The organism is Streptomyces sp. NBC_00989 (assembly GCF_045162655.1).
GTDB lineage: Bacteria > Actinomycetota > Actinomycetes > Streptomycetales > Streptomycetaceae > Streptomyces.
On sequence record NZ_CP108728.1, the window covers coordinates 7,889,841 to 8,809,776 of the forward strand.

A 919,936-nucleotide genomic window follows, 5' to 3' on the forward strand; every position below is an offset into this window, starting at 1 on the left:
TTCCAGGCCGAGTTCGCCTATCAGGGTGACTCCGCTAAAGATTCCTGGCACCCGGTACGCGCCGCAGGTCACAGTGGGTCAAGTCCTCCGCAGGGCAGGGGGGACGGGGTGGTCTGCGGCGCGCTGCCGGAGGGGGGCAGCGCGCAAGCAGGCTTTTTTTGTGCGTACGGGGGTATGCGCTCGTCGTAACCGAAATTCGCCGCACCGGCCGAACTGGCCTGGACGCCCAGGGAGTTGACGATGACGGGCTTCGGCAACGGAACGCGCAAGAACCCTCGCTCGCGTGGCCGCATGGGGTCAGGGAGCGGGCAGGACCGCGCGACGCTCGGCATCGTCGGACTGGTCTGCGCGATCGCGGGCTTCTTCACCCTGGGAATCGTCCTGGGCCCGATCGCGGTGGTGTGCGGCTGGCTGGCCATGGGCCGCCGGTGGACGGGCTCCCGCCGGGTGATGGCCCTGGTGGCCCTGGTCCTGGGCGCGATCGACACGGTGGCGGCGGTCCTGTGGACGTTCTTCTGAGCCGAGGCTGAGCGGACGTTCTGTCGAGCGGGCCCGCGGCTGGCGGACGTTCCGCTGAGCGGCCCCCGGTCTAACGGGACACCTCGTCCCCGACCGGCAGCGGAACACCCGCCGCCGACGCCCCGGACAAGGCCGCCGCTCCCGTCCCGGGCAAGACTGCCGCCTCCGCTCCGGACAAGGCCGCCGCCTCCGCCCCGGACAGAGCCGCCAGCTCCGCCCGCAACGCCCGCACCTCCACCGTCAGCGCCTCGATCGCCTGCGTCTGGCGCCGCTCCTCCACGTCGTCCTTCTCGAACCGGGCGATGAACCACGTGGCGATGTTCGCGGTGACGACACCGAGCAGCGCGATCCCGGACAGCATCAGCCCGACGGCGATCATCCGCCCGAGCCCGGTGGTCGGAGCGTGGTCGCCGTACCCCACCGTCGTCATGGTCGTGAACGACCACCACACGGCGTCACCCAACGTCCGGATGTTCCCGTGGGGCGAGTCCCGTTCGACGGACAGCACCGCGAGCGAACCGAACATCAGCAGCCCGATGACCGCGCCGGCGACATACGTCGTCAGCTGGATCTGCGAGGCCATCCGGGCGCGCCGCCCGACGAGTATCAGCGTCGACACCATGCGCAGCAGCCGTAGCGGCTGGAGTATCGGCAGCACCACCGCGCACAGGTCCATCCAGTGCGTCCGCACGAACCGCCGCCGGTCCCGGGACATCGCGAGCCGCATCAGATAGTCGGCGGCGAACGCCCCCCACACCACCCACTCGACCACCGTGCACACCGTCGTCAGCCGATGCCCGGCGGTCGAGTCCACGATCGGCACGGCATAGGCCACGGCAAACCCCACCGCGAGCCCTAAGAGGGGCCGCTGAGTCCGTTGCTCCCAACGAGCTTGTGCGGATGGTTCGTTCATGACGGCATGTTAGGGCGCGGGGATGCCCCTTAAAGGCGCCCCGAAGGGGCTGCCTCTAAGGGGCGCGGGACTGTGTCGATGTGCGGCTCCGCCGCGTGGGCGCGACCAGCCCCCACGCACCCGCAGGCAAGAAACTACGCATCCCCTCCAGCCGCACCCGGATCAGCCGAGGCGACATCCAGCAACTGATACCGATCAACCGCCTGCTTCAACACAGACCGGTCAACCTTCCCCTCCCGAGCCAACTCCGTCAGCACACCCACCACAATCGACTGCGCGTCAATGTGGAAGAACCGCCGAGCAGCCCCCCGAGTGTCCGCGAACCCGAACCCATCAGCACCCAGCGACTGATAAGTCCCGGGCACCCAACGAGAAATCTGGTCAGGAACCGACCGCATCCAGTCGGAAACAGCCACGAACGGCCCCTCTGCCCCGCTCAACTTCCGCGTGACATAAGGAACCCGCTGCTCCTCCTCGGGATGCAGCAAGTTGTGCCGCTCCACCTCGACCGCCTCACGCCGCAACTCGTTCCAGGAGGTCGCGGACCACACATCGGCCCGCACGTTCCACTCCTCGGCGAGGATCCGCTGCGCCTCAAGAGCCCACGGCACGGAGACCCCGGACGCCATGATCTGCGCCGGAACCGTCCCCGCCGCGCCCTGACTGATGCGGTGGACGCCCTTGAGGATGCCCTCCACATCGACGTCCGCGGGCTCGGCCGGGTGCTGGATCGGCTCGTTGTAGACGGTGAGGTAGTAGAAGACGTCCTCCCCGTGCGGGTGCTCCGCGTCCGAGCCGTACATCCGCCGCAGCCCGTCCTGCACGATGTACGCGATCTCGTACGAGTACGCCGGGTCGTAGGCGACACAGCCCGGGTTGGTCGACGCCAGCAACTGCGAGTGGCCGTCCGCGTGTTGCAGACCCTCACCGGTCAGAGTCGTACGACCCGCGGTCGCGCCCAGTACGAAACCGCGCGCCAACTGGTCGGCCATCTGCCAGAACTGGTCACCGGTGCGCTGGAAACCGAACATCGAGTAGAAGACGTAGACCGGGATGAGCGGTTCGCCGTGTGTCGCGTACGCCGAACCCGCCGCGATCAGCGAAGCGGTGCAGCCCGCCTCCGAGATGCCGTCGTGCAGCATCTGCCCGGTCGGCGACTCCTTGTACGCGAGCAGCAGTTCGCGGTCGACCGACTCGTACTGCTGGCCCAGCGGGTTGTAGATCTTCGCGCTCGGGAAGAACGAGTCCATGCCGAACGTGCGGTACTCGTCCGGCGCGATCAGTACGAACCGCCGGCCGATCTCCTTGTCCCGCATGAGGTCCTTGAGCAGCCGTACGAAGGCCATGGTGGTGGCGATCGACTGCTGGCCCGAACCCTTCTTCACACTCGCGTACGTCTTGTCCTCGGGCAGCGCCAGTGGCTTCGAGCGGACGACGCGCGTCGGGACGTAGCCGCCCAGCGCGTTGCGCCGGTCGTGCATGTACTGGATCTCCTCCGAGTTCCGGCCCGGGTGGAAGTACGGCGGCGCGCCGGACTCCAGCTCCTGGTCGGTGATCGGCAGGTGCAGCCGGTCGCGGAAGCCCTTGAGGTCGGCGACCGTCAGCTTCTTCATCTGGTGCGTGGCGTTGCGGCCCTCGAAGTTGGGGCCCAGCGTCCAGCCCTTGACCGTCTGGGCGAGGACGACGGTCGGCTGGCCCCGGTGCTCCTTGGCCGCCGCGAAGGCCGCGTAGACCTTCTGGTGGTCGTGCCCGCCGCGCCCCAGGTGCAGGATCTGGTCGTCGGTCATGTTCTCGACCATCGCGCGCAGCCGGTGGTCGTGCCCGAAGAAGTGCTCGCGGATGTACGCGCCGGTCTCCGTGGCGTACGTCTGGAACTGGCCGTCCGGCGTGGTGTTCAGCTGGTTGACCAGCACGCCGTCCCGGTCCTGGGCCAGCAGCGGGTCCCAGGTGCGGTCCCAGACCAGCTTGATGACGTTCCAGCCGGCGCCCCGGAACTGCGACTCCAGCTCCTGGATGATCTTGCCGTTGCCGCGTACAGGCCCGTCGAGGCGCTGGAGGTTGCAGTTGACGACGAAGGTCAGGTTGTCGAGGCCCTCGCGCGCGGCGATCGACAGCTGGCCCAGCGACTCCGGCTCGTCCATCTCGCCGTCGCCGAGGAACGCCCACACGTGTGACCTGGAGGTGTCCGCGATCCCGCGCGCCTCCATGTAGCGGTTCATCCGCGCCTGGAAGATCGCGCCGAGCGGGCCTAGGCCCATGGACACGGTCGGGAACTCCCAGAAGTCCGGCATCGACCGCGGGTGCGGGTACGAGGACAGCCCGTACGGCGCCTTCGACTTCTCCTGGCGGAACGCGTCCAGCTGCTGCTCGCTGAGCCGGTCCAGGAGGAACGCGCGGGCGTAGATGCCCGGCGAGGCGTGCCCCTGGAAGAAGATCTGGTCGCCGCCGTCGCCCTGGTCCTTGCCCCGGAAGAAGTGGTTGAAGCCCACGTCGTAGAGCGAGGCGGAGGAGGCGAACGTGGCGATGTGGCCGCCGACGCCGATGCCGGGCCGCTGCGCCCGGGACACCATCACCGCGGCGTTCCAGCGGGTCGCGTTCAGGATCTTGCGCTCGATCTCCTCGTTGCCGGGGAAGAACGGCTCGTCCTTGGTGGCGATGGTGTTGACGTAGTCCGTGCTGCGCATCTCGGGCACGGCCACGCGCTTCTCGCGGGCCCGCTCGATCAGCCGGAGCATCAGGTAGCGGGCCCGCTCGCGGCCACGCTGGTCCACGGCGGCGTCGAGCGAGTCGAGCCACTCCTGGGTCTCTTCGGGATCGAAGTCAGGAACCTGACTCGGAAGGCCGCCAATGATGATCGGATTGCGATCGGATCCGGAAGCCACGCTGTTCCTTACCTGTCAGAGGGAGCTGTGTGAGGGGGCTGTCTGAGGCCGATGGAGGACTGATGGGGGCTTAATGAGGCTTATCGGCGCTGGATTTCCATGGTTCTGCACCGTTCCCCATGGTCTACCGCAGGATGGCAATCGTCATCTCTACCGTGAGGTAACCGTGACTCGTTTAGCAAAGTCATTCGAGTCGCGTACCCTCGGAGGGTTCTCAAACGTGCAAACCGGGCAGAACGCTGTGGTGTACGTCACCGGCGGCCGCGATAGCGTGCCTGGAGTTGCGGCGACACGGCCAGGATCGTCACCGTTTCGGCGTTCCGAATCGCCGGGTACTTGCGCGATCCGGCCCGTCCGTGTGGACTACGGCCAATGCTTCGCGCACGCGCGTGGCTGGACATTCATCAAGACATGATCAGGAGGCAACCCGTGAGCGCGACCGCGGACCACGCGGAGGAGCGGACGAACCCTGCCGTCAGGCTGGGGTTCCAGCCCGAGCAGGTGGTCCAGGAGATCGGCTACGACGACGACGTAGACCAGGAACTCCGCGAGGCCATTGAAGAAGTCATCGGCAGCGACCTGGTGGACGAGGACTACGACGACGTCGCCGATGCCGTGGTGCTGTGGTTCCGCGACGAGGACGGCGACCTGACCGACGTGCTGGTGGACGCCATCTCGTACGTCGAGGAGGGCGGCTCGATCCTGCTGCTGACGCCGAAGACCGGCCGTGACGGCTACGTCGAGCCCAGCGACATCTCGGAAGCCGCCACGACCGCGGGCCTTTCCGCGGCCAAGAGCGTCAGCGTGGGCAAGGACTGGAGTGGCAGCCGGCTGGTGACGCCCAAGGCAGCCAAGTCCAAGAGGTAGTCCCCGGAGGTACCTCGATCGTTGAATCCCGGACGGGCTGGCCATGCCAGCCCGTCCGTCCGCATGCGGTGATCGCTGCGTAGGGTGGCCGCAGGGTGGACTCACCCGAACAGCCCCACCGAAGGGATGCAGGACGAGATGGCGATCCAGGCCGGCGACAAGGCCCCCGATTTCGAGCTCAAGGACAACCACGGCGCCACCGTGAAGCTCTCCGACTTCCGGGGCGACAAGAACGTGGTGCTGCTCTTCTACCCCTTCGCCTTCACCGGCGTCTGCACCGGCGAGCTGTGCTCCCTGCGCGACAACCTGCCGCAGTTCACCGACCGCGACACCCAGCTCCTCGCGGTATCGAACGACTCCATCCACACCCTGCGCGTCTTCGCCGAGCAGGAGGGCCTCGAGTACCCGCTGCTCTCCGACTTCTGGCCGCACGGCAACACTTCGCGCGCGTACGGCGTCTTCGACGAGGACAAGGGCTGCGCGGTGCGCGGGACCTTCGTCATCGACAAGGAGGGCGTCGTGCGCTGGACGGTCGTCAACGGCCTGCCGGACGCACGTGACCTCAACGAGTACGTGAAGGCGCTCGACAGCCTGTGATTGTTAGGTCCCAGAGCCTGCGAGGGTCGGGAACCCGTCACTAGGATCGAGACGTTGATCCGATACCGACGCACTACGGGGCATCCCCGCCCCTGGACACCAATGGAGGACTCGTGGGAGTCAGCCTCAGCAAGGGCGGCAACGTATCACTGACCAAGGAGGCCCCGGGCCTGACCGCGGTCATCGTCGGTCTGGGGTGGGACGTCCGCACCACCACCGGCACCGACTTCGACCTCGACGCCAGCGCACTGCTGCTGAACAGCGCGGGCAAGGTCGCCAGTGACGCGAACTTCGTCTTCTTCAACAACCTCAAGAGCCCCGACGGCTCCGTCGAGCACACCGGTGACAACACCACCGGTGAGGGCGAGGGCGACGACGAGGCGATCAAGGTGAACCTCGCGGCGGTCCCGGCCGACGTCGACAAGATCACCTTCCCGGTCTCGATCTACGACGCCGAGAACCGCCAGCAGTCCTTCGGCCAGGTCCGCAACGCGTTCATCCGCGTGGTGAACCAGGCCGGCGGCGCCGAGATCGCCCGCTACGACCTCTCCGAGGACGCCTCGACCGAGACCGCCATGGTCTTCGGCGAGCTGTACCGCAACGGCGCGGAGTGGAAGTTCCGCGCCATCGGCCAGGGTTACGCCTCGGGCCTGCGCGGTATCGCCCAGGACTTCGGCGTCAACGTCTGACGTCCGAAGGCCGCACCGTCCGGCGCCGCGCGGTTCGCGTGCGGCGCCGGGGTCCCCCTCTGGGGGAGTGCAGGACAACCAAAGAAGCATCACCTCGGGGAGGACCAGCACTATGGGCGTCACGCTCGCCAAGGGGGGCAATGTCTCCCTGTCCAAGGCCGCACCGAACCTCACGAACGTCCTGATCGGCCTCGGCTGGGACGCGCGCTCCACCACCGGCGCCGACTTCGACCTCGACGCCAGCGCGCTGCTGTGCAATGGCGGCCGTGTGCTCGGGGACGAGTGGTTCATCTTCTACAACCAGCTCACGAGCCCGGACGGTTCGGTGGAGCACACCGGCGACAACCTCACCGGTGAGGGCGAGGGTGACGACGAGTCGATCCTGGTCGACCTCTCCAAGGTGCCGGCCAACGTCGACAAGATCGTCTTCCCGGTCTCCATCCACGACGCCGACCTCCGCGGCCAGACCTTCGGCCAGGTCAGCAACGCCTTCATCCGTGTCGTCAACCAGGCCGACGGCCAGGAGCTGGCCCGCTACGACCTCTCCGAGGACGCCTCCACCGAGACGGCCATGATCTTCGGCGAGCTCTACCGCTACCAGGGCGAGTGGAAGTTCAGGGCGGTCGGCCAGGGGTACGCGTCGGGGCTGAGGGGCATCGCCATGGACTTCGGGGTCAACGTCTCGTAAAGGGCGTTGTCCACACCGGCTGTCCCGGTCGGCGGAGTCTCCCTCTAGACTCAGTGCTCGACGTCAAATTTTAAGTAAAGCCGAGTGCGGCGCGGGGGGAGACCCTCCCCCAGACTCCGTCTGGGGGAACCCCCAACACACGATTGGGTAGCCAGTGCTTCTGAAAACCTTCGGCTGGTCGTTCGCGGTCACCGCGCTCGGCCTCGTCGCAGCGGCGTTCTACGGGGGGTGGGAAGCCTTCGGTATTGTGGCGATCCTGGCCGTCCTGGAGATCTCGCTGTCCTTCGACAACGCGGTGGTCAACGCCGGGATCCTGAAGAAGATGTCCGCCTTCTGGCAGAAGATCTTCCTCACGGTCGGTGTCCTGATCGCCGTCTTCGGCATGCGGCTGGTGTTCCCCGTCGTCATCGTCGCCGTCACCGCCAAGATCGGTCCGATCGACGCGGTCGACCTCGCGCTCAACAACAAGGACCACTACCAGCAGCTGGTCACCGACGCCCACCCGGCGATCGCGGCCTTCGGCGGTATGTTCCTGCTGATGATCTTCCTCGACTTCATCTTCGAGGACCGGGACATCCAGTGGCTGCGCTGGATCGAGCGCCCGCTGGCCAAGCTCGGCAAGGTCGACATGCTGTCGGTCTGCATCGCCCTGATCATCCTGCTGATCACCTCGTTCACGTTCGCGGCCAACGCCCACCAGCACGGCGGCGCGCACATCGACAAGGCGCAGACGGTCCTGATCGCCGGTGTCTCCGGTCTGATCACCTACATGATCGTCGGTGGACTCTCCGGCTACTTCGAGGACAAGCTCGAGGAAGAGGAGGAGCGGGAGCACGAGGAGGAGGAAGAGGCCGCGCGCACCGGCAAGCAGCGCTCGGCGGTGGTCCTGGCGGGCCAGGCGGCCTTCTTCATGTTCCTGTACCTGGAAGTTCTGGACGCGTCCTTCTCCTTCGACGGCGTGATCGGCGCGTTCGCCATCACCAACGACATCGTGCTGATGGCGCTGGGCCTGGGCATCGGCGCGATGTACGTCCGCTCCCTGACGGTCTACCTCGTCCGCCAAGGAACCCTGGACGACTACGTCTACCTGGAGCACGGCGCGCACTACGCGATCGGCGCCCTGGCCGTGATCCTCATGATCACCATCCAGTACCAGATCAACGAGGTCATCACCGGTCTGGTCGGCGTGATCCTGATCGGCTGGTCCTTCTGGTCCTCGGTCCGCAGGAACAAGGCCCTCGCGGAAGCCGAGGGAAAAGCAGGCTCGGACGAGAAGACTGAGGTCTCGTCCGGGGTGTGACAAGCTCCCCGGTGAGGGAACGCTTCTGTTCGGGGCGGCCGTCGAGGACATGTCCTCTGCCCGGCCGCCCCGACGGCTTTGTCATGCGGGAACGTTGATGTGGACGTGGGGGCGGGGAATGGGCTTCTTCGACGGGATCTGGCGGCGCGAGGCCGACTTCGACTCGGGCAGCGCGGCCAGCAACGCGATCGAACTGACCAAACGGCACCACCAGGTCTCGCTCACCAAACAGGGCGCGGCCACCGGCAACCTCCGCGTCAACCTCACCTGGCGGATGCGGACCTCCGACATAGGCGGCCTCCAGCGCGACAGCCTCCTGAGGCACCCGTTCAAGGCCCTCAAGCCGCCGGAGGTCATGGGCCACAGCCAGAGCATGGTCAACGTGGACCTCGACCTGGGCTGCCTCTACGAGCTCATGGACGGCACCAAGGGCGTAGTCCAGCCCCTCGGCGGCCTCCTCGGCGACGTCAACTCACCGCCGTACGTCAAACTCAGCGGCGACGACCGCTTCGGCTCCGCGTCCGGCGAGACGATGTACGTCAACCTCGACCACCGCGACCAGATCAAGCGCCTCCTGGTCTTCGTCTACATCTACGACCAGACCCCGGCCTTCGACCGCACCCACGCCATCGTCACCCTCTACCCCAGCAACGGCCCCCGCATCGAGATAGGCCTCGACGAACGCCACCCCCAGGCCCGCTCCTGCGCGGTCGTCATGATCGAGAACGTCAAGGGCGAGCTGGTAGTCCGCCGCGAGGTGAAGTTCGTCTACGGCTTCCAGGCGGAGCTGGACCGGTTGTACGGGTGGGGGTTGCAGTGGGGGCGAGGCTACAAAACCAAGGTCGAGCGATAGAACACCCTTGGGAGACGCGGCCCCAAAGGGGCGCGGGGAACTGCGCGACAAGCCCCCACCGGCCCGCAGCAAACGAACCACCTGCTTTACGTCAGATGAACTGCGGTCCCTGTGGCGGCAGACGGAAGTCAGGATCCGGCGCCATCGCCGAAGGCACCGGCTGCGGATACCCGTACGTCCCCGCGGGAGCGGTCTGCGGATACCCGTACGCCGGCTGAGTCACGGGCTCCTCAGCCTGGGGGTACCCGTACCCGGACTGCACCGGAACCGCCGGAGGCAACGGCTGGGAGACGCCCGCTTCAGCCACACCCACATCCACCCCCTCCGACTCGTCCACCGTGATCCCGAAGTCCATCGCCAGCCCACGCAGCCCGTTCGCGTACCCCTCGCCGAGCGCCCGGAACTTCCACCCGTCACCCCGCCGGTACAGCTCCCCGCAGATCAGCGCGGTCTCCTCACCGGTCTCCGGCTTGATGTCGAAATACAGCAGCGGATCGCCCTCGGCGACGGCCGCGTCGTACAGCAGGATGCGCAGCCCCTGTACGCGGTCGAAGGTGACCTCGTCCGCCGAAGCGACCACCAGAATCCGGCTGACCTCGGGCTCGACACCGGCGAGATCTGTCTGGATCGTGTCGGTGGGGCCCTCCGCGACACGCTTCTTGCCGAGCCACCAGACCTTCCCGGAGGGGTGCCGGGGCTGGTTGTAGAAGACGAAGTCCTCGTCGGAACGCACCTGACCGGCGGGGCCGAGGAGAAGCGCCGAGGCATCCACGTCCGGGACCCCCTGCCCGGACGTCCAGCGCAGCACGGCACGTACCGTGGTGGCCTCCAGCGGGACGTTCGACCCCTTCAGCATCGCGTGCGTCATGCGGTCATCCTGCCCTCTCGGTCCTGGTCACGACAACGTGGGGGTTCGGACACCGACATGGCCGAGTTACCTGAAGTTCATGCCCGGCGGGAACCCCTGACATGGGTTTGTACGTACTATTACCGGCCACCTATCGAAAACAATCACGAACCACAACGTCACCACGGGGGAGCTTTATGCGTCATTTCGGGCACATTGCCCCTGAGGTACGGCAGCGTCTCTTCTTCCAGGAGCCGTGCGAGTTCGACGCGGACTCCCCGGCCAGACTGCTCGCCGCGGCCCTGGGCGCCACGCTCTACAGCCCGGCCACCCGCCCCCGCCTCGCCGACGACATCGTCAAGCTCGCGGGACGCGGCGTCGTGTCGATGGTGCTGTGTCTGGAGGACTCGATCGGCGACGAGGACGTGCCGGCCGCCGAGGAGAACCTGGTCCAGCAGTTCACCGAGCTGGCCGCCCGCCCGGACACCGAGCTTCCGCTGCTGTTCGTCCGGGTCCGGGTACCCGAGCAGATCCCCGATCTCGTACGCCGCATGGGCCCGGCCGTACGACTGCTCTCCGGCTTCGTGATGCCGAAGTTCACCGAGGAGAGCGGCACGCCCTTCCTGGAGGCGCTGGCCGCCGCGGAGGCGGCGAGCGGCCACCGGCTGTTCGGCATGCCGGTCCTGGAGTCGCCCGAGCTGCTCTACCGCGAGTCGCGCGTCGAGACCCTGGAGGGCATCTCCCGCGCCGTCGGCAAGTACCGCGACCGGGTCCTCGCCCTGCGCCTGGGCGTGACGGACTTCTGCTCCTCCTACGGCCTGCGTCGCGCCTCCGACATGACGGCCTACGACGTCCAGATCGTCGCCAACGTGATCGGTGACGTGGTGAACATGCTGGGCCGCGCCGACGGCACCGGCTTCACGGTGACCGGCCCGGTGTGGGAGTACTTCCGGGTCCAGGAGCGCATGTTCAAGCCGCAGCTGCGCCGCAGCCCCTTCCTGGAGGGCCAGGCCGAGGAGCTGCGCGAGGCGCTGATCGAGCACGCCATGGACGGACTGCTGCGCGAGATCGCCCTCGACCAGGCCAACGGGCTGCTGGGCAAGACCTGCATCCACCCCACCCACGTACTGCCCGTGCACGCGCTGTCCGTGGTCAGCCACGAGGAGTTCTGCGACGCGCAGGACATCCTGCGGCCGGAGCGGGGCGGCGGGGGCGTGCTGCGCTCGGCGTACACGAACAAGATGAACGAGGTGAAGCCGCACCGCGCCTGGGCCGAGCGGACGATGCTGCGCGCCGAGATCTTCGGGGTCGCACGCGAGGACGTCGGCTTCGTGGAGCTGCTCGCCGCCGGAATCCCCGGCTGAATCGCAAGGGACGTATGAACAAGGCAGTGAACGACGGGGTCTGGTCGGGCAGTTGGGTCGCGGAGCGGCTCGGTGTCGAACTGCTCGGCGACCCCGAGCTGACCGACCTCCTGGGACTCGCGCTCCGGCGCAACCCCAAGCGGGCCCACCTCCTCGTGTCGAACGTACTCGGCAAGCACGTCCCCCAGTCCCCGTCCGTGGTCTACGGCTACGGCTTCACCCTGGGCCGTCGGGTACGCGAACTCCTCGGCACGGAGGAGTCCCGCCGGGCGGTGGTCCTCGGCTACGCGGAAACCGCGACGGGCCTCGGCCACGCGGTGGCGGACGGCATCGCCGTCGCCCCCTACCTCCACTCCACCCGCCGCCCGGTCCCCGGCGTCGCCACGGCGGGCGGCTTCGAGGAGTCCCACTCCCACGCCACGTCCCACCTCCTCCTCCCCGAGAACCCCGAACTGCTGGCCGGCGAGGGTCCGTTGGTCCTGGTGGACGACGAGTTCTCCACGGGCAACACGGTCCTGAACACCATCCGCGACCTGCACGAGCGTTATCCGCGTGACCGGTATGTGGTGGTCGCCCTGGTCGACATGCGTTCGGCGGCGGACGCGGGGCGGTTGGACGAGTTCGCGGCGGAGATAGGCGCGAGGGTGGACCTGGTGGCGGCGGCTTCGGGCACGGTGGGCTTGCCGGAGGGGGTGCTGGAGAAGGGGCAGGAGCTGGTGGCGCGGTACGAGGCAGGGGGTGCCGGGACAGGTGGTTCGTCGTCTGCGGCGCCGTCTGGGCCGGTCGCGCAGTTCCCCGCACCCCTGAAAGACGAGGGCATCGCAGTCGACCCGAGCCTTGAAACCGCCCCCAACCCCCACCCCCCAGGGGCGCGGGGAACTGCGCGACCGGCCACAACGGACCCGCACCCGTCCCACAACCGAACCACCCGAGTCGATCTCCGCTGGCCCAGAAACCTCCCCGACGGCGGAAGACACGGCTTCACCCCCGCGCACCGAATACGTCTGGAGGCCGCCCTCCCCGCGATGGCCGCCCGCCTCGCGGACGCCCTCCCTCAGAACGCGCACCGTGTGCACATCCTCGGCTTCGAAGAGCTGATGTACGCCCCCCTGAGACTGGCCCGCGAGTTGGAGCAGGTCATCGACGCCGGTGTCACCTACTCCACCACCACCCGCTCACCGGTCCTCGCGGTGGACGACCCCGGTTACGCGATCCGCACCCGCCTCACCTTCCCGGCCCACGACACCCCCGCGGACGGCCCCGGCGACCGCTACGCCTACAACATCGCCGGTGCCGGCTTCGACGCCGTGGTCGCCGTGATCGACGACACCGCGGACACCCCCGAACTCCACGCCCCGGACGGCCTGTTGGCGAGGCTCGCCGAAAACACCCCGCACGTCGTCCTCGCGGTAGTGCCCTCGTACGTCCCCGAAAGGCCCCCCATGCTCCCCGACCCGCTCCGCGGCCCCGCCTTCTCCTCGTACGCGCCGGAAGAGGTCGGCTGGCTGCTCCAGGACCTCTCGGACGTGACGCTGGAGGCGCCGACCGAGGAGCGCGAGGAGGCCATCCAGAGCGGCGGCGCGCACTACGCGGAGTCGCTGCCGGTGGAGTATCAGCCGAGCGAGCAGTACCAGCAGCTGTTCCACACCGCGCTGGACGAGGCGGCGGGCCGGCTCGCCCTGGCCGTCGGCGCCGTGACCGAACTCGTCCTCGCCGAACGCTCACCCCACCCCGTGCTGGTCTCGCTCGCCCGGGCCGGCACCCCGGTCGGCGTCCTGATGCGCCGCTGGGCCCAGTACCGTCACGGGCTCGACCTCCCGCACTACGCCGTGTCGATCGTGCGCGGCCGGGGCATCGACGCCAACGCGCTCCGCTGGCTCGCCGCCCACCACGACCCCGCCGACGTCGTGTTCGTCGACGGCTGGACCGGCAAGGGCGCCATCACCCGCGAACTCACCGACGCCATCAGGGAGTTCGAGGAGTCCGACGGCATCACCGGCTTCGACCCGGAGATCGCGGTGCTCGCCGACCCCGGTTCGTGCGTCAAGACGTACGGCACCCGCGAGGACTTCCTCATCCCCTCCGCCTGCCTCAATTCGACCGTGTCGGGGCTGATTTCGCGTACGGTGCTGCGCTCCGACCTGGTCGGACCGCACGACTTCCACGGCGCGAAGTTCTACCGCGAACTCGCCGGCGCGGACGTCTCCGTGGACTTCCTGGACGCCGTCGCCGCGCGTTTCCCGGAGGTCACGGACGCGGTGACCGTCCTCGCCAAGGAACTGCTCGCCGCCGACCGGACACCGACCTGGGAGGGCTGGGCGGCAGTTGAGCGGATCAGCGAGGAGTACGGCATCCACGACGTGAACCTCGTCAAGCCCGGCGTCGGCGAGACCACCCGGGTGCTGCTGCGCCGGGTGCCCTGGAAGATCCTCGCGCGGGCCGGTGCGGGCGCCGACCTCGACCACGTCAGACTGCTCGCCGAGCAGCGGGGCGTGCCCGTCGAGGAGGTGGCCGAACTGCCGTACACCTGCGTGGGGTTGATCCACCCGAAGTACACGCGCGGTGCGACCGGTGCCGACGGCAAGGCGGTGGCGGTCTGATGCCGGTACTCGTCGCGAGCGACCTCGACCGTACGCTCATCTACTCCTCGGCCGCCCTCGCGCTGACCATGCCGGACGCGCGGGCGCCCCGGCTGCTCTGCGTCGAGGTGCACGAGAGCAAGCCGCTGTCCTTCATGACGGAGACGTCGGCCGAACTGCTCACCGAACTCGGTGACACGGCCGTCTTCGTGCCGACCACCACCCGCACCCGCAAGCAGTACCAGCGCATCAACCTGCCGGGACCGGAGCCGAAGTTCGCGATCTGCGCCAACGGCGGCCATCTCCTCGTGGACGGTGTGACCGACGAGGACTGGCACGCCCGGGTACAGGCGAAGCTGGCCGCCGAGTGCGCGCCGCTGGAGGAGGTCCGGCAGTACCTCGCCGACTCCGCCGACCCGGCGTGGGTGCGCAAGCACCGCGTCGCCGAGGACCTCTTCGCCTACCTCGTCGTCGAGCGCGAGCTGCTCCCCGAGGAGTGGGTGAAGGAGCTCGCGGTCTGGGCGGAGAACCGCGGCTGGACGGTGTCCCTCCAGGGCCGCAAGATCTACGCCGTGCCGAAGCCCCTCACCAAGAGCGCGGCCATGCGGGAGGTTGCCCACCGCACCGGCGCCACCCTGACCCTCGCGGCCGGCGACTCGCTCTTGGACGCCGACCTCCTGCTGGCAGCAGACAAGGCTTGGCGCCCGGGCCACGGAGAGCTGGCAGACGAGGCCTGGACGGCCCCCAACGTCACGGCCCTACCCGAGCGAGGCGTCCTGGCGGGCGAGCGAATCCTGCGGGAGTTCTTGACCGCGTCCGGCACAGGCGCCCCTTAAGGGGCGCGGGGAGCTGCGCGCTCAGCCCCCACGCACCCGCACCCAACAGCGCAACGCACAGACGGTGCCTAGCCGCAGCACCCTCCACCACAACAACCGCCCCCGCCGCCCCCTCCGGCCGCGGGGGCAGAGGACGTACCCCCCACCGCCACGGCCGACAGCAGCTTCACGGTGTCGTCATGCCCGGAGGGGCACGCCGCCGGCGCGGACGACTCCGCCATCGGCCGACTCAGTTCGAACGTGGATCCGCACGTGCGGCAGCGGTACTCGTAGCGAGGCATGGCCTCAGGCTAACCCCCACCTCACATGAGTACGGCACCTTGTTTTTTCATGAAGGTTTCGGCTGTGTCCTGTTCTGTCGTTTTCTTATATGGAGAACTTGCGAAGACCACTGGTAATTTGAGGGCGCCGCGTGATCTGTGAGGCCGGGGGGAACCGGGATTTGCAGTCGTGTTCACGGCAACCATTTCAGACCCTCGTACGTCAATGCGTCTGCCTGTGCGAGCAATACGGAGTGCGGAGGGGAGTCGCGTCGTGACCCACGAGGGGGACGGGGAGGAGCGCCAGGCACCGGACGAGACCATGCAGTTGAAGCTCCCCGCCGGGTTCAGGCCGGACGAGACCATGCAGCTGCGGTTGTCCGATCTGGAGATACCCGAGGCGCCGGAGATACCCGAGGGGGAGACGAAGCCGGTACGGCACCGGGGGCGCAAAGCCCACCGCGCGTCCCTCCGCAACCGTCTCTCCCGCCTCGCCGCTGTCCTCCGTACCCGTTTTGCCCCCGTTACCGCCCGCCTCGCCCCGGTCGTGATCTTCCTCACGCCGTACGTCCGCAAGCTGCGCCCGCAGTACCCGCGCCCGGGCCGTATCGGCTGGCGCCGCTGGATGCCCTCCTGGCGGCAGGGGGCGGGGGGCGTGCTCGCCTCCCTAGGTCTCAGCGGACTGTTCCTGGTCGTCTCGTACGCGGCGACCGACATCCCCTCGAACCTCAACTCGTACGCCACCCAGCAGGACAACGTGTACTTCTGGTCCGACGGGACGCCCATGGCCCGGACCGGCTGGGTGCAGCGGCAGGCGATGCCGCTGAAGGACATCCCGACCGACGTCCGCTGGGCGGTGCTCGCGGCGGAGAACGAGAGCTTCTACAGCGACCCCGGCATCTCCATGAAGGGCATCGCCCGCGCCCTCTACCGCACGGTCGGCGAGGGGGACACCGAGGGCGGCTCGACGATCACCCAGCAGTACGTGAAGAACGTCTACCTGACCCAGAACCAGACGGTGAGCCGCAAGTTCACCGAGGCGATGATCTCCCTCAAGCTCGACAACAAGATGAGCAAGGACAAGATCCTTGAGGGCTATCTCAACACCAGCTGGTTCGGCCGCGGCACCTACGGTCTGCAACGCGCCTCCCAGGCGTACTACGGCAAGGACGTCAGCCAGCTCAACGCGAGCCAAGGCGCCTTCCTCGCCTCGCTGCTGAAGGGCGCCGGCCTCTACGACCCGACGCTCAGCAAGGCCAACCACGCCCGGGCGGTGGCCCGCTGGTCGTGGATCCTCGACCGCATGGTGAAGATCGGCAAGCTGTCGCCGGCCGAGCGCGCCACGTACAAGACCTTCCCCGAGCCGCTCAAGCAGTCGAAGACCTACGACACCGGCAAGCAGAGCGACTACCTGGTCGAACTGGCCACGCAGTACGTGAAGAAGACCGCGAACATCTCGGACAAGGACTTCGACCTCGGCGGCTACCAGATCTACACGACGTTCGACCGCGACCGGGAGACCGAGCTGACGGACGCCGTGAACAAGGCCCGCAAGGACGCGCGGAAGAAGAACGCCGACACGGCGAAGACCGCGCACTACGGCGCCTCCTCGGTGGCCTCCGACGGCCGGATCCTCGCCGTCTACGGCGGCCCCGACCACCGTACGCAGGGCTACAACGACTCCAACTCCACGACTGTGCCCGCCGGTTCGGCCTTCGAGCCGTTCGTGTACGCGGCCGCCCTGGAGCACGGGGTCACCAAGACCCGTGGCAGACCGCCGACTCCGGTCACCCCGGACACGCTGTACGACGGGGACGACGGCGTGCCGGTCACCACACCGGAGGGGCCGTACTGGGACCGCAGCGGCAAGAAGGTCGCCGCGCACAACGACGGCGACAAGTCCTACGGGCAGATCAGTCTGCGCCAGGCCCTCGCCCGGTCCGTGAACACCCCGTTCATGCAGCTCGGCATGGACACCGGCCTGACGACCGTACGGAAGACCGCCGAGGCGGCCGGACTGCTGTCCTCCAGCTTCGGGGCACAGGTACCCGCGCTGTCGCTGGGCAACGCCACGCCCAGCGCGCTGCGCATGGCGAGCGCGTACGGCACGTTCGACGCCGGGGGCGTCCACACGGAGCCGTACTCGGTCCGCCGTATCACCCGCAACGGTGCCGCGGTCGCCCTGGAGCGGCCGGAGCCGAACCGGGCGATGAGCAAGGAGACCGCGAGTGAGGTGACGGAGGCGCTCACGGACTCCTTCGGCCTCGCGCACCCCACCGCCGCCAAGACCGCCGGGGCCGAGGTGGCGGGCAAGACCGGCACCACGCAGGACGACACCGCGGCCTGGTACGTCGGGACGGCCAAGTCCGTGTCGACCGCCGTCGTCGTCTACCGCATCGACCTGAGCAAGAGCCTGGAACCCCTGCCCCTGAAGGGAGTTTCCGGCACCCCAGTCACCGACGTCCCCTACGGCATCTGGTCGAGAGCCATGACCCCGCTCGGCTGAGCTCGGCTGACCACCGCAGCGCAACCGCCACCTCCTCGCAGAATGAGCCGCCCATGAAGCCTCGGACGAAGGCACCGTCCGGCCGCCGCCGCAGAGCCCCTGAACCGCGCCGTCGTAGCCCCAAGCCGGGATTCCTCACCCTGGCCGTGTTCCTCGTCGTCGCCTCGCTGGTGACCGGGTATCTGGCGTTGAACCGGGACAACACGGCGCCGACCGCGTCGGCCGGCAAGAACGCCGAGCCGAAGTCGACCAAGGAACCCGCCTGGGACGGCAAGACGCAGGTGCTGGGGGACGGCTCGACCTCGTACACGGGGCCGCAGCAGGACCAGTTGAAGGCCGTGCCGCTCAAGCCCGGTGAGAAGCCGCCCCAGTTCGTCGTCTTCTCCTGGGACGGGGCGCTTCAGGGCGACGACAAACTGTTCTCGCACTACCGGGAGATGGCCAAGGAGTACAACGCCCACATGACCTTCTTCCTCACGGGCATCTATCTGCTGCCCAAGAGCAAGAGGGACCTGTACCACCCGCCGATGCACCCGGTGGGCTCGGCCGCGATCGACTTCCCGACCGACCAGCACATCCGCGACACGCTGGAGCAACTCCGCCTGGCCTACGAGCAGGGCAACGACATCGGTACCCACTTCAACGGCCACTTCTGCGAGGCCAAGGGCGGCGGTGAGTGGAGCGTCGCGCAGTGGAAGAGCGAGATCGACCAGTTCTTCTCGTTCGTCGAGAACTGGAAGACCAACACCGGCTACACCGACATCCCGGCCCTGCCCTTCGACTTCAAGAAGGAGGTCGTCGGCGGCCGCGCTCCGTGCCTGGAGGGCCAGCCCAACCTCCTGAAGGCGCTGAAGGGTTATGGCTGGCGCTACGACGCCAGCTCACCGGGCGACTTCCAGATATGGCCCACCAAGAAGGACGGCCTCTGGGACTTCCCGCTCGAACTGCTCCCCTACGGGGACAACATCCAGGCCCTGTCGATGGACTTCAACTTCCTCTACAACCAGTCGGGCGGTTCCACCCAGGGCGACCCCGCGAAGTTCGCCGACTGGGAGAAGAAGACCGTCGACTCGTACATGGCCGGCTTCAACCGCGTCTACTACGGCAGCCGGGCACCCCTGTTCATCGGCAACCACTTCGAGAACTGGAACGGCAGCATCTACATGAAGGCCATCGACCAGATCATCCCGAGGATCTGCACGAAGAAGGGCGTCAAGTGCGTTTCCTTCAGGGAGCTTTCGGACTGGATGGACGTTCAGTCGCCCCAGACTTTGCAGCAGTTGCGCAGCCTGGACCCGGCCCAGTCGCCGGACTGGTCCACGGTGGTCAAGTGACCTCTCGGGACTGGTGAACTGACCAAGTGCAACCCCCTTCACAGGAGCCACACATGGCGTGCGAAGATGCCCTCGCCCGGTAGGCGTACCGGCGTAGAGGGGAACACCATTGAAATCCAGAAAACTGAGCCGTAAGCGGAGCCGTACGGCCATAGTCTCGGCGGCCGCCGCCTCGGTCGTCGCCGGCGTCGCCCTCGTGCCCAACTGGAGCGCGGGCGCTGCCGTCGTCGACGACCCGACCGTGAACGCCGCGACCAAGGCGACCTTCCAGAAGCTGGCCGACGCGGTCTTCACCGACCGCACCCAGGCGCTCGTCCACGGGGCCGGTACGAAGCAGAGCACCTCGCGCTTCTCCGGCGACGTCCGCCTCTCCAGCACCCAGTCGCGCGACGAGAAGTCGGCGCTGAGCCAGCTGCGCGGCCGCCAGAGCAGCATCGCGAAGCTCGGCGAGACGTACAGCACGGGCACCACCAAGGTGACGCTGGACGCGACCCGGGTGACCGGCCGGACCGCGAAGGCCGACGTCACCGAGACGACCACGCTGACGTACGCGAAGGCCACGGGGAACGAGCCGAAGACCACCGGCTTCCAGGCCCACCACGAACTGACCTTCAAGGCCGACCAGCAGGGCACCTGGCAGCTCTCGAACATCCAGGACACCGACACCGGCGGTCTCGCCGTGAACACGGTGGCCAAGCCCGCGGTCAAGGCGTCGCCCGCCCCGGCCGACGACGGCAACACCACGCCGGACGCGCCGCGCGCGGCCACCACCCGCAACCCGGTGGCGGTCCCGAAGACGAGCACGACGTACGACTACAAGGCGATGGCGACGTACGCCGAGAAGTACTGGAACGTCTACAACACCGCCTACCCGGACTTCAACGGCCACGCGGACGGCGGCGACTGCACCAACTTCGTCAGCCAGTCCCTGAAGGCCGGCGGCTGGAAGCACGTCCCGGGCTATGTGTACGACTACACGAAGTGGTTCGGCACCGCCGACATCCAGTCGGACTCCTTCGTCGGCGTCAACGAGTGGTCCTGGTTCGCGCAGAACTCCAAGCGCACCACCCCGCTCGCCAACGTCTACCAGCTGGAGGTCGGCGACGTCCTCCAGATGGACTTCGACCGGGACGGTTCGAAGGACCACACGATGATCGTGACGGCCAAGAGCAACGGCATCCCGTACGTCACGTACCACTCGAACAACACCCTGCGCAGGTCGGTGGCGAGCCTCGTCGCGTCGTACCCGAACGCGTACTACTACGCCTACCGCACCTGAGGTTCGTAGTCCCGCACAGCCTCATCGGCCCCCAGTCGCTCAGCTTGGCGACCGGGGGCCGATCCGCGTTCAGGGCCGGTCGCGGGCGATCCGGTCGAGCCACTCGCGCAGGAGGCTCAGCTCGCCGTCGGTGAGGACGTCGGTCCGCTGGAGTACGGCGCGCAGGGCGACGGCGGCGGGGACCGGGCCGGGGGAGTCGCTCACCGGGGCCTCGGTGGTGATCGCGGCGATCACGGACTCCCTTGCCAGCGTGGACAGTTCGAGGTCGCGCCGGTCCTCGGGCAGGCCGATGAGACTGATCGCCGTACCGCTGCCGGCCGCGTGCACGAGCTGGGCGGCACGCTCCTCGCCGACCCGGAGCCGGCCCGCCTCGGCGATGCGGTGGATGTGCCCGGCGAGGATCTCGGCGCCCGCGACGGCGGCCTTCGGCGGGGTCGCTCCGGGGCGGGGCTCGGCGTACATGAGCAGGTACAGCGCCGGGTTCGCGAGACCGAAGCCGATGTGCAGGTCCCAGCCGGCGCGCAGGTCGGCGACCGGGTCGGCGGTGGGGGCCAGGTCGGTCTTGCTGTCGAGATAGGCCGCGAAGCCCTCCGTGGCGACCGCGTCGAGGAGTCCCTGCTTGTCGCCGAAGAGCCGGTAGATGGTCGGCGCCTGGACCCCGGCCGCGCTGCCGACGGCCCGCGTCGACACGGCCTCGCGACCGCCCTCGGTGAGGAGCTTGGCGGTGGCGGCGAGGATGCGGTCGCGGGGGCTGCGGTTGTCGTCGTCGGCAGACATGGGCGGAACGCTAACAGAAACTCGTTAGCGCTTGTTCGGTAGCGGTGCTACTGTTGCGAGCGTTAGCGGTTGATGCAGGCTGTTCTTCATGGAGGTAGTCGTCGTGATCGTCGTCACCGGAGCCAATGGGCAACTGGGCAGGGGAGTCGTGGACCGGCTGCTCGTCCGGGTCCCCGCCGAGCGGATCGCCGTGAGCGTCCGCGACCCGGAGCGGGCAAAGGCGCTGGGGGAGCGGGGAGTTCAGGTCCGTCGGGGCGACTTCGACGACCCCGCGAGCCTGACCGGCGCCTTCGAGGGGGCCGAGCAGATCCTCCTGGTGTCCGCCGCGAGCACGGGCGACACGGCTCTGCGGCAGCACCGTACGGCGATAGCGGCGGCCCGGGATTCCGGCGCCCGCCGCATCCTCTACACCAGCCACATGGGCGCCAACCCGGCCTCGCCCTTCGCCCCGATGCCCGACCACGCGGAGACGGAGGCGGTGCTGCGCACGTCGGGCGTCCCGTTCACGTCGTTGCGCAACGGCTTCTACGCCGCTACGACCGTGCTGCTCCTCGGCGCCGCCCTCAGGACCGGCGAGCTGTCCGCGCCGGAGGACGGCCCGGTGTCCTGGACGGCCCACGCCGACCTGGCCGAGGCGGCGGCGCTGGCGCTGGCGGACGAGGGCCGGTTCGACGAGGTGACCCCGCCGCTCACCGGCACGGAGGCGCTCGACCTCGCGGAGGTGGCCGCCCTCGCCTCGTCGATCACGGGCCGCACGATCAAGCGCGTGACGGTGACGGACGAGGAGTACCGGGCGGGGCTGGTCTCCCACGACGTCCCGGAGGAACAGGCGGACATGCTCGTGGGCCTCTTCCGGGCAAGCAGGAAGGGGGAGTTCGCTGAGGTGAGCCCGGTGCTGGGGGAGCTGATCGGGAGAGCGCCGACATCGTTGCGGGACGTACTGCGGGAGGCCTTGGTGTCGTAGGAGACCGGTGTTCTGGGAGAGGAGCCTCAGTTGTGTCCGGGGGTTCCGCGTTCCTCGCGGATCTGGCCGACGACCCGGGTCACGGACTGGCGTACGGCCTCCGTCTCCGTCAGGAAGTGCCAGTAGTCGGGGTGGCGGCCCTCCAGGGTGGTGATCGCGCGGTCGAGGCGGGCGACGGCGTCGTCGAGGGGGCGGGCGTGGCGCGGTTCGGGGGTGGTGCGGCCGGACATGGCGAGGCGCTGGGCGTCGCGGATCGCGAAGCGGGTGCGGTCGATCTCTTGCTGGGGGTCCTTCTGCACGGCGTTCAGCCTGCGCAACCGGTCACCGGCGGCCGACACGGCCTCGTCGGTGGTGTTCAGCAGCGCCCGTACGGTCGACAGCAGGGACGTGGCGTCCGGCCAGCGCTGCGCGTCCCGGGCGGCCTGCGCCTCCTTCAGCTTCAGCTCGGCCTGCCGTACGTTCTCGCCGGCCTGCTGCGGCACCTGCTGGAGGTCCTGCCAGCAGGCGGCGGAGAAGCGCCGCCGCAGCTCGCTGAGCACCGGGTCGACCTGGCCGGCGCGGGTGGTGAGCGCCTGGGCGCGGGTGCGCAGGGAGACGAGCCGGTGGTCGATCTCGGCGGCCCGCTCGGGCAGCCCGTCGGCCGCGGCCCGGATGGCCTCCGCCTCCCGCGCGACCCGCGTCGCCCGCTCCAGCGTCTGCGGTACGCCGTGCTGTCCGGCGCCCTGGTTCAGCTTCGTCAGCTCCGGCCCGAGCGTGGCGAGCCGGGCGGCGAGGTCGTCGGCGCGCAGCCCGGATGCCCGTACGGCGTCCAGGGCGTTGGAGGCGGCGAGCAGCGACTGCCGGGCGCGCTCGACGGCGGGCGCCAGCAGGGCCAACTGCGTCTCGGCCTTGCCGAGCAGCGGACCGAGCCCATTCTCGAACCGGTCCAGTTCCTGCTTGACCTGGCCCAACTGGTCCTTGGCTGCGGTCAGTTCGGTGCGCGCGCGGTTCGCCGCGGCGGCCTCCAGGTCGTCGCGGTCGAGGTCGTGCGCGTCGACGGCGTTGATGTACCGGCCGCTGGCCTCGTCGATGCGGCGGCCCAGCGCCTCGAAGTCGGTGACCGCGCGGCGGGCGGCCGGCGAGTCGTCGACCGCGGTGATGGTGTCTATCGAGATCCGCAGATCCCGCTGGGCGGTGTCCAGCTCGTAGAACGCGGCCGCCGCGGCGTCCTTCGCCGCCTGCGCCTCGGCCCGCTGACCCTCCGCCCGCCCGCCGAACCAGCGCCGGGTGCCGCCGCCGGCGAAGGCGGCGGGGAGGACGAGCACACCGACGAGCAGTGGAAGGCTCATCACCGCGAGGGTGTCGAGGGCGGCACGGGCGGTGGCGGTACCGTGCCGGGGCCGTGTGTGCGGCGAATACGGCTGCGCTGGTGTCGCCGTCACATCCCTCTCCCGTGTCTTCCATCCTGACCGTTGTCATTCTCCCACCGGTAGAGGACGAACACACGGGCCGGTCAGTTCGCGTTCCGCACCGTGACTTTCCCGTCGCCGGTGTGGGCGGTCACCACATGAGAACTCGACGAGTCCCGGGGCACGGACACATCCACCGATCCGTCCCCGGTCTTGGTGGTCACCCGGTACTTGGCGCCGCCGTCCTTGGGCAGCGCGATCGTCACGGACCCGTCGCCACTGCGGGCCTCCACCAGGTCGGGTACGGCCCCGAGTTCGAGATGCACGGACCCGTCACCGGTGGTCGCGTGCACCGTCCGGGACGACACCTCGGCGTGCACGGACCCGTCCCCGCTGCGCAGGGTCACCGGCCCGGTGGAGTCGGTCACGTGCACGGATCCGTCGTGCGTACGCACACTCAGCGCGTCCGTGAACCCCCGCGCCCGCACGCTCCCGTCCCCGTCCTCCACGTTCACGGCGACCCCGCGCGGCACCTCGATCCGGTGCTTGACCGAACAGTCGGCGATCACCCCGGAACACTTCGTCCGCAGCACCAGCCGGTCGCCGTCCATCGCCCAGCTCACCTTGGGATCCGAACCGATCGCGACGCTGCCCTGCCACCACCGGGTGACCTCGATCTTCCCCGCCGGGTTCGCGTCCGCGGCGACGATCTCGAGCGCCGAGTCGCCGGAGACGACGGTGAGGGTACGGCCGGGCAGCGCGAAGGTGCGGTGATCGGGGTGCTTGTCGTCCCCGGCGGAGGCGGTACCGCAGGCGGTGGCGGTGAGGAGGAGCAGGGCGAGGGTGGTGGTGGCGGTGAGGGCGCGGGTGGTGCGGGTACGGCTGTGGCTGTGGCTGTGGGTACGACTGTGGTTATGCGTGCGGGTGCCGGTGCGGGTCACGGTGATTTCCCCCTGGGACGGACGCGGAGTCCTTGTGACTCCTACGGCGCCCTTCGACCGTAGAGAGCGGCGCGCGGCGGGGGCATCCGGTGCGCTCCCGGACTCGGGGTGGGGAAAACCCCCGAGAGTGCCCTGACCTCCCCCGGGCCTTCTTCCCTGGCGATACGGGTTTGCAGGACAGGCCCCCCGGCAATGTAGGCTGTCGACTCGTCCTGGGCGCGTAGCTCAGGGGTAGAGCGTCGCCCTTACAAGGCGAATGTCGGCGGTTCGAAACCGTCCGCGCCCACCAGGATAAGTAGCAGGTCAGAGGCCTTCCGGGGAGTTCCCCGGGAGGCCTCTTTCCGTGATCGAAGTCCACATGGAGTCCACATCCCCATCGAGGATGCGCCGTACGGCCGGTCGTAGTCCGTGGTCCCGTCCCGGAGTGACGAGGATGCCGGGGATTCCGAGGGCCTGGGCGCCGGCGATGTCGGCCACCGGGTTGTCGCCGATCATCCAGACCCGCTCGGGACGCCCGGCCCGGTCCAACGCCGCCTCGAAGATCCGGGGGTTCGGCTTCTCCCAGCCGACGAGCGCGGAGTTGACGACGCCCGCGAAGTGCCGGTCGAGCCCGAGATCGCGGAGCAGGCCATCCAGTTCCGGCACATGGTTGCTGACGATGACGTGGAGCCAGCCGGCGGCGGTGAGTTCCTCCAGCGCGGCGAGGCTGTCGGGGAAGACGGTCCAACGGCTCGCGTCGATGTAGTGCGCCCGCACCCTGCTCGCGGCGAGGGCGGCCGGCCGGGCATCGACGCCCGCGCCGACATACGCCTGCACGAAGAGCGGCTGGAGAGCGTCCCACCACGCGTCGGGGCTGTTCAGGTCGGGATGCCCGGTCTCCGGCCGATGCCAGGGGAATCCGTCCCGCAGCCCGGGCGCCATGTCGGCGGCGACCAGACCGTGCCCGGGCGCGACCTCGGTCAACGCCTCCACCAGACTCCCGCGCCACCTGGCCTCCCGGAACGCCAAGGTTCCGTCGAAGTCCCACAGCACGACGCTTCCGGTCACGTACGGCATCCTACGGAGCGCGCCACCGGGCGCGGACAAGGAGGCTCCACCCGTGGAACAGAGCGTCACCGGCCCGCCGTTCGACGTGGACGACCTGATACCCGAGCTCGCGGTTCACGCCCGGCGGACGACGGTGCTGTCGCCGAGGAGCGGGTCTCCCGGTGTCGGGGAGAGTTCCCTGGGCGGCCCCCTGCTCTGGCCGGCGGACGAGCCCTGGCCTTCCTGCGCACAACGGGGACACCACGTTCCACCCGACGACAAGAACTCGACCGGAACGGTCCCCATGGTGCCGGTCGTCCAGCTCTTCGCCCGCGACATCCCCGAACTCCCGTTCCCGGAAGGGACGGACGTGCTCCAACTGCTCTGGTGCCCGCTGATCCACCCCGACGACCAGGCGTACGCGGCACTGCCGAAGCTCTACTGGCGCGACGAGGCGGCCGCGCTCGCCACCGGCGTGCTCCGGGACATCCCCGCCCCGCAACCGGGCGAGTACGACGAGGAGTTCGTCCCCAGCCCCTGCACCGTGTCCCCACCCAGGTGGTCGAGTACCCGAACTGGGACCAGCCTCCCGACTGGCCGCTCTGCGACCGGGGCCACCGCATGGAACACCTGCTCAGCGTCACCGCGGAGGAAGATCTCGACATGGTGATGGGCGACCTCGGCGGCAGGTACATCTTCCTGTGCCGCGGGTGCCCGGAGTTGCCGTACGCGCATCGGTACGACTGTTAGGTGTTGCGGGTCAGGACGTTGGTGACGGCGCATAGTGGCGGGCGAGATCGGTGGCGAGGTCGCGGAGGTGAGCCCTGGCTTCGGCGGGGCCGTGCACAGTGATGGCGCTCCCGAACGGCAGTAGTGCTCGCACGTCCTCCAGATGCGGGAAGCGGATCGTCACCTTGCGGCCGGTGGCGGATTCTTCGTGGTCGTCCGGGACGAGTCGTAGGCCGAAGATCCGTCGCGCCCGCTCGATCTGGGTCCGGTCGATGGTGGCGCTGACCTCTATCGCGTGGTTGTGCTCCCACTGGTCAACGAGCGCCGCGGCGACGGTGGCCAGGGTCTGGCTCTCGCGGATCCGTCGTGGCTGGTCGACCTCTTTCCACGTCGTGATCCGTTCGAGTCGGTACATCCGTGGCACTCCGGCACAGTCGGCGACGAGGTACCAGATGCCGGCCTTGGCGAACAGCCCGTAGGGGTCCACGACCAGGTCGCGTGGGCATGACTCGCGTGGACTGTCGTACTCGATCCGTAGCCGGCGACCTCGCCGCACCGCGCCGATCAGCGAAGCCGGGGTCACGCCGGAAGCTTGTGCCTGACGCCAGGGACGGCTGTCCACGTGCACTACGTCGGTGAGCGGCAGGAGCTCATGACCTCGGCGTGGCTGTGCAGCGGCGATCTTGGAGAGCGCCCGCCGGCTTTCGGCCGATGCGTCGAGCTCCGCACGCTGCTTCTCGTCCAGCCCGGTGAGCGACAGATGATCACGCTCGCCCGGTGTGAGCCGCCTGAGGTCGGGCCCGGACCCGGGCAGCATGGTCACGCCTCCGAGGCGGCCCCGGTGTGCGGTCACCGGCAGACCGGCGTCGCGGAGCCAGTTCAGATCCCGGTTGATGGTTCGAAGGGACACCCCGAGCGCTGAGGCGAGTTCCTGTGTGGTCACGGCATCCCTCGATTCGAGGAGCAGCATCAGGGTGAAGAAGCGGTCCGGAGTCACCCACTAATTTTTTCAGGAATTGCGACACGATGCGGCGCATATCCCGTTCAGGCTGGTGGATGCGTACCTACCACCTGCGAGCCTGTGAGAAGGAACAACCATGACCAGATCCGTCGTGTCCATCGTCTACGTGAACGACGCTCCCGCCGCAGCTCGTTTCTACGGCGACCTCCTCGGCATGAGCCCCTCGTTCGAGACGCCGGGATACATCACCTTCGACCTCGGGCCGGGCGCCGACCTCGGTCTGTGGTCCGGCCAGTTCGAGGAACTGTCACCGGACGTCCCGCGCACCAGTGAGGTGTGCCTGGCCGTCGACGGTGGACCCGACGAGCTCAACGCGACCTTTGAGCAGTGGAATTCCAAGGGGGTCACGATCCTGAGCGAGCCTCATGATGCGGGGTTCGGGCTGACCTTCCTCGCAGCCGATCCCGACGGGAACCGTATCCGCGTCGCACCGCGGGGCTGAAAGGCCGCAATGCGGCAGGCGCGCACGACACGTGTCGCGCCTGCCGTCGGCAGGCGGCTCGTGAGGCGGTGCCGGACACGTCCCACCGCCCACGTCGCCGCTGAGACGGGTATCTCTCGCGCATGCGCCGGCACGTGGGTAGATCGGCGGCGGCTGCACGGTGATGCGGGATGGCAGGACCGGCCGTCGAGTCCGCAGAGACTGCCACGCCCCGATGAGATGCTCGCCTTCCGCAACGGCGACACCCTGGAGAACATCCCGGTCATCCGTGCGGACCCGCCCCGGCGCTTCCCTTGGAAGGCCACGACGGCAGGGGGAACCGTGGCGATCGTCGTCGGGGTCCGCACGGCTCTGCTCCTGCGCCATCCGGCGGGGAGGGACGCCAGCCTGCTCATGAACGCCCCGGGGTATCAGTGCGGGGCCGATCTGGTCGGCGCGCACGGACTGGCGATCCAGGCGGACGGCAGCTCCGTCTTCCAGGCCAGTCCTCCGGTCTGCGCGGACTCGTACCCGGACACCCGCATGACCTACCCGGCCGTCCTGGACTTCCCGCACGACGGCGGGGCGCAACCCCCTGCGTATGTCTGCGTGCCTGCCAACGTGGGGAGTTGATGAGGTGTCAGATCGCATCGCGGCCGTCCACAAGCACACGGACAACCCAGGGACAACCGACGGATACCCGGTGGCCGCCCGATGCGCGGTTCTGTACCTTGCCCTCATGACCGACAACCGAAAGGGCGATGCCGCGTAGGCGCCCGTCCGCCCTGCGGGGCGAACTCCCCGTCCGGCACGTGAGCCGGCGACGGTACCCGTGCATCGACCGCCTGTCGGGCTCCTGCACGGCCGATCTGCGCCGGCTCGAACGCTCCCGCTTTCTGCCCGACGAGACAGCGGAGGCGTTCTGGCACTGGAAGGCCCTCGCCCACGGCCCGCTCAGGCTGATCGCGGACTCGGTGACCGCCAACCGGTGTGGTATCCCCGGCTGTTGTGACATGGGGTACTTCCGCGATCACCTCGAAGCCGTGCTGCACGCCCTGCCCGCGAAGAGCGCACGCGAACTGCGCGTCCTGGTCTCCGCCCTCGACGACAAGATCCTGACGAGGGCGAGGACCATCCAGGCCGGCGGTCCCGGCACGCCGTGGTGGCGGGACCAGCTCTAACTCCTCCCGCCGTTGAGCAGGTGGGCGTAACTGCGGGCCTGGTCCGCGGCGTTGTGGTGCCAGGTGGACTGGGTGTGGTGTTCGTCCGCCAAAGAGGGCTCCGCGGTGGTGAGTTCGTCGTAGATGGCGGCGATCTCGTCGTGGACCGCCGCGATCGCGAGCCGGTTGGCGCGTACCGCGTCCGCGTGGCCGCGGTGGGTCTCGATGAGGAGCGGGTCGTCTCCGACGAGGGCGGAGGTAGGGCCATGGGCGTGCAAGTCGCCGTATTCGTCGTTGAGTTCGGTGGCGCGCGCGTCCAGGTCGGTGCGGCGGAGGTGGAGGGCGGAGCCGCGGGCGCGCAGGCTGGCCTCGTAGGCGTGGGAGCCGGGGAAGCGGATCGCGTCCAGGCCCGCGGTGACCGCGTGCGGTCGGTCGGGGCGCAGCCTGGCGTAGCGGGTGTCCGCCTCGGCCGCCACCTCCAGCGTCTTCAGTTCCGGCGGCAGGGCGCTGCGCCCGATGGCCGCCCAGCCGTGGACGTCGCTGTACCACTTCTCGTGGGCGGACTGCCGGGTGATGCCGACGGCGTCACCGATCTGGTTCCACGTGGTGCCGCGTTCGCGCTCGGCGACCACCGCCTCCCGCACCACGTCCTCCATGCGACGCTGAAGCCGCAGGGCGGTACGGAGCAGGTCGCCCGGCGCGGGGTCCGGCTCGACCGGCACGGCATCCAGGACCGCGTCGGCCAGTTGACGGAGCGTCAGGGCAAGGGCCACGCGTGACTCGTCGCGCGGCGACAGCCTGTGGAGCTCGGGCGAGGCCGGCACGGAGGACGCGTCTTCGGCATCGGTCATGGCGTCAGGCTATCCCTGACATTCCCTTTGGGGGGTGGGGAGTTGAGGCCGTGGGGGTCGACCGCGTCGGCCATTCGGTCCGGCGGTGTCGCGGTTTCCGGGGACGCTGGGCAGGATGGGTCCATGAGCAGACCTCGCACTGGACCTGGCGCCGACGCAACCGGCTCCGTGTTGTCCCTCTGGTCGAAGGACTCGGTGTTGTCGATCGGCTCGGTGGGGTCGGTGCTGTCCATCGGGTCCGTCGGGTCGAGCCTGTCCGTCGGGTCGATCGGGAGCGCGCTGTCGGTCGGATCGATCGGCTCGGCCCTGTCGCTGGTCTCGGCCGGGTCGTGGCTGAGTACCGGGTCCGTGCTGTCCGCGCAGTCGCGGTGGTCGGTCCTGTCGTGGCGGTCGACGCGGGGCTTCCGGGCCGTCGGTGTCGGTGCCGGTGCCGTGGGGGCTGTGACGGTCGTGACGGCCCTGTTGGTGGCCCAACGGGCGCTGCGAAAGCCGTAGTTGGGGGCGGCAGAACTGCCCGTACCTGTGATCGCCGCCTCGCGGCTGCTTCGACGATCCAAGGCTTACGTCGACTCGTGTCGCCCTGGCCGCCGTAGTCGCTCAGTCTTCTCAGTCGCCCTTGTCGTCCGCCGCCTCCGGCGGCTCATGGGCGTGCTTCAGCCGCATCCGGCCCTCCACGCGCTCCGTCGCCGCGACCTCCGTCCAGAAACGGTGGCCGCTGACGAAGACCGCGAGCTCGTGCTCCCGCTGCCGGAGCTTCTCCACCTCGGCCTGTTCGTCGGGCGTCCAGCCGGGGGAGGCGGGGCGCTCCACCTTGCGCCAGCCGCCCGTGTCGCTGAACCCGTCCAGGGGCTCGACCGACCAGGGCAGCCGCTTCAGCAGGGCCGACAGCTCGGCCCGGACCTGATGCAGTTCCTCCTGACCGGCGAGGAGGTCACTCGGGAAGTCGTAGGTCGTAGGCACGCGCTAATGCTACGCCTGTTCGAATTTGGGTCGCGAGTTCCTTGGGGGACTTCACACGATCGGGTTGGGGAAGTTGTTGCTACGGTCGCCGGATGGAGCGCTGGGACCAGGGCGGCGTACGTGCCCGGATACGGGAGCTGGCGGCGCGGGACCCGGACCGGTCGCGCTTCGGGGCGGATGCGCACCGGTACGAGCTGTCGCCCGCGTTGTCGGAGGTGGAGGTCGGGGCGTTCGAGGCGACCCATGGCATCGATCTGCCGGCGGAGTACCGGTCCTTCGTCACGGAGGTGGGTGACGGGCCCGCCGGTCCTGGCCACGGGTTGATGCCGTTGACCGTTCCCCGCCCGGAGGCCGGCGAGGAGTGGGCCGTGGACGACGAGTGGGAAGAGGACCGGCTGTCGGGCCGACTCGCCGAACTGTTCCCCCTCGCCGAACCTCTTCCCGGCCGTATCGGCCGATCGGCCCTCGATCTGACCCGCGGCACGCTCATGCTGGCCGAAGAGGGCTGCGGCATCTACGTCAGGCTGATCCTGAACGGCCCGTGGACGGGCGAGGTCTGGCAGATCGACCCCGACTGGGGCGGCTTCGTCCCGGTGGGCCCGGACTTTCGCACCTGGTACACGGCGTGGCTGCGGCGCCCCTGAGTGCCCCGCCCGCCGGGGAGCCGGAACGGCGGGTGCCTGTCGCCGTGTACGTGTCGCTGGTCGTGGACGGGGTGGAGTTGGCGAAGTCGGATGTCAGTGGGGGCGCCTAGGGTGCTCGGCATGGACGTGGAACTCGTGAGGCTTCAGCCCTGGGGTGACGGTGACTTCTGGTTGTTGGAGCGGCTCAACAGCCCTGAGATGACCGCGCACTTGGGGGGTCCCGAGGGTGAGGCGCAGGTCGCTGCTCGGCATCGGCGGTATGTCGAGTTGGAGCGGGGGTGCATGTACCGGGTCGAGCTGGCGGGGAGTGGGGAGACCGTCGGGTCGATCGGGTTCTGGGAGCGGGAGTGGCGGGGCGAGTCGGTGTGGGAGACCGGGTGGGGGGTGTTGCCCGAGTTCCAGGGGCGCGGGCTCGCCGCCCGGGCGGCCCGTGCCGTTGTCGACGTGGCGCGAGCCGATGGGCGGCACCGGTATCTGCATGCCTTTCCGAGCGTCGGTCATCACGCGTCCAACTCGGTGTGCCGCAAAGCCGGGTTCACCCTGCTCGGTGAGGTGGAGTTCGAGTACCCCAAGGGGTGCTGGTTCCCCTCCAACGACTGGCGGGTTGATCTCGACGGGTGACCCGCCGGTCATTGGAGGGGAGGGGTACCTGGCTGTCAGTTGGCGCTTCGCGCCTCCAACTCCCTTACCAGCCTTGCCGTCACCGGCACCGCGATCCCCTGCCGCTGTGCCGCCCGCAGCAACGCCCCGCCGATCGCGTCCAGTTCGAGCGGGCGGCCCGCCTCCGCGTCGCGCTGCATCGACGACTTGGTCTGCGGAGGGAACGTGTCGTAGCGCGCCAGCGCTCCCGCCGCGTCCGACGGGCCGCCGTACGAACGGCTCACCGCCGCCGTCTCCTCCAGCAGGGCCGTCAACTCCTCGCGGTGGCGCGTGCGTACGTCACCCAGGGGGAGGCCGTAGCGGGTGGTGAGGAGGGCGAGGGGGGCCAGGAACGTCATCTTGGCCCAGAGCGCCGCCGTCTCGTCGGGCCGGACCTGGGCTGCGGGGCCGGCCTCGCGCAGGGCCGCCGCCAGTGCGTCCAGGCGTTCGCGGGGGACCGTGTCGCCTGTCAGGTCGATCTCCGCGAACGGGCTGCCGTGCTCGATCACCCCGGGGGCGACGCGAGTTGACTCGACCCGGATGATCGCGGGGGCGACCCGGGTGGGGGTGTAGCGGGCGCGTAGATGCGTCGGGTGTTCCACGCCGTTCAGGAACGGGACGAGGAGGCCGTCGGCCAGTGCCTTCGCCGGGACTCGGGTGAGGGCCGCGTCCAGGGTCGTCGCCTTGACCGCGATCAGGCAGGCGTCGACCGGTTCGCGCAGTTCCGTGTCCGCCTCCACCGGCGCGGTGAAGTCGCCGAAGCGGGCGCTGCGGACCCGGATTCCGTTCGTACGGAGGGTGTCGGCCGTTTCTTCTCCGGCCAGGCAGATCACCCGGTGGCCGGCCCGGGACAGCAGCGCCGCGAGCAGGCCGCCCACGCCTCCGGGGCCCAGTACCGCCACGGTGAGTTCGTTGTTCGCCATGTTGTCGCGTCCTCTCGTCGGTCGGCCCCGTGAACGGTGGCCGCCTCGGAAGGGATCATCGCAGGTGTGTTCGGAGGAGGACCGGCGGTATCGCCTTCGAAGCGCGAGACTGGACGTATGTGCCGCAGCATCAAGACGCTTCGTCCGCCCGCCCTGCCCGATGACGCCACGGAGGAGGAGATCCGCGCCGCCGCGTTGCAGTTCGTGCGCAAGGTTTCCGGGTTCCGGGCGCCCGCCGCGCACAATCGCGAGGTCTTCGACCACGCGGTTGATGTGATCGCCGAGGCCACGGCTGAGTTGCTTGCGGGGCTTGAGGTGAGGGGTGCGTCGAGGGGAGCGTAGGGGTTGAGCGCGGGCCGGTGGGGGCTGGTCGCGCCCACGCGGCGGAGCCGCACATTGATACAGCCCCGCGCCCCTAAAAAACGAACGCGCGCCCCTGATCCGTAACGAAGCCGCGCCCCGAAGATGCCAACCCACGCCCCTGATCCGTACGAACCCGCGCCCCGACCCGTAACGAACCCGCCCCCTAAGGGGCGCTCACCTCCGCCGTAACCCCCGGCTGGCGCCGCATCACATACGCCGCCCCCGCCCCCGCCCCGAACAACGCGATCAACGACACCCCCGTCGCGAGCCACGTCGCGCCCAGCCACTGCGCCCCGTAGTACCCGAGAGCCACGCTGTACGCCGCCCAGGACAGGCCCGCGAGGGCCGACCAGGGGAGGAAGTCGCGGGCGCGGCGGTGGGCGGCGCCTGCGCCCAGGGAGACGACCGAGCGGCCGGCGGGGGCGAAGCGGGCCAGGATGACCAGGGCTCCGCCGCCGCGGGCCAGGGCCACGCCGAGACGTTCCTGCGCGGTGGTGAGGCGGCGGGAGCGGGAGATCGCGCGGTCCAGGCGTTCGCCGCCGCTCCAGGCCAGCCGGTACGCGACCAGGTCGCCCAGGACGGACGCGGTCGCGGCGCACGCGATCAGCGCCAGGATGCTGGGGACCTCGTGCGGGACGGGAACGGCGTCGGCCGCCGCGCCGGTGCCCGCTGCCGCCGCCGTGGCGGCCGCGATGACCAGGACCCCGCTCGGCAGGACCGGCAGGAACACATCAAGGAGTACGGACAGGGCGACCATGGCGTAGATCCATGGGCTGCCGGTCAGCGACCCCACACTCTCGAACAACACGTCTCCCCGTGAACTCCCCCGTGGGCCGCGGCGAAGGCGGCCAGTGACAGCCATACAGCGTACGCCTGGGTGGGTACAGGAGATTCACGGGGGGCACGTGTGATCCGCACAGTGTGTTCACCCGGCTGCCCTGTCCCGAGGGGCGGGGCGGGCTCGCATCCCGTAGCAACGTAAAGGGGATCTAAACGCACCTGAACGTGAGGAACGGTACACATCATGGTGGCAGGCATATGCGCGGGCGCCGTCGTCGCGGCCCTCCTGGCGAGCGGCGGAGGCGGCACCGGCGTCGGCTCCGGGTCCGGAGCCCCTGACGGGTACTGGATGCGGACGGACGCGCGGTTCGCTCCCGTCGGCGCCCTCGTGCCGTCGGCGGCGGTGACGTACGACAGCACACTGGTTCCGGCCGCCGCGTGGATCCAGGTGAGCCAGCGCATCGCGGTCGGTGGTGCTACGACCGTGCGGCTCAAGGTGGACGGGATGGTGCCGTGGCACGCGTACGCCGTCCATGTGCACCAGAAGCCGTGCGGCGCCGACCCGGCCGCCGCGGGCGGGCACTTCCAGCACAAGCCGTCCACCGACCCGGCCGCCGTCACCGCCGACAACGAGGTGTGGCTCGACTTCACGGCCGACGAGCACGGCGCCGCCGAGGCGAGCGCCCGGCACGACTGGGGCTTCCGGCAGGGCGAGGCGTCCTCCGTGGTCATCCACGACATGCCGGGCAGCCGCGTCCGCGCCGCCTGTTTCACGGTGCCGTTCGGCTGGGCTCCCTGACGTCACGTGAAGGTGCCCTCCCCCGTACGAGAGGGGGAGGGCACCTTCACGTGCGTGTAGGGGTCAGGCGGCGACCGGCGCCTGATCTGCCGACGTCCGCTCACCGGCCGCCGTGGCGGACCGCTTCACGAACAGCCGGTCCACGCCCAGCGCGCCGGACCCCGTGAACACCAGCAGCAGGAAGGCCCAGCAGAACATCGCCGAGGCCTCGCCGCCGTTCTGGATCGGCCACAGGGCCGCCTGCTGGTGGACGTCGAAGTACGCGTACGCCATCGAGCCCGAGGTGATCAGCGCGGCCACGCGGGTGCCGAGGCCGAGCAGGACGAACGTGCCGCCGACGAGCTGGATCACGGCCGCGTACCAGCCGGGCCAGGTGCCCGCGGCGAGGGTGCCGCCGTCGGTGCCGGCGGCGCCGCCGAGGATGCCGAAGAGCGAGGCCGCTCCGTGGCAGGCGAAGAGCAGGCCGACGACGACACGGAACAGGCCGACGGCGTACGGCTGGGCGCTGTTGAGGCGCCCGGACAGGGAGGGAGTCATGTGGGGGGTGCTCCTTCGGTCGGGCCGGTCCGGGTTGCGGACCGGTCTGGGGGACGAGCCGAGTGAGCGATCAACGTTAGGTGAACCTAATCAATGCTTGCAAGTTCAACATTCAGCCACTGTTCAGCTTCCGTTTGCGGTTCCGGATCGGTCGTCGCCGCACGTAGAAGCGCTCTAGCCACCGCGTCGGCGTCCGAAAGCGTGACCGAATCCACGCCCGGACGAGCACCCGCCGCGGTCACCCAGTGCACGCCCTCCGTGGGCACCCCGAACGCGAACCGCCGTGCGTGGACACCTCCTTGACGGTCGATCAGACGGTACGGACGTGGCGTTACGTCGAGTCCTCCCGTTTCGTAACCGTCCACCGTGTGCGGCCGGCACCGGCCCGTTCGCAGCAGCCGGCCGAGGAGTTCGTCGGCCGTGCGGCGCAGGTCCGGTTCGGGCAGCCGGGCCTCTATGAGGGTTGTCACACGCACCGCCGAGCCGGGTATCGCGGGGGAGCGCGCCACCCAGGCGCCGTCCGTCTCCCGCACCTCCAGCCGCGGCCCGAGCACCTCCACCACGCCCGCCGCCACCAGCGCGGCCAGTTCCTCGATACGGCGGCGGGGCGGCCCGATGGACAGGAACGCGTTGAGCGGGGTGTACCAGCGGTCCAGGTGGTCACGGCGGGAGGCACCGGCCAGGCCGCCGTGGTCGACGACCAGCCGGAGTTCGTTGCGCAGATCGCGCAGCACGTCCAGGGCCGCCTTGAGCGGGCCGTCCACATTGCCGAGCGCCGCGTGCCCGGCGTCCTCGCGCAGATACGACAGCAGCCAGTCCCGCCAGGCCGCCGGGTGCGCGAGATCGCGTTCCGTATACGGGCGGGACAGCCGGTCCCAGCTCCAGCGGTCGGCGTCCGGGATTCCGAACTCGTCGAGTATCAGGCCCTCTTGGGGAGCGAGGTGCGGGAAGGCCAGGAAGCGCTCCACGAACTCCGGGCGCCGGGAGGGCCGTAGCAGCGCGGTGTAGTAGACCGTCTCGACCTCCTTCGCCACCAACGGCCATATCTCCGTGAGGAATTCGGGTGGCTCGGCCGAGTCGGCGCGTTTGCGGAAGGCGGATATCGCCTCGGGGGTGAGGACGAGGGGGGTGTGGCGGCCGTACGGCCCCTTCGCGTTGTCGCCGCGGGCCTGGTACGGGATGCCTCGGCGTGAACCGGCGTACAGGCGGGGCTCGTTGCCGGAGGGGAGGTAGCGCAGGTCACCGCTCTCCGTGCGGGCGAAACGGCCGCCCCTGCCCGTCGTCAACAGGGCTGTGTGGTCGAAGAAGTTGAGGCCCAGGCCGCGCAACAGCACTGGTTCGCCGGGGCGTACGACGGACAGGTCGACGTCGGCCGGGTTGGCGGGCGGGATGTGGTGCAGGCCGTGGCGGTCGGCGTAGGAGGAGAGGCGGCGCCGGGTGGTGTCCGGGGCCGTCGGGAGGTGGCCCTGCGCCAGGACCACGGCCGAAAGGGCGGACAGGGTACGGCCGTTGTCGAGGGTGAGGGACTGGTGGCCGTCGGGTGCGTCGTCGAGGCGTACCGCGCGTGCCCTGTGGGTCGCGACCCGGACGGACTCGGGGGCCTCGCGGACCGTGCGGGCGAACACCCACTCCAGATAGCGGCCGTAGTGCGCGCGGGTGGGGTAGTCGTCCGGGCCCAGTTCGGCGGGCGCCCACTCGTGCAGGCTCGGGCCGGGGCGGACCGGGCCCGAGCAGTCCACGCTGGTGTCGGTGAAGAGGGTCACCTGGGAGGCCACGGTGTTCATCAGCAGCTCGGGCGACTGCGCGGAGCGCCACACGCGGCCGGGGCCCGGGGGCGCCGGGTCGACGACGTGGACGGTGAGCCGGGTGCCGGGCGGCAGGAGTTCCGGCGCGGAGGCGCAGAGGCGCTCCAGGACGCTCGTACCGCGCGGACCGGCGCCGACCACGGCGACCGAGACGGAGGCCGGGGTGGGGGCCGGTTCGCCGTCGGGCGCGTTCACTGCAGACAAAGGGGTGACTCCCGGGCGTGTGGGGGCGCAATGGAGCAGACCGCCCACCGGGAAAGCGGACGGCCCGCCTCATCATGCCCCCAGCGAGATCACGAGGGTGTCAGCGGGGACTCCTCCACGGTCTTCAGCGTCCCGTCCGCCCGTGCCTGCTCCAGCCGCAGCCGGGCCGAACGACCGCGCAGGGTAAGGGTCATGAGCTGGTTGCCGAACCAAGGGCCGCCCGTCTTGCGCCACTTGACCGACGGGTGTGGGCAACGGCCGTGCCGGGCGAGGCGGCGGCCCAGACCGCGCGCTACAGCGCTCCAGCCGAAACGGAAGCCGAGGCGTATGTAAGAGGGGATCGAGTTGTGGACGGGCGAGCAGGTCAGCTGGAGGACACGGGAACTCGGGCTGCCCGTCCGCCACTTGGGCTCCGCCACATACGCATGATGTACGTCACCCGACAGCACGAGCACCGACGCCGGTGCCCCGTCCCCCGACCCCACCTCGGCGATCAGGTCCGCCAGCTCCTCGAAGGACTCCGGGAACGCCGCCCAGTGCTCCAGGTCGGCCGCGCGGCGCAGTTTCTCGCCGAACTCGGCCCAGCGGGCGCCCCGTTCACCTCGGCACAGGGCCGCGTCCCAGGACTCGGCGTCGTGGATGAGGTGGGGCAGCAGCCAGGGGAGCGAGGTGCCGATGAGGAGGTGGTCGTAGGAACCGGGATCTGTCAGTGCCTCGGTGCGCAGCCACTCTGCCTCGCCGGGGTCGAGCATCGCGCGGTGCTGCTCGTCGAGGACGCGGGCCGCCCTGCTGTCCACCATGAGCAGGCGGACCCGGCCGAAGTCGCGCCGGTAGCTCCAGCGGGCGGTGGCCGGGTCGGCGTCGGCGCGGCAGGCGAAGGCGCGGAGCTCGTCGGTGCCGTCGGGGGCGTCACGGACCGCCAAGTAGAGGGGATCGGCGGCGAGTTCGGCGGGGGAGAGGTTCCCGAGGTGCTGGTGCACCCAGTACGACATCAGCCCGCTGAGCAGTCGCTCGCGCCACCACGGGGTGGCCCGCATGTCCGTCAGCCAGGATGCGCTGGTGTTCCAGTCGTCGATGACGTCGTGGTCGTCGAAGATCATGCAACTCGGCACGGTGGACAGCAGCCAGCGGATCTCCGGGTCCAGCCAGGACTCGTAGTAGAGGCGCGTGTACTCCTCGTAGTCCGCGACCTCGCTGCCCGGCGGCTCGCTCAGGTCGCGGCGGGCGGAGAGCCAGCGGCGGGTCGCGTCGGAGACCTCGTCGGCGTACACCTGGTCGCCCAACAGGAGGAGTACGTCCGGCCGTTCGGCCTTCGGGTCGCGGGCGATGCGCGAGGCCAGTGTGTCCAGGGCGTCCGGGCCCACCGGGTCGTGGTCGTCGGCGGGCGGCGCGGCCCAGCGGCAGGAGCCGAACGCGACACGGACCGTACCGTCGGCGTCCGGGGTGTGGATCACGGACGGCGGGAAGGGGGACTCGGGCAGCGGCCACACGCGCGTGCCGTCCAGGAACACCTCGTACGGCGTCGACGTCCCGGGCGTGAGGCCCTCCACCGGCACCAACGCGTAGTGGTGGCCCGCCACTTGGAAGGTCCGGGTGGTGCCCCGGGCGCCGTCCGCGCAGCGCACCTCGGCGGTGCACGGACGGCTCGCCTCGACCCATACGGTCGCGGACGAGCCGTCGGCGTAGCGAAGCAGTGGTCCAAGACTCAGTCCGGCCACGGTTGATCACCTTCCTCCGTCGCCCCGTACGGTACGGAACGACGGAGGCCGGCGCCTAGATCTCCAGACGGATCTCCGGAGAGATCTCCCGTGGGATCAGCAGCCGCTGAGGACCGAGGTCAGCTTGGCCTTCTCGGCGGTGTCGACCGAGAGGTCGTAGTAGTACTTCACCTGGACCCAGGCACGCACGTAGGTGCAGGCGTACGAGGTGAGCGGGGGCATCCACTCGGCCGGGTCCTGGTCGCTCTTGGACTGGTTGACGTTGTCCGTGACGGCGATCAGCTGCGGCCGGGTGACGTCGTTGGCGAAGGCCTGGCGCTGGGCGGTGGTCCAGTTGCGGGCGCCGGAGTCCCAGGCCTCGGCGAGCGGGACGAGGTGGTCGATGTCCAGGTCGGAGGCGGCGGTCCAGGTGGCGCCGTCGTAGACCGAGTACCAGCTGCCGCTGGTCGCGGTGCAGGCGGAGTTGGTGACGACGTTCGTACCGTCCCGCTTGAGGATGTACTCACGGGTGTTGCAGGTGCCGCTGATCGTGATCCAGGTGGGGAACAGGTCACGGTCGTAGCCGGTCCGGACCTCGGTGGCCACGGTGAGGGAGGCGAGGTAGGTGCGGGCGGTGGCGGCGCTGACCGGGGTGGGAAGGGCTGCGGAGGCGGCCGGACCGTTGAAGAGTCCGGCGAAGGCTATGAGTCCGGTGAGTGTCGCGAGTATGCTGAGCCGTCGACGCGCGTAGAACTTCGGCATACGAACTCCCTGGTGGTGTGGGGGTGTTGGAGTGCGAGCGGGGAAATGCTCGCGGTGCCGTGTTGCGGGAAGGTGTGCGTCCGGTAAGAAGTTAGTGACGTGCTCATGACACAACAAGGGGCGCGACGAGACTTTCCTCACGGGTGGGCAGGGCCGGTCCTCGCGTACAGTGGACGGCGCAGAAGGGGAGTAGCTCTTCGCCGGACCGTCGACATACTGCTCAGCTCGTCTGAGCCGGCGCCCGGAGGCAGGTTCGTCCCGCAGGTGGGACGGGTCGGCCAGCGAGACCTTCGGTAAAGCAGTGCACTAGTCGTTTTTCGTGTGCGCTGCCGTGCCGAGGTGTCCGCGGACAGCAATCACACTCTCGGTGGGGCAGCCCCGACCGATTGAGGAATCTTGATCAGCATCAGTGTGACGGCGCTCGTCTTCGGCGTCGTCTTTCTCGCCGAACTCCCCGACAAGACCGCGCTCGCCGGACTCGTCCTCGGCACCCGCTACCGCGCCTCGTACGTCTTCGCCGGCGTGGCCGCCGCGTTCCTTCTCCACGTCGTGCTCGCGGTGGCGGCGGGCAGCGTACTGACGCTGCTGCCACGGCAGTTGGTGGCCGCGGTGACCGGTGTGCTCTTCCTGGGCGGGGCCGCGGTGCTCCTCTTCAAGAAGGGCGATGACGAGGAGGAGGTCCGCAAGCCCAAGGACCAGTCCTTCTGGAAGGTCTCCGGCGCCGGTTTCATGCTCATCCTGGTCGCCGAGTTCGGTGACCTGACCCAGATCATGACGGCCAACCTCGCGGCCCGCTACGACGATCCGTTCTCCGTCGGGCTCGGTGCGGTGCTGGCGTTGTGGGCGGTGGCCGGACTGGGCATCGTGGGCGGGAAGGCGCTGATGAAGCGGGTGCCGCTGAAGCTGATCACGCGGATCGCGGCGGTGCTGATGCTGGCGCTGGGGGCGTGGAGTCTGTGGGAGGCGGCGACGGGCTGAGCGTGTGAGGGGGCTCGTGCGGGTGTCTTGGGTGCGGGCGCGGTGAGCTGAACGGTGGGTGAACTGTTCCGGGGGGTGGTGGCGCGATGCCGGTCTTATTTTGTATCGTAGAGAAACAAAGTGGTTCCCGTCCGTTCTCCCTGACCGGCGGGCGGGGCCACCTTGTCCCTCCGGGGGTTGACCGGGGTGACCAGGTTGACCGACGTACACCTCTCCCGTTCCTTGGAGCCTGCCGATGACGGCCACCACCGTGCTCACCGCCCGCGCCCTCCTGCTGGACATGGACGGCACCCTCGTCGACTCGCACGCCGTCGTCGAGCGCATCTGGCGGAACTGGTCCGACCGGCACGGGCTGAACGCGGACGAGGTCATGAAGGTCGTGCACGGCCGGCAGGGGTACGCGTCGATGGCGCTGCTGCTGCCCGGCCGGCCCATGGAGCAGAACTACGCCGAGAACGCCCGGATGCTCGCCGAGGAGACCGCGGACGTCGAGGGCGTCGTCCCGATCCCGGGCGCGCCGGAATTTCTGGCGTCTTTGCAGGGTCTTCCGCACGCGCTCGTCACGTCGGCGGACGTCGCGCTGTCCACGGCGCGGATGGGTGCGGCGGGCTTGGGGTTGCCGGAGGTCCGCATCACCGCGGAGTCCGTCGGTGCGAGCAAGCCCGATCCGGAGGGCTTTCTGAAGGGCGCGGCGGAACTGGGTGTCGCGCCTGCGGATTGTGTTGTCTTCGAGGACTCCGGGGCGGGGATCGCTGCGGGGCGCTCCGCGGGGATGCGGGTGGTGGGGGTCGGGCCGCAGGCCGGGTTCCATCGGGCGGATGTTGTGGTGCGGGATTTGCGTGAGGTGCGGGTTGAGGATTTGGGGGGCGGGGGAATTCGGCTGCACGTGGGGTAGGGGTGGGGGCTGGGGTGGCGGGTGGGCGTGCGGCGTGCGGGTTGGGGTGGCGCGTTGGTTGTGCCTCTTGGGGTTGTTTTGCGGGTGCCGCGGCGTGGGGGCTGGTCGCGCAGTTCCCCGCGCCCCTTTGGGGCGCTGTTCCTCGGGGGCGTCGTCCTGTGGGCGTTGGTCCACGCATGTTGGTCTACGTGTGTTGGCCCACGCGTGTTGGCCTACGGCTGTGGGCTGCTGCCGGCCGGTGCCGGGTGGTGTGTCGGATCGGACGCCCTTCGTGCCGCAGGGACGGCTGGTGGGTCGTCGGCCGGGATGACGGGTTCGGGTTCGGTACTGCCGAGCCTCGTGCCGTGTCGCCGGGTCGGTGCGCGCCCCGGTGCCTCGCGCGACCCGGCAACCTTCAACCCCGGCGCTCCCCGCAGACGCCGGCGGCCTTCAACTCCGTCCACTCGCAAGCCCGGCGCCTCTCAGCTCCGCCCGCGAGCAACTCCGGCGCCCCTGCAAGCCCCGGCGCCCTTTAGCTCCGGCCCTCGCAACCCCGGCGCTCCCCGCGAACCCGGCGCCTCTAAAGCCCCCCCCAGCCAGCGCAGCGTTACGGCTCGGTTGTCTCTGATTCCAGCCTTGCTCGTGTGGCCGTCCCGTACACGCCCAGCTCGTCGGACGTGATGCCGCGGGCTACCTGGTAGGTGCGTACCGAAGCCTGGACCTGCTTGTCGAAGATGCCGTTGTCGGGGCCGGAGTAGAGCCGCAACTGGGCCAGGCGGAGCTGGAGTTCGGTGACCTCGGGGCCTGCGTCGCCGCGTTGCAGGATCGTGGTGGGGGTGCTGTTGCCCTGGCGGTCCGTGGCGGAGGCCGTTGACGTGGAGGTGGTGGACGTCGGGGTGGGGCTGAGGTTCGCGGACCTGGAGGTTGCGGCGGACGGGGTCGGCGACGCCGTCGGTGACGGGGTCTCGCTGAGCGACGGGGTCGGGGACGCCGACGTCGGCTGTGCGGACGTGGAACCGCTCGTGGACGGAGTCACCGGCGGCGCGCTCTTCGACACCGTCGGGACGCTCGCCCGTACGTCCTGAGGGGCCGCCTCGTCCCGTGACGGGCTCTCGTACGAGAACATGCCGCTCGCGAAACCGGCCACCGCGGCCACCGCGACGACGGCCCCCGCGACGGCGAGGAGGACGGTACGGCGGTGGCGGTGGCGGCGGCTGTGTGGGGAGTCGTCGTCCGTTGGTTGTTCCGGGGTGCCCGCGCCGCTCTCGTAGCCCCCGCCGTCCGCGAACAGGCTCAGGTCCGTCGCGATCGGGGCCGTGTCCGACGGTGCCCGCAGGGTGGGGAGGATCGACGTCTCCTCCTGAGGGGTGTGTGCGGCCGGTGCGGGCTTCACCGCGCGCAGCAGCATCGTCTCCTCGACCGCCGGCAGCCGCTGTGTCTCACCCTCGGGGGTTGCCGGTGCGGGCGGTGCCGCCGATGTCGCCGGAGGCGTCTGCTCCTGTGGGTTGCCGTCCAGTTCCACATACGGTCTGATCCGCAGCGGGTCGAAGTCCTCCGCCGCTGCCGCCTCCGCCGTGCGCGCGTCGCGCAGCGCGTCGGACGCCCGTTGGGTGCAGGCGCAGGACGGGGAGCCGTCGGCTGCCCGAGGTGCCCCGCACTGCGGGCATATGTGGCCCTTCGCCTCGTTCACGTGTTCGTCCCTCCCCGTCGAACTCCAGAGGTTATGCGGATCTCCTTCACGCCGTCTCCTCCGACCCCCGGAATGCGGGCTTCCATTCGGACTCAACAGGCCGTACCGGGCCATACCGATCACCATGGATGTGTAACGAGAGCCTCGGGAGGTCTTCATGGCCGACGATGCGCACGGTATGACGGGGAATGTGCAAGACGCGCAGCCACCGGAGAAGCCCCCGCAGCGGGGCGATTCCGCACAGGAACACGTGTCCGGCAACGTCCTCGTCTCGATCGGGGCGCTGCTCCTCGGGCTGCTGCTCGCCGCCCTCGACCAGACCATCGTGTCGACCGCGCTGCCGACGATCGTCAGTGATCTCGGCGGGCTTGAACATCTGTCGTGGGTGGTCACGGCGTATCTGCTCGCCTCGACCGCCGCGACTCCGCTGTGGGGCAAGCTGGGCGACCAGTACGGGCGGAAGAGGCTGTTCCAGATCGCGATCGTGATCTTTCTCGTCGGGTCGGCGCTCTGCGGCTTGGCGCAGAGTATGCCCCAGTTGATCGCCTTCCGGGCGTTGCAGGGTCTCGGCGGCGGCGGGCTGATCGTGCTGTCGATGGCGATCGTCGGCGACGTCGTCTCCCCGCGTGAACGCGGGCGCTACCAGGGGCTGTTCGGCGCCGTCTTCGGTGCGACGAGTGTCCTCGGGCCGCTCCTCGGCGGACTGTTCACCGAGCATCTGAGCTGGCGCTGGGTCTTCTACATCAACCTCCCCGTCGGTGTCGTCGCCCTCGCCGTCATCGCGACCGCCCTGCACATCCCGCGCAAGTCGACCCGGCACGTCATCGACTACCTCGGCACCTTCCTCATCGCCGCGGTCGCGACCTGCCTGGTCCTCGTCGCCTCGCTCGGCGGCACCACCTGGGGCTGGGGCTCGCCGCAGATCATCGGGCTCGCGGTGCTGGGTGTGGTGCTCATCGGGGCGTTCGTCGCCGTGGAGCGCCGGGCCGCCGAACCCGTCCTCCCGCTGAAGCTGTTCCGCGTCCGCACCTTCACGCTCGCCGCCGTCATCAGCTTCATCGTCGGCTTCGCGATGTTCGGCGCGATGACCTATCTGCCGACCTTCCTCCAGGTCGTCCAGGGCATCTCGCCGACCATGTCCGGCGTCCACATGCTGCCGATGGTGTTCGGCATGCTGATCTCGTCCACCGGCTCCGGCCAGGTCGTCAGCCGCACCGGCCGCTGGAAGGTGTTCCCCATCGCGGGCACCGGCATCACCGCCCTCGGCCTGCTGCTCCTCCACCGGCTCGACGAGAACAGCTCGACCGCCGAGATGAGCGCGTACTTCTTCGTCTTCGGGCTCGGACTCGGCCTGGTCATGCAGGTGTTGGTGCTCATCGTGCAGAACGCCGTCTCGTACGAGGACCTCGGCGTCGCCACCTCCGGCGCGACCTTCTTCCGGTCCATCGGCGCCTCGTTCGGCGTCGCCATCTTCGGCACGATCTTCGCGAGCCGGCTGGGCGACAAGCTCACCGACGCCCTCCGGGGCACCTCGCTGCCGGCGGGCGTCACACCGGACGGCCTCGAGTCCGACCCGCGCGGCATCTCCGAACTGCCGCTCGCGGTACGGCCGGAGGCCCTGCACGCGTATGCGTCCTCGATCACCGACGTGTTCCTGTACGCCGCTCCCGTCGCCCTCGTCGGTTTCGTCCTGGCGTGGTTCCTCAAGGAGGACAAGCTGCGCGGCTCGGTCACCGCCCCCGACGTCACCGAGACCCTCGCCAGCAACCCGGTCGAGCGGTCCTCGTACGACGAGGTGTGCCGCGCGCTGTCCGTGCTCGGCACGCGGGAGGGGCGCCGCGAGATCTACCGGACGATCACCGCGAAGGCGGGCTACGACCTTCAGCCCGCGGCGAGTTGGCTGCTCCTGCGCATCAAGCGGTACGGCTGGGCGGAACCGGGTGTGCTCGCCGAGCGCAGCTCGGTGCCGTTGCCCGTCATCCTGGCCGCGGTTCGTCAGGTCGAGGAGCGGCGGCTCGCGGTACGGGAGGGTCTCGACCTCCAACTGACTGACCAGGGGCGGGAAGTGGCCGAGAAGCTGTCACAGGCTCGTGAGGAGTCCCTTGCGGAGGCGCTGGGGGACTGGTGGGGGCCGGATCGGCCTACGGATCTCATTCAGCTGGTGAAGGAGCTGAACGGGGAGTTGTGCGGTTCGGACAGTGAGCAGCCGCACAACGGGACGGCTGCGACGCTCAGTTGAGGTCCTTTCGGGAGCGGTGCTTCGAGTGGTGGCGGGTGGGTGAGCCCGTGTCGAGTAGGCACCGTGCGCGCACCTCTTTTGGTTCGGTCGCCTTCGGGGCGCTGGGAGCCGGTGTCGAGAGCCCCACCGTGCTCGGCGCTGCGCGCCTCCGCGCGCTGGGTCTCTCGACACCGGCGCGCCCCTACGGCTCCCTCTCGGCCGTCGGCGTGGGGACAGTCCAACTTGGTGGGCCCTCGCCGTCAGTCGGACAGGCTTTTGCGGAACCAGTGTTCTGCGTACGGGTCGTTGTTGTGCCGGTCGGTCTCCTCGTAGCCGAGTCTTGTGTAGAGGGTGCGGGCCTCCACCAGGTCGTTCCTGGTGTCGAGGATCATCACCTTGGCGCCCAGGTCGCGGGCGGCGTCCTCGGCGGCCGTCACGAGCCTCGGGGCGCCGCCCCGGCCGCGCATCCCCTCGTAGATGAAGACCCTTGTCAGTTCGGCGGTCGTGGCGTCGAGGAGTCGTACGCCCGCCGATCCGGCTGCCGCGCCCTCGTGCCACGCGACGAGCAACTGGCCGTAGGGCAGGGCGAGTTCGGCGCCGGTGCGGGCGGCGATCTCGCGTTCCAGTTCGGCGGGGTCCGTGCGGTGGTTCTCGTGCAGCAGGTACCAGCGGTCGCTGACCTCGGTGTAGTACGCCCGCCAGAGCGCGGCGGCGACGGGGGAGTCGTGGGGTTCCGGGGCGATCGTCCAGGTCATGCGGGCATTGTCAGGAGGTGGCGGGGGTGCGGCGCAACCGAATATGGGTCACCTCGGGGGACGAGTCCAGGACTTGCGTCTTGTGCCACTCGATGTGGGTGTCACCCACGTTGTCGAACAGGCGCCGTCCGCCGCACGCGAGGACCGGTACGACATGCAGGAGGAGTTCGTCCAACCAGCCCGCGCTGATGAACTGCTGGACCAGGTCGGCGCCGCCCGCGAGGGAGACGTCCTTGCCGCCGGCCGCCTCGCGGGCCAACTCCAGTGCGCGGCCGGGGCCTTCGGTGACGAAGTGGTAGGTCGTACCGCCCTTCTTCACCACCGGCTCGCGCGGGTGGTGGGTGACGACGAACACGGGGGCGTGGAACGGCGGTTCGTCGCCCCACGGGGTCTCCCCGCTGACGAACATGCCGTGGCCCATGACCACCGCGCCCGGCCGTTCGATCCACTCGGCGATCAACGTGTCGTCCGGCCCTTCCGTGCCGCCCTTCATGCCCTGCATCCGGCGGAAGCTGCGCAGCCCGAACACCCATGTGTGCAACCGCTCCCCGCCGATGCCCAGCGGATGCTCCCGCCCCGACTCCGGGCCCGCGATGTACCCGTCCAGCGACATGGCCAGCCGTGCGATGACCTCACCCATGACAACCTCCTCGATCGGTCCTTACCCGTGCGTCGAACGGGGCGGGGCGGAATCGACACACCGGCGACACGAATTCCGCCGAGGTGTGGTCGTCGTTTGAAGAGGGCCTTTACGGCAACCCGGTAGAGGAACCGACCGACTACGAGAGCCGGTTGGCCAAGAACCCGGAAGGCACTCATGTCCACAGGCGTGATCATCGTTTTGATCGTGATCGTGGTCGGCGTGGTCGCTGCCGCGGCCGCCCTGGCGCTGCGTGCCCGAGGCGCGACCGGCGGCTCGGGCCTGAAGCGCCGCTTCGGGCCGGAGTACGACCGCGCCGTGGCCCGGCACGACGGCGACGCGAAGGCCGCCGAGCAGGAGCTCGGCGCGCGCGTCCAGGAGCACGGCTCGCTGCACGAGCAGCCGCTGGAGCCCGCGGCCCGTGAGCAGTACCAGGCCCGTTGGGCCGCCGCCCAGGAGCTCTTCGTCGACTCGCCCCGCCAGGCCGTGGCCGACGTCGACCAGCTGCTCGGCGAGGTCGCCGGCGCCCGGGGTTTCCCCGATGTCGCCGAGTACGAGAAGCAGTTCGACGCGCTGTCCGTGCACCACGCGGACCACGTCCACGGCTACCGGCGCGTGCACCGCGTCGTCACCGCGCGGACGAACGGCACACCGGAGAGCCAGGCCGGCACCGAGGAGATGCGTGAGGCCATGCTCGAAGCCCGCGCCCTCTTCGACGACCTGGTGAGCGACGACAGCCGTAGCAGCCGAAACGGCAACGGCCACGGGCGTGGCGGCCGCCACTCGATCGGCACATTCAACAAGCAGGCACTGAAGGGGAGTTGAGCTTAATGTCCGACGCGATACGGCCGACCGGAGACAAGACGGACGCGAGCACGAACACGAACGCGGAGCGCGCCGACCGCAAGGAAACCGACAGGGGCGTCGACAGGACTACGGACAAGACCACCGAACAGCGGGATGCCGAGAAGGCGTCGCGCGAGTCCGGAGTCGGGTCCGGGTCCGGCAACAAGCCGTTCGGCAGCAGGACCGGCGACGACAAGTCCACCGACAGCAGGACCACCGACGACAAGTCGGCCCCGCGTGGATCCGAGAAGGTGACACCGCTCGGGTCGTCCGAGAGGACGCCGACCGCGTCGACCCCGACGACCTCACCGACGTCACCGACGACCTCGTCGCGCGAAGCCGACCGGGCGATCCCGAGCCCGCGCACCGGCGACACGACCGGCACCGAGCGCGCCGACCGCACTGACCCTGACCGCACCGAGCAGTCCGCCCGCCCCGTGCACGCCCCCGAGCCCGCCCCCGGCATCGGTTCCGGTGCCGCCTCCGGCAACGGGCGGCGTGTCCCGCAGGACGCCGAGAACGGCAGCTTGCTGCCGCACGACGAGAGCGACAAGTTCAGCCTGCGGTTGCAGCACGCGGTCACTGGGTTCGTCGACGAGCCCCGGTCCGCCGTCGAGGAGGCCGACCACGTGCTGGAAGAGGTCGCCGCCCGCTTCACGGAGGCCGTCACCAAGCGCCGCGCCACCCTGCACGGCTCCTGGGAGTCCAAGGGCTCGGACGGCTCGGACAACACCGAGCAACTCCGCCTGGCCCTGCGGGACTACCGAGAGCTGACGGAGCGGCTGCTACACATCTGACCCGTCGGATCCACCAGTTCCGTCGACCGCCCGGCGCTCCCGCCACTCCCGCGCGACCTCTTCGACGTCGTACGGCTTCATTCCCAGCGGGGGGCCGGGCGGCGGCTTGAACATCATCTCGCGGATCTTCACGTTGACTTCGGTGATGATCCGCCGTGCGATCCGCTCCGAAGGGGCCGAGTACGCCGCAGCGAGGGCGTCCTCGGCCTCTTTGCGCAGAGCCAGCGTCGGCGGCAGCACGGAGATGCCCTCGCGGGCCATCTTCTGCTTGATCCACCACAGTTCGTCGTACGTCGTGTCGGCGCCGGACGGCAACGGCTTGCCCGCGCCCGGTAGTTGGGCGAACTCTCCGGCCCGCTCCGCGTCCCGGATCTGCTTGTCGACCCAGGACTCGAACCCCACACCCGGTGGCTTTCGCTCGGTCATGACTTCAATTGTGCCGGACGCGGTGGCGCCGGGCGATTTATCATGCGCCCGCTGCTGTAAGGACACTTCATAGGGGAGCGCACGTGCTCGAACTCACCATGGCCTCGGTCTCCGGGACGGACGAGGGCGCCACGGCCGGCATGCTGATGGCCGACGCGCCCAGTGACCCGGGCGCGGTGCTGCGGGTGGGCCGCGACGAGACGGTGTGCCGGCTGGTGACACCGGACGACTGGCTGTTCATCTCGCGGGTCCATCTGGAGTTCCTGTGCGGACCCGAGGGCACCTGGCAGGTGAGCTGGCTGCGCGGCTCCCAACCAGACCCGTCCTCCGAAGTACGCCTGATCGTCGGCGAGTACGCCCAGACCGTCGGCTACGGCGGCAGCGTGCCGTTGCCGCGCGGCGGGAGCGGCGAGATCGTCATCAAGGACCGCACCGGGCCGCGCAGCGTCAACGTCGGCTTCTATCACGAGGGTTGAGACGCCCCGGGAAGAGCTGGAAGAGCTAGGGCAGTACCCGCGCCAGCGCGAATCCGTCGTAGCCCTTCTTGCCCACCGTCTGGATCGCCGTACCGGTCAGGCGCGCGTGCGAGCCGATCAACTCGATCGCCGTGCGCGTGCCTTGGACGTCCGGCGACGTGTTGTCCGGGTCGGCGACCTGGCCGCCGCGCACCACGTTGTCGATGATGATCAGGCTGCCGGGGCGGGTGAGTTTCAGGGCCCACTCCACGTAGTGCGGGTTGTTGACCTTGTCGGCGTCGACGAAGACCAGGTCGAAGGGGGTCGGGTCCTCGTCGGCGAGCTCGGCCAGTGACTCCAGGGCCGGGCCCACCCGTACCTCGACGATCTTGTCGAAGCCCGCGCGGGCGAGGTTGCGGGTGGCGACCTCGGCGTGCTTCGGGCTGTACTCCAGGGAGACCAGCCGGCCGTCGGCGGGCAGCGCGCGGGCCAGCCAGATCGTGCTGTAGCCGCCGAGCGTGCCGATCTCCAGGATGCGCGAGGCGCCCTGGATCTGAGCCAGGAGGTGCAGCAGCTTGCCCTCGGCGGCGGACACCGCGATCTGCGGGAGGCCGGCGGCCTCGCTGTCCCGCAGGGCCGCCTCCAACACCTCGTCGTCCGGGGTGAGTTGGCCGATGAAGTAGTCGTCGACGTCGTCCCAGACCTGCGACTCGCTCATGTGCTCGTGCCTTTCGTGTGTCCAGCGGTAAGTCCCATGACGGTTGCCGGCCACCGTGCCGGCCACCCGAGTCAACTACCCGGCGCGTGCGTCGGCGGGGGTGGAAACGCCGGTCGTGGCGGGATCTCCGGTCGTCGCGACCGCCGGGAGCGCCGTACGGCCAGCAGGACGCCGGTCGTGGTGAGCGCGGCCAGGCTCCCGCCGATCGTCAGCAGCCACGCCGGGACGCCCGCCACCTCGCTCAGCCGGTCCTCGTAGATCACCTGCCGGAACGTGGCGTCCGTCGCCGCGCGGCGCAGCAGGTGGTCGCCGGTGATGCGGGACGGGTCGGGGAACTCCTGGTTCACGGCGGTCAGGAACGGGGTGCCCTTGGCGAGGTGGGCCAGCGGGCCCGAGGTGGTGGTGACGCGGCCGGCGTAGGCGACCAGCGGCTGCTCGCCGCCGATCCTGCTGCTGAGCCGCATGCGGTGCGCGGCGAGGATGTACAGGCCCAGCGACTGCGGGGTGCGGGCCAGGCGGGAGAGGCGCATCGGGTAGACGGGGGACTCGGCGGCGAAGGTGAGGTGCAGCGGGTCGAGGGCGCCGGTCAGGGCCGTGCCGGCGGCCGCGGGGGCCAGGCGGATCGCCACGTACTCCCAGCGCTGGTCGACGTACGGCTGAAGGGCCTGGTCAAGGCGGGACGGCAGAACGAACCCGTTCGTGTGCAACCAGTCGCCGAGCGCGTCCGGGTCGGTGGCCGTCAGCCGGGCCACGTCGAAGGGGCCGAGCCGCTCACGGCCGACCACGCCCACTCCGGGAGCCGTCGCGGCGCCGGGCGGGGGACCGCCGCCGAGGCTGCCGGAGACGAGCGGCCAGTCGCCGTCCTGGGGCCAGAAGTGGGAGCGGGCCCGGTGCACGGGCGCGGTGAGCGCGTTCAGCGTGTCGAAGAGCGCGGGGTCCGCGAGCGTGGCCGTCGCCCGGTGCGGCACCGGCATGATCCACGCGGCCTGGCGCGCGTCCCCGGAGACGGTGAGTCGCATCACGATCTGCTCCTGGCGCCCGTCCCAGCGCACCACGGAGACCTCGCGCCCCACCGCGACCTGCTGCGCGCCACTCGGCACCAGGGCGCCGCAGCCGCATGCCCAGGCCGGGGACACCAGCGATCCGAGCTGGAGGGCGAACAGCGCCAGTACGACGGCCGTCACGCGCGCGCGTGCCCGCCCCCGCATCGCCCTCCGCGTCGACCCCCGCAACGAAACGATCAGTAAACCGATCATGTCCACAAGCTATCGGGCCATCGGGCCCGGTCGGAAGCGCGCGGTTATTTGCTGTGCCCAGGCAACCCGAGGCCGACTATCGTCATCCGGACAAAAGGAGGGCGGACGTCAGGTGAAGGGGGGGTTGCCTGCGTCTCTCCCGCAGGGGGTGCGAACCTCATAGGGTTCATAGAGGGAACCACCACGCATGTGACGCGTGGGACGAGCGGGGCGGGAGGCCTACGAGGCGTGGCGAACGTGGAGCACAGCGGGCGACCGGCGGGAGCCGCGGGAGCATTCGGGTCGGATGCCGCCCAGACGGCCAGGGCACGGCTGCGCGCGGCGCGCCTGGTCCTGTGGCTGGTCGCCGCGGTCCTCGCCGTACGGCAGATGGCCGTGGTCCTCAGCACCCCGCAGGGGGACCGGCTGACCGACCTGGAGACCTGGGTCGGACCGAACGGCGTGCTGCATGTGAAGGGCTCGCTGTACGACTCGACTCAGTTCACCGGCACGCCCTTCGGCGGGCTCGTCCTCAAACCGCTCACGCGCGCGGCCGAGCAGGCCCTCGGCTGGGGCTGGACCTTCGGCACGCTGCTGCTGGTCGTCGCGCTCGGCATGGTCGTCTCCCGCGCGCTGCCGCAGCCGGTGACCCGCCGTGCCTCGCTGCTCGCCGCGCCCGTCGCGATCAGCCTGCTCATGCTGTCGCTGCCGGTGCGCAACACGCTCTGGCTCGGCCAGACCAGCATCATCCCGGTCCTGCTCGTGCTGCTCGGCTGCTTCACGGTGCGCGGCGAGCGGGCCGGCGGTGTGCTGATCGGCCTCGCCGCCGCGCTCCAGCCGACCGTGCTGCTCTTCGCGCCGCTGCTGTGGTTCAACGGCCGGCGCCGGGCCGCCGTCACCTCCGCGCTCACGTTCGCCGCGAGCGTGGCGATCGCGTGGGCGGCGATGCCGCACGACTCGTACACCTACTGGGTGCACCACATGGCCGGCGCGGGCCTCGGCGGCGCGGCGGACGGCCTCGGCAACCAGTCGCTGCACGGCGCGCTGCTGCGGCTCGGCCTCACCGGGCCGCTGGAGATCGGCGTGTTCCTCGCGCTGGGCGCGGCCGTCACGTACCTGGGCCTGCGCCGGGCCGTGCGGTATGCGCGCGACGGGCAACTGCTGCTCGCGGTGGCCGTCACCGGCTGCGCGGCGATCGCCGTGTCGCCGACGACCTGGCAGCACCAGCTGCTGTGGGTGCTGCTCGCGGTGGTCGGCCGGGTCGGCAAGCGGGCCTCGGACCGCTACGTGTGGCCGGTGGCCGTGATCCTCGTGGTCACGCTGCCCGCGAAGATGATGCTGCCGAACATGGCGGCCCTCTACCCGCTGCGCGACAACGTCGTCCTGCTCGCGGCCCTCGCCGCCGCGACCGCGGTCCCGTTCCTGTCCCGCACCTCCGAGTACTACCGCCGCCCGATCCCCACGGAGTACGCCGAGCCGGTCCCGACCCGCTGGAAGCACGTCCCGCTGCTCCCGTTCCTGCGCCGCGTCCTGACCCGCCCGAACCTCCTCCTCGAACTCCTCCTGATCCGCGTCACCTACGCCGCCTACCAGCAGGTCCGCCTCGCGGCGACGGGCGGCACCAACTCCGGCGGCCGGGCCACGGCGGAACACCACGGCCACGAGATCCTCTCGATCGAGCGCTTCCTGCACATCGACATCGAGCACGCGGTCAACCACTGGGTCGTGAAGGTCGACTTCCTCAAGGACTTCTTCAACTTCTACTACGAGTCGTTCCACTTCGTGGTCCCCCTGACGGTCATGGCCGTCCTGTACTGGCGCCGCCCGGTCGACTACCGCTGGGCCCGCTCCTCCCTCGGCTTCGCCACCCTGCTCGCCCTGGTCGGCTTCTGGCTCTACCCGCTGGCCCCGCCCCGCCTGCTCCCCGGCCTCGGCATCATCGACACGGTCCACGGCGTCCAGGACTTCTCCAAGCCGGACTACGGCACCCTCACCGCCCTCACCAACCAGTACGCGGCGATGCCGTCCCTGCACTTCGGCTGGTCCCTGTGGTGCGGCGTCGTCATCTTCGCCCTCGCCCCCAAGTGGTGGATGAAGGCGCTCGGCCTGCTGCACCCCTTCTTCACCGTCTCGGCGATCGTCGCGACCGGCAACCACTGGGTCCTGGACGCGGCCGGCGGCGCGGCGGTCGTCGCCGCGGGCTTCGGCCTGTCGTACCTCTTTCAGGGGCCGCGGGCGCGCTCGCTGCGGCCGCAACCGGCCGAGATCAGCACCGAGTTGGAGCCGGCGACGAGCGGCCGTATTCGGAGCTGATGCGGTACTCGCCCGCCGCGGGCACCGTCAGGCGGGTGAAGTCGCCGTCCTTGGCGAGGCAGGCGCCGTCGGCGCGCAGCCACGGCGAGTAGGCGACGCGGACGGTGACCGGACCGGGTCGTGAGACGTGCACGACGAGATCGGCGCTGGTGGTCCGCACCACCGTCCCCGGTTCCGACACCAGGGGTACGGCGTCGCGGACCCGGTAGACGCGCCAGTGGGCGTCGCGCCACACGGGCTGGAGCCAGTCGGGGCGGTGGTAGCGGACGAGGGCCGCCTCGTCCTTCGCGTAACCGTCCGGGGTGGCCTCGGGCAGGACGACGAATCCGACGGCCCAGTGGTCGAGCCAGGCCCGGTAGGTGGACGCGGAGAAGGTGCCGTCGTAGAAGAGGCGGGCGCGTTCCATGTCGAGCTGGCGGTTCCAGCCGCGGGCGAGGTTGATGTGCGGGGCGAGTTCGGAGGCCTCTCGGTGGTCGCGGGCGGGGACGGCCTCGACGCGGGTGCGGCCGGAGCCGAGCGCTTCCAGCGTGTGGACGACGGGTTGGGTGTCGGTGGCCCAGGCGGGGACGACCGTGGAGACCTGGAGGTCGTCGACGGTCTTCTTGCCGACCCAGGAGACGGAGAAGATGAGGGCCAGGATGAGCAGGTTGCGACCAAGGCGGGACTGATGAACGCCGTTCAGGTGCCGCGCCCCGGAGGGGCGCGGGGCTGTGTCGATATGCGGCTTCGCCGCGGCGCGCGACCAGCCCCCACCGGCCCGCGCGGAATAGATACGCGGCGCACCCAGAAGCACGGCCAACAACACCGCTGGAGCGAACAGTTCCGCGAACCGCTCCACATTCGTACCGACCGGCGACGGCACGAGGTACGTGACGACGGTCCCGGCCGCGTACACCGCCCCGCTCCACCGAGCGATCCGCCACGTGCGCGGGGCCAGCGTCGCCACCGCGAGGCCGAGCACGACAGGCGGCCAGATACGGCTGGGCGGCATCAACTGCTCGCCGGTGAACGGAAAGAAGAGCGTCGTCACGCCGACGACGAGCGCCGGCGGCACCATCAGCCCCGCCGCCCGCCGCCAGTCCCGTACGACGAGGAACGCCGCCCCCACGACGGCCAGGAACAGCCCCGCGACCGGGCTGGCCATGGTCGCGAGGGCCGCGTAGGCCGCCGTGAGGACGAGCCGGCGTTCGCGCGTGAGCAGTACACAGGCGGCCAGCGCGAGGGCGATACCGAGGGCGAAGGTCGTGCGGCCGGAGGCGACGTTGCACCACAGGGCGAGCGAGCACAGCAGGGCGGGGCCGAGGGGCCGGCGGACACCGGTGCGGGTGACGAGGGCCGCCGCCAGCCAGGAGGCCGCCAGCCCCGAGACGACCGTGACCGTGCGGACGCCCACCGCTGCCATCAAGTACGGCGAGATCAGGCTGTAGTTGGCGGTGTGCATCCCGCCGTACCAGAACAGGTTGTACGCCGATCTCCCGTGCTGCGACGCGAAGTCGGCCCACGCGTCCTGCGCGGCGAGATCACCGCCGCCGGTGGCGAGGAACGCCCACCAGACCGCGTACAGCGGGAGCGTGGGGAGGGTCGCGAGGAGCGGGACGCGGTGGCGGGCACAGAAGTTACGGAGGAGTTGGTTCCGCTGCGGGGCCGTGTTCACCGGCCGGACCAGGGTGTGGTGTTCGGCGGGGAGCATGTGAACGGAGACGCGAAACGTGCGGGAAACGTTTATCGGAGGCGGCCGGAGTCACCGGGACGAGTGACTCCCGGCCACGGGGGTGACGAGTGTGGCGGGGCCGGTGGGTGGCCGGGTGCGGCCGAGGAGGGAGACGGCGGCGACCAGGGCGGCGACCGCATGGAGATCGCCGAAACCACCTGCCCCGCAGCCCATCCCGCATTCCCCTGCATCCCCCCTCGCCCCGTTCGTCGACTGGACTGCTACGACGGCTGGTTGAAGTAGTAGTCGTGGTCGAGGTCCGCGAGCAGGCCGATCCGGGTCGGGGTCCAGCCGAACCGCTTCCGGGTGAGGGTGCTCGTGCCCACCAGGTCGGACGAGTAGAAGTGGCCCAGCCAGCCGAAGTGGGCGCCGGCCTCCTCGACCGGCACGCTCTTCACCGGCAGGTCCAGCCGCTTGCCGATGACCTCGGCGATCTCCCGTACGGGGACGCCCTCGTCGTCGACCGCGTGCAGGACCGTGCCCGCCGGGGCGTTCTCCAGAGCCAGCCGGAACAGCAGCGCGGCGTCGTCGCGGTGGACGGCGGCCCAGCGGTTCGTGCCGTCGCCGGGGTAGGCGGAGACGCCCTTGGCGCGGGCGATGCCGATGACGCCGGGGACGAAGGCGTGATCGCCCTCGCCGTGCACCTGCGGCAGCCGTACGACCGAGGAGCGGACGCCCCGTGCCGCCGCCGTCAGGGCCGTCACCTCCGCCGGGAGGCGGACCAGGTCGGGGCGGGCGGCGGGGTCGGGTACGTCGTCCTCGGTCCGGCCGTGGCTCATCACGGAGCTGATGACGAGGGGGCGGTCCGAGCCCGCGAGGGTCTCGGTGAGGGCCTTCACCGCGCTCAGGTCGATCGCCACGCAGGCGGCGTAGTTCGAGAAGTCGTGGATGAAACCGGTGTGGATCACGCCGTCGGCGGCCTGCGCGCCGGCGCGGAGGGCGTCGAGGTCCTCCAGCGAACCCCGGTGCACCTCCGCCCCGGTCGCCGCGAGCCGATCGGCCGACGCTTCGGAGCGGGCCAGGCCCAGCACTTGGTGACCGTTGTCGAGCAGTTCGCGGACTACCGCACTGCCCACGAATCCGGTCGCTCCGGTGACGAAAACACGCATGACGAAATCACCCAGATCAAAGTCGGGTCGGAAGAATCGGTGTGCCTCCAGCCTGCGCCCGCCGCACCTCGCCCGTCCAAGACCGACTCCGGAACACGTGATTCACTTCCGGTATCAGTGCAGCTCGTGCCGTCGTGCGGCAGCTCGTACCGCCGTACAGTCGACGTATGAGTGACCTGGATCTGCGCCTGGTGCGCTGCTTCACCGTCGTCGCCGAGGAACTGCACTTCGGGCGGGCGGCGGCCGTCCTGCATCTCGCGCAGCCCTCGCTGAGCCGTCATATCCGCCGCCTGGAAGGCGAGTTGGGGGTGCGGCTCCTCGACCGGACCACCCAGGGCACCCGACTCACCGAAGCGGGGGCGGCGTTCCTGCCCCGCGCCCAGGCGCTGTTGCGGTCGGCGGCGGAGGCGGCGGCCGTGGCGCGGGAGGTCGGGCAGCCGAGTCGTATCGTCATCGGGTTCATGACCGGGCTCATCATCACCCCGGCGGTGCGGGCCCTGCGCGCCGGCCATCCGGAGGCCGATGTGCACAGCCGCTTCCTCGGCTGGGGCGAGCTGCCGTCAGCCCTGCTGGAGCACCGGGTCCACGTGGTGGTGGGCCGACTCCCGTTCGCCACCGAGGGGTTGAGCGTGAGCGTCCTCTACGAGGAACCCCGCGTGCTGCTGATGCCGGTCGGCCACCGGCTGGCCGGCAAGGAGTACGTCACCCTCGACGACATCGCCGACGAGCCCGTACCCCGGTTCCCCGACGAGGAGTTCAACGCGTTCTGGCGCGTCGACCCCCGCCCGGACGGCCGGCCGGCGCCGGACGGTCCGTTCGTCAGGGAGTTCGAGGACAAGCTCGAAGTCATCGCGGCGGGCGAGGCGGTGGCGCTCGTCCCGGCGGGCGCCGTCAAGAAGGGCCTGCGGCTCGATCTGACCACGGTCCCGATCGAGGGCGCGCCCCCCGTCCCGGTCGTCCTGGCCGTGCGCGCAGGCGAGGAGCGCCGCCCACTGCTCGCGGCGTTCCGCGCCTGCGCCGAGGATCACCTGACTCCCGCCAACTGGGCGGCTACAGACGCTGGATGATCGTCCCGGTAGCCAGCGCCCCGCCCGCGCACATCGTGATCAGCGCGAACTCCTTGTCGGAGCGCTCCAGTTCATGCAGGGCCGTGGTGATCAGCCGGGCGCCCGTCGCGCCGACCGGGTGGCCGAGGGCGATCGCGCCGCCGTTCACGTTGACCTTCTCCAGGTCCTGGCCGAAGACCTGCGCCCAGCTCAACACCACTGATGCGAAGGCCTCGTTGATCTCGACGATGTCGATGTCCTTGAGCGTCATGCCCGCCTTGCCGAGCACGGCGCGTGTCGCGTCGATCGGGCCGTCGAGGTGGAAGTGCGGGTCCGATCCGACCAGCGCCTGGGCCACGATCCGTGCCCGGGGCCGCAGCTTCAGCGCCCGTGCCATCCGTTTCGACGCCCACATGATGGCAGAGGCGCCGTCGCTGATCTGTGAGGAGTTGCCCGCCGTGTGCACGGCGGTCGGCATGACCGGCTTCAGCCGTGCCAGTGCCTCCATCGACGTGTCGCGCAGGCCCTCGTCGCGGTCGACGAGCCGCCACATGCCGTGGCCCGCGCGTTGTTCGTCCTCCGTCGTCGGTACCTGGACGGCGAACGTCTCCTTCTTGAAGCGTTCCTCGGACCAGGCGATGGCCGCCCGTTCCTGCGAGATGAGGCCGAGCGAGTCGACGTTCTCGCGGGTCAACCGCCGGTTGCGGGCGATGCGTTCGGCGGCCTCGAACTGGTTGGGCAGGTCCACGTTCCACTCGTCCGGGAACGGCTTCCCGGGTCCGTGCTTCGACCCCGACCCCAGCGGCACCCGTGACATCGCCTCGACGCCACAGCTGATCCCGACGTCGATGACGCCCGCCGCGATCATGTTGGCGGTCATGTGCGAGGCCTGCTGCGAGGAGCCGCACTGACAGTCGACGGTCGTCGCCGCCGTCTCGTACGGCAGGCCCATGGCCAGCCAGGCGTTGCGCGCGGGGTTCATGGACTGTTCGCCGGCGTGGGTCACCGTGCCGCCGACGATCTGCTCGACGCAGTCGGCGTGAATGCCGGTGCGGCCGAGGAGTTCACGGTAGGTCTCGCCCAGGAGATAGGCGGGATGCAGGTTGGCGAGCGCTCCGCCGCGCCTGCCGATGGGAGTGCGTACGGCTTCCACGATGACGGGTTCCGCGACCATGGGACACGTCCTCTCCTCGTACACCGCGCGGCGCGGGCGTCCCGGCCACCCGCCACGCAGAACTAGTACGCGTTCTAGTTCTGTGTGCAGTCTGCTGACAGGCCGTACACAACCGCAAGGGTCGTGCAGGGAATTCGCCTTGCCGTGCCTCTTGCGACTTGTAGAACCCGTTATTACCTTCACGGGCGTCCTACGTTCCTGATGGACCGTCAGAATCCATCGGAAGCCATCGGTACTCAGCCGGAGTCACTCATGCCCTGTCCAGCTCTCCCCGACGGGTTCGACTTCACCGACCCGGACCTGCTCCACCACCGCGTCCCGCTACCGGAGTTCGCCGAACTGCGCGCGGCCGAGCCGGTGCGCTGGATACCGCAGCCCCTCAACATCGCCGGGTTCCAGGACGAGGGCTACTGGGCCGTGACCCGGCACGCCGACGTCCGGTACGTCTCCACCCACCCGGAGATCTTCTCCTCGACCCTCAACACGGCGATCATCCGCTTCGGCGAGCACATGGACCGCGCCTCGCTCGACGCCCAGCGGCTGATCCTGCTCAACATGGACCCGCCCGAGCACACCCGCGTCCGCCAGATCGTCCAACGCGGCTTCACCCCAAGGGCGATCCGCGCGCTGGAGGACCGCCTGCGCGACCGGGCCCACTCGATCGTGGCGGGCGCCCGCGCCCACTCCGGCCCCTTCGACTTCGTCACCGAGGTCGCCTGCGAACTGCCCCTCCAGGCCATCGCCGAACTCATCGGCATCCCGCAGGACGACCGCGTCAAGATCTTCGAGTGGTCCAACAAGATGATCGCGTACGACGATCCCGAGTACGCCATCACGGAGCAGGTCGGCGCCGAGTCGGCCGCCGAACTCATCGCCTACGCCATGGGCATGGCCGCCGAGCGCAAGCAGTGCCCGGCCCACGACATCGTCAGCACGCTGGTCGCCGCCGAGGACGAGGGCAACCTGAACTCCGACGAGTTCGGCTTCTTCGTGCTGATGCTCTCGGTCGCCGGCAACGAGACGACCCGCAACGCCATCACCCACGGCATGCACGCGTTCCTCACCCACCCCGAGCAGTGGGAGCTGTACAAGCGGGAGCGCCCGTCGACCGCCGCCGAGGAGGTCGTCCGCTGGGCGACCCCGGTCAACGCCTTCCAGCGCACGGCGACCCAGGACACCGAGCTGGGCGGCAAGTCGATCAAAAAGGGCGACCGCGTCGGCATCTTCTACGCCTCCGCCAACCACGACCCCGAAGTCTTCGAGAACCCGGACGAGTTCGACGTCATGCGCGACCCGAACCCGCACCTGGGCTTCGGCGGCGGGGGCCCGCACTACTGCCTGGGCAAGTCCCTCGCGGTCCTGGAGATCGACCTGATCTTCAACGCGATCGCGGACGCGATGCCGAACCTGACCCTCACGGGCGACCCGCGCCGGCTGCGCTCCGCCTGGATCAACGGTGTCAAGGAGCTCCAGGTGACCGCCGGCTGAGGACCCCGGTCGAGGTGAACGCACAGCTCGGGCCGGCGGCATCCCGGCGCCGCCGGCCCGTCTCGCGCGCCTGACCGATGTTCCCCGTGGCTTACTTCCGTACGGCGAACTTCATGAGTTCCCGCTCGTCGCCCTGCTTGATCTTCCCCGTCTCGTTGATGACCTGGAGCTTCCAACTCCCGCCGTCCCGGACCGCCTTGGCGACCGCGCAGCTGTTGTGGTCGCTGAGCAGGTTGGGCCAGATCTCGGCGACCTGCTGGGTGCTGCCGCCCGTCGCGTCGTAGACCTTGAAGGCGATGTTCCGTGCCTTCTGGAAGGAACTGCCCTTCTTGTAGGCGGCGGCGACGAAGACGATCGACGTGATGTTGGTGGGTATGCGCGCGAGGTCGACGGTCACCGTCTCGTCGTCGCCCTCGCCCTTGCCGGTCTGGTTGTCGCCGCTGTGCACCAGCGAGCCGTTGCCCAGCGGGTCCGTGGAGTCGAGTCCCGCGAGCCGTACCGGGTCCTGGCCCTGCATCGCGATGGCGATGAGGTCGAGGTCCGTACCGGCCTTCTGGCGCAGCTTCCCGATGAAGCCGCCGCTGCTGCCGACGGTGGGGTCCCAGGACGCCCCGATCTCCAGATGGGTCACTCCGTCCAGATCCGCCGGACCGTCTTCCTTAGTGAGCGTGATCATGCGTGATCGATCCTCTTGATCGTGGGACTGAGACGCACGAATTCTGCCTTCTTGACCGGCCTTTGGGCTACTCCCGGCCGGATGCGGTCAGTGCGAACACTCCGGCGGCCACGGCCGCGAGCAGGAGTGGGTAGCGCAGGCCGTGGTGCAGGGTGAGCCAGGCGCCCAGGAACGCGCCCGCGGCCATGCCGACGACCGCCAGGCCGCGGCGGAGCGAACCGGGGCCCCAGCCGTTGCCCGCGACCGAGTCGGCGACCAGTGCGGTCAGGGTCGACGTCAGGACCGTGGTGGTCGAGATGTCGGCGACCTTGAGCGTGCGGACCGCCGCGTTGCGCAGCCCCATCGCGAAGGCGGTGAGGGCGATGAGGGGGTAGGTGGTGGCATGGTCCCCCGGTGCGGCGAAGGCGATGACGGCCGCCGCACCCACCAGCACCGCCTCCGCGCCGAGACTCACCCGGGCCCAGGTGCGCCGCGACCCGGTGTCCATCCGTACCGAGATCCGGCCCCCGGCCACCACGCCCACGAGGAAGGCGCCGAGAGAGGCGAGGTTGTGGAGCACCGAGAACCCGGGTGCCCCGGCGGCGGCGAAGCCCAGCACCACCACATTGCCGGTCATGTTCGCGACGAAGACATGCCCGAGGCCCAGATAGCTGACGGCGTCGATGAGCCCGCTGACCACGGTCAGCCCCAGCAGCACGGCCACCAGCCGCACCCCGCGCGCTTCACGGTCGTAGGACTGGGGTGGTGTGTTCTCGGCCATGAACGCAATGTAGCGGCGGCCCCCGGTGTGCCGGGGGCCGCCGCCGTGTGGTGCGTGTGTGGGGCCGGTGATCAGTACCAGCCGTTGGACTGCCAGAAGCTCCAGGCGGCGGTGGGGCTGCCGTAGCGGGAGTTCATGTAGTCCAGGCCCCACTTGATCTGCGTGGCGGCGTTGGTCTTCCAGTCGGAGCCGGCCGAGGCCATCTTCGAGCCCGGGAGGGCCTGGACCAGGCCGTAGGCGCCGGAGGAGGAGTTCGTGGCGGTGACGTTCCAGCCGCTCTCGTGCTCGACGATCTTGCTGAACGCGTTGTACTGCGCGGCGCTCGGGATCATCTTGTGCGCGATCGACTGAGCGGAGGAGGCGGAGGTCGTCGCGGCCTGGGCGGGAGCCGAGGTCAGCACGAGACCGGTGGTGGCGGCGGCCAGAGCGGCGGCGGTCAGGGCCTTCTTCGGGGAGGCGATGCGAGCGACGATGCGGGAGACGGACACGGAGAACCTGTTTCTTCGGGGACAGAGGCGTCGTACGCCTGCCGGTGTCACGCGGTGCGCGGCGGTGGCAATGCGTCGGCGCCGAGGCCCGTGAGGACTCGTCGGCGCCGTGCGACTGCTCCAGAGAAGCACTCTCGATCCGTGTCCGCAAAGACCCTTTTTACTAGTTGTGGTCGCATGTGGGTGAAAGGTGAACTGTGTGACACGGCTCTCAAACCCCAGGTCAGCGGGTGTTTGGGGTGCGTACATGTCATGCCTAAACACTACTAATCCAAGTAGTTCGTGACATGGGTCATGTGGGGTGCTTCACCACCTCTGTGACGGTCGGCGCACGGCGCCTCACACAGGGGGTCCGTCGAACGTGACCGGCGTCTCGAACGCGGCCCGTCGCGTGGCCCGGCGCAGCGCCCTGAGGAGCGCGGGCCCGAGGGCGAGCGTGAGCACCACGGTCACCAGGGCGCGGCCGAGGTCCCACCCCAGGGAGGTCGCCAGGCAGTAGGCGACGAAACGGGCCAGGTTCGTGGGCACCGCGGCCTGCGGGTCGAAGGCCACGGACGAGGCGAGCGCCCCCATGAAGGGCCACCCGGCCAGGTTCATCGCGGTGCCGTAGGCGAAGGCGGCGAGGAAGCCGTAGCAGGCGAGCACCCCGACCTCGCCACGGCCGCGCAGGCGCTCCCGGCCCGGCAGCAGGCCCGCGCCCATCGTGAACCAGCCCATCGCCAGCATCTGGAACGGCATCCACGGGCCGACCCCGCCGGTGAGCAGCGCCGACGCGAACATCGTGACGTTGCCGAGCACGAACCCGAAGCCGGGTCCCAGGACCCGCCCGCTGAGCACCATCAGGAAGAACATCGGCTCGATACCGGCGGTACCGGCGCCGATGGGCCGCAGGGCGGCGCCGGTCGCGGCGAGCACACCGAGCATGGCGACGGCCTTCGGGCCGAGCCCGGACTCCGAGATCGCCGCGGCCGAGACGGCGACCAGCAGCACGAGCAGGCCCGCGAACAGCCAGGGGGCGTCCTGGGAGTGCGCGGCGACCTGCGAGCTGGGCGGGGCGAGGAAGGGCCAGGTGAAGGCGGCGAAGCCGGTGGCGGTGACGAGGGCCAGGGCGGCGGTGGAACGCGGGGTGAGCGGGACCGGCCTCATGCCAGGGCCTCCCGCACCTCGGACACCGTCAGCCATCGTTGCGGCGCCAGGATCTTCGTCGTCTGCGGGGCGAAGGACGGGGACGCCACGACCACCTCCGCCGTCGGGCCGTCGGCGATCACCTCACCGTCGGCGATCAGGACGACCCGGTGGGCGAGTTCGGCGGCCAGCTCCACGTCATGGGTGGCCAGGACGATCGCGTGCCCCTCGGCGGTGAGCGCCCGCAGGATCGCGACCAGGCGGGACTTGGCCGCGTAGTCGAGACCCCGGGTCGGTTCGTCCAGCAGGAGAAGGGGCGGGCGGGCCGTCAGCACGATCGAGAGTGCGAGTGCGAGACGCTGGCCCTCCGAGAGGTCGCGGGGGTGGATGTCGTCGGTCACTCCGGGGAGGAGTCCGGAGACGAGCGCACGGCACGTGCCCGCAGCGGCGCCTGCGTCCGCGTCGGCGGCCGCGCACTCGGCGGCGACCGTGTCGGCGTACAGCAGGTCACGTGGTTCCTGCGGTACGAGACCCACGCGCCGTACGAGGTCGCGGGGCGCGGTGCGGTGCGGGGTGAGGCCGCCGACCCGGACCGAGCCCGAGGCGGGCGTGACCAGGCCGACGAGGGTGTTGAGGAGGGTGGACTTGCCGGCGCCGTTGCGGCCCATGAGGGCGACGGTCTCGCCGGGGGCGATGGTGAGGTCGATGCGGCGGAGGGCGTCGACCTGGGCCCGGCGGACGGCGAGGGCGTGGACTTCCGCCGCGTGCACGGGAGTTGGGGCCGCGTCCTTGCGCATGCGCCAACGGGAGCCGCTCGGGCGGGGGTTGGGGAGTGACCCGGCGAAGGGGCCCGCGCCGCGCGCCGGTTCACGGTCCGCGAGCCGCTCCCGCAGTTCCCCCGCCCGTCGCCGCGCGTCCCGCACCGTGAGCGGCAACGGCGTCCATCCGGCGAGCCGGCCCAGGTCCACCACCGGCGGGAACACGGGGGACACGGCCATCACCTCCGCCGGGGTGCCGAGGACCGGTGCCGCGCCCGGGGCCGGGAGGAGGGCGACCTGGTCGGCGTACTGGATGACGCGTTCCAGGCGGTGTTCGGCCAGGAGGACGGTCGTGCCGAGGTCGTGGACCAGGCGTTGGAGGACCGCGAGGACCTCCTCCGCCGCCACCGGGTCGAGCGCCGACGTCGGTTCGTCCAGGACCAGGACCCTGGGGTGCGGGGTGAGGACCGAGCCGATCGCCACTCGTTGTTGCTGGCCGCCGGAGAGGGTGGCGATGGGGCGGGCGCGGAGCTCGGCGAGACCCAGGAGGTCCAGGGTCTCCTCGACCCTGCGGCGCATCACCTCGGGGGCCAGGCCCAACGACTCCATGCCGTAGGCGAGTTCGTCCTCGACCGTGTCCGTCACGAAGTGGGAGAGCGGATCCTGGCCCACCGTGCCCACGACATCGGCGAGTTCGCGCGGTTTGTGGGTGCGGGTGTCCCGGCCCGCGACCGTGACCCGGCCGCGCAGGGTGCCGCCGGTGAAGTGCGGGACCAGCCCGCTCACCGCGCCGAGCACCGTGGACTTGCCGACTCCCGACGGGCCGACGAGCAGCACCAGTTCGCCTTCCGGCACCTCGAAGTCGATGCCCTGGACAGCGGGTCGGTCCGCCCCGTCGTACGTCACCGAGACATCCTCGAAGCGGATCACGACGACTCCCTGGAGGGCTTGGAGGTGGAGGGCTTGGAGGTCGGGAGGAACGCGGGGGCCAGGCCCAGCAGTACGGCGGCCGCCGGCCAGAGAGGGAGGGTCGGTGCGGTCAGGGGGATCACGCCCGGGGTGAGGGCGGCGGGGTCGCGGACGGCGGCGAGCGTGAGCAGCGCGGCGACCGCCGCACCCGAGGCCGTGACCAGCCAGGCCCGCAGGTCCCAGGGGTCCGGGCGGTACCGGGTGCGGAGCGTACGGCGGCCGCCCAGGCGCAGGCCCGCCAGCGCGGCGGCGACCCCGGCGAGCAGCAACGGCAGCCCGTACGCGCCGCCTTCGGCCGTGAGCAGTCCGTACGTTCCCGCGCAGACGCCGAGCAGCCCGCCCAGCGTGAGGGCGGCGGTCGTCCGCCGTACCGAGGCGGGGACTTGGGCCGTACGGCCGTAACCGCGCGCGTCCATCGCGGCGGCGAGCGCGACCGAACGCTCCAACGCGCCTTCCAGGACCGGGAGTCCGACCTGTAGCAGGCCGCGCAGACCCCGGTCGGGCCGGCCCCGGAGCCGGCGGGCGGCGCGCAGGCGTTGGACGTCGGCGACGAGGTTCGGGGCGAAGGTGAGCGCCACGACCACCGCGACGCCGGTCTCGTACAGGGCGCCGGGGAGGGACTTGAGGAGGCGGGCGGGGTTCGCGAGGGCGTTCGCGGCGCCGACGCAGACGAGGAGCGTGGCCAGCTTCAGGCCGTCGTAGAACGCGAAGAGCAGGCCCTCGGCGGTGACCCTGCCGCCCAGGCGGATGCCCTGCGCCCAGTGGGGGAGCGGGAGTTCGGGGAGGGTGAGGAGGGTGTGGGTGCCGGGGACGGGGGAGCCCAGGACGATCGCGAAGGCCAGGCGGATGAGGAGTACGGCGAGGGCGAGTTTGGCGAAGGCGGTGTAGGAGCGGGACCAGGGGGCGGTTGTGCGGTGGGTTGCCACGACGTAGGCCGTGACCGTGATGAGGAGGGACAGGAGGAGGGGGTTGGTGGTGCGGGTGGCGGCGGTGGCGAGGCCGAGGGACCAGGTCCACCAGGCGCCGGGGTGCGGGGTGTTGGGGGTGGGGTGGTGTGTCGTAGTTGTTTGACTGCTGCGCCGTTGTGGCTGGTCGCGCAGTTCCCCGCGCCCCTTCAGGGCGCCCTTGCCGGGCCGGAGTTGACCGCGCCCCGTCTGCTCAGCCATGCCGACGCCTTCGGGCCTGCCATATCGCTGCCGCTCCCAGGAGGGCGATTGCCGCCGCGCCCGCGAGTAGTCCCACCGACGGGCCGTGATGGGGTGTCGCGGTCTTCTGCTGTTTCTGTCCGGTGATCCGCTCGCCGCAGCCCCGCTGCGGATATCCGGCGATCGCGCACAGCAGGGCGTTCGTGTCGTAGCGCAGGGGTTTCGCGACCGTGGCCAGGGCCTCCGCCGTTGTCGCGTCGGGGGCGACCGTCGCGCAGGCCGTACGGCGGGTGGGCGGGGTCTCGCCGGACGGGGCGTCGGTCGGCGTGCCGAAGTCGATGACCAGGGCGATGCGCTTCTTGCCGTCTGCCGCCGGGGAGTTGGCGCAGATCGTCGCGAAGTCCGCTGCCGGGAACCGGGGTTGTGCCGCGTCCGCCGAGTCCGCGCTCACCGCGAAGCGGAAGCCCTGGACGGCGCCGTCGTCGGGGCGGGCGGTGGACGGGCCCTGTGTGGCGTACGTCCAGTGGGTGCCGGTGCGGTCCCAGAAGGACCAGTAGCGGTAACCGGCGGCCTGGGCCGGGCCGTTGGCGGTGAGGGCGAGCAGGAGCGCGGTGAGGAGCAGGAGGAGGCGGCGGCGGGTCACTGCTGCTGCCCGCGCTTCCGGCCGCGGGCGATCAGGACGGAGCCGGCGATCGCGACGACGAGGAGAACGCCGCCGACCGTCCAAGCGACGTTCAGGGAACCGTCGTTGTCGTCGGAGGCCGTCTTCTCGGCCGGGCCGGCCGTGGGCTGCTCGTCGATGCGCTTGGGGGCCGGGCCGGTCGCGTTCAGCAGCGTGACGAGGTTCTGGCCGCCGAAGTCGTGGACGTCGGCGCCCTTCGCGGTGGTCGCCACGAAGACGAGCTGGGCGTAGGCGGCCGGACCGCCTTGCGCGGCCCACGACTTGGAGTGGGTCTCCAGCCAGTGCAGGGGCTTGGCGGCCTGGTCGTGCAGGCCGAGGGACGACAGGGCGACGATCGCGTCGGCCGTGTTCCCGTAGTCGGGCTGGGGCTTGGCGCCGGGGAGCGAGGTGGTCAAGTGGCCGCTCTTCGCCATGGACTCGGCGAGCCACGCGGCGCCGTTGTCCGCCGGCTGCTCGGGATCGTCCCCGGACTTCTCGCACGTCGCAGGCGACTCGGCGTCGTCCTGCGGGCTTCCGGCCAGCGACTCGCCGTACAGGCCGAGCACGGCCGCGGCGGTCGCGTCCGCGTTGGCCACGAGCTTGCCCTTCTTGTCGGGCTGGTACGCGAAGGCGCCCGCGTCCGTGCCCGCGTCGCAGGGCAGCGCGAGCTTCCGCAGCGCGTCGTAGGGGGACTTGCCGTTCTTCCGGAGGTTCGGCACGGTCACCCCGGCGTCCGCGAGGGCGCCGATGACGACGGAGGTGGAGTTCGCGTCGCTGGCCCCACCGGGGGAGTAGCCCCAGCCGCCGTCCGGGTTCTCGACGGACTTCAGCCACGTGACGGCCTTGGTGACGGCCGCGTCGCCGCGGCTGTCGTTCGCGAGAGCCTGTACGGCGGCGGCCGTGCTGTTGGTGTCGACCATGACCTTGGCGTCACAGGCCTTGGCGGGGTTCGCGCGGAAGGCCGCGAAGGCGCCGTCGGCGCACTGCTGGCCGAGCAGCCACGTCACCGCCTCGTCGGCGGGCTCCACGCCCACGGCATTCTGCGCGAGCAGGGCGAGGGACTGGCGCCAGACGCCGTCGTAGGCCGGATCCGAGGTGCCGTAGAGCCCGGTGGGTATCGCCGCGGACGGCGAGGGTGACGGACCGGCGGCGACGGCGGGTGTGGCGGCGATCACGGTGACGGTGATGGTGGCGGCCAGGACCGCGGCGCTGCGGCGGACGTTCATGATCGGCGGGTGCCTTCCCCTAGGGGGAGCACGGCAGCGCACGGGAACACCCCCGGGCGGCTCGGCTCCGTATTCCTCGACGGTGCGTGTGAGCCGGTCACGTGCCGTGCGGGGCGGTCCGGCTCACCGGCCCTGACGGACCGGATCACGGTTGCGGGTCAGCGCCGGAATTGCACCGGCTTCCCCCCGTACGGGTGTGATGACGACCCGGCCACTGTACGGCCAACCTGGGCGCACGCTGTGTGCGGGGGTTGCCCGGACCGCCGTCCCCGGTAGGTTCTGGCCATGCCAGCGACGGGGAAGCTGATCGGCTCCGGCCGTACCGCCGACGTGTACGAGATCGACGAGGCGTGGGTGCTGCGCCGCAACCGGGAGGACTGGGGGGACGCGGCGGCCGAGGGCGCGGTGATGGAACATGTGCGGGCGCACGGCTATCCCGTGCCCCGGGTGCGGATGGGGGACGCGGGCGCCTCAGACGCGTCGCGCGCCTCGCGTACCTCACGCACCGATCTCGTGATGGAGCGGCTGACCGGGCCCACCATGCTGGAGGCGCTCGTCGCGGGCACGATCGACGTGCGGGAGGCGGGGACCGTACTCGCCTCTCTGCTACGGCGGTTGCACGCCGTCCCCGGCCGGCGACCCGGCACCCGGGTGCTGCACCTCGACCTCCACCCGGAGAACGTGCTCCTCACCCCGGACGGGCCCCGCGTCATCGACTGGGGCACCGCGGAGGACGGCGATCCCGGGCTGGACTGGGGGCTCTCCGCGATCATCCTCGCCCAGGTCGCCGTGGACGACGATCAGCCGGTCGCCGAACCGGCCCGCGCGCTGCTCGTCTCGCTGCTCGCCGATCCTTCCGGGCTCACGGGGGAGGGCCTGGCGGAAGCGCGGCGGAGGCGGGCGCTGAATCCGACCATGAGTGTGCGTGAGGTCGAACTGCTCGGTGAGGCCGAGGAGTTGGTCAGGTCAGTCGCGCCGCTGCCGTAGGCGGGCGCTGGGGGCGTCCGCCGGGGGCTGGAGGGCGGAGGCCAGGAGGGCGAGTTTGTCGGCGCTGTCCGTGCCGGGGTCCGGGTGGTAGATGACGAGGGTCCGGCCCGGGGCGCCGTCGATGCTCAGGCGTTCACGGTTCAGCTGGAGGCCGCCGACCTGGGGGTGGGCGATGTGCTTGGGGGCGGCTTCGCAGGCCTGGACGTCGTGGCGGGCCCAGAGACGGCTGAACAGGGGGCTGGCCAGGGAGAGTTCGCCGACCAGCTCGATGAAACGAGGGTCGTCGGTGTCGGTGCCGACCGACTCGCGGAAACCGGCGACCATGCCTCCGGCGGCGCTCTCCCAGTACGGGTACAGCGCCTGCTCGGCCGGGTCGAGGAACAGGGACCGCAGCCGATTGGCTCCCGCCGTGAAGCGGGGGGAGAGCGCGGTCGCCAGGGAGTTGGCGGCCAGGACGTCGAAGTAGCGGCCCTCCACCAGGGCGGGGAGGGGGAGCGTCGCGATGAGTCTGGTGATGCCCGGCGGGACGGCTTCCTTCCGGGGGCGGGGCCTGGTGCGGTGTCGGCGGGGCTTGTCGGCGCCCAGGCGCAGGAGGTGGGCCGTCGCGTCGTCGTCCAGCCGCAGCACGCGGGCTATGGACTCCAGGACCTGCACGGAGGGGTTGCGGTCGCGGCCCTGTTCCAGGCGCAGGTAGTAGTCGGCGCTGATGCCGGCGAGCATCGCGACCTCCTCGCGGCGCAGGCCCGGCACGCGGCGCACCCCGAAGGCGGGGATGCCCGCCTGGTCGGGGGTGACGAGTTCGCGGCGGGCGCGCACGTACTCGCCCAGCGGGTTCGGTTCGTCGGCCATCTCCGCACTGTAGATCGGCCGGGCGGGGAGCTGCCTGGTCCTGTCACCCCCAGGGTCGGCGGGGCCCTGGCTGGGGCGCGGGCCGGGCGGCAGCGTCGTCGGTGGCCGGTCGGGTGCGTGCCGATCAGCGCGTCGGCCACCACGGCCCGGCAACCCCCGTCACCTCACCGAGGAGCACAGTCATGTCCACGTATCTGCTGGTACACGGCGCCTGGCACAGCGGGCAGGCCTGGGAGCGGGTGGTCCCGCTGCTGACGGCGGCCGGGCACCGGGTGCTCGCCCCGTCCCTCACCGGGCACGGCGACAAGGCGCATCTGCTCGGCCCCGACGTGGGGCTCGACACCCACGTCGACGACGTCGTCGCTCTGATCACCGAGGAGGACCTCACGGACGTGGTCCTCGTGGGGCACAGTTACGCCGGGCTGGTCGTCTCGGGCGCGGCCAACAGGCTCCCGGACCGGATCGCCCAACTCGTCCACCTGGACGCGATGGTCCCGGTGGACGGCGAGCGCGCGACCGACATCATGCCCGTGACCCAGGTCCTCATCGACCTGGCCGCGCGGTCCGACACCCCCTGGCGGATTCCCCCGCTGCCCGAACTCCCGCCGCCCGGTGGCCTGTTCGGGGTCACCGATCCGGCGGACGTGGCCTGGCTGCGCACGATGGTCTCGGACCAGTCGGCGCTGTGCCTCCAGCAACCGGTCCGGCTCGACAACCCCGCCGCGCACGCGATCCCCCGCACCCACATCCACTGCGTGGGCAGTGAGCCGGAAGGGTTCGAGCGGCGGCCCGTCCCCGCGATCCAGCCCAACGGCACCCCGGCCCAGGTGTGGGAACTGGAGGCCGGCCACGACTGCATGATCACCAAACCGGCCGAACTCGCCGGGCTTCTCCTCAAGTTGGGCTGAAAAAGTCAGGTTGGGCTGAGAAAGCCGGGCCTCAGACCCGCACCCGCGCGGTCACCGCCGTCGGCTGGCACAGGACGAGTGCCAGGTCGTCGGTGGGCGGCCCGCCGGTGTGGGCGAGCAGCCGCTCGTACAGCGCGTGCAGTGCCGCGTCCGGCGTCGCTTCGCTCAGCGCCGTCGCGGACTCGGTGAGGAGGGCGAACGGGGTGCCGTCCGGTGCGCGGGACTCGGTGAGGCCGTCCGTGTAGAGGAGGAGTCGGTCGCCGGGCTGGAGGCGGACCCGGTACTGGCGCGGGTCCGGGTGCAGGCCCAACGGCAGGGCGGGGACCCGGGGTTCGAGGAGTTCCAGACGCTGGCCGGAGCGCAGGGGCGCCGGGTGACCGCAGTTGACCAGCCGCACCTCACCCGGGCCGAACTCCACCAGCACCGCCGTGACGAAGTCCTCGGGGGCGAGGCGGGGGGCGAGGCGGGCGTCCAGCGCCCGCGCGATGGCCGTCAAGTCCGGTGCCGTGTAAGCGAGTTCGCGGAACGCGGTGACCGTGTCGGACGCCGTGCGCAGCGCGTCGAGCCCGTGCCCGCGCGCGTCACCGACCAGAACACGCAGGCCGTACGGCGTCACCGCGAGGTCGTACAGGTCGCCGCCGACCGACGACTCACGGCTCGCGCAGTGGTAGCGGGTGGAGACATGGGTGCCGGACAGGGTGCGGGACACCGGCCGCAGGATCGCCTCCTGGGTGATCCGGGCCACCTCCCGTGCCTCCGCGAGCCGTTCGCGCAGCCGGCCGCGCTGCCAGGCCGCGTACACGCTGCACGCGCACCCCAGCAGCAGCCCGCCCCAGCGGACGGCGAACCCGGCGCTCACCTGCGTCCCGGCGCCGAGCCCCGCCGCGAGCGCGAGCAGGACCGTCCAGCAACTGACGAAGAACGTACGCCGGGCACCCAGGAACGTCGCGGCCATCAACGGCCCGATCGCCAGCAGCGGCAGGATCGGCTGCACCCGCCCGATCAACAGTCCCGGCGCGGCCGCCAGCAGACACCCGACGGGCGCGACGAGAAAACCCACCGGGCCCGCGAGAAATCCGGCCGGTGCCCTGCGGACTCCCGACCGTGCCCCACGGAATCGGCGTCCTCCATCCATCGCGTTCACGCCACGACGATCGCCGAAATTCCGTCTCCCCACCCGCGCCAACCGGGAGTTGATCACCTCTCGATCACGACGCGTCGGAACAGGGCTGCAAGTGGTCATGAAGTACGGCGATTTCGGGGGTGTTGCGACTGTTGTGGGCAGCCGTGGACCGCGTTCCGGGACACGCGCGTGGAGCCGGTGGCGTACGGACACACTGGGCCTCGTGCCGGACACGACTCACCCGAACCCCGGGAACCTCGGGAATCTGCCGCCCGAGACCCACAGTTTCGTCGGGCGGCGCGCCGAACTCGCCCTGCTCCAGGCAGTGTTGGACCCGGGCGCCGGTCCGGCGGCCCGGCTGGTGAGCGTGGTCGGGGTCGGCGGGGTCGGCAAGACCCGGCTCGCCCTGCGCGCGGCGGCGGAGGTCCGGGACGCCTACCCCGACGGGGTCTGGCTGACCGAACTCTCCCCCCTGCACACCCCCGGACTCGTCGACCTCGCCGTCATGGAGACCCTCCGGCTCGCCGACCAGTCGACCCGCCCGGTGATCGACGTCATCGCCGAATGGGCCCACGGCAAACGGCTGTTGCTCGTCCTCGACTCCTGCGAGCACCTCCTCGCCGACTCCGCCAAGGCCGCCGCCGCGCTGCTGTCCCGCGTGCCCGGGCTGCGCATCCTCGTCACCAGCCGGGAACGCCTCGCGCTGCCCGGCGAGGAGGTCCTCCACCTCGAACCGCTCCCCGTGGACGGCGGTACCGGCGGGAGTGCCCCTGCCGGTGACGCCGTGGCCCTGTTCGCCGAGCGCGCCGCCGAGGCCGGGCGCCCGCTCGGCGACGACGACGTGGCCGGCCGCGAGATCGCCGCCGCCGTCTGCCGCCGCCTCGACGGCATCCCCCTCGCCCTCGAACTCGCCGCCGCCCGCCTCGCCGACCTCACCCTCGACCAACTCCACGCCCGCCTCGGCGAACGCCTGCCCTCACTCCCTGATTTCCCTTCCCCCCTGGACCTGTTGACCTCCGCCCCCGGTGAACGCCCGCCCCGGCATCAGACGTTGCGTACCGCCATCGGCTGGAGCCACGAACTCTGCGCGCCGCTCGAACGCCTGCTGTGGGCGCGGCTGTCCGTCTTCACCGGCGGTTTCTGCGCGGATACCGCCCAACAGGTGTGCGCGGGTGGCCCGTTGGCCCCGGAGCGGATCGCCGGGCTGCTCGCCCGGCTCGTCGCGCAGTCCATCGTGCTGCCCGACCCCGTCATCTCGGCCCGCTACCGGATGCTCGACACCGTCCGCGAGTACGGCACCGACTGGCTGCACGCCCTCGGTGAGGAACGCGCCGTACGGCGCCGCCATCACGAGCACTACGCCCGCCTCGCCCACCAGGGCTGCGCCGAGTGGAACACCGGCCGGCAGGTCGCCTGGTGCGAGCGGGTGCTGAGCGAACACGCCAACTTCCGCGCGGCGGTCGAGAGCGCGCTGGCCGAACCGGACCGTGCGGCGGCCGTGGAGATGGCGGGCCATGTCGGGTTCCTGTGGCGGCACTGCGGCTACCTCCGCGAGGCCCAGGCCTGCCTCGACCAGGCCCTCGCCGCCGACCCGCCGCCCGGCCACGGCCGCACCCTCGCCCTGTGGTCGCGCGGCGCCGTCGCCATCCTCCAGGGCGACCAGGAGGCGGCGGCCAACTGGGCCGTGCGCTGCGCCGACGCGGCCCGCGCACAGGGCTCCCCGGTCGCCATGGTCGCCGCCGTGTACGTGCGGGGCGGCCAGCTGGCCCTCACCAGCCGTCTCGCCGAGGCGATCGACGTCCTCGCCGCCGCACCCCAACTCCCCATACAGGACGACGCGTTCGGAGCCGCCCAGCTCCAGGTCCGGCTCGCGCTCTCCCTCGCGCACGTCCTGCGCGGCGACTACGAGCGCGGCCGTGAGGTCGCCGACGAGGTGCGTACGGCGAGCCGGAAACAGGGCGAGTACTGGTGCGGGGCCTACGCCGACTGCCTGATCGCCCACGCGGACCTGGCGCGCGGCGACGTACCGGCCGCCGTGCGGGGCGCCCGGACCTCGATCGCCGGCCACGCCCTGCTGCACAACACGGCCGGCGCGGCCCTCTCCCTCGACATCCTGGCCGCCGCCGTCGCGACGGCCGGCGACGCCCACCGCGCCGCCCGCCTCCTGGGCATCGGCACCCGCCTCTGGGAACTCACCGGCCGCGCCCAGATGGACTCCCCGGACCTCATCGCCACCCGCCGCACCTGCGAACTCCGCGTCCGCGAACACCTCGGAAACGACGCCTACGAGACGGGATACCGGGCGGGCCTGGCGATGTCGTACGACGAGGGAATCGCGTACGCGACAAGCAGGCGAACCCGTCAGTGACGTGGGGTCGGTCCACCGAACGGCAGGAACAGGGTCCGGCTCGTGATCAGCCAACTTCCGTCCACCTCGCGGAAGTTGTCCTCGTAGTGCCCGACCTGGACCGGGGGACCGGCGGGGACCAGGCCGCCGTGGTGGCCGTCGACGCGGTACGTCGTGAAGTACGCGGTCGAGATCGCCGTGTCCGGGGTGGTGAGGGTGACGAGGACGTTCGACATCAGGCGCCGCGAGAGCCGGCCGGCGGGCCGGGAACCGAAGTACTTCCGCAGCGCCTCCCGCCCCTCGACGAGCCGCTCGCCGTCCGGCCACTCCCAGGTGCCGTCCTCGGTGAACAGCTCGGCGACGGAGGAGGGTTCACCGAGATCGAGGCGGCGGACGAAGTCCAGGACGACGCGCTCGCAGGCGCGTTCGGCGAGGAGTCGTTGCAAAGGGTCCAGGTCCATGGGGTCGTTGGTACCAGCCGCACCCCGCGCAGCACGACCGAATTACCCCCAGGGCCGAAGCGACTACACCGCCACGTACGTCACCGGCTCGCTCCCCGTCACCGACTCCGCCTGGCCCAGCTTCACCAGCCGTCGCAGATGCGCCTCGGCCTCGGACACCGCGATGTTCCGTGACTGGAACGGGATTTGGGCCCAGGGGCGGTTCCACTCCATCCGCTCGGCGACCTGCCAGGCGGTGAGCGGCTCGGACAGCAGGGCGAGCAGTCCGGTCAGCCGGTCCTCGTGGTGCGTGAGCAACTCCCGTACGCGGCCCGTCGCGTCGGTGAAGGTGTGCTGGTGGGCCGGGAGGACCTCGGCGGGGGCGAGGCGGCCGATCCGCTCCAGGGAGTCGAGGTAGTCGCCGAGCGGGTCGGCGATCGTGGTGTCGTCCGGGTCCTCGTACAGGCCGATGTGCGGGGTGATCTCGGGGAGCAGGTGGTCTCCGGAGAACAGGCGTCCATGGCCCGGGAGTCGGGCCGGATGGTCCTCCTCCAGGTGCAGGCAGACGTGTCCGGGGGTGTGGCCCGGGGTCCAGATCGCGCGCAGCCGGCGGCCCGCCAGGTCGAGGAGTTCACCGGGGACGATCTCGCGGTCGGGGAGGGCGGGGGCCAGGCCCGGCACGCTGCGCGGGCGGGCGGCGCGCAGGGGCGCGAGGTGCTCCTCGGGGGCGCCGGCCGTCGTGAGCTTCGCGGTCATGTACGCCAGCCAGCGGCCAGGTTCGGTCGAACGGGCCCGGCGGACGATCGCCGTGTCCGCCGCGTGCATCGCGAGCCACGCACCGGACGCCTCGCGCACCTGCCCGGACAGGCCGTGGTGGTCGGGGTGATGGTGGGTGATGACCACGCCGTGGACCTCGTCGACCGACGTCCCGCAGGCCGACAGCCTCTGGACCAGGGTGTCCCAGGAAGCCGGGTCGTCCCAGCCCGTGTCGACCAGGACCGGTCCGCGGTCGGTGTCGACGACGTAGACGAGGGTGGTACCCAACGGGTTGTCGGGGATGGGGACTTCGATGGAACGAACGCCGCCGCCGTGGTCGTGGACCTGCCCCGTGGACGTCATGGACTCCCCAATCGCCGCCTTCCGGTCACTATACGTGGACTCCATCGACCGGAACTGGTATTCAGTCTTCGTATCTGATGGATCGTCAGACAGCGGTACCGGGGAGGCATCGGCCATGACCGAGTTCGTGGAACACCGACAGCTGTTCATCGGCGGGGAGTTGACCGACCCCCTGGGCAAGGACGTCATCGAGGTCGTCTCCCCGCACACCGAGGAGGTCATCGGACGCGTCCCGCACGCGTCGACCGGGGACGTGGACCGGGCGGTCGCGGTCGCCCGCCGGGCCTTCGACGAGGGGCCCTGGCCGCGCATGACCCTCGACGAGAGGATCGCGGTCGTCACCCGCATCAAGGACGCGATCGCCGCCCGGTACGAGGAGATAGGCCGCGTCATCTCCTCCGAGAACGGGTCGCCGTACTCCTGGAGCATCCTCGGGCAGGCGCTCGGCGCGATGATGGTGTGGGACGCGGCGATCACCGTCGCGAAGGATTTCGGGGGTTCCGGGGGTCGTCCCCCGGGTGGGCACAGCGCCTACGAGGAGTACCGCGACGGCGTCCTCGGCAAGATCCTCGTGCGCCGGGAGCCGGTCGGAGTGGTCGCGGCCGTGGTCCCGTGGAACGTCCCGCAGTTCGTGGCCGCCGCCAAGCTCGCGCCCGCGCTGCTCACCGGCTGCACCGTGATCCTCAAGCCGTCGCCCGAAACGCCCCTGGACGCCTATCTGCTGGGCGAGATCGCGAAGGAGGCCGGGCTGCCGGACGGCGTCCTGTCGATCCTCCCCGCCGGCCGCGAGGTCAGCGAGTACCTCGTCGGACACCCCGGCATCGACAAGATCTCCTTCACCGGCTCGGTCCCGGCCGGCAAGCGCGTGATGGAGGTCGCCGCCCGCCATCTCACGCGCGTGACACTGGAGTTGGGCGGCAAGTCGGCGGCGATCATCCTGCCCGACGCCGACATCACGACGTCCGTCCCCGGCATCGTCTCGGCGGCCTGGATGAACAACGGCCAGGCGTGCGTCGCCCAGACCCGCATCCTCGTACCGCGCTCGCGCTACGACGAGTTCGCGGACGCCTTCGCCCAAGCGGCGAGCGCTCTCGTGGTCGGCGACCCGCTCGACCCGGCCACCCAGGTCGGCCCCCTCGTCGCCAAACGCCAGCAGCAGCGCAACCTCGACTACATCCGCATCGGCCAGGAGGAAGGCGCCAAGATCCTTACGGGCGGCGGCCGTCCACCGGGCCTGGACCACGGCTGGTACGTCGAGCCGACCCTCTTCGGAGACGTCGACAACTCCATGCGCATCGCCCGCGAGGAGATCTTCGGCCCGGTCATCTGCCTCCTCCCGTACGGCGACGAGACCGACGCCGTGAAGATCGCGAACGACTCCGACTACGGCCTGAGCGGCAGCGTCTGGACCGGCGACGTGGCCCACGGCATCGACATCGCCCGCCAGGTCCGCACCGGCACCTACAACGTCAACACCTTCAGCCTCGACATGCTCGGCCCCTTCGGCGGCTACAAGAACAGCGGCGTGGGACGGGAGTTCGGGCCCGAGGGGTACTCCGAGTTCCTCGAACACAAGATGATCCACCTGCCCGCCGGCTGGGAGGGGTGAACCCGGGATGGGCGACCGCTGGCAGGTAGAGGTCGACCGCTCCATCTGCATCGGCTCGGCCCAGTGCGTCCACCAGGCCCCCGACCGCTTCCACCTCGACTCGGCCATGCAGTCCCACCCGGCCGAACCGGAGACCGACGCCAACGAGAAGATCCTCGCGGCGGCGGAGGGCTGCCCCGTGGAGGCCATCATGATCACGCTGCTGGGAAGCGGGGAGCCGGTGTTCCCGCCCGAGGAGTAGGAGGCTTACGCTCCACCGGTCGTAGCAGGCACATGACCGACCGGGGTGGGAGCGAGTGAAGAAGTCCGAGGCCGGAGAGCTGCTCAAGCAGGCGCGAACGGCGTGGGAGGCCGAGGAGTGGCTGCGCTCCGCCGACCTCTACGAGCGACTGCTCGCGCACTTCCCGGACGAGAAGGCGAGCGAGGCCTGGTGGTACGACGCCGCGCTCGCCCACAAGTTCCTGCGGAACTGGGCCAAGGCCTACGAGTTGGGGCGCGAGGCTGCCGCCCGCGCCCCGCGCGGCGAGGGCGACCCGGCGTACTGGAACCTCGGTATCGCGGCCACCATCCAGGGCGACTGGACGGTGGCACGGGACGCCTGGGCGGGCTTCGGCATCGAACTCCCGGACGGGGAGGGGCCGATCGAGACGCGGTTCGGTCCGGCGTGCGTGCGGCTGGACACCGATGGACAGCGCGAGGTCGTGTGGATCGAGCGACTGTGCCCCACCCGCGGAAAGGTCGTCAACGTGCCCGTCACGGGCGGCCGTCGCTACGGCGAGATCGTCGTGCACGACGGCGAACCCAAGGGGCAGCGGATCTACGGCGGCGTCGAAGTCCCCGTGTTCGACGAGCTGTTGCTCTTGGAGGCCTCCGAACTGCCCACCCTGGAAGTGACGGTGAGCGCCGCCGAGGCCGACGACCTGGAGGCGCTGCTCACCCTCTTCACCGAGCACGGCTTCGGCGCCGAGCCGGCGAGCGGCGTGCGCATGCTGTGCGCCTGTTGCAGCGAGGGCACGCACGAGCAGGAGCGGACGGTGACCACCGGCGCCCAGCAGGTCTCGCTGGCCGCCCCCGAGGAGGAGGCCCGGCGGCTGCTGGAGCGGTGGGCGGGGGAGACCGTGATCGGGCGGAGCTGGAGCGGGCTGGCGATGGTCGGCTAGGACGACTCCGGCGGCTGCCGGGCGGTGGAGCGGGTCGGTGCGGACCGGTCAACGGCCGTCTGCGCTGGGCCTGTTGGGGTGGGACCGGGCACCGCGCCCAGCCGCGTCCTGATGGCGTCCGCCTCCGGCATGCCGTGTTCCGTGTACAGGGCGAGTGCGCGCTCGTAGTGCTGGACGGCGGTGTCTGTGTCGTCGAGTGCGAGGCGCGCCTCGGCCAACCCGCCGTGGGCGCGGGCCTGTTGGCCCGGGTTGCCGATGTCCTCGGCGATCATGAGGGCGTCGGAGTGGTGGGAGAGGGCGTCGGTGGGGCGGCCGGCGGCCCGGGCGGCCTCGCCGAGGCCGTTGAGGGCTCTGGCCTCGCCGTCGCGGTCGCCGTTCCGGGAGTAGAGGGCGAGTGCCTGGCGGTGGCACTCCGCGGCCTGTGCGTGGTCGTCGCGGAGCGAGTGGACCAGGCCCAGGCCGTGCAGGGCCCCGGCCTCGCCGTAGCCGTCGCCCACCTCCCGGAGCAGGACCAGGGCCTGTTCCTGGTGGCAGGCGGCCTCGTCCAGGCGGTCGAGGCGCGTCTCGACCGTGCCGAGGTCCATGAGCGCGTGCGCCTCCAGATAGCGGTTGCCGGTGCGGCGCAGCAGGGCCAGGGACTGCTGGAGGTGCTCGGCGGCCTCGTCGTAGCGGCCCAACTGGCCCTCGACATGGGCGAGATTCTTCAGCGCGATCGACTCGCCCGATGTGTCGTCGATGCTCCGGTACAGCACCAGGGCCCGGTCGAGGTACTCGACGGCCGACAGGAAGCGGCCCAGGCGTTCCTCGACCAGGCCGAGGTTGGTCAGGGCGCGGGCCTCGCCGGTGGGATCGGCGGCCCGGCGGAACAGGGCCAGCGCCTCCTGGAGGTGGCGGCGGGCCGGTTCGTGCCGGGCCAGTTGGTAGTGGGCGGTGCCGATGCCGAGCAGGGCGAGGGCCTCGCTCGCCGGGTCGGCGAGCAGCCGGGCGGCGTCGCGGGCGTGGCCGTGGATCGTGAGGCCGTCCGTGTGGTGGCCGCTGATGAGATGGCGGTACAGGGTGAGGGAGAGCCGGATGGCGTGCGTGGGCCGGCCGTGCGCGGCGGTGTGCGCGGACATCGCCGTCAGACAGGCGCGCTCGGTGTTCAGCCAGGCGCGTGCGGCGTCCGGATCCGACAGGTCGGGCACGGGAGTCGACGTTGCGGGAGCGGCGGGGCGCCGGTGGGCCTCGGCCGGGTGGAGGCGGTCCATGGCGGCGGCCGCGGTGGCGAGATAGTGGTCGAAGAGCCGGTCGAGCGCCGCCTCGCGGGCCTCCGGCGCGTCCTGGGCCACGGCGAGCCGGACGGCGTAGGCGCGCAGCAGGTCGTGCATGCCGTACCGGGCCACGTCCACGCGCTGGACCAGATGGGCGCGGGCGAGGATCTCAAGGGCATGGCGGGCGTCCGCCACCGTGCTGCCGGTCAGCGCGGCGGCGGCGTGCGCGTCGAGGTCGGGGCCGGGGTGCGGGCCCAGCAGCCGGAACGTGCGCGCGGCCGCCGCGGGCAGTTGCCGCAGCGACCAGGAGAACACCGTGACCACGGCGGCCCGGGGGTCGCCCTCCGCGTCGAGCAGGTACAACCGCCGCTGCTGGTCGGCGAGTTCGGCGACGAGGTCGGTCAGCGGGGTGCCGGGGCGGGCGGCGGCGAGTTCCGCGGCGACCCGCAGGGCCAGCGGCAGCCGCGCGCACTGTGCGGCGAGGGCGTCCACGGCGGCGGCCTCGGCCTCGGCGCGCGGGCCGATCAGCCGGCGCAGCAGGGTGCGGGCGGCGTCGACGGGCAGCAGGTCGAGGTCGAGCCGCTGGGCGCCCTCCCGCGCGACCAGCCCGGCCAGGCTGTCGCGGCTGGTCACCAGCACCGCGCAGGAACCGGTGCCGGGCAGCAGCGGACGGACCTGCTCCACGGTCGCCGCGTTGTCCAGCACGATCAGCATCCGCCGGTCCGCGACCTCGGTGCGGTAGCGCGCCGCCCGGTCGTCCGGCTCCAGCGGGATGTCCTGCTCGGACACCCCGAGGGCGGTAAGGAACCGGACCAGCGCGTCGGGGGCGGTCATCGGCTGCTCGGGGTCGTAGCCGCGCAGGTTCACGTACAACTGGCCGTCCGGGAAACGGTCCCGGGCCCGGTGCGCCCAGTGCACCGCCAGGGCCGTCTTGCCCACGCCCGCCGTCCCGGACACCGCCGACACCACCACCGCGGTCGGCCGCGCCGCACTCGCCCCCAAGACCTTCTCCAGCCGGGCCAGTTCCTCCTCGCGGCCGGTGAACCCCGCAGCGTCCAGGGGGAGTTGAGCGGGTACGACCCTGACGCGCGCGGCGCCGGTCCCGAACGGCGGGCGCGGGGCGGCCTTCCCGCCCAGGACCGCCTGGTGCGCGCGCTGGGCCTCCGGCCCCGGAGTGGTGCCGAGTTCGTCGGCCAGCCGCTTCCGCAGGGCGCCGTAGCAGGCGAGTGCCTCCGGGGCCCGCCCTGCGGCGTCCAGCGCCCGGATCAGCGCCACGGCGAGCGGCTCGACCAGCGGGTGCTCGGTGACGAGGACGGACAGTGCGTCGACCACCACCGGGTGCCCGCCGACCCGGAGTTCGGCGTCCGTCCAGGCGAGCACGGCGTCGACGTACTGATGCAGCCAGCTCTCCCGGGTCCGCGCCGCCCACTCACCGGGCAGCCCGGCCAACGGCGTCCCCTCCCACAGCCCCATGGCCTCCCGCAGGGTCAACACCCGTGCCGCGTCGGCGTCTTCGGCCCGCCGGGCCCGCGCGACCAGGTTCCGGAAGCGGTGTAAATCGATCAGGTCCGGTAGGACGTCGAGCCGGTAGCCGGCCGGGCCGCGCACCAACTCCGGTACGGGGGAGGGGACTTCGGGGCCCTCAATGTCACCACCGGAGAGCGCGGAGAGCTGCGGCCCCGTCTCCACGAGCACCCGGCGGATACGCGCGACATGGGCATACAACGTGCCGCGCACCTGCGCCGGCGGATCCTCCCCCCACACCCGGTCGATCAGCGTCTCGGCCGGCACCCAGCGGCCCGCGTCCACCAACAGCGCCGCCAGGACAGTACGCCGCTTGGCGGGGCCCAGATCGACGGGACGGCCCGCCACCCATAACTCCACGGGCCCCAGCAGCCGAAATCCCCTCACGCCCGTCTCCACCGTCCCGCCCCACGTGCTTCACAGGTTCTCCACCGCGCACCCAACCACCTGCCCACCTGCGGGACAAGGTTTGCGCAAGGTCCACGACCACCTCCTCGCGCCACCTTGGGCACGGCAACTCGCCCGCACCACGGACGACTTCCGTCCGTGGGCGGCACCCCGAGTGATGGAGGAACACAGAGAATGAAGCGGATCCTGGCCAAGGCCGGCATCGCCCTGGGAAGCGTGGCCCTGGCCACCACCGGCGCTCTCTTCACCGCCGCCCCCGCGAACGCGGCCCTGTCGGACTGCCCCTCCGGAGGACTGTGCGCCTACCTCGGCGTCAACGGCTCCGGCGACCCCGGCGTTGTCTACGGCGACAACACGAACCTGCTCCAGTACAACAAGTTCAACAACGCCGAGTCGCTGTACAACAACGGCAGCAGCTGCAACGTCCGGATCTACTCGGGCACGGGCTACACGGGTTCCAGCTACGTCCTCGCCAAGGGCTACTACAACGGCTCCCTGGCGAACACCGTGTACTGGCACAACGTCGCCTCCAACGACTGGTGCGTGTGAGCACAACCACGGCGCGGCGGACACTGCTCACGGTGCTCCTTGTGCTGACCGCGGCCGGCTGCTCCCACGGGGGTGAGCAGCCGGCCCGCGGGCCCGCGGCGCTCGACGTCCGTCCCCTGTCGGGCGCCACGGCGTCCACCTACGCCGACGCCGTACGCCTGCACGACCGCGAGGAACGAGCCGTCGCCGCCTGCATGAGCGCCCGCGGCCAGACGTACACGGCACAGCCCCGCACCGCGTCCCGGCGGGGCGAGGAGACCAACCCCTACGGGCTGCTCACCGTCAGGAAGGCGACCCAGGACGGCTACGGCATCGTCGGCGAGTACCTCTACCAGCGGTCCACCCCCGTCCCCGCGAGCGAACCCCACCAGGCCGCCTGGCAACGGGCGTTGACCGGCACCCCGGCCCACCGGGTGAGCCTGCGCCTGCCCGACGGCGTCAGCCTCGCCTACTCCACCGACGGCTGCGTAGCCCGGGCCCGCACGGAGCTCTACGGCACGGACTGGAACACGGTGGAACCCCTCGCCGTAGGACTGGCGAACCGAGTCCTCGGGGCCGTGGAGAAGGACCCCAACTACCTTTCCGCCGTGCGCCGTTGGTCCTCGTGCATGACGAAGGCGGGGCACCCGGCGAAGGACCTCCAGGCTCCACGGCGGGCTGTCGACTCCCGGCTCCAGAAGGCCGCTTCGGACGAGACGGCCCTGCGCGCGCTCGGCAACGACGAGATCCGCACCGCACGCGCCGACGCGGAGTGCCAGACGCGGACCGGACTGTCCGAAGCCGTACAGGACGTCCAACGGGCGGTCGAGAAGCGGCTGTTGACGGCCTCCGACAAGAAGACCGTGGCCCGTTACCTGGCGGACCGGCGCAAGGCACTGGCCTCCGCCACCGCGTGAACTACCGGGCCCGGCGGACTAGTTGGCCCGGAGCGTGGCGAACAGCGCGCGGACCCGGGAGCCGTCGGCCTGTGCCCAGGCGCCGGTGACCTGGCCGATCGCGTCCCCGGGGGCCGTGGAGCCGGGGTCCAGCACCCGGTGCACCCGCAGGGTCGGCCCGTCCGGTACGGCGAACTCGGTGGCCTCGTCGGTGTCGGTCGGGGCGCCGAGGGCGGGGACGCGTGCCGTACCGGTCCAGGAGCGGGCGACCTCCCGGTCCAGGGTGTGGGAGACGCTCTGCGCCTGCGCCTCCACCCGCCCCTCGACGAACGCCGCCAACCCGGCGGTCAGCACCGGGTCGTGACAGCCGTCGTAGGCCCAGCGCGGACCGAGCACGCCGTGCTCCATCGTGCCGACGAGCGCGTGGTCGGCGCCGGGGAGCGGGGCGGCCCGGTAGGTGAGCGGCACGAGGTAGGCGCCCGAGCCGTCGGTGACGACCATGAACTCGATGCCGACCTCGCCCTCGGGGTCGTCGAGCCGGAAGCCGCCGGACTTCACCAACTCCGGTTCGGCGGGGCCGTGATACCAGGTGCGGGTGGGCAGCCAGGGGGTGAGGAGTTCGAGCTTCGTGGGCTTGACGTAGGTCTGGTGGATGACAGCCATGGGGGGATTATCGGTCCCCGGCCCCGCCCGGCTCAGTCAGATCGATCAATCGGCAGACCGTCTCGATGTCGATCTTCACCTGGGCGATGGACGCACGGCCCGAGAGCCAGGTGATCAGGGCCGAGTGCCAGGTGTGCTCGATGACCCGGACCGCCGACAGCTGCTCGGGCGTGGGGTGTTCGAGGCCCATCGCGTCCAGGATGATCACCGTCGTCTGCCGGGAGACCTGGTCGACCTCGGGGGAGACGCTGCGGTCCGCGAAGGTCAGCGCGCGGACCATCGCGTCGGCGAGATGCGGCTCGCGCTGGAGCGCGCGGAAGGCCCGCATCAAGGTCTCCGCGACCCGCTCGGCCGCCGTGTCGCCGCCCGGCGGCTTCTTCCGCAGCGTGCCGTGCATGTGCTCCAACTGGTCCTGCATCGTGGCGACCAGGAGATGCACCTTGGACGGGAAGTACCTGTACAGCGTGCCGAGCGCGACCTGCGAGGACTCCGCGACCTCCCGCATCTGCACCGCGTCGAAACCGCCCCGGCTCGCCAGCTGCGCGCTCGCGTGCAGGATGCGCCGCCGACGGGCCTCCTGCCGCTCGGTGAGGGGCGGCGAGGTCCGCGCAGTGGCTTCGGGCTTGGCTTGCGCTGGCATGGCTCCCGATCCGTGACTGTCGGTGAGGGTGGGTGATCACACCGATCATGGCAGGGCCTCGGTCGTGGTGTGAATCACCTGATCCACTTCTCACAGCGCCCGTACCGGCCGGTAGATTCAGAACCTCCTGGACGATCAAGTCTGAAACTTGTTCTAGATTAGCGTCCCGGCGTAATCTCGCGGGACAGTGCAGGGAGAAGGGGGCTCAGAGTGACCGCTGAGGCCAGTCAGGCGGGTCCCCAGGAGGACCTGGCAGCCGACGGCGAGCGACCGCTCCGTATCGCACTCCTCACCTATAAGGGGAACCCGTTCTGCGGGGGCCAGGGCGTCTACGTCCGCCACCTCTCCCGCGAACTGGCCCGCCTCGGGCACCGCGTCGAGGTCATCGGCTCACAGCCCTACCCCGTCCTCGACGAGGGCTACCCCGGCATCTCCCTGACCGAGCTGCCCTCGCTCGACCTCTACCGTTCCCCGGACCCCTTCCGCACCCCGAAGCGCGACGAGTACCGGGACTGGACCGACGCCCTCGAAGTCGCGACGATGTGGACCGGCGGCTTCCCCGAGCCCCTCACGTTCTCGCTCCGCGCCCGCCGCCATCTCCGCGCCAGGCGGGGCGAGTTCGACATCGTGCACGACAACCAGACCCTGGGCTACGGCCTGTTGGGCGACGTCGGCGCCCCGCTGGTGACGACGATCCATCACCCCATCACCGTGGACCGGCAGTTGGAGCTGGACGCGGCCGAGAACTGGCGGCAGCGCATGTCCAAGCGCCGCTGGTACGCCTTCACGCAGATGCAGAAGCGCGTCGCCCGCCGCCTGCCCTCCGTCCTCACCGTCTCCGGCACCTCGCGCCAGGAGATCATCGACCACCTCGGCGTCCGCGACGACCGCATCCACGTCGTCCACATCGGCGCCGACACCGACCTGTTCTCCCCGAACCCGGCCGTACCGCAGGTGCCGGGCCGGATCGTCACCACGTCCAGCGCGGACGTCCCCCTCAAGGGCCTCGTCTTCCTCGTCGAGGCCCTGGCGAAGGTCCGCACCGAACACCCCGAAGCCCACCTGATCGTCGTCGGCAAACGCCCCACCGAGGGCCCGGTCGCCCAAGCCGTCGAGCGCTACGGCCTCGAAGGCGCCGTCGACTTCGTCAAGGGCATCTCGGACGCCGAACTCGTCGACCTCGTCCGCTCGGCCGAGGTCGCCTGCGTGCCCTCCCTCTACGAGGGCTTCTCGCTCCCGGCGGCGGAGGCGATGGCCACGGGGACGCCGCTCGTCGCGACGACCGGCGGAGCGATCCCGGAGGTCGCCGGGCGCGACGGCGAGACCTGCCTGGCGGTACCACCGGGGGACCCGGGCGCGCTGGCGACCGCCCTGAGCCGGCTCCTGGCCGACCCGGCCCTGAGGGCCCGCCTCGGCGCGGCGGGCCGCGAACGCGTCCTGGCCCGCTTCACCTGGGCGAAGGCCGCGGAGGGCACGGCGGCCAGGTACCGCGAGGCGATCGCCCCCGGCCGGACGGACAGGGCGGCCCCGGCATCGTTGTCGCCCTCGGCAACCCCGTCTCCTTCCCCCTCTCCATCCCCTTCTCCGACCAGTGTTACCGGCGTCTCTCCCGAAAGCAGGGCCACGTGCTGACCGTCGACTTCTCCCGGTTCCCGCTCGCCCCTGGCGACCGAGTCCTGGACCTCGGGTGCGGTGCCGGGCGGCACGCGTTCGAGTGTTATCGGCGAGGGGCACAGGTCGTCGCCCTCGACCAGAACGCCGAGGAGATCCGCGAGGTCGCCAAGTGGTTCGCGGCGATGAAGGAGGCCGGCGAGGCCCCCGCCGGCGCCACCGCCACCGCGATGGAGGGCGACGCGCTCCAACTCCCCTTCCCGGACGAGTCGTTCGACGTCGTGATCATCTCCGAGGTCATGGAACACATCCCGGACGACAAGGGAGTGCTCGCCGAGATGGTCCGGGTGCTGAAGCCCGGCGGCCGCATCGCCATCACCGTCCCGCGCTACGGCCCCGAGAAGATCTGCTGGGCGCTGTCCGACGCCTACCACGAGGTCGAGGGCGGCCACATCCGCATCTACAAGGCGGACGAACTCCTCACCAAGATCCGCGAGGCGGGCCTCCAGCCGTACGGCACGCACCACGCGCACGGGCTGCACTCGCCGTACTGGTGGCTGAAGTGCGCGTTCGGCGTGGACAACGACAAGGCGCTGCCGGTGCAGGCGTACCACAAGCTCCTGGTCTGGGACATCATGAAGAAACCCCTCGCCACCAGGGTCGCCGAACAGGCACTGAACCCGCTGATCGGCAAGAGCTTCGTGGCCTACGCGACCAAGCCGCATCTCCCCGGCCTCGCCGAGGCGGCCGCCAAGTGACCACCCCCCGGACAGAACACCTCGTCCTGCCCGGGGTCCTCACCGCGGAGCAGGCCGCCGCGACCGTCGCCGGCATCCTCGCCGTGCAGCGGGAGGACGGGGCGATCCCGTGGTTCCGGGGCCATCACCTCGACCCGTGGGACCACACCGAGGCCGCGATGGCGCTGGACGCGGCGGGCGAACACGAGGCGGCGGAGCGGGCGTACAACTGGCTCGCCCGGCACCAGAACGAGGACGGGTCCTGGTTCGCGGCGTACGCGGACGGGGATCCGGGTCAGGTCACCGACCGGGGGCGCGAGACCAACTTCGTCGCCTACATAGCCGTAGGCGTGTGGCACCACTACCTGGCGACCGGCGACGACACGTTCCTGGACCGGCTGTGGCCGAACATCTTCGCGGCGGTCGAGTTCGTGCTGCGGTTGCAGCAGCCGGGCGGGCAGATCGGCTGGAAGAGGGAGGACGACGGCACGGACACGGCCGACGCGCTGCTCACCGGCTCCTCCTCGATCCACCAGGCGCTGCGGTGCGCCCTCGCGATCGCCGAGGAGCGGGAAGAGCCGCAGCCGGACTGGGAGTTGGCGGTCGGGGCGCTGCGGCACGCGATCCGCCGGCATCCCGAACGGTTCCTGGACAAGGACCGCTACTCCATGGACTGGTACTACCCGGTGCTGGGTGGTGCGTTGGCCGGTACGGAGGCCAAGTCCCGGGTGGAGGAGGGCTGGAGTCGGTTCGTCGTCCCGGGACTGGGTGTGCGGTGTGTCGTTCCCAACCCGTGGGTGACGGGGGGTGAGTCCGCCGAACTCGCCCTCGCGCTCTGGGTGTTGGGCGAGTCCGATCGGGCGTTGGAGATCCTCCAGTCCATTCGGCACCTGCGCGATGCGGAGAGCGGGCTGTACTGGACCGGGTATGTCTTCGACGACGATGCGGTGTGGCCGCGTGAGCTGACCACGTGGACTGCGGGGTCGTTGCTGCTTGCGGTGGCGGCGTTGGGGGGCCATGACGCGACGTGTGCTGTTTTTGGCGCCGAGCATTTGCCTTTGGGGCTGGATCCGGATTGTTGTTAGCCGCCGGCCCGGTGGGGGCTGGTCGCGCAGTTCCCCGCGCCCCTTGAAAGCCTGGTCCCGCTGGTGTTTTTAGGGGCGCGGGGCTGTATCGATATGCGGCTCCGCCGAGGGGCGCGACCAGCCACGACGCACCCGCAGACGACGACCGGCAATGCTCAGCGGGAAACCTTGTTGGCGATCGCGTGGCCGATGAACAGGTACACCACCGCCGCCAGACCGTAGCCGCAGATGACCCGCGCCCACGCCTCGTCGAAGGTGAACAGGTCGCGGGACCAGCCGGCGAGCCAGTTGGCCGAGCGGTGGACGAACTGCACGAGGTCGTTCGCGCGGTTGGCGTCCAACAGGTACATCAGAATCCAGAGGGCCAGGATGAGGGCCATGATGTCGGCGATGATCACGATGACATTGCCGACTGAATTCGAACCGCGTCGGTAGTAGGGGGACATGCCAAGCGGATTGCCGCTTCCGGCGGGATGAAACCCGAACGGTCCCGCCCGGGTGGCGCGAGCCGCCGACCCGGGTGAGGCTGCCGGGGTAAGGACACCCACTCGGGGAGAACACCCCGGAGGACCCCGTGCCCGTACCGATACGGCGCCTCTTCGTGGCGCTCACTCTGTGCTGCGCCCTGCTCGCCGGTGCCACGGCCTGCGGCAGCGCCACCGATGACGCCACGCAGGACACCGCGGCCGTAGTGGCCGCCGCTGCCGCCGCCACCCCGAGCCCCAGCACCTCCGCCGAACGGCAGAAGTTCGCCAAGACCCGCTTCGTCGCGAACGCGGGCCTCGCGGCGGGTGCCACCTACCAGTGGATCGTGAAGCCCTGGAAGGCGGGCAAGTTCAAGAAGGGTGCGAGCGGACGCAGGTTCGCGCTCGTCAAGGCGGGTCTCGCGGGCGCGTTCGCGTACAACCGGCTCAAGGCCGCCACCAAGAACGCCAAGGGCGACCCCACGCTCTCCAAGGCGGTCGCCCCGCTCAGCGCCGGCATCGACTCGCTGAAGGACCTGCCGTCCAAGCTCCGCAAGGGCGACTCGACGGACGCCACGGCGAGTTCGTTCGACGACATCATCAACAAGGTCAAGGACGCCGGGAAGAGCGCCGGCGCCGAGGTGACCGACAAGGTGCCGTCGGCAGGGCAGCTCGCCGGAGGGTAAAAGCCCTTCAGTGTCTGGGAGTTGAGCTGCTCCTAGGAGTTCAGCTCCGCCAGCACCCGCAGCGTGTGCGGATCGGGCGCAAGGGCCAGCAGGTCCGTCACCGGGCCCTTGCGCCACAACTCCAGCCGCTCCGCGATCCGTTCACGCGGACCGATCAGCGAGATCTCGTCGGCGAACGCGTCCGGCACGGCGAGCACGGCCTCCTCCCGGCGGCCCGCGAGGAACAACTCCTGTATCCGCCGGGCCTCTTCCTCGTACCCCATGCGCGCCATCAGGTCGGCGTGGAAGTTGCGGGCCGCGTGCCCCATCCCGCCGATGTAGAAGCCGAGCATCATCTTCACGGGGAGGAGACCTTCGGCCACGTCGTCGCAGACCTTCACCTGGGCCATGGGCGCCACGAGGAAGTCGTCGCGGAAGGTGGTTGTGCCGTAGACCTCGGGGCGGCTCGGCGACCAGTACAACGGCAGCCAGCCGTCCGCGATCGCCGCCGTCTGGGCCACGTTCTTCGGCCCCTCCGCACCGAGCAGCACCGGGAGGTCCGAACGGAGGGGGTGCGTAATGGACTTGAGCGCCTTGCCCAGCCCCGTACCGTCCGCGCCCCGGTACGGATGCGCGTGGAAGCGTCCGTCCACCTCTACCGGCGCCTCCCGCCGCAGCACCTGCCGTACGACCTCGACGTACTCCCGGGTCGCGGTGAGCGGCGACTTGGGGAACGGCCGGCCGTACCACCCCTCCACCACCTGCGGCCCCGACAGCCCGAGGCCGAGCAGCACGCGCCCGCCGGAGAGGTGGTCGAGGGTGAGCGCGTGCATCGCGGTGGTGGTCGGCGAGCGGGCCGCCATCTGGGCAACGGCCGTGCCCAGCTTGATCGTTGAGGTCTGCGCCGCGATCCAGGTGAGCGGAGTGAAGGCGTCGGACCCCCACGACTCGGCCGTCCACACGGAGTCGTACCCGAGCCGCTCGGCCTCCTGGGCCAGCGGCACATGGTCGGCGGAGGGCCCGCGCCCCCAGTACCCGAGTGCGAGACCGAGCCGCATATCGCCTCCACAGTCACGGAACTGACGGACCGTCAGTCAATGGGCGGACGGCTGCGACTGTACGACAACGGCCCCCCGCCCGGAAGGGCGAGGGGCCGCGGTGAACGCTGGAGAGGGGCTCAGCCGCGCTGGATCCCCGAGGTGTCCTGGAGAACGCCACGACGGCCGTCCTGGGTCTGTGCGACGAGCGCCGGACCGCGCTGCTCGACGGCCAAGTACCAGGTACCCGGAGCCAGTTCGGCGATCGGCGACGGCGAACCGTCCTCACCGAACAGCGGCCGGGCCACCGGCACGGCGAACCAGAACGGCGAGAAGTCCCCGGCCGGAGCCGGCGCGGGCTGCCCGAACGGCTGCGCGGCCTGCGCCTGTTGGGGCGGAGTGCCGTACGACGGCTGCGGCGCACCGGCACCCGGGTAGCCGTAACCACCGGGCGGCGGCTGGGCGCCGTAGGGCTGCGGGGCGACCGGCTTGGGGGCCGGGACGAGGGCGGCCTGGAGAGCCGGGACGAGAGGCGTCGCGATGGCGCCGCCTGCCATGGCGAGGGCGGCGATGAAGCCGAGGATCAGGCCGGCACCGGCGCTGACGTTGTCACCGACGTCCACCAGCGTCCAGAACAGGGCCCACGCGGTGAGGACCGTGAACGCCACGCCGACTGTCCCGATGTCCAGGCCCACGACCTTGCGCGGCTGCGGCAGACAACGGTTGACGACGATGAGAGCGGCACCGATGACGCCGCCCATGTAGGTGCCGAGGCCGTTACCGAGGCTCGTCCACGCGGTCACGTCCAGGTCGAACCCCTTGGCCGTGTAGAACTTGAGGAACGACGCGATGAAGAGCAATACCGCTGCTCCGATCACCACGCCGTCGCCTCGTGTGAGGGAGCGGATATTCACTTCAGGTCCTTCGTAGGTCGTATCGTCGTCGGTTGACCCTATCGTCCACCCTGCCAGGGTGTCCGCCCGGATCAGCCCGCTGATCGCTACCCGCGCAGGAAACTCACGATTCCCTCAGAGATCCCCTGCGCCGCCTTCTGTCGCCAGGCGCTGTTCGTCAGCAGTGCGGCATCATTGCTATCGCGCATGTTGCCGCACTCGATGAACACCTTGGGAACCGTTGACAGATTGAGACCGCCCAGGTCCTTACGCGTGACGAGACCGGTGCCGTCGCCGATGTAATTCGAGAACTGTTCACCTGTCGCGCGACGGTAGTCGCCCGCGATGCCCCGGCCCAGGGTGGCGGAGGGGGCGACGATGGCGCGGGTGTCGGCACCGCCCGCGTGGACCGAGCCCGGCAGGATCACATGGAAGCCCCGGTCGCCGACCGGTGCGCCGTCCGCGTGGATGGAGATCGCGGCGTCCGCGTGCGCGTCGTTGCCGATCCTGGCCCGCTGGTCGACGCACGGACCCCAGGACGGCGAGTCACCGTCGTGCGTCAACTTCACCGTGACGCCCTGCTTTTCGAGGATCGCCCGCAGCCGGTGGGACACGTCCATCGTGAACTGGGCTTCCGCGTAACCCGCGTTGGTCGACGTCCCGGTCGTGTCGCACTCCTTCCAGTTCGTGCCGATGTCCACCTTGCGGTTGATCTCGGCGCTGTGCTGGAAGTTGGTGACGTTGTGCCCCGGGTCGATGACGACGACCTTGCCCTTGAGGGGACTTGGCCCCGGCGGCTTGTCGTCGTTGGACGCGGTACCCGTCGGGGACACGGGCGCGCTGGACGAAGCGGGGGAGGCGGCGGACGCGTTGCCCGAGCTGTCGCCCGGGCTGCCGACGGCCTCGTACACGAACCACCCGATCAGAGCCCCCGGGACCAGCGCGGCCAGCGCCACGGTCAGGGGCCCTCGACGGGGACGGCGGGGCTGTGGGGGATCGAAGTCCGGACCTACGTACGACACGGGAGTCACCCTAGCCGCCTCACAGACCGGGTTTGCCGAAGCGGCAACAAGAGTCGTGGGGTGGCGGCGCCGGGGCGGAGGATCAAGGGAACAGCCCCCGTCACGGAGGACACATGACCATGGTCAAGGAAGCCGTCCACCGGCTCGTCGCCGCTCCCGCCGGCCGCATCCACCTCGTGGAACAGGGCACCGGCCCCCTCGTCCTGCTGGTCCACGGCTTCCCGGAGTCCTGGTACTCGTGGCGCCACCAGCTCCCGGCGCTGGCCGCGGTGGGCCACCGCGCGGTCGCCGTCGACGTGCGCGGCTACGGCCGCTCGTCGCGTCCCGCGGACCCGTCGGCGTACCGGATGCTCGACCTCGTCGAGGACGCCGTCGCCGTGGTGCACGCGCTCGGCGAACGCGACGCGGTGATCGTCGGCCACGACTGGGGCGCGGGCATCGCCGCCCACTCCGCCCTCCTGCGGCCGGACGTCTTCCGCGCCGTAGGACTGCTGAGCGTCCCCTACACCCCGCGCGGCGGCCCGCGCCCCAGCGAGATCTTCGCGGGGATGGGCGGGGACGAGGAGTTCTACGTCTCGTACTTCCAGGAGCCGGGTCGCGCCGAAGCCGAGATCGAACCGGACGTGCGGGGCTGGCTGGCCGGTTTCTACGCCGCGTTCTCCGCCGACACGATGCCCGCACCCTGCGCCCCCGACCCGCACTTCGCGAGCCGGGACGGCGGGACCCTGCGGGAGCGCTTCCCGACGGAGGCAGGGACGCCCGCGTGGTTGGGCGAGGCCGAACTCGACGTCTACGCGGGGGAGTTCGAGCGGACGGGCCTGACCGCCGCCCTGAACCGCTACCGGAACATGGACCGCGACTGGGAGGACCTGGCTGCCTACGACGGCGCGCCCATCACCCAGCCGTCCCTCTTCCTGGGCGGCTCGCTGGACGCCTCCACCACCTGGCTGTCCGACGCGATCGCCGCGTACCCGGTGACCCTGCCCGGCCTGCGCGGCTCGCACATCCTGGAGGGCTGCGGGCACTGGATCCAGCAGGAACGACCGGCAGAGGTCAACCAGCACCTGCTCGACTGGCTGGCCGAGCTGCCCAGTTGACCTCAGATGCCGGTACCGGTACGCCGTAGGACACGCAGCGAGTCGGTCACCGAGACCTCCGTGAACGCGCCGGACTCCAGGGCCCGGAGATACACCCGGTACGGGGCCTGCCCGGTGAACTCGTCCTCCGGGTCCGGGAACACGTCATGGATCACGAGCAGCCCGCCCTCGGCGACATGGGGCGCCCACCCCTCGTAGTCACCGTTCGCGTGCTCGTCGGTGTGACCGCCGTCGATGAAGACGAGGCCGAGCGGGGTGCCCCAGATCCGCGACACCTGCGGCGAGCGCCCGACGAGCGCCACCACGTGCTCCTCCAGGCCGGCTTGGTGCAGGGTCCTGCGGAACGTGGGCAACGTGTCCATCAGCCCGATCTCCGGATCGACGGTCTCCGGGTCGTGATACTCCCACCCCGGCTGCTGCTCCTCACTGCCCCGATGATGATCAAGCGTGAGCGCGGTGACACCGGCCTCACGGGCGGCATCGGCGAGGAGGAGCGTGGAACGCCCGCAGTACGTCCCGACTTCGAGGAGAGGGAGCCCGAGCTGTCCGGCTTCTACGGCTGCGGCGTAGAGGGCCAGTCCCTCACCGGCCGGCATGAACCCTTTCGCCGCTTCGAACGCGGCGAGGATTTCGGGCTTGGGCGCCGGAGGCATGGGGCGGTCCCTTCGGTACGGGGCGGACTTGTGAGCGCAGGCCAGGCTACGTTCCTTTAGGGGCGCGGGGAACTGCGCGACCAGCCCCCACGCGCCCGCGGACGAACAACTGCCGACTACGCGCTAACGGTCTCGCCGGGCAACGACAGATCCAGGTCCACCGCGATCTCATCCCCGGCGTGGGTCGCGGACGAGGCCAACGGACCGTGCCCAGAAGCCCGCGCCGCCAACACATACGCCCCCTGCGACGGCACAGCGAGCACGTAACTCCCGTCCTCCTCGGAGAGCGTCGCCCCCGCCTGCCGACCACGACGGTCGATCAGTGTGACCTTGGCCCGGGCGACAGGCGAACCGTCCGCACCCAGTACCCGCCCCCGGAACCCCCGCAGAACCTCCTCGGCCCGCTCAAGGTTCGCCTCCTCCTCGCTGCTGAAGTTCAACTGCGGCGCCCGGTTCGGCTTGGGAAGGAACAGCGCCATCAACAGACCCACGGCAACCGAACCCGTGGCGATCAGGAACGACACGCGGAACCCGTGCATGGTCGGGACGGCGACCCCGTTCACATGGTTCGCGGTGTTCGCCAGCACCATCCCGATCACCGCGCTGGACACGGACGTACCGATGGACCGCATCAGGGTGTTGAGCCCGTTCGCCGCACCGGTCTCGGACGCCGGCACCGCCCCGACGATCAACGCGGGCAACGACGAGTACGCGAGCCCGATACCCGCACCGAGCACGACCGCGATGACCAGCGACTGCCACGCCGCGCTCATCAGGCCGAGCCCCGCGCCGTAGCCGATGCCGATGATCAGCATGCCGAGGATCAGGGTGACCTTGGGGCCGTACTTCGCCGAGAGACGGGCGTAGACGGGGGCGGTGAACATCATCGTCAGGCCGAGCGGTGCCACCAGCAGACCCGCGGTGACCATCGACTGCCCGAGGCCGTAGCCCGTGGCCTTCGGCAGCTGGAGGAGCTGGGGCAGGACGAGGGAGACGACGTAGAAGGAGACGCCGACCATGATCGAGGCGAGGTTGGTGAAGAGGACCGCCGGGCGGGCCGTGGTGCGCAGGTCGACCAGCGGGGCCTTCAGGCGCAGCTCCATCACACCCCACAGGAGGAGTACGACGGCGGCCGCGGCGAACAGGCCGAGCGTGGTGCCGGAGGTCCAGCCCCAGTCGCTGCCCTTGGTGATGGGCAGGAGGAAGAGGACGAGACCGGCGGAGAGGCCGATCGCGCCGAGCACGTCGAAGGTGCCCTCGGCGCGCATCGGGGACTCCGGTACGACGAGGAGGGTGAGGCCGATCGCGAGGACACCGAGGCCGGCGGCGCCGTAGAAGAGGGCGTGCCAGTCGGCGTGCTGGGCGACCAGGGCCGCGGCGGGCAGCGCGAGGCCGCCGCCGACGCCGATCGAGGAACTCATCAGGGCCATCGCCGAGCCGAGCTTCTCGCGGGGCAGCATGTCGCGCATCAGGCCGATGCCCAGCGGTATCGCGCCCATCGCGAAGCCCTGGAGCGCGCGGCCCGCGATCATCGTGAGCAGGTCACTGGTGAGGGCGCTGACCAGCGCTCCTACGACCATGATGGCCAGGCTGAGAATCAGCATCCGGCGCTTGCCGTAGAGGTCGCCGAGGCGGCCCATGATCGGCGTGGCGACGGCTCCGGACAGGAGGGTCGAGGTCAGGACCCAGGTGGCGTTGCTGGGCTCGGTGCTCAGCAGCTGCGGCAGGTCCTTGATGACCGGGACGAGCAGGGTCTGCATCACCGCGACAACGATGCCCGCGAAGGCGAGCACCGGCACGACGGCGCCGGACGGCCTCCGTGCGGGCTGGTCGGTCGACGTGTGCGTCATGGAGTTGGGCCTCCAGGCCGTAGGTGTGGCGTGATCCGTGCGGGGCGGACTGATCCGTGCGGGATAAGTGCACGGTAAACCTCGTATGCACGGGCAACTATTCCGATGCTTCGGCGTACTAACGAATCCTTGACCGTCCCATGAATATCTGACCCCTCGTCAGGTCTGGTCATTCACTGGAACGTGTTCTAATCTCGCCCGCCATGAAGGCCTATGTCGCAGGCGTCGGGATGACGAGGTTCGAGAAGCCCGAGACCCGGGAGTGGCAGTACTGGGACATGGTCCGCGAGGCCGGCGACGCCGCCCTCGCGGACGCCGGGATCTCCTACACCGACGTAGAACAGGTTCCCGTCGGCTACTGCTTCCAGCCCTCGACCGCCGGCCAGCGCGCCGCCTATGAACTAGGTCTCACCGGCATCCCCGTCTACAACGTCAACAACAACTGCGCCACCGGCTCGACCGCGCTGATGCTCGCCCGGCAGCTGGTCGAGGGCGGGGCGGCGGACTGTGTGCTGGCGCTGGGCTTCGAGAAGATGAAGCGGGGTGCGCTGGGCGGAGGCGCCGACGGCGGCGACTTCGCCACCTCGCCCGTCGCCCGGCACTACGGCATCATGGCCGCCCGGCACGGCTTCGAGATGACCCCGCCCACCGCCCAGATCTTCGGCGACGCGGCCCGCGAACACATGGAGAAGTACGGCACGACCGAGGCCCAGCTCGCCGCCGTCGCCGCCAAGAACCACCGGCACTCCGCGCACAACCCGTACGCCCAGTTCCAGGACGTGTACGACGTCGACGACATCCTCGCGGCGAGGGTCGTCCACCACCCGCTCACGAAGCTCCAGTGCTCACCGACCTCGGACGGAGCGGCGGCGGCGGTCGTCGTCTCGGAACGGTTCGCGGAGGAGCGGGGGTTGGGGGCGGGCGCTGGCGCTGGTGCGGGTGTGGGCTCAGGCTCGCTCGTCGAGATCGTCGCCCAAGCGATGACCACCGACACCGAGGACTCCTTCGCGTCCGGTTCCTGCATCGACGTCGTCGGGCAGCCGATGTCCCGGGCCGCCGCCCGCCAGGTCTACGAACGGTCCGGACTCGGCATCGAGGACGTGGACGTCGTAGAACTCCACGACTGCTTCTCGATCAACGAGCTGCTGACGTACGAGGCGCTCGGCATGTGTGAGCCGGGGGAGGCCGGGAAGCTCGTCGAGTCCGGAGGGACGACGTACGGCGGGCGGTGGGTCGTGAACCCGTCCGGCGGACTGATCTCCAAGGGGCATCCGCTGGGGGCGACCGGGATCGCCCAAGTCGCCGAACTGGTGTGGCAGTTGAGGGGGACGGCGGGGGAGCGGCAGGTGCCGGGGGCCGAGGTGGGCCTTGCGCACAACATCGGGCTGGGCGGGGCGGCCGTGGTGACGTTGCTCCGGGCGACTGCGACTGCGACTGCTTCTGCTTCTGCTTCTGCTTCTGCGTCTGGGGCTGAGGCTGCGGCTTAGGTCGTACGGCGGGCCCGTGGTCGGGCGAAATGCCGATGCCGGGGGCGCGGGGCGGTTGAGAGTATGACGACCATGCACCGAGCCGCTGATGCCTCCCGTGACGCTTCCCGAACAGTCCGCCCGCCCCGTCGGGGCGCGGCACCGCCCGCCTGGCTGGTCGTGGCGCTCGCGTGCGCCGGGCAGTTCCTCGTCGTGCTCGACGTGTCCGTCGTCAACGTGGCGCTGCCGTCGATGCGGACCGACCTGGGGATGAGCGCGCCCGGGCTTCAGTGGGTGGTCAACGCGTACGCCATCGCCTTCGCCGGGTTCATGCTGCTCGGCGGACGGGCCGGTGACCTCTACGGCCGCAAGCGGATGTTCCTGGTCGGGCTCGCGCTGTTCACCCTGGCCTCGCTGTGCGGCGGACTGGCGCAGGACGGCTGGCAGTTGCTGCTCGCCCGGGCCGTGCAGGGACTGGGGGCCGCGGTGCTGGCGCCCTCCACGCTGACCATCGTCACCTCGGCCGTGGCGGAGGGCGCGGCCCGCGCACGGGCCATCGCCACCTGGACGGCGGTCGGCGCCGGCGGCGGGGCCGCGGGCGGACTCGTCGGCGGGGTGCTCGTGGACACGCTGTCCTGGCGGTGGGTGCTGCTCATCAACGTGCCCGTCGGCGCGGTCGTCCTCCTCAGCTCACTGCGCTGGCTCCCGGAGAGCCGGGCCGGCGACCGGCGGCGACTCGATCTGCCCGGCGCCGTACTGGTCACGGCGGGGCTCGGCGTGCTGGCCTACGGCATCTCGCAGACCGAGGCCGAGGGCTGGACGGCCGCCGCCACCCTGGTGCCGCTGGCCGCCGGACTCGCGCTGATCGCGCTCTTCCTGGTCGTCGAGGTGCGTACGGCGGCTCCGCTGATGCCGCTCGGGCTGTTCCGGGCACGGGCGGTGTCGTCGGCGAACGCGGCGATGTTCGTGAACGGCTCGGCGATGTTCTCCATGTGGTTCTTCATGACCCTGTACGCGCAGAACGTCCTCGGATACACACCGCTGGAGGCGGGGCTCGCGCTGGTGCCGAGTTCGCTGGCTGTCCTCATCGGCTCCAAGTCGGCACCCCGCTTCATGCCGGTGCTCGGCGCGCGCAACGTGGCCGTGCTCGGGGCGCTGCTCGCGGCGGTGGGCTTCGGCTGGCAGTCCCTGATGACCGCGCGCGGCGACTACCTGACCGAGATCATGTTCCCCGGAATCCTGATGATGCTGGGCGCCGGCCTGACGGCCACCCCGCTCGCCGCACTCGCCACGTCCGGGGCCGCGCCGGGGGAGGCCGGGCTGGTCTCCGGGCTGGTCAACACCTCGCGCACGATGGGCGGTTCGCTGGGTCTCGCCGTGATGTCGACGATCGCGGCGGCACGTACGGCGCGTGCGGCGGGCAGCGGTGCCGGGACGCCGGAGGCGCTGACGGAGGGGTACGCGCTGGCGTTCCGTACGGGGGCGGGGGTGCTGCTCGGCGGGGTGGTGCTGATGGTGGTGTGGCTGCCGTGGGGGAGGGCGGCGGCGCCTGCCGTGGCGGCGGTGAGCGCGAGCGCGGACGGGGAGGTCGTGGTGGACACGGATGCCGTGGTGAACGGGGATGCCGTGGTGAACGGGGATGCCGTGGTGGATGCGGAGGGCACGGCTTCCAGGAGTTTCGAGAAGTGAGGCAACGGTCCGGGCGGCTCATGGACTCCTTTAGACATCTAGGAGGTGCCCATGGGGGATCGCAAGCAGGCTCGGGAGGCTCGGGATGACGGGTTCCAGAGCTTTGTCATCGGCCGCTGGCCGCGGTTGATGCGGACGGCATTTCTTCTTACGGGGGAGCAGCACGCCGCGGAGGACCTGGTGCAGTCGACGCTCGAACAGACCTTTGTGGCCTGGCGCAAGGTCGGCGCGGCCGACGATCCGGAGGCGTACGTACGGCGCGTGATGATCAACGCGCACGCACGTAAGCACCGCAGACGACTCAAGGAGTTCCTGGCGCCCAGGGACGACTCGGGCCTGGTGCGCGAGATCGCCGATACCGGTGACCGCATCGCCCAGGCCGAGGACCGCAGCGCCCTGCTGAAGGCACTGGCCCAACTGCCGCCGAGGCAGCGGGAGGCGGTGGTGCTGCGGTACTGGGAGGACCTGACCGAGACACAGACGGCCCAGGCGATGGGCTGCTCGGTCGGCGCGGTGAAGAGCAACGCGGCCAAGGGGATCGCGAAACTCCGCGCCATACCGGGACTCGCCGAGATGGTGACGCAGGGAGGGCGGCAGTGATGAGCGCGGACCGGGAGACGAACCAGACCATGACGGACAGAGACATCGCCCTCCTGCTGGCCGACGCCGCGGACGAGGTCGAGATCGGTATAGCCCCCTACCAGGCGGTGATCCGCGGCGGCCGCCGACGCCGGGCCCGCCGCTGGGCACTCGCCACGGCAGCGGCGCTGGTGATCACGGGCACGTCGGGCACGCTGGCGCTGGCCGGGCTGCGCGACGGGAACGGGGTCGAGGTGTCACCGGCGGTGACACAGCAGGCGACCGTGCCGTCGACCCCGGAGGAGCGGCATGTGTACGCGCCGCAGGAGACCATGCTCGCGGCGGGCACCGAGCGGGGCGAGGAGTGGTACATCTCGGTCGACGTGTGGGGCGCCCCCCTCACCAAGGCGGAGGCCGAGGCCCAGCTGAAGGCCATGGACGGCCGTCACGAGGAGCCCTGGGACAAGGACCACGCGTCCGCACTGGTCGGCAAGACCACGTACTTCGTGCGGCGCACCTTCGGGAGCGGAGACCCGGGTCTGCTGATGGGTGATTCGGCCGCCAAGGAGGACACCATGAGGGGCACGGACCTCAAGTCGGGCGCGACCTCCCTGGACCCGAAGAAGACCGACGGTCCCCAGCGGCTGGTGGTAGGCCAGGTCGCGAGCACCGCGCAGGCGGTCACCTGCACCTGGAAGGACGGCTCGTCCACGGTGGCCCGCAGGGTGGCCGCGGGGGCCGACGTCAACAGCGGCGAGGCGACGATCCGCCCGGCGGCCGGCTCTCCGGACTACTGGTTCGTGTGCGTGGCCCCGGCGGGGAAGACCTACGAGTCGGCGGAGGTGACCACCGACTAGCGCTGCGGCAGGGCGAGTTGGCGGACCTTGCCGTGACGCGCGGCGGTCGACGTCCGTAGTCCACGTCCGCGGTCGACCGTCGCGATCGACGGCCCCGGAAAAGGGTTCGACGGCTTTCCGGGGCCCTGACACAGTGGCCCACCATGACGAACACGAACGTCGAGCCGGTGACCGCCGCGGACGTGCGGCTCATGCAGGGTCTGGCGCAGCGCGTCACCGCCACCCGCCAGGACCTGGTGAACGCCGAGGCCACGTTCGGCGAGCTGGCCTGGAACTGGGGCAAGGGGCAAGCCGACGACGACACGGGCGGCCGGCCGGGCCGTCAGTGGTTCTCCGGCGGGGACCTGGTGGCGTGGGGCTGGGCCCGCCTTCCGCACCGGTTGCGCCGGAACGACGGGTCGGTGAAGGACGTCACCGAGGCCTGTCTCACCTACCAGGTCCATCCCGACCACGCCGGGCTGATCGACGAGGTGATCGACTGGTACGACGACACGGCGGCGGGCATCGAGCGGACGGTGATGCCCAGCGCCGCCGACGAGTTCGCCCTGAAGCGATGGGCGGCGCACGGCTACGGGACCGACTCGGCCGCGCTCGGCGACACGGGTTCCTGGACCCAGCTCAACGAGCGGGACCTCACCGACCTGGAACAGCCGGTACTTCCAAGGGGGTTCGGTTTCCGCACCGCCGACGAGGTCGGCCCCGAGGCCGCGGTCCAGGCCCACCTGGACGCCTGGGCCCCCTCGGCATACACGGTCAAGAGCTACGAGGGAGTCCGGCGGTCACCGGGATACCGCGGCGACCTGCACATCCTGGTGGAAGCGCCGGACGGCACGATGGCCTCCTCGACCGTCATGTGGCTCGACGAGGCGAACAGGACGGCGGAGTTCGAGCCGGTCGGAACGCACCCGGCCCACCGGCGCCAGGGGTTGGCCAGGGCGATGCTCCTGCACGGGATGCACCGGGCGCGCACGGCCGGCGCCACACAGGCGACGGTCGCGTGCCTGGGCGCACCGGGGCATCCCCGGGCACGCGGGCTCTACTACGGCCTCGGATTCCGGGAGTTGTCGCGGGACGCGCCGCTGGTCAAGGGGGCGAGTGCGGGCTGAGGGTTTAGGGCTGGGGGCTGGGCGGTGCCGTGGTCGGCTCCGGCTCCGGTGGCGGGCCCGGGCGATGTTCTTGTGTACCAGGGGGCTCTGCGCGGCTATGCCCGGTCCATGAGGTCGAGGACTCGCTGCCCACGTGGGGCTGTCGCCGGATCTGGTTCCTCGGAAGCGCCAGTTGCCATGCTTTGACCGCCAACCGCAAGAAGAAGGGCCGTCGGCATGGTCGGGACTGCCGTCCTGGTGGCCCTTGGGTGGGGTGCCGGCACAGTTTTGACCTGCCTCCGGTATGGCGTCCTTCCGGTGTCGACTCCCGTTCCGTACAGGGGAGTTGACGGGGTTCGCGTGAGCGTTCCGGGTGGGTGGTGACCTGGGCTTTCGGGTCGGCCGCTTCTACGATCGGTGCCTCGGAGAGGGGGGCGGGTGGACAGGGTGGACAGGGTGGACAGGAACCAGCGTGGGCGTGACATACGCACGGTCGACGACGTACTCCGGCTTCTGGACGGGCTGTTCGCGCCGGAGGCCGATCGGTGGACCTCCGGGGCGGCCTCCTGGTGGGACGGGTTCTATGCCGACCGTGACAAGCCGGTGCCGTTCTTCGTGGCGAAGCCGGACGAGAACCTGGTCGGGTATCTCGACCGGGGGCTGATAGCCGAGGGCGGCCGCGCTCTGGACCTGGGGTGCGGCCCGGGGCGCAACGCCCTTCAACTGGCTGCGCGGGGCTTCGAGGTGGACGGTGTGGATCTGTCGCCGACGGCTGTCGCGTGGGCGGAGGAGCGGGCGCGGGACAGGGGGAAGGGGCTGGTGGGGGAGGGGCGGGAGGGGGTGGGGGTGGGGGAGGGCCCCCAGGTTCGCTTCCACTGCGGGGACGTGTTCGCCCTCGCCGGTACCGAACTCCCCGGCCCCTACGACCTCGTCTACGACTCCGGGTGTTTCCATCACCTGCCCCCGCACCGGCGCATCAGCTACCTCGCCCTGCTGGACCAAGTCCTCGCCCCCGGTGGGCACTTCGCGCTCACCTGTTTCGCGGCGGGCGGGATGGGGTCCGAGCTGCCCGACGCCGATCTCTATCGCGGGTCCGGGTTGCAGGGCGGGTTGGCCTACACGGCGGATGAACTGCGCTGGATATTCGGGGAGTTGGAGGAGGTCGAGGTGCGTCGGATGCGTGCTGAACCGGCCGGATCGCCTTGGTTCGGGGAGGGGTTCCTCTGGACGGCGTTGTTCCGCCGGGGCCGGGAGTCGGACTGACGGAGGGCTACAGCCAGCCCTGTTGCCGGGCCTCCCGCACCGCCTCCATGCGGTTGCGGGTGCCCGTCTTGCCGATGGCCGACGAGAGGTAGTTGCGCACGGTGGACTCGGAGAGATGGAGCTTCGTGGCGATGTCGGAGACCGTCGCCCCGTCCACCGAGGCCTTGAGGACATCGCACTCGCGGGCGGTCAGCGGGTTCGGGCCGGCGCTCAGCGCGGCGGCGGCCAGCGCCGGGTCGATGACCGTCTCGCCGGTCAGGGCACGGCGGATCGCGGCGGCGAGGTCCTCCACGGGGCCGTCCTTCACCAGGAAGCCCGCCGCGCCCGCCTCCATCGCCCGGCGCAGATAGCCGGGGCGCCCGAAGGTCGTGAGGATCAACACCCGGCAGTCCGGGGCCTGTTCGCGGAGTTCGGCGGCGGCGTCCAGGCCGCTCATGCCGGGGAGTTCGATGTCGAGGAGGGCGACGTCGGGGCGGTGGGTCAGGGCGGCGTCCACGATCGTGTCACCCCGCCCGACCTGGGCGACGACCTCCAGGTCCGGCTCCATGCCGAGCAGCAGGGCGAGGGCGCCGCGCATCATGCCCTGGTCCTCGGCGAGCAGCACTCTGACGGACTTGGCGGGCCGGTGATCCCGGGGCATCTCATCCACGGGGCAAGGGTAAGGCCCAGGGGGACCCGGGGCGGTTATCAAAAACTCTTCATTGTTCGCGTCCGCGAGTCTTGACGGTCCCCGGCTGCGGGCAAACAATCGCCTCGGCATTCCGCAATCCCCTTGGAATTTCCCGTACCGGGCCGATTCCGGAAACCTTTCGACAACCTTTCGGCAGTTCGACATTTCGATCGCGAATGGGTTCGGTATATCGATCGAACAACGTCCGGTATATCGGACAAAACTCGATGTCCCCCCCGGTGCTCGCACCGTCCACCCGCACCGCCCTACCAGGAACAGAAGAGGTGCACCGTGTTCTTGAGATTCCTCCGCACCCGGCCGCGCCGGCTGAGAAACGCCACCCTGGCCGCACTGTCCGCGCTCGTGACCGTCGTCGCGCTGGCCGTCGGCGTGCCGCAGGCCTCGGCGGCCACCTCGCTGCCGTGCGACATCTACGCCACCGCCGGCACGCCCTGTGTCGCCGCGCACAGTCTCGTCAGGGCGCTCTACTCGTCGTACAACGGCTCGCTGTACCAGGTGCAGCGGGCCTCCGACAGCGCCACCGCGAACATCGGCCTGCTGGCGGCCGGCGGGTATGCCAACGCGGCGGCGCAGGACTCGTTCTGTGCCGGTACGACGTGCATCATCACCAAGATCTACGACCAGTCCGCGCGCCACAACGACCTCACGATCGAGGGCGCGGGCGGGGCCGGCGTCGCCGATGTCGGGGCGCCCGCGGACGCGCTGCCGGTGACGGTCGGCGGGCATCAGGTCTACGGCCTGGAGATCTCGGCCGGCATGGGCTACCGCGACAACTCCACCTCGGGCGTGGCCACCAACGGCGCCGCCGAGGGGATGTACATGGTGACCTCGGGCACCCACGTCAACGGCAGCTGCTGCTTCGACTACGGCAACGCCGAGACCAACAACCAGGACACCGGCAACGGTCACATGGACGCGATCAACTTCGGTACCGAGTGCTGGTTCTCGCCCTGCTACGGCGGGGGCCCCTGGGTGCAGGCCGACCTGGAGAACGGGCTGTTCCAGTCGGACTCCGGGTACAGCAAGAACACGGCGAACACCGGCACCGGGGCGATACCGTTCGTCACCGCTTTGCTGAAGAACAACGGTCAGGACCATTTCGCGCTGAAATACGGAAACGCGCAGTCGGGGAGTCTCACGACCACCTATTCCGGGGGTGAACCCACCACGAGTGGTTACTCGCCCATGCATCAGGAGGGCGCGATCGTCCTCGGCACCGGCGGGGACAACAGCAACGGCTCCATCGGCTCGTTCTTCGAGGGCGTCATGACCGCGGGCATCCCGACCGACGCGGCCGACAACTCCGTACAGGCCAACATCGTGTCCGTCGGCTACGGCGGCTCGACCGGCACCACCGGGACGCTGGCGGCCGGTTCGGAGATCTCGCTGCGCGCGACCACCTCGTGCTGCACCGCCGACTACATCCGCCACCAGAACAACGCGGCGGTCCTCTCGGCCATCACGTCCAGCAGCGCGGCGCTCGACAAGGGCGACGCCACCTGGATCGTCCGCAGGGGCCTCGCCGACAGCTCCTGCTATTCGTTCGAGTCGCGGAACTACCCCGGCGACTTCCTGCGGCACTACAACTACCAGCTCTACCGACAACCCATGGTCGGCACAACGCAGTTCAGACAGGACGCCACGTTCTGCGCGTCGACCGGCAAGAGCGGCACGGGCAGCTCGTTCGCGTCGTACAACTACCCGGCCAGATACCTCCGGCACTACAACTACAACGTCTACATCGCGAGCGACGGTGGCTCGAACGCCTTCGACAGCGCCACCTCGTGGACGGACGACGTGAGTTGGGCGGTCACGGCTCCCTGGGCGCCGTAGCCGCGGTAGTCGTAGCCACCACAGAGGACGCCAACTCCACGGCCTCCACCGGGAGTTCGGCGGTGACCGTGAAACCGCCGCGCGGCGACGGGCCGGCCCGCAAGGAGCCGCCCGCCGTCGCGAGGCGTTCGGTCAGGCCCTTCAGACCGGTTCCGCCGATGCCGATGCCCTCGGCGGGACCGTCCGCCGCCGCCCCTCCGTCTCCGGGTCCGTCGTCCGCGACCGTCAGACGGATGCGGTCCAGGACGCCGTCGAGGGTGATCTCGCAGCGGGTCGCGCCGCTGTGCCGTACGACGTTGGTGACCGCCTCGCGGACCACCCAGCCCAGCAGGGCCTCGTTCTGCGGGGTCAGGGGCGGGCCCGACTGGCGGACCACCGGGTCGATGTCGGCGGCGGACAGGGCGGAGCGGGCGCGGTCCAGTTCGGTGGCGAGGCTGCCCTCGCGGTAGCCGGTGACGGCCTCGCGGATCTCGGTGAGCGCCTGCCGGCCCACGGCCTCGATGTCGGTGATCTGGTCGAGCGCGGCCTCCATGTCGCGGGGTGCGAGGCGCCGGGCCGCCTCCGACTTCACGACGATCACCGAGAGGGTGTGCCCGAGCAGGTCGTGCAGGTCGCGGGAGAACCGCATCCGTTCCTTCTCGACCGCGCGGCGGGCCAACTCCTCGCGGGCGGCGCGCAGTTCGCGTACGGCTTCGGAGAGGGAGAGGATCGCCGCGGTCACCATCGTCGACAGGAACGTGCCGTAGGCGACGTTGATCGCGTCCCAGCCCGACCGGTACACGGAGACCGCGGCGGCGAGTGCGGTCAGCGCGAGGCCGACCTGGCCGAGGCGCGGGCCCCGCACGACGGCTCCCGTGGCGAGGCCGAGCAGCGGGAAGAAGTAGAGCCAGCTGCCGCCGTAGCCGAGGGCGAGGCCGCAGGTGATCAGGCCCATCACGACCAGGGCCACCAGGGTCGAGACCGCCGTCCGCTTCTCCTTCACGAAGGAGCGGAACACGACATAGATGTAGAGGGAGTTGAAGGCGAACAGGCCCAGGCCGCCGATCCAGGGGTTGGAGGTCTTGCCCTGGAGGAGGTTGGAGAAGGAGCCCATGCCCATCAGCAGCCACGGCAGCAGGGAGAAACCGGTCGGCGGCGGGCCCGGGTTCTCGGGCCACTCGCCCTTGCGGCGCGCCTCCTTCTGCGCGGTCTTGAACTCCGCCATGTCGGCCTTCCACTGGGCCCGCGCGGCGCGCCAGTGCTGTACCTGGCAGGTGATCCCTCGCATCCAGGACATCTCACTCGCTCCCCCGGTCACACGGTCCGCCCGGTCCGGCGGTACGCCAGCACAGCGTACGAACCGAACGCGAACAGCCAAGCCGTCAGGACCACGATCGCGCCGAGCGCCGGGGCGTGCCCGTCGGCGACGGAGGTGCCGAGCTCGGCGAAGCGGTTGGTCGGGGTGTAGTCGGAGATCGCGCGCAGCCAGCCCGGGAAGAGGCTGATCGGGAACCACAGGCCGCCGACCACCGCGAGCCCCATGGTGCAGGCCATGTTCGCGACGCCGGTGGTCTGGGAGGTGAGCCCGTAGCCGTTGCCGAGGCCGAGCAGGGTGAAGGGGATCGAGCCGAGCCACAGCAGCAGCGCGATCGCCGCCCACTGCCAGGCGTCCAGCCGTACGCCGTTGACCAGTCCGCCCGCCGCGAGCACGGCGACGATCGCGGGCAGCACGGTCACCGAACCGGTCAGCGCCCGGCCGAGGACGACCTGGCGCGGGGTCATCGGGGTCACCCGCAGTTGCCGCAGCCACCCGATCGCCCGGTCCTCGGCGACCCCGCCACCGGTGTTGAGCGCGGAACCGACCGCGCCGTAGGCGGCCATGCCGACCATCGCCGTGGCCTTGTAGCCGCTGTCGTCACCACCGAGGTTCGTGAACAGCAGGTACATCATCACGGGCATCGCGATCCCGCCGATCACGAAGCCGACGTCGCGCAGGGTCCGGCGTACTTCGAGGCGCAGGTAGTCGAACATCACACCGTCTCCAGTTCGGGTTCGAGTTCGGGTGCCGTCAGTGCGAGGAACGCGTCGTCGAGGGACGCCGGGCTGACCTCCAGGCCGTGGATCGCGTCCAGGTCCGCCAGTGCGCGCACGGTCGCGTCCGAGTCGTCGGTGCGCAGCAGGGCGCGGTCGCCGCGTACTTCGACGGTCCGTACGCCGGGCAGCAGGCGCAGACCCCCGGTGGCGCGGCCGGCCAGGTCGAAGGAGACGAGGCTGCCGCCGGCCGCCCGCTTGAGCTGCTCGCCGGTGCCGTCCGCGACGATCCGGCCGCGGTCGATGACGACGATCCGGTCGGCGTGCGCGTCGGCCTCCTCCAGGTAGTGCGTGGAGAACAGGACGGTGTGCCCGCGCCGCGCGTACGCCCGCATCGACTGCCAGAACGCGTGCCGCGCCTCCACGTCCAGCGCGGCGGTCGGCTCGTCGAGGACGATCAGCGACGGGTTCCCGGCCAGCGCCACGGCGAACCGCACCCGCTGCGTCTGTCCGCCCGACAGCCGGTCCACCCGCCGCCCGGCCAGCTCGCCGATACCGGCCAGCTCCAGGGCCTGCGTCACGGGCATCGGCGCCGGATAGCGCCGGGCGACGAACGCGACCAGCTCGCCGACGGTGACCCGGGGCACCGCCCGCGCCTCCTGCAACATGGCTCCGACCAGGCCGTTCCGTACGGCCGACTCCGGTTCCGCGCCGAACAGTTCGACCGTGCCCGCGTCGGGCGCGTTCAGCCCGAGCAGCAGCGAGATCGTCGTCGACTTGCCCGCGCCGTTGCGGCCGAGCAGCGCGACCGTCTCGCCGCGCCCGATCTCCAGGTCCACACCGTCCACGGCCCGCACCGCGCCGAAGGACTTGACCGCCCCCGCGAAGGACACGGCACGCTCTGCCCCACCTGTCTGTGTCATGGCTACGACGCTACGGATCCGCACCCCTCGCCCGGCAGATGCGCTTGTACGGACTAGGGCAGGACAAATGTCACGGGCGCCGGAACGGATGCAGGAACGGATGCAGGAACGGACGCCGGAACAGATGCCGGTGCCGACACCCACCTGACGCACCGTCAGGAGCCTTCACAAGTTCGGGGCGCTCGGCTATACAGAAGGGCGCCGGACTGGAACGCGTTCTAGGTCGGCCCGTGACGACCTCGGTGCGGCCGACGGTGCGGACGGCCGCACCGAGGTCTTCGACCACCGGCGATCAGGAGCCCCATGCCCATCGACGCAGCCCAGGCCCTCGCGGCCGAACCCCGGACCGGCGAGATCTCCTGGAACACCAAGGACGTCCAGCTCTACCACCTCGGTCTCGGCGCGGGCACCCCCGCGACCGACCCCGACGAGCTGCGCTACGCCCTGGAGTCCCGGCTGCACGTCCTGCCGAGTTTCGCCACCGTCGCGGGCAACGGCTCACCCGGTGTGATCAGCGGCCTGTCCATGCCCGGCATCGAGGTCGACCTCGCCCGCGTCCTGCACGGCGGCCAGTCCCTGCACCTGCACCGCCCGATCCCGGCCCAGGGCACCGCGACCAGCACCGGCAGGATCGCCGCCGTCTACGACAAGGGCAAGGCGGCCGTCCTCGTCATGCGCACCGAAGTCGCCGACGCCGACGGCCCGTTGTGGACCAACGACGCGCAGATCTTCGTACGGGGAGAGGGCGGCTGGGGCGGCGACCGCGGCCCCTCCGCCCGCCTCGAACCGCCGACGGGCGAGCCCGACAAGGTGGTCGAGCGGCACATCCGCGAGGACCAGGCCCTCCTCTACCGCCTCTCCGGCGACTGGAACCCGCTGCACGCCGACCCCGAGTTCGCCAAGGTCGCCGGCTTCGACCGGCCCATCCTGCACGGCCTGTGCACCTACGGCATGACGCTCAAGGCGGTCGTCGACACGCTGCTCGGCGGCGATGTGAGCCGGGTGCGCGGGTACGACACACGGTTCGCCGGAGTGGTGTTCCCCGGCGAGACGCTGCGCATCCGCATGTGGCGGCAGGGTGAGACCGAAGTGCGGGTCGCGGTGAGCGCCGTAGAACGGGACGACGCGCCCGTACTCGCGGACACGATCGTCCAACACTCCTGAGCCAGGCCAGACTTGAGGGGAGCCGCATCATGCTCGCAGCCGTACTGCACGAGATAGGCCAGGACAAACTGGAGGTCCTCGACGACGTCGAGGCCGTGGGATTCGGGCCCGGCCGGGTCAGGATCCGGGTGCGCGCCACGGGGCTGTGCCACTCGGACCTGTCCGCGATGGCCGGCGTACTGCCACAGCCCGCGCCCTTCGTCCCCGGACACGAGGGGGCCGGCGAGATCCTCGAAGTCGGCGAGGGCGTGGCCCACTTGAAGCCCGGTGACCGGGTCGTCGTCTGCTGGCTGCCGGCCTGCGGGGTGTGTCCCGCCTGCAAGCGCGGCCAGACCCAGCTGTGCCTGGCCGGGTTCATGAACGCGGGCACCCCCAACTTCAAGCGCCCCAGCGGAGATGTCTTCGGCTTCGCGGGCACCGGCACCTTCGCCGAGGAGGTCGTCGTCGACGCGGGCTGCGCCGTACCGATCCCCGACGACGTGCCCTTCGACATCGCCGCCCTCATCGGCTGCGGGGTCACCACCGGACTCGGCGCCGCCCTCAACACCGCCGACGTGGAGGCCGGTTCGTCGGTCGCCGTGATCGGCTGCGGGGGCGTCGGCATCTCCGCGATCCAGGGTGCCCGGCTCAAGGGCGCCGCCGAGATCGTCGCCGTCGACCCGGTCGCCTCCCGCCGCGAGGCCGCCCTCAAGTTCGGTGCGACGAAGGCGATTTCACCGGACGAGCTGCCCGACGCCAAGCAACAGGTCACCGGCGGCGAGGGCTTCGACTACGTCTTCGAGGTCGTCGGCCGCTCCGCCACCGCCCGCACCGCCTACGAGAACACCCGGCGCGGCGGCACCCTCGTCGTCGTCGGCGCGGGCGCCCTCGACGACTACCTCCAACTCAGCATGTTCGAGCTGTTCTTCGACGAGAAGCGCATCCTGCCCTCGATGTACGGCGGGGGAGACGTGCTGCGTTCCTACGAGCGGACGATCGCCCTGTGGCGGGCGGGCCGTGTCGACCTGGAGAGCCTGATCACCCATCGCGTGCCGTTGGCCGACATCAACGAGGCCCTCGACCAGATGCGCCAGGGGACGGCCCTGCGTACGTGCATCGAGATCTGAGGGCCGGGTATGTCGTTGCCACTTGAGGGACTTGCCGCGATCGTCACCGGCGCCGGACGCGGCCTGGGCCGGGCCGAGGCGCTGGAGCTCGGCCGGCTCGGCGCGGCCGTCGTCGTCAACGACTACGGACAGCCGGGCCGGGACGGCTCCGGCGAGGCCTCCGCGGGCCCCGCCGAACGGGTCGCCGCCGAGATCCGCGAGGCGGGCGGCCGGGCCGTCGCCCACACCGGGGACGTGGCCGACTTCCAACAGGCCGCCGAACTGGTCGAGTTGGCGATCGCCGAGTTCGGCAGGCTCGACATCCTCGTCAACAACGCGGGCATCCTGCGCGACCGCATGGTCTTCTCCATGACGGAGGGCGAGTGGGACGCGGTGATCCGGGTCCACCTCAAGGGCCACTTCAACACGACCCACTTCGCCGCAGCACACTGGCGCGAGCGGTCCAAGGCGAGCGGTGCGCCGGTGTACGGGCGGATCGTGAACACCTCGTCCGAGGCATACCTGGCCGGTTCGGCGGGACAGCCCAACTACGCGGCCGCGAAAGGCGGAATCGTCGGCCTGACCACCTCCACGGCCCTCGCCCTCGCCAAGTACGGCGTCACCGCGAACGCCATCTGCCCGCGCGCCCGCACCCGGATGACCGAGGACGTCTTCGCCGGTTTCCAGGAACCCGACGACGGCCTCGACCCCCTCGCGCCCGAGCATGTCGCCCCGCTCGTCGGCTACTTGGCCTCACCCGCCGCCGAACGCATCAACGGCCAACTGCTCGTCGTCCACGGCGGCATGGTCGCGATCGTCGAACGCCCGCACGTCCAGGCCAAGTTCGACAGCAAGCAGGACGTCTTCAGCTACGACGAGCTGGACGCCGTACTCACTCCGCACTACGCGCGGCGGCCGGACGGCGAGACGTTCGCGGCGGCGGAGGTGCTCGGGCTCAAGCGGGAGCCGGACGGAGCGTAGAAGTCGCAGGAGCCGTAGGAACGCGGCGGCCCCGCTCGTCGGAAGACGGGCGGGGCCGTGTCGTGCTCGGCGACGCAAGGCGCCTGACGTGTCGTCAGACGGACGCGTACCGGGACTGCTCGGACTGCTCGGACGGCTTGCGGTGCCGGCCGTGGGCGGCCGCATCGCCGTCCTGGACCGAAACCGGGCCCCGGTGCTTGCCGCGACCGGAGGCGTCGTGTGTGTCGGCAGACATGGTCTGCGCGGTGTTCGAGTCGTTCATCGGAAAGTTCACCCCGTAGCAACATGATCCTTCATACAGCCCGGCGATCTTATCCAGCCGTTCCCGGGGTGAAGCGAGGCGGATTGCCGTCCGGAACGACTTCGTTACCGAGCCGCACCACTTTGTTACCCGACGGCCACCCGGCCTTTGAGCGGAGCCTCCCGCAAGGGCACCGGACGCGGTGCCACCGGCACCGGAGGATCCGGTTCGGACGGCTCGGGCGCGGCCTCCCCAGGCGCGCCCACCGTCCCGTCCCGAACCGGATCCTCCGGGCGTGTTTCCCCCGTACCCCCCGCAGCCGCAGGGGCCCCCACCCCTGGGCTCCCCGCGTCCCCCGTTCCCCCCGCCCCCCTGGGCACCGCGAACCGCGCCACACCGCACGGCACTTCCCGTGTGGCGTACGGCAGTCGCAGCACCCCGTCCTCGGTCCACAGCCCGGCGCCCGCCAACCAGCCCTCGGGCGCCGGGAGTTGCAGCAACTGCCGCTCGGCGGGCCGCCATACGGCGAACCAGGTGCCGGCCGGTCCGTCGACGCGCAGCGCCACCCCGCAGTTCTCCGGCATCAGCACCTGCCCCGGCTGGATCGCGAACGGCGTCACCGTGCAGTCCGGCAGCCGCAGGCACTCCGGGAACCGCACCGGCAGCGTGGAGCCGACCACCCCCCAGCCCAGCCGCTCCCCCCGCCCGGGTGCCGGCGCGTCCGAGCCGATGAGGAGCAGGCCGCTGTCGGGATCGGCCGCCAGCAGCCGGTCGTCGCTGTCCGCCGCGATCTGCAGCAGCGGCGACACCTCGCCGTCCCGCTCCAGGTCGACCACGATCGCCTTGGTCCGCCCGCCGACCTCCCGGTCGAGGGCCAGCATCCGTCCCGCCCGGTCCAGCCAGACCCCGCCCGAACACCGCCCCGGGACCATCGCGAGATGCTCCGGTCCGAAGGCCCCGCCCGCCACCAGCCACACGGCGGTCGAGCGCCGGCCCACGGCGAGGGCGTACGCCTTCTCGCCCCCCGGCGCCGGCGGCAGCAGCCGCAGCCGGGTGTCCTGGTCCGGGCACTCGATCGCGCCGAGCAGCAGCTCACCGGTGCCCGGGCCGGTCGGGTAGAGCAGCGAGAACGCGTGCCGCCCGTCCACCAGCCGCCGGATGAGCACCCGCCCGTCGCCCATCGGCTGCACCTCGGTACCGGGCTCCTCCGGCTGGTTGCCGGGCAGCGGCACCGCGTACGGCTCGGGGCCGTCCAGCGTCCACCGTTCCGGGAACAGACAGTCGCCGGCCGGCGCGAGGCGGGCGGCGTACGCCCCGTCCGCGGTGATCGCACACTCGGTGCCATCGATCCGCGTCTCCCCGCACTCGTCCCCGTCCTCGTCCGCCGCCGTGGGCTCGATCGCACAGGCCGTCATGGTTCGGTCACCTCCGGCGACGAAACTAGTTTTCGCACGTACGGACGTGGGACCGATGAGCAGCCGCTTCACCAATAAGGGTGGCCAAGTAACGATTCGCCTGAGGAAACCGGGGCGGGTGTGCTGAACGGGGCCGTAGGCCCGCATACGGCCGCTTCAGCGGTTCAGCCGATCGGTCCAGCCAGGTAGCCTTTCCCCGTGCCCCGTCAGTCCGTACCCCGCCTGTCCGAAGTCATCGCCGCGCTGGAGAACCTGTGGCCCGCCGAGCGGGCCGAGTCCTGGGACGCGGTCGGCACCGTCGTGGGCGACCCGGACCAGGACGTCACGCGCGTGCTGTTCGCCGTGGACCCCGTGCGCGAGATCGTCGACGAGGCCGTGAAGCTGGGCGCCGACCTGCTGGTCACCCACCACCCCCTCTACCTGCGCGGTACGACCACGGTCGCGGCCTCCACCTTCAAGGGCCGCGTGGTGCACACCCTGATCAAGCACGACATCGCGCTGCACGTCGCCCACACCAACGCCGACCGCGCCGACCCGGGAGTCTCCGACGCCCTCGCGGGCGCGCTCGACCTCAGGGTCGTAGGACCGCTCGTACCGGACCCGACCGACCCGGAAGGCCGTCGGGGCCTGGGCCGCATCTGCGAGCTGGACCACCCGCTGACCGTCCGCGAGCTCGCGGCCCGCGCCGCCGAACGCCTGCCCGCGACCGCGCAGGGCATCCGTGTCGCGGGCGACCCCGAGGCCCTGGTCCACCGGATCGCGGTCAGCGGCGGCTCCGGCGACAGCCTCTTCGACGACGTACGAGCGGCAGGCGTGGACGCCTTCCTGACCGCGGACCTGCGCCACCACCCGGTCTCCGAGGCCCGCGCCCAAGACTCTCAGACCTCTCAGAACCCTCTCGCGCTGCTCGACGCGGCGCACTGGGCCACCGAGTGGCCCTGGTGCGAGCTGGCCGCCGCCCAGCTCGACGAGATCTCCGACCGCGAGGGATGGGACCTCAGGGTCCACGTCTCCAAGACGGTCACCGACCCCTGGACCGCCCACGCGGCGTCCACCACCACACCTGACCCCATGGGAGCCCCCAACTGAACGCCGCGCCCGCCGACCAGATCCGACTCCTCGACGTCCAGGCCCTCGACGTACGCCTGTCGCAGCTCGCGCACAAGCGCAACTCCCTGCCCGAGCACGCCGAGATCGACTCGCTGACCAAGGACCTCACCCAGCTGCGCGACCTGCTCGTGGCCGTGCAGACCGAGGAGAGCGACTGCGCCCGTGAGCAGACCAAGGCCGAGCAGGACGTGGACCAGGTGCGCCAGCGCGCCACCCGCGACCAGCAGCGCCTCGACTCGGGTGCCGTCACCTCGCCCAAGGACCTGGAGAACCTCCAGCGCGAGATCGTCTCCCTCGCCAAGCGGCAGGGCGACCTGGAGGACATCGTCCTGGAAGTCATGGAGCGTCGTGAGTCCGCGCAGGAGCGCACCGCCGAACTGACCGAGCGGGTCGGTTCCGTGCAGGGCAGGATCGACGACGCGACCGCCCGCCGCGACGCCGCCTACGAGACCCTCGACGCCGATGAGGCCACGGCCGAGAAGGAGCGCGAGGTCGTCTCGGCCACCATCCCCGCGGACCTCCTGAAGCTCTACGACAAGCTGCGCCAGCAGCAGGGCGGCATCGGCGCGGCCAAGCTGTACCAGCGCACCTGCCAGGGCTGCCGCCAGGAGCTGGCCATCACCGACTTCAACGAGGTCCGCGCGGCGGCCCCCGACACGGTGGTCCGCTGCGAGAACTGCCGCCGCATCCTGGTGCGTACGTCCGACTCGGGTCTGTAAGGAGCTTGCGGCGTGCGGGAGTTCATCGTCGAGGCCGACGGCGGTTCCCGGGGCAACCCGGGTCCCGCGGGCTACGGCAGCGTGGTCATCGACGCGACGACGGGGGAGACGCTGGCGGAGGCGGCCGAGTACATCGGCGTCGCCACGAACAACGTCGCCGAGTACCGGGGCCTGTTGGCCGGCCTCCGCACGGCTCACGCCCTGGACCCCGCGGCCCGCATCCACGTCCGCATGGACTCCAAGCTGGTCGTCGAGCAGATGTCGGGCCGCTGGAAGATCAAACACCCCGACATGAAGCCACTGGCGGCACAGGCGGGCGGGGTCTTCCCGCCGGACCAGGTCACGTACGAGTGGATCCCCAGGGCCGAGAACAAACACGCGGACCGCTTGGCCAACGAGGCGATGGACGCGGGCAAGCGCGGCGAGCAGTGGATCGCAGGCGCAGCTCAGACACCTAAGGGGCGCGGGGAACTGCGCGACCAGCCCCCACCGGCCGCAACTGTGACCCCTGCCAAAGCCATCGCAGATACCCGCGCAGCCCGCAACGTAGCGACCCCCAGCGCAGGTTGGGCCCCCGCGGACATGGGCGCCCCCGCAACCTTCGTCCTCCTCCGCCACGGCGAAACCCCCCTCACCCCCCAGAAGCGCTTCTCAGGCAGCGGCGGCACCAACCCCTCCCTCTCGCCCGTCGGCCAGGACCAAGCCACCCGAGCCGCAACCACGTTGGCGGCCCGAGGCACGATCCAGCACATCATCGCGTCCCCCCTTACCCGGACCAGAGAGACCGCCGCAGCCGTAGCGGAGCGCCTCGGTCTCGACGTGACGATCGAAGAGGGCCTGCGTGAAACGGACTTCGGCGCCTGGGAGGGCCTCACCTTCGGCGAGGTACGTGAGCGCTACCCCGACGACCTGACCACCTGGTTGGCCGACCCCACGGCCCAACCCACAGGCGGAGGCGAGAGCTTCGCGGACACGGCAACCCGAATCGCCGCCACCCGGGACAAGCTCACCGCGGCCTACGCGGGCCGCACCGTCCTGCTCGTCACCCACGTCACCCCGATCAAGACGTTCGTCCAACTCGCCCTGGGCGCCCCGCCGGAGTCCCTGTTCCGCATGGAACTGTCGGCGGCATCGATCTCGGCCGTGGCGTACTACGCGGACGGCAACGCGAGCGTACGGCTCTTCAACGACACGTCCCACCTACGCTGAGCGCAGGGCCGCCGCCTCCCGGGCCAGCGCCTCGATCCGCCCCCAGTCCCGCGCGGCCACCGCATCCGCCGGGATCATCCAACTCCCGCCCACACAACCGACGTTGGGCAACGCCAGGTATTCCGGCGCGGAGTCGACCCCTATCCCACCGGTAGGACAGAACCGCGCCTGCGGCAACGGCCCGGCCAGCGACCTGAGATACGCCGTACCGCCCGCGGCCTGAGCCGGGAAGAACTTCATCTCCCGCACCCCGCGCTCCAGCAGCGCGACAACCTCGGACGTGGTCGACACCCCCGGCAGGAACGGCACCCCGGACCCCTGCATCGCCTCCAGCAGCATGTCCGTCCACCCGGGACTCACGAGAAACCGCGCCCCCGCCCCCACGCACTCCTTCACCTGCCCCGGAGTCAGCACGGTCCCCGCCCCGACCACGGCCCCAGGCACCTCACCCGCGATCGCCCGCAAGGCGTCCAGCGCGCCCGGCGTCCGCAAGGTCACCTCGATCGCCGGCAGCCCCCCGGCCACCAGGGCCCGCGCGAGCGGTACGGCATCGGCGACGTCCTCGATGACGACGACGGGCAGCACGGGAGCGAGATCGAGCAGGGAGGAGGGAGCCATGGCCTCATCTTGCCGAGGCGATGCAGTACACGCAAAGCCCATTGCGCACACTGCAACGAGTCCTCGGCCTTACCGATCGGGCGGGGTGCTCAGTGAATCTCGTCCACCAGCACGTCCAGCGCCCAGGCCCGCCCCGCGTGCGTGGGCGCCTCCGCCTCCACCTCGTACCCCAGGTCCCGCAACGCCTCCACCAGCTCACCCGGCGTCCCCGGCGCGGCCGACGCGGCCAGCAGACTCCGCACGATCCGCCCCTTCGTCGCCTTGTTGAAGTGGCTGACGACCTTCCGGGTCGGCGCGTGCAGCACCCGTACGGTCGCCGTCCGCCCCGCGACCTCGCCCTTCGGCTTCCACGCCCCCGCGTACGCCGAGGACCGCAGATCGAGGACGAGCCCGTCCCCGGCGACCTCGGGCAGCACGGCCGCCATCGGCGCCCGCCAGTGCGCGCCCAGCGCCCCGAGCCCCGGCAGCCGTACCCCCATCGAGCAGCGGTACGACGGGATCCGGTCCGTCACGCGCACCGCGCCCCACAGCCCGGAGAACACGAGCAGCGAGCGCGCGGCCCGCTTCTTCGCGGCCGGTTCGAGGGAGGCCAGGTCGAGGGCGTCGTAGAGGACACCCGTGTAGATCTCCCCGGCGGGCCGCGCGCCGGCCGTGCGCAGGTCGACGTTCTTCGCGATCTCGCCGCGCAGGCCCTCGCTCAGGCCGAGCACCTCGCGTGCCTTGTCCTCGTCGGCCGCGCACAGGTCGACGAGTTCGTCGAGTACGGCGGCGCGGGCGTCGGCGAGTCCCGGCAGCGACAGCGACTCCGGCTTGAGGGGGGCACCGCGGCCGGAGGAGGCCTTGCCTTCGGAAGGAGGCAGCAGGACGAGCACGGCGGGTTTCTCCTTAGGGGACTTCTGGCTTATGTGGGGGCCTGCGCCAGCGTAAAGGGTGCGGGCCTGCGGATTGTGCCTACGCTCGTGTCATGCCCAGCCGCCGTATCCGGGTGACCGGCACCGCCGAAGCCCCGCTCCGCGCCGCCCTCGCCGCCCTGCGCACCGAACTCGGCGTACCCGAGACCTTCCCACCGGAGGTGCTCGCGGAGGCGGAACGCGCGGCGAAGTCCCCGGTGCCGCCCGCCGAGGACGCGACCGACATCCCCTTCTTCACCATCGACCCGCCCACGTCCATGGACCTGGACCAGGCGATGCACCTGTCCCGTAGGGGGAGCGGTTTCCGGGTCCGGTACGCCATCGCCGACGTCGCCGCCTTCGTGATCCCGGGCGGCGCGCTGGACGCGGAGGCCCACCGCCGCGTGACCACCCTCTACTTCCCCGACGAGAAGACCCCGCTGCACCCGCCCCTGCTGAGCGAGGGCGCCGCGAGCCTGCTGCCGGACGTGACCCGGCCGGCGGTGCTGTGGACGATCGACCTGGACGCGGACGGCCGTACGTCCGCCGTCGACGTCCGCCGGGCCCTCGTGCGCAGCCGGGCCAAACTCGACTACGCGACCGCGCAGCGGCGCATCGACGCGGGCACCGCGGAGGAGCCGCTCGCGCTGCTCAAGGACATCGGCGAGGCGCGCGAACGGCTGGAGGCCGAGCGCGGCGGCATCTCCCTCAACGTGCCCGAGCAGGAGATCGTCGAGCGCGACCACACCTACGAACTCGTCTACCGCGCCCCGCTCCCCGCCGACGGCTGGAACGCCCAGATCTCCCTCCTCACCGGCATGGCCGCGGCCGACCTGATGCTCACGCACGGCACGGGCGTCCTGCGCACCCTGCCCACCGCCCCGGACGGCGCGGTCGGCCGGCTCCACCGCACCGCGCACGCCCTGCACATCGACTGGCCGCACCACATGGCGTACGCCGAACTCATCCGCTCCCTCGACCCGCACCTCCCGCACCACGCGGCCTTCCTCCAGGAGTGCACGACACTGCTGCGCGGCGCGGGCTACACGGTCTTCCGCGACGGCAACCTCCCGCCCGTCACCACCCACGCGGCCGTCGCCGCCCCCTACACCCACTGCACAGCGCCCCTACGGCGGCTGGTCGACCGCTACGCCTCCGAACTCTGCCTCGCCCCCGGCTCCCCACCCGCCTGGGTTCTCGCCGGCCTCGACGCCCTCCCCAAACAGATGGCCGACGGCACCCGCCTCGCGGGCACCGTCGAGCGCGAGTGCGTCGACATCGTCGAGGCGGCGTTGCTGAAGGACCGCGTCGGCGACCTCTTCGACGGTTACGTGGTGGACGTCGAGGAACGCCAACCCACCGTGGGAAAAGTCCAGTTGGACACTCCGGCCGTCGTCGCCCGCCTCGAAGGCGGCATGACTCCACTGCCGCTGGGGGAGCGCCTGCGCGTCCGCCTCACCCAGGCGGACCCGGGGACGTCGAAGGTACGGTTCGCGCCCGCCTGACCGCGTGCAGATGGGCCTGAAGGGTCGCTACGACGAGTTCGGCGTCGTCGGCGTGGAAGTGGACGGTGTCGACCTCCCGCCGTCGGCCGAGGAGCGTGAAGTGGGTGACCGGCTCGGCGAGTTGAAGGGTGACGGAGGTGCGGAAGCCGACGGGAAGGTCGAGTTCGCCGTCGGACCGGCGTCGGGCCACCCGCAACTCGCCCTCGGCGGAGGCGATATGACCCAGCGGGACGATCACGTCGGCGCGGGCGGCCCGCCGGAGCCGTAGCGCACGGGTGTCCGTGTCCAGCAGGTGCGGGCGGGCGACGGAGGACGCGTGCAGGGCGGCGACGGACGCGACCGCGAACAGGCCCAGGACCGGCACCACTTGGTGGAGCACCGGCCAGTCCTGCAGCAGCACCGACATGGTGAGCGTCTCCAGCACGCACGCGAGCGCCGACCCGGCCACCATGGCCCGTCGCGCCCGCTCATACCCGAACACCCGCCCGCCGCCTGCCCAGTTGGTCCTCATGGGGTCAGTGCAGATGCTGACGTCGGGGGAGTGTCAAGCGCCAAGGGGCGCGCCGAACCACAGCCGTAGAGCTTCCGTCGGATCGTCCTCGGTGCTGTCCGTGTCGGCCGCCCATGCCGTGATCCCGTCCGGGCGCACCAACAGCCCGGACAGCTCCGGGTGTTGCGGGGAGGTGGTGGTGAGGACGTCCACCAGACCCTCGTAACCGGCCGCGCGGGCACGGAGTTTGGGGTCGTCGGTGAGGTCGAGGAGGAGGGCGCGGCCGGTGTGGAGGTGGTCGGCGAGGTGGGTGGCATCGGCGAGTTCGAGGTCGGGGGCGCTGCGGCCGGTCAGGGGGTGGTCGCCGGGGAGGTCGTAGCGCTGCCAGACGCCGGAGATCTTCTTGACGAAGTGCGTCGTGCCGTCCACTGTCCCCGCGAGATCGGTGATCACCTCGCGCAGGGCGCGGGAATGGGGTTCGGGCCGCATCACCGCGATCTGGGCGCGCGTCCAGTCCAGCACCCAGGCGCCGATCGGATGCCGCTCCGCCGTGTAGGTGTCCAGCAGTTCCACCGGGGCCCGGCCGCTCACCACCAGGGCGAGCTTCCAGCCGAGGTTCATCGCGTCCCCGACACCGAGGTTGAGCCCCTGTCCGCCGAACGGCGAGTGCACATGCGCCGCGTCGCCCGCGAGCAGCACCCGGCCGGAGCGATAGGTGTCCGCCTGACGGCAGTTGTCGGTGAAGCGGGTCGAGGAGCGCACCTTGTGCACGGTGACGTCGACACCGGTCACCCGGCGCACACTTGCCTGCAACTCCTCGGTGGTGACAGGGGATTCGCGGTCGGCGGGCGGCCCGTCGAACTCGACGGTGAGCACCCGTCCCGGCATCGGACCGTACGCGTACGTCCCCACGTCGGTGGTGTTCCAGCCGCTCCGCAGCGGCTCGGTGCCGGTCATGTCGGCGATCGCCTGGTAGCCGGTGATCTCCGGTGCGGTACCCGGGAACCGGACCCCGGCGAGCTTGCGCACGAGGCTGCGGCCGCCGTCGCAGCCGACCAGCCAGCCGGCGCGGACGGTCCCCGGCGCGGAGCCGTCGGTGGGGGCGAGGTGCACGGTCACCCCCTCCTCGTCGGTGTCGAAGCCGGTCAACTCGACCTGCCTGCGCACCTCGACGCCGAGCCGGTCGGCGTGCCGGCCGAGCAGCCGCTCCAGCGGGGCCTGCGGGACGAGCCCGACGCGCTCGACCGGGCCGAGGTCCGCGAAGGCGGGGTCGGAGTCGTCGAGTAGATCGGCCCGCAGCATGATCCCGGAGAAGTGCCCGGCGAACCTCGGCGGCGGAACGGGAGTGGCGCTCTCGCTGCCGCCGTGCGCCCGTGTGAACTCCTTGAAGCGGTTCATCGCCTCCTCGTGCACCTGGGTCAGCTCGGGCAGCAGGCCCCGGCGGTAGAGGGCGACGGCGGTGGTGGAGTTGATGCCGCCCGCCTTGATCGTCTCGCTCACCTCGGCCAGCCGCTCCACCACCAGCACCCGCGCCCCGCCGAGGGTCAGCTCACTCGCCAGTACCAGCCCCACCGGACCGGCGCCGGCCACCACGACGTCGTAGTTCGTGTCGGTCTTCGTGTCAGTGTCCATGGCTAGAGTGTAGTCACTAAAAAATTATGTTCGCTACACTGTTCTCATGAACGATCGTGAGGGCGAGACCGAGCTCCCCCTGAGAGAGCGCAAGAAGCGGGCGACCCGGCAGCGGATCTCGAACGTCGCCACGGACCTGTTCAAGGCGCGGGGCTTCGACCAGGTCTCCGTGGCGGAGGTCGCGCGGGCCGCCGAGGTGTCGACGATGACCGTCTTCAACTACTTCCCGCGCAAGGAGGACCTGTTCCTCGACCGCATCCCGGAAGCGGTCGAGGTGCTCAGCGGGGCGGTACGCCACCGCGCCCCGGGCGAGACCCCGCTCGCCGCGTTGCGCCGCCTCTCGCTCGAACTCCGCGACCAGCACCACCCGTTGGCCGGCCCGAACGACGCCTTCCCGGCCTTCTGGCAGGTCGTGATCGACTCGCCGGCCCTGCGTGCCCGGGCCCGCGAAGGCCTGGAGGAGATCGAGAACGCCCTGTCCGACGCCCTCGCCGAGACCGCCCCGGACATCCCCGACCCCGCCCTGGCCGCGGCCCTGATCGTCGCCACGTACCGATCGGTGTACGTCACCACCGCGCGCTGCCTGCTCGCGGGCGAACGCGGGGAAGGGCCGGCCGAGGACCACCAGGTACGGATGACCGCGGCCTTCGACACACTGGAACGGGCGCTCACCCCGGCATGACAGGCGGCCCCGGCGCGTTGCACCCTGTGGAGAAGAGGGGGTGCGGCCGGTGAGCCCACGTGAGCAGGCACTGTGGACGAGGGCGAGACTGGGCCGTTGCGGCCCACCCCTCGACCTCCTGACCGCCCGCTTCGACCGGCATGTCTACGCTCCGCACGCGCACGAGGAGTTCACGATCGGCGTCTGCGTCGGCGGCTCGGAACTCATCGACTACCGCGGCGGCCGCATCCGTGCGACCCCGGGCTCCATCGTCGTACTCGCGCCCGGCGAAATGCACACGGGCGGCCCGGGCAGCACCACCGACGGCTACGCCTACCGAGCCCTCTACGCCGATCCGGCCCTCCTCACCGACGGCATCCTCGGCGCCGCCCTCCCGCACTTCCGCGAGCCGCTCCTCGACGACGCCGAACTGGCCGTAGCACTGTGCTCGGCGCACACCCAACTCAGCGCCTGCCCGGACCCGTTGGAGGCGGAGTCCCGCCTCCCATGGCTCCTGACGGCCCTCGCCCGTCGCCACTCGACAGCGCGCCCGGCGCCGGACGAGATCCCGGGCGCGGCCTGGGTGGCGCACGCGGTGCGGGACCGCCTGGCGGACGAGCTGCTCACCCCTCCATCGCTCTCGTCCCTGGCCGCGGACTTCGGCCTGTCCCGCTACCAACTCCTGCGCGCCTTCCGTACGACGATGGGGATACCGCCGTACGCCTGGCTCGCCCAGTACCGGGTGACCCGGGCGCGCGGTCTGCTGGACGCGGGCGGGCGGCCCGCCGAGGTGGCGGCACAGGTGGGCTTCGCGGACCAGGCGCATCTGACGCGGTGGTTCCGGCGGGTGCTGGGGGTGACGCCGGCGGCGTACCGCAACAGCGTTCAAGACTCCCTGTGAGGGGTCGGCGGAAACTCGCCGTATGACTGCACGCGGCTGGTTCCTGTTCTCCCTGATGGGAGTGGTCTGGGGCATCCCCTACCTGATGATCAAGGTGGCGGTGGACGCCCCGCTCTCCCCGTCCATGGTCGTCTTCACCCGCTGCGCCCTGGGCGCCGTACTCCTGCTTCCCTTCGCCCTGCGGCAGGGCGGTCTGACCCGCACGGTCCGCACGCACTGGCGCCCGATGCTGGCCTTCGCGTGCATAGAGATCATCGTCCCGTGGTTCACGCTGACGGACGCGGAACGGCACCTGTCCAGCTCCACGGCGGGTCTGCTGATCGCGGGCGTACCGATCGTGGGCGTGGTCACGGCACGCTTCTTCGGGGACGCGGAACGACTGGGCACCCGGCGTGTGGCGGGCCTGGCGCTGGGCCTGGCCGGGGTCACCGTCCTCACGGTCCCGCACCTGACGGGCGGCGACGCGCGCTCGCTGGCGGAGGTGCTGCTGACGGTGCTGGGCTATGCGACGGCACCGCTGATAGCGGCCCGCTACCTGAAGAACGTCCCGACACTCCAACTCACCGCCCCGTGCCTGGCGTTGGCGGCGATCGTCTACGCCCCCGCGGCAGCGGTGACTTGGCCCTCCTCGGTCCCGTCCCCGCAGGTCCTGGCGTCCCTCGCCGGCCTGGGAGTGATCTGCACGGCGGTGGCGTTCGTCGCCTTCCTGGAGCTGATCAAGGAGGTCGGTCCGACGCGTTCGACGGTGATCACGTACGTCAACCCGGCGGTGGCGGTGGCGGCGGGGGCGCTGTTCCTGGGCGAGAGCCTGACCCTGGGCATCGTGGTGGCCTTCACCCTGATCCTGGCGGGGTCGGTGCTGGCGACGGCGGGGTCGGGCGCCGGTCCGCGAGGTGGCGCCCGCCCGGTAGCATGGTCGACACGGCAGACGAGCCGGGCGGACGGTCGCGTGGAGTGCCCCTAGGGGGACTTCCCGAGGAACGTCCGGGCTCCACAGGGCAGGGTGATGGCTAACGGCCACCCGGGGTAACCCGCGGGACAGTGCCACAGAAAACAGACCGCCGGGGATTTCGGTCCACGGTAAGGGTGAAACGGTGGTGTAAGAGACCACCAGCGCCTGAGGTGACTCAGGCGGCTAGGTAAACCCCACCTGGAGCAAGGTCAAAAGGAGCCGCCTCTTCGCAAGAAGGGTGGCTCTGCACGGACGTTCGAGGGCTGCCCGCCCGAGTCCGCGGGTAGACCGCACGAGGCCGGTGGCAACACCGGCCCTAGATGGATGGCCGTCGCCGGGAGGACCGTGAGGTCCTCCCGGACACAGAACCCGGCGTACGGCCCGGCTCGTCTGCTGTTGGGGCTCCGAACTGGGCTTGTGGCCCTGCGCGGAGCCCTTCGTGTCAGTTGGCGCTTACTGCTGTTAGGAAGGTGCTGGGTTGACCGTGCCACGAGATACGCAGCGCCTCACGTGCCCGGGTGCAAGCGACGAACAGCAGGCTCAACTCACTCAGCATGTCTTCTCGGTGCTGCTGAGCATCGATCTCTTCCGCGGTGACCGCGCTGCGCATGGGGACGACACCCTCACTGACGCCGGCGACAGCCATGCACCGGAACTCAAGGCCCTTCATGCGATGCATCGTTCCGATGCGGATTCCGTCATTTGTCGTTGAGGACGCGCCGAGAACGGTGGCCGGTACGCCTGCTTGCCGCAGAGCTTGCGCGATGTCCTTGCCCAGCTGGATGAAGCGTACGGCGACCCCTACTTCGCGCGGTGCCACGCCAGCTTTGACCCAATCATGGATCTGGACCACCAGGCCTGCGATCTCCTCGGGTTTGCTGTCAGCCCCGCTGGTCTGTGGCTTTGCGCCGTGGAGTGTGGATCGATATCCGATGAGGGCCTCGTCTCCGCCGTCCATATCGTCGACCCGCTCTCCGGTGAGGAGGGCCGTGGACCAGGCCAGGATTTCCTGGGTGGTGCGGTAGTTGATGCGTAAACGGGCGGAGCGCCCGGTCACCGAAATTCCGAGGCTGCGGAGTGACACCTTGTTTCCATATATCCGCTGGTAGGCGTCGCCCGCGATGAACAGATCGTCCGGCCCCGATGGGACCAGAGCTCGGAGCAGCCGCCACTGCGATGGGTGAAGGTCCTGAGCTTCGTCGATCACCACATGCCGGTAGCGACGCGGTTCTCCCTGCTCGTCGAGGAGATGAGCAGCTTCCGCGCACACCTGGAGGAAGGTCCACTCGTCTATCTGGCGCAACTCATTGGTGAAGGCTTCGATGGCTCGCCATACCTGCGCCCGTTTCAGAGGTCCTAGGGCAGTACCGCGTCCACCACGGGAGGCTTTGAGATACGCCTCGGGCGATCGCAGGTCCTGCGCGAGCACGACGTGCCGCCACTCCTGGTCGAGGAACGCATCGGTGAAGTCGATGCCGAGGCGACGAGCAATGCGTGCCCAGCGCGCTGTGACGTCTCGTTGACCTGTGACGATCTTCAGCGGGGCTTTGCGAGCCGCTCTCACGATTTCGTTGGCCAGTGCGTCTATGTTGACGACGCGGATCTTGGCGCGCAATTGAACATCGGGGATCAGTAGTTCAAGGCTGTGGCGGAGGTCCGCGGCGAGATCCCGCGTGTAGGTGGTCAGCAGGATCGACTCGTCCGTGGCGTCACTCGGTAACTGTCGTGCCAGGTGCAGCGCACGGTGGAGGGCGACTACTGTCTTTCCCGTCCCAGGACCGCCTGTGACGCGTGCGGGTCCGTTGTACGAGGACCTGTAGGCCACGCGCCGCTGACTCGGGTGGAGGAACACCCGCCATGCGTCGAAGGGCTTGGCCAGAATCTCCATCAACTCGGTGGGTCCGGAGACGAGAGCGATTCGTCCCTGCGAACGGGCCATGGCGACAGACAACTCGTCGTGAGTCTTCGGCGCGCTCGACTCGTCCTTGCCCGCGACGGCACTGATCTGTTGGGAGACGCTGGGCCCAGCGTGCTCCAGCTGAACCTGGACCACCTCTCGCCATACGTCTTCCGGCTCCATACCGGCGGCGAGACCGGCCAGAACGTCGTACTGCTGCTCAGGAAGGACCTTCCTCAGCGCATCCAGATGTGCCTCCGTGGCCAGATGCCTCAAGAGGGGCAGTAGGTCGGTATCGACCCCCAGCCGGGTCAACTCTTTGTCGCTGACGTGTCCGAAGAGTCGCTGGGTATCGGTCGAGGCGAGGCTCCGTACGCCGGCGGTCGCCCGCTCCAGGGCGACGTCGTTACGAAGCTCGATGCCCTGAGTGGCTGAATTGATGGTGGCACGATGCTTGACCGCCCAGGCAATGGCGTCGTCGTGCGGCATCACTTTGAGCAGCAGGAAGCTGTCGCCGGACTCGGGGGCGAGGACGACACCACGCATGAACTGGTTGATCCGGATGGTCCGGATGCGAGGGTCGCGTGCCTTCTCCAGTTTTTCGAGATGCAGACCGGCGTGCCGGTGCTCCTGGAATTTATCGAACACTTCACGGACGCGCCTTTGGACTGGTTTTTCCAACTTGGCGAACTCCATCAGGAAGTCCTTGTGGATTCCCAGCGTCGCCATCAGCGCCCCCGCTCTGCGGTCCGTCAGTTCTCCTGATCACCGTACCCGGATGGGGAAGAATGGCCACCTGGTCCGGAACACTCGGGGGGAGAACAAGCGCGTGCATGCTCAAGAGACCACGTTCAGCAAGCTCGTTCAGGGCGAGAAGCAGTTCCAGGTTCCGCTCTACCAGCGCACCTACAGCTGGCAGCGGGACGAGCTGCAACAACTGTGGGACGACGTACTGGAGCTGGTTGAGGACCAGTTGGAGGGAAGGCCGCCTACCGCTCACTTCTTGGGCTCTGTGGTCCTGGCGCCCGGAAGGATCACCGCGGGTGGCATGCAGCGCTGGCTCGTTGTCGACGGTCAGCAGCGGCTCACCACGCTGATGCTCGCCTTCACGGCCTTGAGGGACGGCCATCGGGCCCGGGGTGCGGACAAGAAGGCCGCCCGGATCCACGACCTCCTGTTGGTCAACAGCTACCGGGATGGGGACGATCACTACCGCCTGCTTCCGACGCAGGCCGATCGGGATGCCTTCACTGCCTGTGTGGAATCCTCGCCGAAAGCCGGCGGACCGGGAAATGTCGGCGGCGCGTACCGATTCTTCCTTGGGGCGCTCGCCGCAGGTGAGGAGAGCGGTGGTGAGGCATGGACAGACACTGTGGAGACAGTGCTGAGCGGCCTGCTGTCCATCGTCGAGATCACCGCGGCCGAGGGCGACAACGTCTACCGGATTTTCGAGTCGATCAACAACACAGGCGTGGGCCTGAGCCAGAGCGACCTGCTGCGCAACTACCTCTTCATGTGTCTGCCGAGTCGCGGCGAGTCGGTGTACCGCAACCTTTGGCTGCCCATGCAGGAGCAACTCGGCCCGGAGAATCTCGAACTACTCGTCTGGCTCGACCTGGTGGTGGGCGGTAACAGCCGGGCCAAGCAGAGCGAGGTCTACCGTGACCAGAAGAAGCGTCTGGAGCCGTTGAGTGGCAATGAGACAGCGCTACAAGTAGAGATCGACACGCTTGCCCAGCGGGCCGGACGACTGAAGCGGATTCTGGAGCCCGACCTTGAAGGCGACCTGGAACTGCGCGAAGTACTGGACAGACTCACACGGTGGGGCGGTCAGACTCACTATCCCCTCGCCCTGCATCTGCTTGACCTGGTAGACGCTGGTCAAGCCACAGCGCACGAGGCGGCACTGGCGTTGGCGTACGCCGAAAGTTACATGGTGCGACGCCTGTTCGCCGGGCTCTCTACGACCGGCAGTAATCGAGTCTTCATGGAGCTGCCCAGAGAGCTGGAGAAAGAGTTGGGCAAGGACGGCTCCCCGGCGGAAGCCGTCCGCCGGTTCTTGTCGAGGAACAAGACGGGGGCGCGGGCCTGGCCAGGAGACGAGGCTGTCCGTGAGGCGATTCGCACCCGGCCGTTCTACAAGTTCGGCCGGAGTAACCAGCGGTCCCAGGTGCTCCGCAGACTGGAGGAGAGCTACCGTTCGAGCGAGCCTGTCGACTACGCCAAGGCGAAACTCACGGTGGAGCACGTGCTGCCGCAGAGCCCCGCTCAGCAATGGTTCGAACTGCTCGCCGAGGAAGCCGAGGACGGTCAGAGCTCCGATGAACTGCATGCGCTGCTCGTTCACACGCTGGGCAACCTCACGCTCTCCGCGGACAATGCACGGCTCTCGAACCACCCCTTCCGGCGTAAGCAGGAGATCCTCGACTCCAGTGCCCTGCGTATGAACCAGGGAATCGCCGCGCAGGAGCGGTGGGGCAGGACGGAAATCCTCGCCCGCGCTGATGAACTGGCCGAACGGGCAGTGCAGTTGTGGCCCGGTCCCATCGAGGGCATGGTCCATGCCGACGACGAGTGGGTCGGCTGGAAGGAGCTGAGGGCCGCGCTCCTGGCCATGCCTGCGGGGACGTGGACGACATACGGGGACGTCGCCGCGCTGATCGGTACCCATGCCGTAGCAGTGGGAAGTCACTTGGCGTCCAAGCCGGGATTGCATGGTGTTCACCGAGTCCTGACAGCCGATGGTCGTGTCTCGGAGGGCTTTCACTGGGCCGCAGGTGACCAGTCAGTGGACCCGCAGACTCTCCTGGAAGCCGAAGGCGTTCCTTTCGACGATTCGCGTCGCGCTCGTCGGTCTCATCGGCTGACCAGCTCGGACCTGGCCACTCTTCTCGGCAAGGAGGTCGCTGGCGACATCTTGCCGACTCACGATCTGGACGAGGAACAGCAGGCAGCCGCTGCTCGTTTCGAAGCCCAACTGCGTGACAACCAGACGCCGGAGACTGTCAAAGGGGTAGGAGACGCGCTGCGGTTCTGGGAGCAGCAGGGAGGCTATCGCGCCTACGGCAAGGCAAGCGAGACAAGTTGCTTCCCGACTCTCGATGTCGGCAACGCGCTGGAATCGCGGAAGCTGTGGCCGCTGGCGATCTATCCGGTCACGGGCACGGTCGAGACTGTCTTTGAGCACCTGAAGCGGCGCCCACCCTTCGACGACGAGCCTCTGCGGCGTGAGTTGATGGCCAGGTTGAACAAGATCGACGGGATCGATCTCGCTGAGGCAAAGCTGGACCTGCGTCCCTCCTTCCCAGTGGAGGTCTTCGCCGCCCGCAGCGACGAGATCTGCGCCGTCCTGGAATGGTTCGTCCACACAGTGGCCTTGGCGGAGGCTCGACGGCCGATGCCGGACGATGACGGATCCGCCACGGTTTGACACCTCGGGGGCTGGCCGGAACTCGGCCTTTCTGGAAGATCGTTGCTCGAGTAACCTGCGCGGACAGTGAACGGTGTGTCACTCCGGGCGTAGGCGCGTGACGGGTGGCCTGCGACCGGAGCGCGGGGGCGCATGGAGCTCAACAACCACCAGGGCTGGTACGGGGAGACGTTCGTGGCGGCCATAGCCGCCGCGGCCGGCTTCCAAGTAGCCGTTCCCTACCCGGACATCGGCAAGGACCTCATCCTCGGCCGGGACCACGAAATGCCGGAACTGGATGTGCAGATCGCCCTCCAGGTGAAGTCACGCCGGGTCGGCGAGTTCACCTCGACCGACTCCGGATTCAAGATCTCTCTGCCGATCGAGCAGTTCAAGAGACTGCGGGGTCGCAGGCAGGTTCCGTGCTACTTGGTGATGGTGGTGGTCCCCGCCGATCCACAGATGTACATCCGCGTCAATGAAGGATCTCTGGTCCTGCACCACTCGGCGTACTGGCTGTCCCTGGAGCACCACTCCATGCCGGTCCAGCAGGGGCAGAAGACCCTCGCTGTCACTGTGCCGCGCGACAATCTGCTCACAGTCGACGCTCTGCGCGAATTCTTCGACCGTGCGTGCGAGGAGGTGCCCGTGCCATGACCGCCGTCGGAGTACCCGAGCGAGAGCTGGCGCGCCTGCGCCCAGACGACGTGGCTCACTACTTACGCAGCAGAGGATGGACACCGGGCAGCCGGATCCGCTATAGCCGCCGTTGGGAGCGGGAATGGGGAGGGCAGCGCCACCGTGTGCTGCTCCCGCTGGACAGCGAACTCGCGGACTACACGGACCGGATGGCAGACCTGATCGATGCGCTGTCCGCCACGGAGGGGCGTCCGCCCTCGGCCGTCCACCAGGACATGACACTGACGGGTCTCGACGTGCAGTACATCAGGACCATGCCACGCACGCCGTCGGGCACGATCCCGGTGCAGGATGGCGTACTGGCCGTGACCAGCGCTCGGGATCTCCTGATGGCCGCGGCCTGCGACACCGTCGCAGAGGAGCACCGCCTTGTGCAGCCGCGACGCAAGCCACAGCGGGCAAAGGACTTCGTGGAGAGCGCGCGGTTTGGCCCCAGCGCTCCGGGAAGCTACATCTTCACAGTCCAAGTACCCCTGCCCGAGGCCACATCGGAAGGTTCGCTCTTCGAAGATGTCCCCGAACTGGACGTGGCTCCGGAACCGTTCGCCCGCCAGGTGTCGCGCAGAATGTACGAAGCGGTGACAGCGGCACGTACCGCGGCGGAGCGCGCGGCGGTTGCAGACGACTCCGCCCCCTTCGCGGAGGGTGTGGAGGACGGAATTTCCGCCGATCTGTGTGAGGCGCTGGCCGGAATCGGCGGGCAGGACAGTCGTAACTTCCAGACAGGGACCGGCAATCGCCCACCAGGGCATGGTTTCTCACTCGACTTCACTTGGTCACCGAGATGGCCGGTGCCATACGAGAGTTCGGTCGCGGAATTCCCTCAACGTCTCGTGCCCGTTCTACGGGAAGGCGCGCAGGATCTCCGGCGCCGAGAACCGGACCTGGGCGTCACCATCGTGGGCCGTCCGACCAAGCTCAAGCGTGTCGCCGACTTCGGGCCCGGCGAGGTCACCGTGGAGGGCCGGCTGATGAATGAGAACGGCGACCTTGTCGGCCAGCAGCGCCAGATCCACCTCCACCTCACGGAAGAGGACTACGACCGGGCCACCGACGCCCACCGCGACCGGCGCGACCTGAAGATCGAGGGCGATCTCACTCGCCGCGGCAACTTCCACGAGTTGATCAGTCTGACCAGCTTCGACGTGCTGTGACGAAACCTGTACCGCCTGTATGAGGCGGTGCCACAGTAGGCGCAGTGATTCGGCGCCGAGCAGTGAGTGCCGGGGCCCTGCCCGAGTGCGTGTTTGAATTGCTGTCTTTGACGGGATTCGCCCAGGCCGACGCAGTACCAGGCCAGAGCGGTGTAAGGAGCGCGGAGAGCCGATGACGACTTCCTCGACCACCGACTTGGCGGGAGTGGCGCAGCGGGCGGTCCGCCGCCGCGGTGACGCCCAGGACCCGACGGCAGTCCCCGAGATCAGCGACCTCGTCGAGGTACGGGGCCAGCGCTGGGTGGTGGCCGACGTGGACCTCGGTGAGTCGGAGAAGTTGGATGGCGGCGCGAGCAGGGGCACCACGCTGGTCACCCTCAACAGCGTCGAGGACGGCCGTTACAACGACACCCTCTCGGTCATCTGGGAGGTCGAGCCGGGGCGGCGCAGGCTGCCCGCCGGCTCCTTGCCCGATGTGACCGCAGGCAGTTTCGACCCGCCCGAGCGCCTCGCCGCTTTCCTCGACGCGGTCCGCTGGTCGGCGGTGACCTCCGCGGACGTACGCACGCTCCAGGCGCCGTTCCGCTCCGGTGTTGCCGTAGAGCCGTACCAGCTGGAACCCGTATCACGCGCTGTCGCCGCACCGCGCGTGAACCTGCTCCTCGCCGACGACGTCGGCCTCGGCAAGACCATCGAGGCGGGTCTCGTCGCGCTGGAGCTGATCCTGCGCAACCGCGCCCACAAGATCATGATTGTCTGCCCGGCCGGCCTGACCGTGAAGTGGCGGGACGAGATGGCCGAGAAGTTCGGCCTGGACTTCACGATCATCGACTCCGAGCGCAGTGCCGAAGTACGCCGCAGTCACGGCAGCGCGGCCAACCCCTTCAACATCTACCCACAGTGCATCGTCAGCCTGCCCTGGCTGCGCGGCCCCAAGGCACAGCGTCTGCTCGCCGAAATACTCCCGGCCGAGAACACCGACGCGGCGACCCCCACGAAGCGCATCTTCGACCTGCTCATCCTCGACGAAGCGCACCACGTCGCACCCTCCGCGCCCAAGCAGCTCTACCCCGTCGACTCCCAGCAGACCAAGCTGATCCGCCGCCTCGCGCCGCACTTCGAGCACCGGCTGTTCCTGTCGGCCACCCCGCACAACGGCTACCAGGAGTCGTACACCGCCCTCCTGGAGATCGTCGACAGCCAGCGCTTCGCCCGCGGCGTCGAGCCCGACCCGGCAGCGGTCAAGGACACGGTCGTACGTCGCCTCAAAGCCGACATCCGCGAGCCGGACGGCACCCGCCGCTTCCTGGAGCGCACGACGGTCGCCCTGCCCGTCGAGTACACCGACGACGAACGCCGCATCCACGGCCTCCTGAAGCAGTACGCCCAGCTGCGCCGTGCCAAGCTCGGCACCCGCTACAAGGGCGGCCGCAAGGCCGCCGACCTGGTGACCCTGCTCCTTAAGAAGCGGCTGTTCTCGTCCCCGGACGCCTTCGCCCGCACCATCGCCGTATACCTGGACACGCTCCGCACGAAGAAGCAGCAGGCAGCCGAGGAGATCGAGGATTGGCAGGAGACCTTCTTCGACGACTACGCGGACTACGACGACGAGCCGCTCGCCGAAGCCGAGGATGACGCCATCGCCCGCGCCACCACGCTCCAGCCGAGCACCGACAGCGACGAGGCCGGCCTCCTTGAGGAGATGCAGGACTGGGCACAGCGCCACCAGGCCCAGGCCGACTCCAAGGCCCAGGAACTCATCACCTATCTCAAGGCCAACTGCCTGACAGCGGACGGCAAGCACTGGCTCAACGAACGCGTAGTGGTCTTCACGGAGTACCGAGACACCCAGATCTGGCTCCAGAACCTGCTGCGTGACCATGGACTCGGCGGCGACCGCGTAGCCCTCCTGCACGGTGGCATGAACACCGACGACCGCGAGCTACTGCGCCTCGCCTTCCAGGCCGAGCCTGCCGAGAACGAGGTACGCATCCTCCTCGCCACGGACGCGGCCAGTGAGGGCATCGACCTCCAGCGGCACTGCTACCGCCTGGTCAACTACGACATCCCGTTCAACCCCAACAAGCTGGAGCAGCGCATCGGCCGCATCGACCGCTACGGCCAGCGCACTGCCCCGCAAATCGTCCACTTCATCGGCAGCGGCTACGAGAAGGCAGCTGACAACTACGAGGCTGACCTCGAATTCCTCGCCCGCGTCGCCAACAAGGTCGCACGCATGGAAGAGGACCTCGGCAAGGTCAACGCGGTCCTTGCCGATGCCGTACAGCGCAGGATGACCGGCGACCTCGGTGCCGACTTCGACGTCGAGCGGGCTGAGGCGTACGCCGGCCGAAAGGCGAAGCGCGGCGGCAATGTGACCGCAGAGCGTGACGTCCAGGCACAGGCACAGCGTCTGAAGGATCAGGTCGACGCCACCGTGACCACGCTCGGCATCACGCCGTCAAGGATCGCTCGCGTAGTCTCCACAGCTCTACCGCTCGCCCGGCAGCAGGACATCAGCCCGGTCATCGACGAACGCGAATTCGCCCCGGGATTCTACGAAGTTCCCACACTGACTGACTCCTGGGAGCGGGCGGGCCAGGGCCTGGCGGACAAGCTGCGCCCCGAGATCCAGCGACCCATCACCTTCGACGCGCAGAGCGCCAAGGGTCGTGACGACGTCGTCCTCGCTCACCTGGGGCATCCCCTGGTCAGCATGTCCACGCGCCTGCTCCGCGCGGCCGTATGGAACAAGGACCAGACCGGCCTCACCCGCGTGGCCGCCGTCGTCAGCGACCATCCGGAGCTGGAGACCACCCTCGTCGGAGCCTTCGCTCGCTTCGTCCTTGTTGGCGCGGACGGCGTACGCCTCCACGAAGAGGTCCTCCAGGCAGGCGGCTGGCTCCGCGAAGACGACACGACAGGCGGCCAGGTCCGCTTCAACCGCCTTGAGAAGATCACCTCGTTGCGCGAGATCCTCGACAACGCGCTCGCCAATGCCACCAAGGCGTCCACACTCCTTGAGCGCCGACTGACCGATGCCTGGCCCCACGTGAGCGAACCCCTGGTGTCCTCCCTCGAATGGCGTGCCCGCAACCGCCAGACCGCGCTGGAGGGCCGTCTCGAAAACCGCCGCCGGGAGGAGACGGAGCGCATCGCCGCCAACATCGACGCCTTCCGCGCCTCGCTGCGGGCCGCCATCGGTAAACCGGCAGAAGAGGAAGAGGACGGCCAGTTGGAGCTCGCCTTCGACGAGGCCGAACAGCAGAGCCGGGACCGTGAGAACTGGGAGAAGAGGCTGGATGCCCTGGAGAGCGAGAAGGAACGCGAGTTCGCCTCGATCGCCGCACGCTACGCCCAGCCCAAACCGCTGCTCTTCCCCGTCGCCGTCGTTTTCGTCGTTCCCCGCCGGGAGGCCGTGAAGTGAGCACCACCGTCCGTACGAACCACGGCCGCGGACGCGCCCGCAGCGGGGCACCACTCCCCGACGGCAGGCAGCAGCACCTGGACTGGCTGAGCCTGGTGGACGTGTCGGGACCGTTCCTGACGCTGCCCGTGCTGCTGAGGACCTGGCAGCAACTCGACTCGATCGACAAGCCGACGCGCGCGCGGCTGCGTTACGAACACGGTGTCTGGCTGTCCGACCAGGAGGCGGGACAGGAGACGTGGATTCGCTTCCTGCTGAGTGAACTCCTCGGCTGGGGAGACGCGTTGAGGGAAGGCGAGGCACTGACCGAGGCCCTCGCTGTCGACGTCCCGGAACACGACGAGCGGGTTGCCCCGACATTCGCGCTGCTCGACCCGGGGGCGGATGGCGAAGGGCGCGACACGGCGGGGCTGGTTGCCGGCACTTCGATGCTCGGTCTGACGGTCCCGGCGGGGCAGCACCCGGCTCGCCGCATCCCGGACTCACCTTGGTCGGCCACACCGATCGACCGCATTTCTCACCTGTGCCGTCACCACGGTGTGGAGCTGGGCCTGGTGACGGACGGCCGCTGGTGGGGTCTGGTGTGGGCGCCACGCGGCGGTGTCACCACGTCGGCCGTCTTCGACACGGTGGCCTGGACGGAGCAGGCCGAGCGTGTGGTCGTACGAGCCTTCGTGTCGCTCCTGAACAGGCGTCGCTTCTTCTCCGTCGAGGACGACCAGATGCTGCTCCCGCTGCTGCGGGAGTCCCTGGACAACCAGGAAGACGTGACGGACGCTCTCGGCGTCCAGGTCCGCCAGGCCGTCGAGCTCCTGGTGGAAGCCATCGGCCGGGCTGACATCAGCGAGCGCGCCAAGGGCGGTCGTGGCCTCGCAGACGTCCCCGCGCAGGAGGTCTACCGGGGCGCGGTCGCCATCATGATGCGGGTTGTGTTCCTGCTCTTCGCCGAGGAGCGCGGCCTGCTCCCGAGCGACAACGCGCTGTACACGCAGGCCTATTCGGCAAGCCGCCTCGCCGAGGAACTGGAGCGGAGGGCCAGGGAGACCACCGAGGAGGACCTGGAGCAGACACGGGCTGGCTGGCATCAACTCATCGCCCTCTTCAACGCGGTGTACGGGGGTGTGGATCACCCCAAGCTCACCATGCACGCGTACGACGGCTCGATCTTCGACCCGAACGCCTATCCCTGGCTGGAGGGGCGCGGTACGGGCGAGGACGACCCGACCGAGCCCTTGCCCATCGACGACCGAACCGTCCTCCACATGCTCCAGTCTGTACAGCACGTCTCGATCGGCACGGGCAGGAAGCGGGAGCGGCGCCGGCTGACGTTCCGGACGCTGGACGTCGAGCAGATCGGCTACGTGTATGAAGGCCTGCTTTCGTATCAGGGGCGGCGGGCCGAGGACACGGTCGTCGGGCTGGTCGGGAAGCCGGGGCTTGAGGCGGAGGTGCTGCTGTCCTGGCTTGAGACGAAGGCGGCCGGTGTCCGGGAGCCGGCGGACCTGGGTGCGCTCCTGGCGGAGGAGTACAACAAGACGACCGGGATCGGGAGTGCGGCCAAAGTCGCCAAGTCACTTGCTCCGCTGGGCGATTCGGAGCGCGAGGCAGCACGAAAGAAGCTGCTCGCCGCGACGGGCGGCGACGCGGAGCTGACGGAGCGGATGCTGCCGTTCTACGGGATCATCCGGCGTGATCTGCGCGACCTGCCGGTGGTCATCCGGCCGGGCGCGCTGTATGTCACGGAGTCCGCGCTCCGAAAGAACACGGGCACGCACTACACGCCCAAGTCCCTTGCGCAGAAGGTGGCTGACGGGGCGCTGGAGCCGTTGGTGTACGAGGCCGAGCACGGGCCACTGACGACCTCTGACCGTTCGCAGTGGCGGCCGAAGCCGTCGACCGAGCTGCTGAAGCTGAAGGTCGCGGACATCGCGATGGGTTCGGCGGCGTTCCTCGTGGCTGCCTGCCGGTACCTCGCCCATGCGTTGGTCGAGGCGTGGGCGAGGGAGAAGGACGCGCGGGCTATCGCGTATCTGGAGGCGGCGGGGTCGTTGTCTGCGTCGGCTGTGGACGCGGAGGCCGATCCGGTGATGGTCGAGGCTCGGCGACAGGTTATTGAGCATTGCTTGTACGGGGTCGACATCAACCCGATGGCCGTGGAGATGGCGAAACTGTCGCTGTGGCTGGTGTCGATGGACCCGGAGCGACCGTTTACATTCCTGGACGACCGGCTGGTGGCTGGGGATTCGCTGCTGGGGATCACGTCCGTGGAGCAGCTGGAGGCCATGCATCTGGATCCGGTGCGGGGGCGTCGGATCCATGGGGACGGGATCGACTTCACGGGGGGTGTGCGGCGACTGGTGCGTGAAGTCGCTGATGAGCGGCGGAAGTTGGCGGGGATTCCGGGGGTTGGGCTGGAGGAGCTGTGGGAGAAGCGGGCGATTCTGGCTTCTGTGCGGGAGAAGACTCGGCAGGCCGGGGTATTTGCGGATTTGGTGGTGGGGGCGGCTTTGGCGGGGGCTGGGCGGGGGGATAGGGAGCGGGATCAGCTGGCGTTTGAGGCGGTTACGGCGGCTCATGCGGTGGTTGATTCGGGGGGTGACGAGATTGTGGCTGCGGGGGAGTTGCAGCGGGCGGAGAGGCTGGCGCGGAAGTGGCTGGCTACGGGGCAGCCGGAGGGGGCGTTTGATCGGGAGCCGGTGCATTTGCCGCTGGTTTTTCCGGAGGTTTGGGACGAGCGTGACGGGTTCGATGCTGTGGTGGGAAATCCACCATTCCTTGGTGGCAAGAAGCTCACGGGGGCATTCGGCGATTCTTACCGTGAGTACCTGGTTGATGAGTTGGGGCACGGTGCCAGAGGTAATGCAGATTTGGTCGCCTACTTCCTCTTGCGGGCACACGCATTGCTGAATGGAATCGGGCAGGCAGGACTGATCGCAACAAACACGCTTGCACAAGGCGACACCCGTGAGGTGGGACTCGATCAGCTCGTCGCGGGTGGCGTTTCGATCCGGCAGTCGGTGAAGAGCACGCCATGGCCGTCTCGGAGCGCGGTGCTGGAGTACTGTGCTGTGTGGACGACCAGGGCGGAGTTGGCCGATGGCGGGTTGCGAATCGCAGATGGCGTGCCAGTAAAGGGGATTACGTCTTCGCTGGATGAGAAATCCCGTGCGACGGGCTTGGCAGAAAGGCTCGTTGAGAACGCGGGTGTCTCGTTCATCGGATCCTACGTCCTGGGCGCAGGCTTCTTGCTCGAAACGGAGGCCGCGCAGGTGTTGATTGCAAACGATGTTCGCTACCGGGCGGTCCTGTTCCCCTATTTGAGCGGCCAGGACCTAAACTCTACTGCCGACGGTTCGGCAACCCGCTGGGTTATCAACTTTCATGACTGGAGCGAAGAAAGGGCTCAGCAGTATCAGGACGTATTTCGAATCATCGATCAGGAGGTGAAGCCGGAGCGGCGTCGACGCAAGCCGGACGGATCGTTCGTGCTCCGCAAGCCGCTGCCCGAGCGGTATTGGCAATACGCGGACAAGCGGCCTGCTTTGGTGAACGCGACTGCGAACCTGCGACGCGTGCTGGCTATCACGCTCCATACGAAGACTGTCATGCCAGCCTTGGTGAACTCGAAGCAGGTGTTCTCGCATGGGCTTGCTGTATTTGCTTCGGACGACACGGGAATGCTGACGCTGCTCAGCAGTGCGCCACATTACTGGTGGGCCATCAGCCGAGCGTCGACCATGAAGGGCGACCTTCGCTACACGCCTTCCGATGTTTTCGAGACATTCCCGCGCCCGGAGATCACCCAAGAACTCCGGGCCCTGGGAAACCGACTCGACGAGCGCCGCCGCGAGATCATGCTCACCCGAGGTGGCCTTACCGCTACCTACAACCTTGTCCACGACAAGACCTGTTCGGACCCAGACGTCAGCGAACTCCGCGAGATCCACCGAGCAATCGACGAAGAAGTAGCGCGCGCCTACGGCTGGCGCGATCTCCTTGACCAGCCCGGTGGCCTCGACCATGGCTTCCACGACACCCGCCAGGGCCCCCGCTACACCGTCGGCCCCGTCGTCCGCCAAGAGATCCTCGACCGCCTCCTCGAAGAGAACCAGCGCCGTTACCAGGTTGAGGTGGGCGCGGGTCTCCACGCCACAAAGCAGCCCAAGAAGGCCACCCCAGCTAGGCTCAAGAAAACGGCTCGCCCCAAGCTCCCTGCCGAGGATCCCCCGAGCCTCTTCTGACCCAACTCCAACAAAGGTGTGGCCTCGGCGAGTTGCCCGCCGGAGCCACGACTCATCTGCTGTGCCGCTCAGTCCGTCCCGCGCATGTGTGCGACGAACGCCGTCCACCCCTGCGAGGCGAAGCCCAGGCGGGGTCCTCGCTTGTTCTTCGAGTCGCGCACGTGGACCGTGCCGACAGCGGAGGCAACCTCGACGCAATCAGGGCCTTCGTTGCTGCTGTAGCTGCTCTTGAACCACTCCAGTCCGGCAGCGCCGTCGGCAGAGGGCTTGATCGTCATGTCTCTCCCAGCACTTTCTCGATGAACGCCAGTGACTCCCGTGGCGTGAGAGCCTGCGCGCGGATAATCCCATATTGGATCTCCAAGCGGCGGACCTCCTGTCGTTCGGGAATCACGCGACTGAAGCGCTGCACCTCGACGTGCCCCACCTTGGGGCCGTGATGCGGGTCGATCAGACGGAATGGGCCGCCCAGTCCAGCATGGTCTTCACGGCCTGTCGGCATCACCTGGATCTCGACGTTCCGCAACTGGCCAACTGCGAGCAGCCGTTCGAGCTGCGTGCGCATCACCATCCTGCCACCGAGCGGGCGTCGTAGCGTCACCTCTTCTTGGACGAAGCTGAGGATGGGGGAGGGCTCCCGTTCCAAGACCCTCTGCCGCGCCATTCGTGCTGCGACGTACTGCTCGATGGTCGCCTCGTTCAACGTGGGACGGCGCATCTCGTAAAGCGCCCTCGTGTAGTCCTCGGTCTGGAGTAGGCCGTGGATGTGGAGAGAGGCGTAGGCCCCCATCTCGGCCGCATCCGCCTCCAGACGAGCAAGATCCCGCACCTTCTTCGGGTACCGGATCTTCTCCACGTCCTCCTTGAACTCCGCCAGCATCCCGCTCGCCCCCAAGGCTTCATCCGCCTTGTCGAGGAACACCGGCTTGGGTATCCGCCGCCCCCTCTCAACCGCAGACACCTGATGCTCGGTGTACCCGATCCGGCGGCCCAACTCGGCCTGTGTCAGCTCAGCCCGCTCTCGCCATCGCCGCACATGCCGCCCCACCATCTCCAGGATCTCGGACATCCCCTCGTCCCAGTCCTGCTCCTCCTCCAAGCCTCCCGTGCTGCCACCTGTCTCCTCCGACTCCGTACCCGCCATGCCAGTCACCTCCGGCCGTACCGTCATCACCCCGCACACACCTGACACCGCTTCATCGCGCACGCAGTCACGCCCGACAGCCCGGACAACCTGCCAGGACAGCCCGACAACTACGCTCCGTATCAGCTTTGTCACTGTTCAAGATAGGCACGCTCGACCACGCTGAGTGACATGAATCAGCAGATCTCCACCCCCCTTCCTACCGCCCAACCCGTCCCGCCAGTCCGTCACTTCACCATCCAGCTCAGCTCCACCCGCAGAGGCGCCCGCCTGGCCCGCCGTCTCACGACCCACCAGCTCGACGAGTGGGGCATCCCGCACGGCACCGACCTCTCCGACTGTGCGGCCCTCGTGGTCGCGGAGCTCGCCGCGAACGCCGTCATACACGGCCGTACCCCAGGTCGCGACTTCCGCCTGACGCTGCGCTTGCCCCTCGCGCCCGACGGCACCCCGCCCACGTGCACCCTCCGTATCGAAGTCACGGACACCCGCCCGGACCGTCTGCCACCACCCCCTCAGGACCTCACCCTCACTACCCCCGACGTACCCGCCGGCCGAGGCCTGCTCATCGTCGACACCCTGGCCATTCGCTGGGGCACACGGGCGGACGACCAGCTCACCAAGACCGTATGGGCGGAGCTGACCGATCCCCGGTCCCGAGCAGACCAGGCCGCAGGGCATGGCCTGCGGTAACTTGGCTGCTGTGACTGCCCAGGGCATCGAAGAGGTCCGCCTGACCGCGTTCAAGAGCTTTCGCGGTGAGGCCTTTCGGCTCGCGCCACTGACCGTGCTGATCGGACGCAACAGCAGCGGCAAGTCAAACGCGCTCGACGGACTCGAAGTGCTGTCCCGCCTGGCACGCGGCGAGGACATCGCCGAGGCCCTGGAGAGCCGGCGCAGCCCGGCAGGTCCGGTGCGTGGCGGGCTCGCCGGATGCGTGCCGCACGGGTCGGACAGGTTCTCGCTCGGGTGCACCGTGAGCAGCGAGTACGGGCCAATTCACCTGGACGTGACGATCCAGGTGGAGCCGGAGGTGCAGATCATTGAGGAGCGTCTGTCCGGGCCCACTGTCAGCGGTCACCGGGACGTACTCGTGAGCGGCGCGCCAAGCCCGCACCTGGGTGACATTCAGGCGTCGTGGCACAACGGCAGGCCCGGCCGGAATCCGAGCGGCCCGTTCCGCAACTCACGTCTCCTCACATCACAGCTGCCGCTGCGCCTGGCCGGTGACACGGAGGGCGAACACGACTGCATCTGGATCGCAATGCGGGTGATGACGGCTTTGGCCGGCGCCTTCCACCTCGATCCGGTGCCACACCTCATGCGCCAGTACGTCCCCTCGCGGGACGTCCATCTGCGACGCACCGCGGAGAACCTGTCCGCCGCGATCGGCAACGTACAGAGGACGAGTCCCGAACTCTTCGACCGGCTCGTGCAGTTGCTGCGCGGACTCGCCGATCACGACATCGAGACGCTGGCGGTCACCAAGTCCGAGCTGGGCGATGTGATGCTGGCTCTGGACGAGGGGGAGCTGGGGCTGACCCCGGCCCGGGAGATGAGCGACGGGATCCTGCGTTTCCTCGCCATTACCACGTCGCTGCTCACGGGGGGGCGGGGGCTCGACCTCGGTTCGTCGAGTGCGGGGAGCGCCAGGGACGGTGCGGAACGCGCACTCATGCTGGTCGTCGAGGAGCTGGAGAACGGGCTGCACCCTTCCCAGGCGTCCGAAGTGCTGCAACTCGTCCGACAGGCGAGCGCGGAGAACGACACGCAGGTGCTCATCACGACGCACAGCCCCGCCCTGTTGTCGGCACTCGGCAGCGCTGATCATGAGGGGGTCGTGGTGTGCTGGCGGGACAGGAGGTCGGGTACGAGCCGGCTGACCAAGCTCACCGAACTCGATGGGTATCCGGCGGCCATGGCGGCCGGACGGCTGGGCGATGTGATCACGCAGGGGCGCCTGGAAGCACGCGGGCATCAGGACCGCGACTACACGGAGTTCGACCGTCTTCTGGGGATCGGGTGAGGCGTGGCTCGCAGGGTTGAATTCGTCGATACGTCGATTCTCTGCAATCTCCTTGAGGTCCCCGGCAAGTGCCAGGACCGCGAGAAGGTGATCGAGGAGCTGCGCCAGAAGAGGGAGGCGCGGGACTGTGACTTACTGCTCCCCGTGACCGCGGTCATCGAGACGGGAAACCACATCGCGCAGTTGCCCGACGGGTGGCAGAGACGCACGTGTGCGGAGCGGTTCGCCGGCGTGCTGCGCACGGTGGTGGAGGGCAAGGCGCCCTGGGCCCTCAACGAAGTGGAGTGGGACGCGGCGCATCTCAGCGCGCTGATCGAGGGCGGCAGTACAGGCAGCAGCCTGATTGAGCACGCCTGCAATCAGCTCGGATGCGGCGACCTGAACATTCTCATTGAGCGGGACCGGTACCTTGCCCGGACTTCCGGGGTTGCGGCGACTGTTTGGACGCTGGATGCGTTGTTGGCGTCGTATGCGTGAGGGCTGACTCGTCGAAGGGGAGAGCCTCTTGCCTCGGGTGGAGGCCTGCGGCGGCTTCGGCCTGGTAGCGGCGCTGGTTCTCTTCGAGGAGCCGGTCGAGGATTTCCTGGCGGACGACGGGGCCGACTGTGTAGCGGGGGCCTTGGCGGGTGTCGTGGAAGCCGTGGTCGAGACCGCCGGGTTGGTCGAGGAGGTCGTGCCAGCCGTAGGCGTGGGCTACTTCTTCGTCGATGGCCTGATGGATGGCGCGGAGTTCGGTGATGTCTGGGGCCGCGCAGGTCTCGTCGTGGACAAGGTTGTAGGTGGCGGTGAGGCCGCCTCGGGCGAGCATGATGCCGTGTCGGCGGGTGTCCAGTTGACCTCCTAAATCCTGCAGCGATGGCGTAGGTGTGGGGCGCGGCAGGGTTTCGAATACATCTGTGGGCGAGTAATTCAAGTCGGCCTTCATCGTCGAACTGTGACTAATGGCCCACCAATAGTGTGGTGCACTGCTGAGAAATGCCAATAGGGCGACATCGTTTGTGGCGAAGGCGACTATCTTTTCATTCAAAACTTGGTTGGCTGGAACAGTTATTGGGATTGCCGTCTTGCTGATCCGTGCTATGGCCAATACGAGTTCGAGATGTGCTATGCGCGCGTAGAGCTCGGGGGCGGTCCGGGTGAAACGCCACCATATCTCTCGCCGTTGCTTGTTGTTGTTCCTGTCTCGCTCAGGTTTGACCAGGCGCCGCACCTGATCGTATGCTTCAGGATACTGCTTGGCTCGTTCTTCGCTCCAGTCGTGGAAGTTGATGACCCAGCGTCTTGCCGAGCTATCTGGGCGAGAGTTGAGATCTTGTCCATTCAGGTACGGGAATAACACCTCTCGATACCGTTCATCCCTGTCGATCAAATCTCGAGCGGTGCCTGGATCCATTGTGAAACCCAGCCCCAGGATATTTGCTCCCTGGAAGGCAATGTTTCGATTCTCGGCCAATCGATGGGCGGTACCGCGGACTCGTGAGGACTCCTCCAGAGAGGTTGTGATTCTCTTCGTGACCGGACAACCATCCAACTTGCGTAATCCATAGTTGGCAACGCCGGAACGGCTTGTCCATACAGTGCAGAACTCCAAGACGGCGCTCTGTGACGGCCATGGGGCGCTCTTTACCGCCTGGCGGATCTCGGCGCCGTCCGCCACCACCTGATCCAGCCCGACCTCTCGGGTGTCACCCTGGGGCAGGGTGTTCGTAGCGATCAATCCTGTCTGCCCGGCCTCGTTCAGAAGCTCGTGTGCACGTAGGAGGAAGTATGCTGACAGGTCTGCGCTACCACGTGCGTTGCGCCCTAGAACTCGCACTATGTACTCTCGGTATGCTTTCCCTAAAGCACCAGTCAGTTTCTGACCTCCCAGAAATGGAGGGTTCCCCACTATCGCGTCGAAACCGCCCTGTTGGAAAACTTCCGGGAATCGGTGCGGCCAATTAACAGGCCTCCACTCGGTGATGTCTCCGAGGCCAGCGGCGAGGCGCCATCGTGCTATTTCTTCCCGGGCCCGCTCCTTGACGCTTTCCAGAGCTTCGGGGAGCGCCCTACCTAGTTGTTCCGGATAGGCCGCCGCGGCGATGGCTGCATCATTCAGGCCTTGCATCCCACGTGGAGCTTCCGCCAGCGACGAAGTCACGAGGAGCTCGCCGAACAACTCCAGAAGCTGTACGGATAGTTCGGCGTCCCCGAGTACACGCCGCTTCTCTTGGAGAGCGGATAGCGAATCTCCCGGAATGCCGACGAGGCTCTCCCGTAACCTCGCCGCATGCCAGAGGTCGGCCCCCATCCCGGTCTGTTGCCAGATGGTAGCCGTGTAGTCGACCGGAGACCGGCGATGCACGGTGCGCTCCGCCGTAGGCAGCATGTGCATGTAGTCCACCTGCTCGGAGCGTGAAATGCCCACGAGCGAGTCCCCGTCGATCAGCCGATCGTCCAGGAACGTGAACGGCATTCCCGGCTCAACTGTGTCCAACCACAGTGCGAACTTGGCCAGTTCGACGGCAAGCGGGTTGATGTCAACCCCGTACAGACACCGCTCCGCGACCTCCCGTCGGGCCCGGATCATCACCAGGTCGAAGCCCTCTTCCGCGCGCTCCCGGAATGGCTCCTGCCGGCGAATGACATCGGAGTCGAACTGTTCCCGGATACGACCCTCCGCGGCCTCCTCCCGCTCGATCGCCCGCGCCTCGACCAGCCGCTCCGCCAGGTATCGGCACGCCGCGACCAGGAACGCCCCCGAACCACAGGCGATATCTGCCACTTTGAGGCGGAGTATGTCGGTGCTGGACTTGAGCCTCCAGGACTCTCGGTTGGCTGTTTCCAACGGGCCGGGGGAGTACACCAGGGGCTCCAGCGCCCCTTGCACCACCTCCGCTGCCAACCACTCGGGCGTGTAGTGCGCGCCGGTGGCCTTCCGCTTCGATGACTTGCCGACGTACAGACCTCCGGGAAGGATCACGAGCGGCAGGCCGCGCAGGTCGTGGCGGATGATGCCGTAGAACGGCCGGAGGCGCTCGACAAGAGACGTGTCGCCGCCCGTCGCGGCCAGCAACTTCCTCTCGGTGGCCGCGCGTTCAGTCGCTGCGGGCGGACGAAGTGCACGCTGCACGGCCTTGGCTGTGCCGATGCCGGAGCTTTTGTACGCGGTGGACAGCGAGGCAGCCAGTGCGGCGAGCGGATCCTCCGCCCGAGATGCTTCGACAGCGTGCCGCTCGACTTCCGCCAGCTCCACCTGAACCTCGCGGCCCTGCTTGCCGATCAGGCCGATGACCGGACCAGCGGCGCGCTGCCCCTCGTACTCAAGCAGGCCCTCGTAGACACTGCCGATATCACCGATCCGCAAGTGAGCGAACGTGGTCCTGCGCCGCTCACGCTGGCGGCCCCGGCCCGTCGTCACGTATTGCACGGCCCGCAGCATGTGCAGCACCGTCCGGTCGTCGACCGGCCATGGCGACTCTCCGCCGCCCGGTTCGAGCCACGGATGTCGGCCGGGGTCGAAGAGGCTCCCGTCGTACCCGCAGATTTGCAGGTCAGGGTGGTCCACGCCCTGATAGATGGCGTGGAACAAAGCCACAAGCCGGTGCCACGCGGCCGTGCTTTGTTCCAGATCCTCTTCACTTGTGTCCCGGGCCTGTGCCTCCAACTCGGTGCACAGGCCCCCAGCCGAGTAGGAGCGCGCGTAGAGGGGATTGTCGGCGGGCAGCAGCCCCTTTTCCTCGGCGAAGAAAGCGAAGAGAATCCGCATTTGGGTCGCGAGGGCGGCCTTGTAGACCTCGGCTGCCGACTGTTTTTCCAGCCCAGGACGGCCGGCCTCGTGAGCCTCCCTGTCCCTGCGGCCGATGGCGGCCACCAGGAGCTCGACGGCCTCCTTCACCTGCTGGCCCAGGGACTCGGTGAGGTCTTCTGCGCGGTCCTCAGCATTGCTGAGGAGATACGTCAGCGTCTCGTCGTCCGGCGCGGAGAAGAAGCGCCGTCGGCTGAGCAGCGAGACGAACGCCCGTACAGTCGTCCGGTCGGCTGCCGATCCCCAGTCCGCGGTGTCGAAAGTGACATACGTGGCCGCCGCTTCACGAGGAGCCCAGACGAGAGTGCACCATCGGCCGGCCGTGACCAGCCCGAGTCCGATGTTGTGGTGCCGGCAGAGGCGAGCCAGACGGTCCGCTGGCGACGCAGCCCACGCGGCGCCGGACTGCCGACCCGTCGGCAGCACGTCCGGGGCGCAGACGAGACCTAGTAGTGGAATCGCTTCCGGTGCGGGGCTGGACGTGTCGGAGGCGTCTGGGCTGATCAGCGCGAAGGACGGAGTGAGCGTCTCCTGGTGCTCCGGAACGGACAAGGAAAGGTTGCCCAGGAGCGCGGGGTCCTCGGACAGCGCGTCCTCCCAGCCCAGCAGGTCGCGTAGGAGGTAGTCGATCCATGCGTCGTGGTGGACACTCGGATTGGACTGCCACTCGCGGTGCGCGAGCCGTAGGGAGCGCCTTGCCGGACCATCCAGGGCATCGAGTTGCGGCCATACGCGCGTCAGAGCCGGGATTCCCAGGAACGGGCCGTCCATCGTGACCAGACCCAGCCATTCCTCGTGCTGGCTACGGTCTCCCGCTGCCGGTGGCCGGTTGCCTACGGTCTGGCCGCGCCTCCAGGAGCCGAGTCGTGCGGACGTCGTACTGGTAGCCATCAGGCACCCCCGCTGCGAGACAACGATTGCGCACGGCGATCCGAGTAAGTGCGTGGTCAGGCCTCGTAAATGACGGTAGCCGGACGAGTGGCAACCGGATAGTGCGCCTGCGGGGCATAAGCCCTCCCGTCGGGCCGATGAACTCCGACGGGGTCACAGGTGCCACTCCCGCCCCGCAAGTGCTCGCCGAGCGGCACGAGTTGCGCGGCAGCCGACCAGCGGGACGGGCCGTCTAGCCGATCTCGGAGACGCGGCTGCCCCGCCGGAAGGCCTGAAAGACGCGGTGACGGAGACCGCGCTGAGTATCCGGAACAAGCCACGGCTGCGCCGACCACCCCGTTATGAATGTCAGAGGTGACCATTAGCATCCAGGTGATGCCAGGTCGTCACGGTCGTGGTAGCGGTTGCCACAGAGCTGACAGGGCTCTCGTGGGCCGCATATGACGTACGAAAGAGGGACGCCCCGATGCCCAGTCAGTCCGCTGCGGTGCCGCCGGGCTCGTTGGAAGAAGACCTCCTCCAGCGGGTCCGCGAGGTACCGCAGACCTTCGTCCCCGCCAGTTCCTATGAAGTCCGGGACGATCTGGGCAAGCTCATCAGTCGCGATCTGCTCGGGCCCTGGGACGGACCGAGCGAGGAGTTCGACCACCGGGCGGCCGGTCCCCGTGACCGTTATCTGGTCGGACTGATCGGCCCCAAGCGCACCCTCACGACCTCCATGGCCGCCACCGGCGAGCAGTTGAACGACGACTCCGACGGCGAAGGCGACAGCAGCGACCAGAGCCTGCCCGAGAAGCTCACGACACAGAACGCCGGCCGGATGTGGGCCTCGTCCATGGGCATGATGTTCGCTGTCGCCGCGGACGACGGCGTGGACGCGGTCTCCGTACGGGTCCGGTGGGGGCGATATCACAAGTCCCAGGTGCTGAGTGACGACGGAGTCGCCCGTGCGACTTGGAGCCGCGAGGAGGTCGAGAAGAACCCCGAGGTCCGACTCGATGGAAAACCCCGGCAGGTTCTGCCGCTCACCGCCGACGATCCGGAAGCCCCCGGGGTGCGTCTGATCGTCGAAGTACGGAACCGTCCGGGTGCCGGCGGCCCGACCCGAGTGGTCGAACTCTCGCTGGTGAACGCCCAGGAGGAGCCTCAGCAGTCGAAGGACACCGCCTGGCTGTTCCAGACGGAGTTGCGGGTCACCGCGCTCGATGGCGCGGCACCCGTCTTTCTGCCCATCTCCGACCCGCTCGGCGAAGCGGCTGAGGCCCACGACGCGTTCGGCGGGGCCGATCCGGAGGAGCAGCATCTGACGCTGCTCTACCGCAATCAGCTGAAGCACGCGGCGGGCCGCAATGTCGCCGTCGCGGTGACGATCGATGAAGGCGAGCGGCGAGCCCGTGCGCTGACCACCACATGGCTTCCCGTCCACGATGTTCCAGCCACCATCGCGCCGTCCGGTGACGACGCCGAGCATCTCGCCGGGCTCGAACTCTCCATGGACGCGCTCGCCGAGCTGGCCCCCACTGAACTGACGGCAGCGCTCGCCCCGTTGGCAGACGGATACAGCGCGTGGCTCGACGAACGACAGGCGCAGGCCGAGCAACTGCCCCCCGCTCTCCGGGACAGCGCCCTCGCCGCGGTCGAGCAGGCTCGCGAGGTATCCGTGCGCATTACTCTCGGAGTCGACCTCCTCAGAGACCCGGACCGACCTGAGGCACTGGAGGCGTTCCGGTTCGCCAACCGGGCGATGGCACTTCAACGGAGGCACACCGCCATCGCGGGACTGCGTGAGAGGGAGGGTCTCAGCTTCGCCGAGGCTCAGCAACGGATCGCCGACCAGGGGCCCGCGGCTGCGTCCTGGCGGCCGTTCCAGCTTGCCTTCGTTCTGCTGAATCTCCGCGCCCTGGCCATTCCGACGCTTCCCGAACGGGGAGCGGGCGCAGACGCCATCGTTGACCTGTTGTTCTTCCCGACCGGTGGTGGAAAGACCGAGGCCTATCTCGGGCTTGCCGCCTTCACCTTCGCCATCCGCCGTCTTCAAGGAACTATCGGTGACGGAGGGGACGCCCGTAGCGGTGACGCGGGGGTCGCCGTATTGATGCGCTACACCCTGCGACTGCTGACCGCGCAGCAGTTCCAGCGTGCCGCCGCTCTGGTCTGCGCGGCGGAAGTGCTGCGCCGAGACGCGTTCGAGGGCGGAGATACCCGCTGGGGTGCGACCCCCTTCCGGATCGGACTATGGGTGGGCGGGGCCGTTTCCCCGAACCGCTATGAAGAAGCGGCACAGCAGATCGCCGAGGCGAAGGAGGCCGGGGACAGCCGTGGTGCCAAGGTGCTGCAGACTCTTGCCTGCCCCTGGTGCGGTACGGCGCTCAGCGCACAGCGCGATCTCCACCCCGACGATGATCTGCGCCGGGTCCTCCTCTACTGCGCCAACGGCGAGGGCAACAGCGCCTGCCCGTTCTCGCAGCGACGCTCTCCCCGTGAAGGGCTGCCCATCCTCACGGTGGACGAGGAGATCTACCGCCTGGCTCCCAGTCTGCTGATCGCTACCGTCGACAAGCTCGCCCAGTTGCCATGGCGCGGCTACTCGGGAATGCTCTTCGGGCGGGTGTCCCAGCTCTGCCCGCGACACGGCTACCGGCACGCCGACCTGGACACGCGGACCAAGTGCGGAGAGAAGCACAACGCCAAGGGCAAGTACGAAGCGGTCAAGAGCCAGGAAGTGACGCGCCTGCGCCCGCCGGACCTGATCATCCAGGATGAACTCCACCTGATCTCAGGTGCGTTGGGCACAACGGTCGGCCTCTTTGAAGCAGCCGTCGACGAGTTGTGCAGCTGGTCGGCGCCCGACGGGACCGGCAGCACGAAGCTGGTGGGGCCCAAGATCGTCGCATCCACGGCCACGACGAAGCGAGCAGCCGACCAGATTCTCGGCGTCTTCGCCAGGAAGGCGGCGATCTTCCCGCCCCAGGTGATCGACGTCGAAGACACCTTCTTCTCGCAGCAGGTCGCACTCTCGCAGCAGGCGCCCGGTCGGCGCTATCTGGGAATCTGCGCACACGGCGTGAGGATGAAGCAGGCGGAGATCCGCGTGGCCGAGATCCTGCTGCTCGCCGGCCAGACTCTCTTCGACAAGCACGGTAAGCCCGCCGACCCGTACATGACGCTGGTGGGTTACTTCAACGCCACGCGTGAACTCGCGGGGATGCGGCGCTTCCTGGACGACGACATCGCGACTCGCGTCCGTGTCCACGGCAACCGCAAGGGCCTTTCGAACCGCCTGCTTCGCAGGACGGAAATGCTGTCCGTGCAGGAGTTGACCTCGCGCATCTCCTCCGGAGACATCACCGAGGTGCTCGCCCGCCTGGAGATCGGCTTCGACGAGGAGATGGACACGACGGTCCGCAAGATCGCCGTGAACGATGAGCGGAAGACCGCAGCGCAGCACAAACAGCGGCTCGACCCGGCGAAGCTGAACCTGCGTAACGAAGGAGTGGGCGCGGTCGACACGGTCATCGCGACCTCGATGCTTCAAGTCGGCGTGGACGTCTCCCGGTTCGGCCTGATGATCGTGGTCGGACAGCCGAAGAACACCGCCGAGTACATTCAGGCGTCGTCCCGCGTCGGCCGCGACGCGAAGCGCCCTGGGCTGGTCGTCACGCTCTACAACTGGACACGACCCCGCGACCTGGCGCACTTCGAGAACTTCGGCCACTACCACGCCACCTTCTACCGTGAGGTCGAAGCCCTGTCCGTCACGCCGTTCGCGCGTCGGTCCCTGGACCGCACCACGGCAGCCGCATGGATCGCCGCAGTGCGTAACGCGACCGATCACAACTCCCGCAATGCGGACGCGTTCGACGTCGATCTCGACGGCCCACCCGCGCAGCAGATCACCGAGCGCTTCCTCCGTCGTGCAGAGGCAGTGGGCGGCGAACGGGCCCGCGGCTATCTCGCGGAGCGCATCGACACCCTCAAGGACGCCTGGGCGCAGAAGAAGCAGGGTAGCGCGCGACTGGGCTACGACGAAGGCAGGTGGAATGGCCAGCAGCTCGCCGGGCTGCTGAACAGGGCCACCGGCGCGCGCTGGGACGAACTCACCGTTGCCCAGTCGATGCGTGAGACGGAAAACGAGATCAATCTGCTGGTGTCCGGTAGCGGCTTGTTCGACGTGGTCGGAGGAGCTCCCGCGTGGAGTTATCCAGGCGGCGGTGGGCAGGGCGGCTCCGGCGACGAGGACTCGCCCGAAGGCGACGAGACCGGAGCCGTACTGGACAACAAGGCCGTGGCGAACGGACAGAGTGGAAAGCAGGCGCACGCATGACGGACAAGGCCCAGTACCGCCGCCGCGTCGGCTCCGTGCGCCCCAGTCACCTGATGTTCACGGGGGGTGTCGGAGCGTTGGTCGATCTGCCGAACTTCGCCGTCCTTGTGCGGGGCATCGACGACTGGCGGTACGACTCCGTGCAAATGGACGATCTGAAGGAACCGCGGCTGCTGCGGGCTGTCAACAGTCTGCTCGCCGATCTGTACGGACCCCAGGTCACCCAACTGCTTCCGGCCCCCTGGATGGATGGAGCAGACGCGGACCCCAACGGACCCGCGGCAAAGGTGGGTGTGCCCGTTCTGCCGTTCCCGCAATGGCTGCGCTGTACCGCATGCAATGAACTGGGCGCGCTGGACTCGAAGATCTTCAAGTTCGAGAATGCCCAACCGCGCCGGCCGGACAAAGCCCGCTTCTTCCACGAGAACTGCACGACGAAGCGCAAGGGCAAGCGTCCGCTGGCCGTGGCAGCGCGCTTCGTACTCGTCTGCCCGTCCGGACACCTGGACGACTTCCCGTACACGACCTTCGTACACCGCGGCGGCCCGTGCACGGCGGTCAGCCATCCCCGGCTACAGATGCTGGACCACGGAGGCAACCAGGCCGCCAATGTGAAAATCAAGTGCGTGAACTGCGGCAAGGAACGGAACATCCGGGATGCGATGGGCCCCCGTGGGGAATCAAGCCTGCCCAGTTGTCGAGGCCGCCACCCCCATCTGGCGACCTTTGAGCCAGGTGGCTGCGAGCAGCCTCCGAAGCCGCTGGTGATCGGTGCGTCTAACCAGTGGTTCGCACAGACGCTGAGCGTCCTGGCCGTCCCGCCCACCAGCGGCAGCGCCTTGCAGGGAAAGATCGAACAGCTCTGGGACACGCTTCAAAAGGTCGACGCGCCCGCCATGCTCGAACTGCTCTGGGGCCTCCCGCAGTTCAAGCCACTTCACCAATGGGACCAAGCCGAGGTCTTCGAAGCCATCCAGAAGCAGAGGGCTGCCGCGGAAACGGCACCAAGTGCACAGCCGACGTCATATCCCGACCTCCTCACCCCGGAATGGGAAATCTTCACCAGCGCTCATGTCCCGGAGCACACCGAGGACTTCGCGCTCCGTGATGTCACCGTCCCCTCTGCCCTGGCAGGCACGTTCTCGCACATCGTCCAAGCGGAACGACTCCGGGAAGTGCGTGCCCTCGTCGGTTTCACCCGGCTCGACGCCCCAGACCCCGAAGACCCGGATCTGGTCACCCGTGCTCCCCTGTCACGCAGCAGCACACCCTCCTGGGTACCGGCCAGCGAAGTACGAGGAGAAGGCATCTTCCTGCGTATGCCCGAGCCGTTGGTGGCTGCCTGGGAACAACGAGTTGCTGGCTCCGCAGCCCTGGCGGCACACCGCGACGCGTACGTCGAATTCCGCCGCAACCGCTACTCGGGGCGTGTCCAAGGCGGAGAGAATCCGCTGCGCGGCTGGCCCGGAGCACGGTACATCGCCCTGCATACTCTCTCTCACCTGCTGATCCGGGCCATCGCGCTGGAGTGCGGATACTCTTCGGCGAGTCTGTCGGAACGGATCTACGCCGGCCGGGAAGAAGATCCGCGTACGGGCATCCTGATCTACACAGCCGTACCCGACGCAGAAGGAACTCTGGGCGGTTTGGTCTCGCTCGCCGAACCCAAGACGATCACTCGCATTGTGCGACGCGCCTTGACCGATGCGGAGCGCTGCTCCTCCGATCCGCTCTGCGCAGAGCGACTTCCGCGCCCTCCGCACGAGGACTTCCTGCACGGCGCGGCCTGTCACGTCTGTCTGTTCGTGTCGGAAACCACGTGCGAGCGCGGCAACCGATTCCTGGACCGCCGCTTCATCGTGCCCATCGACGACCCGGACCTTGTCCTGTTGCAGGGAGTCAAATGACCGGTGCGGCATTTGAGCGAGCTGCGGCCGATGCCTTGACGACGGTGGGAGCAGAGGGCGTCCGCGCCCTCGCCCAAGAAATAGGCAAACAACGCTCAAGGGCCGCGATCCTCTCTGCGTGGGCCTTCCCTGGATTTGCAGAGGCAGCGCGGGCGCTTCTGGAGGCGATCGGATTGGACGGCGCGGCGCCATCAGAGGCGGCCGCATATCTCCGGGGCCTTGCTGCCGGAGATGCTCTGCGCGCCAAAGAGCAGGAGATCTCGCTTGTCTGGAGTGGTCCCTCAACCCACCGAGTCCCGGTCAGGACGACAAGTCGCGTGCTGCTTCAGCTTGTCGAGGCAGCCCAGCACGAACTTCTCCTGATGACCTACTCGGCGACGCGCTACGCGCCGCTTACGCACGCATTGGAGGCCGCAGCTGGTAGAGGGGTGTGCATTGACGTCGTCGTCGAAACGCTACAGGGGGCTGGAAGCGCGCTCTCAGGGACAGAACCGGCGTCAGCCTTCCTCAATGTGCCAGGGCTCAGGGTTTGGCACTGGCCCGCGGACCGCCGGGCCCAGCCAGGGGCCAAGACCCATGCCAAGCTGGCGCTGGCCGACCGACAGGTGTTGTTCACTACCAGCGCCAACTTCACCCAATCCGGAGTGGATAGGAACATTGAGGCTGGAGTGTTGATCACGGGTGGTTCAGTACCCGCCCGCACTTTGGAGCACATCCAGGAACTGCAGCGTATGGGCGTTCTGCAACGATATTGGTGATCGATTCTCTCTGCTGAGGGTGCGATACCTGAGCGGTGGTCTGCAGTGTGGTATTCCGCTCGGCACCCTGGCGGAGGGCGCCGAGCGATCCACCGCGCAGCTGCTCGCCGGCATTGACGCTGCAGTCCTCGACAGTGAGCACACGCAGCCGCGTTGACCCGCGGGGTCATGAACTCCGCACCACTACTCCACTTCGTTATGGGGACCCTGCATAGCTCCGCGGCGCTATCCAAGATCAGTTGGCCGCCGCTCCGAGTACTCCGGGGGGTATCCGGAGGCAGCAAGCGGTGCCGGTGCACGGGATGTGCACGGCCTCTGGTCACGCGGAACGTCTACGCAGTTCAGAGGCCACTTTCTTACATGATGCAGCTGTCCCCGGCGTACGGCCCGGCTCGTCTGCCCCCTTTGCCGTCCACCAGTCGGAAGACACGGACTAGTGGGCTGGGCAAGGGAGTTGGGCCATAAGATGTGCCGCGGATGGTCCCTGTTGATTCCCGCCCCGGTCGAAGGACGCACACGACTCATGAGCGACCCCGTGCCGGCGTCCGAGCCGGTGGAGCAGCAGAAGATCGACACGTCGGTGCCGCATTCCGCCCGTATCTGGAACTACTGGCTCGGCGGCGAGGACAACTACCCCGTCGACGAGGCGGCCGGTGACGCGTACACCGAGGTGTTTCCCGGGATCGTCACCATCGCTCGCTCCAGCCGTGGCTTTTTGCGTCGCACCATCGCGTATCTCGTTGCCGAGGCGGGCATCCGGCAGTTCCTGGACGTCGGTACCGGCCTTCCGACCGCGCAGAACACCCATCAGGTCGCCCAGGGGCTCGCTCCCGAGGCGCGGATCGTCTACGTCGACAACGATCCGATGGTGCTCGCCCACGCCCGCACCCTGCTGCACTCCACCGCGGAGGGTGCGACCGCCTACATCGACGCCGACGTGACGGACCCGGACCGCATTCTCGAAGTCGCCGCCAGGACACTGGACTTCGGTCGTCCTACCGCGCTCATCCTCAGCAACATCCTGGGCCACGTCGCCGACCACGATCAGGCCCGCTCCATCGTCACCCGGCTGATGGAAGTCCTGCCCTCGGGCAGCTACCTCTCCGTCAACGACGGGTCGCGCGGCATCGACCCCGTCTTCGAGCAGGCCCAGGACGCCTACAACAACAGCGGCGCCGTTCCGTACAACCTGCGCGCCCTTGACGAGATCACCGCGTTCTTCGACGGCCTGGAGCTTGTCGAGCCCGGTGTCGTCCCGGTGACCCAGTGGCGTCCGGAGCCCGGTCCGGGCGTCCCGGAGGTCATCGCCGAGCACGGTGGACTCGCGCGTAAGCCGTAACGACCGCGTAAGCCGTGACGACCGCGTAGCCGTATCGACCACGTAAGCCGTGACGACAGGACAGGAAGAACAGCGGAGGCGCACAACCTTCCGGAAAGCCGCCGGTCTGAAAGGACACACACCTACGCGAGCTACCGGGGGTAGTCATGCGACGGATAGGTACTGCACTGGCCGCGACAATGCTGGCGGGCGGCGGCCTGTTGGCCGGCACGGTTCCGGCGGTGGCCGCGCCGACGGCCGTGGACTGCGCCGTGACGTGGGGAAGCCTGGACAAGACCGGTGACGCCGTTGCCTCCAGGCGGCTGACCGACGTGCGGACCGGACGGCACGAGTGCTTCGACCGCCTGGTCTTCGACGCCCAGGGCACGGCGGCCGCCCCGATCGGCTACACGGTCCGCTACGTCGACGAACTGCACCAGGACCCGAGCGACATCGTGGTTCCGATCAAGGGCGGAGCCATTCTGGAGATCTCGCTGTTCTCCTCGCGCTACGACCCGGCGACCGGACAGCCCTACCCGCCGCTTCCGTCCGTCGACGTCACCGGTTACCGGACCTTCCGGGAGTTCAAGGTCACCGGCGGCTCCGAGGGATACACCCAGGCCGGACTGGGCGTCCGTGCCCGGCTGCCGTTCCAGGTCTTCCAGACGGCCAACCATCTCGTGGTGGACGTGGCTCACACCTGGTGACCCCGGACGGCCCGGCTCGTCTGCCGCTCCTCGTTTCCGGCCGTCCGCCGCCGGCCGCCGCATGCCCCTTGAGGCGTACGGCGGTCGGCGGTCTGCGACCTCGGCTCCGCGTCAGCAGGTCGGTACGTCCAGCCAGGCCGCGCCCTTGATGTAGATGTTGGTCATCCAGGAACCGTCCGTCAGCTTGGACCAGGCGTCGTTCGTGTAGCCCTCGGCCGTGACCGCCTGGGCGTGTGCCTGGCAGACCACGTTGACCGTGGTGGGCTGGGCGAAGTAGTCGACCACGCCGGCGTTGACGTTCGGCTGGCTGTGGGTGCGTACGCCGGTGCCCCAGGTCTGGAAGGGCTTGCTGCCCCCTGAGGGCGGCGGGGTGCTGCTGCCGCCGCAGTCCGGGATGCCGGGCAGCGAGGCCGGGCCCTTGATGTAGATGTTGGTCATCCAGGAACCGTCGGCCAACTTGGACCAGATGTCGTTGGTGTAGCCCTCGGCGGTGACGGTCTCGGCGTGCTCCTGGCACTGGACGGACACCTGGGTCGGCCCGGCGAAGGTGTCCACCACGGCACCGCGCACGCTCGGCGTGTCCCGGGTGCGCACCCCCGTGCCCCAGGTCTCGAAGACCGTACCGCCGTTCGCGGGCGGCGGGGTGGGGGTGCCCGAGCCGTTGATCCGGATCGCGCCCGCGTAGTCGCCGCCGGTGCGTACGGGGGCGACCCGGATGTGGGTGCCCGACTCGTACGCCTCGACCATCTGCCCGTTGCCCAGGTACATGGCGACGTGGTGGACGTGTCCGCTGCCCCAGAACATCAGGTCGCCCGGCAGCAGCGGGGCGCTGCCCTGCGCGGCGGAGAAGCGGGCCGAGGCCTGCGAGCTGTGGAACTGGTCGTTCGCCGTGCCGTTGAGCAGGTCCCTGCCGGTGGCCTGGTAGTAGGCGTAGCGCGTCAGGCCGGAGCAGTCGAAGCCCTTGCGCTCGTTGTCGTGGAGGCTGTCGGGGTCCGAGCCGTCGTAGTAGCCGTAGCTGGCGCCCGGCGTGGCCGCGTGGCCGCCGCCCCAGCTGTACCAGACGCCGATCTGCGAACAGGCGGCGTTCACCGCGGCCTGCGCGACGGCCGAGGCGCCCGGTGCGAGGACACCGCAGGTGGCGTCCTGCGCGGCGGCGTGGGCCGGGGCGGAGACGAACGCGGACAGGGCGAGGACCGAGGCCCCCAGGAGCGCGCCGCTGGTCCGGCGGCGCGTGCTGCTGGTGTTCAAGGAAGTCTTCCTTCGCATGGTTGGTATGGGTGGCGTCGCCGGGCGGAGCGGGGACGGCGGTGGGGACGGTGATGAGCACCTGCGTGCCGCTCCCCACCCCCGTGGGGGAGCGGCACGTGGGTGGGGCTAGTTGGCGAGCGCGTCGCGCATCTTCGCCAGGCCGCGCATCCGGTTGCGCTGGACCGTGCCGCGGTGGGCGCCGAGCCGTTCGCCCGCGGTGTCGTGGCTGAGGCCCTCCAGGTCCACGAGGATCACCGCCGCGGCCTCCTTCTCGGAGAGCACGCCCAGCAGGGCCAGCGTGGTCTGGGACGCCTCGTAGGAGGCGAGCCCGCCGTCCCAGCCCGATTCGGGCAGCCGGTCGGTGGACTGCTCGCGCCGGGAGGGGTGCTGCCACGCGTCGCGCAGCAGGTTTAGGGCGACGGTGCAGGTGTAGGCGTACGGGTGCTGCTGCCGCGTCAGGCTCTGGGCGCGGGCGCGTCGGGAGAGCCGTAGATAGGTCTCCTGCAGCAGGTCGTCGGCGTCGTGCGGGTTGCCGGTCAGGGCCAGCAGCCGGCGGCGCAGGCGAGGCATGTCGGCGGCGAAGGACGCGTCGAAGTCCTTCGGACTCATCCGCTCGCCGTCCTCGCGCCGCTGTGGCGGGACGGCGCAGGTTCCGGTCTCCATGCTGTTTCCCCCTCGGTCGTGAACTCTGTCGTGAACTCGGCCGTACGGTGCGGTCGTTGTGTGTCCGGTCGGTGGCTGGTCAGGCCGGTGAGCCGGGTGGGGCGGCGGGGCCGTAGCGGGCGGCCGGTGCCCGGCGCAGCAGCGCCCAGTACCGGTCGCCGTACGACCAGTGCCACCATTCGGTCGGGTAGTTGACGAAGCCGGTCGCGTCGAGGGCCCAGCTCATGAGGGCCCGGTTGGCACGTGCCTCGGCGCTGATATTGGGTGCCTCGGTGCGGCAGGCGCCCTCGCTCTCCTCAGGGGTCGCGTTGACCTCCGTGCCCAGCGGGAGTTCCCGGCCGTCCTGGTCGCACAGCGTCAGGTCGACGGCCCCGCCGCTGACGTGCGGTGCGACCTCCGGCGGGGAGATGTACGCGCTCGCCAGTTCGCGGATCCGTTCCGGCGACGCGTCCGGGTGGGCCCGGCGCATGGTCCGCGCGTACTCCTCGAAGTACCGGCGCTGTAGTGCGGGCGGCCGGTACCCCTCCACCACCAGGAACCGGACCCCGGCCGGCAGCAGCCGCTGGGCCCGCACCAGCCGCCGTAGCGCACCGGCCCTGAGGTGGGCGTAGTCGCCGGCGTCGTCGGCCTGCCGGTGGTCGATCCACAGGTTGCCCGTGCCGCGGAGGTCGACCAGGGGTTCCCCGCAGTCGTCCTCCGCGACCGCGGCGACCCGGGCGTCCGAGAGGGTGATGATCTCTGTCACGTGCATCAGCATCGCGGACCCCGCTGCAACTGCTCTGCAAGTTGCCTGCAAGCGGCCCACCAGGGCTTCTGCAGCCGTACGGACTACCCGGCGTCCACCGTCGGCTCCAGTGCCTCGCGGCAGTCCAACTCCCGGAAGACGCCGAGTGCTTCGACCCTGGCCGCGCGGGCCGCCGACACGTCGCCGTGTGCCTCCCGTACCTCGGCCAGGTCCCGGAGCGTGCGGGCCCGCCATAGGGGCAGCCGCAGGATCTCCCAGGTCGACAGGGCCCGCTCCAGCGGTTCCCGCGCGCCGTCCGGATCGCCGGCGGCCAGGTGCCACTCGCCCAGCGTGCGCAGGACGAGCGCCTCGCCGAAGCGGTCCTGGCGCTCGCGGGCCACGGGCAGGCAGCGGCCGAGCCGCGCCCGTGCCTCGTCGAGACGGCCGAGCCTCAGCTCCGTCTTGGCCAGGGACTGTTCGGTGTACATCACCCCGAAGGTGTCCCGCAGAGCCGCGAAGATCCGCAGTGCCTCGTGCAGTTGTCGTTCGGCGTCCGTGAGCGCGCCCTCGGCCCGGTGGCACAGGGCCAGCGACCGCAGGGTCAGCGCCTCGCCGTGCCGGTCGCCCTCCGCGCGGTACAGCTCCAGCGCCCGCGCGAGTGCCTCCCGGGCCGGCGCGCCGCGCCCCTGTTCCCGGTGCACATAGCCGATGCCGTACAGCACCCGGGCCCGGGCACCCCGCCCGGCGGACTCCCCGTATCGCTCCAGCGCCGCGTCCAACAGCTCCAACGCCTCGGTGTACCCGGCCTGTTCGCGGCGGGCCGTCCCCATCCCGGCGAGGGCGAGCGTCGCCCCCTCGGGCACGTCGCCACGCGCCTCGAACAGGCGCAGGGCCTTGCCGAAGTAGGTGTACGACTCCTCGAACTCGTCCTGTTCATAGCGGAGTTGGCCAAGACCCGCGAGCAGCCACGCCTCTCCCTCGTCGTCCCCGCCACGGTGTACGGCGGCCATGGCCGCGGCGTGCGATCGGGACCAGGCGTCGAACTGGTTGTACAGGGCGGCCGAACTCGCGATCAGCGCGCCGGCCAGATCGCGGGCGGCACGGACCATGCCGTGGTCGGCGCAGTACTCGACGGCCGCCAGCAGGCAGGCCTGTTCGGCGGCGAACCAGGACGTGGGCCGCTCCAGCAGCTCCTCCTCGGTCTCCGCGTCGAGGGGCCGTACGGCGGCCGGTTCGGGGAAGCGCCGGGCGGCTCCGCCCGGGCCGAGGGCGGCCGCCTTCTCGGCGAGACCCAGCCAGGAGGCCACCAGCCGCAGCACGGCCGCCGTACGCTCCTCGGCGCTCTCCTCGGACAGGCAGCGCTCGCGGGCGTGTTCGCGGGCCAGGTCATGGATGCGGTACCGGCTGCGGCCCGTCTCGTCGACGCCGATCACGTCGATGAAGTGGCAGTCCACCAGCCGCTCCACCGCCTCCTCGGCCTCCTCCGTGCCGATGTCCAGCAGCGGGGCCGCGATCCAGGCCGCGAAGTCCGGCAGGTCCAGCAGCGCCAGCCGGCGCAGCGCCCGGCGCTCCGGCAACTCCAGGTCGGCGTAGCCGAGTTCCAGGCTGGTGCGCAACTCCAGGTCCCCGGCGCGCAGTTCGCTCAGCCGGCGGCGTTCGTCGCGCAGTCGGTCGGCGAGCCGGGCGGGCGCCCAGTGCGGGCGGGCCGCCAGCCGGGCGCCCGCGATGCGCACGGCCAGCGGCAGCCGGCCGCACAGCGAGACGATCTCCGCGGCCCGCTCCGGCTCGGCGCTCGTACGGTCCGGTCCGGCGACGCGGCGCAGCAGTTCGAGCGCCTCCGCCTGGCCGGGCACGGCCAGATCCAGGTGGGCGGAGCCCTCCAGCGCCACCAGCCGGCGCCGGCTCGTGACGAGGACGGCGCAGCCCGGACCGGGGGGCAGCAGGGGGCGTACGTGCGCCTCGCCCGCCGCGTTGTCCAGGATCAGCAGGACGCGCCGGTGTCCGATGTGGGTGCGGTACAGCCCGGTCAGCTCCTCGACCGAGGTCGGCAGGGTCTCGGGGTCGGCGCCCATGGCGCGCAGGAGGCGGGCGAGGGCGTCGGCGGGTTGCAGCGGCGCGGTGTCGGCCGCCCGCAGGTCCACGAACAGGCGGCCGTCCGGGAAGAGTTCGGACATACGGTGGCCGACGTGCACGGCGAGCGCGGTCTTGCCCGTGCCGGACCGGCCGGAGATCACCCCGATCGGCGGAGCGGTACGGCCCGCCTCATCCACCTTTCCCACCAGCGAGGAGGCCCAGGCGATCTGCTCGGAGCGGCCCACGAAGTCGGCGATGTCCGGCGGGAGATGGGACGGCGTGGGCCATGCCCGGGGGGCGGGCGTGCCGCGGCTGTCGGCCGGCGGCGGCTTCGGGGGCGCCGCGGGTTCCCGCCCGGTGCTGTGCGGGCGGGCGGTGCCCGACAGCCGTGTGTCGTTGGTCAGTACCGCCTGGTGCAGTGACTGCAACTCCGGGCCGGGATCGATGCCCAGCTCCTCGCGCAGGATCGCGCGGCCCTCCCGGTACGTGCGCAGGGCGTCGGAGCCGCGGCCGGTGCGGACCAGCGCGGTCATCAGCTGGCCGCGCGGCCGTTCCCGCAGCGGGTGGGCGGCGACGTGCGCGAGCAGCGGAGCGATCGTCCGGTCCGCGCGGCCCAGATCGAGATGCAGCCCGAAGGACTCCTCCTGGGCGACGAGCCGCAGTTCGGCCAGCCGGGCCGCCTCGATCCGGGCGAACGACTGGCCCAGCCCTTCCAGCGCCTCCTGGCCGCGCCACAGCGCCAGCGCCTCGGGCAGCAGGTCGGCGGCCTCCTCCAGACGGCCCGCCGCGGCGGCGGCCCGGCCCGAGGCGAGCAGGTCCTCGAACCGGCGGGCGTCGACCTGGGACGGTTCGAGGTCGGCGACATAGCCCGGCGGTCGCGTCCGCACCACCGCGTCCTGCGTCACCTGGGCCAGTGCCCGGCGTACGGCGGAGACATGGGTGGCCACCAGGGCGCCCGCGGTGGCCGGCGCCTCCTCGTCCCAGACGCAGTCCACGAGCCGCTCGGTGGAGAGCACCTCACCGAGGTGGACGACCAGTGCCGACAGGACCGCGAGGGGTCTGACGCCGCCGAGCGGGGCCCGCCGGTCGCCGGCCCACACCTCCACCGGACCGAGCAGCCGTACTTCGAACATCGTTCCCCGATCGCCGCACCACCCGCCCGATGGAGCAGGGCAAAGATATCGGCGAACATGCCCACGACATAGCTAAGGCACAGCAACGGCCGGACCGCCGTGACCGGATTCGATCGATTCGGCGGACCGGTGTCCCTCACCTGCGACGTCAGGGCAGGTGACGCTTGTTGTTCGTGCCTCCGTCAGTGGTCGGCGCGCCTCCCTCCCCCCGTCGGTTGGCTGGTTTCCGCCGATCGGTGAGGTCGGCGGTGAGATCGCCTGTGAGGTCGGTCGCGTGCAGGGAGGACGGTTCTCGCGGCGCCCTCGTATGAGCGCCGGAGAAAGAAGAAAACCTTGTGTTCGAGGGGCATACGGACGGGGCCCGTGGGGCGTCAACGGCTCGAAAGCAACACGTCCGTTCGACCAGATCCCCGGGAGTCGCCCCATGCACCGCTGGACCCTGGCCCTGCTGACCGCCGGTCTGCTGGCGACGACGGCCACCGGATGCGCGGGCACCACGACCACCCCCGGGGCGGCCGGGAGCAGCACACCCCGCGCCGCGGGCGGCACGGCGGAGACGCTACGGCTCGCCGAGCAGCTCCTCATCAAGAAGTGCATGGAGAAGGAGGGACACAAGTACTGGATCGAGCCGTCCAGCCCCGACGACGTCTCGGTCCGGTTCCCCTACGTCGTGGACGACCCGGCATGGGCCAGGGCCCACGGCTACGGCACCGATCTGCGGCGGGCGCGGGAGGCCGAGGTCCGGAGCGATCCCAACCAGCGCTACTTCCACTCCGTATCGGCCAACACCAGGGCCGTCCTGGTGAGCGACCTCAACGGGGCGCGGCCGCAGGGACTTTCGGCCCGGCTGCCGAACGGCGTGCGGGTCACCCACAGCGACCAGGGCTGCCAGGCCACCGCCCAACGGCAGCTGTACGGGGACCTCCCGGCCTGGTTCCGGGCCACCCGGGTCACCGACAGCCTGGCCGGCACGCGCGTCGGCCTCGTGACGGACGACAAGCGCTACAAGGCGGCCGTCGAGCCGTGGGCGCGCTGCATGCGCGAGCGGACGTACACCTACGCGGACCCCGCCCGGGCCCGTGCCGCGGCCACCCTGCCGGAGACTCCGTGGCCGCACGCCAAGGAGGTACGGCTGGCCTCGGCCGAGGCGGCCTGTGCCGTCTCCAGCGGCCTGTCGTCCGTGGCCAAGTCCCTGGACTCCGAGTACCGGGACCGACTGCGGCGGAGCCACCCCCGGGAGACGGCCGACCTCGCGCGCCTCAAGCGCGAGGCACTGCCCCGCGCCCGCGCGATCGTCGCGCACGGCGACTGATTTCGGCCCGCCTTCTCCCCTCCAATCCAACACACACAGACCACCGCGGCCGTCGAGCCGTGGGCGCATCACCCCACCGTGGGCGTTTCACCCCACGCACAACGAAACGAGGGAAACCATGTCCGTCAAGCGTCTCCTCACCGTCGCGGCCTCGGCCGCAGCCGTCGCCGCGCTCTTCTCCCCGGTCTCCAGCGCCAGCGCGCTGGACGCGGGCTCCCAGAAGACCGCGACCGCGCTCGCCGGGGACGGCTACCTCCACGTCTACACCCAGCCCTACGGCGGCGGCCGGGAGTGCAAGTGGTCCGGCAACTCCGACAACTGGGGCAGCTGCCGCAACCTGACCTCCGACATCTGGAACAACGGCTACGCGGGCGGCCTGGACGCCGTGGACCTGTACACCGCCCCCAACGGCGGCGGCGCGCACGCCTGCATCAGCCAGGGCGACAGCTGGCCCGACACCACGACCGGCAACTACCGCTTCACCTACGGCGCGGGCCTGGACCAGTTCGGCAAGAGCGTCAACAACAACATCTCCTCGCACCGCTGGGTGGACTACTGCAGCCAGGGCTGAGGACCTGACCGGCTCGCCCCGGTACACCCGCGCAGGGGTGTACCGGGGCGAGCTGCGTGAGCACCGTCGTCTTCGGGGCGACACCGAACCCGGGGGCGAACCGCTGGTGCGCCGTGGTCCCCGTGGCCGCACACATCCTGGACCCGCTGCGTCAGCCGACGGGGCGCCGCCCGACGGGCTCGGGTCCGCCCGGGGCGGCGCTATCGAGTTCGGCGCGGACGAGGCCGGCGGTGGGGTGGCGGAGCGCGACGAAAGCAGCCCACGCCTCCTCGCGGCGCGGCCGGGCGGCGCCGGGATCGCTAGTGGCTTCGAGGCCGGAGTCCGTGACGCCAAGCGCGGAGTGCGCGCCGGTGATCCTGTCGAGCCGCTTCCACTGACCCTGAGGGCCCGGCGGGATCGCGGGCCCGGAGCGCCCCCCGCGCGCCCCGGACCGTAGACCCCCATTCCCCCGTCGTCGTTCAGCTCCTCGATGCCTGGGCGGAACCAGGGCCGGATGTGCTGCGGTCGAATGCCCCCGGCATATCGACCGCAGCACGCGCCTCGGGTTCGTCCGAAGGCATGATCAGTGCGCCCGTTCCCCCATGGGGCGCGCCCCCGTGCCCGTAGGCTCCGGCACAGACAGCTTCCCCGGTCTTCGGGCCGGTCCGGAGGGGTCGGGTGTTGCCAGCGGGTATTTGGCAACACCGTTCGGGCGGTGCGTTGTTGGGGGGATGGTCATCGAGCACGACGGGTTCGGCGCCGAGTTACGCCGGCGCCGCATCGCGGCCGGTATGTCGCTGAGTGAGCTGGCCGGCAAGGTCTACTGCAGCCGCAGCTTCCTGAGCCGCGTGGAGAACGGGCGCCGCAGGGCGTCACTGGAGTTGGCCCAGCTGTGCGACGAGGTGCTGGGCGCCAAGGGAGCGCTGGTCGGGCTGGCGCCGCTGCCGGGTTCCGACGCCGTACCGAAAGTGGTCCGGGGCGGGGCTGGTGAGCGGGCCGCCGGGGCGGTCAAGTCGCCGGAGCGGGACGGGAGTTCGGCTGCCGGGCCGGACCGCGCGGAGTTCCGCCGGCTGTTGCGGCGCGGCGACCTCAGCCATACCGCGGGCGAGATGCGCGAGGCCGAACGGCACTACCAGGCCGCCTACCGCAGCGCCGAGGGAGACCCGCGGGCGCAGGCCGAGGCCGTGATCAGGATGGCGCGCCGCTGGTCCGATCCCGGACAGGTCGACCGCGAGCTGCTCCAGTCGATCCGCGGCTGTCTGGCCGCCCTGGACGGCGACGGCGGTGCGGAGGCCGCGGGTCTGCGGCTGCGGCTCGAAGCGCACCTCGCGAAGAAGATGGCCCTGGCGGTCAGCCAGGACACCGCGGCGGGACTGGCGGGACCCGCCGAGGGAGCGAGGCTCGCCGAGGACACGCTGCGCCGATTACCCGACGACGGCGACGACGAGGTGCGCTGCGAGGTCCTCACCGAGTGCCGCTGGGCACGCTACGACTTCCTGCCGGCCCCCGAGTCGTTGACGCTCTCCGAGCGGCTGCGCGAAGCCGCGGCCCGGCACGACTCGCCCTACTTCCGCGGTGAGGCCCTGATGGCCGTCGCCATCGACCAGCTCCGCAACGGCAGGATCTTCAGCGCCCTCGCCACCGCGAACCAGTACCGCAAGCACGCCGCGGGCACCCACAGCGCCCTCGCCCTCTGGCAGCGGCACACCCTCGACGCCCTGCTCGACCTGTGGCACGGCCGGTTCGACGCCGCCGCCGAGTGGATCTTCGTGGAGTCCCTGAAGTTCATCGAACTGCTCCGCGCCGACTACGCCGTCCCCGCGGACAACCTCACCCAGACCCGCCTCGGCCAGGCCTACTGGCTGCTGCGACAACAGGGCAGGCTGGCCGAGCTGTTCACCTCCGACCTGGCCGGCGACGTCGAGCGCCACGCCTACTTCCCGGTCTGGCGGGCCGGTCTGGCCCTCGCCCTGTGCGAGACCGGGCAGTACGCCGAGGGCGCGGACCTGCTGCTCGGCTGCGTCGCCGACGTCGACCGCTTCCCGCCGTCGGGCTGGGCCGTACCCGCGCTCGTCCTGCTGGCGGAGGTCTGCGCGGCGCTGGACCTCCAGGGCGGATTCGACCCGGAGCTGGCGCAGGTGCTGCCCGTGCTCAGCGCCCGCCTCGCGCCGCACGACGGCGAGCAGATCGCCCTGGGCGGCTGGCCCAGCGTCCTTGTCGGCCCGACCGCCCGCGCCTGCGGCGTCCTCGCCCTGGCGGCGGGCGAACCGGAGACCGCCCTCGACCACTTCCGCCAGGCGGCCGTCCCGGCCCGCTCCTCCCAGCCGGAACTGGCCCGCCTCCGCCTGGCCCAGGCCCGCGCCGTGCGCCGCGTGGGCGGCCCGGGGAGCGAGCCGAACGCGGTACGGCTGCTGCGGGAGGCCTCGCGGGGGGCGGAGACGTATGGGATGACGTGGCTGGGGGCGCAGTGCGAGGGGTTGTCGGGGGCGCCGGGGCGGGGGTGAGGTGGGGGAGTGGGAGGGGCGTTCCGTACGGCGCCTGCCCGACTGGCCCCGGAGGGTGCCTGCCCAACAGCCCCGGAGGCCGGTGCTGTTGGTGTGTGCGGACGGTGTTCATGCTGTGAACTAGGTCACAGGCGCCCCCGGTTGGGATCCTCCACCCCATCGCTCTCACCCCGCCTCCGCCGCCCTCCGAACCGCCCTCTACCCCTCGCCTCACCCTGGGTAGTCAGCCAAAACGTCTTTGTGGCCAAGGGGTTGAGGGTGAGGGGATTCGAATTGTCTACGCGTGTAGTGAACCGAGTGGCCTAAACCTGTGTGCCTGGCGGGTTTGTAGCGTCCCTTGACCCGGGTGGGATGGCTCGGTTTCATACCTATCCAACTGCGCGGGGGGCTCGGGCGCCCGTCGTGAAATCCGCAGGGTGTCCTTGGCGTTCCTGGCGTGCCGCGCCGTCAACTCCCCAGTGTGTGCAGGCGTGTTGACGTGTCTTCCTGCCCGTTTCGATACGTCGCGCGCCACCCCGGAAAGGAAAACGCCGGTGTCGCAGTTCCTCACCGCAGCTCCTCTTCTCCGCCGTGCCGTCGGATGCCGGTGGGCCAGGTGAGCCGGTACCGGGGTACGTCCGCGCCGGCGGCGGGAGCAACGGCCGGGCGAGGGCGCAGTATCCGGGCCTCGCTCATCACGCTCGCGGTGGTGCCGGCGACGGCGCTGGTGCTGCTGTGGGTCAGCGGTTCGTACGCGCTCTTCGACCAGTGGCACAAGTCCAACGACGTCGGGCAGGCGGCGAAGACCACGTACGCCCTGGTGCCGGCGGTCGGCGAGTTCCAGAAGGAACGGCAGCTGACAGTCAGCCTGCTGGCCTCGCACGGCAGTCCCACCGCCCTGGAGGCGCAGCGGCGCCGGACGGACGCCGTACTCGCCGGATTCCGCAACGCGGACTCCGCCTCCGCCGGGGCCGGATCGGCCCAGTACCAGGCCCAGTTGGCCACCGTACGCAAGCGGCTCACCGCGCTGACCGCCGAACGGACCGCGGTCGACGACGGGAAGACCACCCGGCAACAGGCCTACACCGCCTACTCCGACGCCGTGTCGTCGGCGCTGAACCTCTTCGGGACGCTCAGCACCGACAGCGGCGACGCGGCCACCGCCGCCGACGCCGGTCACGCCCTGGCGTTCCTGCGCGGGACGGAGGCGCTCTCGCAGGAGGAGGCGATCCTCAACGGCACCGCCGCGTCACGGAAGTTGAGCGTCCAGGAGCGGTCGGCGCTGGCGGCCGCCCAGGCCGTCCGGGTCTCCGTGCTGACCAACGAGGTGGAGCCGTACCTGCCCACGGAACTGGGCGCCGAGCTGGGCAAGACCATGGGCGGTCAGGACTGGGCCGCCATGACTGCCTTCGAGAAGACCGTCGCCGCGGCGTCCGCCGGGCACGACGGCACGATCACCGTGCCCTCCGTCCCGGCCGCCCGCGCCGCCGCCCCGGGGCGCGTGTCCGGCGCGGTGCAGGCCGTGGAGGGCCAGTACCTGGGCAAGGTCACCCAGGACTCCGCGCACCGGACCCACATGGTGCTCGTCAAGGCGTTGCTCGGCAGCGCCCTCGCGCTGGTCGCCGTCCTCGCCGTGGGCATCCTGTCCTGGCGCATCACCCGGTCCCTCATCGGCCGGATGTCCGGGCTGCGCGCGGCGACGCTCGAACTGGCCGAGGAGAAGCTGCCCGAACTGATCACCCGGCTGCGTACCCAGGGCAAACGGGCCGAGATCGACGACCTGCCCGAACTCGACTACGGCACGGACGAGTTGGGCAAGGTCGCGGACGCCTTCAACAGCGCGCAGCGGACCGCTGTGAGCGTCGCGCTGGAGCAGGCCGCGCTGCGGGAGGGGGCGCGCCTGGTCTTCCACAACATGTCGCGCCGTATCCAACTCCTCGTGCACCGCCAGCTCACGGTGATCGACTCCATGGAACGCAAGGAGCAGGACCCCCAACTCCTCTCCGATCTCTACCGTGTCGACCACCTCGCCACCCGGATGCGGCGCAACGCGGAGAGCCTGACCGTGCTGTCCGGCGCGTCCCCGCGGCGCCGTTGGAAGCACGCGGTGCCGCTCGCGGATCTGCTGCGCAGCGCGGTGTCCGAGATCGAGGGGTACACCCGGGTCGTCGTCGAACCCCTGCCGCCCATCGCGGTGTTGGGCCCGGCTGTCGGCGACACGATCCACCTCATGGCCGAACTCATCGAGAACGGCGTGACGTTCTCCCCTCCGCACACCGAAGTACGGGTCCGCGCACTGCCGGTGGCCCAGGGGTACGCCGTCGAGGTGGAGGACCGGGGACTCGGCCTCACGCCGGACGAGTACACGGCGGCCAACGAACTCCTGCACCACCCCAAGGACTTCAGCTTCACCACGCTCGGCGAGGACCCCCGCCTCGGCCTCTTCACCGTCGGCCACCTCGCCCAACGCCACGGCGTCACAGCCAGCCTCCAGGCATCGTCGTACGGCGGCTCCCTCGCCGTCGTCGTCCTTCCGCACGCCCTCACGGAATCGGCGACGGACGCGATGCCGCCGACACTGGACGCACGGGCGGAACGGCACCTGGCTTCGGTCGCGGGGTTGGCGACGGGGTCGTTGACGGGGGTGGGAGCGGGTTCGGGGACGGGCACCGGCACAGGTGCAGGTCCGGGGTCGGTGACTGGCTCGGGGTCGGGTTCGGGTCCGGGGTCGGTGGCCGGTTCAGGGCCGGGTTCGGGGATGGGCTCGGTGACCGGTTTGGCCACGAGTTCGGGGCAGGGTGCAGGACAGGGCGCAGGGACGCGGTCGGGCAGCGGCTCGGGCATGGGCTCGATCGCCGGGATGACCACCGGGACGACCCCTGGGGCGGTCACCGGGCCTACCAGCGGGCCGGCCACCGGTTCGGGGCGCGGCGGGGTGACGGCCGGCGGTATGCCGATGCGCATCCGCACCCGCCCCGCGGCGCACACCCAGTCGCCCTCCGGCCCGGAGGCACGGCCGGCCGACGGCTCCGCCGCCCCGTCGCCGCGCGCGGCCGGGCCTTCGACGGGTCCCGGCGACACGACACCCTTCGCGGACTCCCGCGAGGGCGGGACCTCGGCGGATTTCCGTGCGGGTGGGACCGCGGCGGACTTCCGCGAGGCTGGGTTTTCCGCGGACTTCTGTACGGCTGGTCCGGCCTCGGGTTCTCGTGCGGCCGAGTCGTTCCCGGGCTCCCACCGGGCCGAGTCTCCGGCGGACTTCCGCGAGGGCGGGCCGTCTGGGGACTCTCGTGCGGGCGGGGCCTCCGCGGACTTCCGTGCGGTCGGGGCCTCCGGTGACCCCCGTGCAGGGGGTCCCTTCGCAGGCGCCCATGGGGCCGGATCCTCCGCCGGTTCGCGTGAGGGTGTGGCCTTCCCTCATTCCCGTGCCTCTGGTGCTTCCGGGACTTCCTCGGAGCCACGCTCGGCCGCCCCGTCCGCAGGACCCCGCGCCGGCGGATCCGGTTCCGGTCGGCTTCCTCGGCGTGTGCGGCAGGCGCATCTCGCGCCGCAGTTGCGGGGGCGGCCGGACGAGGCGGACGGGGAGCGGGAGGCCGAGCGGCGGCCCGAGCAGGCCCGTTCGATGCTGGCCGCGTTGCGGGACGGGACCCGTAGGGCCCGCGAGCAGGAGGAGGTACCCACTCCCGCCTGGCCCGCGTCGCTGCGCGGAGACGCCCCCAGGCCGGCGTCGCCGCGAGAAGGAACTCCCCGGCCGACGACACCGCGAGAAGAAGCCCCCGCGCCCACCTGGAACACGGCCCCGCCCGAGCGGCGTCAGTTGCCCACCCGTCCCCGTCCGACAAGGAACACCCCATGACTGCGCCCAACACCACGCACGGCGGACTGGCCTGGCTGCTGGACAACCTGATCGAGCGGATCCCCGAGACCCTGCACGCCATCGTCCTCTCGGAGGACGGGCTCCTCGTCGGCTCCTCCGAACGGCTCCCGCAGGACGACGCCGAGCAACTCGCCGCGATTTCCTCGGGAGTTCACTCCCTCGCGCTGGGCACCAGCCGGCACTTCGGCGGCGGGCGCGTCCAGCAGACCGTCATCGAGATGGACGACCTCTTCCTCTTCGTCACCACCGCCGGCGGCGGCGCCCGCCTCGCCGTACTCGCCAGCTCGCAGGTGGACGTCGGCACCGTCGGCTACGAAATGACCATGGTCGTACGGCAGGTGGGGCAGTTCCTCAGCGCGCCCCCGCGGTTCCCGGAGTACAGCGGCGCGCCCTTCGCGGGTGAGCATGAATGAGACACTGGTCCGAGGAAGACCCGTGGGAGGACGAAGACCCCGCGCTGCTCGTCCGCCCGTACACGGTCACCGGCGGCCGCACCCCGACCTTCCACTCCGGTATCGAACTGATCACCCTGATCAGCACCGTCCGGCCGCCGACCCGCGAACAACGCCTCCAGCCCGAACAGAACCGGCTGCTCGCCCTGTGCCGTACGCCCACCGCGCTGGTGGAGGTCGCCGCCCGGCTGGACCAACCCGTCGCGGTCATACGGGTGTTGCTCGATGACCTCCTGGACAACGAACTCGTCTCCGTCTCCCCGCCCGCCGCGGCCGGTACCCCCGACGCCCGTTTCCTCCAGGCAGTGATCGATGGCATACGCAGAATCTGACCGCCGCGCCACCATGGTGGCGCCCAACGCCGCGACGGCCAAGATCCTCGTCGCGGGCGGCTTCGGCGTCGGCAAGACCACCCTCGTCGGCGCGATCAGCGAGACCACGCCCCTGCGTACCGAGGAACTCATCACCGAGGCCAGTGTCGGTATCGACAACCTCGCCGGGGTGGAGCAGAAGACCACGACGACGGTCGCCATGGACTTCGGCCGGATCACGCTGAGTTCGGCCCTCGTGGTCTATCTCTTCGGGGCCCCCGGGCAGGACCGGTTCTGGTTCATGTGGGACGACCTGTCGCGCGGCGCGCTCGGCGCGGTCGTCCTCGCCGACACCCGGCGGCTGGAGAACTGCTTCCCGTCCGTCGACTTCTTCGAGCACCGCGGCATCCCCTTCGCCGTCGGCGTCAACTGCTTCAACGGCGTCTGCGAAGAGGACCCCGACGAGATCCGCGCCGCCCTCGACCTCGCCCCCGACATCCCGCTCGTGCTGTGCGACGCCCGCGACAAGGAGTCGGTGAAGTCGGTACTGCTCGCGCTCCTCGAACACGTCATGCGAGGGCTGGCGGCGGAGGCGTCGGGCGACCGCCAGCCGGTGTAACTGACTTCAGCCGTACGGTCATGAGGGCTTCGTCGCCGATACGGCCGTCGCGGTCAGCGTGCCGTCGCACTCCGCGAACTGCCCGTCGTCCAGGGCGACTTGGTGCGCCCCGGCACCCGGCAGACCGATCACCATCGTCGGGTAGACGACGGGCGCCGAACCCGACTCGCAGTAACCGTCCCCCTCACCCTGCACCTGCACGAAGGTCAGCTTCAGCCAGGCCTGACCACCGGGGGCAAGCTTCACGGGGGAGGCGGAGCCGACGGGGGTGACTTGGAGGGGGACGTTCAGCTCCGGGGAACCGTTCGCGGCACCGGCGACGGTGGGGTGTCCCTGGAGGACGCAGGCCTTGGCACCCGTGTTGGTGAACTGGACGACCGCCGCACCGGTCCCGGTACCGGCGGGCCGATCGGCGGCTTGGTAGGCGGTGGCCTTCAGGGCTGTTGCCGCGCAGGGCTTCGCCGCCGTGTCCGTGGACCCGGACGACCCCGTAGAGCCGGACGCTCCCGTGGACCCGGAGGAGGCGGGGGAGGAGGTGGAGGAGTCGGTCGCGGTCGGCGCCGTCGACGAGACGTCGGCCCCGCCCTCCGAGGAGTCGCCCGGCTGACACCCCGTCATCACCATCGCCGTCACCGACACCGCGGCCACCACCATCGCGCCCCTACGGATGCTGCTCTTCTGCATGACGTCCCCCGAACTGGCTGTGCACGGGCCGGACTTCCCCGGCGCTCGCGGAGGGAGACAGGTCCGCCGCATCCGGGGTTCCACCCGCGCACCACCTGTGACGGAACGGTGACGCTCAGTCGAAGCTCGCGAAATATGCCGCCGCCATGTCCTCGTCCCCATGCCCCTGTGCCGCGGCCCGGGCGAACCGTTCCGCGCCCGCCGCGGCCACGTCCAGCCGGACGCCGTTGGCCGCGCCCGCCTGGACGATCAGGCGGGCGTCCTTCTCCGCCGTCGTGACCGCGAAACTCGCCGGAGTCAGCTGGTCGTTGAGGATGGCGGCGGACTTGGCGTGCAGGTAGCCCATGTCGAGGGGGCCGCCGGCGATGAGGCCGAGGAAGTCCTGCGGGTCCACGCCCAGCGCCTTGGACAACGCCAGGGCCTCGCCCGCCGCGTTCGTCACGGCCAGCACCCAGCTGTTGGCCACCAGCTTCAGCCGGGTCGCCGTCGCCGCCGCGCCCTCCTCGCCGACCCACATCGTGCGGGCGCCGACCGCGTCGAACACCGGGGTCACCGTCTTACGGCCGCTCATCGGACCGGCCGCGAGGACCGTCAGTTGACCGGCTTCGGCGGGCTGGCGGGTGCCGAGGACGGGGGCGTCGTAGAGGACGAGGTCGTGCCGGTTCGCGAACTCGGCCAGTTCGCCCACCGATTCGAGGCCGGAGGTCGTCGACTGGATCCACGCGGCGCCGGGGCGCAGGGCGGGGGCGGCCTCGCGCATCACGTCGAGGACGGCGTCGCCGTCGTAGAGCATCGTGAGGATCACGTCCGCCTCGCGTACGGCCTCCGCCACCGTGTCGGTGACGTGCGCGCCGTCGGCGGCCAGGGGGTCGGCCTTGGCACGGGTGCGGTTCCAGGCATGGACGGTGTGGCCCGCGCGGGCGAGGTTGCGGGCCATCGCGGCGCCCATGATGCCGGTGCCCAGGACGCCTACGGTGAGCTTCTCGGTGGTCATGACTCGCCTTTCGTCCTCGACGGTGTTGTCGAGGACCAGGGTGCCAGGGTGCCGCGCGCCCGGCCTCCCGGACGGGCACGCGGCCCTCGTCAGCCGGTGATCGTGAACCAGGTCGACCGTGACTTCTTCCACTCGTCGTGGGAGAGATCCTTCGCCTCTGTGCCGTCGCCGTACAGATCGGCCGCGCCGTCGTCGGTGATCAGCTGGGCGCGGGCGCCCGAGGCCGTCAGGTCCGGTACGTCCACGACCGCCTCCCAGGCGCCGGGGTCGGTCGTCGGCAGGTCGCGCAGTTTGACCGGGTGGTCGGCCGGGTTGCCGGTCCAGGAGTAGAGGGCGTACGGGTCGGAGTTGTCGTCGGCGGCCCAGGAACCGGCGACGATCAGATACTGGTTCGCCGCGTTCTTGCGGATGTCGCGCACCGAGAGACCGCCGAGGTCCAGCTCGACCGGTGTGCCGAAGGTCGCGGCGGTGCCGTTGGCGACCACCTTGTCGATGTTGGTGACCGGCACCAGCAGCGCCTTGCCGCCCTCCACCGCCGGGGCGAGCGGCGCGCGGAAACCGAGGTACGCCGTGGTCGTGGAGCCCGGCGCGAACTCCAGGCCCTCCACGTTGAACCCGTCGATCTGCTTGGGGACTTGACCGTCCGCGGTGCCCGCCGCGAAGCCGTACCGGTTCCCGTTCGCCTTGTCCCACGCCACCAGGTCGTCGCGCAGCTTGCCGTACGAACTGCCGTAGGAGAGCGTCGTGTTGGCGCCCGTGCCGGTCACCTTCGTGGTGAAGACCGTGTTGCGGGCCGACTTGTACTCGCCGTCCTTGTTGTTGCCCAGCGACCCGGTCCAGTAGATCGTGTCGCCGACGCGCGCCGCGCCCTCGATGTCGATCTCCTTGGAGACGTCGATGTCGTCGCTGAAGTCCCAGGTCCTGATCGGCGCGCCGGACGTCGAACGGTCGTACAGGCGAAGGACGTTGGACTCGTCATCCGCCACGACGACGTAGCCGCCGCCCACGTCGACCGCGGCGGAGGCGTCGCTGGAGCCGGTGAAGTAGCGGGTGTCGGCGGGCTGTTGGACGGATGCCGAGGCCGCGTAGTGCAGGGTCTTCGTGGCCGTCTTGCCGCCGAGGCCCGTCACCTTCACCGTCAGGTCCGTGTAACCCCGCGCGGCCGCCGCGACGGCGAGTTGGCGGGTCGCGCCGGTGCCGGTGACGGTCACCGCGCCCGTCGGCGCCACGGACGTCTTGCTGCTCTTGCTGGCCGCGACCGTCAACGCGCCCACGTCCGCGCCGCTCTGAGCGACCGTCACCTGGACCGTCGGATCGCCGACCGCGCCCACCGCGCCCGAAAGGTACGTGGCCGACAGGGAGATGGTCGGGGTGCCGTAACTCGCCGCGTGCGCCTGGCTGTTGCCGAGGCTCAGGGCGGCGAGGGCGAGGCAGGTGCCCGTCACGGCGACCGTCCTGCGCCCGCTGGAGAAAACTCCGTTGGAGGAAACTCCGTTGGAGAACGCTCCGTTGGAAATTGCGTAGTCCTGCACGGGGACCCCTTCGTCGGCTCGGTGTCGACGAGAAGGTTCAGCGGACCTCACCAACTCCGCGGGGTGTGGGCAGGTCCTGGGGGTGAACAACTGCCGACGGGCCGAGGGAACGTTCCATGACCCGGGCCAGATGGCGGGTGAAGACCTCCTGCGTGTCGGGGGTCAGCGTGCGCAGCGCCACCAGCGCGGTGATCACGACGTCGCACAACTCGCCCTGTACGTCGTCCCAGGTGTGGGTGACGCCCTTGCGCGGGTTCTGCCCGGTCGCCCCGATCACCGCCTCGGCGACCTCGCCGACCTCCTCGGACAGCTTCAGCATGCGCAGGAGCAGGCCCTCGCCGCCGTCTAGGGGACGGTTGCCGTCCAGCCAGGTCCACAAGTCGTCGATGCCGGCCCAGAGGTCGGCGGGCCGGTCGTTCTGATCACTCATGCGCTCAGCCTGCCATCACCACTCCACCCGTCCGCCCTACTCGTCCAGTCCGCTGGTCCACCCGTCCGCCCTACTCGTCCAGTCCGCTGGTCCACCCGTCCGCCCTACTCGTCGAACAACGTCTCCTGCCCGAACTCCGCCGCCTCCCGCACCCGCCTGTTCCGCAGGCCCACCACCACGGCCGTCGCCGCCCCCGTGACCGCGAGCGCCGCCGGGACCATCCAGCCCCGGTTCACCGCGTGGCCCAGCGCGTGGTCCAGGGAGAGCCGGCCCGGGCCGGTGACCGCGAGGCCGGCCGCGGTCAGGGCGAGGGAGGCCGCGTACTCGTAGCCGCCGGCCGCCGCGAAGAAGCCGTTGGGCGCGTGCACGGCGGTGGCTCCCGCCATCGCGCCGGCCGCCGCCGCGCCCGCCGCCGGGGTCGCCAGGCCCAGCGCGAGCAGCGCACCGCCGCCCGCCTCCGCGAGGCCCGCCATCGCGGCACTCTGCTTCCCCGGCACGTACCCCATCGCCTCCATGGCCGCGCCGGTGCCCTCGATCCCGCCCCCGCCGAACCAGCCGAACAGCTTCTGCGCGCCGTGCGCGGCCAGCACTCCGCCGGTACCCAGCCGGAGCAGCAGCAGGCCCAGATCTTGTCGGTCGTAACAGGTCACGGTGACTCCCTGAACAGGCGGCGGGGACGGTCCCTCCACCGTCCCACCCCGGGCGTGGGGAGGGCCTGCGCAGACCGCCGTTCGGGTGGCGCGCCCCCGCGAACGGTGTGAGTCTGACCGGCATGACGATTCAGACAGCCAAACTCAGCGATCCGGCCGTCCGGGCGTTCGTCAGCGCCGTCAACGCCCATGACCGGGACGCCTTCCTGGCGCTGCTCGCGCCGGGCGCGACGATGGCGGACGACGGCTCCGACCGTGACCTCGCAGAATGGATCGACCGGGAGATCTTCTCCTCCCACGGCCACATGCAGGTCGACCGGGAGTCCGACGGCGGCCGCGCCCTCGTCGCCCGCTACTCCAACGACGCGTGGGGCGAGATGCGCACCCGGTGGAGTTTCACGGTCGGCGACGACGGCAGGATCGCCCGCTTCGAGACGGGCCAGGCCTGACCGTCGTAGAAAGCCGTCGTGGAAAGCCGAAAAGCCCTTGCCCTGAAGTGCGCTCCAACTCCTAGTCTCCACAGGCATGGAGACGAAGTCGAACATCAGGACCCTCGGCCGCAGCGGTATCGACGTGAGCGCTCTCGGCTTCGGCTGCTGGGCGATCGGCGGTGAGTGGCAGGACACGAGCGGGCAGCCGCTCGGCTGGGGCAAGGTCGACGACGAGGAGTCCGTACGGGCGGTTCGGCGCGCCCTCGATCTGGGCGTGACGTTCTTCGACACCGCCGACACCTACGGCGCGGGGCACAGCGAACGCGTCCTCGGCCGCGCGCTGGGCAAGCGCCGGGACGACGTCGTCGTAGCCACCAAGTGGGGCAACGTCTTCGACGAGGAGACCCGTACGCTCACCGGCAGCGACGACTCCCCGGAGTACGCCCGCCGCGCGCTCACCGCATCCCTGGAGCGCCTCGGCACCGACCACGTCGACCTGTACCAACTGCACTTGTCCGACGCCGACTTGGAGCGCGCCGCCGAACTCCGGGACCAGTGCGAGGAGTTCGTGCGGGAGGGGCTGATCCGCGCCTACGCCTGGAGCACCGACGACCCGGCCCGCGCCGCCGTGTTCGCCGAGGGGGAGCACTGCGCGGCCGTGCAGCACGCGGCGAACGTGTTGCAGGACGCGCCGGAAATGTTCGCCCTGTGCGAGGAGTTGGGCCTGGCCAGCATCAACCGCAGCCCCCTCGCGATGGGCCTGCTCACCGGAAAGCAGGCGTCGGGGCGGGCGTTGGAGGCGGGGGACATCCGCAACACGCCCCCGGCCTGGATGCAGGGCTTCAAGCAGGGCGCCGGCGCCGACGAGGACTACGTCGCCCGCGTGGACGCCCTGCGCGAGATCCTCACCTCCGACGGCCGCACCCCCGCGCAAGGCGCCCTCGCCTGGCTGTGGGCCCGCAGCCCCCGCACCGTCCCGATCCCCGGCTTCCGCTCGGTCACCCAGGCCGAGCAGAACGCGGGCGCGATCGCCAAGGGGCCGCTCACCGCCGGGCAGTTGGCCGAGGTCGACCAGGTGCTCGGTAGGTGAGCGGCCCCGAGGGGGATCAACGGGCCGTCGTGACAGCCCGGTTGAAGTGAACCGGGCTCAGTAACCCTGGTTGCCGTACTGCGCGTACTGCTGCTCGTCGGTGTTGCCCTGCTGGGGTGCGAACCGGCCGCTGCCGCGGCCCTGTTCGGTGAGGGTGATCTGGCCGGCCTTGATGGTGGCCAGGCGCGGGGCGCGGCGGGCGATCGACGAGTCGTGGGTGACCATGATGAAGGTCAGCCCGTACTCGTGCCAGAGGCCTTCGAGCAGGCCCATGATGTCGTCGCGGGTGCCCTCGTCGAGGTTGCCGGTGGGCTCGTCGGCGAGGAGCACCTTCGGCTTCTTGACCAGCGCGCGGGCGATCGCGACGCGCTGCTGCTGGCCGCCGGAGAGCTCGGACGGGGCGTGCTTGAGGCGGTCGCCGAGAGCGACCGACGAGAGGGCCTCGGCGGCCCGCTCGCGGCGCTCGGCCGGCTTGACGCCGAGCGGCACCAGGGCGGTCTCGACGTTCTCCTGCGCGGTGAGCGTCGGGATGAGGTTGAAGGACTGGAAGATGATGCCGATCTTCTCGGCCCGCAGCCGGGTCAGCTTGGCCTCGCTGATGGTGGCGAGGTTGACGCCGTCCAGCTCGACACTGCCCTCGGAGGGGCGGTCCAGGCCGCCGATCATCTGAAGCAGCGTCGACTTGCCGCCGCCGGTGGGGCCCTGGATGACGAGCTGGTCGCCGTCCTCGATCGTGAGGTCGACGCCGCGCAGCGCCTCGACCGTCTCCTTGCCCCGCGAGTAGCGCTTGGTGACGCCGGTGAGCTTGTACATGGGATCTCCGTCGATACGTCTGTGAAGAAGAGGGTCGGGACGCCGCCGCCCGGGGGGAACGGTGGCGGCGCCCCGGATCAGGGGGTGCGGCGCGGTCGGCGTCGGCGGCGCTACGAGCCGCCTCCGCCGGACCACGCCACCGCGGCCGCGCTACGACACGCTGCGCAGCGCGTCCGCCGGACGCATCCGCGAGGCACGCCAGCCGCCCATCGCGCCGGCGATCAGGCCGCCGGTGACGGCCAGGCCCACCGCGAGGGCGATCGTGGTCAGCGAGACCGGCGCGTTCAGGGCGATCTCCAGGGTGTTGGAGGTGGCCTGCTGGCCGGGGCCGCCCTGGCCGCCACCGGGACCGCCGCCCATGCCGCCACCGCCGGTGGAGGTGGAGCCGAGCTGCGCGGTCAGCTTGGGGCTGATCGCGGTGACCGTGTAGGCCGCCAGGAGGCCAAGGGCGATACCGAGACCGCCGCCGATCAGACCGTTGACCATGGACTCGCCGACGACCTGCCGGGTCACCTTGCGGCTCGGCCAGCCGAGCGCCTTCAGCGTGCCGAACTCACGCACCCGGCGCGAGACCGCCGACGAGGTGAGCAGCGCGGCGACGAGGAACGCGGCGATCAGGACCGCGATGGACAGCCACTTGCCCACGCTGGTCGCGAGGTTGGAGGCGGTGGACAGCGAACCGGAGACCGTGGACGCGAGGTCGGCGGAGGTGGTGACCGTCGTACCCGAGATGTTCTTCTGGATGGTGGTCTTGACGGCCGAGATCTGCTTGGAGTCGGTCGCCTTGACGTAGATCGTGGTGACCTTGTTCTTCGAGTCGCCCAGCGTCTGCGCCTGCTTCAGCGGCACGTACACGTCGATCGTGGACTCGCTGCTGTTGGGCGTCGCGATGCCGATGACCGTGAACTTGGTGCTGGAGATCTTGAAGGTCGAACCGACCTTGTACTTCTTCGTCTTGGCGTACGACTTGCTGACGACGGCGACCTTCGCGTCGGTCTGCGCGGTCGTGAACGTCTTGCCGGTGGTGATCTTCGACGTGGACAGCGGGCCCAGCGTCTGGTTGGTGACGTCGATACCCGCGACCGAGTACGAGTTCACGTTGAAGTTGGCGCCGCCGCCCTGGACCTGCGGTGCACCGGTGCTGCTGGTTCCGCCACCGCCGCCGGGGCCGCCCTGCTGCGAGGAACCCGAAGAGCCGGACGTGGTGGAGGACTTGGCCTTGCCCTGGGTGAAGGAGCCGTCGACCTTGGTGACGTTCAGGGTGAGCGCGCCGACCGCGGTGGACACGCCCTTCTGCGAGGCGACCTTCGTGACCAGTGAGGACGCGAGGGCCTGACCACCCTGCGTGTTCACCCGGTCCGTGCTCTGCGAGGTGCTGCTGGAGGAAGTGGCGCCGAACTTGAAGCTGGGACCCTGCGAGCTGCCGGCCTTGGGGGCCGACTGCGCCTTGGTCACGGTCATGTCGGTTCCGAGACCGTAAAGAGACTTGAGGACCTTGTCCTGAGCCTGATTCATGCCGGCCGACACCGAGTTGACGGTGATGACCAGCGCGATACCGAGCGCCAGACCCATCGCGATGACCAGGGCCGCCTTCTTGCGCCGGCCCAGCTCGCGCTTGAGATAGATGCCAAACATCCCATTCCCCAAAGGTTCTTGGCGCCCGCTGTGGGCGCGGCCACAAGCTATGGAGGAACCTTTGAGTCGACCTGAGTAAAGGATGTGTCTGGCCTGAGAAAAAGGGACCCGAAATCAGAATTGCGTCAGACAGCTCATTCCTAAGCTGCCGAGGGCCTCCTGCCAGGAAACCCCTGTTCAATGGCCTGCTGGCATGGGCTGTCGAGCACCCTTTCGACGCCCCGCGACGGACCCCGCCGTGCGTGCCCGCGCTCTCGTTTTGTACGGTCCCGGGATGCGCGATTCCTCTCGGCTCACCCGGCGTGCCGCCCTCGGCCTGACCGCCGCCGCTCTTCCCCTGGCGGCGGCCGCTCCCGCGTCCGCGGCGACGGTGATAGGCGGTGAGCGGCTGGCCCGCGACGGGATCCAGGCCGGCGATGCCTCCGGTCTGCCCAAGAAGCTCACCGCCCGCTCGTGGATCGTCGCCGACCACAGGACCGGCGAGGTGCTCGCCTCGTACCGCGCGCACCAGCGCCTCGCGCCCGCGTCCACGCTGAAGATGCTGTTCGCCGACACCGTGCTGGGGAAGTTCGAGCGGACCCGCACCTACCGGGTGACCGACGCCGACCTCGCCGACGTCCCCTCCGGCTCCAGCCTCGTCGGTGTGAAGCCCGGAATCCTGTACAGCGTCCACCAGTTGTGGCAGGGCGTCTTCCTGCGCTCCGGCAACGACGCCGTGCACGTGCTGGCCCACATGAACGGCGGGATCGCGCGGACGGTCGCCGAGATGCAGGCCAAGGCGAAGGACCTCCAGGCCCTGGACACGCACGTGGTGAGCCCGGACGGCTTCGACCACCCCGGGCAGGTCTCGTCGGCGTACGACCTCACGCTCTTCGCCCGGCACGGGCTGCACGACGACGACTTCAGCGCCTACTGCTCGACCAGGACCGCGAACTTCCCGGCCGGCGGCAAGAAGACCTTCCAGATCCAGAACACCGACCGCCTGCTCAGCGGCTCCTACGGCCTGCGCCCGTACCGGGGCATCATCGGCGTGAAGAACGGCTACACCAGCCACGCCGGCAACACCTTCACCGGCGCCGCCACCCGCGACGGCCGCACCCTTCTGGTCACCGTGATGCACCCGGCGAACGGCGGCAACGAGGTCTACAAGGAGACCGCCGCGCTCCTCGACTGGGGCTTCGGCAAAGGGAGTTCGGCCCGGGCGGTGGGCGCGCTGGTCGAGCCGCTGAGCGAGGGCGGGGCGGTCGCGAGCCCGACGCCGGCGGGGAAGGGCACCAAGGGGGCGCCGGGTGCCACCGGGGCCGCCGCGTCCTCGTCGGACGGTCCCTCGCCCTGGCCCCTGCTGGGCGGCGCGGCAGGGGCGGTCGCGGTGCTCACGGGCGGCGCGTTCGCGCTGCGCAGGCGACGGGCGGCCGTGGCGGAGGCCAAGTCCCGGGAACTCGACGGGAGTTGATGTGACGCGACAGCCGCTCCACGGTCCGGTGCGTAACCCGCGGTCCCACGCGGGCTCCACCCCCACCCGGGCCGTGGAACGACTGTCGCCTCTCCCCCCTCGGATTGGCCTGCGGAACCAAGGGCTCCGACAGTGCGGAAGCCCCGTGCTCCAAGTGTGAAGCTTTGGTGGAGAGAGTTGAGCATAAGTCAGCAACCGGGCGCAATGGTGTGGACGGTCAAATTCCGTTTGTGCGAATCGACTTAGCCACGCCCCACGTACGGCATCGCGGTCGCCAGCACCGTCGCGAACTGCACATTCGCCCCCAACGGCAGCTCCGCCATGTGCCGCACGGTGCGCGCCACGTCCGCGACATCCATCACCGGTTCCGGGGTGACCACCCCGTTGGCCTGCAACGCCCCGGTCTCCATCCGCGCCGTCATGTCGGTCGCCGCGTTCCCGATGTCGATCTGCCCGACCGCGATCGAGTACGGCCGCCCGTCCAGCGACAGCGACTTGGTGAGCCCCGTCAGCGCGTGCTTGGTCGCCGTGTAGGCCACGGAATGCGGACGGGGCGTATGAGCGGAAATCGACCCGTTGTTGATGATCCGCCCGCCCTGCGGCACCTGCTCCTTCATCCGCCGGTACGCCGCCTGCGCACACAGGAACGCCCCGTTGAGGTTGGTGTCCACCACGTGCCGCCACGCGTCGTACGGCAACTCCTCGACCGGCACCCCACCGGGCCCGAAGGTCCCCGCGTTGTTGAACAGCAGGTCCACCCGCCCGAACCGCTCCACGGTCGCCTCGAACAGCCCGTCCACGTCGTCCGGCCGCGCCACATCCGTCGCCACGGCGATGGAGGCACCCTCGGGCACCAGCGCGGCCGTCTCCTCCAGCGGCCCGGCGCGGCGGCCGGCCAGCGCCACCGACCAGCCCGCGCGCAGCAGTTCCACGGCGACCGCGCGGCCGATGCCGGAGCCCGCGCCGGTCACCACGGCGATCCTCGACGATTCCTCAGCGTTCATGGCCGCAGCCTACGAGTCACCCTTCCTGCGGGTACCGCACCCCGATCCGCTCCCGCACCGCGTCCAGCGTCCGCATCACCGCGAGGGTGCCCTCCAGCGGCACCAGCGGCGACTCGGTCTCACCGGCCCGCAGTGCCCGCATCACCTCCGACGCCTCGTGCCGCAGCGTGTTGCGGGGCCCGTCGGCCGGGTCGAGGACGAACTCCTCGGGGTCGCGCCCGTCCCGGTGCAGCACGAACCGCTCCGGGTGGAAGAAGCCGTCCGGGATGTCGATCCGGCCCAGCGAACCGGTCACCGACGCCGAGGTCCCCGTACCGCCGACGATCGAGCAGTGCAGCGCGGCCAGCGCGCCGCTGTCCCAGGAGAACAGGGCCGCCGTCTGCAGATCGGCGCCCTCGGGGGAGAGCACGGCCGACGCCTTGATGTCCGCGGGCTCACCGAGCAGCAGATGCGCGAACGACACCGGGTACACCCCGAGGTCCAGCAGCGCGCCGCCGCCCTGCGCGGGATCCCGCAGCCGGTGCGCGGGCGGGAACGGACCCGCGAGCCCGAAGTCGGCCTGGACGGTGCGCACTTCACCGATCGCGCCGTCGTCGACGAGGGACTTCAGCCGCAGTACCAGCGGATTGCAGTACATCCACATGGCCTCCATCAGGAAGCCGCCGCGCTCGCGGGCCAGGGTCACGAGTTCCCCGGCCTCGCGGGAGTTCAGGGTGAAGGCCTTCTCGACGAGCACGTTCCGCCCGGCCTCCAGACAGAGACCGGCCGCCGTGCGGTGCGCCGAGTGCGGGGTGGCGACGTAGACGATGTCGAGGTCCGCGTCGTTCGCCAGCGCGTCCCAGCCGCCGTAGGCCCGCTCGATCCCGAACCGTTCCGCGAACGCCTTCGCCGAGGCCTCCGTCCGCGAGGCCACCGCGACCAGCTCGGCGTCCGGCAGATCGACGAGCTCCGCCGCGAACGCGGCCGCGATCCCACCCGTGGCCAGGACTCCCCAGCGCACCCTCTGCTCCGTCATCGCGGACCCACCCTCGCTCACCAGACCCTCGGCACCCTGTACGAGCTGAGAGCATAGGTGGCGGATCACCCGGAGAGGGAGGGGCACATGCCCGAGCAGGAGGCGCAGGCGCCGGCCGTGCCGCAGTCCGCCGTACCGTCGTCACCGTCGTCGCTCAAGGCGACCCGCCGCGCGGGCCTCCTCGTCATCCTCATCCTCGGCGGCCTCACCGCGACCCCGCCGCTGTCGATGGACATGTACCTCCCCGCGCTCCCGGCGGTCACCCGCTCCCTGCACGCCCCCGCCGCGACCGTCCAGCTCACGCTCACCGCCTGCCTCGCCGGCATGGCGCTGGGGCAGCTGGTGGTCGGCCCGATGAGTGACAAACTCGGCCGCCGACGCCCACTGTTGACCGGCCTGGCCGTCTACGTCGTCGCGACCGCCTTGTGCGCGATCGCGCCGAACGTCGAGTCCCTGGTCGCCTTCCGGCTGATCCAGGGCCTGGCGGGCGCGGCCGGAATAGTGATCGCGCGGGCGGTCGTACGCGACCTCTACGACGGCGTGGCGATGGCCCGCTTCTTCTCCACCCTGATGCTGGTCTCCGGGGTGGCCCCGGTCGTCGCCCCGCTGGTGGGCGGCCAGATCCTGCGGGTCACGGACTGGCGGGGCGTGTTCGTGATCCTGACCTTCGTCGGTACGGCCCTCGCCGTCCTCGTCTGGACCCGCCTCCCCGAGACCCTCGCCCCGGAGGACCGCCACGGGGGCGGCACGGCGGAGGCCCTGCGCAGCATGAGAAGTCTTCTCTCCGACCTCCCCTTCACGGGCTACATGCTCACGGGCGGCTTCGCCTTCGCCGCGCTCTTCGCGTACATCTCGGCATCGCCCTTCGTCGTCCAGGAGATCTACGGCGCCTCCCCGCAGACCTTCAGCCTCCTCTTCGGCGTCAACTCGGTCGGTCTGGTGGCGGTGGGCCAGATCAACGGAAAGCTGCTGGTCGGCAGGGTATCCATGGACAAGGTCCTGGGCGCGGGCCTGGCGGTGGTGGTGCTGGCGGCGACGGCGCTGCTGCTGATGGCGACGGGTGTGTTCGGCGGGGTGGGCCTGGTCCCGGTGGCGGCCGGGCTCTTCGTCCTGATGTCGGCGATGGGCGTGACGCTCCCCAACGCCCAGACCCTGGCGCTGATGCGCACCAGGCACTCCGCGGGTTCCGCCTCCGCCCTGCTGGGTACGTCGTCCTTCCTGATAGGCGCGGTGGCGTCCCCACTCGTCGGAATCGCGGGCGAGCACACCGCCGTCCCGATGGCGGTCGTCCAACTGGTGGCCGCACTGGTGGCGGTGGCCTGCTTCGTGGGAATGTGCCGTCCTTGGAACACACGTACGACCGCGGAGGGAGTGGGGAGCTGAGCGCCCCGAGACTGCGCAACGACACCCCGGAACGGGCCGGCCTCGACCCCGAGGAACTGCGCCACCTGATCCGGGACGTCCACGCCCTCACCACCGGCGACCGCCCCTGGGCTGCGGGCACCGTCGTGGTCGCCGGCCGCGGCCCGGTGATCGCCGTGGAGGAGGCGGCGGGCTGGGCCGTACGGTATTCCGCCTACGACCCGGAGACGGACCGGGGCGTCGAACTACCCCCCGCCTCCCGCGTCCCGACGACGGTGGACACCCCCTTCGACCTGGCCTCCCTCACCAAACTGTTCACGGCGGTGGCCGCGATGCAGCAGATCGAGCGCGGCACGCTCGGCATAGACGCCAGGGTGGGCGCGTACCTGCCGGACTTCCGGGCCGCGGCCCGCCACGGCATCACCGTCCGCCAACTCCTCACCCACACCTCGGGCCTGCGCCCCGAACTCCCGCTTTACGACTGCGCGGACGACGCGGAACGCCTGGCGATGCTGCGCGAGGAGGCGCCGGTGGCGGAGCCGGGCGAGTACGTCTATTCGGACCTGAACCTGCTCCTCCTCCAGTCCGTCCTGGAACGCATCGGCGGCCGCACACTCGACGTCCTCATCCACGACGGCATCACCCGCCCGCTGGGCATGACGTCGACGGACTTCGGCCCGTGCCCGGGCGCGGCGGCCACGGAGGACCAACGCCGCCCCTGGGCCAAGGCCGACCGGGGCATGCTGCGGGGCGTCGTCCACGACGAGAACGCGTGGGCACTGGGTGGCGTGGCGGGCCACGCCGGCCTCTTCTCGACAGGCCGCGACCTGGCGATCTTCTGCCGCACCCTGCTGGCGGGCGGTTCCTACGGCCCCGCCCGCATCCTGGGATCCGACTTCGTGGAGTTGCTGCTGACCCCGCCCGGACTGGGCTTCGGGGTCGACCAGGCGTGGTTCATGGGCGAGTTGGCGGGGCGCGGAGCAGTGGGTCACACGGGATTCACGGGCACGTCACTGGTCCTGGACCCGTCCACGGACACGTTCTTGGTCCTCCTGGCCAACACGGTGCATCCGAGGAGACGGGGAGCTGACAGCGGGCCGCGGGCGGCCGCGGGGACTCGGGTGGCTCGGGCGGTGCGGGGGTGAGGGGAGCCCCCAGGGACCGTGGCATCAGTGCTGGGACACTTAGAATCGGCGGGTGAACGACCCCGTGGCGCCCGCCGAAACCCTGCGTACCGCTCTAGCCCGCCTGCTCGACGGGCTTCCGCCCAGGCAGGCCGCCGGGGCTGTGGAGCGCCTGATCGGCAACTACCGGGGGGCCACCCCGACCGACGCCCCGATCCTCAGGGACCGTGCGGACGTCGCGGCCTACGCGGCCTATCGGATGCCGGCGACCTTCGAAGCCGTACGTTCCGCACTGGACGCCTTCGCGGACGCCGTACCCGAATGGGCCCCGCAGGGACACGTTGATGTCGGCGGCGGGACCGGTTCCGCCACGTGGGCCGTCGCCGCGACCTGGGACGGCGACCGCCCGGTGACCGTTCTCGACTGGGCCGAACCCGCGCTCGCCCTGGGGAAGGAGATCGCCGCCGCCAACCCGGCACTGCGCAACGTCAGTTGGCAACGCGCACGCATCGGCTCCGCGCTCACCCTCGACCCCACCGACCTCGTCACCGTCTCCTACGTCCTCAACGAACTCACCGTCCCGGACCGGGCCGCACTCGTGGACGCCGCCGCGTCCGCGGCCCAGGCTGTCGTGATCGTCGAAGCCGGCACCCCCGACGGCTACGCCCGCGTCATCGAGGCCAGGAACAGACTCGTCGCCGCCGGGTTCCACATCGCCGCCCCCTGCCCGCACAGCGCCGCCTGCCCGATCACCCCCGGCGAGGACTGGTGCCACTTCTCGGCGCGGGTCAGCCGCTCCTCCCTGCACCGCCAGGTCAAGGGCGGCTCCCTGCCGTACGAGGACGAGAAGTTCAGCTACGTGGCGGCCGCCCGCTTCCCCGTCGAACCCGCCCCCGCACGTGTCGTACGACGCCCGCAGATCCGTAAGGGACAGGTACTCCTCGACCTCTGCGAGACGGACGAGCAGCTGCGCCGGACGACGGTCACCAAACGCCACGGCGACCTGTACAAGGCGGCACGGAACGTGAGCTGGGGAGACCCCTGGCCGGAAAAAGCGTGACACTTGCGTCGAAAGCGCCACACGTGTGTCTCGTCCCACCTACCCCGGATGTGGGGTACCGCCTCTCGGGGCGCAGGATGGTGGGACCATAGGGGAAGTTCTCCGCACAACGGCAGGACTTCTCCGCACGACGGCAGGGCGACAACAGCAGGGCGAGGAGATAGATGAGCGCGACGTTCGGTGGCCGGACCGGTCGGCAGGGCAAACTCTCCTCGTGGCTGCGTGGACGCCGCCCGCAGGAGGCCCCCGACGACGGCAGCGGACGCGAGGCGCTGCTGCTGGCCGCCGCCGAGGCCGGGCTGCCGATCGCGCCCGCCGCGCACCCCGCCCCGGGCTACCGATGTTCGTGCGACCGCGTGGGCTGCCCCACCCCGGCCCGGCACCCGGTGTCGTTCGCCTGGCAGACGCAGTCCACGACCGACCGCGCACAGATCGAGCGCTGGGCCCGTCACCAGCCGCAGGCCAACTTCATCACCGCGACCGGGATGGTCAACGACGTCCTGGACGTCCCCCTCGAAGCGGGCCGCGAGGCACTGGAGCGGCTGCTCGCCGCCGGTGTCGAGATCGGACCGGTCGCCGCGAGCGACGACGGCCGGCTGCTCTTCTTCACCCTCACCCGCGGCACCCCCGAGGACGAGGACGAGTGGTGGCCGTGCGAACTGGACTGCCACCCCGAGACGATGGACGAACACCCCGGCCTGCGCTGGCACTGCCGCGGCTCCTACGTCCTCGTCCCCCCGGCCCAACTCCCCGGCGAGAACCAGTCCGTTCACTGGGTCCGCGGCCCCGAGCATCCCCTGCCCGACCCGCTGACCCTCCTCGAAACGCTCACGGACGCCTGCGCCCGCCACGCCGGCGCGGAGCCGGACCAGGAGAACGCGGCCTGGCCACTGGGCCGTTGACCTCCTGAGGTCAGCCGCCCTGCGCCGAGGTCAGTCCCTCGATCCGCCCCAGCACCGACACCTTCCCGCCCCGCTTCGGGTCCAACGCCACCTCGTTGGAGACGAGTTGGAGGGTGAGGGACTGCTCCACCTCGCCCGTCGTCAGCGCCTGGACGTCCTTGTTCTGGGTCGGCACCGACGTGCCCTCCGCCGCGGTCTCCTTCTGGAAGTACCGCGTCGTGAAGAACACCAGCGCCCCGCCGTCCGCCGTACGCAGCGCCAACGGCGCGTAGTCGCCGCTCGTCAGCGGCTGGTCGAGGAACTGGACGGCCAGACCGGGCTTGGTGGCCTTCTCCCGGTCCGCACGCCACGCGCTGGTGTGCGTGCCGTCCGCGAAGGTATTCCCGCCGCTCTTCAGATACGTCGCGTAGCTCTGGCTCAACTCGCCCGGCGCTACGGCCAGTTCGGTCGAGTTCGCCGGTACGGACTCGGCCCAGCCGTCCTTGTCGGTCTTGAACTTCGGTACGGCGGTGGGCGCGAGCAGCGTCAGATACGCCACCTGCCACGGCTCGGACAGGTCGTTGCGCGTGAAGACCAGCAACCACCGAGCCGCGCCACCCTTGTTGGCGGCGGTGTCGGCGACGAACCAACGCGGCCAGCCGGCCTTCTTCGGGATGGTGAACTTCGCGTCCGTCAGCTCCAGCGGCGAGTAGTTCGCGTTCCCGGACGGGGAGTTGGCGTGCCCCGCCTTCAGCCGCGCCGCGTCGATGTCACCGAGCGCGCCGGTGACATGAGCGGAGTCCAGGGAACTGTCGTACGCCTTGTCGGCCGCGTTGTACGCGGTCGTGAACTGCTGGAGTGCCGTGGCGGCCTCGGCGCGGGTGGTGGCCGGGAGGACCTCCCGCTCGCCGTGGACGACCACACAACCGCTCGCCGTCAGCGACAAAGCGGTCATCGAAGCCGCTATCAGTACGCGCCGGTCAAGCCTGCGGAGCCTTCGAGGGCTGCGATCCCTGCTCATCAGGTGTCTTCACCTTCCCCTTCCCGGAGGCGAACCCTACCGGGGCGAAGAACAGGGCGAGCGTGGGGACCAGGTAGAGCAGCCACACCGTGATCTGTAGGACGGTCGGGTCCGGCTGGAAGTTGAAGACGCCCTTGAGGAGGGTGCCGTACCAGCTGTCCGGCGGGATCGTGTCGCTGATGTCGAAGGCCAGCTTCGTCAGCCCCGGGAGCCAGTCGGCCTCCTGCAAGTCGTGGAAGCCGTACGCCAGTACACCCGCCGCCACGACGACCAGCATCGCGCCGGTCCAGGTGAAGAACTTCGCGAGGTTGATCTTCAACGCCCCGCGATAGAACAGCCAGCCCAGCAACACGGCCGTGGCCAGGCCCAGTCCCACGCCGACCAGCGGGCGCGGGGTGCCGTCGCTCGCCGCGTGCACCGATGCCCACACGAACAGGGCGGTCTCCAGGCCCTCACGGCCGACGGCGAGGAACGCGGTGGCGACCAGCGCGCCCGTGCCCATCGCGAGGGCCGCGTCCAGCTTGCCGTGCAGTTCGGCCTTCAGGTGCCGGGCGGTGCGCCGCATCCAGAACACCATCCACGTCACCAGCCCGACCGCGAGGATCGACAGCGAACCGCCGAGCGCCTCCTGCGCCTGGAACGTCATCTCCTGGGAGCCGAACTCGAGCGCGCAGCCGAAGCCCATCGCGATGAGGACGGCGACGACGATGCCGATCCAGATCGGCCGCAGCGCGTCCCGCCGGTCCGTCTTGACCAGGTAGGCGATCAGGATGCAGACGACGAGACTGGCTTCGAGGCCCTCGCGCAGACCGATCAGATAGTTCGAGAACACGGTCTACGACTCCTTCGCGTCCTTGGAGAACAGCGTGCTGCCCCACCAGTCGTCCTTGTCGCGGACGCCCGGCGGGACGGCGAAGACCGCCGAACCCACGTGCTGGATGTACTCGTTGAGCGCGTCGGTCGCCGACAGCCTCCGCTGGAGCGGGATGAATCCCTTGCGTACGTCGCGCTGGTAGGCCAGGAAGAACAGGCCGGCGTCGAGACGGCCGAGGCCGTCGGTGCCGTCGGTGAAGGAGTAGCCCCGGCGCAGGATCGTGACCCCGCTGTTGGAGTCGGGGTGCGCGAGCCGGACGTGCGCGTCGGGCTTCATCGCCTTCAGGAACGGCGGGTCGTGCTCCTTCGCCTTGCCGACCGCCGCGCCCTCGCCCTTGTCCCGCCCGAAGACGTCCTCCTGCTCCTGGAGAGAGGTCCGGTCCCAGGTCTCGATGTTCATCCGGATGCGCCGGGCGACGAGATACGAACCCCCGGTCATCCAGGCCGAGTTGGTGGCGTTGTCTCCCTCGCCGACCCACACGAACTTCTTCAGCCGGTCCGTCTCCGTCCCCGCGATGTTGCGGGTGCCGTCCTTGAACCCCATGAGATTGCGCGGGGTTTGGGCACCGGGAGTCGTGGACGACGTCTTCCCGAAGCCCAGTTGGGACCAGCGGATCGCGACCTTCCCGAACCCGATACGGGCCAGGTTGCGGATCGCGTGCACGGCGACCTGCGGATCGTCCGCACAGGCCTGCACACAAAGGTCGCCGCCCGTACGGGACTTGTCGAAGTTCTCGCCGGGGAACTGCGGCAGATCGACGAGGGCGTCGGGACGACTGCCGCTCAGCCCGAAGTGGTCGAAGAACGACGGCCCGAAGCCGATCGTCAGCGTCAGCCGCGAGGGTTTCAGCCCCAGCGCCTCACCGGTGTCGTCCGGCGGTGCTTCGGCGAGCCCGCCGTAGGCCCCGTCGCCGACCGCGTGCCCACCGGTCATCCGGCGGGCGGCGGCCGTCCAGTCCTTCAACATCTGCACGAACTCGGCGCGGTCGTCGGTCTTCACGTCGAACGCGGCGAAGTGCAGCCGGTCCTGCACGGGTGTGGCGATACCGGCCTGGTTGGCGCCGTGGAAGGCGACCGCGGCACCGGTGTCGGCACCGGCCGGATCGACATCGTCGCCGACACGGGTCATCGCGACCGCGCCGCCGGCCGCGACGGCACCGAGCGCGAGCCCGGCACCGCCCCAGCCGATGAGCGAACGGCGGGACGGCGAACCGCTCTCCTGGACTTCGCTCTCCTGAACGTCGGTCATTGCAGGCCTACTTCACGACGGTGGCGGCGAGCTTGGACAGCGGCTCCGCGAGTGCGTTGACCCCGTCCGACAGCTCCTTGCGCTGGTCCTTGGTGACCTTGTCGTACGACACGAAGCCGTCGGAGGTCGAGGTCGAGCGGTACTTGTCGAGCAGCGTGTTGAGCGCGGCGAACTGCTTGTCCAGCTCGGTGGTGAGGGCCGCGTCGTTCTTCTGCGCGACCGGCTTCAGCAGCTCGTACGCCTTCTGCGCGCCGTCGACGTTGGCCTTGAAGTCGCTCAGGTCGGTGTGCGAGTACCGGTCCTCCTCACCGGTGATCTTGCCGGTGGCGACCTCGTCGAGGAGTTCCTTGGCGCCGTTGGCCATGGAGGTCGGGGTGATCTCGGCCTTGCCGACCCGCTTCTGCCAGTCCTTCAGATCGGTGACCAGCTCGGTGGCGAGGGTCTTCTGTTCGGCGCCGATCTTCTTGTCCTGCCACAGCGCCTTCTCCAGCGCGTGCCAGCCGGTCCACTTCTGGCCCTTCTCCAGGCCGTCGGCGCGGGTGTCGGTCTTGGGGTCGATGTCCCCGAACGACTCCGCGATCGGCTCGGTGGCCTCCCAGCCGACGCGGGAGGGGGCGTAGGCGTTCTTGGCGGCGGTGAGGTCGCCCGCCTTGATGGCGTTCGCGAACGTCTCCACCTTCGGGATCGTCGCGTCGGCCTGCTCCTGCGCGTACTCGCGGTAGGCGGCGACGGCCGCGTCCAGCTTCGGGTCACGCTTGGCGACGCTGCCCCCGGTGACGGTCAGTTTCTGCCGCACACCGTGCCCCTTCATGCCCGGGCGGCAGGCGATCTCGTACGACCCGGCCTTCACCTCGGCGGTGAGCGTGTACTTGGTCCCCGGCCCGATGTTCTCCTTCTCGGAGACGATCCGGTCGTCCGGGAAGAGGATCTCGACCTCGGTCGCCTTCGAGCCGGTGTTCTCGATCTTCAGCGTGACCTGTCCGGCCGGGATCGACTTGGCCGAGGTCGTGCACTTGGAGTCGGCCGCGGTCACCTGGATCGCGTCGCCGTCCTTGGCGTCGCTCTTCGCGGTGCACGCCGTGACGGCGGTCAGTGCGGCCGCGGCGGCGACGGCGGTGGCGACGGGAAGTCGGACGGCACGCATGCAGGCTCCAAGCGAGTGTGTGTGACGAGGTGATGTCGTAAGGCAGTGTGGTGAGGCTGCCCTAACTTACCTGAGGCTTACCTCAGTCATACCCGTCCGGTCCGGTATTCACTGCCCACAGAAAAATCACAGACACGGCTTGATCTCGATGGCGGAAAACGGATGGCAAGGAACGGTCAAGGGAAGGTCAAGCAGGGCGTTTCGGTGTCACCACGACCGCCCCCGTGCGCGGATGCGGAAACACTTCAACCGGCTGGTCGTAGACGTCGGACAGCAACTTCTCGGTGAATACGTCCTTCGGCGGACCGTCGGCGGCGACACGACCGGCGCGCAGGATCGCGACCCGGTGCGCGTAGGCGGCGGCCAGCGCGAGATCGTGCAGCACCACGACCACCGCGTCCCCCGCGTGCGCCCTTTCCCGGCACAGCCGCAGAACCAGTTCCTGGTGCCGCAGATCAAGCGCGGCGGTCGGCTCGTCAAGCAACAGCAGCGGCGCCCGCTGAGCGAGCACCCGAGCGAGCGCGACCCGGGCCCGCTCCCCACCACTGAGCGCCGAGAACGGCCGTAGCGCGAAGTCCGTGACCTCCGCCCGTGCCATCGCCTCCGCTACGGCGATCTCGTCCTCGGCGGGGCTGGTGGCGTGCGGTGCCCGTCCCATCCGTACGACGTCCTCGACCGTGAACGGGAAGGAGAGCGTGGCCGATTGGGGAAGTACGGCCCGACGCAGGGCGAGTTCGGGCGCGGACCACTCCTTGGCCGGCCGCCCGCTGATCCGGACGACGCCGCCGACGGCCGGGAGAACCGCGGCGAGGGCGCCCAACAGGGTTGATTTCCCCGCGCCGTTGGGCCCGACAAGCGCGAGCACCTCACCGGCACGGACGACCACGGAGACACCGTGGAGAACCGCGCGCCCACCGAGCTGGACATGCAGGCTTTCGGCCTCGGCGAGGACGTCTCCCGGTTCTGCGGGGGCGGGGGGCACGGGTCGGCCGCGGAGGAGTCTCATGCGCGGGCTCCTTGGAGGGTAGGGACGAGGGCTGTTCGGCACCGCCGGGATGGTTCGTGGGGGCCGACCGGGAACGGGTCGGCGGAGACGCGGCCGGTGGAGAGGGGCGCGGGACTGCGTCCGTCGAGCCGACAGCCGTTCCAGGGGGCCTGGATCATGCCCAACCCCCTTGCCTGCGCCGCGTCCTGCGCAGCAGCCAGAAGAAGAACGGGCTGCCCAGCAGGGCCGTGAGGACGCCGAGCGGGAGTTCCGCCGGGGCGGCGATCGTGCGGGCCGTGAGGTCGGCGGCCAGCAGTACCAGCGCGCCGAGCAGCGCGCTGGCCGGGATCAGGAAGCGGTGACCGGGGCCCGCCGCCATACGGAGCAGGTGGGGCACGACGAGGCCCACGAAGCTGATGATCCCGGAGACGCTGACCGCGGCCGCCGTGAGCAGGGCGATGACCAGCACCAGGATGATCCGGAGCCGTTCGACGTCAACTCCCAGGTGGCGGGCGGGGCGTTCACCGAGGGCGAGGAGATCGAGGCGGCCGGCGTGCAGCGGCGCGAGGGTCAGGCCGATCACCGCGCACGGGAGGATCGCGAGGACCTTCGGCCAGGTCGCCTGGGAGAGCGAGCCGAGCTGCCAGAAGGTGATCTGGTTGACGGCCGCCGTGTCCGCGAAGAACAGGAACAGCCCGATCAGCGCCCCCGCGAACGCGTTCAGCGCGATCCCCGTGAGGATCAGCGTCACGACCTCCGTACGGCCGCCCGAGCGCGACATCGCGTAGACGAGCAGGACGGTGGCGAGCCCGGAGACGAACGCCACCGCCGACACCGTCCACGTACCGAGGAAGTCGAGCCCGAACGCGATGACGGCGACCGCGCCCACCGCCGCCCCCGAAGACACCCCGATGACCCCGGGCTCGGCGAGCGGATTCCCGAACACGCCCTGCATCAGGGCCCCCGCACAGCCGAGGGACGCCCCGACGAGCAGGGCGAGCACGATGCGGGGGAAGCGCACGTTCCAGAGGACGGACTCCGGCACGCGGTCCAACGCCCCGCCACCCAGCCCGAGTCGGTGCTGCACCGAGGCCAGGACGTCCCCGGTCGGGATCGGATACGCGCCCAGCCCGGCGGCCACCGGGACCAGGACGAGCAGGGCGACCACCAGTCCGACAGTGAGCAGCCAGCCCGTACTGTGCCGTCCTCGCGGGGGAGTTGCGGTGACGGGTGCCTCAACCCCCTTGTCCAGTACGGTCATTTGGCCCCGCCTCCGTACAACTGGTCCACCAGCGACTTGAGTACCTGGTCGGTGCGCGGCCCGTAGTTGAGGAGCACCCCGTCCTCGATCGAGACGACCCGCCGGTTCATCCCGGCCGGGGTCTGCGCGACACCGGGGATCTTCACCAGCCCGTCGACACCGCCGACCGACTCAAGTCCCTTGGTCATGACGAGAATCGCGTCGGGCGCGGCTTGCGCGAGCGCCTCGGTGGTGATGGCGGTGAAGTCTTTCTTCAGACCCGACTCCGCGCCCGCGTCGACCGCTCCGGCCGCCTCCAGGAGCGAGGTCGCTCCCGAGCCCTTGCCCCCGATGAGATACACGGACGCGGACCCGCGCAGATACAGGAACGCGACCCGCGGCTTCTCCTTGTGCCGGGGAATCGCCTTGCGGACAGCGGCGATCCGGTCCTCCGAGCGCTTGGTCAACTCCTTGCCCGCGGCCGGTACGCCGAGTGCGTCGGCCACCGCCTGGATGCGCGGGCCGACGTCGGCGAGACCCTTCGCCGGGCCGACGACGAGGACCGGGATGCCGGCGGCGCGGATCTGGCCCATGGCCTCGGACGGTCCGGTGGTCGTCTCGGCGAGCACGAGGTCGGGCTTGAGGGACAGCACGCTCTCCGCCGAGACGTCGTGGTTGCGGGTCACCAGGGGGAGTTTCGCGGCCTGTTGGAAGGTGGCGGTGATGTCCCGGGCCACGACCCGCTTCCCGAGCCCGAGCGTGAACACGATCTCGCTGAGGCTGCCGGAGAGCGGCACGATGCGCCGCGCGTCGCGGACGGTGACCTTCTTGCCGTCCGCCGAGCCCACGGTGACCGGGAGTCGGGGGTCCGGGGTGTCGGTCAGTGGCTCCACCCGGTTGGCCGGGGCGGCGGCCTTCGGCGATGCGGTGGCCGCGGAGGTGCCGGTGCCCCCGCATCCGGTGAGGGTGAGCGCGAGCACGGACAACAGTGCTCCCGCCAGTCGTGTGCGCAAGCGTGGCACGGTCCCGTCCGTCTCTCTCGGCATCTCTCGGGCACTGTCGTTTCAGGTGAGGAAAGCTTAGGTTAGCCTTACCTTTGTTCGCTACCGGCAGTCGCCACCGGAGGACTCACCCATGCCCGCGCGCCTAAGAGCCCTGGTCACCGTGTTGTGCACGGCGGTCCTGGGCGCCCTGCTCCCCGCGGCCCTCGCCCACGCCGAGAGCCGTACGGTGCAGGGCGGCCGGCTCGACTGGGGCATCAAGTCCTCGTTCCAGAGCTATGTCACCGGGCCGATAGCGAACGGGAGTTACTCCCTCACGGGCGGCGCGGCGACCGTGGGCAGCAGCCAGTTCCGCTTCCCCTCGGCGACGGGTTCCTACGACGGCTCGACGGGCGTGTTCCGCTCGTCCTTCGCGGGCGGGGTGCACTTCGTCGGCCACAGGAAGACCGACGGCGGCTACGAACTCGACCTCACCCTCAGCCGCCCCACGGTCCGTATCTCGGGCTCGACCGGCACGCTCTACCTGGACATCACGAGCAAGGCGAAGGGCACGGGGACGGTCACGACGTCCTCGCAGGTGCCCTTCGCCGCCCTCTCGCTCGGCGGCATCGACATGCGGGGAGGCGGCAACGCCGTCGTCCTCAACAACCTGCCCGCCACGCTCACCGCACAGGGCGCGAAGTCCTTCGCCGGGTACTACACGGCCGGTACGGCACTGGACCCGGTGAGCCTCTCGGCGGACGTGAAGGCCGCGGCCGCCAAGAGCGCCACGCCCACCCCGACACCCTCCAGGTCCACCGCGAAGAAGGAGAGTTCGAGCGGTGCGATCGCGGACGGTGCCGTCGACTGGGGGGTGCGGCGCACCTTCCGGGAGTACGTCACCGGGGACATCGCCAAGGGCAAGTGGACGCTCTCGTCCGGAGCCGAGGACGGCGGCGCCCTCTTCCGCTTCCCGGGCGGTGAAGGGACGTACAGGAGCGGGGAGCTGACGGCCTCGTTCAAGGGCGCGGTGCGCTTCACCGGTGCCGAGGGACTCGATCTGAAGCTCAGCGGTGTCCGGGCGACCGTCGAGGACGGCAAGGGCACGCTCTACGCCGACGTCACCAGCACCGACCTCGACAGCACCGATTTCACCGGCAAGAAGGTCCCGCTGGTCACCTTCACCGCGAAGGGCCTCAAGGCGACGAAGGGCCTGGTGAAGGTCACCGAGGCGCCCGCGAAACTCACCGCGCAGGGCGTGAAGGTCTTCGGCGGGATGTACCAGGCGGGCACCGCCATGGACCCGGTGTCCCTGGCCGTCGCCCTCACCGACGACGCGAAGCTGCCCGCGCTGCCCGACCTGGGCACCACGCCCACGGCGAGCGGGACGCCGGAGGAACAGTCGGCCCGTCCTTCGGTGTCCGCGGAACCGGTCGCCGACAACTCCGGCGGTGACAACGGCACTTCGCCCGCGCTGCCGATCGGCCTCACGGCCGGCGCCCTGCTGGTGGCGGCCGTGTCCGTGTTCATGGTCCGCAGGCGCCGTGACAGGCCGGCCACCGACACCACCGGGCCGGAAGCGGACTGACTCCCTTACACGGTCCGCGCGTTGGCGGACCATCCACTCACCTCAAGGAGAACCACGGCCATGCCCGTCAGACCTCGTCTTTCCTTCGCCCTCGCCGCGGCCGTCGCGACCGCCGCCGCGTTCGGCGCCACGGCGCTCGCCACGACCACCGCGTCGGCGGCCGAAGTCCCGCTCAGCGGCTACGAGTTGACCTGGGGCATCAAGCAGTCCTACCGCACCTATGTGAGCACCTACGCGCAGGGCTCCTTCACCGCCACGGACGGCGCCTCGCAGGCCGCGAACAACGGCGCGTTCACCTTCACGGACGGCACGGGCACCTACGACACCACCAGCCACGCCGTGCACCTCACCTTCAAGGGCACCGTCACCGCCAAGTCGACGCTGCACGGCTTCGTTCGGGAGATGTCCGACTTCCAGTACGACAGCGCGGCGGGCACCCTCACCGCCGACCTCGTCGCGGACGGCGGCACCAAGCAGCAGGACGTGACGCTCGCGACGGTCGCCGCACCGACGAGCCAGAACCTGACGGACCTCGCCACCACCCTCACCGCGGTGGCGGGCACGTTCCTCGGCAGCGACTCGTACGCGAACGCGGCCGGCGACCCCCTGTCGGCGGTGAAGCCGGTGTCGACGACGTCCCCGACCCCGTCCAACTCGTCCACGGAGTCGGCGTCCCCGTCTCCCACCCCCACCAAGACGGACACCCCGAGCACGACCCCGAGCGCGACCCCGTCCACCACGCCCTCCGACACCGCGAGCCCCTCGGACACCGCCTCCGGACCGGCCGCCACCAAGGGCGACATCGCGGACGGCATCCTCACCTGGGGCGTCAAGGAGTCCTTCCGCGCCTACGTCGTCGGCAGCGTGGCCAACGGCAAGATCACGACGTCGGACGGCGCGGCCCAGGCCACCGGCAACGGCGCCTTCACCTTCACCGGCGCGACCGGCAGCTACGACACGGACGCCGACACCCTCTCCGCCGCCTTCGAGGGCGCGGTGAACTTCAAGGGCCATGAGGACAACGGCACTTACGGCCTCGACCTCACCTTCACCGACCTGAAGGCGACCCTCGACAAGGGCGCCGGCACACTGACGGCGGATGTGACCAGCCTGGGCGAGAAGTCCGACGACGTGGTCCTGGCCGACCTGAGGGCGGGCTCGGCCGACCTCACCGCGAAGGACGACGTCATCACCCTCGACGACGTCACCGCCACCCTCACCGCGGCCGGCGCGAAGGCCTTCGGCGGCTTCTACCAGACCGGCGCCGAACTCGACCCGCTCGACCTCTCGGTTGCCCTCACAGCCGACGCCGACCTCCCCTCGGACGGCTCGTCGTCGACGACCGGCACCGGCACGGGCTCGTCCGGCGGCACCGACAACTCCGGTACGACAGGCTCGACTTCGGGCGGCGTCACCGGCTCCACGACGGGCAGCGTGAACGGCTCCCTCGCCTCGACCGGTTCCGAGATCCCGGCAGCGGCCCTGGGCACGGCGGCCGCGGTGACCGTGGCGGCGGGCGCGGGCGTGGTGGTCGCGATGCGCAGGCGGCGTACGGAGGCGTAAGACTGTGCCCCATGGAGACCAGGGGGCACAGAGAACCACTGCCGGAGGGCGGACTGGCGCTGACCGTGACAGGCCGGCCCGGTCCGTCCCCGCTGCGTTTCGAGACGGCGGCCGGCGGCCGGAGGCTGCTGCGGCAGGGTCAACGCCCACTGGCACTGGGCCGGTTGGACGGCGGGGGCTGCTGCCGCGACCTCGCCCTGCGCCGCTTCGACGGCTACCGCTCGCCCATGCCGCCCCTTCGCGCCGCACGGCAGCGCGCGGACGTCAACTGGACGCACGAGTACGCCCGTTGGCTGGAGGACGGGTCCAACGGCCCCCTGCGCGACGGTCGTTGGAGCCTGACCGGGCGCCCCCACTTCACGCCGGGCATCTGGACGACGGACTTCGTCCAGGACTGGCCGAACGGCGCCCTGGAGCTGTACTGCGGCGGAGGCCGGCACGGCATCCTGCCCCTGCGCCGCCTCTCCCCGCCGGACGCCCCGCGCGTGAAGGCGTACCGCAGGCACGCCCGCGACGGCACCCTCGCGCCGGTCCTGCTGTGGTGGGTGACGTTCCTCGACGGCTGGCTGATCCTCGACGGCCACGACCGTGCCGTAGCCGCACTCGCGGAGGGCGCGCCACCGGAGTGCGTGGAGCTGCGCCACGTACCCGAAGACGAGGACTGGCACCGCACAGCCGCCGAACTGACCGAGGCACACGCGCAGCACGCGCGAGACCTCGCGGACCGCCCCACCCGCCGACTGAACACCCTGGAGCGGGGATTCGGAGACGCCCTGGCCTCGCTGCCCCACGACCCCACCCCCACCCCCGCCTGGTCCCTCCCCGGCGGAGCCCCGGCCTGGGATGACCTCGCAGCCCGGGCGATGTTTGAATGCCCCCGTGACTGACTACGACGTACTGCGTGTCTTCTGCGGTCCCAGCGGCGGATACGGCAACGAACTCGGCGTCGTCCGCGAGGGTTCGGTCATGCCGGACCCGGACGAGCGACAGGTGTTCGCCGGGAAACTCGGCTTCAGCGAGACGGTGTTCGTCGACGACCCCGAGCGCGGAGTCATCGACATCTACACCCCGACCACGCGCCTGCCCTTCGCCGGCCACCCCTGCGTCGGCACCGCCTGGCTCCTGGACATACCCGAACTGGTCACCCCCGCAGGCATCGTGGGCACCCGCCTCGACGGCGAGTTCAGCTGGATCGAGGCCCTCCCGGAGTGGGCCCCGCCCCGCACCCTCCGCCAGTACGCCACCGCCCGCGAGGTCGACGCCCTCCCCGTCCCCCCGCCCGGCGAGTGGATCTACGCCTGGGCCTGGGAGGACGAGGCAGCGGGCCGCGTCCGAGCCCGCGCCTTCCCCGGCCGGGACGACGGCATCCAGGAGGACGAGGCGACGGGCGCGGCGGCGTTGCTCCTGACCGACCAGCTGGGCCGGGCTCTCAACATCACGCAGGGCGCGGGCTCCCAGATCCTCACGGCTCCGCAGCCGGGGGGTTGGGTGGAGGTCGGGGGACGGGTGTTCCTGGAGCGCTGACGGCTACGGCTCCGTACCCGTCGCTACTTCATGCCAGGCGGCATTACTCAGCCCGTTGGGGGTCCCCCCTCTGGGGGCGGAGCCCTCGGCAACGCTCCCGCGGACAAACGCTCACGCGGACATCGGAAACTCCTCACCCAACGCCCGGAACACCCCCGTGTTCAACGCGAACGCCCGCTTGCACTCGGCCACGATCCGCTGCTTCTCCAGATCATCGACCGGCACACCATCCAGCAGTTCCCGATACCCCCGCTTGAACGCCGCCGGGTTCCCGATCCCCTCGAACACATAGAACCGCACCCCGTCCCCCCGCCGAGCGAACCCCCACGTCCGCTCCGCCTTGTCCCGGATGATCTGCCCGCCGGAGAGGTCCCCGAGGTAACGCGTGTAGTGGTGGGCGATGTACCCGGCCGGCCATGACTCCGCGCACTCCCGCACCCGGTCCGCGTACGCACGGGTCGCCGGCAGCGCCGTCAGCCCGGAACGCCAGTCCGCACCCCGCAGATGCCCGAGGTCCCGCTCCAGCGCCGGCAGCCGGAACAACTCGGCCTGGATGAACGGCCCGGTCACCGGATCGGACGCCAGCCGCTCGGCCCCGGTCTCCAACGCCTCGTAGACGAACCACAGTTGCTCGGTGTACCGGGCGTACGCGTCCACGCCCAGCCGGCCGCCGAGCAGGTCGCTCATGAAGGTGGAGGTCTCGGCCTCCACGTGCTGTTCGTGGGACGCGGTGCGGATGACTGTCGAGAAGGAGTCCATGAGCCCTATCCTCTAAGGCAAGCCTTACCTAAGTCAACAGGTTGCCGACACCCTGTCGGTAAAAGCGTACAAGAAAAGACCCGCCCTCAGCAGAGGACGGGTCCTGACCTGCTACGGCAGCGTGAGAACCTCCGCCCCCGTCTCCGTCACCACCAGCGTGTGCTCGAACTGGGCCGTCCGCTTCCGGTCCTTCGTGACGACCGTCCACCCGTCGTCCCACATGTCGTACTCGTACGACCCCAGCGTCAGCATCGGCTCGATCGTGAACGTCATCCCGGGCTGGATGACCGTCGTCGCGTGCGGGCTGTCGTAGTGCGGGACGATCAGGCCGGAGTGGAAGGACGAGTTGATGCCGTGGCCGGTGAAGTCCCGGACCACGCCGTACCCGAAGCGCTTGGCGTACGACTCGATGACCCGGCCGATGATGTTGATCTGGCGGCCGGGACGGACCGCCTTGATCGCCCGGTCCAGGGACTCGCGGGTGCGCTCGACCAGCAGCCGGGACTCCTCGTCGACGTCACCGACCAGGTAGGTCGCGTTGTTGTCGCCGTGCACCCCGCCGATGTACGCCGTCACGTCCAGGTTGATGATGTCGCCGTCGCGCAGCACCGTGGAGTCCGGGATGCCGTGGCAGATCACCTCGTTGAGCGAGGTGCACAGGGACTTGGGGAAGCCGCGGTAGCCGAGCGTGGACGGGTAGGCGCCGTGGTCGCACATGTACTCGTGCGCCACGCGGTCGAGTTCGTCCGTGGTCACCCCCGGCGAGATGATCTTCGCGGCCTCCGCCATCGCCCGCGCGGCGATCCGCCCGGCGGTCCGCATCGCCTCGATCGTCTCGGGGGTCTGCACCTCCGGTCCGGTGTACGGGGTCGGCGCGGGCTTGCCGACGTACTCGGGGCGACGGATGTTTCCGGGCACGGGACGGGTGGGGGAGAGCTCCCCTGGTACGAGCAGCGACTGGCCAGACATGCCAGCGAGTCTAACCAGCGGACATGGGGGAACATGGCCGTAGGGAAAGGAGCCGTTGATGGCCCTGTTCAAGAAGCGCACGGTCGGGAAGCCCGGCGAGTGGTACTACTGCCTCGAACACAAGAAGGTCGAGGAGGGGCCGGAGTGCCCCGCCAAGGACCGGTTCGGGCCGTACACCACCCGCGCCGAGGCCGAGCACGCGATGGAGACGGCCCGCGAGCGCAACCTGGAGTGGGAGAGCGACCCGAAGTGGCACGACGCCACGAAGGGGAGCGCCGAGGACGACTGATCAGACCTCGGCCGGGGTCGTGGCCGCCGCCCGCTGCGCCTTCAGCCGTAGCGCGTGCTCGTCCGTCCGCGCGTCGTACGACATCAGCTTCGGCAGTCCCGCGGCCAGCAGCCCCACCGCGCCGACGCACAGCAGCCCGCCCGCCCACACCGAGGTCCGCACCCCGGTCAGGGCGGCCATCCCACCGGACCTGACCTGGCCCAGCTGCGGGCCCACCGAGTAGGACAGCAGCTCGATCCCGGCGAGCCGGCCGCGCAGCTCGTCCGGGATCGTCTGGTTCCACATCACCCCGCGGAAGATGCCGCTGACCATGTCGCAGCCGCCCGCGACGGTGAGGAACAGCAGCACCAGCCACACGTTGCCGACCGCGCCAGCGCAGGCGATCGCCGCGCCCCAGAGCGCGGCCGACAGCACCACCATCCGCCCGTGCCGGTGGACCCGCGAGGTCCAGCCGCTGGTCACACTCACCAGCAGGGCACCGGCCGGGATCGTCGAGTACATCAGCCCCAGCGCCCACTCGGCGTGCAGATCGTCCGCGAGGAACGGCAGCACCGCCAGCGGCATCGCGAGGAACATCGCCGCGAGGTCGATCGCGTACGTCCCGAGGAGTTCCTTGCGGCTCCACGCGTACCGGGCGCCCTCGGCGATCGACCGCAGCGACGGCTTCTGCGCCTCGTGGGCACCGGGGGAGGCGGCGATACGGAAGATCAGGACCACGGATATCGCGTACGTCACCGTGTCCGCCGCGAACGCGTAGGGCAGCCCCGCGAACGCCACGACCACCCCCGCCACCGCCGGGCCCGTGACCCCGCCGACCGTCCAGCGCAGGGAGTTGAGCGCCGACGCGGCCGTCATGTGCTCGTGCGCCACGATCCGCGGCCACAGCGAGTCCAGCGCGGGCCGCTGGATCGAACCGAGCACCGAGGTCAGCGCCGCGATCACATACAGCGGCCATACGGCGGGCTCCGGCAGCAGCGAGTTGAACAACAGCGCCCCGCACAGCACACCGAGCCCGACCTCGGTCCACACGATCAGCTTCCGCTTGTCCCACGCGTCGGCGAGGGCACCGCCGTAGAGCCCGAACACGATGAGCGGCACCAGCTCCACGGCGCCGACCGCGCCCACCGCGGCGGCGGAGTTCGTGAGTTCCTTGATCTGCACCGGGAGCGCGACGAACGTCAGAAAAGTGCCGAAGTTCGAGACCAGCCCCGCGAGCCAGAGCCTGCGGAAGTCCGCGGAGGCGTGCCAGGGGGCCAGGTCGGGGAGGAGGGCGCGGGGGCCGGCGGGGGGATCGGTGCTGTCGGTCACGAGGGGCAATGGTCGGGGCGGGGTGCGGGGCTGGCAACTGGATTTCCGCGGGTCGTGCTGGCGGGGTGACTGGATTTCGTCGGGGGGAGGGGGAGGGGGGAGTGGGCGGCAGGCGGGCGGCAGTTGGCGGGCGGTGGGCGAGCGCGGGATGTCGGTGGGTGGGAGGCGTGGGTGGGTCGGTGGTGAGGACATCCCGCGGTTGCTCGGGGGTGGTGGCTCGGCGCCGCCTTTCTCGTCCGCTTCTCAACTGGCCGAGACGGGTGGGCGGGTGGGCAGGTCGGTGGTGAGGACTCGGCGCGGTTGCTTGGAGTTGGCGGCCCGGTACGGCTTGTCTCGTCCACCTCTCAACTGACCGAGACGGGTGGGCGGGTGGGAAAGCTGTTACCAGGGGGCAGGTGGCGGTGCCGTCAAATGGTCCGTCAGGCGGGACACGCGGTCACGGAAGCGGCGGCGCCCCCGTGTCGCCGGCAGCACGTTCTCCCCGGCCGCCGCGCTCACCAGGTGCTGCACGGTGTCCAGGTCCAGGTCCGTGCCCTCGGGTACGGGGAGCGACTCGTGGGCCAGGGAGGTCAGTTCGCGGTTCTCCGAGCCGAGGGAGAGGACGGTCGCCCCGGCCCGGCGGGCGTCGTGCACCCGTTCCAGGAGCGGGTCACCAGGGCCCTCCGGCGACACCACCAACAGCGTCTCGCCACGCCGGGCCGCCTCGATCCGGCCCAGTCCAACGGCCAAGTGCGCCGGATCCGAGGGACGCGCGTCATGTCGTACGAGAGTCGGTGCCAGTTCGGGCGTGCCCGACCACGCGGCCTCGTCGACGAGATGCGCCGCGAGATGCCACGGCTCGTACGCGGGCGTGCCCACCAGCAGCAGCCCCCCGCCGTGCGACACCACCGACCCGCGCAGCACCCCCGCGAACCGTCGCGTGGCCCCCAACCACTCGGTCCCGGCGAGCACTTCACGCAACAGCGCGACCCGTACGGCGTCCATGGCCGAGCATCCTGCCTCAACCGGCCACTCGTGACGTGGAGTTCACCACGAATTCGCCCAACTTGGGGATGGTGCGGGCTCATCGGTCCCACAAGGAGTCACCTCATGACGGAAACCCCAGAAGCCGCAGGAGTCGCAGAAGTCTCCGTCCCCTTCGTCGCGGGCCAAGGAGGCTACGCGAGCTACCGGATCCCGGCCGTCGTGGTCACCGCCGCCGGCACGCTTCTGGCGTTCTGCGAGGGCCGCGTCGACTCCGCGAGCGACCACGGCCACATCGAGATCGTCCTGCGGCGCTCCACGGACGGCGGCCGGACCTGGGGCCCGCTCACCGCCGCCGCCACCAACGGCGCCCACCTCGCGGGCAACCCCGCCCCCGTCGTCCTCGACACCGGCCGCATCCTGCTCGTGTACGTCCGCGCGACCGCCACCGCCACCGAGGACGCCATCCTGCGCGGCCAGGTGAAGCCGGCCGACGGGCGCAGGATCTGGGTGCGGTACAGCGACGACGACGGTGTCACCTGGTCGAGTTCGAAGGAGATCACCGAGCAGGTGAAGAAGCCCGAGTGGCGCTGGTACGCCACCACGCCCGGACACGCCGTCCAGTTGAGCACCGGCCGGGTGGTCGTCGCCGCCAACCACACGATCCCGCCGACCGGTACCGACGCAGGCAACGAGGCGAAGTACAACAGCGGCCACTGTCTGCTCAGCGACGACAAGGGCGGGACCTGGTCCCTCGGCTACCTCGACGAGAACCCGGACGGCTACGTCAACTGCAACGAGACCACCGCCGCCGAACTCCCGGACGGGCGCGTCTACTTCAACACCCGCAACGACTCCCCGTCCCCCGGCAACCGCGCCGACGCGTACTCGGCGGACGGCGGCAGGACGCTGGTGAAACCCTTCCGCCCGCAGGCCGGCCTCACCGCCCCCGTCTGCGAGGCCAGCGTCCTCCAACTCCGCGACCCCGACGTGCTGTTGTACTCCGGCCCCGGCGACCCGGCCGCCCGCGCCCTGATGACCCTGCGCGCCTCCACCGACGCCGGCACCACCTGGCGCCCGGTGCACACGGTCGACGGACTCCCCGCCGCCTACTCCGACCTCGTACGCGTCGACGACGACACGGTCGGACTCCTCTACGAGACCGGCGACTTCGGGCCGTACGAGACGATCACGTTCCGGCGGGTGCCCGTGCGGGACCTCGCCTGACCACGACCCGTGACGGACCTCACCCGAGCCGGTACGGGCGCGGACGTAAAGTCGGCCCATGACCTCTACCGACAGTGCTGCACAGACTCCCGCGACGGCCTCCGGGACCGCCCCCGCGAAGGCCCCCGCCAAGGACCCGTGGGACCTCCCCGACGTCTCCGGACTGGTCGTCGGCGTGCTCGGCGGGACCGGGCCGCAGGGCAAGGGCCTCGCCTACCGGCTCGCCAAGGCCGGCCAGAAGGTGATCATCGGTTCCCGCGCCGCCGACCGCGCGCAGGCCGCCGCCGGGGAACTCGGCCACGGGGTCGAGGGCGCCGACAACGCGGAGACCGCGCGCCGCAGCGACGTCGTGATCGTCGCCGTGCCCTGGGACGGCCACGGCAAGACCCTGGAGTCGCTGCGCGAGGAGCTGGCGGGCAAGCTCGTCGTCGACTGCGTCAACCCGCTCGGCTTCGACAAGAAGGGCGCCTACGCGCTGAAGCCGGAGGAGGGCAGCGCCGCCGAACAGGCCGCCGCCCTGCTGCCCGGCTCGCGGGTCGCCGCCGCCTTCCACCACCTGTCGGCGGTGCTGCTCATGGACACGGAGATCGCCGAGATCGACACCGACGTGATGGTGCTGGGCGAGGAGCGCGCCGACGTCGAGATCGTGCAGGCGCTGGCCGGCCGTATCCCCGGCATGCGCGGTGTCTTCGCCGGGCGGCTGCGCAACGCCCACCAGGTGGAGTCCCTGGTCGCGAACCTGATCTCCGTCAACCGCCGCTACAAGGCCCACGCGGGACTGCGCGTCACGGACGTCTGAGCGGGTGGGGGACACTGGTGGCGACCAACCACCGGTGTCCCCTTTGTTCTGCCGACAGGAGCCGATCCCATGCCCCGCCTCGCCCTCTACGCCCTCGTCGTCTGCCTGCTCGCCGTGGCCGCGGCGGTCGTCTCCTTCGTACAGGGCAGCTTGCTCGGGATCGTGTGGGTGCTGCTCGCGGGGCTCTCGTCCAACATGTGCTGGTACTACCTGAAGCGCGGCCGCGCCGCCTAGCGCCAGAACTGGTAGAGGCTGTAGCCGTACGACGTCGCCGAGTCGCTGACGCCGAGGCCCCGCAGGATCGCGTCGATCATGTCGAAGAACTCCCGGTTGATCGACGGCACCCACAGCAGCGCGAACACGAACAGCAGGCCGAACGGCGCGAACGGCTCGACCTGCCGCTTGATGTCGTTCGACAGCCAGGGCTCGATCACGCCGTAGCCGTCCAGACCCGGTACCGGCAGGAAGTTCAGGATCGCCGCGGTCACCTGGAGCAGGGCCAGGAAGGCCAGCGCGTACTGGAAGTCGGCCGGCACCCCGTCGAGGGCGTGCAGCCAGAACGGGGCCGTGCAGACGGCCGCGAACAGTACGTTCGTCAGCGGGCCCGCCGCCGAGATCAGGCTGTGCTTCCACCGGCCGTGAATGCGGTTCCGCTCGATGAACACCGCGCCACCGGGCAGTCCGATGCCGCCCATGATGACGAAGATCACCGGAAGCACGATGCTGAGCAGCGCGTGCGTGTACTTCAGCGGGTTGAGGGTGAGATAGCCCTTCCCGCCGATCGAGATGTCACCGCTGTGCAGCGCGGTGCGCGCGTGCGCGTACTCGTGCAGACACAGGGAGACGATCCAGGCCGCCGTCACGAACAGGAACACGGCGATGCCCGGCTTCTCGGAGAAACCGGTCCAGGTGGCCCAGCCGGTCACCGCCGTGACGGCCAGGATCCCGAGGAAGACGGGACTGATCCGCCGGTCGCTCGGGCGGGTGGTGGTGGCGGTCATGGGGGCGGGCTCCCTGCTGGGGGTCGGTTGATCGCGAAGCCCGACGGTACCGGGCACTAGGGGAAAACGTCTCGCGGGTGGCCACCGGTTCCGGGGAAAGTGGGCGCATGGGACTCTGGCACGCGATCCGCGACCCCGTCACCCCTCGGGGGCGGCCGCTCCCGTACGCCGCGTCCGGCGCCGCGCCGCCGTAACCCCGTGACCGCTTTCCATGCCACCGGAGACAATGGACCCCGTGCGCTATCGCATTCTCGGCACCACCCAGGCACTCCGTCCCGACGGCACGTCCGTCCCGGTCGGCGGGGCGCGGCTGCGCGCTCTGCTCACCGTGCTCGCCCTGCGGCCCGGCAAGGCCGTGCCCGCGAGCCTCCTGGTGGACGAGGTGTGGGGCGTGGACACGCCCGCCGACGCCACGGGCGCGCTGCAGGCGCTGGTGGGCAGGCTGCGCCGGGTGCTCGGCGCCGACGCGATCACCTCGGCGGAGAGCGGCTACCGGCTGGCCGTCGCCCCCGACGACATCGACCTGCACCGTTTCGAGCGGCTGACGGGGGAGGGGCTGCGGGCGCTGGCCGACGGCAACCCCGCGAAGGCGGCGGAGGTCCTGGACGACGCGCTTGCCCTGTGGAACGGCCCGGCGCTGGCCGACCTCCCCGACCGCACGGCGGAGGCGGCCCGCTGGGAGACCCGCCACCTGGACGCCCGCCGCGCCCGCCTCACCGCGGCCGTGTCCCTCGGCGACGCGGACACGGCGCTGCCCGAGCTGACAGCCCTGTGCGACACCCACCCCCTCGACGAACCCCTTCAGTCCCTGCGCCTTCAGGCCCTGCGCGCCACGGGCCGCACGGCGGAGGCACTGGCCGCGTACGAGGACGTACGACACCTGCTCGCGGACCGGCTGGGCTCCGACCCGGGGCCCGAACTGCGGGCGCTGCACGGGGAGTTGCTCAGCCTCGCCGCCGCGCCCGCCCGCAGTGCTCCCGCCCGTGACACGTCCACCCCCGTTGAAGCCTCTTCCCGTCGGGCCATCCCACTCCCCGGCAACCTCCGCGCCCGCCTCACCTCCTTCGTCGGCCGGGAGGCCGACATCGACGTCATCCGGGGTGACCTCGCGGCGGCCCGGCTGGTGACTCTGCTCGGGCCCGGCGGGGCCGGGAAGACGCGGCTGTCGCAGGAGGCCGCCGAAACCGTGCGGTACGCGGCCCGGGACGGGGTGTGGCTGGCCGAACTCGCCCCCGTCGACGACCCGGACGCCGTACCGGAGGCCGTGCTCACCGCGGTCGGCGCACGCGGGACCGTGCTGTACGGCGCCGGCGCCGAGGCGATCAGGGCCGCCGGCGGCGAGCGGCACGACAACCCCGTCGAGCGGCTCGCCGAGCACTGCGGCAGCCGCCGGATGCTGCTGATCCTCGACAACTGCGAGCACGTCGTGGACGCCGCCGCCCGTCTCGTGGAGGCGTTGCTGGAGCGCTGCCCCGGACTCACCGTGCTCGCCACCAGCCGTGAACCCCTGGGCGTACCGGGCGAGTTGCTGCGCCCGGTGGAACCACTGCCCGACCCCGTCGCGCTACGGCTGCTCGCCGACCGGGGTGCCGCCGCCCGCCCGGGGTTCAGCGTCGAGGACGACCCGGAGGCCTGCGCCGAGATCTGCCGGCGGCTGGACGGACTGCCCCTCGCCATCGAGCTGGCGGCCGCCCGGCTACGGATGTTGACGCCGCGTCAGATCGCCGACCGGCTCGACGACCGCTTCCGGCTGCTCACTTCGGGCAGCCGTACGCTGCTGCCCCGCCAGCAGACCCTGCGGGCCGTAGTCGACTGGTCCTGGGACCTCCTCGACGTGGACGAACGGGAGGTGCTGACCACCCTGTCCGTCTTCGCCGGCGGCTGCGACCTCGACGCCGCCGAGGCCGTGTGCGGGCCCGTCGCGTTCGAGACGCTCGGCTCCCTCGTCGACAAGTCCCTTGTGGTGGCCGCCCCTTCGGGCGACGGGGAGATGCGCTACCGGCTCCTGGAGACCGTCGCCGAGTACGCGGGCGAACGGCTCGACGAGGCCGGCCGGCGGGCCCGTGCCGAGCGCGCCCATCTGACGTACTACCGCGAACTCGCCCGCACCACCGACCCGTTGCTGCGCGGCCCCGGCCAACTCGCGGCCGTGGGACGGCTGGAGCTGGAGTACGAGAACCTCCGCACCGCCCTGCGGCACGCCGTCGCCGAGCGCGACGAACAGGAGGCGATCTGCCTCGTCCTGTCGCTGGTCTGGTACTGGCAGATGCGCGACATCCGCATCGAGGCCCGCAACTGGTGCGTCGAGGTGATGGCGTTGGGGCCCGACCCCTTCGCCGCCCCCGTCCAGCGCGCCGAACCCGTCTGGCAGCGCTGCACCGACGTCCCGCCCCCGCTCACCGGCGAACTCCTCGCCGAGGCCAGGCGCGGTGTCCACCTCGCCCATCTGGGCTGGATGGACACGGAGTTGGAGGCCTGGGAGGCACCGGCGGCGAAGCAGAAACTGCGCCTGATCACCGAGGTCTACGAACCCGGCCAACCGCAGACCTGCCGTACACCCGGCATGCTCTGGTTCTACGCCGTCCTGATGACCGGCAACGTGGACCGGCTGCCGGGCATCCTCGCAGCCGGCGTCCGCACCTGCCGTGCCACCCCCGGCATGGAGTGGGAGCTGGCCACCACCCTCCAGATGCGCGCCAACATGCTCGCCAACCGCAGCGACTGGGCGGGCGACGCGGTCCGCGACGCCGACGAGTCGCTGGAGATCTTCCGCCGCCTCGGGGACGTCTGGGGCACCGCCGAGGCGCTCTCCGCACGGGCCGAAGCACGGGAACGCGTCGGCGAGTTCGGGCTCGCCGCCGCCGACTACGAGGCCGCGATCGAACACGCCGAACAGCTCGGCGCCCACGGTCAGACGGCCGTGCTCGGCGCCCGGCTCGGCAGCGTGCTCGTCGAGGGCGGCGAGGCCGAGCGGGGCGAGGGCATCCTGCGCGAGGTGATCGAGAACCAGCCGTACCGCGGTGGCAGCAACGAGGCGATGCCCGCCGCCCGGATGTTCCTCGCGGGCTACCTCGCCATGACCGGCCGGCCCGCGGAGGCGCGCGAGCAACTGCGCCTGCTGCGCGAGCAGTTCTCCATCTCCCACTTCGTCGTGTTCGACGCGTACATCCTCGGCCTGGAGGCCTGGGTGGCGACGGTCGACGGCGACCACGACGAGGCCCTGGACAAGATCCGGCGGGCCCTGGACCGGGCCGGCGACCCGCTGTCCGAGGCCATCGCCCCGCACATGACCCCGCTGTACCTGGGGGTGGCCGCGATCGCCCTCGCCGAGATCGACGGCGGCAGCCGGGCCCGTGACGGTGTCCGCTGCCTCGTCACGGCGCGGGCGCTGCTGCCGTCCGGGCATGTCGCGACGTCGATGGAACGCGAGGTCTACCTCCGGGCCGAGCGGTGCGCGCGTGCCGCGCTCGGCGACGACACCTACGAGGCGTGCGAGGCCGGGTACACCGAAGGCGGCGGCCTCTCCTTGCAGGCGGCCGCCGCCGTGGTGCGACGCTGACGCGAACCGGTGGGACGTACCACCGTGTCCGCCGGTGGTACGTCCCGGTCCGGTCAGGTCTTGGTGCGGAACTTGTAGATCGAGATCGGCGCCATCACCGCGGTGAGCCCCACCGACCAGGCGAGTGTCAGCAGCGTGCCGTGGGCGACCGGGCCGCCCACCATCAGCCCGCGGGCCGCGTCGGCCAGGGCGGACAGCGGGTTGTATTCGGTGAAGTTCTGCAGCCAGCCCGGCATCGACTGGGTCGGCGCGAAGATCGACGAGCCGAACTGCAACGGCATCAGCACCAGCAAGCCCATGGCCTGCACGGACTGCGCGCTCTTCATGGTCACGCCGAGGGTGAGGAACACCCACATCAGGGCCGAGCCGAAGACCGCGGACAGTCCGATCGCGGCGAACATGCCGAGCCAGTGGTGGATGTGGAAGCCGACGAGGACACCGACGACCATCAGCACGGCGGACGCGACCAGCATCCGCATCATCTCGACCGAGATCTTGGCGATCAGCACCGAGGCGCGCCCGATGGGCAGCGACCGGAACCGGTCCATGACCCCGGTGTGGAAGTCGGTGTTGAAGCCGGTGCCCACCCCCTGGGCCATGTTCATGCCCATCATGGCCAGCAGGCCGGGCACGACGTACTGCACGTACGCCTCCTGCCCGCCGCCGAGGGACTGCCCGATCGAGCCGCCGAAGACGTACACGAACAGCAGCGTGAAGATGACCGGGAACAGGATGGCGTCGAACATCGACTCCGGGTCCTGCCGGATCCACAGCAGGTTGCGGCGGATCAGCGCGCCGGTGTGGCGCAGATGGTTGCGCAGCGGGATACGGGGGTCCGCCGCCGATACGCCGGCGGAGTTCACGGTGACGGCGCTCATACGGCGACCTCCTCGCGGTCGTGGGTGGGCACGGTGTCCTGCGGGGCACTGGCGCGGTGTCCGGTGAGGGACAGGAACACCTCGTCCAGGCTGGGCAGTTCGGTGGTGATGGAGGCGATGGTGATGCCGCGGGCGCTCACCACGCCGACGACGGCGGTCAGTTGCTCGTCGCTGAGGATCGGCACCAGGACCGTGCCGCTCTCCACGTCGACGGTGACGGTGGCGAGTCCGGTGATGCCCAGCTCGTCCAACGCGCGGGCCAGCGGCCGCAGTTGCAGCGGATCGGCGGGCCGGATGCGCAACGCGCGCCCCCCGACCTTCGACTTCAACTCGTCGATCGCGCCACTCGCCACGACCTTGCCGTGGTCGACGACGGTCAGCTCGGAGGCGAGCGCCTCGGCCTCCTCCATGTACTGGGTGGTGAGCAGCACGGTCACGCCGCCGCCGACCATGGACTTCACCTCGGTCCACACCTCCATGCGGGTGCGGGGATCGAGACCGGTCGTCGGCTCGTCCAGGAACAGCACCTGCGGATGCCCGATCATCGAGGCGGCGAGGTCGAGCCGCCGCCGCATACCGCCGGAGTACGTGCTGGCGGGCCGCTTGGCCGCGTCCGTCAGCGAGAACCGCTCCAGCAGTTCGTCGGCGCGGGCCCGGGCGTCCTTGCGGGACAGGTCGAGCAGCCGCCCGATCATGTACAGGTTCTCCCAGCCCGGGAGCTTCTCGTCCACGGAGGCGTACTGGCCGGTGAGGCCTATCACCCGGCGCAGCTGGCGGGGCTGGCGCAGGACGTCGTAGCCGGCGACGGTGGCCTCGCCGGAGGTCGGGGCGAGCAGCGTGGACAGGATCCGTACGAGGGTGGTCTTACCGGCACCGTTCGGCCCGAGCACACCCATCACGGTGCCCTCCCGGACGTCCAGGTCGACGCCGTCCAGCGCCTTGGTCTCGCCGTAGTGCTTGACCAGCCCCCGCACGGACACGGCCGTGCCGCCGGAATTCTTGTCGATTCGCGTCATGCGGATGACAGTGCCAGGGTCCGCCGACAGAACGCCTACATCCCACCGACAGCCGCCTACAGCGACCTACATGTGACCGACGGCGTCTGTACGCGCACTTCTCGGCCGACCGAGACGGGTGGTGGGTGGGCACAGGCCGGGGGTCTGGGTGCGGAGCCCCCAGGGGCGGGCGGCGGGCGACAAAGGGGCAGCCCGCCGACGGGGGAAGATCGGCGGGCTGCCATGGTGCCGCAGTGGCTCGGGTGGGCCGGCCCGGTCAGTGGACCGAGTGCTCCTCAAGAGGGAACGTTCCGCCGACGACGTCCTCCGCAAACGCCTTCGCCGCGTCGCCCATGACCTGGCGCAGATCGGCGTACTGCTTCACGAACTTCGGCATCTTCCCGCCCGTCAGCCCCAGCATGTCGGTCCACACCAACACCTGCGCGTCCGTCTCGGCGCCCGCCCCGATCCCGACGGTGGGAATGTGCAGCACCCGGGTCACCTCGGCCGCCAACTCCGCCGGAACCAGCTCAAGTACGACCGCGAACGCCCCCGCGTCCTGCACGGACTTCGCGTCCCGCAGCAGCTGCTGGGCCGCCTCCTCGCCCCGCCCCTGCACCCGGTACCCCATCGAGTTCACGGACTGCGGGGTGAGACCGATGTGGGCCATCACCGGGATGCCGGACTCGACCAGCAGCCGGATCTGTTCGTGCGACCGCTCGCCGCCCTCCAGCTTCACCGCGCCGACCCCGGCCTCCTTCACCAGCCGGGTCGCCGAGCGCAGCGCCTGCACCGGGCCCTCCTGGTAGGAACCGAACGGCAGGTCCCCGACGATCAGGGCGCGGCTCGTGCCCCGTACGACCGCGGCGGACAGCATGGTCATCTCGTCGAGGGTGACGGGCACGGTCGACTCGTACCCGAGGTGGCAGTTGCCCGCCGAGTCCCCGACGAGCATGACCGGGATACCGGCCTCGTCGAAGACGGACGCGGTCATCGCGTCGTAGGCGGTGAGCATGGGCCACTTCTCGCCGCGTTCCTTGGCGAGAGCGATGTCGCGAACGGTGATACGGCGTGTGCCCTTGCCTCCGTACAGCGCCTTGCTGCCGTCGGAGGAGCTGTTCTTCCCAGCCTGGGCAGCCGAAAGCTGCGTCATTGCAACGGCTCCTTCAGTCATCTCGAGGCGCCCTCACGGCGTCCCCGGATCCCCTCCATGGTGGCACCTCGTGCCACGGAGGGCCAGAGGTACCCCCGTCACCCACGTCACGTAGGCAGGCGTGCACATCACGTGGGGAGGCATGTGTAAGGCCTGAGTAAAATATTTACGATACGGCACGGTCTCGTATCGGAATTGGTCCGCGGCTCCCTAGTCTGGACCGCATGACCACTCCACCCGTCCCTGGCACCCGGATACCCGAAGCGGTGCACCGCCGCCGCTGGGCCATCCTCGGCGTGCTGATGCTGAGCCTGCTCATCGTGGTGCTCGACAACTCGATCCTCAACGTCGCCATCAAGACCATCTCCACCCCGGCCCCGACCGGCCTGGGCGCGACACAGAGCGAGCTGGAGTGGGCGATCAACGCCTACACCCTCGTCTTCGCGGGCCTGCTGTTCACCGCCGGTCTGCTCGGTGACCGGATCGGCCGCAAGAAGGTCCTGCTCGGCGGGCTCGTCGTGTTCGGCATCGGCTCCGCGCTCGCCGCCGAGTCCGGCTCGCCGGACCAACTCATCGGCTACCGCGCCCTGATGGCGCTCGGCGCCGCCTTCGTGATGCCCGCCACCCTCGCCGTCCTCATGAACGTCTTCGAGCGCGACGAGCAGCCCAAGGCCATCGGCATCTGGGCCGGCGGTGTCGGCCTCGCCATCGCGATCGGCCCGATCACCGGCGGCGTGCTCCTCGACCACTTCTGGTGGGGCTCGGTCTTCCTGATCAACGTCCCGATCGTGCTGATCGCCCTCGCCCTGATGGTCTGGCTGGTCCCCGACTCCCGCGACCCGAAGCCCGGCCGCCTCGACCCGGTCGGCGTCGTCCTGTCCGTCGTAGGCCTCGTCCTGCTGGTCTACGGCATCATCGAGGGCGGCGAGCTGGCCGACTTCACGGCGCCCAAGGTGCTGTCGACGATCATCGCCGGTGTCGTGGTCCTCGCCGGGTTCGTGTGGTTCGAGAAGCGCAGCGACCACCCGTCCATCGACGTCTCGTACTTCAAGAACAAGGTGTTCTCGGCCGCGATCGCCGCCATGGGGCTGGTCTTCTTCGCGCTGATGGGCGTGACCTTCTTCTCGGTCTTCTACACCCAGAGCGTGCGCGGCTACTCGCCGTTGCAGACCGGTCTGCTGATGCTGCCGCTGGCCGCCGCGCAGATGATCTTCGCGCCGCGGGCCCGGCTGGTCGTCGACCGGTTCGGCCACAAGGTCACGACGGGCGTCGGCCTCGTGCTGCTCGCCGGGATGCTCGCCGCCTTCGCGACCCTCGACGCGGACACGCCGATCTGGGTCCTGGAGGTCATCTTCTTCCTCATGGGCACGGGCATGGCGCACGTCATGACCCCGACCAGCGTCGTCATCATGCAGGCCCTGCCGCGCGAGAAGGCGGGCTCCGCGTCCGCGCTCAGCAACACCTTCCGCCAGGTCGGCGGCGCCCTCGGTATCGCCGTCCTCGGCTCGGTGCTGTCCACGGCGTACCGCAACGGCATCGAGGGCAAGCTCGGCTCGGTACCGGTCGCCCTGAGGGACACCGCCGGCGAGTCCATCGAGGCCACCCTCGGTGTCGCCGCGAAGCTCGGCCCGCAGGGCAGGGCCCTGGTCACCCCGGCCAACGACGCGTTCCTGCACGCCATGCACGTCACCGCCCTGTGCGGCACGGGCGTCGCGATCATCGGCGCCGTGGTGGCGTTCCTCTTCCTGCCCGGCAAGCCTCCGGTCCCTCAGCAGGGCAAGGAGGAGCCGGAGTTGGTCGTCGTAGGGGAGTAGCGACGACAATCACCTGAGACGGGAACGGGGGAACAGCGAAGGGACGGAGTGAAGTGAGCCTTGCCGACAACGGCACCGGCACGGACGACGGCACCGGCAACGGGACACGGCCGTGCGCGCCCACCAGGGGACGCCCGCGCAGCGAGGCCGTCGAACGGGCCATCACGGAGGGCGTGATGAAGCTCCTGGAGGAAGGCGTGCCGCTGGCCGAACTCTCCATCGAGCGCATCGCCCGTACCGCCGGAGTCGGCAAGGCCACCATCTACCGCCGCTGGCCGGGCAAGGAGGAGCTGTTCGTCGACGTCGTCCGCGAGGCCGAGCCGCAGGACCCCGAACTGCCCGGCATCTCGCTGCGCGACGACCTCGTGGCCATGATGGAACAGCTGCGCCAGCGCGGCCTGCTGACCCGGTCCTCGGCGCTCCTGCACAACGTGTTCGCACAGATGAAGAGCACCCCGAAGGTGTGGGCCGCCTACCACGCGACTGTCGTGGAACCCCGGCGTCGCAAGCAGGTGGACATCCTGCGCCGCGGCCAGGAGAGCGGCGAACTCCGCACCGACATCGACGCCGAGCTGATGAACGACATGCTCGTCGGCCCGATGCTCCTGCGCACCGTCATGCGCGCCGACGCCGACCTCCCCGAGGGCCTGTCGGAACTCCTCGTCGACACCGTGCTGGTGGCCCTACGACCCGTCAGGACCGAGATCTGAGCACGCGTCCGAATGTGCGCGTTCCGTCACAGAAGGCTCTCCCACCGCGCGTGTTCGGAACTTCGGACACCGACTTGTTCGTCCTCGTGCCCGTACGGCCGTCATGGGACGGCGGATCGGAACCGATCATCCCCTAGGGTCGTAGGCGCGGGGACGATGGTGTGCACGGCAGGTAGTGAGGCGACGGTATGGCACAGCAGGCGTATGTGACGGAGACGGACGACGGCGGCTCGGGGGACGAGCCGCGCGGATCCCGGCTTCGGCGCCTGTGGAACAGACTGACCGGCGGCTGGCGCGGCGATCCGCGGATCTGGCGCCGGGGCCTGATCCTCGCCGCACTGGCGATCCTGCTCTCCCTCGTCATGCTGCTGCACTCGCGCATCCCGAACCGGATCGGCAACCTCGGCAGCCTCACGGAGACGTTCCTGCCGTGGTTCGGGCTGATGATCCCGGTGCTGCTGATCCTCGGCCTGGTCCGCAGGTCGGCGACCGCGCTCATCGCCGTCGTCCTCCCGACGATCGTGTGGCTGAACCTCTTCGGCGGGCTGCTCCTCAGCGACAAGACCGGCACCGGCGGCGATCTGACGGTGGCCACGCACAACGTCAACGCGGAGAACCCCGACCCGGCCGGTACGGCCCGTGACGTCGCCGCGTCCGGCGCGGACATCGTCGCCCTGGAGGAGCTGACGGCCTCGGCGGTCCCGACGTACGAGAAGGCACTCGCGTCGACGTACAAGTACCACTCGGTCGAGGGCACGGTCGGGCTGTGGAGCAAGTACCCGATGAGCGGGATCAAGGCCGTCGACATAAAGCTGGGCTGGACGCGCGCGATGCGTGCCACCGTCACCACCCCCGAGGGACAGATCGCGGTCTACGTCGCCCACCTCCCCTCGGTGCGGGTGAAGATCGAGGCCGGCTTCACGGCCCGGCAGCGCGACACGAGCGCCGACGCGCTCGGTGAGGCCATCGCCGCCGAGCCGCTCAAGCGGAAGATCCTCCTCGGCGACCTCAACGGCACGATGAACGACCGCTCGCTGAACGCCGTCACCTCCCAGATGCGCTCCACCCAGGGCGCGGCGGGCAGCGGCTTCGGGTTCAGCTGGCCGGCGTCGTTCCCGATGGCGCGGATCGACCAGATCATGGTCCAGGGCGTCGAGCCGGTGTCCTCGTGGACCCTCCCGGAGACGGGCAGCGACCATCTCCCGATCGCGGCCCGTGTGAACCTCGACACGAGTTCTTAACCGCGTGGAATAGCGGGCCTGGGAGTCTTTGTTCCGTAACTGAACTTAAGCTCGGTAGTACGGAACTCCGCTCTCCCTCGAAAGGCACAGGCACTTCCATGCCCCTGGCCCTGCTCGCTCTGGCCGTCGGCGCTTTTGGTATCGGCACCACCGAATTCGTGATCATGGGCCTGCTGCCCGAGGTCGCGGACGACCTGAACGTCTCCATCCCCACGGCGGGCCACCTGGTCTCGGCGTACGCGCTGGGGGTCGTCATCGGCGCCCCGCTGCTCGCGGCGGTCACCGCCCGCCTGTCCCGCCGTACGGTCCTGATCGGCCTGATGGTCCTGTTCGTGGCCGGCAACGTCCTGTCGGCCTTCGCCGCGAACTACGACTACCTGCTCGCGGCCCGCTTCCTGAGCGGCCTGCCGCACGGCGCCTTCTTCGGCGTGGGAGCGGTGGTCGCCACGACGATGGTCGCGCCCGAACGCAAGGCGCGCTCCGTCTCCCTGATGTTCCTGGGCCTCACGGTCGCCAACGTCGTGGGCGTACCGGCGGCCACGCTGATGGGCCAACACCTGGGCTGGCGGGCCACGTTCCTCGGCGTGAGCGTGATCGGCCTGGTGGCCATAGCGTCGCTGGCCCTGCTGATCCCGCACGACCACGCACACGCCCCGAAGGTGGGCCTGCGCGGCGAACTGGCGGCCCTCCGCTCCCTCCCGGTCTGGCTGGCCCTCGGCACCACCGTGGCCGGCTTCGGGGCGCTCTTCTCGGCGTACAGCTACATCACCCCGATGCTCACGGACGCGGCGGGCTTCGCCGACGGCAGCGTGACGCTGCTGCTGGCCCTGTTCGGCGTGGGCGCGACCGCGGGCAACCTGATGGGCGGCCGCCTGGCGGACCGCTCGCTCCGCGGCACCCTCTTCGGCGGCCTGACGTCCCTGGCCGTCGTCCTGGCCCTGTTCCCGCTCCTGATGACGACGGAGTGGACGGCGGCCCTGGCCGTGATCCTGCTGGGCATGGCGGCGTTCGTCACGGGCTCCCCGCTCCAGCTGATGGTGATGGAGAAGGCGTCGGCGGGCCCGTCCCTGGCCTCCTCCGCCAACCAGGCGGCCTTCAACCTGGCCAACGCGGGCGGCGCCTGGATCGGCGGCCTCGCCCTGGCGGCAGGCTTCGGCGCCACGTCACCTGCCCTGGCCGGCGCGGTGCTGGCGGTACTGGGGTTGGGCGTCGCGGCCACGGCAGCGACGGTGGACCGGCGCCGCGCGGTACCGGGCCGCGAACGCGTGGTCGCAGCCCACGTCCCGGAACAGGCGACGGCACTCCAGTCCTGACTCCGCCCACCCGCCAACCCGTCCCGGTCAGTCGGAAGGTTCACCTTCCGACCGACGGGGTGGGCACCTCGCCACGACCGCTGCCGTCGACTCCGAGCAGCAGCCCCGTCCCAGCCTCGCGCTTCCTCAGTCGAGACAGAACTCGTTGCCCTCGACGTCCTGCATCACCAGGCACGACTCGTTGTAGCCATCGGCGGTCAGGAGGCGCACGCGTACCGCGCCGAGCGCGAGCAGCCGTGCGCACTCGGCCTCCAGCGCGGCGAGGCGCTCCTCACCCACGAGCCCGGTGCCGACCCGCACGTCGAGGTGAACCCGGTTCTTGACGGCCTTGCCTTCGGGAACACGCTGGAAGAACAGCCGCGGGCTCACGCCTGAGGGATCGACGCACGCGAACGCCGCACCCTGGCGTTCGGACGGCAGCGACCGATCGAAATCGCCCCACGTGGCGAACCCCTCCGGCGGAGGCGGCACGACGTATCCCAACACCTCGCACCAGAAACGGGCGACGCGCTCGGGTTCCGCGCAGTCGAAGGTGACCTGGAACTGCTTGATCGACGCCATCGGTCCACCGTAGTGGCGCATGGCGCTCACCGGGCCCCTGGGGTGTCATCGCGGGCCCGGCGCGGCCGGTCCGCGCGACCGTCAGAGGCCCAGCACCACATCCCGGACCGCCGCGGCCCGCGACAGGAACGGATGGTGGCCCGCGTCGAGTTCGACGACGTCGCCGGCCCGGCGGGCGTACTCGCGCTGGAGGCGCGGCGGGGTGCCCCGGTCCTGGGCGCAGACGAGGTACGTCGAGGGAACCCGCTGCCATGCGGCCGCCTTGACCGGTTCCCCGATCACCCGCACGTTCTGCCGGGCGAGGCGGTCCGCCGCCCGGGCCTGGTCCTCGGGGGCGCAGTCCTGGAGGAACGTGTCCACGAGCAGTTCGGGGCGGACCCCGAAGGTGCCGGTGTCGGGGTCGACGTCGAGGAACGGGGCGGGGCCGTCGTCCCCGAACTCCGACAGGCTCTGCCCGACCTCGGGCAGGTAGCTGGAGACCAGCAGCAGGTGGCGTACCGATCCGACGCCCTCGGCGGCTTCCGAGACGACGATGCCGCCGTAGCTGTGGGCGACGACGACGGTCGGCTCGTCGGTGTCCAGCAGCACCTGCCGTACCGCCGCGACGTCCTCGGGGAGCCCCGGACCCAGCTGCCGTACCGCGGCCGCGTCCTCGGGCAGGCCCGTCTCCCCGCAGCTCGGCAGTGCCGGGGAAACGCTCAACACCCCTCGTTCCTGGAGGAGTTCGGCGGTGCGGTGCCACCACCACGATCCGTCCCGCACGCACGCCCCGTGCACGAACACGACCCTCATCGCTGCCTCCACGTCCGCCTCGACCGCCTTTCGGCCAACGGTAGACGTAGCCGCCGTTACGCGAAAAAGTGTCGGCATGGGCAGACGACCGCAGCCGGACATCAAGGACAGGCTCCTCGACGCCTGCGCCGACCACGCCCTCGCCCACGGTCTCCCGGACCGGCTCGAACCGCTGGCCACCGCCACCGGTACCTCGGCCCGCATGCTGATCTACCACTTCGGCACCCGTGACGCCCTGTTGCGGGCCGTCCTCGGACGCGCGCGCCGGCGCCAGCTCGACACCTTCGGCGACCTCCTGCGGGTACGGCCCGGCGAGCCCTACACCGTCACCCTGGACCGGGCCTGGACCTCGATCACCGGCTCGGACGGGCGGCCGTATCTGCGGATGTTCAGTCAGCTGCACCCGAGCGCGGTGCGACAGTTGTGGCCGGACTTCCGGCGCACCGCGACGACGGACTGGCTCGGGCCGCTCGAGGACGGTCTGCGCGGCATCGGCCGGCCGGAGCTGGCGACGCTCGTCCTCGCCGTCATCCGGGGTCTCCTCATGGACCTCGACGCCACCGGCGACACCACCCGCACCGACCGGGCCTTCCGCGACTTCCTCGCCACACTCGGGCACCTGCCCGGCAGCGGCGACCGCACCTGACGTCCACCGCCCCCGACCGCCCTAGTCGAACCGCGCCAGATCCCGCAGCCAAGCCGTCGCCGACCCGTCCGAAGGCGCCCGCCAGTCCCCCCGAGGCGAGAGCGAACCCCCCGCCGAGACCTTCGGCCCATTGGGCATGGCCGACCGCTTGAACTGCGCGAACCCGAAGAAGCGCCGGCAGAACACCTCCAGCCAGGACCGGATCTCCGGCAGGTCGTACGCGACGCGCTTGGCCTCCGGGAAGCCCGGCGGCCATGCCCCGCCCTCCGCGTCGTGCCACGCGTGCCACGCCAGGAACGCGATCTTCGAGGGCCGGAACCCGTACCGCAGGACGTGGAACAGCGTGAAGTCGTGCAGCGCGTACGGGCCGATCTTCGACTCCGTCGACTGCATCTCCTCGCCCGGCACCAGCTCCGGGCTGATCTCGGTGTCGAGGATCGCGGTGAGGATCTTGCCGGTCTCCTCGTCGAACTGGTCGCTGCTGACGACCCAGCGGATCAGGTGCTGGATCAGCGTCTTCGGGACGCCGGAGTTGACGTTGTAGTGGCTCATCTGGTCGCCCACGCCGTACGTGGACCAGCCGAGCGCCAGCTCCGAGAGGTCGCCGGTGCCGAGCACGATGCCGTTGCGCTGGTTGGCGAGCCGGAACAGGTAGTCCGTGCGCAGGCCTGCCTGCACGTTCTCGAAGGTGATGTCGTACACCGGCTCGCCGGAGGCGAAGGGGTGGCCCATCTCCTTCAGCATCAGCCGTGCCGTCGGCGTGATGTCCAGCTCGGCCGCGGTCACGCCGATGGCCCGCATCAGCGCGTGGGCGTTGTCCTTGGTGTGGTCGCTGGTCGCGAAACCGGGCAGCGTCCACGCCAGGATGTCGCTGCGCGGGCGCCCCGCGCGGTCCATTGCGCGGGCGGCGACGATCAGCGCGTGCGTGGAGTCGAGGCCGCCGGAGACCCCGATGACCACCTTCGGGCCGCCGATCGCCGCGAGCCGCTGCTGAAGGCCCTCGACCTGGATGTTGTACGCCTCGTAGCAGTCCTGCGCGAGGCGCTGCGCGTCGGCCGGCACGAACGGGAAGCGCTCCAGGCGGCGGCGCAGTCCCAAGTCGCCGAGCGGCGGGGCGAGTTCGAAGGAGACCGTGCGGAAGTCGGCCGTCCTCGCGCCGTGCGTACGCCGGTTGTCGTCGAACGTGCCCATCCGCTGCCGTTCCTGCCGCAGCAGGTCGAGGTCGACGTCGGCCACCGCGTACTCGTCGCCCAGCGGGAAGCGTTCGGTCTCGGCCAGCAGCGCGCCGTTCTCGTAGACCATCGCCTGGCCGTCCCAGGACAGGTCGGTGGTCGACTCGCCGAGGCCGGCCGCCGCGTAGACGTACGCGGCGAGGCAGCGGGCGGACGCCGAGCGGCACAGGAGCTTGCGGTCCTCGGCGCGGCCGACCGTGATCGGGCTGCCGGAGAGGTTGACGAGGACCGTCGCGCCCGCCAGGGCCGCCTCCGCGCTGGGCGGCACCGGCACCCACATGTCCTCGCAGATCTCCGCGTGCAGCACGAGGGACGGTACGTCTTGCGCCGCGAACAGCAGATCCACCCCGAACGGCACGCTCTCGCCGCCGAGTCGGATCGAGCCGCCGCGCTCGTCCGCGCCGTCGGCGATCTGGCGGCGCTCGTAGAACTCGCGGTAGTTCGGGGGATACGACTTCGGTACGACGCCCAGGACGCGGCCCCGGTGCACCAGCACCGCGCAGTTGTAGATCCGGTTGCGGTGGCGCAGCGGGGCGCCGACGACCAGGACCGGCAGCAGCTCGGCCGAGCCGGTGACCACCTCCTGGAGCGCCTCCTCGACCTGGTCCAGGAGTACGTCCTGGAGCAGCAGGTCCTCGATGGAGTAGCCGCACAGGCCCAGCTCCGCGAAGACGGCGACGGCGACGCCCTCCTCGTCGCACCGGCGGGCGTGGCGCAGGACGGCTTCGGCGTTGGCGTGCGGGTCCGCGATCACGGTGTGGCCCGTGCAGGCGGCGACGCGGGCGAAGCCGTGCTGATAGATCGACCAGAAGTTCAGTGGAGGCACGGGGTCCACTGTAATCGCCTGTAATCGTCAGAGCGACACAATGGGGTGGCGTGAGGTGTGGTGCACCCCACGCCACCCCGTCGTCCCTTCCTGGTGTGTCAGAAGTCCTGGTACGCGACCTGTCGGCCCGAGGCGTCCAGTGGCTTCGGCGAGATCTCCTTGCCGTTCGCCGGGAGCGGCCAGTCCTTCGGCATGATCTGGATCCAGTAGCGCCCCGCGGGCAGCCGCTTGCCGGCCGGGAACGGCCTGGTCGGCAGGATCTCCTTGGTCGCCACCCGGATCTGTGTGGCGCGCGAGGGCAGCGGCCCGTAGTTGATGTCGCTGTCACCGGGCCCCGGGCCACTGGCGTAGTAGCCCGACGACTGGTTCTTCTCGTCGAACCCGCAGGCCCCGGCGTCCGGTCCCCCGGAGGCCGTCGGGCCGCCGGGTCCGTCGACCTCCATGCACAGCTGCCCGCCCTGCTGCCAGGCGTACACCGACCAGGCCTTGCCCTGGTAGACGCCGCTGGTCAGCAGCACGTGCGGGGTCTGGGTCGGCTGGGAGTGCCCCGAGCAGCCGGCCGCCAGCAGGGCGATGGCCGTGACCGCCACCGCGCGCGGGCGGGCGGGCCTGAATGCCTTCACATCCGCTCCTTCTCTCTGTGGCTCTCGCCGGGCCGTCAGAACTTGGTGTGGGGATACACGACCCACACATGCAGGTTGGGGTGGCCGGAGGACCAGGTCTTCTGGCTGCCGTCCTTGTACAGCGGTTCGTTGTGCCGGGTGTTGGAGTGCTGGTCGATGTAGAGGTTGCCGCCGTCGTTCCTCACGACGACGCCGGTGTGCGAGATCCCGGAGGCCGAGCTGCCGGACCAGTTCGCGAAGATCAGGTCGCCCGGGGAGACGTCCTGGGCGTAGTGGTAGAAGTACGAGCCTTCGATGCTCTGGAAGTTCGCCTGGTGGTAGGCGCCCGCCCACGAGTAGCTGGTGGTCGCCCCGAAGGTGCCGTGCGACTGGAACCAGTAGTGGTCGTCGGAGTGGTGCGCCGGCGGAATGCTCGGCGTGTTCTCGCTCAGCTTGCCGCCGTAGTGGATGGCACGGGAGGCGAAGTCCGTGCAGTCGTCCGAGAACCCGTTGTACGTGCCGCCGTACCACTTGTTCGCCCAGGCGACGACGCCGGAGAGGTTGGCCCGGTGGCCCCCCGAGGAGCTGACCGTCTCGGTGCCGGCGGTGAGGTATCCGGTACTGGAATCGGTGGTCAGGGCGGCCGACGTGCTTGCGGGCGTTCCGTCGAGGGTGGCGGAGTAGGCGGTGATCTCGGAGGCGGCGGTCACCGGTTTGACGAGGGCGTCGGCGTCGGCCGCCTGGGAGATCTGCGGCACGGTGCCGGAGACGCTGTAGGTGTACGCGTCCTGGTCGATCGCCTCGCCGGGGACGGTGTCCGTGGTGCCGGTCCTGGTGTCGACGGTGGTGAAGGTCTCGTCCGCGGTGGTGTAGACGGTCACCGTGCCGCCGTCCGCCGAGAGGGCGGCGAGGGAGTTCGACAGGGTCGTGGTGTCACTGCTCTCCGACTCGCTGTTCGCGGCCTCCGCGGTGTGCACGCCGGCGTCGGCGGTGGACTCGTAGCCGAGCCAGGTGGACACGTAGGCGGAGTAGGAGTCCGAGGCCAGTGCGGCGGTGGACGTGGTGTAGGTGCCCTTCTGCAGTCCGTCGCGGGCGTTCAGCATCTGGCCGGCCGCCTGGATGTACTGGGCGGGCCCGCCGGGCACCGCCTCGGGGCTGACCCCGGTGGCATTGGCCGCCGGTCCGGTGCCCACCGGGTTGGTGGCGGTGACCTTGACGGTGTAGCTCGTCCCGTCGGTCAGACCGGTGAGCAGGGCCTCGGTGGTGGTGGACGTGGTCGCCGTGGCCACGGTGCCGCCGGCGGCGTTGACCGCGCTGACGGTGTACGAGGAGATGCCGTCGCCGGGGTCGTCGTTGTCGGTGGCGTTCTCCCCCTCGACGTAGCCGGTGGAAGCCGGTTCGGCCCAGGCCACGAGGACCCCGCCGTCACCTGCGGTCGTCGTCAGCGAGGTGGGGGCGCTCGGTACGGCGGGCGGGGTGTACGTCACCTTGACCGACGCTGCCCCGGAGGCCGCGGTCGGACCGGCATAGCCCATTCCGGAGGTCGCGGTCGTCTCGTCCGACGCCGCCAGCAGGATGCCGTCGTCGGCGACATCGCCGTTGGCCCACTCGGTGACCAGCGGCGTGATGTCGTAGCTGCCCGCCGACTCGGTGCCGCTCGCGGTGAGGGTCGTGCTGACCGCGGCGAGCGACGGGCCGTCGGTCTGCGCGGTCACGTTGTCCTGTGCCAGGCCGATGTTCAGCGTGTCGCCGGCGCAGCCGCCCAGGCAGGCGGTGGACGTCAGGGCGAGGGTGGCGCTGTCGATGGTGGATCCGGCGGGGATGGCCGACAGGTCAGGTCGGAGCGCCGACACCCAGTGCGAGGTGCCGTCTCCTCCGACGTCCAGCGTGGCGGGGTTCGCGGAGAGCGGGCACGGCGAGCCGGAGCACGCGGTGGAGTCGCTCTTCGCCGTCTCCGCGGTCAGCGACGAACCGGTGATCGTCACCGAGTCGGGCCCCGTCGTCGTCCCGGGCGAGGACGTGGAGGTGGTGGGGGTGAAGCTGATCGCGCTGCTGCTGGCGTGTACGCAGGCCGAGATCGACGCGGTGACCCACCACTTGTACGTCGTCCCGACGCTCAGTGCGCCCGCGGGCACCTGGTAGGTCAGACGCTGGCCCGAGAGGACGGTGCCGGTGGCCATCGGTGTGCCGGCCACCGCGTTGCCCGAGCTGTCGGTGACGAACAGTGAGCCGCTGATGCTGCCGACGCCGTTGTACGTCTCAAGTACCGTCGACAGTACCGGGGTTGTGGTGGTGGACTCCGCGGACTCCGGCTCCACCACGACCGGCGTCTGGTCGGTCGTGGCCCCGGGGCAGATGACGGCCTCGGCACGGCCGGGGGCCACCAGCACACCCACCAGCAGGGCGAGCAACAGCAGGACGGCGCGCGCCATGTGGGCCGCGGGTCTCGAACGTTCGGTGGTATGTGACACGACATCCCCGTTCAGTGGTCAAGGGTGAACGGGGGGTCGGCTGATCCGCGTGGCGGGCGGCGACCCCGGCGTCGCGACTCGAAGGTGTTCGGCCTGCTCCGGCGCTCGAAGACTGCCCCCCGTACGAACTGGTGCGGCGGCCCACGAGGGCAAGTTGTCATTCCCCCGTCAACCGCTGCGTCCTGACCGTATCTCCAGGGGATCTTCACGCATAGGACCCCTGGCCTGTGATGACCATTCGGAGACCGCCCCTTTCCCCGTGCGTTGCGCCTGCTTGAAGAAGGCGAACGCAAAGGGGCGCGAGGTCCGTCAGGACCCCACGCCCCTTTGCTGAACCGCTCTGTGGATCAGTGCTTGTGGTGCGACTTCTGCGGCACGTACGACGCGACGTAGCCGTTCGCGGGCGTGCCCACGCCGGTCACGTCGTCATAGCCCTTCACCGCGGACAGCGAGCTGTCCTTGCCGAGGCTGCGGACCGAGGTCAGCAGGCCGTCGGTGGCGTCGACGCTGTTGGCGAAGTCCACGCGCGCCACCGCCAGGCCGTAGCCCGTCGGGTTGTCGGTCACGTCGTGGTAGACCTTCGTGCCGTACTTGGCGTAGATCGACGGGTTGGCGAAACCGATCGCCTTGCCGCCGCGCGCCTCCTGGGCCAGGGCCTGGACCGCCGCGATCACCGGGGAGGCGAGCGAGGTGCCGCCGATCCGGTACTCGCTGTACTGCTCCGAACCGTCGGGGAAGGTCTGCGTCTGGCCGACCTTGAATCCGGTGTTCGGGTCGGCGATCGCCGAGATGTCCGGGACGACGCGGTTGCCGGTGGCGCTGTTGGCCGTGGCGAGCGCCTTCGGGACGACACCCTTCTGGTAGAAGGGCTCGGCGACCGTCTTGCTGGTGCCGCCGCCCGCACCCGAGGTGAAGGCGCCGGGGAAGCTGGTCCAGCTCTTGCCGTCCGTGGACAGCGAGGCCTTCTCGGTGCCCCAGCCGGTCTCCCACAGGTACTTGTCGCCCTTGCCGACCGCCAGCGAGGTACCGCCGACCGCCGTCACCCACGCCGAGTTGGCCGGGGTGTCGACCTGCTTCACCTTGGTGTTGGCGACCTCGTCGCCGTTGTCACCGGAGGAGAAGTAGAAGCCGATGCCCTCGACCGCGCCCAGCTGGAACACCTGGTCGTAGGCGGCCGCGAGGTCCGGGGTCTGGTTGGCCTCGATGTCGCCCCACGAGTTGGAGACGATGTCGGCCAGGTGGTTGTCGACGACCTTGCTGAGCGAGTCGAGCAGATCGTCGTCGAAGCAGGACGCGGCACCCACGTACGTGATGCCCGCGTCCGGCGCCACCGCGTGCACGGCCTCGACGTCGAGGGTCTCCTCGCCGTACCAGCCGGACGCGTCACAGGCCTCGGTCTGCGTGTACTCCGAGGGGAGCACCTGCTTCAACTGGCTGGTGGAGTACTTCTTGTCGCCGTGGTTCTTCGCGTAGGTGGCCGCGTCGAAGGCGATCGTCGGCGAGGCGTAGGCGTCGGTGATGGCGACGCGCACGCCCTTGCCCGTGTACTTGCCCGCACCGTAGGCCGCACGCAGCTGCTTGCCGGTGTAGCCCTGGACCGCGTACGGGATCTTCTTGCCGTACGCGGACGGCAGGGTGGTCGCCGTGTTCGAGCCGTAGTACGAGGAGAACGGCCCGGCGTTCTTGAACACCGCGGTCGGACCCGGCAGCGCGTCGTCGTGGCTCGCCGTGTGCGGCGCGTTGTCCAGACCGGTGACGGTCAGGACGGCACCGTTGAGGCTGTCCGGCGCGGAGGCCGTCTTCGACGGGGCGCGATAAGTCTTCGAGCCCTTCGAGTAGTTGTGCAGCGAGGTGCTGAACGCCTTCTCGACCGCGGCCACGTCACCGGAGACCGTGACGTAGTGCTGCGTGGTGCCGGTGACCTTCAGCCCGGCGGACTTCAGCCAGGACTTGACGGCGGTCACCTGGGCCGTCGTGGCGCCGAAGCGCTGCTGCACCTGAGCGGCGCTCAGGTACTTGCCGTACAGGGCCGAACTCGGGTCCGAGACGGACTTGGCGTACGCCGCGAGGCCGGAGGCGTTCCGGCCGGCGAGGTAGACCCGGGCGGAGACCTGGGAGCTGTCGGAGGTCGCTCCCTTGTCCGCCTTGGCCGTCGCCCACGCGGGCTTGGTGCCCGCGAGCGTGTCCCGGCCCGGGCTGTCCGCGGCGTGCGCCGCGGGTATGCCGAGCGCCAGTGCACCGGCGATCATCGGCAGTGTCGCTGCCATGCTCACGCCGGCGCGCATGGTGGCGCGATTGGATCTCATAAAACCCCCTGCTATGCGGTTCGACGCATGGAGTGGTTGGTCGTCGTCGATCCCTACGGAACCCGCGGCGGGAAGGCCCGTGGATGGATCACACGTGGGGGCCACTCTTTCGATGAACCGTTCATGCCAGGGGAACGCAAAAGTCAAGAGAAGCCCAAGGAACCGTCACCCAGGGCGAATTGGGGGCTTTTTTCCTTACGGGCATGTAACGAACGACCGGGGATGCTTTACGAACGCGCTTTTGCGCCACGCTCCTTGAGCATGTCGGCCATCAACTGGATCTCCGACTGCTGCGCGTCCACCATCCCCTGCGCCAGCCGCTTCTCCACCCCCACCCGGCACTTGTCCACACACCCCTCGGCCATGTGGATACCGCCCTTGTGGTGATCCGTCATGAGCTGGAGAAAGAACACCTCGGCGGGCTTCCCGCTCAGCGTGTTCAGCTTCTTCAGCTCGGTGTTGGTCGCCATCCCCGGCATCAGCGCGCCGTCCTTGCCGGACGCCATGTCACCCATGCCCATCCAGGTCATCGGCGGGTCGGCCGACACCTTCGGAAGGTTCCACAGGTCCAACCAGCCCAGCAGCATGCCCCGTTGGTTGGCCTGCGTCTGCGCGATGTCGTATGCAAGGCGCCGTACTTCCACGTTCTTCGTGCGGTCGCGCACGATGTAGGACATCTCGACGGCCTGCTGGTGATGGACCGCCATGTCCCGCGCGAAGCCCGCGTCCGCCGAATCGGCCGTAGGGGCAGGGGAGTTGCTGGACCCGCCACCGTCCTCGGCGACCGCGTACGTGATCGCGCCGGCCGCGACGAGCGCCGTCGCCGCGGCCCCGGCGATCAGAGCCGCGGACCTCACTGCGACAGCCCGCCCGTGCACGCGGCGCCCGGCTCCGGCGTCTGGCTGCCCTGCACGAACTTCTCGAAGAACGAGTTCACGGCCGGGTCGCTCGCGCTCTTCACGGTCCGCTGGTGCCCCCACGCCGACAGCATGATCGGGTCCTTCTGGCTGTCGTACGGACTCATCAGCGAGTACGGCGTCGACTTCACCTTCGTCGCGAGCGCCTTCACGTCGGCCGCCGAGGCCTTCTTGTTGTACGTCACCCAGACCGCGCCGTGCTCCAGCGCGTGCACCGCGTTCTCGTCCTTGACGGACTTGGCGTAGACGTCGCCGTTGCAGTTCAGCCAGACCGGGTTGTGGTTGCCGCCGACCGGCGGGTGCATCGGGTAGCTCACCGTGCCCGTGACATGGGTGCGGCCCAGCGTGCCCTTCCACGTGTTCACACCGTCCGCGCCCGCGACGAAGTGACCCGAAGCGGAGTTCTTCGAGTCGCTCGCGGAGCTGTCCTTCTTGCCGGACTGCGCGTGCACCACCGCGACCCCGCCGACGACGAGACCGGCGACGACCACCGCGCTCGCCGCGATCTTCACGATCCGGGTGCGCCGCTCGCGCGACTGCTCGGCGCGCCGCATCTCCTCGATGCGGGCCTTGCGCGCCGCGGTGCCGGTGTTCTTGGCGGAACCCATGAGATGTATGTCCTTTTGGGGGAAGGGACGGGACGGGACGAGACGGTCGGGCCCTGCTGATCGTAGTGGGGAGGAACACGTTCTCGTAGGGCGCCCACAGCAAAGTCGGGGGAACACCAGGGTCGCCCCCGGACCAGGCATTACGAATGTCAGTCCGAGCAGGCAAGATGGTCAGAAGACGGGCGACAACACCCGACACCTGCCGTACGCGAGGCGTTCAGCCGGAGATCGGCCGGTCGATCAAGGTCGGCAACGCGCACGAAATGGTGTTGTGGTGGGATGCTCAGGTGCCCGACCGCCTCCTGCGGTACGAGGACAGGCGGCCTGACCAGCAAGGATGGGGAAGCGGAAGATGGACAAGCAGCAGGAGTTCGTGCTCCGGACGTTGGAGGAGCGCGACATCCGGTTCGTACGGCTGTGGTTCACGGACGTGCTGGGCTTCCTCAAGTCCGTCGCCGTGGCCCCCGCCGAGCTGGAACAGGCCTTCGACGAGGGCATCGGCTTCGACGGCTCCGCGATCGAGGGCTTCGCCCGGGTCTACGAGTCCGACATGATCGCCAAGCCGGACCCCTCCACCTTCCAGGTCCTGCCGTGGCGCGCGGAGGCCCCCGGTACGGCCCGCATGTTCTGCGACATTCTCATGCCGGACGGCTCCCCGTCCTTCGCGGACCCGCGCTACGTGCTGAAGCGTGCCCTCGCCAAGACCTCCGACCTGGGCTTCACCTTCTACACCCACCCGGAGATCGAGTTCTTCCTCCTGAAGGACCGCCCCCTGGACGGCTCCCGCCCCACCCCCGCCGACAACTCCGGCTACTTCGACCACACCCCGCAGAACGTGGGCATGGACTTCCGCCGCCAGGCGATCACCATGCTGGAGTCGATGGGCATCTCGGTCGAGTTCTCCCACCACGAGGGCGCCCCGGGCCAGCAGGAGATCGACCTCCGCTACGCGGACGCCCTCTCCACGGCGGACAACATCATGACGTTCCGCCTGGTCATGAAGCAGGTGGCGCTGGAGCAGGGCGTGCAGGCGACGTTCATGCCGAAGCCGTTCTCCGAGCACCCCGGCTCCGGTATGCACACGCACCTCTCCCTCTTCGAGGGCGACCGGAACGCGTTCTACGAGTCCGGCTCCGAGTACCAGCTCTCCAAGGTCGGCCGCTCCTTCATCGCGGGCCTGCTGAAGCACGCGGCGGAGGTCTCCGCCGTCACCAACCAGTGGGTCAACTCCTACAAGCGCATCTGGGGCGGCTCCGAGCGCACGGCCGGCGCCGGCGGCGAGGCCCCCTCGTACATCTGCTGGGGCCACAACAACCGCAGCGCCCTGGTCCGTGTCCCGATGTACAAGCCCGGCAAGACCGGCTCCGCGCGCGTGGAGGTCCGCTCCCTGGACTCGGGCGCGAACCCGTACCTGGCCTACGCCCTCCTCCTCGCCTCCGGCCTGAAGGGCATCGAAGAGGGCTACGAACTCCCCCCGGGCGCCGAGGACGACGTCTGGGCCCTCTCCGACGCGGAACGCCGCGCGATGGGCATCGAGCCCCTCCCGCAGAACCTCGGCGAGGCCCTGACCTTGATGGAGCGCAGCGACCTCGTCGCCGAGACCCTGGGCGAGCACGTCTTCGACTTCTTCCTGCGCAACAAGCGGCAGGAGTGGGAGGAGTACCGGTCCGAGGTGACCGCCTTCGAGCTGCGGAAGAACCTGCCGGTGCTGTAAGCGGGGGTTCGTCTACGCGGGCTCACTTGCCGGTCGGCAGCTTCGTGGTGATCGATCGGGCGGCCCCGGCCACCTTGTCGTCCGACACGGTGGCCGGGGCCGCCGACGTGCTCGCGGTGGTCGCGTAGGTCAGCACCCAGTTCCGGGAACCCGCGTTCCACACGACGAAGGTGAGCTGCTGCTTCGCCTGGGTCTGGTACGCGGTTTCACGGAACGCCCGCCGGCCCAGGGCGTCCACCGTGTCGACCCGTACGTCGCGCATGCCGGCCGGGGACGGGTTCGCGCTCAGGTTGTGGGCGGCGGAGAGTTCCGCGGCGTAGGTGCGGGAGGCCGGGGTGAGGGACAGCGTGGACCTGCCGTCGGCGGAGGTGTAGTCGCAGACGTCCGGGGCGGCACCCTTGTTGGGGCTGGAGTCGCTGCGGCCGTACGACGGGGTGACCTCGTCGAGCCAGTTGCCGAGCTTGGGGATCGGGATCTTGATGCTGAGGCCGACCGACCACTGCCAGCCCGTGGTCTTCGCCTGCTGCCAGGCGTAGGAGCAGCTGGGCACGTTCCAGGGGCACTGGAACGTCGGGCCGCGCCAGTCCAGTCCTGCCAGGTGTTCTTCGCCGACTGAACAGTGACCGACTGCGTCTTGTCGGACGTCGACCAGTTGCCCACGATGTCGGTCTGGGAACTGTCCGCGTTCTGCAGGCACACCGTGCCGGCCGCCGAGGCGATGCCGGGGGACGCCATCACCACCAGCGGGGCCAGTCCCAGCGTCAGCAGCCCCACCCACTTGCTCCGTGTCAGGTTCTTCCTCCGTGCCGCCACGGAATCCCCACCGCGGCGCGCGCCGCCGTTGACCGTCACCCTTGTCTCCTCCGAGTCGTGCGCCGGCAGCGTGCGCCGGGCGTCTGACACCGAGATTCGACGCCGGGGAGCTGTTCGGACAGCCGTCCCCCAGAGGGCGATCAATTGCCTGGCCTGCGCTTGGGGCGTAGTTCACCGGCCCGTCACAACGCCGTCGCGCGGCTGTCGGGCGCTACTTCAGGAACGCCGGGGACACCGCCGCGCCGCTGATCAGCCGGGAGCTTCCCGTGCCGTCCGCCGGGACCTCGTAGAGATCCGCGCCGTAGTCACCCGGCATGGCGTAGACGATCGTGTGGTCGTCGCGCCAGACGGCCTGGTCGTCGACGCTCCTGGGCTCGGCCAGTGATGTCTCGCGCAGCGTGCGGAGGTTGAGGACGTACAGGTGCCAAGGGGCGTCCTTCGGGAGGCCCTTGACGCGCTTCTTGTACGCGATGCGCGTGCCGTCGGGGGAGAGGGACGGGCATTCGACGTTGGTGTGGAGCGTGGTGACCGTCCGCGTGCGCAGGTCGCCCCGCACCAGATAGGTACTGCCCTTCGTCGCCAGCGTCGCGTAGAACGTGCGGTCGTCCGACGCGAAGGTCACGCCCCAGAAGTTGACGTCCGCCGCGTGGTAGACGCGGCCGTCCTTGATGATCCGGAACGACTCCAGCGTCGGGATCAGCTTCCCCGTCCTCGTGTCCACGATCGCCGCCCGCGTCGAGAAGTTCGTGCCCGCGTAGGAGTCGCCGCCGACGAACGCCGTCCACGCGGCGAAGTGGCCCGTGGGGGAGACGCGGGCGCGGGAGGGGATGCCGGGGACGTCGTAACGGGCCGTCTCCTTGAGGTTCGCGTCGAGGATCAGCGCGCGGTACGTGTCGGTGACCGTGCCGTGGACCGCCTGGAGGCAGACGCCCGTGCCCGAACTGGCGTAGAAACGGAGGCACTTGAGGCCGGAGGCGGTGCGCGGGCCGGCGGGGGTGGCGGCGGGGACCGTGGTCAGTTCGTCCCGGTGCGGGCCCCAGGCCATGTTGCGGAACACCATGGTGCCGGGCGCTGTGAGAGTGATCCTGCCCGCGGTGATCTTCGGGCCGCCGGGCTGGGTCTCGTTCCGCCGCTCGGCGCGGGCCGACGCGTGCAGGACCGAGGCCGTGGCCACTACGGCGAGTGCGGCCACGGCCGCGAGGAGGATCAGGACGCGGTTGCGCAGGGTCATGAGGCGGGCTCCAGAACTGATCGGCCGGGGCGGAGCGTCAGGGCGGACACCGCACAGACCGCCAGCGCCACCGCCGACGCCATGAGCGCCGTACGGTCGCCCCAGAGCGTCCACGCCGCACCGAAGCCGAGCGAGCACACGAACCGCGCCGCCGCCTGGCCCGTCTGCACCAACGCGAGCCCCGACGAACGCAGTTCCTCCGGCACGCTGTCCGAGGCCGCCGCCATCAGCACGCCGTCGGTCGCCGCGTAGAAGCCGCCGTGCAGGAGGAGGACGGCGTAGGGGAGGGCCGTGCCGTGCCACGAGGTCAGCAATAGGGCGTACGCCGTGAGGAGGGCGCCGTGGCCGCCGAGGAACACCCGCCAGCGGCCGGCACGGTCCGCGAGCCGGCCCAGCGGTACGGCCAGGAGCAGGAACGCCGCCGCCGTGCCCAGCGGCAGCAGCGCGAACCAGCGGTCGGAGACGCCGAGCCGCCGTTGCAGCAGCAGGTAGATGAAGGAGTCGCTGACCGTCGCGAGGCCGAGGAGGAGTGCGCAGACGGTGATACGGCGCAGGTCGCGGCGGGCGAGGAGGGCGAAGGCGGCACGGAGGGTGGGGCGGGGGCGCGGGGGTTCTACGACGGTCCGTTCCCGTGCGCCGGGACCCGAGCCCCGCCCGCCGGGCCCCCGCTCACCCGCCCCTTTCCCGCCCGGCACGAACAGCACCAGCACCAGGACGCCGACCACCGCCACGCAGAAGCTCACCGTGAACACCGCGTCGTACCCGTCCACTGTCGCCCGGAGGATCAGGAACGCCACCAGTGGGCCGAGGAGCGCGCCCGCGGTGTCCATCGCGCGGTGTACGCCGAAGGCACGACCCCGGTTCTCCGGGGTGGAGGAGAGGGAGATCAGGGCGTCGCGCGGTGCGGTGCGCAGGCCCTTGCCCGTGCGGTCGGCGGCGAGGATCAGGCCGATGGGGGTGAGGGTGTGGGCCAGGAGGAGGAGCGGTTTGCAGGCCGCCGAGACGGCGTAGCCGATGCCCGCCACCCACTTGTGCCGGCCGCCGCCCCGGTCGGCGAGGTGGCCGCCGGCCAGGCGCACGAGGGCCGAGAAGCCGTTGTAGATGCCGTCCAGGAGACCGAAGCCCAGCGGGGACAGGCCGAGGCCCGTCACCAGGTACAGCGGGAGGACCGCGGTCACCATCTCGGACGACACGTCGGTGATCAGGCTGACCGCGCCGAGGGCGAGGACGGTGGGGGGCACGGCGGCGGACACCCGCGCCGTACGACGGGCAGTACCCGTAGTACCCCCGGCAGTGCCCCTGGTACCCCTAGTACCCCCGGCAATACCCGTAGTACTCCCGGCACTTGGGTCGGCGTCGGCGCGGCTGTCCGCCACGTACATCTCAGGACGCCCAGATGCCGGTGATGTCCGCGGCCGAGGCCGCGTTGCCCGCGTGGGTGGTCAGGCCCTGGGAGTCCTCCAGGGTCCGCAGCAGGTTGTAGTGGTTGTACGTGGTCGAGGACGTCGAACCCGCCTTCACCGGCTGGCCGTAGAAGACCGTCGGGATGCGGTTGCCGCTGAGCAGGTTGTCCTCGTCGAAGGTGACGACGAGCAGGCTGTTGTGGGTCTTGGCCCAACTGGCGTACGCGCCGAGGTTGTTCTTCACCCAGGTGTCACCGGTCGCCACCGAGCAGTCGTGCATGTCGCTGCACAGGTTGGGGGTGACGAAGGAGATGTCGGGGAGGGCCGTGTAGTCCGTCGGGAACTGCGCGAACGTCTTCGCCGTGGACGTCGCGACGTTGCTGAAGCCGAACCAGGGGTTGTGCTTGCGGGCGTAGTTGCCGCTGCTGCACGTCGTCGACCCCTGGCTCGGCAGCGTCTCGTTGTAGCTCGCCCAGCTGCCGCCCGCCGCCGTCACCTCGGAGGCGAGGTTCGCGGCCGAGGAGAAGCCCGCCGTGTAGCAACTGTCGCCGGTGATCCCCTGGGTGGAGCCGGAGAACAGCGCGAAGTAGTTCGGCTGGCTCGGGTGGGTGATCCCGTACGACTGGGTGAGGGCGGCGCCGCCGGACGCGAGCGAGTTGATGTAGGGGGCGCTGGAGGAGCCGACGACCTGGCTGTAGGCGTGGTTCTCCATCACCACCACGACGACGTGGTCCGGGGTCGGCACCCCGGTCGCGGCGTGCGCGGTCGAGACGGCGCCGAAACCCGTCCAGACCCCGACGGCGGCCGCCGAGAAGGCGAGCGCGGACGCGGCGAGGGCGCGGCTGCGGCGGTACACGGAGCCGCCGGAGCCACTTGAGCTGCCGGATGTTTCTTCACTGCCGGACACTTCAACCTCCGGGTGGGGGGAGGACGGGGGTGACGGTGCGGACAGAGCATGCACACGCCAAAATGCCCGCGTCCCACCGCTCCCAACCCAGAGGATGAAGAAATGGTGAACTACTGCTGGTGGTGAACTACTCCTGCAGCGCCGCCAGTTGGGCCAGCACCTGGTGCAGCGGCTCGGCGGCCCGCTTCCGGTACTCCTGGATCGCCCAGCCGTTCCCGTCCGGGTCCTTGAAGTACATGAACGTCGCCCCGTCCTGCGGCGCGAACTGCACCGGCTCGCTGACCTCAAGCCCGCGCGCGGTCAGCTCGTCGTAGGCCGCCTTCGCGTCCTGCACGCACAGTTGCATGCCGTGGTAGGTCCCCGGCTGCGGCGTCCCGGTGGGGATCTGCAACCCGTCGACCAGCGCGATCGAACAGCCCGAGCCCGGCGGCGTCAGCTGCACGATCCGCACGCCCTCCATCACCTCGCCGTCGAGATCCACGTGGAAGCCGACCTTGTCCTGGTAGAACTCCTTGGCCCGGTCCACGTCCGAGACGGGCAGAAGGATCACTTCGAGGGTCATGTCCATGAGCAGACTCCTTTGTCACTCAGTCGCGACTCGATCCCGTACGACCCTCAGTCTGGCTCAGGGAAGACCCGGGCGACGGCCGCAGTCCGGCTGGAGACCCCGAGACTGCGGAAACTGTTCTCCAGATGCTTGCGGACGGTACTGCGGGAGACCGCCAGTTGCTCGGCGATCTGCGGGGTGGACAGCCCGCGCGCCACACAGCGCAGCACGTCCAGCTCGCGCGGGGTCAGCCGGACCGGGGTCCGGCGCCGGTCGGCGGCCTCGCGGTAGATCGCGTACAGGTGCGGTGCCAGCAGGGTCAGCGTCGTCATCTCGTGGTCGGTGAAGGGCTTGGGGCCCTCGCGGAAGAACTGGAAGACACGGGTACGGCCCGGTGCGGTGGGCAGGGCGATGTCCGCGATACAGGGGTACGGGCTGAGGAACTCGGAGTAGATCGGCAGGTTCGTCAGCTGCCGCACCGACAGGAAGTCCTGCATCTGCGTCGTCTCGGGACTGCTGTGCGGACTGCTGACCCGCAGACACTGGAGGTGCTGGTGGCGCCAGCGCCAGTACCCGTCCATGTCGCACTCGCCCTCGTCGTTCGGCGTCTCCTGGTCGTTGAGTGATCTCCTGGTCGGGATGTCCAGCTCCGAGAAGTTCGCGACATCGCAGGGGACGAGCCGCTGCAGCCCGAACAGCAGGGACCTCGGCGGCACACCGTCCGCGTCCTGCCGGGCTTCGGCCAGGACGTCCGCCATGCGTCGCAGATGGGCCTCGGCCGTCGTGAAGGGTGGTGTCATCTCGGCCTCCCGGGGCCGGTTCTCGCCTGCCGCGAATGTACGCCTTTCGGACTCCGGGAACCCCCGGATTCGCCAAATGCCGAATGGGCTACGGCCGCTGCCGCGTCCACTGTCGACGTATGCGGCCGCCCCGGTCGCGACGAGCGAGACGGAGGCCGTCCCATGCGTTCCCACCTGCGCCCCCACGCCCCGCGCGGCCACCCGCGCCCCTACCGCCCAGCGGCCCTCGCCGGAGGCGCCGCCGCCCTGACCGCCGCCCTGCTCGCCACCGGCTGCGACGCCTCGTCGTCCGCCGAAGCCTCGGCGCACGCCCCGGAGTTCTCCTCGTTCTCCTCCGTGCGCTTCACCCTCGACTCCCGCGGCGCCATCGAGATCTCCGGCGGCTCCCGTACGGCGGTCAGGTCGGTGGGCGCCTACCCGGTGACCGCGGGCCGCGCGTACCGGTTCAGCCGGCCCGACGGCCACCTGCTGGTGGTGCTCAGGCACTGGCCGCAGGCCGGCCCGGACCGGGCCTCGCGGGGGCGGACGCCCCGGCTGATGCCGCCCCCGGAAGGGTCCGCGGTCGAGACCGGATTCCTGGTGGACACCCCGAACCGGGTGCTCGCCGACCTCGACGGACATCCCTTGCAGTGGCTCGACCGCGACACGATCCGCGTCGACACCACGAACACCGCCGCCGGCGACCTCGTCCGGCTCACCCTGTCCGGACCGCACGGGGGTCGGCCCGGACCCGCCACGACACCGTCCGCCGACCGGACGTGCGCACACGTCGACAACGGGACCACCCGGCAGGTGCTCCTCCCTGAGGTGGAGACGGGCACGCCGGTCGCGGACGCACGCGCGAAACTGCGGCGGCTGTGCCTCGATGTCCAGTACGCCTCCCGGCCCGGCGGTGCCCGGCCGGGCACCGTACGACAGGTACTGATACCTCTCGCCGGCCGGTGGATCGCGTCCGCCGAACTGCCGCCGCTCGACGGCGCCGCCCTCCCGGGGCGCGCACCGGGCAACCGGGCGCTGGTGGACCCGTCGCGCCCGGCCACGGTGGTGGTGACCCGCTGAAACGGCTCATCCGCCCCGGCGCTTCTCGCAGGCACTCCGGTTAGGCTCGGCCTCGTACGACCTTGATCCGACAGGTCGTACGACCTTGATCGGAACCTTGATCGGGACGCGATCGGACAGGAGGCCGGGGATGACGGCGCCGGGGCGCAGGAGCAGCACCTTCTCGCGACTGCTGCGGCACGGCTTCACCGATCCCTCGGCCGCCGAGCGGCTCCTGGAGAGCGCGGAACTGGCGCCGATAAGGAACGACCCGGTCCTGCTGGAGGCCCTGGGCGCCACCGCCGACCCCGACCTGGCCCTTCAGGGTCTGGTACGACTGCTGGAGGCGCAGCCCGAGAACACTCCTCGCCGCGAGCTGCTGGACACCCTGATCGCCGCGAAGCCCTTGCGCGACCGGCTGCTCGGCGTCCTCGGTGCCTCCGCCGCCCTGGGGGATCACCTCGCCCGGCACCCGCGCGACTGGCACGCCCTCGTGATGTACGAGCCGCGCGACCTCCACCCCGGGGTGGAGGAGTTCGAGCGCGGGCTCGCCGAGGCCACCGACCCCGTCGCCCTCCGCGTCGCCTACCGCCGCTGCCTGCTGTCCATCGCCGCCCGTGACGTGTGCGGCACCACCGACCTCGCGCAGACCGCCGCCGAACTCGCCGACCTCGCGACCGCCACCCTGCGCGCCGCCCTCGCCATCGCGCGCGCCGCCGCGCCCGACGACGCCGCGCTGTGCCGGCTCGCGGTGATCGCGATGGGCAAGTGCGGTGGCCACGAGCTGAACTACGTCTCCGACGTCGACGTCATCTTCGTCGGCGAGGCCGTCGAGGGCGCCGACGAGGGCAAGGCGCTCCGCGCGGCCACCAAGCTCGCCGCGCACATGATGCGGATCTGCTCCGAGACCACCGTCGAGGGATCCATCTGGCCCGTCGACGCCAACCTGCGCCCCGAGGGCCGCAACGGCCCGCTGGTCCGCACCCTCGCCAGCCACCTCGCCTACTACCAACGCTGGGCCAAGACATGGGAGTTCCAGGCCCTGCTCAAGGCCCGCCCGGTGGCCGGCGACCTCGCGCTCGGCCAGGAGTACGTCGACGCGCTCGAACCCCTCGTGTGGACGGTCGCCGAGCGCGAGAACTTCGTCACCGACGTGCAGAAGATGCGCCGCCGGGTCGTCGAGAGCATCCCCGCCGCCGAGATCGAACGCGAACTGAAGCTCGCCCCCGGCGGCCTGCGGGACGTCGAATTCGCCGTCCAGCTCCTGCAGTTGGTGCACGGCCGCGCCGACACCTCGCTGCGCAGCGGCACCACGCTCGTCGCCCTTGAGGCCCTCGCCGCCGGCGGCTACGTCGGCCGTGAGGACGCCGCCCGCCTCGACGACGCCTACCGCTTCCTGCGCACGATGGAACACCGCATCCAGCTCTACCGGTTGCGCCGCACCCACCTGGTCCCCGTCGAGGAGGCCGACCAGCGCCGCCTCGGCCGCTCGATGGGCCTGCGCACCGACCCGGTCGCCGAGCTGAACCGCGAGTGGAAGCGCCACGCCACCGTCGTACGACGCCTGCACGAGAAGCTCTTCTACCGCCCGCTGCTCGACGCGGTCGCCCAACTCGCCCCCGGCGAGACCAGGTTGAGCCCGCAGGCGGCCCGCGAACGGCTGGTCGCCCTCGGCTACATCGACCCGGCGGCGGCCCTCCGCCACATCGAGGCCCTCGCCTCCGGCATCACCCGCAAGGCCGCCATCCAACGCACCCTGCTGCCCGTCCTGTTGGGCTGGTTCGCGGACTCCGCCGACCCGGACGCGGGCCTCCTCAACTTCCGCAAGGTGTCCGACGCGCTCGGCAAGACCCCTTGGTACCTACGGCTGTTGAGGGACGAGGGCGCCGCCGCCGAGAACCTCGCCCGCGTCCTCTCCGCCGGCCGCCTCGCCCCCGACCTCCTCATGCGCGCCCCCGAAGCGGTCGCCCTCCTCGGTGACGGCGACGGCGGCAGCGGCCTCGAACCCCGCGAACGCGCCCACCTGGACCAGGAGATACTGGCCGCGGTCGGCCGTGCCGACGACGCCGTCCAGGCCGTCACCTTCGCCCGAGGAGTCCGCCGCCGCGAACTCTTCCGTACGGCCGCCTTCGACATCGTCGGCTCCTACGGCACCGAGACCCAGCCCGTCGAGGCCGACCAGGGTGCCCTCGTCGACCGGGTCGGCGGCGCGGTCTCCGACCTGACCGCCGCGACCCTCGCCGGCACCCTGCGCGCGGTGGTCCGCGCGAGCTGGGGCGACACCCTCCCCACCCGCTTCGCCGTCATCGGCATGGGCCGCTTCGGCGGCCACGAACTGGGCTACGGCTCCGACGCGGACGTCCTGTTCGTGCACGAACCCCGCGAGGGCGTGGCCGAGCGCGAGGCCTCCGACGCGGCCAACAAGGTCGTCTCGGAGATGCGGCGACTGCTCCAGGTCGCCAGCTCGGACCCGCCGCTGCTGATCGACGCGGACCTGCGTCCCGAGGGCAAGTCGGGGCCGCTCGTACGGTCGTTGAACTCCTACGAGGCGTATTACCGCCGGTGGTCCCTGGTGTGGGAGTCGCAGGCGTTGTTGCGGGCTGAACCTGTCGCCGGGAACGAGGAGTTGGGGCGGCGGTTCATCGAGCTGATCGATCCTCTGCGGTATCCGGCGGAGGGGCTCGGTGAGGATGCCGTACGGGAGATCCGGCGGCTGAAGGCGCGTATGGAGTCCGAGCGGTTGCCTCGCGGGGCTGATCCGACTCTGCACACCAAGTTGGGGCGTGGGGGGCTCTCCGACGTGGAGTGGACCGTGCAGCTCATGCAGTTGCGGCACGGGTGGAGTGAGCCGGGGTTGCGGACCACTCGTACGCGGGAGGCGCTTGCCGCCGCGTGTGCCGCCGAGCTTATTTCTGCCGAGGACGCGTCGACGTTGGACGAGGCTTGGGTACTGGCCACCCGGGTTCGTAACGCGGTGATGTTGGTGCGGGGGCGGGCGGGGGACACGTTTCCTTCTGATCCGCGTGAACTTGCCGCGGTGGGGCGGTACTTGGGGTACGGGCCCGGGCATGTGGGGGACATGCTCGATGACTATCGGCGGACCACACGTCGGGCGCGTGGTGTGGTGGACGTGTTGTTCTACGGGGCCTAGGCGGGTTGGTTTTTGGCCGCGGGCGCGTGGGGGCCGGGCGCGTCCACTGGGGGCGCGATTACCTGTTGCCGCCTTGAGAGTGCGACCCCCACCAAGACCACCGCCATCCCCGCCATCACCCGCAGGCCCACCCTCTCGTCCAGCAGCACCGCGCCCAGCGTCACCGACACAACTGGCAGGAGATATCCGACCGTTGCCGCGCTCGTCGCGCCCTCGTCTGCGATCAGGCGGTAGTTGAGGTAGAAGGTCACGCCGGTGCCGAGGACGCCGAGAGCGGTCACCGCGAGCAGGGCTGTGAGGTCGGGGTGTACGGGTCCGGCGGCCGGTAGGGCGAGCGTGGTCCAGGCCGTCGCCGCCATCAGTTGGGCCGCCGAGACTGCCAACGGGGCCTGGCCCGTGGTGAGTTTGCGGGCCATGTAGGCGAAGGCCACGGCGTAGCTCGCGGCGGCGCCCAGGAGGGCGAGGGCGCCCCAGGTGAGGAGGCCCGAGCGGTGCCAGGGGGCGAAGATCAGGATCGTGCCCGCGAAGCCGAGGAGCAGTCCGGTCAGGCGGGACCGGCTCAGGCCGCGGTCGGTGCCCAGCGCGATGCCGATCAGCAGGGACCACAAGGGAGTTGTGGCGTTCAGGACGCCCGCTGTGCCGGAGTCGACGGTCTGCTCGCCGATGCTGAACAGGGCGAAGGGGATGGCGTTGCAGAACAGGGCGGCCACCGCGAGCCTGCCCCAGGTGGCGCGGTCGCGGGGCAGGCGCTGACCGGCCGAGCGGGCCAGGGCCAGCAGCACGAGGGTGCCGAGGGCGCAGCGGGTGATCGTGATCTGGGCGGGGGAGAGGCCGTGGTTCAGGGCGAGTTTGATCCAGAGGAAGCCCGACCCCCACAGGAGGGCGAGCACGGCCATGCGGACTGTCGAGGCGGGCTGCATGGGACAACGGTCGGGTAGCTGGACCGTGCAGGACAAGCGAATGATTCTACAGTGACTGTTAACCTCTGCTACATGCTTGATGTGCGACGCATGCAGGTACTACGGGCCGTGGTCGGGTGCGGGTCGGTGACCGCTGCGGCGGCCCGGCTCGGGTACACCCCGTCCGCCGTCAGTCAGCAGGTCGGGGCGCTGGAGAAGGAGGCCGGGACCGCGCTGCTGGAGCGGGTCGGGCGCGGGGTGCGGCCCACGGCGGCCGGGCTGCTGCTCACCGAGTACGCGGACGCGATCGGGCGGCAGGTCGCCGAGGCGGAGACCGCGCTGGCCGATCTGGTGGCCGGGCGCACGGGTCGGCTCACGGTCCGCTACTTCGCCACCGCCGGTGCCGCCCTGGTCGCCCCGGCCGTGGCCCGGCTCCGGGCCGAACACCCCGGAGTCCAGCTGGAGTTGAAGCTCACCGGCCCCGACGATCCGTTGCCCGAGGTGAAGGAGGGGCGGGCCGATGTCGCGCTCGTGGTCGGGGCGTCCGGGGTGTCTGGGGCATCTGGAGGCCACGAGGGCGTACGGCTCGTGAAGCTGCTCGACGATCCGTATCTCGCCGTCCTGCCCAAAGGGCACCGGCTGGCCGCGCGGCGGAGCGTGGAGCTGGGGGAACTGGCCGAGGAGCCGTGGGTCGGCAGCGAGTGGCCGGGGCCCTGTCTCGACGCCCAGCTCGACGCGTGCGAGGCGGCGGGGTTCCGGCCGCGGTTCGCGGTCGAGAGCGAGGACTACGTGACGGCTCAGGGTTTCGTCGCGGCGGGCCTCGGGGTGACCCTGATTCCCCGGCTGGGACTCGGCAGCCGCCATCCCGACGTGGTCGTACGGGTCGTACGGAACCCGGAGCCCGTACGAACCATCCACGCGGCCGTCCGGGAGACCGCCCCACCGCAGCCGGCCCTGCGGACGTTCCTGCGGGCACTGCGGGACGCGGCGAACGAGGGCTGAGTGAGTCGGGTGCGGGCGCTGCAGCGCCCCAAAGGGGCGCGGGGCTGTGTCGATGTGCGGCTCTGCCGCGTGGGCGCGACCAGCCACGACGGCGCGGCAGCGGAACGACGGCAGTGCGGCCCCGCGGCGGAGCCGCATATCCACGCAGCGGACGCAGCCCATCGCAGCGCACGCAGCCCAACGCAGCCAGCGGAGCGTTCACGCCTTCGTGGGCAGCCAGGTCCCGCTCGTCCCCCGTACCGCCACCGTCCGCGGCAGGGCGTACGGAAACGCGCCGTACCAGAGGCGGGAGACCGTGAAGCCGAAGGTCAGGCAGAGCATGCCGCCCACCGCGTCGAGCCAGAAGTGGTTGGCCGTGGAGACGATGACCATGAGCGTTGTCGCCGGGTAGAGCAGGCCGAGGACGCGGACCCAGGGGAGTTTGGCCAGGGCGAAGATCGTCAGGCCGCACCACAGGGACCAGCCGATGTGCATGGACGGCATCGCGGCGTACTGGTTCGACATGTGTTTCAGGTCGCCGGACGCCATCGAACCCCAGGTCTGGTGGACCATGACGGTGTCGACGAAGTGGCTGCCGTTCATGAGGCGGGGCGGGGCCAGCGGGAAGAAGTAGTAGCCGACCAGGGCCACGGCCGTCGTCGCGAAGAGGACGAGGCGGGCCGCCGCGTACCGGCCCGGATGGCTGCGGAACAGCCACACCAGGACACCGAGCGTCACCACGAAGTGCAGTGTGGCGTAGTAGTAGTTCATGCCGACGATCAGCCAAGTCACCGAATTCACGGCATGGTTGACCGACTGCTCGACGGCGATGCCGAGATGGTGCTCCAGCCGCCAGATCCAGTCCGCGTTGCGCAGTGCCTCGGTCCGCTGCTCCGGGACCGCGTTGCGGATCTGTGAGTACGTCCAGTAACTCACCGCGATCAGCAGGATCTCGAACCACAGCCGGGGCCGGCGCGGAGTGCGCAACCGGCGCAACCGGCGCAGAAAACCGTGCCCCGCGGCGTCCGCGACGGGGCTCGGAACGGCTTCTTCACGGCCTTCCAATGTCGTCACGGTGGTCTCACCCATAGACACGAAGTCTGCCAGAAAAGGCTTCCGCGACCGATCATCCCTTGGTCGGGTCCGGCTCGCATGTTCTACGGCGAGAAGAGTCCCCGTACTACTACCAGTGCACAGGACGCGGCCGCGTTTCCTCCCCCTTAGGGACGATTCAGGGTCGCTTCCGGTCCCCGGGCGCCGAAGCCGTCGAACCGCGCACCACCAGCTCCGGCATGAACACGAACTCACTGTGCGGCGCGGGCGTCCCGCCGATCTCCTCCAGCAACGTCCGCACCGCCGCCTGTCCCATCGCCGGGACCGGCTTGCGGATCGTCGTCAGCGGCGGATCGGTGAACGCGATCAGCGGGGAGTCGTCGAAACCGACCACCGAGACGTCCTTGGGCACGTCGAGACCGCGCTGCCGGGCTGCCCGGATCGCACCGAGCGCCATCATGTCGCTCGCGCACACCACCGCCGTACAGTCGCGGTCGATCAGCGCGGCGGCCGCGGCCTGCCCGCCCTCCAGCGTGTACAGCGAGTGCTGAACGAGCCGCGTCTCCACGTCCTCGGCGGTCAGGCCCAGTTGGTCCTGCATCGTGCGGACGAAGCCCTCGATCTTGCGTTGTACGGGTACGAAGCGCTTGGGGCCCAGTGCCAGTCCGATGCGGGTGTGGCCGAGCGAGACGAGGTGGGTGACGGCGAGCGTCATCGCCGCGCGGTCGTCGGGGGAGATGAACGGCGCCTGCACCTTCGGCGAGAAGCCGTCCACGAGCACGAACGGCACGCCCTGCGCCCGGAGTTGCTCGTAGCGCTGCATGTCCGCGGAGGTGTCCGCGTGCAGTCCGGAGACGAAGATGATGCCCGCGACGCCGCGGTCGACGAGCATCTCGGTCAGCTCGTCCTCCGTGGAACCGCCCGGGGTCTGGGTGGCGAGCACCGGCGTGTAGCCCTGCCGCGTCAGCGCCTGGCCGATGACCTGCGCCAGGGCCGGGAATATCGGGTTCTCCAACTCCGGTGTTATCAGGCCCACCAGGCCCTCGCTGCGCTGCCGCAGCCGTACCGGACGTTCGTAGCCGAGCACGTCGAGCGCGGCGAGGACGGACTGGCGGGTGGTGGCGGCGACGCCGGGCTTGCCGTTGAGGACACGGCTGACGGTCGCTTCGCTCACCCCCGCCTGGGCGGCGATGTCGGCAAGCCGTGTGGTCACGGGAGTGGACTGTACCGGCCGTCGGCGCGCTGCGGGTTGCTGCGTCATCGCGATCCCTTGTGTTCTGGCCGGCTTCTGGTCGGCGTACGGCATGCGGCAAGAGCTTGCAGAGTCTTGCACAAGTGTCCCCCTGCCCGCTCAGCCGCACCAGTACCGGGTTGCGTGGGGGTCGAGGAGAGGTCACGGGAGGGTAACTCTCGGGCCGTCTTGCAGTTTTTTGCAGCAAGGACTTTCGCCGCGCTTGCATCGCTGTTACGTTCGGCGACGCCCGGCGGACGCAACGGCGCAGTCGGCAAGTCGACAGGGTGGCGGACGGGACCGCCGCCCTGCACCTCACGGGCTTTCACCCTCAAGGAGAACTCATGCGGCGTGGCATAGCGGCCACCGCGCTGGTGGCGTCCATCGCCCTCGCGGCGACGGCCTGCGGCGGCAGTGACAGTGACAGCGGCAAGTCCGACGGGCCCGTCACCATCACCTGGTGGGACACCTCGAACGCCACCAATGAGGCACCCACGTACAAGGCCCTGGTCGCCAAGTTCGAGGCGGCCAACAAGAACGTCAAGGTCAAGTACGTCAACGTGCCCTTCGACCAGGCGCAGAACAAGTTCGACACCGCCGCCGGCTCCAAGGGCGCCCCGGACGTGCTGCGTTCGGAGGTCGGCTGGACCCCCGCCTTCGCGAAGAAGGGCTACTTCCTGCCGCTCGACGGCACCGAAGCCCTCGCGGACCAGGCCAAGTTCAAGTCGAACCTGATCACGCAGGCCCAGTACGACGGCAAGACGTACGGCGTGCCGCTGGTCACCGACACCCTCGCGCTCGTCTACAACAAGGCCCTCTTCAAGCAGGCCGGCATCACCCAGGCGCCCACCACCTGGGAGGAGTTGAAGACCGACGCGGCGACGATCAAGGCGAAGGCCAAGGTCGACGGCTACTGGGGCTCCACCCAGGCCTACTACGCGCAGACCTTCCTCTACGGCGAGGGCACCGACACCGTCGACGCCTCCGCGAAGAAGATCACCGTGGACTCCGCCGCCGCGAAGAAGGCCTACGGCACCTGGCTGAGCCTCTTCTCCGGCACCGGCCTGCACAAGGCCGACACCACCGCGGACGCCTACGCCCACATCCAGGACGCGTTCGTCAACGGCAAGGTCGCCGCGATCATCCAGGGCCCGTGGGAGATCACGAACTTCTACAAGGGCTCGGCCTTCAAGGACAAGTCCAACCTCGGCATCGCCACGATCCCGGCCGGCTCCACCGGCAAGTCCGGTGCCCCGACCGGCGGTCACAACCTCTCGGTCTACGCCGGCTCGGACTCCGCGCACCAGAAGGCGGCCCTGAAGTTCGTCAACTTCATGACCTCCGCCGCCTCCCAGTCGACGATCGCGCTGAAGAACTCGACGCTGCCGACCCGCGACGACGCCTACACCGCCGCCGTCAAGGCCGACCCGGGCATCGCCGGCTACCAGAGCGTCCTCGGCGCCGCCCAGCCGCGCCCGGCGCTCGCCGAGTACAGCTCGCTGTGGGGTCCGCTCGACACCGAACTGCCCAAGGTCGCCGGTGGCAAGGAGTCCCTCGACAAGGGCCTGAGCAACGCCGAGCTGGCGATCGCCAAGCTGGTCCCGGACTTCAGCAAGTAGCCGCGCATGGCCGTCGGATCCGCCAGATCAGGAACTGGGGGGACGGATCCGACGGCCATCGGCCTGCGCCGCCGCGGCGCCGAACTCGCCGTACCCGCTTGAACTTCCAGAAGGTCTTCCAGAAGGTGTCGAACGAACCATGACAGTCGCCATCGACCGCGCGACCGGCAAGCGCCACGGTGACCGCGCACCCCGACCCGGCCCCGGCAGCCGCCTCAAGTACGCCTACCAGAAGCACTGGTACGCGTACGCGATGATCATCCCCGTGGTCGTCGTGCTCGGCGTCCTCGTGCTCTACCCCCTGGTGTACGGCCTCTACTTGACGCTCACCGACGCCGACAGCCTCAACACCGCGCGCACGATCGGCGTCAACCACATCGACGCCACCTACAAGTTCATCGGGCTCGACAACTACAAGGACATCCTGTTCGGCCCGACGTCGTACGACCGCTTCTGGTCGCACTTCATCTGGACGATCGTCTGGACCGGGCTCTGCGTCGCCCTCCACTACACGGTGGGCCTCTCCCTGGCCCTCCTGCTCAACCAGAAGCTGCGCGCCCGCACCCTGTACCGCCTGATCCTGATCCTGCCGTGGGCCGTCCCCACCTTCGTCACGGTCTTCGGCTGGCGCTTCATGCTCGCCGACGGCGGCATCATCAACTCCGCGCTGCACAGCCTGCATCTGCCCCAGCCCGACTGGCTGGAGAGCACGTTCTGGCAGCGGTTCGCCGCCATCATGGTCAACACCTGGTGCGGTGTGCCGTTCATGATGGTCTCGCTGCTCGGCGGCCTCCAGTCCATCGACGCCTCGCTCTACGAGGCCGCCGAGATGGACGGCGCGAGCCCCTGGCAGCGCTTCCGCTACGTCACGCTCCCGGGCCTCAGGTCGGTCAGCTCCACCGTCGTCCTCCTCGGTGTGATCTGGACCTTCAACCAATTCGCCGTGATCTTCCTGCTGTTCGGCAGCACCGCCCCCGACGCCCAGATCCTGGTCACCTGGTCGTACTTCCTCGGCTTCGGCCAACAGCCGCGCGAATTCGCCCAGTCGGCCGCCTACGGCATCCTGCTGCTGGCCATCCTGATCGTCTTCACCTCCTTCTACCGCCGCTGGCTGAACCGCAATGACCAACAGCTCGCGATCTGAGGCAGGAGTCCCCATGAGCACCACGACACCCGAACGGACCCGCCGCCGGGGCGAGTTGAGCCGCGCCGGCACCCTCGGCTCGCACGGCGTCCTGATCATCGCGAGCCTGATCGCGCTCTTCCCGATCGCCTGGCTGGTCTTCCTCTCCCTCGGCCCGGACTCGGACGACTACCTCCACCCGGGCGGCATCTGGAAGAAGATGACGTTCGACAACTACTCGTTCGTCCTCCAGCACACCGGGTTCTTCGACTGGTTGAAGAGCTCGCTGATCGTCTCGCTCGGCACCACGGTCATCGGCGTGACCATCGCCGCGAGCACCGGCTACGCGGTGTCGCGGATGCGCTTCCCCGGCTACCGGAAGTTCATGTGGGTGCTGCTGGTCACCCAGATGTTCCCGATAGCGGTACTCATCGTGCCGATGTACCAGATTCTGGCCGACCTCCAGCTCATCGACAGCTACCTTGGTCTCATCCTCGTCTACTGCTCGACCGCCGTGCCCTACTGCGCCTGGCTGCTCAAGGGCTACTTCGACACGATCCCGTTCGAGATCGACGAGGCCGGACGCGTCGACGGGCTGAACCCCTTCGGCACGTTCCTGCGACTGATCCTGCCGCTCGCCAAGCCGGGCCTTGCGGTCGCCGCGTTCTACAGCTTCCTCACGGCCTTCGGCGAGGTCGCGTTCGCGTCCACGTTCATGCTGTCCGACACGAAGTACACGTTCGCGGTCGGTCTCCAGACGTTCGTGAGCGAACACGACGCACAACGCAACCTGATGGCCGCGACGGCGGTGCTGATCGCGATACCGGTGGCCGCGTTCTTCTACCTGGTGCAGAAGAACTTGGTCACCGGCCTGACGGCGGGTGGAACCAAGGGCTAAAAACGCAGGTGACTGCGGCGCCCCAAAGGGGCGCGGGGAACTGCGCGCCCAGCCCCCACAAAGCCGCACCCAGAACCCGAGGCGGCCGTGACGTCCATCCGACCCCGCTGACATCACGGCCGCCTCGCCCCCAACTCCCCATGACCAGAACCCCGTTACGTACCAAGGACGCCATGACCCAGCAGCACTCGGCCATCGCCCCGGCACCGAACCCCACCAAAGCCAAGCGCGGCGACTGGTGGAGAGACGCGGTGATCTACCAGGTCTATCCGCGCAGTTTCGCCGACAGCAACGGCGACGGCATGGGCGACCTGGAGGGCGTCCGCGCCCGCCTCCCGTACCTGCGCGACCTCGGTATCGATGCCGTCTGGCTCAGCCCGTTCTACGCCTCCCCGCAGGCGGACGCCGGCTACGACGTCGCCGACTACCGTGCCGTGGACCCGATGTTCGGCAACCTGCTCGACGCCGACGCGCTGATCCGGGACGCTCACGGGCTCGGCCTGCGCATCATCGTCGACCTCGTGCCCAACCACTCCTCGGACCAGCACGAGTGGTTCAAGCGGGCGTTGAGGGAGGGCCCCGGCTCGCCGTCGCGGGAGCGCTACCACTTCCGTCCCGGCAAGGGCGAGGACGGCGAACTCCCGCCCAACGACTGGGAGTCCATCTTCGGCGGCCCGGCCTGGACGAGGGTCACCGAACCGGACGGCTCGGCGGGGGAGTGGTACCTGCACCTCTTCGCGCCGGAGCAGCCCGACTTCAACTGGGAACACCCGGCGGTGGGCGACGAGTTCCGCTCGATCCTCCGCTTCTGGCTGGACATCGGGGTCGACGGCTTCCGCATCGACGTGGCCCACGGCCTGGTGAAGGCGGAGGGCCTGCCCGACCTCGGCTCGCACGAGCAACTCAAGCTGCTGGGCAACGATGTCATGCCGTTCTTCGACCAGGACGGCGTGCACGACGTCTACCGCCAGTGGCGCACGGTCCTCGACGAGTACGCGGGAAATAAGTTGGGGCCCGAAGGGCCTTCCTTGGAAGGGTGGGGGCGGGAGACGGGCGGGCGCATCTTCGTGGCCGAGGCATGGACCCCGACCGTCGAGCGGACGGCCAACTACGTCCGCCCGGACGAACTCCACCAGGCCTTCAACTTCCAGTACCTGTCGACCGATTGGGACGCCGAGGAGCTCCGTACGGTCATCGACCGCACCCTGGAGGCCATGCGCCCGGTGGGCGCCCCCGCCACCTGGGTCCTCTCGAACCACGACGTCACCCGGCACGCCACCCGCTTCGCCAACCCGCCCGGCCTGGGCACCCAGATCCGCCTGGCGGGCGACAGGGAGCTGGGCCTGCGCCGAGCCCGCGCGGCATCGCTGCTGATGCTGGCGCTGCCCGGCTCGGCGTACGTCTACCAGGGTGAGGAGCTCGGCCTGCCCGACGTCGTCGACCTCCCGGACGAAGTCCGCCAGGACCCCGCCTACTTCAGGGGCGCGGGCCAGGACGGCTTCCGGGACGGGTGCCGGGTGCCGATCCCGTGGACGCGCGACGGATCGTCGTACGGCTTCGGAAGCGGGGGCAGTTGGCTGCCGCAGCCGGACGGCTGGGGCGAGTTGAGCATCGAGGCGCAGACCGGGGCGGCCGGTTCGACGCTGGAGCTGTACCGGGCCGCGCTCGCCGCTCGTCGTACCCAACCGGACCTCGGCGCGGGCGACTCGGTGGAGTGGCTGCGGGCGCCGGAGGGCGTACTCGCCTTCCGGCGTGGGGAGTTCGTGTGCGTCGCGAACACGAGCGGGGAGTCGGTGACGACATCGGCGTACGGTCGTCTCCTGCTCGCCAGCGGTGAGGTGACGGAGGCGGACGGCGAGGCGAAGCTGCCCGCCGACACGACGACATGGTGGACAACCACACCGTAACCACCCCTCAACTACGCCTCCGCCACTGGAAGTTCTTGCATCAACTTCACACGGCCCGCTGCCCTTTTGGGCGGCGGGCCTTTAACATCTGGCCACCGCAAGATTTCCATCGTGTTTCAGCAAGAACCTTCAACGGAGAAGGAACCCACATGGCCAGCAGCAGATCACTTGCAGGAGCCTGCGCCCTCGCCGCCGCGACGGCCTTCCTGCTGCCCGGCACCGCACATGCCTCCCCGCCCGGCACCAAGGACGTCACCGCCGTCCTCTTCGAGTGGAACTTCGCCTCGGTCGCCAAGGAGTGCACCAACACCCTCGGCCCCGCCGGCTACGGCTACGTCCAGGTCTCCCCGCCCGCCGAGCACATACAGGGCTCGCAGTGGTGGACGTCGTACCAGCCGGTGAGCTACAAGATCGCGGGTCGGCTCGGCGACGCCACGGCCTTCCAGAACATGATCAGCACCTGCCACGCGGCGGGCGTGAAGGTCGTCGTCGACACGGTCATCAACCACATGTCGGCGGGCAGCGGCACCGGCACCGGCGGTTCGTCGTACACGAAGTACAACTACCCCGGCCTGTACTCCTCGTACGACATGGACGACTGCACGTCGACGATCAGCGACTACACGAACCGCGCCAACGTCCAGAACTGCGAACTGGTCGGCCTGGCCGACCTGGACACCGGCGAGGAGTACGTCCGCGCCACCATCGCCGGCTACATGAACACCCTCCTCGGCTACGGCGCCGACGGCTTCCGCATCGACGCGGCCAAGCACATCCCGGCGACCGACCTCGCGAACATCAAGTCCCGCCTGAGCAACCCCTCCGTGTACTGGAAGCAGGAGGTCATCTACGGCTCCGGCGAGGCCGTCCAGCCCACCGAGTACACCGGCAACGGCGACGTCCAGGAGTTCCGCTACGCCTACGACCTCAAGCGGGTCTTCAACAACGAGAACCTCGCCTACCTGAAGAACTACGGCGAGGGCTGGGGGTACATGAGCAGCTCGGTGGCGGGAGTCTTCGTGGACAACCACGACACGGAGCGCAACGGCAGCACCCTCAACTACAAGGACGGCGCCAACTACACCCTGGCCAACGTCTTCATGCTCGCCTACCCCTACGGCGCCCCGGACATCAACTCCGGCTACGAGTGGTCCGACACGGACGCCGGCCCGCCCAACGGCGGTTCGGTGACGACCTGTTGGCAGGACGGCTGGAAGTGCCAGCACGCCTGGCCGGAGATCAAGTCCATGGTCGCCTTCCGCAACGCCACGAGCGGCCAGTCCCTCACCAACTGGTGGGACGACGGCAACGACGCGATCGCGTTCGGCCGGGGAAGCAAGGGCTACGTCGCCATCAACCACGAGACGTCGTCGCTGACGCGGACGTACCAGACGTCTCTCGCCGCGGGCACGTACTGCAACGTCCAGAACAACACGTCGGTGACCGTGAACTCCAGCGGGCAGTTCACGGCGACGCTGGGCTCGAACACGGCGCTGGCGATCTACACGGGCAAGTCGAGCTGCTGACCCCTGCCCGCGGTGGACGGCGGCGGCGCGAGGGGGCATGCCGCCGCCGTCCGGCCCGTGGGGGATCAGGAGTTGACGGTGATGTGCTTCGCCAGCGCGGTGACGGCGAGGTCGCCGTGGTCGACCCACTGGGGGAGGGCCAGGGTCTTGTGCTGGGTGGAGGCGGGCGGGGTGATCTCCAGGTAGGCGGCGTGCACCGCGCCCGACGTGCCGGTGTTGGCGTGGGTCCAGGCGACGACGGCCTCGGCGCTCTCGCCGTCCTTGAGGGTGAGGGTCTTCTTGCCGGGGTTGTGCGCGTACCAGGTGTTGCCCCAGGTGGTGTGGGTCGTGAGCTTCTTGTGCGCGGAGTTCTCCAGGCCCAGGCCGGGGTAACCGCGCAGCGCACAGGTCCTGCCGCTGAGGTTGCGCAGCCTGATGACGATGCCCGCGTGGTTCATGCCACCGCCGAGCTGCTGACCGTAGGTGGCCTTGAGCGCGGCGGCGGAGCAGGTCGGGGTGGCCTTCGCGGTGGCCGTACCACTGGAGGTCGCGGCGTTGGCGGTACCCGCCCAGCCCGCGAGCCCCAGGCCGACGACGGCGGCCAGGCCGATCACCGTACGCCCGACGCGTCGGTCGGCGCGGTGGCGGTGCTTGGCGGTGCCGGGCTGGTCGGTGGTGTTCAGGTGCTCGTTCACGGTCATGTTCCCCACTCCTGCTCCGCGGTGCGGGCCGTGGTCCGCGGCCCGCACCGTCCTTCTGGTGCCGTACACAAGGTTCGATGCGCGGTACGGCGGGTTTGTTCGCAGGAGTTCGGAGGAAATCCCGGGAGTTCGCGAGGAGACCTATTTCCAGGTGTCACTCGCCGTGTAGCCGGACGCGGTGCCCGTCGTGTACGAGCGGTTGGTGCCGGACTCCCAGGTCACGGACCCCGAGCTGTCCTTCTTGATGTACTTGTACGTGAAGGCCGTGCTCTTGGGGACGATGACGAGCCTGCTCCAGGTCGGGTACGACGCCGACGACAGCGGGATCGCGTCGCTCGTGTTCCAGGAGCCGAGCGAGGCGACGGAGCCGACGACGTAGACGTTGGTGCCGAGGTCGGTGGTCGCGTACTCGTTGAAGGTGACGTCGGTGGCGTCGGCGTCGGCCACGTTCCAGGAGTTGTCGAGCGAGACCGCCGAAGTGGTCGTCGTGGCAGCCCTGTTGGCGTTCGACTCCCAGGTGACGTTTCCGGAGGAGTCCTTCTTGACGTACTTGAAGGTGAAGGACGTGTTGGTCGGCACGCTCACCGCCCCCGACCAGACCGGGTAACCGGCCGACGACAGCGCCACCGCCTTCGACGTGTCCCAGCCGCCCAGCGCGTCGATGGAGCCGACGACGTAGACGCCCGTGCCGGAGGTGGTGGCGGCGTACTCGTTGAAGGTGGCGGTCACCGTGGAGCCCGACGAGCCTCCGCCGCCCGTGTCGTCGCAGCCGACCGTGCAGGTGTAGGAGGAGTTGTAGAAGGCGATCGCGCTCTTCGCCGGGATGGTGAGGGACGCGCTGCCGCCCGAGACCGTCACGGTGGAGGCCCCGCCGTCCACCACGTTCTTGTACGTGCCGTCGGCCATGCCCGTCGTGAAGGTGTAAGTCGCCGACGAGGAACCGTTGTTGAGCGCGAAGAAGCCCGCGCCGCTACGTCCGAAGCCGATCACGCTCGACGACTTGGTCTGCCAGTCGGACACGGCGGCCGTGTCGACCGCGTTGTGCCAGGCCACCATGCCGACGACCCCGGTGTCCCGGTCGAGGCAGTACCAACTGGCGCTGGAACAGTCGGTGTTCGTCACGAAGCCGGCCGAGTTCGGCGGGGCCTGGTCGCTCTGCGTCCACTCCCAACTGGCGTACACCGTCGGGGTGGACCACTTGTAGGCGAGCTGGAAGAGGTTGGCGAGCTTGTAGGTGTCGCCGTCCTTGTAGCTCATGTGCAGGCCGTTGCGTTCGGTGTCGTGGTTGGTCACGAAGGACACCGAGTTGGCGGCGGGCAGGATGCCGCTGCTCGCCAGGGAGGACAGGTCGCTCACATTCCCCTGGAAGGCCGACTTCATCTTGCTCGCGTAGGTGAAGTCGAGGACGTCGCCCGACGCGTAGTAGTCGCTGGGCTGCGGGGTCGAGCCCGGGTAGATCTCCTGGAAGACGTACGGCGCCGCACCCGCCGTCGTGTTCGTCAGCTTGCCCTCGATCGCCGCCATGTCCGTCTCGGGGATGTGCTTGGCCGCGTCGACGCGGAACCCGTCGACACCGAGGGCGAGTTGCTTGTTCAGGAAGTTCGCGATGCCCGCGCGGACCGTGTCCGAGCCGGTCTTCAGGTCGGGCAGGCCCAGGAGTTCGCAGTTCTGGACCTGGGTGAGGTTCGAGTAGTCCTGGATGGTCAGGTCGGAGGTGGGGCACTCCGCCGAGGTGTGGTAGTCGGAGGGGTCCCAGTCGGGGGTGTCGTACTTGCTGGTGATCGTGGTGCCGTTGTAGCCGGTGCCGGTCTGCGCGGCGGTGTGGTTGACCACCGCGTCCGTGTAGACCTTGACGCCCGCCGTGTGGCACGCGCTCACCATGGTCGCGAACTGGGCCGCCGTACCGAAGCGGCTGCTGAGGTTGTACGAGTACGGCTGGTAGACGTCCCACCAGTAGTAGTTGGTCTGCCTGAGCGACTCGGCGGGCGGTGCCACCTGGACCGCGCCGTAACCGGCCGGGCCGAGCACGTTCGCGCACTCCGAGGCGATGGAGTCCCAGTTCCATTCCCAGAGGTTGGCGATGACGTCGCCCTTGGCGGAGGTGTCCGCGTGGGCGGTGGCGGCGGGCAGGGCGACGACGCCCGCCAGGGCGAGAGCGCCGGCGGCGACGGCACCGGCCGCGCGGCGCAGGGAAGGGGGAGGTCCGTATCTGCTCATCTGCGGCTCCGAAAGGGGGGTTCGGGGTTCAACAACTGGTGAGCGTGGGCCAGTTGAGAAGGGCACGTCAAGGTTGCGGTTGAAAGTTCTTTCTGTGACTTTCAGACCTCTTGCTGCAACCCTTGCGTCGGCGATACGGTCTCGCCGGGGTCGGACCCGAACTGAGCCGTAATCGCAAGGAGTTCACGCCTGTGATACCGAGATGGCCGGCGCCTAGGCGCTCCGCTGGAAGTGCAGGGACGCGTCGTCCGTCGTCCGCGGCGCGGTCGTGGTCGGCCGCGCAGTTCCCCGCGCCCCTTTGGGGCGCTGCCGAACCGCAGCGGCCTTCGCCGAACCCGCTCACGGCACGCCGCACCCCGTCCCCGACATGGATCGCGGCCCTCGCCGCGACCGTCCTCGCGGCAGTGTTCCTCCAACCCCTCGCGGCCCACGCGGCGGCCCCGCCCGCACCCCCGTCCGACGCGAAGTTGGCCGCGACGCCCGCCCGGCACGACGACACCCGCGAGCAGTTCTACTTCGTGATGCCGGACCGGTTCGCCAACGGCGACACCTCCAACGACCTCGGCGGGCTTACCGGTTCACGTCTCAGTACCGGCTACGACCCCACCGACAAGGGCTTCTACCAGGGCGGCGACCTCAAGGGTCTGACGAAGAAGCTCGACTACATCAAGGGCCTCGGCACCACCGCCATCTGGATGGCCCCGATCTTCAAGAACCAGCCCGTGCAGGGGACGGGGGCCGACGCCTCCGCCGGCTACCACGGTTACTGGATAACGGACTTCACCAAGGTCGACCCGCACTTCGGCACCAACAAGGACCTGGCGGCCCTCATCTCCAAGGCCCACGCCAAGGGCATGAAGGTCTTCTTCGACGTCATCACCAACCACACCGCCGACGTCGTCGACTACGAGGGCAAGTCCTACGACTACCTCTCCAAGGGCGCCTTCCCGTACCTGACCAAGGACGGGCAGCCCTTCGACGACGCCGACTACGCGGACGGCAAGAAGACCTTTCCCTCCGTCTCCGCCTCCTCCTTCCCGAAGACCCCGACCGTCCCCGCCGACAAGGCGGACGTGAAGGTCCCGTCCTGGCTCAACGACCCGACGATGTACCACAATCGGGGCGACTCGACCTACGTCGGCGAGAACGCCACCTACGGCGACTTCTCCGGCCTCGACGACCTGTGGACCGAGCGTCCCGAGGTCGTCAGCGGCATGGAGAAGATCTACGAGAAGTGGGTCCGCGACTTCGACATCGACGGCTTCCGCATCGACACCGTGAAACACGTCGACATGGACTTCTGGACCCAGTGGGCCACCGCACTCGACACCTACGCGGCGCAGCACGGCCGGAAGAACTTCTTCATGTTCGGCGAGGTCTACTCCGCCGACACCTCCGTCACTTCGCCCTACGTCACCCAGGGCCGCCTGGACGCCACGCTCGACTTCCCCTTCCAGGACGCGGCCCGTGCCTACGCCTCGCAGGGCGGCAGCGCGCAGAAGCTCGAGAGTGTCTTCGGCGACGACTACAAGTACACGACCGACAAGGCGAACGCGTACGAGCAGGTCACCTTCCTCGGCAACCACGACATGGGCCGCATCGGCTACTTCCTCGACCAGGACAACCCGAAGGCCACCGACGCCGAACTCCTCGCCAAGGACAAGCTGGCGAACGAGCTGATGTTCCTCAGCCGCGGCAACCCCGTCGTCTACTACGGCGACGAACAGGGCTTCACCGGCTCCGGCGGCGACAAGGACGCCCGCCAGCCGATGTTCGCGTCGAAGGTCGCCGACTATCTCGATGACGATGAGATCGGCACCGACCGGACCGCCGCCAGCGACTCGTACGACTCGACTGCCCCGCTGTACAAGCAAATTGCCGCACTCTCGAAGCTGCGCAAGGACAACCCCGCCCTCACCGACGGCGTCCAGACCGAGCGCTACGCGGCCGACGGCGCCGGTGTCTACGCCTTCACACGGACGGGCACGGGATCGGACAAGAACGAATACGTCGTCGCCCTCAACAACGCCGACACCGCGCAGACGGTGACCTTCGCGACCGGTTCGCCGGACATGAAGTACCGGGGGATCTACGGGACTTCGGCCACCGCGACGAGCGGCGCCGACAACAAGGTCAGCGTCACCGTCCCGGCCGGTGCCGCGGTCGTCCTCAAAGCGGCCGGCGCGCTCGCCAAGCCCGTCACCAAGCCCACGATCACCCTCAAGGCCCCTGACGCGGGAGCCACCGGCACCGTCGAGGTGAGCGCCGACGTCACGGGCGGTCAGCTCAACCGGGTCGTCTTCGCCGCCCAGACCGGCAACGGCAAGTGGCAGACGCTGGGCTCCGCCGACCACGCCCCGTACAAGGTCACGCAGACGGTCGGGAAGGACGTTCCGGCCGGAACCGCCTTGCGCTACAAGGCAGTTGTCGTCGACTCGACCGGGCGTACGGCCAGCGCGACAGCAGCCTCCATCACCGGCACCCCGCCCGCCGAGGAGATCCCCACCGCCTCCTCGCGCGACTACGCGGTCGTCCACTACAAGCGCACCGACGGCGACTACGACAACTGGGGCCTGTACGCCTGGGGCGACCTCGCCGACGGTGAGGCGACGACCTGGCCCGCGAGCCATCCCTTCGTCGGCCGCGATGCCTACGGCGCCTTCGCCTACGTCAAGTTGAAGCCCGGCGCGACGAACGTCGGCTTCCTCGTCATCGACAAGGACGGCAACAAGGACGTCTCCGCCGACCGTTCGATCGACGTCACGCAGACCGGTGAGGTGTGGATCGAGCAGGGCAAGGAGGCCGTAGGGACCCAGCGGCCCGACTACCCGGCGCAGGACACCACCAAGGCCGTCATCCACTACCACCGTGCGGACGGTGACTACTCCGGCTGGGGGCTGCACGTCTGGACGGGTGCCGCGAGCCCCACGGACTGGTCGAGCCCGCTGCAACCGGTGAAGACTGACGCCTATGGCGCTGTCTTCGAGGTGCCGCTCAACTCCGGTGCCACCAGCCTCAGTTACATCATCCACAAGGGCGACGAGAAGGATCTCTCCGCAGACCAGTCGCTGGACATCAAGACCAACGGCAACGAGGTGTGGCTGTTGAACGGCCAGGAGAAGTACCTCCTGCCGCAGCCCGCCGGCAGCGCGGCCGCCCTCGACCTGACCACCTCCAAGGCGGTCTGGATCGACCGGAACACGGTCGCCTGGAACGGCTCGGACGCTGCCGCCTCCACCCAACTCCTCTACTCCCACGACGGTTCGGTCGCCGTGAAGGACGGCACGCTGACGAGCGGCGACGAGCGCTGGCTGCGCCTGTCCAAGACCACGCTCACCGACGCGCAGAAGGCCAAGTTCCCCTACCTGAAGGACTACACGGCCTGGTCCGTCGATCCGCGTGACCGGGGCCGCGTGAAGGAAGCCCTGAACGGTCAGCTCGTCGCCTCCCAACGGGCCGTCAACGGCGCCGTGCTGGCCGCGACCGGCGTGCAGATCGCCGGAGTGCTCGACGACCTGTACGGTGCCGCGACCAAGGCCGACCTGGGACCGACCTTCCACAACGGCCGTCCCACGCTGGCGGTTTGGGCGCCGACCGCGCAGTCCGTCCAGCTCGACCTCGACGGGTCGCTGAAGAAGATGAGCCGGAACTCCACCACCGGCGTCTGGTCCGTCACCGGTCCCGCCTCCTGGAAGAACAAGCCGTACCGGTACGTCGTGAAGGTGTGGGCGCCGACCGTCCGCAAGCTCGTCACCAACGAGGTCACCGACCCCTACTCGGTCGCCCTCACCACCGACTCGAAGCGCAGCCTCGTCGTCGACCTCGCCGACAAGTCCCTTGCCCCGAGCGGCTGGTCGGGCCTGAGGAAGCCCAAGGCGGTGGCGCTGAAGGACGCCGAGATCCAGGAACTGCACATCCGGGACCACTCGGTCGACGACAAGACCGTCCCCGCCGCCGACCGGGGCACGTATCTCGCCTTCACGGACAAGAACAGCGACGGCTCCAAGCATCTGCGGGAGCTGGCCAGGTCCGGGACGTCGTACGTGCATCTGCTGCCCGCCTTCGACATCGCCACCATCCCCGAGAAGAAGTCCGAGCAGGCGGCCACCGACTGCGATCTCGCCTCCTACGCCGCCGACTCGGAGAAGCAGCAGGAGTGCGTGGCGGCCGTCGCCGCGAAGGACGCCTACAACTGGGGTTACGACCCGTACCACTTCACGGTCCCGGAGGGTTCGTACGCGACCGACCCGGACGGCACCGGTCGTACCGTCGAGTTCCGCGAGATGGTCAAGTCGCTGAACGAGGACGGGCTCCGGGTCGTCATGGACGTGGTGTACAACCACACGGCGGCCAGCGGGCAGGCCGACACCTCGGTGCTCGACAGGGTCGTGCCGGGTTACTACCAGCGGCTGTTGGCCGACGGCAGCGTGGCGAACTCGACCTGCTGTGCCAACACGGCGACCGAGAACGCCATGATGGGCAAGCTGGTCGTCGACTCCGTGGTCACCTGGGCCAAGGAGTACAAGGTCGACGGCTTCCGCTTCGACCTCATGGGGCACCAGCCGAAGGCCAACATCCTCGCCGTACGCAAGGCGTTGGACGCGCTGACCCTCGCGAAGGACGGTGTCGACGGCAAGAAGATCATCATGTACGGCGAGGGCTGGAACTTCGGCGAGGTCGCCGACGACGCCCGTTTCGTGCAGGCCACGCAGAAGAACATGGCCGGCACGGGCATCGCGACCTTCTCCGACCGGGCCCGTGACGCCGTACGCGGCGGCAGCCCCTTCGACGAGGACCCGGGGGTCCAGGGCTTCGCCTCCGGGCTCTACACGGACCCCAACTCCTCTACGGCGAACGGCACGTCGGCCGAGCAGAAGGCCCGCCTCCTGCACTACCAGGACCTCATCAAGGTCGGCCTGAGCGGCAACCTCGCCAAGTACCGGTTCACCGACACCGACGGGAAGGACGTCACCGGCGCCGAGATCGACTACAACGGCGCTCCCGCCGGCTACGCGGACGCGCCCGGCGACGCCCTCGCCTACGTCGACGCGCACGACAACGAGTCGCTGTTCGACGCGCTGACCTACAAGTTGCCCGCCACGACGAGCGCCGCCGACCGGGCCCGGATGCAGGTCCTCGCGATGGCCACCGCCACCCTGTCGCAGGGACCGTCCCTGTCCCAGGCCGGGACCGACCTGCTGCGCTCCAAGTCCCTGGACCGCAACTCCTTCGACAGCGGTGACTGGTTCAACGCGATCCACTGGAACTGCGCGGACGGCAACGGCTTCGGGCAGGGGCTGCCGATGGCGGCCGACAACGCGTCCAAGTGGCCGTACGCGAAAGGCCTGTTGACGTCGGTCAAGGTCGGCTGCGGGCAGATCGAGGGGACCTCCGCCGCGTATCAGGATCTGCTGAAGATCCGTACGACGGAGAGTGTGTTCTCGCTCGGCACGGCCGGGCAGGTGCAGTCGAAGCTGTCCTTCCCGCTGTCCGGGGCCGACGAGACGCCCGGGGTCATCACCATGGAACTCGGTGATCTCGTCGTCGTGTTCAACGCGACGCCGAGCGCGCGGGAGCAGAAGGTGGGCTCCCTGGCCGGTACCGGTTACCGGCTGCACCCGGTGCAGGCGGCGGGTGCGGACGCCACCGTGAAGTCGGCCTCCTACGCGAAGAATTCGGGCACCTTCGTCGTTCCGGGACGCACTGTGGCGGTATTCACCCGGACACCCTGAAAGCGCATTACCGTAGTGGGGCAGGCTGTGGACACCGGCCTGCCCCACCGGTGTGTCAAAGGGCCAGGTCTGAGAAAATGGACGTCAACGGCAAACTGACGCACGCGACCGTACTGGTCGTGGACGACGAGCCGGCGAACCGGTTCGCGATCGAAAGTGTGCTGAGCCGCGCCGGCCACCGGGTCCTCGCGGTCGGCAGCGGCGCCGAGGCGCTCGACGAACTCGACGTGCGGCTGCGCAAGGGGAACCTGCCCGACGTGGCGCTGATCGACGTGCACCTGCCGGACATGAGCGGGTTCGACCTGTGCCGGCTGCTCAAGGAGCGGCCGCGCATGGCGGGCCTGCCGGTCGTGCACGTCTCGGCCCTCGCCGCGCCCCCGAGCAACCGCTGCCAGGCGCTCGACGCGGGCGACGAGGCCTTTCTGACGGTGCCCGCGGAGCCCGAGGAGATCGAGGCGGCGGTCCGGTCCGCGGTCCGCGCCGCCCGGCTGCGCGCCGACGACCAGGCGCTCGTACGACGGCTGACGCTGCTGTCGGAGATGATCGTCACCATCCAGGCGGCGCGCTCCCTCCAGGAACTCGTCGAGGTCGCCGCCGACGGCACCGCACGGCTCACCGGCACCCCCGCCGCCGTGTTCGTCCTCGACCGCGACGACCAGTTGTACCGCGGCCTGCCGCGGGACCGGACCTCGGTCGCGCTGCCGGGCGAGGACGCCGACCGGACCGTGGCCCGGCTGCTGCGACGGCTCTCCCAGGGGCAGTCCGGGGTGCAGATCACCACCGTGCCCGCGCCGCTGTGGCCCACCGGGTTCTTCCGGCCCGGCGTGGAACACGATGCCCGGCTGGCGCTGGTCCTCACCCAGGAGGGCAGGGCCCCGGTCTGCCTCGCCGCCCCCACCCGCGGGCTGCGCCGGGTGGGCCCCGAGGCCGGGGCGCTGCTCGCGCAGCTCGCCCAGGCCACCGCGCTCGCCGCCGAGCCGCTCCTCATGTACCAGGTCGAGCGGCATGTCGCACTCACCCTCCAGCGCAGCTTCCTGCCCACGCCGGACCGGCTGCCCGAACTCCCGGGCGTCGACGCGGTCGTACGGTACGTGCCCGCCTCCCAGGACACCGAGATCGGCGGCGACTTCTACGCCGTCCTGAAGGTCGCCGGGGGAGTGCTGTTCGCCGTCGGCGACGTCGTCGGGCACTCGCTGGAGGCGGCCACCGTCATGGTGGAGATCAGGCACGCCCTGCGCGCCTACTGCGTCGACGAGAGCGACCCGAGCATCCTCGCCGAGCGGCTGGACCGGATGGTCCAGCACTATCACCAGGAGACCACGGTCACCGTGTGCCTGGCCCTCGTCGACCCGGACACCGGGCGCACCCTCATCGCCAACGCGGGCCACATCCCGCCGCTGATCATCCGGGACAACGGCAGCGCGGACTACGCCAAGGCGGCCGGCCCGCTGCTCGGCGTGGGCCTGCCCCATCCGCCGCCCACGGAACTGTTCCTCGAACCCACCGACCGGCTCCTCATGATCACCGACGGTCTCATCGAGACCCGGGGCACGGACATCTCCGTGTCGATGGAACACCTCCGCGCGGCCGCCTCCGGCGCGCTGCCCGGCCTGGACGCGCTGTGCGACACCCTGCTCGACTGCTTCGGCGTCGACCGGGACGACGACATCGCGATGCTGGCGCTGCGGCTAAGGTGAGCCCGTTATCGGCCCAGAACAGGGGAATCCCATGCCGCAGATCACCGTCGACCACTCCCACACGATCTCCTTCGACCAGGACGGTTTCTCCCGTGCGCTGCACGAGGCGGTGGTCGATATCGCGGCCGCGAAGCCGGAGTCGTGCAAGACCCAGTTCCGCCCGAGCGAGTACACGGCCTTCGGGTACGAGGGTCTCGACGAGCTGGGACACACCGTCGTCCACGTCACCCTCGGCCTGCTCGCCGGGCGCACCGAGGAGACCAAGGCGCGCCTGACGGAGAAGGTCCTGGACCTCCTCCGCGAGTACATCGACGAGGACGGCTCCGTCCTGCACGCCTCCGCCGAGGTGCGCGAACTGGACGCGTCCTACCGGAAGTTCGAGCGCTAGAGCCGTTCCACGGCCGCTAGGACGCCAGCGCGATCAGCCGGACGACGAGGTCGGTGAACGGCCCGTCGCCCGGCTCGTTCCGGAGGGACTCCCGCAGCAGCGCGGCCAGTTCGTCGTCGTACGCCGCGCTCACCGCCGCCAACGCCCCGAAGTCGTGCACGAGTTGGCGTTCCAGGTCGGCGCGCGGGATGCGCCGGCCGTCCAGCCAGATCAGGGCCGTCGACTCGACCAGCGAGATCCAGGAGCGAATCATCAACTCCAGCCGGGCGGGCGGCTGTTCGACCTTCATGTGGGACAGGATCTGGAGATACGCGGCATGCCGCACCCCGTCGACCAACGCGTTGGTGGTGGACGAGCCGACCGCCGGACCGCCGCGCATCAGCGCCGCGAAACCGGGCCCGTGGTCGTCCACGAAGTCGAAGAACCGGCCCATCACCCGCAGCAGCCGTCCCCCGAGCGAGCCCTCCTCGGCGACCACGAACCGCCCGGCGAGATCGTCCGAGGCGCGCTGCAACGCGGCCTCGTACAGGCTGAGTTTGCCGGGAAAGTAGTGGTAGACCAGCGGCCGGGAAATGCCCGCGGCCGCGGCTATCTCGTCGATGGAGACCTCGTCGGGCGAGCGATGGCTGAACAGGTCGAGAGCGACGCCGATCAACTGCTGTCGCCGTTCCTCGACTCCCATCCTGCGGCGAACCCCGGTACTCATGCGAACACCTTACCGATCGGAACCGGACCTCAACGGCCCGGTCCACCCAAGGTCGTTCACATGTCCAACACGATTCGCTCACCACGGGCCCTGGATACACAGATCAGCATCGAGGCATCACGCTCCGCGTCCGTCAGCAGCTCGTCCCGGTGCTCCACCTCCCCTTCCAGCACCCGCTGTTGGCAGGTTCCGCAGAACCCCTGTTCGCAGGAGTAGAGGGTGTTCGGCAGCTCCGCGCGGACGGCCGCGAGCACGGTGGAGTCGGCGGGCACGGTCAACGTCCGCCCACTGCGCCGCAGTTCGACCTCGAAGGCCGCGTTACCGCCCAACGGGGCCCGGGGCGCGAACCGTTCGAGCCGCACACCCGGAAACCGTTCCTCCACCGCCGCCATCAACCCCTCGGGCCCGCAGCAGTAGACAGCGGCGTCCTCGGGCAACTCCGCGAGCAGCGCGTCGAGTTCGGGACGCCGCCCGCTCACCACGGTGACCCGGCCCGCATCGAACTCCGCCAGCTCGTCGAGGAACGGCATCGACTCCAGCGTCCGACCGGCATACAGGAGGCGCCAGTTGGCGCCTTCCGGCAGTGCCCGCAGCATCGGCAGCACCGGGGTGATCCCGATGCCGCCGACGACGAAGACGTACGCGGGCGCCTCGGCGAGCGGGAACCGATTGCGCGGCCCGCGCACCTCCAACTCCGTGCCCACCCGCACCTGTTCGTGCACCTCGCGCGACCCGCCCCGCCCGTCCTCGACCAGCCGCGTCGCGACCGTGTACGACGAGGTGTCCGCCGGGTCCCCGCACAGCGAGTACTGCCGGACCAGCCCCGAGGGCAGCACCAGATCGATGTGCGCCCCGGGCTCCCAGCGCGGCAAGTCCCGTCCTTCCAACCGCAGTTGTACGACGCCCTCGGCCACCGTCTCCCGAGCGGCGACCCGCAGCCTCAGTGCCCGTGAGCGCGGTCGGCCGGAGATCGGCGGATCCAGCGCGGGCAGCGGCCACAGCGGCGAGGCCCGCACCCGGCGCCGTAGCGCACGGCGGGTCAGGAGCGCGGCGCCGGCCAGGACGGCGACGGTGAGGGGCTTCGGCACTACTCCGCCCTCTTCTCGGCGGCCACCGCGGCGGGCGAGGACGCGAGGTAGGCGACGGCCTGCTCGGTGCTGCCCTCCTGCGAGGGGTGGTAGGCGCGGCTCAGGTAGCGGGGTATGGACCTGAGCATGTCGCCGGTGGCGGGCAGGGTGCCGCGTTTTCCGGCGACGTAGAAGTCCTTGAAGCTCACGTGCGCGTCGACGAGGGTCGGGTCGTTCGCCATGAAGAAGCGGGACCCGCGCTGCCACAGGAACATCAGCGCGGCGAACGCGGTCGCCCAGGTCCGTGCGCGTCGCCGGTAGCTGCCGTCGACGTGCATGAAGAGGTCGAAGGCGACCGAGCGGTGCTCGACCTCCTCGGCGCCGTGCCAGCGCAGCAGGTCCAGCATGGTCGGATCGGCGCCGCGCCGGTCCAACTCCTCGGCGTTCAGCACCCAGTTGCCGAGGAACGCCGTGTAGTGCTCGATGGCCGCGATGATCGCGACCCGTTCCAGCAGCCACCACTTCCGGGCCTTGCCCGGCGGCAGGGTGCGGTCGCCGAGCAGCTTCTCGAAGAACCAGTCGACCTGCGCGGTGTACGGCGTCGGGTCGAGCCCCAGTTCCCTCAGGTGCGGGAGGACCTCGTCGTGGGCCTGGGAGTGCATCGCCTCCTGGCCGATGAACCCGATCACGTCCTCGCGCAGCCGGTCGTCCCGGATGAGGGGCAGCACCTGCTTGTAGACGTGCACGAACCACCGCTCACCGGCGGGCAGCAGCAGGTGCAGCACGTTGATCGTGTGCGTGGTGAACGGATCGCCGGGCACCCAGTGCAGCGGGGTGCCCTCCCAGGAGAAGGACACCTTTCGGGCCTTGAGCGGCGTGTTAGACATGGCGTCAATGTACTGACGGGTAAGTCCCTGGGGAACCCTTGTGCGGGGACTTGTTGACGCGGATGTCAGCTAGGGCCAGGATCTTCGGGTGCGGGTCCGTAGTGGTTGGTCGCGCAGTTCCCCGCGCCCCTTAAAGGCGCGAGACCTCGCCCGGCACTTAACAGGCCTTCCCGCGGATCGTTTAGCGCAGGCCCGCGATCGTAGTGCCGTCGTCCAGAGTCCCCTTCAACTCGGCCTGTACGCCCTGCTTGGTCTTCACGGCGAGCAGGCCGCCCCGGGCCGAGCCAGTCACCCCGCCCGTCGCCGTGACGGACTCCGTGCCCTTGCTGCCCGCCGCCAGCAGGAACCAGTGGCCCGCCGCCGACTTCCACAGCACACCGGCCAGCACATGCGGATCACGCACCCCGCACGCCGCCACGCCAGAGGCCTTCGCGGCGACCGCGCCGTAGATCCCGCCCGGTGTGCGGAACTGCGCCAGCACCTGCTCGCCGCCGCCCTGCCAGGTCTCGGCCCGGGTGCACACCCAGTCGGCCGCGCCGCTCGCGTCGGGCAGCGGCTGCTCGGCGAACTGCCAGGCGTTCACGGTCCGTACGCCCAGTGAGCGCATGGCGCCGAGGGAGCAGGCGAAGGGCGCCCAGGCGTGCTGGGCCGCCGCACCGGACACCTCGTGGACCGCGCCGGGGCGTCCGGCGGTGAGGTGCGCCGGGACCAGTTCGCCGAGGTCGCTCATCAGGCGGGTGCCGGTGTCGTCGGTCAGCTGGAGCACGTTCCACGACGTGCACGCGCCGGTCGCCTGCGCGGGGCTGGCCAGCGGTGAGGTGATCCCGTCGGTGAGGGTCATGGGCAGCGCGCCGGCGTTCGGCTTCTGCAGATCGCGCATGGCCGCCTTCTTCACCCAAGGGGCCGTCAGATAGCGCACGTTGCCGTCGGCGCGGTCCAGGACCACCGCGTTCGCCTCGGACCCGGTCGCGCCGTCGACCCGCGCGAAGTCCAGCGCGGCGCCCTTGGTGCCGTCCTTCGGTTCGGCGTAACGGGCGATGCGCAGACCGTCGTAGAGGATCACCACGCGCGCGTTGTCGACCGTGCCGGCGTAGAGGAGCTGGGGCGGCCCGGCGGGGCCGCCGGAGGGGGTGCCGGGGGTCGCCGAGACCTGGACGGACTCGCCGGGGCGGGCCCAGACGGCGAGGGCGCGGCGCAGCAGGGCGGTGTCCTCGGTGAGGTCGCCGCGGGCCGGCCAGACGGAGAAGTCCTTGCGCGCGGACACCGTCCACGCGGTGGGCGCGATTCTCGTCAACTTGCCTGGTTTCAGGGCGGCTTGGGACGCCGGGTTCTCCGCGTAGGCGGGTGCGGCGGCGCCGTCCGGGCCCCAGCCGTCGCCGGGCAGCGCGAGCAGCGCGCCGCACACGGCGACGGCCGCCGCGGCGGCGAGCGCGGCCTTGCCGTGCTGCCGGCGGCGCATCAGGTCGGTGGGCCGCGCGTGCAGCGAACAGGGGTCGAACTCGGGGGAGTCGAGGAGTTCGTACTGCGCGGGCGCCTCGTCGGCCTCGCTCAGCGCCTCGTCCACCTCCTCTGCGTCTACGCCGGCCGCCGCTAGCACCCTGCGGACGTCGCCGTCGGGCAGCTTCTCCAGGCCGCGCAGCACGTACACCGCGCGGGCCGGGCCGGAGAGGGCCGACAGCCGCTGGTCCAGGGCGAGTTCGTCGGCGCCGCCCGAGCGCGGGAAGAGCCGCAGACCCCACACCTGGGGGAGCAGCGGCGGGAGTTGAGAGCGCTTGGGCAACGACCGGAACGACAGCGGGAGGCCCGCCTCCAGGGCCGTACGCACGACGTGGAGGCGGACGAAGGCGTAGCCCGGGTCGACGTCGCGGCCGGTCGACTGGGCCGGGATCACGGACGCCGACGCGCGGCCTCTGGGCAGGGCGCGCTGGGTGAGGGCGTGCGCGGTCAGGACGCGCCGGTTGCGGCCGAGGCTCGGGGGGAGCACCAGATAGGCGAGCCGGACGAGCCGTGGATAGTGCTCGACGAGCGCGGCCTCGGCCTGTTCGACATCGACGACCGGGTCGGTGGGTGAAGCTGCGGGGCGCTTGGCGACATCCTGTGACTGCACGTTCAGCAAAACGAGCGAATGGTGAGTTGGTCACCGCCGCCCGGGGGACTCGGCGCTCCGGTCAGTCCTCGGGCTCGACCAGTGCCCGTGCGTAGTTCGCCATCGACCGCTGGTAGCGCGGCAGATGGGGCGCCAGCGCGCCCAGCACGAGGGACAGGCCCTCGCGGTCGCGGCCCAGGCTGGACAGACACAGGGCGAGGCACGCGCGGACCGCGTCGTCCAACTCGTCCGAGGGGGCGTCGAGTTCGGGAGTGAGCAGCTTGACGCCCTCCTCCGCCTGCCCGATGTTCCGCAGCGAGCTGGAGAGTTGGATCTTCGTCCGGCGCCCCTTGTACCCGCTCAGCCCGCGCGCGAGCGCCTCGCGGTACAGCGGAGCGGCCCGGTCGGAATGCCCCGTCGAGTCCCAGGCGCAGGCCTGCTCGAACGGCCCCAGCGGGCTGCCGTCCGGGAGTTCGGCGACGAGCGCGTCGATCAGGGACCGGAAGTCGGCCGCCCTCTCCTCCGGATAGTCGTCGAAGGTCGCCCAGGCGGCGGTCACGCGGTCTTCCCAGTCTTGATCCACATGCTGTTCCATGGGCGTCACCCTCGCACACGCGTCCAGCCGGGGACCATGGATTTGAGCACGGGGCGCTCCGCAGCCGTATCGGATGAGAAGGCCCCTCGCCGGGGCCGACTGCGGCATGCTGCTGACCGGACGACCGGAGGAACGACAGATGAGGTTGACCCGACCGATGCTCGCGGTGGCCGGCGCCACGGCGGCGCTGGCGCTGGTGGGCTGCGGTGCCGACACCAAGGCCGCGACCGTGCCGACGGAGGCCACCGGCAGCCTGGAGAGCCTGGCCGCCAAGGTGAAGTGCACGCCCGACATCCAGACCGACGCCGACGAACTCCGCCAGGCCATCTGCAAGATGAGCTACGGCAAGTTCGTCCTCGCGACCTTCGCCACCGACCGCGGCCAGCGCGAGTGGATCAACGACGCCAAGGACTACGGCGGTTTCTACCTCGTCGGCCGCAAGTGGGTCGCCGTGGGCACCGACAAGATCGTCAAGAAGCTGCAGACCACGCTCGGCGGCAACGAGGAGATCGGCGTCGACCACTCGAAGCACACCAGCTGAACTTTTGTACGGACACACGAAAGCGGGCGGTGGGAGAATCCCACCGCCCGCTTCGTACTACCGGGTCCTACCGGCTAGCTGCGCTCACTGGCACTTCTTGCCGGAGTTGACGCAGTTGGCGATCTTCGCCGCCAGGTTGTTCTTGGTGACGCTGATGAAGTCGTCGTGGTCGGTCGACGGCTTGTGCAGCTGCTCCGGGAATCCGTCCACCGCGTAGGCGTTCTTCACGGTGCCGTCCGCCTGGAGGGTGGGGGGCGTGATCTTGTAGACGAGGCGCATCGTCAGCTGCGGGATGGCCTTGAAGCCGTTCCCGCAGACACCGCTCGCCGGGTCCGCGAAGGCCACGTGCGTACGGTGGTTGGCGCTGTCGATGTTCACGCCGTCCCAGCAGCTCTGGAACGCGAAGGTGCGGACCACGTTGCTGCCCTGCGGGCAGATCGGGTACTGCTCCGTCAGCTGGACCTTGTCCTCGAAGCCGGTGCAGCTCCAGTGCGCGTTGGCGTTGGCCAGACCGTTGGTGAGGGTCTTGGCGTCACCGGTGATGATGCGCAGGAACTGCGGCATCGCGACGACCTTGCTGGCCGGCGAACCGACGTACTTGATCTGCGCCGACTGCGCGGTCAGGATCTTGCCGACGTTGCCTTCCTTGCCACCGCCGTCCGCGTTGGCGTCGAACTCCTGCGAGCCGTCCTGCACACGCACGACCGGCCAGTAGTACGACGAGAGGTCACTCTGGTTCTGGCAGCTGGAGGGGGCGGCCAGCAGCGAGTCGTTCGTGGAGAACGCGTTGACCTTCTGGTTGCCGACGTAGTCGTGCTCGTGGTGCGCGCCGTTGGTCACGCCGGGCGCCACGATGACGTTGTCGGTGTTGTGGTTCTTGTTCGCGTTGACACCGCACTTGGTGGTGAACGAGCCGGTCGAAGCCTGGCCGCTGTTCTGCGGCTTCGCCTGCACGTTGTTCGCCACCTTCGTGATGTCCACGAAGTCGGCCGCCGTCGGGCCGTTGCCGGCCTGGCCACCGTTGTTGGCGGGGGGCGCCGCGGAGGCGCTCGCGCTCGGCGCGGCGGTGTTCTGCCCACCGCCGTTGTTCTGCCCGCCGTTGTTGTTCTTGCCGCCGCCGTTGTTGTTCTTGCCGCCGCCCCCACCTGCCGTGGTGGTGTTGGTGGCGTTCTGCGTCGTACAGGCGGCGAGCTGCTTCAGTGCGGTGGCGTTGACGGTGCCGCCCACTCGCTGGATGTCGATGCGAATGCGGTCGATCGTCGCGGCCCGCTTCTCCTTGAGGGGGCCGACGATCGCGTTCTGCACGAAGCTCGCGTCATTCGCCTGGGCCTGACGCGTCGACGCGAGTCGGGCGTAGGCCTCGGTGATCTGCTTGTCGAGGTTCGCCAGTTCGGTGGCGACACCCTGACGGGCCTTCTGCGGCACGTTCGTCAGCTGCTGGCCGACGTCCGGGCAGGCGATCGTCGCGACCTGCGCCGCGGCGGCCGCGGCCTTGGTCTGGTTCTGCCCCGACGAGTTGGACTCGTGCGCCGAAGCGTTCATCTGTGCCCAGAGCAGCCCGCCCCCACCGAGCGCTAGGGCAGCCGATGCGGCAATGGCCTTGGTGGCCAGCGGCGTACGGCGTTTACGATCATTGCGTCCCATGGAACTCCTCTGACTTCCTTGCGGGGCAGCGAGGCGCCCGACAGGAGTGAAGCGGCGCCCTTTGATACGCAGGCGGTCACAGGAGTGTTCAGCCGTCTCAGAAACTGATGAGAGATTCCTGGGTAAGTCCCCTCCCAACTGCCCTTTAAACACCAGCAGTTGTGATCAACTCACAGGTAGTGCTCAGCGCCCTTGGTCCAAATAGGCCAATACCGCCAGCACACGGCGATTGTCATCGTCGGAGACTTCCAGTCCCAGTTTGGCAAAAATATTGGACGTGTGCTTCCCGATCGCCCGTTCCGTGACGACGAGTTGCCCCGCGATCGCCGCGTTCGACCGCCCCTGCGCCATCAGTTCCAGCACCTCGACCTCCCGCGGCGTCAAACGCCCCAGCGGCTGGTCGTCCGCCGCCCGCCGCGCCAGCAACTGCTGAATGACCTGCGGATCCATCACCGTCCCGCCACCCGCCACTCTCCGTACGGCGTCCACGAACTGCTCCGCGTCGAACACCCGGTCCTTCAGCAGATAGCCCACCCCGCCGGTCCCGTCGGCGAGCAACTCCCGCGCGTACAACTGCTCCACGTGCTGCGACAGCACGAGCACCGGCAGCCCCGGCCGATCCCGTCGCGCCCGCAACGCGCACTGCAACCCCTCATCGGTGTGCGTGGGCGGCAGCCGTACGTCGACCACGGCGACATCCGGTGCCAACTCGGCCAGCGCCTTGGTGAGTTCGGGCCCGCTCTCCACCGCCGCGGCGATCTCGAAGTCGTAGGCCTCCAGCAGCCTGACCAGCCCGTCCCGCAGCAGGAACAGGTCTTCGGCTAGGACAACGCGCACGGAATCTCCATGGTCACCATGGTGGGACCGCCCGCGGGACTGCTGACGGCCAGGACGCCGTCGAATGTACCCAGCCGCCGCTCGATTCCGGAGAGCCCCGACCCGCCCCCGACCGCGGCACCACCCCCACCGTTGTCGGTGACGGAGATCCGCAACACCCCCTCCGCATGGCGCATGTCGACCCAGATCCGATCGGCACCGGCATGCTTCACGGCGTTGGTCAGCACCTCGCTGACAGCGAAATACGCGGCCGACTCGACGGGCGCGTCGGCCCGCCCGCCCCCGAGCTCCGCACGCACCTCGGTGGCCACCGGCATCCGCAACGCCAACGCCCGTACGGCATCCCCGAGTCCACGCTCGGCCAGTACCGGAGGATGAATACCGCGCACGAGGTCGCGCAGTTCGCCGAGGGCCTCGGCGGAGGACTGCCGGGCGCGGACGAGCAGTTCCCTGGCCTTGGCCGGGTTCTTCTCCAACAGCGCCTCGATGGTGCCGAGATCCATCCCCATCGCCACCAGCCGGGCCTGCGCCCCGTCGTGCAGATCGCGCTCGATCCGCCGCAGCTCAGCGGCGGAACCGTCCACCGCGTCCCGCCGCGTCTCGGTCAACACCCGTACACGCTCGGCGAGTTGACTCTGCCCCGGGGTGAGGAGGGAACGCGTCAGCAGGAAGTGAACGCGGAGGAGCGGAGGGGTGAGGAAGTAGGAGGCGACGAGGATCCCGACGCCCAGAAGCCCCGCGAGCAGCGCACTGCCCTGCCCGCCCACCGGCACGAAGCCGTACCACCACCCGACATACGTCCCGTCCGTGAACACCCGCCACAACCCGAACGCCAACGCGAAGCCCTCCAGCGGATAGAACACCAGGGCGGCAGGCACCAGCGCGGTGACGAACCCGGCGATCATGTCGACGGGCAGCCAGCGCAGATCCCGCCAGGTGGCGGGGTCACCGAGCATGCGGAAGGTCCGGGTCCACGGCCGCGCACCGGCCGGGATGGGCCGGTACGCCGCCGGAATCCGCACCTCGCACCACTGCGCGGCGAGGAGCCGGCGCAGGTTCGCATGGGCGCGTACGGCGCTGAGCACCCAGGGTGTGGTGATCAGCCCGACACCGAGCGGGACGACCAGCAGGGACACGACGGTCAGGACCAGGAGGACGAGCGACCCGTAGAGGGAGATGAGAGCGAGGCCGAGGGCACGCAGCCCTGCCATGAGAACGACCCGGGCCCGCCCACTCTCGCTGTTCGTGTCCATACGGCCAGTCTCACGGAACAGGCTGGCCAGGTCACGGGGCCCGGCCACCGTAGGCGGGGGTGTCGCTGGCAACACCGGTGCCTTGTGTCTTTGTTCTTCAGGGGCGCGGGGCTGTGTCGATATGCGGCTCCGCCGCGCGGGCGCGACCAGCCCCAACGCGCCCGCAGACAACAGATCACCCCTCGACCGGAACCCCAAGCACCTTCGCTTCAACAGCAGGGTCAAGCCCCACCACCGGCCGATCAGGTCGCTGAGGCGCAACCCCACCGACATCCTGCAACCAACGCCACGTATCACCCACGGTCTCGTCAACGGAACGACACTTCAGCCCTGTAGCCACCGCCCGGGACACATCCGCACTGTGCAACGCGTCGTACCCCTCACTCCCCGGCGGCACCCACACCGGCAACTGGGTCCACGGCTCGATCCCAGCGGAGAGCACGACCTCGGGCGCGGTCCACCGCAGCTCAGCCCCTCCACCGGTAACCCGCACACACGCGTCCAGGAACGCCCCCATCGTCGCGTGCCCCTGCGCCGAGATCAGGTTGTACGCCCCGCTCAACTCCCGCTCCACAGAACCGAGCAACCACTCCGCGAGATCCCGCACATCCACATACTGAAGCGCCAGATCCCGAGGCCCGGGCGCGAGCACAGGCCCACCCCGCGCGACCCGCCCCAGCCACCACGGCAACCGCCCGATGTTCTCGTACGGCCCGAGGATGAGCCCGGCCCGAGCGAACACCGACCGCTCCGCCCCGAACGCCCCGAGCGCGGCGAGCTCCCCGCCCCGCTTGTCACGCGCGTAGTCGGTCTTGTCGGCGGAGGGCGAGGCACCCTCGACGAGCGGCGCGTCCTCGCCGTACCCCGCGGGCGGCGCCCACGCGTACACCGAGCAGCTCGACACGTACACGTACCGGCCCACCCGGTCGGCGAGCAGCCGCGCCGCGTCGTCGACCGCGCGCGGCGCCGCCGACCAGGTGTCGATCACGGCGTCCCACTCGCCCTCGGCCAGCGCGGCGAGCCCGCCGGGCGCGGTGCGGTCACCCCGCAACGCCCGTACCCCGGCCGGGGGTTCGTGCCGGCCTCGGTTGAGGACGGTCACCTCCCAGCCCCGACCGAGGGCAGCCTCCACGACGGCCCGCCCCGCGAACTCCGTACCACCCAGCACCAGAAGTCTCATACCGACGACTCTGCCCGCGGGTCCCACGGAACGGAACGTCGATCTGCCATCAGCAGATCACCGAACCGCCGATGATCAACGCGCTGTCGGCGGCGTGTACTTGTACCCGACCCGCCGCACCGTCTGGATCGCCTTGCGGTGTTCGACGCCCAGCTTGCGGCGCAGCCGGGCGATGTGGACGTCGACGGTACGGCCGTCGCCCACATGCCCGTAGCCCCACACCGTGGTGACCAGCTGGTCGCGGGTGTGAACCCGGTTGGGGTGCGCGACGAGATGGGCGAGGAGTTCGAACTCCAGGTACGTGAGGTCGAGTTCCGCGCCGTTCAGCTGGGCGGTGCGCTGCACGGTGTCGATGCGGACGAGGGGCTCGGCCTCGTCGGGGAGGGGCGGGACCGGGAGGCTGGTCTGGGTGAGGTGCGGGCTGTCGGCCGGGATGAGGACGAGGTACCCGACCATCGGCGGCTGCCCCGGCAGCGTGGGCAGCGTGTGCGGGGGCGCGGGCAGCCAGGTGGCGCCCGGGGGCAGGAACTCCGCCACGTCGATCACCTCGTCCCGGTCCACGGCGCGCAGATGATGCCGTGGAGCGTTCGGCACGGGGACGTCGAGCGGGGCGGGGGAGGAGGGAAGAGCGGGGAGGGAACGGATGATCGCCATGAGAGGTCAGCTCTTTCGCGCGAGAGGTTCGTCGAGGGACGTACGTCGAGTCGCGCAGGCCGGAGGCCGAGGGTGGTACGGCTTTAGAGGGCCGGCGCGTTCATCGCGCGACAACACACCCGGTCGAAGTCATGGTGCTGACGGGAAGGCCAGAAGGGCTCGAGGTCATGGCGACCCGTCGCGCTGCACTTCTGATAGCTGGCCATGGGCCCATTGAAGCAGACACAGGCCCGGGACAGGACCCTCCTCTCACAGCTTGGACGCCTCCTTGGCGTGAAGTCGACGCCCGGCCCCTCATCCCACCAGTCGTTTGTGCCAGGTCAGCGGTTTGACGTCGATCGCCTTGTCCGGATCGCCGTCCCAGTCGGCGGACAGCCCGGCTCCACGGAGCGCGGCCAGGATCTCGTGCCCGACGGTCGCGGTGGTCTCGGCCGAACCGTCGAACCCGCCGTAGTGCAGGGCGAGTCCGTACCCCTCGGCGGCGTGCTCGGTGACCTGCTGGTGGAAGAAGACGAAACCGCGGGCGTCCTCCCGCTCCGCGCCTATCTCCGCGAGGCCGCAGCCCCGGCAGCAGGCGAAGTTCTCCCGGGCGGTGATGCCGGTCGCGTCCAGCGCCCCGAAGGCTCGGGTGAGCCGGTCCGGGTCGGTGACACCCTCCCAGACCGCCTGCTCGGCCACCCGCTCCAGCCACAGCCGGTCGACCAGCCGCGAGGCCTGCGCGCGCGACACCGGCCGCTCGTCGCCCTTGACGAGGTAGTCCTCGGCGATCTCGGTCAGTATCTTCCGGCTGTCGTAGCCGCAGCGCAGCCGGGTCCGGACCCGCTCCTCGACCTTCTCCCGCACCTCGTCCGGCAGCTCGGGCACCTCCTCCCGGGGCCCCAGGTCGACCGGCTCCCAGTCGACGCCCGCGTCCCAGCCGGCGTCCGTCTGCCGTGCCCAGCCGGTCAGGAGATCCGCCACGCGGTCCGGGGAGTCCAGGTTCGTGCCGTGGAACCCGTCCTCGCTCAGCCGGTGTTCGAGCCGGTAGTCCCCGCCCTGCTCGTGCCACACCTGGGCGAACACGTCAGGGAGGTCCGGTATCCGCTGCACGACCAGGAAACGGTCGCCGGCGCCACCGATCCGCGCCACCAGCTCCCGCAGCCGTAGCGCGGAAATGCGGCTGTGCGTCTGCCCGTTCTCCGTCTCGACCTTGATGTCGAGAGCCCCGTCGATCTCCATGTCCCCCACCATGGCATGCGCCACTGACAACGCGAGAAGGCGCCCACCACGACGGTGGACGCCTCCTTGGACAAGCGCGGGTGGATCAGACCTGGCCGGCCTTCTCCAGGGCGGCGCAGCAGGTGTCGACGATCAGTCGGGTCACCAGGTACGGGTCGACGTTGGCGTTCGGACGGCGGTCCTCGATGTAGCCCTTGCCGTCCTTCTCGACCTGCCACGGGATACGCACCGAGGCGCCGCGGTTGGAGACGCCGTAGGAGTACTCGTTCCACGGGGCGGTCTCGTGCAGGCCCGTCAGACGGTCGTCGATGCCGGCGCCGTAGTGCTTGACGTGGTCGAGGGGCTTGGAGCCCTCACCGAGGGACTCGCACGCGGTGATGATCGCGTCGTAGCCCTCGCGCATGGCCTTGGTGGAGAAGTTGGTGTGCGCGCCCGCGCCGTTCCAGTCGCCCTTGACCGGCTTGGGGTCGAGGGTCGCGGAGATGCCGAAGTCCTCGGCGGTGCGGTAGAGCAGCCAGCGGGCGATCCACAGGTGGTCGGAGACCTCCAGCGGGGAGACCGGGCCGACCTGGAACTCCCACTGGCCGGGCATGACCTCGGCGTTGATGCCGGAGATCGCGAGACCCGCCTTCAGACAGTTCTCCAGGTGGGCCTCGACGATCTCGCGGCCGAAGATCTCGTCGGCGCCGACACCGCAGTAGTAACCGCCCTGGGGCGCAGGGAAGCCTCCCTCGGGGAAGCCGAGCGGACGGGCGCCGTCGAAGAAGGTGTACTCCTGCTCGATGCCGAAGATCGGCTCCTGCGCGGCGTACTTCTCGGAGACCTCGGCGAGCGCGGCACGCGTGTTGGACTCGTGCGGCGTCATGTCGATCTCGAGGACCTCGCACATGACGAGGATGTCGTCGCCGCCGCGGATCGGGTCCGGGAAGCTGGCGACCGGCTTGAGCACGCGGTCCGAGGAGTGCCCCTCGGCCTGGTTCGTGGACGACCCGTCGAAGCCCCAGATCGGGAGCTCGGCACCCTTGGCGTCGTCGGCCAGAATCTTCGTCTTGGAACGGAGCTTGGCCGTCGGCTGGGTGCCGTCGATCCAGATGTACTCAGCCTTGAAGGTCACGGGCCACATCCTTCGGGGGTGGGTCTTTTAGGCGCACTTGCGGGTGCTGCGGCGCAGCGGCACTGGGGCGCCGCGATTCATGCCCGGCAGCCTGTCAATATGCGATTTCCCGATCATTGCCCGAGCGTGAACCCCGTGTTACCTGGTGGCTCTGTGTCGCGATTCACGTGCGCTGCGCACGGCACGCCGGGGGAGACGGCTGTGAGCCCGCTGTTCGCATGCGCGGACGGGCGGCGGACGGGCGCGGGCGGACGGCTCGTATGCGATGGGGTTGGCCGGGCCCCGACGGCTGAAACGCGTCGGTCCCGCTGCTTCTGGCCGGAAGCAGCGGGACCTGTGACACGTACCTGGTGGCGGCCCGAGCGACAGGGCCGTCACCTCACCGGTTTTCTGGGACCTGAGGCGTCACCCCACCTTCTGGATCAGGGCGCGGCGGATGAGGAACTTGCCGGGCTCACGGACCTGTTCGAACGCGGCGTTGTTCAGCAGGACACAGCTGCCGGAGACCGAGGTCACCTTCACCGTCGTGGACTTGTTGTTGTCCAGGTTGGTGACCTTCAGCGTCGTACCCGCCGGGAACTGGTTGCTGGACGCGGCGGGCGCACCGGCCTCGCCGGAGAGCGTGACGGTCGAGCCGTTGCACACCTGGCTGCCCGCGGCGGCGGCGCCGCCGGTGTTGCCGGCCGGCGGGGTCGCCGCCTTGGTCGGTGTGGAACCCGCGGGCGTCGACTGCGCCGGCTGTGCGACCTGGGAGTCCTGAGCCGACTCCCCAACCGCACAACCGGACGCCTTCTGCTGCACCTTGATCTGCGCGATGACCGCTTCGCGGTTGGCGATCCGCGCGCTCGACTGGGCGTCGGGCGCGGCGCGTTGACCGTCGATGAACTTCTGGTTGTTGCCGAGCGCGGTGGCGAGCCCCTGGCAGACCGTCGAGTTCGCGGCGGACAGCGTCTTGGCGTTCTGCGCGGTTGACTGCGACGCGTTCGACGTGGTGGCCAGGGCGAAGGCCCCGCCGCCCGCGACCGCCGCGGCGGTGACCAGCAGCGCCAGCTTCTTTTTCGTACTGGCAGTTCTCCTGCGCGACATGCGCGTCTCCTGTGGGGTAGGGGAGCGTACGCCGCTATGTACGGGATACCGAACGATGTAACTCAGTGGACACAGGAGCCTCATAAGTGACGTGCGTCACAAGGGGGTTGAGGTTCGCGAGGGTTCAGTGGGCCGCCCGGCGCGTGAGCGCGTCCCGTACGGCCTCGTCACTGCGGGCGACCACCGCCGTGCCGTCCTCCGCCGTGATGATGGGCCGCTGGATCAGCTTCGGATGCGCGGCGAGCGCCGCCACCCACCGCTCCCGCGAACTGCCGTCCCGCGCCCATTCCTTGACTCCCAGCTCCTTGGCCACGGCCTCCTGGGTGCGCGTGATGTCCCACGGTTCGAGCCCGAGCCGCTCCAGTACGTCCCTGATCTCGCCCTCGCTCGGCACGTCCTCCAGATAGCGGCGGACGGTGTACTCGGCCCCTTCGGCGTCGAGCAGACTCACGGCGCTGCGGCACTTGGAACAGGCCGGGTTGATCCAGATCTCCATGCCACTCACGGTACGCGAGAACCCGTCTTCCACCTGCGTCACAGCACCCCCGAAAGGCCTTGTGGCCAGGGGCGATTGTCAGTGGCGGGCAGTAGAATAGAAGCAGTGTTCGAGGGTGTCGCCGGGCGGTCCGGACGGCGCCCTGATCGCGACAGGAGGATGTCCGTGCCCGCTGCCGCACTGAAGCCGAAGCCGTTGCCGACCCAGTCCACCGCGAAGCGCTCCGTCCAACTCGACCTGCCCTACGTGCCCGTGGAGAAGCGCCCGCTGCCGCCCGGGCGCCCGCGGGACTGGTACGTCACGCACAACCGCCGCCTCAAGGCGATGCGGCTCGCGATCGCCCTGCTCGACTCCGGCGTCTACGTCCCGAACCAGGCCCGCAACGAGACGATCCGCAGCACCGCCGAACTGATCGGCGTCCACGCCCCGTCGGACACGACGTGTCACATGGTCCGAGCGCTGATGCGGTACTCGCGCTGAACTCCGACGCCGGGTGCCCTGTGTCTTTTTGGGCGCCCGGCGTCAGTGCTCGCGTCACCGGGGGCTGCCGCCCCCGCCCCCCGCTTCGGCCCGAACGGCCTCGTCCTCAAACGCCGGACGGGCTGGGTGATGATGCCGGCCGGGGCGCAAGAGGCTCGGCCCAGTCCGACGGAATCGCCCCTACCCCGCCAACTCCCGCTCCATAGGCGTCCGGAACCGAGGTGTCACCCGGGTCGCCCCCACCCACCCCCGCAACCGTTCCGCCGCCACCCCGATCGCGGTCTCCGCGTCCCGGCCGATGCCCTCCCGGTCGAGGATCCGGTACGCGATCTCGCCGTCGGGGCGCTGTGCCCAGGCGCCCACCACCCGCCCGTTCCACCACACCGTCGGTCCCACGTTGCCGCTCCCGTCGAACAGCGCGGGGCGCAGCTCCGGGGCCAGGTACCAGTCCCGTGCCTGCCAGCCCATCGCCGTCGGGTCGAGGGCCGGCAGCAGGGCCGCCCAGGGCTCCGCGGGACCGGCCAGTGGGGCGAGGTCGCCCGCGGCGACGTAACCCGGGCCCTCGTCCAAGGAGACCGGCTCCGCGCCGATCGTCGTCAGCGCCCGGCGGACCTCCGTCACCCGCCACCCCGTCCACCACTTCAGGTCGGCCTCGGTGGCGGGGCCGCATGCCGCGAGCCAGCGGCCGAGGAGCGCGGCCTGAGCCTCGGCGACGTCCAGCTCGGGGTGTTCCGGCGCCACCGCCCAGCGGAACTGGCTCGACGTCCACGAACCCAACGGCCGGCCCCGTACGACCTTCCCCTCCACGCCCAGCACCTTCAGCAGCCGGGTCGAGACGGTGTGGACGCCCTCGTAGTTCTTCCCGGCCGCGTACACGAACTGTTCCCTCAACCTCGGTTCGTCCACGGCGAGTTCGGCCGCCGTCGCCTGCCCGCGGAGCGCCAGCGCGGCCAGCAGCGCGCCCTCGACCTCCTTCAGCCAGGCCGCGTCCGGTGCCCCCGCCGTCGCCATGTGCTTGAGCAGGGCGGCCCGTTCACGCGCGGCGACGGCGAGTCCGGTGGAGGCGTGCACGGTCGCGGTCAGCCCGGCGGGGAACACGAACACCGTGTGCCGCATGCCGTGCATACGGAGCAGGGTGCGGTCCTCGTACAGGGCGCGGCTGGTCTCCGGGACGGTGGCGGAGGAGTCGGCGAGGCGCGCGCCCACGGCCAGGTACACCGTCGCCGGGTCCGTGCCGTGCAGGGCGACGAGGGAGTCGGCGACGGCCTCGGGGGTGGGGGCGTGGGTGGACGGGGTGAGGCGGTGGCGGAGGGCGAGGCGGGCACGCCGTTCGGGGGTGGTGATGTGACGGGGGGTGCGACTCATTCCGGCCTCCGCGCGAAGACGTCCACTTCTCGACCGACAGTAGACGTTCACCCGATCGCCGCCCCCGGAATGCACCCCCCACGCCCACCCGGTTTCACTGCGTAGCAACAGGCGGCGGGACATCAGGAGGCGGCGGCATGCAAAGACACGGCACATGACCACACCCGCCGACCGAGCGGAGCGGGGCCGCGCCGCGCGCAAACGCGTCGCCCGTTCCGCCCACGCCGGCTGGATCCCCTCCGTGGACCGCCCGGACCCCGTGGCCGTACTCGAACGACAGGGCCGGGACAGACTCCCGGAACTCCTCCCCATCCGGTACGGCCGCATGGCCGCGTCCCCCTTCGCGTTCCTGCGCGGCTCGGCCGCCGTGATGGCGGCTGACCTGGCGTCCCGGCCGCACACCGGACTCACCGTCCAGCTGTGCGGCGATGCGCACCTCCTCAACTTCGGCCTGTACGCCTCCCCGGAACGCGCCCTGCTCTTCGACCTCAACGACTTCGACGAGACGTTCCCCGGCCCGTTCGAGTGGGACGTCAAGCGCCTCGCCGCGAGCGTCGCCGTCGCCGGCCGCGAGAACGGCCACAGCGAGACGAAGGCCCACCGCGCCGCGCTGGAGGCGACCGCCGCGTACCGTACGGCCCTCCGCGGCCTGGCCCGCAAGGGCGAACTCGCCGTCTGGTACGAGCGGATCGACGCCGACAGCCTGCTGCCCCTGGTCCGCGCCGGCCGCCACCGCCGCCGGGTGGAGTCCAGCCTGACCCGGGCCCGCCGCCGCACCAGCCTGCACGCCGTGGGCAAACTGACCGAGACCGTCGACGGCCGCCGCCGTATCGTCCACGACCCGCCCCTCCTCGAACCGGCCGGCGCCGCCGACATGGCCTCCCTGCGCAAGATCTTCAGCGACTACCGCTCCACGCTCTCCGAGGAGCGCCGCCTGCTCCTGGACCGCTACCGCTTCGTCGACGCCGCCCGCAAGGTCGTCGGCGTCGGCAGCGTCGGCACCCGCTGCTTCATCGTGCTGCTCGCCGGCCGCGACCAGGACGACCCGCTGTTCCTCCAGATCAAGGAGGCGCGGAAGTCCGTACTGGAGGAGCATCTGCCGAACGGCCCGTACGTCCACCCCGGCCACCGCGTGGTCGCGGGCCAGCGCCTCCTCCAGGCGGCCAGCGACATCTTCCTCGGCTGGATGACCGGACCGCAGGGCCGCGCCTTCTACTGGCGCCAGCTCCGCGACATGAAGGGCTCCGCGGACGTCGCCGGCATGCGCCCGGAGGCGCTCACGGCCTACGCCCGCCTCTGCGGCACCGCTCTGGCCCGCGCCCACGCCCGCTCCGGCGACCGCATCGCCATCGCCGCGTACCTGGGCGGCACCGATACCTTCGAACGCGCCGTAGCGGACTTCGCCCTGTCGTACGCCACCCAGACGACCGCCGACCACGCGGCCCTGGGCGCGGCCGTCGCGGCGGGCGTGATCACGGCGGCACCCGGCATCTGACACCGGGCACGACCCTGCGCAAAGCACCCCCGACGAAAAAGAAGATGCACACCGAGTGACCGACTCCCTACGCTGGAGACGCATTGCGGAGCAGGTCGCCACCGTTTCGCGCAGGGCCGGCGTCACCCTGCGGAGTCGGCGCTAGTCTCTGTCGCACCCAACCCACCGACGGTCGGCCGCCCACCCCAGCGCCCTGTCGGGAACAGGTTCACACCGCTCGGACACCACACCCACGCCCACGGAGGCCCGTCATGGGCACCATCGTCATATCCGGAACCGCCGTCCTGGTCCTCTTCGGCTTCGGCAACCACATCTGGTGGCTGGCCGCGGTCGTCGTCCTCTTCCTGTACGTCCAGTACGGGCGGGACTCCTCCTCGACGACCTCGTCCTCGTCGACGTCGTCCACGTCGTCGGCCGGAGGTTCCTCCTCGGGGGCCACCCCGTCGAGCTACCGCGCGTACCGCGACCGCCGTGACAAGCAGGCCAAGTGGGAGCGCCGTTACCGCCGCGAGCGCCCCATCGAGTCCCGCCGTCAGGAGCGCGAGAAGAGCAAGTGAGACCGCGAGAAGAGCAGTTGAGACACCGGGGCGCCCCTCGTCACAACCCGGGGGCGCCCCACACCGGGAACCACCGGCTCAGATCCTGCTCGATCCGCAGGTCGTCGCCGAGCATCGACTTGACCTGGAGTTCCAGCGCACTGTCGCGCCGCTGACCGTCACCGGCCAGTGGCGCGAACGGGAAGAACGTCCCGCGCTTGTACAGATAGACGAGCGCGAGCCGCCGCCCCCCGTCGGCCCCTCCGTCCTCGAACCCGGCCAGCGAGCACAGGAGTTGAGGTCCAAAACCGTTGACCTCCATCGCGCTGTTCACCGCGTGCAGATCGTTCACCAGCGCCGACAGCTGATCGGGTGTCCGGCGCGAGACCAGCCACGAGTAGCCGTAGGCATCCTGGGTCAACTCCACCGGCGGCCCGGTGCGTTCGGCGTCCGCGTCCAGCAGCGCCTGGACCTCCCGGTGCGTCTGCTCGAACGCCCCGCCCTCCACCGTCGCGAAGCACACAGCACCGCGCCCGGTCGGCCTGAACCCGGCCGCCGCCTCCAGCGTCACCGCCGCCGAGGGCAGCGCGAACAACTGGTCGAGATCGGGAGCGACCGGTTTCGTACGGCCGAGCAGGATGTCCAGCAGCCCCATCCTCAGTCCGCCTTCCCGATCCCGGGTACCGCCGCCTCACCCAACTCGGCGGAGATCCGCCCCAGTTGGTCGAGCCGCTGCTCCAGACTCGGGTGGGTCGAGAAGAACCGCGCGATACCGGGCTCGGCGCCGTTCGCCGGGCTGAAGTAGAAGGCGTTGAAGGCCTGCGCGGTCCGCAGGTCCTTCGTCGGGATGCGGGCGATGTCGCCGTCGACCTTGGTGAGGGCGGACGCCAGCGCCGAGGGCTTGCCGGTGAGCAGCGCGGCCGCCCGGTCCGCCGCCAGCTCGCGGTACCGGGACAGCGCCCGGATCAACAGGAAGCTGATCGCGTACACGGCCGCCGAGATCCCCATGATCCCCGCGAAGACCGCGAGGGTGTTCTGGTCCTTGCGTCCCCGGAAGATCTGCGAGTAGAACGCGAACCGGACCATCAGCCCGGCGAGGACCCCGAGGAACGAGGCCACCGTGATCACGGCCACGTCCTTGTGCGCCACGTGCGACAGCTCGTGCGCGAGCACACCCTCCAACTCGGCGGGCTCCAGCCGCCGTAGCAGACCGGTGGTCACGCAGATGACGGCGTTGTCGGCGTTGCGCCCGGTGGCGAAGGCGTTCGGCATGTCGATGTCCGACACCGCGACGACGGGCTTGGGCATGTCGGCGACGGCACACAGCCGGTCGATCACACCGTGCAGTTCGGGATACTCCTCGCGGTCCACGATCCGCCCGTGCATCGCGTACAGCGCGATCCGGTCGGAGAACCAGTACTGCGCGACGAGCAGCCCGCCGGCCAGCACCACGACCAGCACCCAGGACTTCAGCAACACGATCAACGCGGCCACGAACGCCACGTACAACAGCCCGAGCAGGAACAGCGTCAGACCCATACGTACGGTCAACCGCCGGTCGCTCCGGAAGCGGCTCTGCATCTGCCATCACCCCGCAGTCAGGCACTCGTCCCACCGCCCAGTGTGCACCCGGCCCTTCCCATGAAGTGGTCCCGATCGGCCCTAGGCGGAGCAAAAGGTCCCCGGAACGCCTGAGAATCCGATGAGCGCGAGTGTGAAGGCGAGGACGCAGGTCAGCCGCTGAGCCCGGCCTCCCACAGCCGCCGGGTCAGCACGTACCCACTGAACAGATGCCGCGCCCGCCCGAGCAGCTCACCCACCTCGGCGTCCCCCGGCGCGGCCCCCGCCTCCGGCCGCCACCGCCGCACCACCTGCGCACCCCAGTCCCGCAACCGCTCGTCCGGATCGTCGAGCACGGTCACGGCGGCCCGCAGCCGCACGATCCCGCCCCGCGCGTCGAGCAGCCGGAACGCGGCGACGCGCACGTGCCGGGGCCACCCGCTCCCGAGCCGTTCCATGAGCCACCCGTCCGGCACCAGCCCGGCCGACGGCAGCAGCGCGAGCGTCGCCTCCCGCACGACCCCGGGCGCCGGATCGTCGAGCAACGGCAGCAGCCGCGGGACGTCCCCGACGTCCAGCACCCGCAACCCGGCCACGGCCCGCGCCCGCACGGCGGCACTCGGATGCGAGACGAGCGGCCACAGCAAAGCGGCATCATCCCGCCCACCACACTCCGCGAGCCCGATCACGGCCCCCGGCGCGGGCTCCGCCGCAAGACACCAACTCCGGTACGACGCCAACGGATCACCCCCACCCTGCCGTACGACATACCGGGCACAGGCCCGCACGACACCGGACCGATCGGCAAGAAACTCCTCCGCCTTCGCCGCCCGCCCCGCCGCCCGCAACGCGGTGACCCCGGCCGCCCGGGCCCGCGGATTCCGCGCCCCGAGCAGCGGCCCGAGCACCTCGTCGTAGTCCCCCGTCCTCGCCACGACGGCCAGCGCGGCATCCGCACACAGGTTCTGTACGACGGTGTCGGCGTCCCGGGCGGCGGTGCGGGCGAGTTCGCCGGGGGAGAGGAGGTTCTCCTCGACGGCGAGACGATGGACGAAGCGGCGTACGGCACGGTCGGGGTGGACGAAGAGGGGCGCGAGCCGCTCACGGGACGCCGGCCGCAGCACCTCGTCGAGCAACTCGATGGCGAAGGCACCCCGGCCGCGCCGCCCGAAGAGCAGGATCAGCGGCGCGAGCGCGAGAGCGGTGTCCGTGTCGAGTACCTCGCGGAGCAACTCCCGCGCCCGCTCCCGCACTTGCACGACCCAGTCGGCACACCGCACGACGACCAACGGCAGCAACACCGGGTACCCGGCGGCCCGTTGGAGCGCGGCCTCCCGGATCCTGCCGTCGTAGTGACACAGGTCGATCGCGAGCCGAGGCTCGGCGAGCCCGGCGGGCGCGTACGGCTCACACCGCAACGCCTCGTCCAGCCGAAGCCACGCGAGGGGATCCCGAACGTCCATGTCCTCGTCGATCTCCTCGTCCATCTCTAGTACGGCGCCCGGGAGTTGACGTACCCCAGCAGCGCGATGACCGCGACGACACTCCCCAGCACGATCACCGTCGATATCCAGGACGACCGCCGCGGGCCCACCCCCTCGGGCTCACCCCGGAACGGCACCGGCCCGGGAGGGTTCTCCTTCCAGCGGGCGGCCAGCATCCGAGCCCGCGCGGACGGCTCCTTGTGCTCGGCCCCGTCGGCCCACTTGAGGTCGAACTCCCGCTCCTCGTCGCCCTGTTGCGCCATCCCCGTTACCTTTCTCGAACAACCGTGTCAGTGACGATGATCCCTGGCCGTACCCGGTCTGTGAAGCGAGTTCCGGGCAGACGACAGCGCCCCCGCCTCTCCGAGGAGAGACAGGGGCGCCGAGGGCACTGGGCCGGTTCGATCACACGTCGAAGTAGAGCTCGAACTCGTGCTGCCCCTTTGCCATCTGCGGCTGAGGGGCAGCAACCCGTTGACCAGCGGTTTTCTCCGTTGGTACGCGACGGGTAACGCTAGACACTATTGATCGTCATGCGGACTGTCTGCGGACTGCTCGGCGTCACTCTTCGTGCGCTCGGCGGCGACACCGTCCGCGATCTTCCGTGCCCACTCCCGGCTGTACGGCGTGTGCTCCGCGATGGCGGTGAGCGGCACGCCGGCGTCACGCGCATCCGTGAGTAGGTCGTCCAGCGCCTTACGCGTCTTCTCGTGCGCCTGCGTGGCGCGGTCGAGCTTGCGGAGCCATTGCTCTCTCTCGCGCTGGTCAAGGCGGGGGGCGGTTGGTGTCATGTGCTGGATGTTCTCACGGCCAACTGCCAAGTGACTAGGCGGCCTGCGAAAGAATCACTGCCAAGTTTGTTGCACTCCGGCGGTGAGGTGTGCAGTATTGGGAGTGCCAAGAAAGTTGGCAGCCCCGAACCGGTGAGACTTGGCGGTAGCACCAGCCCGGGGCCTGACGGATCCCTGCTAACTCAGGAGAACCGCTGTGCAGAATCATGCCATCAGCACGCCCATGCAGTCCGTGCCCCAGCCGGGTTACCGGCTCGTTCCCGCCCTGATCGGCCGGTCGACGGACCCCGGCGTGATCGCCTGGGTTCAGTGCCCCGACTGGTGCATCGTCGACCACGCCACGGACCGCGCGAGCTACATCGAGGACGTCAATCACCAAGGCGAGCCCGCGACCCTGAACCTGACCTCCGACCATCCGGCCCGGGTGCCCGTCGAGGTGTACCTGTCGTGGTGGCCCGCCTCCCCGTTCGACGTGGCCGAGCCGTCCCTGTCCGTCGACGTCGACTCCGAGGTCATGATCTACGGCCGCACGGCCAGTCTGGCCCTGGCCGACCAGATGGTCGCGTTCGCCGCCGACGTCCGGCGCCTGGCGCTGACCCTCCCCGACGACAAGCCCGTCCCGGTCCGCAACCAGGCCGACGAGGCGCTCCGCCGGGTCCGTGGCGGCGCCGCATGAGCGGCGAGCAGGACCGCGCGCAGAAGTTCGTCGAGCGCCACTTCCCGGTGACGGCCGCGTTCCTCGCAGCCGAGCGCGGCGAGGGCGAGCCGCCGACGTTCGGGCCAACGGGTGTGCAGAACGCACACGACGACCAGCCCGAGCCGTTCGTCGTCGTCCGCGTCGCCTACCAGCTGTCGCGCTTCGAGCTGTTCGCGGCGCTGGCCGACGGCTACGCGACGACGAACACGGGCGCCGACCCGGACGGCATGACCGTCCAGCAGATCCGCTCCGACGTCGAGGCCTACCTCTCCGGCGCCTCGTGGCGGGACATGGAGGCGCTCGTCGAGACCGTCGCCGGGCAGATCGAGGGCGGCGAACGCCCGGAGCAGATGCAGGCCCTGAAGCGGGCCATGGACCGGGCGTTCCCGCTCCACCGCGAACCCGCGCCCGTACAGCAGCCCGTGTACGGGGACGGCACGGTGACGGTCGAGACCGACGACCACGGCGAGATCGTCACCGACGAGCCGTCATGGTGCCTCGGCCACGACGGCGAGCCGATCGGCTACAGGGCCGACATCACCCACAAGGGGCCGTGGGAGGCCGCGGAGTTCGCGGGCGTCGAGTTCCTGCCGGCCGGTATCTCGTGGGCGCCGTTCTCCGAGCTGCACCCCGAGCCGTACCCGGTCGCGGACGTCTGGGAGTTCCCGCCCATGGAGCCCGACCAGCTGCGCGAACTGGCCGCGCTCGTCGGCTCGCAGGCTGGCCGCCTGTACCGCCTCGCCAACCAGGTGGACCGGATCCGGAGGGGGATGCAGTGAGCACGTCGACCATCTCCCGCCCGACGGAGAACGCCGCGATGCGCTCGTACCGTCCGGCCCCGCTGCCGCCGGTCGAGCGGATCGTCGACCGCCTCATCGCGGCCCGCGCGACCGACGACCGGTACGGCGCCCGCCTGTTCTCCAACCTGCTGGACCGGATCCTGGAAGGGGCCGCGTGATGGCCACGAAGACCGCAGGTCGTACCGCAAGTGCCCCCGCCGCGCGCGGGTGCCCGCCCGGGTGCGACGGCGAGCACAACTTCGACTGCGAGGGGAACTTCTTCCACCGCGGCCCGTTGGCTGTCGCGACCGTCCCGGAGGGCTCGGCCGGCCGCATCTTCAAGGACGAGAAGCCGGAGGGTCCGTGCCTGACGGCGCACCTGGTGGTGCCGGACGGGCCCGAGTTCGTGGACGAGCCCGCGAACATCTCCGTCGACGCCGGCGATCTGTTCGGCCGCTACGCCGAACTCGACCTTCAGGCCGGCATCCAGTTCGTGCAGAACCTGAAGGCCTTCACCGCCCACGTCGAGCAGATGGTCGGGCAGCTAGCCGCGATCGAGGAGAACAAGTCATGACCGTGACCCTGGAGCGACTGACCGACGTGAAGTCGGTCCGTGGCATGACCGAGCAGCACAACCTCGTCGACCCCTACGGCGACCCGCACACCATCATCGGTATCCGCGCCATCGTGTCCCGCGACCATCTGGCCGCCGCGGTCGAGCTGGGCGGCCACGCGCACTACGGCCGCGAGCGGCACCCGGACGAGTGGACGGTCGCCGAGATCCGGTACTTCGCCGAGTTCAACATCCTCTCCATGGGGATCCTGGAGCTTCAGCAGTCCTCCGAGGGCATGGCGGAGATGGCCGCACCGGACTTCTACGACCGGGACACGCACGCGTTCGTGCTCGCCATCTACCGAGCCGTCGACCGCGCGTATCCGAAGGCGGTGAGCGTGTGAGCGGCATCGACGAGAACGGGCACCTGTTCGCTGAGATCCGCGGCGACGCTATCGGCTTCTGCGTCGGGTGCGGGCACACGGAGGCTTCCCCGGAGGCCGCTGGGCGGTGCGTGGACGCCGAGGGCCTGGCCGTCGACATGGAGGCGCAGGGCATCCTCGATCGGCTCCGGCTGACGGCCGCGTAGCCGCACGTCGAATCCCTAATCAACGGGCCGTTCCGTGGCTGGTCGAATCCCAAAAGGGTCCGCACGTTCTGCGGACCCTTGGAGGGGTCGCGACGCAGGTCGAATCCCAACGACCCTGCAGCGTGCGATCCAAATCAACGACCCCCGCGCGGGGCGGAAAGTTGCCTGCGTGTTCCTCAAGTGTTCCGCCCTCCGCGCGGGGTGTTCCCGCAGCGTGCAAACCAAATACCCCCGACCGTTTCCAGGGCACGGACCCTCCTCCTACGGGGCCCGTTTCCCGAGGTCGTAACCGATCTATCCCAAGGGTCTCCACGCAGTGGACACCCCGCTTCCCGCAAGGCCAGGACGCGCCCCCGAGTGCTTCCCGGCAACACCCCCGGATCCGTACCCGACTCTCACCGGGCACGGCCCCGGAAACACGAAGGCCCCCGGCCCGCGCCCGCACTCCACCGGGCACGGTACGGGGGCCCTTTCGTTTCGGATTTCGTTTCACCGCGAAGATCACGCCCCGTCCAGAGGCCGTCCACGGGGCGTCCCGACCCCGTCCAGGCGCTGTCCAGTGGACGGGTGCTGGACGCCCTCGGGACGGGGGTCGGACGGGCCCTGGACGGGGGTTGGACACCCGGCGCAGACCCGGTTGGGACCCGGTTCCTGCCCGGTTTGCACCCGGTTGGAACCCGGTGGAGATCTAGGCGCCAGCGAACCTCAACCGGGTCTGCGCCGGGTGTCCACCGGGTCTATACCGGGTGCAAACCGGGCACCTGCCGGGTGTCTACGGCCCGGCTAACCCCCGTCTATGGCCCGACTATGCCCCGTCTAGATCTTGGTCGGCGGGTGATCCATAGACGGGCCATAGACGGGGTCTAGACGGCCTGTAGCCGGGCCATAGACGGGGGTCACACCGGGGTCACGCAGGTCAGGCAGGGTCGTTATGGAGGTTGTGACGGGTCGTGATTCTGGGGCTTGTCGTCGTTACGGCGGTAACCACCCATCACGACCCGCGTCACGACCGCTTTGTACCGATCCCGAGGTCCGTCAGAGGTCTACCAAACCGCAGGTCGAGGTATGGCGTGAGGTCTGTCAGAGGTATGGCAAGGTCTGCCAGACGATCAAGGAACGGAGATCGTCTGGCAGACCTCGGGTAGACCTCGACCTGCGGCGATCCAGCGCCTGACAGACCTCACGCCATACCAGGATGCCCCGCTATGCACCCTGCCCCGACCCTGCCTTTCCGCAGGTCGGACCCTGCCGAAACCTTGCCGGGACCCTGCCCGAAGGGGTACGGCTGGAGCGTGACCCTGCCAGGAAGCGGCAGGGTTCCGGCAGGGTCGACCTGCAGTGATGCAGGGTCGGCGCAGGGTTCTGGCAGGGGGCATACCAGCACAAACTAGGTGGCCGACCGGGGGTGTCGTCCACCCACTTTGCCACGGTATCGCCTACTGCTCGCGAGGTGCTCGGCACTGCTCGACCGCAGGTCAGAACTGCTCGCCGAGGTGCTCGCGCTACTGCTCGGCAAGATCCGCGAGCACCTGCCGAGCAGTGAATCGAGCACCTGTGACCTGCGGTCGAGCACCAGGCGAGCAGTAGCGCGAGCACCCGCTTTGCCCCGGTCTGGAGGGCGGTCCATACCCCGGTCCGAGGGCGGTCTTGCCCCGGTCTGCGCTCGGTCCGAGACCAGCTGTGGACCGCCCTCGGACCGGGGTATGGACCGGGGTCAGCTCCCCGTCGGCCAGAGGTCGTTCCGCTCCAGCGAGAAGAACACGACATAGGCCTGAGTGGCTTCAGTGTCCTTCACGAGCCGTTTGTAGAGGAGCTCCCACATGTCCTCGCGCAGGTAGCCGGGAGGCGGTGCGCACGTCCCGCTGTCGGTGGCCATGCGGTCGGTTCCGCCGGCATCGGTCCAGTGGATGGTGAGGATGTAGTGCCATCGCGGGCGGGCAGCTCGGGGAGTCTTCGGGGCGCGGGGCACGTCATCAGGCTTCCCGGGGCACCGCGCCCCCAAGATCACTCATTGGTGGGGTTAGAGATCGGGTAGACCGCAGTGGTGAACGAGACTCCAGCCGCGGCTATGGCCGTCATCGTCAACGAGGGACGCCTCCTGCTGATCCGCCGCGGCGTTCCCGAAGGTGACCTCGTGTGGGCGCTCCCCGGGGGCACTGTCGAGCCGGCCGAGACCGCCGAGCAGGCGGCGGTGCGGGAGGCGCTGGAAGAGACCGGACTGACTGTCGAAGCCGTCGAGAAACTAGGGGAGCGCGTACACCCCGACACCGGCCGACGTATCGCCTACGTGGCGTGCCGCATTCTCGCGGGAACCGCGCACCCAGCGTCCCAGCGCGAGGTATCCGCAGTCGCGTGGGCCGCTCCCGACGAGATCACCCGGTACGTGCCGCGAGGCCTGTACCCACCCGTCCAGGCATACATCGGCGGTCAATGACAAAGGCCCCCGTCCTCGAGGACGGGGGCCTTCGCGTTCAGCCCGCGTTGAGCACCTGCACCAACTGCTGCTGACTGTCCTGGATTCGGACGTCGACCCAGTGGCCGAAGGCGCCTTCCTGCGGGTGCAGCTCGATGCGGATGGGTTCCTGCGGCTGACGGCCCGGTGCCGTCAGCGCGCTCGCCTGCTGGCTGGTGAACACGGGCTCCGGCTTTCCGGTGCCGTTGTAGGCCAAGTTCATGCCCGGCTGCAGGTAGCCGCCCTGGTCGTACTTGCCCGGCTGGAACCCGTACCACGACGGGAAGAGGCTGTTGTTGTAGCCGCGGGCCGCGCTGCCGACGATGACGCCGGTACCGCCCCTCGACTCGACGTTGGTCTTCCCCAGCGTTCCGGCGGTGTGGCCAACGCCCGCGTTGGTGATGCCGATCCGGAACGGCGAGTTGCCGTGGTACACCCAGCCGGGCGGCGCCGTCTTCCCGGAGAAGGCCCCGGTTGCCCAGCGCCGGCTGTTCGGCTTCTGGCCGCGCAGCTCGTTCTCGATGGCGCCCATGAATCCGCTGCAGTCGAAGCCCTTCGGTCCGACGCCGCCCCAGATGTACGGCTTGCCGGCCTGCGACTTGGCCCAGTTCAGTGCGGCCTGGATCTTCGGGCCGCCGATGCCGCCCCCGCCCTTCTTGTCGGCGTCCTTCGAGTACCCGAACAGAGTGTCGATGATCTTGTTGGGGATGTGCCGGACGAGCTTCCCGAAGCCGGTGTCCATGCCCGGGAAGTTCTTCAGCAGCGGGTTGACGACGTTCTTCACACCCGCCCGCGCCGACGACTCCAGGGTGTCGCCGAGCCAGGACGCGCCCTTCTTGATGCCGTTCCAGACTGCCGAGCCGGCCCCCGCGGCCTTGCTCGCCGCCGAGCCGATCCACCCGAAGATCCCACCGTCCTTGTACCGCAGCGTCCGGTCGGTCGCCGCCATCGGGTTGCCGCCGAACACCGGGGCGAGCGCCGCCTTGACGCCCTGCGAACCCTGGGACTTGGCGATGGCGTTCATGCTGCCGACGAAGCCGGAGCCGACCGCGCGGGTGAACTCGGGCCGCATGATCGCCTCGCCGCCGCTGAGCTCCAGTCGGCCACCCGTCGGCGAGACGAACTTGTGCACGTCCTTCCCGGGCGTGTAGCCGGGCATCACGCCACCCTGCGCGAACTTGAACGCCTTGAGCGGCGGCGCACCGAACGCGTCGGCGACCTTGTTCCAGACGCCGCGGATGCCGTTGTTGTAGACCGTGTCCACCACGAACTGGACGGGCGCCTTCGCGACGGCCTTCAGCTTGTCCCACTGCGACTTGATGGCGCCGACCGCGGTCTGGAACCAGCCGCCGAGGCCCTTGAGGATCAGGTGGAATGCGTCGAAGACGGGCTTGATGCCGACCCTGTAGGCCGTTTTGATGACGGAGACGATGTTGTCCCACGCCGGTTTGATGGCGTTCTTGTACAGCCAGGTCGCCCACTTGCCGACCGTCTGCAGGCCGCCCCAGATCGACGTGAAGGCAGGCTTGAGGTAGTTGTTCCACAGCGACTTGGATGCCGAGACGATGTTGTCCCAGGCGGGCTTGATGGCGTTGGCGTACAGCCACTTGGCCTTGGCGCCGATCCACCCGAACACCGGGCTGAAGACGTGCGTCCACAGCCAGCTGCCGATCGCGCCGAGAATCTTGATGGCGGCGATGATCGGCAGGATCGCGAGGACGACGATCGCCGTGACGAGGATCTTCGCGGCGAGAGAGATCGCATCCCAGGCCGGCTTGATGGCGTGCGTCCACAGCCACGACGCCCAACGCCCGACCGTCTGCAATGCCGTCCAGATGGCGTTGAACACGGGCTGCAGGACGTTCGTCCACAGCCACATGGACGCAACCTTGATCGCCGTCCACACGGCCTGAACCCCGTCGCGGAACCACGTGAAGTGCTTGTAGGCGTAGATCACGGCCAGCACCACGGCTGCGATGGCGAGGACGATCCAGCCCCACGGGCCGGCCGCGGCGATCAGATCGAATGCGGCCATCGCCAGGTTGACGGCCCCCTGCCACAGCGCCCAAAGTTTGGTGGCGACGTAGAGGCCGTAGAGGCCGATGACCAGGCCCGGCACGTTCTTCGCGAGCCAGCCGACCCCTTGCGCGAGGCCGCCGATCACTTGCAGCAGCGGGCCCGACACGGGCGACAGGGCTCGCCCGATGTCGATGAACGCATTCGCGATCTTGCCGAGCGTGTCACCGATCAGGGGCGCCTTGTCCGCCGAGTACGACAGGAACCGCTCGAACGTGGGCGAGCCCTTGAGCCCCTTCCCCCAGTTCGCGAACTTCCCCGTGATCCGCTGCAAGGTGTCGGAGATCGACGCCATGTGCGGGAGGAAGGCGCCGATGATGCCGGCCATGCCGACGAAGACATTCCCAAAGGCCACCCCGAGGCCGATGATGGCCGGCTCCACGGAGCCCTGCAGATCCTTCCGGAACGTCTTCCACCACGGGTTCTTGAAGCCCCTCGACGCCCTGTCCTGCAGCTTGCCGATCGCGGACGCCGCGGCGAGGACGAACGGCGTCACCTGCGGCAGCGCCCTGCGGATCGCGTCCAACGCCCTGGTGAAGATGGGCATCACCGCCGGCTGGAGCGCGCGGGACCAGGCCGAGAACGCCGTCCGCAGGTTGAGGAACGCGAAGTAGGTGCCCCGGGCCGCGGGCGTCAGCTTCGCCAACGCCGCCTGATACTTGGCCTGCGCGGTCGCCGCCGCATCGGTGCCGCCGGCCGTCGACTGCATCGCCTGCTGCAACTGGCGTTGAGCGCTCGCCGCCGAGTCCGCGGCGCTCTGCTGGGCAACAGCCACATTCCCCTGCGCGTCAGCGATCTTCTGCTGAGCGTCCGCGATCTGCTGAGCGTTCTGCGTCGCGGTACGCGCCTGAGCGGCCTGGGCATCGCTGAGCGACCGCGTCTTGTCGGCCACCGCCTGCTGCGCCGTAGCGAGCTGATCCTGAGCCGTCTTGACGGTCTTCGAACCGTTGACGCCCGCCTTGTTCGCCGCGGCCGTCTCGGTCTTCAGCCGCCTCGTGGCGGCCTGCTGCTCCTTGAGGTGCTGTACCGCCTCGTCGTAGGCCAGCTGTGCCTGAGCGCGCTGCAAGGCGGTCGCCTTCGGATCGGCCAGCGTGGCATTCAGGTTCTGCCGCGCCTCCTTGACCTGAAGATCCGCGTCCCGCTGCGCCAACGCCGAGTCGACGAGCTGGTTGTTGAGATCCTCAAGCTCCTGCGCCGCCTGCTTACGGGCCGCGGTGAGGTCGAGTTGAGCCTGCCTGGCGGTCTTCTGTGCGGTCGCCAGGGACCGTTCCGCGTCCTCGACGGCCCGGGCCGCCTGCTGGTTGCTGAGCGACGCCTGAGCGGCCACCTGCGCCGCATTCCGGCGTGCCTGCGTCACTGCCTGCTGCGCCTGCTCGATCTGCCGGGCCCCGTTGCGCTCAGCGGTCGCCACAGCCTGCTGCGCGCCCGCCAACTGCAGCGCCTTCGACGAGGCGGCTGCGGCTGCCGACGCGCCCGAGTTCGTCGACGACGTGGCCGCGTCCTGAGCCGCCTTCTGTAGCTGTAGGACACCCCCGATCTGCTTGAAGGCGGGCACGGCCACCAGGGCGATACCGCCGAGCCCGGCGCCGGCTGCCACGGCCGCCGCGGCGATGGCACCCAGCCCGGCCGCAACCACAGGCAGCACGGGCAGAAGCGCCGGGCCGAACGTGATCGCCGCCGCGGTGAGCGCATTCAGGTTCGCGGTCGCCGCGTGCGTGTCGACGTCGACGTCCGCCGTCTGCCCGTCGAGCCGGTTCACCTCGCCCTGGAACGCGGCCAGTTGAGCGCTCGCGGCCCCCGCGTCCACCCGGATCTGCACGTTCGGAGACTCCGACGACAGACGGGTCAGACGCTCCTGCAGACGGTCGATGATGGCGGTCGCATCGGCCGAGCTGATGTCGATGCCGATCCGTGCATCCCGGATCGACTCCAACTGCCGGCGGATGTTGTAGATCTCCCGCTCAGCATCCGTGCTGTTGGCGTTGAGATGGATGTCCGGCAGGTTCGCCAGAGCGGCCTGAACCTGCGTCTTGAAGCTCCGGGCGAACGCGGATCCCGTCGACTGACCCTGACGGATCGCAGCCGGCTGCGCCTGACGGCCACCACGGGTGATGCCATCGGCCAGGCCCTGAGCGGCACCAGCCGCGATGTACCGACCGATGACACGGCCAACCTCGTCACCCACCGAGTTCGCGGCCGGTACGAGCTGGTTCTGCAGGCGCTGCCGAACACCTGTTGCATTGGGTAGGACGTCGACTTCAACGGAACCGACGGAGATGGCAGGCGACACGTTGCCCTCCTAGGCATCGTGGCGCGGGCCCTTGGGAGGTCAGGAACAAGATCAGGTCTGGCTATGGAAGCCCAGGTGTTACGGCTACAGGGCTGTGACCTGCGGTGATGCTGCACCGGGGACTATGGTCAACCTCAGGTGGTCTAGCCCTCTTGGCGTCGTTGCAGGTCAGGGGCCTTGGAAACCCGGGGGGGATGTCGAGAGCTATACGGCCCGAGGAATCCAAGATCCCCCACGGGGATCCCCCGCCAGGGTGGTTGATCCACTTATGTTGCGGTCCGGCCGGCTGGTGGCTACGGGCTTGGGCCGGCCGGACCGCAGGGTCGGCGCTGGTGAGTCGGGGCAGGAGAGAACGACTCTGCTCGTCACCATCGGTGTCGTTGCGCTTTCCACGGACGCTTCGACTGCCGTTTACGCCGACGTTCATGGGCTCACGCTGCCAATGCCTGTCGCACGGCTACGACTGCACCGTTGCGTCCGCTCGCTGCCTGCATGGCTGCGATGGCGTCGCGCCAGCGCTGCACTGCTGCTGCACGGTCGCGCACCTCGCCTGGCGTGGCGAGGACGAGCTGCACATGCTCGCTCCGTGCGAGGTGCAGCCAGCGGCTGACGGGCTGGCCCTTGAGTTCTCGCCACCCGTGCATGACTGGTGCTACTTCGTTGAGGAGCACGTTGTCGAACACGGCCTGCTCGGTCGGGTCGGGGAACTTGGCGACTGCGTACAGCTCGTTGTCGCGGCCTCCGTCGCCGCCGATGGCGCGCGCCATGTCCTTCCTGTCGCTGACGAGTTGGTCGAGCTGGTGGGCTGCGCTCTCCGCCTTCTCCCAGGCTGCCGAGATCTTCGGGTTGTTCCAGTCGAGAGCCTCGACGCGCAGATCCTCGGGCAGCTTCTTCGCCTGGCCGGTGAGGACCTTGACGAGGGTGTTGAACTCGGGCGTGAGGGACAGGATCCAGCCGGGCACGGCGTCCCTGACGAGCCGGCGGTAGTTCTCGGCTACGGGCTCCAGGTAGTCGGAGGCGACGGAGCGGACGGATTCGGCGTGCCGCTTGGCTTCGGCCTGCTCGGTGATGAGCTGCCGGAGTTCTGCGGGGGTGGCCGGGATTGTTTCCGGGGTGGGCCGCGGGGGTGCGCTGCGGTGTCCGGCGTCGATGACGACCTGCCACATCTTGGAGGCGTCTTCGATGGCCTGCGGTACGGGGAGCTTGCGGCGCAGCGCGGCGCGTACCGCGTCTTCCGCCTGGGTGGTGCCGATCATGCGGCTTCGCCTCCGAGGTCGTCACGGGCGAGCATGTCGATCTCCTGCTCGCGCAGGCCGTCGAGGACGGACGGCTTGGCGATGTGGAAGTCGGAGGAGACGCCCATCCGCCATCCGAAGTCGGTGGTGTCGGGGAGCTGGTTCCGTTCGATCAGTCCGGCGACGGCGGTGTTGTTGCTGCCGTCCGCGTTCCACTCGTCGACGATGTCCTCCCAGCCGTAGCTGTAGGCGTGGCCGGCGATGACCTGGGCGAGCTGGGCGTCGCCGTCCTGCTGTGCGGTGCGCAGCATCTGCAGGGCCGCGTCGGGGCTGTCGATGCCGGCGACGAGCTGCTGTGCCGCCCGCCGGTTGGCGATGGTCTGCGCGTCGCCGCCGCGGGCGCCGAAGGCCCGGTCGATGAGGGTCTTCTTGTGCCGCTCGATGCCTGCGATGTGCTCGTCGAGGAGCTTCTGTGACTGGGCCTGGGCCTGCCGGTAGGTGCGTGCGGCGATCGCTTGGCGGGCCTGGTCGGTGAGGCCCTTGCGGTCCATGGCGCGCTGGACGGTCGTGTTGGCGCTGTCGATGAATGCGGCGGCCTGCTGCCGGGTGCCGTCGACGACGCGCTGCGCCTCGGCGGAGAGTTCGGCTCCGGTCCGGTTGAAGATCTGCTGGGCGCTGGTCATCGGGGTTCTCCTTCGGTTGCTTCGGTGCGGGCCATTTCCTGGGCTTCGCTGATGGCGCGCTGTACGGCGTCGGCGGGTACGAACTCGCGGACGAGTTCGGCCATGGCGAGGATGGATGCCTCGCAGACGGCTGCCACCAGCTCCGGGGGGAGTGTGCGGAGCAGTAGGCGGGCGCCCTGGTCGTCGTCACGCAGGGCGCAGGAGACGACCAGCGCGGCCTTGCGGAACGCCTCGGCCTCGGTCATGCCGCCTCCGGGATGTCGAGGTGCGGGCACTGCCCGCCGTGAACGTCCGAGCACTGGGGGATGTGGACGGCCCGGCAGAGGTGGGCGCCACAGCCACGGATACAGGCCCTGCCGCGGCCGGCCTTGAGCGGTCGGTCGCAGGTCGCACACCGGCGGCGGGCGCGGCTCACGCGTCACCACCGTCGGGTTCTTCTGCGACCCCAGGAAAACCCGGCTCGTCGTCCTCCGTGGCCCACCGCCGCATCTTGGCGTCGTGACGGGCGGCCAGACCGGGGATGCGTGCAGCGTCCAGCTCGGCCCGCTGCTGCCTCCGCTGCTGCCGCTTGTTCTTGGCCGCCGCTATCTGGGCCTGCACCTGCTGCTCGACGTGGGAGGTCACGGGACCACCTTGACTATGTCGTCTGCGCTCACGCTGTCGCGCCATTCGCTGGTGGTGTACAGCGCGCCCTGGAACACGAAGACCGGCTCGACGGTCGTCACGGCATGGTCGCCGGCCTCGGTGTAGGTCTGGACGACAGTCGCCCAGGCGACGATGCGGTGCTGTTCGTTGGGTCGGCTGGAGATGTGCACGTGCCAGCCGGGCCCTGCGGCGGCGAGGCTGACGGGTGAATCTTCGAGGTACCTCATGGTGACTCCTGGACTGTGGTGACGGCCGAAAAAGCGGCATCTACAAGGGGATGGATCGGGGCTAGGTGATCTTGTGTCGGGAGGCGGTGTGTAGGGTTGTGCTGCCTTTTCCGAAACTCTCTACGCGCACACATATGGAGAGAAACGGGGAAACCCAGCACAGCCCTACACTTCTGCAGGTCAGGGGCTTTCGGCCTCCTCCCGGCCAGCGAGCATCAGCCCCCGGTAGACCTGTCCGCCGCTGCTGCGCTTTTTGGCGAAGCCCCGGTGCGACATGGACTCGGCGAACGCCACCTCGCTGCCCGCCTGCTCGCCGGTCTTGCGGCACCACTCCGACCAGTCGGCGAACAACTCCCGGGCCTTCACGAAGCTGTGGGGGTTGGCGATGGTCCACTCGTCGAGGTACCGGCCGAGGACGTCGCTCGCGGCCTGGTACTCCTCGGTCCTGGCGCGCACCGCCTCGGGCGGGTTGAGTCCCTGTTTCTGGTAGTCGAGCCACCCCGCGTAGGCCCATGCGAGGACGGCCGGCGCTGCCAGCTTCAGCCGTTCCGGCAGGGTCTCGTCACGCTCCTCGGGCGGGATGACGACGTCGAACGGGACGACGAGGATGCGTCGCCATACCGCCGGGTCGTCGCCGCTGACCGCCGGAAGGTGGTTGGTCAGCATGAGCAGCGTGTGTGACGGCTCGAACTGGATGGGGTTCTTGTGCATGAGGTTCGCCTCGATCGGCGTTCCGTCGACGAGCCGCTTCATGGTGGCCTCGGCGAACTTGCGGCCCTTCTCCGTCTCGGAGCAGAAGGCCAGCCGGGCACCGCGGAGCCGCATCTTGAAGGCGCCGTGCCGCTCGTGCTTGGACTCCATGAGCAGCGCGGGGTCGACCTCGATGGCGTAGTCGCCGAAGGCTTCCCCGATCGCGCCCGCCATGGTGCTTTTACCGTTCGCCCCGGTCCCGGTGAAGATCGGCATGACGTGTTCGGTCTGCTTGCCGAGCATCGCGTAGCCGAAGAGCCGCTGTACGAACGCCCGCACGTCGCCATTGGGCAGGATGCGTTCGAGGAACGTCTCCCACTCGTCGTTGACCTGGTCGCCGACACCGGCCCCCGACACCTTCGTGATCATGTCGGCGGGGTCGTTGTCCTTGATCGATCCCGCGTGCAGGTCGACCGTGCCAGTGGGGGTGTTGAACAGGTACGGGTCGGCATCGAGCGCGCGTGACGGGGCAGAGATCGGCGGCATGGCGCCCGCGAGCTTGAGCATGCCCTCGATGCCGCCCGCGGTTTCGGTCTTCCGGGCGTCGGCGTACAGGGCGTCTCGCTCGGGCGACTTGGGCATGCTGACCACGGCCGCGAGCGCCAGTTTCGTGGTCGCGACGGCCGCTTCGATGTCGATGCGCTGGTCGTCGACCTTCCAGCGGGCGCCGTCCCAGTGATACCAGCCGATGCCGTGGACGTGACGGAGCTCATCGGAGTGATCCCTGATGAACCGTTCGGCCATGCCCAGGTGCCCGCGGTGCGCGATGTGCGGGACTTCCACGACGCGCAACCGGGGCGCCTCGGGTGGCTTCATGGCGGGCTCGCTCACGCTGCCTCCTTCCTGTGGCGCTGCTGGGCGGCCATGTCGTGGAATGCCTTGGCGCAGGCTTCGGGGGTGGCTCGCTGCCAGAGTGCGTATGGGGCTTGGAGCTGCCGGTTGAGGTCGTCGGCGATCTCGTCGCCGTAGCGCAGCCACATCTGGGCGAAGGCGACCAGGCCGGCCATCTTCCGGGGGTCCTCAAGGTCGAGGGCCTTCCAGTTGTCGCTGCCGTAGTCGGGGAAGTCGCCGCGCTGGTAGCGGACTTTCGCGGCCTGCCAGTAGTCGCGGATGACGGCCGTCTCGTCGGTCTCTGCCGACTCACTTCCTCGCGGGAAGTCAGTGGCGTGCGCTAACTTGGGAGCCGCGGCCACCGCGCTGCTTTCACGAGGCCTGGCATGTAGGGCATGCCGGGCCTCGTTGCTGTTCCGGTTCACGCCGCGCGCTGACCTCCGGCCTGCTTTTGCTCCGCGTCCCACGCGTCGAGCACCGCCTCGTCGTACAGCACCTTGCGTCCCCGCTTGACGCCTCCCGGGATGTAGTCGATGTGCCGCCAGTACCGAACCGTGCTGGGGGCCGTCCTGTAGCGCGCTGCTACCTCGTTTGTCGTGAGGTACTTCGGCGCGGTCGCTGTCACACCTGACTCCTCATGAAACTCAGACCTTCACTCAACGATGACTCACGCTAGCACCGTTGATCGCACGGAGGGAAGTAGGTACCTTCATCACGTGCAGATCGATGAGCTCGGATCAGACTTCGGCGCCCTGGTACGCAAGGCCAGAGAGGCGCGTCAGTGGACGCAGGCGGACTTGGCGGCAAAGCTCAGCGCCCTACTGGGGCGGGAGGTTCCGACGCTCGCCATCACCCGTACCGAGTCCGCGAAGCGCCCCGTGCCTCTCGCAGAGGTGGCGGGCCTAGCACAACTGCTCAACCTGGAGATTGATCCTCTGCTGAATCCGGCGCCGGTCCGTGGATCGCGTGATGAACTCGCGCAGCGCGCAGACGAGGTGCGCGAGCAGATCAATCAGTTGCACAGCGAAGAGGTGCAGCTCATGGCCGCCCATGCCTCGACGAATCAGCAGTTGCGAATGGCGCGCACCCGGAAAGACGACCTTGAGCGCGAGCTGCAGGCGCTTGAGCGGGCGAGCAGGAAGGACGCCGATGGCAAGCAAGAACATAGCGAAGCGCCCGAACGGTAAGTGGCGGGCCCGGTACAGGGACCTGGCCAACAAGGAGCATGCCCGGCACTTCGCCCGGAAGCTCGACGCCGAGCGCTGGCTCGACGAGGTCACGGCCGCGCTGGTCACGAACACCTACGTCGACCCGCGAGAGCGGAAGCTGACGGTCGACCAGTGGTGCGACCTGTGGCTTGAGTCCTACGCGAAGCGCGTGTCGACCGTGCGGCAGGCGAAGGTGCATCTGGCGCAGATCCGCGAGGAGTTCGGCCCGCTGCCCCTGATGGCCGTCGACGAGATGGCCGTAAAAAAGTGGATGGCCCGGCTGCTCCGGGAAGGCGCGGCGCAGTCGTACCGCTTCGCTCTGCACAGCCGGCTGTCGCAGGTGATGCGGGCCGCGGTACGTGCGAAGAAGATCACAGCGAATCCCTGCTCACGGGAGACGTCACCGGGCGGGGGTAAGCAGCGCCCCTATGTCTGCACGGACGCACAACTCTGGGCACTGTACGAGGCGGCCGAGGGGAAGTACCGGCCCGCGCTGCTGCTGGGGGCGTTCGCCGGCCTGCGGATCGCCGAGGCGTGCGGGCTGCGCCTGGTCGACGTCGACCTCGATGCGCGGACCGTGACGCCAACGGTGCAGTACCCGGCGGAGCCACTGAAGACCGAGTCGAGCGTGGCGGCCGTGCCGATCCCGGACCTTTTCGTTGGGGAGCTCAAGCGGCTGCTCGACGGGCGCACGGACGGGTGGGTCCTGCCCGACGACGAGGGCGCGCAGTTGGGCCCGTGGAAGATCGAGCGGCACATGCGCCGGATTCGCAAGCAGGTGCCGGGGCTGTCCCCGGAGTTCCGGTACCACGACCTCCGGCACTACTACGCGAGCATGCTCATCGCGAGCGGGGCGGACGTGAAGATTGTGCAGCAGAGGCTGCGGCACTCGAAGGCCACGACGACGCTGAACACTTACGGTCACCTCTGGCCCGACTCGGACCAGTCGACCCGGACGGCCGTCGAGCGTGCCATGGGACCCTTGATCAACAAAACTGCGGACCCCCTGCGGACTGTCGAAGAGTCCGCAGGGGGTCCGTCCAGCGTAGAGCCCTGTTGATCTTTACACGTCGAAGTAGAGCTCGAACTCGTGCGGGTGCGGACGCAGCTGCAGCGGCGCGATCTCGTTCGTGCGCTTGAAGTCGATCCACGTCTCGATCAGGTCGGACGTGAAGACGTCGCCCGCGAGGAGGAACTCGTGGTCGGCCTCAAGGCGGTCGAGGACGGCCGGGAGGGAGGTCGGGACCTGGGCGACGCCCGCGTGCTCCTCGGGGGCCAGCTCGTAGAGGTCCTTGTCGATCGGCTCGGCCGGCTCGATCTTGTTCTTGATGCCGTCCAGGCCCGCCAGGAGGAGCGCGGAGAAGGCGAGGTACGGGTTGCCGGAGGAGTCGGGCGCGCGGAACTCGACGCGCTTGGCCTTCGGGTTGGAGCCCGTGATCGGGATACGCATCGCGGCGGAGCGGTTGCGCTGCGAGTACACCAGGTTGACCGGCGCCTCGAAGCCCGGCACCAGGCGGTGGTACGAGTTCACCGTCGGGTTGGTGAACGCGAGCAGCGACGGGGCGTGCTTGAGGATGCCGCCGATGTAGTAGCGGGCCATGTCCGACAGACCCGCGTAGCCGGCCTCGTCGTAGAAGAGCGGGGTGCCGCCCGCCCACAGGGACGAGTGGACGTGCATGCCCGAGCCGTTGTCGCCGAAGATCGGCTTCGGCATGAAGGTCGCGGTCTTGCCGTTGCGCCAGGCCACGTTCTTCACGATGTACTTGAAGAGCTGGAGGTCGTCGGCCGCGGCGAGCAGCGTGTTGAACTTGTAGTTGATCTCGGCCTGGCCGGCGGTGCCCACCTCGTGGTGCTGGCGCTCGACCTGGAGGCCGGACGCGGCCAGCTCCAGGGAGATCTCCGCACGCAGGTCGGCGAAGTGGTCGACCGGCGGGGTCGGGAAGTAGCCGCCCTTGTAGCGGACCTTGTAACCGCGGTTGTCCTCGACCGCACCGGTGTTCCAGGCGCCCGCCTCGGAGTCGATGTGGTAGAAGGACTCGTTCGCCTTGGTCTCGAAGCGCACGCTGTCGAAGACGTAGAACTCGGCCTCGGGACCGAAGTACGCGGTGTCGGCGATGCCGGTGGAGGCGAGGTACGCCTCGGCCTTCTTCGCCACGTTGCGCGGGTCACGGGAGTACTGCTCGCCCGTGATCGGGTCGTGGATGAAGAAGTTGATGTTGACCGTCTTGTCGCGGCGGAAGGGGTCCACGCGCGCGGTCGACAGGTCGGCGCGGAGCGCCATGTCGGACTCGTGGATGGCCTGGAAGCCGCGGATCGAGGAGCCGTCGAAGGCGAGTTCCTCGTCCGGGTCGAAGGCCGTCGCCGGCAGCGTGAAGTGCTGCATCACACCCGGCAGATCGCAGAATCGGACGTCGACGAACTTGACGTCCTCGTCCGCGATGAACTTCTTGGCCTCGTCGGCGTTCTGGAACATCCAGCTCCTCCTACTCCCGACCGTCCGTGCCGGGGTGGTAGTTCGTTCGTGCGGCCAGTGCGGTGGCACACGCTGGACCCGACCTTAGGGACGGGGGATTTCTCAGGCGTGACCCATTTGTTTCGCCCAAGTTAACCGGTCTTGGGCCGCCTGGCCCCTCCTGTCCGCATGGCAGAACGCGGGCAGTACCGTGGACGGGTGGACAACAGGGATGCAATCGGATCGTGGCTCTCCGGGCCCCGCGAGGCCGCGGAGCGCGCAGGTGTCGACTTCGGATACCGCGGCGAGCAGCTCGGTCTGCCCGAGCAGGGCCCCGGCTCGATCGCCCGCCCGGGCCGCCGCTTCGGCGCCCTCGCCGTCGACTGGGCCCTGTGCCTGTTGATCGCATACGGCCTGCTCACCCACGGCTACAAGCCGGGGTCGACCGGCAACTGGGCCCTCCTCGTCTTCTTCGTCCTCAGCGCCGTCACGGTCGGCACGATCGGCTTCACCCCGGGCAAGCGCCTCTTCGGCCTCCGCGTCATCGCCCTCGACTCCGGCCGCCCCAACCCCCTCCGCGCCCTGCTCCGCACCGCCCTCCTGTGCATCGCGATCCCGGCCCTGATCTGGGACCGCGACGGCCGCGGCCTGCACGACCGGTTCGCGCGCACGGTAGAGGTCCGGATCTAGCAGCAGTTCTACGACAGAGCCGCAGTTCTACGACAGAGACAGAGCCCCGGTCCTACGACAGAGGGGGCGCCCGGGACGATCTCCGGGCGCCCCCTTTGGCGTGCCGGGTGGGTGACGGTGGGGCTGCTACGGCCCGGGGTCCGGGAGCGGGCGGGCCGGGGCCGGGACACTGGCGCCGTTCCCGACGGAAGTGGTGGGCAGTGGTGGGCAGGATGGCAGCAGGCGACAAGTCGACGATCGTGACCCGGGCGCCGATGGTCGCCGAGATCGCGGCCCGGTACGCGGAGGAGGCGGAGAGCGCCCGGCGGCTCTCACCGCAGGTGATCGAAGGGGTACGGGACGCCGGGTTCGCGCGGCACTTCGTACCGGTGGCGCATGGCGGCGAGGCCGGTGGTTTCGCCGAACTGACCGCCGCGGTCGGCCTGGTGGGGGAGGGCTGCACGTCCGCGGCCTGGGCTGCCTCGCTTGCCGCCTACGCCGGGCGGTACGCGGCGTTCCTCCCCGAGGAGGGCCAGGCGGAGATCTGGGCGGACGGCCCGGACATCCTGCTGGCCGGTGCGCTCATGCCGTCCGGCAAGGCGGAACCCGTGGCCGGCGGCTGGCGGCTGAGCGGTGAGTGGAAGTACATCAGCGGGGTCCACTTCGCCGACTGGGCGCTGGCCTGCGCGGCCGTCCCCGCCGAGGGCCCGGTGGACCCCGACGCGCGCCCCGAGGTGCGGTTCTTCGCCGTACCGCGGGCGGACTTCTCGATCGAGGACAGCTGGTTCACCGTAGGGATGCGCGGGACGGGCAGCGACACCCTGGTCCTCTCCGACGCCTTCGTGCCCGAACACCGCACCCTGGCCCGCTCGGTGGTGCACGCGGGCCGGGCCCCCGCCTCGGACGCCCGCTGCCACATCGTCCCGATGCACGCCGTGAACGCGCTGCCGTTCGCCGCCCCGCTGGTCGGCGCCGCCCGGGGCGCGCTGCGGGCCTGGATCGCGCGGACCGGTTCCCGCGTCGACCGCCGCGGGCAGGCCGTGGGCGAGAAGCCCTCGACCCAGGTCGCGCTGGCCCGCTCCGCCGCGGAGGTGGACGCCGCCGAACTGCTGATCCTCCGTACGGCGGCGATCGCCGACGGCACGGCGGAGCACCCGCCGGGGGGTGAGGCCGCGGTCCGGGGCGCCCGGGACCTGGCGCTCGCGGTAGAGCTCCTGGTCTCGGCCGTCGACCGCGTCTTCCGCGCCGGCGGCACGTCCGGCCAGTCCTCGTCCGACCCGGTCCAGCGCTTCTGGCGCGACGTGAACAGCGCCGCGTCCCATGTCGCGCTCTCCTTCGAGACGACGGGCGCGGCCTACGGCGCCTGGGCGCTTTCCGGCGAGGAGAAGGCCGGGGCCGTGCGCTGAGTCGGCCTGGCGCTCCGGTCCCGGTTGCCGGTCGGGGGCGCTGCCCGCATAGTCGATCTGGACCCGGGTGGCGGTCCCGATCACTGTCGGTGAGCCGCTTCCGAGGCTGCCCCGAGGCTGCTGAACCCGCGGTGGCCTCCGCGAGGCCCGACAGGTGGTGCACCGTCATGCCGGAGCGTCAGGAAGTACTGGAAACCGCACGAGCGGCGGTGGCGCCGGAGGAGTTCCGGGCCGCGATGGCCCGCTTCCCCTCGGGTGTCGTGGTCGTCACCACGTGCTGCGAGGACGGAACCCCGCGCGGTTTCACGGCCAGCTCCTTCTGCTCGGTCTCGCTGGAACCGCCGATGGTCCTGGTCTGCCTGGCGAACTCCGCCGACTCGGCGCCGTCGTTCGGCCACTGCGACCGCTTCGCCGTGAGCGTGCTGGCCCCGGCTCACCGCCCGCTCGCCGTGCGCTTCGCGACCAAGGGCACCGACAAGTTCGCGTCGGGCGGCCTGCGCACCAGCCCCGACGGCCTGCCCACGGTCGACCGAGCCCTCTCCGAACTGGACTGCACCGCCCACGCACGACACCCGGCCGGGGACCATACGGTCCTGATCGGCCGGGTGACGGGAGTGCGACTGGGGGAGGGCTCCCCGATGGTGTATTACGACCGGGGGTTCAGGACCTTGGCCTGATGCGCCTGATGTGCCTGATACGGCGGACCTGACATGACTGAGGGGCGCCCGGATCTGATCCGGGCGCCCCTCAGTCGTAGAAACCGTGTGTGCGGCTCAGCGGGCCTTGCCGCCGCCGCCCTTCGGGAGCTTCATGCCCTTCGGCATCGGGCCCTTTGGCAACGGCATGTTGCTCATCAAATCGCCCATCGCGCGCAGGCGGTCGTTGGTCGCCGTCACCTGCGGGCCGGTCAGGACCCGCGGCAGCTTCAGCATCGTCGTGCGGACCTTCTTCAGCGGGATCTGGCCCTCGCCCGTGCCGACCATCACGTCGTGCACCGGGACGTCCGCGACGATGCGGTTCATCTTCTTCTTCTCGGCGGCCAGCAGGGACTTCACCCGGTTCGGGTTGCCCTCGGCGACCAGCACGATGCCGGCCTTGCCGACCGCGCGGTGCACCACGTCCTGGCTGCGGTTCATCGCCACCGCCGGAGTCGTCGTCCAGCCCCGGCCGATGTTGTCCAGTACCGCCGCGGCCGCGCCCGGCTGGCCCTCCATCTGCCCGAAGGCCGCCCGCTCGGCCCGGCGTCCGAAGACGATCGCCGACGCGAGGAAGGCGAGCAGGAGGCCGAGAATGCCGAGATAGATGGGGTGACCGAGCAAGAAGCCGATCGCGAGGAAGACACCGAAGGTGACAATTCCGACAGCCGCGAGTACAAGACCGATCGTCTTGTCGGCCTTGCGCGTCATCTTGTACGTCAGGGCGATCTGCTTGAGTCGCCCGGGGTTCGCAGCGTTTTCCGCTGTCGTGTCCTTCCTCGCCATGCGGGGAAGTCTACGTGCCCGCGGGAGCGCCGACGACGGCGGTGCCCGCAGGATGGGGATCAGGAGTGCGAGGTGAGGGCCTGCTCGATGACGAGCTGGGCCTCGACCCGGTCCTTGGCGCGGCGGCGGTCCTCCAGGACGGAGGTCCACGCGTTGCGGCGGGCGGTGCGCTGGCCGCTGCTCAGCAGCAGCGACTCGACCGCGCGCAGGGCGTCGGTGACGGACGGGATGGCGGTGGCACGGACGGGCGCGGCCTGCATCGTGGAGGTCCCCCCTCGGAACGGCTCTGGGTATGGGTCTACGTGCTGTAAATGCAGTGTCACTGTTTGGTGTTACCAGGGCGTGACCGACCGGTCAAACGCCAATGAAGCCTTGATGCGCTGGGCCGAAATGCTGACGCGGCCCTGATGGACGCCCTCAACTGCGAGGACGGTCAGGACCGCGTCTATGAAGGGTGTTACCCGCCGGTAGTCACTTGTGCGCGAATTCACACAGGGTGCGGGCAGGTCAGGATCACACCGCCTGCGAGGCCACGTACGCGCCCCGCTTCTCGATCGCCATCTGGTAGAGGCGCCCGGCGCGGTACGACGAGCGCACCAGCGGGCCGGACATGACGCCGGAGAAGCCGATCTGGTCGGCCTCCTCCTTCAGCTCGACGAACTCGTGCGGCTTCACCCAGCGCTCCACGGGGTGGTGCCGTACGGACGGCCGCAGGTACTGCGTGATGGTGACCAACTCGCAGCCCGCCTCGTGCAGTTGGCGCAGCGCCTCGCTGACCTCCTCGCGGGTCTCGCCCATGCCGAGGATCAGGTTCGACTTCGTGACCAGGCCGTAGTCGCGGGCCTCGGTGATGACCTTGAGCGAGCGGTCGTAGCGGAAGCCGGGGCGGATGCGCTTGAAGATGCGGGGGACCGTCTCGACGTTGTGCGCGAAGACCTCGGGGCGGGAGGAGAAGACCTCGGCGAGCTGCTCCGGGACCGCGTTGAAGTCGGGGGCGAGCAGTTCGACCTTGGTGCGGCCGGCCTCGCGGGACTCCGTCTGCTGGTGGATCTGGCGGACCGTCTCGGCGTACAGCCAGGCGCCGCCGTCCTCCAGGTCGTCGCGGGCGACGCCGGTGATCGTGGCGTAGTTGAGGTCCATCGTGACCACGGACTCGCCGACCCGGCGCGGTTCGTCGCGGTCCAGGGCCTCGGGCTTGCCGGTGTCGATCTGGCAGAAGTCGCAGCGCCGCGTGCACTGGTCGCCGCCGATGAGGAAGGTCGCCTCGCGGTCCTCCCAGCACTCGTAGATGTTGGGGCAGCCGGCTTCCTGGCAGACCGTGTGCAGGCCTTCGCTCTTCACGAGCGCCTGCATCTTCGTGTACTCGGGACCCATTTTCGCCCGGGTCTTGATCCACTCGGGCTTGCGCTCGATGGGGGTCTGGGCGTTCCGGACCTCCAGGCGCAGCATCTTGCGTCCGTCTGGGGTGACTGCGGACACATCGGCTCCCTGTAGCTTCGATTCTTCGGCGTACACCAGGGTACGCCCGTGATTTCAGGCCCCCGCCTTGAGGCCAACCTCAGAGCGGAAAGTCACATTCCCGGGTCAGGCGGTCGCCTTCTCGATCTCCCGCGGCTTCAGGTCCGCGTGTTCCAGTACGTCCTTCAGGTGCCGCTCGACGATCGGCAGGACCTCGTCGATCGTGACGTCCCGGCCCAGCTCGTCCGCCAGCGAGGCCACCCCGGCGTCGCGGATCCCGCAGGGGATGATCCGGTCGAACCACCTGTTGTCCGGGTTCACGTTCAGGGCGAAGCCGTGCATGGTGACGCCCTTGGCGACGCGGATGCCGATCGCGGCGATCTTGCGGTCCTCGCGGCGCTGGCCGGCGTTCGAGGGGGCGTACTCCGGGCCGTTCATCCGGGGGTCGAACTCCTCGTCGTGCAGCCGGGGATCGAAGTCCAGGGAGAGTCCGCCGAGCTTGGGGCGTTGCTCGACCGGATCGCCGAGCACCCACACCCCGCTGCGGCCCTCGACCCGGCTGGTCTCGACGCCGAACTCCGCGCACACCCGGATCAGCGCCTCCTCCAGGCGTCGTACGTGCGCGACGACGTCCACGGGGCGGGGCAGCTGCTGGATCGGGTAGCCGACGAGCTGGCCGGGGCCGTGCCAGGTGATCTTGCCGCCGCGGTCGACGTCGATGACGGGGGTGCCGTCGAGCGGGCGCTCGTTGTCCTGGGTGCGGCGGCCCGCCGTGTAGACCGGCGGGTGTTCGAGGAGCAGCACGGTGTCGGGGACCTCGTCCGCGAAGCGGGCCGCGTGCACCCGGCGCTGCTCGTCCCACGCCTCCTGGTACTCGACGGCGTCCGCGCCGAAGCCCATCCGGACGAACCGCAACTCACCCACGGCAAGCGCCTCCTCAGCAGCACCTATGAGTCGTAAGGCACGAAACATGCCTACGCCACTGTACGACCGACCACTGACAGCGCTCCGGGCGGCCGGGACCGTCAGCCCTACGACCAATCCTCACACGATCGGATGAATGCACGTCGGAATGTGCGACGGGATGCTTACGCTCCGCTACATTCGCGCCGTTCACGAGGCCAAAAGGGCTGCTCACAGGCAATCCGGGCAGACAGTGGCCGCATCGGCCTCTGTGAGGCCCGAAAGGCAGGAGACCGCACCGCAGATGACGGAACGACCCGCGCAGCGCACTCCCAACCGTCAGCTCGCCGCGCTCATCGCAGAAGCGGGGTTCTCCAACGCAGGTCTCGCCCGTCGCGTGGACCAGCTCGGTCTGGAGCACGGACTCGATCTCAGATACGACAAGACATCCGTCACCCGGTGGCTGCGCGGACAGCAGCCCAGAGGTACCACGCCCGCCCTCATCGCCGAGGTCTTCACCCGGCGGCTCGGCCGCCGGCTCACCGCCCAGGACCTCGGGCTCGACGCCTGCGCGCCGGTGTACGCCGGGCTCGAATTCGCCGCGACCCCCGAGGAGGCCGTCGACATCGTCAGCGGGCTGTGGCGCAAGGACTCCGGCAGCCACGCCGAACTGCGCAAGATCGCCTTCACCCCGGCCGGGCTCGTGGTGCCCAGCCGGGACTGGCTGATCGGCCGCGCCGACGACCGCGTCGGCCGCGCCGAACCCGCGAACCGGGTGCCCCCGCAGGGCCGCCCCGCCGTACCCCGCCAGCGCGGCCAGGCCGAGCGCGGCCCCGGCCAGAAGGTCACCGGCGGCGACATCTCCGCGCTCCGCTCGGTCGGCGAACTCTTCCGCACCCTCGACAACGCCTACGGCGGCGGCCACGCCCGCCAGGCCCTCGTGCGCTACCTGGAGCACGAGACCGAACCGATGCTGCGCGGCACCTACGGCGAGCAGACCGGCCGGCGCCTGTTCGCCGCGGCCGCCGACCTCACCCGGCTCGCGGGCTGGACGTCGTACGACATCGCCGCGCACGGGCTCGCCCAGCGGTACTTCGTGCAGGCGCTCCGGCTCTCACAGGCGGCGGGGGACCGGGCCTACGGCTCGTACGTGCTCATGACCATGAGCCGGCAGGCCGTCTACCTCGGGCACGGGCGCGAGGCCGTACAGCTCGCGCGGGTCGCGCAGCAGGGGGTCGGGACCAGCGCGCCGCCCGTCGTGCAGGCGCTGCTGCACTCCGTGGAGGCGCGGGCGCACGGGGTGCTCGGGGAGGTGCGGGCGTGCACGTCCGCGCTCGTCCGGGCCGAGCGCTCCCTCGAAACGGCGCGCGCCGGGGACGAAGTGCCGTACTGGGCGCGGTTCTTCGACGAGGCGCAGCTCGCCGACGAGTTCGGGCACGCGCACCGGGATCTGCAGCAGTTCCGGGCCGCCGCGCAGCACGCGGAGCGGTCGTTGCAGCTGCGCGCGCCCGCCTTCGCCCGGAGCCGGCTCTTCTGCCGGGTCGTTCTCGCCTCCGCCCGGCTCGGGCTCGGTGAGCTCGATCAGGCCTGTGCGTTGGGGGCGGAGGCGGCGGGGCAGGCCGTGGAGATGCGGTCGGTGCGGGCGGTCGAGTATGTGCGGGACTTCGAGCGTCGGCTCGAGCCGTACAAGGACGCGGCGCCGGTGCGGGGGTATCGCGACAAGGTCGCCGCGTTCGGGTGAGGTGGGCGCCGGGTGGGCGGGACAGTGCGGCTCCGTTGTGGCTGGTCGCGCCCACGCGGCGGAGCCGCATATCGATACAGCCCCGCGCCCCTTCGGGGGCGCTTCAGGCGGCCTGTGTTGTTGGCAGCGGGTCTGCCTGGTGCATTGAGCCCTCCGCGCCCAGGTCCGTCAGGATCGCCGTCGACGCCCGGTGTCCCGAGTGCAGCGCCCCCTGCACCGTGCTCGTGTCCCGGTGGTCGCCGCAGACGTACAGGCCGGCCAACAGGCGTACGGGGCGCCGTAGATCGTGCGGTGGGCGCATGACGGGCACGGCCGTGGCGGTGTGGTGGACGGCGAGGGTCTCCCAACGGGTGGTCGAGGTGCCGTAGAGGCGCGACAGGTGCATGCGTACGGCGGTCTCGACGTCCGGTGGGGGAGGGCCGAGGACCGTTGAGGAGACGAGTGCGCGGCCGGCCGGGGCGCGGCTCGGGTCGATCTCGCTGACGATCGCCGTGTGGGCGACCGGGCCGCCGCGGTCGGAGTCCAGGAGCAGGGCGGCTCCGGTCGCGGGCGGGTCGTCGGTCGTGTGGTGGACGACCGTCACCGGGTGGAAGTCGGGTACACGCAGGCCGGGCAGGAGTTCGGCCGCCGCGCGCGCGTCCGTCGCGACCAGGACCGCCCGGCAGTGGATCTCGCCGTGCTCGGCGGTGGTCACCGACGTCGTGGATACGGCCGTCACGCGTACGCCGGTGTGCACGGTGCCCGGCGGCAGCGCGGCGGCGAGCACCTCGGGCAGCATCTCCGCGCCGCCCTCCGGCAGGCACAGCCGCCCGCCCGCGAAGGCGCGCAGCGCGAGGTCCGCGCACCGGCTGGAGGTGGTCAACTCCGGGTCGCACAGCAGCGCGGCGAGCAGGGGGCGCAGGAAGCCGTCGACGGTGCGCGCGGGTACCCCGCGGGCGGCGAGTGCCTGCCCGGCGGCCAACTCGGGCCGGGCGAGGAGGCGTTCGACCGGCGTCGCCGCGAGGCGCGTCAGCGCGGTGCCGAGCCGGGCCTGGTCGACGGGGCCGCCGAGCGGGGCACCGGCCCGGGACCTGGGTATGGCCGAGGCCGTCCGGGCGACCGCGGTCCGGTCCTTGAGGGCGGGCCCGCCCCAGGAGGAGTCCGCACGGTCCCCGGGGGAGGCACCGGCCCGGTCGCCGAGTGTCGCCCCGATCCTTGAAAGGCCCTCCGTGCCTCCGGGTGCCGCCGCGGCCCAGGCGACGCCGCCGCGCCCCCTCGCCGTCGGGCCGCCCCAGAAGGAGCCCCTTCGTGTCGCCCCGCCCCACGCGGACCCCGTCCGTACCCTCGGTACCGCCGCCACCCGAGGGGCGCTCGCCAGGGCGCGTACCGCGTGGAGTGCGCCCCACGCGCTTCCTCCGGGCGCCGGGGTGCCCGCACGGTGGTGGCGGCCGTCGCTGTGGAGGAGGACCCCCGGCGCGAAGGGGCGCAGCACCAGGGCGTCGAGGCCCGGGGTCAGGCGTAGTTCGGGGTACGAGGTGGACAGGAACTGTCCGATCCGGTCGAGCCGGAACCCGTCGACCTTCTCGGTCGACATACGGCCCCCCACGTAAGGGGCGGCCTCCAGGACTGCGGTCGTTACTCCTGCGCTGATCAGCCGATGCGCCGCGGCGAGTCCGGCGACCCCGGCCCCCACGACGACTACGTCCGCCTGGTACGCGGGCTCAAGCACGTGCCCCTCCTCGAGGTTGCGCGGCCGGTGGAGACGTCATGCCCCCAACAGCCTCCAGGGATACCCGAGTTCGGGTCGAGGTTAGGGCCGTGATCGGTCAACGGGAGTCGCGCATACACAGGGCACGGTCGCACGGCGGTCGCATGCGGTCGCCGAGAGTCATCATCGGGCGTCAAACGCTCAGTACCGCGCGCCCGCCCTTCGCCCGCCCTTTAAAGCGCCGCCCGGATCGCCCCCTCGATCTCCGGGAACGCGAACGTGAACCCCGACTCCAACAGCCGCTTCGGCAGCACCCGTTGACTCCCCAGCACATCCCCCGACATCTCGCCGAGCACCAGCTTCAGCGCGGGCGCCGGGACCGTGAAGAGGGACGGGCGGCGCAGCACGCGGCCCATCGCCGCCGAGATCTCACGGTTCGTCTGTGGGTTCGGCGCGGTGAGGTTGAAGGGGCCGGACAGCCCGTCCGTGTCGATGAGATGCCGGATCGCGGCCACCTCGTCGTGCAGCGCGACGAACGACCAGTACTGCCGCCCGTTCCCGAACCGCCCGCCAAGTCCCGCCTTGTAGAGGGGGAACAGCTTGGCCCACGCGCCGCCCTCGCGCGCCACGACCAGCCCGGTCCGCGCGAACACCGTCCGTACGCCCGCCTCGCGCACGGGCGCCGTCGCCTCCTCCCACTCCGTGCACAGCGAGGGCAGGAAGCCGTCCCCGGGAGGCGCCGACTCGTCCACGGCACGGTCGCCCGTCTCGCCGTAGAAGCCGATCGCGCTGCCGTTCACCCACACCCGCGGCGGCCGGTCCAGTGCGGCCACGGCCTCCGCGAGGGCCGCCGTGCCGAGCACGCGGCTGTCGCGGACCGTCTTCTTGTAGGCGTCGGTCCAGCGGTGGTCGCCGACCCCGGCACCGGCCAGGTTGACCACGGCGTCGCAGCCGTCGAGCCCGGCCGCGTCGACGTACTGCCCCTCGGGGTCCCAGCACACCTCGTCCGCGGCCCGGGCGCCGTGCCGCACAAGGCGCACCACCTCGTGCCCGTCCGCGGTCAGGGACCGGACCAGTGCGCTGCCGATGAGACCGGAGGCGCCGGTCACCGCGATTCGCGAGCGTTCCATGGCGTCCATCCTGCCTCGTTGATCCATAAAAACCCCATGAGGACCACGCCGTCCGCCGCCGTAGGGTGGCTGGCATGTCCGAGCCGAACATACGCATCGCCCTGCCCGACGACGACGAGGAACTGGGCGCACTGGACCGCGCCACCTGGTCCCGCCTGCACGCCGTGATGCCGCTGCCGCAGCCGCCGTACGCCCCCTTCTTCGACGCTCGGCACGCGCCCGGGGACCATCTGGTCGCCGAGCTGGACCGGCGGATCGTCGGGTACATCCGGCTGGCCTTTCCCACCGAGCTGGCCTGCAACGCGCACGTCCGGCAGATCCAGGGGCTCGCCGTCTCCGACGAGGCGCGGGGACACGGGGTCGGCCGGGCGCTGGTGCGGGCGGCCGTCGAGGAGGCGCGGCGCCGGGGCGCCCGCCGGCTCACCCTGCGCGTGCTCGGGCACAACACCCCGGCCCGCAAGCTCTACGAGGCCGAGGGTTTCGCCGTCGAGGGCGTACTGCCCGAGGAGTTCCTGCTCGACGGGAAGTACGTCGACGACGTCTTCATGGGCCGCGCCCTCTGACGCAGGACCTGATCTATGACAGCTACGACGTGACCAGGTCGCCCGTGTCCACCTGGGCCGTCGCGGTCGCCGCGCGCCGCGCGTCCCCGGAGACCTCGTCGGCCGTCAGCACGTACCCCGTCTCGTCGTCCGAGGTGGAGCGGGCGAAGACCACGCCGTAGACCTTGCCGCCGGTCGTCAGGAGGGGGCCGCCGGAGTTGCCGGGGCGGACCGTGGAGCGGATCGAGTAGATCTCGCGGGTGACCGTCCCGTTGTTGTAGATGTTCTGGCCCGTCGCGTTCACGCGGTTGGCGACGGTCGCGGCCTGGAGGTTCAGGTCGCCGTCCTGCGGATAGCCGGCCACCACGGCCGAGTCGCCGCGCTCCGCGCTGTCGTCGAAGCTCAGCAAGGGCGCGGACAGCCCCGGCACGTACAGCACGGCGACGTCCTTCTGCGGATCGAAGAGGACCACCCGCGCCTCGTACGACCGCCCGACCCCGCCGATGCGGACGGTCGGGTCGTCGATGCCCGCCACCACGTGCGCGTTGGTCATCACGTGCTGCGGGGCGTACACGAAGCCGCTGCCCTCGCGGCCCTGGGTGCCCGAGGAGCCCTCGATCTTGACCGTGCTCCGCTTCGAGGCGTTCGTCGCGGCGGCGGTGACGCTGTCGCCGGTGGGCTTGGCGACCTCGGCCGTCGACTCGTTCTCGAACGGGTTGAAGACCTGTGGGAAGCCCGCCTCGGTGAGCGCGGAGGTGGCCCGCGAGAACCACGTCGGTGTCGTGTCCGGCATCAGCTTCTGCACGCTGCCCAGCAGCGTCGAGTCCTGGATCGCCGTCGTGACCGTCGCCGACGAGGACGCGCCCAGCACGCTCGCGGCCACCCACGCGACGATCATCACCGCCACCGAGTTCGCCGCCGCCCCGCCGATCCCGTCGGCCACCCGCAGCGGCCCCTGGTCCAGCTCCTTGCGCAGCTTCAGCGCGAGCCGCCCCGCCAGTTCGTGCCCGATCACCGCCGGGGCCAGCACGGTGAGCACGGCGGTCACCGTCGCCGTCGTCGTCCCCGGAGTCACCAGGTCCATCACCCACGGCAGCACCCACACGCCGATGACCGCACCGCCCACGAACCCGGCGAGCGACACACATCCGGCGACGAGGCCGCGCCGGTACCCCGACGCCGCGTAGGCGAGGATCACCAGCAACAACAGCAGGTCGAGCAGGTCCACGGAGCCGCCTTTCTCTCGGAACCCTTAGTACGCGAGGAACGGGTCCAGTGATCAGTCCCGCGTCAGTCACGCGCGCGTGATCCCCGGGAACCGATCACGCGTGCGTGTACCCCCAGAAACGTGCCGGACCAGGACGATGGTTCCACCGGGTGGCACAGCACACATCGCGGACTGAGCGTTTCCGGCCGAGAGTGTGACCATGCGTGTCCTGAGAAGAACGCCGGGTGCACGAAGACGACGGCTGCGGGGACGAATACCCCGCCCGCGGCGGATACCCCGCTCGGCCGTCGTCGTGCTGGCCTGTCTGCCCGGTCTCGCCGCCGTCCTGGTGCTCGCCCTGTGCGCGAACGGCATCGGACGCGAGGCCACGGCCGCCGCACGCCGCCCGGTCGCGGCCCGCCCCGCCGCGGTCCAGCACACCGCCGCCAAGCCGCGCATCGTCCCGCGCTCGGCCTGGCTGGACGCCCTCTCCCGGCACGCGCAACCGCCTCCGCGCTACGACGACAAGGTCGTCGCCGTCTTCGTCCACCACACGGACTCGCCGAACGGGTACGACTGCGCGGACGCGCCCCGCATCATCCGGTACCTGTACGCGGGGCAGACCGGGGTCCGGGACTGGGACGACATCGGGTACAACTTCCTCGTCGATCACTGCGGGACGATCTACGAGGGGCGGGCGGGGGGTGTCGACCGGGCCGTCACCGGCGCCCACACGCAGGGGTTCAATCACCGTACGGCGGGGATCGCGGCGATCGGGACGTTCACGGCGGGGATGGCGGTGCCGAAGGCGATGACCGATGCGATCGCCGCGCTGGCCGCGTGGAAGCTGGGGCTCGCGGATGTCGATCCGCGGGCGAAGGCGCGGCTGGTGTCCAGCAACAACCTCAGCCGGTACGCCAGCGGTACGACGGCGACGCTTCCCGCGTTGGCGGGGCACAAGGACGGCTATATGACGAGCTGTCCCGGGGCTGCGCTCCTGGCCCGTCTCCCGGAGGTTCGTGAGGTGGCGGCGCGGTTGCAAGGGCGTTGAATCGCCCCCGCCGCCCCTACCCGTCCCATCCCCGGGGGCTGCGCCCCCGGACCCCGCTCCGTTGGATGTCGGGTGCGGGTCTGTGGGGGCTGGGCGCGCCCACGCGGCGGAGCCGCAAATCGACACAGCCCCGCGCCCCGGGGTCTACCTGCGGGCGAGATAGACGCTCAACGCCCGTTGCAGGACCTTCCCTTGGCTTCCCACCGGGCGTTCCCATTCGCCCAGGTACTCCACTGCTCGGCCGCCCGCTCCCGTCTTGAAGAGGAGGCGGCCGACGAGGCGGTCCTCGGCGACGAGGGACGGGGTGATGGAGCGGAGGTCGTAGGTGTCGGCGCCCGAGTCCAGGGCCTCGCAGAGCATGCGCCACAACAGGAGGCTGCTGGGGCGGAGTTCGCGGCCGCGGCGGCCGGACGCGGGGTAGGAGTGCCAGACGCGGGGGCCGACGCCGATCATCAGGGCGGAGGACAGGACCTCGTCGTCGTACTCGGCCAGATAGATCCGCAGCCGGTCGGACTCCTCGGCGTTCAACGCCTGCCACATGCGCCGGAAGTAGTCCAGGGGGCGGGGCTTGAAGCCGTCGCGTTCGGCCGTCGCCCGGTACAGGCGGTGGAACGCGGGCAGGTCGTCGGCCGAACCCCAGAAGACCCCGACCCCGCCCGCTTCGGCCGTTTGCAGCGACCGCAACCAGTTGGGGGAGAGCGCGGCGCGCAGTTCGTTCACCGACCGCCCGGCCAGGGGGATTTGACACCCGTAACGCGGCTGGCCGAGCCCGAACCCGCTCCCGTCCTCCTCCTTGCACCGCCGCCACCCGAGGCGCCTGAGCCGCTCCGCCGCGTCCAGCGCGTAGCCGTCGATGCCGTCCGTGGGCAGATCCCGCAGATGCTGTACGGAGGGGTCGGCGACGCCCGCCGCGACGGTGGCCGCGTCCCAGTGCCGGACGACGAGCGGCGGGCCGATACGGACCGAGAACGCGCCCTCCTTCTCCAGGTGCGCGATCAGGGGGTCCAGGTACCGTTCCGGACGCTGGCTGTGCCAGTCGATCGCGGGCCCGTCGGGCAGGTAGGCGAGAAAGCGACCGGTGCCGGGGAACGCCCGGTACAGCACGAGCGCTACGGCGACCAGCGCATCGCCCTCGAACCAACCGACGCTCTCCGCCGTCCAGTCGGGCTTCACGCCGGCCCACTCGGGGATTTGGAGATGGCTCGCGTCCGGGTGCAGCCGGAGATGGTCGAGGTGCTCCTCGCGGGTGATCCCCTTCACGTACGGGCTGGTCATGGGCGCGACGCTCCTGTTCGGCGGCGGCCACCGTAAGCCGGGGTTCACCGGGCGGGTCAAGACTTCACTGCTGTGAACTCCGCCCCCACCTGCTTGCCGCGGCGGCCCTGTCCGGGTGTGACGCCCCACTGGCTCGCCATCGACGCGATCAGGAAGACGCCCCGTCCGCTCTCCGTATCCCAGTCGGGTTCGGTGTACCGGACGGGCAGTTCGGGCGAACGATCGGCGACGGCCACCCGAACCCCGCCTTCCGGGAGGGTGCGGAGGCGTGGTTCGCACTCCGGGGACTTCACGTGGCGGTGCACGGTGGCGAGCGTCTCGGTCACGCGGAGCGTCGCGCCGTCGGCGAGTTCGAAGTCGCCCTTCGGCACCGGCTCCAACTCCCGTGTCGCTCAACGGGATCGCCCTGGTGAGGGCCGGGTTGTCAAGGGTGTGTCATGAGGCGATCGGGCGGTCGGACAGGTGGGCCAGTTCCGTGAAGAACGCGCGGTAGAGCGGCTCGTCGGCGGTCCGGATCTCGACGGTGACGAGCAGGTGCTTGGAACTCGTCGTGCTCGCGTAGATCGGTTCGTCCAGTTCCTCGACGTGGCCGAAGTGCAGCCGGGTCAAGCCGCCCCTGCGCGCCTCGGCCCGCACCTTCAGCCAGCTCAACGGGGCCCGGTAGGAGCTGATGATGCGATTCCGCCGGAACAGCTCGATGATCCCGTGGTCGACCCGCAGTTGGACGGTGTCATGCTCGAAGACCTTGTGGTCGCACGCGGGTGGCTCCATGCCGGTGAAGATATCCGACCCCTCGGTCGGCCTCGATCGCCCCTCGATCGGCGCTCACAGGTTTCTCGCAGGCAACTCACCGAGTCCCCCGAGGCAAGCTCCCTATCGTCATGCACACGCACTGACTGGAGGTGGGGAAAATGAACAGCAGTCACTCCAACACCACGGAGAAGTCGGCCGGTTGGGCCAAGTCCGCTCGTGGCCCCTGGGCGGTGGTCTGCGCGGTCGCGACCGTGATCCTCGGCCCGGCCGCCGTCACGGCCTCCGCGCTCGACCAGGCCAACGCGGCCCCGATGCACCACGCGGTGCGGGCCGAGCAGACACAGGCCTACATCTCGACGGACACGACCCGCCGCCGGACCGCCGCGTAGGCAGCCGCAGTCGTCAGCGGGCGGCGACCAGTTGCTGGGTGCTGGTGACCGTGCCGTCGGCGTGCCGGGTGAGGCGGAGGACCAGGACGTGCCGGCGGTCGGCCGGCGCGGTCACATAGAGCGGCCGGCCCTTGTTCAGGCCGGGTGCCTTGAACTGCGCCCGGGACCCGAAGGCTCCGGCGGCGCTGTTGCAGCCCTCGGCCAGGGTGCGACCGAACGGGTCGTGGTCGTGCCGGGTGGCGTCGACGTCGTAGTCGACGAACCTGTCGTCGGGCTCGGCGACGGTCCCGACGTTCATCGTGACCCATGCGTGGACCTTCACGTCCGAGCAGACGGCGATGTCGCTGACCGCCTGCGGATCCGGGTCGTTGAGGTCCTTGCCCTCGGCGTCCTTCCCGACCAGCAACAGGGTGCCGCCCAAAGCGGCGACCGCCACGACGATGACGGCGGCACCGAGCAGAACCATCGAACGCGGGCGAACAATCGGGAACATGACCCCTCCGGGGGTGGACCGAGCGGACGGCGTTGTCGCTGCCGCTGTCTCCTCATAGGAGATCCACGGCAGGGCGGCCGTTGCGCCCGGAGTCGCTTCAAGACACCTCTGTGACACGTGAGTTGACACGCCGTTACGGGACGCCGGAGGGGGTGGAACGAGCGGGGCGGGCCCTAACTGCGGCCCAGGCCCAGGTACTTCTCGCCCGCCGGATCGATGTCCACGTTGAGGCCGTTCATGAGGCCGGCGAGCATCGTGTAGTACCCGACCGTCGTGATCAGTTCGACCAGTTGACGGTCGGTCAGATGCTTGCGCAGGGTGCCCAACGTGGCGTCCGTGAGCGTGTGCCGGGCCAGCAACTCCTCCGTCGCCGTCAGCAGCGCCGACTCGACCTCGTCGAACTCGCCGTCCTCCGAACGGAGTTCGACGACCGCCGCCAACTGGTCGAGGGTGAGCCCCGCGTGCAGCGCTATCGGGCGGTGCTGGACGATCTCGTAGGCGCAGTCCGTGTACGCCGCCACCGACATCACCACCAGTTCGCGCAGCCGTACCGGTATCGACGACCCGAGCACGGCCATGCCCAGCTCGATCGCCGGACCCGGCAGATCCGGGGCGTGGGAGAGCATGCGGAACGCGTTCAGCGGAGTGGGAAGCGCGTCCACGGCCTCGGCGGAACGCTCTGGGTACGGTATGGCAGCCACGGTGACCTCACTGGGATCCGGTCGGTCGAGCCGATCGACTCGACCCAGGGGCGGGCACCCATCGCAGTACCCCCGTCAGTCCTGTCGGAACCTCTCGCGCAGCTTCGGGAACCGTTCCGCCAGCACGGCCTCGCTCTCCAGGTTGAGCGGTGCGCCCAGCGGCTCGGCGGGCGGCGGCGGAATCCCCAGGTCGGGGGCGACGGCACCGGTCAGCTGCTCGTACGCCTCGTCCGCCGCGTACCCCAGTTCCTCCCCGTCGCCGTCGATCTCGTCGTCGAAGTCGTCGATGAGTTCCGCCAGCGAGTCCGGGTCGTGCACGGCACCCTCGTACACCTCACGGCCCTGACCGATCAGCCAGCACCGGAAGAAGTCGAACGCGTCGTCGCTCGCCCCGTCGAGCAGCACCCACGCGGCACCCCACAAGTCCCAGGTGTACGCGCGGTTGTAACGGGCCTCGAAATGCCGGGCGAAGTCCAGGACCAGCTCCGGGTCCAGCAGCAGCAGCCGGTCGACGAGCAGGTCGGCCTGCTCCTCGGGGTCGCCCTCGGCGGCCTCGCGGGTGGCGTCCACCAGCTCCCAGAACTCCGTCTCGTCCATCACGGGTCAAGCATCGGTCCTGGAGGGGTGGTGCGCACGTGGAGTGCAGCGGATTGTCACCTGGAGCGGGGCAGATCGTTATGGGCGGCGGTACAGCGCGGCCAGCCGCGACGCGTCGTCCGTGAAGCGCGCCCGCAGGCCCTCCGGTGCCAGTACCTCCACGTCCGGGCCGAGCCCCGCGAGCTGACCGTGTGCCACCTCCTCGGACTCCACCGGCAGGGTCACGGTCACCCACCCGTCGCCGTCGTCCGGCTTGCCCGCGACCTCCAGCGCCTCCCGCGCGGCGGCCCGATCGACGGCGTACGGCAGCCTCCGCACCCCGTCCGCCGACAGCCGCACCACGACCTCTGCCCGCAGGATCGACCGCGCGAACTGCTCCGCCCGCTCCTCCCAGAACGCGGGCAGGTCGAACTCCTCGTCCCGTACGAAGCGCTCGGCACCCGGCTCCACCGCCGTGAACCGGTCGACGCGATACACCCGATGCGCCTGGTACACCGGGGAGGAATCGTGGTCGGCGACCCGCGCGCACAGGTACCAGACCCCGGCCTTGAGGACGAGCCCGTACGGGTCCAGCTCCCGTTCGACTTCGACTTCGACTTCGGCGTCGGAGTCACCGCGCCGGTACCGCGCGACCAGCCTCCGGTCGTCCCACACGGCGTCCGCCACGGCGGGGAGCAGTTCGGGTGTCCTGGGCTCCGCGAACCAGCCAGGTGCGTCGAGATGAAACCGCTGGGCCGCCGCACGTGAGGCATCCGACAGGGAGGGCATCAGCGCCGCGGACACCTTCAGCCGGGCCGCCGAGGCCGCGTCCTCCAGCCCCATCTCGCGCAACGCCCCCGGCACCCCGCTCAGGAACAGCGCCTCGGCCTCGCTGCGGGCCAGCCCGGTCAGCCGGGTCCGGTACCCACCGACGAGCCGGTACCCGCCGGCCCGCCCCCGGTCCGCGTACACCGGGACCCCGGCCTCCGACAGCGCCTGCGCGTCCCGGGTGACGGTCCGCTCGGAGACCTCCAGCTCGCGGGCGAGTTCGGCGGCGGTCATGGAGGCACGGGACTGAAGCAGCAACACCATCTTGATCAGCCGGGCAGCACGCATCCCTTCATGATGAGGGATCTCGCCCCCGCCGCCCCTACCCGTCCCATCCCCCAGGGGCTCCGCCCCTTCAACCCGGCTGGGGCTCCGCCCCAGACCCCGCCCCGGGGGCCGGCCCCCGGACCCCCGCTCCTCAAACGCCGGAGGGGCTGGATTGTCGGCGGACGAGCTGAAAGTGCGGGAGGGGCCGGATTGTTGGCGGACGGCTGAAAATGCTGGACGGGCCGAGATGTTGCCGACCGGAGCTTTGAAGCAGCGGTTCGCATCTCAGCCCGTCCGGCGTTTGAGGACGAGGCCGTTCAGGCCGAAGGGGGGTTTGGGGGCGCAGCCCCCAAGGACGGGACGGGTAGGGGCGGCGGGGGCGAGAAAAAGGCCCCTACAGCCCGTAGCGCTCGCGCGCCTCCTTCACCGACGTCGCCTTCACTTCTCCGCGCCGCGCCAGCTGGGCGAGCGCGGCGACCACGATCGACTCCGCGTCGACGCCGAAGTAACGCCGAGCCGCGTCACGCGTGTCCGACAGGCCGAAACCGTCCGCACCCAGCGACGAGTAGTCCTGCTCGACCCACTGCGCGATCTGGTCGGGAACCTGCCGCATGTAGTCGGAGACCGCGAGGACAGGCCCCTCGGCCCCCTGGAGCGCCTGCCGCACGTACGGCACCCGCTCCTCACCCCGCAGCAACGCCGCGTCCGCGTCCAGCGCATCGCGCCGCAGCTCGGTCCAGGACGTCGCCGACCACACATCGGCCGCGACGCCCCACTCCTCGGCAAGCAACTGCTGCGCCTTCAACGCCCAGTGGATCGCCGTACCGGAACCGAGCAGCTGAATGCGCGCCGCGTTGGCAGCCGGCGAAAGGCCGGCGGACTCCGCCGTGTTGAAGCGGTAGAGGCCCTTGACGATGCCCTCGTCGATGCCGAGGCCGGCCGGCTTGGCGGGCTGGGGGATCGGCTCGTTGTAGACGGTGAGGTAGTAGAAGACGTTCGAGTCCTCGCCCGGGGCCGCCTCGCCGTACATGCGGCGGATGCCGTCCTTGACGATCGCCGCGACCTCGTACGCGAACGCCGGGTCGTACGACAGCGCGGCCGGGTTCGTCGCCGCGATCACGGGGGAGTGACCGTCCGCGTGCTGAAGGCCCTCGCCCGTCAGCGTCGTACGGCCCGCCGTCGCGCCGACGAGGAAGCCGCGCCCGAGCTGGTCGCCGAGCTGCCACATCTGGTCGGCCGTGCGCTGCCAGCCGAACATCGAGTAGAAGATGTAGAAGGGGATCATCGCTTCGCCGTGCGTCGCGTACGACGTCGACGCGGCGATGAAGTCCGCCATCGAACCGGCCTCGGTGATCCCCTCGTTGAGGATCTGGCCGTTCTTGGCTTCCTTGTAGTACATGAGCTGGTCGCGGTCGACCGGCTCGTACGTCTGGCCCTTCGGGGAGTAGATCCCCAGCGAGGGGAACAGGCTCTCCATGCCGAACGTCCGTGCCTCGTCGGGCACGATCGGCACCCAGCGCTTGCCGGTCTCCTTGTCGCGGACCAGGTCCTTGACGAGCCGTACGAACGCCATCGTCGTAGCGACGTTCTGGGTGCCGGAACCCTTGTCGAAGGACGCGAACGTCTTGTCGGCGGCGGCGGGCAGCGCGGCGAGGGGGTGCGTGCGGCGGGCCGGGGCGGGACCGCCCAGAGCGGCGCGGCGCTCCTGGAGGTAACGGACCTCGGGGGAGTCGGCGCCGGGGTGGCCGTACGGGACGACTCCGTCGATGAAGTCGCTGTCCTTGATGGGGAGTTCGAGCAGGTCACGCATCTGCTTGAACTCGTCCGTCGACAGCTTCTTCATCTGGTGGTTGGCGTTCTTCGACGCGAAGCCCTCGCCGAGCGTGTGGCCCTTGACCGTCTGCGCCAGGATGACCGTCGGGCCGCCCTTGTGCTCTACGGCCGCCTTGTACGCGGCGTACACCTTGTTCGCCTCGTGACCGCCGCGCGAGAGGTGGAAACACTCGAGGATCTTGTCGTCGCTCAGCAGCTTCGCGAGCTCGACGAGCGCCGGGTCCTTGCCGAAGAAGTCCTCGCGGATGTAGGCGGCGCCACGCGTCTGGTACGTCTGCACCTGGGCGTCCGGTACCTCGCGCAGGCGTCGTACGAGCGCGCCCGTGGTGTCGAGCTGGAACAGCTCGTCCCAGGCGTTGCCCCACAGGGACTTGATGACGTTCCAGCCGGCGCCGCGGAACTGGGCCTCCAGCTCCTGCACGATCTTGAAGTTCGCGCGGACCGGGCCGTCGAGGCGCTGGAGGTTGCAGTTGATGACGAAGGTCAGGTTGTCCAGACCCTCGCGGCTCGCCAGTGCGAGTGCCGCCGTCGACTCGGGCTCGTCCATCTCGCCGTCGCCGAGGAATGCCCAGACGTGGGACTCGGAGACGTCCTTGATGCCGCGCGCGGTGAGGTAGCGGTTGAAGCGCGCCTGGTAGATCGCCGAGAGCGGGCCGAGGCCCATCGACACCGTCGGGAACTCCCAGAGCCAGGGCAGGCGCCGCGGGTGCGGATACGACGGGAGGCCGTTGCCGCCCGCCTCCTGGCGGAAGTTGTCGAGGTGCGCCTCACTCAGACGGCCGTCGAGGAAGGCGCGGGCGTAGATGCCGGGGGAGGCGTGGCCCTGGATGTAGAGCTGGTCGCCGGAGCCCGGCGCTTCCTGCGATTCCTTGCCCTTGAAGAAGTGGTTGAAGCCGGTCTCGTACAGCCAGGCCGCGGACGCGAAGGTCGCGATGTGGCCGCCGACGCCGTGTTTCGCGCCGCGGGTCACCATCGCCGCCGCGTTCCAGCGGTTCCACGCGGTGATCCGGCGCTCCATCGCCTCGTCGCCGGGCGCGGACGGCTCGGCGGCGGTCGGGATGGTGTTGACGTAGTCCGTCTCAAGCAGCTTGGGCAGCGCGAGGCCGTTGCCCTCCGCGCGCTCCAGCGTGCGGCGCATCAGGTATGCGGCACGGTGCGGGCCCGCAGCCTTCGTGACGGCGTCCAGGGAGGCCTGCCATTCGGCGGTCTCCTCGGGGTCGCGGTCCGGGAGCTGGTCGAGCTCGCTCGGCTGGATGGCGTAGGGGTCGGTCATAACGCCGCCTTCCTCGGTCGAAGGGGGGTTCCCTCATCGGCAAGGGGATTTCGGGGGTGCCCTTGGTCTTTGGCAGGACAGGGCGGCGGGCCCTTGTAGGAGCCCGTCGGTGACTGTAACTCCCTGATCGATGATCGATCAAAGGTTCCCGGGCAAAATATCTTGATTACGAGAAAGTCGGCACGGCGTGCCTTTTGTGGGGGCACCGGGTGCCGTGTTTTTCGCCGGTTTCTGAGGAGTTTTCGCAGGTGAGCATGGCTGCGCTCGGCTGCGTCACGGGCGCGGCGCGCAGCCCAGCACGTGCGCCTTCACCAGCTCCGCGATCCGCGGATCCCGGCGCCGGAACGCGGCCACCAACTCCTCGTGCTCCTCCGCGTACGACTGCTGGACCGTCCCCAGCCAGCGGATCGACAGCGCCGTGAACACCTCGATGCCGAGGCCCTCCCAGGTGTGCAGCAGAACCGAGTTGCCGGCGGCGCGGACCAGCTCACGGTGGAAGCCGACGGTGTGCCGGACCTGGCCGGTGCCGTCCGCGTTCCGGTCGGCCTCGTACAGCGCGGCGACATGCGGCTCAAGGGCCGAGCAGTCCTCGGCCAGCTTCCCGGCCGCCAGCTCCGCCGCGATCGCCTCCAGACCGGCCCGCACCGGGTAGCTCTCCTCCAGGTCGGCCGCCGTGAGATTCCGTACGCGTACGCCCTTGTTCGGCGCGGACTCGATCAGCCGCAGCGACTCCAGCTCGCGCAACGCCTCCCGCACCGGCGTCTGGCTGACCTCCAGCTCCGTCGCGATCCGCCGCTCCACGATCCGCTCGCCCGGCTTCCAGCGGCCGCTCACGATCCCCTCCACGATGTGCTCGCGGATCTGTTCGCGCAGCGAGTGGACGACGGGCGCGGTCATGAGAGCTCCTTAAGGGCGTTTGACGTTTAGACAATAAGGCCGCACGCCCGCTCGGGAGGGGTGCACGGGGGCGCTTTCATGCAGGTGAGACGAGACTTACACGCTGGTGGGGCGATAGGCGCGGGTGCCCCGCGGGGCGTCGGGGCGCCATGAACTGGGGAGTTCGAAGCGGGGCCCGGGGTCCCGGGCCGGTGGCGGTGGAGTGACCGGCTGTCGACCGGCGCTCACTCCGGCGTGCGGTCGGACGGGCACCGTGCGGGTCGCGGATCGTCGCCGACACCCCGCCCCCGGCGCGCCCGCGTCTTCGTGAGACCGGACGGCGCCCAGGAGTTCGGCCGAGTCGGCCGGGGTCGGCTGTGCGCCCCGCCGGCGGCCACACCGGCGCCGGCACCCGACGGGATCGTACGCCGGGATGCTCAGCGGCATACGAGCTGCCGCGCGCCCGGGAAACGCGCGGTGCCCCCGCCCGGAAGGTTCCGGAACGGGGGCACCGTACAAAACAACAGGCCAGCTGGCCGGCGAGTCGGCTACAGGCCGAGCTCGACCTCGAACTCGCCCGCCTCCAGGATCGCCTTGACCGCCGTCAGGTAACGGGCGGCGTCCGCGCCGTCCACCAGGCGGTGGTCGTAGGAGAGGGTCAGGTACGTCATGTCGCGGACGCCGATGACCGTGCCGTCCTCGGTCTCGATGACCGCCGGGCGCTTGACCGTGGCGCCGATGCCGAGGATCGCGACCTGGTTCGGGGGCACGATGATCGTGTCGAACAGGGCGCCGCGCGAACCGGTGTTGGAGATGGTGAAGGTCGCGCCGGACAGCTCGTCCGGGGTGATCTTGTTCGCCCGGACCTTGCCCGCGAGCTCGGCGGTGGCCTTGGCGATACCGGCGATGTTCAGGTCGCCCGCGTGCTTGATGACCGGGGTCATCAGGCCCTTCTCGGAGTCCACCGCGATACCGACGTTCTCGGTGTCGAAGTAGGTGATCGTGCCCTCTTCGACGTTGATCCGGGCGTTGATGGCCGGGTGGGCCTTCAGCGCCTGGGCCGCCGCCTTCACGAAGAACGGCATCGGGGAGAGCTTGACGCCCTCGCGCGCGGCGAAGGAGTCCTTGGCCTGGGTGCGCAGGCGCATCAGGCGCGTGACGTCGACCTCGACGACCGAGGACAGCTGCGCCTGCTCGTGCAGCGCCTTGACCATGTTGTCGCCGATGACCTTGCGGATGCGGGGCATCTTGACGGTCTGGCCGCGGAGCGGGGAGGCCTCCAGGACGGGGGCCTTCTTGGCCGTGGCGGCCGGAGCGGCGGCAGCGGCCGGAGCCGGAGCCGCAGCGGCGGCCTTCGCGGCCTCGGCGGCGGCGATGACGTCCTGCTTGCGGATACGGCCGCCGACGCCGGTGCCCTTGACGGTGGACAGGTCCACGCCGTTCTCGGAGGCGAGCTTGCGCACCAGCGGGGTGACGTAGGCGCCGTCGTCCGTGGCCTGCGCGGCGGCGGGCGCCGGAGCGGCCGGGGCCACCGGAGTCGCGACCGGCGCGGGGGCCGGGGCGGCGGGGGCGACCGGAGCCGGAGCGGCGGCGACCGGAGCGGGCGCCGGAGCCGGGGCGGGCGGTGCGACCGGAGCCGCGGGGGCCACCGGCGCGGGGGCCGGAGCCGGAGCGGCAGCCGCCGGAGCGGGCGCCGGGGCGGCCGGAGCCGGGGCGGCCGCCGGAGCGGCACCCGGGGCGCCGACGACGGCGAGCTTGGCGCCGACCTCGGCGGTCTCGTCCTCGCCGACCAGGATCTCCAGCAGGACGCCGGCGACCGGGGAGGGGATCTCGGTGTCGACCTTGTCGGTCGAGACCTCCAGGAGGGGCTCGTCCTCGGCGACCTCTTCGCCGACCGCCTTCAGCCAGCGGGTGACGGTGCCCTCGGTGACCGACTCGCCCAGTGCGGGCAGCACGACGTCGGTACCGGTGGCGCCGCCTGCCGGAGCGGCGGGCGCCTCGGCGGGGGCGGCCGGGGCGGGAGCCGGAGCCGCGGGGGCCTCGGCGACCGGGGCCGGGGCCGGAGCGGCCGGAGCCGCCTCGGGCTCGGCGGCCGGGGCGGGGGCGGCCGCGGGGGCGCCCGTACCGTCGTCGATCACGGCCAGCTCGGCGCCGACCTCGACGGTCTCGTCCTCGGCCACCTTGATGGAGGCCAGCACACCGGCGACGGGCGAGGGGATCTCGGTGTCGACCTTGTCGGTCGACACTTCGAGCAGCGGCTCGTCGGCCTCTACTCGCTCGCCCTCGGCCTTCAGCCAGCGGGTGACAGTGCCCTCGGTGACGCTTTCACCGAGCGCCGGAAGGGTTACGGAAACCGCCATGGTTTCGGTTGCTCCTTACGAATTGCGGAAGTCTGTGTCGTCGTCCGACCGAGGGGGTCAGTCGTGGGAGTGGAGAGGCTTGCCGGCCAGTGCCAGGTGGGCCTCTCCGAGCGCCTCGTTCTGCGTCGGGTGGGCGTGGATGAGCTGGGCGACCTCGGCGGGCAGCGCTTCCCAGTTGTAGATCAGCTGGGCTTCGCCGACCTGCTCGCCCATGCGGTCGCCGACCATGTGGACGCCGACCACGGCACCGTCCTTCACCTGGACGAGCTTGATCTCGCCGGAGGTGTTGAGGATCTTGCTCTTGCCGTTGCCCGCGAGGTTGTACTTCAGAGCGACGACCTTGTCCGCGCCGTAGATCTCCTTGGCCTTGGCCTCGGTGATGCCCACGGAGGCGACCTCGGGGTGGCAGTACGTCACCCGGGGGACACCGTCGTAGTCGATCGGAACGGTCTTCAGACCGGCCAGACGCTCCGCCACCAGGATGCCCTCGGCGAAGCCGACGTGCGCGAGCTGGAGCGTCGGGACCAGGTCACCGACGGCGGAGATGGTCGGGACGTTCGTCCGCATGTACTCGTCGACCGTGACGTAGCCGCGGTCGATCGCGACGCCCTGCTCCTCGTAGCCGAGACCGGCGGAGACCGGGCCGCGGCCCACCGCGACGAGCAGCAGCTCGGCCTCGAACTCCTTGCCGTCGGCGAGGGTGACCTTGACACCGTTCTCGGTGTACTCGGCCTTCGAGAAGAAGGTGCCCAGGTTGAACTTGATGCCGCGCTTGCGGAACGCGCGCTCAAGAAGCTTGGAGGAGTTCTCGTCCTCAAGAGGAGCGAGATGCTTCAGGCCCTCGATGATCGTCACGTCGGCGCCGAAGGACTTCCACGCGGAGGCGAACTCCACGCCGATGACACCGCCGCCCAGGATGATCGCGGACTGCGGGACGCGGTCCAGGACGAGGGCGTGGTCCGAGGAGATGATCCGGTTGCCGTCGATCTCCAGGCCCGGCAGCGACTTCGGCACGGAGCCGGTCGCCAGCAGGACGTGGCGGCCCTGGATGCGCTGGCCGTTGACGTCGACGGAGGTGGGGGAGGAGAGCCTGCCCTCACCCTCGATGTAGTGCACCTTGCGGGATGCGATCAGACCCTGGAGTCCCTTGTACAGGCCCGAGACCACGCCGTCCTTGTACTTGTGGACGGCCGGTACGTCGATGCCCTCGAAGGTGGCCTTGACGCCGAACTGCTCGCTCTCGCGGGCCTGGTCGGCGATCTCGCCCGCGTGGAGCAGGGCCTTCGTGGGGATGCATCCTCGGTGCAGGCAGGTGCCGCCGACCTTGTCCTTCTCGATCAGGGCGACGTCCAGACCCAGCTGGGCCCCGCGCAGCGCCGCGGCGTACCCGCCACTACCACCGCCGAGGATCACTAGGTCGAAAACGGTGCTGGCGTCGTTCGCCACGTCACGTCCTCCATGCATGTGCGCCACGCCGGTCGGCGACGACCGGTCGGCGGCTGGTGTCCGGCCGCTCTTTCTTCGGCCCTGTGGTGGGGGCCCTGTCCTGCCGAGCCCATCTTCGCACTTGTCAGCAGCCAACGAGACGCCGGGCCGGGGTGTGAGTCACCACACGCTCACTTGAGAGCAGGGGCTGAGGCGACCTACCCAGGGGCGCGGGGCTGTATCGATATGCAGCTCCGCTGCGGGGCGCGACCAGCCACAGCCGGCCCGCAGCCGCCCGCGCCCCTCAGGCATCGAGCTATTGGGCGAACGTCAGCCCAGGTCACCCGCAGCAGTCAGCTCCGCAAGCCGCACCAACGTCCGCACCGCAGACCCGGTCCCACCCTTGGGGGTGTAACCGAACGGACCGGACTCGTTGAACGCAGGACCCGCGATGTCGAGGTGCGCCCAGGCGATCCCCTCACCGACGAACTCCTTCAGGAACAGCCCGGCGACGAGCCCCCCACCCATCCGCTCACCCATGTTCGCGATGTCGGCGGTGGAGGAGTCCATCCCCTTGCGCAGGTGCTCCGGCAACGGCATCGGCCACGACGGCTCGCCGACCTCGTCGGCCGCGTCCACGATCGCCGCCCGGAACGCGTCGTCGTTCGCCATCACACCGAACGTCCGGCTGCCGAGCGCCAGCATCATCGCGCCGGTCAGCGTCGCCACGTCCACGATCGCGTCCGGCTTCTCCGCCGACGCCGCCCACAGCGCGTCCGCGAGGACCAGCCGGCCCTCGGCGTCCGTGTTGAGGACCTCGACGGTCTTGCCGCTGTACATGCGCAGCACGTCACCGGGACGGGTCGCGGAGCCGGACGGCATGTTCTCGGCGAGCGCCAGCCAGCCGGTGATGTTGACGGCGAGGCCCAGACGCGCGGCGGCGACGACCGCGGCGAACACGGCGGCGGCACCGCTCATGTCGCACTTCATCGTCTCGTTGTGCCCGGCCGGCTTGAGCGAGATGCCGCCCGAGTCGTACGTGATGCCCTTGCCGACGAAGGCCAGGTGCTTGGTGGCGTCGGCGTGCGTGTACGACAGCTTCACCAGGCGCGGACCGGCCGCGGAACCGGCGCCGACGCCGAGGATGCCGCCGTAGCCGCCCTTCTCCAGGGCCTTCTCGTCGAGCACCTCGACCTTGATGCCGTGCTCCTTCGCCGCGGTCTGCGCGACGGCGGCGAAGGCCTCCGGGTCGAGGTCGTTCGGCGGGGTGTTGATCAGGTCGCGGGCGCGGTTGAGCTCCTCGGTGACCGCGAGCGCACGCTCCACGGCCGCCTTGTACTCCTTGTCGCGCGGCTTGCCGCCGAGCAGGGCGACCTCGGCGAGGGGGGCCTTGCCCTTGGCGTCCTTGCCGCTGTCCTTGTACGCGTCGAAGGAGTACGCGCCGAGCAGCGCGCCCTCGGCGATCGCGCCGGCGTCGGCGGCGTCGGCGAGGGGGAGCGCGAAGGCGGCCTTCTTGGCGCCGGTGAGCGCGCGGGCGGCGACACCGGCGGCCCGGCGCAGCGCCTCGGCGCCGTACGCCTCGCCCTCCTCGGGCTCGGTGCCGAGCCCCACCGCGAGGACGAGCGGGGCCTTGAAGCCGGCCGGTGCGGGCAGCTTCGTGATCTCGCCTTCGGCACCGGAGGCGCCCAGGGTCTCCAGGACGCCGGCGAGCCTGCCGTCGTACGCCTTGTCCACGGCGTCGGCGCCCGGTGCGACGACCGGGCCCTTGCCGCCCTTGCCGACACCGATCACGATCGCGTCGGCCCGCAGGCCGGGCGCCGCGGCGGTGCTGAGAGTGAGAGCAGTCACAGTGGTGAATTCTCGCTTCCGATGTGGAGTTGCTGTGGTCGAGCGGGGTGGGTCGACCGGGCCCGACAGCCGACCCTATTTCCGACCTGCGGCGGCGGTGGGCATAGGGGGCTGGTGGAGCGCCCAGGACGAGCGTACGCGCGTGTGTGTCGTGGCTCATTCGCGCGGGGGGTTCACCTGTTCCCGCGAGGGGTTCACCCGTCGGAAGCGGAGTGGCCACTTCTCGATCCTCACCCTGGATGTCCTGCGCCACACTCGTGAGGTTCATGTGGGCGACATGCTCATCGATTTGCATGACTTCCACGGATCCTCCGCGAGACGACCACAGGGGGGATCGCTTGGGGGAGGGGCGACATGGCACAGAGAACGCACAGGTGGAGAACCGGGGCCGCGGTACTGGCGGCCGCGGGACTGCTCGTGCTGGGCCTTGGGGCACCCGGCGCGGCGGCCGCCGACGAGCCGCGCATCGATCTCAAGGTGCTGGTGGTGGACAACGGAGACAGCCCCGTCGAGGCCATCGCCGCCCAGCTGAAGAGCGAAGGCATTCCGTACACGACTGTGAACCTGAACGACCCGGGCCGCCCCACGATCGACGCCGCCTTCCTCAGCGACACGGTCGACGGCACGCCCCGCGCCAAGTACCAGGGCGTCGTCCTGCCCAACGAGGCGCCGTTCGGCACGAGTTCGGCGGAACAGACCGCGCTCGACGCCTACGAGACGACGTACGGCATCCCTCAGGTCGACGCCTACACGTGGGCGCACCCGGAGGTCGGTCTCGACTACGCCGCCTACTCCGGGGCACTCGACGGGCATGAGGCGGATGTCACCGCCGACGGCCGGGCGGGCTCTTTCGGCTATCTCGACGGGCCGCTCACGTTCGAGGACAACTCCTTGTCCGTGCAGGAGAGTTACGGCTTCGTGGCCACGCCAAGGACCGGTTTCACGAGCTACGTCGACACCGCCGTACCGGGTGGCACCGGGCGCGGCAGCCTGGTCGGCGAGTACGCGCACGACGGGCGCCGCGAACTGGTGCTGACCTTCGCGTACAACCAATACCAGCAGCAGTTCCGGGTGTTGGCGCGCGGCATCGTCGAATGGCTGACTCAGGGCGTGCACCTGGGCCAGGCGCGCAACTATTTTTCGGTGCATGTCGACGACGTCTTCGCGCCCGACGACCGCTGGGACACCGAGCTCAACTGCACGCCCGGCGACTACGACTGCGCGGCGGGCGAGGGCTCGACCGCCACGCCGATCCGGATGACCGCGGCCGACGCGGCGTACGCGGCCCGGTGGGAGCAGGACCACGGCTTCACCCTTGACCTGGCCTTCAACGCGGGCCTGGGCGAGGACTGGAAGAGCGAGAACGGCGGCACGGACGCCCTCACCGACCAACTCCTCGCCGACAAGGCCGACTTCCGCTGGATCAACCACACGTACACGCACGAATTCCTCGGCTGCGTCCAGGACTTGACGACCGTGCCCTGGAGCTGCGCGAAGAACGCCGACGGTACGACCCAGTACATGAGCCGGGCCGACATCTCCGCGGAGATCGCCAACAACTACGACTGGGCGCTGACGAACGGCCTTCCGGTCGAGCGGGACGAGCTGGTCACCGGCGAGCACTCGGGCCTCAAGACGCTGCCGCAGCAGCCCGACGACAACCCGAACCTGGCCGGCGCCCTCGCCGACAACGGCATCACCTGGACGGCCTCCGACCACTCCCGCGAGAGCGACCAGCGGGCCGTCGGCGACGCGCTCACCGTGCCCCGCTACCCGATGAACGTGTACTACAACGCGGGCACCAAGGCCGAGATGGCCGACGAGTACAACTGGATCTACACCTCCACGGCCGACGGCGGCAGCGGAGTCTGCGAGAACAACCCCGACTCCACCTGCCTGCCGGCCCCGTTGGACACCGCCACCGGCTACGACGACTACATCGTCCCGCAGGAGGTGGCCACCGACCTCGGCCACGCCATCAGCAACGACCCGCTCCCGCACTACGCGCACCAGTCCAACCTGGCCGAGGACCGCGTCCTCTACCCGGTCCTGGACAAGGTCCTCGCCGGATACCAGGCGCTGTTCGCCGACAACACCCCGCTGGAGAACCCGCGGGAGAGCGCGATCGGCACCGAACTCCAGAACCGCGCCGCCTGGCGGACCGCCGTCACGAACGGAGATGTCGAGGCGTACCGGATCGGCACCACCGTCACCGTCAACACCCCCACCGGGATCCAGATCCCGCTGACCGCACCCGAAGGGACCACCAAGCAACTGCCTCTCGGCACCACCGCGTTCGGGACGCCGTACGCGGGAGAGCGCTCGGCCTGGACCACGCCGGAGCTTACGCAGACCGCTCTCACGCTGAACCTGCCCGCCTGACCCCACGACAGCGCAGCGCAGCCAGCCATCGCGCACACTCCGGCCACCACCGACCGGCCGGGGTGTGCGCCAGAGCCGTCCACAGTTCCGCAGGGGGGAACTCGCATGATGCGTACCGGCCGTCATGTCACCATGCTCACCGAAGGCACCTATCCGCACGTCCACGGCGGAGTCAGCACCTGGTGCGACCAACTCGTCAAGGGCATGCCCGAGGTCGACTTCCACATCCTGTCGCTCACCGGCAGCGGTCGCGAACCCGTGACCTGGGAGCTGCCGTCCAACGCCTACCGCCACACGTCCGTGCCGACCTGGGGCCCACGCCCCGGCCGTAAACGCGGCCTGTTCGGCGCCGCCCGCCGCCGCTTCGTCGACTCCTACGAGCGGTTCCTGCTCTCCTTCCTCGACCCCGAGGCGCACTGCGACTTCGGCGAGAGCCTCTACGACCTGGCCCGACTGGCCCGCGACGGACGCCTGTCGGCGGCCCTGCGCACCGAGACGGCGCTGCGCTCGCTGATGTGGATCTGGACGATGCCGCATCTGGCAACAGCCGCCGCCCGCCCCACAGTTCACGACGCGCTCACCGCAACGGACCTGCTGGAGCACGCACTTCGCCCGCTCGGCGTCCGCATCCCCGAGGACTGTGTCGCGCACGCCGTCAGCAGCGGCCTGGCGACCCTGCCCGCGCTCGCCGCGAAGAAGCTCGACGGAGTGCCCTTCCTCCTCACCGAGCACGGCATCTACCTGCGCGAGCGCTACCTCGGCTACCGCCGCGACGGCCAGCGCTGGCCCGTGAAGGCCTTCATGCTCGGCTTCTACCGCGAGTTGAACTCCCACGGCTACAAGGCCGCCGACCTGATCACCCCGTGCAACCAGTACAACCGCCGCTGGGAGGAGCGCGGTGGCGCCGACGCCGACAAGATCCGCACGGTCTACAACGGCGTCGACCCGGCCGCTTTCCCGCACGCAGGGCCCGAGCCGGAAATCCCCACCCTCTCCTGGTGCGGCCGCGTGGACCCCATCAAGGACCTCGAAACACTTCTACGCGCGTATGCCTCCGTTCGCGCCGAAATGCCCGAAACCAGGCTGCGGTTGTTCGGCCCGGTCCCGGCCGGCGGCGAGGCCTACCGCACCAGACTCGAAAAGCTGGCCGCCGAGTTGGGCGTCACCGACGGGGTCACCTTCGAGGGCCGCATCAGCGAGGTCTGGCGCGCGTACGCGGCCGGTCACGTAGTCATGCTGTCCTCGATCTCCGAAGGTTTCCCCTTCTCCATCATCGAGGCCATGTCCTGCGGCCGTACGACCGTCTCGACCGATGTCGGCGGAGTGAGCGAGGCCGTCGGCGACACCGGCCTCGTGGTCCCGCCGCGCGAGCCGGAGAAGATGGCCGCCGCCGCCCTCACCCTCCTGCGTGACGACGAACTCCGCCTGAAATTGGGTGAGTTGTCTCGCCAGAGGGTTATTGAGCGCTTCACGTTGCGTCGGTCCGTGGATAATTTCCGGACTATTTACCAGGAGCTCGCGGGCCGCCCCGAGGTGTACGAGCCCACGGTCGAGACCGTCGCCGACTGGACCGCCGAACTGCGCGATCCGTGGTACAAGGCCGTCGCCACGGACGGAACCGACTGGTGACCGGTTCCATCTGGCTGCCGCCGGGGGCGCGTTCGGACACCGTCCCCGGCGTCCCCAGGCAACGCCCCTCGCCGAGCTGGGCCGAGCCCGACCCGATCGACCAACTCGCCGAACGCCTCGACGAGTTCGTCGCCGCGGCCGTGCACCCCGACGAGATCGCCGCCCTCCTGGAGTCCGACGGCATGTCGGACGACCAGATACGCGTGCGGTACGGCGTCAAGAACTCCTTCGCCCTGGCGGAGGAGTTGTACGACCGGGTCGCCCGCCGCTTCCCCGAACCCGACGGCCCCGTCCACGATCCCTGGCAAGTAGGCCTGCTCGGCTGCCTGTTGCGCGGCGTGGTCTTCGCGTTGCCCGGCTTCGGCTACGTCCTGGGCGCCCCCCTCCTGGCAGGCCGCCCCGAAGCCTTCGGCCTCCCCGCAGGCACCCTCCCCCTCCTGGCCGGCGCCCTGGTCGGCTGGACCTGGAACCAGGGCCTGGCCCACCGGTCGTACTCCTGGCTGGGCTTGGGCGACAGACCGGCGGCCCGCCACAGCCTCCTGGTCGGTGCTCCGTTGGGCGCACTCCTCGGCGCCGCGGTCGCCCTGGCAGTAGCGGGCACCGCCCACCCGGCAGCCGTGGCCTTCGCTGCGGGCCAGTCCGTGTACCTGGGCGCGGCCACGGTCCTCTTGGTCATGGGCCGCGAACGGGCCTTGCTGGCAACGTTGTTGCCTATGACGGCGGGGGCGGTCGCCGCCATGGCTCATCCGATGCCGGACGCAGCGAGACTGTTCCTACTGCTGGGCTCCCTGTTGGCGGTGACGACACTGGCCCTGCTTGAAGTGCTGCCCGGCAGCAATGCCCTAAAGGGGCGCGGGGCTGAATTTAATCTGCGGCTACCGCCGCGTGGGCGCGACAAGCCACGACGCACCCGCAGACGAAAAACGACAATGTCCCCCCGACTCACTGCGTCCCTCCCGTTCGCATTGTTCGGCCTGAGCAGCGGTGCCCTTGTTCTCTACGCCGCCCTGGGAGACACCCTCGCCGGCCAAACACAGGGCGCCGCAGCCGCCCCATCCGCAGTCGCCCTAACCCTGAGCATGGGCCCAGCCGAGTGGCTGCTCTACCGCTTCCGCAGCAGCAGCCTCACCGGCCTGCGCAACAGCCGTACCCCGAAAGCTTTTTGGCGCACAACAGGCCAGACCCTCACCCTGTGCCTGACCGCCTACCTGGCCGCCCTCTCCGCCCTGACCCTCACGGCCACCACCCTCTGGCCCCACACCCCCGCCATCAACGGAGTGAGCCTCGCCGCCCTGCTCCTCCTCGGCATGGTCCTCTGGACGGGCCTGCTCCTACAGTCCTTCGGCGCGGTCCTCGCCGCGGCAGCGACCTGCTGCGCGGCGGCAGCGGCCCAAACCCTGGCCCTGCTCACCCATGCGGCAGGCCCGCACTGGATTGCCCTGTTCGTGAACGGCACCGCGGCCCTGGTCCAAGCGGCCGTGGTCTGCGGCCTGTTGGGCAGGGTAACGGCGCACCGATGAGCCAACTGCTGGTCCCGTACTACGAACACCCGGCCGTCCGCCCCGCAGAGTGGGCCGCGATCGTGGCGGCGGCCCCCCGCCTCTACGCCGTGGTCCTCAACCCGGCCAGCGGCCCCGGAGAAGCCCCGGACCAGGCCTTCGCCGAAGTGGCGGCCCAACTCCGGGCAGCGGACGTGAGGTTGCTCGGCTACACGGACACGGGCTACGGCCGCCGCCCATACGCGGACGTAGCGGAGGACCTGACCCGCTACCGCGACTGGTACGGCACGGACGGCGCCTTCTTCGATCAAGTCCCGTCCAGCCAGGCCGAGTTCAGACACTGCCAACGCATCGCCGGCGCGGCCTGGGGCACAGGCTGCGGCACGCTGGTGCTGAACCACGGCACGACACCACACCCGTCGTACGCCCGGATAGCCGACCTACTGATCACCTTCGAGGGCAGCTGGACGACGTACCGCCAACTGCCCCCGCAGCCCTGGCGCGGCACGACGGGAACCCACCTCGGCCACCTCGTCTACGGCGTCCCGCCCGAGGCCGACATGGAAGCCGAGGCTCGTGCGCGCGGGGCCTCGGTGCACTGCGCGGTACCGGGGATGGGAGATCATCCGTGGGGTACCTTGCCCCACACCTTGGAGCCCGTTCCATGATCCGCCCCACCCCCCTGCTCGCCCTCCTCCTCCTGCTCCTCGCGGGCTGCACCGCCACCTCCGACGACAAGCCGGCCCCCACGCAGACCACCGGGAAGCGCTGGCAGCCCCGCCCGGGGGTGGCCTGGCAGTGGCAGCTCAGCGGCCGTCTGGACACGTCCGTCGACGTCCCGGTCTACGACATCGACGGCTTCGACCACTCCAAGGCGACGGTGACCGCACTCCACGACAAGGGCCGCAAGGCCATCTGCTACCTCTCGACCGGCGCCTGGGAGGACTTCCGCCCGGACGCCGAGAAGTTCCCCAAGTCGGTGCTGGGCAAGGGCAACGGCTGGAAGGGCGAACGCTGGCTGGACATCCGCCGCACGGACGTCCTGGAACCCCTGATGGAGGCCCGCCTGGACATGTGCCGCGAGAAGGGCTTCGACGCGGTGGAGCCCGACAACATGGACGGCTACCGGAACGACACAGGCTTCCCGCTCAAGGCAGCCGACCAACTCCGCTACAACCGCCTCATCGCCGAGCTGGCGCACGCCCGGGGCATGTCGGTCGGCCTGAAGAACGACCTGGACCAAATCCCCGCCCTGGTGACCGACTTCGACTTCGCGGTCAACGAACAGTGCGCCCAGTACGACGAGTGCGACACCCTGACCCCGTTCATCAAGGCGAACAAGGCGGTCTTCCACGTCGAGTACGAACTCCCGACGACCCGCTTCTGCGCCGACTCCCGCCGCCTGAAGCTGAGTTCACTGGAGAAGAAGTACGAACTGGGCGCGTGGCGCCGGTCCTGTTGAACAAGCCTGGGGGCAGCTTGCCCAGGGGCGCGGGGAACTGCGCGCCCAGCCCCGACGCACCTGCACTCAACCACTTACCGAAAGCACCACGAGCGCAGTCGTAGCAGCAGTCTCCGCAAGCCCCCCGAACACGTCCCCCGTGACCCCGCCGAACCGCCGCCGACAGTGCCGCAGCAGCAGCTCGGCGACGACCAGAGCCACGACGACGGCGACAACCACGTGCACGTACCCATGCCCGCCGAAGATCGGCCCGAGCGCCGCCGAAATCACGCCGTTGGACACGGTCATAGCCACCGCACCCCCCACCGGAACCACCCCCGCGACCGCCGCCCCCAACCCCTCCGGCCGAGCCGCGGGCACCCCCGCCCGCGCGGCCCACGTCAGCGCCAGCCGAGCCACGATCCCGGAGACGATGGCCGCAGCCGCACCCCGGGCCCACGAGTCGCCGTAGAGCTGAGCCAGCGCGGCCACCTGAGCCAGCAGCACGAAGACAAGGGTGAGCACCCCGAACGGCCCGATGTCCGACTGCTTCATGATCCGCAGCGCGTCCTCCGCCGGCTTCCCACTGCCCAGCCCGTCCGCGGTATCCGCGAGCCCGTCCAGATGCAGCCCCCGCGTGAGGACCGCGGGCACGGCGACGCTGCCCACGGCGGCGAGCAGCGGCCCCGCCCCCAGAAACAGGAGCAGCAGCCCAAGCCCGGCGGCGCAGCCGCCGACGACCACCCCGACGCTCGGGGCCACCATCATTCCGCGGCGCGCGGCCTCCCGGTCCCAGCGGGTCACCGTGACCGGAAGGACGGTCAGGGTGCCGAACGCGAAGCGGAAGCCGTCGAAGGGCGAGGTCTTGGACACCGGCGCAGATTACCCGGCGGTCAGGAGGGCGCTCCCGGCGCCCGTGGCTAAAGTGCCCATATGGGACATTGGCTGCACCGCAACATCGTCGAGCCGGGCAAGCTGCCGCTCCTCCTCGCGCTCACCGCCTTCGTCCTGACGTTTCTCATCACCCGGGTCATCACCCGCCTGATCCGCGCGGGCAAGGGCCCCTTCGGCAACATCAAGGCGGGCGACGTGCACATCCACCACGTCGTCCCGGGCGTGGTCCTCACCGTGATCGGCGGCTTCGGCGCGGTGGCCAGCACGCGCTACGGCGTCGGATCGGCGATCTTCGCGATCGTCTTCGGCATGGGGGCGGGCCTGGTCCTGGACGAGTTCGCGCTGATCCTCTACCTCGACGACGTGTACTGGACCGAGGCGGGCCGCAAGAGCGTCGAGGCGGTGGTGCTGACGGCGGCCCTGGTCGGCTTCGTCCTCGCCGGTTTCTCGCCCTTCGGCGTCAACGACCTCACCGACGCCGAACTCCACGACCGCGCGAGCGTGATCGTCAGCGTCGCGGTGAACTTCCTTTTCTCGCTCATCGCCCTGAGCAAGGGCAAGGCCCGCACGGCGGTCTTCGGCGTCCTGGTCCCGCTGGTCGCCGTCGTCGGCGCGATCCGCCTGGCCCGCCCGGGTTCCCCCTGGGCCAAGCGCTTCTACCGCAACCGCCGCCACCGGGCCCGAGCCCGCTCCACCCTCCGCGCCTACCACCACGACCGCCGCTGGGCGGGCCCGCGCCGGGCCGTCCAGGACTGGATCGGCGGCAAACCGGACCCGGTGCCCGCCCAGATCCCCGGCCGGCGCTGAGCGCGTCCCGTCCGCTCAGTACAGGCGCAGCCGCCGGTGCCGTAGCGCCGAGACCAGACACAGCAACCCCACCGCGATGATCGCCGCGAGATGCTCCTTGCCCGCGAGGTTCCCCTTCAGCATCACCTCGATCGCCATCGCCCCGGTCACCGCCAGCGCGGTCGCATACGCGCCGTAGCGCCACGCGACGAACACCGCGAGGCCGACCACCGCGGCCGAGGGGCCCGTGTCCACGACCAGCCGGTCCGAGCCGGGCAGCCCGAACGGGTTGTCGAAGCCGAGCCAGATGCCCAGCCGCGCGTAGAGCGTGCCGGCGAGGGTCGCGGCGTAGGCGATGACCAGGGTGCGCCAGCGGCCGAGGCAGATCTCCGCGATGCCGAACACGAAGAGGATCTGGGCCAGGGCGCCCCACACGGGGAGGTCCAGCGCCGGGACGAAGAGGGAGAGCGGGGTGCGCAGGAGGGCCAGCCACAGGGGGTCCACGGCCCGTACCGCGCCCGTGTCCTGCACGAATTGGTAGCCCCACGACTGGTTCTGCACGAACTGAAGGGCCGCCGTCAGCAGCACCGCCCCGAGCGTCATCGGGATCGCCCGCCGGCGCCGCTTCAGCAGCGGCTCGGGCACGGTGACGTAGAGCAGTCCCCATTCGGCGCGGGCCCAGCGGGCGAGGCGGTTCATCTGTGCGTCTCCAGGTGCTTGCGGTGCAGCCACTTCGGCAGGCCCGGCGCTTCCAGGAAGCCCTCCGCGCGCGCGGCCGCGAGGCCGATGCGCAGCAGGTCCGCGCTCTTCTCGAAGAGCAGGAACCGGGGTTCCCAGATGGGCCGGTACTTGGCGTTGGCGCGGTACAGCGACTCGATCTGCCACCAGCGCGAGAAGAAGCTGAGGAGTGACCTCCACAGCCGCAGCACCGGCCCGGCCCCGATCCGCGCCCCACGTTCGAAGACCGAACGAAACATGGCGAAGTTGAGCGAAACCTGGGTGATTCCGATCTCCTGGGCGCGGCGGAGGAGTTCGATCACCATGAACTCCATGAGGCCGTTGTCCGAGTCGCGGTCCCGGCGCATCAGGTCGAGCGACAGTCCGTGCGGACCCCACGGCACGAAGGACAGCACCGCCCTCAACTCGCCCTCCCCGTCGGTGCATTCGAGCATCACGCACCGCCCGTCGTCCGGGTCCCCGAGCCGCCCGAGCGCCATGCTGAACCCGCGTTCGGTGGCCCCGTCGCGCCAGTCGTCCGCGCGCTTCAGCAGATACGCCATCTCCTCGGCCGGAATGTCCTCGTGGCGGCGGATCCGCACGGTGTACCCGGCCCGCTTCACCCGGTTGTAGGCCTGCCGTACGGTCCGCATGGCGCGCCCTTCGAGGGTGAACTCGGCGACCTCGACGAGGGCCTCGTCCCCGAGTTCGAGGGCGTCGAGGCCGTGCCGGGCGTAGATGGTGCCCGCCTCCTCGCTGGCGCCCATGACGGCCGGAATCCATCCGTGAACCCGTGCCTCCGCGAGCCACGGCTCGATCGCGCCGGGCCACGCCTCCGGGTCGCCGATCGGGTCGCCGGAGGCCAGCGACACCCCGCCCACGACGCGGTACGCGACGGCCGCCTTGCCGGTCGGCGACCACACCACGCTCTTCTCCCGGCGCAGCGCGAAGTACCCGAGGGAGTCCCGCTCGCCCTGCCGTTCCAGCAGCGCCCGCAGCTTCTTCTCGTCGTCCTCGGTGAGCGGGTCGACGGCTCGCCGGGAGCGGAACGCGGCGTAGAACACGGCGAGGACCAGGACCGTGCTGAGGACGTTGATGGCGACGTTGGCCCAGTTCGGGGTCCAGATGCCGGGGAAGCGATTCTCCGGGGCGGCGATGGACACCAGCCGGAACGCGCCGTAGCGCCAGCGCTCCAGGAACGTCGAACGGGACGCGTCGTGCGCCTGGTTGGTGGCCGTCACCAGCAGTGCGGCCAGCAGCGAGGCGGCTAGTGTGCCGCCGACGGCGACGACGGCGGCGAGCCGGGGGTTGGACCGGTCGCCCTTGGCGTAGAACTCCCGCCGCCCCACCACCAGCGAGGCGACGAAGGCGGCGGTCAGTACCAGGGAGATCCAGTTCTGCGGGTACCGGCGGATCTCCTGGAACGACATGGCGAACCCGAACAGCGCCAGGAACAGCCCGCTGACCACCAGGTTCAGGATCCACGCGGCGCGTTTGCGGCGCCGCATGGTGATGGCGAGGAACGCCGTGAACACCCCGGACGCGAAGCCGGCCGTCAGGAGATACGGCGTGAAGAAGTTCTCCTGGTTGTGCCGTCGTACGTCCTGCCCCAGCGAAACCCACGCCGCGCTGAGGAAGTTGATGAACGCGACGGCCCGCAGATACCAGACGGCGAAGGCCGCGGCCCGCCGCGAGGCGCCTGAGCTATGACGTTCCTGAACGGGCCCGACCCGGACATCTCCCATGAAGGAGGATCATATGGGCGTTGTCGCGACGAACGGTTCTTATCCGCCGCCGCAACGATCACGCCCCGGTCACGCCCGGTCACTCCTCGGACTTCTCGCCCCTGGCCGGCTTCCCGGTCTCGGTCAGGGTCTCGGTCCCGTTCGGTCGCTATGCGTCGGTCGGCTTCTCGGCCTCGGCCGGGGTGTCGGCCTTCTCCGGGTCCACGGCCCGCTCCGGCTCGGTCGCCGCTTCGGTCGCCGCTTCAGGCGCTACGGAAGGCTCCGCCGACTCCTCCGCCTCCGTCGGCGCTTCCTCCGTCTTTGCCAACTCCTCCGGCTTCAGCGGGAGTTCGGCCGCCAGTGCCGCCGCGGCCTGCACCAGCGGCAGCGCGAGCAGCGCGCCCGCGCCCTCGCCGACGGTCACGCCGTGGTCGAGGAGCGGCTCCAGGGCCATCCGGTCCAGCGCCTTCGCCTGCCCCGGCTCGCCGCTGTTCTGCCCGGCCAGCCACCAGTCCGGCGCCCGGAACGCGACCCGCTGACCCACCAGCGCGCACGCGGCGGCCACCACCCCGTCCAGGATCACCGGCAGCTTCCGTACGGCACTCTGCAGCAGGAACCCGGTCATCGCGGCGAGGTCGGCGCCGCCCACCGTCGCCAGCAGCTGCAACTGGTCCCCGAGCACGGGCCGGGCCCGGCGCAGCGCGTCCCGGATCGCGGCGCACTTGCGCATCCACGCCAGGTCGTCGATCGCGAGCCCGCCGCGCCCGGTGACGACGGACGCGTCCGTCCCGCACAGCGCGGCGATCAGCACGGAGGCCGGGGTCGTGCCGCCGACGCTCACATCGCCTAGGACCACCAGATCCGTACCGGAGTCGGCCTCCTCGTCGGCGACGGCGACACCGGCGTTGAACGCGGCCTCCGCCTCCTCCAGCGTCAGCGCGTCCTCGATGTCGATCCGCCCGCTGCCCCGCCGCACACGGTGCTTCACGACCTCGTCCGGCAGTGAGTCCGGCTCGCAGTCCAGGGCCATGTCCACGATCCGCACCGGCACGCCGAGCCGCCTGGCGAGCACCGCAGCCGGGCTGCCGCCCTCCAGCACGGACCGCACCAACTCCCCGGCGCTGCCCGCGGGCCGGGCCGACACGCCGAGTTCGGCGATCCCGTGGTCGCCCGCGAACAGCACCACACGAGGCCGTTCGACCGGCCGCACCGGAACGGCGCCCTGCGCCGCCGCCAGCCACTCACCCAGGTCGTCGAGCCGGCCCAGCGACCCGGGCGGCACGATCTGACGTTCGCGGCGCGCCTCCGCGTCACGGCGCACACCGCCGTCGGGGCGCTCGATCAGATCGGTGAAGTCGTCGAGATTAAGCGAGCTCATTCGCCGAACAGTACCGGCAGCGATCGAACGCGACAGCGCCACATGGCCACCACGCGCCCCGGACGTCCTTGCCCTCAAGATCTGGATCCCGTACGTATCGTTTTGCACCGTTTTGCCGTACGTCTCCGGGAGCCGCCCATGAACAGCCTGCGCACCCGCGTCAGCACGCGCGTCAGCACCCTCGACGCGCGCCGCCGCCACCGCGCGCTGGCCCGCGCGATCCTCCGGCTCCTCCCCGAACCGGAGAGCTGGCTCGACGTCGGCACCGGCGACGCCCACTTCCCGGAGACGGCGAAGGCCCTCTTCCCGTACACGTCCTTCGACGGCCTCGACCCCACCCCCCGAGTCGTCCGCGCCCGCGCCGCCGAACGCATCGAGGAGGCCTACGCCGGCCACCTCACGGACCCGCACATCACGACCGCCCTCCAGGCCCGCTACGACGTCGTCACCCTCCTCCGCGACCGCTCGCCCGCCCCCGACCGAGAGGCCGAACTCCGCGCCGCCCTCACGGTCCTGCGCCCCGGCGGCCTCCTCCTGCTGGAAGGCCGCCCGGACGCCCTGCGCACCCAACTGGAGCCCCACGACTGCGAGTTCGTCCCCGAACACCGAGGTTTTCAGGACCGGCTCCCGCCCCCGCAACGGATCATCGCCCGCAGGCACTGAGCACGCCGAGAGGCGCCGCCGATAGCGTCGGGGACCATGGGGAGCGTGGAACCGACAAACAGCGCCGAGGACTTGGAGCGAGCCGTCGCCCTGGTCGAGGAGACCGGCGAACGCGTGAGCGTCACCGTGGACGGCGAGCCGGCGGGCGTACTCCTCCCGGCCGCCGAACTGGCCGAGCTGGAGCACTGGGCGCAGCGAGGAGCGAAGGCCTACGGCGCCGACATGCCCCGTCCGGACGCCGCGCCGGAGCCACCGCCGGGACCGGCGCGGCAGGGCCCGTACGTCCGGTACGTGCACGCGGACGGGGTGCGCATGACGTTCACGCGGGGTCGCGCGGTCGTGGCCGAGCTGCGGTCCGCGGGCGAACTCGCCTGGCTGGAGCTGTGGGCGCGCAACGGGCGCCAGGTGTACATGAGCCCGAAGCAGGCGGCGGCGTTCGCCGAGTTCCTCGCCCGACAGCCACCGACCGACGAGCGGGACAGGCCCTAGCCGCGCAACGTCAGCGCCTGCCCGGCGACCACCAGCAACACGTGCTCGCACTCACCGGCGATCGCGGCGTTCAGCCGCCCGAGCTCGTCCCGGTACCGGCGTCCGGACGCGGTCGCCGGCACGATCCCCGAGCCCACCTCGTTGGACACGGTGACCAGGGTCCGCCGGGTGGCACGCACGGCGGCCGTCAACTCCCTTACTCGCTCCCGGAGTTGCTTCTCCCCGCCGTCCCCCCACTCCGTGTCGTCCCACGCCCCCGCGGAGTCCATGGCGTCCGTCAGCCACAGCGACAGACAGTCGATGAGCAACGGCGGCCCGTCCTCGGCCAGCAACGGCACCAGGTCGCACGTCTCCGCCGTACGCCACGACCCCGGCCGCCGCTCCCGGTGCGCGGAGACCCGGGTGGCCCACTCGGTGTCCCCGTTGCGCGAGCCGCCGGTGGCGACGTACAGCACATCGGGAAAGGCCTCCAGCCGCCGCTCCGCCTCGACCGACTTCCCGGACCGCGCCCCGCCCAGCACCAGCGTCCGCCGCGGCACATCGGGCACGTCCTCGTACACCCCCACGGTCAACGTCGTCCCGTCCGGCACGGCCCGCGCCCCCACAGCCGCCAGCCGCCGCGCCAACTCGGCCCCCGGCGCCACATCGTGATCGAGATGGACGGCGATGACATCGGTCGCGGGCCCCATCGCCCCCACCGCCCGCAACTTGGCCAGAGCGTCCGGCCGCCCCACGACATCGGCGAGCACCATGTCGTACGACGGAACGGCCCCCTCCTCAAGCCCGGCCGGCGCGCCCCCCGGCGGCAGATACAGCACCCGCTGCCCGTCGGGCCCGGTGACGGCGTACCCGGTACCGGGCGCGTCCATCGCCACCGCCCGCACCCGATGCCCCGTCAACAACGCCAGCTCCCGCCCGTCCGGCACCCGCCCCGGCTGCGGCAGTCCCGCCGGCACCTCCACCGCCGGCCCGTCATGCGGATGCGACAGCAACACCTGCCGTACGCCACCGAGCGAATGCCCGGCCCGCGCAGCGGCGAAGGCAGCCCCCGGCGTCAGATCAAGCAGCAGCGTCCCGTCCACGAGCACGGCAGTGGCCGCCCGGGCATCCACCCCGAGCGAAACGGCACAGGCCGCACAGGGACAGTCGGGCCGCGGGAGTCCAGCGGGGGCACCGGTACCGAGCAGAGTGAGTTCCACAGGTTCGATTTTCACCGGTCGCTGATGGACACGCGCGGCCGAGACCCCCTAAGGGGCGCGGGGCTGTGACATTTGCGGCTCCGCCGCGGGGCGCAACCAGCCCCCACCGGCCCGCAGACGACAAACTTCCGCAACATGATCACAACTAACCCGGCGGAGCGCATACGCTGCTGGTCTGCATACGCTAAGTCTCGGGAGGCGTACATGGCGGCATGGATCTGGCGGTTCGAGAAGTCCGACGGGACCGAGGTCGAACCCGCGGTCACGCCGGAGGAGTTCACCACACAGGGCGACGCTGAGTCCTGGCTCGGCGAGATCTGGAAAGAACTCGTCGCGGGCGGCGCGGACCAGGTGTTCCTCTTCGAGGACGGCACACAGATCTACGGTCCGATGAGCCTGCACGCCGAGGACGCGTAGCCCGTCGTAGGCCAAAGAGGTGGGGGCGGCCGGAGAAACACCGGCCGCCCCACCTCGTTCCCGAACCGAACCGAACCGGACTACTGCTCGCCCAGCGTCACATCGACCTTCTTCGACGCCCCGTTCCGCGAGTACGTCACCGTCGTCCTCTGCCCCGGCCTGTCGGACGCCAGCGCCTCCGACAGCGAGGTGATCGTGGTGATACCCGTGTCACCGAGCCTCGTGATGATGTCGCCCGCCTGGATACCGGCCTTGTCGGCGGCCCCGCCGTCCTTCACCTCGACCACGGCGACCCCTGCGGCTTGGTAACTGTCGTCGACGACCGTACGTCCGGTGATGCCGAGGGCCGCCCGCCCCGAGTCGGTGACCTTGCCGTCCTTGACGATCTGGTCGGCGACCGTCTTGACCATCGAGGACGGGATCGCGAACCCGATACCGGGCGCGGCACCACCCCCGAGGTTCGGGTCGGTCGCGGCGAGGGTCGGGATGCCGATGACCTGCCCGTCCAGATTCACCAGCGCGCCCCCGCTGTTGCCGGGGTTGATCGCGGCCGAGGTCTGCACCATGTTGGCGATGGTCGCGCCCGTGCCGCCCCCGGTACTGCCCTCGCTGACGGTCCGTCCGGTCGCCGACACGATGCCCTGCGTCACGCTGGACGACAGTCCGAGCGGCGAGCCCATGGCGAGGACGATCTGCCCCACCTCGACCTTGGCGGAGTCCGCGAAGGTCGCCGCCTTCAGCCCGTCCGGCACCTTGTCCAGCTTGACGACGGCCAGGTCCTGGTCGGGATACGAGTAGACGAGCTTGGCGGTGAGCACGTCCTCGCTGTTCGCGGTGGTCACCTTGAAGGTCTTCTCGTCCCCGACGACGTGCGCGTTGGTGACGATGTGCCCCTGGTCGTCGTACACGACCCCCGACCCCAGATCACTGCTGGCCTGGATCTGCACGACCGACGGCAGGACCTCCTTGATCACCTTCAGGTAGTCGCTCTGCAGATCGTCGCTCGACATCGGCACGGCGGCCTCGGCGGCCTGCGTGGTCGAGCCGTCCTTCTTCGAGGAGGCCGACGAGGACCCGGTGCCTGAACACCCGGAGATCAGCGCGAGCGAACAGGCGAGACCGGTGAGGAGAGCGACCGGCCGCAGGGCACGGGTATGAGTGCGGGTATGGGAGGAATCCATACGCCGAGTGTCTCTTTGGGGTGAATATCCGGCTTGTACTGCTGACCCGAACGGGCCCCCTAGGGGAAGGGGCGCGCGCTCAGCCCCGCACGCCGCACAGATGCAGCAGCGCGGCCACCGCCCGGTACGGATCCGTCCGCCCGGCCCGCTCCTCGGCGGCCAGCAGCGGCTCGACGTCCGCCGGGATCTCGGCCCCTTCCGGAGCCGTGTCGGTGAAGACCCGCACGCCGTACCAGGACTGCAACGGCGCCCCGATCCCCGCCAGCGTCGCCGTCAGGGTGGCCAGCCGGTCCGCCCGCGCGTCGACGCCGATCCGGTTGCGGTACGCGGACGAGTCGAACGAACCCAGCGCGCCCGCCCAGTCCCAGGACAACCCGGGCCGCATCGCCAGCGCGTCGGCGTTCCGCACGAGCAGCGACAGCAGCCCGCCCGGCGCCAGCATCCGCGCAAGTCCCGCGAGCAGCGGATCGGGCTCGGACACGTACATCAGTACGCCGTGACAGAGCACGACGTCGAAACTGCCCGGCAGGAAGTGCACGCCCGTGTCCCGGCCGTCACCCTCGATGATCCGCACCCGCTCCCGGATGCCCTCGGGCTCACCGGAGAGCGCCTCGCGGGCCGTGGCGACCATCTTCGGTTCCTGCTCAAGCCCGGTCACCTGATGCCCGGCCCGGGCCAGCCGCAGCGCCTGCGTGCCCTGACCCATCCCGACGTCGAGCACCCGCAGCCGCTGTCCGACCGGATACCGGCCGGCTATCTGCTCGTCGAGCTGCCGGGCCACCAGCTCCTGTCGTACGACGTTCCGCAGTCCGCCCAGCCCGCTCAGCCAGGCATCCGCCGCGCCCCCGGAGAAGGAATCCGTGCTCAGGGCCGCTCTCCGCGCTTGACCTGCGGCTTCGGCAGCCGGAGTCGACGCATCTGGAGGGAGCGCATGAGGGCGTACCAGACGGTGCCCTTCGTGTCCTGGCCCGGGAAGCGCTCGGCGAGCAGCTTGCGCAGCCGGAACACGCTCCAGAAGGAGTCGACCACGATCAGCACGATCACCACGAGCCACAGCAGCAGCGCGATGTTCTGCAGCGCGGGCATCTGCACCACGCTGAGCACGAGGATCACCACGGCCAGCGGCAGGAAGAACTCGGCGATGTTGATGCGCGAGTCGATGTAGTCACGCCCGAACTTGCGGATCGGACCCCTGTCACGGAGGGGGAGATCCCGCTCGTTGCCACGGCCGGAGAGCGCCTGGCGCTGCTTCTCCATCGCCGCGCGCCGCTCGTCGCGCTGACGCTTGGAGGCGTCCTTGCGCGTCATCGAGGTGTTGGCGACGCTGCGGCGCTGAGTCTGGGACTCACTGCGCTTGGGCGTGGGCCGACCCTTCGGGGCCTGAGGGTCTCGGGGCATCGTGGAGTCGGTCAGCGACACCTTGTCGGTGGGCGCTGCCTTCTCTTCCTTGGCGCGGCTACGGAACACAAAACCCAAGGGTAAGGGGTGAATGGGGTTGGACCCCAGCCCTGTGGGGAACGATCCGGCAACACCGCTCGTCTGTAGGGGGACAGAGAAGGACGCCGTGGACGGGTCCTGCCAGGGGAACACCTACTCCTCAGGCTGGATCAGGACCGCGGACAGTCGTCCTTGGGGATGAGCGCATCCGTCCCCGAACAGTGCGGTAATGGATGCAGGGCCCGTACTGTGGGTTCTGTTGCAGTCGCTGGAGCTGGAGTCCGTCAGAAGGGGGCGCGCGAAGCCCATGAGCGGTGTCATGAAGCGTATGGGGATGATCTTCCGCGCGAAGGCGAACAAGGCCCTTGACCGGGCCGAGGACCCGCGCGAAACCCTCGATTACTCGTACCAGAAGCAGCTGGAGCTGCTTCAGAAGGTGCGCCGGGGAGTGGCCGACGTCGCCACCTCCCGCAAGCGTCTGGAGCTCCAGCTCAACCAGCTGCAGTCGCAGTCCTCGAAGCTGGAGGACCAGGGCCGCAAGGCGCTCGCGCTGGGCCGTGAGGACCTGGCCCGCGAGGCGCTCTCGCGCCGCGCCGCGCTCCAGCAGCAGGTGACGGACCTGGAGACGCAGCACACGACTCTCCAGGGCGAGGAGGAGAAGCTCACCCTCGCGGCCCAGCGCCTCCAGGCCAAGGTGGACGCCTTCCGTACGAAGAAGGAGACCATCAAGGCCACGTACACGGCGGCCCAGGCACAGACCCGGATCGGGGAGGCGTTCAGCGGCATCTCCGAGGAGATGGGCGATGTCGGGCTTGCCATCCAGCGTGCCGAGGACAAGACCCAGCAGCTCCAGGCCCGCGCCGGCGCGATCGACGAGCTCCTCGCCTCCGGCGCCCTGGACGACCCGACCGGCATGGCCAAGGACGACATCCAGGCCGAGCTGGAACGCCTGTCCGGTGGTACGGATGTAGAGCTGGAACTCCAGCGTATGAAGGCGGAGCTGGCCGGCGGTTCGTCCGCCTCACAGCAGGCGATCGAAGGCGGCAAGGACCAGTCCCAGTCGCAGTCGTCGTCGCAACCGCAGGACACCCCGCGTTTCGACAAGCAGTAGGCCCACGCCTGAGGAGGGCGACATGATCGTACGGATCATGGGGGAGGGGCAGGTGAGGCTGGCCGACAGCCACCTCACCGAGCTGAACAAGTTGGACGACGTACTCCTGACAGAGGTCCAGAACGGCGACGGCCCAGCCTTCCGCCAAACCCTCCAGGCCCTCCTGGCGAAGGTCCGAGAACTGGGCGATCCCTTGCCGGACGATTCCCTGGAACCATCCGAACTGATCCTCCCGTCCCCGGACGCGACCCTGGAGGAGGTCCGGGAACTGCTGAGTGACGACGGTTTGATCCCGGGGTAGAGGGCGGCTTCTTCCAGACGGGGGTCAACTGTCAGCCCGTCCGGTGTGTACGGAAGGGCGGACTCCTTTTCAGCGCGGGCCGGCACGATCCAGCCGGTCCGCCGTCCGAGGACGAGGCGAAGCCGTCCGGCACCTTTCGGCACAGGCCCGCACATCCAGCCTGTCCGGCGTTTGAGGACGAGGCCGTCCAGGCCGATGGCGGGGGTCTGGGGGCGCAGCCCCCAGCCACGCCCACACCGACACCGGCAACAGGCACACGGAACGTACAGCTGACCCCCGTTCCGCCCCCGGCATGGACCCCGTACCGTTGCCAGAATGAGCACCCTGGACCGCGCCCGCTGCCAGGCGAACGCGCACCCCTCCGCCCTGGACGCGGCCCTCGCCGCCGCGGTGCTCGTCTGTATGGTCGCCGGATCCTTCGTGGACCCGCATGGGGACAACGGCGTGAGCTGGGGCCTCCGCACCCCCGCCCCCCTCAGCCTGATCCTGATGGCGGTCGGTGCCGCCGCGCTGGTCAAACGCCGCCGCGCCCCCATGATGGTGCTCGCCGTCACCGCCACCGCCTCCCTCATCGAGAGCGTCACCAGCGACCCCCGCGCCCCGGTCGCGATGTCCGCCGTGGTCGCCCTGTTCACCGTCGCCGTCACCACCGACCGCTCGACGACCTGGCGCGTCGCCCTGCTCACGATGACCGTGCTGACCGGCGCCGCGATGCTCGGCGGCCCCCTCCCGTGGTACGCCCAGGAGAACCTCGGCATCTTCGCCTGGACCGGCATGGCGGCCGCCGCCGGCGACGCCGTACGCAGCCGCAAGGAGTTCGTGCACGCCATACGCGAGCGCGCCGAACGGGCCGAACGCACCCGCGAGGAGGAGGCCCGCCGCCGGGTCGCCGAGGAACGGCTGCGGATCGCCCGCGACCTGCACGACGTGGTCGCGCACCACATCGCCCTGGTCAACGTGCAGGCCGGCGTCGCCGCGCACGTCATGGACAAGCGCCCCGACCAGGCCAAGGAGGCCCTCGCGCACGTACGCGAGGCCAGCCGCTCCGCGCTCAACGAACTCCGCGCCACCGTCGGCCTGTTGCGGCAGTCCGGCGACCCCGAGGCCCCCACCGAACCGGCCCCGGGCCTGGACCGCCTGGAAGAACTCGCCGGCACTTTCCGCAGCGCCGGCCTCCAGGTCGAGGTCGCCCGCGCGGACAACGGCACCACCCTCCCCGCCGCCGTCGACCTCGCCGCCTACCGCGTCATCCAGGAAGCCCTCACCAACGTGCAGAAACACGCCGGTACGGAGGCGAAGGCCGAGGTGAGTGTCGTACGCGTGGGCCCGAACGTGGAGGTCACCGTCCTCGACAACGGCTCCGGCGAGGACCACGACCCCGACTCCGGCGGCGGCCACGGCCTGCTCGGCATGCGCGAGCGCGTCACCGCCCTGCGCGGCACCCTCACCACCGGTCCCCGGTACGGAGGCGGCTTCCGCGTCCATGCGATCCTGCCGGTCAAGACCCGCCCACGTGCCTCGGGGGACCCCGTATGACGACGATCCGTGTCCTGCTCGCCGACGACCAGGCCCTGCTGCGCAGCGCCTTCCGCGTACTCGTCGACTCGGAGCCCGACATGGAGGTCGTAGGAGAGGCCTCGGACGGCGCACAGGCCGTACGGCTGGCGAAGGAGGAGCGGGCCGACGTCGTGCTGATGGACATTCGGATGCCCGGCACGGACGGCCTCGCCGCGACCCGCATGATCAGCGCGGACCCGTCCCTGGCCCACGTCCGCGTGGTCATACTGACGACCTTCGAGGTCGACGACTACGTGGTCCAGTCCCTGCGCGCGGGCGCGTCCGGCTTCCTCGGCAAGGGCTCGGAACCGGAGGAACTCCTCAGCGCGATCAGGGTCGCTGCGGCCGGAGAGGCCCTGTTGTCGCCCGTGGCGACCAAGGGCCTGATCGCCCGGTTCCTGGCCCAGGGCGGCGACCTGGACGACGACCGCGACCCCGCCCGCGCCGAACGCCTCGACGCCCTCACCGTGCGCGAACGCGAGGTCCTCGTGCAGGTCGCCGGCGGCCTCTCGAACGACGAGATCGCCGAACGCCTGGAGGTAAGCCCCCTGACGGTGAAGACCCACGTCAACCGCGCCATGTCCAAACTCGGCGCCCGCGACCGGGCCCAACTCGTCGTCATCGCCTACGAGTCGGGCCTGGTCCGGCCCCGGGTGGAATGACCCGGCAGGCCTACGGCAGCGCCAGCATCCGCTCCAGCGCCAGCTTGGCGAACGCCTCCGTCTCCTTGTCCACCTCGATGCGGTTGACCAGGTTGCCCTCGGCGAGGGACTCCAGGGTCCAGACCAGGTGGGGGAGGTCGATGCGGTTCATGGTCGAGCAGAAGCAGACCGTCTTGTCGAGGAAGACGATCTCCTTGCCCTCGGGGGCGAAACGGTTCGCGAGCCGGCGTACGAGATTCAGCTCGGTGCCGATGGCCCACTTGGAACCGGCCGGGGCCGCCTCAAGTGCCTTGATGATGTACTCGGTCGACCCGACGTAGTCCGCCGCGCTCACGACCTCGTGCTTGCACTCGGGGTGCACGAGGACGTTGACGCCGGGGATACGGGCCCGTACGTCCTCGACCGATTCGAGCGAGAAGCGGCCGTGCACCGAGCAGTGGCCGCGCCACAGGATCATCTTCGCGGCCCTCAACTGCTCAACGGTGAGGCCCCCGTTGGGCTTGTGCGGGTTGTAGAGGACGCAGTCCTCTAGCGTCATCCCCATGTCCCGCACGGCGGTGTTGCGGCCCAGGTGCTGGTCGGGGAGGAACAGCACCTTCTCGCCCTGCTCGAAGGCCCACTCAAGAGCCCTCTCGGCATTGGACGACGTGCAGATCGTGCCGCCGTGCTTGCCCGTGAACGCCTTGATGTCGGCGGACGAGTTCATGTACGACACGGGCACGACCTGCTCGGCTATGCCGGCCTCGGTCAGCACGTCCCAGCACTCGGCGACCTGCTCGGCGGTGGCCATGTCGGCCATCGAGCAGCCGGCCGCGAGATCGGGGAGTACGACCTTCTGGTCGTCGCCGGTCAGGATGTCCGCGGACTCCGCCATGAAGTGCACACCGCAGAACACGATGTACTCGGCCTCCGGGCGCGCGGCCGCGTCCCGGGCCAGCTTGAAGGAGTCGCCCGTGACGTCGGCGAACTGGATGACCTCGTCGCGCTGGTAATGGTGGCCGAGCACGAAGACCTTGTCGCCGAGTTTCTCCTTGGCCGCGCGGGCCCGCTCGACCAGGTCCGGGTCGGACGGCGAGGGCAGGTCGCCGGGGCACTCGACGCCGCGCTCGCTCCTCGGGTCGGCCTCACGGCCGAGCAGCAGCAGGGCGAGGGGCGTCGGCTGAACGTCGAGCTCCTGGGTCTGGGCGGTGGTCACGACACACACCCTTTCTGTTCTGCGGGCTGGGCTGCCCTGTTGGGAGGACACCCCTTTTCGTCGAATTGACGTTATCTATCATAACTGCTTCACGTCAGTTTGACGATGCCCATAGCGTCGATGTGACATCAATCCCGGTACGCACACGGCGAGGGAGCTTGCGGGCGTGTGCGAGCATGGAGAGAGGAGCCTAGGGAAAGACACCGGACATGGTCCGGAATGAATCCACGGCCCCGGCGGTTGAAACCGTCGGCAAGCAGTCTCCGTACAACCCGGGAGAGATGTAGATGTCCGTATCGGACGAGACCAGCACCGTCACCGACGGCATCCTTCTGTCCGACGCCGCCGCGGCGAAGGTCAAGGCCCTGCTCGACCAGGAAGGCCGTGAGGATCTGGCCCTGCGTGTCGCCGTCCAGCCCGGTGGCTGCTCCGGCCTGCGTTACCAGCTCTTCTTCGACGAGCGCTCCCTCGACGGTGATGTCGTCAAGGACTTCGGCGGTGTCAAGGTCGTCACCGACCGCATGAGCGCCCCGTACCTGGGCGGCGCCTCCATCGACTTCGTCGACACCATCGAGAAGCAGGGCTTCACGATCGACAACCCGAACGCGACGGGCTCCTGCGCCTGTGGCGACTCGTTCAGCTAAACGCGCTTGTGCCCCGTTGGGCGATTGAGCAGAGCGAAGGCGGCGGCCCCCTCCGACAGGGCCGCCGCCTTCGGGCTTTTCCGCCGCCCGCGCGGTCGTCGTTAGCGGGCCAGTGAGGGTCCCGAGCCGACCTCCACCTTCGTCTCCACGGGGATCTTCGTACCGTCCGGCCCCACGACCTCCCGGTCACCGACCGGAGCCTTCAACTGCACGGTCTGGTGGTAGATCTTGGCGATCATGATGCAGACCTTGTCCGGCCAGGGCGTGTCGGTCACCGTGACCGTCACCTTGTCCGAACTCTCCACGGCCGACGCCTTGTAGTCGGCGCACACCCCGCCGGTGAAGGCCACGGTGAGGCTCTTCCCGTCGGTCGTGTAACCGTCCGCCTTGACGTCGTGCGGTGCCGCGGTGGAGGTCGAACTCGCCGTAGGCGTGGGCGTGTCGGCCGAGGCCAGGTACTTCGGGTCGATCGCCGGATACGTCACCGTGAAGGTGTCCTGCCCGCTCGGCTCCCGCGCCTCGAACAGCCAGGACGGCACCAGCGTCTGCTTCCCGTCCACGGAGTGCACGGCAAGCCCGAACACCGCGTGCTCGACGACGGTCGACGCCTGTGTGGGCGTAGCCGTGGCGGACGTGGCGGTCGACGACCCGCAGGGCGCCTCCAGCCGGTCCTTCAGCGGTACGGGGCTGGCACAGCCGCCGATGCCCATGCGGTGGTCGGTCCTCGGCGCCGCGTTCATCAGGTCCAGCGTCTTCCGCGCGCTCAGCACGGGATAGACGTCACCCTTCACCGGCGCCGCCAACTCACCGCTCCCGCCGACCACTTCACCCTGAGCGCTGATGGTCAGCCCGGTCGTCCACCCATGGGTGGGCAGCCCCCCGAAGACGGGCTCGGCGTTGACTACCCGCTGCGCGCCCATGAGTTGGCTCGCGTCGACCTTCGCGTCGTCCTGGCCCACGGCCTTCAGGACCGGGGCGGCGGCCTTCTCCGCCACGGCCACGCTCACCGGGTCGGTGGCCGAAGTGCCGGGATCGTGCGTGCACTTGAGGGTGCCGCCGGTGCAGGCGTCGGTACCGGGTGCGTAGCGGTTGAACGTCCACATGCCCGGCGCCGCCTTGTTCACCTGCAGACTCGGCCCGGTACCGTCCTGTCCGCCGATCTTCCAGACCTGCCCCTCGGCGACCGGCGTCCCCTCGACACCGAGCGCCTTCGCGAGCCGGCTCACCGCGTCCTTGGTGACCTCACCCTGCGGCGCGTAGACAGCCGCGGACTCCGGCCCACCGGGCAGACTCCTCGCGGCCCGGTAGGTCTGCCCGTACGGATTCGGCTCCCCGGACGCGATCCCGCTCGTACCGCCCGAGGAGTACCCGTCGAGCGCGAGCGGCGGCGGAGTCCCATCGGCACCGGACGCCGCGGATCCCGTCCCTTCCCCCGCACCACCAGAAGTGGAAGAGGACGACGCGAGATACGCCCCGCCACCTCCGACGAGCAGTACGGCGGCGGCGACGGAGGCGATGACGAGGGGCGAACGGGGCCGCGCCGGGCGCCTGTCGTCGTTTTCGGGGGAGTGTTCGTGCAGCGACAGCTCGGTGTCGGTGGTGGAGGCGGACTGCTCCGGGTGGGCGGCCTCGGGGGGCGTGGGGTCGGTGACTTCAGTTCGGTCCGACTCGGGGGGCGTGGGGCCGGTGGCCTCCGGCCGGTCCGTGTCGGCGTCGTCGGATGCCACGAGGCGGGTCTCCTCCGGCCGACCGGCTTCGGCGTCAGACACCGGCGGCTCGGCTTCCGCGTCGGACTCCGGCGGGTCGCCGCCTTCCGGGCGGCCGGCTTCCGCATCGGATCGGCCGGCTTCTATGTCGGATCGGTCGGCTTCTACGTCGGATGCCGTGGACCCCGTCTCGTCCGGCCGACCGTGACCGGCCTCGGCACCGGACGCCTTGGAACCAGCCGGTTCCCCGCCGGTACCAGTACCGGTGCCGGCGGTCTCGGGCCCCTCCGCAGAGCCCTTCGCGGCGTCCCCCACGCCCCGCACGTGACCGGAAGTGCCGGTCGTGTCGTCGTTGTCGGGTCGCTCGGTGTTCACCGCATCGCTCCTTCGGCTGCGCAACTGTCCCTTGACCCTGACCCGGCCCTGTCAAAGAGGCAGTCGGAAGGGTCGTATCCCGCATCCCCTTTACGGGGGACAGCGATGGGACGCAGCGGGGGAGCGCACGGTTCCCCCGAGCGCGCCTGTCGAGCCGGGGGACTCGGACCCCGGCTCGGAATTCCGGTTCGGAACCTCGTTCCGCTCCGCTCAGTTGCCGTACTCCGGCATGGCGTCCAGCAGCCGGGCGGACTTCGACGGCACCGACACGCCGTGGATGAGCGACGGTGACACCGGAAGGGCAACGATCCGGTCGGGAACCGTCCAGTGGGGAGCCATCCGGGCGCAGTCGCCGCGCAGCGCCGCCAGGTCGCTCTCACCTTCGACTTCGAGGTGGACCGGGTGGGCCGGAACGGGGCCGTCGACTCTGAGGTTCGTCATAGCGGCACCGTAGGCACGCTTTACCTCGCGAAGAAAGATCTACTATCGGGTAGTTTTGGCCGCTTCAGAGCCGCCGCGCGGACCGGGTAGCGTGAACTGTCAACGCAGCCTCCCTCAGGAGAGTCCTCGCCGTGCGCATCGCAGTCACCGGCTCCATCGCCACCGACCACCTCATGACCTTCCCCGGCCGCTTCGCCGACCAGCTGGTCGCGGACCAGCTGCACACGGTGTCGCTCTCCTTCCTGGTCGACAACCTCGACGTACGCCGGGGCGGCGTCGGCGCCAACATCGCCTTCGGCATGGGCCAGCTCGGCACCGCGCCGATCCTGGTCGGCGCCGCCGGCTCCGACTTCGCCGAGTACCGCGACTGGCTCGACCGGCACGGCGTCGACACCGGCTCGGTGCGCATCTCCGAGACGCTGCACACCGCCCGCTTCGTGTGCACCACCGACGCCGACCACAACCAGATCGGCTCCTTCTACACCGGCGCCATGAGCGAGGCCCGCCAGATCGAGCTGAAGACCGTCGCCGACCGCGTGGGCGGCCTCGACCTGGTCCTGATCGGCGCGGACGACCCCGAGGCGATGCTCCGCCACACGGAGGAGTGCCGTACCCGCTCCATCCCGTTCGCCGCCGACTTCTCCCAGCAGATCGCGCGCATGGACGGCGACGACATCCGCATCCTGCTGGACGGCTCGGCGTACCTCTTCTCGAACGAGTACGAGAAGGGGCTCATCGAGTCCAAGACCGGCTGGAGCGACGAGGAGATCCTGTCCAAGGTCGGCCACCGCGTCACCACGCTCGGCTCGCGCGGTGTCCGTATCGAGAGCGTCGGTGCGGATCCGATCGAGGTCGGGTGCGCGGAGGAGGAGCGCAAGGCCGATCCCACGGGTGTCGGCGACGCGTTCCGGGCGGGGTTCCTCTCGGGGCTGGCGTGGGGGGTTTCGCTGGAGCGGGCGGCGCAGGTCGGCTGCATGCTCGCGACGCTTGTTATCGAGACTGTCGGTACGCAGGAGTATCAGTTGCGGCGGGTTCACTTCATGGACCGGTTCACCAAGGCTTATGGGCATGACGCGGCGGGTGAGGTTCAGGGGCATCTGGGCTGAGTTGTTGTCTGCGGGTGCGTGGGGGCTGGTCGCGCACCCGCGGCGGTAGCCGCGTATCGACACAGCCCCGCGCCCCTTTCAGGGCGCTCAGGTTGCCCGGCGGATCATGTACGCCGTGCCTTTGGGCGCCCTCTCCTCGCCCATGTACTCCTGGGCCCGCATCTCGCACCATGCCGGGATGTCCAGTCGTGCTGCCTCGTCGTCCGACAGGACTCGGATAATGCCGCCGATCGGGACATCTCCGATGACCTTCGCCAGCTCGATCACGGGAATCGGGCAGCGCTTGCCCAGGGCGTCCACGACCAGCGAGTCCTCTTCCACGAGGGTCACCGGCGTCTGTGCTCCCAACTTCTCCCGGACCCCCGCCACCGCCCCCGGCAGCACGGCGAGGAATCGCTCCACGTCCTCCTCCGTCGCTCCCCGTGGCAACGACACCCGCACATTCCCCTCACTCAGCACCCCCATCGCCTTGAGCACATGGCTGGGGGTCAGTGTGCTGCTCGTGCAGGACGAACCGGACGAGACGGAGAAACCGGAGCGGTCCAGTTCGTGGAGGAGGGTCTCTCCGTCGACATAGAGACAGGAGAAGGTGACGATCCCGGGCAGGCGCCGCACCGGATCGCCGACCACGTCCACGCCCGGCACCAGCCGCGGCACCCGGGCCCGGATCCGCTCCGTCAGTTCCCGTAGCCGTAGCGCCTCCTGGGCCGCCTCGGCGCGTACCGCGCGCAGGGAGGCCGCCGCGGCCACGACGGCGGGGATGTTCTCGAAGCCGGCCGCGCGTCCCGACTCCCGTTCGTCCAGGGGCTGTTGGGGCGCGAAGCGTGCGCCCTTGCGGACCACCAGCAGTCCGACGCCGGCCGGGCCGCCCCACTTGTGCGCGCTGGCCGTGAGCAGCGACCACGCGCCCTCGACCGGCCCCCACCCCAGCGACTGGGCCGCGTCGACGAGCAGCGGCACCCCGACCGCCCGGCACGCCTCGGCCACCTCGGCGACCGGCTGTACGGTCCCCACCTCGTGGTTGGCCGACTGGAGACAGGCCAGCGCGGTGTCCGAGCGGAGGGAATCCGCGTACGCCGCCACGCTCACCGCACCCGTACGGTCCACCGGTACCTCGGTGGACGAACCGCCCTCCGCGACCAGGGCCTCGGCCGAATGGAGCACGGAAGAGTGTTCAACCGCTGACACGATCAGGTGACGCCCGACGCGCCGCCGCCCCGCCAACGCCCCCGCGATCCCCGTGTGTACGGCCCGGGTTCCGGAGGAGGTGAACACGAGCTCGTCGGCCCGGCATCCCACAGCTTCGGCCGCGGTTTCACGGGCCGCGTCCAACAGCATCCGAGCCCGCCGCCCCTCCCGATAGAGGCGCGAGGGGTCGGCCCACCCTTCGCCAAGAGCCGCCAACAGCGCCTGCCGCGCGACGGGATGAAGGGGATGGCCGGATGCAGCATCAAAGTAGGACACACGGCAACGTTAGAGCGGACCTGGGCTTTCCATGGGGGCGCGGGGAACTGCGCGAGCAACCACAACGCACCCGCGGCCGCCCAAACCACCTCAACCCCCGAGCTATTAGGCGCCCGGAGTAACCCCCGGCGCGTATGCCACCCTCCCCGCGAACCCCCGGAGGGCGTCGGCTAGGGTTTGGTCCGCATAAACATCCAAACCCCTGCCCGACGCAGGGCGGCGACCGACCCGCGTGAAGGCAGGCCGCAGCCAATCCGCGCGGGCGAGACTCTCGGGAAGGCGCTACGTGAGTCCCAACGGCTCCGACCGCTCGCCGCGGCGCCCGATGCGGCGGAAGCTGCTGCAGGCAATGACTGCGGGCCTGGTCCTGGCGACCGCGACCGGTTGCACATCCAAGGACTTTCCTCGCCTTGGTTTCCCCACCCCGACCACGGAAGAGGGTCCGCGGATCCTCTCCCTGTGGCAGGGATCCTGGGCTGCCGCGCTCGCCGTCGGCGTCCTGGTGTGGGCCCTGATCATGTGGAGCGTCATGTTCCACAGGCGCAGCCGCACCAAGGTCGAGATCCCCCCGCAGACCCGGTACAACATGCCCATCGAGGCGCTGTACACGGTTGTTCCGCTCATCATCGTCTCGGTGCTGTTCTACTTCACGGCCCGCGATGAGACGAAGCTCCTGAGCCTCGACAAGAAGCCCGACGTGACGGTCAACGTCGTCGGCTTCCAGTGGAGTTGGGGCTTCAACTACATCGAGAACGTCGACGGTGTCAGTGGCGACGCGACGACCGACAAGAACCTGGCCGCGATCCCGGACCGGTTCAAGAAGGAGTTCCCGGCGAACGCCGGCGGAGTCTACGACGTCGGTACGCCCGCCTCGAAGAACCCGCAGACCGGCAACCCGGGTCCGACCCTCTGGCTCCCCAAGGGCGAGACGGTCCGCTTCGTCCTCACCTCACGCGACGTCATCCACGACTTCTGGGTGGTGCCGTTCCTGATGAAGATGGACGTCGTCCCGGGTCACACCAACGCCTTCCAGGTGACTCCCAACAAGGAGGGCACCTACCTCGGCAAGTGCGCCGAGCTCTGCGGCGTCGACCACTCCCGGATGCTGTTCAACGTGAAGGTCGTCTCGCCGGAGCGCTACCAGCAGCACCTCAAGGACCTCGCCAAGAAGGGGCAGACCGGTTACATCCCCGCTGGCATCGCGCAGACGAGCCACGAGAAGAACCGGGAGACGAACAACCTGTGAGCATCCTCAACGAACCTCAGGGTGCCGCGGCAGCAGAGTCCCACTACGCGGACGAGCTGCCGGTAAGGCGCAAGCAACCCGGTAACGTCGTGATCAAGTGGCTCACCACCACCGACCACAAGACGATCGGCACGCTGTATCTGGTCACGTCGTTCGCGTTCTTCCTGATCGGCGGCGTCATGGCGCTGCTCATGCGCGCCGAGCTGGCACGGCCGGGTCTGCAGATCCTGTCGAGCGAGCAGTTCAACCAGGCGTTCACGATGCACGGCACGATCATGCTGCTGATGTTCGCGACGCCCCTGTTCGCCGGTTTCACGAACTGGATCATGCCGCTGCAGATCGGCGCGCCCGACGTGGCGTTCCCGCGGCTGAACATGTTCGCCTACTGGCTCTACCTGTTCGGCTCGACGATCGCGGTGGGTGGCTTCCTCACCCCGCAGGGTGCGGCCGACTTCGGCTGGTTCGCCTACTCCCCGCTGTCGGACGCGGTCCGTTCGCCGGGCATCGGCGCCGACATGTGGATCATGGGTCTGGCCTTCTCCGGCTTCGGCACGATCCTCGGTGCGGTCAACTTCATCACCACGATCATCTGCATGCGCGCACCGGGCATGACGATGTTCCGCATGCCGATCTTCGTGTGGAACGTGCTGCTGACCGCCGTACTCGTTCTGCTGGCCTTCCCGGTTCTCGCCGCCGCGCTCTTCGCGCTGGAGGCGGATCGGAAATTCGGGGCACACGTCTTCGACGCCGCAAACGGCGGGGCGCTGCTGTGGCAACACCTCTTCTGGTTCTTCGGCCATCCAGAGGTGTACATCATCGCCCTGCCGTTCTTCGGCATCATCTCCGAGGTCATCCCGGTCTTCTCCCGCAAGCCGATGTTCGGCTACATGGGACTGGTCGCGGCCACGATCTCCATCGCCGGCCTCTCCGTGACCGTGTGGGCCCACCACATGTACGTCACCGGCGGAGTCCTCCTCCCGTTCTTCTCCTTCATGACGTTCCTCATCGCCGTGCCAACGGGCGTGAAGTTCTTCAACTGGATCGGAACGATGTGGAAGGGGTCCCTGAGTTTCGAGACCCCGATGCTCTGGGCCACCGGCTTCCTGATCACCTTCACCTTCGGTGGTCTGACCGGTGTCATCCTGGCCTCGCCGCCGATGGACTTCCACGTCTCGGACTCGTACTTCGTCGTCGCCCACTTCCACTACGTGGTGTTCGGCACGGTCGTGTTCGCGATGTTCTCCGGCTTCCACTTCTGGTGGCCGAAGATGACCGGCAAGATGCTCGACGAGCGCCTCGGCAAGATCACCTTCTGGACGCTGTTCATCGGCTTCCACGGCACCTTCCTCGTCCAGCACTGGCTGGGTGCCGAGGGCATGCCCCGTCGTTACGCGGACTATCTCGCGGCCGACGGGTTCACCGCCCTGAACACGATCTCGACGATCAGCTCCTTCCTGCTCGGCCTGTCGATCCTCCCGTTCCTCTACAACGTGTGGAAGACGGCGAAGTACGGCAAGAAGGTCGAGGTCGACGACCCGTGGGGCTACGGCCGTTCGCTCGAGTGGGCTACGTCCTGCCCGCCGCCGCGGCACAACTTCCTCACCCTGCCGCGGATCCGCAGCGAATCCCCGGCGTTCGACCTGCACCACCCGGAGATCGCCGCTCTCGACCAGCTCGAGAACGCGCATCACGGTGACAAGGCCCTCACTGGCGGCAAGGAGGCGGGCAAGTGAAGGTCCAGGGCAGGATGTTCACGTGGCTGGCCGTCTTCGTGCTCGCCATGGCGGTCGTCTACGGAGTGTGGTCGAAGGAGCCCGCCGGTACCACGGCGCTCTTCCTCGCCTTCGGCCTGTGCATCATGATCGGCTTCTACCTGGGCTTCACGGCCCGGCGGGTCGACACGCTGGCGCAGGACAACAAGGAGGCCGACGTCGCGGACGAGGCCGGCGAGGTGGGCTTCTTCAGCCCGCACAGCTGGCAGCCCCTCGCCCTCGGTGTCGGTGGCGCACTGGCCTTCCTGTCGATCGCGATCGGCTGGTGGCTGCTGTACTTCTCCGCCCCGATCATCATGATCGGCCTGTACGGCTGGGTCTTCGAGTACTACCGCGGTGAAGACCGCACCCAGTAGCACGCGCCGAGCGCTCGCGAGCCCGGACACTCCGTCAGGAGGGTCCGGGCTCGTGCTTTTGCCGCAACGCCGGTCCCTCGTCCGGGTTACTCACCGCGCCGGTGCTGACGAAGCTTCATAGCCTCGCTTCATGAACCACTCTCCGCGCACCCGCACCGTCGTCGGCTGCACCCTGCTGGTGATCTCCGTCGGCGCGGGCGTCACCGCCTGCGGATCCGGCGGCGGCAACCCGCTGTCGGACAAGCCGTACGACGCGGCGGGGCAGATCTCCTTCAACGGCCCGTCCGGCAACGGCAAGAAGGCCGACCCCGACAAGCCCCTGGTGGTCACCGCCTCCGGTGACGACGGGCGCATCACGGACGTCACGGCCGTGGACGCCACGGGACGCTACGTCACGGGCGAACTCGCCGCCGACGGCACTCGCTGGCACAGCACCTCCCCGCTGGCCGCCAACGCCCGCTACACGGTCCGCGTGAGCACGGAGGACGAGGACGGCGCCCCCGGCCGCAAGGTCCTCACCTTCGACACCAGCAGGCCGACCACCAAGAAGAGCCTGACCGTGAAGTTCGGTCCGGACGCGGGCGCGTACGGCGTAGGCCAGCCGGTCACCGCCCAACTGAACATGCCCGTCAAGGACAAGGCACAGCGGGCCATCGTGGAACGCGCCCTCAGGGTGGACTCCGTACCCGCCGTCGAGGGCGCCTGGCACTGGGTGGACGACAAGGAACTCCACTACCGCCCCAAGGAGTACTGGCCCGCCCACGCCACCATCCAGGTCCGCAGCGACCTCGACGGCGTGAAGATCAGCGACCGCCTGTGGGGCGGCGCCTCGAAGGGGCTCAAACTCACCACGGGCGACAAGATCGTCGCCGTGACGGACGCCTCGTCCCACGAGATGACGGTCTACAAGAACGGCGAGGAGATCAACCAGATCCCCGTCACCACGGGCAAGCCCGGCTTCGAGACCCGAAACGGCGTCAAGGTCGTACTGGGCAAGGAGTACTTCGTACGGATGCGCGGAACCACCGTCGGCATCTCCGAGGGCTCCTCGGACTCGTACGACCTCCCCGTGTACTACGCGACCCGCGTCACCTGGAGCGGCGAGTACGTCCACGCCGCCCCCTGGTCGGTGGGCTCCCAGGGCTCCGAGAACGTCAGCCACGGCTGCACCGGCATGAGCACCAGCAACGCCGAGTGGTTCTTCGACACGGTCCACGAGGGCGACGTCGTCAAGGTCGTCAACTCCAACGGCGACGACATGGAACCCTTCGGCAACGGCTTCGGCGACTGGAACCTGGGCTGGAAGAAGTGGCGGGGCGGCAGCGCGCTGGTGGGCGGAACGCCGGACGCTCCCAGGCCGGAAGACGCGGCACGCCTGCGGCCGGAGTCGGTGTGAAACGCCCCTTCAGGGGCGCGGAGCTGTGACATTTGCGGCTCCGCCACGTGGGGGCGAGCAACCGATGACGGCCCGCAGCCGCGAAACCACGGGCCGCCCTACCCCACTAGGCGCTCAAGGCCCGCTTGTGACGCAGCAGAGAAGCGAGCGAGGCCGCGAACTCGACGGGATCCACCGGAAGGGTCACCGCGGCCTCCGCACGGCTCCACGTGGCGAGCCACGCATCCTGCGGCCGCCCGATCAGCACCAGCACCGGCGGGCAGTTGAAGACCTCGTCCTTCACCTGGCGGCACAACCCCATGCCCCCCATCGGCGCGGACTCCCCGTCGAACACACAGACATCGATCCCGCCCCGGTCCAGTTCCTTCAGAACCGCCGCGGGCGTGGCGCACTCCAGGAACTCGACCAACGGCGCGTCCGGAGCCGGCCGCTTGCCGGTGGCCAACCGCACCTGTTCGCGCGTGTTGGAGTCGTCGCTGTAGACGAGCACCGTGGCAGTCGACTGCATTGTTCCTCCACGCATCTAAGAAGCACCGTGTTGGTCGGGAACCCCAGGTACCGATGCGGCGGATGCTACTCCTTTGAACACCCCGTCAACACCTGTTGGAACACCCCTGCGATGGGCCATACGGGCAGTACACACGCTGCGGACACTCCGAACGGCACCCCCCGGAGTGAGGGCGGGATAAGCGACCGACATAATGTCGGTCGTGGCGACAGCAACGACAGTAGAAACCGGGCACGCGCACCCGTCGGTCAACCGGCCGAACCTCACCAGCGTCGGAACCATCATCTGGCTGAGTTCCGAGCTGATGTTCTTCGCGGCCCTCTTCGCGATGTACTTCACCCTGCGATCGGTGACCGGTCCGGATCACTGGAAGGAGATGGCGAGCCATCTCAACCTTCCGTTCTCCGCGACCAACACCACGATCCTGGTGCTCTCCTCACTCACCTGCCAGCTCGGCGTCTTCGCCGCCGAGCGCGGGGACGTGAAGAAGCTCAGGGGCTGGTTCATCATCACGTTCGTGATGGGTGCGATCTTCATCGGCGGTCAGATCTTCGAGTACACGGAGCTGGTGAAGAAGGACGGCCTGTCGCTGTCCTCCGACCCGTACGGCTCGGTGTTCTACCTGACCACCGGGTTCCACGGCATGCACGTGACGGGTGGCCTCATCGCCTTCCTGTTCGTCCTCGGACGTACCTACGCGGCGAAGAGGTTCACTCACGAACAGGCGACCGCGGCCATCGTCGTGTCCTACTACTGGCACTTCGTCGATGTCGTCTGGATCGGCCTCTTCGCCACGATCTACTTGATCAAGTAGTCGGGCCCGATCCCGCGCGCAGCCAAGAAGCGCACATTCCAGAAGCATCGACGCAGAAGATCCTGACACCGGGGTAATCCGTGAAAAAGCTCTCCACACGACGACGCCATCCGCTGGCGGCGGTCGTCGTACTACTCCTCGCGCTGGCGGTATCCGGGGGGGTGTTCAGCCTGCTCGCGCCCGCGAGCAAGGCGCAGGCCGACGAGTCCGCTCAGTCCCTCGCCATCGACGAGGGCAAGAAGCTCTTCGCCGTAGGCTGCGCAAGCTGCCACGGCACCGGCGGTCAGGGCTCCTCCGACGGTCCGAGCCTGGTGGGTGTCGGCGCCGCGGCGGTCGACTTCCAGGTCGGTACCGGCCGGATGCCGGCGCAGCAGCCGGGCGCCCAGATCCCGGCCAAGAAGGTCATCTACTCCCAGGCCGAGATCGACCAGCTCGCGGCGTACATCGCCTCGCTGGGCGCCGGTCCGGTCATCCCGACGAAGAACGAGTACGGGCCCGCCGGTTCGGACATCGCCAAGGGTGGCGAGCTGTTCCGCACCAACTGCGCCCAGTGCCACAACTTCACCGGCAAGGGCGGCGCGCTGACGCACGGCAAGTTCGCGCCGAGCCTCGAAGGCGTTGCCCCGAAGCACATCTACGAGGCCATGCAGACCGGCCCGCAGAACATGCCTTCCTTCCCCGACACCACGCTGTCGTCGAAGAACAAGAAGGACATCATCGCGTACCTCAACGCGGTCAACGGCGACGACACCGAGAGCCCCGGCGGCCTTGAGCTGGGTGGTCTCGGTCCGGTCAGTGAGGGTCTCTTCGCCTGGATCTTCGGTCTGGGCGCGCTGATCGCGGTAGCCGTCTGGGTCGCCGCTCGGACCGCAAAGGCCAAGAAGTCATGAGTAGCCAAGACATTCCAGAAGAGAACCTGCCCGCTGAGCAGGACGCGCACGGCGCGGTGTCGGTCGCGGACGAGAACGACCCGTTCGCCGACCCGGGACTGCCGCCGCACGAGCACCGTGTCCAGGACATCGACGAGCGGGCCGCCAAGCGGTCCGAGCGCGTCGTCGCCTTCCTGTTCACGCTGTCGATGCTCCTCACGGTCGGCTTCATCGCCTCGTACGTGGCGATCCCGCACGACAAGGCGATCTTCGTCTTCCCGATCGGTCACATCAACGCGCTCAACTTCGCGCTGGGTCTGACCCTCGGTGGAGCGCTCTTCACCATCGGCGCGGGCGCGGTCCACTGGGCCCGCACCCTGATGTCCGACGTGGAGATCGCCGACGAGCGGCACGCGATCGAGGCGCCCCCCGAGGTCAAGGCCAAGGTCATGGCCGACTTCAAGGACGGTGCCAAGGAGTCGGCGCTCGGCCGTCGCAAGCTGATCCGCAACACGATGTTCGGCGCGCTGGCCCTGTTCCCGCTCTCCGGCGTCATGCTGCTGCGCGACCTCGGCCCGCTGCCGGGGACGAAGCTCCGCCACACCATCTGGTCCAAGGGCAAGCTGCTCGTCAACATGAACACGAACCTGCCGCTGCGTCCCTCGGACGTGGCCGTCGGCTCGCTCACCTTCGCCAAGCCCGAGGGCCTGGAGGAGACCGACGAGGAGTTCCAGACCGAGATCGCCAAGGCGGCGCTGATGATCGTCCGGCTCCAGCCGGAGAACATCAAGGACAAGCGCGAACTGGAGTGGGCGCACGAGGGCATCGTGGCCTTCTCGAAGATCTGCACCCACGTGGGGTGCCCGATCTCCCTGTACGAGCAGCAGACGCACCACGTGCTCTGCCCGTGCCACCAGTCCACCTTCGACCTCTCCGACGGTGCCCGAGTGATCTTCGGCCCGGCCGGTCACGCCCTGCCGCAGCTGCGCATCGGCGTGAGCGACGAGGGTTACCTCGAGGCGCTCGGCGACTTCGATGAGCCCGTCGGTCCTGCATTCTGGGAGCGCGGATGAGTACTACCGAGACCAACGAGCGGCGCGACAAAGCACCGGCCGGCGAGAAGATCGCCGACTGGGCGGACGGACGCCTCGGGATCTACTCCCTGGCCAAGTCCAACATGCGCAAGATCTTCCCCGACCACTGGTCGTTCATGTTGGGCGAGGTCTGCCTCTACAGCTTCATCATCATCATCCTCACGGGTGTGTATCTGACGCTGTTCTTCCACCCGTCGATGAACGAGGTGACGTACCACGGCAGCTATGTCCCGCTCCAGGGGCAGCTGATGTCGGAGGCGTTCAACTCGACGATGCACATCTCCTTCGATGTGCGCGGTGGTCTGCTGATCCGTCAGATCCACCACTGGGCGGCGCTGATCTTCCTCGCCGCCATGTTCGTGCACATGATGCGCGTGTTCTTCACGGGCGCGTTCCGCAAGCCGCGTGAGGTCAACTGGCTGTTCGGCTTCCTGCTGTTCGTCCTGGGCATGTTCACCGGCTTCACCGGTTACTCGCTCCCGGACGACCTGCTCTCCGGCACCGGTGTCCGCTTCATGGAGGGCGCGGTCCTGTCCGTGCCGATCGTCGGCACGTACCTGTCGTTCTTCCTCTTCGGCGGCGAGTTCCCGGGCGGCGACTTCGTCGCGCGGTTCTACTCGATCCACATCCTGCTGCTGCCGGGCATCATGCTCGGCCTGGTGGTCGGCCACCTGATCCTGGTCTTCTACCACAAGCACACGCAGTTCGCGGGCCCCGGAAAGACGAACAACAACGTCGTCGGCATGCCGCTGCTGCCGGTCTACATGGCCAAGGCCGGAGGCTTCTTCTTCCTGGTCTTCGGTGTCATCGCGGCCGTCGCGGCGATCGCCTCGATCAACCCGATCTGGGCCATGGGTCCGTACCGTCCGGACATGGTGTCCACGGGCGCCCAGCCCGACTGGTACATGGGCTTCTCCGAGGGCCTGATCCGCTTCATGCCGGGCTGGGAGATCAACTTCTGGGGCCACACGCTCGTCCTGGGCGTGTTCATCCCGCTGATCATCTTCCCGCTGGTGCTGGTCGCGATCGCGGTCTACCCGTTCATCGAGTCCTGGGTCACCGGCGACAAGCGCGAGCACCACATCCTGGACCGCCCGCGCAACGTCCCGACCCGTACGGCCTTCGGTGCCGCGTGGATCTCGTGGTACTTCGTCCTGCTCGTCGGTGGCGGCAACGACATCTGGGCCACGCACTTCCACCTGTCGATCAACTCGATCACCTGGGCGGTGCGCGTCGGCTTCTTCGTGGTGCCGGTGCTCGTCTTCATCGCCACCAAGCGGGTCTGCCTCGGCCTTCAGCGCCGCGACAAGGACAAGGTGCTGCACGGCCGTGAGTCGGGCATCATCAAGCGCCTGCCGCACGGTGAGTTCGTCGAGATCCACGAGCCGCTCAGCCAGGACGCGCTGCACACGCTCACCGCGCACGAGCAGTACGTGCCGGCCGCGATCGGCGCGACCGTCGACGAGAACGGTGTCGAGCGCAAGGTGAAGGGTTCCGAGAAGCTGCGCGCCAAGCTGAGCGAGGCGTACTACGGCGAGGAGTCCCAGATCCCCAAGCCCACCGTCGACGAGTACAAGGAGATCACGAGCGGCCACGGCCACCACTGATTGCTGAGGCGTCGCCACGCCACAGTCGAAGGGCCCCGTCCGAACACCGGACGGGGCCCTTCGCCGTGCCTCCGGCTGGATAGGGTGGGCATGTCTTTCGAACCATGTCTCTACGACACTCAGGAGCGGCCGTATGAGCGCTGTGACCCCCGCTGGAGGCGACACCGCGGCGGCCCGTTCCTGGCCCGACGTACTGAGCGCGCTGCTGGCCGGACAGGACCTGAGCACCGCCGACACGGCGTGGGCGATGGACCGGATCATGAGCGGCGAGGCGGCGGACGCCCAGATCGCGGGCTTCCTGGTGGCGCTGCGGGCCAAGGGCGAGACGGTCGAGGAGATCAACGGCCTCGTCGAGACGATGTACGCCCACGCGAAGCCGCTGCACATCCCGGGACCGGCCGTCGACATCGTCGGCACGGGTGGTGACCGGGCCAAGACGGTCAACATCTCGACGATGTCCGCCATCGTGATCGCCGGCGCCGGTGCGAAGGTCGTCAAGCACGGCAACCGCGCCTCGTCCTCGGCGAGCGGTTCCTCCGACGTGCTGGAGCGGCTCGGCATCAACCTGGAGCTGTCGCCCGAGCGGGTCGCGCAGGTGGTGGAGGAGGCCGGGATCACGTTCTGTTTCGCGGCCAAGTTCCACCCCACGATGCGGTTCGCGGGCGCGGTCCGACGGGACCTGGGCGTGCCGACCGCGTTCAACCTCCTCGGCCCGCTCACCAACCCGGCCAAGGTCACCTCCTCGGCGGTCGGCTGCTTCGACACCCGCATGGCCGGGCTCATCGCCGGTGTGCTGGCCGAACGCGGCTCCTCCGCGCTGGTGTTCCGCGGCGACGACGGTCTCGACGAGCTGACGACCACGGCCACCTCCCGGGTGTGGATCGTCCGCGAGGGCAAGGTCACCGAGGAGACCTTCGACCCGCGGGACGTCGGCCTCGAACTGGTCCCCGTGGAAGCCCTGCGCGGCGCCGACCCCGAGTACAACGCGGACGTCGCCCGCCGCCTCCTGGACGGCGAGACAGGCCCCGTACGGGACGCCGTACTCCTGAACTCGGCGGCGGCCCTGGTGGCGCTGGAGGCCGGGGACGGGCCGCTGGCGGACCGGATCCGGGCCGGGATGGCGAAGGCCGCGGAGTCGATCGACTCGGGGGCCGCCAAGAGCACCCTGGAACGCTGGGCTGCCGCCAGCAACGCATAGCGGGTGTCGGTCGTCGTCCCGCGATCCGGACACGGGTTGCGGGGCGACGATCACATCGCGTAAGTTTTCCGACCAGGTCATGAGTGACAGTCATGAGGCCCCGGCCGACTGTCCGGCAACCCTCCGTCCGTGGCGGGGTGCCCCGGGTGAAGACCAGGCCGTAGGCAGCGAGGTCTGCGGCAAGCGCGGGCCCCTCGAAAGACACCAGGGGTCCTGGTCATCGAGGGAGCTCTCTGTGAGCAAGCGAATGCGATAGGGCGCGAAGCCCCCACTCCGCACATCCCCCTTCACCTTTTCCTGCGCCGAAGCTCCGTCCGCTCGCGCAGTGAATTCGCCTGCCTTTTACGGGAGTTCGCCATGTCTGTCTCCACCGTTGCCGCCCCCCAGACCATTTGTGCCCCGCTGCCCGTTCTCGGCCGGGATGTCACCGTCCCGCTCGTCACGGGCGGCGAAGTCACCTACGCGGCGCTCGACTACGCGGCCAGCGCCCCCGCCCTCCAGCGCGTCTGGGACGACGTGGCGGCCTACGCCCCGTACTACGGCAGCGTCCACCGCGGCGCCGGTTACCTCTCGCAGCTCTCCACCGACCTGTTCGAGAACGCCCGCAGGACGGTCGAGGAGTTCCTGGACTGCCGCCCCGACGACCAGCTGATCTTCACCCGCTCCACCACGGACTCCCTGAACCTCCTCGCCGCCGCCCTCCCCGCCGACTGCCAGGTCTTCGTCTTCGAGACCGAGCACCACGCGTCCCTGCTCCCCTGGAAGGACGCCCGGGTCACCTACCTCAACGCCCCGCGCACCCCGGGCCAGGCGGTCGCGACCCTGGAGCAGGCCCTCGCCGCCCGCGACCCTCAGGGCCCGGCCCTCGTCTGCGTCACCGGCGCCTCGAACGTCACCGGCGAGCTGTGGCCCGTACGGGAGTTGGCGGCCGCGGCTCACGCCCACGGCGCGCGTATCGTCCTGGACGCCGCCCAACTCGCCCCGCACCACCCGGTGTCCGTCCAGGACCTCGACGTCGACTGGATCGCCTTCTCCGGCCACAAGCTCTACGCCCCCTTCGGCTCCGGCGTCCTGGCCGGACGCGCCGACTGGCTCCAGGCGGCCGACCCCTACCTCGCGGGCGGCGGCGCCAGCCGCAAGGTCAGCCGGCGCGAGGACGGGGGAGTGGACGTCGAGTGGCACGACAGCGCCGCCCGCCACGAGGCCGGCTCCCCGAACGTCATCGGCGCCTACTCCATCGCGTCGGCCTGCAAGGCGCTCACCGAGGCGGGCTTCGACACGCTGGTCGCCCGTGAGCGGCACCTGATCGAGAAGGTACGCGCGGGCCTGGCCGAGGTCCCGCAGGTCAAGGTGCTGTCGTTGTTCGGCGACGACGCCCCGAGGGTCGGCGTCATCTCCTTCGTGGTCGACGGCTGGAACAGCTCCCACTTCGCCGCCGCGCTCTCCGCCGAGTACGGCATCGGCGTCCGCGACGGCCTCTTCTGTGCCCACCCCTTGCTCCGCACCCTCCTGGGCACGGACCCCCAGACCCAGGGCGAATGCGGTGCGCCGGAGGCCGCGCCGGGCGAGAAGTCCCTGAACGCGATCAGGGTGAGCTTCGGGGCGGGGACGCCGGACGAGCACGTCGAGCGCTTCGTAGGCGCAGTCCGCGAACTGGTGACCAAGGGCGCCAAGTGGACTTACCGCACGGAGAACGGCCGCTGCGTCCCGGCGGTTTGATGGACCGGTTGATGTAAACGGGGTGCGCTGCGACGCGCCTCAAGGGCAACCCCCTAGGGGCGCGGGGAACTGCGCGACCAGCCACAACGGACCGGCAGTCGCAAACGCTCCGCGCCCCCCACCCCACTAGGCGCCCAGCCTCAAGAGTCCAGCCCGATGGCGAACGCAGCCTCAAGGTCATGCTGCGAGTAGGTCCGGAAGGCGACGTGCGTATCCGTCCCCTCAACCCCGGGGATCTTGCTGATCCGCCCAGGGATCACCTCGGCCAGATCCTCGTGCTGCCGCACCCGCACCATCGCGATCAAGTCATACGTACCGGTGACGGAGAAGACCTCGCTCACAGATTCGAGCGCGGCGATCGACTCGGCGATCTCGGGAATCCGGTCCACGCTGGTCTTGATGAGGACGATCGCGGTGATCACGGCTGGTTCTCTCCCTCGGGGACCGTTACTGGGGCGGGCCCAACTCTAGTCGCCCGCCCGTCTCCCACCACCGCCCTTCCAAGGCCGCCCTTCGGGCCCTTCTTTTTCCTGAATCTCACCCACGCGTAACCGAAGCCCAGCGTGAAGCCCACGAGGTGGGCGAGGTACGCGACGCCCGGCCCCTGCTCGGCCTGGCCCGCCGCCAGCCACTGGAGGGCCGCCCAGAACGGCAGGACGACCCACGCGGGGAAGCGCAGCGGCAGGAAGAAGAGGAAGGGGAGGAGGCTCGTCACGCGGGCCCGGGGGAACAAGTACAGGAACGCCCCGAGGACCGCCGAGATCGCCCCGGACGCGCCGACCAGCGACTGCTCGGAGCCGGCGTTGGCCACCGCGTAGCCCAGCAGCGCCAGGTAGCCGCAGACCAGGTAGAACAGGGTGAACTCGACTCGGCCAAGACGCTCCTCGGTCATCGCTCCGAAGACGTAGAGGAAGAGCATGTTGCCGAGGAGATGGATCCAGCTGCCGTGGATGAAGAGGGCCGTGACCGGGGTCAGGGCCTCGCGGGCGGGGCTGCCGAACAGGTCGGCCGGGACCACGCCCCAGCGGCGGAAGTACGCCCGCTGCGCGGCGAGCAGCGCGTCCCCGGTGCCGTAGGACGGGACGAAACCCGAGGCCGGGCCGAGGACGAAGATCAAGCAGCACAGGCCGATGAGGGAGTACGTCATGGGCGCCGAGGTGCCGCGGAACGTCCTGACGAGGGCCGGGCCCCAGTTGCTGATCATGGACACAGAGCATGACGTAACGGGACGCAACGGGACAGGGTGAATCGCCGCTGTGGACGGCCGAGCGGCGAGTACCCGCCAGGCCGTAGGGTTACGAGCCACACTCGCCGGGGAAACCGGCGATCACGGAAACTGGAACGAGAAGGAAGCGGACAGCCACGATGACGGTTCCCCTGCCGACTGCCTCCACGCGGTGGCGCTGCACCCTCTGCGGCAACCTCACGCGCTTCGACGTGACGCGCTCGTCGAAGGTCGTGGAGTACCTCCACCTGGACCTGGCCGGTGAGCCGAAGGTGGAGGAGCGCGAGGTGGTCAGTGAGACCATCGAGTCGGTGCGCTGCCGCTGGTGCAACGCCGTGGATCAGGTGGAACTCGTGGACAGGCCGGGCGCCGGCTCCTGAGAGGGAGTGGCCCCGCACAGACATTGGGGTGTGAGGGATGGTGGAGAACTCAGGCGGGGGGCCGGGCGACGGCGCCGCCGAGGTGCTCGACCGCCCGCTGCCCGACGGCGTGCGCAGAAGAGTCGTGCAGATCGTGTCGGACGGGTTCGGCGGCCTCACCGTCGCCGAACTGCCCGCGCAGCTACGACAGTACGCCCGCTTCGCCCCCAACCGGCGCGCCAAGTTCGCCGGCAACGCGATGGCCGCCGCGCTGGAGACCGATCCGCTGTTCCGGCAGCGCATCGGGGAGAAGCTGAGAGAGGCCCAGTCGGAACTCGCCGGCGCTCTCGACTCCGGCTCGCCGCCCCCGGCCGCGGATCCGCTCGACGTGGCGGCCGCGGCCTATGTTCTGCGCCCCACCGGCTGGGTGAAGCTCGTGACCGCCGCCGGCGAGGAGGCGCTGCGCGCCGACGCCGAGCGCGCCGACGAGGAGAGCCGGGCCGAACTGGAGCGGCTGCGCGAGGAGTTGGCGCAGGCGCGGGACGCGACCCGGACCGAGACCGAGCGGCTGCGCACCGAGCTGGACGCGGCGAAGAAGGAAGCGGAATCGCTCCATCGCAAGCTGCGTGCCGCCCACAGTGACGTCAAGCGTGGCGAGGCCGCCCTGCGCAAGCTGCGGGCCGAGACGGACACCGCGCGCGCCGAGAGCCAGACCCAGGTGTCGGCCGCCGAGAGCGAGAGCCGGCGCCTCAAGGCGCGGCTGGGCGAGGCGGAGGCGGCCCTGGAGGCCACCCGCAAGGCCGCCCGCGAGGGCCGCAGCGTCGAGGACATGCGGGTACGGCTGCTGCTCGACACCGTGCTGGACGCGGCCCAAGGGCTGCGCCGCGAGCTGGCGTTGCCGCCGATCTCCGTACGGCCCGCCGAGACCGTCGACGCGGTCGAACCGGGACGGATGACCCCGAAGGACATCGCCGCGCGGGCACTGTCGGAGAACGACCCCGCGATCCTCGACCAGTTGCTCGCGCTGCCGCAGGCCCACCTGGTCGTCGACGGCTACAACGTCACCAAGACCGGCTATCCCCAAATGCCCCTGGAGAAACAGCGGTTGAGGCTCCTGGGGCAGCTCTCGCAGCTCGCCGCGCAGACCGGCGCCGAGGTCACCTGTGTCTTCGACGGGGCCGAACTGGCCGCGCCCGTGCTGCTCGCGCCGCCGCGCGGAGTGAGGGTGCTGTTCTCCAAACCGGGCGTCACCGCCGACGAGTTGATCCGCCAGCTGGTGCGCGCCGAGCCGCCCGGCCGGCCGGTGATCGTCGCGTCGACCGACCGCGAGGTGGCCGACGGCATCGCGAAGGCGGGCGCCCGGCCCGTCGCTTCTGCGGTACTCCTCAAGCGACTGTCGTGAAGGTCAACGTACAGGTTTAATGCCGGAATTGGCCGAACTGTCACGCAACGTAGCGTCAATCGACCATCACTGCACGTTGGTTATGTGCAAAGAATGCTTTGAGTGACGGCATTTTTTCGTGTGAGGATTTGAACTGATCACAGAAACATCACTAGGGTCAGGCCTCGAACCTCCGAACGGGTGATCACTCAATAGAAGGAGCTCGACTCCGTGGCGTCCCATCGTCGACCGAAGCAGCCGAGCCGCACGCGTGTGACTGTGCTGACCACCGCAGCCGCAGCCGCCGTTGCCTTCAGCGCTCAGGCCGCCAATGCCGCGCCGAGCGAGAAGCCCAGCAAGGACGAGGTCAAGGCGAAGGTCGACGCTCTCTACGAGCAGGCCGAGCAGGCCACCGAGAAGCTCGACGGGGCCCAGGAGAAGCAGGAGAAGCTCCAGAAGGAGATCTCCACCATCCAGGACAACGTCGCCCGCGGCCAGGAGGAGCTCAACAAGCTCCGGGACGGCCTCGGCACGATGGCGAGCGCCCAGTACCGCACCGGGGGCATCGACCCCTCGATCCAGCTGTTCCTGTCCTCGAACCCGGACGACTACCTCGACAAGGCGTCCACGATGGACCAGTTGAGCGCCCAGCAGGTCGAGGCGCTCACGAAGATCCAGGGCAAGCAGCGCGAACTCGCCCAGGAGCGCGCGGAGGCGAGCAGCAAGCTCAAGGACCTCTCCGCCACCCGCACCGAGCTCAAGAAGAAGAAGGACGAGGTCAAGGCCAAGCTGGCCACGGCCCAGAAGCTGCTCAACACCCTGACCGCCGCGGAGAAGGCGGCGCTCAACCAGGAGCAGGCGCAGGCCGCCAACCGTTCCAGCTCGCGGGTGGACCTCGGCAACACCGGTTCCGCCTCCGGCCGCGCGGCCTCCGCCTTCGCCGCCGCCCAGTCCGTGATCGGCTCGCCGTACGTCTACGGCGCCTCCGGCCCGTCCTCCTTCGACTGCTCCGGCCTGACCTCCTGGGCCTACGCGCAGGCGGGTGTCTCCATACCCCGCACGTCCGAGGCGCAGGCGAACGCCGGCACCCGGATCTACAGCCAGAGCGACCTCAAGGTCGGCGACCTGGTCATCTTCTACGGCGACTACCACCACGTCGGCCTGTACGCGGGCAACGGCCAGGTGCTGCACGCCCCGCACACCGGCGCCGTCGTGCGCTACGAGTCGATCGGCAACATGCCGTTCCAGTTCGGCGTCCGGATCTGATCCGACCCGGTCCGACCGTAACCGGTCCCGCGACACCGCCCGAACGGGCGAATTACGACGACGCGCGCTGACCCCACGCCCCGCCGGTGACCTGCGTCATAGGCGGGGCGTCACGTTGTGTGTCCGCGGAGGTCTTTGGCCCGCACCCCTTCACAGAGCTACTGTCTGGCGCGTTTCCCCACACCGGGGAAGCGGTCCGTGTCCGCCAGCGGAAGGAGTGCGACTCCCCGTGGGATCCCGTCGCCGCCTTGCACCGTCCGGGTTCGACCGAGGCGCCAGCGCCGCGGTCTGTGTCTTGAGCGCCGCCGCAGCGGCCCTCGGCGCCATGCCGGCCACCTCCGCCGTGGCCGCGCCGCACGACGACTCCCGGGCCGAGGTGGACCGGCTGTACCAGGAGGCGGAGCGGGCGACCGAGGCCTACGACAAGGCCGACGAGACCGCCGGGGAGCTGCACCGGCAGGTCGGCGACGCCCAGGACCGGATCGCCCGGCAGCAGCAGCGCATCAACACCATGCGGGACGCGCTGGGTTCACTCGCCGGCGCCCAGTACCGCTCCGGCGGCATCGACCCCACCGTCGCGCTGCTGTTCTCCGACGACCCGGCCGACTACCTCGACAAGGCCTCCGTCCTCGACCGCATCACCGCCCAGCAGGCGGGCCAGCTCAAGGACCTCCAGGAGGCCATGCGCGAGCTCGCCCAGGAGCGCACCGAGGCCGCCGGACACCTCGCCGAGCTGGAGCGCAGCCGCAAGGCCGTCGCCACCCACAAGAAGACCGTCGAGCGGAAACTCGCCAAGGCCCGGCAACTGCTCAACCAGATGCCCCTCGCCGAGCGCGCCTCCTTCGACCGGGCCTCCCGCTCCTCCCGCGGGGACATCCCCGACCTCGGCGCCGGCGTCCCCTCCTCGGGCCGTGCGGCCGCCGCCGTGGCCGCCGCCCGGGCCGCACTCGGCAAGCCGTACATCTGGGGCGCCAACGGCCCCGGCGGCTTCGACTGCTCCGGCCTCATGCAGTGGTCGTACGCCCACGCGGGCGTCCACCTCCCGCGCACCTCGCAGGAACAGCGCTACGCCGGCCACCAGATCCCGCTCTCCCAGGCCCAGCCCGGCGACCTGGTCGTCTACCGCTCCGACGCCAGTCATGTCGGCATGTACGTGGGCAACGGCCAGGTCATCCACGCCCCCTACCCCGGCGCGCCGGTGCGCTACGACCCGGTCGGCATGATGCCCATCTCGTCGGTCACGAGGGTCTGAACCGGCGCGAAAGGGTCGTACGATCGGGAAGTGACTGGTCGTAGGCGGGCGTCGCGCTCCGGAGTGCTCGCGCTGTGTCTGCTGTTCGGCTCGCTGGTGGCGTGCGGCGGGCAGCCGGCGCCGGACAGCGCGAAGGCGGAGGTGCAGCGCCTGCTCGACCGCCGGTCCACGGCCGTCCTGCACCACGACGAGCCGGCGTACACGAGGACCGGCGCGCGCACCGCGTACGAGAACCTGAGCGCCGTCCCCTTCGCCTCCTGGTCCTACCGGCTGACCGCCCTCCACCGCAGCGGCGCCACCGCGACCGCCGACGCCGAACTGAGCTACAAGGTCAAGGGTTACGACACCTCGCCCGTCACCGTCGGCCGCACGCTCGCCCTCCGCCTCACCGTGGACGGACAGTGGTACGTCGACTCCGACAAGCCCGCGAAGAAGTCCGGCCAACAGCTGTGGGACCAGGGGAAGGTGAGCGTCGTCAAGGGCGCGCACAGCCTGGTGATGGGGGTCGGGCAGTCCGCCGACAGTCTCAGCGACTACCGCGCCCTCGCGGATCACGCCGTACCGGCCGTGTCGGACGCGTGGGGCACGGACTGGACCCGGCACGTCGTCGTGCTCGTCCCCGGCTCCCTGGACGGCATGGCGGGCCTCCTGGGCTCACCGGCGGCCTCCTACCGGGGCATCGCCGCGGTGACGACGGGCGAGGCGGGCGGCTCGGGCAGCGCGCCCGCCGACCGGATCATCGTCAACCCGGAGGCGTACGAGCTCCTGGGCTCGGTGGGCAAGCAGGTGGTGCTGACCCACGAGACGACCCACGTGGCGACCCGCGCCCACACCACCTCCGCGACCCCCCTCTGGCTCTCGGAGGGCTACGCCGACTGGATCGGCTACCGGGGCACCGGCCGCACCCCCACCCAGGCCGCCCCGGAGCTGTACCGCGCCGTGGAGGACGGCGACCTGCCGACCGCCCTCCCCGCCGACAAGGACTTCGGCTTCAGCAGCGAGCCGACGAAGCTCGCGCAGGCGTACGAGGGCGGGTGGATGGCCTGCCGAATGATCGAGGACCGCTGGGGAGCCGACCAACTGGGCAGGTTCTACCGGGCTGTTGGCGCCCACAAGAAGCGGTCCGGGGCGGTGGAGGGGGCGTTGGGGAGCGTGCTCGGGGTGACGCTGGAGGACTTCACGGCGGAGTGGCGGGACTATCTCAAGGCTCAACTCGCCTGATCCAGCTGCGAGATGGCCTCCGCGAGCCACTCCCGTTCGGCCGCGCCGGTGGCCCGCGCGACCCGCAGCATGCCCTGCCGGAACAGGTCCCCGCTCTGCTCCGCGCGCACGGGCTCGCCGTCCCGGTAGAAGAAACTCGCCGGGGTCTCCAGGAAGTCCAGGCGGCGGCGGAGCACGGCTGCCTGCTCGTGCGGGTCGGGCAGGTGTCGTAGGAAGGCCAGGACCGTGTTGAAGCGGACGTGGTCGGTGATCTCGGCCGGTTTGGGGTGGCGGAGCCGTTCCAGCAGGTCCTCGCGGCCCTTCCCGGTGAGGCTCAGGACCCGGCGCGGGGCCGCGCTCGCACCCTCCTCCGTGTGCTGGTCGAGCTTGCCGGCGGTGACCAGGCGGGTGATCGCCGGGTAGAGCGCGCCGTCGCTGACCGGGCGGACATGACCGCTGAGCGCCTTGATGCGTTCCTTCAACTCGTAGCCGTGGAGCGGCTGTTCGGCCAGGAACCCCAGGATCGACAGTTCCAGCATGGTCCTCCTTCACCCGGTCCTTGCGGACGTCGTGCCGCCATGCTACCTCTTATCGAGCTATCTCGATTAGAGGTAGCTCGTGTCGAGGAGGGCCTGCCCGTGCACACTCACCGCAAGCAGCTCATATCGCTCGCGCACCCCGTCTATCTCTCGCTCCTCGCCTCCGTCGCCGCCGGGATCATCAACACCGTCTGGGTCTCCCGGCTCGGCGGCCCGGCCGTCGCCGCCGTGGCCGTCGCGACCAACACCGAGAACGTCCTGCTGGGCATCGCCCTGGTCTTCGCGTCCGGCACCACCGTGCTGGTCGCCCACGCGAGGGGAGCCCGCGACCCCGCCGCCGTACGATCCGCCGTGCGCGGCGGCTGGGCCCTCTGCGCACTGGTCACCCCGGTGGTCGTCACGACCGGCTTCCTGTTCCGCGAACCGCTCGCCCGCCTGATCCTCGGCGGCACGGGCCCCGAACTCCCGCTGGCGGTCGCCTACTTCACGATCTCCCTGCCGGGCATCGCCGTCTTCTACGTCCAGCAACTCGTCGACGGCATCCTCAAAGGCACCGGCGACACCCGCACCCCGATGCGCCTGGCCCTGCTCGCCAACGGCCTCATCCTCGCCGCCGACCCGTTCCTCATCCACCTCTACGGTGTCCAGGGCGCCGCCGTCTCGACCGTGCTGTGCCGGGTCGTGGCGTTGGGGTTGGGGCTGCGCGCGCTGCGCCGAAACGCCCTGCTGCGTACGAAGGCCGACCCCGCCGAGTCCGTCCGCGCCGCCCTGCGCCGGACGCTCGCCACCGGCCTGCCCATGTCCGCGGACTTCACCGTCCGCCAGACCGGAACCCTCGTGCTGGTCGCGATCGTGGCGCGGCTCGGGGTGACGGCGGTGGCCGCGTACGCCATCGGCTACAAGGTCCTGTACGTGGCGACGATGGCCTTCTACTCCGTGCGGCAGGCCGCCGCCATCCACACCTCGCACCTGCGCGGGGAGGGAAGGGACGCGCGACGGGAGATCGGGCGGGAGGCGATGCTCGTGTCCGGAGCCGTGGGAGCCGGGGCGGCCGCCCTGCTCCTCCTCACCGCCCCCTGGATCATGGCCGCCTTCGGCGCCGGTCCCCAAGTCGCCCACGAGGGCGTCCTGTTCCTGCGCTGCGTCGGCCCCTACCTGCTCCTGATGGCGGGGTTCATCGCGCTCGGCGGGGTCTTCGAGGGCAGCGGGGGAGCACCGGCGCTGCTACGGGTGACGGTGCTCGGCACGGTGGTCCAACTCCCGCTGGCGTACGGGCTGTCGGGGCTCGGGCTGCCCGGGGTGTGCCTGGCGCTGGCGCTCTCGATGGGGGTGCAGTGCGCGGTCGTCGCCGTGCTGTTCCGGCGCCGGGCCCGGTGTCAGGAGGACGCCGACGTCGCCTTCGAGCGCGTCGCCTGACTCGGCAGCGGCGGTACGTCCGCCCAGGTGACCGACGCCCGCCACAACTCCCGTGCGCTCGTCACCGCCGCGACCACCAGCAGGCCGTTGCGGATGAGCAGCAGCGTCACGCCCAGCCCGTCGCTGGCCACCACGTGGGCGAACCAGATCGGGAACTCCAGGACCGTCACGAAGGCCGCCGCCAGGACCAGGGCGACCGGGAGTCTCATACGGCTGGCCCGGAAGCAGGAGCAGACCGCCGCGAGGCCGATCAGCCAGACGATGTACTGGGGGCTGATCACCCGGCTGGTGACCGTGAACATCAGGACCGCCACGAAGGCCGCGTCCGCGAGGGTGTGCGGCAGGAAGCGGGCCGCCATCAGACGCCACAGCATGAGCCAGCCGAAGGCCAGCGCGGTGAGGCCCAGGGCCGCCGTGCTGACCCGGTCGACGTACGGGCCGAGGAACTCGACCGAGCCGTAGTTCAGGAGGACCTGGCCCTGCCAGCCGAAGTGCCGGGCCACGTGGAAGACCAGCGAGCCCAGCGACTCCACCTCCGTACCCCGCTCGCGCTGGAAGGTCAGGAAGGTGAACGCGCCCGGCATCGACACCGCGAAGAGGGAGGCGATCACCACGACCGTCACCGCCGCCGCTCCCCACGCGCGGCGTTTGACCGCGCCCAGCAGGAGCAGCGCAGGCCACACCTTCAGCAGCGCCCCGAAACCGGCCAGCGCCCCCATCACACGCGGATGCCGGGAGCCCGCGAGCAGCGCGGCCACGGCGACCGCGGTCACCATCACGTCGTAGCGCGCGTACACGGTCGGGCCGAGCAGCGGGACGCCCGCGACCCACACCCAGGCACCGCGCAGCGTCCGGCCGGGACGCAGGCCCGTGTACAGGAGCAGGGCCAGGACGGTCAGGTCGGCGAGGAAGGCGAGGACGAAGAACGCCGACGCGTAGTCCAGGAAACCCAGCAGGGCGGGGGAGAGGATCGGGAGGGCGGCGGCGGGCGGGTACTGCCAGGTGACGTCGTCCAGCGGGAAGCTGCCGTGGCGGAGCGTCTCGTACCAGCCCTGATAGATCACCGACACATCGCTGGTGACGTCCGGGCCCGGGAACACGAGCACCTTGAAGACGAACAGCAGGAGGACGACCCTGGTCAGACCCCAGGTCCCCAACAGCGCCGCCAGCCGCCGTCCCGCGCCCGCACACTCCACCTGAGCCCCTGTTCCGTGCCGTACCCGCCGATGAGGGCCACATGTTCTCCCGATCTGCTGTGCGATGGCCATGAAGCGCGGCCGTGCCGGCCTGTGAGTCGTCGTCCGGTAGGGCCGGTAGGGTCTGCCGCGTGCGCAAGACCCTGATCGTGACCAATGACTTTCCGCCCCGGCCCGGTGGCATCCAGGCTTTTCTGCACAACATGGCGCTGCGCCTGGACCCCGAGCGGCTCGTCGTCTACGCCTCGACCTGGAAGCGCGGCCGGGAGGGCGCGGAGGCGACGGCCGCGTTCGACGCCGAGCAGCCCTTCACCGTCGTACGGGACGCCACGACGATGCTCCTGCCCACGCCCGCCGCGACCCGCAGGGCCGTCGGGCTGCTGCGTGAACACGGGTGTACGGCGGTGTGGTTCGGGGCGGCGGCGCCGCTCGGGCTGATGGCGCCGGCGTTGCGGAAGGCGGGCGCGGAACGGCTGGTGGCCACGACCCACGGCCACGAGGCCGGGTGGGCCCAGCTCCCCGCCTCGCGTCAACTCCTGCGCCGCATCGGGGAGTCCACCGACACGATCACCTACCTCGGCGAGTACACGCGCTCGCGCATCGCCGCCGCGCTGACTCCGGCGGCGGCCGCGCGGATGGTCCAACTCCCGCCCGGCGTAGACGAGAAGGTCTTCCATCCCGGGTCGGGGGGAGCGGAGGTACGAGCGCGCCTCGGCCTGACGGACCGTCCGGTGGTCGTCTGCGTCTCACGACTCGTACCGCGCAAGGGCCAGGACACGCTGATCCTCGCGATGCCGCGCATCCTGGCCCGCGAGCCGGAGACCGTGCTCCTGATCGTGGGGGGCGGACCGTACGAGAAGGACCTCCGCCGCCTCGCCCACGAGACCGGCGTCACCGACTCCGTCCGCTTCACGGGCGCCGTGCCCTGGTCCGAACTGCCCGCGCACTACGGCGCCGGTGACGTCTTCGCGATGCCCTGCCGTACCCGGCGCGGCGGCCTCGACGTCGAGGGCCTCGGCATCGTCTACCTCGAGGCCTCCGCCACCGGCCTCCCCGTCGTCGCCGGCGACTCCGGCGGCGCCCCCGACGCGGTCCTCGACGGCGAGACCGGCTGGGTCGTACGAGGCGGCTCCCCGGAAGACGCGGCCGACCGCATCACCGCGCTGCTCGGCGACGCGGAACTCCGTCAGAACATGGGTGAGCGGGGCCGGCAGTGGGTGGAGGAACGGTGGCGGTGGGACCTGCTGGCGGAGAGGCTGAGAGAGCAGCTGGGCTAGGGGCGCGGTCTGGGGTGCCGAGTGGGCTGGGCGGTCGGGTGCGGGTTGAAGGTGGCTGGTCGCGCCGTTCCCCGCGCCCCTAAAAAACAGGGGGTTCCGCTGGGAGGGCGCGCTGATCTCGCGGCGCCATCCGGGGTGCCAGGTGATCTGGTTTGGCGGCTGCGGGTCGAGTGTGGCTGGTCGCGCCGTTCCTCGCGCCCCTGAAAGACGGCAGGCTGCGCCTGTTTGCGGGTCACCGCGTGATCGAACCGAGCGGCCACGTCCCGGCCCTGGCTTGGCTCGCCCGTGCGGGGGAGCTTGCGGCCTCTTGGCGAACCCCCTGTTTTCAGCGGCGCGGGGCGGTGACATTGGCAGCTCCACCGGCTGTTCTCAGGGGCGCGAGGCACTGCGCGACCAGCCACACACGACTCGTACCCGCCCAACCAGATCACCCCGCACCCCCGAAGGCGCCCCAAGACTGGCGCGGCCCTCCCGGCGGAACCCCCTGTTTTTTAGGGGCGCGGGGCCGTGACATTAGCGGCTCCGCCGCGGAGTGCGACCAGCCACAGAGGACCCGCACCCGCCCGACCAGCCCACCTGGCACCCCGGACGGCGCCCCGAAATGAGCGCGCCCGCACGGCGAACCCCCTGTTTTCACGGGCGCGGGGCCGTGACATCAGCGGCTTCGTCGCGGAGTGCGACCAGTCATCCCCGACCCGCACCCGCCCGCACAACTCACCCGCCACCCCCCACCGCGCCCCAAAACCGGCGCAGCCCCTTGGCGGAATCCAATAATCCGCACATGCTGCGCGCATGACAGCAAAACTGACGCAGCATCAGCTGACGAGACGTCAAATCCTGGGCATGATCGCCCTCCAGACCGCGGCCACCGCCGGTCTCACCCGTATCGGTCTGCAGTCCGCGCAGGCCGTCGAACCCGCGGCCGTCGAGACCGCTCCCGCGATCGTCGTCGGGTCCGGCTACGGCGGTGCGGTCGCCGCCCTCCGGCTCGGGCAGGCCGGTATCACCACGCTCGTCCTGGAGATGGGCAAGCTCTGGAACACGGCCGGCTCCGACGGCAAGATCTTCTGCTCCACCTCCGCCCCGGACCAGCGCTCGATGTGGTTCAAGACCCGCACCGAGGCCCCGCTCGCCACCTTCCTGTGGCTCGACATCGTCAACAAGGACATCGGCCTGTACCCCGGCGTCCTGGACCGCGTGCACTACGACAACATGTCCGTGTACGTGGGGCGTGGCGTCGGCGGGGGTTCGCTGGTCAACGGCGGCATGGCCGTCACCCCGCTCCAGTCGTACTTCACCGAGCAGTTCCCCGCCGTCGACGCCACCGAGATGTACAACACGTACTTCCCGCGCGCCCGCACCATGCTCGGCGTCAACACCGTCGACCCGACCTGGTTCGAGTCGACGGAGTGGTACCAGTTCACCCGCACCTCACGGAAGGCCGCCACCACCGCGGGCCTGAAGACCACATTCGTGCCCAACGTCTACGACTTCGGCTACATGCAGAAGGAGGCCGCCGGCACCGCCACCAAGTCCGCGCTCGCCGCCGAGGTCATCTACGGCAACAACTACGGCAAGAAGAGCCTCGACAAGACCTACCTCGCCTCCGCGCTCGGCACCGGCAAGGTCACCATCCACACCATGGAGAAGGTGAAGGGGATCACGCGGGCGAGCGACGGGTCGTACGTCCTGACCGTCGACCGGATCGACGACACCGGCGCGGTCGTCGAGACCAAGCAGTACAGCTGCACCTATCTGTTCCTCGGCGGCGGCAGCCTCGGCACCACCGAACTCCTCGTCCGCGCACGGGACACGGGCACCCTCCCGGCCCTCAACGCGAGCGTCGGCGCGGGCTGGGGGACCAACGGCAACACGATGGTCGGGCGCGCCAACCACATCTGGGACACCGTCGGCGCCAACGAGTCGACGATGCCGGTCATGGGCATCGACGACTGGGCCAACACCGACAACCCCGTCTTCGCGGAGATCGCCCCGCTGCCGATGGGCATCGAGCACTGGATCAGCCTGTACCTGGCGATCACCAAGAACCCGCAGCGGGCGTCGTTCACGTACGACTCCGCCTCAGGAACGGTGAAACTCGGCTGGACCGCGGCGCAGAGCGCGGTCTCGGTCGCCATGGCGAAGAAGCTGTTCGACCGGATCAACGCGGCGAACGGGACGATCTACCGGTACGACCTGTTCGGCTCCACCAGCAAGGTCTTCGCCGACGACTTCTGCTACCACCCGCTCGGCGGCTGCGTGTTGGGCAAGGCGACCGACAACTACGGCCGGGTGAAGGGGTATTCGAAGCTGTACATCACCGACGGTTCGCTGGTGCCCGGCTCGATCGGGGTCAACCCGTTCGTGACGATCACCGCACTCGCGGAAAGGACGATGACGCGGGTCCTCGCCGAGGACACCGCGTCATAGACCGACTTCCGTACCGGGCCGCTACTTCTGGTAGATGGCCTCGATCTCGTCCGCGTAGTCCTTGGCCACCACATTGCGCTTGAGCTTCAGCGACGGCGTCAGGTGGCCCGACTCCTCCGTGAACTGGGAGGACAGAATGCGGAACTTCCGCACCGATTCCGCCTTCGACACCGCGGCGTTGCCGTCGTCGACCGCGTCCTGGACCGCCCGCACCAGGTCCGGATCGTCACGCAGCGACGCCGCGGTGGAACCCGCCGGCTTGCCGTGCTCGGCCGCCCAACGGCCCACGAACTCGTCGTCGATGGTGATCAGCGCGCCCACGAAGGGCCGCCCGTCGCCGACGACCATGCACTCCGCGACCAGCGCGTGCGCGCGGATACGGTCCTCGATCACGGCCGGGGCGACGTTCTTGCCGCCCGCGGTGACGATGATCTCCTTCTTGCGGCCCGTGATGCTGAGGTAGCCGTCCTCGTCCAGGGTGCCGATGTCCCCGGTGTGGAACCAGCCGTCGGCCAGCGCCTCGGCCGTAGCGGCCTCGTTGTTCCAGTAGCCCTTGAACAGGTGCTCACCGTGCAGCAGCACCTCGCCGTCGTCCGCGATGCGGACGACCGAGCCGGGCAGCGGCTGGCCGACCGTGCCGATCTTCGTCCGGTCCCAGGGGTTGAACGCGGTGGCCGCACAGGACTCGGTCAGGCCGTAGCCCTCCAGGACCGTGAAGCCGATGCCGCGGAAGAAGTGACCCAGCCGCTCGCCCAGCGGGGCGCCGCCGGAGATCGCGTACTCGCCCTTGCCGCCGAGCACCGCGCGCAGCTTGCTGTAGACGAGCTTGTCGAACGTCTTGTACTTGATCTTCAGACCGAGGGACGGACCCGCCGGCGTGTCCAGCGCGCGGCTGTACGCGATCGCGGTGTCGGCCGCCTTGTCGAAGATCTTGCCCTTGCCGTCCGCCTGCGCCTTGGCGCGCGCCGAGTTGTAGACCTTCTCGAAGACGCGCGGCACACCGAGGATCAACGTCGGCCGGAACGAGGCGAGTTCATCGGTGAGGTTCTTGATGTCCGGGACCAGGCCCAGCTTGATCGGCGCCATCATCGGCGCGATCTGCACCAGCCGCCCGAAGACGTGCGCGAGCGGCAGGAACAGCAGCACCGAGCACTCGCCGGTGCGGAACAGCGGACGCAGCCGCTCCACGATGTTGCCGCACTCCGCGAAGAAGCTGCGGTGGGTGAGCACACAGCCCTTGGGCCGGCCGGTGGTGCCACTCGTGTACACGATGGTCGCCGGGTCGTCGGCCTTCGCCTGCGAGCTGCGCTCCTCGACCGTCGCGTCGGTGACGTCCTTGCCCGCGCGGTCCAGCTCGTCGAGCGCGCCGGCGTCGATCTGCCAGACGTGCTTGAGCGCGGGCAGCTGCGCACGCACCGACTCGACGGTGGCGGCGTGCCCGTCCTGCTCCACGACGACCGCGGTGGCGCCCGAGTCGCTCAGGATCCACTGCACCTGCTCCGGCGAGCTGGTCTCGTACACCGGCACGGTGATCGCGCCCGCGCACCAGATCGCGAAGTCGAGCAGCGTCCACTCGTACCGCGTGCGGGACATCAGGCCGACCCGGTCGCCGGGCTGGACGCCGGAGGCGATGAGCCCCTTGGCGGCGGCGTGCACCTCGGCGAGGAAGACCGTGGCGGTCACGTCCTGCCAGCCGCCGTTCGCCTTGCGGGCGATCACGGCGACATCTGGGTGCTGCGCGGCGTTTCTGCGGACGATGTCGGTCAGGTTGCCGTCCGCAGGGACCTCGTACAAAGCCGGAAGGCTGAACTCGCGCAAGACTGCTGCTCCTCATAGGGCGCCGGCGCCACGACGTTGTGTGATGCGACGGTCCGGTCCACGGCTCGGGCAGGTGCGTCAGGACCCGGTGGTTGAAATCCTGAGCACGACTGGACTGCCCGGGACGTTACCCGCCGGTATGGCTCCTACGACAGGGGGGTCCGGCGAGATGTTCGCTGCGTCACACAGATTGGTGTTTCCTCGCGCACAGTAGTCCACGCCTTTCTTGACTGGCCAGTAACCGCAAGCTCCGCCGCCACTGTTCACGTTTGCCGCACACGCCTACGCTTGATCGTCATGGCACTCTCACCAGCCGGAAACTCCGGGACGCGCATCCATGTGGTCAGCGACGTGCACGGCAACGCCCGTGACCTGGCCAGATCCGGAGAGGGTGCCGACGCCCTGATCTGCCTGGGCGACCTGGTCCTCTTCCTCGACTACGCCGACCACTCGCGCGGGATCTTCCCCGAACTCTTCGGCGAGGAGAACGCCGACCGCCTGGTCGAGCTGCGCACCGCCCGCCGCTTCGAGGAGGCCCGCGAACTGGGCGCCCGCCTCTGGTCCGGCGTCGGCGGCGACCGCGCGGCCCTGATCGAGAAGGCGGTCCGCAAACAGTACGCCGAGATGTTCGCCGCCTTCCCCACCCCGACGTACGCCACCTACGGCAACGTCGACATGCCGACCCTGTGGCCCGAGTACGCCGGACCCGGCACCACCGTGCTCGACGGCGAACGCGTGGAGATCGGCGGCCGCACCTTCGGCTTCGTCGGCGGCGGCCTGCGCACCCCCATGCGCACGCCGTACGAGATCAGCGACGAGGAGTACGCCGCGAAGATCGAGGCGGTCGGCGAGGTCGACGTCCTCTGCACCCACATCCCACCCGAGGTCCCCGAGCTGGTCTACGACACCGTCGCGCGCCGCTTCGAACGCGGCAGCCGCGCCCTCCTGGACGCCATCCGCCGCACCAGGCCCCGCTATTCACTGTTCGGCCACGTCCACCAGCCCCTCGTGCGACGGATGCGGATCGGGGCGACCGAGTGCGTGAACGTGGGGCACTTCGCGGGGAGCGGCAAGCCCTGGGCGCTGGAATGGTGACCGCCTCCTGATGTCCGCAGGTAGGGGGTGCGGTAAGGGGGTTGGCGGGGAGGTAGCCTTCACGCTGCATGCACACGTGCACGACGACGTCCCACCGGCCCGCATCTGGAGGAGCCACAGCGATGGCGGAACACACCAGCTCGAGCATCACGATCGAGGCGGCACCGGCCGACGTCATGGAGGTGATCGCCGACTTCGCCCGCTACCCGGACTGGACCGGTGAGGTGAAGGAGGCCGACGTCCTCAAGACCGACGAGCGGGGCCGCGCCGAACAGGTCCGGCTCGTCATGGACGCCGGCGCGATCAAGGACGACCAGGTCCTCGCGTACACCTGGACCGGCGACAACGAGGTCTCCTGGACCCTCGTCAAGTCCCAGATGCTGCGCTCCCTGGACGGCTCGTACCTCCTGAAGTCCACGGCGGCCGGCACCACCGAGGTCACGTACCTGCTGACGGTCGACGTCAAGATCCCGATGCTCGGCATGATCAAGCGCAAGGCCGAGAAGGTCATCATCGACCGGGCGCTGGCGGGACTGAAGAAGCGAGTGGAGTCGGGGGAGAAGTAAGGCGGGCATCTCCGGCCTGCCCGGTGCCTTTCTGACGCGGGCCGGCTGTCTCCAGTCCGTCCGGCGTTTGAGGACGAGGCCCCTTCAGGGCCGACGGGGGTCCGGGGGCGGAGCCCCCGGCAACGGCGCCCAACCCCCGCGCAGCGACTACCGTTCACTCATATGCGCACCCTCCTGATCACCGGCCCCGGCGGCAGCGGCCGCAGCACCATCGCCGCAGCCACCGCACAAGCCGCCGCAGGCACCGGCACCCGGACCCTGCTCCTCGGTGCCGACCGCGGCGACACCCTCGGCGCCGCCCTGGGCGTGGTGACGGGAGCGGCCCCCGTTGAGGCCGCCGAGAACCTCACGGCATGGCGCCCCGACGCCACGGAGTCCTTCCGCGCCGACCTCACCGCCTTCCAGGACCGCGCCTCCACCGCCCTCGAACTCCTCGGCGCGGCCCGCCTGGACGCGGAAGAGGTGACCCCCCTCCCGGGCGCCGAGGAACTGGCCCTCCTACGAGCCCTCAGGGACGCGGCCCTGTCCGAGGTCTACGACCTACTCGTCGTAGACCTCCCGCCCACCCCTCACGCACTGGCCCTCCTCGCACTCCCCGAAGAACTCCGCCGCTACCTCCGCCGCCTCCTCCCGGCGGAGCGCCAGGCGGCCCGCGCCCTCCGCCCGGTCCTCGGCCGCCTCGCCGGCGTCCCGATGCCCTCGGAGTGGCTCTACGACACGGCCGGCCGCTGGGACGTCGAACTGGCCGCCGTGGAAGCGGTTCTCGCCGACCGGGACACGACCGTACGACTGGTCGCCGAGCCCGGAGCGGCCGGCGCCGACGCCGTCCGCGCGGCCGGTCTCGCGCTCGCCCTGCGCGGCCTGCGCCCCGACGTGCTGGTCGCCAACCGGGTGCTGCCCGAGTCCGTCGAGGACACCTGGCCGGCCGGCCCGGTCGCCCAGCAGCGCAAGACCCTGGACGAGTGGCAGGGGGCGTACGACGTGCGGCACGTCCCGCACCTCGGCCACGACCCGCGCGGCACCGACGACCTCGCCGCGCTCGGCGTGCCCGGTGTCAAAGCGGCCGGTTCCACGGTCGAGTGGCCCGTCACGGACCGGCTGGCCGAGGACGGTGTGCTGGTCTGGGGCATTCCGCTGCCCGGCGCGATACGGGACGAGCTCGACCTGGTCCGTCGCGGCGACGAACTCGTCGTCACCGTCGGCCGGTTCCGCCGTATCGTGCCGCTGCCGTCGGCCCTGCGCCGCTGCACCGTGGCCGGCGCGGCCCTGCGCGAGGGCGAACTGCGCATCCGTTTCGCGCCCGACCCGGACCTGTGGCCGCAGGGAAGGTGACCGTGTCGGTATTTGTGGACGCGGAGACGATGAAGCACGTACGCCCATTCGGGTAACGTCGTAGAGACGAACCGTAGTCAGGAGTCCGTCATGAGCGAAGAGCTCCCCCCGTCCGAGGCCGGCAAGGAAGAGGCGCTCGACGAGGTGCGGGCGACCGACGCCGACGCCTGGGCGACGGCGGCCGCCGAAGACCTCGCGGCGGAGAAGGCCCGCCGCCGCACCCAGTACGGCCTGCCCCCGGGCTCGGCCGCCGAGGAACTGCGCAAGCTCGTCGACACGGTCACGGACAAGCTGTCCGGCCTCCAGTCCCCGCTGCTCGGCCAGGTCGCCGGACCGGCCGCCCAGCAGGTGGTCAAGCAGGTCGTCCAGCAGGCCAAGGCCGCCGTCGAGCCCGTCATCGAACGCAACCCGGACGTCTTCGACCACCTCGCGGCGGCCGGAAACGAACTCCTCGCCGCGTACCGCTCCGCGGTCCAGGCCCAGGAGCAGCGCTGGACGGCCCGCGACAGCGAGTTGAAGGACCGCCGTGACCGGGGCGAGGACCCTGGTCCGGGGGAGCGCATCGACCTGGACTAGAGGGCCCTCGGGTACGGTGGGCCGTAGCGGGGCTCGACCGAAACTGAGGGATTCATGGGACTCACCATCGGCGTCGATATCGGCGGCACCAAGATCGCGGCCGGGGTTGTCGACGAGGAAGGCAACATCCTCTCGACCCACAAGGTGCCGACCCCGGGCACGGCCGAGGGCATCGTGGACGCCATCGCCGCCGCGGTCGACGGAGCACGCGCCGGGCACGAGATCGTCGGCGTGGGCATCGGTGCGGCCGGATACGTCAACCGTCAGCGCTCCACGGTCTACTTCGCGCCGAACATCGACTGGCGCCAGGAGCCGCTGAAGGAGAAGGTCGAAGCCCGCGTGGGCCTCCCCGTCGTCGTGGAGAACGACGCGAACGCCGCGGCCTGGGGCGAGTACAAGTTCGGCGCCGGCAAGGGCCACCGCAACGTCATCTGCATCACGCTCGGCACCGGCCTCGGCGGCGGCATCATCATCGGCAACAAGCTGCGCCGCGGACACTTCGGCGTGGCCGCCGAGTTCGGCCACATCCGCATGGTGCCGGACGGCCTGCTGTGCGGCTGCGGCTCGCAGGGCTGCTGGGAGCAGTACGCCTCGGGCCGCGCGCTCGTGCGCTACGCCAAGCAGCGCGCCAACGCGACCCCCGAGGCCGCGGAGGTCCTGCTCTCGCTCGGCGACGGCAGCCCCGAGGGCATCGAGGGCAAGCACATCTCCATGGCCGCCCGGCAGGGCGACCCGGTGGCCGTCGACTCCTACCGCGAGCTGGCCCGCTGGGCCGGCGCCGGCCTCGCCGACCTCGCCTCCCTCTTCGACCCCTCCGCCTTCATCGTCGGCGGCGGCCTCTCCGACGAGGGCGAGCTGGTCCTCGACCCCATCCGCAAGTCCTACAAACGCTGGCTGGTGGGCGGCAACTGGCGCCCGGTCGCCGACGTGATCGCCGCCCAACTGGGCAACAAGGCGGGCATGGTGGGCGCGGCGGACCTGGCGAGAGAGCCGGACCCGATCATGTAAGCCACCCTGCTCGTTGCTTCAGGTGCGCGAGGAGCTTTTTGCTTTCAGGGGCGCGGGGCGGTAGCCGATAGCGGCTACCGCCCCGCGGTCGCGACCAGCCACGTACGACCGGCAGTCGCCCACCTACCTCGCGCCCCGAGCTGTCGGGCGTAGATTGATCCACATGGCGCCGCTCCCCAACTCCCGCACCGAACCCGACGGTTCGGCAGTCATCCGGGTCCTGAGCTACAACATCCGCTCCATGCGCGACGACACGGCCGCCCTGGCCCGCGTCATCAAGGCCTGCGCCCCGGACCTCGTCCTGATCCAAGAGGCCCCCCTCTTCTTCCGCTGGCGCAAGAAACTGGCCCGCCTCGCGTCCGCCTCAGGCTTGGTCGTCCTCTCCGGCGGAGCCACCGCAGCCGGCCCCGCCCTCCTGTGCTCGCTCCGGGCAACGGTCGAGCGCACGGAGGACGTACTCCTGCCGCTCACCCCCGGCCAACACCGCCGCGGCTTCGCCACCGCGGTCGTACGGTTCGGAGCCGCCCGTGTCGGAGTCCTCAGCTGTCATCTCAGCCTCCGCCAGGACGAGCGCTACGAACAGGGCGGCATGCTGCTCGACCGGCTGGCCGGCATGGGTGTGGACCACGTGATCGCCGGCGGCGACCTCAACGACCGCCCCGACGGCCGGACTTTCGGACGCCTGGCCAAGGAACTTCAGGACTGCTGGGCCACCGCCCCCTGGGGCGAGGAGGACACCTGGATCCCCGGCAACCCCTTCCAGCGCATCGACGCGATCTTCGCCACGCAGGGCATCGAGGTACTCGGCTGCGGGGTGCCGCTCGGTCAACCAGGAGTCACGGAGGCGGACTTGAGGGCGGCCACCGACCACTTCCCGGTGCTGGCCGCCCTCAGAATTCCCGCGAGTTCAAGGAACGGGACGAACTGAAGGAACGGGACGAACTAGACGACCGCGCCCCGCCCCGGATCGTCCCCGTCCTCCTCGTCCGTCCGCATCCGCATCACCAACGTGGCGAACCCGCCCAGGAACCCGCCGATGCCGATGGTCGCGAGCCACCAGGTCATGTCCCAGCCGAGCAGCACCGCCAGCAGCAGCAGGATCGGGCCGCCGATCACCCCGAGCCAGGCGAACTTGGCCGTCGTGTCGGCGTCCGGCAGCGGAGGCGGCTCCGGCGGCACGAAGTGGCCCTCGTCGTCCTCGTCGAAGTCCCCCTCGGAGGAGTCCGGCGAGGTGTAGTCACGGGGACCGCCGACACCGGGCGCGAAGGAGACCGAGCTGCCCAAGGGCTTCGCGGGCGCCGGCGGCTCCTCGGCTTCCTTGTCCTTGGCCGCCTCTTTGTCCTTGGTCTTGTCCTGCTCCTTGGCCTTCGGCTGCTCGTCGTTCTTCTCGGGATCGAGCAGCGCGAGATCCTCGATCGACTTGAACGGCTTGGCACCCGGCGGATCCTTGGGCTCCTCGCCGTACCCGGCGACGATCGCGGCCCACGCGGCCTCCTCGTCGAACGGGACGCCCTGCTCGTCCGGTTCGAGGCCCTCGCGGTCGGAGTCGTGCTCAGCCACCTGTCGCCGTCCCTTCCTGCTCGCTCACCCGGCCCGTGTCGGACGCCTGCTTGCCGGCACTGGGTGCGAGCCGGCCGATGAACGCGAAGCTCTCCTCGAAAATCCGGTCCGCGTCGTGGTCCAACGTCGCGACGTGGTAGCTCTGTTCCAGCAGGATCTCCGTCACGTCGGCCGAGGAAACCCGACTGAGGACACGAGCCGAGTCGGCCGGCGGAACCACATGGTCCTGGGGGCTGTGCAGCAGCAGGAGCGGCTGGGTGACCTGCGGCAGCTCGCGGTCGACCAGCCGGAAGAAATTGCGCAGGGAGTGCGCGGAGTGCAGCGGCACCTTGTCGTACCCGACCTCCTCGCTGCCCTCCTTCGCGATGTCGCTGGCGATACCCGGCGCCGTACGCACCAGATGGCGGGCCACCGGAAGGGCGTACGCAGCGAGGCCGTGCACCTTGATGCCCGGGTTGACGACCACGACACCGCTGATCTCGTCACCGTGCTTGGCGGCCAGCCGCAGGGCCAGCGCGCCGCCCATGGACAGGCCCGCGACGAAGACCTGCGAGCAGCGCTCGCGCAGGGCGCGCAGCTCGCGGTCCACCTCCGCGTACCAGTCCTGCCAGCCGGTGAGCTGCATGTCCTCCCAGCGGGTGCCGTGCCCGGGCAGCAGCGGCAGCGACACGGTGAGGCCGCGCTCGGCCAGATGCTCCGCCCAGGGGCGCAGCGACTGCGGGGAACCGGTGAAGCCGTGGCAGAGGAGAACTCCGACCTCCCCGCCCTCGTGGCGGTACGGCTCGGCTCCGGGGAGGACCGGCACCTTCGGTCTCCTGTTCATGAGAAGGGCGTGATGGTGAGACGCGTGTTCATGAGAGGGGTCTCAACAAGTCCAGGTGCGGTTAACCGTACGCGACCGCACTGACACCGACCAGGGTCGTCGGGTCCTTTGACAGTGCTCCGGGTTAAGGTCTGATCGACGGAAACGGGAGGCACTCGGTTGTTGTACGGCACGATGAAGGTCGCCATCGGGGGACCGCTGAAGGTCGCCTTCCGACCCTGGGTGGAGGGCATGGAGAACATTCCGGACGAGGGCGCCGCCATCCTGGCGAGCAATCACCTCTCGTTCTCGGACTCGTTCTTCCTGCCCGCGGTCCTGGACCGCAAGGTGACCTTCATCGCGAAGGCCGAGTACTTCACGACGCCCGGGGTGAAGGGCAAGCTGACGGCCGCGTTCTTCAAGGGCGCCGGCCAGCTCCCCGTGGACCGCTCCGGTGCGCGCGGGGCGGGCGAGGCCGCGATCAAGGCCGGGATCGACGTCCTGGAGCGCGGTGAGCTGTTCGGTATCTATCCGGAGGGCACGCGCTCCCCGGACGGCCGCCTCTACCGCGGCAAACCCGGCGGCCTCGCGCGCGTGGCGCTCGCCACCGGCGCTCCGGTCATCCCGGTCGCGATGATCGACACGGAGAAGATCCAGCCGCCGGGGAAGGTCATGCCGAAGCTCATGCGGCCCGGCATCCGGATCGGCAAGCCGCTCGACTTCAGCCGGTACAACGGCATGGAGCACGACCGTTTCGTCCTCCGCGCCGTGACCGACGAGGTCATGTACGAGATCATGAAGCTCTCCGGCCAGGAGTACGTCGACATCTACGCGACCGCCGCCAAGCGGCAGATCGCGGACGCGGCGAAGGCCGACAAGGACGCGGAGAAGGCGGCCGACAAGGCGGCCAAGGCCGCACTCGCACAGGCGGAGAAGGAACAGACCAGCCCCTAGGCGGGGCGGTCTGTCGGGGGTGGGGACCATGGCCAAGCAGGTGCGTGTCGTCAGAATGTCCGTCGAGCAGCCGCTGTGGCGTGCCCTGAGCGGCTACCGCGTGCTGACCATGCTGTACGCGATCGGGCTGTTCGTCTCCGCCTACGACGAGTTCGACCGTCCGGGCATCGCCATCGCCTTCTACGTCGTCCTGTTCGTCTGGACCCTCGCCACCCTGCCCCGGGTGCAGAGCGCGGTCGCCTGCACCAAGCGCTTCCTCGCCGTCGACCTCGCGATCGCGCTGACCGGCATCGTCCTCACCCCGCTCGCGGCCGACGACCACCACATCTCGGGCGGCGGCCCCACGCTGCCGTCGATATGGACCGCCGGCTCGGTCCTCGCCTACGCCATCAAGGGCGGCTGGCGCTGGGCCGCGTTCGCCTCCACACCGGTCGCCGTCGCCAACCTGATCGAGCGCGGCTCCCCGGCCCGCGACACCGTCCACAACGTGGTCCTCGTCTGGGTCGCCTCCATCGCCATCGGCTACGTCGTGGAGGTCGCCCGCGCCTCCGAGCGCACCCTCGCCCGCGCCCTGGAGATCGAGGCCACCACCCGGGAACGCGAGCGCCTCGCCCGCGACATCCACGACGGCGTCCTCCAGGTGCTGGCGATGGTGCAGCGGCGCGGTGCCGTGCTCGGCGGCGAGGCGGGCGAGCTGGGCCGGATGGCGGGCGAGCAGGAGATCGCGCTGCGCACCCTGGTCTCCGGCGCCCTGGTGCCCGTGTCCCGGGTCTCGCTGGACGCGGTGGAGGGCGCGGTCGTGAGGGCCGTGGAAGTAGAAGTGGACGAGGCGGACGACGACGGGCCGGTCGATCTGCGGGGGCTGCTCGCGCCGTACGCCGCCGCCAAGGTGAGTTTTGCCGAGCCGGGGGCTCCGGTGCCGTTGCCCGCGCCCGCGGCGAAGGAGCTGGCCGCCGCTGTCGGGGCCGCCCTGGACAATGTGCGCAGGCACGCCGGCGAGGACGCGCGTGCGTGGATCCTGGTCGAGGACGAGCCGGGGGAGGTCGTTGTGACCGTACGGGACGACGGGCCCGGTATCCCCGAGGGACGGCTCGCGCAGGCCGAGGGGGAGGGGCGGCTCGGGGTCGCCCTGTCGATCCGGGGGCGGTTGCGGGACCTCGGGGGCAGCGCGGAGCTGGTCTCGATTCCCGGGCAGGGCACGGAAGTTGAGCTGAAGGTACCGAAAGCACGGGGGAAGGCGGGGACACGATGAGTGAGCAGCAGGGCCCGATCAGGGTCATGGTGGTCGACGACCACCCGATGTGGCGCGACGCCGTCGCCCGCGACTTGGCCGAGTCCGGCTTCGACGTGGTCGCCACCGCCGGTGACGGCGAACAGGCGGTGCGCCGGGCCAAGGCCGCCGCCCCCGACGTCCTCGTCCTCGACCTGAACCTGCCGCAGATGCCCGGCGTCCAGGTCTGCAAGGAACTGGTCGGCGCCAACCCGGCGTTGCGCGTGCTGGTCCTCTCCGCGAGCGGCGAGCACGCCGACGTGCTGGAGGCGGTGAAGTCGGGCGCGACCGGCTATCTGCTCAAGTCGGCTTCCACGGAAGAGCTGTTGGACGCGGTGCGCCGGACGGCGGTCGGCGACCCGGTGTTCACCCCCGGGCTCGCAGGACTGGTCCTCGGCGAGTACCGCCGCCTGGCCTCCGACCCGGCACCGGCCACCGACGGCGACCAGCCCAAGGCACCCCAACTGACCGACCGCGAGACGGAAGTGCTGCGTCTCGTCGCCAAGGGCCTGAGCTACAAGCAGATCGCCGAGCGCCTGGTCATCTCGCACCGCACGGTCCAGAACCACGTCCAGAACACGCTCGGCAAGCTCCAGTTGCACAACCGGGTGGAGCTGGTCCGGTACGCGATAGAGCGCGGCCTCGACGACGCGTAGGCAGCCCGGTAGATCAACTCCCCGACAATTCACCGCACTTGATCTCGGAATTGACCTTCCCGCCCATCCCTCTGTGACCTGGATCACCATTAGCGTGGCTCTCACAGGAAACCGCGGCGAAGGGATATTTCCATGCGCGTCGGAGTACTGACCGGAGGCGGCGACTGCCCCGGACTCAACGCCGTCATCCGGGGCATCGTCCGCAAGGGCGTACAGGAGTACGGCTACGACTTCGTCGGCTACCGGGACGGCTGGCGAGGTCCACTCGAAGGCGACACCGTCCGGCTCGACATCCCCGCGGTGCGCGGCATCCTGCCCCGCGGCGGCACCATCCTCGGCTCCTCCCGCACCAACCCGCTGAAGCTGGAGAACGGCATCGGCCGGATCAAGGCCAACCTCGCCGCGCAGGAGGTCGACGCGCTCATCGTGATCGGTGGCGAGGACACCCTCGGGGTGGCCGCGCGGCTGTGGGACGAGAGCGGGGTGCCCTGCGTCGGCGTACCGAAGACCATCGACAACGACCTGTCCGCCACCGACTACACCTTCGGCTTCGACACCGCCGTCGGCATCGCCACCGAGGCGATCGACCGGCTGCACACCACCGCCGAGTCGCACATGCGCATCCTGGTCTGCGAGGTGATGGGCCGCCACACCGGCTGGATCGCCATCCACTCCGGCCTCGCGGGCGGCGCGAACGTCATCCTCATCCCCGAGCAGCGCTTCGACGTCGACCAGGTGTGCGCCTGGATCACCTCCCGCTTCAAGGCGTCGTACGCCCCGATCGTGGTCGTCGCGGAGGGGGCCATGCCGAAGGACGGCGACGTCGTACTGAAGGACGGGACCCTCGACTCCTTCGGGCACGTCCGCCTGTCCGGGGTGGGCGAGTGGCTGGCCAAGGAGCTGGAGAAGCGCACCGGCAAGGAGGCCCGCACCACCGTCCTCGGCCACATCCAGCGCGGCGGCACCCCGAGCGCCTTCGACCGCTGGCTCGCCACCCGCTTCGGCCTGCACGCCATCGAGGCCGTCCGCGACGGCGACTTCGGCAAGATGGTCGCCCTGCGCGGCACGGACATCGTCCGCGTACCGATCGCGGAGGCCACGGCCCAGCTGAAGACGGTCGACCCGAAGCTGTACGAGGAGGTCGGGGTGTTCTTCGGCTGAACCCCGGCACGCTCTCGACGCCGGCCGGGCTCTCGGCCCGTCCGGCGTTTGAGGACGAGGCACGTCCAGGGCCGAAGCGGGGGTCCGGGGGCGCAGCCCCCGGGCGGTGCGTTCACCCCGGTGCCTGGGCATCACGGTGGCCAGGGTCTCCTCCTGCTCCCCGTACTCCGTCGCCGAACTCCGCGAGGGCCGCTTCACGGGCGTGGGCCCCTGGCCCGCCTCGTCACCTTCCCGAACGTCCTCGACTACACGGCCGGCCGCCGCTCCGAGAACGTGCTCGTCCCGCGCAACTGACCCACCAACTCCCGTACGACAGCTGCCCCGTTGAGCGTCAGCACCGACTCGGGGTGGAACTGGACGCCCGCGAAGCCAGGCCCGCGCAGCGCGTGCACCTCGCCACTCGCGCTCCGGCTCAACTCCACACCATGGGCGGCCAGTTCAGCGGCGGCCTCGTCGTCGCAGTGCGCCACGAAGCTGTTGTAGAAGCCGACGGTCTCCGCCCGCCCGAACAGCTCGATCACCGTCTGCGCCCCCTGGTACGGAACCTCCTTCCGTACGATGTCCAGGCCCAGCTCCGCCGCGATCAGCTCGTGTCCGAGGCACACGCCGAGGACGCCGTGCCGGTTCTCCCGGAGGACCTCGGCGGTCAGCGCCCGCAGGAACCGCATCTTCGGGTCGGCCGTGTCGGAGGGGTCGCCCGGTCCAGGACCCAGCACCACGGGCCCCTCGTGCGCGAGCACCGCCTCCCGCAGCCCCTCCTCGTCGTACCGCCGCACGGTCACATCGAGGCCGCTGGAGCGCAGCACGTGCGCGAGCATCGCCGTGAAGGTGTCCTCCCCGTCGACGACCAGCGCGTGCCCGGTCAGCTCCTCCGTCCGCTCCTGCATCCGCAGCCAGAACGGGGCGAGCGAGGAGCGGCGCCCGTCGAGCGCGGCCCGTACACGCGGGTCGTCGGCGAGCCGGGGGTGGGTGTCCTCGCTCCGCGGCCGCGACGGTCGTACGCCAAGCGCCGCCAGGACGCCCGCCGCCTTCGCGTGGGTCTCCGCGACCTCGCTCGCCGGGTCCGAGCCGCGGACGAGGGTCGCGCCGACCGGTACCCGCAGCCGGCCGGCCGGGTCGATGTCGGCGGTGCGGATGAGGATGGGGGAGTCGAGGGTCTGGGCGCCGCCGGAGTCGCGGCCGAGCAGCGCCAGCGCACCGGCGTAGTAGCCGCGCCCGCCGACCTCGTGCCGCTCGATGACCCGGCAGGCGTTCTGCACCGGCGACCCGGTGACGGTCGCCGCGAACATCGTCTCCTTCAGGACCTCGCGCACGTCCAGCGAGGACCGGCCGCGCAACTCGTACTCGGTGTGCGCGAGATGGGCCATCTCCTTCAGCCGGGGCCCGACCACGACCCCGCCCATGTCACCGACCGTGCACATCATCTTGAGCTCCTCGTCGACGACCATCGACAGCTCCTCGATCTCCTTGCCGTCGGCGAGGAAGGCGAGCAGATGCTCCGGGGTGGGGCCTTCGGTGGGGTAGCGGTACGTCCCGCTGATCGGGTTCATGACCACGGTTCCGCCGGACATCCTGACGTGTACTTCGGGGCTCGCGCCCACGAGCGTCCGCTCGCCCGTGTGCACGACGAACGTCCAGTACGCGCCCCGCTCCCCGACCAGCAGCCGCCGGAACAACGCCAGCGCCTCGGCCCTGCCGTACCCCGGGATCTCCCCTTCGTACGTCCGCCGGATGACGAAGTTGGCGCCCTCGCCCCGCCCGATCTCCTCCCGCAGCACCCGCCCGACGATCTCGCCGTAGGCCTCGTCGTCCACGTCGAAGCCGCCGCTCTCGACTCGGACGTCGTGCGCGGGCAACTGGTCCAGGGCGTCGGCGAGCGGGATCTCGTACGACTCCTCGGGCGTGAGGAAGGACAGGGGCGTGCCGTCGTCACGGACGTCGAAGCCGCGTTCGCGGATCTGGCGGTAGGGGATCAGGGCCAGGCCCTCGGCCGGGAGGTCGGCGAGGCGGTCGTAGGAGGCGACCGGGCCGGTCATGAGCTCGATCACGTCGTGGTCGTGGCCCGGGGTGTGACGGCGCAGCAGGGCGAACGGGCGGGGATCGCGGAGCAGGTCGTCCAGATGCATGGGTCCTTGGTTCCTTCTCGTGGAGAGGAACGGACCCCGGACACACCGAAGGCCGCCCCTCGGGCGGCCTTCGCGGAGTACTGGGAGTACGCGCAGTCAGTGGGCCGCCGGATGAGCGGTCCACCACCAGTTCTGGATCGTGTTCTGGGTCGAATGCGCGAACATGACGCGCACCCTACCCCACGCACAGGTGAGCATCAGGGCGTCTCACCTGTCGAGCCGCGCGAAAACGAGTCGACACGACCCCGTAATGTTGAGGGCGTGACCGTGAACGCTAAGACCAGCGCCAGCGCTGGCAACACCTGGCGAGACCTGCCCGCGGCGCAGCAGCCCGAGTACCCCGACACCGAGGCTCTGCGCGCAGTGATCGCGGACCTCGAGTCGTATCCGCCGCTCGTCTTCGCGGGCGAGTGCGACCAGCTGCGCGCCCGGTTGGCGGCCGTCGCCAAGGGAGAGGCGTTCCTCCTCCAGGGCGGCGACTGCGCCGAGGCCTTCGACGCGGTGTCCGCCGACCACATCCGCAACAAGCTGAAGACCCTGCTCCAGATGGGCGCCGTCCTCACGTACGCCGCCTCCGTGCCGGTCGTGAAGGTCGGCCGGATCGCCGGCCAGTACTCGAAGCCGCGCTCGAAGGGCACCGAGACCCGTGACGGCGTGACGCTGCCGACCTACCGCGGCGACTCGGTCAACGGCTTCGCCTTCGACGAGAAGTCCCGCATCCCGGACCCCGAGCGCCTGAAGCGGATGTACAACGCGTCCGCCTCCACGCTCAACCTGGTCCGCGCCTTCACCACCGGCGGTTACGCCGACCTGCGCCAGGTGCACGCCTGGAACCAGGACTTCGTGAAGTCGTCCCCGTCCGGCCAGCGCTACGAGCAGCTCGCGCGCGAGATCGACAGCGCGCTGAACTTCATGCGGGCCTGTGGCACGGACCCGGAGGAGTTCAAGACCGTCGAGTTCTACTCCTCGCACGAGGCGCTGCTGCTGGACTACGAGTCGGCCCTGACCCGCGTCGACTCCCGCACCGGCCGGCTCTACGACGTCTCCGCGCACATGGTGTGGATCGGCGAGCGCACCCGTCAACTGGACGGCGCGCACATCGAGTTCGCCTCCCAGATCCGCAACCCGATCGGCATCAAGCTCGGCCCGACGACGACGGCCGAGGACGCGCTCCAGTACATCGAGCGCCTCGACCCGGACCGCGAGCCCGGCCGGCTCACCTTCATCGTGCGGATGGGCGCTGACAAGGTCCGCGACAAGCTGCCCGAGCTGGTCGAGAAGGTCACCGCGTCCGGCGCGACCGTGGCGTGGATCACCGACCCGATGCACGGCAACACGTACGAGGCGGCCTCCGGTCACAAGACCCGCCGCTTCGACGACGTGCTGGACGAGGTCAAGGGCTTCTTCGAGGTCCACAAGGGCCTCGGCACCCACCCGGGCGGCATCCACGTCGAGCTCACCGGTGACGATGTCACCGAGTGCGTGGGCGGCGGCGACGAGATCTTCGTCGACGACCTGCACCAGCGCTACGAGACGGCCTGCGACCCGCGCCTCAACCGCAGCCAGTCGCTTGACCTGGCCTTCCTCGTCGCCGAGATGTACAGGGACCAGTAGCCGTTTCACCTGTTACAGCAGTGTGCCGTGGGGCGGGGATCACATACGATCCCCGCCCCACGGCACTTTTACAGCTGCTGCGTGGCGGGTAAGGTTAGGTTAGCCTCACCGATTAACGGGATGGCACGACGACCTTCGATCCCGCCCGGGAGGTGACCCGCGTGTACGTCTGCAACTGCTTCGGTGTGACCGAGGCGCAGGTCGCGAAGCACGCGGAGGGCGGTGCCTGCACCCCCCGGCAGATAGCGTCGGCCTGCAAGGCGGGCACCGACTGCGGGTCGTGCGTACGCCGTATCCAGGCCCTGCTGGGCCGGGGCGCCTGCCCGCGCCGCGAGGCGGCCGACCAGGGCGAGTCGATACTCGCCGAGCTGGCCGGAGTGGCGGGAATGGCCGATCTGGAAGACGCGGCCTAGCGGGATCTAGCTGGGCTGCTCGATCTGCTGCGCGATGTAGAGCGCCTCGCCGAGCTGCTCGATCAGCTGGAGCTGCGTGTCGAGGTAGTCGATGTGGTGCTCCTCGTCCTCGAGGATGTCCTCGAAGATGTTGGCCGACGTGATGTCGCCCTTCGTGCGCATCACCTCGATACCGCGCTTGAGGCGGTCGATCGCCTCGACCTCGACCTGGCGGTCCGCCTGGAACATCTCGGTGACCGTCTGGCCGACCCGGACGTGGAACAGCCGCTGGTAGTTCGGCAGACCGTCGAGCATCAGGATGCGCTCGGTGATCTTGTCCGCGTGCTTCATCTCGTCGATGGACTCTTCACGCGTGTACTTGGCGAGCTTGGTCCAGCCGTTGTTGTCCTGGATGCGGTAGTGCAGCCAGTACTGGTTGATCGCGGTCAGCTCACCGGTGAGCTGCTCGTTCAGGAACTCGAGGACCTCGGGGTCGCCCTGCATCGCAGAGGCTCCTTCCAAAACGGGGGAACTGGCGGGTTGCGCCGCATGATTGCACCGGCGCGAAGAGATCGTCCAGTAAGTGCATGCTTAGTAGGAGTTGCCCGAATCGGCCCAGAGCCGGTCATGTGCACCACCCCCGGTCTGTCAGGATGGAGTCATGGGTCAGAGAGGGGTCGAGCAGTCCGAGCTTCCACCGGGCCAGCGGCTCCAACGGGGCTGGCCGGTCACGCACTACGGGCCGGTGCCCAAGTTCCGCCCCGAGCGCTGGGAGTTCAGGGTCTTCGGCGCGACCGCCGACGACGACAAGCACTGCTGGAACCACGACGAGTTCACGGCTCTGCCCTACGACTCCGTAGTGGCCGATCTGCACTGCGTCACGAAGTTCAGCATGCTCGGCGCCGAATGGGGCGGCATCCCCGCCCGCACGATCCTGGAGACCGCCCCGCCGGCACCGGCCGTCACCCACGTCATGGTCTGGGCCGAGTACGGCTTCAGCGCCAACCTCCGGCTCGCCGACTTCGCCGCCGACGGCACCATCTTCGCCACCCACAAGGACGGCGAACTCCTCACCGCGGAACACGGCTTCCCGCTCCGCCTGGTCGTCCCCCACCTGTACGCCTGGAAGGGCCCGAAGTGGGTCCGGGGCGTCGAGTACATGACGGCGGACCGGCGGGGGTTCTGGGAGGAACGCGGGTACCACAACGTCGGTGACCCCTGGAAGGAACAGCGGTACTCGTACCAGGAAGGGCCCGGCGAGGGTCCCGAGCTGTGAGTCTCTAAGGGCTACGCGTCCCTGAGCTTCTTCAGCCGCTCCACATCGGCCGCGTGCCCTTCCCTGCCGCCGGGCGTCTCGATGATCAGCGGCACGCCCGCGGTCGCCGGGTGGGTCATCAGGGCGCGGAACGGATCCTCGCCGATGTGACCGGAGCCGATGTTCTCGTGCCGGTCCTTGTGGGCGCCGACGACGTCCTTGGAGTCGTTGGCGTGGATCAGTTTCAGCCGTCCCTCGCCGACCGTGTCCACCAGCAGGTCGAGGGTCTGGTGCATCCCGCTCGGGCCGGTCAGATCGTGCCCGGCGGCGAAGATGTGGCACGTGTCCAGGCACACGCCCAGCTTCGGATGGGAGTCCAGCGCCTCGAAGTACGGCCCGAAGTCCCAGGTCCGCGAACAGAGCGAGGACCCCTGCCCGGCCGTCGACTCCAGCAGCAGGAACGGGTCGTCGTCGTGGGTCAACTCGTCCAGCAGCGGCAGCAGATGCTCCCGCACCTGGGCCAGCGCCACCGACCGCTCCCGCCCGCCCGTCGCGCTCCCCGTGTGCACGACGACACCGAGCGCGCCGATCTCCCGCCCGCGCCGCAGCGAGTGCCGTAGCGAATCAACGGACTTCTCCACGGTGGCCTCGGTGTGCGAGCCGAAGTTGATCAGGTACGGGGCGTGCACGTACGCCGGGATCGACTCGGCCTCGCAGACCGCGCGGAACTCCTCGTCCTGGCGCGGGTTCCCGACCGGGGTGGCCCAGCCGCGCGGGTTGGCGACGAAGACCTGCACGGTCTCGGCGGCCAGCTCACGGGCGTAGGACAGGCCCACGGAGTGGAGGCCGCCGGCGACCGGGACATGGCCGCCGACCGGGTTGCGGGAAGGGAACTCGGGGGCGCGGGAGGAGAACTCGGGGGCGCTGGAAGGGGACTCGCTGCTCACCCGTCCAGGGTGTCACGCGTGCGTGCCGCCCCCGTCACCGGATGGTGATCGTGATCGTCGACCCCTTGGCGGCCTGCTCGCCCGCGTCCACGGACTGGCTCTTCACGGTGTCGCCGAACAGACCGAGCAGACCCCGGTCCTCCTTGACCTTGAAGCCGGACTGCTCAAGAAGCTTCGTCGCGGCGTCGACGCTCGCGCCGACCACGCTCGGGACCTCGACCATCTCCGGGCCCTTGGACAGCGTCAGCGTCACCGTGTCGCCCTCGGCGGCCTGGCTGTCGCCGGCCGGGGTCTGCTGGGCGACCTGGCCCGCGTCGTACTCCGAGGTGACCTCGGTGTCCGACACCGTCACCTTGAGACCGGCCTCCTGGAGGTCCGACTTCGCGTCGTCCAGGTCCTCGCCGGTGACGTCGGGCACGTCGATCGCGCTGCCCTTGCTGACGGTCAGGGCTATCGCCGAGCCCGCGTGGCGCTTGGTGCCCGCCTCCGGGTCCGTGCTGATCACGAAGCCCTTGGGGACGTCGTCGCTGAACTCCCTGGTGACCATGCCGGCCGCCAGCCCGTCCTGCTTCAGCAGGGTCTGCGCCTTGGCCAGGCGGGTGCCCGTCAGGTCGGGGACGTTCACCGTCTCCGGGCCGTCCGAGATGGTCAGGGCCACCGAGTCGTTGTCCCGGATGCGGGCGCCGGACTCCGGATCGGTGCTGATGACCGTGCCGCGCTTCACGGTGTCGCTGTACGCGTGGTCGACCTTCTTGACGTCGAGACCGGCGTCCTTCAGCCGCTCCCTCGCCTGCGCCTCGGTCTTCGCCAGCAGCAGCGGGACCTTGGTGAACTGGCCGGAGTTGATGTACCAGACCCCCGCCCCGACCCCGACGATCAGCAGCAGGGCGGCGACGATCGCCAGCAGCCCGCGCCGGGGCCGCCGCGTCTCGCGCCGCCGGGGCGGCAGCGGCGGGCCGCTCTCGAACCGGCTGGTCCGGTTGAACGGGTCACCGGGCCCGTCGTCCTCGTTGACCGGCAGCGGACGCGGCACGGTCAGGGAGCGCGGGATCACACTCGTACGGTTCTCGGCGTTGGGATGCTCCGAGGCCAGCGCCTGCGGCGGCACCGCGTCCAGCTGCTCGGCGCTCAGCCCCGACCGCGCCTCGCGGACCAGACCGAACAGCGCGACCGCGTCGTACGGCCGCAGGTCCGGGGTGCGCGCGGTGGCCGTGGCGACCAGCTCGTCCAGCTCGTACGCCAGCCCCGGGACGAGCGCCGAGGGCGGCGGGACGTCCTCGTGCAGGTGCTTGTAGAGCACGATCGCGGCGGAGTCCCCGTCGTGCGGCTTCTGGCCGGTGAGCATCTCGTACAGGACGACACCGCACGCGTACACGTCGACCCGGGGGTCGGCGGTGGTGCCCTCGATCTGCTCCGGGGCGAGATACGACACCGTGCCGAGCACGGACCCGGTGGTGCTGGTGACCGTGTCCACGGACCTGACCAGCCCGAAGTCGGCGACCTTGACCCGGCCGTCGTCCCCTATGAGCACGTTCTCCGGCTTCATGTCCCGGTGCACGAACCCGGCCCGGTGCGCGGCACCGAGCGCGGCCAGCACCGGCTCCAGGATGTCCAGGGCGGCCCGCGGCTGAAGCGCCCCGCGCTCGCGCAGCACGTCGCGCAGGGTGCAGCCGGCGACGTACTCCATCGCCAGATAGACGTACGACCGGTCGGCGCCCTGGTCGAAGACCTGCACCACGTTCGGATGCGCCAGCCGCGCCACAGACTTCGCCTCGCGGATGAACCGGTCCACGAAGTGGGCGTCGGCCGCCAGCGTCGGGTGCATCACCTTGAGCGCGAGAACCCGGTCCAGGCGGGTGTCCACGGCCCGGTAGACCGTGGCCATCCCGCCGACGGCGATCCGCGCGTCGACGCGATACCGGCCGTCGAGCAACTGCCCGACGAGAGGGTCATGAAGGGTCGTATCCACGCAGGTGAGTGTACGAGCCGACGCTGACAGCACGGCGTTTTCGGCCAGTTTCGGGGCGGTACTGAAGCCGACCTGTGACGGATACCTCATGGTGGAGCGGGTGTCCGAGGCCGAGCTGTGCGGCTCGGCGGGTGGTGCGTTGCCGGAGATTCAGAAGGCGGGGCGTTCCGGGTCCAGGCAGGCCACGCCGGTTGTCGGGGAGGACGCTTCGGCGAAGTACCTACGGGGGATACGCCCCGCCCGGAACGCCGACCGCCCCGCCTCCACCGCGCCGCGCATCGCCGACGCCATCAACACCGGCTCCCGCGCCCGCGTCACCGCTGAGGCAAGCATCACACCGGCGCACCCCAGCTCCATCGCGAACGCGGCGTCGGACGCCGTACCCGCCCCCGCGTCCAGAATCACCGGCACACGCGCGTGCTCGGTGATCAGCTGGAAGTTGTGCGGGTTGCGGATACCGAGCCCGGAACCGATCGGCGAGCCCAGCGGCATGATCGCCGCGCACCCGACGTCCTCCAGCTTCCGCGCCAGCACGGGATCGTCGTTCGTGTACGGCAGCACGGTGAAGCCGTCGTCGACCAACGTCTCGGCGGCGTCGAGGAGTTCGATCGGGTCGGGCAGCAACGTGCGCTCGTCCGCGATCACTTCGAGTTTGATCAGCGATGTCCCCAGTGCCTCGCGCGCCAGCCGCGCCGTCAACACCGCCTCGCCCGCCGTGAAGCAGCCCGCGGTGTTGGGCAGCACCCGGATGCCGAGCCGTTCCAGGACGGACAGCACCGAGCCGTGCACGGAGGCGTCGACGCGCCGCATCGCGACCGTCGTCAGCTCCGTGCCGGAGGCCACCAGCGCACGTTCCAGGACGTCGAGGCTGGGCGCACCTCCGGTGCCCATGATCAGTCGGGACGTGAAGGACGTACCGCCGAGGAGGAAGGGGTCGTCGGCCATGGGTCAGCCTCCTTGGACGGCGGTGAGGACCTCGACGCGGTCTCCCTCGGAGAGGGACGTCGACGGCCACTCCGCGCGCGGGACGACGGTTTCGTTGAGGGCGGCGGCCACACCCGAGGGGGCCGGGGTGAGGGACCGTACGAGCACGTCGAGGCGCGTGCCGGGAGCGATCTCCTGGTGCTCGCCGTTGACGGAGATGTTCATGCGGGCTGCTCCACGAGTTCTGTACGGGCGAACCGCTTCGGGGTGAACGGGCGTGCCTCGTCCGGGAGTTCACCGGTACTGAGCGCGTGCGCCAGGGCGTCGCCGGTGACCGGGGTGAGCAGTACGCCGTTGCGGTAGTGCCCGGTGGCCAGCAGCAGGCCCGGCAGCGCGGTCGGGCCCAGCAGGGGTGCGTTGTCGGGGGAGCCGGGGCGCAGTCCGGCCCGGGTCTCGGTGAGCGGCAGTTCGGTGATCCCGGGGACCAACTCGTGGGCGTCGCGCAGCAGTTCGTAGACGCCGCCGGCCGTCACGGTCGTGTCCCAGCCGAGTTCCTCGCTGGTCGCGCCGACGACCAGCTCGCCGTTCGCGCGCGGCACCAGGTACACCTGGCTGCCGCGCACCACGGCCCGCACGGTGCGGTTCAGGAACGGCGCGTGGCGCTCCGGCACGGTCAGCCGCAGCATCTGCCCCTTCACGGGCCGTACGGGCGGCAGGACGTCGTCCGGGACGCCCTTCAGGCGCCCGCTGAGGCTGCCGGCGGCGAGCACCACCTGGCCCGCGCCCAGCACCTCGCCCTCGCGCGTGAGGACCCCCGTGGCGCGGTCCCGTTCGACCGTGAGCCGCTCGGCCCACGTCCGGTGGAGGACGACCCCGGCGCGCTCGCAGGCGGCCACCAGCGCGGCCGCCAGCCGCCGCGGGTCGACCTGGTGGTCCCCGTCGACCCTGAGCCCCCCGCGCACGCCCGGCGCGAGCATCGGCTCCAGGCGGCGGCACTCGCGCCCGGACAGCCACTCGGAGCGCAGGCCCGACTGGTGCTGAAGGGCGTGCAGTTCGCGCAGATGGGCGCGGTCGTCGGCGTCCAGGGCGACGGCGAGCGTGCCGCAGCGCCGGTAGCCGAGGTCGAGGCCGGTGAGGTCGGTCAGCTCGGCCGCGAAGTCCGGGTAGCGGTGCGCCGAGGCGAGGTTGAGGGCGAGCAGGGTCTGTTCGCCGTGGTGGAGTTCGGTGACGGCGGCCAGCATCCCGGCGGCCACCTGGGCGGCCCCGCCGCCCGGCTCGGGGTCCACCACGGCCGTGGCGAAGCCGCGTTGGGCCGCGCGCCAGGCCGTGACCAGGCCGATGATCCCGCCCCCGACGACGAGGACGTCTGAGTTGTGTGCAGGCATGGGCGTCCAGCCCCTCCCTTCGCCGGCATGACCCGGATCAGGTTCGTACGGTCGGAGGCCGCCAGCCTCCCTCTCAGCCCGGTGCGTCCGGACTCCCGCGAGTGCTTTACGTTGGCCACCCTAGCCCGTGCCTTGTGCGCCAGTAAGGGAGCCTCTGTCCATGGCCCGCTCGCTCGACGGTCTCGTCCTCGCCCCCGTCGCGGACCAGGCCCCAGGTCAGGTCGGCACCCGCACCCGGTTCGCGTACCACGAGAAGGACGGCGAGATCTGGGCCGAGTACGCGGGCGGCGACGTCGTACGGGGGTGTCTCGTCGGCACGCGCGCGGGGGACCGGCTCGACTTCCGGTACGTGCAGTTGAAGACGGACGGGACGACGTCCTCCGGGCACTGCGTGTCCGATGTGGTCGAGTTGCCCGACGGCCGTGTGCGCCTCGATGAGACCTGGGAATGGGAGTCCCAGGCGGGAAACGGGACCAGCACTGTGGAACAGGTCACCTGACGCGCCCGCTGACTGACAAATTGTCAGGTGTCTATGGTGATCGAGTGAGCGAGCAGACGCGGGAACAGGGCACGGCGGCAGGGCGGCGCGTGGTCGTCGTCGGCGCGGGCATGGCCGGGGTGCAGACCGCGGTCGCGCTGCGGGACCAGGGCTTCACCGGTACCGTCACCCTGATCGGCGCGGAACCCCATCAGCCGTACGACCGGCCCCCGCTGTCCAAGGCCGTCCTGCTCGGCAAGGCCGAGGGCTCCGCCTTCGACGTCGACTTCGAGGCGCTCGGCATCGAAGTGCAGCTGGGGCGCGAGGTGTTGGGCGTGCGCCCCGCCGACCACGAACTGGACACCGCCGAGGGCCCGGTGCCCTACGACGTCCTCGTCCTCGCCACCGGTGCCGAACCGATCCGGTTGCCGGGCGCCGACGGTGTCCCCGGGGTACATCTGCTGCGCACCCTGGACGACGCCGAGCGGCTGCGGCCGGTGCTCGCGCGGCAGCACGACATCGTGGTGGTCGGCGCGGGCTGGATCGGCGCGGAGTTCGCCACGGCCGCGCGCGAGGCGGGCTGCGCGGTGACCGTCGTAGAGGCTGCGGACCGGCCGCTCGCGGGTGCGCTGCCCGCCGAGGTGGCCGCGCCGATGGCCGCCTGGTACACCGCCGCCGGTGCTTCCCTTCGGACGCACGCACGCGTGGCGCACGTCGAACCCGGCGAGGTGGTCCTCGACGACGGCACCCGGCTGCCCGCGGGCGCCGTCGTGGTCGGCATCGGCGCCCGCCCCGCCACCGCCTGGTTGCAGGGCTCCGGCATCGAACTGGGCGCGCACCGCGAGGTCCTCGCCGACGACGGGCTGCGCACCTCGGTGCCGGACGTGTACGCGGTCGGCGACTGCGCCTCCTTCCCTTCGGGAAGGTACGGCGAGCGACTTCTGGTCCACCACTGGGACAACGCCCTCCAGGGTCCGCGCACGGTCGCCGCGAACATCGTGGGGGAGACCCCGGCGGTGTACGACCCGGTGCCGTACTTCTGGTCGGAGCAGTTCGGCCGCTTCGTCCAGTACGCCGGTCACCACGCGTCCGCCGACACCACCCTGTGGCGCGGCGACCCGGCCACCCCGGCCTGGAGCGTCTGCTGGCTGCGCGGGGACCGTCTGGTGGCCCTCCTGGCGGTCGGCCGCCCCCGTGACCTGGCCCAGGGCCGGCGTCTGATCGAGGCGGCCACGCCCCTGGATCCCAAGGTGCTGGCGGATGCTTCTGTGCCGATGAAGGCGGCTATCGCCTAGTTCGTCCCCCCGGGTCGGACCGGCCCGACTTCCGACTGTCAGTCCGGGATGGCACGCTGTTTACGTGACCGAGATTGACGCAAAGATCGATGCTCTCGTCCCCGCCTGGCTCACGCTGCCCGACATCGCAGAGGTGCTCGATGTCGAGGTGACACGCGTGCGGCAGCTGGTCAAGGACGGCCAAGTCATCGCCGTACGCCGTGGTGAGAACCGCGCGCTGCACGTCCCCGCCGCCTTCATCGACGGGGTCGAGCAGAAGGTCGTCAAGGGCCTCACGGGGACCCTGACGCTCCTGCGGGACGACGGCTTCTCCGACGAAGAGATGCTCGAGTGGCTCTTCACCCCCGACCCCAGCCTGCCCGGCACCCCCGCGCAGGCCCTGAGCGAGAATCGCGGCACGGAGGTGAAGCGCCGCGCCCAGGCGCTCGCCGTCTGACCCGCACGACCGACCGGTGCACGGGCCGCGGCGACGCGAGGGCCTGCCTGGAAGGGCCCTGCCCGCGGCCCGTGCGCGACACCACCACACGACAAGCAGGACAACGGGGGACACACGCATGCCCGACACCGCCGCAGCCGCCGCCCGCGCGGAACTCGCCGACGCCCGCGTCTACCTCTGCACGGACGCCCGCCGGAGCCAGGGCGACCTCGCGGAGTTCCTGGACGCGGTCCTGGCCGGCGGGGTCGACATCGTGCAGCTGCGCGACAAGGGCATGGAGGCCGCCGAGGAGCTGGAGCACCTCCAGGTGTTCGCCGACGCCTGCGCCCGGCACGGCAGACTCCTCGCGGTCAACGACCGCGCGGACGTCGCCCACGCCGCCGGTGCCGACGTACTGCACCTGGGCCAGGGCGACCTCCCCGTCCCCGCGGCCCGCGCGATCCTCGGCGAGGACGTCCTGATCGGCCGCTCCACGCACGCCGAGTCCGAAGCGGCCGCGGCCGCCGTCCAGGAGGGCGTGGACTACTTCTGCACGGGCCCGTGCTGGCCCACCCCCACCAAGCCCGGCCGCCACGCCCCCGGCCTCGACCTGGTCCGGTACACGGCCGCCCTGGGCACCGACCGCCCCTGGTTCGCCATCGGCGGCATCGACCTCGGCAACCTCGACGAGGTCCTCGAAGCGGGCGCCCGCCGCGTCGTCGTCGTACGGGCCATCACGGAGGCCGACGACCCGGGCGCGGCGGCGGCGGAGTTCGCGAAGCGGCTGCGGCAGCTCTGACGGGCGTCCAGGAGTCGTGCTGTTGTCCGGTGGGTGGACAAGAGGGCGACAAACCAGGCAAATTCCCGGTTCCGGTTGGGTGACCGGCGCCCCCTGACTAACCTGCGGGTATGGCCTTCGGAACCGCATCCACCAGGACTGATCGCGCACGCACCGTGCGCGACATGCTCGCGACCGGCAAGAGGACGTACTCGTTCGAGTTCTCCGCGCCGAAAACCCCCAAGGGCGAGCGGAACCTGTGGAGCGCGTTGCGGCGGGTCGAGGCGGTCGCCCCCGACTTCGTCTCGGTGACGTACGGTGCCGGCGGCTCGACCCGTGCGGGCACCGTCAAGGAGACCGAGCAGATCGTCGCCGACACGACGCTCACCCCCGTCGCCCACCTCACCGCGGTCAACCACTCCGTCGCCGAACTGCGCAACATCATCGGCCAGTACGCCGACGCCGGGATCCGCAACATCCTCGCGGTGCGCGGCGACCCGCCCGGCGACCCCATGGCCGACTGGGTGGCCCACCCGCAGGGGCTGACGTACGCGGCCGAACTGGTGCGGCTCATCAAGGAGTCGGGCGATTTCTGCGTCGGCGTCGCGGCGTTCCCGGAGATGCACCCGCGCTCCCCGGACTGGGACACGGACGTCGCGCACTTCGTCGACAAGTGCCGGGCCGGGGCCGACTACGCGATCACCCAGATGTTCTTCGAACCCGAGTCGTATCTGCGGCTGCGCGACCGCGTCGAGGCGGCGGGCTGCGCGACCCCGGTCATCCCCGAGGTCATGCCGGTGACCAGCGTGCGGATGCTGGAGCGGTTGCCGCAGCTCAGCAACGCGGACATCCCGGCCGCCCTGAAAGAGCGAATCCTCACAGCCAAAGACGATCCGGCCGCTGTACGCTCGATCGGAATCGAGTTCGCCACCGAGTTCTGCGCCCGGCTGCTGGCCGAGGGAGTCCCCGGACTTCACTTCATCACGCTCAACAGCTCCACGGCGTCACTCGAAATCCACGAGAACTTGGGCCTGCACCACCCACCGCAGGCCTAGACCGGTCGCTTCGGAATAGGACACACTGCGTAGCGGCCACTGGGAGAGGGGCGTACATGGGCTGGACGGTCCTCTACATCGCGTTCGGCATCGTCGCACTGTGGTTGCTCGGTGAGGTGTTGCTGCAGTACAAGGCACGCCTGCGCTGGCGGCTGCTCGCTTTCGTCGGCTTCCTGGGCGTCGTCCTCGGAGTGCTGATTCCTTCCGTCGTCGTGATCGGCCTGGGTGCCGTTGCCTTCGCCGTCGGCCAGACCTACGTCACGCTGTCGTTCCGCCGCGGCTTCGAAGCCGGCTGGGCGGTCTCCGGCCGACCGGGCGCGGGCGGCATCAAGCGCCGCCGCGGCGAGCCGGACGAGCAGGACCCGAACCTGGACGCCTCCGGCCTCCAAGGGGCGGAGGGCGGCTTCCAGGAGTACGGCCAGAACAAGGCCGCCTACGGCCAGGACGACGACTACGACCGCGACGACGTGTTCACCCCGAATCGCCCCGTCGCCCCCACGGCCGCCGAGACCACCTCGGTCTACGAGCCGCAGCCCCTCCCGGACGACACCGGCTCCTACGGCGTGTACAACGCCACCGCGTACGCGAACGCCCAGGACCCCAACTACGAGGGCACCGACCAGGCGTACGCCGCGGCGGCCGCCGGCCAGACCCAGGACCAGGCCTACGCGGCGGCCGACCAGAACTACGGCTACGACAACACCTACACGGGCTACGACCAGCAGCAGTACGGCTACGACACGACCGGCCAGCAGCAGTACGCCGCCTACTCCGACCCGTACATCGGCACGCAGACCTACGGCGGCACCGGTTACGACACGGGCTACGACGGTCAGCAGCAGTATCCCCAACAGGGCTACACGCAGGACCAGTACGGCAACGCCGGCTACGGCGGCGAGACCCCGGCCGGCGGGGTGTGGGTCCCGCAACAGCGCAACGACGAGACGTACGACGGCGAAATGCCGGCGGAGCAGCAGTACCCCTACCAGGGCGACGGCCAGCAACAGCCGCAGCAGCAGCCGCAGTCGGGCACCGGCTACGACGAGCAGTACCGTTTCTGAAGCCTGCTGAGACCCGCCTGCTGATACCTGTCCACTGAGCCTCGCCTACTGGGACCCTCTGAACTGGGGTCCCTCCACGATCAGTCCGGCGACCAGCGCCCCCGACATACCGGCGTGCGGAAGTCCGCCGCCGGGGTGGGACCAGCCGCCGACCCGGTAGAGCTCGGGCACACGCGTGGTGTTCGCCGGGTGCAGGAAACGGCCCTGCCCGGCGGCGAGCGAGGGCGCGGGCACGGCGCCGAGGCGGGCGCCCGTCTCGCCCTCCGTGTGCTCCGGGGTCCGCACCTCGTGCCACCACAGGCGTTCCCGCAGCGCCGGTACGGCGCGTCCGGCGGCTTCGAGGAGGAAGCCCGTGTACCGCCGGACCGTGCCCTCGTCCGCCCAGCCGGCCTCGCCCGACAGCACGGCGGACACCACCGCGGACTCGTGCTCACCGTCCGGCGTGAGCGCGGGGTCGTCCGGGCGCAGCACCGTCACCGTGGGACAGCGCGGCTCGTCGCCGCCGGGGGAGGCCAGGAGGTCCAACTCGGCCTCGCGGTCCGGGGCATGGACCACCGTCCGGTGAACGGCCCCCGCCTCGCGCGGGCCGCGCAGGGCCAGCAGCAGCGTGCACCGCACCGGCCGGGGTGAGTCCGGGGCGGCCCGCACATCGCCGTCCTCGTCCAGCGGACGCTCCGTCAGGGCCCGCAGCCGCGCCGGGTCCACGTCGGCGACGACATGGTCCGCGTCGGCCACCGTGCCGTCGGCAAGCTCCACCCCCGCAGCCCGCCCATCCTTCTCCAGCACCCGGGTCACCTCGGCCCCGAAGACGAACTCGACCCTCCTCGCCACACACCGCTCGTACACCGCACGCGCCAACTCCCGCATGCCGCCCCGCACATACCAGGTACCGAAGGCGTGCTCCATGTACGGCAGCACGGCCGCGCTCGCCGGAGCGGTCCGGGGATCGAGGCCGTACGCGAGCGCGTGGCTCTCCAGGAGGGCCGTCAGGCGCTCGTCGCGCAGCTCCCAGGCGCTGATCTCGGCGAGGGTGCTCGCCCGCCGGGTGCGCAACAGCTTCTTGTGCGGTACCGCCGGATAGGGCTCCTGGTCGGCGAGCACCGACCAGTTGGGCCACAGGGGTTCCTCCAGGAGGGGCCTGCGGGTGCGGTCCCAGGCCTCGCGGGCCCGGATCAGGAAGTCGCCCCAGCGCTCGCCCGCGCCGCCGCCCAGGGCCTCGTCCAGGGCCGTGACGACGCCCGCGCGGGAGGCGTTCGGCAACGACACCGCCGTGCCGTCCGCGAAGACGTGCCGCGAGGACGGGTCGACCTGGACCAGCTCGACCAGGTCCTCCAGCGGCTCCTTGCCGGTCTTGATGAACAGGTCGCGGTAGACCGCGGGCACGGGCAGCAGTCCGGGGCCGGTGTCGAAGGAGAACCCGTCCCGCTCGAAGCGGCGCACCGCACCGCCGTACGTCTCCGTACGCTCGTACACCGCCACCCGGTGGCCCGCGACGGCCAGCCGGGCAGCGGCCGCCATCGCGCCCATGCCGGCGCCGATCACCGCAATCCGTGCCATGCCCGCGACTTTATCGGCCGCCACTGACAGTCCCGGCCGCGGGCGGTCACCAGGGATCTTGGTCCGGTGGCCGTCCGGGAGGATGTCCCACCTGCGCGGCGAGGCGTTTCTCCTCCCGGCGCTGGGCTCTGCGGCGCAGGAAGCGCCGGATCCGGGAGATCAGGAAGAACAGGACCGTGAGTCCGGCCACCAGCAGCACGGCCGCGATGATCGCCGCCGCCTGAGGATGGAACATTGCGAACGAGACGATCCCGCCGACCCCGAGATCCTCCGCGAAGCTCATGATCACGTTGCTGAACGGCTCCGGCGAGGTGTTGATCGCCATGCGGGTGCCGGCCTTGACGGTATGGCTGGCCAGCGCCGACGAACCGCCGATCAGGCCCGCCACCACATCGTTCATCGAACCGCTGTGCCCGGCGAGCACCGCCCCGACCCACGCCCCGGCGGCCGGCCGGATCACCGTGTGCACGGAGTCCCAGACGGAGTCGACGTACGGGATCTTGTCGGCGATCGCCTCGCACAGGAACAGCACGCCCGCTGTGACGAGGACCTCAGGGCGTTGCAGCGACTCGGGGACCGCGTCGGTCACTCCGGTCGCGCCGAAGATCCCGAGCAGCAGCACCACCGCGTACGCGTTGACGCCGCTGGCCCAGCCGCTGGTGAAGACCAGGGGGAGTACGGACACGGAGGCGATAGTAACCACTCGGCAACATGGCGTCCTGGGTCTGAGTGCGTACGGCTGAGTATCCGTACCTAGGGAGTGAGATGAGTACGCGCGCGGATGGGGTGCGACCTGCGCGAACGAGAGAGTGGGGACACGGAAAGGGGCGCGGCTCCGGTACCGCCGACACGGGGCGGCGGAACGGGGCCCGCGCCCTTGGCCGCTCCTTCCGCCGGACTCTCGGCGGAAGCGAGGCACGGGGGAACCCTGGGACTGACCAACGGGGGTTCCAACAGGGGGAACGTACGGGGGAAGCACAAGGGAGCGCCGGTTCGAGGTGGCCCGCGGGGGACGCGGCCACGACGAACCGGCGCTTCTGTGTGTGCGTTGTTCGTGTGCCGCCGTCAGTGGCCCCCGCTGACCCGCCCCTGGAGCAGCCGGGACAGCGCCGAGTGGACGTCGTCCAGGGAGCGCTCCGGCTGGAACGACTGCCAGTCCAGGGCGGCCACCAGGACCATCCCGACCAGCGCGGCCGCGGTCAGCCGGACATCGATCTCAGGGCTGAACTCGCCACCCGCCACGCCCGCGTGCAGCACGTCCTCGATGGCCGCGTTCACCTGCTGCCGCACCACCATGAGCGTGGGCTGCCAGGCGCGGTTGGTGCGCCACAGCTCGGCCACGTAGAGCTGGGTGAAGGACGGGTAGCGGGCGATGAAGCCGAGGCCCGCGCGGATCATCGCGTCCAGGGCGTCCACCTTGCTGCCGCCGTCCCGCGCGGTCTGCTCGGCCGCCTCCCGCAGCGAGGCGGTGAGGAGGCCCACGCCGTGCCGCAGCAACTCCTCGAAGAGGACGGACTTGCTGGCGAAGTTGTAGTAGACGGTGCCCTTCGCGACCCCGGCACGCTCGGCGATCTCGTCCACCGTGGTGGCCGAGAAACCCTGTTCGGCGATGAGCGTGACGGCCGCCTCGTAGAGCTTCTGCCGGGTGGCCTCGCGGCGCGTGCTGCCGCCCGACGGGGTGCTGCTGCTTTCCATGGGCCTGATTGTCACAGGCCTGGCTCCGGCGCCGGGCACGGGTGTCGAGGTCCTGGGCGGGGTCACAGGCTCAGCTCCGGGTGCAGCCGGTCGAGCGTCCACACCTGGCGGCGGCGCGCCGACAGCGCGGTCAGCGCGAGCGCCCCCGCGGTGAAGGCGACGAGCACCACGCACGCGTGCCACACGGGTCCGAGGCCACCGCCGGTGATGAGCCTCCGTAGTGCCTCGACGACGTAGCTCATCGGCAGGAAGGGGTGGATCGCGTTGAAGAATCCGGGACTGGTCTGCACGGGATAGGTGCCGCCCGCCGACGTCAACTGGAGCATCAGCAGGGCGAGTACGAGGATCCGGCCCGCCGCTCCGAAGCGTGCGTTCAGCCACTGCACGATGGCCGCGAAGCACGCCGTCACCAGGAACAGGAAGCCGACCGTGCCGGCCGCCCGCGCCATCTCCAGGCCGATCGCCCAGTGCAGTACGGCCATCAGGGCCACCGTCTGGAGCACCCCGACCGCCACCACCGGCAGCCAGCCCGCGAGCGCGATCCGCCAGGCCGAGGTACCGGCGGCGAGCGCGCGCCGGTTCATGGGCGCGATCAGCATGTAGGCCACCATCGCGCCCACCCACAGGGACAGCGGGATGAAGTACGGGGCGAATCCGGTGCCGTAGTTGGGCGCCTTGTGCAGGTCCTGGGTGGCCAGTTGGACCGGGTCGGACATGACCCCGGTGCGCTGGTCGCGGTCCTGCTTGTCGTAGTCCGGGATCTGCGCGGCGCCGTCGTGCAGGCCGCCCGCGAGCTTCCCGGAGCCGTCGACGAGCTTGTACAGGCCGCCGTTCAGGTCCACGGCACCCGTCCTGAGCTTGCCGACGCCGGTGTCCAGGTCGGCGGCGCCGGTCTTCGCCGTGCCGAGCCCGGTGTGCAGGGTCTTGGCGCCCGCGGCGACCTTCGAGGCACCGTCGTTCAACCTGTTGACCTTGGCCACCGCGTCGTCGAGGTCCTCGGAGAGGTGCGGGGCGCGGTCGGCGAGTGCCTGGGCCTGCGTCTGGAGCGTGGCCAGGTTGGCGTCGAGCTTCTTCAGGTCGCCGTTCTGGTCGGCGACCAGGCTGTTGACGTCGTCGGCGACCTTCGCCACGTCGGAGGCGGCCGTGGCGGCCTTCTTCAGGTCGGGACAGGCGGCGTCCTTCAGGACGGCGGTTTCACAGCGCGCCGTGTAGACCTCGTCCAGGGTGTCCGAGGCAGCGTGCGCGCCCTTGGCGGCGACCGGAGCGGTCTTCACGAGGGTGCCCAGGTTGGCGCGGATGGTCTTGGCCGAGTCGGCGACCAGCTGGGCCGTGTCCCCGATGGTCTTCTCGTTGTCCTCAAGGAAGGGGCCCACCTTGTCGGCGACCCCGTTGACCGTGTCGGCGAGGGTCTGGGTCCCCGCCGCGACCTGCCGCGAACCGTCCTCCAGGTCGCCCGCGCCCGTGTCGAGCTTCTTCAGGCCCTTGGAGAGCTTGCCGCTGCCCTTCTTGGCGTCCTTCAGGCCGTCGGCGAGATCCTTGGAACCCTCCTCGGCCGTACCGATGCCGCCCTTCAGCTTGTCGGCGCCGTCGGCCGCCTTCACGGTCTGGCCGTGGATGTCGGAGAACGACACGAAGATCCGGTCCAGGAAGGTCCGCGAGGCCTTGGTGGACGCGGCCGACCGCACCTCGCTGAACACCGTCCGGGAGATCTGCCCGACGATGTAGTTGTTCGCGTCGTTCGTCCGCACCTGGAGCGCGCCCGTCTCCGGGGAGTCGCCCGCACTGGAGGTGACGCGCTCACTGAAGTCGGCGGGCATGGTCAGCGACAGGTAGTACGTGCCGTCCTCGACGCCCTTCCGCGCGGTGGCCGCACTCACCTCGTGCCAGTCGAACGTCCCGCTGTCCCGCAGCCCCTCGGTGATGTCGTCGCCCGCTGTGACCTTCTTCCCGTCGGCACTCGCCCCCTTGTCGTCGTTGACGAGGGCCACGGGGATGCGGTCCAGGCGGCCGTACGGGTCCCAGAAGGACCACAGGTACAGGGCGCCGTACAGCAGCGGCAGCAGCAGGAGGGCGACGAGCGCGGCGCGCGGCAGCTTCCCCCTGCCGAAGCGCCTGAGCTCAAGCGCGGCCAGTCGTGGCGCGTGCATCGGCCTTCTCCGTCCCTTCGGTGGACACCGCTACGACAGTCGTTCCGGAATCCGCAAGGGACCTCAACAGGTCCCAGATCTCGTCCCGTTCGGCATCCGAGAGCTTGAGGTCGACGTCGTCCACCCCGAGCAGCGCGGGCCGCCCGATCAACGCCAGCGCGATGGACAGCCGCACCTCCTGCGGCCGTTCCAGATCCCGTACGGCGGTCCGCGAGCCCTTGGGCAGCGCCTCGATGTCGAGACCGGCGGCGGTCAGCGCCCGCTCGATCCGCAGCCCCGCCTCCACGGCGCGCTCGGACCGGGGCCGCAGCAGCCCGCGTACGGAGTCCCCGAACCGCCGTTGCAGCAGCGCCCGTTCGCGCAGCTGCTCGCCCACGGTCAGCGCCGGTTCGAGGTCGGTGACCCCGGCGACATTGGCCAGTGCGCTGACCCGCCGCACGGCCGCCGACTGCTTCGGAAGCGTGAACTCGCCCACGGCGGCGGTCCCTTCGGACGCCTTCATCCGTCCGGTGAGCGCGAGCAGCAGGCTCGTACGCCCGGACCCGGACGGCCCCTCGACGGTGATCAGCGAGCCGGGCCCGGCGTCCAGGGAGATCCCCCGGAACGCCCAGCCGCGCGGCCCCTTCACCCCGAAGTCCTCGGCCGTGACACCGACCCCACCCACGGTTCCCCGCCCCCTGCCCGCAATGCAAACTTTTGAACTGACTGGTCAGTGCAAAAACTAACCCGAACCTTCGATCGAAGCAAAAGCGCAGGTCAGAACGGATTGTCAGTGCCATACCTCACGATGGGCACATACGGCACTACCTGACTGGGCGTGCCGTCACACGACGACAGGAGGTTCGTCATGGCCCATCCGTCCGCAGCCGCCGCCCGTCGGCGCCGCGCCGCCGGCCCTGCCCCCTCACTGACCGGCCCGGCGAGCGACGTACACCCCGTGCTCCGCCGGGCCACGGCACCGCCCGCCGCCCTCGACCTCCTCGCCCAGGCCCGTGCGGGACTGGACGAGGCAGCCGTCCTCGAAACGTCGAACGAGCGCTACGCGACAGCCCACTTGGCCGCCCTGCGCACCGCCGCCGCGGTGCTCGCCGCGCGGGTCCAGCCGGAACCCACGGCCCGGCGTCGCGGCCGTATCCGCAGTGCCTGGGAAGTCCTCCCCGAGATCGCGCCCGAACTCACCGAGTGGAGCGCCCTGTTCGCCTCCGGTGCCCGGCGCCGCGCGCGGGCCGAGGCGGGCATCCAGGGCGCGGCGACCCGCCGGGACGCCGACGACCTCATACGCGACGTGGCGATGTTCCTGCGCCTGGTCGAGCGCATGCTCGTCCTCCAGCCGGTACTGCCCCAGCCACGCCAGGACCCGGAGCGGCCGGGGGACCGCGCGGGGTGAGCACCCGATGTTCGCCGCGCGAGACACATGACCAGGTACGGCACCGGAGGCAATAGGGTGGAGGGCGCCTGAAGCCTTCCCTCCGCCCGCACCCGGGCCGGGGAGGCAGCCCGTTCGCTCCGCCGTGCACAGGCGGTGCCGCGCCGAGGAGTCAACTGCCGTGTCGGACCCGAGCCGCCCCCGCGCCTCCCTCCGTACCGCCGTGGTCTGGGACGTCCTTCAGGACGCCCTCGACCGCCGGGGCAAGGCCACGGGTCGGGACGCGCTGGACGTCCTCGACACCGGAGGCGGCAGCGGCAACTTCGCGGTGCCCGTCGCCCGCCTCGGTCACCGCGTCACCGTCGTCGACCCCAGCCCGAACGCGCTGTTCGCGCTGGAGCGCCGCGCCGCCGAGGCCGGTGTCGCCGACCGCGTGCAGGGCGTCCAGGGCGACGCGCACGGCCTCTTCGACGTGGTCGGGCGCGGCGGCTACGACGCGGTGCTCTGCCACGGCGTCCTGGAGTACGTGGACGACCCCGCCGAGGGCGTCCGCACGGTGGTGGCCGCGCTGCGCCCCGAGGGTGTCCTCAGCCTGCTCGCCGCAGGACTCGGCGGTGCCGTGCTCGCGCGCGCCCTCGCCGGCCACTTCAAGGAGGCGAGGCAGGCCCTCGACGACCCGAACGGCCGCTGGGGCGCCGCCGACCCCGTCCCGCACCGTTTCACCGCCGAGCAGCTCGCCGCGTTCGTCGAGGGCGCGGGGCTCGACGTCGGCGCCGTGCACGGGGTGCGGGTCTTCGCCGACCTGGTTCCCGGAGTGCTCGTGGACACCGAGCCCGGCGCCCTGGACGCGCTGCTGAAGCTGGAGGCGGCGGCGGCCGAGCTCCCGGCGTTCCACTCCGTGGCCACGCAGCTTCATGTGCTCGGCGAGACGCGGGGTGCCCGCGAGGCGTGAGTGGCCTCCCGTGCCGGACCCCTGATCAGCGGCTCGACAGCACATGGAGTACGCCACAGGCCCCCCGATCGCGGGCCCGGCGCCGTATGATCGAGGGAGACCGCCCGGCATGACGGGACGGCCGCTGGGGAATGGAAGATTCAGCGAGCCGGAACGGCCATGACGGATTCCGGTTGGTCAATTGGCGTAGAGGGGCGGGTTTCACGGGGGCGATTCCCTGCCTATCCTGAAGGGACCCCCCGGGTCGCCCCGGCGACTGCACGATGAGGAGGACTCCGTGCCGCTCTCGGAGCACGAGCAGCGAATGCTCGAGCAGATGGAGCGAGCGCTGTACGCCGAAGATCCCAAGTTCGCGACAGCGCTTGAGGGAAGCGGGCTGCGCACGTACACCCGGCGACGGGTCTACCAGGCGGTGGCCGGCTTCCTCGTAGGTATTGCGCTCCTCATGGCAGGAATGGTCGCACAGCAGATTTGGGTCAGCGTGGTGGGATTCCTCGTCATGCTGGGCTGTGCGGTACTCGCCGTGACCGGCTGGCGCAAGGCTCCCAAGCCTGGCGAACAGCCCGCCGCAGGCGCACCGCACGCCCGCCGTCAGGGACGGCAGCGGCGCTCGGTGATGGATCGCATCGAGCAGCGCTGGCAGCGCCGCCGCGACGAACAACAGGGCGGCCAGTAGCAGTACCTGGCCCCGCAGCACACGCGGCGCTCCTCGGACACGAGTGAGGGGGTGACCACCGGACCGGTGGTCACCCCCTCCCGTATGCCCTGCGGGGCTCGCGGGCCGTGCCCCTAGCCCTGCTGTCCGGACGGCTTGCGCAGGGTCGGCCGCAGCGCCGCCGCCCGTGTCGTCACCGACGTCCACCAGGCCGACAGCGCCCACACCACCCGGACGGTCGAGCGCGGGGCGACCAGTGCGCGCAGCCGCGTGGCGCGGCCGGCCGGGTCCTGGAACCCGACGACAACCCGCCGGACGTCCTTCGCGAGCCCCGCCGCCAGCTGCGGCCGAGGCGCGTACAGAACCTGCTCCACGGCGTCCGCCACGCGGTGCACCGAGGCGGCGGCCGCCGGATCGAGATGCCCGAGTCCCACGATCCGCGCCGCCGCCTTGCGCGGGGTCAGCGACTCGTCCGGCGAGATCCCGAAGTCCCAGGCGGTATCGGTCAGTTCCTCCCACACCGCCAGCGTGTGGACGGCCGCGTCCGCATCGGTACGGCCGTGCGCGCCCAGCCGTACCGAGCGCATCCGGGTCCGCCACAGCATCGGCGCGAACGGGATCGTCAGCAGCAGGAGCGCGCCCAGGCCCAGTGCCACCAGCTGCGCGTACCACCAGGGACCCTGGTGGTCACCGCCCCCCACGACCGCCGGGGCCTGGCTCGTGCAGCCCTCCAGCTTCCGCTGCTGGGCCGTGCAGCTCTCGCTCGCCGAGGGGGCCGCGGAGGGCGCCGTGCTCGTCGAGGTCGAGGGGAGCGCCGGGTCCGGGACGTCGCTGCCGGGCGTGGTCGACTGGGTGTACGACGGCACCGAGCCCCGGTTGGGGGTCGGCTCGAAGCGGGTCCAGCCCACGCCCTCGAAGTACAGCTCGGGCCAGGCGTGCGCGTCCTTCAGGCCCACCGACACCGAGCCGTTCGCCTCCTGGGTGCCCGGTGCGAAGCCCACCGCGACGCGCGCCGGGATGCCCAGGGTGCGGGCCATCGCCGCCATCGCGAAGGAGAAGTGGACGCAGAAACCCTGCTTGTCCTTCAGGAACTTGGCGATCGCGTCGCGGCCGGTGCCGACGTCCACCCGGGTGTCGTACTGGAAGCCGCCGGTCACCGCGAAGTAGTCCTGGAGCTTGACCGCCTGCTCGTAGTGATTGGCCGAGCCCGCGGTGACCTTGCGGGCGGTCTCGGCCACCACCGCCGGCAGCGACTTCGGCACCTTCGTGTACTGGTTCCGCAGACTCGCCGACGGTGCCGGCGCCGTGGCCAGCTGCTCCGCGGTCGGCTGTACGGCCAGGCTGGTGACCTCGTAGGTCACCCCGCGGGTGTTCTGCCCGTGATCGCCCACGACCGTCATGCCCACGGGCTCGTAGCGCCAACTGCCGTCGATGCTCACGCCGCTGGGCGGGTACGGCATCGGCAGCCAGTCCTGGGCGTACCAGTCCGCGGCGGAGATCCGGGTCTTGATCTCCGCGCGCTTGATGTCGGCGCCGAGACCGGTCGGCGTGGGGAACGGGTTCGGCACGCCCTGGATGTGCCGCTGGGACGGCTTCCAGGTGGTGCCGTCGAAGTCGTCCAGGGACACGATCCGCAGATACATGTCCGAGATGTCGTTCGTGTTGGTGCGCACGGACAGGACCTGGCGGTTCTCGTCCACGTTCAGGCTGTCGCGCAGCGAGACCAGCGGGTTCACCGCGGAAATCGTGCCGCCGCCCCCGTTGCCCGAACCCACGCCGGTTCCGGCGGCGTCCAGCAGGCCGCCCGAGATGGTGGGCAGCGGCAGCAGGGCGATGGCCATCGCGACCGCGCCGATCCGCCGCCCGGTGCGGACCGGGGCGAGCGGCCCCGAGGACTCCGAGCCGGGGCCGGTGCGGGGCGCCCCGCCGAAGACCCGGCCCCACTGGGCGAGCCGGTCCCGGCCCTCGGCCAGCAGCAGCGTCAGATAGCCGGCGGCGGCGAGCAGGAACCACAGCCAACTGACACTGCTCTCGGACAGCCCGGCGGCGACCGAGTACAGCGCGAGCAGCGGCAGCCCCGCCGGGGCCGCGCTGCGGAAGGTGACCGCGAGCGTGTCCACCGCGAGGCCGATCACCAGGACACCGCCGATGAGCATCAGTCGGATGCCGTCGTGCAGCGGTGCCGGGATCGCGTACCGGGAGACGTCGTCCGAGCCCTGCTGCAGCAGGTCGGCGAAGTGCTGGAAGGCCTCGGGGCCCGGGACGAACCCGGCGAGGGCCTGCGCGTGCGCGAAGACCAGGGTCAGCATCAGCAGGGTGACCAGGGCCTGCGCCGCGACGGTCAGCGGCCGGGCCAGCGGCACCCGCCGGGTCGCCGCACCCACGCCGGTCTGGATCGCCAGCATGAAGGCGGCCTGGACGATCCAGGTCGCCGGGGAGACCAGGGGCAGCATCGCGCAGGACGCCAGCAGTGTGGCCACCCAGGCGCAGATCGCCAGTCGTGCGCGCCCGCTCATGCCCATCCCTCCCCGAGGCCGGTCGCGGTGATGCCGTTGCGCTCCCGGTCGGCCTGTTGCCACAGATCGGTCAGTGAGGCGCCGCGCGGCACGCCCACGGCGGTCCAGCCCGCGTCGCGCAGCATCCGCAGCCGCTCGTCCGGCTCGTCCCCGGCAGCGGGGACATCGGTCGACTCACGCACCCAGCCCTCGCTGTCCAGCACGAAGGCGAGGGCACCCCCGCTGCGCTGCCGCATCCGGGCGACCACCGCCGCCTGCTCCTCGTCGAGGTCGCCGAAGAAGGCCACCAGCAGCCCTTCGTTCCCGCTGCGCAGGACGTCGTAGGCCCGGGACAGGCCCGAGCCGTCCGAGTGGTCGATCACCGCGAGGGTGTCCATCATCAGCCCGGCCGCGTCCGCCGACTCCTGGCTCGCGCCCGCGAACCCGTCGGCGTCCTGGCCGGGCACCGAGTTGCCGGTGTCGCTCAACAGCCGTACGGAGAAGCCCCGTTCCAGCATGTGCACCAGGACGGAGGCGGCGCCCGAGACGGCCCACTCGAAGGCAGAGTCCGGGCCCTGGCCCGCGAAGGCGATGCCCCGGGTGTCGAGCAGGACCGTGCAGCGGGCGCGCTGCGGCTGCTCCTCGCGGCGCACCATCAGCTCGCCGTAGCGCGCGGTGGAACGCCAGTGCACGCGGCGCAGATCGTCGCCGTAGCGATAACCGCGCGGGATCACGTCGTCCTCGCCCGCCAGGGCCAGCGAGCGGTTGCGGCCGTCGCCGTAGCCCTTGGCCTCGCCGCTGAGGCGGACCGGGGGGAGGGCCTCCACGCGCGGGATGACGGTGAGGGTGTCGAAGGTCGAGAAGGAGCGGGTCAGTTCGCACATCCCGAAGGGGTCCGTCAGGCGCAGTTGCAGCGGGCCCAGGGGGTAGCGGCCGCGCAGGTCGGAGCGGACCCGGTAGGACACCTCGCGCCGGCCGCCCGCCTCGACCCGGTCCAGGACGAAGCGGGGGCGCGGACCGAGCACGTACGGCACCCGGTCCTGGAGCATCAGCAGGCCCGTGGGCAGCCGCGAGACGTTGTCCATCCGCAGATGGACGCGGGCCTCGCTGCCGGCGGGCACGCGCGCGGGGGAGAGCCGGCGGCTGCCGGCCACCCGGTAGCGGGTGCGGTAGAGCACGGTCGCGCAGACCAGGGGCAGCACGGCCAGCAGCAGCCCGACCCGGAGCAGATCGCTCTGCCCCAGGACGTACGCGCAGACCGCGGCGGCGATACCGGCGGCCAGGAAGGAGCGTCCACGGGTCGTCAGCCCGGCCAGGGCCGTACGGACACCGCCCTTCTCGTCCCGGTCGGTCTCCGCCTCCCCGGTGGTCATCACAGCCTCCGGGGCGGCTGCTGGCCGTACGCCCCGAGACCCAGGCCGCTCTGCGGGGCCGGCGCCGCGGGCACGGGGGTGCGCTGGAGGATCTCCTGGACGACCTGCTCCGCCGTACGACGGTTCAGCTGGGCCTGCGCGGTGGGCAGCAGGCGGTGCGCCAGGACGGCGACCGCGAGTGCCTGGATGTCGTCCGGCAGCGCGTACTCACGGCCGCTCAGGGCGGCGGAGGCCTTCGCCGCGCGCAGCAGGTGCAGCGTCGCGCGCGGGGAGGCGCCGAGTCTGAGGTCGGCGTGGTTGCGCGTGGCCGAGACCAGGTCCACCGCGTACCTGCGCACCGGGTCGGCGACATGGACGCCGCGGACCGCCTCGACCAGCTTGACGATGTCGTGCGCGTGGGCCACGGGCTGGAGGTCGTCCAGCGGGCTCGCCCCGCCGTGGATGTCCAGCATCTGCAGCTCGGCCTCCGCGCTGGGATAGCCGATGGAGACCCGGGCCATGAAACGGTCGCGCTGCGCCTCGGGCAGCGGATAGGTGCCCTCCATCTCGACCGGGTTCTGCGTGGCGACCACCATGAAGGGGCTGGGCAGCTCGTAGGTCTGGCCGTCGATGGTGACCTGCCGCTCCTCCATGGACTCCAGGAGTGCGGACTGGGTCTTCGGCGAGGCGCGGTTGATCTCGTCGCCGATCACGATCTGGGCGAAGATGGCGCCCGGTTTGAACTCGAAGTCCCGCTGCTGCTGGTCCCAGATGGACACACCGGTGATGTCCGAGGGCAGCAGGTCGGGCGTGAACTGGATTCGCCGCACCGAACAGTCGATCGACCGCGCCAGCGCCTTGGCCAGCATTGTCTTGCCCACACCCGGAACGTCCTCGATCAGAAGATGTCCCTCGGCGAGCAGCACGGTCAGCGAAAGCCGTACGACCTCGGGCTTGCCCTCGATCACTCCTTCCACCGAACTGCGGACTCGCTCCACAGTGGCGGTCAGATCTGTAAGGCTCGCTCGATCGTCATAGGTCGTCACCCGGCCCTCCTCGGCCCGTTCTTTCCATGGGCCGACGCCTGTGATGCGGACCGGCCCACCCCGAAACACGGACACCACGCGGAAAAAGTTCCGCGCGACGCCACACCCGCATTCTTGTTGCCGTTACCGGTTCGTGTCACTCGCCTGTGGACAACTGCCTTCGCTTTGTCGGGTCTTACGACCTTTTGGGCGGTCCGAGGCGTGAGTTCTCGGGGCGGGCGGGTGCGTCAGGCCGGGTCGATCTCGCGCAGCAGACCCGACTTCACGTCGAACACGAAGCCGCGCACATCATCAGTGTGCAGCAGGAACGGCGAGGTCCGCACACGCTGCATGGACTGCCGTACGTCCTGCTCGACGTCCCGGAAGGCCTCCACCGCCCAGGCGGGGCGCTGGCCGACCTCCATCTCCAGGTCGTGCCGGAACTCCTCGGTGAGGGACTCCAAGCCGCAGCCGGTGTGGTGGATGAGAACGACGCTGCGGGTGCCGAGCGCCCGCTGGCTGATGGTGAGGGAGCGGATCACGTCGTCGGTGACCACACCGCCCGCGTTGCGGATCGTGTGGCAGTCGCCGAGCTGGAGGCCGAGCGCCTTGTGCAGGTCGAGGCGGGCGTCCATGCAGGCCACGACGGCCACCTGGAGGACGGGGTGGGCGTCCATCCCGGGATCGGTGAAGGCGGCGGCGTACTGCGCGTTGGCCTCGACGAGGCGGTCCGTCACGGTCCCGCCGTCGGCTATGGCGCCTTCGGAGTCTGTGGGTACGGATGCGGAGGTCGTCATATCCATGACGGTACTGGTCACCGGCGGTGCGGTCTTGGTGCGGGATGGGAAAAAGAGCGTCATTGCGTCCTCTTGTGAGGTAACCCACACGGGTGGCGGGGGTGCACCCGTCCGGGTGATTCTTCCCGTTTTGTGGCTTCGCACGCGCCCCGGCCCGCGACGCGCAGGCCGGTTGATTGACCGCGAGACAGCGTGGACTAAAGTTGCGCGAAGCGGGAGGCGAGGCTCTCCCTGCTGGACTTTTCCCGGAGACCCCGGCGACTTTCCGGAGTCTCCCCACGTGCGCGGCGCGTACGTACGGCTCGGCCTCCTCCCGCTCCCGGTCGGCTGACGCTTTCGGCGCCGGCAGGCTTCCCCTTCACCCGCGGGCGGGGACCCGGCGGTGCGTAGGGTCCGTGCCGGATCTGAGAGGGCCCCTTGAGCCAGAGTCGACACGTCCCGGTGATGCTCCAGCGGTGCCTGGACATGTTGGCCCCCGCACTGGAGCGGCCGGGAGCGGTGGTCGTCGACTGCACGCTCGGCCTCGGCGGGCACAGCGAGGCCCTGCTGAACCGGTTCCCCGAGGCCCGTCTCGTCGCCCTCGACCGCGACAAGGAGGCCCTGCGCCTCTCCGGTGAGCGCCTCGCCCCCTTCGGCGAGCGCGCCACCCTCGTGCACGCGGTCTACGACGAGTTGCCCGACGTACTGGAGCGGCTCGGCCTCGCGCGCGTGGAGGGCGTCCTGTTCGACCTCGGCGTCTCCTCCATGCAACTCGACGAGGCCGACCGCGGCTTCGCCTACGCCCAGGACGCCCCCCTCGACATGCGCATGGACCAGACGACCGGCATCAGCGCCGCCGAGGTCCTCAACACCTACGCGCCCGGCGAACTCGTCCGCATCCTGCGGGCGTACGGCGAGGAGAAGCAGGCCAAGCGAATCGTCTCCGCGGTCGTCCGCGAGCGCGGCAAGGAGCCGTTCAGTAACAGCGCGCGGCTCGTCGAGCTGATCCGCGACTCGCTGCCGCAGGCCGCCAAGCGCACCGGCGGCAACCCGGCCAAGCGCACCTTCCAGGCGCTGCGCATCGAGGTCAACGGCGAACTGTCCGTCCTGGAGAGCGCGATCCCCGCCGCCGTGAAGTCCCTTGCCGTGGGCGGCCGGATCGCCGTCCTGTCGTACCACTCGCTCGAAGACCGCCTGGTCAAGCAGGTGTTCGCGGCCGGCGCCGCCAACACCGCGCCTCCTGGGCTGCCGGTCGTGCCCGAGCGGTACCAGCCCCGGCTCAAGCTCCTGACGCGCGGTGCCGAACTTCCCACCGAGGAAGAGGTCGCCGAGAACCGACGAGCGGCACCCGCGCGGCTGCGGGGGGCTGAGCGCATCAGGGAGGACGCCGAGTGAGCAGGAAACCCGAGCTGAGGGGCAGGGCCGCCCGACTCGCGCGGCTCTTCCCGACCGGGCCCGCACAGACAGGCGGGATCCAGGCGGCCCGCACCCCGTTCGTCCTCCTCGTCGTGCTTCTCCTCGGCGGCGGCCTGATCGGACTGCTCGTGCTGAACTCCGCGCTCAGCGAAGGGCAGTTCAAGCTGGACGACCTCCAGAAGCAGACGAAGAGCCTCACCGACGAGGAACAGGCCCTCCAGCGGGACGTCGACGCCTACTCCGCCCCCGACGCCCTCCAGCGCCGCGCCCACGAACTGGGCATGGTGCCCGGCGGGGACCCCGCCTTCCTCGACCCGAACGGCACCGTGAAGGGTGTCCCGGAGCAGGCCGCCGCGAAGACCGTGACCACACCGGCGGTCCTCGCCCCCGAAGCACTCGTCAGCAGGCCGAGCCCGAGCCCGAGTTCGAGCCCCACGGCCGTCGCGCCGGCGCCGGCCCCCGCGGCCACCCCCGTCGCGACCCGGCCCGTACAGCCCGCGCAGACCTCTGCAACCAAGACCTCCACAGCGCAGTCATCCACAGCACAGTCCTCCACCCCGACAACACCCGGCAGGTGACGGAAGTGTCCGACAGGGAACCGCCGCGCCGCCGAGTGCCAGGACCGGCCAGGCCCGAACGCCCGGAGGGCGGTAACGCCGCCCGGCGCCGCCCCGGTCCCGGCGCCCGTCCGGCCCGCCGCCCGGCATCACCTCCTCCCGCGGCGCGCCCGGCGGGCTCGCGCTCCCTCCGCCTCGGCAGCCCCCGCCCCCGGCTGCGCATGATCAGCCTCGCGCTGACCCTCGTCCTGATCGCGTTCGTCGTACGACTGCTCCAGGTGCAGGCCGTCGACGCGAGCGCGTACGCCGCCAAGGCCGCGCAGAACCGGTACGTCGACTACGTCCTGGCCGCCGAGCGCGGCGAGATCACCGACCGCTCCGGGGTGGCGCTGGCGACCAGCGTGGACGCGTACACGATCACCGCCGACCCGACGCTGTTCACCCGCAAGCAGCTGAAGATCGACGACGGGCCCGAACAGGCGGCCGCCCTCCTCGCCCCGATCCTCGGCGTGGACCAGGCCTCCCTCGTCAAGAAGCTCAGGCCCGCCAACAAGAACCTGCGCTACGTAGTGCTCGCCAACCGCCAGACCCCGCAGGTCTGGAAGCAGATCAAGGACCTGAAGAGCGCGCTGAACACCAAGGCCTCGACCGACCCGACCACGGTCAACGTCCTGGCCGGTGTCCTCGCCGTCCCCACCACCAAGCGCGTGTACCCGAACGGCGATCTCGCCGCCGGAATACTGGGCTGGGTCAACGCCGACGGCAAGGGCGGCGGCGGGGTCGAGCAGCAGCTGAACAAGGACCTCACCGGCAAGGACGGCAAGGTCCGTTACGCCCAGTCCGGTGGTCTCCAGGTGCCCACCGCGGGCTCCACGGAGACGCCCGCGGTGCCCGGCTCCGACGTGGAACTGACGATCGACCGCGACATCCAGTGGGCCGCGCAGAACGCCATCACCGAGCAGGTGAAGAAGTCCAAGGCGGACCGCGGGTACGTGATAGTGCAGGACACCCGCACCGGCGAGATCCTCGCCATGGCCAACGCGCCCGGCTTCGACCCGAACGACCTCTCGCAGGCCAGCGCCGCGTCCCTGGGCAACGCGGCCGTCCAGGACGCCTACGAGCCCGGTTCCACCGCCAAGGTCATGACGATGGCCGCCGTACTCCAGGAGAACGCGGCCACCCCGCTGACGCATGTCGTCGTGCCGAACCGGCTGCACCGCGGCGACCGGCTCTTCCAGGACGACGTGGACCACGCGACCTGGAGCCTCACCCTCAACGGCGTGCTCGCCAAGTCCAGCAACATCGGCACCATCGAGGCGGCCGGCCAGCTCGGCAAGACCCAGCCCGAGGCCAACCAGGTCCTGTACTCGTATCTGCGCAAGTTCGGCATCGGCAGCTACAGCGGGCTCAATTTTCCCGGCGAGACGAAGGGCATCCTCGCGCCCGCCGACAAGTGGTCGACCTCGCAGCAGTACACGATTCCTTTCGGCCAGGGCATGTCCCTCAACGCGCTCCAGGCGGCCTCCGTCTACTCGACGGTCGCCAACGGCGGAGTCCGCGTCGAACCCACCCTGGTGCGCGGCACGAAGGGGCCCGACGGCCGCTTCACGCCCGCGGCGACGCCCAAGAAGACCCGGGTCATCAGTGCGAAGACGGCGAAGACCCTCGCCCAGATGCTGGAGTCCGTGGTGGACGACGAGCAGGGCACCGGCGGTAAGGCCGCGATTCCGGGGTACCGGGTCGCGGGCAAGACCGGCACCGCCAACCGCGTGGATCCGGCCACCGGCAAGTACAAGGGCTACACCTCGTCGTTCGCCGGGTTCGCGCCCGCCGACAACCCCCGCGTCACCGTCTACTGCGCGATCCAGAACGCCACCAGCGGAAGCTACTTCGGCGGTCAGATCTGCGGACCGATCTACAAGCAGGTGATGGAGTTCGCCCTCAAGACCCTCCAGGTCCCGCCCACCGGGGCGAAGGCCGCGAATCTGCCCGTGACCTTCACGCCCTGATCAGCGCAACAGCCAGGAACCGATCCGTGACCATGATCACCTCCCAGTCCGGGAACCAGGGCCAGCAGGACAGCAGGCCCGGCCCCTCGCTTCGCCCCGGGGCGGGTGCGCCCGGTACGCTCACCGCCGTGCCACCCGCCGACCACTCCCAAACCCCCCAGAAGGGCGCATCCGTGACCTACCCGGGGCCGCCCAGGCCGGCGCAGCTCTCCGCCACACCCCTCGCGGAACTCGCCGACCAACTGGGCGCCACCGTGCCGACCACGACGGCCGAGGTCAGGGGCATCACCCATGACTCGCGCGCCGTCCGCCCCGGCGACCTGTACGCCGCGCTGCCCGGCGCCCGTCTGCACGGCGCCGACTTCGTCACCCAGGCGGCCGGCCTCGGCGCCGTCGCCGTCCTGACGGACCCGGCCGGCGCCGACCGCGCCGCGGCAACGGGCCTGCCCGTACTGGTCGTTGACGACCCGCGCAGGCAGATGGGCGAGCTGGCGGCGACCATCTACGGTCACCCCGGCCGCGATCTGCTCCAGATCGGCATCACCGGAACGTCCGGCAAGACGACGACCGCCTACCTCGTGGAGGGCGGCCTGAAAACGGTCCGGTCCACCGGTCTGATCGGCACGGTCGAGATGCGCATCGGCGACGAGCGCATCAAGTCGGAGCGCACGACCCCCGAAGCCACCGATCTCCAGGCCCTGTTCGCGGTCATGCTGGAGCGCGGGGTCGACGCGGTCGCGATGGAGGTCTCCAGTCACGCGCTGGTCCTCGGCCGGGTCGACGCCTGCATCTTCGACATCGCGGTCTTCACCAACCTCAGCCCGGAACACATGGAGTTCCACACGGGCATGGAGGACTACTTCCAGGCCAAGGCGCAGCTGTTCACACCGCTGCGCAGCCGGCAGGGAGTGGTCAACCTCGACGACGCGTACGGCCGCAGGCTCGCCACCGAGGCCACGGTCCCCGTGGTCACCTACTCCGCCGAGGGCCACCCGGACGCCGACTGGCGCGCCCAGGACGTCGAAGTCGGCCCGATGGACTCGACGTTCACCGCGGTCGGCCCCAAGGGCGAGCTGATCACCGCTCGTTCGCCGCTCGCCGGCTCCTTCAACGTGGCCAACACCCTCGCCGCGATCGCGGCCCTGGCCACCGCGGGCCTCGACCCGCAGCTCGCCGCCGACGGCATCGCCGCGGTGCCGGGAGTGCCGGGGCGCCTGGAGCGCGTGGACGCCGGGCAGCCGTATCTCGCGGTCGTCGACTACGCCCACAAGACGGACGCCGTCGAATCGGTCCTGCGCGCGCTGCGCAAGGTCACCGAGGGCAAGCTGCACGTCGTGCTCGGCTGCGGCGGCGACCGGGACAAGACCAAGCGCGAGCCGATGGGCGCCGCGGTCGCCCGGCTCGCCGACACCGCCGTACTGACATCGGACAACCCCCGCTCCGAGGACCCCCTCGCGATCCTCGCGGCCATGCTCCAGGGCGCCGCGTCGGTGCCCGCGCACGAGCGCGGCGAGGTCCAGGTCTTCGAGGACCGGGCCGCCGCCATCGCGGCCGCCGTCGCCCGCGCACAGCCGGGGGACACCGTGCTGGTCGCGGGCAAGGGCCACGAGCAGGGCCAGGACATCGCCGGAGTGGTCCGTCCCTTCGACGACCGCCAGGTGCTTCGCGAAGCTATCCAGAAGACCCAGGGATGAACTTGTGATCGCCCTCTCCCTCGCCGAGATCGCAGAAGTCGTCGGCGGGCAGACGCACGACATACCGGATCCGTCCGTCCAGGTCACCGGCCCGGTGGTCCGCGACTCCCGGGAAGTGGAACCCGGCAGCCTCTTCGTCGCCTTCGCCGGCGAGCACGTCGACGGCCACGACTTCGCGAACGCGGTCGTCGAGGCGGGCGCGGTGGCCCTCCTGGCGTCCCGCCCGGTCGGCGTCCCCGCGATCGTCGTGGACGACGTCCAGAGCGCCCTTGGCGCCCTCGCCCGTCATGTCGTACGACGGCTCGGCGCGACCCTCGTGGCCCTCACCGGCTCGGCGGGCAAGACCAGCACCAAGGACCTCATCGCCCAGGTGCTCGCGCGCAAGGCGCCCACGGTGTTCACGCCGGGATCGTTGAACAACGAGATCGGGCTGCCGCTGACCGCGCTGAGCGCCACCGCCGAAACGAGGTTCCTCGTCCTGGAGATGGGCGCCCGCGGCATCGGTCACATCCGCTACCTCGCGGACCTGACGCCCCCGCAGATCGGCCTCGTCCTCAACGTCGGCACCGCCCACATCGGCGAGTTCGGCGGCCGGGAGCAGATCGCGCAGGCAAAGGGTGAACTCGTGGAGGCGCTCCCTTCAGTTGAAGAAGGCGGCGTAGCGGTCCTCAACGCGGACGATCCGCTCGTACGGGCCATGGCGTCCCGTACGAAGGCGAAGGTGATCCTTTTCGGAGAGTCCGGCGAAGCGGACGTACGGGCCGAGAACGTGAGACTCACGGACAGCGGACAGCCCGCCTTCAGCCTTCACACACCCTCCGGGTGCAGCGAAGTGACCATGCGCCTGTACGGTGAGCACCACGTGTCGAACGCGCTCGCCGCGGCCGCCGTCGCCCATGAGCTGGGCATGTCCGCAGACGAGATCGCCACCGCGCTCTCCGAGGCGGGCTCCCTCTCCCGCTGGCGGATGGAGGTCACCGAGCGACCGGACGGCGTGACCATCGTCAACGACGCCTACAACGCGAACCCCGAGTCCATGCGAGCCGCCTTGCGCGCGCTCGCGGCCATGGGCAAGGGGCGGCGGACCTGGGCGGTGCTCGGCAAGATGGCCGAGCTCGGGGACGAGGCGCTCGCCGAGCACGACGCGGTCGGACGGCTGGCCGTCCGGCTCAATGTCGGCAAGCTCGTCGCGGTCGGGGGCAGGGAAGCGTCCTGGCTGCAACTGGGCGCATATAACGAGGGTTCGTGGGGTGAGGAGTCGGTGCACGTGTCCGACGCACAGGCGGCGGTCGACCTGTTGCGCAGCGAGTTGCGCCCGGGAGACGTCGTGCTCGTGAAGGCGTCCCGGTCGGTCGGGCTCGAGAGCGTGGCGCAGGCGCTCGTCGAGGCCGGTACCGAGGGTGAGGTTGCCGCCCGATGATGAAGCAGATCCTGTTCTCAGGAGTCATCGGCCTGTTCCTGACCCTGATGGGCACCCCGCTGCTGATCAAGCTGCTGGCCCGCAAGGGCTACGGCCAGTACATCCGCGACGACGGCCCGCGCGAGCACGCCAGCAAGCGCGGTACGCCGACGATGGGCGGTATCGCGTTCATCTTCGCGACGGTCGCCGCGTACTTCCTGTCCAAGGTCATCACCGGTTACACGCCGACCTATTCGGGTCTGCTGGTGCTCGGTCTGATGGTGGGCATGGGCCTGGTCGGCTTCCTCGACGACTACATCAAGATCGTCAAGAGGCGTTCGCTGGGCCTGCGGGCCAAGGCGAAGATGGCCGGCCAGCTGATCGTCGGCATCAGCTTCGCGGTGCTCGCCCTCCAGTTCCAGGACGCCCGCGGCAACACCCCGGCCTCCACGAAGCTGTCGTTCATCACGGACTTCGGCTGGAAGCTCGGCCCGATCCTGTTCGTGATCTGGGCGCTGTTCATGATCCTCGCGATGTCGAACGGCGTGAACCTGACGGACGGTCTGGACGGCCTCGCCACCGGCGCCTCGGTCCTGGTCTTCGGTGCCTACACCTTCATCGGTGTCTGGCAGTTCCAGGAGTCCTGCGCCAACGCGACGACCCTGACCAACCCGAACGCCTGCTACGAAGTGCGCGATCCGCTCGACCTCGCGGTCATCGCCTCGGCGTTGATGGGTGCCTGCCTGGGCTTCCTGTGGTGGAACACCTCGCCGGCCAAGATCTTCATGGGGGACACGGGCTCACTCGCCCTCGGCGGTGTCCTCACCGGTCTGGCGATCCTCTCCCGCACGGAGCTGCTCGTCGCCATCATGGGTGGCCTCTTCGTCCTCATCACCATGTCGGTGGTCATCCAGGTCGGCTCCTTCAAGCTCACCGGCAAGCGGGTCTTCCGAATGGCCCCGCTCCAGCACCACTTCGAACTCAAGGGCTGGTCCGAAGTGCTCGTGGTGGTCCGTTTCTGGATCATCCAGGGCATCTGCGTGATCGTCGGCCTGGGCCTCTTCTACGCGGGATGGGCAGCGGAAAAGTGACCGATGGGCAGGGGCTCTCCTTCGAGGGCAAGCACGTCACCGTCGCCGGGCTCGGAGTCTCCGGCATCCCGGCGGCCAAGGTCCTGCACGGACTCGGCGCGCTCGTCACGGTCGTCAACGACGGCGCCGACGAGCGCTCCCGGGCCCAGGCGGCCGACCTGGAGGCGCTCGGCATCACCGTGCGTCTCGGCGATGGAGCGTCCCTGCCCGACGGCACCGAACTGATCGTCACCACCCCCGGCTGGCAGCCCGGCAAGCCGCTGTTCACGGCGGCGCGTGAGGCGGGCGTTCCGGTGTGGGGGGACGTGGAGCTGGCCTGGCGCCTGCGCGGCCCCGACGCCGCCCCCTGGCTGGCCGTCACCGGCACCAACGGCAAGACCACCACCGTCCAGATGCTCGCCTCGATCCTGAAGGCGGCGGACCTGCGCACGGCGGCGGTCGGCAACATCGGCGTCTCGGTGCTCGACGCCGTACTCGGGGACGAGGAGTACGACGTCCTCGCGGTGGAACTGTCGAGCTATCAGCTCCACTGGGCGCCCTCGGTGCGCGCCCACTCCGCCGCCGTTCTCAACCTGGCGCCCGATCACCTCGACTGGCACGGCTCCATGGAGGCGTACGCCGCCGACAAGGGCCGTATCTACGAAGGCAATCGGGTCGCCTGCGTCTACAACCTCGCCGACAAGGCCACCGAGGACCTGGTCCGCGAGGCCGACGTCGAGGAGGGGTGCCGGGCGATCGGCTTCACGCTGGGCAGCCCCGCGCCGTCCCAACTCGGCGTCGTGGACGGCATCCTGGTCGACCGCGCCTTCGTCGAGGACCGACAGAAGAACGCGCAGGAACTCGCCGAGGTCGCGGACGTCGACCCGCCGGCCCCGCACAACATCGCCAACGCCCTTGCCGCCGCTGCCCTCGCGCGCGCCTTCGGGGTGCCCGCCAAGGCCGTACGGGACGGGCTGCGGGCCTTCACGCCCGACGCGCACCGCATCGCGCACGTGGCCGATGTGGACGGCGTCGCGTACATCGACGATTCCAAGGCCACCAACACCCATGCGGCGGAAGCCTCGTTGGCGGCCTACGAGTCGATCGTGTGGATCGCGGGCGGACTCGCCAAGGGCGCCACCTTCGACGAACTCGTCGCCAAGTCGGCGAAGCGGCTTCGGGGTGTGGTGCTGATCGGCGCCGATCGCGCGCTGATCCGCGAAGCCCTCGCGCGACACGCGCCGGAAGTACCCGTCGTCGACCTCGACCGGACCGACACTGGGGCGATGCTCGCGGCTGTCCAGGAGGCACAGCGGCTCGCCGCCGCCGGCGACACGGTGCTGCTCGCCCCCGCCTGCGCCTCCATGGACATGTTCGCCAACTACAACAAGCGCGGTGACGCGTTCGCCACGGCGGTTCGCGAACTCGGCGCCTGACCGACGCAAGCGGAGGCGCTGATGCCCAGTAGCCGTACCGGCCGGCCGCCCGTGCAGCAGCGGACCCCCAGACGTCCCGCCGCCGCCAGGACCGTCCGCGACAACCCCGTACGACGGCTCTACGCCAACGCGCGCCGGGCCTGGGACCGCCCGCTGACCGCCTACTACCTGATCGCCGGCGGCAGCGTGCTGATCACCGTGCTGGGTCTGGTGATGGTCTACTCGGCCTCCCAGATCACCGCACTCCAACTGTCGTTGCCCGGCTCGTATTTCTTCCGCAAACAGTTCCTCGCGGCCTGTATCGGTGGGGTGCTGGCGCTCGCCGCCTCGCGGATGCCGGTCAAGTTGCACCGGGCGCTGGCCTATCCGATCCTCGCGGGCGCCGTCTTCATGATGGCGCTGGTCCAGTTGCCGGGGATAGGGATGTCGGTCAACGGCAACCGCAACTGGATCTCGCTCGGCGGCTCCTTCCAGATCCAGCCCAGCGAGTTCGGCAAGCTGGCCCTGGTCCTGTGGGGCGCCGACCTGCTCGCCCGCAAGCAGGACAAGGCGATGCTGTCCCAGTGGAAGCACATGCTGGTGCCGCTGGTGCCGGTCGCGTTCATGCTGCTCGGGCTGATCATGCTCGGCGGCGACATGGGTACGGCGATCATCCTCACCGCGATCCTGTTCGGCCTGCTGTGGCTGGCCGGCGCTCCGACCCGGCTCTTCGTCGGCGTGCTGTCGATCGCGGCCGCGATCGGTGTGATCCTCATCAAGACCAGCCCCAACCGCATGGCCCGGCTCGCCTGCATCGGCGCCACCGAGCCCAAGACCGGGGTCGCCGACTGCTGGCAGGCCGTGCACGGGATCTACGCGCTCGCGTCTGGTGGGATCTTCGGCTCCGGGCTCGGGGCGAGTGTGGAGAAATGGGGTCAACTCCCCGAGGCCCACACCGACTTCATCTTCGCCGTCACAGGTGAGGAACTGGGTCTGGCGGGCACACTGTCGGTGCTCGCCCTCTTCGCGGCTCTAGGCTATGCGGGTATCCGCGTGGCTGGACGCACGGAGGACCCCTTCGTGAGGTATGCCGCGGGAGGCGTGACCACCTGGATCATCGCTCAGGCGGTGATCAACATCGGTGCGGTGCTCGGCCTGCTGCCGATCGCCGGCGTCCCGCTCCCGCTGTTCTCCTACGGGGGTTCCGCCCTGCTGCCGACCATGTTCGCCATCGGGTTGCTGATCGCCTTCGCGCGCGACGACCCCGCTGCGCGGGCGGCGCTTGCGATGCGGCAACCCCGCTTTGGTAGAAAGCGGGGGGCCAGGGGTACCGGTTCCGGCCAACGGCCCCGGAGATGGAACACGATGCGACGGCGTGCCTCGGCGGCGCGTTCGTCCGGAGAGCGGTGAATTTCGGTGCATGTCGTACTCGCCGGTGGGGGGACCGCCGGCCACATCGAGCCGGCGCTCGCCCTCGCGGACGCCCTGCGCAGGCAGGACCCCACCGTGGGGATCACAGCCCTGGGCACGGAGCGCGGCCTTGAGACCCGTCTCGTACCCGAGCGGGGCTACGAACTCGCGCTGATCCCCGCCGTACCCCTGCCGCGCAAGCCCACCCCCGAACTGATCACCGTGCCGGGCCGGTTGCGCGGCACGATCAAGGCGGCCGAGCAGATCCTGGAGCGCACCAAGGCGGACTGCGTCGTCGGCTTCGGCGGCTATGTGGCGCTGCCCGGCTATCTCGCGGCCAAGCGCCTCGGAGTGCCGATCGTGATCCACGAGGCCAACGCCCGGCCCGGGTTGGCCAACAAGATCGGCTCGCGGTACGCGGCCCGGGTCGCCGTCTCGACCCCGGACAGCAAGCTGCGCGACGCCCGCTACATCGGCATCCCGCTGCGCCGCACGATCGCCACCCTGGACCGCGCGGCCGTACGGCCCGAGGCCCGGGCCGCGTTCGGGCTCGACCCGAACCTGCCGACGCTGCTGGTCTCCGGCGGCTCGCAGGGCGCCCGGCACCTCAACGAGGTGGTCGAGCGGGTCGCGCCGTACCTCCAACAGGCGGGAATCCAGATCCTGCACGCGGTCGGCCCGAAGAACGAACTGCCGCAGGTGCACCAGATGCCGGGGATGCCCCCCTACATCCCGGTACCGTACGTGGACCGGATGGACCTCGCGTACGCCGCGGCCGACATGATGCTCTGCCGCGCGGGCGCGATGACCGTCGCCGAACTCTCCGCCGTCGGACTCCCGGCCGCCTACGTCCCGCTGCCCATCGGCAACGGCGAACAGCGGCTGAACGCCCAGCCGGTGGTCAAGGCCGGCGGCGGACTCCTGGTCGACGACGCGGAACTGACGCCCGAGTGGATCCAGGGCAACGTCCTGCCCGTGCTCGCCGACCCGCACCGGCTGTACGAAATGTCGCGCGCGGCAAGCGAGTTCGGCCGCCGGGACGCCGACGACCTGCTCGTCGGCATGGTGTACGAGGCGATCGCCTCGCGGCACCGCTAGCCATATGTGAGAGAGGCAGGGGATCGTGGCCGGACCGACGACCGCCGAGCGCGGTGAACGCCAACAGGAGTCGTCCGGCCCGCCCCTTGTCCGGCGTCTGGGACCAAGACGCCTTCGTCTGATTGTCGCACTCGCCCTCGCCGCAGTCCTGTTGGGCACCGCCGCGGTCTGGCTGCTCTACGGCTCGCAGTGGCTGCGGGTGGAGAAGGTGTCGGTCTCCGGGACCAAGGTCCTGACGCCGGAGCAGGTGCGCGAAGCCGCCGACGTTCCGGTCGGCGGACCGCTCGTTTCCGTCGACACCGATGCGATCGAAGCCCGACTCCGCAGGAAATTGCCCCGAATTGACACCGTTGATGTAGTCCGTTCCTGGCCTCATGGAATCGGGCTGAAAGTGACCGAACGCAGCCCGGTCCTGGTGGAGAAAAAGGGCGGAAACTTCGTCGAAGTGGACGACGAGGGCGTGCGATTCGCCACCGTTTCCACGCCACCGAAGTCCATCCCCACCCTGGAATTGACGCTCTCTCAATCGGGTTCGTCCGCGGCGGGCCTGCGCCGCTTCGGCGAGGACCGACTCGTACGCGAGGCGGTACGGGTCGCGGGTGACATTCCGGCCGCGGTCGCACGCGTCACCCAGGTCGTCAAGGTCCGTTCCTACGACGACATCTCACTGGAGTTGAGCGGCGGCCGGACCGTCTCCTGGGGAAGTGGCGACAAGGGTGCCGCGAAGGCGCGTACGCTCACCGCTCTCATGAAAGCAGCTCCCGGCGCCCGGCACTTCGACGTAAGTGTTCCCACCGCCCCTGCGTCAGCCGGGAGTTGACGCACATTCGCGCAGGCCAGCACCCTGGTTGGGCAGCGCTACGGCTGATCACATAGGGTGAAAAGAAAAACGGGAGGTTCGGCGTGTTCGTTGAACGTGCGCCACTTGTCGACTTAGTGTCCTGTTCAGAAGACTTCAAGGAACGGACACACTGGTAACCCTAAACTTCAACGTTAGGGTTCGGGTCGGCGCTACGGACCGTCCCATTCGGCATCCGTCGTCGGGTCGCGGAACACCGCGATCGACGACACGTAACTCGAGGCGAGAGGCCTTCGACGTGGCAGCACCGCAGAACTACCTCGCAGTCATCAAGGTCATCGGTGTCGGCGGCGGTGGTGTCAATGCCATCAACCGGATGATCGAGGTCGGCCTCAAGGGCGTCGAGTTCATCGCCATCAACACCGACGCGCAGGCGCTGTTGATGAGCGACGCCGACGTCAAACTCGACGTCGGCCGCGAACTCACCCGCGGACTCGGCGCCGGCGCCAACCCGGCCGTCGGCCGCAAGGCCGCCGAGGATCACCGTGAGGAGATCGAGGAGGTCCTCAAGGGGGCCGACATGGTCTTCGTGACGGCCGGCGAAGGCGGCGGCACCGGCACCGGCGGCGCCCCCGTCGTGGCCAACATCGCGCGCTCCCTGGGCGCCCTCACCATCGGCGTGGTCACCCGCCCGTTCACCTTCGAGGGACGGCGCCGGGCGAACCAGGCGGAGGACGGCATCGCCGAACTCCGCGAAGAGGTCGACACCCTCATCGTCATCCCGAACGACCGGCTGCTGTCCATCTCGGACCGCCAGGTCTCGGTCCTCGACGCCTTCAAGTCGGCGGACCAGGTCCTGCTCTCCGGTGTGCAGGGCATCACCGATCTCATCACCACGCCCGGCCTGATCAACCTCGACTTCGCCGACGTCAAGTCCGTGATGTCCGAGGCCGGTTCGGCCCTCATGGGCATCGGCTCGGCCCGCGGCGACGACCGCGCGGTGGCCGCCGCGGAGATGGCGATCTCCTCGCCGCTCCTCGAGGCCTCCATCGACGGTGCCCGCGGCGTCCTGCTCTCCATCTCCGGCGGCTCCGACCTCGGCCTGTTCGAGATCAACGAAGCGGCGCAACTGGTCAGCGAGGCGGCCCACCCCGAGGCCAACATCATCTTCGGCGCGGTCATCGACGACGCCCTCGGCGACGAGGTCCGGGTCACGGTCATCGCGGCCGGCTTCGACGGCGGCCAGCCGCCGACCCGCCGCGAGACGGGCACGAGTTCGTCGTCAGCCCGCCGCGACGAGCCGACTCCGGTACGGCAGGAGAGCCGTCCGTCCTTCGGCTCGCTCGGCAGCGTCAAGCCCAAGGAGGAGCCGGAGCACGCTCCGGAGCCGGTCGCCGACCTCCCGGTCGCCCCGCCGGTCCCGCCGTCGCGGACCTACTCGGACAGCGCCGCCGAGGAGCTGGACGTACCGGACTTCCTGAAGTGATAGGACAGTTCGACACCGTGAGCGGCGCGCATTTCGCCTTCACCGACAGGTGGGGCGGGGTGAGCGCCGTTCCGTACGAGGAGCTCAACCTCGGCGGAGCGGTCGGCGACGACCCCGACGCGGTCCGTACCAATCGCGAACTGGCCGCCAAGTCACTGGACTTGGACCCGGCCCTGGTGGTCTGGATGAACCAGGTGCACGGCGCCGACGTGGCGGTCGTCGAGGGGCCCTGGGGCGCCTCGGACATCCCCTCCGTCGACGCGGTCGTCACCGCCCGGCGCGGCCTCGCCCTCGCCGTGCTGACCGCCGACTGCACGCCGGTCCTGCTCGCCGACCCGGTCGCCGGGATCGCGGGCGCGGCCCACGCCGGACGTCCGGGCATGGTCGCCGGGGTCGTCCCCGCCACCGTACGGGCCATGGTGGAACTCGGCGCCGATCCCGCCCGGATCGTCGCCCGCACCGGACCTGCCGTCTGCGGCCGGTGCTACGAAGTGCCCGCGGACATGCGCGCCGATGTCGCCGCCGTGGAACCGGCGGCGTACGCCGAGACGAGTTGGGGCACTCCCGCGGTCGACGTGACCGCCGGAGCGCACGCGCAGCTCGACCGGCTCGGGGTGCGCGACCGGGAGCAGTCGCCGGTGTGCACCCGTGAATCGGACGACCACTTCTCGTACCGCCGCGACCGGACGACCGGGCGGCTGGCGAGCTATGTCTGGCTGGACTGATCGGGCATGACGGACCGTAGGCAAGAACTCGCCATGAATCTGGCGAAAGTCGAGGAGCGCATCACCGCCGCCTGTACGGCGGCCGGGCGGAAGCGCGAAGAGGTGACCCTGATCGTGGTCACCAAGACCTATCCGGCGAGCGACGTACGGACGTTGGCCGAACTCGGTGTGCGTCATGTCGCCGAGAACCGGGACCAGGACGCCGCCCCGAAGGCCGCCGAATGCGCGGATCTGCCGCTGAGTTGGCACTTCGTCGGTCAGTTGCAGACCAACAAGGTGCGATCCGTGGCCGGTTACGCCGATGTCGTGCAGTCGGTCGACCGGTCCCGGCTCGTCACCGCGCTGTCGAAGGAGGCCGAGCGGTCCGGGCGCCAACTGGGCTGTCTCATCCAGGTCGCACTCGACGCGGGAGTGAGCGGGCGGGGCGAGCGGGGCGGCGTCGGGCCGGGCGGGATCGGGGAGTTGGCCGATCTCGTCGCCGGGGCTCCGGGGTTGCGGCTCGACGGTCTGATGACCGTCGCTCCGCTCACCGGGGAGTACGCGGGTCGCCAACTGGAGGCGTTCGGGCGGTTGATGGATTTGTCGACTGACCTGCGCCGAGCCCATCCTGCTGCGAACATGGTGTCGGCAGGGATGAGTGCGGACCTCGAGCAGGCCGTGGCAGCCGGAGCGACACATGTACGCGTCGGCACTGCGGTACTCGGCGTGCGCCCCAGGCTCGGGTAACGTCGCCAGGAAGTCGGACCACAGCAGAAAATATGGTCAATGCCGCCGAAGGCGGGCGTAACGACCTCGTGGATCGCGGGCACTTGGCAGTCGTCAGCCGATCCACCACAGAGCGGAGGACTCAGAGAATGGCCGGCGCGATGCGCAAGATGGCGGTCTACCTCGGCCTCGTGGAGGACGATGGGTACGACGGCCGGGGTTTCGACCCCGATGACGACTTCGAACCCGAACTGGACCCGGAGCCCGAGCGGGACCGTCGACGGCACGAGCCGTCGCACCAGTCACACGGCTCGCATCAGTCTCAAAGGGACGAACCGGTACGAGTGGTGCAGCCTCCGGCTCCTCGTGAACCCGTGTCCCATTCCGCTTCACTGGGTGCGGAATCAGGGCGTCCGGCGCGTATCGCGCCCGTGGCATCCATCACACAAGAACGCCAGTCCCTGGAGAAGAACGCACCGGTGATCATGCCCAAGGTCGTGTCGGAACGAGAGCCTTACCGGATCACCACACTTCACCCCCGGACCTACAACGAGGCCCGTACCATCGGGGAACACTTCCGTGAAGGCACCCCGGTGATCATGAATCTGACCGAGATGGATGACACAGACGCGAAGCGACTTGTCGACTTTGCGGCCGGTTTGGTGTTTGGTCTTCACGGCAGCATCGAGCGGGTGACGCAGAAGGTGTTCCTGTTGTCGCCTGCTAACGTCGATGTCACGGCGGAGGACAAGGCCCGCATCGCAGAGGGCGGGTTCTTCAATCAGAGCTGAGACAGACAGCCGCTAGGAAGTACGGAACAGGGGAGAGGGAAAGACAGACCATGAGCGTGTTCGCGCAGGTGATCTACATCGCGCTGATGGTGTTCCTCATCGTGCTCATCTTCCGGTTGGTCATGGACTACGTCTTCCAGTTCGCCCGCTCATGGCAACCCGGCAAGGCGATGGTGGTCGTTCTGGAGGCCGCCTACACTGTCACCGATCCACCGTTGAAGCTTCTGCGGCGGTTCATCCCGCCGTTGCGTCTCGGGGGCGTGGCGCTCGACCTGTCCTTCTTCGTCCTGATGATCATCGTCTACATCTTGATCTCTATCGTGGGCAATCTCGCGAGGTGACAGTGGACGATACGGTCTTGCCGACTGCCGATGACTACGTTGAGGTGAAGAGATGCCGTTGACCCCCGAGGACGTGCGGAACAAGCAGTTCACGACCGTCCGCCTCCGAGAAGGCTATGACGAGGACGAGGTCGATGCCTTCCTCGACGAGGTCGAAGCCGAACTGACCCGCCTGTTGCGGGAGAACGAGGACCTGCGCGCCAAGCTGGCAGCGGCCACGCGCGCGGCTGCCCAGAACCAACAGAACATGCGCAAGCCCCCGGAACAGGACCAGCAGCAGGGTGGCATGCAGCAAGGCGGCATGCAGCAGCAGGGGATGCCCCAGCAGGGCATGCCCCCGCAAGGCATGCGCGGTCCGGGTGGCCCGGTGCCCGCCGGCATATCGGGCCCGCCGCAGCAGCAGATGGGCGGCCCCATGGGCGGCCCGCCCCAGCTGCCGAGCGGTGCCCCGCAGTTGCCCGCAGGCCCCAGTGGCCAGGGTGGCCCGCAGGGTCAGGGTCCGATGGGACAGGGCCCCATGGGCGGTCCGATGGGCCAGGGTCCGATGCAGGGCCAGATGCAGCAGATGGGCCAGGGCCCGATGCAGGGTCAGATGGGCGGCCAGCCCCCCATGCAGCAGCAGATGGGCGGCCCGATGGGCGGTCCCATGGGTGGCGGCATGCCGCAGCAGGGCCCCGGTGGCGACAGCGCCGCCCGTGTCCTCTCGCTGGCCCAGCAGACCGCCGACCAGGCGATCGCCGAGGCCCGTTCCGAGGCCAACAAGATTGTCGGCGAGGCCCGTTCGCGCGCCGAGGGTCTTGAGCGTGACGCCCGTGCCAAGGCCGACGCCCTGGAGCGGGACGCGCAGGAGAAGCACCGCGTCGCGATGGGCTCCCTGGAGTCCGCCCGCGCCACGCTGGAGCGCAAGGTCGAGGACCTGCGCGGCTTCGAGCGCGAGTACCGCACGCGTCTGAAGTCCTACCTCGAGTCCCAGCTGCGTCAGTTGGAGACCCAGGCCGACGACTCGCTGGCCCCGCCGCGCGCTCCGGCGGCCGCGTCGCTTCCGCCGTCCCCGGCGCCCTCGATGGCCCCGGCCGGCGCCAGCGCCCCGTCGTACGGCGGCAACCAGGGCATGGGCGGCCCGCCGCCCGCCGGTCCGTCCTACGGCGGCCAGCAGCAGATGTCCCCGGCCATGACCCAGCCGATGGCGCCGGTACGGCCGCAGGGCCCGTCCCCGATGGGCCAGGCTCCCTCGCCGATGCGCGGGTTCCTGATCGACGAGGACGACAACTGACCGGCCTTTAGTACGCCTTCGGCGTCGGCAGCGTTCAGGGCGGGGCCCCGGATTTCGATCCGGGGCCCCGCCCTTTTTACGCGGGTTGAGCGCTGCTTCACGTGAGTTGACCCTTGCTTCACGTGAGTCGGTCGTTGGTTCACGTGAGTCGGTCGTTGGGCGCGAGAAAGGGCCCGGTCTCCATGAAGGAGGCCGGGCCCTTTCCGGCGCCGGTGGTGCCTACGCCTTGTGCAGGCGGAACACCAGGGACAGGCCCTCGTCGGTGAACGGGGTGCCGTAGGTGTCGTCCGCCTCGCCCTGGGCGAAGTCCGTGGCGAGGACCTCGTCGGCGATCAGGGCCGCGTGCTCGGACAGGGCCGCGATGACCGCCGGGTCGGTCGACGTCCAGCGCAGGGCGATCCGGTCGGCGACGTCCAGGCCGCTGTTCTTGCGGGACTCCTGGATCAGCCGGATCGCGTCACGGGCCAGGCCCGCCTGCCGCAGCTCCTCGGTGATCTCCAGGTCGAGCGCGACCGTCGCTCCCGAGTCGGAGGCCACGGACCAGCCCTCGCGCGGGGTCTCTGTGATGATCACCTCATCCGGAGCCAGCGTGATGGTCTCGCCGTCCACCTCGACGGACGCCGTGCCCTCGCGCAGGGCCAGGGACAGCGCGGCCGCGTCCGCGTTCGCGACGGCCTTGGCCACGTCCTGGACGCGCTTGCCGAACCGCTTGCCCAGGGCGCGGAAGTTGGCCTTCGCCGTGGTGTCGACCAGCGAGCCGCCGACCTCGCTCAGCGAGGCGAGGCCCTCGACGTTCAGCTCCTCCGTGATCTGCGCGTGCAGCTCCCGGTCCAGGGTGGCGAAGCCCGTGGCCGCGATCAGCGCGCGGGACAGCGGCTGGCGCGTCTTGACACCCGACTCCGCGCGCGTGGCCCGGCCCAGCTCCACCAGGCGCCGTACGAGGACCATCTGCTTGGACAGCTCGGGGTCGATGACGGACAGGTCCGCCTCCGGCCACGCGGACAGGTGGACGGACTCCGGGGCGCCCGGGGACACCGGGACGATCAGGTCCTGCCAGACCCGCTCGGTGATGAACGGGGTCAGCGGGGCCATCAGTTGGGTGACCGTCTCGATGACCTCGTGCAGGGTGCGCAGCGCGGCCTTGTCGCCCTGCCAGAAGCGGCGGCGGGAGCGGCGGACGTACCAGTTCGACAGGTCGTCGACGAACGCCGACAGGAGCTTGCCGGCGCGCTGGGTGTCGTAGGACTCCAGAGCCTGCGTCACCTGGTCGGTGAGTGCGTGGAGTTCGGACAGCAGCCAGCGGTCCAGGACGGGGCGGTCGGCCGGGGCCGGGTCCGCCGCGCTCGGCGCCCAGTCGGACGTGCGCGCGTACAGGGCCTGGAAGGCGACCGTGTTCCAGTACGTCAGGAGGGTCTTGCGGACGACCTCCTGGATCGTGCCGTGGCCCACGCGGCGTGCCGCCCACGGGGAGCCGCCCGCCGCCATGAACCACCGCACCGCGTCGGCGCCGTGACGGTCCATCAGCGGGATCGGGTCCAGGGTGTTGCCCAGGTGCTTGGACATCTTGCGGCCGTCCTCGGCGAGGATGTGGCCGAGGCAGACGACGTTCTCGTACGACGACTTGTCGAAGACCAGGGTGCCGATCGCCATCAGCGTGTAGAACCAGCCGCGGGTCTGGTCGATGGCCTCGCTGATGAACTGCGCCGGGTAGCGGGACTCGAAGAGTTCCTTGTTCTTGTGCGGGTAGCCCCACTGCGCGAACGGCATCGAACCCGAGTCGTACCAGGCGTCGATGACCTCGGGCACGCGCGTGGCGCTCTCGCCGCACTGGGGGCAGGCGAAGGTGATCGCGTCGATGAACGGGCGGTGCGGGTCGAGGCCCGACTGGTCGGTGCCCGTCAGCTCGGTCAGCTCCGCGCGGGAGCCGACGACGGTGAGGTGGTTGTCCTCGCAGCGCCAGATCGGGAGCGGGGTGCCCCAGTAACGGCTGCGGGACAGTGCCCAGTCGATGTTGTTGTTCAGCCAGTCGCCGTACCGGCCGTGCTTGACGGTGTCCGGGAACCAGTTGGTGTTCTCGTTCTCCTGGAGCAGGCGGTCCTTGACGGCCGTCGTGCGGATGTACCAGGAGGGCTGCGCGTAGTAGAGCAGCGCGGTGTGGCAGCGCCAGCAGTGCGGGTAACTGTGCTCGTACGGCACGTGCTTGAAGAGCAGGCCGCGGTCCTTGAGGTCCTCGGTGAGCTTTTCGTCGGCCTTCTTGAAGAAGACACCGCCCACGAGGGGGACGCTCTCCTCGAAGGTGCCGTTCGGGCGGACCGGGTTCACGACCGGCAGGCCGTACGCGCGGCAGACCTTGAGGTCCTCCTCACCGAAGGCGGGGGACTGGTGGACCAGACCCGTACCGTCCTCGACCGTCACGTACTCCGCGTTCACCACGTAGTGGGCGGGCTCGGGGAACTCCACGAGCTCGAACGGACGTTGATACGTCCAGCGCTCCATCTCGGCGCCGGTGAAGGTCTCGCCGGTGGTCTCCCAGCCCTCACCGAGGGCCTTGGCGAGCAGCGGCTCGGCCACGACGAGCTGCTCCTCGCCGTTCGTCGCGACGACGTAGGTGACCTCGGGGTGGGCGGCGACGGCCGTGTTGGACACCAGGGTCCAGGGGGTCGTCGTCCAGACCAGGAGTGCGGCACGGCCGGCGAGCGGACCGGAGGTGAGCGGGAAACGGACGTACACGGAGGGGTCGACGACCGTCTCGTAGCCCTGCGCCAGCTCGTGGTCCGAGAGGCCCGTCTGGTCGCGCGGGCACCAGGGGGCGACGCGGTAGTCCTGGACCAGCAGGCCCTTGTTGAAGATCTCCTTGAGCGACCACCAGACCGACTCGATGTACTCGGGGTCCATCGTGCGGTACGGGTCGTCGAGGTCCGTCCAGTACCCCATGCGGGTCGTCAGCTCGGCGAAGGCGTCGGTGTGCCGGGTCACGGACTCGCGGCACTTGGCGTTGAACTCGGCGATGCCGTACGCCTCGATGTCCTGCTTGTCGGTGAAGCCCAGCTCCTTCTCGACCGCCAGCTCCACCGGGAGGCCGTGGCAGTCCCAGCCGGCCTTGCGGGCCACGTGGTAGCCGCGCATGGTGCGGAAGCGGGGGAAGACGTCCTTGAAGACGCGCGCCTCGATGTGGTGGGCGCCCGGCATGCCGTTGGCCGTGGGCGGGCCCTCGTAGAACACCCACTCGGGGTGTCCCTCGGACTGGTCCAGGGTCTTGGCGAAGATCTTCTGCTCGCGCCAGAAGTCGAGCACGGCGTGCTCGAGCGCGGGCAGGTCGACCTGGGCGGGCACCTGGCGGTACGTCGGCGTTGTCATCAGCGAGCTTCCTCCGGCGGACTTTCTGCCTTCCGTCCGGAGGGACGAGAGCTACGACTTTCCGTACGCCGTGTGCGGCGCGCTCCCGCGGTACCACCCTCCTTGGCTCCCCGGTGCGCCTTGCACACCAGTGAGCCCCCTCATTGGGGTCGCGATACCGGGTCTACCGGCCGCGGCTGGTGTGCTGCGGCTTTCTTCCGGCGGCTCCGGGGTGATCTTCACGTCGCGCTCGCCCCCGGGCTTCCACCGTCCCCGGGTCGCTCTGGGCTGCGTACGCCGCTACTCGTCCCCATCCACGCTTCTCGCTCCGCCCAGTGTACGGGGCCGCACGGACAGCGGCCGACCGGTTTTGCGGGGGCCTTCGGGGGTGCGTCGAGCGGGGGTTCGGCCGCGGGCTTCCCGACCTGCCGTACGACTCGAATGGCTCTGAACACGCGTTCGATGTTCGGGGTGTCGGGCTCGGCGGATTACCCGGCGGGGAGCTGGGCACAACGCATGAAGGCTTGCCGCGCGAGGCCAGGGGGGTGGACGAATCGGGCGGCGTGCCCCGTTGCCGCGGGACCCAAGTCGATTTATCGTCCCAGCACGATTCGCGTGCGTGATCACAAAATGTGAGAAGGGGCCGCGGCCATGGTGGCGAAGAAGACCGCAGCGAGGAAGACCGCGACGAAGAAGGCGGTCGCTACGAAGGCGGCTTCTTCGAAGAAGGCGACCGGGGAAGGGGCCGAGAGACCGGGGGCCGCGGAGGGGGCGGCGACGGCGGTGACGGCGGTGACCAAGGAGACGGTGGCCAAGAAGAGCGCCGCGAAATCCACGGCGACGAAGAAGGCGACCGCTACGAAGACTGCGTCTACAAAGGCAGCGGTTGCGAAGGCTGCGGTTACGAAAGTGACGGCCGCCCCGAAGGCTACGGATACGAAGAAGACGGCCGTGAAGAAAGCGGCAGTCAAGAAAGCGGCCGTGAAGAAGACCGCGGCTCCTGAGAGCGCGTCGGCGAAGAGCGGCCCTACGAAGAGCACCACCAGCGCGAAGAGCAGTTCCACGAAGAGCACCACGGGTACGCAGAGCACTACGGGAACCAAGAGCACTACGGGAACCAAGAGCACGACCGGTACGAAGAAGAGCGCGGCCAAGAAGGCAAAGGCGGGCGCGGCGCAGGCCGCGGAGCAGACGGGAGCCACGACGGTGGTTGCGAAGAAGACTCCTGGCACGGCCACGGCGGCGAAGACCGCGGTTCCCAAGGCGCGGCTCGCCGCGGCGGCGGGCCCGGGCGAGCTCGCGGTGCGCCCCGGCGAGGACCCCTGGACGCCCGAGGAGGTCGAGGAGGCCCGGACCGAGCTGCAGTCCGAGGCGGCGCGACTGAGCGAGGAGATCACGTCCACCGAGCAGGCCCTCGCCGGTCTGATGCGGGACTCCGGGGACGGTGCCGGCGACGACCAGGCCGACACCGGCACCAAGAACATCACGCGCGAGAGCGAGATGGCGCTGGCCGCCAACGCGCGCGAGATGCTGATCCAGACCGAGCGCGCCCTGGGGAAGCTGGACGCCGGCACCTACGGCCTGTGCGAGAACTGCGGCAACCCGATCGGCAAGGCCCGTATGCAGGCCTTCCCCCGGGCCACCCTGTGCGTCGAGTGCAAGCAGAAGCAGGAACGCCGGTACTGACGCGGTACCGACGCCGGTACTGAGGCTCCCGACAGGTGTGCCGTACCCTCATCCAGAGTTAGGTACCTAGGTCGAGGGACTCACGTGGCAGAGGCGGAGCGCATCATCGGTACGCCGGATACCCCAGAGGCGGCGGGGGCCGAGCCGGAGCAGGGTGACACCGCGTCGCCCCCCAGGGGCAGGCGCCGGATCGCCGTGCTGTTCGTGGTGGCCGCCTTCGCGTACAGCCTCGACCTGGTCAGCAAGCTGCTGGTGGTGGCCAAGCTGGAGCACCACGCGCCGATCGAGGTCTTCGGGGACTGGCTGGAGTTCCACGCGATCCGCAACCCCGGCGCCGCCTTCGGGTTCGGCGCGGCCTTCACGGTCATCTTCACGATGATCGCGGCCGCGGTGATCGTGGTGATCGCCCGGCTGGCGCGCAAGCTCTACAGCCTGCCGTGGGCCATCGCGCTCGGGCTGCTGCTGGGCGGCGCGCTGGGCAACCTCACCGACCGGATCTTCCGTTCGCCCGGAATCTTCCAGGGCGAGGTCGTCGACTTCATCGCGCCCAAGGGCTTCGCCGTCTTCAACCTCGCCGACTCGGCGATCGTGTGCGGCGGCATCCTGATCGTGCTGCTCTCCTTCCGCGGCCTCGACCCGGACGGCACCGTCCACAAGGACTGAGCGCGGATCCACGAGGGCTGGGCGCGAGTCCGCAAGGCCTGAGCGCCTCGGCTCGGGTAAGGCGGTGTCGGACCCGTCCGGCATACTCGACCGAGTGAGCACAGTTCCCGAGATCCGAAACCTGCCCGTGCCCGACGGCCTGGAGGGCGAGCGTGTCGACGCCGCCATCTCCCGCATGTTCGGCTTCTCCCGTACGAAGGCCGCCGAGCTGGCCGCGGCGGGGAAGGTCACGGTCGACGGCTCGGTGGTCGGGAAGTCCGAGCGGGTGCACGGCGGGGCCTGGCTGGAAGTCGAGATGCCCCAGGCGCCCGCGCCCGTGCAGATCGTCGCCGAGCCCGTCGAGGGCATGGAGATCGTCTACGACGACGATGACGTGATCGTGATCGTGAAGCCGGTCGGCGTCGCCGCCCACCCCAGCCCCGGCTGGACCGGGACGACGGTCATCGGCGGACTCGCCGCCGCCGGGTACCGCATCTCCACGTCCGGTGCCGCCGAGCGCCAGGGCATCGTGCACCGCCTCGACGTCGGCACGTCCGGCCTGATGGCCGTCGCCAAGTCGGAGCGGGCGTACACCTCCCTGAAGCGCCAGTTCAAGGAGCGCACGGTCGACAAGCGCTACCACACGCTGGTCCAGGGCCACCCCGACCCGACCAGCGGCACCATCGACGCCCCCATCGGCCGCCACCCGAACCACGACTACAAGTGGGCGGTCACCGCCGAGGGCAAGCCGTCCGTCACGCACTACGACCTCATCGAGGCGTTCCGCGCGGCCTCCCTGCTCGACGTGAAGCTGGAGACCGGCCGCACCCACCAGATCCGCGTGCACATGGCCGCCCACCGCCACCCGTGCGTGGGCGACCTGACCTACGGCGCCGACCCGACGCTCGCCAAGCGGCTGCGTCTGACCCGTCAGTGGCTGCACGCCGTCCGGCTCGGCTTCGAGCACCCCGCCGACGGCCAGTGGGTCGAGTTCGAGAGCGGCTACCCGGACGACCTCCAGCAGGCCCTGGACCTGGTGCGCGAGGAGACCTACGCGTGACTCCGCAGCCGTACGCCGTGCGCGTCGCCGAGGATCCCGCCGACCGTGAGGCGTGCTTCGCCGTCCGCAAGGAGGTCTTCGTCGTCGAGCAGGGCGTGGCCCAGGAGATCGAGTACGACGACTACGACGTCGTAGCGACGCATGTGCTCGCCGTGCGTGAGGACGGGGTGCCGCTCGGGACCGGGCGGCTGTTGTACGGCGAGGTCGCCGCGGCGAAGACCGGCGGGGACCTGACCGTGGGGTCCTTGGGGCGGCTGGCCGTCACCAAGGAGGCGCGCGGGCTCGGGGTCGGGGTCGCGCTGGTGCGGGCCGTCGAGGACGCGGCACGCGCGCGTGGGCTGGCCGCCGTGGACCTGCACGCGCAGACGCACGCGCTGGGGTTCTACGAACGGCTCGGCTACGAGGCGTACGGCCCGGAGTTCGCGGACGCGGGCATTCCGCACCGGGCGATGCGGCGCGCTCTGTAGCCGGCTCCAGGATCGGCGCTCTGTAACCGAAGGGCGTCGAAAGAGCTGGTCGGGCGGGCGGCGTGGCAGGCTGGGGCGTCCGCTGTGTGAACGTCGAGATCCCGCCGGAGCCCTGACCGTGGATCAATTGGCCCTGCTTTTCGTCCTGTTGCTCGGGGCCGTGGTGAGCGTCCCGCTGGGGGACCGGTTCGGTCTGCCGGCGCCGGTGCTCATGACCCTCCTCGGGATAGTCCTCGCGGTGGCCGACTTCGTGCCGAACGTGAACGTCCCGCCCGACCTGATCCTCCCCCTGCTGCTGCCACCGCTGCTGTACGCGGCCGTACGGCGCACCTCCTGGCGGCAGTTCACCGCGAACATCCGGCCCATCTTCCTGCTGGCCGTGGCTCTGGTCTTCGTCACCACCCTCGCCGTGGCCGCCGTCGCCAGCGCGATCGTGCCGGGGCTGCCGATCGCCGCCGCCGTCGCGCTCGGCGCGCTCGTGGCGCCGCCCGACCCGGTCGCCGCGACCGCCGTGGCCGGACAACTCGGGCTGCCGCGGCGGCTGGTGTCGATCCTGGAGGGCGAGGGCCTCTTCAACGACGTCACGGCCATCGTGCTCTACCACGTCGCGATCGCCGCCGCCGTCAGCGGGAGCTTCGAGTTCTGGCGTGCCGGGCTCGACTTCGTGCTGTCCGCCGTCGTCGCCGTCGCGGTCGGGCTGGCCCTGGGGTGGGGCACGAACAAGCTGATGTCGATCCTCGACGACGCCACCCTGCAGATCGGGCTGACCCTCCTGGTGCCGTACGCCTCGTATGTCCTGGCCGACGAACTGCACGGCTCCGGGGTGCTCGCCGTGCTCACCACCGCGCTGTTCCTGGCCGAGTACTCCCTCGGTGCCGACGACGTGCTGACCCGGCTCGCCGGGGCGACCGTGTGGGATGTCGTGGACACGTTGGTCACCGGGGTCGCGTTCGGGCTCATCGGGCTCGAACTGCACAACGCGATCCGTACGGCGTCGGGGCGGTGGGGCGAGATGCTCGGCTGGGCCGCGGCGATCGTCGGGGTCGTGGTGGTCGTACGGCTGGCGTGGTTGCTGCCGGCGACCTGGCTGACGAAACGGCTGCACGCCAAGCGGGACTACGACGAGGAGATCCCGACGTCCTGGCGGGAGACCGTGATCATGTGGTGGGCGGGGATGCGCGGGGTGGCGTCCGTGGCCCTCGCGCTGGCGATCCCGCTGACGATGGACGACGGGTCGGCGTTCCCGGACCGGGACGAGATCGTGTTCATCGCGTTCGGGGTGATCATGGCGACGCTGGTGCTTCAGGGGCTCACCCTGCCGTGGCTGGTGAAGCGGCTCGGGGTGCGGGCCGACACCGACAGCGAGAAGGCGTTCGAGAAGGAGCTGGCGGTGCGGGCGGCGAAGGCCGCGAAGCGGAGGTTGCGGGAGATCGAGGATGTCGAGGAGTTGCCGGAGGAGGTGTCCGAGCAGTTGCTGCGGCGGGCGTTCGACATCGGGGTGCGGATCTCTCCCGAGGTGGGGGACGGGGAGCGGCGGGAGGCGTACGAGAAGCGGGTGACGCGGGTGAAGCGGATGCGGCGTATCCAGGGGGAGATGTTGAGCGCGGCTCGGCATGAGGTGCTGGCGGCGCGGAATGAGCCGGGGGCGGATCCGGAGATCGTGGACCGGGTGCTCCGGCATCTTGACGTGCGCAGCTTGAGGTGAGTTCGTTCTCCCGCCCACGCACCGGCCGTTTACTGGCGGTTGAGGGGTGGACGTCTCCCATGGGGGTGCGGCGCCGTCGGCCTTCCGCCCGTGCATGGCAGTCCTGTGAACGAGGGAGAGGAACGCCCGGTTCGCTTTGTACGCTCGCACCATGGCTCGCAACGTTGTGATCAGTGGTGGTGGTACGGGAATCGGGCTCGCCGCGGCGCATGCCTTCGCGGCCGGCGGGGATCGGGTGTTGCTCCTCGGGCGGCGGCTGGAGGTGTTGCAGAAGGCCGGGGTGCCGGGGGCGTTGACGTACGCCGGGGACTTGAGTGAGCCCGAAGTCGTGCGCGGGGTCGGGCGGTTCGTTGCCGAGGAGTTCGGCACCGTGGATGTGCTGGTGCACAGCGCGGGCGGTACGGGGGCGTTGGAACCGGGGAGCGCGAGCGGCGATCCGCTGGACCGCGTCGCGCACGACTGGACGGTCAACTTCCGCATCAACACCCTGAGCGCCGCGCTCCTCACCGAGGCGCTGAAGACGCGGCTCGCGGAGCCGGGCGGGCGGGTGCTGTTCGTGAGTTCCATCGCCGCGTACCGGGGGTCGGGGAGCGGGGCGTACGGCGGGGCAAAGGCCGCGTTGCATCCGTACGCCCATGACCTGGCCCGGGATCTCGGCCCTCGCGGCATCACCGTGAACGTGGTCGCGCCCGGGTACATCGAGGACACGGAGTTCTTCGGGCCGCAGATCGATGCCGCCCGGCGTGAGCGGCTCATCAACGACACGTCGACCGGGCGGGCCGGTACCCCTGGAGATGTCGCCGCGACCTTGCACTGGCTCGCCTCACCGGCCGCAGGGCATGTGACCTCGCAGGTGATTCAGGTCAATGGCGGGGCTGAGCGGGGGCGTTGAGGTGGGTGGGGTTGCTCGGCCGCCGTGGCCGGGTTGATGGCGGTGCTGGGCACGGGGGTTGAGGTGTGCGGAGTTGCTCTGCCGTAGTCGGGCTGGGGCGCTTTGTCGGTGGTCCGGGGTAACGGCCATGTCGAGCGCGGGTGTTGACGCTTCCGGAGCCGCTCAGCCGCAGCCGGTTCCCGATCACCTTGCAGATCCCTCAGGTCAGCAGCCCAGCCCAGCCCAGCACGGTCGTTGAGGCCCCGCCCCGGAGTCACCCGGCCGCCGGCCGCCGGCCGTCCGGCACCCACCGCCCCTGCCCCTCAGCCCCGATTCGCCCCCGGAGGTTCATGAGCCGCGCGGGCGGTGCCCCCGTTGGGTGACGGGTCCTCGCCCGGGATCGGGGCCGCGTCCGCCGTGTTCACGCGAGGGAGGGCGTAGGGGTGTTCCACGTACAGCCAGCGGATCATCTGTTCGCGGACCGTGACGCGGACCGTCCAGATGTCGTCCGCGTCCTTCGCTGTCACCAGGGCCCGGACCTCCATGGTGTTGGGCGTGGTGTCCGTGACGACCAGGCCGTAGCTGCGGCCGTCCCAGGCCGGGCAGGCTCGGAGGATTTCGCGGAGCTGGTCGCGCATCGCGTCCACCGGGGCGGAGTGGTCGACGTGGAAGTAGACGATGCCGGTCATCTGGGGGGTGCCGCGGGACCAGTTCTCGAAGGGCTTGGACGTGAAGTACGACACCGGCATGGTGATCCGGCGTTCGTCCCAGGTGCGTACCGTCAGGAAGGTCAGGGTGATCTCCTCGACCGTGCCCCACTCGCCGTCCACGACCACGGTGTCGCCGATGCGGACCATGTCGCCGAAGGCGATCTGAAGGCCCGCGAAGAGGTTGGCGAGAGTGGACTGGGCCGCTACACCGGCGACGATGCCGAGGATGCCCGCCGAGGCCAGCAGCGAGGCGCCGGCCGCGCGCATCGCCGGGAACGTCAGCAGCATCGCGGCGACCGCCACCACACCGACCGTCGCGGCCACCACCCGCGTGATCAGCGTCACCTGGGTGCGGACCCGGCGGACCCGGGCCGGGTCGCGGGAGGCGCGGGCGTAGCGCGAGTACGACGACTCCACGATCGCGGCCGCGACCCGGATCATCAGCCACGCGGTCGCGCCGATCAGCACCAGGGTGAGGGTCTGGCCGATGCCGATCCGGTGTTCCTCCAGCAGTTGTGCCTGGTCGTAGGAGGCTCTGAGGAAGGCCGCGCAGAGCAGCAGCTGGTACGGCACCCGGCCTCGGCGCAGCAGGCCCCAGAGGGTGGTGTCGTCGTGCCGGGCGTCCGCCTTGCGCAGCAGCAGGTCGGTGACCCAGCCGATGAGCAGCGTGAGGACGACGGAGCCGCCGATGACGATCAGCGGGCGCAGTACGTTCTCCATGTGTCCGACCGTACTGGCACGATGGCTTCATGAACATCATGCTCTTCCACTCCACGTACGGTCTCCGGCCGGCGGTGCGCGACGCCGCCGAGCGGCTGCGCGCGGCGGGCCACGAGGTGTGGACCCCGGACCTCTTCGAGGGGCGTACGTTCGAGACGGTCGAGGAGGGCATGGTCTTCAACGACGGGATCGGGAAGGACGAGCTGCTGAAGCGGGCCGTGCTCGCCGCCGCCCCTTATTCGGATCGCGGGCTCGTCTATGCCGGGTTCTCGCTGGGCGCCTCCGTCGCGCAGACCCTCGCCCTCGGCGACGAGAAGGCCCGCGGGCTGCTCCTCCTGCACGGGACCTCGGACATCGCGGCCAACGCCTCCGTCGACGACCTGCCGGTCCAGCTCCATGTCGCCGAGCCCGACCAGTTCGAGACCGACGACTGGCTCAGCTCCTGGTATCTCCAGATGGGCAAGGCCGGCGCGGACGTGGAGATCTACCGGTACGCCGGAGCCGGTCACCTGTACACCGACCCCGGCCTCCCGGACTACGACGAGGAGGCCGCCGAGGCCACCTGGCACGTGGCGCTCGGCTTCCTGGAGACCCTCTGAAAGCCATACCTGTACCGGTTAAGAGCCTTGCCTACACCGGGTCGTACGTCCGCTCCACCCGCTGCGTGCCGCTGCGCGTCCGGTACGACCGCTCCCAGGACGAGGTCGCGGTCGCCGAGGTGCGGTCGGACAGGACGTAGTAGTCCATCTGCGCGCGGTCGGCGGTGATGTCGAGGACGCCGTAGCCGTGGCGGTCCGTGTCCACCCAGTGGACGTGCCGGTTCGCGAGCTGGATGACCGGTGCGGCGAGCGCGGAGACCGTGCCCTCGGGGACCTTCACGATGTCGTCGAGGTTGTCGGAGGTGACTGACGTGATCACGAACTCCGTCGCCGCGGACGGCGAGAGCGGGTACGTCCCGGCGTCCACCGGCACGTCGTTGGCCCAGGACATGTGGATGTCGCCGGTGAGGAAGACCGTGTTGCCGATCGCGTTCGAGCGCAGATGGGCGAGGAGTTCGCGCCGGTCGTCGGTGTAGCCGTCCCACTGGTCGGTGTTGACGGCGAGCCCCTCCTGCGGCAGGCCCAGCAGTTTGGCGAGCGGCTTCAACAGGTCGGCGGAGAGCGCGCCGACGACGAACGGCGCGATCATCACCGAGTTGCCGACCAGCCGCCACTTGGTGTCCGACGCCTTCAACCCGGCCTTCAGCCAGTCGAGTTGGGCGCGACCCGTGATCGTACGGTCCGGGTCGTCGACCGAACCGCTGCCCGAACTCGCCTGCTGCGAACGGAAGGAGCGCAGGTCGAGGAGCGAGAGGTCGGCCAGCTTGCCGAAGCGCAGCCGGCGGTAGGTGGTGCCCGCGATCGCAGGGCGGACCGGCATCCACTCGAAGTACGCCTGTTTCGCGGCCGCTTGGCGGGCCGTCCAGGTTCCCTCGGCGCCTTCGGTGTGGTTGACCGCGCCGCCCGACCAGGCGTTGTCGGCGAACTCGTGGTCGTCCCATATCGCGATGACGGGCGCCTTGGTGTGCAGGGCCTGGAGGTCCGGGTCGGTCTTGTACTTGCCGTGCCGGGTGCGGTAGTCGGCGAGCGTGATGATCTCGTTGGTCGGCGCGTGCTGCCGTACGACCGTGCCGCGCGCCGCGTACTCGCCGGACTTGTACTCGTAGATGTAGTCGCCCAGGTGCAGCCAGGCGTCCAGGTCGTTGCGCGCCGCGAGATGGCGGTACGAAGAGAAGTAGCCCGCTTCCCAGTTGGCGCAGGTGACGACGCCGAAGCGCAGGCCGGTCACGTTCGCGTCCGTCGCCGGCGCGGTGCGGGTGCGCGCCGCCGGGGAGTCGGTGCCGCCGGCCGAGAAGCGGAACCAGTAGTCGGTGGCCGGTGCCAGGCCGCGTATGTCGGCCTTGACGGTGTGGTCGGAGGCGGCGGTCGCGGTGAGGGAGCCTCTGGAGACGATGGTGGTGAACGCCTTGTCGGTGGCTACCGTCCAGCTCACCTCGGTGTCCGGGCCGAGTCCGGAGCCGGGCACGGCCTCGGCGGTGGGTGTCACCCGGGTCCACAGCAGGACGCCGTCCGGAAGCGGGTCCCCGGAGGCGACCCCGTGCAGGAAGGAGGGGGTGTCGGTGGCTGCCCCTGCGGGGAGCGCGGCGATGAGCGGGCCGGCCAGGACGGCGGTGGCGGCCGCTGCCTTGACGACCGTACGGCGGCGCGGGGAGGGCGAGTTGACGCTCTCGGGTGCTCTGTATCGACTGGTCACGAGCGAACAGGTTACTGGCCGGTATTGACGAGAGCGGGCGAACTCGTAAAAGTTCGCCCGCTCTTCGGCTGAGCGTCGTGCGAGGAGGCTCAGGCCCGGAGTCGCGACAGGGCTCAGGCCTTGAGGGCCGCCGTGATCGCCGTGGTGAAGTCGGCCACCGTCATCGGCGCGTTCGTGCCGTCCGAGCCGGTCAGCGTCTTGCCGTCCATCTTCAGGGTCGGCGTGCCGGTCACCCCGCTCTTGTCGAACGTGGCCGACATGTCCAGCGCCCACTTGTCGTAGGTGCCGGCCTTCACGGCCTTCTGGAAGGCCGCGTTGTTCTTCAGGGCGGGGACCGTGTTCGCGACCTTGATCAGGTACGCGTCGTCCTTGAACTTGTCGGTCGTCTCGTCCGGGTGGTACTTCGTCGAGTAGAGCGCGGTCTTGTACTCGAGGAACGCCTCGGGGCTGACGTTCAGCGCGGCGCCCATGGCGCTCAGCGCGTTCTTCGAGCCCTCGCCGTTGTCCTTGTTGTCGATGAACGTGGCGCCGACGTACTGGATCTTGAACTTGCCGGCGTCGAAGTCGCTCTTCACGGTCGAGCCGACGGTCTGCTCGAACTGGGCGCAGATCGGGCAGCGCGGGTCCTCGTACATGACCAGGGTCTTCTTGGCGGTGCTCTTGCCGAGGACGACGGTCGTGCCGTTGGTGCCGGTGGTGTTGGCCGGCTTGACGAGCTTGTCGTCCTTCGCCGACTCCCAGTAGGTGGGCTTGTTGTTCTGTACGACGGCGTAGCCGATGCCGCCGGCTATCGCGAGGACCGCGACGACCGAACCGGCGACTATGAGTTGCCGCCTGACCTTGGCGCGCTTGGCCTGGCGCTCGCGCTCCGCGCGCAGCCGCTCACGGGCCGCCGTCTTCGCCGCCGCGCTGTTCCGCTTGCTCATGTTGGTGATCTCCATATGGGACGCGTACACGTCGTACGCGGAATACGTGTGGGGGACTGATGTGTGCTCAGGTACCTGTGAGGTGTTCAGACCGCGGGCAGGGCCGAGCACGGCGGTCCACGCCGTCCCAGGGAGTGCACCAGCAGCCGCTCACGGGCGGTGGCGATGCGGTGTGTGGCGCGCGGCAGCCGGCGGGCCGGCGCGGTGCGTCGGGCCGACACCGCGGCGACGGCCAGCAGCAGCGGGCAGAAGCCCACCGCCGTCGCCGCGCGCAGCAGCTCGGACAGCGCGCGCTCGCCGCGGCGCAGATAGGCCGCGGCCAGGAGCCCGACGCCGATGTGCGCGCCGAGCAGCAGCCAGGCGGCGGTGGCGTCGGTGTGCGTGAGCAGCGCCGCCGCCTGATGGGGGTCGTCGGTCATCCGGGCCAGCGAGGTGCCCACGCTGCCGCCGCTGCACAGCACGTCCAGGCCGACCGCGCGCAGCGGTCCGGCGACCGGGCCGCCCGCCCTGCCGTAGCAGGCGTGCTGGCCGGTGGTGAAGACCGTGTCGGCGGCCAGTTCCAGCGGGATCAGGAGTGCGGCGATCCTGCCGAAGCCGCGCTCGCGGCCCGCCAGCGCGTACGCGATCACGAACACGGTGGCGGCGATCGCCGCCACCGTGCCGAACGGAAGCGGGACCCGGGACAGCAGCACGTGCGACGCGGTGCTGAGCGTCACGACCAGTGCCGTGAACAGCGCCGCGCGTACGGCCCTGAGCTGGATCCCGGATATGTCCATAGCGGAGGAGAGTCTGTCATGTGCTCCGGTAAGGGACCCCTAAAGGGTTCCTGTGAGCGTACGGATGGTTACAGACCCGGAATCCGGCCGTTGCGGAACAGGTCGACGAAGGTCTGGTGGTCGGCACGCGCGCGTGCGCCGTAGCTGTGCGCGAAGTCGACGAGCACGCCCGCGAAGCCGTCCTCGTCGGCCGCGATCGCCGCGTCGATGGCCCGCTCGGTGGAGAACGGCACCAGGGACTCGCCGGACTGGTCGTCGGCCGCCGCGTGCATCGTGGCCGTGGCCCGCCCGAGGTCGGCGACGACGGCGGCGATCTCCTCCGGGTCGTCGATGTCGCTCCAGTCCAGGTCCACCGCGTACGGCGACACCTCGGCGACCAGCTGCCCGGTCCCGCCCAGCTCGGTCCAGCCCAGCCACGGGTCCGCGTGCGCCTGGAGGGCGCGCTGGGAGATCACCGTGCGGTGGCCCTCGTGCTGGAAGTAGTCCCGGATCGCCGCGTCCGTGATGTGCCGCGAGACGGCCGGCGTCTGGGCCTGCTTGATGTAGATCACCACATCGTTCTCCAGGGCGTCGCTGTTGCCCTCCAGAAGGATGTTGTACGACGGCAGCCCGGCCGAGCCGATGCCGATGCCCCGGCGGCCGACGACGTCCTTCACGCGGTAGGAGTCGGGGCGGTCCAGGGAGGACTCGGGGAGGGTCTCCAGGTAGCCGTCGAAGGCCGCGAGGACCTTGTAGCGGGTCGCCGCGTCCAGCTCGATGGAGCCGCCGCCCGACGCGAACCGGCGCTCGAAGTCGCGGATCTCGGTCATCGAGTCCAGCAGCTCGAAGCGGGTCAGCGAGCGGGCCGTGCGCAGTGCGCCCAGGAGCGGGCCGTCGGCGGTGTCCAGCGTGAACGGCGGCACCTCGTCGCTCTTCGCGCCGGTCGCCAGCGCGTGCACCCGCTCGCGGTACGCGCCCGCGTAGACCTGCACCAGCTCGGTGATCTGCTCGTCGCTGAGCGCCTTCGCGTACCCCACGAGCGCGACGGAGGCGGCGAAGCGCTTGAGGTCCCAGGTGAACGGGCCGACGTACGCCTCGTCGAAGTCGTTGACGTTGAAGACCAGGCGGCCGTTCGAGTCCATGTACGTGCCGAAGTTCTCGGCGTGCAGGTCGCCGTGGATCCACACGCGCGAGGTGCGGTCGTCCAGGTACGGCCCGCCCCGCTTCTCAGCGTCCAGGTCGTGGTAGAAGAGGCACGCCGTACCCCGGTAGAACGCGAACGCCGAAGCCGCCATCTTCCGGAACTTCACGCGGAACGCGGCCGGGTCGGCGGCCAGGAGCTCGCCGAAGGCGGTGTCGAAGACGGCAAGGATCTCCTCGCCGCGGTGCTCGTCGTTGAGCTGCGGAACCGACATCGCTCTGTGCCTCCTGGTACGGGTGGTGCGTGACCTGTGACGGGTCTGTCGTCACTTTCCAACGCTTGAAGGTACGTGGGAGTGCCCGCCTCGTGTCAGTCCCGAGGCATAGGATTCGGTCTCGTCCCCCCAGACCGCCCGCTGTCTGTTGTCGACTGTTTCTCCTGGAGGCCAAGCCGTGTCAAAGCCGCCGTTCACGCACCTGCATGTCCACACCCAGTACTCGCTCCTGGACGGTGCCGCGCGGCTGAAGGACATGTTCGACGCGTGCAACGAGATGGGCATGACCCATATCGCGATGTCCGACCACGGCAACCTGCACGGGGCCTACGACTTCTTCCACACGGCGAAGAAGGCGGGCGTCACGCCGATCATCGGCATCGAGGCGTACGTCGCCCCCGAGTCGCGGCGCAACAAGCGCAAGATCCAGTGGGGCCAGCCGCACCAGAAGCGCGACGACGTGTCCGGTTCCGGTGGTTACACCCACAAGACGATCTGGGCGGCCAACAGGACGGGCCTGCACAACCTCTTCAAGCTGTCCTCGGACGCGTATGCCGAGGGCTGGCTCCAGAAGTGGCCGCGCATGGACAAGGAGACCATCTCCCAGTGGTCCGAGGGGCTCATCGCCTCCACCGGCTGCCCCTCGGGCGAGCTCCAGACCCGGCTGCGGCTCGGCCAGCCCGAAGAGGCGCTGAAGGCCGCCGCCGAGTACCAGGACATCTTCGGCAAGGACCGCTACTTCCTGGAGCTGATGGACCACGGCATCGAGATCGAACGCCGGGTCCGTGACGGCCTGTTGGACATCGGCAAGAAGCTCGGCATCCCGCCCCTGGTGACGAACGACTCGCACTACACGTACGCGCACGAGTCGGTCGCGCACGACGCCCTGCTCTGCATCCAGACCGGCAAGAACCTCTCCGACCCGGACCGCTTCCGCTTCGACGGCACCGGCTACTACCTGAAGTCCACGGACGAGATGTACGCCGTGGACTCCTCGGACGCCTGGCAGGAGGGCTGCCGCAACACCCTCCTGGTCGCCGAACAGATCGACACCTCCGGCATGTTCGAGGCCAAGAACCTCATGCCGAAGTTCGACATCCCGGACGGATACACCGAGATCACCTGGTTCAAGGAGGAGGTGCGCCTCGGGATGGAGCGCCGCTTCCCGGGCGGCATCCCCGACGACCGCCAGAAGCAGGCGGACTACGAGATGGACGTCATCATCCAGATGGGGTTCCCGGGCTACTTCCTCGTCGTCGCCGACTTCATCATGTGGGCGAAGAACAACGGCATCGCGGTGGGTCCCGGCCGTGGTTCCGCGGCCGGTTCGATCGTCGCCTACGCCATGGGCATCACCGACCTCGACCCGATCCCGCACGGCCTGATCTTCGAGCGGTTCCTCAACCCCGAGCGCGTCTCCATGCCCGACGTCGACATCGACTTCGACGAGCGTCGGCGTGTCGAGGTGATCAGGTACGTGACGGAGAAGTACGGCGCCGACAAGGTCGCCATGATCGGCACCTACGGCAAGATCAAGGCAAAGAACGCCATCAAGGACTCCGCGCGCGTGCTGGGCTACCCGTACGCGATGGGCGACCGCCTCACCAAGGCGATGCCCGCCGACGTCCTCGGCAAGGGCATCGACCTCTCCGGCATCACCGACCCCAAGCACCCCCGCTACGGCGAGGCGGGCGAGATCCGCGGGATGTACGAGAACGAGCCGGACGTCAAGAAGGTCATCGACACCGCCAAGGGCGTCGAAGGCCTGGTCCGGCAGATGGGCGTGCACGCGGCCGGCGTCATCATGTCCAGCGAGCCCATCGTCGACCACGCACCGGTGTGGGTGCGCCACACGGACGGCGTGACCATCACGCAGTGGGACTACCCGCAGTGCGAGTCGCTCGGCCTGCTGAAGATGGACTTCCTGGGCCTGCGCAACCTCACGATCATGGACGACGCCATCAAGATGGTGAAGTCCAACAAGGGCATCGACCTGGAGATGCTCGCCCTCCCGCTGGACGACCCCAAGACCTTCGAACTGCTCTGCCGCGGCGACACGTTGGGCGTCTTCCAGTTCGACGGCGGCCCCATGCGCTCGCTGCTCCGCCAGATGCAGCCCGACAACTTCGAGGACATCTCCGCCGTCTCGGCCCTGTACCGGCCCGGCCCGATGGGCATGAACTCGCACATCAACTACGCCGAGCGCAAGAACGGCCGCCAGGAGATCACGCCGATCCACAAGGAGCTGGAGGAGCCCCTCGAGGAGGTCCTCGCGGTGACCTACGGCCTGATCGTGTACCAGGAGCAGGTGCAGAAGGCCGCCCAGATCGTCGCCGGCTACTCGCTCGGCGAGGCCGACATCCTGCGCCGCGTGATGGGCAAGAAGAAGGCCGACGAGCTGGCGAAGAACTTCACCATCTTCCAGGCCGGCGCCAAGAAGCACGGCTACAGCGACGAGGCGATCCAGGGACTGTGGGACGTCCTGGTCCCCTTCGCCGGCTACGCCTTCAACAAGGCGCACTCCGCCGCGTACGGCCTGGTCTCGTACTGGACCGCCTACCTGAAGGCCAACTACCCGGCCGAGTACATGGCGGCGCTGCTCACCTCGGTCAAGGACGACAAGGACAAGTCCGCGATCTACCTCAACGAGTGCCGCCGCATGAAGATCAAGGTGCTCCCGCCGAACGTCAACGAGTCGGTGCACAACTTCGCCGCCCAGGGCGACGACGTGATCCTCTTCGGCCTGGAGGCCGTGCGCAACGTCGGCACGAACGTGGTCGACTCGATCATCAGGTCCCGCAAGGCGAAGGGGAAGTACGGCTCCTTCCCCGACTACCTCGACAAGGTCGAGGCCGCCGCCTGCAACAAGCGCACCACCGAATCCCTCATCAAGGCCGGTGCGTTCGACACCCTGGGGCACACCCGCAAGGGCCTCACCGCGCACTTCGAGCCGATGATCGACAACGTGGTGGCGGTCAAGCGCAAGGAGGCCGAGGGGCAGTTCGACCTCTTCGGCGGCATGGGCGAGGAGGACACCAGCGAGCCCGGCTTCGGACTCGACGTGGAGTTCACCACCGACGAGTGGGAGAAGACGTATCTCCTCGCCCAGGAGCGGGAGATGCTCGGTCTGTACGTCTCCGACCACCCGCTCTTCGGCCTGGAGCACGTGCTGACCGACAAGGCCGACGCGGGCATCGCCCAGCTCACCGGAGGTGAGCACGGGGACGGCGCGGTCGTCACCATCGGCGGCATCATCTCGGGCCTCCAGCGCAAGATGACCAAGCAGGGCAACGCCTGGGCGATCGCCACCGTCGAGGACCTCGCGGGCTCGATCGAGTGCATGTTCTTTCCGGCGTCCTACCAGCTGGTGTCGACCCAACTCGTCGAGGACACCATCGTGTTCGTCAAGGGCCGCCTCGACAAGCGCGAGGACGTACCCCGCCTGGTCGCGATGGAGATGCAGGTCCCGGACCTGTCGAACGCGGGCACCAACGCGCCCGTGATCCTCACCATCCCGGCGACCCGGGTCACCCCGCCCATGGTCAGCAGGCTCGGTGAGATCCTCAGCCACCACCGGGGCGACAGCGAGGTCCGCATCAAGCTCCAGGGCCCGACCAAGACCACGATCCTGCGTCTGGACAAGCACCGGGTGAAGCCCGACCCGGCGCTGTTCGGCGACTTGAAGGTGCTGCTCGGCGCGGCCTGTCTGGCCGGCTGAGCAACTGGCGTACAGACATGACCGAGGGGCGCATCCGTCGACGGATGCGCCCCTTAGTCATGCAACATCCCTTAAAGCAGGCCTCAGTTGTGGCCGAAGCGCTTCTGCTTGCCCTTGCGGGCGATGTCGCCCGGTGTCACCTGGGATATGCGCTGCTCGGCCTGTGCCTCCATCGAGGACGACGTGGCCTGCTCCTGGGCGCGTTCCGACTGCGGCTGCTTACGGTCACGGTTCTTGTTCTTGGCCATGGTTCTCTGCCTCCTGAGGGGGATCTAGGGGCCAGGGCCGCGACCAGATTCACATAGGCTGACGAAGAACGCATTTCGGATAATTACCGTGTGTGACATGGTTGGTACGAGAGAGAAGCCCCGAAACGCCACGCCGAAGATCGAGTTCGGGCCGTTAACCCCTGCGCGGTCGGGCAGACTCGAAGCAAGCCCGAAGCAAACCGACCGGGAAGAGGGTGAGTCGCGTGGACCGCTGCATCGTCCTGGTGGACGCCGGGTATCTGCTGGGGGCCGCAGCAAGTCTCCTCGCCGGAGAGCCCTCGCGTTCCCGTATCACCGTCGATCACGCCGCCCTCATCCAGGGTTTGCGCGAGCGAGCCGAGTCCGACACCGAACGACCCCTGCTGCGCATCTACTGGTTCGACGGCGCCCCCGACCGCGTCCCGCAGCCCGAGCACCGCAGGCTGCGCGTGATGCCCCGCGTCACCGTCCGCCTCGGCGCCCTGACCCGCAGCGACGGCCGCTGGGCGCAGAAGGGCGTCGACGCCGCCATGCACGCCGAGCTGACCGAGCTGGCCCGCAACCGCGCCTGCTCCGACGTCGTGCTCGTCACCGGCGACGGGGACCTGCTGCCGGGCATGATGGCCGCCAAGGAGCACGGCGTCGCCGTACACCTGTGGGCCGTGCAGGCCGCGGACGGGGACTACAACCAGTCCGAGGACCTGGTCGCCGAGGCCGACGAGCGGCGGGTGCTCGACCGGATCTGGATCACCAAGGCCGTACGGGCGAAGGATCTCGGCGGTGTGTGCGCCCCGCCGCCGGTGCCGCGGCCGGAGATCGCCGCGATCCTGTCCGCGCCGCTGCCCGAGTCCGCGCCGGCCACGCGCGAGCGGCCGGTCGAGGACGGCGGGCACGCGGCCGCGGAGGCCGGCTCCGAGAACGGCGCACAGGAGCGGGTGCCCGCGCCCAAGGGCGTGCCCACCCCGAAGGACCTCGCGAGCCTGAAGGCCCCGGGTGCCGCCGCGCCCGCGCAGCAGCCCGCGAGCGCGACCCTGCGCTGGTCCTCCGACAAAGGGTGGGTCGACCGGCCGGGCGGCGCCACCGAGCCGCCCGAGGTCGCCTCGATGCCGACGCTGGCGCAGCTGACCACCGCCGAGCAGCGCTGGGCCGACCGCGAGGAGGACATCACCACGGTCGGCGGCGACCCCTACGAGGTGGGCCAGGTGTTCGCCCGCCGCTGGATGGGCCGCCTCGGCGACCACGGCAGCCACCTGCAGAAACTGTCCGGGATGTACCCGCGCGTCCCGCACCGCATCGACGGCGAACTGCTGCGCTACGCCGCCCGGTTCGGCCTCCTCGCCCACAAGGACGACCAGATCGACGAGCACGACCGGTACGCGATTCGGGCCGGTTTCTGGCGCGAGATCGACGTACGGACGGCCGCGGAGCACGCGCCCGCCGGGGAGTGAGCGGAGGCGGCCGGTCCGGTCGCCGCACCACCTTGTGACGGGATTGTCTTTACCGACGGATTTGCCGTTCTCGACCGACCCGCGAGCGGGCGGGGCTCCCGGACCCCGTAGTCTCGTCCCGTGAGTACGCGCGCGGGAGTGGCACTTCGACACGGTGGGGATGTCGTGTGCGCGGTGCGCGGGCTCAGCAAGACCTATCCGGCGGTGCGCGGCCGACGCGGTGCGCCGGGAACCCCCGAGGTGCGGGCCACCGACGACGTCACCCTCGACATCCGCCGGGGCGAGATCTTCGGACTGCTCGGGCCGAACGGCGCCGGCAAGTCCACCCTCGTACGCCAGCTGACCGGGCTCATGCGGCCCGACGCCGGCAGCGTCGAGATCCTCGGACACGACATCGTGCGCCACCCGGAGCGGGCCGCGCGGATCCTCGCCTACCTCGGCCAGGAGTCCTCCGCGCTCGACGAACTGACCGTGTCGCTGGCCGCCGAGACCACCGCCCGGCTGCGCGGCCTGGACCTGCGCGACGCACGGGCCGAGCGGGACGCCGTACTGGACGAGTTGGGGCTTACGGCCATTGCCGGGCGGCCGCTCAAGAAGTTGTCCGGTGGGCAGCGGCGGCTGGCGTGTGTGGCCGCCGCGCTGGTCGGGGAGCGGTCGCTGCTGGTGCTCGACGAGCCGACCACGGGGATGGATCCGGTGGCGCGCAGGGCCGTGTGGTCCGCCGTCGACCGGCGCCGGGCCGAGCGCGGGTCCACCGTGCTGCTCGTCACCCACAACGTCATCGAGGCCGAGACCGTCCTCGACCGGGTCGCCGTCCTCGACCAGGGCAAGGTCATCGCCTGCGACACCCCCGCCGGGCTCAAGGAACAGGTCGCGGGCGAGGTGCGGGTCGAGCTGGTGTGGCGGGAGAAGCCGCCGCTGGACGTCCCGGAGGTCGCCGCGCTGCGGGACCGGGCCGTCGAGTCGGGCCGTCGCTGGACGCTGCGGCTGGCCCCCGAGGAGGCCCGGGTGGCCGTCGCCACGGTGACCGGCGGGGCCGCGTTCGCCGCCCTGGACGACTTCACTCTGGCCACGCCCAGCCTGGAGGACGTGTACCTGGCACTGGGCGGGAACGCACAGGGGCTGGTGAAAGCATGAGTACACGGGCTGTCGTATCCGTATGGGACAGGGCGACTGCCGGCGTCGAGAGGAGCAGCGCGACGTGAGTGTCGTATCCGCCGATGTTCTGCCGAGTGGCCCCCTGGCCGTGCCGGAGGCCGTCGGGACGGGCGCGGCCGAGCTGGGGCCGAAGGCCAGGCTGTGGCCCTCCATGGCCGCCGTGTACCGGGCACAGCTGTCCCGGGCGCGGGTCGCGCGGATCCCGCTGCTGTTCGTGGCGACCTTCCAGTCGGTCGGCATCCTGATCATGATGCGCGGGGTCGTCGACGGCGGGAGTCACGACGCCCAGTTCGTGGTCGCCGGCTCGTCCGTGCTCGTCGTCGCCTACGTCGGGCTGAACCTGCTCGGGCAGTACTTCGGGCAGCTGCGCGGCAGCGGCGGGCTCGACCACTACGCCACCCTGCCGGTGCCGCCCGCGGCCGTGGTGCTGGGCGCGGCGGGGGCGTACGCCTCCTTCACCGTGCCCGGGACCGTGCTGACCGCCGTCTTCGGGTGCGTGCTGTTCGGGCTGCCGATGGGGAACATCTGGATCCTGGCGGCGGTGATCCCGCTCGCCGGGGCCGCGCTCGCCGGGCTCGGCGCGGCCCTCGGGCTGCTTGCGCCTCGCCCCGAACTCGCCACGCTGCTCGGGCAGTTGGGCATGTCCGCGGCTCTGTTGCTGGGTGTGTTGCCGGCCGATCGGATGCCGGACGCGGTGCGGTTCCTGCGGGATCTGGTGCCCTCGACGTACGGCGTGGAGGCGTTCGCGCAGACGTTCGGGGCGCATCCGGACTGGGCGCTCGTCCTCGGTGACCTCGCCGTATGCGCCGGGGTCGGGGTCGTTTCGCTGGCCGTCGCCGCCTGGGCCTACCGTCGGGCTGCCGTCCGGTGACGCGCCGCACAGCGGGGCCTGGCACGATGGCATCGTGACCGCACCGCTGACTCCGCCTCCGCCGCCGCGTGACCAGTCCTCCCCGCACGATGCGTGGCAGCCGCCGGGTGACCCGACCTCCCCGAATTCCCCGGACGGTCCGGGTGGCCCTGACTCCCCTGGCGACCCGGGTGCCGGGTATCCCGTGCACGCCGTCCCGCAGGCCGCGTCCTACGGCCAGGACGGGCCCGGGATCAAGACCGAGCTGATCGAGGCCGTGGTCGTCACGGTCGCCTCGGCGGTCGGTGGGGTGTTGCTCGGGGTGTTGTGGTGGTGGCTGGCGCCGCATGTGCCGCTGGTCGGGGACGTGGTCGACAAGAGCTGGGTCGTCTACCTCAAGGACTCCGAAGGTGAGCAGGCCGTGGGGGTGGACGGAACGTTCACTCTGCTCGCGGTGGCTTTTGGGGTCGTGAGCGCGCTTGTCGTCTTTTTGCTGCGGCGGCGTGGGGGAGTGCCGCTGGTCGCTGCGCTGGCCCTGGGTGGGCTGCTCGCTTCGTTCCTCGCCTGGCGGCTGGGGATGTGGTTCGGGCCCACGAAGGATGTGCTCGCGCATGCGAAGGCTGTGGGTAAGGGGGTTACGTTCTCCGCGCCGCTGAAGTTGGGGGCGAAGGGGGCGTTGCTGGCTTGGCCGGTTGCCGCGCTGGTCGTTCACCTGGGGCTTACGGCGTTGTTCGGGCCTCGGGATCCTGAGCCGGTGTATTTGCAGCAGGGGGCGGGGCCGACGGATGGGTACGGGGCTCCGATGGGTTAGGGGGTTTTCGCCCCTGCCGCCCCTACCCGTCCCATCCCCAGGGGCTGCCGCCCCTTTCGCCCCGCCCGGGTGTGACTGAGCGCTTCGACTGGCGAGTCAGCGCTTGAGTCGGCGGGTCTGAGTGTTCCAGTTGGCGGGCCGGGTAGCGGCCTGCGGAGCAGGCGGCTCCTGCGGCCGGGCGGCGCACCTGGTGGTGACCGGCCGGCGTCGGCACGTGGCTGCCGGGCCGCGGATGAGTTGTTCGCCCGGTGTAGGCCGATGGCCGACCGCTCGGGCGGCAGCTTGAGCTGTTGAGCCGGTCGCCGCGAGCGTTCGGTCATCTCCACATGTGGCTGAGCCTGCGGGAGTGATGGCAACGGTGCAACGTCCCTCACAGCCCGCCCCGGTCACTGTCCGGGGGCAGCTGGTGCACCCCTTTGGCTTCGCCGCTCTTCGTAGCGTGACGCGGCGTCCAGGATCCAGGACCAGAATGTCCGATCGAATTCCCCGACCGGCGGACGTCCTTCCGCGCAGCGTGGATCATCGCGTTCGGCCAGTCCGTACACGGCCCAGAGGCGAACGATGTCATCCTCGTCATCAAGACGATCGGCCAGCACGTCCGTGATGCCAGGGGCACGGGAGCCGCACTCCGCAAGCCGGTAGCACGCGGACCGCCGTATGCGGGTGTCGGCATCCCTGGTCAAAGCGACCAGCACTTCCCAGCCCTCCGCGGAGAACGCCTCCCCCCATCCCTGAAGGGTTCCCAGGACCCCGCCACGGACCCGGGGGTCGGGGTGCTCGGCGTACAAGAGCCCCACGGATTCCGTCCGCGGGTCGCTGTGCTGGGCGAGCCCGCACAGAATACCGACGAGGACATGTGAGTCCGTTTCCTCAGCGGCCCAGGGGAGCAGGAACTCCAGCACACGCTCCTCGAACGCGGAATCGGCGGTGTCGCCGTTGGGCAGCGGGGTCCCGAAGCCGACAGCCAGCAGAAGATCGGCCGCAAAGCGGCGGCGGACGGGATCGGGGTGAGCACGCAGTGCCACGCTGGCCAGCCACGTCTCCTCGTCCTGTCTCTCGGCGAGCCGGGACGTGACCTAGGACCACACCACATGATCCGGATCGGGATGGGCGAGCGCACGTGCCAGCAGCTCGTCGAAGGAGGGCCTGATCCCGAAGTGCGACTCCCAGTGGGTGAGGATCGCGCCATGGCCGTTTCGAACGGTCACCCCGCCAAGCGTGATCTCCTCACACGAGGAAAACCACTCGCCGTTGACGCGTGCCCGCTCGACCTGACCCGTAGCGTCGGCCCTGCGTCGCAGTTCATCAACCACACCGCTCTCGTGCCAACGCCGCGCCCGGGTCAGCAACTCGGACGGCTCGGCCGTCGTGGGGTGTCCTTCGCAGTCCCAGAACAAGGTGATCGTGAGCTCGAGGGAGCCACTGTCGACCGCCCTCAGCAGGGGTGTACTTCCGTCAGGTAGTCGGCGGTCCCGATCGGCGCCTCCCTTGATCAGGGCTTCGGCGACCGGACCGTCATAGGCCGCAACAGCGAGACAGAGCGCCGGAACACCCTCCTCGCCAACGGCATCGGGGTTCGCACCCTGCGCCAGGAGTTTCTCGACGACCCCCACGTCCCCACTGCGCACCGCCGCGAGGAGCGCTTCTCCCCCCATGCCCGTACCCCCGCTCGGTCGGCTGCATCGCCGGCTCTTCGAACAGCGGGCCGACCGAAGGGAGGGTAGCCGACCGGGCCGTACGCTCCTCTGCCCCAAGCCCGGCCCACCAGGCCGAGTTCCAGGCTGGAGACACCGAGCCACAACAGCCCGTCGCGCTGAGCGTCACGTTTGGCGAAACCCGCCAACTGAACCGCTCATGGGTGTGTCAGTGGTCTCGCGTAGCGTGCAGACGGATTGCGCGGGCTGTGACCTGTGCGGATGGGGGCAGCGGCATGAATGACCGTACGGAGTGGCTGGCGGAACGCGATCGGGACGCGGCTCTGATCATCAGGACCGACTACCGCGACGAACAGGCATGGGCTGCGGTGAAAGCGGAGCTGATGAGGTCCTGGGGTGATGGAGACTTCGAGCCGTACGTCCACATCGCCGATGATCCGAAGTGGGCGGGATGCACCTCGGCCCAGATCCTCTCCGCGGCGCTTACCGATGACGAACTGAGCGTGGTCTTCCTCGCCGACCGCGACTCCATGCGCGATGGTCCCGGCACGTTGCTGGCGGTGGCCGTGCTGGCCAGGGAAGAGTGCGACAGTGACGAGGAATTCGAGGCGGACGGCGGCGAGTTCCGCACCGTCCCCGCAGGCGTCCACGAGATACACGCGAACCTGATGATCGCCAACCTGTCTTTCGGTGATTTCAAAGAGGCCGCCGAGCAGGACCCCCAGGGCACCTTCCAAGGGTTCGCCATCTGAGGGACTCGGCCCGCCACCTGCAGCGCTCAGTCCCACTGGGGGCTCCGCCCCAGACCCCCGTCGGCCTGAACGGCCTCGTCCTCAAACGCCGGACAAGCTGGGGCGCCCGCCTGCGTTCGGAAGCTGTCCCCCCCGCGACGCATCAGACGGGCGCCGGAAATGCCTACGCCGGACGGCGGCCGTGGTTGGCCCGGTGTTTTCTGGTGCGCCACTTTCGTTTGCGTGTTTTCTTCGACATGTCTCTTGTGCTTAACCGAGGACAGAGGTCGCGTCGAGAGGTCACGCACGGCCGATGGGGGCCAGTACCGCGGCCGTGAGGGTTTTCAGGTCCTCCGGGGAGAGTTCCACCTCCAGGCCTCGGCGGCCTGCCGAGACGCAGATCGTGGGGTGGGTGGTGGCTGAGGCGTCCAGGACCGTGCGGAGCTTCTTGCGTTGGCCCAGGGGGGAGATGCCGCCCCGGACGTAGCCCGTGGTGCGTTCGGCGAGGGTGGGGTCGGCCATCGTGGCGCGTTTGCCGCCCACCGCCGATGCGAGTGCCTTCAGGTCCAGCTGGCCTGCCACCGGGACTACGGCGACCGTCAGCGTGCCGTCCACGTCCGCCAGCAGGGTCTTGAAGACCCGGTCCGGGGAGACGCCCATCGCTTCGGCCGCCTCCTCGCCGTAGGAGGGGTGGGCGGGGTCGTGGTCGTAGGCGTGGAGTTCGTACGGCACCCCCGCGGTCGTCAGGGCGACCGTTGCCGGGGTGCCGCCCGACTGTTGGTTTTTTGGCTTTTTCGGCATGGAGTGTCCGGCTTCCGGGGTCAGTTCAGGCTTGTCGGGCCTCGGGTCAGGTCCGATGCCGGGAGGGACGGCAGGTTGCGGATGATGGCCGTCTCGGAGCGGAGGAGTTTCAGTTCGTCGCGCAGGCGGGAGGCGGTGTCGGGGGCCTGGAGGAGGCGTTGTTTGGTCGCCGTGTCCAGCATCATCGCCGCGGCCACCAGATAGGAGACCACCGCCGGTTCGTCGGGGAGTTCGGCCTCGCCCGTCGACAGGGTGCGTTCGCGGGCGCCCGCGAGACGCTTCTGGTACTGGCGGAACGCGCGTAGCACGCCCTCCGCGAGCGCGCCGGCCTCGTCGCCCTTCTCCTCGGGCAGCTCCTCCAGCTCGGCCGTCAGGAACGGGCCCGAGGCGTCCACGGAGAGCAGGCGCATGCGGGTTGTGCCCGTCGCCAGTACCTCGAAGGTGCCGTCGGCGCGCTCCCGGATGGTGGCCGCGTCGGCGACGCAGCCCACGGAGTGGAAGGCCTTGAGCGGGTCGGGGCCGAAGCCGGCCGTGGGGCCGCGTTCGGGCACGGCCGTCTGGTCGGGCATGCCCGGGGCGGTCGATGCCACCTCGTGGCCGTCGCGGATGGCCACGACGGCGAATCGGCGCGAATCCTCCTCAGGGGTCTTGAGCAGATCGCGCATCATGGCGCGATAGCGCTCCTCGAAAATGTTCAGAGGAAGCACGAGCCCCGGGAACAGAACCGAGTTCAGGGGGAAGAGCGGCAGCCGGACGGTGGTCACGGCGCAAAAGCCTAATGGTCGCCGGAGCGGGCACGTCCGCCGTGCTCACTCCGTGGATACCCGGGTGCGTCCTCGAAGCCTCTCGGCTGCGTCGGAATCGCCTGTAGGGCGGGGGGAATCGGGCCGCCGAGGGGTACGTCCGAGGCCACCGCTATTCGTACGCCGTCCCGGACTTCGAGGAACTGGCCGAGCGGGTCGTCCGAGATCCGGTCCCACGGGAAGGACGTGGCGTACGGGCCGATCAGCCGGAGTTGGTCGAGCGCGTCCGTCCAGCGTTCCAGGCGGATGAGGACGTACGTCAGGAGGTTGCGGACCTCGGCGGGCCAGGGGTCCGCCGCCGCGTACGTGGCCGAGAGGGCTATGGCCAGGTCGGCCGCCGCGTCCAGGCGGGCGCGGGGCACCGTGGGAGCGCAGCCGTCCGTCAGGCACGCGAAGGCCGCCCGTACCGGCAACGCCTGGACGAGTGAGCCGGGCAGCGCGTCCTGGGCGGCCGGCTCGGCGAAGTCGAAGCACTCGCGGTGGGAGCAGCGGGCGGTGTGGGGCGTGTTCCCCCACTGCGCGCAGCAGGCCGTCGACAGGTACTGGAGGGCGGCCGCATGGCAGCCGTAGTGGTGCGGGGAGCGGCGGACCGCCTCGGACCACAGCCGTTCGAACTCGGCGTGCCCGGCGTTCGTGCCCCGCGCCCGGTCGAGGGCGATGCGCCACGGCACCGGGTCGCGCGGTTCGGCCTCGGCCGCCGCCGCGATCAGCGGGCTCAGCTCGCGGAGCAGTTCGGCGCGGGCCGGCGACTCCCAGCAGCGGTCCACCGCCAGCTGGGCCGTGAGCAGGAGTGCGTCCGGGTCCTGCGGGGCGGCCGCGCACCAGTCCGCCAGCCACTCCGGGCGGCAGCGGGCGAACGCGGCGAGCCGGCGCGTGTGGCGGTCCCGGTCCTCCCACTCGGCCGCCGCGCGCGTGGCGGCCAGCAGCCCGGAGGCGGGGCCGTACTCGCCGCGCCCGGCCGCGACCAGCACCGGGCCGAGCCGGTCGTCGGGCGCGTCGAGGAGGACCTCGTCGTCGGCCGGCAGCCCGGCGGCGAGCCGCGAGGAGTTCCTTGCCATCCGGGCGGTACGGATGAACGCGCGCAGCAGAGCCATGGTGTCGACCATTGAAAGTCCGCCGATCCGGAGTGCGCCAGACCGATTGGGTACCCGGCTGAAAGTTGTACGCACTTCGGTCAAGCCCAGGCAAAAGGTGACTGTTGCTCAACTGTTCGAGTGCTGTGCGCGGGACCCCGTGGGAGCTGTGCGCGGGAGCGGGCGGAAGGGGTTCTAGCCGCGTCTGAGCAGCCGTGTGGCGCCCGCCGCCACCGTCGTGGCCAGGATCCACCCCAGCAGGATCAGCGCGACCGACAGCCACTGCCAGCCGCCGTGCAGCCGCCACTGGCCCGCCTGCCCGAGGTCGATCACCGGCAGCAGCAGGTCCAGTGCGAACAGGGCGGGGCTCCACGGCGGATGCCCGCTCGCGTTCACCGGCGCGTGGTCGGCGTGCGCGAAGGCCAGCGAGCTGGCCGCCCACAGCACCGCCATCCATACGGCGGCCCGGCCCGGCCGGTACCCGTAGGCAACCGTCCAGTCCTGCACGAACCCCCACACCTTGGCCGCGACCGGCAGGCTCTCCCGGCGCCGGCGCTGCTTGGCGAGCAGCACCTCGCGCGCGTCCTCGTCCTCACCGGCGTTGCGCAGCACGGTCGCGAGCCGCTCGTACGGCTCAGGGGCGTACTCGGCGGTCGCCGCGGCCACCCAGTCCAGGCGGGCGTCCAGCGGGAACGGGCCCTGCGGTACGAGGTTCTCGTACACGAAGCCGCCCATGTGGAGGTTGCCCGGACCCGGCCAACTGCCCGCCCCGTCGATCAGGTTGACGACCCGCGCCCCCGACAGCACCACCTTGCCGCGCTGCGGCCGCTCCCCGAGGAAGCGCAACTCCGGTGTCTGCACGCGCAGCAGCGACAGCTCCTGGTCGTCGGTGAAGGTGAACCGGGCCCGCTCCAGGTCCACCGCGTCCCCGAACCGCCCGTCGTCCAGCCGCACCCCGCCCTGGCACGAGAAACGCTGGATGCGGGTCCCGCGCGCGGGAGTTGTGCCGCTCAGCCAGGGGCCGCCGACACCGGCCGGGGTGAGGTACAGGGTGCGGCCCACGGTCAACTGGGGCGCGTTCAGGGCGAGTCGCGAGTACGGGTTCGCCAGCCGGGCGCCGCGCAGACTCAGTGAGACGCCCACCTTGGCGCTGCGCAGGCTCAACTCCCCGTGCGATTCGAGGAGTTCGGCCTGGAGATCCTGCCCCACGGTCATGCCGTCGGCGGCGATCGAACGCCCGGTGCGGTCCCGGTAGACGATCGCCTGGTTGAGCAGCAGATCGGTGCCGATGTGCGCGTCGGTCAGCCGGACGCCGTTGTGGAAGCGGCAGCGCGGCAGATGGAGGTCACCCTCCGTGTGCACCCGCGCCGCCTCCAGCCGCGGCACCGAGCAGTCCACCAACCGCACGGTCTGGAAGCGGGCCTCCGGCAGCAGCACCTCCCGCTCGAAACGGCAGCCCTTCAGCTCGACGTACGGCGTGACGGTGCCGCCCGCCAGGTCCAGGACGCCGCTGATCTGCACGCCGGTGAGTTTCAGGGAGGCCACCCGGCCCGACAGCGCGGGCGGCCCGTCCAGGAGCAGCCAGCACACGAACCGTGCCCGCACGGTCCGCTCCGGGCCCCACGGATGTCCGCCGTGCGGATCGTCGACGACGGTGTCGCCGCTGCTCAGGTCGTACACACTGCCGTTGCGGAAGGCCTGCCACATACCGGCCTCGGCGGCGGTCGCATCGTCCGGCACATCCCCCGCGCGGATGCCGGCACCCTCGGTCACTGCTCTTTCATCCCTCTCAACTACTCACGGGTTTCGCACAGCTGTTCATGCCCGCTCCGTGACGCCCGGAACACTAGACGTGAGGGGGATCTTCCGGGTTCCGGCCACGTTCTGTATCAGCCATTGATATGCGCGAGCGGCGCGCGATCTCAGTCTGAGAGAATTGGCCCCGTGATCTCCCGAATCGACCTGCGCGGTGACGCCCTCCCCGAAGGGCCCGCCCTGCGCGACCTGCTGCCCCGAGCCGACTTCGACGTCTCGGCCGCCCTGGAGAAGGTGCGGCCGATCTGCGAGGCCGTGCATCATCGGGGCGACGCGGCGCTGATCGACTTCGCCGAGAAGTTCGACGGGGTGCGCCTGGAGCAGGTGCGGGTCCCCGCGCAGGCGCTCAGCGACGCGCTGGAGCAGCTCGACCCGGACGTGCGCGCGGCCCTGGAGGAGTCCATCCGGCGCGCCCGGCTCGTCCACCGCGAGCAGCGCCGTACGACGCACACCACCCAGGTCGTGCCCGGCGGCACGGTCACCGAGAAGTGGGTGCCGGTCGACCGGGTGGGGCTGTACGCCCCGGGCGGGCGGTCCGTCTACCCCTCCTCCGTGATCATGAACGTGGTGCCCGCGCAGGAAGCGGGCGTCGAGTCCGTCGCGCTCGCCTCCCCGCCGCAGGCCGAGTTCGGCGGGCTGCCGCACCCGACGATCCTCGCCGCCTGCGCGCTGCTCGGCGTCGACGAGGTCTACGCCGTCGGTGGCGCCCAGGCCGTCGCGATGTTCGCCCACGGCACCGAGTCCTGCGCCCCGGCCAACATGGTCACCGGGCCCGGCAACATCTGGGTCGCCGCCGCCAAGCGCTACTTCACCGGCAAGATCGGCATCGACACCGAGGCCGGTCCCACCGAGATCGCGGTCCTCGCCGACGACAGCGCCGACCCGGTGTACGTCGCCGCCGACCTGATCAGCCAGGCCGAGCACGACCCGCTCGCCGCGGCCGTCCTGGTCACGGATTCCGTGACGCTCGCGGACGCGGTCGAGAAGGAACTGGAACCGCAGGTCGCGGCCACCAAGCACATCGAGGACCGGATCGCCCCGGCGCTGGCCGGCCGGCAGTCCGCGATCGTCCTCGTCGACGGCATCGACGAGGGGCTCAGGGTCGTCAACGCCTACGGCGCCGAGCACCTGGAGATCCAGACGGCCGACGCGGCCGCCGTGGCCGACCGGGTGCGGAACGCGGGCGCGATCTTCGTCGGACCCTGGGCGCCCGTCTCCCTCGGCGACTACGCGGCCGGCTCCAACCACGTGCTGCCGACCGGCGGTTGCGCCTGCCACTCCTCCGGGCTCTCCGTGCAGTCCTTCCTGCGCGGCATCCACATCGTCGACTACACCCGCGACGCCCTGGCCGACGTAGCGCATCACGTGGTGACGCTGGCGGAGGCGGAGGACCTGCCCGCGCACGGCGCGGCGGTCAAGGCGAGGTTTGTCGGAGACGAACAAATGTCGCGCGGATGGAAGGTTCCAGAGAGCAAGTGACCGGCATCGACGATCTTCCCGTACGGGACGAGCTGCGCGGCAAGTCCCCTTACGGCGCGCCCCAGTTGGACGTCCCCGTACGGCTGAACACCAACGAGAACCCCTATCCGCTGCCCGAGGCGCTGGTCGAGCGGATCGCCGAGCGGGTGCGTGAAGCCGCCCGCGACCTCAACCGCTACCCGGACCGGGACGCGGTCGAGTTGCGCACCGAGCTGGCCAACTACCTCACGAAGACCGGCAGTTACCGGGTCGGCGTCGAGAACGTGTGGGCGGCCAACGGCTCGAACGAGGTCATCCAGCAACTGCTCCAGACCTTCGGCGGGCCCGGTCGTACCGCGATCGGCTTCGAACCGTCGTACTCGATGCACGCGCTCATCGCGCGTGGCACGGGCACCGGTTGGATCTCCGGTCCGCGCAACGAGGACTTCACGATCGATCTCGCCGCCGCCGAGCGCTGGATCGCCGAGAACAAGCCCGACGTCGTGTTCGTCACGACCCCCAACAACCCCACGGGCAACGCGGTTCCGCCCGAGACGGTCCTCGCGCTGTACGAAGCGGCCCAGGCCGCCAAGCCGTCGATGGTGATCGTCGACGAGGCGTACGTCGAGTTCAGCCACGGCGACTCGCTGCTGCCGCTGCTCGAAGGTCGGCCGAATCTCGTCGTCTCGCGGACGATGTCGAAGGCCTTCGGGGCCGCCGGGCTCCGCCTCGGCTACCTCGCCGCGCACCCTGCCGTCGTCGACGCCGTTCAACTCGTACGGCTGCCCTACCACTTGTCGGCGATCACCCAGGCGACCGCGCTGGCCGCCCTGGAGCACACCGACACACTGCTGGGGTATGTCGAGCAGCTGAAGTCCGAACGGGACCGGCTGGTGGGCGAGTTGAAGGCCCTCGGGTGTGAAGTCGTCGAGTCCGACGCGAACTTCGTGCAGTTCGGGCGGTTCGCGGACTCGCACACCGCCTGGCAGAAGATCCTCGACCAGGGCGTCCTGGTCCGGGACAACGGCATCCCGGGGTGGCTGCGGGTCTCCGCCGGAACCCCCGAAGAGAACGACGCGTTCCTCGACGCGGTCCGTGAACTGAAGAAGGAGCAGAGCGCATGAACCGCGTAGGACGTGTGGAGCGGGCGACCAAGGAGACGTCGGTCCTCGTCGAGATCGATCTCGACGGGCACGGCAAGGTCGACGTGTCGACAGGAGTCGGCTTCTACGATCACATGCTCGACCAGCTCGGCCGGCACGGTCTGTTCGACCTCACCGTGAAGACCGAGGGCGACCTGCACATCGACTCGCACCACACCATCGAGGACACCGCCCTCGCGCTCGGCGCCGCCTTCAAGCAGGCGCTCGGCGACAAGGTGGGGATCTACCGCTTCGGCAACTGCACGGTTCCCCTGGACGAGTCCCTCGCGCAGGTGACCGTCGACCTGTCCGGCCGTCCGTACCTCGTGCACACCGAGCCCGAGAACATGGCGCCGATGATCGGCGAGTACGACACGACGATGACCCGGCACATCCTGGAGTCCTTCGTCGCCCAGGCCCAGATCGCGCTTCATGTGCACGTGCCCTATGGGCGCAACGCACACCACATCGTGGAGTGCCAGTTCAAGGCCCTCGCCCGCGCCCTGCGCTACGCCTCCGAGCGTGACCCGCGCGCGGCGGGCATCCTCCCCTCCACGAAGGGCGCGCTGTGACCGGCCTCTCCAGCCTCCTGATCGTCGTCGGACTCTTCCTCCTCGGCGGGGTCTACTCCTTCGTCAAGCAGAAGATGCCGGCGAGCCTCATCGTGCTGGTGTCCATCGGCGCGGCGATGTGTCTGGTCGCGGGGGTCATGCGGTTGGCGGTGTGGAGTTGAGCGCGGCGAAGAAGGTGGTCGTCTTCGACTACGGCTTCGGGAACGTCCGTTCCGCCGAGCGTGCCCTCGCGCGCGCGGGTGCCGAGGTCGAGATAACGCGTGACTACGACAGGGCCATGAACGCGGACGGCCTGCTGGTGCCCGGTGTCGGCGCCTTCGCCGCCTGCATGCAGGGCCTCAAGGAGGCGCGCGGCGACTGGATCGTCGGGCGTCGGCTGGCGGGCGGGCGCCCGGTGATGGGCATCTGCGTCGGCATGCAGATCCTGTTCGCGCGCGGCATCGAGCACGGCGTCGAGACCGAGGGCCTGGACGAGTGGCCCGGCTCCGTCGAGCCCTTGCAGGCCGAGATCGTGCCCCACATGGGCTGGAACACCGTGGACACCCCGGCGGGTTCACAGCTCTTCGCGGGCCTCGACGCGGACGCCCGCTTCTACTTCGTGCACTCCTACGCCGTCCACGACTGGTCCCTCGAAGTCGTGAACCCGGCGATGCGCGCCCCCCTGGTGACCTGGTCGACGCACGGCAAGCCCTTCGTGGCCGCCGTGGAGAACGGCGCCCTGTGGGCCACCCAGTTCCACCCCGAGAAGTCCGGCGACGCCGGAGCGCAGCTGCTGAACAACTGGATCGGAACCCTCTGATGCCTTCGAAGCTCGAACTCCTCCCCGCCGTGGACGTCCGCGACGGCCAGGCCGTCCGCCTCGTGCACGGCGAGTCCGGGACCGAGACCTCCTACGGCTCCCCCCTGGAGGCCGCCCTCGCCTGGCAGAGCTCCGGCGCCGAGTGGCTGCACCTCGTCGACCTGGACGCCGCGTTCGGCACCGGCGACAACCGCAAGCTCATCGCCGAGGTCGCCGGCGCCATGGACATCAAGGTCGAGCTGTCCGGCGGCATCCGCGACGACGACACCCTCGCCGCCGCCCTCGCCACCGGCTGCACCCGGGTGAACCTCGGCACCGCCGCGCTGGAGACCCCGGAGTGGGTCGCCAAGGTCATCGCCGAGCACGGCGACAAGATCGCGGTCGGCCTCGACGTACGCGGCACGACCCTGCGCGGACGCGGCTGGACCCGCGACGGCGGCGACCTCTACGAGACGCTGGACCGTCTCAACTCCGAGGGCTGCGCCCGGTACGTGGTCACCGACATCGCCAAGGACGGCACCCTCCAGGGCCCCAACCTGGAGCTGCTGCGCAATGTCTGCGCGGCGACCGACCGCCCGATCGTGGCCTCCGGCGGGGTGTCCTCGCTCGACGACCTGCGCGCCATCTCCGAGCTGGTCCCCCTCGGCGTCGAGGGCTCCATCGTCGGAAAGGCCCTGTACGCGAAGGCGTTCACCCTGGAAGAGGCCCTGGAGGCGGTGGCCCGGTGACCGAGCTACGACGCGTGTCGACCGGCGCCCCCTGGGAGGACGCCTTCGGCTACTCCCGCGCGGTGGAGCTGTCAGGCGGCTTGGTGCTGGTCTCCGGGTGCACGTCGATAGTGGACGGCGAGATCGCCGGGGGCGGTCCCTACGAGCAGACGGTCAACGCGTTCAACGTCGCGTTCTCGGCGCTGGAGGAACTGGGGCTCGGCCCCGCAGATGTGGTGCGCACCCGTATGTACATCACCCACGCCCGGGATGTTGAGGACGTGGGCCGCGCACACAAGGAACTCTTCGACGCGATCCGGCCCGCCGCAACGATGATCATCGTGTCCGGCTTCGTCGACCCGAGCCTGGTCGTCGAGGTCGAGGTGGAGGCGTACCGCTCCGGTACCGAGGGCGGAGGTTCCGCATGACGCTCGCCGTACGAGTCATCCCCTGCCTGGACGTGGACAACGGCCGGGTCGTGAAGGGCGTCAACTTCCAGAACCTGCGCGACGCGGGCGACCCCGTCGAGATGGCCAAGGTCTACGACGCCGAGGGCGCCGACGAGTTGACCTTCCTGGACATCACCGCGTCCTCCGGCAACCGCGAGACGACGTACGACGTGGTCCGCCGCACCGCCGAGCAGGTCTTCATCCCGCTCACGGTCGGCGGCGGCGTCCGCACGGCCGAGGACGTGGACAAGCTGCTGCGGGCGGGCGCGGACAAGGTCGGCGTCAACACGGCGGCGATCAACCGGCCGGAGCTGATCCGGGAGATCGCGGAGCGGTTCGGGCGGCAGGTGCTGGTGCTGTCCGTGGACGCGCGCCGCACGGAGTCCGGTTCGTTCGAGGTCACCACCCACGGCGGCCGCAAGGGCACCGGCATCGACGCCGTCGAATGGGCGCACCGGGCGGCCGAGTTGGGGGCGGGGGAGATCCTGCTCAACTCGATGGACGCGGACGGTACGAAGGACGGCTACGACCTGGAGATGATCGCGGCGGTCCGCAAGCACGTGACCGTGCCGGTCATCGCCTCCGGCGGCGCGGGCAAGCTCGCGGACTTCCCGCCGGCGGTGGCGGCGGGGGCGGACGCGGTGCTGGCGGCCTCCGTCTTCCACTTCGGGGATCTGCGGATCGGCGAGGTCAAGCAGGCGTTGCGGGAGGCGGGGCACCCGGTGAGGTGACTTCCGGTCCGACGACTTCCCGTTCGCTGACTCCGTAGAGGCGTTGTAGGCCCCGGCCGCTTGGTGGTCGGGGCTTACTTGTAGGCGGATGCGAAAGGAAAGTTGCGCAAATAATATTGCGCAACTTTCCTTTTGCATCTACGGTGGCGTGCATGACAGCCAAAGGGAGTCGTCCCATCACGGACGTGGGCACGCTCAAGGCCCTCGCTCACCCGCTCCGAATGCAGCTGTACCGAGGTCTGTGCGTGGCGGAGAAGGCAACGGCCTCCCAACTCGCCGAGCAGGTCGACGAGGCTGTCTCGTTGGTCAGTTACCACCTGCGCAAGCTCGCGGAGCACGGACTGATCGAAGAGGCCGCACCGCAGAGCGCGGACGGGCGGGAGCGCTGGTGGCAGCCCTCCTCGGAGGGCGTGAGCATCCGGGACAAGGACTTCCGGGACGCGCCGGAGAAGGCGGCCGCACACCTCGCGGCGACCCGCCTCTTCCACGAGCAGCGCACCGACATGTACCGCCGCTACCTCGACGAGCGCCTCACCTGGGGCCCCGAATGGAACGCCGCGGCACCCGACAGCGAGTCCCTCTTCCGGCTGAACCCGGCCGAACTGAACGAACTCCGCCAGGAGTTGGTCGCCCTGGTGCGGAAGTACGACGAGAAAAGCCGGTCCGGCGACGCCGAAGGGCGCGAGAACGTCGCCATCCATGTCTACGGCTTCCCGTTCCGTGTCTGAGCCCAGGAGAGGACGAACTCCCGTGACCGCCACACTCATAGCCCCCGGCACAGCCTCCGGCAGACCCGCCCACCGCGACCCCAACGTCCTGCGCTGGCTCGGTGCGTACACGGCGTCCATGGTCGGCGACAGCGTGTACTACATCGCCCTGTCCTGGGCGGCCGTACAGCAGGGCTCGCCCGCGCAGGCCGGGGTCGTGATGGCGGTAAGCGCCGTGCCGCGCGCGGTGTTGATGCTGGGCGGGGGAGTGGTCGCCGACCGGTTCGGGCCGCGCAGGGTGGTCATCGGGAGTGACACGGTGCGCTGCGCGGCGGTGCTGGCGGTGGCCGCGCTGCTGTTCCTGACGAGCCCGGGGCTGTGGCCGCTGGCTCTGCTCGCCGTGATGTTCGGGACGGTCGACGCGGTGTTCATGCCCGCGGTGGGCGCACTCCCCGCGCGCGTGACGAGCCGCGACCAACTCGCGCGCGTGCAGGGCATGCGGGGACTGGCGATCCGCTTCGCCAACGTCGTCGGCGGTCCGCTCGGCGGCCTCGGTGTCGCGGTCGGCGGTGCGGCGGCGGCGTTCGGACTCGCCGGGCTGCTGATCGCGGTGTCGGTGCCACTGCTGATCTCCGTACGGATGCGGGAACTGCCCGTCGACGACAAGGCCGACGCCCGCCCGACGACCCCGCTCGGCGACCTCCGGGCCGGTCTGCGGTACATCCGCGGCCACCGCGTCCTCGCCCCGCTGATGCTGGCCATCGCGCTGGGCGACCTCGGCTTCGTCGGCCCGCTCAACGTCGGACTGACGCTCCTCGCCCACGAACGCGGCTGGGGCGCCTCCGGCATGGGGTGGGTGCTCTCCGGCTTCGGCACCGGCGCCGGGGCGGCGGCCCTGCTGCTGACCGTGCGGGGCCGGCTGCCGCGCGCGGGGCGGTTGGCCGGCTGCTCGATCATCGCGGGCTCCGTCGCCATCGGTGCTCTCGCCTTCGTCCCGAGCGTTCTCGCGGCCGTCGGCGTCGCCCTGCTCGTCGGGCTGCTCGCCGGCCTCAGCGGAGCCGTGTGCGGAGCCCTGCTCCAGACCCAGTCCGACCCCGCCTACCTCGGCCGCGTCACCGCCGTCTCCAGCCTGGTCAGCCTCGGCTTCGCCCCGCTGAGCATGCCGCTGTCGGCCGCGGCGATCGGCGCGTGGGGCACGGGCCCGGTGTTCGTGGTCAGCGCCGTGGTCTGCGGTCTTGGCGGGGTCATCGCGCTGTGCGTCCGCGATCTGCGGCGCGCCGAACTGCCCGGATGACCCGGCCTGTTGACGACCGCCGGCTCAGATCCCCAGCTGCTTGGCCTCCTGGAGCTTGGCGATCGCGTTCTCGTCGCCGTCCAGCTCCACCTTGGCCACGCTCTGCCGCCCGTGCGCGAACAGCAGCAGCTCCGAGGGCTCGCCGGTCACCGTCACGACCGGCGCGCCCTTGTGCGCGACCGCCGTCTGACCGTCCGGGCGGCGCAGCACCAGCCCGGTCGGCGCGGTGCGGCCCACCAGCCGGGCCATGCGCTCCAGGCGCGACCACAGGGCGTCCTGGAACACCGGGTCCAGCTCGCGCGGAGTCCACTCCGGCTGCGCCCGCCGTACGTCCTCAGTGTGGACGTAGAACTCGACCGTGTTGGAGGCCTCGTCGAGCTGCTTGAGCTGGAACGGCGAGAAGCGCGGCGGGCCCGTACGGATCAGCTGGATCAGTTCCTCGTACGGCTTCGCCGCGAACTCCGTCATCACCCGCTCCAGCCGCGGCGCGAGCTGCTTGATCATGATGCCGCCGGCGGCATCGGCGCGGCGCTCGCGCACCACCACGTGCGCGGCGAGGTCACGGGTCCGCCACCCCTCGCAGAGAGTCGGGGCGTCCGGGCCCGCGGTCTCCAGGAGATCGGCGAGAAGGAGTCGTTCACGCTTGGCGAAGGTCGACATACCGTCAGCCTACGACCGTGGGAGGGGTCCGCACAGTGGACGCCCGGCCAGGACTGCCAGTGGGGCGCGGCACAATGGCCCCATGACCAGCACGCCCCAGCCCAGCAGCCTCGATCCCGAGATCGCCGCCCGCCTCAAGCGCAGCGCCGACGGGCTCGTCCCCGCGATCGCCCAGCAGTACGACACCGGTGAGGTGCTCATGCTCGGCTGGATGGACGACGAGGCGCTGCATCGGACGTTGACGACAGGCCGTTGCACCTACTGGTCCCGCAGCCGCCGGGAGTACTGGGTGAAGGGCGACACCTCCGGCCACTTCCAGCACGTCAAGTCGGTCGCCCTGGACTGCGACGCCGACACGGTCCTCGTGAAGGTCGACCAGGTGGGCGCCGCCTGCCACACCGGCGCCCGCACCTGCTTCGACGCGGACGTGCTCCTCAAAGAAGACCGCAAAGAAGACCTCGAAGAAGACTTCAAAGAAGGCCTTCTTGAAGAAGGTGCTGATTCCGGCACCGCCGCCTCGGATCAGTAGGGTCAGCCGCCATGGACCTCGAGACGTTCCGCAAGCTGGCCACCGACCGTCGCGTCATTCCGGTCACGCGCAAGCTCCTCGCCGACGGCGACACCCCGGTCGCGCTCTACCGCAAACTCGCCGCGGAGCGCCCCGGCACCTTCCTCCTGGAGTCCGCGGAGAACGGCCGCTCCTGGTCCCGCTATTCGTTCGTTGGTGTGCGCAGCGCCGCCACCCTCACCGCCCGCGACGGACAGGCCCACTGGCTCGGCACCCCGCCCGTCGGTGTCCCGGCCGACGGTGACCCCCTCGCCGCCCTGCGCGCCACCATCGAGACCCTGCACACCCCCCACCAGGAGGGCCTGCCGCCCTTCACCGGCGGCATGGTCGGCTATCTCGGCTACGACATCGTCCGCCGCCTGGAGAAGATCGGCCCCGGCGAGCGCGACGACCTCAAGCTGCCCGAGCTGACCATGCTCCTCACCAGCGACCTCGCCGTGATGGACCACTGGGAGGGCTCGGTCCTGCTGATCGCCAACGCGATCAACCACAACGACCTCGACACCGGTGTCGACGAGGCGTACGCGGACGCGATCGCCCGCCTCGACGCCATGGAGGCGGACCTCTCCCGCGCGGTGGCCCAGCCGCCCGCCCAGCTCCCGCCCTCCGAGCTTCCGGAGTACACCGCGCTGTGGGGCGGCCCCGACTTCAAGGAGGCCGTCGAGGACATCAAGGAGCGCATCCGCGCCGGCGAGGCCTTCCAGGTCGTCCCCTCCCAGCGCTTCGAAACACCGTGCACGGCAAGCGCGTTGGACGTCTACCGGGTGCTCAGGGCGACCAACCCGTCCCCGTACATGTACCTGTTCCGCTTCGACGGCTTCGACGTCGTGGGCTCGTCCCCCGAAGCCCTGGTCAAGGTCGAGGACGGCCGCGCGATGGTCCACCCGATCGCCGGCACCCGGCACCGCGGGGCGACCCCGCAGGAGGACCAGGCCCTCGCCGACGAGCTCCTCGCCGACCCCAAGGAGCGTGCCGAACACCTCATGCTGGTCGACCTCGGCCGTAACGATTTGGGCAGGGTCTGCGAGCCCGGCTCGGTCGAGGTCGTCGACTTCATGTCCGTCGAGCGGTACTCGCACGTGATGCACATCGTCTCGACGGTCACCGGCCGCGTGGCGCCCGGCCGTACCGCCTTCGACGTCCTCACCGCCTGTTTCCCCGCCGGCACCCTCTCCGGCGCGCCCAAGCCCCGCGCGATGCAGATCATCGACGAACTCGAGCCGTCCAGAAGGGGGTTGTACGGCGGCTGCGTCGGCTACCTCGACTTCGCGGGCGACTCCGACACCGCCATCGCCATCCGTACGGCCCTCCTCCGCGACGGCACGGCCTACGTCCAGGCGGGCGCCGGCATCGTCGCCGACTCGGACCCCGAGATGGAGGACCAGGAGTGCCGCAACAAGGCGGCGGCGGTCCTCCGCGCCGTGCACACGGCGAACCGGCTCGGGCAATAGGACGAGGGTCATATGAACCCCGGGTGACGGTTCGCCCGGGGTTGGAGCGATAGTGGACCCCGTGACTGCTGCTGTTCCTCACCCCCGTTCCGAAGGCGAAGGCCCCGCCGCGCGCGCCAGCCGCCGTAGCCTCGCCGTGGCCCTGCTGAGCGGTGCGCTCGGCGCGGCCGTGGCGCTGCTGGCCACCCGTCAGCGCTGGTCGATGGGGACCGCGACGGTGGCCGGCGACGCGTTCCCGCTGTCCGCCAAGGGCAGCGACGTCACGGGTGTGCCCGCGGCGCTCGCGATAGTGGGCCTCGCCGCGCTCGTCGCCGTCTTCGCCGTCCGCAGGACGGGCCGCTTCGCGGTCTCCGCCCTCCTCGCGCTCTCCGGCGCGGGCATCGTCGCCGCGGCCCTCCTCGGTGCCACCGACAGCTCCGCGCTCGACGACAAGGCCGCGCAGGCCTCCGGCGACACCTCGTCCGTCGTCCACGCCTTCGACCACACCGCCTGGCCGTACGTCGCCGCGGTCGGCGGCGGCCTGATCCTGCTGGCCGGCCTGCTCGCCCTGTTCTACGGCCGCCGCTGGCCCGCGATGTCGGGCCGCTACGAACGCAACGGCGCGCCTCGCCCCCGGCGGGCTCCCGTGGTGGACCCCGACCGCCCCGAGGACATCTGGAAGGCCCTGGACCGCGGTGAGGACCCCACCGGCGCCTAGTGCTCCGCTCGAGGAGCAAGGAAGCGTCCGTCGTCAGTCGGCCGCGGCGGCGTCGTGGCTGGTCGCGCCCACGCGGCGGAGCCGCAAACCGACACAGCCCCGCACCCCTTCGGGGCGCTCCCGAACCGCGGCGGACACGGCACCACCCCGAAGCACCGCACACGCACGCGTGCGGAACAATGAAGCGTGAGCGTCTGCTCACACACGTACACAGCAACGAGGAGCACGTCATGGCGGGCAACAGCCACGGTCACACTTTGGCCGCCTGGACCGGTACCACCATCATCTTCATCGGTTTCCTGGTCGGCGGCGCCTTCATGGTCATGGCGCAGCCGATCGGCTTCTGGGCCGGTATGGCGATCGCGGTCGTCGGCGGCATCGTCGGCTGGGTCATGAGCTCGATGGGAATGGGCATGCCCAAGGACCGTCCCAAGGACCTGACCGAGCTGCTCGGCAAGACGGCGCACGCCGACAGCTGAGCCGTAGCTGTCAGCCACCACTTCGTGGAGGGGCGGTCCCGGGAGCACCGGGAACCGCCCCTCACGCACGCGTGCCGCAGGAAAGGGCGAAGGGGCACAATGCGAGACGTGAACGCCGACAGCCAGAGCGTGCCGAAGACGCGCGCCCCCGGTTCCGCCTCCGTACTGAACCGCGTCGCCGTGCCCGCGAGCGTCCTCGCGGCCGTGGCCGGAGCCTTCGCCTACGTCGGCACGGTCGACCCGAACCAGCCCGGCCACTACCCCGTGTGCCCCCTGTACCGCCTCACCGGCCTGTACTGCCCCGGCTGCGGCGGTCTGCGCAGCGCGCACGAGTTCATCCACGGGGACTTCCTGGCGGCTCTCCAGGACAACGCGATCGCCGTAGTGGGCTATCTGGCCTTCATGGTCGTATGGACCGTCTGGGTGGTCCGTGCGGCGCGCGGCCGGCCCGCGCGGATCGAACTCGGCAGGGTTCAGCTGTGGACTCTGGGCGCGTTGGTGCTGGTCTTCACGGTTGTCCGGAACCTGCCGTTCGGTGGCTGGCTACATCCTTGATCAACCGACACATGTCCAGGTAGTGGGACCGGCGTCAACCGGATGCGAGGGCTACGCCTTCCTCCGGATACCATCGAGGTCAGATGTGACCATGGCTTTTCCACCGTCCGGAAGGGGGCCGCTCGCGTGAGTGTGCTCGACGAGATCATCGACGGAGTCCGTGCCGACCTGGCGGAACGGCAGGCGCGCGTCAGCCTCGACGAGCTCAAGGAGCGCGCGGCGAAGGCTCCCGCGGCCAAGGACGGTGTCGCCGCACTGCGCGGTGACGGCGTCAAGGTCATCTGCGAGGTCAAGCGCTCCAGCCCCTCCAAGGGCGCGCTGGCCGCGATCGCCGACCCGGCGGGCCTCGCCGCGGACTACGAGGCGGGCGGCGCCGCCGTCATCTCCGTCCTCACCGAACAGCGCCGCTTCGGCGGCTCCCTGGCCGACCTGGAGGCCGTCCGCGCCCGCGTGGACATCCCGGTCCTCCGCAAGGACTTCATCGTCACGTCGTACCAGCTCTGGGAGGCCCGGGCCTACGGCGCCGACCTCGCCCTGCTGATCGTCGCGGCTCTGGACCAGCCGGCCCTGGAGTCCCTGATCGAGCGCGCCGAGTCGATCGGCCTCACGCCGATCGTCGAGGTCCACGACGAGGACGAGGTCGACCGCGCGGTCGACGCCGGCGCCAAGATCATCGGTGTCAACGCCCGCAACCTCAAGACCCTTGAGGTCGACCGAGGCACCTTCGAGCGCGTCGCCCCCGAGATCCCGGCCCACATCGTCAAGATCGCCGAGTCCGGCGTCCGCGGCCCCCATGACCTCATCGCCTACGCCAACGCGGGCGCCGACGCGGTCCTGGTGGGCGAGTCCCTGGTCACCGGCCGCGACCCCAAGTCCGCGGTGTCGGACCTGGTGGCAGCGGGGGAGCACCCAGCACTGCGACACGGCCGCAGCTGATCGGCCGCTAGGCTGACCCCCGATGACACTCACCCTGACCCCCATGGACCGGCACGCCCGCCTCGCGCGCGGCTGCCGTCCTCGGGGTTGCCGCGCCCCGGCACGCCGGGTGCACGGCCGCAGGGTGCGTTACGTCATCGGTGACGAACCTGGGCAGGTGAACGGCCGTCGATGGCAGCGCCCCGTCAGGGGCGCGGGGCTGTATTTGATGTGCGGCTACGGCCGCGCGGGCGCGACCGGCCATGGCCGGCCCGCAGCCGACTAACAACCCCCGCCCCACGGCGCTCAGTGTCATTCCACACACTCACCGTGAGGTTTCCGCATGCCCAGCGAGTTCTTCATCCCCGACCCCGACGGTCAAATCCCCAGCGCCGAAGGCTACTTCGGCGCGTTCGGCGGCAAGTTCATCCCGGAGGCCCTCGTCGCCGCCGTGGACGAGGTGGCCGTCGAGTACGACAAGGCCAAGCACGACCCCGAGTTCGCCCGCGAGTTGGACGACCTTCTGCTCAACTACACCGGCAGGCCGAGCGCGTTCACCGAGGTGCCCCGCTTCGCGGAGCACGCGGGTGGCGCGCGGATCTTCCTCAAGCGCGAGGACCTGAACCACACCGGATCGCACAAGATCAACAACGTCCTCGGTCAGGCCCTGCTCACCAAGCGCATGGGCAAGACCAGGGTCATCGCGGAGACCGGCGCGGGCCAGCACGGTGTCGCGACCGCCACCGCCTGCGCGCTGTTCGGCCTCGAATGCACCATCTACATGGGCGAGATCGACACCCAGCGCCAGGCGCTGAACGTGGCCCGGATGCGCATGCTCGGCGCCGAGGTCATCGCCGTGAAGTCCGGCAGCCGCACCCTCAAGGACGCGATCAACGAGGCGTTCCGCGACTGGGTGGCCAACGTCGACCGTACGCACTACCTCTTCGGTACGGTCGCGGGCCCGCACCCCTTCCCCGCCATGGTCCGCGACTTCCACCGCGTGATCGGCGTCGAGGCCCGCCGCCAGATCCTGGAGCGCGCCGGACGCCTGCCCGACGCGGCGATCGCCTGCGTCGGCGGCGGCTCGAACGCCATCGGCCTGTTCCACGCCTTCATCCCGGACGCGGACGTACGCCTCATCGGCTGCGAGCCGGCCGGCCACGGCGTCGAGACGGGCGAGCACGCGGCCACGCTGACCGCGGGCGAACCCGGCATCCTGCACGGTTCGCGGTCCTATGTCCTTCAGGACGAGGAGGGCCAGATCACCGAGCCGTACTCGATCTCGGCCGGTCTTGACTACCCGGGCATCGGCCCCGAGCACTCCTACCTCAAGGACAGCGGACGCGGCGAGTACCGCGCGATCACCGACGACGCCGCCATGCAGGCCCTGCGCCTGCTGTCGCGCACCGAGGGCATCATCCCGGCCATCGAGAGCGCCCACGCGCTCGCCGGTGCGCTGGAGGTCGGCCGGGAGCTGGGCAAGGACGGGCTGATCGTCGTCAACCTGTCCGGGCGCGGCGACAAGGACATGGACACGGCCGCGCGGTACTTCGGCCTGTACGACACGGACGCCGAGGTCGCGGCGAACGCGGCCGACGTCGCGGAGATCGAGGGGGACGCCAAGTGAGCGGCAACATCCAGCTGTTGAGCGACACCCTCGCCGCCGCCAAGGCCGAGGGACGCGCCGCGCTCATCGCCTACCTCCCGGCCGGGTTCCCGACCGTCGACGGCGGCATCGAAGCGATCAAGGCGGCCTTCGACGGCGGCGCCGACATCGTCGAGGTGGGTCTGCCGCACAGCGACCCCGTCCTCGACGGCCCCGTCATCCAGACCGCCGACGACATCGCCCTGCGCGGCGGCGTCAAGATCGCCGACGTGATGCGCACGGTCCGCGAGACCCACGCGGCGACCGGCAAGCCCGTACTCGTCATGACGTACTGGAACCCGATCGACCGCTACGGAGTCGAGCGCTTCACCGCCGAGCTGGCCGAGGCGGGCGGCGCGGGCTGCATCCTGCCCGACCTGCCCGTGCAGGAGGCGGGGCTGTGGAGGGAGCACGCCGAGAAGCACGGGCTCGCCACGGTCTTCGTGGTCGCGCCCAGCAGCAAGGACGCCCGCCTCGCCGAGATCACCAAGGTCGGCACCGGCTTCGTCTACGCCGCCTCGCTCATGGGTGTCACCGGCACCCGCGCGTCCGTGGGCGCGCAGGCGCAGGACCTCGTCGAACGCACCCGGGCCACCACCGACACGCCCGTGTGCGTCGGACTCGGTGTCTCGAACGCCCAGCAGGCCGCCGAGGTGGCCCGCTTCGCGGACGGTGTGATCGTGGGCTCGGCCTTCGTCAAGGGGATGCTCGACGCGCCGGACGACGCGGCCGGCGTCGAGGCGGTCCGCGCACTCGCGGCCGACCTCGCGAAGGGCGTACGCGGACAGGCGTAACAGAACGACTGGTCCCTCGTATGGGTGGACCTGGGACCGGGGAGGCGCGCTGCGCCTCCCCGGTTCGTTCTGCGGGTGTGAGCGAGAAGAACCGTGACGGAAAGCGCACCGCCCGCGAGCGGCTTGCGGTCGAGCGTGAGAAGCAGAAGTCCGCGGAGAGGCGGCGGCGCACGCTGATCGTGGCCGCGAGCGTCGTCTGCGTGCTGGGTCTGGCATCGGTGGTCGGCGTCCTCGCCGCGAACCACGGCAAGGACGACAGCGGCAGCAGCAAGGCGGGCCCGGTGGTGGCGCCCTCGGGGGCGACCGGCAAGGACAGCCTGGCGATCCAGGTGGGCAAGGACAGCGCCAAGCCGACGCTCACGGTGTGGGAGGACTTCCGCTGCCCGGCCTGTCAGGCCTTCGAGACGGCGTACCGCTCCACCCTCCACGAGCTGACGGACTCCGGGCAGCTCAAGGTGCAGTACCACCTGGTCACGATCATCGACGGCAACCTCGGCGGCAGCGGCTCCAAGCGCGCGGCCAACGCGGCGGCCTGCGCCCAGGACGCCGGAAAGTTCCGTGACTTCCACGACGTGCTGTACGAGAACCAGCCCAAGGAGACGGACGACGCCTACGCGAGCAACGCCAAGCTCATCGAGCTGGCGGGCAAGGTGAGCGGGCTCGACACGCCCGCCTTCCAGAAGTGCGTCAACAGCGGTACGCACGACAGCTGGGTCACCAAGTCCGCCGCCGCGTTCCAGGCCGGCGGATTCACCGGCACCCCGACCGTCCTCTTCGACGGCAAGAACATCTACGCGGACCAGACGATGACCCCGGCGAAGCTGAAGCAGCTGGTCCAGGCGGCGAACAAGGGGTGACATGAGGTAAGCGGGCGGGCCGGTTTTCATACCGGCCCGTTATGGAGCCGTAGCCGGGCCGCTTGCCGCCGCCACGGTCCGGCACGGTAGCGTCGACCCTGCCATGGAACTTGCCTACATTCCCAGCCCGTCGCACGGGGTCTACCACCTCGGCCCCATTCCGCTGCGCGGCTACGCGTTCTGCATCATCATCGGCGTCTTCGTCGCCGTCTGGCTCGGCAACAAACGCTGGGTCGCCCGCGGCGGCAAGGTCGGGACGGTGGCCGACATCGCTGTCTGGGCCGTGCCGTTCGGCCTAGTCGGCGGTCGCCTGTACCACGTGATCACGGACTACGAGCTGTACTTCAGCGAGGGCCGCGACTGGGTGGACGCCTTCAAGGTGTGGCAGGGCGGCCTCGGCATCTGGGGCGCGATCGCGCTCGGCGCGGTGGGCGCGTGGATCGGCTGCCGCCGCCGTGGCATCCCGCTGCCCGCCTGGGCCGACGCCCTCGCCCCCGGCATCGCCTTCGCCCAGGCCATCGGCCGCTGGGGCAACTGGTTCAACCAGGAGCTGTACGGCCGCGAGACGCACCTCCCCTGGGCGCTGCACATCACGTCCTCGACGGACGGCCGCGTCCCCGGCTACTACCACCCGACGTTCCTGTACGAGTCGTTGTGGTGCGTCGGCGTCGGCTTCCTCGTCATCTGGGCCGACCGCCGCTTCAAGCTGGGCCACGGCCGGGCGTTCGCGCTGTACGTCGCCGCGTACTGCGTCGGCCGCGGCTGGATCGAGTACATGCGCGTCGACGACGCCCACCACATCCTCGGCCTGCGGTTGAACGACTGGACCGCGATGATCGTCTTCCTGCTCGCGGTCACGTACTTCGTGATCTCGGCGAAGAAGCGCCCGGGCCGCGAAGAGGTCGTCGAACCGGACACGGAGACGAACGCGGACGCGGATGTGGATGCCTCCGGCGGTGAGACCGACGGTGACGCCAGCCCGGCGGCCTCGGAGGAGGAGCCGAAGGAAGACGCGGACGCCGAGGAAGCGGACGTAGCGAACGAAGTGGACGTCAAGAAAGACGAGGCCGAGTCCGCGAAGAAGGGCTGACGGCCGGTTCTACGACGATGAGGGCGCCCCGTGTCGCACGGGGCGCCCTCATCGTGTTCAGGTGCGGCGCGCCAACGTGAGCGTTCGCTGCGCCGCCGCCACCACGGCCGCGTCGATGAACCGGCCGTCGGGCAGGGCCTGGGCGCCCTCCTCCCGCATGGCCGCCTTGACGATCGTCTCGGCCTGTTCGATCTCCTCGCCCGTCGGGAGGAACGCGCTCTCGATGACCGGGAGTTGACGGGGATGGATCGCCGCGCGGCCGAGGAAACCCAGGGCGCGGCCGTGGGCGCAGGAGGCCGCCAGGCCCCCCAGGTCGCGGATGTCCGGGTGGACGGACTGGGGCGGCGGGGCCAGCCCCGCGGCCCGGGCGGCGACGATCACCCGGGAGCGGGACCAGTCCAGGCCGGCGTCGTCGCGTACGCCCAGGTCGGCCCGTAGATCCGCCTCGCCGAGCGCGACGCCGTGCACGGAGGAGTGCGCGGCGGCGATCGCGAAGGCCCGCTCGATGCCGAGGGCCGTCTCCAGGAGGGCGTACAGGGGGAGGTCGCGGGCCTTTTCCGCTACGGCTACGACCTCCTCCGCGGACGTCACCTTCGGGAGCCGTAGGCCGGACACGCCCGGGAGGGGTGCGAGGGTGCGGAGATCGTCGGCCGCCCAGGGGGTGTCCATGGCGTTCACGCGGACGTGGACGTTGGGTTGGGGCTCCGAGAGAAGCTCCGCCGTGGCCGCTCGGGCGTAGGCCTTGCGGTCCGGGGCGACCGCGTCCTCCAGGTCCACGACGACCACGTCGGCGCCGGCGGCGAGGGCCTTGGCGACGATCGGGGGGCGGTCGCCGGGGACGTAGAGCCAGGTCAGGGGGTACGGGGTCACAGGGCGCCCTCCTGGCGGAGCGTGGCCAACTCGTTTTCGGTCAGGCCGAGTTCGGTCAGGACCGGGTCCGTGTCGGCGCCGTGGGGGCGGCCGGTCCAGCGGATCGCGCCGGGGGTGGCGGAGAGACGGAAGAGGACGTTCTGCATGCGGAGGGGGCCGAGTTCGGGGTCGTCGACGGTGGTGATCGTGTCGAGCGCCTGGTACTGCGGGTCCGTCATGACGTCCCGTACGTCCTGGATGGGGGCGACCGCCGCCTCCGCCTTCTCGAAGGCCGCGAGGACCTCGGTGCGGGTGCGCTGCGCGATCCAGTCGCCGACCGCCGCGTCCAGGACGTCGGCGTGCCGGGCCCGGTCCGCGCCCGTCGCGAACCACGGTTCGTCGATCAGTTCCGGACGGCCGACCAGGCGCATCACGCGCTCGGCGATCGACTGGGCCGAGGTGGAGACGGCGACCCAACTGCCGTCCGCCGTGCGGTAGGTGTTGCGCGGGGCGTTGTTCTGGGAGCGGTTGCCGGTGCGCGGCTGGACGTGGCCGAGTTGGTCGTACCAGAGGGGTTGGGGGCCCAGCGCGGTGAGGATCGGTTCGATGATCGCCATGTCGACCACCTGGCCCTCGCCGGTGCGGTCGCGGGCGGCGAGGGCCGTCATCACGGCGTACGCCGTCGCCAGGCCCGCGATCGAGTCGGCGAGGCCGAACGGCGGGAGCGTCGGGGGCGCGTCCGGTTCGCCGGTGATCGCGGCGAAACCGCTCATCGCCTCGGCGAGCGTGCCGAAGCCGGGGCGATGGGCGTAGGGCCCGAACTGGCCGAAGGCGGTGACCCGGGCGAGCACCAACTTGGGGTTGGCGGTGGAGAGTTCGGCCCAGCCGAGGTCCCATTTCTCCAGGGTGCCGGGGCGGAAGTTCTCGATGATCACGTCGGCGGTGGCGGCCAGGCGGAGGAGGGTGGTGCGCCCGCCCGGCTTCGACAGGTCGAGGGTGATCGTGCGCTTGTTGCGGCCGAGCAGCTTCCACCACAGGCCGATGCCGTCCTTCGAGGGGCCGTGGCCCCGGGACGGGTCGGGTTTGGTCGGGTGCTCGACCTTGATGACCTCGGCGCCGAAGTCGCCGAGCATGGTGGCGGCGAGGGGTCCGGCGAAGAGCGTCGCGAGGTCGAGAACGCGCAGGCCGGAAAGGGGAGTTGTGGTCGTCGTCCCGGTCATGACGCGTACTGCTTGTCGATCTCCGCGCGGTACGGCATCGACGCCGTCGCCCCGGGCCGCTGCACGGAGAGTGCCGCCGCCGCTGCCGCCCAGGACAGCGCGTCCCGCATCGGGCGGCCCTCGGCGAGCGCCACCGCCAGCGCGCCGACGAAGGTGTCGCCCGCGCCCGTCGAGTCCACGGCGGTCACTTGAGGTGCGGGGACGGTGAACGGCTCGGCGCCCCGGGCCGCGTACAGGATGCCCGCCGCGCCCAGGGTGACGATCACCTCGGGCACCTGGTCGAGCAGGGCCGCCGCCGCCTCGCGAGGGTCGGTGCGGCCGGTGAGGGCGGTGGCCTCGTGCTCGTTGGGGACCAACAGGTCCACGGCGGCGAGAAGTTCGGGGGGTAGTGGCTGGGCGGGCGCGGGCGTGAGGACCGTACGGACACTGTGGCGGCGGGCCGCCTCCGCGCCGGCGATCACGGCGGCGAGGGGGATTTCGAGTTGGAGGAGCAGGGCGTCGGCCGTGGCGATCGTGGCCTCGTCGCCGGGGGCGAGGTGGTCGACGGTGCCGTTGGCGGCGGGGATGACGACGATCGCGTTGCCGCCCTCGTCGTCCACGACGATGTGCGCGGTGCCGGACGGGCCCTCGACGGTGCGCAGATGGTCTGTGTCGACGCCGGAGTGTTCGAACGTGGAACGGAGTTGGGCGCCGTAGGCGTCGTTGCCGACCGCGCCGACGATCGTGACGTCCGTCGCGCCCGCGTGGGCCGCGGCGATCGCCTGGTTGGCGCCCTTGCCGCCGGGGATGGTGCGGAACTCCCGCCCCGTCACGGTCTCTCCGCGCTGCGGGGCCTTCGCGACGTAGGCGACGAGGTCCATGTTCGTGCTGCCGAGCACGGCGATGTGGGTCATGGGCGGGCGGTCTCCTGATGGGTGAGCCGGGCGAGAGTGTCGAAGCCGATGCCGTTGAAGTCGCCTACGGAGGTGGCGAGTCGGTTCTTGAGGGGGGTCGTCCAGCGGTCGGGGAGCGGGGTGTCCGAGAGGAGGGCGGCGATGCTGCCGACCGTCGCTCCGTTCGAGTCGGTGTCCCAACCCCCGGACACCGCACGGCAGATGGAGCCGGTGAAGTCGCCGTCCGCGTGGGTGAGGGCGGCGGCGATCAGGGCGGTGTTCGGGATCGCGTGGACCCAGTGGTGGGTGGGGGAGTAGATGGCGTGGAGTTCGTCCACGACGGTGTCGAAGTCCCGTTGTTGCCTGGCCAGTTGGACGGCATGGCGGATCGCCTTCGCGAGACGGGAGTCGGGTGGGACGACCGTCAGGCCGGTGCGCAGGCAGGTGTGGATGTCGTGGGTGCCGGTGGTCGCGGTGGCGATGACGGCCGCTGTGAACATCGCCGCGTAGACGCCGTTCGCGGTGTGGGTCAAGGTGGCGTCGCGGTGGGCCTGTTCGGCTGCGGCGGCGGGGTTTCCGGGGTTGGTCCAGCCGTGCACGTCGGCGCGGATCAGGGCGCCGATCCACTCGCGGAACGGGTTGCGGTGGCGGGCCGTTCGCGGGGGCTCCAGGCCGGTGAGGAGGTTGCGGTAGGCGATGCGTTCGGCGGTGAAGGTGCGGCCTGCGGGGAGTTCGTCGAGCCAGAGCCTCGCCACGTCGGCGGTGGTGAAGTCCCTGCCGTGGCGTTGCAGCAACAGGAGGTTCAACAGGGGGTAGTTGAGGTCGTCGTCCTCGGGCATGCCGTCGATGTTCTCGGCCAGGGAGGTGGGGGCGGAGCGGCGGTTCCAGAGGTGGGCGGCGAGGAGTTCGGTGGGGACGCCCCGGGCGGTGAAGTAGGTGTTGAGGGGCCAGTTGCCGGTGGCGCGGGCGAGTTGGCGGATGCCGTCGAGGGGGAGCTTCTCCACCGGTTTGCCGAGGAGGCAGCCGACGGCGCGGCCCAGCCAGGCGGCCTGGAAGCGGGCCGGGCGGGGTGGGAGGAGTGGAGAAGTGGCTTGTGGGGTGGGCCAGTTGGGGCAGAGGGCTTTGATGCGTGCCAGGTCGGTGGGCTCCTGGTCCGCCAGCTTGCCGGGCAGGTCGGCCAGTTCGTCCAGCAGGTCCTCGGCGAGCAACCGGAGGTAACGGGTGGGGGGTTGGGCCGACGCGCCCGCCCGTGCCGGTGCCTCGGCGCCGCCCGCCGCTCGCCATCGCGCCGCGATCGCCGACGGTTCGCGTCCGTCCTGGGCGGCCTGGCGCAGCTCGTGTCCGAGCAGGTCCTCCGGCTGGACCCAGGTCAGTCGGAGCACCGCAGCCCTCCGATCTCGGTGAACGCCGCCTCGTGGGCCCGGCGTCGGCGGACATCGCGCTCGAAGAGTTCGCGGGTGACGGCGGTGAGGGCCGTGGCCGGTTCCCAGAGGTCGAGGCGGCTGGCCTCGGCGACCGTCTTCGACCAGTCCTGCGGGACCGGGGAGCCGAGGGCGCCGGCCACCGCGCCGGCCATCGTCGCGATCGAGTCGCAGTCTCGGCCGTAGTTCACCGAACCCAGCACCGCGTGGCGGTAGTCGCCGCCGGAGACCACCAACATGCCGAGCGCGACGGGGAGTTCCTCGATCGCCTTGGTGCGGGAGGGGCGGCGGGCGTCCAGGGAGGGGGCGCGGTAGTCGGGGCCGACCGTGTCGTACGGTGCGACCGCCTCCCGAAGGGGAACCAGCGCCGACTCGAAGTCCGAGTAACGGGCGGCCACTTCGCAGACCTGCTCGATGGCGGTGCGGGTGCCGTCCTTCGCCAGGGCGAGACAGGCGGCCACTACTGAGTCGGGGGTCGCGCCCGGGACGCAGGCTGCGGCCACCGCCGCGGCGAAGACGCCGGCCGCCTCTCGGCCGTACGACGACTGGTGGGCGCCCGCGATGTCGAGGGCCTCGGCGTAAGCGGCCGCCGGATGGGCCGCGTTGACCAGGCCGACCGGGGCCATGTACATCGCGGCACCGCAGTTGACGATGTTGCCGACGCCGGCCTCGCGGGGGTCGACGTGGCCGTAGTGGAGGCGGGTCGCGAGCCATTTCTCCGCGAGGAAGACGCGCTGGAGGGGGATGGCTTCCGCCTCCAACTCCGGGATCCAGCGCGGGTTCCGCATCAGGTCCGGGACGAGGTGGTCGGCGACGGAGTAGGCGTCCAGGTGGTCGCGGACCTGGGCGTAGACCCGTACGAGAGCGTGGGTCATCAAGGTGTCGTCGGTGACGTGGCCGTCGCCCTTGTGGTACGGGGCGATGGGGCGGGCGGTGCGCCAGGCTTCGCCGTTCCAGGGGCCGACGATGCCGTGGACGCGGCCGGCGTGGCGTTCGAGGATCTGGTCGGGGGAGTAGCCCTCGACGGGGCCGCCGAGGGCGTCGCCGACCGCGGCGCCCACGAGGGCTCCGGTGATCCTCTCGTCGAGGCTGGTTTCTGTTTCTTTGGGCTGTTTGGATTCTTTGGGTTTTTTAGGTGCCATGCACCGAATCATCCTCCTGGTGGGGCCGGTTGTGTGGCTTCCAGGAGTTCGGCGAGTTCTACGAGGTCCGTGCCGGTGAGGCGGGGGAGTGCGCAGCCGGAGAGGGTGCGGCAGGCGTCCCGCCAGGTGGCCGGGATTGCTTGGCCGCCGCTGAGTGCTCCGGTCAGGGCGCCTGCGAGTGCCGGGGCTGAGTCGGCCACTCGGGAGAGGCAGGCTGCGGCGGGGACCGCTTCCGCGATACGGCCGCGGGCGGCGGTGGCGAGAGCCAGGGCTACCGGGACGGTTTCGGCGGCCGCGATGCCGTAGCTGTAGACGTGGTCGACGATCTGGTGTTCCAGGAGGGGGATCAGGGCGAAGGCGCTGTCGCTGTCCTGGGCCAACTTCAGTGCGTGGCGGGCGTTGCGGCCGATCTCTGTGGCTTCGGGGAGTTCGGCGAGGGCCGCTGCCACGCACTCGTCCACGTCCGCGCCGACCAGGGCGAGGGAGAGGGCCGCGGCCATGGCTCTGGCGCCGTGGACTCCGTCGCCGTCCTGGGTGTAATGGGCGTCGAACTCGGCGAGGGCGGCGGCGCGTTGGGGGTCGCCGGGGTGGGCCACTGCGAGTACGCATGCCCTTACGCAGGCCGCGTCGTCGAAGTAGTGGGGGTTGTCGTGGCCTGTGGCGGGAGGGCGTAGGCCTGCGGCGAGGTTGCCCAGGCCGGCCCTTACCGAGATGCGGGCGCGTAGGGGGAGTACGGCGGATTCGACCTCCGGGGCGCGGTCTGCTGCGGCGGCGACTTCGCTCGCGATGGCGTTCCAGGTGAGGTCGATCGCGGCTCGGGTTCTGCGTTCTCTGCTGAGGTCGCCGAGGACTGTGTCGTCGCCGGCCCTCAGTACGGCTTCTGCGGCGAAGGCTGCCCATTCGGCGTCGTCGGAGGGGCCCAGGCGGAGAGGCTCGGGGGGTTGGTTGAGGGCGATGGGGACGGGGAGGGTCGTGGTCGCGTTCTGTTCGGCGAAGGTGTCCAGCTCGCGGGTGAGGCGGCGGGTCCACTCGGGCATCCGGGCCGCGCGGTGCCGTGCGGCGGGCCAACCTGCGGCATCACCTGCGGCGAGCCCGAGCAGCAGCCCCTCGATCCGGCGAGCCTTGTGAACGGCCTCGGCTCCGCCATCGGCCTTGGTGTTCCCACCCGCACCGCCCGTACGGGTCTCGTTGTCGGGTGCGGGTGGCGCCATCGGCGCGAACTCGCCTCCAGCAACCGCACGTTCGATCCGTTGCGCGTTCCGCGCCACCCCGTCGCCCCCGCTCTTCTCGCGCCTCACAGCTGCACCTCGTCCTCATCCGCGGCCAGCACGTACTCCCGTTGCTCCCGCTGATCCCGTCGCAGTACGCCCCCCGTGCCCCACTTCCCGCCCTCTCCTGGGACCAGCAACTCCGCGATGTCCAGCACATGGTGGCCGGCCATCGCCGGTAGGCAGCTTCCCCGTGCCGGACCGATCGCCGCCGCCCAATCGGACGGGATCGACGAGGCGCCCCGAGTTGCACCCGCCAGCGCCCCCGCCACCGCGGCCGTCGTATCCGCGTCCCTCCCCATGTTGACCGCCGTGAGGACCGACTCCGTGAAGTCGCCGTCCGCTGCCGCGTATGCGCCGAAGGCCAACGCCACTGCCTCGGGGGCCAGGTCGGTCCACGGGTAGCCGCCGATGACCACCGCGGAGCGGACCGCTCGTTCGCCTCGGTGGGCCACCGCCACCGCTCGGCGTAGGGAGCGGGCCGTCCAGGAGTCGTCCGGGACTACCGCCAGGGCGGAGGCGACCACGGCGATCGTGGGGGCTCCCGCCATCGCCGCCGCCACACCCGCCGCGACCGCCTGGCCGCCGTAGATGCCCTCGCCGTCGTGGCTCACCGAACCGTCGATCGCGACGAGACGGGCCGCTTCCGCCGGGCGGCCCGCCGCGAAGACGCCGAAGGGGGCCGCGCGCATGGCCAGGCCGTCGCTCCACGCGTGGCGGTGTTGCGCCGAGATCGGGGCCGCCAGGCCTCTGCGGAGGTTCTCCAGCGTTCCCCGTTCACTGAAGCCCGCTCCCCGGAACGGGCCCTCGTCGCGGTCCGCGATCCACTCGTGCCACGCCGCCTCCACGTGGGTCGGCGTGAGCGCCGAGCCGTGGCGGGCGAGGAGGAGGCCGGAGAAGATCGCGTACTCCGTGTCGTCCGTGCCGGCCGGGTTCTCGGCCACGTATCCCGTGATGCGGCCCCAACGGGCGCGGATCTCCGAGGGCTTCATGTTTTCTGCCGGTGCCCCCAGGGCGTCCCCTACCGCCAGGCCGAGCAGCGCGCCGCGTGCCCGTTCGCGGAGTTCGGTGGCGTTCTTGGGCGCCGGGACCGGGGGAATGCAGGCGATCGATGCCATACGCGGCCTCTCCTACGGGGTTCCCTCAGGGCGCCTCGGGGCGCGGAACCCTTTGCGGATGTCTCCCACGGGTGGCCTTCGGCAGAGCCTGACGGAGTGCAGCATCACCCGGTCGACATTTGAATAGACCTCCGCACGTATGAGCGTTCGAGGGTAAAGGTGCAGGTTAGCCCAGCCTTTCCTTGCTGGTGAGCGGGAAATGAAAGCCGTATATTGAGTGTTGTCAAAGAGTAGAACTTGTCCAAAGTTAGCCTTTCCTTAGTTTCTTGAACCTCCTGGGGGATCACCGCATGGCCATCATCGAGACCGAGGCGACGCTCCACGAAGCGCACCGCGACAACCACACCCATCGTGATGTGAACGGTGGTTGGCTGCGCCCCGCCGTGTTCGGCGCGATGGACGGTCTCGTCTCCAACCTCGCCCTGATGACCGGTGTCGTCGGCGGTGCCGTCAGTCATCAGACCGTCGTCATCACCGGGCTGGCCGGGCTCGCCGCCGGCGCCTTCTCCATGGCCGCCGGCGAGTACACCTCCGTCGCCTCCCAGCGTGAACTGGTCGAGGCCGAACTCGATGTCGAGCGGCGCGAGCTGCGCAAGCATCCGGAGGACGAGGAGGAAGAGCTCGCCTCGCTCTATGCCGCCCGCGGTGTCGACGCCGAACTCGCCCGTGAAGTCGCCCGGCAGCTCTCGCGTGATCCCGAGCAGGCTCTGGAGATACATGCCCGCGAGGAGTTGGGCATCGATCCCGGTGATCTGCCCTCGCCGCTCGTCGCCGCCGTGTCGTCCTTCGGGGCGTTCGCGCTGGGCGCGCTGCTTCCCGTGCTGCCGTTCCTGCTCGGGGCGACCGCGCTGTGGCCGGCGCTGCTGCTCGCGCTCGTCGGGTTGTTCGGGTGCGGTGCGGTGGTGGCCCGGGTGACCGCGCGGACCTGGTGGTTCAGCGGGCTGCGGCAGCTCGCCCTGGGGGGTGCGGCGGCCGGTGTGACGTACGCCCTGGGCACCCTGTTCGGAACGGTCGTAGGATAGCTCTGCGCGCACTTATGCGCTGGGTCGCATAAGTAGCCGTTACTCGCTGGTTTCGAACGCTTAACCACTGGGCATGAGCCGTAAGCGCTGTGGGCAATGACGCTCGCGGCGCACCCGCGGGATGGGCGACGACGCTCCCTCTGCCCTGGACCGGCGGACATCGATCTGTCCGCTTTGGTCCCCTTAACCTTCACCGCTGGTGCGGTGCTCCGCCGCGACCCCGCGGCGTCCGCATGTTGGAACGGAGTATCCGGTTCCCGAGAACCGTTCCATCATGTAACCTGCACGAAATTTTGCGCTAACTCGCAGAGGGCCAACGTCGTCCCTATGCCCATGCATATGCCACGACGACGACGGGAGAGCCGATGCGTACGCCGCGCCAGCCGTCCCAGCACACCGCGAATGGCCAGAACTGGTCCTTCATGGATGCTCGCCCTGCCGCGCAGGGTATGTACGACCCCCGCAACGAGCACGACGCCTGTGGCGTCGGCTTCGTGGCCACCCTCACCGGCGAGGCGAGCCACGCGCTGGTCGAGCAGGCGCTCACAGTGCTGCGCAACCTGGAGCACCGCGGTGCCACCGGTGCCGAGCCCGACTCGGGCGACGGCGCGGGCATCCTGTCCCAGGTGCCGGACGCCTTCTTCCGCGAGGTGGCCGGATTCGACCTCCCCGACGCCGGTGGATACGCGGTCGGCATCGCCTTCCTGCCCGAGGACGGCGCCGACGCGATCGTCTCGCAGGTTGAGACGATCGCCGTAGAAGAAGGCCTCACGGTGCTCGGGTGGCGCGAGGTTCCGACCGCGCCCGAACTCCTCGGTGCCACGGCCCGTTCCACCATGCCGCTGTTCCGTCAGCTCTTCGTGAGCGACGGGCAGAGCCAGGGCATCGACCTCGACCGCAAGGCCTTCGCGCTGCGCAAGCGCGCCGAGCGCGAGGCCGGCGTCTACTTCCCGTCGCTGTCCGCCCGGACCATCGTCTACAAGGGCATGCTCACCACCGGTCAGCTGGAGCCCTTCTTCCCGGACCTGTCCGACCGGCGCTTCGCCTCCGCGATCTCGCTCGTGCACTCCCGGTTCTCCACGAACACCTTCCCGTCGTGGCCGCTCGCCCACCCGTACCGCTTCGTCGCGCACAACGGCGAGATCAACACGGTCAAGGGCAACCGCAACTGGATGGCGGCCCGCGAGTCCCAGATCGCCTCCGACCTCTTCGGAGACCAGGAGAAGATCGACCGGATCTTCCCGATCTGCACGCCCGAGGCCTCCGACTCCGCGTCCTTCGACGAGGTGCTCGAACTCCTCCACCTCGGTGGGCGGTCGCTGCCGCACTCCGTGCTGATGATGATCCCGGAGGCGTGGGAGAACCACGACTCCATGGACCCGGCCCGCCGCGCCTTCTACCAGTTCCACGCCACGATGATGGAACCCTGGGACGGCCCGGCCTGCGTCACCTTCACCGACGGCACCCAGGTCGGCGCGGTCCTCGACCGCAACGGCCTGCGCCCCGGCCGCTACTGGGTCACCGACGAGGGCCTCGTCGTCCTCGGCTCCGAGGTCGGCGTCCTCGACATCGACCCCGCGAAGGTCGTCCGCAAGGGCCGCCTCCAGCCCGGCCGCATGTTCCTCGTGGACACCGCCGAGCACCGCATCATCGAGGACGACGAGATCAAGGCCGGCCTCGCCGCCGAGAAGCCGTACGCCGACTGGCTCGAAGCCGGTGAGATCGAGCTGTCCGACCTGCCCGAGCGTGAGCACATCGTGCACACCCACGCCTCGGTCACCCGCCGCCAGCAGACCTTCGGCTACACCGAGGAAGAGCTGCGCGTCATCCTCGCGCCGATGGCCAAGGCCGGTGCCGAGCCCATCGGTTCGATGGGCACCGACTCGCCGATCGCCGCGCTCTCCGCCCGCCCGCGGCTGCTCTTCGACTACTTCACCCAGCTGTTCGCGCAGGTCACCAACCCGCCGCTGGACGCGATCAGGGAAGAGCTCGTGACCTCCCTGCGCTCGTCCCTCGGACCGGCGAGCAACCTGCTGGAGCCGACGGCCGCGTCCTGTCGTAGCGTCACCCTGCCCTTCCCGGTGATCGACAACGACGAGCTGGCCAAGCTCATCCACATCAACGCCGACGGCGACATGCCCGGCATGAAGGCCGCGACCCTCTCCGGCCTGTACCGGGTCTCCGGCGGTGGCGACTCCCTCGCCGCCCGCCTCGCCGAGATCTGCACCGAGGCCGACGCCGCGATCGAGAACGGCGCTCGCCTGATCGTCCTCTCGGACCGGCACTCGGACGCCGAGCACGCGCCGATCCCCTCGCTGCTGCTCACCGCCGCCGTCCACCACCACCTCATCCGCACCAAGCAGCGCACCCAGGTGGGCCTGCTGGTCGAGGCCGGTGACGTCCGCGAGGTCCACCACGTCGCCCTGCTCATCGGCTTCGGCGCCGCGGCCGTCAACCCGTACCTGGCGATGGAGTCCGTCGAGGACCTCGTCCGCGCGGGCACCTTCCTCACCGACATCGAGGCCGAGCAGGCCATCCGCAACCTGATCTACGCGCTCGGCAAGGGCGTCCTCAAGGTCATGTCCAAGATGGGCATCTCGACGGTCGCCTCCTACCGGGGCGCCCAGGTCTTCGAAGCGGTCGGCCTGGACGAGCAGTTCGTCAACAGCTACTTCAGCGGTACGGCCACCAAGATCGGCGGCGTCGGCATCGACGTCATCGCCAAGGAGGTCGCCGCCCGCCACGCGAAGGCGTACCCCGCGAGCGGCATCGCGCCCGCGCACCGCGCCCTCGACATAGGCGGCGAGTACCAGTGGCGCCGCGAGGGCGAGCCGCACCTGTTCGACCCGGAGACGGTCTTCCGCCTCCAGCACTCGACGCGCACCAACCGCTACGACATCTTCAAGAAGTACACGGACCGCGTGAACGAGCAGTCCGAGCGGCTGATGACGCTGCGCGGCCTCTTCGGCTTCAAGTCGGACCGCCCGTCGATCTCCATCGACGAGGTCGAGCCCGTCTCCGAGATCGTCAAGCGCTTCTCCACCGGCGCCATGTCGTACGGCTCCATCTCCCTGGAGGCGCACGAGACGCTCGCCATCGCCATGAACCAGCTGGGTGGCAAGTCCAACACCGGTGAGGGCGGCGAGGACGCGGACCGGCTCTACGACCCGGCCCGGCGCAGCGCCATCAAGCAGGTCGCCTCCGGCCGCTTCGGCGTCACCTCCGAGTACCTGGTCAACGCGGACGACATCCAGATCAAGATGGCCCAGGGCGCCAAGCCCGGCGAGGGCGGCCAGCTGCCCGGCCACAAGGTCTACCCGTGGGTCGCGAAGACGCGGCACTCGACGCCGGGTGTCGGTCTCATCTCGCCGCCGCCGCACCACGACATCTACTCCATCGAGGACCTCGCCCAGCTGATCCACGACCTGAAGAACGCGAACCCGCAGGCGCGGATCCACGTGAAGCTGGTCTCGGAGGTCGGTGTCGGCACGGTCGCCGCGGGTGTGTCGAAGGCGCACGCGGACGTCGTCCTCATCTCCGGCCACGACGGCGGTACGGGCGCCTCCCCGCTCACCTCCCTCAAGCACGCCGGCGGACCTTGGGAGTTGGGCCTCGCCGAGACCCAACAGACCTTGCTGCTCAACGGACTTCGCGACCGGATCGTCGTCCAGACCGACGGCCAGCTGAAGACCGGCCGTGACGTCGTCATCGCCGCGCTGCTCGGCGCCGAGGAGTTCGGTTTCGCGACCGCGCCGCTCGTCGTCTCCGGCTGCGTCATGATGCGCGTCTGCCACCTCGACACCTGCCCGGTCGGCATCGCCACCCAGAACCCGGTGCTGCGCGACCGGTTCGCCGGCAAGGCCGAATACGTCGTGAACTTCTTCCAGTTCATCGCCGAAGAGGTCCGCGAGATCCTCGCCGAGCTGGGCTTCCGCACCATCGAGGAAGCCGTCGGCAAGGCCGGAACGCTGGACGTCGAGCGCGCCGTGGACCACTGGAAGGCGCAGGGCCTCGACCTGGCCCCGCTGTTCTACGTCCCCGAACTCCCGGACGGCGCCGCCCTCCACCAGGTCATCAAGCAGGACCACGGCCTGGAGAAGGCGCTCGACAACGAGCTGATCAAGCTCGCCGCCGACGCTCTCGCCGCGTCCAGCGCCACCGACGCCCAGCCGGTCCGCGCCCAGGTCGCGATCCGCAACATCAACCGCACGGTCGGCACGATGCTCGGCCACGAGGTGACGAAGAAGTTCGGCGGGGCCGGTCTGCCCGACGACACCATCGACATCACCTTCACCGGCAGCGCCGGCCAGTCCTTCGGTGCCTTCCTCCCGCGCGGTGTCACGCTGCGCCTGGAGGGCGACGCCAACGACTATGTGGGCAAGGGCCTTTCGGGCGGCCGGGTCATCGTCCGCCCCGACCGGGGCGCCGACCACCTCGCCGAGTTCTCCACCATCGCGGGCAACACCATCGCCTACGGCGCGACCGGCGGCGAACTGTTCCTGCGCGGTCGTACCGGTGAGCGGTTCTGTGTCCGCAACTCCGGTGCCACGGTGGTCTCCGAGGGTGTGGGCGACCACGGCTGCGAGTACATGACCGGCGGCCGGGCGGTCGTGCTCGGCGAGACCGGCCGCAACTTCGCGGCGGGCATGTCCGGCGGTATCGCCTACGTCATCGACCTGAACCCCGACAACGTGAACGTCGGAAACGCGGGCGCCGTTGGAGAGTTGGACGACACCGACAAGCAGTGGCTGCACGACGTGGTGCGCCGGCATGCCGAGGAGACCGGTTCCACGGTCGCCGAGAAGCTGCTCGCCGAGTGGGCCGTCTCCGTGGACCGCTTCAGCAAGATCATCCCCAGTGCGTACAAGGCAGTGCTCGCCGCCAAGGAAGCCGCCGAGCTCGCGGGTCTCTCCGAGACCGAGATCACCGAGAAGATGATGGAGGCGGCGATCAATGGCTGACCCGAAGGGCTTTCTGAACCACGGGCGCGAGGTCGCCAAGTCCCGCCCCGTGGACGTCCGTCTGAAGGACTGGAACGAGGTCTACGTCCCCGGTTCGCTGCTGCCGATCATCGGCAAGCAGGCCGGCCGGTGCATGGACTGCGGCATCCCGTTCTGCCACAACGGCTGTCCGCTGGGGAACCTGATCCCCGAGTGGAACGACTACGCCTACCGCGAGGACTGGACGGCCGCGTCGGAGCGTCTGCACGCGACGAACAACTTCCCCGAGTTCACCGGGCGGTTGTGCCCCGCGCCGTGCGAGGCTGCCTGTGTGCTGGGCATCAACCAGCCGCCGGTCACCATCAAGAACGTCGAGGTCTCCATCATCGACAAGGCGTGGGAGACGGGCGACGTCGCCCCGCAGGCCCCCGAGCGCCTCTCCGGCAAGACCGTCGCGGTCATCGGCTCGGGCCCGGCGGGCCTCGCCGCCGCCCAGCAGCTCACGCGGGCGGGCCACACCGTCGCCGTCTACGAGCGCGCGGACCGCATCGGAGGCCTTCTCCGGTACGGCATCCCCGAGTTCAAGATGGAGAAGCGGCACATCAACCGCCGTATCGAGCAGATGCGCGCGGAGGGCACCCGCTTCCGTACGGGCATCGAGATCGGCCGCGACCTCAAGGCCACCGACCTCCGCAAGCGCTACGACGCGGTCGTCATCGCCGCCGGCTCCACCACCGCGCGTGATCTCCCCGTCCCCGGACGGGAGTTGACCGGCGTCTACCAGGCGATGGAGTACCTGCCCCTCTCGAACAAGGTCCAGGAAGGCGACTACGTCACCGCCCCGATCTCGGCCGAGGGCAAGCACGTCGTCGTCATCGGCGGCGGCGACACCGGCGCGGACTGCGTCGGTACGGCGCACCGCCAAGGCGCCGCCTCCGTCACGCAGTTGGAGATCATGCCCCGCCCGGGCGACGAGCGGAACGCGGTCGCGCAGCCCTGGCCGACCTTCCCGATGCTCTACAAGGTGACGAGCGCGCACGAGGAGGGCGGTGAGCGGGTCTACTCCGTCAACACCACCCACTTCGAGGGCGACGAGGACGGCAACGTCCAGTGGCTGCACCTCGTCGAGGTCGAGTTCATCGAGGGCAAGCTGACCCAGAAGCCGGGCACGGAGCGCAAGATCCCCGCCCAACTGGTCACGCTGGCCATGGGGTTCACCGGCCCCGACCGCGAGAACGGCCTCGTCGACCAGTTCGCCCTGGGCCTCGACGAGCGCGGCAACATCGCCCGCGACGCCGACTTCCAGACCAACGTCCCCGGCGTCTTCGTCGCCGGTGACGCGGGCCGCGGCCAGTCCCTCATCGTGTGGGCGATCGCGGAGGGCCGCTCGGCCGCGCGCGGCGTCGACCGCTTCCTCACCGGCGCGAGCGAACTGCCGGCCCCGATCCGGCCGACGGACCGGGCGTTGATGGTCTGACGGTTCCTGGTCCGACGGTTCGCCGTCTGACGGTTCATCAAAAGACGTCCGCACAAAGGCGTGCGGAGCACGAGACGGCGCCTGCCTTGTCCCCGACCGGACACGGGCAGGCGTCGCCGTATGTCCGGGTCCAACTTCCGTCCTGCTAGGGCACCTTGTACGTCTCGCCGTACACCTTCCACACCAGCGGTGTCCGCAGGCTCAGGTTCCCCTCGTCCAGGAACTTCCGCTGGGCCGTGTCGATGCGTGAGGTGTCGATGCCGGGGTGCTTGGCCTGCATCGTGGCGCGCCGGACGTCCAGGAAGGCGCTCAAGTAGGCCTTCTCGGAACCGCCTTCGGCAGGGGGCTTGACCCGCTGCGTCGCGCGCTCGCGGATGCCGTAGAAGCCGTCCGTGCCGGGGCCGTGGAAGACCATCGCGTCGTAGTAGATGAACTGGCCGAGCGGACCCAGGCCGTCGCGCTTGGCGGCGCTGACGGCGGGGTCGAAGTAGATGCGGTCGCGCTCCGCGTCCTGGGCCGCATGGAAGGCGGGGACCTTCGCCTCGGCGCGCCACGCGGCCGGGAAGCCGGGGTCCAGGCCCTGGTGGGAGTCCGTGCCGTCGACCTTGCGCAGGGCGGGGAGGTAGCGGGCGAGGCCGTTGCCGGGGTGGGCCGCGGTGTAGCGCTCGACCAGGACGAGCAGGTCGTGGGTGCCGGTGCAGAAGCCGATGATGCCCGCCGTGTAGCCCTGTCCGTCGCCGATGTCCTGGATGTAGGCGTACGCGCTGCGCCAGTCCAGCGTCGAGTTCTCGGCGCTGGCCACCAGCTCCTGCGCGAGGTTCTTCATGGCCGGCGCGGCCAGGCCCTCGGGTGCTCGCCGCTGCTGCGCGGCCGAGGGAGCCCCCGGCCGCGGGTCGTCGTGGGCGGTGGGTGAGGAGCCGTAGGCCGTCGCCGCGAGGACGACGGGTACGGCGGCGAGCATCAGGACGCCGGCGCGTTTCATGGGGCCCAGCGTAAGTGCGGTTACGTCCCTTATTCCGGGGTTGGGGGGACATTGCTCCCGCGGCACCACCGTGGCGTAATCTCAGCCTTTTCGTCGTGATCCGAAGGGAGCCCCCGTGGCCGCGATCTCGCTCAGCAAGGTCGAGGAGACCGCGCCCGCGCTGGTCAGCCTCTACAAGAGCGCCGGGGTCTCACTGCGCAAACACGGCCTGGACGGACAGCGCGCCGCGGTCTACCTCGTGGTCGACTACTCGGGCTCCATGAAGCCGTACTACAAGGACGGCAGCGTCCAGGCGCTCGCCGACCGGGTGTTGGGCCTGTCGGCGCACCTCGACGACGACGGGACCGTGCCGGTCATATTCTTCTCGACCGACGTCGACGCCGTCACGGACATCGCCCTCGCCGACCACGAAGGCCGGATCGAGCGGATCGTCGCCGGGCTCGGGCACATGGGCAAGACCAGTTACCACCTGGCCATGGACGCCGTCATCGACCACTATCTCGACAGCGGCGCCAAGGACCCCGCCCTCGTCGTCTTCCAGACCGACGGCGGACCGATCAACAAGCTCGCCGCCGAACGGTACGTGTGCAAGGCCGCGAAGCTCCCGATGTTCTGGCAGTTCGTCGGGTTCGGCGACGCGAAGAGCAAGCAGTTCGAATTCCTGCGCAGACTCGACGAGTTGGCGGTGCCGCAGAAGCGGGCGGTCGACAACGCGGGCTTCTTCCACGCCGGTTCGGATCCGCTGAGGATGTCCGACGAGGAGCTCTACGACCGGCTGGTGGGCGAGTTCCCGCAGTGGCTGTCGACGGCACGGGAGCGGAGGATCGTCCAGTGATCCGCGCCCTGCCCGCCTCGGCCCGAACCGCCGTGCCCTGGAAGAACGGTGGCGGTGTGACGCGCGAGATCGCCGCCTCGCCCGAGGGCGCGGGCATGGACGACTTCGTGTGGCGGGTGAGCCTCGCCGAGGTCGCGGCGGACGGACCGTTCTCGGCCTTTCCCGACGTCGACCGGACCCTGACCGTGGTCGAGGGCGCGGGCATGGACCTCACCGTCGACGGCACCCGGCACCTCGTCAACACCCGTTACGCACCAAGGGACTTCAGAGGCGACGTACCGACCGACTGCCGCCTGCTGGACGGCCCCGTCGTCAACCTCAACGTGATGTGGCGCAGGGGCGCCGGCCCTACGACCCCCACGGTGGCCGTGGTCCGCGGACGACTGCGGGTGGGCGCGGACGTGCTGGTGGTGGCACTGGACGGGACCGCCGAGGTCGCCGGACTGACCCTCCGGCCTTACGACGCCGTCCAGTTGGGCGGCGAGGAGGCACTGCTGCACGCGCACGGCCGAACCGCCGTGATCGGAATCAGCGGGCCTGTGCTGTGTGCTGACGCACCGTTGGCTTAGCCCGTCCACCGTGGCACCCTGTCGGTGAACCGACGGGGAGGGCGGCCCACGCATGGACGGCGCACGATCGGTGAACGGAGCGACGGATCCCGCACGTCCGGTGAACGGCTCGGTGAACGGCGGCCGTTCGGCGAACGGATCGGTGGACGCCGGGCGGCGCCCCGAGGCCGGCAAAGGGGAGAAACTCGCCGACTGGGCGGACGGACGGCTCGGGCTGTACGCGATCGCCAAGTCCAATATGCGCAAGGTCTTCCCGGACCACTGGTCCTTCATGCTGGGTGAGATCTGCCTCTACAGCTTCCTCATCCTGATCCTCACCGGCATCTATCTCACCCTGTTCTTCGAGCCCAGCGGCGTCGAGGTCATCTACCACGGTTCCTACGCGCCGTTGAACGGCATCCCGATGACCCGGGCCTTCGAGTCCACGCTCGACATCAGCTTCGACGTGCGCGGCGGGCTGCTGATCCGGCAGATCCACCACTGGGCGGCCGTCGTCTTCATCGCCGGCATGCTCATCCACATGATGCGGGTGTTCTTCACCGGCGCCTACCGCAAGCCGCGCGAGGTCAACTGGGTGTTCGGCTGGACCCTGTTGTTCCTCGGCATCATCACCGGGCTGACCGGCTACTCGCTCCCCGACGACCTGCTGTCCGGCACCGGCATCCGCTTCGCGGACGGCGCGATCCTGTCCGTGCCGATCGTCGGCACGTACATGTCGATGTTCCTGTTCGGCGGGGAGTTCCCGGGGCACGACATCATCTCGCGGCTCTTCCCGATCCACGTCCTGCTGCTGCCGGGGATCATGCTGGGCCTGGTGGTCGCGCATCTGATCCTGGTCTTCTACCACAAGCACACGCAGTACCCCGGCGCCGGACGCGACGAGAAGAGCGTGGTCGGCAGCCCGTTCCTGCCCGTCTACACCGCCAAGGCGGGCGGCTTCTTCTTCCTCGTCTTCGGCGTCCTCGCGGTCATGGGCGGGATCGCCAGCATCAACCCCGTGTGGGCCTTCGGACCGTACCGGCCGGACCTGGTGACGACCGGCGCCCAGCCCGACTGGTACCTCGGCTTCTCCGAGGGACTGATCCGGGTGATGCCGGGATGGGAGATCAACGCCTGGGGCCACACACTGGAGTTGGGCGTCTTCATCCCCTTCACGCTTTTCCCGCTGATCCTCGCCGCCATCGGCGCCTACCCGTTCATCGAGGCCTGGATCACCGGCGACAAACGCGAACACCACATCCTGGACCGGCCGCGCAACATGCCCGTGCGCACCGGGCTCGGGGTGGCCTGGCTGAGTCTGTACGCGGTACTGCTGATCGGCGGCGGCAACGACGTCGTGGCCACACATCTGCAGCTGTCGATCAACGCGATCACCTGGTTCGTGCGGATCTCCTTCTTCGTCATGCCGGTCGTCGCGTTCCTGATCACCAAACGGATCTGCCTCGGGCTCCAACGCCGGGACCGGGACAAGGTGTTGCACGGCCGCGAGTCCGGCCTCATCAAGATGCTGCCGCACGGCGAGTACGTCGAGGTCCACGAACCCCTCACCGCGGACGAGCGGTTCAGGCTCACCCAGCACGAACAGGAACCGCCCTACGCGATCGGCCCGCTCGTCGACGCGAACGGTGTCGAGCGGCAGGTCAAGGGCGGGCAGCGGGTACGGGCCCGTCTCGCCAAGGCGATGTTCGGGCCCGAGGCCCGCATCCCGAAGCCGACGGCGGAGGAGTACAAGGAACTCACGAGCGGCGACCACCACCACTGACGTCACCGGGAACACCGAGCACGGCCGCCCTGCACTCGCCCGGACTGCCCCAACTCGTGCGCAGGGCACGGGCCTTGGTCAGCCACAGCGACAGGTCGTACTCCGCGGTGTAGCCGATCGCGCCGTGCAGTTGAAGCGCCGTGCGGGCGGTCCTGTACGCCGCCTCGCACGCCGTGACCTTCGCGGCCGCCACGTCCGACTCCGTCATGGTGAGCGCGGCGCCGAAGACCAGGGGGCGCGCGAACTCCAACGCGATCTTCGCGTCGGCCAGTTGATGCTTGACCGCCTGGAACGAGCCGATGGGCACCCCGAATTGCGTGCGCTGCCTGACGTAGCCGACCGTGCTGTCGAGCAGCGCGAGTCCGACGCCGAGGGCCTGGGCGGCGGTGGCCAGGCGGGCCCAGGTGAGGGCGTGGGCGACGGCGGCGGTCACCTGCGGGCCGACGGCGAGGAGTTCACCCCCGGTGGGGGTGCGGAAGAGGCGGCGGGCGGGGTCGAGGGACGCGTGCGGCTCGGCCGCCGGGAGTGTGTCGCCGGGCGGGGGCGTCAGCCGCAGCTCGGCCGCAGGGGGCGCGTCGGCGGACAACGTGGTGGGCCGCGACTCCGCCGCCGACTCACCCGCCGGGGGCGCCGACTCCGCAGCGCGGGACGCCAACTCGCCCGACGCCGCCGGCACTACGCCCGCCTCTCCCGCGGCCCGTCCCATCGGACCCCGCGCCGCCCGGGCCGTCAGCCGTACGTCCGCCATGTCCGCGTCCAGCGCGTACCGCCCTGTCGCCAGCGTTGCCGTCGACTCGCCGGAGGCCAGCGCGGGCAACAGCCGCTTGGCCGGAGCCGAGTCGTCCAGGGCGGTCAGCAACGTCGCCGCCGCGACCGTCTCCACCAGCGGCCCCGGAACCGCGTGCCGCCCCAACTCCACGAACGCCACGGCGAGTTCGACCGGCCGGAGGCCCAGCCCCTCGTACGCCTCCGGAACCGCCAGCGCGAACACCCCCGCCCCGGCGACACGGCGCCACAACGCGCGCCCGCTCGCATGCTCGCCGCGACTCCACGCCCGTACGACCGACGGAGTCTCCGCTGCCGTCAACATCGCGTTCAACGAGTCGGCGAACGCCCGCTGTTCGGGGTCGAGGAGGAAGCGCATCAGCGGCGGCCCTTCGGCAGGCCGAGCAGGCGCTCGGCGATGATGTCGCGCTGGATCTCGTTCGTACCGGCGTAGATGGGTCCCGCGAGGGAGAAGACATACCCCTCGGACCAGTCGGTGTCCGCGAACTCACCGTCCTCGCCGAGCAGTTCGAGAGCCGTCTCGTGCAGCGCGATGTCGTACTCGGACCAGAAGACCTTGTTCAGGCTGGACTCCGGGCCGATGGACTCGCCGTCGAGGAAACGGGAGGCGTTGGCGTAGGTGAAGAGCTGGTAGGCGCGGGCGCCGATCACGGCGTCGGCCACCTGGTCCCTGGTGGTGAGTGAACTGCCCTGCGCCTGCCAGAGGTTGAGGAGACGGTCGGCGGAGGCGAGGAAGCGGCCGGGGGAGCGGAGGGTGAGCCCGCGTTCGTTGCCCGCGGTCGACATGGCGACCCGCCAGCCCTGGCCCGGCTCGCCGATCACGTCCTCGTCGGGGACGAACACCTCGTCCAGGAACAGCTCCGCGAAGGCCGGTTTTCCGTCGAGGCGGCCGATCGGACGGACCGTGACACCGGGCGCGCGCAGGTCGAACATCAGGTAGGTCAGGCCCTGTTGGGGCTTCGGGGTGTCCGGCTCGCTGCGGAACAGGCCGAACGCGCGGTCCGCGAAGGCCGCGCGCGACGACCACGTCTTCTGACCGCTCAGCAGCCAGCCCCCGCCCGTGCGCACCGCCCGCGAGGTGAGCGAGGCCAGGTCCGAACCCGCCTCCGGCTCCGACCACGCCTGCGCCCACACCACCTCACCCGTCGCCATCGACGGCAGCACGCGCGCGCGTTGCTCCCGCGTGCCGTGGTCGAAGAGGGTCGGGGCGAGCAGGTTGATGCCGTTCTGGCCGACCCGGCCCGGGGCGCCGGCCGCGTAGTACTCCTCCTCGAAGACCAGCCACCGCACGATGTCCACGCCCCGGCCGCCGTACTCCTCCGGCCAGGACACCACCGACCAACGGTCCGCGGCCAGTCGGGCCTCCCACACGCGGTGCGCGGCGAAGCCCTCCTCGGTCTCCAGGGAGGGGAGGGGCACGGCCGGCACATGCGCGCGCAGCCAGGCGCGGGCCTCGGCGCGGAACGCCTCCTGGGCAGGCGTGAAGTCGAGGTCCATCGCGGCCGTCCTTCCCCAACAGTCCTTCCCTAACAAGTGTTTGGTAGGTTAGCGTGGGCCCATGACAGGCGTCGAGAGTCCGGCATACGTCCCCGGGCACGGGCTGCTGAAGGGGCGCACCGCCGTCGTCACCGCCGCCGCCGGCGCGGGCATCGGCGGCGCCACCGCGCGCCGCTTCCTCCAGGAGGGCGCGCGCGTGCTGATCAGCGACGCGCACGCGCGACGGCTCAAGGAGTACGAGGCCGAGCTGGCCGGGGAGTTCGGGTCGGAGGCGGTGGCCGCGCTGCCGTGCGACGTCACCGACGAGGCCCAGGTGCAAGCCCTGTTCGACGCGGCCGTCGCCGCGCACGGACGCCTCGACGTCGTCGTCAACAACGCGGGCCTGGGCGGCACTTCGGACCTCGTCGACATGACGGACGAGCAGTGGTCGAAGGTGCTGGACGTGACCTTGAACGGCACCTTCCGCTGCACCCGGGCCGCCCTGCGCGCGATGCGCGGGACCGGCGGCGGGGTGATCGTCAACAACGCCTCGGTCGTCGGCTGGCGCGCCCAGGCCGGACAGGCGCACTACGCGGCGGCCAAGGCGGGCGTGATGGCACTGACCCGGTGCGCGGCGATCGAGGCCGCCGAGTACGGGGTGCGGATCAACGCGGTCTCGCCGAGCCTCGCCATGCACCCGCACCTCGTGAAGGTGACGACACCCGAGCTGCTGGCCGAGCTCACCGCGCGCGAGGCCTTCGGGCGGTACGCGGAGCCCTGGGAGGTGGCCAACGTGATCGTGTTCCTGGCCTCGGACTACTCCTCGTACATGACCGGCGAGGTCGTCTCCGTGAGCAGCCAGCATGCGTAGCGGCGCGAGGGTGTGGGCGAGTGCGTGGGTGAGGGGCCGCACGGGAGGCCGGGGCGGGGGCACGACAATGGGTCCGTGCCGACCAAGAAGAAGCCCCCGGTGACCGCCGCTCCGGCCCGCCGTCGTGAACTCCTCGACACGGCGGCCGAGGTCTTCGCCGAGCAGGGGTACAACGCCACCACCGTCCGGAAGATCGCCGACCACGCGGGCATGCTCGCGGGCAGCCTCTACTACCACTTCGACTCCAAGGAATCGATGCTGGAGGAGATCCTGCGGACCTTCCTCGACGAGCTGTGGGGCGGCTACGACACCGTCCTGGACGCCGAGTTGGGCCCCCGCCAGACTCTCGAAGCCCTGGTCACCGAGTCGTTCCGGGAGATCGACCGGCATCGCGCCGCCGTCGCGATCTACCAGAAGGAGAGCAGGCAACTGGTCGCGCAGGAGCGGTTCGCGTTCCTCGCCGAGTCGCAGCGCAAGTTCGAGAAGACGTGGCTGTCCACGCTGGAGCGCGGGGTCGCCGCCCAGGTCTTCCGCGCCGACCTCGACGTCCGGCTCACCTACCGGTTCGTCCGCGACACAGTGTGGGTCGCCGCGTCCTGGTACCGGCCCGGCGGACAGCACAGCGCCGAGGAGATCGCCCGGCAGTACCTGTCGATGGTGCTGGACGGGATCGCCGTACGCACATAACTCACTGTTCTGTATGGGGAGTTGACATGGCCGAGGCCTACATCGTCGAAGCGGTCCGTACGCCCGTCGGGCGGCGCGGAGGAGGGCTCAGCGGGGTGCATCCGGCCGACCTCGGCGCGCATGTGCTGAAGGAACTGGTCGCGCGCTCGGGGATCGATCCCGCCGCCGTGGAGGACGTCGTCTTCGGGTGTCTGGACGCGGTGGGGCCGCAGGCCGGGGACATCGCGCGGACCGCCTGGCTGGCGGCCGGGCTGCCCGAGGAGGTGCCGGGCGTGACGGTGGACCGGCAGTGCGGGTCCTCGCAGCAGGCCGTGCACTTCGCGGCGCAGGGCGTGCTGTCCGGCACCCAGGACCTGGTCGTCGCGGGCGGCGTCCAGAACATGTCCCTCATCCCCATCGCCTTCGCCTCCCGCCAGGCCGCCGAACCGCTCGGCCTCACGGACGGCCCCTTCGCGGGCAGCGAGGGCTGGCGCGCGCGGTACGGGACGCAGCCGGTGAACCAGTTCGCCGGAGCCGAGATGATCGCCGCGAAGTGGGGGATCAGCAGGCAGGACCAGGAGGAGTTCGCGCTCCGCTCGCACCGGCGGGCCCTGCGCGCCATCGACGAGGGCCGCTTCGAACGGGAGACGGTCGCCTACGGCGCGGTCGGCGTCGACGAGGGCCCGCGGCGGGACACCTCCCTGGAGAAGATGGCCGGCCTGAAACCGGTCGTCGCCGGCGGCACCATCACCGCCGCGTGCTCCTCCCAGGTCTCCGACGGCGCGGCGGCGATGCTGCTCGCCTCCGAACGGGCGGTGCGGGAGCACGGACTGACGCCCCGCGCCCGCGTCCATCACCTCTCCGTCCGGGGCGAGGACCCGATCCGCATGCTCTCGGCCCCCATCCCGGCCACCGCCCACGCCCTGAAGAAGACCGGCCTCTCCATCGACGCCATCGACCTCGTCGAGATCAACGAGGCCTTCGCGCCCGTCGTCCTCGCCTGGCTGAAGGAGACGGGCGCCGACCCGGAGAAGGTCAACGTCAACGGCGGCGCGATCGCCCTCGGCCACCCGCTCGGCGCGACCGGCGTCAAGCTGATGACCACCCTCCTGCACGAACTGGAGCGCACCGGCGGCCGGTTCGGCCTCCAGACCATGTGCGAGGGCGGCGGCCAGGCCAACGTGACGATCATCGAACGGCTCTGATCGGCGGGGGCGACGTCCTTGCTGCCTGTCTTTCTCCCCGGGGGCCCCTCCCCCCCCCCACCCCCCCACCCCACCCCCTGAGTTCAGGCGTCGGCCCGGACCAGCGTCCACAGCACCTCGTCGGCCTGCTTCATCACCCGTTGCACCAGCTCCGCGCACGACGGCAGGTCGTCGATCAGCCCGGCGACCTGCCCGGAGGCCATCACCCCGAGATCCGTCCGCCCGTCCACCATCGACGCCTTGAGCAGCATCGGCGTGTTCGCGGCGAGCAGGACCTGGCTCCAGGTCAGCTCCTTGCCGTGCTTCATGGCGAGGCCGTCGCGGATCATCCGCCGCCAGGTCAGACCGGACAGCCGCCGGAAGCCCGCCGCCCGGCGCACCGCCTGGAACAGGGTTCTCGTACGGCCGGAGTTCTCCAAGGCGTCGACCAGTTCCGTACGGAGCATGCGGTGCGGCATGCCGTCGACCGCCCGCGTGACGGTCACGTCCTTGACCGTCGCCGCCAGATAGGCCGCCTTCACCGCGTCCGGGACTGTCGAGTCCGAGGTGAGGAGGAACCGGGTGCCCATGGCGACACCCGCCGCCCCGTAGGCCAGCGCCGCGACCAGCCCCCGCCCGTCGAAGAACCCGCCGGCCGCCACGACCGGTATGTCCACCGCGTCCACGACCTGCGGCAACAACACGGTCGTCGCCACCTCCCCGGTGTGCCCGCCGCCCTCCCCGCCCTGCACGATCACCGCGTCCGCGCCCCACGCCGCGACCTTCTCCGCGTGCCGCCGCGCCCCGATCGACGGGATCACGACGACCCCCGCCTCCTTCAGCTCGGCGATCAGCTCGGCGGACGGCGCGAGCGCGAAGGACGCGACCCGTACGCCCTCCTCGATCATGATCCGCACCCGGTCACCGGCGTCGGTCGCGTCGGCGCGCAGATTCACCCCGAACGGCTCCCGCGTACGGGACTTGACCTCGCGGATCGCGTCCCGGAGCCGGTCGGTGGTCATGGTCGCGGAGGCGAGGACGCCCAGCGCGCCCGCGTTCGCCGTGGCCGACACCAGACGGGGTCCCGCCACCCAGCCCATGCCCGTCTGCACGATCGGATGCCGGACCCCGACCAGCCGGGTCAGCGCGGTCTCCATCACGAACTCACTTCTCTGCGACGGGAGTCGGCCGGGTCGATCACTTCACGGATCAGCCGCAACTCGTCCGGGGTGGGCTCGCGGGTCCACGGCACCTCGTCCGGGACGACCAGCTCGAAGCCCGTCGCCTCCCGCACCTGCTCCACACCCACCCCCGGATGCAGCGAGGCCAGCCGCATCGAGCGGTCGGGGGTCGCGAAGTCGAAGACACCGAGGTCGGAGACGACCCGGGGGACGCGGTGGAAGCGGGCCGTCCCCGGGTGCTCGGCGACCCGGTCGTACCCCACCCCGCACACCATGTCGACCTTCTCCACGAACACCCGCGGGGAGTGCCGGGGTATCCAGTAACTCGTCGGATTGTTCAGCGTGTTGATCGGCGCCCCGCGCACTCCGAGCAACTGCCGCTTCGGCCGCGCCCAGTCGCCGATACACGAGATGTTCTGGTTGCCGTAGCGGTCTATCTGGCTCGCGCCCATCATCACGTGCCGCCGCCCACCGGACACCAGGGCAAGGTGCTGCCGGTACGGCAACCAGCCCTCCGGTGTCCCGTCCGGGCGGACGAGCATCGCCTCGCCGTCGGTGAGCAGGAGATCCGGCGCGAAGGTGAGCCGGGCCAGCCGCGCGCCGACGGACGGGATCAGGCCCATCGGGCTGGCGAGGATCTCACCGGCGTCGCGCCACGCCTCCGCGCAGGCGATCACGCAGTACTCGGAACGCCGTACGTCCCCACGCGGTACGTCCGTTCGCGAAACGTCCATCACCCTTGCTCCTCCTGCCAGTTCCGCACCGCCGACTCGTAGGCCTGTTCGTCACCGGCCAGGAAGCGTTCGGAGAACTCCGCCCAGGGTGTCGTCGCGTACAGCCGCTGGAAGGCCTCGTCCCTGCCGTGGTCGGGAGCGCATGAGGTGAAGTGGGCGCCGCCGGGGGCCTCGACGACTCCGGTCACGCTCAGCCGCTTCACCAGTAGGGACTGCGGCGGGGCCTCCTTGGTCAACTCGGCCGTGTCCACGATCCGTTCGCAGGAGACATAGGCCGCGTCCGCCGCTTCGCAGAACAGGTCGTCGAAGTACGGGTCCGGGCCCAGGTACTGCCCGTTGCCCAGCCGGTCGGCGCGGTTGACGTGCACCAGGGCCGCGTCCAGCCGCAGCGCGGGCATCGCGACGAACGTCTCCCCGTCCTCGTACGGCGAAGTCACCGTCCGCAGACTGGGGTTGACCCGCATGACGTCCGAGCCGATCCCGGCGCGCACCGGCAGGAACGGCAGCCGGTTCGCCGCCGCGCGCAGGCCCCACATGAACATGGCCTCGTCGACCTCCGTCAACTCGAAGGCTCCGCTCTCGCGTGCCGCGCGGTAGTGCGGTTCGAGGGGGATCGAGTCGAGCGTGACGAACGCGGCCACCAGCTTGCGGATGCGGCCGGCCGCCGCGAGCATGCCGACGTCCGGGCCGCCGTACGAGACGACGGTGAGGTCGGTGATGTCCGAGCGGAGCAGCGCCCGCACCAGGGCCATGGGTTTGCGGCGGGAACCCCAGCCGCCGATGCCGAGGGTCATGCCGCTCGCCAGTCGGGAGACGACCTCGTCGGCGGTCATCGTCTTGTCGGTCACTGCTCACCACCCTCTTTTCCGAACGTGTCACGTACCCGGTCCGCCACCCCGCTGACGTTGGCCTCGAAGGTGAAGCCCTGTTCGAAGCGGTAGCTGCGGCGGACGTCGACGGGGTCGATGCCGTTGATCGCGGACTTGGCGAGGCGGATCAGCTCGCCGTCCTTGGCGGCTATCTCGGCCGCCAACTCCAGGGCGGCGGGCAGGAGTTCACCGCGCGGTACGACCCGCCACACCGAGCCGTGCGCGTGCAGCTCGGCCGCCGTCGCCGTGCGCGAGGTGTAGTACAGGGCGCGCATCAGGTGCTGGGGGACCAGCCGGGCCAGATGCGTGGCGGCGCCCAGCGCGCCCCGGTCCAGCTCGGGCAGGCCGAAGGTGGCGTCCTCGCTCGCCACGATCACGTCCGCGTTGCCGACCAGACCGATGCCCCCGCCCAGACAGAACCCCTGCACGGCCGCGACGACCGGCACCTCGCACTCGTAGACCGCCGCGAACGCCTCGAAGCAGCCCCGGTTCACCCCGACCAGGGCCGACCGCCCTCGCGCCTGTATCTCCTTGATGTCCACGCCCGCGTTGAAGCCCCGCCCCTCGGCCGCCAGCACGACACAGCGGACGTCGGGGTCGCGCCCGGCCGCGCGCACGGCGTCGGCCAGGGCGAACCAGCCGTCCACCGGCAGTGCGTTCACCGGGGGGTAGTCGACCGTGACGACGGCGACGCCGTTTTTTTCGGGTCCCTTTTTCGAGGTCGAGGTGGAGACACCCATGGACGCATCAGCTACCTTTCCACCAAACATTTGTTAGGTGCGAGGCTTCGAAGCTAGCAGCCGGAGAATCCGAGCGGGAGGCCCTGTGGATAACTCGCGCGACCAGTCACTCGCCGGGAGAACCGTCCTCGTCACCGGCGGCACCCGAGGCGTCGGCGCCGGTATCGCACGGGCCTTCGTCGAGGCCGGTGCCGACGTGCTGACCTGCGCGCGCAGACCACCCGAAGACCCGGTCGAGGGAACCGAGTTCAGGCCCCTCGACCTGCGCGACCCCGACGCCGTACGGGAGTTCTTCGGCGCGCTGCCCCGACTCGACGTGCTCGTCAACAACGCGGGCGGCGCGCCGTACCGCCCGCTGGTCGACGCGGAGGCCGAACGGCACGCGCGGATCATCGAGTTGAACCTCCTGGCCCCGCTCACCGCCTCCCTCGCCGCGTACGAACACCTCAAGCGGGCCAAGGGCTCGGTCGTGATGATCGGCAGTGTCAGCGGCAGCCGCCCCTCGCCCGGTTCGGCGGCGTACGGGGCGGCCAAGGCCGGTCTTGAGAACCTGGCCCGTTCGATGGCGGTGGAGTGGGCGCCGGACATCCGCGTCAACACGCTCGTCGTCGGCATGGTCCGCACGGAGCTGTCCCACCTTCACTACGGCGGTGAGGACGCCATCGAGGCCGTCTCCCGGACCGTCCCGCTCGGCCGGCTCGCCGCCCCCTCCGACATCGGCGCGGCGGCGGTCTTCCTGGCCTCCGACGCCGCCGCGTACATCAGCGGGGCCAGCCTTCTGGTGCACGGGGGCGGGGAGCGGCCCGCGTTCCTGGACGCGGCAACTGCCAACAAGGAGAAGTGAGTTGACCGGAGACATGGGTCGACCGGAGAAGTGAGTTGACCGGAGAGGTGAGTTGAAAGTGATGAGCGGAATCTGTGCCGGGCGGGTCGTCGTCGTCACCGGCGCGGGCCGGGGTCTCGGCCGCGCGCACGCCCTCGCCTTCGCCGCCGAGGGCGCCCAAGTCGTCGTCAACGACCTCGGCGTCGGCCTCGACGGCACCCCGGACCCCGACAGCCCGGCCGCACAGGTCGTCGCCGAGATCCGCGCGGCGGGCGGCGAAGCGGTGGCCCACGGCGGTGACATCGCCACGACCGCCGGTGCCGCGTCCCTGGTGACGACCGCGCTGGAGACCTACGGGAGGCTCGACACCCTTGTCAACAACGCGGGTTACCTGCGCGACCGGATGCTCGTCAACCTCGACGAGGACGACTGGGACGCGGTGATGCGCGTTCATCTGAAGGGTCACTTCCTGCCCCTGAAACACGCCGCCGCACACTGGCGTGCGGAGACGAAAGCGGGCCGTACTCCGGTCGCCCGGATCATCAACACCAGTAGCGGAGCAGGGCTGTTGGGCTCGGTCGGGCAGGGCAACTACAGCGCCGCCAAGGCCGGCATCATCGGCCTGACGCTGGTCGCGGCGGCCGAACTGGCCCGCTACGGAGTCCAGGTCAACGCGATCGCCCCCGCGGCACGCACCCGCATGACGGAACACACCTTCGCGGAGACCATGGCCGCACCCGGCTCCGGGTTCGACGTGATGGCGCCGGAGAACGTCTCGCCGTTGGTGGTGTGGCTGGGGTCCGGGGAGGGGGCTGGGGTTACCGGGCGGGTTTTTGAGGCCGAGGGCGGGCGGGTCACTGTGATGGAGGGGTGGCGGGGCGGGCCCAGTATGGACAAGGGGGCGCGGTGGAGTGTGGGTGAAGTGGGGGAGACGGTGCTGAAGTTGTTGGGGGAGGCGGGGGTGCCGGGGGCGGTGTACGGGGCGTAGGTGGTGGGTGGGCGCAGGCCAGGGACGTTCGCAGCGACACCGCTCGCCCGCGTCAACACCCTGAACACACCCGGCACTTCAACCTACGTGTCGCACTCCAGCACCGTCCGGCACAACGAACACCGCGCCCGTACCCGCCCCCGTACCGGCACCCTGATCCGCTGATGACACGTGGGGCAGGGGAACGACACCCGCAAGCTGCCGCCCTGGTCCCCGCTGAAGGCATACGGCACGCCTGACTGCACGCCGGGCCCGTGCCGCCGGTCATGGGCGTACCGGCGCCGCCCGGCCCACCCCGCCGCGGTCAACGGGGGCTGCTGCTCGTCACGCCGGGCCTGCGCCATCCCCTTGACGTACGCCGTGTAGGCCTGCGGGCTGGTGAACCACACGGAGGGATCCTCATCGAAGACCAGGGCACGCTTGGCGAGGACGTACCCGAACTCCTCCGGCGTGAGATAGCCCAGCTTCTGCGAGGACGCCGCGTCCTCCCGGTACGCGTCCAGTAACAGCCACCCCGCGCCCAGATACGTCGCCGCCGTGTCCGTGAGGATCTCGTTCTCGCGGGTGCCGGGGAAGGACAGGTCGAGGCGGTGCAGATAGACGTGCATCACCTCGTGGGCGAGAGCCGCGCCGATGTCCCGCCGATGCGTGCGGAACCGGTCGTTCAACTCGATGAAGTACTCGGGCCCGGCGGTGAGTTCGACGTTCGCGGCATGCGTCATCTCACGGAAGCTGATGATCGGCCGGGCGTCCGGGAGCCGGTAGTGCCGGACCATCTCGCGGGCCACCCGCTGCGCCCCCAGATGCAGGTCGTCCGTGTCGCAGAACGCCACGTCGACGGGGGCCACGCTGGTCGCGAACGTCTGGACGGTGTCGTAGGACAACCGCTTGTAGAGCGCGGTGATGGCGTCCCGCACCGTATCGAGGTGCGGGTAGCCGTGCTCGACCGGTCCGTCGTCCGCCACGTCCACAACCCCCAGAGACGCCCTGAACCCGCATCCACTCTATGCCGACGCGCACGAATGCACGCCCCTGAAATCCCCCTGACAGATCGCGGCCGGGAAGGTTATGCTCCCCGCGATGACGACTCACTCTGTTCACAGAATGGGGGTCCCGTCCGCGCAAGGTGAGTGCTGATGCCTCACACCGCGAACGGGGATTCCCGGCTTTCCTTCTGGCTGCGCGTGCGCGAGTTCGCCGTGCCGCCCTCCATGATCGAGACCGCTACGGTCCGCCGTCGTGCCGGGGACTGGGCAGGCGCCTGTGCCGCCGCCGGTGTCGACATCGATCTCGACCTACGGTCCGTAGCGCGCACCCATGGCCGGGAACTGGCCGCCAGGGTCCGCGCCGATCTCCGCCGACTCGCCCCTGACCTGCTGCGCTGGCATCTGCCGAGGATCGCCCCTGACGGCCTGTTGCGCCCGGGACTGACCCTCACCCTGGCCCGCTACGGGGACGATGCCACGGGCCCGCCGCACCTGGTGGTCCGGACGCCACCGGCCTGGGCGGACGGCGGCCAGCGCATCAGCCTCGCCCTGTGGGACGGCACCCGCCGCGACGCCTACGCCCGTCGGCATCCGCATCCCCGGCCCAGCCGATGGTTCCGCCTCGACCTGCACCGACATCTGTGGGACGCGGGGAGGAGCGGCGAACTGCGGGCCCGGTCCGGAGCGGACCGGCCACCCGGCGACGGACCTCCGCCGATCGCGGATCCGCACAGGGTGCCCGACGTGCGGAACTGCGCCGTCGACCGGTGGGCGGCCGAGGCAGCGATCCTGCTCGACGCGGAGGGCCGTACGACCGGTCCCGTCACGGTACGGCTCGGCTCCCGGCACCGGCTCGCGCTGACCCCGGACCCGGTCGAGGGCACCCCGCGTATCGCACCGGCGCCGACGGACGGCAGCGCCAGCGTGCTGCCGGTCCTCCCCGACGCGGCGACCTGGGTCCTGCCCGACCTGGAACTCCTGCGCACCGGTGAGATCGACGCCGACCGACTCCATCCGCTGGTCGCCGCCGCACTCGTACCGGATCGGCCTCGACCTCAACCGGACGCTTCCGCACGGATGCCGGACCGGGCAGGGGATCCGCACCTGATCGAATGCCGGGGCGCCCAGCACCGGATCGGCCTGGTCGACGGCGTACTGGCACCCCTGGACCACGACCCGGCCGAGATCCGTCGCGAGGAACTGCTGGTCGCGCTGACCGGCACCCCGCTGCCCTGCCTCCAGGCCATCGACGAGGCACACCGCCACCCGGACTGCCTCACCGGCGTCCGCGAACGCCTCATCCACGGCGACACCGCCGGCGCGCTGGCCGTCGTAGAAGGACTGCTCGGTCCTGACGCGGTGCTGCGGGGTGGCGCGCTGCGGGACGAACTGCGGGCGGCGGCCGAACGGCGGCTCGCGTACGGGCTGTTCAGGGCGGGACTGACCGGTCCCGGACCCCGATCCGGCCACTTCTTCCCGGGACTTCCGCGCGCCCAGAAGCTCCGCCCCCGCCGCACCACCAGCCGCTGACCGTACGGGACTTCGGCCCCGCTCTCACCCACGCACGCCTCGTCTCACCCCAACTCGGCCCCAAAGGTGACCACATATGCCCACACGCACCCTGTACGCCGCCCTCAACCCCGCCGACCCCATCCCCTCACCCGCCCAACTCGACGTCGCCGAGGACTTGTTGGCCCTCCTGCGCGACACCACCACCGAACCCCGCCCCGACACCCAGCTGGAGGCCCTCACCCTCGCCGTCGCCGCCGACCTCCCCGTGCTGCTGTGGGGCGAGCCGGGTATCGGCAAGACGGCCGCGCTCACGCAGCTCGCCGCCGCCCTGGACCTGCCGTTGACCACGGTGATCGCCAGCGTGCACGAGCCGTCCGACTTCTCCGGGCTGCCCGTCGTGGGCGACGACCCCGCCGAGCAGGGCGTCCCGATGGCCCCGCCGGACTGGGCCGTACGGCTCGTGCGGGCGGGCCGGGGGCTGTTGTTCCTGGACGAGTTGTCCACCGCGCCGCCCGCCGTGCAGGCCGCGCTGCTGCGGCTGGTGCTGGAGCGGCGGATCGGCGCGCTGCGGCTGCCGCCCGGGGTGCGGATCGTGGCCGCCGCCAATCCGCGGTCCTCGGCGGCGGACGGCTGGGAGCTGAGCCCGCCGCTGGCCAACCGCTTCGTGCACCTTCAGTGGACCCACGACCACGAGGTCGTCGTACGCGGACTCGGTGGCACCTGGCCGCGGGCGACCCTGCCGCGGCTCGATCCGGAGAAGCTGCCCGAGGCCGTGTACTTCGCGCGCCGCGCGGTGTGCGGGCTGCTCACCGGCCGCCCCAAGCTAGTCCACCAACTCCCCGGCAACGAGACGCGGCGCGGCGGCGCCTGGCCGTCGCCCCGGAGCTGGGAGATGGCGATGAGCCTGATCGCGTTCGCGACGGCGGCCGGTTCCTCGCGGGAGGTGCTGTCCCTGCTGGTCAGGGGCACGGTGGGGGACGGTCCCGGACTCGAACTGCTCGCGAGCGTGGACCGGATGGACCTTCCCGACCCCGAGACGTTCCTCGCCGACCCGACGGCCGGCGAACTGCCCGAGCGCGGGGATCTGCGCCAGGCCGTGCTCGACGGTGTGGTGGCCGCCGTCCGCAACCGTCCCGACAGGGCCCGCTGGGACGCGGCCTGGGCGCTGCTGGTGCGGGCGTTGGAGACCGGCGCCCCGGACCTGGTCGTCGTCCCCGCGACCACCCTCGCCTCGTTGCGCCGCGAGGACTGGGACGTGCCCGCGTCCATCGAGCGACTCGCCGGAGTGGTCGCCCTGTCGCGGCGGGCGGACCGCGCCGCCGTCGCCGTGAAGGGCGGCCGGTGAACACGGACACGGTCGCCGCCCTGGACCTCGACAAGCTCTTCGCCGCCCGCCTCTACGCCGCCCGCGTCCGCCCCTACCTCGCCACGGCCCTCTTCGCGCTGCACACGGTCGAGTCGCGGCAGGTACCGACGATGGCCGTCGACCGGCACTGGCGCTGCTACGTCTCACCGGGTTTCGTGGACCGGACGACGGTCGAGGACCTGGCCGGAGTCTGGGTCCACGAGGTGTCGCACCTGCTCCGCGACCACCACGGCCGCAGCGACCGGGTCGCCCGCGAGCGGGGACTGACCGGCCCGGGGGAGCGGTTGCGGATGAACATCGCCGCCGACTTCGAGATCAACGACGACGTGTTCGGCGACGGCCTGGTCGTTCCCCAAGGCGCGGTCCTGCCGGGGTCGTTGGGGCTGCCCGACGGGAACCTGATGGAGGACTACCTGCGCTGGTTCCAACTCGGGCCGCGCACCCAGGAGTTGGCGTGGCTGGACTGCGGCAGCGGCGCCGACGGGCTCGACCGGGACTGGGACCTGGGCGCGGACGGCGCGCAGGGGCTGAGCGAGCAGCAGCGCGACGCCGTCCGCTTCCGGGTGGCCCAGGGCATCACCGGCCGCCCCGGCAGCGCCCCCAGCGGGTGGCGGCGGTGGGCGGAGGAGGCGTTCCATCCGCCGCAGCCCTGGCGGCAGTTGCTCGGCGCCGCGGTCCGCTCGGCGGTCTCCGCTCCCGGCGCGGGCGAGGACTACGTCTACGGCAGGCCCTCGCGCCGCTCGGCGGCGCTGCCCGGCGTCGTGCTGCCGAGCCTGCGCCGCCGGCCGCCCCGGGTGTGCGTGGTCATCGACACCTCCGGGTCGGTCAGCGACGCCGAGTTGGGCAGCGCGCTCCTCGAAGTCGCCGCGATCTCAAGGGCGGTGGGCGGCCGCCGCGACCTGGTCACCGTGGTGCCGTGCGACGCGGCGGCCCAGGTCGCGCACCCGCTGTGCCGCGCCGAGGGCATTCCCCTGCTGGGCGGCGGCGGTACGGACCTGCGCACCGGCTTCGCCAAGGCGCTGAGCACCCGGCCCCGGCCCGACGCGGTCGTGGTCCTCACCGACGGCCAGACCAGCTGGCCGGACACCCGACCGCCCTGCCGGACGGTGGTGGGGCTCTTCCCGCGCCGGTACGAGACCGGGGAGTACGCCGAGGACGACCCCGACTACGTGCCGGACACACCGCCCGACTGGGCGCGGGTGGTCGAGATCGGGTCCGTACCCGTCGCCCGGTGATGCCCTAGATGCCCTAGACGTCCTAGACGCCCTTCAGCGTGAGGGGCGACTCCGAAAGGGACGGCGCCTCTTGAAGCTCCAGCACCCACACCTCGTTCCCGCCCTCCCGCAGGACGGCACCGGGGACGTACAACTCCCGTTGCGGTCCCGCCGACCAGTACCGCCCCAGACTGAACCCGTTGACCCACACGAACCCCCGTGTCCAGCCCGGCAGTTCGAGTACGGCGTCCCCGGCGCCGCGCACCTCGACGGTGCCGCGGTACAGCCCGGGGGAGCCGTCCGAGGACAGCTCCCGCACCTCGCGCAACGGAACGCCCTCGATGTCGTCCAGCGCGTCCAACCGCAGCCCACGCGCGCGTACGTCGTGCAGGTACTGCCGCTCGTGCAGCAGCCCCCCGGTGATCCCCTTCGCCTCCCCGAGCCGCGGCCCGTAGTTGACCCTCCCCAGGGACTCCACCCACACCTGCACACGCGCGTGCCCGGCGACGGGCTCCTTGAGCTGCTCGTCGCCCTCCATGAGGACCCCGGCCCGCTCCCCGTCGACGTACACCACCGCCAAGTCCCGCAGTCCGCGCGCGATCAGCGGGCAGGGCGCGCGCGGTCCCGGAACGGTCACTTCGTAGCGGACGATTCCGCGGTCCACGTCCAGTTCCTCGAAGGTCGGCGGCACCGGGCCCTCCGTCTCCGGCCCACCGCGTGCCTCCAGTACGTCGGCCAGAGGCGCCCAGCCCGTCAGGCCCACCTCGGCCGGGGCGCCCAACGACGCGGGTGCGGGCGGGAGTTCGGGCAGCGGGCCGTCGGCGTAGGCGGCCAGCACCTCGCGGAAGCGCCAGAACTTGTCCGTGGGGCGCCCGTACTCGTCGATCGGCGCGTCGTAGTCGTACGACGTCACGTCGGGCTCCAACGGCCCCTCGTGCAGGGCGCCGCCACCCCGGTTCGCGCCCGCCCAGCCGGCGAAGTTGGTGCCGCCGTGCGCCATGTAGAGGTTGACCGACGCGCCGCACTCCAGGATCTCCCGCAGGGCCGCCGCCGCGTCCTCGGCATCGCGTACGACGTGCTCGCCGCCCCAGTGGTCGAACCAGCCGCACCAGAACTCCGCGCACATCAGCGGCCCTTCGGGGCGATGCCGGCGCAGCGCATCGAAGGCGTCGCGCGCATGGGACCCGAAATTCACCGTCGCGAGGACACCGGGGACCGAACCACCGCTCAGCATGAAGTCCTCGGGACCGTCCGAGGTGAACAGCGGGACGGTGACGCCCACGTCGCGCAACAGCTCCTCCACACGCCGCAGATACACCGCGTCGGAGCCGTAACTGCCGTACTCGTTCTCGATCTGCACCATGATCACCGGGCCGCCGCGGTCGAGCTGCCGGGACACGACCTCGGGCAGCAGCTGCCGGAACCAGCGCTCCAGGTGACCCAGGAAGCGTTCGTCACGCGTACGCGCGCGTGCCCCCAGTTCGCCCGTCAGCCAGTGCGGCAGCCCGCCGTTCTCCCACTCCGCGCAGATGTACGGCCCCGGGCGCACGATCGCCCACAGGCCCGCCTCCCGCGCCGCGTCCAGGAACCTGCCCAGCGCCTGTACGTCCCGGAAGTCGCCCGGCGCCGGCTCGTGCAGGTTCCACGGGACGTACGTCTCCACGCAGTTGAGGCCCATCGCCCGCAGCATCGCCAGCCGGTGCCCCCAGCTCGCCTCGTGCACCCGGAAGTAGTGCAGTGCCCCGGACAGCAGCCGCACCGGCCGTCCGTCCAGCAGAAAGTCCCTGTCGCCCACCGTGAACTCACTCATACCGACGACTCTCACCCCTTGGCGCCGATCACGTCCATGGACAAAGATCACCGCTACTTGGACCGAGCGGACCGAGCACTGTGTGAGGAGGCGCCGATGTACCACACCTGGATGCGTTTCTTCACGCCCACACCCGCCCACCACCGCCTCGGCCTCGCCTGCCTCGGCGTCGGCCTCCAGTACGGCGCCCTGCCCACCGTCGGCCCCCGCACCCTCGACCACCACGTCGCCGTCGTGATCAGCGCGGGCGGCGGCTGGTACCTGAGCCCCGACGGCCGCCGTACGACCGTCACCGCGCCCGCGCTGCTGTGGCTCACCCCCGGCGTGCCGCACCACTACGCGCCCGACCCCGGCGGCGGCTGGGACGAGGGGTTCGTCGACTTCACCGGGCCCGCGACGACGACGTACACCGAACTCGGCTACATCGAGCCGGAGCGGCCCGTGGTGGCCCTCTCGGACGCGACGGGACCCCGCGCGGTCATCGGGCGCATGGCCCGCGCCGCGCGGCGCGGCAACCCCCTCCTGGAGGTGGAGACCGGCGCCGCCGTCCACGAACTCCTGGTCGCCCTGCGCCGCGCCCGCGCCGACCTCGCCCCCGACGGCGACCCGGTCCTCCAGGCCCTCGCCCGGGACGCCTGCCTGCCGCTGACCGTCGCCGACCACGCGGCCCGGCACGGCATGACCCCCGCCGCCCTGCGCGCCGCCGTCCGCCAGGGCGCCGGATGCAGCCCCAAGGACTACCTCCTCGGCATCCGCCTGGGCCGCGCCAAGGAACTCCTCGCCGCCACCGAACTCCCGGTCGCCGCCGTCGCCCGCCGTGTCGGCTACGACGATCCCGCCTATTTCAGCCGCCTGTTCACCCGCCGCGTCGGCATGCCACCCGTCCGCTTCCGCGCCCAGCAGGGCCGCACCGTCCCCGGCGGCTGGAGCGACCAGGTCCCCGATCCGGCCGATCCACCGATCATCGAGTGGCCGCACGCCCCATAGGGCCGACGATCGAGTGGGCGCATGCCATATGGGGCTGACAGCTGAGTGGCCGCACGCCACGTGGGTCCGACGACCGAGTGGGCACATGCCACACAGGCGCACACCACACAGGGGTCGAACATCGAGTGGTCGCACGCCACGTAGGGTGGTCGCCCATGACCACCAGCACCAACGGAACCGGTGACGTCGACCCCGCCGTGCGCGAGGAGCTCGTCCGGCTGCGCGACAGCATCGACAACATCGACGCCGCCGTCGTCCACATGCTCGCCGAACGCTTCAAGGCCACCCAGCAGGTCGGCGTCCTCAAGGCCACCCACCGGCTGCCGCCCGCCGACCCGGCCCGCGAGGCCCGCCAGATCGAACGCCTCCGCGCGCTGGCCGAAAGCGCCAAGCTGGACCCGGCGTTCGCTGAGAAGTTCCTGAATTTCATCATCGGCGAGGTGATCCGCCACCACGAGCGCATCGCGGAGGACGCCGTGAACGGCGGTTCACCCACGGCGAACTGACCTCGCACGTCCGGTAAGGGGCGTGACAGCGGGGCGAGTTCGGGGCCATGCTGCGCTGTGCACCGCTTGTGCACTCCATGTCAGCCGACGGGCACGCCCCGTCATCACCTGCGTCATAAGCTGGTTGTCCCACGCGGGAGGGACGTCGGGCCATGCCGTCGGATGCCGAGATCCTCATCGTCGACGACCATGAGGACACGCTGTACGCGCTGGAGAGCGCCCTGGCCCCGCTGGGCTACCGGCTCGCCCGCGCCACCAGCGGCGACGAAGCGCTCAAGCAGGTGCTCCGCGGCAGGGTCGGCCTCCTCGTGCTCGACGTGCGCATGCCCGGCGTCAGCGGCCTGGACGTCGTCCGCTACCTGCGCCGCCTGGAGCAGACCCAGCACATCCCCGTCCTCCTCCTCACCGGCTTCGGCCCCGACCCCGAGACGACCGCCGCCGCCTTCACCCTCGGCGTCGCCGACCTCGTGATGAAACCCGTCGACCCCTGGGCCCTGCGCACCAAGGTCCGCTACCTCTACGACGCCCACCAGCGCCATCGGGCCCTCGAAGAGGAGGTCCGCGAACTCCGCGCCCTCCTCAAGGACCCGCCCGCCCCTCGCGCGGCCCTGCCCCACCCGGACGCGCGCGTGCCCTACCAGCGCGACGCCCAGAACACCGCACCCGCACCCACGGCCACCCCTGCACCCGCGCCCGACCGGACATAAGCCGCGTACGGAACCACCTCTGTGCCACGTCGGTGCCATCAGGCAGCATGTCCTGCATGTCCGTACTGACGCGCGACGAAGCGCAGACCCGTGCCAGGCTCCTCGACGTCCACCGCTACACGATCGAACTCGATCTGACGACGGGCGACGACACCTTCGACTCCCGCACCGTCATCGCGTTCACCGCTCGCGCGGACGCGGACACCTTCGTCGAGCTCAAGCCCGCCGAGCTGCGCTCCGTCACCCTCGACGGCCGCCCCCTCGACCCCGAGCACCTCGTCGAGAACCGGCTCCCGCTGCCCGGACTCAACGCCGGCGAGCACGAACTGCGCGTCGACGCGAGCATGCGCTACTCCCGCACCGGCGAGGGCATGCACCGCTTCACCGACCCCACCGACGGCGAGACCTACCTCTACACCCAGCTCTTCATGGAGGACGTCCAGCGCGTCTTCGCCGCCTTCGACCAGCCCGACCTCAAGTCCGTCTTCGACCTCTCCGTCAAGGCCCCCGAAGGCTGGACCGTCCTCGCCAACGGCATCACCGAACACCTCGGCGAAGGCCGCTGGCAGGCCGCCCCCACCCCCCTCATCTCGACCTACCTCGTCGCGGTCGCCGCCGGCCCCTGGCACTCGGTCCGCACCGAACACCGCGGCCTGCCCTTCGGCATCCACTGCCGCCGCTCCCTGGCCCCCCACCTCGACGCGGACGCCGACGAGATCCTCGACATCACCCGCCAGTGCTACGACCGCTACCACGAGAAGTTCGAGGAGCCCTACCCCTTCGACTCCTACGACCAGGCCTTCGTCCCCGAGTTCAACGCGGGCGCCATGGAGAACCCCGGCCTGGTCACCTTCCGCGACGAGTTCATCTACCGCTCCGCCGTCACCGACACCGAGCGGCAGACCCGCGGCATGGTCATCGCCCACGAGATGGCCCACATGTGGTTCGGCGACCTCGTCACCCTCCAGTGGTGGGACGACATCTGGCTGAACGAGTCCTTCGCCGAGTACATGGGCTACCAAACCCTCACCGAGGCCACCCGCTTCACCGACACCTGGACCGACTTCGGAGTCGTCCGCAAGGCCTGGGGCTACGACGCCGACCAGCGCCCCTCCACCCACCCCGTGGCCCCCGAGAACGTCGACGACACCGCCTCCGCCCTCCTCAACTTCGACGGCATCTCGTACGCCAAGGGCGCCTCCGCGCTACGGCAGTTGGTGGCCTGGCTCGGCGAGAAGGACTTCCTCGCCGGCATCAACACCCACTTCGCCCGCCACAAGTTCGCCAACGCCACCCTCGCCGACTTCATCGACTCCCTCGCCTCGGGCACCGAACGCGACGTCCACGCCTGGGCCGACGCGTGGCTGAGCACGACGGGCGTGGACACCCTCACCCCCACCATCACCCGCGCGGACAACGGCACGTACACCCTGCTCGTCGACCGCGCGGGCAGCCGCCCGCACCGCATCGCCGTCGGCCTCTACGACCAGGACCTGGGCGACACCAACCGCCTCGTCCTGCGCGAGCGCCTCGACCTCGACGTCCCGCAGACCGAACCCCAACCCCTCGGCAAGCGCCCGGCGTTGCTCCTCCTCAACGACGGCGACCTCACCTACGCCAAGGTCCGCTTCGACCCCGACTCCTTCGAGGCCGTCCGCACCAGCCTCTCCGGCCTCCCCGAACCCCTCACCCGCGCGGTCGTCTGGAACGCCCTGCGCGACGCGGTCCGCGACGGCGAACTCCCCGCCTCCGCCTACCTGGACGCCGCCCGCGCCCACCTCCCGCACGAGACGGACCTCGCCCTCGTCCAGGGCGTCCTCGCCTTCGCCTCCGCGCAGGTCACCGACCGCTACCTCACCCCCGAGGCCCGCCCGGTCGCCCTCGCGACCCTCACCGCCCTGTGCCGCGACCTCATCCGCCGCACCGAGGACGGCTCGAACCCCGGCCTGCGCCTCATCGCCGTACGCCACTTCATCGACGTCGCCGCCCACCCCGACACCATCGCCGCCTGGCTCACCGAAGGCACCGTCCCCGGCGGCCCCGAACTGGACCCCGAACTCCGCTGGCGCGTCCTGTCCCGCCTCGCCGTCCTCGGCGCCACCGACGAGCCCGCGATCGCCGCCGAGCTGGAACGCGACCCGTCCGCCACCGGCCAGGAAGGCGCCGCCCGCTGCCGGGCCGCCCTCCCCGACCCCGAGGCCAAGCGCACGGCCTGGGAGGCGATGTTCACCACGGACGACCTCTCCAACTACCTCTTCACCGCGACGGCCCAGGGCTTCTGGCAACCCGAACAGGCCGACCTCGTACGGGAGTACGTGCCCCGCTTCTACACGGACGCGGTAGCCCTCGCCGCCCGCCGGGGCCCCGCCATGGCCGACGCCGCCGGCCGCTGGGCCTTCCCCACCCACGCCGTCGACCCCGAAACCCTCCGCCTCGGCGAGGAGTGCCTCCGCGACGCCGACCTCACCCCGTCCCTGCGCCGCAAGCTGGTCGACCAACTCGACGACCTGGAGCGGGCGTTGCGGGTGAGGGGGGCGTAGTCCCAGCCAACGCCCACACCAACACCAGGCACTGAACAGCACCCTTCACCGGCACTGAACAACACCCTTTCGGGTTCCGATCGTTGTTCTCCCCGGGCGCGTCGACCCATCCAGGTACAAGCTGGAACTCCCCATGCCACGCGCCCCGGAGGACAGCATGAGCAGCGCACCCCTCGCCTCAGGCCCCGAAGGACCCGACGCCCTGCGGCCGTTGCTCGACACCGTCCTCGACGCCCTCGGCACCGGACGCCGGGCCCGCGGCGGCCCGTTCCCCGCGGGCGGCCCCGACGCGGTCGCCGCCCGCATGAGGGACGCCGTAGGGGACGTACTCCCGGACGACGGCGACCCCGACGCCCTGCGCGCCCTCGTGCACGCGCTGGCGGAAGGCGCCGCCGACCCCGCGGACCCGCTGTGCGCGGCGCACCTGCACTGCCCGCCGCTCGCCGTGGCCACCGCCGCCGACCTCGCCGTCAGCGCGCTGAACCCCTCGCTCGACTCCTGGGACCAGGCCCCCGCCGCCTCCGCCCTCGAAGCCCTCGTCACCCGCACCCTCGCCCACGAGATCGGCCTCGCCGACGCCCTCGTCACCACCGGCGGCACCGAAGCCAACCAACTCGCCCTCCTCCTCGCCCGCGAAGCCAACGGCGGCAGCGTGCGGTTGGTCTGCGGAAGCAACGCCCACCACTCCCTGCCCCGCGCCGCCTGGCTCCTCGGCCTGCCCGACCCCGTCGTCGTCCCCGCCCCCGCCGGCACCCTCGACCCGGCCGCCCTCGACGAAGCCCTCACCGCACTGCCGGGCCCCCGCGGCTCCGTCCTGGTCGCCGCCACCGCCGGCACCACCGACGCCGGACTCATCGACCCGCTGCCCGAGATCGCCGGCCTGTGCGCCGCCCACGGCGCCCGCCTCCACATCGACGCCGCCTACGGCGGAGGCCTCACCTTCAGCGACCGCCACCGCGACAAACTCGCCGGCCTCGACCGCGCCCACACCGTCACCCTCGACCTGCACAAACTCGGCTGGCAGCCCGTCGCCGCCGGCCTCCTCGCCGTACGCCACCCCCGCGACCTCGCCGCCCTCACCCAGCGCGCCGACTACCTCAACGCCGACGACGACACCGAAGCGGGCCTGCCCGACCTTCTCGGCCGCTCGATGCGCACCACCCGACGCCCCGACGTCCTCAAACTCGCCGTCACCCTGAAAACCCTCGGCCGCACCGGACTCGGCACCCTCGTCGACCAAGTCTGCGCCCGCGCACGGGAGTTCGCCGCCATGGTCCACAACCACCCCGGCTTCGACCTCTACGACCCGCCCGTCATCAGCACCGTCCTGTTCCGGCCCGCCGACGCCACCGACGACGCCGTGGCCGCCGTACGCCGTCAACTCCTCACCGACGGACGGGCCGTCCTCGGCCGGGCCGCGCTCGACGGCCGGCTCTGGCTCAAGGTCACCCTCCTGAACCCCCACACCCGGCCCGACGACCTGGCCGCCCTCCTGAAACTGGTGGAAGGAAACACCCCCCGATGAGCCACCCCCCGACGGGTCACCCCCAGACCCCCAACCCCCCACGCCAAGAACCCGAAGCACCCCGCGACCTGGTCGGCATCGGCATCGGACCGTTCAACCTCTCGCTGGCTGCCCTCGCCCACCCCCTCACCGAACTCGACACCGCCTTCTACGAACAGCGCCCCGGCTTCGACTGGCACCCCGGCCTCCTCATCGAGGGCGCCACCGTCCAAGTCCCCTTCCTCGCCGACCTGGTGACCCTCGCCGACCCCGCCAGCCCCTGGTCCTTCCTCAACTACCTCAGGGCCCGCGACCGGCTCTTCCCCTTCTACTTCGCCGAGCGCTTCCACATCCAGCGCGCCGAGTACGACGCCTACTGCCGCTGGGTCGCGGGCAGCCTCCCCGGACTCCACTTCGGCCACCAGGTCGACGCCGTCCGCTTCAACCCCGAACGCGACGTGTTCGAGGTCGACTTCACCCAGCTCGACAGCGACGGAGAAGCCGAAGCACTCGGCCGGACGTACACGAAGAACATCGTCCTCGGCGTCGGCACCGCCCCCTACGTCCCCGACCCGCTCAAGCCCCTCGTCGAAGCCCCCGGCGTCCCCGTCATCCACGCCGCCGACTACCTCGCCCACCGCGAAACGTTTCTCGCCGCCGACCACATCACCGTCATCGGCTCGGGCCAGACCGGCGCCGAGGTCTTCCTCGACCTGCTCCGCCACCGCCCCGCGGGACGCGAGAAACTCCACTGGATCGGCCGCAGCGAGGCCTTCGCCCCCATGGAGTACTCCAAGCTCGGCCTGGAGCACTTCACCCCCGACTACACCCGCTACTTCCACGCCCTCGCCGAACCCGTCCGCGACCGCCTCGTCACCGCACAGTGGCAACTCCACAAGGGCATCGACACCGACACCATCGCCGCCATCCACGACGAGCTCTACCGCCGTACGATGCACGGCGGTTGGCCCGACGCCGTCCTCACCCCCGGCGTCCGCGTCCGCACCGCCGGCCGCATCGCGACCACCAAGGTCGAGCTCCACCTGGAACACCTCCAGCAGAACACCCGCTCCCGTCTCACCACCGACGCCGTCGTCCTCGCCACCGGCTACCGCGAACGCCCCCTCGGCCGCATCCTCGCCGGACTCGACCCCTACCTGCGCCGCGACAGCGCCGAACGCCCGCGCGTGGACGACCAGTTCAGGCTCGTCCTCGACCCCTGCGTCACCGGCTCCGGCTGCCAGGTCTACGTCCAGAACGCCGAACTCCACACCCACGGCGTCGGCGCCCCCGACCTCGGCCTCGCCGCCTGGCGCAGCGCCACCATCCTCAACTCCCTCACGGGCAAGGAGCCTTACCCCCTCCCCGGCCGAACGGCCTTCACCACGTTCGGTCTCGACCCGCAGGCCCACATCCCCCCGGCCCGCCAGGCCACCCGCACCCTCACCCCACTCGTAGAACACTAGGAAGGGGCCCGGCGGCGACCAGAGCCGCCGGGCCCCCAGAAGACGAGCTCAGGAACCGGCTCAGAAAACCGGCGTCCCGTTCCGCGTCAACTTCCAGTCCACCGAGGCGAAGTCGGCCGGATCCAGCACACCCTTCGCGGTCACCCACTCCGCGATCCGCGTCCGGATCTCCGTCGACTCCGACCACACCTCGGTCGCCGACGCCACATGCGGGAACGCACCGCCGCCGTTCGCCCGGTAGTTGTTCACCGCCAGCACGAACTGCTGCGCGTCGTCCAGCGCCGCACCGTTGTAGGTGAGGTTCTTGATCCGCGAACCCGCCGCCTGCGCGACGTCGATGTCGTACGAGAACCCCGACACGTAGTCGTAGTTGTAGTCCGGGCGGCCGTTCGCGTTCGTCAGCTTCTCCGTGTCGATCACCGCGTCGGCGGCCGTCTGCACGAAGTACTGCGCCGAGTACTCCAGGTACGCCCGCACCTGAGCACCCGTCAGCAACTTCGCGACCAGCGTGTTGTCGTACACGTACAGACCCGACAGATCCCGGATCGTCACGTTGCCCGCCGGGATCTCCGAGGTCCGCGAGAACGGCGACGCCTGCGCGATCACCGGCAGCGACGCGTACGCCGTCCCCGCCAACGCGGTCTTCACCACGTCTTCTTGGACCTTGGTGATCAGGTCGATGATCGGCGCGTCCTTGTACCGCGCGTCGACCGTCGTCAGCGTCGCCGTCGCCGTACCGACCACCTGGTTGACGTACTCCACGACCAGCGCGTGCTCGTCCTTCAGCAACCGCGTGATCTTCGGATCGTCCGCGACCGTCTTCGCGTCCCGCAGCGACGCCGCCACCGACTCGACCGTCCAACGGCCCTTATCGAAGACCAACTCGAAGTCGAACACGCTCAACCGCTCGGCGAAGCACAGCGGTTCGGACAGCACGACCGTCTTGCCCGTCGCCGTGTTCGTGACCTTCAACTCCGGGATCTCCACGTGCGCGTGGCCCACGAGGATCGCGTCGATCCCCGGCACCTGCTGCGCGACGAGCGCCGCCGAGTTCTCCACGTACGGCAGCTGGTCACCGTACGACGACGTCCCCGACGACCCGGAGTGCGCCGACACGACGACGACATCCGCCCCCATCGACTTCAGCTTCGGCACCCACTTCGCCGCCTGCTCCTCAAGACCCGGGAACGTCAACTTCCCCTGCACGTACGCCTTGTCCCAGATCGCGATACCCGGGTTCGTCAGCCCCAGCACCGCCACCTTCACCGGCGGAGCGCCCGGCACCTGGAACTTCTTGATGAAGTACGGCGGGAACGCCGGCTTCAGCGTCTTCGCGTCCAGCGCGTTCGCCCCGAGCAGCGGGAAACGGCACTGGTCCTCGAACTTCCGCAGCGTCTCGATGCCGTAGTTGAACTCGTGGTTGCCCAAAGCCGCCGCGTCGTACCCGATCGCGTTCATCGCCTGCGCCATCGGGTGCACCGGACCGCCCTTGGCGGTGATCGGGTCCACCTTCGCGAAGTAGTACGTCAGCGGGGTGCCCTGGATCGTATCGCCCGCGTCCAGCAGTAGCGTGTTCCGCCGCCCCTTCTCCTGGCGGATCTGGTTCACCAGGGTCGACACCCGCGCCAGCCCCATCGCGTTGCCCTTGGCGTCGGAGTACTCCGCGTCCTTGAAGTAGTCCCAGTTGAAGACATGCCCGTGCAGATCCGTCGTCCCCAGCACGGTCAGCGAGTACCGCTTCGGGTGCCGGCCCGGCTTCTTCCTCTCCGCGGCCTGCGCCGCCGGAGCCGCCGCCGCACCGGCCAGCGCGACCCCCGCACCCGTCACGGCGGACTTCTTCAGGAACTTCCGGCGGTTCAAGGGCATGTCTGGCTCTCCTCGGGAAACGGTCAACGACGCGCGTAGATTCTTACTCGCTTCTTACCGCACGCGACAGATCCCGCAGGTTTCGATCTGATGACCACCAGACCGCACACCTGACAGAGTGGGACGTATGACCACCCCCACCCCGGACGACCACCAACCCCCCGTCCCCTACGGCACCCCCGACGCCCCCCGCATCGCCGTCCGCGGCGAAGCCCGCCTCGAAGTCGACCCCGAGATCGCCCGCATCGGCATCACCGTCGCCGCCCGCGGCACCGACCGCCGCACCGCCCTCGACGACCTCACCCGCCGCAACGCCACCGTCCTCGACCTGGTCAAGAGCTACGGCGAAGCCGTCGAACGCCTGGAGACCGGCGGCTTCTCCATCACCCCCGAACTCACCAAACACGGCCGCGGCGAACGCGTCCACCGCTACCACGGCAGAGTCAACGTCACCGCCGAACTCACCGACTTCACCGCCCTCGGCGAACTCACCACCCGCCTCGCCGACCTCGACCTCACCCGCGTCGACGGCCCCTGGTGGGCCCTGCGCCCCGACTCACCCGTCCACCGCAAAGCCCGCCAGCAAGCCGTCCACGAAGCCGTCCAACGCGCCCGCGAATACGCCGAAGCACTCGGCACGACCCTGGCCGCACTGGTCGAGCTGGCCGACATCGGCGCCGAGAACGCCCAGACCTACGCGGCACCCGCGGGCCGCATGCGCTCCCGAGCCCTCATGGGCGGAGCCGCCGAGGACACCGCCGCCGCGCCCCTCGACCTCGAACCCGAACGACAACAGGTCTACGCCCAGGTCAACGCACGCTTCACGATGACACCCCCGCGCCTATGAGCCGAGCCTTTGATTCGACCATTCGAACGCTCATTGGAGCAGCCCGCCGCACATTCAAGCCTTGTCAATAACCCTTCACCCAAAGGTTGTTGAGTAGTCATGCACGGCCAATTCCCTACCCGCCGGTAAGGCCTAGGCTCAAACCATGCGCCGAGTAAAAATCGTCTGTACATTGGGCCCCGCCACCGACTCGTACAACCAGATCAAAGCCCTGGTCGAAGCCGGAATGGACGTAGCCCGCTTCAACCTCAGCCACGGCACCCACGCCGAACACGAGGAGCGCTACCAGCGCGTGCGGAAGGCCGCCGAGGAGACCGGCCGCAGCGTCGGAATGCTCGCCGACCTTCAAGGTCCGAAGATCCGACTCGGCCGCTTCACCGAAGGACCCGTACTCCTTGAACGCGGAGACACCTTCACCATCACCGTCGAAGAGGGCGCCGAGGGCGACCGCCAGACCTGCGGCACCACCTACGCGGGCCTCGCCGCCGACGTCACCACCGGCGAACGCATCCTCGTCGACGACGGCAAGGTCTGCCTCGAAGTCACCGCCGTCGACGGCCCCCGCGTCCACACCAAGGTCGTCGAAGGCGGCATGGTCTCCGACCACAAAGGCCTGAACCTCCCCGGAGTCGCCGTGTCCGTCCCGGCCCTCTCCGACAAGGACGAGGCCGACCTCCGCTGGGCGCTGCGCGCGGGCTTCGACGTCATCGCCCTCTCCTTCGTCCGCAGCGGCAAGGACATCGACGACGTCCACCGCATCATGGACGAGGAGGGCCACCGCCTCCCCGTCATCGCCAAGGTCGAGAAACCCCAGGCGGTCGAGGCCATCGACGACATCGTCGCCGCCTTCGACGGCATCATGGTCGCCCGCGGCGACCTCGGCGTGGAGATGCCCCTCGAACAGGTCCCGATCGTCCAGAAGCGCGCGATCAAACTGGCCAAGCGCAACGCCAAGCCGGTCATCGTCGCCACCCAGATGCTCGACTCGATGATCGAGAACTCCCGCCCGACCAGGGCGGAAGCCTCGGATGTGGCGAACGCCGTGATCGACGGCACGGACGCGGTGATGCTCTCCGGCGAGACCAGCGTCGGCAACTACCCCATCGCGACCGTCACCACCATGGCCCGCATCGTCGAGGCCGCCGAGGAGGACATCCTCGCCAAGGGCCTGCCCCCGCTGACCGAACGCAACAAGCCCCGCACCCAGGGCGGCGCCGTGGCCCGAGCGGCCGCCGAGATGGGCGACTTCCTCGGCGCGAAGTTCCTGGTGGCCTTCACCCAGTCCGGCGACACCGTCCGCAGGTTGTCGCGCTACAGGTCCCCCATCCCCGTGATGGCCTTCACCCCCGACCCGGCCACTCGCGCCCAACTCACCCTCACCTGGGGCGTGGAGACCATCCTCGGCCCCCAGGTCGACTCCACCGACGCGATGGTCGACCAGGTCGACGAACTCCTCCTCAAGCACGGCCGCTGCCAGAAGGGCGACATCGTCGTCATCACCGCGGGCTCACCCCCCGGAGTGGCCGGCTCGACGAACCTCGTCCGCGTCCACCACGTCGGCGAGGACGACAGCCCCAAGTAGCGCGAGAGCGACGCGGTGAGCAATATGACGTCCCCGGACATCTGAATCACCCTCAATTCCTTCCCGGCCACCGAGAAGAGCGGCGGCGAATAGGAGAACGCCCTCGCGGACGAATGCGCGGGCTTTCGCCAAATCCCCTTCGCGTTATGGCTGATGGACTCGTAATGACCCCGGTTCGCCCACATCTCGGCGGGCGGGGTCAGTGTTTGGGGCCTACGTGGGTGTCCATGAGGGCGACTGAGGATTTGCGGGCGACGGAGACGTTGTAGGCGTTCGCCCGCTTCCAGTTGACGCCGACCTTGTCGAGGGTGTCGGTGTAGAGCCGCCTGATGTCCGTTGAGAGGTTGGTGAAGAAGTACCGGGGATATTCGTAGCGCTTTGTCTCACCGCCTACGAGGCGGGTCGTCCAGTTGGTGACACGGCAGCCGTCGGAGTGGACGAGGCCTCGGATGAACTCCCAGGGATGGGCGTCGACGATGTCCTGCTGCCAGGGTTCGAGGGCGATTCTGCGGTTGTGCTTCACGCCGGGTCCGTGCTGGGGGAAGAGGTGGGGCCAGTGCCGGTAGTAGCTGGTCACCATGACGTAGCCCTCCTTCTGGAGTGAGAAGACGCCGATGCCGGCGCACCTTCGCCATGGCCTCGCGGCACAGTTGGATGAGCCCGGGCCACGCGTCGGCGCACGCGATCCTGAGGTAGTGGCCGGTGCCGCGAGGGTGGGCGCTGATGCAGCCGTCGCCGAGGTGGAGGCCCAGGAGGTAGGCGTAGGCCTGATGGTCGGCAGGTGGCCCGAGGGCCGGGGTCGCGATGCTGGGCAGGGAGTCGGTCCTGCCAGGAGCGGATCGTGGCGCGTGAGATGCCGGTCTCGCGGCTTACGGAGTTCAGGCTGCGGCCCTGTTCGAGCAGGGCGAGCGCTCGCTTGCGTGTGCTGATGTCGTACATGTGGACACGCTGCGGGAGTGATCTTCGTGACACGCAACAAAAGCGGAGGTTCACGCGAACGCGAACCTCCGCTTTAAATGTTTGCCTTCGATTTGAAGGAAAAGTGCCCCGAGTCGGATTCGAACCGACGCTGGATGGGTTTTGAATCCATGGCCTCTACCGCTGGGCTACCGGGGCCCCTTTGAAACGAAGGTCAGCGGTCTCCCGCTGTGCCCCCACCTTATCGCAGCTAGGTAGGCTCTTGTCAGCACTACCCCCGTGCCCTGAACGAGGAGCCCCCGTGACCGCCCCCGAGTCGCCCCAGCCCGTAGACGCGCCCGACGACGACAAGTCGCACGTGCCTCCGCTGACGACCCGTGTCGTCATCGCCGAGGACGAGGCCCTGATTCGGCTCGATCTCAAAGAGATGCTCGAAGAAGAGGGGTACACCGTCGTCGGTGAGGCCGGTGATGGTGAGCAGGCCGTCGAGCTGGCCCGTGAGCACAAGCCCGACCTGGTCATCCTCGACGTGAAGATGCCCAAGCTGGACGGCATCTCCGCCGCCGAGAAGATCGCCGAAGAGGGCATCGCGCCCGTACTGATGCTCACCGCCTTCTCGCAGCGCGACCTCGTCGAGCGGGCCAGGGACGCCGGTGCGATGGCGTACCTGGTGAAGCCCTTCAGCAAGAGTGACGTCGTGCCCGCGATCGAGATGGCCGTCTCGCGCTTCACGGAGCTCAAGCAGCTGGAGCAGGAGGTCGCCGACCTCACCCTGCGGCTGGAGACGCGCAAGCTGGTCGACCGTGCGAAGTCGATCCTTCAGACCGAGTACGGGCTGTCCGAGCCGGCCGCCTTCCGCTGGATCCAGAAGACGTCGATGGACCGTCGGATGTCCATGCAGCAGGTCGCCGAGGCGGTCATCCAGGACGCCGACGAGAAGAAGTCCGCGAAGGGCTGAGACCCGCGACGGTACGTACGACGAGGCCCGCGCCCCCGAAGCTGGGGGCGCGGGCCTCGTCGTGGAAAACGGAGACGGGAGAACGGAGGCGGTGACGGGGACTTCAGTCCTCGCCGAGGTACGCCTTCCGTACCGACTCGTCGTGCAGGAGGTCCTCGCCCGTGCCGGAGAGGACGATGTTGCCGACCTCCATGACGTGGCCCTGGTCGGCCAGGGACAACGCCGCCTGGGCGTTCTGCTCGACCAGGAGGATCGTCGTGCCCGAGGCCTTGAGTTCCACGATCGTCGCCATGATCTTCTGCATCATGATCGGGGAGAGGCCCATGGACGGTTCGTCCAGCATCAGGAGCTTCGGCTGGGACATCAGGGCGCGGCCCATCGCCAGCATCTGCTGCTCACCGCCGGACAATGTGCCCGCCGCCTGCTTCTGACGTTCTCCGAGGATGGGGAAGAGGTCGTAGGCGCGCTGGATGTCCTTCTCGATGCCTTCTTTGTCCTTGCGGAGGAAGGCGCCGAGCTGGAGGTTCTCCGCGATGGTGAGGCGGGGGAAGATGTGCCGGCCTTCGGGGGAGTGGGCCAGGCCGAGGGCGACGATCTTGTGGGCGGGGACGCTGTTGAGCGGCTTGCCGTCGAAGGTGATCCTGCCGCCGGAGGGCTGGAGCAGGCCGGAGAGGGTGCGCAGGGTGGTGGTCTTGCCGGCGCCGTTGGTGCCGATGAGGGTGACGACCTGGCCTGCTTCGACGCTGAAGGAGATGCCCTTGACGGCTTCGATCTTGCCGTAGGAGACCCTGAGGTCCTCGACCTCTAGCAGTGCGGTCACTGGGCTTCTCCCTTGGCGCTGGTGGTGCTCTCCGCTTCCGTCGCGGGTTCGGTGTCCTCGGGTGTGGGTTCGAACGGTTCGCCGAGGTAGGCGGCTACGACGCGTTCGTCGGCCTGGACGACGTCGGAGGTGCCCTCGACGAGTTTCTCGCCCTGGACGAGGACGGCGACGCGGTCGCAGAGGTTGAAGATGAAGCGCATGTCGTGCTCGATGACGAGGACGGCGATGCCCTTGTCGCGGATGGCGAAGACCAACTCCTCGGTCGCCCGCGTCTCCTGGGGGTTCATGCCGGCGGTGGGCTCGTCGAGGAGGAGCAGACCCGGCTCGGAGGCCAGGGCGCGTGCGATCTCCAGCTTGCGCTGCTCGCCGTAGGGGAGGTTCCGTGCCAGGTGGTCGCGCTTGTGGGCGAGGCCGATGAACTCCAGGAGTTCCATGGCGCGGTCTTCGCTGGCCTTCTCGGCCCTCTTGAAGCCGGGGCCGCGGAGGAGGGCCGACCAGAGGCCTTCCTTGGTGCGGGTGTGGCGGCCCACGAGAACGTTTTCCAGGACCGTCATGTTGGCGAACAGACGGATGTTCTGGAACGTGCGGGCGATACCTGCCTTGGTGACCAGGTGGGGCTTCGGGGGAAGCACCGTGCCCTGGTAGGAGACCGTGCCCTCGGTGGGGACGTAGAGGCCGGTGAGGCAGTTGAAGAAGGTGGTCTTGCCGGCGCCGTTGGGGCCGATGAGGCCTACGATCTCGCCGGCGTTGACGGTGAAGTCGACGGAGCGGACGGCGGTGAGGCCGCCGAAGCGCATGGTGACGTCACGGGCTTCGAGTACTGGTGTCGTCATGGCTCTCTACGCCCCTGCCTTGGTGATGGCCGGTTCGTCGGTCAGGGTCGTGGTGTCCGGTACGTCGAGTTGGCCGGTCTCGTGGAACTCGAGCTGGCGTCGGCGGTTGGGGATGATTCCCTCGGGGCGGAAGCGCATCAGGAGGATGAGCGCGATGCCGAAGGCGAGGAGCGACTTGTCCTGGAGGGCGACGAGCTTCTCCGGGAGCAGGTAGAGCAGGGCGGCGCCGAGGAAGGGTCCGGAGACGGTGCCCATGCCGCCGAGGACGACGGCGGCCAGGAGGAACGCGGAGTTGGGCGGGGCCGCTCCGGCGAACTGGTACGGGTTCGGCACCACGCTGTAGGTGACGTGGGCGCTGACGGTGCCCGCCAGGCCGGCGAGGGTGGCGCCGAGGGCGAACGCGATGAGCTTGACGCGGAAGCCGTTGATGCCCATGGCGGTGGCGGCGGTCTCGTCCTCGCGGATGGCGATCCAGGAGCGGCCGATGCGGGAGTCGGAGGCGCGGCGGTAGATCGTGACCACGAGCGCACTGATCAGGACCATGAGCAGGTAGTAGTTGGCGAACCGGCCGATGGTGAATCCGGCGATGTCGTGGGTCTGGCCGAAGTCGAAGCCGAAGAACGACAGGTCGGGGATGGACGGGATGCCGTTGGGGCCGTTGGTGATGTCGGGGCCGGAGACGCCGTCCATGTTGTTGACGGCGATGCGGAAGATCTCTCCGAAGCCGAGGGTCACGATGGCGAGGTAGTCGCCGCGCAGGCGCAGGGTGGGGGCGCCGATGAGGACGCCGAAGACCAGTGATGCGGCTGCGCCGGTGAGGGCGGCGGCCCAGAAGGGGAACTGGACGCCGGAGAACTTGGAGAACTCGGAGCCGGAGACGAGGGCGGCGGTGTAGGCGCCGACGCCGAGGAAGGCGACGTATCCGAGGTCGAGGAGTCCGGCGAGGCCGACGACGATGTTGAGGCCGAGGGCGACGGTGCCGAAGATGAGGATGTTGACGCCGAGGTTGGCGTAGTGGTCGTTGGTCTGGGTGAAGGGGAAGCCGATCGCGGCGACGAAGCCCATGGCGAGGGCGAAGCTGCGGTTCTCGGCGGTGAGGCGGCTGAACCGGTCGAAGAGGCCGGCGGTGTGCAGGGCCCAGGTGCTGAAGACGACGACGATGAGGAAGCCGATGAAGAGTTCGTCCTCGGCGTCGATGCCGTAGGCGAAGACCGTGAGGCCGAGAGCCGCGACGATGGTGATGGCGAGTCGCTGGATCCAGGGTGCGGTCTCCTGGGGGGCCGGGACGTGGTCGGCCTTGGCGATGTACGCCTTGAGTGCTTCCTTGGTGGTGTCGGTGGCGTCCTGCGGGAGGGCGAGGGCGCCGATGACGGGGAGCAGGGAGGCGACGGCGGCGATGTAGGTGCCGGGTTCCCAGTTGACGATGCCGCCGAGTTCGGCGGCGATCGAGATGACGGTGTACCAGGTGACGGCGAAGCCGCCGAGGGCGGCGAGGACGAGGGGTGCGTTGTTGCGGGCGGGCAGGAGCCAGCCGAGGCCTCGGACGCCGTAGACGGCGAGGGCGAAGACGGCGGTGATGATGCCGGCGACGAGGGTGAGGATCTGGAGGCCGCCGGGGTAGCCGTTGACGGTGAGGTCGCCGGGGAAGTCGGAGGTCCAGGTCCAGCGCAGGAACGTGGAGGCCGCGGTGGCGATGCCGCCGACCAGGAGGAGGGCGCGGGCGGCCGCGAGGGGCAGCGGGATGATGCCGCGCTGTGTTCCGGGTGCGGGGGTGGCGTCGTCGGCGGGCGGGGTGGCCGGGGTTTTGGTCGTCTCGGTCATGTGATCACGCCCTGTCCGCGACGCGTTCGCCGAGCAGGCCCTGTGGCCTGAACAGCAGTACGAGGATGAGGAGACAGAAGGCCCAGACGTTGGCCCAGCCGGATCCGCCGAGCTGCTGCATGCCGGGGATGTGGTTGATGTAGGCCGAGGCGAGGGTCTCGGCGACGCCGAGGACGACTCCGCCGAGCATGGCGCCGTAGATGTTGCCGATGCCGCCCATGACGGCCGCGGTGAAGGCCTTGAGGCCCATCAGGAAGCCCATGCGGTAGCCGATGTTGCCGTACTTGAGGCCGTAGGAGACGGCTGCTACGGCGGCGAAGAAGCCGCCGATGGCGAAGGCTATGACGATGATGCGGTTGGTGTCGATGCCCATGAGCTGGGAGGTGTCCGGGTCCTGGGCGGTGGCCTGCATGGCGCGGCCGGTGCGGCTCTTGCGGACGAACCAGGCGAGGCCGGACATGCAGACGATGGCGGCCAGCACGAGGAAGATGTCGGCGTCGGTGATGGTGACGGAGCCGATGTCGTGGGTGCCGTCGAGGCTGGGGAAGGAGCGGTCCTTGTCGGCGCCCGGGTAGAAGTTCCGGACGACTTCCTGGAGCGCCAGTGAGAGGCCGATGGCGGTGATGAGGGGCGCCAGCCGTGGTGCTTGCCGCAGGGGGCGGTAGGCGAATCGTTCGGCCCCTACCGCGACGAGGACGGAGACGATTCCGCCGCCGATCAGCATGAGTGGTACGGCGACCACCATCGAGGTGCCGTCGGGCAGGATGTAGGCGTAGACCGTGAGAGCGCCGAACGCTCCGGTCATGAAGATCTCGCCGTGCGCGAAGTTGATGAGCTGGACGATGCCGTACACCATCGTGTAGCCGATGGCGATCAGCCCGTACATCGAGCCGAGGAGCAGCCCGTTGGCCAGCTGCTGCGGCAGGGTGTTCACCGCGTGGCCTCCATTGTCGCTGGTGGTCGTGTGCACAGATCGCGTGCCTGGGGGTGGGGGGGGTGTGACAACGGGCCGCGCGGTCGGGATCCTCCTTCCGCGCGGCCCGTGGTGCGGTGGTGCTGGGGCTGGGATCAGCCGGTGAAGGTGCCGGTCTTCACGGCCTTCCAGGCGCCGTTGGTGACCTGGTAGACGGTGAGCTGCTTGTTGCCGGTGTCGCCGTACTCGTCGAAGGAGACCTTGCCGGTGATGCCTTCGAAGTCGGACTTCTGTACGGCGTCGACGACCTTGGAACGGAGGTCGTTGCTGTCCGGGAGCTTGCCGTCGTTGGCGTCCTTGACGGCCTTCACTGCCTTGATGATGGCGGAGGCGGCGTCGTAGGAGTAACCGCCGTAGGCGCCGTAGTCACCCTTGTAGCCCTTGGCCTTGTAGGTGGAGATGAAGGCCTTGGCGGCGGGCAGGGTGTCGACGGGGACGCCGACGGAGGTGGCGAGGTCGCCTTCGGCCGCCTTGCCGGCGGTCTGGATGTAGGTGGTGGCGTACATGCCGTCACCGCCGAACAGCGGGATCTTGACGCCGGCGGCCTTGAGCTGCTTGGTGATCTTCTCCGACTCGTCGTACTGGCCGCCGTAGTAGACCAGGTCGGCGCCGGAGTTCTTGATCTTGGTGACGAGCGAGCTGAAGTCGGTGTCGCCGGTGTTGACGTGGTCGGTGCCGGCGATGGTGCCGCCGAGCTTCTTGAAGCCGCTGTTGAAGATCCCGGCCAGGCCGGCGCCGTAGGTCTGCTTGTCGTCGACGACGTAGGCCTTCTTCTTCTTGAGGCCGTTGTACGCGTAGTCGGCGGCGAAGCCACCCTGGAGGGCGTCGGTGGTGGCGGTGCGGAAGTACGTCTTGTACGGCCGCGTCTTGCTGGTCGCCCAGTCCTTGCCCTGGGTCAGGCTGGGGTCGGTGTTCGAGGGGGAGATCTCGACCATGTTGGCCGAGGCGAACACCTTCTGCATGGAGAGGGCCACGCCGGAGTTCAGCGGGCCGACGGCGCCGACGACGTCGCTCTGGCCGGTGAAGGCGGTGGCGTTGGACTGGCCGGTGGCGGGCTGCGCCTTGTCGTCCAGGGCCTTGACCTTGAACTTGACGCCGGGGACCCAGTTGTTCTTGTTGGCGTCGTCCACGGCGATCTGGACGCCGTACTGGATGCCGAGACCGGTGGTGGAGTTCTCACCGGACAGGGGGGCGTCGACGCCGATGGTCAGGGTGGTCGACCCGCTGTCGCTCTTGCTGTCGCTGTCCCGGGAGCCGCAGGCGGTGAGGGTCAGAGCTCCGGTCGTGAGAACGGAGGTCAGTATCACCAAAGAACGCTGTCGCACAATCAGTCCTTTCCGCAGGCACAGTCGCCCCTGTTTGGAGCGGCAAGGTGCTGCGCTGGTACCCAACTCCCGATGGAGCGGTGACTGGCCGTGACTCTAAGCCCGGTCTGTGGGCATGGGCATCGTCGTGCGCTGGCTTGTGACTTTCTTGTTATGACGTGCAGGTTGGCGGGGATCGTGGAGGGTGGGTCTCGGCCGGTTTGGCGGAATTCAGCCGCGGTCCACATTTTGAGAACCTGCACTTCCGCTTGGCCGCAGGCCTGGCCTGGCCTTTGTCGTGCCGCAGGCCCTGTGGAGGAGCTGGGAAAGGTCCTTGGAGTAGGCGCTGCCGAAGATGAAACTGTGGTGTTGTATTGCGCGCGTGTTACGCAGCGTTACGTCCAGAAAGGCGAGGTCCGCGTTCAGAGGCAGTCCCGAACAGTCGGAAACCGATATCTCCACCGTGACACGGCGGGTCGTGCCGGTGCGGACGGTGAAGGAGGGGTTCGGGACGGCCTGGGCGGTGAGCCCGTCGAAGGCGGCGCCGATGACCCTTATGGCGACGGGGGGTCCGCTGTCCACGGTGACCGCGAAGCGGAAGAAGCCGGTCGTGGTGGGGGTGTCGGTGGTCTGGGCGAGCCCGATGTAGCGCCATTCGGTGATGTTCGCGGGCCACGGGACGGGTGGGGCGGGGTCGTCCTGCCGCCGGTCGTGGAGCGGCAGCAGGACGGCTCCGAGCGCCACGACGGCGACCGCGGCCGCGGCGAGTACGGCCCTGCGGGTTCGCTGCGGCAGTGCGTACCAACGGTCCGTCAGATGGGGCGAGTCACCCCCGATGACTTCGTAACTCCCGTCCGTCTCCGGTGAGTCGACGGATTCGACGGGCCCGATACCGCTCATGCCGGCAGCCTCATGGGGAAACGGTAGGGGAGCGGACGGGGGTGCGGAAGACGGGGTCAAGATCCTCCGGTTCAGGGCCGGTTCGCGGTGTGTGCGTGGACCCGTCCGCGATCGGCCCGCGGCGGGCGCGGGGATTCAGTTCGCGCTGTTCGCGGGGACGGGATCGCCCGGCTTCAGGTCCCGCAGCATGCAGGTGAGCCGTGCGGTGCACACGCGCCGCCCGTCCTCGTCACTGATCACGATCTCGTACGTCGCCGTCGAGCGGCCCCGGTGGACGGGGGTGGCGACGCCGGTCACGAGGCCGGAGCGGGCGCCGCGGTGGTGGGTGCAGTTCAGGTCGACGCCGACGGCGAGCTTCGTGCTGCCGCCGTGCAGCATGGACCCGAGCGAGCCGAGGGTCTCGGCCAGGACCGCGGAGGCGCCGCCGTGCAGCAGTCCGTACGGCTGGGTGTTCCCCTCGACCGGCATGGTGCCGACGACGCGCTCGGCGGACGCCTCGACGATCTCCACGCCCATCCGGGTGCCGAGGTGCCCCGCGGAGAAGAGGGCGACCAGGTCGACGCCGAGGGCCGAGTACTCGTCGATGACGTCCTGCGGGAACTTCCCGTGCTGCTGCTCGCCCATGGGGCCGACTCCGTTCGTCCTACGCCTGGCTGATGCACGTGACTGACGGCTGAGCGAACGCTCAGTCGGTCGTTGATTGTTCCAGACGTACGACGACGGACTTGCTGGCCGGGGTGTTGCTGGTGTCGGCGGTGGCGTCCAGGGGGACCAGGACGTTGGTCTCGGGGTAGTACGCGGCGGCGCAGCCCCGGGCCGTCGGATAGCGCACGACACGGAAACCGGGCGCCCGCCGCTCCACGCCGTCCTTCCACTCGCCGACCAGATCGACGTACGACCCGTCGGCGATCCCGAGCCGGGCGGCGTCGTCGGGGTGGACCATGACGACCCGGCGGCCGTTCTTGATGCCCCGGTAGCGGTCGTCGAGGCCGTAGATCGTGGTGTTGTACTGGTCGTGCGAGCGCAGCGTCTGCAACAGCAGGCGCCCTTCCGGCAGTTCGGGGTACTCGACGGGCGCGGCGGTGAAGTTGGCCTTGCCGGTGGCGGTCGGGAAGCGGCGTTCGTCGCGCGGGGCGTGCGGGAGGGCGAAGCCTCCGGGGTGGGCCACGCGCGTGTTGAAGTCGGTGAAGCCGGGGATCACGCGGGCGATGCGGTCGCGGATCGTCGCGTAGTCCTTCTCGAACTCCTCCCAGGGCGTGCGGGATTCGGTGCCCAGGACGCGGCGGGCGAGGCGGCACACGATGGCCGGCTCGGACAGCAGGTCCTTGCTGGCGGGCTCCAGGCGGCCGCGGGAGGCGTGCACCATGCCCATGGAGTCCTCGACGGTCACGAACTGCTCGCCGCCGCCCTGGAGATCGCGCTCGGTACGGCCCAGGCAGGGCAGGATCAGGGCACGTGCGCCCGTGACGGCGTGCGAGCGGTTGAGCTTCGTCGACACGTGCACGGTGAGGCTGGCGCGCCGCATGGCGGCTTCGGTGACCTCGGTGTCGGGGGAGGCGGACACGAAGTTGCCGCCCATGGCGAAGAACACCTTCGCGTCGCCGTCGCGCAGGGCGCGGATCGCGGCGACGACGTCGTAGCCGTGCTCACGCGGCGGGGCGAAGCCGAACTCCTTCTCCAGGGCGTCCAGGAAGGCGGGTGCGGGGCGCTCGAAGATGCCCATCGTGCGGTCGCCCTGCACGTTGCTGTGGCCGCGCACCGGGCACACGCCGGCGCCGGGGCGGCCGATGTTGCCGCGCAGCAGAAGGAAGTTGACGACCTCGCGGATGGTCGGGACGGCGTGCTTGTGCTGGGTGAGGCCCATCGCCCAGCACACGATGGTGCGCTCGGAGGCGAGGACCATCTCCAGGGCCTTCTCGATCTCCGGGCGGCTCAGCCCGGTCGCGAGGAGCGTCTCGTCCCAGTCGGCGTCGCGCGCGGTGGCGGCGAACTCCTCGTAGCCGTGGGTGTGTTCGTCGATGAAGGGCTGGTCGACCGCACCCTCAGTCTCAAGGATGAGCTTGTTGAGGAGGCGGAAGAGGGCCTGGTCGCCGCCGATGCGGATCTGGAGGAACAGGTCGGTGAGGGCGGCGCCCTTGAGCATGCCCTGCGGGGTCTGCGGGTTCTTGAACTTCTCCAGGCCCGCCTCGGGAAGCGGGTTGACGCTGATGATCTTCGCGCCGTTGGCCTTGGCCTTCTCCAGGGCGGAGAGCATGCGCGGGTGGTTGGTCCCCGGGTTCTGTCCGGCCACGATGATCAGGTCGGCCTGGTAGAGGTCCTCCAGCAGGACGCTGCCCTTGCCGATGCCGATCGTCTCGTTCAGCGCCGAACCGCTGGACTCGTGGCACATGTTGGAGCAGTCCGGCAGGTTGTTGGTGCCCAACTCCCGCGCGAACAACTGGTACAGGAACGCGGCCTCGTTGCTGGTCCGGCCCGAGGTGTAGAACAGCGCCTCGTCGGGGGAACGCAGGGCGGCGATCTCCTCCGCGACGATGTCGAAGGCACGCTCCCAGGAGACCGGTTCGTAGCGCTCGGCCCCTTCGGGGAGATACATGGGATGCGTCAGACGCCCTTGCTGCCCCAGCCAGTACCCGCTGCGGGTCGCGAGATCGGCCACCGGGTGGGCCGCGAAGAACTCCGGGGTGACCCGGCGCAGGGTGGCCTCCTCGGCGACCGCCTTCGCGCCGTTCTCACAAAACTCCGCCGCGTGCCGGTGGTCCGGCTCCGGCCACGCGCAGCCCGGGCAGTCGAAACCGTCCTTCTGATTGACCCGCAGCAGCGTCAACGCGGTGCGCTTCACACCCATCTGCTGCTGCGCGATGCGCAACGTGTGCCCGATCGCCGGAAGTCCGGCCGCGGCGTGCTTCGGCTCGGTGACCTGCGGGGCGTCCTGGACCGGATCACCCTTGGGCGGCTTCGTGGCCATCGCGGGCCCTCCTTCACTGGCACATGTGCACTACATCTCCGATCCTCGCACGCGGCGGTGACAACGCCGAGGTCGGTTCGCGGGATCTATGGGTTCGGGGGTGGGACGGGGGCGGGGGGTGTGTGACCTGGGGTGGGGAGGAGGGAGGGGCGGGGCGAGGAGTGGTGGGGGATGAGGAGGGGGCGGGTTTGTCCGGCTCCTCGCCACTGCGGGGCCGCTGGTCCGGCGGCCTTCGCCGCTGCGGGTGCTGCCGTCCGGCCGGACTGTGCTGCGGCGGGCGGTGCCGGTCCCGGTCCCGGTCCCGGTCCGTCCGATCTTCACGGCGGCAGGGCGGGGCGCGTCAGGCCGGGTCCGCTGCGGTGACGGGGACCCCTTTGCGTGCGGCGACGGTGGCCCCTTCACGCGCGCGTGGCCACGAGGACCGCTTCTCCTACGACCGTTGCCGTCAGGCGACCCGGGGTCACGATCTTCGCCTTCCGTGAACTCCTTCGCCCCGCCTCCGCGCCACGGGGCACGACGATTTCGGCCGCCTTTCCCACCGCCGCGGCAGCGGCTTCCGCCACCGTCAACGCGAGCCCGCCGTCGCGACCGTGACCTCCGACGCGGCGACCGTGACTCCGACTGTCAGTGGGGCGTGGCAGGATCGGGGTCGTGGCAGAGACAGCATCGAAGAAGACCGACAAGACCTCCGGGAACACCTCCGGCGGAGACCGTCCACGGCTGATGCTGATGGACGGGCACTCGCTTGCCTACCGCGCGTTCTTCGCGCTGCCCGCGGAGAACTTCACGACCGCGACGGGCCAGCCGACGAACGCGATCTACGGCTTCGCGTCGATGCTGGCCAACACCTTGCGTGACGAGGCGCCCACGCACTTCGCGGTGGCGTTCGACGTGTCCCGCAAGACCTGGCGCTCCGAGGAGTTCACCGAGTACAAGGCGAACCGCTCCAAGACCCCGGACGAGTTCAAGGGCCAGGTCGAGCTGATCGGCGAGGTGCTCGACACGATGCACGTGTCCCGGTTCGCGGTCGACGGCTTCGAGGCCGACGACGTCATCGCCACGCTCGCCACCCAGGCCGAGGCCGAGGGCTTCGACGTGCTGATCGTCACCGGCGACCGGGACTCGTTCCAGCTGGTGTCCGACCACACCACGGTCCTGTACCCGACGAAGGGCGTCTCCGAGCTGACCCGGTTCACTCCGGAGAAGGTCGTCGAGAAGTACGGGTTGACGCCCGCCCAGTACCCCGACTTCGCCGCGCTGCGCGGCGACCCGTCCGACAACCTCCCGGGCATCCCCGGCGTCGGCGAGAAGACCGCCGCGAAGTGGATCAACCAGTTCGGTTCGTTCACGGAGTTGGTGGAGCGCGTCGACGAGGTCAAGGGCAAGGCCGGGCAGAACCTCCGCGACCACCTGGACGCGGTCAAGCTCAACCGCCGCCTCACCGAGATGGTCAAGGACGTCGAACTGCCCAAGACCGTCCTCGATTTGGAGCGCGCTCCCTACGACCGCACCGCCCTCGCGATGGTTCTCGACACCCTGGAGATCCGCAACCCCTCGCTGCGCGAGCGCCTGCTGGCCGTCGACCCGGGCAACGAGGAGGCCGACGCGACCCCGCCCGCCGAGAGCGGTGTGGCGGTCGACGGCTCGGTCCTCGGCACCGGCGAACTCGCCGGCTGGCTGGCCGACTACGGCACCGAGCCCCTCGGCGTCGCCACCGTCGACACCTGGGCGCTCGGATCCGGTTCGGTGACCGAGGTCGCGCTCGCCACCGCCGGGGGAGCGGCCGCCTGGTTCGACCCCGCCGAGCTGGACGAGAGCGACGAGAACGCGTTCGCTGCCTGGCTGTCCGACGCCGACCGCCCCAAGGTGTTCCACAACGCCAAGGGCGCGATGCGGGTCTTCGCCGAGCACGGCTGGACGATCGCCGGCATCTCCATGGACACCGCGCTCGCCGCCTACCTGGTCAAGCCAGGCCGCCGCTCCTTCGACCTGGACGCGCTGTCCCTGGAGTACCTCGGCCGCGAACTCGCCCCCGCCGCCACGGCCGACGGCCAGCTCGCCTTCGGCGCGGACGACGGCGCCGAGGCGGATGCCCTGATGGTGCAGGCCCGCGCGATCCTCGACCTGGGCGACGCCTTCGGGGAGCGCCTTGAGGAGGTCGGCGCGGCGGACCTCCTCCGTGACATGGAGCTGCCCACCTCGATCCTGCTGGCCCGCCTGGAGCGGTCCGGCATCGCGGCCGACAAGGCGCACCTCGAAGCGATGGAGCAGATGTTCGCCGGCGCCGTCCAGCAGGCGGTGAAGGAGGCGCACGCGGCGGCCGGGCACGAGTTCAACCTCGGCTCGCCCAAGCAGCTCCAGGAAGTCCTCTTCGGCGAACTCGGCCTGCCCAAGACCAAGAAGACGAAGACCGGCTACACGACCGACGCCGACGCCCTGGCCTGGCTGGCCAACCAGACGGAGAACGAACTGCCGGTCATCATGCTCCGCCACCGCGAACAGGCGAAGCTGCGCGTCACCGTAGAGGGCCTGATCAAGACCATCGCGACGGACGGCCGCATCCACACCACGTTCAACCAGACGGTCGCGGCGACGGGTCGCCTGTCCTCCACGGACCCGAACCTGCAGAACATCCCGGTCCGCACGGACGAGGGCAGGGCGATCCGCAGGGGCTTCGTGGTGGGCGAGGGCTTCGAGTCCCTCATGACGGCCGACTACAGCCAGATCGAGCTCCGCGTGATGGCCCATCTCTCCGAGGACGAGGGCCTGTTGGAGGCGTTCACCTCGGGCGAGGACCTGCACACCACGGTCGCCTCCCAGGTGTTCTCGGTCGAGGGCTCCGCGGTCGACGCGGAGATGCGCCGCAAGATCAAGGCGATGTCGTACGGCCTCGCCTACGGGCTGTCCGCCTTCGGCCTCTCCCAGCAGCTGAACATCGACGCGGGCGAGGCACGGGTCCTGATGGACACGTACTTCGAGCGCTTCGGCGGCGTACGGGACTATCTGCGCCGCGCGGTCGACGAGGCACGGGCGACGGGCTACACGGCGACCCTCTTCGGCCGCCGCCGCTACCTCCCCGACCTCAACAGCGACAACCGCCAGCGCCGCGAGGCCGCCGAGCGGATGGCGCTCAACGCCCCGATCCAGGGCACCGCGGCGGACATCGTCAAGATGGCCATGCTCAAGGTCGACACCGCCCTGCGCGAGGCCGACCTCAAATCCCGCATGCTCCTCCAGGTCCATGACGAAATCGTCCTGGAGATCGCCCCCGGGGAACGAGCGGCCACCGAGGAACTCGTCCGCCACGCGATGGCCGGCGCGGTACATCTCCGTGCACCCCTGGACGTCTCGGTGGGCGTGGGCCCGGACTGGGAGTCGGCCGCGCACTAGCCTCCGGCGGTTGGGCGGAGCTTGTGCGGGAGGTTTCTCCGGCCGGGGGTGGGTGTGCGCCGGCCGGGGTGGGATGCGGTGCGGGCGCCCTGGGAGGGGTCGGGCTGTGTGCCGGTCGGGGTGATGGGCGGCGAGCGCTGGGCGTTATGGCTGGCGTGGTGAGGGGCGGCGAGTCCTGGCGGGGGGTGGGCTGCGGAGAGTCTCGACCGGCACACACCCCCGGCCTGGACTCCCCGCCCAACCCCCGGAGGGCCCGTCACTCGCGTGGCCCCCGCGGAAGCGCCTCCCGCCCCCGGCGACCGTAAGGATGCGGGCATGGGTATACGCACGCTTCACCGCCGGACGGCTCAGGCGCAGGCAGCGGGTGCCGCTGCCGCGCAGGGTGCGCCCCGCCCGCCGGTCCCGGCCTTCGCGGCCGGCGCAAGCACCGCCCGCATTCCCGCCGACCTCGCGATGGCCGTCCGGCACACGGCCGCAGGCCTCCGGCGACGGCTCACGTTCCGGGACGACACGGCCGTAGACCCCCGAGAACAAGCCAGACATCCCCAGGGACCCGCCACCACCCCCACCGGCACCCCCGTCTGGCGTCTCTGGGCCGACCTGGGGCGCAGCTACCTGGACCTCGTTCTCACCCGGATCCCGAGGCCGCCCTCCGCGCACACCATGACGGTGTTCATCGCGACCCCGCCGGACAGCTCCGTATGACCGTGTTCAGCGCGAGCCGGGACGACGGCTCCGTATGACCGTGTTCAGCGCGAGCCGGCACTGCGGCCCCGCCCCGCGCTGACCCCGTCCGGCTCGCCGGGCACCCCGGGTGGCGCCGGGCGCCATACGCGGACGCCGACCGCGTACAGCAGTACGCCCAGCACCAGTCCCGCCCCCGCGCCGAAGCACACGGTCGGGATCAGGTCCCAGAGGGTTGCCGTCGAGCCCCAGTAGGCCCACCAGGTCGACGCCCGTTCCGTCGCCGCGACCAGGGCGCAGCCGGCGAGGACGATCCCGGCCGCCCATCGGTCCCGTACCGACAGCACGGGTACCCCCACCGGCTCGGCGGCCGGAACCCGTCGTAGCGCACGGATCACGAACGCGGTGATCAGGAGGGCGGCGAGCGCCGAACTGCCGTACTGGAGGGCCGAGAAGAGAGGCCTGCCGCCCAACTGCCTGTCCAGGACGGGGAACAGGCGTACGCCCCACCGGTCGTGGTGCGTGAACGCGTCCCATACGACGTGGGTCAGGCCGCCGAGGACCGCGGAGGCGTACCACCACGCGGCCAGTGACGGGGTCGCACGCGCGCGTGGAGTGCCGCAGCGCAACAGGGTCGCCGTCCGGGGCTGGCGGGTGCGCGGGAGCAGGGCCACCAGGGGTTCGCGCAGGAGCAGCCACAGGCCGACCGTCGCCCAGGTGATCGCGACGTCGACCGTGAAGACGCCCGGGAAGGAGTGCGTGACCTCCCCGAACTCCATCCCCCCGGGGACCGCACTCGCCGCGTAGTACGTCATGTCGGGGGCGAAGGAACCCGCCACCAGCACCGCCGGTACGAGGTGGCCGCGCCCCCTCCCATCACCGCGCACGGCGGGCAGTACGGCGGCGGCATGACTCAAAGTGAACGGCAACAGGGCTCCCCGTAGGAGACATCGGCATATGGCCAGGCGGTGAATAACGGTCACTAACGGGTGCCCGTGCAAAGCAAGTTGTCGTAGGGTCGCCTGGGTCCCCGCGCAGGGGAGCACGGGCGGGCGGAGGCATCGGAACAGAAGTACACACCATCCGAAAAGCACCACGAGGGCAACCTGCGAGGCGGGTCGACCGTCACAACAGGCGCAGAGGCAACAGACAAGGACGGGCGCTCGGGCGTCCCTGGGAGGGGTTCACTCCATGACGGCGCATTTCGGCAGGCGGCTGCGCAAGGGTGCGGCGACGACGGCGGTGGCCGCGGCAGCGGTCGCGGCACTGTCCGCGTCCCAGGCTCCGGCGGTGACCGGCGGCCACAGAACGCTCGCCACCGGCCAGGCGACGCCCGACGGGAGCACCGACCACAGCGCCACCGGAGACTCCCCGTACTACACGGACCTCCCGCCCCTGAGCAGCCCCGTCCCGAGCCCGAGCGACAGCCAGTCGCCGTCCATAGGGACCCCGGTCTCGGTGGGCGAGGCCGAGGCCGGCATCCCGGCGACCATCCTCGACGCCTACAAGAAGGCCGAGACCGAACTCGCCTCCTCCAAGCCCGGCTGCAACCTGCCCTGGCAACTCCTCGCCGCCATCGGCAAGGTGGAGTCCGGCCAGGCCCGCGGCGGCCAGGTCGACGCCGACGGCACCACGACCTCCAAGATCCTGGGCCCCGCGCTCGACGGCAACGGCTTCGCGCTCATCAAGGACACCGACCACGGTCTGTACGACGGCAACAGCACGTACGACCAGGCCGTCGGACCCATGCAGTTCATCCCGTCCACCTGGGCCTGGGCGGGACGCGACGGCAACGGCGACGGGGTCAAGGACCCCAACAACATCTACGACGCCGCGCTCGCCGCCGGCCACTACCTGTGCCGCAACGACTGGAACCTGTCGACCGACGCGGGCCTGCGCAGCGCGATCCTCAGCTACAACAACTCGACGGACTACCTGAACACGGTCCTGTCCTGGCTGGAGTACTACCGCAAGGGCACCCACTCGGTCCCGGACGGCACGGGCACCGTGCCGTCGGGCCGCAGCGACGACAACTCCCCGTCCAGTCCTACGACTCCGCCCTCGTCGTCGACTCCGAGCACCCCGTCGACCCCCTCCCCGCCGAGCACTCCGTCGAATCCCTCCACGCCGGGTACCCCGACGCAGACGCCCACCCCGACGCCCACTCCCACGCCGACCCCCACCGACACGGTGGCCAAGCTGGCGGACGCGGGTACGGCGAAGCTCACCGCGACGGCGGGCGACGCGTTCACCAAGAAGATCAGCACCAGCGCCAAGACCTCGGCCGGCAAGGCCGTCGCCAAGGTGAGGATCCGGTTCACGATCGTCGGGACCACGGACGCCACGTTCGTCGGCGGCGAGAAGGTCGCCACGGTGACCACCAACGCTTCCGGTGTGGCCGTCGCCCCCGCCCTCCAAGCCGGCGAGACCACCGGTGACTTCACCGTCCGCGCGACCGTCGTCGGCCGTACGATCGCCGGTCTCGACTACACGGCCAGCGTCACGCCGCGCGTGGCCGACACCCTGGTCCGCACCAGCACCACCGCGCTGACCTGCACCCCGGGCGGCGAGTTCGCCGACCAGGTCGAGGTGAAGGCCACGGAGAACGGCGCGGTCGCCGGCAAGGTCGCCGCCACCGCGACCCTCATCAAGGCCGCCGACGACACGACCGAGAACGACAAGGGCCCCTACTTCAAGGACGCGGACGGCAAGACCGTACGCACCCTCACGGGCCTGGCCACGGACGCCGACGGCCTCCTGAAGCTCCCGAAGCTGTACGCCGACGACACCACCGGCACCTTCCTGCTCCAGATCACCACCACGGGCGGCGCCACCCTCACGGTCGAACTGACTGTGGCGGCAGCGGCGACCGACACCTCCTCGACCAGCCCGAGCCCGTCGGCATCGCCCAGCGCGTAACGACCCGCAGGACCGCCCGGCCGCACGAGCGCCGGACCGCACGACAAGGGCGCCCCTCCGCTACGGCGGGCGGGCGCCCTCGTCGTGCCCGCGCGCCGTGTGTGTGCAACGTGTTCTCATCTCGCCCGTGCGTTGCTACGGTGCCGGACCTGACGACCTATCAGTTCCTGAATCCATTCGGTTCCTGTCTGTCGGGAGGCCCGGCATGCGTGCCCTGATCGCCGCCGCGACCGGACTCGTGCTCGCGTTCGCGCTGGTCCTGACCATCACCGCGATGGGCTCACCGATGGGCAAGACCTCCCCGAAACCGCTGCTGACGACGGTGCCCGCGCACCCGTAAACGCTTGCGCAAGCGTTTACGCACGCCTTCACGGGTGCGCCCAACCGCCAGGGAAGGAGGCCGAGATGCGCCGCAAGGCCAGCCTGATCCTGCTCGCCCTCGCCGTGTTCTTCACGGCGCTGTCCCCGCTGCTGCGCTGGTACGCCTTCCCGCGCCTGGCCAAGATCCCGGCGAACCAGTACCAGGACATGGTCCTGGAGGCGAAGAACGCCACCCTCCTCGACTACGGCACCATGCAGGCCAAGACGGTCCCCAAGGTCACCATCGTGCAGACCCTCAAGGGCAACGTTGAGGCCGCCAAGAAGATCGACAAGACGGCCGGCCGGGACGTCGTCGTCTGGGACGGCCTCTCCTACGTCCAGGGACCCGACGGCAAGATGGTCTCCTCCATCCCCGAGCGCTACATCTTCGACGCGCACACCCAGGAGCCCGTCCACGCCACCGGCGAGATGGTCGACGGCGACCCGGTGAAACGGGACGGCATCGAGTTCAAGTGGCCGTTCCTGACCCAGAAACGGGACTACGAGTACTTCGACGCGCAGAGCCGCACCACCAACCCCATCCACTACAAGGGCACCGAGAACTTCCGCGGCGTCAAGGTCTACTACTTCGAGCAGACCATCCCCTGGACCAAGGTCCCCTTCCCCAGGACCATGCCCGTGAAGGGCATCACCCCGGAGTCCGTCGCCAAGACGGGCACCACCCGCTGGTACACCACGGTCCGCAAGTTCTGGGTCGAACCCGTCACCGGAGCACCGGTCTACGGCGAGGAGCTCCACAAGGAGGAGCTGCGCGGCGGCACCCTCCTGGGCGGCCGGGACAAGGTGACGGCGTTCGCCGGCGACGTGAAGATGCGCGAGGACTACATCAAGCACACCGTCGCCCTGGTGAAGTCCAACCGCACCCTCGTCCTGCTGATGGTCTCCTACCTCCCCTGGGGCTTTCTGACCCTAGGCCTCCTCCTGCTGGCGCTCTCCCTCTACCTGGAGGCCCGCGGCAGGCGCCCCGGAGACCCCGCCCCCACCGAGGCCCAGGAACCGGAACCGGTCAACGCCTGAGCCGCGCGTTCGTGAACCGCGTGGCCTCGGCCGCTGCCGGATCCTCCGGCCACGGATGCTTCGGATACCGCCCCCGCAACTCGGCCCGCACGCCCTTGTAGCCGTCCTTCCAGAAGGACGCGAGATCGGCGGTCACGGCGGCGGGCCGCCCGGCGGGGGACAGCAGATGGACGAGCACGGGCACCCCGGCGACGGTCGGCGACTCGTGGAGTCCGAACATCTCCTGCAACTTGACGGCGAGCACGGGCTGTTCGGGGTTCCCGTAGTCGATCCGGATCCTGGACCCGCTCGGCACGACGAACCGCTCCGGAGCCAACTCGTCCAACCGCCCAGCATCCCCAGAGGCCCACGGCAACAACCGCCGCAGCCCCTGCCCCGCCTCGATCCGCCCCAGATCCCCCCGCCGCCGGGCCCGCCCCAACTCCGGCTCCAACCACTCGTCCACACGCGCGTGCAACGCGTCGTCGGACACGTCGGGCCACGGCTCCCCGACATTCAGCCGCAGGAACGCCAGCCGCTGCCGCAGCATTTGGGCATCCGCCGACCACCGCAACAGCCCGAACCCTTCCTGCCGCAGCCCATCGACAAGCGCGTCCCGTACGGCAACGGGGTCGGCGTCCTTCAGTGGCCGCACCGCCAACTCGACCGCCCCGAGCCGCTCGACGCGCCGGGCCACCACGTCGCCGCCGGCCCAGTGGACCTCGTCCGCCCGGCTGAGCAGCGCCCCGGCCGCGAACCGGGCGGCGTCCTCGTCGACCACTGCCCCGAGCTGCACGCGCGCGTGCCCTTTGCCGATCGGCCGGTCCGCGACGGCGACGGCGATCCAGGGCGCCCCGCGCAGGGCACTGGCGTCACCGACTTCGGCGCGGGTGCCGGAGATGAGGAGATAGGAACCGCCGTCGGCCTTGGCGACACGTTCGGGATAGGCGAGGGCGGCGACGAGTCCGACGAGAGAGTCATCGCTTGTGACGTTCGCTTCTTGAGAGGCGGGACGAGTGGGTGGGTGGGAAACCTCCCCTCCCACGGCCCGCAGCCGCCGAACCTCCGCACGCCACCGCCCCGCATAGGCGTCACCCCCACGCCGAGCAAGCCGCAGAGCCCCGGCAAGATCATCACCGTAAGCCCGCGGCGCCTCCTCACTGAGCAGCGCGACAACCTCGGCGCCCGCCGGACCCGAGTCCAACAAAGCCCGCCCCAACCGGGGATGCAACCCCAGCCGAGCCAACTGCACACCCCGTGACGTGGCCCGCCCACCTGAGTCGACGGCACCCACGGCCGCCAAAACATCCCGCGCCGCAGCCATCGCCCCACCCGGCGGCGCATCGAGCAACGCCAGCCCCGACGCCCCAGGATCTCCCCAGCACGCCGCCTGAAGGGCGAACGCCGTCAGATCGGCCACCTTGATCTCCGGCGCCGGAAAACGCGGCAGACGAGCATCCTCGGCCTCGGCCCAGCACCGGTACACCGCCCCCGGTGCCTCACGCCCGGCCCGGCCCGCCCGCTGCCGACCGGCCGCCTGCGACGCCCGTACCGTCGCCAACGCGCTCAGCCCGCGCGCGTGATCGACCCGCGGCTCCCGCGCCAACCCGGAGTCGACGACCACCCGTACACCGGGAATCGTCAGCGACGACTCGGCCACGGACGTCGCGAGCACCACCCGCCGCCGCGCCCCCGGCGACAGCACCGCGTCCTGTACGGCGGCCGGCGCCCGCCCGTGCACCTGGAGCACCTCGGCCCCGCCCAGGTCGCCCAACTGCCCGGCCACGCGTGCGATCTCGCCGACCCCGGGCAGAAAACACAGCACGTCCCCGTCCCGCTCGCCCAGCGCCCGCCGTACCGTCGCCGCCACGTGCGTGAGCAGCGCCGGGTCCACGCGCATCCCGTGCGGCGGCCGTACGGGACGTACCGGAGGCGTCCAGACGACCTCCACCGGGTACGCGACACCCTCCGCCTCGACCACCGGCGCATCGCCCAACAGCCGGGCCCAGCCCTGCGCGTCGGTGGTCGCGGACGCCGCGACCAGCCGCAACTCGGGCCGCAGGGTCTCCCGTACGTCGACCAGGAAGGCGGCCACGGTGTCCGCGTCCAGGTGCCGTTCGTGGCACTCGTCCAGGATCACGGCGTCGATGCCCGTCAACTCCTGGTCGCGTTGCAGCCGTTGGAGCAGCACACCGGTCGTGACGACCTCCACGCGTGCGTGCCGGCCGACGACCCGCTCACCGCGCACGGTGTAGCCGACGCTCTCGCCGACCTTCTCGCCCAGCAGCCACGCCATGCGCCGGGCCGCCGCCCGCGCCGCGATCCGCCGCGGCTCGGCGACGACCACCCGCCGCGCGGGCCCCTCGTTCCCCTCGCCGAGCAGCCCGGCCAGCGCGAGCGGCACCAGCGTCGTCTTGCCGGTGCCGGGCGGCGCGACGAGCACGGCCGCACCGCCCGCTTCCAGGGCGGCGTGGAGTCCGGGCAGGGCACTGCGGACGGGCAGCGCGTCGAGGGCGTCGTAGCGGATCACGCACCCAGTGTCGTACGCCGTGCGGAACGGCCTCTACGCGCGCGTGCCCGCGTTCCGTCAGCCCCTCAGTCCTTCAGGCCCCTCAGACGTTCTCGCGGTCGCGTTCGCACACGAAGATCGTCGTCCCCGGGATCAGGTTGCCGCGCAGGGGCGACCAGCCGCCCCACTCGGCCGTGTTCCAGGACGGCCACTCCGGCTCGACCAGGTCCACCAGGCGCAGGTCGGCCGCCACGATGTCGCGGACGCGGTCGCCGAGGGTGCGGTGGTGTTCCACGTAGACCGCGCGGCCGTCGTCGGCCTGCTCGACGTACGGCGTGCGGTCGAAGTAGGAGGCGGAGACCGTCAGTCCCTCGGGGCCGGGCTCGTCGGGGAACGCCCAGCGGATCGGGTGCGTGGTCGAGAAGACGAACCGGCCGCCGGGCCGCAGCACCCGGCGCACCTCGCGCAGCACCAGCACCGGGTCGGCGACGAACGGCAGCGCGCCGTACGCCGAGCAGGCCAGGTCGAAGGAGTTGTCCGCGAAGGGCAGCGCGCCCGCGTCGGCGCACACGAGGGGGAACGATCCGCCGATCCGCAGCGCGTGCTGGAGCTGGCGGTGGGAGAGGTCCAGCGCTACGGGGCGGGCGCCCTGGGCGGTCAGCCAGCGCGAGCACTGGGCCGCGCCGGCGCCGATCTCCAGGACGTCCTTGCCCTTCAGCTCCTCGGGTGGGCCGAGCAGTTCGGCCTCCACCTCGTCGAGGCCCTCGGGGCCCCACACGAAGCGGTCGTCGCCGAGGAACGTGCCGTGTTCGACCTGGTAGTCGTCCGCGTTCCGGTCCCACCAGCCCCGGTTGGCCCGGGAACTCTCGGTGACGTCGGCGTCACGTCGGGTGGCTTCCGGCTCGAACGCATCGGGCTCTTGGATGATCGGCTCCCTCGTCGTACTCTTCCGTCACCTCTACGGTGCGGCTGTCCCCGGCGGCGTCACTGAAGGGGTGGTTCAGGCCTGCGTGGCCTCGCGGGACGCGTTTTGTGCCGGGTATGCGGCGATCCGCCCCGGGTGTGCGCCTTCGCGCATTGACCCTGCCTGGCTGCCCCCGTATGCTACAAGTTGCGCTGCGGGCCTGCGCACCTCAGACGTAGCAGGTTGCGCTCGCATCTGTATGTATGACCCCTCGGTTTTCGAGGCGCCAACCGGGCACCCTAGTGTTCCGGACTGGCGCTTCCTTGGCTGTCCGGCCTTCTGCAGAGCGAAGCGAAAACGGCTCTCGGCGTGAGCAGTACCTACGACTTCAATGTCCGTACCGGAGCCCTTTCCCACATGACGAGCAGCACCGAGACCACCGCCACCACCCCGCAGGTTGCGGTCAACGACATCGGTGACGAGGAAGCATTCCTCGCCGCGATCGACGAGACGATCAAGTACTTCAACGATGGTGACATCGTCGATGGCGTCATCGTCAAGGTTGACCGGGACGAGGTTCTCCTCGACATCGGTTACAAGACCGAAGGTGTCATCCCGAGCCGCGAGCTCTCGATCAAGCACGACGTCGACCCGAACGAGGTCGTCAAGGTCGGCGACGAGATCGAAGCCCTTGTTCTCCAGAAGGAGGACAAGGAAGGCCGCCTGATCCTCTCGAAGAAGCGCGCACAGTACGAGCGCGCGTGGGGCACCATCGAGAAGATCAAGGAAGAGGACGGCATCGTCACCGGTACCGTCATTGAGGTCGTCAAGGGTGGTCTCATCCTCGACATCGGCCTCCGTGGCTTCCTGCCGGCTTCTCTCGTCGAGATGCGCCGTGTCCGCGACCTCCAGCCCTACGTGGGCAAGGAGCTCGAGGCCAAGATCATCGAGCTGGACAAGAACCGCAACAACGTGGTCCTGTCCCGCCGTGCCTGGCTGGAGCAGACCCAGTCCGAGGTCCGCCAGACGTTCCTCACGACCCTCCAGAAGGGTCAGGTCCGCTCCGGTGTGGTCTCCTCGATCGTCAACTTCGGTGCCTTCGTGGACCTGGGTGGCGTCGACGGTCTGGTCCACGTCTCCGAGCTGTCCTGGAAGCACATCGACCACCCCTCCGAGGTTGTCGAGGTCGGCCAGGAAGTCACCGTCGAGGTCCTCGACGTGGACATGGACCGCGAGCGCGTCTCCCTGTCGCTGAAGGCGACCCAGGAAGACCCGTGGCAGCAGTTCGCCCGCACCCACCAGATCGGCCAGGTCGTGCCCGGAAAGGTCACGAAGCTGGTTCCGTTCGGTGCGTTCGTCCGCGTGGACGAGGGCATCGAGGGTCTGGTGCACATCTCCGAGCTGGCCGAGCGCCACGTGGAGATCCCGGAGCAGGTCGTCCAGGTCAACGACGAGATCTTCGTCAAGGTCATCGACATCGACCTTGAGCGCCGTCGCATCAGCCTCTCGCTGAAGCAGGCCAACGAGGCCTTCGGTGCCGACCCGGCCACGGTCGACTTCGACCCGACGCTGTACGGCATGGCCGCGTCGTACGACGACCAGGGCAACTACATCTACCCCGAGGGCTTCGACCCCGAGACCAACGACTGGCTCGAGGGCTTCGAGTCCCAGCGTGAGGTGTGGGAGACCCAGTACGCCGAGGCGCAGCAGCGCTTCGAGCAGCACCAGGCGCAGGTCATCAAGTCCCGCGAGGCCGACGCCCAGGCGGCGGCCGAGGGCGTCGACACGGCGGGTGCGGCTCCGGCCGCGGCCGGTGGTGGTGGCGGCGGCGGTTCGTACTCCTCCGAGGGTGCGGACACGTCCGGTGCGCTGGCGTCCGACGAGGCGCTTGCCGCCCTGCGTGAGAAGCTGGCGGGTGGGCAGAGCTGAACGCCCACTGAGCAGTAGCTCTTGATCGAGGGGCCGTACCTTTCGGGGTGCGGCCCCTCAGTCGTGTGTGCGGTCCGTCGTGATGCGACTGCGGGCCCGTTGTGGCTGGTCGCGCAGTTCCCCGCGCCCCTGCCGGAGTTTCCCTCGACTTTGTAGAAACGTGCGGGATACATCAGTAACGGCCGTGCCGTAACCGGTCGTTGGGACCCTTCCTCGGTCATTCATGATCGGAGAGGGGAGCCTGACCTTGGCAAGCAACCAGAGCCGACGTGCATTTCTGCGGAACGTGGGTCTCACCGGTGGCGCGGGCACGATGTTCGCCACCATGGGGGCCCTCGGGCTCGCCCCCACCGCGCAGGCCGCCCAGCGGGAACAGCCCTTTCGTGCCCTGAGCGCCGGCGACTTCCACCTCACCGGACGCGGTGCGGCCAAGGTCGTCATCGTCGGTGGTGGCATCGCCGGACTGACCACGGCGTACGAACTGGGCAAGGCCGGCTACGACTGTACGATCCTGGAGGCCAGGGACCGTACCGGCGGCCGCAACTTCACCGTCCGCGGCGGCGACACCACGACCGACCTCTACGGCAACCGGCAGACCGCCCGTTTCGCCGACGGCCACTACATGAACTGCGGTCCCGCGCGGATCCCGCAGTGGATGGTCACCCTCGACTACTGCCGTGAACTCGGCGTCCCCATCCAGGTGTTCACGAACGTCAACGCGGACGCGTACATCTACAACGAGTCCACCGGGATGACCAAGCCCGAGCGGTACCGCACCGCCAAGGCCGATGTCTACGGCTATGTCTCGGAGTTGCTCGCCAAGGCCACCGACAAGGGCGCCCTGGACAAGGAGTTGACCGCCACCGACCAGGAGAGGCTCGTCGAGTTCCTCAAGGGGTGGGGAGAACTCGGGGACGAACTGACCTACGAAGGTGGTGACTTCCGCGGGTACTCGACCGTCCCGGCCGCCGCGGGTACCCCTGGTGTGCTGCTCGGGAACGTACCCACCGCCTCCGAGGTCTTGGCCAGCGGTGTCGGCCGCTACTTCTCCTTCGAATTCGGCTTCGACCAGGCCATGTTGATGTTTCAGCCGGTCGGCGGCATGGACCAGATACCTAAGGCCCTCACCCGGGCGATCGGCGCGCACCGCATCCGTACCGGAGCGGCCGTCTCGAAGATCACCGACAAGGGGAGTGGTGTTTCGGTCACCTACACCCAGGGCGGCCGTACGAGGGTGATCGAGGCGGACTACTGCGTCGGCGCCCTGCCGCCCAACATCCTCGCCAAGATCCCGCACAACCTCGGCACCGGCGTCCAGACCGCGCTGGAGGCGATCACTCCGTCGTCCGCCGCGAAGATCGGCCTGGAGTACAAGTCCCGTTGGTGGGAGCTGGATCACCGGATCTACGGCGGTATCACCGAGACCGACCAGGACGTCACCCACATCTGGCACCCTTCGTACGGCTTCCACGGTGAGCGGGGCGTCCTCATCGGGTACTACAACTACGACGACGACGCGGACTCCTACGCGAAGCTCACCCCCAAGGGGCGGGAAGAGCGGGCGGTGGCCGCGGGCGTGAAGATCTACGGGGAGAAGTACCGCAGCGAACTGGCGTCGTCCTTCTCCCACCACTGGCGTCAGACGCCCCACCTGGAGGCCGCGTGGCACGACACCCCGGGTGGCCCCGACGACGTCCGCTACAAGCCGCTCAACGACCCCACCGGACGCGTCTACTTCGCCGGCGACTGGCTCAGCTACACCGACGCCTGGCAGCACGGCGCGTTCTCCTCCGCCCGCAAGGCTGTGACCGCACTCCACGCGCGCGTGCTGTCCTCGTGACGTGGACACTCTCCCGGTGACCCGGGGGAGTGGCGCATGAAAAGCCCGTAAGAGGTGCCTGATCAGGGGCATGGGCGGGAATGCCCATGCCCTGGAGGGCGTTGTGCAGTACGAACACGAGGAGGAGCGGTCACTGTGCTTGATCCGCAGGGTTTGTACGCATGGGAGCCGAAGGGCCTGGCAGTCGTCGACATGGCGCTCGCACAGGAGTCGGCCGGTCTTGTCATGCTCTACCACTTCGACGGATACATCGACGCGGGCGAGACAGGCGACCAGATCGTCGAACGTCTGCTCGACACGTTGCCCCACCAGCTCGTGGCCAGTTTCGACCACGACCGGCTCGTCGACTATCGCGCCCGCCGCCCGCTGCTCACCTTCAAGCGGGACCGCTGGACCGAGTACGAGGAGCCCACGCTCGACGTACGACTGGTCCAGGACGCCACCGGAGCCCCCTTCCTGCTGCTCTCCGGCCCCGAGCCGGACGTGGAGTGGGAGCGCTTCGCGGCAGCCGTCCAGCAGATCGTGGAGCGGCTCGGCGTCCGGCTGTCCGTGAACTTCCACGGCATCCCCATGGGCGTCCCGCACACCCGCCCCGTGGGCGTCACCCCGCACGGCAACCGCAACGACCTCGTCCCGGGGCACCGCAGCCCCTTCGACGAGGCGCAGGTCCCCGGCAGCGCCGAGGCGCTCGTCGAGTACCGCCTCATGGAGGCCGGTCACGACGTCCTGGGCGTCGCGGCGCACGTCCCGCACTACATCGCCCGCTCCCCGTACCCGGACGCGGCCCTGACCGTCCTGGAGGCCATCACGGCGGGCACCGGACTGGTCCTCCCGGGCATCGCGCACTCCCTGCGCACCGAGGCCCACCGCACCCAGACCGAGATCGACCGCCAGATCCAGGAGGGCGACGAGGAGCTCGTGGCGCTCGTCCAGGGCCTGGAGCACCAGTACGACGCCGCCGCGGGCGCCGAGAGCCGCGGCAACATGCTCGCCGAGCCGGTCGAGATCCCGTCGGCGGACGAGATCGGGCAGGAGTTCGAGCGCTTCCTGGCGGAGCGCGAGGGCGACAACTAGCCGCGAGGGCGACAACCAGCGCCAGGGCGGCAACCTGGCGGTCGCCGCCGGTCACCGAGTGCCCTGTCAGTGACAGGCCGTAGGCTTCGGTCCATGCTGAAGGTCGGCCTCACCGGGGGCATCGGTGCCGGTAAGAGTGAAGTGTCGCGGCTGCTCGTGGGGCACGGCGCCGTGCTGATCGACGCCGACCGCATCGCGCGCGAGGTGGTCGCGCCCGGAACTCCCGGGCTGGCGGCGGTCGTCGAGGCCTTCGGGGAGGACGTGCTCGACGCTGACGGCGCCCTGGACCGGCCGAAGCTGGGCTCCATCGTCTTCGCCGACCCCGAGAAGCTGGCCGTCCTCAACGAGATCGTCCACCCCCTGGTCGGCAGACGCTCCCGCGAGCTCGAAACGGCCGCGCCCGACGACTCCGTAGTCGTCCATGACGTCCCTCTACTGGCCGAGAACGCCCTCACCGCGCTGTACGACCTGGTGATCGTCGTCGACGCGAGCCCCGAGACCCAGCTCGACCGGCTGGTCCGGCTGCGGGGGATGACCGAGGACGACGCACGCGCGCGTATGGCCGCCCAGGCGACGCGCGAGAAGCGGCTGGCCGTCGCGGACATCGTCATCGACAACGACGTACCCCTGGAAGCGCTGGAACGGCGCGTACGCGACGTATGGGCCGAACTCGTGCGCAGGGCGCACGTGCCCCAGCAGCCACCCCAGGAATAGCGTCCCTTTCTCCGGGCGTTGGAACGTCGGAGTGAGGGAAGGAATGCGCCGTGCCCGAGAACAGCGGAACGACCGGACGTACTCCGGAGACGCATGTCATCGACTTCCGCGCCGCAGAGCAACTGCTCGCCGCGCGGGACCCGCGGGGCGCGGTGAAGCTGCTCGACCGCGTCATCGACGCGCACCCGGAGAACACGGCCGCGCGCCTGCTGCGCGCGCGTGCCTTCTTCGCGGCCGCGCAACTGCGCCCAGCCGAGCTGGAGTTCACCATCGTCCTGGAGCGCGAGCCGGACAACGCCTTCGCGCACTTCGCGCTCGCCCGCACCTACGAGCGACAGGGCCGAGCCGACCAGGCCAAACGCCACTTCCGGCTGGCCGCCGCGCTCGATCCCAACCCGGAGTACGTGAAGGCGGCCCGTTTCGACGGGTAGGCGCGCCGCCGCGGACCACACCCCAGTAGGTAGCGGAGCACCCCTGTAGGTCAGGGGTGGCGGTGCTCCGGCGGCCGGTACGGCGGGACGTCCGGGCCCGGCTGGTAGTGCGGGCCCTGGCGCATGTGCCGGAGGATCATGGTCATGTCGATCGTGACGACCAGCCACAGCACCGCGCAGGCCGCCGCCCACCCGGGGCGGCCGGCCAGTGCGAACGCGACCGTGCCGAAGATCGTCCAGACCAGCCCCCACACGCTCAGCCAGAACCGCGTCCGCAGCGGACTGCGCGCGGTCGTCGGCTCACTGCCTGTACGCATCAGGATCACTACTCCTCCTTGCAACGTACTCTTCGGCTCGGACGTTCTCCACAGGGCTCCACAGGGAGGGGAAGCGAACCGTGCTGCCGGACGCCGACGAACTGCCCGAGGTCCTGCTCGACCTCGCCGTACCCCATGAGGACATCAACGAACTGGTGCGACTGCACCGGGTGTTGACCCGCGACACCGACGCGACACAGCTCCTGGAGGAGTGCGTCGGCGAGCTGGTGAAGGACATCGGTGAGCACGGCCACTGGACCCGGCTCACCGAGCTGCTCCTGGCCCGGCTGCCCCAGGCCCCGCCGGAGGTGGGCGCCTACTTCCCCGTGTACGTCTTCGTCGCCGCGCTGCCTTACACGCGCGCGTACCACCGCGAACGCGGCATCCCCGCCGATGTCTCCCGGCGCACCCTCGCCGACCTGGGACGCAACATCGCGGTGCACCACAGACGGTTCGGCGGGGGAGGACTGCCGTTCCCGCAGTGGCTCGTCCCGCACTTCCGCGGCGAGCTGTACCAGCTGGGGCGGCTGCAGTTCGAGCGGGCGCGGCTCGGTGAGCGCACCGCGCAGGCACTCACGGAGGCGGGGCTGGACGCGGAGCCGGGGACGCCCTGCCTGAACCTGCACATCCCCGACTACTCCGGGCCGCTCACCCCGGCCGCCTGCGACCGCTCGCTGGACCTGGCCCGCGCGTTCTTCGCCCGGTACTTCCCCGAGGAGCGGCACGAGGTCGCGACCTGCCACTCCTGGCTGCTCGACCCGCAGTTGAAGCGGTACCTCTCCGCCGACTCCAACATCGTCCGCTTCCAGGAACGGTTCCGAGTGATCCGCGAGGACACGGAACCGGCCGACACCGAGCCCGTCCAGTTCGTCTTCGGCCACCCCGATCAGGCGGTGGAGAGCCTGCCGCGGCGGACCTCCGTGGAGCGGGCCGTCGGGGACCATCTGCGGGCGGGCGGGCACTGGTACCTCGGGCACGGGTGGTTTCCGCTCTGATCCCCGGCTCGGCTCCGACCCCCAACAGGCGCCAACAGTTGCCTGCCTGAAGGGAATTGACTCGTACGGGTGAACCAGTGCGAGTCGGGAACGGACGTGCGGACGCGGGCCGTTGGACGGGCATGCGAATCGAAATGCGTGAGGGGTACGAGGGGACAGGACCCGGGGCGATCACCCCGGACGGCTGCGCGGTCGAGCTGTACTCGCGGCTGTCGATCGGCCAGGAGCCGGACATCATCGCCGCGGCCGTGCCGGCGGGCGCGCGCATCCTGGAGCTGGGCAGCGGGGTGGGGCGGATGACCTACCCCCTCCTGGAGCGCGGGTTCACGGTCACGGCGGTCGACGAATCCGCCGAGATGCTGGAGCGCGTCCATGGGGCGCGCACGATATGCAGCCCGGTCGAACACCTCGATCTGGGCGAGACGTTCGACGTGGTGATGCTCGCGTCGTTCCTGGTGCACGCCGGGGACATCGAGGTGCGGCGCGGACTGCTGCGGACCTGCGTACGGCATGTCGCGCCGGGCGGCTGCGTGCTGATCCAGCGGGAGGGCGAGGACTACCACACGAACCTGCCGCGCGAGCGGATCGACCCCAGTGGCTTCACCGTGCGGATGGTGTCGGCGGAGCCGGTCGGGGACGGGGTCGACTCGGTGCACGCGGAGTACGTGTTCCCGGACGCGGTCTGGACCCAGACGTTCCTGTCCCGGCCGTTGACGAAGGAGCAGTTCGAGGAGGCGCTGGCGGAGGCGGGACTGAGAGTGGACAGCTATCTCACGCCGGACCGGATATGGGTGAGGGCGGTGGCGACGACAGCGGAGGAAGCGGGAGCGGCAGCGAACTAGCGGAGGAAATCCCGTGCGGCAGCGATGAGTTCGAGGGCGAGTGCCGGTCTACCCCTGTGACAGCAACACGGACCGCTTCCCAGCGCTCCCACCGCTTCCCACAGGAGAACCTCATGTCCGAGACCACCGCTTCCGTAGCCTCCGCCGCGTCCGCCACCTCCCGTCCCGTCGTCGCCGAGTCCGCGACCACCCGCGGTCGCCGTGCCCGGATCGCGCTGCGTACCCTCCAGGTGCTGATCGCCCTGTTCTACGCCGTCGCGAGCGCGCTGCCCAAGCTGATCGCGAACTCGTCGGCTGTGGAGTCGTTCGACAAGATCGGCTGGGGGAGCGGGGCCATGTACACCATCGGCGCGCTCGAACTGGCCGGTGCCATCGGGCTGTTGGTCCCGCTGCTGCAGTCGGTGGCGGCGACGGCGCTCAGTGCCTTGATGGTGGGTGCGTTCGTCGTGCAGATGACCGAGTTCCACGGAGAGAACGCGGCGACACCGCTCATCCTGATCATCCCGCTGGCTCTGATCGCCTGGGCACGGCGGGGGCAGAACGCGGAGCTGCTGCGGGTGGTACGACGCCGGGCGTGATCGGGGCGTGATCCGTGCGGTACGGCCGGTTACAGCTGAGCACAGGGTGACGGTGGCATCCGGTGGGCCGAGGGGCCCGGGCCGGATGTCACCGTCGCGGTTCGCGGCGCGTGCTGCGGCGTGAGTCGCGACGGGTGTCCCGGTCCCCGGAGGTGTCGGGCGTGGCGGCCGGGCCGGCGTCGGCGCCGGGGAGGCCGCGCAGGCGTTCCAGGTCACGGCGGTCGCGTTTGGTGGGGCGGCCGGTGCCGCGGTCACGGATACCGGCCGGGGCGACGGCCTCGCGGGGCGGAGGCGGCGGGGAGTTGTCCACGTAGCACTGGACGGCGACCGGCGGCCCGACCCGTTTGCGGATGACCTGCTTCACGATGACGACGCGTTCGTGGCCCTCGTGCCGGAGGCGCACCTCGTCGCCGACATGGACGGAGTGGGCGGGCTTCACCCGCTCGCCGTTGACACGGACGTGGCCGCCCTTGCAGGCGGCGGCGCCCATGGAGCGGGTCTTGACCAGACGGACGGACCAGATCCAGCTGTCGACACGGACGCTCTCACCGTTCGAGGGACCTGCGGCCTTGGCGGCGGCCACGGCGTCGCCGTCCGGCGCGGGAGCGGGCGCGGCCGCACCGGTTCCGTCGCTCTCGCCGGTTTCGTCCACTCCCTCGGAAGCCATGTCTCGACCTTAGTGCCCCCAGTCGGCCGACCCCGGCGGATTTCGGCCGACGACCTGACCCCGCACCCCGCCCCATGATCCCCGGCCGGCACCCCGCCGGCCCACCCCGGATGCACCCCCGCGCTGTACCGAAGAGGCTGTTTCCCGAGGTCGTAGAGGTCATGGAGGCGGTCGTAGGGGCCGCGGTCGGCGCGGAGACGAGGGGGCGGACGTGGACATGGCAGCAAAGGTCGACGCGCTGATGGACGGGCTGCGGGCCGACCTCGTGCGGCTGGCCGCGATTCCCTCCGTGGCCTTTCCCGGGTTTCCGGGTGAGCCGGTGCGGGAGGCGCACGATGTGCTCGTCGGGCTGTCGCGCGGGGCCGGTGTCGAACACATCGTGCGGATCGATCTGGGTGTGATGTTCTCGGAGCCGCGGAACACGGTTGTGGCGCTGTGCGCGTTCGTCGAGCGGTACGCGGCCGGCTTCCGGGGCCGGGGCGGGGCGGCGGCCGTATGAGTACCACCGACAGTCGGCAGAGCACCGAACAGCCGCCGCACAAGCCGAAGTTCACCTTCCCCAGCGCGTTGACCGTCCTCACGGTCGTCACGATCGCCGTATGGCTGCTCGCGTTCCGTCGTCACCGCCTGGCAGGCCGCCAGCGGCTGGATGAACCTCTGGGTGCCGACGACCGCGGTCACCATCGGTGGGGTCGCGCTGGCGAAGGTCGGCTACGACAAGTACCTGCGGTTCGTCTGGCCGTTGCTGGCGCTGCTGTTCCTGATGATCTGCGGGTTCGTGGCGTTCGGCGCGATCATCACCTGAACCGTCGTGATCCTCACCTGAGCCCGCACGGCGAGGGGCACATACGGTGGCGGCATGAACCTGTCCGACCTCGATCACCGGATCACCGGCTGTCGGGCCTGCCCCCGCCTGGTCGCCTGGCGCGAGGAGGTCGCCCGCACCAAACGCGCCGCCTTCGCCGACTGGACGTACTGGGGCCGCCCGGTACCCGGCTTCGGCCCCGCCGACGCGTCGCTCCTGATCATCGGCCTCGCCCCGGCCGCGCACGGCGCGAACCGCACCGGCCGGATGTTCACCGGCGACCGTTCCGGGGACGTCCTGTACGAGGCCCTGTACGACATCGGGCTGGCCTCGCAGCCGACCGCCGTGAGCGCCGACGACGGCCTGGAGCTGTACGGCGTGCGCATCACCTCACCGGTGCGCTGCGCCCCGCCCGCCAACAAGCCCACCCCCGAGGAGCGGGACACCTGCCGTTCCTGGCTCGTCGAGGAACTCACCCTGCTGCGGCCGACGTTGAGGGCCGTCGTCGTACTCGGCGCCTTCGGCTGGCAGGCGGCGCTGCCCGCGTTCGCGGCGGCGGGGTGGCAAGTACCGCGCCCACGGCCCGCGTTCGGACACGGGGCACAGGTCGCCCTCGGCGGCCTCGACCTCTTCGGCTGCTTCCACGTCAGCCAGCGCAACACCTTCACCGGCAAACTCACCCCCGCGATGCTGCGGGACGTCCTGCGCACCGCGGCCGGGGCGGCGGGGCTGCCGACCACGCCGTAGCGAGGTGAGGGTCGCCGGAGCCGTAGCGAGGTTAGGGTCGCGGGATGGGCCTGTATCCGGAGATCGAACCGTACGACCACGGCATGCTCGACGTCGGTGACGGCAACCGCGTCTACTGGGAGACCTGCGGAAACCCGCGCGGCAAGCCCGCGGTCGTGCTGCACGGGGGCCCGGGATCGGGCTGTTCCCCGTTTCCCCGGCGGTACTTCGACCCCGCCGTCTACCGGATCGTGCTGCTCGACCAGCGCGGGTGCGGGCGTTCCACTCCGCACGCGAGCGCGTACGACACCGACATGAGCGTGAACACGACGGCCCACCTCATCGCCGATCTGGAGCTGCTGCGGCGGCACTTGGGGATCGAACGGTGGCTGGTGTGGGGCGCGTCGTGGGGGTCGGTGCTCGGGCTGCGGTACGCGCAGACGTACCCGGGGGCGGTGTCGGAGCTGGTGCTGACCTGTGTCGCCACCGGGTCCGATCCCGAAGTGGCCTTGCTGACCAGGGGACTTGGGAAGCTCTTCCCGGAGGCGTTCGAGGCGTTCGTCTCCGAACTCCCCGCCGCGGAGCGCGAAGGGAACCTCGCCGCCGCCTACAACCAGCTCATCGAGTCGCCCGACCGGGCGGTGCGGGAGCGGGCCGCACGCGCCTGGACCGACTGGGAGACGGCGATCGTCCCCGCCCCGCCGCGCTCCGAAAAGCGGTACGAGGACCCGAAGTTCCGCATGTGCTTCGCCCGCACCGTCACGCACTACTTCGGCAACGACCACTTCCTGGGGAAGGGAAACGAGGAGGGCGTCGTGCTGCGGGACGCGCCCCTCCTCAAGGACATCCCCGGCACCCTCGTCCAGGGCAGCCTCGACCTCGGCAACCTTCTCGGTGTCGTCTGGCGGCTCCATCACGCCTGGCCCGGCAGCGAGTTGGTGATCGTGGACGAGGCCGGGCACAACGCGAGCGCGCCCGGTGTCGCCGAGGCGCTGGTGGCGGCGACGGACAAGTACGCCCGCCGGCAGGGCCATTGACCCCCTCGGCCTGGTTACTCAGCCGATTCGCGCCGCCGCCACCGGTCGTGCCGTCACGTCGTAAGTCCCGCTGCTCTTCGAGGAGTTGACGCTCCACCGGTACCGCGAGAACTCGCCCGTGGCGTCGGAGGCGTAGAACATCATGTGACCGATGCCGACGCCCTGGAGGCTCTCGCCGGGGACGTTGCTGACCATGCGGGTGTCCGGGTACCTGGGGTAGTTGGTCAGGGCGTGGACGCCGTGCGGGTCGGAGGTGCAGTCGACGATCTCGACGGCGTACTGCGTCTCGCCGGTGAAGTCGGCGGTGCCGCTGAAGACGCCCTTGACCTCGCGGACCATGACGATGTGGCCGGTGTTGTCGGGGTCGCTGCCGTCGTAGTCGACGGCGATGATGTCGCCGGGCTGGAGGTCGGCGACCTTGCGGACGCGCTGGAAGCGGGGGCCGGCGGTGCCGTCGAGGAAGGCCGTGCAGTAGTCGGCGGCCTCCGGGACCCTCTCCTGGAAGTACTGGAGGAAGTAGTCGTCGCTCGCCCAGCCGTAGGTGTGCTTGAGGACGCCGGTGACGAAGGACGCGCAGCGGGCGCGGGCCACCCAGCTCGCCGGGTCGTCGGGCGTGCCCCAGGTGAGGGTGGCGGGCGAGCCCGGCTGATAGACGTTGTTCAGGCGGGCCGTACGGCCGCTGACCAGGGCGATCTCGTCGGCGGTGAGGGCGCGGGCGTACGCCCGTACGTCGTCGATCGCGCCCTTGAACCGGTTGACGGGCGCGCCGTCGAAGCGGGCCCGGCCGATGGAGAAGCCGCCGGTCGCCACCCAGGACAGGGTGGTCGCGGCGCTGCCCTGCGGCTGCCCGTCGACGTACAGGCGGATCTGCGTGCCGTCCCAGACACCGGTCAGATGGGTCCAGATGCCGAGACCGGCCGGTGAATTGGCGACGGCGGACACCTTGGTGGCCTGGTCCTCGCTGCGGACCTTGAAGGCCCAGGTGGAGACGGTGTTGTCGTACTGGAGGAGGAAGCGGCTGGTGGTGGCGGAGTCCTGGCTCACCGCCGTGTACATGGTCGCCGGGTCGGCGTCGCTCGCCAGCCGCACCCACGCCGAGACGGTAAAGGGGGCGGTGGTGTCCAGGACGGAGTCCTCGGGGTCCGTGGCGGCATACGCCCCGGACGTCCCGTCGAGGCTCAGCTCGCCGCCCGCGCGCAGTGCCGTCCAGGTCGCGCCGGAGCCGGGGGTGAGGGGGTGCGCGCGGCCGGAACGGTCGGCGCCCGAGCCGTCCAGCGGCCAATGCCCCACCAGCCCATTGACCAGATACCCGGCCGCCAACAGCCGCTGATAGCCCACCAGTTGATCGGCCTGCGCCAGATGCGGAGTGCCGACCGGCGTGAACGGAGTGTCCAGCGCTACGTCCGCCACGGCCACTCCCGCCCCCTGCGCCACGCCCGCCATCGCCCCGACGCCGACCAGCGCGGCCCCGCTCAACAGGCCACGTCTGCTGACCATGTTCGCTCCCTCCGCCTACGGCTGCGCGTCGTTCCCGAACAGGTGCCGGACCGTGGAACGGTAGTTGGTCCGCACGTGGGCCAGTGCGTGCGCGCGGGCGCGGTCCGGGTCGCCGGATGCGATCGCCTCGTACAACTCACGGTGTTCCACGAGGAGTTGGGGCCACTCCTCGTTCCGTCGGGTCATCCAGCGCAGTCGGCCGGCGACGGGTTCCAGGGCGGCGGTCAGCAGCGTGTTGCCCGCCATCGTCACGATGCTGTCGTGCAGGCGGCTGTTGACGTCCGTGATCACCTCGGCGTCCCCCGCCTCGGTCGCGGCGGCCGCACGGTCGAGGAGTTCCTCCACCCCGGCCAGATCCTCCGGTGTCGCGCGGGACGCGGCGAGCCCGGCCGCGGAGACCTCCAGGGCCTCGCGCAGTTCGAAGAGCTCCCGCACGTCGTTCGGGGTGAGAGGGCGTACGACCGTGCGGCGCGGGGTCTCGAAGTGGACGAACCCTTCGGCGACCAGCGCGCGGATCGCCTCGCGGACCGGCACCCGGGAGACGCCGAACCGCTCGGCGAGCTCGCGCTCGACCAGCCGGTCGCCCGGTCCGAGGCGCCCCGCGATGATCTCCTGGCGCAGGTTCGCCAGGACGCGCTCGCGGACCGCGCCCAGGGGTTCGATCTTCGTCATGGAGCTCATGGAGCAATCTTCTCCGACTCCGGGGGTCTTTTACCGAGCGTTAACAATCGTGACATCGGTCGGAACGCTTGACGGCGGGACCATGACGGCAGTTTGGTATACCAAACGGTCGCCGCCCTCCGTCCCCCTTTGCCCTGGAGGCCCCGTGTCCCTCGCCGACAGTGCCGAAGCCACCGGCACACCAACGTTCGTCCCCGACCCCCGGCTCACCAACGAAGACCTCGCGCCCGCCGACAAGCGCAACTGGAAGGTCTTCGACCTCTTCGCCATGTGGATGTCGGACGTCCACAACCTCGGCAACTACACCTTCGCCGCAGGCCTGTTGGTCCTCGGCATGAACGTCTGGCAGGTCTTCACCTCCCTGCTCGTCGGCTTCGTGCTCATCTACGTCGGCATGAACTGGATGGGAAAGATCGGGCAGGCGCACGGCGTCCCGTTCCCGGTCGTCAGCCGCATCAGCTTCGGCGTGTGGGGCGCGAACATCCCGGCCCTCATCCGGGCCGTGATCGCCATCATGTGGTACGGCATCCAGACCTACCTCGCCTCCGTCGCCGTCAACGTGATGCTGCTGGCCGCGTGGCCGGGCCTGGAATCCTGGACTCACCACTCCTTCCTGGGACTTGACGCCCTCGGCTGGGTCTCGTTCGTGTCGCTGTGGCTGATCCAGGCGGTGATCATCAGTCAGGGCATGGAGTCCGTACGGAAGTTCCAGGACTTCTGTGGTCCCGCGATCTGGCTGGTGATGATCGCGCTGGCCATCTGGGTGCTGGCGAAGGCCGGTTGGTCGATCTCCCTCACCTCGACCCCGCACCCGGTCTCGTTCGGTGAGCAGTGGCGGCAGTGGTTCGGCGCGATCGGGCTGATCCTCGCGACGTACGGCACGCTGATGCTCAACTTCTGCGACTTCTCCCGCTTCGCGCCCGACTACAAGACCGTCCGCCGCGGCAACTTCTGGGGCCTGCCCATCAACTCCACCGCGTTCGTGGTCGTTTCGGTGATCGTGACGGCCGGCTCCCTGGAGGTCTGGGGCCAGGCCATCACCGACCCGGCCGAGTTGGTCGCCAAGGTCGGCAACACCTGGGTGATGGTGCTCGGCGCGCTCACGTTCGCCATCGCCACCATGGGCGTCAACATCGTCGCCAACTTCGTCTCACCGGCGTACGACCTGGCCAACGTCTGGCCGCAGAAGATCACCTTCAGGATCGGCGGCATGATCAGCACGGTGGCCGCGCTGGTCGTGACCCCGTGGAACCTCTTCTCCAACCCGACCGTCGTCAACTACTTCCTCGGCGGCCTCGGCGCCTTCCTGGGCCCGCTGTTCGGCGTGATCATGGTCGACTACTACTGGGTGAAGCGCGGCCGGGTCGACGTACAGGAACTCTTCGACGCGACCCCCGGCTCCCGCTACTACTACCGGAAGGGCGTCAACCCCAAGGCCCTGTGGGCGTTCCTGCCCTCGGCGGGGGTCGCGGCGGTGCTCGCACTGGTGAAGACGTTCAGCGACGTGGCCCCGTATTCGTGGTTCATCGGCACGGCACTGGGCGCGGGCCTGTACGTACTGATCTGCCGCACCGACCGAGCCACCGCCGAGCCCACTCCCGAGCCGGTGGAGGTCTGAGCGGAGTGCGCATCGTCGTCACCAACTGCAACACCACGCAGGAGATGACCGAGGAGATCGTACGAGGTGCCCGGGCCGCGGCAGGCCCGGGCACCACCGTGACCGGCCTGACCCCCGAGTGGGGTCCCGAGTCCGCGGAGGGCTGGCTCGACAGCTACCTCTCGGCGGCGGCCGTCATGGACCTGCTCCGGACGTACGAGGGTCCCGCGTACGACGCCGTCGTCATGGCCGGCTTCGGAGAGCACGGGCGTGAAGGCGTCCGGGAGTTGGTGGACGTGCCGGTCGTCGACATCACCGAGGCGGCCGCCCACCTGGCCTGCCTGCTGGGCCGACGCTACGGCGTCGTCACCACGCTGGAACGGTCCTGCGGGCAGATCGAGGACAGCCTGGAGCTGGCGGGGGTCGGCCGGAACTGCGCGGCGGTGGTGGGGACGGGGCTGAGCGTCCTCGACCTGGCGGGCGACGACGTCCGTACGGAGACCGCGTTCCTGGCGGCGGCGGAACGGGCGTGCGCGGCCGGGGCCGAGGTGCTGGTGCTGGGGTGCGCCGGGATGACGGGGTTGCAGCGGGCGGTGGGGGAGAAGCTGGGGCTGCCGGTGGTGGACGGGGTCGGGGCGGCGGTGAAGCTGGCGGAGTCGTTGGTGGGGTTGGGGCTGAGGACGAGCAGGGCGGGGAGTTATGCGCGGCCGGTGGTGAAGGGGAGGGAGTGGGGGCGGCGTCCCTGAGGGGGTACGGGGGCAGGGTTTCTGAGGGCGCGGTTGGTCGGGGGTGCCGGGGTGAGTTCAGGGTGCGGATGCGGATGCGGGGGGGCTTGAGTTCAGAGTGCGGGTGCGTGGGGGTTGCTCGCGCAGTTCCCCGCGCCCCTTAAAAGCGCCTCGGCTGGTCCGGCGTTCAAGGGCGCGGGTTGGTCGGGGTGTGGGGGCGCGGTCTCTGAAGGGGCGCGGGTGGTCGCGGGTGTGGGGCGACGTCGCTGAAAGTGGCCCGGGTTGATCAGAATCGCGAGGGCAACGCCCTCAAAGGGGCGCGGGTTGGTCAGTGCCGCGAGGGCAACGTCCTTTAAGGGGCGCGGGGAACTGCGCGACCAGCCACGACGGCGCGGCACCCGCCGTACGACACATCGCGGCACTCTCGGTAGCGCATCCGTCGGGGTGATCTTGCGGCGCCCTGACCGGCTCTACGGCGACTCGTGGACGCGTGCCCCGCAGACTCCGGGGAGAACGAGTCACCGTCGGCGAGAAGGAGACCCCCTTGCCCAACCCGGTACCGAGAGCCCTCCTCGCCACCCTCCTCGCAGGACTCTGCTGCGCCGGCGCCACCCGTGACGTACCGGAACCCTTCTGGACCGCCCCCGACTCCCGGGCCGCCCAACAGGCGGCCGCCTGGCGCGAGGCCAGCCGGACAGTCGACGCGACGCTGATGGACCGCATTGCCGCCAGACCCGAGGCCGAGTGGCTCAACGGCCCCAACCCCGGCCCGGTCGTCCGCGCCCGCACCACCGCCGCCGCCCAGGCCGGCCGCATCGCCGTACTCGTGGCGTACTACATCCCGAACCGGGACTGCGGCCAGTACTCCCTCGGCGGCGCCCCCACCGCGACGGCCTACCGCGCCTGGATCGACGAGTTCGCGACCGCCCTCGGCGGCCGGGGCGCCTACGTGATCGTCGAACCGGACGCGGTCGCCCAGGTGGTCGCCGGCTGCACCCGGGTCACGGCGAGCGAACGCTACGCACTGCTCGCCCACGCCGTGGACCGCCTCAAACGCCAACCGCACACCCACGTCTACCTCGACGCCGGCAACTCCAGCTGGATCCCCGAGGCCTGGCGACTGGTCGACGCGCTCAAGGCGTCCAGTGTCGCCCGAGCCGACGGCGTAGCCCTGAACGTCTCCAACTACCAGACGAACAAGGCGAGTTCGACGTACGGCGACGAGCTCTCCAAAGACCTCGCTGGCAAGCACTACGTCATCGACACCAGCCGCAACGGCAACGGCCCCTACACCGGCACCGACGCGTGGTGCAATCCGCCCGGCCGCGCCCTGGGCACCCCGCCGACGACCCGCACGGACGACCCCCTCCTCGACGCCTACTTGTGGATCAAACGCCCCGGCGAGTCCGACGGCACCTGCCGAGGCGGCCCGAGGGCAGGCCAGTGGTGGCCGTCGAACGCCCTCGAACTGGCCCGCAACGCCCGCCCCTGACTCATGAACGTCCGCCCCTGACTCATGACTTGTGGCTTACGGCTTGGGCTCCCACACGTACCGCACGTCCGGCTCCCGTTCTTCGTTGCCGCTGCCGTCCGTGAACTCGACGGCGACGAAGCCGTGCCGCTGGTAGAACCGGTGGGCGGGCTTGTTCACCTGGAAGGTCCACAACTGCAGGCCCCCTGGACTCCGTTCCTTCGCGAGCGCGACGAACCGGTCCCCGAGGCCTCGCCCGCGCCAGTCCGGTTCGAGGTACAGCTGGGACAACACATCGCCGTTGACCACCATCAACCCCACGATCCCACCGCCGTCCCCCGCGTCGGCCACCCAGATGTCCCGCAACGGCACGACGACGTCCCGGAAGTAGTCCCGCACGTCGTCGGCGGACCGCGGACTGACGACGGTCGGCAACGCGGCGGCGAACGAACGCAGCCACACGTCCGCCGCGGGGCGCGCATCGGGGCCGGCCGCCCGACGGATCGTGACGTCGGCTTCAGAGCCAGGGTCAGGGGCAGGGTTCACGACTGCGCCACCTCTCCTTCTCCTTCTCCCTCTTCCGGCACGACGGCTGTCGCCGTGATCTCCACGAGCTGCCCGGTGTACCCGAGGCAGGCCACACCGACGAGTGTGGACGAATGCGGTCCCACGCTGAGCCCGGACGCCTCGACCACCTCCCACACGGCGGACAACACGGAGGGCTCGCTACTCACGACATACACGTCCGTCGCGACGACCTGCCCCAAGTCGCTGCCGACCGCCCGCAGTTGCTCACCGAGATTCACCAGCACCTGCTCGGCCTGCCGCACGGCGTCGCTCGCGCCCACCACCTTGCCGTCGACGTCGAGCGGGACCGCACCGGCGAGAAAGGCGAGCTTCGTGCCGGCTTCGACGACGGTGGCGTGGGAGTAGGTGGGGGGAGGGAAGAGGGCGGGGACGGTGACGCGTTCGAGCACGGGGTCTCCCAAGGAGCGGTCGATCGGCAGTCGGCAGTCGGCGATTGGCGGCGGGCGGTGGGCGTGACGCGGGCGTCAGCCGACCACATGGACGACGGCGCCCGCATCCGAATTTCCGCTTTCCGCCATAGGAACGGGGGTCGGCCGAGGGCGCAGGGGAACATCGCCCAGGCATGTCATTCCGGAGGTGGACCGCTCTCCCGTTCGGACAGTTGGCGTTCGCCCTCCTGAGCAAGGACCGGGTGCGCCTCGGTGTACTCGACCGCCGGCTCGGCCGCGATGCGTGCCAGTACCTCCCGCCGCCTGCGCCGAGCGGCGACCCGCGCCGCGGCCGACCTCCGCGCGGCAGCCGCCGAAACGGCCCGGAACTCCTCGCTCCGCTCAGCGGCCTCGATCCGTCCGACGCAGTACAGGCGGATCCGCGGGGCCGCCTGAAAATGCGGGTTGACCCGCAACAGGTCGGGTTCACCGAGCAGTTGACGCACCATCCCGGCCGTCCATCCCCGTGTGCGCAACCCGGCCACGGAGAGGTGCGTACGGGTGGCCTGCGCGTCGCCGCCGCTCTCCGCGTCCGACCCCTGCCTTTTCCTCTGTTCCCGACTCTGTTCCTGCGGACTCTCGTTCGTCTCGTGTGCTGTCATCGACCGCTCCCCCGTGGTGACTCTCAGTGACGACTCCAGTGAAGCGCGTACCACTGACAATCGGCCCGTGGCCATGCGATCGCGGGGAGGAAACGCGTCGCGCCGAGCGACCTCGCTGCGTACGCTTCCGGCGATTCCCGCCCCCTGATCCCGCGATTGGAGCCGTTCTTATGCCCACGCTCACCGACGCGGACTTCCTCGACACCACAGCCGACCGCCTCGCCACCCTCCCCACGGTCCAGGCCGTAGCCCTCGGCGGCTCCCGTGCCCAGGGCACTCACCACCCCGACAGCGACTGGGACTTGGCGGTCTACTACCGCGGTCCCTTCGACCCCGCCGACCTCCGTGACCTCGGCTATGACGGCGAGGTCTCCGAGGTGGGCGGTTGGGGCGGCGGGGTGTTCAACGGGGGTGCCTGGCTGACGGTCGACGGGCGGCGTGTCGATGTGCACTATCGCGATCTGGACGTGGTGGAGCGGGAGTTGGGGGAGGCGGAGGAAGGACGTTTTCGGGTGGAGCCGTTGCTGTTCCATCTCGCCGGGATTCCCAGCTACCTGGTCGTCGCCGAGCTGGCGGTCAACCGTGTCCTGCGAGGTGAGCTGCCCCGCCCGGACGGCTATCCCGCGCAGCTGCGGCTCTCCGCCGCCGAGCGTTGGTACGGCACCGCCGACGCCACCCTCGCGTACGCGCGGGCCAACCACGTCCCGAAGGGGCGGCTCACCGAGGTCGCCGGTGCGATCGCCGTGGCCGCCGTGCAGGCCGGGCACGGGGTGCTGGCGGGGCGGGGGGAGTGGGTGACGAACGAGAAGCGGTTGTTGGAGCGGGCCGGGCTGCGGGCGGTCGACGGCGTCGTGGCGGGGTTGAACGCGGAAGGCAAGGCTCTCGATCGTGCCGTTTCCGACGCGGGAGCGTTGTTCTCGGCGTTGCGTTCATAAAGAAAGCGGCCTTCCGGTCAACCTTCACATCCCCGAAATGCGCGCGGCCCGTTCCGCACAAGGACGCGAACTACCGTGGACACCACGGCTACCACCCCAGCCGCCAGCACCAGCTTCAGCAACCGCTCCAGCTCAGCTACGCCCCGGCCACCGTCGCCCGAAGGCACACCCCGCCCTCGTCAAGACAGGAGCCCTGTGTCCCGTCGTACCGACGCCTTCTCGCTTCCGCCCTGGCTCGCCCACACGCTCCGTGCCCAGCGCGGGCCGGTTCCCTGGAGCGCGGTCACGCGAGGGGCGCTGGCCGCCGGGCCGCTGCTGATGGTCGCCGTGCTGGTCGGGCGGACGTCACTCGGCGTGCTGGCCGCGCTCGGGGCGATGCTCGCCGGGATCAACGACCGGCCCGGCAGCCGGCGGGCCTCGGTCAAGCGGCTCGGGGGGCCCGCGCTCGCGGGAGCGGCCGGGCTGCTGGTCGGGACGTACACCGGGGCGCATGTCGGGGCTGTCGTGCTGACGCTTCTCTTCACCGGGATCGGGCTGGTCGCCGGTGGGTTCAGTGCCATCGGGCCCGTCGCTTCCGGTGCCGGTACGCAATTGCTCGTCGCCTCCGCCATCGGCGCCGGGATGCCCCTGCCCGAACCGGGGTGGGAGCGGGCCCTCGCCTTCCTCGCCGGGGCCGCCTGGCTGGTCCTGCTGCGGCTGGCGCTGCCCACGCCCGGTGCCATCGCCGGTGACTACCGGTTCGACGGCGAGCGGCACGCCGTGGCCGCCGTCTACGACGCGATCGCGGCGCTGCTCGACGCGAGCGGTGGGCCGGAGGCGACGGGGCGGCGCGCCGCGCTGACCGCCGCGCTCGACCACGCGCAGGACGCGCTCGCCGGGCCGCGGCTGCGGCGGTACGCCAGTTCGGCGGCCGAGCGGCGGCTGCACGGGCAGTACGCCGCCGCGCTGCCGCTCGCCGAGGCCGCGACCGCGATCGCCTGGGCCGGGGAGCCGGTGTCCGCCCGGGCGGGCGAAGGGCCCCGCAGGCTCGCCGCCGCCGTGCGCGACAACGCGCACACCGGGCCGCTGCCCGCGCCCAACCGTTCCGCCCCCGCGCTGCGCGCCCTCGACGACGCGCTGCTGCACGCCGCCGACGCCTTCGACCAGGCGGAGGGGAGCGATCTGCATGCGCGCAGGGGCACGGTAACCGCCTTGTTCCGTACGGCATTCGGGGCCGGGGGGCGGGAGTACGGGCTGCGGGTCGCGCTCTGTTTCGGGGCCAGTGTCGCCGTCGCCCAGGCACTGCACCAGGCCCGCTGGTACGGGCAGCACGAGCACTGGTACTGGCTGCCCGCCACCGCCGTCTTCCTCGTCAAGCCCGACCTCGGGCCGCTCGCCTCGCGGGCGCTGAGCCGGGCGGCGGGGACCGTGCTGGGGGCGCTGGTCTTCGCCGGGTTCGCGGCCGTGCTGCCCCGGCCCGAAGGGCTGGTCGCGCTGGTGGCGCTCAGCGGTGCGCTCATTCCCGTCGCCACCCGGCACTTCGCGGCGCAGACCGCCGTAGTCACCGTTCTCGTGCTGTCCCTCGTGATGGTGGGCGGGGAGCCGCAGGCCTCCGCCGGCCGGATCGGGGAGACGCTGCTGGCCTGCGCGATCGTGCTGATCGTCGGGCATCTGCCGATGCCGGGGAAGCGCGGCGGGGGTGTGCGCGCCCGGCTCGCGGCCGCGGGCGCCGCCGCGCACGCCTACCTCGTGCACGTCCTGAGCGAGTCCGACGACCGCGCCGAGCGCTGGACCCTGCGCCGCGAGGCCTACCGCACGCTCGCCGAGGCCCGCGGCGCGATCGCCGTCTCGGCCGCCGAACTCCCCGCCCTCGCCCGGCACACGGAGGGCACGGACGAGGTCGCGGCCGTCCTCGAACGGCTCGTGGACACGACCACCGCCTGCGCCGTCCACCTCGACGACGCGGGGCGGCTCACGTCCCGCCACATCGAGCAACTCACCGAGCTGCTGGAGGAGTTCGAGCGGGGGCGTGGGCGGGTGGGCCTGCGCGCCATCGAACTCCCCGTCGCCGTCTAGCCACTTGGGCCGACCGGGTCACTCCACCCGCACCCACACCGGCGCGTGGTCCGACCCCGGCGCCTCCCGCCGCTCCGCGGGGTCCGGTCCCACCGACGGCAGCCGCAGCGTTCCCTCACCGGGCAGTCCCGTCCCCGCCGCCGTCACCCGGTGGACCAGGTGATGGCTGAGCAGGACGTGGTCGATCAGCTCGCGGCGCCCGGAGTTGATCCGCGAGTAGCGCTGGTCGGCCGGGATCAGCGGCGCCACGTCCCACAGCCGGACCGCGTCGCCCTGGTCGGCCCGGTCGTAGCCGGGCGTGCCGATCTCCGAACCGGGCGGCCCGAGCAGGATCTGGGTGGTCGCGGCCTGCACCTCGTCGTTCATGTCGCCGAGCACGGCCACATCGCGGGTACGGCCCTCACCGGCGAGCAGTTCGTCGGCCAGCGCGCGCAGGGTCGCCGCCTCGGCCGCCCGGCGGTAGAGGGCGTAGGCGCCGTAGCGGGCCCGTTCGCCCTCGTCGTGCGGGAAGAAACGGCTGCCCGGGTAGGTCAGCAGCTTCGACTTGAGATGGGCGACCGCCACCGTCAGCGGGCCGGTCGCCGTCGTGACCTCCACCGCCAGGAATCCCCGGCCCGCGGTCGGCTCCTCGGCGCCCGAGTCGTCGGACTGCACCGGGCGCAGATGCGCCGGGAACGCGTTCGTGTCGGCGACGACCCGCGGTTCCGTACGGCTGAGGAAGCCGACGCGGATGCCCCGGCCGTCCGGATGCGCGGACAGGGCGGTGTGCCACTCGCCGTCCAGCAGCCCGGCCAGGTCGTCGAGCGCCGCCGGATCACCGACCTCCTGGACGCCGAGCAGCACCGGGTCCAGTTCCGTGACCACGGCGGCGAGGGAGGCGAGCTTCGTCTCGTACGTGGCCTTGTCCTTGGGGCCGGACGGGCCGCCGGGGCGGTACAGGTTCTCCAGATTCCAGGTGCCGAGGAGCATGCGGGGCCCCTTCCATAAGCCTTGGGCGTGAAGTTTTGGTCGTGCGCCAGAAGCCTTGGTCGTGAGGCAAGCGTGCTGGTCCGGGGCGGCCCGCGGCAGTGCAACGGCCGGATGCGCGGTTCGGCTCACGCGAGGCGAGGACGGCGTCGTACGTTGGAAGAGTGAGCCACTCTCCCGCAGATCTGCTGATCACCGGCTGCGCCGTCCTCGTCCACGACGACCAGGAGCGCGTCCGCTTCGAGCAGGACGCCGCGATCGTCGTACGGGACGGGCGCGTCGAGTCGGTGACGAGCGCGGCGGACGTGACGGACGTGGTTGGCTTCGCCGCCGTCGAACACATCGACGCGCGCGGCCAGATCGCTCTGCCGGGGCTGATCAACTGCCACACCCACGCGCCGATGGTCGCGCTGCGCGGGCTCGCCGAGGATCTGCCCACGGAGGAGTGGTTCAACGACGTCGTCTGGCCCGTCGAGTCCAACCTCACCGAAAAAGACGTGGAGTTGGGGGCACGGCTCGCCTGCGCCGAGATGATCCGCGCCGGGGTCACCTGCTTCGCCGACCACTACTTCTCCATGGACACGGTGGCCGCCGTCGTCGCCGACTGCGGGATCCGCGCGCACCTCGGCGAGGCCTACTTCTCCTCCCAAGGTCCGCAAGGCCGGGAGAAATCACTGGAGTTCGCGCTACGGCACCGGGGCACAGCCGACGGCCGCATCACCACGGCCCTCGCCCCGCACGCCCCCTACACGGTGACCGACGCCGACCTCGCCGCCACCGCCCAACTCGCCCTGGAACACGGCCTCCCCGTCCACATCCACGCCGCCGAGAACCGCGACCAGACCGACACCAGCCTCTCCCGGCACGGCATCACCCCCGTCGAAGTCCTCGACCGCGCTGGCCTGTTGGCCACCGACCTGCTCATCGCCCACGGCACCGGCATCATCGACCGCGACCTCCCCGTCCTGGAGCGCGCGAGCGGCCGTACGGCAGTCGCCACCGCGCCCCGGGGATACCTCAAGTTCGCCTGGCCGGACACCACTCCGATCCGCGCCCTGCGCGCCATCGGCATCCCGGTCGGGCTCGCCACGGACGGCGCCGCCTCCAACAACTCCCTCGACGTGTGGGAGTCGATGGCCCTCACCTCGCTGGTGCAGAAGTCCACCGAAGGTGATCCACGGTGGCTGACGTCCCGTCAAGCACTGCACCACGCAACGCTCCAGAGTGCGCGGGCGGTCGGACTCGGCGACACGATCGGGTCCATCGCGCCGGGGCGCCGGGCCGACATCATCCTCGTCGACCTCACCGGACCGCACACCCAGCCCGTCCACGATCTCGCCGCCACCCTCGTGCACAGCGCCCGTTCCGCCGACGTCCGCACCACGATCGTCGACGGCCGTGTGCTCATGCGCGACCGCGAGCTGCTCACCCTCGATGTACCCGCTGTCGTACGGGAGTTGGCCGACCGGCTGCCCGCCCTCGTCGACCGGAGCCACGGCCGGCGCATCCAGGAGTACGACACCTGAGCCGCGCCCGGGTCGCCTCTAGGCTGTCCTCCATGGATCTCGCGGACGGCCTTCTCGACCACCCGTACGACGTGTACCGGCGCCTGCGCGACAGCGCCCCCGTGCACCGCATCGCCGGCCCCGACGGCACCCCCGCCTGGCTCGTCACCCGGTACGACGACGTGCGGGCCGCGCTGGCCGACCCGCGGCTCTCGCTGGACAAGAGGCATGCCACGGCCGGGACTTACAAGGGGTTCTCGCTGCCGCCCGCGCTCGACGCGAACCTCCTCAACATGGACCCGCCGGACCACACCCGCATCCGCCGCCTGGTCGGCCGCGCGTTCACCCCGCGCCGGACCGAGCAGCTCCGTACACCCATCCGGCGCACCGCCGACCAACTCCTCGACGCGTTGGGGGAGGAGGGTGACACCGACCTCATCGCCTCCTACGCCGCGCCCCTCCCCATTACCGTCATCTGCGACCTGCTCGGCGTGCCCGACGGCCACCGCCGGGACTTCCGGGTGTGGACCGACACCCTCGTCGCGCCCGCCCCCGGGACACCGCCCGAGGCCGGCAAGCACGCGGTCGTGGCCATGCTCGGCTTCTTCACCCAACTCCTCGCCGCCAAGCGGGAAGAGCCCGGCGACGACCTCCTCTCCGACCTGATCGCCGTACGCGACGAAGGCGACCGGCTCAGCGAGGACGAGCTGATGTCCCTCGCCTTCCTCATCCTCTTCGCCGGGTACGAGAACACCGTCCAGCTCATCGGCAACGCCGTGCTCGCCCTGCTGCAACACCCCGGACAGCTGGCCGCGTTGCGCGAGGACCCCGCCCAACTCCCGGCCGCCGTGGAGGAGTTCCTGCGCTACAAAGGGCCGGCGCTGCTCGCCATCCGGCGCTTCCCGGTCGAGGACGTCACCATCGGCGGGGTCACCATCCCGGCCGGCGAGACGGTGTGGGTGTCCGCGTCCGCCGCCAACCGCGACCCGGACCGCTTCCCGGAGCCCGACCGGCTCGACCTCGCCCGCGACACCTCAGGGCATCTCGCGCTCGGCCACGGCATCCACTACTGCCTGGGCGCGCCGCTCGCCCGCGCCGAGACGGAGATCGCGCTGGCCGCGCTGCTGGAGCGGTTCCCGCGGCTGGAGTTGGGGGTGGCGGAGAGCGAGGTGCGCTGGCGGCCGTCGCTGCGCGCCCGGGGACTGCTCGCGCTGCCGGTGACGTACGCGACGAAGTCCCTCTGAAGATCCCCAACTCTCTGAAGACTCCCCAACCTTCTGAAGATCTCTCCGAGAAACTTTCCGACGCGGCGATGAGTTCCGTTCCTCGCTCCGGTCCACCCCTCAACGGACCGTTGTCACAGGAGGGCCCCCATGTCGCTTCCGGAGATCGTCTCGCGTGCGCAGTGGCGCGCGGCGCGCGAGGAACTGCTGGTCAAGGAGAAGGCGGCCACGCGCGCGCGGGACGCGCTCAACGCCGAGCGGCGCGGGCTGCCCATGGTGGAGATCGACAAGGAGTACCTCTTCGAGGGCGGCGACGGGAAGGCCACCCTGCTCGACCTCTTCGACGGGCGCGGCCAACTCGTCGTCTACCACTTCATGTTCGCGCCCGAGTGGGACGCGGGCTGCCGCAGCTGCTCGGCGTTCCTCGACCAGATCGGGCACCTGGCCCATCTGAAGGCACGCGGTACGACGTTCGCCGCCGTGTCGAGGGCGCCGTACACCAAGATCCTGCCGTTCAAGGCGCGGATGGGATGGACACTGCCCTGGTACTCGTCCAATGGCGGGGACTTCAACTGGGACTTCGAGGTGACGCTCGTTGGGGACGGGGACCCCGTCGAGCGACCCGGCGTCAGCTGCTTCCTGCGGGACCGCGACCGGGTGTTCCACACCTACTCGACCTATGAGCGCGGGCTCGACGGCCTCGGTTCGACCACCACCTTCCTGGATCTGACCGCACTGGGGCGGCAGGAGGAGTGGGAGGAGCCGGCGGGGCGCGCGTCGGCTCTCGGGGCGTCCGCCGGCAGCGCACGCGTGCTTTATCACGACGAGTACCAGGACTGATACGGAAAGTGCGGGGAAAGTACGCGGCCGGGTGTCGACTATGTCTCAGTACCGTCACTTCCCGAGCCGTTCACCGTACTGTCGGCGTTTAACTCTATGAGGCTTCACGAAGCTCTCCGAGTTTCAGCACGACAGGGAGGTACAGGGTGAACGGGCGAATGGTGCTTGAGCGCTTTCCCGCCGGCGGGCCGCGTGGCTCGTGGCCGGCCGAGGAGTTCGCACAGGCGCGCCGTCTGGAGGGCCTGCAGGCTGAGGTCGTCATGGACATCGCGACCGACGCGTTCCTGGTCATCGTGCGCAGCGGCGACGTCGTGGACGTCGCCGCCTGACGGGTCAGCCCGCCTTCGGGGCGGGCACCTTCACCGTGAACTGGTCCGCCTGGAGCGCGTACAGCTCCGCGTACACACCGCCGCTCGCGAGCAGCTCGTCGGGCGTCCCGGACTCCACCAGCCGCCCCTGATCGAGGACGTGCACCAGATCCGCGTGGCGTACGGACGCCAGCCGGTGCGTGATCAGGACGACCGTCTGCCCGGTGCCCGCCAGCGCCCGGATCTTCTCGAAGACCTCCAGCTCGGCCCGGGCGTCGAGGGCCGCCGTCGGCTCGTCCACGATCAGGATGCGGCCCCTCCGGTACGCGGCCCGCGCGATCCCGAGCCGCTGCCACTGACCGCCCGACAACTCGTGCCCGCCGCTGAAGTTGCGGGCCAGCAGCGTGTCCAGACCGCGCGGCAGATCCGCGACCACGTCCTGCGCGCCGGCCTCGGCGACCGCACCGGCCAGCCGCTCCTCGGTGAGCGGCGCCGCTGACCGCCCGACGGCCACGTTGACGCGGGCGGTGAACGGCCACCGCTTGAAGTTCTGCGCCACCATCGCGATCCGGTCGGCGAGTTGCTGCCGGTCGGCGCCCGCCGCGTCGACGCCGTCCCACAGGATCCGGCCCCGGTCCGGGCGGTACAGCCCGGCCAGCAGCTTGACCAGGGTCGTCTTGCCGGAGCCGTTCTCACCGACCAGCGCGATGATCCGGCCGAGCGGGAGGGTGAGGGAGACGTCGTCGAGCGCGGGGTGGGTGGCCTCGCCGGGATAGCTGAACGTGACGTTCTCGAAGCGGATCTCCCGCGGCTCCTCGGGCAGTGCCGCCCCGCCGACCGGGATCGCCCACTCGGTCGCCTCCTCGTACAGCTTCTGCAGATCGCCCACGAACAGGGCCTCCTCGTGCAGTTGGTTCACCGCCAGGACGAGCGTGTCGAGGCTCGCGGAACCGGTGCGGATCGCGATCACCGCCGTACCCGCCACGGAGAGCGCCATCGCACCGGACAGCAGCAGCCCGCCCAGCGTCGCGTACGTCGCCGCCGTCGCGAGGCCCGTCCAGGTCGCCGCGATCAGCCCCGTGCGGGCCGTGAGCCGGGCCAGCCGGGCCTGTTCCGCCTCCGCGCTCTCCGACATCTCGTGGAAGTGGTGCAACAGGAACGGTCCGACGCCGTGCACGCGGATCTCCGGGGCCGCCTCCGGCTCGGTGAGCAGCGAACCGATGAGGCGGCCGGCGCGGACGTGCTGCACCCAGGTGTGGAACGACTCGTAGTGGCGCCGCGCGTTCGTCAGCGCGCCCCACGCGCTCGGCACCGTCATCGTCGCCAGCAGCGGGAGCAGCGCCGGGTGCAGCACGGTCAGCACGCCCGCCGCCGCGATCAGCGAGATCAGCGCGTTCATGACGTTGGTCGCGTACGAGATCATGCGGCGGGCCGACATGGCGCCGTACTGCGCGGTGTCCAGCAGCTTGTGGAACGCGTGGTCCTCGATCGCGGCCAGCTCCACGGCCGCCGCCCGCTCCAGATACAGCTCGGTGGCGACCCGCTCGACCTTCGGCTCCAACCGCCCGGTCGCGTACGTCGACGCGGCCCGCAGCAGCGCGCCCACCACCATCACGGCGGCCATGACGACCAGCGCGGGGACGGCACCGCGCAGCCGGTCCCCGATGGCACCGCCGGTGATCAGCCGCCCCAGCACACTGTTGACCGCGAGCAGACTCACCGCCTGGGTGGCGCCCCGGCACGCCTCGGCGGCCAGCACGACACGCGCGGCCCGCGGATCCGCCTGCCAGGCCAGCCGGAAACTCGACCTCAGCATCGCCGGCAACCGCGTCACCATGGCCCGGAAGCTCAGCTCCAGGAACGCGTCGTTGTGCTGACTCCACCCCGTGTCGTACCGCAAGGGCCCACCGAAGAGCAGCTGCTCCGACGCGGACGTCTCCCCCGGCCCCGAGTCACCCTTGCCCTTGCTTCCCACCGCCGACCTCCCCCGATCGTGGACGAACGGCCACTATCGCGGGGTGGGAGGGGTGCGGGGGAGAGCGCGGGAAGCTGGGGCGGGGACGCGCGGGCGTACGCCGGGAAGGCGGCGGGGCGGGGCCGTGTCGATGTGCGGCTCCGCCGCGTTGGGCGGGCGCAGGGAGGGGTGCCGCCCGCCGGGAAGAGGAGCCGGGCGCATCGCGCCCGAAAGGGGCGCGGGGCTGTATCGATGTGCGGCTCCGCCGCGTGGGCGCGGCCGGCCTCCACCGGGCCGGCCGACAAAAACCATCCATCCCGGGGAACTGCGCGACCAACCCCTCACCGGCCCGCAGGCAAAACCGCCCACCCCGAGGAACTGCGCGACCAGCCCCCACCGAACCCGCAGACAAATCCGCTCAACCCGCGGAGCGCTACGCGCTGATGGGCCGCGACCAAGAAGGAGTCGTCCCCGTAACCCGGCACACCGCGAGGTACAGCGGAATCGGCGGCGTATACGGCAGCTTCCCGTCCGGCTTGTGGATGAGACCGGGCGCGCGAGGCGAGTCCGGAACCAGCGCCCCGGTGGTGTACCGCGCCGGCGCGGGCCATTCCAGGGCGTAGTCCGAGTCGGACGGAACGATCCACCACCAGTGCGCCTCATCGGCGTAGACACAGCCGACGCGCGGCAGGCGGGGCAGGACCAGTGGTCCGAAATGCGCGGGGACCGCGACGGCGTCGCAGCCGAGCGGAGCCGTCATGCCCTCGGGGACGGCCAGGCGGCGGGGCGCCCCCGGCCCGTGCAGCGCACGCCCCAGACGGACCAGTGTGTCGAGACTGAGCACCTGGCCGGGACGAGACCCGCCGCTCACACCCATTCGACCCCCGTACCGAAGTCCCCGAGTCCACTGGATTCCCTGAACCCGCCGGTGTCCCTGAGTCCGCCGGAATCCGCGAACCCGCCGGATTCCCCGGTCTCCGCGGAGTCCGGGAGGTCGCCGGCGTCCTGGTGTCCCCGGCCCCTGAAGAGGCCGGTGGCCTCCTGACCGAGGCCCCCGAAGTGGCCCGCGCCCTCCCGGCCCCGCGCACCGGAGCCGGCCCCACCACGAGCAGGGCCGCCTCCGGTTTCGTGCTCCCGGCTCCCGAAGCCGCCGAGGTCCAGACCTCCGAAGTCGCCGGCACCCCCATGCCGACCGGGGGCACCCCCATGCCCCCGCCCCGGAAATACGCCCAGATCCTCGAAGGCCCCGAAGTGTGCCGTCGCCTCGTCCTCGTCGCCCGAACCGCCTGACGGGCCCGGCTTGGGTCGTGCGCCCCAACCCAGGTCGTTGTGCGGTACGGAACTGTCGTGGCCGGGGGCCGGGTGGTGGCCGTGCGCCGGGTCCGCCTGCCGTGGCAGGTCGGCCCAGACGAGCAGGCCGGGTCCGTGTTCCTGGGCGCCCCATGCCCGGCAGAGCCCGTCGATGAGGAGCAGTCCCCTCCCGTGCTCCTCGTCGGGCCGCTGCGGGGACGGGCGGGGCTCACCAGGAGCACAGCCCTCGTCACGGACGGCTATCCGCACCAGGTCGTCGCCATCGTGCAGCTCGCAGACTATGTGGCTGCTCGCGGTGTGCACGATCGCGTTGGTGACCAGCTCGGAGACGACCAGTACCGCCGTGTCGCAGGTGTCCTCGCACACGGACCAGCCGGACAGCCGGGCCCGCGTCAGGCGTCTCGCCTGGGCCGGGGAACCCGGATGTGCGGCCAGCTCGAACCGGAACCGGCGCTCGGCAGCGGCCCCACCAGGGGCGGCTCCCGCGGCGGCACCGAGACCGAGGCGGCCTGCGGCGGCGTCTGTTCCTAAGGGCGCGGACGGAATCACGCTTGCCACTATCGCCCCGCCGTGAACACTTGGCAAGTGTCACTATGAAATATGCAGAGTGCCGTATGACGGTCTGGACGGTCGTGGCACACTGCTCGCAACAGAAAGTCGCGCGGCGCCAGTTGGGATCTCCGGAGGTCTGTTCCGATCTTCGAATGAGTCTTCGAATGGCGCCGCAGGGCTGTCAGGATTCGGTTCGCCGGGATCGGTGCGTCGGGCCGGGATCGGTTCGTAGGTCCGCGAGAACCCTGTCGACGGACTGTACGGACGCATGCGCTGTCAGTACTCAACCCGTTACTCGGTACTCGTCGCACAGCTGTCAGGACTCAACACTCATTCGTGGAGGTGGAGCGTGAGCGAGCCGCGGTCCGCACCGACGGTCGGCCAGGTCGTCCTCGGCCGGCGCCTGCTGGACCTGCGGGAACGCGCGGGGCTCAAGCGCGAGGAGGCCGCCCGCGTCCTCCGCGTCGCACCCGCAACGGTCCGCCGCATGGAGATGGCGGAGGTCTCCCTCAAGATCCCGTACCTCCAGCTCCTCCTGAAGTCCTACGGCGTCTCCGACGAGGAGGCCGAGGCCTTCGTCCACCTGGCCGAGGAGGCCAACAGGCCCGGCTGGTGGCAGCGCTTCCACGACATCCTGCCGGGCTGGTTCTCGATGCACGTCAGCCTGGAGGGCGCGGCCGCGCTCATCCGGGCGTACGAACCGCACTTCGTGCCCGGACTTCTGCAGACCGAGGACTACGCCCGCGGTGTGCTGAAGTCCGGTGCCGTCGGTCAGACCGAGCCCGACGACATCGAGCGCCATGTCGCGCTGCGCATGCAGCGCCAGGACCTGCTGACCCGTCCCGACGCGCCCCGCTTCTGGGTCGTCATGGACGAGACCGCCCTGCGCCGCCCGGTCGGCGGCCCGGAGGTGATGCGTGCCCAGATCGACAAACTGCTCGACGCCACGAAGCTGCCCAACGTGACCTTGCAGGTCGCCCCGTTCTCCTCGGGGCCGCACCCAGGCACGTACGGGCCCTTCGTGCTGTTCCGATTTGCCATGTCAGAACTGCCGGACATGGTCTACAGCGAGTACCTGACCGGCGCCGTCTATCTGGACGCGCGCGAAGAGGTGGGAACCCATCTCGAGGTCATGGACCGCATGGCGGCGCAGGCCGCTACGGCACATCGCACGAAGGAGATCCTCAAGGATCTCCGCAAGGAGCTGTGAATGGATCGCATCAAGCCGCGTATGAGCGTCTACAACGGTATGCCCGCGCGGGACTTGGGAAGCGAAGGCTGGCACAAGCCGTGGAGCGGCGGCAACGGCGGCAACTGCCTGGAAGCGATGAAGCTCGCCGACGGCCGGATCGCCGTCCGTCAGTCCACCGACCCGGACGGGCCGGCCCTGATCTACACGACCGACGAGATGACGGCCTTCATCGAGGGGGCGAAAGCGGGCCAGGCGGACTTCTTGCTGTCTTGAGCCGACCACCTCTGCTGAATGCTTTTTCCTTACCGAACCTCCTTATTTTGGTACTGACTTGATCACTTATCGCCGCGCCATCCTCTGTACGACCTTATGGAGCACGCCATGACCGTGCGGCCCACCGACAGGATCGACGGGACCGTCGAGATCGACACCAGCAGGCCCCACCCCGCCCGCATGTACGACTGGTACCTGGGCGGCAAGGACAACTACCCCGTCGACGCGGAGATGGGCCGCCAGATGCTCGCCCTCGACCCGAGGGTGCCGGTCATGGCACGTGTCAACCGCGCGTTCATGCACCGGGCCACCCGCTGGCTCACCGAGCGTGGCGTACGGCAGTTCCTGGACATCGGCACCGGCATCCCGACCGAGCCGAACCTGCACCGGATCGCGCAGGGCATCGCGCCCGACGCGCGGGTCGTCTACTGCGACAACGACCCGATCGTGCTGGCCCATTCGGCGGCCCTGCTGCGCGGCACACCCGAGGGTGCGACCGCGTATCTGCGGGCCGACGTGCGCGAGCCGGACGTGATCATCGAGGGCGCTCGGCAAGTCCTCGACCTCACCCGGCCCGTCGCCCTGTCCCTCGTCGCGCTGCTGCACTTCGTCCCCGACGAGGACGGCGCGCACGAGCTGGTCGACGGGCTGTTGTCCCAACTCCCCAGCGGCAGCTACCTGATGATGACCCACGCCACCGCCGACTTCACCCCGGAGGAGTCGACGGCGGCGGTCGAGAAACTCACGGCGGCGGGCATCACCCTGGCCCTCCGCTCCCGCACCGGCTTCGCCCGCTTCTTCGACGGCCTCGACCTGGTCGAGCCCGGCGTGGCGGTGGTCGACCGGTGGCATCCGGAACTGGGCGAGCCGGTCCCGGGCCAGGACGACGGGACGATCCCCGGCTACGGGGCGGTGGGGCGCAAGCCCTGAGATCCCAAGCCCTGAGATCCCAAGCCCTGAGGTCCCAAGCCTTGATGTCCCAAGCCCTGATGTCCCTGACGTGCTGTTTCAGAACCACGAGAGCATGCGTCGTGGCGCGTCCACCAGCCGGCTGACGGCGACCACCGGCAACGGCGGTTGCTCCGGTCGGCCCGGGCCCGGTCCGAGGCTCAGCGCGTAGTAGATCTGCTCGATCGAGGGCGGTCCGACGGCGAGATTCCGCCGGACCGCCCGCGCCGAGGACTCCTCCCCGGTCCGCACGAGATACGCCGCCGCCATCGTCCCCGTACGGCCCACCCCGGCCCCGCAGTGCACGAACACCGGCCCGGCCGCCGACGCGACGACATCGAGAAACCGCCGTACCTGTACGGCTGTTGGCGTCTGCCCGTCACGAATGGGCAGTCGTACGACGGCCAGCCCGGCCCTGCGCGGTTCGGCGAGCTGCGCCGCGGTCAGGTCCTCGGCCCGCAGATCCACCACCGTGGTGAAGCCGAGGCGGGCCAACTCCCGGTAGCCGCCGGGGGAGGGAGCGGCGCCTCGCCACAACTGCCCGTCGGTGTCGACGGGTTGGAAGTGGTGGATGCCCTGCACGGTACGGGTCCCCGGAGGCGGCGGGGTCTCCTCGCGCGCCCAGTACGACAACGCGAGGATGCCCAGCGCGCCGGTGGCCCACAGGGCGACGTAGCCGAGGGTGACGGCGAGGAGCAGCCTCATCGCGCGCCTGGGCAATCGCCGCCCGGGCGGGGCGAGTTGGGGCGAGGTGGGCTGGGATGAGGTGAGTCGGGGTGCGGGCACGGGAACGGAGGCCATGGGCGACCCGGGGTGCTCGGGGACGGGGGCGCCTTGGCATCGTACGTCCGGATTGCGCGCCGGGTCAGTCGTCGTCCGCGTCCGTGTCGCCCATGCCCATCACCGTGAGGTGGGCGCGGTCGAGGGCCGCGTCCTCCAGACAGCCGCGCAGCCGCATACGGTCGTGTTCGGCGAGCGCGGGCCGTACGACCCCGGCGAACATGCCGTCGCCGAGGCTGCCGAGCGTGGCGTGGTTCAGCGGCACGGAGGTGGAGTCCCGGCAGCGCTCCCAGACCTGTTGCGCGGCGAGCGCCTGCCGTTCGGCCGTCATGTCCGAGCCCCGCACGTCGACTTGGACGAGCACCGAGGTCGCCTCGGAGCCGCTCACGCTCTGCTCCCGGGTCTGGGTGAGATCGGCGAGCCCCACGACGAGCGCGGTGAGCAGCGCGGCCCCGACGACACCGACGACGGCCGTGCGGGCGACGCGGCCCCTGGAACGCCGGCCCAGCGCGGGCCGGTCCTCCAACTCGCCCACCGCGCCCGGTTCCGGGGCGGCGAGGACGGCGAGGCGTCCCGCGAGCCGCCGTTCGGCCGGGCGTCCCGTCGCGGACGCGATCCGTTGCACCACCCAGGCGAGCCCGGACAGCAGCACCCCGGTGACCATGAGGACGGGCACGAAGACGTACGTACGGTCGGCGGTGTCCTCCAGCCAGCGGAAGCGGGCGCCCTCGCGCTCGACGGACGTCTGCCGCAGCCGGACCAGCACGTCTTCCTGACGTGCCGTCAACTCCCTTTGCCTGGCGTCACTTTCTTTCACCCGCTCCTCGATCCGGGTGAGCCGGGCCAGCAGCACGATGCCGAGCAGCATCACCTCGACGACCAGCAGCAGGATCCCGCACAGGATGGCGCGCTGCCACTGCCAGCGGTACAGGTAGACGACGAGATACGTCCCCGCCCCGGCGGCGGCCAGGCTCCCGAAGACGTACGCGATCCGCCTCATCGCGCCTCTCCCGTCTCTACGTCCGTCTTTACGGCCGCTGTCCTCACGTCACCGGTGGTGCCGTCGACGGCGACGCGCGACCCGGGCGGGAAGCGCCGAACCGCGTCGGTCGCACCGACCACGGCAGGCAGCCCGAACTCCCTTGCCAGGACGGCGAGATGGGACAACGGGCTGCCGGTCTGGGCGACCAGCCCGGCGAGTTCGGGCAGCAGCGGGGCGAGCGCGGGATCGAGGGTGCGGACGACGAGCACGGCGTCGGAGGGGCGCGGCCCGGTCCCGTCCCAGACGGTCCCGACGGCCCGCCCGCCGGACACACCCCGGCCGTCACCGTCACCGTCGCTGTCGGTGCGCTCGGCGACCACCGTGCCGTCCGCGAGGCGGAAGGCGTCAGGCAACGGCGGCGACTCGGCCCGCGGCACGCGCGCATTGAGGTCGCCGGGCAAAGGTTCGCCTTCGAGTACGGCGGCCAACTCCCGCCAGCGCAACAGCTCTACGCGATCCGCGGCCGGGCCGAGCCGGCGTGCGACGTCCCGCACGAGGCGCACTTGCAGCTCCTGCACCCAGCGGATCCGGAGGCGAAGGGCTTCTCGGGGTGGGAGGGCGGGGGCGCGGTGGGGGAGAGGTGGGGTAGGCGGTGAGGGGCTGATGCTGTCGGGCTCCGGGCGGTCGTCGCCGGAACCCGGCAGGCGCACGCGCCCCCGCAGGGTCGGTGCCGTGAGCGCCAGCACGGTCGGCGCGGTGGCGGCTGCCCGCTCGTCCGGTATGCCCAGGGCGCGCGTCTCCGCGAGGGCGGTCAGGGCCGCGCCCGCCGCCGTACGGGACTTCGGTGGCTCACGCAACAGGGCTCCGGCGAGGGCCTCTTGGGCGTGCAGGGAGACCAAGGCGGCGCGGGTCCAGCGGAGTTGGGCGGCCAGGTCGGGGCCGGGTAGTCCGCCGGGCGCCGGGATCTGGGCGAGCCGGCGGTCGACGTCCGCCACCAGGTTCGCGGCCAACCCGGGCAACGCCGCGGTGAGTCGGCCGACCCGCCAGGCCGCGCCGAGCCGCCGTGCTCCCGGCGCCGGGTTCAGCAGGGCCAGCCAGCGGTGCCCGGGCGGGGCCGCGCCGAGCAGCCGTAGGTCGGCCGCGGCCCACCCGCCGACCGCTGTGACGACCGGCACCGTCCGCAGCAGCCGACGCGGTGCGCTGCCCGCGATGTCGAGCGCGGCGGTCAGCCCACGGGCCATCGGCGCGACCCACAAGTCCTCCTCCAGCGGCTGGAGTCGGCCCGGCAGCGTCTCCGCGACCGGCCCCGGCCCGAGCAGCCGGGCCCCGCGCGACGGCCGCACGGCCATGGCGGTGATCGGCCGGCTCTGGAACAACCACAGCCGCCCGCCCCCGCCCCCGACTTCGTCCCCGCCCCTGACTTCGTCCTCGTCGAATCCGAACCCGAACTCGATGTCCTGCGGCCCTCCGAACACCTGCCGTACCCGCCGCGCGAGCCGGGCCAGCCGCCGTAGTTCGGAGGAGGTGAGCAGCGCGTCGGCGGTCGGTGGCTCGGTGCGCAGCAGCCGACCCCGCCGGCTCAACCAGTAGTCGGTACCGGCCTGTTCACCGCTGACCAGACTGTCCGGCCCGCCGCGCACCGCGCTCACCAGCATCCGGTCGGTACGCCCCGCGACGGGGTCGGCGCCGAACATCACTCCGCCGACCCGCGCCGTCAGCATCGGCTGCACCAGCACCGCCATCGGCGCGGTGGACCCGTCGGGCCGGTGCGCCGAATCGAGCACGGTCCGCACGGCCGTACGGAAGTCGGACCATCCGCGCACATCGAGCACGGAGGCGAACTGCCCCGCCAGGGACGACTGTTCGGTGTCCTCCTGCGGCGAGGAGGACCGTACGACGAGGGGCCGCGCACCGGAGTCGGAGAGGTCCTGCCAGGCGCGGCGCAGGGTGGCGGGGTCGTCGCCCGCACCCTCGGGGACCACGAACCCGGGAAGCACGGGGAGCCCGGCACGGGCCGCGCGGGCGAGGTTCGCCGCCTTGGAACCGGCGAACAGGGGCTGTATCGCCGTGAGTTGATCGAGGGGGACGGCGGCGTCCGGACGGTACGCCCCCTCCGCCTCCCACGTGCCCTCGCCATGACGTTCGTCGAGCGTCGTCATCAACACCCTCCAGGACCGACCGCCAACAGGGGGGACGCGCGGGGGTGGCCCCGCGCCTGACGACGGAACGAAGGATGGGGACGTGCCGCGCCCGACCCCACTCCGGGCCCGACGACAACTCGCCTCCTGCGCCGATGATCCCACCGCCGTTGGCCCACAAGCCGGCCGGAAGCCACATTCCGGCCCGCCACCGGAGGATCTCGTGAGCCGGGAGGAGACCACACCCGGCGCCTCGTACCGGCGCAGTACGCCCGGCCTCCTCCGCAGGTGCCAGCACGGACGTACGCCTGCTCATCCGGCAGCAGGGACAACCTGCCGCCCCGGCCTCCGCCGCCTCACACGGTCATCGGCCGGTCGTACGGCCCGATGGGCGCCGGGAGTTGGGAACTCCCCGTCAGATAGCGGTCGACAGCCGCTGCCACCGCCCGCCCCTCCGCGATCGCCCACACGATCAACGACTGCCCGCGCGCCGCGTCCCCCGCGACGAACACCCCGCGCGCACTCGTCGCGAAGTCCGCGTCCCGGGTGATCGTGCCGCGCGGCGCCATCGCCAGCCGCAGCTGATCGATGAGCCCGTCGCCCCGGTCGGGCCCGGAGAACCCGAGGGCGAGCAGCACGAGATCGGCGGGCAGGCTCCGCCCGGACCCGTCCAACGGCCGCCGCTCCGCGTCGACTTCGACCAGATGCAAGGACCGCACCCGCCCGTCCCCACCCCCCTCGAAGTGAAGCGTCGACGCAGCGAACAGCCGCGCGTCCGCGTCCGCCGCCGGCGCCGTCTCCAGATCCCGCGCCTCCTCGTGCGCGGCCGAGAGCCGATAGATCTTCGGATACGTGGGCCAGGGCTCCAAGTCCTCGTCGCGCTCGGCCTCGGGCTGGGCATAGATGTCCAACTGCGTGACGGACGCGGCCCCTTCACGCACCGCGGTGCCCAGACAGTCCGCCCCGGTGTCACCGCCCCCCACGATCACGACATGCTTCCCGGCAGCGGACAGCGGAGAGACCGCCAGGTCACCCTCGCACACCCGGTTGGCCAGCGGCAGGTACTCCATCGCCTGGTGGATGCCGGTCAACTCCCGCCCCGGCACGTCCAGTTCACGCCACGCCGTCGCTCCCGTGGCGATCACCACCGCGTCGTAGCGCGCCCGTAGTTGGGCCGCCCCGATGTCCCGTCCGACCGTCGTCGACGTACGGAACTTGGTGCCCTCGGCCCGCATCTGCTCCAGCCGCCGTTCCAGATGCCGCTTCTCCATCTTGAACGCGGGGATGCCGTACCGCATCAGCCCGCCGAGCCGGTCGTCCTTCTCGTACACGGCGACCGTGTGCCCGGCCCGCGTCAACTGCTGTGCCGCGGCGAGGCCGGTGGGCCCGGAGCCGATCACCGCGACGGTCCGCCCGGACAACCGGTCCGGCGGTCTCGGTGGCGCGAAACCGTCGGTCCAGGCACGGTCGGCGATGGCCACCTCGACGTTCTTGATGGTGACCGCGGGCTGGTTGATGGCGAGCACGCACCCGGCCTCGCACGGCGCCGGGCACAACCGCCCGGTGAATTCGGGGAAGTTGTTCGTGGCGTGCAACCGGTCGGCCGCCGCCCGCCAGTCGTCCCGGCTGACCAGATCGTTCCACTCCGGGATCAGGTTCCCGAGCGGACAGGCGTCGTGGCAGAACGGGACACCACAGTCCATGCACCGGTCGGCCTGCTTGGTGACGATCGGCAGCAGCGCGCCCGGGACATACACCTCGTCCCAGTCGCGCACCCGCTCCTCGACGGGCCTGCGGGGCCACTCCTCGCGCGGAGTGGTCATAAAACCCTTGGGATCGGCCATGGCCGTCTTCCTTGCGTCCGCGTACGACAGGCCGTGCGTCATCGGGCGGCACTCTTTCAGCCACGATAAGGCCCCCGGGCCGGGCGCGCAGAGTGGGGCGAGACGGCTTTCTCAAGTGGTCCCGCGGGCCGCCCCGCAGGTCCTCACCAGCGCTCGCTCAGGTGATCATGCGGTTTCTCTCAGGTGAGAGCCAGCATGTACACCAGCGCGGCGGCTGCCGAGGCGATCGCGCGGACGTGATTCCACATCGTCCACTCGCGTACGTACGACGGCCAGTACGCGGCGGCCTCCGGCGTCCCCGGGTCCAGCTTCAGCAGCGCTTCGTTGCGGGGCACGTTCGCGACGAGGGTCAGCCCGAACGCCCCGAACAGATACAGCGCGCTGCCCAGCAACAACTCCACGGTCCCCTGATCCGGCCACAGCACGAACGTCACCACCGCGATCACCGCGCACAGCACCGCCGAACCGGCGAACAGCAGCATGAAGACCGGCGTCATCGCCGCCGTGTTGATCGCGTTCATCGCGGCGACCCCCTGCGCGGGCGGCAACTCGGCCAGCCCCCGCATGACCAGCACGGAGAAGGCACAGAACACCCCGGCCATCACCCCGGTCGCGAGTACCCCCAGAACCGTCAGGGTCACATACGGTTCACCGATCATGCCGACACCAACTCCCGCCCGTAGAGCCGAGATCCTGCCCACCACCGACCACCGGGACAAGTCAATCCTCCCCCTGCGCGGCTCACCATGGCCGAGAATCGCCGGGGCATACGCGGACGTCTACGACAGGCCCCGGGCCGACGGCGACACCCTGGGGCGTGGGCGACCGCCTTCGCCGCCGGACTCCTCACCCGGCCTCCGCCTCCACCGCGGCCTCCGTTTGAACTCCGCTCTCCCCTTGAACCCCGCCCTCCCGCCACTCCCGTAGAACCCCCTCCACCCGCACCGAGATCCGCCGCCGAGCCTCATGTCGCGGCACCCCACTCATCAGCAACTGGTCGTAGGGCGTGTCCACATGCCGTACGGATGCCACCACCGCCGAGACCACCGCACCCGCCGACAAGGCCCGCCCCGCCGCACTCCGCCCCACCCGCCCGCTGCCCCGCGCCGAGGCATGCGCGGCGACGGCCCGGGCCCGCGCCTCGGGGCAGCCGGGAAGCAGCCGTCGTATCTCCGCCGCGAACGCCTCCGCGAACCGCACGTCCTCCACGGCCCGCCGCTCCGCGTCCCGCACCCGGCGCCGCCGTCGCGCCTCCGCGTCCGCGAGACACCGCTCCTCGGCCCGCGCGAGCCCCGCCTCCTCGACGAGAACGCCCTGCCGCTCGTACCGGCCCCGCCGCCGGTTGAACCGCACCACCACCGCCGACAGCCCACTCTCCTCCCGCGCCCGGCGCGTCAACGCCGTGTCCCCGCGCGGCAGGAACACCAGATGCCCGAGATCCCCACAGTCCGGACACCGCGGCACCCCGCCCTCGACGACCACCAACGGCAACGGCCCCCGCCGACACTCGGCACAGTGCCGCTTCCTGAGCGGCTGAACAACGAGCAGTCCCCGGTGGGCGGGTGGAGTCGCGAGCGCTGCCGTACGAGACATACGAGAGGTATTCCCTTGTGCTGGGCGCATCTCTCCTGTCTCTCCTACGTCGTCCGCACACCACGCGGAACGAACACCGACACGCGCGTACGGTGTTGGGTCGGCGTCTCGATCTCGTCGAGCACCGCCACGGCCAGATCCGCGTACGACAGCCCGGGTGCCCCCTCCGGCACCCGCTCGTCGCCCAGCCTGTGGCGCCCGGTACGCGGGGCGTCCTGCTCCAGTCCACCGGCCGGCGTGAGCATCACCCAGTCCACCGCCGTGTGCTCGCCCGCCGCCCGCAGGCGCCGCAGACCGGCCGTATGGGCCAGCGCGAACGGTCTTATCGCAGGCGGAAACGCCGAGGGGTCGTCCATCACCGGCCGCCCGTCCACCCCGAGGAGGTTCGCGAACAGCCCGACGGCGACGAGCCGCCGTACCCCTGCCGAAGCCAGCCCCTCCAGCAGCGCGTCCGCCGCCTTGACGAAGAAGCCGGGATCGAGCGAGTCGAAACCCTGCTCGGGCCCGCTGAACGGCGACACCGCGTGCACGGCACCGACCGCCCCGCCCGCGACCTCCCGCACCGACCCGACCTCGGTCACATCACCCCGCACGACGGAGACGCCGTCCGCGGCGAGGTCCGCGTACCGCGCCGGGTCGCGCACCACGGCCGTCACCTCGTGCCCACGCCCGAGCGCCTCTGTCGTCACCGCCCGCCCAGCCCGGCCTCCGGCGCCGAAGACGACGATCCCACCCATGCCCAACCCCCTTGTCCGGCAGCGTCGTTCGCCGCCCGACCTGGACGTTAGACACCCGGGGCCCGGTTACTTCAACGGTATCGGCGCTAGCCTCGACGCATGACCGACGCGACGGACGCCGTAGGGGACGCCGTACGGCGGGAACCCCTCGACCCCGACATGTTCGACCCCGTCTGTCCCTCCTCCGCGATGCCTTTCCGTGTCGGCGACAAGTGGACCGGCATGATCGTCCGCTGTCTCGAAGGTGGCCCGCGCCGGTTCACCGAACTCCGCGCACCACTCAGGGCCGTCACCCCCAAGGTCCTCAGCGAGACCCTGCGCGCCATGGAACGCGACGGCCTGCTGACCAGAAGGCCGTACGACGAGAACCCGCCGCGCGTCGAATACGCGCTCACCCCCCTCGGCCGCAGCCTCATCCCTCTGCTCGACGCGGCCCGAGCCTGGAGCGAGACCCACCTCCCGCATCTCCTCGCGGCCCGTCGCAACCACCAGCGCGACGCACCCTGATCGCGGCCTGCCGCATCATGGGCCCTGTGCGACTGGAAGCGATCACCTGGGACCGGCTCGGCGACCAACTCGCCGAGCGTCTGCTCGACCTGAAGCCGGCCGACGGCAGCCCCTGGCCGCGCGTCGCCCTCGACGGCGCCCCCGCGGCCCACCCCGGCGACCTCGCCGAGCGCGTCGCGGAGGCGCTCCGCGTCCGCGGCCGCTCCTCGCTCGTCGTCGGCACCGAGGGCTTCCTGCGCCCCGCCTCGCTGCGCCTGGAGTACGGGCGCCAGGACGTCGAGGCGTACTACGACGGCTGGTTCGACACCCGCGCCCTGTGGCGCGAGGTCTTCGGCCCGCTCGAACCGGACGGCGACGGCCGCGTCCTGCCCGACCTCTGGGACCCGGTCGCCGACCGCGCCACCCGCAGCCCCTACGTCCAACTCCCGCCCGGCGCCGTCCTGTTGCTGCACGGTCCCCTCCTCCTTCGGCACTGGTTCCCCTTCGACCTGACCGTCCACGTCCTCCTCTCGCCGGGCGCCCTGCGCCGCCGCACCCCCGAGACCGAGCACTGGACCCTCCCCGCCTTCGAGCGCTACGAGGACGAGACCGACCCGGCCACCACGGCGGACGTCCTGGTACGCGCCGACGACCCGCGTCACCCGGCGTGGAACGGCTGAGCCACGGACGCGGTGAGCCTCGCGGGACCGTGGTGGTGGCGCGGGACCCGCGCTGGCGCGGGACTCACGCCACCACCACGGGTCCCGCACACCGGAAGTCGTGACCGTCCGGGTGCGTTCACCCGCCCGCGCGGCGAGAATGTAGGGCGCCGGGACTAGCGGAACGTTCTGTGCCGCGCCGGCCGTCCGGCACCGGGAGGTACTTCATGACCACCGCCGGAGACATCATGCACCGGGGCGCCCAGTGGATCCCCGCGCACGAAACCCTGGACCGCGCCGCCCAGCTGATGCGCGAACTGGGCGTCGGAGCCCTGCCCATCAGCGACGAGAACGAACGGCTCTGCGGCATCCTCACCGACCGGGACATCGTCGTCGGCTGTGTGGCCATGGGCCACGACCCGGCCAAGGTCACCGCCGGCGAGATGGCCCAGGGCACACCCCGCTGGATCGACTCCGGCGCCGATGTCGGCGAGGTGCTCCAGGAGATGCAGGGACACCAGATCCGCCGGCTTCCCGTCATCGAGAACAAACGCCTCGTCGGCATGATCAGCGAGGCCGACCTGGCCCAGCACCTGACGGAGGAGCAGCTCGCCGGCTGGGTCGAGAGCGTCTACGCCCGGAGCGGCATGCGCTGAACCACCGAACTGTCCGTGCGCTGAACCACCGGACGGTCCGTGCGTTGAACCACCGGACGGTCCGTGCGTTGAACCATCCGGACTGTCCAGACGCTGAACCAGCTGGACGGTCCGGAAGCTTCCGGGCGCCGAACCACCGGACGGTACGAACGCAGAACCACCGGACGGATCCCGGCACTTCCGGCCGTCGAAACCACCGGACGGTTCCGGTCCAGCGGCTGCCGCTCAGAGCCAGCCGTTGCGCCGGAACCCCCGGTACAGCACCAGACAGGCCGCGGTTATCACGCCGATGACCAGCGGATAGCCGTACCGCCAGTGCAGCTCCGGCATGTGGTCGAAGTTCATGCCGTACACACCGCACACCATCGTCGGTACGGCGATCACCGCGGCCCACGCCGTGATCTTCCGCATGTCCTCGTTCTGCGCGACCGTCACCTGGGCGAGGTGCGCCTGGAGAATCGAGTTGAGCAGTTCGTCGAAGGACGCGATCTGCTCCTTCGCGCGCAGCAGATGGTCGGAGACGTCCCGGAAGTAGGCCTGTATCTCCGGTCCGATCACCCGCATCGGCCGGGTGGCGAGCTCCTCCAGCGGTCGACTGAGGGGGACGACCGCCCGCTTCAGCTCCAGGAGTTCACGCTTGAGCTGGTAGATACGGCCGGGGTCGGCCCGCGCGCCGTTCTCCGCGAACACGTCCGTCTCCACCTGGTCGATGTCCGCCTGTACGGAGTCCGTGACGCTCAGGTAGTCGTCGACCACGTGGTCCGCGATCGCGTGCAGCACCGCGGCCGGTCCCTTGGCGAGCTGCCGCGGGTTCGACTCCAACTCCTCGCGCAGCGGCCCCAGCGAGCCGTGCCGTCCGTGCCGCACGGTGATGACGAAGTCGGCGCCGACGAACACCATGATCTCGCCGGTGTCCACGACCTCGCTCGTCGCGGTCAGCTTCTCGTGCTCGACGTAGCAGACCGTCTTGAACACCGCGAACAGTGTCTCGCCGTAGCGCTCCACCTTGGGGCGCTGATGGGCCTCGATCGCGTCCTCGACCGCCAGCGGGTGCAGGTCGAAGAGCTCGGCGATGCCCGCGAACTCCTCGTTCGTCGGCTCGTGCAGGCCGAGCCAGACGAAGCCGTCGTCCTTCTTGCGCACCCGCTCGACGGTGTCCACCAGGTCGCCGGCGACGGGGACGCGGGCGCCGTCCTGGTACGTGACGCACTTCACCACCGAGGAGCCCAGCGGTGACCGGGCATGGTGGCTCAGGTCGACCCGCGGGCGCCGCCGGGCCAGCCGTGCCACCTTGCGGAGGCCGCCGACCCTGCCGAGGCCCGTGACCTTCCGAAGATTCCCTGCCATGGACATCCGGCTCTCCTTGCGTGGATCCCCTCGCATCGCATTTCTGCGCCTTGGCGTGCCAGTTTGCCAGGCCGACATGAGCCGTGGGTAAGCCTGTGGGAACGGAATCCTCCGCTTTGTTCCCGGCTGTGGACGAACCGGTGCACGGTCGTGGCGAGGGCGCGGTGGACCGAGGCTTCGCCCTCCTGACAAGCGAGGCTTCGCCCACCTGACAACCGGACCTCCGCCCCTCCCGGCACGCGGAGCCTCGCCCCTCCCGACAACCGGAGCGTCGCCCCCTGTCGACAAGCGGGGCAACTGGGATGATCGCGGCATGACGCGATCCGACGGGTATCTCCTCGACAACCGGCAGTCCGAGGCGGGACAGCGCTTCGACGCCTTCGCCACCCTCTTCGACCCCACCACGTTCCGGCACCTGGAGGGGTTCGGCGTCGGACCCGGCTGGCGCGTCTGGGAGGTCGGCGTCGGCGGTACGTCGGTGGTGTCCTGGCTGGCCAAGAAGGTCGGCCCGACCGGGAAGGTCGTCGCGACCGACATCGACACCTCACAGGTCGCCTCGGCCGCCCGCCCGCCGATCGAGGTGCGCGTCCATGACGTGGGCGCCGAGGAACCGCCGGGGGAGGGCTTCGACCTCGTGCACGCCCGGCTCGTCCTCGTCCATGTGCCGGACCGGGAACGGGCGTTGCGCTCGATGATCAAGTCCCTGCGCTCCGGCGGACGCCTCCTGATCGAGGACGCCGACCCCGCCCTCCAGCCCCTGCTCTGCCCCGACGAACACGGCCCCGAGCAACAACTCGCGAACCGCCTCCGCCACGGCTTCCGCAAGCTCCTCGCCGACCGGGGCGCCGACCTCTCCTACGGCCGCCGACTCCCGCGCCTGCTCCGCGAGGCGGGCCTGCGCCGGGTGGAGGCCGACGCGTACTTCCCGGTCACCTCACCGGCCTGCGCCGCCCTGGAGTCCGCCACGGTCCGCCAGATCCGCGGCCAGCTGGTCACCGCGGGCCTGGCCACGGACGAGGACATCGACCGCCACCTGGCCAACGTCGCCTCCGGCACGATGGACCTGGCGACGGCTCCGATGATCTCGGCGTGGGGGCGGAAGGCGTAGTCCGGGGGCGGGAGTTGTGATGGGTTTTCGGCGGGCGGGGCCGGGTTCGGTGCTGATGCCGGGCCTGGGAGTCGCCGTCCAACACCAGCGACCGCCCTCCCCGTACAACTCCCCCTCCGGCCAACGCAGTTGACCGGAGGCCCGACGCGAGCCCCCTCACTCCCGTACCGGTGGCCGTCCTCCCACCCGCTCCACCGCCCGGGCCCCCGCCCGGCATCCCTCCCGCGCCGCCTCCTCCGGCTCGGCGCCCGCCAGCAGCGTCGCGAGGAACGCGCCCGTGAAGGCGTCCCCCGCGCCCGTGGTGTCCTGGGGAACGGCCGGCACGGCAGGTACGCGTGCGTGGACCGTGCCGGAACGGGCGACGAGGGCTCCCTCGGCGCCCTGTTTGGTGATCACGAGGGGGACATGGCGGCTCAACTTGGCCGCCGCGTCCGCCGGATCGGGCAACCCCGTGAGCAGGCACGCCTCGTCCCGGCTCGGCAGCAGTACGTCGACGCCCTCGACGAGCGTCAGGAAACGGTCCACGCCCAGCTCCACCAGGAACCCCGCCGACGCCGGATCCAGACTCACCTGCACCCCACGCGCGCGTGCCGATTCCACCGCCACGCCCGCCAACGCCCGGCCCGGCTCGGAGAACAGCAGATAGCCCGACAGATGCAGCCGTACGACACCGTCCAGCAGCGAGTCCGACCAGTCCTCGGGGCCGAGCCGTAGGGCCGCTCCACTGTCGGTGACGAGCGTCCGCTCGGCCGAAGCCCCCGTGTCGACCAGACAGATCACCGTCGCGGTGGCAGCCTCCGGATCGACCACGAGCCGGGGCCGCACCCCGGAGGCGACCAACTCCCGCTCGTGCCACGCCGCCGAGTCCGCACCCACCCGACCGAGCAGCCGTACGTCCGTACAGCCCCAATGGGCCGCCCAGCACGCCACGTTGGCGCCCGCGCCGCCCGGCAAGGTGCGGATCGCGGCGGCGGTGTCGGTGCCCGGGGCGAGCGGCCCCCGGTGCCGGGCGACGACGTCCGTGACGACGTCCCCGACGACCAGGAGCGCGCCGTTCGGCTCCGGTGTCACGCCTCGGCCCAGGCCGCCGCGATCCGCCCCGCCAGCCGTACGTTGCCGCGTACGGCCGCCAGGTTGGCGTTCAGCGAGGCCCCGTCGGTGTGCTCCACGAGGTAGCCGAGCAGGAACGGCGTGACCGCCTGCCCGGTGACTCCCTCCGCCTCGCACGCGTGCAGCGCGTCGGCGAGCACACGCGCGTGCAGCGCGGGATCCAACTGCTCGTCCTCGGGCACGGGGTTGGCGACGATCAGCGTCGACTCCGGAGCGTCGAACGCGTCCTGCGCCCGCATCACGGCCGCGACCTGCTCGGGGGTCTCCAGCGTCCACTCCACGGGGTAGCCCGAGTCGGAGAGATAGAAGCCGGGGAAGCGGTCCGTGCCGTACCCGGCGACCGCCACGCCCAGCGTCTCCAGACGTTGCAAGGTCGCCGGCACATCCAGGATCGACTTCACGCCCGCGCACACCACCGTGATCCGGGTGGACGCCAGCAGCCCCAGGTCGGCGGACTCGTCCTGGGTCACCGTCCACTCCCGGTGCACCCCGCCGAGCCCCCCGGTCGCGAACACCCGGATGCCCGCCCGTGCCGCCAGCAGCGCCGTCGCCGACACCGTGGTCGCCCCGCTGGCCCCCGCCGCCACCGCGAGCGGCAGGTCGCGGTGGCCCAGCTTGCGGATGCCGTCCTCGTTGGCGACCCGCTCCAACTGCTCCTTGTCCAGCCCGACATGGGGCCGCCCGTCCAGCACGGCGATCGTCGCGGGTACGGCGCCCTCCTGGAGTACCGCCGCCTCCAGCTCCAGCGCCACCTGCAGATTGCGCGGGCGCGGCAGCCCGTGCGCGATGATCGTCGACTCCAGGGCCACCACGGGTCGACGCGCGTCGATCGCCTCGCGTACTTCCTCGGACACCACCAGCACCACGCGCCTCCTGTCGTTCGGTCTTCCCTCATCCCTGGCGGGTGCCGGGCCTGGTCAAACCCTCGCGGACTGTGGGGGACACCACCAGCGGGCGACGTGGAAAAAGGGGGCCACGCGTGCGTGGCCCCCCTTCTCCGTGTGTCAGACCGGGCTCACACCCGCCAGCGTCCCGTGCGGATCGAGCACGTACTTGCGGCTGGCGCCCTGGTCGAACTCGGCGTAGCCGCGCGGTGCGTCCTCCAGCGCGATCGGGGTCGCGTTGACCGCCTTGGCGATGTGCACGCGCCCGTGCAGGATCGCCATCATCAGACTCCGGTGGTACGTCATCACCGGACACTGACCGGTCGTGAACCCGTGGCTCTTGGCCCACCCGAGGCCGAGCCGCACCTTCAGGGTGCCGCTCTTCGCGTCCTCGTCGACCCCGCCGGGGTCGGCGGTGACGTACAGCCCGGGGATGCCCAGGGCACCGCCCGCGCGCGTGATGCCCATCAGCGAGTTGAGGACCGTCGCCGGCGCCTCCGGGGCGTCCGGGCCGTGCGCCCGTGCCTCGAAGCCGACCGCGTCGACCGCTGCGTCCACCTCGGGTTCGCCGAGGATCTCGGCGATCTGCTCCCCGATGTCGCCGCGCGAGACGTCGACGGTCTCGCAGCCGAAACTCCTCGCCTGGCCCAGGCGTTCGGCGTTCAGATCGCCGACGATGACGACCGCGGCGCCCAGCAGCTGCGCCGACGCGGCAGCCGCCAGACCGACCGGACCGGCCCCGGCGACGTACACCGTGGACCCGACCCCGGCGCCCGCGGTGACCGCGCCGTGGAAACCGGTCGGGAAGATGTCCGACAGCATGGTCAGATCGAGCAGCTTCTCGCGTGCCTCGTCCCGGTCCGGGAACTTCAGCAGGTTGAAGTCCGCGTACGGGACCATGGCGTACTCCGCCTGACCGCCGACCCAGCCGCCCATGTCGACATAGCCGTAAGCCGCCCCGGGGCGGGCCGGGTTGACGTTCAGGCAGATGCCCGTCTTGCGTTCCTTGCAGTTGCGGCACCGCCCGCAGGCGATGTTGAACGGTACGGAGACGATGTCGCCCACGTCGATGAACTCGACGTCCGGACCCCGTTCGACGACCTCTCCGGTGATCTCGTGTCCGAGGACCAGCCCCTCGGGCGCGGTCGTCCGACCGCGCACCATGTGCTGGTCACTGCCGCAGATGTTGCTGGCGAGCACCTTCAGGATCACCCCGTGCCGGACCTTTCGGCCGACGTTGGCGGGGGCGACTCCCGGCCCGTCCTGCAGTTCAAGCGTCGGGTAGTCGATGGTCCTGACGTCGACCGCTCCCGGCTTGAGATACGCGACTGCCCTGTTTCCGCTTCCACTCATGCGTGTTCGCCGTCCCTTCGGCTCCGATCCCCCGGATGCCAGTGGCTGTGCGCACGGCGGAGTCTGCTACCGGCTCGGCCTCCCGGCCACCCTTCGCGGGACATCGGAAACCGGGATCTTCCGGGAACGGGTGAGCAGGGCCAGCGCGGCCAGGGGTATCAGCAGGCAGGCGGCGGCGAGGTTCAGCCAGCCGTAGCTCGCCTCCGCGACCACCAGCCCGGCCACCGCCCCGCCGATGCCCGCCGAGGTGTTCATGGTGAGGTCGGACAGGCCCTGCGCGGCGGCACGCGCGGGCTGGGTCACCGAGTCCGTGAGCAGCGCCGAGCCGGAGACGAGCCCCGCCGACCAGCCCAGGCCCAGCACGAACAGCCCCAGCGCGATCCGCCCGTGACTCCCGCCCGCCGTACCGGCGATGAACGCGGCACAGGCCAGCAGCCCCACCGCGAGCCCTATCCCGGACAGCCGCCCGACCCGGTCGGACAGCCTTCCCATCAGCGGCGAGAAGGCGTACATCCCCGCGATGTGCCCGCTGATCACCAGCCCGACCAGATCGATGCTCGCCCCGTGATGGCCCAGCTCGACCGGCGTCATCGCCATCACCGACACCATCGCCGTGTGCGACACGGCCACCGTCACCAGCGCCAGTCGCGCCCGCGGCGAGGCCGCCACCGCCGCGAACCCGGCCCGCAGCGACCGCGCGGCGGGCGACCGGTCCTCGTCCGGCGCGAGCGCCCGCGCCGTCAACAACGGATCGGGCCGCAGCAGTACGGCGACCACGACCGCGGCGACCAGGAAGATCCCGCCCGCCCACAGGAAGGGGCCGGCCGCCGCGGGTATCCCGAGCCCCGAGACGCTACGGCCCGCGGGCGCGGCGATGTTGGGTCCGAGGACCGCCCCTATGGTCGTCGCCCACACGACATGGGAGATGGCCCGGGCCCGCTGCTCCGGCTCGGCCAGATCGGCCGCCGCGAACCGGGACTGCAGATTCGCCGACGAGGCCGCCCCGAATCCGGCCATGCCGCACAGCAGCAGCGGAAAGCTCCCGATGCTCGCCGCGAGCACCACGACACCGGCTCCCAGCGCCCCGACCAGATACCCGAGGACCAGCCCGGGACGCCGACCACGCGCCGTCATCAGTGCGGCGAACGGCATCGACAGCACCGCCGTGCCCGTCACGGTCGCCGTGGGCGCCAGCCCGGACAGCGACTCGGTCCCACTGACCTGCTTGGCCAGTACGGCGGCCAGCGCGATCCCGGTGGCGACGCCGAGTCCGCCCAGGATCTGGGTCGTGATCAGCACGCCGGACACCCGGCGCCGTAGCGCGGGCAGCCGGTCGGCCGTGACGGGCACCGCGTCCCGCCCCTCGACGGCGCTCACCGCGCGCACCCGGTACCGCCGTTGGCGCACGCGCACGTGAAGCCGGTCCTCACCAGCACAACATCCCCCCTGATTCCCGGTCCGCCCGAGCCCTCAGAACAACGGCTCGGGCAGCACCCCCTCCAGTGCCAGCAGCTTCCTCTTCGTCTCCAGGCCGCCCCCGAACCCGCCGATGCCGCCGTCACTCTCGACGACCCGATGGCACGGCACGACGACCGGCAGCGGATTGGACCCCATCGCCACCCCCACCGCCTGGGCCGCGAGCGGCTGCCCGACCCGCCCGGCCAGATCGCCGTACCCGACGACCGAGCCGTACCGCACACCGGACGCCAGCTCGCGCAGCACCTGCCGGTTGAAGCCGGAGATCAGGGACCAGTCGAGCGGCAGCTCGAAGGCGCGCCGATCACCGGCGAAGTAGGCCTCGATCTGACGTATCGCCTCGGCCAGCAAGGGGGAGTCGGGCTCCTCGACCGGCTCCGTGCCCAGCCGGGACGCCAGTCGGTCGAGGGTCTTGTCGCGCACCGCGTCCGTGGCGTGGAACACGACGTTGACCAAGCCGTCCTGTGTCGCGGCCAGCAGCAGGGGACCGATGTCGGTGCCGACGACGGTCCACACGACGCGCTGCTCGTTCTGCCCATGGCTGTCCATGCGCCCACCGTACGACCCGGCACTGACAACGCCCCGCGAGCGGCCTCAGAACCCGTTCAGCGCGGACCGCACCACGTCCGGCTTGTTCGTGATGAGCCCGTCCACGCCGTACCCGGCGACCTTCCACGCCGTGGGCGCGTCGTCGACGGTCCAGGCGTACACCTCCATCGGAATGCCGTGCGGGCCCGTGTGCCCGTGCACGGCGGAGACGTAGCCCATGGAGATCGAGCCGTACGACGGGTTGATCAGGTCGGTGAAGGCGGCGTACTCGTGCAGGGCGGACACGGCGGGTGTGCCGAGGAAGCCGGTCCTGATGGCGGGCTTCAGGTCGTGCACGATGCGGATGCTGTCCGCGCTGAAGCTCTGCACGATCAGCCGGTCGTCGAGGTGCCCCTCGTCCAGCCACCCCTCGTTGCCCAGCAGCTTGAGGGTCTGCTGCTCGATGCCGGGGTACAGCTCCGGGTTCTTGATCTCCAGGAGCAGGCTCTCGTGGTTGTGCTCCACCTCGCGCATGTACTGCGTGAGCGTGGGCACGCGCGTGCCTGTGAACGCGGGGCCGAACCAGCTTCCCGCGTCGAGGCGCGCGATCTCGGCGGCGGTGAAGTCCTTCACCTTCCAGGGAGCTCGATGGGGGAACACCTTCTGGACGTCGGTGGTGCGCTTCAGGCTGTCGTCGTGGATGACGACGAGCTCGCCGTCCTTGGTGCGCTGGACGTCGTTCTCGACCCACTGGAAGCCGAGCTGAGCCGCCTTGTCGATGGAGGCCAGGGTGTTTTCGGGCGCATAGGAGGACGCGCCCCGGTGCGCCACGACCGTGGGCCACTCGGTGGCGGCCCCGGCCCGGGCGGTGGGGGAGGGGAGCAGAAGGGCGGCGGCCCCCAGGAGCGCGGTGGTCGAGGCGGCAACTGCGCGCAGGTGCATGCGTACTCCTCGCATCGAGCGATCACATACAGCTCAAGAGTGACAGCGGAACGTCACTACCCGTGGGGTACAGGATGGACACAGAATGAATGGAGTTGCCCAAGTCCGCTCACCGGTGCCGCACAACTGGGGCAGGGCCGTGTTTCTTTGCCGGAAAATCGTTCGACCATTCCGGTGGGGGTCATACTCTCTGCGTCGACCCTGACCGTTCCCGCGGTCCTGGGGCTGGGCGCGTTTCAGGGGTTCCGGGGACAGAACAGGGCGGAAGGGTAACTGCGCATGCAGGGCACGGTCGACGGATTCAGCTACGGACTCGTCACACCGCTGGTGGCCTACCTCATGGCGTGCCTCGGCGGCGCCCTCGGCCTGCGCTGCACCACCAGATCGATGCTCGTGACCCAGTCCTGGCGGCCCGGATGGCTCGCCCTGGGATCGGCGGCGATCGGTTCCGGCATATGGACGATGCACTTCATCGCGATGATGGGTTTCTCGGTCCGCCAGACACCGGTCCACTACGACAAACCGATGACGTTCGCGAGCCTCGCCGTCGCCATTGTCATGGTGGGCGTCGGGATCTTCATCGTCGGCTACAGGGGACCCCGCGGGACGGCGCTCTTCACCGGCGGCACCCTCACCGGCCTGGGCATCGCCTCGATGCACTACCTGGGCATGGCCGGCATGCGCCTCAACGGAAAGCTCGAATACAACACGTTCACCGTCGCCGCGTCCGTCGTCATAGCGGTCGTGGCCGCGATCACCGCTCTCTGGGCGGCCGGACAGGTCCGCGGGTTCCTGTGGAGCGTCGGCGCGAGCCTCGTCATGGGGCTCGCCGTCGCGGGCATGCACTACACCGGCATGGCCGCCCTCAGCATCCACGTCCACGGCACCACCGCGACCACCGACGGCGTGTCGGCCGCGTCCCTGCTCGCGCCCATGATGATCGGCCCCCTCGCCTTCCTCCTCCTGGCCGGCGTCGTCGTGATGTTCGACCCGCTGATGGTCATGGGAAAGCCCGCCCGGACGCCCGTCGAGCACAAGCCCGGCGTCCCGGCCGGCACCGTCGTCCCGCACCCCCGGCGCGCCCCCGTCCGACCCGCCCGCGAGCTCGGACACCGCCGCTCCCGCACCCCGCAGAACCGCTGATCCGACCCCGTTGTCAGTGGTGGGTCGTACGGTTGGTTCCATGCGGCCCGTTTCCCACATCGAACGCACGGTGGCGCCCTTCGAGGTCGTCAGTTCCTACCAGCCCAGCGGCGACCAGCCGGCGGCCATCGCCGAGCTGGCCCGACGCGTCGAGGCAGGTGAGAAGGACGTCGTGCTGCTGGGCGCGACCGGCACCGGCAAGTCCGCCACCACCGCGTGGATGATCGAGAAGCTTCAGCGCCCCACCCTCGTGATGGCGCCGAACAAGACCCTGGCCGCCCAGCTGGCCAACGAGTTCCGCGAACTCCTGCCGAACAACGCGGTCGAGTACTTCGTCTCGTACTACGACTACTACCAGCCCGAGGCCTACGTCCCGCAGTCGGACACCTACATCGAGAAGGACTCCTCGGTCAACGAGGAGGTCGAGCGCCTCCGCCACTCCGCGACCAACTCGCTGCTCACCCGCCGCGACGTCATCGTGGTCGCCTCCGTCTCCTGCATCTACGGCCTCGGTACTCCGCAGGAGTATGTGGACCGCATGGTCCCCCTCAAGGTCGGCGACGAGATCGACCGCGACCAGCTGCTGCGCCGCTTCGTGGACATCCAGTACACGCGCAACGACGTGGCCTTCAGCCGCGGCACCTTCCGCGTCCGCGGCGACACCATCGAGATCTTTCCGGTCTACGAGGAACTGGCCGTCCGCATCGAGATGTTCGGCGACGAGATCGAGGCGCTCTCCACCCTCCACCCGCTCACCGGCGAGATCATCAGCGAGGACGAGCACCTCTACGTCTTCCCGGCCTCCCACTACATCGCCGGCCCCGAGCGCATGGAGCGGGCCGTCAACGACATCGAGAAGGAACTCGCCGAGCGGCTGGCCGAGATGGAGAAGCAGGGCAAGCTCCTGGAGGCTCAGCGCCTGCGCATGCGGACCACGTACGACCTGGAGATGCTCCGCCAGATCGGCTCCTGCTCCGGCGTCGAGAACTACTCGATGCACTTCGACGGCCGCGAGCCCGGCTCCGCGCCGAACACCCTGATCGACTACTTCCCGGAAGACTTCCTGCTCGTCATCGACGAGTCGCACAACACGGTCCCGCAGATCGGCGCCATGTACGAGGGCGACGCCTCCCGCAAGCGCACCCTCGTCGACCACGGCTTCCGGCTGCCCTCCGCCCTGGACAACCGCCCCCTGAAGTGGGAGGAGTTCCAGAAGCGCATCGGACAGACGGTCTACCTGTCGGCGACCCCGGGCAAGTACGAACTCTCGCGCGCGGACGGCGCCGTCGAGCAGATCATCCGCCCCACCGGACTCATCGACCCCGAGGTCGTCGTCAAGCCCACCGAGGGCCAGATCGACGACCTGGTGCACGAGATCCGCAAGCGCACCGAGAAGGACGAGCGCGTCCTGGTCACCACGCTCACCAAGAAGATGGCCGAGGACCTCACCGACTACTTCCTCGAACTCGGCATCCAGGTCCGCTACCTGCACAGCGACGTCGACACCCTGCGCCGCATCGAGCTGCTGCGCGAGCTGCGCTCCGGCGAGTTCGACGTCCTGGTGGGCATCAACCTCCTCCGGGAGGGCCTCGACCTGCCCGAGGTGTCCCTGGTGGCCATCCTGGACGCCGACAAGGAAGGCTTCCTGCGCTCCGGCACCTCCCTGATCCAGACCATCGGCCGCGCGGCGCGCAACGTCTCCGGCCAGGTCCACATGTACGCCGACCGGATCACCCCGGCGATGGAGAAGGCCATCGAGGAGACCAACCGCCGCCGGGAGAAGCAGGTCGCGTACAACACGGAGCGCGGCATCGACCCCCAGCCGCTCCGCAAGAAGATCAACGACATCGTCGCGCAGATCGCCCGCGAGGACGTCGACACGGAGCAGCTGCTCGGCTCGGGCTACCGCAAGAGCAAGGACGGCAAGGGTGCCAAGGCCCCCGTGCCCGCGCTCGGCGGCAAGGCCGCGAAGGCGGCCAAGGGCAGGGCCAAGGACGCGGTGCCAACCGACCGTCCCGCGGCCGAACTCGCCGAGCAGATCGAGGAGATGACGGCACGCATGCGTGCCGCCGCCGCTGACCTGCAGTTCGAGGTCGCGGCCCGGCTGCGCGACGAGGTCCACGAGATGAAGAAGGAACTGCGGCAGATGAAGGAGGGCGGCCTGGCCTGACCGCCCGGATGGACCGCCGGACCTCGGGGTATGCGCTCTGTGTTGCAAGACCGACACAAATTCCGATGCGGGGTTCGGCACGGTCAGTGGCGCTGCGTAGGGTTCTGGACATCCGCGGATTCCGCGGCAACAGGGGACAGTTCGAGAGGGGAACAGCCGTGACCGTCAACATGACCAAGGGTCAGGCCATCAGTCTGCAGAAGAACGACGGGACCGGCCTGACCGCGGTGCGCATGGGTCTCGGCTGGCAAGCGGCTCCCCGGCGCGGCCTGTTCGGCTCGCGCACCCGGGAGATCGACCTCGACGCGTCCGCCGTGCTCTTCGCGGACAAGCAGCCGGTCGACGTGGTGTTCTTCCGCCACCTGGTGAGCGACGACGGCTCCGTGCGCCACACCGGGGACAACCTCGTCGGCGGCGTCGGCCAGGGCGGGGACGACGAGGCGATCCTCGTCGACCTCGCGCGCGTGCCGGTCCACATCGACCAGATCGTCTTCACCGTCAACTCCTTCACGGGCCAGACCTTCCAGGAGGTGCAGAACGCGTTCTGCCGCCTGGTCGACGAGACCAACGGCCAGGAGCTGGCCCGCTACACGCTGGCGGGCGGCGGCCAGTACACGGCCCAGATCATGGCGAAGGTGCACCGCTCCGGCTCGGGCTGGACACTGACGGCCCTCGGTACGCCGACCAACGGCCGCACCTTCCAGGACCTGATGCCGGCGATCCTGCCGCACCTGTAGGGCGGCCCGGCGCACACGACACGACACGGCTGAGCAGGGGGACGAGAGCGATGGCAGCCGAGCTGGTGCGAGGGCAGAACCACCCGCTCTCCCAGGTGCGCCTGGAGATCCGGGTCGCGGCCGGCAAGCCGGTCGTGGCCGCCGCCACGCTCGGCGACGAGCGCGGCAGGATCCACGGCGTCGAGTGGGTGGCCCACCCGGGCACACCCACCCTGCCCGGCCTGGAGGTGTCCAAGCAGGCGGCCGCCGACCATCGCCTCGCCGTGGACCTGGGCGCGATGCCGGAGGCCGTGCACCGCGTCAGCGTGCTGCTCGCCCTGCCCCTCGGCGGCGACGGCCCCGTCCGCTTCGGCGCCGTGGCCGCGCCCTTCATCGCGGTCACAGGCCTCGACGGAACCGAGGTCGCCAGCTACACGATCACCGGCCTGGACGCCGAATCCGCCGTCGTGGCCCTGGAGTTGTACCGCAGGCAGGGCGCCTGGAAGGTGCGCGCGGTGGGCCAGGGCTACGCGGGCGGCCTCGCCGAACTCCTCACCGACCAGGGCCTGCCCCAGGCCTCGCACCTCGCGGGCAGCATCAACGAAGCGGTGGCCCAAGGCCTCGCCCGCTCCGTGGCCGCACCCCCACCGCGCACCCCGGACGGCGACCGCACCCGCCAGACGGCCACACCGGCCCTCGGCCCCGAGGGGAGCGGCTCCACGACACAGGGCGCCCCCGGAGCCGTAGCACCGCAGCCGACGTCTCCGTACGGGGCACAGGGCACCCCGGGGGCCGTGGCGCCGCAGTCCGGATACCCCGGTGGCGGCGCGCCCGCGGATCCCTCCGTAACCACTCCGCCTGTCGCCCCCGCCGCCGACGGTCCGATCGACTACAGCCACCCGCGTCGGCAGACCGGGGCACCCCCGCAGCCCGCGCCGACCGCGGCGCCGGCTTCGCCCGGGGAGCCCGCGCGGCCCGTTGCCGGGGACGCGACCGGGTGGTCGATGGAGGAGCGGCTGTACAACCAGGTGTGGGGGATGTTCGAGGACCTGGCGCGCACCATGGCCGCGTACCGCAGCGCGGTCGACTTCGCGGACTCGCGCATGGAGAAGGAGCTCGACCAGGTCCTGTCCGACCCGCGCAGCCGGATCGGCGGTCAGGGCGACGCGGCCCGCGAGACGGCCCAGGCCAAGCACGCCCAACTCGTCGACCAGGCACGGGCGGCCCTCGACCGGGACCTCGCCCAGCTGGCCGCCGAATCCGAGGTGGTGGAACCCGCGCTTCCGCTCGCGTTCGCCGGCTGGGACAACCCCGTCTGGCACGGCTACCGCGTCCCGATGGAGATCCCCATGGCCCTGCGCCTCGGCGATCTCCACCTTCCGGAGAGCCCCGACCTGCGCATCCCGATGCTGGTCCGGCTGCCGCTGGAGCGCGGTCTGTGGATCGACAGCGGTGGCGCGGAGTCCCTCGACGGCTCGTTCACCGACTCCCACGAGCTGCGGCGCCTCGCGCTGGACACGGCCGTGGCGCACGCGGCCCGGCTGCTCGCGGTCTATCCGACGGGCGAGTTCGCCGTACACGTCATCGACCCGGCCGGCTCGGCGGCACAGGCACTGGTCCCGCTGGTGCACACCGGTGTGCTCGCGGCGCCGCCCGCCGTGGGCGCCGCCGGGGTGGCGGACGTCCTGACCCGGCTCACGCAGCGGGTGGACCTGGTGCAGATGGCGGTGCGCGGCGGCGCCGCCGACTCGCTGCCGCCCGGTCTCGACACGGCCGAGCAACTGCTGATCGTCAACGACTTCCCGCACGGTTTCGACGACCGGGCCGTGACCCAGCTGCGCTATCTCGCCGACGAGGGCCCGAGCGTCGGCGTCCATCTGATGATGGTCGCGGACCGCGAGGACGCCGCGGGCTACGGCCCGTTGCTCGACCCCCTCTGGCGTTCGCTGATGCGACTCACCCCGCTGCCCGACGACCACCTCGCCGACCCGTGGGTCGGACATGCCTGGACGTACGAGCCCTCGCCCGTGCCGCCAGGCAGTCAGGTGCTGCAGCAGGTGCTGACGGAGGTCGCGACAGCCCGCACCAAGCACAGGTAAAGCGCCTCCACCTGCGCTTTTATCCTTTCTTTGGTAATGGCTTTACCTTTCCTTGGTGATTGGGGTAGGCTCTTCCGTACGGAGGGGAGTACTCCCTATCTGCTGCGGCGTACCCGTCAATACGGATCAGGCCAGATCCCGGGGCGTCGGCCCTGGGCGCCCGCCCAAGGTGGAAGAGACCTCCGGTAGCGACGACGCTGACCATTTGCCGTTAATACCGCCGGAGGAGCAGTAGTGGATGTTTCCGTGACCCTGTGGGTCCTGACCATCGTGGGGCTGGCGGCCCTGATCGCGGTCGACTTCTTCATCGGCCGCAAGCCGCATGACGTGTCGATCAAGGAAGCCGGAATCTGGACGATCGTCTGGATCGCCCTCGCCGGACTCTTCGGACTCGGCCTGCTCGTCTTCGGAGACGGCCAGGCCGGCGGGGAGTTCTTCGCCGGCTTCATCACCGAGAAGTCGCTGAGCGTCGACAACCTCTTCGTCTTCGTCCTGATCATGGCGAAGTTCGCCGTGCCCTCGCAGTACCAGCAGCGGGTGCTGCTCGTCGGCGTCCTCATAGCCCTGGTCCTGCGGGCCATCTTCATCGCGGCCGGCGCGGCCATCCTCGCCAGCTTCGCGTGGGTCTTCTACATCTTCGGTGCCTTCCTCATCTGGACCGCCTGGAAGCTCATCCAGGAGGCCCGGGCCGACGAGGAGGAAGAGGAGTTCGAGGAGAACAAGCTGCTCAAGGCCGCCGAGCGCCGCTTCGGCGTGGCCGACCGCTACCACGGCACCAAGCTGTGGATCCAGGAGAACGGCAAGCGGGTCATGACCCCGATGCTGGTCGTGATGCTCGCGATCGGTACGACGGACGTGCTCTTCGCCCTCGACTCCATTCCCGCGATCTTCGGCCTGACCCAGGACCCGTACATCGTGTTCACGGCCAACGCCTTCGCGCTGATGGGCCTGAGGCAGCTGTACTTCCTCATCGGCGGCCTGCTGAAGAAGCTGGTCCACCTCAGCTACGGCCTGTCGGTCATCCTCGGCTTCATCGGCGTCAAGCTGGTCCTGCACGCGCTGCACGAGTCCGGCGTCCATGTCCCGGAGATCAGCATCCCGGTCTCGCTGGGCGTGATCTGCGCGGTCCTGATCGTCACCACGATCACCAGCCTGATGGCCAACAAGAAGCAGGCGGCCGCCGAGGCTGCCGAGGCCGGGACCGAGGGTTCCCCGAAGGACAGCATCGACGCCTGACCCCGTCCGATGCAGCAAGACGTAGGAACACGAGCACCGGGAGCACCGCATCATGAACCGCCGATCACCGCTCCCGGCGCTTCGTCGGATACCGGGCACCCGCGTCCACAGGACGCGGGAGAGGCCAGGCAACCCCGGAATGCGGGCCCTGTACGCCTCTGCGAGGATCGCTTCATGATCACTCGGCTCAGGTCGCTCACCACTCAGTGGACGACCCTCGTACCGGTGCTCGCGGCCGTCCTCCTGGTCTTCACCTGGGGGCGGAAGGATCTGCCCGCCGTGGTCGTCGCCCTGGTGACCCTAGTCCTCGCGGGGGCCGTGCTGGCCGCGGTGCACCACGCCGAGGTGATCGCCCACCGCGTCGGAGAACCTTTCGGCTCCCTGGTCCTCGCCGTCGCCGTCACGATCATCGAGGTCGCCCTGATCGTGACCCTGATGGCCGACGGCGGCGACAAGAGCTCCACCCTCGCCAGGGACACCGTCTTCGCGGCCGTCATGATCACCTGCAACGGCATCGTCGGTCTGGTCCTCATCGTCGCCTCGCTGCGCCACGGCACGGCGGTCTTCAACCCCGAGGGCACCGGCGCCGCCCTCGCCACCGTGGCGACCCTGGCGACGCTCAGCCTGGTCCTGCCGACCTTCACCACCAGCAAGCCCGGCCCGGAGTTCTCCGGTGCCCAACTCACCTTCGCCGCGCTCTCCTCGCTCGCCCTGTACGGCCTCTTCGTGGCCACGCAGACCGTGCGGCACCGCGACTACTTCCTGCCGGTGTCCCACCAGGGCGAGACGATCACCAAGGACCTCCACGCGGACGCGCCGTCCGCCCGCACCGCCCTGATCAGCCTGGGCCTGCTGGGCCTCGCCCTGATCGGCGTGGTCGGACTGGCCAAGGGCGTGTCGCCGACCATCGAGTCCGGCGTCGAGGCGGCCGGCCTGCACCACGCCGTCGTCGGCGTGATCATCGCGCTGCTCGTGCTGCTCCCCGAGACCATCGCCGCCCTGCGCTCCGCCCGCCGCGACCGGGTGCAGACCAGCCTCAACCTCGCGCTCGGCTCGGCGATGGCCAGCATCGGCCTCACCATCCCCGCCGTCGCCCTCGCGTCCATCTGGCTCTCCGGGCCACTCGTCCTCGGCCTCGGCTCCACGCACATGGTGCTGCTCGCCCTGACGGTCGTGGTGAGTTCGCTGACCGTGGTGCCGGGACGGGCGACACCGCTCCAGGGCGGAGTCCATCTGGTGCTGTTCGCGGCGTACTTGGAGCTGGCGATCAATCCGTGACGCCCGGAGTCCCGTAACGCCCGGAGTTCCGTAGCGCGAGGCGTTCCGGACGGCACGTAAACGCTTGCGCAAGCCTTTGCGTCCCCTGCCGCTACGTCTCTACGTCACCTGCCGTGCAAGCCCTCACCCGGCGACCGGCTCCACCACTGCAACCTCCACCGGCCGGGTCTCCGGCAGCAGGGCGAAGCAGCCCAGGCTGAACAGCGCGACCCCCGTCAGATAAGCGCCCACACCCCAGGGGACGCGCCCGCTGTGCTCGGCGAGCGCCGTCGCCACGATCGGGGTGAGCGCGCCGCCGAGGACCCCGCCGAGGTTGTAGCCCACGGCGGCGCCCGTGCAGCGCACCCGTGGCTCGTACAGTTCCGGCAGATACGCGCCGAGCACGGCGAACATCGTCACGAACGCGAGCAGCGCCCCCAGGAACCCGAGGAACATCAGCAGCGGCGCACCCGTGGCGAGCAGCGCGACCATCGGGAACATCCACAGCGCGGCGGCCGTGCACCCCAGCAGGCACAGCGGACGGCGCCCGTAGCGGTCGCTCAGCAGCGCCACCAGCGGGGTGAGCGAGCCCTTCACCACCACGGCGGCCATGATGCAGGCCAGCATGACGGTACGGCCGACCCCGAGGCGCTCGGTGCCGTAGGCGAGGGACCATGTCGTCACCGCGTAGAAGACGGCGTACCCCACCGACAGCGCCCCGGCGGTCAGCAGTACCAACCGCCAGTGGTCGCGCACGACTTCGGCGAGCGGCACACGCGCGTGGTCGTCGATCTCGAGGAACCGGGGGCTCTCGACGAGCGACGAGCGCAGCCACAGCCCACCGAGGGCAAGCACCCCGGCCACCCAGAACGGCACCCGCCAGCCCCACTGCGCGAACTGCGCGTCGGTCAGGGTCGCCGACAGCGCCAGCATCACGCCGTTGGCCAGCAGGAACCCCACCGCGGGCCCGATCTGCGGAAAGCTCGACCACAGCCCGCGCCGCCCGGCCGGCGCGTGCTCGGCGGTCAGCAGCACCGCCCCGCCCCACTCCCCGCCGAGCCCCAGTCCCTGGAGAAAACGCAGCACCAGGAGGAGCACGGGAGCGGCCACTCCGATTGAGCCGTACGACGGTACGCAGCCGACCGCGACCGTCGAGGCGCCGGTCAGCAGCAGTGAGGCGACCAGGACCGGCCGTCGTCCGCGCCGGTCCCCGAAGTGCCCGAACAGGATCGAGCCGAGCGGTCGCGCCACGAAGCCCACACCGAACGTCCCGAAGGCGGCCAACGTCCCCGCCACCGGCGAGAACGTCGGGAAGAACAGCGGCCCGAGAACCAGGGCCGCCGCCGTGCCGTAGACGAAGAAGTCGTAGAACTCGATCGCGGTGCCGGCGAGGGAGGCGGCCGCGAGGCGCAGCATGGACGGGGGGCTTACGGTGCGTGCATCGTGCATGCCGCGTCAACTACCCACAGTGAACAACGGTTACGGGGGCGCGCGGAGGTGCGGAGGGGTCGTGATAGACCGGGTCCGAGCAGCGGCCGTCGACCGGCGGCCCCGCCTGCGACGACATGTCCGAACGGACCGGAGGAACCGTGCCCCGCACCCTGGCCAACGCCCCGATCATGATCCTCAACGGCCCCAACCTGAACCTGCTGGGCCAGCGCCAGCCGGAGATCTACGGCTCCGACACGCTCGCCGACGTCGAGACCCTGTGCGTCAAGGCGGCGGCCGCGCACGGCGGCACGGTGGACTTCCGGCAGTCCAACCACGAGGGCGAACTGGTCGACTGGATCCACGAGGCGCGGCTGAACCACTGCGGCATCGTGATCAACCCGGGGGCGTACTCACATACCTCCATCGCGATCCTGGATGCCCTCAACACCTGTGACGGGCTACCGGTGTTGGAGGTCCACATCTCCAACATCCACCAGCGCGAGTCGTTCCGGCACCATTCGTACGTCTCGCTGCGCGCCGACGGTGTCATCGCGGGGTGCGGTGTGCAGGGGTACGTGTTCGGCGTGGAGCGCGTCGCGGCGCTGGCGGGCGCGGGGAAGGCCGACGTGTAAGGCCGACGTGTAAGGCCGGCGCGTCAGGCGTAAGCACCGGCCTCCTGGCGCACGCCCCTTACAGACCAAGCAGGCCGCTGCTACAGCCGGCCCGCCTCCACGATCCGTCGCAGGAAGCGCTGTGTGCGCTCCTGCTGCGGGTCGCCGAAGATCTGCTGGGCCGTGCCGCGCTCCAGGACGACGCCTCCGTCCAGGAAGCACACCTGGTCGGCGACGTCCCGGGCGAAGCCCATCTCGTGCGTGGCCAGCACCATGGTCATGCCCTCGTCCTTCAAGTCCCGCACCACGGCGAGCACTTCACCGACCAGCTCGGGGTCGAGCGCGGCGGTGATCTCGTCGAAGAGCAGCAGCCGGGGACGTACGGCCAGGGCGCGCACGATCGCCACCCGCTGCTGCTGACCGCCGCTCAGCCGGTCAGGGTAGGCGCCCGCCTTGTCCCCGAGCCCGAGCCGCTCCAGCAGCTCACGCGCGTGTCCCTCGGCCTCCGCGCGCGAGACGCCGTGCACGCGGCGCGGGGCGAGGGTGATGTTCTCCAGGACCGTCATGTGCGGGAACAGGTTGTACGCCTGGAACACCACGCCGATACGGCGCCGTATCGCGTCCGGGTCGACGCCCGGGTCGGTGATCTCCTCGCCGTCCAGCCAGATCGCGCCGTCGTCGATGTCCTCCAGGAGGTTCGCGCACCGCAGCAGCGTCGACTTGCCGGAGCCGGAGGCGCCGATCAGCGCCGTCACGGTATGCGGAGGGACCTCCAGGTCGACGTCCCGCAGGACGACCGACGTGCCGAAGGTCTTGCGGACGGACTCCATGCGCAGCACGGGTGAGGCGGCGGAGATGTCGGCGGTGCTCATGTCGTGCCTCCCTGGGCGCGCTGCCGGTCCATCCGCGCGGTCACCCAGTCCGTGAAGCGGGTCATCGGGATGGTCAGCGCCACGAAGACGAGCCCCGCGACGATGTACGGCGTGTAGTTCAGGGCGCGCTGCGCGATGATGTCGGACGCCCGTACGGCGTCGATCGCCCCGCCGATCGACACGAGCCCGGTGTCCTTCTGGAGGGACACCAGATCGTTCAGCAAAGGCGGCACCTGCCGGCGTACGGCCTGGGGGAGCACCACGTGCCGCAGCGCCTGCCGGTTGCTCAGGCCCAGCGAGCGGGCCGCGGCGCGCTGCGAGGGGTGCACGGACTCGATGCCCGCGCGGAACACCTCGGCGACGTACGCCGAGTACGTCAGTGTCAGCGCCGCACCGCCGAGCCGCACGGGGTCGACGGTCACGCCCTGGAGGCGCAGAGCGGGCACTCCGAAGACCACGATCATCAGGTTGATGATGAGCGGCAGCCCGCGGAAGAAGTCCGTGTAGGCCGCCGCCAGCACCCGCAGGGGGAAGAATACCGGCCCGCGCAGGGTGCGCGCGATGGCTATCAACATGCCCAGGACGAGCACCAGCACGCCGCAGATCAGCAGCAGCCGGATGTTCAGCCACAGGCCGTCGAGGACCTTGGGGAACGCCTCGCGCGCGTAGTGCCCGTCGAAGAAGGTCTCCTTGGTGCGCTCCCAGCCCGGCGCGCTGACCACGACCACATACAGGACGACGGCCGTGACCAGGGTCGACACCGCGGCGATCGCGGTCGCGCGGCGGGCACGCGTGCGCTTGTGACGCTCGCGGTCCAGGCGCCGCTGCGAGGGGACGTACGCGTCGCCCCCGCCGGGCATGTCGCCCTTGTCGTCCGCGGCCTCCCGGCCCGACTCGCCCTTCACCACGGTCACTTGAGGACCGGGGCGTCGACGGCGTCGGAGAGCCACTGCTTCTCCAGCGCGGCCAGCGTGCCGTCCTTGCGGAGCGCGTCCACGGCCGACGTCACGCAGGACGTGAGGTCGCTGCCCTTGTCGAGGACGAGCCCGAACTGCTCGGGCGTGCCGCCCTGGTTCTCGAACTGGCCGACGATCTTGGCGTTGGTCACCTCGGCCGAGGTGATGTAGAAGGCGGTCGGCAGGTCCACGACGATCGCGTCGACCTGGCCGTTCTTGAGCGCGGAGACGGCCTGGTCGTTCTTGGAGAACGCGGCCTCCTGCTGCGTCGGCTTCACCACGTCGCTGATGTAGTTCAGGCTCGTGGTGCCGACCTGGGCGCCCAGCTTGAGGCCCTTCAGGCCCGCGATACTCGTCGCCTTGGCGGCCTTGCTGCCCTTGAGCGCGATGACGGCCTGACGCACGTCGTAGTAGCCGGACGAGAAGTCGACGGCCTTCTTGCGCTCGGTGCTGATCGACACCTGGTTGATGTCGAAGTCGAAGGTCTTCACGCCGGGCGCGAAGGCCTTGTTGAAGGGGACGCTCTGCCAGACGACGGCGCTCTTGTCGTAGCCGAGCTGCTTCGCCACGGCGTAGGCGACCGCCGACTCGAAGCCCTTGCCGTTGGCGGGCTTGTCGTCCTCGAACCAGGGCTCGTACGCCGGCTCGTCCGTGGCGATCGTCAGCTTGCCGGAGGTCTGGGTGGCCAACTTGCCCTTGGCGCAGGTGGCCGCGGTCGAACCGGAGGCCTGGTCGGAGGCCTTGTCCTCCGGCTGCGGAGCACAGCCGACGGCGGTGGCGAGCAGGGCGACGGTTGCGGCGGATATCGCGCGGCGCAGTACGCGAGGGGCAAGGTGCATGGCGGGAGAGTGACAGCCAAACGTCCTGTTTGTCGAGGTCACAGCCTTGAATGTCCGCATACTGGGAACGGGTGTTGCGTTCTCGTAAAAAGCGCCTGTGCGATGCCGCTCGCCGGGGCCGCCGGTCGAGGGCGGGGACCGAGGGACCGGCGGCCCGTCCGCTCAGGAGCCGTCGTCCTGAGCGGGGCTGCTTCCAGTTGACCGCGCAACCACGCGTGCCGGGAGCGAGCGTGGGACATCGGCGCGTGCGAAGGATTCACACGGGGCGCGTGCGCGGAGGCCGTGCGGGGCGCACGCGGATTGGTTCACGCCGAGAGTGCGCCCCGCGGGCCGAGTGCCGGACGCTCACCACCCGCGCGCGTGCCACTCCGGCAGGTGCGGGCGCTCCGCGCCCAGCGTCGTGTCGTTGCCGTGTCCCGGGTAGACCCAGGTCTCGTCCGGGAGAGCGTCGAAGATCTTCGTCTCGACGTCGTGGATCAGACTGGCGAACGCCTCGGGGTCCTTACGGGTGTTGCCCACGCCACCCGGGAAGCCCTAGGGTTCTGTCCCGTGAACACAAAGACGCTCCCGCGCCGTACGGTCGCCTTCCTCTACGCGCGGATCTCCGAGGACCCGCGTGATCGCCGACGCGGCGTCAACCGGCAGATGAGCGACCTGAAGACGTTCACCGAGGAGAACGCGTGGGAGGTCGGCGGCGAGTACGTCGAGAACGACGTCTCCGCCCATTCGGGTGAGGAACGCCCCGAGTACGACCGGATGATGGCAGATGCCATCGAGGCCGCTCGCGAGCCCGGTGTCCGGGTCATCGTCGTGGGCTATCACCCGTCGCGCGTCTGGCGGCGCCGTGTCGAGCGCGCCCAGGCCATCGAGGACCTGCGTCACGCGGGGTGCTGGGTTGCCTTCGAGTCGGGCGGCCTGTTCAACATGGCGAAGGCGTCCGACCGTTCGCAGCTCGCGAACCTCGGTGAGTCGGACACCGCCGAGTCCGAGGTGAAGAGTGAGCGGGTGGCGCGGGCCGCTCTGGAGCGCGCGCAGGAGGGCCGGGCGAACGGGGCCGTGTCGTACGGGTGGCGGCGCCAGTACGAGTACGACGCCCGCGGCCTGGTCTGTGGCTTCGAGGACGTCGAGGACCCGGTGCAGGCGGACGTCGTCCGTGACATCGTCACGCGTCTGCTGGCCGGGGGCAGCCTCCTCGGCATCACAGCCGACCTGAACAATCGCGGTGTACCGGCGCCCGGTGCCGGGATGCAGCTCAAGCGGCGGGCTGTCGGGCAGAACGCGGACGGGTCGCTGTGGAACAAGACCAGTGTCAAGAAGCTCGCGCTGCGGCCGGCGAACGTGGGAATCCGCGTCCGTCTGGGCGTGGAGTACGCGGCGGCGTGGCCAGCGCTCATCACGGATGAGCAGTACGCGCAGCTACGGAACCTGTTCGCGGAGCGGGCCGTCGTGCGGGAGCTGCCCGGTGCCCGGAAACACCTGCTGACGTGGGGTGAGGTCGCGACGTGCGGGCCGTGCGGGGCGGTGTTCCGGGTCGCGTCGAGGGGGAACGCGAAGCGGGGGCGGAAGCAGCCGACGTACGTGTGTGACGCGAAGGGTTGCGTCGGCCGGAACGAGGAGGCCCTCGACGGATACGTGGGGCGCATCGTCGTAGGTGTGCTGTCGCGGCCCGAGGCGGCCGACATCTTCCGGGGCGACGACTCGGCGGCCCTGGCGGCGCTCGACCGGGCCGAGGGGCTGAAGGCGCGGCAGGAGGCGGCGGCGGACGACTACGCGGACGGGGCTATCACCCGTGAGCAACTCCGGCGCATTACGGCGAAGTTGGCCAAGCAGATCACGGAGGCGCAGAGCGAGGCCCGCCGACTGCGGCCGGCATTCGACCTGGACGTATTCGACGGCCTCGTGGGACCCAAGGCCGGGGAAGCGTGGGAGGCCCTGACGGTGCCACAGAAGCGGCGGGTCCTGGACGGCTTGGGGCTGCGCTTGAAGGTGTACCCGGTGGCGCGGCGCGGTCCGGGGTTCGACGAGACCACCATCGCCCTTCAGTGGGCGCGCACGGGCGGCTGAGCCGGGCAAGAAACCACTCAGTCGTCGTGGTTGCCGTGCTGGTCGAACTCGACCGGCTCGCCGGTGCTGACCTCGTGCAACTTCCCGTCCTGGCCGCGCTGGTAGTACCCGCGGCCTCCGGAGTCCTCGAAGTGCGCTGCCCGGCTGGCCGGTGACCGGTTGTAGTTCCGGATGCCGAGAGGCCGGGCGTAGCGCTGGAAGTCGGCGTTCGCGGTCCCGTCGTCGTGCTCGGGGACGGTGAGCGGGCGTCGGCCCTCGGCCCACGCCCACACGATCGTTGCGTCGACCCTGCCCACGCCGCTCAGGTCGATGCTCCCTGATCCCTGGTGGGGGAGTAGCAGGGCGTTCGGGTTCACGCCGAGTACTGCGGCGAGGGCGGTCAGGTCGTCGACGTCGATACGCCGGACGTTCTTGGGCGGCTCGGTGCCGGCCTCGGGGGTCCGCCCGTTCTCGATCTTGTTGAGAGCGTCGGCGCTGAGGTGGTGCCCGCGCCGCTTGAGTTCGGCAGAGAGCGCCCGGAGGCTCAGCCCCCGGGCCTCGCGCAGCCTGCGGAGATTGTCCGCGACGGCCCGGGAGGTCGGGCCGAGATCCATGGGTCCAGTCGACATAACCTCGACAGTAGCTGTCGAGATTTCCGAGACGCGCGCGTGGGTTGTTGCGACAGAGGAAGATCACCACTAGTGTCGCCGACGTTCCGACACTTACCGCACTTACCGCGTTGAGTGTCTCGATTACGTCGACAGGAGTCTCGAAAATGTCGCAGCTCCCCGCGCCTCAGGCGCTCCGGACCGACGAGTGGATGACGCCGCGCGAGGTATCGACGGCGACGCACTACGCCCTCCAGACCCTCGCGAACAACCGCTCCCTCGGGATCGGCCTGCCGTACATCAAGCTCCCGACCGGCCGCATCTGGTACCGGCGCGCGGACGTCGAGGCCCTCCTCAGCGGGGCGGCCGCCGCGTGAACACCGACCCCGACGGCTGGTGCTCACCGGTCGCAGGCCAGGACGTGGAGGCGTTCATCGCCGAGTTCGTCGCGTCCCGGCCCCCGCTCACCGGAGCGGAGATCACCGAGCTGCGCACCGTCTTCCGCCCCGTCCTGGCCGAGGCCGAGCACCGGGCGGTCACCGAGGCGAGCACCGATGCCGCCTAACCGCCACCAGACATGCGAAAGGCCCGGCTCCCTCTCACAGTCGCCGGGCCTCTCTCAGCACCCCACAGGAGCGCCTTCTGTGCGCAACACCCTAGCGGGCCCCGAAGCCCACTCGAACCGTAACGCCAACAATCCGGGCTGGTTTTGGGCCGCCGGTACGCATCAGGCCCGTACAACTCACGTTGACCGCGTGGGAAGCCGTACGAGCCCTCGTACCTACGAGGTCATCATGCCCGTCCAGTCCACCGCCGGCACCGACGCTTCCCGCGTCCTGATCCTCGCCGGGGGCGCTCGATGATGCCCTCAACCACACACCGCGTCGCCCGCTGGATGGCGGCCCAAGGGTGGTACGTCCACCCGCTCGCCCCGGGGACGAAGATCCCGCCGGGCAACTGCCCGCGCTGCTCGCCGAAGAACGCGCAGTACATCCCGCACGCAACCGACGAGTGCCGATGCATCGAGGCGGGCGGATACTGCCACGGTGTGCGGGCCGCGACCACGGACACCGACCGCATTGACCGGTGGTGGACGGCCGAGCCCCGGTTCGGTGTCGGCGTCGCCTGCGGGCCGTCCGGCCTGGTGATCCTTGACGTCGACGACCACGCCGACACCGAGGCCCCGGCGAACGGCGACTACCTGCCCGGTGTCGAGCTCGCCGAGGACGTCACGGCGTCCGCGTTCGGTAGCGGATGGGACACGATCGCCGCACTGTGCGAGGTGCGGAACGCCCCGCTCCCGTGGGTCGACCCGCCGACGTTGACCGTGCTCACCGCCGGGGGCGGACTGCAAGCGTGGTTCCGCGTCGAGGACGCCGACCGGTGGCACCCGGGCGCGGGACAGCTCGGGTGGCAACTCGACCTCCGGGCGGGCCGGTCGTACGGCATCGCACCGGGCACCGTGACCGCCGCCGGGGAGTACCGGGCGCAAGGGGACTGCCGGACCGTGGCGCAGCTCCCCGCGTGGCTCGACGCCGACCTACGGCGCACCCGGCACTACCGGGAGCCCGAGCCCGAGCGGCCGAGGCGCAGCGCCCGGCAGATGCTCGCCGCGATCCAGCGGCCGAAGGGACCGGCGTACGTCGAGGCCGCGGTGCGGGCCGAGGTCGAGCAGACCGCGAACGCGGCCTCGGGGACCAGGAACGCGACGCTCTACAGCTCGGCCCGCTCTCTCGGCCGGTTCGTCCCGGCCGGGCACCTCTCCGAGGCCGAGGTCGAGGAGTGCCTCATGGCGGCGGCCCGTGCCGCCGGCCTTTCCGAGGGCGAGGCACAGTCAGCGATCCGCTCGGGCGTCCGCGCCGCGATCACCAAGGGAGCGACGGCATGACCACTACTCCCGAGATCGACCGCGAGAAGCTCCTCGCCGGGCTCTACGCGTACGCCGACGCCCAGGACGCGCAGGCTGCCGAGGTGACCGACGAGCCCGAGGTCGAGGTCGAGCCTGTGGTCGAGGCCGAGCTCGTCGGCGAGCCCGAGGCCGCGCCTGTCCCCGAGCAGACCCGTAAGGCGGCCGCTCCGCACGGTGAGGGGGCGAAGCCTGCGGCTGGTAAGGGCAAGGGCCGGGGGAGTCTGCAAGGCGCCGTAGCGGCCTCTGACGCCTTCCTGGTCGAGCAGATCGCGAGCGAGTGCCTCGCGGGCCGGTTCTGCTGGTCGCCTCACCTGGGATGGATGCGGTGGGACGACCGGGTATGGGCGCACGCCGACGACGCGACCGTGCGGGATGAGGTGCGGCGGTACCTCGCCGAGTGGGTCATCGGACAGATCACCAGGCCGACGGCCGGGGTCGGGTACGAGGATCTCCTCAAGCTCCTCACCAAGGGGCGCATCGGCGGACTCACCGACTTGGCCCGTGGCCTCGACGACGTGCTCGTCAACGGCCAGGACTTCGACGCCGACCCCGACGTCATCACCGTCGAGAACGGCATCGTGGACCTGCGGACCAGCGCCCTCATGCCGCACGACCCGGGCCGGTACCTCACGCGGTACGTACCGACCCGGTTCGTCCCCGGAGCGCAGCACGCGGACGTTGACGCGATGCTGTCCGCCGTCGCCCCCGACGTCGCCGACTGGCTACAGCTGCGGATGGGGCAGGGGATCACCGGCCACGTGCCGGACGACGACCTGATGCTGTTGCTGCACGGCGACGGGAAGAACGGTAAGTCGAGCCTGGTCGACGGGCTTTGCCTCGCCCTCGGCGGGCGGACCGACACGGGCGCGATGACGTTCCTCGACGACAGCGTTCTGTGCGGCGACCGCGACGCGAAAGAGGAGCGGATGGCTCTCAAGGGCGCCCGCCTCGCGTTCGCCGAGGAGCTCCCCGAGGGGCGCCGGCTGAATGTGACGCAGCTCAAAAAGGCGGTCGGCACGGCGGTGATGAAGGCTCGTCACCTGTACCAGCGCGAGGTGTTGTGGGAGACCTCGCACACCCTGTTCATCACCACGAACTACCGGCCGACCGTGGCTGAGACGGACCACGGCACGTGGCGCCGCCTCGCCCTGGTGCCGTTCCCGTACACGTTCGTCCGGGAGCCCGCGGCCGACTTCGAGCGACAGGGCGACAGCGGCCTCAAGCGGCGACTTGCCGGGCAGGCGCAGCGCGAGGCCGTCCTCGCGTGGCTGATTGCCGGGGCCCGCCGTTGGTACGCGACCGACCGGTCGATGCCCGACCACCCGGCCGCCGTACAGGAAGCAACCCACCGGTGGCGGGCCGAGTCGGACGTCATCATGCGCTACTGGGGCGAGCGCCTGGTCGCCGACTACGACTCGCACGTCATGTCCAAGGAGCTCATGGAGGACCTGAACAAGTTCCTCGGCGAGATCGGGCAACAGTCGTGGAGCCAGAAGACGGCGGCCGACCGGTTCGGGGCGCACGAGGAGACCAAGACCCGCAAGGTCGAAAAGGCGCTCATCCGCCACAGGGACGGGCTCTCTCGGCCGACGACGGATGTCGGGCACGGGTGGGTCACGGCCCGGCCCGAGCCGCCTGCGCGGTACCACGCATGGGTCGGTGTTCGATTCGCCGGTGACGCTGATCTGACCCTCTGAGCTACTCCTCGACCGACCCCCGACGGGACCTCCCGACGGGGGTCGAGTGCTGTCCGGGGCCGGTGGGGTGGCACGGGTGGCACGGCACTTAGGAAACTTCCCACTGTGTAGATATGAGAGAAAGTTTCCAACCACCCGTGCCACCCGTACCACCCCCTTCTGACCTGCGGTAACGCTCAGTCAAGCCCGCCGGTCCGATCCCCTCGGCACGGCTACCGTGGCGCAAGGTGTGCAAGGCATTGGTGAGGCTCGGGAGAACTCCGCCATGATCTGTGCGTACGGCGACCAGGCGACCGCCTCGTGGCCGGAAACGCGACAGTGCCCACGCCCAATCCCCGGGCGGGGGCAGTGCTTTGGTGCCAGGCGGTCAGTTGCCTCCCCGCGGCTCGGGGTACACAAAGCCCTCGGGCTGCTGGTGTCCCTTGGTGACGAGCGTGTGTGTCACGGCCAGCACCTCGTCCTCTGCGTCGTACTGGATCGTCTGGTACACCATCACCGGCATGCTGACGGTGGGTGGAAGGCCGAAGTCCTCGCACTCGAACCAGGCGAGCATCCGGGCGGTCAGGATGCGCTCCAGCCGGACGCACCCCGGAATCGTGGGGGCCACGAGCGCTAGAGCCACATCCGGTGAGACGCGCGGCGGCGGGATCGGGAGGCCGAGCCCAGGCGCGAGCCTCCGCACTGCTGTGCTCACGACGGCCACCGGGTCACCCAAGCTGGTCAGGTCGAACCATTCACCTCGCCGGTTGTGTTCCCGGAACTCCTTGTGAAGGGCTTGTTCGAGTTCACGATTGCCCTCGCACGTCCACAGCACCGACAGCGTCAGCGGCAAGCCGGTCTGCATCGTGCGGACCCGCCTGTTCACGTCTGTCGTGGTGCCGATCTTGACCAGGTCCAGGCTCTCGGCACCCATGAGGTAGACGACCTCGGTCGGCCCCTGCTGGTCTGTGGTCATGCCTCTCCCGTTGCTGAGAAACGACGCGCGGCCCCTCGCCGAAGCCAGGGGCCGCGCGGATCAATAAGGGGTGCCTCAGGTCAGCGGGACGCCGTACCGCAATGTCCAGCCGGGACCGAGGACGTGACGGGTGACCTCGACAACCCGGTCGTCCTCGGTGCGCCCGACGTGCGTGATCGTCAGCAGCAGCGCGCCCGCCTCGACCCCGAGGGCCTCTGCCTGCTCCGCCGTGGCCGGCACCTGCGCGACGTCCTCGACGACCTCCGCCTGAGCCAGGCCCGCGTCAGCCATGCGCGAGATGATCCCGCCCTCGCCCGTGTCGGGCTGCGCAACCTTGGGCGCAGCCTCCGCCACGAACCCCGGGATGAACGTGTCGGCGAGCTGCACCAGGCGCTCGCCGTCGAACATCCGGCGCTGCCGGACGACGACCTCGCCGGCATCCCCGAGGATCTCCGCCAGGTCAGCCGGAGCCTTACCGCGGCTGATCTGAGTCTCGCCCCGGGGAGCGCCCCCGGCCCTCTTCGTCTCCGCCTCGAACGCCCCACGGGCGCCCCCTTCAGCACGCTGCCGGTAGCGGCTCCGGGCGTCGCGGGTGATCGTCCCGTCTGTGCCGATGGTGTTGGTGGGCATGTCGCTCCTTGCTTGATGGTGGGTCAGTGATGGGCGGGACGGACGCTATTCGGCGTCCAGCTCCCACGTGTACGAGAACCGCCAGATCGTGACCGGCATGACGTGCACGGCCACCTCGACTACCCGGCCCTCAGCCGTCGACGCGTGGTGAACCAGCTCGTACACCGGCCGGTCCTCCGGGATGTTCAGCGCCTCCGCCTCGGCCGGGGTCGGAAAGCGGACCTCGATCGCCTCGCGGACACGCCGCTGGGCAAAGCCGAGGTCAGCAAGGCGGGACTTGCTCCCGCCCTCGCCGGGGTCGTCATCCTCGATCGGGGAACCGCCCACGACGTCCAGCGGGAACCAACTGGTGGCGAGCTGTACGACGAAGCCCTCGTCGCTGTTCGCCTCGTCGCGGCCGGCCTTCATCTCGCGATGCCGACAGAGGGCCTTTGCCGAGTGGTGAATGCCGAGCGCTGCCGCGACTTCGCGCGGCGGACGCTCACGGCGGACACCGGTCGGCGTCTTCTTGTAGACGAGCCCGAGCCGGTTGAGCTCTGCCTCGAAAGCGCCGCGCGCGCCACCCTCTGCTCTGGCCGCAGGCTGGTACCTGCCGGTGCCGTCGCGGGTGATCTTGCCCAGGAAGGGCGTCACGAAGGAGCCCTTGCCCATGCGCGTGACGACGAGGCCGTCACGTTCCAGCACGCGGTAGACCTCGCGCGTCGTCATGAACGCGACGCCCTCGGATGCCTGGAGGTCAGCCGAACTCGGCAGCCGCGCACCAGGCGGGTAGTGCCCGCTTTCGATCTTCGCTCGGAGGTCAGCGGCGATCCGCTCGACCTTTCCCGGCTCCTTCCTCGCCACGGCCCTCTGTCCCTTCGGTCGTGGTGGTCAATCCCTGTCTGGGGGCCAAGCATGACATAGCTAGATAGGTTCCGAAAGCCGCGCTGTTCGAACGGTGTGGCACGCCGGAAAAGCCCAGCTCAGAGGCCCGACCGGAACGCACCTATCTAGATGGGTTGACACCCTCCGGACTCCGTGGCTTAATCGACCTCGCACCAACCTATCTAGATAGGAAGGCGGGTGCGTGACGCCCGGAGGGCAGCGCGTGACGGCGGCCTCAAGGAAGCGGCAGTTCGTTGAGAACTTCACATGGGACATACCGGGGCATCCCGCAGCGGAGACCAGCACGATCGGCGACCGCTCCAACGGGCCCCCCGGACAGGCACCGGCGACAAGCCGCAGGCCCTGCCCGACGTGACCAGCAAGCAACTTCCCTACCGGCCCCCGCAGTTGAGGGGCCCGTAGCCCTGCCCGCCCCCAGCAGCATCGGGGGCCGGCCTTTCGCGTCGGGTGAGACAAGGGCAGACATCGCACCCACGGCGACCCAGTCGTCGACGTCCAGCACACCGCGCGTCGCGTGTGTGCAGGGCGTCGTCCACTCGGTACCCGAAGCCAGTCACTCCGCAGCGAAGGAGCACCACGCATGGCCATTGGCATCCGCGTCGTCGGTCTCGGCAACATCCGCACCGCCCGCACCGAGCCCGGAACCGTCGTCGACGTCGAGGACGGGCCGCTTGACCACCCCGAGGACGTGCGCCACGTGAAGGTGGCGTGGGACTCGGGTGACACCACCTGGGTCAGCGCGGACGGCGTGACGCCCGCGAAGTGACCTGATCGACCCCACAGACACCCACGGTCCGGGATGGCGCCCAGGACCGTGGGGGAGCGGCCCCCGGCAATCCAGTCGGGGGCCGTCGACATGCGCCAGGAGGAACCGCATGATCTGCCTCGTCAGCACCCGCAAGCTGAAGAGCCTGGAAGGGTCCGTCACGGACCTGCACGACCGGGCCAGCACCCACAAGATCCGCGCCGACATCGCCGAGGACCGGGTCGCCCGCGCCCTGGCCGTGCTCGACGAGCGGGGCGTCCCCGCCGATGACCCGCTCCGCCTGATCCTCACCGGCGACGACGTACGGCACCTCCCGACGCTGGCGGAGCCGAAGCGGTGAAGGCAGGGACGCCCGCTGAGGGCGCCTCGTTGCTCACCATGCGGATCAGCCGGGACGGCGGGGCGTCGTACGAGGCCCCGGCCACCCTCGCCGTCCCGCACCAGTGGGCGGACGAGAACCGCGACCCGCTCGCCGACCTGCTGAACAGGGGGTGGCCGCCGTGCCGCTGCCCCCGGCACCGCGAGGCCGGCAGTCCCCCGACCTCATGACGACGGCCCCCGGAGGCGTTAGCGCGCCTTGCTCCGGGGGCCGTCGAGTGCGCCATCCCCGAACCGAATCAATGACCCAGGAGCACGCAATGACCGACCGTACCAGCGCCGCACAGTCCGTTCCCACCGACAGCGACCCGAACCCGGACGAGGCCCTGCGCCGCGTGCGGGTCGCCGACGAGCAGATCCGCCGGGCGCGTGAGGGCCGATGACCATGAACCTCCCCGGACCCCGCACCCCCGACCCCGAGCCCGGCCCCGGTCGTACCGTCCCCGGCCCCCGGCAGCCCGATCAGACGGCCCCGGCCGACTGGATCGATGACCTCGCCCACAGCGCGCTGATCGGCTTCACCGCCGATCGGCTGCGCCGGGCCCGTACCGCTGCTGCCGCCGCCGAGGACGCCACGGTGCAGCTCGCCTACGGCGTCCTCGCCCTCGACCTCGCGGCGGCTGGACAGTGACCGACACGGTGCACACCGGAGGACGGGCCGCGCGGCCCGTCCTCACGGCCCCGACGTTCCGGGTCGTCCTGCCCGTCGACGAGCAGACCGGTACCCGCGTGATCGCCGAGATCCCCCCGGCCGAAGACGTCCCCCCGGGCTACCCGCCTCAGGTCGCCGTCTGGTTCCAGGGGAGCGACACCGACATGGACGCGGCCGCCCTCGACGTGTTCCTCGCCGACCTCGACCGCTTCCGCGACGGGCTCAGGGCGCTCCGTCTCCTGATGGCCACCGTGTGGCCCAACACCCCGGAAGGGCCCCGCCCATGACCCGCCGCCTCCCGGAGCACCTGACCCGCCACCAGGCGGTGTTCCTGGCGCTCCTCCTCCTGCACGCCGTGTTCTGGCTCGTGATCTCGCTGATCCAGCCGTCCCTACAGGTCTTGCTGATCTGCCTGACCAGCTTCGCGACCGTGCTCGCCACCATGGCGCTCCTGCTGTCCGCCAGCGAGGCGAGCGGGAAGCGCCGGCAGCGGTGGCGCTGCGCCGACTGCGACGTCTGGAACGCCCCCGGCGAGGACGGCAGTTCCGCCAACGCGCCGTGCATGTGCTGCGGTGGCACCCGCCGCCAGGACGCACCCTGACCGACCCCACCGAGACCGACGGAGGTACCCCGTGAAGCTCGCGGTCCTCACACCCGCGCAGCTCCGATCCATCGAGCGGACCCTGTCCGCCGGAACCTGGACGATCACCTTCGGCGCCGTCCTGTTCAGCGTCCTGACCGTGACCCCGCTCGTACAGCGGGTCACCTCGCAGGCGTGGGACTGGACGGCCCCGATCCTGCCGATCGTCGTCGACGCCGCGGTGGTCATCGTCGTCCGCCTGGACGCCACGGTGTCCCGCCTGGGAGAGAAGGGCGGCCGGTGGCCTGACGCACTGCGCTGGCTCACCGGAGTGTTCACGCTCGCCCTGAATATCGGGGACAGCGCGCTCAAGGGCGACCTCGTCGGCGTGGCCGTTCACGCAGTCGCTCCGATGCTCCTGATCTTCACGGCGGAAGCCGCCCTCTCCTACCGCCGCGCGATCACCCGGGCCCTCGACCGCATCGCTCGCGAACAGGCCGACGAGGTCGCCCGCGAACGCCGCGAACGGGAGACCCGCGAACAGCGCGAACGGTCCGACCGTGAGGCCCGCGAACAGCGCGAGCGGGAAGACCGCGAACAGGAACGGGCCGCCCGCGAACACCAGGAGCGCGAGGCCCGCGAACACGAGCTACGGAAGGAGCGCGAACAGCGGGACGACGCCCGCGAACAGCGCGAGTGGGAGGCGTCCCAGGAACGCGAGCGGGCCGACCGTGAGGAGCGCCTGCGCCGCGAACACGAAGACCGGCAGCGCCGCGAACAGGAGGAACGCGAGGCCCGCGTGCGGCAGGAGCGGGAGGCAAAGGAGCGCCTGGCCCGCGAGGAGCAGGAGCGCGAGAGGCAGGAGCGGGAACGGGTACGGCAGGAGAAGCTGGCCCGCCGCGAACACCCGGGTGGTGTTCGCGAGACGGCCGCCCCGGGTGTTCGCGAACAGCGGCGTCCGCAGCCCGCCCGCCCGTCCGCGAACACCCCGACGGACAAGCTCCCGGAGGCCGAGGCGCTCGCCGCCGTGGCCTCCGGGGTCACCGCCGGGACGGGTGTTCGCGAACTCTCCCGGATCACCGGTTGGTCCGTCGCGTGGGTGTCCGAGCGAGCTCGGGAAGCACGCGAACAGCCCGGCCGCGAACACCCCGACAGCGATGCCGGCGAACAGTCCGAGCAGTCCCCCCAGCTCGTCGGCACGGGCGTCCAGTGACGCCCTGCACGGACTGATCGCGAACACCACCGCAACACCGAGGGGCGGCCCGCCGACCGGGCCGCCCCTCGCCGTGTGCCCGCGTGATCCCGCTGTCGTTCCCGGCTCGCTCCTCGCGGCCGGGCGCGGTCGCGGGACCACCCGCCCATGCCCCCCACCGGAACCGAATCATCACGACGGAGGACCCCGTGACCGAGCTGCACCGGCACCACGCCGCGCCCCCGGCCCACCCCACCAACCCGCTGGACTTCGACTTCGACGAGCTGCTCGACCTCGACGTCCTCACGCAGTTCACGCTGAAGAGGCAGCGCGCCTACACCGCCGACGAGGCGGTCTTTCAGTCGATGCTGGCTACCTTCCAGAAGCACTACCGGTCGCAGGTGATCACCGGCGACGGCAGCCGTTCCGCCGCCCGCCGGTCCCGCCGGATGGAGCGGCACATCAAGGCCCTGATCACGATGGCCGTGAAGTCGGGACAGCGGATGGAGTCGCTGCGGACCAGCGTCACCAGCCATGAGGCGCTTATCAACGCGCTGCCGGCGCAGCGCGAGGCGAAGGCGCTGCGCCGGTCCGGCCGCCGCGCGGCCGTCGTGCAGATGACGACGAAGAGCCTGCACAAGTCGGCGACCTCATTCGCCCCGGCCCCGCAGGACGGCACGGCCGCCATCGGCCAGGACACGGCCACCCGCGCCCCGGCCGCGCGCGGCATCACCGACCTGTGGGACCAGCAGCAGCGGAGGGGCGCGTGAACCACCCGCTGACACCGGAGCAGCGCCGTTACCAGAACCGGACCGAGCATTTGCAGACCCGCCAGAACGCAAATCTGGCGCGGGGTCCGAAGGGCATCGCTGCCGTCTGGTGGGACCAGGCGCGAGCCGTCGCGACCCGCGCAGAGCGGGAGGGCGACGCGAGCGTGTGGGACCGCCTGGCGCTCGCCCTGACGAACTGGTGCGACCAGGAAGACCAGCGGCCGACCGTCACCCAGGGTGACGGTTAATCATCATCATCATCACCGGGCCGACAGCCTCGCGTGCGCATAATGCGGGCGCACATGCGGGCGCACGGGCGCGCGAGGCTGGCAGCCCGGTGACTTCCTGTCAAGGAGACCCGCCCATGGCAGACAACCAGAACGTCATCCCGATCAGGCCCCGCAGCACCGCACCGCCCGGCCTGCCCCCGCTCCCTCCCCCGCCCAACCCGGCCCCGGCACCCCCCGCCCCGCCGCCCGGCACCGGGGCGGCGTCCATTCTCGGCAGCAACGCACCGACCGCCGCCGCCGACCTCGCCTCACTCCGGTCGACGCTCAGGCTTCCCCCCGCACCGCAGGCCCCCGCGCCGGTACCGGCGACGTTCCGCGCCGACGGCCTGGACGACGACGAGGGCGAGGAGATCGGCATGGGCACACTCGGGCTGGCCGCGATCCTCGCCATGGCGCTGGCCGCGCTCAGGGGAACTGCCGGCGCCATAACCGACTGGCGGCAGCGGCGTATGGAGCAGGCGGCGGAGGCCGCGCCGCTGAGGGCCGCCCGGCTCCGCCTGGCCGAAGCCGAGACGCGCGCCGCGCACGGATCGACCGGCGGCGGGGGAGGCGGCGGTCGGGTGCCGTCGAGCGCGGAATACGGCCGTCGCTCTCTCGGCAGGACAGGAGGGGGCAGCGGCGGCGGGAGCGGGAGCGGAGGCGGCGGCGGCCGTCGAGGAGGAGGGAGCAGCGGCGGGAGTGGGGGAGGAGGACGCGGAAGCGGCGGTCCCTCGTCGTCCCCGCTGAGCCGCTCTCTCGCCGGTACCGGCGGCGGCTCCCGGAACACCTCGCCGTCCGGGTCGGGGTCCGGCGGCACAGGGCCGGGCCGTAAGAAGAACGGCAAGGGCGGCGGGACAGGCCCCGGCTCCGGGACGTCGTCCGGGAAGGGCTCCGGCGGCGGCTCGTCGGGCAGCGGCTCGGGCGGGTCCTCGTCGGGCGGGAAGTCCGGCGGTAAGAGCGGCGGCGGCTCCTCGGGCGGGAGCGGTTCAGGCGGCGGCTCGTCGGGCGGGAAGTCCGGGGGGAAGCGCGGCAAGGGTGGCACAGGGTCGTCCGGCGGCGGCTCGGGTAGCGGGTCCTCGTCGGGCGGATCGTCCGGCAGCGGATCGTCCGGGTCGTCTTCAGGCGGCTCCGGGTCCGGGTCTTCCGGGTCCTCGTCGGGCGGCGGCCCGAAGCGGATCACGCTCACGAAGGCGATGGCCGACCAGGCCACGGCCCGCGCACAGCAGCGGCTCGACGCCCGCCGCGCGAACCCCGCCCCGCCTGTCGTCCACCGCCCGCCGACCACACCCGGCACCGGCACGACCCCGACCACACCCGGCACCGGCACGACCCCGACCACACCCGGCACCGGCACGGCACCACCCACGACGCCCGGCACCGGCACGGGCAAGGGAGCGCCGACCACACCCGGCACCGGCACGGGGACGGGGACGGCACCCACGACGCCCGGCACGGGCACCGGGACAAGCCCGGGGGCACCGACCGGCACGACGGGCACGGGAACCGCCACCGCGCCCTCTGGCGGCCCCACAGCGGCACCGCCCACCGGAACCCCCGGCGCTACCGTCCCGGGCTCCACACCGCCGGGCAGCGGCTCGCCGACGGCACCGCCGCCGACAGCACCCGGCTACGGCCCGACGACGGCACCGCCGCCGGGGACACCGGGCGCCACCGCCCCGGGGCCGACCTGGCCGGGCGGGCCGGGCGGGCCGGGAACGTCCGCCGGCAGTACCGGCACGGACTGGGACAGCCGTACCGGCGCCGACTGGGATTTCTGGGCGCCGCCGGTCGGCTCCACCGCGTGGGACGACCTCTTCGCCGCCACCGTCGACGCCCGGGTCACCTGGTCCGTCGAACGGATCACCCCGGACCAGAGCACCGAACCGGTGTGGGTGCCGGTCACCGCCACGGCGGTCGGTGCGCGCCGCGCCCCGGCCGCCCTCGCCCCTGCCTCTTCCGGGGGCGGGACAGCCACGATGACGAAGGAGGCGCGCGTGAGCGCACCAGCACTTTTCCCCATGCCGAGCACGGGCGGAGCTGACCCTGAGCACCTGACAGAGGTCACCCTCGACGACGTCCTGAAGACGCTCGCGGAGTCCAAGACGGACTGTTTCGCGACGTCCGACGAGTGCACCGTCCTGGCGGGCAAGGCCGTCGAGCTGCGCGACTCCCTGCGCCTCCTGGCCGCCGAGCTCGCGCAGCGGCACAACGTCATCGGCCGCATGACGTCGGCCGCCATGAACCGGCTCGCGGAGTCCATGGATCTCCTGGCCCGCAAGTCGGAGGAGATGAAGACGGAGTCCATCAAGGCGGCGGAGGCCGTGGAGACCGCGCACGACGAGATGCACGACGCGTACAAGCCCGTCCAGCAGGCCACCGCGGACGCGGGCCTGGTCATGCCGTCCGCCCGTATCCACAACGAGGACTGATCCCCTTGAGCGAACTCGTACCGCGCCCCGCCAACCTGCCCGCGACGACGGGCAAGCCGAGCTTTACCCGCCTCGCCGCCCGCATGGTCGCCCTGACCACGGCCGCCCTCGCGCTGAAAGAGGGCCTGTGGTCGCTGAAGCGGCGCATGGAGAGCGACGCCGAAAAGGCCGACCGGCTCGCCGACATGTGCACCGAGGCCGAGGTCGAACCGCAGTACACCGCCCTGATCACCGAGGCCGGGACCGCGCTGCGCGCCGTCGCGAACGCCTCCGGTGAACTCGCGGCCGCCGCCGACACGGTCCAGACGAACTCTCAGGGCCTGCACGACGCCCATCAGGGCGAGTACCGGGGCGTGTACGAGGCGGTCAACGCCTCCGGGGTGCAGCAGGCCAAACCGGGCTTCTACCGCACCCGCTGACCCCTCGCCCGACACCCGCCCCACGGGGCCCGGCCACTCACGGCCGGGCCCCTTCCCGTTCCCCGGAGGACCCACCCGTGACCGCCGAGATCGTCACCCCCGCCACCGTCCCGGCCGACGACACCCGGCCGCCCCTCACCCCGACCGCCGCCCGGCACCTCGCCACCGTCGAGCGCATCGCGTACGGCGCTGCCGGCATCGCCGCCGCCATCGGCCCGACCACTGACCTGTGGGAGCTGCACGCCGCCGCCCTCGGTACCGGGGCCGGGGTCCTGTGCCGCCTGTGGGCCCGCGCAGCCGGGCAGAACAGCGCCGGTCTCCTCACCGCCTCGTACAAGGCACTCCCCGCCCTCGGGCTGTCCGCCGCGTACGGCGTCGGCCTCGCCGTCCCCGGCACGACCTGGTGGGAGATCGCGGCCGCCGTAGCCGTCGCCACCGCGTCCGCCGTGGCCGTACCGCTCACCCGCTCGCGAGGCCTGCGCCGGGCCGCCGACAACCTGCCGGCACTCATCCCGCCGGAGACCCCCGAGCCCGCGCAGCAGAACGGGTACACGGGCGACCTCGCCCGGCACTGGGCTGCCTCGCCACTGACCGGGACGACCGTGCTCGCCCACATCGTCCAGTACCACCCGGGCCGCCCCGACTTCGAGGCCGTGATCCTCGCGCAGCCCGGCGAGGCCGTACCCGGCAGCATCGACCGCCGCGCGGTCGCAGCCATCTACGACGTCCCCGAGGAAGCCGTACGGCTCGCCCCGGTCCCCGGGCACGGACCCGGCCGGGTGGCCCTGTGCGTGGCACCCGCCGAGTTCCTCGCCCGGCAGCAGCACCAGGCGCCCGGCGACCACCTCGCCGGGCTGTGGGAGGCGAAGGTGTCCGGACCCAAGGGCATCGCCCCGGGCGTCCGCCTGATCGACCACCGCATCGAGCCGGACCGCATCGTGATGCGCGTCGAGGCGCCTGAGGACGCACTGCTGAGGCTGGACCGGCGCACCCTCACGCGGGTCCTCGGGGTCGACGATCCCGAGCTACTGATGGTGGAGACGGACGGCATCGCTCAGGCCGTCCTCACCCTGTACCGGGAGCACCCGCTCCTCAATGTCCGGGAGGCTACGGAGGCCGACCTCCGCATGGACAAGCACGGCCGTATCGCGGTCGGCATGCGTCACGACGGAAGGCCGGCACGCTGGCCGCTGTACGACACCGAGCTTGGCGCCCTGACCGACCTCCTGGTCGGCGCCCCCGGGTCGGGCAAGTCCGTGACCCTGCTGACCCTGATCGCCGCCGAGCGCATCAATCAGATCGTCTCTGTGGTCGCGGACGCGCAGGACGGTATGAGCCTCCCCGAGGCGGAGGGCAGGGTGTTCCACTTCGGGGCCGGGCAGGCGGAGGCGGCCGCGACTCTCGCCGCGTACACCGCCGTCGCCTCGTACCGACAGGAGGTGAGCGCAGAGAACGGCTGGGGGTCGTTCACCATCGGCAAGCCGTGGCGCCTGGCGATCCTGACCATGGACGAGATCAACCGCATGCTCGCCGTCGACTCCGGGCTCCCCAAGGACTTCCGCAAGTGGGTGGCCGGGATGCTCGGGGCCGGACAGATCACCTGGCGCAAGGTCGGCATGGGTGTCCGGATCGCCGGACAGTCGATCCACCTGTCCGACCTCGGGGACTCCGAGAAGATCCGCGCCAACGCGAAGAACGGCAGCGTCTGGCTCGGCAGGGTGAACAGCTCGATGACGCGCAGCATGGCGTCCGACATGTCGTCGGGCACCGTCGAGATCACTCCCATCCCGAAGTACTTCGGGGTGACCGGCGCGGCCGAGCTGGACGCCGCATGGACCGGCGACGAGGCGCCCACCGGCCCCGTCACCGCCGGTACGGCCTGGCTGATCCAGTCGGGACAGCCGTACCTCTCGCGGGTCTGGTGGGCCGTGAAGGAAAACCGGACGTACCCGGGCCTGATCAACCTCATGGAGTCCGTATCCGTGCCCGGTTTCACACCGCCCGAGGCCGACGTCTTCCGCCGCGCGTACGACGAGGCGCTGATGATCGCCGTGGAGCTGCTCGCCGGTGAGGAAGCCGCGGGGAGCACAGTGGCCACCGCACCCGCCCGACGGACCGCGCAGGCCCCGGCCGCCGACGAGACGGCCGCCCCGGGCCCGTCACGGGTACCGGCCCCGCCGGTCACCGCGCGCACGCTCCCGGACCTGGTCCTCGACGCCCTCGCGGGCGGACAGCTCCGCACCCGGGAGATCCGGCAGGCGGTAGGCGCCGGCAGTGACGGCGGCCCGTCCTCCGGGTCCGTCGACAACGCGTTGCAGCAGCTCCAGGACAAGGGCCTCGTCGTCCGCGTCGCTCACGGTGTGTGGGCCCGCGCACAGCAGTCCTGACCCAACCCCGCCCCACCGAAGGAGCAGACGATGGCCGACATCACCCAGGAGCGCATGGACCAGGAGGCGGACTACTTCGCCAACGTCGCCGCGCCCCGGTCCGACGAGGCGGCGGCGGACGGCGAACGGGTCGCCGCCGACGAGACCCGCAGCGACCACACCAGGGCCTGCGCCGCCCGCGCCGCCGAGATCGCACGGGGCAACGCGACGGAGTACCGGGCGATTGCCGCGGCCCTCCGTGAGGGCGAGATCCCCGACTGCCTCGACCTCGAAGCGCTCACCGACTGACCCCGCCCAACACCCCGACCACAACGCCCCGGAGACGGTTCTCCGGGGCGTTCGCCGTACCCACGCACCCGGAGGAACCCGCCATGGACAACGCCAGCCGTAAGCCCGTACAGCCGCTTTCCGAGGAGGCCGCCGAACAGGAGGCCCGCCGCATCCTGGACGCCTGGAAGCCGGACGAGCCCGCCAAGCCCCTCACCGCCACCTCGTTCCGCGACGACAGCAAGGTCCCGAAGATCGGCGACACGCCCCACGTTCCGCAGCCCGACAGCCGGATCGTCCCCCGGTGGGCGGCCGCGACCGCCGTCGTCTCCATCGCGGTCGGCGCCGGATCGACCGGCCTGGGATGCGCGGCCTGGCTGTTCTTCCGTGGCCTGTCTATGGTGTCCGTCCCCAGCTTGCAGACGCTCGTGCTCGTCGTCCTGTCGCCGTTCGTCGGGGCCGCCCTACTCGCCGTCGCGGTCGGTGCGGCCCTGTCCAAGGTGAAGGCCGGCCGCACCGTGAACGTCTTCAAGGGCTCGGTCGACATCACGCACAAGACCGAGGTGCGCAGCGAGACGCGCGGTGTCCTGACCCGGACCCGGAACGTGATCAACCCGTCGTAGCCCGGTCCGCCTGCCCGGTCCTCAGCGCGCCTCACGTGGGGCGTCCCGAGGGCCTCGCAGGCCGACCGGCCGAAACCGGATCACGACACCGAGAGAAGACGCTCATGGCTCTACACCGCGCCGTCGGATGCGACACCGACGGATGCCTTGCTCTATACCTCGCTGTACCCCAGAGCGGCATGGACGCCGCCCTGTTCGCCGCCCGCCGGGTCGGATGGGACGTCAGCACGTCCGGCCTCGCCACGCGCTGCCCCGCCTGCCACAACGGCGGCCTGGTCGTGCACGAGCGCGGCAACTGCCCCGTGTGCATGGGGTCCACCTACGACGGCCGGAACGGCGAGGTCTGCCACCACTGCGGGCACATGACGCCCCACCCGGCCGACGAGGACGGCGACGAACTCGCGGTCGTCGACGAGGACCAGGCGCACGACGTAGTCCACGACCAGGAGGACGACGGGCAGCTCGCGGCCGCCGTCCACGAGGGGAGCGCCGGACGATGAAGACACCCCGCAGGGTCACGGTGCCGGCGGAAGTGTTCGGCGCGATCGGCCACGCGCTGGAACTCAACCTCGTCGACGCCCACCGCCGCCACGGCGCGGCCTTCGCCACGGACTACGACCCCTACCCGGACGTCGTGGCTGCGCTGAAGTGGGCGCACGCCACCGACGAGGAGGCCGCCCGGACGTTAGTCCAGGACGCCCTGACGAACGCGGCCGCCGTCGACGACGGCCCGACCCTAGAACGCGCCACGCTCGCCCTGACGCACGGCCTGACGCAGCCTGTGGGCCGTTCCGGCGCGTGGACGACCGCCCTCGCAGAGCGGTTCATCTGCGCCGCCCTGATCGCCTCCTGGGGGCCGCGCCCCGACGACTCCGCGCAGGAGGGCGGCCGGTGAGCAACCCGCTCGAAGGGCGCCTGATCACGCCCGCCGACATGTCGCACGTGGTGCCCTTCTCCGTCGACGAGGACGACCACGAGTTCGTGGCCGTCGACGAGCACCAGGAGCCGGATGTCGACCACCGCCAGGCAGGCGGCGACGTCTTCACCGTTCTGCACTCCCAGGGGAGCGTCCAATTGTGACGAAGCAGCCGACCGTGTCCGTCCCGTCGGAGGTCGTCGGCGCGATCCGTCGCGCGTTGCACCTCGACCTCGTCGACGCCCACCGCCGACACGGGGCGTCCACCAGCGCGGAGTACGACCTGCACCCGGACGTCGTCGCCGCCGTGAAGTGGGTGCACGGTCTGGACGACCGGGCCGCCCTCGACCTGGTCCAGGAGGCGCTGACGAGCGCGACCGCCGTCGTCGACGGCCCGTCGCTCGTACGTGCCACGCTCGCCCTGTCCCACGGCCTTACGCAGTCTTCGGGGCAGTCCGGGCGGTGGACGAGCGAGTACGCGGACCGGTTCGTCTCCGCCGTCCTGGTCGCGTCCTGGCCTCGCCGCCCCGCGGACTCCACACCGAAGGGATCGCCAGCATGAGCGAGTCGGTCAGCGGCAGCATCGGTCCGCAGGATCTGTCCCACGCGATGCTCATCGCCGTCCTGATGTCGCAGGGCGGATCGGTCACCCTCCCGCCCGGGTCGTTCGCCCCCGACGCTCTCGGAGGTCTGGACGGCAGTTGGCACGCCGTGGCGATGGAACCCCAGCCGAACGGCACGGTGCGCCTGTCCGTCCGGCCTCGCCCCGACGTCGACGGCTCCGGCTTGCGGGGCGAGTGACCTTCGCCGCCTACGACCAGGCCCCCGTCAGCTCTTCGCCAATGAGGTGGCTGACGGGGGTCTTTCGCGTTCCAGAGGGCACCGGAAAGCTTGACGTCTCATCACCAGTCGCCGAGAAGAGGACCTGTGAGCGACGACTTCCCGCCCGGAGTCACGACGACGATTCGGCACGCCCTGGTGTTCAACCTGAGGGATGGGCACCGACGCTACGGCGCCGACCTGCCCGCGATGGACCTCTACCCGGACATCATCAGGGCGCTCAAGTGGGTGCACGCAGAGGATCCGGACCGCGCTCACTGGCTGGCATGGAGTGCATTCGAGGACGTCAGCTCCCACGCCGAGGAGAACAACGGGCCACCGCTGGAGGCTGCCATCAGCTGCCTCCGCCACTCCCTCACCCGGGAAACCCCGCCCTTCGGCAGCTGGACCGAGGAAGAGGCGGACCGCTTCATCACCGCCGCCAGGACCAGGTCCTGACACTGCTCGACCAGGCCGTGGCCGCTCTCCTCACCGGGGAGCGGCCACGGCCTTTTTTCATGCCCGTGCACCGGTCGGACGGAATGAGCTAAGGTGCCCGGCCGCTACGTTCCGTTGCCGCACGTTGCGGTCCGTTACTGATCGACTCGTCCCCCGGAGGCCCTGTGTGAAGACCGCCGACGACAGCGAGGAATGGATGACCCGGGCGCAGTTCGCCGCCGCTCTACAGGTGCACGTGGTCACCGTGTCCCGCTGGATCACCAACGACCCCAGGATGCGGGTCAAACGCTTGGGACCGAACGGCCACCGGGTCCGTATCCATCGCTCCGAGCTGGACCGCGACCGGTCGGCCCCGAGCGCGGCCGCGCTGGAAATGCCGGCAGACGCCTGACCGCCACCCCTGCAACGATCACCCGTGAGGAAGCCCGTAGCGACGGGCGCACTCCCTGCTCGCTGGTTCTGGGCCGGAGCACCCTGCACACCGCAAGGACTCCAGCCATGCCCGACCAGCCTCCCGTCCCGTCCGTCACCCGAGGCGCGACTGCCGACACGTTCCTCGCCCTCCTGAACGGGCCATGGGCACGCGCGCTCCCCGGCTCGCTACGCCGCTCCCGGTTCCTCGCCTACCTCTACGGGCTGCACGCGCACGCCGACCAGGCCGGCCTGATCCGGTCCCGCGACGGGTGCGGCGACATCGCCGACAGCCTGGCCCGCGCCTCCTTCAGCAGCCTCACGGACGGCGGCCGGTTCTTCGAGGCCGCGCTCGTCGCCGGGGTCGTCGCTGAGCGGCAGCCGGGCCACTACGCACTCGTCACCGCCGTGACACCCGACTGGGAGGCGGCGTCCGCTGTCCTCACCTCCACCGACCTAGGGAGTGCAGCAGCATGACCCGACAGGCTAGCCCGCAGTCCACAGCCGGGCAGCAGGAACTGACGGCGTCCCTCGTGGCCGCCCTCTCCCGGCCGGAGTTCCTCAACCAGATCGCTGACGCGATGCTCGATTACTACGACGCCCGCACCGCTGCTTCCGTGACGGTTCCGGGTCCGGCCGCGCCCGTGCTGGACATCGCGTCGAACCCCGCGCAGACGAAGGCCGGGAACGTGTCCACACGGCCGCCAGGGCGCCCCGTAGCCCCGGCCCGGCCGATCTCCCTGCATGCGCTCCGTACGGTTGCCCAGCCACCCGAGGCGCCCTCCTACGCGCTGTGGTCCGTGGCCGGTGACGGCACCTGGAGGTGGGCCGCAGCCGACGTGATGGTGCCCACCGCCCCGGAGTGGGAGAGCCTCGCCGCCCACCTGGTCGCGAGCAGCCCGTTCAGGTCGCTGCACATCACGGCCGGCCTGCTCACGTCCGTCGAAGCGGCGACCCTGTTTCAGCACGACGGCCATGGCACGGAGTGGGTCAAGATCGTCGTCGACCGGCGCCTGCCCTCGCACCACGTGCGCCGTGTCATCGGGCACGAACTGGCGCACGTCGCCGACGAGACCGCCCGCGTAGAGCTGACCGCCTCCCTCGACACCTGGCGTTCCACCTTCACCCACCCGCACCGCTCAGCTCAGGCAGAGGCGTTCGCCTACCAGGCGGAGGAATGGGTCGAGCCGCACACCCGGGCCGCCGACCTGATCGCCGCCGCCCGACGCCACCAGAAGCAGCGCGGCCCGCGCCGCTGACCCCCCAGCCCTTCCACCCGGCCGTCCGGCCGGCATGGACACCACCGAACGGAGATCCCGCCATGCGCACCACCACCCCCGAACCGCTGTCCCGCACCTACAACAGGCGGAACACCGACGACCTGCTGAGCCTGCTCACCGACGCGGCACGCCACTACGGGCGGCGCCTCCAGGCGGAGGAGATCGCCGCCGCCGCATCCGTCCTGCAAGGCAGGATCGGCGGCCGTACACGCGCCACCGGTACCAACGACTCGACCGACCCGTCGCACGCCCTGCGCCAGCAGATTGACGCCGCCGGGGGCTTCCTGACGATCCCGCTCGGCCAGGCCCGCCACGCCCTGACCGGGTCGATCCGCCCGAAGGCCGCCGACGGAGCGCCCGTCTCCTCCCACCAGAGCCGCGCCAGTGCGGACCAGGTCCTCGACGAACTCGGCCTGGACATGTTCCCCAGCCGCCACATCACCGACACCCATCTACCGGTAGTCATCCACGAGGCCGGCCTGCCGGTCGCCGATCTGCTGGCCGCGCTCGCAGTTGGAGACGCGATCGAGGCCGACCGGCTCACGGAGGAGATCCGCACCGCGGCCGGACAGGTCGTCCTCACCGCGTAGACGCACCCCTGTACGGCCCGGGGCCACGCGTCCCGGGCCGTACGAACCCGTGCACTTGTCCGCCCCGAACGCCCCTGTGCCGCACCGAGAGGATCACCGCACCGTGACCAGGCCCGCCCCCGCCGCGACGATCGCCGGAAGCCGTCGCCCCGAACACAATCACTGCTGGCTCTGTGGTACGCCCGGCACCCCGAGAACGCTGCGCGCCGACGTCCACATGAACGGCCACCTCTGCCCACGCTGCTGGCAGTTCCAACCCAGAGGCCGTAACACCTGGTCTCGCGCCGCCTCCGCCCTCTGCATCGCCCTCGCCCTGCCCCGGGGGTGGCACGACAGCGGCCTCCGCACCACGTGGCTCCAGGACGCGGCTCAACAGCACGGCATCACCGCCTGGCACGACACCCAGGGCGTCCTGGCCCCGGCAGCGCCCTTCGACTGGATCCCCGCCCACGTCCTCACCGCGGCTGCCGCCGACCTGACAGCCCTCGAAGAGGAGTTCCAGCGCTCCCGCATCCCCCCGGACCGCAAAACCTGACGAAACCTGACAGAACCTGCGGAAACCCTGACACTCCTGACGGGTCCCCACCGCAGGATTTCCCCCAGACCGGGGGAGAGGGGGGCTACAGAACACTACGAAAGGGCTACATCCCAGCGCCGTACACCGGGATGTAGCCCTCACGATCCCGCTGGCCTGTGGCATGACCAGCGCTTTTCCTTGCGCATCCGCGCAGGTCGGAGGCCTACGGGCGGTGCGGCCGACCCTCCAGAACCCCGCCGTCGTCTAGTGGATGTATGGCACAACGAGGACACGATCGGCGTTCGACTGTCAGGGTGCCGATACGTATTCGTGCAGGTCAGACGCGCTCGGGTGTATACATCCGGTTTGCCCCTTGTAGTCCCGCCGCCGTGGAGGCCTGCGATGCCGTCCAAGCCGTTGTCCACTCGGGTGAGCCCGGACGTCCATGCCCGGCTACAGGAGATCGCTGGCCAGCGCCGGACGTCCCTCGCTGCCACGGCCGCCGATCTCCTCAGCGCCGCCGTCCAATCCCCGCAGGACAGTGCGCCCCACCCGGCCGACGGCGCACTGGTCGCCTCGGTCCTCCAGGCCCTCGAAGGCGTCACCGATCCGGCCGCCGTCGTGTGCCGGGAGACGGCCGTGGAGCTGGCCCGCGCCGTGGAGGGACGGGAGCGCGGCTACCAGGCCGCCGCAACCACACTGATCGAAGCGGCCGACAAGGCGTTGCGTGCACAGCAGCGCGCGGACTCGCCGGAGTTTGACCTCGGCAGTCTCTTTCCAGGCCTGTGACCGGCCCGGAGGGGTCGGAGCGTCGGCGCCCATACCTTCGCCGAAAGGCGGACCGTGAGTCCGTCGCGGCACAGCTCCGTGTCGAGTACGAGCGGAGCGCCTCGGTCTCGGTCATGGATCTCGCCAAGCGGCACGACATCAGCCGGAGCACCACCCAGCGACTTCTGCACGAGGCGGGTACCCGCATGCGGACGTCTACAGACAGCGCGCCCGCACTCCGGCCGGCCACCGCGGCCGACCTGGACGCGCTCGTCGACTCCTGGCTGGACGACGAGCCGTAGCCCGCGCATGAGTCGGCCTCCGCCCGATGGTGCCGGGCGGAGGCCGCTGTGCGTCCGGGACTAGGCAGGAACGTCTGTCGGTGCGGGCGGTGGTGCCAGGAGCAGCGTGACGCGCTTCGGGAGCCGCTTGGGGTCGACGGGGACCACGGCGAGCGCGGCCGTGCCGTCCATGTAGGCGGCGATCAGGGCGTCCACCAGGGCGCTCATGCGGCGCTGGCCCACGACGGACTCGGCCGCCTTGTACGTGGTGTCGGAGAGGGGGATGACGACGCGTCCGCGCTGCTCGGGGGTGTGGCCCCGGCTGTCCGGGATGTCGACGGTGACGTGTCCGGCCTGCCAGGCGCGCAGCAGCAGCTCGATCGTCAGGGGGACGGGCAGGACGTCGGTGGTGTCGGCGAAGGCCTCGTAGCGCCCGGTGTCGAGCCAGAGCTGTCGTCTGGTGGTCATGGCTGGCGGCCTTCCTGGCGGGGTCGTTTCACGCCGCAACTATACACCGATCCATGTGGGAAATTCCCCAAACTCCACACGAATCCGTGTAGAATTGATCTTGTTCACCCCTTCTCCACCAGGGGAAATGAGCGAGAGGCACACACCATGACCGCACTGAGACTCGCCACCTGCACCTACCAGGAGTTCACCCCGGACATGGGCATCCCGGTCCGTACGACTGTCGGCCGCCCCCGCTGGCGTCTCCCGTACGAGCTGGCCGGCCACGCGAAGACGCTGACCCCCACCCGCGACCTGCTCAAGATCGAAGCGGAAGACGCCTACGAGGCCGGCTACCGGGCGCTGCTCACCACGAGGGGCATCGACGCGATCCGCGCCGAACTCGAGGAGATCGCCGCACAGTACGAGTCGGGCCGACTCGTGTTCCTATGCTTCGACAAGCTGAGCGTGGCCAACAACTGGTGCCACCGCTCGTACGCCGCTCGCTACCTCAGCGAGCACATGGGCCTGACCATTCCCGAGCTGGGTGCCTGTACCGCCCCGGCCAGGCCCGCTCCTCGCCCGAAGGCCGTCGAACCCGCGAAGGTCAGCAATCAGCGGGAAGTCCTCGCCAACAAGGTCACGGAGACCCGCGCCCGGTCCAAGACCGTCCAGAAGGTCATCCCGATCGACCGGATCGACCGCGACCCGACCCAGCCGCGCAAGGTCTTCGATCAGGCGAAGCTGGAGGAGCTGGCCGGATCGATCAAGAAGCTGGGCCTCCTCCAGCCGGTCAGCGTGCGCTACGTCCCCTCGACCAAGCGGTATGTGCTCATCGCAGGTGAGCGCCGGTGGCGGTCCTCCCAGATGGCCGGCCTGACCGAGATGCCCGCGGTCGTGAACCACGGTGTGCAGGACGGCGACCGCGAGATCCTCGCCAAGCAGGTCGCCGAGAACGTCGGCCGCGCGGACATGACCCCGATCGAGGAGGCCGAGAGCTTCAAGCGGCTGACGGACGCCGAGTACACGATCGACGAGGTGTCCGAGATGGTCGGCAAGTCCGCCGCCTACGTCGGCTGGCGCATCGACCTCCTGCGCCTGTGTGAGCCCGCCCAGGAAGCCCTCAGCAAGGGGTACCTGACGGTTGGCCTCGCCTGGTACGTGAGCCTGCTGAACTGCGACAACCAGATGCGCTTCCTCACCCGGCACGCTCGGGGCGAGTTCAGGAGCGCCCGGGACGCCGAGGCCTTCGCTCAGGCGGCCCGCACGGAGGAGAAGCGACAGGAGGAGCAAGGCTCCTTCTTCGTCCTGGCCGACGAAGCCCCCACCGGCAAGACCGGCGCTCAGGACGCGCTTCCCGGCCCGCTGGACGTCCCCTCCGAGGAGCGCGAGCGGATCGCGGCCGACCGCAACGCCCTGGTCAGGAAGATCGACCGGCTGAGCGCGGCCGGAGAGATCCTGTCCGCCCTGGCGGGCGCCGACCCGGAGGGGCTGGCCCTCCTGCTCGCCGGCACCCCCGGCGGCGTCCCCGGACACGCGCAGCGGATGGAACACCTGCGGGACCTGACCCTGCGCGCCACGAAGAACCTGCGACAGGCACAGGCGATCGCCTCAGTCCGCGCGAGCGGTCTCCGGATCAACCCGGAGGCCGTCACCTCGTCTTCCGCCGCCTGAACACACAGCGGCCTCCAGCAAAGGGCAGCAACCCGCGCTGGAGGCCCACGCCCCAACCACCTGTGAAGTGACCAACCCGGCAGGCGGTGCAGCAACACCGACCCTGCCAGAACGGAACGCGCCATGAAGGCTATCCGCACCCTGCTCCGCACCGCTCGCACGGTCGGCGACTCCGTCCGATCGATCGCTGCCCCCGGCGCCCTGGTCCGCGCCCTGGCGGTCCGCCCGGACCGTGAGCGGATCGTTCCCGGACCGATCGTCGACGAGCCTCCGACCACTGAGGAAGTCGTCGCCGCCATCGAGGAGCACGAGAAGGCCCGCGAGCAGTACAACGCCGGCGGACGCGGCAAGCGCACGGCCCGGAAGATCCTGGACCGCACCCGGACCGGCGAGTACGGCATCTGGTCCGTCACCTGGATCCAGTCCAGCCGACGCGACTGGGACCGAGACGCCATCGCCGCGGTGTTCGCCGAACTCGGCAGGGAGATCCCGACCAAGCCGTCCGCGCCCACGCTCAAGCTGACCCGCGCCGAGCAGGTAACCGAGCTGCGCGCCGCGTAGCGCTCCGCTCTATCCGCCAGGGCCCGCACGACCACCACGGTTGTGCGGGCCCTCTCCATTTCCGCGTCCGACTGTCTATGGGGTTGAGGAATAGCCGAGCGAAAACCGGCGCTTGTACCCTGCGTGACGGCCACTGCAGATAGTGGCCCGTTATCTGCGGGAAGACTTCCGTGGATGCCTGGGGCCGATGCTCCGTCAGTCGCCCACCAGGGGCGACGAGGGCTTAGCGCACGATCTGACATGGATGTTCCTCAAGCCCCGTCTCGGTCAGTTGGACCAAGTCCGGGGCACTAGTACTCCTGCCGGCGGCGATCCGCTCGGCGGTATCAGGCCGGATGGCGCTTCGCCGGTCGTGCTGCTGAAGTCGATGGTGCCGCCGGAGAACGTCGCGTTGCTGAAGTCGATGATGCCGCCGGAGAAGAACGCGCCTCCGAAGTCGACCGTGCCGTCGGAGAACGTCGCGTGGCCGAAGTTCACCGTGCCGTTGGAGAACGTCGCGTGGCCGAAGTCGACCGTGCTGCCGGAGAAGAACGCCCAGCGGGAGTCGATGGTGCCGCCGGAGAAGTCCGCGCCGCCGAAGTCGACCGTGCCTCCGTAGAACCTCGCGGCACTGAAGTCGACCGTGCCGCCGGAGAAGGTTGCCCTCTTCAAGCCGATGGTGCCGCCGGAGAAGACCGCGCCTCCGAAGTCGACCGTGCCGCCGGAGAACGTCGCGAGGCCGAAGTCGACCGTGCCGCCGGAGAAGGTTGCCCTGTTGAAGTCGACGATGCCGTCGGAGAACGTCGCTCCTCCGAAGTCGACCATGCCGCCGGAGATGACCCTGCCGCTGAAGAAGACCGCGCCACCGGAGAAGACCGCGCCGCCGAAGCTGACCGTGCCACCGGAGAAGACTGCGCCGCCGGAGTCGACCGTGCCGCTGAAGCTGACCGTGCCACCGGAGAAGACCGCGCCGTCGAAGCTGACCGTGCCACCGGAGATGACCGTGCCACCGGAGTTGACCGTGCCGCCGAAGTTGACCGTGCTGCCGGAGAAGACTGCGTCGCTGAAGTCGACGCTGCCGCCGGAGAAGACCGCGCCGCTGAAGTCGACGCTGCCGCCGGAGAAAACCGCGCCGGAGAGGTCTCCGCCGTCGAAGGTAACGCTGGTGAGGTCGAAGCCGTGGCCCTGCCAGGAGTGCGGGTGCTCGGGGTCCAGGCGTAGGTGGTCGCGGATGACGCGGATGACGGTATGCCGGACTTCCCGCAGGGCCAGGTAGGCACGCCGGGCGTCCGCTTCGTCCGGCCGCAGTTCGGACTCTGCGGTGTACGGCAGGCGCAGGTAGGCGCAGAGCACGTCGATGCACGTCTGGCGCAGCTCCTCGGTGGGGGCGTCGTCGGCGAGTCCGGCCAGGGAGTGCACTCCGCCGAGGCGGACCGCAGCGGAGTCGTCGCCGAGCTGGGAGACAGCCGTGGTGAAGCGTTCGGTGTGCAGCCGGGTCGCCTCGCGCAATGCGCCGTCCTCGTCGACCCGCTGGCGACGATAGGCGACGACCAGGGCGACCAGGGCGCCGGCGCCAGCCACCACGCCGAAGGAGAGTTTCACCAGGTCGAAGAGTGTCTTGGAGTCGATGCGGCGCTCGGGCTTGAGCCCCCGGGCGCCGAGCAGGTCCCACCCGGCGTAAAACACCGCGGCAGCCACGAGGACTGCGGCGGCGAAGGTCAGGACTAGGACTGTGCCGACCGGCCAGAGGCGCAGCCCGCGCCGTTCCGTGCGACGCCGGGGCGAAGGTGTTCCCATACCCCGTCAAGACTGTGGTGGCGTGCCGCCGGTTGCACGCGGTGGTTCTGTCGTGGGTTGCAAGCGGCTCTAGTTCAGCGGCGCACGGGCCAGTGGTTGAACTAGAAACAAGGTGTCGATGTGAACCTCACGGCCCTTACTGCGCTCCGTCGCGCCACGGCTGGTAGTCGGCGGCCGCCGTGGCGGTTAGCCGTCGAACCCCCGGGCCATGTGCTTGATCCGCCACTCCCGCAGCGACACGACGCCGTCCGGCACCGGGTCGTCCTCGTGCGGCCTGCGGTGCCGTGCAGGAGGCGGCGGGGGAGCCTGACGGCAGCTCGACCACATGGGGTCGCAGCACGTACAGCCCGGACCCGCCGGGTTGTCGTAGTCCACCGGCCTCCGGTGCCGTCCGTTGCCCGCGTGATCGTCCATGCCGGGTCCAACGACCGGAGGGCCGGAGGGCTATCGGGTGTTGCGATCCGCTTCCGTCCGTTGCGGTGCGTTTCGGTCCGCTACGTGTCTAGCGTCGGATAACCTCTCCTTATCCGACGCCAGATAGAAGACCGGGGAATCGCTCGATGGGTGAGTTGCGGACCGACGTTCTGTACGCCGTTGATCTGTTCACGGAGGGTCAGCCATGGCCCGTCCGAGTCCTCGACACACGCCGCTGGACTTCGACGTCATCCCGGGACCAGTCGGGCTTCGTATGGCGGCTCAACCGCATCGGCGAAGCCCCCGGTTCCCCGTTGGACACCGACTACGGGATCGCCTGCCTGTACTGGTCTCCCACCGACCCCGAGCCGGACGGGCCGGCGCTGCTCGACTACCCATGGGAGCCGCTCCCGGAGGACCCGGAAGAAGCAGGCGCCGAACTCACCCGCCGCGCGAAGGAGTCCGGCCCTGGATACTCCTCGGTATGGCTGTGTCTGCGCCCGATTGCACGTCGGCGCGTCAGCGCACGATGGGTAGAGCCCGCTCAGCGAGAGGCGTGGACGCAGGCCAGTGCACGTCTGACCGCCCTGGGGCTGGGCTCGGTGCGGTACGGCGGCCCGGGTGACCACGCGCCCATCACGCTGGATCAGCTCACCGCCCTCCTGGACCGAGCCGAGCAGGCGGGTGCTCAGTGAGTGTGGCAACGCTGGCGGCCGGGCTCGCCCCTACCGAGGAAGCCTCCGATCCACGCGCCGTTCTGCTGGAGCGGTGGGCGCAGCGCCACGGCGTCGACACCGCGCAGCGACTTGCCGCCGCCGAGGATCTGGCGGACGCCGTCGCCCGGGAGATCACCCCGGCTAACACCCGGGACACCTACACGAAGTCGTGGCGCGTCTGGGAGCGATACACCACCGCGCAGGGTCTTCCGGTCACGGAGGGGACGCGCGGCTCCCTGGTGACGTTCGTAACGTGGATGCTGCGCGAGGGACAGGCTAACGGAAAGGGCTACGCCCCGTCGTCGGCGGGCACGCACCTGGCGGGCGTCGTCGTCGGCTTGCGGGAGCGCGGCTGCGTGGTGACTCGGGACGATCAGGCAGCCGCGCGCAAGGCGCTGGACGGCCTCGCCGTGAAGCTGTTGCAGGAGGGCGAGCGGCGAGGCCGGGGCCAGGCGGCGGCCGCCGAGGTCGCCGACCTCTACCGGGTGGTCCGCGCGTGCCCCGACACCCTCGCCGGGGACCGGGACAAGGCGCTGATCCTGACCGGTTTCCACTACGCCTCGCGCTCCCAGGACCCCGCTGGCCTGCTGTCCGGCGACGTCGCCCTGGTCTCCCGCGGCCTGGTCGTGTCCGTCCTCACCGGCAAGACCAAGCACTCCGTGCGGGACGCCAAGATCAACTATCAGGACGACCCGGAGATCTGCCCCGTGGAGGCATGGAAGGCGTACCGCGCCCGGCTCGCCTCCGAGGCCGAAACCCGGTGGTCGCAGCCGGACGCTCCCGCGTTCGTCGGCATTGACCGGCACGGCAACGTCACCGGCGGCATGGTCCCGGACTCCGTGACGCGGGCGGTGAAGCGGATCAGCGCCCGTGCCGGGGTCGCGCTCTCCTGGACCGGCCACAGCTTGCGCATCGGCCTCGCCACGACCGGCCGGAAGAAGGGCAAGGATGCTGTGGCGATCGCCGACCAGGGCGGTTGGGCCCGGCACTCCCGTTCCATGAACGGCTACTTCCAGCGGGTCGATGGCTGGGAGGACAACGCCACGGCCGGTCTGACCTGATCTCCCATCCTCGACGACACCGCGACCGGCGGGGCCCTGCGGACGATGCCGCCGGGCCCCGACGGTCTATGCGGCCGTACGGTCAGCCGCGGTCCTCGTACGAGTCGACGAGATCCTGGTACTCGTTCTGCTGGAACTTCCAGCCGGGGCGCTCATAGACCGGCGGCATGTAGTAGCAGGTGTCACAGCAGGTCTTGACCCACGGCATCCCGCCCCAGTCCAGACCGACCCAGACAACGCGCTTGCGGCCCGGGGACGGGCAGGTCTGGCAGGTGACCGATGCTTCCTGGATGGCCCGGCGGATTACCGCCCGCGCCTCGGGGCGCTGGTTGTACGGGAACCTCTTCCAGCACAGGTCGCCGAACTTCTCCTCCCAGTGCGGGTTGGGGTGGCCGGGCCAGACCTCGCGCAGCTCGCGCTCCGCCCGCAGGATGATCGGTGCCCAGCCCGCGCCGTCCGCGCCGAACATGTTGTGCACGACGAACGGCCGGCGGACAGGCCGGGTCTCGGCACGGAGGGCGGTCGTGTAGTTCTCGCCGGTCGCGGCCTGTCGCTGGCGGGCCCGCTGCGCGGCGGTCGACGGGTTCTTCTTCGGCATCTCTGACGCTCGCTCCTGGCGGTCCCCACGCTCCCGCCGGACGAAGAATGCCGGAGGGGTGCGGGCTCCCGCAGGAACCTTGGCCGGTCGATCACCTGCGGCGTGGGCGCGGGGTGTCGGCGGGCGGCGTACGCATCTAACCGGGCGAGAGCGTATCGCGACGCAGACGTGGCGCGAGACGACTTCCCGGGGTCCTCCGCATGTTCCTGGCGGGTAGCTTCCTCGATCGAGCACCCCTGACCATGGTCGTTTTCAGCGCAGCCGCCGTAGCGGTGCTCCCCAAGATCGAGGTCGCGGGTCGCGTCACGGAGGCGGCCGGTTCGCTGGTGCCTCGCGGTGCACCCTTTGTCGCGGGTCTATGACGACGATGGGTTCTCAGACCGCAACCTTCCGTTCTGGGAACCGACATTGAGGCGGCGTAGCTGCGCGTTGACCTGCTATTTCGGCGGGTCAGGGTCCTGCTTGGTGGTTTTGGTGGTCTGGATCTACCAGTGCCTCCGGCGCCGGTGACGAGGGAGTGCGGGATAGGCGCTCGCAGTTCGTCCGGGCCACGGGGCTGGAGGCATTCTCTTCTCGGGGGCACCGTCGGGGTGCCGGTGGAGGGGAGCGAGGCCATGGCCGAGCGTGTGATGACCCGGGAAGAGTCGATCGAGTACTTGTTGGGGCGCTCCCGACGCAAGGAGGAAGTGTTCCCGATACGCCGGGAGTTCGTTCAGAAGAGCCACATCAATAGTCTGCCCGGAGATCTGAGCACTGGGCCGGGGCCCCTGTCCAAGTTGTTGCGGGCCCCCCACGCCCTGGAGCTGCTGCTGCTGGTCTACGCCGTCACCACCGGCAGCGACTTCGGCGTCACCGAGCGCTCGCAGCTCTGGGCGCGAGCGGCCGGCATCTACATGCGTCCCGACAAGGGGGCGAGCGTGGCCGTCTCCCGGCAGTGGGAGCACCTGGAGAAACTGGGCCTGATCGAGCGGAGGCAGCACGGCCGCCTCAAGCGCATCGTCAAGCGCCACGAGATCGGACGGGTCGGGGACATGACGTTCGACTACGCCATCCCCACCGGCACCAAGAGCGATGTCTACTTCCGGGTCCCCTTCGCCTACTGGCGCGAGGACTGGCACGTGAAGCTGAACATGCCCGGCAAGGCCGTCCTGCTGGCCGCGATGAGCAGGCGGAAGGAATCCTTCACCCTGCCGCAGGACACCCGCGGCGCCCGGGCCCTGGGCCTGGGCCGCCACACGATGGCGCGGGGCATCGAGGACCTGCTGAAGCACAAGCTGCTGGTCAAGATGGGGCCCGACGAGGTGATGGACGCGCGCACCATGCGCGGCTTCGACCTGGTGCACACCTACCAGCTGGCCAAGCCGTTCAACATCAACCTGAGCAAGGCCGAGGTCGAACGACTGGAGGCCGAGGAGCGCGGCCCGCTCGCGCCGCAGGACGGCGCCGACATCCAGACCGGGCAGCCGGGATGACCGCCGCCGACCACCTGCGTCCGCGAAGCCGAGGACCACCGGACACGTCCGCCGCCCCGACCACAACGACGAACGACAAAGGAGGGATGAGGAGCAATGAGGAGGACATTCCGCCGACGCGAGCGGCAGCAGCCGAAGGCCAAGTACGGCCGGTTCGTGCGCTGGTCGATGACCGCACGCGGCAGATTCGCCTGGCACGCGCTGGACACCGTGCTGCTGGCCGCGCCGGTGCTGCTCAGTCTGTGGGCCGGCCCTCGATGAGGGACCGGCCCCTGGCTACCCGATCCGAGGGTCCGTGCTCGCTTTCGCAGGGCAAAGACGCGGGCCTCCGGTCATGAAGGCAGCCGCGGTGAGGGTCTATCCGGCCCTCACCGTTCGGCCAGCGTAACCCCGGGCATTCGGCGTGCGGCAGCGGCAGCAGGTATCCGCGGCCGGCTGATTCCCCGGGAAGACCTGGCATGACGGATCAGTATCAGCGCGCGAGGTAGCCCGACCCTGCACGAACGAGGGGCTCGCCGGCATAACCACGGCGGGGCCCTTTCCGCGTACGTTCTAGCCTTGGCCAAAGGTGGTCCTGCCGCTTCCCTCGGCAGGACCACTCTCACGTTCGGCTAGAACACCCCCGTGAAGTCCCTCAACACCATGAACAGGGTGTACAGCGTGACCAACGCGACGAAGATGAGGTCTCGCAGGCGCTCGCCTCTCAACAGGTAGTGCTTGGGCCACCACCGCGGATAGTGACCGGCATTCCGCCCCTCACGGCGCTTGTTCTCCTTCAGCACCTCCTTGTGCATGGCGTGATGGGCCTCTTCCATGCCCTGGTCGTGGACCTTGCGGCGGTGGTTCTCCCACGCCTCACGCCATGCCTCCTCGAAGTCCGCAGCTACCCTGGGGCCCCCGATACCGAGACCCAGCGCATAGGCCGTCGTTAGCTTCGGGTACGTCTTTCCCTTGAAGGTGGCGCTGATCGTGCTGGTCGTCAGCGTCGCCTCTGCACCGCACTCAGCGGCCTGCTCGATGATCACCTTGTACTTGGGTTTGCCCTCCTTGACGTACACGTGCCTGATGTACGCCTGGAAGCCAGCACGGTCCAGCCCCTTGAAACGATCACTCTCGGGCTCGTCAGACATCGGTCCCCCCGCCGTCCCCGCCGAAGATTTCGTGAGCCCAAGAGACTAGGCCGCGGAAGGCGCCTGCGCATGCGCCGCTTATCGCTGACCTGATGGCCTTCCTCGCGAAGCTCTCGGGCTCCGGAGAGGTCTCCTGCTCGTTTTGCCGGGTCGGCTGTGCCGGGGCGGTCGCCTCGGTTTCCTGGCTCCCCTGAGTGGGGTCGACGTTGTTCATGGGGACGACATTGAGGCCCTATGTGGACCCCCGTCACGTTTCGGGATTCCAGCGACCCAGGACCGGATTCCCGTGCTCTGTACGGGATTTCAGGACGCCCGCACGGGATTCCCGCGCTACTCGATCCACCAGCCACCTGCGGAGCAGGACACCAACTGAGGCAACGTCAGGCTGGGATCAGTCGACGGTATGGGCAGTTGCCCACGAACGGAAGGGGTCCGGCGGCATCACCGCGGGCGAGTTCCTCGCTGCACTTGCGGAGCGAGGGCGAACCCCCGCCAAGAGGCGGGAGCGCCCTGACTAGGGGCCCGGGTGGGCCGTAACCTACCGGACCGTTCCCGCGCCTGCTCTACGCGTCGGCCCTGGCCTATGCAGGGGAGGGCGCAGCGCCGGGCGTCTGAAAACTGTCGAGGTGATTGCCGACCTCGTCCAGATTCAATGCCGCAGACGCCATCACCGAGAACAGCGTCAGCTCCCGGACGAGATTGACACGAATGTCGACGGCCGCCTGCAGCGCCTGCTGCCTGCCGTCGTCGTCCAACGACTCGTCGTAGATCGCCGACACGGCGCTCGCAAGTCTGTATGGGATACGGCACAGCTCCGCGGCCTGGCTAGCGACTGCCTGCGGCCCGTCGATCATCACCGTGTTGCGAGCCGTATCGATCTCGCCAGCGGCTTCGGCCATCTCCGCGAGGTGTTGGACGATTTGGCCGGTCAACCGAGCTCCGTCGATTCTGTCGTCTCGCGTCGCCTGGACCAGTGTCGACACCGCCTGCATGAAGGCGATGTACGTCGCTCGACGGTTTTCCAGGCGCCTGCCCACGTGATCCACGTACAGCTGCGTGCGGGCCTGTTCCTTCGACTGATCCAGCTCCCGGCGCTTGCTGTGCGCTGCTATTCGGGCTTGCCAGGTCGTACCTATCAGCGTCAAGGAGGCGCCGAGGCCAGTGCCAACGACGCCTACTACGGCCGTGATGATCTGAGTTCTCATTGCCTGCGACTACCAGCCCCGAGCCCACCACTCCTGAATGTGCGGGCGTTCCGCTCCGAGGGTGCTGTCGTTGCCGTGCCCGGGGTAGATCCAGGTCTCATCTGGCAGGGTGAACACCTTCTCCTCGAGCCCACTCATCAGGCTTTGAAAGTCCTCGGGTCGTGTTGTCCGGCCAGGCCCGCCCGGGAACAGGCAGTCCCCGGTGAACACATGAGGGTGCCCGTGCGGGTCGTCGTAGACGAGCGCGATCGAGCCCGGCGTATGGCCCACGAGGTGACGCGCGGTCAGTTCGACCTGCCCCACGCGGATCGTGTCGCCGTCGCCGACCAGGACATCGGTCGGCACGGGGATGCCGTCGGCGTCCTCGCGGCCCGCGTACGTACGCGGGCGCGTGGCCGTCACGACCTCGGCGAGTGCCTGCCAGTGGTCGCCGTGCTGGTGGGTGGTGACGACGGACGCGATGCCGTCGTCGCCGATCGTGCCGAGCAGGGTTTCCGCGTCGTTGGCCGCGTCGATCAGCAGCTGCTCGTCCGTTGCCCGGCAGCGCAGCAGATAGGCGTTGTTGTTCATGGGCCCGACCGCGATCTTGGTGATCATCAGGTCCGTGAGCTCGTGCACATCCGCCGGTCCACCGACCGTCACCTCGCCGCTGTACGTCATGGCGGTCACCCTATAGCGGGGGCAGCGACGGCAAGGAGCCGCCGTCCACCGTCAGGCCGGACCCGTCACGGCGTCCGCAGAGCCAGCCGAGGAGGTCGACGGGGCTTCCGGTGACGGTGACTTCGGGCTTGTCGGCCGGCCGGCCCGTGCTCCACGCGTGCGTGCCGTCGGTGAGGTGTGCCGACGGCACATCCGGGTGCCCGTCGAACCGCTCGACCAGGAAGGCGATCTCCCGCTGGGTGAACTCCTCCGGCAGATCCTCCAGTCCGTACCCGATCCCCAGGTCCACGTGATGCAGCTCGACCTCGACCCAGCGCCGGAACGGGATCCGGGACGCGGAGTCGACGACCCCGTTGCGCAGCTCCACGGTGCGTGACCAGTCCGCGGGAGCGGCACCCGCGTCCTGGAAACGGGCCCCGCTCGCGCGCACGTCGGCGAGCTGGACGTCGAGGGGCCGAGGGGCGTCGCGCTCGATGTCGGAGTCGCGGACGCTCGCCGTCGCGTACATGGGGCGGCCCTCCAGGACGTTCACGAGGGCGTCCGCGTTCCGGGCGAGGTGGGCGAGGACGTGGCCGCGGCTCCAGCCGGGAAGCCGTGACGGCTCGGCCACGGAAGCGTTGTCCAGTCCGGCGGCAGCGGTGAGCACTCGCTCGGTCGCATCACGTACAGAGGCCAGGTCATGAGCGTGATCAATCATGCTGCTGACCCTAGTCCCGCCACACCTTTGGGTGAAGGTGGTGAAGCAGTGCCGTAAATCGAATGCACGTGCTATATCGTCGGGTGCGGCGTCGGGCATGCTGGAAGGCCGGAGGTTGTTATGCCTCGGCCGGGATTCCGACCGGCGTTGTCAGTGGCTCCCCCTAGTCTGAGAACGACGGGGGCCCCGCCCCTGTCACTTCTCTCAAGAAAGGTGCGGACCGGCGTGGCCGACCGTCTCATCGTCCGTGGCGCGCGCGAGCACAATCTGAAGAATGTCTCGCTCGACCTTCCACGCGACTCGCTCATCGTTTTCACGGGCCTGTCCGGGTCGGGCAAGTCCTCCCTGGCCTTCGACACGATCTTCGCCGAGGGTCAGCGGCGCTACGTGGAATCGCTCTCCTCGTACGCCCGCCAGTTCCTCGGCCAGATGGACAAGCCGGATGTCGACTTCATCGAGGGTCTCTCCCCGGCCGTCTCCATCGACCAGAAGTCGACCTCGCGCAACCCGCGCTCGACGGTCGGCACCATCACCGAGGTCTACGACTACCTGCGTCTGCTCTTCGCGCGCATCGGCAAGCCGCACTGCCCCGAGTGCGGCCGGCCCATCTCGCGCCAGTCGCCGCAGGCCGTCGTCGACAAGGTCCTGGCACTGCCCGAGGGAAGCCGCTTCCAGGTCCTGTCGCCGCTGGTGCGCGAGCGCAAGGGCGAGTTCGTCGACCTGTTCGCCGATCTCCAGACCAAGGGCTACAGCCGCGCGCGCGTGGACGGCGAGACCATCCAGCTCTCCGAGCCGCCCGTCCTGAAGAAGCAGGAGAAGCACACCATCGAGGTGGTCATCGACCGCCTCACGGTGAAGGACTCCGCCAAGCGCCGTCTCACCGACTCCGTGGAGACCGCCCTCGGCCTGTCCGGCGGCATGGTCGTGCTCGACTTCGTCGACCTCCCCGAGGACGACCCCGAGCGCGAGCGCATGTTCTCGGAGCACCTGTACTGCCCGTACGACGACCTGTCCTTCGAGGAGCTGGAGCCCCGCTCCTTCTCCTTCAACTCGCCCTTCGGCGCCTGCCCCGAGTGCTCCGGCATCGGCACGCGCATGGAGGTCGACGCCGAGCTGATCGTCCCGGACGAGGACAAGTCGCTCGACGAGGGTGCCATCCACCCCTGGTCGCACGGCCACACCAAGGACTACTTCAGCCGCCTCATCGGCGCCCTCGCGGACGCGCTGGGCTTCCGCACAGACATCCCCTTCGCGGGCCTCCCGCAGCGCGCCAAGAAGGCCCTGCTGTACGGCCACAAGACGCAGATCGAGGTCCGGTACCGGAACAGGTACGGACGCGAGCGGGTCTACACGACGCCCTTCGAAGGCGCCGTGCCCTTCGTCAAGCGGCGGCACGGCGAGGCGGAGAGCGACGCCAGCAGGGAGCGCTTCGAGGGCTACATGCGCGAGGTGCCCTGTCCCACCTGTCACGGCACGCGCCTGAAGCCCGTGGTCCTCGCGGTCACGATCATGGACAAGTCGATCGCCGAGATCTCCGGGATGTCCATCAGCGACTGCGCGGAGTTCCTGGGCGGGATGAAGCTCGACGCCCGCGACAAGAAGATCGCCGAGCGGGTGCTGAAGGAGTGCAACGAGAGGCTGCGCTTCCTGGTCGACGTCGGCCTCGACTACCTCTCGCTGAACCGCGCGGCCGGCACCCTCTCCGGCGGCGAGGCCCAGCGCATCCGCCTGGCCACCCAGATCGGCTCCGGCCTCGTAGGCGTTCTCTACGTCCTCGACGAGCCGTCCATCGGCCTGCACCAGCGCGACAACCACCGGCTGATCGAGACCCTGGTCCGGCTGCGCGACATGGGCAACACGCTCATCGTCGTCGAGCACGACGAGGACACCATCAAGGTCGCCGACTGGATCGTCGACATCGGCCCCGGCGCGGGCGAGCACGGCGGCAAGGTCGTGCACAGCGGCTCCCTGAAGGAGCTGCTCGCCAACGACGAGTCGATGACCGGGCAGTACCTGTCCGGCAAGAAGGCCATCCCGCTGCCCGACATCCGGCGCCCGCGCGACCTCTCCCGACAGCTCACGGTGCACGGCGCCCGGGAGAACAACCTCCAGGACATCGACGTCTCGTTCCCCCTGGGCGTGTTCACCGCGGTCACCGGCGTCTCCGGCTCCGGCAAGTCGACCCTGGTCAACGACATCCTGTACACGCACCTGGCCCGCGAGCTGAACGGCGCGAGGAGCGTGCCGGGGCGGCACACGCGCGTGGACGGCGACGACCTCGTCGACAAGGTCGTGCACGTCGACCAGTCGCCCATCGGCCGCACCCCCCGGTCCAACCCGGCGACGTACACCGGAGTCTTCGACCACGTCCGCAAGCTGTTCGCCGAGACGACCGAGGCGAAGGTGCGGGGCTATCTGCCGGGCCGCTTCTCCTTCAACGTCAAGGGCGGCCGCTGCGAGAACTGCGCGGGCGACGGCACCATCAAGATCGAGATGAACTTCCTGCCGGACGTCTACGTCCCGTGCGAGGTGTGCCACGGCGCGCGCTACAACCGGGAGACGCTGGACGTCCACTACAAGGGCAAGTCCATCGCCGACGTCCTGAACATGCCGATCGAGGAGGCCACGGAGTTCTTCGAGGCGGTCCCCGGGATCGCCCGCCACCTCAACACCCTCAAGGACGTCGGCCTCGGCTACGTCCGGCTCGGCCAGTCCGCGACCACCCTGTCCGGCGGCGAGGCCCAGCGCGTCAAGCTCGCCAGCGAGCTCCAGCGCCGCTCCACCGGCCGTACGGTCTACGTCCTGGACGAGCCCACCACCGGCCTGCACTTCGAGGACATCAGCAAGCTCCTCACGGTGCTCGGCGGCCTGGTCGACAAGGGCAACACGGTCATCGTCATCGAGCACAACCTCGACGTGATCAAGGTCGCCGACTGGGTCGTCGACATGGGCCCCGAGGGCGGCGCGGGCGGCGGTCTGGTCATCGCCGAGGGCACCCCGGAGCAGGTCGCCGCGGTAGGGGCCAGCCACACCGGCAAGTTCCTGCGCGAGATCCTCGACGCCGACCGGATCAGCGACGGGGCGCCGGTGAAGGCCCCGCGCAAGGTGGCCGCCAAGAAGACAGCCGCCAAGACGGTCGCTGCAAAGACGGCGGCGGCGAAGACAAGCACCGCCGCCAAGAAGGCCACGCCCGCGAAGAAGGCGACGCGAGCCCGCAAGGCCTGACCGGCACACGGCAAGAAACACGAACGCGGCGCCCTGCGGGAACTTCCCCGCAGGGCGCCGCACTTGGTGGCGCGATCGGCCCGCCACCGCCGAACACCCGCTACAGGACGCCCAGTTCAGAGGCGTACGGCGGTTCAGCCCCCGCCCGTGAGCATGTGATCGCCGCTGCCCGCGCCGCGAACTTCAGCAGCTGGGTCCAGCCGTCGCGGCCCAGGACGGCCATCCCCTCCGCCGACAGCGCGTTCCGCCGGGACAGGCCGTGCAGCAGCGCCGCGTTGACGGTGTCGCCGGCGCCGATCGTGTCCACGACGTCGACCTTCTCGCCCGGCACCGGGTACACCGTGCCGTCCTGGGTGAACGCGGCGAGGCCGTCGCCGCCCTGGGTGATCACGACGGCCGAGGGACCGGCGTCCAGCCACTCGCGCGGGGTGCCGCCCAGCCACAGCGCGTCCTCCTCGGACAGCTTGAGGAGCGACACGTACGGCAGCCAGCTCTTGAAACGCGCCCGGTAGGCGTCCGCGTCGGGGATCAGGCCAGCCCGGATGTTCGGGTCGAGCAGGGTGAACACGCCCTGCGCGAACGCGGTCCGCATCAGTTCCTCGTAGGCACTCGCGCCCGGCTCCAGGACGAGCGAACAGGTGCCGAAGGACACCGCCTCGGTCTCGGCGGGCAGCGCCGCGGGCACGGAGAAGAGCCGGTCGGCGGTGCCCTCGACGTAGAAGGAGTACGTGGCCGAGCCGTGCGCGTCGAGCGTGGCGACCGCGAGGGTGGTCGGCTCCGGGCCGCGCTGCACGTCCAGGACGTCCACGTCGGCCTGCCGCAGCCCGGCGAGCAGGGACTCGCCGAACGCGTCGTGGGAGACGCGGGAGCAGAACGCGGTGGGGGAGCCGAGGCGGCCGAGGGCGACGGCGGTGTTGTACGGGCCGCCGCCGAGCGCCGGCTTCAGGGCGGCGAGGGCTCCCGTGCCCTGCGGCACCAGGTCGATGAGGGCCTCACCGGCTACGACGATCACGAGGCGGTTCCTTCCTTGGACTTCTCGGGCTGGTCAGGGCAGCCACAGGAGGTGCGGTGGACGAAGGTGCAGGGCAGGCGCAGGACGCGGGCGGGCCGGTCCGGCGCGGCGAGCCGGTCCAGCAGCAGCCGTACGGCCTGGGCGCCGATCTCCCTGCTGGGCTGGGCGATCGCGGTCAGCCGGGGCTCGAAGAGGTCCGCCCAGGCGAAGTCGTCGAAGCAGCACAGCGCGAGGTCGCGGGGGACGGACAGACCGCGCTCGCGCAGGGCGCGCAGGGCGCCGATCGTCATCGCGTTGTTGGCGGTGACCAGGGCCGTGGGCGGGGCGGCGCGGGACAGCAGCTTCTCGGTGGCCCGCTCGGCGGCGGCCGACTCGGAGTCGCCGTGCGTCAACAGCCGCTCGTCGTAAGGGAGTCCGGCGGCGGCGAGGCCGTGGCGGTATCCGGTGATCCGTTCGCGGGTGGTGCTGAGCCCGGGCAGGCCCGCGACGAGGCCGATGCGGCGGTGGCCGAGTCCGGCGAGGTGGGTGACGAGATGGGCCATCGGCTCGACGTTCTCGGCGCACACCTGGTCGACGGGAGGCGTGTCGTCCGAGGGCGCCTCGACCACCCGGTCCAGGAACACCGTCGGTACGGAGTGCCGGCCCAGGTAGGCGACCAGGGCGTCCGGGGCCGCCGACGGGGCGACGATCATGCCGTCCACCCGGCGCTCGTGCAGGAGTTGGACGACCTTGCGCTCGTGCTCCGGGTCGTCGTGCGGATCGGCGATGAGCAGGCTGTAGCCCTGTTCCAGGGCGCCGGCCTCGACGCCTTGGAGGATCTCCGTGAAGTACGGGTTGCTGATCGCCGACACCGCGAGGCCGATGGAGCGGGTGCGGGACGTGACCAGCGAGCGGGCGAGGGTGTTGGGGGTGTAGCCCAGTTCCTCGATCGCGGTCAGCACGGCCTGCCGGGTGCCGGGCAGCACCGGACGGGTGTCGTTCAGGACGTGCGAGACGGTCGCGACGGACACACCGGCGCTCCGAGCGACGTCGACCATGGTGGCCATCGCGGATCCCCCTCCCCGAGGTGCGTGCGCTGGGCCTTCTGGGCGGGAACGTATCCCATCCGGCGCTCGACGTAAACGCTTGCGCAAACGTTTACGTACGGTGAGTGCCCGGTCGGTGAACCCTCCTCAAAGCGGGCGGAACCGCGCGAGTATCGTCGCCCTGGACCGATCTCTGGACCGACCTCCGAACAGCCTGAACAGCGCGAACAACTGGAGACCCGCATGCCCGGCCGCCCCGCTCCGAGCCGTCGTACCGTCCTGCGCGGAGCGGCCCTCACGCCCGTCGCCGGGCTCGGCCTCGCCGCCTGCTCGGGCGGTGGCTCAGGGGCTTCAGCGACCCCGACCGCGCCCGTGGAGCTCGGCGCGGAGAGCGAGGTCGCCAAGGGGAGCGCCAAGCTGTACCGCGATCAGAACGTGGTCGTCAGCCGGGCGGCGAACGGCACCCTCAAGGCGTACAGCACGATCTGCACGCACGCGCAGTGCCCCATCAACAAGTTGGACGGTACGACGCTCATCTGCCCGTGCCACGGCAGCCAGTTCGACGCCATGACCGGCAAGGTGGTGCAGTCCCCGGCCACCGAGCCGTTGCACGAGCTGAAGGTGACGGCCGAGAACGGGAAGATCGTCGCGGGGCCGGCCACCTGATCCCCGTGGCGTCCGGGCCCCGGAGGCTCACTCCCAGTCCCAGCCGATTCCCACGATCCCCGACCGCATCCGCGGCTCCACGAGGTGCACCGAGTGGTGCCCTCCGGCCAGGCGCAGTTCCTGGCGGCCGCTGCGCGGGGCCGCCGCCGAGTGCTGGGTGAAGCGGTGGCAGCGCACCGGCAGCACGTCCTCGTCGAAGCTCACCTGGAGCGCGTACTGGCCCCCCGCGATACCGAAGTCCCGGACGTACTCGCGGGAGACGCCGGCGGTGCCGTCCTCGACGCCGTAGCGGAAGAGGAACGTATCTCCGGAGCGCAACCGGGTGCCGAAGAGGAGCTCGGCGACCAGCATGCCGGTCTCGTGGTGGCGGCGGACGCGGCCGGTTCGGCAGTTCTCCAGGGCGTGCACGGTCATGCGGTCCGGGGCGCAGCCCGGGTCGCCGTAGTGGACGGCTATGAAGCGGTCGATGCCGTCCCGGTGGGCGCGGACGATGTGGTGCGACTCACGGCCGACCAGCTCGCGGTGCGGCCCGATGCGCACGCGCTCGTGGTGCCCCAGGGTGTGCAGCCCGCTGTCGAGCGTGGACTCCAGCTCGGCCAGCAGCTGTTCCAGGACGCCGGAGGCCTCGACGAAGGAGCGGTACGAGCGGGCCGCCGGGCGCTGTGCCACGGTGCGTTCCTCGGCCTCGGCGAGCAGCCGGATCAGGGACTCCTCCGGGAGCTGGAGGATCTCCTCCAGCGCCCGTACGGCGCGCAGCGACTCGGGGCGCTGCGGGCGGCGGGCACCCTGCTGCCAGTAACTCAGGCTGGTGACACCGACCTTGACCCCGTAGCGCGTCAGGTGGTGCTGGACGCGTTGCAGCGGCAGTCCGCGGGCGGCGATGGCGGCGCGCAGCGCGACGTGGAAGGGGCCGCCGCGCAGGGCCGAGTCCAGTTCCGCTGTGGCGACGTCCGCCTGCTGTGTGGCGTGCGGCATGCAGGGGCCCTTTCTGTGAATGTTCACAACGGCTGGTCAGGCCGTTCACGCGAGTTGCTTCGGGGCCCCCGTCGGCGCCGGAGAAAGGTCTTCACATCCGTACGCCCTCGTTCACGCCCCGAGTTCCCCCGCATTGAAGCGTGTTGACCAAGTCCCGACAACACCTGTCGTCCATCAGGCATATGTGACTTGGCCGGGTCGCGGTGGGTGCGCTCACCGCGGTGCGGGCGGCCCGTCGGCGCCCAGCACGTCCCTGATCGCCCGTGCGGACACGGCCGACTTGTGGAGGAAGCCGTGTGCGGGGCTGGCCGCGATGAGTTCCTGGAAGTCCTCCCGGGAGTGGGTCGAGATGAGGATCACCGCCGGTACGTCGCCCACCAGTCGGCGCGCGACGTCGAAGCCGTTCTCGCCGTCGAGGTCGAGGTCGACCAGGACGACGTCGGGGGCCGTCTCCCGGGCCTGGGAGACGGCGTCCGCGCCCGTCGAGGCGATGCCGACGACTTCCACCCCGCCACGTTCCAGCAGGGCGCGAGCCGCCTCCAGGAACCGGGCGCTGTCGTCGACGAGGAGGCAGCGCAGCGACATGTGCCCAGCTTGCCAACCGGTGGTCGGTCGCGCCTTCCAGCTAGCCGGAAAGAGCTGAAGTCCCGTGCCGTGAACGGAGGTTCTCGTGCACGCAGGGCGATGGGGACGCGACGGGCGGTAGCATGGCGGCGCCCTGGGGAGACCACGTCGTCCGGTCGAGTGGGGGGTGTGCCATGAACGGAACGAGCGCCACGCGCGCGTGGCCCGGCATCCGCAGGGTCCGCCGGGTCCGGGGGACCTTGGTCCCCTGGGTGGTGTGCGCGGCCCTGCTGCTGGCCGCGTGCGACGGCGGCGGGAGCGACGCCAAGGGGGCGAGTGCGTCCCCGAAGGACACCACTTGCGACGGGAAGATCCACGGCACCGCGCACATCACGGTGTGGTTCCACGCGGGCCCGAGCGGCGAGCTCACCACGCTGCGGAACCAGGTGAGGGACTTCAACAAGGCGCAGAACCAGGTGCGCGTCGAGCTGGTCACCCTCCCGGAGAACCGCGTCTACACCGACCTGGTGCTGTCGGCGGCGGCCAGCGGCGACCTCCCCGACCTCCTCGACTTCGACGGGCCCAACCTCTACAGCTACGCATGGTCGGGCAAGCTCCGGCCGATCGACTCCTGTGTGCCCGCGAGCGTCCGTGCCGACCTGTTGCCGACGATCCGCCAACAGGGCACCTACGCGGGCAGGTTGTGGGGCATCGGCACCTTCGACTCGGGCATGGGCCTGTATGTGCGCAAGTCCGTCATGAAGAAGGCCGGGATCCGCCTCCCGGCCGGCCCCGAGGACGCCTGGACGGCCACTGAACTGACGGGCATCCTGCGCACGTTGCGCACCCAGGGCTACAAGGCCCCCCTCGACCTGCGGCTCGTCTACTCGCAGCCGGGCCAGGAGTGGAACACGTACGGCTTCGCGCCCGCGGTGTGGTCGGCGGGCGGCGACCTGATCGAGCCGAAGACCTTCCGCACCGCCGACGGCTATGTGAACGGCCCCGGTTCGGTCGAGGCGCTCACCGACATGCAGAACTGGGCCAAGGCGGGGCTCATCGACATGGTCAAGGACGACAAGGCGTTCGTCGGCGGCCGCAGCGCGATCTCCTGGTGCGGGCACTGGACCTATCCGGAATTCAACAAGGCCTTCCCCGGGGACGTCGCGATCGTCCCGCTGCCCGACTTCGGCCAGGGCACCGTCACCGGCATGGGCTCCTTCCAGTGGGGCGTCCCGGCGGGCGACGCGGACGGCGACGCCGTCTGGCGCTTCCTGTCCTTCCTGCTCCAGCCCGCCCAGGTGCACCGGATGACCGTTGCCAACGGGGCGATCCCGGCCACCGAGAGCGCGATCGAGCTCTCGCCGCAGTACGCGCCCGGCGGCCCCGAGCACCTCTTCATCGAGCAGCTCCGGGACGGAGTCGCCCGCCCCAGGCCGCAGACGCCCGCCTACCCGGCGATCACCGACGCGTTCTCCCGGGCCTTCGCGAAGATCATCTTCAATCGGGCGCCGGTCAAGAGCACCCTCGACGAGGCCGCCAGGAAGATCGACGAGGACCTCGCGGCGCACGACGGCTATCCACCGAGCAGGTAGCGAGAGCGGGCGCCACGCGCGCGTGCCCGCCATGGGTCCTACGCGTGTGTGCCCGACGCCGGCACTACGCGTGTGTGTGCCCGATATGGGTCCCACGCGCGTGTGCCTGATTTCGAGGGAGCCGTCCTCTTCGAAGGACCCGTCCTCCCCAAGGCCCTGACGATCATGGCCGGTTGGGGGCAGGCTGGGCACGTGACCGACCACCATCGATCCTCCCCGCCCGCCGGCCGCTGAGAGCCCGCCGTGCGTCGCCCCTTGTCCCCGGGCCCGCTCCGTAGGGTGCTCGCCGGGCTCCGCCCCGAGCCCGACCTCTCCGTGCCCGCCGCGCCCACCGCGCTCCCTGAGCTGCGCAGCCCGCGCTCCGACCGCCCCGCCCCGCGCGGCACCCGCCGTCGGCGCCCGCGGCCCTCCGCCGCCCTTCGCGTCCCCTTCCTCGCCCGGCTGCGCGTCGGGCACAAGCTGATGCTCCTGGTGCTGCTCCCGGTGACCGGCATGCTGGCGTTCACCGTGTTCGGCGCCCTCACCCAGTGGCGCGAGGCACAGACGATGCGGGACTTCCGTACGGCGACCGCGCTGTCGTTCCGTACCACCGCGCTGACCGACGCCATCGCCAGGGAACGCATCGCCGCCGTGCAGGCCCGGCTGCGTCCCGGACCGGCGACCCTGAAGGAGCGCTCCAGCACACAGCACGCCACCGACGAGGCCCTGGACGCGGCTCTCCTGGACGCGGCCGGCCGGCCCGGTCCGCCCGACGTACCGGGCCGCCTCGAAGCGCGCAACCGTCAACTGCACGCCCTACGGCTCCAGTTGGGGACCGGCTCGCTCACCGCGCCCCAACTCGCCGCCCAGTACGACACGATCGAGGACGACCTCCTGGAACTGGCCGCCACCCTGGAGTCCGGCCGGCCGACCCGCACCTCCGGGCAGGCGGCCGACGCCCACATCGCGCTCCTGAACGCCATCGAGGCCGCCGAACGCGAACGCACCGGACTGGCCGTGCTGTTCGACACCCCCGAGGCCCCGCACGCCACCGCCGCGGACCGCTGGTCGGCCCTGGAGAAGGCGCTCCTGGACGACTTCGGCCGGACCGCGCCCGCCGGCCTCAAGGGCAGGCTCTACGTCACGCTCCTCCAGCACCCGGGCCTCGTCGTCCGCAAGACCCGCGAGACCCTCGCCGACCCGCACGCCTCGCGGAACACCTGGCCCACGTACGCCGGTTGGCTGACCGCGTCGACGCAGCGCATCGAGGCACTGCGCGTCATCCAGCACCAGGCGGCCGCCGAGCTGGGCGACGCCGCCGCGCACGATCTCGACACCGCACGCACGCGTGAGGCACGCGACCTCAGCGTGTCGCTGGCCGTCCTGGCCGTCGTCACCGTCCTCGCGCTGGCCCTGCGGCTGTCGATCACCCGCCCGCTCAGCGAGGTCTCCGCGGGCGCCCGGGCGCTGTCCGAGGGGGACCTGTCGTACGACATCCGGTACGCGGGCCGGGACGAACTCGGCGCCGTCGCCGACACGTTCCGCGAACTGCGGGTCACCACCGAACGGCTCGCCGGCGAGATCAACACCATGAACACGGCGATCGACGACAACCGGCTCGGCCACCGCGCGCACGTCGCCGCGTTCGAGGGGACCTGGGCACAGCTGCTCGGCGGCATGAACGGCACCATGGCGTCCTTCGCCGCCGCCCACGGGCGGCGCGACAAGGCTGAGCAGGAGCTGGCGAGCATCTTCCACCTCTCCCTCGACCTGTTGTGCATCGCCGGACTCGACGGCTACTTCAAGCGCGTGAACCCCGCTTTCGAGCGGACCCTCGGCCACGCCGCCGACGCACTCCTGGGCAGACCCTGGCTGGAGTTCGTGCACCCGGAGGACCGGGCACGCACGCGTGCCGTCCTCGACCGGCTGGCGAGCGGCGTCGAACTGGCCGAGTTCGAGAACCGCTTCGTCCGGGACGACGGCACCGAACGCTGGCTCCAGTGGAGTGCCCGCCCGGTCACCGGGGAGGGCCTGATCTACGCCGCCGCGCGCGACGTCACCGAGAGCCGCCGCGCCGCCCGTGAACAGACCGCGCTGCGCCGGGTCGCCACCCTCGTCGCACGCGGGGTGCCACCGCACGAGGTGTTCTCCGAGGTCGCCGACCAGGTGGGCAAGGTCCTGAGCAGCGGCTCCGCCGCGGTCCTGCGCTACGGCGCCGACGGAACCGCCACCGTCCTCGGCTCCGCCCGCGGGCCCGCCGCCGACGCCGAGACGGCCGCCGCGGCGGAGGTGGCGCGCACCGCCCGCCCCGCGCGCGTGGGTTGCTCGGTGGGCGCCCCCATCGTCGTGGACGACCGGCTGTGGGGTGCCGTCGTCGCGGCCGCCGCCGGCACCGAACCGCTGCCCCCGGGCACCGAGTCCCGGCTCGCCGACTTCACCGAACTCGTCGCCACCGCCCTCGCCAACGCCGACAGCCGCGACCAGCTCACAGCGTCACGCGCGCGCGTGGTGGCCGCCGGGGACGCCTCCAGACGCCGTATCGAACGCGATCTGCACGACGGCGTCCAACAGCGGCTCGTCTCGCTCCAACTCGACCTGAGAATGGCCCAGTCGATGCTGGACGAACAGCCGGAGGAACTCGCCGAGCAGCTGGAACACATCGCCAAGGGCCTGGACGGCGCCTTCGCCGACCTGTTGCAGGTCGCGCGCGGCATCCACCCCGCGATCCTCTCCAAGGGTGGCCTGGGCCCGGCCCTGCGCGCGCTGGCCCGCCGCTCAGCCGTACCCGTGGAACTCGACCTGCGGCTGCCCGCAGGCCGTCTCCCGGAGGGGATCGAGGTCGCCGTCTACTACGTGACCTCCGAGTGCCTCACCAACGCCGTCAAGCACGCGCGCGCGAGCTTCGTGGCGGTGTCGGCGCGGGTCGAGGACGACGTCCTGGAGGTGACGATCGCCGACGACGGAGTGGGCGGCGCCGACCTCGGGCACGGCTCCGGGCTCATCGGACTCGTCGACCGCGTCGAGGCGATCGGCGGCAAGCTGCGCGTCGCCAGCCCACCGGGGGAGGGCACGACCCTCACCGTACGACTGCCGCTTCCCCGGACGGAGGGGTGACCGCCCGAGGCGTACGCGATGGGGTCCAGGTCGGGGGAGCCGTGGACCCGGTGACGTCGCGTACGCCTCGGGCGGTCTTCTCGGACGGAGAGGCAGCCGTCCGGCTCTAGGGGTGCTCCGAGGTTCCGGCACGTATGCGCTTGGCGCGGACCACGTCGGGGTCCCGCGGGTCCAGGAGATCCTTCAAGGAGCGCGTGTCGTCCTCGTACAGGCGGACACGGACCGACCGCCGTCGTCCGTCCGCCCGTGTCCGCCGCATCTCCCGCAGCCCTTCCGACGTTCCGGCCGGGGGCCTGTCGCCTCTCGCCCGGCTGACCGGTCCGCCCGTATCCGCACTGCTACGAGAATCGCTCGCACTCGGTCCCGTGTCGTCACGGCCACCCCCCAATTCCCTTACCCGCTAGCCGTACCCGACCCGGTCCGGCAGGCTGTGCCTGGCGCACCGCACTGGTCGGGCAGGGGGAGCCGGGACGATGGACGCATCGCAGCAGACCGCGCGGGGACGGGTCGTCCTCGCCGACGACGACGTCCTGCTCAGGGAGGGCCTCGCGAGCCTGTGCGAACGGCTGGGCTACGAGGTGGCGGGCCAGGCCGGTGACGCGGTACGGCTCCTGGAACTGGTCGACGCCGAGCGGCCCGACCTCGCGATCGTCGACATCAGGATGCCGCCCGACCACTCCACCGAGGGTCTGAAGGCGGCCCGGACGATCCGTGAGCGCCACCCCGACACCGGCATCCTCGTGCTGTCCGCGTTTGTCGAGGTCGAGGAGGCACTGGAGCTGCTGGCCGGCGGGCACAAGGTCGGGTATCTCCTCAAGAGCCGGATCACGGTCGTCGACGAGTTCGTCGAGGCCCTCGACCGCATCCACAAGGGCGGCTCCGTCGTCGACCCCTCCCTGGTGCACGAGCTGTTCTCGGCGCAGCGGCGCGACGACCCGCTGTCCTTCCTCAGCACCCGCGAGCGCGAGGTCCTGGCGCTGATGGCGGAGGGCCGCTCCAACGCCGGCATCGGCCGCCGGCTGTGGGTCACCGAGGGCACCGTCGAGAAACACGTCCGCAGCATCCTGGGCAAACTCCGCCTTCCGGAAGCCGCGGACGACCACCGCCGTGTCCTGGCGGTTCTCACGTTTCTGGAGTCCAGGTAGGAGTTCCGTCAGGAGTCCCGCCAGGGCACCTGCCGGACACCCGACAAGAGTTCCGCCGGGCGTGTCCGGCGTTGTCCACAGCCCCGCCGCGCTGTCACTCCGCGCCAGTAGGGTGTGAAACATGGCCGATCCCTCCAGCTACCGCCCCAGGCCGGGAGAGATCCCGGACTCGCCCGGGGTCTACAAATTCCGCGACGAGCACCGCCGGGTGATCTACGTCGGAAAGGCGAAGAGCCTGCGCCAGCGCCTGGCGAACTACTTCCAGGACCTGGCCGGACTCCACCCGCGCACGCGCACGATGGTCACCACGGCCGCGTCGGTGGAGTGGACGGTGGTGTCCACGGAGGTCGAGGCACTCCAGCTGGAGTACTCCTGGATCAAGGAGTACGACCCCCGGTTCAACGTCAAGTACCGCGACGACAAGAGCTACCCGTACCTCGCGGTGACGATGAACGAGGAGTACCCGCGCGTGCAGGTGATGCGCGGTCACAAGAAGAAGGGCGTCCGCTACTTCGGGCCGTACGGACACGCCTGGGCGATCCGCGACACCGTGGACCTCCTGCTGCGCGTGTTCCCCGTCCGCACCTGCTCGGCGGGCGTCTTCAAGAACGCCGCGCGCACCGGCCGCCCCTGTCTGCTCGGCTACATCGGCAAGTGCTCCGCTCCCTGCGTCGGCCGCGTCTCCGAGGAGGAGCACCGCGAACTGGCCGAGGAGTTCAGCGACTTCATGGCCGGCCGCACCGGCACGTACATCCGCCGTCTGGAGAAGCGGATGACGGACGCGGCCGAGGAGATGGAGTACGAGCGGGCGGCCCGCCTGCGCGACGACATCGAGGCCCTGAAGAAGGCCATGGAGAAGAGCGCGGTCGTCCTCGCCGACGCGACCGACGCCGACCTGATCGCGGTCGCCGAGGACGAGCTGGAGGCGGCCGTCCAGATCTTCCACGTCCGCGGCGGACGCGTGCGCGGCCAGCGCGGCTGGGTCACCGACAAGGTCGAGGACGTCACCACCGCGGCCCTCGTCGAGCACGCCCTCCAGCAGCTCTACGGCGAGGAGACCGGGGACTCCGTCCCCAAGGAGGTCCTCGTCCCGGCCCTGCCCGACCCGGTGGAGCCGGTCCAGGAGTGGCTGACGGACCGGCGCGGGGCGAACGTGTCGCTGCGCATCCCGCAGCGCGGCGACAAGAAGTCCCTCATGGAGACCGTCGCGCGCAACGCCCAGCAGTCGCTGATCCTCCACAAGACCAAGCGCGCCTCCGACCTCACCACCCGCTCACGCGCCCTGGAGGAGATCTCCGAGGCCCTCGACCTGGACAGCGCCCCCCTCAGGATCGAGTGCTACGACATCTCGCACCTCCAGGGCGACGACGTCGTGGCGTCGATGGTCGTCTTCGAGGACGGCCTGTCCCGCAAGAGCGAGTACCGCCGCTTCCAGATCAAGGGCTTCGAGGGCCAGGACGACGTCCGCTCCATGCACGAGGTGATCACCCGCCGCTTCCGCCGCTATCTCGCCGAGAAGGAGAAGACGGGGGAGTGGGTGGACGGCGACGAGCTGAGGGACCTGAAGGACGACGAGGGCCGCCCCAAGCGGTTCGCCTACCCGCCGCAGCTCGTCGTCGTCGACGGCGGACAGCCGCAGGTCGCCGCCGCCAAGCGGGCCCTCGACGAGCTGGGCATCGACGACATCGCCGTGTGCGGCCTCGCCAAGCGCCTGGAGGAGGTCTGGCTCCCGGACGACGACGACCCGGTGGTCCTGCCCCGCACCAGCGAAGGCCTCTACCTCCTCCAGCGCGTCCGCGACGAGGCCCACCGCTTCGCGATCACCTATCAGCGCGCCAAGCGTGCCAAGCGGTTCCGGGCGAGCCCCCTGGACGACGTGCCCGGCCTCGGCGAGACACGCAAACAGGCGCTGATCAAACACTTCGGTTCGGTGAAGAAGCTGCGGTCCGCGACAATCGACCAGATCTGCGAGGTTCCGGGCATAGGTCGCAAGACCGCCGAGACCATCGCGGTGGCCCTCGCCCAGGCGGCCCCGGCCGCACCCGCCGTGAACACGGCGACTGGAGAGATCATGGAAGACATGGAAGACGGGACACCCGGGACCACGGTGGGTGCCCCAGGGGAGCCCGTACCCGCGGGAGCCCCGGACGAGCGACGGGGGCAGGACACATGACCGAACAAGAGAAGCAGCCCACAGCGGACCGAGATCGGACCCACAAGGAACCCGGCGACGATCAGGCTTCGCGACAAGAAGCCCAGGACGACGGAGCACAGGTGAGTACGGACAGCACGACAGCCGGCGGGGTGCCCGAGACGGCCATCCCCGAGCTGGTGATCATCTCCGGCATGTCCGGGGCCGGGCGGTCCACCGCCGCCAAGTGTCTGGAGGACCTCGGCTGGTTCGTCGTCGACAACCTCCCGCCCGCCCTGATCCCCACCATGGTGGAGCTAGGCGCCCGCTCCCAGGGCAACGTGGCACGCATCGCGGTCGTCGTCGACGTACGCGGACGACGCTTCTTCGACAACCTCCGCGAGTCCCTCGCCGACCTGGAGTCGAAGCACGTCACCCGGCGGATCGTCTTCCTGGAGTCCTCCGACGACGCCCTGGTGCGCCGCTTCGAGTCGGTGCGCCGCCCCCACCCCCTCCAGGGCGACGGCCGCATCGTCGACGGCATCGACGCCGAACGCGAGCTGCTGCGCGAACTGCGCGGGGACGCCGACCTGGTCATCGACACCTCCAGCCTCAACGTCCACGAACTGCGCGCCAAGATGGACGCCCAGTTCGCCGGCGAGGAGGAGCCCGAGCTGCGGGCCACCGTCATGTCCTTCGGCTTCAAGTACGGCCTCCCGGTCGACGCCGACCTCGTCGCCGACATGCGCTTCCTGCCCAACCCGCACTGGATCCCGGAGCTGCGCCCCTTCAACGGCCTCAACGAAGAGGTCTCGGCGTACGTCTTCAACCAGCCCGGCGCCAAGGAGTTCCTCGACCGGTACGCCGAGCTCCTGCGGCTCATCGCGGCCGGCTACCGGCGCGAGGGCAAGCGGTACGTGACGATCGCGATCGGCTGCACCGGCGGCAAGCACCGCTCGGTCGCCACGGCGGAGAAGCTCGCCGCGCGGCTCGTGGCCGAGGGTGTGGAGACGGTGGTCGTACACCGGGACATGGGACGGGAATGACAGGACGTAGCCCACGCCTGGGCAGGTTGCGCCGCGTGGTGCCCGAAGGACGGACGACCAGGCCCGTCGAGGCCCGCGGCGGCAAGCCGCGCCGGCGCGGCACCCAGCCCAAGGTGGTCGCCCTCGGCGGCGGCATGGGTCTGTCCGCCTCGCTCACCGCACTGCGCCGCATCACTGGCGACCTCACCGCCGTCGTCACCGTGGCCGACGACGGCGGCTCCAGCGGCCGCCTGCGCGACGAACTCGGCGTGCTGCCCCCGGGGGACCTGCGCAAGGCGCTGGCCGCGCTGTGCGGCGACGACGACTGGGGCCAGACCTGGGCCCGGGTCATCCAGCACCGTTTCCAGTCCAAGGGCGACCTGCACGAGCACGCGGTCGGCAATCTGCTGATCGTCGCCCTGTGGGAGCAGCTCGGCGACCACGTCCAGGCCCTCGACCTGGTCGGCAAGCTGCTCGGCGCGCACGGGCGCGTGCTGCCCATGTCCGCCGTACCGCTGGAGTTGCAGGCCCTGGTCAAGGGGCACGATCCGGCGCGGCCCGACGACGTCGACACCGTCCGGGGACAGGCGACCGTGGCGCTCACGCCCGGTGAGGTGATGTCCGTGCACGTCGTGCCGCACGACCCGCCGGCCGTGCCCGAGGCCGTCGCCGCCGTGCTCGACGCGGACTGGGTGGTGCTCGGTCCGGGCTCCTGGTTCTCGTCCGTCATCCCGCATCTGCTGGTGCCGGAACTGCTCGACGCGCTCACCGAGACGAAGGCGCGCCGGGTACTCTCCCTGAACCTCGCGCCGCAACCCGGAGAAACCGATGGCTTCTCCCCGCAGCGTCATTTGGAGGTTTTGGGACGACACGCCCCTAAACTCGCCCTGGACGTGGTGCTGGCCGACGAGGCAGCCGTGCCCGATCGCGCGTCGCTCACCGAAGCCGCCAAGCGGCTGGACGCCGCGGTCGAGCTGGCGCCGGTGGCCCGGACCGACGGAACTCCAAGGCACGACCCGGAGCTGTTGGCCGCCGCGTACGACCGTATTTTTCGGATGCATGGAAGGATCGGCCCATGGCGATGACGGCAGCGGTGAAGGATGAGATCTCCCGGCTCCCCGTCACCCGGACCTGCTGCAGGAAGGCGGAGGTCTCCGCCATTCTGCGGTTCGCCGGAGGCCTCCACCTGGTGAGCGGGCGCATCGTGATCGAGGCGGAGCTGGACACCGCGATGGCGGCGCGCCGGCTCAAGCGGGACATCCTGGAGATCTTCGGCCACAGCTCCGAACTGATCGTGATGGCGCCCGGCGGACTGCGCCGCGGCTCCCGTTACGTCGTCCGGGTGGTCGCGGGCGGCGATCAGCTGGCCCGGCAGACCGGGCTCGTGGACGGCCGCGGACGCCCCATCCGGGGTCTGCCGCCGCAGGTCGTCTCGGGGGCCACCTGTGACGCGGAGGCGGCCTGGAGAGGCGCGTTCCTGGCCCACGGCTCGCTGACCGAGCCCGGCCGGTCCTCCTCCCTGGAGGTGACCTGCCCGGGTCCGGAGGCCGCGCTCGCGCTGGTCGGCGCCGCCCGCCGGCTGTCGATCGCGGCCAAGGCGCGCGAGGTGCGCGGGGTCGACCGGGTGGTCGTCCGCGACGGCGACGCGATCGGCGCCCTGCTCACCCGGCTCGGCGCCCACGAGTCGGTGCTGGCCTGGGAGGAGCGCCGGATGCGCCGCGAGGTGCGCGCCACGGCGAACCGGCTCGCCAACTTCGACGACGCCAACCTGCGCCGCTCGGCCCGCGCGGCCGTCGCCGCCGGCGCCCGGGTGCAGCGTGCCCTGGAGATCCTCGCCGACGAGGTCCCCGAGCACCTCGCGGCGGCGGGCCGGCTGCGCATGGACCACAAGCAGGCCTCCCTGGAGGAGCTGGGCGCCCTCGCGGACCCGCCGCTCACCAAGGACGCGGTGGCCGGCCGTATCCGCCGACTGCTGGCGATGGCCGACAAGCGGGCCCAGGACCTCGGCATCCCGGGCACGGAGTCCAGCATCACCGAGGAGATGGCCGACAACATGGTCGGCTGACGATCACACGACACGGATCGGCTGATGATCCGTCAATACGTCGGTGCCGACGCCCACTTGGGGCGTCGGCACCGACGTTTTCGTTGTCTTGGACTGCTTGGCCGATCACTGACGAGCTGTCAACGTGTCGGCGGCAGGCGCCCATTCGGGCCGCCCGAGAGCCCTCGCGTCGGCGTCCGTCCGTCTCGGGACGTCAAACTCGATGCCGACGGGCCGTCAACACCGCCTGGCCCGGCCCGAGTGCAAGGCCGCCCAGGTCTCCCCGTAGGAAAACGGGCGCCGAAACCCGCATCCCCTCCCGAAGGCCCCCACCCTGCCCTTTGACTGTCTTTGTGGCCCCCTTGACTCGATCATGAAGTGTCATGAGCCTGGCAACTGTTCGCTGCTGTGGCGAACGATTGCTAGGGGGATTCATGAGACACAGAGCGAGATCGATCCTCGCTGTCGGCGCCCTCCTGATCGCAGGGGCGAGCATCGCACCGATCGCCCAGGCGCAGGGCGGGAGTTCCGCGAAGTCCGACCCGGCCGAGGTCAAGGTCTTCCACGCCGACGTCACCCAGAAGCAGATACCCCTGCTCCTGAAGGCCGGACAGGACGCCCACGAACTCGGCGACAACCAGTTCTCCGCGTCCGGCAGGACCGCCGTCGAGGTCTACCTCACCGACCAGCAGGCCCAGAAGCTGGAGAAGCAGGGCGTCGACCTCACCGAGCACACCCTGTCGGCCAAGGCCGAGACGCGCGTCGAGGACGCGGCGCAGGGCGTGTTCCGGCCGTACAGCGGAAGCGGCGGTCTGGCGGCGGAGATCGTCAGGACGGGCCAGGCCAACCCCGGGCTCACCAAGGTCGAGTCCATCGGGAAGACGGTCGACGGCCAGGACATCCTCGCGCTCAAACTGACCAAGAACGCGAAGAAGACCAAGGACGGCTCCAAGCCCTCCGTGCTCTACGTGTCCAACCAGCACGCGCGCGAGTGGATCACGCCGGAGATGACCCGCCGGCTGATGCACTACTACCTGGACAACTACAAGACCGACAAGCGCATCAAGAAGATCGTCGACTCGACCGAGCTGTGGTTCGTGCTCTCCGCCAACCCGGACGGCTACGACTACACCTTCCAGAACACCGACACCCGCCTGTGGCGCAAGAACCTGCGGGACAACAACGGCGACGGCGCCATCTCCACCGGCGACGGCGTCGACCTCAACCGCAACTTCGCCTACAAGTGGGGCTACGACGACGAGGGTTCGTCGCCGAACCCCACCAGCGAGACCTACCGCGGCACGGCCCCCGCCTCCGAGCCCGAGACCCAGGCGCTCGACGGGTTCGAGAAGCGGATCGGCTTCACCTACGGCATCAACTACCACTCCGCCGCCGAACTCCTCCTCTACGGAGTGGGCTGGCAGGTCGCGACCCCGACCCCGGACGACGTCCTCTACAAGGCCCTCGCGGGTACGCCTGACAACCCGGCGATCCCCGGCTACCACTCGCAGGTCTCCTCGGAGCTGTACACGACCAACGGCGAGGCGGACGGCCACGCGTCGAACGTCAACAGCATGTCGATGTTCACCCCCGAGATGTCGACCTGCCAGACCGCGTCGAACATCGACCCGAACGACGCCTGGAACGCGGCCGACTGCCAGTCCGTCTTCAACTTCCCCGACGACGAGAAGCTGATCCAGGACGAGTTCGCGAAGAACATCCCCTTCGCGCTCTCCGTCGCCGAGACCGCCGCCCACCCCGACCAGCCGAAGTCGTCGGTCGGCCTCAGCGCAGCCGACTTCACCCCGGCCACCTTCCCCACCTCGTACTCGCGCGGCGCCGACCAGGAGGTCGCCGTCGTCGTACGGAAGTCCGTGCGCGACAAGGAGCTCAAGTACCGCGTCAACGGCGGCCGTACGCAGGACATGGCGCTCAAGTCCTGGAAGGGCGGCCAGACCTACGGCGGGGACGACAACCTGTACTTCGACGAGTACCGCGCCAAGGTCAAGGACGGCGACCCGGGCGACAAGGTCGAGGTGTGGTTCACCGGTGAGACGAAGGCCGGGAAGCCCACCTCCAGCGCGCACTTCACCTACACGGTGGCCAAGCGACCCGTCGCCGACACCCTCGTGGTCGCCGAGGAGGGCGCTGCCGCCACCCAGGCGCAGACCTACGTCGACGCCCTGAAGGCGAACGGCCGCAAGGCGGTCGTCTGGGACGTCGCCACCCAGGGCGCGCCCGACGCGCTCGGCGTGCTCGACCACTTCAAGACCGTCGTCCACTACTCGGGCACGGCGGGACCGCGCAACGACACCCAGCTCCAGCTGCGCGCCTTCCTCAACGAGGGCGGCAAGCTGATCGAGGCCGGCGAACAGGCCGGCGGCTCCGTCGCCCTCGCCGACGGCACCCCCTCGAACGACTTCAGCCAGTACTACCTGGGCGCCTACTCGCGTACGTCCACCCCCGGAGCCACCGGCTTCACCGGCTCCGGCAAGCTCGCCGGCTTCACCGGGCCGCTCAGCGGCGCGCCCGGCAACCCGCTGGACCGCGCCGGTACCTACAGCGTCACCTCCGACTCGCTGTCGCCCACCACGTACCCGCAGTTCGCGAGTGCCGGAGCGGGCCAGTTCGCCGGGACCGTCAACCCGTACGGCCCTTACGCGGGCTCCTACATGGCCGCCGCCGTCCACACCGACGACGCCTACAAGCGCCTCACCCGCACCATCGACCTCACCGGGGTGAGTGCGGCCGACAAGCCCACGCTGCGCAGCGAGTTGCTGTGGGACACCGAGCCCGGCTACGACCACGCCGTGGTCGAGATCCACACCACCGGGGCCGACGACTGGACCACGCTCCCCGAGGTGGGCGGCGCGACCGGCACCGCCGTACCGACGGAGTGCGAGGCCGGCTTCCTGGTCGCCGAGCACCCCTGGCTCAAGCACTACCTGACCGTCGCCTCCAGCGGCTGCACCGCGACCGGCACCACCGGCTCGTGGAACAGCCTCACCGGCGCCTCCAACGGCTGGCAGCAGGTCGGCTTCGACCTGAGCGCCTACGCCGGCAAGTCCGTCGAGGTCTCGCTCAGCTACATCACCGACCCGGGCTCCGGCGGCCACGGCGTCCTCGCCGACGACACCTCGCTCGTCATCGGCGGCACGGCGACCCAGACCGAGGGCTTCGAGACCTCCCTCGGCGCCTGGACCGTGACCGGCCCGCCGGCCGGCAGCCCCGCGGCCCTGAAGGACTGGACCCGCACAGGAGCCCTGTTCCAGACGTACGGCGCGGTCACCACCGACCGCACCGTGCTGCTCGGCTTCGGCCTGGAACAGGTCACCGCGGCCGCCGACCGCGCGGCCCTGCTCAAGAAGGCACTGGCGGCCCTCCAGGGCTGACTCGGCATGGCGATGTCATGAACATCGAGGGCGGTCCGTACCCCTACTGGCGGGTACGGACCGCCCTGCCGTGTATGGGGCATCTCAATGTCACCACGGAGGGCTCAGGGAGGTAGGGTCGTAGGCGGTCGGGGACATCCCATACAACTCGCCGGCACTGAGCCGGCGTACCAACGAGGAGATCGGTTCGTGACGATCCGCGTAGGCATCAACGGCTTTGGCCGCATCGGTCGTAACTACTTCCGCGCGCTGCTGGAGCAGGGTGCTGACATCGAGATCGTGGCTGTCAACGACCTGGGTGACACCGCGACCACCGCTCACCTGCTCAAGTACGACACCATCCTGGGCCGCCTCAAGGCCGAGGTGTCGCACACCGCCGACACGATCACCGTCGACGGTCACACCATCAAGGTGCTGTCCGAGCGCAACCCCGCCGACATCCCGTGGGGCGACCTCGGTGTCGACATCGTCATCGAGTCCACCGGCATCTTCACGAAGAAGGCCGACGCCGAGAAGCACATCGCCGGCGGCGCCAAGAAGGTCCTCATCTCGGCTCCGGCCAAGGACGAGGACATCACCATCGTGATGGGCGTCAACCAGGACAAGTACGACGCGGCCAACCACCACGTCATCTCGAACGCCTCCTGCACCACCAACTGTGTGGCGCCGATGGCCAAGGTTCTCGACGAGAACTTCGGCATCGTCAAGGGCCTGATGACGACGGTCCACGCGTACACCAACGACCAGCGCATCCTGGACTTCCCGCACTCGGACCTGCGTCGCGCGCGTGCCGCCGCCGAGAACATCATCCCGACCACGACCGGTGCCGCCAAGGCCACCGCCCTGGTCCTCCCGCAGCTCAAGGGCAAGCTGGACGGCATCGCGATGCGCGTCCCGGTCCCGACCGGTTCGGCCACCGACCTGGTCGTGACCCTGCAGCGCGAGGTCACCAAGGACGAGGTCAACGCCGCGTTCAAGAAGGCCTCCGAGGACGGCGACCTCAAGGGGTACCTGTCGTACACCGAGGACCAGATCGTCTCCTCGGACATCGTCGGCGACCCGGCCTCCTGCACCTTCGACTCCTCCCTGACCATGGTCCAGGAGGGCACGTCGGTGAAGATCCTCGGCTGGTACGACAACGAGTGGGGCTACTCCAACCGCCTCGTCGACCTCACGGTCTTCGTCGGCGGCCAGCTCTAACTCCCAGAGCAGGCAACTCGATGTGAGTCAGGGCTCGGGCAGCGCACGCCGCGCTGTCCGAGCCCTTGCTACGTAGTGTCCGAGCCGTTGGCCTTCACTACGTAGTGATCGATCAGCCCTCTCGGATCTGAAGAGCCCTCCCTAGGAGTCCCTTTATGAAGACGATCGACGAACTTCTCGCCGAAGGCGTGGACGGCAAGCGGGTCTTCGTCCGCGCCGACCTCAACGTCCCGCTGGCCGACGGCCTCATCACCGACGACGGCCGCATCCGCGCCGTCCTGCCCACGGTCAAGGCCCTCGTCGAGGCGGGCGCCAAGGTGATCGTGGCCTCGCACCTGGGCCGCCCAAAGGGCGCCCCGGACCCGGCCTTCTCCCTGCTGCAGCCCGCCGAGCGCCTGGCCGAACTCCTGGGCGCGCCGGTCGCGTTCGCCCAGGACACCGTCGGCCCCGCCGCCCACGACGCGGTGCGCGGCCTCGAGCCCGGCCAGGTCGCGGTCATCGAGAACCTGCGCTTCAACGCGGGCGAGACCTCCAAGGACGACGTCGAGCGCGGCGAGTTCGCCGACCAGCTCGCCGCCCTGGCGGACGTCTACGTAGGCGACGGTTTCGGCGCCGTGCACCGCAAGCACGCCTCGGTGTACGACCTTCCGGCCCGCCTGCCGCACTACGCCGGCTACCTCATCGCCACCGAGGTCGGCGTCCTGAAGAAGCTCACCGAGGACGTCAAGCGGCCCTACGTGGTCGCCCTCGGCGGCTCCAAGGTCTCCGACAAGCTCGCCGTCATCGACCAGCTGCTCGGCAAGGCCGACCGCATCCTCATCGGCGGCGGCATGGCCTTCACCTTCCTCAAGGCCAAGGGCTACGAGATCGGCGCCTCCCTGGTCCAGGACGACCAGCTGCCCGCCGTCACCGAGTACGTCGAGCGCGCCGAGAAGAACGGCGTCGAACTCGTCGTCCCCGTAGACGTCGTGACCTCGGCCGGGTTCCCGGACCTGAAGACGAAGGCCCCGTCCAACCCCACCATCGTCGCCGCGGACGCCATCCCCGCCGACCAGATGGGCCTCGACATCGGTCCCGAGACCGGTGCCCTGTACGCCTCGAAGCTCGCCGACGCGGCCACCATCTTCTGGAACGGTCCGATGGGCGTCTTCGAGCACCCCGACTACGCCGAGGGCACCAAGGCGGTCGCCCAGGCCCTTCTCGACTCCCCGGCCTTCACGGTCGTCGGCGGTGGCGACTCCGCCGCGGCCGTCCGCATCCTGGGCTTCGACGAGACCGCATTCGGCCACATCTCGACCGGCGGCGGCGCCTCCCTCGAATACCTCGAGGGCAAGACGCTCCCCGGCCTCGCCGCACTGGAGGACTGACCTCAATGGCTCCATCTATTTCCTCTGGGCGCACGCCGATCATGGCGGGCAACTGGAAGATGAACCTCAACCACCTCGAGGCCATCGCCCACGTCCAGAAGCTCGCCTTCGCCCTCGCGGACAAGGACTACGAGGCCGTCGAGGTCGCCGTCCTGCCGCCCTTCACCGACCTGCGCTCGGTGCAGACCCTGGTCGACGGCGACAAGCTCAAGATCAAGTACGGCGCCCAGGACATCTCGGCGCACGACTCCGGCGCCTACACCGGCGAGATCTCCGGTGCGATGCTGGCCAAGCTGAAGTGCACGTACGTGGCGATCGGCCACTCCGAGCGCCGGCAGTACCACGCCGAGACCGACGAGATCGTCAACGCGAAGGTCAAGGCCGCCTACAAGCACGGCCTGACCCCGATCCTGTGCGTCGGCGAGGAACTCGACATCCGCGAGGCGGGCAACCACGTCGCCCACACCCTCTCCCAGGTCGAGGGCGGCCTCAAGGACGTCCCGGCCGAGCAGGCCGAGTCCGTCGTCATCGCCTACGAGCCCGTCTGGGCCATCGGCACCGGCAAGGTCTGCGGCGCCGGCGACGCCCAGGAGGTCTGCCAGGCCATCCGCGGCAAGCTCGCCGAGCTTTACTCGCAGGAGCTGGCCGACCAGGTCCGCATCCAGTACGGCGGCTCCGTCAAGTCCGGCAACGTCGCCGAGATCATGGCCCAGCCCGACGTCGACGGCGCCCTGGTCGGCGGTGCCTCGCTGGACGCGGACGAGTTCGTCAAGATCGCGCGCTTCCGCGACCAGTGAGTCCGGCTTGAGCGCCCCGGAGGCGAACCGACAAGCCGCGTGTAGGCGGTAGCCGCGATCCGTCGTACCCTTGCGGGGGCATAGCGCCAGCCGCTATGCCCCTGTCGTCCATCCGAATCCGAGGAAGTTGGTCCAGCCGTGGTTTTGGGGTTCTCGATCGCCCTGATCGTCTTCAGCCTGCTGCTGATGCTGCTGGTGCTGATGCACAAGGGGAAGGGCGGCGGTCTCTCCGACATGTTCGGTGGCGGTATGGCGTCGTCCGTCGGCGGCTCTTCGGTCGCCGAGCGCAACCTGGACCGCATCACCGTGGTGCTCGGTGTGCTCTGGTTCGCCTGCATCGTCGTGCTCGGCCTGCTGATGAAGACGAGCTGACCGCACGTTCCTTCGCACATTCCGTACGTAAGGCCCCATGTTCGGTACGCGCAGCTGAGCGCGGCCTATCATGGGGCTTGCGTCTAGGTGTAGGGGCTGTAACTCCAACCACTGGACGCGCGTTGGGCCTTACGTAGACTGAGGCGCTCGCAACGGAGCGAAAACGCCGACTCGCTTCGCGGCACCATCACGCAGGGAGTTACGACCGTGGCAAGTGGCAACGCGATCCGAGGAAGCCGGGTCGGGGCGGGGCCGATGGGTGAGGCCGAGCGCGGCGAGTCCGCGCCCCGGCTGCGCATCGTCTTCTGGTGCTCCAACGGACACGAGACGCAGCCCAGCTTCGCCAGCGACGCGCAGGTTCCCGAAACCTGGGACTGCCCCCGCTGTGGCTTCCCGGCCGGACAGGACCGGGACAATCCGCCGGCCCCGCCGCGCACCGAGCCCTACAAGACGCACCTCGCGTATGTACGGGAGCGGCGCAGCGACGCGGACGGCGAGGCGATCCTCGCCGAGGCGCTCGCCAAACTGCGGGGAGAAATCTAGGAGTTGAACCGGCCGGACGCCCACAAGGTGTCTGGCCGGAGCTGTTTCGCAGGCCGGTGGCCGAACCGCCTCCGGACCGATTGTCAGTGGCGCCCTCTACGGTTTGTGAAGTGACGAATCGTGAGGGGGAGCGGTGACGACGGTCGAGGTGACGGGCAGTCATGTGCCCGCGTGGCGCGGGGGGTTCGGGCGGCTGTGGAGCGCCGCCGTGATCTCGCGGTTCGGGGACGCGCTGCGGGGTGCGGCACTGCCGCTGCTCGCCGTCTCGCTGACGGACCGGCCCCTCCTCATCGCCTCCGTGACCGCCTGCGGCTATCTGCCCTGGATCGTCTTCGGACTGCTCGGCGGCGCGGTCGCGGACCGTGTGGACCAGCGGCGCGCGATGTGGACGGTGGACGCGGTCCGCGGACTGCTCGTCGCCGCCTTCGCCGTGGCCGTCGCTCTCGGTCACGCCTCGATCCTGCTGCTCATCGTGCTGGCCTTCGCGCTGACCACGCTCCAGACCCTCTTTGACAACGCCTCTACGGCCCTGCTGCCGGCCCTGGTGAACCGGGCGGCGCTCGGCAGCGCCAACACGCGGCTGATGTCCGGACAGAAGATCGCGGGCGGCCTGATGGGAGCGCCCGTGGTGCCCCTGCTGATCGCCGCGGGAGCGGCGGTTCCCTTCGTGGCCGACGCGGGCACCTTCCTCCTCGCCGCCGCACTGGTCGCCTCGCTGCGCACCACGGCGCCCGACCGTGCGCCGGGACCGGTGGGCAGCACCCTGCGCGGGGAGATCGCGGACGGACTGCGCACCCTGTGGCGCGACCGTCCCCTGCGCGGGCTGTGCGCCGCGACAGCCCTGTGCAACGTCGGCATGGGCGCCCTGATCGCCACCCTGGTCATCCTGGTGACCGGCTGGCTGGACGCAGGGACCGCCGGATACGCGGCGGCGACCACCGCGTTCACCGTCGGCGGTCTGGCCGGGGGAGTGGTGACCGGACGCGTCACCGCCCGCCTCGGCCCGATGCGGAGCGTGCTGCTCGCGGGCCTGGTGCAGACCGGAGCCCTCGTCGTGATGGGCTCCGTGCGCAGCCTGATCGCGGTGGTGGCGGCACTCGGGGTCTTCGGCTCCATGAGCATGCTGTGGAACGTCAACACGACGACCCTGATGCAGCAGCGCACCCCCGCCGACATGCTGGGCCGGGTCAGCTCCGCCTTCCGTACCCTGGCCGCCGCCGGGGCCCCGCTGGGCGCCCTCCTCGGTGGGGCCGTCGCCACCGCCTGGGGGTTGAACACGCCCGCCCTGCTCACCGCCGCCTTCTTCGTCCTGTCGGTCATCGCACTGATACCTGCGGTCAAGCCGGACGTACCTGTTGTTGCCCCGCTGGACAACGCGACGACCGCTCATGCCACGGGCTGATCAATTAGGTTGGAACCGGCCCCCAGGTCGGTAGGAAAGAAGGCTGAAGTCGCAATGAACGCAGACGGCCGTACCAGGCTCAACCAGACGCCCGAGTGGACCGCCTTGGCCAAGCACCGTGAGGAGCTCGGAGAGGCGCAGCTGAGGGAGCTGTTCGCCGCCGATCCCGGGCGCGGCACCGGCTACACGCTCAAGGTCGGTGACCTGCACCTCGACTACTCGAAGCACCTCGTCACCGACGAGACCCTGCGGCTGCTGCACGCGCTGGCCGCCGCCACGGACGTGTTCGGGCTCCGGGACGCGATGTTCCGGGGCGAGAAGATCAACGTCACCGAGGACCGCGCGGTTCTGCACACCGCGCTGCGCGCCCCGCGTGACGCGGTGATCGAAGTCGACGGCGAGAACGTGGTGCCGCAGGTCCACGCCGTGCTCGACAAGATGGCCGGCTTCGCGGACCGCGTCCGCTCCGGCGAGTGGACCGGCCACACCGGCAAGCGCATCAAGAACGTCGTCAACATCGGCATCGGCGGCTCCGACCTCGGTCCGGCGATGGCGTACGAGGTGCTGCGGAGCTTCACCGACCGCGGTCTGACGGTGCGATTCGTGTCGAACGTGGACGGCGCCGACCTGCACGAGGCGACCCGCGACCTCGACCCGGCGGAGACGCTGTTCATCATCGCGTCGAAGACGTTCACCACGATCGAGACGATCACCAACGCGACCTCCGCCCGCGACTGGCTGCTCACCGAGCTGAAGGCCGGTCAGGACGCCGTCGCCAAGCACTTCGTGGCGCTGTCGACGAACGCCGGGAAGGTCGGCGAGTTCGGCATCGACACGGCCAACATGTTCGAGTTCTGGGACTGGGTCGGCGGGCGCTACTCGTACGACTCGGCGATCGGGCTGTCGCTGATGATCGCCATCGGCCCGGACCGTTTCCGCGAGATGCTCGACGGTTTCCACCTCGTCGACGAGCACTTCCGCACCGCGCCGGCCGAGTCCAACGTGCCTTTGCTGCTGGGGCTGTTGGGTGTCTGGTACGGCAACTTCCATGACGCCCAGTCGCATGCCGTGCTGCCGTACAGCCACTACCTCTCCAAGTTCACCGCGTATCTCCAGCAGTTGGACATGGAGTCGAACGGCAAGTACGTGGGCCGGGACGGCCAGGAGGTCGACTGGCAGACCGGGCCGGTGGTCTGGGGCACCCCGGGGACGAACGGGCAGCACGCGTACTACCAACTCATCCACCAGGGCACGAAGTTGATCCCGGCGGACTTCATCGGCTTCGCCGAGCCGGTGGCCGAGCTGAGCGGCGGGCTGAAGGCGCAGCACGACCTGCTGATGGCCAACTTCTTCGCCCAGACACAGGCGTTGGCGTTCGGCAAGACACCGGACGAGGTGCGCGCGGAGGGTGTGCCGGACGAGCTGGTGCCGCACAAGACGTTCAAGGGCAACCACCCCACGACCACGATCCTGGCCCGCGAGCTCACCCCGTCCGTGCTCGGGCAGTTGATCGCGCTGTACGAGCACAAGGTGTTCGTGCAGGGCGCGGTCTGGAACATCGACTCCTTCGACCAGTGGGGCGTCGAGCTCGGCAAGGTCCTCGCCAAGCGCGTCGAACCCGCCCTGAGCGAGGGCGCCGACGTACCCGGCCTGGACGCGTCGACGACGGCCCTGGTCGCCAAGTACCGCGAGCTGCGCGGGCGTTGAGACACCAAGTCCGCAAGTGACCAAACGCTGAAGCCCCGTACGACCGGAAGGCCGTACGGGGCTTCAGCGGATTGCCGGTGTTGCCAGTGCCGCCGGTGTCAGGCGGAAGCCGGCGGATACAGTGCGCGCGGCAGCTGGGATGCCGCCGCCGCGTCCAGCAGCCACAGGGTGCGGGCGCGGCCCTGCGCTCCGGCCGCCGGTGCCTGGATCTCGCCCGCGCCGGACAGGGCGATCGCCGCGGCCTCCGCCTTGTCCTCGCCGGCCGCGAGCAGCCATACCTCGCGGGCCGAGCGGATCGCCGGGAGGGTCAGGGTGACCCGGGTCGGCGGCGGCTTGGGCGCGCCGTGGACGCCGACGACCGTGCGCTCGGTCTCCCGTACGGCGGGCAACTCCGGGAAGAGCGACGCCACATGGGTGTCCGGGCCGACGCCCAGCATGAGGACGTCGAAGGTCGGGACGGAGCCGTGGTTCTCGGGACCGGCGGACCGGGCGAGTTCCTCGGCGTATCCGGCCGCCGCCGCTTCCACGTCGTTGCCGTAGAGGCCGTCCGACGCGGGCATGGCGTGCACGCGCTTCGGGTCCAGCGGCACCGCGTCGAGCAGTGCCTCGCGGGCCTGGGTGACATTGCGCTCCGGGTCGCCCTCGGGCAGGAACCGCTCGTCGCCCCACCACAGGTCCAGCCGGCCCCAGTCGACGGCGTCCCGGGCGGGCTGACCCGCCAGAGCCGCCAGCAGACCGTTGCCGTTGCGACCGCCGGTGAGCACGATCGAGGCGTAGCCGCGCGAGGCCTGCGCGTCCACGATCTTCGTGATCAGCCGGGCCGCGGCGGCCTGGGCCATCAGTTCCTTGTCGCGGTGGACGACGAGTTGGGGAGTGCTCACTGCGGATCAGCCTTCTTCACCGGGGGCATCTTCGCCGGGGTGGGCCGGTCGGCGTCGCCCTGGTCCGCCGGAGCGGAAGCCGATGCCGTTACCGACGCGGGCGTCGTCTCCGTAACAGAGCGCACCGGCAGGGCCGGCACCGGCTGAGCAGCCGCCTCGGCCCGCTCCGCCGCCGACTGGATGCCACCCAGCCGGTCCACGCCGAACCGCAGCGCGGACGCGTAGGTGTCGTCCGGGTCGAGCCGGCGCAGCTCCTCCGCGAGCAGCTCGGACGTCTCGCGGCGCTTGAGCGCCACCGCGCGGTCCGGCTGGCCGGGCAGGGCCAGGGTGGCCATCGCCCCGTCCGACCGGTGCAGCGTGATGGGACCGCCGGTCGTCTCCAGGCGCACCTGGGTCAGACCGGGACCGGCGGAGACCGCCCGCCGGACGTGCACGTGGAGCCGGTCGGCGAGCCACATCGCGAGCAGTTCGACGCTCGGGTTGGACTCCTCGCCCGCCACCTCGACGGAGACGATCTCCGAGGAGACCTGGTCGAGCGCGGCGGCCAGCATCGAACGCCACGGCGTGATCCGGGCCCAGGCCAGGTCGGTGTCGCCCGGTTCGTAGCTCTCGGCGCGGGACCGCAGCTCGTCGACGGGCTTCTCCGCCGCGTAGCTGTCGGTGACCCGGCGCTGGCTCAGGGCGCCCAGCGGGTCGTTCGCCGGGTCGCGCGGCGCGTCCACCGACCACCAGACCACCACCGGCGCGTCCGGCAGCAGCAGCGGCAGCACCACGGACTGGGCGTGGTCGGAGACCTCGCCGTAGAGCCGCAGGATGACCGTCTCGCCGCTGCCCGCGTCCGCGCCGACCCGTACCTCGGCGTCGAGGCGGGACTGGGTGCGGCCCCGGGGTGAGCGCGAGACGCGCTTGATGACCACGAGCGTGCGCGAGGGGTGCTCGTGCGACGCGTCGTTGGCGGCCTTCAGGGCGTCGTAGGCGTTCTCCTCGTCCGTGACGACGACAAGGGTGAGCACCATGCCGACGGCCGGGGTGCCGATCGCGCGGCGGCCCTTGACGAGCGCCTTGTTGATCTTGCTGGCAGTGGTGTCGGTGAGGTCTATTTTCATGGCCGACGCCAGCTCCGTCCCTCTCGTGCGAGCATTTCGTCCGCCTCGACCGGACCCCACGTCCCGGACTGGTACTGCGCGGGCTTGCCGTGCTTGTCCCAGTACTGCTCGATCGGGTCGAGGATCTTCCAGGACAGCTCGACCTCCTCGGTGCGCGGGAAGAGGTTCGAGTCGCCGAGAAGGACGTCGAGGATCAGGCGCTCGTACGCCTCCGGGCTGGACTCCGTGAACGACTCGCCGTAGGCGAAGTCCATGGAGACGTCCCGGATCTCCATCGAGGTGCCGGGCACCTTGGAGCCGAAGCGGACCGTGACGCCCTCGTCGGGCTGGACGCGGAAGACGATCGCGTTCTGGCCCAGCTCCTCCGTCGCCGTCTGGTCGAAGGGGGAGTGCGGGGCGCGCTGGAAGACCACCGCGATCTCGGTGACGCGGCGGCCCAGGCGCTTGCCGGTGCGCAGGTAGAAGGGGACGCCCGCCCAGCGGCGGTTGTCGACCTCGACCTTGATGGCGGCGTAGGTGTCGGTCTTCGACTTGGGGTCGATACCGTCCTCCTGGAGGTAGCCGACGGCCTTCTCGCCGCCCTGCCAGCCCTCCGCGTACTGCCCGCGGACCGTGTTCTTGCCCAGGTCCTTCGGCAGCCGCACCGCGCCGAGCACCTTCTCCTTCTCGGCGGCCAGCGCGTCGGCGGAGAAGGAGGACGGCTCCTCCATCGCGGTCAGCGCCATCAGCTGGAGCAGGTGGTTCTGGATGACGTCACGGGCGGCGCCGATGCCGTCGTAGTAACCGGCCCGGCCGCCGATGCCGATGTCCTCGGCCATGGTGATCTGCACGTGGTCCACGAAGGACCGGTTCCAGATCGGCTCGAACATCGTGTTGGCGAAGCGGAGCGCCAGGATGTTCTGGACGGTCTCCTTGCCGAGGTAGTGGTCGATGCGGAAGACCTGGTCCGCGGCGAAGACCTCGTGCACGACCTTGTTGAGGTCCTCGGCCGACTTCAGGTCGTGGCCGAAGGGCTTCTCGATGACCGCGCGGCGCCAGGAACCCTTCTCCTGGTCGGCGAGCCCGTGCTTCTTCAGCTGCTGGATGACGACCGGGAAGGAGCGCGGCGGCACCGACAGGTAGAAGGCGAAGTTGCCGCCCGTGCCCTGCGCCTTGTCCAGCTCGTCGATCGTGTCGCGGAGCCGCTCGAACGCGTCGTCGTCGTCGAAGGTGCCCTGGACGAAGCGCATCCCCTGGACGAGCTGCTGCCAGACCTCCTCACGGAACGGCGTACGGGAGTGCTCCTTGACCGCGTCGTGGACCTCCTGTGCGAAGTCCTCGTGGGCCCACTCGCGCCGGGCGAAGCCGACGAGCGAGAAGCCCGGCGGCAGCAGACCCCGGTTGGCGAGGTCGTACACGGCGGGCATCAGCTTTTTGCGTGACAAATCGCCTGTGACGCCGAAGATGACCAGGCCCGACGGCCCCGCGATGCGCGGGAGCCGTCGGTCGGCGGGGTCACGAAGCGGGTTCGCTCCGGAACCGGACTGAGGAGCCAAGGTTTCAGCCCTCCGAGGGGGCGAGGCGCGCGAGTTCCGCCTCGGTCGACTTGAGCAGGTCGGTCCAGGCCGCCTCGAACTTCTCGACGCCCTCGTCCTCCAGCAGCTGCACGACCTCGTCGTACGAGATACCGAGCGCCTCTACGGCGGCGATCTCGGCGCGGGACTGCTCGTACGTGCCGGAGATGGTGTTGCCGGTGATCTGTCCGTGGTCGTCGGTGGCCTCAAGGGTGGCCTCCGGCATGGTGTTCACCGTGTTCGGCGCCACCAGGTCGTCCACGTACAGCGTGTCCTTGTACGCCTTGTCCTTGACGCCGGTCGAGGCCCACAGCGGACGCTGCTTGTTGCCCTGCGCCTTGTCCAGGGCGGCCCAGCGGTCCGAGGAGAAGACCTCCTCGTACGCCTCGTAGGCGAGCCGCGCGTTGGCGAGACCGGCCTTGCCGCGGGCGGCCTTGGCCTCGTCGGTGCCCAGCGCGTCGATCCGCTTGTCGATCTCGGTGTCCACGCGGGACACGAAGAAGGACGCCACGGAGTGGATCTTCGAGAGGTCCAGGCCGCGCTCCTTGGCCTTCTCCAGGCCGGCGATGAACGCGTCCATGACCTCGCGGTAGCGCGCCAGCGAGAAGATCAGCGTGACGTTGACGCTGATGCCGAGGCCGATGACCTCGGTGATCGCCGGGAGACCCGCCCGGGTGGCCGGGATCTTGATCAGCGTGTTCGGGCGGTCCACCAGCCAGGCCAGCTGCTTGGCCTCGGCGATGGTCGCCGCCGTGTTGTGCGCGAGACGCGGGTCGACCTCGATGGAGACCCGGCCGTCCTGGCCGCCGCTCGTGTCGTAGACCGGACGCAGGATGTCGGCGGCGTCACGGACGTCCGCCGTCGTGATCATGCGGATGGCTTCCTCGACGGTCACCTTGCGGGCGGCGAGGTCGGTGAGCTGCTGCTCGTAACCGTCGCCCGACGAGATGGCCTTCTGGAAGATCGACGGGTTGGTGGTGACGCCCACGACGTGCTGCTGGTCGATCAGTTCGGCGAGGTTGCCGGACGTGATCCGCTTGCGCGACAGGTCGTCCAGCCAGATCGCGACGCCTTCCTCGGAGAGGCGCTTGAGTGCGTCTGTCATGGAAAATGCATCTCCTACGTGTCGTTTGTCAGCGTCAGCTCTGGGCGGCGGCGATGGATTCCCGGGCCTTGGCGGCCACGTTCTCGGCAGTGAAGCCGAACTCCTGGAAGAGCACCTTGCCGTCGGCGGAAGCCCCGAAGTGCTCCAGGGAAACGATGCGACCGGCGTCCCCGACGAACCGGTACCAGGTCAGACCGATGCCGGCCTCGACCGCGACCCGCGCCTTGACCGACGGCGGCAGAACGCTGTCCCGGTACTCCTTGTCCTGCGCGTCGAACCACTCCACGCACGGCATGGACACGACCCGCGTCGGCACACCGGAGGCCTCCAGCTGCTCGCGCGCCTCGACGGCCACGTGCACCTCGGAACCCGTACCGATGAGGATCACCTCGGGCGTACCCGTGGACGCCTCGAACAGGACGTAACCGCCCTTGGCGGTGTCCTCGTTGGCCTCGTACGTCGGCACGCCCTGACGCGTCAGCGCGAAACCGTGCGGGGCACCCTCGCCGTAGACCTTCGTGTAGCGGCGCAGGACCTCGCGCCAGGCGATGGCCGTCTCGTTGGCGTCGGCCGGGCGGACCACGTTCAGGCCCGGGATCGCGCGCAGCGACGCGAGGTGCTCGACCGGCTGGTGGGTGGGGCCGTCCTCGCCGAGACCGACGGAGTCGTGCGTCCACACGTACGTCACCGGCAGGTGCATCAGCGCGGAGAGACGCACCGCGTTGCGCATGTAGTCGGAGAAGACGAGGAACGTGCCGCCGTAGGCACGCGTGTTGCCGTGCAGCGTGATGCCGTTCAGCTCCGCGCCCATGGAGTGCTCGCGGATGCCGAAGTGGATCGTGCGGCCGTACGGGTTCGCCTCCGGCAGCGGGTTGTCCGCGGGGAGGAACGACGACGTCTTGTCGATCGTCGTGTTGTTCGAGCCCGCGAGGTCGGCGGAGCCGCCCCACAGCTCGGGGATGACCGCGCCGAGCGCCTGGAGTACCTTGCCGGACGCGGCACGGGTGGCGACACCCTTGCCCGCCTCGAACACCGGGAGCTTCTCCTCCCAGCCGGCCGGCAGCTCGCCCGCGCGGATGCGGTCGTACTCGGCGGCGCGCTCCGGGTTGTTGCCGCGCCACTCCTGGTACGACGGGTCCCACGCGGCCTTCGCCTCGCGACCCCGGTCCAGCGCCTGGCGGGTGTGCTTGAGGACCTCGTCGGAGACGTCGAAGGACTTCTCCGGGTCGAAGCCGAGAACGCGCTTGGTGGCCGCGACCTCGTCGGCGCCGAGCGCCGAGCCGTGCGCGGCCTCGGTGTTCTGCGCGTTCGGTGCGGGCCAGGCGATGATCGAGCGCATCGCGATGAACGACGGCTTGTTCGTCACCTTCTTCGCGGCCTCGATGGCGTTGTAGATGGCGTGCGGGTCCAGGTCGCCGTCCGGCTTCGGGGCGACGCGCTGGACGTGCCAGCCGTAGGCCTCGTAGCGCTTGACCGTGTCCTCGGAGACCGCGGTCTCGGTGTCGCCCTCAATGGAGATGTGGTTGTCGTCCCACAGGAGGATGAGGTTGCCGAGCTCCTGGTGACCGGCCATGGAGGAGGCCTCCGCGGAGATGCCCTCCTGGAGGCAGCCGTCACCGGCGATCGCGTAGATGAAGTGGTCGAACGGGGACTCGCCCTGCGGGGCGTCCGGGTCGAACAGACCGCGCTCGTAGCGGGCGGCCATCGCCATGCCCACCGCGTTGGCGACACCCTGGCCCAGCGGGCCGGTCGTCGTCTCCACGCCGGTGGTGTGGCCGTACTCGGGGTGCCCCGGAGTCTTGGAGCCCCACGTGCGGAACGCTTCGAGGTCGGCCAGCTCCAGGCCGAACCCGGCCAGGTAGAGCTGCGTGTAGAGGGTCAGGGACGAGTGGCCGGCGGACAGCACGAACCGGTCGCGCCCCACCCAGTCGGCGTCCGCCGGGTCATGCCGCATCACCTTCTGGAAGAGGGTGTACGCGGCGGGCGCGAGGCTCATGGCCGTACCGGGATGGCCGTTACCGACCTTCTGTACGGCATCGGCGGCCAGGACGCGGGCGGTGTCTACGGCCCGCTGGTCCAACTCGGTCCACTCGAGGTCTGTGGTGGTCGGCTTGGTGCTCACCCTGGGTCAGGGCTCCTCTCCACATGTCACGCATGTCGGATGCCGGTGCACTTGGCGCCCACCGGCCGTTGTCGAGCCTACCCCCGTAAGAACGTGCATTTTTTCGAGTCATTCCAGACTGCCGGGACTCTCGCGTATCCGCCTCCCGACTGGTCCGTTTCGCATTCGGCAACTGAATACGGAGGTGCTCGTTCGAGTGCTCAACAGAGTGGCGATCAGCTCTTCCGGGGGTGCCTTCCAACACGACCCCACCCCCGCGAATGTCCGGGTCTGGGCAACGTCTACAGTGGCGTGGTACGCGTGAGCCTTTACGGGGAGTTCACACCCGAAGGCTTGCTGGGATGTCTCTGTCAGGGGTGTGCGTGACGGCCGTTGAATCCCGTCCAGCGGGGATTGTCGGGGCGAGCCAGAGCCCGAGCCGGCGGCCGATCGGGGCCCGGGTCATGGCGTTCGTGGCGTTGACGAAGCCGCGGATCATCGAGCTGCTGCTCATCACCACCGTTCCGGTGATGTTCCTGGCCCAGCAGGGTGTGCCGGACCTCAAGCTGGTCCTCCTCACCTGCGTCGGCGGCTATCTCTCCGCCGGTGGCGCCAACGCGCTCAACATGTACATCGACCGCGACATCGACGCGCTCATGGACCGCACCTCGCAGCGCCCCCTGGTCACCGGCATGGTCAGCCCCCGCGAGTGCCTCGCCTTCGGCATCTCACTGGGCGTGATCTCGACCCTCTTGTTCGGCCTGACCGTCAACTGGCTGTCCGCCTGGCTCGCGCTCGGCGCACTCCTCTTCTACGTCGTCGTCTACACGATGATCCTCAAGCGCCGTACCTCGCAGAACATCGTCTGGGGCGGAATCGCCGGCTGCCTCCCTGTGCTCATCGGCTGGTCCGCGGTCAAGGACTCCATGTCCTGGGCCCCCGTCATTCTTTTCCTCGTCATGTTCTTCTGGACGCCGCCGCACTACTGGCCGCTCTCCATGAAGGTCAAGGACGACTACGCGCGCGTGGGCGTTCCGATGCTCCCGGTCGTCGCCTCGAACAAGGTCGTCGCCAAGCAGATCGTCATCTACAGCTGGGTCATGGTCGCGGTCTCGCTGCTGCTCACGCCCCTCGGCTACACCGGCTGGTTCTACACCACGGTCGCGCTGCTGGCCGGCGGCTTCTGGCTGTGGGAGGCGCACGGGCTGCAGAACCGCGCCAGGGCCGAGGTGAGCGGCGGCAAGCTCAAGGAGATGCGGCTTTTCCACTGGTCGATCACCTATGTGTCGCTCCTGTTCGTGGCGATCGCGGTGGATCCCTTCCTGCGGTAACCCCCTCTTACGGCTCCGACGGGCGGGGTGCGTGGTCAAGACCACGCACCCCGCCCGTCGCCGTTCGATCTACCCGTCGGTAGCATCCTGGCCATGGCAGACACGCAGCAGGTTGACGCGAAGGCCGAGCGCCAGGTGGCCCGCCTCGCCAAGCAGATCGGCACCTTCTCCAAGGCGCACGGCGGGGCCGAGGGCCAGGTCGCGTACATCGGGGAACGCGGCGCCCGCATCGTCCTCGTCGGCGAGGACGGCGGCTGGGGAGACCTGGTGGCCACGACGTACGAGATCGCCCAGCAGGCCGTGGAGAAGTCCGGGATCACCGTCCACGAGGACTTCGACGGCGAGTTCGCGGCCAAGGTGAGGACGGGCCCCTACGAGTGGACACGCATGGCGGGAATCCAGGTCGGCGGCCCGAGCAACGGCTGAACAGGCGCCCCAAGGCATGGCGCCCCCTCACACGGGGTGCGTACGAGCAACACCTGACACCCCGTTCACCCGTTAGGCCCCGTACAAGCGACGCAGTCACCGCCACGGGGAGTCCGGATGATCGAAACGCCGTCCCTCGTGGACCAGTACTGCCACGGCGTACTGAGAACGGAGCTGGGCCTCGGCACCTTCGAGGCCCAACTCGCGCGCACCGCGGGCCCACCCGCCCCCGGCACCACCCTCTTCGACACCCAGACCGGATTCGCCGTACGACGATGGTGCCCGCCCCTGCTCGGTCTGGAGCCGCACTGTCCGCCCGCCCGTTATCTCGCCCGGCGCCGTGAACTCGGCGTACTGGAAACGGGCCGCAGGCTGCTGCGCGGCAGTGGCATCACGACGTATCTGATCGACACGGGCCTGCCCGGCGACCTCACCGGACCCGCCGAGATGGCGACCGCGGGGCAGGCGGACGCGCGGGAGATCGTCCGCCTCGAACTCCTCGCCGAACAGGTCGCCGACACCTCCGGCACCGTCGAGTCCTTCCTCGCCAACCTCGCCGAATCGGTGCACGGCGCCGCCGCGAGCGCGGTCGCCTTCACCTCCGTGGCGGGCGTACGGCACGGCCTCGCGCTCGCGCCCGAACCGCCCGGCCCCGGCGAGGTGCGGGGCGCGGCGGGCCGCTGGCTGGCCGGGAGGCGGGTCGGCGGGACGCTCAGCGACCCGGTGCTGCTACGGCACCTGCTGTGGATCGCCGTGGCATCCGGGCTGCCGCTCCAACTGCACGCCGGACTGGGCGAACCGGGCGTGCGCATCGACCGTACCGACCCCGCCCTGCTCACCGACTTCGTGCGCGCGACGGCCGGCCTCGGCACCGACCTGGTGCTGCTGCACAGCTACCCGTACCACCGGCACGCGGCCCACCTCGCCGGCGTCTTCCCGCACGTCTACGCCGACTCCGGTGCCGCGCTCGTCCGCACCGGCGCCCGCGCCGCGACCGTGCTCGCCGAGATCCTGGAACTGGCACCCTTCGGCAAGATCCTCTTCTCCAGCGGGGCCCACGGACTGCCCGAACTGCATGTCGTGGGGGCGCGGTTGTTCCGCGAGGCGCTCGCGCGGGTGCTCGGCACCTGGGTCGCCGAGGGGGCCTGGTCACCCGCCGACGCGCAGCGGGTCGCGGGGCTGATCGCGGTCGGCAACGCAAAGAGGGTGTACGGGCTGGAGTGAGCTGTACAGACTGGGCCCATGCCGACCGACGCGTTGCTCGACCGCTTCCTGAACGAACTGGCCCCGCTGGACCCCGTCGCCGTGTGGGCCCACGGTTCGCTCGGCGGGGGCGACTACCAGGAGGGCCGCAGCGACCTGGACCTGATAGCCATCCTCGACCATCCCCTGAAGCCGAGCACCGCCCGACAGCTCGTCGCCCTGCACCGAGGGCTGCGCACCGACCCCCTCGCCGTCCGGCTGCACTGCAGCTACCTCGCCCCGGGAACGCAGGACGCCCCGAACCAGCGCCATCTCACCTGGGCGCACGACCACGTCACCCGCCGGCCCGTCACCGCCGTCACCCGGCGTGAACTGCACGAATTCGGGCGGGTGTTGCACGGCGGCTCACCGAAGGACCTGCTGCCGGCCGTGACGGACGAGGAGCTGGCCGAGTTCGTCGTACGGGACCAGCGGGAGTTCTGGCGGCCGGCCGTCGACAAGCCGCAGATCTGGCTTGAGAACGGCTGGGTCGACGTGGGCCTGACCACCTTCGCCCGCGCGACCGTCACCCGCCGGGACGGCCGCCTGATCACCAAACGCGAGGCACTCGACCTGCTGCCCGAGCTGGGGGCTCCGGTGGAGGTCGTAGAGGACGTCGTACGGCGGCGTTACGACGATCCGGTACCGTCCGCCGCCTCCGTAGAGGGTGATTGGCTCTACCGCCGGGCGGAGCTGACCCGGGCCTATCTGGGCCCGGCGATCGACGACTTGGTGACGCGCTACGGGTGAGCCATTTATTACGGGTGACGCTTCACGCGCGCGTGGGCAGTGACTGTTCCACCGACGGGCCCGGCAGGTCGGCCACGACCTCCGGCCGCTCGCGGAGCGACAGCAGCACCCGCAGCACCCCGATCCACACCAGGCAGGCGCCGAGCATGTGGAGGCCGACCAGGGCCTCGGGGAGGTTCGTGAAGTACTGGACGTAACCGATGACGCCCTGGGCGAGCAGGATCAGGAACAGGTCGCGGGTGCGGTCCAGGGGGCCCTTGGGGGCGTCGACCGCCTTGAGGACGAACCACAGGGCGAACGTCAGCGTGACCACGATCCAGGCGAGCACCGCGTGCAGCTTGGCGACCGTCTCCCAGTCGATCGGAATCCGTTCGACCTCCTTGGAGTCGCCCGCGTGCGGGCCCGCGCCGGTGACCACCGTGCCGACCGCGATCAGCAGCACGGAGGCGGTGACCAGGAACCACACCAGCTGCTGCACGGCCTTGCCGACCAGCGGCTTGGGCTCCCCGTCGCCCTCCCGGCTGCGCTGCCACATCAGCGCGGCGACCGCGATCAGCGCCGTGGTGAGCAGGAAGTGGGCCGCGACCGTGTACGGGTTGAGGCCGACGAGGACCACGATGCCGCCGAGGATCGCGTTGCTCATCACGATCCAGAACTGCGCCCAGCCCAGCCGGGTGAGGGTACGGCGGTACGGCTTCTCCGAGCGCGCGGCGATGATCGCCCAGCCGACGGCGGCGCACAGGACGTATGTCAGCATCCGGTTGCCGAACTCGATGGCACCGTGGAAGCCCATCGCGCTGGTCGTCGTGAGCGAGTCGTCCGTGCACTTGGGCCAGGTCGGGCAGCCGAGCCCGGAACCCGTCAGCCGCACGGCACCACCGGTGACCACGATGACCACCGACATGACGAGCGCGGCGAGAGCGGCCCGCCGGACCGTCCGGGGATCCGGGGTCCAGCGTGCGGCGATGAAGGCGAGGGGGTTGCGCGCGGCGGACAGGGCGTCGGCGGGGGTCAGGTTCGGCACGGGGACCATCGTAGGGGGGTGCTTGTGCACGCGTTCACGAGGGTCCCCGGCGCCGGAGTACGGCACTCACTCCCAGCGGAAGAACTTCCCCGCCGCCCCCAGCCCCACAACAGCCCACACCCCCAGAATCCCCAGGTCCCCCCAAGGCATCCCCGCCCCGTGCTGCAACACATCCCGCAGCCCGTCCGAAAGGGCGGAGATGGGCAGCAGCCCCAGCACGTCCTGCACCCCCGACGGGTACTTGTCCATCGGCACGATCACCCCGCCGCCCACCAGAAGCAGCAGGAACACCAGGTTCGCGGCGGCCAGCGTGGCCTCCGCCTTCAGGGTGCCCGCCATCAGGAGGCCGAGGCCCGAGAAGGCCGCCGTCCCCAGGATCAGCAGCAGGAACACGGCGACGGGGTTGCCGTGCGGGGACCAGCCGAGGGCGAAGGCGATCGCTGTCAGCAGGATGATCTGGAGGATCTCCGTGACCAGGACCGACGCCGTCTTCGCGGTCATCAGGCCCCAGCGGGGGAGCGGGGAGGACGCGAGGCGCTTCAGGACGCCGTAGCGGCGCTCGAAGCCCGTCGCGATGGCCTGGCCCGTGAACGCCGTCGACATCACGGCGAGGGCCAGGATGCCGGGGGTGAGGAAGTCGACGGACTTTCCCTTGCCGGTGTCGACGATGTCCACCGAGCTGAACAGGACCAGGAGGAGGGTCGGGATGACGACCGTGAGGAGGAGTTGCTCGCCGTTCCGTAGGAGCATCTTCGTTTCCAGGGCCGCCTGGGCAGCGATCATGCGGGGGAGCGGGGCCGCCCCCGGTGCCGGGGTGTACGTCCCCGGGACGGTCGTCGTCACGCGCGCAGCTCCTTGCCGGTGAGTTCCAGGAACACGTCCTCCAGGGTGTGCCGTTCGACCGAGATCTTCTCCGGCATCACCCCGTGCTGCGCACACCAGGAGGTGACCGTGGCGAGCAGTTGGGGGTCGACCTTGCCGCCGACGCGGTAGGAGCCCGGGGTCAGTTCGGCGGCCGTGGAGTCGGCCGGGAGGGCCTTCAGCAGGGAGCCGACGTCGAGGCCGGGGCGGCCGGTGAAGCGGAGGGTGTTCTCGGCGCCGCCGCGGCACAGGTCCTCGGGGGAGCCATGCGCGATGACCTTGCCCGCGTCGATGATCGCCACGTCGTCGGCGAGCTGCTCGGCCTCGTCCATGTGGTGGGTCGTGAGGATCACGGAAACACCGTCCGAGCGCAGGTCCCTGATCAGGTCCCAGGTGGCCCTGCGGGCCTGGGGATCGAGGCCTGCCGTCGGCTCGTCCAGGAAGATCAGCTCCGGGCGGCCTACGACCGCCATCGCCAGCGCCAATCGCTGCTGCTGGCCGCCGGACAGGCGGCGGTACGTCGTGCGGCCGCAACTGCCCAGCCCCAGGCGCTCGATGAGCGCGTCCACGTCCAGCGGGTGCGCGTGCAGCCTGGCGATGTGGTGGAGCATCTCGTCGGCGCGGGCACCCGAGTAGACGCCGCCGGACTGGAGCATCACGCCGATTCTGGGGCGCAGCGCGGCGGACTCGCGGACCGGGTCGAGGCCCAGGACGCGCACCGTGCCGGAGTCCGGCTTCCGGTACCCCTCGCAGGTCTCGACCGTGGTCGTCTTGCCCGCCCCGTTGGGGCCCAGCACCGCGGTGACACCCGCATCGGCCACCAGGTCGAGGCCGTTCACCGCGGTCTTCGTGCCGTACCGCTTCACCAGGGCCTGGACCTGGAGCACGGGCTCACTTCGCATGGGCCCGAGTCTAGGTACGCGGCTCGCGCCTCAGGCGGGCGGGTGCGGGATCTCCCCCGGACGGGATCTCCTCCTCACGGGGGCGGTGCAGGGGCAGCCACCGTTCCGCGTACGCCACGGCGTCCGCCACCGGGAACAGCCGTGCGTCGGCCGCGCCCACCTTTCCCCGCACGACGGGACGGTCCCGTTCGAAGTCGTGGCCCAGTTCGTCGAAGCGGTCGGAGGTGATCGACACCTCGGTCACCGTCTCCCAGCCGTGCGGGCCGGGGCGGCCGACCTCGACCGGCGGGGACGGGACGCGGTACTCGGCGAGATGGAAGCTCGTGCACGCGTCGTAGCCCGCGCCGAGCAGCAGCACGCGCGCGTGGAGGGCCTCCAGGCGGGCCAGCGGGCTGCGCTCGCCGAGCCGGCAGTCGGTCGCGTGGCCGGCGACGATCTCGCCCGCGCGCGGGCCGAGCGCCGCGAACGACGTCTGCGGGTGCGCCGAGCGCTCGGCGCCGGGCCAGGTGCGGACGGTCTCCGGGAGCACGCCGACGCCTCGTGAGGGCGTGACGAGGGGGTCGTAGGACGGCATGGAGGTGCGGATGGTGTCCCACCACTCCTGGGGGACCGGCGGGTTTCCCCAGTGCGCCGGGTCCGATAGGTCGCCGGATTGGGTGGGGACCACCAGGGTGCCGTCCGGGGCGAGTGCGTCGAGGAGGCCCTGGACGACCGCCACGGCGCCTCCGCAGACCCATCCGAGTGAGCTCAGGGAGGTGTGCGCGAGGAGGGTCTCTCCGGGGCGGACGCCGAGCTCGCGCAGTTGTGCGGCGACTGTGTCCCGGGTGACAAGTGGGCCGGTGGGAGGGGGTGTGGGCATGGTCGTGGAGTGTCCTCGAAGGGGGTCGGTGGCGCCAGTGGACTGATCGATCAAAGATCGTTTTCGCAGGTCAGATTAGGTATGCCTAAGTGATGCACCGCACCGTCCATCCGCCGGGCGCGGGTTGCCTGCCTCTGAGGAATTACGCAACAATGGCGTTGTGAAAAACGTTGGCGAGGCTCCGCAGGAGGAACTCGCGACCGGTGAGCGGTCCACCCGCAACCGCGTCGCGCGCTCCATCCTGGACCACGGCCCGTCGACCGTGGCCGACCTCGCCGGCCGGCTGGGGCTGACCCAGGCCGCCGTACGCCGTCATCTCGACGCACTCGTCGCCGACGATGTCGTGGAAGCACGTGAGCAGCGGGTCTACGGAGCGCGTACGCGCGGTCGGCCCGCCAAGGTGTTCGCCCTGACCGACTGCGGTCGGGACGCCTTCGACCAGTCCTACGACAAGCTCGCCGCGGACGCGCTGCGCTGGATCGCGCAGCGTGAGGGCGGGGACGAGGCCGTCGTCGCCTTCGCCCGCGACCGCATGGCCGCCCAGGCCATCGCCTACCGCAAGGTCGTCGAGGCAGCCGCCCCGGAGAACCGCGCGGAAGCCCTGGCCAAGGCCCTGAGCGCGGACGGGTACGCTGCTACGGCGCGTAGCGCACCGGTCGGTGAGCAGCTCTGCCAGCACCACTGCCCGGTCGCCCATGTCGCCGAGCAGTTCCCGCAACTGTGCGAGGCGGAGACCGAGCTCTTCTCCCAGCTGCTCGGCACCCATGTCCAGCGACTGGCCACCATCGCCCATGGCGACGGCGTGTGCACCACGTTCATCCCGAAGAACTCGAATACCCCGAAGATTTCCAAGACCGTTTCCGATCCACCGCACGCTTCTGCACGTACCGCCGGGAGGAACCCCGCATGACGCTCCCCATCGAGGAGACCGCCCACCCCGAGCTCGAGGGTCTGGGCACCTACGAATACGGCTGGGCCGACTCCGACGTGGCCGGTGCCTCCGCCAAGCGCGGCATCAACGATGACGTCGTCCGGGACATCTCCGCGAAGAAGAACGAGCCGGAGTGGATGACCAAGCTCCGTCTCAAGGGCCTGCGCCTGTTCGAGAAGAAGCCCATGCCGAACTGGGGCTCCGACCTCTCCGGCATCGACTTCGACAACATCAAGTACTTCGTGCGCTCCACGGAGAAGCAGGCGGAGTCCTGGGAGGACCTGCCCGAGGACATCAAGAACACGTACGACAAGCTCGGCATCCCCGAGGCGGAGAAGCAGCGCCTCGTCGCCGGTGTCGCGGCCCAGTACGAGTCCGAGGTCGTCTACCACCAGATCAACGAAGAGCTCGAGGCGCAGGGTGTCATCTTCATGGACACCGACACCGCGCTGAAGGAGCACCCGGAGCTCTTCAAGGAGTACTTCGGGACCGTCATCCCGGTCGGTGACAACAAGTTCGCGTCGCTGAACAGCGCCGTGTGGTCCGGCGGCTCCTTCATCTACGTGCCGAAGGGCGTGCACGTCGAGATCCCGCTCCAGGCCTACTTCCGTATCAACACGGAGAACATGGGCCAGTTCGAGCGGACGCTGATCATCGTCGACGAGGGCGCCTATGTGCACTACGTCGAGGGTTGTACGGCGCCGATCTACTCCTCGGACTCCCTGCACTCCGCGGTGGTCGAGATCATCGTGAAGAAGGGCGGCCGCTGCCGCTACACGACCATCCAGAACTGGTCGAACAACGTCTACAACCTGGTCACCAAGCGCGCCGTGGCGTACGAGGGCGCGACCATGGAGTGGATCGACGGCAACATCGGCTCCAAGGTGACGATGAAGTACCCGGCCGTCTACCTGATGGGCGAGCACGCCAAGGGCGAGACCCTCTCCATCGCCTTCGCGGGCGAGGGCCAGCACCAGGACGCCGGCTCCAAGATGGTCCACATGGCGCCGAACACGTCGTCCAACATCGTCTCCAAGTCGGTGGCGCGCGGCGGCGGTCGTACGTCCTACCGCGGTCTCGTCGAGATCGGCGAGGGCGCCCACGGCTCCAAGTCGAACGTGCTGTGCGACGCGCTGCTCGTCGACACGATCTCCCGCTCGGACACGTACCCGTACGTGGACGTCCGCGAGGACGACGTGTCCATGGGCCACGAGGCGACCGTCTCCAAGGTCAGCGACGACCAGCTCTTCTACCTGATGAGCCGGGGCATGACTGAGTTCGAGGCGATGGCGATGATCGTGCGCGGCTTCGTCGAGCCGATCGCCAAGGAGCTGCCGATGGAGTACGCCCTTGAGCTCAACCGGCTGATCGAGCTGCAGATGGAAGGTTCGGTCGGTTAAGACCGGTCTTTCAGTAAGCAGCAAGCGAATTCTGACGCAGGAAAGAGAGCAGACCGACAGCCATGGCTGAGGCTCAGAGCATTCCGGTGGGGTCCACCACCGCCGGCGCGGTGGCAGTTGCCGCCGAGTCGACCGTCGCCACGCGCATGAGCGCGCCCCCCTCCTTCGACGTGACGGACTTCCCTGTCCCCCACGGCCGCGAGGAGGAGTGGCGGTTCACCCCGCTGGAGCGCCTGCGCGGGCTGCACGACGGCACCGCGGTCGCCACCGGCGACGGTGTGAAGGTCGCCATCGGGACCCCCGAGGGGGTCATCGTGGAGACCGTCGGCCGTGACGACGCGCGACTCGGCAAGGCGGGCACCCCGGTGGACCGCGTGGCCGCGCAGGCCTACTCGTCCTTCGAGAAGGCCTCGGTCGTGACCGTCCCCAAGGAGACGGTCCTCACCGAGCCGATCCGCATCGTCGTGCACGGCGAGGGCGGCGTCGCCTACGGCCACCAGGTCGTCGAGCTGGGAGCCTTCGCCGAGGCCGTCGTCGTCATCGACCACACCGGTGACGCGGTCCTCGCCGCCAACGTCGACTACATCGTCGGCGACGGCGCCAAGCTCACCGTCGTCTCCGTCCAGGACTGGGACGACAAGGCCGTGCACGTCGGCCAGCACAACGCCCTGATCGGCCGGGACGCCACGTTCAAGTCGTTCGTCGTCACCTTCGGCGGCGACCTCGTACGACTGCACCCGCGCGTGGCCTACGCCGGACCCGGTGGCGAGGCCGAGCTGTTCGGCCTGTACTTCACGGACGCCGGCCAGCACCAGGAGCACCGCCTCCTGGTCGACCACAACGTCCCGCACTGCAAGTCCAACGCCATCTACAAGGGCGCGCTCCAGGGCGAGGGCGCCCACGCGGTGTGGATCGGCGACGTGCTCATCGAGGCCACCGCCGAGGGCACCGACACGTACGAGATGAACCGCAACCTCGTGCTGACCGACGGTGCCCGCGTCGACTCCGTGCCGAACCTGGAGATCGAGACCGGCGAGATCGTCGGCGCCGGACACGCCTCCGCGACCGGCCGCTTCGACGACGAGCAGCTCTTCTACCTGATGGCCCGCGGTATCCCGGCCGACGACGCCCGCCGACTGGTGGTCCGCGGCTTCTTCGCCGAGCTGGTCCAGCAGATCGGTGTCGCCGACATCCAGGAGCGGCTGCTCGAGAAGATCGACGCGGAGCTGGAGGCGTCGGTCTGATGTCGGCCTTCGTCCGCGCCTGCGGCTTCGGCGAGCTGGAGGAGAACACCCCGAAGCGGGTGGAACTCGACGGCACGCCGGTCTCGGTCGTGAAGACGGAGGGGGAGGTGTTCGCGATCAACGACATCTGCTCGCACGCGAACGTCTCGCTCTCCGAGGGCGAGGTGGAGGACTGCCAGATCGAGTGCTGGCTGCACGGCTCCGCGTTCGACCTGCGCACCGGCAAGCCGTCCGGCCTTCCCGCCACGCGCCCCGTACCCGTTTACCCCGTAAAGATCGAAGGGGACGACGTGCTCGTCTCCCTCACCCAGGAGTCCTGAGGAACCCATGGCAACGCTTGAAATCCACGACCTGCACGTCACCGTCGAGGCCGACAACGCCACGAAGGAGATCCTCAAGGGCGTCGACCTCACCGTGAAGCAGGGCGAGACCCACGCCATCATGGGCCCGAACGGCTCCGGCAAGTCGACCCTCGCCTACTCGCTCGCGGGCCACCCCAAGTACACGATCACCGGCGGCACCGTCACCCTCGACGGCGAGGACGTCCTGGAGATGTCCGTCGACGAGCGCGCCCGCGCCGGCCTCTTCCTCGCGATGCAGTACCCGGTCGAGGTCCCCGGCGTCTCCGTCTCCAACTTCCTTCGTACGTCCGCCACCGCCATCCGCGGTGAGGCGCCGAAGCTGCGTACCTGGGTGAAGGAGGTCAAGGAGACCATGGAGCGCCTCTCCATGGACCCCTCCTTCGCCGAGCGCAACGTCAACGAGGGCTTCTCCGGCGGTGAGAAGAAGCGCCACGAGATCCTTCAGCTGGAGCTGCTCAAGCCGAAGATCGCGATCCTCGACGAGACCGACTCCGGCCTGGACGTCGACGCCCTGCGCGTCGTCTCCGAGGGCGTCAACCGCGTCCGCGAGACCGGTGAGGTCGGCACCCTGCTGATCACGCACTACACGCGCATCCTGCGCTACATCAAGCCCGACTTCGTGCACGTCTTCTCCGGCGGCAAGATCGTCGAGTCCGGCGGCGCCGAGCTCGCCGACAAGCTGGAGAACGAGGGCTACGAGGCCTACACGAAGGGTGGCGTATCAGCGTGACAGTGGCCCGCCAGGGGCTTTCCGGCCTCCTCGACACCGAGGCGCTCCGCAAGGACTTCCCCATCCTGGACCGCACGGTCCACGACGGTAAGAAGCTCGTGTACCTGGACAACGCGGCGACCTCGCAGAAGCCGCGCCAGGTGCTCGACGCCCTGAACGAGTACTACGAGCGCTACAACGCCAACGTCCACCGCGGTGTGCATGTGCTCGCCGAGGAGGCCACGGCGCTGTACGAGGGCGCGCGCGACAAGGTCGCGACGTTCATCAACGCGCCCAGCCGCGACGAGGTGATCTTCACCAAGAACGCCTCCGAGTCGCTCAACCTCGTTGCGAACATGCTGGGTTGGGCCGACGAGCCCTACCGCGTGGACCACGAGACCGAGATCGTCATCACGGAGATGGAGCACCACTCCAACATCGTGCCGTGGCAGCTGCTCTCGCAGCGCACCGGCGCGAAGCTGAAGTGGTTCGGCCTCACGGACGACGGCCGCCTCGACCTCTCCAACATCGACGAGGTCATCACCGAGAAGACGAAGATCGTCTCCTTCGTGCTGGTGTCGAACATCCTCGGCACGGTCAACCCGGTCGAGAAGATCGTGCGCCGCGCGCAGGAGGTCGGGGCCCTGGTCCTGATCGACGCCTCGCAGGCCGCGCCGCACATGCCGCTGGACGTCCAGGCGCTCCAGGCCGACTTCGTGGCCTTCACCGGCCACAAGATGTGCGGCCCGACGGGCATCGGCGTCCTCTGGGGCCGCCAGGAGCTGCTCGAAGACCTCCCCCCGTTCCTGGGCGGCGGCGAGATGATCGAGACCGTGTCGATGCACTCGTCGACGTACGCTCCGGCGCCGCACAAGTTCGAGGCGGGCACCCCGCCGATCGCCCAGGCGGTCGGTCTCGGTGCGGCCATCGACTACCTGTCGGCGATCGGCATGGACAAGATCCTCGCCCATGAGCACGCGCTCACGGAGTACGCGGTGAAGCGCCTGCTGGACGTCCCCGACCTGCGGATCATCGGCCCCACCACGGCCGAGGACCGGGGCGCGGCGATCTCGTTCACGCTGGGTGACATCCACCCGCACGACGTGGGCCAGGTGCTGGACGAGGAAGGCATCGCGGTCCGGGTCGGCCACCACTGCGCCCGCCCGGTCTGCCTGCGCTACGGAATTCCTGCGACCACGCGAGCGTCGTTCTATCTGTACTCCACGCCGGCCGAGATCGACGCACTGGTCGACGGCTTGGAGCACGTACGGAACTTCTTCGGCTGAGGGACGTGAACTGAGACCGTGAAGCTGGATTCGATGTACCAGGAAGTCATCCTGGACCACTACAAGCACCCGCACGGCCGGGGCTTGCGGGATGGCGACGCCGAGGTGCACCACGTCAACCCGACGTGCGGCGACGAGATCACGCTGCGCGTGAAGTACGACGGCGAGCAGATCACGGACATCTCCTACGAGGGCCAGGGCTGCTCCATCAGCCAGGCATCGGCCTCCGTACTGAACGACCTCCTCGTCGGCAAGGAGCTGTCCGAGGCGCAGAAGATCCAGGAGACCTTCCTGGAGCTGATGCAGTCCAAGGGCCGCACCGAGCCCGACGACGCGATGGAGGAGGTGCTGGAGGACGCGATCGCGTTCGCCGGTGTCTCCAAGTACCCGGCACGGGTGAAGTGCGCCCTCCTCAGCTGGATGGCGTGGAAGGACGCGACGGCCCAGGCCCTGGGCGGAGCCGACTCCGACGCGGAAAGGAAGACGGCATGAGCGACACCGAGACCATGGAGATCAAGCCCGCCTCCGAGGAGGAGGTCCGCGAGGCCCTCCTCGACGTCGTCGACCCCGAACTGGGCATCGACGTGGTCAACCTCGGTCTGATCTACGGCGTGCACATCGACGACGCCAACATCGCCACCATCGACATGACCCTGACCTCGGCGGCCTGTCCGCTGACGGACGTCATCGAGGACCAGGCCAAGTCCGCGACGGACGGCCTCGTCAACGAACTCCGCATCAACTGGGTGTGGATGCCGCCGTGGGGCCCGGACAAGATCACGGACGACGGGCGGGATCAGCTTCGGGCGTTGGGGTTCAACGTCTGAGCCTGCTGACTCACCGGGAACGGCCATACCTTTGGGGTATGGCCGTTTCTTTGCATCACATCGTCATCGACACCTACGACCTTCCAGGGCTCGCCCGTTTCTGGTGCGGGGTGCTGGACTGGCGGGTGTTGTCCGAGAAGGCGCGCGAAGTGGTCATCGGACCCGACGAGTTCGCGGGGACCGGCATCTGTTTCATGCCGGTGAGCGATCCGAAGACCGTGAAGAACCGGCTGCACTTCGACCTCGCGCCGGACGACCAGGAGACCGAGGTCGAGCGGATCCTGGCGCTGGGTGCGAGGCGGGTCGATGTCGGGCAGGGCGAGGCCGTGGGCTGGGTGGTGCTCGCCGACCCGGAGGGCAACGAGTTCTGTGTCCTGCGGCCCAAGGCCTCGCTGATCGCCTTCCGCGACGCGTCCGCCCCATTGGGCCCCTAGTCGAGCCCGGTCACCAGCCGGAACGCCGAGTCGGACCGGTACTGGCTGCTGTTCTGGTAGCGGTCCAGCTTGAGTTGGAAGTTCTGGTGGCGGAGGAAGCGGCCCGGGTAGTTGACCGACTCCAGCATCACCGCGCCGGAGAAGGACGACGGGCGGGGGCAGAAGGTGGCGTCCTGTTTGAAGAGGGGGGAGCCGTCGTTGCGTTCCGCGCGGAGGATGAAGTCGCGGTGGCGGAGGTAGGTGCCGTTGGCCGTCGTGAAGGAGTAACAGGAGCTGTTCGCAAGGCCCTTGACCACCTTGAAGGTGGAGGCGCGGCGGGCCGCGGTGGAGTTGGCCGGGTTGAGCTTGACGAAGTCGCCGCTCACCTGCCAGTAGCGGTCCGGGTAGTTGACCGAGCGGACCGACTTCCAGGCGGTGGAGGACGACGAGCCCGACGAACCCGAAGAGCCCGACGATCCGTGCGAGCCCGATGAACTCCCTTGGGACGACGTCGACTTGGAGGGGGACGGTGTCTTCGCCGAGGGCTTCGACGAACCGTGTTCCGCGGCGGCGGGCGACGTGGCGCTGCTCGGCGTCTTCGTCGAGGTCGGCTTGTGCCCGTCCGGCGTGGGCGTGCCCTGGTTCGACGGGGACGCGAACGAGAGCAGGCCGGGACCGTCCGCGCCGGCCGGGGTCGTCGAGTCCGCCTTCTTCGTACGTGACGTGTCGTCAGATTGCTGGTCCGTCACGACGATTGCCGTGACGCACACGACGATCGTGGTGACGGCGAGCACCCCGGCCAGATAGAGCCGGCGGGTTCCGGGGGCCCGGGAGCTGTCAGGGTTCCAGCCGTTCTCCCAGGGGGAGTTGGGGGAAGGTGAGGGTGAACTGTCTGGCATGCGCTGTTCCTCCAGCGGCGACCATGGCGACGGCCGTGACCGTGAGAGCCAGGTGTGTGAACGGTGAAACAGTAGTGGAGTGAGAGGCCTCCGAGCAGCCGTTTCAGTGAGCGGTTTCTACGAGATTCCGGGACGGTGGCGCGTGACGTGCTGGTTGTCGTGCTGGTTCTCGTGCGACGTATGGGACTTCACGCCTCATACCCGGTGCGCTTTCGCTGCCGGCTCGTCGACGGGTGGGGCAGAACAGAGGGGATGCGGAGGGATCGTGGACGAGGTGGTCGGCGCGGCCGGGGAAGCGTTGTGCTGTGCTGCGGCCGTTCGACTGGGCGGGGCCGCGCGCGTGTTGGCGGACCGGGCCGGGCTTTCCGATCGCTACGGCCTGGTCGCGGCGGGGGTGGACGGCATCGTGGCCTCCCTCGACGGTCAGGGTCGCGATGACAGCGTGTTGGGCAGGGCGTTCGGTGCGAACTGGAACCTGGACGCCAGATATCCCGCCGAGTTGCCGGGCGGGGCCTTCTTCGGGAAGTGGACGCAATTGGTGTTCGTCGCGCTCGTGCTGACCCGGCCGAAGCAGCGGCAGCTTGGTGCCATGCGGGGGTTGGACGCGGCCTTGGCGGCGGCGGCCACCTGGCCGTCGGAGGTCCGCGCCGGCTCCTTCACCCGGTTCGTCGACTTCGAGTCGGCCTGCCAGCAAGCGGCGGAGGAGCGGCTCCGAGAGGGCGGTCTGCCCGCTCTGTGGAAGCTGGCCGAGGCGCAGTCCGAGCACTGTCGCCGGGCGGCTGAGCTGCTCGTCGGATGACTCGGATGAGGATGACGGCGGCGAGTGCAGGCCCGCCGCACGGCCAACCCTGCGCACCCGTGTGGTACTTCGCGAGCAAGTCGGGCCCTCGGCCCAGGAGTCCGAGCGGCATCGCCCTCCGGGATCCGGGCGAACCCCACGCTCCCTGAGGGGCGTTGGCCCTCCTCCGTGTGCCCCACGTCAAGCGCCCGCCCCGCTCCCCGCGCCGGAGTTCAGGACCTGATCCGCATCCGTGCGGGCGCGGGTCGTCTCTGTGGGTCCCCTGTGTCAGCACTGTTATGTACACTCGTACACATGGGATTCCTGATGCTCCTCACGGCGATCGCCGCGGAGGTGGGCGGCACCACCGCCATGAAGTTCAGCCACGGCTTCAGCCGGCTGTGGCCGTCGGTCCTCACGGTCCTCGGATACGTGCTCTCCTTCGCGCTGCTCGCGCAGACGCTGAAGTCCATGTCGGTGGGTACGGCCTACGCGATCTGGGCGGGCCTAGGCACCGCCGCCATCGTGGGGATCGGGACGGTGTTCCTCGGTGAGGGGATGACCCTCGCGAAGGCCACCGGCATCGCGCTGATCATCGTCGGGGTCGTGGTCCTCAACCTGGGCGGCGCGCACTGATGGCCAAGGGAGGCACACACTGATGGCCCGGCGTTACGACCCCGAGCGGCGGCAGCGGATCATCGACGCGGCGATCCGGGTGGTCGGGGAAAAGGGCATCGCCGGCCTGAGTCACCGTTCCGTCGCAGCCGAGGCCGATGTTCCGCTCGGCTCGACGACGTACCACTTCACGACCCTCGACGAACTGATGGTCGCCGCCCTGCGCCAGGCCAACGAGGCCTTCGCCAAGGTGATCGCCTCGCGGGGTGGCCTGGAGGATCCGCGCACCGACCTGGCCGAGGAGCTGGCCGGCTGGATGGGGGAGTGGCTCGCGGGCGACCGCACGGGCGTAGAGCTGGAGTACGAGCTGTACCTGGCCGCCCTGCGCCGCCCCGCCCTGCGTCCCGTCGCCGACGAGTGGGCCCGCGACCTCGCCGACCAACTGGCCCGGCGTACCGACCCGGTGACCGCGCGGGCGCTTGTCGCGCTGATCGACGGGATCTGTCTGCAGGTGCTGTTGACGGACGCGGTGTATGACGAGGCGTATGCGCGGGAGGTGTTGGGGCGGGTGATTCCGCGGCCCGCGGAGGACTGAGGCATTTTCCCGCACCTCCCTGTGGACTCTCCGGCCCCCTTGCGAACTCTCCGGTCCTCACCGTCAACTCTCCGGCCCCCACCGTGCACTACTCCGGTCTCACCGTGAACTCTCCGGCCCCCACCGGGTAACAGGGGGCGACGCGACGGCATTCGGCACTGGTGGACCGTCGGCACTGATGAATCGGGGGAGCCCTGTGAGTGGACCACCGCCGGCGGCGGCGCCGGGCGGGGACGACGCGGAGGTCGTCGCCCGGTCGTTGGAGCAGCCGGAGTTGTTCGCCCTGCTCTACGACCGGTACGCGTCGGACATCCACCGGTACGCGGCACGGCGGTTGGGGGACGGCGCGGCCGACGACATCACCGCCGACACCTTCCTCGCGGCGTTCCGCGTCCGGTCGCGCTACGACCTGACGCGTGCCAACGCGCGCCCCTGGCTGTACGGCATCGCGGGCAACCTCATCGGCAAGCAGCGCCGTACCGAGGTACGGGCGCTCAAGGCGCTGGCCCGCACCGGGCGTGACCCCGTCGCCGCGTCCTGGGGCGACTCCTGGGTCGAGGACACCGACAGCCGGATCGCCGCGCAGGGCCCGCTCGCCGGTGCCCTCGCCGCGTTGTCGGCGGGCGACCGGAACGTGCTGCTGCTCGTCGCCTGGGCCGACCTCACCTACCAGGAGGTCGCCGAGGCGCTGGACATCCCGGTCGGCACCGTCCGCTCCCGGCTCAACAGGGCACGGCGCAAGGTGCGTTCGGCACTGGGCGCCGATCCCGCATTCGTGAACGACGCGGCGGAGGTGGCGTAGCGATGGACGAGATGACACGGGTGCGCGAGCTGCGCGCCGAGGCGCCGGCCCCCGGCCATGGGCGGCTCGCGGCGGGGCGTACGCGGCTGACCGAGGCGGCACGGACCAAGGAACGGCGCCAAGGGCTGTGGCGGCGGCGGGAGTTCGTGATCGTCGCGGTCGTGGCCGCGGTCACCGCCGTGGCCGTCACCGTCACCGTGCTGCTGGACGGGACCACCCCCGGCAGCCGGAAGGTGGAGCCCGCCGCCACGCCGAACGTGAGCCTGAAGGGGCTGCGTGCGGCCCAACTCCTGGAGCGGGCAGCCGAGTCGGTCGAGAAGGAGCCGGACGCCGCCGTACCGAAGGCCGATCAGTGGATCTACACCCTGCAGATGTCGGAGTCGCCCGATCCGGGGCTCGTGAGGGTGCTGGGAAAGGCGGCGAACGAGCAACCGGGCTGGATCCGGTACGACGGCAGCGCGATGGCCTCCCAGAATCCTGTCCCCAAGGGGCAGAAGTCCAAGCTCTCCATCACCAAGATGCATCTGGAGAACGGCGGTGAGGGCGACGACCGCTCGCCGCGCGAGCTGTACCGGGTGCTGGACGCGCTGCCCGCCGGCGCGCGGCAGACCCTTACGTTCCTCCGGGAGAAGAACGCCATCGCCGACGGCAAGGGGGCGACCCAGGCCGAGTCGGACTACACGGAGATCAGTGTCCTGCTGACCGCCGACGTGATGCCGTCCAAGGGGCTCGCCTCGCTCTACCGCGCCCTCGCGACCCTGCCCGGCGGGACGGTCGCCGACCACCTGGTGAAGGACGCCACGGGGCGCCGGGTGATCGCCCTGGGCTACGCCAGGGAGGACAACCCCAAGTCCGGTGAGTCCATGGCGGACCAGTGGCTGCTCGACCCGCAGACCTACCGGATCGTCGGCATGCGGATGGTCCAGGACGGCAAGGTCGTCGGCGGCAACTCGATCGCCGCGCGGGCCGTGGTGGACAAGGCCGGCGAACGCGGCTGACCCGGTACCCGAGCACGGGCGGCCCGCACTGCGAGGGGGTGCGGGCCGCCCGTCGTACGGCCGGGGGCGCGCGGATGTGTCGTTCTCTGAGACGCCCCGTGGACGAGTTGGTCCCGGCCGCCCCCGCCAGGTTAGGTTTCCCTCATGACCGACACGACCGCACCCCGCACCACCGGCGCCGTTGCCGCCGGGCTCGCCACCCTCGCCGCCGACGGGACCGTTCTCGACACCTGGTTCCCCGCGCCCGAACTGTCCGCCGAACCCGGGCCCGCCGGTACGGAGCGGCTGTCCGCCGAGCGTGCCGTGGAGCTGCTCGGTGACGGTGCGGCGAAGGCGATCGGCCCGGACGCCCGCCGGGGCGTCGAGGTGATCGCGGTCCGTACGGTCGTCGCCTCCCTCGACGACAAGCCGCTCGACGCGCACGACGTGTACCTGCGCCTGCACCTCCTCTCGCACCGCCTGGTCAAGCCGCACGGCCAGAGCCTGGACGGCATGTTCGGCTTCCTCGCCAACGTCGCCTGGACCTCGCTCGGCCCGGTCGCCGTGGACGACGTCGAGAAGGTGCGGCTGAACGCGCGCGCCGAGGGTCTGCACCTCCAGGTGACGTCCATCGACAAGTTCCCGCGCATGACGGACTACGTCGCCCCGAAGGGCGTCCGCATCGCCGACGCCGACCGGGTCCGCCTCGGCGCGCACCTCGCCGAGGGCACGACGGTCATGCACGAGGGCTTCGTCAACTTCAACGCCGGCACGCTCGGCACGTCGATGGTCGAGGGCCGGATCTCCGCCGGTGTCGTGGTCGGCGACGGCTCGGACATCGGCGGCGGCGCGTCCACGATGGGCACGCTGTCCGGCGGCGGCAACGTCCGCATCACCATCGGCGAGCGCTGCCTGATCGGCGCCGAGGCGGGCGTCGGCATCGCGCTCGGCGACGAGTGCGTCGTAGAGGCCGGCCTCTACGTCACCGCCGGCACCCGCGTCACGATGCCCGACGGCCAGATCGTCAAGGCCCGCGAACTCTCCGGCGCCTCCAACATCCTCTTCCGCCGCAACTCGGTCACCGGCAAGGTCGAGGCCCGCCCGAACAACGCGGTCTGGGGCGGCCTGAACGAGATCCTGCACAGCCACAACTAGCGGTTCGTGTAGGTGAGTCGAGCGCCTTTCCGTTCGCCGGGAGGGCGCTCGCTCATGTTCGTAGCGCCGCCGCGAACTCCGCCAGCGCCACGAAGTCCCCCTCGCGCAGCCCGAGTCGGGGATTCACGTGGTGCAGCAGCGCCGGGCCGGGATGGCGGGCGGTCACGAACACGCCGTCCGGCGCGCCCTGTTCGTCGTCCACCCAGGCGAACGGGCGGCCCTCGGCGTACGCCACGATCGCCTCCGTCTTCCAGTGCACCCCGTCGGGCCGCTCGGCGAACAGACGGTCGCCGAAGTCGACGTACGGCAACTCGGGCAGGCCGACGACCGGGGCGATCCACTCGTTCGCGGTGTCCATCCACGTGGTCGCCCAGCACAGGTCGTAGCCGAGGCCGAGGAGCGCCGGGCCGTGCGCGGGGTTCAGCCAGATCCGTAGGGGGCGGGGCCGGTCGTGCACGGGGACCCGGATCGTCGTGCAGCCCTCGGGGCGTCGTTCCGGCCGCGCGGCGTACGGGTTGAGGGGGCCGTCGACGTCGAGGAACAGCAGGGGGCGGCGGCTCATGCGGCCACCGTAGGGGAGTGGTCGTGTGAAGCGGGCGGAAATTTCTCGCGTCGGCAGGCATAGCCAGGCACCCCCGCGAGCGTCACAACCAACACAGAGGCGGGGCACGGGCTCCGCCGGGGGAAGAGAAGGTGACGATGAGTGCCGAAGGGCTGGAGGGTTTCCGGGACTTCGTGGACAACAGGTCGTCGGCCCTGCTGAAGACGGCCGTGCTGCTCTGCGGGGGAGACCTGCACGCCGGTGAGGACCTGTTGCAGAACGCCCTGGCCAAGGCGGCCGGGCGGTGGCAGCGGATCGACGAACCCGAGGCCTATGTACGGCGGATCCTCTATCGCCAGCAGGTCAGCCGCTGGCGACTGAAGTGGCGCAGGCGCGAGGTCAGTGTGGCCGAACCGCCCGAGGCGGGCGCGGGTGCCGACGCGGCGGCCGCGGCCGAACTGCGCCTGGTCATGCGCCAGGCGCTGGCCCGGCTCACCGCACGTCAGCGCACCGTGCTCGTGCTGCGCTACTTCGAGGACCTGCCCGAGGCCGACGTGGCCCGCCTCCTCGGCTGCTCCGTGGGCACCGTACGGTCCACCACCCACCGCTCCCTGGCCCGACTGCGCGTCCTCGCGCCGGAGTTGGCCGCTCTGGGCCTCGCCGACGTCGAGCTTCAGCCGTCCCGCGACTACTCACCCGTGGAGGTGCGTCCGTGAACGTCGAGGAACTCCTCCGCGACGCGCTGCGCGAGCAGGCCGCCGAACAGCCCCCGGCGGGACCGGGGTTCGCCGACTGGGTACTGGCCGTCCGCCGGCGCCGCCGCAACCGCAGGCTCGCGAGCGTCGCCGCCGCCACGGCCGCCGTGGTCGCCATCGCGGTGGCCGTGCCGCTGCTCGACTCGGGGAAGCACGACGTCCGTCCGTCGGGTGTCGTGGAGCCGGAGAGGGTCAGCGCCCACCCGAGCCAGTCGCCGCCGCGCGACCTGATCGCGGCCGGGAGCACGGCACTTGCCGCCTACTACGTTCCGACCACCGTCAAGCGGTCGGCCACGGAGGCCGTCTCCGAGCGCGCCTACTGGCTGCTCGACCGGAAGACCGGCAAGTACGTGAAGGCCCCCCGGTGGTCCGTCGTCGCCGTCGCCCCCGGCATGAAGACCGCCGCCGTCCTGGAGAAGACCCTGCCCGCCTCCCGGATCGGCCTGCTCGACCTGACCACCGGCAAGGTCGCGCGGTGGATCCAGGTCGACCACGGGGTCGCGGGGCTCGCGTTCTCGCACGACGGACGGCAGCTCGTCGCGACGACCTACGGCGAGAACCCCGACCAGATGGTCAAGCCGAAGGGCTCCAACGGCTGGAGCGGGAAGGAGCCGTCGAGCCGCACCGGCTTCTACGTCTTCGACGTGGGCTCCGGCAACGGATCCTGGAGCGAGGTCAAGCTCGGTGGCGACGCGAACGACCCCATGGGCGCCGGCTTCATCAACTCCCGCCAGGACTTCGCCCTCACCCGGGACGGCAAGTACATCTGGGCAGGGAACCCCATGGGCAACATCGGCAAGCAGTTCTGGGACCTCACGGGCGCCGCCAAGCCCGTACCGGAGAACGCGAAGTACCTGGTCTGGTACGTCGACGCGTGGAACTCGCCCAGCGGCAAGCTCGTCGCCGGTGACTTCGCGGGCGAGAAGTGGCGCACCTCGTCCTATGTCGTCGACGCCACGACCGGCAAGAAGACCGAGATCCACGGGCAGCAACTGCTCGCCTGGGCCGACGACAAGTCCCTCGTCGCGTGGGACATCGGGAAGGGGGCGAAGGAGAGCGAGTACCACCAGCGGCTGGTGCTGGTCACCATCGGCAGCGACAAGGAGGTACCGCTGAGCGGCTTCCGCAAGGACAGCGGCACCGACCCTGACAACAGCTCCGGACGATGGGAGCCCGTGTTCGCGGAACGCTGACCGGCCGCGTGCCGATCAGCCGGCCACGAACTCCTCGTACGCCGCCAGCAGCCCGTCGATCGCATCCCGGTCGGCGGGCCGCAGCGGAGCCCGGACCGAACCTCCGGGCAGGCCCAGCGAGTTGAGCAGTGCCTTGACCGTCACCGTGCCGGGCAGGCCTGCCGACATCATCAACTCGATGAGTGGTGTGGCGCGTTGTTGGAGGCGGGCGGACACGGGGGTGTCGCCCGCCTCGAACGCGTCGAGGATCGCCCGGAGTTGGGCCGGTACGACGTTCGCGACCGTACTGACATAGCCCACCCCGCCCACCGCGTACAGCGCGAGGATGTGCTCGTCGCAGCCCGTGTAGTACGCCAACTCCGTGCGGTCCAGCACCTTCTGGACGCCCAGGAAGTCGTACGAACAGTCCTTGACCGCGACGATCCCGGGGTGCTCGGCGAGCCGGATCATGGTCTCCGGCTCGATACGGGTGCCGGTGCGGCCCGGGATGTCGTAGAGCACGAGGGGCAGTCCCGAGGCGTCGGCGACCTCGCGGAAGTGTGCCTCCAGGGCGTCCTGCGGGGGCCTGCTGTAGTACGGCGAGACCACCAACACCGCGTCGGCGCCCGCCTTTTCGGCCTGTAGGGCGAGTTCCACGGTGTGCCGGGTGTCGAAGGTGCCGACGCCCGAGACGAGCGGGACCCGGTCGCCGACGGCCTCGCGGACGGCCGTGACGAGCGCCGACTTCTCCGCGTCCGTCGTGGTCGGCGACTCACCGGTCGTCCCGGACAGCACGAGCCCGTCACAGCCCTCCGACACCAGCCGCTCGGCGAGGAGTTGGGCACCGGGGAGGTCGAGTTCCCCGGCCTCGGTGAAGGGGGTGATCATCGCGCACAGGGCGCGGCCGAAAGGGGGCGGGGCGGAGCCGGCTGCGATCGTCATGGGAGTAGTCTCGGCAGAGCGATAGTGAAGCACCACTTAATTCTTCTACCGGGTATTGATAAGGGATGCTGCGGAATGGGTGACGCGGGGATGGCCGGCGAGGGCATGGGGGACACGGGAGGCATCGAGCGGATCGACCTCGGTGAGGTGCCGTACGAGGAGGCCGTCGAGCGGATGACCGGCTGGGTCGGGCGGCGCCGCGCCGGCGAGATCCCCGACCGCCTCGCCCTGCTCACCCACCCGCCCGTCATCACCTACGGCACCCGCACCCCGCCCGCCGAACTCCCCACCGGCTCCCCGATCCCCCTGGTCCCGGTCGACCGCGGCGGCCAGGCCACGTACCACGGCCCCGGCCAGCTGATCGGCTACCTGGTCCTCAACCTCCGCGAGCGCGGCCCCGGCGACATCGTGCGCCAGGTCGAGAACGCCCTGATCGACGCCTGCACCACCCTCGGTTTCGAGACGCTACGACGGGACACCCCGCCCGGCGCCCAGTCGTTGGCCGGCGTCTGGACACCGTCCGGCGCGAAGCTCGCCTCGATCGGCATGCGCATCCGGGGCGGTGTCACCAGCCACGGCTTCGCCCTCAACATCACCTCGGACCTCGCGGAGTTCGCCGCGTTCACGGCCTGCGGCCTGCCCGGGGTGACGATGACCTCCCTCGCTCAACTGGCCGCGCGGCAGGGCCGATCCGCTCCCTCGGAGGCAGACGTCAGGGACGCGGTGGCGAAGGCGTTGGGGGCGGCGTGACGAGGCGCGGCGACAGGGAGGATCCCGCACGCCACTACGACGACGGAGTCCCACTGGCCCGTTTCACCGACCGTGTGCTCGTCGTCTGCTCCCGCTGCGGAGGCCGCGCGCTCGTGGTCCCGCGCCCCGGTCTGCCCGTGCCCCGGTACGCCATGGAACTGCTGTACCAGCCACGCCGGTTGGCGTGCGCCGGCTGCGGGGCCGTCGCCGACCGGGAAGCCGACATGCGGGACAACGCCCTGGTCGGTGCCGAACCGGGCGGCACCGAGGACCCGTTCTTCCGGCGACCGCTCTGGCTCCAGACCCGTTGCGCGGGGCACATCCTGTGGGCGTACAACGAGGAACACGTCGATGCCCTCTCGGCGTACGTGGGCGCGCGGTTGCGCGAGCGGGGCAGGCTGTCGCCGACCCTGGCGATGTTCGCGCGGCTGCCGGCCTGGACGAAGACCGCCGAACACCGCGCCGAGATCCTGGCCGGCCTGAAGACCCTGCGCGACCTGGCCGGGCGCACGGCCCCTGCCGACCGCTCCGACGCCGCCCACGAACGCGGGGACCGTCCTCGCCGCCGGCGCAGCGTGTACTTCCGGAGCGAGCCCTATTAGGACGCCCGCTCGCACGTCACGTCTCAGGCCTCAGGGACCCATTCCACGGGAGGGGGCATGCGACTGTAGTGGGGGCCGCTGGTGCCGTACCGGGCGAGGTGCAGGATCTCGCCGCCGACCTGGAGTTCTGCCGGTGGAGGGTTGGGAACGGTGATCCGCAGGTGACGCCGGCCGTCGACAACGATGCTGTGCCGGGGGTGGTTCCGGCCGTCCGCCCAGCTCTGGGCCCGCTCGCGGGTCCACGGGTTCTGGAGGATGCGAGGGGCGGCCGGGTCGTGGGCGTAGCTGTTGAGGCTGCGCACCAGAGCTTCGCTGTAGACACCCTTGACCCGGAAGTTCTCCAGGTCGTCCGCGCGCACGACCATGTTGACGTACCGGCGGCCGTTGCCCCGGTGCCGGCCCACCGCATGCCAGCGACCCGAGCCAGGGTCCCAGCGCACGGGTGGGATCCACAGCAGGGCGCCCACCGGGAAGTGCTTCGTGCCGCGCTGGATGTCGAGACCACTCTCGCCGCGCACGGTTTCCCGCGCCACGTTGGCCACCAGGCACCAGCCCAGCAGCCCGTCCGGCGTCTCTTCCTCGGTGGGTTCCGTCTCTGTCACACCGAGAATCCTCCGCTACGGGACGGTACGCGATCCAGCGTTTATCGGCTGAGCCGACCGGAGCGAACGGGCGGCGACCAAGGCCCTATGTCCAATCGGCCCTTTCATGGGTCACCATGGCCAGGAAGGTCACCGGCGTGGGAAGTTGATCCACCCCTGGTCACGGGAGGCGTCATGAAGCTCGGCAAGGCACTGGCCACCGGAGTCGCCGAAGAGCGGCCGCGGATCCACGAGGAAGAGCTCGAACTCCCCGAGAGGATCGCGGAGTTCACGGAGGAGAAGGCGCCCGAAGAGGTACCGGCCGCCCGATGAGGCTGCGGCTCCCCGAGGAACGCCCGACGGAGCCGCCGACCGGATTCAAGATCGCCCACCCGGTGCTGTCCCAGGACGGCACCCGGGCCGGGTTCACCGGTGTGTCGCTGGGCGGCGCGCTGCCGTACGGAGTCGTGGCCGACGCGTCCTGCGTCTACGGCCGCCGCCACCGTTCGCCCGCGCGACGCTGCGACTGCGGCTTCCACTGTGTGCACGAACGGGCAGCGGCGGAAGCCCTGTTGTGCACCGCCGAGCACCGCGCGGCGGTCCTCCTCGACATCACCGTGCTCGGCACCTACATCCGCTTCGAACTCGGCTTCCGCTACGCCCGCCAGCGCGTCCGCACCGCCACCGTCGGCCCCTGCACCTGCGGCGCGCGGGCCGTCGCCCTCGCCGACGCCGGCTGGGGCAGGCCCGGTTGGCGCGCCCTGGCCGCCGCGTGCGCGGTCTGCGTGCGCGGCCGTACGTCCGTCTCGCTCGCCGCGTTCGCCCGGCTGGCCGGGGACGGGCTGCGGGTGGTGGCGGGGAGTGAGGGGGAGACGGCGACCGTCGACCCCGGTCTGCCCGAAGGGCTGGGCGTGCCCGAACTCGTCGCGGAGGCAGCCCTGTTGCAGGCGCGGCTCGACTGGTTCCAGAGCCGGTTGGCGCGTCTGGAGGGAGGAGAGGCGCAGAAATAAGGAGGCGAGGCGCGGAAACAGGGCGGGCCTTGACCTCAAGCTTGGTCGAGGTTGAAGGCTGCTCGGTACACACACCCGTGCCGAGCACCGGAGGCCCTCATGACCACCCGCCGAACCGACTCCCACCCCGACCTCTCCGACCCCCGCGTCGGCGCCCCCTTCTTCGGCACCTGGCGCGTAGGGACACCGCTGCGCCAACGGCAGTCCGTCGAGGCGATCGCCGGAGCCTGGGAGCGTCGCCCCTGGCCCGCCGATGGCCTCCTCGGCTACCACGTCTACACCGGCCACGACGCCTCCACCCTGCTGCACTACTCGCAGTGGACGGGTGAGCCGGCGTACGAGGCCTTCGTCAAGACCCGCCGCCAGGAACGCGTCGACGAGATCGACACCGCCGTACCGGGCATCGAGCGCCTCGGCCTCGGCCGCTACCGGCACTACCGCGGCGGAGCCGCCCCGACGGACCGGGAGGGACGCATCCCCAGGCGCGTCCCCGGATGCGTCGTGATCGTCGACATCGAGTTCGAGGGCCCCGACCCCGACCGTCAACGCGCCTGGGTGGACGCCGTGTTCGAGGCCCTGGAGAACGAACCCGCGCCGCACCCCGGCGGCATCTCCGCCCACTTCCACCTCTCCACCGACGGCACCCGCGTCCTCAACTACGCCGAGTGGGACAGCGCCCAGTCCCACCTGGACGCCCTCGCCGCCCCCGGCGACGGCATCGGCTCCGCCACCGCACTCTGGGAACGCGTCCAGACCTGGCCGGGACTGAAGAGCAGCACGGTCAGCCGTTACGACCACGCCCTCGGCCTCGTCCCCGACTGACCGGCGGAACCCGGCCGGTCGCGGAACCCGACCGGTCGGCGGAAGGCCCCCGCCGACAATCTCACCCGCCTGGACAAAAAAAGTGTTCGGTGAGACGGTGGACGCATGCTGGACGTCACCGTGATCGAGGACCCCGAGGCCGCCGCCGTCTCGCTGGACCCCATAAGGGCCCGGCTGCTCGCCGAGCTGGCGGCCGGACCCGCGTCCGCCACCATGCTGGCCGGCAAGGTCGGACTGCCCCGGCAGAAGGTGAACTACCACCTCAAGGCGCTGGAGCGGCACGGCCTGGTCGAGCTGGCCGACGAGCGGCGCAAGGGCAATGTCACCGAGCGGGTGATGCGGGCGACCGCCGCGTCGTATGTCATCTCGCCGCTCGCGCTCGCCGCCGTGCAGCCGGACCCGGACCGGTTCCGCGACCAGCTGTCCGCGCGCTGGCTGCTGGCGCTCGGCGCCCGGCTGGTGCGGGACGTCGGTTCGCTGATCACCGGCGCGACCAAGGCCCACCAGCGGCTGGCGACGTACGCGCTGGACGGCGAGGTGCGCTTCGCGTCCGCCGCCGACCGGGCCGCGTTCATCCAGGAACTGACCGCCGGGGTGAGCGCCCTCATCCGCAAGTACGACGCGGGTGACGCGCAGGAGGGACGCGACCACCGGATCATCGTGGCCGTCCACCCCACGGTCAAGGAACGGCCGCAAGCCCGGCCCGTCCCCGAACCGGACCCGTCCACCCCGGAGTTGGACCAGTAGGACTCAGGAGCCAGGAGCCAGTCATGTCCAAGGAATTCGAGATCGTCTACGAGTTTGAGGTCGACGCCACGCCGGGGGAGGTGTGGGACGCCATCACGTCCGGTACGGGCGGCTGGCTGTGGCCGATGGAGTTCGACGGGGAGAAGCGGGTCGGGCCCTTCGGGTCCACGCTCACGAACTTCGACCCGCCGCACCGGCTCACCGCCCTCAGCGAGGACGTCGGCTTCCCCACCCAGAGCCTCAACCAGATCGACGAGACCATCGAGCCCCGCGACGACGGCCGTCGCGCCTGGGTGCGGTACGTGCACAGCGGGATCTTCACCGACGACTGGGACAACCAGTACGACGGCGCGCGCAAGCACAACGCGTTCTATCTGCACACCCTGCGGGAGTACGTCACCCACTTCGCGGGCCGCCCGGTCGCGTTCGCCACGCTCGACGGCCCCGATGCCTCAACCGCCGCCGACGCCTTCGGAGTTGTCGGCCGGGCGCTCGGCCTCGCGGACGACACCGCCGAGGGAGCACGGGTCCGGGCGCGCGGGCCCGAGGGCCAACTCCTGGACGCCGTGGTCGACTTCCGCGACCCGTACTTCATCGGACTGCGCACCGACAGCGCGCTGATCCGCTTCTTCGGGCGCAACCACTGGGGCGCCCCGGTCGGCATCAGCGTCCACGACTTCGCCCCGGACGCCGACGCCAAGACGAACGAACTCGCCTGGCGGAACTGGCTGGACGGGGCCTTCGCCTGACCTGGTGCAAGTCGGCGAGACCCCGTCCAACCACCCCCCGTGAGCCCCCCGTGGCTCCCCGCAGGTGCTACGGCTGGAAGCGCAGCACCTGCGGGTCGTGGTCGCTGATCTGGTCGTTGAACTCCGAGTTGACGTGGACGCTGTCGTACTCGAAGCAGTCCTTGCGGATCGACGGGCTGATCAGGATCTGGTCCAGGACCTGCTGGTTGCCCTGGTAGTCGTACGTGTAACGCTCGTTCTTCGGCAGGGACTTGATCGCCGAGTACAGCTCGCCCTTGCCCTCGAGGATCTTCGCGGTGTCGGAGAACTCGAAGTCGTTCATGTCGCCGAGCGTGATGACGTCCGCGTCCTTCTGCGCGGCGAGGATCTCCTTGACGAAGGCGTTGACCGCCGTCGCCTGCGCGTGGCGCTGGGTCTCCGAGCTGCGGGTGACCGGCTGGTACTGCGCGGTCAGGGGCTGGTCGCCGCCTTTGGAGATCAGGTGGTTGGCGATCACGAAGACCGTCCTGCCCTTGAAGACGAACTCGCCCGCGAGCGGCTTGCGGCTCGCGCTCCAGGCCGCGTTGGCCGGGTCGATCCGGCCCGGGGACGCGGTCAGTTGGGCCTTGCCGTGCACCTTGGTGACGCCCACGGCAGTCGTGGAGTCGCCGCCCGCGCGGTCGGTGAAGGAGACCCGCTGCGGGTTGAACAGGAACACCTGGCGGATGTTGCCGCCGGGCTCGCCGCCGTCCTGGTCGTTGACCGGGTTGATCGAGCGCCAGTCGTACTTCGGGCCGCCCGCCGCGACGATCGCGTCGATCAGCTTGTTCACCGTGACGCTCGCGTCGACCGTGCCGTCGTCCGTGGCACCGTTGTTGTCCTGGATCTCCTCCAGGGACACGATGTCGGGGGACTGGAGGTTGTTCACGATCGCGGCGGCGTGCGCGGCGAAGGTGCCGTCCGAGGGGTCGAGGTTCTCGACGTTGTACGTCGCCACCGCGAGCTGGTTCTTCGACTGCTTCTTCGTCGTCTCGCGCTTGAGGCCGCCGCTCTTCACGGTGCCGATCTCGTTCGCGACGAGGGTGTAGCCGCCGTACTGGTTGAAGTCCAGCGGGCCGGCGGTGGTGCCGGTGAGCTTGTCGCCGACGTTGACGACCGGGAAGTCCGCCGTCGCGCCCAGGGACTGGATCTGGAGGCGCCCGCCGTTCTGCGCGTCGTAGGAGCCGTAGATCGTGCCGCCGCGCTTGGTGGCGTTCTCGTGCGGCTTCACCGTGACCCACAGCTCCGCGTACGGGTCGGTCGCGGTGACCACGCGTGCGTCGGAGACCTGGACGTTCATGCCCTCAAGGGACTCGTAGTAGTCCAGGGCGTACTTCTTGGGCTGGAGCGCGAGCGCGTTGATCGAATTGCTCGCGGCGGTGTCTCCCGCCTGCGTGTACCTGCTCGGCACGGACCGGTCGCTGATCACCGTGGCGGCCGGTACGGCGTTGCCGCTGGAGACGACGGTGACCGTCGGCTTGGTGATCTCGGTCAGCGACTGGTTGCCCGTGGCGGCACCGCCCGGTACGTACTCGGAGACCGTGCCGGAGACGGTGACCGAGTCGCCGACGGCGACCTTCGGCGTGGAGCTGGTGAAGACGAAGACGCCCTCACTGGTGGCCGGGTTGTCGTCCGGGGTCGCGTCCTGGAACCAGAACCCCTTCGACGAGCCGTACGTACGGACGCCCGTGACGATGCCCGGTACGTCCGCGACCTTCTGGCCGGCGTACGGGGACACCCGGGTCGTGCCCTGGATGTCGTGGATGCGCACGCTGTCGGCGTGCGCGGGCGAGGTGAGGACGATCGTGGACGCCACGGAACAGGCGGCGGCGACGGTCAGCGCGGCGAGACGCGCGGAGGACTTGCTCGGCAACGGGATCCCTCCGGGGACATGCATGAGTGCCGGGACGAGGGTGATGGAACGGGAACAGGTAAGACAGGTGATACGGCGGTGGGAGCCGCGAACCGGTGGGGCGGTGGCGACGCGCGTAGAACATACCCGGATCGGGTGTCCATGACATTTCTACGCGCGTCAATCTCATTGCGGAGTCACGCAGTTGTCAAGGTTTCGGCCATGTACTCCTCGTGGCCGGAACGTGAACCGGGCGGCATGGGTCGAAATCCGTCTAGGCTGAGCGGCTGAGTCGTGTGTCGTGTACGGCCGTCGTACGGCCTTCGAGGCGCCCTAGGAGAACCCACCGATGTCAGACAGCTCCCCCCTGCCGCCGGTGCGGCTGCACTCCGAAGCGGAGCTGGCGCGCGACGCGCTGTCCACACCCCTGCTCGCCCGCGCGGTACTGCTCGCCCGCTGGGCGGGACCCGACACCCGGATCGACGCCGGTGGCGGCCTTGTCGACGAGCAACTGCCCGCCGCGGCCGAGGCCCTCGGGCTCACCGGCGACGACGCCGCGGCCGACGCGAGCGAGGCCTGGCGGGTCGCCGTGGACACCGGGCTCGTCGAGATCGTCGACGAGGAGGAGGGCACCGTGGCGGCCGGCGAGGAGCTGGCACAGCTCACCTCCGGCTCGCCCGGCGATGTGCTCGCGGTGTGGCTCGGCGCCCTCGACACCCTCCTCGCGGACGCGAGCGTGCCCGATCTGGACGGTCTTGTCGACGCCGTGGACGAGGGCGGCGAGGTCGATTTCGCGTCACTCGACTGGGACCCCGAGGCGGAGGCCGAGTTCCTCGACGGCGTCCTCGGCAACCTCTATCTGCTCACCGTCAACGAGGACGGCCCCGGCGACGGTCCCGTCCCGCTGCCCGCGCTGGCCGCCTCCATGATCGTGCCCAGCGACATGGGCGAGCCCACCAACGACGTCCTGGAACAGGTCTCCGACGCGATGATGCGCCTCGACGACCAGTTCCGGCTTCTCGAACCGGTCGGCATCGTCGAGTACCAGCCCGTCGACGAGGCCCTCATGGCCGACCTCGACGAACTGACGGACGGACCCGCCGCGCCCGTCGACGAGACCGACGTCACCCGCTACGGCATGGTCCGCCTCACCCCCCTCGGCCTCTACGGCCTGCGCGCCCGCCTCCTCGAAGCCGGCTTCGCCGCCCCCGCCGTAGGAGATCTCGCGGACAAGGGCGCGGACGCGCTGCTCGACGGGACGTCGACGTTCCCGCAGGGGGCCGCGCGGGCCGAGACCGAGCAGTGGCTGGCCCGCCGTGAACCCCTCGCAGCGGCACGGGACTTGCTCGCCGCGGCCCGCGGCGCCGACACCGGTGCGCCGCTACGACGGCTGCTGTGCCAGCAGGCGCTCTCCCTCGTCGGCGGCGAGGCCGAGCCCGCGCTGCGCGAGGTGCTCGACGACCCCGAGCTGGGCGGCCTCGCCCGCGTCTGGCTGAGCGAGCACGGCGCGAGCGACGTCCCCGCGCCCTCCGAGGACCTGGTCTTCTGGCTGACCGTCGACACGGTCGCCGCGCAACTCGCCGCCGAGGGCAACTCCGAGGAGCTGCAAGCCCTGGTGGAGGGCCTGGCCCAGCAGCACAACGGGTTCTTCGCGGCGGCCTGGCGGGTCGACCATCCGGCGACCGCGGACGTCCTGGAGGCGATGGGCCGCCTGCACCCGGACAAGCGGATCGCGAAGGAAGCGCGGAAGGCGGCGTTCAAGGCGCGTTCCCAGCAAGGAAGTTGAGACATGCTGGAGGGGTGTGGGGAGGCCGGCCTCCCCACACCCCTCCAGCTCACCGCCTCAGCAGTGGTAGCTCGTCGTGTGCTTGAACGACGAGGTGTCCCCGTCGAAGCCGTACGTGCCCCGGTAGGCCGGCGGGTTCTGGAACTCGCCGACGAGGGTCATCGCGTGGGCATGGGCGCCCTGGCCGGTGCGCTTCGCGTCGAGGCGGATCGTCTCGCCCATGAAGCCGCCCGTGATGTCCCAGGGGGCGCCGCTGATGCCGGAGGTGATCTGACCGCCGGTCACGACGTGCGGGTAGGTGTTGGGGTTGTACCGCACCTCGATGGCGAAGGTCATCGACCCGTTGTGCAGCTCCAGTTGAGCGGATGCGGAGACCGCCTCGGCGGACATGTCCTGCTCGGAGGCGAACGCCTCGTCACGCGTCTTGACTTCCGCGCCCTGGGGATTGTGGAAGCGGTGCTCGGAGCCGGTGTGGCCCTTCTGCCGCTTGGCCTGCGTGGTCATGCTGATTCCCTCTTCCGGTACGGGTGTTGAGCGACCGTTACGGATACTGAGTGACCGTCAGGCCAGCTGCTCGGCGATCTCCACCCGCAGCAGTGCGCGGACGTTCTCGATGTGGTTGGCCACGGTGACGACCGAGGAGCCCGCGAAGAGCAGACCGGTCGCGACGTCGTCGAGGGAGGTCACCAGCGAACCGGAGTCGCCACCCGCCGAGATGCACGTCGTCAGCACCTGGTCCATGAACCGGGCCGTGCCCGCCGTGCCGTAGCCGACGTCGATCGTGACGTCGGTCGCGATGATCCGGCCGAAGCTGATGTTCGTCGTACGGCCGGTCTTCTTCACCAGGTCGCCGACCGAGACGTTGGCCTTGCGCCGCCAGGCGCGCGGCGCACCGCTGAAGTGCTGCTCACGGGTGGCGTCCTGGAAGTCCACGGCGCCGAGCGCGCAGTCCACCACGTTGTTGTGCCGCTCCACCGGGATCTGCGGAGCGAACTGGATCGGGATGAACCGGTCCAGGATCGCGAGGCGGTCGTCCGGGTCCGTGCCGCCGTCGTACGCGCCGGGCTGCAGGATCGGGCTGCCCTGCTGGGCGCGGTTGCAGTCGGCCAGCACGTGGTTGTTGGAGAGGACGTAGAACCTCGCCGGTGTGCCGAGGCCGGGACCCGGCGGGTCCACGGAGGCGCCCGGCAGGAAGTCGTACACCACGCTGCCCAACGTGCCCGCGGTCACCCGTACGTTGCCGATCGAGACGCCTGAACGGGCCGGGCGCATACGGCGCTTGAGCTGCTGCGGTTCGAACTGTCCGAGCCCGCCGAGCTCTTCCAGCAACGGCTGCGCGAGGCCGGCGAGTTGCTCGGCCGTGCTGCCGTCGCTCCGGTAGGAGGTACCGCGGTCCTCGGAGCGGCCCGGGGTCCTGCGTTGCTGCTGCTGACGCTGGGCGGCGACATGGCCGACCGCGACGACGTCGGTGGGGGTGCCGTCGTCCATCGTCCGCGGGATGACATCCCGCTCGGGGAGCTGGGACTCCGGCACCTTCTGGGTCACGAACACCAGCACGGCAGCTTCGCCCGTGGCCTGTCCGTCGATCCACTTCACGCCATGGCCGAAGCCGACGACGTTGGCGAGCGGCGTCTGCGGCCGCAGGAAGTCTGAATTCGCTTGCCGGCGGGAGCTGTCACTCAGCTGGCCACCGGTCGGTCCTCGCATCATCTCGGGCTGGCTCACGCCAGACCACCTCATCGGGTTACGGCTCTTGGTCCCTTATGGCTGCTGCGATCGCGCCTTCTCGAAAGGGCCGTTCAAGGGGCACTTCCCGCTCACACGGGCCGGATTCGTGAACCGGGCCTCCGCGGTGTGCTCTTCAGGTCTATGGCCCGGGGGCAGGCAGAGTCAAGGCAATCTGAAATGAATCACGAATTTCGTCCCGATCCATACTTTCCGTCCGCTACACGCCCTTTGACCTTGCTTTCGAAGCGCCGCCCGGTCAATTCTTCCGGAGCGGAGGACTTTTGGGTTTCGTGGGGGAGTACATACGGATTCATGGAAGAGAGACTGGTGATGTCGCTCGGTGTTCAACTCCCGTTCAGACATGGACGGGAGCGTTGCGCCGACCGAGGTCCGCCACCCTCCACGGCACACCCACCGTCACAGGAGACACCATGTCGCTCACCCGCAGGGATTTCACCGCAAAGTCCGCGATGACCGGTGCCGGGGTCGCGCTGGCGGGCAGCGTCGGCGCCCTCGCCACCGCGCCGAACGCCCTCGCGGCCACCGACACCGAGGAGTCGGCGGCCGAATACGGCCACGGACACGGCGGGCACGTCGGCGTCGGCTACGGACCGCTGATCGCCGACCCGGACGGCCTCCTCGCACTGCCCGCCGGCTTCAAGTACCGCGTCATCACCTACTGCGGGAAAACCAAGCTGGAGTCGGGCGAGTTCACCCCCTCCAACCACGACGGCACGTCCACCTTCGACGGCCCGCGCGGCGCCACCCTCCTCGTCAACAACCACGAACTCGCCGGCCCCCGCGCCCAGTGGCCCCACCCCGTCCCGCTCACCGAGGGCCTCGTCTACGACCCCGCCGGGGCCGGCGGCTGCACGGTCGTCGAGGTCCGCCGCGACCACGTCGCCGAGTGGGTCGGCATCGCCGGCACCGTCACCAACTGCGCGGGCGGCAACACCCCTTGGGACACCTGGCTCACCTGCGAGGAGACCGAGGACAAGGCCGGCACCAACGGCTTCACCAAGGACCACGGTTACGTCTTCGAGGTCGACCCGGTGGACCGTCGCGCCAACCGAAACCCCAAGCCCATCAAGGCACTTGGCCGCTACGCCCACGAGGCCGTCGTCGTCGACCCCAAGCGCGGCCACCTCTACCTGACGGAGGACGCCTCCGGGCCGAACGGCCTCCTCTACCGCTGGACCCCGCCCGAGCACTTCCACCACGGCCGCGGCAAACTCCGCACCCTCGCCGACGACGCGGGCGTCCTCCAGGCCTTCAAGTGCTTCGACTCCGGCGGCAAGTTCGTCGACGACCTCTCCCGCGCGACGAAGATCGGCACGGTGTACGGCGTCGACTGGGTCGACGTCCCCGACCGCGACGCGAAGACGACCTCCGTGCGCAAGCAGTTCGCCACCGGCGAGATCACCCGCGCCCGCAAGCTGGAGGGCATGTGGTGGGGCGACGGCGGCGCGTACATCGTCTCCTCGTTCGCCCGCACGGAGAGCCCCGTCCAGCACGACGGCGCCGTCTGGTTCTACGACCCCAAGCGCCGCACCCTCACCCTCAAGGTCCTGATCGGCGTCAACCCCGACCCGTCCGTGGACGGCGCGTTCGACGGCCCCGACAACATCACCGTCTCTCCCTACGGCGGCCTCGTCATCGCCGAGGACGGTGAAGGCATCCAGCACCTGTTCGGCGCGACCGACAGCGGCCGCACGTACCCGATCGCCCGCAACGAACTCAACATCGGCACCGAAGAGAAGCCGGAATACAGCGAGTTCACGGGCGTGACGTTCTCGCCCGACGGCAAGACCCTGTACGCGAACATCCAGAGTCCGGGGATCATGCTCGCGATCACGGGGCCGTGGAAGCGGCAGAAGCGCGGCTGAACTCCCGTACGCATTTAATTGGTTGGCCCCTCCAGAGCTGTGCCTCCTACTCTGAGATCACAACAGCACGCACCTCCCGGTGCGCAGGCGGCGGTTACTTCGTTGCAACCGAAAAAGACACCGCAGCCGTTCTTGATCTCGGGAGGCGCAGCTCATGGTGGGTGCCCGGTGCGCAGGCAGCGGATACTTCAGGGATCCAGTCCGTAGCGATACGGGTGCGGGTTCAAATCCCGTCATCGACCCAGGTTGATGTGGCGGAACGGAAGACGCGCTGGTTTATAGGTCCCGTCGCCGACTCCGATCTCGGGCGCCCACCATTGCCGCGCTCTCCCTCCGAAACAGCAATGAATTCGGGGGAATTCAGCATGTCGCGATTCAACAGGAAGACCGCCCGCGCGCAGCCCGTTTCCCGTGTCACCTCCACCGGTCGGGTACTCCGCACCTACGAGGGCGGCCGTGGCCGTGAGCGGGACGCACGCTCCGAGCTCTTTCTGCTCGCGATCGCCAACTTCGTCTCCCAGCAGACCTTCTACGAGTCCGGCGCCGACCGCGACGACCGCTTCGCGACCCTCGTGCGCGAGCTCGCCGTCACCGACCCGGCCTGGACGGCCGGCCTCCTCGGCTGGCTGCGCGGCGAGGGCAACCTCCGGACGGCCTCCATCGTGGGCGCCGCCGAGTACGTGAAGGCCCGCCTCGACGCCGGCGCCACCGACGGCCCCTCGAACCGGCGGGTCGTCGACTCCGTACTCCGGCGCCCGGACGAGCCCGGCGAGCTGCTCGCGTACTGGACCGCGCGCTACGGCCGCGCCATCCCGAAGCCCGTCAAGCGCGGTGTCGCCGACGCCGTACGACGTCTCTACGGCGGCACGTCGCTGCTGAAGTACGACACCGCGTCCAAGGGCTACCGCTTCGGCGACATCCTCAACCTGGTGCACGCGGCGCCGGACCCGGACAAGGCGTGGCAGGGCGAGCTGTTCCAGTACGCGCTGGACCGCCGGCACCACCCGGACACCGCCGTACCGCCCGCGTCGAACCAAGTCCTCACCGCGCACCGCGAGTTGATGGCGCTGCCGGTCGCACAGCGGCGCGCGGTCGTGACGGCGGCCGACGGTGCCGAGCGGCTCGCGGCGGCCGGGATGACGTGGGAGGCGCTGGCCGGCTGGCTCCAGGGCCCGATGGACAAGGCGGCCTGGGAGGCCGTCATCCCCTCCATGGGTTCGATGGCGCTCGTCCGCAATCTCCGGAACTTCGACGAGGCCGGGGTCTCGGACGAGGTCGCCGAGCAGGTGGCGGCGAAGATCAGCGATCCGGCGGAGGTCGCGCGCTCGCGGCAGTTCCCCTTCCGGTACCTCGCCGCGTACCAGCACGCGCCCTCGCTGCGCTGGTCGTACCCGCTGGAGCGGGCGCTCGGCCACTCGCTGGCCAACGTGCCCGCGCTGCCGGGCCGCACGCTGGTGCTCGTGGACCGCTCGGGTTCGATGTTCTTCTCGCGGCTGTCCGACCGCTCGGAGCTCAACCGGGCCGACGCGGCGGCGATCTTCGGCACGGCGCTCGCGCTGCGGGCGGCGGACGCGGACCTCGTCGAGTTCGGCACCACGAGCAGGCGCCTGGACTTCGCCGCGGGCGAGTCGGTGCTCAAGATCCTGGACCGCTTCGGCGACCTGGGCGGCACCGACACCACCTCGGCGGTCCGCTCGCACTACCGGGGCCAGGACCGGGTGCTGATCATCACCGACGAGCAGTACGCGTACAGCCGGCACGGCGACCCGGCCGAGCAGGTACCGGTCGGCGTGCCGGTCTACACCTGGAACCTCGCCGGGTACCGGGCAGGCCACGGCCCGTCCGGCAAGGCCGACCGGCACACCTTCGGCGGCCTCTCGGACGCGGCCTTCCGGATGGTGCCGCTGCTGGAAGCGGCCCGGGACGCGGACTGGCCCTGGGCCGTCTGAGAGGCGAGGCGTGGCCCGCACTTCTACGGGGGGTGCGGGCCACACCCTTGTCCGACGGAAGATTGACATCTAACATTTCAATTTATGAACGCCCTCCAGCCCGTCCCGCGCACCCTCCTCCGGGACCGCGCCTACGAAGCGATCCGCGACGCCATCGTGGCCGGGGAGATCGAACCCGGTGCGGTGGTGCGGGACGCCGAGCTGGCGGAGCGGCTCGGGCTGTCGCGGGCGCCGGTGCGGGAGGCGTTCTCGCGGCTCGTCGACGACGGGCTCCTGGAGAGCAAGCCGCAGAGCTACACGCGGGTGACTCCGGTGGTCGCCGCCGACGTACGGGACGCCGCCGCCGTGGTCGGTGCCCTGCACGAGTTGGTGACGCGCGTCGCGGTACCCCTCCTGCGGGACACGGACGTCGACGTGATGCGCGCGGCCAACGACCGGTTCGCCGCGGCCGTGCACGCCGGTGACGTGGACGCCGCGCTGCGCGCCGACGACGAACTGCACGACGTCCTGATCCGCGTCAGCGGCAACCGCGCCGCCGCCGCGACCGTCGCCCGCTACACCCCGCTCATCCGCCGACTGGAGCGACGACGCTTCGGCGAGGGCGGCAACTGCCGTTCGGCGGGCCTGCACGAGCGCCTCATCGAGGCCTGCGCCGCCGGTGACGTGGACGACGCGGTCCATGTGACGGCGGAGATCTGGCGCGGCCTCGAAGGCCTCGCCGACCTCGACTGACCAGGCCTCCGACCGGCCCGCCGGCTGACCCGAGCCCCCCGACCCGCGTCCCCGACCCACCCGGGAGAACCCCCATGTCCCTTTCCTCGTACGACCGTTACCCCCTCCTCTTCGGCCCCTCGCCCGTCCACCCGCTGGAGCGCCTCACCGCGCACCTCGGCGGCGCCGCCCTGTGGGCCAAGAGGGAGGACTGCAACTCCGGTGTCGCGTACGGCGGCAACAAGACCCGCAAGCTGGAGTACCTCGTCGCCGACGCCCTCGCGAAGGGCTGCGACACCCTCGTCTCGATCGGCGGCGTGCAGTCCAACCACACCCGCCAGGTCGCGGCCTGTGCCGCCCGCGCCGGACTCAAGTGCGTGCTGATCCAGGAGAGTTGGGTGGAGTGGCCCGACTCCGTCTACGACAAGGTCGGCAACATCCTGATCAGCCGACTCGCCGGAGCGGACGTACGCCTGGTGAAGGCCGGGTTCGGCATCGGCTTCAAGGAGAGCTGGGAGCAGGCGCTGCGGGAGGTCGAGGAGAGCGGCGGCAAGCCGTACGCCATCCCCGCCGGCGCCTCCGACCACCCGCTCGGCGGCCTCGGCTTCGCCAACTGGGCCCACGAAGTCGCCCAGCAGGAACAGGAGTTGGGCGTCTTCTTCGACACCGTGGTGGTGTGCTCGGTGACCGGCTCCACCCAGGCCGGCATGGTCGCCGGGTTCCGGTCGATCGAGGAGGCGGGCGGCCGCGAGCGCCGGGTGCTCGGCATCGACGCGTCGGCGAAGCCCGCCGAGACCCGCGAGCAGGTGGCCCGTATCGCGCAGGGCACCGCCCAACTGATCGGCGTCAAGCGCGAGTTGACCCTCGACGACGTCGAGCTGGACGACCGCTACCACGCCGGAATCTACGGCATCCCGGACGAGACCACCCTGGAGGCGATGCGCCTCGCCGCCCGCACCGAGGGGATGGTCACCGACCCCGTCTACGAGGGCAAGTCCATGGCCGGGATGATCGACCTGGTCGCCCGCGGCGAGATCGCCGCCGACTCCACCGTGCTCTACGCCCACCTCGGCGGACAGCCCGCGCTCAACGCGTACAGCGCGCTGTTCTAGGGAGCCTTCGCGGCAGCGTTCTCGGCCCTCCCAGTCCTCTCGGCCTTCCTGCCGGTGATCACGAACGCCGACACCAGCAGCGCGGTCAGGGCGATCAGCGCGGCGACATCGAACGCCCGGGCCGAGCCGTGGACGAGGATCTCGGACGGTGACCCGGTCGCGTGCCGGGTCGCTGTACCGAAGACCGTGACCAGGATCGACAGACCGAGGGTGCCGCCGAGCCACTGCAGGGTCTGGAGGAGGCCGGACGCCGCGCCTGCCTCGCGCGGCTCGATGCCCGCGAGGATCGTCACGTTGAGCGGCATGAAGCTGAGGCCGACGCCCACGCCCAGCAGGAGCAGCGGGCCCAGCAGACCGATCGCGTAGCCGTCGTCAGGGCGGAGTCGCGACAGCCACGCGGCCGAGGTGACGAGCAGCGCCATGCCGGTGAGCAGGACCGGCTTGGCGCCGAAGCGGGCCAGCAGACGCGGTACGAAGCGGACGACCGTGAACATCGCCAGGGTCATCGGCAGGAAGGCGAAGCCCGCGCGCAACGGGCTGTAGTCCAGGACCCGTTGGCTGATCAGGGTGAGGAAGTAGAACGCGCCGAACATGCCCGCGGGCAACAGCAGGACGCCCGCGTAGCCGCCCGCGCGGTCGCGGTCGGCGAACAGACGCGGCGGCATGATGGGTTGGGCGGCGCGGGACTCGACCAGTGCGAAGCCCGCCAGCAGGGCCGCCGCCGAACTGAACCCCAACTGCGCCTGCGGGTCGCCCCAGCCGTCCGACGAGACCCGGATGAACGCGTACACCAGCGAGGTCATCCCGGCGGTTCCGGTGAGCGCGCCCGCCGCGTCGAACTTCCCTGCGTGGCGCGGGGTTTCGGTGACGAAGCGGGGGAGTGCGAGGGCGACCGCGGCGCCGATCGGCACGTTGATCAGCAGGGCCCAGCGCCAGGACGCCCAGGAGGTGAGCATGCCGCCGATGACCAGGCCTATCGAGGCGCCGATGCCGGCCATGGAGGCGTAGATGCCGAGCGCGTGGTGACGGCGCGGGCCCTCCGGGAAGTTGGTGGTGATCAGCGCGAGGGTGTTGGGTGCGATGAGTGCGGCGCCCACGCCCTGGAGCGCGCGGGCCGCGAGCAGCCAGGCGCTGTCGGTGGCCAGTCCGCCGAGCAGGGAGGACGTGGCGAAGAGCAGGACGCCGATCGTGAGCGTACGGCGCCGCCCGGCGATGTCCCCGACCCGGCCGCCCAGCAGGAGCAGTCCGCCGAAGGCGAGCGTGTAGGCGTTGAGGACCCAGGACAGGCCGGTGGGGCTGAAGTCGAGGTCCTTCTGGATGGCGGGCAGTGCGACGTTGACGACGGTGGAGTCGACGCCGACCATCAGATAGGCGGTGACGATGGCGAACAGGACGGCCCCGAGCCTGGCGGGCCGGGGTGGTGCTGAGGGAGCATCGGCGGTGGTGGACGGTGCGGACGGGGTGGACATGGAGTTCTCCCGGTCTGGCGTCCCCGTGTGAAAGCGTGCGGGCAGCACGGACTGCCCGCGAAGTAAGCGGGGACTGTCTCCGTTTAGTACTCGGTAAGATACGGAGACGGTCCCCGGTTCGCAAGGAGTATCTGGATGGCGCAGGTCAGACCCATGCGCGCGGACGCCCGGCGCAACTACGAGCGACTGCTGAAGGTGGCGGCGGAAGCCTTCGCCGAGCACGGGGAGAACGCGTCCCTCGACGACATCGCCAAGCGCGCGGGTGTCGGGTCAGGGACGCTGTACCGGCATTTCCCCACCCGGCAGGCGCTGTTGGAGGCTGCCTACGTCGACCGGATCGAGGCGCTCGGGACCCGCGCCGACGAACTCGCGAAGGAACTGCCGCCGGGCGAGGCACTGGCCGAGTGGCTGTACGAGGTGTGCGTCGGCACGATCCAGGTGCGCGGCATGAAGGCCCTGCTGGGCTCGGCCGTGACGGACGGCAGTCAGGCCGCGCTCACGGCCTGCGGCACGTCCATGAAGGGGGCGGCGCAACGGCTGGTCGAGGCGGCGCAGCGGGAGGGGACCCTGCGTCAGGACATCGAGTCGATCGAGGTCCTGCGGCTGGCCCACGGGGTGTCCACGGCCTCGGAGTTGGCGAACGGCCAGGGGAAGCACATCCGCCGCTATCTGTCCCTGCTGACGGACGGGCTACGGCCCTCGGTCGGGGACTGAAGCGCCGGGCGCCCCTCGGAAAGGGGCGCCCGCAGCGGCCGTAGGACTGTGTGGGGTGGTTACAGTCCCTGGGCCGCAGGCTTCACCATGCCCCGCACCGTGCGGGACTTCACGAAGTCGCCCATCGCGGTCATGTCCCACTCGCCGGTGAACTGCTTGACCAGCTTGGCCATCATCACGCCGGTCTGGGCCTCGGCGTTGGTGAGGTCGAAGCGGACCAGCTCCTCGCCGGTCGCGGCATCCAGGAGGCGGCAGTAGGCCTTCGCGACCTCGGTGAACTTCTGGCCGGAGAAGGAGTTCACCGTGAAGACCAGGCCGGTGACCTCCTGGGGGATGCGGCCGAGGTCGACCACGATCACCTCGTCGTCACCGCCGCCCTCGCCCGTGAGGTTGTCCCCGGAGTGCTTGATCGCGCCGTTCAGGATCGAGAGCTTGCCGAAGTAGCAGCTGTCGATGTGGTTGCGCTGCGGGCCGTAGGCGATGACCGAGGCGTCCAGGTCGATGTCCTTGCCGCGGAACGCGGGCTCCCAGCCGAGGCCCATCTTGACCTGGGAGAGGAGCGGGCGGCCGCCCTTGACCAGGGACACCGTCTGGTTCTTCTGGAGGCTGACGCGGCCCTTGTCGAGGTTGATCTTTCCGGCGCCGAGCGGGGGTGCGGCGGGCGGAGCCGGGGGAGCGGCGGGAGCCGGGGGTGCCACCGGGGTCTGCACCGTGGGGGCGGGCGGGGCCACCGGTGCCGGAGCCGCCGCCGGTTCCTCCACCGAGACGCCGAAGTCCGTCGCGATGCCCGCCAGGCCGTCCGCATAGCCCTGGCCTACCGCGCGGGCCTTCCAGACGCCGTTGCGCAGATAGATCTCGACGACCACGAGTGCCGTCTCGGCGCCGAGCTGCGGGGGCGTGAAGGTGCCCAGGACGCTGTTGTCGTCCGCGTTGCGGATCGTGGCCGTGGGCTCGATGCCCTGGAAGCTCTGGCCGGCCGCGTCCGGGCTGGCGGTGACGACGATCTTCTCGATGCCCGGCGGGACGGCGCCGGTGTCGACGGTGATCGCGTCGGGTGCCGTACCGCCGCCTGAGCGGTAGGTCACGCCGGGGCCCGTCGGCTGGTTGTAGAAGATGAAGTCGTCGTCGGAGCGCACCTTGCCGTCGCCCGTGAGCAGCAGGCCCGATACGTCGAGCCGCACCGGGGCGGCGACGTCCACCGTCACGCGCGCGGCGGAGAGAGGGATGTTCGAGCCGGGGGTCATAGCTGTCATGACTCGTGAACGACCGAGACCATTTTGCCGTTCCCTTACCAAGCGACCAATTGGCCAACCCTTGGAACCACCGGCTCGAAACCGCTCCTGATCCCTCCCGCGGGCTAGGGGATCACCACGATCTTCCGGCCCACCCCGGCCGCGAACTGCGCCAGCGCCTCCGGGTACCGCTCCAGCTCGATCCGGTCGCTGATGAAGATCTCCGGGTCGAGGACCCCGTTCGCGAACAGCTCCGCCGCCCGCTCGAAGCTGTGCAGCACCGCCATGGAGCCCGTGATGGTGATCTCCTGGTTGTAGATGCGGTACGGGTCGATCGACACCCGGGTCGCGTAGTCGGCCACCCCGAACTGGAGGAACGTGCCCGCCTTCGCCACCCGGTCCAGGCCGTCCTGGATCGCCGCCGCGTTGCCGGTCGCGTCGACGACGAGGTCCCAGCCCTGCGGCCGGTCCAGCTCGTCCGCGTTCGCCGCCGACCCGGAGACGCCGAGCGTGCGGGCGGTCTCCAGGCGGGCCGGGTTCAGGTCCACGATGTCGACGCTCGCCGCGCCGGTGCGCTTGGCCAGCTCCAGCATCATCAGGCCCATGGTCCCGGAGCCGTAGATCAGGACGTGCGCGCCGAGGCGGGACTTGAGGACGTCGTAGCCGCGCACCGCGCACGACAGCGGTTCGACGAGGGCCGCGTCCTGGGTGCGGACGTGCTCGGGGAGCTTCACGCAGTTCGCCACCGGGGCGAGTGCGTACTGGGCCGCGCCGCCCGCCTTGGAGACGCCGATCGCGGCCCAGCGTTCGCAGAGGTTGTTGTGGCCGTTGCGGCACTGCCGGCACTCGTAGCAGTAGAGAGACGGGTCCACGGCCACCTGGTCGCCGACCGAGACCTCGGCGACCTGGGTGCCGACCGCGACGATCTCGCCGGCGAACTCGTGGCCCGGCACGATCGGCAGCTTGGGCGCGAACTCGCCCTGGAGGATGTGCAGATCGGTGCCGCACAGCCCGCACGCGGCGACCTCGACGACGACCTCGCGGGGACCCGGCGTCGGGTCCGGGACCTCGGTGACGACGGCGCGGCCCACGGACTCGATGACGGCGGCCTTCATTTCACGGCTCCCAAGGAGAGGCCCTGGACCAGCTTGTCCTGGGCGGCGAACCCCGCGGCGAGCACCGGCAGGGAGATGACGAGCGACGCGGCGCACACCTTCGCCAGGAACAGGCCCTGGCTGGTGATGAAGCCGGTCAGGAACACGGGCGCGGTCTCCGCCACCACTCCGGTGAGCACACGGGCGAACAGCAGCTCGTTCCAGCTGAAGATGAAGCAGATGAGGGCTGTCGCGGCGATACCCGGGAGGGAGATCGGCGCCACCACGCGCGCGAGGATGGTCGGCAGCCGGGCGCCGTCGATCTGTGCCGCCTCGATGACGGCGACCGGGACCTCGGCGAGGAAGGACTGCATCATCCACACCGCGATCGGCAGGTTCATGGAGGTGTAGAGGATGACCAGGAGCCAGATGTTGTCCAGCATCCCGGCGTTCTTCGCGAACAGGTAGATCGGCAGCAGGCCCGCCACCACGGGGAGCATCTTCGTGGACAGGAAGAAGAACAGGACGTTGGTCCACTTCTTCACCGGGCGGATCGACAGCGCGTAGGCCGCCGGGAACGCCAGCAGCAGCACGAAGACCGTCGAAGCCACCGATGCGACCAGCGAGTTGACGAGCGCGGGCCAGGGGCTCGCGCCGCCGCCCGTGCCGAAGAACTCCCGGTAGCCGCTCAGGGTGAGGGCGGCCCCGAAGGACGGCGGGTTGGTCGCCGCGTCCGTCTCCGAGTGGAAGGACGTCAGCGCCATCCAGGCGATGGGCAGGAAGAACACGATGCCGAGCAGCCAGGCCACCAGGCCGAGGCCCGCTCCTTTGCGGCGGGCACGCACGCGTACGGCGACACTGCTCATGCGCGGGACGCCTCCTCACGGAACAGGGACGACACGACGCGCAGGGCGAAGGTCGCGATGATGATCGAGCCGATGACGACCAGGACACCGGCCGCCGAGGCGAGACCGTTCTCGTGGGCCTGGTAGAAGCTCTGGTAGACGGTGTACGGAAGGTTGGCGGTGCCCAGGCCGCCCGACGTGATCGTGAAGACCGCGTCGAAGTTCTGCACGATGTAGATCGAGCCCAGCAGCCCGCCGAGTTCGAGGTAGCGGCGCAGGTGCGGGAGGGTCAGATAGCGGAAGACCTGCCAGTCGTTCGCGCCGTCCACCTTCGCGGCCTCGATCTGCTGCTGGTCGCGGCTCTGGAGCCCGGCCAGCAGGATCAGCATCATGAACGGCGTCCACTGCCACACCAGCGATGCCTCCACGGCGAGCAGCGGAGTGTTGGAGATCCAGTCCGGCTGTGGGCCGCCCACATAGTGCAACAGCCCATTGAACAGGCCGTATTCAGGGTTGTAGAGCACATGCTTCCAGAGCAGGGCCGCGGCCACCGGCACCACCAGGAACGGGGCGATCAGCAGCGTGCGGACGAAGCCCCGGCCGCGGAACTTCCGGTCCAGGAGCAGCGCGAGCAGCAGGCCCAGGACCAGGCTGGCCAGCACCACCGCCACGGTGAGCAGGATGGTCGTCCACACCGAGTGGCGCAGGTCGGCGTCGGTCAGTACCTGCTGGTAGTTGTCGACGCCGGTGAAGTGCCGGGCCTTCGGATAGAGCGCGTTCCAGTCGAAGAAGGAGATCACCAGCGTGGCCACGAACGGGAGTTGGGTCACGACGATCATGAAGATCAGGGCGGGGAGCAGGGGGGCGCGGGTGGCCCAGGCGCGCAGCTTGTCCGAGGGCTGTCGCGCGGTGCGGGTCGGAGTGGCGGCCAGAGGGGCCGTTGTCGTGGCGGTCATCGTCCCTCGTACTCCTTGGAGATCTTCTCGGCGAGTTTCTGGGACTTCTTCAGGGCCGAGTCGACGGACTGCCGTCCGGCGATGGCCGAACTGATCTCCTGGGAGACCTTCGTGCCGAGGTCGGTGAACTCGGGGATGTCGACGAACTGGATGCCGGGCGCGGGCCGTGGCTGCACGCCGGGGTCGTTGGGCTTGGCGCCCTCGATGGCCGCCTTCGTCATCTCCTGGAAGGCGGCGGCCTCCTTGACGTAGTCGGGGTTCGTGTACGTCGAGGCGCGCTTGCCGGCCGGCACGTTGGACCAGCCGTCCGTGTCGCCGACCAGCTGCTCGTACTTCTTGCTGGACGCCCAGGAGACGAACTTCCAGGCCTTGTCGGAGTTGTGGGACGCCTTCTGGATGCCCCACGCCCAGGTGTAGAGCCAGCCGGAGGAATCGGTCTTCTCGACCGGGGCCGGGACGTAGCCGATCTTGCCCTTCACCGGGGAGCCCTTGGCCTCCAGGGAGCCCGCCGCCGAGGTGGCGTCGTACCACATGGCGACCTTGCTCTGGGTGATGTTGTTGAGGCACTCGGCGAAGCCGGACTGGGCCGCGCCGGACTCGCCGTGCTTGCGGACGAGGTCGACATAGAACTTCGTCGCCTGCTCGAACGCGGGGGAGTCGAGCTGCGCCTTCCAGTCCTTGGTGAACCAGGTCCCGCCGAAGGTGTTCACGACGGTGGTCAGCGGCGCCATCAGCTCGCCCCAACCGGGCAGCCCGCGCAGGCAGATGCCCTTCATGCCGGGCTTCGCGCCGTCGACCTTGGCGGCTATGTCGGCCACCTGGGTCCAGGTCGGGTGCGCGGGCATCGTGAGGTTCTTCTCGGCGAGCACGTCCTTGCGGTACATCAGGAAGGACGACTCGCCGTAGAACGGCTGCCCGTAGAGCTTGCCGTCGTCCGCGGTCAGGGACTCCCGCATCGGCTTGAGGATGTCCTGCTCGTCGTAGGCGGGGTCCTTGGCGACGTACGAGTCCATCTCGTGCAGCCAGCCGTTGCGGGCGTAGATCGGGATCTCGTAGTTGGAGAGGGTCGCGACGTCGTACTGGCCGGCCTGGTTGGCGAAGTCCTGGCTGATCTTGTCGCGGACGTCGTTCTCGGGCAGCACCGTGAAGTTGACCTTGATGCCGGTCTCCTTCGTGAAGTGCGGGGCCAGTTTCTGGAGTTCGGTCATCTGGGGGTTGTTGACCATCAGGACGTTGATCGAGTTGCCGCCTGATCCGGCGCCGCCCGCTCCGACCCAGCAGCCGGAGAGCAGCGGGGCGAGCAGCGTCCCTACGGCGGCCAGGGCGAGCGTGGCTCGCGGCGGCCGTCGTCGGCTCTGGGTTCGCATGGATCGCTCCTGCAGATATGGGGAGAAAAGGCATCGGCCGGGCATGGCTGTGCCCTACGTAGAGAGTGAGTTGGAATTTCAGACGCGTATGACCTGTGGCCCCAGCAGTGAGTAGCGGTGGGCTTCGGCCGACGGAAGCAGCGTGCTGGTCACGATCGTCTCCAGGGTGCCGATCTCGGCGAACCGGCAGAAACTGACCGCCCCGAACTTGGTGTGCACGCCCGCGAACACGGTGCGCCGGGAGGCGCGGATGGCCTGTGCCTTGACCTCGCTGACGGCGGGGTCGGGCGTGGTCAGGCCGTGCTCGCGGGAGATGCCGTTGGCGCCGATGAAGGCGAGGTCGAGGACGAAGCCGGCGAGCATCTTCGTCGTCCAGTGGTCCACGGTCGCCAGGGTGCCGTGCCGGACCCGGCCGCCGAGCAGCAGCACCGAGGTGTTCTCCGACTCGGCGAGCACGCCCGCCACGGGCAGGGACGCGGTGACCACGGTCAGCGGCCGGTCCCTGGGCAGCGCCTCGGCGATGAGCTGTGGGGTGAAGCCCTCGTCGACGAAGACGGTCTCGGCGTCCCCGACCAGCTCGGCCGCGGCGACCGCGATCCGGCGCTTCTCGGGGACATGGCTGGTGGCGCGGAAGGCGAGCGTCGTCTCGAAACCGGCGCTCTCCACGGGGTAGGCGCCGCCATGGGTCCTGCGGACCAGCCCGTGGTCCTCCAGGGCGCGCAGATCGCGCCGTACGGTCTCCTTGGCCACGCCCAGCTCGGCGGCGAGCGCGGTGACGTCGACCGAGCCGGTGCGGCGCGCGGCGCGCACGATCTCCCGCTGACGTTCCTCCGCCGAACTCGTGCTCATGGCCGACACCGCCTTCCCGCTGCCTGGAGTACTGCCCGTTCGGGCCCGGTGCGACCCTTGGGGGAAGTTCTACAGCGGGTGCGCGGCACTGACCAGGCCTGTTGCACGCCCGATGCTGCCCGTGTGTGACCGTTTACCCCGCGCTGTGCCCGTCGCGGACCTGCGCGGCTGTCCGCCGGGGCGTGGGATCGGGCAGCGTCCGTGCCCGAACACGGCCGCGGGCGGGCCCGTTCGGTGCCCGCCCGCTGTCCTGGAGTCCCTTTTCCGGTCAGTACGACCGACGCCGATACGGCTCTGCCGTCAGTACGGCCAGATCGGCGGGTCGTTCACGAAGTGGCCGCCGAGGTAGGCGTGGGCCTCGACGTCCGGCTGGAGCTCGCCCTGTTCGGCGACGATCTTCTCGGCGTACTGCTCGGAGTCGTCCTGCGGCTCGTAACCGAGCGCCCGCGCGGTCGACAGGTCCCACCACAGGCGGGTGTTGGCGGAGGAGCCGTAGACGACGGTGTGCTGGACGTCCTCGGCGGTCAGGGCCGCGTGGAAGAGGCGGGCGCCGTCGGCGGGGCTCATCCAGACCGACAGCATGCGCACGCTGCTGGGCTCCGGGAAGCAGGAGCCGATGCGCACGGAGACGGTCTCCAGGCCGTGCTTGTCCCAGTAGAGCTGTGCCAGGTCCTCGCCGAAGGACTTCGACAGGCCGTAGAAGGTGTCGGGGCGGTGCGGGGTGTCGATCGGGATGAGCGCGCTCGGATCAAGAGGTGCGTCGCCCTGGGGCCTCGGTGTGTAGCCCACCGCGTGGTTGGAGGAGGCGAAGACGATGCGCGGGACGCCCTCCTCGCGGGCGGCCTCGTAGAGGTTGTACGTGCCCTCGATGTTCGACTTCAGGATCTTGTCGAAGGAGGCTTCCAGGGAGATGCCGGCGAGATGGATGATCGCGTCGACGCCCCGCACGGCCTCGCGGAGCGCCGCCCGGTCGGAGAGGTCGGCGGTGATCGCGTCCGGCTCGCCCTCGACCGGGCGCAGATCCAGCAGCCGCAGCTCGTAGCCGTAGGAGGGGAGCAGGTCCCGCATCAGGGTGCCGAGTCCGCCTGCGGCGCCGGTGAGCAGGACGGTGCGGGGAGCGGGCATCCTCGGTCTCCTTGGGTGATCGGTCTCATCCGTGGACGGTATTCACATTCATAGACACGCTAGGTATCCGTCACCATGTCCGTCAAGTGTGGCGTGGACCTGCGAAATCCGCTTCCTTCTTGCTCATTTGCTGGCTTGACCCATCCTGAGGCAGCTCCTTAGGGTGGGATCGTTCAGAAATGTAGACGTGGATCAGAAGAACGCACGCGCCTGTTCAAGGGAGAGCCCGTGACGCCTGCCCCTCTCGCCGCCCGGCTCGGTATCCCCAGCGGGCCACTCTTCTTCCCCGTCACCGCCTACGGCCCCGACGGCTCCGTCGATCTCGACGTCTACCGCGCGCATGTCCGCCGGGGCGTCGAGGCCGGGGCCGCCGCCGTGTTCGCGTGCTGCGGCACCGGGGAGTTCCACGCGCTGCTGCCCGAGGAGTTCGAGGCGTGCGTACGGGCCGCCGTGGAGGCGAGCGAGGGCCGGGTGCCGGTGGTCGCGGGCGCGGGCTACGGCACCGCGCTCGCCGTACGGTACGCACGGCTCGCGGAGAGCGCCGGGGCGGACGGACTGCTCGCCATGCCGCCGTACCTCGTGGTCGCCGGGCAGGAGGGACTGCTGCGGCACTACCGCGAGGTGGCCGCGGCGACCGCGCTGCCCGTCATCGTCTACCAGCGCGACAACGCCGTGTTCACCCCCGCCACGGTGGTCGAACTCGCCCGCACCGAGGGCATCATCGGCTTCAAGGACGGGCTCGGCGACCTCGACCTGATGCAGCGGATCGTGAGCACCGTACGCGCCGAAGTCCCGGGCGACTTCCTGTACTTCAACGGACTGCCGACCGCCGAACAGACCCAGCTCGCCTACCGGGGCATCGGCATCACCCTCTACTCCTCCGCCGTGTTCTGCTTCGTCCCCGAGATCGCGCTCGCCTTCCACCGGGCCCTCGCGACCGGCGACGACACCACGGCCAACCGTCTCCTGGACGGCTTCTACCTGCCGTTCGTCGAACTGCGTGCCCAGGGCCGCGGTTACGCCGTCTCGCTCGTCAAGGCGGGTGTGCGCATGCGGGGGTCGGACGTCGGCGAGGTCCGCCCGCCGCTGACCGAACCGACCGAGGACCACGTCAAGCAGCTGGCCCAACTCATCGAGCGCGGCTACACGTTGATCGAGCCGCAGATCGCACCGCACATCGAGGAGGGCGCGTGAAGGCATCGGCGTTCGTCTACCCCTGGGACGTCAACGGCGACCCGGAGGCGGGCGGCAGGATCGCCCGACTCGGCGTCCGGCAGGCGACCTTGGCCTCCGCGTACCACTCCACGCGCGCGCTGACCCCCCGCCACCCGCGCCACCGCATCGTCACCGCCGAGCACGCGGCCGTCCTTTATCCGCCGGACAACCGTTGGCAGGGGCGGGAGTTGAGCCCGTACCCGGCCGGCGACTGGGCCCCGGGCGACGCCTTCGGCGAGGCCGCCGCCACCCTCGCCGACGCGGGCCTGGAGGTACACACCTGGGTCGTGCTCGCCCACAACTCCCGCCTGGGCGCCGACCATCCGGACACCTCGGTGGTCAACGCCTACGGCGACCGCTACCCCTGGGCACCCTGCATCGCACAGCCCGCCACACGCGCGTACCTCGTCGACCTCGCCGCCGAGGCAGCCGTACGCCCCGGCGCGCGCGGCACCGAACTGGAGTCCCTCGGCTGGTACGGCCTCACCCATCTGCACGCCCACGACAAGACCGGGGGAATCCCTCTCGGGGACGCCGGCCAGTACCTGATGGCCCTCTGCTTCTGCCCGACCTGTCAGGAGGGCTACGGCGAACAGGGCTTCGACGCCGAGGAGTTGGCGGCGACGGTACGCACCGCGCTGGAACCGGTGTGGCAGGGCGCGCCCTCCGACGGCGGCTGGGCGGGGGTCGGGAAACTCCTCGGCGACGCGAACGCGACGGCCACACGCGCGTGGCGCGACGACCGGGCCCGCACCCTCCAGGAGACGGCGGTCGCGGCGGTCCGGGCGGCCGCACCCGCCGACTTCCAGATCCTGCTCCACGCGGACCCGGTGTCGTACCACTGCGGCGCCAACGCGGGCGTCGACCCCGGCCACATCCTGTCCGTGGCCGACGGCGTGGTCGTCCCCTGTACGGGCGGCGCGGGCCTGGTGACACCGTTCGCCGAACAGGGCGTGGGCGGGGCCGTGTTGGCCGCCAACTTCACGGTGGTCTCCGGGATGGGGGGACGGCCGGGGGCGCTGGCGGCGGACGCGGCGCGGGCCCGGGAGCTGGGGGCCACGGAACTGCGGCTGTATCACGCGGGGTTGGCGTCGGAGGGGGACTCGGTGGAGGTGCGGGAGGCGCTCGCCGGGCTCTGAGGCGGGGCCGGGTTCGGGGTGGGCAGGGGCGGGGGCGTGTCCCGTGCCGGCAGCGCCAGAGATGCCCCCGTCCCGAGCACCGCCAAGAACAGGCCCGTTGCGAGCAACGCCACCCCGGTCAGCACCAACAACACCCGGAAGTCGGCCAGTTCGACCAGCGCCGCTCCCGCCCCCAGCCCGATCACGTTCGGAGTGAAGATCAGCGTGTTGGCGGTCGCGCTCGCCCGGCCCAGCAGCGGGCCCGGCACCTCACGCTGTACGGCGGTGAACGCGGCGATCAGCGCGCACGGCAGTCCCAGGCCGATCGCCACGCTGCTCGCCAGGACCACCGGGTCGGACGGTACCGCCCGCGCGGCCACCGCGACCGCGGTGAGCGCGATACCGGCCGCCCCGAACCGGCGCTCGCCGAGCCGTCGCAGCGCGGGCCCGGAGACCAGCCCGACCGCCACCGAGCCGATGCCCTGGGCCGTGTACAGCACGCCGGTGTAGGCCGGGGCGTGCCCGAGGGCGTCGACGAGGGCGTAGGTCGTGGAACTGCTCAGGGAGGCGAGGAACATCATGGTGCCGCCCGCCAGGACCAGCGGGCGCAGCAGAGGGTGCCCCCACAACTCGCGGACGCCCTCGGCGGTTTGCGTCCGCCAGGTGCCGGCGGGACGCTTCGGCCGTTCCTCGTGCACGCGGACGAGCAGCCACAGGCCGGCTGCCAGAGCGAACGTGACCGCGTCCAGAAAGCCCACCGCGGACCCGCCGAACGCGGCGTACAGGCCCGCGCCCGTCAGCGGCGCGACCAGCTTCATGCCCTCGACGGCCGTCATCCGCAGCCCGTTGAAGTCACCGAGGAGGTCCCGGTCGACGGCGGCGGTGAGGAGGGCCGACTCGGCCGGGTCCTGGACGACGACGGTGGTGCCGTAGACGAACAGGACCGCGAAGATGAGCCACAGGTCGGCGCGCGAGTGGACGGCGAAGAGGGTGAGGAGGAGTGCGGCCAGGCCGAGGTTCGTCCCGATCAGCAGGGGTTTGCGGCGGACGCGGTCGGCGATCGTGCCGAGGGCCGGGCCGAACAGGGTCGGTGCCCAGATCGCGAACACGCAGAGCGCGGCCAGGCCGTTCGAGCCGGTGAGGTCCTTCACCCACACGCCGGCCGCCAGGTTCATCGCGGACGAGCCGAAGGCGGACACCACCAGGCCCACGAAATACAGCCCCGCGTTGCGGTCCCGCAGGATCCGCGTCACGGTCCAGTTTGTCGTCATGCCTGGTCATCGTGGGTCTAAGGCGGGGGCGGCGGCATCGGGCAGGTGCCGTAGAAACGCGGGGTGGTGGGGGCGTGGCGGGGGTGCGCGATGAGTTTCGGGGCCGCTGTCGGTCTACCTCATGAGCGGAGCCCGATCCCTGAGGAGATTCGCATGACCGATGACACGATCCTCGACCTCGGCCCCCAGACCCGCGTCATCGCGCGGCTCACGGAGGGGGTGACCGACGAGCAGCTGACGGACGGGACGCCGTGTCCCGAGCTCGCCGTACGCAACATGCTGGGGCATGTGCTCGGCCTGTCCGTCGCCTTCCGCGACGCCGCGCGCAAGGACCTGGGCGCCACGACCGACACCGACCCGGGTGCCGCCGCCCCGGACATCGGCCCCGACTGGCGAGAGCAACTCCCCAAGGTCCTCGACGACTTGGCCGAGGCCTGGCGCGACCCGGCCGCCTGGACCGGCATGACCCGCGCGGGCGGCATCGACCTCCCCGGCGAGATCGCCGCGGCCGTCGTCGCCGACGAACTGGTCATCCACGGCTGGGACTTGGCGGTGGCCACCGGCCAGCCCTACGAGCCCGACCCGGCCGCACTCCAGGCGTCGCACACCTTCCTGCTGGCGGCGGCCGAGGACCCGACCGGGGGCGGAGGCATCTTCGGTCCGGTGGTACCGGTACCCGCGGACGCGCCGCTGCTGGACCGGGCGGTGGGACTGAGCGGACGGGATCCGGAGTGGAAGCCGTAGAGCCCCCTGGGGCCGGGCGCCATGGAACGCCCTGAAATGTGAGCGCGGTGGGGTCCGGAACCGTACTCTTCCCCACCATGCCACTCAGTCTGACCGTCCTCGGCACAGCCTCCCCGCATCCGCGCCCCGGCCGCCCCTGCTCCGGGTACCTGCTGCGCGGCGGCGGCGCCGAGGTGTGGCTGGACGCGGGCACCGGGACGTTCGCGGAATTGCAGCGGCACACGGATCCGGCGCGGCTCACCGCGATCTGGATCTCGCATCTGCACGCCGACCACAGCGCCGATCTCCTCGCGGCGGCCTACGCGTTCGCCTTCGGCGGGATGACCCCGGCCGCACCGATCCCGCTCTACGCCCCGCAGGACTGCGCCCGCCGGCTCGCCGGCTTCTTCGGACAGCCCGACGTCCGGTTCCTGAACGGCGTCTTCGACTTCCGGCCGCTCTACGACGGGCACGCCGTCCGGCACTGGAACCTCAAGCTCACCGCACGCGCCGTCGTCCACGACACCGAGGCGTACGGGCTGCGCGCCGAGTGCCAGGGGAGCGTCCTCGGGTACTCCGGGGACAGCGGACCCTGCGAGGCGCTCGCCGAACTCGCGGGCGGCGCCGACGTGTTCCTCTGCGAGGCCGACATCGACCGGCATCGCGAAGGCGAACGCCAGGTCCACCTCACGCCCGAGGACGCCGGCGCCTGCGCCAAGGGCGCGCGCGAACTCCTCATCACCCACGTGGGACCCACCCTCACCAGGGAAGCGGCCCTGGAACGCGCCGCCGCGATCTTCCCCGGCCGCACCTCCGCCGCGCTAGAGGGCGTCACCAAGACCATGTGACGCCCCGCCGGGGCCCGTTGCCGGTTCTTCTGTCAGAAGCATTGACGAAACAAACGCGCGCTCCTACCTTCAACGCGTCGTACTTCGTACGTCATATATGAGACGCGATACGCGAGATCAGATACGCGACCGCAGCCACGTGACATCCGAGAGGCGCGCATGACCTCTGTGCCCACGCCGATCCCCTCCCGCACGCAGTACGTGCAGGAGGAGATCAAACGCCGCATCCTCACCGGGCAGTTGACGCCGGGTCAGCCACTGGTCGAGACCGACCTCGCCGCACAGTTCGGGGTGTCCAAGACCCCGGTGCGCGAGGCGCTCAAGACCCTGGCCGGCACCGGGCTCGTGGTGATGAACCAGTACAAGGGCGTCACGGTGCGCATGGTGGACGCGGACATGGCGCGCGAGGTGTACGACGTACGGTTGCTCCTGGAGCCGGAGGCGCTACGGCGTGCCGTACGCCTCGGCGCCTCCCTCGCCGACGCCCGCGAGGCGCTGACCCGCGCCGACGAGGCCACCGATACCGCCGAACGCTCCCTCGCCAACCGGGAGTTCCACCGCGCCCTGTACCTGCCGTGCGGCAACCCGCTGCTCGGCCGGATGCTCGACGAGGTCCGCGACCAGGCCGCCCTCGTCTCCGCCGTCGCCTGGGCCGCCTCGCCCTCCTGGGAGCGGGAGGCCGGCGAACACCGGGAGATCCTGCGGCTCGCCCTCGACGGCGACGCGGACGGCGCGGCCACCGCGCTGCACGCCCACATCGCGTCGTTCGTGCAACGGGCCTTCCCCGGCACCGAGTTGGAGACCCACGGACGGGACACCCACGGACGGGACACCCACGGACGGGACACCCACGGACGGGACACCCACGGAGAGGACGGCCGGGCATGACGGCGAGGTTCGAGGCCCAACGCACCGCCCTGGCCGACGTGGTGGCGATCCCGGTGACCCCGTTCGCCGAGGACGGCGGCATCGACCAGGACACCCACCGGGCCCTGCTGCGCCGACTGCTCGACGGCGGGGTCAAGATCCTGACGCCCAACGGGAACACCGGCGAGTTCTACGCCCTGACTCCCCAAGAGCGGCGCCTCGTCACGGAGTTGACCATCGACGAGGCGGGCGACCGCGCCGCGGTCCTCGTCGGCGTCGGACACGACGTGCCCACCGCCGTCCAATCCGCCCTGCACGCACGCGAGTCGGGCGCCCAGATGGTGATGGTCCATCAGCCCGTCCACCCGTACGTCTCGCAGGACGGCTGGGTCGACTACCACCGCGCCATCGCCGAGGCCGTGCCCGACCTCGGTGTCGTCCCGTACATCCGCAACGCCCAGCTTCTCGGCGCCCGCCTCGCCGAACTCGCCGACGACTGCCCGAACGTCATCGGCGTCAAGTACGCCGTCCCGGACGCCGCCCGCTTCGCCGCCTTCGCCCGGGACGCGGGGCTCGAACGCTTCGTGTGGGTGGCCGGGCTGGCCGAACCGTACGCGCCCTCGTACTTCTCGGCGGGCGCCACCGGCTTCACCTCGGGGCTCGTGAACGTCGCCCCGTCCGTTTCGCTGAACATGATCGAAGCGCTTCGATCAGGGGACTATCCCGGGGCGATGAAGGTCTGGGAACAGATCCGCCGATTCGAGGAACTAAGGGCCGCGAACGGCTCGGCGAACAACGTCACGATCGTCAAGGAAGCGCTTGCGTCCCTCGGCCTGTGCCGCCGCGAGGTCCGCCCGCCGAGCAGGCCCCTGCCCGAGAGCGAGCGCGCCGAGGTCGCCGCGATAGCCGCCGGATGGTCCGTATGAAGGCGCCGGAAGAGCTCAGAAGCCACCAGTGGTACGGCACCGACGGGCTGCGCTCCTTCAGCCACCGGGCCCGCACCCGCCAGCTCGGCTACCTCCCCGAGGAACACCTCGGCAAGCCCGTCATCGCGATCCTCAACACCTGGTCCGACATCAACCCCTGTCACGTGCACCTCCGTGAGCGCGCCCAGGCCGTGAAGCGCGGGGTGTGGCAGGCGGGCGGCTTCCCGCTGGAGTTCCCGGTCTCCACGCTCAGCGAGACCTTCCAGAAGCCGACCCCGATGCTCTACCGCAACCTCCTCGCCATGGAGACCGAGGAACTGCTGCGGTCGTACCCCGTGGACGGCGCCGTGCTGATGGGCGGCTGCGACAAGTCGACCCCCGCGCTCCTCATGGGCGCCGCCTCCGTCGACCTGCCGACCGTCTTCGTCCCCGCCGGGCCGATGCTGCCGGGCCACTGGCGCAACGAGATCCTCGGCTCCGGCACCGACATGTGGAAGTACTGGGACGACAAGCGCGCCGGGCTCATCGGCGAGTGCGAGATGACCGAGCTGGAGAGCGGCCTCGCGCGCTCGCCCGGGCACTGCATGACCATGGGGACGGCGTCCACGCTGACCGCCGCCGCCGAGGCGCTGGGCGTGACCGTGCCGGGCGCGTCGAGCATCCCCGCCGTGGACTCGGGGCACGATCGGATGGCCGCGCAATCCGGCATGAGGATCGTTGAACAGGTCCACAAGGGGCGTGTTCTCTCGTCGATCCTCACCCAGGACGCCTTCGAGGACGCCGTCACCACCGTCCTCGGCCTCGGCGGCTCCACCAACGCCGTGATCCACCTGATCGCCATGGCCGGCCGCGCGGGCGTCCACCTCACGCTCGACGACTTCGACCGCATCGCCCGCACGGTCCCGGTCCTGGCGAACGTACGGCCCGGCGGCCGGACGTACCTCATGGAGGACTTCCACTTCGCCGGCGGCCTGCCCGGCTTCCTCTCCCGGATCACCGACCTGCTCCACCTGGACCGGCCGACGGTCTCGTACGACACCCTGCGCGAGCAGCTGGTCGGCGCGCAGGTGCACAACGACGACGTGATCCGTACGCGCGACAACCCGGTGGCAAGCGAGGGCGGGGTCGCCGTCCTGCGCGGCAACCTCTGCCCGGACGGCGCCGTCATCAAGCACATCGCCGCCGAACCGCACCTGCTCAAGCACACCGGCCCCGCGGTCGTCTTCGACGACTATCGGACCATGCAACGCACCATCAACGAACCGGAGTTGGGCATCACCGCCGACAGCGTGCTGGTGCTGCGCAACGCGGGCCCCAAGGGCGGCCCCGGCATGCCCGAGTACGGCATGCTCCCGCTCCCCGACCACCTCCTCAAGCAGGGTGTCCGGGACATGGTCCGGATCTCCGACGCCCGCATGAGCGGGACGAGTTACGGCACGTGCGTGCTGCACATCGCGCCCGAGTCGTATGTCGGCGGACCACTGGCGCTCGTCCGGACCGGGGACACCATCACCCTGGACGTCGAGGCACGCACCCTCCAACTCAACGTGGACGACGAGGAGTTGGAGCGACGCCGGGCGGAGTGGACACCGCCGCCCGCACGGTACGAGCGCGGCTACGGCGCGCTCTACAACGACCAGATCACCCAGGCGGACACCGGCTGCGACTTCGAGTTCCTGGCCCGGCCGGGCAAGGTGCCCGACCCGTACGCCGGTTGAGCACTTTTCTCCCGCCCGTTTCCCATGCCCGTCGAGCAAGCGCTTCCTGTACCGAGCTTTCCGTACCGAGCTTTCCGTACCGAGCGTCCTGTACTGAACGGAGAACAGTCATGGCCCAAGCCGCAGCCGTGGCGAAACCGCCCGCGCCACCCCGGCGGCGCCGTGCCTCCGCGACCCCGCGCAGGCTCCCGTACCTGCTGATCGCCCCGGCGGCCCTGCTCATGCTGGGCTTCATCGCCTACCCGGTCATCAGCGTCTTCTACTACAGCCTGCAGAACTACAACCCCACCAAACCGTGGCGCAACGGCTTCGCGGGCCTCGACAACTTCACCCACGCCTTCACCAACGACCCCCAGTTCTGGGACACGTTGACCTTCAGCGCCAAGTGGGTCGTCGTGGAGGTGGGCCTCCAACTCCTCTTCGGGCTGGCCCTCGCGTTGATCGTCAACCAGACCTTCGTTGGCCGGTCCATCGGCCGCGCGCTGGTGTTCTCCCCCTGGGCCGTGTCGGGCGTCCTGACCTCCGCGATCTGGGTGCTTCTCTACAACTCCCAGACGGGCGTGACCCGTTACCTCGCCGACATGGGAATCGGCCAGTACGGCACGAGTTGGCTGTCCGACCCCTCAACCGTCTTCTCCGCAGCGGTGGTCGCGGACCTCTGGCGGGGCGTCCCCTTCTTCGCGATCCTCATCCTCGCCGACCTCCAGTCCGTCTCGAAGGACCTGTACGAGGCCGCCGAGGTCGACGGCGCCAGCCGCTTCAAGCAGTTCCTGCACATCACGCTGCCGCACCTCAAGGACGCGATCGTGCTGTCCACGCTGCTGCGCGCGGTGTGGGAGTTCAACAACGTCGACCTCCTCTACACCCTGACCGGCGGCGGCCCGGCCGGCGAGACGACCACGCTCCCGCTCTACGTCGCCAACACCAGCGTCGAGGGCCACAACTTCGGCTACGCCTCGGCCCTCACCACGGTCGCCTTCGTGATCCTTCTCTTCTTCTCGATCATCTATCTGCGCCTGAGCAAGTTCGGAGGCGGCGACAAGTGATCACCGAGATCGCTCCGGCCCGCGAGCGGGAGTCCGCCGCACCGCAGCAGCCGCGCAAGGTCCGCCGCGCCTGGGACGAGGTCCCGCGCTGGCAGATCTACGTCCCCCTGGGGATCTACCTCGTCTTCACCCTGATCCCCTTCTACTGGATCCTGCTCTTCGCGTTCCGCCCGGCCGGCTCGACCTCCCTCGTGCCCTGGCCGATGACCCTCGACCACTTCCAGAAGGTGTGGACCGAGCGCAGTTTCGGCGTCTACTTCCAGAACAGCGTCCTCGTCGGTGTGGCCACCCTGGTTCTCACCACCGTGGTCGCGCTGGCCGGCGGCTACGCGCTCGCCCGCTTCGAGTTCAGGATCAAGCGCGCGTTCATGCTGGCCCTGCTCTGCTCCCAATTCGTGCCGGGCGCCCTCCTGTTGGTCCCGCTGTTCCAGATCTTCGCCAAGCTCCAGATGATCAACTCGCTCGGCAGCGTCATCCTCGCGGAGACCGTCTTCCAGCTGCCGCTGTCGATGATCCTGATCAGCGGTTTCATCCGGAACGTCCCGCAGTCCCTGGAAGAGGCCGCCTGGGTCGACGGCTGCAACCGCTTCGCCGCGTTCCGCATCGTCGTCCTCCCGCTGCTGCGGCCCGGGCTGATCGCCGTCGGCTCCTTCGCCTTCGTGCACGCCTGGAACCACTTCCTGTTCGCCCTGATGTTCCTGTCCGACCAGAGCAAGCAGACGATCCCGGTCGGCCTCAACACCCTGATGAGCGCGGACAGCGTCGACCTCGGCGCACTCGCCGCGGGCGGCATCGTCGCGGCGATACCGGTGGTGATCGTGTTCGCCTTCATCCAGAAGTGGCTGATCACCGGGTTCAGCGCGGGGGCGGTAAAGGGATGAGGAAACCGCTTACCCTGCTGGCGAAGATCGTCGACGCAGGGAGAATCCCATGACATCCACCACCGGTCCTACGACCGTCTCCGCACCCGGCTCCACACCCCTCGCCCCGCCCGTCTCCATCGTCCTCGCGGGCGCCCGCGGTCACGGCCGCTGGCACGTCGAGAACATCCGCCGGCTCCAGGACAAGGGGCTCGTACGCCTCGCCGGAATCTGCGAGCTGACCCCGCTGACCGAGGAGGAGTTCGGGGGCGAACTCCCCGCGCAGTCACCGGACTTCGGCGCCCTCCTCGACTCCACCGGCGCCCAGGTCGCGGTGATCTGCACCCCGATCCCGACCCACACGGACCTCGCGCTGGCCGCCGCGCAGCGGGGTGTGCACCTGCTGCTGGAGAAGCCGCCCGCGCCCTCGTACGCCGAGTTCCGCCGGATGGCCGACGGGGTCGCCGCGGCCGGAGTGGTCTGCCAGATCGGGTTCCAGTCGCTGGGCTCGCACGCCGTGCCCGGGATCCGCGCGCTGATCGAGAAGGGCGCGATCGGCACGGTGACCGGGGTCGGCGGGTCCGGTGCCTGGGCCCGCGACGAGGCGTACTACCGGCGCGCCCCCTGGGCGGGCAAGCGGCGCCTGAACGGCGTCGACGTGATCGACGGCGCGCTCACCAACCCCCTCGCGCACGCCGTCGCCACCGCCCTCGCCCTGAACGACACGACCCGCGCCGAGGACGTCGTCCGCATCGAGACCGAACTCGTGCGCGCCAACGACATCGAGTCCGACGACACCTCCTGCGTCCGCGTCACCACCGTCCAGGGCCGCCCGGTCACCGTCGCGGTGACCCTGTGCGCCGAACACCCGGGCGAGCCCTACGTGGTGGTGCACGGCGGCCAGGGCCGGATCACCTACTGGTACAAGCAGGACCGCGTCCTGCTCCAGCGGGCGGGCCACGGCCCGGAGGAGTTCGAGTACGGCAGCACGGACCTGCTGGAGAACCTGGTCGCCCATCTCACCGACGGCGACGCGCTGTTGGTCGAACCGGACGCGACAGGCGCCTTCATGAAGGTCGTCGAGGCGATCCGCCGGGCCCCCGACCCGGCCCCGCTGCCCACCGACGCCTGGCACCTGATCCCCACCGAGAACCGCCGGGTCGTCCCCGGCATCGACGCACTGGTCACGGCGGCGGCCGACACCCTCGCCCTCTACTCCGAGCTGGGCGCCTCCTGGGCCCCACCGAAAGAGGTGAGCACCTGATGATCACCCATGACACGCCGGTGCTGCGCGTCGCGGGCCGCCCGGTCGCCCGGTACGTCACCCGGCCCGAGCTGCCCGACCGGCTCTCCCCACGCCCGTATCTGCACCCCGTGACCACCCTGGCGGGCACGGCGGTCACCGAGTTGAGCCCCGTCGACCACACCCACCACCTCGGCGTCGGTGTCGCCGTTCCCGACGTCGAGGGGCACAACTTCTGGGGCGGCCGCACCTACGTCCGTGACCAGGGCCCCACGGAACTGGACAACCACGGCGCCCAACGCCACTCCACGTTCCAACTCCGCGACCCCGACGGCTTCGTGGAGGAACTGCGCTGGGTCGCCTCCGGCGCCGAGCTGCTCCGTGAACGCCGTACGGTCGCCGCCACCGAACTCACCGACACCGCCTGGGCGTTGGACTTCACCTTCTCCCTCACCAACGTGACACCGGACGCCCTCTCGATCGGCAGCCCCGCCACCAACGGCCGCCCCGGAGCCGCGTACGGCGGATTCTTCTGGCGGGCCCGCAAGGAGGCGGAGACCCCGCGCGTCTTCACCGCCGACCACGAGGGCGAACCGGAGATCCACGGCACCCGCGCCGACTGGCTCGCGCTCGCCGGCACCGGCTGGACGCTGGTCTTCGCCGGCGCCACGGACCGCTCCCGCCAGGACCCGTGGTTCGTCCGCACCGCCGAATACCCGGGCGTGGGCGCGTCGTTGGCGTCGGACGAGCGGCTGCCGGTACCGCCCGGCGACACGGTCGTACGACGGATCGTCACCGTCGTCGCCGACGGCCTCCTCGACCGGGCCGAGGCCGCGGCGCTCGTGCGGAAGGCGGTCAGCCAGTGACGCAGGAGACGTACACGAACCCCGTCCTGAACACCGACTGGTCCGACCCGGACGTCATCCGCGTCGGCGACGACTTCTACCTCACCGCGTCCAGCTTCGGCCGCGTACCGGGCCTGCCGCTGCTGCACTCACGCGACCTGGTCAACTGGACCCTGGTCGGCCACGCCCTCCAACGCCTCGAACCGGCACGGGAGTTCAGGACCCCACGGCACGACTGCGGCGTGTGGGCACCCGCGTTGAGATACCACGACGAACGCTTCTGGATCTTCTGGGGCGACCCCGACCAGGGCATCTTCCAGGTCAACGCCCCCGAGATACGCGGCCCTTGGACCCGCCCGCACCTCCTCAAGGAGGGCAAGGGCCTCATCGACCCGTGCCCCCTGTGGGACGACGGCAACGACGAGGCCTACCTCGTCCACGCCTGGGCCAAGTCCCGCGCGGGCATCAAGAACCGCCTCACCGGCCACCGTATGCACCCCGACGGCACGACCCTCCTCGACGACGGCAAGGTGATCGTCGACGCGGACCGCATCCCCGGCTGGTTCACCCTGGAGGGCCCCAAACTCCACCAGCACGACGGCTGGTACTGGATCCTCGCCCCCGCCGGGGGAGTCGAGACCGGCTGGCAGGGCGCGCTCCGCTCACGCGGCTTCTTCGGCCCGTACGAGGAGAAGGTCGTGCTGCAACAGGGGGACACCGAGGTCAACGGCCCGCACCAGGGCGCGTGGGTGAACACCCCGTCCGGCGAGGACTGGTTCCTGCACTTCCAACAGCGGGGCGCCTACGGCCGGTTGGTCCACCTCCAGCCGATGCGCTGGGACGACGAGGGCTGGCCGGTCATCGGCGACGCGGGCACCCCCGTAGCCGTACACCGGAAACCGGACCTCCCGCCGCAGCAGCCCGCCGCGCCCGCCACCGACGACGACTTCCCCGGCGGACGGTACGGCCGCCAGTGGCAGTGGACGGCGAACCCGCAGGACGGCTGGGCCACCCACCACTCGGGCGACGGCCTACGACTGACCTGCGCCCGCACGCCCGACGCGCACGACCTGCGCAGGCTCCCGAACCTCCTCACCCAGCGCCTGCCCGGCACACCCGTCGCGGTCGATGTCGAACTGCGGATGCACAGCGAGGAGTTGGGGGCGCGAGCCGGACTCGCCGTGCTCGGCGACGCGTACAGCTGGATCGGCCTTGAGCGGGGAGCGGACGGCAGGACGGCGTTCGTCCACCGCTTCGCCGAGCCCGTCGCCGAGCGCGAACGGGACGCGGGGGAGCCGTGCCTCGCCCCCGAGGACCGGGTCCGCCTCCGCATCGAGATCGGCGCGGGCGCGCGATGCCGCTTCCTCTACGACGTCGGGGACGGGCCGCGGCCGAGCGGCCAGGTCTTCGCCGCCACCCCCTGGCGCTGGGTCGGCGCCCTGCTCGGGCTCTTCGCGCTCGCGCCCGTCGGCACGGGACATGCCGGCGCGGCCGGTTTCACGCGGTTCCGGATCAGTTCTCTCTAACTCACCCTGCCTGTCCGCCTGTTGGGAGTCGCAATGACGCACCTCCGTGGCAAGCGCTTGCCCACCGCCCGCGAGGCCACCACACCGTCGTATCCACAAGAAGAGAGCCGCTCTATGAAGACCAGCATCCACAGAAGCAGGCGTGCCGCCGTGGCCGTCGCCCTGGGCTCCGTGCTCGCGCTGACCGCCACCGCGTGCGGTGACGACGGCAGCGGCGCCGCGGGGGACAAGGGCGACGAGGGGTCCGGCAAGGGCACGATCACCTTCTGGGACAACAACGGCGGTGTCCGCACCGACATCTGGAAGCAGATCATCGCGGACTTCGAGAAGAAGAACCCCGACATCAAGGTCAAGTACGTCGGGATACCCGCCGCGAGCGCCCAGTCCAAGTACGACACCGCGATCCAGGGTGGCGGGCTGCCCGACGTCGGCGGTGTGGGGACCGCGGTGCTCGCCGAGGTGGCGGTGCAGGGGGCGTTGGAGCCGTTGGACAGCCGGCTCAAGTCCAGTTCCCTGAACGGCAAGTTGAGCCAGAACCTGCTCGACGTCAGCAAGTCCGCCGGCGGCGGGGACACGCTGTACCAGATCCCGACCTCCGCCAACAACGGCACGTTGTGGTACCGCACCGACCTGTTCAAGGCGGCCGGTCTGGACGCGCCGACCACCTGGTCGAAGTTCTACGCCGCCGCCGACAAGCTCACCGACAAGGCGAAGAACAAGTTCGGGTTCACCATTCGTGGTGGCGAGGGGTCCATCGCGCCGGCGCTCGACGCGGTGTACGGGCAGACCGGGATCACGTCCTTCTGGAACGGCGACAAGACGACGGTCAACGACCCCAAGAACGTTGCCGCGTTGGCGAAGTACGTCAGCCTGTTCAAGAAGGACACCCCGTCCGCCGACCTCAACAACGACTTCACGAAGATGGTCGCGCAGTGGGACAGCGGCACGATCGGGATGCTGAGTCACAACCTCGGGTCCTATCAGGACCACTTGAAGGCTCTGGGCGCGGACAAGTTCAAGGGCATTCCCAATCCGACGCAGGACGACGGTACGCGGGTGCAGATCTCCAACCCCGTTGACGGGCTGAGTCTGTTCAAGTCCAGCAAGAACAAGGAAGCGGCCTGGAAGTTCATCGAGTTCGCGGTCTCCGCGGGGGAGAACTCGAAGTACAACGAGTCCGCCGGGCAGGTTCCCGCCAACACCGATGCGGCGAGTGCGGCGTGGATCCAGAAGTCCGAGCCCACGCAGTTGGCGGCGGCGGCGTTGAACGGGGCCTCCACGAAGATTGTGCAGCTGCCGTATTACCTGCCGGACTGGAACACGATCTCCAAGGCTGACAACGAGCCGAACTTCCAGAAGCTGTTGCTGGGGAAGATGACGGCCAAGGAGTTCCTGGACACGTTGGCCGACCAGTTGAACAAGGCGCAGGCGGACTGGAAGCAGAACCACTGAGCCCTGGGCTCGGGTGGTTTCGGTTGTGGGGGACTGCGGGCCCGTCGTGGCTGGTCGCGCAGTTCCCCGCGCCCCTAAAAGACATGCACCTCACCTGCGTTGAAAGGCACTCCTGTGTCCTTAAGTCGTAGACAGGTCACCCTTGCGGCTCTTGCCGCTGTTCCTTTTCGCCCGGGTGGGCGGAAGGACCGCACTCTCTACATCGTTGGGGATTCCACCGCCGCCCAGAAGTACTCCACCGAAGCTCCGGAAACGGGGTGGGGAATGGCGCTCCCCTTCTTTCTGCGCAAGGGAGTGAAGGTCGCCAACCATGCTGTGAACGGGCGGAGTTCCAAGAGCTTCGTCGACGAAGGGCGGCTGGACGCGATCCTCGCGGCCATCCGGCCCGGCGATTTCCTTCTCATCCAGTTCGCGCACAACGACGAGAAGACCGCCGACCCCACCCGTTACACCGAGCCCTGGAGCACGTACCAGGACTATCTGCGGCTGTACGTCGACGGGGCCCGAGGCCGCGGCGCCCGGCCTGTGCTCGCGACCCCCGTCGAGCGGCGCAGGTTCGACGCCGATGGCAACGCGCTGCCGACGCACGGCGATTACCCGGCGGCGATGCGGGCCCTCGCGCAGGAGGAGCGGGTCGCGCTGCTCGACATCGAGGCGTTGTCGCTCGCGCTGTGGCAGCGGCTCGGGGTGGAGGAGACGAAGGTCTACTTCAACTGGACCGACACCGAGCAGGACAACACGCACTTCAATCCGCCCGGTGCGATCGCCGTGGCGCGGCTGGTGGCGCGGGAGTTGCTGCGCTCTCGGGTGCTCGCGCCGCGTGACGTCGTCCGGTTGCGCGACGACATTCCCACGTCCTGGATCACCTGGCCCGAGGCGACGGACGCCTCGGTCCTCTGAGCAAGGAGACCCGCACAGTGCGTATTTCAATGTGTCATGCACGCGTCATGGCGTCACTCGTGGGCTGCACGGCGCTGGCCCTCGCCCTGACCAGCACCACCGCCCAGGCCCATCCGCGCAGCCTCGCCCGCGAGGCCCTCGGCGCCGGTGACGGCTGGGCCTCCTACGGCACCGGCACCAGCGGTGGCGCGGCCGCCACCCCCGAGCACGTCTACACCGTCGCCAACTGGGCCGATTTCAAGGCCGCGTTGGCCGCCGGCGGCAGCGCGCCGAAGATCATCAGGGTGAAGGGTGTGATCGACGCCAACGCCGAGGGCTGCGACTCCTTCGCCGCGCCTGGCTACGACTTCGCCCAGTACCTCGCCACCTACGACCCCGCCGTCTGGGGCTACGACCAGAACCTCGACAACGAACCCGCCGGCAGCCCCGAGGGCCTGCGCCGGGTCTCCGCCGCCAACCAGGACACCGTCATCAAGGCGTTCGTCCCCGCGAACACCACCATCGTCGGTATCGGCCGGAACGCCGGTTTCAAGGGCGCCAGCCTGCAGATCAAGGCCGTCGACAACGTCATCGTCCGCAACCTCGCCTTCGAGAGCCCGTTGGACTGCTTCCCGCAGTGGGACCCCACCGACGGCGACACCGGCAACTGGAACTCCGAGTACGACAGCGCCGTCATCTACGGCTCCACCCATGTGTGGCTGGACCACAACACGTTCACCGACGGCGACCACCCGGACAGTTCGCTGCCCACCTACTACGGCCGGATCTTCGAGCAGCACGACGGCGAACTCGACGTCGTCAAGGGCGCCGACTACGTCACCGCCTCCTGGAACGTCTTCGCCGACCACGACAAGACCATCCTCATCGGCAACAGCGACAGCGCCTCCACGGCCGCCGTCGACCGGGGCCACTTGAAGGTGACGCTCCATCACAACCTGTTCGCCAACCTCGTCGAGCGCGCACCGCGCGTCCGCTTCGGCCAAGTCGACTCGTACAACAACCACTTCGTCGCCGAGCCCGGCTTCGGCTACAGCTACGGCATCGGTCTGGAGTCCCAACTCGTCGCGGAACACAACGCGTTCACGGTCCCGGCCGGCATCTCCGAGGCGACCATCCTCAAGAAGTGGTCCGAGGCGCCGCTCACCGCCGACGACAACTACGTCAACGGCAGGCGCACCGACCTGATCGCCGTCCACAACGCGGGCGTACCGACCGAGATCCTCCAGTCCGGCGCGGGCTGGACACCGACCCTGCGCACGAAGATCGACCTCGCGAAGGCTGTGCCGTTCATCGTCGACCGCGGCGCGGGCGCGGGCCGCCTGCGCTGACCAACCCCCGTACACACCGGGCCGGTTCCGTCCGACCGGCCCGGCACCGGCGCCCCACCTCACGAGCCGCACCGCGAAGGAGCACCCGCATGCCCTCGCACCACTCCCGCCAACTGCCCCTGTCCAGACGGGGATTCCTCATCGCGACCGCCGGCGCGGGCGCCGCGCTCGGTCTCGCCGCCGTCCCCGTCCCCGCTCTCGCCGTCGGCAGGCCACACCCGTTCGGCCGCTACGGTTCGCCGGCCGCGCGCCTCACCCCGCTCACCCTGTACGTCGATCCGCGTGGCCGGGGCGACTTCACCACCGTGCAGTCCGCCGTCACCGCCGCGACCGGCGCCGGGTACACCCTGGTCATCGCACCCGGCGTCTACCGGGAGACGGTCACCGCCGGAGTCACCGACCCGGCCACCGGTCAACTCACGGACGCCGCCGCCGAGATGACCTGGATCGGCGCGAGCGAGAACCCGCGTGACGTCGTCATCGTCTACGACAACGCCAACGGCACCCAGAAACCGGATGGTTCGGGCACCTACGGCACCTCAGGCTCGGCCACCACGACCATCCGCACCGACGGCTTCACCGCCCGCCGGATCACCTTCGCCAACGACTGGCTGCGCGCCGACCACCCCGGCATCACCGGCACACAGGCGGTCGCGATCAAGGTGCAGGGGGACCGTTCGGCGTTCTTCGACTGCCACTTCCTGGGCCATCAAGACACGCTGTACGCCGACTCGTTGGCGCTCGGCGTCTTCGCCCGCCAGTACTACGCCCGTTGCTACGTCGAAGGAGACGTCGACTTCGTCTTCGGGCGCGCGACCGCCGTCTACGACCACTGCCACTTCCGGACGCTCAACCGCGCCGACCTGGCGACGGCACCGTACGGCTTCGTCTTCGCGCCCTCCACGGCGGTCGCGAACCCGCGCGGGTATCTGGTGACGCGCGGCCGCGTGAGCAGCCAAGCCCCGCGCGGCTACTACAAGTTGGCCCGTCCCTGGGTGCCCGGCTCCGACACCACCGCGCACCCGATGCTCACCGTGCGGGACACGGTGCTCGGTGCGGGGATCGACGCGGTGGCGCCGTACACCAACATGTCGGACACCTATCCCTGGCAGAGCCAGCGGTTCGCCGAGTACCGGAACACCGGCCCGGGTGCCGTGATCAGCGTTCCGGAGAACCGGCCCCAACTCACCGCCGAGCAGGCCGAGTCGGCGACCCGTGCGGCGTATCTGGGTGACTGGACGCCGGGGCGGAGGCACTGAGATGCCCTTGCGCAGACGCACACTCCTGACGGGGCTGACGGGCATCGCCGGTGGTCTGGTGGCCGCCGGTGCGGGGCCCGCTTCCGCTGTCGACCGGCGCCGTGTGCTGCACGTCCGGCCCGGCGGCTCGGTCCAGGCGGCCGTCGACGCGGTGAACGGCAGCGGCTGGACGATCGTCGTGCACCCGGGGACGTACCGCGAAGTCGTCAACGTGCCGTTGGAGCTGGGGGAGTTGACGTTGCGCGGCGCCACCCGCGATCCACGTGACGTCGTCATCGTCCACGACAACGCCAACGGGACGCAGAAACCGGATGGTTCGGGGACGTACGGCACGGCGGGCTCCGCGACCTTCACGTCGGCGGCGCCCGGGCTGACCGTACGGGACCTGACCCTCGCCAACGACTGGCTGCGCGCGGACCATCCGGAGATCACGGGGACGCAGGCGGTGGCCGCGTATGTGACGGGCGACCGCTCGCGGTTCGCGCACGTCCGTCTCCTGGCCCACCAGGACACGCTGTTCGTGGACACGTCGGCGCTGGAGGCCTTCGACCGGCAGTACTTCTCCCACTGCTACATCGAGGGGGACGTCGACTTCGTCTTCGGGCGGGCGACGGCGGTCTTCGCGGACTGCCACTTCCACACCCTGCGACGGGACGTGAACTTCACGCCCAAGGGCATGGTCTTCGCCCCGTCCACCACCCGCGCCAACCCGCACGGCATCCTCGCGGTCCGTTCGCGGATCACCTCCGGCGCCGAGGACGCCGCGTACAAGCTGGCCCGGCCGTGGGTCCCGTCGTACGAGACGACGGCCTGGCCGTCCCTCGTCGTGCGGGACACCCGGATCGGGCCCGGCATCGACCCGCTCGCGCCCTACACGAACATGCGCGACGCCTACTCCTGGCAGTCGATGCGCTTTCACGAGTACCGCAACACGGGCCCGGGTTCCGTGATCACCGTCCCGGAGAACCGGCCCCAACTCACGGCCGCCGAGGCCGGGTTGCACACCCCCGCGACGTACCTCGGTGACTGGCGTCCCTGAAATCCCCGCAACGAACAGTCCCCGACAACCGTACGAGGAAAGGACCGCACTCCTATGTCTCGTCTGTCCCGTCGTACCGCTCTCACCCTCGGCACGGCCCTCGCGCTCGGCGCCGGGCTGGCCGTCCTCCCCACCCAGGCCCAGGCCGCCACGGTCGTCGTCGACACGACGGCCGAACTGACCAGCGCGATCTCAAGTGCCACCGCCGGCACGGTCATTCAGGTGCGCGGCGGCACGTACTACCCGACGGCCACCCTCCAGTCCACGACGAACGGCACGTCGTCGTCACCGGTCACGCTCACCGCGTACGGCTCGGAGACGGTCAAGATCGACGGTTCGTCACTGCCGTCGGGGTCCTGGATCTTCAAGCTGACCGCGGACTACTGGAACGTCTCCAACCTCACGTTCCAGAACTCCCCGGACAGCGCGGTCGTCTGCCAGTCCTGCACCGGCACCAACTGGAACAACGTCAAGACCATCAACGGCGGCGACTCCGGCTTCACGCTCACCGGCGACGGCACCGTCAACAACACGGTCAAGAACCTTGACTCGTACGGCAATTACGACGCCGCGACGCACGGCGAGAACGCGGATGGCGTCGCCATCAAGTTCGGCTCCGGCAGCGGAAACCTCGTCACCGGGGCGCGGCTGTACAACAACTCCGACGACGGGATCGACTTCTGGTCCTTCTCCACGCCCGTCACCGTCGAGCACACCTGGTCCTTCGGCAACGGCGTCAACCGCTGGTCCGACTCGGCGTTCGCGGGTGACGGCAACGGCTACAAACTGGGCGGTGACGGCGAGGTCGTCGCGCACGTCATCAACAACTCGGCGGCCTGGGGCAACGCGGGCAACGGCTTCACCGAGAACTCCAACACCGGTGCCCTCGTCCTCAACCGCACCACCGCGTACGCCAACAGCAAGTGGGGCTACTACTTCGCCACCAGCTCCGCCAAACTCGGCAAGAACCTCGCGGTGAGCAACGGCAGCGGCTCGGTCACCAAGGGCTCCGCGGTCACCTCGTCCGGCAACAACTGGGACTCCGGCATCTCCACCCCGTCCTTCATCTCCACGGACGCGTCATCGACGTACAACGCCCGCTCGTCGAGCGGCACGCTGCCGTCCACGACGTTCCTGACGACGGGGAGCACGACGATCGGCGCGACGATGAACTGAGCCGTGCGGTGGGCCCGGTTCGGGTGTCGCGGGGCTGGGCCCACTCGCTCTCAGCAGTGGTTCCCGCACTTTCACCTCTGTCCTGTCGGCTCGATGGTGCTCACGTAGATCGACGTCCGGCTGCCCGGCGCGCGGAACGGCCTTCACTTCGGTGAACACCCCGGCGATCAACTCGTCGTTGGCGACACGACCGTCCGCCATGTCGGCGTTCTCGATGTCGAGGACCTCGGCCGGGTCCTTGCCGTCCCCCATCGCGCGTTCCCCCGTTCGCAGTCGCGTGCACGACCGTAGGAGAAGCTCATCAAGGGAGGGTCAAGTAACGCCCATGCGCGGGTAATTCCCCGTCCTGTGGATTTCGTATCAATTGGATAACGCTCCTCGCGCCTGGCGTGTGATGCGCGTAGACAGTCCGTGACCTGGTGCATCACTCATCAGAACCAGATCCGGAGATTCCATGCGGAAGTCCCTTAGAGCGGCCGCCCTCGGCGCCGCCTGTGTCGTCGCCGGTGCCGCCCTGTACGGCAGTGGCGTCGCCACCGCCGGCCAGTCGACGGCGAACTCGACGCACGAGCCGTACAACATCGGCCTGTTGTCGAAGGACATCGACACCTACTACGGCACGACGCTCGACAGCGGCGGCGTGTACCAGGCCTCGGCGACCAGCCCGTACGCCAAGGACCTGGCGCGCATCGACGCGTCGGCGAAGAAGTACATCGACCAGGCCGTGCGCAAGCACCACAAGGGCGTCAAGCCCGCGGTCGTCTTCGACATCGACGACACGCTGCTGCTCAGCCTCGACTACGAGAAGAAGAACAACTACGGCTACAGCTCGGCCACTTGGGCCGCGTACGTCGCCCAGGCCAACCGCCCCGAGGTCTTCGGCAGCCCCGAGCTGGTCAAGTACGCCGCGTCCAAGGGCGTCACGGTGTTCTACAACTCGGGTCTCAGCGAGGCGCAGCGCACCTACGCGGTCGACAACCTGAAGAAGGTCGGCGCCGACGTCAACCTCGACGCCGACCACATGTTCCTCAAGAACACGGCCAACCCGCCGTCGTACCTGAGCGGTTGCGCGACCGCCGGTACCTGGACCTGCACCACCGTGCAGTACAAGTCCGGCACCAGGAAGCACATCGAGGACCTCGGGTACAACATCATCGCCAACTTCGGCGACCAGTACTCGGACCTCGACGGGGGCTACGCCGACAAGACGTACAAGATCCCGAACCCGACCTACTTCGTCAGCTAGTCCGTACGGGTCGTCCGTACCGGGCTGACCGACCCGAGGGTGGGCACCACCGGCCGGATCGTCCCGTCCGCCGCGAACCGCAGGCGGTCGATCGTGGTCTCCCGGTGCGTGCCGTCCCCACCAGGTTTTCCTGGCCCGTTCAGGGCGAACCGGTGATAGACGACGTACCAGTCGTCGGTCCCCGGCGCGTTCACCACGGAGTGGTGGCCGGTGCCCAGGATGCCGTACTCGGGGTTCTTGGACAGGATCGTGCCCCGCTTGGTCCACGGACCGAGCGGGGACGGTCCCGTCGCGTACGCCACGTGGTAGTTCTCGCTGCGGGTGTCGTCCTCGGACCACATGAAGTAGTAAGTCCCCTTGCGCTTCACCACGAAGGACCCCTCACGGAAGTCGCCCGTCGTGATGTCCTTCACCTTCGTCGCGTCGTACGACGTCATGTCGTCGTTCAACGGCACGACGTACGCGTGCCCGTTGCCCCAGTAGAGATACGACTGCCCGTCGTCGTCCGTGAAGACGGCGGGGTCGATCATCTGGCCGCTCAGTGAACCCCCCTTCGCCACAAGGGGTTTGCCGAGCGCGTCCTTGAACGGACCCGCGGGCGAGTCCGCCACCGCGACCCCGATCTGCTGCTCGGCACAGAAGTAGAAGTAGTACTTCCCGTCGCGTTCCGCGATCGCCGGTGCCCACGCGTTCTTGTCGGCCCAGGAGACGTCGGGCCCCAGGTCGAGGATCACTCCATGGTCCCGCCAGTGGACCAAGTCCCTTGAGGAGTACGCCTTGAAGCTCGTTCCGCCCCAGCCCGCGTAGCCGTCGCTCGTCGGGTAGATCCAGTACTGGCCGTCCAGATAGTGCACGTCCGGGTCGGCGGTCAGCCCCGGCAGCACGGGACTTCGCGTCGGCACCGCCTCCACCGTCCAGGTCCGGCTCGTCCCGTCCGCCGCCGTGACGGTGTACGACCGCGGCTCGCGGAAGTCGCGACGCGTACCGGACGGAGGGCTGACCTTCGCGCCCGAGCCGATGGCGAGGGTCGGCGCCAAGTGCCGCAGATCCGCGCCGGGTTGCATCGGCAGTACGACCTTCGACGAGGCCTCCGTGACGACGGCGTACCCCTTCTGCCCTTGCGCCGTCGCGTCCACGACCGACGCCGGTGTCACCGGATACGCGGCCAGCAGCCGGTCGTACTGCGCCTGGGTCACCGGAAGTACCGTGCCGTGCCGGGGACTTGCCGGGAGCTGGTAGTCCGTGGACGGGGTCCACTCGCCGGAGTCGAGGTCGGTGGTCTCGAAGGGGACGTAGCCGCGCAGTCCGTACTCGTCGACGAACAGGTACCACTTCTTCTCGGTGTTGGACTTGAACACCGTCGGCCCCTCGCCCCGCTCGATCGCACCGCTGCCGATGCACTCGGAGACGAAGTCGTACGACGTGGAGGTCAGCGAGGCCGACTTCTCGCCGGTGATGAACTTCGAGCAGGGGGAGCTGGAGGACGGGTCGCGTTCGTCCTTGGTGTAGCGGTAGTAAGTGTCCTTGTACTTCACGACGGTCGAGTCGATGACGGAGTAACCCGGGTCGTCCCAGACCTTCGGGTCGCTGAAGGTGCGGAAGTCCTTCGTCGTCGCGTACATCATGCGGTTGTACGTCGAGCCGGTGTGGCCGGGGTCGTCGTCGGCGTACAGCTTCGACGCCCAGAAGACGACGTACTCACCGAGCGAGTCGTCCCAATAGGCCTCCGGCGCCCAGGTGTTGCCCGCGTTGTCCGGGGCCACCTTCACCAGCCGCTGATCGGTCCAGTGGACCAGGTCGGTCGACTCCCAGATCATCACCGACTTGCTGCCGTGCCGCTGGACGTCGTCCCAACTGCCGCTGCTGTTCCGGTACATGCGCAGGTCGGTGGCGATGAGATAGAACTTGTCGCCCTTGGGGGAGCGGATCACGAACGGGTCGCGCAGCCCCTTCTCCCCGATCGTCGAGGTCAGCACGGGCTGCCCGGCGTTCAACTCCCGCCAGTGCAAAGGGTCGTTGCCGCGGCTGAGGGCGTAGCGGATCTGCTCGCCGTCGGCGGTGCCCTCGCCGGTGAAGTAGGCGAAGAGGTAGCCGGCGTACTGGGGGTGGGTCACGGGCGGTGCTCCTGAGTGCGCGGTACTGGGCGGGGCGGCGAGCAGGGCGAGAAGAAGGGTGAGGAGGGCCAGGAAGGGGAGCAGGAGGGTGCGGGCGGTGCGGGGTCGCATGGCACATCCTGTGGGGGTGTGGGGGATTCTGTTGAATGACTGTGCTGCCTTCGGAGTGTCACCAGTGGGGTGCGGTGCGTCAATCGGTGCGGGTGGGACGGGGAGGAGCGAAAGTTTCGCTTCTTCTCCCGTGCCTCTTCCCGTGCTCTTTCCCGTGCCTTTTCCCGTGACCGCGGCAACCCTTTCCGGCCACGGCGGCGACCAGGGATCAGAAACGGGCCGGGGTGGCCCCTCCGGTCCGTTTCGTCCTCGTCATCCAGGAAAGGAACCAACGCCGTGCGTACGAGCACCGGACGCCACCGCAGGACCCGCACCCTCTCGATCGCCGCCGCGGTGGCCGTCGCCGCGGGGGCGGGCGGCGTCTACCTCGGCCTCAACAGCGGTGGCGCACAAGCCGCTTCGTCGACGGTCACCGTGTCCACCACCGCCCAGCTGGAGTCGGCCGTCGCCAACGCCACGGCGGGGACGGTCATCCAGGTCCGCGCCGGCACCTACACCCCGGCCGCGACCCTCAAGTCCACGGCGAACGGCACCGGTTCGGCCCGCATCACCTTGCGGGCGTACGGCACGGAGAAGGTGAAGATTGACGGCTCCAAGCTGCCCGCGGGCCAGTGGCTGGCCGGTATCTACGGCGACTACTGGACCGTCCAGAACCTCACCTTCCAGAACTCCCCGGCCCAGGGCTTCGTAGCCACGTCCTCGGTCGGCGGCATCTTCAAGAACCTGATCACGGCGAACAACGGCGACTCCGGCTTCACCCTGCGCGGCGACGGCACCACCAACAACCTCGTGCAGAACCTGGACAGTTACGGCAACTACGACGCCGCCGGCCACGGCCAGAACGCCGACGGAATCGCCATCAAGTTCGGCTCCGGCACCGGCAACAAGGTCACCGGCGCCCGCCTCTACAACAACTCGGACGACGGCCTCGACCTGTGGCAGTTCTCCTCGCCGGTCACCATCGAGCACTCCTGGGCGTTCGGCAACGGCAAGAACCGCTGGAACGACTCCGCCTTCGAGGGCAACGGCAACGGCTTCAAGCTGGGCGGCGGAGGCGTCTCGGTCGCGCACGTCGTCAACGACAACGCCGCCTGGGACAACACCCTCAACGGCTTCACCGAGAACTCCAACACCGGCGCGATCATCCTCAACCGCAACACCGCCTACGCCAACACCGAGGCCGGCTTCTTCTTCGCCACCAGCAAGTCCCGCCTCGCCCGCAACCTCGCCATCGGCAACAAGGGCGGCCTGGACAAGCTCGGTTCATCGACGGTCTCCGCGGCCAACAACTGGGACGGCGGGGTGGCCACACCGTCCTTCAAGTCGACGGACGCGACTACGGCGTACGGTGCGCGTTCGTCGAGCGGGACGCTGCCGACGACGACGTTTCTGACGACGGGGTCTACGACGATCGGCGCGACGATGGACTGACATGGCTCACCAGAGGCTCCGCTTCTCACGGGACGATGAGCAGAGCTGACGCGCGAAGAGGCCCCGGTCGCTGCGAGTCGACCGGGGCCTCGCCTGTGTTTCCGGGCCCCGAGCGGAATGAAGTACGCCTACGGGCTGTCCCGTAAACGATCTTCGAGTCGATGTAGACGTGGGTCGGTCGCGATACTGATTGCTCGACTACCCGGAGAGAGTGACGTTGTACAGGTGGGCGATGCCGAGCATGGCGTGATGGACTCCGTCGCCTTTGAGACGGCAGTCGCGGAGAATCTTCCAGTTCCTCATGCGGGCGAAGACGTGCTCGACGCGGGCTCGGACCTGTTTGTGCGAGCGGTTGTGCTCCCGTTTCCAGTCGGGCAACTCTGCGCCCGGGGTGCGGCGGTGGGGCATGAGGAGGCCGGTGCCCGGATAGCCGCCGTCGGCCATCGTCAGGGTCTTGCCCACGGCGGCCTTCGCATCGGACTCCTCCCACGCCTTGCAGTCGTTTCGGTTGCCGGGTAAGGGTTTGCCGACCACGAAGACCGGGCGGGCGTCGGCATCGATGACGACCTGGTGGTTGGTGGAGTAGCGGTAGTTCTTGGACTGCTCGGCGATGCTGTGGTCCGCGGGTGGGTACCAAGGTTCCGTCCACGATCAGCACGGTGCCTTTCGCGAACCGGCGTCTGAGCTGGAACGCGAGGAGCGGACCGAGCTGATCAATGATCCGGTCGGCTGCCGACTTCGAGATGCCGAACAGTGGGGCCAGCTGGCGCAGTGTCAAGTTCGTCCGCCAGTAAGTCGCAACGAGCAGCAGGCGGTCCTCCAAGGAGAGCCCCCACGGCCGGCCCCGTCGCACCACCGCGGCGTCCTCGCGTCGGAGCGCGGTCAGCAGTTTCCCGAACTGACGCTGACTCAACCCGGTGAACGGGTGTATCCAGGATGGTTCGGACGCCGTGATCACACCAGTCATAGCCGACCTTCTCACCCACGATCAGCAGTCACCGGGCAGCCCTTAGTGGTCGGATCCAGAAGTCCTTCGAGGGTTGATCATGCTGCCGGCGTGACGGAGGATTCTTCTGGGTGATCGGCGGTATGCCGGTCGAGCCTGGCCAGCAGATTGTCCAGGTCGGAGGTTGTGAACTTCCGCTGGAACGGCCGTGCCCTGGCGTTGTAGCGGTGTTCGAAGGCTGCCGCATCCGCTTCCACCTGGGGCCGGGCTGTGCTGAGGCAGCGGGCCGGGGCGCTCAACAGTGATTCCGGAGGGCTCGACAACGATCAGGCGTACGCCGGCATCAGGCGACTCAGGAGAGTTCGTGTCGAGTTCCGTCGGCGACTGCGTGGAGCTTGTCGGGATTGGCCACGTTGTGGATGGTCGAGATGCGGCCTTCCGGATCGAAGTCGAAGGACAGCGTGGCGACCACGCGGTCCGGGCCGTGGAAGACCACGCCCGGGCCGCCGTTGATCCAGGCGAGCTCTGCCCGCATCTGCCCGGGCTCGATGCCCTGGTAGGTCGCGGTGCCGAGCGCGGCGAACCAACGGGCCACGGTCTCCAGACCGACGACCGGTTTGAGGGCCTGGCGGACCTTGCCGCCGCCATCGGTCCACAGGGTCACGTCCGGGGAGAGCAACTCCATGAGGGTGTTGATGTCGCCGCCCGTCGTCGCCGCGAAGAAGCGCTCGGTGACGGCGCGTTGGCGGGCGCGGTCCGCGGTGAAACGGGGCCGGCGGGCCCGGACGTGCTCGCGGGCGCGGTGCGCGGCCTGCCGGACCGCCGCCTCCGAGCGTTCCACCGCCTCCGCGATCTCCGCATAGCTGAAGGCGAAGACCTCCTTCAGCACGAAGACCGCGCGCTCCAAGGGACTCAGTGTCTCCAGCACAACCAGCAGGGCCATGGAGACCGAGTCCGTCGTGGCAACGCCGTCAGCTGTGTCCGGGCCGGTGAGGATCGGCTCGGGGAGCCATGGCCCGACGTAGGTCTCGCGCTGGTGGCGAGTGGAACGAAGCCGCTCCATCGCCAGGTTGGAGACGATCCGGGTCAGGTAGGCCTTGGGGTCGGCGACCTCGGAACGGTCGGCCGCCGACCACTTGAGCCAGGCGTCCTGGACCACGTCCTCGGCATCGGCGGCGGTGCCGAGGATGCGGTAGGTGACGGAGAAGAGCAGGGTGCGGTACTGCTGGAAGGCAAGCTGGTCGGGGCCGGCCTGCTGCGGCTGGGTCACTTGGCGCTCCGAATCCGGGTGTAGCGGCCGCCGTGCGGCCAGAACGCGCCCGAGGCGGGCATCTTCTTCATGCGTGCGAAGGTCGGCCACGGCGCGGCGGTGACCGTCTCCTTGTACTTTGCGGCTCGCTTGCCGGTCAGCACGATCCGGCGCGGGCTGTCGTCGGGATGGGTGAACTGCACGACGGCGTCGTTCCGACCCAGACTGACAGGCGTGTGGTAATAGCCGAAACGGAAGGGCTTGGGCTCCTTGCCGGCCAGCACCCGCAGGATCGAGAGGGCCGCGTGTACGCCCGTGGGCATACCCCCCTGACAGGTCCCGTGCATCACGCCGTAGCCCTGACGGATCGCCGCCGCATCGCCCACGGCATAGACGTCCGGGTGGGAGACCGAGCGCAGCGCGCTGTCGGTGACCACCCGGCCGCGCTCGTCGACGGTCAGACCCGCGGCGGCCGCCAGCGGCGACACACGAGTGCCGCTGGTCCACAGCACCGCGCCCGCCGGGATACTGGAGCCGTCCGCGAACTCGACACTGTCCGGCAGCACCTTGGCCACCTCGACACCGCTGCGCACCCGCACGCCGAGCCGGGCGAGCGCCTCGTCCAGGTGGGCCTTGGCCTTCGGGTGCATGCACGCGCCCGGCTCCTGCCGGCCCAGCAGCACCACATCGAGTTCCGGGTACCGCTCGGCGATCTCCGCGGCGGCCTCGACGCCGGTGAGGCCGCTGCCGCCGACCACGACGGTCCCACCGTCGAGCCGGGTCAGCCGGTCGGCGAGGAGGGCGGCGTCCTGCAGGCTGTTGAGGGTGTAGGCGTGGTCATCCACGCCGGGGACGGCAACGGTGTCCGCGATGCTGCCCAGGCCGTAGACCAGGGTGTCGTAGCGCAGGACCCGGTCGTCGTCGATCCGGACGGTCTTCGTCCCGGCGTCCACGGCGGTGACCCAGCCACGGACGAAGCCGGCGCCGGTGCCGTCCAGCAGCTCCGGGATGTTCATCTCGGCCGTCTCCTGACCGGTGGCGGTGATGTGCAAGCGGAGCCGCTCGGTGAAGGTGTCGTAGGGGTTGACCAGCGTCACTCGCAGGTTTCCGCGTTTCCTGGCGCGGGCCGCGAGCTGGATCGCGGCGGAGAGCCCGGCGTAGCCGGCGCCCAGGACCAGGACCTCGTGCTGCTGCGCTGCTGTCGCGTTCATCGCTCTGCTGTCTCTTTCGTGTCGGTCGTTCCCGCTGTGCGGACGACCACCAGACGCAAGCTGCCCTTCCGTTCGTGACACGGGGCCGATATGACCCGCGTCACATCGAGAGCAGGGAGCGTGCGCGGCATCAGCACTCCGAGCACCGCGACGCGCTGCATGCAATCATGATCGACCGGCTTCGCACGGGAACTGACGGAACAACAGGAGCCGCAGGTCAGCAGCAGGGCCTGGTGCTTCGACGCGGCCCGCGAGCACGACCGCCTCTACGCCACCTCCGACCAGTGGAACAACTCCCTCACCCTCTGATCGCGGGCTTCACTCGAAACGAACCGTCCCCAAACCACCGATCGCCATAACCTCGACACTTGAGCGGCGCCCACGATCGACTCGGGATCAACCCCGAAGGACTTCTGGAGCCGACCACTTAGGGGGAGCGGATGGCCGGACGCGATGCAGGGAAGACGAGGGCGGTACTGCCTGCTCACGCGATCGAGGTCGGGGCCGGGCCGCTGGATCGACCGACGCGGAACTCCGTTGGCGGCTGGCCATTCCTCGACAACGCGGAGGAATGGCCCTCATGCTTCTGCGGGGAGCGGATGGCCCTGTTCTTCCAGCTCGACGTGCCTTGGGACCTGGGGCCTTTTGGTGGAGATCATCTACTCGTCTTCCACTGCCGTGCGCACAACGACGCGTCCGAACCCGAGTTTGCTGATGGCCGGCTCGTGCCCGGGTACTGGGACGCTCCGCAGTTGCCCTACCCGCGTCCGTTCTGGCGCGTCCTCCTCCAGCAACACGCGGTGTTTCCGACTGCGGAGCCCGAGCCGTCGGTATGTGCACTGCCGCTGAGGCTTCAGCCCTTCGTGGACACCCCCAGCCCGCGCGGGCTGGGAGCCCAGTTGTTCAAGGTGGGCGGCTCACCGTCCTGGGCGCAGGATCCTGAGTACTACGAGTGCGTGTGCGGAGCGGATCTGGAGTACCTCTGCCAGGTTCCGGAAGGCATGGAATTCGCCGTCCATCCTGGCCAACCAGAGCAGCCCTACAGTGTTGGAGCTGACACCTACGGGCTGTTCCTCGGCAACGAGGTCTACCTGCTGGCGTGCCCGGCCCATTGCGATCCGGCGGCAGTCTGGCCCGTGAACCAGAACTGAATCCTCGGCATCACCGGCCTGCACAGTGAGCGTTTTCCAACCTCAGGTTGACGCGTGGTGAAGGACGAGGACGGCCTTCGCCATGTCGGTGATCCGGACAGGTGTCGAGGTCCGCATCCGCGAGACCGACCTGGCCGATCCGACCTGCGGACTGCGCGCCGGACTGGTCGACGTCGCTCTGACCCGTGGGCCGTTCGACGAGACAGGTCCGACAGTGCACGTGCTGCGCGTCGACCCCGTCGGCGCGGTGCTGCGCGACGATGATCCACTGGCCCGCCGCGGCCGCCTGAAGGTGGCCGACCTGGCAGACAGGGGCTGGTTCCAGTTCCCGGACGGCACGGATCCGATCTGGCATTCGTACTGGAATGGCGGGGAGCCGTGCGAGGGTCCGGTGGTACGCGCTGTCCAGGAGTGCCTGCGGGCCGCGCTCTGGAACGGAACAGTCGGCATGGCCCCGGTTCGGGCACGACCTGCCCAGGGAGCTGGCTGTGGTGCCGCTGATCGACATCGCGCCGAGCCGTGTGGTAGCGGCGTGGAACGAGGGTGACCCGAATCCGCTGGTCCGGTCGTTCGCTCAGATCGCCACAGTCGCTTACCGGGCTGAGCGTTCCGTGGCCGGCGAAGGCATGGCGTGTCCGCGTGCGTACCGTGAGTGGGGGCGACAGCGCTCGGCGGGTACATCAACACCGACTCGTCGTCCTGCACCGTAAACCACACGTCCCGGGCCTAGGCCGGCGCTCTAAATGGACGAGTCAGGCGCCCGGGCAGGGTCGTCCCAGGGGGCTGGGGGCCTGGAGGTGCGCAATTGCCTCCATAGCGGCACGGCGCTCGTTCCCGGTGGGGGCATCGAGACCTGGGGGGCGGGCTGGCCGTTGGTGATGATGTTCTGCTCGAATCCGGCCGGGGTGAGCATGTTGTAGACACGGCCGACTTCGGATTCGACGCGGAAGCCGTGGCGGACCTTGGGCGGCAGGTAGATGTAGCTGCCGGGTCCGGCCGGGATCTCCTCGTCTCCGACGGTGAACACGAAATCACCTTCGAGGATGAAGAACGCCTCTTCCTCCTTGTCGTGGACGTGCGGTGGGGCGACGAGTCCTTGCGGACACAGTTCCTCGAACGTGCAGGACCGGCCGTCGGTCTGGCTGCCGTCGGCGAGCACTCTCCAGTACGTGCCGACGTTCCAGTAGGCCGGGGACTGGTCCGGCGCCCAGACATAGGGGCGGGCGGTGCCGGCGCTGTGGGGGAGGCTGGTCATGGCGGTCCCCTTGGTCTTTAGTGCATGGGGGAATGGATGACGGAGTCGACGGTGATGGTCAGCAGGAGCCGGGTCTGGCCCGGGCCGCCGTACGAGGCGTAGGGGTGGCCTGTGTACTTCTGGGCGAGGTGTTCGATGCTCTCGGCGGCGCCGTCGGTCGTAGCGCTGGTGACGCGTCCCCGTACGGAGAAGTAGCGGGAGGTGTCATCCGGGTCGGCGATGCTGACGGCCACACGGGGGTCGCGTTGAACGTTTTTGGTTTTGCGGTAGCCCTCGACGGTGTTGATGAGGATGTGTTCACCATCGGTGTCGACCCAGGTCTGGGTGAGCTGGGGCGAGCCGTCCGGCATGGTGGTGGCGATAAAGCAGGGGCTGGGCCGGTTCAGCAGTTTGAGGAGTTCGCCGGGCAGGGGTGTCATGAGGTATCGCCCTTCCTGGGGGGAAGCTGTCGGTAGGAGGTGCCGATGCCGGCGGTGCGCTCAGCGCAAGGAACGGAAGGTGGTCCGGACTTCGTCAACGAAGAGTGCCGGTTGTTCCAGGGCCGCGAAGTGCCCGCCCACCTCAAGCTCGTTGAAGTGGACGACGTTGCTGTAGCGGCGTTCCACCCAGCGCTGGGACTTCCGGACGTGCTCCTCCGGGAACATGCTGAATCCGGTAGGCAGTGTGATCGGTGCGGCGGCGTTCGGCGCGGAGGGCCGTGCTGACCGTGCCATTTCCCAGTAGGTCCGCGCAGAGGACGTCCCGGTGTTGGGAAGCCAATAGAGCATGATGTCGTCGAGCAGCTCGTCCAGGGTGAAAGATGCTTCCGCGTCCCCCGGCGTGCCGCAGGTGTCCTGGAACATCGCGTAGATCCAGGCAGCCAGGCCGATGGGGGACTCCGCGAGGGAGTAGCCAATGGTCTGAGGGCGGGTTGCCTGCTCCTTGGCGTAGCCCGAGAGGTTCTCCCAGAAGTAGGCGGCGCTGTCGAGCATTGCCTGCTCATGCTCGGTGGCGTCCCGGATCTCGTCGGGCGTTGGCGGGAACATGGCGAAGTTGAGGTGCAGCCCGACGCATCCGTCGGGGGCCTTGCGGCCGATCTCGTCGGTGACCGCGCATCCGAGGTCGCCGCCCTGGGCGCCCCATCGCCGGTAGCCGAGCCGGTCCATCAGCGTGATCCAGGCATCGGCGACCCGGGGGAATCCCCAGCCGGGTTCCGTAGGCCGGTCGGAGAACCCGAATCCCGGCAGCGACGGCACCACGAGATGGAAGGCGTCCCGCGGGTCACCGCCGTGGGCCGCGGGATCGGTCAGTGGGCCGATGACCTTGTGGAAATCGAGGACGGAGCTGGGCCATCCGTGGGTCATGACCAGCGGGAGGGCGTCCGGCTCAGGCGAGCGCACATGGAGGAAGTGAATGCCCAGGCCATCGATGATGGTGCGTGACTGGCCGAAGCAGTTGAGGGTCTTCTCGCACCGCCGCCAGTCGTAGGTGTTGAGCCAGTAGTCGTGCAGCGCGCGGAGCTTCGCCAGCTGGGGTCCCTGGCTGGTGTCCGGAACGGTCTCTGGATCGGGCCACCGGGTGCGGGAGAGCCGCTCACGCAGGTCGGTCAGCTGTTCCTCCGGCACGGACAGGGTGAAGGGTTCGATGAGTTCGGACACGGGGCGTGCTCCTTACCGGGCGATACCGCGCCGGCTGCGACGCGGGTGGATTCAAGGAGGGCGGAATCCGGTGAGTCAGAGGGTGTCGGGCTGACGGGTCCGTTCATCGGTGACAATCTCGGGCACCGCGTCCAGGACCTCCTGGAGCCAGGCGATCTCGGCGCGCAGCCTGTGCGCACTGTGACTGACCGCTAGTGCCTCGCTCACCGTCAGGTAGCCGCCGTCGACGGCGTTGGCGTTCAGCGCCTCGGTGTCCGAGAGCATGGAGGCGAGTTCATCCAGCCGGGATGCGATCACCGTGTGGAGCTCGTCCAGCTTCTCCGGGTCGAGGCGGGTGAGGGCCAGGTCGAACGGGTCCGGCTTCATCCAGATGTGGCGCAGACTCTCGGACTGGAGTTCCTTGAGACGCAGCCGCCCTTCACCGGTGATGCCGTACACCTGACGCTCGGGCAGATTGCCCTCCTTCTCGGTCCTGACCTCTTCGAGCAAGCCCTCAGCCAGCAGACGCTTGATCGCCTGGTACAGGCTGCCCACGGACACGTCCGTCCACAGGTGCAGATGTTCCCGCTCGGCCTGGAGGCGCACCCTATGCCCGTGCATCTCGCCGTTCCTCGCGAACGTGTCGAGGATGAACAACCTGATCGATGACATACGACTACTCTTGCATGAGTACTCGTTCGTAGGCAACCGTTCGATGTGCTGAACATCGGCTCCAGGAGCGACCGCGTCGAGGTCACGAACGGGATTCATCGCCGAGCTCGCCGCCGTGACTGAACAGTGAGCGATTTCCAGCATCCCGATGCCGACCACAAGTTGGACGCCCCTGCGCAACGACAAAACTCCTGGTAGACGGGTTCTCGACCAAGATCACCCGTGCCTGCCAGGAGCTTCGCATGCTTGTCTACTCATCCTCGATCGATCTGTCCAGCCGAACCCTGCGGTTCCTTACCGGTCAACTGGCCGCGCGGCAGGCGAAGATCGGTACACGGTGGCGACGTCTGGCCGTCGGCCGCCAGGCTCTGCTCGCCCTCGCGCACCTGCGGTGCGGTGATACCTACGCCCAGCTCGCTGCCGGATTCGACATCGGGATCGCCACGGTCTGCCGCTATATACGCGAAGCCGTCGAGGCCCTGGCCGCCCTCGCGCCTTCACTCGCCGAGGCGATGCGGACGATCCGCGAGAAGGCGTTCGTGATCCTGGACGGCACCCTGCTGCCGATCGACTGGGGGCACCTCCCAGCCGAAGGCTGGGGGAGATCGCTGCGGACTCCCCGTACTACTCCGGGAAACACAAGCGCCACGGCATGACATCCAGGTCCTCGCCGATCCGTTCGGACGCCTGCTCTGGGCCTCGCTCGCCCTGCCCGGATCGACCCACGACCTCACTGCTGCCCGACACCACGGAATCATCGACGCGCTCACCGAGGCGGGCCTGAAGTGCTGGGCGGACAGTGATGATGGGTGATGGCGTCACCGATAGATCTGTCCCTTGGGCTGACTGACCGGAATCTCGTGTCCTTGCCTTGATCCGTCGGTCTGTCGGTGACGCCGTCGCACGTGGCCGGCCAAAGGCATCGTGACTTCATAGGGGCTTGTGCGAGAAGACCCGTCACTGTCGTGTCCGCCTGCCTCGACTGGCGCGTGTTGCCCTGTCAGCACGATGAGAAGGCAGCAGCTCCTGCATGATCGACCAGCAGCCCGGGAACGAAGTCTTCGCCGGAGTCGACACCCACACCGATACCCACCACGCCGCCGTCGTGGACCCTCTGGGACGTCCCCTCGCCGACCGAGAATTTCCCACGACCACCCAGGGATACCGCGCCCTGTTGACGTGGCTCATCACCTTCGGCCACGTACAAGCCGTGGGTGTGGAGTGCACAGGCTCCTACGGCGCCGGACTGACTACGGTGCTGAGCGCGGCCGACCTGACGGTGGTCGAGGTCAACGTCCCCGACCGGGGTACCCGACACGCCCGCGGCAAATCCGACCCGATCGACGCCTATGCCGCCGCCCGCGCAGCAGCCTCAGGACGAGCTACAGCCATCCCCAAGTCCCACACCGGCACGGTGGAAGCCCTTCGCCAGCTGCGCGTGGCCCGCGCGTCTGCGATCAAGGCCAGAACCCAGGCGATCAACCAACTCATAGGCCTGCGGGTAACCGCTCCCGAACCTCTGCGTGCATCGCTCACGGGGCTCACCCGTACCGCCCTGGTCAACTGCTGCCTCCGGCTCCGGCCGGCAGCTGATCTCACCTCTCCCGCCGACGCCGCTCGGTATGCGCTGCGGCAACTGGCACGCCGCATCCGCATGCTCACCGAGGAGATCGACGAGGTCACCGAACACTTGGCGACGCTCACCACGTCCGCCGGGCCTGAGCTCGTCGCACTGTTCGGCGTGGGCACCGAGACCGCCGGCCAGCTCTTGGTCACGGCCGGCGACAACCCCGAACGCCTGCGCACAGAGGCCGCGTTCGCCGCTCTGTGCGGCGCCGCTCCAGTTCCGGCTTCCTCCGGACGCACCGACCGACACCGACTCAGCCGAGGCGGGGACCGCCAGGCCAACCGCGCCCTCCACATGATCGCGGTGGTCCGGATGCGCTATTGCCCCCGCACTCGCGCCTACGTTGCACGCCGCACCCAACAGGGACTGACCAAGAAGGACATCATCCGTTGCCTCAAACGCTTCATCGCCCGCGAGGTCTACCACGCCCTCACTCGCACTCACCCCGGCAGCACTACCTCAGCAACTTGACTTCTATAGGAGCATCAAGGCGTATCAAGGCGCCGGCGGGCCTGTTCGAGTCCCGTTCCGCGGTCGCCGTCTGAAGGGAAGCGCCGCCACAACACCAGTCACGCCAAGATCCGATGCGTCGGCGAACGAGCTATGGCCACGCTCAAGGACTGGCGTCTTCTGCGGAAGCTCCGCTGCAGCACCAACCGGATCACCGACATGGTGAAGGCCGTCCTCGTCCTTCACCACGCGTCAACGTGAGGTTGGAAAACGCTCAGTAGCCGCTCCCACGACCCGCTGCCTACGAACGCAGGTGAACGCCCCCGTACGGGTCCCACCACCCCACCACCACAGTTGGAAAGCGTGTTGGAGCACTGAGTCCAAGACTCCGGTGCCGAACGTCGGCCGGCCCGCAGCCACGAAGTGGTCACACCGTGGTGTATTCGTTCTGTGCCCCTCACAATTCCTGATCATGGAGTGGCTCTCACTTACGATCCCCCTCGTCACAGCGTCGGTTGCTTCGGGGCTCGAAGCCCTGACCAGCGATCTTGTTGAGGAACGAAGGGGCCTCCGAAACCGCGTGCGCAGGTTCGAATCCTGCTGTGAGTACGGGTGAGGGTCCTCGGATCGATCATGCTCCAGGGCCTTTCGCGGTCAGAGAGTTGATCGATTGGGCAGGGCACGACCGCCGGCCATCGGGTGTGGCTGATCAGGCGGGAATCCAGTCAGGCCACTGTGGAGGGACGTTACTCACGGGGCAGAGGCCAGAGTCGCCGGGATAGCCGTCCAGCGTCCCCCGGGTCGCGAAGAACCACCATGCCAACCACACCGTCGCAACAACCACCAGCACCGTCGGCAGTGAGACGGGGACCGCCGTTGGCGCGCGAACCACCAGACGTCGAGCGACGGCCCGCGCCACGATCCCAACGAGTGCTTCGCCGCACACGACAAGAGGGAGCAGGAAGTTGAGTTCGAAGCGTCCGCCGGCCTCGTAACCCGCGTCGCAGTACGCGCGCGCCCAGACGGCCAGGGACCAGGCGACGCAACCCATAGCAGCTCCGAACAATGCGGAGCCCGCCCAGGGGAGACAGGAGGTGGATCTCGGTTCGGCTGTGTGCACGACATGACACGACATCGAACGCACCATTCACGGTTCCGAGATGGGCGCAGGTGAGTGTCCAACTGCGTGACAACACCGACGAACAACGGCGGACGAGCACGAACGCCTGCGGACCGTCAGCCCAGTTGAGAGGCACACCAGCCCAAGTCACCACCCCCACTCAAGTTGCTTCGGGACGAAGGGGTCGTGAGCTAAAGGCCATCGCGCTCGATCAGTGAACCATCAGGGCCCAGTGAGTAGACACGCGGCAGGGCCACGGCTTCCACGGCTCTACGCAACTCCGCTTCGTGCTCTGCGAGATCGAGCCCGTGGGGGTCCTGCGTATGGAATCCGTGCAGCTCGATGGCGTCTGCATCGACGCCATCAGGCTCGGGGCGCCCCTCCTGGATGAAGCCACACAACGCCCTCAACGCGTCTTCGCCCAACTCCAGGGGGTGAAACGGCAGCGGGTACGGCTCTTCTTTGTCGCCGGGCCAGGGCGCGATGTCAGCCGGGCGTTCTTCGGCCCAGTAGGGGAGTTCGAAGGAGAGCGGTTGGCCGATGTTCTCGATGATGCCGCTGCCCGGGGACAGACTCAGCGAGCGGACCAGGCGCCCGTCCTCCCACACGGCGAACGCCAGCCAGTCGACGACACTGTGCATCGCGTGCAGGACGAGCCGTCGGCCCGCGCTTGCCGCCACGAGGTGCTTGGGGAGCTGGGAGGGGAGGTCGATCATCACCCTCTGATCGCCGATGACTTCCACGCCGGGCCAGCTGGCCGCGTAGGCCGTTCCCCTCGGGGGTACACGCCGTCCCAGAGAGTCGAGCCTTCGCACTCCTCGATCTCCCAACCCGGATACAGCCGCCTCATCAGGGCGGCCGTCCGGTCACGGTCCGCCAGCCCTACTCGTCGCAGCAGCCCTGGTATGTCGCCGTCGGCATACACCAGCAGTCCCGTCTTGGCTCCCAAGGCCCCTCCCAGAGCGATGCCCATCCTGGCGACGCATAGCCGCACGCACTGACAACAGGGCTGCCACGGCCACGGCTCGGCCGTCCCACGCTTCCTAACGACGGCCAGACGCCCAGCCCGCACCCGTGACCGCACCACAACCGCACCAGATCGAGCGGGGAACAGCGCGGAATCACGGGGAGTACAGCCGAGGCCAGCTGGGTTTCATTCGGCTCGTTCGCGCAGGTCAGCGCCCCAACTGCCCCCAAACGCCCTCAACTTACCAAGCTGAGGGGCATGCCCCCGCATCCGCGCCTGGGCCGTAGAGTCCCCGCGAGGGGGAGAGATGACGTCTCTGACGATCACGTGGACGCTGTTCAGTCACGGCTGGGCTTCCGTCAAGGTGGCCGACGAGCACGGCCAGGGCGAAGCCTTGGCTTCTTATGTCACGGGCGGGCCCGAACAGTTCCTCTGCGCCATCGCCAGGCTCGTTCTTGGTGACGTAGACAGCCGCGCCGAGTTGGAGGGGGAACCACAGGTGTACCGGTGGTTCTTCCATAGGAATGGATCTGCGGTCGATGTTCGCCTGCTCCTGGCTGACGACGACCAGGCGCCGGACAACGCAGGGAAGGTTCTGTGGTCAGGCCGCCACACCGTCACGGCACTTGCACGATCTGCCGTCCGGGCCTTCGACCGGATCGATCACGAGCAGGGTGAAGAGTCGTACGAGTCTCATTGGGGCCGGCCCTTTCCCCGGACCGAACTCGAAGCCCTGCGAGCCGCGATGAGGGCACACCAGCGCAGCCATACCAAGTCCCTGACACCACCAAGTGACAGCGGCGAGGCGGGCTGATGAGCGGGAGGCCTGGGTCGTCTCCGGGCCGTCCAAGGTCGCTCGACAGTTACCGAAGACGGCCAGCGACGGCTACCAGGCGCAGGGGCTGACTGCTCCTGGTCGGCAAATACCCAGCTCCCCAAGCTCCTCGACGAGATCCAGAACATCTCGACCCCGTTCAGGGTGTCCGGACCCGACGACCGCGAGCATCCGGCGGTAGTCCTTGTGGACCGTTGAGATGGTTGGCTGCCGGCAGGCGAAGGGACTTGCGTCTCCCGTAGGGGGAGACGCGAAGGTGGGCGGCATGGACGGCGACACGCTCTACTCGATCGGTGAACTCGCTCGGCGGACCGGGCTCACGGTCAAGACCATTCGGTTCTACTCCGATCGCGGAATCGTGGCGCCGACGGACCGCAGCCCGGCCGGCTACCGCCTGTACGGCATCGATGCCGTCGCACGCCTGGACCTCGTAAGGACCCTGCGCGAACTGGGACTTGACCTCTCCACGATTCGCAAGGTCGTGGACCGTGAGCTCTCGCTTCCCGAGGTCGCCGCGGCGCACGCCGAAGCGCTGGCCGTGCAGATCCGTGTCCTGCGCCTGCGGTGCGCGGTGCTGACGGCGGTGGCCGAGCGCGGGTCCACACCTGAGGAGACGGAACTCATGCACCGGCTGGCCCAGCTCTCCGAGGACGAACGCCGACGTCTGATCGGCGATTTCCTCGACGCCGTATTCGGCGGTCTCGACGACGACGCCCCCGCGTTCGCCGGGGTCATGCGCTCCATGACCCCCGAACTGCCCGACAACCCGGAGGCTGAACAGGTCCAGGCGTGGGGGGAGTTGGCCGAACTGTCCCTGGACCCGGACTTCCGCGCCTTCCTGCGGCGGATGGCCGAGGACCAGGCGGCTGAGCAGGTCCGGGGCGATACGACGGTCCCGCGTCGCGACATCGCCGTAGCCGTCCGTGACCAGGCATGGCCGGCCCTGACCGCCGGCATTGATCCGGCCTCCCCTCAGGCCGATCCGTTCGTCGCGGCGTTCGCCGCGCACTACTCGCAGCTCCTGGGCCGTCCCGACGGCATTGAACTCCGCCACCGGCTGGTGACCCGGCTGGAGAGCGTCAACGACCCCCGCAGGGAGCGGTATCTCCAGCTGCTCGCGGTGGTCAACGGCTGGGCGGCCCCGGAAAGTCTCGCCCCCGTCTTCGACTGGTCCGTCCAGGCTCTGCGCATCCGGACACAGGGACGTATGAGTCCCTGAGATCCAGGGGGACAACGCAACGCCCCCACCGGTCGTCACCGGCAGGGGCGTTGCTCTGCTGACCGAGGGGGGCTCAGGTCAGCAGGTCTATGCAGTCGAACGACGTGCCCGGGCTGAGGAAGCCCGAGCCTGTCGAACCACTGACGGCGTTGATCTTCAGTACGTTGTACCGCGTCGCGTCCGAACTCCATGCACTGGAAGGGACGTTGAAAACGAACGTGTGGTTGTTTCCGCGGTAGGAACCCGTGGTGAGATCACGCGTCGAGGGTTGGGTGGGAGGAGTGGGGATCGCCGAGACCCAGTCGTTCACGGTGACTTGGGGGCGGGCGTTGATGTACGCCGTCGTCACCCCGACCCGCAGGGTGTGCGCTGCGGCGGCCTGTGCCGCGGTGAGCTTGAAGTACACGAGTACCCCGTTGTTGACGTCCTTCCAGATGTACGCCGGGAAGGACGCGACCTCGCTCCCGCTGCCGATCGTGACGTTGCCGGTCCACTTGGACGCGCGGGCGTCGGAGGGATGCGCGTACGTCATCAGCTCGGCGTTCTTGAACTCCCCTGGTGTGCCGTCCCAGTTGCCGAGTCGCCATACGGCCGACGCGGTGGACGGGTCGCCGGTGATGGTCAGGGTGTGCAGGGACGTAGTACCGCCCGCCGTCACCGCCACCGACTGGCTGTGCACGGCGAGTTCGCCCTTGAAGACGGTCAGCGTGTACGTCCCCGGGAGCATCCCCTTGCAGGAGAACGCGCCGGTGCCCGCCGCGGCCTTCGCCCAGTACTGCGCGTTGGCGTTCGAAAAGGCCACCGTGTAGGGGTAGTTGGCGTCCATACCCTTCAGGCCGACCCCCGCCACCTTGCCCCGGCCCGCCTTGCCGACCCAGCCCGTGATGCCCAGCGAGTCCACCCAGGAAGTGTCGAGGTTCGCCGCCGAGAGGGAGGGGGACGGGGTGCCGCCGTCCGTGAACGTCACCACGAACGGGCCCTGGAGACCGAAGCGTTCGGGCTCCGTCTGGGCCTCGTTGTAGTGCAGGATCTCGTACAGCCCGGCGCCGCCCTCGTTCGAGTGGCGCAGCAGTGAGCGGTAGAACGGGCCGCCGGATGCCTTCTCGTGGTTGGAGCGGACCAGGTACAGGCCGACCGAGCCGGTGGTGAAGCCGACGTGGTCGTAGTCGATGGTCCGCTTGCCCGAGTAGTGCTTGGAGCGGGTCGTGCCGTCGGGATGCTTCCAGACGTCACCGGCCTCGATGATCGTGTCGGTGGTCGAATCCCACGCGTCCGAACCGAAGTTGGGGAACACCCCCGGCTTCACGCGCACGATGTACCGCGTCGCGGTGAAGGAGGCGTCCGCCTTGTTCGTCCACAGGTAGACGTTGTTCTCGCCGCTGCGGGCCGCGTACCACTGGGTGATCGCGCCGTGCGCGACCTTCACCAGAATCGTCGAGCCTGATTGCTTGATCGTGACCGTGGAGGCGCCCAGCCCGGACTCGACATGCGAGTGCTTGCCGCCGTAGCCCTCGTACTCCTTGCCCTTGTAGGCGAGGGACGTGATGTCACCGGTCGACTTGGAGATCTTGAGGACGAGCGAACCGCCCGTGGTGATCACGTAGTTGGAACCGTCGTCGGTGTATCCGAAGGCGGCGGCGGAGGCGGACGGGAGGAGACCGGTGCCGCCCGCGACGGCCGCGCCGGTGGCGGCGACACCGATCGCGGAGGCCCCGAGCACCCGCCTGCGGGTGAGGTGCTTCTTGTGCGTGCTCAAGCGACTTGCTCCGTGTGACTCCGTGCGAGAGGAACCTTGCGCCTCTTGGTCGTCACCGGCGGAGAAAGGGTTGCCGCACGTCCGAGATTTTTTCTACGGCCGACGGCTACGACTTCTGTGCCGCGAAGTCGCCCTTCACCGCGAGCTGTTGGCCGGTCGCCGTGCCCGCCGCCGAGTAGCTGTCGTCCTTGGCGTCCCGGCCGCCGCGCGCATGGTTGTACTGCCCGGCGAAGACCCAGTCCCCGGCCGCCACCGTACGGCCCTTCTTGAGCACCCAGGTGTAGACCAGGAACCCGTCCTGCTCCGTCACCGTCTGCGTGAAGTCCTGCTCGGGCAGCGAGCGCCAGGCGCCCGCGGAGGTGACCCCGGCGGTCAGCTTGACCTTCAACTGGACGGTGAGCGCGGTGAGTTGCTTGGTCGTCTTCAGGGTGACGTCGCTCTGCGCCCAGAAGTCGTTGCTGCCCGGGTCGATCGAACCGTCCGACCAGAGGGGGCCGTCCTGGGTGCCGGAGGCGGCCGGCAGCACGGGTGTGGAGGCGGAGGCGGTCGGGGACTTCGTCGGCGAGGTGCTCGCCTTGGGGGAGCCGTGCGAGGTGTCGCCGGAACCCGAACTCGGGCTCGGGGCAACCGGTTTGACCGGTGTACGGCTCGTCGCGTCCGGCGACGGAGTGGGCGTCGGCGTCGGTGAGACGGACACCGTCTGCTCGGCGGGGGTGTTGTTCTTCACCGCGGACGCCACCGCGTAGCCGCCGATCGCGAGGACGCTCGCCACCGCGGCCGTGGCGCTGACGACCCGCACCCAGCCGAACACGGGCGGCCGGGTGGCCCGGTGGTCGGGGCGGGACTGCGCGGCCATGCCGCGTTCGAGCCGCGCCAGGATGCGGGCGCGGTCGGGCTCGTGCCCTTCGGCCGCCTCGTGCAGCCGGGCGATCAACTCGTCGTCGTGCACGTCCTGGTGCCTCATCGGGTCCTCCCTCCACTCTCGCCGCCGCGTGCCAGCGCCGCGTGCATCCGCAGCGGAGGGCTCTGCGGACCGAGCAACCGCTGCAACTCCGCCATGCCCTTCGACGTCTGGCTCTTAACCGTACCGACGGAAACACCGAGGGCGAGCGCGGTGTCCTTCTCCGACAGATCGAACGCGTGCCGCAGCACCACACAGGCCCGCTTGCGGAACGGCAGCCTGCGCAGGGCCTCTTGGACGTCGACCACGCCGGCCACGTCCGGGTTCTCGGTCTTCTCCTCGCGCTGTGACCAGAACAGGGCGACCCGCCGCCGCTCGCGCACCGCGCTGCGGATCCGGGTGCGGGCCAGATTGGCGACGACCCCACGGGCGTAGGCCGCGGGATGGTCGGCGGCGCGCACCCGGTCCCAGCGGTGCCAGAGCGCGAGCAGCGCGTCGGCCGCGAGATCGTCGGCGGCGTCCGCCTCACCCGTCAACAGATGGGCGAGCCGGGACAGTTCGGCGTAGTGGCGTTCGAAGAAGGCGTGGAACTCCTCGGAGGCGGCGTCGTCGACGACTGTGCCCACGGCGGACCTCTCCTCGCTGCGGTTTTGTGTGTGTCATGTAGATGACACGTGTTTGTTCGGGGATGACCCCCGCGAGATCCGGAAGCGTAGCAGTGATCAACAGGCGCCTCTGGTACGGACCTTCGAACGGCGTCTGGCAGGTCGACCACGTGCTGACAGGCCGACCTCGATTCCGTAACACGGGGAAAACCTGAAACAGGTTCAACGCGGGAACAATCCAGCCAGCATCCGCGCACCGATCATTGAAGCCACGAGGAGTACCCGCATGTCCGAGTCACAGAAGGTGGCCGACCGGCCAAGTGCCGAACCACCGGCGGCGAACGGTGTCGACCGGTTCTTCAAGATCTCCGAACGGGGATCCACCTTCGGCCGTGAGATACGCGGCGGCTTCGCCACGTTCTTCACGATGGCCTACATCCTCGTCCTGAACCCGATCATCCTGGGCAGCGCCAAGGACAAGTTCGGCCACACCCTCGACACCGGCCAACTGGTCACCGCCACCGCCCTGGTGGCCTGTGTGATGACGGTCATCATGGGCGTCGGCGGCAACCTGCCGCTCGCCATCGCGGCGGGCCTCGGCCTCAACGCCGTCGTCGCCTTCCAGCTGGCGCCGCTGATGAGCTGGCCCGACGCGATGGGTCTCGTCGTCATCGAGGGCGTCCTGATCTGCGTCCTGGTCCTCACCGGGCTGCGCGAGGCGATCATGAACGCGATCCCGCAACAGCTCAAGCAGGCCATCGGCGTCGGCATCGGCCTGTTCATCGCGTTCATCGGCTTCGTCGACGCGGGCTTCGTCAGTCGTATACCGGACGTCGCCGAGACCACGGTGCCCGTGCAGCTCGGTGCCGTCGGTCATCTCACCGGCTGGCCCGTCCTGGTGTTCTGTCTCGGTGTCCTGCTGACCATCGCGCTCCTCGCCCGCAAGGTGAAGGGCGCGATCCTGATCAGCATCGTCACGATGACCGTCCTCGCGATCGTCATCAACTCCGTTGCCGACATCAAGAGTTGGGGCCTGATGACCCCCAAGGTGCCGGACAAGATCGTGGCCGCGCCCGACTTCGGCCTCATCGGTCACTTCAGCCTGTTCGGGGCCTTCGGTGAGACCAGCGCGATCACCGTGGTCCTGCTGATCTTCACGCTGATCCTGTCGGACTTCTTCGACGCGATGGGCACGATCGTCGGTATCAGCGCGGAGGCCGGTCTGCTGGACGACGATGGTCAGGTGCCGAACATCGGTCGCGTCCTGTTCATCGACGGTGCGGCCGCCGTTGCCGGCGGTATCGGGTCCGCGTCCTCCAACACCGCCTATATCGAGTCGGCTTCGGGGGTCGGTGAGGGGTCGCGTACCGGGTTCTCGAACCTGATCACCGGTGGGCTGTTCGGGCTTGCGCTGTTCCTTACGCCGCTGCTCACGATCGTGCCGTTGCAGGCCGCCGCGCCCGCGCTGATCGCCGTCGGGTTCCTGATGATGACCCACGTCAAGCACATCGACTGGGACAAGTACGAGATCGCGATTCCGGCGTTCCTGACCATCGCCGCGATGCCGTTCACGTACTCGATCACCGATGGCATTGGGGCGGGGTTCATCTCGTACGTCGTGATCAAGGCCGTGCTGGGTAAGGCGAAGGAGGTCAACTGGTTGCTGTGGGGGGTGTCGGCGCTCTTCCTGGTGTACTTCGCGATCGACCCCGTTGAGCAGATTCTCGGTGTGAAGTAGGGGTCGCTGCGCGATCGGCCGCGAGTTCGTCGTGGCTGGTCGCGCCCACGCGGCGGAGCCGCACATAGACACAGCCCCGCGCCCCCAAAGACAAAAGCGGAGCGTTACTGCAAGGCCGCTTTCATCATTGCCTTGGCCACCGGGGCCGCCAAGCCGTTGCCGCTGATCTCCGACCTTGCCGCGTCCGACTGTTCCACCAGTACCGCCACCGCGACCTGCTTGCCCGTCGAGTCGGACTTGCCGTACGCGGTGAACCAGGCGTACGGCGACTGGTCGTTGTTCTCGCCGTGCTGGGCCGTGCCCGTCTTGCCGCCCACCGTGACACCCGCGATCTCGGCGTTCGTGCCGGTGCCGTCCGTGATGACCGTCTGCATCGCCGACTGGAGTTGCCGGGCCGTGCGCGAGCTGACGATCTGCTTCGTCGTCGTGCTGTCGTCGTAGTTGTGGACCACGTCCCCGCCGCTGTCGGTGGTCTCCGACACCATGTGCGGGGAGACCAGCTTGCCGTCGTTGGCTATGGCTGCCGACACCATGGCCATCTGGAGCGGGGTGGCGGTCACGTCGTACTGGCCGATGCCCGTCAGGGCCGTGGACGACTTGTTCATGTTCGACGGGTACACGCTCGGGTACGCCCGCACCGGGATGTCCAGCTTGTCGTCGTTGAAGCCGAACTTCTCGGCCATCGCCTTGACCTTGTCCTGGCCCAGGTTGACGGCCATCTTCGCGAACACGGTGTTGCAGGAGTACTGGAGCGCGACCCGGATCGAGGCGTTCTCGCAGGGCGCGGAGGAACTCTCGTTCGTCAGCTTCGTGACCGTGCCCGGCAGGGTGTACGGCGAGGGGCTCGTCGTCTTCTCGTCCACCGAGGAGTACAGCCCGTCCTCCAGCGCGGCCGCCGCCACGACCAGCTTGAACGTCGACCCGGGCGGCAGCGGCTGGCGCAGCGCGCGGTTGGTCAACGGCTTGTCGGAGTCCGCGGTGAGCTGCTTCCAGGCCGACGCGGCGGTGTTGGCGTCGGTCAGCGCCGAGGGGTCGTAGGACGGGGTCGAGACGACGGCGAGGATCTTGCCGGTCGTCGGATCGATCGCGACGGCGGCACCCTTCTTGTCGCCGAGCGCGTCGTACGCCGCCTTCTGTACATCCGGGTCGATGGTCGTGACCACGTTGCCCGGGGCGGCCCGCTCGCCGGTGACCGTGTCCATGGCCGTCTTCAGGCTGCTGTCCGTGCCGTCGAGGAGATCGGCGTAGATCCCCTCCAACTGCGTCGGCGCATAGCTCTGCGAGGCGTAACCCGTCACCGCCGCGTAGAGCTTGCCGTCCGTGTACGTGCGCTTGTACGCGAGGTCGCTGCTGCTCCCCGTCCGCGCCGAGCCGGTGATCGCGTTCCCGGCCACGATGATGTTCCCGAGCGGGTCCGCGTACGTCTCGATCGCGTTGCGCCGGTTGTCCTTGTCGTCCGCGAGTGCCTGGCCGTCGTAGAACTGCACCCAGGTCGCCCGCACCAGGAGGGCGAGAACGAGGAGCAGTACGAAGACGGAGGTGCGCCTGATCGTCTTGTTCATCCCGCTCTGAAGACGACCGGCCGGGAACGAATCGTTCCCTTACGGCGCTTTTCTCATCGAGCGCTCATGAAGCCGGCTCGACGAGTGTTCACGAACCCAGCGTCAGCACCAGTTCGTCGATCTCCTCGCCCCGCGCGTTCGCGAACCCCCGGTCGTGGCCGCTGACGACGAACCCGCACTTCTCCAGCACGCGCCGCGAGCCCTCGTTGTCGGCCGCCACGCGCGCGTACACCGGGCGTTCGGGCGCCTCGGCCAGGAGGTCGCGCAGCGCGGCCGTCGCGATGCCCTTGCCCCAGTAGGCGCGGTCGATCCAGTACGTCACCTCGCGCTCGTCCGGCTCCCCGTAGACCGCCACGTTGCCGACCACGTCGCCGTCCGCCAGGATCGTGCGGTTCAGCACGTCGGGCAAGGCGCGGATGCGCTTCCAGTGGGCGTCGAAGGCGTCCCTGTCGGTCGGGTCCTTCGCGGTGAAGGCGGCCATCCGGACGGACTCGGGGTCGTTCGTCAGCCGGAAGAAGACCGGCAGATCACTGTCGTGGACGGGACGGAGTGCGACCTGCATGGTTCAGAGCCTCCGGGTGGCGAGGGTCAGTCGGTCACGGGCGTCGAACAGGGCGTCCTTCACCATCTGCTCGTGCGCCGGAGTCAGCCGCGCCACCGGCACCGAGCAGCTGATCGCGTCCCGCGCGGGGGTGCGGTACGGGATCGCGACGCCGAAGCAGCGCAGGCCCAGCGTGTTCTCCTCGCGGTCCACGGCGAAGCCCTGCTCGCGGACCTGGTGGAGTTCCTCGATGAGCTTCTCGCGGTCGGTGATCGTGTGCTCGGTGAGCGCGGGCAGCGTCTCCGGGAGCATCTTGCGGACCTGCTCGTCGGAGTACGTGCTCAGCAGCGCCTTGCCCAGCGAGGTCGAGTGCGCCGGGAGCCGGCGGCCGACGCGGGTGAAGGGCCGCAGATAGTGCTGCGACTGGCGGGTGGCCAGGTAGACCACGTTCGTGCCGTCGAGGCGCGCGAGGTGGATGGTCTCCGTGGTGTCGTCCGAGAGGCGGTCCAGCGTCGGACGGGCCGCCGCGACGACCTCGTCGCCGTCGATGTAGGAGGTGCCCACCAGCAGCGCCCGCACCCCGATGCCGTACCGCGTGCCCGTCGCGTCCGTCTCCACCCAGCCCAGCTCCACGAGCGTCCGCAACAGCATGTAGAGGCTGGACTTGGGATATCCGACGGCCTCCTGGACCGCCGCGAGGGAGTGCATACCGGGCCGGCCGGCGAAGTATTCGAGCAGCTCCACCGTCCGCACCGCGGACTTGACCTGTGCCCCGCCGCCTGTCTCGCCTGCCGACATCGCCCTTGACCCCTTCGTTCGACGGGAAATAGTCTCCGAGAGCATATTCATCATCAGAGACAGCGTTCAGCATATCGAACGACCCTGGTGAATGACCCAGAACTGCGGCATTACATGTGTGGAGGGACCCGCGGTGGCAGCAGCACCAGTCTGGAGTGTCGACCCCCGAACCGGGAAGAAGCGTGAACAGGTTGCGGTGGAGGCCACAGCCCAGGAGGTGGACACCGCCGTCCGCGCCGCGCACGCCGCGCGCGGTTCGCTCGCCGACCGTACCGTCCGCGCGGCCTTCCTGCGCGGCGCCGCCGACCAACTCGAAGCGGCCAAGAACCAGTTGGTCGAGGTCGCCGACGCGGAGACCGCGCTCGGCCCGGTCCGGCTGAACGGCGAACTCGCGCGCACCTGCTACCAGTTGAGGGCCTTCGCGGACATCGTCGACGAGGGCGCCTTCCTCGACGTGGTCATCAACCACCCCGACGACACCGCGACCCCGCCGATCCCGGACCTGCGCCGCTACAAGGTGCCGCTGGGCGTCGTCGCCGTCTACTCGGCCTCCAACTTCCCCTTCGCCTTCTCGGTCCCCGGCGGGGACACCGCGAGCGCGCTGGCCGCCGGCTGCCCGGTCGTCGTCAAGGCCCACCCCGACCACCCGGGCCTGTCCGAGCTGGTCGCGAGCGTGCTGCGCCGGGCCGCCGCCGAGCAGGGCATCCCGGCCGGCGTCCTCGGCCTGGTGCACGGCTTCGAGGCGGGCGTCGAACTGGTCAAGCACCCGTTGGTCTCGGCGGCGGGGTTCACCGGTTCCGTACGCGGCGGTCGTGCCCTGTTCGACGCGGCGGCCGCGCGACCGGTCCCGATCCCCTTCCACGGTGAACTGGGCTCCCTGAACCCGGTAGTTGTCACCGAGGCGGCCGCGGCCGAGCGGGCCGAGGCGATCGGCACGGGGCTCGCGGGTTCGATGACGCTGGGCGTCGGCCAGTTCTGTGTGAAGCCGGGCCTGGTGCTCGTGCCGTCCGGCTCCGCCGGGGACGGGCTGATCAAGTCCCTCACCGACGCCGTCAGCGACACGGACTCCGGGGTGCTGCTGGACCACCGGATGCGCGACAACTTCCTCGCGGGCGTCACCGAGCGGGCCGGGCTGCCCGAGGTGGAGTCGCCGGTCACGCCGGGGGCGGGCAGTGAGCACACGGTGAGCCCCGGGTTCCTGACGGTGCCGGCGGAGAAGCTCGCGTCGGAGGGGTCGTACGACCTGCTCCTGGAGGAGTGCTTCGGGCCGGTCACCGTGGTGGCGCGCTACGACGATGACGCGCAGGCGAACGCCGTGCTGTCGCGGCTGCCGGGGAACCTTACGGCGACGGTTCATCTGTCGGCGGGGGAGGCGGCCGGGGAGGGGCGTGGGGCGGAGATCCTCGCGGAGCTCACGCCGTTGGCCGGGCGGGTGTTGGTGAACGCGTGGCCCACGGGTGTCGCCGTGGCGCCGGCCCAGCATCACGGGGGGCCTTACCCCGCTACGACGTCTACCTCAACCTCTGTTGGCGGTACGGCTATTGAGCGGTGGCTGCGGCCTGTCGCCTACCAGAACACGCCTGAAGCGCTGCTGCCGTTGGAGTTGCGGGACGGTAATCCGCTGGGGCTGCCTCGGCGTTATGACGGGCACTTGGAGCGGTAGCGCCGTTGGGGGTGCGGTTTCGTCGCGTGTGCCGGTTCGTTGGGGCTGGTCGCGTCCCGCGGCGGAGCCGCAAATCGATACAGCCCCGCGCCCCTGAAGGCAACTCCCCGGGCCTGCGATAGTGAGTGGATGGAATTGGAGATCTCCCAACTGCCCTTTCCCCTCCGGACTTACGGGCCCGACGGGCATTGGTCGTACGACGATGGTGTGCTCAGCGGGTGGGCCGGCCCCCGGCAGGACCGGTTCGTGCCGCCCACCGGGGAGGGGCTGGATCCCGCCTCCGACGCGCCCCGGTTGCTCGGTGCGCCGCACGGGGACTTCCAGCTCATCGCCCGCGTCACCGTCGGGTTCGCGGGGTCCTTCGATGCCGGGGTGCTCTACGTCCACGTGGGGGAGCGGGCCTGGGCGAAGCTCTGCCTGGAGTACTCGCCCGACGTGCCCACCGTCTGCACGGTGGTCACCCGGGGGCACTCGGACGACGCCAACTCCTTCACCGTCGAAGGCAGTTCGGTGTGGCTGCGGGTCAGCCGCACCGGTCGTGCCTTCGCCTTTCACGCGTCCCGGGACGGTGAGCGCTGGATATTCATCCGGCTCTTCACCCTCGGCGACGAGAAGGAGACGGACGCGGCGCTGGTCGGATTCATGACGCAGTCGCCTATGGGGGAGGGGTGTGTCGTCACGTACGACCACCTTGAGTTCAGGCCTAGTTGGCCGAACGACCTGAGAGACGGAAACTGAGGAAGGCCGTCACCGCGAAGAGGGCCGCGCTGATCGCGAGGCTCTCCCGCAGGCCCGCCGTGAACCCGTCGGAAACCAGCGCCCCGAACACGGCGATGCCCAGCCCACCCGCCACCTGACGCGCGGAGTTGAGGACACCGGCGGCCAGGCCCGCCCGTTCGGCCGGTACCGCGTCCATCATCGCGATGGTCAGCGGCGGGACCGTCAGGGCGCAGCCGAGAGCCATCGGGACGAGGAGCCAGGCCACCAGGAGCGGGGGTGTGCTCTCGTCGACGTAGAGCAGGGCCAGTGCGCCCAGCGCGGCGAGCGACTGGCCTATCAGCATGGGCAGTTGGGGGCCGTAGCGGGCCGCCAGTTTGCCCGACAAGACGTTCGTCACCGAGATCAGACCGGTCATCGGCAGGAACATCAGGCCGGCGTACAGCGCCGAACGCCCCTGCACCTGCTGGAAGAAGAGCGAGAAGAGGAAGACCACGCCGTAGAAGGCGACACTGCACGCCGCACCCGCCGCGACCGCCACGGACACCTTACGACTGCGGAACAGGCCGAACGGCACCACCGGATGCGACTGGCGCAGCTCGACCCGGACGAAGGCCGCGCCCGCGACGAGCGCGATCAGCAGCGCCACAACTCCCGTCGCCCCGCCCTCGATCACCGCGAAGGTCACGGCCGTGAGAGTGATCGCCGCCAGCAGTTGGCCCGGCAGGTCCAGCGGTGCGGGCCGGCGTTCCGAGCGCGGCACCCGGACCAGCAGCGCCAACGCCACCGCGCCCAGCGGCAGGTTGATGAAGAAGATGCCCCGCCAGTCCCAGACCGTGGTCAGCGCGCCCCCGGCCACCGGGCCGAGGGCCACCGCCACCGCGCCCCCGGCCGCCCAAGTCGCCACCGCCCGCGCCCTCTTGGCCGGCTCGGCGTAGGCCTGCCGTACGAGGGACAGTGAGGCCGGCAGGACGACGGCCGCCGCCACGCCCTGGAGCACGCGCGAACCGATCAGGGTCGGCAGGTTCGGGGCCAGACCGCAGACCGCCGAGGCGGCGGTGAAGACCGTGATGCCGATCGCGTACGCGCGGCTCGCCCCGGCCCGGTCCGCGAAGGCGCCGGTGGACAGCATCAGCGCGGCGAAGGACAGCGTGTACGCGTCGACCACCCATTGCAGTCCCGACAACCCGCCGCCGAACGCGTCCTCGATGGACGGCAGCGCCACGTTCACCACGGACGCGTCGAGGCTGATGAGCGCGAAACCGAGGAGGGCGGCGATGAGGACCAGGGCGGGGGCGGGATTCCTCAAATCGCCGGTGCGGGGCGTGAGTTGGCCGACGGGCGTGGGGGTGGGCGTTGTCATGCGTCCATGCTGCGGTTGAGCGAGGCCCTACAGTAGTGGCCGGAACGCCATACACCCGGAGGTTCTGGCCATGCCGAGGAAGCGGTCACCGCATCGCGTCGCGATCGTCGCGCCGTCCCCCGTCTCCATGTTCAACCTCGCCATCCCGGAGATGCTCTTCGCGAAGGTCGAGATCGACGGCGCCCCCGGCTACGAGGTGACCATCTGCAGCTCCGACGCCGGCCCGGTGGTGACGACCGGCGGCCTGCACCTCCAGGTGGGCCGCGGCCTCGACATCCTGCGCACCGCGGACACCGTGGTGATCGCGGGCACCGGCGAACGGTACGAGCCCGACCCGGCTGCCGTGGCGGCCGTCCGCGAGGCCGCCGCCGCGGGCAAGCGCATCGCCTCCATCTGTAGCGGCGCCTTCGTGCTCGCGGCCGCCGGGCTGCTCGACGGCCGCAGCGCCACCACGTACCACGGGCTGGCGGACGAACTGCGCGACCGCTATCCGACCCTCGACCTCAGGGGCGACGTCCTCTACGTCCAGGACGGCCAGTTCCTGACCGCCTCCGGATACGCCGCCGGCATCGACCTCTGCCTGCACATCATCCGCACCGACTACGGCGCCGCCGTGGCCAACGAGGTGGCCCGCCTCGCCCTCGTCGCACCCGTGCGCCCGGGCGGCCAGACCCAGTTCACGCAGACCCCCCTCCCACCCGAGCGGGGCACGGCCTGCGCCGACACCCGCGGCTGGGCCATGCGCAACCTGGACAAGCCCCTCACCCTCACCGACCTGGCCCGGCACGCGGGCGTGAGCGTGCGCACCCTCACCCGCCGCTTCCACGCGGAGAGCGGCGTGAGTCCCCTCCAATGGCTCCTCCACCAGCGCATCGAGCGAGCCAAGGAACTCCTGGAGACCACCACCCTCCCCATGGACCAACTGGCCCGCGCCTGCGGCCTGGGCACGGCGGACTCCCTGCGTGGCCACCTGACCCGCCGAACCGGCCTGACACCGAGCGCCTACCGGGCCCAGTTCAGCCGGCTGGGAACCGGAGGGGCCGAGGTCACGTCATCGGTTGCGTGATCAGTGACCGTGCCATCGGGAACCGGGTGATCAGAACCGCCCTGCCCGTCGAGGCGGAGAGCGTCGCCGCGCTGCACGCGCGCGCCCGGGCGACGTACTACCCCGACGGCGTCCCGGAGGACGGGCGGGACTGGCTCGCCGCCTGGCGGGGCGTCATCGAGCGGCCCGACGCCCATGTCCTGTGTGTGGTTGAGCACGGCCGCATCGTCGCCATAGCCTCCTTCCGTTCCCAGAAGGGCGACCCGGCGGACACGGTCACGCTGTTCCAGTTCCACGTCGACCCCGACCAGTGGCGCTCCGGCCTCGGTACGGCCCTGCACGCGGCCTGCGTCGAGCAGTGGCGGGCCGACGGCCGGCGGACCGCCGTACTCGATGTGCATGTCGACAACGAGCGGGCGCAGGCCTTCTACGTCCGGCAGGGCTGGGTCGCCGAGCCGTCCGACGGCGGACACCACCTGGAGATGCGTCTGCCCGTGACGGGGGAATGAAGCGGGCTGCTTGAACGTTCACGGGGGAAACAGAGAGCCTCTGTCCCTCACCCGTACGTCCTGGAAAGAGCCGAAGAATGCGCGTCGAGATCTGGTCGGACATCGCCTGCCCCTGGTGCTACGTGGGGAAGGCCCGCTTCGAGAAGGCGCTCGACGCGTTCCCGCACCGCGACGGCGTCGAGATCGTGCACCGGTCCTTCGAACTGGACCCGGGCCGCGCCAAGGGCGACACCCAGCCCGTGCTCAAGATGCTCACCAAGAAGTACGGCATGAGCGAGGCGCAGGCGCAGGCCGGTGAGGACAACCTGGGCGCGCAGGCCGCCGCCGAGGGCCTCGACTACCGCACCCGCGACCGTGACCACGGCAACACCTTCGACATGCACCGCCTCCTCCACTTCGCCAAGGAGCACGGCCGCCAGGACGAGCTGATCCAGGCGCTGTACAAGGCGAACTTCGCAGAGGAACGTTCCGTCTTCGGCGACGACGAGCGGCTCGTCGAGCTGGCCGTCGGTGCCGGCCTGGACGCCGATGCCGCCCGCAAGGTACTGGCAGACCCGACGGCGTACGCCGACGACGTCCGCGCCGACGAGCGCGAGGCCGCCGAGCTGGGCGCGAACGGCGTCCCCTTCTTCGTCCTCGACCGCAAGTACGGCGTCTCCGGCGCCCAGCCCGCCGAGGTCTTCGCCCAGGCGCTGACCCAGGCCTGGGGCGAGCACTCCCCGCTGAAGCTGATCGACAGCGGCGCCGACGGCGACGCCGAGGCGTGCGGCCCCGACGGGTGCGCGGTACCGCAGGCCTGAAAAGGCCGAGGTCAGGGCCGACCGCTCGGTGACCTATAAGCGTTCCTTAGCGGATCCACGTAAAAAATCGCAATGGACGAGGGCTTCTCGGCACCGCAGAGTGGTGGCATGGAGACCTTCGAGAGCCTCGTCCGCGCCGAGTTCGCCCCGAAGAACACCTACCTCAACACCGCGAGCACCGGCCTCCTCCCGACCCGCACGGTCACCGCGATGCACACGGCCGTCGAGGCGGCCGCGGTCGGCACGCCGACCGACATGTTCGACGACGTCGAGGCGTCCCGCGCCGCATTCGCCCGGCTGACCCGTGTGCCGGCGGGTCGGGTCGCGGCCGGGGCCTCGGTCGCCGTCTACAGCGGACTGATCGCCTCCTCGCTGCCGGCCGGCGCCGAAGTCCTCACCGCCGAGGCCGACTTCAGCTCGGTCGTGAACCCCTTCCACATGCGCCCCGACCTCAAGGTCCGCAGCGTCCCGCTGGAGCGGATCGCCGAGTCCGTACGCCCCGGCACCGCGCTCGTCGCGGTCAGCGCCGTCCAGTCGGCCGACGGCCGGATCGCCGACCTGCCCGCGCTCCGGGCGGCGGCACGCGAGCACGGGGCGCGTACGTACGTCGACGCGTCGCAGGCCGTCGGCTGGTTCGACCTCGAAGCCGACTCCTACGACTATGTCGCCGCCGTCGGCTTCAAGTGGCTCTTCTGCCCGCGCGGGGTCGCCTTCCTGGTCACCCCGGAGGACCTCGGCGGCCTCAACCCGGTCTTCGCCGGCTGGGTCGCGGGCGAGGCGCCCTGGGACAGCTGCTACGGCCCGGTCGAGGAACTCGCCCACTCCGCCCGCCGGTTCGACGAGAGCCCGGCCCTCTTCTCCTACGCCGGTGCCCGCCACTCCCTCGCGCTGTTGGAGGAGTTGGGGGTCGACGTCGTACGCGCCCACGACCTCGCCCTCGCCGACCGCTTCCGCGCGGGCCTCGACACCCTCGGGCACGAACCCATCGCGTCCCAGGGCTCACCGATCGTCTCCGTGCCCGGACTCGGCCACCGGCAGGGCGAGTTGAGCGCGGCGGGGGTCGAAGTCTCCAACCGGGCGGGGAACTTGCGCGCGGCCTTCCACCTCTACAACACCGCCGAGGACGTGGACCGTCTGGTGGAGGTGCTGGCCGGCTGACGCACGGAAGGGCACCCCGGTCGCCGTGACCGAGGTGCCCTGGTGTGCTTGCGGCGAACCGCCGGGCCGTCACCTCACCGGCGTGAAGTCCCGTGCCCCGATGAACTCGGGCCGCCGTACCGGCGCGGCGAACGGTTCGACCGCCTTGTTCTCCACGCTGTTGAACACGATGAAGACGTTGCTGCGCGGGAACGGCGTGATGTTGTCGCCCGAGCCGTGCATGCAGTTGCAGTCGAACCAGGTCGCCGAACCGGCCCGGCCGGTGAACAGCTTGATGCCGTACTCGGCGGCCATGCCGGTCAGCGCCTCGTCGGACGGGGTGCCCGCGTCCTGCATCTGCAACGACTGCCGGTAGTTGTCCTCGGGGGTCGCGCCCGCGCAGCCGAGGAACGTCCGGTGCGAGCCCGGCATGATCATGAGGCCGCCGTTGGTGTCGTGGTTCTCGGTGAGCGCGATCGACACGGACACGGTGCGCATGTTCGGCAGCCCGTCCTCGGCGTGCCAGGTCTCGAAGTCCGAGTGCCAGTAGAAGCCGCTCGCGCCGAAGCCGGGCTTCACGTTGATCCGGGACTGGTGCACGTACACGTCCGAGCCGAGGATCTGCCGCGCCCGCCCGACGACCCGCTCGTCCCGCACGAGCCGCGCGAACACCTCGCTGATCCGGTGCACCTCGAAGACCGACCGGATCTCCTTGGACTTCGGCTCGACGATCGACCGCTCGTCGTCCCGGATCGCGGGGTCGGCGACGAGGCGCTCCAACTCCCGCCGGTAGACGCCGACTTCGTCGTCCCCGAGGAGTTCCTCCATGGCGAGGAAACCATCGCGCTCGAAGGCCTGGAGGTCACCGTTCGGGATCGGGCCGGGGGTGTCGGGGGAGCCCCAGATGACGGGGTCCTTGCGCGGGCCGGACACCTCGGTGGTGCCGCGGCTGGGGTACAGGTCGGTGACGCTGGTGACGGTGGTCATGCTCGTCACACCTCCTCGGGCTCGGTCAGCAGCGGGTAGACGCCGTTCTCGTCGTGGTCCTCCCGTCCGGTGACGGGCGGGTTGAAGACACAGACGCAGCGGAAGTCCTCCTTGATCCGCATCGTGTGCCGCTCGTGTCCGTCGAGGAGGTACATGGTCCCGGGCGTGATCGTGTACGTCTGCCCGGTCTCGTCGTCGGTGAGTTCGGCGTGGCCCTCGACGCAGACGACGGCCTCGATGTGGTTCGCGTACCACATCGACGTCTCCGTACCCGCGTAGAGGACGGTCTCGTGCACCGAGAAACCGACCCGCTCCTTGGCGAGGACGATGCGCTTGCTCTCCCAGGTGCCGGACGCGGCCTTGATGTGCCGGTCGGTGCCTTCGAGTTCCTTGAACGAACGGACAATCACGGTGTGGTGACGCCTCCTTGACGTGGTGTCAGACGGTGATGAGAGAGGGAGCTGTCAGACGGTTTCCCGTACGGCGCGGGCGAGGATGCTCAGCCCCTCGTCCAGCTCCTCGGGGGTGATGGTCAGCGCGGGCAGCAGCTTCACGACCTCGCTCTGCGGGCCCGACGTCTCGACGAGCAGCCCGAGTTCGAAGGCGCGGGCGCAGATCCGCCCGGCGCGCTCGGGGTCCTTGAACTCGATGCCCCAGACCAGCCCGCGGCCCCGGTACTCCTTGATGTCGGCGAGGTTCTCCTCGGTGATGGAGATCAGCCCCTGCTCGACCTGCTCACCGCGGGTCCGGGTCTGCTTCTCCATCGCGGAGCCGTCCGACCAGTACGTCTCCAGGGCGGCGGTCGCGGTGACGAACGCCGGGTTGTTGCCGCGGAACGTGCCGTTGTGCTCGCCCGGCTCCCAGATGTCCAGCTCGGGCTTGAACAGGCACAGGGACATCGGAAGGCCGTAGCCGCTGATGGACTTCGAGACAGTGACGATGTCCGGGACGATCCCCGCCTCCTCGAAGGAGAAGAACGCGCCGGTGCGCCCGCAGCCCATCTGGATGTCGTCGACGATCAGCAGCATGTCCTGGCGCTCGCACAACTCGGCCAGCGCGCGCAGCCATTCGGGGCGGGCGACGTTGATGCCGCCCTCGCCCTGCACGGACTCGACGATCACGGCGGCGGGCTTGTTGAGGCCGGAGCCCTGGTCCTCCAACAGCCGCTCGAACCACAGGAAGTCGGGGACCTTGCCGTCGAAGTAGTTGTCGAACGGCATCGGCGTCCCGTGCACCAGCGGGATGCCGGCACCGGCCCGCTTGAAGGCGTTGCCGGTCACGGCCAGCGAACCCAGCGACATGCCGTGGAAGGCGTTGGTGAACGACACGATCGCCTCGCGGCCCTTCACCTTCCGCGCCAACTTCAGTGCGGACTCAACGGCGTTGGTGCCGGTCGGGCCCGGGAACATCACCTTGTACGGCAGGTCGCGCGGGCGCAGCACCAGGTCCTGGAAGGTCTGGAGGAAGGCGCGCTTCGCACTGGTCGACATGTCGAGCCCGTGGGTGACGCCGTCGCGCTCCAGGTAGTCGATCAACGCCCGTTTCAGGACGGGGTTGTTGTGCCCGTAGTTGAGCGAGCCGGCGCCCGCGAAGAAGTCGAGGTAGGCGTGGCCGTCCTCGTCGTACATACGGCTGCCCCGGGCCCGGTCGAAGACGGTGGGCCAGGCGCGGCAGTAGCTGCGGACCTCGGACTCCAGGGTCTCGAAGACGCTGAGATCGGGCTGGGTGATGGTCACGCGAATTGCTCCTCGGTGTGGGGGGTACGGCGGGAAGCCCGGGGCGAGAACCGCCGGGGTCTTCAGAGGCTCAGAGGCTCAGCGGGCCGATGCGGTACAGCACCTCGGGGTCGTGCGGTCCGTCCGGGAAGTCACCGGCCTCGAACAGGACCGTGCGCTCGACGACGGCGCCGTGACGTTCGGCGTACGACGTGAAGAGGCGCTCGGAGGCGGTGTTGCCGGGCGTGATCGTGGTCTCGATCCCCGTCACCCCGTACTCCTCCGCGACCCGCTCGGTCAGTCCGTCGAGCAGCCGTGCGGCCAGCCCACGACCGCGCTGCGCGGCGTCGACCGCCACCTGCCACACGAGCAGGGTGCCCGGCCGGTCCGGCGGCACGTACCCGGTGACGAAGCCGACCGGCTCTCCGCGCTCATCCCGCACGACGGCGGACGTACCGGCGAAGTCCCGGCACCACAGCAGATAGCTGTACGACGAGTTCAGGTCGAGGGCGTTCGAGTCCTTGGCAATACGCCACAACGCGGCGCCGTCGGCCACCGTGGGGCGGTCGATGTGCAGGTCTGCTTGGGTGGCAGTCATGCGAATTGAATTTACCGAGGGAAATTCGAAATTGCATGGAGGGATGGGGTTACGTCTGCGGCGGTGCTGTGTTATCACGCGTGCGAAGCAGCAAGTTATGCACCGTTTTGACCCGTGGATAAGGCGTAAAACGGGCGGCCTGTGTAACGGGTCACAAGGGTGTAACCCTCACGAGATCTACGCGAATTATTTGCGTTTAGGTGCGTGAAAATCGGGCAGGAGAATTCTGGAATTACATCCGAATTACGCCCCGGTCAATCCGTCGATGCTTTCCCGCAAAATATCGGCGTGACCGTTGTGCCGCGCATACTCCTCGACCATGTGGACAAGCACCCACCGCAGGCTGACCTCGACCCCGGCCATTCAGGCCGATCGGGGGTCTGGGGGCGGAGCCCCCAGGGACACCTCAGCCCACGACTACCGCCACGCGCTCTCCACGGCGGCCCGAGCCCCCTCCGGATCCAACGGCACCCCCTGCTCGGCCAGCGCCGCGCCCAGTGCCGCCAAGGAACTCTGTACCGCTCCCACCGTCGCGTCCACCCCGTAGTGGTTGACCCGGATCATCTCCTTCGCCAGGGCGCCCCCGCCCGCGGCGAGCGGCAGGGTCGGGTCCGCGGACAGGGCCCTGGCCACCAGCTCGGACGCGACGACACCCGGCGGTGTCCTGAGGGTCGTAGCGACCGGGGCGGCCTCGGACGCCTCGTGGACGTACGGTTCGAGGCCGCCGCCCAGGGCGGTCGCGCCCGCTCGCGTCGCCGCCGCGGCGGTCGCGTGGCGGCGCATCAGCACGTCCAGGCCCTCCGACTCGATGCGCTCCACGCATGCCTCCAGCGCGAGCATCTCCAACTGGGCCGGTGCGTGGAGGAGGGTCTTGCGGCCGGCGTCGATCCAGCGGTCCTTCCAGTCGAGGAGGGAGAGGTACGAGCGGCGCGGGGCATGGGGGTTGGCCGTCATGCGGGCCCAGGCCCGTGCGCTCACCGACACCGCCGACACCCCCGCCGGGCCGCCCATCGCCTTCTGCGCGCCGATCACGCACAGGTCGACACCCCACGCGTCCGGCAGCACCGGTTCCGCGCCGATGGAGGCCACCGCGTCGAGGTAGAAGATCGCGCCGTGCTCGCGCACGATCTCGCCGATCTCCGCGACCGGGTTGGTGTTGCCGGTCGCGGCCTCCGCGTGGACGAGGGACACGAAGTCGATCTCCGGGTGTTCGGCGAAGGCCTCCCGGATCTGGTCGGCGGTCACCGCCGTGTGGAAGGGGACGGCGAGGTCGATCACCTCGGCGCCGCAGTCCCGCAGCCAGTTCCCGAAGGTCTGCCCGTACGGACCGGTGATCACGTTCAGCGCGGTCGTGCCCGGCCCCGCCGTGGAACGGATCGCGCCCTCCAGCGGCAGCAGCGCCTCGCCCTGCATGATCACGACATCCTGCTCGGTGCCGAGCAGGCGGGCCACCCGGTCCTCGATCGAGGCGAAGTGCGCGGCGCTCAGCGGGGCCAGGTCGAGGAAGGGGTGAGTCATGGCGGTGCTCTTTCGCTCGCGGGGAGGGGAGGGAAGGGGGAGGCGGAGATGGGCGGGACGGTCCTGATCGACGGAGTCGAGCGTAACCGGCGCTCCTCATCGGCCTCCCAGCCCCTCCGACCGGCGACTTCTTAGCCCGGACGGCCCCCTGGTCACCGGTCCGGGTGAGCGGCCCACCGGACTCCTCCCAATAATCGGAACCCATAGTTCCGTCACAGGAGGCCTCCGTGAACACGCTCCTCGGCCGCCGGTCCCGCACCCTGGCCGCCACCACCGCGACGGCCGCGATCGCACTCGCCCTCGTGGCCGGCTGCACGTCGAGCGACAGCGGCGGCAGCGGCTCGAAGACCGCCGCCGGTGGCGTCGAACTCGTCAAGGCCGGTCAGCTCACGACCTGCACGCACCTGCCCTACCCGCCCTTCCAGTCCGAGATCGACGGCAAGGTGCAGGGCTTCGACGTCTCCCTCATCGACCTGGTCGCCAAGAACCTCGGCGTGAAGCAGACGATCCTCGACACCCCCTTCGAGAACTTCAAGACCGGCGCCTTCCTCAACGCCGACGAGTGCGACCTGGCCGCCGCCGGCATGACCATCACCGCCGAGCGCAAGAAGAACGTCGACTTCTCCGACCCCTACTTCGACGCCACCCAGGCCGTCCTCGTCGACAAGAAGAGCGGGATCACCTCCCTCGCCGACGTGAAGACCAAGGGCAAGAAGCTCGGCGCCCAGGCGCAGACCACCGGCGAGGACTACGCCAGGAGCAAGGGCTTCGACCCGGTCTCCTTCGAATCCTCCGACGCCGTTCTCAACGGCCTGCGCACCGGCCAGGTCCAGGCCGTCATCATCGACTACCCGGTCGTCCAGGGCTGGCTCAAGACCAAGGCCAACGCCGACGCCTTCCAGGTCGTCGACAACCTCAACACCGGTGAGCAGTACGGCTTCACGGTCAAGAAGGGCAACACGAAACTCCTCGCCGCCGTCAACAAGGCCATCAAGGACGCGAAGGCCGACGGGACGTACAAGAAGCTGTACGAGAAGTGGATCGGCCCCTACGACGCCTCGGTCACCGCCTCTCCGTCGGCCTCATGACCGGCGACACGGCGGACCCCCGACTCCAGCCCAGGAAGCAGGGGTTGAGCAGACGCCAGCGGCGCAGGCTGTCCCAAGGCGTGCAGTACGCCGTCTTCGCCACCGTCGTGATCGCCTTCGCGGTCACCGCCGACTGGGGCCGCCTGAAGAACCAGTTCGCGCAGTGGAGCATCGCCAGGCAGATGTTCCCGGACGTCATCACGCTCGCGCTCAAGAACACCGTGCTGTACACCCTGTCCGGCTTCGTCTTCGGGCTCGTCCTCGGCATGGTCGTCGCCCTGATGCGGCTGTCGTCGGTCGGACCGTACCGCTGGCTCGCCGGGATCTACATCGAGATCTTCCGCGGACTGCCCGCCCTGCTGATCTTCATCTTCGTCGGCGTCGCCGTGCCACTCGCCTTCCCGGGCACGGAGATCGTCGGCGGTACGTACGGCAAGGTCGCCCTCGCGCTCGGCCTGGTGTCGGCCGCGTACATGGCGGAGACGATCCGCGCGGGCATCCAGGCAGTGCCCAAAGGGCAGTTGGAGGCGGCCCGTTCGCTCGGCTTCTCGCAGGCGCGGGCCATGGTGTCGATCATCGTCCCGCAGGCGTTCCGGATCATCCTGCCGCCGCTGACCAACGAACTCGTCCTCCTCTTCAAGGACTCCTCCCTGGTCCTGTTCCTCGGCGTCACCCTGGAGGAACGCGAACTGTCCAAATACGGCAGGGACTTGGCGAGTACGACGGCCAACTCCACGCCGATCCTGGTGGCGGGCCTGTGCTATCTCCTCGTCACGATCCCGCTGAGCTTCGTGGTGCGCCGGATGGAGACGAAGACGGGGGAGGCGGTCCGGTGACCGGCACCCCGGAGATTCAAGTAAGCGGCCTGCACAAGTCGTTCGGCACCAACGAGGTGCTGCGCGGCATCGACCTGGAGATCGGCCAGGGCGAGGTGGTGTGTGTCATCGGCCCTTCCGGCTCCGGCAAGTCGACCCTCCTGCGCTGCGTGAACCTCCTCGAAGAGCCCACCAAGGGGCGGGTGTTCGTCGGCGGCACCGAGATCACCGACCCGGATGTGGACATCGACGCCGTACGCCGCCGTATCGGCATGGTCTTCCAGCAGTTCAACCTCTTCCCTCACCTGTCCGTCACCGAGAACCTCACCCTGCCCCAACGCCGGGTCCTGCGCCGGGACAAGGCGGAGGCGGCGAAGGTGGCCGCCGAGAACCTGCGCCGCGTCGGCCTGTCCGAGAAGGCCACCGCCTACCCCGCCTCCCTCTCCGGCGGACAGCAGCAACGCGTGGCCATCGCCCGGGCGTTGGCGATGGGCCCCGAGGTCATGCTCTTCGACGAGCCGACCTCGGCACTCGACCCGGAGCTGGTGGGGGACGTACTGGCGGTCATGCGGATGCTCGCGAACGAGGGCATGACGATGATGGTCGTCACCCACGAGATGACGTTCGCACGCGAGGTGGCCGACAGGGTCGTGTTCATGGACGGTGGGGTGATCGTCGAGGACGGCACCCCGGACCGGGTCATCGCCAACCCGCGGCACGACCGCACCCGCCACTTCCTGTCGAGGCTCCTGGATCCCGCGATGGCCGAAGTACAGGACGAGGAAAGCGCCCCGTAAAGGGGCGCGGGGCTGTGTCGACATGCGGCTCCGCCGCGTGGTCGCGACCAGCCACGACGAGCCCGCACCCGACGAACTATCGTGCGTCCCATGAGCGATCAAGCCGTGCTGCACGTAAAGGGCCGGGTCCTGGTGGGACCGGAGGACATCCGCGACGAACTCTGGGTCATCGACGGCCGCATCTCCTACGACCGTCCCCTCGACGCCGACGACATCCGGACGGTCGACGGCTGGGTCCTCCCCGGCCTCGTCGACGCCCACTGCCACGTAGGCCTCGGCACGCACGGCCCCGTAGACGCGAAGACCGCCGAGACGCAGGCCCGCACCGACCGCGACGCCGGCACCCTCCTGCTCCGCGACGCGGGCTCGCCCTCCGACACCCGGTGGATCGACGACCGCGAGGACCTCCCGAAGATCATTCGCGCGGGCAGGCACATCGCCCGCACCCGCCGCTACATCCGCGACTTCGCCCACGAGATCGAACCCGGCGAACTCGTCGCGTACGTCGCCCAGGAGGCCCAACGCGGCGACGGCTGGGTCAAGTTGGTCGGCGACTGGATCGACCGCGACCTCGGCGACCTGTCGGCCTGCTGGCCGCGCGAGGCGGTGGAGGCGGCCATCGCCGAGGCCCACCGGCTCGGCGCCCGCGTCACCGCGCACTGCTTCGCCGAGGACGCGTTGCGTGACCTGGTCGAGGCGGGTATCGACTGCATCGAGCACGCGACCGGCCTCACCGAGGACGTCATCCCGCTGTTCGCCTCACGGGGCGTCGCGATCGTGCCGACCCTCGTGAACATCGCGACCTTCCCGAAGCTCGCCGAGGGCGGCGACGCCAGGTTCCCGCGCTGGTCGGCTCACATGCGGCGACTGTACGAGCGGCGCTACGACACCGTGCGCGCCGCCTACGACGCCGGCGTCCCGGTCTACGTCGGCACGGACGCCGGGGGTTCCCTCGCTCACGGCCTGGTGGCCGCCGAGGTCGCCGAACTCGTCACCGCCGGCATCCCGGCCGTAGAGGCGCTGTCGGCGACCGCGTGGGGTGCGCGGCGGTGGCTCGGGCGGCCCGGGATCGAGGAGGGTGCGCCAGCGGACTTCGTCGTCTACGAGGCGGACCCGCGCGCCGATGTGCGCGTGCTGGCGTCGCCGCGGCGGGTGGTGCTGAACGGGCTGGTGGTCGAATAGTCGCCAGGCGATTCGAATACGTTCACGGAAAACCCACGATGGGGTGAAGTGACGCGGGATCGCTGACGGTTCACTCGTCGTGGGTAATTCTTACCGGGTCCCAAGCATGTCTCTTCTGGGGGTCCCACACCTTGAACGGCACCAACTTCCGCATGCCCGCACGCCGTTGGGCCACGGTGGCCACGGCAACCGCCCTCGCCGCCGGTCCCGTGGCGCTGGCCGGCGCGGGTTCCGCCCACGCGACCGTTGACCAGGGCCGCGCGAGCGCCGTCGTGCTCCGCACCGGGCTCGACGTGTCCCTGCTCAACAAGACCGTGGACGTCCCGCTCGCGGTCTCCCTCAACGAGGTCCAGGCGCCGCAGAGTGCCGAAAAGACCGCGCTCACCGCCGAGTTGGACGGGGTGAACGGCGGCGAGCCCTTCAGTGTGCTCAGCGCGGACGTCGCCACGGCGAAGGCGACGGTGTCCGCGACGAAGGCCGAGGGCTATACGAACCTCGCCCATGCGCGGCTCCACGTTCCCGGGCTGCCGTTGCTCTCGCTGATCGAGGTCGACGCGGTCACGTCGAAGGCGACGTGCGAGGCGGGGAAGGCGCCCGTCGCCACGTCGCATCTGCCGGGGGCGGTGACGGTGCTCGGCAAGCGGATCACGGTGACCGCCAGTGGTCCTACGGAGGTTCAGGTGCCGGGGGTCGGTTCGGTTCGCCTCGACCTGTCCAGGACGTCGACCACGTCCCGTACGGCCGCCGCGACCGCGCTCGAACTCAAGGTCTCCGTCAACCCGTTGAAACTGAACGTTGCCGATGTGGAGGGGACGGTGACCTTGGCGCGGGCGACCTGTGAGGCGCCGAAGGCTGCCGCCGTGACGCCACCCTCGAAACCGGCGCCGGATGTTGAGCCGCAGGGCGCCCCCGCGGAGTCGAGGCTGGCCGAGACGGGAGGCAGCTCGGTGACGCCGTACATCGCGGGCGGGGCGGCGCTGTTGCTGGCGCTGGGCGGGGGAGCGGTGATGGCAGCGCGCCGCCGCCGAGGCTGAGGCAACTACCTTGCCCACCCACCCGTCTCGGGCGTTTTAGAAGCTCAGCGGGAAAGGCTTGGTGGGTGGGTACAGCGCGGAGTCGTCCTCACCGCCCCGCCAACGTCACCGCCTGATCCAGTGCCTGCAAGAACCGGTTCACCGTCGCCCGGTCCCGCACCGCGAGCCGTAGCCACTCCTCGTCCAACCCCGGAAACGTGTCCCCACGTCGAACGGCGAAGCCCAGGTCGCGCAGATGGCGCCGGACGGCAACGGCGTTGGGGACGCGGACGAGGACGAACGGGCCCTCGGCGGGTTCCGTGACGTGGAGGCCGTCGGGGGCGAACTCGGTGAGCCCGGCGACGAGATGGGCACGGTCGGCGGTGATGCGGTGGGCGGCGTGGGCGGCCTCCGCCAGGGCCCGCGACTCCATGCAGGCCTCCGCCGCGGCGAGCGCCGGCGTGGACACCGGCCACAGCGGCTGGGCCCGCTCCAGTTCCACGATCGTCTCGGGCGCGGCCAGGACGTAGCCGATCCGCAGCCCCGCCAGCCCCCAGGTCTTGGTGAGGCTGCGCAGGACCACAAGACCGGGTACGTCCGTCCGGCCCGCCAGCGACTCCCGCTCACCCGGCACCGCGTCCATGAACGCCTCGTCGACCACCAACGTCCGCCCGGGCCGGGCGAGTCGCGCGATCGCCGCAGCGGGGTGCAGGACGGACGTCGGGTTCGTCGGGTTGCCGATCAACACCAGGTCCGCGTCCTCGGGCACCGCCCGTACCGCCCCCGGATCCAGCCGGAAACCGTCCGCCTCCCGCAGCAGCACCCGCTCCACCGAGTGCCCCGCGTCGCGCAGCGCCGCCTCCGGCTCCGTGAACTGCGGGTGCACGACGACCGGCCGACGGACCTTCAGGGCCCGGGCGAGCAGCACGAAGGCCTCGGCGGCACCCGCGGTCAGCAGCACGCGCTCGACCGGCAGCCCGTGCCGCGCCGCGACCGCCGCCCGCGCCGCCCGCCCGTCCGGGTAGGCGGCGAGGCCGGTCAGCGAACCAGCTATGCGCTCACGCAGCCAGGCCGGGGGCGTGTCCGCGCGGACGTTCACGGCGAGGTCGATCAACCGGGCTCCGTCGTCCCGGACTTCGGAGTCCCCGTGATGACGAAGATCGTGGACTCCGCCCGTCGGATCGTGGGCTCTGTCAGTGTGCATGGGCGTGCCCACCGTGATGGTGATGCCCATGGTGGTGACCGCCGTGGTCTCCGTCGTGGTGGCCGTCGTCGTCCGGGTGGAAGTGCGGCTGCTGCGGCTGCCCCACCTTGTCCTCGAAGCCCGGCAGCGCGATCCGGTACACGCACGAGTCGCAGTTCATCCGCAGGTCGCCCTTGACCGCCTCCCGGTAGCGCTCCATCACCAGGTCCAGCAACTCCGGCTCCGGGCCTATGACTTCGGCGGACAGCACGTTGATCTCCGGGTGCGCCGCAGCCCAGCCCTCCGTCTGCTGCCGCACCCGCTCCGGCAGGATGCCGGTGAACAGGAAGTACGGCAGCACGACGATCCGCCGGGCGCCCAGCTTCACGCACCGGTCCAGGCCGCTCGGCACGTCCGGCGCCGCCAGCGACACGAACGCCGGTTCCACGCCCGCGTATCCGCGCCCCTCCCACAGCAGCCGCGCCGCCTTGTGCACCTCGGCGTTGGCGTCCGGGTCCGTCGACCCGCGCCCCACCAGCAGCACGGTCACATCGGCCCGGTCGGCGGGCGTACGCACCGACTCGCCCAGCGCCTCGTCGAGCCGTCGCTCCAGCACCTTCAGCAGCGAGGGATGCGGGCCCAGCGGACGCCCGTACGTGTACGAGATCCCCTCGTGCCGCTCCTTCTCCCGGGCCAGCGCCGCCGGGATGTCCCCCTTGGCATGCCCGGCGGACACCAGCATCAGCGGGACGGCGGCGAACCGGCGCACCCCCCGCTCCACCAGCTCGGCCACCGCGTCGCCCAGCGGCGGCGGCGACAACTCGATGAACCCGCCCGCGACGGGCAGTTCGGGGTGGCGGCGGCCCAACTCCCGTACGAAGTCCCGGAACGCCTCGGCTCCGGCCTCGTCCCGGGTGCCGTGTCCGGCGATGAGCAGGGCGGGCGGCGGGGTGGTCACGATTTCTCCTCGATAGGTGAAACAGGCTGGTACAGCAGGGCGTTGAGGGCGGCCGCGGCCACCGCCGAACCGCCCTTCTCGGACACGTTGCTCACCGCGGGCAGCCCGCTCTCGCGCAACGCGGCCTTGGACTCGACCGCGCCGACGAAACCGACGGGCAGCCCGATGACGAGCGCGGGGGAGGCGTCCAGCTTCAGCAACTCCTCCAGGGCGGTCGGCGCGTTGCCGATCACCCAGAGGGCGCCGGGCCCGACCTCCTCGTAGGCGAGCCGGATCGCATGCGCCGAACGGGTCAGCCCGGGCCCGGACTTGGCGTCCTTGAGCCGGCACACGGTCGCGCGCCGGGTGATGCCGGAGGCGACCATCTGCACGTCCACGACCACCGGCGCCCCGGCGTGCAGCGCGCTGTGCGCCTTCGCCAACTCGCCCTCGTCCAGGACGAGATCGGACGCGTACGCCAGATCGGCGGCGGAGTGGACGACCCGCTCCACGACCGCGCGGGTCAGCGGCGGGAGGTGCGAGGTGTCCAGCCGGGCACGCATGCGCCGGTAGGACTCCACCTCGATCGGATGAACCACCCGGTCCACAGAACTCACTTCGTCACCTCCTGCGCCGCCTGCCAGCGATACCCACGCGGCGTCACCATGCGCCCCGCGACGTCCCGGGTGGCAGTGTTTCCCACGGTCACGACAGTCATCATGTCGACCCACGCCGGATCCAGCGCGACCAGTGTCGTCAGCCGGCTGGACTCGTCGGGCCGCGACGCGTTCCGTACGACACCGACCGGCGTCGTCGGCTCCCGGTGCTCGGCGAGGATCGCGAGGGCCTTCGGGAGCTGCCAATCCCGGCCCCGGCTGCGGGGGTTGTAGAACGTCACCACGATGTCGGCCTCGGCCGCCGCCCGCACCCGCCGCTCGATGACCTCCCACGGCGTGTGCAGATCGGAGAGGCTGATCGACACGTGGTCGTGGCCGAGCGGCGCGCCGAGGATCGCCGAGGCGGCCAACGCGGCGGTCACGCCCGGGACTCCGACCACGTCGATGTCGTCCGACGCCTCCGCGAGCGCGGGCGACGCCATCGCGTACACCCCGGCGTCCCCGCTGCCGATCAGCGCGACGGCCTGCCCCTTGCGCGCCTCGGCGACGGCGGTACGGGCCCGCTCCTCCTCGGCACCGAGCCCCGACTCCAGGACCACCGTCCCGGGCCGCAGCAGATCGCGGATCTGGTCGACGTACTGGTCGAGCCCCACGAGCACGGCCGCGCGCCGGAGTTCGGCCTTGGCGCGCGGGGTGAGCAGATCCCGCGCGCCGGGCCCGAGCCCGACCACCGCGAGCCGCCCGCGCGCGACCCGCCGTACGACAGCACAGGTCGCCATCGCGGGCTGTCCGTCGGCACGCTCCGACTTCCGCTTGGGGACGAGGAGTTCGCCCCCGCCGACGAGCGCGGCGGCCTCCGCCACGGACGGCGTGCCCACGGCCGCGAGCGGCGCGTCGGACGGATTGGGCACCTCTACGGCGGCCAGTTCCCCGGCGGAGTAGGTCACCAGCGGCACACTCAGGCGCTGGGCCGCCTGGACGATGCCGGGCTCGTCCGCCTTGGCGTCCACGGTGGCGAGTTCGGCGACGTTGCCGACGGACAGCCCCGCCTCGCGCAGAGCGTCGTAGACCAGTCCGAGCACCTCGTTCACGGGTGCGCCCTTGGACGCGCCGACCCCGACGACGAGGGACGGCGGCCGCAGCACGACCTCCCGCTCGCCGGGTTCGACGGCGCGATCGGTGACGCGAATGACGTAGGCACCATGGGACGACACCTTCAACGGCGGCAGCGGCCACGCCAACTCGGCGTCCAGCGCGACCGGTTCACCGTCCAGGAGGGCCCGCGTGACGCCGGCGATGTCCCCCTCCACGGGGAACCCGAGCGTATCGAGACCGGGCACACCGACCGCGTCCGTGGCCGTCGTAACCACCGGCTGCGCGGCGAGCAACTCGCCCACTTCCACGGCGAGTTCATTGGCCCCGCCGCCATGCCCGCCGACCAGCGACACGGCGAACCGCCCGCCCTCGTCGACACACACGACCCCCGGGTCGGTCCGTTTGTCGCCCAACAGCGGGGCGACCAGCCGTACTACGGCTCCTGTGGCGAGGAAACACACGAGCTGCTCGCACTCCGCGAACGCGGCCCGGACGGCGTCCCCGACGGGACCCTCGTACACGCGCGTACGGTCCGGCCACGCGGCGGCCAGCCGGTCGCGCGCAGCCGCGCCCGCCGCGGTGGCGGAAATGAGGCCGATCACAGAGCAACTCCTTCTGGAGACACGGGGGTTCGGATCCCCCACAACAGGAAAACGGGGTTGGTGGCCGCGAGCCGGGTCACGTCACCCGGCAGCGGCGCCAGCCGGGACGACTGCAACAGCACCCCGTCGACCGTCAGTCCGGCCGCCGAGAGAGCCTCCCGCACGGCCGGTACCCGGTCCAGCGCGGCCATCGCGACGACCACGGTCCGCCGGGCCCGCCGGGCGCACGCGGTGACGATGGCGGGCAGTTCGCGCCCGCCCCCGCCGACGAACACGGCGTCGGGATCGTCGAGGTCGGACAGCACGGTCGGCGCCGCCCCGTGCACGGTGTGGACGTCGACGCCGTGCGCCTCGGCGTTGGCGCGGATCCGCTCGACACCGTCCCGGGTCTTCTCGACCGCGGTGACGGCGGCGCCGAGCCGCGCGCACTCGACGGCCACCGACCCGGAGCCCGAGCCGACGTCCCAGACCAGGTCGCCGAGGCGCGGCCCGAGCCGGGCCAGCGCCAGCGCCCGTACCTCGAACTTGGTGATCATCGAGTCCCGGTGCTCGAACTCCCGCTCGTCCAGCGCCCATTGGGCGGGCCCGACGGCGGCCCCGGCGACCGTCCGCACGGCACCGGGGGCCCGCGACTCGTCCAGACACAGCACCACGCTCACCGCCGTACCCCAGTCCCGGGCGGCGGCCTCGGCGGGCGTGACCCGTTCGACCTGCTCCTGCCCGGAACCCAGCGCGGACGCGACGACGAGGACGCGCCCGCCGGTCCGATGGGTGAGCGCGGCGCCCAGCTCGGCGGGTCCGGCGCCCGGCCCGGTCAGCACGGCGACCTTGGGATGCGCGCGGCACGCGTTGACCGCCGTACGCAGATCGCGTCCGTGCGCGCTGACGACGACCGCGTCGTCCCAGGTCAGCCCGGCGCGCGCGAAGGCGGTGGCGACGGAGGAGACGCCGGGGCGGACATCGAGGGCATCGTTGGAGAACCGTTCCGCCAGCGCCCGTACGATCCCGAAGAACCCGGGGTCCCCCGAGGCCAGCACGACGACGGGCTCGCCCTTCTCGACGTAGGCCTGGATGGTGTCGAGGGCGGGCGCCAGCGGGCCGAGGACGACCTGCTCGGCGTCCTCCGGGACCGCGACGGCCGCGAGATGGCGCCGGCCGCCGACGACGAGCCGGGCGCCGGAGAGCGCGTCCTCCGCGACCGCCGCCCCCGTCCCCGTCCCGATGACGGTGATCACGTGCTCGCACCCCGCGAGCGCAGGGCCCTGCGGGCCTCCGGGTCGGCCTTGCGGAAGCCGTGGAAGTGGCCCGGGTGGTAGAGGTGCGAGCGGGTGCCGTGGGCGTCGAGGGCCGGGCCGACCAGGAAGAGGGTGTGCTTCCAGAGCTTGTGCTCCTTGACCGTCTCTTCCAGCGTGCCGACCGTGCACTTCACGATCAGTTCCTCGGGCCAGGTCGCCTGATACGCGACGATGACGGGCGTCTCCGTCGGATAGCCGCCCTCCAGCAGTTCCCGTACCAACTGCCCGCTGCGGGCGGCCGACAGGAAGATCGCCATGGTCGTGCCGTGGCGCGCGAACTCCCGCACCTCCTCGCCGGGCGGCATCGGCGTCTTGCCGCCGCCGAGCCGGGTGAGGACGACGGACTGCGCGACCTCGGGGATCGTCAGCTCGCGCTGCGCGAGGGCGGCGACGGCGGAGAAGGCCGAGACACCCGGGACGATCTCGGTTGCGATGCCGATCGCGGCACACCGGTCGACCTGCTCCTGCGTACCGCCCCACAGGGCAGGGTCGCCGGAGTGGATGCGCGCGACGCGCAGCCCCTCGCTCAGGGCCCGCTCGTAGACGGCGACGACGTCCTCCAGGGACATCGTCGCCGAGTCCAGGATCTCGGCGCCCACGCGCGCGTGGTCGAGGACCTCGGCCTGCACCAGGCTGGCCGCCCAGATCACGACGTCGGCCTCGGCGATGGCGCGCGCGGCACGGAACGTCAGCAGGTCGGCGGCGCCGGGGCCGGCACCGACGAAGGTCACCTTGCCGGTGGGGGTATCGGCAACGGCATCGGCCATGGGTCGGATCCTCTCAAACACAACATGCGGAACATACGGAACGTGGAAGACGTGGGGAACGTCAATACGAGTGGGGGTGGAGTGGGCCAGGATGTGCGCGAACGGGGGTTGATCGGATAGCAAGGGGACTATGGCGGTCTTCGTCGCGCTCGGCGCGTTCCTGATGACGCTGGCCGGCGGCTGGACGGCACAGCGGGTGACCGACCGCCGCCATCTCGTGCTGGGCCTGGCCGGCGGCCTGATGCTGGGTGTGGTCGGCCTCGACCTGCTGCCGGAGGCGCTGCACGCGGCCGGCCGCGAGGTCTTCGGCGTACCGGCCGCCCTGCTGCTCTTCGTGGCCGGCTTCCTCGTGGCCCATCTGGTCGAACGCCTGCTCGCCGCGCGCCAGGCCTCGCACGGAGCCGATGAGAACAACGGCAGGGCGCCCGAGGTGGGCCTCACGGCCGCCGCCGCGATGGTCGGCCACAGCTTCATGGACGGGGTCGCGATCGGCGCCGCCTTCCAGGTGGGCGGCGGCATGGGCACCGCGGTCGCGCTCGCGGTCATCGCCCATGACTTCGCGGACGGCTTCAACACGTACACGATCACGAGCCTGTACGGCAACGCCCGCCGCAAGGCGATCGCGATGCTGGTCGCGGACGCGGCGGCCCCGGTGGCGGGCGCCGCCTCGACGGCCTTCCTCACCATCCCCGAGGCCCTGCTCGGCGGCTATCTCGGCTTCTTCGGAGGCGTGCTCCTCTATCTCGCCGCCGCCGAGATCCTCCCCGAGGCCCACCACGAACACCCCGCGCCCGCGACCCTGCTGTGCACGGTCGCGGGAGCGGCGTTCATCTGGCTGGTGGTAGGCCTCGCGGCCTGATCCACGCCGTCCACGACCGGTCACAATTTCCCGCCCCGCCCGCCCTCGCGCCGCGCGGGTGCGATGAGCGTGGACAGATAGGGCAACGGCTCCCCGCCGAGTTCGGCGGCGGGCCGGATCGACTCCTCGGGCAGCCCGAGCGCCGACCCCCACACCGCGTCCTCGATCCGCCCGGTCTCCCGCAGCGCCTCGGCGACCTCGCCGGCCTGCCGCCCGAACTTGTACGCCACGACCGTCCCCGGCCCGGCGAGCGCGTCCTTGAGTACGGCGGCCCCGGCGGTCACCGGCACGAGCGTGAGCGGCTCGGTCCCCTCGGTCAGTACGGCCCCGGAGCGCGCGGCGAGATCCTGCATGGCGGTGATCCCGGGCACGGTCTCGACGACGGTCCCCGGCACCAACTCCCCGATGGTCAGGGCGAGATAGGTGAAGGTGGAGTAGACGTTCGGGTCCCCGATGGTGGCGAACGCGACGACCGGATGAGCGCCGAGGAGCTCGGCGACCTTCGCCCCCGCGGCATCCCAGGCGGCCTCGCGCCGGGCCCGGTCGGTCCGCTCGTTCAGCGCGAACACGACCCGCAGCACCTTCTCCTCGGCCACGTAATGCAGAACGGTGGCCTCGGCCCGCCCCCGCTCACCGCTGTCCATGACCGGCACCACCACGACATCGGCGGCCCGCAGAGCGTTGACACCCTTGACGGTCACCAGCTCCGGATCACCGGGACCCACCCCGACTCCGATCAACCTGCTGCTGCTCATGACGTCCGGCACCTCTCCACGAACCGACGGGCCACACCGGGCTCGGCCGCCCAGTGCGTGTGCAGATAACTCGCGTGCACACCCTGTTGTACGAAACCTTCGACCCGCCGCGCGGGGGCGCGAACCCCCCAGGCGGGAGCCGCCCCCGAGCCGGGCTCGACGACGGTCCGATGAAACTCGTGCCCGCGCATCCGCGTCCCGGCCACGGCCAGCACACTGTCGCTCAACGCGACGGCATCCCGATACCCCAGAGTCAGCCGCTCGCTCATCCGCGCGGAGGCATCGAGCACCCCGCACATCGGCATCCCGTCCAACTCCCTGGACAGGTAGAGGAGTCCGGCACACTCGGCGGCGACGGGAGCCCCACTCTCCGCGAGGGCGGCAACGGCTTTGCGCAACGGCTCATTGCCGGACAACTCGGCCACGTACACCTCGGGAAACCCGCCCCCGATGACCAACCCACGCGTCCCGTCCGGGAGTTCCTCATCCCGCAGCGGATCGAACACGACGACCTCGGCACCGGCCGCGGTGAGCAGTTCGGCGTGCTCGGCGTAGGAGAAGGTGAAGGCCGCTCCGCCGGCAACGGCAATTCTCAGCCCGTCCGGCGTCTGAGGACGAGGCCGTTCAGGCTGACGGGGGTCTGGGGGCGCAGCCCCCAGGGACGGGACGGGTAGGGGCGGCGGGGGCGAAGAAGCCAGAGCCTCAGCCGCATCCCAAGCCGCACCGGACAACGCCCCCGCACTACGCGCCAGCGCCAGCAACCCCTCAAGATCACACCCGGCGTCCACCTGCGCCCCCATGGCCGCAACAGCGTCCACCGCAGCCGACTGCCGCTCGGCAACCGGCACCAACCCCAGATGCCGGGACGGGGTGTCCACCTGAGGGGCCCGCCGCAGCACACCCAGGACAGGAACCCCCGCAGCGTCCAACGCCTCCCGCAACAACGCCTCATGCCGGTCGGACGCCACCTTGTTGAGGATCACACCCCCGACCCGAACCTCCGGATCCCAGGAAGCGAACCCATGCACCAACGCGGCAACGGACCGGGACTGCGAAGAAGCGTCGACGACAAGAACGACCGGCGCCCGCAGCAACTTCGCCACATGCGCCGTGGACGCCAACTCCCCTTCCCCCGCAGCCCCGTCGTACATCCCCATCACACCCTCGACGACAGCGAGATCACACCCGCGAGCACCGTGCGCGAAGAGCGGCCCGACCAACTCCGGCCCACACAGGTACGCGTCGAGGTTCCGCCCCACCCGCCCGGTCGCGAGCGCGTGATACCCGGGATCGATGTAGTCCGGCCCGACCTTGTGCGGAGACACGGCAAGCCCCCGCGAGGCGAACGCGGCCATCAACCCCGTGGCAACGGTGGTCTTGCCACTGCCGGACGAAGGCGCGGCAACAACCAACCGGGGAACGGAGGACAGGGAGGACGAGGACGTCACGACGGCTTCACCACTCGATACCCCGCTGACCCTTCTGACCGGCGTCCATGGGGTGCTTGACCTTGGACATGTCGGTGACGAGGTCGGCGTACTCGACGAGCTTCTCGGGCGCGTTCCGCCCGGTGATCACGACGTGCTGGTTGCCGGGCCGGTCCCGCAGCACGGAGACGACCTCGTCGACATCGACCCACCCCCAGTGCATCGGATAGGCGAACTCGTCCAGCACGTACAACTTGTAGGTCTCGGCGGCGAGATCCCGCTTGACCTGCTCCCAGCCCTCGCGCGCCTTCTCCTCGTTGTCCATCTGGGAGTCGCGCTGCACCCACGACCACCCCTCGCCCATCTTGTGCCAGTCGACGGACCCGCCCTCGCCGGAAGCCCCCAGCACCCGCAGGGCGTTCTCCTCCCCGACCTTCCACTTCGCCGACTTGACGAACTGGAACACGCCGATGGGCCACCCCTGATTCCAGGCACGCAGGGCGAGCCCGAAAGCAGCGGTCGACTTGCCTTTCCCAACTCCCGTATGCACGACGACAAGCGGCCGGTTCCGCCGCTGACGGGTCGTCAATCCGTCATCCGGTACGACACTTGGCTGCCCCTGCGGCATTACGCGGCCCTCCTCTGTACGTCCTTCACGAGTCCGGCGATCGAGTCCGCCCGCAACTCGTCCAACGTCACGGCCGTACCGTCCAGTTCACCGGCCAACTGCCCGGCCAGCCCCAGCCGTACGGGACCCGTCTCACAGTCCACGACCACGGAGGCGACCCCGTCGGCGGCGAACAACCGCGCGGCCCGCCCGGCGAGCGCGACCGGCTCGGGACCGCCGGTGGCCCGTCCATCGGTCACCACGACCACCAACGCCCGCCGAGCCGGATCCCGCAACCGCTCCACCCGCAGCACGTCATGCGCCTTGAGCAGCCCGGCCGCGAGCGGCGTACGCCCCCCGGTCGGCAGCGACTCCAGCCGTACGGCGGCGGCGTCCACGGACGAGGTCGGCGGCAGGGCGACATCCGCGGCGGACCCCCGGAAGGTCACGAGCCCCACCTTGTCCCGCCGTTGATACGCGTCCAGCAGCAACGACAGCACAGCCCCCTTCACCGCGCTCATCCGCTGCCGCGCCGCCATCGACCCGGAGGCGTCCACGACGAACAGCACGAGGTTGCCCTCACGCCCCTCCCGTGCCGCCTGCCGCAGATCGTCCCGCCGCACGACCAGCCCACGCCCGGCCCGCCCCCGCGCCAGCTGGTGCGGAGCGGCCGCCTGGATGGTCGCCGCCAAGTGCAGCTTGGTGAGCGCCCCTTGGGGCCGCCGGGCCCCGGTGGTCCGCCCGTGCTCGGTGCGCGCCCGCGAACGCCGCCCGGCGGCACCCTCACCGATGCCCGGCACGCTCAACACCTTGGTACGGAAGGGCTCGGCGGCGCGTACGGGCTGCTGCTCACCCGAGCCCGTGCCCGAAGGCTGCGGTTCCCCGCCCTCCCCGGCCTCGGGCCGCGCCCCGGTGTCCCCGTCCTGAGGCCCGTCGGAGTCCGACTCGGGCGGCTGCCCGCCACCCCCGCCGGAACCGTCAGGACCGCCGTCCGGATCCGGATCGTCGTCCTCGGGCCGCGGCTCCCGCTCCGCGAACTCCTCCAGCGTCTCGTCGAGCTTGTTCTCGTCAAGTCCCGGCGCGTCGAACGGATTTCGCCGCCGCCGGTGCGGCAGCGCGAGCAGCGCGGCCTGCCGTACGTCCTCGGCGAGCACGTCGGTGCGCCCGGCCCACGCGGCCAGCGCGGTCGCCGTACGGGCCATCACGATGTCGGCCCGCATGCCGTCGACCTCGAAGGCGGCGCAGGTCGCCGCGATCTGCCGCAGCGCGCCGTCGCCCAGCCGCACGGACGGCAACAGTTCACGCGCGGCGATGATCCGCGCCCGTACGGAGGACTCCTCGTCCGACCAGCGCTCGGTGAAACCGGCCGGATCGTCGTCGTAGGCGAGCCTTCTGCGCACCACCTCGACCCGCTGGTCGGGCTCCCGCGATGCGGCGACCTCCACGGTCAGGCCGAAGCGGTCGAGCAACTGCGGTCGGAGTTCGCCCTCTTCGGGGTTCATCGTGCCGACGAGCAGGAAGCGGGCGGCGTGCCGGACGGAGACGCCCTCGCGTTCGACGTACGACGCGCCCATCGCCGCCGCGTCCAGCAGCAGGTCGACCAGGTGGTCGTGGAGGAGGTTGACCTCGTCGACGTAGAGGATGCCCCGGTGCGCGTCGGCGAGCAGGCCGGGCTCGAAGGCCTTGACGCCCTCGGCGAGCGCCCGCTCGATGTCGAGCGCGCCGACGAGCCGGTCCTCGGAGGCGCCGACCGGCAACTCGACCATGCGGGCCGGGCGTTGAGTGCCGGGTCCGGTCTCGTGCGGTCCGTCCGGGCAGGCCGGGTCGGGCGCGGCGGGGTCGCAGGAGAAGCGGCACCCGGGCACGACGGCGACCTCCGGCAGCAGCGCCGAAAGAGCGCGCACGGCCGTCGACTTGGCGGTGCCCTTCTCGCCGCGCACCAGCACACCGCCGACCGCCGGCGACACGGCGTTCAGCAGCAGCGCGAGCCGCAGATCGTCCTGGCCGACAACGGCCGTGAACGGAAAGGGAGTTGTCACTGGTCGTCGCCCTCCAGGTCGCCTTCGAGCTCCAGGTAGGTGGCCCGCAGTCGTTCCAGCGTGTCCGCGTCCGGCTCGGCCCACAGACCGCGCTCGGCCGCTTCGAGGAGCCGCTCGGTGATGCCGCGCAGCGCCCACGGGTTGGACTTCTTCATGAAGTCCCGGTTCTCCGGGTCGAAGACGTACTCCGCGCTGAGCTTCTCGTACATCCAGTCGTCGACGACCCCGGCCGTCGCGTCGTAGCCGAAGAGGTAGTCGACGGTCGCCGCCATCTCGAAGGCGCCCTTGTAGCCGTGGCGCCGCATCGCCGCCATCCAGCGGGGGTTGACGACGCGGGCGCGGAAGACGCGGTGCGTCTCCTCGCCCAGCGTGCGGGTCTTCACCTGGTCCGGGGTGGCGGAGTCGCCGACGTACGCCTCGGGGGAGGTGCCGGTCAGGTGGCGGACCATGGCGACCATGCCGCCGTGGTACTGGAAGTAGTCGTCGGCGTCGACGAGATCGTGCTCGCGGGTGTCGACGTTCTTGGCCGCCACGGCGATTCGCTTGAACGCCGTCTCCATGTCCCCGCGTGCCTGCCGCCCGTCGAGGCCGCGCCCGTACGCGTAACCACCCCACACGGCGTACACCTCGGCGAGGTCCGCGTCGCTGCGCCAGTTCCGCGCGTCGATCAGCGGCAGCAGACCGGCGCCGTACGCCCCCGGCTTGGAGCCGAAGATACGGGCCGTGGCCCGGCGCCGGTCGCCGTGCTCGGCGGTGTCCTCGTCGGCGTGCTTGCGGACGTAGTTGGACTCCGGGGGCTCCTCCAGTTCGGCCACCGCCCGCACCGCGTCGTCGATCAGCCCGACGACGTGCGGGAACGCGTCGCGGAAGAAGCCGGAGATCCGCACCGTGACGTCGATGCGCGGCCGGCCCAGCTCCGTGACGGGCACGATCTCGAAGCCGGTCACCCGGCGCGAGGCGTCGTCCCAGACAGGACGGCAGCCCAGCAGCGCGAGGATCTCGGCGATGTCGTCGCCCTGGGTGCGCATCGCCGACGTACCCCACACCGTGAGGCCGACCGACTTCGGGAACTCGCCGTTGTCCTGGAGGTACCGCTGCACGAGCGAGTCGGCCAGCGACTGCCCGACCTCCCAACTCAGCCTGGACGGAATGGCCTTGGGGTCGACCGAGTAGAAGTTCCGGCCGGTCGGCAGGACGTTGACCAGACCACGGGTGGGGGAGCCCGACGGGCCCGCCGGGACGTAACCCCCGTTCAGCGCCTTGAGGATGTGGTCGATCTCGTCGGTGGTGCGGGCGAGCCGGGGCACGACCTCGTCGCAGGCGAACCTCAACACCGCGACGGCGTCCGGGAGTTCGGTGCCGATGACGGCACGGACGAGCGCCGGAACGGCCGTGACCTCCCACTCCTGGGACTCCATGCCCTCCGCGAACCGGCGGCACAGCTGCTCCAGCAGATCGATCGCGTCGGCGGCGGAACGGGCGGGCCCGTCGACCAGCTCCGTCAGTTCCACCGGAACCTTCAGGGGAGCGCCCGGCTCGGCCAGCAACTCCTTCTCCACCAGGCCGAAATGCTCGGCCAACGCGGCTCGCAGACCCGGCAGCGCGTTCGCCTGCCCGCCCCACACCTGCGAGGCGCGCAGCACGGCCAGCACGAGGTTCACGCGCGCTTCGCCGACCGGCCCGCCGCCGAGGATGTGCAGTCCGTCGCGGATCTGCACGTCCTTGATCTCGCACAGGTAGCCGTCGATGTGCATCACGAACTCGTCGAACGTCGCGTCGTCCGGCTGGTCGTCCACATGCAGGTCGTGGTGCAGCTCGGCCGCCTTCACCAGCGTCCAGATCTGCGCGCGCACGGCCGGTGCCTTCGTCGGGTCCAGGTCGGACACGAGGGCGTACTCGTCGAGGAGTTGCTCCAGCTTGGCCAGGTCGCCGTACGTGTCGGCACGCGCCATCGGCGGCACGAGGTGGTCGACGACCGTGGCGTGGCCGCGCCGCTTGGCCTGCGTCCCCTCGCCGGGGTCGTTGACGATGAACGGGTAGATCAGGGGGAGTTCACCGAGGACGGCGTCCGGCGCGCAGCCGCTGCTGAGCCCAAGTCCCTTGCCCGGCAGCCATTCCATGGTGCCGTGCTTGCCCATGTGGATGATCGCGTCCGCGCCGAACGAGTTGTCCAGCCACCTGTAGGCCGCCATGTAGTGGTGCGACGGCGGCATGTCGGGGTCGTGGTAGATCGCGATTGGGTTCTCCCCGAAGCCGCGCGGCGGCTGGATCATCACGACGACGTTCCCGAACTGGAGTGAGGCGAGCACGATGTCGTCGCCGTCGACGTAGAGGTTGCCGGGCGGCTCGCCCCACGCGTCCAGCATGCCCTGCCTGAGGTCCGGGTCGAGCTTGTCGAACCACGCCTGATAGTCGGCGAGCGGCACCCGCGCGGGCGCGGAGGCCAGTTGCTCCTCGGTGAGCCATTCGACGTCGTGGCCACCGGCGTTGATGAGCCGGTGGATCAACTCGTCCCCGTTGTCCGGGTGTTCGTCGACCCCGTACCCGGCGTCCCGCAGCGCGTCCAGCACCCGGATCGCCGAGGCGGGCGTGTCCAGACCGACCGCGTTGCCGACCCGCGAGTGCTTCGTCGGGTAGGCGGTGAAGACGACCGCGAGCTTCTTCTCGGCGTTCGGCTTGTACTTCAACTTCGCGTGCCGTACGGCGATTCCGGCGACCCGCGCGGCCCGCTCGGGGTCGGCGACGTAGACCGGGACGTCGTCCGGGCCCTGCTCCTTGAAGGAGAACGGGACGGTGATCAGGCGGCCGTCGAACTCCGGGATCGCGACCTGCATCGCGGCGTCCATGGGGGAGAGGGCGGCGGAGGACTCGTCCCAGGTCGCCCTGGACGACGTAAGGCAAAGTCCTTGCAGCACGGGGACGTTGAGGTCGGCGAGCGCGCCGATGTCCCAGGCCTCCTCGTCGCCGCCGGCCGATGCCTGCGAGGCGTGCGTACCGCCCGCGGCGAGGACGGTGGCGATGAGTGCGTCGGCCTTGCCGAGGATCTCGTACAGTCCGGAGTCCGCCCCGCGCAGCGAACCGCAGTACACGGCAAGGGCGTTGGCGCCCTTCGCCTCGATCTGGTCGCACAGGGTGTCCACGAAGGCGGTGTTGCCGCTCAAGTGGTGCGCCCGGTAGAAGAGGACGCCGACCGTCGGCCGGCCCTCGACGAAGGCGCGCTCGCCGTGGACGCCGAACTCGGCCATCTTCTGCGGCTCTTCGAAGCCCTCGCCCGTCAGCAGCACGGTGTCCGAGAGGAACCGGGCGAGTTCGGCGAGGTTCTCCGGCCCGCCCTCGACGAGATACCTGAGCGCCTCGGCCACCACCCCCGCCGGCACCGACGACTCGGCCATCAACTCCGCGTCGGGGACGGTCTCCCCGCCGAGCAGCACGGTCGGAATCCCGGACGCCTTCAGTGCGGCGAGCCCGTCCTCCCAGGCACGCTTGCCTCCGAGCAGCCGTACGACGGCGACGTCCGCGCCCGCGACGAGCGCGGGCAACTCGGCTGCCACGTCCACCCGGTTCGGGTTGCCGATCCGGTACCCGGCGCCGGAGGCCCGGGCCGCCAGCAGATCCGTGTCGGCGGTCGACAACAACAACACTGTGCTCATGCGGGCGCTCCCGGTGGAATGAAAGGCAGTCCTTGCGGCGCGCCGGACTCGATGAGTCGCCAGAGCGCGTCCGTGTCCGCGTGCTGTTCGATGAGGTCGCCGAGCCGGTCGAGCTGCTCCTCGCGCAGCGCGGCGAACGAGGTGTCGGGCGCCGGCACGAACCGGCGGCCCGCGGCGGCCGCCACCTCGCGCAGAAACGCCCGCCGGAACCCGTCCGACTCCAGCGAGCCGTGCCAGTGCGTGCCCCAGGTCTGACCGACCCGGCACCCGTCCAAGAAGGTTTCGCCGCCGGTCAGTTGGGCGACCCCGTGATGGATCTCGTACCCCTCGACCGGCTCGCCGAGGGCTTCGCCGACGGGCCGGGTGAGGGTCTTCTCGCGCGCGAACCGGACGCGCAGCGGCAGGACTCCGAGTCCGTCGACCGACCCCTGCCGGCTCTCGACCTCGTCGTCGATGTGCTCGCCGAGGATCTGGAAGCCGCCGCAGATACCGAGGGTCGGCCGCTGCTCGGCGGCCCTGCGCACGAGGGCGTCCGCGAGGCCGCGCTCGCGCAGCCACTCCAGGGCCTTCACCGTCCCCCGGGTCCCCGGGATCACGACGAGGTCCGCGTCGGCCAGCTCCTCCGGCCGGTCCACGAACCGCACCACGACGCCCGGTTCGGCGGCCAGCGCGTCCACGTCGGTGAAGTTGGACATGAGGGGGATCGCGCAGACGGCGACGCGCAGCACGTCCTCGCCGACCGGCGGCGCGGTGTTGGACTCGCGCACGGTGCCGCGCAGCGAGATCCGCAGCCCGTCCTCCTCGTCGATCCCGAGCCCGTGCCGGTACGGCAGCACGCCGTACGTCCGCCGCCCGGTGAGGCCGAGCAGCATCTCCAACCCCGGTTCCAGCAGCGACACATCGCCCCGGAACTTGTTGACGAGGAACCCGGCGACGAACGCCTGGTCCTCGGGGCTGAGCAGCGCGACGGTCCCGAAGAAGGAGGCGAAGACGCCGCCGCGGTCGATGTCGCCGACGACGAGCACGGGCAGCTGGGCATTGCGCGCGATGCCCATGTTCACGATGTCGGTCCGCCGCAGATTGATCTCGGCGGGACTGCCGGCCCCCTCACAGATCACCGCGTCATACGTGCCCCGCAACTCCGCGAGACAGTCCAACACGGTCCCGAGCAGGGCCTCTTGCCGCCCGCCGTGATAGCCCCGCGCACTCATCTCGCCAACAGGCCTGCCCATCAGCACGACTTGACTGCTCCGGTCGCTGCCAGGCTTCAGGAGTACGGGGTTCATCAGCGCGGTCGGCTCGATCCGGCACGCCTGCGCCTGCATGGCCTGCGCCCGTCCGATCTCGGCGCCCTCGCGCGTCACGAACGAGTTCAGGGACATGTTCTGCGCCTTGAACGGCGCGACCTTCACGCCCTGCCGCACCAGCCACCGGCAGATCCCGGCGGTGACGACACTCTTGCCGGCGTCCGAGGTGGTCCCGGCGACCAACAGCCCGCCGCCGCTCATGACTTCCGCCCCTTCACGAGGAGCCGCCCGGCGACACTGACCCCGAGCGCGAGCAGACCGACGCGCCGGGACAGCCGTACGGCACGCGCGATGTCCGGTACGGCGACGGGACGTCCGTCGCCGTTGAGCACGGGCCGGTGCTCGACCCGCCCGCCGTAGGAGAGCGTCCCGCCGAGGCGCACGCCGAGGGCTCCCGCGAAGGAGGCCTCCACGGGACCGGCGTTGGGACTCGGGTGTTTGGGGGCGTCGGTGCGCCAGGCGCGTGCCGCTCCGCGTGGGTCGCCGCCCGCGACGGTCGCGAGGGCGGCGGTGAGGCGGGCGCCCGGCCAGCCGGCGACGTCGTCGAGGCGGGCCGAAGCCCAGCCGTAGCGGCGGTACTTGGCCGACTTGTGGCCGACCATGGCGTCGAGCGTGTTCACGGCCCGGAAGCCGAGCAGGCCCGGGACACCCGCGATGCCGCCCCAGACCAGCGCGCCGACGACCGCGTCGGACGTGTTCTCGGCGACGGACTCGACGACGGCCCGGGCGATCCCGTCGGCGTCGAGGGACTGCGGGTCCCGTCCGCAGAGGTGGGGGAGCCGTGCCCGCGCACCATCGATGTCACCGGCCTCCAGCGCGCGCCCGATGACCCCGGCCTCGCGCGCGAGGGAGGTCCCGCCGACGACGGCCCAGGTGGCGGCGGCGGTGAGGGCGGCAGAGGCCGTACGGGACGGTCGTAGGGCCGAAGTGGCCGCGGCGGCGAGGGTGATGGTGCCACCGACGCACACGGCGGTGTGCAGGGCGCCCCAGCCCCGGTGGTCGCGCCACAGCACCTGTTCCACGGCGCCCGCAACGCGGCCGAACGCGGCGACCGGATGCCCGCGGCGGGGATCGCCGAGCAGGTGGTCGCCGAGGAGGCCGGCGGCGGCGCCGTACGCGAAGACGCGATCGGCACGCATCGGCTCAGCCGATCGCTGGGGCGGGCACTGCGCTGGTACGGGACCTCGAACGGCAGCCGAGCATGGCGATATGTCCTCACTCAGGGTGTCCACGCCCTGGTTCGACGAGACCGGCGGTGAGAGTTCCTGGCTCCCGGGGCTACCTACCCCGGTGACAGTGGCGGGACCGCGCCGGATTCGCACCGGCTTCCTCTCCTGCCGCCGTATATGGCTCCGGCAGTCCACCATGCTGTTGGAAGGGCCGTCAACTTGCTGTTGACCTGCGGGGACGGAGTGTGCTGATGCCCACACGCGAGGGGGCGGAGGGGTCACGCGGACGTGGGGTGCGGGACGGCGATCCGTCCCGCACCCCACGCTCGGTTCAACTGGCGGCCGGTCAGGCCACGATCAGATAGATCCCGTACGCCACCGCCGCCGCGCAGGCCGCGAAGCAGGTGTAGGCGCCGGTCAGGGCAAGGGGCGCGGAGCCGCCCTGGGCGGTGGCGCGTTCACGCCGGGAGAGGCCGACGATGCCGAGGGTGAAGACCGCCACCAGGGCGACGGTGGCGCCGAGGCTGACGCCGAAGACGGAGCCGAGGGCTGCCCAGTCGATGTGCATGCTGATTCGTTCCTTCGTGTCCGGGGCGCGGGCTCAGACGGCGGCGGCGGGCGGTGTCGCCGGGTCGGACTTCACGATCGGGGCCGGGTTCACGGGGGGCGAGAGGATCGTCGCCGTGAGGCCCTCGGAGAGGGCGACCGACGGGGGCGGCGGGGTCACGGCGGCGATCGCGGTGGTGATCACGCCGGCCGGTTCGTCGACCTCGTTGACGTTCGAGGCGTCGACGACCTGGCGGCGGGAGAGCAGCCAGATGCCGGCGCTGGACGCGACCAGGAAGACGGCCACCAGCGCGGTGCCCCAGTCGCCGAGGTCGGTCACGGACTCGGCGAGCGCGCCGACCAGCGCGGCGGCCGGCAGGGTCAGACCCCAGGCGACGAACATCCGGGTGGCGGTCGACCAGCGGACGACCCCGCCCTTGCGGCCGAGACCCGCACCCATCACCGAGCCGGAGACGGCGTGCGTGGTGGAGAGGGAGAAGCCGATGTGCGAGGAGGCCAGGATGACCGCGGCCGCGCTGGTCTGGGCGGCGAAGCCCTGCTGCGGCCGGAGGTCGGTCAGGCCCTTGCCCATCGTGCGGATGATGCGCCAGCCGCCGATGTACGTGCCCATCGCGATGGCGAGGCCCGCGGAGAGGATGACCCAGGTGGGCGGGTCCGAGTCGGGGGCGATGGAGCCTCCGGCGACCAGGGCGAGGGTGATGATGCCCATCGTCTTCTGCGCGTCGTTCGTGCCGTGCGCCAGCGAGACCAGCCCGGCGGAGGCGATCTGGCCGACGCGGAAGCCCTTGTCGGCGGCCTTGCCGGCCGAGTTCCGGCTCAGGGCGTACGAGAAGCGGGTGGCGAGCATCGCCGCGAGGCCCGCGACGATCGGGGCGGCGACCGCCGGCAGCAGCACCTTGGTGACGAGGACGTCGCCGTGGACCGCGCCGGTGCCGGCCGAGGCGATGGTGGCGCCGATCAGACCGCCCATGAGGGCGTGCGAGGAACTGGACGGCAGTCCGACGAGCCAGGTCACCAGGTTCCAGAGGATCGCGCCGACGAGGGCGGCGAAGATGACCTCGGGACGGATTCCGCTCTCGTCGACGAGCCCCTTGGAGATCGTGTTGGCGACCTCCACGGAGAGAAAAGCGCCCACCAGGTTGAGGGTGGCCGACATGGCCACCGCGACCTTGGGCTTGAGGGCACCGGTCGAGATGGTGGTGGCCATCGCGTTGGCGGTGTCGTGGAAACCGTTCGTAAAATCGAACGCGAGTGCGGTGATTACCACAATCGCGAGGATCAGCGAGAAGTTTTCCATTTACCCAGGCAATCGTTCGAGGTCATCGGCGCGTTGACCGTAGGCAACCTGGGTGAACGGAAGATGAACTGAGGGGGTATCGGTGGTGTCCGGATTGCCTAGTATCCGCGGGCGAACTTCTTCAGTTGGCTCACCGTCCCGTTGAAGAGATTCTGATCACCCGGCAGGCTCCCGCTGTTGTCGTACTGCCAGAAGGTCCAGTACGACCATCCGGCGGGCAGTGAGCCCGCGTCCGCCGACCCGTGGCGGGCGATCCACAGCGCGTGTGCCGAGGCCAGGGAGCTGTTGTCGCCCGTGCAGGTCTTCCACCACTGGGTGGTGGTGTAGATCACCGGGCGGCGGCCGGTCTCCCGGTTCACCTCGGCGCTGAAGGCCTTGATCCAGCTGACCATCTTGGCCTTGCTCAGGCCGTAGCAGCCGTGTTTCTTGTCGTACGGGTTGTATTCGATGTCCAGCGCGGGCGGCAGCGTCCAGCCGTCCGCCTTCCAGTCGCCGCCGTGTGCCACGAAGTACGCGGCCTGGCTCGCGCCCGACGACCTGTCCGGCAGGGCGAAGTGGTACGCGCCGCGGATGACGCCGGCCTTGCGGGCGCCGTCGTACTGCTGGCCGAAGTACGGGTTGCGGTAGGTGGTCGACTCGGTCGCCTTGACGTAGACGAACGTGGCGCCCTTCGCCTTCGCGCCCGGCCAGTTGACGTTCTTCTGGTGCGAGGAGACGTCGTGGCCCTTCGTCTCGCCCGCGGCGATGCCCGCGGCGGTGGCCGGGATCTCGGTGAGCGCGAGGGTGGTTCCGCCGACGGTGAGCGCGGCGACGGCGGCCGCGGCGAGGCGGGCGCGGGGGTGGGTACGGGGGTGGGTGTTCGGGCGGATGCCGGTGCGGATTCCGGTGCGGACAAGGGTCAGGGACGGTTTGCGATCACGGGCCATGTTTCCCCCGGGAATGGCGGCGCGCACGACAAATCCCCCAGAGGTTATTGGAAGATCTGTCGATGCCGGTCGGTCTCCGGCCAAGCGGCCGGAGTGGGTGGTTGGCACCCATATGTCATCTTTCGGATGCGCGCCTTCCGGCCTAAAGTGCCTTCGCCCGAACGTGCGTTGGGGCACCGGCTGACAGGATCGCGGCATGGCTGAGCAACGGCGGGACCAGCGGGGCGGGCGCGACGCCCGGGAGAGTGCGGGAGCTGCGGGGGAGACGCGGAGGAGGAGTGTGCGCGCCGAGGAGGCGCACGCCTGGGGCGCGCTCGTCGCGACCGCCCGCCGGACGGTCTCCGACGGCCTGGTCGTCGGCACCTCCGGGAACGTCTCGGTGCGCGTCGGCGACACCCTCCTGGTCACACCCTCGGGCGTCCCCTACGACCGCCTCGCGCCCACCGACACGGTCGGCGTCGACCTCGACGGCCGGCAGGTCCTCGGCACCCTGCTCCCGACGAGCGAACTCCCCATGCATCTCGCCGTCTACCGCAGCACCGACGCCCACGCGGTCGTCCACACCCACGCCGTCCACGCGACGGCCGTCTCGACCCTCGTCCCCGAACTCCCCTCGGTCCACTACATGTCCGGCGCCCTCGGCGGCCCGGTCCGGGTCGCCCCGTATGCGACCTACGGCACCGAGGAGTTGGCCGAGAACATGCTCCACGCCCTCGCCGACCGCTCCGCCTGCCTCCTCCAGAACCACGGCACGATCGCCTACGGCACCTCCCTGGACCAGGCGTTCGACCGCACGGCCCAGCTGGAGTGGATGTGCCGACTGTGGCTGACGGCGTCATCGGTACCGGGTCTGTCACCGACGTTGCTGACGGGGGATCAGGTGGCTGAGGCGGGGGAGCGGTTGCGGGGGTATGGGCAGGGTGGCGCGCGGCGGGGTGAGGGGTGAAGCGCGCGGACGGGTGAGGGGTGAGCGCGCGGCAGGGTGAGAGGGAGGGGGGTGAGCGTGCGGCGAGGTGAGGGGGAGGGGGGTGAGCGTGCGCCTGGCGCCCGCTCTCACTGGCGCTGTCCCTGCCGCCGCCACCGAGGCATCCCGGCCCCGCGCACCTCCGCCCGGCACCCCTAAGCAGCACCAGCCCCCACCGACACCGTCCCTTCCAGCACCGAAACACCCCGCCCCGACACCTCCCCGCCCAGAACCCCGAGCCCCGAGCTCTCTCCGGCTGGCCGGTAACCGGGTCCCCCGGGACACTGGACCCGTGCGCACAGTCAAAGCGACGGCCGCGGCCGTCTCCGTGGCCCTCGCGGCCGGTGCGGCCGGCGTCGCCGTCGGCCGGTACGCCAGTGACGCCGCGCTGAAGGCGCCGCCGGGCCGCCCGCTGCCGGGCGAACCCCGGCTCACGGTGCACTCCACCGCCGCCGGGCAGATCACACTCACCCGGGACCTCGCGTCCCTGCGCCCCGGCACCTACGGCCTCGCCGGTGACGGCTCCCACGCGGTCGTCGGCCCTGTCGTCGACTCGGCGTCCCCCTCCGCCGACGCGGTCGTACGCCGCCTGGAACGCGTCACCCACGGCACCCTGCGCCCCGGTGACAAGGTGCGGCTCACCCCGAACGTCCACGTCGGCAACCCGAGCGCCGCCCTCGGCCTGGACCACGCCGACATCGACATCCCCGGCGAACTCGGCTCCCTGCCCGCGTGGTTCGTGCCCGGCGCGCGGAGCACCTGGGTGATCGCGGTGCACGGCCTGGCCGCGACCCGCGAACTCTCCCTGAACATCATGGAGTTCCTGCACCGCAGCAGCTTCCCGGTGCTCGCCCTCGCCTACCGCGGCGACCTGGGCGCACCCCGCAACCCCGACGGCCTGGGCCACCTCGGCGAGACCGAGTGGCGCGACCTGGACGCGGCGATCCGCTACGCCGTGCGCTACGGCGCCGAGCACGTCGTCCTGTACGGCTGGTCCACCGGCGCCACCATGGCCCTGCGCGCCGCCGCCCACTCCGCGCTGCGCGACCGCGTCTCCGGCCTGGTGCTGGACTCGCCGGTGCTCGACTGGGAGACGACGCTGCGCGCCCTCGCCACCGCCCGGCACACCCCGGGCGCGCTGCTGCCGCTGGCGGTCCGCGCCGCCCAGGGCCGCACCGGTCTGCACGGCGACCGCATCGCCGAGGCCGCCGACCCGACCCGGCTCAGGGTCCCGACGCTGATCTTCCACGGCCCGGACGACACGGTGGCCCCCTGGACGCTCTCCCGCCGTTTCGCCGCCCACCGCCCCGACCTGATCACCCTCCAGCCGGTCGCCCACGCCCCGCACGGCGCGATGTGGAACGCCGACCCGGCCGGATACGAGGAGATCCTGCGCCGCTTCCTGACGCCGCTGATGTGAGCCGACGTGATCCGTGCACCGTTGATGCGATCCACGCACCGCCGACGCGATCCGAACACCGCTGATGCCATCCGCGCATCGCCGAGGTGACTCGCACACCGCCGAGGTGACCCGCGCGCCGCTGACGTGATCCACCGGCCCGCACCGGGCGCCCCCCTTCACCACCCCGGGCTCCCACCCCCACCACACCCCGCCGACCTTCCGTTTAGCCCTGTACCACTGGCCTGATCCCGGTCCCCAGCTGCCCGCGAGACCCCGTGCCTTGGCCATCCCCGTCGCCCGCCGTGACATTCCGTTTGGGTTTTCGGACCGTCAACCGGAAGACTGCACCCGTGACGTCCCGTATCCCGCGCGACTCCAGGCTTCGACTCGTCCGCCCGCGACCCCTGGCCGCCGCCCCCCGAGCGATGAACCAGCGGCGCTCGCGCCGCCCCGCACCCCGCCCTCCGGAGGGCACACCGGCCCCCGCGGAACTGGCCAGAATGGCACGCTCCGGCCTGGCCGGAGCCGCCCGCGTCGCCCACTGGGCCGACGCCGCACTACGCCCCGGCCGTGACAGCGCGAGCCCCGACGGCAAGGGCACCCTCTCCGACTCGACCGCCGAACTCGCGGCCGAGGAGCTGGGCCTGACCCCGGCTCAGGTCCGCGCCGACTGGGACACCGCCCGCCTCGCCGGCCTCGTCGAGGTGCACGGCGACGAGGCCCGCCCCGGTTGGCGGCTGCGCGCCTGGAACCGCGACGACAGCGCCGTACTGCGCGGTTGGGTCGCCCTCTTCGACGCCTGGTCGCTCGCCCATCCGGAACCCCGGGAGCACGAGCCCTCAGCCGTCGCCGAGGTCGTCTCCGCCATGCCTCAGGTGCTCTCCTTCCTCCAGCTGTCCGCCGGCCCCGTCCCCGTCGAACAGCTCCTCGACCTCCTCGGCCAACGGGTCACCGAACTGCGCACCGAACGCTGCGAGATCCCCTACGGCCCCCAGCCCGAACCCGTCCAGCAGCCCCCGGCCGCCGACACCTCCATCGACACTCCCCTCGACCCGCTCCTCGACTGGGCCCTGCACGCCCTCGCCTCCGTCGGTGCCCTCACCTACGGCGACGCCCAGGCCACCCTCACCCCGCTCGGCAGCTGGGCGGTCTGGGTCAAGCTGGAGCAGATCTGCGTGGCCGCGCAGAGCCCCGCCGGGAACATCGAGCAGTCCGCCGAGGACATGCTCCGCGGCTGCTCCCAGCTCCGCCCGAACGCCGCCCGCGCCGAGTACCGCGCCTGGCTCGCCGCCCGCACCGTGGGCACCGCCGTCGGCCAGCTGATCGACGCCGCCCGCGGCGAGGACGCCCTGCTGCGCGGCCTCGCCTTCGAGGCGCTGCGCGTCGTCGGCGCCCCGGCCGAGCCCGACGTCCGCGCCGTCGCCGACGAGGCCACGCTGCGGCCGTACGCCCTGCTGTGGCTCGCCGAGCACGACGGGATCGACCCGGAGGACGCCCACGAGGTCCTCACCCGCGAGGAGGCCACCTGGTTGTGGGTCGACAGCGCCGCCGCCGTCGCCGACCACGGGGAGGCCCCGCTGCTGGTGCGCCACCTGGAGTCCGCGATCCAGCCGACCGTCCCGATGCTCCTCGACGAGGTGCGCGCCGTCGGCCATCCCCGCACCGTGCAGGTCCTCGTCGCGCTCGCCGCCGCCCACCCCGACCCGGCACTCGCCAAGGCCGTACGCCGGGCGGCCTTCCAGGTGCACACGGGGGGAAGCTAGGCGGGCTCAGGTCCCTGTCTTCGGTCTCTCCGGCAGCTCCGGAGCGTATGTACCGAAGCTCCAGATGTTGCCCTCGGCGTCCCGGGCCATGTAGTCCCGCGATCCGTAGTCCTGGTCCGTCGGGGGCATCAGGATCTCCGCGCCGTGCTCCACGGCCCGCCGGTGATGGGCGTCGACGTCGTCCACGACGATGTACACCCCGGCGGGACCCGCGCTCTTCATCGCCTCGTCGAAACGGCCGCCGCGGCCCTTGGAGCCGAGCATCACCGCTCCGTCACCCTGCACCAGCTCGGCGTGCATCACCGAGCCGTCCTCGCCTTCGTACACCGCCAGCTCGGTGAAGCCGAAGGCCTCCGTGAGTTGCCGGATCGCCGCCTTCGCGTCCGTGTACAGCAGGGACGGGTAGATGGACGGGTGGATGCCGGGACGCCCGCTGTCCTTGCCTGCCATGCCGATCACTCCCTTGTGCATCGGGTGTTTTTCGATGTTCTGAGTGCTTTCGACGAGTCTTGCACCCGCCACTGACAACGCCCCGCGAGCTGGGCACAGTGACCGGCTCACCGCAGTCCTGCCGTCAGCGGAAGGTGTTGCACTGCGCCATGTCCCCGGTCCGGTACCCCTGGTAGAACCACTGCTGCCGCTGCGCCGCCGACCCGTGCGTCCAGCTCTCCGGTGTCACCCGGCCCTGGAACCGCTCCTGGATCCGGTCGTCGCCCACGGCCGCCGCCGCGTCCAGGCCGTCCTTGATGTCGGCGTCCGTGAGGCTGGTGATCAACGGCCGCCCGGTCGACTCGTCCTTCGTGGTGGTCGCGTGGTGCGCCCAGACCCCGGCGTAGCAGTCCGCCTGCAGTTCCACCTTCACCGCGTTGCTGTTCGCACCGGTCCGCCCGTCCTGCGACCTGCCGAGCGTGCCCATCAGGTCCTGCACGTGGTGCCCGTACTCGTGCGCCACGACATAGGCCTGCGCGAACGGCCCGCCACTGGAGCCGAACTTCGTCCGCAGCTCGTCGAAGAACCCCAGGTCCAGATAGACCTTCCGGTCACCGGGGCAGTAGAACGGCCCCACCGCGGAGGTCGCCGTCCCGCACGCGGTGGCGACCTGCCCGCTGAAGAAGACCGTCGGCGACCGCGTGTACGTACCGCTGCGCCGCCGGAACTCCTCCGTCCAGAAGTCCTGCACGCTGTTGACCACCGCCACGATGCGGCAGTCCTCCTTGGTGTTCGCGTCCTGCCCGGTACGGCAGGACGACTGCACCTGGGCCAGCGAGGACGCGGTGGCCGCCGGTGAGTCGCTCCCCGACGACAACCCCAGGTTGTCCGGACCGACACCGAAGAAGAGCCCGAGCAGCAGCGCGATCAGCCCCGCGAGGCCACCGCCCACGGTCGTCCGGCCACCGGGAATCCGGCTGCCGCGCACGTCCTGCACCTCGGAGGTGTCCAGATTCGCGTCGTCGTCGAACTGCATGGCGTCATCCTCGCCCGCCGCTCCCGGTAGGGCGCCGGACGAGGGGCCGAACGGGGGACGCCCCCGGCCCCGCCCACCGAGCCCGCACGCACGCGCGTGCCGTACGTCACGGTCCGGGCGCCGCTCGTCTCCCGGCACAGGACCGCCCGGCCCAGCTCATCGCCGTGGACGACCCGTACCGGATCACCGCGGGCGGCCGGACCCATGACAATGACCTGCCGCGCACAGGAAAAGCGCTTGCACGGCCCCGTTAGACTTGGCCCATGGCCATTCTCCTCGCGCATTAGACGGCGGGAACGTCCTCAGCCGCCCCTTCCGCCTACGACCCCGCTCTGGAGTCTGACCGTGATCTCCGCCTCCGGTATCGAGCTGCGCGCCGGTGCCCGCGTCCTCATCGAGTCCGCCACCTTCCGTGTCGCCAAGGGCGACCGCATCGGTCTGGTCGGGCGCAACGGCGCCGGCAAGACCACCCTGACCAAGGTCCTGGCCGGCGAGGGCCAGCCCGCCGGCGGCACCGTCACCCGCTCCGGCGAGGTCGGCTACCTCCCCCAGGACCCCCGCACCGGCGACTTGGACGTGCTCGCCAGCGACCGCATCCTCTCCGCGCGCGGCCTGGACACCCTGATCCGCAAGATGCGCGAGAACGAACAGCGCATCGCCAACGGCAGCGGCGCCACCCGCGAGAAGGCCATGCGGCAGTACGAGCGCCAGGAGACGGAGTTCCTCACCAAGGGCGGGTACTCCGCCGAGGCCGAGGCCGCCACCATCGCCGCCGCGCTGAACCTCCCGGACCGGGTGCTCGGCCAGCCGCTCCATACGCTCTCCGGCGGTCAGCGCCGCCGTATCGAGCTGGCCCGCATCCTGTTCTCGGACGCGGACACGCTGCTCCTCGACGAGCCCACGAACCACCTCGACGCCGACTCGATCGTCTGGCTGCGCGACTACCTGAAGACGTACCGCGGTGGCTTCATCGTGATCTCCCACGACACCGACCTCGTCGAGACCGTCGTCAACAAGGTGTTCTATCTGGACGCCAACCGCGCCCAGATCGACTACTACAACATGGGCTGGAAGCTCTACCAGCAGCAGCGCGAGGCCGACGAGAAGCGCCGCAAGCGTGAGCGGCAGAACGCCGAGAAGAAGGCCGCCGCCCTGCACTCGCAGGCCGACAAGATGCGCGCCAAGGCCACCAAGACGGTCGCCGCGCAGAACATGGCCAAGCGCGCCGACCGGCTGCTCGCCGGGCTGGACGCGGTGCGCGTCTCCGACAAGGTCGCCAAGCTGCGCTTCCCGGAGCCCTCGCCCTGCGGCAAGACCCCGCTCATGGCGGAGGGCCTGTCGAAGTCGTACGGCTCCCTGGAGATCTTCACCGACGTCGACCTGGCCATCGACAAGGGCTCGCGCGTCGTCATCCTCGGCCTGAACGGCGCCGGCAAGACGACCCTCCTGAAGCTCCTCGGCGGCGCCGAGAAGCCCGACACCGGTGAGGTCATCGAGGGCCACGGCCTCAAGCTCGGCTACTACGCGCAGGAGCACGAGACCCTCGACCCGGAGCGCACGGTCCTGGAGAACATGCGCTCCGCCGCCCCCGACCTGGACCTGGTCGAGGTCCGCAAGACACTCGGCTCGTTCCTGTTCTCCGGAGACGACGTCGACAAGCCGGCCGGGGTCCTCTCCGGCGGCGAGAAGACCCGCCTCGCGCTCGCCACCCTCGTGGTGTCGTCCGCGAACGTCCTCCTCCTGGATGAGCCGACGAACAACCTGGACCCCGCCAGCCGCGAGGAGATCCTCGGCGCGCTGCGCACCTACAAGGGCGCCGTCGTTCTCGTCACCCACGACGAGGGCGCGGTGGAGGCGCTCCAGCCGGAGCGCATCATCCTGCTGCCGGACGGCGTCGAGGACCTGTGGGGCGCGGACTACGCGGATCTCGTCGCGCTCGCCTGACGGACGGTGCCGCTTGACCGAATGCTTGATCCACGGCGTATGGATCATTCGGCCTACCGGTGATCCACCATCTGTGTGAGATCTCCTCGTACCGAGGTGTGTCGTACACCGATTTCCCGGCCGAGTCCTTTATCGACAAGGGCTCGGCCGTCCTGCGTCTCTGACCAGGTACTTCGCGGAACAACTCGTTCGGCCGTACGGACAGGACCCTCAGGAATTCCACATTCCACTTGTGGGGACGCACTCCTGTCGTCAAAACCTTGTCTTACGGACCTTGCCGAATGGGTGGCCATGAACGCTTGGAGGGGTGATCATGAGGAGACCAAGAGCGCACTTCCCATGAGGAGGCACGGGTGGCCGAGACTCTGAAGAAGGGCAGCCGGGTAACCGGCGCCGCGCGCGACAAGCTCGCGGCAGACCTGAAGAAGAAGTACGACTCCGGTGCGAGCATCCGAGCGCTGGCCGAGGAAACCGGCCGCTCGTATGGCTTCGTCCACCGGATGCTCAGTGAGTCGGGCGTCACGCTCCGTGGGCGTGGCGGGGCGACGCGGGGCAAGAAGGCTTCGGCCTGACCCCGGGTGGCTCATCGGCTTCGATGGTGGCCACCCGGTCGGACGACTGACCGACCGGGTGGTTACTGTGCAGTCACTTAGCTCTGCTCTGCTGACCGCACACATCGGAGGCGCCCCATGGCTTCGCCCGAACAGGACGACAAGGACCTCGGTCCCGTACTCGACAAGGACGGCGTACGGCTCACCGTCGACGACGCGATCGCCACGGTGACGCTGACCAACCCGGCCAAACGCAACGCTCAAAGTCCTGCTCTCTGGCGGGCGTTGGCGGAGGCCGGACGGTTGTTGCCGGGCACCGTCCGTGTCGTGGTGCTGCGGGCCGAGGGCAAGTCCTTCTCGGCCGGACTCGACCGGCAGGCGTTCACGCCCGAGGGCTTCGACGGCGAACCGTCGTTCATCGACCTCGCGCACAGCAGTGACGCCGTGCTGGACGGGACCATCGCCGAGTACCAGGCGGGTTTCACCTGGTGGCGACGCAGCGACATCGTGTCCATCGCCGCCGTCCAGGGACATGCCATCGGGGCCGGATTCCAACTTGCCCTCGCCTGTGACCTGCGCGTCGTCGCCGACGACGTGCAGTTCGCCATGCGCGAGACCAGCCTCGGACTCGTGCCCGACCTGACCGGCACGCATCCGCTGGTCGGGCTCGTCGGCTACGCCCGCGCGCTGGAGATCTGCGCGACCGGGCGCTCCGTCCTGGCCGCGGAAGCCGTCAGCACCGGCCTCGCGAACATCGCCGTACCCGCCGACCAGGTCGAGGACGCCGTACGCGACCTGACGACCGCCCTCCTGGCCGCACCGCGCGACGCCGTCATCGAGACCAAGGCGCTGCTCCAGGGCGTCCAGGGCCGTGCTTACGACGACCAGCGCGCCGCCGAGCGCGCCGCCCAGGCACGACGCCTGCGGGACCTGGCCGGCGTCGGCGAATAAGACCGTCAGCCCGCCCTGCCGTCAGTCCACCTTGGTGACCAGTACGGCCACCGTCGGGTGATCCGGCAGCGCCTCGCCGACCCTCGCACGGACCTCCCGAGCCACATCCAGGGCCCGGTGGTCCGCGCGCACCGCGAGTTCCACGCGCGCGTGGGGGGGTGACAGCGCCCCCACGCGCGCGACCTCCTCGATGTGCACCGCCCGGCCCAGGCCGCCCAGCGTGCCGGTCAGCCGGGCCACGCCCGCGACGGCGAGCGCGGTCGCGGCGACCAGGGACTCGTCGTCGCCGTCAACACGGTCAACATCGTCCACGCGATCAATGTCATCAACATGGTCAATGTCGGCAGTGGGCGCGCGATCCGCATCGTCCACATGGTCGACATCGTCAAGGACGTCAACGTCGTCCATATGGTCCAGCAGGACCGTCACCTGTAGATCAATCTCGTCCACCACCAGACCGAGCCGCTCCGCCGCGGCCGTCGCCAGGGCCGTACGCAGCCGGGACGCCGTTGCCGGCAGGGGCTCGTCCGCCACGGCGGCGAAGTCGGCCGTGATCCGCAGCGGCCCGGGCGGCAGCGCACCCGGCGGAGGCGGTACGGCGGGCTCCTGCGCGTCCTCCGGATCGGCGAGCGCGATCCGCAGCGCGCCCAGCCGCACGCCCCGTACGTGCTGCGCCGCGCCCCGGAGTACGTCCGCCGCCGCCCGCTCGGCGATCCACGCGCCGTCCCGCCGGTCACCCAGAGGCAGCAGCCTGCCGAGCCGCAGTTGATGCCGTACCGCCCGCCTGCCGCCCACCACCGCCCTATTCGAAGGCGCTTCGCGCCGCCCCTGATTCCCAGTCCACGCGTCCGCCGTCATTCCTCCAGCCTGCAGCATGTCCAGCGCGAGACCGAGCAACCGCACTTACCGTGGTCGAAGGACGACGACCGAAAGGGACGTACGGCGATGACCGACATGACGGAGCGGAACCGGACCCAGGGCCCCGACGGCGAGCGGGAGCCCGTACAGACCCGTAAACCCCCCACCAAACGCGGCGGCGGCGATCCCGCGTCCCGGGGGCGGACCACCATCGCCGACGGCGTCGTGGAGAAGATCGCCGGGCTGGCCGCCCGGGACGTCCTGGGCGTGCATGCCATGGGCAGCGGACTGTCCCGCACCTTCGGAGCCGTGCGCGACCGGGTGCCCGGCGGTACGAAATCGGTGTCCCGGGGCGTGAAGGCCGAGGTCGGCGAGGTGCAGACCGCGCTCGACCTGGAGATCGTCGTCGACTACGGGGTGTCGATCGCGGACGTGGCCCGGGCCGTACGGGAGAACGTCATCGCCGCCGTGGAACGGATGACCGGCCTCGAAGTCGTCGAGGTCAACATCGCGGTCAGCGACGTGAAGCTGCCGGACGAAGAGGACGAGGAACCGGAGCCCCGACTCCAGTGACCGAGCCGGCGAACGAACCCATGAGCGGGCCGACGAACGAGCTGAGGAGCGCAGGATGAGCAGGGCCGTGGTCGGCATGATCGCCGGAATGGCACTGGGCTTCGCCGGATACTTCGGCGGGTTCGGGGCCTTCCTGCTGGTGGCGGCCCTGGGCGCCGTCGGGTTCGTCGTCGGCCGGTTCCTGGAGGGGGACCTGGAACTCGGCGACTTCTTCCGCTCGCGTGACGACCGGCGGCGATGACGCCCGTGAGCGGCGGTGACGGAGCGGTCGACGAGCGCGGCAGGCCCTCGGCGGCCGTCGCGTCCGGCGAGCGGGGCGCCACCCGGATCGCCGACCGGGTCGTGGCGAAGATCGCCGCGCAGGCCGCGCGCGAGGCGCTCGGACCGCTGCCCCCGGAGGCCGCGTCGCCGCATGCCACCGTCGTCGTACACCACGAATCGGTACGCGTACGCGTGCACCTCGAACTCGACTATCCGTGCGACATCGGCGACCGCTGTTTTCAAGTGCGTCGACAGGTGGTTCAGCGGGTACGCGCGTTGGTGGGCATGGACGTGCCCGAGGTCGCCGTCCACGTGGAACGGCTGCATCCGGCACCGTCGCACCGCGCGGCACAGGGGAGGACGCGATGAGCGAGCCCCAGGGCTCCGAAGGCACGACCCAACGACTACCGGTCATCGAGAAGGAGACCGATCCGGGGCGGGGCGGATACGTCCCGGCGGCGGACCACGATCCCGTACCCGTGGTGGGGGAGGGGAAGGACGGCCGCTTCTGGTCGGCACGCCGCGTCCCCGCGGCCGTCGTCGCCGTTCTGCTGCTCGTCGGCGCGGGCGCACTGCTCTACGACGTCACCGCCGTGCGCGCGGAGCGGCCCGCCGCGCACTGGCGCCGCGAACTGGCCCGGCAACTCGCCGAACGGCCCCTCGACGACACCTGGGTGCTCGTCGGCGCCGGCATCGCCGCCGCCCTCGGCCTCTGGCTGATCGTGCTCGCCCTCACGCCCGGCCTGCGCCAGGTGCTGCCGATGCGCCGCACCCACGCCGACGTCCGGGCCGGCCTGCAACGCGCCGCCGCCGCGATGGTGCTGCGCGACCGGGCCATGGAGGTCTCGGGCGTGCAGTCGGTCCGCGTGCGGACGAGCCGGACGAAGGCCGACGTCCGCGCGGTGTCGCATTTCCGTGAACTCGACGACGTACGGGCCGACTTGGACGCCGTGCTCGGCGACGCGATCACCGGGCTCGGACTGGCCCGGCCGCCCGCGCTGTCGGTGCACGTCGGCCGTTCCGGACGGAAGGGGTGAAGGCGGTGCTCAGGGTCGTCAACCGTGTGGTGATCGGTGTCGTGGGCCTCGTACTGGCCGTGCTGGGCGGCTCCGTACTGGCCATCGGCCTCGGCGCGAAGCCGCCCTCCTGGTGGATCTACGACGGGCGCCACGACGTCCTGCTCAGCGACGCCCGGCGGGCCCGCTGGCGGGGCGACGGCTGGTGGTGGCCGACGGTCCTCGCCGTGCTCGCCGTCCTCGTCCTGCTCGCCCTGTGGTGGCTTGTCGCGGTGCTACGGCGCCGCCGGCTCACCGAGGTCGCCGTCAGCACCGGCGACGGCGAGGGCGCGCTGCTGCGGGGCCGGGCCCTGGAGGGCGTCCTCGCCACCGACGCGGGCGCCCTGGACGGCGTCGCCCACGCGCACGTGCGGCTCGCCGGCACCCGCACGGCCCCCGAGGCCCGCGTCCAGCTCAGCCTGGAACCGCACGTAGACCCCGGAGTCGCCCTCGACCACCTGACGGCCAACGCCCTTTCCCACGCCCGCGATTCGGCGGGCCTGGAGACGTTGCCGACGGAGGTCCGCCTGACGGGCGTCAAGCACCGCGCGGAGAGGGTGAGTTGACGTGATGGTTCGTCAGAACCCGTGCCGCATCCCACCGTCCACCGGCACCATGATCCCCGTCAGGTAGGACGCGGCCGGCGACAGCAGGAACGCCGCCACCCGCCCGAACTCGTCCGAAGTCCCGTACCGCCGCAGCGGAATCCGCGACTCGTTGGCCGCACGCGTGGCCTCCGGGTCCGCGGACAACCCGTCCAGCTCGCGCACGCGATCCGTGTCGATGCGGGCCGGCAGCAGCCCCACGACACGGATGCCGCGCGGCCCCAGCTCGTCCGCGAGGGACTTGGCGAAACCGGCGAGACCGGGCCGTAGCGCGTTCGAGATCGTCAGCCCGGGGATCGGCTCGTGCACCGATCCGGACAGCACGAACCCGATGACACCGCCCGCCTCCAGCTCTTCGGCCGCCGCGCGGGCGAGCCGCACCGCGCCCAGGAACACCGACTCGAACGACGCCTGCCACTGCTCGTCGGTGCTGTCGGCGACGAACCCGGGCGGCGGCCCGCCGACGCTCACGAGGATGCCGTCGAAGCGCCCGAAGCGGTCACGCGCGGCGTTGATCAGCCGGGCCGGCGCCTCCGCGTCGGCGTTGTCGACGGCCACGCCGACCGCGTTCGGTCCCAGCTCCGCCGCCGCATCCGCGGCGCGCTTCTCGTCGCGCCCCGTGACGACCACCTTCGCGCCGTCGGCCACCAGCTCGCGCGCGGAGGCGTTGCCCAGCCCGCGGGTGGCTCCGGTGACGACGTACACCCGGTCCCTCAGTCCAAGATCCATGGTCCCTATCCTGCCTCCTCGTCCCCGAACAGGGTGAGGGCGGTGTTCACCAGGCCGATGTGGCTGAAGGCCTGCGGGAAGTTGCCCAGCTGGCGGCCGGCCACGGGGTCGTACTCCTCCGCGAGCAGCCCCACGTCGTTCGCGAGCCCCACCAGCCGCTCGAAAAGCACCCGGGCCTCCTTCTTGCGGCCCGTCATGTGGAGTGCGTCCACGAGCCAGAAGGAGCACGCCAGGAAGGCGCCCTCGTCGCCGGGCAGTCCGTCCACGGGGGTGTCGGCTGCGGTGTCGTAGCGGCGTACGAAGCCGTCGTGGCCCAGGGCCTCGCGGACCGCGTCGACCGTGCCGACGACCCGTGGATCGTCGGGCGGCAGGAAGCCGAAGCGGGGGATGAGCAGCAGGGCGGCGTCGAGTTCCTGCGAGCCGTAGTACTGCGTGAACGTGTTGCGCACCGGGTCGTAGCCCTGCTCGCACACGTCCCGGTGCACCGCGTCCCGCAGCTCGCGCCAGCCCTCCAGGTCGCCGGGCAGGTCGGCGTACTCCTCCAGGGTGCGGACGGCCCGGTCGGCGGCCACCCACACCATGACCTTGGAGTGCACGAAGTGCCGGCGCCCGCCGCGCACCTCCCACAGGCCCTCGTCCGGCTGCTGCCACTGCGCGCGCAGCCACTCCAGGAGGACGGCCTGGAGCGACCACATGTGCGGCTTGGGCGACAGGCCCGCGCGGCGCGCCAGCCACAGGGAGTCCAAGACCTCGCCGTACACGTCGAGCTGGAGCTGGTTGACGGCGCCGTTGCCGATCCGCACGGGGGCCGAACCGGCGAAGCCCGAAAGGTGCGGCAGCTCGAACTCGGGGAGCCGCCGCTCGCCCGCCACGCCGTACATGATCTGAAGGTCCGCCGGATCGCCCGCGACCGCGCGCAGCAGCCAGTCGCGCCAGGCCTCGGCCTCCTTGTGATAGCCCGCGGCGACCAGGGCGCCCAGGGTGAGGCTCGAGTCGCGCAGCCAGCAGTAGCGGTAGTCCCAGTTGCGGACGCCGCCCATCTCCTCGGGGAGTGACGTCGTGGCCGCGGCGACGATGCCGCCCGTCGGGCGGTAGGTGAGCGCCTTGAGGGTGATCAGGGACCGTACGACCGCGTCCCGGTAGGGGCCGTCGTAGCGGCAGCGGGCCGCCCAGCGCCGCCAGTCCGCGACGCTGGTGCGCAGCGACTCGTACGGGTCGACGAGCGCCGGACGGGGCTCGTGCGAGGGATGCCAGGTGAGGACGAAGGCGACCTTCTGGCCGGCCTCGACGGTGAACTCCGAGAGGGTGCTGAAGTCCTCGCCCCAGGTGTGCACTTCGGGTTCGCTGCGCAGCCACACCGAGTCGGGTCCTGCGACGGCCACCCGGTGCCCGTCGGACCTGCGCACCCACGGCACGACCGCGCCGTAGTCGAAGCGGAGGCGGAGCCTGCTGTGGACGGTGACCTTGCCGCTGATGCCTTCCACGATGCGTACGACGTCGGGGGCGCGGTGGCGCTGGGGCATCAGGTCGGTGACGCGGATCGTGCCCTCGTCGGTCTCCCACTCCGTGTCCAGGACCAGGGTGTCGGGGCGGTAGGCGCGGCGGGTGCAGCGGTCCGCGCCCTTGGGTGCGATGCGCCAGTGGCCGTTGTTCTCGTCGCCGAGCAGTCGGGCGAAGCAGGCGGCCGAGTCGAAGCGTGGCAGGCACAGCCAGTCGACCGAGCCGTCCATGCCGACCAGGGCCGCGGTCTGTTCGTCGCCGATGAGGGCGTAGTCCTCGATACGTGGGTGCACGGGGTGCGGGTTCCCTGCCTGTCGGTGAGGCAATCAAGGTTCGGGGCCGGGCGGGTGAAGAGAAGTCCGGCTCACACGGTCGCGGGCTCGGCCTCCGCCGTCTCTTCTTCCTTCGCCGCCGCCTCCCGGCGGTCGCGGGCCTCGCGGCGGGCGAGGACCACGTAGCCGACGGGGACGGCCGCCGCGAACAGCCACCACTGGATCATGTACGCGTAGTTCAGCGGGGCGTCTTCCTTGCCCGGGTCGGAGATCTGCTCCGGCGTGTCGCCCTTCGCCTCAGGCGCGGTCTGCTCGACGTAACCGCCGAGCACCGTGGCGTGCAGGCGCCGCGCCTGCTCCTCACTGTTGATCAACATGATCTGGCGGTCGGGCAGGCCCTTGATGTCCTTGATGCCGCTGGCCGCGGTCGTCTCGTCGGCCATCAGGCGCCCGGTGATGGTGGTCTTTCCGGCCGGCGGTGCGGGGATCTTCGGGAACGCGGTCTGCGCGCCGGTCGCCGGGATCCAGCCGCGGTTGACCAACACCACCTTGCCGTCCGTCAACACGAACGGGGTGAGGACGTGGAAGCCGACCTCGTCGTCGTCATTGGTACGACGCCGGACGACGACTTCTTTGGAAGTCTCGAAGGTGCCCGTCGCGGTGACGGTGCGGTATTTCTCGGTACGGGTCACCGCGTGCCCGGGGGTGCTGATCGTCTCCACGGGGACCGGCTTCGCGCGCAGCGCGTTCGTGACCAACTGGTTCCGGGCGCTGCGCATCTCGTAGCGGTGCATCTGCCAGATGCCCAGCCTGATCATCGTGGGGATCAGGAGAAGGGTGATCAACGCGAGGATCACCCACTGCCGGGACATCAGGAAGCGGTACACCCCACTGACGGTACCTGGCACGGATCGGCCCTCGACGGGAGGGTCCCGCCGAGGGCTGTAGCCCCGCAGCGGCGGGGAGCACACGACCGAGTTGCACGGTCGAGGGGTCTACCGTGGATCACCCCCGCGCGGGCGGGGAGCACGCTCACACCTTGTCGACGATCCCCACCATCCCCTCCGCCCGCGCGCAGTGGCCCCCGCAGAACCAGCGGCCCTCCACCTCCACGCCCTGCCCGATGATCTGCACCCGGCAGTGCTCGCAGATCGGGGCCATGCGATGGATCGCGCAGGAGAAGCAGTCGAAGACGTGCACCGCGCCCTGCGCGTGCACCTCGAAGCTCATGCCGTAGTCATTGCCGCACACTTCACATCTCGCCATGCGCCACAGGGTGGGCCGTCCGCCCGGCACGGGCGAGCGGGCGCCGGGCGAGTCGTACGACAATCACCCGTCCGTACGGTCACCAGGGCGCCGTCAGTCCGCCGCCTCGACGTCCCGCAGCAGCTGCCCGAACGCCGCCTCGTCCACCACAGGTGTGCCGAACTGCCGTGCCTTGACCACCTTCGAGGTGCCCGAGTCCGGGTCGTTCGTGACGAGCAGGCTGGTCAGCCGGGACAGGCTCGTCGCGACATGCAGCCCGGCCTCCACGGCCCGGTCCTCCAGCAGCTCGCGCTCGATGGACGTGTCCCCGGAGAACGCGATCCGCATCCCCTGCTTGAGCGGCCTGCCGTCCTCGAACCGCCCCGGGTTCGGATGCGGGCACGCGGGCCGCTTGCGCGCGGGGCGCCAACTGCCCGCCCCGTAGCCGCTGTAACCGCCCGCCTGCTGGCCGATCCGGGGTGCGGGCCGGTCGGCGGTCCACTCGGTCAGCGGCCGGCACTCGTGCAGCGGCAGCCGTACGCCGCCCTGGGCCGCCGCGCGCAGGCTCGGCCGGAACGCCTCGGCGAGCACGCGCGCGTCGTCCAGCGCGTGGTGCGCGCGCTGCTGGACGACGCCGAAGTGCGCTGCCAGGGACTCCAGTTTGTGGTTGGGCAGCGGCAGGCTCAGCTCCTTCGACAGGGCGATGGTGCACAGCCGCTGCCGGACCGGGGGCTCGATCTGCACGCGCGCGTACTCCCGCGCGATCATCTGCCAGTCGAAGACCGCGTTGTGCGCGACCAGAACGCGGCCCTCCAGGCGGGTCGCGAACTCCTCGGCGATGTCCTTGAAGAGGGGCGCTCCCTCCAGGACGTCACTCGTCAGACCGTGGATCCACACGGGGCCGGGATCGCGCTCCGGGTTGACCATCGTGTACCAGTGGTCCTCGACCTCGCCGAGCGCGTCCAGACGGTAGACGGCCGCGGAGATTATCCGGTCGTCCCGGGCCAGGCCGGTGGTCTCCACGTCAACTACCGCATACCCCTGGGGATATGCGGCCGGCCACGGAGTGGCTGCGGACACTGTCGGCGAGTGGTCTTCGAGCATGGTCACTGAGGATACGGGCCGTCACTGACAGCCCTGTCCCACAGGTGCCTTGTCCCGGCCGCCCGTTCGGGTCCGCCGAACGCACGCGCGCGTGGCTATGGACCTTTTGCCCGCCCGGTGCAAGCGTGCTGCCCGCCTGACGGATGACGGCCTACGAAGGGCGGTACGGCGTATGGCACGCGTACGGTACGGCGCACGGACCGAGGCGGAGATCGCCGCCGCACGCACAGCGAGCTCCAAGCTCCCCGACATCTGGTCCACCGGTGTGGTGGCCGTCTGGGAGAGCGACCCGGACGCGGTCGCGGCGGTCCTCCCGCCGCCCCTCAAACCCACCGGGCGGCCCTTGGTCCGGGTGAACATCAGCAAGGTCGAACTGACCGGATACCCCCTGGGCGCGGGCTCGTTCGCGGTCGCCGCCGCGCACGAGGGCGTCGAGGGCTGGTATCCGCTGGTGATGCCGATGACCCACGAACGGGCCCTCACCGGCGGCCGCGAGGTCTTCGGAGAGCCCAAGAAACTCGGCGAGGTGACCGTCGAACGCGTCGGCCTCGTCGTGCACGCGTCCCTCGCCCGGCACGGCATCGCCTTCGTGGAGGTCCGCGGCGCGATCAGCGAGGAACTGCCCCTCCCGGGGCCGACGCAGAAGACCGACTTCTACTTCAAGTTCCTTCCCGCGGTGGACGGTTCGGGCTTCGACGTCGACCCCGTGCTCGTGCACTGCCTGCGCAACGAGAAGGTCCGCCGCCTGGAACGCGTCACCGGGGACGTCGTCCTGCGCGAGTCCATGTACGACCCGGTCGCCGACCTCCCCGTGCGCACCCTCGTCGACATCACCATCGGCGAGAAGACCAGCGACCAGCGCGGCCGGGTCGTCGAACGGGTCGACGCGCAGGCCCTGTTGCCGTACATCCACCAGCGCTACGACGACCCGCAACAGGTCCATGACGGACCGCCCGAGGGGAGCGTCTGATGGAGCTGAGGGAAGGTCAGGTCGCCGTCGTCACCGGGGCCGCGAGCGGGATCGGGCTCGCGATGGCGCGGCGGTTCGCCGCCGACGGGCTCAAGGTGGTGCTCGCCGACGTCGAGGGGGGCGCCCTCGACAAGGCCGCCGCCGATCTGCGCGCCGACGGTGCCGATGTGCACGCGCGCGTGGTCGACGTCGGCGTACGTCAACAGGTCCTGGATCTCGCCGAGTCGGCCTACGACACGTACGGCGCCGTCCACGTCCTGTGCAACAACGCGGGGGTCGGCTCGGGCGCCGAGGGCCGCATGTGGGAGCACGAACCGAACGACTGGCAGTGGGCGTTCGCCGTCAACGTGTGGGGCGTCTTCCACGGCATCCAGGCGTTCGTGCCGAGGATGATCGAGTCGGGTCAACCCGGTCATGTCGTCAACACGTCCTCCGGGGACGGCGGTATCGCCCCGCTGCCCACCGCCTCCGTGTACGCCGTCACCAAGGCGGCCGTCGTGACGATGACCGAGTCCCTGTACGCCCATCTCAGGGCGGAGCACGCGCGCGTGGGTGCCTCGGTGCTGTTCCCGGGGCCGCACATGCTGCGCACGGGCCTGTGGGAGTCGCACCGCAACCGGCCCGACCGGTTCGCGAAAGAGCGGCCCCGTAGGACCCCTTATCGCAGCCTCGACCAGTGGGAGACCGCGATGAAGGCGGCGGGCAAGGAGGTCGCCTTCACGCCCGTCGAGGAGGTCGCCGACTTCGTCGTGGACGGCATCCGCGCGGACCGCTTCTGGCTGCTGCCCGAGAGCGAGCACAGCGACGCCCAGATCCGGGCGAGGGCGGGCTCGATGCTCGACCGGGCGAACCCGTCGTACCTAGAGAGCTTCATCCTGGACTGAGGGGGCTGTTGTGACCGACCAGGAGCCGTACCTGATCATCTCCTCCGACTGCCATGCCGGACTGCCCACCGAGGAGTACCGGCCCTATCTGGACGCCCGGTTCCACCGGGACTTCGACGAGTTCCTCGCGGGACGCGACCGGCGCCGCGAGGAGATGACCCGGCTCGGCATCCGCAACGAGGCGTTCGCGGCCAAGTGGTTCCAGGACAACGAGGAGGGCCTGCGCGGGGGTTGGGACACCACGCAGCGCCTCAAGGAGCTGGACGGGGACGGGGTGGCCGCCGAGGTGGTCTTCCCGGACGCCGATGCCGTGGACAGCCAGACGGCCGCGCCCTTCGGGGTCGGTCTCGGCCTTTCCGGGGACCAGGACCCGGAGTTGGGCATGGCGGGCGCCCAGGCGCACAACCGCTGGCTCGCCGACTTCGTCTCCGAGAACCCCGAACGGCACTGCGGGGTCGCCCTGTTGCCCGTGACGGCGCCTACGGAGAAGGTCGTCGCGGAGATCCACCGCGCCAAGGAGTCGGGCCTCGGCGCCCTGATGATCCCCTCCATGTGGGTCGACAAAGAGCCCTACCACGACCGCCGTTACGACCCGGTGTGGGCGGCCGCCGCCGAGTGCGGGATGCCCGTGCTCACGCACTCCGGGGCGGCTCCCAGGCACGAGTACGGCGACCATCTGGGCATCTATGTGAGCGAGGTGACCTGGTGGCCCGCCCGGCCGCTCTGGTTCCTTCTCTGGTCCGGGGTCTTCGAACGTCACCCGGGCCTCAAGTTCGGTGTGGCGGAGTCGGGTTGCTGGTGGCTGCCGAACCAGCTCTGGTTCATGGACCGGCTCTACCTGGGCGCCCACGGCGGCAAGAAGCTGTCGCCCTTCGCCGAGCTGAAACGGCCGCCGAGCGAGTACCTCGACCGGCAGGTCTTCATCTGCGCCACCAACACCAAGCGCCGCGAACTCGCCCAGCGGTACGAGATCGGCGTCGACAACATCCTCTGGGGCAGCGACTTCCCGCACCCCGAGGGCACCTGGCCCGACACGCGCGCGTGGCTGCGCCGTACCTTCCACGACATCCCGGTGGACGAGACCCGCCGCATGCTGGGCCTGGCGGCGGCCGACGCCTTCGGCTTCGACGTGGCGGCCCTGGAGCCGCTGGCCCGCCGGATCGGCCCGACCCCCGCCGAACTCGGCCAGCAGGACGACCAGGCGGCCGTGACGGCCTCCTGGGCGCGTTCGCGCGAGGTCGGGCGGCACTGGCTGACCGACCACGACTTCCCGGTCCTGGGGGCGACGCCATGACCTCCATGGGCTCTGCGGGCTCCACGGGCTCCCTGGGTTCCGACGGCGCGGACCGGTACACGGTGATCTCCGCGGACTGCCACGCGGGCGCCGATCTCCTGGACTACAGGCCCTACTTGGAGAAGCGGTACCACGACGAGTTCGACGCGTGGGCGGCCACGTACGTCAACCCGTACGAGGACCTGGTCGCCGACACGGCCGACAAGAACTGGAACTCCGAGCGGCGGATCGCGGAGCTGGAGCAGGACGGGATCGTCGCGGAGGTCGTCTTCCCGAACACCATCCCGCCGTTCTTCCCGTCCGGCTCCCTGATGGCACCCGCGCCCACCGCCGAGGAGTTCCGGCGCCGGTGGGCCGGCCTGCGCGCCCACAACCGCTGGTTGGCGGACTTCTGCGCGGCCGCGCCGGGCCGGCGGGCGGGTGTCTTCCAGATTCTCCTGAACGACGTCCAGGAGGCCGTCCAGGAGATCCGGTGGGCGGTCGAAGCGGGCCTCCGGGGCGGCCTGTTGCTGCCCGGCACCCCGCCGGGCTCGGGACTGCCGGAGCTGTACTCGTCGACGTACGACCCGATCTGGGCCGTGTGCGCGGAACTCGGCGTCCCCGTCAACCACCACGCGGGCTCGGCCTCCCCGCCCCTGGGCGACGAACCGGCCGCCCGCGCGGTGTACATGGTCGAGACGACCTGGTTCTCGCACCGTGCCCTGTGGCACCTGATCTTCGGCGGCGCCTTCCGCCGTCACCCGGATCTGAAGCTGGTGCTGACCGAGCAGGGTTCCGGCTGGATACCCGGGGTGCTCGACATGCTGGACTACTACCACGGGCGCCTGGTCGCGGCGGCCACGAAGGCATCGACGGCGGAGTCCAAGTTCGGCGCGGGGCTTGCCACTTCGATGGGCAAGGGTCCCTCGGAGGTATGGCGCGACAACTGCTTCGTGGGCGCCAGTTTCATGCGCCCGCACGAGGTGCCCCTGCGCGAGCGCATCGGCATCGAGAAGATCATGTGGGGGAGCGACTACCCGCACGACGAGGGCACGTACCCGTACTCCAGGGAGGGACTTCGCTTCGCCTACGCGCGCGTGCCGCGCGACGAGGTCGCGGCGATGATCGGCGGCAACGCGGCCCGCGTGTACGGCTTCGACCTCGACGCCCTGGACCCGATCGCGGCGAAGGTCGGCCCCACGGTGACCGAGATCGCGGAGCCCCTCGCCGAACCACCGGCGGGCGCGACGAGCCCGGTGTTCGCGCGGGGAGCGTCGGTACGGGTGTGGTGACAGCGGGGGTGGAATCCTCCGGGGGTGACTGAAACCAACGGCGCGTCCCACTCCGAGGCCCACGGCGGCAGCCTCGGCTCCCGGCTGAACTGGCTGCGGGCCGCGGTCCTCGGCGCGAACGACGGCGTCCTGTCGACCGCCGGTCTCGTCGTCGGCGTCGCCGGTGCCACCTCCGACCGCTCGGCGCTGCTGACGGCCGGCCTCGCGGGTCTCCTCGCGGGTTCCATGTCGATGGCGGCGGGGGAGTACGTGTCCGTATCGACGCAGCGCGACTCGGAGAAGGCCGCCCTGGCCCAGGAGAGGCGCGAGCTGAAGGAGCAACCCGAGGCCGAACTGGAGGAGTTGACCGAACTCCTCCAGGACCGCGGCCTGACCCGCGACGTGGCCATGGAGGCGGCGGTCCAGCTCACCGAACGCGACGCCCTGCGCGCCCACGCGCGCGTGGAGCTCAACATCGACCCCGACGACCTCACCAACCCCTGGCACGCGGCCTGGGCGAGCTTCCTGTCCTTCACGGCGGGTGCCCTCCTGCCCCTCCTGGCGATCGTCCTGCCCCCGGCCGGCTGGCGCCTCGGCGTCACCGTGGTCTCGTCCCTGGCCGCCCTCGTCTTCACCGGCTGGAGCAGCGCGCGGCTGGGGGCGGCCGACCCGAGGCCGGCGATGCTGCGGAACGTCGCCGGGGGCGCGCTGGCGATGGCGGTGACGTACGTGGCGGGGACGGTCCTGGGAGCGGCCGGGGTCTGACCGGTTGGCGGAGATCGCCAACAAGCAAGCGCGTACTCCAGGTAATACTTGTGGGTAACAACGTCTAGGCGTGGCCGATTTACGGTCCTACGGTTCATCCATGCCGAACCTGCCCGACGCCGTGCTCTGGTCGATACCCGCCTTCGTGCTGCTCACCGTGATCGAGATGATCAGCGTGCGCGTCCATCCCGACGAGGACGCGGCGGGCTACGAGACGAAGGACGCCGTCACGAGCGTCGGCATGGGGCTCGGGAGCCTCGTCTTCGACTTCCTCTGGAAGATCCCGATCGTCGCGATCTACACGGCGATCTACGAACTCACCCCGCTGCGCGTGCCCGTCCTGTGGTGGACGGTCCCGCTGATGCTGCTCGGGCAGGACTTCTTCTACTACTGGTCCCACCGCGGCCACCACGTCATCCGCATCCTGTGGGCCTGCCACGTCGTCCACCACTCCAGCCGCAGGTTCAACCTCACCACGGCCCTGCGCCAGCCCTGGACGACCCTCACGGTGTGGCCGTTCTACGTCCCGCTCATCGCCCTGGGTGTGCATCCCGCCGCGCTGGCGTTCTGCTCCTCGGCGAACCTCGTCTACCAGTTCTGGATCCACACCGAGCGGATCGACCGGATGCCCCGCTGGTTCGAATTCGTCTTCAACACCCCGTCCCACCACCGGGTGCACCACGCCTCCCAGGGCGGCTATCTGGACCGCAACTTCGGCGGCATCCTCATTGTCTGGGACCGGCTCTTCGGGTCCTTCGTGCCGGAGGTCGAGCGGCCTGTCTACGGGTTGACCAAGAACATCAACACGTTCAACCCGATCAAGGTGGCCACCCATGAGTACGTCGCCATCGCCAAGGACCTGAAAGCGGCGACCAGTTGGCGCGAGCGCGCGGGGCGCGTGTTCCGGGGACCGGGCTGGCAGCCGGTGCCCGTCCCGGAGCAGGGCGTTCCGGCCGCAGAGGAGACCGCGGCCGCGTGAACGCACGTAGCGCCCGCCCGGCCGTCTCCCGCGCACTCCTGCCCGTCTTCGCACTGGCCGCCCTCGTGGACCTGCTCTCGCTCGCCGTGGACTACGACCCCGGCCACACCGTCACCAAGCCCCTCCTGATGCCGCTCCTCGCCGCGTACGCGGCCCTGCGCGGCGCACCCCGGCTCCTCGTCGCCGCGCTCCTCTTCGGCTGGGGCGGCGACACGCTGCTGCTCTCCGACACCGACCCCGCCTTCCTCGCCGGCATGGCCTGCTTCGCGGCGGGCCACGTCTGTTACCTCGCCCTCTTCGGGACGTACGGCGGCCGGAAAAGCGCTCCACGCGCGCGTGCCGGCCTCCTCGCCGTCGGGTACGCCGTTGCCCTGGCCGGCACCGTCACGCTGCTGTGGCCGGACCTCCCGGCGGACCTGCGCGTCCCCGTGGCCGGCTACAGCGCCCTCCTCACGGCTATGGCGTGTGCCGCGGCCATCCGGCTGGGCCTCGTCGCCGGGCTGGGCGGGGCGCTCTTCATGGCCTCCGACACCCTCATCGCGACCGGGGTCGCCGACTGGCCGCAGCCGCCCCGGCCCGACTTCTGGATCATGCTGACGTACGTCGCCGCACAGTTCCTGCTGGTCCAGAGCGTGCTCGGCACCCTCGCCGAGCGCCGCGCACCGGCGGCGGCGTACCGTGAAGTGCGCTCGACCACCCCCTGAGCGCACCGCACCAGCACACCCGCGACGAGAAGGACCCTCGCCATGCGCGCCACCACCATCCACGCCCCGTTCGACATGCGCGTGGAGGATGTGCCCGAGCCCATGCTGCAGCTGCCCACCGACGCGGTGGTCCGGGTGCTGCGCGCGTGCATCTGCGGCAGCGACCTGTGGGCGTACCGCGGCGAGTCGGCCCGGCAGCCGGGGCAGCGCATCGGGCACGAGTTCCTCGGGATCGTGGAGGAGGCCGGCTCCGAGGTGGCCGGCTTCAGGACCGGCGACCTCGTGGTCGCGCCCTTCGTGTGGTCCGACGGCGTCTGCGACTACTGCCGCGAGGGCCTCACCACCTCCTGCGTGCACGGCGGTTTCTGGGGCGCCGTGGGCTACGACGGCGGCCAGGGCGAGGCGGTGCGCGTGCCCTTCGCCGACGGCACCCTCGTACGGCTGCCGAAGGAGGCGGCCTCCGACGACCACCTGCTGTCCGCGCTGCTGACCCTGTCCGACGTCATGGGCACCGGCCACCACGCGGCCCTCGGCGCGGGCGTGCGCAAGGGCGCCACCGTCGCCGTCGTGGGCGACGGAGCGGTCGGCCTGTGCGCCGTGCTCGCCGCCAAGCGCCTCGGCGCCGAGCGGATCATCGCGCTCGGCCGTCACGAAACCCGTACGGACATCGCCCGCCGCTTCGGCGCCACCGACGTCGTCGCCGCACGCGGTGAGGACGCCGTCGCGGCCGTCCGCGAACTCACCCGCGGCCAGGGCGCACACGCCGTCGTCGAGGCCGTCGGCACCGAACAGTCCATGCGGACGGCCGTCGACATCGCGCGCGACGGCGGCGCGATCGGCTTCGTCGGCGTGCCGCACGGCAGCGGCACCGGCCTCGACCTCGGGATCATGTTCGACCGGAACATCGCGCTGCGCGGCGGGGTCGCGCCGGTCCGCACGTACATCCCGGAGCTGCTGCCCGACATCCTGGACGGCACCATCGACCCCTCGCCCGTCTTCGACCTGACGGTCGGCCTGGAGGGCGTGCCCGACGGCTACAAGGCGATGGACGAGCGCACGGCACTGAAGGTCATGGTCACCAACGGTTGATCAACTATTGATGGCAGGCGTCGACGGGTTGATCGGTCGACTGATTGATCGATTGGTTGATCAATGCCAGCGGATCGGCAGCGGCAACGCCGTCAGCAGTCCGGAGAGCATGACCACCACCCCCAGGGCGACGACCTCCGCCCGCGCGGGTGAGCAGGCGGTCAGCGGATCGGTGGCCCGCCGCAGCCGGTACCGCGCCCACAGCGCGAGTACGGCGACGGCGGTGACGAGGAGCACCTTGGCGAGCAGGGTGCGCCCGTACGCCGTCGTCGTCAGCTGGTCCAGGATCGTGCCGGCCGGCATCCGGCGCAGCGAACTCCACACGCCTGTGGCGGTGATCGCAGCGAGCAGTACGACCGCCACGCGCGCGTAGAGCCCCAACAACGCGGCCCCCGCCTCGGTGCCCCGCCACTGCCGCAGCGTCCGCAGCACGTGCAGCAGACCGCCCACCCACAGTGCCGCGCACGTCAGGTGCACGAGGGTCAGTTCGGAGCCGACCAGGGGACTGTGTTCGCCCGCCGGGTGCACACGCAGCGCCTCCGCGAGGACCACGGTGGCGAGGGGCCACAGCTGGAGGGCGGGTCTGCGTGACCGGGCGCACAGGGCCGCCACGGCGAACGCGTTGACCTCCAGGAGCGCCAACTTGCCGTCCCGGGACTGGTAGAGGCCGCCGACGTCGATCTGGGCGAGGCTGTGCGGCACCAGGTTGCCCGTCGCGACGACCGACGCGAGCCCCAGCGCGGCGACGAAACCGGCACCGGCCGCGTACGGGGCCCAGCTGCGGGGGCCGTCCGGGGGAGCGCCGGGCACGGTGCGCGCCAGCCGGTTCACGAACAGCTCGCCCAGGGGGACGCACAGCGCGCCGAACAACACCGCCCGCAGCAGCGCGATACCGCCGACACCGGGTGCGGCGGCCTCCCCGGTGTCGTGCAGCGCGGCGGACGGCCCGAGCAGCGGGATCAGCGCGGCGAGCACCACCAGGGCCAGTACGGCGACGGCGCGACGCGTACCGGGACGCTGCCCGGAACCGCTCGTGTCGGCCACTTCGACAGTCGGTCGTATCAAGGTCACCCCAAGATCTTCACCAGCCGTCACAGAACCGGGCAAGTGCAACAAAACGACTGACGGAACGGCCTTCCCCTCACAGGTACGTTTCCGGTCGGCCCCCGCATCAAGCCCAGCGGGCCGGGTCCGTGCCCCAACACCCCGGCGGACGCGCCCAGTTCGAGGGGCCACCGTCGAACGACACCGGTGACAGGGCATGCCGCAGCCGCCCGATACCGCTGTCTGTCTCGACGAGCCAGGCATCGGGCCGGTTGTACGCCGTCCCGCGCTTCTCGTCCGCGGTTCCGCCGAGCTCGTCCGCCGCTCGGCCTTGCCCGTTCGCTGTCCCGTCCCGCCCGTGTGCCGCAGGGCCGTTCCCATACGCCGTCGTGCCGTGCTCATACGTTGCCCGGCCTTGCGCGTGCGCCGTTCCGTCGCGACCCTGTGCCTCCGGTCCGCCGCTCGCATACGCGGACCCGCAGCGCTCGTCCGCCGTTCCGCCCTGCTCGCTGGTCGCCCGGAGCTGCCCCTGTGTCGCCGTGCCACGGACGAACGCCGTCCCGCCGTGTTCGTCCGTAACCTGGGTCCGCCGCCCGTGTGCTGTCCGGCCCCGCTCGCTCCCGCGTGCCGTTCCAGTCGCCGCCCTGCCGGGCACCGACCCTCCCCACTCATCCCCACCCGCCGTCAACCACGCCGCGGTCCGCGCGAGCGCCAGCCGCAGGGCGATGCCGCCGCCCTGTTCCGACTGCTCCGTCAGTGCCCGCAGCGCCGCGCCCGCCAGCAGATACCCGGTCCCGTGGTCGAGGGCCTGCGCGGGCAGCGCGCCGGGCTGTTCCGGTGCCCCCTCGGCCGCCGCGATGCCGGTGGCGACCTGCACCAGGCTGTCGAACCCGCGCCGGTCGCCCCACGGCCCGTACGCGCCCCACGCCGACAACTGCGCCACGATCAGCCCGGGTCGACGGTCGGCCAGCGCCTCGGGGGAGAGGCCGAACCGGTCCAGGGCGCCCGGCCGGTACCCGGTGACGACGACGTCCGCCCGCGCGAGCAGCTCCTCGAAGGTCCGCCGGTCGGCCGCCAGTCCGAGGTCCAGCCGCGTCGACCGCTTCCCCAAACCGGTGTCCGCGTGCGCGTCGGGATCCTCGGGCAACTGCGGGGCGTCCACGCGCAGCACGTCGCGCCCAGCAGGGCCAGCGTCCGTGTGGCGACCGGGCCCGCGATGACCCGGGTCAGGTCGAGCACGCGCAGCCCGGCGGCGGGCAGCAACGGGTCCCCGTCCAGCGGCGGAAGCGCACGCGCGCGTGCCGTGTCGAGCCGCTCGCGCTCGACGAGCGGTCGTCCGGCCACCGCGACCCCCTGCGCGTGCGCGGCCCACTCCTCCGCCGTCCGCAGCGCGACCGCGAGGCCCCCGGCGCCGTAGACCATGTCCTCGATCTCCAGGGCGGACCGCTCGGCGAGCGACGCGGCCACGTCCTCCACCGACGCGTCCCCCGGCAGCCTCAACGCGCCCAGCAGCCGCGCCCGGTGGTGCGGATAGTTCGCGTGGGTGCGGACCCAGCCGTCGGCCGTCCGCCAGAACCGTGACAGCGGCGCGAAACTGACCGGTGCCCGCCCGTCGATCAACAGATGCCGCTCGCTGACGAACGCCGTCGCGACGGCCCCGTCGTCCACCCGCACCGCGGGCACCTCCGCGAGGCCGGCCCGCCGTGCCCCCAACTCGGCGGCGGCCAGCGCGCACGCTCCCACGCAGGCGCGCGCCAACTCCCGTACGGGAAGCCGCGCTTCGAGCGCCCCCTGCCGCGTGACGGTCGAGACACGCGGGACCAGAGCGGGATCGCCACCCAGAGCAGCCCATGCCATCTTGATGCCAGTCATGATTGAACTATGCAGTATTGATTCAATCAATATAGAGAGGGGTGACCGTACTTACACGAACGGGCCGGGCGGAGATCCGCCCGGCCCGTGAAGCAGGTGAGGTGTCGGCTACTTCACCGCCCGTAGCGCGTTGACGATGCCGAACCCGTAGAAGCCGTTGACGCGCTTGCCGCCCACGCAGGTCGCGTCCACGACGCCGTCACCGTTGGTGTCGTACGGGTCGGTCGGGCAGCCCGGGTTGTCCGCCTCGGCCTTCAGCAGCGCCTGCAGCTGGGCCGGACCGGCGTACGGGTGCGTCGACTTGAGCAGCGCGGCCACGGCGGCGACGTGCGGGGTCGCCATCGAGGTGCCCTGGAGATAGCCGTACGTGTTGTTCGGCAGCGTGGACAGGATGCGGCCGTTCTTCGACGGGGTGTTCGGGATCTGCAGGGCGTCCCCGCCCGGCGCCGACACGTCGATCACGCCCTTGCCGTAGCTGGAGAAGTACGACTTGGCCTTCTTGACGCCGACGGAGCTCACCGTGACGACACCCGGCAACTGGGTAGGTACGTCGAAGCACTCGTGCGGGTCGACCGTCCGGGTCGTCGCCGTCGAGTCGTCGGGGCTGGAGTCGTCGACCAGGGCGTCGGAGTCGAGGTCGTCGTTGGAGTTGCCGGCCGCGGCGACGTTGAGCGTGCCCTTGCCCTGGGCGTACAGCTGGGCCCTGTTGACCGCATCGACGATGGCACGTTGATCGGGGTCGTCCATGCAGTTGTACAGCCAAGGATCAACGTAGTAGCTGTTGTTGGTGATCTCCACGCCGTGATCCGCGGCGAACACGAACGCGCAGACCACGCTCTCCGGGTAGAACAGCTGCGTCGAGTCCGGCTCGGCCACCGTGATCCCGGCGACCTTCACACCCGGCGCGACACCCGCCACACCGATGCCGTTGCGGGCGGCGGCGATCTCACCCGCGACATGCGTGCCGTGGTAGTGGGCGGAGTCCACGGGGCGCCAGGAGCCGTACGTCGTGTCCGCCTTGCCGCCCACGCAGTTGGCGGACTGCGAGGCGGAGAAGTTCGGGGCGATGTCCGGGTGGGTGTCGTCGACGCCGACGTCGATGACGGCGACCGTCACGCTCTTGCTGCCCGGGTTGATCTTCGCGGCCTTGTCGGCACCGATCGCGGGCAGGTCCCACTGGTCGGCCTCGAGGGGCTCGCTGTCACCGGCGGCCGCGGAGGCCTTCGCCGTCTTCGCGGCCTGGTCCTTGGAGAGGTACTGCACCGCGCCTTCGTCGGTCGTCGAGGCCAGGCTCAGCGGCGCCGTACGCGTGGCACCCGCCGACTGGACCCCACGCACCGCGCGGATCCGCGCACCGAAGTCGGGGTTCGCCGAGTGGACGACGATCACACCGATCTTCTCGTACGTCACCACGATGGTGCCGCCGGCCGCGTTGATCGCCTTCTTGACCGAGTTGATCGTGTGGTGGTCCAGCCGGGTGTTGACCACATACGCAAGGTTGGGCGCGTCAGCGGTCTGCGCGGTGGTCTCCGCGGCCGGGACCGCCGAGGCCGCCGACGGGAGGAAACCGAGCGAGGCGGTCAGCGACAGCACGACCGGCACGGCCAGGGCGAGCCGACGTCTGGGGCGCAGATGAGCCATGGGATCTCCACATCATCCGGAAACGGGACGGCCCGAGACGTGGTTGGCGTTCGGGCAGGTACATGACTAGTGGTGCAGACCTGAAGTTATCTCCCGTGGTGACTGGCCAGCAATGATTTCCCAAAGACGACTACCGAAAGAAGTCAAAGCAGTTGAACCGGTCGACGTGTCGCGCCGTGCCCTTGGGCAGGAAGCGCCAAGCCAGACCAGAACCCGCAGGTCCGTATCGCGAGGAGACACCGTGGCCACCGAGACACCACCCCCCTCGAAAGCCGAACACCAACTCCCCAGTACCGAGGAGTTCGAACAGGTCCAGGAGAGCGCGGAGTTCGCCGAACTGCGCCGCGCCCACCGCTCCTTCGCCTTCCCGCTGACCGTCGCCTTCATCGTCTGGTACCTGCTGTACGTGCTGCTGTGCAACTACGCGGACGACTTCATGGACACCAAGGTCGTCGGCAACGTCAACGTCGCCCTGGTCCTGGGCCTCGCCCAGTTCCTCACCACGTTCCTCATCGCCTGGTGGTACGCGCGCTACTCCGCCGCGAAGCTCGACCCCAAGGGTGAGGCCATCAAGTCCCGGATGGAGGGCGGCGCATGAGCCCCGCGATCACCCTGGCCGCAGGCGAGGCGAGCCAGCACCGGCCGCTGATCATCACCCTGTTCGCGATCTTCGTCGTCGCCACGCTCGTCATCACCGTATGGGCGGGCCGCCAGACCAAGAGCGCCGCCGACTTCTACGCGGGCGGCCGCCAGTTCACCGCCTTCCAGAACGGCCTCGCCGTCTCCGGCGACTACATGTCCGCCGCGTCCTTCCTCGGCATCGCGGGCGCCATCGCCCTCTTCGGCTACGACGGCTTCCTGTACTCCATCGGCTTCCTGGTCGCCTGGCTGGTCGCCCTGCTCCTGGTGGCCGAACCGCTGCGCAACTCGGGCCGCTACACCATGGGCGACGTCCTCGCGTACCGCATGCGTCAGCGCCCGGTCCGTACGGCGGCCGGCACCTCCACCATCGTGGTGTCGATCTTCTACCTGCTGGCCCAGATGGCCGGCGCGGGCGTCCTGGTCTCGCTGCTCCTCGGCATCACCACCGACGCGGGCAAGATCGGCATCGTCGCCCTGGTCGGCGTCCTGATGATCGTGTACGTCACCATCGGCGGCATGAAGGGCACCACCTGGGTCCAGATGGTCAAGGCCTGCCTGCTCATCGCCGGCGCCCTGCTGCTGACCTTCCTGGTGATGCTCAAGTTCAACTTCAACATCTCCGACCTGCTCGGCAAGGCCGCCGACAACAGCGGCAAGGGCTCCGCCTTCCTGGAGCCCGGCCTCAAGTACGGCGCCACCAGCACCACCAAGCTGGACTTCATCTCCCTGGGCATCGCCCTGGTCCTCGGCACCGCGGGCCTGCCGCACATCCTGATCCGCTTCTACACGGTGCCCACCGCCAAGGCCGCCCGTAAGTCGGTCATCTGGGCCATCGGCCTGATCGGCGCCTTCTACCTGATGACCCTGGCCCTCGGCTTCGGCGCCGCCGCACTGATCAAACCCGACGAGATCATCGCCTCCAACAAGGCGGGCAACACGGCGGCCCCACTCCTGGCGCTGCATCTGGGCGGAGTCGACTCCAACTGGGGTGCCATCCTCCTGGCCAGCATCTCGGCGGTCGCCTTCGCCACGATCCTCGCCGTCGTCGCCGGCCTGACGCTGGCCTCGTCCTCCTCGTTCGCCCACGACATCTACGCGAACGTCATCAAGCGGGGCCAGGCGACGGAGAAACAGGAGATGGCCGCCGCCCGCTACGCCACGATCGGCATCGGCGCCGTCTCCATCCTCCTCGGCGCCCTAGCCCGCGACCTGAACGTCGCCGGCCTGGTCGCCCTCGCCTTCGCGGTCGCCGCCTCCGCCAACCTCCCGACGATCCTCTACAGCCTCTTCTGGAAGCGGTTCACCACTTCAGGAGCCCTGTGGTCGATCTACGGCGGCCTGGTCACCGCCGTCGGCCTGGTGCTGTTCTCGCCGGTCGTCTCGGGCAAACCCACCTCGATGTTCCCCGACGTCGACTTCCACTGGTTCCCCCTGGAGAACCCCGGCATCATCTCGATCCCGGTCGGCTTCCTGCTGGGCTGGCTCGGCACGATCCTCTCCAAGGAGGAGCCGGACACCGGCAAGTACGCGGAGCTGGAGGTACGGTCCCTGACCGGCACCGGAGCGCACTGAGGCCCCACCAGGTCCCCCTGAGTCCCCCCACCCGGTCCCCCCACGTCGACGGCCGCGTCGTAGAACCCTACGACGCGGCCGTGTCGTACCTCGTGGGATCGGGCCGCTCTCGTTGTCAGAGGTGTCGCGTACGCTCGCAGGTGTCGGAAAACATGCGATCCGAATCGAGGGAGGGGGCCCACGTGCTCATCGACACCTATGGCCGAGTAGCCACCGACCTGCGGGTTTCGCTGACCGACCGGTGCAATCTCCGGTGTACGTACTGCATGCCCGAGGAAGGCCTGCAGTGGCTGGCGAAGCCCGATCTGCTCACGGACGACGAGATCGTCCGCCTGATCGACATCGCGGTCACCTCGCTCGGCATCGAGGAGGTCCGCTTCACCGGTGGCGAGCCCCTGCTGCGTCCCGGCCTGGTCGGCATCGTCGAGCGGGTCGCGGCGCTGGAGCCCCGCCCCCAGATGTCGCTGACCACCAACGGCATCGGCCTCAAGCGCACGGCGGCCGCCCTGAAGGCGGCGGGCCTGGACCGGGTCAACGTCTCCCTGGACACCCTGCGCCCCGACGTCTTCAAGACCCTCACCCGCCGAGACCGCCTCAAGGACGTCCTCGCGGGCCTGGAGGCCGCCCACGGCGCGGGCCTGACCCCGGTGAAGATCAACTCGGTGCTGATGCCGGGGCTCAACGCCGACGAGGCCCCGGACCTGCTGGCCTGGGCCGTGGAGCACGACTACGAACTGCGCTTCATCGAGCAGATGCCCCTGGACGCCCAGCACGGCTGGACCCGCGAGGGCATGGTCACCGCCGGCGACATCCTCGCCTCCCTCCGCACCCGCTTCGAGCTGGCCCCCGAAGGCTCCGGCGAGCGCGGCTCCGCCCCGGCCGAGCGCTGGGTCGTCGACGGCGGCCCGCACCGCGTGGGCGTCATCGCCTCGGTCACCCGCCCGTTCTGCGCGGCCTGCGACCGCACCCGCCTCACCGCCGACGGCCAGATACGCAACTGCCTGTTCGCCCGCGAGGAGACCAGCCTCCGCACCGCGCTCCGCTCGGACGCCCCGGACGAGGAGATCGCCCGCATCTGGCGCCAGGCGATGTGGGGCAAGAAGGCGGGCTCGGGCCTGGACGACCCCTCGTTCCTCCAGCCGGACCGGCCGATGTCGGCGATCGGCGGCTGAGCAGCCGTCGTAGGCGAACGGGCGCTACGGGATCTCCGGCTCTTCCCAGTCCTCGAACTTGACGACGTCCTTCAGGAACCCCCGCACACCGAGGAACTGGGACAGATGCTCGCGATGCTCCTCGCACGCGAGCCATGTCTTGCGGCGCTCCGGCGTATGGATCTTCGGGTTGTTCCACGCGAGCACCCACACGGCGTCGGCGCGGCAGCCCTTCGCGGAGCAGATCGGTGTCTCGTCACTCACGGGAACCCACGGAATTTCGTCTCACAGATGCGCTGAAAAGGCGACGCCGAGCAGCCACGGGGGGAGCTGCCCGGCGTCGGTCCGTCGCTCCGACGGGGGATGCGGAGCGCGTACGAAGTATGTCACGGGTGACCGCTCGCCCGGCACCGGAACAACATGATTGATCTGAGCTTTTCTTGAGCTTGGTGCGGAGCCGACTTCCGGTTGAAGGGCGTTCGCGATGGTCACGACCGGTCCTGCGGTTCGCCTCCCGCACGGGGTGCCGGCTCGGGCACGACGCCCTCCGGGACGGGTTCCGTGAAGGCCTCGTCGGAGCGCGGCGGTGTGATCATCGGCCGCAGCGGCGTGGTGACGAACGTGGACGGAAGCCCCGGCGCGTTCTCCCGCCCGGCGTTCGCGATCACGACGGCGACATAGGGGAGCAGCACACCGAGCACCAACGCGACGATCGCGACGTGCCGTTCGACGTTCCACAGCGCGCAGGCGAGGATCACCGACACCGTACGGATCGACATCGAGATGACGTACCGGCGCTGGCGGCCGCGGATGTCCTCCGCGAGTCCCGTCCGGGCTCCGGTGATCCGGAACACCTGGGCGTTGCCTTCGCCGTGCAGCTTCCGCATCACATTCCACCATCCGCCCGCATCGGACTCTCCCCGGCCCGTCACCCCCGTTCGCACCCGATCCGGGAACCGGGCCCCGACACGTCCCACGTTACGCCGCGCCTCCGTCGCCTTCGAGACCGGGGGACCTCCGGCCTGGGCGAACGAGCTGCGCCGTAGCGCGTATGGACGTACCCGACATGCGCCGTACGGCGACCGGACCCACACTTGGCGTAATGCTCACGTAGAGCCGTACAAGGAGGCAGCCATGGGCTGGTTGTGGGCGATCATCGTGGGATTCGTGCTGGGTCTGATCGCGAAGGCGATCATCCCGGGCAAGCAGCACAGTCCTCTCTGGCTGACCACCATCTGCGGCATTCTCGGCGCCATCGTGGGCAACGCGATCGCCCGAGCGGCCGGCGTCGACGCGACCAGCGGCATCGACTGGAGCCGCCACGCGTTCCAGCTCGTCGCCGCGGTCATCATCGTCTTCGTGGTCGACATGGCGTACATGGCGACCATCGGCAAGAACAAACAGAGAGCCTGACAGTCGTACGACGAGGGGGCGGTTTCCCGAACCGGGAGACCGCCCCCTCGTCATGCGCTCAAGCACTCACACGCCCGTGACCTCCACGGCGGCCAGGTTCTTCTTGCCCCGGCGCAGCACCAGCCACCGCCCGTGCAGCAGATCTTCCTTCGCCGGCACGGCATCCTCCGCGGCGACCTTCACGTTGTTCACGTAGGCCCCGCCCTCCTTCACCGTGCGGCGAGCCGCGGACTTGCTCGCCACCAGGCCGACCTCGGCGAACAGGTCGACGACCAGGCCGAGTTCGGCGACCTGGATGTGCGGTACCTCGGAGAGGGACGCGGCCAGCGTCCGCTCGTCGAGCTCCGCCAGCTCGCCCTGCCCGAAGAGGGCCTTGGACGCTGCGGTCACGGCGGCCGTCTGCTCGGCGCCGTGCACCAGCGTCGTCAGCTCCTCGGCGAGCGCGCGCTGCGCGGCACGGGCCTGGGGGCGCTCCTCGGTCTGCTTCTCCAACTCCTCAAGCTCCGCGCGGGACTTGAAGGACAGCATGCGCGCGTACGTGGAGATGTCCCGGTCGTCCGTGTTCAGCCAGAACTGGTAGAACGCGTACGGCGTGGTCATCTCCGGGTCGAGCCAGATGGCGGTGCCCTCGGACTTGCTGAACTTCGTGCCGTCGGCCTTGGTCATCAGCGGTGTGCCGTAGGCGTGCACCGTGGCGTCCGGCTCCAGGCGGTGGATCAGGTCCAGGCCCGCCGTGAGGTTGCCCCACTGGTCGCTGCCGCCCTGCTGGAGCGTGCAGCCGTACCTCCGGTAGAGCTGGAGGAAGTCCATGCCCTGGAGGATCTGGTAGCTGAACTCCGTGTAGCTGATGCCCTGTTCGGAGTCCAGACGCTTGGCGACCGAGTCCTTCGCCAGCATCTTGTTGACGCGGAAGTGCTTGCCGATGTCGCGCAGGAACTCGATCGCGGAGAGGTTCGCCGTCCAGTCGAGGTTGTTGACCATGACCGCCGCGTTCTCGCCCTCGAAGGACAGGAACGGCTCGATCTGACGGCGCAGCTTCTGGACCCAGCCGGCGACCGTCTCCGGGTCGTTCAGCGTGCGCTCCGCCGTCGGGCGCGGGTCGCCGATCTGGCCCGTGGCCCCGCCGACCAGCGCCAGCGGCCGGTGGCCGACCTGCTGGAGCCGGCGCACGGTGAGCACCTGCACCAGGTGACCGAGGTGGAGCGACGGCGCCGTCGGGTCGAAGCCGCAATAGAACGTGACGGGACCGTCCGCGAGCGCCTTGCGCAAAGCATCTTCGTCAGTGGACAGGGCGAACAGGCCCCGCCACTTCAGCTCGTCGACGATGTCCGTCACGGTTCTCGTATCTCCTTGGGATGGTCTCGTGGATCAGGTACGAGGTTATACGCCCTGACTGACAGAGCTCATATTGAAGTCCGGCACCCGCAGCGCGGGCATCGCGGCCCTGGTGAACCAGTCGCTCCATTCCCGCGGCAGCGTCTTCTCCGTCCGCCCCGCCTCGGTCGCCCGCCCCAGCAGATCCACCGGCGACTCGTTGAACCGGAAGTTGTTCACCTCGCCCGCCACCTCGCCGTTCTCGACGAGGTAGACGCCGTCCCGGGTCAGCCCGGTGAGCAGCAGCGTCGCCGGGTCGACCTCGCGGATGTACCAGAGGCAGGTCAGCAGCAGCCCGCGCGTGGTGTTCGCGACCATCTCCTCAAGGGAGCGGTCATCGCCCCCGCTCAGGATGAGGTTGTCGATCGACGGCGCGACCGGCAGCCCGGTCAGGCCCGCGCTGTGCCGGCTGGTCAGCAGGTGCTGCAGCTCGCCCTCGCGCACCCAGTCGGTGGCGGTCAGCGGCAGCCCGTTGTCGAACACCGACTGGTCGCCCCCGGAGGTGTGCGCGAGCACGAACGGGGCGGATTCCAGGCCCGGTTCGTTCGGGTCGCTGCGCAGCGACAGCGGCAGTTCGGTGAGCTTCTCGCCGACGCGGGTGCCGCCGCCGGGCTTGGAGAACACCGTGCGGCCCTCGACCGCGTCCCGGCCCGACGCCGACCACATCTGGTAGATCAGCAGGTCCGCGACCGCGGTCGGCGGCAGCAGCGTCTCGTAGCGGCCCGCGGGCAGCGGGATCTTCCGCTCCGCCCAGCCCAGCCGTACGGCCAACTCGGCGTCCAGGGCTGCCGGGTCGACGTCCTTGAAGTCCCGCGTCGAGCGGCCGGCCCACGCCGAGCGCGTACGGTCCGGGGACTTGGCGTTCAGCTCCAGCGTGCCGTTGGGCTGGTCGTGGCGCAGGCGCAGCCCCGTCGACGTACCCAGGTAGCTGGTGACCAGCTCGTGGTTGGCGAAGCCGTACAGCTCGCGACCGCCCGCACGCGCGCGTGCGAACGATTCGCCGAGCGCCGGGGCGAAGTCGGCGAACACGGAGGACGAGGTCTCGGCGGGCGCGTCCGTGAAGTCGGGCGACTGCGGTACGCCCGTGACCAGAGGCTGCGCGTCCTCGGCGGCCTCGGCACCGCGCGCGGCGGCCTCGGCGGCCCGCACCAGCGGCTCCAGTTCCTCCGGGGTGACGGCGGACCGGGACACGACCCCCGAGGCCGTGCCTTCCTTGCCGTCGACGGTCGCGATGACGGTGAGCGTGCGCCCGCGCGTGACACCGTTCGTGGTCAGCGCGTTGCCCGCCCAGCGGAGGTTGGCGGTCGACTGCTCGTCGGCGATGACGACACAGCCGTCGGCCCGCGACAGTTCGAGGGCGCGCTCGACGATCTCGTGCGGCTTGTTCGTACGAGGACTCATCGACCGGCCTCCTGCGTGGTGTTGAGGATGTTGACGCCCGTGAACAGGGCCGACGGGCAGCCGTGCGACACCGCGGCGACCTGGCCCGGCTGGGCCTTGCCGCAGTTGAAGGCGCCGCCCAGGACGTACGTCTGCGGACCGCCGACGGCCGCCATGGACCCCCAGAAGTCGGTGGTCGTCGCCTGGTACGCGACGTCCCGCAGCTGTCCGGTGATCCGCCCGTTCTCGATCTTGAAGAACCGTTGCCCGGTGAACTGGAAGTTGTAGCGCTGCATGTCGATCGACCACGACCGGTCGCCCACCACGTAGATCCCGCGGTCGACCCCGCCGATCAGATCCTCCGTGGACAGCCCCGCCGGGTCCGGCTGCAACGACACGTTGGCCATGCGCTGCACCGGCACATGGCCGGGGGAGTCGGCGTACGCGCAGCCATTCGAGCGGTCGAAGCCGGTCAACTTGGCGATACGGCGGTCGAGTTGGTAGCCGACCAGGGTGCCGTCCCTGACGAGGTCCCAGGACTGGCCCTCGACGCCCTCGTCGTCGTAGCCGATGGTCGCGAGGCCGTGTTCGGCGGTGCGGTCGCCGGTGACGTTCATGCGCTCGGAGCCGTACTTCAGTTTGTTGAGCTTGTCGAAGGTGGCGAAGGACGTGCCGGCGTAGGCGGCCTCGTAGCCGAGCGCGCGGTCCAGTTCGGTCGCGTGGCCGATGGACTCGTGGATCGTCAGCCACAGGTTGGACGGGTCGACGACGAGGTCGTACAGGCCCGCCTCGACGCTCGGCGCCCGCATCTTCTCCGCGAGCAGCTCGGGGATCCGCGCCAGCTCCTCGTCCCAGTCCCAGCCGGTACCCGTCAGGTACTCCCAACCCCGGCCCACGGGCGGCGCGATGGTCCGCATGGAGTCGAACTCACCGCTCGACTCGTCGACCGACACCGCGTTCAGCTGCGGATGCAGCCGGACGCGCTGCTGCGTCGTCACGGTCCCGGCGGTGTCGGCGTAGAACTTGTTCTCGTGCACGGTGAGCAGCGACGCGTCCACGTGGTTGACGCCGTCCGCCGCGAGCAGCCGGGCGCTCCAGTCCGCCAGCAGCCCCGCCTTCTCCTCGTCGGGCACCGAGAACGGATCGATCTCGTACGACGAGATCCACGTCCGCTCCTCGTGCACGGGCTCGGCGGCCAACTCGACGCGTTCGTCCGACCCGGCCGCCTTGATCACCTGCGCGGAGAGCTTCGCCATCGCCACCGCCTGCGAGGCGACCTTGGCGGCGGCGTCCAGGCTCAGGTCCACGCCCGAAGCGAACCCCCAGGTGCCGCCGTGCACGACCCGCACCGCGTACCCGAGGTCGGTGGTGTCCGACGTACCCGCGGGCCGGGCGTCCCGCAGCCGCCAGGACGCGCTGCGCACCCGCTCGAACCGGAAGTCCGCGTGCTCGGCACCGAGCGCACGCGCGCGTGCCAGCGCCGCGTCGGCCAGGGCCCGTAGCGGAAGTGCCGTGAAGGCTTCGTCGATGGAATGGGGCACGGAGGTCTCCCTGCTGTCGTGGCCTGTCGGGTCCGATCATGTCGCGCGAGCGGGTGCGGGGACCACACGTTTCCGCGCTGCGTCGGCACTTTCTGTAGGGACCCGACAGCGAGTCCCGTAAGCCACTGTCGGTGCCCGATTGTCCGCCGGACGGAGCGGACCGATAGGTTTTCGATAAAGCCGCCCGTCAACCAGGTGTATCTGACAGGCGTGCAGGACCGCTATCGAAAGGGTGATCCGTTGAGCCGCTCGGTTCTCGTCACCGGAGGCAACCGGGGCATCGGCCTCGCCATCGCCCGCGCATTCGCCGACGCCGGCGACAAGGTCGCCATCACGTACCGCTCGGGTGAGCCGCCGGCTGGCTTCCTGGCCGTCAAGTGCGACATCACCGACCCCGAGCAGGTGGAGCAGGCCTACAAGGAGATCGAGGCCGAGCACGGCCCGGTCGAGGTCCTGATCGCCAACGCCGGCGTCACCAAGGACCAGCTCCTCATGCGCATGACCGAGGAGGACTTCACCTCGGTCATCGACACCAACCTCACCGGCACCTTCCGCGTCGTCAAGCGCGCCAACCGCGCGATGCTGCGCGCCAAGAAGGGCCGCGTCGTCCTCATCTCGTCGGTCGTCGGCCTGATGGGCGGCCCCGGCCAGTCGAACTACGCCGCCTCCAAGGCCGCCCTGGTCGGCTTCGCGCGCTCCCTCGCCCGTGAGCTGGGTTCGCGCAACATCACCTTCAACGTCGTCGCGCCCGGCTTCGTCGACACCGACATGACCAAGGCGCTCACCGACGAGCAGCGCGAGAACATCATGAAGCAGGTGCCGCTCGGCCGTTACGCGCAGCCCGAGGAGGTCGCCGCGACGGTGCGGTTCCTCGCCTCGGACGACGCCTCGTACATCACTGGAGCCGTCATCCCCGTAGACGGCGGACTGGGAATGGGTCACTGATCACCATGAGCGGAATTCTCGAGGGCAAGCGCGTCCTGATCTCCGGTGTGCTGCTGGAGTCCTCCATCGCCTTCCACGCCGCCAAGCAGGCCCAGGAGCAGGGCGCCGAGATCATCCTGACCGCGTTCCCGCGGCCCACGCTGACCGAGCGCATCGCCAAGAAGCTCCCCAAGCCCACCAAGGTCATCGAGCTCGACGTCACCAACGACGAGCACCTGGCGCGCCTCGCCGACGTCGTGGGCGAGGAACTGGGCAGTCTCGACGGTGTCGTGCACTCCATCGGCTTCGCGCCGCCGGACGCGCTCGGCGGCAACTTCCTCAACACGCCGTTCGCGTCGGTCGCCACGGCGATGCACGTCTCCGCGTTCTCCCTGAAGTCGCTGACCACGGCCTGCCTGCCGCTGATGCAGAACGGCGGCTCCGTCGTCGGCCTCACCTTCGACGCGTCCTTCGCGTGGCCGCAGTACGACTGGATGGGCCCGGCCAAGGCCGCCCTGGAGGCCACCAGCCGCTACCTCGCCCGCGACCTGGGCAAGCAGAACATCCGCTGCAACCTCGTCTCCGCGGGCCCGCTCGGCTCGATGGCCGCCAAGTCCATCCCGGGCTTCAGCGAGCTGGCCTCCGTGTGGGACAACCGCTCCCCCCTGGAGTGGGACCTCAACGACCCGGAGCCGGCCGGCAAGGCCATCGTCGCCCTGCTGAGCGACTGGTTCCCGAAGACCACCGGCGAGATCGTCCACGTCGACGGCGGCCTGCACGCCATCGGCGCCTGACCTCCCGGCCCGGCCTCTCCTACGGCGTCGACGCCCCGTTTCCCGCACCGCGCGGGGAGCGGGGTGTCACCCGTTCGGCCCCTCCGGCCGGGCGGGGGCAGGCCACAACTGCGCACTCTTGATTACGCGTTCACCACGCGATTCCCTCCCCAGCACTGCCGAGGAGGTTCCCCTTGTGCGCCTGTCCCGCAGCCTGGCCCCAGTGACCGTCGCCATCGCGCTCGTCATCTCCCTGGCGTACGAGGCGATGCCCCACGCACGCGTGGAGGCCCGAAAACCGGCCCCATCCCAGCTGTTCGGCGCCGACTGCCGCACCGCCGTCCACGGCTCGCACGTGATCGCGTACTGCCACAACCCGTACCCCCGGACCGACCGCGTCAGCCTGCACATCGAGTGCGACCGCTGGTGGGACATCGACAGCGACGGCATTGCGACCGACGCGGGACCGGCGCAGACCGTACGGCTCACCGGCCGCTGCTGGGAGGACGTCCGCGCGGTGTGGGTCAGCCACCAGAAGCGGGCGAGCTGAGCCTCCCCGGGCGGCACACGAACGGATAGCCCGCGGCCTCCTCGGCGGCCGCCTGCGCGTCACCCGTGCGGATCGCGTCCACCAGCCGCGTGTGGTCCATGTACGTCTCCGGAGTCAGCGCCTCGCCGACGTCCGCGCGCAGCCACTCCCGCAGCACCTCGCCCAGGTCGGCGTACATCGCCGTCATGACGTCGTTGTGGGAGGCCGCCACCACGGCCATGTGCAGGGTCGCGTCGGCCGTCACGAAGGCCTCCGTGTCGCCCGATGCCCAGGCCTCCTCCCGTCGTACGAGGAGGGTGTCCAGCTGCTTGAGGTCCTTCTCGGTGCGCCGCTCGGCCGCCAGCTGCGCCGCCGACGACTCCAGCGTGGAGCGCAGTTCGGCGATGTGCCGGGGGTCGGCGTCCGCGAAGCGGCGGTGCATCACGCCGGCCAGCTCGCTCGTCGCCACGACGTACGTGCCGGAGCCCTGGCGGATGTCCAGCAGGCCGTTGTGTGCGAGCGCGCGGACGGCCTCGCGGACCGTGTTGCGGGCGACCCCGAGCTGCTCGACCAGCTCCGGCTCGGTCGGGATCCGGGAGCCGACCGGCCACTCGCCCGAGGTGATCTGGTTCCGCAGTGAGGCGATGACCTGCTCGGACAGCGCCGAACGACGGGGATGGCTCAGGGGCATGGCACACCTTCGCATGTGCGGGGCGGGAGCGGGCCACCCGGGGATGGACAACCAATCATCCCATGATTCTATGATGGGCAGCATGGCAAGCGAGGAAACCCGGACAGTGAAGTCCACGACGAACGTCAGCAGCTCCGCCGCGAGCGACTCCCCGGCGCCGACAGGGAAGCAGACCGGGAAAGCGGCCACGCACGCGTGGACGACGCGTCTCCTCGTCGTCGGCATCGTGCTGGCCGCGCTGAACCTCCGCCCCGCCATCACCAGCCTCGGCGCCCTCCTCGAAGAGGTCCGCGACGGGCTCGGCATGAGCGGCAGCGTCGCCGGACTGCTCACCTCCGTACCCCCGCTCTGCTTCGCCGTCTTCGGCGTCATGGCCCCGCGCCTCGCCCGCCGCTTCGGCCCGGCCGCGGTGGTCTGCGCGGGCATGGTCCTCATCACCGCGGGCCTGCTCATACGGCCCTACATAGGCGGTACGGCCGGCTTCCTCGTCGGCAGCGCCCTCGCGCTCATGGGCATCGCGGTCAGCAACGTCCTGATGCCGGTGATCGTCAAGCGCTGGTTCCCGGACCGGGTCGGCTCGATGACCGGCCTCTACTCGATGGCCCTGGCCCTCGGCACCTCCGCCGCGGCCGCGGTCACCGTGCCCATGACCGATGCCCTGGGCGGCAGTTGGCGCTCCGGCCTGGCCGTGTGGGCAGCGCTGGCCGCCGCCGCCGTACTGCCCTGGATCGCTCTCGTACGACACCGGGAGGCACCCTCCGGACCGGAGGCGTCCGGGGTGCGGCGCCCCCGCGCGCGGGAGGCCGGGTCGACGCAGCCGGTGCTGCGGATCACCCGTAGCCGTACCGCATGGGCGCTCGCCGTGTTCTTCGGGCTCCAGGCCACCGCCGCGTACATCACGATGGGGTGGATGGCGCAGATCTTCCGGGACTCGGGGGTCTCCGCGGGCACCGCCGGGCTGCTGCTGGCCGTCACCATGGTGATGGGCGTACCCCTGGCCTTCGTCATCCCGCGCCTGGCCACCCGGCTGCCCCGGCAGGGCCCGATCGTGATCGCGCTCGGCGTCTGCGGCCTCGCCGGATACGCGGGCCTGTACCTCGCGCCGGCCGGCGGCGCCTGGGCCTGGGCCGTGCTGCTCGGCATCGCCAACTGCTCGTTCCCGCTGGCCCTGACGATGGTCGGGATGCGGGCCAGGACCGGTGCGGGCGTCGCCCAGTTGTCGGCCTTCGCGCAGAGCACCGGGTATCTGATCTCCATCCCGGGGCCGCTCCTGGTCGGCGTGCTCTACCAGCACAGCGGCGGCTGGGGACTGCCGATCGCCCTCATGGCCGGCCTCATGGTCCCGCAGATGGCCGTGGGCGTCCTCGCGGGCCGCAACCGTACGGTCGAGGACGAGGCGGCCCGCTGACCCGGCCCCGGGGGACGTGGCGCGGGCGGCGGGTGCGAGACTGGCCGTATGCCAGTGCTCGACCCGAACCCCCAGAACGGTCAGAAGAAGATGCTGCTCGTCTTCGGCTCGTTCTTCGCCATCTTCATCGTGATCGCCATCATCGCGACGATCGCGTCGCCCTGACGGTCGCTTTTCCGTGACCGTGCGAGTGCCTCCGCGGGCCGATGGTGGGGTTGTCCCCACCATCCCCTAGGGGGTGAGGCTCAGGGTCAAGTGGGTGGATCTCCGGATGGGTTGGGGGCCGCGCGTTCCGTAACTTCGATGGTGTGACCGCGAGAAGCGGATCGCGGACCACTCGGAGACCAGCGGAGGCATCCATGTCGGCCCCTACGCACACCCGGCCCCACCCGGCGACCACGGGCGGCGTCGACATCAGGCTGCCGTGGTGGGCCCTCGCCCTGCCGGCGCTCGCGTTCGTCGTGCTGCTCGTGATGATGCTCAACCCGACGGACGCGCAAGCGGCGGCCTCGGACCCGATGATCACCCATTTGTTCGAGCGCGTGCAGCAGCTCATAGCCCGCTGAGCACGGGCTGAGCATCCGCGGAGCCGCCCCGTCAACTCCCTGCGCCCTGTGGCCTGTTTCATGCGAAGCTGGATCCCATGAGCGTCGCAGAACCCCGCAGGATCGTCCTCTTCCGGCATGCGAAAGCCGACTGGCCCCAGGTCACCGATCACGAGCGGCCGCTCGCTGAGCGGGGCCGCCTGGACGCGGCCACCGCCGGAAGCAGGCTGGCCGACACCGGCATCCCCTTCGATCTGGCCCTCTGCTCCACCGCGGTCCGGACCCGGGAGACCTGGAAGCTCGCCGTGCACGAGCTCGCGCACCGGCCGAAAACCGTCTACGAGGAGCGGCTCTACGACGCCTCGCCCGGCGAGCTGATCGCGGTGCTGAACGAGACGCCGGACGACGCGCGGAACGTGATCCTCGTCGGCCACAACCCGAGCGTGCAGGGCCTGTCCGAGACCCTCCCCGGTGCGGAGACCGGCGCAGAGACCGGTGCGGACGCCAGCGCGGGCAGCGCTGAGGCCCGCGAATGGCTGAAGCAGCGCGGGTTCGCGGCCGCCGGTTTCGCCGTGCTGTCCTTCACCGGTTCCTGGAAGGCGCTGGAGCCGGGCGTGGCCACGCTGGACGACTACTGGGCGCCGTCGGAGTAGTCCAGGCAGCCGGAATCGACCGTGCACGACAAGGGGCCCGGCACCATGTGGTGCCGGGCCCCTGAAGGTGGCGTAGACCGGACCGGGACGAGTCCCCTGGTCCGGGATCAGAACTCTGGTGCGGGATCAGTCCTCGTCGTGCGTGTCCGCGGCCTCGACCTCTTCGCGGGTGACGCCCAGCAGATACAGCACGGTGTCGAGGAACGGCACGTTCACCGCGGTGTGCGCGGCCTCCCGTACGACCGGCTTCGCGTTGAAGGCGACGCCGAGGCCGGCCGCGTTGAGCATGTCCAGGTCGTTGGCGCCGTCGCCGATCGCGACGGTCTGCGCGAGCGGTACGCCCGCCTCGGCGGCGAAGCGGCGCAGGAGCCGTGCCTTGCCCGCGCGGTCGACGATCTCGCCGGTGACCTTGCCGGTCAGCTTGCCGTCGACGATCTCCAGGGTGTTGGCCTGGGCGAAGTCGAGCCCGAGCCGGTCCTTGAGGTCGTCGGTGACCTGGGTGAACCCGCCTGACACGACGCCGACTTGGTAGCCGAGCCGCTTGAGCGTACGGATGAGCGTGCGGGCGCCGGGTGTCAGGCGCACCTCGCTGCGCACCTTGTCGACGACCGAGGCGTCCAGCCCCTTCAGCAGGGCCACGCGCGCGTGCAGGGACTGCTCGAAGTCCAGCTCCCCGCGCATCGCGGCGGCGGTGACCTCGGCGACCTCGTCCTCGCAGCCGGCGTGCGCGGCGAAGAGTTCGATGACCTCGTCCTGGATGAGCGTGGAGTCGACGTCCATGACGACGAGACGCTGGGCCCGCCGGTGCAGCCCCGCCGCCACGACGGCGATGTCGACGCCGAACGTCGCCGCGTGGGTGACGAGGGCGGTGCGCAGGGGCTCGGTCTCCACGCCGGAGACCGCGAACTCGACTGCCGTCACGGGGTACTTGGCGAGCCGGAAGATACGGTCGATGTTGCCGCCGGCCCGGGTGATACGGGCGGCGATCGCGGCGGTGGACTCCGCGGTGAGGGGGTGGCCGAGGACGGTGACGAGTGAACGTCCCAGTCCACGCGGCCGGTTGTCGCCGAGGCCGGAGATGATCTCGGCCTGCATCTTCATCGACTCGGCCCAGCTGTGCACGGTGGCCCGCAGAGACCCTTCGAGCCCGGCTGGCGGCGGCGTCACGAGTGCGCACAGCACCATCCGGCCACGTGTGACGACCTGCTCGATGTCGACCACGTCGACGGAGTAGGCGGCGAGGGTGTCGAAGAGTCCGGCCGTGATGCCCGGCCTGTCCTTGCCGAAGATCTTGACGAGGAGAGTGGGGACGTCAGAGGTCTGCGAAGCGCTCATGGTGTACCCACCGTATCCGGCACGGAGTGCCTTATGCCGCAGAGGTCCGCCCAGCGGACACGGAACAGTGGGTGTCGGGTCGGTGGCGCGAACCTTACGGGGCGATCACGGAGGGGCGGGATGGCGGTCAGGAGTGGGATGTGGGCGGTCGTGAGACGGCCTGGGGTGGTCGTGACACGGCTGAGGGGCGGTCAGGAGACGCGCTGAGGCGATCGCGGTGGGGCGCGGTGCCGATCAGGAGTTGGCCGGTCGTCGGGCGAGGGGCAACTGGGTACGGCACTGGACGCGGGGATACGGCCGGACGGGTGGGGCGTTGGGCTGCTGGGCTGCGGATCACCGGCGTCCCTTGGGCCTCCCGGGAGGAGGCGGCGACGGTGGTGGGGGAGGCGGCGGAGGTTGCTGCCCGCCGTCCGAGTCGTCCTCCGGCCAGTCCCGCGAACGTGACCCGGGTCGACGCCGGGGCGGCCGCGACGGTGGCTCGTAGGACTGGGCCATGGTCGGAGCGCCGTACATGTCGGCGGGCGGCGAAGGGGTGCCGGGCGGCCGCGGGTCGTCGTAGGGGCGAGTGCCGTCGTCCGGCGGGACGGCTCCCGGCGGCTGCGAGCGTCCGGGGTACGGGCCGACTCCACCCGGCCCTACGGCTCCGGACCCCGGACCAGCCCCGAACTGCCCTGCGTTTCCCGGGGGTTGAGGGGCACCGGAGGGCGGCCGACCACCTTCCTGCGGCGGCCGCGCGCCCGGCGGCCACACACCCTCCTGAGGCGAGCCCGCGTCCGGTGGCCGCCCTTGTCCGCGGAACCGAGCCCCACTGCCCGGTCCTGCACCACCCGGCCCCGGCCCCGGCCCCCTAGGCCCTGTCCCGTCCCCCTGCCCAGGCGACTTCCTCCGCGGCCACGCTTCACCAGGCGGCGGTGGCCTGCCGTCCTCCGGTTGCCGTAGCTCGTCGGGCAGTTGCAGATACGGGTTGGTCGCGGGGTTCGGCGCACGGTAGGGCGAGCTCGGCACGTAGGGCCCCGAGCCCCCGGCGGTCTCCGCAGGCTGCGCGTGTTCCGGATAACCCGGCTGGCCCGCCTGCCCCGGAGCCCAGGAATCCGGCCCCGGCCCGGACGTGGACCCTGACCCCGTCCCCACCCCCGGAACCGGAACTCCCTTCCCCAAGTCACCCAGTGCCAGCCGCGAAGCCTGCCGCCCCGCAGCCCCGGTCGCGAACGCGAGCAGCCCCCCGAGACCCCCCGCCCCCGCACCCCACACCGCACCCAGCAGCAACGCCATGCCCAGATGCCCGTGCAACTCGATCCCCGCACCGAACGCGTCGAACCCCAGCACCGACAGCGACGCGTCCACCGACACATCCGTCAGCCAGGCCAACAACGGCAACGCCAGCGCGGTGACGACCCCCAGCCGCACGGCACACCGCCCGGCAAAACCGAGAGCACTCCCGCGCCCCGCCGCACTTGTCCCGGCGCCCACGCCCAGAGGCGTCCGCACCCCCGTCAACACCCCCGCCAGCAACATCATCAGCGCCGCAGCGACCCCCAACAACCAAACGCGCCCGTCCAGTTCGGCCAGTCGCCCCAACGTCACCGGCTGATCGGACTTCGCGCTCAGGAGTTGGTCCAGCGGATGCGGAAGCAGCTTCGCCAGTTCGCCCGTCGCCTTGCCGTCCCAGGGGACGAACAGGCCGATCGGAATGCCCAGCCAGACCCCGTTGGGCGCGCCCAACAGCGCCGCGCCCGCGATGCGTTTCGGGTGATCGTCACCGATCGCCGCGTACGCCGCCGCCGCGAGCCCCGCCGCCACCGCGACCAGCAGCACGGTGACGAGGGCGGACGCGGCCGGGCGTACGACCCGGTGGACGGCCTCCCAGCCGCGGGGGAGAGGGGTACGGCGGGACGCGAGCAGGGCGATCAGCAGGATGCCGGCCGACCAGCCCAGGCCGCCCAGCAGCGTCGGCGCCGTGTCGACCGTGAAGCCGACCGCCGCCTTCGCCTTGACCAGGTCGCTGATCTTGCCCGGCAGCAGCCCGCCGATGTCACCGATGTCGCCGAGGCCGGGGATGCTCACCCCGCCGCTGCCGCCGCCGCCCGTCAGCTTGTCGAGGCCCAGCTTGCCTCCGTCGATCGTGATGACGTCGTGGCCCGCCCAGGCCAGCCCGCCGAGCATCGCCACGAAGAGCGCGATCACCGAGCCCGCGCGCGCGACGAGTTCGGCCGGGGCGATCACAACTCCGGCCGCCCGCAGGGACCGTAGGAAGAAGTACGAAAGAAGCAGTGCTCCCACCAGGCTCACGCCCAACGGTGTGATCGTCACGGCCGTGGTCGCCTGGGCGCCGGTCAGGCCGAAGGCGGAGACGTCGCCGGTCGGGGTGACCGACCCGCCCGCACCGAGGGCGACCACCGCCGCGGTCATGGGCCCGAGCGAGCCCGCCGTGTCGGCGCCCAGCAGGTGCAGGCCGAGTGCGGCCGTGCCCGCCATCCCTATCAGCGCCCAGCTCACCGCGGCGATCGCGGACAGCAGGACGTCACCCCAGGGCACCCTCGTGTCGTAGTTCGCCGTCCTGACACTCGTCGCTGAGCTCATGGCAGACCCCCCGATCCGCGGCGCGGTGCGGACACCACGCATGTCCCCCTCGCGTGGATTACCACTCTCCGGGTCGGTTTCAACCCCGTCAACGGAACCGGCGGATGCGTACCGGCGTGGTCTTCACAAGGCCCGACTTTCGGTCAGGGGGTGCAGCCTGAAATAGTTCCCGACGATGTTCGCCATCCCTAGACTCCCTGTGATGGGGGTAACTCGGGGGACTACTCAGTGGGGCATGGAGTGCCGGAACTCGTACTGGAATTGAATGGACGGACCTGGACGCTCGACGCGTCCAGGCCCTACACCCTCGGACGTGATCCGCAGGGGGACGTCGTGGTCGACGACGCCAGGGTCTCCTGGCGGCACGCCACGATCAGCTGGAGCGGCCGGAGTTGGGTGATCGACGACCACGGCAGCACCAACGGCACGTTCGTGCAGGGCCAGCGCATCCATCAGATGGAGATCGGCCCGGGCTCGTCCGTGTATCTGGGCAACGCGACCGACGGCCCGCGGCTGGGCCTGTCCGGCGCCGCGGCCTCCGTGGCCACGCCGCAGGCCCAGCCGCAGCAACAGCCGTACGCGGCACAGGGCGCGGGCCCCGGCTGGGCGCAGGCACCGCAGCAGCAGGCGCCGCAGCAGACGCCTGAGCAGCAGCGTTTCCAGCCGCCGGCCGCCTCGCAGATTCCGCAGCAGTCGGGACCCGGTGTCGGCGCGGGGGCGCCGCCGGTCTACGGCGACCGCAGCCCGACCACGTTCCACCAGTTCTCGCTGGACCGTGTGATGCGCATCGGCCGTGCGCTGGAGAACGAGTTGGTGGTCTCCGACCTCCAGGTCTCGCGCCACCACGCCGAGTTCCACGCGACGCTCGACGGCCGCTTCGAGATCCGCGACCTCGGCTCGCACAACGGCACGTACGTCAACGGCCAGCCGATCACCAAGGGCGGCTCGGCGCTGCTCGGCCCGAACGACATCGTCGGTGTCGGCCACTCGACGTTCCGCCTGGTCGGGGACCGGCTCGAGGAGTTCGTCGACACCGGTGAAGTCTCCTTCTCGGCGCGGCACTTGACCGTCGAGGTCGACGGCGGCAAGCAGATCCTGAAGGACGTCTCCTTCGGCGTACCGGAGAAGTCGCTGATCGCGGTCATCGGCCCGTCGGGCTCCGGCAAGTCGACCCTGCTCAAGGCGCTCACCGGCTACCGGCCCGCCAACCAGGGCGACGTCCTCTACGACAACCGGAACCTCTACAAGCAGTTCGCCGAGCTGCGCCAGCGCATCGGTCTGGTCCCGCAGGACGACATCCTGCACAAGGAACTGACCGTCAAGAAGGCCCTCAAGTACGCGGCCAAGCTGCGCTTCCCCGCCGACACCACCGGCGCCGAGCGTGAGGCCCGTATCGACGAGGTGCTGCGCGAGCTGAAGCTCGACATCCACAAAGAGAAGAAGATCACCTCCCTCTCCGGCGGCCAGCGCAAGCGCGTCTCGGTTGCCCTGGAGCTCCTCACCAAGCCCTCGCTGATCTTCCTGGACGAGCCCACCTCGGGCCTCGACCCGGGCATGGACCGCGATGTCATGCAGCTGCTGCGCGGCCTCGCCGACGACGGCCGCACGGTCCTCGTCGTCACCCACTCCGTGGCCGAACTGGCGATCTGCGACAAGCTGTTGGTGATGGCTCCGGGCGGCAGCGTCGCCTACTTCGGCCCGCCCGAGGAGGCACTGAACTTCTTCGGCTACGACACCTGGGCCGATGTCTTCTCCGCTTTCGAGAACTACCGCGACTACGACTGGGCCGGGCGCTGGAAGGGCTCGCAGCACTACCAGATGTACGCCGCGGACATCGACGCGATTGCTCCGCAGTCCGTACAGATGCCGCCGATGCAGGCGATGAAGCCGCCGAAGCCGCAGGGCTGGATGTCGCAGTTCGTCACGCTCGTGCGCCGTTACGTCGGGGTGATCGCCTCCGACAAGGGCTTCCTGGCCCTGATGGTGATCCTGCCGGCCGTCCTGGGCGCGGTGAGCCTGCTCATCGACTCGGGCAACAGCCTGCTGCCCAACCCGCCCCGGGCGAACGGCACCATCATCCCGAACGGCACGGCCACCACGGTCCTGCTGATCCTCGCGGTCGGCGCCTGCTTCGCCGGCGCGGCCAACTCGGTCCGCGAGCTGATCAAGGAACGGGTCATCTACGAGCGGGAGCGCGCCACCGGCCTGTCCCGCTCCGCGTACCTGATGTCCAAGGTGTTCGTGCTCGGTGTGATCACCGCGCTGCAGGGCCTGATGGTCGGTGTCATCGGCTTCGCCAGCCGGGAGATCCCCAAGCAGGGCCTGGTGCTCGGCAGTCAGACCATGTTCGAGCTCTGCATCCCGATCATGGGTCTCGGTTTCACCGCGATGATGTTCGGCCTGATCATCTCCTCGCTGGTGAAGACGGCCGAGAAGACCATGCCGCTGCTGGTGATGTTCGCGATCATCCAGGTCGTGTTCACCGGCTGCCTGTTCACCCTGAACGGCGCGGTCGGCGTCAACCAGTTCTCGTACCTGATGCCCTCGCGCTGGGCGGTCGGTGCCGCGGGCGCCACGCTGGACTTCAACAAGATCAGCCCGCCCAAGCCCGGCGACAGCGCCGACCCGCTGTGGGAGCACACCGTCGGCGCCTGGGGCATGGACATGGCCGCCCTGATCGTCCTTGGCGTGATCTGCGGCTTCTTCGTGGCCCGCTTCCTGCGCCGCCACGAGCCCGAGGTCATGCGCAAGTAGTTCTTCCTGTACGACGCCGAAGGGCGGCACCCCTCACACGGGTGCCGCCCTTCGGCGTCGATACCGAGACCCAGAGGTCCGCCGGAGGCCTCGGTACGCGTCTCAGTACGCGCTGTTGACGTTGTCGATCGAGCCGTACCGGTCGGCCGCGTAGTTCGCCGCGGCGGTGATGTTGGCGACCGGGTCGTAGATGTTCGTCGAGGTACCGGAGACGTGGTACGCGTTGAACGTCGGCTGGATGACCTGGAGCAGACCGATCGACGGGGTGCCGTTGACCGCGTTGACGTCCCAGCCGTTGACGGCGCTGGGGTTGCCCGAGGACTCCCGCATGATGTTCTTGTACAGGCCGTTGTACGAGCCCGGGATGCCCTTCTGCTTCATGATCGCCAGGGCGTGGTTGATCCAGCCGTTGAGGTTGTTGGCGTAGGTCGTCGCGGCGACGGGCTGGATCCTGACGCGCTCGCTGGAGCGGCTCGCGGCCTTCTTGGCCTTGCGCGCGGCCTCCGCCTTCTTCTTGGCGGCTGCTTCGGCGGCGGCCTTCTTCTTCGCGGCGGCGTCCGCCTTGGCCTTCGCCGCCTTCGCCTTCGCGTCGGCCTTCGCCTGGATCGCCTCGGTCTTCACACTGGCACCGGCGAGCTGGTCGGTGACGCTGGCCTTGACGCCCTTGATGGGCTCCGAGCTGTACGCGACCTTCGTCGAGGTCGCGGCGTCGCTCGTGATCGTCCCCGCGTCGCTGGGCACCGCGGAGAAGGCGAGGGCGGCGGCGCCGAGCGTGGCGACACCGGCGAGCGCGATCTTGTGCTGCTTCGTCAGCTTGTTCAGCTTGGTCAGGCGACTATGACCAGGAGTGTTCGAGTTCTTGGGCATGGCGGATGGACCTCTTCGAATTGCGCGGAGGTCGCTCACCGTCCGGCGGGGACGCGGGTGCTTCCGGCACAAACGCCGCGGAACGGAATCCGCGGCGCTGAGCGACGGCTGCAATTCTTAGCGGCCGCAAAATCCCCTGGCAAAGGTGTGACGTACGATCCCGGGTAGTTGACCGGTCCAGGGCAAAACGGGACAGACGGGACCGTCTGTCCCGCTCAAGTGGGGCGCCCATATCTCCTATGTCCGCTAGTACGTGATCTGCGCCCTATGTTCGGGCTCACATCGGCCGCGCCCCGACCTCACCCGCAGTTGCGGGAGCAACGCGCCGCGTGAGGGTCCTCCTCCGGGAGGATGAGGTGCACGTCCCCGAACTCGTGCCACAGGTAGAGCCCGCGCAGTGCCTCCTCATAACTGCGGCCCACGGCGGCCCGCCCGGCGACCGCCTCCAGCATCAGCAGATGCGAGGCCTCCGGCTCGTGCAGCCCCGTCAGCAGCCCGTCCACCACCCGCACACCCCGCTCCGGCGTCACGACGAGATCGGTCCACCCCGCACGCGCGCGTACGACCCCGTCGTCCCCGGCGGCCGACTCGACGGCCCGCACGGCGGTGGTCCCGACCGCGATCACCCGCCCGTCCCCGGCCCGGGCCGCGTTGATCAACCGGGCCGACGTCTCCGACACCGCGAACCGCTCCGGATACGGCGGCTCATGCACCTCGGCCGACGCCACCCCGGTGTGCAGGGTGATCGGCGCGAACTGCACCCCCCGGCTCACCAGCTCCGCCACCAGCCGCGCGGTGAAGGGCCGAGCCGCACTGGGCATCTCCGCACTGCCCGTCCCGTCCTCCGTGGGCAGCGAGAACACCGTCTGATAGACCGAGAGCGGCTGATCGCGCTCCGTATAGGAGTAACGAATGGGCCGCCCGTGCTCCCGGAGCAGTACGGCCACGCCGGGCTCCGGCGTTTCTGGACGCGACACCCCCGCTCCTGACACCCGCCCCCACCACAACCGCTCACCCCGCCCGCTCAGCGGCTCCTCCAGGACCAGCCGCACACCCCCGGGCAGCCGCACCTCCACGCCGGCCGGGCCGCCCGCACGCGCACGCGTGGTGCCCTTCCCGTCCGGCTCCCGCAGCTCGACCGCCCACCGCCCGTCATCGCCCCGCGTGGAGAAATGCACCACCACGCGTGCGTGCCCGATCCACCCGTCCACCGCCGCGGCGAGCGTCGGTGACGTGTTCACCACCAGCAGATCCCCGGCCCGCAGCAACCGCGGCAGCTCCGCGAACACGTGATGCGACACCTCGGTACCCCGCGACACGAGCAGCCGTACGGCATCCCGGTCGAGCCCCGGCCCGCGCTGTTCGGCGGGCACACGCGCGGACAGCTCCTCCGGGACCCGCACGGCCACTGTCATCGCTCCTCCAGGAGGGCCGGCGCACCGTAGCGCCCGCTCGCCGGACGCTCGTCCAGCAGCCGCAGGAACGCCGGCACCACGGAAGTCGGCGACGGCCGGGGACCGTCGTCGTCCGGTACGGCCGCCGCGTACAGGTCCGTGCCCATGTCCCCGGGGTCGACCGCCCACACCCGCAGCCCGGGTTCCTCGGCGCCGAGCACGGCCGCGAGATGGTCGAGGGCCGCCTTGGACGCCCCGTAGCCGCCCCACGTCTCGTACGCTTCCGCCGCCGCGTCCGAGCTGACCGCGATCACCGCACCCGCCCGCGAGGCCCGCAGCAGCGGCAGCGCCTCCTGGACCAGCCCGAGGGCGGCCACCACGTTCACCTCCAGCGCCCGCCGCAGCCCGTCCAGGGTCAGCTCCTCCAGGCGTACGAGCGGCTCGGCGCCCAGCGCGCTCGCGTTGCTCACGACCAGGTCGACGCCGCCCAGCTTCCCCGCCGCGGCCACCAGCTCGGCCCGGTGCGCGGCGTCCGTGACGTCCCCGGGGACGGCCTCCACGCGCGTGCCGTACGCGGCGACGGCCACCGCGGCTTCCGTGAGCACCCCCTCGGTCCTGGCGTCGAGCACCAGATCCCATCCCCGCGCGGCCAGGGCCTCGGCGAGTGCCCGCCCCAGCCCCTTGGACGCCCCCGTGATGATCGCTACCGACATGACACACACGTCCCCTCGTCCACTACGCCTCCGTCGGCGTGCCCCCAACGTAGGAACGGGACCGCCCCCGCCGCGTCGGACGTCGGCCGCAGTCCACCGGGGCCCTTCGCCCTAGGTCCACCGGACCAGACGACGGCCGCCACCAGCCCGATCCGCGGTGTCAGACCCCGCCGGTACCGTGAGGACATGAGTCAAGGTCCACGGTCCGGCCTCGCGGCGGTGAGTTCCGCGCTGCTGGCCATGAGCAGGCACCTTGAGGTGCGCGACGTCCTCAAGACGATCGTCGCCTCGGCCCGAGAGCTGCTCGACGCGCAGTACGCCGCGCTCGGCGTGCCCGACGACCACGGCGGCTTCGCCCAGTTCGTGGTCGACGGCGTCAGCGACGCCCAGTGGAAGGCCATCGGCCCGCTCCCGCGCCAGCACGGCATCCTCGCCGCGATGCTGCACGAGGCCAAGGCCGAGCGCCTCGCGGACGTCCGCAAGGACCCCCGTTTCGAGGGCTGGCCCTCGGCCCACCCCGAGATGTCCGACTTCCTCGGCCTGCCCATCCGCGACGACGACGAGGTCATCGGCGCCCTCTTCCTCGCCAACAAGAACTGCCCCAAGCGGGACGGCAGTTGCGGCTTCACGGAGGACGACGAGGAACTGCTCTCGATCCTCGCCCAGCACGCGGCCATCGCCCTCACCAACGCCCGCCTGTACGAGCGCAGCCGCGAGCTGACCATCGCGGAGGAACGCTCCCGCCTGGCCCACGAACTGCACGACGCGGTGGCCCAGAAGCTGTTCTCGCTCCGCCTCACCGCGCAGGCCGCCGCCACCCTCGTGGACCGCGACCCCTCCCGAGCCAAGGGCGAACTCCAGCAGGTGGCCGCGCTCGCCGCCGAGGCCGCCGACGAACTGCGAGCCGCAGTCGTCGAGTTGCGCCCCGCCGCCCTCGACGAGGACGGGCTGATCGCCACCCTGCGCACCCAGATCCAGGTCCTCGACCGCGCCCACACCGCACGCGTGACCTTCACGGGCCGTGCCTTCCGCGCCGTGCCCGCCGCCCAGGAAGAAGCCCTGCTGCGCGTCGCCCAGGAGGCCCTGCACAACGCGCTGCGGCACTCCGGCGCGGACCACGTCGCCGTGACCCTGGAGCGGCGTGGCTGCGGAGCGGTCCTCCGGGTCACCGACGACGGCAGCGGCTTCGAACCCCAGTCGATCCGCCGCGCCGGACGCCACCTCGGCCTGGTCTCCATGCGGGACCGGACGAACGGCGTCGGCGGCACACTGACCGTGGAATCGGCGCCCGGAAAGGGCACCACGATCGAGATGGAGGTTCCCGGTGGCTGACCCGATCAAGGTGCTCATCGTCGACGACCACCAGGTCGTCCGCCGGGGCCTGCGCACCTTCCTGGAGGTGCAGGACGACATCGAGGTCGTCGGCGAGGCGGCCGACGGCGCCGAAGGAGTCGCCCGCACCGAGGAGTTGAAGCCCGACGTCGTCCTCATGGACGTCAAGATGCCGGGCATGGACGGCATCGACGCGCTGCGCAGACTCCGCGAACTCGACCTCCCCGCGCGCGTGTTGATCGTCACCAGCTTCACCGAACAGCGCACGGTGATCCCCGCCCTGCGCGCGGGCGCCGCCGGTTACGTCTACAAGGACGTGGACCCGGACGCCCTGGCCGGTGCCATCCGTTCCGTGCACGCGGGCCACATCCTGCTCCAACCCGAGGTCGCCGGCGTCCTGTTGTCCCAGGAGGAGTCCAACTCGGGCCAGGGGAGAGGCGGTTCGCTCACGGAGCGGGAGCGCGAGGTGCTCGGCCTGATCGCGGACGGCCGCTCCAACCGCGAGATAGCCCGCACCCTGGTGCTCTCCGAGAAGACGGTCAAGACCCACGTCTCGAACATCCTGATGAAACTCGACCTGGCGGACCGCACCCAGGCCGCCCTGTTCGCCGTACGCCACGGTCTGACGCGGTGATCTGAGCGAGGTGGTCCGGCGCGGTGATCGGACGAGGTGGGCGGGGTGCGGCGGCAACACGGAGCGTCTCGTTCCGGGCTGAGATTCATACCGTCGTGGGAATGTCCCTCGAATGGCGCATCCTTCGTGGATCTCCACCGTTCTCCAGTGCGTGCCGCGGCGCCTGCCGCGGTGATCGCTAGGAGGACTCAGAAGTGAAGAACCTGAAGAAGGCAGCGGCCGTGACGATGGTGGCCGGCGGGCTGGTAGCCGCCGGTGCCGGGCTGGCCTCCGCCGACGGCCTGGCGAACGGCCAGGCCGCCGGTTCGCCCGGCGTCGGCTCGGGCAACGTCGTCCAGGTCCCCGTGCACGTCCCGGTCAACGCGGTCGGCAACAGCGTGAACGTCATCGGCGTCCTGAACCCCGCCTTCGGCAACCTGGGCGTCAACCAGTGACCCACGTCGCCGCGCGACAGTGACCTCCGGCCTCCCAGGGCGCTCCCTGGGAGGCCGGTCTGCTCGTCACCTGGTCACCTGGTCGGCTTGTCGCGCCAATGATCCGAACGGGCAGTCAAACGCGGATGTCCGTGCCGTTTCCGCCTTCCCCCGCGTTGATCAGCGCACGACCCGCGGCCGGGTCGGTCACGCAATCGCAGGAGGAACGCTTCCCATGAACATCGCCAAGAAGGCCGCTGTGGCCCTCACCGTCGCCGGTATCGCCGCCGGTGCCTCCGCCGGTGCCGCTTTCGCCGACGCCGGTGCCGACGGCGCGGCCGTGAAGTCCCCGGGTGTCGGTTCGGGCAACACCGTCCAGGTCCCGGTCCACGTCCCCGTCAACGTCGTCGGTGACAGCGTCAACGTCATCGGCCTGCTGAACCCCGCGTTCGGCAACAACGGCGTCAACGACTGACGTCCACACCACTGAAGAGGGGCCCCACGAGTCAACGGCGACTCGCGGGGCCCTTCTTCTGTAGACCGCACTTCTCTGTTGCCGGTAACTCTCAGCCCGCCCGGCGTTTGAGGACGAGGCCCCTTCAGGGCCGAAGCTGGGGCCTGGGGGCGGCAGCCCCCGGAGACGCCCACACCAACACCGGGCAACCAGCGCGACGGAACACTCAGCGCACCCCCTTCTCCCGCTCCTCCACAACGGAGTTGTACGCCGCGACCTGCGCCCGCCGAGCCGTCCGCTCCACCGGCCGCAACGCCTCCGCCCGCGCCCCCATCTCGGACGCGCTCACCGCACCCCCGGGCCCGTTCTCGTAAGCCACGGAAACCAACAACCCCACCCGCTGCGCCAGCTCCAGCACCCGCACCGCCCGCGGCGGATACCCCGGCGCCAACACCTCCCGCCCCCGCTCCGCCCGCGCGCGATAAGCGTCGACCGCCGCCTCGGCCACCGGCCCCGACCCGGCGACATCGAGCCGCGACAACACCGCCGTCGCATCCCGCAGCGCCTCCGCCAGCTCCCGCTCCGCCTCCCCGAGCGAGGGCACATCGGCGGGCGGCGCCTCCCGCACCGGCAGGCAGTGCCAGACGACCTCGACATGGACGTCACCGGCGGGACCGGCCTCGTACACCTCGGGAACGAGGCCGAGCGGGACGCCGTAGCAGATCACCGCCTCCTCGGCGTCGAGCGCCCGGGCGTTGAAGTCGGGCGGGCCGCTCAGCCCCAGGGGGTGTCCGGGGGTGGGCAGCGCCACCCGCAGTCCGGTCACCCCGAGGGCGCGCAGCCGCCCCAGCGCGAGGGTGAGTCCGACGGGTGCCGACTCGCCCGGCAGCCCCTCCACCCGGTGCACGGCGTCCTCGCCCACGATGGCGAGCACGGCGTCGTCGGGTGAGACAAGCCCGGCCAACAGGGCATTTCCCCAGGCGGCGAGGCGTCCTGAACGTGGTTCCGAAAGCATGCCCTCCACCCTAAGGACCGGACCGATGGAATGGACCGCCCGGCCGGTGGCGTAGATTTCTTCGAGGGCTGCGCCTACCGGCGCACGCGACAGCCGAGACAGGCCGACGATGCAATGGGAGACAGCGCGCTCATGAGCGATGTTCTGGAGCTGGAGGACGTAACCGTGGTCCGGGAGGGCCGGGCTCTGGTGGACCAGGTCTCCTGGTCGGTCAAGGAGGGCGAGCGGTGGGTCATCCTCGGCCCGAACGGCGCCGGCAAGACCACGCTCCTGAACGTCGCGTCCAGCTACCTGTTCCCCAGCAGCGGCACCGCCACCATCCTCGGCGAGACCCTCGGCAAGGTCGACGTCTTCGAACTGCGCCCCCGTATCGGCGTCGCCGGCATCGCCATGGCCGAGAAGCTCCCCAAGCGCCAGACCGTCCTTCAGACCGTCCTGACCGCGGCCTACGGCATGACCGCCGGGTGGAACGAGGACTACGAGGACGTCGACGAGCAGCGCGCCCGCGCCTTCCTCGACCGCCTCGGCATGAGCGACTACCTGGACCGCAAGTTCGGCACCCTCTCCGAGGGCGAGCGCAAGCGCACCCTCATCGCCCGTGCCCTGATGACCGACCCCGAGCTGCTCCTCCTCGACGAGCCCGCCGCCGGCCTCGACCTCGGCGGCCGCGAGGACCTCGTACGCCGGCTCGGCCGCCTCGCCCGCGACCCGATCGCCCCCTCCATGATCATGGTCACGCACCACGTCGAGGAGATCGCCCCCGGCTTCACCCACGTCCTGATGATCCGTCAGGGCAAGGTCCTCGCCGCGGGCCCGCTGGAGCTCGAACTCACCGCCCGCAACCTGTCGTTGTGCTTCGGTCTCCCGCTCATCGTGGAGCAGGTCGGCGACCGCTGGACCGCACACGGTCTCCCCATGGCCTGAACTGCCTTGTAAGAAGCGGGTGTAGGGACATATGCGCCCTGTCCGTGACGGGACCCGCAGCCCTACCATTGACCATGTGAACGACATCGGCGCATGGGTGTGGTGGCTCGTCGGCGCGGTAGCACTCGGGATTCCCCTCGTGGTGACCGCGATGCCGGAGTTCGGCATGCTCGCCGTGGGCGCCGTAGCCGCCGCCGGGACCGCGGGAATCGGCGGGGACCTCGTCGTCCAGGTCCTCGTCTTCGCCGTCGTCTCGGTCGCGCTCATCGCGGTCGTACGGCCCATCGCGAACCGGCACCGCTCCCAGCGGCCCCAACTCGCCACCGGAGTGGACGCGTTGAAGGGCAAACAGGCCGTCGTCCTGGAGCGCGTCGACGGCTCCGGCGGCGGCCGGATCAAGCTGGCCGGAGAGATCTGGTCGGCCCGCTCGCTCGACACCGACCGCGCCTACGAACCGGGCCAGGAGGTGGACGTCGTGGAGATCGAGGGAGCCACCGCGATCGTCATCTGACCTCGCGGAACTCAACCGATGACCTCGCAGGACACGACTGGTGACCTCGCGGGTCTCAACTGAACCGAACAGCACACGAGTTGCGTGACGGTCTGACAGACTCGACCAGCAAGATCTTCAACAACCATAAGATCTTCCGAAAGCGCCGAGGCGGAGAAGGGTACGGGGAGCACGATGGAACCGGTCATCATCGTCTTGATCATCCTGGTGGTGTTGGTCTTCATCGCTTTGATCAAGACGATCCAGGTCATCCCGCAGGCAAGTGCCGCGATCGTGGAGCGGTTCGGCCGCTACACACGGACACTCAACGCGGGACTCAACATCGTCGTCCCGTTCATAGACACGATCCGAAACCGCATCGACCTGCGCGAACAGGTCGTGCCGTTCCCGCCGCAGCCGGTGATCACCCAGGACAACCTGGTCGTCAACATCGACACGGTCATCTACTACCAGGTGACGGACGCGCGGGCCGCGACCTACGAAGTGGCCAGCTACATCCAGGCGATCGAGCAGCTCACGGTCACCACGCTCCGCAACATCATCGGCGGCATGGACCTGGAGCGGACGCTGACCTCCCGCGAGGAGATCAACGCGGCCCTGCGCGGAGTCCTCGACGAGGCGACGGGCAAGTGGGGCATCCGGGTAAACCGCGTCGAGCTCAAGGCGATCGAGCCCCCCACCTCCATCCAGGACTCGATGGAGAAGCAGATGCGCGCCGACCGTGACAAGCGCGCCGCGATCCTCACCGCGGAGGGCACGCGCCAGGCCGCCATCCTCACCGCCGAAGGTGAGAAGCAGTCCCAGATCCTGCGCGCCGAAGGTGAGGCCAAGGCCGCGGCCCTGCGCGCCGAGGGTGAAGCCCAAGCCGTCCGTACGGTGTTCGAGGCGATCCACGCGGGCGACGCCGACCAGAAGCTCCTCTCCTACCAGTACCTCCAGATGCTCCCGAAGATCGCCGAAGGCGACGCCAACAAGCTCTGGATCGTCCCCAGCGAGATCGGCGACGCCCTCAAGGGCCTCTCCGGCGCGATGGGCAACATGGGCCCGTTCGGCGGAGGTTCGGGCAACGACGGAGGCAACTCCGGCAACTCGGGCGGCAATTCGGACCGCCAACGCCGAGAAAAGCCGTCCATCGACTGACCGGCCTGTTCTACGACACTGGGGCCCACCTCCCGCGGGAGGTGGGCCCCAGTTCTGCTCACGTGCCCTACGCGGCCGGCTGAACCAGCCACTCCGGCAGCGCGTCGAAGTCCTCGGTCCCCAGCGCCAACAGCATCGCGTCCGCGGGCGTCGGCTCGAACGGCTGCCGCAGCAACGGCATCCCGGCCTGCTCCGGAGTCCGCGCCGCCTTGCGGTGGTTGTCCTCCGCGCACGACGCCACCGTGTTCAGCCAGGAGTCCTGACCGCCCTGCGCCCTCGGCACCACGTGGTCGACCGTCGTCGCCCGCCTGCCGCAGTACGCGCACCTGTGCCGGTCGCGGACCAGCACACCGCGCCTCGACCACGGAGCTTGTCTTCGGAACGGCACCCTGACATACCTGCACAACCGGATCACCCGGGGGGCCGGTATATCGACCTCGGCTCCGCGCATACGCAGTTCGGGGTGGGCCTGCTCGACGACAGCCTTGTCCTGCAGCACCAGAACGACGGCTCGATTCAACGTCACCGTCGACAGCGGCTCGAAGCTCGCGTTCAGCACCAGCGTGTCCCGCATCCAGCCCACCTCCCATGTGCAACCGGCCCACCGCGCGGCGGGCTTGGATCAACTCTGGCCGGGCACGCCGAGATGGACAACGCAATAAAAAATGCCCGCCCCTGATCAATTCCATGACCAGAGGCGGGCAAACGTTCCATGAACGTCAGTCTTCGGCAGGCACTTCGTACTCACCGATCAGCTGGGCACGCGCCAGCGTGTGGAACCGCAGGTTGAAACCGACGACCGCCGGAGAAACGTCCGAGTCCGGACCAAGTTTCTCCGCATCCACGGCGTACACCGTGAACACATAACGGTGCGACCCGTCCCCGGGCGGCGGCGCGGCACCGCCGAAGTCCTTCGACCCGTAGTCGTTCCGCACCTGTACGGCGCCCTCAGGCAGCCCCTCGAACTTGCCGCTGCCCGCACCCTCCGGAAGCTCGGTCACCGAGACCGGGATGTCGAACACGGTCCAGTGCCAGAACCCGCTCCCCGTAGGGGCGTCCGGGTCGTAGCAGGTCACGGCGAAACTCTTGGTCTCGGGCGGGAAGCCCTCCCACCGCAGCTGCGGTGAGGTGTTGCCGGCCGCGTAGACCTGAGCGTCCTTGAGCGCGGCCCCCGGCTCGACGTCGTCGCTCGTCACCGTGAACGACGGCACGGGCGGGTGGAAGTCATGGGGGAGCGGCCGCCGCTTGAGCTCGGTCACCTCGGTACCTCCTGATCGGTTTCTTCAGTGGGTACCGAGCCTAGAACCAGCTCCGCTTGCTGCCGACCTCGGACAGCCACTGGTTGAGGTACGCCGCCCAGTCCGTCCCCTGGAAGTCGTGCAGACCGACCTGGAAGGACCGGAAGGTGTCACTGCCCTCGCTGAACAGGCCGGGCTTCTTGTCCATCTCCAGGATGACGTCCATCGCGTTCTCGTCGGCCACGAAGCTCAACTCGACCTGGTTGAGACCGCGGTACTGCGACGGCGGCTGGAACTCGATCTCCTGGTAGAACGGCAGCTTCTGCCGGGTTCCCCGGATGTGACCGCGCTCCATGTCCGCGTTCTTGAACCGGAAGCCCAGCCGGATGAAGGCGTCCAGGAGAGCCTTCTGCGCCGGCAGCGGGTGCACGTTGACCGGGTCGAGGTCACTGGAGTCCACGGCACGAGCGATCGCCAGCTCGGTGCTCACCCCGATGTGCATCCCCCGCAGCGACTGACCGTCGATCATCGTGATCGGCGTCTCCCAGGGGATCTCCAGACCGAACGGCACGTTGTGCGCGGCCCCAGCCTGCAGCTCGAAGGCGCCGCCCAGCCGGACCTTCGTGAACTCGATGTCCTGCTTGTACTCCTGGTCACCGCTCTCGACCTCGACCTTGGCCTGCAGCCCGACCGAGAGCCCCTGGATCTCCTGGGCGACGGAACCACCCTGGATCCGCACCTCGCCCTGGACGACCCCGCCCGGAACGACGTTGACCTCGGTCAACACCGTCTCCACCGAAGCCCCGCCGGCCCCCAGGCTCGCGAGCAGCTTCTTGAACGCCATGACTCTCCCTTTACGTATGGACCCTTGATCCCTACAAACGCGAACCGACCGCGCCCGGTTCCGCGCCACACCCTGGCAAGCGGACGGAACCTTGACCACCCCTTGGCCCAAGCGGGCCTGGACTACGCTCGGACGCCATGATCGCGCCCCCGGACCGTATGCCACTCCCCAGAGAGTTCTTCGACCGCCCTGTATTGGAGGTCGCCCCCGACCTCCTGGGCCGCATCGTCGTCCGCACGACCCCCGACGGCCCGATCGTCCTGCGCATCACAGAGGTCGAGGCCTACGACGGCGGCAACGACCCCGCCTCACACGCGTATCGCGGCCCGACGGCCCGCAACGGTGTGATGTTCGGTCCGCCCGGGTACGTCTACGTCTACTTCACCTACGGCATGTGGCACTGCATGAACCTGGTGTGCGGTCCCGAGGGCACGGCGAGGGGGGTCCTGCTCCGCGCCGGCGAGATCGTCGAGGGCGCCGAGCTGGCCCGCAAACGTCGACTCTCGGCCCGAAATGACAAAGAACTGGCCAAAGGCCCCGCCCGCCTGGCCACCGCCCTGGACGTCGACCGCTCCCTGGACGGCACGGACGCGTGCACCACGGGCGAGACACCCTTGAGGATGCTGGCCGGTACACCCGTCCCCTCCCATCAGGTAAGCAGCGGTCCCCGCACCGGAGTGTCCGGCGAGGGCGCGGTCCACCCGTGGCGGTTCTGGATCACCAACGACCCTACGGTTAGCCCATATCGGGCCCATACGCCGCGACGTCGGCCAAGTTGACGCGTCTTGGCAGGGTGCGTAATGTAGCCCGAGCCGCTTGACCCGGGTACGGCAATCGCCTGCAGCCGGAAGCGGCCAACCCACTACTTACGACTCTCCCTCGCTGAGGGCGCATTCGGCGTGCCTGCATGCCTGAATTCGAACTCGCGGAACTCGATTATGAGTTGCCGAGGGGATCGGCTAACGTAGTGAATGTCGAAAGGCCGACAGGCGAAAGCCCAAAGCCCTTGACAATCCCCGCCGACAGGGAATCGAGACCGGAAACGGTCTGATAGAGTCGGAGACGTAAGACCGAAGGGAAAAGCCCGGAGGAAAGCCCGAGAGGGTGAGTACAAAGGAAGCGTCCGTTCCTTGAGAACTCAACAGCGTGCCAAAAATCAACGCCAGATATGTTGATACCCCGTCCATCGGATTCTTCCGGTGGCGAGGTTCCTTTGAAGAACACATACAGCGAGGACGCTGTGAACGGTCGGGCTTATTCCGCCTGACTGTTCCGCTCTCGTGTATGCGAACCGGATTACCGGTAAACATTCACGGAGAGTTTGATCCTGGCTCAGGACGAACGCTGGCGGCGTGCTTAACACATGCAAGTCGAACGATGAACCACTTCGGTGGGGATTAGTGGCGAACGGGTGAGTAACACGTGGGCAATCTGCCCTGCACTCTGGGACAAGCCCTGGAAACGGGGTCTAATACCGGATAATACTCCTGCACTCATGTGTGGGGGTTAAAAGCTCCGGCGGTGCAGGATGAGCCCGCGGCCTATCAGCTTGTTGGTGAGGTAATGGCTCACCAAGGCGACGACGGGTAGCCGGCCTGAGAGGGCGACCGGCCACACTGGGACTGAGACACGGCCCAGACTCCTACGGGAGGCAGCAGTGGGGAATATTGCACAATGGGCGAAAGCCTGATGCAGCGACGCCGCGTGAGGGATGACGGCCTTCGGGTTGTAAACCTCTTTCAGCAGGGAAGAAGCGCAAGTGACGGTACCTGCAGAAGAAGCGCCGGCTAACTACGTGCCAGCAGCCGCGGTAATACGTAGGGCGCAAGCGTTGTCCGGAATTATTGGGCGTAAAGAGCTCGTAGGCGGCTTGTCACGTCGGGTGTGAAAGCCCGGGGCTTAACCCCGGGTCTGCATTCGATACGGGCTAGCTAGAGTGTGGTAGGGGAGATCGGAATTCCTGGTGTAGCGGTGAAATGCGCAGATATCAGGAGGAACACCGGTGGCGAAGGCGGATCTCTGGGCCATTACTGACGCTGAGGAGCGAAAGCGTGGGGAGCGAACAGGATTAGATACCCTGGTAGTCCACGCCGTAAACGGTGGGAACTAGGTGTTGGCGACATTCCACGTCGTCGGTGCCGCAGCTAACGCATTAAGTTCCCCGCCTGGGGAGTACGGCCGCAAGGCTAAAACTCAAAGGAATTGACGGGGGCCCGCACAAGCAGCGGAGCATGTGGCTTAATTCGACGCAACGCGAAGAACCTTACCAAGGCTTGACATACACCGGAAAGCATTAGAGATAGTGCCCCCCTTGTGGTCGGTGTACAGGTGGTGCATGGCTGTCGTCAGCTCGTGTCGTGAGATGTTGGGTTAAGTCCCGCAACGAGCGCAACCCTTGTCCTGTGTTGCCAGCGTGCCCTTCGGGGTGACGGGGACTCACAGGAGACCGCCGGGGTCAACTCGGAGGAAGGTGGGGACGACGTCAAGTCATCATGCCCCTTATGTCTTGGGCTGCACACGTGCTACAATGGCCGGTACAATGAGCTGCGATACCGTGAGGTGGAGCGAATCTCAAAAAGCCGGTCTCAGTTCGGATTGGGGTCTGCAACTCGACCCCATGAAGTCGGAGTTGCTAGTAATCGCAGATCAGCATTGCTGCGGTGAATACGTTCCCGGGCCTTGTACACACCGCCCGTCACGTCACGAAAGTCGGTAACACCCGAAGCCGGTGGCCCAACCCCTTGTGGGAGGGAGCTGTCGAAGGTGGGACTGGCGATTGGGACGAAGTCGTAACAAGGTAGCCGTACCGGAAGGTGCGGCTGGATCACCTCCTTTCTAAGGAGCATCTAGGCCGCCAAACATTGTTTGGTGGTCCAGGGCCATTACGTCGGCAGATGTTCGACGGTGGTTGCTCAAGGGTGGAACGTTGATTATTCGGTGTCGCCGCTCATTTCGGGCTGCAAGTACTGCTCTTCGGAGCGTGGAAAGCTGACCACGAGTGACGGGAACACCGGGCACGCTGTTGGGTGTCTGAGGGCACGGCCGAGAGGCTGCCTTCAGTGCCGACCCCGGTAAAGCATCGCGTGAGTGGTGTGTGACGGGTGGTTGGTCGTTGTTTGAGAACTGCACAGTGGACGCGAGCATCTGTGGCCAAGTTTTTAAGGGCGCACGGTGGATGCCTTGGCACCAGGAACCGATGAAGGACGTGGGAGGCCACGATAGTCCCCGGGGAGTCGTCAACCAGGCTTTGATCCGGGGGTTTCCGAATGGGGAAACCCGGCAGTCGTCATGGGCTGTCACCCTTGCCTGAACACATAGGGCAAGTGGAGGGAACGCGGGGAAGTGAAACATCTCAGTACCCGCAGGAAGAGAAAACAACCGTGATTCCGGGAGTAGTGGCGAGCGAAACCGGATGAGGCCAAACCGTATACGTGTGAGACCCGGCAGGGGTTGCGTGTACGGGGTTGTGGGATCTCTCTTTCACAGTCTGCCGGCTGTGAGACGAGTCAGAAACCGTTGATGTAGGCGAAGGACATGCGAAAGGTCCGGCGTAGAGGGTAAGACCCCCGTAGTCGAAACGTCAACGGCTCGTTTGAGAGACACCCAAGTAGCACGGGGCCCGAGAAATCCCGTGTGAATCTGGCGGGACCACCCGCTAAGCCTAAATATTCCCTGGTGACCGATAGCGGATAGTACCGTGAGGGAATGGTGAAAAGTACCGCGGGAGCGGAGTGAAATAGTACCTGAAACCGTGTGCCTACAAGCCGTGGGAGCGTCGCGCATCAAGTTTACTTGGTGCGTCGTGACTGCGTGCCTTTTGAAGAATGAGCCTGCGAGTTTGCGGTGTGTTGCGAGGTTAACCCGTGTGGGGAAGCCGTAGCGAAAGCGAGTCCGAATAGGGCGGTTTAGTAGCGCGCTCAAGACCCGAAGCGGAGTGATCTAGCCATGGGCAGGTTGAAGCGGAGGTAAGACTTCGTGGAGGACCGAACCCACCAGGGTTGAAAACCTGGGGGATGACCTGTGGTTAGGGGTGAAAGGCCAATCAAACTCCGTGATAGCTGGTTCTCCCCGAAATGCATTTAGGTGCAGCGTCGTGTGTTTCTTGCCGGAGGTAGAGCACTGGATAGGCGATGGGCCCTACCGGGTTACTGACCTTAGCCAAACTCCGAATGCCGGTAAGTGAGAGCACGGCAGTGAGACTGTGGGGGATAAGCTCCATGGTCGAGAGGGAAACAGCCCAGAGCATCGACTAAGGCCCCTAAGCGTACGCTAAGTGGGAAAGGATGTGGAGTCGCAGAGACAACCAGGAGGTTGGCTTAGAAGCAGCCACCCTTGAAAGAGTGCGTAATAGCTCACTGGTCTAGTGATTCCGCGCCGACAATGTAGCGGGGCTCAAGCGTACCGCCGAAGTCGTGTCATTCCAGTAATAGGGCCAACGCCTGCTGGGATGGGTAGGGGAGCGTCGTGTGCCGGGTGAAGCTGCAGCGGAAGCTAGTGGTGGACGGTTCACGAGTGAGAATGCAGGCATGAGTAGCGATACACACGTGAGAAACGTGTGCGCCGATTGACTAAGGGTTCCTGGGTCAAGCTGATCTGCCCAGGGTAAGTCGGGACCTAAGGCGAGGCCGACAGGCGTAGTCGATGGATAACCGGTTGATATTCCGGTACCCGCTGTGAAGCGTCAAACATCGAGCATCGTGATGCTAAGGCCGTGAAGCCGTTCCGGACCCTTCGGGGAATGGAAAGTGGTGGAGCCGCCGGCCCAAGCGGTTAGTAGGTGAGTGATGGGGTGACGCAGGAAGGTAGTCCATCCCGGGCGGTGGTTGTCCCGGGGTAAGGGTGTAGGACGAGTGGTAGGCAAATCCGCCATTCATTAAGTCTGAGACCTGATGCCGAGCCGATTGTGGTGAAGTGGATGATCCTATGCTGTCGAGAAAAGCCTCTAGCGAGTTTCATGGCGGCCCGTACCCTAAACCGACTCAGGTGGTCAGGTAGAGAATACCGAGGCGTTCGGGTGAACTATGGTTAAGGAACTCGGCAAAATGCCCCCGTAACTTCGGGAGAAGGGGGGCCATCACTGGTGATCGGATTTACTCCGTGAGCTGGGGGTGGCCGCAGAGACCAGCGAGAAGCGACTGTTTACTAAAAACACAGGTCCGTGCGAAGCCGTAAGGCGATGTATACGGACTGACGCCTGCCCGGTGCTGGAACGTTAAGGGGACCGGTTAGTCACTCTTCGGGGTGGCGAAGCTGAGAACTTAAGCGCCAGTAAACGGCGGTGGTAACTATAACCATCCTAAGGTAGCGAAATTCCTTGTCGGGTAAGTTCCGACCTGCACGAATGGCGTAACGACTTCTCGACTGTCTCAACCATAGGCCCGGTGAAATTGCACTACGAGTAAAGATGCTCGTTTCGCGCAGCAGGACGGAAAGACCCCGGGACCTTTACTACAGTTTGATATTGGTGTTCGGTTCGGCTTGTGTAGGATAGCTGGGAGACTGTGAACTCTGGACGCCAGTTCAGGGGGAGTCGTCGTTGAAATACCAGTCTGGTCGTGCTGGATGTCTAACCTGGGTCCGTGATCCGGATCAGGGACAGTGTCTGATGGGTAGTTTAACTGGGGCGGTTGCCTCCTAAAGAGTAACGGAGGCGCCCAAAGGTTCCCTCAGCCTGGTTGGCAATCAGGTGTTGAGTGTAAGTGCACAAGGGAGCTTGACTGTGAGACCGACGGGTCGAGCAGGGACGAAAGTCGGGACTAGTGATCCGGCGGTGGCTTGTGGAAGCGCCGTCGCTCAACGGATAAAAGGTACCCCGGGGATAACAGGCTGATCTTCCCCAAGAGTCCATATCGACGGGATGGTTTGGCACCTCGATGTCGGCTCGTCGCATCCTGGGGCTGGAGTCGGTCCCAAGGGTTGGGCTGTTCGCCCATTAAAGCGGTACGCGAGCTGGGTTTAGAACGTCGTGAGACAGTTCGGTCCCTATCCGCTGCGCGCGCAGGAACATTGAGAAGGGCTGTCCCTAGTACGAGAGGACCGGGACGGACGAACCTCTGGTGTGCCAGTTGTTCTGCCAAGGGCATGGCTGGTTGGCTACGTTCGGGAGGGATAACCGCTGAAAGCATCTAAGCGGGAAGCCTGCTTCGAGATGAGTGTTCCCACCCCCTTGAGGGGTTAAGGCTCCCAGTAGACGACTGGGTTGATAGGCCGGATCTGGAAGGCGGGTAACCGCTGGAGGTGACCGGTACTAATAGGCCGAGGGCTTGTCCTCAGTTGCTCGCGTCCACTGTGTTAGTTCTGAGACAACGAACAGTTGTCGGCTAGAGCTTGAACCACACAACAGAAAAGTGTGCTTGTTCGCTCGAAACCATTAGGGTTTCGGTGGTCATAGCGTGAGGGAAACGCCCGGTTACATTTCGAACCCGGAAGCTAAGCCTTACAGCGCCGATGGTACTGCAGGGGGGACCCTGTGGGAGAGTAGGACGCCGCCGAACAATATTTGGAGGACCCCTGGTCCCAGCGTTCACGCTGGGACCAGGGGTCCTTTTGTTTTTCCAGAAACTCTCAGAAACATAGTTCGGAGCGCGCCGGCTAGCCGGCTGCGCGAGAATGACTTGCGGTACCGAAGACAGGAGTCACCGATGTCCACCAACTCTCCCGAGGACCGACCCGAGCGCGAGGAGCGGCGACGGGACAGTGGTGACCGCGGCGACCGTGGCGGGTACCGCGGAGGCCCGAGCCGTAGCAACGATCGAGGAAACGACCGCGGCGGCAGCGGCGATCGCGGTGGCTACGGCCGTCGTGACGACAACCGTGGCGGAGCGCCTCGCCGCGATGACCGTGGCGGTGCCAGTAGCGGGGGCGGTGGCGATCGCGGTGGTTACCGTGGCCGTGACGACCGTTCCGCCGGCCCGCGTCGGGATGACCGTCCCACAGGTCCGCGCCGTGACGACCGGCCCGCCGGCCCCCGCCGTGATGACCGTGGCGGTGAGCGCGGAGGGCGTCCCGGTGGTTTCCGTCGGGACGACAACCGTGGCGAGCGGCCCGCGTTCCGGCGTGATGACCGGAGCGACAACCGTGGCGGTGAGCGTCGCGACGACAACCGTGGCGATCGTGGTGGCTTCCGTCGCGATGACAGCCGTGGCGAGCGTCCGCCGTTCCGACGTGACGACAACCGTGGTGGCGGTGGCGGTTTCCGGCGTGACGACAGTCGCGGTGAGCGTCCGCCGTTCCGGCGCGATGACCGCGGCGACAACCGTGGTGAGCGTCCTGCCTTCCGGCGTGACGACGACCGCGGTGACCGCGGCAGCTACCCCCGCCGAGACGACCGTCGCGATGACCGCCGTAGCGACGACCGTGGCAGTGGCGACCGTGGTGGGTTCCGCGGGCGGGACGACCGTTCCGCGGCTCCGCGTCGGGATGACCGGCCCGCCGGCCCCCGCAGTGATGACCGCGGCGGCGATCGTGGTGGCTTCCGTCGCGACGACAGCCGTGGCGAGCGTCCGCCGTTCCGTCGCGACGACCGCGGCGACAACCGTGGTGAGCGTCCGCCGTTCCGTCGGAACGACCGCAGCGACAGTCGTGGTGAGCGTCCGCCGTTCCGGCGCGATGACCGCGGCGACAATCGCGGTGAGCGTCCTGCCTTCCGGCGTGACGACGACCGCGGTGACCGCGGCAGCTACCCCCGCCGAGACGACCGTCCGTCCGGGCCGCGTCGTGATGATCGCGGTGGTGAACGTCCGGCCTTCCGTCGGGATGACAACCGTGGTGAGCGTCCGCCGTTCCGGCGTGACGACCGCGGCGACAACCGTGGTGAGCGTCCTGCCTTCCGGCGTGACGACGACCGCGGTGACCGCGGCAGCTACCCCCGCCGAGACGACCGTTCTGCCGGCCCGCGTCGGGATGACCGTCCCGCAGGTCCGCGTCGTGACGACCGCCCGTCGGGTCCCCGTCGCGATGACCGAGGTGGCGAGCGCGGAGGCCGTCCCGGAGGGTTCCGTCGGGACGACAGCCGCGGTGAGCGGCCCGCGTTCCGCCGTGACGACGAGCGCGGTAGCTACCCCCGTCGCGATGACCGGCGTGACGACCGTCGAGGCGACGACCGCCGTGGTGGCGGCAGCCAGTTCCGTGACGAGCGGGAGCGTGACCGTGAGCCGATCAAGCGGCTGCCGATCCCCGAGGACGTCACGGGCGAGGAGATCGACAAGGACGTACGGCAGGAGTTGATGAGTCTGCCGAAGGGGCTCGCCGAGGACGTCTCGAAGAACCTGGTGATGGTCGCCCGGCTCATCGACGAGGACCCCGAGAGTGCCTACGCCTACTCCAAGATCGCCCTGCGACTGGCGTCGCGCGTCGCCGCCGTACGTGAGGCGGCCGGGTTCGCCGCGTACGCGAACCAGAAGTACAGCGAGGCGCTGGCCGAGTTCCGGGCCGCGCGGCGGATGACCGGCAGCGTGGATCTGTGGCCCGTGATGGCCGACTGCGAGCGTGGGCTCGGGCGGCCGGAGAAGGCGCTGGAGATGGCCGGTGCCGCCGAGGTGCACAAGCTCGACAAGGCCGGCCAGGTCGAGATGCGGCTCGTCGCGGCCGGTGCCCGGCGTGACATGGACCAGCTCGACGCGGCCATCGTCACCTTGCAGAGCCCGGAGTTGGCCTCGAACACCGTGCAGCCGTGGACCGCGCGACTGCGGTACGCCTACGCCGACGCCCTGCTCGCCGCCGGGCGTGAGGGCGAGGCGCGGGAGTGGTTCGCCAAGGCCGTGGAGTCCGACAAGGACGGCAGCACGGACGCGTCGGACCGGCTCGCCGAGATGGACGGGGTCGAGTTCGTCGACGCGTTCGTCGAGGACGATGACGAGGACGACACCGAGATCGAGATCGGTGCCGAGGCTGAGGTCGACGACGAGGTTGAGCCCCAGGACGACGTCTCCGTAGTCGACGAGTTGGACGACGAGGACGAGGACGACGACATCGAGGTCGACGAGGTCGACGAGGTCGACGAGGTCGAAGCCGCGGCCGAGACCGTGGAAGACGTCGTCAAGGAAGATGTCCTTCTTAAAGAAGACGACGACAAGAACTGACCTGCGTCAGTGACAAGGGCGGGACCCCAGCACCTGGGGTCCCGCCCTTTCCCGTTTGCGGAGTTGGTGGCCGTCTCTCAGACGTCCAGTGCCCGCAGCACCAGTCCCGACGCCGGTTTCGGGCCGAAGGACGTCGACTTGCGGGGCATCGTGACGCCCTGGCGGGCCAGGTCGCGTACGACCTCCTCGCGGACGGGGTGCATCAACACGGCCGTACCGCCGTCGCGTTCGGCCTTGCGGACCGTGGCGGCGGTGTCGTGGATGTAGGCGATGCGGGCCGGGTCGTCCTCGGGGATGAGCCAGACGTGGTCCAGGAGTGTGGCATGCAGGACTGTGGCGTCCAGGGTGCGCCAGGCCGCGGGGTGGTCGGCCGGGATCGTACGGGCCAGGAGGTCCGGGTCCGGGTGGTCCACCAGGTGGAAGGCGCCGTCGCCCGCGAGGAGGAAGGCGTTGCCCGCGCAGGCCGCGTCGGCGAGGGCCTCCAGGGCTTCCTGGAGCGGGACTTCCAGGTGCTGTACGCGGAACAGGCCGTCCAGGGACGACAGCGCGTCGGCCACCGGGACCCCGTGCAGGAGGCGGTGGATCGCGCGGACGCGGAGCGGGTAGCGGGCCGTGTCGACGAGGAGGACCAGGCCGTAGTCCCAGGGGCTGGGGGAGGGGTGCTCCGCGCGTAGACGTCGATAGGTCGCCCAGCGGTGGTGGCCGTCGGCGATCAGGGCCTGGTGGTGGGCCAGGTCCTGCTGGATGCGGCCCAGGTCGGTGGGGTCGGTGACCGACCAGAGGCGGTGGCTGTAGCCGTCCTCCGTGGTCGTCGACAGGAGTGCGGGGGCCTCGGCGATGCGCTCGACCACCGTCGTCGTGTCGGCCGGTGTGCCGTTGCCCCGGTAGGTCAGGAGCAGGGGTTCGAGGTTCGCGGAGGTGGCGCGCATGAGGGCCGCGCGGTCCGCGACCACGTGCGGCATGACGTCCTCGTGCGGCAGGACCACGCCCTCCGACGGGTCCGACAGGCGCAGCGCGCCGATGACGCCACGCTGCAACAGGCCGTCGCCGTCGCGCTGTTCGTAGACGTACAGGCCGGGCTCGGGGTCGGTGGTGAGGACTCCCTCGGAGAGCCAGCGGCGCAGGGTGTCGGCGGCCTGTTCGTTGCGGGCGCTGGGGGTGGTGGCCTGCGGGAGGATCAGCCGGACGATGTTGTGCGGGTCGGCGTCCTGGAGGTGGTGCAGACCGTCGGGGCGTACGACCACGTCGTACGGTGGGGACGTCACGGCGGCCAGGCTGCCGACCCGGTCGGGGTCGTAGCGAAGGCCTCGGAACGGGGTGAGTTCCAGGCCTCGGCGCTCCGTTGCTTCCGGGTGACCTGCGGTGTTCATCCCGGCATCGTACGTGTGTCAGTGGCATGCGGGATGATCGGGTGAAAGCGATCGAACGAGGAGCGATGTGGAATGAGCCAGAGCGTCAGGACGAGCCCCGACGGCAGTGGCCGGGCCCTGAGCGAGGCGTATGACACGGCGCTGCTCGACCTCGACGGGGTGGTGTACGCGGGGGGCAACGCGATCGCCCATGCCGTCGACTCGCTCGCCACCGCCCGCGCGGGCGGCATGCGTCTCGCCTACGTCACCAACAACGCGCTGCGGACGCCGGACGCGGTGGCCGAGCATCTCACCGAGCTGGGGATACCGACCGGGCCCGATGACGTCATCACCTCCGCGCAGGCCGTCGCCCGGCTGATCAGCGAGCAGGTGCCGGCGGGCTCCCGGGTGCTGGTGATCGGCGGCGAGGGGCTGCGGGTCGCGCTGCGCGAGCGCGGGCTCGAGCCCGTCGACTCGGCCGAGGACGATCCGGTGGCGGTCGTGCAGGGGTACGGCGGCCCGGACTTGGCGTGGGGGCGGTTCGCGGAGGCCTGTTACGCGATCGCGCGCGGGGTGCCGTGGTTCGCGTCCAACACCGACCTGACGATCCCGAGCGCGCGCGGCATCGCGCCGGGCAACGGCGCGGCGGTGGAGGTCGTACGGATAGCGACCGGGGCCGAGCCGCAGGTGGCGGGCAAGCCGTTGCCGCCCATGCACAAGGAGACGATCCTGCGGACGGGCGCCGAGCGGCCGTTGGTCGTGGGGGACCGGCTGGACACGGACATCGAGGGGGCGTTCAACGGGGATGTGGACTCGCTGCTCGTCCTGACCGGTGTGACCGACGGCGCGCAGTTGCTCGCCGCGCCGCCGCAGCACCGGCCGACGTACGTCGACGCCGATCTGCGCGGCATGCTCACCGGGCAGCCCGAGGTCACCGGGGCGGGAGACGGTTTCCGGTGCGGGGGCTGGACGGCCACGGCGGGCCGCGACCGGCTGGAACTCGACGGTGAGGGCGAGCCTTTGGACGGGCTCCGGGCGCTCTGCGCGGCGGCCTGGACGGCGGCGGGGGACGGTTCCTGCACGCTGGACGGGGAGAAGGCGCTGGCGCGACTGGGGTTGTGACGCGGGGGAGGCGGGGACTCGGCTCCGGGGCCCTGAACGGCGGTGAGGCGGGACGCGGCCTCCGGATCGCATGCGAGGGTAGGCTAACCTAACCTCGTGTTGGTCGATAGTCCCCCAGAACAGCGCGCGGAAACCGCCCCCGCGCCCCCAACCCGCCGGGCGATACGTGTCCTTGGGCTCTTCGCCTCCGTGGCGCTCCTGGTCCTAGTGGCTCTGGCGAGCATCGCGATCGGCGCGAAATCGCTGCCGTTGGGGGATGTGTGGCACGGCCTGTTCCATGACTCGGGGACGTACGCGGACGTCGTGGTCGGCGACCGGATATCCCGTACGGTCCTCGGGCTGCTCGCCGGTGCCGCCCTCGGCCTGTCCGGCGCGGTCCTCCAGGCGCTCACCCGCAACCCCCTCGCGGACCCCGGCCTGCTCGGCATCAACGCCGGCGCCTCGGCCGCGGTCGTCACCGCCATCACCTACTTCGGTGTGACCTCGCTGAGCGGCTACGTCTGGTTCGCCTTCGCGGGCGCGGCCGTCGTCGGGGCGCTGGTCTGGTTCCTGGGCGGCAGCCGGGGCGCCACCCCCGTACGCCTCGCGCTCGCCGGCACCGCGATCAGCGCCGCGCTCTACGGCTATCTCCAGGCCGTCATGATCATGGACGACGCGGCGCTCTCCAAGATGCGCTTCTGGACGGTCGGTTCACTGGCCTCGGCCACCGGCTCGACGATCACGCAGGTCGCGCCGTTCTTCGTGGTCGGCACGATCGTCGCCCTGCTGCTCGCCCGGCCGCTGAACGCGGTGGCGATGGGCGACGACACCGCTCGCGCCCTCGGCGCCAACCTCAACCGCACCCGGGCGCTCGCCATGCTCTCCGCGACCGTGCTGTGCGGCGCGGCGACCGCAGCCTGCGGCCCGATCGTGTTCGTCGGCCTGATGGTGCCGCACGTGGTCCGCTCGTTCACCGGCCCCGACCTGCGCTGGATCCTGCCGTACGCCACGATCCTGTCGCCCGTGCTGCTGCTCGGGGCCGACGTCCTGGGCCGGCTGATCGCGCGGCCCGCGGAGCTTCAGGTCGGCATCGTCACCGCGATCATCGGCGGCCCGGTCTTCATCTATCTCGTACGACGGCGGAGGACGGCCCAGCTGTGAAGGCCCAACGAATCTCCGCCGCCCGTGTTCCCGCCCTCCGTACGCGGGCCGTACGGACCGGCGGCGGTCTCTCCCTCCGCTTCGACCCCCGTGCCGTCACGGTCGTCGTCCTGCTCCTGGTGTGCGCGCTCGCCGCGAGTGTCGTGCTGATCGGTACCGGGGACTTCCCGATCCCGGCCGGTGACGTCCTCAAGACGCTGTTCGGGGGCGGTGACGCGGGGCAGGAGTTCATCGTCAACGAGCTGCGGCTGCCGCGCGTCCTCGTCGGGCTGCTGGTCGGGGCCTCGCTCGGGCTCGGCGGTGCGCTGTTCCAGTCCATCTCCCGCAATCCGCTGGGCAGTCCGGACGTCCTCGGCCTCTCGCAGGGGTCGACGGCCGGGGCGCTCGTCATGATCGTGCTGTTCTCCGGCAGCGCGACCGCCGTCACCCTCGGGGCGCTCGTCGGCGGTCTGGTGACCGGGATCGCGATCTATCTGCTCGCCTGGAAGCAGGGGGTGCACGGATACCGGCTCGTCCTGGTCGGCATCGGCGTCTCCGCCGTAGTCACAGCGGTCAACGGCTATCTCATCACCAAGGCCGACCTCGTAGACGCGGCCCGCGCGGTCGTCTGGATGACGGGCTCCCTCAACGGCCGTGACTGGACCCAGGTCTGGCCCCTGCTCGGGCTCTGCGCCGTCCTGCTGCCGCTGGTCCTCGCCAACGCGCGCGGGCTGCGGATGATGGAGATGGGCGACGACGTGTCGTACGCCCTCGGGGTCCGCGTCGAGCGCGTACGGCTGCTGCTGATGGTGGCCGCCGTGCTGCTCACCTCGGCCGCGACCGCCGCCGCCGGACCCGTCGGCTTCGTGGCCCTCACGGCACCGCAGCTCGCCCGGCGCCTGACCCGCTCGCCGGGTCCGAACCTGGTGCCCTCGCTGTGCATGGGCGCCACCCTGCTGGTCACCGCAGACTGGGCCTCCCAACGGGCGTTCGGCGCCGACCAGTTGCCCGTGGGCGTGGTCACCGGAGTCCTCGGCGGGGTCTACCTGCTGTGGCTCCTGGTCACCGAGCGCAAGGCGGGCCGGATATGAGCGACCAGAGCAACCAGAACGACCAGAGCGGCCTCAGCAGCGGGCTGAACAATCCAAGGAGCACCGTGAACCGCCTGTCCGCCGAGAACGTCACCCTCGCCTACGACCAGCGCGTCATCGCACGCGAGTTGTCCGTGGAGATACCCGACAACTCCTTCACGGTGATCGTCGGCCCGAACGCGTGCGGCAAGTCCACGCTGCTGCGCGCCCTGTCGCGGATGCTGAAGCCGAACGAGGGCCGGGTGCTGCTCGACGGGCAGGTCATCCAGTCGATGCCGGCGAAGAAGGTCGC

The 919,936-nt window shown here is 70.1% G+C and carries 841 protein-coding genes, 2 tRNA genes, 3 rRNA genes, 1 other RNA gene, 14 pseudogenes and 4 riboswitches (1 of these 865 running past the window's edge); of the genes and pseudogenes, 483 read left to right on the forward strand and 378 right to left on the reverse strand.

Going from position 1 to position 919,936, the window contains the following annotated elements; translation table 11 throughout:
* Positions 1-240: 240 nt before the first annotated feature.
* Positions 241-519 (forward strand): hypothetical protein, encoded by a 279-nt coding sequence (locus OG714_RS35265; protein ID WP_406127144.1) that lies wholly within the window; start codon positions 241-243, stop codon positions 517-519.
* 70 nt (positions 520-589) lie between these two features.
* Here the strand turns inward: OG714_RS35265 and OG714_RS35270 are convergent, their stop codons facing one another.
* Both OG714_RS35270 and aceE (OG714_RS35275) read right to left on the reverse strand, forming a co-directional pair.
* Positions 590-1,432, reverse strand: coding sequence for a potassium channel family protein (locus OG714_RS35270; RefSeq protein WP_406127145.1), 843 nt, complete (start codon positions 1,430-1,432; stop codon positions 590-592).
* A 134-nt stretch (positions 1,433-1,566) separates the two neighbouring features.
* Complete coding sequence (gene aceE / locus OG714_RS35275) at positions 1,567-4,314, reverse strand: pyruvate dehydrogenase (acetyl-transferring), homodimeric type (protein ID WP_406127147.1); 2,748 nt, start codon at positions 4,312-4,314, stop codon at positions 1,567-1,569.
* A 429-nt stretch (positions 4,315-4,743) separates the two neighbouring features.
* On the opposite strand from aceE (OG714_RS35275), the gene OG714_RS35280 reads away from it, so the two are divergent.
* From OG714_RS35280 to OG714_RS35305, 6 genes are all read left to right on the forward strand, one after another.
* Positions 4,744-5,181 carry a DUF3052 domain-containing protein gene (locus OG714_RS35280; protein ID WP_019060358.1) on the forward strand — a complete coding sequence of 146 codons (438 nt, stop codon included), beginning with the start codon at positions 4,744-4,746 and terminating at the stop codon, positions 5,179-5,181.
* A gap of 138 nt (positions 5,182-5,319) precedes the next feature.
* A complete protein-coding gene (locus OG714_RS35285) occupies positions 5,320-5,778 on the forward strand; it encodes a peroxiredoxin (protein WP_406132069.1) in 459 nt (152 codons plus the stop codon).
* 113 nt (positions 5,779-5,891) lie between these two features.
* Positions 5,892-6,467, forward strand: a complete 576-nt coding sequence (locus OG714_RS35290) for a TerD family protein (protein ID WP_019060360.1) — start codon at positions 5,892-5,894, stop codon at positions 6,465-6,467.
* Between the two features lie 112 nt (positions 6,468-6,579).
* The gene (locus tag OG714_RS35295) at positions 6,580-7,155 is read left to right on the forward strand and encodes a TerD family protein (RefSeq protein ID WP_406127149.1); all 576 of its coding nucleotides are present in this window, start codon (positions 6,580-6,582) and stop codon (positions 7,153-7,155) included.
* Between the two features lie 154 nt (positions 7,156-7,309).
* A complete protein-coding gene (locus tag OG714_RS35300) occupies positions 7,310-8,455 on the forward strand; it encodes a DUF475 domain-containing protein (protein WP_406127150.1) in 1,146 nt (381 codons plus the stop codon).
* 118 nt (positions 8,456-8,573) lie between these two features.
* Positions 8,574-9,308, forward strand: coding sequence for a Tellurium resistance (locus OG714_RS35305; protein WP_033286889.1), 735 nt, complete (start codon positions 8,574-8,576; stop codon positions 9,306-9,308).
* A 91-nt stretch (positions 9,309-9,399) separates the two neighbouring features.
* On the opposite strand, the gene OG714_RS35310 is transcribed toward OG714_RS35305, so the two are convergent.
* A complete protein-coding gene (locus tag OG714_RS35310) occupies positions 9,400-10,176 on the reverse strand; it encodes a TerD family protein (protein WP_406127152.1) in 777 nt (258 codons plus the stop codon).
* Between the two features lie 176 nt (positions 10,177-10,352).
* Between OG714_RS35310 and OG714_RS35315 the strand changes: the two genes are divergently transcribed.
* The 3 genes from OG714_RS35315 to OG714_RS35325 are packed head-to-tail and all read left to right on the forward strand — an operon-like array spanning position 10,353 to position 14,934.
* Complete coding sequence (locus OG714_RS35315) at positions 10,353-11,519, forward strand: HpcH/HpaI aldolase/citrate lyase family protein (RefSeq protein ID WP_406127154.1); 1,167 nt, start codon at positions 10,353-10,355, stop codon at positions 11,517-11,519.
* A gap of 14 nt (positions 11,520-11,533) precedes the next feature.
* Positions 11,534-14,119 (forward strand): phosphoribosyltransferase, encoded by a 2,586-nt coding sequence (locus tag OG714_RS35320; protein WP_406127156.1) that lies wholly within the window; start codon positions 11,534-11,536, stop codon positions 14,117-14,119.
* Positions 14,119-14,934, forward strand: coding sequence for an HAD family hydrolase (locus tag OG714_RS35325; protein ID WP_406127158.1), 816 nt, complete (start codon positions 14,119-14,121; stop codon positions 14,932-14,934). The genes OG714_RS35320 and OG714_RS35325 overlap by 1 nt, the downstream gene beginning before the upstream one ends.
* Before the next feature lie 68 nt (positions 14,935-15,002).
* Here the strand turns inward: OG714_RS35325 and OG714_RS35330 are convergent, their stop codons facing one another.
* Positions 15,003-15,215, reverse strand: coding sequence for a zinc ribbon domain-containing protein (locus OG714_RS35330; protein ID WP_406127160.1), 213 nt, complete (start codon positions 15,213-15,215; stop codon positions 15,003-15,005).
* A gap of 301 nt (positions 15,216-15,516) precedes the next feature.
* On the opposite strand from OG714_RS35330, the gene OG714_RS35335 reads away from it, so the two are divergent.
* The 3 genes from OG714_RS35335 to OG714_RS35345 all read left to right on the forward strand — a co-directional run bounded on the left by OG714_RS35335 (position 15,517) and on the right by OG714_RS35345 (position 20,313).
* On the forward strand, positions 15,517-17,700 hold the full coding sequence (locus OG714_RS35335; RefSeq protein ID WP_406132070.1) for a transglycosylase domain-containing protein: 2,184 nt from the start codon (positions 15,517-15,519) through the stop codon (positions 17,698-17,700).
* A gap of 53 nt (positions 17,701-17,753) precedes the next feature.
* Entirely contained in the window at positions 17,754-19,034 is a 1,281-nt protein-coding gene (locus OG714_RS35340; protein WP_406127162.1) for a hypothetical protein, read from the forward strand.
* A 109-nt stretch (positions 19,035-19,143) separates the two neighbouring features.
* Complete coding sequence (locus OG714_RS35345) at positions 19,144-20,313, forward strand: amidase domain-containing protein (protein WP_406127164.1); 1,170 nt, start codon at positions 19,144-19,146, stop codon at positions 20,311-20,313.
* A gap of 69 nt (positions 20,314-20,382) precedes the next feature.
* On the opposite strand, the gene OG714_RS35350 is transcribed toward OG714_RS35345, so the two are convergent.
* The gene (locus tag OG714_RS35350; protein ID WP_406127166.1) at positions 20,383-21,090 is read right to left on the reverse strand and encodes a TetR/AcrR family transcriptional regulator; all 708 of its coding nucleotides are present in this window, start codon (positions 21,088-21,090) and stop codon (positions 20,383-20,385) included.
* Positions 21,091-21,193: 103 nt separating this feature from the next.
* Here OG714_RS35350 and OG714_RS35355 point away from each other — a divergent pair, with 103 nt between their 5' ends.
* A complete protein-coding gene (locus tag OG714_RS35355; RefSeq protein WP_406132071.1) occupies positions 21,194-22,054 on the forward strand; it encodes an SDR family oxidoreductase in 861 nt (286 codons plus the stop codon).
* 26 nt (positions 22,055-22,080) lie between these two features.
* On the opposite strand, the gene OG714_RS35360 is transcribed toward OG714_RS35355, so the two are convergent.
* Both OG714_RS35360 and OG714_RS35365 read right to left on the reverse strand, forming a co-directional pair.
* A complete protein-coding gene (locus OG714_RS35360) occupies positions 22,081-23,475 on the reverse strand; it encodes a hypothetical protein (RefSeq protein ID WP_406127168.1) in 1,395 nt (464 codons plus the stop codon).
* A gap of 71 nt (positions 23,476-23,546) precedes the next feature.
* Positions 23,547-24,278: a DUF4097 family beta strand repeat-containing protein gene (locus OG714_RS35365; RefSeq protein ID WP_406132072.1), complete on the reverse strand. Its 732-nt coding sequence runs from the start codon at positions 24,276-24,278 to the stop codon at positions 23,547-23,549.
* Between the two features lie 319 nt (positions 24,279-24,597).
* Between OG714_RS35365 and OG714_RS35370 the strand changes: the two genes are divergently transcribed.
* Positions 24,598-24,672 (forward strand) — tRNA-Val (locus OG714_RS35370).
* A 14-nt stretch (positions 24,673-24,686) separates the two neighbouring features.
* Here OG714_RS35370 and OG714_RS35375 read toward each other — a convergent pair.
* On the reverse strand, positions 24,687-25,430 hold the full coding sequence (locus OG714_RS35375) for an HAD family hydrolase (protein WP_406127170.1): 744 nt from the start codon (positions 25,428-25,430) through the stop codon (positions 24,687-24,689).
* A gap of 52 nt (positions 25,431-25,482) precedes the next feature.
* Between OG714_RS35375 and OG714_RS35380 the strand changes: the two genes are divergently transcribed.
* Positions 25,483-26,079, forward strand: a complete 597-nt coding sequence (locus OG714_RS35380) for a hypothetical protein (RefSeq protein WP_406127172.1) — start codon at positions 25,483-25,485, stop codon at positions 26,077-26,079.
* A 90-nt stretch (positions 26,080-26,169) separates the two neighbouring features.
* Here the strand turns inward: OG714_RS35380 and OG714_RS35385 are convergent, their stop codons facing one another.
* Entirely contained in the window at positions 26,170-27,135 is a 966-nt protein-coding gene (locus tag OG714_RS35385; protein ID WP_406127174.1) for a helix-turn-helix transcriptional regulator, read from the reverse strand.
* A gap of 100 nt (positions 27,136-27,235) precedes the next feature.
* Here OG714_RS35385 and OG714_RS35390 point away from each other — a divergent pair, with 100 nt between their 5' ends.
* From OG714_RS35390 to OG714_RS35400, 3 genes are all read left to right on the forward strand, one after another.
* On the forward strand, positions 27,236-27,601 hold the full coding sequence (locus OG714_RS35390) for a VOC family protein (protein ID WP_406127176.1): 366 nt from the start codon (positions 27,236-27,238) through the stop codon (positions 27,599-27,601).
* A gap of 219 nt (positions 27,602-27,820) precedes the next feature.
* The gene (locus OG714_RS35395) at positions 27,821-28,213 is read left to right on the forward strand and encodes a hypothetical protein (protein ID WP_406127177.1); all 393 of its coding nucleotides are present in this window, start codon (positions 27,821-27,823) and stop codon (positions 28,211-28,213) included.
* 128 nt (positions 28,214-28,341) lie between these two features.
* Positions 28,342-28,761 (forward strand): hypothetical protein, encoded by a 420-nt coding sequence (locus tag OG714_RS35400; RefSeq protein ID WP_406127179.1) that lies wholly within the window; start codon positions 28,342-28,344, stop codon positions 28,759-28,761.
* Here the strand turns inward: OG714_RS35400 and OG714_RS35405 are convergent.
* Entirely contained in the window at positions 28,758-29,591 is an 834-nt protein-coding gene (locus OG714_RS35405; protein ID WP_406127181.1) for a hypothetical protein, read from the reverse strand. The genes OG714_RS35400 and OG714_RS35405 overlap by 4 nt on opposite strands.
* A 123-nt stretch (positions 29,592-29,714) precedes the next feature.
* On the opposite strand from OG714_RS35405, the gene OG714_RS35410 reads away from it, so the two are divergent.
* Positions 29,715-30,086 (forward strand): hypothetical protein, encoded by a 372-nt coding sequence (locus OG714_RS35410; protein WP_406127183.1) that lies wholly within the window; start codon positions 29,715-29,717, stop codon positions 30,084-30,086.
* 111 nt (positions 30,087-30,197) lie between these two features.
* On the opposite strand, the gene OG714_RS35415 is transcribed toward OG714_RS35410, so the two are convergent.
* Positions 30,198-30,551: a hypothetical protein gene (locus tag OG714_RS35415; RefSeq protein WP_406127185.1), complete on the reverse strand. Its 354-nt coding sequence runs from the start codon at positions 30,549-30,551 to the stop codon at positions 30,198-30,200.
* Between the two features lie 92 nt (positions 30,552-30,643).
* Between OG714_RS35415 and OG714_RS35420 the strand changes: the two genes are divergently transcribed.
* Entirely contained in the window at positions 30,644-31,195 is a 552-nt protein-coding gene (locus tag OG714_RS35420) for an SMI1/KNR4 family protein (RefSeq protein ID WP_406127187.1), read from the forward strand.
* Between the two features lie 120 nt (positions 31,196-31,315).
* On the forward strand, positions 31,316-31,816 hold the full coding sequence (locus OG714_RS35425) for a GNAT family N-acetyltransferase (RefSeq protein ID WP_406127189.1): 501 nt from the start codon (positions 31,316-31,318) through the stop codon (positions 31,814-31,816).
* Positions 31,817-31,851: 35 nt separating this feature from the next.
* Here OG714_RS35425 and OG714_RS35430 read toward each other — a convergent pair whose 3' ends face one another.
* The gene (locus OG714_RS35430) at positions 31,852-32,757 is read right to left on the reverse strand and encodes a ketopantoate reductase family protein (RefSeq protein ID WP_406127190.1); all 906 of its coding nucleotides are present in this window, start codon (positions 32,755-32,757) and stop codon (positions 31,852-31,854) included.
* Between the two features lie 117 nt (positions 32,758-32,874).
* Between OG714_RS35430 and OG714_RS35435 the strand changes: the two genes are divergently transcribed.
* Positions 32,875-33,099, forward strand: coding sequence for a DUF2277 domain-containing protein (locus OG714_RS35435; protein WP_406127192.1), 225 nt, complete (start codon positions 32,875-32,877; stop codon positions 33,097-33,099).
* Between the two features lie 184 nt (positions 33,100-33,283).
* Here the strand turns inward: OG714_RS35435 and OG714_RS35440 are convergent, their stop codons facing one another.
* Positions 33,284-33,925: a DedA family protein gene (locus tag OG714_RS35440; RefSeq protein ID WP_406127194.1), complete on the reverse strand. Its 642-nt coding sequence runs from the start codon at positions 33,923-33,925 to the stop codon at positions 33,284-33,286.
* Between the two features lie 219 nt (positions 33,926-34,144).
* Here OG714_RS35440 and OG714_RS35445 point away from each other — a divergent pair, with 219 nt between their 5' ends.
* On the forward strand, positions 34,145-34,699 hold the full coding sequence (locus OG714_RS35445; protein WP_406127196.1) for a superoxide dismutase family protein: 555 nt from the start codon (positions 34,145-34,147) through the stop codon (positions 34,697-34,699).
* A gap of 63 nt (positions 34,700-34,762) precedes the next feature.
* Here the strand turns inward: OG714_RS35445 and OG714_RS35450 are convergent, their stop codons facing one another.
* The 4 genes from OG714_RS35450 to OG714_RS35465 form a co-directional block, all read right to left on the reverse strand.
* Positions 34,763-35,224 (reverse strand): DoxX family protein, encoded by a 462-nt coding sequence (locus tag OG714_RS35450; protein WP_406132073.1) that lies wholly within the window; start codon positions 35,222-35,224, stop codon positions 34,763-34,765.
* A gap of 98 nt (positions 35,225-35,322) precedes the next feature.
* Positions 35,323-37,245, reverse strand: coding sequence for an FAD/NAD(P)-binding protein (locus OG714_RS35455; RefSeq protein ID WP_406127197.1), 1,923 nt, complete (start codon positions 37,243-37,245; stop codon positions 35,323-35,325).
* 89 nt (positions 37,246-37,334) lie between these two features.
* Entirely contained in the window at positions 37,335-38,963 is a 1,629-nt protein-coding gene (locus tag OG714_RS35460) for an alkaline phosphatase D family protein (RefSeq protein WP_406127198.1), read from the reverse strand.
* A 96-nt stretch (positions 38,964-39,059) separates the two neighbouring features.
* Positions 39,060-39,704, reverse strand: a complete 645-nt coding sequence (locus OG714_RS35465) for an HNH endonuclease family protein (RefSeq protein ID WP_406127200.1) — start codon at positions 39,702-39,704, stop codon at positions 39,060-39,062.
* A 396-nt stretch (positions 39,705-40,100) separates the two neighbouring features.
* Here OG714_RS35465 and OG714_RS35470 point away from each other — a divergent pair, with 396 nt between their 5' ends.
* Positions 40,101-40,682 (forward strand): TMEM165/GDT1 family protein, encoded by a 582-nt coding sequence (locus OG714_RS35470; RefSeq protein ID WP_406127202.1) that lies wholly within the window; start codon positions 40,101-40,103, stop codon positions 40,680-40,682.
* 235 nt (positions 40,683-40,917) lie between these two features.
* The gene (locus OG714_RS35475) at positions 40,918-41,577 is read left to right on the forward strand and encodes an HAD family hydrolase (protein ID WP_406127204.1); all 660 of its coding nucleotides are present in this window, start codon (positions 40,918-40,920) and stop codon (positions 41,575-41,577) included.
* A gap of 586 nt (positions 41,578-42,163) precedes the next feature.
* Here OG714_RS35475 and OG714_RS35480 read toward each other — a convergent pair.
* Positions 42,164-43,246 (reverse strand): peptidoglycan-binding protein, encoded by a 1,083-nt coding sequence (locus tag OG714_RS35480; protein ID WP_406127206.1) that lies wholly within the window; start codon positions 43,244-43,246, stop codon positions 42,164-42,166.
* A 157-nt stretch (positions 43,247-43,403) separates the two neighbouring features.
* Here OG714_RS35480 and OG714_RS35485 point away from each other — a divergent pair, with 157 nt between their 5' ends.
* Entirely contained in the window at positions 43,404-45,485 is a 2,082-nt protein-coding gene (locus OG714_RS35485; RefSeq protein ID WP_406127208.1) for a DHA2 family efflux MFS transporter permease subunit, read from the forward strand.
* A gap of 239 nt (positions 45,486-45,724) precedes the next feature.
* Here OG714_RS35485 and OG714_RS35490 read toward each other — a convergent pair whose 3' ends face one another.
* Positions 45,725-46,219 carry a GNAT family N-acetyltransferase gene (locus tag OG714_RS35490; RefSeq protein ID WP_406127210.1) on the reverse strand — a complete coding sequence of 165 codons (495 nt, stop codon included), beginning with the start codon at positions 46,217-46,219 and terminating at the stop codon, positions 45,725-45,727.
* A gap of 10 nt (positions 46,220-46,229) precedes the next feature.
* On the reverse strand, positions 46,230-46,859 hold the full coding sequence (locus OG714_RS35495; protein WP_406127212.1) for a dihydrofolate reductase family protein: 630 nt from the start codon (positions 46,857-46,859) through the stop codon (positions 46,230-46,232).
* 177 nt (positions 46,860-47,036) lie between these two features.
* Between OG714_RS35495 and OG714_RS35500 the strand changes: the two genes are divergently transcribed.
* Entirely contained in the window at positions 47,037-47,684 is a 648-nt protein-coding gene (locus tag OG714_RS35500) for a hypothetical protein (protein WP_406127214.1), read from the forward strand.
* 5 nt (positions 47,685-47,689) lie between these two features.
* Positions 47,690-48,502, forward strand: coding sequence for a hypothetical protein (locus tag OG714_RS35505; protein WP_406127216.1), 813 nt, complete (start codon positions 47,690-47,692; stop codon positions 48,500-48,502).
* Here OG714_RS35505 and OG714_RS35510 read toward each other — a convergent pair.
* Positions 48,491-48,928 carry a DUF1992 domain-containing protein gene (locus tag OG714_RS35510; protein ID WP_406127218.1) on the reverse strand — a complete coding sequence of 146 codons (438 nt, stop codon included), beginning with the start codon at positions 48,926-48,928 and terminating at the stop codon, positions 48,491-48,493. The two genes, OG714_RS35505 and OG714_RS35510, sit on opposite strands and share 12 nt — an antisense overlap.
* Positions 48,929-49,011: 83 nt before the next feature.
* On the opposite strand from OG714_RS35510, the gene OG714_RS35515 reads away from it, so the two are divergent.
* The gene (locus OG714_RS35515; RefSeq protein ID WP_406127220.1) at positions 49,012-49,404 is read left to right on the forward strand and encodes a hypothetical protein; all 393 of its coding nucleotides are present in this window, start codon (positions 49,012-49,014) and stop codon (positions 49,402-49,404) included.
* Positions 49,405-49,429: 25 nt separating this feature from the next.
* Here OG714_RS35515 and OG714_RS35520 read toward each other — a convergent pair whose 3' ends face one another.
* On the reverse strand, positions 49,430-50,101 hold the full coding sequence (locus OG714_RS35520; protein WP_406127221.1) for an O-methyltransferase: 672 nt from the start codon (positions 50,099-50,101) through the stop codon (positions 49,430-49,432).
* 71 nt (positions 50,102-50,172) lie between these two features.
* Complete coding sequence (locus OG714_RS35525; RefSeq protein ID WP_406127223.1) at positions 50,173-51,357, reverse strand: DUF2330 domain-containing protein; 1,185 nt, start codon at positions 51,355-51,357, stop codon at positions 50,173-50,175.
* Between the two features lie 228 nt (positions 51,358-51,585).
* Here OG714_RS35525 and OG714_RS35530 point away from each other — a divergent pair, with 228 nt between their 5' ends.
* Positions 51,586-53,649, forward strand: a complete 2,064-nt coding sequence (locus OG714_RS35530; protein WP_406127225.1) for a bifunctional glycosyltransferase 87/phosphatase PAP2 family protein — start codon at positions 51,586-51,588, stop codon at positions 53,647-53,649.
* On the opposite strand, the gene OG714_RS35535 is transcribed toward OG714_RS35530, so the two are convergent.
* Genes OG714_RS35535 through OG714_RS35545 form a run of 3 tightly spaced genes read right to left on the reverse strand, consistent with a single transcriptional unit; the run spans position 53,603 to position 56,469 of the window.
* Positions 53,603-55,339, reverse strand: a complete 1,737-nt coding sequence (locus OG714_RS35535) for a hypothetical protein (RefSeq protein WP_406127227.1) — start codon at positions 55,337-55,339, stop codon at positions 53,603-53,605. The genes OG714_RS35530 and OG714_RS35535 overlap by 47 nt on opposite strands.
* Before the next feature lie 51 nt (positions 55,340-55,390).
* Positions 55,391-55,534 (reverse strand): hypothetical protein, encoded by a 144-nt coding sequence (locus OG714_RS35540; RefSeq protein ID WP_406127229.1) that lies wholly within the window; start codon positions 55,532-55,534, stop codon positions 55,391-55,393.
* Positions 55,535-55,581: 47 nt separating this feature from the next.
* Complete coding sequence (locus tag OG714_RS35545) at positions 55,582-56,469, reverse strand: SDR family oxidoreductase (RefSeq protein ID WP_406127230.1); 888 nt, start codon at positions 56,467-56,469, stop codon at positions 55,582-55,584.
* A 167-nt stretch (positions 56,470-56,636) separates the two neighbouring features.
* Here OG714_RS35545 and OG714_RS35550 point away from each other — a divergent pair, with 167 nt between their 5' ends.
* A complete protein-coding gene (locus OG714_RS35550) occupies positions 56,637-57,536 on the forward strand; it encodes a LysR family transcriptional regulator (protein ID WP_406127232.1) in 900 nt (299 codons plus the stop codon).
* Here OG714_RS35550 and OG714_RS35555 read toward each other — a convergent pair.
* Complete coding sequence (locus tag OG714_RS35555) at positions 57,520-58,689, reverse strand: steroid 3-ketoacyl-CoA thiolase (RefSeq protein WP_406127234.1); 1,170 nt, start codon at positions 58,687-58,689, stop codon at positions 57,520-57,522. The genes OG714_RS35550 and OG714_RS35555 overlap by 17 nt on opposite strands.
* Before the next feature lie 252 nt (positions 58,690-58,941).
* Here OG714_RS35555 and OG714_RS35560 point away from each other — a divergent pair, with 252 nt between their 5' ends.
* The gene (locus OG714_RS35560) at positions 58,942-60,177 is read left to right on the forward strand and encodes a cytochrome P450 (RefSeq protein WP_406127236.1); all 1,236 of its coding nucleotides are present in this window, start codon (positions 58,942-58,944) and stop codon (positions 60,175-60,177) included.
* 91 nt (positions 60,178-60,268) lie between these two features.
* Here OG714_RS35560 and OG714_RS35565 read toward each other — a convergent pair whose 3' ends face one another.
* The 8 genes from OG714_RS35565 to OG714_RS35600 all read right to left on the reverse strand — a co-directional run bounded on the left by OG714_RS35565 (position 60,269) and on the right by OG714_RS35600 (position 67,985).
* Positions 60,269-60,853 carry a TerD family protein gene (locus OG714_RS35565; protein WP_406127238.1) on the reverse strand — a complete coding sequence of 195 codons (585 nt, stop codon included), beginning with the start codon at positions 60,851-60,853 and terminating at the stop codon, positions 60,269-60,271.
* A gap of 67 nt (positions 60,854-60,920) precedes the next feature.
* On the reverse strand, positions 60,921-61,613 hold the full coding sequence (locus tag OG714_RS35570; protein ID WP_406127240.1) for a YoaK family protein: 693 nt from the start codon (positions 61,611-61,613) through the stop codon (positions 60,921-60,923).
* 71 nt (positions 61,614-61,684) lie between these two features.
* On the reverse strand, positions 61,685-62,101 hold the full coding sequence (locus tag OG714_RS35575) for a transglycosylase SLT domain-containing protein (RefSeq protein ID WP_329248674.1): 417 nt from the start codon (positions 62,099-62,101) through the stop codon (positions 61,685-61,687).
* A 339-nt stretch (positions 62,102-62,440) separates the two neighbouring features.
* Positions 62,441-63,247, reverse strand: a complete 807-nt coding sequence (locus OG714_RS35580) for an ECF transporter S component (protein WP_406127243.1) — start codon at positions 63,245-63,247, stop codon at positions 62,441-62,443.
* On the reverse strand, positions 63,244-64,914 hold the full coding sequence (locus tag OG714_RS35585) for an ABC transporter ATP-binding protein (RefSeq protein ID WP_406127245.1): 1,671 nt from the start codon (positions 64,912-64,914) through the stop codon (positions 63,244-63,246). The genes OG714_RS35580 and OG714_RS35585 overlap by 4 nt, the downstream gene beginning before the upstream one ends.
* Positions 64,911-66,119: an energy-coupling factor transporter transmembrane component T gene (locus OG714_RS35590; protein WP_406127247.1), complete on the reverse strand. Its 1,209-nt coding sequence runs from the start codon at positions 66,117-66,119 to the stop codon at positions 64,911-64,913. Before OG714_RS35590 ends, OG714_RS35585 begins: the two co-directional genes overlap by 4 nt.
* Positions 66,112-66,741 (reverse strand): SCO2322 family protein, encoded by a 630-nt coding sequence (locus OG714_RS35595; RefSeq protein WP_406127248.1) that lies wholly within the window; start codon positions 66,739-66,741, stop codon positions 66,112-66,114. The genes OG714_RS35590 and OG714_RS35595 overlap by 8 nt, the downstream gene beginning before the upstream one ends.
* Positions 66,738-67,985 carry a prenyltransferase/squalene oxidase repeat-containing protein gene (locus OG714_RS35600; RefSeq protein ID WP_406127250.1) on the reverse strand — a complete coding sequence of 416 codons (1,248 nt, stop codon included), beginning with the start codon at positions 67,983-67,985 and terminating at the stop codon, positions 66,738-66,740. The genes OG714_RS35595 and OG714_RS35600 overlap by 4 nt, the downstream gene beginning before the upstream one ends.
* A gap of 94 nt (positions 67,986-68,079) precedes the next feature.
* Positions 68,080-68,211: riboswitch (cobalamin riboswitch) on the reverse strand.
* 59 nt (positions 68,212-68,270) lie between these two features.
* Between OG714_RS35600 and OG714_RS35605 the strand changes: the two genes are divergently transcribed.
* Complete coding sequence (locus OG714_RS35605) at positions 68,271-68,972, forward strand: phosphotransferase (protein ID WP_406127252.1); 702 nt, start codon at positions 68,271-68,273, stop codon at positions 68,970-68,972.
* Here OG714_RS35605 and OG714_RS35610 read toward each other — a convergent pair.
* Positions 68,952-69,821 carry a helix-turn-helix domain-containing protein gene (locus tag OG714_RS35610; RefSeq protein ID WP_406127254.1) on the reverse strand — a complete coding sequence of 290 codons (870 nt, stop codon included), beginning with the start codon at positions 69,819-69,821 and terminating at the stop codon, positions 68,952-68,954. The genes OG714_RS35605 and OG714_RS35610 overlap by 21 nt on opposite strands.
* Positions 69,822-70,003: 182 nt before the next feature.
* Between OG714_RS35610 and OG714_RS35615 the strand changes: the two genes are divergently transcribed.
* Positions 70,004-70,729: an alpha/beta fold hydrolase gene (locus OG714_RS35615; RefSeq protein ID WP_406127255.1), complete on the forward strand. Its 726-nt coding sequence runs from the start codon at positions 70,004-70,006 to the stop codon at positions 70,727-70,729.
* Positions 70,730-70,760: 31 nt separating this feature from the next.
* On the opposite strand, the gene OG714_RS35620 is transcribed toward OG714_RS35615, so the two are convergent.
* Entirely contained in the window at positions 70,761-71,789 is a 1,029-nt protein-coding gene (locus OG714_RS35620) for a PP2C family protein-serine/threonine phosphatase (RefSeq protein ID WP_406127257.1), read from the reverse strand.
* 286 nt (positions 71,790-72,075) lie between these two features.
* On the opposite strand from OG714_RS35620, the gene OG714_RS35625 reads away from it, so the two are divergent.
* Positions 72,076-74,220, forward strand: coding sequence for an ATP-binding protein (locus OG714_RS35625; RefSeq protein WP_406127259.1), 2,145 nt, complete (start codon positions 72,076-72,078; stop codon positions 74,218-74,220).
* Here the strand turns inward: OG714_RS35625 and OG714_RS35630 are convergent.
* Together OG714_RS35630 and OG714_RS35635 are read right to left on the reverse strand one after the other, a co-directional pair.
* Complete coding sequence (locus OG714_RS35630) at positions 74,214-74,660, reverse strand: nuclear transport factor 2 family protein (RefSeq protein WP_406127261.1); 447 nt, start codon at positions 74,658-74,660, stop codon at positions 74,214-74,216. The genes OG714_RS35625 and OG714_RS35630 overlap by 7 nt on opposite strands.
* A gap of 63 nt (positions 74,661-74,723) precedes the next feature.
* Complete coding sequence (locus OG714_RS35635) at positions 74,724-75,758, reverse strand: MBL fold metallo-hydrolase (protein ID WP_406127263.1); 1,035 nt, start codon at positions 75,756-75,758, stop codon at positions 74,724-74,726.
* A 115-nt stretch (positions 75,759-75,873) separates the two neighbouring features.
* Here OG714_RS35635 and OG714_RS35640 point away from each other — a divergent pair, with 115 nt between their 5' ends.
* From OG714_RS35640 to OG714_RS35650, 3 genes are read left to right on the forward strand one after another with little or no spacing between them, the layout of a single operon-like run.
* Complete coding sequence (locus OG714_RS35640; protein ID WP_406127265.1) at positions 75,874-77,367, forward strand: aldehyde dehydrogenase; 1,494 nt, start codon at positions 75,874-75,876, stop codon at positions 77,365-77,367.
* Between the two features lie 7 nt (positions 77,368-77,374).
* Complete coding sequence (locus OG714_RS35645) at positions 77,375-77,608, forward strand: ferredoxin (RefSeq protein ID WP_406127267.1); 234 nt, start codon at positions 77,375-77,377, stop codon at positions 77,606-77,608.
* A gap of 55 nt (positions 77,609-77,663) precedes the next feature.
* On the forward strand, positions 77,664-78,527 hold the full coding sequence (locus OG714_RS35650) for a tetratricopeptide repeat protein (RefSeq protein WP_406127269.1): 864 nt from the start codon (positions 77,664-77,666) through the stop codon (positions 78,525-78,527).
* Here OG714_RS35650 and OG714_RS35655 read toward each other — a convergent pair.
* Entirely contained in the window at positions 78,524-81,649 is a 3,126-nt protein-coding gene (locus OG714_RS35655) for an AfsR/SARP family transcriptional regulator (protein WP_406127271.1), read from the reverse strand. The genes OG714_RS35650 and OG714_RS35655 overlap by 4 nt on opposite strands.
* Before the next feature lie 234 nt (positions 81,650-81,883).
* Here OG714_RS35655 and OG714_RS35660 point away from each other — a divergent pair, with 234 nt between their 5' ends.
* Positions 81,884-82,258 carry a peptidase inhibitor family I36 protein gene (locus OG714_RS35660; RefSeq protein WP_406127273.1) on the forward strand — a complete coding sequence of 125 codons (375 nt, stop codon included), beginning with the start codon at positions 81,884-81,886 and terminating at the stop codon, positions 82,256-82,258.
* Positions 82,255-83,154: a hypothetical protein gene (locus tag OG714_RS35665; RefSeq protein WP_406127275.1), complete on the forward strand. Its 900-nt coding sequence runs from the start codon at positions 82,255-82,257 to the stop codon at positions 83,152-83,154. Before OG714_RS35660 ends, OG714_RS35665 begins: the two co-directional genes overlap by 4 nt.
* An 18-nt stretch (positions 83,155-83,172) precedes the next feature.
* Here the strand turns inward: OG714_RS35665 and OG714_RS35670 are convergent, their stop codons facing one another.
* Complete coding sequence (locus OG714_RS35670; protein ID WP_406127277.1) at positions 83,173-83,796, reverse strand: maltokinase N-terminal cap-like domain-containing protein; 624 nt, start codon at positions 83,794-83,796, stop codon at positions 83,173-83,175.
* Positions 83,797-83,803: 7 nt separating this feature from the next.
* Entirely contained in the window at positions 83,804-84,436 is a 633-nt protein-coding gene (locus OG714_RS35675; protein WP_365299915.1) for a TetR family transcriptional regulator, read from the reverse strand.
* A 210-nt stretch (positions 84,437-84,646) separates the two neighbouring features.
* Between OG714_RS35675 and OG714_RS35680 the strand changes: the two genes are divergently transcribed.
* The 3 genes from OG714_RS35680 to OG714_RS35690 are packed head-to-tail and all read left to right on the forward strand — an operon-like array spanning position 84,647 to position 87,869.
* The gene (locus OG714_RS35680; protein WP_406127279.1) at positions 84,647-86,068 is read left to right on the forward strand and encodes a glycosyltransferase family 4 protein; all 1,422 of its coding nucleotides are present in this window, start codon (positions 84,647-84,649) and stop codon (positions 86,066-86,068) included.
* Positions 86,062-86,805, forward strand: coding sequence for a class I SAM-dependent methyltransferase (locus tag OG714_RS35685; protein WP_406127281.1), 744 nt, complete (start codon positions 86,062-86,064; stop codon positions 86,803-86,805). The genes OG714_RS35680 and OG714_RS35685 overlap by 7 nt, the downstream gene beginning before the upstream one ends.
* Positions 86,802-87,869, forward strand: a complete 1,068-nt coding sequence (locus OG714_RS35690; protein WP_406127282.1) for a prenyltransferase/squalene oxidase repeat-containing protein — start codon at positions 86,802-86,804, stop codon at positions 87,867-87,869. The genes OG714_RS35685 and OG714_RS35690 overlap by 4 nt, the downstream gene beginning before the upstream one ends.
* A 155-nt stretch (positions 87,870-88,024) precedes the next feature.
* Here OG714_RS35690 and OG714_RS35695 read toward each other — a convergent pair whose 3' ends face one another.
* Positions 88,025-88,315, reverse strand: coding sequence for a hypothetical protein (locus tag OG714_RS35695; RefSeq protein WP_328683648.1), 291 nt, complete (start codon positions 88,313-88,315; stop codon positions 88,025-88,027).
* Positions 88,316-88,443: 128 nt separating this feature from the next.
* Between OG714_RS35695 and OG714_RS35700 the strand changes: the two genes are divergently transcribed.
* Positions 88,444-89,019 (forward strand): hypothetical protein, encoded by a 576-nt coding sequence (locus tag OG714_RS35700; RefSeq protein WP_406127285.1) that lies wholly within the window; start codon positions 88,444-88,446, stop codon positions 89,017-89,019.
* A 32-nt stretch (positions 89,020-89,051) separates the two neighbouring features.
* Here OG714_RS35700 and OG714_RS35705 read toward each other — a convergent pair whose 3' ends face one another.
* The 3 genes from OG714_RS35705 to OG714_RS35715 all read right to left on the reverse strand — a co-directional run bounded on the left by OG714_RS35705 (position 89,052) and on the right by OG714_RS35715 (position 91,950).
* Positions 89,052-90,056 carry an LLM class F420-dependent oxidoreductase gene (locus OG714_RS35705; protein ID WP_406127287.1) on the reverse strand — a complete coding sequence of 335 codons (1,005 nt, stop codon included), beginning with the start codon at positions 90,054-90,056 and terminating at the stop codon, positions 89,052-89,054.
* A gap of 119 nt (positions 90,057-90,175) precedes the next feature.
* Positions 90,176-90,949 (reverse strand): hypothetical protein, encoded by a 774-nt coding sequence (locus OG714_RS35710; protein ID WP_406127288.1) that lies wholly within the window; start codon positions 90,947-90,949, stop codon positions 90,176-90,178.
* An 86-nt stretch (positions 90,950-91,035) separates the two neighbouring features.
* Positions 91,036-91,950, reverse strand: a complete 915-nt coding sequence (locus OG714_RS35715) for an N-acetylmuramoyl-L-alanine amidase (RefSeq protein ID WP_406127290.1) — start codon at positions 91,948-91,950, stop codon at positions 91,036-91,038.
* A 113-nt stretch (positions 91,951-92,063) separates the two neighbouring features.
* Between OG714_RS35715 and OG714_RS35720 the strand changes: the two genes are divergently transcribed.
* Positions 92,064-93,047 carry an alpha/beta fold hydrolase gene (locus OG714_RS35720; RefSeq protein WP_406127291.1) on the forward strand — a complete coding sequence of 328 codons (984 nt, stop codon included), beginning with the start codon at positions 92,064-92,066 and terminating at the stop codon, positions 93,045-93,047.
* Between the two features lie 2 nt (positions 93,048-93,049).
* Here the strand turns inward: OG714_RS35720 and OG714_RS35725 are convergent, their stop codons facing one another.
* Together OG714_RS35725 and OG714_RS35730 are read right to left on the reverse strand one after the other, a co-directional pair.
* On the reverse strand, positions 93,050-93,700 hold the full coding sequence (locus OG714_RS35725; protein ID WP_406127293.1) for a class I SAM-dependent methyltransferase: 651 nt from the start codon (positions 93,698-93,700) through the stop codon (positions 93,050-93,052).
* Positions 93,701-93,816: 116 nt separating this feature from the next.
* On the reverse strand, positions 93,817-95,550 hold the full coding sequence (locus OG714_RS35730; protein WP_406127295.1) for an MFS transporter: 1,734 nt from the start codon (positions 95,548-95,550) through the stop codon (positions 93,817-93,819).
* Between the two features lie 203 nt (positions 95,551-95,753).
* Between OG714_RS35730 and OG714_RS35735 the strand changes: the two genes are divergently transcribed.
* The 6 genes from OG714_RS35735 to OG714_RS35760 all read left to right on the forward strand — a co-directional run bounded on the left by OG714_RS35735 (position 95,754) and on the right by OG714_RS35760 (position 102,489).
* A complete protein-coding gene (locus tag OG714_RS35735; protein ID WP_406127297.1) occupies positions 95,754-97,037 on the forward strand; it encodes a thiolase C-terminal domain-containing protein in 1,284 nt (427 codons plus the stop codon).
* A gap of 63 nt (positions 97,038-97,100) precedes the next feature.
* Positions 97,101-98,705: an MFS transporter gene (locus tag OG714_RS35740; RefSeq protein ID WP_406127299.1), complete on the forward strand. Its 1,605-nt coding sequence runs from the start codon at positions 97,101-97,103 to the stop codon at positions 98,703-98,705.
* A gap of 51 nt (positions 98,706-98,756) precedes the next feature.
* Entirely contained in the window at positions 98,757-99,305 is a 549-nt protein-coding gene (locus OG714_RS35745) for a SigE family RNA polymerase sigma factor (RefSeq protein ID WP_406127301.1), read from the forward strand.
* Positions 99,306-99,334: 29 nt separating this feature from the next.
* Positions 99,335-100,141: a hypothetical protein gene (locus OG714_RS35750; protein WP_406127303.1), complete on the forward strand. Its 807-nt coding sequence runs from the start codon at positions 99,335-99,337 to the stop codon at positions 100,139-100,141.
* A gap of 143 nt (positions 100,142-100,284) precedes the next feature.
* Entirely contained in the window at positions 100,285-101,247 is a 963-nt protein-coding gene (locus tag OG714_RS35755; RefSeq protein ID WP_406127304.1) for a GNAT family N-acetyltransferase, read from the forward strand.
* A 435-nt stretch (positions 101,248-101,682) separates the two neighbouring features.
* On the forward strand, positions 101,683-102,489 hold the full coding sequence (locus OG714_RS35760) for a class I SAM-dependent methyltransferase (protein ID WP_406127306.1): 807 nt from the start codon (positions 101,683-101,685) through the stop codon (positions 102,487-102,489).
* Between the two features lie 7 nt (positions 102,490-102,496).
* Here OG714_RS35760 and OG714_RS35765 read toward each other — a convergent pair whose 3' ends face one another.
* On the reverse strand, positions 102,497-103,129 hold the full coding sequence (locus OG714_RS35765) for a response regulator (protein ID WP_406132074.1): 633 nt from the start codon (positions 103,127-103,129) through the stop codon (positions 102,497-102,499).
* A 321-nt stretch (positions 103,130-103,450) separates the two neighbouring features.
* Between OG714_RS35765 and OG714_RS35770 the strand changes: the two genes are divergently transcribed.
* Positions 103,451-105,013 carry an alpha-L-arabinofuranosidase B gene (locus OG714_RS35770; protein WP_406127308.1) on the forward strand — a complete coding sequence of 521 codons (1,563 nt, stop codon included), beginning with the start codon at positions 103,451-103,453 and terminating at the stop codon, positions 105,011-105,013.
* Here the strand turns inward: OG714_RS35770 and OG714_RS35775 are convergent.
* The 3 genes from OG714_RS35775 to OG714_RS35785 are packed head-to-tail and all read right to left on the reverse strand — an operon-like array spanning position 104,991 to position 107,946.
* A complete protein-coding gene (locus tag OG714_RS35775; protein WP_406127310.1) occupies positions 104,991-106,289 on the reverse strand; it encodes a sensor histidine kinase in 1,299 nt (432 codons plus the stop codon). The genes OG714_RS35770 and OG714_RS35775 overlap by 23 nt on opposite strands.
* A 17-nt stretch (positions 106,290-106,306) precedes the next feature.
* A complete protein-coding gene (locus OG714_RS35780; protein ID WP_406127311.1) occupies positions 106,307-107,023 on the reverse strand; it encodes an ABC transporter permease in 717 nt (238 codons plus the stop codon).
* Positions 107,023-107,946, reverse strand: coding sequence for an ABC transporter ATP-binding protein (locus OG714_RS35785; RefSeq protein ID WP_406127313.1), 924 nt, complete (start codon positions 107,944-107,946; stop codon positions 107,023-107,025). Before OG714_RS35785 ends, OG714_RS35780 begins: the two co-directional genes overlap by 1 nt.
* A gap of 303 nt (positions 107,947-108,249) precedes the next feature.
* Here OG714_RS35785 and OG714_RS35790 point away from each other — a divergent pair, with 303 nt between their 5' ends.
* Genes OG714_RS35790 through OG714_RS35800 form a run of 3 tightly spaced genes read left to right on the forward strand, consistent with a single transcriptional unit; the run spans position 108,250 to position 111,176 of the window.
* Positions 108,250-109,110 (forward strand): MaoC/PaaZ C-terminal domain-containing protein, encoded by an 861-nt coding sequence (locus tag OG714_RS35790; protein ID WP_406127314.1) that lies wholly within the window; start codon positions 108,250-108,252, stop codon positions 109,108-109,110.
* Between the two features lie 29 nt (positions 109,111-109,139).
* Positions 109,140-110,216, forward strand: a complete 1,077-nt coding sequence (locus OG714_RS35795; protein WP_406127315.1) for a Zn-dependent alcohol dehydrogenase — start codon at positions 109,140-109,142, stop codon at positions 110,214-110,216.
* A gap of 9 nt (positions 110,217-110,225) precedes the next feature.
* Positions 110,226-111,176, forward strand: coding sequence for a 3-oxoacyl-ACP reductase (locus tag OG714_RS35800; protein WP_406127317.1), 951 nt, complete (start codon positions 110,226-110,228; stop codon positions 111,174-111,176).
* Positions 111,177-111,270: 94 nt separating this feature from the next.
* Here the strand turns inward: OG714_RS35800 and OG714_RS35805 are convergent, their stop codons facing one another.
* A complete protein-coding gene (locus OG714_RS35805; RefSeq protein ID WP_406127318.1) occupies positions 111,271-111,411 on the reverse strand; it encodes a hypothetical protein in 141 nt (46 codons plus the stop codon).
* A 152-nt stretch (positions 111,412-111,563) separates the two neighbouring features.
* Positions 111,564-112,832, reverse strand: coding sequence for a hypothetical protein (locus tag OG714_RS35810; protein WP_406127319.1), 1,269 nt, complete (start codon positions 112,830-112,832; stop codon positions 111,564-111,566).
* Between the two features lie 198 nt (positions 112,833-113,030).
* Here OG714_RS35810 and OG714_RS35815 point away from each other — a divergent pair, with 198 nt between their 5' ends.
* Genes OG714_RS35815 through OG714_RS35825 form a run of 3 tightly spaced genes read left to right on the forward strand, consistent with a single transcriptional unit; the run spans position 113,031 to position 115,870 of the window.
* On the forward strand, positions 113,031-113,921 hold the full coding sequence (locus tag OG714_RS35815; protein WP_406127320.1) for a Nif3-like dinuclear metal center hexameric protein: 891 nt from the start codon (positions 113,031-113,033) through the stop codon (positions 113,919-113,921).
* Positions 113,918-114,661 (forward strand): zinc ribbon domain-containing protein, encoded by a 744-nt coding sequence (locus OG714_RS35820; RefSeq protein WP_078623235.1) that lies wholly within the window; start codon positions 113,918-113,920, stop codon positions 114,659-114,661. Before OG714_RS35815 ends, OG714_RS35820 begins: the two co-directional genes overlap by 4 nt.
* 12 nt (positions 114,662-114,673) lie before the next feature.
* Positions 114,674-115,870 carry a bifunctional RNase H/acid phosphatase gene (locus OG714_RS35825; RefSeq protein WP_406127322.1) on the forward strand — a complete coding sequence of 399 codons (1,197 nt, stop codon included), beginning with the start codon at positions 114,674-114,676 and terminating at the stop codon, positions 115,868-115,870.
* On the opposite strand, the gene eda is transcribed toward OG714_RS35825, so the two are convergent.
* Together eda and yaaA are read right to left on the reverse strand one after the other, a co-directional pair.
* The gene (eda, locus tag OG714_RS35830) at positions 115,862-116,488 is read right to left on the reverse strand and encodes a bifunctional 4-hydroxy-2-oxoglutarate aldolase/2-dehydro-3-deoxy-phosphogluconate aldolase (RefSeq protein WP_406127324.1); all 627 of its coding nucleotides are present in this window, start codon (positions 116,486-116,488) and stop codon (positions 115,862-115,864) included. The genes OG714_RS35825 and eda overlap by 9 nt on opposite strands.
* A gap of 89 nt (positions 116,489-116,577) precedes the next feature.
* Positions 116,578-117,360 (reverse strand): peroxide stress protein YaaA, encoded by a 783-nt coding sequence (gene yaaA / locus OG714_RS35835; RefSeq protein WP_406127326.1) that lies wholly within the window; start codon positions 117,358-117,360, stop codon positions 116,578-116,580.
* A 92-nt stretch (positions 117,361-117,452) separates the two neighbouring features.
* On the opposite strand from yaaA, the gene OG714_RS35840 reads away from it, so the two are divergent.
* On the forward strand, positions 117,453-118,883 hold the full coding sequence (locus OG714_RS35840) for an RNB domain-containing ribonuclease (protein ID WP_406127327.1): 1,431 nt from the start codon (positions 117,453-117,455) through the stop codon (positions 118,881-118,883).
* Here OG714_RS35840 and OG714_RS35845 read toward each other — a convergent pair.
* Together OG714_RS35845 and OG714_RS35850 are read right to left on the reverse strand one after the other, a co-directional pair.
* Positions 118,834-119,394 carry a hypothetical protein gene (locus OG714_RS35845; RefSeq protein ID WP_406127328.1) on the reverse strand — a complete coding sequence of 187 codons (561 nt, stop codon included), beginning with the start codon at positions 119,392-119,394 and terminating at the stop codon, positions 118,834-118,836. The genes OG714_RS35840 and OG714_RS35845 overlap by 50 nt on opposite strands.
* A 33-nt stretch (positions 119,395-119,427) precedes the next feature.
* The gene (locus tag OG714_RS35850; RefSeq protein ID WP_406127330.1) at positions 119,428-121,005 is read right to left on the reverse strand and encodes an FAD-dependent monooxygenase; all 1,578 of its coding nucleotides are present in this window, start codon (positions 121,003-121,005) and stop codon (positions 119,428-119,430) included.
* Positions 121,006-121,051: 46 nt separating this feature from the next.
* Here OG714_RS35850 and OG714_RS35855 point away from each other — a divergent pair, with 46 nt between their 5' ends.
* The 4 genes and pseudogenes from OG714_RS35855 to rnpB all read left to right on the forward strand — a co-directional run bounded on the left by OG714_RS35855 (position 121,052) and on the right by rnpB (position 123,912).
* Positions 121,052-121,687 carry a TetR/AcrR family transcriptional regulator gene (locus tag OG714_RS35855; RefSeq protein ID WP_406127331.1) on the forward strand — a complete coding sequence of 212 codons (636 nt, stop codon included), beginning with the start codon at positions 121,052-121,054 and terminating at the stop codon, positions 121,685-121,687.
* A 49-nt stretch (positions 121,688-121,736) separates the two neighbouring features.
* A complete protein-coding gene (locus OG714_RS35860) occupies positions 121,737-122,567 on the forward strand; it encodes a helix-turn-helix domain-containing protein (RefSeq protein ID WP_406127332.1) in 831 nt (276 codons plus the stop codon).
* A gap of 85 nt (positions 122,568-122,652) precedes the next feature.
* Positions 122,653-123,372: pseudogene (locus OG714_RS35865) on the forward strand (DMT family transporter); the annotation flags it as partial.
* Positions 123,373-123,496: 124 nt separating this feature from the next.
* Positions 123,497-123,912, forward strand: an RNA gene (gene rnpB, locus OG714_RS35870) — RNase P RNA component class A.
* Positions 123,913-123,961: 49 nt separating this feature from the next.
* Here rnpB and OG714_RS35875 read toward each other — a convergent pair.
* The gene (locus OG714_RS35875; RefSeq protein ID WP_406127334.1) at positions 123,962-126,145 is read right to left on the reverse strand and encodes a UvrD-helicase domain-containing protein; all 2,184 of its coding nucleotides are present in this window, start codon (positions 126,143-126,145) and stop codon (positions 123,962-123,964) included.
* 100 nt (positions 126,146-126,245) lie between these two features.
* On the opposite strand from OG714_RS35875, the gene OG714_RS35880 reads away from it, so the two are divergent.
* The 5 genes from OG714_RS35880 to OG714_RS35900 all read left to right on the forward strand — a co-directional run bounded on the left by OG714_RS35880 (position 126,246) and on the right by OG714_RS35900 (position 138,346).
* On the forward strand, positions 126,246-128,846 hold the full coding sequence (locus tag OG714_RS35880) for a DUF262 domain-containing protein (RefSeq protein WP_406127335.1): 2,601 nt from the start codon (positions 126,246-126,248) through the stop codon (positions 128,844-128,846).
* A gap of 132 nt (positions 128,847-128,978) precedes the next feature.
* Positions 128,979-129,482 carry a DUF4365 domain-containing protein gene (locus tag OG714_RS35885; protein ID WP_406127337.1) on the forward strand — a complete coding sequence of 168 codons (504 nt, stop codon included), beginning with the start codon at positions 128,979-128,981 and terminating at the stop codon, positions 129,480-129,482.
* Positions 129,483-129,628: 146 nt separating this feature from the next.
* Positions 129,629-130,678, forward strand: a complete 1,050-nt coding sequence (locus tag OG714_RS35890; protein WP_406127338.1) for a hypothetical protein — start codon at positions 129,629-129,631, stop codon at positions 130,676-130,678.
* Between the two features lie 172 nt (positions 130,679-130,850).
* Positions 130,851-134,105, forward strand: coding sequence for a DISARM system SNF2-like helicase DrmD (drmD, locus tag OG714_RS35895; protein ID WP_406127340.1), 3,255 nt, complete (start codon positions 130,851-130,853; stop codon positions 134,103-134,105).
* Complete coding sequence (locus OG714_RS35900) at positions 134,102-138,346, forward strand: Eco57I restriction-modification methylase domain-containing protein (protein WP_406127342.1); 4,245 nt, start codon at positions 134,102-134,104, stop codon at positions 138,344-138,346. The genes drmD and OG714_RS35900 overlap by 4 nt, the downstream gene beginning before the upstream one ends.
* A gap of 68 nt (positions 138,347-138,414) precedes the next feature.
* On the opposite strand, the gene OG714_RS35905 is transcribed toward OG714_RS35900, so the two are convergent.
* Together OG714_RS35905 and OG714_RS35910 are read right to left on the reverse strand one after the other, a co-directional pair.
* On the reverse strand, positions 138,415-138,624 hold the full coding sequence (locus OG714_RS35905; protein ID WP_406127344.1) for a DUF397 domain-containing protein: 210 nt from the start codon (positions 138,622-138,624) through the stop codon (positions 138,415-138,417).
* Positions 138,621-139,490, reverse strand: coding sequence for a helix-turn-helix domain-containing protein (locus tag OG714_RS35910; RefSeq protein WP_406127345.1), 870 nt, complete (start codon positions 139,488-139,490; stop codon positions 138,621-138,623). The genes OG714_RS35905 and OG714_RS35910 overlap by 4 nt, the downstream gene beginning before the upstream one ends.
* A gap of 171 nt (positions 139,491-139,661) precedes the next feature.
* Here OG714_RS35910 and OG714_RS35915 point away from each other — a divergent pair, with 171 nt between their 5' ends.
* Genes OG714_RS35915 through OG714_RS35925 form a run of 3 tightly spaced genes read left to right on the forward strand, consistent with a single transcriptional unit; the run spans position 139,662 to position 141,993 of the window.
* The gene (locus tag OG714_RS35915) at positions 139,662-140,183 is read left to right on the forward strand and encodes an ATP-binding protein (protein ID WP_406127347.1); all 522 of its coding nucleotides are present in this window, start codon (positions 139,662-139,664) and stop codon (positions 140,181-140,183) included.
* A gap of 10 nt (positions 140,184-140,193) precedes the next feature.
* Positions 140,194-141,516: an AAA family ATPase gene (locus tag OG714_RS35920; protein WP_406127348.1), complete on the forward strand. Its 1,323-nt coding sequence runs from the start codon at positions 140,194-140,196 to the stop codon at positions 141,514-141,516.
* Positions 141,517-141,519: 3 nt separating this feature from the next.
* Positions 141,520-141,993, forward strand: a complete 474-nt coding sequence (locus OG714_RS35925) for a hypothetical protein (RefSeq protein WP_406127350.1) — start codon at positions 141,520-141,522, stop codon at positions 141,991-141,993.
* On the opposite strand, the gene OG714_RS35930 is transcribed toward OG714_RS35925, so the two are convergent.
* Complete coding sequence (locus tag OG714_RS35930; protein ID WP_406127351.1) at positions 141,905-146,194, reverse strand: Eco57I restriction-modification methylase domain-containing protein; 4,290 nt, start codon at positions 146,192-146,194, stop codon at positions 141,905-141,907. The two genes, OG714_RS35925 and OG714_RS35930, sit on opposite strands and share 89 nt — an antisense overlap.
* Positions 146,195-146,660: 466 nt before the next feature.
* Here OG714_RS35930 and drmA point away from each other — a divergent pair, with 466 nt between their 5' ends.
* The 5 genes from drmA to OG714_RS35955 all read left to right on the forward strand — a co-directional run bounded on the left by drmA (position 146,661) and on the right by OG714_RS35955 (position 155,208).
* On the forward strand, positions 146,661-150,518 hold the full coding sequence (drmA, locus tag OG714_RS35935; protein ID WP_406127353.1) for a DISARM system helicase DrmA: 3,858 nt from the start codon (positions 146,661-146,663) through the stop codon (positions 150,516-150,518).
* Positions 150,515-152,425: a DrmB family protein gene (drmB, locus tag OG714_RS35940; protein ID WP_406127355.1), complete on the forward strand. Its 1,911-nt coding sequence runs from the start codon at positions 150,515-150,517 to the stop codon at positions 152,423-152,425. The genes drmA and drmB overlap by 4 nt, the downstream gene beginning before the upstream one ends.
* Positions 152,422-153,183: a DISARM system phospholipase D-like protein DrmC gene (gene drmC / locus OG714_RS35945; RefSeq protein WP_406127357.1), complete on the forward strand. Its 762-nt coding sequence runs from the start codon at positions 152,422-152,424 to the stop codon at positions 153,181-153,183. Before drmB ends, drmC begins: the two co-directional genes overlap by 4 nt.
* A gap of 523 nt (positions 153,184-153,706) precedes the next feature.
* Positions 153,707-154,522 (forward strand): SAM-dependent methyltransferase, encoded by an 816-nt coding sequence (locus OG714_RS35950; protein ID WP_406127359.1) that lies wholly within the window; start codon positions 153,707-153,709, stop codon positions 154,520-154,522.
* A 179-nt stretch (positions 154,523-154,701) separates the two neighbouring features.
* Positions 154,702-155,208 (forward strand): hypothetical protein, encoded by a 507-nt coding sequence (locus OG714_RS35955; RefSeq protein ID WP_406132075.1) that lies wholly within the window; start codon positions 154,702-154,704, stop codon positions 155,206-155,208.
* Positions 155,209-155,319: 111 nt separating this feature from the next.
* Here the strand turns inward: OG714_RS35955 and OG714_RS35960 are convergent, their stop codons facing one another.
* The 4 genes from OG714_RS35960 to OG714_RS35975 all read right to left on the reverse strand — a co-directional run bounded on the left by OG714_RS35960 (position 155,320) and on the right by OG714_RS35975 (position 161,049).
* Entirely contained in the window at positions 155,320-156,456 is a 1,137-nt protein-coding gene (locus OG714_RS35960; RefSeq protein WP_406127361.1) for a C40 family peptidase, read from the reverse strand.
* A 126-nt stretch (positions 156,457-156,582) separates the two neighbouring features.
* Entirely contained in the window at positions 156,583-157,119 is a 537-nt protein-coding gene (locus OG714_RS35965) for an RNA polymerase sigma factor (protein WP_406127363.1), read from the reverse strand.
* A gap of 79 nt (positions 157,120-157,198) precedes the next feature.
* A complete protein-coding gene (locus OG714_RS35970) occupies positions 157,199-157,864 on the reverse strand; it encodes a M15 family metallopeptidase (RefSeq protein WP_406127364.1) in 666 nt (221 codons plus the stop codon).
* An 83-nt stretch (positions 157,865-157,947) separates the two neighbouring features.
* Positions 157,948-161,049 carry an AfsR/SARP family transcriptional regulator gene (locus tag OG714_RS35975; protein WP_406127366.1) on the reverse strand — a complete coding sequence of 1,034 codons (3,102 nt, stop codon included), beginning with the start codon at positions 161,047-161,049 and terminating at the stop codon, positions 157,948-157,950.
* A 424-nt stretch (positions 161,050-161,473) separates the two neighbouring features.
* Here OG714_RS35975 and OG714_RS35980 point away from each other — a divergent pair, with 424 nt between their 5' ends.
* The 7 genes from OG714_RS35980 to OG714_RS36010 all read left to right on the forward strand — a co-directional run bounded on the left by OG714_RS35980 (position 161,474) and on the right by OG714_RS36010 (position 170,653).
* A complete protein-coding gene (locus tag OG714_RS35980) occupies positions 161,474-162,361 on the forward strand; it encodes a hypothetical protein (protein WP_406127367.1) in 888 nt (295 codons plus the stop codon).
* Positions 162,362-162,479: 118 nt separating this feature from the next.
* A complete protein-coding gene (locus OG714_RS35985) occupies positions 162,480-162,932 on the forward strand; it encodes a hypothetical protein (protein ID WP_406127368.1) in 453 nt (150 codons plus the stop codon).
* Positions 162,933-163,642: 710 nt separating this feature from the next.
* Positions 163,643-165,415, forward strand: a complete 1,773-nt coding sequence (locus OG714_RS35990) for a helix-turn-helix domain-containing protein (RefSeq protein WP_406127370.1) — start codon at positions 163,643-163,645, stop codon at positions 165,413-165,415.
* 688 nt (positions 165,416-166,103) lie between these two features.
* Positions 166,104-169,250 (forward strand): nitrate- and nitrite sensing domain-containing protein, encoded by a 3,147-nt coding sequence (locus tag OG714_RS35995; protein ID WP_406127372.1) that lies wholly within the window; start codon positions 166,104-166,106, stop codon positions 169,248-169,250.
* Positions 169,247-169,684 (forward strand): roadblock/LC7 domain-containing protein, encoded by a 438-nt coding sequence (locus OG714_RS36000; RefSeq protein ID WP_406127373.1) that lies wholly within the window; start codon positions 169,247-169,249, stop codon positions 169,682-169,684. Before OG714_RS35995 ends, OG714_RS36000 begins: the two co-directional genes overlap by 4 nt.
* Positions 169,681-170,055 carry a DUF742 domain-containing protein gene (locus OG714_RS36005; protein ID WP_329248487.1) on the forward strand — a complete coding sequence of 125 codons (375 nt, stop codon included), beginning with the start codon at positions 169,681-169,683 and terminating at the stop codon, positions 170,053-170,055. Before OG714_RS36000 ends, OG714_RS36005 begins: the two co-directional genes overlap by 4 nt.
* A complete protein-coding gene (locus OG714_RS36010; RefSeq protein ID WP_406127375.1) occupies positions 170,036-170,653 on the forward strand; it encodes a GTP-binding protein in 618 nt (205 codons plus the stop codon). Before OG714_RS36005 ends, OG714_RS36010 begins: the two co-directional genes overlap by 20 nt.
* A gap of 18 nt (positions 170,654-170,671) precedes the next feature.
* Here OG714_RS36010 and OG714_RS36015 read toward each other — a convergent pair whose 3' ends face one another.
* The 5 genes from OG714_RS36015 to OG714_RS36035 all read right to left on the reverse strand — a co-directional run bounded on the left by OG714_RS36015 (position 170,672) and on the right by OG714_RS36035 (position 174,943).
* Complete coding sequence (locus OG714_RS36015; protein ID WP_406127377.1) at positions 170,672-171,337, reverse strand: DUF4232 domain-containing protein; 666 nt, start codon at positions 171,335-171,337, stop codon at positions 170,672-170,674.
* A gap of 115 nt (positions 171,338-171,452) precedes the next feature.
* Positions 171,453-172,331 carry an NAD(P)-dependent oxidoreductase gene (locus OG714_RS36020; protein ID WP_406127378.1) on the reverse strand — a complete coding sequence of 293 codons (879 nt, stop codon included), beginning with the start codon at positions 172,329-172,331 and terminating at the stop codon, positions 171,453-171,455.
* Between the two features lie 89 nt (positions 172,332-172,420).
* The gene (locus tag OG714_RS36025; RefSeq protein ID WP_406127380.1) at positions 172,421-173,776 is read right to left on the reverse strand and encodes a hypothetical protein; all 1,356 of its coding nucleotides are present in this window, start codon (positions 173,774-173,776) and stop codon (positions 172,421-172,423) included.
* A gap of 124 nt (positions 173,777-173,900) precedes the next feature.
* On the reverse strand, positions 173,901-174,293 hold the full coding sequence (locus tag OG714_RS36030) for a MazG-like family protein (RefSeq protein WP_406127381.1): 393 nt from the start codon (positions 174,291-174,293) through the stop codon (positions 173,901-173,903).
* A gap of 104 nt (positions 174,294-174,397) precedes the next feature.
* Positions 174,398-174,943, reverse strand: coding sequence for a DoxX family membrane protein (locus OG714_RS36035; RefSeq protein WP_406127383.1), 546 nt, complete (start codon positions 174,941-174,943; stop codon positions 174,398-174,400).
* Between the two features lie 122 nt (positions 174,944-175,065).
* Between OG714_RS36035 and OG714_RS36040 the strand changes: the two genes are divergently transcribed.
* Positions 175,066-175,392, forward strand: a complete 327-nt coding sequence (locus OG714_RS36040; protein WP_406127385.1) for a nuclear transport factor 2 family protein — start codon at positions 175,066-175,068, stop codon at positions 175,390-175,392.
* 76 nt (positions 175,393-175,468) lie between these two features.
* On the forward strand, positions 175,469-176,464 hold the full coding sequence (locus tag OG714_RS36045; protein ID WP_406127387.1) for an aldo/keto reductase: 996 nt from the start codon (positions 175,469-175,471) through the stop codon (positions 176,462-176,464).
* 57 nt (positions 176,465-176,521) lie between these two features.
* Here OG714_RS36045 and OG714_RS36050 read toward each other — a convergent pair whose 3' ends face one another.
* Positions 176,522-177,277 carry an ABC transporter ATP-binding protein gene (locus OG714_RS36050; RefSeq protein WP_406127388.1) on the reverse strand — a complete coding sequence of 252 codons (756 nt, stop codon included), beginning with the start codon at positions 177,275-177,277 and terminating at the stop codon, positions 176,522-176,524.
* Positions 177,278-177,427: 150 nt separating this feature from the next.
* On the reverse strand, positions 177,428-178,912 hold the full coding sequence (locus OG714_RS36055; protein WP_406127390.1) for an ABC transporter permease: 1,485 nt from the start codon (positions 178,910-178,912) through the stop codon (positions 177,428-177,430).
* Positions 178,913-179,186: 274 nt separating this feature from the next.
* Here OG714_RS36055 and OG714_RS36060 point away from each other — a divergent pair, with 274 nt between their 5' ends.
* Entirely contained in the window at positions 179,187-180,365 is a 1,179-nt protein-coding gene (locus OG714_RS36060) for a D-alanyl-D-alanine carboxypeptidase family protein (RefSeq protein ID WP_406127391.1), read from the forward strand.
* A 242-nt stretch (positions 180,366-180,607) separates the two neighbouring features.
* Here the strand turns inward: OG714_RS36060 and OG714_RS36065 are convergent, their stop codons facing one another.
* Together OG714_RS36065 and OG714_RS36070 are read right to left on the reverse strand one after the other, a co-directional pair.
* Entirely contained in the window at positions 180,608-181,369 is a 762-nt protein-coding gene (locus tag OG714_RS36065; RefSeq protein WP_406127393.1) for an SDR family oxidoreductase, read from the reverse strand.
* Between the two features lie 16 nt (positions 181,370-181,385).
* Positions 181,386-182,384, reverse strand: coding sequence for a Gfo/Idh/MocA family protein (locus tag OG714_RS36070; RefSeq protein ID WP_406127395.1), 999 nt, complete (start codon positions 182,382-182,384; stop codon positions 181,386-181,388).
* An 87-nt stretch (positions 182,385-182,471) separates the two neighbouring features.
* Here OG714_RS36070 and OG714_RS36075 point away from each other — a divergent pair, with 87 nt between their 5' ends.
* The 4 genes from OG714_RS36075 to OG714_RS36090 all read left to right on the forward strand — a co-directional run bounded on the left by OG714_RS36075 (position 182,472) and on the right by OG714_RS36090 (position 186,832).
* Positions 182,472-183,767 carry a multidrug effflux MFS transporter gene (locus tag OG714_RS36075; protein WP_406127397.1) on the forward strand — a complete coding sequence of 432 codons (1,296 nt, stop codon included), beginning with the start codon at positions 182,472-182,474 and terminating at the stop codon, positions 183,765-183,767.
* Complete coding sequence (locus OG714_RS36080; RefSeq protein WP_406127398.1) at positions 183,719-184,891, forward strand: serine hydrolase domain-containing protein; 1,173 nt, start codon at positions 183,719-183,721, stop codon at positions 184,889-184,891. Before OG714_RS36075 ends, OG714_RS36080 begins: the two co-directional genes overlap by 49 nt.
* A 52-nt stretch (positions 184,892-184,943) precedes the next feature.
* On the forward strand, positions 184,944-185,930 hold the full coding sequence (locus tag OG714_RS36085; protein WP_406127399.1) for a small ribosomal subunit Rsm22 family protein: 987 nt from the start codon (positions 184,944-184,946) through the stop codon (positions 185,928-185,930).
* A 164-nt stretch (positions 185,931-186,094) separates the two neighbouring features.
* Positions 186,095-186,832 carry a bifunctional DNA primase/polymerase gene (locus OG714_RS36090; protein ID WP_406127400.1) on the forward strand — a complete coding sequence of 246 codons (738 nt, stop codon included), beginning with the start codon at positions 186,095-186,097 and terminating at the stop codon, positions 186,830-186,832.
* A gap of 10 nt (positions 186,833-186,842) precedes the next feature.
* Here the strand turns inward: OG714_RS36090 and OG714_RS36095 are convergent, their stop codons facing one another.
* From OG714_RS36095 to OG714_RS36125, 7 genes are all read right to left on the reverse strand, one after another.
* Complete coding sequence (locus tag OG714_RS36095; protein ID WP_406127401.1) at positions 186,843-187,832, reverse strand: hypothetical protein; 990 nt, start codon at positions 187,830-187,832, stop codon at positions 186,843-186,845.
* Positions 187,792-188,664, reverse strand: coding sequence for an iron uptake transporter permease EfeU (gene efeU / locus OG714_RS36100; RefSeq protein ID WP_406127403.1), 873 nt, complete (start codon positions 188,662-188,664; stop codon positions 187,792-187,794). The genes OG714_RS36095 and efeU overlap by 41 nt, the downstream gene beginning before the upstream one ends.
* A 3-nt stretch (positions 188,665-188,667) precedes the next feature.
* Positions 188,668-189,954, reverse strand: a complete 1,287-nt coding sequence (efeB, locus tag OG714_RS36105; protein ID WP_406127405.1) for an iron uptake transporter deferrochelatase/peroxidase subunit — start codon at positions 189,952-189,954, stop codon at positions 188,668-188,670.
* Positions 189,955-189,961: 7 nt separating this feature from the next.
* Positions 189,962-191,098 (reverse strand): iron uptake system protein EfeO, encoded by a 1,137-nt coding sequence (gene efeO, locus OG714_RS36110; RefSeq protein WP_406127407.1) that lies wholly within the window; start codon positions 191,096-191,098, stop codon positions 189,962-189,964.
* Between the two features lie 187 nt (positions 191,099-191,285).
* Positions 191,286-192,104: a heme ABC transporter ATP-binding protein gene (locus OG714_RS36115; protein ID WP_406127408.1), complete on the reverse strand. Its 819-nt coding sequence runs from the start codon at positions 192,102-192,104 to the stop codon at positions 191,286-191,288.
* A 154-nt stretch (positions 192,105-192,258) separates the two neighbouring features.
* Positions 192,259-193,344 carry a FecCD family ABC transporter permease gene (locus OG714_RS36120; RefSeq protein ID WP_406127409.1) on the reverse strand — a complete coding sequence of 362 codons (1,086 nt, stop codon included), beginning with the start codon at positions 193,342-193,344 and terminating at the stop codon, positions 192,259-192,261.
* Positions 193,341-194,369, reverse strand: a complete 1,029-nt coding sequence (locus OG714_RS36125; RefSeq protein ID WP_406127411.1) for a hemin ABC transporter substrate-binding protein — start codon at positions 194,367-194,369, stop codon at positions 193,341-193,343. The genes OG714_RS36120 and OG714_RS36125 overlap by 4 nt, the downstream gene beginning before the upstream one ends.
* Before the next feature lie 88 nt (positions 194,370-194,457).
* Here OG714_RS36125 and OG714_RS36130 point away from each other — a divergent pair, with 88 nt between their 5' ends.
* From OG714_RS36130 to OG714_RS36145, 4 genes are read left to right on the forward strand one after another with little or no spacing between them, the layout of a single operon-like run.
* Positions 194,458-195,891: an HtaA domain-containing protein gene (locus tag OG714_RS36130; RefSeq protein WP_406127413.1), complete on the forward strand. Its 1,434-nt coding sequence runs from the start codon at positions 194,458-194,460 to the stop codon at positions 195,889-195,891.
* 60 nt (positions 195,892-195,951) lie between these two features.
* Positions 195,952-197,454 carry an HtaA domain-containing protein gene (locus tag OG714_RS36135; RefSeq protein WP_406127415.1) on the forward strand — a complete coding sequence of 501 codons (1,503 nt, stop codon included), beginning with the start codon at positions 195,952-195,954 and terminating at the stop codon, positions 197,452-197,454.
* Between the two features lie 11 nt (positions 197,455-197,465).
* Positions 197,466-198,341, forward strand: a complete 876-nt coding sequence (locus tag OG714_RS36140) for a hypothetical protein (RefSeq protein ID WP_406127417.1) — start codon at positions 197,466-197,468, stop codon at positions 198,339-198,341.
* Positions 198,334-198,978, forward strand: a complete 645-nt coding sequence (locus tag OG714_RS36145; protein ID WP_406127419.1) for a PhzF family phenazine biosynthesis protein — start codon at positions 198,334-198,336, stop codon at positions 198,976-198,978. The genes OG714_RS36140 and OG714_RS36145 overlap by 8 nt, the downstream gene beginning before the upstream one ends.
* Positions 198,979-199,089: 111 nt before the next feature.
* Here the strand turns inward: OG714_RS36145 and OG714_RS36150 are convergent, their stop codons facing one another.
* Together OG714_RS36150 and map are read right to left on the reverse strand one after the other, a co-directional pair.
* Entirely contained in the window at positions 199,090-199,737 is a 648-nt protein-coding gene (locus tag OG714_RS36150; RefSeq protein WP_406127420.1) for a heme oxygenase (biliverdin-producing), read from the reverse strand.
* A 111-nt stretch (positions 199,738-199,848) separates the two neighbouring features.
* Complete coding sequence (gene map / locus OG714_RS36155) at positions 199,849-200,706, reverse strand: type I methionyl aminopeptidase (RefSeq protein ID WP_406127421.1); 858 nt, start codon at positions 200,704-200,706, stop codon at positions 199,849-199,851.
* A gap of 58 nt (positions 200,707-200,764) precedes the next feature.
* Between map and OG714_RS36160 the strand changes: the two genes are divergently transcribed.
* Positions 200,765-200,995, forward strand: coding sequence for a hypothetical protein (locus OG714_RS36160; RefSeq protein WP_406127423.1), 231 nt, complete (start codon positions 200,765-200,767; stop codon positions 200,993-200,995).
* Here OG714_RS36160 and OG714_RS36165 read toward each other — a convergent pair whose 3' ends face one another.
* Both OG714_RS36165 and OG714_RS36170 read right to left on the reverse strand, forming a co-directional pair.
* Positions 200,996-202,303: an MFS transporter gene (locus OG714_RS36165; protein WP_406127424.1), complete on the reverse strand. Its 1,308-nt coding sequence runs from the start codon at positions 202,301-202,303 to the stop codon at positions 200,996-200,998.
* 381 nt (positions 202,304-202,684) lie between these two features.
* Positions 202,685-203,287: a hypothetical protein gene (locus tag OG714_RS36170; protein WP_406127426.1), complete on the reverse strand. Its 603-nt coding sequence runs from the start codon at positions 203,285-203,287 to the stop codon at positions 202,685-202,687.
* Positions 203,288-203,392: 105 nt separating this feature from the next.
* Between OG714_RS36170 and OG714_RS36175 the strand changes: the two genes are divergently transcribed.
* The 3 genes from OG714_RS36175 to OG714_RS36185 all read left to right on the forward strand — a co-directional run bounded on the left by OG714_RS36175 (position 203,393) and on the right by OG714_RS36185 (position 205,526).
* On the forward strand, positions 203,393-204,493 hold the full coding sequence (locus OG714_RS36175) for an exo-alpha-sialidase (RefSeq protein WP_406127427.1): 1,101 nt from the start codon (positions 203,393-203,395) through the stop codon (positions 204,491-204,493).
* Between the two features lie 58 nt (positions 204,494-204,551).
* Positions 204,552-205,292: an NADPH-dependent F420 reductase gene (npdG, locus tag OG714_RS36180; RefSeq protein ID WP_406127428.1), complete on the forward strand. Its 741-nt coding sequence runs from the start codon at positions 204,552-204,554 to the stop codon at positions 205,290-205,292.
* 69 nt (positions 205,293-205,361) lie between these two features.
* Positions 205,362-205,526 (forward strand): hypothetical protein, encoded by a 165-nt coding sequence (locus tag OG714_RS36185; protein ID WP_406127429.1) that lies wholly within the window; start codon positions 205,362-205,364, stop codon positions 205,524-205,526.
* Here the strand turns inward: OG714_RS36185 and OG714_RS36190 are convergent.
* Positions 205,523-206,293 carry a site-2 protease family protein gene (locus OG714_RS36190; RefSeq protein WP_406127431.1) on the reverse strand — a complete coding sequence of 257 codons (771 nt, stop codon included), beginning with the start codon at positions 206,291-206,293 and terminating at the stop codon, positions 205,523-205,525. The genes OG714_RS36185 and OG714_RS36190 overlap by 4 nt on opposite strands.
* Positions 206,294-206,519: 226 nt before the next feature.
* Between OG714_RS36190 and OG714_RS36195 the strand changes: the two genes are divergently transcribed.
* Positions 206,520-209,852 carry a BTAD domain-containing putative transcriptional regulator gene (locus OG714_RS36195; RefSeq protein ID WP_406132076.1) on the forward strand — a complete coding sequence of 1,111 codons (3,333 nt, stop codon included), beginning with the start codon at positions 206,520-206,522 and terminating at the stop codon, positions 209,850-209,852.
* A gap of 53 nt (positions 209,853-209,905) precedes the next feature.
* Here OG714_RS36195 and OG714_RS36200 read toward each other — a convergent pair whose 3' ends face one another.
* The 3 genes from OG714_RS36200 to panB form a co-directional block, all read right to left on the reverse strand.
* Positions 209,906-210,730, reverse strand: coding sequence for an ABC transporter permease (locus OG714_RS36200; RefSeq protein ID WP_406127432.1), 825 nt, complete (start codon positions 210,728-210,730; stop codon positions 209,906-209,908).
* On the reverse strand, positions 210,727-211,746 hold the full coding sequence (locus tag OG714_RS36205) for an ATP-binding cassette domain-containing protein (protein ID WP_406127434.1): 1,020 nt from the start codon (positions 211,744-211,746) through the stop codon (positions 210,727-210,729). Before OG714_RS36205 ends, OG714_RS36200 begins: the two co-directional genes overlap by 4 nt.
* 256 nt (positions 211,747-212,002) lie before the next feature.
* Positions 212,003-212,878 carry a 3-methyl-2-oxobutanoate hydroxymethyltransferase gene (panB, locus tag OG714_RS36210; protein ID WP_406127436.1) on the reverse strand — a complete coding sequence of 292 codons (876 nt, stop codon included), beginning with the start codon at positions 212,876-212,878 and terminating at the stop codon, positions 212,003-212,005.
* Between the two features lie 224 nt (positions 212,879-213,102).
* Between panB and OG714_RS36215 the strand changes: the two genes are divergently transcribed.
* The 4 genes from OG714_RS36215 to OG714_RS36230 all read left to right on the forward strand — a co-directional run bounded on the left by OG714_RS36215 (position 213,103) and on the right by OG714_RS36230 (position 217,956).
* Positions 213,103-214,692 (forward strand): MFS transporter, encoded by a 1,590-nt coding sequence (locus OG714_RS36215; protein WP_406127438.1) that lies wholly within the window; start codon positions 213,103-213,105, stop codon positions 214,690-214,692.
* A gap of 53 nt (positions 214,693-214,745) precedes the next feature.
* Complete coding sequence (locus OG714_RS36220; protein ID WP_406127439.1) at positions 214,746-215,402, forward strand: TetR/AcrR family transcriptional regulator; 657 nt, start codon at positions 214,746-214,748, stop codon at positions 215,400-215,402.
* 188 nt (positions 215,403-215,590) lie between these two features.
* A complete protein-coding gene (locus OG714_RS36225; protein WP_406127441.1) occupies positions 215,591-216,643 on the forward strand; it encodes an endonuclease/exonuclease/phosphatase family protein in 1,053 nt (350 codons plus the stop codon).
* 98 nt (positions 216,644-216,741) lie between these two features.
* A complete protein-coding gene (locus tag OG714_RS36230) occupies positions 216,742-217,956 on the forward strand; it encodes an MFS transporter (protein WP_406127442.1) in 1,215 nt (404 codons plus the stop codon).
* Positions 217,957-218,082: 126 nt separating this feature from the next.
* Here OG714_RS36230 and OG714_RS36235 read toward each other — a convergent pair whose 3' ends face one another.
* Positions 218,083-218,517: a VOC family protein gene (locus OG714_RS36235; RefSeq protein ID WP_406127444.1), complete on the reverse strand. Its 435-nt coding sequence runs from the start codon at positions 218,515-218,517 to the stop codon at positions 218,083-218,085.
* Between the two features lie 81 nt (positions 218,518-218,598).
* The gene (locus OG714_RS36240; RefSeq protein ID WP_406127446.1) at positions 218,599-219,309 is read right to left on the reverse strand and encodes an alpha/beta fold hydrolase; all 711 of its coding nucleotides are present in this window, start codon (positions 219,307-219,309) and stop codon (positions 218,599-218,601) included.
* 76 nt (positions 219,310-219,385) lie between these two features.
* Here OG714_RS36240 and OG714_RS36245 point away from each other — a divergent pair, with 76 nt between their 5' ends.
* Positions 219,386-219,955: a TetR/AcrR family transcriptional regulator gene (locus OG714_RS36245; protein ID WP_406127448.1), complete on the forward strand. Its 570-nt coding sequence runs from the start codon at positions 219,386-219,388 to the stop codon at positions 219,953-219,955.
* Between the two features lie 21 nt (positions 219,956-219,976).
* Here the strand turns inward: OG714_RS36245 and OG714_RS36250 are convergent, their stop codons facing one another.
* The 6 genes from OG714_RS36250 to OG714_RS36275 all read right to left on the reverse strand — a co-directional run bounded on the left by OG714_RS36250 (position 219,977) and on the right by OG714_RS36275 (position 228,917).
* Entirely contained in the window at positions 219,977-222,013 is a 2,037-nt protein-coding gene (locus OG714_RS36250) for an NAD(+) synthase (protein WP_406127449.1), read from the reverse strand.
* Between the two features lie 98 nt (positions 222,014-222,111).
* A complete protein-coding gene (locus OG714_RS36255) occupies positions 222,112-222,636 on the reverse strand; it encodes a hypothetical protein (RefSeq protein WP_406127451.1) in 525 nt (174 codons plus the stop codon).
* Between the two features lie 35 nt (positions 222,637-222,671).
* On the reverse strand, positions 222,672-225,047 hold the full coding sequence (locus OG714_RS36260) for a DNRLRE domain-containing protein (protein ID WP_406127452.1): 2,376 nt from the start codon (positions 225,045-225,047) through the stop codon (positions 222,672-222,674).
* 386 nt (positions 225,048-225,433) lie between these two features.
* Positions 225,434-227,392, reverse strand: coding sequence for a protease pro-enzyme activation domain-containing protein (locus OG714_RS36265; RefSeq protein ID WP_406127454.1), 1,959 nt, complete (start codon positions 227,390-227,392; stop codon positions 225,434-225,436).
* Positions 227,393-227,619: 227 nt separating this feature from the next.
* A complete protein-coding gene (locus OG714_RS36270; RefSeq protein WP_406127456.1) occupies positions 227,620-228,249 on the reverse strand; it encodes a DUF305 domain-containing protein in 630 nt (209 codons plus the stop codon).
* A complete protein-coding gene (locus tag OG714_RS36275; RefSeq protein ID WP_406127457.1) occupies positions 228,246-228,917 on the reverse strand; it encodes a DUF3105 domain-containing protein in 672 nt (223 codons plus the stop codon). The genes OG714_RS36270 and OG714_RS36275 overlap by 4 nt, the downstream gene beginning before the upstream one ends.
* Positions 228,918-229,269: 352 nt before the next feature.
* Between OG714_RS36275 and glnA (OG714_RS36280) the strand changes: the two genes are divergently transcribed.
* Positions 229,270-230,631, forward strand: a complete 1,362-nt coding sequence (gene glnA / locus OG714_RS36280; protein ID WP_043682384.1) for a type I glutamate--ammonia ligase — start codon at positions 229,270-229,272, stop codon at positions 230,629-230,631.
* A 22-nt stretch (positions 230,632-230,653) separates the two neighbouring features.
* Here glnA (OG714_RS36280) and OG714_RS36285 read toward each other — a convergent pair whose 3' ends face one another.
* The 6 genes from OG714_RS36285 to OG714_RS36310 all read right to left on the reverse strand — a co-directional run bounded on the left by OG714_RS36285 (position 230,654) and on the right by OG714_RS36310 (position 236,332).
* The gene (locus OG714_RS36285; RefSeq protein ID WP_406127458.1) at positions 230,654-231,181 is read right to left on the reverse strand and encodes a hypothetical protein; all 528 of its coding nucleotides are present in this window, start codon (positions 231,179-231,181) and stop codon (positions 230,654-230,656) included.
* 474 nt (positions 231,182-231,655) lie between these two features.
* Positions 231,656-232,675: a TolB family protein gene (locus OG714_RS36290; protein WP_406127460.1), complete on the reverse strand. Its 1,020-nt coding sequence runs from the start codon at positions 232,673-232,675 to the stop codon at positions 231,656-231,658.
* Positions 232,672-234,057: an MFS transporter gene (locus OG714_RS36295; protein ID WP_406127461.1), complete on the reverse strand. Its 1,386-nt coding sequence runs from the start codon at positions 234,055-234,057 to the stop codon at positions 232,672-232,674. The genes OG714_RS36290 and OG714_RS36295 overlap by 4 nt, the downstream gene beginning before the upstream one ends.
* 1 nt (position 234,058) lies before the next feature.
* On the reverse strand, positions 234,059-234,934 hold the full coding sequence (locus tag OG714_RS36300; RefSeq protein ID WP_406132077.1) for an alkaline phosphatase family protein: 876 nt from the start codon (positions 234,932-234,934) through the stop codon (positions 234,059-234,061).
* A gap of 178 nt (positions 234,935-235,112) precedes the next feature.
* The gene (locus OG714_RS36305; protein ID WP_405947506.1) at positions 235,113-235,553 is read right to left on the reverse strand and encodes a VOC family protein; all 441 of its coding nucleotides are present in this window, start codon (positions 235,551-235,553) and stop codon (positions 235,113-235,115) included.
* A 47-nt stretch (positions 235,554-235,600) separates the two neighbouring features.
* Positions 235,601-236,332: a helix-turn-helix transcriptional regulator gene (locus OG714_RS36310; protein ID WP_406127462.1), complete on the reverse strand. Its 732-nt coding sequence runs from the start codon at positions 236,330-236,332 to the stop codon at positions 235,601-235,603.
* 162 nt (positions 236,333-236,494) lie between these two features.
* On the opposite strand from OG714_RS36310, the gene OG714_RS36315 reads away from it, so the two are divergent.
* Together OG714_RS36315 and OG714_RS36320 are read left to right on the forward strand one after the other, a co-directional pair.
* On the forward strand, positions 236,495-237,391 hold the full coding sequence (locus tag OG714_RS36315) for a hypothetical protein (RefSeq protein WP_406127464.1): 897 nt from the start codon (positions 236,495-236,497) through the stop codon (positions 237,389-237,391).
* A 130-nt stretch (positions 237,392-237,521) separates the two neighbouring features.
* A complete protein-coding gene (locus OG714_RS36320) occupies positions 237,522-240,521 on the forward strand; it encodes a bifunctional [glutamine synthetase] adenylyltransferase/[glutamine synthetase]-adenylyl-L-tyrosine phosphorylase (protein ID WP_406127466.1) in 3,000 nt (999 codons plus the stop codon).
* Here the strand turns inward: OG714_RS36320 and OG714_RS36325 are convergent.
* The gene (locus OG714_RS36325) at positions 240,518-241,441 is read right to left on the reverse strand and encodes a DMT family transporter (RefSeq protein ID WP_406127468.1); all 924 of its coding nucleotides are present in this window, start codon (positions 241,439-241,441) and stop codon (positions 240,518-240,520) included. The two genes, OG714_RS36320 and OG714_RS36325, sit on opposite strands and share 4 nt — an antisense overlap.
* Before the next feature lie 72 nt (positions 241,442-241,513).
* Here OG714_RS36325 and OG714_RS36330 point away from each other — a divergent pair, with 72 nt between their 5' ends.
* Positions 241,514-242,422, forward strand: coding sequence for a LysR family transcriptional regulator (locus OG714_RS36330; RefSeq protein WP_406127470.1), 909 nt, complete (start codon positions 241,514-241,516; stop codon positions 242,420-242,422).
* Between the two features lie 198 nt (positions 242,423-242,620).
* Here the strand turns inward: OG714_RS36330 and OG714_RS36335 are convergent, their stop codons facing one another.
* Positions 242,621-243,490, reverse strand: a complete 870-nt coding sequence (locus tag OG714_RS36335) for a phosphatase PAP2 family protein (protein WP_406127471.1) — start codon at positions 243,488-243,490, stop codon at positions 242,621-242,623.
* Between the two features lie 142 nt (positions 243,491-243,632).
* Positions 243,633-244,667: a LacI family DNA-binding transcriptional regulator gene (locus OG714_RS36340; RefSeq protein WP_406127473.1), complete on the reverse strand. Its 1,035-nt coding sequence runs from the start codon at positions 244,665-244,667 to the stop codon at positions 243,633-243,635.
* A 362-nt stretch (positions 244,668-245,029) separates the two neighbouring features.
* On the opposite strand from OG714_RS36340, the gene OG714_RS36345 reads away from it, so the two are divergent.
* The 5 genes from OG714_RS36345 (at position 245,030) to OG714_RS36365 (ending at position 251,758) form a co-directional block, all read left to right on the forward strand.
* Complete coding sequence (locus tag OG714_RS36345; protein ID WP_406127475.1) at positions 245,030-246,304, forward strand: extracellular solute-binding protein; 1,275 nt, start codon at positions 245,030-245,032, stop codon at positions 246,302-246,304.
* A 139-nt stretch (positions 246,305-246,443) separates the two neighbouring features.
* Positions 246,444-247,448 carry a carbohydrate ABC transporter permease gene (locus OG714_RS36350; RefSeq protein WP_406127477.1) on the forward strand — a complete coding sequence of 335 codons (1,005 nt, stop codon included), beginning with the start codon at positions 246,444-246,446 and terminating at the stop codon, positions 247,446-247,448.
* Positions 247,449-247,461: 13 nt separating this feature from the next.
* Positions 247,462-248,325: a sugar ABC transporter permease gene (locus tag OG714_RS36355; RefSeq protein ID WP_406127478.1), complete on the forward strand. Its 864-nt coding sequence runs from the start codon at positions 247,462-247,464 to the stop codon at positions 248,323-248,325.
* Between the two features lie 173 nt (positions 248,326-248,498).
* Positions 248,499-250,232: a glycoside hydrolase family 13 protein gene (locus tag OG714_RS36360; protein WP_406127480.1), complete on the forward strand. Its 1,734-nt coding sequence runs from the start codon at positions 248,499-248,501 to the stop codon at positions 250,230-250,232.
* Positions 250,233-250,381: 149 nt separating this feature from the next.
* Positions 250,382-251,758 carry an alpha-amylase family protein gene (locus OG714_RS36365; protein WP_406127481.1) on the forward strand — a complete coding sequence of 459 codons (1,377 nt, stop codon included), beginning with the start codon at positions 250,382-250,384 and terminating at the stop codon, positions 251,756-251,758.
* A 65-nt stretch (positions 251,759-251,823) separates the two neighbouring features.
* Here the strand turns inward: OG714_RS36365 and OG714_RS36370 are convergent, their stop codons facing one another.
* Positions 251,824-252,438, reverse strand: a complete 615-nt coding sequence (locus OG714_RS36370; RefSeq protein WP_406127483.1) for a DUF4232 domain-containing protein — start codon at positions 252,436-252,438, stop codon at positions 251,824-251,826.
* Positions 252,439-252,579: 141 nt separating this feature from the next.
* Entirely contained in the window at positions 252,580-254,655 is a 2,076-nt protein-coding gene (locus OG714_RS36375; RefSeq protein ID WP_406127484.1) for a carbohydrate-binding module family 20 domain-containing protein, read from the reverse strand.
* A 371-nt stretch (positions 254,656-255,026) separates the two neighbouring features.
* On the opposite strand from OG714_RS36375, the gene pulA reads away from it, so the two are divergent.
* From pulA to OG714_RS36390, 3 genes are all read left to right on the forward strand, one after another.
* A complete protein-coding gene (gene pulA / locus OG714_RS36380) occupies positions 255,027-260,387 on the forward strand; it encodes a pullulanase-type alpha-1,6-glucosidase (RefSeq protein ID WP_406132078.1) in 5,361 nt (1,786 codons plus the stop codon).
* 77 nt (positions 260,388-260,464) lie between these two features.
* Positions 260,465-262,084, forward strand: coding sequence for a SpoIIE family protein phosphatase (locus OG714_RS36385; protein ID WP_406127485.1), 1,620 nt, complete (start codon positions 260,465-260,467; stop codon positions 262,082-262,084).
* 31 nt (positions 262,085-262,115) lie between these two features.
* Entirely contained in the window at positions 262,116-262,472 is a 357-nt protein-coding gene (locus OG714_RS36390) for a 5-carboxymethyl-2-hydroxymuconate Delta-isomerase (protein ID WP_406127486.1), read from the forward strand.
* Positions 262,473-262,488: 16 nt separating this feature from the next.
* On the opposite strand, the gene OG714_RS36395 is transcribed toward OG714_RS36390, so the two are convergent.
* From OG714_RS36395 to OG714_RS36415, 5 genes are all read right to left on the reverse strand, one after another.
* Entirely contained in the window at positions 262,489-263,178 is a 690-nt protein-coding gene (locus OG714_RS36395) for a TetR/AcrR family transcriptional regulator (RefSeq protein WP_086021728.1), read from the reverse strand.
* Positions 263,179-263,234: 56 nt separating this feature from the next.
* Entirely contained in the window at positions 263,235-264,266 is a 1,032-nt protein-coding gene (locus OG714_RS36400; RefSeq protein WP_406127488.1) for a PDR/VanB family oxidoreductase, read from the reverse strand.
* A complete protein-coding gene (locus OG714_RS36405; protein ID WP_406127489.1) occupies positions 264,266-265,132 on the reverse strand; it encodes a metal-dependent hydrolase in 867 nt (288 codons plus the stop codon). Before OG714_RS36405 ends, OG714_RS36400 begins: the two co-directional genes overlap by 1 nt.
* Before the next feature lie 181 nt (positions 265,133-265,313).
* On the reverse strand, positions 265,314-267,239 hold the full coding sequence (locus OG714_RS36410) for a hypothetical protein (protein ID WP_406127490.1): 1,926 nt from the start codon (positions 267,237-267,239) through the stop codon (positions 265,314-265,316).
* Positions 267,240-267,300: 61 nt separating this feature from the next.
* Entirely contained in the window at positions 267,301-267,813 is a 513-nt protein-coding gene (locus OG714_RS36415) for a tetratricopeptide repeat protein (RefSeq protein WP_406127492.1), read from the reverse strand.
* A 139-nt stretch (positions 267,814-267,952) separates the two neighbouring features.
* On the opposite strand from OG714_RS36415, the gene OG714_RS36420 reads away from it, so the two are divergent.
* Positions 267,953-268,354, forward strand: coding sequence for a hypothetical protein (locus OG714_RS36420; protein WP_406127494.1), 402 nt, complete (start codon positions 267,953-267,955; stop codon positions 268,352-268,354).
* Between the two features lie 84 nt (positions 268,355-268,438).
* Here the strand turns inward: OG714_RS36420 and OG714_RS36425 are convergent, their stop codons facing one another.
* From OG714_RS36425 to OG714_RS36465, 9 genes are all read right to left on the reverse strand, one after another.
* On the reverse strand, positions 268,439-269,998 hold the full coding sequence (locus OG714_RS36425; RefSeq protein WP_406127495.1) for a DUF1996 domain-containing protein: 1,560 nt from the start codon (positions 269,996-269,998) through the stop codon (positions 268,439-268,441).
* A 183-nt stretch (positions 269,999-270,181) separates the two neighbouring features.
* On the reverse strand, positions 270,182-270,835 hold the full coding sequence (locus OG714_RS36430; RefSeq protein ID WP_406127497.1) for a LuxR C-terminal-related transcriptional regulator: 654 nt from the start codon (positions 270,833-270,835) through the stop codon (positions 270,182-270,184).
* A complete protein-coding gene (locus OG714_RS36435) occupies positions 270,820-272,088 on the reverse strand; it encodes a sensor histidine kinase (RefSeq protein WP_406127499.1) in 1,269 nt (422 codons plus the stop codon). The genes OG714_RS36430 and OG714_RS36435 overlap by 16 nt, the downstream gene beginning before the upstream one ends.
* Positions 272,089-272,263: 175 nt before the next feature.
* A complete protein-coding gene (locus OG714_RS36440) occupies positions 272,264-273,268 on the reverse strand; it encodes an NAD-dependent epimerase/dehydratase family protein (protein WP_406127501.1) in 1,005 nt (334 codons plus the stop codon).
* 75 nt (positions 273,269-273,343) lie between these two features.
* Positions 273,344-273,922, reverse strand: coding sequence for a winged helix-turn-helix domain-containing protein (locus OG714_RS36445; protein WP_406127503.1), 579 nt, complete (start codon positions 273,920-273,922; stop codon positions 273,344-273,346).
* Positions 273,923-274,216: 294 nt separating this feature from the next.
* Positions 274,217-275,140, reverse strand: coding sequence for a DUF6891 domain-containing protein (locus tag OG714_RS36450; protein WP_406127505.1), 924 nt, complete (start codon positions 275,138-275,140; stop codon positions 274,217-274,219).
* A gap of 85 nt (positions 275,141-275,225) precedes the next feature.
* Positions 275,226-276,254, reverse strand: a complete 1,029-nt coding sequence (glnII, locus tag OG714_RS36455) for a glutamine synthetase (RefSeq protein WP_405993790.1) — start codon at positions 276,252-276,254, stop codon at positions 275,226-275,228.
* 405 nt (positions 276,255-276,659) lie between these two features.
* On the reverse strand, positions 276,660-277,340 hold the full coding sequence (locus tag OG714_RS36460) for a hypothetical protein (protein WP_406127507.1): 681 nt from the start codon (positions 277,338-277,340) through the stop codon (positions 276,660-276,662).
* Between the two features lie 124 nt (positions 277,341-277,464).
* Entirely contained in the window at positions 277,465-277,836 is a 372-nt protein-coding gene (locus OG714_RS36465; RefSeq protein ID WP_406127509.1) for an arsenate reductase family protein, read from the reverse strand.
* A gap of 165 nt (positions 277,837-278,001) precedes the next feature.
* On the opposite strand from OG714_RS36465, the gene OG714_RS36470 reads away from it, so the two are divergent.
* Positions 278,002-278,316 (forward strand): hypothetical protein, encoded by a 315-nt coding sequence (locus OG714_RS36470; RefSeq protein ID WP_033284269.1) that lies wholly within the window; start codon positions 278,002-278,004, stop codon positions 278,314-278,316.
* 180 nt (positions 278,317-278,496) lie between these two features.
* Here the strand turns inward: OG714_RS36470 and OG714_RS36475 are convergent, their stop codons facing one another.
* Positions 278,497-279,681 carry a winged helix DNA-binding domain-containing protein gene (locus OG714_RS36475; protein WP_406127511.1) on the reverse strand — a complete coding sequence of 395 codons (1,185 nt, stop codon included), beginning with the start codon at positions 279,679-279,681 and terminating at the stop codon, positions 278,497-278,499.
* A gap of 154 nt (positions 279,682-279,835) precedes the next feature.
* On the opposite strand from OG714_RS36475, the gene OG714_RS36480 reads away from it, so the two are divergent.
* On the forward strand, positions 279,836-281,176 hold the full coding sequence (locus OG714_RS36480) for a DUF2252 domain-containing protein (protein WP_406127513.1): 1,341 nt from the start codon (positions 279,836-279,838) through the stop codon (positions 281,174-281,176).
* A 251-nt stretch (positions 281,177-281,427) separates the two neighbouring features.
* On the forward strand, positions 281,428-281,733 hold the full coding sequence (locus tag OG714_RS36485) for a hypothetical protein (RefSeq protein ID WP_406127514.1): 306 nt from the start codon (positions 281,428-281,430) through the stop codon (positions 281,731-281,733).
* Positions 281,734-281,773: 40 nt separating this feature from the next.
* Here the strand turns inward: OG714_RS36485 and OG714_RS36490 are convergent, their stop codons facing one another.
* The 5 genes from OG714_RS36490 to OG714_RS36510 all read right to left on the reverse strand — a co-directional run bounded on the left by OG714_RS36490 (position 281,774) and on the right by OG714_RS36510 (position 285,547).
* Positions 281,774-282,367, reverse strand: a complete 594-nt coding sequence (locus tag OG714_RS36490; RefSeq protein WP_406127516.1) for a hypothetical protein — start codon at positions 282,365-282,367, stop codon at positions 281,774-281,776.
* A 2-nt stretch (positions 282,368-282,369) separates the two neighbouring features.
* Positions 282,370-283,293, reverse strand: a complete 924-nt coding sequence (gene htpX, locus OG714_RS36495; RefSeq protein WP_406127518.1) for a zinc metalloprotease HtpX — start codon at positions 283,291-283,293, stop codon at positions 282,370-282,372.
* A gap of 152 nt (positions 283,294-283,445) precedes the next feature.
* Positions 283,446-284,759, reverse strand: coding sequence for a hypothetical protein (locus OG714_RS36500; protein ID WP_406127520.1), 1,314 nt, complete (start codon positions 284,757-284,759; stop codon positions 283,446-283,448).
* Positions 284,760-284,761: 2 nt separating this feature from the next.
* Positions 284,762-285,019: a hypothetical protein gene (locus tag OG714_RS36505; RefSeq protein WP_406127522.1), complete on the reverse strand. Its 258-nt coding sequence runs from the start codon at positions 285,017-285,019 to the stop codon at positions 284,762-284,764.
* 258 nt (positions 285,020-285,277) lie between these two features.
* Positions 285,278-285,547 carry a hypothetical protein gene (locus tag OG714_RS36510; RefSeq protein ID WP_406127523.1) on the reverse strand — a complete coding sequence of 90 codons (270 nt, stop codon included), beginning with the start codon at positions 285,545-285,547 and terminating at the stop codon, positions 285,278-285,280.
* A 196-nt stretch (positions 285,548-285,743) separates the two neighbouring features.
* On the opposite strand from OG714_RS36510, the gene OG714_RS36515 reads away from it, so the two are divergent.
* The 6 genes from OG714_RS36515 to OG714_RS36540 are packed head-to-tail and all read left to right on the forward strand — an operon-like array spanning position 285,744 to position 288,165.
* The gene (locus OG714_RS36515; RefSeq protein ID WP_406127525.1) at positions 285,744-286,223 is read left to right on the forward strand and encodes a DUF6907 domain-containing protein; all 480 of its coding nucleotides are present in this window, start codon (positions 285,744-285,746) and stop codon (positions 286,221-286,223) included.
* Positions 286,220-287,023, forward strand: a complete 804-nt coding sequence (locus OG714_RS36520) for a DUF6907 domain-containing protein (protein WP_406127527.1) — start codon at positions 286,220-286,222, stop codon at positions 287,021-287,023. The genes OG714_RS36515 and OG714_RS36520 overlap by 4 nt, the downstream gene beginning before the upstream one ends.
* The gene (locus OG714_RS36525; protein WP_406127528.1) at positions 287,020-287,202 is read left to right on the forward strand and encodes a hypothetical protein; all 183 of its coding nucleotides are present in this window, start codon (positions 287,020-287,022) and stop codon (positions 287,200-287,202) included. Before OG714_RS36520 ends, OG714_RS36525 begins: the two co-directional genes overlap by 4 nt.
* The gene (locus tag OG714_RS36530; protein WP_406127530.1) at positions 287,202-287,597 is read left to right on the forward strand and encodes a DUF6907 domain-containing protein; all 396 of its coding nucleotides are present in this window, start codon (positions 287,202-287,204) and stop codon (positions 287,595-287,597) included. Before OG714_RS36525 ends, OG714_RS36530 begins: the two co-directional genes overlap by 1 nt.
* On the forward strand, positions 287,594-287,980 hold the full coding sequence (locus tag OG714_RS36535) for a hypothetical protein (protein ID WP_406127531.1): 387 nt from the start codon (positions 287,594-287,596) through the stop codon (positions 287,978-287,980). Before OG714_RS36530 ends, OG714_RS36535 begins: the two co-directional genes overlap by 4 nt.
* Positions 287,977-288,165 (forward strand): hypothetical protein, encoded by a 189-nt coding sequence (locus OG714_RS36540; RefSeq protein WP_406127533.1) that lies wholly within the window; start codon positions 287,977-287,979, stop codon positions 288,163-288,165. Before OG714_RS36535 ends, OG714_RS36540 begins: the two co-directional genes overlap by 4 nt.
* A 1,714-nt stretch (positions 288,166-289,879) precedes the next feature.
* On the opposite strand, the gene OG714_RS36545 is transcribed toward OG714_RS36540, so the two are convergent.
* The gene (locus tag OG714_RS36545; RefSeq protein ID WP_406127534.1) at positions 289,880-290,134 is read right to left on the reverse strand and encodes a hypothetical protein; all 255 of its coding nucleotides are present in this window, start codon (positions 290,132-290,134) and stop codon (positions 289,880-289,882) included.
* Between the two features lie 99 nt (positions 290,135-290,233).
* Here OG714_RS36545 and OG714_RS36550 point away from each other — a divergent pair, with 99 nt between their 5' ends.
* Positions 290,234-290,599, forward strand: coding sequence for an NUDIX hydrolase (locus tag OG714_RS36550; RefSeq protein ID WP_406132079.1), 366 nt, complete (start codon positions 290,234-290,236; stop codon positions 290,597-290,599).
* A gap of 37 nt (positions 290,600-290,636) precedes the next feature.
* On the opposite strand, the gene OG714_RS36555 is transcribed toward OG714_RS36550, so the two are convergent.
* The 9 genes from OG714_RS36555 to OG714_RS36595 form a co-directional block, all read right to left on the reverse strand.
* A complete protein-coding gene (locus OG714_RS36555) occupies positions 290,637-294,983 on the reverse strand; it encodes a hypothetical protein (RefSeq protein ID WP_406127536.1) in 4,347 nt (1,448 codons plus the stop codon).
* 431 nt (positions 294,984-295,414) lie between these two features.
* Complete coding sequence (locus tag OG714_RS36560; protein ID WP_406127538.1) at positions 295,415-296,239, reverse strand: hypothetical protein; 825 nt, start codon at positions 296,237-296,239, stop codon at positions 295,415-295,417.
* Complete coding sequence (locus OG714_RS36565) at positions 296,236-296,901, reverse strand: hypothetical protein (RefSeq protein WP_406127540.1); 666 nt, start codon at positions 296,899-296,901, stop codon at positions 296,236-296,238. The genes OG714_RS36560 and OG714_RS36565 overlap by 4 nt, the downstream gene beginning before the upstream one ends.
* Positions 296,898-297,146, reverse strand: coding sequence for a hypothetical protein (locus OG714_RS36570; RefSeq protein WP_406127541.1), 249 nt, complete (start codon positions 297,144-297,146; stop codon positions 296,898-296,900). The genes OG714_RS36565 and OG714_RS36570 overlap by 4 nt, the downstream gene beginning before the upstream one ends.
* Positions 297,147-297,312: 166 nt before the next feature.
* Positions 297,313-297,525, reverse strand: a complete 213-nt coding sequence (locus OG714_RS36575; protein ID WP_406127543.1) for a hypothetical protein — start codon at positions 297,523-297,525, stop codon at positions 297,313-297,315.
* The gene (locus OG714_RS36580) at positions 297,522-297,773 is read right to left on the reverse strand and encodes a hypothetical protein (RefSeq protein ID WP_406127544.1); all 252 of its coding nucleotides are present in this window, start codon (positions 297,771-297,773) and stop codon (positions 297,522-297,524) included. Before OG714_RS36580 ends, OG714_RS36575 begins: the two co-directional genes overlap by 4 nt.
* A gap of 180 nt (positions 297,774-297,953) precedes the next feature.
* Positions 297,954-299,354, reverse strand: a complete 1,401-nt coding sequence (locus OG714_RS36585; RefSeq protein ID WP_406127546.1) for a phage/plasmid primase, P4 family — start codon at positions 299,352-299,354, stop codon at positions 297,954-297,956.
* The gene (locus tag OG714_RS36590) at positions 299,351-299,716 is read right to left on the reverse strand and encodes a hypothetical protein (protein WP_406127547.1); all 366 of its coding nucleotides are present in this window, start codon (positions 299,714-299,716) and stop codon (positions 299,351-299,353) included. The genes OG714_RS36585 and OG714_RS36590 overlap by 4 nt, the downstream gene beginning before the upstream one ends.
* Positions 299,717-299,775: 59 nt before the next feature.
* Positions 299,776-299,979: a helix-turn-helix transcriptional regulator gene (locus OG714_RS36595; protein ID WP_406127548.1), complete on the reverse strand. Its 204-nt coding sequence runs from the start codon at positions 299,977-299,979 to the stop codon at positions 299,776-299,778.
* Positions 299,980-300,070: 91 nt separating this feature from the next.
* Here OG714_RS36595 and OG714_RS36600 point away from each other — a divergent pair, with 91 nt between their 5' ends.
* The gene (locus OG714_RS36600) at positions 300,071-300,541 is read left to right on the forward strand and encodes a multiprotein-bridging factor 1 family protein (protein ID WP_406127550.1); all 471 of its coding nucleotides are present in this window, start codon (positions 300,071-300,073) and stop codon (positions 300,539-300,541) included.
* Entirely contained in the window at positions 300,504-301,622 is a 1,119-nt protein-coding gene (gene xerC / locus OG714_RS36605; RefSeq protein WP_406127552.1) for a tyrosine recombinase XerC, read from the forward strand. The genes OG714_RS36600 and xerC overlap by 38 nt, the downstream gene beginning before the upstream one ends.
* 3 nt (positions 301,623-301,625) lie before the next feature.
* Here xerC and glnA (OG714_RS36610) read toward each other — a convergent pair whose 3' ends face one another.
* Complete coding sequence (glnA, locus tag OG714_RS36610) at positions 301,626-303,035, reverse strand: type I glutamate--ammonia ligase (RefSeq protein WP_393042592.1); 1,410 nt, start codon at positions 303,033-303,035, stop codon at positions 301,626-301,628.
* 198 nt (positions 303,036-303,233) lie between these two features.
* On the opposite strand from glnA (OG714_RS36610), the gene OG714_RS36615 reads away from it, so the two are divergent.
* The 3 genes from OG714_RS36615 (at position 303,234) to OG714_RS36625 (ending at position 305,766) form a co-directional block, all read left to right on the forward strand.
* The gene (locus OG714_RS36615) at positions 303,234-303,704 is read left to right on the forward strand and encodes an RDD family protein (RefSeq protein ID WP_406127554.1); all 471 of its coding nucleotides are present in this window, start codon (positions 303,234-303,236) and stop codon (positions 303,702-303,704) included.
* A 212-nt stretch (positions 303,705-303,916) separates the two neighbouring features.
* Positions 303,917-305,089: an acyl-CoA dehydrogenase family protein gene (locus tag OG714_RS36620; protein ID WP_406127556.1), complete on the forward strand. Its 1,173-nt coding sequence runs from the start codon at positions 303,917-303,919 to the stop codon at positions 305,087-305,089.
* Positions 305,090-305,256: 167 nt separating this feature from the next.
* Entirely contained in the window at positions 305,257-305,766 is a 510-nt protein-coding gene (locus OG714_RS36625; RefSeq protein ID WP_019064485.1) for a flavin reductase family protein, read from the forward strand.
* Positions 305,767-305,862: 96 nt separating this feature from the next.
* Here OG714_RS36625 and OG714_RS36630 read toward each other — a convergent pair whose 3' ends face one another.
* The 4 genes from OG714_RS36630 to lipB (OG714_RS36645) form a co-directional block, all read right to left on the reverse strand.
* Positions 305,863-306,570, reverse strand: a complete 708-nt coding sequence (locus OG714_RS36630) for a DUF4191 domain-containing protein (protein ID WP_393753239.1) — start codon at positions 306,568-306,570, stop codon at positions 305,863-305,865.
* Between the two features lie 59 nt (positions 306,571-306,629).
* Positions 306,630-306,830, reverse strand: a complete 201-nt coding sequence (locus OG714_RS36635) for a hypothetical protein (protein ID WP_019064487.1) — start codon at positions 306,828-306,830, stop codon at positions 306,630-306,632.
* Positions 306,831-307,083: 253 nt separating this feature from the next.
* Complete coding sequence (lipA, locus tag OG714_RS36640; protein WP_020684297.1) at positions 307,084-308,049, reverse strand: lipoyl synthase; 966 nt, start codon at positions 308,047-308,049, stop codon at positions 307,084-307,086.
* A 105-nt stretch (positions 308,050-308,154) separates the two neighbouring features.
* The gene (gene lipB / locus OG714_RS36645; RefSeq protein WP_406127559.1) at positions 308,155-308,952 is read right to left on the reverse strand and encodes a lipoyl(octanoyl) transferase LipB; all 798 of its coding nucleotides are present in this window, start codon (positions 308,950-308,952) and stop codon (positions 308,155-308,157) included.
* 283 nt (positions 308,953-309,235) lie between these two features.
* Here lipB (OG714_RS36645) and OG714_RS36650 point away from each other — a divergent pair, with 283 nt between their 5' ends.
* Entirely contained in the window at positions 309,236-310,672 is a 1,437-nt protein-coding gene (locus OG714_RS36650; protein ID WP_406127560.1) for a regulator, read from the forward strand.
* Between the two features lie 103 nt (positions 310,673-310,775).
* Here the strand turns inward: OG714_RS36650 and OG714_RS36655 are convergent, their stop codons facing one another.
* Together OG714_RS36655 and OG714_RS36660 are read right to left on the reverse strand one after the other, a co-directional pair.
* Positions 310,776-312,380, reverse strand: coding sequence for an FAD-dependent oxidoreductase (locus tag OG714_RS36655; protein ID WP_406127562.1), 1,605 nt, complete (start codon positions 312,378-312,380; stop codon positions 310,776-310,778).
* Between the two features lie 212 nt (positions 312,381-312,592).
* Positions 312,593-313,489 carry a TIGR01777 family oxidoreductase gene (locus OG714_RS36660; RefSeq protein ID WP_406127563.1) on the reverse strand — a complete coding sequence of 299 codons (897 nt, stop codon included), beginning with the start codon at positions 313,487-313,489 and terminating at the stop codon, positions 312,593-312,595.
* A 74-nt stretch (positions 313,490-313,563) separates the two neighbouring features.
* Here OG714_RS36660 and OG714_RS36665 point away from each other — a divergent pair, with 74 nt between their 5' ends.
* A complete protein-coding gene (locus OG714_RS36665; RefSeq protein ID WP_406127564.1) occupies positions 313,564-314,052 on the forward strand; it encodes a GNAT family N-acetyltransferase in 489 nt (162 codons plus the stop codon).
* 22 nt (positions 314,053-314,074) lie between these two features.
* Here OG714_RS36665 and OG714_RS36670 read toward each other — a convergent pair whose 3' ends face one another.
* Positions 314,075-315,259, reverse strand: a complete 1,185-nt coding sequence (locus OG714_RS36670) for a MarP family serine protease (RefSeq protein WP_406127565.1) — start codon at positions 315,257-315,259, stop codon at positions 314,075-314,077.
* A 199-nt stretch (positions 315,260-315,458) separates the two neighbouring features.
* Here OG714_RS36670 and OG714_RS36675 point away from each other — a divergent pair, with 199 nt between their 5' ends.
* Complete coding sequence (locus OG714_RS36675; protein WP_406127567.1) at positions 315,459-316,289, forward strand: peptidoglycan recognition protein; 831 nt, start codon at positions 315,459-315,461, stop codon at positions 316,287-316,289.
* Positions 316,290-316,433: 144 nt separating this feature from the next.
* On the opposite strand, the gene OG714_RS36680 is transcribed toward OG714_RS36675, so the two are convergent.
* The 3 genes from OG714_RS36680 to OG714_RS36690 all read right to left on the reverse strand — a co-directional run bounded on the left by OG714_RS36680 (position 316,434) and on the right by OG714_RS36690 (position 318,335).
* Entirely contained in the window at positions 316,434-317,564 is a 1,131-nt protein-coding gene (locus tag OG714_RS36680) for a lipid II:glycine glycyltransferase FemX (protein ID WP_406127568.1), read from the reverse strand.
* Positions 317,565-317,620: 56 nt separating this feature from the next.
* The gene (locus OG714_RS36685) at positions 317,621-317,935 is read right to left on the reverse strand and encodes an ATP-binding protein (protein WP_406127570.1); all 315 of its coding nucleotides are present in this window, start codon (positions 317,933-317,935) and stop codon (positions 317,621-317,623) included.
* Between the two features lie 64 nt (positions 317,936-317,999).
* On the reverse strand, positions 318,000-318,335 hold the full coding sequence (locus OG714_RS36690; protein ID WP_406127572.1) for a hypothetical protein: 336 nt from the start codon (positions 318,333-318,335) through the stop codon (positions 318,000-318,002).
* 140 nt (positions 318,336-318,475) lie between these two features.
* Here OG714_RS36690 and OG714_RS36695 point away from each other — a divergent pair, with 140 nt between their 5' ends.
* The gene (locus tag OG714_RS36695) at positions 318,476-318,706 is read left to right on the forward strand and encodes a hypothetical protein (protein ID WP_406127574.1); all 231 of its coding nucleotides are present in this window, start codon (positions 318,476-318,478) and stop codon (positions 318,704-318,706) included.
* A gap of 13 nt (positions 318,707-318,719) precedes the next feature.
* Here the strand turns inward: OG714_RS36695 and OG714_RS36700 are convergent, their stop codons facing one another.
* The 10 genes and pseudogenes from OG714_RS36700 to OG714_RS36745 all read right to left on the reverse strand — a co-directional run bounded on the left by OG714_RS36700 (position 318,720) and on the right by OG714_RS36745 (position 331,186).
* On the reverse strand, positions 318,720-319,199 hold the full coding sequence (locus tag OG714_RS36700) for a hypothetical protein (RefSeq protein WP_406127575.1): 480 nt from the start codon (positions 319,197-319,199) through the stop codon (positions 318,720-318,722).
* Between the two features lie 173 nt (positions 319,200-319,372).
* Positions 319,373-319,900, reverse strand: coding sequence for a carboxymuconolactone decarboxylase family protein (locus OG714_RS36705; protein ID WP_406127576.1), 528 nt, complete (start codon positions 319,898-319,900; stop codon positions 319,373-319,375).
* Between the two features lie 75 nt (positions 319,901-319,975).
* Positions 319,976-320,497 (reverse strand): DUF4240 domain-containing protein, encoded by a 522-nt coding sequence (locus tag OG714_RS36710; RefSeq protein ID WP_406132080.1) that lies wholly within the window; start codon positions 320,495-320,497, stop codon positions 319,976-319,978.
* A gap of 78 nt (positions 320,498-320,575) precedes the next feature.
* Positions 320,576-321,592: a helix-turn-helix transcriptional regulator gene (locus OG714_RS36715; RefSeq protein WP_406127578.1), complete on the reverse strand. Its 1,017-nt coding sequence runs from the start codon at positions 321,590-321,592 to the stop codon at positions 320,576-320,578.
* A gap of 262 nt (positions 321,593-321,854) precedes the next feature.
* Positions 321,855-322,041, reverse strand: a pseudogene (locus tag OG714_RS36720) (hypothetical protein); the annotation flags it as partial.
* Complete coding sequence (gene aceE / locus OG714_RS36725) at positions 321,966-324,677, reverse strand: pyruvate dehydrogenase (acetyl-transferring), homodimeric type (protein ID WP_406127580.1); 2,712 nt, start codon at positions 324,675-324,677, stop codon at positions 321,966-321,968. The gene aceE (OG714_RS36725) and the pseudogene OG714_RS36720, both read right to left, overlap by 76 nt.
* Positions 324,678-324,950: 273 nt before the next feature.
* Positions 324,951-325,574: a GntR family transcriptional regulator gene (locus OG714_RS36730; RefSeq protein WP_363100923.1), complete on the reverse strand. Its 624-nt coding sequence runs from the start codon at positions 325,572-325,574 to the stop codon at positions 324,951-324,953.
* A gap of 527 nt (positions 325,575-326,101) precedes the next feature.
* A complete protein-coding gene (gene sucB, locus OG714_RS36735; protein WP_406127582.1) occupies positions 326,102-327,913 on the reverse strand; it encodes a 2-oxoglutarate dehydrogenase, E2 component, dihydrolipoamide succinyltransferase in 1,812 nt (603 codons plus the stop codon).
* A gap of 57 nt (positions 327,914-327,970) precedes the next feature.
* Positions 327,971-329,359 (reverse strand): dihydrolipoyl dehydrogenase, encoded by a 1,389-nt coding sequence (gene lpdA / locus OG714_RS36740; protein WP_365615787.1) that lies wholly within the window; start codon positions 329,357-329,359, stop codon positions 327,971-327,973.
* A gap of 309 nt (positions 329,360-329,668) precedes the next feature.
* Entirely contained in the window at positions 329,669-331,186 is a 1,518-nt protein-coding gene (locus tag OG714_RS36745) for a leucyl aminopeptidase (RefSeq protein WP_406127584.1), read from the reverse strand.
* Between the two features lie 354 nt (positions 331,187-331,540).
* On the opposite strand from OG714_RS36745, the gene OG714_RS36750 reads away from it, so the two are divergent.
* From OG714_RS36750 to OG714_RS36770, 5 genes are all read left to right on the forward strand, one after another.
* A complete protein-coding gene (locus OG714_RS36750; protein WP_406127586.1) occupies positions 331,541-333,568 on the forward strand; it encodes a hypothetical protein in 2,028 nt (675 codons plus the stop codon).
* A gap of 105 nt (positions 333,569-333,673) precedes the next feature.
* Complete coding sequence (gene pelF / locus OG714_RS36755; RefSeq protein ID WP_406127588.1) at positions 333,674-335,197, forward strand: GT4 family glycosyltransferase PelF; 1,524 nt, start codon at positions 333,674-333,676, stop codon at positions 335,195-335,197.
* Positions 335,194-336,717, forward strand: a complete 1,524-nt coding sequence (locus OG714_RS36760) for a hypothetical protein (protein ID WP_406127590.1) — start codon at positions 335,194-335,196, stop codon at positions 336,715-336,717. The genes pelF and OG714_RS36760 overlap by 4 nt, the downstream gene beginning before the upstream one ends.
* Positions 336,714-337,364 (forward strand): spherulation-specific family 4 protein, encoded by a 651-nt coding sequence (locus OG714_RS36765; protein ID WP_406127592.1) that lies wholly within the window; start codon positions 336,714-336,716, stop codon positions 337,362-337,364. Before OG714_RS36760 ends, OG714_RS36765 begins: the two co-directional genes overlap by 4 nt.
* On the forward strand, positions 337,361-338,158 hold the full coding sequence (locus OG714_RS36770) for an endo alpha-1,4 polygalactosaminidase (RefSeq protein WP_406127593.1): 798 nt from the start codon (positions 337,361-337,363) through the stop codon (positions 338,156-338,158). The genes OG714_RS36765 and OG714_RS36770 overlap by 4 nt, the downstream gene beginning before the upstream one ends.
* Positions 338,159-338,224: 66 nt before the next feature.
* Here OG714_RS36770 and OG714_RS36775 read toward each other — a convergent pair whose 3' ends face one another.
* Complete coding sequence (locus OG714_RS36775; RefSeq protein ID WP_406127595.1) at positions 338,225-339,010, reverse strand: adenosylcobinamide-GDP ribazoletransferase; 786 nt, start codon at positions 339,008-339,010, stop codon at positions 338,225-338,227.
* A 60-nt stretch (positions 339,011-339,070) separates the two neighbouring features.
* Between OG714_RS36775 and OG714_RS36780 the strand changes: the two genes are divergently transcribed.
* Positions 339,071-339,838 carry a hypothetical protein gene (locus tag OG714_RS36780; protein ID WP_406127596.1) on the forward strand — a complete coding sequence of 256 codons (768 nt, stop codon included), beginning with the start codon at positions 339,071-339,073 and terminating at the stop codon, positions 339,836-339,838.
* A gap of 15 nt (positions 339,839-339,853) precedes the next feature.
* On the opposite strand, the gene OG714_RS36785 is transcribed toward OG714_RS36780, so the two are convergent.
* The 3 genes from OG714_RS36785 to cobT form a co-directional block, all read right to left on the reverse strand.
* On the reverse strand, positions 339,854-340,516 hold the full coding sequence (locus OG714_RS36785; protein WP_406127598.1) for a hypothetical protein: 663 nt from the start codon (positions 340,514-340,516) through the stop codon (positions 339,854-339,856).
* Positions 340,513-342,279: a phosphatidylglycerol lysyltransferase domain-containing protein gene (locus OG714_RS36790; protein WP_406127600.1), complete on the reverse strand. Its 1,767-nt coding sequence runs from the start codon at positions 342,277-342,279 to the stop codon at positions 340,513-340,515. Before OG714_RS36790 ends, OG714_RS36785 begins: the two co-directional genes overlap by 4 nt.
* A gap of 148 nt (positions 342,280-342,427) precedes the next feature.
* Complete coding sequence (gene cobT, locus OG714_RS36795; protein ID WP_406127602.1) at positions 342,428-343,636, reverse strand: nicotinate-nucleotide--dimethylbenzimidazole phosphoribosyltransferase; 1,209 nt, start codon at positions 343,634-343,636, stop codon at positions 342,428-342,430.
* Positions 343,637-343,774: 138 nt separating this feature from the next.
* Between cobT and OG714_RS36800 the strand changes: the two genes are divergently transcribed.
* Together OG714_RS36800 and OG714_RS36805 are read left to right on the forward strand one after the other, a co-directional pair.
* Positions 343,775-344,299 carry a class I SAM-dependent methyltransferase gene (locus tag OG714_RS36800; protein WP_406127604.1) on the forward strand — a complete coding sequence of 175 codons (525 nt, stop codon included), beginning with the start codon at positions 343,775-343,777 and terminating at the stop codon, positions 344,297-344,299.
* 36 nt (positions 344,300-344,335) lie between these two features.
* A complete protein-coding gene (locus OG714_RS36805; RefSeq protein ID WP_406127606.1) occupies positions 344,336-344,788 on the forward strand; it encodes a type II toxin-antitoxin system Phd/YefM family antitoxin in 453 nt (150 codons plus the stop codon).
* On the opposite strand, the gene OG714_RS36810 is transcribed toward OG714_RS36805, so the two are convergent.
* Positions 344,785-345,987, reverse strand: coding sequence for a bifunctional adenosylcobinamide kinase/adenosylcobinamide-phosphate guanylyltransferase (locus tag OG714_RS36810; protein ID WP_406127608.1), 1,203 nt, complete (start codon positions 345,985-345,987; stop codon positions 344,785-344,787). The genes OG714_RS36805 and OG714_RS36810 overlap by 4 nt on opposite strands.
* Before the next feature lie 204 nt (positions 345,988-346,191).
* On the opposite strand from OG714_RS36810, the gene OG714_RS36815 reads away from it, so the two are divergent.
* The gene (locus OG714_RS36815) at positions 346,192-346,404 is read left to right on the forward strand and encodes a hypothetical protein (protein WP_033284163.1); all 213 of its coding nucleotides are present in this window, start codon (positions 346,192-346,194) and stop codon (positions 346,402-346,404) included.
* Positions 346,405-346,484: 80 nt separating this feature from the next.
* Here OG714_RS36815 and OG714_RS36820 read toward each other — a convergent pair whose 3' ends face one another.
* The 3 genes from OG714_RS36820 to OG714_RS36830 all read right to left on the reverse strand — a co-directional run bounded on the left by OG714_RS36820 (position 346,485) and on the right by OG714_RS36830 (position 349,004).
* The gene (locus OG714_RS36820) at positions 346,485-347,585 is read right to left on the reverse strand and encodes a S1C family serine protease (RefSeq protein WP_406127610.1); all 1,101 of its coding nucleotides are present in this window, start codon (positions 347,583-347,585) and stop codon (positions 346,485-346,487) included.
* A 79-nt stretch (positions 347,586-347,664) separates the two neighbouring features.
* Positions 347,665-348,366: a class I SAM-dependent methyltransferase gene (locus OG714_RS36825; RefSeq protein ID WP_406127612.1), complete on the reverse strand. Its 702-nt coding sequence runs from the start codon at positions 348,364-348,366 to the stop codon at positions 347,665-347,667.
* Between the two features lie 83 nt (positions 348,367-348,449).
* On the reverse strand, positions 348,450-349,004 hold the full coding sequence (locus tag OG714_RS36830) for a DUF3043 domain-containing protein (protein ID WP_406132081.1): 555 nt from the start codon (positions 349,002-349,004) through the stop codon (positions 348,450-348,452).
* 325 nt (positions 349,005-349,329) lie between these two features.
* Here OG714_RS36830 and OG714_RS36835 point away from each other — a divergent pair, with 325 nt between their 5' ends.
* The 4 genes from OG714_RS36835 to OG714_RS36850 all read left to right on the forward strand — a co-directional run bounded on the left by OG714_RS36835 (position 349,330) and on the right by OG714_RS36850 (position 352,653).
* A complete protein-coding gene (locus OG714_RS36835) occupies positions 349,330-350,133 on the forward strand; it encodes a PspA/IM30 family protein (RefSeq protein ID WP_327404664.1) in 804 nt (267 codons plus the stop codon).
* 22 nt (positions 350,134-350,155) lie between these two features.
* Positions 350,156-350,434, forward strand: a complete 279-nt coding sequence (locus OG714_RS36840) for a hypothetical protein (protein ID WP_406127613.1) — start codon at positions 350,156-350,158, stop codon at positions 350,432-350,434.
* Positions 350,435-350,749: 315 nt separating this feature from the next.
* A complete protein-coding gene (locus OG714_RS36845; protein WP_406127614.1) occupies positions 350,750-351,970 on the forward strand; it encodes a sensor histidine kinase in 1,221 nt (406 codons plus the stop codon).
* Positions 351,967-352,653, forward strand: a complete 687-nt coding sequence (locus OG714_RS36850; RefSeq protein WP_366493961.1) for a response regulator transcription factor — start codon at positions 351,967-351,969, stop codon at positions 352,651-352,653. The genes OG714_RS36845 and OG714_RS36850 overlap by 4 nt, the downstream gene beginning before the upstream one ends.
* 10 nt (positions 352,654-352,663) lie before the next feature.
* Here the strand turns inward: OG714_RS36850 and nadA are convergent, their stop codons facing one another.
* Positions 352,664-353,848, reverse strand: a complete 1,185-nt coding sequence (nadA, locus tag OG714_RS36855) for a quinolinate synthase NadA (RefSeq protein WP_406127616.1) — start codon at positions 353,846-353,848, stop codon at positions 352,664-352,666.
* A gap of 287 nt (positions 353,849-354,135) precedes the next feature.
* Here nadA and OG714_RS36860 point away from each other — a divergent pair, with 287 nt between their 5' ends.
* Positions 354,136-354,492: an iron-sulfur cluster assembly accessory protein gene (locus OG714_RS36860; RefSeq protein WP_019065032.1), complete on the forward strand. Its 357-nt coding sequence runs from the start codon at positions 354,136-354,138 to the stop codon at positions 354,490-354,492.
* A 101-nt stretch (positions 354,493-354,593) separates the two neighbouring features.
* Here OG714_RS36860 and OG714_RS36865 read toward each other — a convergent pair whose 3' ends face one another.
* Complete coding sequence (locus tag OG714_RS36865; RefSeq protein WP_406127617.1) at positions 354,594-356,573, reverse strand: hypothetical protein; 1,980 nt, start codon at positions 356,571-356,573, stop codon at positions 354,594-354,596.
* 210 nt (positions 356,574-356,783) lie between these two features.
* Positions 356,784-357,014: a hypothetical protein gene (locus OG714_RS36870; RefSeq protein ID WP_406127619.1), complete on the reverse strand. Its 231-nt coding sequence runs from the start codon at positions 357,012-357,014 to the stop codon at positions 356,784-356,786.
* Between the two features lie 131 nt (positions 357,015-357,145).
* On the opposite strand from OG714_RS36870, the gene OG714_RS36875 reads away from it, so the two are divergent.
* Complete coding sequence (locus OG714_RS36875) at positions 357,146-358,120, forward strand: carbohydrate kinase family protein (RefSeq protein WP_406127620.1); 975 nt, start codon at positions 357,146-357,148, stop codon at positions 358,118-358,120.
* An 87-nt stretch (positions 358,121-358,207) separates the two neighbouring features.
* Here OG714_RS36875 and OG714_RS36880 read toward each other — a convergent pair whose 3' ends face one another.
* Positions 358,208-359,584 (reverse strand): cysteine desulfurase/sulfurtransferase TusA family protein, encoded by a 1,377-nt coding sequence (locus tag OG714_RS36880; RefSeq protein WP_406127622.1) that lies wholly within the window; start codon positions 359,582-359,584, stop codon positions 358,208-358,210.
* Positions 359,585-359,870: 286 nt separating this feature from the next.
* Between OG714_RS36880 and coxB the strand changes: the two genes are divergently transcribed.
* The 4 genes from coxB to OG714_RS36900 all read left to right on the forward strand — a co-directional run bounded on the left by coxB (position 359,871) and on the right by OG714_RS36900 (position 364,354).
* Complete coding sequence (gene coxB / locus OG714_RS36885; protein ID WP_329248083.1) at positions 359,871-360,830, forward strand: cytochrome c oxidase subunit II; 960 nt, start codon at positions 359,871-359,873, stop codon at positions 360,828-360,830.
* Positions 360,827-362,563, forward strand: coding sequence for a cytochrome c oxidase subunit I (ctaD, locus tag OG714_RS36890; protein ID WP_406127624.1), 1,737 nt, complete (start codon positions 360,827-360,829; stop codon positions 362,561-362,563). The genes coxB and ctaD overlap by 4 nt, the downstream gene beginning before the upstream one ends.
* Positions 362,560-362,958, forward strand: coding sequence for a cytochrome c oxidase subunit 4 (locus tag OG714_RS36895; protein ID WP_406127625.1), 399 nt, complete (start codon positions 362,560-362,562; stop codon positions 362,956-362,958). Before ctaD ends, OG714_RS36895 begins: the two co-directional genes overlap by 4 nt.
* Before the next feature lie 130 nt (positions 362,959-363,088).
* Positions 363,089-364,354, forward strand: a complete 1,266-nt coding sequence (locus tag OG714_RS36900; RefSeq protein WP_406127626.1) for an Ig-like domain-containing protein — start codon at positions 363,089-363,091, stop codon at positions 364,352-364,354.
* Between the two features lie 106 nt (positions 364,355-364,460).
* Here the strand turns inward: OG714_RS36900 and OG714_RS36905 are convergent, their stop codons facing one another.
* Positions 364,461-364,862: a hypothetical protein gene (locus tag OG714_RS36905; protein WP_406127628.1), complete on the reverse strand. Its 402-nt coding sequence runs from the start codon at positions 364,860-364,862 to the stop codon at positions 364,461-364,463.
* Positions 364,863-365,055: 193 nt separating this feature from the next.
* Here OG714_RS36905 and OG714_RS36910 point away from each other — a divergent pair, with 193 nt between their 5' ends.
* From OG714_RS36910 to OG714_RS36935, 6 genes are all read left to right on the forward strand, one after another.
* On the forward strand, positions 365,056-365,676 hold the full coding sequence (locus OG714_RS36910; RefSeq protein ID WP_019067823.1) for a heme-copper oxidase subunit III: 621 nt from the start codon (positions 365,056-365,058) through the stop codon (positions 365,674-365,676).
* 80 nt (positions 365,677-365,756) lie between these two features.
* Positions 365,757-366,566, forward strand: coding sequence for a c-type cytochrome (locus tag OG714_RS36915; protein WP_406127630.1), 810 nt, complete (start codon positions 365,757-365,759; stop codon positions 366,564-366,566).
* Positions 366,563-367,618: a Rieske 2Fe-2S domain-containing protein gene (locus OG714_RS36920; protein ID WP_406127632.1), complete on the forward strand. Its 1,056-nt coding sequence runs from the start codon at positions 366,563-366,565 to the stop codon at positions 367,616-367,618. Before OG714_RS36915 ends, OG714_RS36920 begins: the two co-directional genes overlap by 4 nt.
* Positions 367,615-369,246 carry a cytochrome bc complex cytochrome b subunit gene (locus tag OG714_RS36925; protein ID WP_406127634.1) on the forward strand — a complete coding sequence of 544 codons (1,632 nt, stop codon included), beginning with the start codon at positions 367,615-367,617 and terminating at the stop codon, positions 369,244-369,246. Before OG714_RS36920 ends, OG714_RS36925 begins: the two co-directional genes overlap by 4 nt.
* Before the next feature lie 133 nt (positions 369,247-369,379).
* A complete protein-coding gene (gene trpD / locus OG714_RS36930) occupies positions 369,380-370,444 on the forward strand; it encodes an anthranilate phosphoribosyltransferase (protein ID WP_406127635.1) in 1,065 nt (354 codons plus the stop codon).
* 75 nt (positions 370,445-370,519) lie between these two features.
* A riboswitch (SAM riboswitch) is annotated at positions 370,520-370,636 on the forward strand.
* A gap of 165 nt (positions 370,637-370,801) precedes the next feature.
* Positions 370,802-372,163, forward strand: coding sequence for an aminotransferase class V-fold PLP-dependent enzyme (locus OG714_RS36935; RefSeq protein WP_406127637.1), 1,362 nt, complete (start codon positions 370,802-370,804; stop codon positions 372,161-372,163).
* Between the two features lie 140 nt (positions 372,164-372,303).
* Here OG714_RS36935 and OG714_RS36940 read toward each other — a convergent pair whose 3' ends face one another.
* Together OG714_RS36940 and OG714_RS36945 are read right to left on the reverse strand one after the other, a co-directional pair.
* Positions 372,304-372,585: an Lrp/AsnC family transcriptional regulator gene (locus tag OG714_RS36940; RefSeq protein WP_019062383.1), complete on the reverse strand. Its 282-nt coding sequence runs from the start codon at positions 372,583-372,585 to the stop codon at positions 372,304-372,306.
* Positions 372,582-373,367: a rhomboid family intramembrane serine protease gene (locus OG714_RS36945; RefSeq protein ID WP_406127638.1), complete on the reverse strand. Its 786-nt coding sequence runs from the start codon at positions 373,365-373,367 to the stop codon at positions 372,582-372,584. The genes OG714_RS36940 and OG714_RS36945 overlap by 4 nt, the downstream gene beginning before the upstream one ends.
* 161 nt (positions 373,368-373,528) lie before the next feature.
* Here OG714_RS36945 and OG714_RS36950 point away from each other — a divergent pair, with 161 nt between their 5' ends.
* The 5 genes from OG714_RS36950 (at position 373,529) to OG714_RS36970 (ending at position 378,867) form a co-directional block, all read left to right on the forward strand.
* The gene (locus OG714_RS36950; RefSeq protein WP_019067815.1) at positions 373,529-373,768 is read left to right on the forward strand and encodes a hypothetical protein; all 240 of its coding nucleotides are present in this window, start codon (positions 373,529-373,531) and stop codon (positions 373,766-373,768) included.
* Positions 373,769-373,805: 37 nt separating this feature from the next.
* Positions 373,806-375,149, forward strand: coding sequence for an NYN domain-containing protein (locus tag OG714_RS36955; RefSeq protein ID WP_406127641.1), 1,344 nt, complete (start codon positions 373,806-373,808; stop codon positions 375,147-375,149).
* A gap of 210 nt (positions 375,150-375,359) precedes the next feature.
* Positions 375,360-376,394 carry an NlpC/P60 family protein gene (locus tag OG714_RS36960; protein WP_406127642.1) on the forward strand — a complete coding sequence of 345 codons (1,035 nt, stop codon included), beginning with the start codon at positions 375,360-375,362 and terminating at the stop codon, positions 376,392-376,394.
* 229 nt (positions 376,395-376,623) lie between these two features.
* On the forward strand, positions 376,624-377,646 hold the full coding sequence (locus OG714_RS36965) for an NlpC/P60 family protein (RefSeq protein ID WP_406127644.1): 1,023 nt from the start codon (positions 376,624-376,626) through the stop codon (positions 377,644-377,646).
* A 30-nt stretch (positions 377,647-377,676) separates the two neighbouring features.
* Positions 377,677-378,867 carry a hypothetical protein gene (locus OG714_RS36970; protein ID WP_406127646.1) on the forward strand — a complete coding sequence of 397 codons (1,191 nt, stop codon included), beginning with the start codon at positions 377,677-377,679 and terminating at the stop codon, positions 378,865-378,867.
* On the opposite strand, the gene OG714_RS36975 is transcribed toward OG714_RS36970, so the two are convergent.
* On the reverse strand, positions 378,855-379,385 hold the full coding sequence (locus OG714_RS36975) for a PadR family transcriptional regulator (RefSeq protein WP_406127647.1): 531 nt from the start codon (positions 379,383-379,385) through the stop codon (positions 378,855-378,857). The two genes, OG714_RS36970 and OG714_RS36975, sit on opposite strands and share 13 nt — an antisense overlap.
* A 99-nt stretch (positions 379,386-379,484) precedes the next feature.
* On the opposite strand from OG714_RS36975, the gene OG714_RS36980 reads away from it, so the two are divergent.
* The gene (locus OG714_RS36980; protein WP_406127648.1) at positions 379,485-380,801 is read left to right on the forward strand and encodes an MATE family efflux transporter; all 1,317 of its coding nucleotides are present in this window, start codon (positions 379,485-379,487) and stop codon (positions 380,799-380,801) included.
* Here OG714_RS36980 and OG714_RS36985 read toward each other — a convergent pair.
* Positions 380,762-381,997, reverse strand: coding sequence for a glycosyltransferase 87 family protein (locus tag OG714_RS36985; RefSeq protein ID WP_406127650.1), 1,236 nt, complete (start codon positions 381,995-381,997; stop codon positions 380,762-380,764). The two genes, OG714_RS36980 and OG714_RS36985, sit on opposite strands and share 40 nt — an antisense overlap.
* A 131-nt stretch (positions 381,998-382,128) precedes the next feature.
* On the opposite strand from OG714_RS36985, the gene OG714_RS36990 reads away from it, so the two are divergent.
* Both OG714_RS36990 and OG714_RS36995 read left to right on the forward strand, forming a co-directional pair.
* Positions 382,129-383,274: a glycosyltransferase family 4 protein gene (locus OG714_RS36990; RefSeq protein ID WP_406127651.1), complete on the forward strand. Its 1,146-nt coding sequence runs from the start codon at positions 382,129-382,131 to the stop codon at positions 383,272-383,274.
* 843 nt (positions 383,275-384,117) lie between these two features.
* Complete coding sequence (locus OG714_RS36995; RefSeq protein WP_406132082.1) at positions 384,118-385,704, forward strand: GMC oxidoreductase; 1,587 nt, start codon at positions 384,118-384,120, stop codon at positions 385,702-385,704.
* A gap of 21 nt (positions 385,705-385,725) precedes the next feature.
* On the opposite strand, the gene OG714_RS37000 is transcribed toward OG714_RS36995, so the two are convergent.
* Positions 385,726-387,522: an AMP-dependent synthetase/ligase gene (locus OG714_RS37000; protein WP_406127653.1), complete on the reverse strand. Its 1,797-nt coding sequence runs from the start codon at positions 387,520-387,522 to the stop codon at positions 385,726-385,728.
* A gap of 339 nt (positions 387,523-387,861) precedes the next feature.
* Here OG714_RS37000 and OG714_RS37005 point away from each other — a divergent pair, with 339 nt between their 5' ends.
* From OG714_RS37005 to OG714_RS37030, 6 genes are all read left to right on the forward strand, one after another.
* Entirely contained in the window at positions 387,862-388,617 is a 756-nt protein-coding gene (locus OG714_RS37005; protein ID WP_406132083.1) for a metallophosphoesterase, read from the forward strand.
* A 122-nt stretch (positions 388,618-388,739) separates the two neighbouring features.
* Positions 388,740-389,183, forward strand: a complete 444-nt coding sequence (locus OG714_RS37010) for an SRPBCC family protein (RefSeq protein ID WP_317886979.1) — start codon at positions 388,740-388,742, stop codon at positions 389,181-389,183.
* A gap of 162 nt (positions 389,184-389,345) precedes the next feature.
* A complete protein-coding gene (locus OG714_RS37015) occupies positions 389,346-390,515 on the forward strand; it encodes an ArsA family ATPase (RefSeq protein WP_406127654.1) in 1,170 nt (389 codons plus the stop codon).
* Between the two features lie 90 nt (positions 390,516-390,605).
* Entirely contained in the window at positions 390,606-391,091 is a 486-nt protein-coding gene (locus tag OG714_RS37020) for a DUF5304 domain-containing protein (RefSeq protein WP_406127655.1), read from the forward strand.
* 54 nt (positions 391,092-391,145) lie between these two features.
* Positions 391,146-392,099 (forward strand): ROK family glucokinase, encoded by a 954-nt coding sequence (locus OG714_RS37025; RefSeq protein ID WP_019062366.1) that lies wholly within the window; start codon positions 391,146-391,148, stop codon positions 392,097-392,099.
* 163 nt (positions 392,100-392,262) lie between these two features.
* Positions 392,263-393,027, forward strand: coding sequence for an endonuclease/exonuclease/phosphatase family protein (locus OG714_RS37030; RefSeq protein ID WP_406127657.1), 765 nt, complete (start codon positions 392,263-392,265; stop codon positions 393,025-393,027).
* Between the two features lie 14 nt (positions 393,028-393,041).
* Here OG714_RS37030 and OG714_RS37035 read toward each other — a convergent pair whose 3' ends face one another.
* Together OG714_RS37035 and OG714_RS37040 are read right to left on the reverse strand one after the other, a co-directional pair.
* Positions 393,042-393,659, reverse strand: a complete 618-nt coding sequence (locus tag OG714_RS37035; protein WP_406127659.1) for a hypothetical protein — start codon at positions 393,657-393,659, stop codon at positions 393,042-393,044.
* Positions 393,652-394,464 (reverse strand): alpha/beta hydrolase, encoded by an 813-nt coding sequence (locus OG714_RS37040; RefSeq protein ID WP_406132084.1) that lies wholly within the window; start codon positions 394,462-394,464, stop codon positions 393,652-393,654. The genes OG714_RS37035 and OG714_RS37040 overlap by 8 nt, the downstream gene beginning before the upstream one ends.
* Before the next feature lie 192 nt (positions 394,465-394,656).
* Here OG714_RS37040 and OG714_RS37045 point away from each other — a divergent pair, with 192 nt between their 5' ends.
* The 4 genes from OG714_RS37045 (at position 394,657) to OG714_RS37060 (ending at position 398,502) form a co-directional block, all read left to right on the forward strand.
* Positions 394,657-395,415: a lysophospholipid acyltransferase family protein gene (locus tag OG714_RS37045; protein ID WP_406132085.1), complete on the forward strand. Its 759-nt coding sequence runs from the start codon at positions 394,657-394,659 to the stop codon at positions 395,413-395,415.
* Positions 395,416-395,443: 28 nt separating this feature from the next.
* On the forward strand, positions 395,444-396,667 hold the full coding sequence (gene macS, locus OG714_RS37050) for a MacS family sensor histidine kinase (protein WP_406127660.1): 1,224 nt from the start codon (positions 395,444-395,446) through the stop codon (positions 396,665-396,667).
* Positions 396,664-397,341, forward strand: a complete 678-nt coding sequence (locus OG714_RS37055; protein WP_406127662.1) for a response regulator — start codon at positions 396,664-396,666, stop codon at positions 397,339-397,341. The genes macS and OG714_RS37055 overlap by 4 nt, the downstream gene beginning before the upstream one ends.
* Positions 397,342-397,473: 132 nt before the next feature.
* Entirely contained in the window at positions 397,474-398,502 is a 1,029-nt protein-coding gene (locus OG714_RS37060; RefSeq protein ID WP_406127664.1) for a 6-phosphofructokinase, read from the forward strand.
* 245 nt (positions 398,503-398,747) lie between these two features.
* Here the strand turns inward: OG714_RS37060 and OG714_RS37065 are convergent, their stop codons facing one another.
* Together OG714_RS37065 and OG714_RS37070 are read right to left on the reverse strand one after the other, a co-directional pair.
* Positions 398,748-400,628 carry an anthranilate synthase family protein gene (locus OG714_RS37065; protein WP_406127665.1) on the reverse strand — a complete coding sequence of 627 codons (1,881 nt, stop codon included), beginning with the start codon at positions 400,626-400,628 and terminating at the stop codon, positions 398,748-398,750.
* A gap of 96 nt (positions 400,629-400,724) precedes the next feature.
* Entirely contained in the window at positions 400,725-400,826 is a 102-nt protein-coding gene (locus tag OG714_RS37070; RefSeq protein ID WP_406127666.1) for a trp operon leader peptide, read from the reverse strand.
* 63 nt (positions 400,827-400,889) lie between these two features.
* Here OG714_RS37070 and OG714_RS37075 point away from each other — a divergent pair, with 63 nt between their 5' ends.
* Together OG714_RS37075 and OG714_RS37080 are read left to right on the forward strand one after the other, a co-directional pair.
* The gene (locus OG714_RS37075) at positions 400,890-402,242 is read left to right on the forward strand and encodes a class II 3-deoxy-7-phosphoheptulonate synthase (protein ID WP_365309847.1); all 1,353 of its coding nucleotides are present in this window, start codon (positions 400,890-400,892) and stop codon (positions 402,240-402,242) included.
* A gap of 152 nt (positions 402,243-402,394) precedes the next feature.
* A complete protein-coding gene (locus OG714_RS37080; protein ID WP_406127668.1) occupies positions 402,395-402,655 on the forward strand; it encodes a bacterioferritin-associated ferredoxin in 261 nt (86 codons plus the stop codon).
* A 6-nt stretch (positions 402,656-402,661) separates the two neighbouring features.
* Here OG714_RS37080 and bfr read toward each other — a convergent pair whose 3' ends face one another.
* On the reverse strand, positions 402,662-403,138 hold the full coding sequence (gene bfr / locus OG714_RS37085) for a bacterioferritin (protein ID WP_019062355.1): 477 nt from the start codon (positions 403,136-403,138) through the stop codon (positions 402,662-402,664).
* A gap of 157 nt (positions 403,139-403,295) precedes the next feature.
* Between bfr and OG714_RS37090 the strand changes: the two genes are divergently transcribed.
* On the forward strand, positions 403,296-403,910 hold the full coding sequence (locus OG714_RS37090) for a sulfite oxidase-like oxidoreductase (protein WP_406127669.1): 615 nt from the start codon (positions 403,296-403,298) through the stop codon (positions 403,908-403,910).
* Between the two features lie 11 nt (positions 403,911-403,921).
* Here OG714_RS37090 and OG714_RS37095 read toward each other — a convergent pair whose 3' ends face one another.
* The 5 genes from OG714_RS37095 to thiO form a co-directional block, all read right to left on the reverse strand.
* Complete coding sequence (locus OG714_RS37095; RefSeq protein ID WP_406127671.1) at positions 403,922-404,836, reverse strand: deoxyribonuclease IV; 915 nt, start codon at positions 404,834-404,836, stop codon at positions 403,922-403,924.
* Between the two features lie 34 nt (positions 404,837-404,870).
* Positions 404,871-406,805: a Stk1 family PASTA domain-containing Ser/Thr kinase gene (pknB, locus tag OG714_RS37100; protein WP_406127672.1), complete on the reverse strand. Its 1,935-nt coding sequence runs from the start codon at positions 406,803-406,805 to the stop codon at positions 404,871-404,873.
* A gap of 150 nt (positions 406,806-406,955) precedes the next feature.
* Positions 406,956-407,750, reverse strand: coding sequence for a thiazole synthase (locus tag OG714_RS37105; RefSeq protein WP_406127673.1), 795 nt, complete (start codon positions 407,748-407,750; stop codon positions 406,956-406,958).
* A 3-nt stretch (positions 407,751-407,753) separates the two neighbouring features.
* A complete protein-coding gene (gene thiS, locus OG714_RS37110; RefSeq protein WP_406127674.1) occupies positions 407,754-407,954 on the reverse strand; it encodes a sulfur carrier protein ThiS in 201 nt (66 codons plus the stop codon).
* A complete protein-coding gene (gene thiO, locus OG714_RS37115) occupies positions 407,951-409,114 on the reverse strand; it encodes a glycine oxidase ThiO (RefSeq protein WP_406127676.1) in 1,164 nt (387 codons plus the stop codon). Before thiO ends, thiS begins: the two co-directional genes overlap by 4 nt.
* Positions 409,112-409,223, reverse strand: a riboswitch (TPP riboswitch). Its footprint overlaps the gene before it by 3 nt.
* 51 nt (positions 409,224-409,274) lie before the next feature.
* Between thiO and OG714_RS37120 the strand changes: the two genes are divergently transcribed.
* The 6 genes from OG714_RS37120 (at position 409,275) to OG714_RS37145 (ending at position 414,196) form a co-directional block, all read left to right on the forward strand.
* Positions 409,275-409,613 (forward strand): hypothetical protein, encoded by a 339-nt coding sequence (locus tag OG714_RS37120; protein ID WP_406127677.1) that lies wholly within the window; start codon positions 409,275-409,277, stop codon positions 409,611-409,613.
* A gap of 44 nt (positions 409,614-409,657) precedes the next feature.
* Positions 409,658-410,887 carry an NAD(P)/FAD-dependent oxidoreductase gene (locus OG714_RS37125; protein ID WP_406127679.1) on the forward strand — a complete coding sequence of 410 codons (1,230 nt, stop codon included), beginning with the start codon at positions 409,658-409,660 and terminating at the stop codon, positions 410,885-410,887.
* A gap of 64 nt (positions 410,888-410,951) precedes the next feature.
* Positions 410,952-411,323 (forward strand): Rv2175c family DNA-binding protein, encoded by a 372-nt coding sequence (locus OG714_RS37130; RefSeq protein WP_352111142.1) that lies wholly within the window; start codon positions 410,952-410,954, stop codon positions 411,321-411,323.
* A gap of 118 nt (positions 411,324-411,441) precedes the next feature.
* The gene (gene thiE, locus OG714_RS37135; RefSeq protein WP_406127681.1) at positions 411,442-412,101 is read left to right on the forward strand and encodes a thiamine phosphate synthase; all 660 of its coding nucleotides are present in this window, start codon (positions 411,442-411,444) and stop codon (positions 412,099-412,101) included.
* A 110-nt stretch (positions 412,102-412,211) separates the two neighbouring features.
* Positions 412,212-413,135, forward strand: coding sequence for a methylenetetrahydrofolate reductase [NAD(P)H] (gene metF / locus OG714_RS37140; protein WP_406127683.1), 924 nt, complete (start codon positions 412,212-412,214; stop codon positions 413,133-413,135).
* A gap of 56 nt (positions 413,136-413,191) precedes the next feature.
* Complete coding sequence (locus OG714_RS37145; protein ID WP_406127685.1) at positions 413,192-414,196, forward strand: hypothetical protein; 1,005 nt, start codon at positions 413,192-413,194, stop codon at positions 414,194-414,196.
* A 45-nt stretch (positions 414,197-414,241) separates the two neighbouring features.
* Here OG714_RS37145 and OG714_RS37150 read toward each other — a convergent pair whose 3' ends face one another.
* From OG714_RS37150 to OG714_RS37170, 5 genes are all read right to left on the reverse strand, one after another.
* On the reverse strand, positions 414,242-415,753 hold the full coding sequence (locus OG714_RS37150) for a phytoene desaturase family protein (protein WP_406127686.1): 1,512 nt from the start codon (positions 415,751-415,753) through the stop codon (positions 414,242-414,244).
* Between the two features lie 46 nt (positions 415,754-415,799).
* Positions 415,800-416,438 (reverse strand): DUF4126 domain-containing protein, encoded by a 639-nt coding sequence (locus OG714_RS37155; RefSeq protein ID WP_406127688.1) that lies wholly within the window; start codon positions 416,436-416,438, stop codon positions 415,800-415,802.
* Positions 416,439-416,818: 380 nt separating this feature from the next.
* A complete protein-coding gene (locus tag OG714_RS37160) occupies positions 416,819-417,448 on the reverse strand; it encodes a TetR/AcrR family transcriptional regulator (protein WP_406127690.1) in 630 nt (209 codons plus the stop codon).
* 62 nt (positions 417,449-417,510) lie between these two features.
* Positions 417,511-419,595, reverse strand: coding sequence for a YhgE/Pip family protein (locus OG714_RS37165; protein WP_406127692.1), 2,085 nt, complete (start codon positions 419,593-419,595; stop codon positions 417,511-417,513).
* Positions 419,567-420,259, reverse strand: a complete 693-nt coding sequence (locus tag OG714_RS37170; protein WP_406127693.1) for an ATP-binding cassette domain-containing protein — start codon at positions 420,257-420,259, stop codon at positions 419,567-419,569. The genes OG714_RS37165 and OG714_RS37170 overlap by 29 nt, the downstream gene beginning before the upstream one ends.
* Before the next feature lie 183 nt (positions 420,260-420,442).
* On the opposite strand from OG714_RS37170, the gene OG714_RS37175 reads away from it, so the two are divergent.
* The 3 genes from OG714_RS37175 to OG714_RS37185 all read left to right on the forward strand — a co-directional run bounded on the left by OG714_RS37175 (position 420,443) and on the right by OG714_RS37185 (position 422,589).
* Positions 420,443-420,982: an SAV_6107 family HEPN domain-containing protein gene (locus tag OG714_RS37175; RefSeq protein ID WP_019062337.1), complete on the forward strand. Its 540-nt coding sequence runs from the start codon at positions 420,443-420,445 to the stop codon at positions 420,980-420,982.
* 160 nt (positions 420,983-421,142) lie between these two features.
* Positions 421,143-421,913: a methyltransferase gene (locus tag OG714_RS37180; protein WP_406127695.1), complete on the forward strand. Its 771-nt coding sequence runs from the start codon at positions 421,143-421,145 to the stop codon at positions 421,911-421,913.
* 277 nt (positions 421,914-422,190) lie between these two features.
* Positions 422,191-422,589: a DUF3040 domain-containing protein gene (locus OG714_RS37185; RefSeq protein ID WP_328831962.1), complete on the forward strand. Its 399-nt coding sequence runs from the start codon at positions 422,191-422,193 to the stop codon at positions 422,587-422,589.
* A gap of 113 nt (positions 422,590-422,702) precedes the next feature.
* Here the strand turns inward: OG714_RS37185 and OG714_RS37190 are convergent, their stop codons facing one another.
* From OG714_RS37190 to OG714_RS37205, 4 genes are all read right to left on the reverse strand, one after another.
* Positions 422,703-425,084, reverse strand: a complete 2,382-nt coding sequence (locus tag OG714_RS37190) for a DUF3488 and DUF4129 domain-containing transglutaminase family protein (protein ID WP_406127697.1) — start codon at positions 425,082-425,084, stop codon at positions 422,703-422,705.
* Positions 425,081-426,436 carry a DUF58 domain-containing protein gene (locus OG714_RS37195; RefSeq protein ID WP_406127699.1) on the reverse strand — a complete coding sequence of 452 codons (1,356 nt, stop codon included), beginning with the start codon at positions 426,434-426,436 and terminating at the stop codon, positions 425,081-425,083. The genes OG714_RS37190 and OG714_RS37195 overlap by 4 nt, the downstream gene beginning before the upstream one ends.
* Positions 426,436-427,461 carry an AAA family ATPase gene (locus OG714_RS37200; RefSeq protein WP_406127701.1) on the reverse strand — a complete coding sequence of 342 codons (1,026 nt, stop codon included), beginning with the start codon at positions 427,459-427,461 and terminating at the stop codon, positions 426,436-426,438. Before OG714_RS37200 ends, OG714_RS37195 begins: the two co-directional genes overlap by 1 nt.
* A gap of 227 nt (positions 427,462-427,688) precedes the next feature.
* Positions 427,689-428,237 carry a beta-class carbonic anhydrase gene (locus OG714_RS37205; RefSeq protein ID WP_406127702.1) on the reverse strand — a complete coding sequence of 183 codons (549 nt, stop codon included), beginning with the start codon at positions 428,235-428,237 and terminating at the stop codon, positions 427,689-427,691.
* Positions 428,238-428,654: 417 nt separating this feature from the next.
* Here OG714_RS37205 and rsmH point away from each other — a divergent pair, with 417 nt between their 5' ends.
* The 16 genes from rsmH (at position 428,655) to OG714_RS37285 (ending at position 446,404) form a co-directional block, all read left to right on the forward strand.
* Entirely contained in the window at positions 428,655-429,611 is a 957-nt protein-coding gene (gene rsmH / locus OG714_RS37210; RefSeq protein ID WP_406127704.1) for a 16S rRNA (cytosine(1402)-N(4))-methyltransferase RsmH, read from the forward strand.
* Positions 429,608-430,210 (forward strand): septum formation initiator family protein, encoded by a 603-nt coding sequence (locus OG714_RS37215; RefSeq protein ID WP_406127706.1) that lies wholly within the window; start codon positions 429,608-429,610, stop codon positions 430,208-430,210. The genes rsmH and OG714_RS37215 overlap by 4 nt, the downstream gene beginning before the upstream one ends.
* A gap of 5 nt (positions 430,211-430,215) precedes the next feature.
* Complete coding sequence (locus OG714_RS37220) at positions 430,216-432,198, forward strand: peptidoglycan D,D-transpeptidase FtsI family protein (RefSeq protein ID WP_406127707.1); 1,983 nt, start codon at positions 430,216-430,218, stop codon at positions 432,196-432,198.
* Between the two features lie 173 nt (positions 432,199-432,371).
* Positions 432,372-433,892: a UDP-N-acetylmuramoyl-L-alanyl-D-glutamate--2,6-diaminopimelate ligase gene (locus OG714_RS37225; protein ID WP_406132087.1), complete on the forward strand. Its 1,521-nt coding sequence runs from the start codon at positions 432,372-432,374 to the stop codon at positions 433,890-433,892.
* Between the two features lie 4 nt (positions 433,893-433,896).
* On the forward strand, positions 433,897-435,312 hold the full coding sequence (murF, locus tag OG714_RS37230; RefSeq protein ID WP_406127709.1) for a UDP-N-acetylmuramoyl-tripeptide--D-alanyl-D-alanine ligase: 1,416 nt from the start codon (positions 433,897-433,899) through the stop codon (positions 435,310-435,312).
* Positions 435,309-436,382, forward strand: coding sequence for a phospho-N-acetylmuramoyl-pentapeptide-transferase (mraY, locus tag OG714_RS37235; protein WP_406127711.1), 1,074 nt, complete (start codon positions 435,309-435,311; stop codon positions 436,380-436,382). The genes murF and mraY overlap by 4 nt, the downstream gene beginning before the upstream one ends.
* The gene (murD, locus tag OG714_RS37240; protein ID WP_406127713.1) at positions 436,364-437,797 is read left to right on the forward strand and encodes a UDP-N-acetylmuramoyl-L-alanine--D-glutamate ligase; all 1,434 of its coding nucleotides are present in this window, start codon (positions 436,364-436,366) and stop codon (positions 437,795-437,797) included. Before mraY ends, murD begins: the two co-directional genes overlap by 19 nt.
* 21 nt (positions 437,798-437,818) lie before the next feature.
* Complete coding sequence (gene ftsW / locus OG714_RS37245) at positions 437,819-439,186, forward strand: putative lipid II flippase FtsW (RefSeq protein WP_405993901.1); 1,368 nt, start codon at positions 437,819-437,821, stop codon at positions 439,184-439,186.
* Positions 439,187-439,192: 6 nt separating this feature from the next.
* Positions 439,193-440,284: an undecaprenyldiphospho-muramoylpentapeptide beta-N-acetylglucosaminyltransferase gene (gene murG / locus OG714_RS37250; RefSeq protein ID WP_266878092.1), complete on the forward strand. Its 1,092-nt coding sequence runs from the start codon at positions 439,193-439,195 to the stop codon at positions 440,282-440,284.
* A gap of 25 nt (positions 440,285-440,309) precedes the next feature.
* Positions 440,310-441,104 carry a cell division protein FtsQ/DivIB gene (locus OG714_RS37255; protein ID WP_406127716.1) on the forward strand — a complete coding sequence of 265 codons (795 nt, stop codon included), beginning with the start codon at positions 440,310-440,312 and terminating at the stop codon, positions 441,102-441,104.
* A 277-nt stretch (positions 441,105-441,381) separates the two neighbouring features.
* Positions 441,382-442,569, forward strand: a complete 1,188-nt coding sequence (gene ftsZ, locus OG714_RS37260; RefSeq protein WP_406127718.1) for a cell division protein FtsZ — start codon at positions 441,382-441,384, stop codon at positions 442,567-442,569.
* Positions 442,566-443,294 carry a peptidoglycan editing factor PgeF gene (pgeF, locus tag OG714_RS37265; RefSeq protein WP_406127720.1) on the forward strand — a complete coding sequence of 243 codons (729 nt, stop codon included), beginning with the start codon at positions 442,566-442,568 and terminating at the stop codon, positions 443,292-443,294. The genes ftsZ and pgeF overlap by 4 nt, the downstream gene beginning before the upstream one ends.
* A 6-nt stretch (positions 443,295-443,300) precedes the next feature.
* On the forward strand, positions 443,301-444,020 hold the full coding sequence (locus OG714_RS37270; protein WP_406127722.1) for a YggS family pyridoxal phosphate-dependent enzyme: 720 nt from the start codon (positions 443,301-443,303) through the stop codon (positions 444,018-444,020).
* 128 nt (positions 444,021-444,148) lie between these two features.
* Positions 444,149-444,790, forward strand: coding sequence for a cell division protein SepF (locus OG714_RS37275; protein ID WP_406127723.1), 642 nt, complete (start codon positions 444,149-444,151; stop codon positions 444,788-444,790).
* A 50-nt stretch (positions 444,791-444,840) separates the two neighbouring features.
* Positions 444,841-445,131, forward strand: a complete 291-nt coding sequence (locus OG714_RS37280) for a YggT family protein (RefSeq protein ID WP_019062316.1) — start codon at positions 444,841-444,843, stop codon at positions 445,129-445,131.
* Between the two features lie 52 nt (positions 445,132-445,183).
* The gene (locus OG714_RS37285; protein ID WP_406127725.1) at positions 445,184-446,404 is read left to right on the forward strand and encodes a DivIVA domain-containing protein; all 1,221 of its coding nucleotides are present in this window, start codon (positions 445,184-445,186) and stop codon (positions 446,402-446,404) included.
* 219 nt (positions 446,405-446,623) lie between these two features.
* Here the strand turns inward: OG714_RS37285 and ileS are convergent, their stop codons facing one another.
* Positions 446,624-449,761, reverse strand: a complete 3,138-nt coding sequence (gene ileS, locus OG714_RS37290; RefSeq protein WP_406127727.1) for an isoleucine--tRNA ligase — start codon at positions 449,759-449,761, stop codon at positions 446,624-446,626.
* 602 nt (positions 449,762-450,363) lie between these two features.
* Positions 450,364-450,894 (reverse strand): hypothetical protein, encoded by a 531-nt coding sequence (locus OG714_RS37295; RefSeq protein ID WP_406127729.1) that lies wholly within the window; start codon positions 450,892-450,894, stop codon positions 450,364-450,366.
* 52 nt (positions 450,895-450,946) lie between these two features.
* Here OG714_RS37295 and OG714_RS37300 point away from each other — a divergent pair, with 52 nt between their 5' ends.
* From OG714_RS37300 to OG714_RS37325, 6 genes are all read left to right on the forward strand, one after another.
* Entirely contained in the window at positions 450,947-451,426 is a 480-nt protein-coding gene (locus OG714_RS37300; protein WP_406127731.1) for a TraR/DksA family transcriptional regulator, read from the forward strand.
* Positions 451,427-451,510: 84 nt separating this feature from the next.
* Entirely contained in the window at positions 451,511-452,089 is a 579-nt protein-coding gene (gene lspA, locus OG714_RS37305) for a signal peptidase II (protein ID WP_406127732.1), read from the forward strand.
* A gap of 94 nt (positions 452,090-452,183) precedes the next feature.
* Entirely contained in the window at positions 452,184-453,128 is a 945-nt protein-coding gene (locus OG714_RS37310; RefSeq protein ID WP_406127733.1) for an RluA family pseudouridine synthase, read from the forward strand.
* Positions 453,125-453,595, forward strand: coding sequence for a GNAT family N-acetyltransferase (locus OG714_RS37315; RefSeq protein WP_406127735.1), 471 nt, complete (start codon positions 453,125-453,127; stop codon positions 453,593-453,595). Before OG714_RS37310 ends, OG714_RS37315 begins: the two co-directional genes overlap by 4 nt.
* A gap of 118 nt (positions 453,596-453,713) precedes the next feature.
* Positions 453,714-455,300, forward strand: a complete 1,587-nt coding sequence (locus OG714_RS37320) for a Na+/H+ antiporter (RefSeq protein WP_406127736.1) — start codon at positions 453,714-453,716, stop codon at positions 455,298-455,300.
* A gap of 151 nt (positions 455,301-455,451) precedes the next feature.
* Complete coding sequence (locus tag OG714_RS37325) at positions 455,452-456,192, forward strand: SDR family NAD(P)-dependent oxidoreductase (protein ID WP_406127737.1); 741 nt, start codon at positions 455,452-455,454, stop codon at positions 456,190-456,192.
* Positions 456,193-456,494: 302 nt separating this feature from the next.
* Here the strand turns inward: OG714_RS37325 and OG714_RS37330 are convergent, their stop codons facing one another.
* Positions 456,495-457,601 (reverse strand): mechanosensitive ion channel family protein, encoded by a 1,107-nt coding sequence (locus tag OG714_RS37330; protein ID WP_406127739.1) that lies wholly within the window; start codon positions 457,599-457,601, stop codon positions 456,495-456,497.
* A gap of 29 nt (positions 457,602-457,630) precedes the next feature.
* Between OG714_RS37330 and OG714_RS37335 the strand changes: the two genes are divergently transcribed.
* A complete protein-coding gene (locus tag OG714_RS37335; protein WP_406127741.1) occupies positions 457,631-458,200 on the forward strand; it encodes a dienelactone hydrolase family protein in 570 nt (189 codons plus the stop codon).
* 31 nt (positions 458,201-458,231) lie between these two features.
* Here OG714_RS37335 and OG714_RS37340 read toward each other — a convergent pair whose 3' ends face one another.
* The 4 genes from OG714_RS37340 to OG714_RS37355 form a co-directional block, all read right to left on the reverse strand.
* Positions 458,232-459,893: an alkaline phosphatase D family protein gene (locus tag OG714_RS37340; RefSeq protein ID WP_406127742.1), complete on the reverse strand. Its 1,662-nt coding sequence runs from the start codon at positions 459,891-459,893 to the stop codon at positions 458,232-458,234.
* Between the two features lie 113 nt (positions 459,894-460,006).
* Positions 460,007-460,819 carry a thioredoxin domain-containing protein gene (locus tag OG714_RS37345; RefSeq protein ID WP_406127744.1) on the reverse strand — a complete coding sequence of 271 codons (813 nt, stop codon included), beginning with the start codon at positions 460,817-460,819 and terminating at the stop codon, positions 460,007-460,009.
* Between the two features lie 86 nt (positions 460,820-460,905).
* Positions 460,906-461,595, reverse strand: a complete 690-nt coding sequence (locus OG714_RS37350) for a hypothetical protein (RefSeq protein WP_406127746.1) — start codon at positions 461,593-461,595, stop codon at positions 460,906-460,908.
* A 68-nt stretch (positions 461,596-461,663) separates the two neighbouring features.
* Complete coding sequence (locus OG714_RS37355; protein WP_406127748.1) at positions 461,664-462,989, reverse strand: DUF2252 domain-containing protein; 1,326 nt, start codon at positions 462,987-462,989, stop codon at positions 461,664-461,666.
* Between the two features lie 178 nt (positions 462,990-463,167).
* On the opposite strand from OG714_RS37355, the gene dnaE reads away from it, so the two are divergent.
* Entirely contained in the window at positions 463,168-466,707 is a 3,540-nt protein-coding gene (dnaE, locus tag OG714_RS37360; RefSeq protein ID WP_406127750.1) for a DNA polymerase III subunit alpha, read from the forward strand.
* 83 nt (positions 466,708-466,790) lie between these two features.
* Here the strand turns inward: dnaE and OG714_RS37365 are convergent, their stop codons facing one another.
* Positions 466,791-466,955: a hypothetical protein gene (locus OG714_RS37365; protein WP_406127751.1), complete on the reverse strand. Its 165-nt coding sequence runs from the start codon at positions 466,953-466,955 to the stop codon at positions 466,791-466,793.
* 224 nt (positions 466,956-467,179) lie between these two features.
* Here OG714_RS37365 and OG714_RS37370 point away from each other — a divergent pair, with 224 nt between their 5' ends.
* The 4 genes from OG714_RS37370 (at position 467,180) to OG714_RS37385 (ending at position 471,222) form a co-directional block, all read left to right on the forward strand.
* Positions 467,180-468,403: an NYN domain-containing protein gene (locus OG714_RS37370; protein ID WP_406127753.1), complete on the forward strand. Its 1,224-nt coding sequence runs from the start codon at positions 467,180-467,182 to the stop codon at positions 468,401-468,403.
* A 165-nt stretch (positions 468,404-468,568) separates the two neighbouring features.
* Positions 468,569-469,540, forward strand: coding sequence for an ABC transporter ATP-binding protein (locus OG714_RS37375; protein WP_266878646.1), 972 nt, complete (start codon positions 468,569-468,571; stop codon positions 469,538-469,540).
* A 64-nt stretch (positions 469,541-469,604) separates the two neighbouring features.
* Complete coding sequence (locus OG714_RS37380; RefSeq protein WP_406127755.1) at positions 469,605-470,432, forward strand: ABC transporter permease; 828 nt, start codon at positions 469,605-469,607, stop codon at positions 470,430-470,432.
* Positions 470,433-470,466: 34 nt separating this feature from the next.
* Positions 470,467-471,222, forward strand: coding sequence for a DUF2567 domain-containing protein (locus OG714_RS37385; RefSeq protein WP_406127756.1), 756 nt, complete (start codon positions 470,467-470,469; stop codon positions 471,220-471,222).
* 386 nt (positions 471,223-471,608) lie between these two features.
* Here OG714_RS37385 and OG714_RS37390 read toward each other — a convergent pair whose 3' ends face one another.
* Together OG714_RS37390 and OG714_RS37395 are read right to left on the reverse strand one after the other, a co-directional pair.
* Entirely contained in the window at positions 471,609-472,247 is a 639-nt protein-coding gene (locus OG714_RS37390; protein ID WP_406127758.1) for a HEAT repeat domain-containing protein, read from the reverse strand.
* Positions 472,248-472,298: 51 nt separating this feature from the next.
* Complete coding sequence (locus tag OG714_RS37395; protein WP_406127760.1) at positions 472,299-472,877, reverse strand: ankyrin repeat domain-containing protein; 579 nt, start codon at positions 472,875-472,877, stop codon at positions 472,299-472,301.
* Between the two features lie 275 nt (positions 472,878-473,152).
* Here OG714_RS37395 and OG714_RS37400 point away from each other — a divergent pair, with 275 nt between their 5' ends.
* Positions 473,153-473,629 carry a DUF6924 domain-containing protein gene (locus tag OG714_RS37400; protein WP_406127762.1) on the forward strand — a complete coding sequence of 159 codons (477 nt, stop codon included), beginning with the start codon at positions 473,153-473,155 and terminating at the stop codon, positions 473,627-473,629.
* Positions 473,630-473,908: 279 nt separating this feature from the next.
* Here the strand turns inward: OG714_RS37400 and ybaK are convergent, their stop codons facing one another.
* The 4 genes from ybaK to OG714_RS37420 all read right to left on the reverse strand — a co-directional run bounded on the left by ybaK (position 473,909) and on the right by OG714_RS37420 (position 478,058).
* Positions 473,909-474,409 carry a Cys-tRNA(Pro) deacylase gene (gene ybaK, locus OG714_RS37405; protein ID WP_406127764.1) on the reverse strand — a complete coding sequence of 167 codons (501 nt, stop codon included), beginning with the start codon at positions 474,407-474,409 and terminating at the stop codon, positions 473,909-473,911.
* Positions 474,410-474,429: 20 nt separating this feature from the next.
* Positions 474,430-475,173 carry an LON peptidase substrate-binding domain-containing protein gene (locus OG714_RS37410; protein ID WP_019062294.1) on the reverse strand — a complete coding sequence of 248 codons (744 nt, stop codon included), beginning with the start codon at positions 475,171-475,173 and terminating at the stop codon, positions 474,430-474,432.
* Between the two features lie 11 nt (positions 475,174-475,184).
* The gene (locus OG714_RS37415) at positions 475,185-476,318 is read right to left on the reverse strand and encodes a hypothetical protein (RefSeq protein WP_406127766.1); all 1,134 of its coding nucleotides are present in this window, start codon (positions 476,316-476,318) and stop codon (positions 475,185-475,187) included.
* 162 nt (positions 476,319-476,480) lie between these two features.
* Positions 476,481-478,058 carry an oxidoreductase gene (locus OG714_RS37420; RefSeq protein ID WP_406127768.1) on the reverse strand — a complete coding sequence of 526 codons (1,578 nt, stop codon included), beginning with the start codon at positions 478,056-478,058 and terminating at the stop codon, positions 476,481-476,483.
* A 171-nt stretch (positions 478,059-478,229) separates the two neighbouring features.
* Here OG714_RS37420 and hisD point away from each other — a divergent pair, with 171 nt between their 5' ends.
* From hisD to OG714_RS37470, 10 genes are all read left to right on the forward strand, one after another.
* Positions 478,230-479,579 carry a histidinol dehydrogenase gene (gene hisD / locus OG714_RS37425; RefSeq protein ID WP_406127770.1) on the forward strand — a complete coding sequence of 450 codons (1,350 nt, stop codon included), beginning with the start codon at positions 478,230-478,232 and terminating at the stop codon, positions 479,577-479,579.
* Positions 479,555-480,682, forward strand: coding sequence for a histidinol-phosphate transaminase (locus OG714_RS37430; RefSeq protein ID WP_406127771.1), 1,128 nt, complete (start codon positions 479,555-479,557; stop codon positions 480,680-480,682). The genes hisD and OG714_RS37430 overlap by 25 nt, the downstream gene beginning before the upstream one ends.
* On the forward strand, positions 480,679-481,272 hold the full coding sequence (gene hisB / locus OG714_RS37435) for an imidazoleglycerol-phosphate dehydratase HisB (protein WP_019062289.1): 594 nt from the start codon (positions 480,679-480,681) through the stop codon (positions 481,270-481,272). The genes OG714_RS37430 and hisB overlap by 4 nt, the downstream gene beginning before the upstream one ends.
* Positions 481,269-481,433: a hypothetical protein gene (locus OG714_RS37440; RefSeq protein ID WP_019062288.1), complete on the forward strand. Its 165-nt coding sequence runs from the start codon at positions 481,269-481,271 to the stop codon at positions 481,431-481,433. The genes hisB and OG714_RS37440 overlap by 4 nt, the downstream gene beginning before the upstream one ends.
* The gene (gene hisH, locus OG714_RS37445; protein ID WP_406127773.1) at positions 481,424-482,071 is read left to right on the forward strand and encodes an imidazole glycerol phosphate synthase subunit HisH; all 648 of its coding nucleotides are present in this window, start codon (positions 481,424-481,426) and stop codon (positions 482,069-482,071) included. The genes OG714_RS37440 and hisH overlap by 10 nt, the downstream gene beginning before the upstream one ends.
* The gene (gene priA, locus OG714_RS37450; protein WP_406127775.1) at positions 482,071-482,799 is read left to right on the forward strand and encodes a bifunctional 1-(5-phosphoribosyl)-5-((5-phosphoribosylamino)methylideneamino)imidazole-4-carboxamide isomerase/phosphoribosylanthranilate isomerase PriA; all 729 of its coding nucleotides are present in this window, start codon (positions 482,071-482,073) and stop codon (positions 482,797-482,799) included. The genes hisH and priA overlap by 1 nt, the downstream gene beginning before the upstream one ends.
* Complete coding sequence (locus OG714_RS37455) at positions 482,796-483,206, forward strand: RidA family protein (protein WP_406127776.1); 411 nt, start codon at positions 482,796-482,798, stop codon at positions 483,204-483,206. The genes priA and OG714_RS37455 overlap by 4 nt, the downstream gene beginning before the upstream one ends.
* Entirely contained in the window at positions 483,203-483,958 is a 756-nt protein-coding gene (gene hisF, locus OG714_RS37460; RefSeq protein WP_406127777.1) for an imidazole glycerol phosphate synthase subunit HisF, read from the forward strand. Before OG714_RS37455 ends, hisF begins: the two co-directional genes overlap by 4 nt.
* 152 nt (positions 483,959-484,110) lie before the next feature.
* Positions 484,111-484,686: an ArsR/SmtB family transcription factor gene (locus OG714_RS37465; protein ID WP_406127779.1), complete on the forward strand. Its 576-nt coding sequence runs from the start codon at positions 484,111-484,113 to the stop codon at positions 484,684-484,686.
* 22 nt (positions 484,687-484,708) lie between these two features.
* Positions 484,709-485,959 (forward strand): MFS transporter, encoded by a 1,251-nt coding sequence (locus OG714_RS37470; protein ID WP_406127780.1) that lies wholly within the window; start codon positions 484,709-484,711, stop codon positions 485,957-485,959.
* A 24-nt stretch (positions 485,960-485,983) separates the two neighbouring features.
* Here the strand turns inward: OG714_RS37470 and OG714_RS37475 are convergent, their stop codons facing one another.
* A complete protein-coding gene (locus tag OG714_RS37475; protein ID WP_366494073.1) occupies positions 485,984-486,619 on the reverse strand; it encodes a TIGR03085 family metal-binding protein in 636 nt (211 codons plus the stop codon).
* Positions 486,620-486,701: 82 nt separating this feature from the next.
* Between OG714_RS37475 and hisI the strand changes: the two genes are divergently transcribed.
* The 11 genes from hisI (at position 486,702) to lgt (ending at position 495,670) form a co-directional block, all read left to right on the forward strand.
* On the forward strand, positions 486,702-487,148 hold the full coding sequence (gene hisI, locus OG714_RS37480) for a phosphoribosyl-AMP cyclohydrolase (RefSeq protein ID WP_406127782.1): 447 nt from the start codon (positions 486,702-486,704) through the stop codon (positions 487,146-487,148).
* An 11-nt stretch (positions 487,149-487,159) separates the two neighbouring features.
* On the forward strand, positions 487,160-488,638 hold the full coding sequence (locus tag OG714_RS37485) for an anthranilate synthase component I (protein WP_366494075.1): 1,479 nt from the start codon (positions 487,160-487,162) through the stop codon (positions 488,636-488,638).
* 52 nt (positions 488,639-488,690) lie between these two features.
* Positions 488,691-489,335, forward strand: a complete 645-nt coding sequence (locus tag OG714_RS37490) for a TIGR02234 family membrane protein (RefSeq protein WP_406127784.1) — start codon at positions 488,691-488,693, stop codon at positions 489,333-489,335.
* Between the two features lie 230 nt (positions 489,336-489,565).
* On the forward strand, positions 489,566-489,814 hold the full coding sequence (locus tag OG714_RS37495; RefSeq protein WP_406127786.1) for an HGxxPAAW family protein: 249 nt from the start codon (positions 489,566-489,568) through the stop codon (positions 489,812-489,814).
* 99 nt (positions 489,815-489,913) lie between these two features.
* Positions 489,914-490,369 (forward strand): DUF2752 domain-containing protein, encoded by a 456-nt coding sequence (locus OG714_RS37500; RefSeq protein ID WP_406127787.1) that lies wholly within the window; start codon positions 489,914-489,916, stop codon positions 490,367-490,369.
* A 126-nt stretch (positions 490,370-490,495) separates the two neighbouring features.
* A complete protein-coding gene (gene trpC / locus OG714_RS37505) occupies positions 490,496-491,305 on the forward strand; it encodes an indole-3-glycerol phosphate synthase TrpC (protein WP_019062275.1) in 810 nt (269 codons plus the stop codon).
* Positions 491,306-491,327: 22 nt separating this feature from the next.
* Positions 491,328-491,570: a tryptophan biosynthesis modulator TrpM gene (gene trpM, locus OG714_RS37510; protein WP_406127790.1), complete on the forward strand. Its 243-nt coding sequence runs from the start codon at positions 491,328-491,330 to the stop codon at positions 491,568-491,570.
* Between the two features lie 57 nt (positions 491,571-491,627).
* Positions 491,628-492,911, forward strand: coding sequence for a tryptophan synthase subunit beta (gene trpB, locus OG714_RS37515; RefSeq protein ID WP_406127791.1), 1,284 nt, complete (start codon positions 491,628-491,630; stop codon positions 492,909-492,911).
* Positions 492,908-493,723 carry a tryptophan synthase subunit alpha gene (trpA, locus tag OG714_RS37520; RefSeq protein ID WP_406127792.1) on the forward strand — a complete coding sequence of 272 codons (816 nt, stop codon included), beginning with the start codon at positions 492,908-492,910 and terminating at the stop codon, positions 493,721-493,723. The genes trpB and trpA overlap by 4 nt, the downstream gene beginning before the upstream one ends.
* Before the next feature lie 77 nt (positions 493,724-493,800).
* The gene (locus OG714_RS37525; RefSeq protein WP_406127794.1) at positions 493,801-494,580 is read left to right on the forward strand and encodes a DsbA family protein; all 780 of its coding nucleotides are present in this window, start codon (positions 493,801-493,803) and stop codon (positions 494,578-494,580) included.
* 103 nt (positions 494,581-494,683) lie between these two features.
* A complete protein-coding gene (gene lgt, locus OG714_RS37530) occupies positions 494,684-495,670 on the forward strand; it encodes a prolipoprotein diacylglyceryl transferase (RefSeq protein ID WP_406127796.1) in 987 nt (328 codons plus the stop codon).
* Positions 495,671-495,727: 57 nt separating this feature from the next.
* On the opposite strand, the gene OG714_RS37535 is transcribed toward lgt, so the two are convergent.
* The 7 genes from OG714_RS37535 to OG714_RS37565 all read right to left on the reverse strand — a co-directional run bounded on the left by OG714_RS37535 (position 495,728) and on the right by OG714_RS37565 (position 503,560).
* On the reverse strand, positions 495,728-496,540 hold the full coding sequence (locus OG714_RS37535; RefSeq protein WP_406127797.1) for an HpcH/HpaI aldolase/citrate lyase family protein: 813 nt from the start codon (positions 496,538-496,540) through the stop codon (positions 495,728-495,730).
* Entirely contained in the window at positions 496,537-497,739 is a 1,203-nt protein-coding gene (locus OG714_RS37540) for a CaiB/BaiF CoA transferase family protein (RefSeq protein ID WP_406127799.1), read from the reverse strand. The genes OG714_RS37535 and OG714_RS37540 overlap by 4 nt, the downstream gene beginning before the upstream one ends.
* On the reverse strand, positions 497,736-498,632 hold the full coding sequence (rbsK, locus tag OG714_RS37545; RefSeq protein WP_406127801.1) for a ribokinase: 897 nt from the start codon (positions 498,630-498,632) through the stop codon (positions 497,736-497,738). The genes OG714_RS37540 and rbsK overlap by 4 nt, the downstream gene beginning before the upstream one ends.
* Positions 498,629-499,993 carry an ADP-ribosylglycohydrolase family protein gene (locus tag OG714_RS37550; protein WP_406127803.1) on the reverse strand — a complete coding sequence of 455 codons (1,365 nt, stop codon included), beginning with the start codon at positions 499,991-499,993 and terminating at the stop codon, positions 498,629-498,631. Before OG714_RS37550 ends, rbsK begins: the two co-directional genes overlap by 4 nt.
* Positions 499,981-501,174, reverse strand: a complete 1,194-nt coding sequence (locus tag OG714_RS37555) for an ADP-ribosylglycohydrolase family protein (protein ID WP_406127804.1) — start codon at positions 501,172-501,174, stop codon at positions 499,981-499,983. The genes OG714_RS37550 and OG714_RS37555 overlap by 13 nt, the downstream gene beginning before the upstream one ends.
* An 8-nt stretch (positions 501,175-501,182) precedes the next feature.
* Positions 501,183-502,385: an ADP-ribosylglycohydrolase family protein gene (locus OG714_RS37560; protein WP_406127806.1), complete on the reverse strand. Its 1,203-nt coding sequence runs from the start codon at positions 502,383-502,385 to the stop codon at positions 501,183-501,185.
* 83 nt (positions 502,386-502,468) lie between these two features.
* Positions 502,469-503,560 (reverse strand): ADP-ribosylglycohydrolase family protein, encoded by a 1,092-nt coding sequence (locus tag OG714_RS37565; protein ID WP_406127808.1) that lies wholly within the window; start codon positions 503,558-503,560, stop codon positions 502,469-502,471.
* Between the two features lie 290 nt (positions 503,561-503,850).
* Between OG714_RS37565 and OG714_RS37570 the strand changes: the two genes are divergently transcribed.
* From OG714_RS37570 to OG714_RS37580, 3 genes are all read left to right on the forward strand, one after another.
* On the forward strand, positions 503,851-504,582 hold the full coding sequence (locus tag OG714_RS37570) for a VIT1/CCC1 transporter family protein (protein WP_406127809.1): 732 nt from the start codon (positions 503,851-503,853) through the stop codon (positions 504,580-504,582).
* Between the two features lie 365 nt (positions 504,583-504,947).
* Positions 504,948-509,543: a glutamate synthase large subunit gene (gene gltB, locus OG714_RS37575; protein ID WP_406127811.1), complete on the forward strand. Its 4,596-nt coding sequence runs from the start codon at positions 504,948-504,950 to the stop codon at positions 509,541-509,543.
* The gene (locus OG714_RS37580) at positions 509,536-510,999 is read left to right on the forward strand and encodes a glutamate synthase subunit beta (RefSeq protein WP_406127812.1); all 1,464 of its coding nucleotides are present in this window, start codon (positions 509,536-509,538) and stop codon (positions 510,997-510,999) included. Before gltB ends, OG714_RS37580 begins: the two co-directional genes overlap by 8 nt.
* A gap of 145 nt (positions 511,000-511,144) precedes the next feature.
* Here the strand turns inward: OG714_RS37580 and OG714_RS37585 are convergent, their stop codons facing one another.
* Positions 511,145-511,981 (reverse strand): chitosanase, encoded by an 837-nt coding sequence (locus tag OG714_RS37585; protein ID WP_406127814.1) that lies wholly within the window; start codon positions 511,979-511,981, stop codon positions 511,145-511,147.
* 115 nt (positions 511,982-512,096) lie between these two features.
* Here OG714_RS37585 and OG714_RS37590 point away from each other — a divergent pair, with 115 nt between their 5' ends.
* The 3 genes from OG714_RS37590 to OG714_RS37600 are packed head-to-tail and all read left to right on the forward strand — an operon-like array spanning position 512,097 to position 515,147.
* Positions 512,097-512,816, forward strand: coding sequence for a vWA domain-containing protein (locus OG714_RS37590; RefSeq protein ID WP_406127815.1), 720 nt, complete (start codon positions 512,097-512,099; stop codon positions 512,814-512,816).
* The gene (locus OG714_RS37595; protein WP_406127817.1) at positions 512,813-513,385 is read left to right on the forward strand and encodes a HutD family protein; all 573 of its coding nucleotides are present in this window, start codon (positions 512,813-512,815) and stop codon (positions 513,383-513,385) included. The genes OG714_RS37590 and OG714_RS37595 overlap by 4 nt, the downstream gene beginning before the upstream one ends.
* Positions 513,386-513,437: 52 nt before the next feature.
* Positions 513,438-515,147, forward strand: a complete 1,710-nt coding sequence (locus tag OG714_RS37600) for a cytochrome bc complex cytochrome b subunit (RefSeq protein ID WP_406127818.1) — start codon at positions 513,438-513,440, stop codon at positions 515,145-515,147.
* Here OG714_RS37600 and OG714_RS37605 read toward each other — a convergent pair.
* Complete coding sequence (locus OG714_RS37605) at positions 515,122-516,291, reverse strand: acyl-CoA dehydrogenase family protein (RefSeq protein WP_406127819.1); 1,170 nt, start codon at positions 516,289-516,291, stop codon at positions 515,122-515,124. The two genes, OG714_RS37600 and OG714_RS37605, sit on opposite strands and share 26 nt — an antisense overlap.
* Positions 516,291-517,430 (reverse strand): acyl-CoA dehydrogenase family protein, encoded by a 1,140-nt coding sequence (locus tag OG714_RS37610; RefSeq protein WP_406127821.1) that lies wholly within the window; start codon positions 517,428-517,430, stop codon positions 516,291-516,293. The genes OG714_RS37605 and OG714_RS37610 overlap by 1 nt, the downstream gene beginning before the upstream one ends.
* Before the next feature lie 61 nt (positions 517,431-517,491).
* Between OG714_RS37610 and OG714_RS37615 the strand changes: the two genes are divergently transcribed.
* The 3 genes from OG714_RS37615 to OG714_RS37625 all read left to right on the forward strand — a co-directional run bounded on the left by OG714_RS37615 (position 517,492) and on the right by OG714_RS37625 (position 520,151).
* Positions 517,492-518,280, forward strand: a complete 789-nt coding sequence (locus tag OG714_RS37615) for an SDR family oxidoreductase (protein ID WP_406127823.1) — start codon at positions 517,492-517,494, stop codon at positions 518,278-518,280.
* 75 nt (positions 518,281-518,355) lie between these two features.
* Complete coding sequence (locus OG714_RS37620; RefSeq protein ID WP_406127824.1) at positions 518,356-518,967, forward strand: TetR/AcrR family transcriptional regulator; 612 nt, start codon at positions 518,356-518,358, stop codon at positions 518,965-518,967.
* A gap of 26 nt (positions 518,968-518,993) precedes the next feature.
* Positions 518,994-520,151 (forward strand): acetyl-CoA C-acetyltransferase, encoded by a 1,158-nt coding sequence (locus OG714_RS37625; protein WP_406127826.1) that lies wholly within the window; start codon positions 518,994-518,996, stop codon positions 520,149-520,151.
* A gap of 83 nt (positions 520,152-520,234) precedes the next feature.
* Here OG714_RS37625 and OG714_RS37630 read toward each other — a convergent pair whose 3' ends face one another.
* From OG714_RS37630 to OG714_RS37645, 4 genes are read right to left on the reverse strand one after another with little or no spacing between them, the layout of a single operon-like run.
* Entirely contained in the window at positions 520,235-521,287 is a 1,053-nt protein-coding gene (locus tag OG714_RS37630) for an NAD(P)H-dependent flavin oxidoreductase (RefSeq protein WP_406127827.1), read from the reverse strand.
* Positions 521,287-522,045 carry a CoA-transferase subunit beta gene (locus OG714_RS37635; RefSeq protein ID WP_406127829.1) on the reverse strand — a complete coding sequence of 253 codons (759 nt, stop codon included), beginning with the start codon at positions 522,043-522,045 and terminating at the stop codon, positions 521,287-521,289. Before OG714_RS37635 ends, OG714_RS37630 begins: the two co-directional genes overlap by 1 nt.
* A complete protein-coding gene (locus OG714_RS37640; protein ID WP_406127830.1) occupies positions 522,045-522,893 on the reverse strand; it encodes a CoA transferase subunit A in 849 nt (282 codons plus the stop codon). Before OG714_RS37640 ends, OG714_RS37635 begins: the two co-directional genes overlap by 1 nt.
* The gene (locus tag OG714_RS37645) at positions 522,890-523,654 is read right to left on the reverse strand and encodes an enoyl-CoA hydratase family protein (RefSeq protein WP_406127832.1); all 765 of its coding nucleotides are present in this window, start codon (positions 523,652-523,654) and stop codon (positions 522,890-522,892) included. The genes OG714_RS37640 and OG714_RS37645 overlap by 4 nt, the downstream gene beginning before the upstream one ends.
* An 85-nt stretch (positions 523,655-523,739) precedes the next feature.
* Here OG714_RS37645 and OG714_RS37650 point away from each other — a divergent pair, with 85 nt between their 5' ends.
* Together OG714_RS37650 and OG714_RS37655 are read left to right on the forward strand one after the other, a co-directional pair.
* Positions 523,740-524,498 (forward strand): SDR family oxidoreductase, encoded by a 759-nt coding sequence (locus tag OG714_RS37650; protein ID WP_406127834.1) that lies wholly within the window; start codon positions 523,740-523,742, stop codon positions 524,496-524,498.
* A 61-nt stretch (positions 524,499-524,559) separates the two neighbouring features.
* The gene (locus tag OG714_RS37655; RefSeq protein ID WP_406127836.1) at positions 524,560-525,465 is read left to right on the forward strand and encodes an SDR family oxidoreductase; all 906 of its coding nucleotides are present in this window, start codon (positions 524,560-524,562) and stop codon (positions 525,463-525,465) included.
* Positions 525,466-525,548: 83 nt separating this feature from the next.
* On the opposite strand, the gene OG714_RS37660 is transcribed toward OG714_RS37655, so the two are convergent.
* The gene (locus OG714_RS37660; protein ID WP_406127837.1) at positions 525,549-526,430 is read right to left on the reverse strand and encodes a hypothetical protein; all 882 of its coding nucleotides are present in this window, start codon (positions 526,428-526,430) and stop codon (positions 525,549-525,551) included.
* Positions 526,431-526,598: 168 nt separating this feature from the next.
* Here OG714_RS37660 and OG714_RS37665 point away from each other — a divergent pair, with 168 nt between their 5' ends.
* The 3 genes from OG714_RS37665 (at position 526,599) to OG714_RS37675 (ending at position 530,564) form a co-directional block, all read left to right on the forward strand.
* Positions 526,599-527,981, forward strand: a complete 1,383-nt coding sequence (locus tag OG714_RS37665; RefSeq protein WP_406132089.1) for a hypothetical protein — start codon at positions 526,599-526,601, stop codon at positions 527,979-527,981.
* A gap of 76 nt (positions 527,982-528,057) precedes the next feature.
* Positions 528,058-529,308: an AAA family ATPase gene (locus OG714_RS37670; protein ID WP_406127839.1), complete on the forward strand. Its 1,251-nt coding sequence runs from the start codon at positions 528,058-528,060 to the stop codon at positions 529,306-529,308.
* On the forward strand, positions 529,305-530,564 hold the full coding sequence (locus OG714_RS37675) for a DUF2201 family putative metallopeptidase (protein ID WP_406127840.1): 1,260 nt from the start codon (positions 529,305-529,307) through the stop codon (positions 530,562-530,564). The genes OG714_RS37670 and OG714_RS37675 overlap by 4 nt, the downstream gene beginning before the upstream one ends.
* 22 nt (positions 530,565-530,586) lie before the next feature.
* On the opposite strand, the gene OG714_RS37680 is transcribed toward OG714_RS37675, so the two are convergent.
* Positions 530,587-532,353: a glycoside hydrolase family 35 protein gene (locus OG714_RS37680; RefSeq protein WP_406127842.1), complete on the reverse strand. Its 1,767-nt coding sequence runs from the start codon at positions 532,351-532,353 to the stop codon at positions 530,587-530,589.
* A 96-nt stretch (positions 532,354-532,449) separates the two neighbouring features.
* Here OG714_RS37680 and OG714_RS37685 point away from each other — a divergent pair, with 96 nt between their 5' ends.
* The 6 genes from OG714_RS37685 to OG714_RS37710 all read left to right on the forward strand — a co-directional run bounded on the left by OG714_RS37685 (position 532,450) and on the right by OG714_RS37710 (position 540,063).
* Complete coding sequence (locus OG714_RS37685) at positions 532,450-533,340, forward strand: helix-turn-helix domain-containing protein (protein WP_406127844.1); 891 nt, start codon at positions 532,450-532,452, stop codon at positions 533,338-533,340.
* Positions 533,341-533,495: 155 nt separating this feature from the next.
* The gene (locus OG714_RS37690; protein ID WP_406127846.1) at positions 533,496-533,846 is read left to right on the forward strand and encodes a chorismate mutase; all 351 of its coding nucleotides are present in this window, start codon (positions 533,496-533,498) and stop codon (positions 533,844-533,846) included.
* Between the two features lie 152 nt (positions 533,847-533,998).
* Positions 533,999-534,553: a two-component system response regulator gene (locus OG714_RS37695; protein WP_406127847.1), complete on the forward strand. Its 555-nt coding sequence runs from the start codon at positions 533,999-534,001 to the stop codon at positions 534,551-534,553.
* A 56-nt stretch (positions 534,554-534,609) separates the two neighbouring features.
* Positions 534,610-537,093 (forward strand): aminopeptidase N, encoded by a 2,484-nt coding sequence (gene pepN / locus OG714_RS37700; protein ID WP_406127849.1) that lies wholly within the window; start codon positions 534,610-534,612, stop codon positions 537,091-537,093.
* A gap of 157 nt (positions 537,094-537,250) precedes the next feature.
* Complete coding sequence (locus OG714_RS37705) at positions 537,251-538,618, forward strand: pyridoxal phosphate-dependent decarboxylase family protein (protein ID WP_406127850.1); 1,368 nt, start codon at positions 537,251-537,253, stop codon at positions 538,616-538,618.
* Positions 538,615-540,063, forward strand: coding sequence for a lysine N(6)-hydroxylase/L-ornithine N(5)-oxygenase family protein (locus tag OG714_RS37710; protein WP_406127851.1), 1,449 nt, complete (start codon positions 538,615-538,617; stop codon positions 540,061-540,063). Before OG714_RS37705 ends, OG714_RS37710 begins: the two co-directional genes overlap by 4 nt.
* A gap of 60 nt (positions 540,064-540,123) precedes the next feature.
* Here the strand turns inward: OG714_RS37710 and OG714_RS37715 are convergent, their stop codons facing one another.
* Positions 540,124-541,929 carry a bifunctional metallophosphatase/5'-nucleotidase gene (locus OG714_RS37715; RefSeq protein WP_406127853.1) on the reverse strand — a complete coding sequence of 602 codons (1,806 nt, stop codon included), beginning with the start codon at positions 541,927-541,929 and terminating at the stop codon, positions 540,124-540,126.
* A 127-nt stretch (positions 541,930-542,056) separates the two neighbouring features.
* Here OG714_RS37715 and OG714_RS37720 point away from each other — a divergent pair, with 127 nt between their 5' ends.
* A complete protein-coding gene (locus tag OG714_RS37720) occupies positions 542,057-542,776 on the forward strand; it encodes an SIMPL domain-containing protein (RefSeq protein ID WP_406127854.1) in 720 nt (239 codons plus the stop codon).
* A gap of 145 nt (positions 542,777-542,921) precedes the next feature.
* A complete protein-coding gene (gene pyk / locus OG714_RS37725; protein WP_406127856.1) occupies positions 542,922-544,358 on the forward strand; it encodes a pyruvate kinase in 1,437 nt (478 codons plus the stop codon).
* A 199-nt stretch (positions 544,359-544,557) separates the two neighbouring features.
* Here pyk and OG714_RS37730 read toward each other — a convergent pair.
* Positions 544,558-545,297, reverse strand: a pseudogene (locus OG714_RS37730) (helix-turn-helix domain-containing protein).
* A gap of 104 nt (positions 545,298-545,401) precedes the next feature.
* Positions 545,402-545,474, reverse strand: a tRNA-Leu gene (locus tag OG714_RS37735).
* Between the two features lie 103 nt (positions 545,475-545,577).
* On the opposite strand from OG714_RS37735, the gene OG714_RS37740 reads away from it, so the two are divergent.
* Positions 545,578-546,234 carry an ANTAR domain-containing response regulator gene (locus OG714_RS37740; protein WP_043675163.1) on the forward strand — a complete coding sequence of 219 codons (657 nt, stop codon included), beginning with the start codon at positions 545,578-545,580 and terminating at the stop codon, positions 546,232-546,234.
* A gap of 103 nt (positions 546,235-546,337) precedes the next feature.
* On the opposite strand, the gene OG714_RS37745 is transcribed toward OG714_RS37740, so the two are convergent.
* From OG714_RS37745 to OG714_RS37780, 8 genes are all read right to left on the reverse strand, one after another.
* On the reverse strand, positions 546,338-547,054 hold the full coding sequence (locus OG714_RS37745; RefSeq protein ID WP_406127858.1) for an ABC transporter ATP-binding protein: 717 nt from the start codon (positions 547,052-547,054) through the stop codon (positions 546,338-546,340).
* On the reverse strand, positions 547,051-547,887 hold the full coding sequence (locus OG714_RS37750; RefSeq protein WP_406127859.1) for an ABC transporter ATP-binding protein: 837 nt from the start codon (positions 547,885-547,887) through the stop codon (positions 547,051-547,053). The genes OG714_RS37745 and OG714_RS37750 overlap by 4 nt, the downstream gene beginning before the upstream one ends.
* 6 nt (positions 547,888-547,893) lie before the next feature.
* Entirely contained in the window at positions 547,894-549,708 is a 1,815-nt protein-coding gene (locus tag OG714_RS37755; protein ID WP_406127861.1) for a branched-chain amino acid ABC transporter permease, read from the reverse strand.
* A gap of 4 nt (positions 549,709-549,712) precedes the next feature.
* The gene (locus OG714_RS37760) at positions 549,713-550,642 is read right to left on the reverse strand and encodes a branched-chain amino acid ABC transporter permease (protein WP_406127863.1); all 930 of its coding nucleotides are present in this window, start codon (positions 550,640-550,642) and stop codon (positions 549,713-549,715) included.
* Between the two features lie 134 nt (positions 550,643-550,776).
* Positions 550,777-551,991, reverse strand: coding sequence for a branched-chain amino acid ABC transporter substrate-binding protein (locus OG714_RS37765; RefSeq protein WP_406132090.1), 1,215 nt, complete (start codon positions 551,989-551,991; stop codon positions 550,777-550,779).
* A gap of 225 nt (positions 551,992-552,216) precedes the next feature.
* Complete coding sequence (locus OG714_RS37770) at positions 552,217-552,885, reverse strand: hypothetical protein (RefSeq protein ID WP_406127864.1); 669 nt, start codon at positions 552,883-552,885, stop codon at positions 552,217-552,219.
* A gap of 135 nt (positions 552,886-553,020) precedes the next feature.
* Positions 553,021-553,509 (reverse strand): PaaI family thioesterase, encoded by a 489-nt coding sequence (locus OG714_RS37775; RefSeq protein WP_406127866.1) that lies wholly within the window; start codon positions 553,507-553,509, stop codon positions 553,021-553,023.
* Positions 553,510-553,570: 61 nt separating this feature from the next.
* The gene (locus OG714_RS37780; RefSeq protein WP_406127867.1) at positions 553,571-555,850 is read right to left on the reverse strand and encodes an FdhF/YdeP family oxidoreductase; all 2,280 of its coding nucleotides are present in this window, start codon (positions 555,848-555,850) and stop codon (positions 553,571-553,573) included.
* Between the two features lie 651 nt (positions 555,851-556,501).
* Here OG714_RS37780 and polA point away from each other — a divergent pair.
* Both polA and OG714_RS37790 read left to right on the forward strand, forming a co-directional pair.
* Entirely contained in the window at positions 556,502-559,240 is a 2,739-nt protein-coding gene (polA, locus tag OG714_RS37785) for a DNA polymerase I (protein ID WP_406127869.1), read from the forward strand.
* A 315-nt stretch (positions 559,241-559,555) separates the two neighbouring features.
* Positions 559,556-559,945 carry a hypothetical protein gene (locus OG714_RS37790; protein ID WP_406127871.1) on the forward strand — a complete coding sequence of 130 codons (390 nt, stop codon included), beginning with the start codon at positions 559,556-559,558 and terminating at the stop codon, positions 559,943-559,945.
* 44 nt (positions 559,946-559,989) lie between these two features.
* On the opposite strand, the gene OG714_RS37795 is transcribed toward OG714_RS37790, so the two are convergent.
* Entirely contained in the window at positions 559,990-560,853 is an 864-nt protein-coding gene (locus OG714_RS37795; protein WP_406127873.1) for a DUF4184 family protein, read from the reverse strand.
* Positions 560,854-561,115: 262 nt separating this feature from the next.
* On the opposite strand from OG714_RS37795, the gene OG714_RS37800 reads away from it, so the two are divergent.
* The 3 genes from OG714_RS37800 to OG714_RS37810 all read left to right on the forward strand — a co-directional run bounded on the left by OG714_RS37800 (position 561,116) and on the right by OG714_RS37810 (position 564,241).
* Complete coding sequence (locus OG714_RS37800) at positions 561,116-562,843, forward strand: lytic transglycosylase domain-containing protein (protein ID WP_406127875.1); 1,728 nt, start codon at positions 561,116-561,118, stop codon at positions 562,841-562,843.
* Between the two features lie 205 nt (positions 562,844-563,048).
* Positions 563,049-563,183: an SPW_0924 family protein gene (locus OG714_RS37805; protein ID WP_106437209.1), complete on the forward strand. Its 135-nt coding sequence runs from the start codon at positions 563,049-563,051 to the stop codon at positions 563,181-563,183.
* Between the two features lie 65 nt (positions 563,184-563,248).
* Positions 563,249-564,241: a DUF3068 domain-containing protein gene (locus OG714_RS37810; protein WP_406127877.1), complete on the forward strand. Its 993-nt coding sequence runs from the start codon at positions 563,249-563,251 to the stop codon at positions 564,239-564,241.
* Here OG714_RS37810 and hrpB read toward each other — a convergent pair.
* Positions 564,231-566,750, reverse strand: a complete 2,520-nt coding sequence (gene hrpB / locus OG714_RS37815) for an ATP-dependent helicase HrpB (RefSeq protein ID WP_406127879.1) — start codon at positions 566,748-566,750, stop codon at positions 564,231-564,233. The genes OG714_RS37810 and hrpB overlap by 11 nt on opposite strands.
* An 82-nt stretch (positions 566,751-566,832) precedes the next feature.
* Positions 566,833-567,657: a class I SAM-dependent methyltransferase gene (locus OG714_RS37820; protein WP_406132091.1), complete on the reverse strand. Its 825-nt coding sequence runs from the start codon at positions 567,655-567,657 to the stop codon at positions 566,833-566,835.
* Between the two features lie 393 nt (positions 567,658-568,050).
* Between OG714_RS37820 and rpsA the strand changes: the two genes are divergently transcribed.
* The 5 genes from rpsA (at position 568,051) to OG714_RS37845 (ending at position 573,621) form a co-directional block, all read left to right on the forward strand.
* Positions 568,051-569,562 carry a 30S ribosomal protein S1 gene (rpsA, locus tag OG714_RS37825; protein WP_328683980.1) on the forward strand — a complete coding sequence of 504 codons (1,512 nt, stop codon included), beginning with the start codon at positions 568,051-568,053 and terminating at the stop codon, positions 569,560-569,562.
* Between the two features lie 313 nt (positions 569,563-569,875).
* Positions 569,876-571,402, forward strand: coding sequence for a flavin monoamine oxidase family protein (locus tag OG714_RS37830; RefSeq protein ID WP_406132092.1), 1,527 nt, complete (start codon positions 569,876-569,878; stop codon positions 571,400-571,402).
* 135 nt (positions 571,403-571,537) lie between these two features.
* Positions 571,538-572,476: a PAC2 family protein gene (locus tag OG714_RS37835; protein WP_329555502.1), complete on the forward strand. Its 939-nt coding sequence runs from the start codon at positions 571,538-571,540 to the stop codon at positions 572,474-572,476.
* A gap of 93 nt (positions 572,477-572,569) precedes the next feature.
* Positions 572,570-573,190: a dephospho-CoA kinase gene (gene coaE, locus OG714_RS37840; protein WP_406127880.1), complete on the forward strand. Its 621-nt coding sequence runs from the start codon at positions 572,570-572,572 to the stop codon at positions 573,188-573,190.
* A gap of 50 nt (positions 573,191-573,240) precedes the next feature.
* Positions 573,241-573,621 (forward strand): tetratricopeptide repeat protein, encoded by a 381-nt coding sequence (locus OG714_RS37845; RefSeq protein ID WP_406127881.1) that lies wholly within the window; start codon positions 573,241-573,243, stop codon positions 573,619-573,621.
* A gap of 50 nt (positions 573,622-573,671) precedes the next feature.
* Here OG714_RS37845 and OG714_RS37850 read toward each other — a convergent pair whose 3' ends face one another.
* Positions 573,672-573,938: a DUF6343 family protein gene (locus tag OG714_RS37850; RefSeq protein ID WP_406127883.1), complete on the reverse strand. Its 267-nt coding sequence runs from the start codon at positions 573,936-573,938 to the stop codon at positions 573,672-573,674.
* A gap of 80 nt (positions 573,939-574,018) precedes the next feature.
* Between OG714_RS37850 and OG714_RS37855 the strand changes: the two genes are divergently transcribed.
* The 3 genes from OG714_RS37855 to OG714_RS37865 all read left to right on the forward strand — a co-directional run bounded on the left by OG714_RS37855 (position 574,019) and on the right by OG714_RS37865 (position 576,353).
* Positions 574,019-574,933 carry an acyltransferase domain-containing protein gene (locus OG714_RS37855; protein WP_406127885.1) on the forward strand — a complete coding sequence of 305 codons (915 nt, stop codon included), beginning with the start codon at positions 574,019-574,021 and terminating at the stop codon, positions 574,931-574,933.
* A 122-nt stretch (positions 574,934-575,055) separates the two neighbouring features.
* A complete protein-coding gene (locus tag OG714_RS37860; protein WP_406127887.1) occupies positions 575,056-575,775 on the forward strand; it encodes a class I SAM-dependent methyltransferase in 720 nt (239 codons plus the stop codon).
* 113 nt (positions 575,776-575,888) lie between these two features.
* On the forward strand, positions 575,889-576,353 hold the full coding sequence (locus OG714_RS37865) for a DoxX family protein (protein WP_406127888.1): 465 nt from the start codon (positions 575,889-575,891) through the stop codon (positions 576,351-576,353).
* Between the two features lie 88 nt (positions 576,354-576,441).
* On the opposite strand, the gene OG714_RS37870 is transcribed toward OG714_RS37865, so the two are convergent.
* Positions 576,442-577,020 carry an RNA-binding S4 domain-containing protein gene (locus OG714_RS37870; protein ID WP_406127890.1) on the reverse strand — a complete coding sequence of 193 codons (579 nt, stop codon included), beginning with the start codon at positions 577,018-577,020 and terminating at the stop codon, positions 576,442-576,444.
* Between the two features lie 211 nt (positions 577,021-577,231).
* Here OG714_RS37870 and OG714_RS37875 point away from each other — a divergent pair, with 211 nt between their 5' ends.
* The 4 genes and pseudogenes from OG714_RS37875 to pip all read left to right on the forward strand — a co-directional run bounded on the left by OG714_RS37875 (position 577,232) and on the right by pip (position 579,588).
* Positions 577,232-577,519: a hypothetical protein gene (locus OG714_RS37875; RefSeq protein ID WP_406127892.1), complete on the forward strand. Its 288-nt coding sequence runs from the start codon at positions 577,232-577,234 to the stop codon at positions 577,517-577,519.
* A 102-nt stretch (positions 577,520-577,621) separates the two neighbouring features.
* Positions 577,622-577,825 (forward strand): annotated as a pseudogene (locus OG714_RS37880) (YfcC family protein); the annotation flags it as partial.
* Between the two features lie 54 nt (positions 577,826-577,879).
* Complete coding sequence (locus OG714_RS37885) at positions 577,880-578,572, forward strand: uracil-DNA glycosylase (protein ID WP_406127894.1); 693 nt, start codon at positions 577,880-577,882, stop codon at positions 578,570-578,572.
* A 44-nt stretch (positions 578,573-578,616) separates the two neighbouring features.
* Positions 578,617-579,588, forward strand: coding sequence for a prolyl aminopeptidase (gene pip / locus OG714_RS37890; RefSeq protein WP_406127895.1), 972 nt, complete (start codon positions 578,617-578,619; stop codon positions 579,586-579,588).
* A gap of 18 nt (positions 579,589-579,606) precedes the next feature.
* Here the strand turns inward: pip and OG714_RS37895 are convergent, their stop codons facing one another.
* Positions 579,607-581,085: a LamG domain-containing protein gene (locus tag OG714_RS37895; RefSeq protein WP_406127897.1), complete on the reverse strand. Its 1,479-nt coding sequence runs from the start codon at positions 581,083-581,085 to the stop codon at positions 579,607-579,609.
* Between the two features lie 15 nt (positions 581,086-581,100).
* Positions 581,101-581,766 carry a GntR family transcriptional regulator gene (locus OG714_RS37900; RefSeq protein ID WP_406127899.1) on the reverse strand — a complete coding sequence of 222 codons (666 nt, stop codon included), beginning with the start codon at positions 581,764-581,766 and terminating at the stop codon, positions 581,101-581,103.
* A 145-nt stretch (positions 581,767-581,911) separates the two neighbouring features.
* On the opposite strand from OG714_RS37900, the gene OG714_RS37905 reads away from it, so the two are divergent.
* The 3 genes from OG714_RS37905 to OG714_RS37915 all read left to right on the forward strand — a co-directional run bounded on the left by OG714_RS37905 (position 581,912) and on the right by OG714_RS37915 (position 585,580).
* Positions 581,912-583,384 (forward strand): NCS1 family nucleobase:cation symporter-1, encoded by a 1,473-nt coding sequence (locus OG714_RS37905; RefSeq protein WP_406127901.1) that lies wholly within the window; start codon positions 581,912-581,914, stop codon positions 583,382-583,384.
* Positions 583,385-583,389: 5 nt separating this feature from the next.
* The gene (locus OG714_RS37910; protein ID WP_406127902.1) at positions 583,390-584,109 is read left to right on the forward strand and encodes an aspartate/glutamate racemase family protein; all 720 of its coding nucleotides are present in this window, start codon (positions 583,390-583,392) and stop codon (positions 584,107-584,109) included.
* Positions 584,110-584,632: 523 nt separating this feature from the next.
* The gene (locus tag OG714_RS37915; RefSeq protein WP_406127903.1) at positions 584,633-585,580 is read left to right on the forward strand and encodes a glycoside hydrolase family 6 protein; all 948 of its coding nucleotides are present in this window, start codon (positions 584,633-584,635) and stop codon (positions 585,578-585,580) included.
* Between the two features lie 36 nt (positions 585,581-585,616).
* Here OG714_RS37915 and OG714_RS37920 read toward each other — a convergent pair whose 3' ends face one another.
* The 3 genes from OG714_RS37920 to OG714_RS37930 form a co-directional block, all read right to left on the reverse strand.
* Complete coding sequence (locus OG714_RS37920; RefSeq protein ID WP_406127905.1) at positions 585,617-586,105, reverse strand: GNAT family N-acetyltransferase; 489 nt, start codon at positions 586,103-586,105, stop codon at positions 585,617-585,619.
* Complete coding sequence (locus tag OG714_RS37925) at positions 586,102-586,536, reverse strand: RidA family protein (RefSeq protein WP_406127907.1); 435 nt, start codon at positions 586,534-586,536, stop codon at positions 586,102-586,104. The genes OG714_RS37920 and OG714_RS37925 overlap by 4 nt, the downstream gene beginning before the upstream one ends.
* A 176-nt stretch (positions 586,537-586,712) precedes the next feature.
* On the reverse strand, positions 586,713-587,177 hold the full coding sequence (locus OG714_RS37930) for a hypothetical protein (RefSeq protein ID WP_406127909.1): 465 nt from the start codon (positions 587,175-587,177) through the stop codon (positions 586,713-586,715).
* Positions 587,178-587,347: 170 nt separating this feature from the next.
* On the opposite strand from OG714_RS37930, the gene OG714_RS37935 reads away from it, so the two are divergent.
* Together OG714_RS37935 and OG714_RS37940 are read left to right on the forward strand one after the other, a co-directional pair.
* Positions 587,348-588,112, forward strand: coding sequence for a nucleotidyltransferase domain-containing protein (locus OG714_RS37935; protein WP_406127910.1), 765 nt, complete (start codon positions 587,348-587,350; stop codon positions 588,110-588,112).
* A gap of 195 nt (positions 588,113-588,307) precedes the next feature.
* Positions 588,308-590,167: an FUSC family protein gene (locus OG714_RS37940; RefSeq protein ID WP_406127911.1), complete on the forward strand. Its 1,860-nt coding sequence runs from the start codon at positions 588,308-588,310 to the stop codon at positions 590,165-590,167.
* Positions 590,168-590,185: 18 nt separating this feature from the next.
* On the opposite strand, the gene OG714_RS37945 is transcribed toward OG714_RS37940, so the two are convergent.
* Positions 590,186-591,136, reverse strand: a complete 951-nt coding sequence (locus OG714_RS37945; protein ID WP_406127912.1) for an endonuclease/exonuclease/phosphatase family protein — start codon at positions 591,134-591,136, stop codon at positions 590,186-590,188.
* A gap of 161 nt (positions 591,137-591,297) precedes the next feature.
* On the opposite strand from OG714_RS37945, the gene OG714_RS37950 reads away from it, so the two are divergent.
* The 4 genes from OG714_RS37950 (at position 591,298) to OG714_RS37965 (ending at position 595,030) form a co-directional block, all read left to right on the forward strand.
* Positions 591,298-592,659, forward strand: coding sequence for an amidohydrolase (locus tag OG714_RS37950; protein WP_406127914.1), 1,362 nt, complete (start codon positions 591,298-591,300; stop codon positions 592,657-592,659).
* Between the two features lie 32 nt (positions 592,660-592,691).
* Positions 592,692-593,882, forward strand: coding sequence for a cytochrome P450 (locus OG714_RS37955; RefSeq protein ID WP_406127915.1), 1,191 nt, complete (start codon positions 592,692-592,694; stop codon positions 593,880-593,882).
* A gap of 129 nt (positions 593,883-594,011) precedes the next feature.
* A complete protein-coding gene (locus OG714_RS37960) occupies positions 594,012-594,701 on the forward strand; it encodes a DUF899 domain-containing protein (protein ID WP_406127917.1) in 690 nt (229 codons plus the stop codon).
* A gap of 146 nt (positions 594,702-594,847) precedes the next feature.
* Positions 594,848-595,030: a hypothetical protein gene (locus tag OG714_RS37965; protein ID WP_329247566.1), complete on the forward strand. Its 183-nt coding sequence runs from the start codon at positions 594,848-594,850 to the stop codon at positions 595,028-595,030.
* 4 nt (positions 595,031-595,034) lie between these two features.
* Here the strand turns inward: OG714_RS37965 and OG714_RS37970 are convergent, their stop codons facing one another.
* The 3 genes and pseudogenes from OG714_RS37970 to OG714_RS37980 form a co-directional block, all read right to left on the reverse strand.
* Entirely contained in the window at positions 595,035-596,846 is a 1,812-nt protein-coding gene (locus OG714_RS37970; protein ID WP_406132094.1) for an ABC transporter ATP-binding protein, read from the reverse strand.
* A gap of 550 nt (positions 596,847-597,396) precedes the next feature.
* Positions 597,397-597,840 (reverse strand): hypothetical protein, encoded by a 444-nt coding sequence (locus tag OG714_RS37975; protein WP_406127919.1) that lies wholly within the window; start codon positions 597,838-597,840, stop codon positions 597,397-597,399.
* A 374-nt stretch (positions 597,841-598,214) separates the two neighbouring features.
* Positions 598,215-598,832, reverse strand: a pseudogene (locus OG714_RS37980) (ATP-binding protein); the annotation flags it as partial.
* Between the two features lie 343 nt (positions 598,833-599,175).
* Between OG714_RS37980 and OG714_RS37985 the strand changes: the two are divergent.
* The 3 genes from OG714_RS37985 to OG714_RS37995 all read left to right on the forward strand — a co-directional run bounded on the left by OG714_RS37985 (position 599,176) and on the right by OG714_RS37995 (position 601,221).
* Entirely contained in the window at positions 599,176-600,036 is an 861-nt protein-coding gene (locus OG714_RS37985; protein WP_406127921.1) for a helix-turn-helix domain-containing protein, read from the forward strand.
* The gene (locus tag OG714_RS37990; RefSeq protein WP_406127923.1) at positions 600,037-600,291 is read left to right on the forward strand and encodes a DUF397 domain-containing protein; all 255 of its coding nucleotides are present in this window, start codon (positions 600,037-600,039) and stop codon (positions 600,289-600,291) included.
* A gap of 108 nt (positions 600,292-600,399) precedes the next feature.
* Complete coding sequence (locus OG714_RS37995; protein ID WP_406127925.1) at positions 600,400-601,221, forward strand: SAM-dependent methyltransferase; 822 nt, start codon at positions 600,400-600,402, stop codon at positions 601,219-601,221.
* A gap of 78 nt (positions 601,222-601,299) precedes the next feature.
* Here OG714_RS37995 and OG714_RS38000 read toward each other — a convergent pair whose 3' ends face one another.
* The 7 genes from OG714_RS38000 to OG714_RS38030 all read right to left on the reverse strand — a co-directional run bounded on the left by OG714_RS38000 (position 601,300) and on the right by OG714_RS38030 (position 609,313).
* The gene (locus tag OG714_RS38000) at positions 601,300-602,040 is read right to left on the reverse strand and encodes a fused DSP-PTPase phosphatase/NAD kinase-like protein (RefSeq protein WP_406127926.1); all 741 of its coding nucleotides are present in this window, start codon (positions 602,038-602,040) and stop codon (positions 601,300-601,302) included.
* A gap of 64 nt (positions 602,041-602,104) precedes the next feature.
* The gene (locus OG714_RS38005; protein ID WP_406127928.1) at positions 602,105-603,019 is read right to left on the reverse strand and encodes a hypothetical protein; all 915 of its coding nucleotides are present in this window, start codon (positions 603,017-603,019) and stop codon (positions 602,105-602,107) included.
* Positions 603,016-605,160, reverse strand: a complete 2,145-nt coding sequence (locus OG714_RS38010) for a PEP/pyruvate-binding domain-containing protein (protein WP_406127929.1) — start codon at positions 605,158-605,160, stop codon at positions 603,016-603,018. Before OG714_RS38010 ends, OG714_RS38005 begins: the two co-directional genes overlap by 4 nt.
* 335 nt (positions 605,161-605,495) lie before the next feature.
* Entirely contained in the window at positions 605,496-606,983 is a 1,488-nt protein-coding gene (locus OG714_RS38015; RefSeq protein WP_406127930.1) for a glutamate synthase subunit beta, read from the reverse strand.
* Positions 606,984-607,162: 179 nt separating this feature from the next.
* A complete protein-coding gene (locus OG714_RS38020; protein ID WP_406127932.1) occupies positions 607,163-607,642 on the reverse strand; it encodes a DUF1772 domain-containing protein in 480 nt (159 codons plus the stop codon).
* A 187-nt stretch (positions 607,643-607,829) separates the two neighbouring features.
* Positions 607,830-608,576 (reverse strand): DUF2293 domain-containing protein, encoded by a 747-nt coding sequence (locus OG714_RS38025; protein ID WP_406127933.1) that lies wholly within the window; start codon positions 608,574-608,576, stop codon positions 607,830-607,832.
* A 44-nt stretch (positions 608,577-608,620) separates the two neighbouring features.
* Positions 608,621-609,313, reverse strand: a complete 693-nt coding sequence (locus OG714_RS38030; protein ID WP_406127935.1) for an NAD(P)-dependent oxidoreductase — start codon at positions 609,311-609,313, stop codon at positions 608,621-608,623.
* 99 nt (positions 609,314-609,412) lie between these two features.
* Between OG714_RS38030 and OG714_RS38035 the strand changes: the two genes are divergently transcribed.
* The 3 genes from OG714_RS38035 (at position 609,413) to OG714_RS38045 (ending at position 611,114) form a co-directional block, all read left to right on the forward strand.
* The gene (locus OG714_RS38035) at positions 609,413-609,820 is read left to right on the forward strand and encodes a winged helix-turn-helix transcriptional regulator (RefSeq protein WP_406127937.1); all 408 of its coding nucleotides are present in this window, start codon (positions 609,413-609,415) and stop codon (positions 609,818-609,820) included.
* Positions 609,821-609,837: 17 nt separating this feature from the next.
* A complete protein-coding gene (locus tag OG714_RS38040; protein WP_406127939.1) occupies positions 609,838-610,479 on the forward strand; it encodes a uridine kinase in 642 nt (213 codons plus the stop codon).
* A gap of 206 nt (positions 610,480-610,685) precedes the next feature.
* Entirely contained in the window at positions 610,686-611,114 is a 429-nt protein-coding gene (locus OG714_RS38045) for a CBS domain-containing protein (RefSeq protein WP_406127941.1), read from the forward strand.
* A gap of 225 nt (positions 611,115-611,339) precedes the next feature.
* Here the strand turns inward: OG714_RS38045 and corA are convergent, their stop codons facing one another.
* Positions 611,340-612,467 carry a magnesium/cobalt transporter CorA gene (corA, locus tag OG714_RS38050; RefSeq protein WP_406127942.1) on the reverse strand — a complete coding sequence of 376 codons (1,128 nt, stop codon included), beginning with the start codon at positions 612,465-612,467 and terminating at the stop codon, positions 611,340-611,342.
* A gap of 307 nt (positions 612,468-612,774) precedes the next feature.
* Here corA and OG714_RS38055 point away from each other — a divergent pair, with 307 nt between their 5' ends.
* Positions 612,775-613,569 (forward strand): methyltransferase domain-containing protein, encoded by a 795-nt coding sequence (locus tag OG714_RS38055; RefSeq protein WP_406127944.1) that lies wholly within the window; start codon positions 612,775-612,777, stop codon positions 613,567-613,569.
* A 156-nt stretch (positions 613,570-613,725) separates the two neighbouring features.
* Here OG714_RS38055 and OG714_RS38060 read toward each other — a convergent pair whose 3' ends face one another.
* The 6 genes from OG714_RS38060 to OG714_RS38085 form a co-directional block, all read right to left on the reverse strand.
* The gene (locus OG714_RS38060; protein ID WP_406127946.1) at positions 613,726-614,640 is read right to left on the reverse strand and encodes a carbohydrate kinase family protein; all 915 of its coding nucleotides are present in this window, start codon (positions 614,638-614,640) and stop codon (positions 613,726-613,728) included.
* Positions 614,637-615,545: a pseudouridine-5'-phosphate glycosidase gene (locus tag OG714_RS38065; protein ID WP_406127947.1), complete on the reverse strand. Its 909-nt coding sequence runs from the start codon at positions 615,543-615,545 to the stop codon at positions 614,637-614,639. Before OG714_RS38065 ends, OG714_RS38060 begins: the two co-directional genes overlap by 4 nt.
* A 138-nt stretch (positions 615,546-615,683) precedes the next feature.
* The gene (gene fdhA / locus OG714_RS38070; protein ID WP_406127949.1) at positions 615,684-616,916 is read right to left on the reverse strand and encodes a formaldehyde dehydrogenase, glutathione-independent; all 1,233 of its coding nucleotides are present in this window, start codon (positions 616,914-616,916) and stop codon (positions 615,684-615,686) included.
* A gap of 66 nt (positions 616,917-616,982) precedes the next feature.
* Positions 616,983-618,293 carry an MFS transporter gene (locus tag OG714_RS38075; RefSeq protein ID WP_406132095.1) on the reverse strand — a complete coding sequence of 437 codons (1,311 nt, stop codon included), beginning with the start codon at positions 618,291-618,293 and terminating at the stop codon, positions 616,983-616,985.
* A gap of 93 nt (positions 618,294-618,386) precedes the next feature.
* Positions 618,387-618,941, reverse strand: a complete 555-nt coding sequence (locus OG714_RS38080; protein WP_406127950.1) for a methylated-DNA--[protein]-cysteine S-methyltransferase — start codon at positions 618,939-618,941, stop codon at positions 618,387-618,389.
* Between the two features lie 45 nt (positions 618,942-618,986).
* Positions 618,987-619,862: a glycerophosphodiester phosphodiesterase gene (locus OG714_RS38085; RefSeq protein ID WP_406127951.1), complete on the reverse strand. Its 876-nt coding sequence runs from the start codon at positions 619,860-619,862 to the stop codon at positions 618,987-618,989.
* 279 nt (positions 619,863-620,141) lie between these two features.
* On the opposite strand from OG714_RS38085, the gene OG714_RS38090 reads away from it, so the two are divergent.
* The 6 genes from OG714_RS38090 to OG714_RS38115 all read left to right on the forward strand — a co-directional run bounded on the left by OG714_RS38090 (position 620,142) and on the right by OG714_RS38115 (position 628,504).
* Positions 620,142-621,005, forward strand: a complete 864-nt coding sequence (locus OG714_RS38090; protein ID WP_406127952.1) for an MHYT domain-containing protein — start codon at positions 620,142-620,144, stop codon at positions 621,003-621,005.
* 40 nt (positions 621,006-621,045) lie between these two features.
* Positions 621,046-623,175 (forward strand): excinuclease ABC subunit UvrB, encoded by a 2,130-nt coding sequence (gene uvrB / locus OG714_RS38095; protein ID WP_406127954.1) that lies wholly within the window; start codon positions 621,046-621,048, stop codon positions 623,173-623,175.
* Between the two features lie 158 nt (positions 623,176-623,333).
* Positions 623,334-623,912 (forward strand): TerD family protein, encoded by a 579-nt coding sequence (locus OG714_RS38100; RefSeq protein ID WP_019060481.1) that lies wholly within the window; start codon positions 623,334-623,336, stop codon positions 623,910-623,912.
* 50 nt (positions 623,913-623,962) lie between these two features.
* The gene (locus OG714_RS38105; protein ID WP_406127956.1) at positions 623,963-625,990 is read left to right on the forward strand and encodes a TerD family protein; all 2,028 of its coding nucleotides are present in this window, start codon (positions 623,963-623,965) and stop codon (positions 625,988-625,990) included.
* 234 nt (positions 625,991-626,224) lie between these two features.
* Positions 626,225-627,226, forward strand: coding sequence for a TerC/Alx family metal homeostasis membrane protein (locus tag OG714_RS38110; RefSeq protein ID WP_406127958.1), 1,002 nt, complete (start codon positions 626,225-626,227; stop codon positions 627,224-627,226).
* A 174-nt stretch (positions 627,227-627,400) separates the two neighbouring features.
* Positions 627,401-628,504, forward strand: coding sequence for a calcium:proton antiporter (locus OG714_RS38115; protein WP_406127959.1), 1,104 nt, complete (start codon positions 627,401-627,403; stop codon positions 628,502-628,504).
* A gap of 123 nt (positions 628,505-628,627) precedes the next feature.
* Here the strand turns inward: OG714_RS38115 and OG714_RS38120 are convergent, their stop codons facing one another.
* The gene (locus tag OG714_RS38120; RefSeq protein ID WP_406127960.1) at positions 628,628-629,899 is read right to left on the reverse strand and encodes an MFS transporter; all 1,272 of its coding nucleotides are present in this window, start codon (positions 629,897-629,899) and stop codon (positions 628,628-628,630) included.
* A gap of 173 nt (positions 629,900-630,072) precedes the next feature.
* Here OG714_RS38120 and aroQ point away from each other — a divergent pair, with 173 nt between their 5' ends.
* Positions 630,073-630,546 carry a type II 3-dehydroquinate dehydratase gene (gene aroQ / locus OG714_RS38125; protein ID WP_406127962.1) on the forward strand — a complete coding sequence of 158 codons (474 nt, stop codon included), beginning with the start codon at positions 630,073-630,075 and terminating at the stop codon, positions 630,544-630,546.
* 80 nt (positions 630,547-630,626) lie between these two features.
* Here the strand turns inward: aroQ and OG714_RS38130 are convergent, their stop codons facing one another.
* From OG714_RS38130 to OG714_RS38145, 4 genes and pseudogenes are all read right to left on the reverse strand, one after another.
* Positions 630,627-631,397 carry an amino acid ABC transporter ATP-binding protein gene (locus OG714_RS38130; RefSeq protein WP_406127964.1) on the reverse strand — a complete coding sequence of 257 codons (771 nt, stop codon included), beginning with the start codon at positions 631,395-631,397 and terminating at the stop codon, positions 630,627-630,629.
* Entirely contained in the window at positions 631,394-632,311 is a 918-nt protein-coding gene (locus OG714_RS38135) for an amino acid ABC transporter permease (RefSeq protein ID WP_406127966.1), read from the reverse strand. The genes OG714_RS38130 and OG714_RS38135 overlap by 4 nt, the downstream gene beginning before the upstream one ends.
* Positions 632,308-633,192 (reverse strand): ABC transporter substrate-binding protein, encoded by an 885-nt coding sequence (locus OG714_RS38140; RefSeq protein WP_406127967.1) that lies wholly within the window; start codon positions 633,190-633,192, stop codon positions 632,308-632,310. The genes OG714_RS38135 and OG714_RS38140 overlap by 4 nt, the downstream gene beginning before the upstream one ends.
* Before the next feature lie 345 nt (positions 633,193-633,537).
* Positions 633,538-633,723: pseudogene (locus tag OG714_RS38145) on the reverse strand (MBL fold metallo-hydrolase); the annotation flags it as partial.
* 18 nt (positions 633,724-633,741) lie between these two features.
* Here OG714_RS38145 and OG714_RS38150 point away from each other — a divergent pair.
* Positions 633,742-635,256 carry a recombinase family protein gene (locus tag OG714_RS38150; protein WP_406127969.1) on the forward strand — a complete coding sequence of 505 codons (1,515 nt, stop codon included), beginning with the start codon at positions 633,742-633,744 and terminating at the stop codon, positions 635,254-635,256.
* Positions 635,257-635,273: 17 nt separating this feature from the next.
* On the opposite strand, the gene OG714_RS38155 is transcribed toward OG714_RS38150, so the two are convergent.
* Positions 635,274-635,864, reverse strand: coding sequence for a helix-turn-helix domain-containing protein (locus OG714_RS38155; RefSeq protein WP_406127971.1), 591 nt, complete (start codon positions 635,862-635,864; stop codon positions 635,274-635,276).
* 146 nt (positions 635,865-636,010) lie between these two features.
* Between OG714_RS38155 and OG714_RS38160 the strand changes: the two genes are divergently transcribed.
* From OG714_RS38160 to OG714_RS38175, 4 genes are all read left to right on the forward strand, one after another.
* Positions 636,011-636,220 carry a hypothetical protein gene (locus OG714_RS38160; RefSeq protein ID WP_406127972.1) on the forward strand — a complete coding sequence of 70 codons (210 nt, stop codon included), beginning with the start codon at positions 636,011-636,013 and terminating at the stop codon, positions 636,218-636,220.
* Positions 636,217-636,408, forward strand: a complete 192-nt coding sequence (locus OG714_RS38165; RefSeq protein WP_406127974.1) for a hypothetical protein — start codon at positions 636,217-636,219, stop codon at positions 636,406-636,408. Before OG714_RS38160 ends, OG714_RS38165 begins: the two co-directional genes overlap by 4 nt.
* Positions 636,409-636,705: 297 nt before the next feature.
* On the forward strand, positions 636,706-637,731 hold the full coding sequence (locus OG714_RS38170) for a bifunctional DNA primase/polymerase (protein ID WP_406127975.1): 1,026 nt from the start codon (positions 636,706-636,708) through the stop codon (positions 637,729-637,731).
* On the forward strand, positions 637,728-639,449 hold the full coding sequence (locus OG714_RS38175; protein ID WP_406127977.1) for a phage/plasmid primase, P4 family: 1,722 nt from the start codon (positions 637,728-637,730) through the stop codon (positions 639,447-639,449). The genes OG714_RS38170 and OG714_RS38175 overlap by 4 nt, the downstream gene beginning before the upstream one ends.
* A 367-nt stretch (positions 639,450-639,816) precedes the next feature.
* On the opposite strand, the gene OG714_RS38180 is transcribed toward OG714_RS38175, so the two are convergent.
* The 3 genes from OG714_RS38180 to OG714_RS38190 form a co-directional block, all read right to left on the reverse strand.
* Positions 639,817-640,404 carry a GIY-YIG nuclease family protein gene (locus tag OG714_RS38180; RefSeq protein WP_406127978.1) on the reverse strand — a complete coding sequence of 196 codons (588 nt, stop codon included), beginning with the start codon at positions 640,402-640,404 and terminating at the stop codon, positions 639,817-639,819.
* 75 nt (positions 640,405-640,479) lie between these two features.
* Positions 640,480-641,034: a UTRA domain-containing protein gene (locus OG714_RS38185; RefSeq protein WP_406127980.1), complete on the reverse strand. Its 555-nt coding sequence runs from the start codon at positions 641,032-641,034 to the stop codon at positions 640,480-640,482.
* Between the two features lie 45 nt (positions 641,035-641,079).
* A complete protein-coding gene (locus OG714_RS38190; RefSeq protein ID WP_406127982.1) occupies positions 641,080-641,877 on the reverse strand; it encodes a GntR family transcriptional regulator in 798 nt (265 codons plus the stop codon).
* Positions 641,878-642,499: 622 nt separating this feature from the next.
* On the opposite strand from OG714_RS38190, the gene OG714_RS38195 reads away from it, so the two are divergent.
* From OG714_RS38195 to OG714_RS38330, 28 genes are all read left to right on the forward strand, one after another.
* Positions 642,500-642,685, forward strand: coding sequence for a hypothetical protein (locus OG714_RS38195; protein ID WP_406127983.1), 186 nt, complete (start codon positions 642,500-642,502; stop codon positions 642,683-642,685).
* A gap of 109 nt (positions 642,686-642,794) precedes the next feature.
* Positions 642,795-643,025, forward strand: a complete 231-nt coding sequence (locus OG714_RS38200; protein ID WP_406127985.1) for a hypothetical protein — start codon at positions 642,795-642,797, stop codon at positions 643,023-643,025.
* Positions 643,022-643,234 carry a hypothetical protein gene (locus OG714_RS38205; RefSeq protein ID WP_406127986.1) on the forward strand — a complete coding sequence of 71 codons (213 nt, stop codon included), beginning with the start codon at positions 643,022-643,024 and terminating at the stop codon, positions 643,232-643,234. The genes OG714_RS38200 and OG714_RS38205 overlap by 4 nt, the downstream gene beginning before the upstream one ends.
* An 89-nt stretch (positions 643,235-643,323) precedes the next feature.
* Positions 643,324-643,446 carry a hypothetical protein gene (locus OG714_RS38210; protein ID WP_406127988.1) on the forward strand — a complete coding sequence of 41 codons (123 nt, stop codon included), beginning with the start codon at positions 643,324-643,326 and terminating at the stop codon, positions 643,444-643,446.
* Complete coding sequence (locus OG714_RS38215) at positions 643,443-643,694, forward strand: hypothetical protein (protein WP_406127989.1); 252 nt, start codon at positions 643,443-643,445, stop codon at positions 643,692-643,694. The genes OG714_RS38210 and OG714_RS38215 overlap by 4 nt, the downstream gene beginning before the upstream one ends.
* On the forward strand, positions 643,691-644,002 hold the full coding sequence (locus tag OG714_RS38220; protein WP_406127991.1) for a hypothetical protein: 312 nt from the start codon (positions 643,691-643,693) through the stop codon (positions 644,000-644,002). Before OG714_RS38215 ends, OG714_RS38220 begins: the two co-directional genes overlap by 4 nt.
* Positions 643,999-644,316, forward strand: coding sequence for a hypothetical protein (locus tag OG714_RS38225; RefSeq protein ID WP_406127993.1), 318 nt, complete (start codon positions 643,999-644,001; stop codon positions 644,314-644,316). The genes OG714_RS38220 and OG714_RS38225 overlap by 4 nt, the downstream gene beginning before the upstream one ends.
* A gap of 31 nt (positions 644,317-644,347) precedes the next feature.
* A complete protein-coding gene (locus tag OG714_RS38230; protein WP_406127994.1) occupies positions 644,348-645,508 on the forward strand; it encodes a DUF2637 domain-containing protein in 1,161 nt (386 codons plus the stop codon).
* 188 nt (positions 645,509-645,696) lie between these two features.
* Positions 645,697-646,257, forward strand: a complete 561-nt coding sequence (locus OG714_RS38235; protein WP_406127996.1) for a hypothetical protein — start codon at positions 645,697-645,699, stop codon at positions 646,255-646,257.
* Positions 646,254-646,505: a hypothetical protein gene (locus OG714_RS38240; RefSeq protein ID WP_406127997.1), complete on the forward strand. Its 252-nt coding sequence runs from the start codon at positions 646,254-646,256 to the stop codon at positions 646,503-646,505. The genes OG714_RS38235 and OG714_RS38240 overlap by 4 nt, the downstream gene beginning before the upstream one ends.
* Positions 646,506-646,621: 116 nt before the next feature.
* Positions 646,622-648,955: a hypothetical protein gene (locus OG714_RS38245; RefSeq protein WP_406127998.1), complete on the forward strand. Its 2,334-nt coding sequence runs from the start codon at positions 646,622-646,624 to the stop codon at positions 648,953-648,955.
* Between the two features lie 5 nt (positions 648,956-648,960).
* Entirely contained in the window at positions 648,961-649,374 is a 414-nt protein-coding gene (locus OG714_RS38250; protein WP_406127999.1) for a conjugal transfer protein TraB, read from the forward strand.
* 77 nt (positions 649,375-649,451) lie between these two features.
* Positions 649,452-651,761 carry a hypothetical protein gene (locus OG714_RS38255; RefSeq protein WP_406128000.1) on the forward strand — a complete coding sequence of 770 codons (2,310 nt, stop codon included), beginning with the start codon at positions 649,452-649,454 and terminating at the stop codon, positions 651,759-651,761.
* A gap of 30 nt (positions 651,762-651,791) precedes the next feature.
* Positions 651,792-652,049 (forward strand): hypothetical protein, encoded by a 258-nt coding sequence (locus tag OG714_RS38260; RefSeq protein WP_406128001.1) that lies wholly within the window; start codon positions 651,792-651,794, stop codon positions 652,047-652,049.
* Between the two features lie 83 nt (positions 652,050-652,132).
* The gene (locus tag OG714_RS38265) at positions 652,133-652,651 is read left to right on the forward strand and encodes a hypothetical protein (RefSeq protein WP_406128003.1); all 519 of its coding nucleotides are present in this window, start codon (positions 652,133-652,135) and stop codon (positions 652,649-652,651) included.
* 179 nt (positions 652,652-652,830) lie between these two features.
* Positions 652,831-653,151: a hypothetical protein gene (locus OG714_RS38270; protein ID WP_406128004.1), complete on the forward strand. Its 321-nt coding sequence runs from the start codon at positions 652,831-652,833 to the stop codon at positions 653,149-653,151.
* Positions 653,148-653,546 (forward strand): hypothetical protein, encoded by a 399-nt coding sequence (locus tag OG714_RS38275; protein ID WP_406128005.1) that lies wholly within the window; start codon positions 653,148-653,150, stop codon positions 653,544-653,546. The genes OG714_RS38270 and OG714_RS38275 overlap by 4 nt, the downstream gene beginning before the upstream one ends.
* Complete coding sequence (locus OG714_RS38280) at positions 653,543-653,731, forward strand: hypothetical protein (protein ID WP_406128007.1); 189 nt, start codon at positions 653,543-653,545, stop codon at positions 653,729-653,731. The genes OG714_RS38275 and OG714_RS38280 overlap by 4 nt, the downstream gene beginning before the upstream one ends.
* Positions 653,728-654,129 (forward strand): hypothetical protein, encoded by a 402-nt coding sequence (locus OG714_RS38285; protein WP_406128008.1) that lies wholly within the window; start codon positions 653,728-653,730, stop codon positions 654,127-654,129. The genes OG714_RS38280 and OG714_RS38285 overlap by 4 nt, the downstream gene beginning before the upstream one ends.
* On the forward strand, positions 654,126-654,368 hold the full coding sequence (locus OG714_RS38290; protein WP_406128010.1) for a pRL2-19: 243 nt from the start codon (positions 654,126-654,128) through the stop codon (positions 654,366-654,368). The genes OG714_RS38285 and OG714_RS38290 overlap by 4 nt, the downstream gene beginning before the upstream one ends.
* Positions 654,369-654,494: 126 nt before the next feature.
* Entirely contained in the window at positions 654,495-654,845 is a 351-nt protein-coding gene (locus OG714_RS38295) for a hypothetical protein (protein ID WP_406128011.1), read from the forward strand.
* 166 nt (positions 654,846-655,011) lie between these two features.
* Positions 655,012-655,236 carry a hypothetical protein gene (locus tag OG714_RS38300; RefSeq protein ID WP_406128012.1) on the forward strand — a complete coding sequence of 75 codons (225 nt, stop codon included), beginning with the start codon at positions 655,012-655,014 and terminating at the stop codon, positions 655,234-655,236.
* 107 nt (positions 655,237-655,343) lie between these two features.
* Positions 655,344-655,733: a hypothetical protein gene (locus OG714_RS38305; protein ID WP_406128014.1), complete on the forward strand. Its 390-nt coding sequence runs from the start codon at positions 655,344-655,346 to the stop codon at positions 655,731-655,733.
* Positions 655,730-656,515, forward strand: a complete 786-nt coding sequence (locus OG714_RS38310) for a hypothetical protein (protein ID WP_406128015.1) — start codon at positions 655,730-655,732, stop codon at positions 656,513-656,515. Before OG714_RS38305 ends, OG714_RS38310 begins: the two co-directional genes overlap by 4 nt.
* Positions 656,516-656,577: 62 nt before the next feature.
* On the forward strand, positions 656,578-657,126 hold the full coding sequence (locus OG714_RS38315) for a hypothetical protein (RefSeq protein ID WP_406128017.1): 549 nt from the start codon (positions 656,578-656,580) through the stop codon (positions 657,124-657,126).
* 103 nt (positions 657,127-657,229) lie between these two features.
* A complete protein-coding gene (locus tag OG714_RS38320) occupies positions 657,230-657,661 on the forward strand; it encodes a hypothetical protein (RefSeq protein WP_406128019.1) in 432 nt (143 codons plus the stop codon).
* Between the two features lie 384 nt (positions 657,662-658,045).
* On the forward strand, positions 658,046-658,432 hold the full coding sequence (locus OG714_RS38325) for a hypothetical protein (protein WP_406128021.1): 387 nt from the start codon (positions 658,046-658,048) through the stop codon (positions 658,430-658,432).
* A 113-nt stretch (positions 658,433-658,545) separates the two neighbouring features.
* Complete coding sequence (locus tag OG714_RS38330; RefSeq protein WP_406128022.1) at positions 658,546-658,713, forward strand: hypothetical protein; 168 nt, start codon at positions 658,546-658,548, stop codon at positions 658,711-658,713.
* 60 nt (positions 658,714-658,773) lie between these two features.
* On the opposite strand, the gene OG714_RS38335 is transcribed toward OG714_RS38330, so the two are convergent.
* Positions 658,774-659,160, reverse strand: a complete 387-nt coding sequence (locus OG714_RS38335) for a hypothetical protein (RefSeq protein WP_406128024.1) — start codon at positions 659,158-659,160, stop codon at positions 658,774-658,776.
* Positions 659,161-659,307: 147 nt separating this feature from the next.
* Between OG714_RS38335 and OG714_RS38340 the strand changes: the two genes are divergently transcribed.
* Positions 659,308-660,813, forward strand: coding sequence for a ParB/RepB/Spo0J family partition protein (locus tag OG714_RS38340; RefSeq protein WP_406128026.1), 1,506 nt, complete (start codon positions 659,308-659,310; stop codon positions 660,811-660,813).
* Positions 660,814-660,936: 123 nt separating this feature from the next.
* The gene (locus OG714_RS38345; RefSeq protein WP_406128028.1) at positions 660,937-661,374 is read left to right on the forward strand and encodes a hypothetical protein; all 438 of its coding nucleotides are present in this window, start codon (positions 660,937-660,939) and stop codon (positions 661,372-661,374) included.
* Positions 661,375-661,641: 267 nt separating this feature from the next.
* Here the strand turns inward: OG714_RS38345 and OG714_RS38350 are convergent, their stop codons facing one another.
* Complete coding sequence (locus tag OG714_RS38350; protein WP_406128030.1) at positions 661,642-663,150, reverse strand: pentapeptide repeat-containing protein; 1,509 nt, start codon at positions 663,148-663,150, stop codon at positions 661,642-661,644.
* A 186-nt stretch (positions 663,151-663,336) separates the two neighbouring features.
* Complete coding sequence (locus tag OG714_RS38355) at positions 663,337-663,564, reverse strand: hypothetical protein (RefSeq protein ID WP_406128031.1); 228 nt, start codon at positions 663,562-663,564, stop codon at positions 663,337-663,339.
* Positions 663,565-663,710: 146 nt separating this feature from the next.
* On the opposite strand from OG714_RS38355, the gene OG714_RS38360 reads away from it, so the two are divergent.
* Complete coding sequence (locus OG714_RS38360) at positions 663,711-664,259, forward strand: hypothetical protein (RefSeq protein WP_366091836.1); 549 nt, start codon at positions 663,711-663,713, stop codon at positions 664,257-664,259.
* On the forward strand, positions 664,256-665,341 hold the full coding sequence (locus tag OG714_RS38365) for an integrase (protein ID WP_366091835.1): 1,086 nt from the start codon (positions 664,256-664,258) through the stop codon (positions 665,339-665,341). The genes OG714_RS38360 and OG714_RS38365 overlap by 4 nt, the downstream gene beginning before the upstream one ends.
* Before the next feature lie 82 nt (positions 665,342-665,423).
* Here OG714_RS38365 and OG714_RS38370 read toward each other — a convergent pair whose 3' ends face one another.
* Positions 665,424-665,939, reverse strand: a complete 516-nt coding sequence (locus tag OG714_RS38370) for a hypothetical protein (RefSeq protein ID WP_366091834.1) — start codon at positions 665,937-665,939, stop codon at positions 665,424-665,426.
* Between the two features lie 614 nt (positions 665,940-666,553).
* Here OG714_RS38370 and OG714_RS38375 point away from each other — a divergent pair.
* Entirely contained in the window at positions 666,554-667,411 is an 858-nt protein-coding gene (locus tag OG714_RS38375) for a hypothetical protein (protein ID WP_366091833.1), read from the forward strand.
* A gap of 96 nt (positions 667,412-667,507) precedes the next feature.
* On the forward strand, positions 667,508-667,672 hold the full coding sequence (locus OG714_RS38380) for a hypothetical protein (RefSeq protein ID WP_366091832.1): 165 nt from the start codon (positions 667,508-667,510) through the stop codon (positions 667,670-667,672).
* Positions 667,673-668,022: 350 nt separating this feature from the next.
* On the opposite strand, the gene OG714_RS38385 is transcribed toward OG714_RS38380, so the two are convergent.
* The 4 genes from OG714_RS38385 to OG714_RS38400 all read right to left on the reverse strand — a co-directional run bounded on the left by OG714_RS38385 (position 668,023) and on the right by OG714_RS38400 (position 671,103).
* Positions 668,023-668,541 (reverse strand): hypothetical protein, encoded by a 519-nt coding sequence (locus OG714_RS38385; RefSeq protein WP_366091831.1) that lies wholly within the window; start codon positions 668,539-668,541, stop codon positions 668,023-668,025.
* A 581-nt stretch (positions 668,542-669,122) separates the two neighbouring features.
* On the reverse strand, positions 669,123-669,746 hold the full coding sequence (locus OG714_RS38390) for a hypothetical protein (protein WP_406128034.1): 624 nt from the start codon (positions 669,744-669,746) through the stop codon (positions 669,123-669,125).
* Between the two features lie 9 nt (positions 669,747-669,755).
* A complete protein-coding gene (locus OG714_RS38395) occupies positions 669,756-670,406 on the reverse strand; it encodes an MBL fold metallo-hydrolase (RefSeq protein WP_406128035.1) in 651 nt (216 codons plus the stop codon).
* Between the two features lie 10 nt (positions 670,407-670,416).
* A complete protein-coding gene (locus OG714_RS38400) occupies positions 670,417-671,103 on the reverse strand; it encodes a maleylpyruvate isomerase family mycothiol-dependent enzyme (protein WP_406128037.1) in 687 nt (228 codons plus the stop codon).
* Between the two features lie 225 nt (positions 671,104-671,328).
* On the opposite strand from OG714_RS38400, the gene uvrA reads away from it, so the two are divergent.
* The gene (gene uvrA, locus OG714_RS38405) at positions 671,329-674,328 is read left to right on the forward strand and encodes an excinuclease ABC subunit UvrA (protein WP_406128039.1); all 3,000 of its coding nucleotides are present in this window, start codon (positions 671,329-671,331) and stop codon (positions 674,326-674,328) included.
* A 100-nt stretch (positions 674,329-674,428) separates the two neighbouring features.
* Here uvrA and OG714_RS38410 read toward each other — a convergent pair whose 3' ends face one another.
* Both OG714_RS38410 and OG714_RS38415 read right to left on the reverse strand, forming a co-directional pair.
* Positions 674,429-675,340, reverse strand: a complete 912-nt coding sequence (locus tag OG714_RS38410; protein WP_406128041.1) for a carbohydrate kinase — start codon at positions 675,338-675,340, stop codon at positions 674,429-674,431.
* A complete protein-coding gene (locus tag OG714_RS38415) occupies positions 675,337-676,386 on the reverse strand; it encodes a LacI family DNA-binding transcriptional regulator (RefSeq protein ID WP_406128042.1) in 1,050 nt (349 codons plus the stop codon). Before OG714_RS38415 ends, OG714_RS38410 begins: the two co-directional genes overlap by 4 nt.
* Positions 676,387-676,608: 222 nt before the next feature.
* On the opposite strand from OG714_RS38415, the gene OG714_RS38420 reads away from it, so the two are divergent.
* Positions 676,609-677,031, forward strand: coding sequence for a Rieske 2Fe-2S domain-containing protein (locus OG714_RS38420; protein WP_406128044.1), 423 nt, complete (start codon positions 676,609-676,611; stop codon positions 677,029-677,031).
* Positions 677,032-677,058: 27 nt separating this feature from the next.
* Here the strand turns inward: OG714_RS38420 and OG714_RS38425 are convergent, their stop codons facing one another.
* Both OG714_RS38425 and OG714_RS38430 read right to left on the reverse strand, forming a co-directional pair.
* A complete protein-coding gene (locus OG714_RS38425) occupies positions 677,059-678,006 on the reverse strand; it encodes a hypothetical protein (RefSeq protein ID WP_406128045.1) in 948 nt (315 codons plus the stop codon).
* A 213-nt stretch (positions 678,007-678,219) separates the two neighbouring features.
* Complete coding sequence (locus tag OG714_RS38430) at positions 678,220-678,591, reverse strand: response regulator (protein ID WP_406128046.1); 372 nt, start codon at positions 678,589-678,591, stop codon at positions 678,220-678,222.
* 173 nt (positions 678,592-678,764) lie between these two features.
* On the opposite strand from OG714_RS38430, the gene OG714_RS38435 reads away from it, so the two are divergent.
* The 15 genes from OG714_RS38435 (at position 678,765) to pgi (ending at position 700,380) form a co-directional block, all read left to right on the forward strand.
* Complete coding sequence (locus OG714_RS38435) at positions 678,765-680,162, forward strand: ABC transporter substrate-binding protein (protein ID WP_406128047.1); 1,398 nt, start codon at positions 678,765-678,767, stop codon at positions 680,160-680,162.
* A 462-nt stretch (positions 680,163-680,624) separates the two neighbouring features.
* Complete coding sequence (locus OG714_RS38440) at positions 680,625-683,255, forward strand: PAS domain S-box protein (protein ID WP_406132096.1); 2,631 nt, start codon at positions 680,625-680,627, stop codon at positions 683,253-683,255.
* Between the two features lie 473 nt (positions 683,256-683,728).
* Positions 683,729-684,400, forward strand: a complete 672-nt coding sequence (locus tag OG714_RS38445; RefSeq protein WP_406128049.1) for a response regulator — start codon at positions 683,729-683,731, stop codon at positions 684,398-684,400.
* Positions 684,401-684,521: 121 nt separating this feature from the next.
* Positions 684,522-686,573 carry an excinuclease ABC subunit UvrC gene (gene uvrC, locus OG714_RS38450; protein ID WP_406128051.1) on the forward strand — a complete coding sequence of 684 codons (2,052 nt, stop codon included), beginning with the start codon at positions 684,522-684,524 and terminating at the stop codon, positions 686,571-686,573.
* Positions 686,570-687,577, forward strand: a complete 1,008-nt coding sequence (rapZ, locus tag OG714_RS38455) for an RNase adapter RapZ (RefSeq protein WP_406128052.1) — start codon at positions 686,570-686,572, stop codon at positions 687,575-687,577. Before uvrC ends, rapZ begins: the two co-directional genes overlap by 4 nt.
* Positions 687,574-688,641, forward strand: coding sequence for a uridine diphosphate-N-acetylglucosamine-binding protein YvcK (yvcK, locus tag OG714_RS38460; RefSeq protein ID WP_026150944.1), 1,068 nt, complete (start codon positions 687,574-687,576; stop codon positions 688,639-688,641). The genes rapZ and yvcK overlap by 4 nt, the downstream gene beginning before the upstream one ends.
* The gene (whiA, locus tag OG714_RS38465; RefSeq protein WP_019067568.1) at positions 688,632-689,621 is read left to right on the forward strand and encodes a DNA-binding protein WhiA; all 990 of its coding nucleotides are present in this window, start codon (positions 688,632-688,634) and stop codon (positions 689,619-689,621) included. The genes yvcK and whiA overlap by 10 nt, the downstream gene beginning before the upstream one ends.
* Before the next feature lie 413 nt (positions 689,622-690,034).
* Positions 690,035-692,992 carry a M14 family zinc carboxypeptidase gene (locus OG714_RS38470; RefSeq protein ID WP_406128054.1) on the forward strand — a complete coding sequence of 986 codons (2,958 nt, stop codon included), beginning with the start codon at positions 690,035-690,037 and terminating at the stop codon, positions 692,990-692,992.
* A gap of 189 nt (positions 692,993-693,181) precedes the next feature.
* Entirely contained in the window at positions 693,182-694,192 is a 1,011-nt protein-coding gene (gene gap, locus OG714_RS38475; RefSeq protein ID WP_406128056.1) for a type I glyceraldehyde-3-phosphate dehydrogenase, read from the forward strand.
* A 155-nt stretch (positions 694,193-694,347) separates the two neighbouring features.
* The gene (locus OG714_RS38480) at positions 694,348-695,559 is read left to right on the forward strand and encodes a phosphoglycerate kinase (protein WP_406128058.1); all 1,212 of its coding nucleotides are present in this window, start codon (positions 694,348-694,350) and stop codon (positions 695,557-695,559) included.
* A 41-nt stretch (positions 695,560-695,600) separates the two neighbouring features.
* Positions 695,601-696,356 (forward strand): triose-phosphate isomerase, encoded by a 756-nt coding sequence (gene tpiA, locus OG714_RS38485; protein WP_327407327.1) that lies wholly within the window; start codon positions 695,601-695,603, stop codon positions 696,354-696,356.
* A gap of 138 nt (positions 696,357-696,494) precedes the next feature.
* Complete coding sequence (secG, locus tag OG714_RS38490; RefSeq protein ID WP_078652560.1) at positions 696,495-696,728, forward strand: preprotein translocase subunit SecG; 234 nt, start codon at positions 696,495-696,497, stop codon at positions 696,726-696,728.
* A 207-nt stretch (positions 696,729-696,935) separates the two neighbouring features.
* Positions 696,936-697,271, forward strand: a complete 336-nt coding sequence (locus OG714_RS38495; protein ID WP_078623027.1) for an RNA polymerase-binding protein RbpA — start codon at positions 696,936-696,938, stop codon at positions 697,269-697,271.
* Positions 697,272-697,404: 133 nt separating this feature from the next.
* Positions 697,405-698,673, forward strand: a complete 1,269-nt coding sequence (locus tag OG714_RS38500) for an MFS transporter (protein WP_406128060.1) — start codon at positions 697,405-697,407, stop codon at positions 698,671-698,673.
* 54 nt (positions 698,674-698,727) lie between these two features.
* Positions 698,728-700,380, forward strand: coding sequence for a glucose-6-phosphate isomerase (pgi, locus tag OG714_RS38505; protein ID WP_406128061.1), 1,653 nt, complete (start codon positions 698,728-698,730; stop codon positions 700,378-700,380).
* A gap of 98 nt (positions 700,381-700,478) precedes the next feature.
* Here the strand turns inward: pgi and pgl are convergent, their stop codons facing one another.
* Genes pgl through tkt form a run of 5 tightly spaced genes read right to left on the reverse strand, consistent with a single transcriptional unit; the run spans position 700,479 to position 707,147 of the window.
* Complete coding sequence (gene pgl / locus OG714_RS38510) at positions 700,479-701,261, reverse strand: 6-phosphogluconolactonase (RefSeq protein ID WP_365307546.1); 783 nt, start codon at positions 701,259-701,261, stop codon at positions 700,479-700,481.
* Positions 701,258-702,367, reverse strand: coding sequence for a glucose-6-phosphate dehydrogenase assembly protein OpcA (gene opcA, locus OG714_RS38515; protein WP_406128063.1), 1,110 nt, complete (start codon positions 702,365-702,367; stop codon positions 701,258-701,260). Before opcA ends, pgl begins: the two co-directional genes overlap by 4 nt.
* On the reverse strand, positions 702,364-703,902 hold the full coding sequence (gene zwf / locus OG714_RS38520; protein WP_406128064.1) for a glucose-6-phosphate dehydrogenase: 1,539 nt from the start codon (positions 703,900-703,902) through the stop codon (positions 702,364-702,366). The genes opcA and zwf overlap by 4 nt, the downstream gene beginning before the upstream one ends.
* 4 nt (positions 703,903-703,906) lie before the next feature.
* Positions 703,907-705,025 carry a transaldolase gene (tal, locus tag OG714_RS38525; RefSeq protein WP_406128066.1) on the reverse strand — a complete coding sequence of 373 codons (1,119 nt, stop codon included), beginning with the start codon at positions 705,023-705,025 and terminating at the stop codon, positions 703,907-703,909.
* Positions 705,026-705,059: 34 nt separating this feature from the next.
* Positions 705,060-707,147: a transketolase gene (tkt, locus tag OG714_RS38530; RefSeq protein ID WP_406128068.1), complete on the reverse strand. Its 2,088-nt coding sequence runs from the start codon at positions 707,145-707,147 to the stop codon at positions 705,060-705,062.
* Between the two features lie 356 nt (positions 707,148-707,503).
* Here tkt and OG714_RS38535 point away from each other — a divergent pair, with 356 nt between their 5' ends.
* The 4 genes from OG714_RS38535 to OG714_RS38550 all read left to right on the forward strand — a co-directional run bounded on the left by OG714_RS38535 (position 707,504) and on the right by OG714_RS38550 (position 710,875).
* Positions 707,504-708,457 (forward strand): heme o synthase, encoded by a 954-nt coding sequence (locus tag OG714_RS38535; protein ID WP_406132097.1) that lies wholly within the window; start codon positions 707,504-707,506, stop codon positions 708,455-708,457.
* A 93-nt stretch (positions 708,458-708,550) separates the two neighbouring features.
* Entirely contained in the window at positions 708,551-708,883 is a 333-nt protein-coding gene (locus OG714_RS38540; protein WP_406128070.1) for a hypothetical protein, read from the forward strand.
* A gap of 117 nt (positions 708,884-709,000) precedes the next feature.
* Positions 709,001-710,107, forward strand: a complete 1,107-nt coding sequence (locus OG714_RS38545) for an amidohydrolase family protein (RefSeq protein ID WP_406128072.1) — start codon at positions 709,001-709,003, stop codon at positions 710,105-710,107.
* 18 nt (positions 710,108-710,125) lie between these two features.
* Positions 710,126-710,875, forward strand: coding sequence for a nucleotidyltransferase (locus OG714_RS38550; RefSeq protein WP_406128074.1), 750 nt, complete (start codon positions 710,126-710,128; stop codon positions 710,873-710,875).
* Between the two features lie 22 nt (positions 710,876-710,897).
* Here OG714_RS38550 and OG714_RS38555 read toward each other — a convergent pair whose 3' ends face one another.
* Genes OG714_RS38555 through OG714_RS38570 form a run of 4 tightly spaced genes read right to left on the reverse strand, consistent with a single transcriptional unit; the run spans position 710,898 to position 714,521 of the window.
* Positions 710,898-711,908 (reverse strand): COX15/CtaA family protein, encoded by a 1,011-nt coding sequence (locus OG714_RS38555; protein ID WP_406128076.1) that lies wholly within the window; start codon positions 711,906-711,908, stop codon positions 710,898-710,900.
* A 57-nt stretch (positions 711,909-711,965) separates the two neighbouring features.
* Complete coding sequence (locus tag OG714_RS38560) at positions 711,966-712,742, reverse strand: ABC transporter permease (RefSeq protein ID WP_406128077.1); 777 nt, start codon at positions 712,740-712,742, stop codon at positions 711,966-711,968.
* On the reverse strand, positions 712,739-713,662 hold the full coding sequence (locus OG714_RS38565; RefSeq protein WP_406128078.1) for an ABC transporter ATP-binding protein: 924 nt from the start codon (positions 713,660-713,662) through the stop codon (positions 712,739-712,741). Before OG714_RS38565 ends, OG714_RS38560 begins: the two co-directional genes overlap by 4 nt.
* 10 nt (positions 713,663-713,672) lie before the next feature.
* Positions 713,673-714,521, reverse strand: coding sequence for an aminoglycoside N(3)-acetyltransferase (locus OG714_RS38570; protein WP_406128079.1), 849 nt, complete (start codon positions 714,519-714,521; stop codon positions 713,673-713,675).
* Between the two features lie 160 nt (positions 714,522-714,681).
* On the opposite strand from OG714_RS38570, the gene OG714_RS38575 reads away from it, so the two are divergent.
* The 9 genes from OG714_RS38575 (at position 714,682) to OG714_RS38615 (ending at position 721,714) form a co-directional block, all read left to right on the forward strand.
* The gene (locus tag OG714_RS38575; protein WP_406128081.1) at positions 714,682-715,431 is read left to right on the forward strand and encodes a helix-turn-helix transcriptional regulator; all 750 of its coding nucleotides are present in this window, start codon (positions 714,682-714,684) and stop codon (positions 715,429-715,431) included.
* A complete protein-coding gene (gene sufB, locus OG714_RS38580) occupies positions 715,428-716,852 on the forward strand; it encodes a Fe-S cluster assembly protein SufB (protein ID WP_406128083.1) in 1,425 nt (474 codons plus the stop codon). Before OG714_RS38575 ends, sufB begins: the two co-directional genes overlap by 4 nt.
* A gap of 62 nt (positions 716,853-716,914) precedes the next feature.
* Entirely contained in the window at positions 716,915-718,096 is a 1,182-nt protein-coding gene (sufD, locus tag OG714_RS38585; protein WP_406128084.1) for a Fe-S cluster assembly protein SufD, read from the forward strand.
* Complete coding sequence (locus OG714_RS38590; protein WP_405947207.1) at positions 718,096-718,416, forward strand: non-heme iron oxygenase ferredoxin subunit; 321 nt, start codon at positions 718,096-718,098, stop codon at positions 718,414-718,416. The genes sufD and OG714_RS38590 overlap by 1 nt, the downstream gene beginning before the upstream one ends.
* 7 nt (positions 718,417-718,423) lie before the next feature.
* A complete protein-coding gene (gene sufC, locus OG714_RS38595) occupies positions 718,424-719,188 on the forward strand; it encodes a Fe-S cluster assembly ATPase SufC (RefSeq protein ID WP_406128086.1) in 765 nt (254 codons plus the stop codon).
* Positions 719,185-720,453 (forward strand): cysteine desulfurase, encoded by a 1,269-nt coding sequence (locus tag OG714_RS38600; RefSeq protein ID WP_406128087.1) that lies wholly within the window; start codon positions 719,185-719,187, stop codon positions 720,451-720,453. Before sufC ends, OG714_RS38600 begins: the two co-directional genes overlap by 4 nt.
* A gap of 18 nt (positions 720,454-720,471) precedes the next feature.
* Positions 720,472-720,945, forward strand: coding sequence for a Fe-S cluster assembly sulfur transfer protein SufU (gene sufU, locus OG714_RS38605; RefSeq protein ID WP_328684066.1), 474 nt, complete (start codon positions 720,472-720,474; stop codon positions 720,943-720,945).
* Entirely contained in the window at positions 720,942-721,280 is a 339-nt protein-coding gene (locus OG714_RS38610) for a metal-sulfur cluster assembly factor (RefSeq protein WP_019060535.1), read from the forward strand. Before sufU ends, OG714_RS38610 begins: the two co-directional genes overlap by 4 nt.
* A gap of 38 nt (positions 721,281-721,318) precedes the next feature.
* Positions 721,319-721,714 carry a VOC family protein gene (locus OG714_RS38615; RefSeq protein WP_406128090.1) on the forward strand — a complete coding sequence of 132 codons (396 nt, stop codon included), beginning with the start codon at positions 721,319-721,321 and terminating at the stop codon, positions 721,712-721,714.
* Here OG714_RS38615 and OG714_RS38620 read toward each other — a convergent pair.
* Positions 721,711-722,592 carry an AbfB domain-containing protein gene (locus tag OG714_RS38620; RefSeq protein WP_406128092.1) on the reverse strand — a complete coding sequence of 294 codons (882 nt, stop codon included), beginning with the start codon at positions 722,590-722,592 and terminating at the stop codon, positions 721,711-721,713. The two genes, OG714_RS38615 and OG714_RS38620, sit on opposite strands and share 4 nt — an antisense overlap.
* A gap of 265 nt (positions 722,593-722,857) precedes the next feature.
* On the opposite strand from OG714_RS38620, the gene OG714_RS38625 reads away from it, so the two are divergent.
* From OG714_RS38625 to dapD, 6 genes are all read left to right on the forward strand, one after another.
* Positions 722,858-723,391 (forward strand): hypothetical protein, encoded by a 534-nt coding sequence (locus tag OG714_RS38625; RefSeq protein WP_406128094.1) that lies wholly within the window; start codon positions 722,858-722,860, stop codon positions 723,389-723,391.
* Positions 723,392-723,685: 294 nt separating this feature from the next.
* The gene (locus OG714_RS38630; protein WP_033283140.1) at positions 723,686-724,006 is read left to right on the forward strand and encodes a multidrug efflux SMR transporter; all 321 of its coding nucleotides are present in this window, start codon (positions 723,686-723,688) and stop codon (positions 724,004-724,006) included.
* A gap of 22 nt (positions 724,007-724,028) precedes the next feature.
* The gene (locus OG714_RS38635) at positions 724,029-724,580 is read left to right on the forward strand and encodes a TetR/AcrR family transcriptional regulator (protein ID WP_406128096.1); all 552 of its coding nucleotides are present in this window, start codon (positions 724,029-724,031) and stop codon (positions 724,578-724,580) included.
* 196 nt (positions 724,581-724,776) lie between these two features.
* Complete coding sequence (locus OG714_RS38640; protein WP_406128097.1) at positions 724,777-725,382, forward strand: RNA polymerase sigma factor; 606 nt, start codon at positions 724,777-724,779, stop codon at positions 725,380-725,382.
* Between the two features lie 2 nt (positions 725,383-725,384).
* A complete protein-coding gene (locus OG714_RS38645) occupies positions 725,385-726,380 on the forward strand; it encodes a CU044_5270 family protein (protein ID WP_406128098.1) in 996 nt (331 codons plus the stop codon).
* Between the two features lie 144 nt (positions 726,381-726,524).
* Positions 726,525-727,514 (forward strand): 2,3,4,5-tetrahydropyridine-2,6-dicarboxylate N-succinyltransferase, encoded by a 990-nt coding sequence (dapD, locus tag OG714_RS38650; RefSeq protein WP_406128100.1) that lies wholly within the window; start codon positions 726,525-726,527, stop codon positions 727,512-727,514.
* A gap of 52 nt (positions 727,515-727,566) precedes the next feature.
* On the opposite strand, the gene OG714_RS38655 is transcribed toward dapD, so the two are convergent.
* On the reverse strand, positions 727,567-728,076 hold the full coding sequence (locus OG714_RS38655; RefSeq protein WP_406128102.1) for a hypothetical protein: 510 nt from the start codon (positions 728,074-728,076) through the stop codon (positions 727,567-727,569).
* Positions 728,077-728,213: 137 nt separating this feature from the next.
* Here OG714_RS38655 and OG714_RS38660 point away from each other — a divergent pair, with 137 nt between their 5' ends.
* Entirely contained in the window at positions 728,214-728,771 is a 558-nt protein-coding gene (locus OG714_RS38660; RefSeq protein WP_406128104.1) for a SigE family RNA polymerase sigma factor, read from the forward strand.
* A complete protein-coding gene (locus OG714_RS38665) occupies positions 728,768-730,003 on the forward strand; it encodes a WD40 repeat domain-containing protein (RefSeq protein WP_406128105.1) in 1,236 nt (411 codons plus the stop codon). The genes OG714_RS38660 and OG714_RS38665 overlap by 4 nt, the downstream gene beginning before the upstream one ends.
* A gap of 15 nt (positions 730,004-730,018) precedes the next feature.
* On the opposite strand, the gene dapA is transcribed toward OG714_RS38665, so the two are convergent.
* Positions 730,019-730,924 (reverse strand): 4-hydroxy-tetrahydrodipicolinate synthase, encoded by a 906-nt coding sequence (dapA, locus tag OG714_RS38670; RefSeq protein WP_406128106.1) that lies wholly within the window; start codon positions 730,922-730,924, stop codon positions 730,019-730,021.
* Between the two features lie 75 nt (positions 730,925-730,999).
* Here dapA and lipB (OG714_RS38675) point away from each other — a divergent pair, with 75 nt between their 5' ends.
* On the forward strand, positions 731,000-731,674 hold the full coding sequence (gene lipB / locus OG714_RS38675) for a lipoyl(octanoyl) transferase LipB (RefSeq protein WP_406128107.1): 675 nt from the start codon (positions 731,000-731,002) through the stop codon (positions 731,672-731,674).
* The gene (locus OG714_RS38680; RefSeq protein ID WP_406128108.1) at positions 731,671-732,276 is read left to right on the forward strand and encodes a hypothetical protein; all 606 of its coding nucleotides are present in this window, start codon (positions 731,671-731,673) and stop codon (positions 732,274-732,276) included. The genes lipB (OG714_RS38675) and OG714_RS38680 overlap by 4 nt, the downstream gene beginning before the upstream one ends.
* Before the next feature lie 23 nt (positions 732,277-732,299).
* Here OG714_RS38680 and OG714_RS38685 read toward each other — a convergent pair whose 3' ends face one another.
* Complete coding sequence (locus tag OG714_RS38685; RefSeq protein ID WP_406128110.1) at positions 732,300-732,878, reverse strand: hypothetical protein; 579 nt, start codon at positions 732,876-732,878, stop codon at positions 732,300-732,302.
* Positions 732,879-733,052: 174 nt separating this feature from the next.
* Between OG714_RS38685 and OG714_RS38690 the strand changes: the two genes are divergently transcribed.
* The 5 genes from OG714_RS38690 (at position 733,053) to OG714_RS38710 (ending at position 736,185) form a co-directional block, all read left to right on the forward strand.
* The gene (locus OG714_RS38690; protein ID WP_406128111.1) at positions 733,053-733,190 is read left to right on the forward strand and encodes a hypothetical protein; all 138 of its coding nucleotides are present in this window, start codon (positions 733,053-733,055) and stop codon (positions 733,188-733,190) included.
* Positions 733,187-733,867 carry a hypothetical protein gene (locus tag OG714_RS38695; protein ID WP_406128113.1) on the forward strand — a complete coding sequence of 227 codons (681 nt, stop codon included), beginning with the start codon at positions 733,187-733,189 and terminating at the stop codon, positions 733,865-733,867. The genes OG714_RS38690 and OG714_RS38695 overlap by 4 nt, the downstream gene beginning before the upstream one ends.
* A gap of 99 nt (positions 733,868-733,966) precedes the next feature.
* Complete coding sequence (locus OG714_RS38700) at positions 733,967-734,689, forward strand: antibiotic biosynthesis monooxygenase (RefSeq protein ID WP_406128114.1); 723 nt, start codon at positions 733,967-733,969, stop codon at positions 734,687-734,689.
* Between the two features lie 105 nt (positions 734,690-734,794).
* A complete protein-coding gene (locus OG714_RS38705; protein ID WP_406128115.1) occupies positions 734,795-735,436 on the forward strand; it encodes an ArsR/SmtB family transcription factor in 642 nt (213 codons plus the stop codon).
* 23 nt (positions 735,437-735,459) lie between these two features.
* Positions 735,460-736,185: an SRPBCC domain-containing protein gene (locus OG714_RS38710; protein WP_406128116.1), complete on the forward strand. Its 726-nt coding sequence runs from the start codon at positions 735,460-735,462 to the stop codon at positions 736,183-736,185.
* A 67-nt stretch (positions 736,186-736,252) separates the two neighbouring features.
* Here the strand turns inward: OG714_RS38710 and OG714_RS38715 are convergent, their stop codons facing one another.
* The gene (locus OG714_RS38715; RefSeq protein ID WP_406132099.1) at positions 736,253-738,076 is read right to left on the reverse strand and encodes an endonuclease/exonuclease/phosphatase family protein; all 1,824 of its coding nucleotides are present in this window, start codon (positions 738,074-738,076) and stop codon (positions 736,253-736,255) included.
* Between the two features lie 328 nt (positions 738,077-738,404).
* Here OG714_RS38715 and OG714_RS38720 point away from each other — a divergent pair, with 328 nt between their 5' ends.
* Entirely contained in the window at positions 738,405-739,841 is a 1,437-nt protein-coding gene (locus OG714_RS38720) for a hypothetical protein (protein WP_406128117.1), read from the forward strand.
* 57 nt (positions 739,842-739,898) lie between these two features.
* Here the strand turns inward: OG714_RS38720 and OG714_RS38725 are convergent, their stop codons facing one another.
* Both OG714_RS38725 and OG714_RS38730 read right to left on the reverse strand, forming a co-directional pair.
* Positions 739,899-740,345 (reverse strand): hypothetical protein, encoded by a 447-nt coding sequence (locus OG714_RS38725; protein WP_406128118.1) that lies wholly within the window; start codon positions 740,343-740,345, stop codon positions 739,899-739,901.
* Between the two features lie 57 nt (positions 740,346-740,402).
* Positions 740,403-741,566 carry a hypothetical protein gene (locus tag OG714_RS38730; protein WP_406128119.1) on the reverse strand — a complete coding sequence of 388 codons (1,164 nt, stop codon included), beginning with the start codon at positions 741,564-741,566 and terminating at the stop codon, positions 740,403-740,405.
* Between the two features lie 434 nt (positions 741,567-742,000).
* Between OG714_RS38730 and OG714_RS38735 the strand changes: the two genes are divergently transcribed.
* From OG714_RS38735 to OG714_RS38750, 4 genes are all read left to right on the forward strand, one after another.
* On the forward strand, positions 742,001-743,455 hold the full coding sequence (locus OG714_RS38735; protein ID WP_406128121.1) for an alkaline phosphatase PhoX: 1,455 nt from the start codon (positions 742,001-742,003) through the stop codon (positions 743,453-743,455).
* Between the two features lie 365 nt (positions 743,456-743,820).
* The gene (locus tag OG714_RS38740) at positions 743,821-745,404 is read left to right on the forward strand and encodes a TROVE domain-containing protein (RefSeq protein WP_406128122.1); all 1,584 of its coding nucleotides are present in this window, start codon (positions 743,821-743,823) and stop codon (positions 745,402-745,404) included.
* 84 nt (positions 745,405-745,488) lie between these two features.
* Positions 745,489-746,136 (forward strand): GntR family transcriptional regulator, encoded by a 648-nt coding sequence (locus OG714_RS38745; protein ID WP_406128124.1) that lies wholly within the window; start codon positions 745,489-745,491, stop codon positions 746,134-746,136.
* Between the two features lie 74 nt (positions 746,137-746,210).
* Entirely contained in the window at positions 746,211-747,227 is a 1,017-nt protein-coding gene (locus tag OG714_RS38750) for a 1-aminocyclopropane-1-carboxylate deaminase (RefSeq protein WP_406128126.1), read from the forward strand.
* On the opposite strand, the gene OG714_RS38755 is transcribed toward OG714_RS38750, so the two are convergent.
* Positions 747,224-748,696, reverse strand: coding sequence for an MFS transporter (locus tag OG714_RS38755; RefSeq protein WP_406128128.1), 1,473 nt, complete (start codon positions 748,694-748,696; stop codon positions 747,224-747,226). The genes OG714_RS38750 and OG714_RS38755 overlap by 4 nt on opposite strands.
* Positions 748,697-748,831: 135 nt before the next feature.
* Between OG714_RS38755 and OG714_RS38760 the strand changes: the two genes are divergently transcribed.
* Positions 748,832-749,410 carry a TetR/AcrR family transcriptional regulator gene (locus OG714_RS38760; RefSeq protein WP_406128129.1) on the forward strand — a complete coding sequence of 193 codons (579 nt, stop codon included), beginning with the start codon at positions 748,832-748,834 and terminating at the stop codon, positions 749,408-749,410.
* A gap of 59 nt (positions 749,411-749,469) precedes the next feature.
* On the opposite strand, the gene OG714_RS38765 is transcribed toward OG714_RS38760, so the two are convergent.
* The 7 genes from OG714_RS38765 to OG714_RS38795 all read right to left on the reverse strand — a co-directional run bounded on the left by OG714_RS38765 (position 749,470) and on the right by OG714_RS38795 (position 756,878).
* Entirely contained in the window at positions 749,470-750,654 is a 1,185-nt protein-coding gene (locus OG714_RS38765; RefSeq protein WP_406132100.1) for a TerD family protein, read from the reverse strand.
* Positions 750,655-750,767: 113 nt separating this feature from the next.
* The gene (locus OG714_RS38770) at positions 750,768-751,757 is read right to left on the reverse strand and encodes a zinc-dependent alcohol dehydrogenase family protein (protein ID WP_406128131.1); all 990 of its coding nucleotides are present in this window, start codon (positions 751,755-751,757) and stop codon (positions 750,768-750,770) included.
* Positions 751,754-752,602 (reverse strand): carbohydrate ABC transporter permease, encoded by an 849-nt coding sequence (locus tag OG714_RS38775; protein ID WP_406128132.1) that lies wholly within the window; start codon positions 752,600-752,602, stop codon positions 751,754-751,756. The genes OG714_RS38770 and OG714_RS38775 overlap by 4 nt, the downstream gene beginning before the upstream one ends.
* Positions 752,599-753,537 carry a carbohydrate ABC transporter permease gene (locus OG714_RS38780; RefSeq protein WP_406128134.1) on the reverse strand — a complete coding sequence of 313 codons (939 nt, stop codon included), beginning with the start codon at positions 753,535-753,537 and terminating at the stop codon, positions 752,599-752,601. Before OG714_RS38780 ends, OG714_RS38775 begins: the two co-directional genes overlap by 4 nt.
* Entirely contained in the window at positions 753,534-754,904 is a 1,371-nt protein-coding gene (locus tag OG714_RS38785; protein WP_406128136.1) for an ABC transporter substrate-binding protein, read from the reverse strand. The genes OG714_RS38780 and OG714_RS38785 overlap by 4 nt, the downstream gene beginning before the upstream one ends.
* 78 nt (positions 754,905-754,982) lie before the next feature.
* Positions 754,983-755,753: a DeoR/GlpR family DNA-binding transcription regulator gene (locus OG714_RS38790; RefSeq protein WP_406128137.1), complete on the reverse strand. Its 771-nt coding sequence runs from the start codon at positions 755,751-755,753 to the stop codon at positions 754,983-754,985.
* A 300-nt stretch (positions 755,754-756,053) separates the two neighbouring features.
* Positions 756,054-756,878 (reverse strand): NAD-dependent epimerase/dehydratase family protein, encoded by an 825-nt coding sequence (locus tag OG714_RS38795; RefSeq protein ID WP_406128138.1) that lies wholly within the window; start codon positions 756,876-756,878, stop codon positions 756,054-756,056.
* A 228-nt stretch (positions 756,879-757,106) separates the two neighbouring features.
* On the opposite strand from OG714_RS38795, the gene OG714_RS38800 reads away from it, so the two are divergent.
* Positions 757,107-758,072, forward strand: coding sequence for a 5-dehydro-4-deoxyglucarate dehydratase (locus tag OG714_RS38800; RefSeq protein WP_406128140.1), 966 nt, complete (start codon positions 757,107-757,109; stop codon positions 758,070-758,072).
* A complete protein-coding gene (locus OG714_RS38805; RefSeq protein WP_406128141.1) occupies positions 758,069-759,232 on the forward strand; it encodes a hypothetical protein in 1,164 nt (387 codons plus the stop codon). Before OG714_RS38800 ends, OG714_RS38805 begins: the two co-directional genes overlap by 4 nt.
* Here OG714_RS38805 and OG714_RS38810 read toward each other — a convergent pair.
* On the reverse strand, positions 759,169-760,482 hold the full coding sequence (locus OG714_RS38810) for an MFS transporter (protein WP_406128143.1): 1,314 nt from the start codon (positions 760,480-760,482) through the stop codon (positions 759,169-759,171). The two genes, OG714_RS38805 and OG714_RS38810, sit on opposite strands and share 64 nt — an antisense overlap.
* Positions 760,483-760,635: 153 nt before the next feature.
* On the opposite strand from OG714_RS38810, the gene OG714_RS38815 reads away from it, so the two are divergent.
* The 17 genes from OG714_RS38815 (at position 760,636) to OG714_RS38895 (ending at position 779,484) form a co-directional block, all read left to right on the forward strand.
* A complete protein-coding gene (locus OG714_RS38815; RefSeq protein ID WP_406128145.1) occupies positions 760,636-761,226 on the forward strand; it encodes a TIGR03086 family metal-binding protein in 591 nt (196 codons plus the stop codon).
* Between the two features lie 77 nt (positions 761,227-761,303).
* The gene (locus OG714_RS38820) at positions 761,304-762,053 is read left to right on the forward strand and encodes an MBL fold metallo-hydrolase (RefSeq protein ID WP_406128147.1); all 750 of its coding nucleotides are present in this window, start codon (positions 761,304-761,306) and stop codon (positions 762,051-762,053) included.
* Between the two features lie 159 nt (positions 762,054-762,212).
* Entirely contained in the window at positions 762,213-762,941 is a 729-nt protein-coding gene (locus tag OG714_RS38825; RefSeq protein WP_406128149.1) for a GntR family transcriptional regulator, read from the forward strand.
* Positions 762,938-763,846: a dihydrodipicolinate synthase family protein gene (locus tag OG714_RS38830; RefSeq protein WP_406128150.1), complete on the forward strand. Its 909-nt coding sequence runs from the start codon at positions 762,938-762,940 to the stop codon at positions 763,844-763,846. The genes OG714_RS38825 and OG714_RS38830 overlap by 4 nt, the downstream gene beginning before the upstream one ends.
* Positions 763,834-765,564, forward strand: coding sequence for an L-arabinonate dehydratase (gene araD / locus OG714_RS38835; RefSeq protein WP_406128152.1), 1,731 nt, complete (start codon positions 763,834-763,836; stop codon positions 765,562-765,564). The genes OG714_RS38830 and araD overlap by 13 nt, the downstream gene beginning before the upstream one ends.
* A gap of 110 nt (positions 765,565-765,674) precedes the next feature.
* Positions 765,675-766,610 (forward strand): carbohydrate ABC transporter permease, encoded by a 936-nt coding sequence (locus OG714_RS38840; RefSeq protein ID WP_406128154.1) that lies wholly within the window; start codon positions 765,675-765,677, stop codon positions 766,608-766,610.
* On the forward strand, positions 766,607-767,491 hold the full coding sequence (locus OG714_RS38845) for a carbohydrate ABC transporter permease (protein ID WP_406128155.1): 885 nt from the start codon (positions 766,607-766,609) through the stop codon (positions 767,489-767,491). Before OG714_RS38840 ends, OG714_RS38845 begins: the two co-directional genes overlap by 4 nt.
* Before the next feature lie 49 nt (positions 767,492-767,540).
* Positions 767,541-768,734, forward strand: coding sequence for a Gfo/Idh/MocA family protein (locus OG714_RS38850; RefSeq protein WP_406128157.1), 1,194 nt, complete (start codon positions 767,541-767,543; stop codon positions 768,732-768,734).
* Entirely contained in the window at positions 768,734-769,579 is an 846-nt protein-coding gene (locus OG714_RS38855; protein ID WP_406128159.1) for a PmoA family protein, read from the forward strand. Before OG714_RS38850 ends, OG714_RS38855 begins: the two co-directional genes overlap by 1 nt.
* Positions 769,576-771,084, forward strand: a complete 1,509-nt coding sequence (locus OG714_RS38860) for a family 43 glycosylhydrolase (protein WP_406128160.1) — start codon at positions 769,576-769,578, stop codon at positions 771,082-771,084. The genes OG714_RS38855 and OG714_RS38860 overlap by 4 nt, the downstream gene beginning before the upstream one ends.
* A 114-nt stretch (positions 771,085-771,198) precedes the next feature.
* On the forward strand, positions 771,199-772,536 hold the full coding sequence (locus OG714_RS38865) for an ABC transporter substrate-binding protein (RefSeq protein WP_406128162.1): 1,338 nt from the start codon (positions 771,199-771,201) through the stop codon (positions 772,534-772,536).
* Positions 772,537-772,650: 114 nt separating this feature from the next.
* Positions 772,651-773,436 (forward strand): rhamnogalacturonan acetylesterase, encoded by a 786-nt coding sequence (locus OG714_RS38870; RefSeq protein WP_406128164.1) that lies wholly within the window; start codon positions 772,651-772,653, stop codon positions 773,434-773,436.
* A gap of 47 nt (positions 773,437-773,483) precedes the next feature.
* Positions 773,484-774,764, forward strand: a complete 1,281-nt coding sequence (locus OG714_RS38875) for a polysaccharide lyase family 1 protein (RefSeq protein WP_406128166.1) — start codon at positions 773,484-773,486, stop codon at positions 774,762-774,764.
* A gap of 89 nt (positions 774,765-774,853) precedes the next feature.
* Positions 774,854-776,023, forward strand: coding sequence for a pectinesterase family protein (locus tag OG714_RS38880; protein WP_406128167.1), 1,170 nt, complete (start codon positions 774,854-774,856; stop codon positions 776,021-776,023).
* A gap of 7 nt (positions 776,024-776,030) precedes the next feature.
* The gene (locus OG714_RS38885) at positions 776,031-777,062 is read left to right on the forward strand and encodes a pectinesterase family protein (protein WP_406132101.1); all 1,032 of its coding nucleotides are present in this window, start codon (positions 776,031-776,033) and stop codon (positions 777,060-777,062) included.
* 63 nt (positions 777,063-777,125) lie between these two features.
* A complete protein-coding gene (locus OG714_RS38890) occupies positions 777,126-778,238 on the forward strand; it encodes a right-handed parallel beta-helix repeat-containing protein (protein WP_406132102.1) in 1,113 nt (370 codons plus the stop codon).
* 454 nt (positions 778,239-778,692) lie between these two features.
* Complete coding sequence (locus OG714_RS38895) at positions 778,693-779,484, forward strand: HAD family acid phosphatase (RefSeq protein WP_406128169.1); 792 nt, start codon at positions 778,693-778,695, stop codon at positions 779,482-779,484.
* Here OG714_RS38895 and OG714_RS38900 read toward each other — a convergent pair.
* Complete coding sequence (locus tag OG714_RS38900; RefSeq protein ID WP_406128170.1) at positions 779,481-781,709, reverse strand: family 43 glycosylhydrolase; 2,229 nt, start codon at positions 781,707-781,709, stop codon at positions 779,481-779,483. The two genes, OG714_RS38895 and OG714_RS38900, sit on opposite strands and share 4 nt — an antisense overlap.
* A 276-nt stretch (positions 781,710-781,985) precedes the next feature.
* Between OG714_RS38900 and OG714_RS38905 the strand changes: the two genes are divergently transcribed.
* A complete protein-coding gene (locus OG714_RS38905) occupies positions 781,986-783,140 on the forward strand; it encodes a right-handed parallel beta-helix repeat-containing protein (protein WP_406128172.1) in 1,155 nt (384 codons plus the stop codon).
* A gap of 198 nt (positions 783,141-783,338) precedes the next feature.
* Here OG714_RS38905 and OG714_RS38910 read toward each other — a convergent pair.
* The 3 genes and pseudogenes from OG714_RS38910 to OG714_RS38920 all read right to left on the reverse strand — a co-directional run bounded on the left by OG714_RS38910 (position 783,339) and on the right by OG714_RS38920 (position 786,546).
* Positions 783,339-784,107: pseudogene (locus tag OG714_RS38910) on the reverse strand (transposase).
* A gap of 331 nt (positions 784,108-784,438) precedes the next feature.
* The gene (locus OG714_RS38915; RefSeq protein WP_406128174.1) at positions 784,439-785,356 is read right to left on the reverse strand and encodes an RNA polymerase sigma-70 factor; all 918 of its coding nucleotides are present in this window, start codon (positions 785,354-785,356) and stop codon (positions 784,439-784,441) included.
* Positions 785,353-786,546 (reverse strand): NAD(P)/FAD-dependent oxidoreductase, encoded by a 1,194-nt coding sequence (locus OG714_RS38920; RefSeq protein ID WP_406128175.1) that lies wholly within the window; start codon positions 786,544-786,546, stop codon positions 785,353-785,355. Before OG714_RS38920 ends, OG714_RS38915 begins: the two co-directional genes overlap by 4 nt.
* 599 nt (positions 786,547-787,145) lie before the next feature.
* On the opposite strand from OG714_RS38920, the gene OG714_RS38925 reads away from it, so the two are divergent.
* Together OG714_RS38925 and OG714_RS38930 are read left to right on the forward strand one after the other, a co-directional pair.
* Positions 787,146-787,697, forward strand: a complete 552-nt coding sequence (locus tag OG714_RS38925; RefSeq protein WP_406128176.1) for a hypothetical protein — start codon at positions 787,146-787,148, stop codon at positions 787,695-787,697.
* A gap of 100 nt (positions 787,698-787,797) precedes the next feature.
* Positions 787,798-788,296: pseudogene (locus tag OG714_RS38930) on the forward strand (LysR substrate-binding domain-containing protein); the annotation flags it as partial.
* A 140-nt stretch (positions 788,297-788,436) separates the two neighbouring features.
* On the opposite strand, the gene OG714_RS38935 reads toward OG714_RS38930, so the two are convergent.
* The 4 genes from OG714_RS38935 to OG714_RS38950 form a co-directional block, all read right to left on the reverse strand.
* Complete coding sequence (locus OG714_RS38935) at positions 788,437-788,952, reverse strand: cupin domain-containing protein (protein ID WP_406128178.1); 516 nt, start codon at positions 788,950-788,952, stop codon at positions 788,437-788,439.
* A 17-nt stretch (positions 788,953-788,969) separates the two neighbouring features.
* Complete coding sequence (locus OG714_RS38940; protein ID WP_358633917.1) at positions 788,970-789,371, reverse strand: PPOX class F420-dependent oxidoreductase; 402 nt, start codon at positions 789,369-789,371, stop codon at positions 788,970-788,972.
* A gap of 60 nt (positions 789,372-789,431) precedes the next feature.
* Positions 789,432-790,589 (reverse strand): epoxide hydrolase family protein, encoded by a 1,158-nt coding sequence (locus OG714_RS38945; protein WP_406128179.1) that lies wholly within the window; start codon positions 790,587-790,589, stop codon positions 789,432-789,434.
* A 75-nt stretch (positions 790,590-790,664) separates the two neighbouring features.
* Positions 790,665-791,240: a PadR family transcriptional regulator gene (locus OG714_RS38950; RefSeq protein ID WP_406128180.1), complete on the reverse strand. Its 576-nt coding sequence runs from the start codon at positions 791,238-791,240 to the stop codon at positions 790,665-790,667.
* 242 nt (positions 791,241-791,482) lie between these two features.
* Here OG714_RS38950 and OG714_RS38955 point away from each other — a divergent pair.
* From OG714_RS38955 to OG714_RS38965, 3 genes and pseudogenes are all read left to right on the forward strand, one after another.
* Positions 791,483-792,038: pseudogene (locus OG714_RS38955) on the forward strand (transposase family protein); the annotation flags it as partial.
* A 232-nt stretch (positions 792,039-792,270) separates the two neighbouring features.
* Positions 792,271-793,338: an IS110 family transposase gene (locus tag OG714_RS38960; protein WP_406118162.1), complete on the forward strand. Its 1,068-nt coding sequence runs from the start codon at positions 792,271-792,273 to the stop codon at positions 793,336-793,338.
* 16 nt (positions 793,339-793,354) lie between these two features.
* Positions 793,355-793,578 (forward strand): annotated as a pseudogene (locus OG714_RS38965) (transposase family protein); the annotation flags it as partial.
* Positions 793,579-794,628: 1,050 nt separating this feature from the next.
* Here the strand turns inward: OG714_RS38965 and OG714_RS38970 are convergent.
* A pseudogene (locus OG714_RS38970) lies at positions 794,629-795,410 on the reverse strand (DUF6928 family protein).
* Positions 795,411-795,711: 301 nt separating this feature from the next.
* Here OG714_RS38970 and OG714_RS38975 point away from each other — a divergent pair.
* Positions 795,712-796,218: a hypothetical protein gene (locus OG714_RS38975; RefSeq protein ID WP_406128181.1), complete on the forward strand. Its 507-nt coding sequence runs from the start codon at positions 795,712-795,714 to the stop codon at positions 796,216-796,218.
* Positions 796,219-796,504: 286 nt separating this feature from the next.
* Positions 796,505-797,458: a MerR family transcriptional regulator gene (locus tag OG714_RS38980; protein ID WP_406128183.1), complete on the forward strand. Its 954-nt coding sequence runs from the start codon at positions 796,505-796,507 to the stop codon at positions 797,456-797,458.
* A 73-nt stretch (positions 797,459-797,531) separates the two neighbouring features.
* On the opposite strand, the gene OG714_RS38985 is transcribed toward OG714_RS38980, so the two are convergent.
* The 3 genes from OG714_RS38985 to OG714_RS38995 all read right to left on the reverse strand — a co-directional run bounded on the left by OG714_RS38985 (position 797,532) and on the right by OG714_RS38995 (position 800,741).
* Positions 797,532-799,214 carry a rhamnogalacturonan lyase B N-terminal domain-containing protein gene (locus tag OG714_RS38985; protein WP_406128184.1) on the reverse strand — a complete coding sequence of 561 codons (1,683 nt, stop codon included), beginning with the start codon at positions 799,212-799,214 and terminating at the stop codon, positions 797,532-797,534.
* 106 nt (positions 799,215-799,320) lie between these two features.
* Complete coding sequence (locus OG714_RS38990; protein ID WP_406128186.1) at positions 799,321-800,178, reverse strand: hypothetical protein; 858 nt, start codon at positions 800,176-800,178, stop codon at positions 799,321-799,323.
* Entirely contained in the window at positions 800,175-800,741 is a 567-nt protein-coding gene (locus OG714_RS38995) for a SigE family RNA polymerase sigma factor (RefSeq protein WP_019060605.1), read from the reverse strand. The genes OG714_RS38990 and OG714_RS38995 overlap by 4 nt, the downstream gene beginning before the upstream one ends.
* A 265-nt stretch (positions 800,742-801,006) precedes the next feature.
* Between OG714_RS38995 and OG714_RS39000 the strand changes: the two genes are divergently transcribed.
* A complete protein-coding gene (locus tag OG714_RS39000; RefSeq protein WP_406128188.1) occupies positions 801,007-802,458 on the forward strand; it encodes an NCS2 family permease in 1,452 nt (483 codons plus the stop codon).
* Positions 802,459-802,562: 104 nt separating this feature from the next.
* Here the strand turns inward: OG714_RS39000 and OG714_RS39005 are convergent, their stop codons facing one another.
* The 3 genes from OG714_RS39005 to OG714_RS39015 all read right to left on the reverse strand — a co-directional run bounded on the left by OG714_RS39005 (position 802,563) and on the right by OG714_RS39015 (position 805,359).
* Positions 802,563-804,020: a peptidoglycan D,D-transpeptidase FtsI family protein gene (locus OG714_RS39005; protein ID WP_406128190.1), complete on the reverse strand. Its 1,458-nt coding sequence runs from the start codon at positions 804,018-804,020 to the stop codon at positions 802,563-802,565.
* A gap of 88 nt (positions 804,021-804,108) precedes the next feature.
* The gene (locus OG714_RS39010; RefSeq protein ID WP_406128192.1) at positions 804,109-804,582 is read right to left on the reverse strand and encodes a GNAT family N-acetyltransferase; all 474 of its coding nucleotides are present in this window, start codon (positions 804,580-804,582) and stop codon (positions 804,109-804,111) included.
* A gap of 3 nt (positions 804,583-804,585) precedes the next feature.
* A complete protein-coding gene (locus tag OG714_RS39015; RefSeq protein ID WP_019067473.1) occupies positions 804,586-805,359 on the reverse strand; it encodes an IclR family transcriptional regulator in 774 nt (257 codons plus the stop codon).
* A gap of 133 nt (positions 805,360-805,492) precedes the next feature.
* Between OG714_RS39015 and OG714_RS39020 the strand changes: the two genes are divergently transcribed.
* Together OG714_RS39020 and OG714_RS39025 are read left to right on the forward strand one after the other, a co-directional pair.
* Positions 805,493-807,022 (forward strand): aldehyde dehydrogenase (NADP(+)), encoded by a 1,530-nt coding sequence (locus OG714_RS39020; RefSeq protein WP_406128194.1) that lies wholly within the window; start codon positions 805,493-805,495, stop codon positions 807,020-807,022.
* Positions 807,023-807,151: 129 nt separating this feature from the next.
* Positions 807,152-807,760, forward strand: coding sequence for a DUF1349 domain-containing protein (locus tag OG714_RS39025; RefSeq protein ID WP_406128195.1), 609 nt, complete (start codon positions 807,152-807,154; stop codon positions 807,758-807,760).
* Here OG714_RS39025 and OG714_RS39030 read toward each other — a convergent pair.
* Positions 807,726-809,102: an MFS transporter gene (locus OG714_RS39030; protein WP_406128197.1), complete on the reverse strand. Its 1,377-nt coding sequence runs from the start codon at positions 809,100-809,102 to the stop codon at positions 807,726-807,728. The genes OG714_RS39025 and OG714_RS39030 overlap by 35 nt on opposite strands.
* A gap of 70 nt (positions 809,103-809,172) precedes the next feature.
* Here OG714_RS39030 and OG714_RS39035 point away from each other — a divergent pair, with 70 nt between their 5' ends.
* The 4 genes from OG714_RS39035 (at position 809,173) to OG714_RS39050 (ending at position 812,614) form a co-directional block, all read left to right on the forward strand.
* Positions 809,173-810,168, forward strand: coding sequence for a GlxA family transcriptional regulator (locus OG714_RS39035; protein ID WP_406128199.1), 996 nt, complete (start codon positions 809,173-809,175; stop codon positions 810,166-810,168).
* Positions 810,165-810,656 carry a GNAT family N-acetyltransferase gene (locus OG714_RS39040; RefSeq protein ID WP_406128201.1) on the forward strand — a complete coding sequence of 164 codons (492 nt, stop codon included), beginning with the start codon at positions 810,165-810,167 and terminating at the stop codon, positions 810,654-810,656. Before OG714_RS39035 ends, OG714_RS39040 begins: the two co-directional genes overlap by 4 nt.
* A 77-nt stretch (positions 810,657-810,733) precedes the next feature.
* On the forward strand, positions 810,734-811,456 hold the full coding sequence (locus tag OG714_RS39045; RefSeq protein ID WP_406128203.1) for a DsbA family oxidoreductase: 723 nt from the start codon (positions 810,734-810,736) through the stop codon (positions 811,454-811,456).
* Between the two features lie 108 nt (positions 811,457-811,564).
* A complete protein-coding gene (locus OG714_RS39050; protein WP_406128205.1) occupies positions 811,565-812,614 on the forward strand; it encodes an aminotransferase class V-fold PLP-dependent enzyme in 1,050 nt (349 codons plus the stop codon).
* A 69-nt stretch (positions 812,615-812,683) separates the two neighbouring features.
* Here the strand turns inward: OG714_RS39050 and thpD are convergent, their stop codons facing one another.
* From thpD to OG714_RS39080, 6 genes and pseudogenes are all read right to left on the reverse strand, one after another.
* Positions 812,684-813,580 carry an ectoine hydroxylase gene (thpD, locus tag OG714_RS39055; protein WP_406128207.1) on the reverse strand — a complete coding sequence of 299 codons (897 nt, stop codon included), beginning with the start codon at positions 813,578-813,580 and terminating at the stop codon, positions 812,684-812,686.
* Positions 813,581-813,585: 5 nt separating this feature from the next.
* Positions 813,586-813,990 carry an ectoine synthase gene (locus OG714_RS39060; RefSeq protein WP_327405016.1) on the reverse strand — a complete coding sequence of 135 codons (405 nt, stop codon included), beginning with the start codon at positions 813,988-813,990 and terminating at the stop codon, positions 813,586-813,588.
* Between the two features lie 54 nt (positions 813,991-814,044).
* Positions 814,045-815,316, reverse strand: a complete 1,272-nt coding sequence (gene ectB, locus OG714_RS39065; RefSeq protein WP_406128209.1) for a diaminobutyrate--2-oxoglutarate transaminase — start codon at positions 815,314-815,316, stop codon at positions 814,045-814,047.
* Positions 815,317-815,386: 70 nt separating this feature from the next.
* Positions 815,387-815,893, reverse strand: coding sequence for a diaminobutyrate acetyltransferase (ectA, locus tag OG714_RS39070; RefSeq protein WP_406128211.1), 507 nt, complete (start codon positions 815,891-815,893; stop codon positions 815,387-815,389).
* 243 nt (positions 815,894-816,136) lie between these two features.
* Positions 816,137-816,256: pseudogene (locus OG714_RS39075) on the reverse strand (DUF664 domain-containing protein); the annotation flags it as partial.
* A gap of 54 nt (positions 816,257-816,310) precedes the next feature.
* A complete protein-coding gene (locus OG714_RS39080) occupies positions 816,311-817,411 on the reverse strand; it encodes a pyridoxal-phosphate-dependent aminotransferase family protein (protein ID WP_406128212.1) in 1,101 nt (366 codons plus the stop codon).
* A 227-nt stretch (positions 817,412-817,638) separates the two neighbouring features.
* Here OG714_RS39080 and OG714_RS39085 point away from each other — a divergent pair, with 227 nt between their 5' ends.
* From OG714_RS39085 to OG714_RS39105, 5 genes are all read left to right on the forward strand, one after another.
* Complete coding sequence (locus OG714_RS39085) at positions 817,639-818,499, forward strand: transporter substrate-binding domain-containing protein (protein ID WP_406128214.1); 861 nt, start codon at positions 817,639-817,641, stop codon at positions 818,497-818,499.
* The gene (locus OG714_RS39090) at positions 818,496-819,335 is read left to right on the forward strand and encodes an amino acid ABC transporter permease (protein WP_406128215.1); all 840 of its coding nucleotides are present in this window, start codon (positions 818,496-818,498) and stop codon (positions 819,333-819,335) included. Before OG714_RS39085 ends, OG714_RS39090 begins: the two co-directional genes overlap by 4 nt.
* Complete coding sequence (locus OG714_RS39095; RefSeq protein ID WP_406128216.1) at positions 819,332-820,111, forward strand: amino acid ABC transporter ATP-binding protein; 780 nt, start codon at positions 819,332-819,334, stop codon at positions 820,109-820,111. The genes OG714_RS39090 and OG714_RS39095 overlap by 4 nt, the downstream gene beginning before the upstream one ends.
* 90 nt (positions 820,112-820,201) lie before the next feature.
* A complete protein-coding gene (locus tag OG714_RS39100; protein ID WP_406128218.1) occupies positions 820,202-821,293 on the forward strand; it encodes an amidohydrolase family protein in 1,092 nt (363 codons plus the stop codon).
* A 131-nt stretch (positions 821,294-821,424) separates the two neighbouring features.
* Positions 821,425-822,327 (forward strand): SCO1860 family LAETG-anchored protein, encoded by a 903-nt coding sequence (locus OG714_RS39105; RefSeq protein ID WP_406128219.1) that lies wholly within the window; start codon positions 821,425-821,427, stop codon positions 822,325-822,327.
* Between the two features lie 88 nt (positions 822,328-822,415).
* Here OG714_RS39105 and cobC read toward each other — a convergent pair whose 3' ends face one another.
* Genes cobC through cobM form a run of 6 tightly spaced genes read right to left on the reverse strand, consistent with a single transcriptional unit; the run spans position 822,416 to position 828,802 of the window.
* Complete coding sequence (cobC, locus tag OG714_RS39110) at positions 822,416-823,510, reverse strand: Rv2231c family pyridoxal phosphate-dependent protein CobC (protein ID WP_406128221.1); 1,095 nt, start codon at positions 823,508-823,510, stop codon at positions 822,416-822,418.
* The gene (locus OG714_RS39115) at positions 823,500-824,447 is read right to left on the reverse strand and encodes a sirohydrochlorin chelatase (RefSeq protein WP_406128223.1); all 948 of its coding nucleotides are present in this window, start codon (positions 824,445-824,447) and stop codon (positions 823,500-823,502) included. The genes cobC and OG714_RS39115 overlap by 11 nt, the downstream gene beginning before the upstream one ends.
* Positions 824,444-825,034 carry a precorrin-8X methylmutase gene (locus OG714_RS39120; RefSeq protein WP_406132104.1) on the reverse strand — a complete coding sequence of 197 codons (591 nt, stop codon included), beginning with the start codon at positions 825,032-825,034 and terminating at the stop codon, positions 824,444-824,446. Before OG714_RS39120 ends, OG714_RS39115 begins: the two co-directional genes overlap by 4 nt.
* Before the next feature lie 5 nt (positions 825,035-825,039).
* Complete coding sequence (cobJ, locus tag OG714_RS39125; protein ID WP_406128225.1) at positions 825,040-826,740, reverse strand: precorrin-3B C(17)-methyltransferase; 1,701 nt, start codon at positions 826,738-826,740, stop codon at positions 825,040-825,042.
* Positions 826,737-827,975, reverse strand: coding sequence for a precorrin-6y C5,15-methyltransferase (decarboxylating) subunit CbiE (gene cbiE, locus OG714_RS39130; protein ID WP_406128226.1), 1,239 nt, complete (start codon positions 827,973-827,975; stop codon positions 826,737-826,739). Before cbiE ends, cobJ begins: the two co-directional genes overlap by 4 nt.
* Positions 827,972-828,802 (reverse strand): precorrin-4 C(11)-methyltransferase, encoded by an 831-nt coding sequence (gene cobM / locus OG714_RS39135; RefSeq protein ID WP_406128227.1) that lies wholly within the window; start codon positions 828,800-828,802, stop codon positions 827,972-827,974. The genes cbiE and cobM overlap by 4 nt, the downstream gene beginning before the upstream one ends.
* Before the next feature lie 130 nt (positions 828,803-828,932).
* Between cobM and OG714_RS39140 the strand changes: the two genes are divergently transcribed.
* Complete coding sequence (locus OG714_RS39140) at positions 828,933-829,661, forward strand: ZIP family metal transporter (RefSeq protein ID WP_406128229.1); 729 nt, start codon at positions 828,933-828,935, stop codon at positions 829,659-829,661.
* Between the two features lie 20 nt (positions 829,662-829,681).
* Here OG714_RS39140 and cobI read toward each other — a convergent pair whose 3' ends face one another.
* From cobI to OG714_RS39190, 10 genes are all read right to left on the reverse strand, one after another.
* Positions 829,682-830,428, reverse strand: a complete 747-nt coding sequence (gene cobI, locus OG714_RS39145; RefSeq protein ID WP_406128230.1) for a precorrin-2 C(20)-methyltransferase — start codon at positions 830,426-830,428, stop codon at positions 829,682-829,684.
* Positions 830,413-831,864, reverse strand: a complete 1,452-nt coding sequence (locus tag OG714_RS39150) for a cobyrinate a,c-diamide synthase (RefSeq protein WP_406128232.1) — start codon at positions 831,862-831,864, stop codon at positions 830,413-830,415. Before OG714_RS39150 ends, cobI begins: the two co-directional genes overlap by 16 nt.
* Positions 831,865-831,871: 7 nt before the next feature.
* Positions 831,872-832,471 carry a cob(I)yrinic acid a,c-diamide adenosyltransferase gene (gene cobO, locus OG714_RS39155; protein ID WP_026150966.1) on the reverse strand — a complete coding sequence of 200 codons (600 nt, stop codon included), beginning with the start codon at positions 832,469-832,471 and terminating at the stop codon, positions 831,872-831,874.
* Entirely contained in the window at positions 832,471-834,489 is a 2,019-nt protein-coding gene (locus tag OG714_RS39160; protein ID WP_406128233.1) for a putative cobaltochelatase, read from the reverse strand. Before OG714_RS39160 ends, cobO begins: the two co-directional genes overlap by 1 nt.
* Positions 834,486-838,139, reverse strand: coding sequence for a cobaltochelatase subunit CobN (gene cobN, locus OG714_RS39165; RefSeq protein WP_406128235.1), 3,654 nt, complete (start codon positions 838,137-838,139; stop codon positions 834,486-834,488). The genes OG714_RS39160 and cobN overlap by 4 nt, the downstream gene beginning before the upstream one ends.
* Entirely contained in the window at positions 838,136-839,647 is a 1,512-nt protein-coding gene (locus OG714_RS39170) for a cobyric acid synthase (RefSeq protein ID WP_406128237.1), read from the reverse strand. Before OG714_RS39170 ends, cobN begins: the two co-directional genes overlap by 4 nt.
* A complete protein-coding gene (locus tag OG714_RS39175; RefSeq protein ID WP_406128238.1) occupies positions 839,644-840,585 on the reverse strand; it encodes a cobalamin biosynthesis protein in 942 nt (313 codons plus the stop codon). The genes OG714_RS39170 and OG714_RS39175 overlap by 4 nt, the downstream gene beginning before the upstream one ends.
* Positions 840,586-840,684: 99 nt before the next feature.
* Positions 840,685-840,827: riboswitch (cobalamin riboswitch) on the reverse strand.
* Between the two features lie 134 nt (positions 840,828-840,961).
* Positions 840,962-841,183: a hypothetical protein gene (locus OG714_RS39180; RefSeq protein WP_406128240.1), complete on the reverse strand. Its 222-nt coding sequence runs from the start codon at positions 841,181-841,183 to the stop codon at positions 840,962-840,964.
* Between the two features lie 33 nt (positions 841,184-841,216).
* On the reverse strand, positions 841,217-842,479 hold the full coding sequence (locus OG714_RS39185) for an anion permease (protein ID WP_406128242.1): 1,263 nt from the start codon (positions 842,477-842,479) through the stop codon (positions 841,217-841,219).
* A 98-nt stretch (positions 842,480-842,577) separates the two neighbouring features.
* Entirely contained in the window at positions 842,578-843,405 is an 828-nt protein-coding gene (locus OG714_RS39190) for a lysozyme (RefSeq protein ID WP_406128244.1), read from the reverse strand.
* A 196-nt stretch (positions 843,406-843,601) separates the two neighbouring features.
* On the opposite strand from OG714_RS39190, the gene OG714_RS39195 reads away from it, so the two are divergent.
* The 3 genes from OG714_RS39195 (at position 843,602) to OG714_RS39205 (ending at position 847,534) form a co-directional block, all read left to right on the forward strand.
* Positions 843,602-844,351, forward strand: a complete 750-nt coding sequence (locus OG714_RS39195) for a class II aldolase/adducin family protein (protein WP_406128245.1) — start codon at positions 843,602-843,604, stop codon at positions 844,349-844,351.
* A 310-nt stretch (positions 844,352-844,661) separates the two neighbouring features.
* The gene (locus OG714_RS39200; RefSeq protein WP_406128247.1) at positions 844,662-845,789 is read left to right on the forward strand and encodes an alpha/beta hydrolase family protein; all 1,128 of its coding nucleotides are present in this window, start codon (positions 844,662-844,664) and stop codon (positions 845,787-845,789) included.
* Between the two features lie 332 nt (positions 845,790-846,121).
* A complete protein-coding gene (locus tag OG714_RS39205; protein WP_406128248.1) occupies positions 846,122-847,534 on the forward strand; it encodes a hypothetical protein in 1,413 nt (470 codons plus the stop codon).
* 6 nt (positions 847,535-847,540) lie between these two features.
* Here OG714_RS39205 and OG714_RS39210 read toward each other — a convergent pair whose 3' ends face one another.
* Positions 847,541-848,005 (reverse strand): VOC family protein, encoded by a 465-nt coding sequence (locus OG714_RS39210; RefSeq protein WP_406128250.1) that lies wholly within the window; start codon positions 848,003-848,005, stop codon positions 847,541-847,543.
* 103 nt (positions 848,006-848,108) lie between these two features.
* Entirely contained in the window at positions 848,109-848,999 is an 891-nt protein-coding gene (locus tag OG714_RS39215) for a neutral zinc metallopeptidase (protein WP_406128252.1), read from the reverse strand.
* A gap of 345 nt (positions 849,000-849,344) precedes the next feature.
* Here OG714_RS39215 and OG714_RS39220 point away from each other — a divergent pair, with 345 nt between their 5' ends.
* The 3 genes from OG714_RS39220 to OG714_RS39230 all read left to right on the forward strand — a co-directional run bounded on the left by OG714_RS39220 (position 849,345) and on the right by OG714_RS39230 (position 852,445).
* Entirely contained in the window at positions 849,345-850,943 is a 1,599-nt protein-coding gene (locus OG714_RS39220) for an ABC-F family ATP-binding cassette domain-containing protein (protein WP_329247078.1), read from the forward strand.
* Between the two features lie 353 nt (positions 850,944-851,296).
* Entirely contained in the window at positions 851,297-851,515 is a 219-nt protein-coding gene (locus tag OG714_RS39225; RefSeq protein ID WP_019060653.1) for a helix-turn-helix domain-containing protein, read from the forward strand.
* A 117-nt stretch (positions 851,516-851,632) separates the two neighbouring features.
* Entirely contained in the window at positions 851,633-852,445 is an 813-nt protein-coding gene (locus tag OG714_RS39230) for an enoyl-CoA hydratase/isomerase family protein (RefSeq protein ID WP_406128254.1), read from the forward strand.
* 21 nt (positions 852,446-852,466) lie between these two features.
* Here the strand turns inward: OG714_RS39230 and OG714_RS39235 are convergent, their stop codons facing one another.
* Entirely contained in the window at positions 852,467-853,303 is an 837-nt protein-coding gene (locus tag OG714_RS39235) for a nucleopolyhedrovirus P10 family protein (protein ID WP_406128255.1), read from the reverse strand.
* An 87-nt stretch (positions 853,304-853,390) separates the two neighbouring features.
* On the opposite strand from OG714_RS39235, the gene OG714_RS39240 reads away from it, so the two are divergent.
* The 5 genes from OG714_RS39240 to amaP are packed head-to-tail and all read left to right on the forward strand — an operon-like array spanning position 853,391 to position 855,758.
* Positions 853,391-853,876, forward strand: a complete 486-nt coding sequence (locus tag OG714_RS39240) for an Asp23/Gls24 family envelope stress response protein (RefSeq protein ID WP_406128257.1) — start codon at positions 853,391-853,393, stop codon at positions 853,874-853,876.
* A gap of 55 nt (positions 853,877-853,931) precedes the next feature.
* Positions 853,932-854,117, forward strand: a complete 186-nt coding sequence (locus tag OG714_RS39245; protein WP_356059081.1) for a hypothetical protein — start codon at positions 853,932-853,934, stop codon at positions 854,115-854,117.
* On the forward strand, positions 854,114-854,506 hold the full coding sequence (locus OG714_RS39250) for an Asp23/Gls24 family envelope stress response protein (RefSeq protein ID WP_406128259.1): 393 nt from the start codon (positions 854,114-854,116) through the stop codon (positions 854,504-854,506). The genes OG714_RS39245 and OG714_RS39250 overlap by 4 nt, the downstream gene beginning before the upstream one ends.
* Entirely contained in the window at positions 854,503-855,174 is a 672-nt protein-coding gene (locus OG714_RS39255; RefSeq protein ID WP_406128261.1) for a DUF6286 domain-containing protein, read from the forward strand. The genes OG714_RS39250 and OG714_RS39255 overlap by 4 nt, the downstream gene beginning before the upstream one ends.
* A gap of 5 nt (positions 855,175-855,179) precedes the next feature.
* Positions 855,180-855,758: an alkaline shock response membrane anchor protein AmaP gene (gene amaP / locus OG714_RS39260; protein ID WP_406128263.1), complete on the forward strand. Its 579-nt coding sequence runs from the start codon at positions 855,180-855,182 to the stop codon at positions 855,756-855,758.
* Between the two features lie 12 nt (positions 855,759-855,770).
* Here amaP and OG714_RS39265 read toward each other — a convergent pair whose 3' ends face one another.
* The 5 genes from OG714_RS39265 to OG714_RS39285 all read right to left on the reverse strand — a co-directional run bounded on the left by OG714_RS39265 (position 855,771) and on the right by OG714_RS39285 (position 860,647).
* Positions 855,771-856,526 (reverse strand): SDR family oxidoreductase, encoded by a 756-nt coding sequence (locus OG714_RS39265; protein ID WP_406128264.1) that lies wholly within the window; start codon positions 856,524-856,526, stop codon positions 855,771-855,773.
* Between the two features lie 5 nt (positions 856,527-856,531).
* On the reverse strand, positions 856,532-858,319 hold the full coding sequence (locus OG714_RS39270; RefSeq protein ID WP_406128266.1) for a glycoside hydrolase family 15 protein: 1,788 nt from the start codon (positions 858,317-858,319) through the stop codon (positions 856,532-856,534).
* A 71-nt stretch (positions 858,320-858,390) separates the two neighbouring features.
* The gene (locus OG714_RS39275; protein WP_406128267.1) at positions 858,391-859,185 is read right to left on the reverse strand and encodes an SURF1 family protein; all 795 of its coding nucleotides are present in this window, start codon (positions 859,183-859,185) and stop codon (positions 858,391-858,393) included.
* Positions 859,186-859,330: 145 nt separating this feature from the next.
* Entirely contained in the window at positions 859,331-859,564 is a 234-nt protein-coding gene (locus OG714_RS39280) for a hypothetical protein (RefSeq protein WP_200686715.1), read from the reverse strand.
* Positions 859,565-859,657: 93 nt separating this feature from the next.
* Positions 859,658-860,647, reverse strand: a complete 990-nt coding sequence (locus OG714_RS39285; protein WP_406128269.1) for a DEDDh family exonuclease — start codon at positions 860,645-860,647, stop codon at positions 859,658-859,660.
* A 172-nt stretch (positions 860,648-860,819) separates the two neighbouring features.
* On the opposite strand from OG714_RS39285, the gene OG714_RS39290 reads away from it, so the two are divergent.
* The 8 genes from OG714_RS39290 to OG714_RS39325 all read left to right on the forward strand — a co-directional run bounded on the left by OG714_RS39290 (position 860,820) and on the right by OG714_RS39325 (position 868,582).
* Positions 860,820-861,617: an acetoacetate decarboxylase family protein gene (locus OG714_RS39290; protein WP_406128271.1), complete on the forward strand. Its 798-nt coding sequence runs from the start codon at positions 860,820-860,822 to the stop codon at positions 861,615-861,617.
* Positions 861,617-862,501, forward strand: coding sequence for an SDR family NAD(P)-dependent oxidoreductase (locus tag OG714_RS39295; protein WP_406128272.1), 885 nt, complete (start codon positions 861,617-861,619; stop codon positions 862,499-862,501). The genes OG714_RS39290 and OG714_RS39295 overlap by 1 nt, the downstream gene beginning before the upstream one ends.
* Positions 862,502-862,511: 10 nt before the next feature.
* Positions 862,512-863,795 (forward strand): amidohydrolase family protein, encoded by a 1,284-nt coding sequence (locus OG714_RS39300; protein WP_406128273.1) that lies wholly within the window; start codon positions 862,512-862,514, stop codon positions 863,793-863,795.
* A gap of 5 nt (positions 863,796-863,800) precedes the next feature.
* The gene (locus OG714_RS39305; RefSeq protein ID WP_406132105.1) at positions 863,801-865,066 is read left to right on the forward strand and encodes an amidohydrolase family protein; all 1,266 of its coding nucleotides are present in this window, start codon (positions 863,801-863,803) and stop codon (positions 865,064-865,066) included.
* Positions 865,067-865,090: 24 nt separating this feature from the next.
* Positions 865,091-865,810: a VIT family protein gene (locus OG714_RS39310; protein ID WP_406128275.1), complete on the forward strand. Its 720-nt coding sequence runs from the start codon at positions 865,091-865,093 to the stop codon at positions 865,808-865,810.
* A 100-nt stretch (positions 865,811-865,910) separates the two neighbouring features.
* Entirely contained in the window at positions 865,911-866,789 is an 879-nt protein-coding gene (locus tag OG714_RS39315; RefSeq protein WP_406128277.1) for a sterol desaturase family protein, read from the forward strand.
* Positions 866,786-867,493, forward strand: coding sequence for a lysoplasmalogenase (locus tag OG714_RS39320; RefSeq protein WP_406128278.1), 708 nt, complete (start codon positions 866,786-866,788; stop codon positions 867,491-867,493). Before OG714_RS39315 ends, OG714_RS39320 begins: the two co-directional genes overlap by 4 nt.
* 42 nt (positions 867,494-867,535) lie before the next feature.
* On the forward strand, positions 867,536-868,582 hold the full coding sequence (locus tag OG714_RS39325; RefSeq protein WP_406128279.1) for a zinc-dependent alcohol dehydrogenase family protein: 1,047 nt from the start codon (positions 867,536-867,538) through the stop codon (positions 868,580-868,582).
* A 60-nt stretch (positions 868,583-868,642) separates the two neighbouring features.
* On the opposite strand, the gene OG714_RS39330 is transcribed toward OG714_RS39325, so the two are convergent.
* The 3 genes and pseudogenes from OG714_RS39330 to OG714_RS39340 all read right to left on the reverse strand — a co-directional run bounded on the left by OG714_RS39330 (position 868,643) and on the right by OG714_RS39340 (position 873,139).
* A complete protein-coding gene (locus OG714_RS39330) occupies positions 868,643-869,653 on the reverse strand; it encodes a copper resistance D family protein (protein ID WP_406128280.1) in 1,011 nt (336 codons plus the stop codon).
* A gap of 649 nt (positions 869,654-870,302) precedes the next feature.
* A pseudogene (locus OG714_RS39335) lies at positions 870,303-871,498 on the reverse strand (CoA transferase); the annotation flags it as partial.
* Between the two features lie 108 nt (positions 871,499-871,606).
* The gene (locus OG714_RS39340; RefSeq protein ID WP_406128282.1) at positions 871,607-873,139 is read right to left on the reverse strand and encodes a S8 family serine peptidase; all 1,533 of its coding nucleotides are present in this window, start codon (positions 873,137-873,139) and stop codon (positions 871,607-871,609) included.
* Positions 873,140-873,380: 241 nt separating this feature from the next.
* Between OG714_RS39340 and OG714_RS39345 the strand changes: the two genes are divergently transcribed.
* The 3 genes from OG714_RS39345 to moaA all read left to right on the forward strand — a co-directional run bounded on the left by OG714_RS39345 (position 873,381) and on the right by moaA (position 876,525).
* Complete coding sequence (locus OG714_RS39345) at positions 873,381-873,737, forward strand: DUF485 domain-containing protein (protein WP_406128284.1); 357 nt, start codon at positions 873,381-873,383, stop codon at positions 873,735-873,737.
* Positions 873,734-875,353 (forward strand): cation acetate symporter, encoded by a 1,620-nt coding sequence (locus tag OG714_RS39350; protein WP_406128285.1) that lies wholly within the window; start codon positions 873,734-873,736, stop codon positions 875,351-875,353. The genes OG714_RS39345 and OG714_RS39350 overlap by 4 nt, the downstream gene beginning before the upstream one ends.
* Positions 875,354-875,535: 182 nt before the next feature.
* Positions 875,536-876,525 (forward strand): GTP 3',8-cyclase MoaA, encoded by a 990-nt coding sequence (moaA, locus tag OG714_RS39355; protein ID WP_406132106.1) that lies wholly within the window; start codon positions 875,536-875,538, stop codon positions 876,523-876,525.
* A gap of 24 nt (positions 876,526-876,549) precedes the next feature.
* Here moaA and OG714_RS39360 read toward each other — a convergent pair whose 3' ends face one another.
* Entirely contained in the window at positions 876,550-876,768 is a 219-nt protein-coding gene (locus tag OG714_RS39360) for a hypothetical protein (protein ID WP_327405070.1), read from the reverse strand.
* 224 nt (positions 876,769-876,992) lie between these two features.
* Entirely contained in the window at positions 876,993-877,391 is a 399-nt protein-coding gene (locus OG714_RS39365) for a DUF3099 domain-containing protein (RefSeq protein WP_406128287.1), read from the reverse strand.
* A gap of 247 nt (positions 877,392-877,638) precedes the next feature.
* On the opposite strand from OG714_RS39365, the gene OG714_RS39370 reads away from it, so the two are divergent.
* A complete protein-coding gene (locus OG714_RS39370) occupies positions 877,639-877,917 on the forward strand; it encodes a GlsB/YeaQ/YmgE family stress response membrane protein (protein ID WP_019060682.1) in 279 nt (92 codons plus the stop codon).
* Positions 877,918-877,983: 66 nt separating this feature from the next.
* Here the strand turns inward: OG714_RS39370 and tyrS are convergent, their stop codons facing one another.
* Genes tyrS through OG714_RS39385 form a run of 3 tightly spaced genes read right to left on the reverse strand, consistent with a single transcriptional unit; the run spans position 877,984 to position 882,212 of the window.
* A complete protein-coding gene (gene tyrS / locus OG714_RS39375; RefSeq protein ID WP_406128289.1) occupies positions 877,984-879,252 on the reverse strand; it encodes a tyrosine--tRNA ligase in 1,269 nt (422 codons plus the stop codon).
* Positions 879,253-879,297: 45 nt separating this feature from the next.
* Positions 879,298-880,692, reverse strand: coding sequence for a metallopeptidase TldD-related protein (locus OG714_RS39380; protein ID WP_406128291.1), 1,395 nt, complete (start codon positions 880,690-880,692; stop codon positions 879,298-879,300).
* Positions 880,689-882,212, reverse strand: a complete 1,524-nt coding sequence (locus OG714_RS39385) for a TldD/PmbA family protein (RefSeq protein ID WP_406128293.1) — start codon at positions 882,210-882,212, stop codon at positions 880,689-880,691. Before OG714_RS39385 ends, OG714_RS39380 begins: the two co-directional genes overlap by 4 nt.
* A 240-nt stretch (positions 882,213-882,452) precedes the next feature.
* On the opposite strand from OG714_RS39385, the gene fabG reads away from it, so the two are divergent.
* From fabG to OG714_RS39400, 3 genes are all read left to right on the forward strand, one after another.
* On the forward strand, positions 882,453-883,157 hold the full coding sequence (gene fabG, locus OG714_RS39390) for a 3-oxoacyl-[acyl-carrier-protein] reductase (protein ID WP_406128295.1): 705 nt from the start codon (positions 882,453-882,455) through the stop codon (positions 883,155-883,157).
* Positions 883,158-883,162: 5 nt separating this feature from the next.
* Complete coding sequence (gene fabI / locus OG714_RS39395; RefSeq protein ID WP_406128296.1) at positions 883,163-883,930, forward strand: enoyl-ACP reductase FabI; 768 nt, start codon at positions 883,163-883,165, stop codon at positions 883,928-883,930.
* A gap of 175 nt (positions 883,931-884,105) precedes the next feature.
* Positions 884,106-884,459, forward strand: a complete 354-nt coding sequence (locus tag OG714_RS39400; protein WP_406128298.1) for a hypothetical protein — start codon at positions 884,106-884,108, stop codon at positions 884,457-884,459.
* Here the strand turns inward: OG714_RS39400 and OG714_RS39405 are convergent.
* Complete coding sequence (locus tag OG714_RS39405) at positions 884,434-885,129, reverse strand: FadR/GntR family transcriptional regulator (RefSeq protein ID WP_406128300.1); 696 nt, start codon at positions 885,127-885,129, stop codon at positions 884,434-884,436. The two genes, OG714_RS39400 and OG714_RS39405, sit on opposite strands and share 26 nt — an antisense overlap.
* Before the next feature lie 82 nt (positions 885,130-885,211).
* Between OG714_RS39405 and OG714_RS39410 the strand changes: the two genes are divergently transcribed.
* The 4 genes from OG714_RS39410 (at position 885,212) to OG714_RS39425 (ending at position 887,735) form a co-directional block, all read left to right on the forward strand.
* Complete coding sequence (locus OG714_RS39410; protein WP_406128301.1) at positions 885,212-886,537, forward strand: CynX/NimT family MFS transporter; 1,326 nt, start codon at positions 885,212-885,214, stop codon at positions 886,535-886,537.
* A gap of 48 nt (positions 886,538-886,585) precedes the next feature.
* Complete coding sequence (locus OG714_RS39415; protein WP_088245544.1) at positions 886,586-886,702, forward strand: SGM_5486 family transporter-associated protein; 117 nt, start codon at positions 886,586-886,588, stop codon at positions 886,700-886,702.
* Positions 886,703-886,896: 194 nt separating this feature from the next.
* Positions 886,897-887,103 (forward strand): hypothetical protein, encoded by a 207-nt coding sequence (locus tag OG714_RS39420; RefSeq protein ID WP_019067400.1) that lies wholly within the window; start codon positions 886,897-886,899, stop codon positions 887,101-887,103.
* A gap of 77 nt (positions 887,104-887,180) precedes the next feature.
* A complete protein-coding gene (locus tag OG714_RS39425) occupies positions 887,181-887,735 on the forward strand; it encodes a SixA phosphatase family protein (RefSeq protein WP_406128303.1) in 555 nt (184 codons plus the stop codon).
* 126 nt (positions 887,736-887,861) lie between these two features.
* On the opposite strand, the gene serB is transcribed toward OG714_RS39425, so the two are convergent.
* Together serB and OG714_RS39435 are read right to left on the reverse strand one after the other, a co-directional pair.
* On the reverse strand, positions 887,862-889,070 hold the full coding sequence (serB, locus tag OG714_RS39430) for a phosphoserine phosphatase SerB (RefSeq protein ID WP_406128305.1): 1,209 nt from the start codon (positions 889,068-889,070) through the stop codon (positions 887,862-887,864).
* A gap of 333 nt (positions 889,071-889,403) precedes the next feature.
* Positions 889,404-891,650, reverse strand: a complete 2,247-nt coding sequence (locus OG714_RS39435; protein ID WP_406128307.1) for a streptophobe family protein — start codon at positions 891,648-891,650, stop codon at positions 889,404-889,406.
* A gap of 240 nt (positions 891,651-891,890) precedes the next feature.
* Here OG714_RS39435 and OG714_RS39440 point away from each other — a divergent pair, with 240 nt between their 5' ends.
* On the forward strand, positions 891,891-894,404 hold the full coding sequence (locus OG714_RS39440; protein ID WP_406128309.1) for an FHA domain-containing protein: 2,514 nt from the start codon (positions 891,891-891,893) through the stop codon (positions 894,402-894,404).
* A gap of 102 nt (positions 894,405-894,506) precedes the next feature.
* On the opposite strand, the gene OG714_RS39445 is transcribed toward OG714_RS39440, so the two are convergent.
* From OG714_RS39445 to OG714_RS39455, 3 genes are all read right to left on the reverse strand, one after another.
* A complete protein-coding gene (locus tag OG714_RS39445; protein ID WP_406128311.1) occupies positions 894,507-895,271 on the reverse strand; it encodes a transglycosylase SLT domain-containing protein in 765 nt (254 codons plus the stop codon).
* A gap of 299 nt (positions 895,272-895,570) precedes the next feature.
* Positions 895,571-896,686: an S-adenosylmethionine:tRNA ribosyltransferase-isomerase gene (locus OG714_RS39450; protein ID WP_406128313.1), complete on the reverse strand. Its 1,116-nt coding sequence runs from the start codon at positions 896,684-896,686 to the stop codon at positions 895,571-895,573.
* Positions 896,683-897,378 carry an SDR family NAD(P)-dependent oxidoreductase gene (locus tag OG714_RS39455; protein ID WP_406128315.1) on the reverse strand — a complete coding sequence of 232 codons (696 nt, stop codon included), beginning with the start codon at positions 897,376-897,378 and terminating at the stop codon, positions 896,683-896,685. Before OG714_RS39455 ends, OG714_RS39450 begins: the two co-directional genes overlap by 4 nt.
* Before the next feature lie 186 nt (positions 897,379-897,564).
* Here OG714_RS39455 and OG714_RS39460 point away from each other — a divergent pair, with 186 nt between their 5' ends.
* From OG714_RS39460 to OG714_RS39475, 4 genes are all read left to right on the forward strand, one after another.
* Positions 897,565-898,710 carry a GAF domain-containing sensor histidine kinase gene (locus OG714_RS39460; RefSeq protein ID WP_406128317.1) on the forward strand — a complete coding sequence of 382 codons (1,146 nt, stop codon included), beginning with the start codon at positions 897,565-897,567 and terminating at the stop codon, positions 898,708-898,710.
* The gene (locus OG714_RS39465; protein WP_406128319.1) at positions 898,703-899,344 is read left to right on the forward strand and encodes a response regulator; all 642 of its coding nucleotides are present in this window, start codon (positions 898,703-898,705) and stop codon (positions 899,342-899,344) included. The genes OG714_RS39460 and OG714_RS39465 overlap by 8 nt, the downstream gene beginning before the upstream one ends.
* Positions 899,345-899,538: 194 nt before the next feature.
* Positions 899,539-899,778 carry a chaplin gene (locus tag OG714_RS39470; protein WP_406128321.1) on the forward strand — a complete coding sequence of 80 codons (240 nt, stop codon included), beginning with the start codon at positions 899,539-899,541 and terminating at the stop codon, positions 899,776-899,778.
* Between the two features lie 214 nt (positions 899,779-899,992).
* Positions 899,993-900,232, forward strand: a complete 240-nt coding sequence (locus tag OG714_RS39475) for a chaplin family protein (RefSeq protein ID WP_406128323.1) — start codon at positions 899,993-899,995, stop codon at positions 900,230-900,232.
* A 205-nt stretch (positions 900,233-900,437) separates the two neighbouring features.
* Here OG714_RS39475 and OG714_RS39480 read toward each other — a convergent pair whose 3' ends face one another.
* A complete protein-coding gene (locus OG714_RS39480) occupies positions 900,438-901,226 on the reverse strand; it encodes a hypothetical protein (RefSeq protein WP_406128325.1) in 789 nt (262 codons plus the stop codon).
* Positions 901,227-901,358: 132 nt separating this feature from the next.
* On the opposite strand from OG714_RS39480, the pseudogene OG714_RS39485 reads away from it, so the two are divergent.
* From OG714_RS39485 to OG714_RS39495, 3 genes and pseudogenes are all read left to right on the forward strand, one after another.
* Positions 901,359-901,883, forward strand: a pseudogene (locus OG714_RS39485) (ABC transporter ATP-binding protein); the annotation flags it as partial.
* Positions 901,884-902,226: 343 nt separating this feature from the next.
* On the forward strand, positions 902,227-902,661 hold the full coding sequence (locus tag OG714_RS39490) for an NfeD family protein (protein WP_406128327.1): 435 nt from the start codon (positions 902,227-902,229) through the stop codon (positions 902,659-902,661).
* Positions 902,662-902,835: 174 nt separating this feature from the next.
* Entirely contained in the window at positions 902,836-903,801 is a 966-nt protein-coding gene (locus OG714_RS39495; RefSeq protein WP_033286429.1) for an SPFH domain-containing protein, read from the forward strand.
* A gap of 67 nt (positions 903,802-903,868) precedes the next feature.
* On the opposite strand, the gene OG714_RS39500 is transcribed toward OG714_RS39495, so the two are convergent.
* From OG714_RS39500 to OG714_RS39510, 3 genes are all read right to left on the reverse strand, one after another.
* Entirely contained in the window at positions 903,869-904,375 is a 507-nt protein-coding gene (locus OG714_RS39500; protein ID WP_352184493.1) for an HNH endonuclease, read from the reverse strand.
* Between the two features lie 145 nt (positions 904,376-904,520).
* Positions 904,521-905,060 (reverse strand): YbhB/YbcL family Raf kinase inhibitor-like protein, encoded by a 540-nt coding sequence (locus tag OG714_RS39505; protein WP_406128330.1) that lies wholly within the window; start codon positions 905,058-905,060, stop codon positions 904,521-904,523.
* Between the two features lie 40 nt (positions 905,061-905,100).
* Positions 905,101-905,883, reverse strand: coding sequence for a sporulation protein (locus OG714_RS39510; protein WP_406128332.1), 783 nt, complete (start codon positions 905,881-905,883; stop codon positions 905,101-905,103).
* 137 nt (positions 905,884-906,020) lie between these two features.
* Here OG714_RS39510 and OG714_RS39515 point away from each other — a divergent pair, with 137 nt between their 5' ends.
* From OG714_RS39515 to OG714_RS39540, 6 genes are all read left to right on the forward strand, one after another.
* The gene (locus OG714_RS39515; RefSeq protein WP_406128334.1) at positions 906,021-906,662 is read left to right on the forward strand and encodes a DNA-3-methyladenine glycosylase; all 642 of its coding nucleotides are present in this window, start codon (positions 906,021-906,023) and stop codon (positions 906,660-906,662) included.
* A 530-nt stretch (positions 906,663-907,192) separates the two neighbouring features.
* Positions 907,193-908,718 (forward strand): 16S ribosomal RNA (locus OG714_RS39520).
* Positions 908,719-909,031: 313 nt separating this feature from the next.
* Positions 909,032-912,154 (forward strand): 23S ribosomal RNA (locus OG714_RS39525).
* Between the two features lie 106 nt (positions 912,155-912,260).
* Positions 912,261-912,377 (forward strand): 5S ribosomal RNA (rrf, locus tag OG714_RS39530).
* Together the 16S, 23S and 5S rRNA genes form the textbook arrangement of a ribosomal RNA operon.
* Positions 912,378-912,582: 205 nt before the next feature.
* The gene (locus tag OG714_RS39535) at positions 912,583-914,109 is read left to right on the forward strand and encodes a hypothetical protein (RefSeq protein ID WP_406128336.1); all 1,527 of its coding nucleotides are present in this window, start codon (positions 912,583-912,585) and stop codon (positions 914,107-914,109) included.
* Positions 914,109-914,963 (forward strand): hypothetical protein, encoded by an 855-nt coding sequence (locus tag OG714_RS39540; RefSeq protein WP_406128338.1) that lies wholly within the window; start codon positions 914,109-914,111, stop codon positions 914,961-914,963. The genes OG714_RS39535 and OG714_RS39540 overlap by 1 nt, the downstream gene beginning before the upstream one ends.
* 77 nt (positions 914,964-915,040) lie before the next feature.
* Here OG714_RS39540 and OG714_RS39545 read toward each other — a convergent pair whose 3' ends face one another.
* Complete coding sequence (locus OG714_RS39545) at positions 915,041-916,333, reverse strand: DUF1015 family protein (RefSeq protein WP_406128340.1); 1,293 nt, start codon at positions 916,331-916,333, stop codon at positions 915,041-915,043.
* Positions 916,334-916,405: 72 nt separating this feature from the next.
* Here OG714_RS39545 and OG714_RS39550 point away from each other — a divergent pair, with 72 nt between their 5' ends.
* From OG714_RS39550 to OG714_RS39565, 4 genes are all read left to right on the forward strand, one after another.
* Positions 916,406-917,434 (forward strand): HAD hydrolase-like protein, encoded by a 1,029-nt coding sequence (locus tag OG714_RS39550; protein WP_406128342.1) that lies wholly within the window; start codon positions 916,406-916,408, stop codon positions 917,432-917,434.
* 96 nt (positions 917,435-917,530) lie between these two features.
* The gene (locus OG714_RS39555; protein WP_406128344.1) at positions 917,531-918,574 is read left to right on the forward strand and encodes a FecCD family ABC transporter permease; all 1,044 of its coding nucleotides are present in this window, start codon (positions 917,531-917,533) and stop codon (positions 918,572-918,574) included.
* Entirely contained in the window at positions 918,571-919,644 is a 1,074-nt protein-coding gene (locus OG714_RS39560) for a FecCD family ABC transporter permease (protein WP_406128346.1), read from the forward strand. Before OG714_RS39555 ends, OG714_RS39560 begins: the two co-directional genes overlap by 4 nt.
* Positions 919,641-919,936, forward strand: partial view of an ABC transporter ATP-binding protein gene (locus OG714_RS39565; RefSeq protein WP_406128348.1) — the 5' portion only. The gene runs 604 nt beyond the window's last position; only the first 296 of its 900 coding nucleotides appear in the window; its start codon is at positions 919,641-919,643; its stop codon lies beyond the right edge, outside the window. Before OG714_RS39560 ends, OG714_RS39565 begins: the two co-directional genes overlap by 4 nt.

Bases quoted from the DNA above. Each gene is read 5' to 3' on its own strand.
- OG714_RS35335 (WP_406132070.1), top strand. From the start codon at position 15,517: ATGCAGTTGAAGCTCCCCGCCGGGTTCAGGCCGGACGAGACCATGCAG.
- OG714_RS37350 (WP_406127746.1), bottom strand. From the start codon at position 461,595: ATGGACATATCCGGGATCCAGCTCAGGGCCGTACGCGCGGCGCTGTTC.
- OG714_RS37625 (WP_406127826.1), top strand. From the start codon at position 518,994: ATGGCCGAGGCCTACATCGTCGAAGCGGTCCGTACGCCCGTCGGGCGG.
- OG714_RS38140 (WP_406127967.1), bottom strand. From the start codon at position 633,192: ATGCACCTTGCCCCTCGCGTACTGCGCCGCGCGATATCCGCCGCAACC.
- OG714_RS36040 (WP_406127385.1), top strand. From the start codon at position 175,066: ATGACGATTCAGACAGCCAAACTCAGCGATCCGGCCGTCCGGGCGTTC.
- OG714_RS35845 (WP_406127328.1), bottom strand. From the start codon at position 119,394: ATGAGGACCAACTGGGCAGGCGGCGGGCGGGTGTTCGGGTATGAGCGG.
- OG714_RS38880 (WP_406128167.1), top strand. From the start codon at position 774,854: ATGCCCTCGCACCACTCCCGCCAACTGCCCCTGTCCAGACGGGGATTC.
- OG714_RS35445 (WP_406127196.1), top strand. From the start codon at position 34,145: ATGGTGGCAGGCATATGCGCGGGCGCCGTCGTCGCGGCCCTCCTGGCG.
- OG714_RS37565 (WP_406127808.1), bottom strand. From the start codon at position 503,560: ATGGCATCGATCGCCTGCATTCCCCCGGTCCCGGCGCCCAAGAACGCC.
- trpM (WP_406127790.1), top strand. From the start codon at position 491,328: ATGACACTCACCCTGACCCCCATGGACCGGCACGCCCGCCTCGCGCGC.
- OG714_RS38785 (WP_406128136.1), bottom strand. From the start codon at position 754,904: ATGCGAACCCAGAGCCGACGACGGCCGCCGCGAGCCACGCTCGCCCTG.
- OG714_RS35745 (WP_406127301.1), top strand. From the start codon at position 98,757: ATGGGGGATCGCAAGCAGGCTCGGGAGGCTCGGGATGACGGGTTCCAG.
- pyk (WP_406127856.1), top strand. From the start codon at position 542,922: ATGCGCCGAGTAAAAATCGTCTGTACATTGGGCCCCGCCACCGACTCG.
- ybaK (WP_406127764.1), bottom strand. From the start codon at position 474,409: ATGCCGAAAAAGCCAAAAAACCAACAGTCGGGCGGCACCCCGGCAACG.
- OG714_RS38975 (WP_406128181.1), top strand. From the start codon at position 795,712: ATGACGTCTCTGACGATCACGTGGACGCTGTTCAGTCACGGCTGGGCT.
- OG714_RS38445 (WP_406128049.1), top strand. From the start codon at position 683,729: ATGGACGCATCGCAGCAGACCGCGCGGGGACGGGTCGTCCTCGCCGAC.
- OG714_RS36765 (WP_406127592.1), top strand. From the start codon at position 336,714: ATGAGCCAACTGCTGGTCCCGTACTACGAACACCCGGCCGTCCGCCCC.
- OG714_RS36195 (WP_406132076.1), top strand. From the start codon at position 206,520: ATGGACCCCGTGCGCTATCGCATTCTCGGCACCACCCAGGCACTCCGT.
- opcA (WP_406128063.1), bottom strand. From the start codon at position 702,367: ATGAAAATAGACCTCACCGACACCACTGCCAGCAAGATCAACAAGGCG.
- OG714_RS39265 (WP_406128264.1), bottom strand. From the start codon at position 856,526: ATGGATCTTGGACTGAGGGACCGGGTGTACGTCGTCACCGGAGCCACC.
- OG714_RS37585 (WP_406127814.1), bottom strand. From the start codon at position 511,981: ATGAAACGCGCCGGCGTCCTGATGCTCGCCGCCGTACCCGTCGTCCTC.
- OG714_RS37870 (WP_406127890.1), bottom strand. From the start codon at position 577,020: ATGGCTTCCGAGGGAGTGGACGAAACCGGCGAGAGCGACGGAACCGGT.
- pelF (WP_406127588.1), top strand. From the start codon at position 333,674: ATGATGCGTACCGGCCGTCATGTCACCATGCTCACCGAAGGCACCTAT.
- OG714_RS38440 (WP_406132096.1), top strand. From the start codon at position 680,625: ATGCTCCTGGTGCTGCTCCCGGTGACCGGCATGCTGGCGTTCACCGTG.
- OG714_RS37885 (WP_406127894.1), top strand. From the start codon at position 577,880: ATGAACCTGTCCGACCTCGATCACCGGATCACCGGCTGTCGGGCCTGC.
- OG714_RS35775 (WP_406127310.1), bottom strand. From the start codon at position 106,289: ATGTCCTGGATGCGAGGGATCACCTGCCAGGTACAGCACTGGCGCGCC.
- OG714_RS35600 (WP_406127250.1), bottom strand. From the start codon at position 67,985: ATGAACGTCCGCCGCAGCGCCGCGGTCCTGGCCGCCACCATCACCGTC.
- OG714_RS36365 (WP_406127481.1), top strand. From the start codon at position 250,382: ATGGCCAGCAGCAGATCACTTGCAGGAGCCTGCGCCCTCGCCGCCGCG.
- hisB (WP_019062289.1), top strand. From the start codon at position 480,679: ATGAACCGCGTAGGACGTGTGGAGCGGGCGACCAAGGAGACGTCGGTC.
- OG714_RS37865 (WP_406127888.1), top strand. From the start codon at position 575,889: ATGTCCGAGACCACCGCTTCCGTAGCCTCCGCCGCGTCCGCCACCTCC.
- OG714_RS36665 (WP_406127564.1), top strand. From the start codon at position 313,564: ATGTCCGAGCCGAACATACGCATCGCCCTGCCCGACGACGACGAGGAA.
- OG714_RS36090 (WP_406127400.1), top strand. From the start codon at position 186,095: ATGAGCGCGACGTTCGGTGGCCGGACCGGTCGGCAGGGCAAACTCTCC.
- OG714_RS35805 (WP_406127318.1), bottom strand. From the start codon at position 111,411: ATGTCTGCCGACACACACGACGCCTCCGGTCGCGGCAAGCACCGGGGC.
- OG714_RS37070 (WP_406127666.1), bottom strand. From the start codon at position 400,826: ATGCTCACCTGTGCGTGGGGTAGGGTGCGCGTCATGTTCGCGCATTCG.
- OG714_RS36140 (WP_406127417.1), top strand. From the start codon at position 197,466: ATGGAGACCAGGGGGCACAGAGAACCACTGCCGGAGGGCGGACTGGCG.
- OG714_RS38745 (WP_406128124.1), top strand. From the start codon at position 745,489: ATGAACGCCCTCCAGCCCGTCCCGCGCACCCTCCTCCGGGACCGCGCC.
- cobN (WP_406128235.1), bottom strand. From the start codon at position 838,139: ATGAGCACAGTGTTGTTGTTGTCGACCGCCGACACGGATCTGCTGGCG.
- OG714_RS39425 (WP_406128303.1), top strand. From the start codon at position 887,181: ATGAGCGTCGCAGAACCCCGCAGGATCGTCCTCTTCCGGCATGCGAAA.
- OG714_RS39175 (WP_406128238.1), bottom strand. From the start codon at position 840,585: ATGCGTGCCGATCGCGTCTTCGCGTACGGCGCCGCCGCCGGCCTCCTC.
- map (WP_406127421.1), bottom strand. From the start codon at position 200,706: ATGTCTGGCCAGTCGCTGCTCGTACCAGGGGAGCTCTCCCCCACCCGT.
- OG714_RS37805 (WP_106437209.1), top strand. From the start codon at position 563,049: ATGCGTGCCCTGATCGCCGCCGCGACCGGACTCGTGCTCGCGTTCGCG.
- fdhA (WP_406127949.1), bottom strand. From the start codon at position 616,916: ATGAGTGGAAGCGGAAACAGGGCAGTCGCGTATCTCAAGCCGGGAGCG.
- OG714_RS38790 (WP_406128137.1), bottom strand. From the start codon at position 755,753: ATGAGCACGAGTTCGGCGGAGGAACGTCAGCGGGAGATCGTGCGCGCC.
- OG714_RS38895 (WP_406128169.1), top strand. From the start codon at position 778,693: ATGCGGAAGTCCCTTAGAGCGGCCGCCCTCGGCGCCGCCTGTGTCGTC.
- OG714_RS37330 (WP_406127739.1), bottom strand. From the start codon at position 457,601: ATGGAGAACGTACTGCGCCCGCTGATCGTCATCGGCGGCTCCGTCGTC.
- OG714_RS39495 (WP_033286429.1), top strand. From the start codon at position 902,836: ATGGAACCGGTCATCATCGTCTTGATCATCCTGGTGGTGTTGGTCTTC.
- OG714_RS36020 (WP_406127378.1), bottom strand. From the start codon at position 172,331: ATGACCACCGAGAAGCTCACCGTAGGCGTCCTGGGCACCGGCATCATG.
- OG714_RS39450 (WP_406128313.1), bottom strand. From the start codon at position 896,686: ATGACAGTGGCCGTGCGGGTCCCGGAGGAGCTGTCCGCGCGTGTGCCC.
- OG714_RS39290 (WP_406128271.1), top strand. From the start codon at position 860,820: ATGGCACGCGTACGGTACGGCGCACGGACCGAGGCGGAGATCGCCGCC.
- OG714_RS35540 (WP_406127229.1), bottom strand. From the start codon at position 55,534: ATGGGCTGCGGGGCAGGTGGTTTCGGCGATCTCCATGCGGTCGCCGCC.
- OG714_RS35465 (WP_406127200.1), bottom strand. From the start codon at position 39,704: ATGCCGAAGTTCTACGCGCGTCGACGGCTCAGCATACTCGCGACACTC.
- OG714_RS36485 (WP_406127514.1), top strand. From the start codon at position 281,428: ATGGGCACCATCGTCATATCCGGAACCGCCGTCCTGGTCCTCTTCGGC.
- OG714_RS35330 (WP_406127160.1), bottom strand. From the start codon at position 15,215: ATGCCTCGCTACGAGTACCGCTGCCGCACGTGCGGATCCACGTTCGAA.
- OG714_RS39315 (WP_406128277.1), top strand. From the start codon at position 865,911: ATGCCGAACCTGCCCGACGCCGTGCTCTGGTCGATACCCGCCTTCGTG.
- OG714_RS35615 (WP_406127255.1), top strand. From the start codon at position 70,004: ATGTCCACGTATCTGCTGGTACACGGCGCCTGGCACAGCGGGCAGGCC.
- OG714_RS38400 (WP_406128037.1), bottom strand. From the start codon at position 671,103: ATGATTGATCACGCTCATGACCTGGCCTCTGTACGTGATGCGACCGAG.
- OG714_RS36015 (WP_406127377.1), bottom strand. From the start codon at position 171,337: ATGCAGAAGAGCAGCATCCGTAGGGGCGCGATGGTGGTGGCCGCGGTG.
- OG714_RS37720 (WP_406127854.1), top strand. From the start codon at position 542,057: ATGACCACCCCCACCCCGGACGACCACCAACCCCCCGTCCCCTACGGC.
- whiA (WP_019067568.1), top strand. From the start codon at position 688,632: ATGGCGATGACGGCAGCGGTGAAGGATGAGATCTCCCGGCTCCCCGTC.
- OG714_RS38390 (WP_406128034.1), bottom strand. From the start codon at position 669,746: ATGAGAACTCAGATCATCACGGCCGTAGTAGGCGTCGTTGGCACTGGC.
- OG714_RS36955 (WP_406127641.1), top strand. From the start codon at position 373,806: ATGGTGGAGAACTCAGGCGGGGGGCCGGGCGACGGCGCCGCCGAGGTG.
- OG714_RS38245 (WP_406127998.1), top strand. From the start codon at position 646,622: ATGGCAGACAACCAGAACGTCATCCCGATCAGGCCCCGCAGCACCGCA.
- OG714_RS35855 (WP_406127331.1), top strand. From the start codon at position 121,052: ATGAACGATCGTGAGGGCGAGACCGAGCTCCCCCTGAGAGAGCGCAAG.
- OG714_RS38155 (WP_406127971.1), bottom strand. From the start codon at position 635,864: ATGTCGACTGGACCCATGGATCTCGGCCCGACCTCCCGGGCCGTCGCG.
- lipB (WP_406128107.1), top strand. From the start codon at position 731,000: ATGGGTGACGCGGGGATGGCCGGCGAGGGCATGGGGGACACGGGAGGC.
- OG714_RS36330 (WP_406127470.1), top strand. From the start codon at position 241,514: ATGCTTGATGTGCGACGCATGCAGGTACTACGGGCCGTGGTCGGGTGC.
- OG714_RS36840 (WP_406127613.1), top strand. From the start codon at position 350,156: ATGATCGTACGGATCATGGGGGAGGGGCAGGTGAGGCTGGCCGACAGC.
- OG714_RS37850 (WP_406127883.1), bottom strand. From the start codon at position 573,938: ATGCGTACAGGCAGTGAGCCGACGACCGCGCGCAGTCCGCTGCGGACG.
- OG714_RS36925 (WP_406127634.1), top strand. From the start codon at position 367,615: ATGAGTACTACCGAGACCAACGAGCGGCGCGACAAAGCACCGGCCGGC.
- OG714_RS35605 (WP_406127252.1), top strand. From the start codon at position 68,271: ATGCCAGCGACGGGGAAGCTGATCGGCTCCGGCCGTACCGCCGACGTG.
- OG714_RS35885 (WP_406127337.1), top strand. From the start codon at position 128,979: ATGGAGCTCAACAACCACCAGGGCTGGTACGGGGAGACGTTCGTGGCG.
- cobM (WP_406128227.1), bottom strand. From the start codon at position 828,802: ATGGCCGATGCCGTTGCCGATACCCCCACCGGCAAGGTGACCTTCGTC.
- tal (WP_406128066.1), bottom strand. From the start codon at position 705,025: ATGACAGACGCACTCAAGCGCCTCTCCGAGGAAGGCGTCGCGATCTGG.
- OG714_RS37685 (WP_406127844.1), top strand. From the start codon at position 532,450: ATGTACCACACCTGGATGCGTTTCTTCACGCCCACACCCGCCCACCAC.
- OG714_RS35535 (WP_406127227.1), bottom strand. From the start codon at position 55,339: ATGCTCCCCGCCGAACACCACACCCTGGTCCGGCCGGTGAACACGGCC.
- OG714_RS39080 (WP_406128212.1), bottom strand. From the start codon at position 817,411: ATGACTCACCCCTTCCTCGACCTGGCCCCGCTGAGCGCCGCGCACTTC.
- OG714_RS37600 (WP_406127818.1), top strand. From the start codon at position 513,438: ATGGACGGCGCACGATCGGTGAACGGAGCGACGGATCCCGCACGTCCG.
- OG714_RS39045 (WP_406128203.1), top strand. From the start codon at position 810,734: ATGCGCGTCGAGATCTGGTCGGACATCGCCTGCCCCTGGTGCTACGTG.
- OG714_RS38330 (WP_406128022.1), top strand. From the start codon at position 658,546: ATGGATCTCGCCAAGCGGCACGACATCAGCCGGAGCACCACCCAGCGA.
- OG714_RS35435 (WP_406127192.1), top strand. From the start codon at position 32,875: ATGTGCCGCAGCATCAAGACGCTTCGTCCGCCCGCCCTGCCCGATGAC.
- OG714_RS36440 (WP_406127501.1), bottom strand. From the start codon at position 273,268: ATGAGACTTCTGGTGCTGGGTGGTACGGAGTTCGCGGGGCGGGCCGTC.
- OG714_RS37960 (WP_406127917.1), top strand. From the start codon at position 594,012: ATGTCGCTTCCGGAGATCGTCTCGCGTGCGCAGTGGCGCGCGGCGCGC.
- OG714_RS37750 (WP_406127859.1), bottom strand. From the start codon at position 547,887: ATGACGACACCAGTACTCGAAGCCCGTGACGTCACCATGCGCTTCGGC.
- sufC (WP_406128086.1), top strand. From the start codon at position 718,424: ATGGCAACGCTTGAAATCCACGACCTGCACGTCACCGTCGAGGCCGAC.
- OG714_RS35350 (WP_406127166.1), bottom strand. From the start codon at position 21,090: ATGTCTGCCGACGACGACAACCGCAGCCCCCGCGACCGCATCCTCGCC.
- OG714_RS38775 (WP_406128132.1), bottom strand. From the start codon at position 752,602: ATGAGCAGTGTCGCCGTACGCGTGCGTGCCCGCCGCAAAGGAGCGGGC.
- OG714_RS39005 (WP_406128190.1), bottom strand. From the start codon at position 804,020: ATGAACAAGACGATCAGGCGCACCTCCGTCTTCGTACTGCTCCTCGTT.
- OG714_RS39025 (WP_406128195.1), top strand. From the start codon at position 807,152: ATGGAATTGGAGATCTCCCAACTGCCCTTTCCCCTCCGGACTTACGGG.
- OG714_RS38025 (WP_406127933.1), bottom strand. From the start codon at position 608,576: ATGTCTCGTACGGCAGCGCTCGCGACTCCACCCGCCCACCGGGGACTG.
- OG714_RS38350 (WP_406128030.1), bottom strand. From the start codon at position 663,150: ATGGGAACACCTTCGCCCCGGCGTCGCACGGAACGGCGCGGGCTGCGC.
- OG714_RS38540 (WP_406128070.1), top strand. From the start codon at position 708,551: ATGGCAGACACGCAGCAGGTTGACGCGAAGGCCGAGCGCCAGGTGGCC.
- OG714_RS36230 (WP_406127442.1), top strand. From the start codon at position 216,742: ATGCCCCTGGCCCTGCTCGCTCTGGCCGTCGGCGCTTTTGGTATCGGC.
- OG714_RS37990 (WP_406127923.1), top strand. From the start codon at position 600,037: ATGGATCGCATCAAGCCGCGTATGAGCGTCTACAACGGTATGCCCGCG.
- OG714_RS36215 (WP_406127438.1), top strand. From the start codon at position 213,103: ATGACCACTCCACCCGTCCCTGGCACCCGGATACCCGAAGCGGTGCAC.
- OG714_RS38210 (WP_406127988.1), top strand. From the start codon at position 643,324: ATGACCGACCGTACCAGCGCCGCACAGTCCGTTCCCACCGACAGCGAC.
- OG714_RS38695 (WP_406128113.1), top strand. From the start codon at position 733,187: ATGAGGCTGCGGCTCCCCGAGGAACGCCCGACGGAGCCGCCGACCGGA.
- OG714_RS37175 (WP_019062337.1), top strand. From the start codon at position 420,443: ATGGCCCATCCGTCCGCAGCCGCCGCCCGTCGGCGCCGCGCCGCCGGC.
- drmB (WP_406127355.1), top strand. From the start codon at position 150,515: ATGACGGACAAGGCCCAGTACCGCCGCCGCGTCGGCTCCGTGCGCCCC.
- pgi (WP_406128061.1), top strand. From the start codon at position 698,728: ATGAACGCAGACGGCCGTACCAGGCTCAACCAGACGCCCGAGTGGACC.
- OG714_RS36465 (WP_406127509.1), bottom strand. From the start codon at position 277,836: ATGGAGATCTGGATCAACCCGGCCTGTTCCAAGTGCCGCAGCGCCGTG.
- OG714_RS39380 (WP_406128291.1), bottom strand. From the start codon at position 880,692: ATGAGTCCTCGTACGAACAAGCCGCACGAGATCGTCGAGCGCGCCCTC.
- OG714_RS35990 (WP_406127370.1), top strand. From the start codon at position 163,643: ATGGTCATCGAGCACGACGGGTTCGGCGCCGAGTTACGCCGGCGCCGC.
- OG714_RS35780 (WP_406127311.1), bottom strand. From the start codon at position 107,023: ATGTTCGACTACCTGCGCCTCGAAGTACGCCGGACCCTGCGCGACGTC.
- OG714_RS38555 (WP_406128076.1), bottom strand. From the start codon at position 711,908: ATGGTCCCCGTGCCGAACCTGACCCCCGCCGACGCCCTGTCCGCCGCG.
- OG714_RS38310 (WP_406128015.1), top strand. From the start codon at position 655,730: ATGACCCGACAGGCTAGCCCGCAGTCCACAGCCGGGCAGCAGGAACTG.
- corA (WP_406127942.1), bottom strand. From the start codon at position 612,467: ATGTCCATGGCAGGGAATCTTCGGAAGGTCACGGGCCTCGGCAGGGTC.
- eda (WP_406127324.1), bottom strand. From the start codon at position 116,488: ATGGCTCCCTCCTCCCTGCTCGATCTCGCTCCCGTGCTGCCCGTCGTC.
- OG714_RS36920 (WP_406127632.1), top strand. From the start codon at position 366,563: ATGAGTAGCCAAGACATTCCAGAAGAGAACCTGCCCGCTGAGCAGGAC.
- OG714_RS36295 (WP_406127461.1), bottom strand. From the start codon at position 234,057: ATGTACGTGGCGGACAGCCGCGCCGACGCCGACCCAAGTGCCGGGAGT.
- OG714_RS37270 (WP_406127722.1), top strand. From the start codon at position 443,301: ATGACGGACCGTAGGCAAGAACTCGCCATGAATCTGGCGAAAGTCGAG.
- OG714_RS38980 (WP_406128183.1), top strand. From the start codon at position 796,505: ATGGACGGCGACACGCTCTACTCGATCGGTGAACTCGCTCGGCGGACC.
- rpsA (WP_328683980.1), top strand. From the start codon at position 568,051: ATGACGAGCAGCACCGAGACCACCGCCACCACCCCGCAGGTTGCGGTC.
- OG714_RS36325 (WP_406127468.1), bottom strand. From the start codon at position 241,441: ATGCAGCCCGCCTCGACAGTCCGCATGGCCGTGCTCGCCCTCCTGTGG.
- OG714_RS36730 (WP_363100923.1), bottom strand. From the start codon at position 325,574: ATGACCGCGCCCGTCGTCCACTCGCTGCGCGAACAGATCCGCGAGCAC.
- OG714_RS38130 (WP_406127964.1), bottom strand. From the start codon at position 631,397: ATGAGCACCGCCGACATCTCCGCCGCCTCACCCGTGCTGCGCATGGAG.
- OG714_RS36675 (WP_406127567.1), top strand. From the start codon at position 315,459: ATGCGTGTCCTGAGAAGAACGCCGGGTGCACGAAGACGACGGCTGCGG.
- OG714_RS36075 (WP_406127397.1), top strand. From the start codon at position 182,472: ATGCCCGAGCAGGAGGCGCAGGCGCCGGCCGTGCCGCAGTCCGCCGTA.
- OG714_RS38470 (WP_406128054.1), top strand. From the start codon at position 690,035: ATGAGACACAGAGCGAGATCGATCCTCGCTGTCGGCGCCCTCCTGATC.
- OG714_RS36260 (WP_406127452.1), bottom strand. From the start codon at position 225,047: ATGGCGCGCGCCGTCCTGCTGTTGCTCGCCCTGCTGGTGGGTGTGCTG.
- OG714_RS35500 (WP_406127214.1), top strand. From the start codon at position 47,037: ATGTCCACAGGCGTGATCATCGTTTTGATCGTGATCGTGGTCGGCGTG.
- OG714_RS37705 (WP_406127850.1), top strand. From the start codon at position 537,251: ATGAGCAGCGCACCCCTCGCCTCAGGCCCCGAAGGACCCGACGCCCTG.
- OG714_RS36700 (WP_406127575.1), bottom strand. From the start codon at position 319,199: ATGTTCCCGATTGTTCGCCCGCGTTCGATGGTTCTGCTCGGTGCCGCC.
- OG714_RS35800 (WP_406127317.1), top strand. From the start codon at position 110,226: ATGTCGTTGCCACTTGAGGGACTTGCCGCGATCGTCACCGGCGCCGGA.
- OG714_RS36785 (WP_406127598.1), bottom strand. From the start codon at position 340,516: ATGAACCGCCTCGCCCGCTGGGCCCGCGCCGAATGGGGACTGCTCTAC.
- araD (WP_406128152.1), top strand. From the start codon at position 763,834: ATGGTCCGTATGAAGGCGCCGGAAGAGCTCAGAAGCCACCAGTGGTAC.
- OG714_RS39215 (WP_406128252.1), bottom strand. From the start codon at position 848,999: ATGCAGTTCGACGACGACGCGAATCTGGACACCTCCGAGGTGCAGGAC.
- OG714_RS38900 (WP_406128170.1), bottom strand. From the start codon at position 781,709: ATGCGACCCCGCACCGCCCGCACCCTCCTGCTCCCCTTCCTGGCCCTC.
- OG714_RS37560 (WP_406127806.1), bottom strand. From the start codon at position 502,385: ATGGCGCCACCCGCACCCGACAACGAGACCCGTACGGGCGGTGCGGGT.
- OG714_RS35910 (WP_406127345.1), bottom strand. From the start codon at position 139,490: ATGGCGGGTACGGAGTCGGAGGAGACAGGTGGCAGCACGGGAGGCTTG.
- OG714_RS37935 (WP_406127910.1), top strand. From the start codon at position 587,348: ATGCCCACGCTCACCGACGCGGACTTCCTCGACACCACAGCCGACCGC.
- thpD (WP_406128207.1), bottom strand. From the start codon at position 813,580: ATGACCACCGTCACCAGCGTCACCGACCTGTACCCCAGCCGCGGCACC.
- OG714_RS38090 (WP_406127952.1), top strand. From the start codon at position 620,142: ATGCAGGGCACGGTCGACGGATTCAGCTACGGACTCGTCACACCGCTG.
- priA (WP_406127775.1), top strand. From the start codon at position 482,071: ATGCCTTCGAAGCTCGAACTCCTCCCCGCCGTGGACGTCCGCGACGGC.
- OG714_RS37770 (WP_406127864.1), bottom strand. From the start codon at position 552,885: ATGAGCGGTATCGGGCCCGTCGAATCCGTCGACTCACCGGAGACGGAC.
- OG714_RS36910 (WP_019067823.1), top strand. From the start codon at position 365,056: ATGTCGGTCGTGGCGACAGCAACGACAGTAGAAACCGGGCACGCGCAC.
- OG714_RS38160 (WP_406127972.1), top strand. From the start codon at position 636,011: ATGTCGCAGCTCCCCGCGCCTCAGGCGCTCCGGACCGACGAGTGGATG.
- OG714_RS39340 (WP_406128282.1), bottom strand. From the start codon at position 873,139: ATGGCTCATCTGCGCCCCAGACGTCGGCTCGCCCTGGCCGTGCCGGTC.
- OG714_RS39195 (WP_406128245.1), top strand. From the start codon at position 843,602: ATGGCTGAGCAACGGCGGGACCAGCGGGGCGGGCGCGACGCCCGGGAG.
- OG714_RS36490 (WP_406127516.1), bottom strand. From the start codon at position 282,367: ATGGGGCTGCTGGACATCCTGCTCGGCCGTACGAAACCGGTCGCTCCC.
- OG714_RS38855 (WP_406128159.1), top strand. From the start codon at position 768,734: ATGATCACCCATGACACGCCGGTGCTGCGCGTCGCGGGCCGCCCGGTC.
- OG714_RS38010 (WP_406127929.1), bottom strand. From the start codon at position 605,160: ATGACGACGCTCGACGAACGTCATGGCGAGGGCACGTGGGAGGCGGAG.
- OG714_RS37165 (WP_406127692.1), bottom strand. From the start codon at position 419,595: ATGCACGCGCCACGACTGGCCGCGCTTGAGCTCAGGCGCTTCGGCAGG.
- OG714_RS36450 (WP_406127505.1), bottom strand. From the start codon at position 275,140: ATGGAGATCGACGGGGCTCTCGACATCAAGGTCGAGACGGAGAACGGG.
- OG714_RS37430 (WP_406127771.1), top strand. From the start codon at position 479,555: ATGGAAGGTTCCAGAGAGCAAGTGACCGGCATCGACGATCTTCCCGTA.
- OG714_RS35325 (WP_406127158.1), top strand. From the start codon at position 14,119: ATGCCGGTACTCGTCGCGAGCGACCTCGACCGTACGCTCATCTACTCC.
- OG714_RS36235 (WP_406127444.1), bottom strand. From the start codon at position 218,517: ATGGCGTCGATCAAGCAGTTCCAGGTCACCTTCGACTGCGCGGAACCC.
- OG714_RS36820 (WP_406127610.1), bottom strand. From the start codon at position 347,585: ATGGATTCCTCCCATACCCGCACTCATACCCGTGCCCTGCGGCCGGTC.
- OG714_RS36535 (WP_406127531.1), top strand. From the start codon at position 287,594: ATGACCGTGACCCTGGAGCGACTGACCGACGTGAAGTCGGTCCGTGGC.
- OG714_RS38005 (WP_406127928.1), bottom strand. From the start codon at position 603,019: ATGAGGCGGATCGCGTACGTCTTCGGGAGCCTGGCCGCCGCCGGGGCG.
- OG714_RS35305 (WP_033286889.1), top strand. From the start codon at position 8,574: ATGGGCTTCTTCGACGGGATCTGGCGGCGCGAGGCCGACTTCGACTCG.
- OG714_RS37615 (WP_406127823.1), top strand. From the start codon at position 517,492: ATGACAGGCGTCGAGAGTCCGGCATACGTCCCCGGGCACGGGCTGCTG.
- macS (WP_406127660.1), top strand. From the start codon at position 395,444: ATGGCCAAGCAGGTGCGTGTCGTCAGAATGTCCGTCGAGCAGCCGCTG.
- OG714_RS39245 (WP_356059081.1), top strand. From the start codon at position 853,932: ATGAGCAGGGCCGTGGTCGGCATGATCGCCGGAATGGCACTGGGCTTC.
- OG714_RS37090 (WP_406127669.1), top strand. From the start codon at position 403,296: ATGGGTCAGAGAGGGGTCGAGCAGTCCGAGCTTCCACCGGGCCAGCGG.
- OG714_RS36390 (WP_406127486.1), top strand. From the start codon at position 262,116: ATGCCGCAGATCACCGTCGACCACTCCCACACGATCTCCTTCGACCAG.
- OG714_RS37045 (WP_406132085.1), top strand. From the start codon at position 394,657: ATGAAGGTCGCCATCGGGGGACCGCTGAAGGTCGCCTTCCGACCCTGG.
- OG714_RS38115 (WP_406127959.1), top strand. From the start codon at position 627,401: ATGATCACTCGGCTCAGGTCGCTCACCACTCAGTGGACGACCCTCGTA.
- OG714_RS38935 (WP_406128178.1), bottom strand. From the start codon at position 788,952: ATGACCAGCCTCCCCCACAGCGCCGGCACCGCCCGCCCCTATGTCTGG.
- OG714_RS36630 (WP_393753239.1), bottom strand. From the start codon at position 306,570: ATGGCGAGGAAGGACACGACAGCGGAAAACGCTGCGAACCCCGGGCGA.
- OG714_RS35955 (WP_406132075.1), top strand. From the start codon at position 154,702: ATGCTGGCGGGCGGCGGCCTGTTGGCCGGCACGGTTCCGGCGGTGGCC.
- OG714_RS36275 (WP_406127457.1), bottom strand. From the start codon at position 228,917: ATGGGTTCCGCCAAGAACACCGGCACCGCGGCGCGCAAGGCCCGCATC.
- OG714_RS35340 (WP_406127162.1), top strand. From the start codon at position 17,754: ATGAAGCCTCGGACGAAGGCACCGTCCGGCCGCCGCCGCAGAGCCCCT.
- OG714_RS36870 (WP_406127619.1), bottom strand. From the start codon at position 357,014: ATGACGAACCTCAGAGTCGACGGCCCCGTTCCGGCCCACCCGGTCCAC.
- OG714_RS35950 (WP_406127359.1), top strand. From the start codon at position 153,707: ATGAGCGACCCCGTGCCGGCGTCCGAGCCGGTGGAGCAGCAGAAGATC.
- OG714_RS37275 (WP_406127723.1), top strand. From the start codon at position 444,149: ATGGCCGGCGCGATGCGCAAGATGGCGGTCTACCTCGGCCTCGTGGAG.
- murD (WP_406127713.1), top strand. From the start codon at position 436,364: ATGGGCAGCGGAAAAGTGACCGATGGGCAGGGGCTCTCCTTCGAGGGC.
- OG714_RS36360 (WP_406127480.1), top strand. From the start codon at position 248,499: ATGACCCAGCAGCACTCGGCCATCGCCCCGGCACCGAACCCCACCAAA.
- OG714_RS38865 (WP_406128162.1), top strand. From the start codon at position 771,199: ATGAAGACCAGCATCCACAGAAGCAGGCGTGCCGCCGTGGCCGTCGCC.
- OG714_RS35675 (WP_365299915.1), bottom strand. From the start codon at position 84,436: ATGCCAGCGCAAGCCAAGCCCGAAGCCACTGCGCGGACCTCGCCGCCC.
- OG714_RS36005 (WP_329248487.1), top strand. From the start codon at position 169,681: ATGAGACACTGGTCCGAGGAAGACCCGTGGGAGGACGAAGACCCCGCG.
- OG714_RS37810 (WP_406127877.1), top strand. From the start codon at position 563,249: ATGCGCCGCAAGGCCAGCCTGATCCTGCTCGCCCTCGCCGTGTTCTTC.
- OG714_RS35390 (WP_406127176.1), top strand. From the start codon at position 27,236: ATGACCAGATCCGTCGTGTCCATCGTCTACGTGAACGACGCTCCCGCC.
- npdG (WP_406127428.1), top strand. From the start codon at position 204,552: ATGACCTCTACCGACAGTGCTGCACAGACTCCCGCGACGGCCTCCGGG.
- OG714_RS37755 (WP_406127861.1), bottom strand. From the start codon at position 549,708: ATGACCGAGACGACCAAAACCCCGGCCACCCCGCCCGCCGACGACGCC.
- OG714_RS37335 (WP_406127741.1), top strand. From the start codon at position 457,631: ATGAACATCATGCTCTTCCACTCCACGTACGGTCTCCGGCCGGCGGTG.
- OG714_RS36225 (WP_406127441.1), top strand. From the start codon at position 215,591: ATGGCACAGCAGGCGTATGTGACGGAGACGGACGACGGCGGCTCGGGG.
- OG714_RS38055 (WP_406127944.1), top strand. From the start codon at position 612,775: ATGACGCGATCCGACGGGTATCTCCTCGACAACCGGCAGTCCGAGGCG.
- OG714_RS35930 (WP_406127351.1), bottom strand. From the start codon at position 146,194: ATGGCTACCAGTACGACGTCCGCACGACTCGGCTCCTGGAGGCGCGGC.
- OG714_RS36905 (WP_406127628.1), bottom strand. From the start codon at position 364,862: ATGCAGTCGACTGCCACGGTGCTCGTCTACAGCGACGACTCCAACACG.
- OG714_RS39250 (WP_406128259.1), top strand. From the start codon at position 854,114: ATGACGCCCGTGAGCGGCGGTGACGGAGCGGTCGACGAGCGCGGCAGG.
- OG714_RS36715 (WP_406127578.1), bottom strand. From the start codon at position 321,592: ATGCGTGCTGCCCGGCTGATCAAGATGGTGTTGCTGCTTCAGTCCCGT.
- OG714_RS39350 (WP_406128285.1), top strand. From the start codon at position 873,734: ATGAGCCCCGCGATCACCCTGGCCGCAGGCGAGGCGAGCCAGCACCGG.
- OG714_RS38105 (WP_406127956.1), top strand. From the start codon at position 623,963: ATGGCAGCCGAGCTGGTGCGAGGGCAGAACCACCCGCTCTCCCAGGTG.
- OG714_RS36135 (WP_406127415.1), top strand. From the start codon at position 195,952: ATGCCCGTCAGACCTCGTCTTTCCTTCGCCCTCGCCGCGGCCGTCGCG.
- OG714_RS37025 (WP_019062366.1), top strand. From the start codon at position 391,146: ATGGGACTCACCATCGGCGTCGATATCGGCGGCACCAAGATCGCGGCC.
- OG714_RS38635 (WP_406128096.1), top strand. From the start codon at position 724,029: ATGGCCCGGCGTTACGACCCCGAGCGGCGGCAGCGGATCATCGACGCG.
- OG714_RS36480 (WP_406127513.1), top strand. From the start codon at position 279,836: ATGACCACACCCGCCGACCGAGCGGAGCGGGGCCGCGCCGCGCGCAAA.
- OG714_RS35580 (WP_406127243.1), bottom strand. From the start codon at position 63,247: ATGAGGCCGGTCCCGCTCACCCCGCGTTCCACCGCCGCCCTGGCCCTC.
- efeB (WP_406127405.1), bottom strand. From the start codon at position 189,954: ATGACCGACGTTCAGGAGAGCGAAGTCCAGGAGAGCGGTTCGCCGTCC.
- OG714_RS37195 (WP_406127699.1), bottom strand. From the start codon at position 426,436: ATGACCACCGGGGAGGCGGAGACCGACCGGGACGAGAAGGGCGGTGTC.
- OG714_RS36660 (WP_406127563.1), bottom strand. From the start codon at position 313,489: ATGGAACGCTCGCGAATCGCGGTGACCGGCGCCTCCGGTCTCATCGGC.
- OG714_RS39230 (WP_406128254.1), top strand. From the start codon at position 851,633: ATGGCTTCGCCCGAACAGGACGACAAGGACCTCGGTCCCGTACTCGAC.
- OG714_RS38660 (WP_406128104.1), top strand. From the start codon at position 728,214: ATGAGTGCCGAAGGGCTGGAGGGTTTCCGGGACTTCGTGGACAACAGG.
- OG714_RS38615 (WP_406128090.1), top strand. From the start codon at position 721,319: ATGGCCGTTTCTTTGCATCACATCGTCATCGACACCTACGACCTTCCA.
- OG714_RS37680 (WP_406127842.1), bottom strand. From the start codon at position 532,353: ATGAGTGAGTTCACGGTGGGCGACAGGGACTTTCTGCTGGACGGACGG.
- OG714_RS36205 (WP_406127434.1), bottom strand. From the start codon at position 211,746: ATGACGCGAATCGACAAGAATTCCGGCGGCACGGCCGTGTCCGTGCGG.
- OG714_RS38550 (WP_406128074.1), top strand. From the start codon at position 710,126: ATGCCGACCGACGCGTTGCTCGACCGCTTCCTGAACGAACTGGCCCCG.
- OG714_RS38480 (WP_406128058.1), top strand. From the start codon at position 694,348: ATGAAGACGATCGACGAACTTCTCGCCGAAGGCGTGGACGGCAAGCGG.
- OG714_RS39480 (WP_406128325.1), bottom strand. From the start codon at position 901,226: ATGCTTTCGGAACCACGTTCAGGACGCCTCGCCGCCTGGGGAAATGCC.
- sufD (WP_406128084.1), top strand. From the start codon at position 716,915: ATGGCTGAGGCTCAGAGCATTCCGGTGGGGTCCACCACCGCCGGCGCG.
- OG714_RS36975 (WP_406127647.1), bottom strand. From the start codon at position 379,385: ATGCTGGAACTGTCGATCCTGGGGTTCCTGGCCGAACAGCCGCTCCAC.
- OG714_RS36000 (WP_406127373.1), top strand. From the start codon at position 169,247: ATGACTGCGCCCAACACCACGCACGGCGGACTGGCCTGGCTGCTGGAC.
- OG714_RS38940 (WP_358633917.1), bottom strand. From the start codon at position 789,371: ATGACACCCCTGCCCGGCGAACTCCTCAAACTGCTGAACCGGCCCAGC.
- OG714_RS38170 (WP_406127975.1), top strand. From the start codon at position 636,706: ATGCCCTCAACCACACACCGCGTCGCCCGCTGGATGGCGGCCCAAGGG.
- OG714_RS38000 (WP_406127926.1), bottom strand. From the start codon at position 602,040: ATGGCCTCCGTTCCCGTGCCCGCACCCCGACTCACCTCATCCCAGCCC.
- OG714_RS38370 (WP_366091834.1), bottom strand. From the start codon at position 665,939: ATGCCGAAGAAGAACCCGTCGACCGCCGCGCAGCGGGCCCGCCAGCGA.
- OG714_RS39435 (WP_406128307.1), bottom strand. From the start codon at position 891,650: ATGAGCTCAGCGACGAGTGTCAGGACGGCGAACTACGACACGAGGGTG.
- drmA (WP_406127353.1), top strand. From the start codon at position 146,661: ATGCCCAGTCAGTCCGCTGCGGTGCCGCCGGGCTCGTTGGAAGAAGAC.
- OG714_RS36680 (WP_406127568.1), bottom strand. From the start codon at position 317,564: ATGACCAGCCCGTACGTGAAGGGGATCACCCGCGAGGAGCACCTCGAC.
- OG714_RS35875 (WP_406127334.1), bottom strand. From the start codon at position 126,145: ATGGCGACGCTGGGAATCCACAAGGACTTCCTGATGGAGTTCGCCAAG.
- OG714_RS37475 (WP_366494073.1), bottom strand. From the start codon at position 486,619: ATGTCGACCTTCGCCAAGCGTGAACGACTCCTTCTCGCCGATCTCCTG.
- OG714_RS37715 (WP_406127853.1), bottom strand. From the start codon at position 541,929: ATGCCCTTGAACCGCCGGAAGTTCCTGAAGAAGTCCGCCGTGACGGGT.
- OG714_RS37540 (WP_406127799.1), bottom strand. From the start codon at position 497,739: ATGACCGGGACGACGACCACAACTCCCCTTTCCGGCCTGCGCGTTCTC.
- OG714_RS38290 (WP_406128010.1), top strand. From the start codon at position 654,126: ATGAGCGAGTCGGTCAGCGGCAGCATCGGTCCGCAGGATCTGTCCCAC.
- OG714_RS36185 (WP_406127429.1), top strand. From the start codon at position 205,362: ATGCCCCGCCTCGCCCTCTACGCCCTCGTCGTCTGCCTGCTCGCCGTG.
- OG714_RS39455 (WP_406128315.1), bottom strand. From the start codon at position 897,378: ATGTCGGTAGCGATCATCACGGGGGCGTCCAAGGGGCTGGGGCGGGCA.
- OG714_RS38435 (WP_406128047.1), top strand. From the start codon at position 678,765: ATGAACGGAACGAGCGCCACGCGCGCGTGGCCCGGCATCCGCAGGGTC.
- OG714_RS38820 (WP_406128147.1), top strand. From the start codon at position 761,304: ATGCCACTCAGTCTGACCGTCCTCGGCACAGCCTCCCCGCATCCGCGC.
- cobO (WP_026150966.1), bottom strand. From the start codon at position 832,471: ATGCCGCAGGGGCAGCCAAGTGTCGTACCGGATGACGGATTGACGACC.
- OG714_RS38080 (WP_406127950.1), bottom strand. From the start codon at position 618,941: ATGGACAGCCATGGGCAGAACGAGCAGCGCGTCGTGTGGACCGTCGTC.
- OG714_RS37995 (WP_406127925.1), top strand. From the start codon at position 600,400: ATGACCGTGCGGCCCACCGACAGGATCGACGGGACCGTCGAGATCGAC.
- OG714_RS38040 (WP_406127939.1), top strand. From the start codon at position 609,838: ATGGGCCCTGTGCGACTGGAAGCGATCACCTGGGACCGGCTCGGCGAC.
- OG714_RS38030 (WP_406127935.1), bottom strand. From the start codon at position 609,313: ATGGGTGGGATCGTCGTCTTCGGCGCCGGAGGCCGGGCTGGGCGGGCG.
- OG714_RS38270 (WP_406128004.1), top strand. From the start codon at position 652,831: ATGGACGCCGCCCTGTTCGCCGCCCGCCGGGTCGGATGGGACGTCAGC.
- ectA (WP_406128211.1), bottom strand. From the start codon at position 815,893: ATGACTGCCACCCAAGCAGACCTGCACATCGACCGCCCCACGGTGGCC.
- OG714_RS37610 (WP_406127821.1), bottom strand. From the start codon at position 517,430: ATGGACCTCGACTTCACGCCTGCCCAGGAGGCGTTCCGCGCCGAGGCC.
- OG714_RS37285 (WP_406127725.1), top strand. From the start codon at position 445,184: ATGCCGTTGACCCCCGAGGACGTGCGGAACAAGCAGTTCACGACCGTC.
- OG714_RS36620 (WP_406127556.1), top strand. From the start codon at position 303,917: ATGGCAGCAGGCGACAAGTCGACGATCGTGACCCGGGCGCCGATGGTC.
- OG714_RS38215 (WP_406127989.1), top strand. From the start codon at position 643,443: ATGACCATGAACCTCCCCGGACCCCGCACCCCCGACCCCGAGCCCGGC.
- OG714_RS36460 (WP_406127507.1), bottom strand. From the start codon at position 277,340: ATGTCGCGCAGGAGAACTGCCAGTACGAAAAAGAAGCTGGCGCTGCTG.
- lgt (WP_406127796.1), top strand. From the start codon at position 494,684: ATGGAACTTGCCTACATTCCCAGCCCGTCGCACGGGGTCTACCACCTC.
- trpB (WP_406127791.1), top strand. From the start codon at position 491,628: ATGCCCAGCGAGTTCTTCATCCCCGACCCCGACGGTCAAATCCCCAGC.
- OG714_RS37325 (WP_406127737.1), top strand. From the start codon at position 455,452: ATGGCTCGCAACGTTGTGATCAGTGGTGGTGGTACGGGAATCGGGCTC.
- OG714_RS37145 (WP_406127685.1), top strand. From the start codon at position 413,192: ATGGGCTGGACGGTCCTCTACATCGCGTTCGGCATCGTCGCACTGTGG.
- OG714_RS36565 (WP_406127540.1), bottom strand. From the start codon at position 296,901: ATGACCAGCGCCCAGCAGATCTTCAACCGGACCGGAGCCGAACTCTCC.
- OG714_RS36130 (WP_406127413.1), top strand. From the start codon at position 194,458: ATGCCCGCGCGCCTAAGAGCCCTGGTCACCGTGTTGTGCACGGCGGTC.
- trpD (WP_406127635.1), top strand. From the start codon at position 369,380: ATGAGCGCTGTGACCCCCGCTGGAGGCGACACCGCGGCGGCCCGTTCC.
- OG714_RS36060 (WP_406127391.1), top strand. From the start codon at position 179,187: ATGCGCGATTCCTCTCGGCTCACCCGGCGTGCCGCCCTCGGCCTGACC.
- OG714_RS38345 (WP_406128028.1), top strand. From the start codon at position 660,937: ATGAAGGCTATCCGCACCCTGCTCCGCACCGCTCGCACGGTCGGCGAC.
- pepN (WP_406127849.1), top strand. From the start codon at position 534,610: ATGTCCGTACTGACGCGCGACGAAGCGCAGACCCGTGCCAGGCTCCTC.
- hisF (WP_406127777.1), top strand. From the start codon at position 483,203: ATGACGCTCGCCGTACGAGTCATCCCCTGCCTGGACGTGGACAACGGC.
- OG714_RS37955 (WP_406127915.1), top strand. From the start codon at position 592,692: ATGGATCTCGCGGACGGCCTTCTCGACCACCCGTACGACGTGTACCGG.
- OG714_RS37775 (WP_406127866.1), bottom strand. From the start codon at position 553,509: ATGGGCGAGCAGCAGCACGGGAAGTTCCCGCAGGACGTCATCGACGAG.
- OG714_RS35980 (WP_406127367.1), top strand. From the start codon at position 161,474: ATGCACCGCTGGACCCTGGCCCTGCTGACCGCCGGTCTGCTGGCGACG.
- OG714_RS36710 (WP_406132080.1), bottom strand. From the start codon at position 320,497: ATGGACGAGACGGAGTTCTGGGAGCTGGTGGACGCCACCCGCGAGGCC.
- xerC (WP_406127552.1), top strand. From the start codon at position 300,504: ATGGCAAGCAAGAACATAGCGAAGCGCCCGAACGGTAAGTGGCGGGCC.
- OG714_RS36030 (WP_406127381.1), bottom strand. From the start codon at position 174,293: ATGAGTGATCAGAACGACCGGCCCGCCGACCTCTGGGCCGGCATCGAC.
- OG714_RS36070 (WP_406127395.1), bottom strand. From the start codon at position 182,384: ATGACGGAGCAGAGGGTGCGCTGGGGAGTCCTGGCCACGGGTGGGATC.
- OG714_RS39170 (WP_406128237.1), bottom strand. From the start codon at position 839,647: ATGAGCGGCGGCGGGCTGTTGGTCGCCGGGACCACCTCGGACGCCGGC.
- OG714_RS37570 (WP_406127809.1), top strand. From the start codon at position 503,851: ATGGCCATCATCGAGACCGAGGCGACGCTCCACGAAGCGCACCGCGAC.
- OG714_RS38420 (WP_406128044.1), top strand. From the start codon at position 676,609: ATGCCCGGCCGCCCCGCTCCGAGCCGTCGTACCGTCCTGCGCGGAGCG.
- OG714_RS36500 (WP_406127520.1), bottom strand. From the start codon at position 284,759: ATGGACGAGGAGATCGACGAGGACATGGACGTTCGGGATCCCCTCGCG.
- OG714_RS38035 (WP_406127937.1), top strand. From the start codon at position 609,413: ATGACCGACGCGACGGACGCCGTAGGGGACGCCGTACGGCGGGAACCC.
- drmC (WP_406127357.1), top strand. From the start codon at position 152,422: ATGACCGGTGCGGCATTTGAGCGAGCTGCGGCCGATGCCTTGACGACG.
- OG714_RS36505 (WP_406127522.1), bottom strand. From the start codon at position 285,019: ATGGCGCAACAGGGCGACGAGGAGCGGGAGTTCGACCTCAAGTGGGCC.
- OG714_RS36520 (WP_406127527.1), top strand. From the start codon at position 286,220: ATGAGCGGCGAGCAGGACCGCGCGCAGAAGTTCGTCGAGCGCCACTTC.
- OG714_RS35490 (WP_406127210.1), bottom strand. From the start codon at position 46,219: ATGACCTGGACGATCGCCCCGGAACCCCACGACTCCCCCGTCGCCGCC.
- OG714_RS38085 (WP_406127951.1), bottom strand. From the start codon at position 619,862: ATGCACCTGCGCGCAGTTGCCGCCTCGACCACCGCGCTCCTGGGGGCC.
- OG714_RS35425 (WP_406127189.1), top strand. From the start codon at position 31,316: ATGGACGTGGAACTCGTGAGGCTTCAGCCCTGGGGTGACGGTGACTTC.
- glnA (WP_043682384.1), top strand. From the start codon at position 229,270: ATGGACAAGCAGCAGGAGTTCGTGCTCCGGACGTTGGAGGAGCGCGAC.
- OG714_RS36900 (WP_406127626.1), top strand. From the start codon at position 363,089: ATGAACCACTCTCCGCGCACCCGCACCGTCGTCGGCTGCACCCTGCTG.
- dapD (WP_406128100.1), top strand. From the start codon at position 726,525: ATGACCGACACGACCGCACCCCGCACCACCGGCGCCGTTGCCGCCGGG.
- OG714_RS38710 (WP_406128116.1), top strand. From the start codon at position 735,460: ATGTCCAAGGAATTCGAGATCGTCTACGAGTTTGAGGTCGACGCCACG.
- OG714_RS38415 (WP_406128042.1), bottom strand. From the start codon at position 676,386: ATGGCCACCATGGTCGACGTCGCTCGGAGCGCCGGTGTGTCCGTCGCG.
- OG714_RS36780 (WP_406127596.1), top strand. From the start codon at position 339,071: ATGGGACATTGGCTGCACCGCAACATCGTCGAGCCGGGCAAGCTGCCG.
- OG714_RS37010 (WP_317886979.1), top strand. From the start codon at position 388,740: ATGGCGGAACACACCAGCTCGAGCATCACGATCGAGGCGGCACCGGCC.
- OG714_RS35730 (WP_406127295.1), bottom strand. From the start codon at position 95,550: ATGACGCACACGTCGACCGACCAGCCCGCACGGAGGCCGTCCGGCGCC.
- OG714_RS37555 (WP_406127804.1), bottom strand. From the start codon at position 501,174: ATGGCACCTAAAAAACCCAAAGAATCCAAACAGCCCAAAGAAACAGAA.
- OG714_RS39305 (WP_406132105.1), top strand. From the start codon at position 863,801: ATGGGCTCTGCGGGCTCCACGGGCTCCCTGGGTTCCGACGGCGCGGAC.
- OG714_RS38690 (WP_406128111.1), top strand. From the start codon at position 733,053: ATGAAGCTCGGCAAGGCACTGGCCACCGGAGTCGCCGAAGAGCGGCCG.
- OG714_RS37930 (WP_406127909.1), bottom strand. From the start codon at position 587,177: ATGACAGCACACGAGACGAACGAGAGTCCGCAGGAACAGAGTCGGGAA.
- sufB (WP_406128083.1), top strand. From the start codon at position 715,428: ATGACGCTCCCCATCGAGGAGACCGCCCACCCCGAGCTCGAGGGTCTG.
- OG714_RS35975 (WP_406127366.1), bottom strand. From the start codon at position 161,049: ATGTTCGAAGTACGGCTGCTCGGTCCGGTGGAGGTGTGGGCCGGCGAC.
- OG714_RS36265 (WP_406127454.1), bottom strand. From the start codon at position 227,392: ATGAGATCCAATCGCGCCACCATGCGCGCCGGCGTGAGCATGGCAGCG.
- rapZ (WP_406128052.1), top strand. From the start codon at position 686,570: ATGACCGAACAAGAGAAGCAGCCCACAGCGGACCGAGATCGGACCCAC.
- OG714_RS38340 (WP_406128026.1), top strand. From the start codon at position 659,308: ATGACCGCACTGAGACTCGCCACCTGCACCTACCAGGAGTTCACCCCG.
- OG714_RS35750 (WP_406127303.1), top strand. From the start codon at position 99,335: ATGACGGACAGAGACATCGCCCTCCTGCTGGCCGACGCCGCGGACGAG.
- OG714_RS36750 (WP_406127586.1), top strand. From the start codon at position 331,541: ATGGCACAGAGAACGCACAGGTGGAGAACCGGGGCCGCGGTACTGGCG.
- OG714_RS37365 (WP_406127751.1), bottom strand. From the start codon at position 466,955: ATGGCCAAGAACAAGAACCGTGACCGTAAGCAGCCGCAGTCGGAACGC.
- OG714_RS37945 (WP_406127912.1), bottom strand. From the start codon at position 591,136: ATGCTCCTCGGCACCTGGAATCTGGAGAACCTGTACCGCCCCGGCGGC.
- OG714_RS36395 (WP_086021728.1), bottom strand. From the start codon at position 263,178: ATGAGTACCGGGGTTCGCCGCAGGATGGGAGTCGAGGAACGGCGACAG.
- OG714_RS37670 (WP_406127839.1), top strand. From the start codon at position 528,058: ATGCCCACACGCACCCTGTACGCCGCCCTCAACCCCGCCGACCCCATC.
- uvrB (WP_406127954.1), top strand. From the start codon at position 621,046: ATGCGGCCCGTTTCCCACATCGAACGCACGGTGGCGCCCTTCGAGGTC.
- OG714_RS37060 (WP_406127664.1), top strand. From the start codon at position 397,474: ATGCGCGTCGGAGTACTGACCGGAGGCGGCGACTGCCCCGGACTCAAC.
- OG714_RS36815 (WP_033284163.1), top strand. From the start codon at position 346,192: ATGGCGGCATGGATCTGGCGGTTCGAGAAGTCCGACGGGACCGAGGTC.
- OG714_RS38750 (WP_406128126.1), top strand. From the start codon at position 746,211: ATGTCCCTTTCCTCGTACGACCGTTACCCCCTCCTCTTCGGCCCCTCG.
- OG714_RS38630 (WP_033283140.1), top strand. From the start codon at position 723,686: ATGGGATTCCTGATGCTCCTCACGGCGATCGCCGCGGAGGTGGGCGGC.
- OG714_RS37900 (WP_406127899.1), bottom strand. From the start codon at position 581,766: ATGAGCTCCATGACGAAGATCGAACCCCTGGGCGCGGTCCGCGAGCGC.
- OG714_RS36290 (WP_406127460.1), bottom strand. From the start codon at position 232,675: ATGACCCTGCGCAACCGCGTCCTGATCCTCCTCGCGGCCGTGGCCGCA.
- OG714_RS38850 (WP_406128157.1), top strand. From the start codon at position 767,541: ATGACATCCACCACCGGTCCTACGACCGTCTCCGCACCCGGCTCCACA.
- OG714_RS38355 (WP_406128031.1), bottom strand. From the start codon at position 663,564: ATGGACGATCACGCGGGCAACGGACGGCACCGGAGGCCGGTGGACTAC.
- OG714_RS38765 (WP_406132100.1), bottom strand. From the start codon at position 750,654: ATGACCCCCGGCTCGAACATCCCTCTCTCCGCCGCGCGCGTGACGGTG.
- OG714_RS35320 (WP_406127156.1), top strand. From the start codon at position 11,534: ATGAACAAGGCAGTGAACGACGGGGTCTGGTCGGGCAGTTGGGTCGCG.
- OG714_RS39050 (WP_406128205.1), top strand. From the start codon at position 811,565: ATGGAGACCTTCGAGAGCCTCGTCCGCGCCGAGTTCGCCCCGAAGAAC.
- OG714_RS36800 (WP_406127604.1), top strand. From the start codon at position 343,775: ATGAACAGCCTGCGCACCCGCGTCAGCACGCGCGTCAGCACCCTCGAC.
- OG714_RS35630 (WP_406127261.1), bottom strand. From the start codon at position 74,660: ATGGACCTGGACCCTTTGCAACGACTCCTCGCCGAACGCGCCTGCGAG.
- OG714_RS36945 (WP_406127638.1), bottom strand. From the start codon at position 373,367: ATGATCAGCAACTGGGGCCCGGCCCTCGTCAGGACGTTCCGCGGCACC.
- OG714_RS39545 (WP_406128340.1), bottom strand. From the start codon at position 916,333: ATGAACACCGCAGGTCACCCGGAAGCAACGGAGCGCCGAGGCCTGGAA.
- OG714_RS38395 (WP_406128035.1), bottom strand. From the start codon at position 670,406: ATGACGTACAGCGGCGAGGTGACGGTCGGTGGACCGGCGGATGTGCAC.
- OG714_RS36580 (WP_406127544.1), bottom strand. From the start codon at position 297,773: ATGAGGTACCTCGAAGATTCACCCGTCAGCCTCGCCGCCGCAGGGCCC.
- OG714_RS39100 (WP_406128218.1), top strand. From the start codon at position 820,202: ATGAGCGATCAAGCCGTGCTGCACGTAAAGGGCCGGGTCCTGGTGGGA.
- OG714_RS39090 (WP_406128215.1), top strand. From the start codon at position 818,496: ATGACCGGCGACACGGCGGACCCCCGACTCCAGCCCAGGAAGCAGGGG.
- OG714_RS37790 (WP_406127871.1), top strand. From the start codon at position 559,556: ATGGGTATACGCACGCTTCACCGCCGGACGGCTCAGGCGCAGGCAGCG.
- OG714_RS38045 (WP_406127941.1), top strand. From the start codon at position 610,686: ATGACCACCGCCGGAGACATCATGCACCGGGGCGCCCAGTGGATCCCC.
- OG714_RS36310 (WP_406127462.1), bottom strand. From the start codon at position 236,332: ATGACACCACCCTTCACGACGGCCGAGGCCCATCTGCGACGCATGGCG.
- OG714_RS35705 (WP_406127287.1), bottom strand. From the start codon at position 90,056: ATGCGGCTCGGTCTCGCACTCGGGTACTGGGGGCGCGGGCCCTCCGCC.
- sucB (WP_406127582.1), bottom strand. From the start codon at position 327,913: ATGGCGGTTTCCGTAACCCTTCCGGCGCTCGGTGAAAGCGTCACCGAG.
- OG714_RS35810 (WP_406127319.1), bottom strand. From the start codon at position 112,832: ATGACGGCCTGTGCGATCGAGCCCACGGCGGCGGACGAGGACGGGGAC.
- efeO (WP_406127407.1), bottom strand. From the start codon at position 191,098: ATGCGTGCCGTCCGACTTCCCGTCGCCACCGCCGTCGCCGCCGCGGCC.
- OG714_RS38225 (WP_406127993.1), top strand. From the start codon at position 643,999: ATGACCCGCCGCCTCCCGGAGCACCTGACCCGCCACCAGGCGGTGTTC.
- cobC (WP_406128221.1), bottom strand. From the start codon at position 823,510: ATGCACACTGACAGAGCCCACGATCCGACGGGCGGAGTCCACGATCTT.
- OG714_RS36420 (WP_406127494.1), top strand. From the start codon at position 267,953: ATGAGGTTGACCCGACCGATGCTCGCGGTGGCCGGCGCCACGGCGGCG.
- OG714_RS38815 (WP_406128145.1), top strand. From the start codon at position 760,636: ATGACCGATGACACGATCCTCGACCTCGGCCCCCAGACCCGCGTCATC.
- OG714_RS35265 (WP_406127144.1), top strand. From the start codon at position 241: ATGACGGGCTTCGGCAACGGAACGCGCAAGAACCCTCGCTCGCGTGGC.
- OG714_RS35635 (WP_406127263.1), bottom strand. From the start codon at position 75,758: ATGACGTCCACGGGGCAGGTCCACGACCACGGCGGCGGCGTTCGTTCC.
- OG714_RS35590 (WP_406127247.1), bottom strand. From the start codon at position 66,119: ATGGCTGAGCAGACGGGGCGCGGTCAACTCCGGCCCGGCAAGGGCGCC.
- OG714_RS35505 (WP_406127216.1), top strand. From the start codon at position 47,690: ATGTCCGACGCGATACGGCCGACCGGAGACAAGACGGACGCGAGCACG.
- OG714_RS37205 (WP_406127702.1), bottom strand. From the start codon at position 428,237: ATGACGACCTCCGCATCCGTACCCACAGACTCCGAAGGCGCCATAGCC.
- OG714_RS36115 (WP_406127408.1), bottom strand. From the start codon at position 192,104: ATGAGACTCCTCCGCGGCCGACCCGTGCCCCCCGCCCCCGCAGAACCG.
- OG714_RS35915 (WP_406127347.1), top strand. From the start codon at position 139,662: ATGAATCAGCAGATCTCCACCCCCCTTCCTACCGCCCAACCCGTCCCG.
- OG714_RS35545 (WP_406127230.1), bottom strand. From the start codon at position 56,469: ATGCGTGTTTTCGTCACCGGAGCGACCGGATTCGTGGGCAGTGCGGTA.
- OG714_RS36315 (WP_406127464.1), top strand. From the start codon at position 236,495: ATGCGTTCCCACCTGCGCCCCCACGCCCCGCGCGGCCACCCGCGCCCC.
- OG714_RS35395 (WP_406127177.1), top strand. From the start codon at position 27,821: ATGCTCGCCTTCCGCAACGGCGACACCCTGGAGAACATCCCGGTCATC.
- OG714_RS38200 (WP_406127985.1), top strand. From the start codon at position 642,795: ATGATCTGCCTCGTCAGCACCCGCAAGCTGAAGAGCCTGGAAGGGTCC.
- OG714_RS39325 (WP_406128279.1), top strand. From the start codon at position 867,536: ATGCGCGCCACCACCATCCACGCCCCGTTCGACATGCGCGTGGAGGAT.
- OG714_RS35765 (WP_406132074.1), bottom strand. From the start codon at position 103,129: ATGCCCCGGGATCACCGGCCCGCCAAGTCCGTCAGAGTGCTGCTCGCC.
- OG714_RS36625 (WP_019064485.1), top strand. From the start codon at position 305,257: ATGCCGGAGCGTCAGGAAGTACTGGAAACCGCACGAGCGGCGGTGGCG.
- OG714_RS39000 (WP_406128188.1), top strand. From the start codon at position 801,007: ATGTCCGAGTCACAGAAGGTGGCCGACCGGCCAAGTGCCGAACCACCG.
- OG714_RS37635 (WP_406127829.1), bottom strand. From the start codon at position 522,045: ATGGACGTTTCGCGAACGGACGTACCGCGTGGGGACGTACGGCGTTCC.
- thiE (WP_406127681.1), top strand. From the start codon at position 411,442: ATGCCCGACACCGCCGCAGCCGCCGCCCGCGCGGAACTCGCCGACGCC.
- OG714_RS35610 (WP_406127254.1), bottom strand. From the start codon at position 69,821: ATGGCCGACGAACCGAACCCGCTGGGCGAGTACGTGCGCGCCCGCCGC.
- OG714_RS37500 (WP_406127787.1), top strand. From the start codon at position 489,914: ATGCGAGACGTGAACGCCGACAGCCAGAGCGTGCCGAAGACGCGCGCC.
- OG714_RS36835 (WP_327404664.1), top strand. From the start codon at position 349,330: ATGAGCGGTGTCATGAAGCGTATGGGGATGATCTTCCGCGCGAAGGCG.
- OG714_RS36690 (WP_406127572.1), bottom strand. From the start codon at position 318,335: ATGGAGCCACCCGCGTGCGACCACAAGGTCTTCGAGCATGACACCGTC.
- OG714_RS38305 (WP_406128014.1), top strand. From the start codon at position 655,344: ATGCCCGACCAGCCTCCCGTCCCGTCCGTCACCCGAGGCGCGACTGCC.
- OG714_RS39035 (WP_406128199.1), top strand. From the start codon at position 809,173: ATGCCGAGGAAGCGGTCACCGCATCGCGTCGCGATCGTCGCGCCGTCC.
- mraY (WP_406127711.1), top strand. From the start codon at position 435,309: ATGATGAAGCAGATCCTGTTCTCAGGAGTCATCGGCCTGTTCCTGACC.
- OG714_RS38700 (WP_406128114.1), top strand. From the start codon at position 733,967: ATGACCACCCGCCGAACCGACTCCCACCCCGACCTCTCCGACCCCCGC.
- OG714_RS37710 (WP_406127851.1), top strand. From the start codon at position 538,615: ATGAGCCACCCCCCGACGGGTCACCCCCAGACCCCCAACCCCCCACGC.
- OG714_RS37800 (WP_406127875.1), top strand. From the start codon at position 561,116: ATGACGGCGCATTTCGGCAGGCGGCTGCGCAAGGGTGCGGCGACGACG.
- OG714_RS35840 (WP_406127327.1), top strand. From the start codon at position 117,453: ATGCCCAGCCGCCGTATCCGGGTGACCGGCACCGCCGAAGCCCCGCTC.
- OG714_RS36530 (WP_406127530.1), top strand. From the start codon at position 287,202: ATGGCCACGAAGACCGCAGGTCGTACCGCAAGTGCCCCCGCCGCGCGC.
- OG714_RS37630 (WP_406127827.1), bottom strand. From the start codon at position 521,287: ATGGAGACCGCGCTGACCCGGCTGGTCGGGGTCCGGCATCCGATCGTG.
- OG714_RS39280 (WP_200686715.1), bottom strand. From the start codon at position 859,564: ATGGCGAGATGTGAAGTGTGCGGCAATGACTACGGCATGAGCTTCGAG.
- OG714_RS37105 (WP_406127673.1), bottom strand. From the start codon at position 407,750: ATGGCCGACGACCCCTTCCTCCTCGGCGGTACGTCCTTCACGTCCCGA.
- OG714_RS35735 (WP_406127297.1), top strand. From the start codon at position 95,754: ATGAAGGCCTATGTCGCAGGCGTCGGGATGACGAGGTTCGAGAAGCCC.
- thiO (WP_406127676.1), bottom strand. From the start codon at position 409,114: ATGCCTGCACACAACTCAGACGTCCTCGTCGTCGGGGGCGGGATCATC.
- drmD (WP_406127340.1), top strand. From the start codon at position 130,851: ATGACGACTTCCTCGACCACCGACTTGGCGGGAGTGGCGCAGCGGGCG.
- OG714_RS36350 (WP_406127477.1), top strand. From the start codon at position 246,444: ATGACAGTCGCCATCGACCGCGCGACCGGCAAGCGCCACGGTGACCGC.
- OG714_RS36160 (WP_406127423.1), top strand. From the start codon at position 200,765: ATGGCCCTGTTCAAGAAGCGCACGGTCGGGAAGCCCGGCGAGTGGTAC.
- OG714_RS35670 (WP_406127277.1), bottom strand. From the start codon at position 83,796: ATGGCTGTCATCCACCAGACCTACGTCAAGCCCACGAAGCTCGAACTC.
- OG714_RS36010 (WP_406127375.1), top strand. From the start codon at position 170,036: ATGGCATACGCAGAATCTGACCGCCGCGCCACCATGGTGGCGCCCAAC.
- OG714_RS39030 (WP_406128197.1), bottom strand. From the start codon at position 809,102: ATGACAACGCCCACCCCCACGCCCGTCGGCCAACTCACGCCCCGCACC.
- OG714_RS38960 (WP_406118162.1), top strand. From the start codon at position 792,271: ATGATCGACCAGCAGCCCGGGAACGAAGTCTTCGCCGGAGTCGACACC.
- OG714_RS35740 (WP_406127299.1), top strand. From the start codon at position 97,101: ATGACGACCATGCACCGAGCCGCTGATGCCTCCCGTGACGCTTCCCGA.
- OG714_RS39240 (WP_406128257.1), top strand. From the start codon at position 853,391: ATGACCGACATGACGGAGCGGAACCGGACCCAGGGCCCCGACGGCGAG.
- OG714_RS37020 (WP_406127655.1), top strand. From the start codon at position 390,606: ATGAGCGAAGAGCTCCCCCCGTCCGAGGCCGGCAAGGAAGAGGCGCTC.
- metF (WP_406127683.1), top strand. From the start codon at position 412,212: ATGGCCTTCGGAACCGCATCCACCAGGACTGATCGCGCACGCACCGTG.
- OG714_RS38335 (WP_406128024.1), bottom strand. From the start codon at position 659,160: ATGACCACCAGACGACAGCTCTGGCTCGACACCGGGCGCTACGAGGCC.
- OG714_RS37830 (WP_406132092.1), top strand. From the start codon at position 569,876: ATGTTCGCCACCATGGGGGCCCTCGGGCTCGCCCCCACCGCGCAGGCC.
- OG714_RS38375 (WP_366091833.1), top strand. From the start codon at position 666,554: ATGGCCGAGCGTGTGATGACCCGGGAAGAGTCGATCGAGTACTTGTTG.
- glnA (WP_393042592.1), bottom strand. From the start codon at position 303,035: ATGTTCCAGAACGCCGACGAGGCCAAGAAGTTCATCGCGGACGAGGAC.
- fabI (WP_406128296.1), top strand. From the start codon at position 883,163: ATGAGCGGAATTCTCGAGGGCAAGCGCGTCCTGATCTCCGGTGTGCTG.
- OG714_RS39420 (WP_019067400.1), top strand. From the start codon at position 886,897: ATGTCGGCCCCTACGCACACCCGGCCCCACCCGGCGACCACGGGCGGC.
- OG714_RS38795 (WP_406128138.1), bottom strand. From the start codon at position 756,878: ATGCCCGCTCCCCGCACCGTCCTGCTCACCGGCGCCGCAGGCGGACTC.
- OG714_RS37895 (WP_406127897.1), bottom strand. From the start codon at position 581,085: ATGGTCAGCAGACGTGGCCTGTTGAGCGGGGCCGCGCTGGTCGGCGTC.
- OG714_RS37160 (WP_406127690.1), bottom strand. From the start codon at position 417,448: ATGGAAAGCAGCAGCACCCCGTCGGGCGGCAGCACGCGCCGCGAGGCC.
- OG714_RS35495 (WP_406127212.1), bottom strand. From the start codon at position 46,859: ATGGGTGAGGTCATCGCACGGCTGGCCATGTCGCTGGACGGGTACATC.
- OG714_RS35510 (WP_406127218.1), bottom strand. From the start codon at position 48,928: ATGACCGAGCGAAAGCCACCGGGTGTGGGGTTCGAGTCCTGGGTCGAC.
- OG714_RS38830 (WP_406128150.1), top strand. From the start codon at position 762,938: ATGACGGCGAGGTTCGAGGCCCAACGCACCGCCCTGGCCGACGTGGTG.
- OG714_RS38840 (WP_406128154.1), top strand. From the start codon at position 765,675: ATGGCCCAAGCCGCAGCCGTGGCGAAACCGCCCGCGCCACCCCGGCGG.
- OG714_RS38260 (WP_406128001.1), top strand. From the start codon at position 651,792: ATGGCCGACATCACCCAGGAGCGCATGGACCAGGAGGCGGACTACTTC.
- OG714_RS35555 (WP_406127234.1), bottom strand. From the start codon at position 58,689: ATGGTCGCGGAACCCGTCATCGTGGAAGCCGTACGCACTCCCATCGGC.
- OG714_RS38645 (WP_406128098.1), top strand. From the start codon at position 725,385: ATGGACGAGATGACACGGGTGCGCGAGCTGCGCGCCGAGGCGCCGGCC.
- OG714_RS38610 (WP_019060535.1), top strand. From the start codon at position 720,942: ATGAGCGACACCGAGACCATGGAGATCAAGCCCGCCTCCGAGGAGGAG.
- OG714_RS39515 (WP_406128334.1), top strand. From the start codon at position 906,021: ATGATCGCGCCCCCGGACCGTATGCCACTCCCCAGAGAGTTCTTCGAC.
- OG714_RS36150 (WP_406127420.1), bottom strand. From the start codon at position 199,737: ATGGACTCCTTCTCGACAGTCATCCGCACCGCGTCCCACGAACAGCAC.
- OG714_RS35905 (WP_406127344.1), bottom strand. From the start codon at position 138,624: ATGACGATCAAGCCCTCTGCCGACGGCGCTGCCGGACTGGAGTGGTTC.
- OG714_RS39475 (WP_406128323.1), top strand. From the start codon at position 899,993: ATGAACATCGCCAAGAAGGCCGCTGTGGCCCTCACCGTCGCCGGTATC.
- OG714_RS39460 (WP_406128317.1), top strand. From the start codon at position 897,565: ATGAGTCAAGGTCCACGGTCCGGCCTCGCGGCGGTGAGTTCCGCGCTG.
- OG714_RS37485 (WP_366494075.1), top strand. From the start codon at position 487,160: ATGGACCTCGAGACGTTCCGCAAGCTGGCCACCGACCGTCGCGTCATT.
- OG714_RS39415 (WP_088245544.1), top strand. From the start codon at position 886,586: ATGCCAGTGCTCGACCCGAACCCCCAGAACGGTCAGAAGAAGATGCTG.
- OG714_RS39445 (WP_406128311.1), bottom strand. From the start codon at position 895,271: ATGCCCAAGAACTCGAACACTCCTGGTCATAGTCGCCTGACCAAGCTG.
- OG714_RS36935 (WP_406127637.1), top strand. From the start codon at position 370,802: ATGTCTGTCTCCACCGTTGCCGCCCCCCAGACCATTTGTGCCCCGCTG.
- OG714_RS36055 (WP_406127390.1), bottom strand. From the start codon at position 178,912: ATGTTTGGCATCTATCTCAAGCGCGAGCTGGGCCGGCGCAAGAAGGCG.
- OG714_RS39295 (WP_406128272.1), top strand. From the start codon at position 861,617: ATGGAGCTGAGGGAAGGTCAGGTCGCCGTCGTCACCGGGGCCGCGAGC.
- OG714_RS36950 (WP_019067815.1), top strand. From the start codon at position 373,529: ATGACGGTTCCCCTGCCGACTGCCTCCACGCGGTGGCGCTGCACCCTC.
- OG714_RS37860 (WP_406127887.1), top strand. From the start codon at position 575,056: ATGCGAATCGAAATGCGTGAGGGGTACGAGGGGACAGGACCCGGGGCG.
- OG714_RS37580 (WP_406127812.1), top strand. From the start codon at position 509,536: ATGGCTGACCCGAAGGGCTTTCTGAACCACGGGCGCGAGGTCGCCAAG.
- OG714_RS36560 (WP_406127538.1), bottom strand. From the start codon at position 296,239: ATGATCGGCACCACCCAGGCGGAAGACGCGGTACGCGCCGCGCTGCGC.
- OG714_RS36190 (WP_406127431.1), bottom strand. From the start codon at position 206,293: ATGACCGCCACCACCACCCGCCCGAGCGACCGGCGGATCAGTCCCGTC.
- OG714_RS36370 (WP_406127483.1), bottom strand. From the start codon at position 252,438: ATGACCGTGAACGAGCACCTGAACACCACCGACCAGCCCGGCACCGCC.
- OG714_RS36570 (WP_406127541.1), bottom strand. From the start codon at position 297,146: ATGACCGAGGCCGAGGCGTTCCGCAAGGCCGCGCTGGTCGTCTCCTGC.
- OG714_RS36355 (WP_406127478.1), top strand. From the start codon at position 247,462: ATGAGCACCACGACACCCGAACGGACCCGCCGCCGGGGCGAGTTGAGC.
- thiS (WP_406127674.1), bottom strand. From the start codon at position 407,954: ATGAACATCTCCGTCAACGGCGAGCACCAGGAGATCGCTCCCGGCACG.
- serB (WP_406128305.1), bottom strand. From the start codon at position 889,070: ATGAGCGCTTCGCAGACCTCTGACGTCCCCACTCTCCTCGTCAAGATC.
- OG714_RS38380 (WP_366091832.1), top strand. From the start codon at position 667,508: ATGAGGAGGACATTCCGCCGACGCGAGCGGCAGCAGCCGAAGGCCAAG.
- OG714_RS38565 (WP_406128078.1), bottom strand. From the start codon at position 713,662: ATGCGAAGTGAGCCCGTGCTCCAGGTCCAGGCCCTGGTGAAGCGGTAC.
- OG714_RS36415 (WP_406127492.1), bottom strand. From the start codon at position 267,813: ATGGAACAGCATGTGGATCAAGACTGGGAAGACCGCGTGACCGCCGCC.
- OG714_RS36095 (WP_406127401.1), bottom strand. From the start codon at position 187,832: ATGAGCAGGGATCGCAGCCCTCGAAGGCTCCGCAGGCTTGACCGGCGC.
- OG714_RS35270 (WP_406127145.1), bottom strand. From the start codon at position 1,432: ATGAACGAACCATCCGCACAAGCTCGTTGGGAGCAACGGACTCAGCGG.
- OG714_RS36245 (WP_406127448.1), top strand. From the start codon at position 219,386: ATGGGCAGACGACCGCAGCCGGACATCAAGGACAGGCTCCTCGACGCC.
- OG714_RS35720 (WP_406127291.1), top strand. From the start codon at position 92,064: ATGACCATGGTCAAGGAAGCCGTCCACCGGCTCGTCGCCGCTCCCGCC.
- OG714_RS38570 (WP_406128079.1), bottom strand. From the start codon at position 714,521: ATGCCCACACCCCCTCCCACCGGCCCACTTGTCACCCGGGACACAGTC.
- OG714_RS38725 (WP_406128118.1), bottom strand. From the start codon at position 740,345: ATGACCACGCAGGCCAAGCGGCAGAAGGGCCACACCGGCTCCGAGCAC.
- OG714_RS38360 (WP_366091836.1), top strand. From the start codon at position 663,711: ATGGGTGAGTTGCGGACCGACGTTCTGTACGCCGTTGATCTGTTCACG.
- OG714_RS35560 (WP_406127236.1), top strand. From the start codon at position 58,942: ATGCCCTGTCCAGCTCTCCCCGACGGGTTCGACTTCACCGACCCGGAC.
- OG714_RS37280 (WP_019062316.1), top strand. From the start codon at position 444,841: ATGAGCGTGTTCGCGCAGGTGATCTACATCGCGCTGATGGTGTTCCTC.
- OG714_RS36805 (WP_406127606.1), top strand. From the start codon at position 344,336: ATGGGGAGCGTGGAACCGACAAACAGCGCCGAGGACTTGGAGCGAGCC.
- OG714_RS36475 (WP_406127511.1), bottom strand. From the start codon at position 279,681: ATGAGTCGCACCCCCCGTCACATCACCACCCCCGAACGGCGTGCCCGC.
- OG714_RS38195 (WP_406127983.1), top strand. From the start codon at position 642,500: ATGGCCATTGGCATCCGCGTCGTCGGTCTCGGCAACATCCGCACCGCC.
- OG714_RS38740 (WP_406128122.1), top strand. From the start codon at position 743,821: ATGTCGCGATTCAACAGGAAGACCGCCCGCGCGCAGCCCGTTTCCCGT.
- OG714_RS37780 (WP_406127867.1), bottom strand. From the start codon at position 555,850: ATGGCCACGAAGCCGCCCAAGGGTGATCCGGTCCAGGACGCCCCGCAG.
- OG714_RS37695 (WP_406127847.1), top strand. From the start codon at position 533,999: ATGCCGTCGGATGCCGAGATCCTCATCGTCGACGACCATGAGGACACG.
- OG714_RS35410 (WP_406127183.1), top strand. From the start codon at position 29,715: ATGAGCAGACCTCGCACTGGACCTGGCGCCGACGCAACCGGCTCCGTG.
- OG714_RS36435 (WP_406127499.1), bottom strand. From the start codon at position 272,088: ATGGACACGAACAGCGAGAGTGGGCGGGCCCGGGTCGTTCTCATGGCA.
- OG714_RS38950 (WP_406128180.1), bottom strand. From the start codon at position 791,240: ATGTCATCGATCAGGTTGTTCATCCTCGACACGTTCGCGAGGAACGGC.
- OG714_RS36850 (WP_366493961.1), top strand. From the start codon at position 351,967: ATGACGACGATCCGTGTCCTGCTCGCCGACGACCAGGCCCTGCTGCGC.
- OG714_RS36845 (WP_406127614.1), top strand. From the start codon at position 350,750: ATGAGCACCCTGGACCGCGCCCGCTGCCAGGCGAACGCGCACCCCTCC.
- OG714_RS38760 (WP_406128129.1), top strand. From the start codon at position 748,832: ATGGCGCAGGTCAGACCCATGCGCGCGGACGCCCGGCGCAACTACGAG.
- OG714_RS38920 (WP_406128175.1), bottom strand. From the start codon at position 786,546: ATGAACGCGACAGCAGCGCAGCAGCACGAGGTCCTGGTCCTGGGCGCC.
- OG714_RS35985 (WP_406127368.1), top strand. From the start codon at position 162,480: ATGTCCGTCAAGCGTCTCCTCACCGTCGCGGCCTCGGCCGCAGCCGTC.
- OG714_RS36550 (WP_406132079.1), top strand. From the start codon at position 290,234: ATGGCCGTCATCGTCAACGAGGGACGCCTCCTGCTGATCCGCCGCGGC.
- OG714_RS35420 (WP_406127187.1), top strand. From the start codon at position 30,644: ATGGAGCGCTGGGACCAGGGCGGCGTACGTGCCCGGATACGGGAGCTG.
- OG714_RS37150 (WP_406127686.1), bottom strand. From the start codon at position 415,753: ATGGCACGGATTGCGGTGATCGGCGCCGGCATGGGCGCGATGGCGGCC.
- OG714_RS38720 (WP_406128117.1), top strand. From the start codon at position 738,405: ATGTCAGACAGCTCCCCCCTGCCGCCGGTGCGGCTGCACTCCGAAGCG.
- OG714_RS38120 (WP_406127960.1), bottom strand. From the start codon at position 629,899: ATGCTGCGCCTCGCGGCCGCCTCCCTCGCCGGCACCGCGATCGAGTTC.
- ftsW (WP_405993901.1), top strand. From the start codon at position 437,819: ATGCCCAGTAGCCGTACCGGCCGGCCGCCCGTGCAGCAGCGGACCCCC.
- OG714_RS36425 (WP_406127495.1), bottom strand. From the start codon at position 269,998: ATGGGACGCAATGATCGTAAACGCCGTACGCCGCTGGCCACCAAGGCC.
- OG714_RS38705 (WP_406128115.1), top strand. From the start codon at position 734,795: ATGCTGGACGTCACCGTGATCGAGGACCCCGAGGCCGCCGCCGTCTCG.
- OG714_RS36050 (WP_406127388.1), bottom strand. From the start codon at position 177,277: ATGTACAAGCTCACCGGCGTCACCAAGCGCTACTCGCGGGGCAAGGAG.
- OG714_RS37015 (WP_406127654.1), top strand. From the start codon at position 389,346: ATGCGCACCCTCCTGATCACCGGCCCCGGCGGCAGCGGCCGCAGCACC.
- OG714_RS39540 (WP_406128338.1), top strand. From the start codon at position 914,109: ATGAGTCTGCCGAAGGGGCTCGCCGAGGACGTCTCGAAGAACCTGGTG.
- OG714_RS36175 (WP_406127427.1), top strand. From the start codon at position 203,393: ATGACGGAAACCCCAGAAGCCGCAGGAGTCGCAGAAGTCTCCGTCCCC.
- OG714_RS38265 (WP_406128003.1), top strand. From the start codon at position 652,133: ATGGACAACGCCAGCCGTAAGCCCGTACAGCCGCTTTCCGAGGAGGCC.
- uvrC (WP_406128051.1), top strand. From the start codon at position 684,522: ATGGCCGATCCCTCCAGCTACCGCCCCAGGCCGGGAGAGATCCCGGAC.
- OG714_RS39190 (WP_406128244.1), bottom strand. From the start codon at position 843,405: ATGGCCCGTGATCGCAAACCGTCCCTGACCCTTGTCCGCACCGGAATC.
- OG714_RS39370 (WP_019060682.1), top strand. From the start codon at position 877,639: ATGGGCTGGTTGTGGGCGATCATCGTGGGATTCGTGCTGGGTCTGATC.
- OG714_RS38385 (WP_366091831.1), bottom strand. From the start codon at position 668,541: ATGTCTGACGAGCCCGAGAGTGATCGTTTCAAGGGGCTGGACCGTGCT.
- OG714_RS36650 (WP_406127560.1), top strand. From the start codon at position 309,236: ATGACGGAACGACCCGCGCAGCGCACTCCCAACCGTCAGCTCGCCGCG.
- OG714_RS38275 (WP_406128005.1), top strand. From the start codon at position 653,148: ATGAAGACACCCCGCAGGGTCACGGTGCCGGCGGAAGTGTTCGGCGCG.
- OG714_RS37030 (WP_406127657.1), top strand. From the start codon at position 392,263: ATGGCGCCGCTCCCCAACTCCCGCACCGAACCCGACGGTTCGGCAGTC.
- OG714_RS35695 (WP_328683648.1), bottom strand. From the start codon at position 88,315: ATGTCCCCCTACTACCGACGCGGTTCGAATTCAGTCGGCAATGTCATC.
- htpX (WP_406127518.1), bottom strand. From the start codon at position 283,293: ATGCAGAGCCGCTTCCGGAGCGACCGGCGGTTGACCGTACGTATGGGT.
- OG714_RS37120 (WP_406127677.1), top strand. From the start codon at position 409,275: ATGGCCCGCTCGCTCGACGGTCTCGTCCTCGCCCCCGTCGCGGACCAG.
- OG714_RS35520 (WP_406127221.1), bottom strand. From the start codon at position 50,101: ATGAGCGAGTCGCAGGTCTGGGACGACGTCGACGACTACTTCATCGGC.
- OG714_RS39285 (WP_406128269.1), bottom strand. From the start codon at position 860,647: ATGCTCGAAGACCACTCGCCGACAGTGTCCGCAGCCACTCCGTGGCCG.
- OG714_RS36770 (WP_406127593.1), top strand. From the start codon at position 337,361: ATGATCCGCCCCACCCCCCTGCTCGCCCTCCTCCTCCTGCTCCTCGCG.
- OG714_RS38430 (WP_406128046.1), bottom strand. From the start codon at position 678,591: ATGTCGCTGCGCTGCCTCCTCGTCGACGACAGCGCCCGGTTCCTGGAG.
- OG714_RS39365 (WP_406128287.1), bottom strand. From the start codon at position 877,391: ATGCGGAAGCTGCACGGCGAAGGCAACGCCCAGGTGTTCCGGATCACC.
- OG714_RS38185 (WP_406127980.1), bottom strand. From the start codon at position 641,034: ATGCCCACCAACACCATCGGCACAGACGGGACGATCACCCGCGACGCC.
- OG714_RS36995 (WP_406132082.1), top strand. From the start codon at position 384,118: ATGATCGCCCTCCAGACCGCGGCCACCGCCGGTCTCACCCGTATCGGT.
- OG714_RS37690 (WP_406127846.1), top strand. From the start codon at position 533,496: ATGACCACCAGCACCAACGGAACCGGTGACGTCGACCCCGCCGTGCGC.
- OG714_RS37465 (WP_406127779.1), top strand. From the start codon at position 484,111: ATGACAGCCAAAGGGAGTCGTCCCATCACGGACGTGGGCACGCTCAAG.
- OG714_RS35285 (WP_406132069.1), top strand. From the start codon at position 5,320: ATGGCGATCCAGGCCGGCGACAAGGCCCCCGATTTCGAGCTCAAGGAC.
- OG714_RS36120 (WP_406127409.1), bottom strand. From the start codon at position 193,344: ATGACCGTACTGGACAAGGGGGTTGAGGCACCCGTCACCGCAACTCCC.
- OG714_RS39015 (WP_019067473.1), bottom strand. From the start codon at position 805,359: ATGTCGGCAGGCGAGACAGGCGGCGGGGCACAGGTCAAGTCCGCGGTG.
- OG714_RS38620 (WP_406128092.1), bottom strand. From the start codon at position 722,592: ATGCCAGACAGTTCACCCTCACCTTCCCCCAACTCCCCCTGGGAGAAC.
- OG714_RS38990 (WP_406128186.1), bottom strand. From the start codon at position 800,178: ATGAGGCACCAGGACGTGCACGACGACGAGTTGATCGCCCGGCTGCAC.
- OG714_RS36695 (WP_406127574.1), top strand. From the start codon at position 318,476: ATGAACAGCAGTCACTCCAACACCACGGAGAAGTCGGCCGGTTGGGCC.
- OG714_RS38810 (WP_406128143.1), bottom strand. From the start codon at position 760,482: ATGACGACAAACTGGACCGTGACGCGGATCCTGCGGGACCGCAACGCG.
- OG714_RS35570 (WP_406127240.1), bottom strand. From the start codon at position 61,613: ATGGCCGAGAACACACCACCCCAGTCCTACGACCGTGAAGCGCGCGGG.
- OG714_RS36790 (WP_406127600.1), bottom strand. From the start codon at position 342,279: ATGGGAGATGTCCGGGTCGGGCCCGTTCAGGAACGTCATAGCTCAGGC.
- OG714_RS35645 (WP_406127267.1), top strand. From the start codon at position 77,375: ATGGGCGACCGCTGGCAGGTAGAGGTCGACCGCTCCATCTGCATCGGC.
- OG714_RS37190 (WP_406127697.1), bottom strand. From the start codon at position 425,084: ATGAGCGGGCGCGCACGACTGGCGATCTGCGCCTGGGTGGCCACACTG.
- OG714_RS36635 (WP_019064487.1), bottom strand. From the start codon at position 306,830: ATGCAGGCCGCGCCCGTCCGTGCCACCGCCATCCCGTCCGTCACCGAC.
- OG714_RS38655 (WP_406128102.1), bottom strand. From the start codon at position 728,076: ATGAGCCGCCGCCCCCTGCTGTTCCTCGACGTCGACGGCCCCCTCAAC.
- OG714_RS36170 (WP_406127426.1), bottom strand. From the start codon at position 203,287: ATGGACGCCGTACGGGTCGCGCTGTTGCGTGAAGTGCTCGCCGGGACC.
- OG714_RS36385 (WP_406127485.1), top strand. From the start codon at position 260,465: ATGGACGTCAACGGCAAACTGACGCACGCGACCGTACTGGTCGTGGAC.
- OG714_RS38825 (WP_406128149.1), top strand. From the start codon at position 762,213: ATGACCTCTGTGCCCACGCCGATCCCCTCCCGCACGCAGTACGTGCAG.
- OG714_RS36375 (WP_406127484.1), bottom strand. From the start codon at position 254,655: ATGAGCAGATACGGACCTCCCCCTTCCCTGCGCCGCGCGGCCGGTGCC.
- OG714_RS39510 (WP_406128332.1), bottom strand. From the start codon at position 905,883: ATGGCGTTCAAGAAGCTGCTCGCGAGCCTGGGGGCCGGCGGGGCTTCG.
- OG714_RS38925 (WP_406128176.1), top strand. From the start codon at position 787,146: ATGGCCCTGTTCTTCCAGCTCGACGTGCCTTGGGACCTGGGGCCTTTT.
- OG714_RS39255 (WP_406128261.1), top strand. From the start codon at position 854,503: ATGAGCGAGCCCCAGGGCTCCGAAGGCACGACCCAACGACTACCGGTC.
- OG714_RS36405 (WP_406127489.1), bottom strand. From the start codon at position 265,132: ATGTCTAACACGCCGCTCAAGGCCCGAAAGGTGTCCTTCTCCTGGGAG.
- OG714_RS37355 (WP_406127748.1), bottom strand. From the start codon at position 462,989: ATGTCGGTTCCGCAGCTCAACGACGAGCACCGCGGCGAGGAGATCCTT.
- OG714_RS39180 (WP_406128240.1), bottom strand. From the start codon at position 841,183: ATGCACATCGACTGGGCAGCCCTCGGCTCCGTCTTCGGCGTCAGCCTC.
- coaE (WP_406127880.1), top strand. From the start codon at position 572,570: ATGCTGAAGGTCGGCCTCACCGGGGGCATCGGTGCCGGTAAGAGTGAA.
- OG714_RS35795 (WP_406127315.1), top strand. From the start codon at position 109,140: ATGCTCGCAGCCGTACTGCACGAGATAGGCCAGGACAAACTGGAGGTC.
- OG714_RS37645 (WP_406127832.1), bottom strand. From the start codon at position 523,654: ATGGGTGTCTCCACCTCGACCTCGAAAAAGGGACCCGAAAAAAACGGC.
- pip (WP_406127895.1), top strand. From the start codon at position 578,617: ATGGGCCTGTATCCGGAGATCGAACCGTACGACCACGGCATGCTCGAC.
- OG714_RS38780 (WP_406128134.1), bottom strand. From the start codon at position 753,537: ATGACCGCCACGACAACGGCCCCTCTGGCCGCCACTCCGACCCGCACC.
- OG714_RS36345 (WP_406127475.1), top strand. From the start codon at position 245,030: ATGCGGCGTGGCATAGCGGCCACCGCGCTGGTGGCGTCCATCGCCCTC.
- OG714_RS36335 (WP_406127471.1), bottom strand. From the start codon at position 243,490: ATGGGTGAGACCACCGTGACGACATTGGAAGGCCGTGAAGAAGCCGTT.
- OG714_RS38175 (WP_406127977.1), top strand. From the start codon at position 637,728: ATGACCACTACTCCCGAGATCGACCGCGAGAAGCTCCTCGCCGGGCTC.
- OG714_RS39010 (WP_406128192.1), bottom strand. From the start codon at position 804,582: ATGCAGGTCGCACTCCGTCCCGTCCACGACAGTGATCTGCCGGTCTTC.
- OG714_RS38325 (WP_406128021.1), top strand. From the start codon at position 658,046: ATGCCGTCCAAGCCGTTGTCCACTCGGGTGAGCCCGGACGTCCATGCC.
- OG714_RS35430 (WP_406127190.1), bottom strand. From the start codon at position 32,757: ATGGCGAACAACGAACTCACCGTGGCGGTACTGGGCCCCGGAGGCGTG.
- OG714_RS37395 (WP_406127760.1), bottom strand. From the start codon at position 472,877: ATGGGGGGAGAAGCGCTCCTCGCGGCGGTGCGCAGTGGGGACGTGGGG.
- OG714_RS37975 (WP_406127919.1), bottom strand. From the start codon at position 597,840: ATGGGTGTGAGCGGCGGGTCTCGTCCCGGCCAGGTGCTCAGTCTCGAC.
- OG714_RS37495 (WP_406127786.1), top strand. From the start codon at position 489,566: ATGGCGGGCAACAGCCACGGTCACACTTTGGCCGCCTGGACCGGTACC.
- OG714_RS36445 (WP_406127503.1), bottom strand. From the start codon at position 273,922: ATGGCGATCATCCGTTCCCTCCCCGCTCTTCCCTCCTCCCCCGCCCCG.
- OG714_RS37415 (WP_406127766.1), bottom strand. From the start codon at position 476,318: ATGGTCGACACCATGGCTCTGCTGCGCGCGTTCATCCGTACCGCCCGG.
- aceE (WP_406127580.1), bottom strand. From the start codon at position 324,677: ATGACCGACCCCTACGCCATCCAGCCGAGCGAGCTCGACCAGCTCCCG.
- OG714_RS35725 (WP_406127293.1), bottom strand. From the start codon at position 93,700: ATGCCTCCGGCGCCCAAGCCCGAAATCCTCGCCGCGTTCGAAGCGGCG.
- OG714_RS38875 (WP_406128166.1), top strand. From the start codon at position 773,484: ATGGCGTCACTCGTGGGCTGCACGGCGCTGGCCCTCGCCCTGACCAGC.
- OG714_RS35405 (WP_406127181.1), bottom strand. From the start codon at position 29,591: ATGACCGATGCCGAAGACGCGTCCTCCGTGCCGGCCTCGCCCGAGCTC.
- OG714_RS36125 (WP_406127411.1), bottom strand. From the start codon at position 194,369: ATGCCGAGAGAGACGGACGGGACCGTGCCACGCTTGCGCACACGACTG.
- OG714_RS35525 (WP_406127223.1), bottom strand. From the start codon at position 51,357: ATGATCGGTTTACTGATCGTTTCGTTGCGGGGGTCGACGCGGAGGGCG.
- OG714_RS38425 (WP_406128045.1), bottom strand. From the start codon at position 678,006: ATGCCGCACGCCACACAGCAGGCGGACGTCGCCACAGCGGAACTGGAC.
- OG714_RS38180 (WP_406127978.1), bottom strand. From the start codon at position 640,404: ATGACCACAGACCAGCAGGGGCCGACCGAGGTCGTCTACCTCATGGGT.
- OG714_RS39185 (WP_406128242.1), bottom strand. From the start codon at position 842,479: ATGGAAAACTTCTCGCTGATCCTCGCGATTGTGGTAATCACCGCACTC.
- OG714_RS35310 (WP_406127152.1), bottom strand. From the start codon at position 10,176: ATGACGCACGCGATGCTGAAGGGGTCGAACGTCCCGCTGGAGGCCACC.
- OG714_RS35550 (WP_406127232.1), top strand. From the start codon at position 56,637: ATGAGTGACCTGGATCTGCGCCTGGTGCGCTGCTTCACCGTCGTCGCC.
- OG714_RS35660 (WP_406127273.1), top strand. From the start codon at position 81,884: ATGAAGCGGATCCTGGCCAAGGCCGGCATCGCCCTGGGAAGCGTGGCC.
- OG714_RS36240 (WP_406127446.1), bottom strand. From the start codon at position 219,309: ATGAGGGTCGTGTTCGTGCACGGGGCGTGCGTGCGGGACGGATCGTGG.
- OG714_RS39405 (WP_406128300.1), bottom strand. From the start codon at position 885,129: ATGCCCCTGAGCCATCCCCGTCGTTCGGCGCTGTCCGAGCAGGTCATC.
- tpiA (WP_327407327.1), top strand. From the start codon at position 695,601: ATGGCGGGCAACTGGAAGATGAACCTCAACCACCTCGAGGCCATCGCC.
- OG714_RS39140 (WP_406128229.1), top strand. From the start codon at position 828,933: ATGGCGGTCTTCGTCGCGCTCGGCGCGTTCCTGATGACGCTGGCCGGC.
- OG714_RS36860 (WP_019065032.1), top strand. From the start codon at position 354,136: ATGTCCGTATCGGACGAGACCAGCACCGTCACCGACGGCATCCTTCTG.
- OG714_RS35785 (WP_406127313.1), bottom strand. From the start codon at position 107,946: ATGACACAGACAGGTGGGGCAGAGCGTGCCGTGTCCTTCGCGGGGGCG.
- rbsK (WP_406127801.1), bottom strand. From the start codon at position 498,632: ATGACCCACATCGCCGTGCTCGGCAGCACGAACATGGACCTCGTCGCC.
- OG714_RS38315 (WP_406128017.1), top strand. From the start codon at position 656,578: ATGCGCACCACCACCCCCGAACCGCTGTCCCGCACCTACAACAGGCGG.
- OG714_RS37055 (WP_406127662.1), top strand. From the start codon at position 396,664: ATGAGTGAGCAGCAGGGCCCGATCAGGGTCATGGTGGTCGACGACCAC.
- OG714_RS35475 (WP_406127204.1), top strand. From the start codon at position 40,918: ATGACGGCCACCACCGTGCTCACCGCCCGCGCCCTCCTGCTGGACATG.
- dapA (WP_406128106.1), bottom strand. From the start codon at position 730,924: ATGACGATCGCAGCCGGCTCCGCCCCGCCCCCTTTCGGCCGCGCCCTG.
- panB (WP_406127436.1), bottom strand. From the start codon at position 212,878: ATGACGCAGCTTTCGGCTGCCCAGGCTGGGAAGAACAGCTCCTCCGAC.
- hisI (WP_406127782.1), top strand. From the start codon at position 486,702: ATGACCAGCACGCCCCAGCCCAGCAGCCTCGATCCCGAGATCGCCGCC.
- OG714_RS38545 (WP_406128072.1), top strand. From the start codon at position 709,001: ATGATCGAAACGCCGTCCCTCGTGGACCAGTACTGCCACGGCGTACTG.
- OG714_RS36510 (WP_406127523.1), bottom strand. From the start codon at position 285,547: ATGACACCAACCGCCCCCCGCCTTGACCAGCGCGAGAGAGAGCAATGG.
- OG714_RS39550 (WP_406128342.1), top strand. From the start codon at position 916,406: ATGAGCCAGAGCGTCAGGACGAGCCCCGACGGCAGTGGCCGGGCCCTG.
- OG714_RS38020 (WP_406127932.1), bottom strand. From the start codon at position 607,642: ATGATCGGTGAACCGTATGTGACCCTGACGGTTCTGGGGGTACTCGCG.
- OG714_RS35965 (WP_406127363.1), bottom strand. From the start codon at position 157,119: ATGGAGACCGGAACCTGCGCCGTCCCGCCACAGCGGCGCGAGGACGGC.
- OG714_RS38590 (WP_405947207.1), top strand. From the start codon at position 718,096: ATGTCGGCCTTCGTCCGCGCCTGCGGCTTCGGCGAGCTGGAGGAGAAC.
- OG714_RS39410 (WP_406128301.1), top strand. From the start codon at position 885,212: ATGGCAAGCGAGGAAACCCGGACAGTGAAGTCCACGACGAACGTCAGC.
- bfr (WP_019062355.1), bottom strand. From the start codon at position 403,138: ATGCAGGGCGACCCCGAGGTCCTCGAGTTCCTGAACGAGCAGCTCACC.
- OG714_RS38770 (WP_406128131.1), bottom strand. From the start codon at position 751,757: ATGAAGGCCGCCGTCATCGAGTCCGTGGGCCGCGCCGTCGTCACCGAG.
- OG714_RS37400 (WP_406127762.1), top strand. From the start codon at position 473,153: ATGAATGACCGTACGGAGTGGCTGGCGGAACGCGATCGGGACGCGGCT.
- OG714_RS39235 (WP_406128255.1), bottom strand. From the start codon at position 853,303: ATGACGGCGGACGCGTGGACTGGGAATCAGGGGCGGCGCGAAGCGCCT.
- OG714_RS35790 (WP_406127314.1), top strand. From the start codon at position 108,250: ATGCCCATCGACGCAGCCCAGGCCCTCGCGGCCGAACCCCGGACCGGC.
- OG714_RS36305 (WP_405947506.1), bottom strand. From the start codon at position 235,553: ATGGACATGACCCTCGAAGTGATCCTTCTGCCCGTCTCGGACGTGGAC.
- OG714_RS35315 (WP_406127154.1), top strand. From the start codon at position 10,353: ATGCGTCATTTCGGGCACATTGCCCCTGAGGTACGGCAGCGTCTCTTC.
- OG714_RS36200 (WP_406127432.1), bottom strand. From the start codon at position 210,730: ATGAGCGCCGTCACCGTGAACTCCGCCGGCGTATCGGCGGCGGACCCC.
- OG714_RS35400 (WP_406127179.1), top strand. From the start codon at position 28,342: ATGCCGCGTAGGCGCCCGTCCGCCCTGCGGGGCGAACTCCCCGTCCGG.
- OG714_RS36320 (WP_406127466.1), top strand. From the start codon at position 237,522: ATGACGGCGCCGGGGCGCAGGAGCAGCACCTTCTCGCGACTGCTGCGG.
- ileS (WP_406127727.1), bottom strand. From the start codon at position 449,761: ATGACAACGCCGACGTACCGCCAGGTGCCCGCCCAGGTCGACCTGCCC.
- OG714_RS38735 (WP_406128121.1), top strand. From the start codon at position 742,001: ATGTCGCTCACCCGCAGGGATTTCACCGCAAAGTCCGCGATGACCGGT.
- yvcK (WP_026150944.1), top strand. From the start codon at position 687,574: ATGACAGGACGTAGCCCACGCCTGGGCAGGTTGCGCCGCGTGGTGCCC.
- OG714_RS35565 (WP_406127238.1), bottom strand. From the start codon at position 60,853: ATGATCACGCTCACTAAGGAAGACGGTCCGGCGGATCTGGACGGAGTG.
- OG714_RS35485 (WP_406127208.1), top strand. From the start codon at position 43,404: ATGGCCGACGATGCGCACGGTATGACGGGGAATGTGCAAGACGCGCAG.
- OG714_RS39500 (WP_352184493.1), bottom strand. From the start codon at position 904,375: ATGCGGGACACGCTGGTGCTGAACGCGAGCTTCGAGCCGCTGTCGACG.
- OG714_RS35850 (WP_406127330.1), bottom strand. From the start codon at position 121,005: ATGGACACTGACACGAAGACCGACACGAACTACGACGTCGTGGTGGCC.
- OG714_RS37345 (WP_406127744.1), bottom strand. From the start codon at position 460,819: ATGAGCAAGCGGAACAGCGCGGCGGCGAAGACGGCGGCCCGTGAGCGG.
- OG714_RS37605 (WP_406127819.1), bottom strand. From the start codon at position 516,291: ATGCGCTTCCTCCTCGACCCCGAACAGCGGGCGTTCGCCGACTCGTTG.
- OG714_RS38015 (WP_406127930.1), bottom strand. From the start codon at position 606,983: ATGGCCGATCCCAAGGGTTTTATGACCACTCCGCGCGAGGAGTGGCCC.
- OG714_RS35295 (WP_406127149.1), top strand. From the start codon at position 6,580: ATGGGCGTCACGCTCGCCAAGGGGGGCAATGTCTCCCTGTCCAAGGCC.
- OG714_RS37970 (WP_406132094.1), bottom strand. From the start codon at position 596,846: ATGGTGACGCGGTTGCCGGCGATGCTGAGGTCGAGTTTCCGGCTGGCC.
- cobT (WP_406127602.1), bottom strand. From the start codon at position 343,636: ATGAGCTCGCTTAATCTCGACGACTTCACCGATCTGATCGAGCGCCCC.
- OG714_RS35640 (WP_406127265.1), top strand. From the start codon at position 75,874: ATGACCGAGTTCGTGGAACACCGACAGCTGTTCATCGGCGGGGAGTTG.
- OG714_RS39210 (WP_406128250.1), bottom strand. From the start codon at position 848,005: ATGCACAAGGGAGTGATCGGCATGGCAGGCAAGGACAGCGGGCGTCCC.
- OG714_RS35755 (WP_406127304.1), top strand. From the start codon at position 100,285: ATGACGAACACGAACGTCGAGCCGGTGACCGCCGCGGACGTGCGGCTC.
- OG714_RS38755 (WP_406128128.1), bottom strand. From the start codon at position 748,696: ATGTCCACCCCGTCCGCACCGTCCACCACCGCCGATGCTCCCTCAGCA.
- OG714_RS37065 (WP_406127665.1), bottom strand. From the start codon at position 400,628: ATGCATCTGGACGACCTGCTCCGCGATCCCCGCCCGTTCGCCCTGCTG.
- OG714_RS36045 (WP_406127387.1), top strand. From the start codon at position 175,469: ATGGAGACGAAGTCGAACATCAGGACCCTCGGCCGCAGCGGTATCGAC.
- OG714_RS37655 (WP_406127836.1), top strand. From the start codon at position 524,560: ATGAGCGGAATCTGTGCCGGGCGGGTCGTCGTCGTCACCGGCGCGGGC.
- gltB (WP_406127811.1), top strand. From the start codon at position 504,948: ATGCGTACGCCGCGCCAGCCGTCCCAGCACACCGCGAATGGCCAGAAC.
- OG714_RS36065 (WP_406127393.1), bottom strand. From the start codon at position 181,369: ATGAACGCTGAGGAATCGTCGAGGATCGCCGTGGTGACCGGCGCGGGC.